A 922,746-nucleotide genomic window follows, 5' to 3' on the forward strand; every position below is an offset into this window, starting at 1 on the left:
ATTGGCACACATCAGGTCAACGCTGCCCCACTCCCTGGTGGCCTTGTCCACCATCGCACTGACCTGCTCGAAGTTGGAGACATCAGCGCCATCGGCCATCGCGGTACCGCCGGCCGCGCGGATTTCCTCGACGACGGATTCAGCCGCCGTCATCGATCCGCCAGTGCCGTCGCGCGCGCCGCCGAAATCATTGACCACGACCTTGGCGCCGAGTTTCGCAAGGCCCAGCGCATGGGCGCGGCCCAGTCCATTGCCGGCGCCGGTGACGATAGCGACGCGGCCGTCAAATCGAATGGTCATTGGAACTCTCCTCAATTGAAATAGACAAGGCCGAGCCAGTCGGCGACCAGCGCCGGCTTGCTCTCGCCTTCGATCTCGACGGTCACGGCGGTGCGTGTGAACAATTCCTTCGGCTTGCGCAACGTCGCCTCGGTGAGCGTGAAGCGGCCGCGCACGCGAACGCCCGCTTTCACTGGCGACACGAACCGCATCTTGTCGGTGCCGTAGTTCACGCCCATGGCGACATCGGCCAGCTTGGGCAGCGCCTCATAGGAGAAGACCGACAACAGCGACATGGTCAGAAAGCCATGAGCGATCGTCGTGCCGAACGGCGTTTCGCGCGCACGCGCGGGATCAACATGGATGAACTGGTGATCTTCGGTGGCAGTCGCGAAGGCATCGATGCGCGCCTGATCCACAAGGTGCCATTCGGACACGCCGACTTCCTTGCCCACCATGGCGATATAGGCATCACGTTCAATCATCGCGCTCATTCAATCCTCATTGTTTGCGCGCGCACATTCCACAACAGGCCTGCGAGAGCCAAGCGAAATTGTGCGTTGCAGCCATGCAAAGCGCGATAAATTACCGCTCCCCCTCTTGCGATCCTGCGGCGCGGAGTGCCTGCAATTCGGGGAAATCCTCTTCACGAAACTCGACGCCGCGAAGCGGATCGCTGCGATCGTCGGCGTGTTCGAGCCGACGCAGGTGGACCCTGCGAATCTTGCCCGAAATTGTCTTCGGCAGCTCAGTCACGAACTCGATCCGACGTATACGTTTGAACGGCGCCAGACGCACATGCAGATGCTGATAGATCGACAGCGCCGTTGCCTTGGACGGCGCGGCATCGCCAATCAGCAACACATAGGCCTTGGGGATGGCGAGCCGGATCGGATCGGGGCTCGGCACGATGGCGGCCTCAGCCACAGCATCGTGTTCGAGCAGGATACTCTCCAGCTCGAACGGGCTGATGCGATAGTCCGAGGATTTGAACACGTCGTCGGAGCGACCGACGAAAGTGAGATAACCATCGTCATCGACGAACACCACATCGCCGCTGCGATAGATCTCACCGTTTGCACCGCTGACGCTACCGTCTTCGGCCTGATAGCCCTGCATCAATCCTGCCGGGCGATCGACGCCAAGCACGAGACTGACCTCGCCCTCCTTCGCCGGATTGCCATCGGCATCGACAACGCGAACCTTCCAGCCCGGCAGCGGACGGCCCATCGAGCCGACCTTGACGATCTGGCCCGGCGAATTGCCGGCCAGCGCTGTTGTCTCGGTCTGGCCATAACCATCACGAATGGTGAGACCCCAGGCCGCCTTGACCTGATCGATCACTTCCGGATTGAGCGGTTCGCCGGCGCCGCACACTTCGCGCAGCGCGACGTTGAAGGTCGCCAGCTTCTCCTGAATGAACAGCCGCCACACCGTCGGCGGCGCGCACAGCGTTGTCACACCACAGCGACCGATGGTGGCGAGCAGGCCCTTGGCATCGAAGCGCGGCTGGTTGACCACGAACACGGTCGCGCCGGCATTCCATGGCGCGAAGAAGCAGCTCCAGGCATGCTTGGCCCAGCCCGGCGAGGAAATGTTCAAATGCACATCGCCGGGCTGTAGCCCGATCCAGAACATGGTGGACAGCCCACCGACCGGATAGCTGCGCTGGCTGTGCCGCACGAGCTTCGGCTTCGCCGTAGTGCCCGAGGTGAAATAGAGCAGCATCGGATCGTCAGCCCTGGTCGGCCCATCCGGCGCAAATGTGTCGGGAAATTCGGCAGAGGTCTCGAAAGCCAGCCAGCCATCGTGAGACGATCCAGCGTTGACCACGATCTGCCCGATGCCTTCGGTCTTCAGGCTGCCGAACTTGGCGACCTGATCCTCGGCGGCCACGACGAGCTTGGCGCGACCGCGATCGAGCCGGTCCTGCAATTCATCCGAGGTCAGCAACGTAGTGGCAGGAATGATAACCACACCCAGCTTGATCGCGGCCAGCATGGTCTCCCACAGCGGCACGACATTGCCGAGCAGCAGCAACAGATGATCGCCGCGGCGAAGCCCTTGGGCACGCAGGAAATTGGCGACCTGATTGGAGCGGCGTGACAGCACCTCGAACGACAGCTTGGTCTCACGACTGGCAGCCGCATCCACGATCCACAGCGCCGTGCGTGACTTGCTGGCGGGGTCGCTGGCCAGTTCGGCATCGAACCAGTCAAGCGCCCAGTTGAAGTCGACCGGATCGGGCCAGTGAAAGCCGGCAACGGCGCTATCGTAGTCGGTGCGGTGTTCGAGGAGGAAGGCTCGGGCTTGCTTGAACGTCGTCATGCCGACGCGCTCCGCTATTTCGGCATCAAATGCCTAAGGTGATGAATGATCCCGGAAAAGTCATCACCGCCGTGACCTTCCTTCTCATAGGTCTCATAGATGCTCTCGGCATGGGCGCCGAGCGGCGTCCTGGCGCCAGCGGCTTTCGCCGCCTCCTGCGACAACCTGAGATCCTTGAGCATCAACGCCGCGGCGAAGCCGGGCTTGTATTCGTTATTGGCTGGTGATGTCGGCACAGGTCCGGGCACCGGGCAATAGGTCGTCAGCGACCAGCACTGGCCCGACGAGGTCGACGCCACATCGAACAGTGCCTGATGCGACAGCCCCAGCTTCTCGGCGAGCACGAAAGCTTCGCTGACGCCGATCATCGAAATGCCGAGGATCATGTTGTTGCAGATCTTCGCCGCCTGCCCCGCGCCGGCATCGCCGCAATGGACGATCTTCTTGCCCATGGCTTCGAGGACCGGCTTGGCTGACGCGAACGCCTTGGCATCGCCGCCAGCCATGAAGGTCAGCGTCGCGCCCTTGGCGCCGCCGGTGCCACCCGAGACCGGTGCATCGACCGACGGCAGCTTCTGCGCAGCCGCCAGTTCATGCGCCTTGCGTGCATTTTCCACGTCGATGGTCGAGCAATCGATCATCAGCGCGCCCTTGGCGGCAACCGGAATGACCTCGCTCCAGACCGACACCACGTGCTTGCCGGCCGGCAGCATGGTGATGATGACTTCGGCCCCCTTGACTGCATCGACTGCCTTGTCAGCGATGGTCACACCATCCGCCCTCGCCTGCGCACGGGAAGCCTCGACGAGGTCAAAGCCCGTGACCTTGTGGCCCGCCTTGACCAGGTTGGCGGCCATCGGGCCACCCATATTGCCGAGACCGATGAATGCAATGCTGGTCATGTCCTGCCCTCGTGATCGTTTGTTTGTTTTTAAAGCCTGATGAAAACGGCGAAATCCAACTTTCGTTCAGAACGCTCGACCTTCAGAAGGTCAGCTCTACATCCCGTTTGGCCAGATAGCGCGCGACAATTTCCGGCGTCACGCCCTTGAGATCCGGTGGCTGCCATTTCGGATTACGATCCTTGTCGATGATGGCAGCACGCACACCCTCGACGAAGTCGTGGCTGTCGAATACTTCGAGCGCCGCGAGATATTCACGCGACAGACATTCCTCGAGTGACTTCGACGCGCGCGCGAGCCGCAGCAGCTTCAGGGTAACCTTGAGCCCCCGCGGTGATTTGTCGGACATGGCCTTGAACGTCGCCAGCGCAAACTCCGAGCCGTCCTGTTCCAGCGCAGCCACGATCTCCTCGACGCTGTCATGAGCGAAAGCGCGATCGATCAGCGCACGCTGCGCCGTGACTGGACCGGTGTGTTCCGGAGCTGCAAACTTCTTGAGTGTCGTCATCACCGACGCTGCATCGGCGCCTGCCGGCAGCTTTGTCAGCGCCTCGCGCAATGCCGACCAATTGACGGTGTCGATCAGGACGTCCGCCATATGTGCAGCAAGCGCATCGGCACCATTTGCCGTCAGTCCGGTCAGACCGAAATACGTCCCGAGTTCGCCCGGCGCGCGCGACAACAGCCATGTGCCACCGACGTCAGGAAAGAAGCCGAGGCCCACTTCCGGCATCGCCATCCTGGTCTTCTCGGTGACGACGCGGTGGCTGGCATGGCCGGCCAGACCGACGCCGCCACCCATCACGAAGCCGTCCATATAGGCCACATAGGGCTTCGGGAATTTCGCGATCCGCGCGTTGACGATGTATTCCTCGCGCCAGAAGATCTTGCCGAGATCGCCTTTGACCTTGGCGCTCTCATAGAGACCACGGATATCGCCGCCGGCACAAAGCCCGCGTTCGCCTGCACCTTCCAGAATGATCAGCGCGACTTTCGAATCTTTCTCGAACGCGTCGAGCGCCGTGGCAATCTCTCGGGTCATCTCCAGCGTCAGCGCATTCAACGCCTTCGGCCGGTTCAGACGGATCACACCGGCCGCGCCTTCCCGCGCGACAATCAGATCGCCGGCCTCAGTCGCTACGTCCGAACTCATCGCGCGCCCTCGATCAACTTGCGCGACACGATCAGCCGCATGATTTCATTGGTACCTTCTAAGATCTGATGCACACGCAAATCTCTAACGATCTTCTCGACGCCGCATTCAGCGAGATAGCCATAGCCGCCATGCAGCTGCAGCGCCTCGTTGGCGACTTCGAAACCGATATCGGTGCCGAACCGCTTGGCCATCGCGCAGAGCATGCTGGCATCCGCATCCTTGCGATCCAGCGCCGCGGCCGCCCGCCACAGGAAGGTGCGTGCGGCTTCCAGTTCGGTCGCCATGTCGGCAACGCGGAACTGCAGCGCCTGGAATTCATCGAGCCGTTTGCCGAACGCCTTGCGCTCCTTCATGTAGCTCAGCGACTTGTCGAGCGCAGACTGCGCGCCACCGAGCGAACACGCCGCGATGTTGAGACGGCCCCCATCAAGACCGGACATGGCAATCTTGAAGCCAATGCCTTCGTCACCAAGCCGGTTGGCGATCGGCACGCGGCAATTCTCAAAAATCACCGCGCGTGTCGATTGCGCGTTCCAGCCCATCTTGCGTTCGTTGTTACCGAAAGAGAGACCTGGCGTGCCGGCCTCCACCACGATGGTGGAGACGCCGCCCGCTCCCTCGCCCCCGGTGCGAACCATCACGACATAGATGTCGGTATCGCCGGCCCCGGAGATGAATTGCTTCTGACCATTGAGGACGTAGTGATCACCATCGACGACAGCGCGGGTGCGTAGTGCCGCCGCATCCGATCCCGAGCCGGGTTCAGTCAGGCAATAGCTCGCCAGCAGCTCCATGGTGCAGAGACGCGGTAGCCACTTCCGGCGCTGTGCCTCACTCCCATAGGAGTCGATCATCCACGACGCCATGTTATGGATCGAAATGAAGGCCGAGGTGGTCGGGCAACCGGTCGCGAGCGCTTCGAAGATCAGCGCGGCGTCGAAGCGCGTCAGCGCGGAGCCGCCGACATCGTCACGGATGTAGATGCCGCCCATGCCGAGCAGCGCCGCCTCGCGCATCACCTCTTTGGGGAAATGCTTGTCCTCGTCCCATTTGAGCGCAAAGGGAGCGATCTTTTCCGCAGCAAATTCGCGCGCCATGTCGCGAACGGCGGTCTGTTCCTCATCGAGAGCGAATTGCATCACGCCCTTCTTGTTGATTGTTGATCAGCCGGGAAAATGAAACGGCCCGGTGCACCACCTTTGGGAGCGCCGGGCCGCTTGTGTGTTCTTACTTCATCAACGGGATCGAGAACTCGGCGCCTTCCTTGACGCCCGATGGCCAGCGCGCGGTGACCGTCTTGGTCTTGGTGTAGAAGCGGATCGAATCCGGACCATGCTGGTTGAGATCGCCGAAGCCGGACTTCTTCCAGCCACCGAAGGTGTAATAGGCGATCGGCACCGGGATCGGCACGTTGATGCCGACCATGCCGACATTGACCTTGGCGGCAAAGTCGCGGGCTGCATCGCCATCGCGGGTGAAGATCGCAACGCCGTTGCCGTAATCATGATCCGACGGCAGCGCGAGAGCTTCTTCGTAATCGTGGGCACGCACCACCGACAGCACGGGCCCGAAGATCTCCTCCTTGTAGATGCGCATGTCCTTGGTGACGTTGTCGAACAGACAGCCGCCCATATAGAAGCCGTTCTCGTAGCCCTGCATTTTGAAGCCGCGGCCATCGACGGCGAGCGTGGCGCCTTCCTTGATACCGATATCGACGTAGTTCTTGACGCGATCGACGGCTTCCTTGGTCACCAGCGGACCGAAATCGGCCGACGGATCGACGGAAGTGCCGATCTTCAAGCTCTCGACGCGCGGGATCAACTTTTCCATCAGACGGTCGGCGGTGGTCTTACCGACGGGCACAGCCACGGAGATCGCCATGCAGCGCTCGCCAGCCGAGCCGTAGCCGGCGCCGATCAGCGCGTCGACGGTCTGGTCCATATCCGCATCGGGCATAATGATCGCGTGGTTCTTGGCGCCGCCGAAGCATTGGGCGCGCTTGCCGGTCGCCGCAGCGCGCTCATAGATATACTGGGCGATCGGCGACGAGCCGACGAAGCCGACAGCCTTGATGTCTTCGTCGTCGAGGATGGCGTCGACGGCTTCCTTGTCGCCGTTGACGACATTGAGGATGCCCGGCGGCAGGCCGGCTTCGATCATCAGCGCGGCGAGCATCATCGGCACGCCGGGATCGCGCTCCGAGGGCTTCAGGATAAACGCATTGCCGCAGGCGATTGCCGGGCCGAATTTCCACATCGGGATCATCGCCGGAAAGTTGAACGGCGTGATGCCCGCGACGACGCCGAGCGCCTGGCGCATCGAATAGATGTCGATGCCAGGACCTGCGCCTTCGGTGTATTCGCCCTTCATAAGATGCGGAATGCCGCAGGCGAATTCGATCACTTCGAGGCCGCGCTGAATGTCGCCCTTGGCGTCCGGCACAGTCTTGCCATGCTCGCGCGCAAGGCAGTCTGCCAGCTTGTCGTAGTCGCGATTGGCGAGTTCGAGGAACTTCATCAGCACGCGGGCGCGGCGCTGCGGATTGGTGTTGCCCCAGGCAACCTGCGCCTCGGCGGCGTTGAGTACCGCGGCGCGCATCTCGGCCTTGCTGGCCAGCGCAACCTTGGCCTGAACCTCGCCGGTCATCGGCTCGAAGACGTCAGCAAAACGTCCGGATTTGCCCTCGACCTCACGGCCGCCGATGAAATGTCCGATCGTGCGCATGCGTTTCCTCCTGGGAGCCAAATTTGGCCCGATGTTGATCAGGCTTTTTGGCGTTTGGAAAGGCCCTGCGCGCGCGGCGGATTTGCGAAATTGCAGGCTCGCTGCCGTTTCACCCTGTCAGAATGTCACCGCCGCGACAATGTCGCAGGCCGTGCGCCAATTATCAGTTCTTGGCGGCAGATACGGCCTTGGTTGCCGCCTTCTTTGCAGTCGGCTTTCTAGCCGTGCTCTTGGGAGCCACAGCCTTGGACACCGCTGGGTTGGACGCAGCGGGCTTCGGCGCTGCAGCACGCCCCAGCACAGCCTCGCGGCCAGCGCTCAAAAGCTCCTCGGACAACTCGCCATTACCGGAGGCACGGGCGAGCACGATGGTGCCCATCATGGTGGCAAGCGCCGCCATCGCCTGTTTGCGCGCCGATTTGCTTGGTCCGCCATGAAACTGCTCGGACATCATCTCGATCATCTGATCGAGCTTGGTGGCAAACACCTTACGCGTCTTGGGGCTCTCGCGCGCGATCTCGGCGCCCAGCGCCGGGACGGCGCAGCCGTGTCCGGGATTGTCGCGGTGCTGCGACGACAGGTAGAAGTCCACGAACGTGGCCAGACGCTGGTCCGGTGCTGCCTGCCCGGCGAGTTGGCGCCAGCGGTCGGTCGAGCGGTCCATCGCATAGGCAAAAGCTTCGATCACCAGCGCCTCGCGCGAATCGAAATGCGCGTAGAAGCCGCCATGGGTGAGACCCGCGTCCTTCATGAGGTCAGCCACGCCGATGCCGTGCGCGCCCTTTTCGCGCAGACGCACGGAAGCCTTCTTCACGATCCGCGCATGCGTCTCGAGCTTGTGTTCCTTCGAATAGCGCATCAGCGGTCCATTCAAGACAAATAGATGATGTCAATCATATTACCCGCACCGCCTCGCGCGCGCAACGCGCACCTGGCCGCAGGCCTTGACAACAACGCAGTTTGACGGGGAATTGATAGGACAAGACCGGCGATCCGCGCCGGCCCAAAGGAAATGCAAGGGACGAGACGATTTCATGCATATGCTCAATCCCCATTGCGGTGTCGAACGTGACCCGCGAGGTATAGTTCGGCTGACAATCTGCAACGCCGGCTCACTCAATATTCTCAATTCAGCCGCAATCAAGGGCATTCGCGAAGGCATCGAGGTATTGGCCACGGAACGCGCCATTCGCGCGCTTGTCATCGCCGGCCAGAGCGAAAAGAGCATGATTGGCGGCGCCGACATCAAGGAAATGGCGACATTGGATCAGGCCTCCGCCGAGAAGTTCATTTCCGGCCTGCGCGATCTCTGCGATGCCGCCCGCGCTTTTCCCGCGCCTGTGATCGCCCGCATCCCCGGCTGGTGCCTTGGCGGCGGCCTCGAATTTGCTGCCGCCTGCGATTTCCGGATCGCTTCGCACGATTCCAAATATGCCATGCCCGAGGTCAGGGTCGGTATTCCCTCGGTGATTCACGCTGCTCTCTTGCCGCGCCTGATCGGTTGGGGCCGTGCGCGCTGGCTGATCATGACTGCCGCCACCATCGATGCGCCGACCGCACTCAATTGGGGTCTGGTCGACGTGGTTGCGGCCGAAGGTGCGCTCGATGCCGAAGTCGAAAAGACGATCGAGGCCATACTAGAGTGTGGACCCGAGGCCATGCGGTCGCAAAAAGCCCTGCTGAAACAGTGGGAAGAGCTGCCGTTGAAAGAATCCATCAATCTCAGCGTCGGCGTGTTCGGCGAGGCCTATCTGACCGGCGAGCCACAGCGACTGATGCAGGGTTTCATCAACCGCAAACGCTAGCAGCTCGACCTCACGAGAATTTTGCACAGGCCGGCATTGCGTATCTTGCAGCGCATCATATGATGAGTGTCATCCAAATGACCCGCGCTTGCGCGAAGGAGCCTCCATCATGTCCGCAGCTTCAGATCCGGTCGTCATCGTCTCGGCCACCCGCACCCCGCTCGGCCGCTTCCAGGGCGAACTGTCGCCCTTCTCCGGCCACAAGCTCGGCAGCCACGTCATCGGTGCTGCCGTGGCACGCGCGAAACTGACACCCGAGCGCATCGATGAAGTCTTCATGGGCTGCGTGCTTCCCGCAGGCCAGGGGCAGGCGCCCGCCCGCCAGGCCGCCCGAGGTGCCAAGCTGCCGGATGCCACCGGGGCCACGACGATCAACAAGGTCTGCGGCTCCGGCATGAAGGCGACCATGCTTGCCCACGACATCATTCATGCCGGCTCGGCGGAGATCGTCGTCTCCGGCGGCATGGAGAGCATGACAAATGCGCCCTATTTGCTGCAGAAGGCACGCGGCGGTTACCGCGTCGGCCATGATCGCATCATCGATCACATGCTGATGGATGGACTCGAGGATGCCTATGAGGTCGGTCGCTCGATGGGTGACTTCGGCGAAGCCACCGCTGAGGCCTATCAGTTCACGCGTGGAGATCAGGACGCCTATGCGATCGAAACGCTGACCCGCGCGCGAAAGGCCGTGGAGAGCGGCGCCTTCAAGGCAGAGATCACGCCACTGACCGTCGTCGAGAAGTCCGGAGCGCGCGAGATCGCCAATGACGAACATCCGCTGAAGGTCGATCCCGCCAAGATCCCGAACCTCAAACCAGCCTTCCGCAGCAACGGCACCATCACACCCGCCGCTTCATCCGCCAATGCCGATGGCGCTGCTGCCTTGGTGCTGGCCAAGCGTTCCCTCGTGGATCGTGAGGGCCTGCCCGCGCTGGCCGTGATCCATGGCCACGCCACGCACAGCCAGGAACCGCAATGGTTCACAACTGCGCCCATTCCGGCAATCCGCAAACTGCTCGACAAGGTCGGCTGGAGCGTCGGCGATGTCGATCTGTTCGAAATCAACGAGGCCTTCGCCGTGGTGCCAATGGCGGCGCAACGCGACCTTGGCATCCCTCGTGAGAAGCTCAACGTCAATGGCGGCGCTTGCGCACTGGGCCATCCGATCGGCGCGACCGGTGCGCGGCTGATCGTGACGCTGCTGCATGCGTTGGAAGCCAGAGGGCTGAAACGCGGCGTCGCGGCGCTGTGCATCGGCGGCGGTGAAGCGACCGCGATCGCCATCGAACGCATCGTTCGCTGACACGCTTTTCCCAGATATGATCGTCGCGGCGGTGGTCGTCGCGACGCCTATTCTCATTGATTGCAGGATTACCGATGATTTCCGGATGGCTCTCCACTGCCCTCGCCCGCCGCAACATCCACTACGGATGGGCGATGATCGCCGTGACCTTCGTGACGGCGCTGGTCAGCGCCGCTGCGGTTGGCGCGCCTGGTGTATTCATTGTGCCGCTGCAGAAGGAGTTTGGCTGGAGCACCGCAGAGATTTCCTCCGCCATGTCGATCCGCTTCGTGTTGTTCGGCCTGATGGCGCCGTTCGCCGCGGCGCTGATGAATCGCTATGGGTTGCGCAACGTCACGCTGATTGCCCTGCTCGTCGTTGCTGCAAGCCTCATCTTGTCGCTCGGGATGACGCAGGTCTGGCAGCTCATGGCGCTCTGGGGCGTCGCCGTTGGTATTGGCACCGGCATGACCGCGCTGGTGCTCGGCGCCACCGTCGCAGCGCGCTGGTTCAGCGCACGCCGTGGCCTCGTCGTGGGTATCCTCACTGCGAGCGCGGCCACCGGCCAGCTGATCTTTCTGCCGATCCTCGCCAGCATTACCGAGCATTCGAGTTGGCGCTGGGCACTGGCGCTGATGTGCGTGATGCTGGCTGTTGCCGCCCTCGGCGTGCTGCTCGTGATGCGGGACCGTCCCAGCGACATCGGCATTCGCCCCTATGGCGACACCAGCACCGAACCGCTGGCCGTCCCGCCACCGAACACCTCGCCGATCATGGCGGCCGCGCTCGGTGCCCTGCGCGATGCTGCTCAGACCAAGGTATTCTGGATCCTGTTTGCAACCTTCTTCATCTGCGGCGCCAGCACCAACGGGTTGGTCCAGGTTCACCTGATCCCGATGTGCCTCGACTTCGGCATCCCGCAGATTCAGGCGGCCGGACTGCTTGCGGCCATGGGCGTGTTCGATTTCGTCGGTACCATCGCGTCAGGCTGGCTGTCAGACCGGTATGACAATCGCTACCTGCTGTTCTGGTATTACGGCCTGCGCGGCCTGTCGCTGCTGGCATTGCCGTTTACCGACTTCTCGTTCTATGGCCTGTCGCTGTTCGCGTTGTTCTATGGTCTGGACTGGATTGCCACCGTGCCGCCGACGGTGCGCCTCACCGCATCCAAGTTCGGCCCCGAACGCGCGGGTCTGGTGTTCGGCTGGATCTTCGCCGGCCATCAGTTAGGCGCAGCAACGGCGGCATTCGGCGCTGGCCTGTCGCGCACGGTACTGCTCAGCTATCTGCCTGCCTTTTTCGCGGCAGGTGCGCTATGTATTATTGCAGCGCTGATCGTGCTGGCTATTTCAAAGGACAAGAAGGTCGCGACCGCCTGATCCCAGCGGGATTCAGGCCGCTCGCCACTTAATATCAGAACGGGAATACATCATGCGCCGCGTTGTAATTACGGGGATGGGAGCGGTGTCGCCGCTCGGTTGCGGCGTCGAGATCAACTGGTCCCGGTTGCTCGCGGGTCAATCCGGTATCCGCCTGTTACCGGAGGCCATGACTGCCGACCTTGCTGCCAAGGTCGGCGGCCAGGTACCCGACGTCGCCAATGATCCGGAAGGCGGTTTCGATCCTGACAAGGCGGCGCCGCGCAAGGATCAGAAGAAGATGGATCGCTTCATCCTGTTTGCGCTGATAGCTGCCGATGAAGCCATCGTGCAGGCCGGCTGGCAGCCCAGGGATGCCCGGGACCGCCAGCGCACGGCCACGATCATCGCGTCCGGCATCGGCGGCTTTCCGGCGATTGCCGATGCGGTCCGCACCACCGACACCAAGGGCATTCGCCGGCTGTCGCCGTTCACTGTGCCCTCGTTCCTGGTCAATCTCGCCGCCGGCCACATCTCGATCCGCTACGGCTTCGAGGGCGCGCTCGGCGCACCTGTAACAGCCTGCGCAGCCGGCGTGCAGGCGATCGGCGACGCTGCACGTCTCATTCGCTCCGGCGAGGCGGATGTCGCCATCGCCGGGGGGGCCGAGGCCTGTATCGACCGCGTCAGCCTCGGCGGCTTCGCCGCCGCTCGCGCGCTCTCCACCGACTTCGTCGCCAATCCGGAGCGCGCCTCGCGTCCGTTCGATCGCGACCGCGATGGCTTTGTCATGGGTGAAGGCGCAGGTGTGGTGGTGCTCGAAGAACGCGACCACGCCTTGGCGCGCGGCGCCAAACCGATTGCCGAACTGATCGGCTATGGCACGACATCCGATGCGTTCCACATGACAGCCGGTCGCGAGGACGGCGATGGCGCCAAGCGCGCGATGGATATCGCTCTGGCACAGGCCAACATCACCCCTGCCGATGTCCAGCATCTGAACGCCCACGCAACATCGACGCCGGTCGGCGATCACGGCGAGCTCGAAGCGATCAAGTCGATCTTCGGCACGACTGGCGGGGTCGCCGTGAGTTCGACAAAGTCAGCAACGGGCCATCTGCTCGGTGCAGCCGGCGGGCTGGAAGCCGTCTACGCGATCCTCGCGCTGCGTGACCAGATCGCTCCGGCCACGCTCAATCTCGAAAACCCCGATCCGTCTGCCGACGGCATCGATCTGATCCGCGGCAAGGCGCGGCCGATGGCCATTGAGCACGTGCTCTCGAATGGCTTCGGCTTCGGCGGCGTCAATGCCAGCGTGGTGCTGCGGCGAATATAGCTTACGGCCGCATCGCCAGCCGTGACGGGCCTGCAGTGCGGAGCGGTTCGGCAAGGCGTGCAAACTCACACAGCAGCGAACGCGTCTTCGTGGGATTGATGACTTCCTCGACCCAGAATTTCTCGGCCGAACGGAATGGCGAGCGCAGCTTGTTGAGGCGATCCTCGATCTCCTGCTGCTTGAGCTTTGGATCGTCCGCCGCGTCGATCTCGGCGCGATAGGCCGCCTCGATGCCACCTTCCAGCGGCAGCGAGCCCCAATAGGCTGAAGGCCATGCGTAACGCATCGAGAACCGGTTGGCCGGCTGATGCACCACGCCAGCAACGCCGAACGCATTGCGGATGATGATCGTGCACCACGGCACCGTGGTCTGATTGACCGCTGCCATGGCGCGAACACCGTGTCTGATGGTCGCCGCCTTCTCCGCATCGAGCCCGATCATGAAACCCGGGCAATCCATGAGATAGACGACAGGCAGATGGAAGGTCTCGGCCAGATCGACGAAGCGCACGACCTTCTGGCAGGCTTCCGCGGTCCACGAGCCGCCATAATGAAACGGATCGCTCGCGAGCAGCAGCACCGCACGACCTTCAAGGCGCGCAAAACCGGTGATGATCGGCCGGCCGAAATTCGCTGCCATCTCGAAGAACGAGCCCTTGTCGACCACCGCATCGATGATCGGGCGCATCTTGTAGACCTGCCGGCGATTGCGCGGCACGGCGTTCAGCAGAGATTCTTCCGCACGTTCCGGATCGTCGTTGCAGGCGATCGTGGGCGGCAGGTCATAGACGGACGATGGCAGATAGGACAGGAAGCGACGCGCGCAGGCGAAGGCCTCCTCTTCTGTCTCCACGGCATGATCGACGCCGCCAGCGCGCGTCTGGATATCGGCGCCGCCGAGCTCCTTCTTCTCAAGCGACTGGCCGAGGCGCGCGACCACGGGAGGCCCGGCGACGAACATCGCGGAATTCTTCGTCATCACCGAATAATGGCTGGCTGCGAGCCGCGCAGCGCCGAGGCCGGCCACTGAACCAAGGCCAAGGCCAACGACCGGCACCTGCGCCAGATTGGACGTCGTGTACCAGTACCAGCGCGTGCCGCCGATACCACCCGGCAGATTGGCTGCGCCTTTGGTCTCGATGGTCTTGACCGAGCCGCCGCCGCCGGAGCCTTCGATCACGCGAATGATCGGCAGCCGGAAGTCATGCGCCATTTCCTCAGCCATCAGCGGCTTGGCCGAGATCGAGGCGTCGGCCGAACCGCCGCGCACGGTGAAGTCATCGCCAACAATGACGACGGGACGGCCGTCGATCTTGCCGCGACCGAACACGCAATTCGCCGGCGTCAGATGCTTCAGCTCGCCGGACGCGTCATATTCTCCGACGCCGGAGACAGCGCCGACTTCGTGAAAACTCTTTGCATCTATCAGTCTGTCGATACGTTCACGAACTGTGAGCCGGCCCTGGTCATGCTGTCGCTTGACCTTGTCAGCGCCCCCCATCTCCCGCGCGAAGGCTTCGCGCCGGGCGAGGTCGTCGAGTTCCGGCTTCCAGTTCATTCATTCCCTCCGGGAGCATTTTTTTCTGAGCTGTTGGCGCGGGAGGCGCATCTGGAACGGGCGCACTGGTCAGGCCGCTATCTGCATTCTGAACCATCATGCTGATCGTGCCGCTGAGCTGACGCAGGATCGGAGCGATCTCATCCTGCAGGCGCTGCTCGTCATACATGGCGGCAAGCAGACCGATGGTGACGACCACATAGGTCTGATACTGCGGCGACCAGATCGGCGTCGCGATGCCGGTGATATGCGGCGTCCAAAGTCCACCTGCGAGAACGTAGCCGTTGTCACGCAGACATTCGCGATTCCCTGCGATCTTGCCGCGCAGGATCTTGGCGTCCTCGGGCATTTCGCGGGCGATATCGTTGATCAGGGCATTGCCGACGTCTTCGTCGAGCGCTGCGGTGTAGGCATGACCGGCTGCAGTCCGACCCATGGCAATGCGGCTGCCGGTGGTCGAATGCAATCCGAGCGCGTGATCGGCGCGGGCATATTCGAGATAGACCATGTGGAAACGATCGGGGATCGTGAAGCCGATCGTGCCAGGTACCTGTTCTGCAACTTCCTGCAGACGCAAGCGGATCAGGTTGCGCACCTGAAGTCCCCGCATCATCGACGCGCTCATCGCGACCGCACTCGATCCGATGCGGTACTTCTGATCTGCAGGCAGATAGGCGAGCTGGCCCATGCGCGTCAGCGTATGCGTCAGGCGCGATACGGTGGAGCGCGGCAGGCCACAGCGATTGGAAATTTCGAGATTACCCAGCCGGGCATCATGGCCCTCGAAGCAGCGAAGAATATCAAAGGCGCGCGAGACCACCTGGATCACATCGCCGTCGCCTGCCAGATCGCTGGCGAGCATGCCTTGTTTGCTGAGCCGTTCCGAACGTCGTCCCATGATGCGTTTCCCTTAAGACGACGCATCTCACGGGGAGCCAATCCGTTGGATTGCCCCGATGTGCGCCGCCGTCCCGTTCCACTCTGCGGAATTATATTCCACTTGCGGGCTACGCTACCTCAGGCAATCTGCGGCGACAACACCAAGCTGCTCGTTTCTTCTCATTTAGGGATTGTCCGGTCGCGTCGGCGCTACACCTATAGCGAGCAGCCGCCCGCGTGATCGCGGAGAACACCATGCCAGAGATCAAGATCCTCAGCGAAGTCGCCGGCCGCATCTGCTCACTGCCGCTCGCAACCGGCGATTCCGTGAATGAGGGAGACGAAGTGGCATTTGTCGAAGCCATGAAGATGGAAATTCCGGTCGCCTCTCCTGCCGCAGGTAAAATCAAATCGATGGTCGTCGCGGTCGATGACGTGGTCGCGGAAGGACAGTTGCTCGGCACAGTCGAGACGTGAGCAGAATGCACTGGCGGCCTCGACTGCCTTACCAATGTGCTGCGGCATTCTGTCTGAGATGGTGATCGCTTCCATCATCCAGCGAACTGCCTCAGGACATTGCCAGCGCCTGACGGCGATGACATGATCGCCGAACAATAAAAAGCAATTCGCAAAGCGAATGCATCTGGAGGGGAAAATGCTTCACCGGCTCATCGCGCTGGCGTCCGTTGCCGTGCTCACTACGACTGGCGCTGTATGCGCACAGGATATCAAGCTTCCACCGACCATGGCGGTCACCGCCTATGACACCGGCACTGCCGGCTTCAACATCGCCGTCGCCGTCGGCAAGATGATGAAGGACAAATATTCCACTGACGTGCGTGTGCTGCCTGCAGGCAATGATGTCGCGCGGCTGGCGCCATTGCGCGCCGGTCGCGCCACGATTGCCTGGATGGGCTCGGGCATCTACTTCGCGCAGGAAGGCGTGTTCGAATTCGGCGTCAAGGAATGGGGCCCACAGCCAGCGCAGGTCACGCTGTCGACCATCGACTGTAATGGTGCCTCGCTCGGCGTCGCTCGCGATATCGGCGTGAAGGACATCAAGGATCTGCGCGGCAAACGCGTCGGCTTCGTCGTCGGCTCACCTGCCCTGAACCAGAACTCGCTTGCGATCATGGCGTTCGGCGGCCTCACAAAGGCAGACATCAAGCCGATCGAGTTCGCAAGCTACGGCGCAATGTGGAAAGGCATGGTGAACAACGACGTCGATGCAGCCTTTGCTACCACCATCACCGGCCCGGCCAAGGAAGTCGAGACATCGCCACGCGGCATCATCTGGCCGCCCCTCCCCGCGGAAGACAAGGCCGGCTGGGAACGCGTCAAGCGTGTGGCACCGTTCTTCAATCCGCATGTCGCGACCTGCGGCGCGGGCATCACGGCATCAGCGCCCGTCAACATGAGCACCTACCCCTACCCCGTCGCGACCGTCTACGGCTCGCAGGCGGAAGATCAGATCTACGCGATCACCAAGGCGATGATCGTCAACTTTGACACCTACAAGGACAACGCACCAGGCGCGTTAGGCCTCGCTGTAAAAGCGCAATCCATGAAATGGGTCGTTCCGTTTCATCCCGGTGCCGTGAAAGCCCTCAAGGAAGCCGGCAACTGGACGCCAGAAGACCAGACCCATAACGACGGACTGCTGAAGCGGCAGGACGTCTTAAAGGCGGCATGGAGCGAATACGCCAAGGCCAGTGCATCGGCCGGTGAAAAGGAGTTTCTCGACGGCTGGATGACGGCCCGTGCGGCTGCGCTCAAGAAGGCCGGCATGCCGAACGGCTTCGAATAACGTCGTTATTTTTAGCTGCAACCGCGAACAATAATCGGGGCCACTATGTCAATTTCGTCACCCGATCATGCGCGGCCCGCATCCGACATTCCTGTAAAAATGGAGCTCGACGATCCGCATGGGGTCGCCGACCTCCAGGAATCCGAGGTCTCGCGCGTCCGCGCCTTGCACGGCGTATGGCGCTGGGCGCTCATACTGGCCACCCTCGCGACCATCCTGCTCTGCATCAACCAGCAATTTTCGTTGCGCTTCTTTGTCGATGTCACGCAACTCAACACCGAATATTTCTATCTACTGATCGCACTGATGCTGCCGTTCACGTTCCTGATCTTTCCGGGAACGTCAAAGGCCGATCTCGACCGAGTGCCGTGGTATGACGTCGTGCTGTTCATCGCCACTTTCGCGGCGGCGATCTTTCTGATGATGAACATTCGCAAGGCCGCCCAATTCGGCTGGGAATTCGACGGCGCACCTAAACCCGTGATCGCCGCAGGCCTCGTGATGTGGTTCGTGCTGATGGAGGCGCTGCGCCGTACTGGCGGCTGGAGCCTGTTGCTCAGCGTCTTCCCCTTCACGCTGTATCCGCTGTTTGCCGACGCCAAATGGCTCGGACCGTTCCGCGGCACTCAGTCGACGCTGGAGCAGACCACGGCCTATCACGTGCTGTCAGGCGAGAGCCTGCTCGGCATTCCGATCCAGGCATTTGCCGACACCGTGATCGGCTTCCTGGTGTTCGGCACCGCGCTGATGATGACCGGCGCCGGCAAGTTCTTCATCAACATTGCCTTCGCGATGTGCGGCACCTTCCGCGGCGGCGCCGCCAAAGTGTGCATCTTTGCATCCGGCCTGCTTGGCACCGTCGGCGGAAGCATCGTCTCCAACGTGCTGACCGCCGGAACAATGACGATCCCCGCAATGAAGAAAACCGGCTTCACGCCGTCCTATTCAGGAGCGATCGAAGCCTGCGCGTCCACCGGCGCCGTGCTGGCGCCGCCGGTGCTGGGCGCGACAGCCTTCGTCATGGCGCAGTTCATGAACACGAGCTATGCCGACGTCGCCCTCGCCGCCACGATTCCGTCGATCTTGTATTACTTCGGCCTATTCGCGCAGGTCGACAGCTATGCCGCGCGCCACAAGCTCGAAGGCATCCCGCGCGAGGAACTGCCCCGCTTCATGGATGCGCTCAAGGAGGGCTGGTACTATCTCTTTGTCATCGCGATCCTTGTCGTGATGCTGTTGTACTTCAAACGCGAGAGCCACGCGCCGTTCTACGCCACCGCTTTGTTGGTTATCCTGCATCAATGGTCAGGTCCGGCACCGTGGAAGAAGGGCAACACCGCCGTCCTGGCGCTCTCGATTGTGCTGACCGGGCTGATGGTCTGGCTCGATCTGCAGAACGCTTATCTATGGGGAATGTGCATCCTCGCTGCGCTCAATGAATTCTTCCCTGGCAAGAATTGGGGCGGCGCGCGCTGGATCCACTTCCTCGAACTGAACGGCAAGACCTTCGTTGAGCTGATCGCCATTCTCGCCGGTTGTGGGTTGCTGATCGGCGCGTTCTCGCTCACCGGCGTAATCTCGAGCCTGGCCAACGACCTTCTGGCGATCGCCGGCGGCAACGTCTTCCTGCTGCTGATCATGTGCGCCTTCACCAGCCTGATCCTCGGCCTCGGCCTGACGACAACGTCCTGCTACATTTTTCTCGCCATTCTCGTCGCGCCGGCGCTGGAAAAACTCGGCCTCAACAAGATGGCCGTGCACATGTTCATCTTCTATTGGGGCATGCTGTCGTCGATCACGCCACCGGTCGCCATCGCATCCTTTGCCGCCGCCGGCATTGCCGGCGCGCCGGCGATGAAGACCGGCTGGGAGTCGATGTGGGTCGGCAGCATCATCTATTTCATCCCGTTCTTCTTCGTGCTGAATCCGGCGCTGCTATTGCAGGGCGATAGCCCTTACCTCGAAGCGTTCGGCCTCACCGGCCTTGCCTGTCTCGGCATCGTCTTCATCTGCGGCGGCATTCAGGGCTATCAGGCCTATGTCGGCGATCTGCGCCGTGCGGGCGCGATGGAATGGCCGCTACGTGTGCTGCTGGTGATCGGCGGCTTCGTGATGGCGACACCGGGCGGCGGCATCAATCCACTGTCGCAGTGGCAGATCATTGCCCTCGCCACCTGCATTCTGGCGCCGACGGTGCTCGTCGCGCTGGCGCTGATCAGGCGCGACGATGCGCGGCTCGCGGTGTCATGACCGCGAAGGCATTCAGGTCGATTGAAGATTGAAAGCTAGAAAAACTCTTCCGGGCAGGGATCGACGATCTTCCAGAGATCCATACCGTTCTTGATCTTCTTCATTTCCGGCGTGAGACCGCCGTTACGCGCAAGCCAGTCTTTCACTGGCGGCGGATAATAGGCCATCAGGTCCGAGGTGCCCTCATAGCTGATCACTTTCATGCCGAAGGTGAAAGCCTTGTCGTAATAAGCCTGATGGAAGCCGAGACTGGCGCGCGGCGTCACGCAAACCTTGTTCATCGGCACGATGCCGAACACCAGCGTGCAGGCTGAATTGCAAATGCCGTCGATAATCACCCGCTCCTTACGGTCGCGGATGCGCTCATACTTGGCCTTGTATTCCTCGACATAGCCACCGTGGTCGCGGGTGATGCGCAAATCGGCCTTGGCCGGGGCCACGGACAGCACCAGCAGGGACATCAGGGCAGGCAGCAGCGAAAGACGCATCGCGTGATGAAACCGGTAAGGGACCCCAAGCCAACGCCCATTTCCGGCATCAGCACACTGCCCGACTCTGGCCGGACAGTGCTAGTATTCGGTTAAGCATCGCCTTTGAGCGAAAAAAAGGCAGAAATCGACCCTGCCTCACCCTCGCCTAGCCGTTCAGGAACATCCGGTAAACCGGGTTTTGCGTTTCGTCCTCATAGGGATAGCCGAGGGAGGTCAGCCGCTGCGTTAGGGTCGGCCGGTCGGCCTGCGGGACTTCAATCCCAACCAGCACCCGGCCATAATCCGCACCGTGATTGCGGTAATGGAACAGCGTGATGTTCCAGTCCGCGCCCATCTGGTCGAGGAATTTGAGCAAGGCGCCAGGGCGCTCCGGAAACTCGAAGCGCAGGATGACCTCGTCCCGCAAAGCCGGCGGTGCTCGCCCGCCAACCATATAGCGGATGTGCAGTTTGGCGGTCTCGTCCGCGCTGATGTCCAGCACCTTATAACCGAGCGCCTGCAACTGCCCGATCAGCTCGCCCTTGTCGTTCTTCGCGCCGCTCAGCTTCAGGCCGACGAAGACATTGGCTTCCTTGGCGTCGGCGTAGCGATAGTTGAACTCGGTGATGTTGTGATTGCCGATGGTCTGGATGAAGCGGCGATAGCTGCCGGGCTGCTCGGGAATAGTGACGCCCAGCAGGATCTCGCGTGCCTCACCGACCTCGGCACGCTCTGCGACGTGCCGCAGGCGATCGAAATTCATGTTGGCGCCGCTGTTGATTGCAACCAGCGCGCCGGTGCGCGTGGGATTGTTCGCGGCATAGCTCTTCAATCCCGCCAGCGCCAAGGCGCCGGCCGGCTCCGCGATCACGCGCATATCCTCGAAAATATCCTTGATGGCAGCGCACATCTCATCTGTGTCGGCCGTGATCACATCATCGAGCAATTCGCGGCAGAGACGGAATGTTTCGACGCCGGCCTGGCGCACGGCCACACCGTCGGCAAACAAACCGACGCGATTGAGGACGACGCGCTCGCCAGCATCTATCGCGGCTTTCATCGATGCGGCATCGACTGGCTCGACACCGATGACCTTGGTCTCCGGGCGCAGAAATTTGATGAAGGACGCAACGCCCGCCGCAAGCCCGCCGCCGCCGATTGGCACGAACACCGCTTCGATTGGATCGGGATGCTGCTGCAGGATTTCCATGCCGATGGTGCCCTGCCCCGCGATCACGTCGGGATCGTCATAGGGATGCACGAAGGTCAACTTCTGCTCGGCCTCGAGCTTGCGCGCATGCGCCGCTGCTTCGTCGAACGTGTCGCCGAACAGCACGGCATTGCCGCCATAATATCTAACAGCATCGATCTTGATCGGCGGCGTGGTCACCGGCATCACGATGGTCGCCTTGATCCCGAGCCGCTGCGCCGACAGCGCCACGCCCTGCGCATGATTGCCAGCCGACGCACAAATCACACCGGCAGCGCGCTGCTCCGCGGACAGCCCTGCAATGCGGTTGTAAGCACCGCGAATCTTGAACGAGAACACCGGCTGCAAATCCTCGCGCTTGAGCAGCACGGGGCTCCCCATGCGCGCGGTCAGCCGAACCATCGGATCCAGCGGTGTCTGGATCGCGACGTCATAGACGCGGCTGTCCAGGATTTTGCGAACGTAGTCAGTCACAGGTAGTCCTCGAACATGTGGCAGAGACCGAACTGGCCACAGAACGGCTTGCCGACAGCTTGTCGGCGCAGATGGGCACCGAAATGGCCGATAAATCAAGCCTGTTTTCCAGAAAAGCACCTATGAACGCCCGGCCGCCATTTCATGGATCGGCGTTAACGATGGTGTACGGCTCTCGGCGTATGTTGTCTTGCTGATCCAAACATTCAGAACCAGTGATGCCCTACGATGCAACTATCGCCAGCCGAAGATGCAGAAGCACCAAGATCGCAGACCGATCACACGCGTCAGGTCTGGATCGATTTTGCACGCGGTATAGGCGTCATTCTCGTGGTTTATGGCCACGTGCTCGGCGGTTTGATACCGCCGCATCTGTTTCCTGACGGACCACTCGCGCAGTGGATGAGCTATACGCTCTATACTTTCCACATGCCGCTGTTCTTCTTTCTCGCGGGCCTGAACGTACAGCACAGCCTCACACGCGGCGCTCGGCCGTTCCTCGCCAGCAAGGCATGGACGATCGCCTATCCCTATGTGCTGTGGTCGCTGATCCAGGGCAGCGTGATCATGCTGATATCGCAAAACGCGAATATTCCGATCACCACCAGCGATCTCGCGGCGATCTGGTATCGGCCGATGGCGCAATTCTGGTTTCTATATGCCTTGATGATCTGCCACATACTGGCAGTGCTCATTCCCAATCGCACCATCATGATGGTCGTCGCGCTCGCTGGCCTGATCGTATTCATGCTGTTGCCGATCCGCCCCGATCTTGCGCTCACGATGCATCACCTGCCGTTCTATGTCGCAGGTCTCTATGCAACCCGCATCGTGATGGCGTGGCAGCCTTATGGGCGAACGGGCTGGACCATGTTGACCGCGATCGCCGCCGCTTTCGCTGCTGCGGTTGCCATTGGAGGACAGCTCTCCAACTTCGATGCAAATGGCATAGCATCGCTTCCGGCATGTATTCTCGGTATCACCAGCGTGGTGCTGCTTTGCAAGTTGCTGAACGAGGCGCGACATCGCTGGCTGGCGCTCGTCGGCGTGATGTCCATGACGATCTATGTGCTGCACATCATGGCGGGGTCGGGAACGCGGATCATCATGCAGATGCTGCACGTGCCGCCAATGCCGTGGGTCTATCTCCTCGCAGGCACCGCGGCCGGCGTGATCTTGCCCATGGTCGCCCATGTCGTGTTACAGCGGCTGAATCTGCTCGCGCCACTCGGGCTTGCGCCCCTGCCGAAGCGCAAATCTGTACCCGCTCCGCTTGTCAGCCAGGCGGCCCGATCAGACTAAACTCTGCCGGTTCGGATTCCGGCCTGCGCCTGCTTCAGGGGCATCGCGGCATCCTCGGCAGGTCTGACAGTCTGGTCGTGCGGACAGGCCATCGCGAAGATCATCCAGAACAGAGCGGATATCTCACCTGACGAGATACTGGTCAGGGGCAAGTGAATCAGGATACCGCCGAGCGACAGAGCGCCGAGCACCACGCCTTCTTTGGTCGGCATCCGCCATGCCGCAGACGTGCTCCAGACCCCGACCCAGATATAGGCTGCCAAACAGAGCAGTCCGACGGGAATGCCGAGCGTGAGCCAGCTCGCAATGATCTGGCCATCGACCGGCATGGTTCCCGCGACACCGATATCGGTGAAGCTGAAGCCAGATCCCATCACCATGCTGTCAGGCGTATTCCACAGCGTCACGAATTCTTCGAGACGTTCGTTGCCGCTGCCATCCTCGGAACCGCTGCCAAGCGACTGCAGCCGCTCGGTGATCACTTCGCCAAACGGTGTGAACAGGACTGCGGCCATGGCTGCGCCGACGATGCCAAGCCCGGTCGCAAGCGCCCGCCGCCGCGTGGATTGAAACACCATGCAGAACACCACGGCCACCGCGAGCGCGATCCAGCCGGTCCGATACAGCGACAGCAACAAGCCCAGTGCCGCGGGCGCCAGGGCAATCAGAGACTGCCATCCCGGTCTCAGGAAGCCCAACAACAGCACCCCCGTCGCGGTGAAGGTCGCGTAAGTGGCGGGCCCGTTCATCGTGCTGAAGACGCGCACCATATAGGGCAGCGGATACCCTGCCGACAGGATCGAGGCGTAGTTCATCCAGAACCGATCCCAACTCGGCGGATCGACATATTGCCAAATGCCGTAGAGACCCGTCAGCGGCAGCACCACCAGAAAGATACGCCCCATGGCATTGACGAGTTCGCCATCGGACCTTGCGCGCTGCTGCAAAGCAATGCCGTAAAGAACGGGTGCCGCCCACTTCAACGCACCTGTCGCCGCGCTCATCCAGTCATTCTGAAAAACCGACAGCATGGCGCCGTATGCGATGCAGGCCAGCACGATAGCCGGCGCGATCAGCCAGGGATCGCGCAACTGCTCGCGGGACGACAGCAACGCCCACAGGCTCGGTAACGGCATCAGGATAAACAGCAGCGGCCCGATCAGCATGATGCTGGCCGCGTCGTAGCCCACCGACACATCGACCACGCGCCGCACGAATGGCGCGAAGGCAAACAGCAGAATGGCCGACTGGATATGGGCCGCGGTGCTGCGTTGCCAGGCCAGCCAGCCAGCGGCCGCACAGCCGACCACGAAGAGCGGACGCGACAGGCCGCCCAGCGCGGGACCGACCACCAAGGTCACGATCAGGAGCAGCGCAGTCGGTAGCCACCCGGACAGGACGAAATCCGCCGGACCGGATTTGAGTCGGCCTTGATTCATAAAGGCAGACTATCGCGAGCAGCCTCCCGACGTTAGGCAAAACCGCTGCGCTCCCCCATCGCGGGGCTAGCTTTTGCGACTTTCGCCGCTATGGTGCCGCCGTCGCACTCGTAGCTCAGCTGGATAGAGCATCGGATTTCGATTCCGAGGGTCGGGCGTTCGAATCGCTCCGAGTGCACCAATGATTTCAACGGGTTATCAAAAGCCAGCCTACCCAAGTTCTGGTCCCGGGAAATGCCGGGGAAATTATTGAGCCCCTGGGGCGTCGTTAGAAGACCGAATCTTATCCCCAGCTTTCCAGCCCGTCAGCCACCTGCATTCCGGTTCCCCATCTATTCAACTTCCGGCCTACGTTCCCTGATTGGGCTGGCGACATGACGAACTTCCCGCGCGATGTTTGCGAGCAGGCGTTGGCGCATGCGTTGGTGGATGAGACCGAAGCAGCTTATCGCCGCTCTGACACTCACTCGAAGCGGCGGCTACTAATGGATGAGTGGGCGCTGTACTGCGCATCGTCACAGCTTAGCGGGGATCAGCAATGACTGCCAAGACTCTGACTATGACACTGCCGGGAGGGATGCTCAAGCGAGGCTTTTGGCTCTACGTTTGGCGCGTCACTACCCCGAAGGGTGTCATGCTGTACGTTGGGAGGACTGGCGACAATTCGAGTCCACACGCCACAGCGCCCTATACACGGATGGGGCAGCATCTCGGCTTCATAAAGACATCGAATGCTCTTCGGTCTCGATTATTGGACAAAGGCGTTACCGCTGAAGACTGCGAGCGCTTTGATCTGATTGCACACGGTCCAATCTATCCAGAAGTCCTACGTGACCGAAATGCCAATCGGGCGACGCTGATGAATGATCACATTCCTCGTCGCAATCTTGTAGGAGCAATGGAGAAGGCCCTCGCGGATGAACTTGCTGCCGGAGGCTACACTGTATTGAACACAGTAAAATGGAAACACGACCACGATCCGAAAGTCTGGGCGGCCGTGAAAGATGCTTTCCGTTCGCATTTTTCCGAAGATCGCCAAGGGGTAGCACTGTGCAACCTTAAGCGGATTTAGCCGACAAAATCAGACCACGCACCGTTGACAAACTGATCTGGACGCCACCCTTTCAACATCTTATCGAGCACGGTTGCGTCCGCCAGACTCACTCCTTGTGCAGCAGCAATAGCAAGGCCAGTCGGGTAGAGCGTTTCGACTGCGGCTCCTAAGCCAGTAGTTATTATCCATCTTACGCTTTTCGTCGGTAATTTATCTACCCAAGTCTCACGGGTGACCGCGTCAAAATACTCCTTCACCAAGCTCCGATCTGGATTCTTATCGCGTAACCACGACTTGAATTTCTTCGCCTCATCAAGAAGTAGATACAAGTCGTCTAATGACTTCTCTCGCTTGTTGATCACCTCGCGTATGGCTCGCCCATGCAGATGCAGGTCTTGAAACAGATCAATTTCACTAACTGCACTGTCTCGCTTTTGCATTAGATTCAGATACTTCAACTTCATGATCGAAGCGCAAAGCGGATCATGCACCAGTTCGGACATATAGCGCCCAGCAAGAAATACACCCGCATGCGCATCAAACATAAAATTTAGCAGATACTCTGGAGTGATCGAGCTATGCTCCACGGGCACCGCCTTGTGATACTCTAAGTTGACCGCAGCGAAGTCCAGATTTGTGCTCAAAGCGAACGAACCGTCGCTCAGCCTTAAAACATCAAAATGCAAATCTCGCGGGCGGACGAATTGCGGAACGAGATTAACAAGCGTCTCGTTTAGTGCAGATTGAACGAAGCGTGGATCATTCAAATCCATACGAGCCCCTTCCGTGAAGTCCGCCGGGCTCATAGTGTCTTCGATGCGCGCAAACGAAAGATGGGACATAATACTTTTAACACGCTTTTTCGTCGCGGCCGCCTTCCCCAAAGCCCGTTCAATTATCTCTTCGACGGTCTCAGCCCGCTTATTTTTCCCACCTTTGCCGACCTCGAACACGCCAAAATTGTGCGCCCTGAGCCCGTTGTTAGAGCTGGAAATCACGCCGAAATTCTCATTCCAGAAAGAAACCCTCACTTCCGGACGCGCAAGTAATCGATCAAACCCTTCTGCACCTAAGTCTACGAGCAACGAATGCATAGTTCCTCGCGAAAGAAGGAGATGCACCTTGTCGTAGAAGAGCAACGACTCAGCCAACAAGCCTAAATCTATGAAAGACCCTCTATTCCCCGTCCTCAGTATCGATACATTGTCAAACATATCAAAAATCTCGCTCAGCTTAGTCGATGTGCGGCAGAAATATCCGCTAGGCTTTGTGAACAGCGTCCCAGAGTTTGCTTTGAACTTCGGTTTCTAATTTTTTCACCAATTGCTCGCCATCCGATGCAAGCTTATCGATTGCTTTAAACTCGCGCGTTTGATGCTGAAAATTCATACGATGCTCCGATAACGCGCTCAGGATCATTTGATCCAACTCTTCAAACTGCTTTTTGAGCGGATCGCGGAGAAAGATGCCATTCTTACGGAAGTACAAATAAAATCTTCGGCTTGCCTTGTTAGCGCGCGCTACTTTAAAAGGCTCAATCTGCTCCTTGTAAGCATCCGTCTTGTTGTTTGCCTCTAGCACCAGCTGACGCTGCCAATCGGCGAGCTTGCTGTTCTGGATAAATTCTTTGAGCTCATCGGCCCGCATTCGGTTCAAATCGGGGGTCGATTGATATCGAGATACCAAGCTCGCAACATAGCCGTGAGCATCCATTAGACGAGCCCACGCTTCTGGCAACGCCTCAAACTCTCTCTGGTGCAGCTTTGTAGCGCGATCCATCTGCGTGTTGATCGCGAATTTCAGATGTTCAAGCTCCTTCTGCTGCTCGTGCTTGTACGCGGCGAGCCTTTCCTCAAATTTTGAATTTAGCCACTTCTCACTGAACGTACGAAATAGCCACCATACGAACGTTCCAAGAGCCCCTGCTCCCACAACAATGTATCCAATAGCAGTGAAAAAATCTGAGAGGGGGTTCATCGCGCCATAGACCTGCGGGTTCGATTCAAGACCGTTACTTCAGCTCTCGCGAACAACCTTCGGCCAATTGCTGAGAGGCTTCAGGCTCGGCAACCCTTCCGGTCGATCAGGATAATGAAACTCACTACCCCGCAGCCATCTTCCCTGAAAGCGATCCCAAAACAAGATGGCATCCATCTGCCAAGCGAACTCATGCACACACCAGACGCCCTCACGCTCGATGACTTCTCCGGTCGCATCGAAAGGCAGACTGTTGAGCTTGCAGACGGCGTCTATCTCGACCCAATGCTCCCTAATGTACGTGTCCTGTAGGGCAACGTGATACGGCCGATCAGCACGCCAGCGCTTGCCGCTGCCTCGCTCGTGAAAGCCGACGCGCTGCATCATGAACTCGGGTATTCGGGAGAACGCCTTTCCAAGACGACGGGCCTCATCAGCCGTGAGCTTGCTAGCTCCGAAGCTGTAGCGCGCCGACTCGTCTCGGCAATAGAGCCAGGCGAGCGTTACGCCGTTGGCATCATTGACGACATAGCACCCGGAATTCTTCGGACGAGCGTCCAAGGAGGTGGAAAACGGCGCTTGACTGCATGAGAACATAATGCGAACACCAGGTCTTTCAGTCAAGGCTCAAAGATCGCAGAGGAACGGTGTGGGAAACGATTGTCCAAATTTCGCAAATGAGCCGATGATGGAAAAGCAGATTGTTCTCTTCTTGGATTTTTTAGGCTTTGCAGAAGCAAGCAAGCGCATGGGCGACAACATTCAAAACGACTTGCTGAGCCTGTTGAAGACAATTGCTGACCTAAGATCAGAATTCTCGATCACGACCGAAGACATCGACAATGGTTCAAAGAGGCATTCACTAAAGCCGACGGTGAGTACATTTTCCGACCACATTGTTCTCAGCTACCCTCTCGGTCGATTTAGCGCCGAACTTGGCAGCTCGACCTTTATGATCCTTTCTCAAATTCACGAGTATGCAGCGAGAATTGCGCTAATGGCGTTGCGACTGGGTTTCTTGATAAGGGGCGGCGTTGCGGTTGGCAGTCTATATCATTCGGGCGGCGTTGTGTTTGGCGAAGCTATGGTCGATGCGTACAATTTGGAATCAAAAATAGCAGTTTATCCGCGTATTGTAGTAGCTGACGCCTTGTTGTCCGAAATGAAGGGGGCGAGCGAGCTCTGGATTCGTCGCGACTTTGACGGATTGCTGATCGTGAATTATTTGAGCAATTTCATCTTGAAATGCGCCCAGCCAGGCGTCGGATATTGGGACAACGTTAAGAACGCGAAGAATGAGTTAATCGACATTTTGCGCAATAACGTCGAGCAACTGACTTCTAAGAATAGCGTTGCCGCACTATCAAAATGGATCTGGTTCTCGAAGAATCTGCGCCGGTCATTTGATGAAATGCATCCTCACCTCATTACGGAGCTTGGCTACACGGATGGTGACTTTTCGTGGCTCAAGTAGCTTCTAGGCTGTTTTATTCCTCCCGAGTTGCCTCTCGTTTCAGCTTACGCGGTTGGCCATTCGGCTTTTCCAGAGACTAGGCGCTCGCTTCGCGCTCGATCGTCCGCAACCGCACGAATGCCGCCCAGGCCTGAGGAAACTCCGCACTCTTGGCATCGATGGCCATTAGAGCCCGAAGGGCCTCTCGAATTTCGTCCGGCGAAGGCCGCTGAGATGAGGTTCCTGCTTTGGACTTCGCCCAGAGATCCTCGACCGATTTTGCCAGCACCAACGCCTCGGCATTCGTTCGTTTCTGCACAGGCTTTGCCAACACATGGTCTGGCGGAAAGACTGGCCAGACGGTCGGCGGCTTGTCGGCACGCCAGTCGGCTTCGGGGCCGGGCGTGGTTCTTAATGTCTGGCTTTCCGATTGCTGCCCGCCCGAGCCAGGTTGGCCTGCAAGACGGCCAAGTTGTTGCTCGGTCGTCCCGGCCGGTCCACTGCCGGCAGATGATGGTTGCGACGCCATGTCCGTGAGCACTGACGGATCGGCTGTCGGCAATGTCTTTTGAACCAGCTTGATCGCCTGAAGCGCACCGGGTGATATTCCGATCTTCTGTTGAGCCAGCTTCTCTTCTTCTTCAGAGACCGGACAGGCCTTGTACGCATCGTGCCGTTGCGCAATCTCTCCGTCGTCGTCGATACGCGCAAAATCGATTGCAACCGCGTAGACGAAGGCGCGATGCCCGCGATAAGCCCCTGATCTGTCCTTGGCGTTCACGGTGCCGCAAACATACTTCCCGGCAGCGACCTGAACCGACCGCAAGACATCGAATTGCGCAGATGCCGGATTAAGCAAGAGGCGCGTAACCGCAGCACGCGCCTTCGAATGATTGGTCGTCAGGATAGAATCCAGCGCGTAGTCAGGCCGAATGAAGGACGGCTGATAATAGAACACGGATGCGGCTGCAAAAAACGCTGCGCCCACGCCGGCGGATATCAGGGCAGCTGGCGCGTTCATGCAATACGGTGCTCCGCCCACCAAATCCTTCGACAGCCAAGGATACCATTTTACATTGCACTAGCTTGTGACCATTCCGTTAACGCGCATCTCCACAACCGCTGCTTCTGGAACCCGTCGTTGCGGTCGCAATGGCTTGCTGAACGGCGAAGGGCTGCCGTCAGTGCTATTTACCAGCCGTTACCACCATCCAATTTAAAATCCCCGGCGCCAAGGAAGCGTCGATGACCCCTGAAAAACCAAATGCTGGCCGCGTCGCGTTCGAGCGCGGTTTCCCTGTCTGGCTCATGGCCATTGATGGCACATGGCGCCGCAGCTGCCGCATCATGGACGTGTCCGAGACGGGCGCGCGCCTTATCGTCGAGAGTTCGATCGAGGGTATCAATCTCAAGGAATTCTTCCTGCTGCTGTCGTCCACAGGACTGGCGTTCCGTCGCTGCGAGCTGGCCTGGGTCAATGGCGAGGAGATCGGCGCGACATTCCTGCGACAGGGCGCCAAGAAGAAAGCCTCCCGGCCGGCTGACACCGAATCCTGACCTCCCTGCGATTATTTCCGGAACCTCGCCCGACACGCGGCAGCTGACGCCGCCGCCCGGATCTGCCCAACTTTGCGGCAGGAACATTCGCGCCCCCGAACTCTTGTTTTCTCGTGAACAGTTGGGTGCGTTTATCCGCTTGAACCCGGGAGCCACCGTGAAGAATTTTTCCCATGCCGCGTTTCCTCCCGACACGATTTCAGTGATGAAACAGGCGCTGGACGGGGCTGTTTCAACGCTGCCGCACCCCGTCAACTCGTCCCATGTTCAATGCATCGCCGAGAGTATTCTGCGGACGACGAGCGAGGGCGAACGCGATCCCACCATGCTCCAGACCATGGCGCTGCTGGAATTGCAGATTACCCAGCGGGACTAACAGCTGGCCTGTCATCACGACCTCGTGGGCAACGAAAGTCGGGCTTGTTGCAGTGCAACCAGATGCCATATTCCGTGTTATCGCCTCAACATGGAGGTTGCCGCATGCCCTACGCGCTGTTTTCAAATTCGGTCAAAGTCAGCAAGGCCTTCCCCAGTAAATCGGACGTCTGGCGGCATGCCGTCGAGAGTGGCTTGGTTACGGAGGTCGGGCTGGGCGAGGAAGATCCGCCGCGTCGTCTTCTCGATATCGGCTATGCGATCCACGCATGTGCCGCCGATACAGTCGAAAAATCGGACGCTACAGGCATGAGCGAGCACGACATCAGCCAGATGATTGCCGCCTGTCAGCTCAATCAGCAGTCCGCAGCCGCCGCATCGTAAATTCGATGTCGCCGTCTGGCAGCTCGCGCCAGCGCTCGACTTCGCTCATGTAGGCTTGCTTCGGGAAACGATCCAGAAACGCCCGTGCCGTCTTGCGGGCGTTTTCACGTGGTTGCGTGAAGCTCTCGCGCACATAGCCATCATCGCTGGCACGCCGCTGCTGGCGCGCTGCCATTCTCTCCGCCAGATCGCGCGGTGTTCCCCGCATTGCTACTCCGGACACAAGCAACGACTAATAGATTGTCACGGATAGCCAACCGATCAAGTGCCATATTCTTGGCCTGACGAGTTTCGAGGTCAGAAGAAAGGGCGCACCGATCGCTCGGCACGCCCTTTCCCTGTTCTCGCTGAACCAGGCGCCGAGGGCGCCCTTGCGAAGCTCAAAGAGTGAGCCTAGCGGGCGGCCTCAGCGAGGTGACAGCGCTTGGAATTAGACACTGGACCACCTCCTTTCATTGTTCGTGACACTCTGAGTATAGGAAAGATTCGCGCCGTGTTAAGGGCCGCGATCCAGACGAGCCATGCAATCTCGCACAGGCCGCGCGAGCCAGCCGCTGTTGTGAAGGCTTGGCCGTGCATGCATCATCTTTCTCTGCTGTTGCTGCGCGCATCACCTGAGCGAGCATTGGACAGCGGTAAAATCAATCAAGGACGGAAGCGACCATTGGGCTTGCCCCACCTTGTCCACTAGGTCCCTTCCCCCGATGTCCAGCAATCTCGACGCCCGGCCGAAAGGCGTGATGACGCGTCGCGCTGCCATTATTTTTCAGATCGCAACGCTCGGCACTGTCGCCATGTTCGCCAGCGCGCCGACACCGCTCTACCGGATCTATCAAGACCACTGGCACCTCTCGCCCGTCATGGTCACGACGGTGTTCTCCGCCTATGCGCTCAGTCTGCTGGTGGCACTGCTGACGGTCGGCGGACTGTCGGATTATATCGGTCGCCGGCCCGTGATGTTCTCGGCGCTGATCCTGAATGTCGTGGCACTCGTGGTTTTCATCACTGCGGATTCCGTCGTTGCACTAATCACTGCCCGTACCATTCAGGGATTTGCAACCGGCATTGCCTTCAGCACCATCGGTGCTGCCATGCTCGATCTGAATCGTGCGCACGGATCGCTGATGAACAGCCTGACGCCCGTAACGGGCACAGGGCTCGGCGCGTTGCTATCCGGTGTGCTCGTCAGCTACGCGCCAATGCCGACCCAACTGGTCTATCTGCTGCTCCTCGCAGTAACGCTCATCCAAGCCGTTCTGCTGTGGTGGATGCCGGAAACGGTTGCGCGTCGTCCCGGCGCACGGGCGTCGCTCCGGCCGATCGTGACTGTACCGCCTCACGTGCGACAACCCTTGACCCTGGTCTCGCCTGGCAACATTGCCGTCTGGGCGTTGGGCGGGTTCTATCTGTCGCTGATGCCCTCGCTGCTCCGGCTCATCACCCGATCGAATTCGCCTCTGCTTGGCGGACTCGCGGTGACAGCGCTGACCTTGAGCGGCGCCGCCTCGATGCTGGTAGCGCGCAAATGGCCTGGCACCATCATTCTGATCCGCAGCATGGCGTGTCTTATTCTCGGCGTGCTGATCACGCTGGGCGGGGTCTACACGCAAAGCATCCCGCAACTATTGGTCGGCACTGTCATCGCCGGCTTTGGCTTCGGCGCCGGGTTCTTCGGCAGCATTAGGACCGTTGTGCCGCTTGTCCCCGCGCATGAACGCGCTGGATTGCTCTCCGTGATTTTCATCATCTGCTATCTCGCCTTCAGCCTGCCGACTATCGTCGCAGGCTTGGCAATCCCGACGCTCGGCCTGCCGCTGACGCTCGATATCTATGGCGCAGTGGTGATCATCCTCGCGGCGATCTCGCTGATCGCCGCACTCGCATCGAACCGCGGGGCGTCATGACCGGCTACGTCATGCTACCTGGCATGAAACAACGGATCACTGTGCCGGACGAGCCTTGTATCGGCCACACCATAGTGCGACCGACGCGGTTCGGCACAGTGATGACAGCTTCGTCAGGTACGTCGAGCCACATCCCGTCGATCCGCACCTTGTAGTGCCCGCTGTTGGATTCCCAATCCACATCGCTGACGGCGCTGCCGTCTGCATCGGAACAACACGGACCCTTGCCGCTGCGCAGACTATCAAACCAGGCTTTCAGATCGGGATTGGTGTTGGCAAATTGTCCGCGATCGCGCGCAGCGACGCTTTGCAGCAAGGGGATCGACAGGAGCACCGCAACGCCAACGGTTAGCGCTCCCAACTTCAGCCAGCCATAACGACGCTTGCGACGTCGACCGTGAGAGATACCATCTTGCAAACACGGCGCTTCTGCGCCGGAAGTCATCCAGTCGCTCATTTGCTTGCTCCAGCCCCCGGCCGGCACAATGATGTTCAGGTTTGTCGCGGGCAACGTGCCCACCTCTTCCGTAGTCACTCACGCAAAGCGCATCATACGACTATCGAAGAACGGCTGCGCTTCAACTTCGCGGTAGACGCCCGATCAAACGATAGGCGATTCTCCGTTAGCACCGGCTAGGCTCTCTTCGCACTGCAGCGAATTTGTGGTGATAACTTCAATGGCGGAGGTATTTAAGAACGCCCTCGTCGCGAAGTGCCAGGGCGGCAAGCGAGCGCGCCTGCGTCACTCGGTCTTTCGCTCCTGAACCAACAGCGCCCGCGAATGCGTTGACGTTGGTATACGGTCTTTGCAATACTTCTGATTGCGCAACCAAGGGACGGGTTCGCGCCATCGGGCTATTATGAAGAACGGACTCTACTCGATCCATGTCGAGCTTCTCGACGGGCGTTCAGGCAAGGGCAGCGGTGTTGTAACCTTTCGCGAAGGCGAGCTGCTCGGCGGCGACGCGTACCTGTTCTACGTCGGTACCTATGTTCTCAACAAGGAAGCCGGCACCTTCAAGGGCGAGGTTTCCGTCATGCAGCATACGCCCAGCCCTGACATGAGCCCACTGTTCGGCGGCCAGAGCCAACCGGTCGGCATCGGTCTGTCGGGTACTTTCACGGATACGTCGGCGACGATGAACGGCACAGCGCTCGTCGGCAAGCACAGCCAGATATTTCGCGCGACACTGCGCAAGCTTGCGGAATTTCAGCAGTAGCAGCGTCCGCTATTCCGCAGCCATCTCCAGCGGCGCGACGCGCGGCAGGATGATCTGGATACGCGTTCCGTGCCCCGGATCGGACTGCAGATGCAGACGACCACCGAGGCGGCTGGTGACGATGCTGTAGACGATGTGCAGACCCAGGCCCGTGCCACCTTGATCCCGGCGCGTCGTAAAGAACGGGTCGAACGCACGCCGCCGGACCTCCGGGCTCATGCCGACGCCATTATCCGCGAAAAGAATTTCCACATGATCGTTGCCGGCTTCCTGCACCGTGATCTCGACCGAACCACCATTGCCGTCGGGAAAAGCATGAGCGACGGAATTGAGGAACAGATTGGTCAGCACCTGACCATACGGACCCGGATAGCTGTTCATCGTCAGTCCCGGCTTGCAGTCGACCGAAAGCGCCAGCTTCTGTTTGCGTAATCCCGGCTTCAAACTCATCACCACCTGCTCGGTAAGATCGGCGAGATCAAAGACGCGCTGGTCAGAGTAATTACGGTCAGCGGAAACTTGTTTGAACGACTGGATCAACTCAGCCGCGCGATTGAGATTGGCGACCAATTGTGCCGCGGCGTCGCGGTTGGACTCGATGAATTCGGTCAGGGTCGAGCGGCGCAGCTCGCCCCGCGCAACCTCCTCGCCGAACAGCGCGATCTTGCGTTCCAACGATGACGCCACCGTCAGGCTGATGCCCACGGGATTGTTGACCTCGTGGGCCACACCGGCAACCAGCCGCCCAAGCGCCGCGAGCTTCTCCGCCTCTATCAGGGAATTCTGCGTCTCACGCAGATTGCGTAGCGCCGTCTCGGCGGCATCCTTGGCCTTGAGCATCTCCTGCTCGCTGCGCTTGCGCTGGCCGATATCGAGCGCCACGGTCACGATGTTCTGGATATCACCATCGGCCGTCAGCAAAGGCAGCTTGTTGACCAGCCACTGCCGCATCACGCCGACAGCATCCTTGTATTCTTCCTCGTAGAAACCGAGGCCCTTCCTGGTCGCCAGCACCATCTTGTCAGGCGAGTCGGTCTTTGACGCGCCAAAGCGCATCATCAATTCGCCGGTGGTTTTCCCGATTGCGTCACCGGGCTCGATGCCGAAAATCCCCGCCATATAGCGGTTCATCAGGACGTATCGCAGATCGGTGTCCTTTACATTGATGACGGCAGGAACGGTGTCGATGACCTGCTGCAGCAACCTGCGGCCTTCCCTGATCGCCGCTTCGGCATGTTTCTGATCGGTAATGTCGCGGACCGTTCCCTCATAGCGCACAACCCCGCCATTCTCGTCGCGGACCGCCGTGGCGCTGTCGGACAGCCAGAGGATCGTGTCGTGCCGTTGACGGACCTGATACTCGAATTCGCGCACCATGCCGTCGCTTTCCATGCGCTGCTGATACTCGGCGCGCGCCGCGGGATCGACATAGATGTTGCGTGAGATATCCAGCGTGGCGCGGATCAGGTCCTCCGGTGAATCATACCCCATCATCCGCGCCAGTGCCGGATTGGCATTGAGCAGCGCGCCTGCCGGCGTCGTCACATAGATGCCGTCGACGGATCCTTCAAACAGCTTGCGATAACTTTCTTCCGCCAGTCTCTGCTCGGCCAACGCATGCAAGGCCGCCTCGCGCGCGGCATCGGCATCGACCAGCGTCTTGCGGAACACCTCCGCGGCGCGCGCGATATCACCGATTTCATTCTCCAGATCCATGGCCGGGATCGGCGTGTGCTTGGCGCCACCGGCTAGCGCACGGATCGACTTGGCAATCGCCTTCAGCGGCTTCACGATCCGCCGCACCACGAACAGTGCCGCCAGCAAGCCAACGAGAACGCCGGCAGTGCCAAGAATGATACTTTGCCATCTCGCCTCGGTCAGCGTGCGCGCGAATTCACGCGACAGGACCCGGCCGCGACGGGCGCTAAGCTCCCGCAACAATTCGGTCACCCGGCCGATCAGGCGGCCCTCCGCCCCGAGCACGTCCCTGTCGAGATCGGCGATCTCGCTTTCGGTTTCCGAAATCGCAATGATCGCATCGGTATAGGCATCGGCGGCCGCACGAAGCGCGGGTGTACTGACCGGCAGCGCACGCATGCGCTGCGCGGCCTGCTCGGCCCCGACAGGATCGCGCGCCAGCAACGCGGCAGCGATCTCGTTCTGTGCCCGGAACATCGCCTTGGCACCGTTCGAATTCGTCACATCCGGAATCGCATTCTCGAACTGCTCGCGCAGCGGCGGCAGCGTCGCCAGCAAGGCAGAGCGGCGCGCAATCAACGACGAGACGTGTTCGATCCCTTCTCGATATTTGGTCAGCCGCGCGTCGACGCCATCGATCATGTCGCGTTGCTCGGGCGCAAGCTCGATCCGGGTCTTCTTCAGGAGATCGCCGAGCGCCGTGGCAGCCTGCGAGACCCTCTCGGGTTGCGTATCGGGATCGGTGACGAAGTCGCGTGCTGCCAGCCGCAGCCTGGTCAGGCGGCGGTCGATATCCTCGGCCAGATCGCCAACGGTCTGCAGCCGCTCAAGCTCGGCGAAGGTATTGTCGATATGACGGATCGCGACCACGCTGGCGATGCTGGTGATGAGGATCACCGTCAACACCAGCAGGAACCCGCTGAAGGTCAACTGGCCGATCGAGAGCGAGGACGATCGGACCCGCTGAAAGAATGCCGCAATGGCAGAGGACATGGTTGTGGGACCGGACTTCAGAGCGTCCCAATATATCCTGACTTCAGGCGCGGGGGGAACATGCTGGACGGCCCGATCGGGCCGAACCGTCCAGCATGGTGTCTATTTTGGCCGTATCGCGTCGGCGGTGCCCTGGATGAAGGCCTGGATCTTGACCACATCCGCTTCCGTGAGCTTGCCGGTAAAATCAGGCATGCCCTTATCCTTGAACGGCCCGTTGAAGACGATGTCCTTCAGGTTGGTGATGGTCTCGGTCGACACGTAACCGAGATTGGGAACATTGCCGCCCTTGTCCACGCCGGGCACGCCGTGGCAGGTCGCACAGGCATTAACGTAGATCGAAGTCCCCTCCGGGACGTGGGTGGGATCGTATTTCACGCCGGTCAGCAGATTACCGATCTGGTATTTGGTGAAGGCAGGCAACGGCGCCTTGCCGCCAATGGCAAAGGTGTAGACCGTGCCGGGCGCCTCACGATCCGTCGCGCGCTGGGTAATGCCGAACACGCCGCCCCAGCCGACCGCCACCGAGACGTATTGCACACCATCGACCATATAGGTCGCAGGTGCGGCCACCACGCCGGTGCCGACCGGCGTTTCCCAGAGCTTCTCACCTGTCTTGGCGTTATAGGCGATGAACCGGCCGTCCGCGGTCCCTTGGAACACGAGATTGCCGGCCGTCGTGAGCGTACCGCCATTCCAGGGCGCGATGTATTCAGCGCGCCATGCTTCCTTCTGCTTCACCGGATCCCACGCGATCAGGCGACCGAATGGCGGGTTCTTCGGCGGCTCGGCATTGAGCGAGAAGCCGACATTCCAGCCCGTAGTGCCGCCGAATTTGTTCGAGCCCGGCGCATTCTGCACCAGTGTCTTCTCACCCGTGAGGTTCAAAGGCACGCCCTGTGCCGGCAGATAGACCAGCCCGGTTTGCGGATTGAACGACATCGGATGCCAGTTATGAGCACCGAACGGTCCGGGAATGCTGTCGAAGGATTTGTCCGGCGATCGGGCTTCCGGCACCTCGATGGGTCTTCCGCTGGCATCATAGCCGGTGGCCCAGTTCACATCGACGAAGTTCTTGGCAGAGATGAACTTGCCGTTAGTGCGATCAATGACGAAGAAGAAGCCGTTCTTCGGCGCATGCAGCACCACCTTGCGCGGCGCGCCGTCGATGGTGAGATCGGCGAGGATCATCGGCTGCGTCGAGGTGTAGTCCCAGTTGTCGCCGGGCGTTTCCTGATAATGCCAGAGATATTTCCCGGTATCGGCGTTCAGCGCGACAATCGAGCCGAGATAGAGATTATCGCCGCCTCCCGGACTGCGCAGATTGCGATTCCACGGCGAGCCGTTGCCAGTGCCGATATAGACCATGTTCAGGTCAGGATCGAAAGTGATCGTGTCCCAGGCCGAGCCGCCGCCGCCATTGATCCAGTATTTGCCGGCCGGATCCCAGGTCTTCGCCGCGGCAGCCATCGAGTCGTCCTCGAAAGGCTTGGCCGGATCGCCGGGCACCGTGAACCAGCGCCATGCCTGATTGCCGGTCTCCGCGTCATAGGCCGTGACATAGCCGCGCACGCCATATTCGGCGCCGCCGTTGCCGATAACCACCTTGCCGTTGAACACGCGCGGCGCGCCCGTGATCGTATAGGACATCTTGCGGTCGATGACCGTGTCCTTCTCCCAGACCTTGTTGCCCGTCGCGGCATCCAGTGCGACCAGCCGGCCGTCATAGGAGCCTACGAACACCTTGCCCTTGTAGAGCGCGACGCCGCGATTCACGACATCGCAGCAGCCGCGATAGCCCTTTTCGCGATCCACCCCGGGATCGAAGGTCCATAGCCGCTTGCCGGTGCGGGTATCGACTGCATGCACAACGCTCCATGGTGCCGACACATACATGATGCCGTCGACGACCAGCGGCGTCGCCTCGACGCCGCGGATGGATTCCAGATTGTAAGTCCACATCAGGCCGATATCTTTGACATTCTCGGCCGTAATCTGATTGAGTTTGCTGAAGCGCGTCTCGGCGTAATCGAGGCCGTAAGTCGGCCAGTCCTTTGACGTCGCCGTATTGGCCGTAATCGCAGCACTATCGATTGCCGATGTAACCGCCTTGATATGATCGGGAGAGCCTTTGGTCTGCGCCTGGGCGACACCGCCCAGCACTGTCGCGCCAAGCGCTGCTACGATGGATGTTCGGAGCCAACGGTGCAGTATTGTATGTGAGTTGAGTGTCCCGTTGAAAAATGGACGCAAGGGCGCGCCCCGACGAGCAAGCTGTCTCATGCATTTCACTCCCAATGGCCTCTGGCGGGCCTGTCGCGATGTTACGCGCGGGAGTTGAATCGTCAACAGATGAGAACAGTTCCAGATTTTTCTCTGACGCGTTTTGCATCGCAAAGCTCGCGCAAATCCTTTGAACCATCTGGTGAGATATAAGCGATCGGCTACGCTTGCCCGCCCCTCACCCATCGCTATGATTGCGCCACAGAGATGCACACAGCATCCGTAATACCGAGGGGAACGCCATGAACATCACGCAGGGCTTGCGCCGTGCGCTGCAAACCAGCCCGCAGACAATAGCCACTATCGACGGCGACCGCCGCCGGACATGGCGCGAGGTTGGAGACCGCGTCGCGCGTCTTGCAGGTGCGCTGCAAAAGCTTGGCGTCAAGCACGGCGACCGCGTGGCGGTGCTGATGCTGAACTCCGACCGCTATCTCGAACTCTATCTGGGCATCGCCTGGGCCGGCGCCGTAATCGTGCCGACCAATGTGCGCTGGAGCCAGGCCGAAATTCTCGACTCCCTGCTCGACTGCCGCGCCAGCGCGCTGGTCGTCGACAACTCATTCGCTGCCATGGGCGTCGAACTGACGAAAGCCATGCCACTCACACTGGTCTATGCCGATGACGATACAGGCCCGGCCGAAGCGCACGACTATGATGAGCTCATCGAGACGACTGCGCCGATTCCGGATGTCATGCGCGGCCGGGAAGAACTGGCTGGCATTTTCTACACTGGCGGCACCACAGGACGTTCCAAGGGCGTGATGCTGAGCCACGGCAATATCATGAGCAACTCGCTGCATATGATGAGCGAAGGGCTCCTGCCCCATGGTTCGATCTATCTCAATGCCGCGCCAATGTTTCACGTCGCCAATGGCGGCGTGATGTTCACCTCGCTGGCCTCTGGCGGCACCAATGTCATCGTCCGGATGTTCAACCCGGAACTGGTGATGCAGACCATCGCCCGCGAGAAAGTATCGGCGACATTGATCGTCCCGACCATGATCCAGATGCTGGTCGATCACCCCGCATTCAAGACCGCCGATCTTTCATCGCTGAAAATCATGATGTATGGCGCCTCGCCGATCAACGATGCACTGCTGAAACGCGCGATGGCCGGCATGCCAGGCACCGAATTCCATCAGCTATACGGCATGACCGAACTGTCACCGTTGGCGACGCATCTGCCGTGGGATCAGCATATCGGCGAGCAAGCTGCGGCGAAGAACCGCCAGCGCGCCTGCGGCCGCGCGGCGATCGGCTGCGAGGCGCGTATCGTCGACGCCAATCGCAAGCCTGTGCCAAACGGTGAAGTTGGCGAAGTCGCCGTGCGCGGCCAGAACGTGATGATGGGCTATTGGGAACGGCCGGAAGAGACCGCGAAAGCCGTGATCGACGGCTGGATGCACACAGGCGACGGCGGCTACATGGACGACGAAGGCTATATCTATCTCGTCGACCGGATGAAGGACATGATCATCTCAGGCGGTGAAAACGTTTACTCCACCGAAGTGGAGAATGTGGTCGCTCAACATCCGGCCGTGGCGCAATGCGCCGTGATCGGCATTCCCGACCCGCAATGGGGCGAGACCGTGCATGCCTTCGTCATTCCGAAGCCCGGTGCGAGTGTCAATGCCGCCGAGATCATCGCCTTCTGCAAGGAGAAGATCGCCGGCTACAAGTGCCCGCGCAGCGTGGACGTGCGCAGCGAACCGTTTCCGTTGTCGGGCGCCGGCAAGGTGCTGAAGCGTGAGCTGCGGCGGCCGTTCTGGGAGAATGCAGCGGCGGCGCCGCAAGCCAGGGCCGGATAGATCCGAACTCTACGGCGCGCCGGTGAGCTCGAACACCTCGCCGTCATAGCCAGCCTCGATTGGAATCCGCAACTGGCGCTTGTCGCCATCGCGCGTGACGATGGGCGTGACGCTGATGATTGTGCTGCGGCTGGCGTCGTCGAGTGCCCCCGCGACGCTGGGCTGCTTGCCGAGCTTGATGAGATTGCGCGTGGTCGGGAACGGCAGCGTGAAACGGCCCGATGCGCCGCCTTCCAGCGCTTCGCGCGGCGACAGCCAGATCGAGTCCGTGGACTCCTTGCCGTCATGCATGCCGACCTGTTCGGGCGGCGCCTCCGCAAGAAAAAACCATGTGTCGAAGCGCTTCTTCATGCCTTCCGGCGTGATCCAGTGGGCATAGGGCACCAGCAGATCGAGCGCGAGCTCCAGATCATTCTCGGCGATGATATCGGCGAATTTGACCTTGCCCTCGTTCAGCGCGTCGCGATGCTGATCGGCGATAACGCTCGCCTTCGTCGCAGCGATCAGGTCGTTAGAGCCGCGCGGCCGCGCGAGCAGGATACGGCTTTCCTCGAAAGTCTCGCGGATCGCCGCGATCTTGAATGCAAGCATATCAGGATCGAGACCATCGCCGCCACTATAGAGGTTCGGCTGTGTGCCGATCTCGCGATCACCGGCATCGACGCTGCCGCCTGGAAACACCAGCGCGCCTGATGCGAATTCGATCTGATAGTGCCGCACCATCATGAAGACGTCGATGGAGTCGGTTTCACCCTTGCGCAACAGCAGGATGGTGGAAGCAGGACGCACAACGCCGGGCTCGCTTGGCATTCAGTTTCTCCCTGATCGGCATTCTTGGATGATGCCGCTTATCATTCAAAACACTATGCCCGGAGTTCCCTCCGGGCATAGTGACGCTTGAAACTAACCCGCTGCGCTCGACTGCGGCGCGATGTTCGCGCGTTTGTCGTAGCGCGCGACGCGCGAGAGGAGATAATCCACCTCCGCCTTCGCCTGCGCCGTGATCGCCACACCCGGCTTGCGCTGCGCACTCGATGCAATGACGCCGCGCTTCTGCAGCACATATTTGCGGACCGCGAGGCCGATGCCGAGCTGCTGCTCGTAGCGGATCAGCGGAAGATGCGCGTCGAACAGGTCATGCGCCTTGTCGCGCTCGCCCTTCTTCTGGAGATTGACGACGTCGATCAGCAGTTCAGGGAAGGCATACCCCGTCATCGCGCCATCAGCGCCGCGTTCCATTTCGAAATCCAGGAACACGCCGCCATTGCCGGTGAGAATCGACGTTTCGCGCAAGCTGCCGTCCTTCTGGAAGTTGCGCAGCGCGGTGATCTTCTCCAGACCCGGCCAGTCCTCGTGCTTGAGCATCACGCAGGACTTGGAGTCCATGATGATCTTGCGGATCACGGCGGGGGTCATCACGACGGTGAGGGTCAGCGGATAATCCTGCAGCACCCACGGCACGTCGTCGCCGATGGCTTCGACCGCGCCCTTGAAATAGTTGGTGATCTGGTCGTCGGTGCGCAGATGAGGCGGCGGGGCGATCATGACGCCGGCAGCGCCGGCATCCATCGACTTCAGCGCCAGCGAACGCATGGCGGCGAAACCGGGGGCGGAAACGCCGACGATGATCTGCATCTTGTCGCCGGCGCGCTTGATGAAGCGGGTGGCCACAGCCTCGGACTCGGCGCCCTCCAGCTTCGGCGCCTCGCCCATGATGCCGAGCACGGTCACGCCGTTGCAGCCGACCTCCGCATAGAAGTCCGTCAGGCCGTCGATCGATTTGTCGTCGATGCGGCCGTCGTCGAGGAACGGGGTCGGTGCGATGGCAAAGGTGCCGGCGGCTTTGGCGGTCAGTTTCATCATGAGCCTCTGTGAATGGATGCCGGCATTCTACCGGGAAATATCGGGTCTGTCCGCCCGAACCGGGCCCAACTGCCCCTCAAAAACGCCGTGCCCCGTGCTGGCTTGCCTCGTCCGAGAAGAAGATCTCGCCGGCATGGGTCACCACGTCCTGCGCACTCCAGCCGTCATGGGGCGGCTTCCAGCCTTCCATTTCCATCATCTTCATCTCGCGGACGCCGCGCGGGCCGGACACGCCGAGAACCTTGCCGGTCTGGCTGCCGGAGAGATCGCTGACCATGTAGAGCACCGCCGGCGCGATACCGTCCGGTCCCAGCGCCGCGCCAGGATTTTCGATATAGCGCGGCAGGTCCGCGGTCATGCGGGTCAGCGCGCCCGGCGCCAGCGTCCAGACGCGGATATTGTATTTGCGGCCCTCGATGGCCAGCACATTGGACAGGCCCCAGATGCCGCCTTTGGCCGCGCCGTAGTTGCTCTGGCCGAAATTGCCGATCAGGCCGGAGGTCGAGGACGTGTTGACGATGACGCCGCCGCCGTTTTCCTTCATCCATTTGAAGACCGGTTGCGTGACGCAGAACGTGCCTTTGAGATGCACCTTCATCACCTTGTCCCACGCCGCTTCGGACGCCTTGGCGAAGGTCTGGTCCAGAAGAATGCCCGCATTGTTGACGAGGATGTCGACCTTGCCGAACGCCTTGATGGCATCGTCGAACACCGACTGGCCGCCTGATATGGTCGAGATGTCGGAACCGTTGGCGACGGCCTTGCCGCCCTCTTTCTTGATGGCGTCGACGACCTGCTGCGCCATGGAGAGATCGGAACCGGAGCCATCGCGTGGGCCGCCGAGATCGTTGACCACGACGGATGCGCCCTCGCGCGCGAACAGCTTTGCGTAGGCTTCACCGAGGCCGCCACCGGCGCCGGTGATGATGGCAACCTTGCCGTCGAGAAGACCCATGGCACGCTCCCTGCATTTTTATGATTTTGTTTTTTGTTTTGCTCCGTCATGGCCGGGCTTGACCCGGCCATCCACGTCTTACGTTTCGACCAAGACGTGGATGCCCGGCACAAGGCCGGGCATGACGTCGAGAGGATTGAGTTTACGCCAGCACCGTCTTGCCGCTCTTGATCACGGTGACGCCACGCTCTTTCACTTTCGCCTCGAACGACACTACGTTGCCGTCCTTCCACATCTCCATGGTGACAGTCTCGCCCGGATAAACCGGCGACGAGAAGCGCACCGCATGCTGCTTGAACGCGGAGGGATCGTAGTCGGCATAGGTCTGCAGCACGCCCCGGCAGGTAATGCCATAGGTGCACATGCCGTGCAGGATCGGACGCGGGAAGCCGGCGCGTTTGGCGAATTCGGGATCCGAATGCAGCGGGTTGCGATCGCCGCACAGGCGATAGATCAGCGCCTGATCGGGCCGCGTGGTGATGTCGACGGTGCGGTCCGGCGCGCGCTTCGGCATAGCATGCGGCTCGGGCTGGCCTTCGGACTTGCCGCCGAAGCCGCCATCGCCGCGCGCGAAACGCGACGCCACCAGGGTCGCGAGCGCCTCGCCGGCTTCATCGCGCAGGATCGTCTGATGCAGGATCACCGCGCCCTTGTCGGCGCCCTTGTCGAACACACCAAGCACGCTGCTATCGGCGGTGATCTTGGCCGCAACCGGCAGCGGCTTGTGGAATGTGATGTCGCGCTCGCCATCGACCACGAGCAGCTTGTTGAGACCCATCTCGCCCGGGCCGGAGCCCCATGCGGCAACCGATGCATAGGTCGGCACGACTTTCAGCGGACGCGGCGTATAGGTGCCTTCGTTGACGAAAGCGAGTTCACGCTCGTCCATCGGATCGGCGCCCATGCCGATGCCATAGGCGTAGAGCATCACTTCGCGATCGGTCCAGGCATATTTCTGGCCGATGTTCTTCATCGCCATCAGGGCTTCGTAGTTGATGGGCATTCGGTCGCTCCCGATTTTCTTGTTTGTTGCTGTTTCTCTCTCACTGTCATCGCCCGGCAGCGCGAAGCGAGCTTCGCTAGATGACCGGGCGATCCAGTATACACAGGCCTTTCGGCGTTTACTGGATCACCCGCTTTCGCGGGTGATGACAGCCTGTGTGCGTTGCTTATGCCGGCGTGAAGAACGGCAGCGGTGCGCCGTCGGTCGGCTTCCACACCAGCTTCACCTTCTGGCCGATCTTCAGACTGCCCGGATCGCAGTCGACGATGTTGGTCTGTACCGAGGGGCCTTCCTTCAACGTCACATAGGCGATCACGTAAGGGCCGGTCGCCGATTTGCGCATGTGGCTGTAGGTGTAGATCTCGCCCTCGCCCGAGCTCTGTTCCCACTCGGTCTTGTCGGAGAAACAGAACGGGCAGATCGCGCGCGGGAAGAAGTGCGCTTCGCCGCAGGTCGTGCAGCGCTTGATCATGAACTTGCCGTCCTTGGCCGCATCCCAGAACGGCTGCGATTCAGGATTGCCGGCCGGCGTCGGATACTTCTTGGCTTCAGTCATTACACGCGCTCCAGAATAGCGGTCGATGCGGCGTGACGTACGCCGAGCAGGCCTCCGGTGCCGTGCGCGATCGCCAGATCGCAATTCGGCACCTGCACCTTGGGATGGGCTTCGCCGCGCAGCTGGCGCACGGCTTCGAGAATCTTGGTCATGCCGCCGCGATTGACGGGATGATTGCTGCAGAGGCCGCCGCCATCGGTGTTGAACGGCAGCTTGCCGACGCCCGAGATCAGGTTGCCGTCGGACACGAACTTGCCGCCGTCGCCCTTCTTGCAGAAGCCGAGGTCTTCGAGCTGCATCAGAACCGTGATGGTGAAGCTGTCATAGATGGACGCATACTTCATGTCCTGCGGCGTCACGCCCGCTTCCTCGAAAGCGCGCGGACCGGACCACACGCCGGCCGAGTAAGTGAGGTCGAGATCTTTGCCGCCGCGCGGACCCTTCATCGCTTCGCCGTGACCGATCAGGCGCACCAGCGGCTTCTTCAGGCTCTTGGCGATTTCCGGCGTGGTGACGATCATCGCGCCGCCGCCGTCACTGACGACGCAGCAATCCATGCGGTGGAGCGGATCGGAGATCATCGGCGAGTTCAGCACGTCCTCGACGGTGACGACGTCCTTAAGCATCGCATGCGGGTTGTATTGCGCGTGGTGCGAGGCCGCGACCTTGATCCAGGCGAGTTGTTCGCTGGTCGTCCCGTAGTCGTGCATGTGACGCATGGCACACATGCCATAGGCATTGTGCGTGGTGGCGCCGTAAGCGGTTTCGAAATCGGCTTCGGCGCCCTGCAGACGCGGCGGCATCACGCCGGTGCGCGGCTTGCCGGCCAGTGTGACGAGTGCGATCGAGCACTTGCCTGCGGCGATCGCCTGCGCGGCATGGCCGAGATGGATGATGTAGGAGCAGCCGCCGGTCTCGGTGGAGTCGACGTGACGCGGTTTGAGGCCGAGATAATCGACCATCGGCCACAGGCCTCCTTGCGCATCGCCGGCGCAGAAATAGCCGTCGACATCCTTGTGCGTGAGGCCTGCATCCTCGAGCGCGCCCTTGGCGACTTCGGCATGCAACTGCGCGATGGATTTATCCGGCGCATGCCGGGTCGGGTGTTCGTAGATGCCGGCGATATATGCCTTGCCCTTGATGCTCAAACGTCTCTCCGATTGGTGTTTCGTCCCAGTTCAGTTTTTTGTGACCTTTCACGGCAGCCTTGGCAAGCGACAACATTTCACGCTGCGGACGTGAATTTCACAGAGCGGAATGGTCGCAACGCAGCCCAGGAGTTTTTCGCTGGTGATTTAGCTGTTTACCAATCTGGTCAGCGAGCTCTCACAAAAGCGGAGGTCTGGATTTCCGGAAGCGGTGGGCTGGTCGTACCGGTGATTGCGCGCGCTACCCGCAAACCGCGACGTCCGCTGCAGATTCAACTGTCAAACAGCCACTGCTCTTCAGACATGCGTCATCACCCCTATTGTTTGCGGCGCGGGGGCGCCGTCGTGTTTCGCATTCCCGCCCTCCTGTGAGAGGGCGTGCGGAACGCCGGGTGCCCGTTGCACCCTTGGGCCTGATGCGAATGCGGTCTTCCGCAATTGTGAGTGCATCAGGACTTTCGGAGGCGCCGAGCGATTGCCCAGCGTTCCGCCTGCGGTGTTTTTTCGGTTGCTTGCACTTTGCCTCAGCGAACGATCCGATCACCGAATTAAAGTCCCAAGGCGATGGGAAGGGAGCCTCAAGCGAATAGGCCGGACACGTTTTGACTTTGGTCGTCCGTCACACTGTCCAGAGAGTCTTTCCATCCCAAGGTCGGCCGTCTCCTTGCCAGTGGCAGTGCTGGCGCAGATCCGTCCTGCCCGAAGACAGACGTCCCCCCTAAACCGCGTAACGCCGCATCTCCGGCGTCCACCGCATCCCACCCCGCGAACGTGACGATCGCGATCGCCCCTCTCGGTGGGGCAGGACGAAGGGGAATATAAACCTTATAGGTGTATTGTCAACAAGAGATAGGAAAAAATGTTTGAGGCATTCTCAACTGTCGTCCCCGCGCAGGCGGGGACCCATACACGCCGGAGATATGATGAGAGCGCAGACGCGGTGCCTCTGCCACTCTAATTTCTTCATCGGAGGTTATGGGTCCCCGCCTGCGCGGGGACGACATGTGAGTGCGTGGCAAGCCACCCGCCTCATTCTCCCGCCCTACAGCAGCCCCAGTTCCCGCAGCTCGCGCCGCATCGGCTCCGGCATCGCTTCGATACTCGCGGCGGCCTTGCCGAGATCCGGCGGGGCGTCCTTGTCGGTGAGGTAGCGCCAGCCCTGGAACGGACGCAGCGGACGCGGCGCGACGGTGACGGGTTTCGGCTGCATCACCAGACGGCAGCGGTTGATACCGTCGCTGTCGCGGAACGGTTCGATGGCCAAAATCTTTTCGCGCAATGCGATCTCGCCCTTGATCACCCAGTAGAGCGAACCGCCGTCGAGCAGTTCGACATCGCGCTTCGGCAGCATGCGGGTGATGTGGATGTGATGCTGGGGTGCACCGCGCGCTTTTGCTGCGCGCATCCGTTCAGAGAGATAGCTCTTGAAATCCGCGATGGATTCGCAGCCGACGGCGAGCTTGATGAGATGCAGGGGCATGGGTCAGAAATCGGCAGTGCGACACGGTTTTACAAGGCGTTATCCACCGCTCAGTTATCGGCCGGCGGGGCCTCCGGTGCAAGCTGCACGGGCGCTACGGTGGCAGGCGCCTGTGGACGAGCGGCGGTCTTCGGTACGGGTTGCTTCTTCGCGGCAGCAGATGGCGGCGTTGCCGTCGCGGCGCGCGGCGCAGGTGCCTGCGCATTGGCGGCGGCCGGCGGCGTCTTCGGCGCGGGCGCAGGTGTTTCGGTCATGATCGAGATGGGCGGGATCGAGGACGAGGACGGGAAATCCGCCGTGGTCGGCTTGCCGGTCGGAACCGACGCCGGCAATCCGGCCAACGCACCCGTCGCAGCGGCTGCAGCCGCAGGCGGCGCGTTCCAGCCGGGCGCATAGCGCGTCACGAGACCCGCATAGGTCCGCTCTTCCATATTCGCGGCAATCCGCTTGTGATCGGTCAGCGCGGCATAGGCAGCGCAGCTCTCCGGCATGCAGCGATCGCGCGACTGCAACACATAGGCAATCAGGCCGTAGCGATCACGCTCGATCGCGCGGCGCAGTCCCGCCAGGTCAGGCGTCATGGATTTATTCGCTGCGGCGACATCGCCATGGGCGATCAAGCGGTTGATCTGCGCAGCCGAGGCGGACACGGCAGCCGCCACCGAATCCGCGGAGCCGAACAGCACCTTCTCGCAACCCGCGAGCACCATGTCGCCGGCGAGATCGTCGAGGCAGGACAGTGCCGGCAGCGAGGTATTCACCTGAGGCATTGAGGCGACGTGCGATGCCTCCTGCCCCGCGGTTTCGGATTTGCGCAGCGTCGCTGCAGCAGCGACGCCGATCGCCAGCAGCGTGATCACGGTCAGCGCGCCATTGGCGACGGACTTCTCGGCGCGCAGCAACGTCGCCAGTACGATCAGGGCGAAGAAGACGGAGGCAGCCAGCGCGAGCCACATCGGAAGCGTCGGCGCGCGCCAGATTTGATCGAGCGAATTCGCCCATACCCCGTTCATCGAGTCGTCCCCGCAGATGTGGAAGCCATACTTCCGAAGAAAGTGCTTCCAAAGAAAGTCGGGCTGCCATGAACCCGCAATATGCGGTTGTTATGGCACGGCCCCGGTCATGACGAAATCGTGGCGGCGCGAACCGGGACCCGTTCCGACCGAAAACGCTTCAGTCGTCCTCGAAGCGCGGGATGACGATGGTTTCGGCGAGGCCCTCGTCGGTCCATTGCCGGAACGCCGGCAGCGCCTGCATCGTATCCATATACGCGCGCGCCTCCGGCGTGGCATCGATGTCGTAGGTCAGGAACCGGTGCACCACCGGCGCATACATGGCATCCGCACCGCTGAAGGCACCGAACAGATACGGTCCATACTTGCCGTAACGCGCGCGGCAATCGGCCCAGATCTGCTGAATGCGCCGGATATTGGCCTTGGCATCGTCGGACAGCGCCTTCGCCCGGACCGGCCGGTGCAGATTCATACCGCATTCGTTGCGCAGCGGCATGAAGCCGGAATGCATCTCGGCGGACACCGAACGCGCATGGGCGCGCGCGGCCCGGTCTTCCGGCCACAGCTTTGCATCCGGAAAGCGCTCGGCAGCATATTCGATGATCGCCAGCGAATCCCACACCGTGATCTCGCCATCAACCAGCGCCGGCACCTTGCCGGACGGGGTCACATCGAGAATGCGCTGCTTGTCGGCGGCATCCGTGTACAGCGGTACAAACACCTCCGCGAAGGGGATGCCGGCAGCCTTCAGCGCAACCCATGGCCGCATCGACCACGACGAATAATTCTTGTTACCGATCACCAGCGTCAGCGACATCAACCACTCCTTGCGAGACCGGTAAATTGCCACGCATGCGCCTCTGCAAGCAAGCCGCGTGCACAGGCTTGTTGCTGCATCACGGCATGCGTGGCAGAAGTGCCAATCGATATGATGGGTGCTGCATGGTCAACTATTCCTGGGTCGACGTCTTCGCGCTGGGCTTCTTCATCCTGGAGTGGACGACCTATGCGATCACGCTGGAGCACACCAAATACGGCCGCGACAGCCTCTCCGCGCGCATGCATGTCTATCGTGAGGTCTGGATGCGCCGCCTGATGGAGCGCGAGGCGCGCATCGTCGACACCCACATCATGACGTCGCTTCAGAACGGCACCGCGTGGTTCGCCTCGACTACGCTGATCGCCATCGGCGGCTCGCTGGCACTGCTGCGCGCCACCAACGAAGTGATGCCGATGATGCAGAACCTGCCGTTCGGCTTCAACACCACGCCCGGCCTGTGGGAGATCAAGTGCTTCGGGCTGATTTTGATTTTCGTCTATGCGTTCTTCAAATTCGCTTGGTCGTACCGGCTGTTCAACTATGTCGCGATCCTGATCGGCGCGATGCCGCTGGCCTCGAAGCGCGACACGCCGGAGGCCGAAGCCCATGTGGTGCGCACAACGAGGATGTTCGGCGCGGCGGCCCGCCACTTCAACCGCGGGCAGCGCGCCTTCTTCTTCGCGCTCGGTTATCTCGGCTGGTTCGTCAGCCCCTGGGTGTTTCTGGTCTCGACGGCAGCCGTGGTGATCGTGACCTGGCGCCGGCAGTTCGCCTCCAATGCCTGGCAGGCCATGGCGCCGGATATGGATGTCGGGGCTACCCCGCGAAATCCTGCGGCGTAAAATCGAGATCGAGCACCTTCCACTCGTCGTATTTGTCGGCCGGCAGCATCGCATAAGGCTGGCAGGCTTCCAGCGCCTGTTTGGCTGCCTGCATCAGCAGCGCGGCCTTGGCCGGCCGCCGGACCTCGATCACCGTGGGCTCGGCGACCAGCCGGCCATCCGGCGAGAACACGGCGCGCAGCTTGACCTTGGCGTCATCGCCGCGCGCAACGGTGGCAGGCAATTTCGAACAGCTCCGCAGATGACGCCGGAACGCGGCGATATCCAGCTTCGACAGATCCGCCTGCTCCGACGCGGCGCCGCCGCCGAAGCCTTCAGGCAAGCCCAGCATGACGCCGTATTTCACGGTGATATCGGCCTCGGGCTGCGGTGGCACCTGTTGTGGGCCCGGCTGCGGCGCCGGCGGCTGAGCCTGCAAGGCGGCCTGCTGCTGCAACGGCGGTTGCGCGGCGGGTGGCTGTGACGGAGGCGGCGTTGCGGGAGTGGCCTGCGGCTGTTGCTGAGCCTGCTGCGCAGGCGGCGGCGGTTGCTGGGCGGCCTGTTGCTGCGGTGACGGTGCGGGTTGCTGCGGCGATGTCTTCTGCGGCTGCGGCGGGGTGTTATGCGCCGACGACTGCGGTTTGGCGGCGACGGCCTGCGTCTTCTGCTCTTCGAGGGTCGGCTTGTTGGTCAGGTCGGGCAGCCGAAATTCCGGCTCGGGCGTCTTTTCCGGCTTTTTTTCGGGCTCCGGCGGTGTCTCCTCGGCCTTCTTCTCCGCCTCGGCGAGCTGCTGCGGCGTGACTAGATCGACGGCAACGCTCTCCTCGTGCTGCTCCATCGGCCGCGCATCGGCGAAATAGACCCCGGCCGCCAAAGCGAGGTGGCCGACCACCGAGACGGCAATCGCTGCGCGGATGAGGTGCCTTGGTTCCATGGGGCTAATGAGACTTCTGTACGCCGACTGGCTCGATCATAGCGTCGTGCCCCTCCCCGCGCCATGTCCGCCAAGCCACAGCTTGCGTCGCGCGGTGCGATCGGTCATGGCAGTGCATGGCCAAATCCCCTCCGAAGACCCCGAAGCCGTCAGCCGCCAAGCTGGCCCCGAAACCGAAGCCCTTGCCGCTCGACGAGGCGATCCTCGACGCGCTCACCCGCAACGGCACGGGCACGCTGAGCCCTCCCGAGATCGCGCATGTGATCGAGCCCGAGGGCGACTGGCACGCGCTGCTGATGCCGATCCGCCGCGCCGCCGTGGCACTCGCCCTTGACGGCCGTCTCGTGATCTATCGCAAGGGCAAGCCGGTCGAGGATCCCAACGACTTCCGCGGCGTGTACCGGCTGGGGCTGCCAAAGGCGGAGTAACGTATCAGCGCTCCTTCGGCCCCGGCAGCAATTCGCTGCTGCGGCCGGCGATCCAATAGGTGATCAGCCCCACCCATTCGTGAACCGCGATGTCGCTCCGGCTGAGGCCGACGCTGGCGGAATCGAAGGTCTCGCTGGCGTCGATCCAGCCGCGCGTGCGCCAGTCCACCGGATAGGCTTCGACATCGAAGCCGGCCCTGCGGAACGCGCCGATCGCGCGCGGCATATGCCAGGCGGACGTCACCAGCAGCCAGCGCTCGCCGGGCTTCGGCGTCACAAGGCGTGCGGTGAAGGCGGCATTTTCGTCGGTGGTCCGGGACTCGGTTTCGAGCGTGACGCGTTCGGACGCCACGCCGAACCGCCGCAGCAGCTCGCCGGCCACCGGTGCTTCGGACAGCGACTTTTCAATCAGGCTGCCGGCACCGCCGGTGAAGACGATACGCGCCTGCGGATAGCGGCGCGCCAGCTCCAGCATCGCCGTTATCCGCTCGCCGGCCGAATTGATCTCCAGCGAGCCGCGCGCCGCGGATGAATCCGAATCGATGGCGCCGCCGAGCACGATGATGCCGTCGGGTGCACGGCCATCGTCCTGCCATTTCGGAAAACGCTCGGTCAGCGACAGCATCAGCACATTGCCGACGGGCGAATAGCCGAACAGCAGCAGCAACAGAATGCCAAAGGTGACCAGCAATGTCCCGACACGCTGGCGCTGCAGCAACACCAGCACAATGCCGATCACGCAGATCGTGACGATCGCATTGGTCGGCTCCGTGAAGAAGCCGAGCATCTTGGAGAATGTGAAAAACATGAGGCCCTTGGCTTGCCGGACGGTGTCACTGCATGAGCCATCCCGTTTGCAAGATCAAGGCGGCAAGATCAACGCCGCAAATCCCGGCTGACCTGATGGATCAATCCCATTTCGGCGCGAAGCCGTAGTCGGTCAGCCGCCCCTTCGGATGCGCCAGATGCGAAATCCGGGACATCTCGTTTTCGGACAGCATGAAATCGAACACGTCGATATTCTCCGACAGACGCTCGACCTTGGAGGTGCGCGGGATCGCCACCGCACCCTGCTGGACCAGCCAGCGCAGGCACACCTGTGCTGCGCTCTTTCCATGTGCCTTGCCGATGTCGGAAAGCGTTTCATCGCCGCGGACACCGCCCTGGGCGATGGGGCTGTAGGCGACCATGGCCAGACCATTCTGCTGGCAGGCGCCCTGCACCTTCGCCTGGTCGAGATAGGGATGGTATTCGACCTGATCGCAGACCAGCGGCGCGGGACATGCGGCGACAGCCTGCTCGATCAGCGCCACGGTGAAATTCGACAGGCCGATATGCCGGGTCAGGCCCATCTGCCTGGCGTGCGCCAGTGCGCCGAGCGTTTCCTCCAGCGGCACCTGCGGGTTCGGCCAGTGCAGCAACAGCAGATCGACCTCGGTCATCCGCAGCTTGGTCAGGCTCTCCTTCACGGAGCGTTCGAGATTGTGAGGCGCGAAATGCGTGGTCCAGACCTTGGTGGTCACGAACATCTCGTCACGGCGAATGTGCGACGCGTGGATGCCCTCGCCAACATCGCGCTCGTTTTCATAGACCTGTGCGGTGTCGATATGGCGATAGCCGAGCCGGATTGCCTGCTCGACGGTGCGTGCACAAGCGCGGCCACGCAGTTCCCATGTCCCTAGGCCGATGGCCGGGATGCGGGCGCCGTTTGCTTCCACGAACTGCATCATCTTCTCCTCTGACGGAGCAACGATACGAACGCCGACAAGCTTTTCCTGGACAGGGCCGGCGCGTCAGCGCAGGCGATGATCCACAGTGATCGTTCAGGCGTCCGCAGCAACCGGTGCAAGCGCCGCGAACACCGTCTCCGGTGCATGTGCGATCACCGCCAGCAACGCTCGGGCCGGACCGCGCGGCATGCGCTTGCCCTGCTCCCAATTGCGGATCGTCTCGACGGGAACGCCAAGGCGCGCGGCAAATTCCATCTGGGTCAGTTGCGCGCGGCGGCGCAGATCGCGCACTTCGGCTTCGCCGGGTCGCACCGCGACCGGCTCCGGCACGACAGGCATATCGGGAACCAACGGCACTTCGTGCCCGTCCCGCAATTCGACGATCCGTCCGTCAGCCTTCAACCGCAAGCGCATGTTCGACCTCATTGCGCGTGATGGTCGTTGATTACCGTTAAGGAGCGGTGAATTCAGCGACGAGTCATCAGGAATTGCGCGACACCTTGATCATTTGGTCTTAGCGATCTTGTCAGTCAGATACTCATTCAGATCGCGAAAGTCCTTAACCGTCCATGCGAACGGAGGCAATTCCACGCCGTTTTCGCGCAAGGTCCTTGGAATAAGATCGCCGTTGGGACGGAGTATGACGGATGATACAATCACGCCGGGATAATCAAGCAGGCGCTTCTTGAACTCGGGTGTCGTGAGATCGGGTGCGGGCGGATTGCTTTTATCAGCCAAAGGCCCTGTGCCCTTAACGTCATTTCCGTGGCACATCGCGCAGCGGTTCAAGAAAATCCGCTCCCCATTCCTGCTGTCTGCAAGAGACATCGACGGCATACAAAGCACTATCGCTAATGCAGTAGCAATGCCCCCCTTCCTAACTATCATAGTGCCCTGCCTCCGAACCTGCCGAGGCCTATCACATGGAATAATGACCAAGCGGTTAGAGTGAATATGAGTCCGGCCGCCGCTCGGCGCGACGGCATTCTGCCGATTAGGTCGTAGCGCTGGCGCGATCTTAAGCATCGAGCAACCCACGCTAGCCGGCTAAGAGGTCTCAGTGCTCGTTGACCGCAGCGCCGAGCTTGATCAGGCTCAGCGAGCGGTTCGCGGTCTCGCGCAGGCGGCAGTAGCTCGCGCCGCCCCGGTACATGCCAGGCTCGACTTTGTCGAAGACCGCGCAGAAGCGATCACGCGACGCGACGAAAGTTTTCTGCGAGTCCGTGGCCGCCTTGGTCACGTCGGCCCCGCCGGCCTGAGCCATCTTTAGCGCCTCATTGGTTTTCTGCGTCCAAATGGCGAGTTCGCGCGACGCGCAGGCTTTCCATTTGGCGACGTCGTCATTCGCGCCCTCTGCCGCTTTGATGCAGGGGTCGGCGACGAGCCCGACGCACGCGCCGCCAAAGCCGCCGTTTTCCTCCGCGGTCTTCAGGCATGCATCGATCACTGCAACGTCGGTGGGCTTGGCGCCTTGGGCGAAAGCTGCCGATGCGAACGGGAGGCTTGCAGCGAGCACGACAACGGTAAGTTTGAGCCTCATTGGAGATCTCCGTTCGACGCATCGAGGTGTTTGGTTTTTCATAGATGTTGGTCATAGAACCACGCATGAGGTTCAACCGTAGGGTAGCCACGCAGGTCGCGAGACACCCGCTCCTGTCCAAAACCGCGCCTTAGACTCCAACGGTCCTGGAATAAAAACAAAACAACCGTGTGAGTGCGGGTTGTTGCAGATTTGAGGTGCCCGGAAACAATGACTCGGCACCTGATTGAACCGAATGGGCGTGCGCAGCGGCTATGACACATTGTGCCTTTCTTCATCGCAGGAGATAGACTGACGTGTCCAACACCCGGAAACTGACGCCCGCACTCTCGACGTCTGGGTGCGACCTGCTGAGGCAATTCGGATTTGATGGTCGAAAGACGCTCTTCTTGCTGCTTCTTCTTGTTGCGATACCCGCGAACGACTGCTCCGCGCAGACACCGCCGCCGCCAGTCGACGAACATGTGTTCGAGAGCGTGCCACCGACGGTCGCGAAGAGATTGGCGACCCGCTTTTCGCTAGGCGCATTCCCCGGCCGCTTCGAGAAGACGACGCTCGGCGCGATCCGCGAAGCCGTGGGCGTTGGGACCATCCAACACCAGGGCGACGCTGGAGGTAGCATCTATTGGCTGTGTTATGGGCGCGCGCAGCATCGACTATGGGTCGTATCGAGCGGAGAGATAGGTGGCCCGGACCATCTCGTCACAGAGGTCGTTGAAGAGCTCACCGAGAAGGGCGCCGAGACCTCGACCGATTGCGCCAACATCCCGAAAAGGTTCGCGCCCCTCGTCTTCGACGGCAAGCTGCATTTAGGTATGTCGCGTTTGGAGGTCGTCACGGAGCTGGGACCGCCGTCGAAGTCGGAAACTGCTCAGATGGTGTATTCTCACCACGGAAAGCTCGCAGACGGTTTCGACGAGACCGCATGGCTCATTCTCCGATTTCGTGACGAAAAGCTCGTGTCCATGCGCGGCGGCAAGACCACGACGAATTGAAGTGGCTGCTAGCAGCGTCATGCTTCCCTGCGTGAGGTGCGATGCGCCGACAGGACGTGCGATCGCCGGGTGACACGTGCTGCAGGTCACCTCCTCTTCATCGTTGGACCATGGGTTTCGCTCCGGCGCGATGCGCCCCCGCTCACCTCATCCTGCGCACCACTCATTTCCGGCCAAGACGGCAACCGGATTATTTCAGCCCGAACCACAGCGTCGCAATACCGAGAAACGAGAAAAAGCCGACCACGTCGGTCACCGTGGTCACGAATGTACCGGAGGCCACCGCCGGATCGGCCTTGACGCGTTCGAGCACCATCGGGATCAGGATGCCGCCGAGTGCGCCGGCGATCAGATTGCAGATCATTGCAAGGCCGATGACGATGCCGAGACCGGGCGTCCTGAACCAGGCATAGGCTGCGAAGCCGGTGATCACGGCAAAGGCCAGTCCGTTGATCAGGCCGACAAGGCCTTCGCGGATCACGATGCGCATCGCGTTGTTGGGATTGAGCTGCCGCGTCGCCAATGCCCGCACCGCGACCGTCATGGTCTGGGTCGCCGCATTGCCGCCCTGGCTGGCGACGATGGGCGCCAGCACCGCCAGCGCCACCATCTGCTGCAACTGGTCCTCGAACAGGCCCAGCACGGACGACGCGATGAAAGCGGTCGCGAGATTGACGATCAGCCAGGTGAAGCGGCCCTTCGCGATGGTCCAGAAATTGTCCGACAGTTCTTCGTCCGACGTGACGCCGCCGAGCGCCTTGAGGTCTTCGTCGGCTTCCTCCTCGATGACGTCGACGACGTCGTCGATGGTGATGACGCCGACCAGCCGGTCGTCAGTATCGACCACGGGTGCCGCGACAAGATTGTACTTGCCGAACATCCGCGCCACTTCCTCCTGATCGTCCAGCACCGAGACGCGGCGGCGGTCCTCGTCGATCAGATCAGCCAGCAGCACCGGACGGCGGGCGCGTAGCAGCGCGTCGAGCGATACAGCGCCCTGCCAGCGCTGATCGGCATCGACGGAATAGATCTCGTAGAACCGGTCCGGCAGGTCCGGGGTTTCGCGCATATAGTCGATGGCCTGGCCGACATTCCAGTCCGGCGGCATCGCGATGAACTCGGTCTGCATACGCCGGCCGGCGGAGTTTTCCGGGTAAGTGAGGCTGTGCTCGAGCGCCACACGCTCTGAGAGCGGCAGCTTCTCAAGGATCTCGTCCTGGACCTCCTCGTCGACGCCTTCCAGCAATTCGACGGCATCGTCGGAATCGAGCTCGCGAACGCCCTCGGCCACCGTTTCCGGCTGCAGATCTTCGAGCAGTTCCTCACGGACGGTGTCATCGACCTCGTTCAACGCCGAGAAGTCGAAATCTGCGCCGGTCAGCTCGATGAGGCTGACGCGTTCGTCGGCGTCGAGGGCTTCGATCAGGTCGCCAAGATCGGCCTCATGCAGCTCGCCGACGATCTCCTTGAGAAATGCGGTATCGGCAACCTGAACCGCGTGCGAGATCGCCTCGACAAATTCGGGGCGAATGTCGCCTTCATCGTTGCGCATCGGCATCTTGTCGAGCGCCGACAATTCCTCGGGAACGACCGATTGGGCGAGATCGACATCATCGGCCATGCCGCACCTCGCCTGCTTGTTTGGGGGGTGACGGAGCTAGCGCTATCCTGTCGGAAATGCGCTAATCCATCTGTGAACGGAAGCTCGCATCAGGCATTACCCAATGCGCAATGCCTGATGCAATCGGAAAAATGCGGTTCGCGAAATGAGCGGCCGGGAAAGTGTCGTGATCGTGTTAAAGGCCGCCATCTTTGCCTTGATTGCATCGACCGTTGTCGCACATGCCGAAGACTGTCCGCGCAAGGATACGCTCGGCACCGCACGCATTCTCACCGTGGATCCCAGGACCACTCCGCGAGTCGGAACGCAGAGTTTTCCGGACACACTGCCGCTGGAAGACCGCGAGGTCGTGCTGACCTTCGACGATGGCCCGAACGCACCGACCACGACGAAGATTCTCACAGCGCTGTCGCGCGAATGTGTTCGCGCGACCTTCTTCCTGATCGGCAACAGCGCGACAGCCAATGCGTCGCTGGTGAAGCGCATGGCAGCCGAGGGCCATACCATCGGCCATCACACCCTCGCTCATGCCGATCTCAAGAAAATCAGCAATGCGGCCGCCGTCGAACAGATCGACCGCGGCATCAGCGCCGACGAGATGGCGCTGAACGGCAAGGCCACCACCGTGCCGACCACGCCGTTCTTTCGGTTTCCCTATTTCGAGTCGACCCCGGCCCTGCTGGACATGCTGCAATCCCGCCGGATCGCAGTGTTTGGCGCGGATTTCTGGGCCAGCGACTGGAATCCCATGACCCCGCAGCAGCAACTGGAGCTGATTACCGGCCGGCTGAAGGCGGCTGGGCGGGGAATCATCCTGTTTCACGACACCAAGGCGCAGACTGCCGCGATGCTGCCCGATTTCCTGCGCTATCTCCGAGAGAACCGCTACCGCGTCGTGCACATCGTGCCCCCGGCCGCAGGGGCCTCCGCCCGCTCCAGTTCCCAGTAGAACGCGCGACCATCAGGATGCGGAAAATACCGTCGGCGGGCCGACATGATTAACATTGCGTTCACAGCCGCCCCGGTAACTTCACGGCCGACATCAAAGCGAGTGACGGATCGACCAATGAACAAGGCGACGACTGACCGGGCACAACGCCTTCTGTGCCTGAGCCTGCTCACCGGCCTGACCCTGTTCACCGCCGCCGCAGCCTCCACCACCAGCGCTTTGTCGGCCGAGGCGTGCCCGGGCAATCCCGGCGCGCTCGGCACCTCGCGCACCATCGTGGTCGATCCCCGCGAACATCCCAAGATCGGCACCATGCAATATGCCGAGACGCTGCCGCTGCAGGACAAGGAGGTCGTGCTGACCTTCGATGACGGCCCGATCCCGAAACACTCGAATGCGATCCTCGATATCCTGGCCTCCGAATGCGTGAAGGCGACCTTCTTCATCATCGGCCGGATGGCGAAGGAGCACCCCGAAGGCGTGCGCAAGCTGATCGCGCTCGGCCACACCGTCGGCACCCACAGCCAGAACCATCCGCTCAGCATGAACCGCATGCCGATCGAGAAGGCACAGCAGGAAATCGAGGACGGCATCGCCAACACCACGGCGGCGCTCGGTGATCCCAAGTTGCTGTCGCCGTTCTTCCGGATTCCCGGCCTGCTGCGCGCCAGCGTCGTCGAGGACTATCTCGCCTCGCGCGGCATCCAGACCTGGAGCGCCGATTTCCCGGCCGACGACTGGCGCCATGTGTCGTCGCAGAAGGTCCATGACCTCGCGATCTCGCGCATCGCCGCCAAGGGCAAGGGCATCCTGTTGCTGCACGATATCCAGCCGCGCACCGTCGCCGCCCTGCCCGGCATCCTGCGCGACCTCAAGGCCGGCGGCTATCGTATCGTCCATGTCGAGGCGGCAACGCCCGATAAACCGAAGACGCCCACGGAGCCGCAGCAGTGGCAGTTGCATCCGGTGTCGGAGACCGTGGCCGTCACGCGCTGGCACAAGGTGCCGACATTCGCCTTCGCCCATGATGACATGCTGCCCGCGCCGGCGATCTCGGCCTCCGACCAGATGCTGTCGCTGAGCAGGAATTTCGATCGGCGGCGGGGCGCCGTGCCATTGCCTGAACAGGCGCCATGGCCACGCGACGCGAGACTGCATGCGATGACGAACACTGCATCGTTGCCGGTACCGGCACAGGACCTGTTCGAGATCACCGAGCGCCATAGCAAGCCCGTCAATGCGCTGGTCCGGCTGCCGCATCACGCGCAGCAGACGGTGCCCTCCCGCGGCTCTGCTTCAGATGCGATCGGGCAATTGATCTCGATCGATGCCAGTGCGGCCAGACGCACCATCCCCGGCGCCATTCCGCCGGGCCTGCATCCGACGACAGTTGCCGTCCCGCGCTGAGCGCGACGGGATCAGCTGACGATCTTGGCGATGCACAGCACCACGATGATGCCAAGGAACAGCAGGTCGATATAGGACTTCATCTCGCCGGCCTGGCGCTGCTCGACCACATCCTTCACGACCGTCCTGCGTGTTGCCACGGCAGCCGGCCCCTCACCGGACAGGCCGCCGAGCCGGCGTGCTTCGAGTTCGAGCTTCTCGATCGCCTTGAAGAAGATGAAGGTGCGTAGCGCCGAGATCGCCCGCATGCCCGCATAGGCCAGCACCAGAATCGCCACGATGGCGCGCTGCTGGTAGGTGCCGACGAAATTCAGGCTGAAATAGACCAGCGCCAGGAAGGCAAAGTTGGAGATGAAACGATAGGCATAGCTCAGATATTTCATGTCCGCTCCGGAAGATCGACGCTACCGGCCATGTCTAGCTGCCGGACGGCGGCGTTGCTACTGGCAAGTCGTTACCTGAGCGCTAAAGGTTGATGACAACTACAATGCATCTGGAGATTTACCCGCAACGCGCCAACGGACTTTTGTCAAACGACGGCGCGTGGCACCGACCGACCGGCCGAACGAAGAGCGACCAGCATGTTCGGCGCCGTGCGATAAGCGCGATCATGCGGCAGCGCTTCCCGCACTATACAACCTTGACAGCGGAACCGGCTTCGACGTAACCAACCGTCATTGCAGGGTGTCTCCCCGCCGTAAGCGTTAACGTCACTCAACGTGCTCAGCTCCGGACAGCCCCCATGTGGCTGGCCGCCTCGAAAGCACGTCGACATGAACCAGAACGCTCCCCCAAAATTCAAAGCTGCGTCCAAGCCTGCACCGCTCAGCCGCGACGAGCGCAAGAGCCTGATCAAGCAGGTGCTGATCGTCTTTTTCGGCTTCCTCTCGGTCGGCCTGCCGCTGCCGCCGATCTCGCTCTACATGCATGACCAGCTCGGCTTCTCGGCCGGCGTGATCGGCTTTGCCATCGGCATCCAGTCGGTGGTGACGGTGCTCACCCGGCACCGCGCCGGCACGCTGAGCGACCATCACGGCGCGCGCTATGTGATCCGGCTCGGCCTGCCGCTGTCGGCGCTGGCCGGCCTGTTCTATCTGCTGGCTGCCATTGCGCCGCTGCCGGCCGAAGGCAAGCTCACGCTGCTGCTGATCGGACGCGTCGCGCTCGGCTTCGGCGAGAGCCTGTTCATCACCGGCGCCATGAGCTGGTGCATCGGACGGCTCGGCCCGCACCGTACCGGTCTCGTGATGTCCTGGCAGGGCATCGCGATGTATTCGGCGATTGGATTGGGGGCACCGATCGGGCTTGCCGTCTACGCCTCCATCGGCTTCGCCGGCGTCGGGGTACTCGCAGCGCTGTCGCCTTTGATCGCGCTAGCCATCGCCTTTGCGATCCCGGACGTTCCGGTGTCGGGCAGCACCGAACGCACGCCGTTCTACAAGGTGATCGGTCTGATCTGGCGCTCCGGCACGGTCTTGTTTCTGGCCACCATTCCCTTCGCGGGGATCACCGGGTTTCTGGCGCTGACCTTTGTGGAGCGCGGCTGGTCCGGCGCAGGCATCGCACTCGCCGCCTTCTCGACCGGCTTCATCGTCGTGCGCCTCGTCGGCAGTCATTTGCCCGACCAGTTCGGCGGCGCGCGCGTGGCCATGGTGTCGCTGGCGATAGAGGCACTCGGTCAGGCACTGATCTGGCTGTCTACGAGCCCGATGCTCGCACTGCTCGGCGCACTCGTCACCGGCATCGGCTTCTCGCTGATCTTTCCCTCGATGGGCGTCGAGGCCACGCGCCGCGTGCCCATCGAACAACGCGGCCGCGCGGTGGCGAATTTCATCGCCTTCTTCGACCTCGCGATCGGGCTGACAGCACCGGCAGTTGGATATGCGGCGGGCGTGTTCGGCTATGGCGCGACATTCGTGATCGGCGCAGTCGCGGCGATCTGCGCGCTGGTGCTGGCGGCGAGCGGGTGAGCCCGCGCAGCCGCAACTTGCGAGATGCGCGACGACGATGCGGCGCGATCAGGACGGTCCGAAAATGACCCACAAGACAAGCGTAACGAATCCCGCGAGCGCCACCGCGACAATGGCCGCCAGCATCTCATTGTCGAACGCTTTCTGATTCCACTTTGGCATGCGCATGCGCGCGGCGTTTTCTGTTTATGCGGATCAAGCGCGATGTAGTCCGGTGCCGATGCGGGCCGTCGGAAAGTTTTGCTCACGATCCGCTGGACAGCATCCACGCACGACACCGTTGAGACAAGCGGGATGTTCCCGGGTCAGGCCAATAAACGGGCCAACCGAGTCGAACCGGCACGACGAATGCCGGCGTCATGCCAGCAATCATCGTCTGTTCCCTCACACCGCACCTGCGTGAGGAAAACCGCGAATAATTCAACAATTTCAAGGATGAGGTGTGGTGCGCTCGGAGGGACTCGAACCCCCACCCTGTTACGGACTGCCACCTCAAGGCAGCGCGTCTACCAATTCCGCCACGAGCGCTAAAGAAATCCGGCGAGGGGCAAATCGCCCGGCCGGATCAACCGGCGCCGATGTAACAAACCAATGATGGGGAGACAAGGCCTCTTGGCCTCTCCGGGTCACCTATCTGTGGTCAGGCGACCGGGGCAGCATCTGCTTGACCTCGACCGCAATCCGGTTGCGATCGACCATCACCACGCCTGACGCGACAGGCAGGTTGTTGGCGAGGATTTTGACCTCGTCCTGCTCTGTGGCATCCAGTTCGATGATGGCGCCGCGGCTCAGCCGCATCACCTGATGGACGGGCATGGACGTGGTGCCGAGGACCACCATGATATCGACGGTAATGTTATCGAGGGTTGGCACGTCGGCCTCAAATTCCCAGATGCAGGATCGCACAGATGCAAGATTGCGGTGCCTGCGAGATCAACATGTTATGGTTAGCCAATGGTTAATGACCGCCAAACCCTCGATTTAACAGTGTTTTCTCGGGGCCTCGCCGGCCGGCCGGTGGAATGGCGGGTGTCCGATACCCCGATTCCCTATCCGGAGGCCGTGGCCGAGATGGAAGCCCGGGCCGCGGCGATTGCCGATGGCACGGCGCCGGAACTGGTCTGGCTGCTGGAACATCCCCCGCTCTACACGTCCGGCACGTCAGGCAAGGCGGACGACCTGCTGGATGCCCGGTATCCGGTGTTCGAGACCGGCCGTGGCGGCCAGGTGACCTATCACGGCCCCGGCCAGCGGGTGGCCTATGTGATGCTCGACCTCAAGGCGCGCCGGCCCGACGTTCGGGCCTATGTGGCGGCGCTGGAAGACCTGATCGTCCGGACGCTGGCCGCCTTCAATGTGAAGGGCGAGCGGCGCGAGGACCGGGTCGGCGTCTGGGTCGCCCGGTCCGACAAGGGCGCTGGATTTGAAGACAAGATCGCCGCCATCGGCGTGCGGCTGAAGCGCTGGGTCTCTTTCCACGGCATTGCCATCAATGTGGAACCGGATCTGGCGCATTTCGACGCCATCGTGCCCTGCGGCGTGGTCGATCCGCGCTACGGCGTCACCAGCCTGGTCGATCTCGGCCTGCCCGTCAGCATGACCGACGTAGACGTGGCATTGCGGCAGGCCTTCGGCGAGGTGTTCGGCGAGGCCGAGCAGTTCGCGGCGGAAACAACGGTCTGAGCGGCGCGATCGAAATTACAGCGTCGGCAATTGCGAGAAAACCTCGCCGTTAACGCGTAGGGCAAGCAAGTCGGGCGTGGCATCGCTTGTCACGACGCTATCGACGCGCGCGGCCGTTGGACCACGGCGGCACGCCTCGATCATGTCAGTGACAATATCGGCCGGCCCCGCAAACACAGCTTCCACGCTGTCATCGCGGCGGTTGCGCACCCAGCCTTCGAGGCCGCGCAACGAGGCTTGTTGGCCGGTCCAGTAGCGATAGCCAACGCCCTGCACGCGGCCGAGGATCATCACGTGACGGATCACGCCGCTCATCTATTTCTTGAGCCCGAGGAAATCGATGCCGCGCTGTTTCACCACGGCGCCGCGGGTGACGCTTTCCATCAACTCGCTTGAGGCAAGATTCTTCAGCTCCTTCGGCCCCGCACCTTCGCGTACTGCTTTAAGAGTCGCGTGAATGGCGGCTGTCGCTGCGGAGATCGGCGCATGGCCCTGAATGGCAATGCGGACGCGCTGGGCGCTGAGGAAATCCCAATCCATGTCATCGGTGGGACTGCCCAGCACGATCGGCAGCGTTGTCGCAGCGGATGCGGCCTGCAGCTCGGCGCGGCTCTTGAGGCCGGTGAACATCAGCGCGTCGACGCCCGCACCTTCATAGGATTTTGCACGTGCAATCGCATCGTCGACGGAGGTGATCGATGCCGCACCGGTGCGCCCGACGATGACGAGCGCCGGATCCTGCCGGGCGCCAAGCGCCGCCTTGATCTTGCCGAGGCCCTCGTCTGCCGAGATCAGTTGCGCCTTCGCCTCACCGAAGGCGGCAGGCAGCAATGTGTCCTCGATGGTCAGGCCGGCAGCGCCGGCGGCTTCGAGTTCTTCCACCGTGCGGCGAACATTCAGCGCATTGCCATAGCCGTGATCGGCATCGACCAGCACCGGCAGCGAGCCGGCGCGCGACATGCGCCGCATCTGTTCGGTGAGTTCGGTAAGCGTGATCAGCGCGATGTCGGGATCACCGAGAATGGCGAGCGATGCCGCGGAGCCGCCGAACATGCCGACCTCGAAGCCGAGGTCTTCGGCAATACGCACCGAGATCGCATCATAGACCGATCCCGGACGCATGCAGCGATCGCCGGACAGGATCGCCCGGAGCCCGTAACGGCGTTGCCGGAACGTCGTCACGCGAATTCAAGAATGAGCGCATCCACCGCCAGCGTTGCGCCGGCAGCGGCATGGATTTTCTTGACGGTGCCGTCGCGTTCGGCACGCAGCACGTTCTGCATCTTCATGGCCTCCACAACCGCGAGGGTCTCGCCGGCCTTGACGTCCTGACCTTCGGTCACAGCAATCGAGACGACGAGGCCCGGCATCGGGCACAGCAGCTTCTTGCCGGTATCGGCCTTGACGCCCACCGGCATCAGGCGCGCAGCAGCCGCCTCGGCCTCGGTGAAAACGTTCACCGCGACCTCGTAGCCCTGATGGGCGATGCGGATGCCGGACGCCTGAGGGCGCACCTGCATGGCAACGTTGTGGCCGTCGATGGTGCCTTCCCAGACCGGCACACCGGGTTTCCAGGACGACGAGAGCTTATGCGGCGTACCGGTCTTGCCGTCGGCGCCGACGAAAGCCACGGTCACGACATCGCCATCGCGGGCCACATCGAGTGCGATCTCCTCGCGCTCCAGCCACACCGCGCGGCGGCCGGCACGCGTCACCGCACGACCGATCAACTGACCCGAAATCTGCCGCTTGCGATCGCCGTAGATGGAGTCGACGGCAGCGGCCACTGCGGCGATACGGCGGGCGACTTCGCCCTCCGGCGCCCTGGCGGCGAAGCCCTTCGGAAATTCCTCGGCGATGAAGCCGGTGGAGAGATTGCCCTCGCGCCAGCGCGGATGGCTCATCAGCGCCGACAGGAACGGAATGTTGTGTCTGATACCGTCGATATAGAAGGCGTCGAGTGCATGAGACTGCGCCTCGATCGCGGCGGCGCGCGACGGGGCGTGGGTGACAAGCTTGGCGATCATCGGATCGTAATAGATCGAGATCTCGCCGCCCTCCTGCACGCCGGTGTCGTTGCGCACGGTGATGTTGTCGGACTTGCTCTCGGCCGGCGGACGATACTTCACGAGACGACCGATGGAGGGCAGGGAGTTGCGGAACGGGTCTTCCGCATAGACGCGGGACTCCACGGCCCAGCCGGTCAGCGTGACGTCCTTCTGCGCAAGCTGCAGCTTCTCGCCGGCAGCGACGCGGATCATCTGCTCGACGAGGTCGACGCCGGTGACCAGTTCGGTCACCGGATGCTCGACCTGCAGACGGGTGTTCATTTCGAGGAAGTAGAAGCTCTTGTCCTGGCCGGCGACGAATTCCACCGTGCCGGCGCTGTCGTAATTCACGGCCTTGGCCAGCGCCACGGCCTGCTCGCCCATCTTGCGGCGGGTGGTCTCGTCGAGCAGCGGCGACGGCGCTTCCTCGATGACCTTCTGGTTGCGACGCTGGATCGAGCATTCGCGCTCGCCGAGATAGATCACGTTGCCATGCTTGTCGCCGAGCACCTGGATTTCGATGTGGCGGGGATCGACGATGAACTTCTCGATGAAGACACGGTCGTCGCCGAACGACGACTTCGCCTCGGCCTTGGCGAGGTTGAAACCCTCAACCACTTCCGAAGTCGAATGCGCGATGCGCATGCCCTTGCCGCCGCCACCAGCGGACGCCTTGATCATCACGGGATAGCCGATCTCGTCGGCGATCTTCACGGCGTGCTTGTCGTCGGTGATGACACCGAGATAGCCCGGCACGGTGGAAACGTTGGCCTTGGCCGCCGCCTTCTTGGATTCGATCTTGTCGCCCATGGCGGCGATGGCGCCGGGGTTCGGGCCGATGAAGACAATGCCGGCCGCTTCCAGCGCGCGCGGGAAAGCCTCGCGCTCGGACAGGAAACCGTAGCCGGGATGCACTGCCTCGGCGCCGGTCTTCTTGCAGGCCTCGACGATCTTCTCGATCAGCAGATAGCTCTCGGCAGCGGCAGGCGGCCCGATGAACACAGCCTCATCGGCCATCTCGACATGGAGCGCGTCACGGTCCGCTTCGGAATAAACGGCGACGGTCTTGATACCCATCTTGCGGGCGGACTTGATGACCCGGCAGGCGATCTCGCCGCGATTGGCGATCAGAATTTTTTTGAACATGAGCTGTCTTACTTGCAACCTTGAGGCGGGATCGGAAAGATGGGGTCGACGGTACAATGTGGCATGGAGCCGCAGTCGTAACAATTCTGTCGCGGACAAAAACTAGAGAAGACGTCTGGACCGGATCGGCCGAGTTCTTTCGAAGCGAGGTTTTTCATGCGCTGCGCCACCATCCTCTCCCTCAGTCTTACTCTTATATCCGCAACAACGGCTTTCGCCCAAAACAGCCCTCCCCGCAACCTCATTTTGTTCGTACCTGATGGGCTCCGGGCGCTGAAAGTGACGCCGGAAACGGCGCCTGCGATGTCCGCAGTGCGGGATAAAGGCGTCAATTTCCGGAACTCGCATTCGCTGTTTCCGACCTTCACCATGGCCAATGCATCGGGCATGGCGTCCGGCCATTATCTTGGCGATACCGGCGTGTTTTCGAACTCGATCTATACCGGCCACCCCACCCCGGTGCAGAACAACAGCCCGATCCCCTTCATCGAACACGACCAGGTGCTGGGCGACCTCGACGAGCAATTCAACGGCGACTACCTCAATGAGGAAACGCTGCTGAAAGCCGCGCGCAAGGCCGGCTATTCCACCGCCGCGATCGGCAAGGTCGGCCCGACGCTGATGTTCGATCACACCGAACGCACCGGCAAGGAGACGATCACCATCGACGACCAGACCGGCGGCATCGACAAAGCTGGAAAGTTGCTCGGCATCCCTCTGTCGGACGAGATGAAGGACGCTCTTGCGAAGGCTGGCCTCGCGGTGGAAACACCGGGTCGCGGTGACAATGGCAAGGCGGGCGACGCCAAGACGCCGGGCACCACGGAAGCCAACATCAAGCAGCAGGCCTATATGGCCGATGTCGCGAGCAAAGTGGTGCTGCCAATGTTCAAGGCACGCAACAAGCCATTCGTGCTCATCTTCTGGTCGCGCGATCCCGACGGCACCCAGCACAATCAGGGCGACAGCCTCAACAAGGTGACGCCCGGCATCAACGGCCCTTCCTCACTCGCCTCGATCAAGAATGCCGACGACAATCTCGCGCAACTGCGCAAGACGCTCGACGAGCTCGGCCTCGCCGCCAATACCAACATCATGATCTCGGCGGATCACGGCTTCTCGACGATCTCCAAGGAGAGCAAGACCTCGGCGACCATCAAGGGCACCTATGCGGATACGCCGGAAGGCTTCCTGCCGCTGGGCTTCCTGGCCATCGATCTCGCCAAGTCGCTCGACCTGCCGCTGTTCGATCCGAACGACAAGTTCGCGGCGGTTGCCGACAATGCGTATCCGAAGGCCGGCAACGCCTATATCGGCAAGGACAAGGACAAGCCCGAGCTGATCATCGCCACCAATGGTGGCTCCGACCTGATCTATCTGCCGACCGGCGACAAGGACCTCGCCGACCGCACCGTAAAGGCGCTGCTGAAACAGGATTACATCAGCGGCATCTTCGTTGAGGACTCGCTGGGCTCCTTCCCCGGCTCGCTGCCACTGTCGTCGATCAACCTGTCGGGCAAAGCCGTCACGCCGCATCCCGCGATCGTCGTCTCATTCCGCTCCTATTCGGAAGGCTGCGAAGAGCCGGCGGCGTGCCAGGTCGAGGTCGCCGACACCGTGCTGCGCCAGGGTCAGGGCATGCATGGCTCGTTCGGGCGCGGCGATACCCACAACTTCATGGCGGCGATCGGACCGGACTTCAAAGCCGGCTTCGTCGATCCCCTGCCTGTCAGCAATGCCGATACCGGCATCACCGCCGCCCACCTGCTTGGCCTGAAGCGCGATGCCAAGGGCAGCTTGATCGGCCGCGTGATGAGTGAAGCGACGGTGACTGGCGAGACGCCGACGGCAACGACCGACGTGATGCGTTCGGCGCCCGACGATCAGGGTCTGGTCACGGTGCTGCAACTGCAGAAGGTCGGCGAACACCGCTATTTCGATGTCGCCGGTTTCCCGGGCCGAACTGTCGGCCTCGACGCGAAGTAAGCGACAGCCCAACAAAAAACGGCGGAGCCACGCTCCGCCGTTTTCGCATTTTAACGATCTGCGACCGGCTTACATGCCGATGTCGAACACGTTCGGTAGTTGCAGCGTCGCGGCGCCGACCACGGTCGTGACCAGCGTCATGATCGTGGCATTGCTGACGCGCTTGGCGCGCATCTGCGTGGCGATCCATTCCAGCACTTCGATATTCACACCGACGGCCTTGGTCGGCGCCCAGGTCTCGATGGCCACATCGGGCGACAGCGCCACCGTACGCGACGGTACCGGCAGGCCCGATGCGGACGCCGCGTGATGCACGACAGCCTTGGCGAACAGATCATCGAAACGACCATCATCGCTGCGCTCGGCTGCAGCTTCGTTGATCGCGAACAGTGCCTCGGCCTCGTCGCGGCTGACCGGCTGGCTGGCCAGGGCCGACGCACCCAGGATGCGCTCGCACCAGGTGGCGTCATCGGCATCGAGTGCACGGGAGAAATGGATACGGCCACGGGTGGTCGGGCCTTCGCCGGTGATGACGCCGTCGCGCACGATAGCGAGCGCCTGCGCCGCGGCGCGATGGTTGTTGATGGTGGAGGTTTCGATGGCGCCGAACAGGTCGGCAGCGGCAGCGGATGACATTTCAAGCTCTTCTGTTTGCAGCATATTTCTCAACATAGCCCAGCAATTCCATGGGCGACTTAACGCTCGGTTAAGAGATGGACAGGAGTTCTTCTTATCCCTAACCGTTGCATTTCAGTCGCGCCGAGACGCTGCTGGGTTCGATCTGATGTGGCGATGCGGTCAGGCGGGATTGCGCCGGACGGGCGGCAACATCGCGGCATCCGATAACATCATGTTGCGTGGGTATTTTGCCGCAGCCGCCTTGCGTGAAACTGAATGCCAGTGCGCGCCGAATTTGAAGAAAGTTCTTGTCCTTTTTGCCGGACAGTTCCATTTAGCAGCGTGCGCCTTTATAATCGGCCCACAAAATTCATCTGTAATCAGAATGACATGAGGTCCATCATGACGCTCCAGATCAACGCCGTCGCCCCCGATTTCGAGGCCGAAACCACGGCTGGCCGCATCAAGCTCCACGACTGGATCGGCGATAGCTGGGCTCTTTTGTTCTCGCATCCGAAGGACTTCACCCCGGTCTGCACCACCGAGCTCGGCGCGCTCGCCAAGCTGCAGCCGGAGTTCGACAAGCGCGGCGTCAAGCTGATCGGCCTCAGCGTCGACCCCGTGCACAAGCACGCGCTGTGGGTCGACGACATTAACGAAACCCAGGGCGCCCGCCCGACCTTCCCGATGATCGGCGACACCGACCTCAAGGTCTCGAAGCTCTACAACATGCTTCCGGCCGACGTGGCGGGCGATGCCGACAGCCGTACCGCCGCGGACAACGCCACCGTGCGCAACGTCTTCATCATCGGGCCGGACAAGAAGATCAAACTGGTGCTGGTCTATCCGATGACCACCGGCCGCAACTTCCAGGAAATCCTGCGCGTGATCGATTCACTGCAGATGACCGCCAAGCATCGCGTCGCCACGCCAGCCGACTGGAAGCATGGCGAGGACGTCATCATCGCCGGCTCGGTCACCAACGAGGAAGCCAAGACGATCTATCCGAATGGCTGGAAAGAACCGAAGCCCTATATCCGCATCGTCCCGCAGCCCAAGTAACGCTGCAGCCGACTGAAATACAAAAGAGGCGCCGCGATGATGTCGTGGCGCCTCTTTCTTTTTGAGACCTGTTCGCAACGAGCGCTCAGACTTTCGGCGCCAGCCAGTTGGCAATCAGCAGACCCAATGTCGATGCCGTCGCCGTGACGAAGGTGCCCCAGGCGATGTCGACGACGACCACCGGCCAAGTCCAGTGCCTGAGCAGCGACAGCGAGGTCAGCTCAAAGGTCGCGTAGCAAAAGCAGCCGAACAGCGCGCCATAGAGCAAGGTCGAGCGCCAGGTCGCGTCGGGTGAGCCACTGACGAAGATCAGCATCCCCGCGATGTACAGACAGTAGAACAGGATCGCCGGCGCGACACGCACCTCGCCGAGCATGTCGCCCACTTGCGAGGTGAAGAAGCCTTTCGCGACGATGCCGAGGAAGAGCAGATCCAGCGGCAGCATGACGACGAACGTCGTCACATAGAGAATCGCGTATCGCTTCAAAACCGCCTCCGGTACCAATTCGGTAATAAATATCCTGATACTACGCGCCAACGAGCGCAAGGTTGCAAAGCCTCGCGGTATTCGAGGCCGGATCGATCACTCGACATCCGTGTTAGATGAAGTGATGACCGATCAATTTTCGACACCGACGCAGGCACCTATCGTCGTCTGGTTTCGCGACGACCTTCGTCTTTCCGATCACCCTGCCCTTCATGCCGCAGCCAGGCGCAATACGCCGGTGATCTGTCTCTACGTCCTCGATGAACAGAGCACGCCACTGAAGCCACCGCAGGCGCGGCCGATGGGCGGCGCGACACGTTGGTGGCTGGCGCAGTCGCTGCGCGCACTCAGCACAAGCCTCGACGCCATCGGCGGCACGCTGGTGCTGCGCAAGGGCGCTGCGGCCGACGTCATTGTCGATGTGGCGCGCGCAGTCGATGCCAGCCACGTCTTCTGGAACGAGATCGCGCAAGCGCCGCATCTCGCGGTCGCCGACGGCGTCACCGAAGCGCTCGCCGATCTCGATGTCGGCACGCAGAGCTTTCCGGGTGACCTGCTGGCGCATCCTGCGACAATCCGCGCCAAGGAGACCGGCACCAAAGAGAGCCGCGGCCTGCGCGTGTTCACACCTTTCTGGCGGCGCGTTCAGGCGATGGGCGAACCGGCGAAGCCGCTTCCGGCGCCGAAGAAACTCATACCCGCACCGAAAGTGAAGAGCGACAAGCTCTCCGACTGGGCGCTAGAGCCATCGAAGCCCGACTGGGCCGGCGGTCTGCGCGAGACGTGGACGTCAGGCGAAGCCGCCGCGCAGAAGCACTTGAAGCGCTTCCTCAGGGAGATCGCGGGCTATAGCAGCGACCGCGATCGGCCTGACCGCGAGATCACGTCGCGTCTGTCGCCGCATCTTCGCTTTGGCGAGATCAGTCCGCGACAGATCTGGACTGCCGCGCATTTCGCAGCTGCAGAACATCCGAAGCACAGCAGCGACATCGCAAAGTTCATGAGCGAAGTCGGCTGGCGCGAGTTCTGTCGCCATCTGCTGTTCGATGTTCCCGATTTGGCCACGCGCAATCTGCAATCATCCTTCGATGAGTTCCCATGGAAGACCGATCGGACGGCGTTGCACGCGTGGCAACGCGGTCTCACCGGCTATCCAATCGTCGATGCGGGCATGCGCGAGCTCTGGCACACCGGTGTGATGCACAATCGCGTACGCATGGTGGTCGCATCCTTCCTCGTCAAACATCTGCTCATCGACTGGCGCGAGGGCGAGAAGTGGTTCTGGGATACGCTTGTCGACGCCGATGCGGGCAGCAATCCCGCCAACTGGCAGTGGGTCGCAGGCTCCGGCGCGGATGCAGCACCCTACTTCCGCGTCTTCAATCCGATCCTGCAGGGTGAGAAGTTCGATCCCGGTGGTGTCTATGTCAGGCGCTGGATACCCGAACTGACAGAACTATCCACAAAACAGATTCACCAGCCTTGGACAGCGTCACTGCTCGAACTCAAAAACGCGGGAATCACTTTAGGCAAAGACTATCCGTCGCCGATCGTCGATCACAAAGTCGGTCGCGAGCGCGCATTAAAGGCGTACACAACGATACGAAATAGTTGACTGTCGATGACACACTCTTCAACACGCGCCCGAATCGGACTAACGTGAAAAAGTCGACAATGTTGGGGGATGCTATGAACGACGACACTCCAGTCCTGGAGCAAGTGACGGACGCGCTTAGCAGCGCAGCCGACGCGACTAAGGAAGTCGCCACCTCGGTGGCGAAGAAGGTCAAGAAGGCCGCAAAGAAAGTCGCAAAGAAAGTGACCCCGGCTAAGAAGACGAAGAAGTCCACCAAGAAAACTTCTGCGAAGAAATCTTCAAAGAAGAAAACCCAGAAAGCGAGACCAATGGCTAAGAAAGCAGTGAAGAAGACCGTCAAGAAGGCCGCCAAGAAGACCGTGAAGAAGGCTGCCAAGAAGACCGTGAAGAAGGCCGCCAAGAAGGCCGCTCCGAAGAAGGCCAAGAAGGCCAAGAAGGCTGCCAAGAAGAAGTAAGCTTCTTCGCAGATGTGAAAGCCTCCGGGTCCAAGCCCGGAGGCTTTTTCATGTCCGGGGTCTGGATTGACGCAGGATGGCGTCAGGCCCTGGCGCGGTTGACCAGTAACACCGCGGCGCCGCAGGCAATCATGCCGATGATGGCGACGGCATCCAGCTTTTCGCCGAACAGGACGAAGGCCATCAGCGCCGTCACGGCCGGCACCAGATAGAACAGGCTCGCCACCTGGCTCGAGGGCTGACGCCGCAGCAGCCAGTAGAGCAGCCCGACAGTGCCGATCGACAGCACCACCGCGAGCCAGATCACCGACAGCACGAACTCTGCCGACCAGTGGATCACATTGGTCTCAAAGGCCAGCGCGCCGATGCCGAACAACACCAAAGCTGCGAGTTGCTGGATGAAGCTGCCGGTGCGCCAGTCGATGCCACCGCAATAGCGCTTCTGATAGAGCGTGCCGACGGTGATCGTGATCAGCGAAACGCCGGACGCAAACCAGCCCCAGCCCGCCTCGCCCGTCATCGGCCGACCCTGCAGGATCAGCAACACGCCGGCGAGACCGAGCGCCAGCCCGCCCCATTGCAGCGGCGTGACGCGCTCGCCGAGAAAGCGGCTCGCCAGAACGGAGGTGAGGATCGGCTGCAGGCCCGGGATCAGTGCCGACAGACCGACCGGGACCTTGTGCGCCACCGCAAACACCGTGCCGGCAAGATAGAGCCCCTGCACCAGCAGCCCGGCGACGATGCTGTGGCCGATGCCCGCGCGATCCGGCCACACCGGCCGCACCCATGCGACGATCACCGCCATGATCGCGACCACCAGCATCATGCGCACGGTGAGATAGGTCAGAGGCTCAGCGCCGTTCAGCACATATCTCGTACCGATAAAGCCGGTGCACCACAGCAGCACGAAGACGACGGGCGCGGCGCGGCCGATCAGGGTTTCAAGATCGCTTTTCTGAACCTGTTTCATGGGCTGCTCAGTGCCCCATCATGTGGTAAGCGGCAATGGCTGTTTGCGCGGGCCTGCCCGCCTGACTTCACACCACCGAGACCATTATCGAAGGAATTTGCCATGGACGTTCGCGCCGCCGTTGCCATCAGTGCCGGCAAGCCGCTGGAAATCACCACCGTTCAACTCGAAGGTCCGCGCGACGGCGAAGTGCTGATCGAGATCAAGGCCACCGGCATTTGCCACACCGACGAGTTCACGCTGTCCGGCGCCGATCCCGAAGGTTTGTTTCCGGCGATCTTGGGCCATGAAGGCGCCGGCGTCGTCGTCGATGTCGGCCGCGGCGTTACATCCGTGAAGAAGGGCGACCATGTCATCCCGCTCTACACGCCGGAATGCCGCCAGTGCCCGTCGTGCCTGTCGCGCAAGACCAATCTCTGCACGTCCATTCGCGCGACGCAGGGCCAGGGCCTGATGCCGGACGGAACCTCGCGCTTCTCGCTCGAGGGCAAGCCTGTTCACCACTATATGGGGACCTCGACCTTCGCCAATTACACCGTGCTGCCCGAGATCGCGGTGGCGAAAATCCGCGAGGACGCGCCGTTCGACAAGGTCTGCTATATCGGCTGCGGCGTCACCACCGGCATCGGCGCGGTGTTCAACACCGCCAAGGTCGAGCAAGGCGCCAAGGCGATCGTGTTCGGTCTCGGCGGCATCGGCCTCAACGTGCTGCAGGGTCTTCGTCTCGCCGGCGCTGACATGATCATCGGCGTCGACATCAATAATGACCGCAAGGCGTGGGGCGAGCGCTTCGGCATGACGCATTTCGTCAACCCGAAAGAGCTGGGCAAGGATCTGGTCCCGCATCTCATCGACATGACCAAACGCGGTGCCGACCAGATCGGCGGCGCCGATTACACTTTCGACTGCACCGGCAATGTCACTGTCATGCGGCAAGCGCTGGAAGCCTGCCATCGCGGCTGGGGCGAATCCATCGTCATCGGCGTGGCGCCTGCTGGCGCGGAGATTTCGACGCGTCCGTTCCAGCTCGTGACCGGCCGCGTCTGGCGCGGCTCGGCCTTCGGCGGCGCGCGTGGCCGCACCGATGTGCCGAAGATTGTCGACTGGTACATGCAGGGCAAGATCCAGATCGACCCGATGATCACCCACGTGATGCCGCTGGCGGACATCAACAAAGGGTTCGATCTGATGAAATCAGGGGAGTCGATCCGCGGTGTGGTGACGTTCTAGGCTACAAGCGCCTAGACCGTAGGATGGATTTCGCGAAGACGCTCAGCCCATCCTACGGCACGGCGTTTTGGGTCACTCCCCCTTGAACACCACGCTCAGGTCGAAGTCCTTTCGAAGAAAGGAACGAGGCGGCCGGTGAATTGCCGGTAGCCGGCTTTTACCTTGTCGCCGATGACGAGATCGTTGGCGCCGTGGGCCATCATGCGAAAGCCTTCGGCGGTGTCGATGAGCAAAATATTATAGGGCACATGCTCGCGCGCTTCCGGCGTACCGGCGCGCAGCACAAGGGACGTCGCATAGACGGTGCCCTCGCCGCTCGCTTGCTTGTCGTCGAGATCGGGCGACCCGCAGGCCGCGCAAAAACTGCGGCGGAAATACTGGATAGATTTGCAGGCACGGCAGGACTGATAGCCGATAGCTTCAGTCCCGGTGGTCCAGTCGGCGGCTGGCTTGAGCTCGCTCATTTGACGCGCTCCAGGAACATGCTGACGTGAGAGGATAATACGCCGCCATCGCCATGCAGCAGCGCGACGGAAGCATCCCTGACCTGACGGTTCTCGGCCCTGCCTGTCATCTGCAGATGTGTTTCGACGAGATGCGCCATGGCGCCGCCGACGCCGCAGTGGCCGTAGCTCAGAAGACCGCCATGGGTGTTGAGTGGCATCGCGCCGTGCTGGCTGAAATGGCCTGATCTCACGCGCGCAGCGGCCTCGCCGCGGCCGGCAAGGCCGAGATCTTCCAGCAGCATCGCCAGTGTAATGGTGAAGCTGTCATAGACCGCGGCGTAGCGGACGTCGGAAATCTCGATGCCCGTCGCCTTCTTCGCACGAGCAATGGCGATCTCGGCGCCGAGTTCGGACAATGCGGGTGCCGCAGTGATGTGCTGGTGCGTATGCGCCTGCGCCGCGCCGCGCACGCGGATTTTGGTGTCACTGGTGGGCTCATAGCTGACGACGAAAGCCGCACCACCATCGGATACCGGGCAGCAGTCGAGCAGCTTCAGCGGTGTCGCGATGGTTTTCGAGGCCATGACGTCCGCGACGGTGATCGGCTCGTGAAACTGCGCGCCAGGATGGGTCAGCGCATGCTGGCGCATCAGCACGGCGAATTCGGCAAGGTCTTCCTGCGTCACGCCGTATTCGTGCATGTATCTGTTAGCAACGAGTCCGTAATAGGCCGGGATGGTCGGCCCGAGCGGCACTTCATAGGTGGGATGGCCGACCTGGGCCAGCGCCTGGATCGAGGCGTCGCGGCTCTGGCCGGTGAGCCGGTTCTCGCCGCCGACCACCAGCACATGTCTGGCGACGCCGCCCTCGACGAGCTGATGAGCCAGCATCGCCATCGCCATGCCGGTGGCGCCGCCGACCTGGATCGCGTGGGCGTAAGACGGCGTGATACCGAAATGCTCGGCGAATACGGTGGCCAGCATGATGTGAGGCATCGTCGTCGAATAGCCGCACAGGAAGCCATCGATATCGCCGCGCTTAAGGCCGGCGTCAGTGAGCGCCAGCTCAGCGGCGCGGCTCATCAGGTCGATGGTCGATGAGCCCTCATGCTTGCCATATGGGAGAAGACCGACGCCGGTGATGTAGCTCATGAGGCAAACTCCGGCAGCAGTGCTCCCCTCCCCCCAAGCGAAGCGAAGCTTCGCCGGGCGGGGAGGGGTCGGGGGCGGGGGTAGCCGCGGATGACGTCGCCTGTAGTTACCCCCCTCCCTGACCCTCCCCCGCAAGGGGGGAGGGAATCGAGAGGCCGGTGTTGCGACGCGACCACTATCGTCATCATCAATACGACTTCGGCAAACCGAGCGCCTTCTCGGCGATGAAGCTCAGGATCAGCTCGCGGCTGATTGGGGCGATGCGCGGGATCAGCGACTCCCTGAGGTAACGCTCGACGTGATATTCCTTGGCATAACCGAAGCCGCCATGAGTCATCACCGCCTGCTCGCAGGCGTGATAGCCGGCTTCGGCTGCGAGATACTTCGCCGAATTCGCCGCAGGACCACAGGGCAGTCCCTGGTCATATTGCCAGCCGGCCGACAGCACCATCAGCCAGGCAGCCTCGAGCTCCATCCAATTCTTGGCGAGCGGATGCTGGATCGCCTGGTTCTGGCCGATCGGGCGGTTGAACACATTGCGCACCTTGGCGTAGTCGGCCGCGCGCTTCAGCGCGACCTTGCCGAGCCCAACCGCTTCCGCCGCAATCAAGATGCGTTCGGGATTCATGCCGTGCAGGATATATTCGAAGCCGTGTCCCTCCTCGCCGATCCGGTCTTCGACCGGGATTTCGAAATCGGCAAAGAACAGCTCGTTGGAGTCCACGCATTTCCGACCGAGCTTCTCGATCTCGTGCACGGCGATCTTGGAGCGATCGAAGTCCGTGTAGAACAGGCTGAGCCCATGGGTCGGGCTCTTCACGTCCTCGAGCGCCGTGGTGCGCGCCAGCAGCAGGATCTTCTCGGCGACCTGCGCGGTGGAGATCCAGACCTTCTGGCCGTTGACGATGTAGCGATCACCCTTGCGGACGGCGCGGGTCTTGAGCTGCGTGGTGTTGAGGCCGGTATTCGGCTCGGTCACCGCGAAGCAGGATTTCTCGGTGCCGTCCACGATCGGCGGCAGCATGCGCGCGCATTGTTCGGGCGTGCCGAACACGACGACCGGATTGAGGCCGAACACATTCATATGTACGGCCGAGGCGCCAGACATGCCGGCGCCGGATTCCGAAATCGCCCGCATCATGATCGCGGCATCGGTGATGCCCAAACCCGAGCCGCCATATTCCTCGGGAATGCAGATGCCGAGATAGCCGGCATCGGCAATCGCTTTGTGGAATTCGATGGGGAAGCCGCCCTCCTTGTCCTTCTTCAGCCAATAGGCATCGTCGAAGCGCGAACAGATCTTCTCGATCGTGTCGCGGATGGATTCCTGGTTGGCATCGAGGGCGAAATCCATGCGTTACAGCTCCGACGTATCCGGGATAGCGGCCTGTCTGAGCACGCCGTCCTTGTGCATTTTCTCGATCTGCTCGGGCGTATAGCCGACCTCAGCCAGCACCTCGGCATTCTGCTCGCCGAGATGCGAGGCAAGACGCGACAGATCGACCGGCGTCTTCGACCATGTGGCAGCGACCTTCATGTTGCGCACCGCGCCTTCGGTCGGATGCTCGACCTGCTGGAAGAAGTCGGTCGCCAGCATATGCGGATCCTGCATCATGCTTTCGAGTGTATGCATTGGCGTCGAAGGCACGTCGGCCTCGTCGAGCAGCTTCGCCCACTCCGCCGTCGTCCTGGTCTTGAAGATGCGCGACAGTTCGGCGTTCACCGTGTCGATATGCTGGATGCGCTGCGGGAAGGTCGCAAAGCGCGGATCGTCGAACAGTTCCTCACGGCCGACATGCCTGAGGAAGCTCTTCCACTGCTTGTCGTTATACACCATGGCGCAGATATAGCCGTCCGAGGTCTGATACGGCCGGCGGTCCGGCGACAGGTGGCGACCATAGCCGCCTCTGTCGAGCGGCGGATCGAAGGTGAGACCGCCCATGTGGTCGCCCATCATGAAGCCTGCCATGGTCTCGAACATCGGAATATCGACGCGCTGGCCCTCGCCGGTGCGGTCGCGATGCACCACGCTGGCGAGAATTGCGCCGAGCGCATTCAGGCCGACGATGCGATCGACCAGCGCATTCGGCACATAGCGCGGCACGCCATCGGGGCTGATCCGCGCATTCAGGGCGGCCAGCGCGGTGGCCCCCTGGATCAGATCGTCATAAGCGGGCTTTGCGGCATAGGGGCCGGCCTGGCTGAAGCCGAACACGCCGGCATAGATCAGGCGCGGATTGATCTTCGACACCACGTCATAGCCGAGATTGAGCCGCACCATCGCCGCCGGGCGGACATTGTAGACCAGCACATCGGCCGTCGCGACCAGCTTCAGCAGCGCCTCGCGGCCCTCTTCCTTCTTGAGGTCGATGCAGACGCAGCGCTTGTTGCGGTTGGTGTTGAGGAAGATCGGCCCCATGCCGGGATTGCGCATCGGCCCGATTGCGCGGACCACATCACCGTCGGGAGACTCCACCTTGATCACATCGGCGCCGTAGTCACCCAGCGTCTGGGTGCAATAAGGCCCCATCATCACCGAAGTCATATCGATGATCCTGATCCCGTGAAGTGGTCCCGTCAAAGTCGTTTGCTCCCGAAAAACGTGTGGTCAGGCGCTGATCCGCGCCGCTATTGCCTTCGTCTTAGCGGGATGGGTTCGGCAGGCGCAAGGGCGCCAGACGCGGAGCCGTATGCGCGGGAAGCCGGTACGCGTCAAAGTGGTAATAGCTAGCCGGCCCCCGCCGGCGCCGAAGCGCGCATCATCTCCCGCAGCTCGGTCTTCAGCACCTTGCCGTAATTGTTCTTCGGCAGCGCATCCAGATAGACGTAGCGCTTGGGGCGCTTGAAACGGGCGATATTGGCGAGGCAATGCGCGTCAAGTGCTGCATCGTCGGCCGACGCGCCGGGCTCCAGCACCACACAGGCCACCACGACCTCGCCCCAGTCGGGCTCGGGCACGCCGATGGCCGAGACTTCCCGCACGGCGGGATGTGTCAGCAGCACCTCCTCGACTTCGCGCGGATAGATATTGGTACCGCCGGAAATGATGACGTCCTTGGAACGGTCGGACAGCGTGAGGAAGCCGTCCTCGTCGAGCCGCCCGACGTCACCGGTGCGGAGCCAGCCGTGTTTCAGCGTCTCGGCATTGGCCTTGTCATTGTTCCAGTAGCCGAGCATCACGGCCGGTCCCTTGGCCTCGACCTCGCCGGTTTCGCCACCCGGCAAAGGCTTTCCGTCGGCATCGGTGATGCGCACTTCCATCACGCTCTGTGCTGGGCCGACCGACGCCAGCCGTTCGAGATAGCGCGGATGTTCGGTATCGGCGTGGAAGGCGCGCGGCAGCGAGGTGATCGTCATCGGCGATTCACCCTGGCCGTAGATCTGCACGAAGCGCTGCCCCATGGTGGCGATGGCATCGCGGATGTCGGCGAGATACATCGGCCCGCCGCCATAGACGATGGTGCGGATGCCCTCGCCGCTCTCGCCGCGCTTCTTCGCCGCATCAACCAGACGGCGCACCATGGTGGGTGCCGCAAACATCGCGACATCGCCGAGTTGCTTGCCGAGATCGAGCACTTCGTCAGGCTCAAAACCCTGGCTCTCGGGCACGACGTGCCGCGCACCCATGCGGATATGGATGAAATTGTAGAGACCGGCGCCATGCGAGATCGGCGCAGCATAGAGGATGGCATCCCGCTGATGGACCTGATCGACGTCGGCAAGATAGCACATGGACATGGCCATCAGATTGCCGTGGCTGAGCATCACGCCTTTAGGCCGGCCGGTGGTGCCCGAGGTGTAGAACAGCCAGGCGAGGTCGTTGTCTTCGCGCGGCAACGGCACCTGTGACGTCGGCTCGCCATGCTGTAATTCGCGATAGGTCTCGCTGTCGATCGACAGCATCTGCATGCCGGTCGGCAGGTCTTCCTCGACCTGAACAAGCGCGCCACGGCTGTCGTCGTCGACAAAGGCCAACCTCGCGCCAGCATTGTCGCAAATCCATGCGGCCTCACGACCATGCAGCTTGGCATTGATGGGGATCGCCACAGCGCCGATCCACCACACCGCATACATGCATTCAAGATATTCGGTGCAGTTTGACGCGAACAGTGCGACGCGGTCGCCAGGCTGAATACCGTAATCGCGCATCAATCCCGCACCAATCGCTGCGGCACGGCGCGCGAATGTGGCGTAGTCAGCCTGGACCGTGGTGCCGGTCAGCAGCGCCGGCGCCTGCGGATGCAGACGCGCCGACGATGCCAGCCATTGTGCGACATTCATGACGTCGCCCGCGCGTTACTTCGCCGGCTCGAGGATCGAGACGTAGTTCGCCACTGCGGCGCCGCCCATATTGAAGATGCCGGCGAGTTTTGCATTTTTGATCTGCATGCCCTCGGGCGTCTGACCCAGCAATTGCATCGCGCTGAGCACATGCATCGACACACCGGTGGCGCCGATCGGATGGCCCTTGGCCTTGAGACCACCGGATGGATTGACCGGCAGCTTGCCGTCCTTCTGGGTCCAGCCTTCCTTGATGGCGCGTGCGCCCTGCCCGCGCGGCGTCAGGCCCATGGCTTCGTATTCGATCAGTTCGGCGACGGTGAAACAGTCATGGGTCTCGACGAAAGAGAGATCGCCGAGCTCGACGCCCGCCGACTTCAGCGCCTTCTGCCAGGCGACCGTGCAGCCCTCGAATTGAAGGATGTCGCGCTTGGACATCGGCAAGAAATCCTGCGCATGGCCGGTGGCCTTGATGTTGACCGCTTTGCCCATGGTCTTGGCGGTCTCGGAATCCGTCAGCACCAATGCCGCGGCGCCGTCGGACACCAGCGAGCAGTCCGTGCGCTTCAGGGGGCCCGCGACGAACGGGTTCTTGTCGCTTTCGGAACGACAGAATTCGAAGCCGACATCCTTGCGCATCTGCGCATAGGGATTGTGCACGCCGTTGGCGTGGTTCTTGGCGGCGATCATCGCCAGCGCGTCGGACTGGTCGCCATATTTCTGGAAGTATTTTTGCGCGATGCCGCCGAACACACCGGCGAAGCCCGCAGGCGTCTCGCCGTCCTCAGGCAGATAGGAAGCGCGAAGCAGGTTCTTGCCGATCTCGGGACCCGGCGTGCGGGTCATCTGCTCGACGCCGACCACGAGCACAATCTTGGCAGCGCCGGCGGCAATCGACTTGATGCCCTGATGCACGGCGGCGGAACCGGTGGCGCAGGCATTCTCGACGCGGGTGGCGGGCTTGAAGCGCAGCGCGGGATCGGCCTGCAGCACCAGCGACGCGGTAAAGTCCTGCGGCGAGAAGCCGGCATTGAAATGGCCGAGCACGATTTCATCGACATCAGCGGCGCTGATGCCGGCATCGGCCATCGCCTCGGTCGCGACGCGAACCACCATGCTCTCGACGGTCTCGGCGTCGAATTTTCCGAAGGGCATATGCGCCCAACCAACGATGCTGGCAGTCATGGTCGTCTCCCTGATCGATTTCAAATATTGAGCCCGTTATAGCCCGGCTTCACTGCGCTTGCAGCGTTTTCATGGTTCGCGCGCACATGGCCGTTATGCCTGCCCAGTCGCCGGAACGTACCATCGACGACGGACAGATCCAGGACCCGCCGACCGCCAGAACCATCGGCTCGCTGAGCCAGTTCGCCGCATTGGCCTCGCCGACGCCGCCCGTAGGACAAAACCTGACATCCGGAAACGGTCCCGCCGATGCTGGCGATCCGCATCGAAACCTCTGACCGGTCTAGACGATACCCTTTTTCCTGAGCGCGTCGATCCGTTCGCCGTCGTAGCCGATGGTGGCCAGAATTTCGTCCGTATTCGAACCAAGAAGCGGCGGCGCGCGATATTCGGTGACCGGCGTGCCCGAGAACATCAGCGGATTTCGGACGAGCGACAGCGCCGGCTCGAAAGGATGGTTCGTGTGCACACGCATGCCGCGGGCCTGGACATGAGGGTCCGCAAAAACCTGATCGAAGTCGTTGATCGGGCCGGACGGTACGCCGACGGCCTCCAGGCGTTCGAGCCAGTAGGCAACGGGCTGCTTCAGGAAGAGACCGGCGAAGATGGCCATGATCTCCTTGCCGTGTTGGACGCGATCGTTGTTCTTCAGGAAGCGTGGATCCTTGGCCAGGTCAGGCTCTCCGAGCACTTCGCAGGTCCGCTGAAACTGGCCGTCATTGCCATTGACGATCATCACCTCGCCGTCGGTGCAACGGAATACGCCGGCAGGCATGCCGCCGTTGCCCCAGGTGCCGCGGCGCGGCGGGACTTTGCCGTTGATGAGATAGGGTTGGAGCCAATGCGACAAAGAGGCGATCACCGTATCGAAGAGACAAGCATCGACATGCTGTCCCTCGCCGCCGCCAGCGTCGCGGTGATAGAGCGCCGACATCACGCCGATGGAGGCGTTCAGGCCGGTCATATAGTCCACGATCGAGGGACCGACCTTCATGGGGCCTTCGCCAGGCTCGCCGTCGAGATGGCCGGTGACGCTCATGAGACCGCCCATCGCCTGCAGGATCGCATCGTAGCCGGCACGCGTGGCATAGGGACCTGTTTGTCCGAAGCCCGTCACGGAGCAGTAGATGATGCGCGGGTTGATGGCTTTGATCGCATCGTAGTCGAGGCCATACCGCTTGAGATCGCCGACCTTGTAGTTTTCCAACAACACGTCGGCCGTCTTGACGAGTTCGCGAATGATCTCCTGGCCTTCAGGCTTGGCCACATTGACCGTGACCGACTTCTTGTTCCGATTGGCGCAGAGATAGAACGAATTGTCGTGCCTGCCACCGTCCGGGTCGTTCAGATAAGGAGGGCCGAACGCGCGGGAATCGTCGCCGGTTCCAGGGCGTTCGATCTTGATGACCTCAGCGCCGAAATCGCCGAGCATCTGACCGGCGATCGGGCCGGCAAGCACCCGCGTCATATCGATAACCTTGATGCCCGAAAGCGGCAGAGCCGGCATGCATTCCTCCTGCTATATTGTTCGTCGCGTCGGCCACGGTGAACGTGTGAGGCGAGCGCTTACAGGAAAATCAGCCCGCGTGCACTGCTTTGTGAGCATGAGGGCTATCCCGTTCCAGCGGGCGGAACGGTGGGCTTCGCAGCGGGCTTGGCGTGCGTGGCGAGCGCTCCCCGCCCGTCGAAGCGAAGCGTCGCGAGGCGGGAGAGCGTTCAAGACTTCAATCGACGAACTTGCCGCCGAGTTCATCCTCGATATGAATCCGGATGATGTCGTCGAAGGTTTTCTCGGCTGTGGTGAAGCCGAGCTTCAGCGCGCGTGCGGTGTCGAAATCGCGCGGCCAGCCCGACACGATACCAGTGATGACCGGATCGGTCTCACGCTTGATGCGGGCGACGACGTTCTTGCCGGCGACGCGATCCAGTGCGGCGATCTGTTCGCCGACGGTGACCGACATGCCGGGCATCGAGAGGTTGCGCCGCGGGCCCATGGCTTCGAGGTCCATGGTGCCGGCGTGGACGAGGAAGCCCACCGCCGAGCGCGGCGACGCGTGCCAGTGGCGGACATCCTCGGACACCGGCAGGATGGCTTCCTTGCCGGCCAGCGGCTCACGGATGATGTTGGAGAAGAAGCCGGAGGCGGCCTTGTTAGGTGCGCCCGGACGGACGCAGATGGTCGGCAGGCGGATGCCAATGCCGTCCAGGAGACCCTTGCGGGTATAGTCGGCGATCAGCATTTCGCAGATCGACTTTTGCGTACCGTAGGACGTCAGCGGTGTGTGAATGAATTCGTCGCCGATCTTGTCGGGGAACGGCGCGCCGAACACCGCGATAGATGAAGTGAAGACCAGCCGCGGCTTGTAGCCGCCGCCGATGGCCCGGATAGCGTCGATCAGGTAGCGGGTGCCGTCGAGATTGATACGATACCCCTTGTCGAAATCGGCTTCAGCCTCGCCAGAGACGATGGCGGCGAGATGGAAGATCACGTCAGGCTTGTGGGCAACCAGCGGCGGCGCGGTTTTAGGATCGGCGAAGTCCGACGTCACCAGTTCGATCGGGATCGACGCGCCCGCAGGCTTCGCCGGCGCCACCACATCCTGCAGGGTCATGCGGGTGATGTCGCGATTGCCGAGACGGCCGTCGCGAACCAGTTTGTCGGTGAGCTTGCGGCCAACCATGCCGGCGGCGCCGAGAATGAGGATGTGCAAGGGAGGTTTCCTTTTCTTGATCTTGGCTGTCATTCCGGGGCGTGCGTCGCTCTTGCGACGTGCGACCCCGGAATCTCGATGTGTTCAACACTACTGGATTCCGGGTTCGCCCGCGGCTGGCGCCGCGTTCGCCCCGGAATGACAGCGTGAGGATGCTACTCCTTCACCGCCCCCGTCATCGCCGACACATAGTGCTCGACGAAGAAAGCATACAGGATCACCAGCGGCAGCGAGCCAACCAGCGCGCCGGCCATCAGCGAGCCCCATTTATAGATGTCGCCGTCAACGAATTCGTTGACGATGGCCACCGGCACCGTCTTGTTCTGCGTCGATTGCAAGAATGTGAGCGCATAGATGAACTCGTTCCAGCACAGCGTGAACGAGAAGATGAAGGCCGAGATCAGCCCGGGCACCGCCAGCGGAAGGATGATCTTGACCAGGATCTGCCAACGCGAGGCACCGTCGATCAGGGCGCACTCTTCCAGCTCGAACGGGATGGTCTTGAAGTAACCCATCAGCAGCCAGGTCGAGAACGGAATCAGCAGCGTCGGATAGATCAGGATCAACGCCAGCGGCGAGTCGAACAGGCCATAGGCCTGGATGACAGAGGCCAGCGGGATGAACAGGATCGAGGGCGGCACCAGATAAGCCATGAAGATCGTGGCACCCACCACCTCAGCGCCACGGAAGCGCAGACGCACGATGGCATAGGCAGCGAGCACAGATGCGAAAATCGACAGAGTCGTGGCAGCCGCCGCCACATACATCGTGTTCCAGAGCCAGCGGGGATAGTTGGTCTCGAACAGAAGCTTGTTGATGTGCTTCAGCGTCGGCTTGATGACCCAAAACGGATTGAACCGCTCCATGTCGATCAGTTGCTCGTCCGGCTTAATGGAGGTCAGCGCCATCCAGTAGAACGGAAACAGCAGGATCACGACGATGATGAACAGCGGGAGATAGAGCGTGACGATGCGACTGGGCAGCGACTCCAGATAAGTCATGCCCTCGTTGTGGTCGTCTTTTTCGACGGTCGGCGCGGCAGCGACGCGCGCGTTGTCTACGGTGTGATCAGTCATTGGTGGCCTCAATCATTATCGGTGCCTTGCTGCCACTTGCGGCGTTGCATGCCGAACCAGGAAATGGCGATGGCTGCCAGAAGGAATGGGATCATGGCGGTGGCGATGGCGGCGCCCTCGCCCAGCCGGCCAGAGAGAATGCCGCGCTGATAGCTCAGCGTCGCCATCAGATGCGTCGCGTTCACCGGGCCGCCGCGGGTCAGCGCCCAGATCAGCTGGAAGTCGGTAAACGTAAACAGCACCGAGAAGGTCATCACGACCGCGATGATCGGTGTCAGCAGCGGATAGGTGATGAAGCGGAATCGCTGCCATGAGGTCGCGCCGTCCAGCGTCGCGGCTTCATAGAGCGACGGCGACACCGTCTGCAGGCCGGCGAGCAGCGTGATCGCCACGAACGGCACGCCGCGCCAGATATTGGCAAAGATCACGCTACCGCGCGCCCAGTTGCTGTCGCCGAGGAAGTTGATGTTGTGACTGATGAGGCCCATTTTGATCAGCGACCACGAGATGATCGAGAACTGCGAGTCGTAGATCCACCAGAACGCGATAGCCGACAGTACCGTGGGCACGATGAAGGGGATCAGCACAGCGGCGCGGATCAGTGCCTTGAACGGCATGTGCCGGTTCAGCAGCAGCGCGAGATAGAGACCGACGGCGAATTTGATGGCCGAGGCGACGATCGTATAGAGCAGCGTGTTGAACACCGAGAGCCAGAAGATGGAATCGTCGCGCAGCCACTCATAGTTCTCGAGACCGACGAAGACGCCGCCGCGACCGATGCGGTCGTCGGTGAAGCTCATCCAGACGCCGAGAAACAGCGGATAAGCGAGAAACAAAATCAGGAAAGCCGCTGCCGGCAACATGAACCATATGGCGAGCCAGTTGCGGTTAATCCGCAGTCGGTCCCAGGCCGAGGATTTGGGGATCACTTTCCCTGCCCCCGGCATCGATGTCTGGATCGTGGTCATCGCAAGATAGCTCCGGTCGGATGTCGGCTTCGGTCTGATGTCGTGCGGTCAGTCATGCGTCACTATCCGGTTACGGCAGGATCGCTTCGCCCTCGATCTCAACACGTGCGTGCGGATCGATGAGGGCGGAGACCTGAACCAGCGTCATCGCTGGAAAATGCTTGCCGAGCGTCGCGCCCCAAGCCTCGCCGATGGCGGCACCGGACGTCTTGAATGCGTCGATGTCGGTGACATAGGCGCGCAGCATCACGATCTGTTCGGGGTCGCCGCCAGCTGCCTTCAGCACGGTGACGAGATTCTCCATCGCATAGCGCCACTGCGTCCCGAAATCGGAAGCCGCAGCGACCTCGCCCTGCCCGTTCTGCTTGCCGAGTTGGCCGGAGATACGGACGCTCCGCGTGCCGCCCGCCACCACCGCATGCGCGAAACCGCGCGGCCGTACCCAGCCTTCAGGAAGAACTGTCTTGTAGTCGATCTCTGGCATTCCCATTCCCATCGTTCAGGCAGCCATTTGTGATACGAAAGTCACGGCTGCTCCGGAGAGTTGCCGGCGCGGGTCGCTCCGCGCCGGCAAGGTCGTCCTCAGCCGCGGAAGATGCGCTTCGCCGCGCGCTCGGCAGACGACATCGCGGTCTTCACGTCCTCGCGGCCCGTGCAGTAATTGGCGTACATATCGACGACCACGAAGTCGGCAATCGCCGCCGATGCGTTTTCGCTCATCTCGGCGTCGCCTGCCGGTGTGGTAGCGGTAGTGGCCACGTCGCGGTACGGCGTATTCTTCGGATCCACCGTCCAGATTGGATTCTTCTGGTAGTCGTTGAGGAACGGCGACAGATAGCCCTGCGCCGCCTCGACCCAAGGGTTGAACTGCTCAGGCTCCATCAGGAACGCGGTGAACGCCTTGCAGGCCTGCGGGAACTTGGTGAAAGAGAAGATCAGGATCGGGAAACCGAGATGCAGCTCGCGGGTCTTGCCGTCGAGTCCGGCGGGAAGATGGGCGTGGTTCATGTCCTCGGCAATCGCCGGGGCCTCCTTCTTCGCAGTCACGTAGATCGAGATGCCGTTGGTGGTCAGATGCAGCTGACCGGCGACAAACGCCTTGTTGTTGGACGAGTCATTCCAGGACGCAGTGCCGGGAATGAAGTTGTCATAGAGCGACTTGACGTATTCCAGCGACTTGGCGGTTTCCGGCGAGTTGATGGTGACCTTGCTGTTCTTGTCGATCAGCTTGCCGCCATGGGCCCAGAGCGCCCAGTGCACCCAGCCGTTGGCATCGCCCGAAGCGTGGCCAAGCGCCATGCCGCCCGGCGTGCCGTTCTTGTTCATGCCCTTGAACAGATCCAGCATGCCGCCGAGATCCTTGGGGAAGGTCTTGTGGCCGGCCTTTTCTGCAGCGGCGACACGGTAGTTGACCAGGCCGCCGGTCGCGGCGACGGGAACGCCGATCCACTTGTTGCCGAGCATGCCGTACTTCTTGCCGGACTCCGCCCAGCCGCCATTCTTCTTGCCGAGATAGTCGGCAACGTCGGTGACGTCGAGGCACTTACTGGGAAACAGGAACGGCAGTGAGTACAGACCCCAGACCATATCGAGGCCCTGCCCTGTATTGGCCGCGACCGAGGCCTTGGGCTGCAGGTCGTCATAAGATTCGTTGGAGATGGTGATGGTGACGCCGGTGGCCTTCTGGAAGGCATCGACGATCTTCATGAAGGCGACGTCTTCGGCTTCGACAAAGCGCTTCCAGCGCATCATGTTGATCTTGGCGCCGGGCTCCGGCTTCCACTGCGAAGCCTGCGCCCAGGCCTTGGCGTAGCCGAGCAGTTGATCCGCGGACATAGTCGCTGCGGCAGCCAGCGTAATCGCGCCGCCCTTGAGCAGAGATCGGCGATCCGGTGTAAATCCAGTCATCTTTCGTCTTCTCCCTGTAATATTGGTTCGTTGATCGACCAATGTTTTAAAATTGATGTGGCGCAAAAGCGCGTCAGTTGACGCGCTTGCCGGTCTCCTTGTCGAACAGATGTGCCGAATTTGCGCGCGGCCTCAGATGAATCTTGTCGCCCGGTGCGACCGGACGCCGATCACGGAAGATCGCGATGATGTCCTGGGTGCCGATACGTGCGACGACTTGAGTTTCCGACCCCATCGGCTCGACCACCACGACCTCGGCCTCGATACCGTCATCGGCGAATTCGAGATGCTCGGGGCGAATGCCGTAAGTCACCGACTTGTCGTTGGCTGCGGCCGGCGCCGCCGTGATCGGCAGCTTCGCGCCGTTGGCGGTCTCGACCCAAGGCTGGCCACCATTCACCTTCAGCGTGCCTTCGAGAAAATTCATCGCTGGCGAACCGATAAAGCCGGCAACGAACTTGTTCTCGGGACGATCGTAGAGTTCCAATGGTGCGCCCATCTGCTCCACAATGCCGTCCTGCATCACCACAATCTTGTCGGCCATGGTCATGGCTTCGATCTGGTCATGGGTCACATAGACCGTCGTTGTCTTCAGGCGCTGATGCAGCTCCTTGATCTCCGCGCGCATGGCGACGCGCAGCTTGGCATCGAGATTCGACAGCGGCTCATCGAACAGGAAGACCTGCGGATCGCGAACGATGGCGCGGCCCATGGCGACGCGCTGGCGCTGACCACCCGACAACTGCCGGGGAAAGCGCTCGAGCAACCGCCTCAAATCGAGAATATCTGCGGCGCGATTGACCTTCTGATCGATCTCGCTTTTGTCGGCCCCGCGCAGCTTGAGCGAAAAGCCCATATTCTGGGCAACCGTCATATGCGGATAAAGCGCATAGTTCTGGAACACCATGGCGATGTCGCGCTCTTTCGGCTGGACATCATTGACCACGCGGTCGCCGATCGAAATCGTGCCGGAAGTGATCTTCTCCAAGCCTGCCAACATGCGCAGCAATGTGGATTTTCCGCAGCCGGATGGCCCAACCAGAACCACGAATTGGCCATCCTCGATGGGGACCGATACGCCGTGGAGAACCTCAAAACCGCCAAAAGACTTACGCACGTCGTGAATCTGCACGGACGCCATACATTTCCCTCCCAAATGTCCCATTTTCGAGACAGCGCCCTCCGATTGCCGGGGCCGCCTGTTCTTACTTGTCTGACATCCTACCAGCTTTTCCGGCGGTGTGTCGTTGGATCATAGTCGTAGAAAAACTTCGCAGATGCAAACATTGCGAAGCGACCAATGGCGTGCAAACATTCGTGACCAACCAAAAGAGACGACGCACCAAGATATAAAGTGTGCGCTGCGGGAGAAATGATGACCAAGCCGACTTCGTCCACGCCGACTGCGGGGACCTCGCCTGCAAAGGCAACCAAGCGCAAACTTCGTTCGAGCGAATGGTTCAACGATCCCCACAATCCCGGAATGACTGCACTCTATCTTGAGCGCTATCTGAACTATGGCCTGACGCGTCACGAATTGCAGTCCGGCAAACCGATCATCGGCATTGCGCAGACCGGCAACGACCTGTCGCCCTGTAATCGCCATCATCTCGAACTCGCCAAGCGCGTGCGCGAAGGCATTACCGCCGCTGGCGGTCTGGTGATGGAATTCCCGGTACATCCGATTCAGGAGACCGGGAAGCGGCCGACTGCGGCGCTTGATCGCAATCTCGCTTATCTCGGCCTTGTGGAAATCCTGTTCGGCTACCCGCTCGATGGCGTCGTCCTCACGACCGGCTGCGACAAGACGACTCCCGCCTGCCTGATGGCTGCGGCTACCGTGAACTTGCCCGCTATCGTCTTGTCGGGTGGACCTATGCTGAATGGTTGGCACGAAGGCCAGCGTACAGGCTCCGGCACCGTGGTGTGGAAATCGCGCGAGCGACTTGCCGCTGGCGAGATCGACTACGAAGAATTCATGACGCTGGTGGCATCGTCCGCACCGTCGGTCGGCCATTGCAACACAATGGGCACGGCCTCGACGATGAATTCGCTGGCCGAAGCGCTCGGCATGTCCCTGCCCGGCTGTGCGGCCATCCCCGCGCCCTATCGCGAGCGCGGCCAGATTGCCTACGAGACCGGCAGCCGCATCGTCGACATGGTGTGGGAGGACCTCAAGCCGTCGGACATTCTGACCCGCAAGGCGTTCGAGAACTGCATCGTGGTCAATTCTGCCATTGGCGGCTCGACCAACGCGCCGATCCATATCAACGCGCTGGCGCGCCATATCGGCGTCGAGCTTGATATCGACGACTGGCAGAAATTCGGCCACGACGTACCGCTGCTGGTCAACATGCAACCGGCCGGCTTCTATCTCGGCGAGGAATATCACCGCGCCGGTGGTGTGCCCTCGGTGGTGCGCGAGCTGATGAAGCACAAGCGCATCCACGAGGATGCGATCACGGTGAACGGCCGCCCAATGGGCGAGAATTGCGCCAAATCGCCACTGCCAGACAACGATGTGATCTGGTCCTACGACAAGCCGCTGGTGAAGGATGCCGGCTTCCTGGTGCTACGCGGCAACCTGTTCGACAGCGCGATCATGAAGACCTCGGTGATTTCCAAGGAATTCCGCGATCGCTATCTGATCAATCCGAAGGATCCGAATGCGTTCGAAGGCCGCGCCATCGTGTTCGAGGGGCCGGAGGATTACCACGACCGCATCGACGACGCCTCGCTCAATATCGATGAGCACTGCATCCTGTTCGTCCGCGGCACCGGACCGATCGGCTATCCGGGCGGCGCGGAAGTCGTGAACATGCAGCCACCGGCAGCACTCATCAAGCGCGGCATCCACTCACTTCCATGCATCGGCGATGGCCGGCAATCCGGCACGTCGGGCTCGCCGTCGATCCTCAACGCGACGCCTGAAGCTGCGGCCAATGGCGGCCTCGCAATCCTGAAAACGGGCGACAAGGTGCGCATCGATCTCAACAAGGGCAGCGCGAATATCCTGATCTCCGACGAAGAGCTGAAGCGACGTCGCGCCGAACTGATGGCCAATGGCGGATTCAAATATCCCGTCAACCAGACGCCGTGGCAGGAGCTCTATCGCAACACCGTCGGCCAGCAAGCCACTGGTGCCTGTCTCGAACTTGCCACGCGCTATCAAGATATCGCCGGCAAGGTCGGAACGGCGCGGCATAATCACTAGCAGCCAACGGCGTCATTGCCGGGCTTGACCCGGCAGTCCAACTTCCTTCGCAGCAAGATGGATACGCGGGTCAAGCCCGCGTATGACGTCCAGAACAAAAACGTCTCAGGGAGTTTTCACATGTCTGACCGATTGAAAGGCAAACGCGCCTTCGTCACCGCCGGCGCCGTCGGGATCGGCCGCGCCTGTGCACTGGCCTTTGCGCGCGAAGGGGCGACGGTGTTCGCCACCGATATCGACGACAAGGGCGTGGCGCTGCTGACTAAAGATGGTATCGCCGAGACCGCGCGGCTCGACGTGCGCGACACGGCTGCCGTCGAAGCGATGGCTAAGAAAGTCGGCGATATCGACATCCTGCTCAACGCTGCCGGCTTCGTGCATCACGGCGCAGCACTGGAATGCTCCGATTCCGACTGGGAATTCTCGTTCGACCTGAACGTCAAATCGATGCACCGGACCATCCGTGCGTTCCTGCCCGGCATGCTCGCGCGCGGCAATGGTGCGATCATCAATATCTCCTCGGCCGCTGGTGTCTTCAAGGCAGCGCCGAACCGCTACGTCTACGGCGCAACCAAAGCCGCCGTCGCCGCCCTCACCCGTGCTGTGGCTGTCGACTACATCACCAAAGGCATTCGCTGCAATGCGATCTGCCCCGGCACGATCGAAACGCCGTCGATGCTCGACCGTGCCGCGGCCGCAGGCCCGCAGGGCCGCGAGCTGTTCGTCAGCCGGCAGCCGATGGGCCGCCTCGGGACTGCCGAGGAGATCGCATCCCTCGCCGTCTATCTCGCCAGCGACGAGAGCGCCTTCACCACCGGCGTCGCGCACATCATCGACGGCGGCTGGACGCTGTAACCGAGGACATCGCATCATGAACAAGATCGATCTGAACGGCCGCTGCGCCGTTGTCACGGGCGGCGCCCAGGGCTTTGGCCGCGCGATCACCGAACGTTTCGTCGCTTCCGGCGCCAAGGTGGCGATCTGGGATCAGGACATTGACCTGGCCGTAAGAACGGCGAGCGAAATCGGCGACGAAGTGATCGCCCTCAAAGTCGACGTCACCGACGTGGCTTCAATTGATGAAGCTCGCGATGCGACGCTTCAAGAGTTCGGCAAGATCGATATCCTGGTCAACAATGCCGGCATCACCGGATTCAACAAGCCGGTATGGGAGATCGATTACGACGATTGGCGCAAGGTGATGCGCATCAATCTCGACGGCCCGTTCCTGTGCTGCAAGGCTGTCGTCCCCGTGATGCTGAAGCAAAATTACGGCCGCATCGTCAACATCGCCTCGATCGCCGGCAAGGAAGGCAATCCGAACGCCTCGCACTATTCGGCATCGAAGGCCGGCCTGATCGCGCTGACCAAGTCGCTCGGCAAGGAACTGGCCGGCCACGAGATCAACGTCAATGCCATCACGCCTGCTGCCGCGAAGACTGCGATTTTCGACCAGATGACGGAACAGCACATCAACTTCATGCTGTCGAAGATTCCAAAAGGACGTTTCGTACTGGTGCAGGAACTGGCCGCGATGGCTGCCTGGCTGGCCTCGGAAGACTGCGCCTTCTCGACCGGCGCGGTGTTCGATATTTCAGGCGGGCGAGCGACTTACTAGTCGCCCTTCTCGTCAGCCCTTGCCCTTGACGCGGAAGATCACGGGCACGGTGAAGCTGAGGCCGTCGTCGGCAATCAACGGCGGCGGCGCCGGCAGCGGGTCTGAGCGGCGGACCATGGCAACCGCGGCTTCGTCGAATGCGGCGTCGCCGGAGCCCTTCACCACGCGCACAGCCAGGACCTTGCCGACGCGGTCGATCTCGAAATTCACCGTCACTTCGGCCGTCTTCTGCTGGCGCTCCTGCGGATAGCGCTTGTTCTTTTCGAGATAGGCGCTGAGCTGCTTGGACCAGATTGTCGATAGGCGCTTCTTGTCGGTGCCGATGCCGCCCTGCTGCGCCTGCGCTTTCTCGCCGGTCTTGGAATCATCGAGCTTCTGCTGTGCGGCGGCTTCCGACGCGACGGATTCCTGCGACGCCTGCTGCTGCTTTTGCGCCTTTTCGGGTGTCTCTTCTTCCCGCTTGGTCGCCTTGCTCTCGGTCACGACCTGATCGGGTTCTTCGCTCTCGTGCGGCGTCTCCTTGAGGAGATCGCTCTGCTTCTCGACAGCCTTCTGCTCCTGAACCGCCGGAGATGCGGTCGAAGCCTCCGAATCCGGGCCCTGCGGAAGATCGGTCGGCTCGACGTCGGGTGACACCATTTCCATCCCGACTTCGATGGCATTGGCGCCAAGGCCGTCGTCGTCCTCTTCCTGCTGCATCTCGAACACGGCCGCAGCGATGCCGCCGACATGCAGCAGCACGGCGACAAGCGCCGCGATCAGCCACAGTCGCCAGGACGACTTTCTATCGAGCTCGGACATAGCGCTTCCGTAACGTCAGGGCTTCGGCGCGTCAGGTGCAGCGGTCGGTGCCGGCGATGCCGCAGCGGCATCCGGAACACCTTCCAGTGCAACAAGCTTGGTCTTCTGATAGCCACCGGCACGCAGCCGTTCCATCACATCGAAGAATTCACCATAGGGAACCGCGCGATCGACGCGCAGGAAGATCGGCCGATCCTTGTTGCCATCGCCCATCGCATCGAGCTGACGCACCAGATCGACGCGCTTGACCATGTTCTCGCCGATCGCGACCGCGAGATCCGGCTTGATGCTTACATAGGTCGGCTTGTCCGGCTTCTTCTGCGGCGTGACCGTCGAGCTCGGCAGATTGATCGGCAGATCCACCGTCGAGAGCGGCGCGGCCACCATGAAAATGATCAGCAGAACCAGAATGACGTCGATGAAGGGCGTGACGTTGATTTCGTGATTTTCACCGAAATCATCATCGTCGTCTGCACCTTCGGAAAGCGACATACCCATGATTATTCAGCCGCTGCGCGTGCGTGTGAACTCGAATGCGTGCGATCAAGATCGCGTGACAGCAGACGACCGGCGGCGCCCTGCGCACGGCCGACGATTTCCATGTAGGCCTTCGTCACGCGCGAGAAGTGATTGTAGATGATAACCGCAGGAATCGCCGCGACGAGGCCGATAGCGGTCGCCAGCAGTGCTTCGGCGATGCCGGGCGCGACGACGGCGAGATTCGTGGTCTGCGACTTCGAGATGCCGATGAAGCTGTTCATGATGCCCCAGACGGTGCCGAATAGTCCGACGAACGGCGACGTTGCGCCAATAGTCGCGAGGATGCCCATGCCGGTGCGTACCTTGCGACCTTCAGCACGAACGATTTCGCCGAAGCTCGACGCGGCGCGCTCCTTGATGCCTTCATCGCTCGAAATCCCGGCAGACATCCGCCCTTCCCGCATCGCCGCCGCCAACAGGCGCGACAGGATCGTCCCGCGATCGCCGAGCGCCATCTGCGCTTCGGACAGCGAACGCGATTCACCGATCTTGCGGAGCGCGCCCTTCAGGCGACGCATGGCCCAGCTCAGTTCCATCATCTTGAAGATGCCGACCGTCCAGGTGACGACCGACGCGAAAGCCAGACCCACCATCACCGCCTTGACGATGATGTCGGCGCCCATGAACATTTTCCAGGGCGACAGATCGTGCTCACCAGTCGCGGCCATCGGCCGGGGCGCGGCCTCTGTCACCGGACTAGCAAGAGCTGCCGAAGCGGCCGGGTTCGCCACTGGGCTGCTCGGCTGAGCAGCTACCGGGGCCGGCGCCGCAACGGGAGCTGCCTGAGTAACTGCTGGCGCCACGGGCTTTGCAGCCTGCTGCGCAATGATTGGCGAAGCAAACGCGACCACTGCCAGCACAGCCAGCGACTTAAGAACAGTTCTAAACAAGCTTATACCTCGGCCCAGTAGCGGATGAGATTATGATAGATGCCCGTCAATTTGACCGTTTCTGGGTCGTCTCTTCCGAGACGTTCAACTAGGCTCTGAATCGCGCTGTCGAGATCGAAGATCATGCTGCGCGCATGAGCATCACGTATCATGCTCTGTAGCCAGAAAAAAGACGCTACGCGCATACCTGCCCTTAGAGGCGTTACAAGGTGCAAGCTGGAAGCAGGATAAAGTACGAGGTGGCCGGCCGGCAGCTTCACCTCGTGCGAGCCGTAATTGTCTTCAATAACAAGCTCACCGCCCTCATATTCCTCGGGCTCGGAGAGGAACAGTGTCACCGACATATCAGTGCGGATACGCATGCCGGTGAGATGATCGCCGCGTACCGCATTGTCGACGTGCACGCCGAAGTGATGCCCGTCTGATGCGACGTAACGATTGAACAGCGGCGGGAATATCTGCAGCGGGATTGCCGCAGACAGAAACCGCGGGTTCGACGTCAGTGCCGAGATGATCCGGTTGCCGAGCGCGCGGGCCACGTCGCTGTCCGGCGGCAGTTGCTCATTTCGTTTGACCAGAGCCGATTGCGCACCAGCCGTCGAGCGACCGTCCTCCCAACCGGCCGCATCCATGATGCGGCGGAACTCCGCCACATCGCTTTTGCTCAAGACATCAGGGATGCAGATCAGCATCCCCTAGAACTTCCCGCTGAGAACAAGTGTTCCCGACCGGCCCGGCGCCACCAGCACGAACGGTGCAGCACTGTTGTAGAAACCGTCATAGTAGAGCTTGTTGGTCAGGTTGTTGACGAACAGCTTGAGCGTGATGTTCTGGTCGATCTTCTTCTCGACGAACATGTCGAAGCGCCAGAATTCCGGCAGGACCGTCGTGGTGGTCGTGTACAGAATGCCGCCGGTGCGCTGCGACTGATAGGTCGCCTGCCCGCCCAGCTCCCAGCCGTAGTCGAACTTGTACTTGGTCATAAGGTTGAACGACTGATGGGCGATGTTGGCGAGATCGCGCCCGATAAAGGCCGGAGTTGCCGAGTTCAGCACCTTGGATTCCATCAGAACCAGACCGCCGAATACGCTCCAGCGATCGGTGATCTTGCCGGCGACGCCGAGATCGATGCCGCGGATCCTGTATGACGCGCCAGCTACCACCTGCGTGGCGCCAGCGACGGTCAGTTGCTCCCGCGCATTGCTCTTGGTGGTCTCGAACAGGGCGCCTGTCAGCAACAAATGGCGATCGAACAGCTCCCACTTGGTGCCGACTTCCGCCGACTTGTTTTTCTCTGGCGCGAACACCTGATTATAGGCGCCCGTAAGATTGAAGCCGCCATAGCGTGCGTCGGTGCCATCCAGTTCGGCGCCGACCGGATTGGTCGACGTGGCATAGGCTGCATAGACACTGCCATAGGGCAGCGGCTTCAACGTCAGGCCGACATTCCAGTTTACATTGCCGCTATCGGCCTTCTGCGGGAACGTGGTGGTGGTCGCAAACGGCTTGCCCGCGCTGACGCTGTAATCGTCGTAGCGGATGCCGGTGTTCAGATAGACGATGTCGTTGTAGTTCGCCGTGTTGATGGCGTAGCCCGCATTGGTGTCGACCTTGATCACCGTTGGATTGTTGGCGCGCGTGGGCTGCGCAAAAGCCGAATAGGTCAGATTGGGATTATTGATCGGAACGATCACCGAGCCGATGCTCGTGCTGCCGCCCGGCAGCGACTCCGTCGTCAGGCCCGTGAAGGTGTCGATGTCGACCTTCTCACGCGAGATTTCGGCGCCGACGATTGTCGTGTGCCTGATCGGGCCGGTGTCGAACTTGAACTTGAAGTCCGACTGGTTGGCGATCGTGTCCGTGGTCTGATAGCGGCTGACGGCGTTGAGCTGCACCAGGCCGAAGCCGCCGGCAGCGTCGGAGACGTAGCCGGGAATGCCGACGCGGGGCGCCTCCGGCAGAGTGCCGACATAGGCCAGAGTCGAACGCTCGAGCCGCATCTTGTTGCTGAAGGTGACGTCCGGCGTCAGCGCCACTTCCGTGTTCAGCGAGCCGATATCCTGACGTGCATGCTGGAAGTCGCGATTGGCGAAGCCATAGTAGTTGTTGCGGTTCGCGATGCCGGTTTCCGTTGATGGCTGGTTGGCCGCGCGGTCCCACGGAATGCCGAAATCCGGGATCGAATTGAGGTCGGTGTGAATGTAGTTGGCCGTCACCTTCACGGCGTCGACTGGCGTCCACTTGATGGCTGCGAAGCCGCCCCAGCGATCATCAGTGGTGACGTCGCGGCCTGCGACCTTGGCATCCTGGAACAAGCCGCCAGCGCGCACCGAGACCGTCGGGCTCAGCACCTGATTGGCGTCGATGGTCACACGCTTGGTGGCATCGGTGCCGAAGGCGGTATCGATATTGGTGAAATTCTTGTCGCCTGCCTGTTTGGTAACGATGTTGATCGCACCGCCAGCAGTGCCACGTCCGGCGAAGGACGATGCCGGGCCGCGCAGAATCTCGACCTGTTCGGTGAAGAAGTTTTCGCGGATGCTGACGGCGGGATCGCGGATACCATCGACGAACACGTCGTTGCGGGCATCAAAGCCGCGAATGAAGAAGCGGTCACCGAAAGCGTTGCCGCCCTCACCGGTGCCGAGCGTCACGCCGGCTGTCGAACGGACGGCATCGCGCAGCGATGTCGCGTTCTTGTCCTCGAGAACTTCCCTGGTGAGCACCGTGACGGTGCGCGGCGTATCCAACAGCTTCTCGGTGAATTTGCCGCCCGCAAGCCGGTCCCCTTTATAAGGCGCGGAGGGATCAGCATAAGGATCGGCGGCTAGTCCACCGGCATTCGGAAACGGCACGGGCGCGACTGGCACCGGTTGAGCCCGGCGGGCGGCGCGGCGGAGCGCGGTGCGCGCGCGAATCTGGTCCGGAGTTGGCTTCGATGCCGCCGGCCGGGGCCGAGCAACCGGGGCATCCACTGTAACCGGCGGAAGGGTGGAGGATTGCTGCGCTTCGGCACCACTGAATGACGCGACCGCGATAAGACCTGCAACCGCCGTCGCTTTGCGGCCAGAATACGGATCGGCGCCCTCGCCGGCCCGAACCTCAGAAACAGCACGCAAAGATCGCGGCATTTTCGCCGTACCCATCGAATTCCCCCAAAACTGCGACGCCAGGACGCATCAAGTGCGATAATTTGTCCCATGGACGTAGTCGGCAGGAGAACGGGTGGTCAACGCAATTGGGCCAGATTTCAGGGGGCTTATGTTTGAATATGTCTAGATTGGTCGCGGCAGCTACCTGGAGGTAATATGAAACGGCCACCCTATTCGCTGCTAGGCGGCTTCATCAGCGAGAACATCTCATCGACGGTCTGAAGCGCTGACTGCCTGACCCGATCCGTATTCTCCATGCCGGCAATGTTGATGCCACGCACGACGGCTTTGATCTCGTCCCGATAGTCGGTCAGGAAGCGCAGCGGATCTGGCGAGTCATTGGCGACCCGCGCGATCAATCCGGTAATCAAAATCTGACACGCGATCATCCGCCCATTCAACTCGTCCATGTCCCGCTCCGGATCGATTACATTTGCAAGCCGCGATGTCGGCTTCGACGAGCCTATGGCGGATACGACGCGCAGTTACAACACCAGGCGCTTCGCACTGCGCAGATGGATTGTCCAAGACACCGCACAAAATGGAGCGCAGTGTCCCCTCGGAACGATGCGAGAGATCAGGCGTCACTAATTGCGAACATGAAGATTTGGCAATGAAGCACGCGTTCAAGCGGTCGTGTGTTTACAGCATTTGAGTCGAGACCTAGCTGATCAGTAGCCGCCCAAGCGGGCGTGCATTGGATGCGCATGTCCGCGTCAGTGGCTGCCAAGAGATTGATGAGATCACCATGACAACGCTTACCCGTTTTCGATGGACTGGGCTGATCGTTCTGGCGCTGCTTGCGGCCGGCGGAATTACCGCATGGCGCCATTACGAGACTACCGGAGCCCAGCAGACGAATGCCGACAAACCGCGCGGCCCTGCCCCCATCCCGGTGAAAATTGCATCTGTCGAAAAAGCTGATTTCCCCGTTTATCTCGGCGGTTTGGGCACCGTGCAGGGTTTCAATACCGTCGTTGTGCGGACCCGTGTCGATGGTCAGATCGACACTATCGCTTTCACCGAAGGACAGATCGTCAAGGAGGGTGACCTGCTCGCGCAGATCGATCCGCGCCCGTTCCAGGCGGCGTTCGATCAGGCCAAGGCCAAGAAGGCGCAGGACGAAGCCAATCTCGCCAACGCCAATCTGGATCTGCAGCGCTTCACCAAACTCGGCGAATTTGCGACGCGGCAACAGACAGACACACAACGCTCCACCGTGCTGCAACTGAATGCGCAGATCGCTGCCGATGATGCCGCGATCTCGAATGCGCAGACCCAGCTCGCTTACACCACGATCAAGGCGCCGATCTCCGGCCGCGTCGGCTTTCGTCAGGTCGACCAGGGCAACATCGTTAATGCCGCGACCCAGACCGGTATCGTCACCATCGCACAGATCGAACCGATTGCGGTGATCTTCACTGCGCCTGAACAGAATCTCGTCGACATCAACCAGTCACTCGCTGCGCGTCCGCTCAAGGTGATCGCACTGACGACTGACGGAAAGCGAGTGCTGTCGGAAGGCACGCTCTCGGTCGTCAATAATCAGGTGGACACGACCAGCGGCACCATCCGGCTGAAGGCTGTATTCGACAACAAGGACCACGTGCTGTGGCCCGGCCTGTCAGTCTCGACGCGGCTGCTGGTGACCACGCTGAAGGATTCGACCGTCATTCCCGACGATGCCGTTCAGCATGGCGCCGACGGGCTCTACGCCTTTGCGGTTGGCGCCGACAACAAGGCCGAGCTGAAGAAAATCAAGGTCGGCCCTTCCATGGACGGCCGCACGGTGGTCGAGGACGGGCTGAGCGCTGGCGAGCGTGTGATCGTCGCCGGGCAATATAAAGTGCAGCCGGGCGTGCTGGTGGCGACATCGGTCGCAACATCCGCAGCCAACCCGGCGAAAGGCGAATAGCCATGAACGGAGGAATTTCAGCACCGTTCATTCGCTACCCCATCGCGACATCGTTGCTGATGGCGGGCATTCTGTTCGTCGGCCTGGTCTCCTATCCCCAACTTCCCGTCGCGCCGCTGCCGCAAGTCGACTTCCCGACTATACAGGTAGCGGCCAGCCTGCCCGGCGCCAGTCCCGAGACCATGGCGTCCTCGGTGGCGCAGCCGCTGGAACGACAGCTGGCGCAGATCCCTGGCGTCGCGCAGATGACGTCGACGAGTTCGCTCGGCACATCCGCAGTCACAATCCAGTTCGATCTCAACCGCTCGATCGACGGCGCCGCCAATGACGTGCAAGCCGCGATTAATGCCGCCGGCGGACAACTGCCGAAGACACTTCCGAGCCCGCCGACCTATCGCAAGGTCAACCCGGCGGACTCGCCGATCATGCTACTGTCGGCGACATCGGACACGCTGCCCATTACGACGGTCAGTGACAGTGTCGATGCGCAACTGGCGCAGCAGATCAGCCAGATCTCCGGTGTCGCCCAGGTTACGATCGGCGGCCAGCAAAAGCCGGCGATCCGCATCCAGATCGATCCCGCCAAGCTGGTGGCCAAGGGGCTGCAACTCGAAGACATCCGCAGCCAGATCGCGATCACCACCGTCGACAGCCCGAAAGGCAATATCGACGGCGCGACCCGCAGCTACACGATCTACGCCAACGACCAGTTGCCGGAATCGAAAGACTGGAACGACGTCATCATCGCCTTTCGCAATGGCGGCCCGTTGCGGGTCAGGGATATCGGACAGGCGGTGACCGGCCCTGAAGACGCCAAGCAGGCGGCCTGGGCCAATGGCAAGCGCGGCGTGTTTCTGGTGATTTTCAAGCAACCCGGCGCCAACGTCATCGACACAGTCGACAAGATCAAGGCGGAGCTGCCGCGTCTGGTGGCCGCGATCCCGCCGACCGTGAAGATCGAGGTCCTCAGCGATCGCACGCAGACCATCCGCGCCGCCGTGCAGGATGTGCAGTTCACGCTGCTGCTGACCATCGGGCTTGTCGTGATGGTGATCTTCATCTTCCTGCGCAGCGTCTGGGCGACGGTCATTCCCAGCGTCACCGTGCCGCTGGCGCTGCTTGGCGCCTGCGCGCTGATGTGGGTGTTCGGCTATACACTCGACAACCTGTCGCTGATGGCGCTGACCATCTCGGTCGGCTTCGTGGTCGACGACGCCATCGTGATGCTGGAAAACATCACTAGGTATATCGAGGAAGGCGAAACACCGATGGCTGCCGCGCTGAAAGGTGCCGGTGAAATCGGCTTCACCATCGTCTCGATATCAGTCTCGCTGGTCGCCGTGCTGATCCCGCTGCTGCTGATGGGTGGCATTATCGGCCGCCTGTTCCGCGAATTCGCCGTGACGCTGACCATGACGATTTTCGTCTCGCTGGTGGTGTCGCTGACGCTGACCCCGATGATGGCCTCGCGCTTCCTGCGCGAGGAGAAACACGCCAAGCATGGCCGGCTCTATCAGCTTAGCGAGAACGCCTTCGACGCTCTGCTGCGCGCCTATGAGCGCGGCCTCGACCTCGTGCTGCGCTGGCGCCTGACGACGCTGATGGTGTTCTTCGCCACGCTCGTCCTGTCGGTCTATCTGTTCATGATTATCCCGAAGGGCTTCTTCCCGCAGCAGGACACCGGCCTGATCACGGCCTCCTCCGAGGCATCGCAGGATATTTCCTTCGCCGACATGAAGATCCATCAGGAAGAACTCGGCAAGATCGTGCAGGCCGATCCCGACGTCGCCAGCGTGGCCATGTCCATCGGCGGCAGCGGCGGAGCGCTCAATACCGGGCGCATGTTCATCACGTTGAAGCCGCGCGACGAACGCTCGGCCAGCGCGCAGCAGATCATCACGCGCTTGCGCCCGAAACTGGAAAAGGTCCAGGGCGCACGGCTCTTCATGCAGGCCGCGCAGGATATCCGTCTCGGCGGCCGCGCCACCCGCACCCAGTTCGAATACACGCTGCAGGACGCCAATCTGACGGAACTGAACGAATGGGCACCGAAGATTCTGGCCAAGATGCAGACGCTGCCGGGACTGCGCGACGTCGCCACCGATCAACAGACCAAGGGCACGACGCTGACGCTAACCATCGATCGCGACAACGCCTCGCGCTTCGGTATCCAGCCGCAACTGATCGACGACACGCTGTATGATGCGTTCGGCCAGCGTCAGGTCGCTCAGTACTTCACACAGTTGAACAGCTACCACGTCATTCTTGAAATCCTGCCGGAGATGCAAGGCAAACTGGATTCGCTCGACAAGATCTACATCAAGTCGCCGACGACCGGTGACATGGTGCCGTTGTCGGCCTTTGCGAAATGGACCACCGTGCCGGTGCGGCCGCTATCGATCAGCCATCAGGGACAATTTCCGGCGATCACGATCAGCTTCAATCTGGCGCAGGGCGTTGCGCTCGGACAGGCGACCGATGCGGTGCAAAATGCCATGCAGGATATCGGCGCGCCATCGACTCTGCGCGGCACCTTCCAGGGCACGGCTCAGGCGTTCCAGCAATCGCTTTCGACGGTGCCGCTGCTGATCCTCGCCGCACTGGTGGTGGTCTATCTGATCCTCGGCATTCTCTATGAGAGCTACATCCACCCGCTGACGATCCTGTCCACCCTGCCCTCGGCGGGCGTCGGTGCGCTGGCGATCCTGATGGCGTTCGGTTTCGATTTCAGTCTGATCGCGCTGATCGGCATCGTGCTGCTGATCGGCATCGTCAAGAAGAACGGCATCATGCTGGTGGACTTCGCAATTGCTGCCGAGCGCGACGAACATCTTGAACCGGAGGAAGCCATCCGTAAGGCAGCTCTCCTACGTTTTCGCCCGATCATGATGACGACCATGGCGGCGCTGCTCGGCGGCGTGCCGTTGATGCTCGGCACTGGCACCGGCTCGGAAATCCGCCAGCCGCTCGGCTATGCGATGGTCGGCGGCCTCATCGTCAGCCAGGCACTGACGCTGTTCACCACGCCGGTGGTCTATGTCTATCTCGACAAGCTTTCGAACATCATGTCGGGCTGGGGACGATCGAAGCGCGACGAGGGTAACCGGTCGGACAAGCAGGTGCTGGCGAAACAGGCCGCCGAATAGCGCAACGGCGCGCTATGCGGCCTCTTCGATCCTGGTGCCGACATAGACCGTGTTGGAGACTTCCTCGTCTGCATTCAGATTGTCGAAGGCCACGACATGCGCGGTGACGGCGCCGAAGACACTCTCCATCACGGCTGTAAATGCAGCTTCCGGTGGGTCGTTCGACCACAGCGCAAACACGCCGCCCGGCTTGAGATGCTCAGACAGACGCCGCAGCCCGGCCGCCGTATAGAGCACGGCATGGCTCGGATGCAGCAGGTTGTCCGGCGCATGGTCGATATCGACCAGTATCGCATCGAAGCGACGACCGGGGGCATCGGGATCGAGATGACCATCCGTCGAGGTCGCCATCTTGAAGAAATCGCCATGGACCAGACGGCAGCGCCCGTCCGCCGACAATTCGCGGCCGATCGGGATCAGGCCGGCTTGGTGCCATTCGATCACTTCGGGCAGTGCATCAATGACGACCAGCGAACCGACCTTCTCGTGCGCGAGAACCGCCTGCGCCGTGTAGCCCAGACCGAGACCGCCAACGACAACATCCAGCCCGCTGCCGGTTAGCGACGCCAGGCCGATATCCGCCAGCGCGATCTCGGCAGCCGTGAACGCGCTCGACATCAGAAATTCATCGCCGAGCTTGATCTCAAAGATATCGACGTCCGCCCCCGGCTTCCGCCGACGTCGCAGGGTCAGAACGCCCATCGGCGTCGGGCGATAATCCAGTTCTTCGAACATCATGCTCATATCCAACCATGTACATGGTGCGTGCAATGCGGCAACAACGAAATGCCCCAAGTGTGCAAATCTGGACAGACACCTCCGGCCAAACGGCTAAACACCTAACGTCGTCGATGATTCGTTGCGTCACGGTTGCGTGTTGCGTGGAGAGTGACTGCAGGCTCACTCCAGCGCGCGGGGGCGCCGCCATGAAACGCATTCTGGTCGTCGACGACGACCCGCTCGTGTCCATTAGGCTGATACTGGAACGCGAGGGCATCGAAACCGTCTCGGCGATGGTGGCGAGATCGGTCTATTCGTGGCGGAAGATACCCACTTCGATGTGATGATCGTCGATAGCTTCATGCCGCATGATCAGGCGTCAGCCATATCGCCCTGATCGCTCTTCGCCGGCGATTTCTTCTTGCTACCTTTGGTGTTCAGGAAGCGAATGTCGATCTGCGCACCGTTCACCTTGACCAGTTCGCAGCGGCGATAGGCAAGTCCGGTCGATGACAGCAGCAGGAAGAACTCCTTCAGATTGAGGCCCTCGATGGACGTCTCGAGGATCAACTCGGCGTCGTGACTCGACACAGCCTTCAGCACGCAACTGCGTCGCCATGTGCCGTCGATAGCCATGATCCAGACATTGTAGCCGCGCCCGAAAGTGACGCGCCCGTTCGTTACAGCTTCTTCTGCCATGACCGCTCCTACGCCCGCATACTGGCGGGAGACGTCTTCAGTCCGGCACCCATGTTGGGCACGATCGATGGCGACGCCTGCACACCCACCGGCAAATACACACCGCGGCGATTGGGACAAACCTGATAGCGGTCGGTGAGACCGATCACGGTCTCAGCTGCTCCCAGAAACAGATAGCCGTCAGCCTCGCTGGCCTTTGCAAGCCTGCCGAAGATGTCGCTCTTGGTGGCCTGATCGAAATAGATCAGTACGTTGCGGCAGAAGATGACGTCGAACTTGCCGAGATGCGCGTAGTCCTGCAGCAGATTGAACTGCTTGAACTGAACCATCGCGCGGATGTCGGCGTTGAGCTGCCACGTCGTGCCCGTCTGCTTGAAGTATTTCACCAGCAGCTGGATCGGCAAACCGCGCTGCACCTCAAACTGGGTGTAGACGCCAGTGCGCGATTTTTCGAGCACTTCGGGCGACAGATCCGTGGCCACGATCTCGACGCGCCACCCGGTCAGCGCGGCACCGAGTTCCTTCATGATCATGGCGAGCGAATACGGCTCCTGCCCGGTCGAGCCGGCGGCGCACCAGATCCGCAGACTGCGCTTGCTAGCGCGCGCCTTGATCAGGTCGGGAATGACCGTGTTCTGAAAATGCTCGAACGGGGTCTTGTCGCGAAAGAAGAAGGTCTCGTTGGTGGTCATCGCTTCGACCACATCCGAGATCATCGGCTCGGAGCCAGCTTTCATCTTCTGAACAAGTTCGCTGATCCCGGCGACACCAGCCTTACGCGCCAGCGGCATCAGTCTGCTTTCGAGCAGGTACTTCTTGTCGGCCGACAGCACCAGTCCGGAACGATCTTTCAGGATCTTCTGCAAATACTCATAATCGATAGGGGTCATGGTCTCTTTCTAAGACGCAGCGCCGGTCCAAATAACTTGCAGCGACGACTGTATGCCGCTCCGTGCAAAAAATGCGTACTACACGATTGCAGCAAATGACTAAGAGATCGCCAAGACGCCGAAGGACGTTGCGCGAGATTTCCTGCGCCGGGCACAAAGTTGAGAAGCGCGGCAACATAACCGCCGCCCCGCGGTAACCTGCAACCTGCGCAACAGTTCAACAAGCGAATGGCGGGAGGCGGCGCAACTAACAATGAAAAAGCCGGCGCTTACGCGCCGGCTTCAATGTCTTGCTATCTCGTAGCGTCAGGCTGCGCGTACGGCGTTCAGGAATTTGCTGACCTCGACCTTCAGACGCGTGCTGTCCGAGGACAGCGACTGCGCTGCGGAGAGCACCTGCGAGGATGCCGAGCCGGTCTCGCTGGCGCCACGCTGCACGTCGGTGATGTTCGACGAGACTTGCATTGTGCCCTGCGCTGCCTGCTGGACGTTGCGGGAGATTTCCTGGGTCGCAGCGCCCTGCTCTTCCACCGCCGACGCAATCGTCGAAGCGATCTCGGACATCCGGCCGATGGTGTCTCCGATCTCCTTGATCGCACCAACCGATTCCTGCGTCGCCGCCTGGATGCCGGAGATCTGCGTCGAGATCTCACCGGTGGCTTTCGCCGTCTGCTCGGCCAGCGCCTTCACTTCCGATGCCACCACCGCGAAGCCGCGACCGGCCTCACCGGCGCGCGCTGCTTCGATGGTTGCGTTGAGCGCCAGAAGATTGGTCTGGCCGGCAATGTTGTTGATCAGTTCGACGACGTCACCGATGCGAGCGGCCGCGCTGGCGAGCGCACTGACGCGATCATTGGTCAGGCGCGCCTGATCGACGGCCTGGTTGGCGATGCTGGCCGATTCCTGCACCTGACGGCTGATTTCGTTCACCGACGAGGCCATCTCCTCAGTCGCCGAAGCAACCGACTGCACATTGGTCGAGGCCTCCTCCGAAGCGGCTGCCACGGTCGTTGTCAGCTCCTGCGAACGTTCGGCGGTCGCGGTCAGCGTGCTGGCAGAGGCTTCCAGTTCGGTCGAAGCCGACGACACCGTCTCGACGATCTCGCCGATCATCGTTTCGAATTCGCGCGTGATGCTATCGACGCGGCGACCGCGCTCGATCTTGGCTTCTGCATCGGCGGCTGCCGCTTCGTCGGCCGTACGCTTGTCGATCAGCGCCTGCTTGAAGATCTGCAGCGCGTCTCCCATCGTGCCGATCTCTGTCTTCATGCCCTGATGCGGCACGATGGCGGTCAGATCGCCCTGGCCCAACGCCTGCATCGGCTTGACGATCGATGCGATGCCGCTGGAGACGTCCCGCACGAGATAGATACCAATGCCGATACCAAGCACGGCGGAGACCACGAGGATTGCGACAACCATCATGAAGGCAGCATTGTAATTGGCGAGAGCCTCTGCACCGGCAGTGTCGGAGCCCCTGAGATTGAGCTCGATGTCCTTGTTCAGAAGTTCGTCAGCTTTCAAGCCGATCGGATTCACAGTCTTGGTGTTGAGCAAATTTGCTTCCTGCGGCATCTTGCCGGCGCTCTTGCGCGACAGATCCATCACATCGAGCGTGCCCTTCTTATAGCTGTCCCAGAGCTTGCTCCATTCCTCGTAGAGCGCGCGTTCTTCCGGCGAGGTGATCAGCTTCTCATACTTCGCGCGGATGCCGTTGTTGCTCGTGACCACCGTCTCCAGGGTCTTCTCATTGGCCAGCTTTTCTTCGAGCGTCTCGGACAGCATGTGCTGACGGATCACGTTGCGATAGGTGATCGTACCCGAGCGCAGATCGCCGAGGAAACGCACGCTTGGCAGCCAGCTGGTCTGGATATCCACCGCATTGGCGTTGATCGCCTGCATCTTCCGAACCGCGATCAGGCCGAGACCCGTCATCGCAAGCAGCAAAAATGAAAGAACAATGGTGATCTTGGCGCGAATAGACAGGCTGGCGAGCATGACGAAGGGTCCCTCGGTTTTCGACCGTTGGTCCGCAATGTGCGGGGTGTCGTGGAAATGAAGCAGTCAGCAGAAGTGCAATGGCAGAGCGACGAACACGGGGATCGATGACTTTCTTGTTATCAAGTCCCGCCGCTTCAATTTGTAGGTATTATGTAAACCATTGGTAAAGGTGCGACATTCTGGCTGAGCAAAAATGAACCGAAGCTCTCTTTTTCGATGACCTGCAATATCAGCCAGTTAGTAACAAGCATCTGAGGTTGACCGCCGCAATTTCACTACTTGTGGGAGTGTGCTGGCGTAGGGCAGCGACGACATCGTGCCTCTGGGCAAAGTGGCGAATCAAAAATACAATTTTTGGTTCCAATCACCAACATTGCTGACCTAAAGTTTATCCATCGCTCAGCGCGAGTAACGATGCGGCGTGCGAGCACGACTGAACGTGCTGGCTGGGGAACCAGAAGCAATCTGGTCCGGGTATTTATCTCGCAGTGAGATTATAACCGCCCAACTGCATCTCAATCTGAAGATAGCAGCTGCGCCCCGTGCCGGTTGATTTGGTAGGTCTGGGACGACATGCAGCTGGGACACCGGAACGTCCTACGGTCGCCAGGCAGACTGGCTCTAGGCTGCTCCACAATCTTGATAAGAGTGCGTGCCGCCCCGCAACGGCGGCACAGCAATAGATTGACTGCTGGTAGTTTCGTTGCTCTCACATCGATACCTCCGCGGAGTGAAGTCATCGACTCAAGTCCGGTTGTCCTGCTCCGTTCCACAACTTTTACTACGCGGTACTACGCTGCAGCGCTCCTGATGATCGCCCGACAGCTTTCAGAGAGTTCCTTCGCCTCAGCCTGGAGCGGGCCGGTAATGGTGAAGGTGCGGCCCTCAAGCACCTTTCTGAACATGTTCCGGACGACATACTGCACCCAGTCGTCATCACAGCGCTGGGCATTCATATCGAGCTGATGTTCAGCGCAGCGCCTGGCTTGCCACTTTCCAGCAATACGGAGCCAGGCCGTGCTCATCGCGTGCTCGTGAGAATGAGCAGCAATCCCACCGCGACATAATGGCACACCTTTGTCCCATCTGTCGGCAACGTCCTTCAAACGCAGGATGTCGAAATTTCCATGGCCAGCGATAACAAGTCTTGGGCTCGGCAGGTGACCTATGGCTCGGACTTATCTCCAACCAGAAGTGGTGGAACGACCGGCCGATCCGTTCGTCAACCAGAGGCTGCGGCCCTCAAGGGCGCAGGGACGCGAGCCGACGATCTATCAAATCGTGCAGGATGCCTGGGCCAAGAGTTTCAACACCCGCGACATGCCCGGAACCTCGGAGGAAGCCGACAATTTATCAAGGCTGCAGCGGTGCATTCAGGAAATAGAGAGCGCCACCGGGCTTGAGTTATCGGTCGGACACATCGCACTCGATATGACAGCCGCGGATATGGTCAAGGCGATTGTGTCCGGGAAGGCAACTGCCAAAGCCGTGGGCGAGCAAGCTGATCTGCGTCCAATCCTGTTCTTGTTGCCGGGGTCCCTCGGTTACGGTCCGAGCATGGCAGCTTTTGCAGCGGGGCTGGGCAAGATCGCCCGGGTCGTCCCGATCAAATACCCCGACCTGACGAGCATCCTCGACGGAAACAACACGGTCGCCTCCATGGCAGATGCCGCGATGGAGCAAATCGGCCGGAGCCAACCTCTCGGACATGTTCGCCTTCTCGGCCACTCCCTTGGTGGTGTAGTCGCGTTCGAAGTTGCGGCGCGGCTGCTGGAAGCACGGCGGTCCATCAAGTTCCTGGGAATTCTCGATACAACCATCGTCAATGAGGGCCGCGATTACCGGGAGACGCTCGCCCGAACGTTGCGGCGGCTCCGCGCCAATCATGTGAACATGTCGCGGATAGCCTGCCGAGCACTCGCAAAGGTTACGGCTGCAATCGGTGGCGAGGCATCCCTTACCTGGATGCTTGGTCGCTATACGCGAGGGAAGTTCAACGCCACCAGCTTCCGAATTAGGCTTGAACTGCAAGAGGTGTTGCGGTCGCGAGCTTTCTACCAATGGCTGGCGTCGCCCAAGCCGGCTTTGCCGATCGGGGCTACACTGTTTCGCTGCAACCGGGACGGAGCGCCGCACGCGCTCGGCTGGGATTGCGCCCTCGCAAGCCTCGACGTGATCCCCATTGCAGGCACGCATATCGAGCTCGTCGTCGAGCCCTACCTCGCCACCAACCTCCCCTTGGTCGAGAGTGCGGTCGCGCAAACCTACACACCGGCCGAATTTTGCAAGCGGGAAGCGCTGTCATGACCCTTGCTGCGCACATTCCAGCTGTGCGGGAGTTCGGCAACAACGTATTGGCGCTCGATCCCGTTGCCGAAGTCGAGAGGATTGTCCAGACGCTACGCCAACAGGTCCTGGATGTGTTGGGGCGCCGCGGCGCCGTCGTTGGTCTTTCCGGCGGCATCGACAGCTCCGTCGTCGCGGCGTTGTGCGTGCGTGCATTCGGCAACGACAAGGTCTTGGGTATCTTCATGCCCGAGCACCATTCTTCGGACGATTCACTGAGGCTCGGCCGCAGTTGGGCGGCGCAGCTTGGCATCGACACCGTGTTGGAAGACATATCGCCCGCCCTCGAGGGGCTCGGCGCCTATCGCCGGCAGATCGAGGCAATCCGGACCGTCGTTCCCGAATATGACGACGACTGGAAATGCAAGCTGGTGCTGCCATCGGTTCTCGCGAGCAACGGATTGAATATCACCCGTCTCACGGTTCAGAGCCGCGACGGCAGCACCCGCACCGTTCGTCTTTCGTCAAACGCCTATCTCCAGATCGTCGCCGCGACCAATTTCAAGCAGCGCGTCCGCAAGATGACGGAGTACTACCACGCCGACCGCCTCCGATACGCGGTCGCGGGCACACCGAACCGCCTCGAGCACGACCAGGGCTTTTTCGTCAAGCAGGGCGACGGAATCGCGGACGTGATGCCGATCGCCCATCTCTACAAGACGCAAGTCTATCAGCTCGCGGAATATCTCGAGGTCGAGGAGGAGATCCAGCGCAGGCCACCGACCACGGATACGTTCTCGATGCCGCAGAGCCAGGAGGAGTTCTATTTTGCGCTGCCTTATCACCAGATGGATCTGTGCCTTTACGCGGTGAATCACGGGATTCCGTCAGACGAAGTCGCAGAGGCTATCGGACTGACAGCAGCCCAAGTCGATTTGGTATTCAGGGATATTGACGCCAAGCGTCGTGTCACGCGCTACCTCCACGCACGACCCCTGCTCGTCACTCAAGTATTCGAGGACTGACCTGCATGTGCGGTGTCGCGGGCATAGTGTCAGTAAGCGCCGCCGCAGGGGCCCCCTCGCGCGAGGCCTTGATGCGCATGCTCGGCGCGCTGGCCCATCGGGGCCCGGACGAGCGCGGCCTATACCGGGACGCACGCGCGGGATTGGCACATGCCCGCTTGTCCATCATCGACATTTCGAGCGGTCAGCAACCTCTCGCGGATGCGAGCGGCACGACGTGGATTGTGTTCAACGGCGAAATCTTCAACTACGTTGAGTTGCGTGAGAAGCTGATCAGGCTTGGTTACAGGTTCCGGACCCGCAGCGACACGGAGGTCATCGTCAACGCCTATCGGGCCTGGGGCGAGGACGCCTTTGAGCGGATGACGGGACAGTGGGCGCTCGCGATCTGGGACTCGGCAGCCCGTCGTCTGGTGCTGGCACGCGATCGCACCGGCATTTGCCCTTTGCATTTCTGCGAGCGCGAAGGTCGACTGTATTTCGCCAGCGAAGTGAAGGCCATCTTCGCGGCGGATGCAGCGATTCCCCGCACCTTCGATCCAGTGGGCATCGATCAGACATTCACTCTCTGGACCGTTGTGGCGCCGCAGAGCGTGTTTCAAGGGATCAAGGAGCTCGTCCCGGGACATTTCCGCATTTATGAAAACGGCGATATTCGCGAGAAAGCGTTCTGGAAGCCGCGATATCCCGAACTATCCCATCCGCGCGACGGCCAGTTTTCCGGTTCACTCGACGATGCCGTGAAGCAGGTGCGCAGCGCGCTCGAATCCGCGACGTCGCTTCGAATGGTACGCTCCGACGTAAACGTCGGCAGCTATTTGTCCGGCGGGCTCGACAGTTCGCTTATTGCGGCGATGGGCTGTCACTTTGCCGGCGAACGCTTCCAGACTTTCTCGCTGCGTTTTGCCGACGCTGAATATGATGAGACCGAGTTCCAGCGATTGGCCGCTCGGGTCGCCGGTAGTGAGCACCATGAAGTGGTGGTTTCACGCAGTGACATCGCCGAGATTTTTCCGCAGGTCATCTACCACACCGAGCGTCCGATCTTGAGAACGGCGCCGGCGCCGTTGTTCCTGCTGTCGCGCCTGGTGCGCGCCTGCGGCGTCAAGGTTGTGCTGTCCGGCGAAGGCGCCGACGAAATGTTTGCCGGCTACGATCTGTTCCGCGAAGGAAAGGTCCGCCGTTTCTGGGGGCGGCACCCCGCTTCGACACGCCGCGCGCGGCTGCTTGAGCGTCTCTACCCTTATCTCACACGCTCGCCGGTCACGCAGCGAGCAATGGCCCGGCAGTTTTTCGGGCGCAATCTGTCGGAACACGCCACGCCGGGCTTCGCGCATGACACCCGCTGGCGAACGACCAGCGGCATCAAACGACTGTTCTCCAGCGACATGTGTGCGGAATCGGCGAAGCACAATGCGGTTTCCGACTTGATCGCCAATCTGCCTCCTGAGTTCACGCAATGGAGCTCCCTTGCGCAGGATCAATATCTCGAAATCCAGACACTGTTGTCGGGATATCTCCTGTCCTCTCAGGGCGACCGAATGCTCATGGCTCATTCAGTCGAAGGACGCTTTCCTTTCCTTGACGAGGACGTGGTCGCGCTGGCGAATTCGCTGCCGCCCGCCTACAAGCTCCGCGTCCTTGACGAGAAGCACGTTCTGAAGCGCGTCGCACAGCCGATCGTGCCGTCGGACATCATCGCCCGCAAGAAGCAGCCGTTCCGTGCGCCCGACGCTCTGTGTTTCGTTGGCCGCGATACGCCCGCCTACATCGACGACGCGCTTTCAGAAACGGCCATTCGCGAAGCAAACGTCTTCGATCCCGACGCGGTCGCGCGCCTGCGCAGCAAGTGCCGGACACAGGCCGCAACCGGCAACGGCAATCTCTCGAACTCCGACAACATGGCGATGGTCGGCGTGTTATCGACCCAGCTCCTGCACCAACAATTCGTCGCGAGCCGTCCTGGTGGACGCCACGCGCTGGAGCTGACCGTTGATATCGATCGCGAGCACCGGGTTGAGGGGGCCCTATCCTGATGCATGGTCCTGTACCGCTCCTGCATGATTACCTCATCCACTCCGCCCGCCATCTCGGTGGAAAGGTGGCGCTGGTATGCGGCAAGCATCGCATCAGCTATGGTGAGCTCGAGGCGCGCTCCAACGCTATCGCGAATTATCTGGTCGCGAGCGGAGTCGAACGTGGCGACCGGGTGATTATCTTCGCCGACAACACTGTCGAGACCGTCGTCAGTTTCTGGGCCGTGCTGAAGGCGAATGCCGTGGTGTGCATCGTCAATCCGCTCACCAAGCGCGACAAGCTTGGCTACCTGCTTCATGATTGCCAGCCGACGGCGCTCATCACCGACAAACATCTCTTGCCGATATTCAAGGAGCCCGCGCAGGCATGCCCGTCGTTGCGCCGGGTGATCGTTTCCGGGCCTATCGACGATGCTGAGCTGACGGAGCTGCCCCATGCGATACGCTGGAGCGAGGCAGGCGCCGCCGGCCACGACGTAGCTCCCGCGCGCAGCTGCATCGATATCGATCTCGCAGCCATCGTTTACACCTCCGGATCGTCCGGCGATCCCAAAGGCGTGATGCTGACGCACCGGAACATGCTGACCGCGTGCACGTCGATCGCCTCATACCTCGCGCTACACGAAGACGAGGTCATTTTGAACGTCCTGCCGCTCGCCTTCGATTACGGCCTGTATCAGATGATCATGGCGTTTCGCACGGGGGCACGACTGGTCCTCGAACGGTCGTTCGCTTTTCCGGCACAGATTCTCGGGCTTATCGCCGAGGAGCGGGTGACCGGCCTGCCCGGCGTGCCGACGATCTTCTCGACGCTGTCAGGGCTCAAGTCGATAAAGGAGCACGATCTCTCGAGTATCCGCTATGTCACGAACACCGGAGCTGCGCTGCCGATGAAGCACATTCGTCTGCTGCAGGATCTGTTTCCGGAAGCGCGCATTTATTCCATGTACGGCCTCACTGAATGCAAGCGCTGCACCTTTCTGCCCCCGGAGGATATCGATCGAAAGCCGCTGAGCGTTGGGATCGCCATCCCGAATACCGAGATGTGGATTGTCGACGAGCGCGACAGACGCGTGGGCCCCGACGTGGTTGGCCAGCTTGTCATTCGCGGCGCAACGGTGATGCGAGGCTATTGGGGCAAGCCAGAGGCCACGGCCAGGAAACTCAGGCCCGGTCCGCTGCCGGGCGAGCAGGTTCTGTACACCGGCGACTACTGCCGGATGGACGCGGAAGGCTACCTCTACTTCGTTGGCCGCAGCGACGAGATCATAAAATCCCGAGGAGAGAAGATCGCCCCCAAGGAGGTGGAGAACGTGCTGATGGATATTCCGGGCGTAAGGGAAGCCGCAGTCATTGGCGTTCCCGATGAGCTCCTCGGGCAGGCTGTTAAAGCGTTTGTCGTTATCGAGCAGGAAATAACACTGAGCGAGAAGCAGCTTCAGAAAGAATGCCAGCGACGCCTCGAAAGCTTCATGGTGCCGAAGTGTATTGTGATCGTGCCTAGCCTGCCGCGAACGAATACAGAAAAACTCAACAAGAGAGCACTGCACGAGTCGATTTCCGAATGATCTGATCGTGACTTTTCTTGATAAATTGGAGTTGAAACATGCTGCTAGTCAGGGAACCACTCGAGACCTATCGAAGGCAAGTTCGCGATTTTCTGCTGTCGAACTTCTACATCTCTGAAGCAAACTCGCTTGAGGTCGACACATCGCTGCTCGACCAGGGCATCATCGACTCGACGGGAGTGCTCGAGGTCATCGGATTCATCGAGGAAACCTTCGGCATCACGGTCGAAGACAGCGAGCTCCTGCCTGAGAACCTCGATTCCATCGAAGGAATCGCACGCTTCGTCATGAGCAAGAAGAGCTGATGTTTGTCTGCAGCGTCCAGACCGCGTCGCGAACACCACCGCAGCGGTTCAGGTTATTGTGTCCCTGCGACACCCCATAACGACGCGGCCTTCGCCGGTCTCGTTCGTCACCACCCTGATGTTCTCATAGCTTTTGCTGCGCTCAAGAAGGGTTGTCACCTGTCGCTCTTGACCGGCGCCGACCTCGAACAGCAGGATGCCACCCGGCCGCAAATATCGGACTGCGTCCTTCGTCACCCGCATATGGATGCTGAGTCCGTAAGGACCGGCGGCGAATGCCTCACGTGGTTCGAGTTCGAGCAAGGGGGCTCGGTCGCCCCTGAGCCGCGCTTCCGAAATATAGGGTGGGTTGCAGACGATCAGGTCGATGGTCCCTTCCAGCGGCAGATCTGAAAAAGCGTGGAACAGATCACCCTGAAGCACCGACGTGCGTTGCGTGAGTCCGTGATAGGCGACATTGCGACGTGCGACCGTGACACATCCATCGGTTAGATCGCTCGCCCAGACGCGCGCGTCGGGGATCTTGAGAGCGATGGCGCATGCCAGATTGCCCGCGCCGCAGCACATGTCGATCACCCGCGGCTCCGGCACGTTTAACTGACGCAGAGCATCGACAGCGCTAGTGCAGAGCAATTCGGTTTCCGGCCGGGGGACGAGCGCACCGGGTGCGACCAGCAACTCTATTCCCATAAATTGAGTGCGCCCCTCATCGTAAGCCTTGGCGACGTTGATCACTTCGCTCATTACGGTCACCATGCCTGAACGTTGCGCGACGACTGTTGCATGCGGCGCGATCCTGCGTCGGACAGAATCATGCCTTGCCCATGTGGCAATGGCGGTAGTCACAACGAGGTAGGTGAGCCGATAGCGGGAATGCAGTTGTTTTCAGCAGCGATCCTTACGCATTTGTCGATGCCGAAGCTCACCGGCTGCATCGTTATCCGACGATGCAGACCTCGCTCTGACTTCGGCCACTTCGAGGCTGCGTAGTATTTGCCTGTCCCGCTTTTTCGAGTTCTTATGAACGGGGGCCGCGGCGATCCGGCCCCCTATCCAGCGAGCTAACGATTCGTGGCAGTGGCTTCGTTGGCCGTTTGCTGCTATGGCGCTCTTGGTATCAACTGGGCTGAGGCCTCAAGTTGTTTTTTGTATTGTCCAAGACTCTTGGCAACGCGCTCGCGCCGGTCAATTTCCTGATCGGCCTCGGTGTGCTCGGTGCGATCCTTTCGGCAACACGACTTTCTTCGCTTGGCCGCGGGCTTATGATCACAGCCGCCGTGCTGCTTGTGGTGGCCGCGTTTTCCCCGGCTGGAAGATTACTGCTCTATCCGCTTGAATCGCGCTTCCCGCCCTGGGATCCGGGACAGCGTGCGCCTGACGGCATCATCGTGCTCGGCGGCTCGATCGATGCCGATGTTTCACTTGCACGCGACACGCCGGTCGTCCGTCGCTCGCCCGGCCGCATCATCGCAGCCGCAGCGCTGGCGCGACAATATCCGAATGCACGGCTGGTGTTCACCGGCGGCAGTCCGAGACTGGTGTCGGATGCCAGGGAGGCCGATTACGCCGCCGCGCTCTTCGAAAGCCTTGGGGTCGACAGATCGCGGTTGATCATGGAGCGGCAATCGCGCAACACGCATGAGAACGCCGAATTCACCAAAGCGCTGGTGGCGCCGAAGCCGGGCGAGCGCTGGGTTCTGGTGACATCAGCGTTCCATATGCCGCGATCGATTGGGTTGTTTCGCAAAGCCGGATTTCCGGTCGAGGCTTATCCAGTCGACTGGTTGGTCGGCGGTCGGCGCGACGCACTTTCCTTCAGCACCCTCGCCCTTGATGGGCTGTCGCGGACCGACATTGCGATGCGCGAATGGTTTGGGCTCATTGCCTATCGAGCCGCGGGGTGGATCGACGACTTGCTGCCAGGCGCCGATGAACATTGATTCTGTTGGGCCCGAGATATGGCAAGCGGCAAATGCCGCAGCCATCGGAAGCGAAAAACCAGTATGACCACGCCGCCGCAGGCAGCGACCGGACGCCATTCGAGCCTCGTGTGGACCATTATCGGGGACCACCGGGTTTTTCGAAAAGGCTACGGGTTAGAAGTCTTTGATCTACGAAGGGAAATTCGCATGTGGCTGGGGAACTAGGATTCGAACCTAGACAAACAGAGTCAGAGTCTGTTGTGCTACCGTTACACCATTCCCCAAACGATTCAGAGACTTACAGGAAAATCCAGTCTGGAATCGATCGGAACAGAGATGCCATCTCGTTCGGGCGCGTTCTAGCCCGTCCGCCGGACAAAGCGCAAGGGCTCTGGACGGAAATGACGGCTCATTGACACCACTGGCAATGGACAGGCCACGCAGAGCGCGGCCTGCCCGGTCGCCTCGCCCTATTCGCCCGGCCCACCGGCCGGGATGGCTATCGGCTCCGGCACCACACGCCTGCTGAGCGCCAGATAGACACCGCCGCCCACAACGATGCCCGCCAGCCAGCTCAGATCCGCGCCGCCGAGAAGGTTGATCGAGATCGGCCCCTGCAGCGCGGGCACCAGCCCATCCTGGAACAGCCAGGTGGCGATCAGGCCGGCGAAGAACGCGATCATGCCGCTCCAGTTGATATCGCCATAGATGCTGGTCTCCGGCGACTTGTAGAGTTCGGCGATGTCGATCTGGCTTTTCCGCCTGACGAAGAAGTCGGCCAACACCACGCCAGCATAGGGGCTCATCCACATCAGCAGGCTGATCAGCCAGTTGTCGAACGCCTTGGCGAAGGACGGCGCGAAGATGAAATACACCGTCACCGCATAGCCAGCGACGCCGACGATGAGCGCCAGCATCGTCCGTGAAAAACGGACACCCATGCTGAGCGCCGCCAGCGCCGACGAATAGACGTTGAGGATGTTGGTGGCGATCGGCCCGTGCAGCACCAGCAGCAGCACGAGGATGCTGGCAACGCCGCCGAACACCGCCGAGACCATCTTGGCCGGATCGGTATCGAGTGTCACCGACGCGATGGTGGCGCCGAGAATGGCCAGCCACACCGACGGCACGAACATGCCGACATAGCTGTACCAGAACACGGCCTTCGACGAGGTCGAGCGCGGCACGAAGCGTGAATAGTCCGACGCCCAGGTCACCCACGAAATGCCCCAGCCGACACCGACGGCGGTCATCAGCAGCGACAGCATCGCCAGATGCGGCCCCGGCGGCAGTGACGTGGTGTGATTCCAGTTGACGACGCCGGGCTGGCTCCAGGCCAGCACACTCATCAGCACCATGATCACCACCGTGACCGGCACGGTGTATTTCTCGAAGGTGCGGATCGCATAGAAACCATAGGTGCCGATCACCACTTGCGTCACCATCACGATGGTGATGACCACGAGATTGGCAAACCAGCTATCGGCGATGCCGAACTGGCCGAGGATGGCCATCGAGATCTTGACCGGGAAATAGGTGTTCACTCCGATCCAGCCGAGCGTCATCAGGAACATCAGAAGGCTTGGCAGATAGGCACCGCGGCGCCCGAAGGCCGAGCGCGCGAGGACCATCTGGTTGACGCCGGTCTTGTGGCCCATGACCGTGAAGGCGGCGAAGATCGCGGAGCCCGCCGCATTGCCGATCACGATAACGGCGATCGTCTCCCACAGACCGAGCTTGAGAATGATACCAAGCGCGCCGAGCGCCCAGTTTACCGGTGCAATATTGGCACCTGCCCAGATCCACATCTGCTGCGGCCCGGTGGAATCCCGGTCGGCATCGGGGATCGGTTCGATACTGTGGATGTCTGCCCGCAACTCAGAGTTAGTCATGCTCGCCCCCACGTCAGAAACAACCTGAGGTCAACAAAGCAAGACGCGTACCAATCCCGGCAGAGCGGCTTGCTACTTGTGGGGCACCGGCGGCGTGCCGTGGGTGTGGAATGACTCGATGGTCTTCAGACCCCAGGCCTGTCCCTTCTTGCGCTCCTCTTCGGTCCAGACGATCGGCTTCCAGTCCGGCGCCAGGATCAGCCGTGCGCCGGCATTGGCGACTTCGACGCGGTTGCCGCCGGGCTCATAGACATAGAGGAAGAAGGTCTGCTGGATCGCATGTTTGTGCGGGCCGGTCTCGATGAAGACGCCGTTTTCCAGAAAGATATCAGCCGCGCGCAGAATGTCTTCCCGGCTGTCCAGCGCGTAGGTGACGTGGTGAAAGCGCCCTTTGGTGCCGGAGTGATCGCGCGAATAGGCGAAGTCGTAGCTCTTGTTCGACATGGTCATCCACATCGCGGCTTCCGTGCCATCGTTGAGCACGATCTGCTCGGTCAGCCGGAGTCCCATATAGTGCTCGAAAAACTCGCGGTTGGCCTTGATATCCACCGCCAGGCAGTTGAGGTGATCGAGGCGTCGCACATTGATGCCCCGCGCCGGATAGCGCTGCGCCTGATTTTTAAGCGCCGGCTTGAGCTCTGGTGGCGCCTCGTACCATTCCGTCTCGTAATAGAGTTCAACGATGTGACCGTCGGGGTCGCGGCAGCGAAATGCCGGCCCATGGCCGAGGTCACCGTCGGTCCAGCCGATATCGTAACCAGAGCCCTTCAGTGCCGCCACGCGGCGCTCCAGCGCCTGCGGGCTGCGGGCACGCAGCGCCATATGCTCCATGCCCGAGGTGTTCGACGCCGTCAGCTTCAGCGAGTAGCGCTCATAGTCGTCCCAGCCGCGCAGATAAACGGAGTCCCCCTGCCGGCCGGACACCGTCATGCCCATGACGTCGACGAAGAACTTCTCACTTTCGGCAGGCTTCGGCGTCAGCAATTCGAGATGACCGAGATGCGCGAGATCGAAAATGGGTTCGGGAAGCATGGGTGTCGTCCTTGGGCGAAGCGTCTTGATCAGGTTAGCGCAGAGCGCGCGTCACATCATCGAACAGTTCATCGACGCTGAACTTGCGCGGGATCAGTCCCTGCTGTGCGGAGTAGTCCGTGATCAGCTCTAGCGATCGCGTCATGTCATCCTTGCTGAACGCCGGCACCTTGCCCGTTGCAGCCGCCCTGCTCGCCTCCAGCATACGCTGCACCTCGCGCACGACGTCGGACCGCGTATCGGACAATTGCTTGCTGACGACCACCATGTGATTGATCGGCACCACGCCATGCCTGGCCAGCCAGGCTTTCTCTGCAGCGGCCACGTCCGGGAACAACTGCGCCACCCGTGGATCGTCGCTCTTCTCGCCGAGCACGGCATGCAGTTCGCCATCACACAGCATCTGCATGATCGCCTTTCCGGCGGGCGCCTTGGTGGTGTTGTCGACATATTCGGCGACGTGGGGTTCCTCGAACGTGACCCATTCGATGGCATCGAGATTGACGCCATAGTCGTTGGCGAGCATGCCGCGCAGCCACGCGCCCGTCGTCGTCGTAAACGATCGAATGCCGACGCGTTTGCCCTCGAGGCCTTTCGGCCCGATGATCCCAGCTGCGGGGTTGGTGACCGCGAAGCCAAACTGATGCCGTGCCATCATCACGCTTGGCAGCAGCACCATCGGCTTGTCATAGCTCCTGGCCATCAGATAGGTGACGATAGCCATTTCGGCGACGTCGAAAGCGCCGTCGCGCACCATCGGCTTGAAGCCCTTGTTGGTGGGCGTGTAGTCCGCGAAGTCCAGCTCGACGAGATCAGACGTTATCGCACCGGATTTCAGCGCGGCCGTATGCGGGTGATCGCCGAGCAGAGTACGGAGCCGCATCACAGCCTCCTTCCCACTCAGGCCTGATCGGGATCGTCGACGTAAACCAGACCCGCTTTCGCCAGCGGCTCCCGCATATTGTACATGTCGAGACCGAGAATGCCGGAAGCCAGCTTCTGGCGCTTGGCGTCTTCTTCCGCGAAGCGCTTCTCGCCCTTCACGGCAACCTCCGCAGCATGTTTGCGCGGAATCACCACGACGCCGTCTTCGTCGGCGACGATGACATCACCCGGCATCACCTGCGCGCCGGCGCAGACCACCGGCACGTTCACCGCACCGAGCGTCGCCTTGACCGTGCCCTTGGCGGAGATCGCGCGTGACCAAACCGGAAAGCCCATCTCGCGCAGCGTCTTGATATCGCGGCAGCCGGCATCGATGATCAGGCCAACACCGCCGCGCGCTTTCAGCGACGTCGCCAGGAGGTCGCCGAACATGCCGTCGGTGTTGTCCGTCGTGCAGGCCACCACCAGCATGTCGCCGGGTCTGCACTGCTCGATAGCCACATGCAGCATCCAGTTGTCGCCGGGCTGCGCCAGCACCGTCACCGCGGTGCCTGCAGCCTCGGCGCCAGACCACACCGGGCGCATATAGGTCTTCATCAGACCGAAGCGGCCATAGGCCTCGTGCACAGTTGAGACGCCAAGCGCACCGAGGCGCTGCACCAGATCGGCATCGGCACGCTGAATGTTTCTGACGACGACGGGTTTCATGCCAGTGTCTCCACGGTCATCGGGAACAGGCGCTGATAGGCTTCCCCATAGGTCATGGCCGCGCCGGTGTTACGGCCGCCCTGCATGCCGCGCTGCAAGGCCACGCGCTCGTAATAGGCCCAAAGGTGCTTTTGCGCAGCGAGAATTTCGAACGTCTTGCGCTTGATGTCCCAGACCTCATCGATGTTGAGGATCACCTGCGGCTTGAAATTGCACATCTCCGGCTGATGGGGCTCGAACAGAAACACCGGTGGCGCCGAGTAGCTGTATTCCGTCTCAGGCTTGTGCCCCATCGCCTGCGCGATGATGCGGGCCTCCTGTGCGGCGGCGGTCGCCGCGGGATGATCGACATTGTACGGATCTTCGAGCGAATGCGTCAGCACGAAGCTCGGATTGAGCTCCCGATAGATATCGATCAGCCGCTCCTTGTGTGCTTCGGTCAGATGCAACGGATAATCGCCGGCATCGAAAAATTCGATCTCGGCGCCCAATGACGCCGCCGCACGCTCGGCTTCGTCCTTGCGGCCAGCCTTGACCTTGTCGAGCGTAATGCCCGCCTGCTTCCAGGCGAATTGCGATTCGCCGCGCTCGCCGTAAGCAAGGCAGACGATCTTGACGCGGTAGCCCTTCTTCGCATGCAGCGCGATGGCGCCGCCGGCCCGCCAGACGAAATCGCCGGGGTGGGCGGAGACCACGAGGCCTGTCTTGGCTTTGGACATCGGATGTTCCTGTCGCTTAGAGCATGATCCCGAAAAGTGGATGCCGGTTTTCGGATAAGATCATGCTCGAAAAAAGAAAACCTAGAGTCTGATTCATCGAAGATGAGTCAGACTTTAGGTGTCGAATTCAAATAATCGCGCGGGATTGTCGACGAGGATCTTCTGCTGGATCACCGGATCCGGAGCAAATAGCGGGATCAGATCGACGAGATCGCCGTCGTTCGGCATCGCCTTGACGTTGGGATGCGGCCAGTCGGTGCCCCAGATCACGCGATCAGGCGCCGTCTCGCAGATTGTCTTCGCGAACGGCACGGCATCGGTGAAGGGTGGCCCTATGGAGGTCACGCGTTCGCAGCCGGAGACCTTCACCCAGCATTTCTCGTCGCGCTTCATCAGGTCGATCAGGGTGCGGAACGGCTGCTGCTCCAGGCCATCGGCGGCCTTGACGCGCCCCATATGATCGATGGTGTAACGCACCGGCAGTTTTGCCAGCAGGTCAGCATAATCGGGCAGATCGACCGCATCGAAATGCAGGTCGACATGCCAGTTCATGGGCGCGATCATATCGATAATGCGGTGAAACACCTTCATGTCCGGCGTGCCGCCGAGATGCCGCACGAAATTGAAGCGGCAACCGCGGAAGCCGCCTTCATGCAGTTCGCGCAGGCCTTTCTCGGTAATCGTGCCATCGATATTGGCCACTGCGCGGTAACGCCCGCCGCTCACCGCGATGGCATCGAGCGCCACCCGGTTGTCGGTCCCATGCACGCTGGCATTGACGATCACGGCGCGGCCGATGCCCAGCTTCTTGTGCAGCGCCTGGAAATCCTCCAGCGGCGCGTCGGGCGGAATGTAGGAACCGACATAGGGATATTTGGCGCCGGGCCCGAAAATATGCGTATGCGCGTCACAGGCCAGCGGCGGCAGCTTGAACTTCGGCACCTTGGTATGCGGATCGGGACCGGGGACAGTTGGTTTCGTCATTGTTTCGGAATTCCTGCCTTCTCGATCACGGCGGTCCACTTGGCGATATCGTCGACCAGCCGGGCCTTCAGTTCGTCGGGCGAACTCGCTTTCGCCTCGATGCCAAGATCGAGCAGCTTCTGCTTCACATCGGACATCGCCAATACTTCGCGGAGGCCCGTATTCAACCGCGCAATCGCTTCGGGCGGCGTACCGGACGGTGCGAACAGCGCATTCCATGACACGACGTCATAGCCCTTCACGCCGCCCTCGATCATCGTCGGCACGTCTTTCAGGATCACCGAACGGGATTCGCCCGTGGTCCCGACTGGACGCATCTTGCCATCCTGCAGCGCCGATTTCATCCCGACATAGTTGTCGATCATCACATCGATGTCTTCGCGCAGCAGCCCGACAATGACCTCCGGCGTTCCGCGATAGGGCACGATCTGAAAGTTGATCCCGGCCGTTGATTTGAGCAGTTCGGCCGACAGGTTCTGGGTGCTGCCGACACTGATGGTGCCGACATTCAATTTGCCCGGATTGTCGCGCGCGAACTTGATGACGTCGGCTAGCGTCTTGTGTTGCGAATTCGCATTGGTGCCCACGATGAAATCGAAGAAGCCGATGCTGGAGATCGGCGCAAAGTTCTTCACGGGATCGAACGGCAGGCTCTTGAACAGCGGCACGCTGACGGCAGTGCCGTTGCTGAGCAGGGCCAGCGTATAGCCGTCCGGCTGCGACGACAGCACTGCGCGCGCCGCAACGACGCCGCCCGCGCCCGGCATGTTCTCGATCACCAGACGCTGCCCGAGATTATCGCCGAGTTTTTCGGCCACGATGCGGATCGTGATGTCGGCAACACCGCCGGCCGCAAACGGCACGATCACGCGAATGGGCTTGGTCGGATAGCCGGACTGGGCCTGCGCCACAGGTACCGCGTTCGTGAGGAATATCGCACCGAGCGCCAAATGCGCGGCGCTCAGCAGATGCTTGAGCCTGATCGGGAAGCGGAGCGTCATGATGGATTGAAGACGCCTGATGCGTCCACCCTTGCCGTTTTTATGTCGGTACCCGTGGCCGTCACGTCATCGCGACAGGCTATGGACCGTTCTGCTCCCGCAGTAACCAATTCCGATATATGAAACAAATGAGAAATCTGGGATAATCGTGCAGTTTCCTGCATATATCCTGCCGAGTGGATTATCCCGCAGCTTGGAAGTATTTGCGGGTCAGGTCGATCAGCGCCTGCGCCGGCTTGCTCACCGGCTGTCCGCGCTTGACGATGATGCCCACCGTGCGGCTGACGCTGGGATTACGCAGTGGCACAGCGACCAGTCCGGCAGTTCCCTGCGTCGCCACTGCGATGCTGGGGACCACGGCGATGCCGAGCTTCTCGAACACCATGCCCACCGCCGTCTGCAGATGCTGCACCTCGTAGCGCCAGTTCAGCTTATCGCGGCGATGGCCGAGCGCGTCGTCAATCAGGGCCCGGTTGCCGGCCTGCGGACTGATACGGATCAGCGGCATATCCTCGAGATGCGACCAGGCCACGAACTTGCGCTGCGCAAAGGCATGATCCTTCGTGCACAACAGGACGAAGCGCTCCTTGATCAGCGGGGTCACAGCCAGATCCCATATATTGGTCGCCGTGATCGTGATGCCGAACTCTGCCTGCCCGGACTGCACCAAAGTGGCAATCTCGCTGGCTGAATTGTCGTGGATCTTGATCGAAATCCCCGGATGCACCGCATTGAACTGCTTCAGCACCCGCGGCAGGTGATAGGCGGCGATGGTCGGCAGGCAGCCGAGCGCGATGTGCTCCTGCCGCTTGCGGCCCCGTGCCCGCAGCAGATCGATGGAATCGGACAACTCCCCGATCATCCGCCGCGCGGTCGGCAGCAGCTCCAGCCCGGCCGGGGTCAGTGCCACCTGCCGCGTGGTCCGGGCGAGCAGCTGAAAGCCGAGATCCTCTTCCAGTTTCTTGATCCGGTGGCTCAGCGCCGTCTGCGACAGATTGAGGTGCGCGGCCGCGCGCGAAAAGCTGCCCCGCTCCGCGATGCTCAGAAACGCCTGCAGGCCGGGAAAATCGATGCGCATGAGAGGTCCGTACACGGGCCGAAGGCGACCGCGCTGAGATAACGCGGCGACGACGACCCATGCAAGGTCAGGACGCCAGCCTATGCCGACCTCGCGGGCTGGTTAAAACCGCGTAAAGCCAGATCGCCAGCCGCGAGCGACAAGGTATCCAGTGCCGGAGTTTCCGCGTTCCAGTGCGGAGCTAATTCCGCAATGCAAGTTTGACGAGCAGAGCCCGCCGATAGCCCGCGGACGCGCCTTAACAATTTGTCCAGTCCCTGACCCGCATAGTCGGCCCAACCGGGGCGTGAGACGCGAATTCATCAATGACCAGTTTAAACGCAGCGGCGTCGTTCGGGCGCATTATCTCAGTTCGCGGCTCGCTGGCCCGGGTCGGCCTGCTCGCCGTGAACCCGATGACGCCTTCGGAGATGCGCGGCACGGTCGGCCGCTTCGTCAGCATCCGTTGCGCCTCCTCGACCATCATCGCCATGATCACGGAAGTGTCCGCCGAGAACATGCATGCATCGGACATGTATATCGCGAGCGCCTCGGTCGATCTGCTCGGCGAGATCATGGGGCATGGAGACAAGGCCAAATTCCAGCGCGGCGTCACCAACTATCCCACGATCGACGACATCGTCGATCTGATCAGCAATCACGATCTGCGCACGGTCTATGCGCCGTCCGGCTCCGAGCAGATCAACGTGGGCACGCTGCAGCAGGACAAGTCGGTCGCCGCTTATGTCGACGTCGAGGAAATGCTGAGCAAGCACTTCGCGGTGCTCGGCTCCACCGGTGTCGGTAAATCCACCGGCGTGTCGCTGCTGCTCAATGAAATCCTGAAGTCGCGCCCGCATCTGCGCATCTTCCTGCTCGACGTGCATAACGAATATGGCCGCTGCTTCGGCGATAAGTCGCTGGTGCTGAACCCGCGTAATCTGAAACTGCCGTTCTGGCTGTTCAATTTCGAGGAAATCGTCGACGTTCTGTTCGCCGGCCGCCCCGGCGTGCCCGAAGAGCTCGAAATCCTCTCGGAAGTCATCCCGATCGCCAAGGGCGTCTACACGCAATACCAGAACGCCGACCGCATTGGCCTCAAGCGCATCGATCCCAAGACCATCGGCTACACCGTCGATACGCCGGTGCCTTATCGCCTGGTCGATTTGATCTCGCTGATTGACGAGCGCATGGGCAAGCTCGAGAATCGCTCGTCGCGCATCCAGTATCACAAGCTGATCTCGCGCATCGAAGCGGTGAAGAACGATCCGCGCTACGCCTTCATGTTCGACAACGCCAATGTCGGCGGCGACACCATGGCGGAAGTGATCAGCCATCTTTTCCGCCTGCCCGCCAACGGCAAGCCGATGACCATCATGCAGCTCGCCGGCTTCCCCGCGGAAGTCGTCGATAGCGTGGTGTCGGTGCTCTGTCGTATGGCATTCGATTTCGGCCTGTGGAGCGACGGCGCCTCGCCACTGCTGTTCGTCTGCGAGGAAGCGCATCGCTACGCCTCCGCAGACCGCAATATCGGCTTTGGCCCGACCCGCAAGGCAGTGTCGCGCATCGCCAAGGAAGGCCGCAAATACGGCGTCTATCTCGGCCTCGTGACGCAGCGTCCTGCAGAACTCGACGCCACCATCATTTCCCAGTGCAACACACTGTTCGCCATGCGCCTTGCCAACGAGCGCGACCAGGCGCTGCTGCGCTCCGCGGTGTCGGATGCCGCTGCCAACCTGCTATCCTTTGTGCCTTCACTCGGCACGCGCGAAGTGCTCGCCTTCGGTGAAGGCGTCGCATTGCCGACCCGCCTTCGCTTCAAGGAAGTGCCACCGCATCAGCTGCCGCGCTCCGAAGCCACCATCGCGACAGTGCCCTCGGTCGCCGCCGGTCACGACATGCAGTTCGTCAGCGCGGTGCTGGAACGCTGGCGCGGCGCCACATCGCATCGCGAGGTGCCGAACGATCCCGGCTTCATCGAGCGGCCGCTGGCGACGCCGAGCCGCAGCGTCGAAGCCCCGATGCTGCAACCCTCGCTCGGCCTCGATCCGGATCGCTTCTCGCTGCTCAAGAAACCGCTGCGCTAATCGCATCGGCTTGCATTGCCGCAAGCGCTTTGCGGTGACGGCGTGATCGCCTATGGTCTCGTGAAACAGAAACGTTCACGGGAACGCCAGATGACCCAGCCGATTGCGAAACGCTTTCCGACACCCGCCCTCGACAAGCTGCCCGAGGACATCCGTACGCGCATTATGGGCGTGCAGGAAAAGTCCGGCTTCGTGCCGAACGTGTTCCTGTCGCTGGCCTATCGCCCCGACGAATTCCGCGCGTTCTTCGCCTATCACGATGCCTTGATGGAAAAGGACAGCGGGCTGACCAAGGCCGAGCGTGAGATGATCGTGGTCGCGACGTCAGCCGCCAACCAGTGCCATTATTGCGTCATCGCGCATGGTGCGATCCTGCGCATTCGCGCCAAGAGCCCGACCATCGCCGACCAGATCGCCGTCAACTACCGCAAGGCCGACATCACGCCGAAGCAGCGTGCGATGCTGGATTTCGCCATGAAAGTGAGCCGGTCCGCCGAGACGATCGGCGAGCAGGATTTTGCCGAGGTCTCCGGCCACGGCTTCAGCGACGACGATATCTGGGACATCACCGCGATCTCGGCCTTCTTCGCGCTGTCGAACCGGATGGCCAATGTCACCAACATGAAGCCGAATGACGAATTCTATATGATGGGCCGGCTGCCGAAATAATGGCGCGGGTTTAGAAGGATCTCGTAGTGCTCGACTGGTCGGACATCATCTTGCGTCTGGGCGTCGCCGCCCTGGTTGGCGGCGCCATCGGCCTCAATCGCGATCTGCACGGCAAGCCCGTCGGCGTACGTACGCTGGGGCTCGTCAGCCTGGCCACAGCCATGATCGTGGTACTGGCAGATCCGCTCGGCAAAGGCGGCTTCACGGATGCCGGGAGCCGGGTCGTCCAGGGCATACTCACAGGCGTCGGCTTTCTCGGTGCCGGCGTGATCTTCCATGCCGAACGCCATTTCCGAGTCCGCGGCCTGACCAGCGCTGCCTGTGTCTGGCTGACAGCCTGTGTCGGCATCATGTGCGGCGCCGGTCACTGGCGCATTGTCACCGTCTCGGTCGTGATCGCCTTCATTGTGCTACTGCTTGGCGGCAAGGTCGAACGCGCGCTGCACCGCGTCTTCGGCGGCAAAGGCGATCCGGCCTCGATTCCGATGGACGCGCCTCAGTCGTCCGACGCCGGTCCGCACCAGCCGGGCAAATAGATCGCATCCTTGCTTTTGGCGATCGCCAGCGCCTTCTCCAATGCCTTGGCGAAATCGGCCACGACCTCCTTGGTGGAGAGCCGGCTGCGAAACAGGTCCGCCCACAGGAATTCGCTGAACGGCGTGGTGTCCTTGGCATAGCCACCGGCGCGGCGAATCTCGCCGGCCAGGCTGCGGAACGGATCGTCCTTCAGGCCCGTCACCGATTTCGGAATATCCTTGAAGTGTCGTCGCTCGCCCTTGGCGTCATAGGGGTAGGCCCAGCGGCGGTGATCGAGCACACCCCAGAATGCTTTCATATCGACCATCGTGAGATCCGCGATCACGGTGACGAGCACATCCTTCACGCCTTCGTCATGCAGCGCACGTGCGAGATGATGGTGATCGACCACGTAGTGGCGCTGATCCGGCCCGAGCACCACGGGGATCATGTGCTGGCCGAGCAGCTCGGCCTGTTTGCGCTTGGACTTATGCGCGCGCCAGCGTTTGCGCTTCTCCTTCACCTCGCGCATGCCCACCGTCATCTGCGTTGGCCGCAGCGACAGGATCGGGACCGGATGCAACAACGGTTCGCGTGTGTTCGGCATGTGGCCTCCCATCTATCCGACGTTTCATCAGAGCGAAGTATGGCATGGGCGCTGCGCCGAGGCGGATCAGTTCCACGTCATTTCTGACGATTGCCGCATCCGTGCCATGCGGACTTTAGCTGCGCGAAGCAGCCGCATCGTGTTAGAGTCTGGCATTGGATGCGCAGACCCCGACCATGAAGACCCAACAGCCGATTATCAGAGAGGATGACGAGCACCGCGTGCTTCGTTTTGTGCCGCGCACCTCGGCCACGCTGCCACACCATCCCACCGCTCCCGCCGACCAACCCCGCCGCCGCCAGACCACCGGCGCCAGCGACCTGTCCCGTTATGAACAAACGCCGGACGACCCCGACGACTTCCGTCACCGGATGCTGGCCAATAGCGCAGCCTTTGGCTTCACGGTGATCCTCGTGGGTGTCGGGATCTGGCTCGCGGTCAGCATCGCGGATCTCCGCAAAACCCAGGATTGCGTGTTGATGGGCCGCCGCGACTGCGCCCATATTGTTGCGCCGCACGGCTGAGGCGCGCCAAACCCTCTTTCCACAGCCCACAGGGGCTGGTGAGCGGGCGCTCAACTGCATTGAACTGCCGCCCCCGCTCCGATATACGGGCAATCGACTCTATACGGCGGACCGGGACTGCCCCGGGGCGAAGCCCTGTCTTTGCGCGCGCCGATCGAACATTATCTTCAATATATCAAAGGCTTAGTAATGTCCTCCACATTCGATCAGGTCGCTACAATCATCGCCGAGACTTGCGACATTCCCCGCGACACGATCACGCCGGAAAGCCACGCCATCGACGATCTGGGGATCGACAGCCTCGACTTCCTGGATATCGCTTTCGCGATCGACAAGGCGTTCGGGATCAAGCTGCCGCTCGAAAAATGGACCCAGGAGGTCAATGACGGCAAGGCGACCACTGAGCAGTATTTCGTCCTGAAGAACCTCAGCGCGCGCATCGACGAATTGGTCGCGGCCAAGGGCGCGTAACGCCCCGCCATGAACCTCGAATATTTTCACCTGATCGACCGCATCACCGACCTCAATGTCGGCGAACGGACGATCACGGTCGAAGCCAACGTTCCCGAGACCAGCACCATCTTCGAGGGTCACTTCCCGGGCTACCCGCTGATGCCCGGCGTGCTGCTGATCGAGTCGATGGCGCAGACGTCGGGCTGGCTGCTGATCGCGCTGATGAAGTTCGAGCGCATGCCCTTCCTCGCTGCGGTGAAGGAAGCCAAGATGCGCACCTTCATCACGCCCGGCACGAAGCTGGACATCACCGCCAGCGTGCTGCACGAAGGCGACGGCTTCTACATGACCACTGTCAAGATCAAGGTCGACGGCAAGCTGACCTGCAACGCGCAGCTCACTTTCAAGACCGTCCCGTTCCCCCATCCGGATTTGCGCGGGCACATGGACATCGTGGCCGAACGCATCGGATTTCCCCTACAGGCGATCACCAATGGCTGAAACCCGACCGATGACATCCGAGCCGGTGGAAGCGTGGATCACCGGCATCGGCCTCGCCACGTCATTGGGCGAAGGCCCTGACGCGCATTGGGATGCGTTGAACAACAAGCGCATCAATATCGATGAGACAGGCTTTGCGCCCTACATCGTACATCCGCTGGCGCCGGTGTCCTACGACACGCAGATCCCCAAGAAGGGCGATCAGCGGCAGATGGAAGCCTGGCAGCGCATCGGCACATATGCGGCGGGCCTCGCGCTGGAATCTGCTGGCGTCAAAGGCAACAAGGACATCCTGTCGAAGATGGACATGATCGTAGCTGCCGGTGGCGGTGAACGCGATCTGGCCGTCGATTCCGGCATCCTGAATGCGGAAGCCCATGGCGCAGGCGGGGCCGGCCTACTCAACGAGAAACTGCTGAACGATTTGCGGCCGACGCTTTTCCTGGCTCAGCTCTCCAACCTCATGGCCGGCAATATTGCCATCGTTCACGGTGTCACTGGTTCATCCCGCACCTTTATGGGTGAGGAAGCCGCCGGCGTCGATGCCGCACGTATCGCGCTGGCACGCATCGCCTCCGGACAGAGCGACATCGCGCTGATCGGTGCCGCGCACAATGGCGAGCGCAAGGATTTGCTGCTGCTGTACGAATTCGACGACTTCAATCTGAAGAACAAGTTCGAGACCGTGTGGGCACGCGAGAACAATTCGGGCTTCGCGCTCGGCTCGGCCGGCGCATTCCTCGTGGTCGAGTCGCGGGCACATGCGGAAGCGCGTGGCGCCAAGCCGCTCGCCCGTCTCAAGAGCGTGGTCGCCGATCACGCCCGCCGCAAGACCCCCGGCGAAGTCACCACGTCGCTGCAGCAACTGTGGTCGAAGCTCGGCGCCAGTAAGGATGCCGCGATCATCACCGGCGCGACTGGCGCAGAGCCCGTGACATCCGAAGAGCGGACTTTCCTCAAGCAGCATGCCGACGTTGCCATTCGCAGCACCGGCACGTTGTTCGGCCACACACTCGAAACGCAATTCCCGCTCGGCCTTGGCCTCGCTGCGCTGGCGATCTCGCGCGGCGCGATGTTTCCGCCGAACGATTCAACCGGGCTCGAGATTGAAAAGTCCGGTGCCCCCACCCAGATTGTCGTGATCGGCGCCGGCCATTGGCGCGGCGAGGGCATGGCGCTGGTTGAAGCCATCAGCTAAGCGGCCCGCACGGGCGACGGAGAGAACATGACTGCAACGCGCGATAAATTCGGCCGACCGATCGTTGTCGTGACCGGCATGGGCGTTGTGACGTCGCTCGGCGCCGGCAAGACAGACAACTGGGCCAAGCTCACTGCCGGCGAATCCGGCATCCGCACCATCACGCGCTTTCCCGTCGATGGCATGAAGACCACCATGGCCGGCACCGTCGATTTCGTCGATGTCGAGCCGTTCTCCTCCACCGACCTGTCCGAGAAGCTCGGTGACCTCGCCACCGAGGAAGCCATCGCGCAGGCCAATATCGGCAGCAAGGGCGACTTCCCCGGCCCGCTATTCCTCGCGGTTGCTCCTGTCGAAGTCGAGTGGCCGCAGCGTCAGGCGATCGCGCAGGCCGCGGGCGCCAATGCTGAGATCAATTATGACACGTTGCTGCGCGTCGCCGGTGGCGGCCAGTTCGTGCAGTATCATCGCCGCTTCCTGTTCGGCTCGGTCGCCGACTATCTGGTCGAAAAATTCGGCACCAAGGGCTCGCCGATCTCACTGTCGACCGCCTGTGCGTCGGGCGCCACCGCGATCCAGCTTGGCGTCGAAGCGATCCGCCGCGGCGAAGCCGATGCGGCGCTCTGCGTCGGCACCGATGGTTCGGTCAATCCGGAAGCGCTCATTCGTTTCTCGCTGCTGTCGGCGCTGTCGACCAACAACGATGTACCGGCAAAAGCTTCGCGTCCCTTCGCCAAGAACCGTGAAGGATTCGTGATGGCGGAAGGCGCCGGTGCACTGGTGCTGGAAAGCCTGGAAGCCGCCACCGCGCGCGGCGCCAAGATCCTGGGCGTCGTCGCTGGCTGCGGCGAACTCGCCGACTCGTTCCACCGCACCCGCTCCAGCCCAGACGGCAAGCCGATCATCGGCTGCGTCAACAACGCGCTGACCGATGCCGGCCTGGTGTCGGACCAGATCGACTACATCAATGCTCATGGCACCGGCACGCCGGAAAACGACAAGATGGAGTATCTCGGCATTTCCAGCGTGTTCGGTGAGCGTGCCAAGGAAATTCCGGTTTCGTCGAACAAGTCCATGGTCGGCCACACCCTCTCCGCCGCCGGCGCAGTCGAGGCGGTGTTCTCGCTGCTCACCCTGGAACACCAGCGGATCCCGCCGACGATCAATTACGAGGTTCCCGATCCGGCCATTCCGTTCGACGTAGTTCCCAATACCGCCCGCGACGCAAAGGTCACCGCCGTGATGTCGAATTCCTTCGGCTTTGGCGGCCAGAATGCCTCGCTGATCCTGACCGGCGAGCCCGTTTAAGGCTCCCCGGCCCCGTTGGCCGCCCCTCGCCGGTTGACGTCATGACGTGAACCGGCGATACGCAGGCCATCCGAAATCAACCTTTCTTGCCGGAGACGCGGTTCATGCGTGCGCTCAATCTTGTTGCCGATCGTGAGCTCGTCGTCGTCGACGTGCCGCCGCCCCCGCCGCCTGCTGCCGGCGAAGTGCAGATCAGCGTGAAGGCTGTCGGCCTGAACCATATCGACGTCTGGGGCTTCCGCGGCATGGCCTTCGCCAAGCGCAAGCTGCCGCTGTCGATCGGCGCCGAAGCCTCGGGCGAAGTCGCTGCGGTCGGCGAAGGCGTAACCCATGTGAAGCCCGGCCAGAAGGTCGTGATGTATGGCGCGCTGACCTGTGGCCATTGCAAGGCCTGTCAGGAAGGCCGCGACAATTTCTGCGAGAATGTCGGCGGTCTCTATGGCTTCCATATCGATGGCTTCTCGCGCGAACTGATGAACATGCCGGCACGTCTGGTGATCCCTGTCCCTGACGGCATCAGCTTCCGCGACGCCGCCTGCGCCCCGATCGCTTTCTCGACCGTGCAGCACATGCTGTTCGACAATGCCAAGCTGCAGCCCGGCGAAACCATTCTCGTCCATGCCGGCGGCTCGGGCATTGGCACCGTGGCCATCATGATGGCCAAGAAGATCGGTTGCACCGTGATCACCACCGTGGGCGACGATTCCAAGATCGAAGGCGTAAAGGCACTCGGTGCGGATCACGTCATCAACTATCGCAAGGATCGCTTCGAGGGCGAGACGCGCAAGATCACCAAGAAGAAGGGCGTCGATGTCGTGTTCGAACACGTCGGCGCTGATACCTTCAACGGCTCGCTGCTGGTGATGAAGCGCGGCGGACGTCTGGTGACTTGCGGCTCGACCTCAGGGCCGACGACGACGATCAACCTGATGCAGTTGTTCCAGCAGCAATACCGCATCTTCGGATCGTTCGGCGCCACCATGAAGAACATCAGTGAGAGCCTCGACAAGATGGCTGACGGCATGCTGCCGGTGATCGATACCGAAGTGCCTATCAGCGATGTCGAGACCGCGCTGAAGCGGATGGAAACCCGCCAGGTGTTCGGCAAGATCATCGTTCACTTCTGATGCTCCGCCTGCTGCTTCGCACCAAGGCCCGCATTCGCGATGCCCTGAAGCCTGCAGGCGACGCCGCTGTCGGTGCGCTGACGATCGGCATCCTGCGCACCACGCGCTATTTCGATCCGGTCAAGACCGCCAATCTGTTCGGCAAGATTACGCAGCGTATCGGGCCGCTGTTTCGCGAAGACAAGATCGGCCGCGCCAACCTCACCGCCGCCTTCCCCGAAAAATCACCGGAAGAGATCGACAGAATCCTGGCTGGTGTCTGGGACAATATGGGGCGCGTCGGTGCGGAATTCGCGCATCTCGACCAGATCTGGGACTACGACCCCGCAAATCCGACCAAGCCCAGCAATGTCGAATTCTCGACGCGCACGGCGGAAATTTTCGATCAGCTGCGCGACGACGGCAAGCCGGCACTGATTTTCGCCAGCCATCTCGGCAATTGGGAGATTCCTGCACTCGCTGCTGTGGCCCACGGCCTCGACGCGGCCGTGCTCTATCGTCGACCGAACAGCGCCGCCGCTGACCGCGCCATTCACCAGACGCGCGCGATCAACATGGGCAACCTCATTCCGGCCAGCCACGACGCGCCGCTCAAGCTCGCGCACGCGCTGAACGAGGGCAAGCACGTCGCCATGCTGGTGGATCAATGGTTCACCAATGGCGTCCCGGTGGATTTTTTCGGCCGCAAGACCAACGCCAATCCGATGCTGGCGCGGCTGTTGCGCCAGGTCGATTGCCCGATCCACGGCGTTCGTATCATCCGCCTCCCCGATCATCGCTTCCGCATCGAAGTCTCCGAAGAGGTGAAACCGGTGCGCGATGCCAATGGCAAGGTCGACGTTCAGGGCACCATGCAGGCGGTGACATCAGTGCTGGAAGGCTGGATCCGGGAATATCCGGAGCAGTGGCTGTGGCTGCATCGGCGCTGGCGATAGCGCTCAGCGACCAGTCTTCACTTTCGTCCACAACCGGTTGATCACGCGCTGCGTTGCCGGATCGCGCGCGGTGATGACGAACAGCTTCTGCAGCATCGCCTCATCCGGATAGATCGTCTTGTCGCTGAGGATTTTCGGATCGATCAGCTTCTGGCTGGCGAGATTACCATTGGCATAGCCGAGAAAATCCGAATTCTTCGCAGCGACATCCGGCCGGTAGAGATAGTTGATCAGCTCATAGGCTTCGTTGACGTTCTTCGCATCGGCCGGGATCGCCAGATTATCGAAGAACATCTGCGCGCCCTCCTTCGGCACCGCATAGCCGATCTCGACGCCGTTCTTCACCTCATCCGCCCGCGCACGCGCCTGAATGATGTCCCCGGACCAGCCGACCACCAGACAGATCTCGCCGGTCGCTAGCGCACTCAGATATTCCGATGAGTGAAACTTGCGGACATTGCCCCTGATCTTGCCGACAAGATCGGCAGCCTTTTCGAGATCCGGCTGCTTGGTGGAATTGGGATCGAGACCCAGCGCATTCAGCGCAGCCGGCAGAATGTCGTCCGCGGAGTCCAGCATGTGGATGCCGCAATCCTTGAACTTCGCAAGATTCTCCGGCTTGAAGACAATGTCCCAGCTATCGATCTTCGCATCAGGTCCGAGGATCTTCGCGACCTGCTTGACGTTGTAGCCGATGCCGGTGGTGCCCCACATGTAGTTTGCGGCAAACTGATTGCCGGGATCGTAGATCGCGAGGCGTTTCGTCACTTCCGACCAGGCATTGGCGAGGTTCGGCAGCTTCGCCTTGTCGAGCTTCTGGAACACTTTCGCGGTGATCTGGCGCTGCAGGAAATAGGCCGTCGGCACCACGACGTCGTAACCGGATTTTCCGGCCAAGAGCCGCGTCTCCAGCGTCTCGTTGGCGTCGAAGGTGTCGTAGACGACCTTGATCCCGGTCTCCCTAGTGAACGCCTCCAGCACGCCGGGCGCCATGTAGTTCGACCAGTTGTAGAAGTTGACGACGCGCTCCTGCTTTTGTTCTTGCGCCTGCACCGGCAAGGACCACAGCAGCGCCGCTCCGACGACCCACGCGATCCCGTACTTGCCCATGCGCATCAACTTCCCCTAGCGGCGATGAACGGCGTTGTGCAGACGCTCCAGCGCGGTATCGAGCGTCGCGTCGTTCTTGGCGAAACAGAACCGCACCACGGAGGTCACCTTGTCCTGCTCATAGAAGGCCGACACCGGAATCGCCGCGACCTTGTAGTCGTAGACGAGACGCCGGCAGAATTCCTCGTCGGTCTCGTTCAGCCCCAGCGGCGACAGATCGACCGTGAGGAAGTACGTACCCTGCGACTTGATGACGGGAAAGCCGATGCTCTCCAGACCGGCAGCCAAACGATCACGGCTACGCGCAAGATCGGCGCGCATCGTCTTGAAGTACTCGTCCGACTTGCCGAGACCGTAGGCGACAGCGACCTGCAGGTTCGGCGCGGTCGTGAAGGTCAGGAACTGATGCACCTTGGCGCAGACGCGCAAGAGATGCGGCGGCGCACAGACGAAGCCGATCTTCCAGCCCGTGAGCGAGAAGATCTTGCCGGCCGAGCCAACCTTGATGGTGCGATCGCGCATGCCGGGAATGGTGATCAGCGGGATATGGTCGTGGCCGTCGAAGGTCACGTGTTCCCAGACTTCGTCGCAGATCGCGATCGTATCGAATTCCTGACAGAACTTCGCCAGCAGTTCGAGGTCCTCGCGCGGCGACACCACCGCAGCTGGATTCAGCGGGCTGTTGAACAGCACGGCCTTGGTCTTGTGATTGAAGACCGCGCGCAGGTCTTCTTCCGTCAGACGCCAATGCGGCGGCTTCAGACTGACCAGACGCGGAATGCCGCCGGCCTGACGAATGATCGGCAGATAGGAATCATAGACCGGCTGGAAGCAGACGACTTCATCGCCGGGCTCGACCACCGCGAGGATCGACGATGTCAGTGCCTCGGTGCCACCGGAGGTCACCATCACCTCGGACATCGGATCCAGGTCGAGCTTGTGCCAATGCTTGTAATGCGTGGCGATCGCCTGGCGCAGCTCCGGGATACCCATCATCGACGGATACTGGTTGTAGCCGTTCAGCACCGCATCGGCGGCCGCCTGACGGATATCGTCGGGACCGGGATGATCGGGAAAGCCCTGCCCCAGATTGATGGCGTTGTGGTCGCGCGCAAGCTGCGACATCGCCTCGAACACCGTGACGGGCAGCTCAGAGAAGATCTTGTTCATCGAGGGGTCAGCCAGCCTTGGTCGGCAGGCCCGCAGCCTTCCATCCGATAATGCCGCCGGCGAGATGCTTGTCATAGGCAAAGCCATCGGCCTGGGCGGCCAGCGAGGCGGTCACCGAACGCTTGCCCGACCGGCATGCAAAGACGATCTGCTTGCCCGCGGGATCAGGCAGATCGGCACTGTCGAAGGTCGACAGCGGGACCACCACCGCATCCGGATAGGCCTCCACAGCCACTTCGTTGGGCTCGCGCACATCAACCAGCAGATACTTGCCCTCAGTGATCCCCTTGGAGACTTCCTCGGGCGTCAAATCGTGAACGGTATGAGCTTCGCCTGCCACCACAAACCTCCTGGCGCCCCGGTGTCCGGAGCGAATGCGAAGAGGCGGAAACGCCCCTGTTTTCGGGCGCCAACGTCGCCTCTCGCGCGGCGAAAATCAAGCGCCGGAAGAGCTTATTGTCGGGCCTGATCTTGCCCGAAAACCGCAGGTCCACTTTTCGGGATCAGGCCTTAAATGGTCACCTGCGTCCCGACCTCGACGACCCGCCCCGTGGGGATCTGGAAATAGTCGGTCGCGTCATTGGCGGTGCGGCTGAGCCCGATGAACAGATGATCCTGCCAGCGCGGCATGCCGGAATGGGCGGCCGGCTTCAGCGCCCTGCGCGACAGGAAGAACGACGTCGACATGATGTCGAACTGCCAGCCGGTCTTGCGCGCAATCGCCAGGGATTTCGGCACATTCGGCGATTCCATGAAGCCGAAACGCAGCGTGATCTTCGAGAAGGTTGCGCTGATCTCTTCCATGCGTACGCGTTCGCTCGGATCGATGCGCGGCGTCGGTGCCGTCTCGATAGTGAGAATAACATTCTTCTCGTGAAGCACTTTGTAGTGTTTCAGACTATGCATCAGCGCCGTCGGCGCACTCTGCGGATCGCTGGTGAGAAACACCGCCGTGCCGGCCACGCGTTGCGGCGGCCGCTTTTCCAGCATCGCAACGAGATCGGCCAGCGGAAACTCCAGCTTGCGCGACTTTTCGAACAGCAGGCGGCTGCCGCGCCGCCACGTATACATCAAGAGAATGATCGCGCCGCCCATCACCAACGGCACCCAGCCGCCGTCGAATACCTTCAGAAGGTTCGCGGTCAAAAACGTGACGTCGATCACGAGAAACGGTGCAATTAATGCCGCGGCTGCGATCGGCGACCACTTCCAGCCCCGCCAGATGACCACGAAGCCCATCATCGCGGTGACGACCATGGTGCCGGTGACCGAAATGCCATAGGCCGAGGCCAGCGAGCTCGACGACTTGAACAGCACGACCAGCACGATCACAGCGATGAGCAGCAGCATGTTGACGCGCGGAATGTAGATCTGGCCGGAATGGCTCTCGGACGTATGGCGGATCTCGAAGCGCGGCAGCAGGCCGAGCTGGATCGCCTGCTGCGTCAGCGAATAGGCGCCAGTTATCACGGCCTGGCTGGCGATCACGGTCGCAGTTGCTGCGAGCACGACCATGGGGATCAGCGCCCAGTCGGGAAACATCAGATAGAAAGGATTTTCCAGCGCGGTCGGATCATGCATCACCAGCGCAGCCTGACCGAAATAATTGATGGCCAGCGATGGCAATACCAGGAACAGCCAGGCCAGCTGGATCGGCTTTTTGCCGAAATGGCCCAGGTCAGCATAGAGCGCTTCGGCACCCGTCACCGCAAGGAACACAGCGCCCAGCGTGACAAAAGCGATGATGCCGTGGTGGAACATGAAATAGATCGCATGCACCGGATTGAGGGCCGCGAGCACTTCGGGATGTTTCACGATCTGCGGAATCGCCGCCACCGCGATCACGACGAACCACAGACACATGATTGGTCCGAAAAACGTCGCGACCTTCGCGGTGCCGCGTGATTGCACGGCGAACAGCGCCACCAAAATCACAATGGTGATCGGCACGACGTAGGGATCGAACGCCGTGGTGACGAGCTTGACGCCCTCGATGGCTGACAGGACCGACAATGCCGGCGTAATCACGGCGTCGCCATAGAACAGCGCCGCCGCGATAATGCCGAGCATCACGACCACTGTCCCGCTCGATCCTATCGCACGCTGCGCCAGCGCCATCAGGGCCAGCGGGCCGCCCTCGCCGTTGTTGTCGGCACGCAGCAGCAGCACGACGTATTTGAGCGTCACCACGATGATCAGGGCCCACAGGATCAGCGACAGGACGCCCAGGATCGCTTCATTGTCCACGCCCGGTGCCTTGTGGCCCCCGGCCGCGACCAGCGCCTCACGGAGCGCGTAAAGCGGGCTGGTGCCAATGTCGCCATAGACGACCCCGATACTGCCCATGACGAGCGAGCCAAAGCTGGCCGTGGAGTGCCCATGGGAAGGGTCCGCCGGGGATGCCACGGCGGGAGAAGCGCTATCAGTGGTCATGGAAACGGCCTCGAAAACTTCTGGATGGCAAGTCTTTGAACGGCAAATCTCTGAACAGCGGGGCAGCGAGGCCGTTCCCGGCCCCGATGATCGCACCCGTTGTAGCGCAAATCCGGGAACCGGACATGACAAAAGGTGAGGTTTAGATCGTCACCTGAGTACCGACCTCCACCACGCGTCCGGTGGGAATCTGGAAATAGTCGGTGGCGTCGTTCGCCGAACGGCTGAGCGCAATGAAAAGATGATCCTGCCACAGCGGCATGCCGGATTGCGCCGACGGCTTCAGCGAGCGCCGCGACACGAAGAACGACGTCGCCATGATGTCGAATTGCCAGCCGAGCTTGCGCGCGACGACCAGCGCCTTGGGGACGTTTGGCGATTCCATGAAGCCGAAGCGCAGCTTCACCATCGAGAACTTGTCGCTGATATTCTCCATGCGAACGCGTTCGGTCACATCGACCTTCGGCGTCTGCGCGGTCTCGATGGTCAGGATCACATTGTGTTCGTGCAGAACCTTGTTGTGCTTCAGGTTATGCAGCAGCGCCGTCGGCACGAATTCGGGATCGCTGGTGAGAAACACCGCGGTGCCCTTCACGATATGGGGGGGCCGCTTTTCCAGGCTCTTGATGAGATCGCGCAGTGGCACTTCGATACGACGCGTCTTGTTGATGAGGATCGCCGCGCCGCGGCGCCAAGTCCAGATCATGCCGGCCATCAGCACGCCGAACAGCAGCGGCACCCAGGCGCCTTCCAGCAGCTTCAGGAGATTGGCGCTGAAGAAGGCCAGATCGACGAACACCAGCGGCGCGATGATCGCAGCGGCGGTCGCGGCCTTCCAGTTCCACAGCTTCCAGATCACCACGAAGCCCATGATGCCATCGACCACCATGGTGGTGGAGACGGCGATGCCATAAGCAGATGCAAGACCACTCGACGACTTGAACAGCAGCACCAGCAGCAGCACGCCGATCAGCAACAGACGATTGACGCGGGGCAGATAGATCTGGCCGGCATGGGTCTCGGATGTGAAGCGCACTTCGAAGCGCGGCAGCAGGCCAAGCTGCACCGCCTGACGCACCAATGAATAGGCGCCGGTGATCACCGCCTGGCTCGCGATCACGGTGGCAGCCGTCGCCAGCGCGATCAGTGGCAACAGCATCGATTCCGGTGCCATCCGATAGAACGGATTTTCGATCGCGGCCGGGTTCGACAGCACCAGCGCACCCTGCCCGAAATAATTAATCATCAGCGCCGGCAGCACGAAGAAGAACCAGCCGTATTGAATTGGCCTGCGGCCGAAATGGCCGAGATCCGCGTAGAGCGCCTCGCCGCCGGTGACGGCCAGGAAGACTGCGCCCAGGGTCACCAGACCGATGGTCCCGTGGGTCAGCATGAACTGCACGGCATAATACGGATTGATCGCCTTCAGCACCGTCGGATCATCGAAGATATGCGAGGCGCCCATCAGCGCGAGCGCCGTGAACCAGATGATCATCACCGGACCGAAGGCGGAGGCCACCTTGGCGGTGCCAATCCGCTGAACGGAAAACAGCACCACGAGAATCGCGACCGTAACCGGCACGACATAGGGCTCGAGCGCAGGCGCCTTGAGTTTCAGACCTTCCACCGCCGACAGTACCGAGATCGCGGGGGTGATCATGGAATCGCCGATGAACATCGAGGCGCCGATTACGCCCAGTACCATCAGCGGCAAGCTCCGCCGCCCCAAGGCGCGCTGGCCCAGCGCCATCAGCGAGAGTGTCCCGCCCTCGCCATTGTTGTCGGCGCGCAGCAGGAACAGCACATATTTGGCGGTCACGACGATGAACAGCGCCCACAGGATCAGCGAGAGCACACCGAGCACGATGACGGGCGTCACCGGCGCGCCATGCGTCGCGCCGTGTACCGCCTCGCGGAACGCGTAAAGTGGCGACGTTCCGATGTCGCCGAACACCACGCCGATGCTGCCGACCGTGAGCGACCAGAACCCGGTATGAACCGGAACTTCGATCGGTCCCTCGCCTGTTGTTTCCGTAACGGCCATTCTGCTCGTAACGCCTCTGGACAATCCGGACCCGGCTATGGCGCGCCGGACAATGCCAGTCAACCGGAACACTAGCCTATCCTGCCGCAGATCGCTTATCGGGAGCGCGGCAAAAATCGGCATTGCCCAGCAAAAAAAGAGGCTGGAGCAGTAAAAAAGGAATTGACTGTTTTACGGCTTGAGGTTTGGCGGCAGCGGCGGGTCTTCCCGCATCAGCGTAATGGTCACCCGCCGGTTGGCGGCCATGGTCGGATCATCGGGGAATAACGGCTGGCTGTCTGCCTTGCCCGACACCGAGAAGATATGGGACGACGGCAGGCCTTCCCGTTCGAGAATCTGTCGAACGACATTGGCGCGATCGGCCGACAGATCGAATGCGTCGTATTCGCTCCGCGCCGGCACGAAGCCCGCAGCAGTGTGGCCGACGATGGCCACACGCAGCGGCGTTGCCTTCAGCGGTCCGGCGAGTTTCTGCAGCAACAGGCGGGTGCGCTCATAGGGAACCTTGGATCCGTCAGCAAACATCGAGCGGCCGTTCTGATCGATGATCTCCAGATTCAGACCCTGCTTGGTCTCCTCGAACATGATGTTCTTGGAGATCTCGTTGATCTCCGGCATGTCCTGTAGCGCCTGCCGCAGTGACGCCGAGGCGAGCGCGAACTCGCGATCCATCTTCAGCTTGGCGCCCGCGGGACGGCCGCCCTTCTCGCTCGGACTGGTAATGTTCGACGCATCGTCCGGCGACACATGGTCCTTGTTCTTCGTCTGGCCGCGCGTCGGCAGACCGTCGGACTCGATCACGCCGGAATAGCGCGCATCGGACTGCACGCCAAAGGCTTCGCGGACCGAGCCGGCAACGATCTTGAGCTTGGCGCCATCAGGGCTGGAGAATGCGACGAGCATGACGAAGTAGCTGAGCAGCAGCGCCATCAGGTCGGCGAAGGTCACGAACCAGCCATGGCCGCCGTGTGCTTCTCCGCGTTTTTTCTTCGCCATCGGACGTGCTCCGAGCCTGCCTCCAGTGTGTTACGCTGGGACCGGCTCACTTTCGTCATGGCGGTGCTTCTCGGGCAGATAGGCCAGCAGCATTTCACGGACCAGCGCCGGGCTCTTCGAGTCGCGGATCATCAGGATGCCGTCGATGATGAGCGTGCGGTTGGTCTCCTCATCGAGCACCTTGACGTGCAGTTTGTCGGCGATCGGCAAACAGATCAGGTTGCCGACGATAGCGCCGTACAATGTAGCGAGTAGCGCGACAGCCATGAACGGTCCGAGCTTGGACGGATCGGACATGTTCGAGAACATCTGCACCATGCCCAGCAGCGTACCGATCATGCCGAAGGCCGGGGCGCAATCGCCGATGGCGCGGTAGATCTTCGAGCCTTCATCGAGATGCATGAGGAAATTATCGCGGTCGCGCTCGAGATTGTCGCGGATGAATTCGAGATCGTAGCCGTCAGCAACGAAGCGGATTCCCTTGGCGAGGAATGCGTCATCAGTTTCGACTTTTTCCAGTCCGACCGGTCCCTGCTTCCTCGCGATTTCCGCGATGCGGGCGAGTTCGTCAACGAGATCACGAGCGTTCAGACGGCTCAGCGTGAACGCAAATTTGGCGCCAAGAGGAATGCCATGAAGGATGGACGAGAGCGGAAAGCGGATCAGCGTCGCGGCGAACGAACCGCCGAAAATGATGATGACGGCGTGGATGTCATAGAACATCCCGAAGCTGCCGCCCATGAGGACCAGGGTACACAGCACAATGATGCCAGCGACAAAACCGACGAGTGTTGTGATATCCATGTCAACTCCGACGCTATACACGTATCGAACGACGCCCGTCCTGGACGGCGGCACGCCTCGAGATCAGGCCGCGCGAAGGTACCTTAGCGATATTGCGATTAAGGACGCGTTACCGCTTCACGGTCCATTAATGATAGATTAATGACGCGCGAGCGTGCGTGGAGCGATACTGAAAGTTCGTTCAGCAGACAGATTGAGGACGATTGTGCGGCGTCAGGCAGCGCGCTGAACGACCACGAAGGTACGTGATCCCGGCGCGTGGGTCGGGTCATCGAGAAACTCGATCGGCTTGAGGCCGGCGGCCACGCAAAAGTCGGCGATCGTGTTCTTCGGCAGCGGCTTTGCACCACGCCACGACGTATCCGCCGTCAGCGGATCCTTGCCGAGCATCATTTTCAAACGCTGGATGACAGGCGTCGGGACGAACTTGGCGATATGCCAGAGGATGGTTGGATACTCATGCGCCGTTCGGAAGTGAATGAGTCCAAGCGCGGATGGACGCAGGATGCGGGCCACCTCGACCAGATTGGCCTTCACGACATCATGCGACGGCATGTGCTGAAAGACTTCATATGACCATACGAAGTCCGCGGTCTCGGACGCACACGGAAACACAACACCATTGCCGGCGACGAAGTCGAGATTGCTGAACGCCGCTGCCGCCGCCTTCGCCTTCTCCACCATGACGTCGGACACATCGATGCCGACAGCCCTGGTGAAACGCCGGCCAAGTGCCTGCGTGAAACGTCCGACACCGCAGCCGATATCGACCGCCGTCTTGCCGACGGGATCAACTGCATATTTTGCGAGAACGGGATCGATCAGCAGTGCCGCGCGTTCCCGACCGAGTGCGAAGAATTTTTCGGGATCGTGATCCCACAACTCGGTCTCGACGTAAAAGAACGGGTCACGATTTGCGCGCTCATTCCAGGCCTTCTTCATATCCTTGGTCTGAGGCAATACCGTCTCCAATGCCGGTCTTAACGGCGGAACGGGCAGTTAGCCCGAAGCCCTCCGGCCGCGCAAGCAACCGGAGGAGGTTCGGTATGATCGGCATCTAACCTTTATCGTTAGTCTTAATAGCCCCGGATTTCAGTGTATTTCCGACGAGCGCGCCATCGCCTCTTTCAGCTTCTCGAGCGTGAATGAAGGACTGCGCGCGATATCGAGAATGGGTGTCTCGCGCCGCCCGCACAGCTCCGCCGCTTCCGGCAGTTTCGCGGCGACGTCGAGCGGGATCACAACCGCACCGTGCTGATCGGCATGGATCAGATCGTCCGAACGAACACTCATGCCGGCCACGCGTATTTCATTGCCGAACTCGCTCACATGCACATGCGCATGCGACGGACCGATCGTGCCGGCGAGCGCCTGGAAGTCAGGCGCCCATTGCGGGATATCGCGGATCGAGCCATCGGTGACCACACCGAGGCAACCGAGCGCCTTGTGCACGGCGCTGTTCACCTCGCCCCAGAACGCGCCATAGCCCGCGTCGGGCCCGTCGATATCCTGGATCACGCTGATACGCGGACCGACGCCCGTACCGACATACTCGTAGTAAGCGAGCCGCCGCGCCTTCTGCTCCGCGGCAGGCAGGCCGGAGGCCATGGTCGCGCGAATGGTCGCGGTGCGTGCATAGCCGACGATGGGCGGCAGATTGGGAAACGGACAAACCAGCGGACGTGTGGTGTAACCGATCAGCCGGCGCTCGGGTGCCACGATCTCCATCGCGTTGCAGATAGTTGGCGTGTCGTAGCGGCCCAGTGCTTCCAGAACGGATGCGGGCAGCGGACCGATCGCGGTATTCGTCACGGCGTTCTCCTGTGGGTGATTATTGCATCCCGTCTTCGCGGGACGTCGTCGTCGCTGAGTGACCTCCGATATAGCCGACTTCACCGCATGCCCAAAACGAAATGCAGCCGCTTTCGTCGTGGAAAGCGGCTGCATGAATTGTTCGCGAGATGGACAATCAGTTCAGGCGTGCGGGCCGATCATCCGGTGCGATCTCAGGCGCACCCGCCGTATAGGGCGTCGATGCATGGGGCGCGGCCGGATCGACAGGGACCACCGACTGCGCGGCGAGCGCACGTTCCTGATCGCGATACGATTTCCAGCCCAGCGGCAGGCTCAGCAGATACATGATCGAGAGCGCCGACAGGATGTGCCAAGGGTAGCCGATCAGCAGCGCGATGAAGAGCACGACGCCGACGAACACCGGCAGCACCAGCTCGCGCGGCACCCGCATGTTCACGGCCTTGCCGGAGAACACCGGCAGCCGCGACACCATCAGGAAGCCCACCAGCAGCGTATAGAGGGTCGTCAGGATCGCCGGCGGCATCGGCATGCCCAGGAAGCCCAGATAGATCGGCAGCATCACGGTGAGTGCGCCCAGCGGCGCCGGCATGCCCGTGAAAAAGTTCGCGGCAAAAGCCGGCTTATCCGGATCGTCCATGGTGGCATTGAAACGCGCCAGCCGCAGGCTGCCGGCGATGGCGAACACCATCGCGGCGATCCAGCCGGCATTGCTGAGATCGTGGAGCTGCCAGAAATACAGGATCAGGCCGGGCGCCACGCCGAAATTGACGAAGTCAGCCAGGCTGTCGAGTTCGGCGCCGAATTTGGACTGGCCCTTTATCATGCGGGCGACACGGCCGTCGACGCCATCGAGCACGGCGGCGAACACGATGGCCGCAACCGCGAGTTCCATCCGGCCCTCGGTGGACAGGCGGATCGCCGTCAGGCCGGCGCAGATCGCCAGCAGCGTGATCATGTTCGGCACCAGCATCCGGATCGGAATGGTCCGGAACCGGCGGCGGCGCGTCTCGGGAGACTGGTCAGAAGGCATTTGCATGGCGTGATCCTAGCAAATCCCACCCTGCTCCGCCATTGTGGCGTCCTGCCGCCCAAAGCGGCAGGAAATCGGGGTTAATCACCCTCGCAGGCAATCCCCCGGGGTTGTCACCCGGGTTAATCGACGCGGTAGGTGCGGCCGCCGTCACCGATCCTGAAATCGGCCAGCACGGTCTCGCCGGCAATCGCGGTCTGCCCCACGGCCACCAGCGCCTTGCTGCCTTCCGGCAGGTAGATATCCAGCCGGGAGCCGAAGCGGATCAGGCCAAAGCGCTCGCCGGCGCTCAGGGTCTGGCCCTCGCGCACGAAGGACACGATCCGGCGCGCCACAAGCCCTGCGATCTGCACGACGCCGATCCGGCCGCCGGGGGTCGAAATCACCAACGAATTGCGCTCATTGTCCTCGCTGGCCTTGTCCAGTTCGGCATTGATGAACTTGCCCGGCCGATAGGCGATGCGCTCGATCCGGCCAGCCACCGGGCTGCGGTTCACATGGACGTTGAAGACGCTCATGAACACCGAGATGCGCAGCAGCGGCTGGTCGCCGAGGCCGAGTTCGGCCGGCGGCAGCACCGGCTGCACCATCGACACTTTCCCGTCGGCAGGCGACACCACGACACCCTCGCGGGTCGGGGTCACGCGGACCGGATCGCGGAAGAACAGCGTGCACCAGACCGTCAGGACCGTTCCGATCCAGCCCAGCGGCGTCCAGATCCAGAACAGCACCAGGCTCGCCAGCGCAAAGGCGCCGATGAAAGGATAGCCTTCCTTGTGGATCGGCGGGATCTGGCCACGGATGGAATTTGCAATGGACATGGGTGCTTAAAACCTGGGTTCGGGCAGAATCTGGCCCTGCTTTAGCAGAGATTATTCCGCCGCGTCAGGCGTCATCAGCCGGTCGTCGTCGACAACAGGCGGGGTGCGATTGGGGGCGACGGCATCGTCATCGATCTGGGCCAGCCGCTCGCGGGCCTCCTGGGCCTCGCGCTGCCGGTTCCACATGCTGGCATAGAGACCGCCGGCGGCCAGTAACTGGCCATGGGTGCCCCGCTCGGCGATCCGGCCCTGATCGAGCACAATGATCTCGTCGGCGCCGACGATGGTGGACAGCCGATGCGCGATCACCAGCGAGGTGCGGCCCTGCGAGACCTTCTCCAGCGCGTCCTGGATCTCCTGCTCGGTATGGCTATCGAGCGCCGACGTTGCTTCGTCGAGCAGCAGGATCGGCGGCGCCTTCAGCACGGTCCGCGCAATGGCCACGCGCTGCTTTTCGCCGCCGGAGAGTTTCAGGCCGCGCTCGCCCACTTCAGTCTCGTAGCCCTTCGGCGACATCCGGATGAAGGGGTCGATCTGCGCCATGCGAGCGGCTTCCTCGACCTCTTCGTCCGTCGCGTCCCAGCGGCCATAGCGGATGTTGTAGCGGATGGTGTCGTTGAACAGCACGGTGTCCTGCGGGACCATACCGATCGACTGGCGTAGCGAGGCCTGCGTGACATTGCGGATGTTCTGGCCATCGATAGAGATCGTTCCGCCCGACACATCATACAGTCGGAACAGCAGTCGCGAGATCGTCGACTTGCCGGCGCCCGACGGGCCGACGATGGCGACGGTCTTGCCGGCCGGCACCTCGAAGGAGAGCCCCTTCAGGATCGGCCGCTCCGGGTCATAGGCGAAACGTACATCGTCGAAGCGCACGGCACCTGACGTCACCAGCAGCGGCTTTGCTCCTGGAATATCCTTCACTTCCGGATTGCGGTTCAGGACACCGAACATCTTCTCGATGTCGATGATCGCCTGCTTGATCTCGCGATAGACCATGCCCATGAAATTCAGCGGCTGGTAGAGCTGGATCATCATGGCGTTGATCATGACGAAATCACCCACCGTGTGGGTGCCGTTGCGCACGCCGACCGCGCACATCAGCATCGTCGATGTCAGACCGAGCGTGAAGATGATCGCCTGCCCGGTATTGAGCACGGCCAGCGAGGTATAGGTCTTGACGCTGGCGCGCTCGAAGCGTTCGACCGTCTTGTCGTAACGTTCAGCCTCACGCGTTTCGGCGCTGAAATATTTGACCGTCTCGTAGTTCAGCAGCGAGTCGATCGCCTTAGTATTCGCCTCGGTATCGGACTCGTTCATGTTGCGGCGGATGGCGATGCGCCACTCGGTCGCGAGATACGTGTAGTACATGTAGACGACCACGGTGATCGCCACGACCAGCACATAGCGCCAGTCGAACTGCCAGAGCAGCACACCCATCACCAGCAACAGCTCGACAATGGTCGGCACCAGTTGCAGGATGACCATCCGCACGATGACTTCGATGCCTGCGCGGCCGCGTTCGAGCACCCGCGTCAGACCACCGGTCTTGCGCTCCAGATGAAAGCGCAGCGACAGTTCGTGCATATGGACGAAAGTGAGATAGGCGAGCTTGCGCACCGCATGCATCGCCACTTTGGCAAAGATGCCATCGCGCCATTGCGTGAAGATCGCCATCAGCACGCGGATCGCGCCGTAGCTGACGGTCATGGCGACCGGCGATGCGATCAGCCACAGCGTCCAGTTCGAGGACTGGACCGGAGCCGTATCAGCGCCGGTCAGCGCATCGATCGCCCATTTGAAGGTGAACGGCACCGTCAGTGTGGCCGCCTTGGCGACCAGCAGCAGCAGCATCGACCAGACGACGCGCATCTTCAGGTCGTCGCGGTCGCCCGGCCAGATATAGGGCCACAAATGGGCGAGCGTTCCGAACAGCGTGCCGCGTTCGATATGGGCCGGGTTAGGAACTGTCTCGTCGTTCAGCGCGGGATCGGAATCAGACATGCACGGCGCCTGGAACGAACGGAGTTGCGGCCCGGGGCCGGCTCAAAATGGAGGTCAATTTCATTAGAATGCATATAGGCGCTTTGCCGGAACGTCGCACCCTCGCGGAGCATTCTTTTCCCTGCGGAGAGGTGTCCCGGGCAGGAATTTCCCGTATCGCGTTCATTCCGTGTCTTGACGCTGTTATCCCGCAGTGCCACATGGATTCCATGAGCACAATTAAAACGATCTGCGTCTATTGCGGCTCCGGCCCCGGTACCAATCCTAGTTTCGTCGAATCAGCCGTCACGCTCGGCAAGATCATGGCCGAGCAAGGCATCGGTCTGGTCTATGGCGGCGGCTCCATCGGCCTGATGGGTGCGGTAGCCAAGTCCGTACTGGACAATGGCGGACGGGTCACTGGCATCATCCCGGAATTCCTGACCAAGCGCGAAAACGCGCTGACCGCCGCCCAGGAACTGATCGTCACCCACGACATGCATGAGCGTAAACGGCTGATGTTCGAGCGGTCAGACGCCTTCGTCGCCCTGCCCGGCGGCATCGGCACGTTGGAAGAGCTGGTCGAACAGCTCACCTGGCAACAGCTCGGCCGCCACAGCAAGCCGATCCTGATGGCCAATATCGATAACTTCTGGGAGCCGCTGCTCGAGCTGCTCAAACACATGCGCTCGACCGCCTTCATCCGGCCGACACTGCCGCTGGACGTGCTGACGGCCGACCGTGCCGAAGACATCCTGCCCCGGCTCCGCACCGCTGCGGCGCTGGCCTCCGACGAAGCCAAGAAGCTGGCTCCAGACGTCGCGACGCGGCTCTGAGGCCTTCTACGACGTGGTGGCGTCGTCCCTCGGGAACGTCACCACCTCGATGCGATTGCCATCGGCATCGGCGATGAAAGTCGCGTAGTAACGCACGCGATCATGCGGCCGCAGCGAGGGTGCGCTTTCCGAGACGCCGCCAGCGGCCATAGCTGCCACATAGAACGCATCAACCTCATCCATCGTCCTCGCGCGCAGGCAAAGATGCACACCGCTATCAGGTGATAGCGGTGTCATGCCTGCACGCAGATTAATCCAGACTTCCGGATAGGTCTTGCCGAACCCAACCATTGCCGGCCGTGTTACCAGCCGGGTCATGCCAAGCGGCGCGAAGCTGCGTTCGTAGAATGGCACGGCACGTTCGAGATTGCTGACCGCGATGGAGATGTGATCGATCATCGGTCTTCCTCCCCCGCCGTCTTCGCTCGATTTAGGACGCCCCAGCTTCGCCCAGCGTCTTCTGCATCGTGGTGTTGGCAAGCCACTCATCATTGACAGGCACGCTATTGCGCTGTGTCGGGATGTAGCCGCGCTTTTTGAAGAACGGCTCAGCGGTGTCGCTGGCATCCACGGACAGCAGCTTGGCGCCGCGCGCGCCAGCGAGCTTCTCGATCGCGTCGATCAGCAAGGATGCCACACCCCGCAGGGCGGCATTCGGATGCACGTAAAGCAGGTCGATATGATTGGCGCTCTTCAGCGATGCAAAGCCGACCGGCACGCCGTCCAGCGTCGCGATCAGCGTCAGTTGCGACGCCAGCCGCTTGCCGAAGGCCACCTCGTCGTCGACCGTGGCAGCCCAGGCTTCCTGCTGCGCTTCGCTGTAGTCGTCGCCCGTCAATTCCTCGATGCTGGCCACATAGATCGCAGCCGCAATCGCGGTGTCATCCGGCAGGAACGGCCGCAATGCCGGTTTTGCTTCGCCCATCGCACTCACCAGAAATCCACCAGCTTCAGCGCCAGCGCGATCGCGCCGATGATCAGCGCCCATTTCAGCGCGATGTAATATTTCCAGTGCTTTGGAAACGGTGTGTCGGGTCGGCTCATCGCGCGATCTCCCAAGTGGTGCCTTCCTTCGAGTCCTTGATGACGACGCCCATGGCGGCAAGTTCGTCGCGGATACGATCGGACTCCTTGAAGTCCTTGCGAGCTCGCGCGGCTGTGCGATCCGCAATCAAACCATCGACCTTGGCTGCGTCGATCCCGCTGGCCTGTTGTTTGCGTCCATTCCATGCAGCAGCCGTCTCCGACAGGAAACCGAGCGCACGTAACGACGCTGCAAATTGGCTGCGATCGCCATCATTGCCTGCTGCCGCACTGTTGCGAAGACCGTGCAACGCCGCAACAGCCAGCGACGTATTCAGATCGTCGAACATCGGCTCCATCACCTTGTCGGAGACGTCGCCACCTGTTGCATCCGCTGCGACCCAATACCAGTCATCGAGCGTCTTGGCGCTTTCTTCCAAACCTTTCACGGTCCAGTCGATCGGCGAGCGATAGTGTGTCTTCAGCATGTTCAGGCGCAGTACTTCGCCCGGCCAATCGTTCAGCAGTTCACGGATGGTGAAGAAGTTGCCGAGGCTCTTCGACATCTTCTCCCCTTCGACCTGCAGGAAGCCGTTGTGCATCCAGTAATTCGCCATCGCATGGGTGCCATGGGCGCAGCGCGACTGGGCGATTTCGTTTTCATGATGCGGGAAGATCAGATCGAGACCGCCGCCATGAATGTCGAAGATCGTGCCGAGATAGGCCTCCGCCATCGCCGAGCATTCGATGTGCCAGCCCGGACGGCCCCTGCCCCACGGACTTTCCCAGCCGGGTTCTTCCGCAGATGACTGCTTCCACAACACGAAGTCGGTCGGATGCTTCTTGTGCGCATCGACGGCGACACGCGCACCGGCCTGCTGGTCTTCCAGTTTGCGGCCGGAGAGTGCGCCATAGTCGGCCATCGACTGGGTGTCGAACAACACTTCGCCCGCAGCCTCATAGGCGTGGCCGCGCGCGATCAATTCCTTGATCAGCGTCACCATGTCGGTTTTGCCGTCGGGCCGCGGCAACACGAAGTCCGTCGCCCGTGGCTGATGGGTCGGCGGCAGGCAGCCCAGCGCATGAACGTCAGTCTCGAACTGATTGAACGTGGTCTCGGTGACGCGGCGGATGGCCTCGTTCAGCGGCAGCCCGGGAAAATCGCGCAACGCGCGGTCGTTGATCTTGTCATCGACGTCCGTGATGTTGCGGACATAGGTGACCTTGTCGGTGCCGTAGATGTGCCGCAGCAGCCGGAACAGCACGTCGAACACGATGACCGGACGCGCATTGCCGATATGGGCGAAGTCGTAGACCGTCGGCCCGCAGACATACATCCGGACGTTGTCGGCATCGATCGGCGTGAAGACGCGCTTCTCGCGGGTCAGAGTGTCGTAAAGGCGCAGTTCCATGGATGTCCGTCCCTTGCGGCCGGGCGTCCGATTATCTCGTGTGAGAAAAGACGGCCTCAGCCAGCGAATCGCTAGCTCGTAATCTCGCGGCAAATGCCACAAATGGCGAGAGAACCGTTCACCGGGGCACCATGGGGCAACCCCAGGTGGCCCGTCAAGGGTGTGGAACCTTGCCGTAAAGGGGCTGATTTCGGCCTCAATCCATCGCTACGCCGTCCATGGTTAATGATTGTTAATCTTTGGGGCGTATCGAATGAGGCGAATTTCCTCATTCATTCGGTGAGTTATGAAATCCATTTCAGTCGTTCTGACGGCGGCATTTGTTCTGGCCGCTTCCTCGGCCTTTGCCGATTCCCGCGTCTTCATCATCGCCAACCAGTCTGACGGTTACGGCATCGATCAGTGCCTCGCCCGTGGCGAGAAGTGCGGCGCGCATGCCGCCCTGTCCTATTGCAAATCGCGCGCCTTCGACCAGGCCGTCGCCTATCGCCGCGTCGATCCCGATGAAGTGACCGGCTCGGTCCCGACGTCGGGCAGCGCCTGCCATCACGGCAAATGCGACGAATTCGTTGCGATTACCTGCCAGCGCTGACATCTGCCAGCTTGCGACTTTCTTGCGTCACGCTTGCGGCCACAGTGAGGCCCCGGAAACGACGTGACCCTGCCGCGAGAAGCAGCTATGGAAAGCCGCGTTCGCCGCCGCATTTTCATCGCGCGCGTCTGGCAACGTCGGCGAGAGGTTGGCGGCGGTATCGACGCGTGACGCCGCACCACCCCGCTTGTTTCTGTCTCGCTCGCTTCTGACTCGCGCATTGGCCGGATATGTCTGACACTGTGACTGCTTCCCTTTCTCGCTGGGCTTTCGTTGGTGCCGCACTGGTTGGTGCGCTGTCGCTGGGCACTCCTGCATTGGCGCAGAACGGACCGCCACCGGGCTATCCCGCGCAGCAGGTCTATCCGCCGAGCCAGGCGCAGCAGCAGGGCTCTGCCAATCCGATGTGCGGACGCCTCGAAGCGCAGCTTGCGACGGTCGATCGCGGCAACGGCCTAGATCCCGCGCGCGCCGAACAGCTTCGCCGCTATGAGGACGCCGCGGCCAAACAGCAAAGCGAACTCGATCGCGTCTCGGCGCAGGCCAAGCGGATGGGCTGCGACAGCTCCGGCTTCTTCTCGCTGTTCAACGGCCAGTCGCAGCAGTGCGGCCCGGTCAACAACCAGATCCAGCAGATGCGCGGCAATCTGGATCAGATCACCAGCAATCTCGAACGTCTGCGTGTCGGCACGCCCGGCAGTTCGGACCGTGATACCCAGCGCCGCTCGGTGCTGCTGGCGCTGGCGCAAAACAATTGTGGCCCGCAATACGCCGCCGCTGCGCGTCAGGCAGCACCGCAGAACTCAGGCCCCGGCGGCTTCCTCAACAATCTGTTCGGCAACAACGAGCCAAGCCCCGGCGCGCCGCCGATGGACGGCAATATGTCGCCCGTTCCGTCCGGCACCTATCGCACCGTCTGCGTGCGCACCTGCGATGGCTTCTATTTCCCCATCTCGTTCGCGACGATCCCGGCGCGTTTCGGCGATGACGAGCGGACCTGCAAGAATCTCTGCCCGGCCTCCGACGCCAACCTGTTCACCTATCGCAATCCCGGCGAGGACATGAACGCGGCCGTCTCGGTTTCGGGACAGCCCTATTCGTCGTCGCCGAACGCTTTCAAGTATCGCACCGAATTCAACCCGTCGTGCTCCTGCAAGGCGCAAGGTCAGACCTGGTCCGAGGCGTTGAAGAATGTCGACGACAAATCGGCAGCGGAGAATGGCGACATCATCGTCACCGAGGAACGTGCCAAGCGGATGTCGCAGCCGCAGGGCAAGGGCACACCCGCCGCATTGAAGAAGGGCGCGGCGACCGATGCGCCTGCTGCTGCAGTTCCCGCGCAACCGGTGACACCGTCCACTCCTGGCCAGATCCGGACCGTCGGCCCGCAATTCCTGCCGAACAACGTGCCACGCTAAGCCTCGCCTCCTCGCCCGGCCAGGCAACGACGGCACACAGCCATTGCGTCCAGCTTCGGACAACCTCCGAACGGTAGGCTCACGCCAAACCGCAAGGGTGTTCGGATGGTCTCGACTTATCTCAACTATAATATCGTCTCCCGCAATCTCACCCAATCGCTGACGCGGATATCGCAACAGGCCGCCGTCTCGCGGGATACGGCCTATTACAAGGAAAATATCGACAAGGTGAAAACCGTCGATGATCTCCTGAACGACTATCGGCTCTATACCTATGCAACGACGGCCTATGGTCTGGAGGACATGGCCTATGCCAAGGCCTTCCTGCGCAAGGTGCTGGAAAGCGATCTCTCCGATGCCAACAGTTTCGCCAACAAGCTGAGCGACAAGCGTTACCGGGATTTCGCAGCAGCCTTCCCCTTCGGAACCAGCAGCAGCGGCACCAACACCGCCCAGTCTGCGAACCAGGCCGATGACATGATCGGTCTGTACACGGCCGTAGCGCAGCGCGGGGTCGATGCCATCGACGTGAACAAGAACTACTACAATCTCACGATCGGAAAGATCACGAACGTCAATGGCCTGCTCGCCGACGACGAACTGCGCGATTATGTTTTCTCGGCCTTCGGCATCGACAAGAATCACTGGTCCCACGACACGATGAGCCAGGTGCTGAGCAGCGATCCGTCCGATCCAAACAGCTATGTCAATTCCGTTTGGGTGTCGCAGAAGGACGACATCAATGCGAATATCACCAAGGCCCAAGCAGCGATGCTCGATGCGGCCGGCAAGATCGACACATACATGGCGGCATTGAAACAGCCGGGCGCCGACATGGCCGATCTGCGCCAGAAGATCGATCTGGAGCGCGCGCGCGGATCGATGAATGAGGTCAGCATCCTCAGCTATAAGGATGCACTGAAGACGATCGACAGCTATGTGGCGCTTGCCGGCGCTTTCGAGTTCTCGCCCGACGGCACATTGCCCACCGGAACGTCTGCGCAGACAGCCGCGCAGCTGACCGACACCCATGCCAAATATGTCAACAGCCAGGGCGCGACCTATCTCGCAGCGGACGAAAAGTACGCGGCATCGCTGATCAAGCAGTATCGCGCCGGTCTCGCCAGGGTGACCACGGTCGATGCCTTTCTCAAGACGCCAAACGTCTATAATTTTGCTCTGAAATCATTTGGCCTCGATCCCGAAGAGGTTTCGCCGACAATCATCAAGAACGTCCTCAAAAGCGATCCGGACGATCCGAAGAGCTACGTGAACAAGCTGCACGACGACCGATACGTTCAGCTTGCTCGGGCATTCAATTTCGACAGTAGCGGAAATATCACGACGCCTGTGGTGGCGCAGGACGCGACCGAAGTCACCCAGGTGATGAAGGACTACATTATCGCCAAGACCCGCTTCACGAGCGACAAGGAACAGACCGAGCTGCGCAAGGCGGCCGACAAGGACGCGGTCTATTATCAAAACAACATCGCCAATGTCGAAAGCATCAAGGACCTGCTCGCCGACCGCAAGCTGATCGATATCGCGCTCGTCGCTAAGGGTCTCGAGCCCGACAAGGTGAGCACCGCCGACCTGCGCAAGATGTTCGACTCTGACCTCAACAACCCCAAGAGCTTCGTCAATACGCAAACCGATCCGCGTTTCGCGGAACTGGTGGCCTCGTTCAATTTCGACGACGACGGTGAGATCGCGCGGCTACCGAAATTTGGGCCGCAGACCCGGGACCAGTTTATGGAAACCCAGCACAAATATTTGCAGCAGACGCTGGAGACGCAGCAGGGCGAAAGCAATCCCGGCGTGCGGCTCGCGCTCTACTTCGAGCGCAAGGCGCCGAGCATCACTTCGGCCTATGACCTGCTTGCGGACAAGGCGCTGGCGGAAGTGTTCCGCACCATCTTCAGCCTGCCGGACGAGGTCGGCGCCATGGACATCGATCGGCAGGCCAAGGTGGTGGAGAAACACCTCAATCTGAAGGACCTCGCCGATCCCGCAAAGCTGGCCAAACTGCTGAACCGTTTCTCGGCGCTGTATGACATCAAGAACAGCACCAGCGCCGCATCCTCACCCGTCGTCACCCTGTTTCAGGGCGGTGGCGTCCTGAGCGATTCAACCTTTGCGGCGGTGGCCAAAACGGCGCGGTGACGGGATCACGCGCTGATACACGACGGGTTTGTAGGGCGTCATTTGCCCTACAGCTTCATTCAAACGCTTCGCTGGTGCCCTTGCCGGGTCGCGTCACCACCCTTCATCGGGCTTCGGCAATGGATTGGCCAGATCGCGAAACTTGTTGGTGATAGGATAGCGGCGATCCCTGCCAAAGTTCTTCCGCGTCACTTTCACGCCCGGTGCCGCCTGCCGGCGCTTGTATTCGGCGATGTTGAGCAGCCGATCGATCCGCGTCACCACGTCCTTCTCGAAGCCGGCCGCGACGATCTCCGACAGCGGCTCCTCGCGCTCGACCAGACGCTCAAGAATGCCATCGAGGATATCGTAGGGCGGCAGCGAGTCCTGATCAGTCTGGTTCTCGCGCAATTCCGCGGTCGGCGGTCGCACGATGATATTGACCGGGATCACCTCGCCATCGGGGCCAAGCGCGCCTTCGGGCTTCCATGAATTGCGCAGCGTCGAGAGCCGGAACACCTCGGTCTTGTAGATGTCCTTGATCGGATTGAAGCCGCCGTTCATGTCGCCATAGAGCGTGGCATAGCCGACCGACATTTCCGACTTGTTGCCGGTGGTGACGACCATCGCGCCGGTCTTGTTGGAGACGGCCATTAACAGCGTGCCACGGGTGCGGGCCTGCAGGTTCTCTTCGGTGATGTCGCGCGCGAGACCCTTGAAGGTATCGGCGAGAATTTTCTCGAAGCCGTTGACCGCATCGGCGATGGGCAGGATCTCGTAGCGGAAGCCGAGTGCCTTCGCGAGCTTGTCGGCATCGTCGAGCGACACCTGCGCGGTGTAGCGGAATGGCAGCATGATACCGCGCACGCGGTCGGCTCCGAGCGCATCCACGGCGATGGCGGCGCAAAGTGCGGAGTCGATACCGCCGGAGATGCCCATCAGCACGCCGGGGAAACCGTTTTTGTTCACGTAGTCGCGCAGGCCGAGCACGCAGGCGGCATAGTCGCCCTCGTCGCCTTCCGGCACTTTGGCGATCGGACCGCTGCAGCGCCAGTGGCCGTCGGCCTTCTCGAAGCTCAGCGTGGTGATGCTCTCGGCAAAGGACGGCAATTGCGCACCGAGCGAGCGGTCGGCGTTGAGCACGAAGCTCGCGCCGTCGAATACGAGTTCGTCCTGGCCGCCGACCTGGTTGAGATAGATCAGCGGCAGATGGCTCTCGGTGACGCGGGCGACCTGCACCGACAAGCGCAGATCCGTCTTGCCGCGGGCATATGGCGAACCGTTCGGCACGATCAGGATTTCCGCGCCGGTCTCGGTCAGCGTCTCGACCACGTCTTCGTAGTCGGCGGACTCTTCCATCCAGGTGTCTTCGCAGATCGGCACGCCGACGCGCAGGCCGCGGATGGTGACGGGTCCCGAGACCGAGCCGCGCGCGAAGACGCGCTTCTCGTCGAACACACCGTAATTCGGCAGATTGACCTTGAAGCGGATCGCGGCGATGCGGCCTTCGTCAAGCAACGCGCAGGCATTGTAGAGCTTGCCGCCATCGACCCAGGGCGAGCCGATCAGCACAGCCGGACCTCCGTCCGCGGTCTCGCGCGCCAGCTCCTCGATGGCCGCGCGGCAGGCCGCCTGAAATGCCGGTTTCAGCACCAGATCTTCCGGTGGGTAGCCGGCGATGAACAATTCAGGAAACACGATCAGCGTCGCGCCGTCGGCTTTGGCCTGCGCCCGCGCGGCGCGCGCCTTGGCGGCATTGCCGGTGATGTCACCGACGATGGGATTGAGCTGGGCGAGCGTGACGGTGAAGCGCGTCAATTCTGTCATGGAAACATCCAAGCCTACCGGCTCCCCCTTCGCAACTGCGGGATTAGAAGATGCCTATGCGCTCACCGAGCGCATACAGCCAGGTCATGCCGGCAATCACCAGTGCGACGCCGACGGCCGCCGATCCCATGTCCTTCACACGCCCGATCTGCGGATCGTGTTCGGTGGTGAGCCGGTCGGCCAGTTTCTCGATGGCGGTGTTGAGGAGTTCGACGGTGAGCAGTAGTAAAACCACCGCCACCAGCTCGAGCCGGCGCGCCGCGGTGGTGCCGATGAAGAATGACAGCGGCACCGCGAGGAGCAGCGCAAACAGCTCCTCGCGAATGGCCTGCTCCGATCGCGTCGCGAAGGTCAGGCCATTCCAGGTATTGATGGTGGAGCGCCAGAGGCGCGACAAGTCAGAGACCCGATGCCACCGGCAGCGGCTCCGCCCTATCGACGCGGGACGTCTTCAGCAGTTCGGCGATCAGGAACGCCATGTCGATGGACTGCTCGGCATTCAGACGGGGATCGCAGACCGTGTGGTAGCGGTCGTTGAGGTCCTCGTCCGAAATGGCGCGCGCGCCACCGGTACATTCCGTCACGTTCTGGCCGGTCATCTCCAGATGCACGCCGCCGGCATGGGTGCCTTCGGCCGCATGGATCTGGAAGAACGACTTCACCTCCGACAGGATGCGGTCGAACGGCCGGGTCTTATAGCCGGAATTCGACGTGATGGTGTTGCCGTGCATCGGATCGCACGACCATACCACCGAGCGCCCTTCCTTCTGCACCGCGCGGATGAAGCCCGGCAGATGCTCCCCAACCTTCTCATGGCCGAAGCGGTTGATCAGCGTCAGGCGGCCGGGCTCATTGTCCGGATTGAGGACGTCGATCAGCTTCAGCAGTTCATCCGGCTTCAGCGACGGGCCGCACTTCAGGCCGATCGGATTCTTGATGCCGCGGAAGTATTCGACATGGGCATGATCGAGCTGCCGCGTACGGTCGCCGATCCAGATCATGTGGCCGGAGGTCGCATACCAGTCACCCGTCGTGGAATCGACGCGCGTGAAGGCCTGCTCGTAACCGAGCAGCAGCGCTTCGTGGCTGGTGTAGAAATCCGTCGAGCGCAGTTCCGGATGGCTTTCCAGATTGAGGCCGCAGGCGCGCATGAAGTTCAGCGCGTCCGAGATGCGATCAGCAAGTTCCTTGTAACGGCGCGACTGCTGCGAATCCTTGAGGAAGCCGAGCATCCACTGGTGCACGCTGCCGAGATTGGCGAAGCCGCCAGTCGCGAAAGCGCGCAGCAGATTCAGCGTCGCCGCCGACTGGCGATAGGCCATCAGCTGGCGCTGTGGATCGGGCACGCGCGATTCTGGCGTGAAGGCGATGTCATTGATGATATCGCCGCGATAGCTCGGCAGTTCGACGCCGTTGAGCTTCTCCATCGGCGACGACCGCGGCTTGGCAAACTGGCCGGCGATACGGCCGATCTTCACCACGGGCAGCGCGCCAGCATAGGTCAGCACCACCGACATCTGCAGGAAGGCGCGGAAGAAATCGCGGATATTGTTGGCGCCGTGTTCGGCAAAGCTTTCGGCGCAATCGCCGCCCTGCAACAGGAAGGCTTCGCCAGCGGCCACGCGGGCGAGCGACTTCTTCAGATTGCGGGCTTCACCTGCAAAAACCAGCGGCGGAAACGTGGCAAGCTGCGCCTCGACATCGCCAAGGGCCTTGAGATCCGGGTATTCCGGCATTTGCAGCACGGGCTTGCCGCGCCAGCTATCGGGTGTCCACCGCTCGGACATGAAAATCACTCCTGAAAACCGCGCTTTATGGCTGCGGAGGCCGCGTTATACACAGCACAGATGGGGATCGCCAGTTCGAAATCCACATTGCGCCCCAAGCCCTTGCAGCCAAAGCCGAATTCGCATTTGCTAGCCTGAGGTAAGGGTCTTGTGGGACACCATGGGAGAAACTGCGGTGTCGGAGGCTGCACTGGACGACGCTTTTGCCGATGACATCACCTTCCAGGCGACCGACGGCTATTCGTTGGGCGCGACGCTGTACCTGCCCCGCGGCGCCCGCACCCATGCGGTTCTGATCAATTCGGCCACCGCCGTTCCCCGCAAGATCTACAGAGGTTTCGCCAGCTACCTCGCCAGCCGCGGCTGCGCCGTGCTGACCTATGACTATCGCGGCACCGGGGATTCGCGGCCCAAGGCCGATCCCCTGTCCGGCCGGTCGAACGCGCTGGTCGGCTTCAAGGCCTCCATGACCGACTGGGCGGCGCTCGACGTTACCGCCGCGGTGAACTGGATGCGCGAGCGCTACAAGGCAATGCCGCTCGCCTTTGTCGGCCATTCCTTCGGCGGTCAGGCGCTCGGCCTGATCCCCAACAATTCCGAGGTGTCACGCGCCCTGCTCATCGCGGCACAGGCCGGCACCTGGCGGCTGATGACACCGCCGGAGGGCTATCGCATTTATGCGCTGATGAAATTCGTCGGCGCGCCGCTGGCGCGCGTCATCGGCTATGCACCCGGCAGGATCGGCCTCGGCTACGATCTGCCACGCGACGTATTTCTGGAATGGGCCAATTGGGTCACCAACGATCGCTACTTCTTCGACGACAGCAAATTGCGGGCGCTGGTGAACTTTCCGCGCTACCGCGGCGAGCTGCGGGCCCTCAGCTTTTCGGACGATCCATGGGCCACACGCGCCGCCGTTGAAATGCTCTGCGCAGGCTTCACGTCAATCAAGGCCGAGATCGACAGTATCAGGCCGATCGAGGCCGGCAGCAAGAAAGTCGGCCATTTCGGATTCTTCCGGCCGGAGCACCGCGACACCCTGTGGCGCGGCGCCGCCGAATGGATCCAGATGCAAGACTAACTATCCCGCGGCTACGCCGCGCTGATTATTCCGCGGCTTCGCGCACGTAGCGCGCGGTTGGCGTGCGCATCGTCACCAGTTCCTCGGCCGCACTCGGATGCACGGCCACCGTGGCATCGAAATCAGCCTTTGTAGCCTTCAGCTTCACACAGATGCCCAGCACCTGGATGAGTTCGGCCGCCTCCGGTCCGACAATGTGGCAGCCGACCACGATATCGGTGGCGCCATCGACCACCAGCTTCATGAGCACACGGCTTTCGCTGCCGGAAATCGTCGATTTGATCGACCGGAAATTGGTCTTGTAGATATCGACGTGGCTGAAGGTGGCGCGCGCCTCTTCTTCACTCATGCCGACGGTGCCGACTTCCGGCTGGGTGAACACCGCCGTCGGGATATTGCTGTGATCGACCTTCACGGTCTTCTTGCCGAACACCGTGTCGGCAAAAGCGTGGCCTTCGCGGATCGCCACCGGCGTGAGGTTGACGCGATTGGTGACGTCACCGACCGCGTAGATATGCGGCACATTGGTCTGCGAGAATTCGTTGACGATGATGCCGCCATGGGCGGGCTTGAGCGCAACGCCAGCCTTCTCGAGGCCGAGATTGGCGGTATTCGGATTGCGCCCGATCGCGAACAACACCTGATCGGACGCGATGCTTGCGCCGCTGGACAGATGCGTCGTGAATTCGTGCCGGTGCTTCTCGACCTTGGCCACCGTGCAGCCGGTCAGGATGGTGATGCCATCCTTCTCCATCTCGCTGCGAACATGGGCCCGCACATCTTCGTCGAAGCCGCGCAGGATGTTGTCGCCGCGATAGACCACCGTCACGTCGGAGCCCAATCCAGCAAAGATGCAGGCGAATTCAAGCGCGATGTAACCACCGCCCTGGATCACGATGCGCCTCGGCAGTTCGGGCAGATGAAACACCTCGTTGGAGGAGATCACATGCTCAATACCGGGGATGACAGGCCCATGATTGGGCGCGCCGCCGGTGGCGATCAGGATGTGTTTGGCGCGAACCGTCTCGCCGGTGCCGAGCCGGAGCGTGTGCGGATCCTCGAAGACTGCGCGGGTCTTGACGGTCGTCGCGCCGGACTTCTCCACGTTGGACTGATAGATGCCCTCGAGCCGGGCGATCTCCTTGTCCTTGTTGGCGATGAAGATCGACCAGTTGAATGTTGCCGTCGGAATGGTCCATCCGAAGCCGGCGGCATCGTCGATCTCGCGCTGGACGTGCGAGGCATAGACCATCAGCTTCTTCGGCACGCAGCCGCGGATCACGCAGGTGCCGCCGAAGCGATATTCCTCGGCCACCATGACCTTCGCGCCGTAGCCGGCAGCGATACGGGCGGCGCGCACGCCGCCTGAACCGCCACCAATGACAAACAGATCGACGTCGATATCAGCCATGATCGCTCCGAACTGCGGACTGAGGCCCGGGATGACGGGCCTCAGCTTGCGCCCTTAGATTTCCTTGCCGCGCTTGCGCATTTCAGCGCGGAACAGGCCGTTGACCTGCTCCGAAAACTGCTGCGCCCACTGCTGCATATAGGTCATGCTGGCGGAAATCGACTGGGGCTCCTGCACCAGAAGTTTCTGGCCGAGCGGCGACTTGTAGAAGGTCGCAAGATCCTTCAACTCCGCCTCGGTGAAGTCGCTGGCATAGATCTTCGCCATCTGCTCGGTGATCTCCTTGTCGCGCCCAGCCATCGTCTGCGCGATGGTGATGGCGACCTCGTTGAGATCCTTCTGATAGTTCAGATTGCTCTGCAGCAGCGAATCCTTGACGCGCTGAACCATGTTCGGCACGGCATTGGCATACATCGCGCTGGCGTTCTTCATCGCCAGAATTTCCTTGGCGTAACCGATCGCAGCTGGCGATGCCGGCTTGATCGGACGAGCCTGTCCTTCCGGAGATGCCTGCTGCGCGGAGACCGGCAGCGCAGTGACTGCAACGCCGAGCGCGAGGCCGGCGGACAGCAGCATGTGCGAAAGCTTCTTCATTCCAATTCTCCTTGATTGCGCCATTACGGGCGCTCGAAAACGCGAATTCCCTGCGATCCTGCCAGCATGGCGGTGCTCGCCAGACCGATAAACAAACCGTGCTCGACCACGCCCGGAATGGCGCCGAGCAGCCCGGCCAGTCGGGGCGCATCGGTGATGGTCCCGAGCCGGGCGTCGATGATCCAGTGGCCGCCATCGGTGACGAAAGCATGGCCGTCCTTGCCGCTGCGAATGGCCATTTCGCCGTGCAACCCGCACTTGGCGAACACATCGGCAATAGCGCGGCGCGTGGCCGACAGGCCGAACGGGATCACTTCCACAGGCAGCGGGAAGCGGCCGAGGGTCGACACCCATTTGGAATCGTCGGCGATGACAATCATGCGGTCGGAGGCCGCCGCCACGATCTTCTCGCGCAGCAATGCGCCGCCGCCGCCCTTAATGAGATTCAGCGCCGGATCGACTTCGTCGGCACCGTCCACCGTGAGATCAAGCCGATCGACCTCGTCGAGTGTGGTCAGCGGCACGCCGCAACGTTCGGCATCGGCGCGTGTGGCTTCGGATGTCGGCACGCCAATGACCTTGAGACCGCCCGCCACGCGCTCACCGAGCAGTTCGACGAAATGCTTCGCCGTCGATCCCGTGCCGAGTCCGAGCTTCATGCCATCACGCACATGTTCGAGCGCCTTTGCGGCAGCCTGTCGTTTCAGCTCGTCCATATTCATCGGCGCAGCGGTCCTTGCGGTTCACAATCGGTCCCGCGGACGGGATGCGCCGCATATCTAGCGACGTTTGAGGGCAAGGAACAGGGCGAAGGACGTGCTTTCCCGGGGAATGCGGGCCTGCATTCCCCGAGGGGATGCTGGGCTACGTCCGGCCCCCTTGCGGGATCGGCCGCGGACCGGTAGCGATCCGCTCATGACCCAAGCTCCTCTCGTCGTTTTCGACCTCGATGGCACCCTCGTCGATACCGCCCCCGATCTCATCAGCGCTCTGAATCATGTGCTCCATCAGGAGGGGTTGGCCCCCGTCCCGCTGGAATCCGCGCGGAAAATGATCGGTCAGGGCGCCCGGCGCCTGATCGAGCGTGGACTCGAGCTGGAAGGGCGCGAAATGAGCCCGCATGAGGTCACACGCCTGACCCACGACTTCATCGATTATTACGCAGAGCATATCGCTGACGCGTCCCGCCCTTTCGAGGGCCTGATCGCGGCGCTCGATGATATGGCCAAGCGTGGCTACCGCTTCGCGGTTTGTACCAACAAGCTGGAATGGCTGTCGAAGCTGCTGCTCGAAAAGCTGGAACTGACCAACCGATTCGCGGCGATCTGCGGCGCTGATACGTTCGGCGTCGCGAAGCCCGATCCGGTCATCTTGCAGCAAACGGTAGCGCGTGCCGGTGGCGTGATGTCGTCCGTGGTCATGGTCGGCGATGCCGGCCCCGATGTCGGTGTGGCGCGGCGGGCCAATGTCCCGGTGATCGGCGTTACATTCGGCTATACCGACGTCCCGATTGTCGAGCTCAAGCCCGACATCGTGATCGACCATTTCCGCGATCTACCGGCAACTGTCGACCGCCTGTTGCCCCGACGCCCCGCCTAGCCTGTTCACATAATTGAGTTTCTCAGGTTGTTCGGCGACTTCGTTAACCATCAATTAACTATAAGCGGCCTGCGTGTTGCGTCATATGTACGACGCTCCTATGGTTGCCCGGGGATGGCGGCTAGCCGCAAAACGTGACGGATATACCCATGCGTAGAGTAATAGTTTTGGCAGCGGCAGGCTTGAGCCTGGCCGGTTGCACCTCGTTCTCCATGGACGCATTCAAGTCGGCGCCGGAACCAGTTACCGTGCAGTTCGACTCGATTCCTCCCGGCGCAGAGGTGGTCACGTCGATTGGCCCGAGCTGCAAGACCCCGTGCTCGCTGCCTCTGGCAACGGAAACCGGGTTCAGCGCGACCTTTACCCTCGCCAAATTCCAGCCGATGACAGTTCCGGTGACCGTCACCCGCGTTCCCGGGGATTTCACCTCGCCGGCACGAACCACGGTCGATCCGAGCCCGGTCGTCGCCGAACTGCAGCCCGCGACGCCGCCACGCCGCGCCCGCAAGGCTGCCAAGCGTGCAGCAGCACCTGCCGCGGCCCCGGCCGCCGCAGCTGCGGCGGGCTCGCCGTTCCCCGCCCCTCGCTGATCCGCCAAACATATACGTTGGCGTGATTGTGCCAGCTGCAACCCATGACTAGATTGAACGTGCGGCGTTTTTCGCCGCGCGAGCAATTCATGTTTTGCAGTCAGGCATCTGAATGACCGTCTCCGAGTTGAGCCCCGCCCTGGCCTCCTCTGCTATGACCGACCCGTTCGGTCGGCGGATCAGCTATTTGCGTGTCTCGGTGACCGATCGCTGCGATCTGCGCTGCTTCTATTGCATGTCGGAAGACATGACGTTCCTGCCCAAGGCCGACCTGCTGACGCTGGAAGAGCTCGATCGGCTCTGCTCCGCGTTCATCGCCAAGGGCGTTACCAAGCTGCGGCTGACTGGCGGCGAACCGCTTGTCCGGCGCAACGTCATGGGCCTCGTGCGTTCGCTATCGCGCCACCTCAAGACTGGCGCCCTGAAAGAGTTGACGCTGACCACCAACGGCTCGCTGCTCGCCAAATATGCCAATGAACTGGCCGATTGCGGCGTGAAACGCATCAACGTCTCCCTGGACACGCTCGATGCCGCGAAATTCCGTACCATCACGCGCTGGGGTGATATCGGCAAGGTATTGGCCGGGATCGACGCTGCGCAGGCAGCGGGCCTCGCCGTAAAGATCAATGCCGTCGCCTTGAAGAACATGAATGAGGAAGAAATCCCCTCATTGATCGAATGGGCCCACGGCCGCGACATGGCACTGACCCTGATCGAAGTGATGCCGATGGGCGATATCGGCGAAGGCCGCATCGACCAGTATGTGCCGTTGTCGCTGCTGCGCACGCGCCTTGCCGGTCAGTTCACGATGACGGATCTCCCGGACGACACCGGCGGTCCCGCCCGCTATGTCCGCGTTGCCGAAACTGGCGGCAAGATCGGCTTCATCACGCCGATGACCCATAATTTCTGCGAGTCGTGTAATCGCGTGCGCATCACCTGCACCGGAACGATCCATACCTGCCTGGGCCATGAGGATGCATCCGACCTGCGCAAGCCGCTGCGGGCTTCCGCCGACAACGACCTCCTGAACGCCACGATCGACCGCGCCATCGGCCTGAAGCCGAAGGGGCACGATTTCATCATCGATCGCCGCCACAACCGGCCGAGCGTCAGCCGGCATATGAGCGTGACCGGGGGGTAACCCACCGGCGGTGCTCCGTCCTCCCCCTCGACCAATGGCCTGCGACAAACCGTCAATTTCCGATTGACGATTGCATGACGCGCTGAAATGGTGCCGCCGAATTCTTTCGCCCAGCGGAAAAAGCTACGCTTTCTCAGTGAGAAAGACGTGATGAGCGGACAGCGGGGCGACTTTCGGGGGAAACTGTGGACGTACTCAAATTCACACGTGCGATCGATGCGCTGAGCGATGTGTTCGGCTTCATCGCCAAGTGGCTCGTGCTGCTCGCCTGCCTCGTCAGCGCCGGCAACGCCACGATCCGTTATCTCTTCAACTATTCGTCGAACGGCTGGCTCGAAATCCAGTGGTACATGTTCGCGGGCATCGTGTTTTTCGGCGCGGCGCAGACACTGCGCCTCAATGAGCATGTGCGCGTCGATCTGCTCTATTCGGCGGTCTCCGATCGCGCGCGGCTGTGGATCGACATCATCGGCCTCTGCATCTTCCTGCTGCCGGCGATGACATACCTCACTTACATGACATTCCCGTTTTTCCTGAATTCCTGGAATTCGCAGGAGGTCTCCAGTAATGCGGGCGGCCTGATCCTGTGGCCGGTGAAGCTGGTGCTGCCGCTCGGCTTCGGTCTGCTGCTGCTGCAGGGTCTGGCCGAACTCGCCAAGCGCATCGCCGCGCTCGCCGGCGTCGTCCAGATCGACACCCATTACGAAGCGCCGCTGCAATAGCGGCGTTTGCTTTTTCAGCCTCTCGCATTTCGACCAATCCGTTCGATAGAACCAGTTCGATAGTCAGGACCACCGATGTTTTCCTACGGCGTGTTCCCCCCGCTGATGTTCGGCACCATGATCTGCTTCATGGTGTTCGGCTTCCCGGTCGCCTTCTCGCTGGCCGCGGTCGGCCTGTTCTTCGGCATTCTCGGTATCTTCACCGGTCACTTCGATCCGTCCTTCCTGCAGGCGCTGCCGTTCCGCTTCTACGGCACGATCTCGAACGACCTGCTGCTGTCGATCCCGTTCTTCACTTTCATGGGTGCGATCCTCGAACGCTGCGGCCTTGCTGAAGACCTGCTCGAAGGCACCGGCCAGCTGTTCGGCAAGATCCCCGGCGGTCTCGCTTATGCGGTGATCCTCGTCGGCGCCGTGCTCGGCGCCATCACCGGCACCGTTGCGGCTTCGGTCATCGCCATGGGCGTGATCTCGCTGCCGATCATGATGCGCTACGGCTACGACATGAAGCTCGCCACCGGCGTCATCGCCGCATCGGGCACCATCACGCAGCTCATCCCCCCGTCGCTGGTGCTGATCGTGCTCGCCGACCAGCTCGGCCGTTCGGTCGGCGACATGTATCTCGGCGCCATTGGCCCCTCGATCATCCAGGTCGTGATCTTCATTCTCTACATCGTCGTATTGTCGATCCTAAAGCCGAGCGCGATGCCGCCGATCCCAGAACATGCGCGCGAGCCCATGAACTGGAAGCTCATCAGCCGTGTGCTGTGGGGCATGATCCCCTCGATCGTGCTGATCTTCCTGGTGCTCGGCACCATCGGCCTCGGCCTCGCGACGCCGACCGAAGCCGGCGCCATGGGTGCGGTTGGCGCGATGGTGCTCGCCGCGCTGCATCGCCGCCTGACCTGGCCGCTGATCGACCAGGCGATGACATCGACCATGCGCCTGACCTCGATGGTGGTGTTCATCCTGATCGGCTCGACCTGCTTCAGCCTCGTCTTCCAGGGCATGGATGGTGCGCGCTGGATCGAGCATCTGCTCACCGGCCTGCCCGGCGGTGCGATCGGCTTCCTGATCTTCGTGAACATCTTCGTGTTCTTCCTGGCGTTCTTCCTCGACTTCTTCGAGATCGCCTTCATCATCATCCCGTTGCTGGCGCCGGTCGCGGCCAAGCTCGGCATCGATCTCGTCTGGTTCGGCGTGCTGCTCTGCGTGAACATGCAGACGTCATTCATGCATCCACCGTTCGGCTTCGCGCTGTTCTATCTGCGCGGCATCGCGCCGCCCGAAGTGAAGAGCCGCGATATCTATCTTGGCGCCCTGCCATGGGTCGGAATGCAGATCATCCTGGTGATCATCGTGATCTACTGGCCCGGTCTCGTGACCTACTGGATCGACAACACGGCTGTGGATACGTCCAACGTGAAGATCGAGATTCCGCAGATCGAGATGCCGGCAATGCCGGATTTCGGACCAACAAAATAGCGGATAACGTTACTATTGCGCTTTACGATCAGGGGATAACCGATGCTGCATGAAGGAAGTTGCCATTGCGGCAACATCGCCTTTGAAGTCGAGGGCGACTTCAATTCGGCCATCGACTGCAACTGTTCGATGTGTCGGCGACGCGGCGGCCTGCTCGCTTTCGTTCCACGCGACAAACTGGTGCTGAAGACCGCGAAAGAAAGCCTGTCGACCTATACGTTCAATCACCACGCCATTCAGCACCACTTCTGCAGCACCTGCGGCATTGCCCCGTTCGGCGAAGGAAAAGCACCCAACGGAATGATGATGGCATCGGTCAATGTGCGCTGCCTGCCTGCGGTCGATCTGAGCGCTCTGGAAATCCAGCAGTTCGACGGCAAAGATCGCTAACGCGATCAGCCGACAAACATTATCTCGGCCTCGCCGAGCTTTTCAAATCGCACCACACAGCGATCGCCGGGCTTCAGGAACGGCAGCCCGGTCCAGCTGCCTGTGGTCACGATCTGACCGACCTTCACGCCGCCACCTGCGCGCATCATGTTCGCCAGCGCGACAGCGCCTGCGATGGGATCGTCGGTGGGATGGCCACCCTTGCGTTCGATCCGGATTTCACCATTCACGATGAACGTCATCTGCAGGTTCGGCAAATCGAGATGTGACCAGTCGGCCATCTCAGGCCCGAGCACCAGCCCGCCATTGATGCCGCAATCGGCAAGCTGCTCGAGCTTTGGCCGGCTCAGCGGCTCGCGAAAACGACTGGAGACCACCTCGATCACCGGAAGCACCGCGACGGCCCCTGCGATCTCGTCGCGGGTGTAAGCCTCGCTGCGCGCCGGCAGATCGCGGGTAAAGCGGAAGGCGACCTCGCCCTCGACGCCGAGATGCGGGACTTCAGCCACCGACATACGCGCCGGGCTCGAACGGATCATTCGGGCTTCGATCAGACCGCGCGTCTGTTCACCATCGGGCGGCGCACCGGCCTTGAAGGCACCGATGGGCTGTCCGACGAAAGTGGCCACGCGATCCTGAATTTCGTGCGCCTCTCCGACCGAAGATGGCGTGACCGGGAGTCCCTCGATCTGCGTCCCACTGCGGCGCGCCCTGGCAAGGATTTCTGCAGCGGCGGCGATCTCTGATTCGGTCATGGCGGCATCTCTCAAGGACACGGGCTTCGCGGTGTGTGCGAGACTTAGCCGATTTCCGCCCGGGGCAATACCGCGCGGCACGCGCGCGTGCTCCAACAAAAAGCCCGACCTTCTCGCGAAGGCCGGGCTTCATGTTTGATCGAGGCTTAAGATCAGCCGCGGGTGCGCGAACGGATCATGAAGCTGTCGAAGGTGTATTCGGCGACCTGCCACCACAGATATTCGTCCGAACGATAGGCCTGCATCGCGTCGATCGACTTCTTGAAGTCGGCGTTCTTCGCGGAGATTTCAGCCCAGAGTTCGTTGGTCGCCTTGAGGCAGGCGTCCAGAACTTCATTGGTGAACGGACGCAGCTGCGTGCCGCCCGCGACGAGCTGCTTCAACGCCGACGGGTTCTGCATGTCGTAACGAGCGGCCATCCAGCTGTTGGCATTGGCGCAGGCATTGGTGAGGATCGCCTGATAGCTCTTCGGCAGCGCGTTGTACTTGTCGAGGTTGGTGAAGGCGTGAACCGTCGGGCCACCTTCCCAGAAACCTGGATAGTAGTAGTACTTCGCGACCTTCTGGAAGCCGAGCTTCTGGTCGTCATAGGGACCGACCCACTCGGCAGCGTCGATGGTGCCTTTTTCGAGCGATGGGTAGATGTCGCCGCCGGCGAGCTGCTGCGGCACGACGCCGACCTTCTGCAGAACCTGACCGGCGATGCCACCGATACGCATCTTGAGGCCGGAGAGATCGGCAACGGTCTTGATCTCCTTGCGGAACCAGCCGCCCATCTGGGTGCCAGTGTTGCCGCAGGGATGACCGATGACGCCGAACTTCTTGTAGAACTCGTTGCCGAGCTGCTCGCCGCCGCCCTGATACCACCACGAATTCTGCTGGCGCGCGTTCAGGCCGAACGGAACCGAGGAGAAGATCGCGAAGGTCGGGTCCTTGCCGACATAGTAGTAGGAAACCGTGTGGCACATTTCGACGGTGCCGTTCGAGGTCGCGTCGAGCGCCTGCAGACCGGGGACCAGTTCACCAGCCGCGAAGACCTGGATCTGGAATTTGTTGTCGGTCATTTCGGCGACCTGCTTCGCCATCATCTCGGCGCCGCCATAGATGGTATCGAGCGACTTCGGGAAGCTGGATGCGAGGCGCCACTTGATCTCGGGCGCGGACTGCGCGATCGCCGGCGAGGCAACGGCAGCCACCGCGGCGCCGGCCGTAGAAACCTTCAAAAACTCACGACGCTTCATTCAAGCTCTCCTTTTTGCGGGCGTTTTCCCTAGAATTCCTTGAGCGTTTCAACGGCAAATCGTTGCGCGATTCAGCCGAAGCCACTCTGGTGCAGAGGCTGTCTAACACGGTTATTGAGCCGCGGAAAACACGACGAACGTCGTTGCCAGCCCAATTGAACGAAAGTTCTATGCGACATCTCGGTCTTGATCTTGGCCCCAGTCACCGGCCGGCTTACGCAGCCGCGATAGCGCCCTGCAACCGGTCGCGGATCTGCGCGCCGATGGCCCGGTAGATCGCGGCATGCGGCCCGTTGGGTTCGCTGACGACCACCGGCGTGCCCGCATCCGACATCGCGCGGATGGACATATGCAACGGCACTTCACCGAGGAACGGCACCTTGAGCCGCTCGGCCTCGTGGCGGGCGCCGCCATGGCCGAAAATGTCCGATCGCGTTCCGCATTCCGGGCACTGGAAATAGCTCATATTCTCGATAATCCCGAGCACGGGCACATTGACCTTGGTGAACATCGCGAGGCCGCGCCGCGCATCAATCAGCGCCAGATCCTGCGGCGTCGAGACGATCACGGCACCCTTCAGGGGCACGTTCTGCGCCAGCGTGAGCTGCGCATCTCCGGTGCCCGGCGGCATGTCGACGATAAGGACGTCGAGCGTACCCCAGGCGACGTCGCGCAGCATCTGGGTGATCGCCGACATCACCATCGGCCCGCGCCAGATCATCGCGGTTTCTTCCTCGACCAGGAAGCCGATCGACATGATCGACAGACCGAAACGCTCGATCGGAATCATCTTCCTGTTGTCATCGAGAACTGGCTTTTCATTGATACCGGTCAGCCGAGGTACCGAGGGGCCGTAGATATCGGCGTCCAGCAGACCGACCTTCAGACCGAGGTCGCGCAGGCCCAGCGCCAGATTGAGCGCGGTGGTCGATTTGCCGACGCCGCCCTTCCCTGAGGCCACCGCGATGATCGCCTTTACGCCGGGAATTTCGGCCTGCTTCCCCATTGGCGAGTTGGCCGGATTCGCGTGCGGACGATGCGCCGAGACCGGCTGAACACCGCCCGTTTGCGGACCATGCGCATGGCCGCCGGGGCCATGGGAATGGCCTGCGTGGTCGTGGCGCTGCGGCGCTGCCGGCGCGCTGCCGGGCTTGCGCTCGGCGGTCAGCGCGACCATTGCGCCGGTAACACCAGGGACGGCCCGCACCGCGGCTTCCGCCTGTGCGCGCACGCTTTCCCAGGCCCGCGCTTCAGCGGCGTCCACATTGATCGAAAACAATACTTTGCCGTCGGTCACTGCGATCTCGGACAACACATCGGCATGGATCAGCGGCACGCCGCGCGGCGATGTCACCTTGGCCAGACCATCCAGAACCTGCTGCTTCGAAACGCTCAATGCGTGTCTCCCGATCGACGGATAATGCGAACCGCACAGATAGAGAACTTCCGCCCTAAGTCCATGCCGTTTCTAGGATATGTTGAGAATTCCGGGATTGCTCTGGCACAAGACCGGCATCAGATTTTCTTTTGCAATGCACCATAAGCGGCCGCAGCCATGAGTGGTAACGGGGGCTTTGCCGCGTCCTGCGCAGCGACTATGCTGGCGCTCCTCACCACCAACGATCTCGTCGCCCCAAAACGTCAGGCGGCGCCCTCACTTCCCAATAGTCGACGTTCGGCAGCAAAGCCGACAGCATCCAAAGGGTACGGACATGGCCAAAGTTGCATTCATCGGTCTCGGCGTCATGGGTTTCCCCATGGCCGGTCACCTTGCCACCAAGGGCGGCCACGAGGTCACCGTCTACAACCGCAACGCAGCCAAGGCCAAAGCATGGGTCGAGAAGTTCGGCGGCAAGTCCGCACCGACCCCGAAAGCGGCTGCTGAAGGCCAGGATTTCGTGATGTGCTGCGTCGGCAATGACGACGACCTGCGCTCGGTCACCACAGGCGCTGATGGCGCATTCAGCGGCATGACCAAGGGCGCGATCTTCGTCGATCACACCACTGCCTCAGCCGAAGTTGCCCGAGAGCTCGATGCCGCCGCCACCAAGGCCGGCTTCCACTTCATCGACGCGCCGGTGTCCGGCGGACAGGCTGGTGCCGAAAATGGCGCCCTCACCGTAATGTGCGGCGGCGACACCAAGGTCTACGCCAAGGTCGAGCCGATCATTACGGCCTACGCCAAGATGCAGAAGCTGCTCGGTCCCGCGGGCTCCGGCCAGCTCACCAAGATGGTCAACCAGATCTGCATCGCCGGCCTCGTCGAGGCGCTGTCCGAAGGCATTCACTTCGCCAAGAAGGCCGGTCTCGATGTGAATGCCGTGGTCGAGGTGATCTCCAAGGGCGCCGCGCAGTCGTGGCAGATGGAGAACCGCCACAAGACCATGAATGACGGAAAATTCGATTTCGGCTTCGCTGTCGAATGGATGCGCAAGGACCTCTCGATCTGTCTCGCCGAAGCCCGCCGCAACGGCGCCAGCCTGCCGGTCACGGCCACTGTCGATCAGTTCTACGGCGAGGTCGAAGCGCTCGGCGGCAAGCGGTGGGACACTTCAAGTCTCTTGGCAAGATTGCCCCGGTAACCATCTAGGTTTCCTGAACAAATTACGGCGGAGCGGTGCCCGACAGGCGCCCTCCGTCGATACCATTTTTATTGAATATTAACCGGATTACTTCGTTCTTTAAGGCACCTCTTAATGATTGTGCGGCACAGATAGGTTCTGTGAAAAACCGCCCGCGTTTGCGTGCAGGATTTGTGTACGAGTCATGAGTGAGCCCGCCGCCAGGCCCGAGGTCGTCCAGCTTCCGGCTGAAACGCCCGTCGCTGTTCCGCCGCGCAATCGCCGGGCGGCACAGCAGCGGGTGCGTGAAGCGCGCGACCGTCTGACCTCGACATCGGGAACACGCCCCGCCTTCGATCGTGAACTGCTCCGCCAATACGCCCAGACCCGCCTCTCCGCCTCGCTCGTCATCACGTTGCTGGTGGTCGGCACAGGCATCCTGTTCGGGTTCTGGATGCAGCCGCTGCCGGCGGCTGCATGGTCATGCGGAATGCTGTGCATTCACGCGGTGATCCTGCGCGCCTGCAATCGCTATCTGGCGGAAACACCGACACCCAACAGCACGCATAAATGGCGGCTGCGCTTTATCTTTCTGGACCTGCTCTACGGCCTGTCGTGGACGGTGATCCTGGTGCATCCGACCGGCGTCGACGTCGTCTCCAACTCGCTGATGATGTTCCTGATGCTGCTGGTGGTCGCGGTCTCCAGCATGCTCGCCGCGAGCCTGCCGATTGCCGCCTTTGCCGCCACCGCGCCGGTGACGCTCGGCGTGGCGCTGAGCTTCATCCTGCGCGGCACCTTCGACAACTACGTACTGGCCGTTCTGGCTGTCGCAGCCGAAGGTTATTTCGCCCTGCTCGCTCAGCGTCTGCATTCGACGACACTGGCGACGCTGGAAGCCCGCGCCGAGAAGGACGCGTTGATCGGCGAACTCGAACAAGCCAAGGCAATCTCCGACGAAGCGCGTCACCGCGCCGAAGCCGCCAATGTCGCCAAGTCGCGCTTCCTCGCGCAGATGAGCCATGAATTGCGCACGCCGTTGAACGCCATTCTCGGCTTCTCGGAAGTGATGAAGAGCGAGATCTTCGGCGGCCATGCCGTACCGGTCTACAAGGACTATTCCGCGGACATCCATAATTCCGGCGTGCATCTGTTGAATCTGATCAACGAGATCCTCGACCTGTCGCGTATCGAGGCCGGCCGTTACGAGCTCAACGAAGAAGCCGTCTCGCTGGTGCATGTCGTCGCGGACTGCCATCACCTGTTGAAGCTGCGCGCATCGAGCCGCGGCATCACCATCCACGAAGTATTCGAACACGGCATGCCGCGTGTCTGGGGCGACGAGCGCGCCTGCCGCCAGATCGTGCTCAACCTGCTCTCCAATTCCATCAAGTTCACTCCGCAGGGTGGCGAAATCTGGCTCAAGGTCGGCTGGACGGCCTCGGGCGGCCAGTATCTGAGCTGCAGGGACACCGGCTCGGGCATCGCCGAAGAAGAGATTCCAATCGTGCTGGCGTCGTTCGGTCAGGGATCGAACTCGATCAAATCTGCCGAACAGGGCGCAGGTCTCGGTCTGCCGATCGCCAAGAGCTTGGTCGACATGCATGGCGGCACCTTCACGCTGAAATCGAAGCTGCGGGTCGGCACCGAAGTGATCATCACCTTCCCGCCGGAACGCGTGATGTCGGCGCTTGCGCCGATGACGCCCGATGCACCGCCGTTGCAGCCCGAATACGAGATGAACGTCGCCGATGAAAAACGCCGGCCCCGCAACAAGCCGATCATGAATGCAGGAACCGGGCTATAGAGCATGATCCCGAAAAGTGGATGCCGGTTTTCGAACCAGATCATGCTCACAACGAAAATTTCGACGCTTGCGCAAGCAAGCGGATCCGCTTCAATATTACGGGATGAGCAAAGAGACACCGTGCATCGCAGTCTGCTTCATCGACCCCAAGACCAAGCTCTGCCTCGGCTGCGGACGTACGCTGCCCGAGATCGCGCGTTGGGGAAAGATGGACAGCGCGGAGCGTCTGGACACGATGACACTCCTCCCAGCTCGCATGGCCGAGGCGGGGCTGGAGCCTTCATCGACCTACGCCGCAAAGAAGACATCCGCGACCACCTGAGAGGCTCTCCATGAGCCGGGTCTTTCTTCTCGTCGTCGTCATTGTCGCGACTGCGGGCGCCGCCCTCGCCTATGGCGACCCCAAGCAGATCTCCAAAGCCGGCAATCTCGTAACCGAAATCCTGCGCAAGCAGAGCCCGCCGCCATTGCGGCTGGTCGATGTCCCACGCGGCAATACAGGCGAGTTCGGACTTCAGGTCAAGATCAACGGCGTCAAGACGGCCATGGTGATCGATACCGGCGCAACCTCGGTAGTGCTGACTTATGAGACCGCCAAAGCCGCGGGTCTGCCGCTCGAATTGCTCGACTACAATGTCGACGTCGAAACTGCGGGCGGCCGCACCAAGGCGGCACGATTGACACTGGATCGTTTGGCCGTCGGCAAACTGGTGGAGCGTTCGGTGCCGGCACTTGTGGTGCCGCGCGGCCAGATGAAGACCAACCTGCTCGGCATGAGCTTTCTCGATCGACTGGAAAGCTGGGAAGTCCGCGCCGACAGATTGATGTTGCGCGGCTATCCGTAATCAGGCCGCTTCCGACACCGCCGGTTCATCCTCGACCAGCGCGATCGCATCGCGCAGCACATTGATGCCTGCGCCGTGCCCAACGCCGTTCTCAGCAAGATGGCGCCGGAACGCGCGTGCGCCGCGCACGCCGTGGAATGCGCCGACAAAATGCCGGGTGATCGAATGCAGCCGCGTGCCCTGCGCGAGTTGATCCTCGATATAGGGCATCATCGCTTCGAACGCGTCTTTCATCGACGCATGCGGCGCCGGCTCGCCGAACAATTCGGGATCGACCGCCAGCAAGCGCCAAGGCTCCTGATAGGCCGCGCGGCCGAGCATCGCGCCGTCCACATGCGCAAGATGAGCAGCAGCTTCAGTAATGCCGATGATGCCGCCATTGATGACGATCGGCACATCGGGCATCGCCGCCTTCAGCCGGTAGACGCGGTCGTAATTCAGCGGCGGAATGTTGCGGTTCTCCTTCGGCGACAGGCCGTTGAGCCAGGCCTTGCGCGCATGCACGATCAGGCCATCGGCGCCGGCGGCGACCACGGCGCGCGCCAACGTATCGAGTGCGACTTCAGGATCCTGATCGTCGATGCCGATACGGCATTTCACGGTAACGGGCACATTCACGGCCTGCTTCATCGCGGCCACACCGCGCGCCACCAGATCGGGCTCCGCCATCAGGCAAGCACCGAAGCGCCCGTCCTTCACGCGATCCGAGGGACAGCCGACATTGATGTTGATTTCGTCATAGCCGAAATCCGCACCGATCTTCGCGGCCTCTGCGAGGTGCGCCGGCTCCGAGCCACCGAGCTGCAGCGCCACCGGATGTTCACTGGCGTCGAAGCCAAGCAGCCGCGCGCGGTCGCCATGGATCACGGCGCCCGTCGTCAGCATCTCCGTATAGAGCCGCGCCCGCCGCGACAGCAGACGATGGAAGACGCGGCAATGCCGGTCAGTCCAATCCATCATGGGGGCGACAGAAAGGCGATAGTCTTGCGATTCCAATGAATTAACCTATGTCCTCAATGGGATGGAACACGAATGCGTACACTCTAAACTAGCCGATTTTGCACACCTTTGTACCTGTTTTGACCTCTCGGTGCACATAGCGCGCGCGCTAATCGGAATGCACTCGGATGGGCAGACGCGGCGCTGCATTCGGAAGACCGAGTTACCGGCGACAGTTTCTCATTCGGACGATTAGCGCGGTGCGCTTGTTACATCACAGCGCCGATTTGCCACGGCACGAATTCGAGATCGCCATAACCCAAATCCTCCGATTTGGTGTGGGCGCCTGAAGCAACCTGCAGAATCTGATCGAGGATCTCCTGCCCTTTAGCCTCGATCGACGTTCCATCAAGCACGTCGCCGCAATTGATATCCATATCGTCGACCATGTTCCGATACATTTCGCTGTTCGTGGCGAGCTTGATGGAAGGTGTCGGCTTGCAGCCAAAGGCCGAACCGCGGCCGGTGGTGAAGCACATCACGTTGCACCCTCCAGCAACCTGCCCCGTCGCGCCGACTGGATCATAGCCGGGGGTGTCCATGAAAACGAACCCCTTCTCCTTGATCGGTTCGGCATATCCGTAGATTGCACGCAACGCGGTCGTGCCGCCTTTGGCAGCAGCGCCCAGCGATTTCTCCAGAATTGTCGTGAGCCCACCGGCCTTGTTGCCTGGCGAGGGATTGTTATTCAACTGGCCGCCATTACGGCTAGCATATTCTTCCCACCACCGAATCCGCTCAATGAGTTTCTCTCCGACGGAGCGGCTGACCGCACGCCGCGTCAACAGATGCTCCGCACCATAAATTTCCGGAGTTTCAGCAAGCACTGCTGTCCCTCCATGCTTGACCAACTGGTCGACCGCAGCTCCCAGCGCAGGATTAGCAGTAATGCCCGAATATCCGTCCGAACCGCCGCATTGGAGGGCCAGGACGATTTCAGACGCAGGCCGCGTCTCGCGCTTGGCGCGCGCGGCAACCGGCAGCATTGTCCGGATGCGTTCGACGCCCTGATCGATGGCTTTCCTGGTTCCGCCAGACGCCTGAATTGTCATGGTCTGGAAGTGATCACCTTCCACCAGGCCATACTCGTCTTTCATACGATCGATCTGAAAGACTTCGCAACCAAGGCCGACCATCAGCGCGGCGCCGAGATTGGGGTGGGTTGCGTAGCCCCATTGGGTACGGCGAAGCAAATCCCAGCCCTCGCCATAGGAGGCCATCCCGCACCCGGTGCCATGCACAAACGCCACCGCGCCATCGATCTCCGGATAGTCATCAAGCAGTCCGGACCGATTGACCTCTTCGGCAATGAATTTCGCCGTCGTTGCCGAACAATTCACGGAGGTCAGGATGCCAATATAGTTTCGCGTTCCGGTTCTTCCGCTCGGTCGCACATAACCTTCAAAGGTTGCACGCAGCTCGGGCGGCAATACTTCCGAGATTCTCGCTCCCTCGGCAAACTGATAGTCGCGCGCGAAGTCATGCATGACGACGTTATGCTCGTGCACCCAGTCGCCGGGCACGATGTCCTTCGATGCGAAACCAATGATCTGGCCGCACTTCCGCACCGGCTCGCCCTTATGGATGGCGGCGGTGGCCATCTTGTGCCCCCGTGGTATTCGCTGCTGTGCGACCAGATTGGCAAGACCGGTACCGAGAAGAATTTGATCGACGGCGACAATCACGTTGTCGTCGGACGATAAACGGATCGTTCGTGGCGTGCTCATTGGTGAGTTCTCATTTCAGGTCAGATCAAGTCAAATAGTAGCCTGGCGTAAATGATCCACCGACTTTAACAGCGTCTTGCGTGCCGTCCGAAGATGGGTCCGGCATTTAGCGTCGATGGCGTCCAGATCCCGGCTGCGCAATGCTGCGATATATGCGAGGTGCTCGTGCAGGGCGACATAGTTACGTTCTTTTTCGTCAGCCTTGTTCCACTGGTAGTGGTAGTGGAAGATCATCGATATCACGTCGTAGAAGTTCAAGACGAAGCGGTTCTGCGAGGCGTCATGAACCAGGCGATGAAGCCGTTCGTCGAGTCGCGAGAACTCCCGGTATCGTTCATCGATGTTTTCCAGCAGGTGATGATGTTCTCGCTCGATCGCGTCGAGCTCGGACCAGGCCGCAGCGTCCGGCGGGAGTTCGGCAAAACGATGCGCCGAGCGGAGTTCGAACATCTCGCGGATCTCGTAGATCTCCATCGCAAAATCGGTCGTGATCCCCTTGAAGACCCACGCGCTGTTAGGACGGCGCTCCAACAGGCCAAAGTGATTGAAGTGCGTGAGATGTTCGCGGATGGCGGAGGTTGATGTCGAGAACTGACGGGCCAGTTCGGCGCAGTTGATGAGCTCTCCCGGGCGAAAATCGCCCTGCAGAATCCACTCCATGAACCGGCGCCCGACGATATCGCCGACGGATTCGGTTTGCGCTTCGGGAAAGTAATCGTCTGCCACTGGTGAGCGCACGAGATGCCGGCGGCTGCCGTCGCGGTGGATGATATCGGCATTGGCGAGCGAGGACAGCACGGCGCGCACCGTCGTGCGACTGACATCGAGGGCCTGCGCCAGTTCGAGTTCTGAACGGAGATGCGTACCAAGTTCGTGCTTCGCGAGCATATTCAAGCAGCGGTTGTGGGCGCGTTTGAAGACAGCGTTGCTCTTCATTCTTGCGATCGATCCTCAGTAGCAAAAAAGCTATTCGGCGCTTTCAGTTTTTTACAGATAAAAAACAATTTGACGAAGTGCCAGCCCTTAAAGATTTATGACGTCACAAAAAAGGTCGAGGAAACACATGACGACGGTTCCCATCCTATTGATACCCATGACTGCAAAACCCGGCGCCAGCTGCTCGGCGGCAGCGGTCGCGTGACCGGCCGGATCATCCAGTTCGGGACCAGTCGCTTCCTTCAGGCCCATGTCGGTGTTTTCGTCCATGAGGCACGTGTTTCCGGCCAGGACGTCGGGCCGATTGCCGTGGTTCAAGCATCAAATTCTACCGGTCGCGCCGGACGCGTTCAGGCGTTTGGCCGGTCCGAAGGCTATCCCGTGCTGATCCGCGGTATCGAAAATGGCGTCAAGATCGACCGGCGCATCGACGTTCTGAGCGTGGACCGCGGATTCTCCGCGGCGCGCGATTGGGGGGAATTGTCCGACTGCTTCGCCGCGGAAGCGGACTTCGTCGTCTCGAATATGGGCGATACCGGTTACGAGGTCGCAGACAGTGACCGCGGATCGGCATTGCTATCCGGCGACGTGCCACAATCCTTTCCCGGCAAGCTGATGGCTTTGCTCCACCGGCGCTGGCGGGACGGCGCCCGCCCGTTGACCGTGCTGCCTTGCGAACTGGTTCATCGCAACGGCCTCATCCTTGAAGACAGGGTGCTGGCGTTGGCAAGCGAGGCCGGCGCACCATCGGCTTTCGCCGAATGGATTGCGAAAGAGATCATCTTCGCCGAAACGCTGGTCGATCGCATCGTGTCGGAGCCGATCGAACCCATCGGCGCAGTCGCTGAGCCCTATGCGCTGTGGGCGATCAAGCGCGCGCCTGGCCTTTCAGCGCCGTGCATCCATCCAGCCATCGTCCTGGCTGACGAACTCGAACCGTTCGAGCGACTCAAGCTGCACATTCTCAATCTCGGCCATACCGTGCTTGCCGACATCTGGCTGTCCGAGAGCCGCGCTCCGAACGAGACCGTGCGAGAAATTCTTGCGGACACCTCCATCGCCGAACGGCTTGATCATATCCTGCAGCGCGAAGTGCTGCCAGGCTTCGCCGTACATGGCATGGAAGCGGAAGCGCGCGCGTACATTGTGACGACGCTCGACCGTTTTCGAAATCCGTTCCTTGATCACCGGATTTCCGATATCGCACAGAACCACGTCATGAAGATCGACCGGCGTATTCTTGCATTCCTCAAATGGATCGCCAAGCGCGGGCACGCGCCTGCAACCCCCAAGCTCGATGCGTTCAAAGCGCGGCAATCGGCGCTTCAAGCCTGAGATGAAATAGAACCGGCATGACCTATCATTTCGATTTTTCGGCGTTGCTGCCGTATTGGCCAGAATTTGCCCGTGGCATCTGGCTGACCTTGCAGTTGTCCGCCATCTCGACGGTGTTGGGTTTCGTTCTCGGCACGCTCTGCGCCATCGGTCGCGCCGACGGTTCGCGCTTGGTCAAGTGGCTTGTCGCCATCTATGTCGAGGCGATCCGCAACACCCCGCTGCTGGTGCAGGTCTTCATCATCTATTTCGGTATCGCGACCCTCGGCTTGCATGTCTCCGCCAACTTGGCCGCAGTCATCGCCCTGGTCATCAATGTCGGGGCCTATACCTGCGAGATCGTGCGCGCAGGTATCGAGTCCGTCCATAAATCGCAGATCGAAGCCGCCGAATGCCTGGGGCTGTCCCGCGTCCAGACATACTGGCATGTGGTGCTGCGTCCGGCGATCGAGCGTGTCTATCCGGCGATCACCAGCCAATATGTCCTCTTGATGCTGGCATCCTCCATCACGTCGCAGATCTCGGCCGAGGAACTGACGGCCGTCGCCAACCGGATCCAATCCGATACGTTCCGTGCCTTCGAGACCTATATCGTAACCGGCGTTCTCTACCTGCTGCTGTCGCTCGTCGTCCGGATCTGTCTGTGGCTGTTCGGGCTGGCTGTCTTCGTTCGTCGGCGCAAGCTCGGCACGGCGATCTAGGGAAAGTCCATGCCGACATTCAGCCTCGTTCATCTCGAGTTCCTTCTCACGGCCGCGCAGTGGACGATCGGCCTGTCGATCGCCGCCTTTGTCGGCGGCGGCCTGGTCGGTTTCGTGGTCGCGCTTGCGCGCATCTCCGACCTGCGTGCGCTGCGCATCGCCGCGACGGTCTACATTCAGCTCGTTCAGGGAACGCCGCTCCTCATTCTGCTGTTCGTCATCTATTTCGGGATCGCGCTGCTCGGCTTCACCAACCTGCCGCCGCTCGTTGCGGCCAGCGCGGGCCTCATTATTTACTCGTCAGGATTTCTTGCCGAAATCTGGCGCGGCTGCATCGAGTCCGTTCCGAAGACGCAATGGCAGGCGGCGGAGTGCCTTGCGCTCACGCGATGGCAGCGCATGGCGAAAGTCATCCTGCCCCAGGCAGCGCGCATCGCCACCGCACCCACCGTCGGCTTCCTGGTACAGATCGTCAAAAATACGTCGCTGGCGTCTGTGGTCGGCTTCGTCGAATTGGCCCAGGCCGGAAAGCTCATCAATAATTCGATCTATGAGCCGTTCACGGTCTTCATGATCGTCGCGCTCATCTATTTCGCGATCTGTTTCCCGCTCTCGACCTGGAGCCGGAGCCTGGAAAGGAAGCTCAATGTCGGCCGTCGTTAGTCTTTCAAACGTCCATAAACAGTTCGGTTCGCTCAAGGTCCTCGACGGCGTATCGTTCGATGTCGGACGTGGCGAAGTCGCTGCCATCATCGGTCAATCCGGCTCCGGCAAGTCGACCGTCCTGCGATGCATCAATGCGCTTGAAACGATCCAGCAAGGGACAATCGATGTGTGCGGCCACGCATTGCATGATGCGAGCCTCAATCGCCGCGCCTTGCATCTCGACGTCGGCATCGTTTTCCAGAGCTACAACCTGTTTCCGCACCTGACCGTCGAACAGAACATCATGCTGGCGCCCGTCAGCGTGAAGTCGGTCCCCAAGAAGCAGGCCCGTGAACTCGCCCGCGAGGTACTGACCCGCGTCGGGATGGAGGCAAAGGCGGAGAATTATCCCGAGCAGCTGTCGGGCGGTCAGCAGCAGCGGGTGGCGATCGCCCGCTCGCTCGCCATGAGTCCGAAGCTGATGCTGTTCGACGAAGTGACGTCGGCGCTCGACCCGCAGCTGACCGGCGAAGTGCTGAGAGTCATGGAAGATCTCGCGCGCGGCGGCATGACCATGATCCTCGTCACGCATGAGATGGCGTTTGCGCGAAAGGTCGCATCCAAGGTCATCTACATGCATCAGGGCAAGGTCTGGGAAACCGGATCGGGCGACATGCTCGATCAGCCAAAGACAGCCGAACTCCGCAACTTCGTGGGAGGCGTCTCCCACGATCGCGCCGCGGCATCCGCCTAGGCTGACGTCAAACCAAGTTTCAAATCAAAAAAGGGACGAAACACATGATCAGAAGACATTTTCTCGCAGGTGCAGCCGGGCTCGTCGTTGCTATGGGCCTGCTCACCCACTCCTCCGTTTCAGCTCGTGCCGACACGCTCGACGATATCAAGAAGCGTGGCAAAATTATCGTCGCGCTTGATCTCGGTTCGCCGCCTTTCGGCATGTTCGACGCCAAGATGCAGCCGACCGGCTCGGACGTCGAAAGCGCCAAGCTGCTGGCCGCCGACCTCGGGCTACCGCTTGAGATCGTTCAGGTGACCAGCCCCAACCGCGTGCCGTTCTTGCTGACCGGCAAGGCCGACCTCGTGATGGCGTCGTTCAGCATCAACGAAGAGCGCAAGAAAGTCATCGACTTCTCCATCCCCTACGGCGTGATCCAGGTCGTGGTCGCTGCACCCAAGAAGATCGAGATCAAGGACATCGCCAGTCTGTCAGGCATGCGGCTCGGCACCACGCGCGGCTCCACCAACGACAAGGAAGCGACGGATCAGGCCAAGGGCGCAGACATCGTACGCTACGAGGATGATGCTACGCTGAACACGGCGCTGATTTCCGGACAGGTGAAGGTCATGGCATCGTCCGCACAGGTTATGGCGACGGCGAATGAGCGACTGAAAAACGACCCGCTCGAAGTCAAACTTGTGCTCAAGACAAATCCTTATGCGATCGGCATCCGCAAGGGCGATGACGCCCTGCGCCAGGTTCTGAACGATTGGGTCGAGAAGAACCTCGCCAACGGCAAACTCCGTGCGATCTACGCCAAGTACAACGGCGTCGAACTGCCCACAGAGATGCCGAAGTAACTTTCCCTTGCGGCCTGGGCTTGCACCGGGCCGCGCTTTATCTCGATGAGAAAGACCGAGCGAATGAAAGCCTTGATCTGCGACGAGCCGGGCCGGTTGTCCCTCGTGGAGCGCCCAATTCCTGTTCCGGGCGACGGCGAGGTTCTCGTGCGAATCCGCCGCGTCGGCATTTGCGGCACCGATTTTCATATCTTCCAGGGCAAGCATCCCTTCCTGCAATACCCCCGCGTCATGGGCCATGAGCTGTCGGGTACGGTCGAGAGTGCGCCCACCGGAGGCAACCTGACACACGGGCAGAATGTCTACATCGTGCCCTACCTGTCCTGCGGCAAATGCATTGGATGTCGCCGCGGCTTTACAAATGCGTGCCAGTACATCGCGGTCCTCGGCGTGCATCGCGATGGTGGAATGGCGGAATTCTTGTCCGTTCCGGCCGGCAATGTGATCCCCGCCGGCAATGCATCGCTCGACGACGCAGCGATGATCGAGTTCCTGGCCATCGGCGCACACGGCGTGAAGCGCGGCGGCATCTCGGCACAAGACCGCGTTCTGGTCGTCGGATCAGGTCCCATCGGCATGTCTGCGATCATCTTTGCCAAAGCCCGCGGCGCGGACGTTACCGTCATGGATACGCGCGAAAATCGCCTGGCTTTTGCACGCGACTCGCTTGGCGCCGACCACTTGTTGACCGCCAATGCCGACGCGGAGGCCGAGGCAAAGAAGCTGACGGGCGGCGACTTCTTTGACGTCGTCATCGACGCCACCGGAAATGCTGCCGCCATGCAGCGCGGCTTTGGCTTTATCGCCCATGGCGGGCGTTACGTTCTGGTCAGCGTCGTCCCCACTGAGATCACGTTTTCGGATCCCGAGTTTCACAAGCGGGAAACCACGCTGTTCGCCAGCCGCAATGCTCAGCCGGACGATTTCGCCGAAGTGGTTCGCCAGATGGATGCCGGAAAAGTCCCGACGCGGGCGCTCAACACCCATCGCGGCCCCCTGTCCGACGGTGCCACGCTGTTCAAGGATTGGCTGCGTCCGGAAGCGGGAGTCATCAAGGCCATCCTTGAAGTGTGATCTGTCGGTGTTTGCTGTAGTGTAGCGGACCTGTTTGCACCGGGCGGTCGGTCAACAACCATGAAAGCCCGGTCGCTCTCCTTCATATCGCCGCTGCTTATCGCGCAGCGATATGGAGACACATAAAGTCCGTCGCTTGAAATCGGGATTTGCTCTGTGCCGGATATGTCGAAAGTTGCCTGTATCGGCGAGTGCATGATGGAGCTGACACAGCCGCTCCCCAACCAGCACGCGCTCGGCTACGGCGGGGATACGCTCAACACGGCGATCTATTGCGCACGGCTTGGGCTGGCTGTCGATTACGTGTCGGCACTCGGCGACGATCCATGGAGCGATCAGATGATCGCCGGATGGCAGGCCGAGGGGATCGGCACCCATCAGGTCGTCCGTGTGCCCGGCAAATTGCCAGGCCTGTACATCATCAAGACCGTCGCCAACGGCGAGCGTCGCTTCTACTACTGGCGGGAGAATTCGGCAGCGCGTCTCCTGTTGTCGCTGCCCGAAACGCCCGCCATTCTCGACGCGCTGTTGACCTATGACCTCGTCTATCTCTCGGGTATCACGCTGTCGCTTTATGACGCGGCCGGGCGCAAGCTGCTGATGCAGACACTCGATCGTGTTCGCAAAGCGGGCGGCCGGATCGCATTCGATGCCAATTTCAGGCCCCGGGGGTGGCCCGATCGCGCGGCTGCGCAGCACGCCTATCATGATGTCTTCGAAGTCGCCGACATTATCCTGGCATCTGTCGAAGACCTCGACATGTTGTTCGGCGTGTCGGAGGCCAAGGAAGTCGTGACGCGCCTTCGCGTTCCCGAGCTCGTTCTCAAGCTGGTCGAACCATCATGTCGCGTGCGCGCACCGGGCATTGACCAGATCATCCCGGCGACGCCGGTCGACCGCGTGGTCGATACCACAGCCGCAGGCGACAGCTTCTCGGCGGCATATCTTGCAGCGCGCCTTGGCGGTGCCGGCCCCGTCGAGGCCGCGAAAGCGGGCCATCGTCTTGCCGGCACCGTCGTGCGCTATCCCGGCGCTATCATTCCCCGATCGGCCATGCCGGACGGCGTGGCCCGTAACTGAACCAACTGGCGAGAAAGCTCATGACCGATCATTCGACGCCTGCCTCCCGGCAGGAAGCGCTTGCCCGAATTCTCAGCGCGGCGAGAGTAGTCCCTGTGATCACCATCGATCGCGTCGAGGATGCCGTGCCACTGGCGCGCTCGCTCGTCTCCGGCGGAATCCGCGTGCTCGAAATCACGCTGCGGACACCTGCCGCGCTCGAGGCGGCGAAGGCGATCATCGCGGAAGTGCCCGACGCGATCGTCGGATTGGGTACCGTGCTCAATGGCGCCGACCTTGAGCGAGCCGCGTCTATCGACGCGAAGTTTGCCCTCAGCCCCGGGGCGACACCTGAATTGCTTCAGGCGGCTTCGAGAAGCCATATTCCTTTCGTCCCAGGAATCGCGACGGCGTCCGAATTGATGGCGGCATTGGCACATGGTTTTGAGATCGTAAAATTCTTCCCGGCGCAACAGGCGGGCGGGATACCGACGTTGCGCGCGCTTGCTGGACCATTCCCGCATGCCCGCTTCTGTCCGACCGGCGGCATCGGTGCCGCCAATGCCGGCGAGTGGCTGTCCGAACGCAACGTTGTCGCGGTCGGTGGGTCGTGGCTCTGCCCTGTGCCGGATATCAGGGCGGGCAATTGGGACAGCATTACCGCGCATGCTCGCCAGGCGATGAACATCCTGGCTCCTTGAAGGATGCGATCATCGTCTCTGAGGACAAAATCCAGCGATTACATGTCCACGATCATCGACAGGAGATATGTGCGCGGAGCTCCCAGGAAGAACGTTCCGAATGAGGCCACGCTGGACCAGTAATTCGCACCGGTCACATTCTGAACGTTCGCGCGGAAAACCGTCTTCCTGCCGTTGATCGCCGTCGTGTAACGGGTACCGAGATCGAGCCGCGTCCAGTCCGGGATCGGTTGCTTGTTCGCCGTATCGACGAACTGCTTGCCCGTGTAGATGACTGCCCCATTCAACGTGAGCCCCCTCACCCATGGGAGATCCCACTCGGCTCCAATATTGGCCTGTACGTTCGGAATGCCGATTGGCGTGTTGCCCACGTTAGCTGCGACGGCGGTCTTCGTCAGGGTGCCATCCAGCAGCGACAAGCCTCCGAGGACACGAATATCGGACATGAGTTCGCCATAGACATTGAACTCGAGCCCGCGGACTTGCTGTTCGGCGGTCGCCGCGAAGCGCCCGGCGGACAGCTCGCCGCTCGCCTTCGATATCTCGAAGGCGCTGAAGGTAGTGGTGAACCGGCCGAAGTCCACCTTGATGCCGGCCTCGTACTGCTTGGCGATGTAGGGCGGGAGTACTTCGCCGACATTGGAAGCGGTCTGGGGCGCGACGTCGCCTCGGCTGAGACCTTCGATATAGTTCGCGTACAGAGAGACGTTGTCCCGGGGCCGGATGACGAGACCGACCACTGGGGTAGTCGCGCTCCTGTCGTAGGACGACGTGAGCGTTCCGACATTGGAGAGATAGTTGTTCGCCTCGATGCCCTGGCGCCGGATACCCAAAGTCAACAGGACGCGCTCATCGAGTACGGACAAGGTGTCAGCAATCGAGAGCCCCGTGAGCTCGCTGTCCGAGAGCCGAGGGCGCTCGCTGATCTCGTTCGCGAACTGGCTCGGCGCCATGGTCGGATTATAGATGTTCGACGTGACCGGACTGCCATTGGTGAGCCGCCGGTACAGCGCGTCATGATAGACCGAGGCCTGGAAGGCGACGGCATGGTGGACAACGCCGGTATCGAAGCGGGCGCGGACGCCGCCATCATATGTGGTTCGATCGATGCTAAGCTCGAAGAATTGGGGCGTTGCGGTCGTGTCGCCGCTCGTGTTGACGATCGTCGGAAGACCGAAGAATCGCTCGACGTTGGTCCGAGATCCGCCGATATCGGCGAACAACATAACCTGATCGCTTAGATCGTATTCGGTTCGCAGCAAGGCAGATTGATCATTGATGTGCGACCATTCCCAGGATTGCGTCACGTTCAGCCGACCGTCCGGCGCGCTCGACACTGGCAGGCCCGGAGCCATGAGAAAGGGACGTGACGGAGCGTCGAACCGATCGGTCTGGGCGATGAGATAGAGCCAGGACCTGAAGCGTTCGCCCTGATAGTCGAGAGCCAGCGATCCGACACCTGTCGTTTCGGACTGACGGTCAATGGGCGTATCGCCGTCGCGCAGACTGCCGTTGACGCGCACGCCCCATTCCTTGCTGTCACCGTAACGCCTCGCAATATCCCAGTGGCCGCCGAACTGTGCGGCAGAACCGTAACTTGCGGTGAAGCGGGTCAAGTCCTCTCCCGCGCGCTTGGGCACGACATTGATGACGCCGCCGACGCCGCCATTGGGCGCGATGCCCGAGAGCGCGGCTGAAGGCCCCTTAAGCACCTCGATACGCTCGACGTAATCCGTGAAAATGCGGTATGTCGGCGCGATCCCGTAAAGGCCCTCGAAGGCGAACTCACCGCTGTTGCCTTCGTTGATCGGGAAGCCGCGAATGTTGAAGGAATCGAGCACACCGCCCGTTGGGTGGGAACTACGCACGGAAGGATCCAGGATCAAGGCATCCGCAGCCGTCGCCGCCTGCTGATCCCGGATGAACTTGTCCGTGTAGCTCGTCACATTGAACGGCGACTTCATCGCATCGGTGTTTCCGAGCAGTCCCAACCGTCCGCCTTGAGCGACCTGCCCGCCGGCAAAAGCGGGCACGACACCCGACTGCGATGGCCGCGATTGCGCCGCGACGGTTTGGGGTTGCGGGGCGTCAGGCACTGTGGCGCGCCTTGAAGGCGATCGGACCCCGGCGACATTTCGTTTGGTCGGTGCGCGGCGGACCAACCGCTGCGTCGGAGCATCGACGGTCACGGGAGGAAGGGCGGTGGCGCCTTGCGGTGTTTGAGATTGAGCAGGCGATTCAAACCAAGCCACTAACGCCACACCACCTAGTAGTGTCACGCCAAAGCGAGCCACCGTCCGAACCCCACCTGCAAGTCGCATTCCCAGAAAGTCCCTATCAACAGCACGTCGGCCGATGCGAAATGGCTCTGCATGCGGCGTGCAACGACCATGGATCCAAGATCCGCTCTCCGCGTCCGAGCTCGGTTGTCACTCAACGTGAATCATTTTCTCCGCAGACTCGCATTCCGGATTAGCTGCCTGTGCCTCATCGGCAACGTCCGATTGCTCGTGATCTGCAGCGCTTCACTAGAGAGACGCCCTCGTCACCGCAACGCTAATGCATGCGCTGCGGTTTAGAATGTCTCGATCATCGACGACTCGAGTCGGTTGAGATCGTGTCTGGAAAGATTCCAAAGGCGCTTTGAAGGATTCAAAAATCAGTGCTGTTGAAATCTGGCAGGAAAGATAGGCGGAGCGCTCTCGTCAGCGAGCCAGGCTTTTCCTGAACGCGGCAACGTAAAAGGCCGTGCTTTTTCGAGAGCGCTCCAGACCTCGTCACGGCTGACTGTTGTGCGTAACCATTTGCTGTCGCTCTTATTGCGACGACAATCTGCAGCAGCTCAAGATGCGCAAATCAAAGGGAACGTGGTGAGCTCTGGCGGTGATTCGATGAGCCGACGTCATCTACTAATGTGGTCGCGCTGTTTCATAGCGGCGAGCAGCCTGACTAGCACGACGGCTCGTGCAGAGAAATCGACCTTTCGAGTCGTTCGTGCAGCAGACCGTCGCTCAATCCTTGTATTCGTAGAGCAAGCGCGCGCGGATCGTACCTTCCAGCGCCCGAATATCCGCCAGCACCCGCTCACTGTCCGCTGCGGACGCATCGGCGTCGAGGACGACATAGCCGATGTCGTTGTTGGTCTCGTAATATTGCGCGGCGATGTTGACCGCATGGCGCGCCAGCACCTCGTTCAGCCGTCCCAGCATGCCCGGAACGTTGCGCTGGACCTGGATGAATCGGGTACCTGACGGGCGCGCCGGCAGTTGTACCTGCGGGAAGTTCACCGTACCCATAGTCGACCCGCTGTCGCTGTAGTCGATCAGTTTGCGTGCGACTTCCGCGCCGATGCGCTCCTGAGCCTCTTCGGTGGAGCCGCCGACATGCGGCGTCAAGATGACGTTCTCCAGACCCTGCAGCGGGGTAACAAAGCGCTCCTGATTGGAGCTTGGCTCGACGGGGAATACGTCGACGGCCGCACCACGCAATTTGCCCTGGCGCAGTGCATCGGCCAGCGCATCGAGATCGACCACGGTGCCGCGGCTGTTGTTGATGAAATAGGCGCCGTCCTTCATGGCGGCGAACTCGTCGCGACCGATCATCCCCTGCGTGGCCGGTGTCTCCGGCACATGCATGCTGACCACATCGCTCTGCGCCAGCAGTTCCTGCAGGCTTCCGACAGGTTCGGTGTTGCCGTGACGCAATCGATCGGTGTGATCGTAGAAGATCACGCGCATGCCCAGCGCTTCCGCCAGGTTCGAGAGCTGCGAGCCGATGCTGCCGTAACCGACGATGCCAAGCGTCTTGCCGCGCACCTCATAGCTGTTATTGGCCGATTTCTCCCAGCCGCCTTCATGCGCCAGATTGGAGCGCGAAATGATCCGACGGAACAGCATGACGATCTCGCCGATCACCAGTTCGGCAACCGAGCGCGTATTCGAGAACGGCGCATTGAACACCGGAATGCCTGATCGCCGCGCTGCGTCGATGTCCACCTGATTGGTGCCGACGCTGAAGCAGCCGATCGCGATCAGCCGGTCCGCGGCATCGAGCACGTCCTGGGTGATCTGCGTGCGCGACCGGATACCGAGAATGTGTACGCCCTTGAGCGCTTCCTTCAGTTCATTGCCACCGAGCGCCTTGGAGAGCCGCGTCACGCTCGAATAACCCGCCGCCTCGATCAGCTCGACCGCGCTGTCGTTCACGCCTTCGAGCAGAAGGATTTTGATCTTGTCTTTCGGGAGGGAAAGCTGCGGCAAAGGCAGGCTGTTCTTGGTCACGGTCGCGGCGTCCTTTGAGCAGTGAATGAGACAGAAACCACGCTGGAGCGGCAAAGCCCCGGCTGGTCCGGCTCACATCGTCTGGTTTGGTTTGGCGCCTGTTTAACGTCACCGCAGCAATCTTGCTACGGGTATCTAACCCTTTGAAATCACTTATCTCTGATCCAGGATCATGAGAGCCCGGCTCACGGCCCCACCTGAGCCCGCGAGAATCTGGAGCAGCCTGCGCGCCCGCGCGCTCCCCCAGGGAACGGAACAGGACCCGGGAAATTGTCACGTGACTTCGATACGAGGCGCGGACAGCGCCTTCCTTCCCCAGCCTCATGGTGCCCCATTTCCGATCTCGATCCCGATACCACCGAGCATGCTGATTTGCGCGGCGGACATTCGCCGTGGTTTGCAGGCCTGCAGCATGCCCCCCGTCAGCCCCTTACCGAAGACATCACATGCGATGCCCTGATCGTAGGCGGCGGCATCACCGGCGCCCTGATGGCCGAGCAACTGACGCGGCAAGGACTGGATGTGGTCATCGTCGACCGCGAATTGCCGGGGCGCGGCAGTACAGTAGCGAGCACGTCGATGCTGCTGTGGGAGATCGATCGTTCGCTGCAGGAGCTGACACATCTCTATGGCTATGAGCGCGCCGCGCGTGCCTATCGCGCCAGCTATGACGCCGTCCACGGATTGAAGGCACTGGTCCGGACGCTCGACCTGCGATGCGATATGCGCGCGAAGAACTCGCTCTATCTTGCCGCAGGCGAGAGTGCCAAAGGGCTGATCGAGGAACACGCGCTTCGCGAGCGCGCCGGCCTGCCCGGCACACTCCTTGATCACAAGGCCCTCCTGTCCGAATACGACATTGCCCGGGCGGGTGCCATCGTCTCGCCGGACTCGGCAGATTCCGATCCGTTGCAACTGGCACTGGGACTGCTGAATGTCGCGACGGCGCGCGGCGCGCGATTGTTCGAGGCGGAGACGGCCACGTTCGACTCCGCAGGCCACGCCGTCGGCGCTCAATTGACGGACGGCCGTACCGTCGAGGCGCGCCACGTCGTGCTGGCGACGGGCTATGTGATGCCCGATATCGTAAAAACGACCGTGCAAAAGCCGTCATCGAGCTGGGCGATCGCGACAAAGCCGCAGCCGGACAGACTCTGGCGTGACGGCGTGCTGATCTGGGAAGACAGCAAGGATTATCTCTACGCCCGAACCACCGCATCCGGCCGCATAATCATCGGCGGCGAAGACAGCGACGAGATCATCGATCCCGATGCACGCGACGCCCTCATCCCGGCCAAGGCGCGCGCGCTGACGGACAAGCTTGCTGCCCTTTGGCCACGTGCCGAGCTTGCCATCGACTATCGCTGGGCCGGCACCTTCGACACCACGCGCGACGGCCTACCGCTGATCGGCCCGGTGCCGGGTCATCCGCATCTCTATGCCGCCTATGGCTATGGCGGGAACGGCATCACCTTCAGCTATCTCGCAGCGCAACTGATCGGCGGGATGATCGCGGGCAAACGCTCGCCATTGCTGGATGACTTCGCGCTGCAGCGCGATATCGCCTGAAACTTAGCGCGCTCGACTCGGCAAATTCAGCTATCCCCGTGTGATCAAAACGCAGGCGGCGAACGCCCCGTTTTGCGTCAGCGACCCTGATTGACTTCCAAAAGGCGATTGTTAGCATACAAGTGAATTTTGGCCCTCCTGCCCGGGGTTTTCCGCATGAAGCCGGCGCCGTTCACCAGGCACGTTCCACGCACCGTGGATGAGGTTGTGAGTGCATTGGCCGAGTTTGCGCCGCTCGACGGCCGCATTCTGGCGGGCGGCCAGAGCCTGGTGCCGATCATGGCGTTCCGCATGGCGCGGCCAGCACACTTGATCGATATCAACGAGGTCGAAGGGCTCGACCGCCTCGCTGTTGACGGCGACTATCTCTCGATTGGCGCGCGGGTGCGCCACGGCGCATTCCACAAGCCTGTCATCGACGGTCCGCTTGGTAAGCTCCTCGCTTTCGTCGTCAGCCACATCGCGCATTATCCGATCCGCATGCGCGGGACTTTTTGCGGCAGCCTCGCCCATGCCGACCCTGCATCGGAATGGTGCCTCGTCGCCGCGACGCTCAATGCGCAACTCGTCGTAAAGAGCGTGCGCGGCGAACGTATCGTTGATGTCACGGATTTCCTCGAAGGCATCATGTCGACATCGCTCGCCGAGGACGAATTTCTCGCCGAAGCCCGTCTGCCGCTGCTGCCCGACGACACCAAATTCGGCTTCTACGAATTCAGCCGCCGAGCGGGCGATTTTGCGATGTCTGCCGCGCTCATTACCTATCGTCTCGTCAATGGCGTGATCGCCGATGCACATGTCGGCATCGGCGGTGCCGAGGATCGTGCGCGACGCATTCTCGAAGCCGAAGATGTGTTGAACGGTCAGATTCCCTCGCCGGACCTGTTCGTCGCCGCCGGTGAAGCCGCGGCCAATGCGATCGAGCCGCTGGAGGATATCCAGACCACTGCGGAATATCGCTGCGATCTGGTTCGCGCCGTAACGCGGCGCGCACTGGAGCGGTCGGCACAATGACGATCCATACCAAGGGCACCGGCACAACCTGGGTCGGGCGTTCGATCCGCAGGCTCGAGGATCCCGCCCTCGTCACCGGCCGCGGCCGTTTCACCGCGGACATGCCCGCCACGCACTGGGTGCGCTTCGTTCGCAGCAGCGTGGCTGCCGGAACGATCGAGAGCATCACGGCGCCGGAGGGCGCAGGCATCGTCACGGCCAAGGACCTCGCAAAGCTGAAGCCGATCCGGCCGATGCTGAGCAAGTTCAACTATGTCGCCGTGGGTCAGCCGATCCTTGCCGATGGCGTGGTGCGGTTCACAGGCGAGTCCATCGCGGCCGTCTACGCGCCGAGCAAGGATCAGGCGGAGGACATTGCCGATCAGGTCGAGGTCGAGATATCCGAAGGCGCGCCGCTGATCGATGCGATGGATGCGCTTGCCGAAGACGCTCCGCTGGTTCACGCCGACACCAAGCACAACGTGATCGTCGAGGGTCACATCGCGACACCCGGCTTCGAGGATGTTTGGAAGAGCGCACACAAGGTGTTGCGCGTCGATGCCCGCTCGCGCCGTCAGAATGCGACGCCGATGGAAGCCCGCGCTGGCCATGCCGCCTATGATGGTTCGACCGGCCGCGTGACGCTGACCTGCACCACGCAGATGCCGCATCTGACGCGCACGGCGGTTTGCGACATCCTCGGCATTCCGGAATCCGATCTGCGCGTCGTCGCGCCCGACGTCGGCGGCGGCTTCGGCCAGAAGATGTCGCTGGCGCCGGAATATGTGCTGCTGGTCTGGCTGGCGCGCAAATTGCGCAGCTCCGTAGCCTGGACCGAAGATCGCCGCGAGAACCTGATCGCAAGCTTCCACAGCCGCGACCAGCACGTCCAGCTCGAAGGCGCATTCGACAAAAATGGGAACCTGCTCGCGCTGCGCGGCGATATCGTTGCCAATATCGGCGCCTATTCATGCTTTCCGACGACCTGCGGCGTCGAACCCTTGATGGCGCTGGCCGAACTCCCCGGCCCCTATGACGTCCGCGCCTATGACTGTCGCTCGCGCGGCGTGATGACTAATACCTGTCCGATGGCGCCCTATCGCGGCGTCTCGCGGCCGGTCATCACCTTTGTGCTCGAACGGCTCATGGACAAGGCGGCCGCCGCTTTCGGCATAGAGCCGACCGAACTGCGCAGCCGCAACCTGATCGACAAGTTCCCTTACACGTCAGCGACAGGTCTCGTCTTCGATGACGGCAGCTACAAGGAAACCATGGAGATGGCCATCAAGGCCATCGACCTCGACGCGTTCCGCAAGCGCCAGAAGACCGCACGCGATGCCGGCCGCTATCTCGGTATCGGCTTTGCCACCTTCTCCGAGCGTACTGGCTATGGCAGTCCGGCTTTCGCGGCGCGCGGCATGGAGATCACGCCGGGCTTCGAGACAGTGTATCTGACCATCGATCCCTCGGGCTTCGTCGAAGCGCGGATCGGCTCATCGCCGCATGGTCAGGGCCTGCGCACATCGCTGGCGCAGATCATTGCTGACGAGATCGGCATCGATCCGGAATTCATCAAGGTCGTTCACGGCGACACAGACCGCTCGCCCTATGGCTGGGGAACTTTCGCCAGCCGCTCGCTGGTGCTGTCGGGCGGCGCCAGCCTGCTCGCCGCGCAAAAGATCCGTGCCAAACTGCTGAAGATGGCGAGCCATCTGCTGGAAGCCGCGCCCGAAGACATCACGCTGCAATCCGGATCGGCGCATGTCATCGGGACCGATCGCTCCGTCACCATCGCATCGATGGCGCGTGCGGCCTATCACCAGACTCACATCTTCAAGGGCGAGATCGAACCGGGCCTCACCGAGACCGGTACCTATGATCCGTCGGGCACCTTCTCCAACGCCTGCCATGTCGCGATTGTCGAGGTCGATATCGAGACCGGCCGCGTCGAGATGGAGAAGTTTCTGGTCGCGGAGGACGCCGGGCTGATCATCAATCCGATGATCGCCGACGGCCAGGTGCATGGCGGCGTGGCGCAGGGCATCGGCAACGCGCTGCTGGAAGAGATCATCTATGACGAGACCGGAAACATCTTGACCAGCACATTGGCGGATTTCCTGCCGCCGACGACGCACGAAATTCCCGAGATCGAGCTGCATCACATCGAGACACTGACCGGCAATTCCATCACCAAGGCCAAGGGCCTCGGCGAAGGCGGTGCCATCGGCGCGCCGGCAGCGGTGATCTCCGCGATCAACGACGCATTGTCGCCCTTCGGAATTTCCATCGACGAAATGCCAGCAACGCCGCAGCGCATTCGCGCCGCGCTGCGCGCCAGCGGAAAACTACAGAGCATGGGAAGGCTTCCATGAGCGACAAGACCGACATCACCCTCACCATCAACGGCGAGGCGCACGCCATTCGCGTGGAGTCGCGCCGGACCCTCGCCGACGCGATCCGCGAGGATTGCGGCCAGACCGGCACGCATATCGGCTGCGAGCACGGCGTGTGTGGCGCCTGTACCGTGCTGGTGAATGGCGAACCAGTGCGCTCATGTCTGATGTTCGCACAGCAGGCGGACGGCAAGCAGATCCGCACCGTCGAAGGCCTCGCCGATGGCGACGAGATGCACCCGATGCAGCGCGCCTTCATGGAGAACCACGGCCTGCAATGCGGTTTCTGCACACCGGGCTTCCTGATGCTCGCCGTCGGCGTGCTGGAGCGCGAACCGGATATTTCCGATCACGATCTGGTCGACGTGCTGTCGTCGAACCTGTGTCGCTGCACCGGGTATCAGAACATCATCAAGGCGGTCCGCGCCGCCGCGGTGGAGATGCGTCAGTCGTGACTGCTGCCGCGAAAGCGACCTTGGTCGGCAAGTCCGTCCTCCGCAAGGAAGACGGCCCGCTGCTGCGCGGCCAAGGCAAGTTTGCAGCCGACATCAACTTTCCGAACCAGCTCTATATGCGCGTGGTGCGTTCGACCTACGCCCACGGCAATATCGTCTCGGTCGATCTCGCGCCGGCCCTGGCCATTCCGGGCGTCGTCGCCGCCTGGAGCTTTACCGACGTTGCCGATATTCCGCCGATCGACTTTCGCCTGACGCGGCTTGAACAGCTTGCCGCCTATCGGCAGACCATTCTGGCCAGGGACAAGGTGCGCTATGTCGGCGACCCCGTCGCCGTGGTCTTCGCCGAAGATCCGTATCTCGCCGAGGATGCCGCCGAGCATGTTGAAGTCGAGATCGAGGAACTCCCGGTTATCTTGCATGCCGACGGCAAGATCGGTGAATTCCGCGACGGACTACCGACCGAGACGGCTCTCATCGAGAAGGGTTATGGCGACGTCGATGGCGCTTTTGCTAATGCGCATGCCGTGGTTAGTCTCTCGCTCTCCATCGGCCGCCATTCCGGCGTGCCGATGGAGACACGCGGGGCCATCGGCCGTTACATCGCCGAGACCGACATGCTGGAAATGTATGGCGCGGCAAAGGTCCCGCACTGGAATCGTGATCAGCTTGCCAAGATGTTTGGCCGCACCGCCGCCAATACCAACCTGTTCGAAGGCCACGTCGGCGGCGGCTTCGGCATTCGCGGCGAGATGTATCCCGAAGACGTCCTCGTCTGTTTGGCCGCCTTGCGCCTCGGCCGCCCGGTAAAATGGATCGAGGATCGTCGCGAACACCTCATCGCCGCCAATCATTCGCGACAGCAAACCCATCACATTCGCGCCGCCATCGATCGCAATGGCAACATCCTGGCCATCGACAACGAGTTCTTCCACGATCAGGGTGGCTATATGCGCACGCATGCCGCCACCGTGCCCGACCTCGCCGCTGCGATGCTGCCCGGCCCCTATCGCATTCCCGCCTATCGCGTGCTTGGCCATATCCGCCTGACCAACAAGACGCCTGGCGGCACCTATCGCGCGCCCGGCCGCTATGAGAGCACTTTCGTGCGCGAACGCTTGCTGGATGCGGTCGCGGCCAGAGTGGGGATCAGCGGCGTCGAGGTCCGTCGCCGCAACCTCATCGCGACCAGCGAGATGCCGGTCACGCGTGCATTGGAAACGCTCGGCACCGACATCGTGCTGGATTCAGGCGACTACCCGAAGCTGCTGGACAAGGCGCTGAATGGCATCGGCTGGGACGACCTGCAGACGCAGATTACGTCACGTCGCAAGGCGGGCGAACTGGTCGGCTCCGGTGTCGCCATGTTCGTCGAGAAAAGCGGTCTTGGCCCGTTCGACGATGTGCGGATCAATGTCGGGACCGACGGGCTCGTGGAAGTCGTCACCGGCGCCGCTTCGGTCGGCCAGGGCGTCGAAACGGTCATCGCTCAGATTTGCGCAGAGAAACTCGGCGCCAGCTATGACAATGTCAGCGTGATCCACGGCCAGACCAACCGTATCGCCAGAGGCCTCGGCGCCTTCGCCTCACGCGTCTCCGTGATGACGGGCGAAGCGACGCGGCAAGCCGCGCTGAAGCTGCGCGACAAGGCTCTCGCGGCCGCAGCTGAATTGATGCAGTTGACGGCCGATCAACTCGATATCGTCGATGGCGAGATTGTCCGCCTCGATGGCGGTACCGGCCCATCGATGACGCTCGGCGAGATCGCAGAGGCGCTCGAACCGGGAGGCAATCTGGTCGGTGATAGCGAACCTGGCCTGTTCGCCGAAGCGTCGTTCGAATCCAAGCATATGACCTACCCATACGGCGTCCATGTCGCGGTCGTGTCGCTCGCCCGCGACACTGGCGGCATCAGCGTCGAGCGGTATCTTGTCGCCTATGACATCGGCAAAGCGATCAACCCGATGCTGGTCGATGGCCAAATCGTTGGCGGCGTGGCCCAAGGCATCGGTGGTGCGCTTTATGAAGAGTTCACCTATGACGACCGCGGCGAACCGCTGGCGGTAACCTTCGCCGACTATTTGATGCCGACGGCCCGCGAAGTACCTGATGTCGAAGTGATCATTTCCGAGGATGCGCCGAGCCCGCTCAACCCGATGGGGCTCAAGGGCGCCGGCGAAGGCGGCACCAATGCCGTCGGCGCGGCGATTGCAGCGGCCATCGACGACGCGCTCGGCCAGCCCGGCGCCATCACGCAGCTGCCAGTCTCGCCTCAACGGATCAAGGCGCTGCTCAATAGCAAAATGTGATCAGGTAATCTTCTTCAGCAACCGCGTCAGTGTGCGTTGCTCTTCGGCCGTCAACGGTCGCAGCGTCTTGGCGCTGACATCCGCTGCAACGCGGATTGCCGCATCGACCACACGGGCGCCCTTCTCGGTCAGCGACACTGCACGGCGACGGCGATCCGTAGGGTCGCTACCGGTGGTGATGAATCCGCGCAGGCCCAGCCGATCCACAACCCCCTTGATGGTCGCGGCATCGAGATAGACCAGCCGCCCGAGATGGTTCTGTGAACTCGGGCCGACCTCATGCAGCTTCGCCAGCACCGCGAATTGCGTCTGGGTCAGATCCTCAATCATGTTGGACATGAAGATGGAGGTGTGGCGCTGCATCGCCACGCGCATCAGGAAGCCGACCTGGGAGTCGAGGACATAGTCCGGCGGCGTCTCCGCGGTCGGAAGGGCCTTCAGCTTGGTCGGTTTCTGCGCCATGTCGTCCCCGATGATCTCTTGCTAGTTATGAACGATCTTCGGTTGCCGCGACAGTTGAAGTTTTGGTCGTTACACCGTCAAATAAGCGCGTTGAATGTCAATATTCTCCGCCAGCTCGGCCATCGTGCCATTCCATTGGATCTGGCCCTTTTCGAGGACATAGGCCCTGTCCGAGACCAGTTCGGCAAAATGCACATTCTGCTCCGACAGCAGGATCGACACCCCGGCCTTCTTGAGCTCAAGAATGGTGTTGGCCATCAGCTCGACGATAAGGGGGGCGACGCCTTCGGACGGTTCATCAAGCAGGATCAGCAGCGGATTGCCCATCAGCGTCCGCGCCACGGTGAGCATCTGCTGTTCGCCGCCGCTCATCCGGCCGCCCGGACGGTTCGGCATTTCACCGAGATTGGGAAACAGCGCCAGCAACTTCTCCTCGGTCCAGACCGGCGCCGGCACGCCGTCGCTGAACTTGCGTGGCGGCTGACGGCCGATATCGAGATTTTCCAGCACCGTCAGGTCGGAGAAAATACGACGGTCTTCCGGCGTGAAGCCGAGGCCGAGCCGCGCGATCTCGTAAGGCTGCCGACCGGAGATATCGTGGCCATCAAACCGGATCTTGCCGGTAGACTGCGCCATCAGGCCCATGATGGCCTTCATGGTCGTGGTCTTGCCGGCGCCGTTGCGGCCCATCAGTGCCACGACCTCGCCGCGCCCAACATTGAGGCTGAGGTCGTAAAGGATCTGCGCGGCTCCGTAGGACGCACCGAGATTTTCGACCGAGAGCATCGGGGCACTCATCAGTGAGCCTCCGATTTCTGGAAGGTCTTGCCGGTGCCGAAATACACTTCCCTCACCTGCGGATTGTCGCGGATCGATTTCGCATCGCCATCGGCGATCAGCCGTCCGCGCGCCAACACGATGATGCGATCGGCGAAGGCAAAGACAACATCCATCGAATGTTCGGTGAACAGCACGGAGATGCCCTTCTCGATCACCAGACGCTTCACCAGCGCAATCAGGTCGTTGCGCTCCTTGGGCGCCATGCCGGCAGTCGGCTCGTCCATGAGCAGCAGCCGTGGATCGTTGGCGAGCGCAATCGCCAGTTCGACGCGCTTGACGTCGCCATAAGCCAGCTCGCGGCTCGGCCGATCGGCGGCGTCCTGCATGCCGACCTGGGTCAGCAGCTCCAGCGCGCGTTCACGATGCAGCGAGGATGCCGGCTTCCACAGCCGATAGACCTGATTGGCGTGGGAGATCAGCGCCATCTGCACATTCTCGATGACCGTCATCGAATTGAAGGTGGCGGCTACCTGAAAGGTACGACCGATACCAAGGCGCCAGATATCGCGTGGCTTCTTGCCGTTGAGCTTCGCCCCTTCGAACCAGATCTCGCCGGAATCCGGCGGCAACTGGCCGTTGATCATGTTGAAGCAGGTCGACTTGCCGGCGCCATTCGGGCCGATCAGCGCAAGAAACTCGCCGCGCTTGATGTCGAACGACACTTCGTTGACGGCACGCACACCACCGAAGGATTTCGAGAGCGAACGAATGGCGAGGTCGCTCATGATGCGGCCTTCGATGTTGTCTTTCGTCGCGAGATCAGCTTGACGAGGCCGCCGACGATGCCACTCGGGAACGCAAGCACCAGCAGCAGAATGATGCCGCCGAGCAAGGCCCGCCAGTATTCTGTGGAACGCATCATGAAATCCTGCAGCACCGCATAGACCGACGCACCGACAATCGGGCCGGTCAGCGTCTGGATGCCGCCGAGAAGCACCATGACGAGACCATCAATGGAGCGGCTGACGCCGATGGTCTCCGGCGAGATCGAGCCCTTGGCGAAGGCGAACAATCCACCGGCGATGCCGCAGATGCCGCCAGCAATGGCGAAGGCCAGCCAGTGCACACGCTTGACATCAAGACCGATCGCTTCGGCGCGCAAGGGAGAGTCACGCCCTGCCCGCATCGCGTAACCGAATGGCGCGAACAGGAATTTGCGGAGCAGCAACACGCCGAGCGCGGCCAGTGCGAGTGTCAGGAAATAGAATGCCCCACGGCTGTCGAATGGCGCAGTGGGCCACACCCCGAGCACGCCGTTGGAGCCGCCTGTGAGTGTTTCCCATTGGAACACGGCCGCCCATACGATCTGGGCGAAGGCGAGTGTGAGCATCGCCAGATAGACACCGGACAGTCGCACGGCGAACCAGCCGAACAGCAGCGCGCCGACCAGCGCCAGCACTGGCGCGGCTGCCAGTGCGAGCCCCATCGGCGCAGCAAACCATTTCACCAGCAGCGCTGCGCCGTAAGCACCGAGGCCGAAATAGGCCGCATGGCCGAAGGAATGCATGCCACCCGGCCCCATGATGAAATGCAGGCTGGTTGCAAACAGCACGGCAATCAACACGTCGATGCCGAGCACGAGCGTATAGGGCGAGTTCTTGGCGATCAGTGGCAGGCACACGAGAACGACAAGAAGGATGAGGCCCGCGATCTTCGTGGCCGGTGTCGCAGGACGCAGCGGCTCTTCGGGCTCAGCCACGCTGCGCACAGCCACCTGCTCCCGACCGAGCAAGCCGTAGGGCCGTGCGATCAGCACCGCGGCCATCACGAGAAATTCGGCCACCAGCGTCAGTTTGGAGAAATTCACCGTGAAGCCGCCAAAATTCACGACGCCAAGGCCGATGCACAACGCCTTCACCTCGGCGATGATGACCGCCGCAAGATAGGCGCCGGAGATCGAGCCCATGCCGCCGACCACAACGACGACGAAGGCGTCGCCGATCACGATCAGGTCGGTCGCCAGCGTCGCCGGCTCGCGCGCAATCTGCAGCGCGCCGCCAAGGCCAGCGAGCAAAGCGCCGAGCGCGAACACGCCCGTGAACAGCATGGCCTGGTTGACGCCGAGCGCGCCCACCATCTCACGGTCCTGCGTGGCTGCGCGCATCAACCGGCCGAAGCGGGTCTTGGCCAGCGCCAGATGCAGCATCCACAGTACGAAGGGGCCGACGAAAATCAGGAAGATATCGTAAGTGGGCAGCCGGCGGCCGAGCACCTCGATGGAGCCGGTCAGGCCTGGCGCGCGCGGGCCAAGCAAATCCTCAGGGCCCCAGATCCACAGCGTCGCGTCGTTGATAACGAGCACCAGCGCGAAAGTGGCGAGCAATTGAAACAACTCAGGCGCGCGATAGATCCGCCGCAGCAGAAGGATCTCGATCGCAGCGCCGATCAGGGCCACCAGCAATGCGGTCAGAACAATGCCGCCCCAGAAGCCGACGGCACCGCCGACCTTGGTGGCGATGCTGTAGGCGATATAGGTCCCGATCATATAGAGGGACCCGTGAGCGATATTGACGATCCGGGTGACGCCGAAAATCAGCGACAACCCGGCCGCCACGAAGAACAGGCCGGAGGCGGCCGACAGGCCGTTTAGTGCCTGAAACAGAAACGCGTTGAAACTCATCGGAGGAATCCCCCTCCCCGCGTTGAACGTGCGAGGAGAGTATCAACGGCGATCATCGTCGTACTTCCTGTTACTCGGTCGCGGGACGGAGCTTCTTAACTTCGGCGTCGCTGGGCAGCACCGATGCACCATCGACATATTTGAAGTCGGCCATGGTGCCCTTGCCGCCTTCAAGCGCGATCTTGCCCACGTAAGCGCCCATGGTCGCCTGGTGATCGCTGGCGCGATACATGAACGGACCGAACGGGCTGTCGAGCTTCAGACCTTCAAAGGCTGTAATCAGCTTGTCGGTGTCCGTCGAACCTGCCTTGGCGATACCGGCAGCCAGAGAAGTCATCGTGACATAGCCGACGATCGAACCAAGACGCGGATAGTCGTTGTACTTCTTCTGATAGGCCGTCAGGAAAGCCAGGTATTCCGGGGTCTTGATCTTGTCCCAGGGATAGCCGGTGACGATCCAGCCGACCGGCGCTTCCTCCTTCACCGGATCAAGATATTCCGGCTCGCCCGACAGCAGGCTCACGACGGTGCGATCCTTGAACACGCCGCGCGTGGTGCCTTCACGGACCAGCTTGGAGAAGTCCGCGCCGAACAGCACGTTGAAGATCGCGTCCGGCTTGGCATCGTCGATGGCCTGCACCACGGCGCCAGCATCAACCTTGCCGAGCGGCGGTGCCTGCTCGGTGACGAATTCGATGTCAGGCTGCTTGGCCTTCATCATTTCCTTGAAGGTCGCGACCGCCGCCTGGCCATATTCGAAGTTCGGATAGACCAGTGCCCAACGCTTCTTCTTGGCAGCAAGCGCATCCGGCAGCAGCATTGCGACCTGCATATAGGTCGTGGCACGCAGGCGGAACGTATACTTGTTGCCGTTCTGCCAGGTGATCTTGTCGGTCAGGGGCTCTGCGGCGAGAAAGAACACTTTCTTCTTGCCGGCGAATTCGGTCACCGCGAGACCGATATGCGAGAGGAACGTGCCGGCGATAATGTTGACGCCTTCGCGCGTCACCAGCTCATCAGCCACACGCACTGCATCGCCCGGCGTGGAACCATCATCGCGCGAAATCACTTCAAGCTTCTTGCCGAGCACGCCGCCCTTGGCATTGATCTGTTCGATCGCCAGCTCCCAGCCCTTCTTGTAGGGATCGAGGAACGCGGTCTGTGTCTTGTAGCTGTTGAGCTCACCGATCTTGATCGTGTCCTGCGCGAGAACCGCGTGGCCGAACGACAATGTCAGTGCGCCGGCCATTGTGCCGGCAATCGCGAGTGAGTGAAGGGAACGAGCCGTCATCATGATCGAACTCCGTTGTGATCGACGTTTGCGATAGAAGTGATTCTCGCCGAAGCCTTCGCAAGAAACGGATCAACCGTTCACCCTTGCGTCGCTTGCAGCCCCATGTTTGCAACGCGAATTAGTTTGTACGCAAATAGTCCGGCGCACTCTCTTTGTTGTCAAGACTGGTCTTGGTGCAACATGCCTAGCACACCGCTGAAGTTTTGATCATCCAATGTCAGCAGATTGCGTGCGCAACTGCGGCGTAATTTCGCAGAGACGCGCGGCGGGTATTCCGCCGCCGCGCGTCCTGTTTTGACGACTACCGATCGCGGAAACGGTCCATCAGCGCCTTGTCCTGACCGCCATCGATTTCGATCATGGTGCCGTTCGCCATCTGCACGAGTGGCGATGCGAGCATGACAACGAGGTTTGCAACTTCCTCGACTTCGGCGATACGGCCGAGCGGGATCGAAGCGGGCGCCAGCTTGTCGGCTTCCTCGTAGGAAATCTTCATGTCGCGCGACATCGCGTTGACGAGGCCGGCCCAGCGCTCGGTACGAACCGGGCCCGGATTGACAGCGCAGAACGAGATGTTGTGACGGCCGTACTGACCTGCGAGCGACAGGGTCATGTTCTGGCCGGCAGCGTTCGCCGCACCCGGTGCGATTTCCCAATAGGATGGCTTGACGCCGTCATTGCCGATCAGATTGACCACGCGGCCACCACCCTGCTTGACCATGATGGGCAGCGCGTAGCGCAGGCAGCGCACATAGCCCATGAATTTGAGCTGCAGCGCCTGTTCCCAGTCGGCTTCGGTGAGCGTCTCGATCACACCGCCCGGCGCCGAACCGGCATTGTTGATCATCAGATCGATGCTGCCGAGTTCCTTGGCGGCCTTCTCGACGAACGCCTTGGCATCCGCATCCTTGGTGAGGTCGGCGGTAATCGCGACCACCGTCACCCCGTAGGCGTTGCGGATTTCTTCAGCAGTCTTTTCCAGTGGCTCCATGCGGCGGGCGCAGATGGCGACATTAACGCCCTCCTTTGCCAGCGTCATGGCGATCGCCTTGCCGATACCTTCGCTGCCGCCGGTGACGAGAGCGCATTTGCCTTTGAGTTGGAGATCCATGTGCGTGTCCTTCTGAGGTTGGCGGAAATGAAAACGAAAATTCGTCGGTAGATCAGCTTCCTGTAAAGCGCGGGGGTCGTTTCTCGGCAAAGGCCTTGCGGCCTTCGGCGTAGTCGGCGCTGGCGTCGGCCGCGGCATAGAACTGCTCGGCTTCAGCCAGGAGTTCGGCGTTGTTGGTGCTGAGTGCACGGATCGCAGCCTTGGCCGCCTTGATCGTCAGCGGCGCATTGCCCGCGATCTTCCTTGCAAGCTCGCCGGCCAGCGATTCAATGTCAGCCTTCGGTGCGATGATATGCACCGCGCCCAGCGCATGAGCGCGTATGGCAGGCAGACGATCCGCCGTGAACAAGACTTGCCGCGTCGCACCGGCGCCGAACACGCGGATAAAGCGCGCGATACCGCGCGGATCGTAGCCCAGACCAAGCTTGGCGGCGGGTACTGCGAAGAAGGCATCATCCGCAGCAACGCGCATGTCGCAACTCGCAGCAACGGATGACCCGGCACCCATGCAGCCGCCATAGATCAGGCCGATGGTCGGCTGCGGGATCGCCTCGATCGCCAGACAGGTATTCTCGACCAGATCGTCATAGGCCCGGGCATTGCCCTCGCCACTTCGCGCCGTCGCGAAATCCGAGATATCCGCACCGGCGGAGAACATCAGGTCGCCTTCGCCGCGGATCACCACGACACGGATGTCCTTGCGGGTGGCGACGTCGCCGGCAAAGGCGGCGATCTTGTTCCACATCACCGTGGAGATCGCGTTACGTCGTGCCGGATTGGCCAGACGCAGCATCGCGATGCCGTCCGCAATATCAATGACGATATCGCCGGGCGTGCTCATCGCTCAGGCCGCCGGCTTGTGCGACATCCAGCGACCGGACTCGGCCGCCGGGAAAAGCTCAGCCAGCGCTGCATTGAATGCCGCCGGCTCTTCGCTGGTGATGGTATGGCCGGCACGCGGCAATACCAGAAGACCTGCCGTCGGTACCGTGCGCTTGAGGAAGATGCTGGGATCGAGGCACCAATCGTCTTCGTCGCCAACGATGATCAGCAGCGGCGGCGTGAATGTCTCGAGTTGCGGCTTCATCTCCCACAACATCGGACGCTTGGCCTGCAACTCGCGCATGGTCAGCGCATGCCCGACAGGGGAATGATCGGCCAGCATCCGCGCAAACTCGGCAAAGCCGCGAGGATCCTTGTTCTTGTGTGTCTGACGCGTTGCACCATCGGCATAGCGCGCTGCAGCGGTCGGAAAATCGACCGTCTCGAACATCTTGGCAGTCTCGCGCGAGGCTGCGCGGCCCTGTTCGACGAAAGCAGGATCTGGGCTTGAGCCATAGCCGCAACTGGCTGCAGTCACCGACAAACAGCGATCCGGATAGTGAATGCCGACATGCAGCGCCGTCGATGCGCCCATGGAATGACCGACGATATGCGCCTTGTCGATCTTCAGTGCATCCATCAGTGCAATGACGTCGTCGCGCGCGATGTCCTGGCCATAGCGCGCAGGATCGGTCGGCACGTCCGACGGCGGATAACCGCGCTGGCTGTAGGTGACGCAACGATAGGAGCGCGAGAAGTAGCGAAGCTGCGGCTCCCAGGTGCGGTAATCTCCCGCATACTCATGGACGAAAACCACAGGACTCCCGGTGCCGACTTCCTCATAATAGAGTTGCGTCCCGTCGGGCGTCGTCACGTGCGGCATCGTCGCCTCCTGCAGCCAGAGCAGATTTCATTTGCACACAAACGAAATGCTAGTAGCGTTATTTCACGACTGCAAGAGGATTTAGTGGATTCAATTTTGGCATATCATTTGCTTACAAACAAATATCGCAACGCCGCATAAACTGATCGAAAAGCCACGCGACACAACGTTTCTTGAGGAGATGTCATGACCGGACTTTCGCGACGCGCCTTCACAATGGGCACGGCTGCTACGCTGATGAGCAGCGCGCTCGCAACAAATTCGCAGGCGCAGGCGTCGACAAAAATCCGCGTGGGTAGCCTGACACTTCCCGTCTTCGCGCCGATCATCGTCAACATTATGAAGGCGCAGAAGTTCGATACCAAGAACGGTTTCGAGGCCGAAGTTCAGGTCTACCCTTCTTTCTCTTCTTATTATGCGGGCCTCGCCACCGGCGAAATCGACACGCTGATCGGCGGGCCCACCTACTTCCAGAAGCTGCGCCTCGAAGGCGTGCCGCTGCAAATCGTCGCAACAGGTGCCACGCTCGCCGATCTCGTCATCATCACCAAGGACCCGGCCATCAAGTCGCTGGCCGACCTGAAAGGCAAGCAACTCGCCGCCGACATGGGCAGCGGGCAATTCCAGATCCTGTCGATCTACGCGAAGTCCAAAAAGATGGACCTCGCCAAGGACATGACATTGGTCAACGCGAATTTCGCTGTTGCGCGTGCGCAGCTTGCCGCCGGCCGCGTGGATGCCGCGATGATCATCGAGCCGATCGCCACCATGATGATGAAGGACGATCCGTCGCTGAAGATCATCTTCAACGCCAATGACGGATGGAAAGAGATCGCGGGCACCACCGGCTGGGAGCTGGTCTATGCCATGCGCGAGGATACCATCAAGAAAGCCCCGGATGCGCCGAAGAAGTTCGTCGCGGCGCTGGCGGACGTCACCAAATATCTGCGCAGCGATCCGGATGGTGCCGACAAGATCGCGGTCGAGACCGTGAAGCTGCCGCCAGGCATCTTGAAGGAAGCCGTGCTCGCCAAACGCTGGGACTTCGACGCCAAACCAGCCTGGGACGCCACCGAACGCAAGAGCATCTGGGATACGTTCGAGCGCGCCGTCGCCGCCGGCTTCCATCCAAAGCTGCCTGACGAAGCGATCATCTATGCCCCCTGACGAGCCGAGACCTGCCACGCCATTCGAGGAACCAACCTTCGAAAGGTCACCGCGAAGCCTGATGATCTCCAGCCTGCCGCGCGAGACGATCATATCGATCGTGCTCTTCGCAGCGGTCTGGCAGGTCATGTCCTATCTGGCACCGTCGCTGGGCATTCCCGCTTTCGCGATTCCGGGCCTCGGCCGTATTGCACAGAGCCTTGCCAAGATCACCCCGCTCGACGTCGCGGTGACGCTGGGCCGCGTGCTGCTGTCGCTGGTCGTCTCCTTCGTCATCGGACTGCTGGTGGCGGTGCTGATGTATCTGTCCGGAAGTGTCGAGAAATATCTGCGCCCGATGGTGCGTATCCTGATGGCCGTACCTGTCGTCTCATGGATCCTGTTCGCGGTATTGTGGTTCAAGGGCGTCGAATTCCGCATCGTCTTCGTGCTGGTCGTGGTCTGCGCACCGGTCTTCACCGTCGATGCCCTCGACAACATGCGCGAGGTGTCGCGCGATCTGAAGCAGATGATCCGCTCATTCAGGCCGACGCCATTGCAGTTCTTTCACAAGCTGATGCTGCCGGCGATCACGCCGGGGATCATCACGAGCTGGAAGATCACCCTCAGCCTCGCCATTCGTGTCGTCACCATCGCCGAACTGGTGGGTGCCGTAACGGGTATCGGACACCAACTCTCGGTGGCCCAGGAATTGTTCTCGGTGGCCGACGTGTTTGCCTGGACGCTGGTGCTGGTCGTGCTGCTGTTTTTTCTCGAGGCTCTGCTGGTGCAGCTCGAAACACGTGTCCTGCGGTGGCGAGCATGAGCGGACTGTCAGCCCCTATCGAGATCGCGCAACTGCGTAAGGTGTTTCGCCAGACGACCTCGGGCCAATCAATCGTCGCTATCGATCAGCTCACGCTGCGCATCGACCCCGGCGAACTCGTCGCCATTGTCGGACAGACGGGGTGCGGAAAATCGACCCTGTTCGATCTCTTGATCGGGCTCGAACATCCCACCGCCGGCAGCATCACCATCGGCACCAAGACGCCCTATGACGACTTCAACGCCTTCCGCGGCAAGATCGCGACGATCTTCCAGCAGGACCGTCTGTTCCCGTGGCGTTCCGCGCTCGACAACGTCAAGCTGCCGCTCGAACTGATCGGCATCGCCGAAGACGTTCAGCAGGAGCGCGCGATGACCTGGCTGAACCGGCTGGGATTGGAAAAATTCGCGAATGCCTATCCGCGCGAACTCTCCGGCGGCATGCGCCAGCGCGTGGCCATCGCTCGAGCCTTCGCCGTCCAGCCTGAAATTCTACTGGCGGATGAGTCCTTCAGTGCGCTCGATGAAGTCACGGCCAATGAGCTGCGAAAGACCTTCGTCGAACTGGCACGAGAGTTTAAATCGACCGCGATCCTGATCACGCATCAGCTCGAAGAAGCCATGGCAGTGGGCGACCGCATCGTGGTGTTCGGCAAGTCGGCAGCGCTTTTGGCGGACGTGCGAACGTCAGACTGGGATCGTGCGGACTATCCCCTGCTCCGCGAGGCGATTCAGAATACGCTGCAGGCAAACGCGCCAGATGCGCGACTGAGGCGCTAGACAACGATTCACCGACCTCTCCACATCGTGCCCGGGCTTGTCCCGGGCATCCACGACTTGGCCGCTAATCCAGACGGACGTGGATGGCCGGGACAAGCCCGGCCATGGCCGTGTGGACCTAAACCACATCATCCCATGATCGCCTTGGCGGCGTTGCCCATGGCTTCCACCGACGCATCGCCCGTATCTGCGAAGCACAGAATGCGGCACGGGCAAGACTCCAACCCGTCATAGCGCCAGGGGAATGCGCCGATCAGGCAGCGCTGGTTCAGCATCAGCTCGATGTCGCCGCCGATATTCTCGGCATGCAACAGGCCTTCCTGGAACGCATAGTTGTGGAACGGAAACATGTCGGCAGAGACATGCCGGCCCGAGAGCTTGTGGGTATATTCGAAAGTGCCGAAGAATTCGGCCGGCGTCTTGCCGTGCTTCTTGGTGAACTGCGCAGCGATGTCCGGACGCATATTGCGGATCGAGGTGTTCATCGAGTGATCGCAGGATCCGGTGTCCATGCCGAACCACTTGATCTTCTTCTCCAGCATCCAGTGCAGCGTGTCGAGGTTCGGGCCCGGATGATAGCAGAAGTATTTTACCAGATCCTGCTGCGCCTGCCCTTCGTAATATTTGTGCCAGCCGGTGTGCAGGATCAGAATGTCGCCTTCGCGAATATCCGCCCCTGACTTTTCGAGCATCTCAGGCGTGATCACCGCCCAGTCGTGCATCTGGCTGGAGATATCGACGACAACGCCGCGATTGAACAGGTAGTCCAGCGGCAGCGAGGCCATGTCGCCCTTGCGCCCGTCGGTGGCATGCATCGCGCCGTCGAAATGGGTGCCGGCATGCAGCGCCGTCTCGATCCGCTGCGCCACGATCATCTGCGTCTGCAGGTTCTGCGCATAATACATCTTGTTGCCGGCATAGCCGACCCAGCCGGGCGTGTGGATGTTCATGACGTGGGAGAGATCGACGACTTTCATGGTGCTGTCCTTCATCGTTTCGGGGCGCCCACCGGCAGGTGGAAATCGTAAGCATGCAAACAATTCTGCGCAATGCCCGCAGATGCAGGATCAGGGCCAGAAACAGACCGACAAACGCTGGCTGCCACGACAATCCTCGATTGTGAAAGCGCCGTTCAGCGCTTGCGTTGACATCGATAAACCCGGCGGATACGCCAATTTAATGAACTGCTGCAAAGACAGCGTCAGCGATGCGGCCACAGCCGTTTCGGTGCAGGTGCCACGATCAGGCACGTTACCAGGAGTGGCGTTGCCATGATGGATTTCGCCACCCGGGTCCACAATCACAACTACCGGCTTGATCCGATCATCCGGTCATTGCTGGACACGGACTTCTACAAATTCCTGATGCATCAGTTCATCTGGATGCTCTATCCGAAGGTGCCCGTGACCTTCGGCCTGATCAACCGGACCAAGACTGTCCGCCTTGCCGAGATCATTCCGGAAGCGGTGCTGCGCGCGCAGCTCGATCATGCCCGCACGCTCTCATTCCGCGAGAACGAACTGATCTGGCTGGCGGGTAACCGCTTCTACGGACGCCGCGACATTTTCCGTCCGGAATATATCGAATATCTGCGCAGCTTCAGGTTGCCTGACTACAAGCTTGAGACCATCGATGGTCAGTACGTCCTCACCTTCGAAGGCGACTGGGCCGAAGTCACGATGTGGGAGATCTACGCCCTCGCCATCGTCAGCGAATTGCGGTCGCGGATCGCCATGGCCACGCTGGACAAGTTCGAGCTGGATATTCTCTACGCCCAGACCAAGACCAAGATCTGGAACAAGATCAAGAAGCTGAAATCCTATCCGGACATGCGACTCGCGGAATTCGGCACCCGTCGCCGCCATGGCTTCCTGTGGCAGGAATGGGTGACGGACGCGATGGCCAACGAGCTTGGCCGCAGCTTCGTCGGAACGTCGAACGCCCTGCTCGCCTTCAAGCATTCATTCGAAGCGATCGGCACCAATTCGCACGAATTGCCGATGGTGTTCGCCTGCCTCGCCGAGAACGACGAACAGTTGAAGGCCGCGCAATATGACGTATTGGCGAAATGGCAGGAGGTCTATGACGGCGAGCTGTTGATCATCCTGCCCGACACATTCGGCATGACGCAATTCCTGCGCGATGCGCCGGCCTGGACCTCGAAATGGACCGGCATGCGCATGGACAGCAAAGAGCCGGTTGCGGCGGGCGAAGAGATGATCGCCTGGTACGCTATGCGTGGCGAAGATCCGCGCAAGAAGCGTGCGATGTTCAGCGACGGTCTCGAGGTCGACCTGATGATCGACCTGCATCAGCGCTTCCGCGGCCGTATCCGCGAGAGCTTCGGCTGGGGTACCATGGCCACCAACGACTTCCGAGGCGCCCATCCGCGCGGGCTCGACTCGCTCGACCCGATCAGTCTGGTTTGCAAGGTCACCTATGCCAACGGCCGCTCGGCCGTGAAACTGTCGGACAATCCGGCCAAGACGACCGGCAGCAGCCCTGCGGAGATCGAGCGCTATCTGCGCATCTTCGGCCGCGAGGGCGTCGCCGAGCAGCCAGTGATTGTTTAGTTCGACGGCAGCCACAAACTCAACTGTCGTCACCCGACTTGATCGGGCGATCCAGTAAACTCATGAGCAGCGGTGTATACTGGGTCACCCGGTCAAGCCGGGTGGCGACAAGTGAGGATTGAAAGCAAAGAAAAAGCGCCGCCCGGTTTCCCGGACGGCGCTTTGTTTTTGCGTATCGGAAGGCCGCTTACAGAAGCCCCGCTCCGCGTGCCCACTTGTACTTGGCGCCGAGCACCTCGACCGGCAATTCGGTCGAATAGGCGTAAGCCGGAATGCCGTTCTGGTAGAGATATTCGGCGGCTTCCTCGACTTCCACGTCGCCCGCGAGCGAAGCCACCATCGGCTTCTCGATGCCCTTGGCCTTCATCTCGTTCTTGATCTCGACCATGTTGCGCGCGAACACCATCGGCGGCGTCACGATCGTGTGCCAGTAGCCGAGGATCAGCGAGTGGATGCGATCATCGGTGAGGCCCAGCTTCACGGTGTTGACGTAGGTGATCGGCGGTTCGCCACCGGTGATGTCGACCGGATTGCCGGCGGCGCCGAACGGCGGGATGAACTTGCGGAACGCCGCATCCAGATCCGGCGGCATCGCCATCAGCGACATGCCGTTATCGACCACCGCATCCGACAGCAGCACACCCGAACCACCGGCACCGGTGATGATCAGAACGTTCTCGCCCTTCGGCGTCGGCAGCACGGGGATGCCACGCGCAAATTCGAGGAGCTGGCGCAGCGAGCGGGCGCGAATGACGCCCGACTGCTTCAGCACGTCCTCATAGATCTTGTCGTTGCCGGCGAGCGCGCCGGTATGCGACGACGCCGCCTTGGCGCCGGCCGAGGTGCGGCCGGCCTTGAGGACGACGACCGGCTTGATCTTGGAGACGCGCTTGGCGGCTTCGGCGAAGGCACGGCCATCCTTCAGATCCTCGCAGTGCTGCGCGATGATCGTGGTGTTCGGATCCTGCTCGAAGAAAGCGAGCAGATCGTCCTCGTCGATATCCGACTTATTGCCGAGACCGACGATGGCCGACACGCCCATCTTGGCGGAGCGCGAGAAGCCGATGATCGCCATGCCGATGCCGCCGGACTGCGACGACAATGCCGCCGAGCCTTTCACGTCATAGGCTGTACAGAAGGTCGCGCAGAGATTGGCCGGCGTGTAATAGAAGCCATAGATGTTCGGCCCCATCAGGCGGACATCGTATTTCTTGCCGATGGCGACGATTTCTTCCTGCAGTTCAGGCTCGTTGGCTTCGGCGAAGCCCGACGGAATCAGCACCGCGCCCGGAATTTTCTTCTCGCCGCATTCGATCAGCGCGCCTGCGACGAACTTGGCGGGAATAGCGAATACCGCGGTGTCGATCACGCCCGGAACATCCTTGACGCTCTTATAGGCCTTGCGGCCCATGATCTCTTCGGCCTTCGGATGGATCGGGTAGATGTCGCCCTTGTAGCCGCCGTTGATGAGGTTCTTCATCACGGAGTTGCCGATCTTGCCGTCTTCGGCAGAGGCGCCGATCACAGCGACGGCCTTCGGCATCATGATGCGGTTCATCGCCGTGACAATTTCGGCGTTGGAGCGCGGCGCAGGGCGCGGCTTGTAGTCGAAATCGACGACGATGCGCACGTCGGCTGCGATCGCATCCTTCTTGGTCGCGAAAACCGGGTTGAGGTCGAGTTCGACCATTTCAGGGAAATCGCTGACGAGCTGCGACACCTTGACGATGATGTCGGCCAGCGCTTCGCGGTTGGCAGGATCGCCGCCACGTACGCCGTGCAGCATCTCAGCGGCCTGGATGCCATCGAGCATCGACAGCGCGTCTTCATTGGTCGCGGGCGCGAGGCGGAAAGTGACGTCCTTCAGCACTTCGACGAGGACGCCGCCGAGGCCGAAGGCCACCAGCTTGCCGAACGAACCATCGGTGATCGAACCGATGATCACTTCGGTGCCGCCCATCAGCATCTGCTGAACCTGGATACCTTCTATCTTGGCATCGGCCTTGTACTTCTTGGCATTGGCCAGAATGGTGTCGTAAGCTTTCTGCGCGTCTTCGGCGGTCTTGACGCCGACGATGACGCCGCCCGCTTCAGTCTTGTGGAGAATGTCCGGCGAGACGATCTTCATCACGACCGGGAAGCCCATGCCGCTTGCCATCTTGGCAGCGTCAGCGGCTGAGGTGGCCACGCCTTCTTTCGGCACGGGAATGCCGTATGCGTCACACACAAGCTTGCCCTCAGGGGCGGTCAGGCTGGTGCGCTTGTCGGCTTTGACCGCATCGAGAACTTTGCGGACGGCCTGTTTCGCCGATGGTGTTGCTTCTTTGACGGCAAGATTCGATTGGGACATGGCTTCCTCCTTCACGTCTTTTCCAATAGACGGATTGATGGCATTTGGTATGCCAGAAACTTGATTGTCAAGGCGCGTTGCAGCGCAAAATTGCTGAAATAGCTGTCATCTTGACATGCTGGCATCTGGTATGCCAAAAATTCTTGACGTTATTTCTGTGGTAGGACATCTCGACTGGAGATGATTCATGCCCACGCGAAAACAAACCAAGGCGCCGTCCGTCATGTCTGAAGCCGATATCGCGATCGTTCGGATTGCACCGGAGACCAGCTTCAAGACCAAGGCCTATGAAGCCTTGAAAGAAGCCATTCTTAAGATGGACATCTACACCTCGCCCGATCCGGTGATGCTCGATGAGCGCGCTCTCTCGGAACGCCTTGGTGTCAGCCGCACACCTATCCGCGAAGCCATTGCGATGCTGGAGCAGGATGGCTTCGTAAAGACCGTGCCACGCCGCGGCATCGTCGTTGTCAGAAAGACCAAGGTCGAGATCGTCGACATGATCCGTGCCTGGGCGGCGCTGGAAAGCATGGCCGCGCGTCTGATCACGACCACCGCACGCAAGAAAGATATTTCGGCGCTGCGCGACTTCTTCAAGGACTTCAACAAGGACCGCCTGCCACAGGACCACGTTGAGGAATATTCGAAAGCGAATATCGCTTTCCACCAGTCACTGATCTCGCTCAGCGAGTCGCCAGTGCTGGTCGATATGACCAACGATATTCTGTTGCATGTGCGTGGCTATCGTCAGCTGACGATCGGACGCACGGACCGTACCGCGACGTCCCTGCCCGAGCATCTGGCCATCATCGAAGCGCTTGAGGAGCGCAACACCGAGCTCGCGGAAAAGCGCGCACGCGATCACACGCTGGGTCTGGCTTCTTATGTCGAAGCCCATGGCCAGGAATTGTTTACGTAAGCACCGTCTCGCGACGGTTCACCACTCCGCACCACGTCCAATTGAGCAACGACCAACAGTCACAAAAAAAGTCAGGGAGAGCGGGATGTCCGCAGTAGTCCAGAGCATCGATACCAACGCAGCCGCCGAGCAGGAATTGACCGATGGCTTCCATCTGATCATCGATGCTCTCAAGCTCAATGGCCTCAACACGATCTATGGCGTGCCGGGCATTCCAATTACCGACTTCGGCCGCATGGCGCAGGCCGAGGGCATCCGGGTGCTGTCGTTCCGTCACGAACAGGCCGCCGGCTATGCCGCATCAATCGCTGGCTATCTCACCAAGAAGCCCGGCGTCTGCTTGACCGTGTCAGCCCCCGGCTTCCTCAACGGCCTCACGGCGCTTGCTCACGCCACCACCAACTGCTTCCCGATGATCCTGATCTCCGGCTCTTCCGAGCGCGAGATCGTCGACCTGCAGCAGGGCGACTACGAAGAAATGGATCAGCTCGCGATCGCCAAGCCGCTGTGCAAGGCCGCGTTCCGCGTGCTGCATGCCGCCGATATCGGTATCGGTCTCGCTCGCGCGATCCGCGCCGCAGTGTCCGGCCGTCCCGGCGGCGTCTATCTCGATCTGCCCGCCAAGCTGTTCGGTCAGGTGATGAATGCCGATGCGGGCAAGAAGTCGCTCGTAAAGGTAATCGACGCCGCGCCGGCGCAGATCCCTGCCCCGGATTCGATCAAGCGCGCGCTCGATGTGCTGAAGTCGGCGAAGAAGCCGCTGATCATCCTCGGCAAGGGCGCCGCCTATGCGCAGGCCGACGACGCAGTGAAGGCACTGGTCGAAACCTCGGGCATTCCGTTCCTGCCCATGAGCATGGCCAAGGGCCTCCTCCCCGACACCCATCCGCAATGCGCGGGTGCTGCACGCTCCACCGTGTTGAAAGACTCGGACGTTGTCATGCTGATCGGCGCACGCCTCAACTGGCTGCTGTCGCACGGCAAGGGCAAGGCTTGGGGCAACGCGCCCAAAAAGTTCATCCAGATCGACATCGAGCCGAAGGAAATGGATTCCAACGTCGAGATCGTCGCGCCCGTCGTCGGCGATATCGGCTCCTGCGTCGCTGCTTTGCTCGATGGCATGGGCAAGAACTGGCAGAAGGCATCGTCCGACTGGACATCGGCAGTCACCACGAAGCGCGACGAGAACGTCGCGAAGATGGCGCCAAAGCTGATGAACAACAATTCGCCGATGGACTATCACGGTGCGCTCGGCGTTCTCCGCACCATCATTGCCGAGCGGCCCGACGCGATGCTCGTCAATGAAGGCGCCAACACGCTCGACCTCGCCCGCGGCATCGTCGACATGTATCAGCCGCGCAAACGCATCGATGTCGGCACCTGGGGCATCATGGGCATCGGCATGGGTTATTGCATCGCCGCGGCCGTCGAGACCGGCAAACCGGTGCTCGCGATTGAAGGCGACAGCGCCTTTGGCTTCTCCGGCATGGAGGTGGAAACGATCTGCCGCTACAATCTGCCGGTCTGCATCGTCGTCTTCAACAATGACGGCATCTATCGCGGCACCGACGTCAATCCGTCCGGCGGCACCGACGTGGCGCCGACCGTCTTCGTCAAGGGCTCACGCTACGACAAGATGATGGAAGCCTTCGGCGGCGTTGGCGTGAACGCGACCTCGCCCGACGAGCTCAAGCGCGCCGTGAATGCGGCGATGGATTCCGGCAAGCCGACGCTCATCAATGCGGTGATCGATCCGGCAGCCGGCAGCGAGAGCGGCCGCATCGGCAACCTCAATCCGCAGAGCGTGCTGAGCAAGAAGAAATAACACCGCATCAGGCGGGGTCGCGAGACCCCGTCTCCTTTTCTCATATGCCGAGGCGGCAAAACTAGTTTACGGGAGCAAAACAATGACACAGGCGCTCAAAGGCGTTCGCATTCTGGACTTCACCCACGTTCAATCCGGCCCGACCTGCACGCAGTTGCTGGCATGGTTTGGCGCCGATGTGATCAAGGTCGAACGGCCCGGCGTTGGCGACATCACCCGCGGCCAGCTGCAGGACGTGCCGAATGTGGACAGCCTGTATTTCACCATGCTGAACCACAACAAGCGTTCGATCACCCTCGACACCAAGAACCCGAAGGGCAAGGAAGTCCTCACCGCGCTGATGAAAGAGTGCGATGTTCTCGTCGAGAACTTCGGACCAGGCGTGCTTGATCGCATGGGCTTCCCGTTCGAAAAGATTCAGCAGATCAACCCGAAGATGATCGTCGCCTCGATCAAGGGGTTTGGTCCTGGTCCCTATGAGGACTGCAAGGTCTATGAGAACGTCGCGCAGTGCACCGGCGGCGCAGCGTCCACCACCGGCTTCCGCGACGGCCTGCCACTCGTCACCGGCGCGCAGATCGGCGATAGCGGCACTGGCCTGCATCTCGCACTCGGCATCGTCACCGCACTGTATCAGCGCACGCAAACCGGCAAGGGCCAGAAGGTCACCGCCGCGATGCAGGACGGCGTGCTGAACCTGTCGCGCGTCAAGCTGCGCGACCAGCAGCGCCTCGCTCACGGTCCGCTCAAGGAATACAGCCAGTTCGGCGAAGGCATTCCGTTCGGCGATGCCGTGCCCCGCGCCGGCAACGACTCTGGCGGTGGTCAGCCGGGCCGCATCCTGAAGTGCAAGGGCTGGGAGACTGATCCGAACGCTTACATCTACTTCATCACCCAGGCGCCGGTGTGGGAGAAGATCTGCGACGTGATCGGCGAACCGACCTGGAAGACCGACCCGGCCTATGCCAAGCCGGCGGTGCGCCTGCCCAAGCTCAACGCGATCTTCGCGCGCATCGAACAGTGGACGATGACCAAGACCAAGTTTGAGGCGATGGAAATCCTCAACCAGGATGACATTCCCTGCGGCCCGATCCTGTCCATGAAGGAGCTCGCCGAAGACCAGTCGCTACGTGCGACGGGCACCGTCGTCGAAGTCGATCACCCCGAGCGCGGCAAGTATCTGTCGGTCGGCAATCCGATTAAGCTATCGGAAAGCCCCACCGAGGTGACCCGCTCTCCACTACTGGGTGAGCATACCGACGAAATCCTCAAGCAGGTGCTCGGATTCAGCGATCATCAGGTGGCCGAAATCCACGATTCCGGCGCGCTCGATCCGCCGCGCAAGGTTGCTGCTGAGTAATTTCATCAGGAATTACAAACAATTACATGCGAAAGGCCGCCCGTTGGCGGCCTTTTTCATGTGTGGGACCAAGGCGGAACTTTAATAAGAAAATCAAATCGACCAATATCGCACTGCAAAATCCTCATGCTGCCATGCAAACAAGACAATTGTCCTTGGCATCTGGTATACGTAAATTGATCCCAGATGATGAGGCGCCAAGACGCGGCGGCCTCCAGTAAAGGATCCAATCATGTCGAAGACTGCTTCCCTCGGCCTCGTGACCTCCACCAGCTTCTTCGCTCGTTTCATGGCCTCGCTCGATCGCGCGCTGATGGCCAGCGCCCGCATCTCGGCCCGCAACGGCGACCTGCCCCGCTTCGGCCTGTAAGGCTGCGACTTTACTACTTTTGCGCGGCCAGCCCGCGCAAAATTCTCTGCGTTCCTCCCGACGACTGGCCCCGGATTTCCGGGGCCTTTTTTTGTTTGTGTAGTTGCATCGCAGCGACGTCTCGCCCTCCCTGCGACATTTCAGCCTGCTCGGCCTTTAATGGCTCTAATCGCTTGCTGCTTGGCATATCGCATACCAAAATGCGTGAACGGTAATGCTTCGCGTTTAGATAGAAAGCATACCTGGGGAGGACAAAGGCGAAGCCGCCCTCGTGGGCGTGCAACGCCGTACGCGCCATGACAAAGCGATCCAAACCCACTCATCCTTTTTGCAGGCGAGCGACTTTGTCGCTCGACAATCTGACGTGCGCATTTGGCGCATGCAAGGGCGTGTTTGCACACTTGCAGCCAAGACTTTCGAAGGAAGACCGGACCACGCACTAACGATCTGAAAGTCGACGAACGATCGACGCCATCAAAATGAATGGGAGAGAAACAATGAAACGCCTAGGTTCTTGTCTCGCGCTGGCCGCCGCTGCATCCATTCTCGGTTTGGGAGGCACTCTCCCAGCTTCCGCCGCATGGGAGCCGACGCGCCCGGTCGAACTGATCGTTCCCGCCGGCACGGGCGGCGGCGCCGATCAGATGGCGCGCACCATTCAGGGCATCATCACAAAGCACAGCCTGATGAAGCAGCCGCTTGTCGTCATCAACAAGTCGGGTGGTGCCGGCGGTGAAGGTTTCCTCGACGTGAAGTCGGCGAACAACAATCCGCACAAGATCATCATCACGCTCTCTAACCTGTTCACGACACCGCTCGCCACCGGCATCCCCTTCAACTGGAAGGATCTCACGCCGGTCGCGATGCTGGCGCTCGACGAGTTCGTACTGTGGGTAAATGCCGACAAACCATACAAGACGGTGAAGGACTATATCGACGCCGTGAAGGCTGCGCCGGCCGGCACGATCAAGATGGGCGGCACCGGCTCGAAGCAGGAAGACCAGATCATCACGGTCGCCGTCGAGAAGGCGATCGGCAGCAAGTTCACCTACATTCCCTACAAGGGTGGCGGTGAAGTCGCGGTGCAGCTCGTTGGCCAGCATGTCGATTCAACCGTGAACAATCCGATCGAGGCTGTTGCGCAGTGGCGCGGCGGCAAGGTGCGTCCGCTCTGCGTCTTCGACAGCAAGCCGATGGCCTATGACGAGCAGGTCGCCGACGGCAAGGGCTGGAAAGATATTCCAACCTGCAAATCACAGGGGCTCGACATCGAATATGTGATGCTGCGCGGCATCTTCATGGGGCCGAAAGCGACCAAGGATCAGATCGATTATTATGTCGAACTGTTCAAGAAGGTCCGCGCGACGCCCGAGTGGCAGGACCTGATGAAGAGCGGTGCCTTCAACACCACCTTCATGACCGGTGGTGACTACGCCAGCTGGGTTGGCACCGAAGAGAAGCGCCACGAGACGCTGATGAAGGAAGCCGGCTTCCTCGCGCAAGGCAACTGACGCAGGCGCAATGACGCCGGACCTGATCGCACATCAGGTCCGGCGCATGCAACACGCTGATCTCTCACACAGAGTTTTCCATGACCACGCAGCACACGCGCAACGCAGGCCCGTCCCACAAATCCGTCGAAGCCGGCGTCACCACCGTCATCGGTCTGTTCGGCGCCATCGTCGTCTATGGCAGCATCAAGGCCGGCATCAACTGGGGCGCAGAGGGACCGAAAGCCGGATTCTTCCCGTTCTATATCGGGCTGTTCATTATCATCTCCAGCCTCGTCAACATTTGGAACACGCTGCGCGAGGACGACGGCAACCTGTTCGCCGAATGGGGACAGCTGCGCCAGGTCTTCAGTGTTGTCATTCCCACCGGCATCTATGTCGGCGTCCTGCCGTTCATCGGCCTCTACGTGTCGTCGATGATCTTCATCGCATGGTTCATGCGCTGGCTCGGCAAATATGAGTGGCCGATCATCGCCGCGATCTCTCTTGGCATGCCTGTCGTCACCTACCTGATCTTCGAACGCTGGTTTCTCGTGCCGCTCCCCAAGGGGCCCCTCGAGGATCTGCTCGGTCTCTGATTTCCGCGATCTTTAATTCCGTTGCGTCTGCCGGTCTCTTTCTGAGGACTACTCGAAATGGAAGAAATTGCTAATCTGTTCCAGGGCTTCGCCGTTGCGCTGCAGCCATTCAACATCGCTGTGATGGTGCTCGGCATCGTGCTTGGCGTCATCATTGGCGTGCTGCCCGGCCTTGGCGGCGCCAACGGCGTTGCGATCCTGCTGCCCCTCACCTTCAGCATGCCGCCGACATCGGCGATCATCATGCTGTCCTGCATCTATTGGGGCGCATTGTTCGGAGGTGCGATCACATCGATCCTGTTTAACATCCCCGGAGAACCGTGGTCGGTGGCCACGACATTCGACGGCTATCCGATGGCGCAGCAGGGCAAGGCTGCCGAAGCACTGACAGCCGCCTTCACCTCCTCTTTCGTCGGTGCACTGTTCGCCGTCGTTATGATCACACTGGTCGCGCCGTTGGTCGCAGGCTTCGCCTTGCGGTTCGGGCCCGCGGAGAAATTCGCGGTCTATTTCCTGGCGTTCTGCAGTTTCGTCGGGCTGAGTAAGGAGCCGCCCTTCAAGACCATTGCGGCGATGATGATCGGTTTTGCCCTCGCCGCGGTCGGCCTCGATTCCATTACCGGACAACTGCGACTCACGTTCGGCTCGACCGAACTTCTCAATGGCTTCGACTTCCTGATCGCCGTCATCGGCCTGTTCGGCCTCGGCGAAATCTTCCTCACCATGGAAGAAGGACTGCGCTTCCAGGGCGGCAAGGCGAAGATCGATCTTCGCGTCGTGCTCCGTACCTGGATGAGCTTGCCGCAATACTGGATGACGTCGCTGCGCTCCTGCGTCATCGGCTGCTGGATGGGTGTTACGCCCGCAGGCGCGACACCCGCGTCCTTTATGAGTTACGGCATCGCCAAGCGCGTTTCCAAGAACGGCAACAATTTCGGCAAGGGCGAGATCGAAGGCGTCATCGCGCCGGAAACGGCGGCACATGCCGCCGGCACCGCAGCCCTGCTGCCGATGCTGTCGCTCGGCGTCCCCGGCTCGCCGACCGCGGCAGTGCTGCTCGGCGGCCTTCTGATCTGGGGCCTGCAGCCTGGCCCGATGCTATTCGTCGAACAGAAGGAGTTCGTCTGGGGCCTGATCGCCTCGATGTATCTCGGCAACCTCGTCGGCCTGATCATCGTGCTGACCTGCGTACCGATCTTCGCAGCGATCCTGCGGGTTCCATTCAGCATCATCGCACCTCTTATCCTGGTGCTCTGTGCGATCGGAGCCTACTCCGTCCACAATTCGACCTTCGACGTGGTGATGATGCTGGTATTCGGAATCATCGGTTACGCACTGAAGAAATGTAACTATCCCCTCGCCCCGCTGGTGCTCGCCATTGTACTTGGCGACAAGGCCGAGGAAGCCTTCCGTCAGTCGCTGCTGGGGTCGCAGGGATCGCTCGGGATCTTCTTCTCAAACACGCTGGTGAGCAGCATCATGATTCTCGGCCTGATCGCCCTGTTCTGGTCGGTAATCCAGAACGGCTTCACCCGGCTGCGTACTCGCGCTGCAACAGCGTAAGTAACGATACAAACAACTATTTAAACCCAAGAGCCGGCGGTCTGGACCGCCGGCTCTGTGCTGTCTTGTAGTATCGCAGTACAGCATTCAGTCATGCGAAACTTGCAGCGGCAAATTGGCAAGATTTCGCTTGTTAGTTGGCATATCATATACCAAACTATCCTTCGCAGCTGTCGAGCTCTCAATAGAACAGCGCTTTAGGAGGAACTATGACTGATGCAGTTCACGGGGCGGCGCCAGCTGCCGCACGTGTCAGCGACGCGTATCGCTGGACACAACTCGCCATCGGCGTTGGCGCGATGGTGATGATCGCCAACTATCAATACGGCTGGACATTCTTCGTCCCCGACATCCAGAAGAAGTTCGGCTGGGATCGTGCGTCGATCCAGTGGGCCTTCACCCTCTTCGTTCTGTTCGAGACCTGGCTGGTGCCGGTCGAAGGATGGTTCGTCGATAAATACGGTCCGAAGCTCGTCGTCCTTATCGGCGGCATCCTCTGCGGCATCGGCTGGGCGATCAATGCACAGGCGGAAACGCTCAACGGTTTCTATCTCGGCATGATCATCGCTGGCATCGGCGCTGGCGGCGTCTACGGCACCTGCGTCGGCAACGCGCTGAAGTGGTTTCCCGACAAGCGCGGCCTCGCCGCCGGCATCACCGCTGCAGGCTTCGGTGCCGGTTCTGCGCTCACCGTCGCGCCTATCCAGGCGATGATCCATGATTCCGGTTTCCAGACTGCATTTCTGTATTTCGGTCTCGGGCAAGGCATCATCATCGTGATCCTGTCCTTTTTCCTGTTCGCGCCGAAAGCAGGACAGGTCCCGCCGGTTGTCCAGAACGCCAACGTGATCCAGACCCGCCGCAACTACACCCCGACCGAAGTCATTCGTCACCCGATCTTCTGGCTGATGTACTTCATGTTCGTGATCGTCGGTGCCGGTGGCCTGATGGTGACGGCAAACCTGAAGCCCATCGCGGCCGACTGGAAGATCGACAACGTACCCGTCACGCTGATGGCCGTGACGATGACGGCGGTCACTTTCGCAGCGACTATCGACCGCGTGCTCAACGGCCTGACCCGTCCATTCTTCGGCTGGATCTCCGACATGATCGGCCGCGAGAACACGATGTTCATCGCCTTCGGCATGGAAGGTCTCGGCATCTGGGCACTGTATATGTGGGGCCAGGATCCGCTGTGGTTCGTGCTGCTGTCGGGCTTCGTGTTCTTCGCCTGGGGTGAGATCTATTCGCTCTTCCCGTCGACCTGCACCGACACCTTCGGCTCCAAGTTCGCAACGACCAATGCCGGCCTGCTCTATACGGCAAAGGGAACGGCAGCACTTCTGGTGCCGGTCGCGAATTACATGCAGCAGTCGTCGGGCACGTGGGACAGCGTGTTCCTCATTGCAGCCGGCGCCAACGTCCTGGCTTCACTGCTCGCCATTGCGGTGCTGAAGCCTTGGCGTAGGGTCGTCGTCAGCAGGGCTCAGGCCACCTAAAACGCAGAATCCCTCACGAAAACAACGCGCCCAGTTCCGACTGGGCGCGTTTTGCGTTCTGGGCACTCGTGGGGATGATCGACCGGCTTGGCGGCACGTCCCGTTGCGCTGCGGTGCACCAACGAAACCCGCGCTCCAGCTCCATCAGCCGGTTGCAAGTTGGAATATAATATACCAGTCTCCGCCAAAGCGACGCTTGCGACAATAAGCCACAGCATTCGTGACATAGGTCGCGATCAAGAGGCGCGCTCGGAGGACCCCAATGTCTCACACCGACTCGACCACCGCCCCCACCTCCAGCTTCCGCTGGATCCAACTCGTGATGGGCATCTTCTGCATGGCGATGATCGCCAACCTGCAATATGGATGGACGCTGTTCGTCGATCCGATCGACGCCAAGTATCACTGGGGTCGCGCCGCGATCCAGCTTGCCTTCACCCTGTTCGTCGTCGTCGAGACCTGGCTGGTGCCGGTCGAAGCGTGGTTCGTCGACAAATACGGTCCCCGCGTCGTGATCATGTTCGGCGGAATCATGATCAGCCTCGCCTGGGTCCTGAACTCCTATGCGGACTCGCTGGTCATGCTTTACGCCGGGGCCGTCGTCGGTGGCATCGGCGCCGGTTCGGTCTACGGCACCTGCGTCGGCAATGCGCTGAAGTGGTTTCCTGATCGCCGCGGCCTCGCTGCGGGCGCCACGGCGGCAGGCTTCGGCGCTGGCGCTGCGATCACCGTCGTGCCGATCGCGCATATGATTGCCGAGAGCGGCTATCAACACGCCTTCTTCACCTTTGGCATCGGCCAGGGCCTGATCGTGTTCGTGCTCGCTTTCTTCATGCGCCCACCTTTGCAGGCGGTACCGGTGAAGAAAAAACAACTCAATCTGCCGCAGACCAAGACGGATTTCACCCCGCCGCAAGTACTGCGCAGCCCGATCTTCTGGGTCATGTATCTGGTCTTCGTGATGGTCGCCGCCGGTGGCTTGATGACTGCTGCGCAGATCGCGCCGATCGCCCACGATTACAACATCGCGAATTCGCCGGTGACATTGGCGGGCTTCCAGATGGCAGCACTGACCTTCGCCATCTCGCTCGATCGCATCTTTGACGGGTTCGGCCGCCCGCTCTTCGGCTGGTTGTCCGATCAGATCGGTCGTGAACACACCATGTTCATTGCCTTCGGCACAGCCGCGCTGATGCTGCTGACGCTGTCGGCCTATGGCCACAATCCGCTCGTCTTCGTACTGGCGACAGCCGTTTACTTCGGCGTGTTCGGTGAGATCTACAGTCTGTTCCCGGCGACCTCAGGCGATACGTTCGGCGCCAAATATGCCGCGACGAACAACGGCATGCTTTACACGGCGAAGGGCACGGCAGCGTTGTTGGTACCACTCGCGAGCCTGATCGCAGCGAGTTATGGATGGCAGGCCGTATTCGTGATCGCTGTTGCACTCAACGCCACGGCTGCGTTGCTCGCTCTGTTCGTCATCAAGCCGATGCGACGTGCGTTCATTCTGGGAAGTGAGCCTGCGGTGCCGGAGGCTGCACCGCAGAGCGCCAAGACCGCCTGATCAGTCGAAGCTCGCTCAAGATTTCAGGGGCGCACGCGAGTGCGCCCCTTTTTCATACCCAGCTGGCATACCAGAACTCCGACTGGATATCGCCGGTGCGATAAAAGCACATCGGAAATACACGCCATGCCGCAAATAAACGTCAGAAATACTGACTTTCTTTCTTATTCCACCGCCCCGCGATATCCTCGTTTCTGCGTTGACAACTGGCATACCGTATACCAATCTCGCACTTGTAAGATCGATCCTCAGCCGATCAGCCAAGGGAGGTTGCCATGCAAGTCGGAGATATCCTGCGTAGGAAGAGCACCCGTATCGCTACTGTCCGCATGAACGAGACTGTCGCCATCGCGGCGCAATTGCTCCGGACAGGCAATATCAGCGCATTGGTCGTGAAGGACGTGTGCCGCACCGAAGGCAACACCGCGGTCGGCATGTTTTCGGAACGCGATGTGGTTCGCGCGATTGCCGAACACGGTGCTGCCGGCGTCAATCGTAAGGTGTCGGATATGATCTCGGTGCAGGAGCTGATTTCCTGCCGCTCGACCGACACACTTGAACATGTGCGCCACCTGATGAACAGGCATCATATTCGCCATGTCCCCGTCATCGACGATCACACACTGATTGGCGTGATCAGCATCCGCGACATCAGCAGGGCTCTCGACCATGAGGATGAACCGCAAGCACATGCTGCGGTCGCCTAAGGCCTAGTCTCAAGCTCACTTCGCGTTTCCATACCGATAACGACACGGACCGCCAGCGGCCCGTGATGCTAGTTCTTTTGCCTTGTCCGCGCTCATTGCCTTGGTGACATCTCATGAAGATCTGCATCTACGGCGCTGGCGCCATCGGCGGCTATCTCGGCGTTCAGCTCGCGCAGGCTGGCGCCGACGTTAGTCTCGTCGCGCGCGGCGCACATCTTGCGGCGATGCGCGCTCATGGACTGAAGCTGCTGATATCAGGCGAGGAACGCGTCGTGCACATTCCCTGCACCGACGATCCCGCCGAGCTCGGCGAGCAGGACTACGTCATTATCTGCCTGAAAGCCCATTCCATCACCGGCGTCATCGAACAGATGCGGCCGCTGCTCGGCCCAAGGACGCGCATCGTCACTGCCGTGAACGGCATTCCCTATTGGTACTTCCACAGACACGGCAACCAGTTCGAAGGTACTGCGCTGGAAAGCGTCGATCCAGGCGGACGGCAGTGGGAAGAAATCGGCGCCGCCCGCGCCATCGGCTGTATCGTTTATCCCGCCACCGAGATCGAAGCGCCCGGCGTGATCCGGCATGTCTATGGTGACAAGTTTCCGCTCGGAGAACCATCGGGCGAACGCACGGCAGATGTCGAGCGGCTGGCCGCGATGTTCGAAAAGGCAGGATTGAAGGCGCCCGTGCTGGATCGCATTCGCGACGAGATCTGGCTGAAACTGTGGGGCAATGTCTGCTTCAATCCGATCAGCGCCCTCACCCATGCGACGCTGGACGTGATCTGCACTGATCCCGGAACACGCGCGCTCTCGAAAGCGATGATGCTCGAAGCCCAATCGATCGCCGAGAGCTTTGGCATCGGCTTTCGCGTCGATGTCGAGCGCCGCATCGAAGGCGCGCGCAAGGTCGGCGCGCACAAGACATCGATGCTGCAGGACCTTGAGCGCAGCCGGCCGATGGAGATCGATCCGCTGGTCACCGTGGTGCAGGAAATGGGGCGCCTCACCGGCATCCCGACGCCGGCCATCGATTCCGTTCTGGCACTGGTTGCCCAACGCGCCAAGGTTGCCGGGCTCTACTAGTGCAGGATGCAATAAGATGACGAACTGGGTTCGCTTCCGCCATCATGACCACATGTGTTTTGGCACGCTCGCGGATGGGGAGATCGCCGTGCATAACGGCGACATGTTCGGCGCGGCCAAGCCAACGGGCCAGTATCTGAAGCTCGCCGATGTGGAGTTGCTCGCACCCTGTGCACCTTCGAAGATCATCGCGCTCTGGAACAACTTCCATGCCCTTGCCGCCAAGCTGAACGTCCCCGAACCGAAGGAGCCGCTCTATCTCCTGAAAGCGCCATCCAGCATCACGGCGCCCAGCGCAATTGTGCGCAAGCCCGTCAGTTACGACGGCAAGACCACCTATGAAGGCGAACTTGGCATCGTCATCGGCGAGACCTGCAGCAATATTCCGCCGGAGAAGGCCGATGCTGTCATCTTTGGCTATACCTGCGTCAACGATATCACCGCGTCCGATGTCCTCAATCGCGATGCGACCTTCCCGCAATGGGCACGCGCCAAGGGCTTCGACGGTTACGGCCCGTTCGGTCCCGTCATCACGACGGGCATCGATCCGGCGACGCTCCATATCCGCACCATCCTCAATGGTGAAGAGCGGCAGAACTATCCGATATCGGACATGATCTTCAGCGCGCAACGCCTGGTGTCGCTTATCTCCCACGACATGACCCTGCTCCCCGGCGATCTGATCTGCTGCGGCACCTCCGTCGGCGTCGGCGTGATGAAGGAACCGGTCAACACCGTGACCATCGCCATCGATGGGATCGGCGCGCTGCATAACGAATTCCACCAATAGGAATTAGAGCGTTTTCGAGCGAAGTGGAGACCGGTTTACGTCAAGAAAACGCGTAAAGACAAAAATCTAGAGCTCCGTTCCGATTTAATCGGAACGGAAACGGCTCTAGGCGCCCGCCCCGCCAAATCCGCATGGCGCACTGCCGGCTGTCCGATGGACATTCCGCCGGTGCAACGGCATCCTCCGCCCCCGAAAGATCAACAAGCCACATCGGGCACACCCGATGCGCCTGCGAGGGAACAGAGGACCAATCATGATCAAGACGCGCTTCACCGAGCTCGTGGGTGTCGAACACCCGATCGTCCAGGGCGGCATGCAGTGGGTCGGCCGCGCCGAGCTCGTCGCCGCAGTGGCCAATGCCGGCGCACTCGGCCTGATCACCGCACTGACCCAGCCGACGCCGGAAGACCTCACTAAGGAAATCGCGCGCTGCCGTGACATGACCGACAAGCCGTTCGGCGTGAACCTGACCATTCTGCCGACCATCAAGCCGCCGCCTTATGCGGAATATCGCCAGGCCATCATCGAGGCCGGCATCAAGGTGGTAGAGACCGCCGGCAACAAGCCGCAGGAACACGTCACCGAATTCAAGAAGCACGGCATCAAGGTCATCCATAAATGCACCAGCGTGCGCCACGGCCTCTCCGCCGAGCGTATGGGCGTCGATGCGATCTCGATCGATGGCTTTGAATGCGCCGGACATCCCGGCGAGGATGACACGCCGGGCCTGATCCTGATTCCAGCCGCAGCCGACAAGATCAGGATCCCGATGATCGCCTCGGGCGGCTTCGGCGACGGCCGCGGCCTTGTCGCCGCGCTGGCGCTCGGCGCCGAAGGCATCAACATGGGCACGCGCTTCATGTGCACCAAGGAAAGCCCGATCCATCAGCTGGTGAAGGAGCGCATCGTCGCCAATGACGAGCGCGAGACCGACCTGATCTTCCGCACCATGCGCAACACCTCGCGCGTCGCCAGGAATGCGGTGAGCAAGCAGGTCGTCGCCATGGAGAAGGAAGGCGCCACTTTCGAGCAGATCAAGGAACTTGTCGCCGGCGCCCGCGGCAAGCTGGTCTATGCGCACGGCGATGCCGAAGATGGCATCTGGTCGGCCGGCCAGGTCCAGGGCCTGATCCATGACATCCCGAGCTGCCAGGAACTGGTGTCGCGCATCATGCATGATGCTGAGACGATTATCCGCGCACGCTTCGAAGCCATGCTTGGTGGCGGCCAGCGCCAAGCCGCTGAATAGACGGAACGGAAAGCAGAGCCATGAAAGCTTATGTCTACGGCGCCAATGGCGCTGCGATCGGTGATGTTCCGAAGCCCTCGCCCGCCGACACGCAGGTGCTGGTCAAGGTGAAAGCCTGCGGCCTCAACCGCGCCGACCTCGGCATGACCAAAGGCCACGTGCACGGCGCTGCCGGCGGCGTCGGTACGGTGCTGGGAATGGAATGGGCCGGTGAGATCGCCGAACTCGGCCCGGAGGCCAAGGGCGTCAAAGTCGGGGATCGCGTGACGGGGTCCGGCGGTGCGGCCTTTGCCGAATTCGCCGTCACCGATCACGGCCGGCTGTTCCACATACCAGCCAGCATGAGTTTCGAGGATGCCTGCACCCTGCCCGTCGCCATCACCACGATGCACAATGCGCTAGTGACGAATGGCGGACTACAGCCCGGCCAATCGGTGCTGATCCAGGGCGCCAGCTCCGGCGTCGGCCTGATGGCGCTGCAGATCGCCAGGCTCAAGGGCGCAAAGACGGTGATCGGTTCATCCACCGACGCCGCACGTCGCGCCCGGCTGAAGGACTTCGGCGCTGACCTCGCCATCGATTCGAAGGATGCCGGCTGGGTCGATCAGGTGCTCAAGGCCACGGATGGCGACGGCGTCGATCTGATCATCGACCAGATCTCGGGGCCCATCGCCAACCAGAACCTGAAAGCCACGAAGGTGATGGGACGCATCGTCAATGTCGGCCGCCTCGGCGGCACGCATGGCGATTTCAATTTCGATCTCCATGCCGCACGCCGCATCAACTATATCGGCGTGACCTTCCGCACGAGGTCACTGCAGGAGATTCGCGACATCTTCAGTGCGGTGCGTGCGGACATCTGGCCCGCCATCGAAGCCGGCCAACTGAAACTGCCGATCGACAAGGTCTACGCATTCGACGACATCGGAACTGCGTTCGACCACATGGAAGCGAACAAGCATCTCGGCAAGATAGTGGTGACTCTGTAGCGCCCGTTCTACGAGTCCTCGATTTCAACACTGCGATTCAACGCTGCGCATGATTCTCATGCGCGGCGTTCCTGTTTCGGACTCATGCAAGTGCCAAACAGTGATGAAATTCTCCGGTGGATACGATTTATTTCACGTTAACGTTTCGTTGACTCTCGACACCCCAGGCAAAGTGGATTCTTATTGGTCTTGCGATTCGAAGTGGCGGGGCAGTTGTTTCGAGCGATGCGGGGCGAGATTCTTCGAGGGGGCTAAGTATGTCGCGTGCGCATGCGGACAACGCATGCGTCCAATCCGATTCGATCAAAGGATTGGCGCAGTCTATCGCGAAGCCGGCCTATCACAGGCTGCTGGTCGCAGAGCCGGCACTTCGCCGAGCCGTCCCTACACTCATCATCGCTTTTCTTATCACGATCTTCTTCGGCGCTTTCGTGCAGGTGGTCGATCAGAGCCGGCAGAAGCAGGCATCGATGAAGCGCGATCTCGCGGCGCTCGCCGACCTGCTCGCCGAGCGCCTCGAACGCAATGGCACCATCCGTCAGGATCGTTCTGCTGCCGTCGAGCGCCTGCAGAGCTTGCTGCCCAGTCTGATTCCATCCTGGGGGATCGCTGGGGGACGCCACGTCATCGTGCTCGGCGCCGACCAGAGCATTCTCGCGCGCGTGCCGATCGACCTGCCGCCGGGCGACGCCAATCGCATACTCGATGTCCTCAGCGCGACGCAGGCCATGGCTGCACAGGGGCCACGTACTGACGTTGTCGATGTGAAGCTGCCCGACAACAGCCACGCATTGGCCACCCGTCGCATCGTTAAGGCGCTGCCGGGTCAGGTGGTCGTCATTCAGGAAAACAACGAGCCGATCTGGCGCTCGGACTCCGCGTTGTCGATCACGCTCTCGGCCACCACCGGCTTCGTAGTGCTGATCCTCGGCTTTGCGTTCCACTGGCAATCGACCCGCGCCCGCGAGGGCGACGCCATCAACGACGCCGTACGTGGCCGCATCGATACTGCCCTCAATCGCGGTCGCTGCGGATTGTGGGACTGGGATCTGTCGCGCGGCCGCATCTTCTGGTCGCAGTCGATGTTCACCATGCTGGGCCTCGACAGCCGCAGCGACCTCCTGACATTCGGCGAAGTCAACGCGCTGGTACAGTCCGACGATATCAACCTGTTCGAGATCGCCGATCAGTTAATTTCGTTCAAGATCGATCACATCGACCAGACCTTCCGGATGCAACACAGCAACGGCCACTGGATCTGGTTGCAGCTGCGCTGCGAACTGGCCCAGGGTCAGGGTGACGGCAGCCAGCACCTGATCGGCATTGCCATCGACGTCACCGAACAGAAGAGTCTTGCCGAAAAGACCGTCGAGGCCGACGTCCGTCTGCGCGACGCGATCGAGACCATTCCCGAAGCCTTCGTGCTGTGGGACGCGGAAGATCGCCTGGTCCTGTGCAATTCACATTTCCAGCGCCTGCATAAACTACCGGACTCGGCCGTATCGCCCGGCACATCCTACGAGACGGTGCTCGAAGTCGGCAGCATGCCCGAGGTTCGCTCGCGTCTCGCGGAATCCGGCGCTGCGGCCCCTGGCGCCCGTACCTTCGAAGCGCAGATCGAGGACGGCAGCTGGCTGCATATCAGCGAGCGCCGTACCAAGGACGGCGGCTACGTCTCCGTCGGCACCGACATCACCCGCATCAAGGAGCACGAGCACAAGCTGGTCGACAACGATCTGCGCCTACGCGCCAGCGTCATCGATCTCAAGCACTCCCAGGCTGCGCTGGAGAAACAGGCGCTCGAACTTGCGGACCTCGCCCAGAAATATTCCGACGAGAAGAACCGCGCCGAGGAAGCTAACCAGACCAAGTCGAAATTCCTGGCCAATATGAGCCACGAACTGCGCACGCCGCTGAATGCCATTATCGGCTTCTCCGAGATCATGGGCAGTGGCATGTTCGGCAATCTCGGCTCCGACAAATATGCCGAATACTGCCACGACATTCTCACCAGCGGTCACTATCTGCTCGAAGTCATCAATGACATTCTCGATATGTCGAAGATCGAGGCAGGTCGCATGAAGCTGGACCTCGAGCCGCTCGATCTCGGACAGACGCTGTCCGAAGCGCTGCGTGTCGTCTCCGGCCGAGCCGACGACAAGAATCTGATACTCAGCGCCGACATCGCGGCTGATGCACCGGTGGTGGCTGACCGCCGCGCCATCAAGCAGATCCTGGTCAATCTGCTCTCGAACGCAGTGAAGTTCACGCCCGATGGCGGCCGTGTCACCGTGCGCAGCCGCGTGCTGCGCGACTCCGTGGCCCTGATGATCGCCGATAGCGGCATCGGCATCGCCCCGCATTCGCTGAAGCGTCTGGGACGCCCGTTCGAACAGGTCGAGAGCCAGCTCGCCAAGACCTATCACGGCTCGGGCCTCGGCCTCGCTATCGCCAAGTCGCTCACCAACCTGCATGGCGGATCGATGAAGCTGCGTTCCAAGCTCGGCACCGGCACCGTGGTCTGCGTCACCATCCCGCTCCGCGGCAGACACAGGCCAGCGGAAATCTCCGAGGCCGCCTAGGCGTCGATCGCTTCCCGCCTGACCGGGCCGAGCCAACGCCCATGGCATGATGCCCAAGCGTCAAATGGCCGCTTGGGAGGTTCCCGCCCATACCTATACTAAAGGTTGCAGGTCGCTATATTGGCGCGTCGACACCGCCGGTCTGGACTAGGACTGCGATTCTTTCTTGTGTGACCTGTCAATTTTCAAAGCCGCCATCTGCGAAGTCTCTGCCAACGAGACTGCAGCGGTTGCCGATTGAAGGGGGTTCCCGAACTCACGAACCACACTGCTCGTCAGCTCATGGATGAGCCGTCCAGACAAGAGCGACACGGAGATTGTCGCCTGTTCAATCAACAAAAGCATTCCAGTGGAGGAAACGACGATGAAATTCAGCCATCTCGCCGCGGCGGCATTCTGTCTGACAGTGCCGGGCATGGCCAGCGCACAAGACTATCCATCGAAATCCGTCACGGTGATCGTGCCTTTTACTGCCGGCGGAGCAAGCGATACGACAGCGCGCATGACCACCCAGAAGATGCAGGAAAGCTTCGGGCAGTCCTTCATCATCGAGAACAAACCCGGCGCCAACGGCTCCATCGGCGCAACGCAACTCGCTCGCTCAAAGCCGGATGGCTATACGCTGATGGTGGGCTCGATTGGGGTCATCGCGATCAATCCGGTGCTCTACAAGGACCCAGGCTATCACCCGCTCCAGAATTTCGATCTGCTCAGTGTCGCTGTGCGCAATCCCAACGTGCTGATCACGCGCCCCGATTTCCCGGCCAATACCGTCCAGGAACTCATCGACTATCTCAAGAAGAATCCCGACAAGGTCACGTTCGCCTCATCGGGCGTAGGCTCGTCCGACCATCTCACAGCCGTGTTGTTTTGGCAGAAGACGGGGACCACCGGTATCCATACGCCCTACAAGGGCGGCTCGCAGGCCCATACGGACCTGATGGGCGGACATGTCGACGTCTCCTTCCAGAATCTCGGCGCAGTCGCCAATTACATCCGAGGCGGCAAGATGAAAATTCTGGCCGTTACCAGTGACACACGCTCCGATTCATTCCCGCAGACGCCAACGATGAAGGAAGTCGGCGTCGACGATCTCAATATCTATTCCTGGCAGGCCTTCGTCGCGCCCAAGGGCCTTCCCGCCGATGTGAAGACCAAACTCGAGACATCGATCACCACCGCCCTCACCTCGCCCGATCTCAAGAAGCGGCTGACCGACAGCGGCTTCGAGGTCGTCGCCAATACAAGTGCGGAATTTCAGAGCTTCCTGGAGAAAGAACTCGCCCGCTGGAAGACGGTTGTCGAGATCGGCAAGGTCAAGCCGGAGCAGTGATAACCGCATGGCGAAACGCCACCCACACCTGAGCAGGTGAATGCGGGCTCACAAAAAGCAAACGCTGCGGCCGCCATGATGACATCACGGCGGCCGCTCGTCAGACCGATCTGATACGCAGACGATCGGCGATATCAGAAATTAAACGTCGTCGAGACCATGTAAGTCCGAGGCGCACCGAGGATGATGTAACCCTCGTTGGTCGAGGCCTGCCAATAGTTGGTATCGAGCAGGTTCTCGACCGAGAAGCGCACGACCACCGGCTTCGCATTCCACGGCGACGCGAAGGTGTAGCGCGCACCGGCGTCGTAGCGGGTCCAGCTCGGGCCGTAGACCGTGTTGGCCTGGTCCGACCAGTATGACCCCGTATAAATCGCCCGGCCTGTCAGGGTCAGCCCAGGAATGAAGGGCACATCCCATTCGCCGCCCAGATTGAACTGCGTATCAGGAACGTTGAAGGCGTAGCGGCCATCATAGGCGCCCCTCTCGGTCCTTTGCTGGCGCGCATCAAGGAACATGACGCCGCCGAGCAAACGAACACCGTCGGTGACCTCACCGAAGGTATTGATCTCGACGCCGCGATTACGGACCTCGCCGGACTGCGTAAGGATGGACGGCGAAACCGAACGATCGACCAACTGCATCGGCTTCAAAATGTCGAATGCACTAACCGTTGTCGTGATGCGTCCCCAATCCACCTTCACACCCATCTCATGCTGCTTGGTGCGATAGGGCGGCAATACCGAACCCTCGTTCTCATACCCACTCCCGACGATGATCCCCGCCTCCAGTGCCTCAATGTAATTGGCGTAGACCGAGACATTCTCCAGCGGCTTGATGACCAGCGCATAGGCCGGTGTGGTGGCTGACGAATCGTAGCCACCCGTCCTGATCCCGGTTCCCTGGGCGAAGGATTCAGACTCCACATACTGATGCCGTACACCGACGGTCAGCTGGATACGCCCGTTCCAGACCGACATCGTATCAGCGATGCCGACGCTCGTCAGATCGAATGTACCGATTGTCTTCGGAGCACCGACGTCACGAATTGAAACCGGGCCCGAACGCGGATTGTACAAGTTCGAAAAGAAATTCGTTGCACCGGAGACATTGATGATCCCGGTATCGGCCGACGATGTCCCCGCATTGACATTGATCGCATGGTTGACCGGTCCCGTATCGACATTGGCACGCAATCCGACCTGCGCCGCAGTCCTCTCATGCTTCTGGTTGTTGCGCCGCGACAATCCGTTGAACTCTCCATCCAGATTCGTCACGCGAATGTCGGAATAGAGATAACGCGTGTTGCTGGTCCCGATACCCGCCTGTGCATAGGCCGTCAGGTCATCGGTGATATCCACCTCGCCTTGCACGATCGCATAGCGCGATTCCGAATCCCAGAAGCCCCAGCTCGGCATGTAGTTCGCGCGTGCGTCCGGCGGCGTCGGAACCGCGGGAAGTCCGCTGATATCGACGAAGCGGGTCATCGCGGTGACCCTGTTGTGCTCGTAGCCGATGTCGGCGGACAGGCGCACGCGCTCGCCGCGATAGTCGAGCCCAAGAAAGGCGTTCCCGACTTCCTGACTCTGATTGGCCAGCTCGGTGCTGCCGCCGTTGTAGCTGCCGTTGAAGCGGACACCGAACTCCTTGAACTCGCCAAACCGCTGGCCGACATCCAGATGCGTGCCGAACTGCGAAATCGACGAATAGGTGTTGGTGAGCTGCGCGAACGGCACTTCGCCGGCACGCTTGGTCACGAGGTTGACGCTGCCGCCAACACCGCCGCCGCTTGGCGGCATGCCGTTCAGCAACGCGGACGGTCCCTTCAACACCTCCACCCGCTCGATCGCCGCGAGCGACGACAGCGAGAACGCCGAGGCGATGCCGTACAGACCATTGATGCCGTATCCCTCGCTGCCGACGCTGAAGCCGCGGATATTGACGCGATCGAAACCGCTGAGACGCGGCACGGTGACACGCACGGACGGATCGTTCGCGAACACGTCGTCGAGCTTACGCGCCTGCTGATCCTGGATCGTCTTCGCCGTGTAGCTCGTCTGGTTAAACGGCGTATCCATCACGCCACGATTGCCGAGCAAACCAACCTGGCTGCCGGATGCGACCTGGCCACCGGCGTAGACCGCCGGCAGAGATCCAATCATCCCGGTAGGCGGTGTCGTCGGCGTGCGGCGTTCCACAGGCCGAGGCGCCGCCTGCGGTGTAACTGCGGCATTTCGGCGCGGTGCGACACGACGGACCGCACGCGGCGTCGGTGCATGCACTTCAACGGCAGGCAGCGCTTGCGAGGTCTGCGCGACGACCGTTTCGCCGGCATCAAGCAACAACGCAAATGCGCTCGCTGCAGCCAGAAGAGTCTTTTTGTGAAGTGTAGTTCTGCGCGTCATTTAATCAGCCGCCCCAAAAAACATCGCCGACTTCTGTCGACTAACTCAATGGGGCCTACAGGATGACATGGTGCGGTCACAATGCGGCGCGTCTAGATTCTATCTAATGCTTCACGCCGCTTCATACGCGGAACGCCGCATGCAACTCGCTACCGTGCGCATGCGATTTGACACAGACAATGAATTCTGCAGGACTTTATTTTACTCTGGAGCCCTGCAGATTATTAGATTGGATAGCAACGCGCTCGCGCGCCCTGTCGGCGCGCAATCACGATCATCACTGGCGCTTTGACGTGACGTGAACGTGCCCAACCTGATTGGCCTGAGACGTAAACCAGACCACGCCATTCGGCCCTGTCGTCATGCCGAAAGGCTGCGCGTTCTCCGTCTTTAGATCGAAGAACGTAACTTCACCCGCTGGCGTAATGCGCCCGATCTTGTGAGATTTGAAAGCGGTGAACCAGACATTGCCATCAGCTCCCGCGGCGATACCAATGGGGCGCGTCTCTGCTGGCAATGGAAACTCCTTGATTTCGCCAGCCGTAGAAATTCTGCCGATGTGATCGGAGCCATTCATCGAAAACCAGAGATGACCATCCGGCCCGACCGTGATGTCGCGCGGGCGTGACTTCGGATTACCAAGCGGAAATTCGGTGATCTTTCCTGTCTTGACGTCGATTCGTCCGATCTTTCCGGCGCCGCTTTCCGTGAACCACAAATTCTGATCGGGGCCTGTCACCACACCATAGGCTTCGGCATTTTCCGTCGGGATTGCGAACTCCGAAAACTCACCGGTCAGCGTCACACGGCCGATTTTGTTCGCCGCCATTTCTGCAAACCAGATCTGGCCATCGGGACCGACCGTAATGCCGCGCGGCCATGATCCCGTGTTGAATTTCGTGGGAGTCGTCGCCTGTGACGGGATCGCGAATGTCCCGTTGAATTCCCCTTTGGTTGAAATCCGGCGAATGGCGTTCTCTTCGCGTGAAGTGAACCAAAGATTGCCGTCAGGGCCAGACGTAATACCCTGAATGACTCCAACCTGATCGCCCGGAACGCGAAAGGAACTCATCTCACCGTTCGGCGTAACCCGAAAAATCTGGTGCTTGATAACTTCCGTCACCCACAAGTTCCCATCCGCGCCGACGACGATTGCTTGCGGGCGCTGCCCCTCCCCGGGAAGTGACTTCTCGATCAGGGAGATTTCATCCGCCTTCGCCCCGGTCGGAGCAAATGCAGCGATCAAGGCAAAAGCAACAGTAGCGGCGCGGACGCCTAGAACCTGCATGTCGACTCCATATCGGCGGTTTCATTTCAGTGCTGGTGCATGACGGCATCGCTGACACTGCGACATTCGGGCGCAGGCAGCTGCGACATCTCGAGCCGTATTTCATCGGCAAGCGAGATGCGGACCTACAGGACGTCGGGGTGCGGCCACAATGCGGCGGGTTTAGAATCTATCCAGCCGTTCACGCGAGATCATACGCAGCCGGTCACACGCGACCCGCGTCAACGCAGAGCGCGCGCCGCGCCTCTACTTCTGGCCTGCCACGACCGAGAGGAACACCTGGCGGACGTCAGCCTGCGTCTCACGGACGCGTGCCTGCAGCGAAGAGAAGTCCGGCTCGTTGCTCACGCGCGCAAGCATCCGTAGCAGATCCGTGCCTGCCGTCTCCGGCTTGAACTTGTCGCTCACGCATAGCCGCAGCACCTGCGTGAGGTCGTGATAGAGCCGCACCGCCGGACGCAGCACATCGGCGGCGGCTGGCGGCAGAATACCCAGCCGCGCCGCGTTCTCCAGCACCTGTTGCGTGCTGATGCTGAGGATCTCGGGCTTCTCTGCGGCATGTACCAACTGCAGATATTGCGCGATGAATTCGATATCGACCATGCCACCCGCCGCATGTTTCAGGTCCCAGATATCGTCTTCGCCCTTCTCCTCGGCGATGGCCTGACGCATCTCGGCAACGTCGTTTGCAATGATCGTGGTTTCACGCGAACGCGTCAGCACGTCGCGGATGACCCGTTCGATCTTCTCGCGGAACGCGGGCGTCGCTGAAATCACCCGCGCGCGCGTCAGCGCCATGTGCTCCCAGGTCCAGGCCTCGGTCTCCTGATATTCAGCGAAGGAGTCGATGCGCGACGCCAGCGGGCCTGCGCGGCCTGACGGGCGAAGCCGCATATCGACCTCGTAGAGCACGCCATAGTTGGTGCGCGTGGTGAAGGCGCTGATCAGGCGCTGCGTCAGCCGCGCGAAATATTGCGCACCATGCAGCGAACGCGGCCCGTCGGAATCCGGCGCATCATGATCGAAGTCGTAGATCAGGATCAGATCGAGATCGGACGCCGCCGTCATCTCGCGGCTGCCGAGCTTGCCCATGGCCACGATTGCCGTCTGCTGATCCTTGATGCGGCCGTGCTGGGCAACGAACTGATCGAGCACGAGCCCATGCAGCGTATGCGCGATGCCTTCGGCGACATCGGCGAATGCAATCCCGGCCTGCTGCGCCGACACCGTGCCCGACAGAATACGCGTGCCAATCAAGAACAGGCTTTCCTGCCCGAACAGTCTCAGACGATCGAGAAACTCTTCATAGGAATTGGCGTCTTCGAGGGTCGCCGCAAGACGCGCCGACAATTCACGCTGGTCCGGCATGGCGCCGAAGAAACGCGGATCGATGAGGCCGTCCATGATCTGCGGCTGCCGTGCCAGCATGTCACCCAGACGCGGTGCCGCGCCGAGCACGAGCGCCACCAGCGCGACAAGATCGCGGTTCTGGCTGAGCAGCGAGATCAGCCTGCCGCCGCGCTGTAATGCCTGCAGAAAGCGGTCGAACGCGACGACCGCAAGATCTGGCTCTTCGGCATCGGCCAGCCCGACGATCAGCGAAGGCACGAATTCCATGAACGCCTGCCGCGTGCCCTCATATTTGAGCGCGCGATAGTCATCCGTCATCCAGTGCTGCACCGTCTCCGCCACCATGGCGGGCTTACGGAAACCGAGCTTGGTAAAATGTTCGAGCAGCCGCTGATCCGTTGCACCCGCCTTGTAATCAACAACGGGGAGATGGGTGTCGTCGGTCGGATCACCCTCGAACAGCCGGCCATAATGCCCCTGCACACAGTTGAGATGCACCAGCAAATCGCGGGCGAAGGCTTCGCGGCTATCATAGCCGAAGAAGCGCGCAAAACGCTCCATGGCGCCAACGTCATCGGGCAGCGCATGGGTCTGCTCGTCGGCAATCATCTGCAGCCGATGCTCGACACGTCGCAGGAAATCATAGGCGAGCGTCAGTTCGTCGCGCGCCTCAAAGGTGATCCAGTTGCTGGCGGCGAGAATGTTCAGCGCCTCCAGCGTCGGCCGCACGCGCAATTCGGGATGACGCCCGCCAGCAATCAGCTGCTGGGTCTGCGCGAAGAACTCGATCTCACGGATGCCACCACGTCCGACCTTGACATTGTGGCCCTCGACGGAGATTTCGTTCTGCCCGCGAAACGTCTGCATCTGCCGTTTCATGTCATGGACATCGGCCAGCGCGGCGAAATCCAGGTGCTTGCGCCAGACGAACGGCGCGATCTCGGCGAGCAGCGCCTCTCCGGCCTTGATGTCACCGGCGCAAGGCAGCGCCTTGATCATGGCCGCGCGCTCCCAGGTGCGGCCTTCGCGCTCATAGTAATGCAGCGCCGACGCGGTCGAGACCGCCACCGGCGTCGAAGCGGGATCGGGCCTCAGCCGCAGATCGACGCGGAACACATAGCCGTCGCCGGTGCGTTGCTGCAGCAGCCGCGACACGCCCTGCGCGATGCGCACGAAGAATGAATTCGGCTCAATATCCTCGGCCAGCGTATGCGCTTCGAGATCGAAGAAAACGATCAGGTCGATGTCGCTCGAATAGTTCAGTTCGCCGGCGCCCATCTTGCCCATTGCCAGTACGATCAGGCCGCTGCCCTGCTCCGGATTCTCGGGATCCGGCGGCACGATACGCTTGCGTGCCATGTCCTGGCGCAGGAGATAGCGCAGCGTCGTCTGGACGGAGGATACAGCGAGATCGGTCAGCGCCCGCGTGACGCGCATCACCGGCCAGACGCCGCCGATATCGCACAGCGCAATCAACAAGGCCGCTTCGGATTTCATGCGTCGCAGCAGATGCATGACATCGGGATCGCCGCCAGCGGCAGCGACATTCGCCGAGGTCTCGGCGATCAGAGTGGTGAGATGGCGATCGGGATCGCAATGCAGCAGCCGCAATGCACGTGCGGCATCGGCACGGATCAGATCGAACAGATAGGGCGACGCCTCGACGATGCCGAGCAGGATCGCCCTGGCATGCGGAAATTGGTCGGTGATCGCGCGAAATGCGGCGGCATCGTCCGGCGCGATATCGGCGAGCCATTCGCCGAAGCGCTGCTCGGCATCGGCGGGGGCGAACAGCTGCGGTCCGCTGACGAATTGCGCGGCCAGCGGGAGCTGGCCCTCGCCTGTTGCGGCTGAGGTCATGCCGACTTCTGTGGCACATTCCCCGTTTGACCCGCAAGGCCTTCGGCGGCCACTGCCGGCAGCGCCAGCGTGACCCGCAACCCTGGATGATTGTCGCCTAGCTGCAATTCGCCGCCATGCAGCGTGGCCACGGCAGATGCAAGGCTGAGGCCGAGACCGGAACCTGGCAATGTGCGGCTCGCTTCAAGCCGCACGAAGCGCTCCACCGCATGCTTCCGGTCGGCTTCCGGGATGCCTGGACCATGATCGGACACGCTGAGCAGCACCTGATCGCCCTCGCGCCGCGCCTCGATGACGATGTCCCTGGCGGCCGCAGCTTCAACGCCATCGGTGTTCCCGTCCACGCCCTCGGGCTTGCCATATTTGATGGCGTTTTCGACGAGATTGGCGAGCGCCTGGCTGATCAGTTCGCGATTGCCGCGCAGCGGTGCAGCCGCGGTCTTGACGGTCAGCGTGAGATCACTGTCTTCGGCCAACGGCTCATAGAGCTCGTGGATACCCTCGGCGACCTCGGCGGCATCGAAATTGTCCATATTGCCGCGCGCCTGCCCTGATTCAGCACGTGCGATCATCAGCAGCGCATTGAAGGTCCGGATCAGACCATCGGATTCCTCGATGGTGCGCTCCAGCGCCGCGCGATATTCGGCCTCGTTGCTGGATCGCGCCAGCGCCTCCTCGGCCCGATTGCGGAGCCGCGTGAGCGGCGTCTTGAGATCATGGGCGATATTGTCCGAGACTTCCTTCAGCCCTGTCATCAGCGCTTCAATGCGCTCCAGCATGGCATTGAGATTTTCCGCGAGACGGTCGAGCTCGTCGCCACTGCGTCCGACCGGCAGACGGCCGGAGAGATCACCCGCCATGATGCGCTGGGTGGTGCCGGTCATGGCGTCGATCCGCCGCAGCACGCGGCTGGCGACGAAGATGCCGCCGCCGAGTCCAAGGACAACGACGATCAACACCGACCACTTCGCCGCATCGCCGACGATGTCGAACAGGCGCCGGCGTTCTTCGAGATCATGGCCGATCAGCAGCCGGAAGCCGCTGCTCAATTGCGTCACCTTCACCAACGCGCGATGGTTGGACGAGTCGGGATCGTCGAGCCGGCGATAGGCGGTCTCGGACCAGCCCGTGGTCGCCATCACGCCGGGCGCCAGTGAGGACACGTTGCCGGCGATGGATTGACCCGCCGGTGTCGTGATCAGATAGAGGTTGGCGCCAGGACGCAGCGCCCGGTTCTCGATGGCGCCCACGATGCCCCGCAAGCCGCGCCGCCCGAACAGATCGCTCAGCTCGGTCATTTCGTCATTGACCGTGGTCGTGATCTGATCGTTGATCAGCCGGTGCGTATTCCAGGCGAAATAGCCGAGCAACGATGCTGCAAACAGCGCGAACAGCAGCAGATAGGCCAGCGTCAGCCGGAAGGCCGTCGTGCGAAACAGTTTACCGATAGCCGTCACGGATCACGCTCCGGACGTGCGGAAATGGAAGGTTCTGGACTTCATCCCCTGTTCTAGCAGGCGCAAGCCGCAGCAAACAGGGCAGGAATATGAGATGTTGGTAATGTCGCCGCACTACAGGAATTTTATCTTTCAGCCACGTTCACTCCGGAAGACCGGCTTTTCGCAGGCCCTCCGATGCAAGTGCGAAGTCCTGCGGTCGCCGCACCAACAGCCAGTCGTCAATATTGCTGAGCCGTAATGTGGGATCGAGTCGGCGCACATGGCCCATCGCCTCACGCGCCTCTTCCATTCGCCCACCCAGAGCATGCGCCGCGGCCTGGAATGCAGCGACACGGAGAATGTTCGGCACCTCGCGCGACGCCTCCCGCAGGCAATCCAGCGCGACATCGAAGCGTCGCGAATAGAGATGCGACATCGCGATTCCCGTATGCATCTGGAATGTCTCGGGATCGAGCGGACTGAGCCGCATGGCGCGTGAAAAATAGGCGATGGCCTCGTCGTGCTCGCCGAGCGAAACGCGTTGATAGCCCCCGAGGTACCAGATCGTCGAGAGATTGGGATTGAGCACCAGCGCACGATCGACATAGGCAACGCAGGCATGCAGGTCGCCGCCGAAATGCGGCCAGGCATGGCCGCCGCGTGTCAGCGCGACCGCGTCGTTCTTTCCGAGGGTGACGGCGCGCTCGGCAAGCCGCGCCGCTTCACGCCCGTCAGCCACACGATCGGAAAGCCAGCGGTTCATCTTGCGCCAGTAGAAGCATCCCGCGGCCATCCCATAGGCCGCAGCGAAGTCTGGATCGAGCTCGATGGCTTTGTAGAAATTCGCCAATGCCGTATCGATCCCATCGCGCGTCGACGCATGAAAACTTGCCAGTCCGCGCAGGTAGTAATCATAGGCGTCGAGGCTTTCGGTCGGCTTCCGCTTGGCGCGTTCGATCTCCGCGGATTCAAGCTGTGGCGCGATGGCGCCCACGACGCTTTCCGTGACCTGGTCCTGCAGATCGAAGATGTCATCAACAACGCTCTCGAAGCGCTCGCCCCACAGATGCATGCCTGTGGTGGTATCGACGAGCTGTCCGGTGATGCGCACGCGGTTCGCCACACGGCGCACACTGCCTTCCAGCACATAGCGCACGCCAAGTTCGCGCCCGACCTCGCGGACGTCCACGGCACGGCCTTTATACGTGAAACTGGAGTTGCGGGCGATGACGAACAGCCAGCGAAGCCGCGACAGTGCGAGGGTGATGTCCTCGACCATGCCATCGACGAAATAGTCCTGCTGCGGATCGCCGCTCAGATTGAGGAACGGCAATACGGCGATCGACGGTCGATCGGGCAGCGTCAGCGCAGCGTCCAGGCTCACCGTCGATGTGGCGTGATCGGCAGCCGCCGCGTCAGACTGCGCCGGCATTGCCGTCTCGGTCACATCGCCGACGAAACGAAAGCCCTTGCGCGCCACGGTCTTCAGCAGCCGCTGCTCATCGCCGCTATCGCCCAGCGCCTTGCGTACCGCATTGATGTGACTGGCCAGCGTCGACTCCGACACGATCCGTCCCGCCCACACGGCATCAAAAAGGGCATCCTTGCTGACGACGTGGTCGCGGTTCTGCACCAGATGCAGCAGCAGGTCGAAAGCCTGCGGTGTGATCGCCATCTTGTCGCTGCCACGCGACAGCTCTCTGCGATCGGGATCGAGGACATAGCCTGCGAACAGATACGGCACTCGGCGCTCCATGACTGCCTGCGTTTTTGGCCGGCGGCAATGAACCGTCAAGGCCTTCAGGAGGCAACAGAACCGACCCCACAGACTGGCCTGCCGCGCGCCATCGGCGGCGACATACCAGCTGCGCCCCTTTCTGAACGAACATCCAAGCGAAACTCAAGAGAAAACGAAGGTTGCGGCAAAGTCTTCCTGGGTGCCGCGGCGCATGGTCCGCCCACACGGTCATCACCGTGTGCAAGGGAGGAAATATCATGAAAATCGTCGTCATCGGAGGCAGCGGCCTCATCGGTACCCAGGTCGTGAGCGGCTTGAATAAACTGGGCCACAACGTCTTCGCCGCCTCGCCGTCGACAGGCGTCAACACCCTGACGCGGGAAGGACTGGCCGAGGCCATGTCCGGGACAAATGTCGTCATCGACGTGGCAAATTCGCCATCATTCGAAGACGGGCCGGTGATGGAATTCTTCCAGACGTCCAGCCGTAACCTGCTCGCGGCGGAAAAAGCCGCAGGCGTCCAGCATCATCTGGCCCTGTCCGTGGTCGGGACCGAGCGCCTTCAGGCCAGCGGCTACTTCCGTGCCAAACTGGCCCAGGAGGATCTCATCAAGGCGTCCGGAATGCCTTACACGATCCTGCGGGCGACGCAGTTCTTCGAATTCATCCCCGCCATCGTGCAAGGCGGTGTGGACGGCGACGTGGTCCGCCTGGCGCCGGCCCTGATCCAGCCCATTGCATCTGCGGACGTGGCAGCCGCCATGGTGGACCTGGCTCTGAGCACGCCAGTGAACGGCATCGTCGAGGTGGCAGGGTCCGATCCGCTCCCGCTCGACGCACTCGGGCGCAAATATCTGGCGGCAAAGCAGGACCCACGTCAGGTGGTCGCCGACATTCACGTCGGTTACTTCGGCACGCCGATCAATGATCGCTCCCTGACGCCCGATGCCGGCGCACGCATCGGAGCGATCCGTCTCGACGACTGGCTCAAGGGTTGATCCCGCGGTAGCGGCAGGGACGAAACGCCTCGCCGCTTACTTCATGCCGTCGCGGACCATATAGCCGGCACCGCGAATGGTGTGCAGCAGCGGACGGTCAAAACCCTTGTCGATCTTCGAGCGCAGGCGCGAGATATGGACATCGATCACGTTGGTTTGCGGATCGAAGTGATAGTCCCAGACATTTTCCAGGAGCATCGTGCGGGTGACCACCTGCCCGGCATGTTTCATGAGATATTCGAGCAGCCGGAATTCGCGGGGCTGCAGGATCAATTCCTGGCCACCGCGCGTCACGCCATGGGACAGCCGGTCGAGTTCGAGATCACCGACGCGATAGGTGGTTTCTTCGGCAGGACCGCCCTGGCGGCGCGACAGCACTTCGACGCGCGCGAGCAACTCAGCGAATGAATATGGTTTTGGCAGATAATCGTCACCACCGGCGCGCAGGCCCTTGATGCGGTCGTCGACTTGGCCCAGCGCCGAGAGGATCAGTGCCGGCGTCCGGTTACCCTTGTCGCGCAGGCCACCGATAACAGAGAGTCCATCGCGCTTCGGCAACATGCGATCGACCACCAGCACGTCGTAATCGCCGGAATCGGCGAGCGCGAAACCCTCCTCGCCATCGCTGGCATGATCGGCGACATGGCCCACCTCACGGAAAGCCTTGACCAAATAATCCGCGGATTCGCGGTCGTCTTCGATGATGAGCAGACGCATCTGTGGATCGGATTCGCTATGAATATTGTGTGTCTCGGTCACCATGGCGCGCACCGGGCTTTCATGCAAGGCGGCGGGATGCCCGCCGGTTATCCTTTGGGGCAGAAAGAAGAATAGGCGGTGAAGCTGGGGGAAACTTCACCGCCCATTGGCCTTTCGATGGAAGGGGGCTGTTTTCCATCGAAAGGAAGCAGTGGGAGCGAGTTTGTGGCTCGCCCCCTGGAAAGAGCCGTCAGCGGGGGCGACTATGCCGGCGACCCTCTCCGTTCGTGTGCGGTGATCAGCTCTTCGCGAGGGGAACGGCGACGAATTTTGAAGAGCCGTTCGAACGAACCCTGATCAGCACGCTGTTCTTGTTGTCGTTGTGCGCGGCGACAATCGCCTCGCGCACATCGCCGGGATTGGTCACGCTCTTGCCGGCGACTTCGAGAATGACGTCGCCTTCCTTGAAGCCACGCTCAGCAGCGGCGCTCTTCGGGTCGACGCCGGTCACGACGACACCGTCCTTGCCGGCACCGGCGACACTGCTCGCTGGCGAGACCGTGAGGCCAAGCCGAGGCACGTCGCTGCCGCGCGCAGACGATCCCTTGTCACCGCTATCGACATCGGCCTTCGCCTCTAACGTGTTCGGCAACTGGCCGAGGGTCATGGACAGAACCTTGTCCTCACCCTTGTGCAGCACGTTGATCTTCACCGTGTTGCCCGGCGCGAAGCCGCCAATGGTGCGGGCGAGCTCGCGTGCATCCTTGACCGGCGTGCCATTCACCGCGGTGATGACGTCACCCGACTTGATGCCGGCCTTGGCTGCCGGACCATCCGACTGCGGCTCGGCGACAAGCGCGCCTTCCGCCTTCTTCAGGCCGAGACTGTCGGCGATATCCTGGGTCACCGGCTGAATCTGAACACCGATCCAGCCACGCGAGACCGAACCCTTGTCCTTGAGCTGCGCCACCACCGTCTTTACGGTCGAGGCCGGGATCGAGAACGCGATACCGACGCTGCCGCCGGACGGCGAATAGATCGCGGTGTTGACGCCCATCACTTCGCCCGACGTATCGAAAGCCGGACCACCCGAATTGCCCTTGTTCACGGGCGCATCGATCTGGATGAAATCGTCATAGGGACCGCTGCCGATGTCGCGGCCGGAGGCCGAAACGATGCCGGCGGTCACGGTGCCGCCAAGGCCGAACGGATTGCCGACTGCCAGCACCCAGTCGCCGATCCTCGGCTTGCCTTCAGCAAGCTTGGCGAACGGAAAATCGGTGCGGCCCTCGACCTTGATCAGCGCCAGATCGGTACGCGGATCGGTGCCGATCACCTTCGCCGAATAAGTCTTGCCGTCATCGGTCGAGACCTCGACCTTGTCCGCGCCATCGACCACGTGATTGTTGGTTACGGCGAAACCGTCAGCCGAGATGAAGAAGCCCGAACCCTGACCGCTCACGACGCCACGGCCGCCGCCGCGCGGACCACCGCGCATGCCCGGAGGCACACCATCCTGGCCGAAGCGCTTGAAGAAGCGCTCCATCGGGGAACCCGGCTGGAACGGCGAGTCGCCGTTGTTGTCGTCATCCTTCGATGCGACCTTCTCCTTCATGTTGACCTTGACCGAGATCACCGACGGCTTCACGCGCTCGACGATATCGGCGAAGCCGACCGGCTGCGCGGCCTGCGACTTGACCTGCTTGTCGACCTGCGCGTGCGCAGTGGTGGTGAAGATGTCGACCGGACCGTTGGAGGGCGACAGGCCATAAGCGGCAACACCAAGGCCCGCAACGACCGACGCCATCAGCGCGAATTTACGCGCAGAGAACAGCGAGCGGCGGGGTGCCTTGTAGGACGGCAGTTCGGAAAAATCGGTGGGGCGGTCGGACATCGAGAAAATCTCCAGAGCAACGGCGCGGGGGGCAAGGCGCCTTGTGTGATCTGAAGATGGAGGTTTCCACCTTACCGCGGGCTGGCAGGGGAATTAAGGTTTGGTAATCTGGGGGATGCTGGTGTGGCGGGATGACGCGGGGAAACGCGCCTGAATCATCCCGATATCGGCAAATACAGCGGCGGTATCAGCCGCCGGCCTTTTGACCCGTCTCCGGGAACAGATTGGCCAGGATTTCGCCGGCCATGTTGAAGGCGGCGACGCCGCGGAACAGTGCGGCGATTCCGGCGCTTGCGTGCAGTTCCTCGAGCGTGGCGCCGGCCTTGATCGCAGCCTTCGCGTGATTGGCAGCAGCTTCGGACGTCTGAACCAGCAGGATCGCGAACGACATCAATTGCACGGTCTTCTGGTCCAGTGCCGTCGGCGTCAGCGCCGCAATCCGCCAGTCTTCCAGCGCCGTGACCAGAGCGGGGTCGACGCGCATGCCCAGTTCCAGTCGCTTGGCGATCTTCGGCGGCGTGAAGCCAATCATGGTCTCGTAGCGGGACTTCAGCTCGTCGAGTTCAGCAATTTTCTTCGTCATATGATTCCCGTTTTCAAATCGATGGTGGCAGGAGGTCCCTACTCGACCTTGGCACCCGCTGTCTTGACCACCTGGCCCCATTTTTCGGACTCGGCGCGCAGAAACGCTGCGAAAGCGTCGCCGGACAGTGTGCCGGGCTCCGCGCCGACATCGGCTAACCGCTTCACCACTTCGGGGTCTTTCAGCACCTTGGTCACCCCGTCGATCAGCACCTTCGCCACATCCGGCGGCATCTTGGCCGGCGCGACGAGGCCAAACCATGACGATGCTTCGAAATTCGCGACGCCCGCCTCTGCCATGGTCGGCAACTCCGGGAACAGAGGCGAACGCGCAGCGCCTGCGACAGCGATCGCGCGGATCGTGCCGCCCTGAACCTGCGGACGAACCGCCGGCATGTTGTCGAACATCATCGGGATCTGACCGGCGATCAGGTCATTCATTGCTGGTGCCGCGCCGCGATAGGGCACGTGGACGATATCGATGCCGGCGCGGGCTTTCAGCAGCTCGCCCGCCAGATGATTGGTCGACCCAAGACCGGACGATCCGAAATTGAGTTTGCCCGGCGACGCCTTGGCGAGCGCGATCAGCTCAGCCACCGTCGTCGCCTTCACGCCGGGATTGACTGCGAGCACGATCGGAACCGATGCAATCAACGCCACCGGCGTAAAATCCTGCGCAGGATTGAAGGAGAGTTGCGCGTAGAGCGACTGATTAACCGCGAGCGGACCGGGCGCTGTCAGCAGTAACGTATAGCCATCAGCGGGCGAGCGCACGACAGCATCCGCGCCAATGTTTCCGCCGCCGCCGGCACGGTTGTCGATCACTACCGGCTGTCCCCAGAGCTCCTGCAGCTTGGTGCCGAGCAAGCGGGCAACGACATCGTTCGATCCGCCGGCCGGAAACGGCACAACGATCTTGATGCCGCGTTCGGGAAACCCTGCATGGGCTGCCTGGCCGACCAGCGAAACCATGACCAGAGCCACCAGTGCAGAAACCACGTGCCGCATGCCAACCTCCAAATAATCGATTTTTCTTGCTTCGTCGATTTTATGTTGGCACTACTTAAGGCTGTCGTCAAATCGACTGATTGCCACCGTTTATTTTCAGCGAACGAAGATCGCTTATTTGAAGGGAGTTGCCACGATGAGTGCGCATACGCCTGGTGCCCCACCGAAGCCCTGCCCCGGCCCCGATCGCCATCCGAAGCGTCCGGCATTCGTGATGCCGCATGGTGCCTGCGATACCCATGTCCACGTCTTCGGCCCGCAGGCCGAATTTCCGTTCAGCGAGCAGCGCAGCTACACGCCCGAAGACTGCACCTATTGCGACCTGATGCAGCTCCACGAAACGCTCGGGATCGATCGCGCCGTCATCGTGCATGGCGGCGCTCACGGCACCGACAATAGCGCGACCCTAGCGGCCCTCGACCTCAATCCGCGACGGCTCCGCGGGGTTGCCGTGATTCCGTCCGGCCTGCCGCAGCAGGAGCTGGAAGACATGCACCTTCGCGGCATGCGCGGCTGCCGGATGTCCACCGTCGTCAGCGGCGGCGCATCCTTCGCACATCTGCAAGGCCTCGCGGACGAGACCTTCGATCTCGGCTGGCATCTCGTGTTGCATTTCAACAGAGCGAGCGAACTGGTCGATGTCGCGCCGCAACTGATGCAGGTCCGCAGTCCGTTCGTGCTGGATCACCTCGCCCGGATCAGCGCCGCGGAAGGCGTCGACTCCGAACCGTTCCAAACCTTGCTGCGATTGCTCGACACCGACCGCTGCTGGATCAAGCTCGCCAGCCTGTATCGCCTCTCTGCAGAGCCCTATCCGCATCGCGACATGCTGCCGATGATCGCGCGCGTGGTCGAAGCGCGTCCCGACCGTATCCTCTGGGGCAGCAACTGGCCGCATCCGATCTGTCCGGTCGCGATGCCGAACGATGGCGACCTCGTCGATCTCATCCCGCTCTGGCTGCCGGATTCCAAAGCGCAGCGCCTGGCATTGGTGGATAATCCGGCTTCGCTCTACGGTTTCGAGAACATCGGACAGGCATCATGAGCACAGCACGCACCATCACGGCCGGCGCGATCCCGACCACATTGTCCACCACGCTGGTCGCCCGCTTGCGGGATTCGATCATGCGCGGCGACCTCCTGCCGGGCAGCAAGCTCAATCTTGATCGCCTGCGCACCGCCTTCGGCGTCAGCCTCAGCCCGCTGCGCGAAGCACTGTGTCGTCTGGAGAATGACGGCCTCGTCGCGCTGATCGACCAGCGCGGCTATCGCGTCACACCGGTCTCTGCGAGCAATCTCGCCGAGATCATCCGGCTGCGCGTCGAACTCGAAGGCCTCGCCGTCAAGGAAGCCATCGAACACGGCGATATAGCCTGGGAAGGACGCGTGCTCGGCTCGCTGCATCAGCTCAGCCGCTGCAAGCGCGGTTCACGCTCGGCCGCTGAACAGGAAGCCTGGGAGATCGCACATCGCGCCTTCCATGCCGAACTGATCTCGGCATGCCAGATGCCGTTGCTGCGGCAGTTCTGTGCCACGCTGCACGACCAGAGCGATCGCTATCGCCGGATTTTTCTGAAGAAGCATAAGCCCGACCGCGACGTGCCTGCAGAACACACCGCGATGGCCCATGCGATGATCGAGCGGCGCACGCGCGATGCAACGCGGATCCTGCGGGAGCATATCGAACGCACCGGTCGGAATATCCAGACGGTATTGCCGGCCGAATAGAAGCCAACCACGGCAACGGCCGGCCTAGGTCGACTTCGTCTCGCTCTGCGCCGCAATCAGCTTTTCGATCCGCGCTTCTTCCTCGGCGGTGAGTTTCATGACGGCCTCATCGCTGCCGCCTGCACTCCCGCGCCGCCGGTTGTGCCACCATAGCGCAACGCCGCCACCGATCAGCACCAGCGGCGTCAGCAGCCACAGCAGCAGCGTGTGCAGGTTGAGCCGCGGTTTCAGCAGCACGAATTCGCCATAACGCGCCACCAGGAAATCCAGCACCTGTGTGTCGCTTTCGCCAGTGGCGATGCGCTCGCGCACCAACAGACGCAGATCGCGCGCCAACGGTGCATCGGAATCGTCGATGGACTGGTTCTGACAGACCATGCAGCGCAGCTCCTTCGACAGGTTGCGCGCGCGGCCCTCCTGGGCCGGGTCCTTCATGATCTCGTCGGGCTGCACCGCATGCGCGAGCGGCGCAGCGAGCAGGAACATGACGGCGATGAGGCTTGCGACAATGCGTGTCACGCCGTCACTCCGCCGGCTGCAGTGCGCGCGATGCCTTGGCCGGCTTCGGCGCGCCGACGCGCAGCCGCCGGTCGGATAGTGACAGCAGCCCGCCAAAGGCCATCAGCACCGGTCCCCACCAGATCATCAGCACCAGCGGCTTGTGATACATTCGCACGGCAACCCCACCGCCGGCGGTCTCCTCGCCGAGCGAGATATAAAGCTGGCTGGCGCCGCGCGAGAGCAGCGCGGCTTCCGTGGTGGAAGACTGCCGCGCCGCGAAGTTGCGCTTCGACGGCGTCATCTCGCCGATCTCGTCACCACCGCGCGTCACCTTGAAACGCGCGAGGCTCTCGCGGAAATTCGGCCCCTGCCGCTGCGTCACATCCTTGAGCGTGAGCTCATAGCCGGCAAGCTTCGCTACATCGTTCGGCTGCATGGTGCCGATATATTCGGTATTCCAGGTGCTCTCGCAGACGATGCCGATCAAGGCCACGCCGATGCCGGCATGGGCAAAGGCCGTGCCCCAGGCAGCACGCGGCAATCCGCGCGCGCGCCGGAACGCGACGCCGAACGGCAAGCGGAACAGCATGGTGCGCTCAGCGATATCGACGATCGATCCGGCAATCACGAATACGCCGAGTCCGATCGCCAGCGGCGCTAGCGCTGCACCGCCTGTGGTCCATGCCCAGACCAGCGCCACCGCCAGCAGCGCGGCAATGCCGGCAGTCATCAGCCGCTGCGTGACGCCTCTGAGATCGCCGCGCTTCCACGCCAGCAAAGGTCCGAACGGCATGGCGAGTAGCAGCGGCACGAATAGCGGGCCGAAAGTGAGGTTGAAGAACGGCGCACCGACAGAGATTTTCTCGCCGGTCAGCATTTCCAGCGCCAGCGGATACAGCGTGCCAATGAACACCGTGGCGCAGGCCGTGGTGAGAAACAGATTGTTCAGCACCAGCGCACCCTCGCGCGAGATCGGCGCGAACAATCCACCCTGCTTCAGCGACGACGCGCGCCACAGATACAGCGTCAGGCTGCCGCCGATGAACACGCACAGGATCATCAGAATGAACACGCCGCGCGTCGGGTCAGTCGCGAAGGCATGAACCGAGGTGAGCACGCCGGAGCGCACCAGGAACGTGCCGAGCAGCGACAGCGAGAAGGTCAGGATCGCCAGCAGGATGGTCCAGACCTTCAACGCGTTGCGTTTCTCCATCACGACAGCGGAATGCAGCAGCGCCGTGCCGGACAGCCACGGCATCAGCGAGGCGTTCTCGACGGGATCCCAGAACCACCAGCCACCCCAGCCGAGTTCGTAATAGGCCCAATACGAGCCCATCGCGATTCCGAGCGTGAGGAATATCCACGCCACCAGCGTCCACGGCCGCACCCAGCGCGCCCAGGCGGCATCGATGCGGCCTTCGATCAGCGCCGCAACGGCGAAGGAGAATGCGATGGAGAAGCCGACATAGCCGAGATAGAGCATCGGCGGATGCACCGCGAGGCCGATATCCTGCAGCACCGGATTGAGATCGCGGCCCTCGAGCGGCGGCCGTGCGAGGCGCAGGAACGGATTCGAGGTCATCAGGATGAACAAATAGAACGCCGCAGCGATCCAGCCCTGCACCGCCAGCACATGCGCGCGCAGCGACAGCGGCAGATTATTGCCGAAGGCGGCGACAAGACCGCCGAACAGCGCGAGGATCGACACCCACAGCAGCATCGAGCCTTCGTGGTTTCCCCACACGCCAGTGATCTTGTAGAGCAGCGGCTTTGCGGAATGCGAGTTCTCGAACACGTTGGCGACCGAGAAATCCGACGTAACGTAGAGCGTCGTCAGCGCGAGAAACGACAGCCCCGCGAACAGCAGCTGCGCCAGTGCCGTAGAGCGCGCGACATTCATCAGCGCGGGATCACGCAGGCGCGCGCCGATGATCGGCACCGTCGACTGGATCAGCGCCAGCGCCAGTGCCAGCACCAATGCATAGTGTCCGGCTTCGGCAATCACTGCGTCACCACAGGCTTTGCAGCGCCCTGCGACATTACCGGCTTGCCATCAGAGCCTTCCTGCCATCGCCCCTGCTTCTTCAGCGCGTCGGCGACTTCTTTCGGCATGTAGTTCTCGTCATGCTTCGCCAGCACCGTATCGGCCTTGAATACGCCCGCCGCATCCATCGCACCTTCGGCAACGACGCCCTGGCCCTCACGGAACAGATCCGGCAGGATACCTTTATAGTTCACCGGCAGTGTCGCACCGCCATCGGACACCTTGAAGCTCACGGCGAGATTATCGCCGCGCACCAGCGAACCCTGCTCGACCATGCCGCCGAGGCGAAAGCGCTTGCCGACCGGGATCTGCTTTTCGGCGACCATCTGCGGTGTCGAGAAGAACACGATGGAGTCGCGCATCGCGTTGAGCACGAGTCCGGCCGCGATGGCGAGCACCACCAGCGCTCCACCTATCATCGTCAATCGTCGCTGCTTGCGCGTCATGCTTCACCTTCAAGACGCATGATGTTGTCCGAAAACTGCTTCACACTTTTCGGCATCATACGTTTACCCATCCAGCCCGGAGTCTTTCAGGCCATCGTTCAGCTTGCGCAGCCGCTCGGCATCCGTGCCGACCGCCTCCCGTGCATCTGCCAGCGCGCTCTTTGCCTTGTCGCGCTCACCGAGCACCATATAGGCACGCACCAGCCGCAACCATCCCTCGACGTCGCTGCCGTCCTGCTTCAGCCGCGTAGCAAGCCGGTCGACCATGCCTTGAATCATCGCATTGCGGTCGCCGGCATTCATGCCTTGTACCGACGCGATCGTGTCTTCCGACAGCGCCGGCAGGTTCGGCCCTGATCTCGGAACGCTACCGCCGACGCGCACCAGGGCCGCTATGACCACCGGACGCCACGGCGCATCCGCAGGTCCCTTTGCCAGCATGTCGCGCCAGATCACGGCCGCATCGCTGCCACGCCCGTCCTGCTCGGCCACGAGGCCCAGGAAGTAGCGTGCCTTGACCTCACCGGCATCGAGCGCGACAGCGCGTTCGAATTCGGTCTTGGCATCCGCGGTGATCACGCCATTGGCGGCCATCGCCATGGCCTCGCCGAGATCGGCGCGGCGCGCGGCCGTGTCGCCGGCATAGGTGATCGCATTGCGGAACGCGCGCACCGCATCGTCGGTTCGGCCAATCTTCGCCAGCACCGGCGCCAGCACGGTCCATCCGCGGCCGTCGGTCGGGTTTTTCTCGAGATGCTGCTCGACCTGCGCGACGAGATTGTCCAGCGGCTGGGTGGGACTGGGCGACTGGTTGCGCTCGGCAAGCGGAAAGTCCGGCATCTGGGGCGAACCGAGTGGCAGATAGAAGCCGACGGCCAGCAGCGGCAGGCCGATCAACGCCACCAGCGCCACCGCGCGGCGAAAACCAGGACTGCTGCCGACGGAGGCCGCGCCCTCGGCATCGACGGCTGCCAGCAAACGACGGCTGATCTCGACACGCGCCGCCTCGGCCTCGGTTGGTCCGATCAGGCCGGCGGCGGTGTCGCGAGAGATTTCGGCGAGCTGATCCCGATAGACGCTGGCCTCGGTGCCACCCGCATCAGAGCGGGTCCGGCCAAGCGGCCACAGCACGGCGAAAGTCGCCGCGGCGGTCATCAAGGCGAACACAAACCATAAGGCCATCAATGGGTTCCGGCGTAATCTTGAGTCGATCTAAACGACGTCTTGCCGGGTTACACCATGGCCACCGACGACGTGCAATTGACTTTTATGCCATCGCGACGTCCGGCCGCTTGTTCTGGATCAAGAATTGTGGCGGCGGCGATCTGAGCTCGCTTTTCGAGTAACGCCCCCTCCGCCACGTGGATGCCCTCCGGGAAGACCCGTCGACGCGATTGACGAAGCCGCTATCGGGCCTGTCGCGCGCCAACAAAAGCCGCGGTTATTTCATCTGGCGCAATGATGAAGTGCGCAGAGCGTGCATTCTCGCGCGCCGGATCATGAAGCAACTTGCATTCGCTGAACGGGAATGAACCCGACCACGAATTCAGGATCAAGATCATGAAGCTCTATCACCATCCACTGTCCGGCCACTCTCATCGCGCGCATCTGTTCGCTTCGCTCCTTGGCCTGCCCCACGAACTCATCGAAGTTGACCTGAAGTCGGGCGCACACAAGACCCCGGATTTCCTTACGCTCAATCCGTTCGGTCAGGTGCCGGTCCTCGATGACAGTGGCACCATTGTCTCCGACTCGAACGCCATACTCGTTTATCTCGCCAAGACATCCGGCCGAACCGAGTGGCTGCCCGACGACGCAAAGGGGACCGCGGCCGTCCAGCGCTGGCTGTCCGTCGCTGCAGGCCAACTGGCCTATGGTCCTGCCGCTGCACGGCTGATCACCGTTTTCGGCAGGAACTTCAATCCAGAGGAAGTCATCGAGCGCGCGCACGCCTTGTTGGCACTCGTCGAAGCGCATCTCGCCGATCGCGACTGGCTCGTCGGCAATGGTCCGACCATCGCCGATGTGGCGCTCTACAGCTACATCGCGAGCGCGCCGGAAGGAAATGTCGATCTGTCCGGCTATCCCACGGTGAACGCCTTCTTACGCCGCATCGAAGCGCTGCCCGGCTTTGTGCCTTTCGCCAAGACACCCGTCGGCCTCGCCGCTGCGGCTTAACTGCGTGTGTCGGGCGCATCCAGACATACGCCCGACACCGCCAACGAGAGCGGACCGATGACCGTCATTATGTCGCTATCAAAACTGGACATCTGGCACGCCGGCGAGAAGGCGATCCAGGAAAAGGTCGGCGTTTCGGCCCACATGGATGAGCTCGGCAGGCGTATCGTGCGCGACTACATGCCGACGCAACACCGGGATTTCTACGCCCAGATCCCCTTCATCGCGCTCGGCAGCGTCGACGGCGCAGGCGACGCATGGGCCACATCTGTCACCGGCAAACCCGGCTTTATCTCATCGCCAACAGCGCAATCGCTCGATATCGATGTCGTCAGGGAGCCAAGCGATCCCGCCAGCGAAGGTATGCACGAGGGCGATGCAATCGGCCTGCTCGGCATCGAACTTCATACGCGCAGACGCAATCGCGTCAACGGCATCATCGGGCCGTCGGACAATTACGCCATTCATTTTGATGTCGACCAAAGTTTCGGCAATTGCCCGCGCTACATCCAGCTCCGCGATTATGAGTTCGTCCACGATCCACGCGAACTGTTTACGGGAAATATCGAAGAGAAAGCCGAAATCGACGCAACGGCACGCCGCATGATCGAAGCCGCCGACATGTTCTTTGTCGCGTCCTATGTCGAGCGAGAATCCCGTCGACAGGTCGACGTCTCGAGCCGCGGCGGCAATCCCGGTTTCGTGCGCGTTGCCGACGACGGCACGCTCACAATCCCGGATTTCGCCGGCAATCTCTTCTTCGCCACGCTGGGCAACATCCTCGTCAACGGCAAAGCCGGGCTCTTGTTTGTCGATTTCGCGACCGGCGACGTTCTTCAGATGACCGGTGACGCCCGGGTCATCCTGGACTCGCCGGAGATCGCCGCCTTCCAGGGCGCCGAGCGCCTCTGGCAATTCAAGGCGCGGCGTGTCGTTCTTCGGCGCGGTGCCCTGCCCCTGCGCTGGGCGTTCCGGCCGGACGGATGGGCGCCGAGCACACTTATGACAGGCAGTTGGGAGCAGGCGGCCGGTCGTCTGCGGGCTGCAGAACTTGCGACCAAATGGCGGCCGTTCAAGGTCATCAACATCGTCGATGAGAGCGCAACGGTCAGGTCGTTCCATCTGGAGCCGACTGACGGCGCCGGCCTCCTCCCTCATCGCGCCGGACAGTATCTCCCGATCAGACTACCCATTGACGGAGCGGAGAAGACCGCCATCCGAACCTATACGCTGTCGGTCGCGCCTTCGGATCACGTCTATCGCATCAGCGTCAAACGCGACGGACTGGTGTCGCAGCGGCTACACGACGGCATCAGTATTGGCGACGTGATCGAAGCAAGGGCACCCGCCGGTGAATTCACGATCGATGCCGCTGAGGCGCGACCAGCGGTGCTGCTGGCGGGCGGCATCGGCATCACGCCGATGCTCGCGATGCTGCGGCATGTGATTTACGAAGGGCTGCGGACGCTCAAAGTTCGACCGACCGTGCTTTTTCAGGCAGCCCGTTCGAAGAACGAGCGCCCCTTCGGCAACGAATTGGACGAACTTGCGGCCTCCGCTGGAGACGCAGTCCGGGTCGTCCGAGTTCTCGGCGACATCACGGATGCCGAAGAAGGCCCCGACTACGACGCTGCGGGGCGCATCGACATGACCCTGCTGTCACGGTTCATGCCGGTTGGCGACTACGATTACTATCTCTGCGGACCTTCCGGATTCATGCAGTCGATCTATGACGGTCTTCGCGCACTGAACATCGCTGACAACCGTATCCACGCCGAAGCATTCGGCCCCGCATCACTGGTGCGAACCGTCGACAGCCCGGCGACAGCACCGGCGCGCCAGCCATCGTCGTCGACATCGGTGCACGTCGTGTTCACAGAGTCATTGAAGGAAGCGCGCTGGACGCCTGAGTCCGGCACGCTGCTCGACCTCGCCGAATCCCGAGGCCTGAGCCCCGATTTCGGTTGTCGGGAAGGACATTGCGGCACCTGCCGAACGAAACTTCTGGCGGGAGCGGTGACCTACGTCAAGGAACCAGCCGCTGCGGTGGCCGACAATGAAGTGCTGATCTGCTGCGCCGTTCCGGCCGCACATGACGGCAGCGAAACCAATCGCATTCAATTGGCGCTCTGATATCGGGATGGAGGCGATGCGGATGTCACATCGCCGACGAGCCATTTCGCATTGCCTGGCCTAGCCCGCCCGCTTCGGCTTGCGCTCGACCACGACCATGGCCTGTTCGGCGGCGCGGCTCATCAGCGAGGCATATTCCTGACCGAACAACACCTGGCAGAAGCGGATCGCAGCCTTGGCCTGCATCTGCCGGTAGCTACGGACGCGGGCATCGCCGGCGCGCAGCGACTGCACCAGCGACTCCGTGGACTTCTCGACATATTGCTGCAGGTCGGAATAGGTCCGCAGCGTCACCTCGTTGATGGCGAGTTCGCTGGCATAGGTCCGGCACACCGCGACGAAATTGATCAGCGCCACGGTCTCCTCGACCTCGGCGAAATCGATAGTCGCCGTCGCGGCAATATCCTTGTCAGGGCGCTGGCGCAGCAGACGCCGCACCCTACCCGGCACGCTCTCGATCTCCGACTGCAGCGTCGAGGAAATCTCCACCCGGATCGCCGCCATCTGGCGTCCCCAGGTGGAGTCATTGCGCATGTCGAGTTCGGTGCGCAGGCCGCGCACGCCGTCATGAGTGATCTTGAGATGTTCGGGCGCGCTGTCGAGCTTGCCACGCCTGATATCGGAGCGCAGTTCGGCCGCGACGCGATTGAGATCGGACAGCGCCATGGTCACGGCAATGCCATAGGGCGTGGCGGCCACGCGGATTTCATCGTCCGAGGCCGCGATCTTCACCGCCAGCCGGATGATCTGCCACGGCGCCGCCAGCCGCTGCATCACCAGCGAGAGTGCGAAAGGCAGCACCTGCGGCGTGGTCAGCGTCGGCACGTTCAGCGCGCTGTTCACCGAGGCGATCTGGCTATCGCCAAAGCTGCGCAGCACGCTCGGCAGCTTGCCGGCAAAGCCGTCTAGTTGCTCGCGCGCCTTCAGCACCGCGCCGATGGATGGCAGGTCCTCAACCGCATGGGTCGGCCCGATGCGGGCCGCGCCGCGATTGCCCGACGTGGCAGCGGCAATGGCGGCTGCTGCCGCCTGCTGGAATTTCTTGACGGCACGTTCGATGTCCGATGCGCCCGGCTCGGGCGATGCAGAGACGGCCGCCTCGAACTCGCGCACGGCGTCTGCGGCGTCGCGCTCCAGCCACTGCCAGATCGGCAGCAGCGAGGCGCGCCGAATCTGGCCGGGCCGGACATTGCCGACGCCTTCCACCAGGAACGGCTCGAGCGATTTGAAGACGAGACGGGTGGGATCCTCGACGCGCGGGCGCACTGCATTCTCGTGGCCACGGACGACGCCGCGCAGCAGGTCGAGCACGAAATTGGCGACCACGACGTCTTCGCCGCGCTCGATCGCGCGCTCATATTCGCGCATCAGCAGCATCTGCGACTGCTCGGGCAGTTGCGCCAAATACTCCCGCAAGCGATCGATCGAGGTTTTGTTCATGCAGCCTAGGAATCCGTGCTTTCCGGTCGATCTACAACCGAAAATCGCCACCGATTTTTGTAGCAGGCGCCCCGTTAAGAAGGCGTTGAGGAACCGGGATCAGACAGCCGCCCAGGTACCTTCAGGGCTGCGACAGGCGGTGCCGCGGGCGGTCTTGAGGTCACCATTGACGGTGACGGTGTGGGAAAAGCCGCGGCATTCCCGGCCCTTCTGGTTATAGGCCGGTCCGGCAACGATGTTGCCATAGCGTCCCGACGTGGCGTTGCGCCAGGGCACCGGAGCGCCGGGTGCACCGCGGTCGAGGGCCGCGATCTGGGCCTCATAGGCCAGCCGACGGTCCTCGTCGTTCAGCTGCGCGCCGAGTTTGGCGCCGATGAGCCCGCCAAAGGCGGCATTGGTCACCGCCGCGGCTGCGTTCTCCTCGGACAGGCCAACGGCCGACTTGGTGCTGCTATAGGCCCGGGCGATCGTATCGGTGCCAAGGCTCAGCCCGCCGTCCGACGTCGTCATATCGCAACCACCCAGCGCCAGCGCGACGGCGGCAACACAGAAGGCGTTGAACTTGACCATGGACCGCAGACCCCGAACGCAAACCGGAACACAGGAAACGTCAAAGACGTTACGAACGGGATAATTCGGGCGACAACGGGGCGCAAGAAGGCCGGAACTCAGACACCCGGCAGTACCAGTTCGGCCCGCAATCCGCCGATCGGCGCCTTGCCGAGCGTCAGACTACCGCCATAGAGCGCAGCCAGATCGACCACGATGGACAGACCCAGACCCGACCCCGGCTTGGTCTCGTCGAGCCGCTGGCCACGGCGCGCGACCTGGGCGCGCTCGATATCGGACAGCCCGCGTCCGTCGTCATCGACGATGATCCGCAGCTTCGACACCGAATCGGCACTGCCGGTGCGCTCGACCTGCACGCCGATGGTGACGTGGGAGTCCGCCCATTTGCAGGCATTGTCGACGAGATTGCCGGCCATCTCCTCGAGGTCCTGTTTTTCGCCACGGAATTTCGCGGCGGCATCGGCCTCAAGGTCGATGGTGATGCCGCGATCCCGGTGAATCTTCTGCATCGTCCGGCATAGCGCCTCCAGCGCCGGCGCAACATCGGTGACGGTGCCGACGATGGTGACACGGGCCGCGATCCGTGCGCGCTCCAGATGATGCGTCACCTGATCGCGCATCACATCGGCCTGCTCCAGCACCTTGCTCGCAAAGGGGTCGATACCACGGCTGTTCGCCTCGTTGACGATGACCGACAGCGGCGTCTTGATGGCATGGGCGAGATTGCCGACATGGGTGCGCGCGCGCTCGACGATGGCGCGGTTGGCATCGAGCAGCGCGTTCATCTCGCCCGCCAGAGGTGAGATCTCGACAGGGAATGTGCCCTCCAGCCGCTCGGCGCGGCCGGAGCGGATATCGGCGATGGCATCCGACATGCGCTTCAGCGGCGCAAGGCCGAAACGGACCTGGAAGATCGTGGTGAGCACGAGCACGATCGAGAGGGCAGCGAAGGTGCCGCCGAGATAATAGTCGAAGGTGCGGGTTTCCTCGAAAATCTCGGTGGCGTCGCCGGCAACGCTGATGCGGAATTTGCCGTCGGCGCCGAGATCGACGGGACGCTCCACCATGCGCAGGCGCTGATCTTCCGGCCCGTCCACATAGCCCTGGCGGATCCCCGACGCCGTGAGCTCGACGCCCTGGTCTTCGAGCTTGGGCAGCTTCTTGTCCCACAGCGAGCGCGAGGCCCGCATCTCGGTCTTCGTGCCTTCGGTTGGCGCGATTTCCCAGTACCAGCCCGACAGCGGCAGTTCGAACAGCGGCTCGCCGAGCGATGGCGTGTCATGATCGGGCGCGTCCGGCGGATTGGCGACTTCGGCCACCAGGGTACGGAGATAGAGATTGAGGCGGCGATCGAAGGCGCGCTCGGTGGCGCTGCGATAGACCGAGGACAGGACGATGCCGGTGATCACAAGGATCACCACCACCCAGGCCGTCGCCGACAGGAACAGCCGCGTTGCGAGCGAGCTGTTGCGCATCAGCGCATGATCCCGGAGATGATCACGGCTGCGGCGGCGTGAGCAGATAGCCGAGGCCGCGCACGGTCTGGATGATATCGACGTCGAGCTTCTTGCGGATACGGCCGACGAACACCTCGATAGTGTTGCTGTCGCGATCGAAATCCTGATCGTAGAGATGCTCGACCAGTTCGGTGCGCGAGATCACGCGGCCGGTATGGTGCATCAGATAGGACAGCAGCCGGTATTCGTGTGATGTCATCTTGATCGGATTGCCGGAAACGCTGACGCGCCCCGTGCGGGTATCCAGCGACACCGGTCCGCAAGTGAGTTCGGACTGGGCATGGCCGGTGGAGCGGCGCAGCAACGCGCGTATGCGGGCCAGCACCTCTTCGAGGTGGAAAGGTTTGGCGACGTAATCGTCGGCGCCGGCATCGAAGCCCTGCACCTTGTCACTCCAGCGGTCGCGCGCGGTGAGGATCAGCACCGGCATGATGCGGTTGTTGCGGCGCCAGGCTTCCAGCACCGAAATGCCGTCCATCTTCGGCAGGCCGATATCGAGCACAACGGCGTCATAGGGCTCGCTGTCGCCGAGGAAATGCCCCTCCTCGCCATCGAAGGCGCGATCGACGACATAGCCGGCATCGGTCAGCGCCGTGGTGAGCTGACGGTTGAGATCGGGATCATCTTCGACGACGAGCAGGCGCAAATGACTTCTCCGTGTTCACAATCCGAATTGATGCCCGGACGCGTGAACACTCCATGAATGGCGGCAGCCGCCAACCTTACTTTTTCTTCACGACCGCTTTCACCAGTTTCTCGACCATGCCGGGCGCGTCCTGTCCGGTGAGCGCGCTGACCTTTTCGCGGGTGCGGCCGCTGATATAGACGCCTAGCACGCCGAAACGGAACCCCCAATAGGTCACCAGCAGCGCCGTGGCATTGACCAACGCATTGATGGTCTGGATATCCCCGGTCCAGAATTCGTGCATCAGAACACACCACAGCGCGGCGCATTCTACCGTCAATTCCAGTGCGTAGGCCGGACGCCACCAGCGCTGCAGCGGATCGTCGCTGGCGATCTCGGCGCGGATCGTCGTCTGGGTCTCGCTGATCGCCGCGCGCTGGGTCTCCGCCTCCGCACGGATCATCTGCGCCCACTGCGCCTCGGCCTCCGCCAGCTTGCTGGGATCGGCCGCCGGCAGCGCTGCCTGCACCGCAGCCGGCGTCAGTGTCACCGAGCCCACCGCCTTGGCGAGGATCTCGCCGGCCACACCGCCGAGCGGACCGCCCAGGGCCGTCCCCAGCATCGGCGCCCCCAGCGCAATCACCTGTTTGGCAAGGTCACCCCAGTCCATGGTCACGTCCTCCGGAAAGCCGCGACAACCGCGGCAATGAAAGCGGAAAGATTGGTGGGCCTGGCTGTCGGCAGTTCGGGCGCCAGCGGCGGCGAAGCGATCACGGGCACAGTCACCGCCGACACATCGCGCAGCGCAGCCTTCCATTTCGCCAGCCAGGCCTTGCGCTCGGCGAGGCCGATGGTGCCGCCATTGAGCCGGCGGGTGACGCCGACGATGTCATCAGCTTTCGCGAACGGCAGGCAGCCGCAATTGATGAAATCCGACACGGCGCAAGTGAGGAAGTAACGCGGATCGATGAGGTATTCGGGGTGGCTGACCACATCGATCCCCGTGGCCTTCTTCACCCGCTCATAGCCTTCGCGGCCTGTGGTCTGCGATCCGCCGCGGCCGCGAAAATTCCAGCCGTCGTCCGAACCGACGCGGTTGCCCATGCGGCCGTTATAGACCTTGTTGGCCAGCGCCCGCGGATTGCCGGCGTAAACCTGCGCACTCGCCATGGTCGGAAACCGCGACGGCCAGACCCGCATCATGCGCCCGGCGCAGTAGTTCATGTTCTCGACGACGTCGCGCCCTGCTCCGCATTCGTGTGATATCTGCGCCATCACATGCGCGGCGAGCAGCGGCGTGGTGATGCCGTATGTGGCGAACACCGCTTCGGACGATTGCGTCACGCCTGACAGTAATCCGGGCACGCGGCTGTCGCCCTGCGGCCAGAGGCGCCGCAAGGTGCTTTCATCGAGCTTCATGATGCTGATCCTGAGGAAGCGAAATCGTTGTCCGTTACGCGACGCGGTGGCCGTAGAAGCTGTTCTGCGCGGCTGCGACATAACCGTCATTTGTCTCCATCGCGGCCCATACCGAAATGGCATCGCCAGCAGCGAGCTTGAGCAGCGTTTGGCCGCTCAGCATCGTCCTGTTGCTGATGAGCGCCGACGACGTTTGCACGCGCGTATCGTCGAGCAGCTCGATGCCGTTCTTGTACATGGCTGCCGTCAACATGGTCGGCATCGCCGCATTGGCCTTGAACATCACGCGGAAACCGAGCGCATAGATGCCAGCGACCGGCGCGACGAACTGATTGGTCGCGGCATCGAAGACGCTCTGGTCGTTATGCCCCGTATTGTTGAACTGTACCTTGGTGAAGGTGTTCGCCGCGCAATATTTGTCGAAGTTCAGATAGGCTAGAAACTTCGGCGACTGCTCGAAACTGGCCTGCCCGCTCGTCTTGTCGATGACCAGGGCAGTGCGATAGGTCACGCCATCGGCGGAGACCTTGATCGAGAGGTCGTCATTGCCGAGCAGGCCGATCAGTGCGCGCGGCGAATAATTCGACTGCAATGTAAATCCGACATCCTTCGTCGCATTCAGCTTGTTGAACGTCACCCGAAGGTCGCCGCTGCCGGGTGTTACGTCGTCATGCGACAACAAAACGGCATCGGACTTGACGCTGAAGCGGTTGCTGCTGTCGGCCGCTGTGTTGACGCCGAGATGCTCGATATTGTCGAGCGCAAGGTTGCGCAGATCGCGCCACAGCGCGCCGTCGAACACCATCATCACATCATCGGCAATCGACCAGACGCACCAGCCGGCTTTCGGCACGAGGAAAGCCCAGGTACCGTCCTGCCATGTGGCAATGGCCAGCCCATGGCCGCTCCAGGCCCCTGACGCCCCGGCCGCCACGATATGCCGCGCGCCCTCGGCCGGCGATGTCGGCGGAACGGTCCGCGTCACATCGAGTACCGAGATCTGGATCGCCGCGTCGAGAATGCGCAGCGCCTCGTTATGGGTGACGTGTTTCTGCGCCTGCCCGCTCTCGATGAAGGGCAGTTTGAGATTTGGCGTGTCGGTCATATCGGCCTCAGAGTGTCAGTGTCAGTTCCGTGGGATGTCCGGCCCCGACGGTGCCGGACAGCTGTGCGACGCGCAGATGCAGGCTCGGCTGCGGCGCACCGAAATCGGCGACTTCGTCAGCCACTGCATAGAGCGCCTGCGCTGTGGTGCAGGCGATGCTGCGGACGACGGAACTGCCTGAGAGAATCTCCAGCCGGTACGCCTCGCCGTCTTCGCCAAGCGGCACTTCCGCATTCCAGCCATCGCCATCGAGACGCGTGCGCCTGATCCATGAGATCTGGATGCCATCGAGCTTACGAACAGCTTTCACATGCATGGGCGCCAGCGGCAGCAGCGCGCTGCGATCGGGCGTCAGCACCAGCGCGACGGCCGAGGCATCGTCATGGCTGCGGCCGTTGCCGACGACGCGCAGCGACAATGGGCGTTCGAGTGCGTCCAGCCCCCGTGCGATCGGCACCAAGCTTCTGTCGAGCATCACGAATGGCGCGCCAACCGGTAATAGCGCTGCCATCGCGGATTCCGAACCCGCCTGCCCGCGCAGCAGCCGCGACAGCTTGTAGGTGTTGGCCTCGACCAGTTCGGCATTGGCGAACTGGATGATCTCCCAATCGCCATCCGCATTCCGCACCGCTGCGGAATTGCTGCCGCCGAGCACCCGCGCGTCCGACAGCGAAGCCAGCGCGCCGCCATAAAGCCGCACGCGGCATGTACTGGCATTATCCCATCGTGCCGTCGGCCCGGCCGGCAGCGCATCCAGTGTCTCGCCGATCACCGCAGGCGTCGCCGCGACCGCGGCCACCTGGAAACTTGCACCATCCTTCGATTGCCAGATCACCACCGAGCCCGGCCACGGATTGGCGAAGACAGCGAGCCGCGTCAGCACATCGGCATTGGCGCCGTCGATCACCGGCAGATTCAGCGTGATCGCCTGCACCGGCCCGAGCGCCGCCGGCACCGGCGGCAGCTTGATCTCCGGCGCCAGCAGCGGCACGGCAAACACGTCGGGATCGATGCTGTGCGCTGTCACCTGCCGCGCCTGCGTATCGACCAGCCCGCTGATCTCGAACAGCCGCCGCCGGTCATTCAGCGTCAGCGCGATCACATCGCCCGGCGCCAGCGCCAGCGCATTCATCCCGACCGCGAACTCCGCACGCTCGCGCCCGGCCCAGAGGTCCTGCAGCCAGACCTCGGCGCGCTGCGTCGCCGCCGTATCGCTGGTGATGACGGCGAGATCGGCATGCAACATCCGGCTGGCGCCGCCGGTGAGTTTGCGCGATGACACCGCCGAGCGCCGATAATCCGTCAGCGCATCGCTGAAGCCGATGCTGACCTGAACAGGCAATTCGGTCTCCTGCGCGCGCACCAGCCGCGCCAGCGCGCCGTCATCCGGCGCCACCAGATCGTCTTCAGTGAATTCCGCCACAAGCGGCCCGCCGCGCGGGATGAAGCGCAACGTACCATCCCCCGCCGTCGCATCGAAAGCGTAGGCCACCGACAGCGGCTCGATCATCGCCCGCGGCGCCATCGGCCGGTCCACGACATAACCATCGCAGCCGCCTGACAGCGCCGATGCATCGACCTCCGTCACGCCGGCATCAACAGCAAGCCTGTCGATCAGCGCATCCAGCGGCGCGCCGCCGAGCCGGCCGTTCAGCCAGTGGCCGGTATGCCAGTTGGCGCCATCGCCCCAGATGTCATCGGCCGCGGGAAAGATCGGATAAGGCCGCGAATCCCAGGTCCAGACATGAATGGCCGATACATCGATCATCCGCCCGCCATAGAGTGGCGAAACCGGATTCTCGGCATCACTTGCGCCGAAAACCGGATCGAACACAGAGAGCAGTGCTTCCAGATGACGCCGCTGCATCAGGTCGTCGCGGGCGCCGCTGGAGAAATACGGCGCAAAATTCTCCGACGATTTCGGATCGGGAAACACGCTCGGCTGGTTGGCGCCTTTGTCAACGGCGGGACAGCCGACTTCCGTCAGCCAGATCGGTTTGCTGCGCGGGACCCATGCCGTCGAACTGCCGAGCTCCGCATGGCCGACGCGCTCGTGATGCGCATTGCCCCACCAATTCCAGAGATCCTTGACGCGATGGATCCACGGCTTGCCGAGCCCGTCCGTGATCGCAACACGTTCCTGCGCATCGCGGGCGCCATCATCCGGATAGTACCAGTCATAGGCCTCGCCGGCCGCCACATTGCCGCGCAAGTAAGCGCGATCATAGATCGTGGTAGCGAGATCGCGGTCGAGATGATCGGCTTCGTCGCGCCAGTCGGATAGTGGCGCGTAATAGTCGATACCGACCGCATCGATCGCGGTCGATGCCCAGAGCGGATCGAGCGGAAAACGGATCTCTGACGCGTCACTGGTTGCGACATGCGCGCCGTATTCGGTCCAGTCCGCGCCATAGGTCACCACCGTACCGCCCCCGACGATCGTCTTCACGTCGGTTGCGAGCGCGATCAGTTGAGCGACAGCGGGATAGTTGCCCGACGCCGAGCGCACGCGCGTCAGCCCGGGCAATTCCGAGCCGATCAGGAAGCCATCGACGCCGCCGGCAAGCGATACGAGCTGCGCATAATGCAGCACCATCCGGCGATAATTCCAGACACCGCCGGCAAAGAAATGATCGACCTGCGCGCCGGCCGTTGCGGTGCCGTCAGGCGAGCCCGGCTGGCCCGGTGCGGGATCGCAGGTGATGCGGCCGCGCCAGGGATAGGCCGGTTGCGCGCCCGCCCCGCTCCACGGATCGGGCAAGCTGTTGCCATCAGGCACATCCATCATCACGAACGGATAGAACGTGATCTTCAGCCCGCGCGCTTTCAGCTCGCCGATCAGATGCACGACGCTCTCATCGGACGGCGTCCCGCCAAATGCCGCACGTCCGTCGATTTGCGACACCATATAGGCGGAGGGTCGCGTGACGCCAGCCACCGACCACGACAGCGGGCTGGTGGTCTTGGCGGGGTTGTCGATGCCCGGCCGCACCACGCAGTAGTCGGCGCGCAGATCAGAACCGAACCACGCCACGACAATGGCGACACGTTGCAGGTTCGGGCACAGGCCCTGCAGATCATCCAGCGCCGCCACCACATCGGACCGCGCCGAACCGTGATGGCGGTTCTCCGGTGCGGATTGTCCGGGACCGAGCAGTTGCACCACCGTGGACGGTTCATAGCCGAATTCGGTGGTGCCGGGGATCAGCGTCACCGCGCGTACCATCGCTTCGAGCAGACCGATCGGCCGGATGATCTCGAAGGACAGCTGCGGAATCCGGTTGCCGAAATTCGCCAGCGGCAGGTGCTCGAACACGACATAAGCCAGCCCGCGATAGGCCGGCGCGTTGCCCGCGCCCTCTTTGGCAACGATCAGCCCGTCCGGCATCTGGTCTTCGGTGCCGCGATAGACGCGAAAATTGATACCGTCGAGATCGAGCGGCTTGCCATCGGCCCAGATCCGCCCGACGCGGCCGATCACGCAGTCGCAAAGACCCACCGCAAAATTTGCGAAGTAACGATAGGTCGTCGTCGTTGTCGTCGGGCCGCCGCCCAGACCCTTGCCGCCGTCGGTCGGCACCGTCTCCGACGTCCCGACTTCCTCCAGTGGTGTTGCCCAGATCACCTGCCCGCTCAGCCGCGCACGGCCATAGACGCGCGGGACTGGCGCCCCTTCGGTCGACGCCATCACATCGAGATCGGCCAGTTGCGGACCGCTTGTGGTCTGATCGCCGGAACCGAATAGCGCGCTATCGATCGCACCGCCGAGCGCCGCGCCGGCGAGCTGGCCCGCGATCGCGCCGATCGGCCCGAACATCCCGCCGATGGCGCCGCCGGCCGTGGAGAGCACCAGTTGCGACATCAGCTCACTCCGGGAAAGCGAAACGCATAGGCCAGACGACGACGCCACCACGGTGTCAGCGCGACCTCGCACACGGCGGCGCCGTCATGGGCGTGAATCATCGTGCCCTCGCCGCTCGCAATCGCCGCATGTTTGGCAACGAAGCCGTCGCGCCAGCGAAACAGCAGGACATCGCCACATCCGAACGCATCGATTCCGATGGGCACGAGATGACGCAACGCCGCCTGTGCCAGTGCCTCCTCGCCCCGCGCCTCGGCCCAGTCCGGCGCATAAGGCGGCGGTGTTTCCGGCTCATCGCCAATGCAATGACGCCAGACGCCGCGCACGAGGCCGAGGCAGTCGCATCCTACATGCTTCACCGAAGCCTGATGCTGATAGCGCGTACCGATCCAGTCGCGCGCCTCGCTGACAATGGCGGCGCGCGTGAGCGTTTCGATCATATTGTCTGTCCCGCAATCCATGACTGCACTGCGCGCCACGTCACCGTCTGACCGCATTTTGCGACGACACATCTTGTGATCGGCTCTCATTCGATCGAATGACGCTTCGCCGCGCGCGCCGCTGCTAGCAGCATGCCCGGCGCGCCCGCTTCGCAGCGAGGCACGATGCACAAGCAAGAGGAAACGAGAGCAATGACACATGTTGGAAAGTGCTTCTGCGGCGCGGTCGAACTGGAAGTGGACGGCGCACCGGAGGCGATGGGTTACTGCCACTGCAGTTCGTGCCGTTCGTGGTCCGGAGGTCCGGTCAATGCCTTCAGCCTGTGGAAGCCGAGTGCCGTGCGGATCACTGCAGGCGCCAAGCATATTGCAAGCTTCCAGAAGACGCCGCTCAGCCAGCGCCAGTATTGCAGCAAATGCGGCGGGCACCTGCTGACCAATCATCCGACGTTCGGCCTGGTCGATGTCTTTGCGGCGACCATCCCGACACTTCGTTTCGAACCCGGTGTCCACGTCAATTATGCGGAGGCCGTGCTGCCGATGAAGGACGGCCTGCCGAAGCTGAAGGATTTTCCGGCGGAGCTCGGCGGCTCCGGCGAGGTCGTCGCTGAATAGACATCACGCGCGAGGTCCCATGAACGATCACATGAATTGCAAAGTGAAATGCAGACTGTTCGGGGCGGCGCTCATCGCCGCCCTCGCCGCGCTGACGCATGCGGTCGCGGCTCAGGTGCCATCCGAGATTGCCGAGCCGGATGCCACGATCGTCGCGATCTATCACGCGGAGGGCGCGCAGGTGTATGAGTGCATGGCCGCCTCCGACGGCAAGCTCACCTGGACCTTCCGCGAGCCGACCGCCACGCTGTTGTCCAATGGACTGACCGTAGGCCGCCACTATGCGGGCCCGCATTGGCAACTCACCGATGGCAGCACGCTGGGCGGCAAAGCGGTTGGCCGCGCACCAGGTAAAACCGCGAGCGATATCCCGTGGCTCAAATTGACGGTGACTGACCGGCATGGCGACGGCAAGCTCGCAATGGTCGACGTGATCCAGCGCATCAACACCAAAGGCGGCGTTGCCGCCGGTTCATGCGATGATGCCGGCCAATTTCTCAGCGTGCCCTATTCGGCAGACTACGCGTTCCTGCACAAGGATTGAGTGTTCCGCATCAGTTGAATTTGGTTCAAATGACGGCGCCGCAAGCGCCGTCATTTTGCTATCAAAGACCGATCGGCGCACGTCCGTGATTTTCGATTTATTCCGCGCATCATTCGGAAAATATTTCGCATGCTGAAACACAGCTTCTGCGCGTTCGGCAACGACATCGCCGCCGGAACCACATAGCTTTCCAATCACGCATCGTCGGTGTGCCGGCATAGGCACGCATGCAAAGGTGCATGCTCACCTTCCCGAGAGATAGTTGCAAATGACGTCAGTGACTCCGCTCTGGCCGATGGCCGCCCGGCTCGCATCGCCTGATCTCGCAGAAGGCGCAGAACAGCTCAGCGACCTGATCGGCTGCATCTACGACACTGTCCTCGACTCGTCGTCCTGGACGAATGCGATCGAGCGCGCGATGCAATTCGTCGGCGGCGTCGGCGCCAGCCTCTATACCAAGAATGCAGCCATGCCGTCGGGGCATATTCTCCATGTGGTCGGCATTTCCGCGGACTATCAAAGCTCCTATTTCGACAAGTATGTTGCGCTCGATCCCACCACGACCGTGCAGTTCTTCGCAGAGATCGATGAACCGATTGGGATCGAGGACATCCTGCCTTACGCGGAGTTCAAGCAGACCCGCTTCTACAAGGAATGGGTGCAGCCGCAGGGACTGGCGGATTGCATCAATTCGGTGCTCGACAAGTCCATCACCAATGTCGCCATGTTCGGCGTGTTCCGGCACGAGCGTGACGGCGTCGCCGATGAGCGCGCACGTCACCGGATGCGGCTGATCGCGCCGCATATCCGCCGCGCCGTGATGATCGGACGCATGTTCGATCTGAAAGCCGCCGAGGCCGCGACGCTAGCGGATACGCTCGACGGGCTGAGCGTCGGCCTGTTCCTCGTCGATTCCGCTGCGCGCATCGTCCATGCCAACTTTGCCGGCCATGCCATGCTCGACATAGCGGATGTGCTGCGCGCCTCCTCCGGCCGCCTCAATGCTCGCGACAGCCAGGCCGATCGCGCCTTGCGGGAGGCCCTCGCCGTCGCCAGTGAAGGCGACAGCGCGCTCGGCACGCGCGGAATCGCCATGCCGCTCGTCGGCAGCACTGGCGAACGATACGTCGCGCATCTCCTGCCGCTGACATCGGGAGCACGGCGACAGGCCGGACTGGTCTATTCAGCCACGGCGGCTTTGTTCGTGCGCAAGGCGGATATCGACGCCACCTCGCCGCCCGAACTCATCGGCAAGACATTCCAGCTCACACCGTCAGAGCTTCGCGTCCTGCTGGCGATCGTCCAGGTCGGCGGCGTGCCGGAGGTCGCCGCAGCGCTCGGCGTCGCCGAAACGACGATCAAGACGCATCTCAGCCGCCTGTTCTACAAAACCGGCACCCGGCGGCAGGCGGATCTGGTCAAGCTGTTCGCCGGCTATGCGACGCGCGTGATCGGATGAGCGCCAGATAATTTGCCGCGAGTATGTCGTAGCGCGTTCGCTCACCAGACGATGCGGAAGCCGCCAGTGCCCTTGTAGCTGTGGTTCGCCGCCGCGTCCTCGAGGCTCGCGCTATACGAGACCTCGCCGAACACCGCGTAGCGGCCGTTGGCCCAGCTATAGGTGCCGCCGCCGCCGATGCTGCCCCATAGCCGGTCTTGCGCGCTGGCGAAGCCGGTGCCGGCGACATCGACACGGGTGCCGTTGAGAAATTCGTAGCGCAGATTGCCGATGCCGTAGATATCCGAGCGCACGATGCCCGCGCCGTCGTTCCAGGTCTTCTGGTGATTGAGCGCAAGGCCGGCGCGGCCGAGCAGGCTGTCGCCATCGCGCAACGATACCGGCGCGCCGAACCGATCGAAGAAGCGATCGAACTCGGCCTTCGAATAGGACAACTGCGCCTGCGGCGTCAGCGACCAGCCGTTGCCGACCGCGAACCGCTTGCCGGCTTCGGCGCTGAAAGCATAGCCCACCCCTTCGTTGCCGTGGGTCAGGCTGCCGGCCAGCACCGAAGACAGATCGCTGCGATAGAACATCGATTGCGCCTGGCCGTCGACATAGAAGCCGTTGTCGCCGAACCAGGTCAGCGTGCCACCGACACCCGAACCTTCGACGCGGATGCGGCCATTACCGAAGACCGATGCGACATTCGCTGTGGTCAGGCCATATTGCCCGGTGAGACCGACGATCAGCCTTCCGCGCTCGTTCTCCATCAGGAGACCGTCGAGGCCCGCCTGCACCTTCAACTGGTCGGCTTTATAGGTCGAGCCCGTGGTGGTGGAGGGCTGCAAATCGGATTGGCCGCCCTCGATGCGGCCCCAGAACGCCGTGGGCGCCGAAGAGCCATCGCCTGGTGCCGGTGCGACACCGGCGCGCGCCATGGCATCGCTGCCGCCCCAATAGCGATTGCCGACGCGCTGCTGCATGGTCGGCAATTCGTTCATGCCGAGCAGCACCTGCGCATAGTTTTCGTATAGCGGGACGCCCGGCTGATACAGCGGCATAGCCGACATCGGCGGCGGCGGATTGACCAGGCTGGAGCGCAGATACCAGTCGCCATCGGTCGGCGTGCTCACGCCGTTCTTCTGCAGCGTATAGGCATAGGCGCCGCCGACCACGGCCTGCTGGCCCTGGATCACATAATCGCCGAGCAGCGAGAACGCGCCGTTCGATGCGCCGGCGACATCGACGATCTTGATGCCTTCGACGGTCTGCGCGCCGCCGCCGCCGAGATTGATCACCCGCACATTGGTGCTGCCTGCGGTGTTGCCCGTGACGACAAGCCGGTCGGTCGGCGAGGCATCGCCGCCCAGCACGGATTCGATCTGCAGCGTTCCGCCGTTGCCGGTGTAGCTGCCGGCGACAGTGAGCGTGCCGATGGAATTGCCGGGCGCCACGATCCCCGCATTCGATGTATCGCAGACCGTACCGATGCCTTGCAGCGTGCCGCCGGCCAACACGGTCATGGCGCCGCAGACGCTGCCGTTGACCGCCAGCGTGCCGCCGTTCACCGTGGTCCCGCCGGTATAGGTGTTGACGCCTGAAAGAATCTGCTTGCCGCCGCTGACCGTCAGAGCGCCGGTGCCGGAGATGACACCGGAGAACAGATCGTTCTTCGCATTGGTGATCGTCAAATCCTTCGTGCCCAGCGTGACGGCGCCGCTTCCCGCGAGGCTCTGGATGCTTGTGCCGGCCGCCGTGATACCCGAGACATTGAAGGCGCCGTCCGCGATGACCCTGCTGGAATTGGCGATGGCGCCGGCGCCCGACAGCGCGAGGCCGCTGCCGGCCACGATCCGCGTTTCGCCGGAATAGGTGCTGTTCGCCAGAAGGCTGAAAACCGTGCCGCCGGTGATGGTCAACCCGCCGATGCCGCTGAAGCCGGATGTCGCGTCCGTGCCCACGGTGAAGCCGTTGGTATCGATGGTCAGCCCGCCCGCGAGAAGGTTGAGCTCTCCGGGATTGAAGCCGTTGATGAAGGTCGCATTGTTGGCCCTGGCACGCAGAATGCCATTGTCGAAGTTAGCCTGGCTCGCGCCGGCGCCGCCCCGCAGGAATTGGGTCTCCAGCGTGCCGCCCCCGCTGACGTTGAGCGTGCCGGAAGACGAGGCGCCGTTGCCCAGGGTCATGCCGGCCGCCGCGACGACTTGGCCGCCGTTCTGAATGTTCACCGTGCCGGTACCCAGAAAGCCGACAGACACAAGTCCGCCGGCCAACCATTGCGACCCGGGTCCGGTGACAGTGAGGATGCCACCGCTTGTGGCGTTAAGTCCGAACCGCGCGATGCCGGTTGTCAGGGAGCTGCCGTTCTGGATCGTCAGGTTGCCGAACGTTCCAGCGTTGTTGCCGAGAATCAAACTCCCTGTCGCCCCGATCGCCGGACCGCCGACGCCGAGGATAGTCGCATTTGGTGACGTCGTATTCACGTTCGTGGTGCCAGCTCCGGCGGGAACGGTTCCGGCTGCCCAGTTGGTCGCGAGCGTCCAGTCATTGCTGACGGCGCCGCTCCAGTCTGAAACTTGTGCTGCTGCTGGTGCGGCAAACAAGGCCGTGAGCGCCGTTGCCGAGGCGCTCGCGAGCAGCAAGTGGAACCAGCGCGCTCCGTGGCTGGCAGATGGGGATCGCCGCGCGCGATCCAGAGTCTTCTGGCGCATGTCATCTGGTTGTCGTCGGATTGCTACTTCAACCACGCATTCGCGCATGATGCTCGTTCCAGTTTCGATGTGGTCCACATCGTTCGAGGATGCGGATGTTTGTTGTCGTTCGGTCGACGAGAGATATCCGTGAAACTAGGCGAGCAGAAACAGTCCGACAACAATCGAATCGTGTTCACCCAAAGGTACATGCGGTGTGTGTCGCAAGCGCAACGAAAGACGCTTAACGAAGTCTTTCGCGATCGGATGCGGTTGGCACATCGCAAGCTCAATCTATCAGTGCGTGCGCTGGTTCGATGTCTCCCGCGTCGGAACGTGGCAACGCACGCAACAGACGAATGTGAAGTCGCATCAGCCGTTCGTAGGACGCTTGATATCACTGCTCCATCGATGATGAGCCACGACAAGCGCATCTCTCATCCGGATGGACCACCGATGGTATTACTCGAACGTCTGCTCTACGCTGCCGCGATCACCTGTTTCGTGATCGTCCACTACATCGCCCTGCAGCGAATCGATGCCGTCGCATCACATGCGACCCACCCGCCATCCGTCACCCTGCAGGGGACGGATTGATCGTGCTCATCCCCACCCGTCCCTGGCGTCGGGTAACTCATGACGAAATCGTTGCCGGGAATATCGGGGAAGCCGCGGAAATGATCGACATTGCCGATACACCAAGAAGCTGTTCGGGGCCGGAGAGCGACCGACGAGTAACCCTGATCTTCATCGCGTAGCGATGCTGCTCCTCAGCGAGTGGCTACAACACGCCACCCATATTCTCGTGGTGTTCGTCATCAGATAAGTTGCGACGGATCGAGCTCTTTCGAAACGACGCCAAGTGTCAGAAGCAGACTTGTCCTTCGATGGGTCAGCTTTTCTGTCGTTTCAATTTGTCGCGCCAATTCTAGTACCGGTTGATTCTCTCTTCTCGGTGTCGCAAGCTGTGGGCCACGAGTTAAGGAGGCACCCGATGAAAATCGACGACTCCAACACAACGAAAATGCGAGATAATTTTTCGAACGATCGCACAACCGTTGGCCGCCGCGATCTATTGCTGGGCGGTAGCTGTGCGCTCGCGGCGTCAACCCTCATTGGCGAAGCATTAGTCCATGCAACGCCAGCCCAAGCGCAAACGCTTGCGGCTCTTCCCTCCGACGAGATCAGCGAGGTAGCAATCAGCGCCTACATCTACGCCTATCCCCTAATCCTCATGGAAATAACGCGCCGGGTCAGCACCAATGTCGCCGATGCCAGCCATTTCGGTAAGGCACCGATGAATCAGTTCGGTCATCTACCAGCATTTCCTGACGCCACCTTTACCGACGTGGTGCGTCCGAATGCTGACACGCTCTACTCGCTGATGTGGTTTGACGTGTCGGAAGCTCCGCTGCTGATAGGCGTGCCCGACTCGGGCGGGCGTTACTATCTACTGCCAATGCTGGACATGTGGACCGACGTGTTTGAGTCCACTGGCAGCCGAACGACCGGCACAAGCGCACAATACCTTCGCATAACGGGGCCGGACTGGCGAGGCGACGTTCATCCCGAGGCCATCTCCATTCGAAGCCCGACCGCAATTGGCTGGATCATCGGGCGCACACAGACCAATGGCAAAGCCGATTACGACGCCGTGCATAAGTTTCAAGCCGGACTAGTCGCTACGCAGCCGGGGCGCTTCGCTACTCAGCCGCCCAGCAAGATCAACCCCGATTGGGATATGAAGACGCCGCCCACGGAGCAAGTGGAGAAGATGACTCCAGCGGCCTACTTTTCGTTGTTTGCGGAGCTGGCGAGGACCAACCCGCCTCACGCGAACGACTATCCGATCCTTGACCAGATGCGGCGCATTGGAATCGAGCCGGGCAAACCATTCGACTTCAAAAGCGCATCACCCGAAGTGCAGCGCGCGTTAAGCGATGCTGGCCCGGCAGCAACGAAAAAGATCAAAGCACAGTTTTTGCGCGCCGGCATGGCGCATGCTGGATGGCGCACAAACCTCTCGGCGGTCGGGACTTATGGCGCGGATTATCTCAGCCGGGCCGGAGTCGCTTTTGCCGGTCTCGGTGCCAACACCATCGAGGATGCCGTTTATCCAACGGCGCTCACCGATGCCGATGGTAAGCCGTTCAGCAGCGACAATCGGTATGTCCTGCATTTTGAGAAGAACCTGCTTCCCGCGGTGCGTGGCTTCTGGTCCCTTACAATGTACAACGAAAAGCAGGCCTTCGCGGCCAATCCGATTGATCGCTACGCCATCGGAGATCGCGATAAACTTTCGTTCAACCCCGACGGCTCGCTCGACCTTTACATCCAGCGTGAGACGCCCGGCAAAGAGAAGGAAGCAAACTGGCTACCGGCACCTGCAAGTGGCCCATTCACAATGAACATGCGTCTCTATTGGCCGAAACCCGAGGTTCTCGACGGAAGCTGGCAACCGCCGGGCGTAAAGCGCGTGTAAGTCTGCTCTGAGTCCACCTCGGGTCATTTGCTACAGGGGCAAACGCTTCGTCCGCCATCGCCCAGCATGCAGGCGACAGACTGATCAGGATCATCCCCCGCCCGTCCCCGGCGTCGGGTAACTCATGACGAAATCGTTGCCGGGAATCTGCGGGAAGCCGCGGAAATTTTCGACATTGCCGAAGCGATTACGGCAGGTCGCCAGCGTCTTGTCGCAGCCGGCCGTGACTGTGAAAGCATCGCCGGCCGCGATCGGCTCCGCCATGGCCTGCCATAGCGACAGCCGCACATGGCCCGGCGTGACGCGGTGCTGCTTCACTTCCATGGCCAGCCCGGCATTGCCGCCGCTTGTCCATGTCAGGCGCCCTGCGGTGAACAGCTCATCGGCAAACGCATCGAGTCCGCTGGCCGAGAACATCGAGGCACCCTCGAGCGCCGCCACCGCGCCAGCGCCTCGCCAGCCTGCGAGATTGATGCGACATTTGCCGTCGCCGAGGTCGGCACCGCAGCGCGCCGTATAAAGCCGCCCGCTCTCCTGCGACAGCAACGCCGCAAGCCCGCGCAATTCCGCGATGAATGCGGTGCCTTCGCGCTTCACTTCGCCTAGCGTACCGCGTGCCGTGAGCACGCGCAGCGAAGTGTCGCTCCAGTCCACCAGCCAGGTCTCCACCTGCGCGGCATCGTAGCGCCCCGCCGCGAGATCGGCGTCGGTGAGGATATCGTCGTCCAGCGCGCCGGCGATATCGCCGCCGTCCACCGACAGATCGAAGCGGCTTGTGGCTTCCGACGCCGCGAGCCCGGTGCCGGCGCGATAGGTGACGCCATTGATGACGAGATCGCAGTCGTGATCGGTGAAGCCCGCAACGACGCCATCGCGCCGCGTCAGTTTCCACACCTGCGCCAGTGTGGTGACGCCGGAATCCAGTTTGGCCTGAAGTGCGGGCGGGATGCTGCGCATGATTGGATCCTGAAACGTTGTCGTTGCGCGCGACCATCCTTCGCGCTCTAATTGCTCTCACAATAGCGGCCCGATAAGCCGGGCACAGGGAGCGGACGGATGCTGCGACAACGCCTTGCCGGGATCGCCGTGCTCGCGGCAATCGTCACATCGATCGTTAGTCCTGCGACGGTCACTCCCGCAGCCAGCGCGCCAGACGCAGAGCGGGCGGCGAATACGCCATGGCCAACCAAGGGCTGGCAGGTCGCAACACCGGAATCGCAAGGGATGGATTCCGGCAAGCTGGCCCAACTGATCGATACCGTCGGCGCACGCCAGCAGGACAGCCTGTTGATCGTCCGGCACGGCAGGCTGGTCGCCGATGCCTATTACGCGCCCTATGTGGCCGGCCTGCGCCACGATCTACGCTCGGTGACCAAGAGCGTCACCGGGACGCTGATCGCCATCGCATTGAAAAACGGGATACTCGACAGTGTCGATCACCCGGTCGTCGATCTGTTCGCCGACAACCAGATCGACAAACTGAATGATCGCAAGAAGGCCATCACGATCCAGCATCTGCTCGACATGACTTCCGGCATCGCCTGGAAGGAGGAAGCCTATACATCCGACGAAACGCTTGACCGGATGTATCGCAGCAAAAATCCGACCGAGTTCGTGCTCGGTCAGGAGATGAGCCGGGCGCCAGGCGAGCGGTTCTATTACAACAGCGGCAATCCCTATCTGCTCTCCGCGCTGATCAACAAGAAGACCGGACAGAACGCGCTCGAATTCGCCAAGCGCGAATTGTTCGGACCGCTGGGCATTACCGACATCGACTGGGGCCGCCCCGACGCACAGGGCGTGACCGATGGCGAAGCCGGGCTCTATATCCCGCCGCATGACATGGCAAAGATCGGTTATCTCTATCTGCAGAATGGTGTCTGGGAAGGCCGCGAGTTCATTCCGCCGTCATGGGTCGATCGCGCGGCCGAGGGCAAGATCGTCGCAACTGCCGACAATCATTACGCCAATCTGTGGTGGTCGATCCCTGAGAAAGGCGCCTATATGGCGCGTGGTCTGCACTCGCAGCTGATCATGGTTTTGCCGAAACTCGATATTGTCGCCGTGTTGACCGGCAGCATGCGCAAGGATGAATTCTATCCGACCCGCCGTCTGATCGACGACATCGCCGGCGCAGTGAAATCCGAGAGCGCCCTGCCCGACGATCCCGTTGCGCAGGCGCTGCTGGCCGCATCGATCCGCAACGCGGCAACGCCGCGGCCGTCGCCGCTCGGCCTTACGCCGGAGCTGGCCAAAGACATCTCCGGCAAGACCTACCGCTTCACCGAAAATGCAATCCGGGTCGGGACCTTTAGCCTGAACCTGGTCGGCGACAGCCCGTCATGGGAGATCACCACGGTCACAGGCAAGCCCGAGCAGACACGCCGCTTCACGGGCCCGCTCGGACTTGACGGCAATTTCCGGACCGGTTCTCCCGTCAGCTATGGCGTCGATGCGGTCCGCGGGCGATGGACGAACGCCAATACCTTTGTCGTCGAGCGCCGCATTCTCGGCCACAGCGAAACGCAGTCCTGGACGCTGACTTTCGAGGGCAAGAAGGTCACGGTCAATTTCGAGAATACCGACAGCTACAAGCTCGAACTGCACGGAGAGACTACCGACTGAGTGTCCGCCGCACCTCGCGACCGATGCGCCTGCTAAATTCTGATCTCCACCAGCGGAATTTTCGGGATTGCACCGGCGGCAAAGGCCGACAGATCGACTTCGAGATAGTCGGTATCGAAACGCACGGGCACATCGAACTGGAAGCCGGCTGTGATCGCGGCGCCCGCCGCCGGAATGTGCCCGCTGGCGAATGTCACCAGCCCCGTCGTCGCGTCGCAACTGAAGGCACTACTCACCACCTCATTGCCGCCAACGGCGATCCGCACACTTCCATCGACGGGCTTGGTGATCGGCCGCTGATATGGCGCAAAACTGCTGCCATAGGTCTTCATCAGTTGAAACGAGGCGGTCGCGCCGTCACCGATCCCGATGCCCTGATCGCGGGGCGAAATCGTTTCGCCTGAACTATTCGACGTCTGATCGAGCCGGTCGCGCCAGCGAAAGCCGTGCAGTCGTCCCCGCCGTTCCTCGAAGAACGCCACCACGCTCTGCAGCGCCGCCAGCGTCCTGGTGCCGTAGCCCGCATCATAGCGGCGGCGCGAATGCGCCCAGCGTGCGTTGCGCTCCTCGCGCCCGGAGCCGAACGACACGATCTCCGTGCGCCGCTCTGGCCCGCCTGCGCTTTTCAGCGCGATATCGAGCGGAAACAGAATGTCGTGAAAAGGGATCATGCCGGATATCCATCACAAACTGCGCTGCCCGCGCGCGACGGCACGGACGATCTGGCCGGTCACGTAGTTCTCCGAACGGCGGAAGCCGTCGAGATCCGGCGTCGCGATCTGCACATTGATGGTGTTGCCACCGCCCTGCGTGGCGACGCCGAGGCTTCCGTCGGCGGCGCGTCGCAGCGGCATGATCGCTTCCGGTCCGGATTCGCCGGCGAGACCCGTGCCGCCGCCGGGCATCGGAAAATAACTGGGCGTGCCGATCACGCCGCCGGACGCGAACGCCTTCACGCTGTTGCTCGCGCTGGACTTGCTTCCGCCGAGCAGGCCGGACACCAGTGCCGAGATGCCCGATGTCGTGGCACCTGCGCCGGCCTGCAGCGCGGATTTCGTCGCCAGGTCCGACATCTTCAGCGCCAGCGACTTCAACACGTCGTCGAACTTCTGGCCCGATGCGACCGAACTCGAAAAGGCCTGGGCCATGACTTTCGAGAAAGTCGTCGCGGCGGATGTCAGGCCGGTGGTCTTCGCCGTCATGCTGTCGAGCGTGCCGGACGCCGCACTGAGGTCACTGGTATCACTCATGCAGGGGCTCCCCGGAATCCGGAAACTGTGTCATCAGTGCGTCGAGCGCGGCGCGATCCATCGGCATCGATACAGGCCCACACACCGCTGCGATGGCATGCGCCAGTTCGCGCGGCGTCATCCGCCAGAACGCGTCGGGTGACAGCCGGAGCACGCCAAAGCCGAACTGCATCGCCTCGGCCCATGGAAACGGAGCAGGCTGAGTCATCGCGCGGCCTGCGGCGTGTCGGTGAAGGTGGCTGATATCAGTTCAACGGCGATGCCGACAAATCCCGCCGCGCCGCCCGGCACTGTCAGGGCCGCGACCTCGTCGTCGCTGGTCGCTTCGCCCGCCCCGCGCAATCCGGCGCCGATGATGCGAATGAGATCGCGCGCCGACATCCGCCCGGAGCCGAAGCGTTCGGCGAGTGCCGCGAGGTCATCGGCGCCGAACGCGCTTTCGAGCTCAGCCAGCGCGCCGAGCGTCAGCACCAGGTTGCGGCTGCGGCCGCCGAGTTCGGCGGCAATTTCGCCGCGCAATCTGTTGGGCATGATGATCTCCTCACACCACCGCGAAGGTCAACGCGCCCGCCGATTCCAGCGCGAGATCGAAACTCACTTCGCCATTGTGTTCGCCGGCGAATTCGAGACTGGCGATCTGGAACAGGCCGGTGATATCGCCGAAATCCGGCACCAGGACCTGGCAATTGCTGATGGTGCCGTCGAAGAATGCCTGCCGCACCAGCGCATCGGAGGCGCCGTCCTTGAACAGGCCGCGGCCGGAGATCGACGCGCGGCGCATGCCGGCACCGGCCAACAGCTCGCGCCAGCGATCGACGGACTCCGCATGGGTGATATCGACGATCTCCGCATTGAAGGCGATGCGCCGGCTACGCAGTCCCGCCACCGTGACGAATGTCGTGCCGTTATGGATCTTGATCAGCAGATCCTTGCCCTTCTGTGCACCCATCGCTCAGCTCCCATTAATCCTCTGGTTCCGTGATCGCGCGAAACCGCACCACGGCGTGATAGGTCCGGCCATCGGCCTCGCGCCGGATGTCGGCGATGGCGAAACGCAGGTTGACCAGCCGATGACCATCAGGCGTCAGCGGCGCGTCATCCAGCGCCTGCAGCAGCGCGCCGGTGATGACATGCGCCTCCTTGTGGCCGCCCTGCCGCGACCAGGCATGCAGGGTGAGCTGATGCTCCTGCACTTGGCCGTCATCGGCGGAGACATCGACGATGCGCGCATCGCCGAGCGTGACATAGGGAAACGCCACATTCGCCGGCGGCTCGTCATAGACGCGATGACCGCCAAGCGCGAAACCCAGCGCCGTATCGGCCTTGAGCGCATCAAAAATCGCCGCGCGCAAGGCGACGTGAGCTGCGGGCATGGGAGGCTCCGTGAGAGCAAGGCGTTTTCGAGCGAAGTGGATGCCGGTTCGCGTGAAGAAAACGCGTCAAGAAAAACGTCAGTCGATGCGCCACTCGGCGTCGATCTCGACGAAGCGGCGATCATCGATCTCGCGCAACGCGGTGATGCGATAGATTTTCGTGCCGTCGATGAAGCGATGCCGCAGGGTCAGCGCGAAGCCGCCGCGCAGGATGATGCGCAGATGCACCAGCGCGCCATCGGCATCGGCCTCGACTTCGCGTGACATGCGCGCCGGCAGCACGGCGGCCCAGACGGTGGCGACGGCGCTGTAGCTGCGCGTAACGCCGCCCTGCCCGTCATCGGCCTCATCGGGCGCCTCGATCACCAGGCGCGTCTTCAACCGTCCGGGATCGATCATAGCGATAGCCCCCAATACGGCGCGATCAGCGCGTGCAGACCAGCGGGCTGCATCACGGCGGCGGTGCCGATCGCCGCGAGGCCACGATTGTCATACCAGTGCGCCAGCAGGATCTTCAGCGCATGAATGAGATCCGCCGGCACATCGCTCGCAAGCGCGCCGAAGCCGCAGATCGCGTCGAGCTCGATGCCGGCAACATTGCGCCCCGGTGCGGGCAGCGCCCAGCACGGCGCGGCGATGACATTCGCTGCCGCATCGACAACGAAGCTCTCGACCTCCAGCGCATGCGCCGCGCCGGCCGCATCGAACACCCGCGCCGCGAGCAGCATCTTGAGCGGCCCGATGCGCGGGCTGATGCGTCCATGCGCCGGCCACGCATCCAGCACGATGCGCCAGGTCTGCGTCAGCAGCGCCCGGCGTGTCAGCGCTTCCACATGCGCACGCGCCGCGGCGATCAGCGCGGTGATGACGGTGTCATCGTCGGCGTGCTCGACGCGCAGAAATTGTCTGGCCTCGGCAAGCGACAGCGGCTCGCCGGCCGGCGGCACCAGCAGAATGGCGGACATGGGGATCTCCGGGAGGCTCGTGTGACCAATCAGGGAATTGACATCGTGGGTCCGCGGGGCTGACATCCCCGCCATGATTCAGACAGGTTCCCGCACGCCGCCGCGCGCTCGCGCTATCAGGCACTCTCTCGCCATTGCCCGCATTGCCATTGCCAGCAGTCTCATCGCGTCAATGACCGTCCCCGCCTCTGCCCTCGTCGGCGGCGCCAGCGTGCGCGATGACGAGATCGGCCGCGCGGTGATCACCATTGTCGGCTCGCGCGGCAATTTCTGTTCCGGCGCGCTGATCGCGCCGACTTTGGTGCTGTCGGCGGCGCATTGCGTGACGCCCGGCGCCAGTTACAAGATCGTGCTCTATGACGCCCAGCGGCAGCCGCAATTGCTGGCGGTGAAGCGCGTCGCCGATCACCCGCAATTCAATGCGGAAGGCATCAAGGCGCATCGCGCCAGCGCCGATGTGGCGCTGCTGCAGCTCGCAGATCCCTTGCCCGGCAAGACCGCGCTGCCGCTCGGCGTGCCCACCGAGCCCTTCGCCGCCGGGCAGAATTATCTCGTCGCCGGCATCGGCGTCGCCGCGCGCGGCGACGGCAAGAGCGGCGGCACCGTGCGCGCGGCGCAGCTCACCTCCACCAGCCATCCCGGCAAATTGCAGATAAGACTGGTCGATCCCGCGACCGACAATACACGCGACGGCCTCGGCGCCTGCACCGGCGATTCAGGCGGGCCCGTGCTGCAGCAGCAGAATGGCCGCAACATCGTGATCGGCGTGGTGTCGTGGTCCACCGGCGCGAAGAGCAGTGCCGGCTGCGGCGGCCTCACCGGCGTGACGCCGCTGACGCTGTATCGCGACTGGATCCTGCAGACGGCGCGCGCCTGGGGCACGCCGCTCTGAGCCGCGTCCGACGCACCAGCGCCGCGCAAGCGAACCGTCGTTAAGATCCGTGAAAGGTTCTCCGCTATGATCCGCGAATCATGGAGACATCCCGCATGCTGCGCCCGTTCGTTCTTGCCGTTGCCGCGCTCGCGCTGATGTCCGGCGCGCAGGCCGCCGACATGGCCGGCCAGGGCCGCATCGGCCGCCTGTTCGACGAGCCGGTGGTGAAGAGCCGCCGCGCCGTCGTGATCAAGGACGAGCGGCCGATCGAAGAGCCGATCGTGCAATATGCGCCGGAGGTGGATATCTCCTCCATCGTGCATGGCTATTACGGCAAGCCGAATTCCTATTATTACCGCAACTATTACGGCACCCCGTCCGAGACGATCTTCAGCCGCGCGCCCTATGGCTGCGGCTATTACGGCTATTGCTGAGCGCGCGCGGAACGGGCGCGCCGGCCGCGGAGGCTTCAGACTGCGACAGCATTGCCTGCGACATTGTGATATTGGCGTCTCTCATTCTTGTGAACTGCATTTCCGAAACGCCTCCCTAGCTAGAGGGGTGCTTCAGAGCATCACGGGAAGCCGGTTATGGGAAAAGAAGAAAAGACCGAAGCCGAACTTGAGGAAATGATCGCCCAGCGCATCGTTGTCGGCGGCGTCTATGTATCGGTACGCAGGGATGCCCTGCTCGGCTGGCGGCCGATGGTGATCACCGCGCCGAAACACGCCACCTATGCGCAGCAGCTCGCCGACGAAGTGGCCGTGGAACTCCGCAAGAAGTTCGTGCTGAAGGATTGAACCTGTCCGCACCAGGAATTCCGGGCGCATGTCACCCCATGCAGCGCAGCAGTACCCATGCGCCCGTATCGCCTAGTCTTTCTTCTCGGTCACATTGCTGATCGTCTTGACGCCGTTGCTCTCGGTATAGGTCACCGTGACGCGCTCGCCGGCATGCAGCGACTCTGGAACCGTGCGCAGCCTGAATTTCTCCACCGCGCCCGGCGTATTCGCGCCGACAGTCTCGCCAGCCGGCGCCTGCTTGATCACCACTTCGCTGGTGGTGCGATCGAGGATGGTGACGACCCCCGTGAAGGTCTGGTCAGCAGCTTGAGCTGCCGATCCCGCAAAGAATCCCATCACGGCAATCACGGCCGCACACGCGACGCGTTCGGTCAGTCTCATTGTCGTTCTCCCAAAGCTTGCGTGAATGGAGGTAACGACGGCAGCGGGGGAATGGTTCCGTTTGGAACCAATTTCAAACGCCCGCGCAAAATCAGCAGATCCGTCGGCTGATTTCCTGCGGCCCCGTATAGATCGAACAGCAGAGCGTTTATTCCTCTGAACCGAAGGACCACCTCAGAGATCCCCGGCTTCATAATGTAGCGCCTGCTCGATGCTTTCATCGAAATGCTCGAGCGTGTAACTTGCATCAGCAGATTGGGGCAATCGGCCGGATTCCCGAATGATCTCTAGGGCCTTCCGCACCCGCTCCGGCGCCACCGTCAGCAGCGCGTAGGCAGTCATGAAGCGGACCTGAATATTGGGCGCCTCAAGCAGCGGTATCAATGCACGACGCTGATCGCCTTCACGGGTCCGAAGCTGCGCTTGGACCAACTTGATACGGTCATAAAGTCGATTGTAGCGAGCCGTCTGGAATGTCTCCACGGCTTCATGCTGTGCCAGCGCCAGCTCCGAAAATTTCTCGACCAGTTCGGCCGTAGTCATCTCTCGTCCTTTGTCTGTTTCATTCGAGCACCTTGAAGTGTCTTAGTTGCTCCAAGCCGATCCGAGTTTGCTCTTCCCAACTCATCTCGCGCAAGACCTCTTGGGGTGAGCGTCCTCCGAAGCGGGAATTTTTTGTCGCGTACCACCGACTTAACTCGATGTGCTTTAATTGCGGAATCCGCACGACATTTTCCGGCGCCTCGATCCGACTATCGCCGAATTTGGCACGATTGCCGCTGTGTTGATTGACGATGTGGTGATTTTCATAGCCGGGTTCGCTAGGTCCCTGTGCCCGCCGCTGAAGATCATCGAGCGACGACGGCGGATCATTGGCCGTCCGGATCATGTGCGAGAGCCGTCCGATCTCCTCGACTTGATCCAATAAGCCAAAGAACGCCCCTATCGCGATTGCCGATCGGCCGAATAGCCAACTGGCTGCAGAGCGGACGAACGACATGCGTTCCTCACGTGTCTCCGGCATACTTTGTGGAATCTCGGGTGCTCCTTCGAGTTCACCTTCGCTGTTGTGGCCGATGCCTGGCGGCACGAGCGAGCCAAGCCAACCCCCATCAAACCTATAGTCCTGCTCGCTTCGCTCTCCATCAGGCTTTGAGATAAGCGTCACGCGCGGCCGGTCTCCGTCGTACGAGGTCCCTCCGTACTGCAATCCGTAAGTGAACTGCCCGCCTCCGTCCTCCCCCGCCTCGATGCGTGGCTGCCCCTCCCATTTGCGCTCTGGCGCGAGATAGCGCCCAACATCCGACCGCAAATATCGCCCTGCATCCGGGCGCATGAACCGGCGTTGCTGGTGCTTCAGCCAAGCGGTCATGCGGCACCTGTGCAAGTGATAATGGGGAGGATTAAATCAAACGCCGTCATGGCCGGGCTTGACCCGGCCATTCATTCTCGTGCGGCGGAGCAAGAGGGATACGCAAGTCGAGCCCGCGATGAGGTCAGAGCTCCAACTGCAAACAGCGCGGATCGCGATCTTGGCTCCCTCAGCTCGCCGCTATTTTCAGCAGTTTGATCGCGTCAAAGTCCTGCACGCCGCCGCCGACGCGCTTGGTCGTGTAGAACAGCACATAGGGCTTGGCGCTGTAGGGATCGCGCAATACGCGAACGTCGACGCGGTCGACGATCAGATAGCCGCGCTTGAAATCGCCGAAGGCGATCGACAGCGACCCCGCCGCGACATCCGGCATGTCTGTGATACACGCCGCACACGTCAGATCAGCCTCACACAAGCTCTTTCTGGCAAACATCCATCGCACAACCGTCGCCATCGCTCTCGCGCAGTGACGCGCCGATCAGAAGGAATGCCCGTCGTGCTGCGCCAGTTCGCCTTCGCCTGCATCGCTGCTGCTGTGACGCTGCCGGCGGCAGCCGCCGATCTCTCGGGCACTCCGCGCTATGGCCAAGGTCAGGTGGTGGAGCCGGCACCGCTCGCTGGCCGCGGGCGTTACCTTGCCGTTGAATCTCCGCCATTCGACAAGATCATCACCTATGCGCCCCAGGGCGCCGGTCCGCTTCAGGTTCACCGTTATTTCGGCCCGCCGCAGGTTTCCTATTACTACAGCCACTATGGTGTGCCGCCGGAGCTGCTTGTTGGCCGCCAGCAATTTGGCTGCAACTACCGCTATTGCTGAACCAGGCAATGGCGGACGACGTTACGTCGCCCGCGCCAATCGCCGATCTCTCAGCTCACCGCAAACTTCAGCACCTTGATCGCATCAAAGTCCTGCACCCCGCCGCCCACCCGCTTGGTGGTGTAGAACAGCACATAGGGCTTGGCGCTGTAGGGGTCGCGCAGCACCCGTACGCCCTGGCGGTCCACGATCAGGTAGCCCCTGCGGAAATCGCCGAAGGCGATGGACAGCGAGCCAGCGGCAACATCCGGCATGTCCTCGGCCTCCAGCAGCGGAAAACCGATCAGGCTTGATTTTCCTCCGGCTACAGCAGGCGGCTGCCACAGATACACACCAGTGGTATCCTTGAATTTGCGTACCGAACTTTGCGTCTTCCGGTTCATCACGAAGGTTGCATTCTGGCGATAGCCCGAGCGAAGCGCGTAGATGAGATCCACCAATACATCCGAAGGATTTTCATTGGGGAACGCGCCAGCCGCCCCGCTTGGCACATAGCCCACATTGCCCCACGTCCATGAGCTGTTGGCAACCGTGGTGTAGGCCAGGAAACCCTTCGGCTTGTTATTGCCATCGCCGTTCACGAACGCAGCGCCCTCCTGCATCGCAAATACGAGTTCGACCTCGCCGGCCAACCATTCGTCGATATTGACCGCGGAATCGTCGAGTAACGTCGCAGTAGCTGCTGGCATCGCGTAAAGCTCCATCGCCGGAAATGCCAGTTCGTCGAGCACGGGCGACGTCGTCTGTGGCCGTGCCGTCGTCTCGCCGACCCACCCGGTGGCAGGTCCTGCCGTCATGAAAGGCTTGCGGTAGATGCCGCCGGAAATCGAGCGCAAGGACGATATGGAGCGCATGGGCGAGAGATCTTTCAATCGCGCTCCGATCTCCGTTTCGGTTTCCTCTGGCACCAGATAGCCACCATCGGCATTGGAGCCGACCGACATCGCCTTGGTCTCGATGGCGCGCAGGCCCTCGCTCTCGCCGGATCGCACATAGGCATTGAAGGCCGATTTGTGTTCGGATGGTTGGGGGCGCGCGGCGCTGTCCGCAGCAAGTGCGGGCCGCGCGCCCTTCAGGGAAAGCTGGTCGAGCCGGCGCTGATGCGCGTCAAGCGCGGCATCGATGCGTGCCACCTTCTCCTCGACGAGAACATCGCCGGATCGTTTCTCGATACTGGCGAGACGCGCGTCGTTCTCGGACTTGAAGTCCTCGAAGGTGCGCATCATCGCGTCATAGACGTCCTGCGCATCGCCGGAGGGAATGCCGGCCTTGATTTCGGGCGCGCTCTGGTTGTGGTCGAAGGTCATTTGCTTCTCCTGGCAAGACATGGGTGAAGGAGCGGTACGGCGATGCCGTAACGCGTTGGAAAATCTGAGTTTCTGGTGGTGATTGCCGCTGCGCCGGGTTGACCGCTCGGCCACAATGTTCTTATTTTGTTCTTATGCCGTCAGAAGGCCAGAACAGACGTTTCCCGCCGCCTTGGCGGGTCGAGAGCGACAACGCCGATAGCTTTCGCGTGGTCGATGCCAATGGCATCACGGTTGCCTGGGTCTACAGTCGCGACGATCTGCAAAAGTACAGTTTCGGCCACGACAAGCTGACATCCGACGAGGCCCGGCGCATCGCCAAAGGCATCGCGCGGCTGCCGGAATTTCTGATGAAGCGGCATGGCTTCTATCCGCGCGGCGCGGGCCAGCATCGATGGAAGCCGCACCGGCCTTACCACGTCGCACTCGAAGACATTTATGTGCGCGAGAACTGGTTCGACATCGACGAGATCTGCAAGCTGAATGGCATTCCCTTCAATCCAACCGGAGAAAGGATCGGCGGCAACGGCCGCTGGTGTGTCTTCGAATTCACCTGGCAGATGGACGCCATTTTATTCTGGATTCACTTTCAGGGACGTTGGCTGCGCGGCAGGGAATTTCACTATCCAGACAAACCGGCAGACCTGCCGCAACTGAAACTGCCGACGATGTATCGGTTCAACAAGCCGAGGCCGGAGCGATAGAATTACGCTCGATCTCGATCTTCAGCCTTCCTGAGGCTAGCGCAGTAGTTGCCGTAAAGGTCCGCCAGCTCGTAGACGCCAATTGTAGTCACCATGAACTGCAAACATGCATAGAACTGGACCCATAGCGCGAAGAACAGGAAAATCCTCAAACCAACTGGTTCAAGACCAGCTTTCAATACTGTCTCGTCGCCTAGAAAGATAAAGGGGATAAGCATGAAGAAAGCAGCGATGTGTGCAATTCCATTCCACGCTAGTATGAAAAGAAAATTTCGAAATGGTGTAGTGCCATCCCTTATTTGACTTAGAAATTTTATGAACCGATCATTTGGAATCGCTATTGATAGCGCGACCGCAGTAGCGGTGAACCCGAACACAACCGTGTCATACGGGACAAAAAAATTCGCCAAAACAAAGGGTTTCAGCTTGAGATCTGACCAACCGACAACCCATCCTGCCAATAAGCCACTAAGGTACGGGTGGGTCGTCGCAAGGATTCTTCCGGACTGCGGCCAAGCGTTTCTTTTGAGAAATATCCATGTAGTTTCTATCATCAGAGCCCTACGACGCTGGACAAATATCTACGAAGTTTTGACCGGATATCGGTTACAACGGCTACGCCTGCATCATCGGCATTAACAGCGACTTTCGTATGCTGCACGTGTTTCTTGGAATGTACTGTTGTCTCGTTGGTTTCACCTTCCCGCACGCCGGTCACTTTTGCATCATCTAAATACGGCTGAGAATCCGCCACAACGTCCTTGATCACTTTGACGATTCCAGCTCTCTTCGAGAGCGTGCCTCCGCGCGGAGCCTTAATCTCAACAGCGACTTTGTCACCGCCAGATTCTTCGGCGAGATCCGACAGATCGGTGTAGTGATCTGTCCAGCTTGCATTCGGCCGGATCATCCTGATCGCAGCCTCTCTGATCCGCCCAAACTGATTGATCTCTCGGGTGAAATTCTCGCGAATTACCGGGGCAAAAGTGAACCCAATTTCTTTCATATCAGGATAATTCTCGCGCAAGATCGCCTCAATCGCGGTCGCGATCATATCCGCCTTCGCACCTCGTTGCGAAAACTCAATTGCTGCTCGTCGCCTCCTGGGCACTGCAAAAAAATGCGTGGCATGACTTAATAGCTCCGCTCGGGACAGAATATTTTCACGCGTTTCCCCTGTCTCAACGTTCAACACAAGCGCTGAGTCATCGCCCCCCTCGACTACCTGAATGAAATAGCCGTCCGCCTCGCGAGATACGATGGGCAACCCAATAACAACTTCGGGTGAGTAATGGTATATCCGCTCTTCTATGCTAAGCCGCTCCAATCTTAGGAAAATATCTGCGTAGTTAGCAGGTGAGTCGTAGTGCGCATGCATTGCAAACACTTCGAACTTACGGATCGATCTCTTCATTATCTTTGCTCCCCAGACAATGAAGCAACTATAGATTGTGCTATCGCGCCGTTGTCAAACCTTCTTTCGAATCCTCACTACGGATGGACAAAGTGACGCCATTCCAGTGGTTCGGACGCTCGTGAACTGCTGCCAGTCACGCTCGGCCTGCGCGCATCAGCATCTGAAAAGTGACGATGGACGCTCCCCTGAGATCGACATGACAGAGTCGGCGAGTGTGGGGTCGCGAGGTTGAATTTGATCTGGAGCAGTGAACCCACGGGCGGGGTGTGGTGTTATCGCCCGGTGCGGCGACCAACACGGAGCTAACGCGATGAGACATGCTCAACCACCGATGACGAAATACGAGCAGTTCCTGCAGCAGGCGCAGGAACAGATGCTCGCCTTCGAGCGGCGCGAAAGTGAATTCCGCAAGAAAGAGCGTGCGGAGCGCGCGGCGCAATTGCACCTGCCGATCCCGCGCGACGAGCTGCACTAGGTCCTCTCGCGGTTTTCAGGTTTCCGGCGAAATGCGACACCGGCGCTCACCGCGCCGAGGGCCTGCTTGCGATCGGCGCGAGAGCGCAGCGAACAGGTCTGAATAAGCCCGCCTGCTTTGCTCCCGCGCCGCGCCACCGGCGCCGGTGCATCCGCGGCGCCGGCAAGACTTGTCAGATTTGGGTTTGCGACATTGGTCCAGTCATGCTCGGCCTGATCCCGCAGGCGCGTGCGCGGCGCGTCCTTCACGGCGCTCACCCGCGCGCCGTTCAGCAGCGGGAATGTGACGATGGACACTTCCCAGAGATCGACCTGATAGAGTTTGCGCACCCGCGTCTTCGGCTCGATCTGGCCGCGCTGGGTGCGATAGCCGATCGACAATCCGTCCACCGCACCGGCCTGCAGCAGCGCCAGCAATTCGCGCGCGCGTGTGACATCCGGGATCAGCCGGCCCCGCGCCCATAATCCGCGCAGGTCTTCCTTCATCTCGAGCCAGACGCCGACGGGCTCGGAGGGATCGTGCTGGAACAGCATCGGGATCTTTCTAAGACCGCGCAGCTTCAGCGTCTGCGTGAAAGCGCCGGGCATCACCATGTCGCGCGCCTGGTCGATCTCGCCGAACAGCGAGGCATAGCCCTCGATCACGCCGTCGGGCGTGAGTGCGAGGCGCGCGGGGGATGGCCATGGTGATGGCAACGGGGCATGCATCGGCGGCCTCGCAGGATGCGGGGGAACTGGAAGCTTTGAGATCGTGATGTCGTGGCTTTGCGCGAACAGAGGTGTCCCCTCCCTCCAGCGGAGCAAAGCTGCGCGCAGTGGGTCTGGCGGACGATTCGTCCGCCATGGGTCAGGGTGGGGTGTCGACACGGGGAACAGCCCTTGTGGCACCCCCACCCGACTGGCCTTCGGCCAGCCACCCTCCCCACAAGGGGGAGGGAAAAGAAAGAGCGCGAACTACACTTTCGCGCGCCGCGGCGGCTTCCGTCGCGCCGCCGGCTTCACCCGCGGCCTCGAAGCCTGGGCCTTGCGCTGCAACTGATCGAGATGCGCCAGAAATTCACGGAAGACACTGAGATGATCCTTGCCCGCTTTGGTCTCCGGGCGGATCGAACGCATCACGTCGTGCAGACTGTCCATGGATGATCCCTTTCAGATGTCATCGCTCTCGTCGCGCATGCGGTGGCGGCGATGCGCACGGCGGTTGAAGCGCGCGAGCTGCCGCACGAATTCGTCGAAGCGGCGCGAGGCGCCGGCGAGTTCGCGCAATGCGAACAAGGCCGCGGCGCTGGCCACGCTCGCCCACAGAAACAGAGCGAGATGCGCGAGGTCGCCGCGCTCGGTGAAAATGCGGATCAGGTCATCCATGGCGATTGTACTTCCATCTTGCGCGCACCCGCTGCCGCGTTCACGCGCGCGGTCGAACCTTTCGGCTGACGCCGCCGACCAAGCAGCAACGCCGTCCCGCCCCTTTACCCGAGCGCCCACCATGCCTGCGACCCCGCCGCTGCGCCTACCCCGCTTCCGCGTGCTGGCTGTGGCCGCGCTGATCGCCGGCCTCGGCGCGACGCAGGTCATGGCCGCCACGCCGACACCGCTCGACCCGACAGGCGATTATGACATCTGCATCGGCGACACCGACGACCGCGCCATTGCCGCCTGCAATCGCGCCATCGCGCGCGATCACTATCGCGGCGCCAAACTGGCCATGTTGTATGTCAGCCGATCGGTCGGCTATCTGCTGGCGGGCGATGCCGATGCCGCCATTGCCGATGCCGATGCCGCGCTCCGGCACGATCCCGCGGAGGCCGTCGCGTTCTGGAGCCGCGGCAGCGCCTGGCAGAACAAGAATGAGCCTGCGCGCGCCATTGCCGATTTCAGCGAAGCCCTTCGCCTCGATCCCGTGGATGCGTCGTCGCTGATCCAGCGCGGCATCGCCCGGGAAGCGATCGGCGACACCGCCGGCTGCGCCCGCGACATCGCCGAAGCCACCCGCATCGATCCGGTGCTGACGGCACGCAAATATGTCAGGAAGTGACGGCGCTCACGCGCTCCGACTGCGCTGTTCTTCCATTCGCGATGTCAGATCCTGCGGCGGCGCGCATCGACATCCCTAGCGATCGCGGTGGACGTCCCAGTAATTGGTCACGCCTTCTTCGTGGTTCCTGCCGCTGGGCGGCGCGCGCGGCGTGTGCAGGAAGGCGCGATACAGAACGGCGAGAATTCCGATCAGTAGCAGCAGCGGCAAGATCCAGTCCGGTATCGACATCGCCGGTGTTACGGTCATGGCGATCACTCCGTCGCTGGTGCCGCAGCGCGGCGCTTGCGACGGGCGCGGCAGAACAACAGAGAGCCCAACGCGATGCCGGCAAAGACACATATGCCCAGCGCCTGCACGCGGTCACCGCCGGATGACGACAGTCCCACGACCACGCCGATCACAAGACAGACCAGCCCCACGGCTTCCCCGAGGAGCGGCCATTTCGCTGTCATCCAACCGGAAACGAGTTCGACAGCGATATCGATGACGAGCTCGATGAGTGCAGACATCAGAAGGGTGCCGGTTCAGTTGCGTTACCCGGTTAGGCGTCGCGGCGCGGTCTTTGGTTCAAGAGGTTATATCCACATCAAGGCGCCGGCGGCCCGGTGATCTCGATCAGCTCCACCGGCCCGCCCGGCAGCGCGTCATCGAACACGCCGATCACCAGCCGACCCGTTTTCCAGGCATAGGTGTCGAAATTGCTGCGGCCCTGTTTCAGCAGCGGCCCATCGGCGTGGCGGTCATGGCCATGCACCACATGGCGCGCGCCCTCGCCGGCATCATGGCCGGAAGCGTCATCATCCGCATAGCGCTTGGTCATCATCAATACAGGGTCCTGCCGCGCCAGCGGCAGCGCGGGATCGACGCCGGCATGCACATAAATGCGATGCGCATCCATGTGCCACAGCGGCCGGCCATCGAGCCAGTCGATGTCATGCACCGGCACATCGGCGACGTCGCCGCCATAGGAGGCGAGCGCGGTATCGCCGCCTTTCGTCATCCAGTTTGCTATCGCCACATCGCCGCGCAGCGCCGCCACCATCAGCGCATCGTGATTGCCCTTGAGCATCGCCAGCCGCAGGCCAGGTGCCACCCCTGCCCGCAGCCGCGCAATGACGCGGCGCGAATCCGGTCCCTTGTCGACATAGTCGCCGAGCACAACGAGCGTGGCTTCCCTGCCGCCGGCATGGGCCTCGATTCGCAGCAGTGCCGCATCGAGCAAATCGCGCCGGCCATGAAGATCGGGGATGACATAAGTGAGGGGCATGCGTGTACTCAGCCAAATCCCAGCTTGACTAGTGACGGCGCAAACAACTACCTTTAGTTGCATTCACACCAAATTTGCTTTGAGCCATGCTATATCCCTTTTTTGGATTTGAGTTGAGTGGCACGGCCGTATTTGGTGCCATTGCAGCCTATGTTTTGCTGAGCCTGTTCGCTATCGTCTTCATTCCGAGACGTGCCGTCCGAGCACCGATTACTAAGCGGGCTCCCTCACTAGATGCGCAAGCAAAACTGATCGAACTCAGATCCAAGGTACGACAGAGTGTCCTCCAGGTCGTAGGCGGCGTCACCGCCGTTTTTGCGTTTATTGTCACGCTACAGCAGATCAGACAGAATGAGGATACGTTCAAGGGAAAGAAGGCCGATCTGTTTTCCAAGTCGATCACCTCACTGTTCGACGAAAAATCGCACCTCAACAGCCGCGCGGGCGCGATGTATTTGTTGTCTTATGTCGCGCGAAGCGACCCCAGCTATCATCGAACAGTATTTGATACTTTGGCCGGGCACATTATTCTGATGTCCTCCAAGGCCTGTCGGAGCCAGATGGTTACCGACTCCAAAACGTATCAAAGAGAGCCTCAGATCCAACTCGCTCTACGCATCATCGGCGAACGCAATCCGGACCACGATCCAACGGGAAAACGGTTCAACCTTGAAAATTCCTGTCTGGTCGATGTTGACCTCCGCGACGAGGTCAACGTCGTCAAGGGACTTCGAAAGGCCCGCCTCTCAGATTCCCAGCTGCTCAGAAGCGACTTCACCAACGCGGACCTTAGCGGGGCTGAACTGAGACGTATCAAAGCAAGCGATTATATGAACAAGGAACAATGGACTGTGGCTATCGGCTTTGAACTCAATCGCGGTGTCGACGGTGATCAGCGCGGTGCTATCGACTATGCAACAGATCAGCAGCGACGTCAGTTCATCACCATGTTCACCGGCGCCAATTTGGCCGAAGCGGATTTTCAAGATGCCGAGCTTGCTGGCGCCGACTTCAGGGAGTCTGAGCTGCGAGGCGCAATATTTCTCCATGCCAATATTGCCCGCGCCAGTTTCGTGAGAGCGAAGAATATAGAGCCTGACCAGATGATGAAGGCTTGTGTCGGGCAACCCGGAATGGACGAACAGGAATTCGAGGCGCAGCAGCCTTATTTTTCAGCCGCATTTCTCAAGAAGCTTGGAGGTAAGCGTATTCCGAGATGCAAAGCAGAGGATGACCACTCTCCAGACTAGTCCCGCAATATCAAGAAGGTCATTCAGAAATTGTGATCACGGGCACAGCGTCATTGGCAAACCGCGTCGCTCTTCTCCGTAAGCGAGCACTTTTCTTATCGAGCCAGCAAATTATCATGCCTACGGATTCATAAGCCATGAATGTTAGCCCGCAGCGTCATCCCAGCCGGTCCCCGCCCTCCACCGGCGCATAGCCTACCGCTTCGCGTTTCTCGTTCAGCGTCAGGAAGTCCGCGCTGCTGACGCGCTCCCACAGCGCGGTGCGATCGGCGGCGAGCGCATCCACGCGGTCGGTGTCGATATCGATGCGGATGGCGTCGCCGAATTGCGGCGCCAGCCATTGCGCCAGTGCGTTGCCGGTGCGCGCCGCCAGCGGCAACACGGTCTGGCGGAAGAACACGCGGTTGGCTTCCTGGAAATTCGCGAATGTATTGTCGCCGGGAATCCCGAGCAGCATCGGCGGCACGCCGAAGGCGAGCGCGATCTCGCGCGCGGCAGTGTGCTTGGCGTCGAGGAAATCCATGTCCTTCGGCGTCAGCGACATCGCCTTCCAGTCGAGCCCGCCTTCCAGCAGCAGCGGCCGCCCGGCATTGGCGGCGCCCTGATAATTGCCTTCGAGTTCGCGCTTGAGGCGGTCGAATTGCGGCTCGGACAGCACCGATCCCTCCGGCCCGGCATAGACCAGCGCCCCCGACGGCCGCGCCGCATTGTCGAGCAGCGCCTTGTTCCATTTCGACGAGGCGTTGTGGGTATCGAGCGCGGTCGCGGCGGCGTCGATCGGCGCCAGGCCATAGTGATCGTCGAGCGGATGAAAGAAGGTCAGATGCAGGATCGGCGGCAGGCTGGACGCCTGCTGATCGAAGCGGACACTGCGGCCGCCGACGCTGTAGTCATAGGCCTCGGCCCAGCCATCGCTGCCGGGCACGACTTTCATGCGATCAGGCCGCAGCGCGTAGAGTTCACGGACCTCGTGCTGCCGCACCTGCTCATCGAGCGTCACGGCTTCGATATAGGCGTTGCCGGCGAGCAGCAGATGCGCATAGAGCGTCTCGAAGAACACGCCGCCATCCTGGCGCGGGTTCGGCCGCGTCAACAGCTGCGCCAGCGGATGCGCCTCGCGTTCCTGCGCCCCATCGAAGACGAGAAAGCTGCACGCCGCCGCATTCTCTGCGATCAGCCTGACGGCGCGGTGTACGATGGCATTGGAGAGATAGCCCTCGCGGGCGAGCGCCGCAAAATCCTTCGGCGTCCATCGCGCACGCCCGCCGCTCTCGAATGCGAGCACGCGCGCGGTGCGCGACGCCTTCGTCTCCGGCGCCGCGAGATAGGCTTTCAGTCGATCGAACATGATATGATCCTACTCGGTTGTGCCCTGACACGATGCTCACAACACCCTGATCCTCGGCCCACCGCCGCGCGGCACCAGCGCCAGCGACGCGACGGCCCAGACCATCGCATCCAGCCGATCCGGCGAATGGCCCGACGACAGCCCCGAACTCGCGAAGTCGCACATCTCGTCTTCCAGCGCGGCAAAACTGCCGGCATGCTTCACACGGCCCTGCTCGTACAAGGTCGCCACCGGCTCGGCGCGCAGCCACTTGCCGCGCAAGGCGCGCACCGGCGTCACAGGCACAGTATGGTCCACCTCGTTGATCACGCTGCGCACCATCTCGCCGCCCTGGTTGACTTCCACCACCAGCGCGTCGGCCTCCAGCCTGCGCCACAGCGCAATCGCCTTGTTGGCCCAGGCCGTCGGCGTCACTGACGAGACGGTGTCATCGGCCATCACATAGACAATGCCGTCCTCGGCGATCCCCGCCGCGACGATGCCGCAGGCATCCGCACGTTTGCCAGACGACACTGGCGGATCGACAGCCACAACGATGCGCTGCATTGGCGGCGCGTCGTGCACGCGGCATTGCTCGAGCAGTGCACGCGACCACAATGCATCGGGCCGATCCTCGATGATCTCGCCGTCCAGTTCCTGCCGTCCCAGCCGCGTGCCAGCATAGCGGCCCATCACGCTTTGCAGAAACGTCGGCGCAAGGTTGAACGCATTCACCACCGTCGCGGCGCGCGTCGTCGCCGTCGTCGGATCACCCATCAGGCGCTTCAACAGCGCGGTTGGTCGCGGCGTCGTGGTGATCATCTGCCGCGGCTGGCTGCCCAGCCGCAGGCCGAATTGCAGCATGTCGAAAGCAGCTTCGGCATAGCGCCACTTCGCCATCTCGTCGGACCACGCGCATGAAAATTGCGGGCCGCGCAGGCTCTCGGGATCCTCCGCAGAGAATACCTGTGCGACGGCGCCGTTGCTCCATTCCAGCCGTTTGCGTGACGGAATCCAGACCGGACGCTCGTGCCTTTCGTGAATCTCCATCAGGCCAGACACGCCTTCGATCATCACTTCGCGCACGTCGTGTTCGGTTTCTCCGACCAGTGCAATGCGTCCGGCCTTCTCAGATGCAAGTGGGGCACGACCCATTGCCTGCGCGCGCACCCACTCGGCGCCAGCACGGGTCTTGCCCGCACCGCGACCGCCGATCATCAGCCAGGTCAGCCACGGCTCACCATTCGCCGCCAGCACGGGCGGGAGTTGGTGCCGATGCGCGAAGACGTCCCAGCGCTCATTCAGGAACGTCATCTCGCCTGGTGTCAGCCCCGCCAGCAGAAAGTTGCGCTCCTCCTCGGAGGCGTTTTGCAAGACGTTCAGAAAGTCTTTGACGGAGTTCGTCGAGGTCTCGCGGGCGGTCGTCATCTTCTGCAGACCCTTGCTCGTCGTCGACACGCCCCTTCTTCAATTCGATCAGCGTACGCGCCAGCACCGCCAGCGTGCGGGCGCGACGTTCGGCTTCGGTGCGCAGGGCTTCATCCCCACCTATGCGCCCGACGATGTTCTCGATCAGATCCAGTTCGCGTTCGATGACTTTGGTGACACGCTTAACCAATGGACCGCGCGATCCGGGCTTCGCCCTATCATCGGACGTATTGTCTGCAGGTGCGTCATCAATTGCATCGGGCAATACGAACGCGAGGGTTTCCTCAATACTCACGACAGCAGCCCGCACCGGCTTTCTCGCCGGGCGGGCTATTGGCTTTCTGACCATATTGGGAACTCGTTGCTGTTGTCGGTCGATCATGCCGGACTGACGGAAATTGAACGGCCGATCGCCGAAACCGATCACGTCCTGAAGAACACAAACCAGACCACGCCGAGGATCAGCACAGCGAGGCCGAGGCTGATTGTCAAAAGCGCGAGAATAGACGGGCCCGGTTCGGCCTGGCGTGCCTCTGTCGCGGATTCGACGATCTGCCCTTTTTGCTTGGTTGCCGAATTCCTGATTGTCATGGCACCCTCGTTTCGCTTGCTGTTGGATGCCGATGAGATTCCTTGCGGCATCGTATCGAAAGCAACGCGGGATTTGGATCGATGTTCCGGGTATTCACCGCCACATCGGGCTGAACAGCGCGGCGCAGATTCGCCGCCAATCAACAGCGGCGTTTCCTGCGAACCCAATTGTGGAGCATGCCGTAAAGCTACTTCGACAGCGCAACGCTGTCAAGGCTAAAAATCCTAGATTTTGAATTTAGTCCTTAAATCGGAATTTTGTCCGCGTGATCAATGCATTGGCTATCGCGGCGGCTGCGACCACGCCGCTCCCGGCGCGCCGGTGATGTTGCCGGGATAGTCGATATTGACCACGCAATTGCCGTGCAGGTCGGCCGCGGCCTGCAGGCATTGCTGATAATCGAAGAACCGGCAGATCTGCGGCACACTCCCCGGCCCGCGGGGCCCGCCGGTCAACACGCAGAACGGCGGAATACTGGAACGGGCCACGACCGATGGCCGCGCCTGCGCAGGATCCAGAGCCGGCAACGACGCCGACGCGATGGCGATCGCAGCCACAGCCCATACGGGCCCGAGAATCCTTGTTGTCATCGATGCGTCCTTCACGAACGGGCGATCACTTACCGCGCGCGCCGGCGACGTTGTGGCGCCGTATCTGTGGCAGCTCCGGCACGATAGTCGATATTGCCCACACAGTTGCCTCGCGTACCCACAGCAGCATTGATGCATTGCTGGTAGTCAGAAAAGATGCAGTTGCTGACATAGGAGGATTCGCCGTTGGCGCCGCTCTGGGCGATGCAGAATTGCGCACCAGCCGCCGAGGCCGGTGTCGCTCCCGCGAGGACGAATACCGCAAATCCCAAACCGGCAAACGCCGAAAGCTTCAAACGCGAATTCAAAGTCATGATGATCATCCACATGAAAATGCGCAGGCTCGAGGCCCGCGCATGATCATATAGGGTGCTGCACCACAATCGATAGGACATTCACAACATTGCGTTCCGACAAGACAGCCATGTCTTTTGCCGGTTGCAATGGCGGCGCGCCCGGCATCGGCCGGTCTTCACTGCCCTATTTCAGCGACGTATTCACGGCGGCGTAGCGCCCGTTCAGCGTGGTACCAAGGCCCTGCACGGCGACGATGATCGCTAGGCTGATACCGGCAGCGATCAGCGCATATTCGATGGCCGTTGCACCAGACTCATCGTCGATAAATTTCGAAATCAAACGCAACACGGAAATCTCCTCATACGGCCGCGGATTTCTTCCACGCCGTCCCCTGAAAACTGCACTCAACCTAAGCGGCAGAGGTTGCAGGAAGGTTCACCAACAGGCTCAATTATGAATTAATCATGCGGTAACTACGTGTGAGCTCGGTTCGTCACCGTAGGGCGGATTAGCGCAGCACCCGTAGCCCGGATGAGCGCAGCGACATCCGGGGATGACTGCTGCTTAAACCGTGGAAAAATGACCCGAAGCGGACTCTCGCATCACCCACTAGTCAGCTTCAACGTAGCGAATGATGCTCTGATTTTGAACGTTCGCAACCAATTCATCCGCGCGGGACAAAAGCCGGTAGAGCAAAGGAGAGGAATTTGCCTGGTTGTAGCCGAGAGCGAGATCGACGGTTGGTGGGACGCCCTCGAGCGCTCTAGCAACAACGTTTGGCGCCAGCATATTTTGCGCATAGAGCGGAACGAGAGTCACTCCGCCTGTGGATGCGACCAGCGACATGGCCGACGATATGTTCTCGCCTTCATACTTTGCCTTGAGCACGATCCCAACCTTCGACGCATAATCCTGAATTACAGCGTGCAATACCGGAGACGTTCTCGCCGAGCTGACATAGATCTCGCGGACAAGATCCTGTGGGCGAATCCTTTTGCGCGAGGCCAAGCGATGGTCTGCCGGCAGCACTGCGATCAAGGGCTCCTTCGCCAACAGCTTGAAGGTCAGGCCTGCGTTCTGTTTCTCAGGGCGGAGAAAGGCTATGTCCAGCTTCCCGCGCGTTAATGCGAGGGCGAGTTCTGGCGAGGACTGACTACACAGGGTGACTTCGATCTCCGGCTCTTCCTCGCGGAGGATACGCAATAAGTGGGGGAGCCACATCACCTCCAACCCGACCATGAACCCCATGGAAAGTGCGGGCTTTTGCGGCTGTGCGGTCCGCCGCGCACCATCTGTCGCCGCTTCGACTTGCGACAGCGCCAGCCGCGCGTGATCGAGAAAAACTCTTCCGGCATCGGTAAGCGCCACGCCACGCGCCTGGCGCTCCAGCAACTGCACGCCAACTTCAGATTCCAAATCACGAATCTGCCGGCTCAGCGACGGCTGCGAAGTGTTCAGGCGCCGTTGGGCAGCGGTCAAAAAGCTACCTTCCTCTGCGACTGCAATGAAATAGCGCAAATGCCGAAGTTCCATCCGCCCCTCGATATGCTTCCAAGGCATACATCGCAGCCTACTAGGTCTTTGTCTTTAGCTGAACCAAGACTTACCTTCGCAGCGGCTCAACCAAAAGGGGTAACAACCATGTCTTCAACTTCCAAGCCGGCAATCGTCTTTTGCCACGGCCTTTGGGCCGACGGTTCGTGCTTCAGCAAAGTCATTCCGGCCTTGCAGGCGGATGGGCACGAAGTGATCGCTGTCCAGTACGGGCTCAACAACTACGCGGATGACGTGGGCCTTTAATTCTCAAACTCCGCCCGCAAAATTGAGTAACGCGTGGCTCAATGGATCAATCTAACAGCGCAGATGGAGCGACTCGATGTCCACGATCACTACTACAGACGGCGTAAACATCTTCTACAAGGACTGGGGCTCAGGTCAGCCGATCGTTTTCAGCCACGGCTGGCCGCTGTCGGCGGACGACTGGGACGCCCAGATGACCTTCTTCCTTCGCCACGGCTACCGAGTGATCGCCCACGACCGGCGCGGCCACGGCCGGTCCGACCAGCCCGGCATCGGCAACGACATGGACCACTGGGCTGCCGACCTCGCGGCCCTGACCGAGCACCTTAACCTGCGCGACGCGATCCACGTAGGCCACTCCACAGGTTGCGGTGAGGTGACTCGCTACGTCGCCCGCCACCCGGAGCGCGTCGCGAAGGCGGTACTGGTCGCTTCCCTGACGCCGAACATGTACCGGAGCGAGGACAATCCGTCCGGTCAACCGCCGGAGTGGTTCGAAGCGATCCGCGCGGGGGTGCTGGGCAACCGGTCGCAGTTCTTCCGGTTCGTCCCTGAGAACCCGTTCTACGGTTACAACCTCGACGGGGCCGAGCCTTCGGAGGCGATCATTGCGAACTGGTGGCGCCAGGGCATGACCGGCGGTGCCCTCGCTCACTACGCGACTGTCGACTCTTGGCTGGAAGATTATACCGAAGACCTCAAGAAGATCACCGTGCCGGTGCTGGTGATGCATGGCGAGGCCGATCAAGTCGTTCCCTTCGCAAGTACCGTGCCGCGTGCGGTCGACCTGCTCAAGAACGGGTCGCTGAAGACCTATCCCGGCTACCCCCATGGCATGCTCACCACTCATGCGGATGTCCTCAACCGCGACCTGCTCTCGTTCATCAGGTCTTGACGACATCTCTCCTCCGTCATCGCCTATCCCGCGCGAAGGAGATGCCGTTTGCAAGGCGGTCTCTCCTTCCAGTTCAAGAGACGGTGCGCGACGGCCGCTTTTGGCCCGTCGCGTCATTTTCTGCTGTTGCACAAAGGCGGTCGGTCTCGGAGCAAAGCGGACGTAGTCACCAGTCACATGGCGCCGCCGGATTTATACAGCACCCGTCGCCCGGATGAGCGCAGCGACATCCGGGGATGACTGCTGCTTCCCGCATATCGCTCTGCTCATGCGGGCTACTGTCGATTACTCCGAAACCAATGACGGCTTCGCCTTTGCCGGCCCTGCCAACGGGCGTTCTTCCATCAGCAGCAGGAACAGTGTCGAGAGCGCCAGCAGAGCTGCCGCGGCTTCGAACACGTAACGGAAGGCGCTGACCATATCGCTGGCCGCGATCGGATGCGTGCTGGCGGCATGTTCGCCTGTGATCGAGATGTCCGTGCCCAGCGCCATCAACAAAATGGTGGTGAAAGCGGCAACGGTGAACGACGCCATCAGCGCGCGGAAGAAGTTCATCGCGCCGGTGGCGGTGCCGATCTGTGGTCGCGGCACGGCGTTCTGAATCGAGACGAGGCTGACGGGAAACACGGTGCCGAGGCCGATGGAGAACAGTCCAAGCATCGTCAGCAGCGCCCACAGTGGCAGCGGCGTCATCAGCGCCAGCAGCAGGCCCATCAATGCCGACATGCCCGTGCCCGCAATGGCCACGCGCTTGTAATGTTTCGCCTTGGTCATCATGTGGCCGGCAAAGGCGGCGCCGCCGACCGACACCGCTGCGATCGGGATCAGTGCGACGCCGGCTTCGCCTGCCGTCAGACCATAGACCACTTCGTAATAGAGCGGCATGTGCACGGTCAGCCCGAGCATCGCGCCCATGGCGCAGCCGCCGGCGGCCATCGCGAAAGGCACCACCGAGCCCGACATCAGCGGCAACGGCAGGAACGGCTCGTCGTGATGGATCGCATGCCAGATGAAGGCGAAAGCCATTACCGCTGCTGCGCCGATCATCGCGACGATCGTCGGCGACGCCCACGAGAATTTGGTGCCGCCCCATGTCAGCACCAGCATGAAGACAACGGCCGAGGCCATCAGCAGCACGCCGCCGAGCCAGTCGACCTTGCGGCGGCGATGAAACACTGGAAGCTTCTTCATCTTCGGCAGCAGCAGCGCCAGCGATCCCACCCCGAGCGGGATGTTGATCCAGAAGATCATCGACCAGTGCAGATGTTCGGCGAACAACCCGCCGATGATCGGGCCGCCGATGCCGGCCGCTACCCACACGCCGCTGAAATAAGCCTGATACTGGCCGCGCTCACGCGGCGACACCACGTCGGAAATCACCACCTGCACGATGGGCAGGATGCCGCCGCCGCCGAGGCCCTGCAAAGCGCGCGCGATAATGAGCACGATCATGTTCGGCGCCAATGCGCACATGATCGAGCCGACCATGAACAGCGCCATCGCGGTGATGATCATGGCGCGGCGGCCATAGATATCGCTGAGCGTGCCGAACACCGGCGCCACCGCGGTCGATGCCAAGAGATAGGCGGTGATGACCCAGGAGAGATTGTTCACGTCGGCGAATTGCCGGCCGATGGTCGGCAGCGCGGTGGCGACGATGGTCTGGTCGAGCGCCGCCAAAAACATGGTCAGCAGTAGGCTCATCAGGATGGTGCGGACTTCGGCGGGGGTCAGCGGCGCCTTCACGACAGCAGGCGCATCGCCGGGTTCGATGACTTCTGTGGGGATCCGCGACAGTTCCTGCGCGAACTCGTCCGACAGGAGCTCATCCGACGGGATTTCCTCGGGCAATACCTGATCATCGGCCGCTGACCGGCTCTGTCGCTCGATCTTGTTCATGAAACTTTGGATTCAAGGGACCTGGGAGGTAACCGGAGAGCCAGATCGGCGCGAATTCCCGCGCACAGACTCTCTTTGGAAGAAATCTATTCCCCTACCCCGTGCAGCAACAGTTGTTTCCTTGCATGGGAGCGTCCCGCGGCGATCATCAGGCCATTTGCGCGCGTGATCGAACACCGCGCGCCGCGGATTCTACGCCGGCCGCTTCTTCAGCTTCGCCTTGCGCGGCAGCAGCGCCGGCCAGGTCACGATGTGATCCTGCAACTCGTCGTCGGAGATCGTGTCCTCGCTGCCCTCGACCCGCCCCCGCACCGAAACACCGGCCTCATGGACCGTGTCGGGGCTGCCGGAAATCAGCGGATGCCACCAGTAGAGATCGCGCCCCTCGGCCGCGAGCTTGTAGCCGCAGCTTGGCGGCAGCCAGCTCAGGGTGCGGACATTGTCCGGGGTCAGCCGCACGCAATCGGGAACATGGTCGGAGCGGTTCGGATAATCCTTGCAGGCGCAGAGGCCGGCATCGAGCAATCGGCAGGACACATGGGTGTAATAGATCTTGCCGGTATCCTCGTCTTCCAGCTTTTCCAGGCAGCAGCGTCCGCAGCCGTCGCACAGGCTTTCCCACTCGACGCCGGACATCTCTTCCAACGTCTTGGTTTTCCAGAACATTCCCTCCTGTGCGGAAGGACGCGGGGGACGCGCGGTCATGCGATTTGAATCGATCCAGGTTGCGGCGAAACGCCCTTCTAGGAGTTGCGGTGCCGGCTCTGCAAGCAACATCGTGTCGGCCGGCTCGCAAACAAGGGCAAAACCCGGAATCCCGTTAGTCCTGTCGCGCAAATTCCGAGCGATGCCATTGGTTTATCGGCCCCGCTCGGCTAGAACTTGGCGAGTCTTCCGGTACCTCGCCGTGCCGCTGGATCGCCGTAATATGTCCGCAAGACATCCACACGCGTCGCAAGCGTGACGCAAGAATATCGCAACAAACCAAGGGCCCCTGTGCCTCAGATCGTGCCATCCCGTTGGAAGACCAAGTTCCGGCATTTCCTGCTGGATCTGGATGCGCGCATAGATTCCGGCCTATTCTCATCCGGCCGCGGCACCCGCGAGCTTTGGGAGCGCTACTCCACCTTCATGGACCGCTTCTATGTCGGTCGCTGGAAGCGCTGGGTGTTCATCGAGCCGCTGTCGGAAATGGCCACCATCGGCCTCGGCGGTCTGATCCTGATGCTCGCTTTGGCGCAGCCGGCGTTTCGCGAAACCGCCGATGAAGACTGGCTGAAGAAATCCGACCTCGCGGTCACGTTCCTCGATCGCTACGGCAATCCGATCGGCAGCCGCGGCATCAAGCACAACGACTCGATCCCGCTGGAAGACTTCCCGGACAATCTGATCAAGGCCACCCTCGCCACCGAGGATCGCCGCTTCTACGATCACTTCGGCATCGACATCGCCGGCACCGCGCGCGCGCTGGTGACCAATGCGCAGGCCGGCGGCGTACGCCAGGGCGGCTCGTCTCTGACGCAGCAGCTCGCCAAGAACCTGTTCCTGTCCAACGAGCGCACCATCGAGCGCAAGGTCAACGAAGCGTTCCTGGCGATCTGGCTGGAAACCCGCCTGACCAAGAACGAGATCCTCAAGCTCTATCTCGACCGCGCTTACATGGGCGGCGGTACGTTCGGCGTCGACGGCGCTGCGCATTTCTATTTCAACAAATCCGCGCGCGACGTGAATCTTGCAGAAGCTGCGATGCTCGCGGGCCTGTTCAAGGCCCCGACCAAATACGCGCCGCATATCAACCTGCCGGCCGCGCGCGCCCGCGCCAACGTGGTGCTCGACAACCTCGTCGATGCCGGCTTCATGACCGAAGGTCAGGTGTTCGGTGCGCGGCGCAATCCCGCGGTCGCCGTCGATCGCCGTCAGGAAATCTCGCCGAACTACTATCTCGACTGGGCCTTCGACGAGATGCGCAAGCTCGTCGATACATTCCCGAAATCCTATATCGAACGCGTCTTCGTGGTTCGCACCGCCATCGACATGAATGTGCAGCGCGCCGCTGAAGCTGCCGTCGAAAATCAATTGCGTCAGTTCGGCCGCGACTATCATGCGACACAGGCAGCCACCGTGGTGTCGGACCTCGAAGGCGGCGTCCGCGCCATGGTGGGTGGCCGCGACTATGGCGCAAGCCAGTTCAACCGCGCGGTGGACGCGATGCGCCAGCCAGGTTCGTCGTTCAAGCCCTATGTCTACACAACGGCGCTGCTCAACGGTTACAAGCCGACCTCGATCATCCTCGACGGCCCGGTCTGTATCGGCAACTGGTGCCCGCAGAACTACGGCCACTCCTATTCCGGCAATGTGACGCTGACGCAGGCGATCACCCGTTCGATCAACGTCGTGCCGGTGAAGATTTCGATTGCGCTCGGCAAGGGCGCGCAGAACCCGGCCAAGGCCGGCCGCGTCAAGATCGTGGAGACCGCGCGCCGCTTCGGCATCACGGCGCCGTTGCTTGATACGCCGTCGCTGCCGATCGGCTCCACCGAAGTCACCGTGCTCGAACACGCCGTCGCCTATGCGACTTTCCCGAACAAGGGGCGCTCGTCGAAGCCACATGCCGTGCTGGAGGTGCGCACCGGCGCCGGCGATCTGGTCTGGCGGTTCGACCGCGATGGCCCGAAACAGTTGCAGGCGATCCCGGCCTCCGTCGCCGCAGATATGGCCGGCATGATGAGCCACGTGGTCAGCGAAGGCACCGCACGCCGCGCGGCGCTGGACGGCATTCCGACCGCAGGCAAGACCGGCACCACCAATGCGTATCGCGACGCCTGGTTCGTCGGCTACACCGGCAACTTCAGCTGCGCAGTCTGGTACGGCAATGACGACTACTCGCCGACCAATCGCATGACCGGCGGCTCGCTGCCGGCGCAGACATGGCACGACATCATGGTCGCAGCCCATCAGGGCATCGAGATCAAGGAAATCCCGGGTGTCGGCGCGGGTACCAAGAATCCTGCCGCAGCCGCCTCATCCGTCATGGCGGCCAACGCGCAGGACGCCAAGCCCGGCCCGCCGCCGGTGCTGACGCGCCGCGGCGCCGACGTCCTGCTGCGTGTCGAGAAGCTTCTCGACGATGCCGGCAAGACAGCCGGTCGCACATCATCCAACGAACCGTTGAAGCCTCGCGCCTCCTCCGCGCTGGCCTTCCCCGAGAGCTACGCGTCGGCGAATGATGCACCGGATGCCAAAACGACCACATCCGCAACCGCCCCCGCGTCGCGCAAGAACTGAAGCTGCTATCATGACGGTGCGCACGTGCGGCTGATCTTCCTCACGCTCCTGGCGCTCGCGATCGCCACTGCTGTCGGTCTCGGTCTGACCTGGACCACCGCAACCCGCGGCACAGACCTTGGCACACTCACCATCGGTGCATGGACTGCGCGCCCGCGCACTGGCACCAGCGAGATCGATCCCTATGCGCGTGCGTCCATTGCACGGTCGGGCGAATTGCCGATCGGCACGGGCGACGGCGTCACCTTCACCGCCACCACCGACGACAAGAAAAAGCCGCTGGACGGTCGTTGCGATATCGTCGTGTCAGGCGTGACACCGGCTGCGCGTTTCTGGACGCTTTCGCTCTATGACACCAAGGGCCGGCTCGTGCCCAACACATTGCAGCGCTACGGCTTCACCAGCCAGGAAGTGGTGCGCAATGCCGACGGCGCGTTCGAGATCCGCATCGCTGCGCGCTCGCGCGCGGGCAACTGGCTGCCGACATCAGCGCTGGAACGCTATGTGTTGATGCTGCGGCTCTACGATACGCCGGTTGGCGTTGCCACCCGGACGCAGAAAGACGCACCGATGCCCACCATTGCCACGGTGAGCTGCCCATGATCCGGCTGCTGTTCGCAATCATCGGTGGTGTCGTGCTCGGCGGCATCGTGCATCTTGTCAGCGTGCTGGCACTGCCGCGCATCGCCACGCAAGACGCCTATTCGCGCCTCGCCTCGGTGACGAAAGAGAACGCAGTGACAGCATTGCCGCAGACCGAGCCGGCCAATGCGCTGTTGCCATTCATGGACCCGGCCTTCGCCATGGCCGTCTGCCGCTACGACCTGGCCAAAGGACCGATCAAGCTCACCGTGCCGGTCAGCCAGTCCTACACATCGGTGTCGTTCTACACCCGCAGCGATGTGGCCTATTATGCGATCAACGACCGCTCCGCCGGCCGCCGCGTCATCGAGCTCGATCTCATGACCGAAGCGCAGCACGAGGCGCTGCCCGAGGAAGAGGACGTCACGTCCGCCGACCGCCTCATCATCGACTCGCCGACCGCGACCGGCCTGATCGTGCTGAAGGCGCTCGCCGCCGAGCCCGGCCTGATGATCCAGGCCCAGGCATCCCTCGCCGCATCGAATTGTCGGGTGCAGACCGATCCACCTGCTGCGCCGGTGAAGGGCAAGCGCTGAGCGCTCGCTATCGCGCCATCAGCTATACCGAGCTATCCCGTTGCCAGCGGCGTGCCGATATCCGCCACGAGCTTCACGAGATCAGCCTGCCGCGACCTGCCGGTCTTGGCGTAGATCCGGTTGAGGTGTGTCTTCAGCGTATTCTCTGAGATCCCAAGCAAAGTAGCAGTCTGGGACGGGTTGAGCCCCTTTCCGGCGCTCACGAGCACGCGCGCTTCGGCGGGCGTGAGTTCAAACAGCGTTGTCAGGACGGCCTCCGGCATTGGAGAGGCCGAGGTCGTTGTCGAGACGAAGACGGCCGCACATGCCGGACGGAAGGCGGCGCGCGCCGTACCATCAATCAAGGGCAAGACATAGGCGACAGCGGGAGGTTGTCCTGCCGCCGATACCGGCAGGCCAATTCCTTTGGCGCCGAGCGAGAGGTCCGACGCAGCGCTTGCGATTGCCTGCAACAAGGCATCACCCATCAATGCGTTCTGTGCCTGAATGGTTCGCCCCTGACGCAGGATCGGACCATCCGTTGCAAACATACGTTCGGCACTTGCATTGGCATGGAGCACCGATCCGGCCGCGTCGGTCAGCACGACGGGCACTGCGAGGTTCTCGAGGGATTCGCGAAACAGATGCGCCGTCACGCGCACGTCATCGAGCAGGTCGCTGATCATCGCAGCTCTGCGTAAATGCGGAGACAGCAAGGTCAGAAATCGTTGATCCTCGGCAGACACGGCCGCCCTGTCCGCCCAGGTGGTGCAGCCGAGCAGACCGATGCGATCCGGCGTGTGAACGAATTTGACGATACTTCCTTCCCGCAATCCCTGCGGTCCGGCCCAATTGCGAAAGAACGCGGTCTGCTGCAATTCACTTTCGGGCATCAGCGAGAGCGTCGATACGGGCGTATCGATATCGCCGACCACAGCAGCTTTCAGGCCCGGAATATCATCGAAACTGTAGTCCTGCAGCGCGCGCATGCGCTCGGCATCCCAGGGCGATTGGGCAGCAAACCGGCCGTGATTGTCTGACGTACCAGCCAGCGCAATCGTGGTGTAGGCCGCATCCATCGTCTGCGTGATGCGGGTGAGAACACTCGACCATCCCTCACGGTTCAGAACGCAGTCGTAGATATCTCCGATGATTGAAGAGAGTACGTCATTGTCGACAACGTCCATGAACATTCCAAATCCGTGATTGCGCGCGCTCTGGTGTGGCAGGGCGAGATCGAAGTCAATTTCCGGATGCGCACACGTTGCATATTTTACCACATCATACTTCGGGGTGACGACACGAAATCCCGCCACGCTTAGCACTGGCGAAGGCGAATCTGGGCGATCCGGACCCGCCAGCCGAAAGACCTGCTGCGTGAGGGCTTTCGTATCTGGAATTCACGCCCCGACGTATCTGGAGAGCTTGATGTCGACATCTGCGAAATTCGCGTGCGTGATTGGTTGCGTTCTGTTGGCATCAACTCCGGCGCTATCCGCAGACAATCTCGCTCAACCGCATTACAAGGCGGCACCCGCTCCCCTGCCAGGCTGGACCGGCGCCTATATCGGCGGCACGGTCGGCTATCGCTGGGCCGAAAGCGCTTCGAGCATTTCGGCGATCGATACGGTCTTCATTCCCTTTTTCCAGTCACAAGGCTCGATGCCGCGCTCGCTCGATTCACGCCTCAGCGGCGCGATCGGTGGCGGCGAAATTGGCTACAACTGGCAATTCGGCCAATGGGTCACCGGCCTCGAAGCCGACTTCTCCTATGCCAGGTCGGCCAGCACCGCTGCCTATGACGCGCCAGAAATCGGTGCCAATCCCACAACCCTGACCAGCCACACGACCGAGCTGTCATGGTTCGGCACGGCACGCGCGCGACTGGGTTATCTGGCGACACCGGATACATTGCTATTTGCTACCGGTGGTCTCGCTTACGGACAGGCCAAGGTCACGACCGGTATTGTGCCGGAACCGACACAACCCTGTGCCAGAAATGTTCTCTGCTCCACTGGCACCGCGTCAGAGACGTTGGTCGGCTGGACGATCGGCGGCGGCCTGGAAACGAAGATTGCATCGAACTGGACGGCGAAGATCGAGTATCTGCATTTCAATCTCGGATCCATCGGCAATACGGCCACCACGCTGACCAGCAATACCTTTTGGCGAGGGACAAAAATGATCGGTGTCGACTCGGACATCACAGGCAATATCGTCCGCATCGGCGTCAATTATCAGCTGTAAGACGACCTCGACCGTGACGTTTTTCCGCATGGAAAACGTCTAGGGAGCCCTCTGGCGTAATCTGCCTGCAATCTGCCGCGGCGAAGCTCCGTGTCCATCGTCGGTCTGCGAATCGGCGGGACAACGGGGCTTGCCATGCAGAACCACCGAAATACGTCCGACACGTCGGGCACCGCCGTCGGCCATTTCCTGTCCGCCGTCTGGTGGCCGCTGCTGTATTTCGGCGCGTTGACGGGCGCGTGGGTTGCCTTCGCGAGCAACGCACCGATCCTCTGGTTCAATGTCGTCTATGCCGCGCTTCTGCTGACGATGGTGCTGCTCGAGCGCATGACGCCGCATCGCGCCGAATGGCTGGAGCATGATGGCGAAACACTGAATGACATCGGGCATACGCTGCTGACCAAGGGCACGGCGCAACTGGCTGTCGCGGCCACCGCGATCGCTCCGATGGCGATGGCGACCCTGACGCGCGCGGGCGATCACGCCTCGCATCTGTGGCCGACACAGTGGCCGCTGATCGCGCAGGTCGTACTCGCGCTGGTGATTGCCGAATTCGGCCTCTACTGGTCACACCGGATCGCGCATGAAAACCTGTTCTTCTGGCGCTTCCATGCGCTTCATCACAGCGTGGTCCGGCTCTGGGTGGTGAATACCGGACGCTTCCACGTCATCGACTCGCTGATCAAGATGGCACTTAGCCAGGCGCCGCTCTACCTGCTCGATGCACCGTTGCCGGTCTTCCTCTGGGTCGGCGCGGTGACGGCTATCACCGGCCTCCTGACCCATTGCAATGTGGAGACGCGCACGGCGCTGTTCGATCCGATCTTTGCGACGCCAAAACTGCATCGCTGGCATCATTCGAAGACGCTGAAGGAAGGCAACAGCAACTATTGCGAGAACATCATGGTGTGGGACCATGTGTTCGGCACCTATCTCAATCCCGCCAAGGCGTCGCCGGACCGGCTCGGCATCAGCGGCAAGGTCGCGCCGGATTTTCTGGGACAGATCGTGCAGCCGTTTTCGCGCAAGGGCGCACGGCAGATTCTGGGCCGCCAGACCGTGCCTGACGATCAGATAAAGCCAGCGGAAAAATCCGACGCCGTAGGACGGATTAGCGAGGCGTAATCCGCCCGAAGCTTCCAGCTATCCGCCGACCTGGAGCACCTTGCCGGGGCGCACTGGCGTGAGGCTGCCGGCCATGGCCGTGGTCTGCGCCGCCAACTCGCCGATCAGCATATCGGCGCTCGACGCCATGCCATCGGGGGCGTGGATCACCATCCGTTCCAGCGCCCACTTGTAGGACGACACCCGGCGCTGCAGGCATTGCTCGACCCACTGCACGATCAGCGCGTTCTCATCCATGCGCGCGATGGCGTCGGCGCGCTCCTTCGGCTCCAGCGCCGAGACCAGCTTCAGGCTGGCATTGCGCTTGCGATCGAGCTCGACGACTTTCGCAGCCGTCGCATAGAAGCCTTCGAAGCGCAGGATGTCGTCGCGCGCGTCGTCCATCAGCACGCTGTAGCGCGACGTATGCGAGCGGTGTGGCTCGTCGATCAGCAGCCGGCCATAGGCCGTGCGATCGTAGGTGACGTTCTGCCGCCATGGCGATGCGATCGGCTTGTAGTCGCCGAACACACTCTTCCACAGGGGGCGCGAATGCGGCGGCTCGATCAGCGGATAAGCGAGATCGCGCATCTGGCGTTCGAGATCGGTGAGCTGGAATTCCGACGACTTCAGGCCGACGCTGCCGGTCGCCTCGACGCCGATCCAGCGATGCATGTCGTCGGTCACCGCATTGTTGCGGGTACGGCCGAAATCGCCGCCGGCGCAGCCGCCGAGCGTGCTGCCGATCAAACTCACAAGCATGAAACACGGCACAAGAAACGACGTCTTGCGCCGAAGCCGTATCCGGTTCGGATGGGATATCGCCGACATCAGGACAGGTCCGGGGTCAGGAACGGGCGCGGCGCTTGCGGCGGCGTCCCGGCGCGGTGCCCTCTTCCGGGCCGCTGCCGCCATTGCTGTCGTCGATCTGACGTTCGATTCGGATCACCGGCAGGATCAGGATTTCCGCGGAGGTCTCGCGGGGAGATGGCGCCACATTCACACCCAGCCGTCGCGCTGCCGCATCCGCCGGAAACTTGATGATGGTGCTCATTATCCAGTCTCTCCGCGCCGCTTCGCCCGTTTTGCCGACGCACCGTCATTAAGGACAGTCATGGTTAATGGCGTGTTAACGCCGCACGCATCGTCGGGACAACGGCTCGGAGACACCGCGCGACATCAACAGACGCATATGCAGCTCGCGCCGCATGGCTGAACCGACTCGTCGGAATCAGATCTGCCTCGGCCAGCGGCCCATGGTTAAACACATATTAATGCGTCTGCGATAATTTGAGGCAAGGTTCCCCTAGTAAGCGTATGCCATGCCTGCCTCACCTCCGATGTTTCCGGGCTTTGACGGATTGCTGACGCTCTCGCGTCGCGAAGGTGTGGACGTGCGACCGACCTTGCTGCGCGTGCTGACGGATCTTTATGTCCAGGCGCCGAACCATACGATCGACGAAGAGAAGCAGTTCGTCGAACTCACCGCACGCCTGATCGATCAGGTCGATGACGCCACCCGCGCCGCGGTGCGCGCGCGTCTGTCGATCTATCCGAACACACCCCGCGCAATCCTCCACCGGCTCAATCTGCGCCCGACCGAACCCGGCCAATCGATGCCGCTCGCGCAGCCCATTTCCACCACCGAGTCTCCCGTGCCGACCGTGAAGCAGCCGAGCGAAGCGCAGATGCGCGTCGCCGCCAATATGGCCATGGCCCCGAGGGATGCGTCCGAGATCAGCACGCTGTTCTTTGCCGCGTCGAGCGGCGAGCGTGCGCAGATCCTGCATAATCTCGCCGAAACGCCGCTGCGGTCGTCAGCCCGTATTCCCCAGGCGCGCGCCGCCCGCGCCATGCATATCCTCGAAATGGCCGCCTTCGCCGAAGACCGCGACAACTTTGCGCGCGAGCTGAGCGAAGCGCTGATGCTGCCAGCCAGCATTGCCGAACAGGTCGTGAGCGATCCCGGTGGCGAGCCGCTTGCCTGCTGCGCCAAGGCGCTCGGCATGAAGAGCGACATCTTCCAGCGCGTGTTGCTGTTCCTCAATCCGGAATTCGGCACATCGGTGACCAATGTCTACCGGATCGCGCGCATGTATGACGTGCTCAGCGAGCGCTCGGCACTGATCATGGTGGCCGCCTGGCGCGGCGCCCATATGGCAGCGACGCGCGCCAAGTTCCGCCCCGCGCTCTATGACGATGAGCGCCATCGCGCACGGCCAAACGCGCCGCAGGCACGGCCGAGCGTTCAGCCCGGCGAGGATATCACGCGCGTGACGCGGAATTCGTCGGGGCGCTAACCCTTCGCCAATTCGAGAAAATGCCGCCCGGCCTTGTCCTCGGTCTCGACGATCCAGACGTCGGGATCGAACGAGATTTCCTTCTGCAAACGCTCTTCGATCTTGCGTTCCTCAACAGGCTGCGGCGGCGACGGCGCGAACACGCGATCAACAGGGCGGCTCTCGTCATAGGCGCTTTGCGGTGCCGGCGTGTAGAGCATCGCGGTGCCATCCAGCAGCGCGACCTTCACGAACACGGCGCCCGCCTCCTCCGCACCGCGGCGACGCACGGCGCCGAACACACCTTCGGTCTGGCAGCGGCGCAGATATGCGGCCACCCATATTGCTGACTTCAATCTCATGGGAACCACGATAGGGCAGCCGCGGGACTGACGCTAGTCGATCGCGCGTCCGGTGACGGTGGCGAGTTCGCGCACCATGCGATCGGACACCTGGCCGGTGACCGGCAGCTTGCGTTCACGCTCGAAGCGCTGGATCGCGGCTGCGGTGTCCGAGCCGACATTGCCGGTTGGCTTCAGCTGGCCGTAACCGTATTCCGTCAGCGCACGCTGTACGGCGGCGACGCGGCGCGTATTGGTGATGAGATCGCCGAGCGGATCGGTCTTTGTCGAATTCGGGATCGCTGCCGGCGGGCGCGCCACGGCGCCCGTGGTCGCCGGTGGTGCCGGCACCTTCAGGAGATTGCCGACCGGATCAGCCGCGCGCTGCTCGACGGGCTTAGCCGCGAGGGATGGCTTGGGCTCGTTGGCGCTGTTGACCGGCTTGGAATCCAGCATGCGGGAATCGAGCTTCGTGTCCGACGACGCAGCATCCAGCGGACGCGGCTTGGGCAGCGGATTGGCGACCTGTGCCGGTGCGGGAAATGCAACGACGGTGCTGGAACCGAACATCGGCGACGGATGATGGCCCTTCTGCAGGAAGATCGCATTGGCGATGATGGCGCTGACCGCTGAGAACGCGATCAGGCCGGCGACCAGATCCTTCGGACTGTGCAGCAGGATGCGCAGGACGATGCCGCGCTCCGCGGGCTCGTCGACGATGGCGACGGCACGGCCACGTTTGGACTTGGTCGCTTTGGAACTGGCTTTAGGCACTCTTCTTCACCTGATGGGCTTGGTCGGATGGCGCGGTGCGCGCCACAGGATTCAAGATCGCGATATTGCTGACGTGTTCAGCCTGCGGCGTAAACTCCAGCGGCAGCGCAATTGTGACGGTAGTGCCTTCGTCGATCCGGCTTTGCACCTGCATCTCGCCACCATGCATGCCGACAAGGCTCTTCACAATGGACAGACCGAGGCCGGTGCCCTCATGGCGCCGCTGATAGGTCTTGCCGGCCTGGAAGAACGGATCGCCGATGCGTGCGAGATCGTCCGATGCAATGCCGACGCCAGTGTCGCTGACGCGCAGCATCAAGCGTGATCCTTCGACGCCCGCTGCCACTGTGACGCTGCCGCCGCGCTCGGTGAACTTGATGGCGTTGGACACGAGATTCAGCAGTATCTGCCGGAACGCGCGCGGATCGCCGTTGATCTCGGGCAGATCCTTCGGCGCATCGGTGATAAGATCGATACCGTTCTCGCGCGCCTTCAACGCCAAGAGATTGCAGCAATTGATCAGCGCCGGACGTGGCGCGAAGGGTTCGGGCGAAATCTCGAAATTGCCGGACTCCAGCTTCGACATATCGAGGATGCCGTTCACGACCGACAGCAGGTGCTGGCCGGAATCGTTGATGAGCTGGGCATATTCCTTGCGCTTGGTCGCATCGAGCATCATCAGCTCTTCCTGCACCAGCATATCCGAGAAGCCGATAATGGCATTCAACGGCGTGCGCAGTTCGTGGCTCATGGTGGCGAGGAAGCGCGTCTTGGACGCATCAGCGCGCTCGGCCTCGATGCGGGCCTGCGCCAATGCCTCTTCCTGTAGCTTGCGGTCGGTGACGTCGCGCAGCACCGCGACGACTTCCGCATCGGCATTGGGCGACAAGATATCAGCGCCCTGCTCCATCGGTCGGCAGCGCATTTCGACCCAAATGAATTCGGACCCGGATGGGCGCAGGCGCTCATTGTTGCGCGCGGCATCGCGACGCAGACGAAATTCGACGCTGCGGGCTTCGCCGCCACGCGCGGCATCCGACAAAGCGGTGAGATAGGCCGGGCGATCGGCCACATGAACGCGGTCGAACAACCCATGGCCGAGCAGCCGCTGCACGGGCGCGCCGACCAGTGCTTCAGCCGCCGGCGAAATGAACTGCACGGCGCCATTGTGACGATGACGCGAGATCACGTCGCTCATATTGCGCGCCAGCAGGCGATAGCGGTCTTCCTCAACATAAAGCAGCGAGACGCTGGTGCGTGCCAGTGACTCCGCGCCGAAGGCCAAACCTGCCGCGTAGATGGTGGCGGAGGCAATACCAAAGGCCGTGAAGACGCCATGGCCGGCGACACCGGCTTCGGATGCGGGCAACCAATCAAGGCTGGTCAGCACGATGAGAATACCGACGCAGGACAGCGCCAGCGCCGATGCAAACGCAACGATACGGCGCGAAGCCGAGAGCGCCGCCTCGATCGGCACCACGACAAGCCAGATCGCCGCGAACGAATTGATGCCACCGGTGGAGATCGCCATCATCATCACGAGGCCGGCGAGTGCGATGGACGACAGCACCTGCGCGCTTTCATAGCGACCAGTGCGCGACAGAAAATATGAAACGAGGATCGGCGCCATCAACCAGGCAAAGGCCGCAACCTCGATCGCGTTCGGCGCGCCGCGCAGCGCGAGATAGACAGGAAAAGCCGCAAAGGCCGCAAGGCTGCCGAGCAGACGCGGGGCCATGAATGCGCGATGACGCGCGCTCGTCAGCGCATCGTAGCGCGCTGAAGGGTGCAGCATGGCATCAAGGCAGTCGCGAATGATGGTCGATACTGTCACTGCTCTCGCTTCGGCTTGATCGTCAAACTCAGACGCGCCGAAACGCCTCCTTTTATCGTTGCGCCAACGTGTCAGAGCGACATTAAGCGAACGCTAAAGCGCATCCCGTGTTCGCCATGCCTAACGCGCAAGTGCTGATTTAAGAGGAGTTTTCGCCTTTCCATTCGGCAACGATGGTGAACGAGTAGTTTCCATCGCCGCGCCCATATGGTTTCGAAAGTGTGCATCCCCAACATCGTGTCGGAAAACGCACGAACAGCTCATCAATGGAAAATTTACGCCAAACCGAATGAAGCGAATTTTCGTCGATTTAACCGCATCGCAAATACTTGCAATTTATCGACGGCTGCTAACTTCGATCCCAATTGCGACAAATCGCAACGGTTCGCAGAGACTAACGGGGTTCGCGATGTTCTTCCTGCTTCGCATGGCATTCTGGCTCGGGCTCGTGCTCGTGCTGCTGCCAAGGGACAAGACGCCAGAGTCGGACAAGCTGCCTCAGATCGGCGCGTCCGATGCGGTATCGGCTGCGAGCGCGGCGATGTCCGACATGGCGCAATTCTGCAAGCGCCAGCCGGCAACCTGCGAAGTCGGCGGCCATGCCGCCACCGTGATCGGCGAACGCGCCAAGGACGGCGCGAAGAAAATCTACCAGATCATCACCGAGAAGAAGCCGGATACCACCGGCTCGATCGGTGGCGAAGGCGAAGATCAGGGCGCGGTTGCCATGGTGAAGCCCGACACGCTCACCCAGGACGATCTCGCCGCCGAATGGCAGCCGCCCACCGTCGCCCCCTAAACGGCTGATTGCGGCGGATAATTACCGCAAACGGCGGTCGCTTTCGGCGCTGTTCGTCCCTATATAGGGCCTGACATTGCTTGCAGGCTCCGATGACCACGATTGACGATATCCGCGATAATTTCGAGCTACTCGAGGACTGGGACGACCGCTACCGGTACGTCATCGAACTCGGCCGCAGCCTCACGCCGATGCCGGATGAGGAACATTCCTCCGCCAACAAGGTCAACGGCTGCGCGAGCCAGGTCTGGCTGTCGCGCCAGGTCGCCCGCGACCACGGTACGCCGGTGCTCAGCTATCTCGGCGACAGCGACGCGCACATCGTTCGCGGGCTGATCGCGATCCTGCTGACGCTGTATTCGGGCCGCAAGGCCGAGGACATTCTGGCCACCGACGCCATCAAGGTGTTCGACGAACTCGGCTTCAAGGAACACCTCACCCCACAGCGCTCCAACGGCCTGCGCGCCATGGTCGAGCGTATCCGCCGGGACGCCACCGAGACGCTGGCGACGGCGAGCTAGGTCTCGAACGCCGCATCATCCGCGAGCCAGGTTCGCACTTTCGATGGCTGTCCCCTGACCTCACTGGCGAGGCCGTAATGCCGCGCGAGGCGATCCAGCGCGAGTTGCAGCACAACCTTGGCCGAACGCGCCGGCCAGTTGCGTTCACGCTCGACGTCTTCGAGGCCACGTAGAAAACAGCACACATCCATCAGAATCCCTGAAAACTCGGGCCCGCAGGCATTCAGCGCCTGACTGACGCGCTGGCGCGACGTCACCATGACGTCCGTCATCTCGCCGGGACTGCTGCCGGCCCCGCGTGGTCGGCCGCCGGTCGGCGCGGCCCAGTTCGCCGTCATGCGCGGCGCCATGTTGCCGCGCGTGAAATCGGCACGCAGTTTCTCGCCGGCGATGAACTGATGCGGACTGATCATGCTGCGACCATCGCGGCCCTTGCGCCGGGCCAGCCAGCCGAGCGGGCTTTCGCTGTCATTGACGAGGACGCTGGCGACGCCGTCCTCGGTGAGGATCTGTCGCGTCTCCAGCGACAGATGCTGCGCGCGATGGCGGTCGACGCGGTCGGAATGCTTGGCGGTGCTGCGGGATGTCTTCATCGGGGCGACTCCATTTAGGATAATAAGCTCACATCCCAAACGACCCGGCAAGCAGAATTTTAGACTTTATTCCTTTATGGGCTTTTATTCAAAAGAACCAATGCCTTCGCACGATCGCTCAAAGCCGCGGCGTTGAGAAAGCGGGTTTCCGGCGGCGACGGCGATTGATCCGCGGCCGGCGCGCGCGAAGAGTTCATCGCAGTCCTAGGCCACGACCTGCGGGCAAAGCCCGACCGCGCGCGACAGATCACTTCCAGAATTCGCGGCACGGCCACGATGCGCTGGATAGCATCGACGTCCGCTGAAAGTCCCCCGTCATACCCGCCAAGTTCACGTATCGCCTGCCTGTGTTGTCACACACCAATAGCGCGTGGCCGGAGATGTATCCCGCATCCAGACGCAGAGCTTTCTTCGTCTCCGATTTGTTCTATATTGGTTCCTGCGGATGGAACCTGACTTTATTGCTTAGCTTTACTTGTGCGGATTACTTGCCCAGATCGCTTGCCCAGGTCACCTGTTCAGGTCACTTGCGCCGGCGGCGCTGCTGGCCCAGCCCCATTTTCTTGGCGAGCTGCGAACGCGCCACCGCATAGTTCGGCGCGACCATCGGATAGTCGGCCGGCAGGCCCCACTTCTCGCGATATTGTTCCGGCGTCATCGAGTACTGCGTGCGCAGATGGCGCTTCAACGACTTGAAGCGTTTGCCGTCCTCCAGACAGATCAGATATTCGGCAGTCATCGATTTCTTGACAGACACCGCCGGTTTGGCCGGCTCCGCCGCGACCTCCGGCCGGCCGTTCGACACCCGCACCAGGGCGGCATGAACCTGACCGATCAGCGCCGGCAGTTCGGACGCCGGTGTTGGATTGTGACCGACATAGGCCGACACGATCGTCGCCGTGAGATCGATGAAGCTCTTGCCGGCGATGTCGTTCATGGTCCGTCGTCTTTCAAGGATTCGAGCCGCACTTTACTTGACAATCATGCGGGGATTACAGCCACAAGGGCAATAACAACGTATAGCGCGCCGGTTTCATTCTGCGTGCAAGATTAGTCGAGATCAGCTGAAAGTGACCGCCCACGGCAAGGGGCTGAGCGGCGTCAGCCCCTGTTGTCGAGATGCTCGCGCAACTCGTCGATCGAGGCGAAGCGCATCATGCCTTCGGGCATCTGCGCCTCGATGGAGCCGTCGGAATACAGCGAATAGGCCATGCCATCGACGACTCCCGATTTCAGCACGGTGACGTCCGATGCTTGCGGCGGCTCTTCGGCCGGCGTCGGCGGAACGTAGCGATCCGGGATCAGTGCGGCATCCGGCAGCTTATCGCTTGGCGGGGGCGACGTACGGGCGGCGCGGCGGATCGCGTCGGAGCGCGAGCGCTCCGGCTGCGGCCAGGCATCCTCGAAATTCTTCGGCGGCTCGGCGGGCGCCTCCGGCGTCGGCATGGCCGCCTCGAATGCGGCAGCGGCTTCGGCCCTCTCCCGCTCCCGGCGCGATGACTGGAACAGCAGATTGCGACGCTTCGGCTCCTCAGGCACCGGTGCCTCGGCGGCAGCGGACGCAAGCCGCTCGCGGTCGCGCAGCACTTCGTCCTGCCACGGGGGAACACCTGGCTCCGGAACGGCAGGTCGCGCGGCCGGCTGGTCACGGCTGAACAGCGGGGCCGGCGCGGGCGCGTCATCCGCCTCCTCTGCGTCCTCCCCCGGAACCGGCGGCAGTTTCAGTTCCCGGCGCGGCAGCCGGGGCGACGGAACCGGTTCATCGATCTCGCCCTGTGGCCCAAACTTCTTCAGCTCGCCGACGGCGAGCGCCATGCTCACCATGATCAAGCCGGTGCAGGCCCCGACCGTTCCGGTCAGGATCAGGGTATTGCCGAAGCCGAATTCCTTGACCGGAATGCCGAAGCCGATCGCGGCAAGGCCCGCCAGAATGACCCCGATCCCGGCAATCAGCAGCAATTTCATAGTCTTCGAACTCCTCGACGGACCACTCGCGAGTCTCGCCATGGGTGCCACGATAGCGTCATATTGCGTGCACCGCCAAACGGCATTTTGCGTTCATCCCTTGTACATCGGCCTGGTGGTAAGTTTTGGGAGAGTTTTCTTCCACCGGAGACAACAGGTTTGGGACAGCCCGCGCCGATCTATCCCTAAACGGTAAAGCTTTTACCTTGTCCTGTTTGTTGCAACGCATTAAGAAACTTCAGCCACAATTCTCAATTACTTCAAAAGAGAAGTGCGCTATATCGATGCCGGGGAAACGAGGCTCAAAGAGCGCTAAAGCCGAGCCATTGGGGACACCGGGTTATCCATCGCCATGTCATCGATTACGACTGCGGCCATCGACACGCCAATAAGGCGCTCGGTGGAACGGACGTGTGACGACCTCGCCATCCTGGCGCTTGTCGTTGTCAGTATCGTCGCAAGCTTCACCTTCCGGGACTATGGTCTCGGATGGGACGACTATACCCACGCTGAATATGCCGATCTTCTATTGAAGATGTACGGGTCGGGCTTCACCGACACCGGCGCTTTGTCGTTTGCAAATCTCTACATGTATGGCGGCGGCTTCGATATGGCGGCCGCGCTGCTGCACAAGATCATCCCGCTGGAGCTGTTCGAGACGCGACGCCTGCTCGGCGCGATCGTCGGCGTCATCGGCCTCGGCGTCACCTGGCGTCTCGGCCGTCGGGTCGCCGGCCCCGTAGGCGGCCTCGCCACGCTGTTGCTGCTGGCGCTGTGCCCGACCTTCTACGGCCATATGTTCATGAACCCGAAGGATGCGCCTTTCGCCGTGGCGATGGTCATCCTGATGCTCGGGCTGGTGCGCCTTGCGCAGGAATATCCGAACCCGTCACCGCGCACGGTCTTGATCTTGGGCCTCGGTGCCGGCTGCGCGATCGGCTGCCGCATTCTCGCCGGTCTGACGCTGATCTACGCCGTGATCGGCTTCATGCCTCTGTGGATCGAGGATGTGCGCACCAACGGCGTCCGCGAGAGTGCGCATCGCTTGCTGCATGTGCTCTATGTGCTGCTGCCGGGTATCGCTTTCGGCTATCTGATCATGGGCCTGATTTGGCCGTGGTCGATTCTCGAGCCCGCCAATCCGCTGCGCGCACTGGGCTACTTCTCGCACTTTTTCGAGAAGCCGTGGAAGGAGATGTTCGACGGCGCGATGATCTCCGTGCCGGACATGCCGTGGTCCTATCTGCCGACGCTGTTCGCGCTGCAGCTTCCGGAAGTGCTGCTCAGCCTCACCTTCGGCGGCATTGCGCTGACCATCATGTCGCTGTCGCGCGACACCGTACCGGCGCGTCGCAAGACCATCCTGTTGATGCTGACCTTTGCCGCCACACTGCCGCTGGTGATCGCCATGGTGAAGCGCCCGGCGCTGTATAACGGCATCCGGCATTTCATCTTCGTGCTCCCGCCAATGGCCGTGCTCGGCGGCGCGGCCTTCGCGGCGCTGATGGACTGGCTGCGCGTCAATCATCGCGGCGCGCAAGCGGCTGCCGTCGCCGTATTCTCCTTCGGTCTGATGCTGCCAACGGCCGAGATGATCCGGCTGCATCCGTATCAGTACACCCACTTCAACTACATCGCCGGTACCGTTCGCCAGGCCGATGCGCTGTACATGCTGGACTATTGGGGCCTTGCGCTGAAGCAGGCCTCCGACGCGCTGCGCGAGCAGATCGTCGAGCGCCAGGAAAGCCCGCCGGCCGGCCGCAAATGGAAGGTCGCCGTGTGCGGCCCGCAACGTCCGGCACAGGTCGCCCTCGGTCCCGACTTCACCATCGGCTGGGATAGCCAGTCGGCCGACTTTGCGATGACGCTCGGCGAGTTCTACTGCAAGGGCCTCACTGCTCCCGTGATCGCCGAGATCAAGCGCGACGACGTCGTCTTCGCCAAGGTCTACGACATCCGCGGCAGCAGCATTTCGAGCCTGCTCGCGATCCCCGCCCCTTAGGCGCCGGGATCGCCACAGGAGACACAGGCAGGATGTCGGGCGACACAAAGGTTCGGGCTGGCCAGTGCCACTGCGGCGCGGTGCGTTTCGAGGCGACGCTCAGCGATGGCTTCAATTCGATCCGCCGCTGCACCTGTTCTTACTGCCGGATGCGGGGTGCGGTCGTCGTCATGGCGGAAATGGGCGGGATCAAGATCCTGCAGGGCGAGGATGCGCTGACAACCTACCGCTTCCATACCGGATCGGCGCAGCACTTCTTCTGTTCCCGCTGCGGAATCTACACGCATCATCAGCGGCGATCTGACCAGAACCTGTATGCCGTGAACGTGGCTTGCCTGGACGGGGTAAGCCCGTTCGATTTCCCTGAGGTGCCTGTCATGGACGGCATCAATCATACGAACGACACCGGCAAGCCAACACGTCAAGCAGGCACCCTCCGCTTCATCCCGGCTGGCTGACTATCGCGGTCCGGCGACGACCGCCTAGCGATGATCTCGCTAAGCGGTTCGGCTCACATCCTACCGCGCCGCCTGGAACCTGATGTCGCCGTTGTTCAGAAAGCACGTCTTGCTGAACAGGCCGAGATCGACAGGATTCGGCAACCGCACATCCTCCAGATCGGGATATGGCTTCACCGCCGGATCGTAGGACCGGTGGATCTGCGAGATGAAGACGAAGATCAGCCCGCGCTCCCTGGCGAATGACTGCAGCGCGCGCACCTGCACCATCAATGCCGGGTTCTCGCGTTTCTGATCGAGCAGTTGCAGATAGTCGATCACCACAAGCGTGCCGCGCGGCGCGTCCGCCAGTTTCCGGACGACATAATCGGCGCTGATGTCGTCGGAATTGTCGAATTCAAACAGGCCGTCGAAACGCGCCCGGTCCGCGCCGATGGCACTGAAACGGTCCAGTACGTCCTTTTCAGCGTATTCCAGCGAGAAGAACACGCTGCGATGGCCGGATCGCATCGCCTCCACGGCGAGCTTCAGGCTCATCAGCGTCTTGCCATGGCCCGGGCGCGCGCCGACCAGCACGAGATCGCCCGGAGACAGTTGTTCGAACAGCTTCGCCGCCGGCGTGGCCGAAGACATCCGGGCGACGAGCAGGCTCCATGCCGCAAAGCCTTCCTGCACCGCGATCCGGTCGAGTGCCTCGTGCAGCGGAATGTTATCGGTGCGGGAAAGAAGCCTGGCCTTGCGCTTCAATTGGTAGACAGGCGCAGAAAGACGCATCGTGAGAACCTCCTGGTGCGAGCGTTGTCACAACCCCTCCTTATGCTTGATGCTCGAACAGTTGGTTCGGTGATCAGAGAGCCCGGTATGATCGATACTTTCCCGCTGGAGGGGGGAGGCGTGGGCTGCGCCAGAATCAGAGTGTAGCGCAATCCCCTTCCCCGCGAAATTGCCGATACCCAATCGCCCGCCATCAATTCTCCCTCTTCGCCCGCGAATGACACGCCATGATGATCAATCGACGAACATTGCTGGCGGCTGCGCCGGCGCTCATGGCCTGGCCGGCCTTTGCCAAGGAAACGGCAAAGGACGCGCCGGCAGCGTTGCAGGCTTATGAACGCGACACCGGCGGGCGGATCGGCGTCTATGCCGAGAACCTGAAGACGGGCGCAAAGATCGCGTGGCGCGCTAATGAGCGCTTCGTGATGTGCAGCACGTTCAAGGCCTCGCTCGCCGCCTGCGTGCTCGCCCGCATCGACCGCGGCGAAGACAAGCCCGATCAGATGATCGCCTATGCCGCCGCCGACCTTCTGCAATATGCGCCGGTCGCGCGCGACAATCTTGCCAAGGGCGCGCTCTCGGTTGCCGACATGTGCAAGGCCATCGTCGAGCTCAGCGACAACACCTGCGCCAATATGCTGCTGGCGCGCGTCGGCGGTCCGGCCACCCTCACGGCCTTCTGGAACAGGACCGGCGACAGCGTCTCGCGCCTCGATCACAACGAACCGCTATTGAACCGTTCGCGTCCCGGCAATCCGCAGGACACAACCACGCCCGCCGCGATGGCGGGCAACGTCAAACGCTTCGTGACCGGCGACGTGCTGACATCCGCCTCGCGTAACCAGCTCACCGACTGGATGGTGAACTGCAAGACCGGCGACAAGCGCCTGCGCGCCGGGCTGCCGAAGGCATGGAAGATCGGCGACAAGACCGGCAATAACGGCAAGGACGCCGCCGGCGACATCGCCGTGACTTGGCCGAAGCCGGACCAGCCCGTTGTCATCGCCGCCTATACGCAGGGCGGCACGCCGACGGCCCCGCAATTGGAGACGGTGTTCAAGGCGATTGGCGAGATGGTCGGGCGGCAGCTGGGATAGGCTGCGCAGCCACTGCTGCATCGGGCCTCTTGAGCGACATCGTTCCGATGACAATCCCGCCCAGGATCATGGCCATGGCGGCGATCAGCGACAGCTCGATCGCTTCGCCCAGCACCAGCGCGGAAATCGCAACGCCCATCACCGGCGTCGCCAGCAGACCAAGCGAGGTGATGGTCGCCGGCAGGCTGCGGTTGATGATCACCATCGCCCAGTGCGCCAGCGCCGTGCCAAAGATCCCGCCAAACAGCAGTGCTCCGACAAGTTCGCGCGTCCATGCGATGTCAGGAACACCTTCGCGCATCAGCGCCAGCGTGGTCAGCAGCACGCTCGCGAGCAGCGCCTGCCAGAACACGAGTTGAAACGGCTCGGAGATCCAGCGGTGGCCGCGGACATAGACGATGTTCGCCGCCCAGCACAAAGCCGCGAGCAACAGCAGCCCACTGCCGATCAATGCATTGCCGTTGCTCCAGTCGAATGCCGACGGGTTGAACATGACAGCGATGCCGGCAAGTCCGAGGACAATGCCCAACAGACGTTCCCTCGGAACGGGTTCGCGCAGCAGCAGCCAAGCGGCCGGCGCGACCCAGAGCGGCGTGGTGTAGCCGAGCACGATGGAGCGCCCGACCGGCACGAATTGCAGGCCGAAGGCAACGAGCACCGAGAATAGGCCCATATGCAGCACCGCGACACTGACGATCACAGGCATGTCGCCGCGCCGCGGCACGATGAATTGCCGGCGCGCGAGCGTAATGGCTGCCAGAGCGAGCGTGGCAATCACGGCGCGGATTGCCACCGACCACAGCGGCGAAATGTGCTGTACCAGAAATTTCGTCAGCGTCCAGTTCAGCCCCCACATGGTCACGACGACGGCAAACAGCAGCAGCGCCGTGCGGCGCGACAGGGGATGTTCGGACATGGCTTCATCTCACGTCTTCGGTGCATGGCGCACTCGACAGACCGAGGACACTAGGTTTTACTGGCCCCAATCAAAGATCCATTCCAGTAAAAATGACTGAGCCAGTTTGATGGGCGACATTCTCGCGGGGCTGATCGATATCGAGCGCGGGTCCGCAAGCGGCGAAACGTTGACGCGGCAGCTCTACGATCAGCTCCGTGCGTCGATCCTGAGCGGCGCGCTGCCGCCGGGCCATCGCCTGCCGTCGAGCCGCGACTGCGCGCTGCAGCTCGGCCTCGCGCGCAACACCGTCTCCACCGTCATCGATCAGTTGGCGATGGAGGGCTATCTCGACGTCGCACAGGGGCGACGCCCCACGGTCGCCGCCGCCGAGCGCAAGGCGCTGCTCACCGGACGCAATATCCCGCACAGGAGGCCCAAACCGCTCGCGGTGTCGCGCTGGGCCGAGCGTGTGCGGACGTCGGACTGGCCGTTTGTCAACAATGGGCGGCCGTTGCCGCTGGCGCCGGCGCTGGCCGACGCCAGGCTGTTTCCCCATGACATCTGGGCGCGCTGCCTGCGCCGCGCTGCGCGACGCGGATCAACGGGCGATCCCGCCATCAACCGCGCTTCGCTGCGCAACGCACTGCTCCGCCATCTCGTCGCGTATCGCGGTGTGCGCGCTGAGGCGCGCCAGATCATTCTCATGCCGTCGGCGCAGGCCGCGCTCGAACTGATTACCCGTGTGCTGCTCGATGCCGGCGATCTCGCTTGGGTCGAAAGCCCCGGCTATGGCGGCGCGCGCGCAGCGCTGGACTCCGCCGGCGCGAACATGCGCGGCATTTCGCTGGATCGCAGCGGCCTCTCCATCAAGGGCCGCCGCGATCGCCCACAGCTGATCTTCGTGACGCCGTCGCATCAGCATCCCACCGGACGGCTGATGCCTGTCAGCCGGCGGCAGCAATTGCTCGCATTTGCCAATGACATCGGCGCGGCGATCGTCGAAGACGACTACGATAGCGAATTCCACTATGACGGCCGCCCGGTCGCCGCCCTGCAGGGCCTCGATGACAATGGCCGCGTGTTCTATGTCGGCACCTTCTCGAAATCGATGTTTTCAGACGTGCGCAGCGGCTACGCCATCGTACCGCCGGATCTCGCTGATCTCTTTGAAAAGGCGCAGCGCCACGGCAGCCATATCGTGCCAGCACCAGTGCAGGATGCGCTGGCCGAATTCATCGACGATGGCTACTTCGCGGCACATATCCGCAAGATGACACGCGTCTATCGGAGCCGGCGCGATCATCTGCTGCAGGCGCTGCACGCTCATGCCGGTGATCACCTGACGATAGAACCACCGGCAGGCGGCATGCAGCTCCTCGCCTATCTGGAGCCACATCGCGACGATCGCGCAATTTCGGCGCGGCTGGCCAAACTCGGCGTGACGGCCCGTCCGCTCTCCATGTATTTCGCCGGACCTGTCGCCGGCCAGGGATTGTTCATGGGCTTTTCCGCCTGGAACGAACAGGAGATCGACAAGGCCGCCGCCATCGTCGGACAGGTGCTGCGCGACAGCGCGACGGCGCGCGGCCGCTCCGGCAAAGTGTCGAAGCGGCCCAAGAACTAACACCGCCTTACGCGGCTGCCGCCAGCTTCTTCTCCACCACAAGCGCGGCCGGCAGCGGCCGCCACAACACCGTCATTTCCTGGATCAGACCGACGTCGTTCAGACGCCAGTAGTCGACGCCATCGAGTTGTTCGCTGCCGACCGTGATGCCGAAGAATGCCGAGACATGCTCGGGTCCCTGCAGCACTTCGCGAAAGTCGAACCTATCGACGACGCCGAGCAGCGCCGTGACCACCGGGCGGATCGCCGCCTTGCCCTTGAACGGCTCTGCGGCGAGCGGCGTCTTCAGCACGATGTCGTCGGCCATGTGGCTGAGCATCGCGTCGAGGTCCTTGCGCTGCATCGCCGCGGTGAAAGCGTGGATATGGGTAAGGTTCATGATCGTACTTCCTTCTGATTGTCGTGCAGGCGCGCGCGTGCCGTTCACTCCGCCGCTGTCGGCACGATGATGCCGAGCTTCGTTGCTATCCGTTGCGCCGTGGCTTCGCGCTGTGCAGTGATCTTCGCCACCGACTGACGGGTCTGCGCCAGTACCGCGGCCGGTGCTGTTTCAGGCGTGCCGCTGTTGAACGGCGGCTGTGGCGCATATTCCATGAAGAGCTGTATGCCCTGCGCCACCTCGGCGCCGCGCAGTTCGGCAGCGAGACGCAGCGCGCCGTCGATGCCCGAGGTCACGCCGGCAGCAAATATCCAGTCGCCGTCAATCACCACGCGCTCGTTGACCGGCGTCGCGCCGAAATAGCGCAGCAGATGAAACGATGCCCAATGCGTGGTGGCGCGTCGGCTCATCAGCAATCCCGCGGCGCCGCAGATCAGCGCGCCGGTGCAGACCGAGAAGATGCGCGCATGTCCCGACTGCTGGCGGATCCAGTCGAGCACGATCGTATCGTCCATCAGCGCTTCCTGGCCGAAACCGCCGGGGATATGCAGCACGTCGAGCTGGGGCGCCTCGGCGATAGCGGCATCCGGCGTGATGCGGAGCCCCCTGTAGTCGCGCACGGTCTCGGCGGTCTTGCCGTAGACGCGATAGGTCGAATTGGGAATGCGCGACAGCACTTCGAACGGGCCGGTGAGATCGATCTGATCGAGCCCCTCGAACAGCAGCGAGCCGATCTGGAGATGTTGGTCTGGCGGGATCATCGGTTCCTCCGAATATTTGTGAATGGACAAGCCGACCCTAGCCCGGCACACTCTGGCGGAAATGCCAAAGACCCCTCGTTCTCCGCCAAACACCGTTTCGACGATCCCGCGCGCCATCGACGTGCTGGCTTTTCCAATGGTGCAATTGCTCGACGTCTCCGGCCCGCTTCAGGTGTTCGCCTCGGTCAACGAGATCATGCAGCGTCAGGGCAAGCCCGCGCCCTACAAGCTGCGCGTGATCGCGCGCGGCGGCCATGGCGTCACCGCCTCTGCCGGCCTCGGACTGGCTGCAAGCGATCTGCCGCGCCACGCCGAGCCGATCGACACGCTCCTGATTGCCGGCGGTCCCGGTGTCCATGCCGCCGCGTCCGATCCCGCGATGGTTGCCTGGGTGCGCAAGCGCGCGGCCAAGGCGCGACGCACCGCCTCGGTCTGCACCGGCGCCTTCCTGCTCGCCGCGACCGGCCTACTGGACGGCCGTCGTGCCGCAACCCACTGGTCCTGGTGTTCCGAACTCGCGCAGCGCTTTCCCAACGTGCATGTGGAGTCCGATCCGATCTTCGTCCGCGACGGCGTGTTCTGGACGTCAGCCGGCGTGACCGCCGGGATCGATCTCGCGCTGGCGCTGGTGGAGGAAGACCTCGGCCGCAACGTCGCGCTGATGGTGGCGCGTCATCTCGTGGTGTTTCTCAAGCGCCCCGGCGGCCAGTCGCAATTCAGCGCGGCATTGTCGCTGCAGACGGCGGACGACAAATTCGACGCGCTGCATGACTGGATCGGCAAGCATCTCGCCGACGATATTTCGCTGCCCATGCTGGCCGAACAGGCCGGCATGAGCGAGCGCAGCTTCAGCCGGCACTATGCGGACGCCACCGGCGTCACGCCCGCCCGCGCGGTCGAGCAGTTGCGCGTCGAGGCCGCGCGACGGCTGCTCTCGGAAACCAAACTGCCGGTGAAACGCATTTCGCAACGCTGCGGCTTCGGTTCCGAAGAAACCATGCGGCGCAGCTTCCTGCGATTACTTTCTGCCACGCCGCAGGACTATCGCGCGCGTTTTAGTTCCTGAATGTCGCGATCGGGCCTTCTGCCGCCCGGAAAGCATGTCTGCCGCGCAAACCGTCCGGCTTGCTGCCCCGCCGGAGCGGGACTAGGCTCGCATCAGTCAAATGCCAAAACACTGCCAGTCAATCCGGGAGCACTCAACATGTCACCAGCCGAAGCCCGCCTCAAGGAAGTGCCGTCGCATATGAGCGAGGGCGAATGGGCCCAGCGCGTCAATCTCGCCGCGGCCTATCGCCTCGTTGCGCTCTACGGCTGGGACGATCTCATCGACACTCACATCTCCGCCCGCGTGCCCGGCCCCGACCATCACTTCCTGATCAATCCCTATGGCCTGATCTTCGAAGAGATCACGGCATCGTCGCTGGTCAAGGTCGATCTCGACGGCAACCAGCTCTCCGAAAGCGAATACAGCATCAACCCGGCCGGCTTCACCATCCATTCGGCGATCCATGAAGTCCGCGAAGACGCCGGCTGCGTGATGCATCTGCACACGCCGGACGGCACGGCAGTGGCCTCCTGCATGGAGGGCCTGCAGCCCCTGAACCAGACTGCTCAGCTCGTGATTCCGGAACTCGCCTATCACGACTATGAAGGCGTCGCGCTCGATCACGACGAGCGCCCGCGCCTGCAGAAGGATCTCGGCACCAAGAACGCCATGTTGCTGCGCAATCACGGCACGCTGACCGTCGGCCGCTCGGTCGCTTCGGCCTTCGAGCGCATGTACTATCTGGAACGCGCCTGCACCATGCAGGTCCGCACCCGTATGCTCGGCCCGACCGCCTATCCGGTCGACCAGATCGTGATCGACAAGAACGCCGAACTGGTCTCAAACCCCGAGAGGTCGGAGCTGCGCTCCACCAAGCTGGTCTGGCCGCCGATGCTGCGCAAGCTCGACCGCCGCGATCCGTCTTACAAGACCTGAGATTTGGTGCTATAGAGGGGTTACATACCTCTACACAGTGATTCAAAACGCCGTCCAATTCCGGGCGGCGTTTTTCTTTGTTCTGGTTTTCTCGTCATTCCGGGGCGCCCGCACCTGCGAGCGAACCCGGAATGACGAGTGCGCATCACGGCCGCATGAACGCAAAGTCCGTGTCGGGATCGCAATTGTCGGCGACGAAACGCAGCTCCGACTGGACGTCAGCCGCGGTCCTTGTCTCCAGATATTTCGAGACCACGAGATTCACAAGGGAGCGACAGACGCTGTCCTGATCGACCCCGGCGGCCTGCGCTGCCGCCATCGCGGCAGAGAAATGAGTATTGGCGATTTCGGATGCAGACACGGCGTTCTCCCTTTTTTATCGTTCGACCACGCGAGCCCAGCGCTGCCCTTGATCTGGGTCAACATGGCAGACTCTCTCATCGTCACCGTCATTCCCCGGCACACCAATTGGTGTGCCTGAGGGCAGAACCGGCGCCGCAGGCGACGGAACTGAACCCGGAATCCCATAGTGAGTCACATAACCAGATTCCGGGTTCGCGATCGCCAAGTGGCGCTCGCGCCCCGGAATGATGGCTATTGCGAGCTTACTTCTTCACATCCGCCAGCGCGGCAATGATCCGCGCCCACGACCGGATGCCCTTGTGGAAGCTCTTCAGATCGTACTTCTCGTTCGGCGAATGGATATTGTCGTCATCGAGGCCGAAGCCGATCAGGAGCGAGTCCAGACCCAGCGTGCGCTTGAAATCCGCGACGATGGGAATCGACGCACCGGACCCGATCAGCAGCGCCTGCTTGCCCCACTCGTCGGTCAGCGCATCGCGCGCAGCGGCGAGCGGCTTCATGTTCCAGTCGAGCGCGATGGCCGGCGCATTGGAGTGATCAAGAAACTCCGCGGTGCAATCGCCCGGCAGTTGCGACGTGACGAAAGCCCGGAACGCATCGCGGATCTTGCCGGGGTCCTGGCCTTCGACGATGCGGAACGAAACCTTGGCCGACGCATGCGAGGCGATCACGGTCTTGGAGCCCTCACCCGTATAACCGCCGACAATGCCGTTGATGTCACAGGTCGGACGCGACGTGATCTGCTCGATCAGTTCGCGGCCCTTCTCGCCGGCCGGAATCGAGAGACCGATCGGCTTGAGGAAGCTCTCCGCGGTGAGACCGAGGCTCTTCCACTGCGCCAGAATGTCGGCTGGCAGATCCTTCACGCCATCGTAGAAGCCGGGAATGGTGATGCGGCCGTTGTCGTCATGCAACTTGCCGAGAATATTGGTCAGCACGCGGATCGGATTGCGCGCACCGCCGCCATAGATGCCGGAATGCAGGTCGCGATTGGCCGCGGTGATCTTCACCTCTTCATAGACGAGGCCGCGCAGCGACGTGGTGATCGCGGGGGTCGACGAGTCCCACATGCCGGTGTCGCAAACCACCGCGAAATCGGCGGCGAGATCCTTCTTGTTGGCTTCGAGGAACGGCACGAAATTCTTCGAGCCGACCTCCTCCTCGCCTTCGATGCAGATGGTGAGATCGATCGGCAGCGAGCCCGTGACATTCACCCAGGCCCGGCAGGCTTCCACGAAAGTGGAGAGCTGGCCCTTGTCGTCCTGCGCACCGCGCGCAACGATGATGTCGCGGCCATCGGCATGTTTGGTGACGACCGGCTCAAACGGCGGACGATGCCACAGGTTTAGCGGATCGACCGGCTGAACGTCATAATGACCATAGAACAGAACATGCGGCCGCTTGCCGGTGTTGCCCTTGGCGGTGGCGACGATGGCCGGGTGCCCTGCGGTCGGCCGTACTTCGGCGTTGAAGCCGAGGCCCTCGATCTCGCCGGCCAGATGCTTTGCGGCCGCCTTGCAGTCCTCGGCGAAAGCCGGATCGGCGGAAATCGACTTGATCCGCAACAGTGCGAACAACCGCTCCAGAGCCTTGTCGAAATCGGCATCGACGCGATCGAGAACGGATGCAAGCTGCGTATTGGACATGAGCGAATTTCCTTAAGCGTGATGGTCCGGAACTTCGGTGGAATCTAGCAGCACCGGCGGGTGGTGCATATGCCAGATCAGGCCGCCTGCCAGCAGCGCGGTCGCCAGCAGATTGTTGCCCCAGGCCTGCAGCATGGCCGGGAAGACCGGGATCGACAGCGCCATCAGCACACCAATGATGCCAAGCAGCGACCAGGTTCCGGTCCGCACATTCGGGCGGGGATCATCGGCGGCGCGATGCATCAGCACCGTGAGCGGCAGGAACAGCCACATGAAGTAATATTGCCGCGCCAGCGGCGATGCCACCGTCATCAGGCAGAACAGGACGCCGAGTTCTTCGGCACGTGAGCGCGGCGTGAGTTTCGATCGCGGCAAAAGCGACCAGATGAAGCCGAGGCCGATCAGACCGGAGACGGCGAGCACGATCAGGTTCGCGGTTTTGTAGCTGACATCGATCACGTTCATCGTGGCCGATCCACGCTTGCGATCGTCCTGGAAATAGTCGATCGGCCGTACCAGGCGATGCGTCATCGCGATGATCGACTGATTGACCCAGGACCAGTTCTGCTCGTCGCGCTGGCCGAAGCCCTTCTCGGAGCTGGAGCCGACCATTTCCGTGTACCAGGTCTTCACCTCGGCAGCATTGCGTTCGAAGCCGCGAAACGGCGCCGGCACGACATAGAGCAACAGCAGCGTGCAGATGATCATGCTGGCCGAGGCCGCCCAGTGCCGCCGCCACAACAGATAGGGCAGCACCGCCACCGGGAACACCTTGATGGCCGTCGCCAGCGCGAACATGCTGCCGCCGAGCCACGGCCGATCCTTCTGCATCCACCAGAAGCCGAGCAGCATCATCGCCAGCAACACCAGATTGGGCTGGCCGAGATCGTACATGTCGAACACGAAGGTGATGGTCGCAAAGCCCGGCAGCGCCGCAAGCCACGCCGCCGGAATCTTCTTCGAACCGGTCATGGCATTGGAGAGCTGGCTGGTGATCGCCCAGGCCGCCGAATTCAGGATCGAGAGCAGGAGATAAAGCGGGACCTTGCCGAACCAGCTCGGGAGCGCCAGCAAAACCGCCGACAGCGGCGGATAGATGAAGTCCAGCGCCCCATTGGTCTTCGCTTCATAGAGCGGCGCACCATGCAACACCTGCTGCCCGGCCCAGAACCACAACGCGTAGTCCTTGGTCTTGCCGTGACCGAAGATTTCCGGGACGAGCACATCCGCGGTCAGCAGGACGCAGGTCAGAAGAAACAGTACGTCCAGCGGCTGCCGCAAGGACGGCCACCGCAAAACCGGCATTTCACCGTCACTTTTCGTCACTTCGCAGTCCCGCTTCAAAGACCCGCCGGCACGGCGCGGTTCAGACCGCGGTGGGTAGCAGATGGCGCCGGGACCTGCAAAGCCGCGGGCGGGTGCATAACGGGCAGTCCGGACGAAGCTTACCGCTTCAAAATCCCGCCAAGCGTGCCGCGCACGATCTCGCGACCGATCGAGCTTCCCAGCGAGCCGCCGATCTGCTTGCCGACATTGGCGACGATGCCGCCGACGACCTTGTTGGTCACGCTGCGGGTGACGCTCCGCGCAATCACCTGGCCGGTGGAGAGCCTGTTGCGGCCGGTATTGGTGCCGAAGATGGTACCGACGATCGCACCGAGCTGGCCCAGGAATCCGCCGCCGCCCGCCGCGTCGCCAGCCTCAGCGGGCGTCGCCGCCGTGCCGGCAATGCGCTTCTGCAGCATCTCATAGGCGGATTCGGAATCGATCGCGGTGTCGTATTTGCCCTTCACCGGGCTCGCCGCGAGGATCGCCTTGCGCTCCTCAGGCGTGATCGGCCCGATACGTGCGGTCGGCGGACGCACCATGATGCGTTCGACCATGGCTGGCGTGCCGTTGCCTTCGAGGAACGAGACCAGCGCCTCGCCCTTGCCGAGTTCGGTGATGACCGTGGCCGTATCGAGTTTCGGATTGGCACGGAAGGTCTGTGCTGCCGCCTGCACCGCCTTCTGGTCCCGCGGCGTGAAAGCGCGCAAGGCGTGCTGAACGCGGTTGCCGAGCTGGGCGAGTACGCGATCGGGCACATCGATCGGGTTCTGGGTGACGAAATAGACGCCGACGCCCTTGGAGCGGATCAGGCGCACCACCTGTTCGATCTTGTCGAGCAGCGCCTTCGGGGCATCGTTGAACAAGAGATGCGCTTCATCGAAGAAGAACACCAGTTTGGGCTTCGGTAGATCGCCGACTTCGGGCAATTCCTCAAACAGTTCCGAGAGCAGCCACAGCAGGAAGGTTGCGTAGAGCCGCGGGCTCGACATCAGCTTGTCGGCGACGAGGATATTGACCATGCCGCGGCCGTCGCGGTCGGTCTTTAGAAAATCTTTCAGCTCCAGCGCCGGCTCGCCGAAGAATTTATCGGCGCCCTGGTTCTCCAGCACAAGCAATTGGCGCTGGATGGTACCGATTGTCGCCTTGGTGACGTTTCCGAAGCTCAAGGCCGACTTGCGGACATCGGCAAGCGGATCGACCTCGTCCTTCTTGGCGGTCATCGGCACGATGGCATCGAGCAGCGCGCGCAGATCCTTCATGTCGAGCAGCGTCAAGCCGTTCTCGTCGGCGACACGGAAGGCGACGTTGAGCACGCCTTCCTGCACATCGTTGAGATCGAGCAGCCGCGCCAGCAATAGTGGCCCCATCTCCGAGATGGTCGCGCGCACGGGGTGTCCCTGCTCGCCGAACACGTCCCAGAACACGGTCGAAAACTGATCGGGCTGGAACGTCAGCGCCATCTCCTTGGCGCGCTGCAAAATGAAGTCCTTGCCCTCGCCGACTTCGGCTATCCCTGAGAGGTCGCCCTTGATATCCGCAGCGAAGACCGGCACGCCGGCACGGGCAAAGCCCTCCGCCATGACCTGCAGCGATACGGTTTTACCTGTTCCCGTCGCGCCCGTGACGAGACCGTGGCGATTGCCGAGGGCCAGCGTCAGCCATGCCGGTTGGTCGCCCTTGCCGATGAAGATCTTGCCGTCGGTATCGCCTGACTTCAGTTCGGTGGTCGCCATCGGATCGCCTCTGTCGCACGCATCAAGAAAAAGATTTCAAAAAATTTGCGGCTCACCATGATCTTACCGCATCTTGGCGAGCGATTGAAACGCAAAGCGTTCCCGCCACACCTGAAACCCGTCCGTTGTTTCTACTGACGAAACGCAAGCCATATTTTTTTGCTGTTTCCAAAGTCCGGCATTGTCGCATCTGCGAACAATTGACCAAAATTTCACGTTTGCTCTTGCATTGGTGCAACACTCGATACGCGATCACACTGAATCGCACGTCGGACGAGTTGGCGCGCTTGTAATTCGAATCGCAGCGGCTCAAGATCACTTTTCAACATAAGGGCATCGGCACTCAACCGGTGTGAGGCGGGGCATCATGGACGAATTAATCAAAGCGCTGACCGCAAAGGTCGGCATCGATGAAGCTGTGGCTGAAACGGCTATCGGCATTATCTTGGGGTTCCTGCGCAAGGAAGCACCGGCCGCGCCGGTCACCGCACTGATCGAACAGATTCCGGGTGCGGACGCAGCCATCGCATCGTCGGAAGGCGGTGGCGGATTGAGCAGCCTGATGGGCGGCGGCATCATGGCCCTGGGCAGCAAGCTGATGGGTCTCGGCCTCGGCATGGGCGAGATCCAGAGCGTCGCGCGCGAACTGTTCAAGTTCGGCCGCGAGAAGATCGGCGCCGATGCCATGGACGAGATCGTTGCCGGCACACCTGGCCTGAGCCAGTTCTCCTGACCGTCTGTTACGTCAGCAGCCGCGCGTAAGCGTCACGCATCTTCATACGTCCGAGTACCATGACATATCCCATCTCCAAGATTGACGGTTTGACGGCCTTCGCCGCGACCAAACTGAAAAAAGCAGGCATCCGCACCATGGAAGGGCTGCTGGACGCCGCTCACTCTGCCAAATGCCGCAAGGAACTCGCCGCCAAGACCGGGTTCAACGAACAGCAACTGCTCGAATGGGCAAACCTCGCGGACTACCTGCGCATCCCCGGCATGGGCAAGGCCAAGGCCGAACTGCTCCGCGCCTCCGGCGTTAACACGGTACGCGAATTGACCCACCGCAATCCCGCCCGCCTCGCTGTGGCGATGCGCGAGGCCAATGACAAGCGCAAGCTGGTCCGGGTGATGCCCTCGGAGAAATCCGTCGGCGATCTGATCGAAAAGGCCCGCCAGCTGCCGCTGAAGATTTCGTATTGAGTTGCTGACAATGACGCTCCTCTTCTCCCTCCCCCGCACTTGCGTGGGGAGGGTGGCCGGCCAACAGGCCGGTCGGGTGGGGGTGGTGCCGCATAGATAGCTGCATGTGTGGCGCCCCACCCGTCGCGTTTGTTCGCTTCGCTCTCAAACGCACCACCCTCCCCACTGCGCGCCGCTTCGCAGCGCTTGGGGGAGGGATAAGAAAGCGTCGGCGCCCCTGATCTTGACTCCCTCCCCCCGACCGCGCAAAGCGACCTCATGATCGCGCGTCCGACCACGTCTGCTCCGACGGTCCACCCGGTGCTGGCCGCGCTGCTGGCATCGCCGGTGCCTGCCGTGATGGGCATCCTGAACGTCACCCCGGACTCCTTCTCCGATGGCGGCCAGTTCGATGCCCCGGAGCGCGCGCTGGCGCAGGCACGGCGGATGATTGCCGAGGGCGCCGGGATCATCGACATCGGCGCCGAGTCCACGCGCCCCTATGGGTCCCGGCCGGTCACTGCCGATGAAGAATGGGCGCGGCTCGTGCCGGTGCTGGCCGACGTAGTCGCGCTCGGCACGCCGGTGTCGATCGACAGCATGAAGGCGTCCGTCGTCGCGAAAGCGCTCGCCGCCGGCGTCGCCATCGCCAACGACATCTGGGGCCTGCAGCGCGATCCCGACATGGCCCGCGTCATCGCCGAGCACAGCGCGCCGGTCGTCGTCATGCACAACCGCGACGACGTCGATGCCAGCATCGATATCATCGACGACATCAAGAGCTTCTTCGCGCGCTCGCTGGAGATCGCCTCGAGGGCCGGTATCCCCGCGGGCCACATCGTGCTCGACCCCGGCATCGGTTTCGGCAAGACACCTGAGCAGAGCATGATTGCGCTGGCGCGGTTCGACGAGCTGACCAGTTTCGGCCTGCCGGTGCTGATCGCCGCCTCGCGCAAGAAATTCATATCGACCGTCGTGCCGTCGGAGCCGCAGCAGCGCATCGGCGGATCGCTCGCCGCGCATCTGCTCGCGGTGCGGCACGGCGCCAAAATCGTCCGCGCCCATGACGTCGCGGAAACCGTTCAGGCCCTGCGCGTCACCGCAGCCATCGAGGAATTAAGATGACCGACATGATCTTCATCAAGGGCGTATCTGTGCATGCCCATCACGGCGTGCTCGATTACGAAGGCGTCGTCGGGCAGCGTTTCGTCATCGATCTCGAACTCGATGCCGATATCGACCTTGCCTCGCGCAGCGACCGCCTTGCCGATACCGTGTCCTATGCCAATGTCGTCGCTACCGCGATCGCCGCCTTCAAGGACACCAATTACAAGCTGCTGGAGCGCGCCGCCGGTGCCGTAGCCGATGCGGTGCTCGCGGATTTTCCGCGCATCAGTTCCGTCAAGGTCACCGTACACAAGCCGCACGCGCCGATCGCCGCGATCTTCGACGATGTCGGCGTGGTGCTGCGCAGATCGCGGGCGTAGCTGATGGCCAGCGTCCTCATCGCGCTCGGCGGCAATGTCGGCGATGTCCGCATGACCTTCCGCAAGGCGATCGGCAATATCTGCGGCATGACCCAGGCCGCGCTGATCGAACGCTCGGCAGACTACAGCACGCCGCCGGTGGGCGATGTGCCGCAGGACCACTTCGTCAATGCGGCAATCGAGATCGAGACCGAACTCGATCCGCACGCGCTGTTGTTCACGCTGCACAAGATCGAACACAAGTTCGGCCGCAACCGCGTTGCCGAGGGACACTGGGGTCCGCGGCCGCTCGATCTCGACATGATCGCCTATGACGACGTCGTCATGGCCAAGCCGGAACTGCACCTGCCGCATCCACGCGCGACCGAACGCGCCTTCGTCCTCGTGCCGCTGGCCGAAATCGCCCCGGACCGGGTGATATCAGGCAAGACCGTTGCCGAGCATCTCAAGGCCCTCTCAACCGACGGCATCGAGCGGCTGCCGGATCTGGATTGAGCGCCGGCCTCCCGCGTCGCCCCCGTCTGGCATGCCGAAGGCGTGCGCGGGACGGTGACGACGGACCGGCTTGTAGGCACTTCCAACCAATCTGGTCCTGTTCCCAGGCGCCGATTCCGCGCAGGCCTATGTCGTAACGGGCATTGGCAACCCCTTCTCGGCATGGCATTTTCCGGCCCAACCACGAAGCAATGCCGGGAGTGAAGTTCCTAAATGTCGACTGCGACTGACGACCTGCGGCTGGCCGCCGATTTTGCGCCTGCGAGTTACGATGACTGGCGCAAGCTCGTCGATGGCGTGCTGAAAGGCGCGCCGTTCGAGAAGCTGATCAGCAAGACCTATGACGGCGTCAAGATCCAGCCGATCTATCCGCGCGCGGAAGATGCCGCCCCGATCGCCGGCCGTCCGGCTGCCGCGCCCTGGCAGATCATGCAGCGGATCGACCATCCGGATGCCGGCAAGTCGAACAAGCAGGCCCTGCACGATCTCGAAAACGGCGCCACCGGGCTAACGCTGGTGTTCGAAGGCGCCAATGGCGCGCGCGGTTTCGGCCTCGTCGCCTCGCCCGAAACCATCGAAACACTGTTCGACGGCATCTACCTCGACGCCGGGATCGGCATCGAACTCCATGCCGGCCCGCAGTCGCGCATGGCCGTGACGCATCTGGCCGACTACATCAAGACGAAGGGCATCGATCCCGCCAAGTGCGACATCCGCTTTGGTCTCGATCCCATCGGCGCCACCGCGGTGTGGGGCACCAGTGCCTATAACTGGTGGGAAATGGCGCCCGCCGTCACCGACACCATCAAGAAGCTAGCCGCGCAAGGCTTCAAGGGCCCGTTCGCCGTTGCCGACGGCCGCATCATCCACGATGCCGGCGGCTCCGAAGTGCAGGAACTGTCTTACGTCCTCGCGGTGATGGTGTCCTATCTGCGCGCGATGGAAGACCATAACGTTCCGCTCGAGACGGCCCGCAGCATGGTCTATGCGCGTCTCGCGGCTGATGCCGACCAGTTTCTCACCATGGCGAAATTCCGCGCGCTGCGCCTGCTCTGGGCGCGCGTCGAGGAAAGCTGCGGCCTCGCGCCGAAGCCACTGTTCATCGCCGCCGACACCGCATGGCGCATGCTCACGCAGCGCGACCCCTATGTGAACATGCTGCGCGCCACCATGGCGACCTTTGCCGCCGGTCTCGGCGGTGCCAACTCCATCTGCGTGCTGCCGCATACGTTGGCACTCGGCCTACCCGATGGTTTTGCACGCCGTGCGGCACGCAACACCCAACTGGTGCTGCTGGAAGAGTCCAATCTGGCCAAGGTCACCGATCCCGCCGCAGGCGCCGGTGGCATCGAGGCGCTGACGCGCGAACTGTGCGACGCCGCATGGGCGCAGTTCCAGGACATCGAAAAAGCCGGCGGCGCCTTCCCGGCGCTTGGCAACAATGTGATCCAGCCGAAGGTCGCCGCCACCCGCGCGGCACGTCAGGCCAGCGTCGCTAAGCGCCGCGAAGTGCTCACCGGCGCCAGCGAATTCCCGAACCTGCATGAGGCCCGCGCCACCGTGCTGAAGGTCAAGCCGATCCCCGGCAAGCCCTATGGCAAGGACAAGATCAAGTTCAACCCGCTCGAACCGGTCCGGCTGGCCTCCCCCTTCGAGGCGCTGCGCGACAAATCGGATCATCTGCTGGCGCGCAAGGGTGCCCGTCCGAAAGTGTTTCTGGCCAATCTCGGCACGCCCGCCGATTTCACGGCGCGCGCGACCTTCGCCAAGAGCTTCTTCGAGACCGGCGGCATCGAAGCCCTCGACAGCGACGGTTTCTCCGATCCGGCCGTACTCGCCAAGGCCTGGAAGGCCTCCGGCGCCGCGCTGGTATGTATCTGCTCGTCGGACAAGCTCTATGCCGGCCAGGCCGCCCCCGCAGCAAAGGCGCTTCAGGCCGCCGGCGCGAAGCATATCTATCTGGCAGGCCGCCCCGGCGACCTCGAGGCGCCCTTGCGCGACGCAGGCGTTAGGGATTTTATCATTGCCGGCGGCGATGCGCTGGCGATGCTGGTGCAGGCCCATGATTTACTAAATTCGGCCTGATGGAGTAAGCCATGACGGCAACGGCAAGCAAACCCGCGCTGACCGGCGGCTGCCAATGCGGCGCGATCCGCTTTGCGCTGTCGGCTGCGCCGACCCGGGTCAGCATCTGCCATTGCCGCATGTGCCAGAAGGCCACCGGCGCGCCATTCGCCTCGCTTGCCGATATCCCGAACGAGAACTTTGCGTGGACCCGCGGCAAGCCAGCGGCATTCAAGTCGTCGTCGATTGCGGAACGTGACTTCTGCGCCAAATGCGGCACGCCGCTGAGCTACCGCGCCATCGGCGGCACCAAGATCGAGATCATGACCGGCGCCTTCGACCGGCCGGACCGCGTGGTGCCGACGCTGCAATACGGCACGGAGTCACGTCTGGGCTGGGTTGGCAATGTGTCGAACCTGCCGAGCAAGACGACGATGCAGAATTTCGGTCCGGAGAAATGCGCAGAAGTGTTCAGCTATCAGCATCCGGATCATGATTGAGATGGCGTGTTTCAACAAGGATCGCGCGCATGGGCAGTTTGCTGTTCGACTTGCTGATGTGGCCGATCGCCAAGGTGCTTGAAAAAGTGTTTGACGTGGTACTCTGGCGGAGAACTGAAACGCCCCCGTCAGACGACCCGACCTACAAGAAGAACGTTCAGAGACTCATCGAACGCAATCGAGAATTCGAGAAACGACCATGACCAAGATTCCTGACTTCACCAACATCGCTTTCTCGCCCGTCGCCGCCGGCGCGCCGTCGCAGGGCGAGCCGTGGCTGACGCCCGAAGGCATCCTGGTGAAGCCGGGTTACGGCGAGGATGACGTCAAGGGCATCGACTTCCTCGACACCTATCCGGGCATCGCGCCGTTCCTGCGCGGCCCCTACCCGACCATGTATGTCAACCAGCCCTGGACGATCCGGCAATATGCCGGGTTCTCCACCGCAGAGGATTCCAACGCGTTCTATCGGCGCAATCTCGCCGCCGGCCAGAAGGGCCTGTCGGTTGCGTTCGATCTCGCCACCCATCGCGGCTACGACTCGGACCATCCGCGCGTGTCGGGCGATGTCGGCATGGCCGGCGTGGCGATCGACTCGATCTATGACATGCGCACGCTGTTTGCCGGCATTCCGCTCGACCAGATGAGCGTGTCGATGACCATGAACGGCGCGGTGCTGCCAATCCTTGCGCTTTACGTAGCCGCCGCCGAGGAACAGGGCGTGCCGCCGGAAAAACTGACAGGCACCATTCAGAACGACATTCTGAAAGAGTTCATGGTGCGCAACACCTATATCTATCCGCCGACGCCCTCGATGCGGATCATCTCCGACATCTTCGCCTACACCTCGCAAAAGATGCCGAAGTACAATTCGATTTCGATCTCCGGCTATCACATGCAGGAAGCCGGCGCGACGCAGGATCTTGAGCTGGCCTATACACTCGCTGACGGCGTCGAATATCTGCGCGCAGGTCTCGCAGCAGGCATCGATGTCGACCGCTTCGCCCCGCGTCTGTCGTTCTTCTGGGCGATCGGCATGAATTTCTTCATGGAAGTCGCCAAGATGCGCGCCGCGCGACTGCTCTGGGCCAAGCTCCTGACCCAGTTCAATCCGAAGGATCCGAAGTCGCTGTCGCTGCGCACCCATTGCCAGACCTCCGGCTGGTCGCTGACCGCGCAGGACGTCTACAACAACGTGATGCGCACCACCATCGAGGCCATGGCGGCGACGCAGGGCCACACCCAGTCACTGCACACCAACGCGCTCGACGAAGCGCTGGCGCTGCCGACCGACTTCTCGGCGCGCATCGCGCGCAACACGCAGCTCTTTTTGCAGCAGGAAACCGGCACCAACCGCATCATCGATCCATGGGGCGGCTCGTATTATGTCGAGCGGCTCACCCACGATCTCGCGACCAAGGCCTGGGCGCATATCCAGGAAGTGGAAGAGCTCGGCGGCATGGCCAAGGCCATCGAGGCCGGCGTCCCCAAGCTGCGCATTGAGGAAGCCTCGGCCAAGACCCAGGCGCGCATCGATGCCGGCCGTCAGGCCGTGATCGGCGTCAACAAATACAAGCCGGAGAATGAAGAAGCGCTCGACGTGCTCAAGGTGGAAAACTCCACCGTGCGCCGGCTGCAGATCGACAAATTGAAGAGGCTTCGTGGCGAGCGCAGCCAGGCCGACGTCGATGCCGCGCTGGCGGCGCTGACGCGCTCGGCAAAGGACGGTAACGGCAACCTGCTGGCGCTGGCCATCGATGCCGCGCGCGCCAAGGCCACCGTCGGCGAGATCTCGGACGCGATGGAGAAGGTGTTCGGCCGTCACCGCGCCGAGATCAAATCCATCACCGGTGTCTACAAGCGCGAGGCGTCCACCATGAACGACAAGGTCCAGAAGGTTCAGGCGCTGATCGATGCCTTCGAGGACGCCGAGGGTCGCCGCCCGCGCATCCTCGTCGCGAAAATCGGCCAGGACGGCCATGACCGCGGCCAGAAGGTGATCGCCTCTGCCTTCGCCGATGTCGGCTTCGACGTCGATATCGGGCCGCTGTTCGCGACCGCCGATGAAGCCGCGCGACAGGCCGTCGAGAACGACGTGCACATCCTCGGCCTCTCCTCGCTGGCCGCTGCCCATCTCACCGCCGTGCCCGAACTCAAGGCCGCGCTTAAGAAACAGGGCCGCGAGGACATCATGATCATCATCGGCGGCGTCGTCCCCCCGCAGGATTACGACGAACTCTACAAGGCCGGCGCCGAGGCGATCTTCCCGCCCGGCACGGTGATCTCCGAGGCGGCCGAAGAGTTGATCCACAAGCTCAATGCGCGGCTGGGACACAGCGAGGCGGCGGAGTAAGGGTGTTGAAGACGTTTGCGCTGGTCGCCCTCACCTGTCTCCTGTTCGGTGAGGCGTCCCTCGCCGCCGAGCCCACACCCGACATCCAGCTCAAGGCCAAATACACCGAGGTCGCCATCTTCTTCGATGCCGCGATCAAGTCCGATGCTCCGCTGCTGAAATATCTCACATCCGCCAGCAATGGCTGGGCTGCGAAGACGCTCAAGGAGCTGGCCGAGCAGCGCAAGGATATGCGCGATCTGCCTGCCGACATCCGCAACCGGCCATGGGAATCGGAGCGCAGCTATACGCAGAGCTCGCTCGTCTCCGGCCGCTATGTCAGCATCATCCGCGCGGACTACAACTACACCGGCGGTGCACATCCCAATCGTGCCAATGACACGCTGCTGTGGGACAGGCAGGCCGGCAAGATGATCAGCATCCGCCCTTTCTTCACCGAGCTCGCCGATGGTGGCCCGGCGATGACGGCGATCCGCGATGCGGTCGTCGCCGATCTGAAAATCGAGAAGAAACAGCGCGACAACGACAATCCCGACATGAGCCTCGTCGATGCGCTGGAGCCGAAGCTGCTCAAGATCGGGCCGCTGTCGCTGACGCCGTCGACATCAGCCGGCAAGAGTTCCGGCCTCACCTTCCATTACGGCCCCTATGCGGTCGGCTCTTATGCCGAAGGCGATTACGACGCCTTCGTGCCATGGGAGAAATTCAAGCCATATCTGTCGGCCGAGGGCAGCGCGATCTTCGGCGGCGAGCGGCCGAAGGACGACGACAAGGGGCCGCAGTGACGAAAGCCCCCATCGACATCGGCGCGCTCGCCAAAGACGTCCGCGCCGGCTCCCGCGCCGCGCTGGCGCGGGCGATCACGCTGGTGGAAAGCCGCCGTGCCGATCATCAGGCCGCCGCGCGCGAACTCGTGCAGGCGCTGCTGCCTGACACCGGCCGTGCGTTTCGCGTCGGCATCACCGGCTCGCCCGGCGTCGGCAAGTCCACCACCATCGATGTGCTCGGCATGTATCTGATCGAGCGCGGCCACAAGGTCGCGGTGCTGGCGGTCGATCCCTCTTCGGCGCGCACCGGCGGCTCTATTCTCGGCGACAAGACGCGGATGAACGATCTGTCCGCCCATCCGAACGCCTTCATCCGTCCCTCGCCCTCCTCCGGCACGCTCGGCGGCGTCGCGGCGAAAACGCGCGAGGCCATGTTACTGTGTGAAGCCGCCGGCTTCGACGTGGTGCTGGTGGAAACCGTCGGCATCGGCCAGTCGGAAACCGCGGTCTGCGACATGACCGACTTCTTTCTCGCCTTGATGCTGCCCGGCGGCGGCGATGAACTGCAGGGCATCAAGAAAGGCCTGATCGAACTCGCCGACATGATCGCCATCAACAAGGCCGATGGCGACAACCTGAAGCGCGCCAATATCACCGCTGGGGACTATCGCGGCGCGCTGCATATCCTCGCGCCGCGCTCGGAGCACTGGCATCCGCCGGTCGTGACCTATTCGGCATTGACCAAGACGGGTATCGCCGAGCTCTGGGACAAAGTCGTCGCGCATCGCACCGCCATGAATGCCTCCGGCGATTTCGCCGGCCGCCGCCGCGAGCAGCAGGTGAAATGGATGTGGACCATGCTGGAAGATCGCTTGAAAGCGCGGCTGCGCAGCGATCCCGCGATCCGCAGCAAGGTCAAACAGGTCGAACGCGACGTCGCCGACGGCACGATGACGCCTGCCGTCGCGGCGGAGGCGATCGTCACGCTGTTGAAGGATTGAGATGAGCAGCGCCCCGCGCATCCTCATCACCGGCTTCGGCCCCTTCCCCGGCGCGCCGGTGAACCCGACACAGGCGCTGGTGTGGAAGCTTGCGACACTGCGCCGTCCCGCTTTCGCCGACGTCACCCGCATCCCGCATATTTTCGACGTCACCTACGCCACCGTCGATCGCGAATTGCCCGAGCTGATCGCGCGCCATCGCCCGGATGCCCTGCTGATGTTCGGCCTCGCCGCGCGCACGCCCTATATCCGGATCGAGACGCGCGCCCGCAACGCGGTGTCGATGCTGTGGCCCGATGCCGGCCACACGACGGTGCGCCGCGCCAGCATCGTACCTGGCGCCGGCGCGCAGATGTTCGGCCCGCACACGGCGCGCCTGTTCCGGGTCGCCCTCGCCAGCGGCGCCGACGTGCGCCCCTCACGCGATGCCGGCCGCTATCTCTGCAATTACCTGTCCTGGCGCGGCATCGAGGCCACCCGCGCGCCGAACGGGCCACGCCTCGCCGCCTTCGTCCATGTGCCGCTGCTGGCGCAAGACACTGCGTCGCGTCGCATGACCTCCGACGAGCTTACCGATACCGGTGAAGCGATCCTGCTGGAGATGATCCGCATGACCCGGGTCAAACTGCGTGATGCAGCCGGGAATTCCCGGGTTTGAGACCGTCGAAACGACGCTCCCGGCTATTTTCTGAACATTAATTCATAAATTGGGGAAATTCCGCCGGTTTCCGCGACGCAGCCATGCCGAAAGTCAACTTGTGCGTCGCAGCATGAAGACCCTAATGGCGGGAATACTTCCAAGGACAGCTTTGTGACCGACATCAACGCCGACGCCCCCCTGGCGGTGTCATCGACCCATAGCCCAATGAAATTTGGCGAATTCGTCGTCGTGATCGCTTCGATCATGGCGCTGAATCCGCTCGCCATGGACATCATGCTGCCGGCGCTGCCGCATATCGGTGCGGCCTTCAAAGTCCCTGATGCCAACCACCTTCAGAGCGTCCTCTCGGTCTTCCTGCTCGGCTTCGGCGTGGCTCAATTCGCCATCGGACCGCTGTCGGACCGCTACGGCCGTCGCCCGATCCTGCTTGGCGGCATGGCCGTCTATTGCGCCGCGAGCGTGCTCGCGCTGTTTGCGCCGTCGTTCGAAATCCTGCTGCTTGCCCGCCTGCTGCAGGGCGTCGGCACCGCGGCGACGCGTGTGATCGCGGTGTCGATCGTCCGGGACTGCTATGCCGGCCGCCGCATGGCCAGCGTCATGTCACTGGCCATCATGGTTTTCATTTCCGTGCCGGTCATCGCCCCGTCTTTGGGCCAGGCCCTGATGGTCCTCACGGAATGGCGCGGCATCTTTGTCGTGCTGATGCTGTACGGCCTGCTGACGCTGGCCTGGAGTGCCTGGCGAATGCCGGAGACGCTGCCGGTCGCCAAGCGCCGCTCGCTCGCCATTCGTGATGTGCTGTATGCCTATCGGCAAACCGTCAGCCATCGGCAGACGATGGGTTACGGCCTCGCTGCCGGCATCCTGCAGGGCGCACTGTTCGCTTTCGTGTTCACCTCGCAGCAGGTGTTCACCGAGATTTTCCATCTCGGCCCATATTTCCCGCTGGCCTTTGCTTCCATCGCTTTCGGCGTCGCTGCGGCCAGTTTCTTCAACTCGCGCGTCGTCCATCGCTTCGGCATGCGCGCACTCTCCCACGGCGCCCTGCTCGGGTTTGTTACTGCTGGCGCGGCGATGCTGCTGGCGGTCGTGACGGGCTTCGTGCCGCTATGGCTGTTCATCGCGCTGTCGATGCTGATGATGTTTGCCTTCGGCCTGATGTTCTCGAATTTCACCGCACTGGCGATGGAGCCGCAGGGCCACATCGCCGGCACGGCCTCCTCGCTCTACGGGACGCTGACCACGCTGCTGGGTATCGCCATCGGCACGGTTATCGGCCAGCACTATGACGGCACTCTGCTGCCGTTCGCGACCGGCCTTTTTCTTTGCACCCTCACTGCATTCGCGGTGATCCTCGTGGTGGAAAAGGGCCGCCTGTTCAAGCCTCACAAGATGGTGAGCTGAACGCTCTCGCGACGCAGCCGAATGGCCGTCGCGCAATTTTGAAATGTCTGGGAATACGTCGGGGCGAACCCGGCGCCGCCATGAACGTTATCAATTTTTACCGGAGCAATCCGATGCCCTACGCACTGTTCTGTGACGACGCGAAACTGAGCAAAGCCTATCCGACCGAAGCCGACGTCTGGAAACTTGCCGCCGAGAGCGGCCTTGTCACCGATGTCGAAGCCAAGAATTCGAAGCCGACACCGCGCCGCGTACTCGACAATGATTACGAGATCCGCCCGTGTCAGGCCGAGCCCGGCGAATGCCCGGAAAAGAACGAACGCGACGCCCAGGCCGAGAAGGACTTCCAGCTCGCGCTGACGAGACGATAGCGCGGGGCGCCCTAAGGCGGACCAGCGAAGCGACGTCCGAAATAAATTATGCGTCTGCACTCACCACCGTTGGCCTTTCTCCCGAGCACACATCGTCATTCCGGGGCGCACGAAAGCGGCAAAGCCGCTGAAGTGCGAACCCGGAATCTCATGATGTTTGGCACTGCCGGAAACTCCCATGTCGAGATTCCGGGTTCACGTGCGCGAAAGCGCGCCCGCGCCCCGGAATGACAGTTTGGGGCGGCAAGACAGTAGTCGAACATTTTTTCCTATCTCCTGTTGACAGCACCTCCATCAGGTTTATATTCCCCCTCGTCCTGCCCCACCGAGAGGGGCGATCGCGATCGTCACGTTCGCGGGGTGGGATGCGGTGGACGCCGGAGATGCGGCGTCACGCGGTTCATGGGTGACGTCTGTCTTCGGGCAGGACGGATCTGCGCCAGCACTGCCACTGGCAAGGGGACGGCCGGCCTTCGGATGGAAAGACTCCCTGGACAGTGTGACGGACGACCAAGTCAAAATGTGTCCGGCTTACTCGCTTGAGGCACCCTGTCCCATTCGCCTTGGGACTGTAATTTTGGTGATCGGATCGTTCGCCATGGCAACGCGCAAGCAACCGAAAAAACACCGTATGCGGAACGCCGGGCACTTCGCCCAGCGCGTCCGAAAGTCCTGATGCATTCACACTTGCGGAGTACCGCATCGCATCAGGCCCAAGGGTGCAACGGGCACCTGGCGTTCCGCACGCCCTCTTTCAGGAGGGTGGGAATGCGAAACACGACGGCGCCCCCGCGCCGCAAACAATGGGGGTGATGACGCATGTCTGAAGCACAGTGGCTGTTTGACATTTGAATCCGACGAAGCCGACGGGTAGAGCGCGGGCGCGAAACCCACCTGCATTCCAGTGGCACACGCGCTGCTGTACCGCCGTCTAGCGCGCAGGTGAGCGCCTCATTAACCCTACCCTGCACATTCATCGCAGTCGCTCTCGCCTGGCAACGTCACACGCATCATCTTGCGTTACCTCATCAGCGGACATCCACCGGGACCTTGAACCATGGACCTGCATCGCCGCCATCTGCTGACTGCGTCCGGCGCGGGTCTTGCCGCCGGTGCATTCGCCGCATCGAGCGATGCGGCACGCGCCGCCCCGCTCACCTCGACGCTCGGGCGCGACGCCACGCAATATGGCGTGCGCGCCAACAGCCAGGACGACCAGACCCGCGCATTGCAACGCGCCATCGACGAGGCGGCACGTGCGCAGGCACCGCTCGCATTGCCGCCCGGCAACTATCGCACCGGCATGCTCAGGCTCGCGCGCGGCTCGCAGATCATCGGCATGCGCGGTGCAACGACCCTCACCTTCAGCGGCGGCGCGTCACTGCTGTCAGGCGAAGGCGCGGACTATGTCAGCCTCAGCGGCCTCGCGCTGGACGGCAATTTCGCCAAACTGCCGCCGCGGCGCGGGCTGCTGCACATGGTGCAGGCGCGCGAACTCCGCATCAGCGATTGCACCGTGACCAATAGCGGCGGCGCGGGCATCTGGCTGGACAACACGGCGGGCGCGATCACCAGTAATACACTCACCAACATCGCCACCACGGCCATCGTCTCGTTCGATGCGCAGGGATTGATCGTCGCGCAAAACACCATTTCCGGCACCAGCAGCAACGGCATCGAGATCCTGCGCACCGCCATCGGCGATGACGGCACGCAAGTGATCGACAATCGTATCGAGGATATCAAGGCCGGCCCTGGCGGCTCCGGTCAATATGGCAACGCCATCAACGCCTATCGTGCGGGCAATGTCATCGTCTCCGGCAATCGCATCCGCAATTGCGATTACTCCGCGGTGCGCGGCAACTCCGCATCGAACATCCACATCACCGGCAACAGCGTGTCGCGCGTGCGTGAAGTCGCGCTGTATTCGGAATTCGCTTTCGAGGCCGCGGTGATCGCCAACAACACGGTCGATGGTGCGGCGCTCGGTGTCTCTGTCTGCAATTTCAATGAAGGCGGACGCATCGCCGTCGTGCAAGGCAATATCATCCGCAACCTGCTGCCGAAGCGGCCGATCGGCACAGCTCCCGACGACGATGCCGGCATCGGCATCTATATCGAGGCGGACGCCAGCGTCAGCGGCAATGTCGTCGAGAACGCGCCGTCCTTCGGCATGATCGCGGGCTGGGGCAAGTATCTGCGCGATGTCGCCATCACCGGCAACGTCGTGCGCAACAGCTTCATTGGCATCGGTGTATCGGTCGCACCGGGCGCCGGTACTGCGCTGGTCAGCAACAACATGATTTCAGGCGCGCCGCGCGGCGCTGTGGTCGGCCTGGATCATGCAAAGCCGGTGACACCGGACCTCACCGCCGATGGCGCACAGCGCTATCAGCAGGTTGCGGTGTCCGGCAATACGGTGCGCTAAAGCGCTGTCCGCAGCATCGGATAGCGCGCGCTGATCACCAGAGGATCGAGCGCCTTCTGCCAATCCAGATCTGCCGGCGTCACGGTCGCCTGCCGAGGCGGCGCCTGCCGCAACAGGGTTTCGATCGGGATCAGGACGGGCGAAGCCGCTTCAGCCACCGGCTCGATGTCAGGCTGCAAGGGCGCAACCGCAGGCGCTGCAATAACAGGAGCCACAACGGCAGGCGTTACGACGGCAGCAGGTCGTGGTTCAGGCGCGCGCGGCGCCCGGTAGATCACCCCTTCCGAAGACAGCACGCGCCTCACGGCGGCGGTCTCGCCCTCAACCATCAGCCGCCAGCGTTCAACCGCTTCCTTGGCTTCCTGAATATTGTCGAGAAACTCGGCTTCACTGTGAAAACGGCGCCACCGCCCGCTCTCGAACAGTTCTGTCAGGTATTCGAGCCGGCTCTCGGCAAGAGCGCACCAGCGCTGGGCCAGTGGCCGACCAATGCCAGCATGCGGGTAAGGAAAATTCAGGTGAGATGACATGGAAATGTCCGCAAGAGAAAAAACGGACGCAATGCAACAAACGAATCACTCACCAATACTTGGAGAGTTTCTGTGGAAAAGTTTTCGGGGTCCAGCGCGATGTGGTCAAATCTGAATAATTGCGTTGGAAACACGTGAGAAAGCCCCGTCAAACCTGAGGTATTGCAGTCAAGACTTGCTTGAGCCTTGCTCGATGCCGGGCCATGCACCGGCAATCTATGACCTGAAGGTTAAAATTTTTGGTTAACAAAAACGAAAGACCCGCCCGGGGGGACAACCGGACGGGTCAAGCTATACCGGGCGCAGATGTTTGGGCGCACGCGCCGGATATGGCCTCGTTGGGGAGGGAATGCCGCTCCCACATCCATATGTCCGGCACACCCGGCCAAACGTTCAACGATCAGCGGATTATTTTTGGACGTCTGACGCCATCGACGGCGATGACGCCTCGACCGCACGCGTCGCCGGCGCCGGCGCGGTGACGACAACAGGCGTCACAGGCGCAGGCGCTGTGGCCATGGGTTGCTGAGCGCCCTGCACTGCCGATACCGCACTATAGGCATCCGCCGCTCCGGCACCGAACAGGTCGTCACGGCCAGGCGCACCAAGATCACGCGCGGTTGTCATCAGGATGCTGCGGATCTCGTTCGGCCGTAGTTGCGAATTGCGCTCGATCATCAATGCGGCAAGCCCGCTGATATAGGCCGCCGAGAACGAGGTGCCCGACGTCATCTGGTACTTGTTGTCCGGCGCTGGCAGGAAAATATCGACGCCCGGCGCAGCCACCGCGATATGACTGCCGCGGTTCGACGCGGTGAACAGCCTGTCATATGCATCGGTGGCGCTGACAGCGATCACGTTGGGGTTTGCAGCGGGATAAAGCGGCGGCGATTTCGGCCCGGCATTGCCTGATGCTGCAACCATCACGATGCCCTTGCTGGCTGACGCCGCAATACCGCGCTCGATCAACGGATCCTGTGGGCCAGCGAAGCTCATATTGATGACTTGGGCACCATTCAATGCCGCGTGGTTGATGCCCTTGAGGATGATGAAAGACGAACTCTCGGCACCGCCCTGCGAAACGCCAAAGGCACGAATGGCAAGAATGCGCGCACGCGGCGCACTGCCCATCAGCCGCGCATGCGATACGATCGCCCCAGCAATGCCAGTGCCGTGCACATGCGCGCCTTCCTTGCTGCCAAGCGCATCGAACGAACCCACGATGGCATCAGCGAGTTCGGGATGCGCGACGTCGATACCGGAGTCGATCACAGCAACTGTGACATTGGCACCGGCGGACAGTTTGTGCGCCTCGGGCAGACGCAGCTTCGCCACCGCATATTGCGCAGGATCGCCCTCAGCCGGTGCCGGCGTTGTCACCTGATCCTGCAGCACATAGCGGAAATTGGGTTGCACCGCGCGCACGTCGATCTCGGCGCGCATCTGGGACTCAACAGTTTCGACCGAACGATTATCGGTGATCCGGAAAAGGTTGATCGTCGTGCCGATCAGCGGAAAATCCTGCGACGACAGTCGCTCCAGGCGCAGACGGCGCGCCAGCGCATCTGTCTGGTCGGGCGTCAGCGTGCCGTCGAGTTCGGCGACGATCTGTCGGGGGACGTAGCGCGTGTTCAGGGCCGCCTGCGGGCCGTTGCTGCGCGGTCCACCACCGGCATTCTGACTGCGCGGCGTCGGGCCGCCGCCGAGATCTGCAACGAATGGCTTCTCGTTGCACTCGCCGGATGCCGCGCGATTGGCATAGGCACAGCTCGGATAGGTGTTCGGCGAATAACGCACATAGGGAATGGTTGGCAGCACGCCCACGATCTTCGGCGGCGGCGTACGCCCTGGCCGCGAGGATATGGGCGGTGTCCGGCTGGCTGTCGTCCCGACCGCCGCCCCGCGCGGGCCAACGCCGGTGATACCGACGCGACCAGCAATCGGTCCGCGGCTCGCGATACTTGGACCACGGCCGGCGATGCGGCCCGCACCGGCAGCGATATTCGGATTGATACGCGGCGTTGTACTGGGAGAGATCGTGGGAACACGCGATCCGATATTGAGACTCGGCGAACGCATCATGCTTTGCGCGCCGGCAACCGAAAGGCCGAACGGCCATGCGACAGCGAGCGAAAGCACAGCGGCCGTGCATTTCATTATCGGTCCGGAGGCACCACGATCATGTCTCATGGAACAGGCCTCGCACGCACAATGCGGATCGGATCAACCGACGGCGCCTATTGCGCCTGAACCGCCATGCTGACGATCTTCTCGTTCTCCAGCCGGCGGATCAGCCCGGCGATCTGGTCCTTGGTCATGGCGCGATTGCCGAACTGCAGCCGGAACAGCCCGTCCTTGCCGCTGTCGACAATCGTGCCCTGATAGCCGTCGAGCAGCGTTGTAATGTCAGACACCCGCGCAGTCGGCGCAAAACGGACGAACAGGCGCGTCGGGGCTTCTACCGAGGCCGGTGCCGGCGCGAGCGACCGGGTGACAGTGGTCGGTGCACTCGCTGGCGACGGCGCGGCTTCATAGGACGCGGTCTGGAATGTGCGTGTATCGCGCTGCATCAGCACGGTACCAATCACACCGGCCTGCAGCATGATGGCGAGCGCGCCAACAGCGGCCGAAGCCGCCAGCGTCCGCGGCGAAAGCGATGCAAAAAATCCGGAAATTCGCGCCGACAAACCGACCGATGTCGATCCGCTGCGCACCGGCTCGGCGTCAATCGCAGCAAACAGCTTCTGCATCGCCCGTGAGGACGGCGCGCCGAGGCTCTCATTGAGGCCAATGGTCTCCGCATATTCCTCCTGGATCACGGCATATTGCTTCGCCAGTTCCGGATCCTTGGCCAGCGCATCATCGACGCGGCGAGCATCACGCGCGTTGAGCGTGCCCGCGGCGTGCCAAGGCAGCAATGCCTCGATCTCGCCTGGCTCCTGGGTCGGCACTTTGTTGCTCATCGCCATCATGGCCAGCCTCGTTCAATGCCGGCTGCCTTGAGCAGATCGGCTAATTTCTTGCGCGCATAAAACAGGCGCGTCTTGACGGTGTTCTCGGGAATTCCAACGATCTCGGCCACCTCTTCCACGGACTTTTCGTGGTAGTAGACGAGATCAACGATTTCCCGATGCTCGGGCGAAAGAGATGTCAGGCACTTCCGCAACGCGTCACTGGTATCCTTTTTCTGAACCGACACTTCGGGATTATCGGACGTATCCTCGATCGCGTTGGCCGTCTCGTCGTCCAGTTCGGCGTCCTTGCGCTTGCGCAGCGCGGACAGCGCCTTGAACCTCGTAATCGCCAGGAGCCAGGTCGAGACCGCGGAACGGCCTTCGAATTTGCCTGCCTGCCGCCACACATCCAGGAACACCTCGCTGATAAGATCCTCAGCAATCTGTTCGTTCCGCACCAGCCGAAGGCCGAAGCGAAACACCCGGACATGGTGCCTGCCATAAAGCACCTGCATGGCAAGACGGTCGCCTTGCGCAATCCGGGCGATCAGAATCTCATCCGATGCCGCCTGTGTTGCACTCACTGCCCGTCTCGCAAGGTTGGTCTGAATGAGGATGTAAGAGGTTCGATTGACAAGATAAAATCTTCTCGAATGGGCAGGAATATACCGGTCGCGGCTGTTTTAACCGCGCCGAACGGGCTTTTACCGCCCTTTTCTTGGGCGGAACGGGTAACAGGTAGCATAATGCTGGGGCATTTCCGACCCGAACGCCAGCGATTCACACGGCAACCTTACCAAGTCGTGGCTTCCGGAACAGCCTTGAGACGGCGGAACCTGCATTTTGCAGCCATATCCCGAAACCCTCGTCAATGAATACCGTAACTTGTCATGGCGGCTTGTCCGCCACATCAAGTCAACTCGCCCGGGCCCGTCATCGGCCCGGGCATTTTTACTTAAATAACAAAGCTATTCTTGAAACCTTCTGGCATTTCCGCTGCACGCGATCTGTCGACATTTGTCGCCGAGAGCAGCGAATGAGTAGCCGGTTACCAGATTTGACTCACGGCAATAGATACCAAACCTAAAGGCTTTGAGCACTAGAGTTTCGTCAGCGAAACCCATCGACGGGCTCAATGACCGCAGCCGCTTCATCAGTCTTCAATCCGCTCAACGGCGACTTCGAAGCCGTCGATGGAGAGTTGCGGTCAGACATGCTGGCGCGCCGCCTGAAGCGGCGACGGCAAATGCTCGCATTGGCGACTGCCAGTCATGCCGTCAACGTCGTGCTGCTTTTCGTCTTCCTTGCAGCGGGCACTATCGATGGCACCATCATCGCAGCCTATGCAGGCTCCGCCTCCGCCTCGGTCCTGATCTTCCTTGCGATCTCCGAAAGCGGCTTGACGGATGACTGGCGCGATCATTTCTTCGCAGCGCCATACACCGCCGTCACCTTCGCACTGCTGCTCACCTTCATCTACATTGCCCCCGATGTAGCCGTCGTGTTTCTCTGCGCGTTGTTTCTCGTCGCCAACGTCGTGGCTCTGCGCACCACGCCCCGTGAAGGCATCGGCGCCTGGACCATCATGACCGGCGGCCTCGCGCTGCTGTATTTCTTCGTCGATCTACCCCTGACGCTGCCCTCCGGCAACTCGATCGAGCGCTTCGGCACCCTGCTGACATTCTCGATGACCATTGCCCGCAGTATGTTCATTGGCATTTTCGCCAGTTCGCTACGCGACGCGCTGTTTCGGCGCCGCGTCGAGCTCGAAGCCGCCTACAAGCGCATCGAAGAGCTCGCAGAACTCGATGAACTGACGGGGTCGTTCAATCGCCGCTGCATCATGCGGCTGCTTGACGATGAAATCATTCGGGCACAGCGCAGCAATACGCCCTGCACCGCGGCGCTGATCGACCTCGACTGGTTCAAGCGGATTAACGACAATTTCGGGCATCCGACTGGCGATGAAGTGCTGCGGACCTTCGCCATCACCATTTTCGCCAATATCCGCAGCATCGACAAATTCGGCCGCTATGGCGGCGAGGAATTCCTGCTGGTGCTGCCGGACACGCCGCATGACAAGGCCGTGCAAATGCTTGACCGTCTGCGCGCAATCGTCGAAGCACTGGATTGGAGCGCATTTTCCGACGGCTTGACCGTGACGATTTCAGGCGGCGTTGCGACATTGGGTCCGAACGACACGCCAGACACCTTACTCGCACGCGCCGACAGCGCACTCTATGCCGCCAAGGAGCGCGGACGAAATCGAATTGCAAGCGCCTGAACGAATTTCACGAACCCTGGCTGCAACATATTGGCGGCAGGACACGATTAGAATTACGGGATTTGATTTATGTCTTCGAAGTCACCGTTATCGGCAAATTTACTCGACGAACTTGACGCCGCACTGGCCCACGGAACGGTCGCACGGCGCGTGGAAACGCTGCGCCGTGTCACGGATCTATTCGTCAACAATGCCGTGGATTACTCCGACGCGCAGATCGCAGTGTTCGACGACATTTTCGATTGCCTGCTGACGCATATGGAAGCGTCTGCAAGGGCCCTTCTGGCCGAGCGGCTGGCACCCGTCTCTGTCGCACCGCCCCGGGTCGTCCGAACCCTTGCATTCGACGATTTGATCGAGGTCGCCGCGCCCGTGCTCTCCCAGTCGGAGCAGCTCGACGACCATACCCTGATCGAGAATGCACGCACCAAGAGCCAGGACCACCTGCTGGCGATTTCGACGCGCAAGGTCCTGAGCAGCGCCCTGACGGATGTTCTCGTCGAGCGCGGCAACGACGCCGTCGTCACCAGCACCGTCAACAATCGTGGCGCCGAGATTTCAGAACGCGGTTACAATACGCTGCTCTCCCGGGCCGAGGGCAACGACACGATCGCGACGTGTGTTGGCTTGCGTCCGTCCATTCCGCGCCACCACTATCTGAAGCTCGTCGCCAAGGCGTCGGCCTCGGTCCGGGCGAAGCTGGAAGCCGCCCACGTCCACCACACCGCCGACATATCTCTGGTGGTTCAGCAGGTCGCCCGGCGGGCTCGCTCCGCACCAGGCAGCATCAGTCAGCAGACCGTCATCGCCCATGGTCTCGTGCGCTCGCTGTTCGAAGACGGTCGGCTGGATGAAAACGAAGTGGCGAAATTCGCCGAAACCGGCAAGTTCGACGAGGCCAACGCCGCGCTCGCGTGCCTGGCCAATGTGCCGGTCTCGGTCGCGGAAACCATGATGGTCGAAGCCCGCAGCGAGGGTATTTTCATTCTGTGCAAGGTCGCGAATTTTTCATGGAAGACGGTCAAGACCATCATCAACATGCGCGAGCAACTCGCTGGAGCGCAAATGTCTGACAGCGCGACCGACCGCGAGACCTATGAGCGCCTCCGCATCTCCGCGGCGCAACAAGTCCTGCGCTTCCACCGTATGCAGCAGGCGACGTCCGACCTACCTGCCGCCTGACGTTTGTCAGTCAACATGTTTCCACGCGAATGACCGCAGTCTGGCCATTGCGATCGAGCGCTGCAACGCCAATTGCGCTGAGCAGCCATTCCGTCAGCAGGCATCGACTTGCCGGTGAAGGCACTGATAGTGATGCCTCGATTACGGCGGGCAACGCCGGAACGGGTTGGCATCAAGCAGGGCGGGATTCATGCGCGTCTTGATTACAGGCGCCGGTGGCTTCATCGGCAGAACGCTCACTTCTGCGCTGCTTCAAGCAGGCGCGCTCACCAATGCTGCAGGCACAAGCGAAATAATCGAGGAGCTCCTCCTTCTCGACACACATTTGCCGCCAGCATCCGACCGACGTGTGAGAAATCTGCCAGCCAGCATCGCGTCGCCCGATGCGCTGAGGCGGATCGCTGCCTGGAAACCCCATAGCGTGTTTCATCTCGCCGCTGTGCTGACCAGCGCCGCAGAACAGGACCCGGTGCGCGCGCTGGCGGTGAATGTTTCGGCACTGGCGGAATTGATCGACGCCATCGGCGCGAAAGATGATCCGCCGCGCCTGATCTTTCCAAGTTCGATCGCGGTCTTCGGCGGACTATTGCCTGATCATGTCGATGACGATCACCTGCAGCGTCCGCAAACGTCCTATGGCACGCACAAGGCCATCGCCGAATTGATGCTGGCAGATGCCACGCGTCACGGAATGGTCGATGCACGTGCCCTGCGCCTGCCTATTGTGTTGGTGCACCCCGGCCCGCCAACACAGTCGGTATCTGACCGGATCGCAGGCATCGTTCGTGATGGCGTTGCCGGAAAGCCGTCGATTTGCCCATTGCGCGCAGATACGAAAGTGCCGGTTGTCTCGGTCGAGACCGTTGCGCAGAATTTGATCACGCTTCACAATGCAGACCCGGTCAAGATGCGCGGGAAACGCGTGCTCAACCAGCCTGCCCTGACGATCAGCATGGACGACATCATTGAATCCATTGCACGTGTCACCAACACCACGCCGAACGTGACATATGCCCTCGATCCCGATCTCAAGAAGATCGTCGATAGCTGGCCGAAAGGTTTTATCTCCACCCGCGCGCCATCCCTCGGCGTCGTCGCTGACAAGAGTTTCGAGGATATCGTGAGCCAGTATCGCCAGCGTCTTGCCGAAAAATCTGCTGCATGACCGAACCTGCAGTCGACATCTGCATCATTGGTGCCGGCTCATCCGGCATTGCCGTTGCCAAGGCCCTGCACGACAAGGGGCTCAGTTTCGATATCTACGAGAAGGGCTCAAACATCGGCGGGATGTGGCGCTACGGCAATGACAATGGCCTGTCCTGCGCCTATCGCAGTCTGCATATCGACACCAGCCGCAACAATCTCGGCTATTCCGATTTTCCGATTCCAGCCGATAAGCCTGACTTCCTGTCACACCAGCAATTGCTGGACTATCTGGAATCCTATGCTGATCGATTTGGCGCACGATCTCGCATCCGCTTCAACTGCGAAGTGACTTCGGTCGAAAAGACCGACGACGGCTGGCGCGTGACGACGAAGGAAGGTACCCGCGAATACAAGACGGTGATTGTTGCCAACGGCCATCTCTGGGATCCGCGTTGGCCGACCTTCTCTGGCACATTCAACGGCGCGGCGATTCATTCGAGCCAGTATCGCACCGCGCAGCCTTTCGAGGACAAGAAGGTGCTGGTCGTCGGCATCGGAAATTCGGCCGTCGATATTGCCGTCGATCTCTGCAAGCGCGCCAGCAGCGTCGTACTGTCCACGCGAACCGGCGCCTATATCATGCCGAAATACATGATGGGGATCCCGATCGATCGCTGGTCGGCCTTCTTCGCGCGCAAGCTGAAATTCCCGACACTGCTGACGCGCATGATCATGGCCCGCCTGATCTATCTCGCTGTCGGCGACCAGACCCGCTTCGGCGTGCCGAAGCCGAAACATCCCATGTGGCGCGAACATGCGACATTGAGCCAGGAGTTGATGCCTTATATCGGCCATGGCTGGATCAGCATCAAGCCGAACGTCACCTCACTGGAGGAGGACGCCATCGCCTTCGCCGATGGCACGCAGGAGAGCTTCGACGCGGTGATCTATGCCACCGGTTACAAGACCAGCTTCCCGTTCCTCGCGCCCGAGATATTCTCGGTGCCGGAAGATGGCGGCATGGTCGATCTCTATCGGCGCATCACGCCGCCGAACCGACCCGGCCTGTTCTTTGCCGGATTGGTCCAGCCGATCGGGCCGACCATCCCGCTGGTCGAAATCCAGGCCCGATGGATCGCATCTGTGCTGACCGGGAAGGTCGCCCTACCCAGCCCTGGCGATATGGCGCTGGAGGTCCGCGACTTTCACCAGAAGAAGATCAGCACCTGGCTGAATTCCGCGCGCTATACGTTGGAAGTCGACTTCAAGGACTATGCCGGCGAATTGAACGGCGACATCGCGACGGCGGCGAGCGGCCGTCCTGCGGCCGTGGCGTCGGCCTGACCGGATTCATTTTCCGCGGAACGCGTGGCTCACGCGCCGCTCAATAGCGCAGTACTTTCGAACCGATGGCTGCCCCCAGCGCCGCCACGACGAGGGCTGCGAGCGTGTACCAGGTTGCGACAAACAGCGGCGAGTCGTCCGCGCAATGCGCGGCGTAAAACGTCGCCCCTAGCCCGGCTGACATCAATCCCGCGAGCGCACCAGCAACGGCGGGGCGTGACGGCGCGCCGTGGCGCAGCGCGATCATCGCGCCACCGAGGATCGGCAGCGACAGCAAGGTGATCGCCGCCGAACACAGCGACGAGTTTCTGCCGATAATGCGCACCATCATCGGCGCGCGCTGCGGCATCGTCATTTCGACGATCAACGCGACAATGAGAATAAAGGGCGACAACAATAACAGCCAGATCCAGCGTCCCAACGACGCCTCGGGCCGGGACAGATGGACACTGATCACGATGGCTGGAATAGCAAGCGCCAGGGTCACCAGAAACTTCGTATCGAAGAACGGATTGCGCATCGCCGACATAAAGTCCGGGCGAATGCCAAGCGTCACCAGCAACATCGCCGCCACCACCGGCAGCGTGACCAACAAGGCCATTGCGAGCTGGGTACTCACGGAGCGCGGTCTCTGATCATTGTCCGCGGCCAGCGTCTGAATCAGGCGATCGGTATCCATGGTCAATCCTTTCGCAGCTTGGCTGCGAGGCTCGCGAGCCCACGATGCAACGCCACGCGCACGGCGCCTTCGCTCATCGACAATTTCGACGCCGTGGTCTTGATGGATGCGCTCTCCACCGCGATCGATTTCAACACGTCGCGCTGGCGCGGCGGAAGATCGGCGAGATGATTGGATATCTCGACGGTGGGCAATGTTTCAGCTGGCGGCTCGCTCGGAATCGTCTCGGCAAAATCGTCGATATTGACGAAGATCCGACGCCCGCGCCGGCGCAGCGCATCGATCAGCTTGTTGCGGGCGATCGCGAAGAGCCACGGCGCGAACGGCGCGTTCGCGTCCCAGGTCTGCCGCTTCAAATGCACCGCCAGCAAAATATCCTGCACAATGTCCTCGGCCTGATCGGGCGGCTGGCCAGCCCGTGACAAGCCCCGCCGCGCTCCGGCACGCAGCACGGGCGTAACCGACTTCAGCAGGCGATGATAAGCAACGCTATCCCCTGCATTGGCCGACCGCATCAGATCGGTCCATTCGTCGTCACGTCCGCGCACGCGCGCTCCTAAAGCCAATTCGGCGGATAATTCAGTTTGTTACGCCAGCGGAGAGAAAAATCACGGAACCGTGAAACCCTTGCCTACGCCCCAATCCCGAGCCGAATATTTCAAAGACATCCGGCTCATAGCATCGAACCGTCAGAGTGACATCCGTCGCCTTGATTTCAAAGGCAGATTTTTGCTGACGCCTGTGGAGACGATGACTGCAGAAGTGTTCATGCCCCGTTTTTGCCGGACTCGTCCGAAGATTCCCTTTTTTTGCCCCGGTGTGAACACCTGCGCAGTTTCCCTTGCGGCCATTGGGGGCCGGTATTTTGGGGAGATTTCCATGAACATCAGAGCCAGCGGGCGTGCGGCATTGGTCATCGCAGCCGGATTGTGGATCTGCACATCGGCACCGCTTCACGCGACCGAAAACGACACCGCGGCATCCGAGCCGGCCGCAGCGGTCGGCAGCGCCGCAGACACATCCGCCGAACCAGCAGCGAAGGCCACCAAGCACCGCAGTGCCAGGAAGAGCGAAACGAAATCGCGCAAGTCCGACCGACAGGCAACCAAGGCGTCGAAAAAGCCCGCTGAGGAGGACACCGCCAAGACGGAAGACGCGAAGCCGGGAAGCAGCAATACCGCCATCCCATCATTGGTCGCCAATGCCAATGCACAATGGCCCTCTGAGACCGCAGCGACCAACACCTACAACATGTCATCGCAAGCCGGCAGCGCGCTTGGCCAAATCGGCGGCCAGCAGGAACAGCCCGCTACGACCACGCCGGATTCCAGCGCCAGCAATGCGCAGCTCGTGGCCGCTGACCAGCTCAACGACCTCGATCGTGCCATCAGCGACGACAAGCCGCCGCTGACGCTCGCAAAGGCCACCATCGATACGCCGGCACCGGAAGTCGTCAGCGAGAACGGCACGACCTGGGACAAGACCTCCCTCGTTGGCAAGATCTTCATCGCCTTCGGCGGCTTGCTGACCATGGCCTCTGCGGCCCGTATGTTTATGGCTTGAACCCCATCCCCCGAGCGGGCAAATTGCACGGAGCCGCCGATCCTGGCGGCGTCGGCAAAAAATCCGCGGGATGGAACATGAGCAGCTACGAACACCTCATCGTTGAGCGCAAAGGCGCGGTCGGCATCATCACGCTGAATCGCCCGAAGATGCTGAATGCGCTTTCTTTCGGTGTGTTCAGCGAAATCAAGATCGCCATCGACGAGCTGGAAGCCGACACCGCCGTGGGCTGCATTATCGTGACCGGCAGCGAGAAGGCATTTGCCGCCGGCGCGGATATCAAGGAGATGCAGCCAAAGAGCTTCATCGACATGTTCTCCAGCGACTTCACGTCAATCGGCGGCGACCGTGTCGCTACCTGTACCAAACCGACCATTGCTGCAGTCAGCGGCTATGCGCTCGGTGGCGGCTGCGAACTCGCCATGATGTGCGACATCATGATCGCCGCAGACACCGCGAAGTTCGGCCAGCCGGAAATCACCCTCGGCACCATTCCCGGCATCGGTGGCACGCAGCGTCTCACTCGCGCCATTGGTAAATCAAAGGCGATGGACCTCTGCCTGACGGGCCGCATGATGGATGCAGCCGAAGCCGAGCGCTCCGGTCTCGTCAGCCGCGTTGTCCCGGCCGACAAGCTGATGGAAGAAGCCATCGCCATGGCGGAAAAGATCGCCGCCATGTCACGGCCGGTGGCGACGATGGCAAAGAACGCCGTCAATCGCGCCTTCGAGACGCCGCTCACCGAAGGCCTCAAGGTCGAGCGCGATCTGTTTCACGCGACGTTCGCGCTGGAAGACCGTTCAGAAGGCATGGCCGCCTTCATCGAGAAGCGGAAGCCGGTCAACAAGAACCGCTAGGCTGAGCCGCTGCGCGCGAGCGCGGCGGACACCAGCACACGATAGGCACGTTCGGCCCATGTGGCCGGACGATCGAGTCCGAGCCGCGCCAGCGCCGCTTCGTCAGATGCGCTGGCTGTATGCGTCATGCCCTCCCAGAATAATCCAGCGAGCTTCTGCGGCGACGCCGATGCAGTGCTCAGGATCTGTAGTGCGGGGATCAGGCGCTGCTCCACGTCAGTGAAATCGCTGCCAAACGGGAACATGGGCAGCAGACCAGCGTCCCGCGCCGGCCTGAGCGCAGCGGAAATCCGCTCAGGTACATTGTCGCGATACGCCACAGGAATGTCATACCCTTTCGGAAGCTTTCCAGCTTCCTTGGCTTGTCGCATCAGTTCCGGCTGAAAGCGCGAGTCCGACACCTGCAGCATGGCCGCGATCACGTCGGCGTCCGATTTTCCGCGCAGATCGGCGACACCATACTCTGTCACGATGATATCGCGCAGATGTCGCGGGATCGTGGTGTGACCATAACTCCAACGAATATTGGAGGCTGGCTTCTTCCCGGCACGCGTCGCTTCGAGAGTCAGGATCGAGCGTGCACCCTCCAGAGCAAAAGCCTGTGAGACGAAATTGTACTGTCCGCCGACGCCGCTCACGACCTGGCCGTTCTCGAGACCGTCCGAGATCGCAGCGCCCATCAGCGTCGCCATCATCGTATTGTTGACGAAGCGCGCATCGACGCGCGCACGGCGCTTGGCATCTTCGTCACCGTAGAGTTCGTTGGTGAACGACACCGGCATCATCTGGATTTTCGCCAGACGCTCCCGCGTCATGTCGCGCAGCGCCTGATAGAATGCCTTCGGCCCAAGAAAGAACGCGCCGTGCACGATGGTGCCACCCACCTCGCGCTTGAGAATGCCCGCATCAATCAAGCCGAGAAACGCCTCGAACAGCATTTCGCTGACGCCATAGAGACCACGTTCGAACGTCGCGACTTCTTTCGGAGGCGCGTCGGGGACAAGGCGCTGCATCAGACTGCGGAACGCCGCATTGTCGCGATGGCGAACGATCAGGCCCTGCGCCAGCGCATCGCCCACTTGTCCGATGCCGATCTGCAGCGTGCCGCCATCGCGCACCAGGCCTGCAGCGTGTAATCCAATCGCATATTTGGTGTCGTTGACCGGTTCGGACGGTGGCGCAAACAGCGGAAATTCGGTCTCCGGACTTTCGAGCACCGTGTGAAACTCATCGCCGGCGAGATCACCCTGCCCTGGCATGAAGGGCAATTCCGAATTGACCTGACCGATCAACTTGAACGAGACGCGCCCTTCGTTGCGCGCCCGCATCAGATCAAGCGTGGTGTCGGTATTGCAGCTCAGACTGTAGCGCGCCGCGCCATCGACCACACGCTTCGACACCAGTTGCGTGATCACGTTAAGCCCACGCGTCAACAGATAAGACGCCGCATGGGTGTAGTTCGCTGAAATATAGTGTTGCTGTGCGTCGGCGACCCGCAGCCATTTTCCCGCAAGGAAGAAGAATTCGTTGACCTGAATGTTTGGCGGGAGCTCGCCTTTATGCAGCGCGTTTGCATAAGCGAGATCGGGATAGCCCCCGAATAGCCGCTCGATCACCGGATTGATGAAGCGCTTCTCCAGCTCGCTGGATGGTTTCGGCCTCTCCAGTGTCAGGGCAGAGAAGAATGTCAGCCTGATGCTGCGATCGGCCAGCGCGCGCTGATAGAGCGCATTGATGATGTGGTTGGCCTTGCCAAGCCCGAGCGGCAATCCGACCACGAGCGTCGTCCCCACGTCGCGAATGATGTCTTCGGCGATGGCGTCGGGATCAGTGAATATCTTGGGCATAGGCATTCCGGCTGGGCAGGATCGGCAGCTCCTCAGCGCCATCGCGCAGCAAAGCCGGACAGAGTTACCACTGCGTGCGGTTATTCAGAAATGTGCCCGACATGCAACACACGCGGCCATGTGAAGCGGGTTTATTCGTCGCATTCACGGAGCGCCTCACCCACCCTAGGGTCCTGATCAATCAAGCAAATCGGGGCAGCCAAATGCCCTGTGGGGAAAGCGCAAAAGCCCGGAGGTTCTTCGCCGGATGGTTTGCCTGCAAAGGCAACGCCCTCTAAACATACCTAGACGTCAGCGGGGGCGGACGTCCGAAGATTGCTTTGGGATAATATGGTTCGTCACGGCATATTTGGCCTCGCCGCAAGGCGCGCGCTTCGGACAGGCATGGCCCTGAGCCTGATTGGCTATGGCGTTTTTGCTGCGGTCGATGCCCGTGCCGAAACGGTGTCGGAGGCCCTTGCCAAAGCCTATCAGTCCAATCCGCAGCTGAACGGCGAACGGGCCCGCCAGCGTGCCACCGATGAGAACGTTCCGCAGGCGATGGCCGGCTACCGGCCCCAGGTGGCAGCCACACTGAGTTATGGCCTTCAGGCCGTACGCGACCTGCTCGTGAACAACACCATCCAGGGCGCCACGCTGAAGCCATGGACCATCGGCGTCACGGTCACCCAGACGCTTTATAACGGAAACAAGACAGCCAACAGTGTCCGCGTCGCGGAATTGCAGGTCCAGTCCGGCCGGGAAGCGCTACGCAACGTCGGCCAGGGCGTGCTGCTCGACGCTGTCGTTGCCTATACCAATGTTCTCGCCAACCAGTCGCTGGTTGAAGCCCAGCGCGCCAACGTCACCTCCCTGCGCGAAACCCTCGGCATCGCCCAGAAGCGGCTCAACGCCGGCGACGTCACGCCCACCGACACGTCGCAGGCCGAAGCGCGACTGGCGCGTGGCCAGGCCGATCTCAACGCTGCCGAGGTCAATCTCGCCATCAGCCAGGCGACTTATACGCAGGTGATTGGTGCTGCACCCTCGCGGCTAAGTCCGGCAGAACCGATGGATCGGCTGCTGCCGCGCAACCGTGACGATGCCGTCAATCAGGCCTTCAAGGCACACCCCGCCGTGCTGGCAGCCGGCTACGATGTCGACGTGGCGACCACGACGATCAAGGTGGCCGAGAGCAGCCTGTTGCCTACGCTTACGCTGCAGGGAAGCGCCAGCAAATCCAGCCAGTCGGATCCGACGCTTGGCACCTTTGGCACCGACCAGGCTTCAATCGTCGGCCAGTTGAGTGCGCCGATCTATGACGGCGGCCTCGGTGCTGCACAGACGCGCCAGGCCAAGGAACTGTCATCGGTGAGCCGCCTGGTGCTCGAGCAGGTCCGCAATCAGGCCCGCACCGCAGTAGTCGGTGCATGGGTGTCAAATGAAGGCGCCAAGACCGCGGTGAGTGCCGCGGAAGCCGAAGTACGCGCTGCTGGCGTTGCATTGCAGGGCGTACAGCGCGAGGCCCAGGGCGGTCAGCGCACCACTGTCGACGTCCTGAACTCACAGCAGGATCTTGTACAGGCAAAGGCACGCCTGATTGGCGCGCAGCGTGACCGGGTCATCGCGTCCTATTCGCTGCTCAGCGCAATCGGCAGGCTGGATGTGAAGACGCTTGGGCTGAACACGCCAGACTATCTGCCAGAAGTTCGCTATCATCAGGTGCGTGACGCCTGGCACGGGCTGCGCACGCCCTCGGGGCAGTAAACTATCCGGCCGAACTCTTCTTCGCCATCGCCGTGGTCATCGCGGCGACAAGCGATGCGAGGTCGTAGGGCTTGCGTACGATCGGCACGTCATCCATCGACGCCGGGATCAGGCTGGTTTCGCCATAGCCTGTGGCGAAGACGAAGGGGATGCCCCGCTCGCGCAATGCCTGGGCCACCGGCACCGAACTGCCATTGCCGAGATTGACGTCGAGGATGGCCACATCAGGTCTCATCATCGTCAGCGCGATCAACGCCTCCTTGACCGAAGATGCCGTCTCGACCGATGCCGCGCCCTCCTGGGTCAACATGGTCTCGACGTCCATGGCAATCAGAAGCTGGTCCTCGACCATCAACACTTTCAAGCCGCGCATCGACGCCATCGGCTTGTCGTCCCCGCGTCGGGCGCGCACGTTGCGCGCCGCCACCGGCGCGGGCCAGACAACGAAGCGCGCCGGGATGAGCAACCGCACGCGTGTGCCGGCCGGCTCATAGTCGACATCGCTTTCACCCCCGAGGTCATAAGGAATGCTGCGACTGATCAGCATCGATCCGAAGCCCGGCCGCAATGGCGGCGCGACAAGGGGGCCGTCGCGCTCAAGCCAGTGGATTTCGCAATCGCCGATATCGGTGCGTTTCCACTGGAGCGACAAGCGCCCCGTGCTTACGGAAAGCGCACCATATTTGGCGGCATTGGTGGCCAGTTCATGCAGCACGAGCGCGAGTACCGAATAGGCTCGGGCGTCGAGCAGAACATCGGGCCCGGTCACCTCGATCGCTTTCACGGTTTCGCGATACGGCGAAAATTCCGCATCGAGCAAGCCCTTCAACGCACCGCCGCCGGCGCCCCGGATGACCTGATCATGCGCAAGCGACAAGGCCTGAATACGTCCCTTCAGGGAAGCGACATAATCCTCGATGCTGCGGCCATCCTCGACCGGGTGGGAGACCAGAGATTTGATCAGTGCCAGGATATTCTTGACGCGATGGTTGAGCTCTTCATTCAGCATTTTCTGGCGCAGGTCGGCCTTGTGCCGCTCATCCGCCAGTAATTCGTTGTGGCGAAGCACCACTTCCACCAAAGCCGAGCGCACAGCCTCGGCGGTGTCGCGCTCGTTTTGCAGCCATGGCTGGGACTGGCGCTGCACGGTCTCCTTCCAGATCGCGAAGCTTTTGCGCGGCGTCAGTCGATCGCCCAATGGACCGATTTCGTATGTCTTGTTGGGATCACCCGCCCAGTTCAGGGTTTGCGTAACTTCGCTGCGAAAAAACAGGAGATAGTCGCGCGGTAACTGCGACAAGGGCACGGCCAACACTCCGGAAACGGCAACGGCATAGTCTTCAGCTGCCGGTAATCGATCTGACAATGCGCTCGTCGCCCACACCCTGCCCTCGGCCACCGAATTGATGAAGCCCATCAGCGCCGGCACTGCCGCAGCCGGCGGCGCATTGCCATAAGACGTCCAGGTCTTGTTGAGGTATAGACCAATACCGTCACACGGCATCAGTACGCTAAAATCGCGAATGCTTTCCTTGAGCAGGTCTTCTACATCGCCGTGATGCGAAACATTGTGCAATAGCTGGTCGAGATAGCGCCGCGCGCTTTCGCTAGCGGCCAGTTTGCGTTTTTGAAGAAGCCCGGCCAGTTGCATGGAAAAGAACTCACCGAACATCTCTGCAGCAACGCGTTTCTCCATGGAGAGCGCGCGTGTTGCATAATGATGACAGGCGATCAGCCCCCACAGCACGCCGTCGTGGATGATGGAAATCGACATCGACGCACCGACGCCCATATTGCGCAGATACTCGCAGTGGATCGGCGAAACGCTGCGCAAATGTGCAAAGGACAGGTCGAGCGGTTCACCGGATGTGTCGAACTCCGGCTCAATGGCCACGCGCTCACCGCTCGCATCAGAGACAATACGCACCGTGTTCTGGACGTAAAGCACCCTCGCCTGCTGCGGGATGTCGCCGGCCGGGAAGTGCTGCCCCAGAAAGCTCTCGAGATCGCCGCGGCGCGCCTCGCTGATCACGCGGCCGGAGCCATCGTGAGCGAATTGATAGACCATCACCCGGTCGTAGCCGAGTGCGCCACGCAGCAGCCGCGCCGCATTGTCGAACAGCACGTCGAGATCGTTGCATTGGCCGATACGACCGATCAGCAAGCGTGACAGCTCCAGAGGTGGTGTCGCATCGCTGGCATCAGCTGGCTCGAATTCGATGATATTGACGCCCTTGTGCCGATGCACAGCGACGTTGAACGTAGTCTGCGAATGCGCGACATTGAAATCGATCAGCAATCCCGGGCGCTGCTGGTTGCCCCATTTGGCGATGGCATTGCGAATGTCGTGGGCCGGCCCCTCACCAATCAGAGCGTCCAGCTTGCGGCCGTTGATGTCTCCGGCACCGATCCCAAGCATCGGGCCGGCATTGACCGAATGGCGCCGGACCATCCCGACGGAGCCGTCGCAGGCGAGTAGACAGCCATAGGGCTGGATGCTGCCGGGAATGTGGATCGGCTCGCGGTCGCAATTGGTCAGGTCGACAGGGTCGGTCTTGGTGAGCATCAAAAAGTCTCTGAAAAGATACGGCGCTCGAAACGATGGCCACCAGCTTGGCACGGCTGCACGTTTTGAAAAAGATCAGCAAATACAGCGTCCAAAAGCACCAACCGAAACGCGCACGGAGCTGGAATAGCCCAGTGGGGAACCGGTCAACGGGCAAGCGCCGGTTTCGATCCATGTCGAAGCCGTCTTTTTGGGTATGCACCATCGGGCTGCCTCACCGGGCAGCCCGAGCCGCGTCGCAGGCTGGTTTAACGCGCCCGGCGGGAGAAGAAGGAGATCAGCACCGGCAGGGTGATCAAGATCACCAGCGGCGCCAGCATCATGCCAGTGACGACCACGACCGCGAGCGGCTTCTGGACCTGAGACCCGATTCCCTCCGACAGCGCCGCCGGCAGCAGGCCGACGCCGGCTACGATACAGGTCATGAGAACTGGCCGCAGTTGCAGTTCGCCGGTCCGGATCACAGCCTTGATGCGCTCGTAGCCCTCGTCGATCAGCTGATTGTATTGCGACAGGATCAGGATGCCGTCCATGACCGCAATGCCGAACAGCGCGATGAAGCCAATCGCCGCCGATACGCTGAAAGGAATACCCGTGATCAGCAGACCGAGCACGCCGCCAAAGATCGCCATCGGGATCACGCTCATGGCCAGCAGTGTGTCGGCCATCGAGCCAAAGTTGAACCAGAGCAGCACACCTATCAGAGCGAGACTGATCGGCACCACGATGGAAAGGCGCGCGATAGCGTCCTGAAGATTGCCGAACTCGCCGACCCATTCAGTCCGCGAGCCCGGCGGCAGCTGAACGAGCGCGGCGACCTTATCCTGCGCTTCCTGAATGGCGCTGCCGAGATCGCGTTCGCGTACCGAGAACTTGATCGGCAGATAACGCTCCTGGTTCTCGCGATAGATATAGGCCGCACCCGAGACGAGATTGATCGATGCTACTTCACTTAGCGGGATCTGCGCGATCGTGCCGTTTGGACCGGGTGCGCCGATGCGTAAATTCTGGATCGCCTCAGCGCTACGGCGATATTCCGGCGCCAGCCGCACCATGATCGGGAAATGCCGATCGCTACCAGGCTCATAGAGATCGCCTGCAGAGTCGCCGCCAATGGCTACCTTGATGGTGGCGTTGATATCGCCCGGCGACAATCCGTAGCGCGCGGCCTTGGCGCGGTCGACGTCGATCTGGATTGTTGGCTGCCCCAGTGATGTGAACACGGCGAGGTCGGTCACCCCCTGCACCGTCGACAGCACAGCCTTGATCTCATTAGCCGTCTTGGTGAGCGCTTCCAGATCATTGCCATAGAGCTTGATCGAGTTTTCACCCTTCACGCCGGAAACCGCTTCGGACACGTTGTCCTGCAGATATTGCGAGAAATTGAATTCAACGCCGGGGAATTTCGTCTGCAATTCCTTGAGCAAACGCGCCGTCAGCGCATCCTTATCCTGCGGCGCCGGCCATTCAGAGGCGGGCTTCAGCGGTGCAAAGAATTCCGCGTTGAACAGGCCAGCCGCATCGGTGCCGTCATCGGGACGGCCGTGCTGCGAGACGACGGATTCCACCTCGGGCTGCTGGCGGATCAGCCTGCGCATCTCGTTGACGTAAGTGTTGCCTTCCTGCAGTGAGATCGTCGGCGGCAGCGTGGCGCGGATCCAGAGATTGCCCTCTTCCAGCTTCGGCAGAAATTCCAGGCCGAGGAAACGCGCCATGAAGAAAGTCACGACGACGAGACCGATCGCAATGCCCAACACCAGTTTACGGCTAACGACCGCCCAATTCAGCACCGGCATATAGAGGCGGTGAAGCTGGCGCATGATCCAGGTTTCGGTCTCCTGGACATGCGCTGGCAGAATGATCGCGCTCAGCGCAGGCGTGACGGTGAATGTCGCGATCAGGCCACCGGCGAGCGCATAAGCATAAGTCCGCGCCATCGGCCCAAAGATATTACCTTCAACACCGGACAGTGTGAACAGCGGCAGGAACGCAGCGATAATGATCGCGGCGGCAAAGAAAATCGAGCGCGACACGTCAGCGGATGCGCTGAGGATGCCATGCTTCTTCATGCCCATGATGGTCTCGGGCGAGATGTGGCTACGCTCCGCTTCGGAAAGCTCCGTTGTCTGGGTCAACCGTCTGAAGATGGCCTCTACCATGATGACCGTCCCATCGACGATCAGGCCGAAATCGATAGCGCCTACCGATAGCAGGTTGGCGGATTCGCCGCGTAGCACCAGTATGATGACAGCGAAAAACAAGGCGAACGGAATAGTGGCGCCCACGATCAGCGCGCTGCGCAGGTTGCCGAGGAACAACCACTGCAGCAGCACGATCAGCAGGATGCCGACGACCATGTTGTGCAGTACCGTATGCGTGGTGGTGTCGATCAGATCCTTGCGGTCATAGATGCGTTCGATCCGCACGCCGGGCGGCAGGATGCCTCCGCGATTGATCTGTTGCACCAATTGTTCGACACGCGCGATGGTCGGCGAACTCTTCTCACCGCGGCGCATCAGAACGATGCCCTGGACGATATCGTCCTCCTGATTGAGACCGGCAATGCCGAGGCGCGGCTTCTCGCCGACTGACACCGTGGCGACGTCCTTGACCAGAACCGGATTGCCGTTGGTCTGGGAGATCATCGTATTGGAAAGATCGTCGATCGACCGAATGAGGCCGACGCCACGCACCACGGCCGATTGCGCGCCGATATTCACGGTATTGCCGCCGACATTGATATTGGCATTGCCGACGGCGGTCAGCAGTTGTGGCAGCGTCAAGCCATAGGCGACGAGCTTGTTGAAGTCGACCTGGATCTCATAGGTTTTGGTCTTGCCACCCCAACCAATGACGTCGATGACGCCCGGCACCGCACGGAAGCGGCGCTGCATGATCCAATCTTGCAGGGTCTTGAGATCGAGTACGCTGTAGTTCGGCGGTCCCACCAGACGATAGCGGAAGATTTCACCGACCGCAGAGATCGGCGAGATCGTCGGCTGCGCATTGCCCGGCAAAGTCCCGAGTTGCGATAGCCGGTTCAGCACCTGCTGCAATGCTTCGTCGTAGGTATAGTCGAACGAAAACTGCAGTTTGACGTCCGAGAGGCCGTAGAGCGAGATGGTGCGGATCGTTTTGAGGTTCTTGATGCCGGCGACCTGCGCTTCGATCGGAATCGTGATGTAGCGTTCGATCTCCTCGGCAGAGAGACCGTTGCTCTGAGTCACGATATCGACCATCGGCGGGGTCGGATCTGGATAGGCCTCGATATTCAGCTGATTGAAAGCGAACAGACCGCCGACGAATACGGCGACGAACATCGCCACCATCAGGAAGCGACGGTCGACGGCCAAGGCAACAAGACGATCCATCCAGATCGGACCTTTCAGAAGAGCCGAAGCTGGGGGTTAGCTGGCGGAGGCCGCGCGATCGATAAACAGGCTGCCTTTGGTGACGATGCGTTCGCCGGCTTTCAGGTTGCCATGGACCTCGACGAGATTGCCATTGGTCATACCTGTCTTGATCGTGCGCAGCTCGATGGTCTTGTCGTCATGCGCGACCCAGACGCGGACCTGATCGCCTTCATAGATCAGCGCCGTTTTCGGCACGCCGATCGTCGGCTGGTCGCCAGGCGCGAAGATCGTCACGGTGGTGAACATTTCGGGCTTCAGCAAACCGTTGCTGTTGTCCAACGTGGCGCGGACCAGCAGACGGCGTGTCGCGGGATCGAGCGCAGTCGCGACATAGCTGATGCGGCCAGTGAGCACGCGGCCCGGCAGCGCGAGTGCGGTGAAGCTCATTTCCTGACCGATCTGCACGGCAGCAGCTTCGGTCTCGCGCACGAAGGCCGTGAGCCACACCGACGAGAGATCGCCGATCACGAAGACCGGATCGGCAGCGCCGGCGCTGATATACTGGCCGGGGCCGATCTTGCGCTGAACCACCGTGCCTGCAAGCGGCGCATAGATCGTCGTTTCCGGATTGATGCGGCCCTTCTCCTGAAACGCCGTGATGGCGTCTTCCGAGAGGCCAAGAATACGCAGGCGATTGCGCGCAGCTTCGAGTGCCGTGTCGGCAGTCCGCAGATCGTTCTGTGCCTGCAGCAGCGTGGCCTGGCTCTGCTGATAGTCTTTCAGCGGCACAGCCTTGCCTTCGAACAGGTCGCGGGCGCGCTTGTCCTGGATCTGCGCAAGGTCGAATTGCGACTTCGCTTTGTTGAGCGCTGTGGTCGCGGCAACGAAATCGTTCTGCGCGCCGACGGTGTCGGCCGCTTCGATCACAAAGAGCGGCTGGCCCTTCTCGACGTGGTCGCCTGGTTTGGCGAGTAGCTTGGTGACGCGACCAGCATAAGGAGAGAAGATTGGCGTCGAGCGATCTTCATCGACGGCGATCTTGCCCTCGGTGACATGCTCGGCGCGGAAGGCACGCACTGTGACCGGCTCAATGGTCAGACTGGCCCATTCCGACGGTGAGGTCGTGTAGCGTTGTGGGTTCTTCCGGGACTGGCTCGATACGTCGGAATGGCCCTTCGACGGGGTCGACAGCCGCGTGTAGCCGATGCCTGCGGCGACCAGCATAGCAGCAATGCAGCCGCCCGCGATCAGGCGCTTTCCGCTAAACAATTGAGATCGTTGATCTAAATTCGTCACTGCCAGGTCCTTGGTAGGAAACGCACTTATTCCGCGGCGATTTGTCCCATTCACGCGCTAATAGTGCGCATCTGAGCGTTCAGACAATCTAAAAACGCATGTGCGCTTACGAATCTTCGTTAAAACTTTGAAATCCTGCGAATGGGTTTCAATTGCCGGACGGCCATACCGTCGGATGGCTGCCGAGAGGCATGGCCGGACGCGTCCACCCTGCCGGGGTTCGCGATAACACGGCTGCATGACGGACCGCCGACAACTGGCCAAATCCCGACGGCATATCCTCAGTAAAGGTTTTGACCATCTCACCCTTCAGGTCTGCGACCGCGAGACCTTCCGCGATTCTTCCCATATCCCACAGCCATTGACCGGTGCGGGCAAGAGAGACCTGCACGTGCCAGCTACCGCCTTCACGCGCCTGACGTGCACGTGCGATCATGGCGCCGAACGCCATTAAGTAGCCGGTGGCGTGATCGAGCATCTGGGCCGGTAATTCCCTGGGCCCGTCGACGCCCGCCGCCTGCCCTTCGGCATGGTTGAAGCCGGTCGCGCATTGGACAAGGGAGTCGAAGCCGCGGCGCTCGGCCCACGGCCCGGAACGGCCATAGGCGGAGAGCGAGACATAGACGATACCGGGACTGATACGGGCCACCTCCTCCGGCGAGAAGCCGAGCGCCGCGAGCGACTGGGGACGATAGCCCTGCGAGAAGATATCAGCTTGCGCCAGCAATCCCCGCAATGCGTCACGCCCCCGCTCGCTCTGGAGATCCACAAAGCTCGAGAGCTTGCCGCGGCCGGTATCGATGGTGAGCCACGGGATCGCCGGCAGATCGGGACTGGAGACCAGCATCACGTCCGCGCCATGGGCCGCAAGTGTACGGCCAGCGACGGGACCGGCGATGACGCGTGAGAGATCGAGCACGCGCAGACCAGCAAGCGGCCGAGCGCCGATCGGCCACAGCTTCGGTTCGGCATCACCGATCCGGGTGATCTCGACCAGCGGCAGTTCAGCAACGGCTGTGGCCTGCGGCAGCGCCATCCATTCGTCACGCGATCGCATCAGCGCGACCACGCCGCCGGCCGCATAGGCTGCGGTCTCAAAAGCTTCGCCGTTCCATTGCATCAGAGCCGCCTGTACTGCTTCACGCTCCGGCGCGCATGACAGCACCTGGCAGACAGCGTCGCGATGATGCGGAAAATTAGTATGCAGCCGCACGAATGTGTCATCGCCGGTCTTGTAGACACCAGCGATCGCATCCCAGGCGGGCGGCGGCGGATTGCCGTCGCAGCGCAGATAGCGCTCGCTGCGGCATTCGACGATGGCGTGGCGCATGTCGACGGAGACAGTCTGCGTCTGTCCGCTGCGTAGCCGCCAGATCTCGGCAGCCGCCATTCCGGCCGCAGCGATGCTGACCTGAGCGGCTGCGCCGACATGGAACGACGACGGCAATTGCGGCTCATTACCGGTCAGCGCGACACGCTGGAGCGCCGCAATATCACCGCCAACCTGCCTCCAGAGGTCGGCGAGCAGTTCACGAATGCCTTGCATCAACGCCCTCCCCCTTTCCCACGCCACCGATTCAGCTCACGCTTCCGGGCGACCACATCCGTCATCGCATCATCTTGTACAAGCATGGAGGAGAAACCATGGCCACCATCGATCCATTGACAGCCGGCGCCGTGGTGCTGGCCACGGCTGCCACCGACGCGGTCTATGTGATGTTCACCTCTGCGGTGGTGGCCCGTCGGCGCGTACCTGCGGCCACCTGGAGCAGCGTCTGGTATGTACTCTCGTCCTATGCCGTCATCAGCTATACCGAAAACTGGATGTATGTGGGTTTCGCCGCCGTCGGTTCATGGATCGGCGCCTATGCCACTATTACTTTCCTGCACCGGCCACCCGGCGGACCGCCAGTCGGTGCATCACCCGAATAGGTAAGAACGGCTGAATGGTTTCTGAACGGCGCTTAATGGAAATCCCGCGAGCGCGGCAGGATCCGGACATTGCGCGGATGGCGAATGCGCTGCGCCGGATTGTCGGGATGCTCGCGGCGATCGTCATTGATCGGTTCGGGGCCCGACAGCATTTGCCGCGGCCCACCAAGCGCATCATTGGCAAGATGTTTCAGATCGTCCGAACGATCAACTAGCCGTTCGGCAACCAGATGCACGACCTTGTCCGGGCTGCTCTGGATCGTCCCCTCGACCAGAATGAGCCTGGAACCCATGACCTCCCTGCGAAACTGCTCCATCACCTTCGGCCAGACGACGATATTGGCGATACCGGTCTCGTCCTCCAGCGTCATGAAGACAACTCCCTTGGAGCTACCCGGCCTCTGCCGCACCAGCACGACGCCGGCACAGCGCACCCGCCGTTTATCATTGGCATCTGAGACGCTTGCGCAGGTCACCACTTTCTCGCGAGTGAAGTTCGCCCGCAAAAACTCCATCGGATGGCCCTTTAGCGACAGCCTGATGGTTTGATAATCAGCAACCACCTGTTCGGGCAACGGCATCTCAGGCAGAGGCTTCGCATTCTCGTCCGGCTGCTCGCGCGCGGTCGCAACTTCGAACAACGGCAACGGCACGTCATCCGGCAAGCGCCTTACCGCCCATAGTGCGGCACGGCGATCGAGCCCGATCGAGCGAAATGCATCGGCATCGGCTAGCATGATCAGCGCGCGCTTCGGCAAAGCCGTATCGCGGGCGAAATCTTCCAGTGAAGTGAAAGGCTGTAGCTCTCGTGCGGCAACGATGCGTTTGCCCCAATCTTCTCCCGGCGGCTTGCCAGCTTTTTCACGTTCGCGCTCCTCATCCGGATCCGCCCATTTGAATCCGTCGATCTGGCGAAAGCCGAGGCGAACGGCGCAATAATCTCCGCTTGGTTCTTCTAGCGTATTCTGCGAATGACTGAAGGACACATCGATCTCCCGCACATCGACGTCGTTGTCACGCGCATCGCGCACGATCTGCGACGGCGCATAAAACCCCATCGGCTGTGAGTTCAACAGCCCGCAACAGAACGCATCGGGGTGGTAGTGCTTCAACCATGACGAGACATAGACAAGCTGCGCAAAGCTGGCCGCATGGCTTTCGGGGAAACCGTAGCTGCCAAACCCTTTGATTTGATCGAAACAGCTTACCGAAAACTCCTTCGGATACCCCCGCGCGATCATGCTGTTCACCATTTTCTCTTCAAAGGTGTGCATGGTGCCGACATTGCGAAACGTTGCCATCGCCCGGCGCAATCCGTTGGCCTCTTCAGGCGTAAACTTCGCGGCCTCAATAGCGATGCGCATTGCCTGCTCCTGAAACAACGGGACGCCAAGCGTCTTGTGCAGTACATTTCGCAACTCATCCTCCTTGCCATACGCAGGTGATGGAGATGGGTAATTAACCTTCTCGATTCCGTTTCTCCGCTTCAGATACGGATGCACCATATTGCCCTGGATGGGTCCCGGTCGGACGATCGCAACCTCGATGACAAGATCGTAGAAATTCTCCGGCTTCAGACGCGGCAGCATGTTCATCTGGGCGCGGCTCTCGACCTGGAAGACGCCAAGGGATTCGCCGCGCTGAAGCATTCTGAAAACAGGCGGAGCGTCGTCGGCCTCAGCCTTAATGTCCTTGAGTTCGTAGCGCCTGCTCTTGTGACGAAAGATCAGGTCGAAACATTTCCGGATGCAGGTCAGCATACCCAGCGCGAGCACATCGACCTTCATCATCTTCATCGTGTCGACATCGTCCTTGTCCCATTCGATGAAGGTGCGGTCGTTCATCGCTGCATTGCCGATCGGCACATAGATATCGAGCCGGTCCTGCGTCAGCACATAGCCGCCGACATGCTGTGACAGATGGCGCGGAAATTCGATCAGCTCGGTGGCAAGCTCGACTGCGCGCATGATCATCGGATTGGATGGATCAAGCCCCGCCTGCCGCACCTGCATCTCGTTGAGGCCCTTGCCCCAACTGCCCCAGACGGTGTCGGCCAATGCCGAGGTGACGTCCTCGGTCAGCCCCAGCGCCTTGCCGACATCGCGGATCGCCGAGCGCGGCCGGTAGTGGATGACGGTGGCGATGATTGCCGCGCGATGACGGCCGTATCTTTTGTAGACATACTGCATTACCTCCTCGCGCCGGACGTGTTCGAAATCGACGTCGATGTCCGGTGGCTCAAGCCGCTCCTTGGAGATGAAGCGCTCGAACAAAAGGTCGACCTCGGCGGGATTCACCGAGGTGATGTCCAGCATGTAGCAGACCGCGGAATTGGCTGCCGAGCCCCGCCCCTGACACAGGATGTTCTGGCTGCGCGCATAGCGCACAATGTCGTGGACGGTCAGGAAGTAATGCGCGTAACCGAGCTCGGCAATGAGCGCGAGCTCCTTGCGTAAGGTGGCTTCGAGTGTCTCATCAACACTGTTCGGAAAATGCCGGGCATATCCCTCCCAGGTCAGATCCGCGAGATGCTGCTGCGCAGTTTTTCCCGGCGGGACCGGTTCGTCGGGATATTGGTATTGGAGTTGGTTCAGTGAAAACGTGATGCGATCGGCAAAACGGATGGTCTCGCGGATCGCATCCGGATAATCGCGAAACAGCCGAGCCATTTCAGCAGCCGGCTTGAGATGCCGCTCGGCATTCATTTCCAGCACGCGGCCGGCCTGCTCGATGGTGGTCTTTTCACGGATGCAACTGACCACGTCCTGCAGGATGCGGCGATTTGGCGTGTGATAGAGCACGTCGTTAGTGGCGATCAGAGGCACGCGCACAGTGGATGCGACGCGCTGCAGCTTTGCCAGGCGACGCTTGTCATCCCCGCGATGGAACGGACTGGCACCCAGCCAGACGCCTTCCGCCGGCAGGCCCGATAGTGCATCGAGCGTACGTAGGACAAGATCACGGTCGATCCGATAGGTCGGCATTAGAACAAGCAACACCCCTTCGCTAAACTCCGCGAGATCGCCGAGCTGCAGCAGGCATTCACCCTTGTTGCCGCGCAGCTTGCCCATGCTGAGCAACCGGCACAGTCGGCCATAGGCCGCGCGGTCGCACGGATAGGCAAGGATGTTAGGCGTACCGTCATTGAAGACCAGCCGTGTGCCGATCAGAAGCTTCGGTTTGTAGACAAGCTCCTTGTGGTCCAGCTCGGCAAAGGCACGCACCACGCCGGCCATGGTGTTGTGATCGGCAATGCCGATGGCATAAAGCCGCTCGATACTGGCCTGATGCACATAGTTCTGCGGATGCGACGCGCCGCGCAGGAACGAAAAATTACTGGTGACACCAATCTCGGCATAGTCAGGCGCGCTGGCGCCGCCCGTGCTCATGCGAACAGCCCGTGCACGAACCATTGCGGCGAAACCGCTTGATCGTCCGCGTCTCTGATCTCGCCATACAGCCCGTCGCGAAAGAGCCAGAAACGTTGACCTGCCTCATCTTCGACGCGAAAGTAATCACGCGTGGGCTTCGCCTCCTGCGAACGCCACCACTCCATCGACACACGCTCCGGGCCTTCCACATGGACGACGTTGTGAGACACGCGTCGCCAGGTGAACTTCTTCGGCGGCTTGTCGGGAAATTCTGCGAGCGGGACGTCGATCAATTCGGGCTGCTCGAACAACCGTAACGGCCGCAATGGCGGTTCGTCTTCACGCGCCGGCCATGCTGCCTGCATGGCGGCTGCGAGGTGATGCTGTGCCGGCACCGCCAGCATCGCGCGTTCTGGAATGTGGCTCTCGACGGGCAGATAGACCAGCACACGCCGCGGTCCGATCCGCGCTGCAATACGGTCGATCAGATCGGCCACTTCATCATTGGCGTGAATATTGGCATCGAGGTCGCGCTGCTGCTGCACGACGATTTCCGTGCGGCTGGCCGACAGGCGGATCATATCGAAACCGAAGCCGGGATCGAGTGGATCTGCAATCGCGTCCAGTCGTTCGCGAAACAACCGGTCGATCACCTCGCCTTTGGTCACCGGCAGGCCGGTTTCCGCGGTGATCACGCGCACTGCACCATCAGTGCGGAAGAACGCCGCTTCCAGCCGCCGCGCGCCCTTGCCCTGCCTGTCCATCGCATCGATCAGCGTGCGTGCCAGCTTGGCCAGCGTCAGCGTAATCACGCCATCGGTGGCAATCGGTTCGGCGAAACGTTGCTCGACGATATAATCCGGCAGCGCTTTGCGCGGGCTAATCGGTGCATCGCTTTGCCCCAGCGCCTGTTCCAGCAACGTCGTGAATTCCGCACCGAAACGTGCGGTGATTTCGGGGCGCGAGCGCGAGGCGACATCGCCGATGGTCTTCAAGCCGGCGCGGCGCAATCCGCGGATGATCGCCTCATCGGTGCCGAGCGTGAACAGCGGCAGCGGCGTCACTGCCTTGGCCTCCTCGCCCGCGGCGATGATCCGGCCATGTGCATATCGACTGAGCGTGCGCGCGCATGTCGATGTCCCCGCAATCGCTGCACTGACAATAAAACCCTGCCGCGACAGCGCCGCGCAGAGCTGCTCCATCAGTGCTGCCTCGCCACCGAACAGATGGGCACAGCCGGTGATGTCGAGAAACAGACCATGCGGCAGATCCAGCGCCACCAACGGTGTGAAGCGGTCGCACCAATCGGCGATGTCGGTCAGTACCTGCGTATCGGCGACAGGATCAGCATCGAATACCTGAATGTCCGGACAGACCGCACGGGCATTGGCGAGCGGCAGACCTGGTTCAAGGCCGAGCTTCGCCGCCGCATCGTCCAACGCGGAAATCTGCAGCGCATTGCTTTGCTTGGCGACGACAATACTTGCTTGCAGATTAGCTGGCGCGCCGTTGCGCGCGAGCTGACGTTTGATGCGGTCGGTTGGCAGGCGTGGCAGCCACAGGCTGAGGATGCGCCGATGTGTCACGGAAAACGCACTCATCACACTTCCATTCCATGATCCATTGCCCGTTCGGGCCGTGACGATTTCGAACCAGTTGCACGTCGAGTATGGGCGCGCCCCATGATTGCCAGGGCTTGAATGGCGGCGAATGCGCGGAGCGGATGATCCAGCGCGTCTCTGCCGTACTCGAGGCCGGAACGCCTGCAGTCCGCAGCAACAGGCACGTGACGCCCGACCCCCGCGCTGCCAGCGTGAGCTTGCGGCTGGCGACCAGGTCGAACTGTTTGCTGTCGCCCCAGGTCTCCAGCACGACGCTGCCCAGCGCATCGCAGGCCAGCGCATCTGCTGTGGTCCGCAATGCCGTCTCGACATCGGGCGCGCGCACGGCGACCAGCAAGCGCGGATCGAGACCGAGTTCGCGCCAGCCGCTCATGGCCAGCGCGCCGCATTCGCGTTCGGAGAAATCCTGCCGGATCCACAGCAGCGGCCGCTTTGCCGAGACACGATGCGCGAGGCCGGCGACAAAGCCTGTGGCCGCCGCGCTGTGACGGCCTTCGGCGAACACCTCATGCATGGTGCCACGCGCGAGCCCGCCTTGCAGCGCCGCGTCCGCCTCGGCATGACCGAGCGACACGCGATCCGGCGCATAGGTATCGCTGTGGGTCTCGATCCGTTCGATGCTGCCACGCAATTGCGCGAGCGTGGTCATGCGTGCGCCGGTCATGCGCCGCTCCTCGAAATTGTTTTGCCGTGGCGGGTTTTTAGTGAACCCATGCCGGCCCATTTGTTCATGATATGTTCTAATATAAAGCTAAGATGGCAAGCCGAGTCAATCGGGATCACGCAGCAATTTTTTCGCGAGTGAAATCAAGGAGATCCGATGAAGGGCCACGCTGTAACGGTCGCCTGGCCTTCGCCGTCAGATTACGAATTCACGCATCACGCGCCGCGTATCCATCTCGAATTCGAGATCGACCACCGGCGGCCGCGCAAAATGCCAGGTCATGCCCTGCCGCGAGGCACCGCGCTTGACCAGTTCATCGGCCACCACGGGATGGAAATCCTGCACCGTGTAGATCTGCGTCGCGGTGGTGTCCTTCCACGAGAAGCCGAAGGCGCCGAGGCGTTCTTCCATATTGCTCATGGTCATCCACGTTTTCTCCCGGAATGCGTCCGGCGAGGTCTCGCGATATCGCGTGATGCGCTCGGGATATGTTCCAGGTCCACCGCGCGCTTCAGCGCCACCCGCAATCACGAAAGTCGGCTTGGCACCGAGCGACGGCCGCGTAAACGAGAACGCGTAAAACGACGGCTCGCTCGGCGGATCGATTTCGAGACACACATTGCTGCGCGCGACGGGATTGTTGGTGCCGTCGAAGATGCCCCATTCAGCAAGCGTCTTGACATAGTGCTCGTTGAATTTTCGAAAACCAGCTTCGTCGACCACTGCAGGCGAGCGCAGTTCGCAGGCGCAGAACGATGTCAGCGGGCGATCGGCCGCGAGAATGTAATCGGCAATACGCGCAAATCCATCGGCCAATGGCAGCCATGTGTCGAAACGAACGCGCTCGATCTCGAAATCCGCATTGGCGGCAACGCCGCTGGAATACTGAAACACTGCGGGAATATAGCGATAATTGCCGGCTGGAAAATCGCGCGTCATGGGGTGGGTCCTGTGGGGGCCATGCGGGCCGCCAAAAGATAATGGCGGATCGCATGAAGCGATCCGCCATCCAACCTCAAACCATGTGCCCCCGCAAGCTCAGCTTCGCAAGGCCGCGTCCGTGCGATTAGGCCGTCCGCGTATGCTCCAAATCGAATTCCTCGATCTGCTTGGCGCGTTCCGTTTCCTTGCTGGCGCGGTGATCGGTGGCGACGGCGACATACACCGCGGGCAGCACGAACAGCGTGAACAGCGTGCCGATCATCATGCCGGAGACGACCACGAGGCCGATCGAGAAGCGGCTCGCAGCGCCTGCGCCCGCTGCAGTCAGCAGCGGCAGCAGGCCGGTGACCATCGCGGCCGTGGTCATCAAGATCGGACGCAGACGCACGCGGGCGGCCATCTCGATGGCCGAGCGACGATCGAGGCCTTCCTTGAGCTGCAACTCGTTGGCGAACTCCACCATCAGGATGCCGTGCTTCGAGATCAGGCCCACCAGCGTCAGCAGACCGACCTGGGTATAGATGTTGATCGTCGCCAGACCGAAGAACAGCGGGATCAACGCGCCCAGGATCGCCATCGGCACCGTGATCATGATGACCAGCGGATCGCGCAGACTTTCGAACTGCGCCGCCAGCACCAGGAAGATGATGATCAGCGCGAAGCCGAACGCCACCGCGAGCTGGTTGCCTTCCTGCACATATTGCCGGCTATCGGCGAGATAGTCGTGGTTGAATCCCGAGGGCAGTTGCTTGGCCGCCCCTTCGAGGAAGTCCACCGCCTGACCGACCGTGACGCCAGGCATCGGCACCGCCTGGAAGGTCGCCGAGTTCAGCTGGTTGTAGTGCGACAGCGCGTTCGGGTTGGTACCGGTCTCCACCTTCACCAGCGTCGACAGCGGCACCTGCTGCCCCGTCGTCGTCGGCACATAGTAGTTCGCCAGCGAATCCTGCGAAATGCGCATGCCACGCGGCACCTGCGGGATCACCTGATAGGAGCGCCCCTCGAGATTGAAGCGGTTGGTGTAGTTGCCGCCGAGCAGCGTTGCCAGCGTATTGCCGATGCTCGACATCGTAATGCCGAGATCGTTGGCCTTGGAGCGATCGATGGAGACGCGCACCACCGGCTGATTGAAATCGAGATCGCTGTCGCTGACGATGAACAGACCGCTCTTGCGCGCGGTGTCCTTCAACTTGACCATCTCCTCATAGACCGACTGGAAACCGTTGGTCGAGCTGATCACCATCTGGATCGGCAGACCGCCGGGACCGCCCGGCAGCGCCGGAAGGTTGAATGCGAAGGCGTTGACACCCTCGATCTTGCTGAGCTCGGCCTGCACCAGCGGCTTCAGCTGCGTAGACGAGCGCTTGCGTTCGTCCCACGGCTTCAACAGCATGCCGGCGATACCGTTGCTCGGACCGTTGGTGCCGTTGATGATGAAGCGCAGATCGGTTTCCGGGAACTTCTTGAACACCTCGTCCATGCGATCGCCGTAGAAATCCGCGTAGTCGATATTGGCGTATTTCGGTGCCTTGGTCACCGCAAACAGAATGCCCTGATCTTCCTCGGGCGCCAGCTCCTTCGACGTGTTCATGTACATGAAGCCGACGAGACCGAGGATCACAACGGCGAACATGGCCGTGATGGGGCGATAGTCCAGCGAACGATCGAGCTGCCGGCCATACCAGCGCGTGGTGGCGCCGAACACCTTGTCCACCTTCTTGGCGAACCAGCCCGGCTCTTCCTGCTTCAACAGCACCGAGCACATCATCGGCGACAGCGTCAACGCGATCACGCCGGACACGATCACCGAGCCCGCCAGCGTGAAGGCGAATTCGCGGAACAGCGCACCGGTCAGACCACCGATAAAGCCGATCGGCGCATACACCGCCGCCAGCGTGATGGTCATGGAGATGACCGGGCCAACGATCTCGCGCGCGCCTTCCAGCGACGCCTGCACCGGCGATTTGCCCTCTTCCAGATGGCGGTGGATGTTCTCCACCACCACGATGGCGTCGTCGACCACGAGGCCGATGGCGAGCACCATCGCCAGCAGGGTCAGCAGATTGATACTGAAGCCCATGACGAGCATGAGGCTGCAGACGCCAACCAGCGACAGCGGGATCGTTACCACCGGAATGATGACCGAGCGGAACGAAGCCAGGAACAGGAAGATCACCACGATCACGATGCCAACGGCTTCGATCAGCGTGTGCTCGACTTCCTCGATCGACGACGTGATGAACTTGGTGGAGTCGTAGGCGACCTTCATCTTCAGCGATGGCGGCAGGTTACGCTCGAGTTCGGGGAACAGCGCGCGCACGCCCTTGACGATGTTGAGCGGATTGCCGAGCGGCGTCGACTGCACGCCGATAAAGATCGCGCGCTCACCACTAAACGCCACACTCGCGTCCGTACTCTGCGCGGCAAGCTCGACGGTGGCGATATCCTCCATACGGACAAAGCCGCCGTCCTTGGCTTTCACCGTCATGCGCTTGAATTGCTCGACGTTCTGCAGGTCGGTATTCGCCGTCACATTGGAGACGATGTAATAGCCTTTGGTCTGACCCGCTGCCGCCTGGAAGTTGTTGGCGCGGATCGCCGCAGCGACATCGTCCGGAGATACACCGCGGCCCTGCATGCGTAGCGGATCGAGCCACAGGCGCATCGCGAAGGTCTGACCGCCGAGGATTTCGGCCGATGCCACGCCGTCCACCGTCGACAGGATCGGCTGCACCGCGCGCGTCAGGTAGTCTGAGATCGCCGAACCGGACAGTTCCTCGCTGGAGAAGCCGAGATACATGACGGCCGTGGTCGAACCGGTCGATTTCAGAATGACGGGGTCGTTGGCTTCCTTCGGAATCAGGTATTTTACCGAATTGACCTTCGACAGAACTTCGGTGAGCGCGGCATTGGGATCGACGTTGAGCTTGATATAGACCGAGATCAGGCTCTGGCCCTGCGTCGATGCCGACGTCATGTAGTCGATGCCTTCAGCAGCCGCGACGGCCTGCTCGATGGGCGTCGTGATAAAGCCCTGCATCAGGTCCGGCGACGCGCCGGGATATACCGTGGTGACGGTGATCACGGTGTTCGACAGTTTCGGATACTGACGGATCGGCAGGCTGGTTGCAGCCTTGAAACCGATCAGCAGGATCAGCAGGCTGACGACCAGCGCCAGCACCGGGCGCTTGATGAAGATATCCGTGAAGACCATTGCGGTCGCTCCGTCATCGGCACCATCTGCCGGCCATCACAGGCCGCGCGACGATGCGAGAAAATTCATTCAGATGAACCGGGACGGACCGCATGTCGCGGCCCGTCCATCGGGTTTCAGTTCAGCGGCGGCTTCGCCGGAATCTGCGGCAATGGATCGGTCGAGATCGACACCAGAGCGCCCGACTGCAACTTGAGCTGTCCGACCGCCACGACGCGATCGCCGGCTTTCAGGCCCTGCGTGACCACCGCACGGCCATCAATGCGGTCGCCAGTGCGCACGAAGGTCCGCACCGCCGAGAGCTCGGTCTTGCCATCGTCGGTCTTCTTCTCGGTGATCAGGTAAACCGAGTCGCCATAGAGCGTGTAATCGACTGCAGTCTCCGGCACGGTGATGACAGCCGGTTTGTTCGGCAGCACGACGGTCGTGGTCGCGAACATGCCCGGCTTCAGGATGCCTTCCGGATTCTGCAGCGTCGCCTGAATACGAATGTTGCGCGTATCCGCTGATATCTGCGGCTCGATCGTGGTGATCTTGCCCTCGAATTTGCGGCCCGGATAAGCGTCCACCGAAATGCGCACAGTCTGACCGACCTGCAGCTTGCCGGAGTCTTTTTCCGTGACCGTGAAGTTGTTGTAGACGGCGGACAGATCAGTGAGCGACACGATCTGCGTGCCGGCCGTCAGGTACTGGCCGACTTCGACCCGACGCGTGCCGAGCACGCCGTCGAACGGCGCGCGCACCTGCTTCTGCGAAATCACCGCTTCGGTCTTGGCGATGCTGGCCTGTGCCTGATCATACACCGCCTGCGTGGTGTCGACGGTGGCCTGCGGACCAACCTGACGCTCGGCGAGCTGTTTGGCGCGGTCGAGATTGATGCGCGCCACGGTGGCAGCCGCCTTGAAGTTGGCGAGGTCGCCCTGGTCCGGTCCGTCGAACAGTTGCACCAGCGGCTGGCCAGCCTTGACGGTCGCGCCCGCGGTGAACTGGATGTCGGTAATACGGCCGTTGACGTCGGAGGTGACGTTGACCTGATGCACGGCGGCGAGATCGCCGACGGCGCTGATCAGGTTGGGCACGACTTCGGACTTTGCATCCGCAACACTCACCACACTCGGCGGCGGCTTCATGGTGGCGAAGAACTGCTTGATCATGTGGGCGCGGAACGCGTTGAAGCCCACCAGGCCGCCCACCAGGATCGCCAGCAGGATGCCGACGATGATGAACCAACGCACCATCCGCGGACGCGGACGGGGCTTCTCGACTGTCGCGCGCGGCGCCGTGCTGCTGCTGGGTTCGGTCGTGAGTGTCATGTCATGCGCTTTCTGTCGTAGTCGCTGGCATCAGGTACGCCGGAAGCTCGCGATCGATATACGTCGCGATCGCCGTGTCTTTCAGTCCGATACCGCGGAGAATAAACTCGCAAAGTTGCCGCTCGTTGTCGGCGGTGCTGGCATAAGGCAAACAGGGAACCGAGGGAAGGCGCGATAATGCCGCCATCATCGCGGTATGGTGCGCAAACCAGAAAAGACCCATCGGCTCTTTTCCGATCCGGACCGCGTCGCCCGTCCGGACAGCGTCTTCAAGTGACGCCGTAAAGGTCGGGCCGATCAGTTCGCCGATCTTGTCGAACAGCAGCCGGGCGAATTCGCCGTCCTGCAACTGGCTGATGACCATTAGCCGCAGGCGCTGCGCCTCTTCATGATCGGGATCGGGATCGCGCGGAATGTCGAGGAAGTGCCCGACCATGCCGCGAATCAGAATCACCAGCGTCTCGGTTGACGGCGGCAGACCGAGCAGCTTGTTCAGTGCGGGATCGGCTTCGCATTCCTCCGCCAGGATCTCGGCATAGAGCGCCGACTTGGTCGGGAAGTGCTTGAACAGCAAGCCTTCCGAAATCGACGCCGCAGCCGCCACGCTCTTGGTCGTGGTGCCGGCAAATCCATTGCGCGCAAAGCATCGCTTCGCCGCGCTGAGGATCAGCTCGCGCCTGAGGTCGTGGGTCATTCGAAGTGTGCTCATATCGTCGTGAGTAAGCACTCACCTCTATTCGTGTCAAGAAAATGGTGCGTTGCATCCGGAGAATGACTGCAGGTGGTATCTGGCCGCCACAGTGTTGCATTCTCGCGACGCCAATGCGCCCGAGCTATGCGGTCCCCTCAAGATGAGGGGTGGCAGCGCGCCGTGAAGCGCAAAGGGTGGTTTTCATCGCGATCCGCTCCACCGGAACGCCGGTAAGCTGCAACCGCGCAACGCCTCACGGCGCGCCACACCGCAGACAAGTTTACGCAGTCTGCGACTGCTATGGGCGATTTCTGTCCCTGGGGCCGTGCTTCCTGGGACGTGGCCTCTGCAGGTTTCCCCGCTTTGGCCTGTCCCAGTCCAGCCGTTTCCGGCAGAGCCCCGTAGTGGGCCCGGACGGCTACCCAAAGCCTCCCGAGTGCGCGAGGGAACGTCTCCCTCATGCCCGCAGGCGCCGCAATCCCATCTCCACCTCAAGACGCCTCTAGAAGCGCCCCTCGCGAACCGGATGAGGGGAGGATGATCCTTGTAGGTATATTGTCAATGTATGTAGGAAAAAATGTTTGGGATGCTTTGGTCCCAAACTGTCATTCCGGGCGGGACCGGCGCCGAAGGCGACGGGGCCGAGCCCGGAATCCCGACATGGGAGTCTCTGAGCCTGAAGCCATCGCGGAATTCCAGGTTCACGTCCGGCAAAAGCCGGCCATGCCCCGGAATGACGCGTGTGGGTGACCGCGTGAGTTACACCACCGTCTTATGCCGCTCGATACAGGTGGTCAGTACCTCGTCCATCGACTTGCTCCACCAGTTCTCCGAGAAGATCTCGATCTCGGAGTAACCGGCGAAACCTTGCGCCTCGACAGCAGCGCGAGCGGATTTGATATCAATGACGCCGTCGCCCATCATGCCGCGGTCGTTGAGGATGTCCTTCGTCGGCACCAGCCAGTCGCAGACGTGAAACGCGAGCAGTCGGTCCTGCCCTGCCCGCGCGATCTGCGCGTGCAGCTCCGGATCCCACCAGATGTGATAGACGTCGAGGGCGACGCCGAGCATGCCGGTGCGGTTGGGATCGAGCCGATCGCAGATATCGAGCGCCTGCTCGGTGGTGTTCACGCAGGCGCGATCGGCCGCGTAAGCCGGATGCAGCGGCTCGATGGCCAGCGGCATCTTCGCCTGCCTCGCATATTCCATCATCTCGGCGATACCATCATCGACCTGCGCGCGCGCATTGATGATGTTCTTCGAGGGCGCAGAGCCCGGCCGCGAATATTGTGGCAAACCGCCGACGACCAGCACGATGCACGGTGAGCCCAATGCCACCGCTTCATCGACGCAGCGCTTGTTGTCGTCGCGCTGCTGCTGGCGATGGGCTTCGTCCGAGACGAACATGCCGCCGCGGCAATAGCCGGACAGTTCGAGGTCGTGATCCCGCACGGCCTTCACGGCCTTGTCGAGACCGACGGCCGCCACCTGATCGCGCCACGGCGAGACGCCGCGGATCTTGTGACGTGCACAGGCCTCGGCGATGGCGACGAAGTCGCCCTGCTTGCGGACTGTCGCCGTGTTCAGCGACAGCCAGCGATGGTCATTCGAGAAGTCACGCATCTCAGGCTTCGATCCCGCGCGTTGCCATGATCGCCTTCATGCGCTGCGTCGCCAGTTCGGGATTCGCGAGCAGACCCGCCTTGTCGGCGAGGCGGAACAGTTCGGCGAGATGCTGGGTCGAGCGCGTGCTCTCCTGCCCGCCGATCATGGTGAAGTGATCCTGATGGCCGTTGAGATAGGCCATGAACACGATGCCGGTTTTGTAGAACCGCGTCGGCGCCTTGAAGATATGACGCGACAGCGGAACCGTGGGGCCGAGCACATCGTGGAAGCCGGCCTCGTCGCCAGCGGCGAGACGCGACAGCGCATAGGACGCGGCCGGCGCGATGGCGTCGAAAATGCCGAGCAGAGCGTGCGAGAAGCCCTTGTCGTCGCCGGCAATCAGTTCGGCATAGTTGAAATCGTCGCCGGTATACATCTTCACTTCGGGCTTGAGGCGACGGCGCATGTCGATCTCGCGCTGTGCATCGAGCAGCGACACCTTGACGCCGTCGACCTTGGCAGCGTTACGGTTGATGACATCGACGGCGATATCCATCGCGGTGTCGAGGCTCAGCGTACCCCAGTAATTCGCCAGCGCCGGATCGAACATGTCGCCGAGCCAGTGGATGATCACCGGCTGCGCCGACTGCGACAGGATACGGTCATAGACGCGGCCGTAATCTTCGGCGCTCTTGCCGAGCTTGGCCAGCGCGCGCGAGGCCATCATGATGATGCGACCGCCGACCTTCTCGATGGCTTCGAACTGCTGTTCGTAGGCCTTGATCACATCATCGATCGACCTGGCATCTTCCACTGCAAGGTGATCAGTGCCGGCACCCGAGAACACCAGCGCGCCGCGCGGCTTCGCCGCCGCGACAGAGCGCGTGATGAGTTCGAGCGAGGTTGGCCAGTCCATGCCCATACCGCGCTGCGCGGTGTCCATCGCTTCCGCGACGCCGAGGCCGAGATCCCAGACGTGCTCACGAAACGCGATGGTGCGGTCCCAATCGATGGTCTGATTGAGCCACGGGTCGCATTCCGCCAGCGGATCGGCAACGATATGCGCCGCCGAGAACGCGATGCGGTTCAGCGTGCCGTCCAGCTTGGCCGGAAACGTCCGCGACGCTGCGAGACGATAGGTCTCGATCGAACGATCGGCCTTCGGCAGCTTCAGCGACAGCGTCGAGCCGGTAGACGTGGGCATGACTGGCTTGTTCATGGCGAACCTCAGACCTTGAGTGCGGGAACGTCGATCCAGCGGCGCTCCTTCCAGCTTTCCAGCGCGCATTCGACGAGCTGCACGCCCTTGGCGCCTTCGAGCAGCGTGTACTTGTAGGGCGCATCCTCGCAGACGTGACGGATGAACATTTCCCACTGCTCCTTGAAGCCGTTGTCGTAGACGGCGTTGTCCGGAACCTTCTGCCAGTCGGCATAGAAGTCGTGCGTGCGCTTCTCGTCGGGATTCCAGATCGGGCGCGGCGTCGCCTGGCGGGCCTGGATCATGCACTCGGTGAGACCGGCAACGGCCGAACCGTGGGTGCCGTCGACCTGGAAGGTGACGAGGTCATCGCGATAGACGCGCGTGGCCCAGGACATGTTCATGTGGGCAATGACGCCGCCCTTCAGCTTGAAGGTCGCATAGGCCGAGTCGTCGGCGGTGGCCGTGTACTTCTTGCCCTGCTCGTCCCAGCGCGCCGGGATGTCGGTGGTGCCGAGGCAAGTGAGGCTCTCGACTTCGCCGAACAGATTGTCGAGCACGTAACGCCAGTGGCAGACCATGTCGAGGATCATGCCGCCACCGTCTTCGGCGCGGTAGTTCCAGGACGGGCGCTGGGCTTCCTGCCAGTCGCCTTCGAATACCCAGTAGCCAAACTCGCCGCGCACCGAGAGCATCTTGCCGAAGAAACCGCTGTCGCGCAGCATCGCCAGCTTCTTCAGACCGGGCAGGAATAGCTTGTCCTGCACCGTGCCGTGCTTGAGGCCCTTGGCGTTGGCCTTCTTGATGACATCGAGGGCGGCTTCGAGATTGGTCGCGATCGGCTTCTCGCAATAGATATGCTTGCCGGCCTCGATCGCGCGGTTGAGCAGACCCGGACGCGCCTGCGTGGTGGCAGCGTCAAAGAAGATGGTGTCGTTCTTGTCGGCGAAGGCCTTGTCGAGATCGGTGGTCCAGCGCTCGATGCCGTACTTCTTGGCGAGGCCTTCGATCTTCTCGGCATTGCGGCCGACCAGGATCGGATCCGGCATCATGCGATCGCCGTTCTTCAGGGTCACGCCGCCCTGCGCACGGATCGCAACGATCGAGCGCACGAGATGCTGATTGAGACCCATACGGCCGGTGATGCCATTCATGATGATGCCGAGGCGGTGGACAGCCATAGTCAGGACTCCTGGAGAACTTTAGTTTGAGAATGATCGGATGAAGCGAGCTGGAGCGGCGCCAGCGCCGACCAGTCCGGATGTGCGCCGGATGCAAATCCGGCAGAGATCAGCGATCCCGTGAGGAGATCGCCGTCGTGAATCGACAGACGGATGATGTCGCCGTCGCGGCGGTAGAGATCGGGATGCGCCGTCAGGAAGGCCTCGGCCTCACCATCCGGCGCGGTACCGAAACCATCGACGTAGTGATGGCCGTTGCGCTCGGCATGGGTGACGCCGATCAGCGCACCGAGCGCCAGATCCTGCTGCACGCCGAGGCCGGCCTGGCAGGTGAGATCCTCGCCGGTGATGAAATGGTCGACACCCTGCGCGCTCCACGCGGCAGCACGGGTCGCATTCGCAATCGACTTGTAGAAGCCCTTGCAGGATTTCGAGGAAATGCCCCGATAGCCCAGCAACTTGGCGGCGGGGAATGCGTCCCAGCTGTCGTCGGCTTCGTCGATGATGAAATTGCGCGACGACAAATTGCCGAGCGGTGACTGGCGCGTGATGTCGCGCGGCATCGGCTGTTCGATGTAAAGTAACTTGGATGCAATCGGCGCCAGTGCGCTGTCATTGTCGAGGCGATCGACCAGCACGCCGAGCGCGTTGAGATCGGCATATTGCTCATTGGCGTCGAGCGAGACCTGATAGTCGTAAGGCAGTGTCGTCAGCGCCTGACCGATGCGCGTCAGCCGTGCTGCATCCGCTTCCGGATTGCCGTTCATCTTGAGCTTGAAGTAACGCGCGCCGCTATTCTGACGGGGGTCGGCGACACCGCCCTCGCCTTCGATCACATCATCGAGGCCGACGGTGTGGCGCAGCGCGACGCGCTCAAGTCGGTGACGGCTGGCCAGGAACGTCGCGATGTCGTCGGCGCCGAGATCGGGAGCAAGACGCGCGGTAAGACCGGTGACGTTGGCCTTCATGCCCGTGAAGAAATCCGTGCCCAAGCCACGCAGCAGTGCGTCGAGCACAGCCTTGTCGATTTCCGCCGGACCGAAGCTTGCAGCCAGCGGTGGAATGTCCAGTTCGGCGCAGGCCTTCATCTGCTCGCCGATACAGGCCGCATGCAGGCCAAAGGCCGAGATGAAACCCGACTGCGCGCGATAGAGCTCTTTTGCAATTGCCAGCGACTGCCGGAGCTCATTCACGGTGTCATCGATAGCGAGATGCGGCCGCTTGTCGAACCACTTCGGCACCATCAGCTCGGCGGAGGCGCCGACGAACACGCCCTTGCCTTCGACCTCAAGCTCGGCCCGCACAAAAGCCTGCGGCGCGGCATTGACCGTCACAGCGCCAAAGCGAAACGGCCGCACGAACGCCACGTGGCGCTCGAACAGCGTAATGTCTCGCAAGGCGATCCGTGCCGACATGGACATGGGCCTTAGTCCAGTGTGCTGTTGGTCATGAAGTGCTTGCGGATGCGCGCGACCAGATCGGTGAAGATCGGGTTCGACATCGCATCGAGCGTGCGCTCGCGGCCGAGCGGCACGTCGTAGATCGCAGCGATGCCGCCAGGGCGCTCGGTCATGACCAGCACCTTGTCGGCAAGGAACACCGCTTCCGGAATCGAATGCGTGATCAGCAGAATCGTCTTGCCGGTGGTGCGCTGAATACGCGACAGCTCGACATTCATCTTCTCGCGCGTCATGGCGTCGAGCGCGCCGAACGGCTCGTCCATCATCATGATCTTGGGATCGTGCACCAGCGCGCGGCAGATCGAGGCGCGCTGCTGCATACCGCCGGACAGCTGCCATGGCAGCTTCTTCTCGAAGCCTTCGAGGCCAACCATTTTCAGAAGCTGCTTGGCGCGGTCCATGTACTGGGCGCGCGGCAGGTTCTTCATGTCGATCGGCATGAGGACGTTGTTGATGATGTTCCGCCACGGCAGCAGCAGCGCGTTCTGGAACACGATGCCGACATCGCCATGGGGCTCGGTGACTTTCTTGCCGTCGACGTGGATTTCGCCTGATGTCGGCGCAAGAAGGCCCGAGATCAGTTTGAGCAGCGTGGACTTGCCGCAGCCGCTTGGTCCGACCACGACGAAGAACTCGCCGTCATTGATATGGAAGTCCAGGGGACGCAGCGACTGCACCTGGCCGTCGCCGGTCCCATAGGTCTTGGAGACGCCGGAGAGATTGATCCCCGACGCCTTCGATTGTGCGGACTGCTCGGATACGACGCGAAGATGCGCACTCGGTTGATCGACGCTCATGGTCCTCATCGCTGCAGTCATTACGGCTAGTCCTGTTGGTTTCGTCAGTTCGGTCGAGATAGCCGGGCCGGTTACTTCGGCAGATACTCGTTGGTGTAGAAGGCCTTCGGATTGTCCTTGGCCTTGGCTTCCAGACCGCCGTATTCGACCATCAGCTCTACCGATTCCTTCATGTTCTGATCGGTGACCTGGAACGGACGCTTACCCTTGGTTTCCGGCGTGGTGTAGAGCGGGATGGTGAGCTCGAAGCCCTGGGTCAGGGTCTCGATCTTGCCGCCCTTCGGGTTGGCATCGAGGATCGACTGCGCGGCAGCCTTCGGCTCCTTCGACGCAGCTTCGACGGCCTTGGTGGTGGCCGACATGAAGCGCTTCACGAGATCCGGATTGGCCTTGGCATAGTCGGTATTGGTGACGATGCCCGACGACACGAGATGAATGCCGTAATCGGCGAACTTGATCGGATACACATCCTTGCCGGTGGCATCCTTGATCTTCATGGACTGGTCCATGACGTAGCCGAGCAGCAGGTCAGCCTGGCCGTTGATGACGGCGTTGAGCTTGGTCTGTCCGTCGCCGGCGACGGTCTTGAAATCGGATTCCTTCAGGCCGGCCTTCTTGAGGAACAGCGGCCAGATCTGGGTCATCGAATCCGCCGGCGTGATCGCCACGGTCTTGCCCTTGATGTCGTCCGGCTTCTTGATGTTCTTGTCGACGAAGCCCATCACCGACATGGCCGAGGTCTGCAGCAGCACGCCGGTGGCGATCACCGGGGCGCCCTTCACGGCTGCGCGCATCATGGTGGGAACGTCGACATAGCCGAAATTCACGCTCTTGGCGGCGACGGCCTGCACGGTCGCAGCCGAACCGCGGCCTTCCTGAATGTCGAGATCGATGCCTTCGGCTTCATAGATGCCCTTGGCCTTGCCGTAGTAAAACGGCGAATGCTCACCATAGACATACCAGTTGAGCATCAGCGTCACCTTGTCGGCGGCAGCCGCCGGCGTGGCGAGTGCAAGCGTGACGGTGATCGCGGCAGTCGAAACAGCAGTAACCCATTTCAGCATTTTAGCCTCCCATTGAAGCAGGTGATCGCGGCCCGTTTCGCCGGACCGCTTGTTTGGAATTGCAGGTCCCGATCAGGACCCGATGAAGACATCCGCGCGCTGGCTGACGTGCCAGGGAATCGCAAAGCGTTCGATACGATCGACAAGCCAGAACAGAATGACGCCGAGCAGCGCGAGGATCACGAGAGCTGCAAACATCGTCGGCAGATCGAAGGTGCCGATCGAGCGCTGCAGCACATAACCGATGCCGGAATTGGAGCCGACGAATTCACCGACCACAGCACCGACGACAGCGAGCGTGACGGAGACCTTGAGGCCGGAGAAGATCGCCGGCAGCGCGTGCGGCAGGTTCACGGCGCAGAACACGCGCAAGCGGCTGCCCTTCATGGCGCGGGCGAGATCGACCATGTCGGGATCGACCGACTTGAAGCCCTGCACCGCCGATACGACGACCGGAAAGAAACCGAGCAGGAAGGCAGCAATGATCTTCGGCACGATGCCGAAGCCGAACCACACCACGAACAAGGGTGCGATGGCGACTTTGGGAATCGACTGCGAGAACACCAGCAGTGGATAGACATAGCTTTCGACGGTCCTGGAGCCGGCGATCAGCATGGCGATGGGAATGCCGAACACGGCCGAGGCGAGAAAGCCGAGCAGCGTCGCGTAAGTCGTCGGCCACGACTGCGAAAGCAGCTCGGGCCAATCGGTATAGAGCACCTTCACGACGTCGCCCGGCGCAGGGATCTGATAGGCGGGAATGTTGAAGATGCGGATCGCCAGATCCCAGCCGACAACGATCATCACCAGCAACAGGAATGGGCGCAGCCATGAGGCGTTCAGCAGCTTCGATACACTGCCGGGTGCTTTCTTCTCACTCACGCGTCTCGTCTCCCAGATGCCGGCTTCGCGGTCGCATTTAACTCGTTGGATAAATACAGCGCATGGCTTCACCGTTGTCAATTGGCCGCTTAACTAGCGAAAATTACACAATGATTTCAGGCGCTTTGGCGGGCCGAGGTGTGGACAACCGTCGCCGGCGGGAGCTGGAATTCGGCCACGGATCGGCCGGTGAGCGCCGCCAGGACGAGCGCCACCATATGCGCCAGCCGCTCGTCCCTCGCCTCCTTCGCCAGGAGATCCCTGCCGAAAATCACGCTGAGCGTGGCATTGTTGCCGATATAGAAAAAGCTCAGCGCGGCGATGGAAATGTAGAGCTGCACCGGATCCATCGCGACCTTGAAATCGCCTGACGCGACGCCGCGCAAAACCACCGTGCGGATCATCTCCACGAAGGGCGAATGCATCGACTTCACCTTCGTGGAGCGCTTGATGTGCTTCGCGCGCTCCAGATTCTCGGTGTTGAGCAGCGCGAGGAATTCCGGGTTGCGGATAAAATAGTTCCAGGTGAAGGCGATCAGGCTCTCGATGGCCTCAGGCGGATCGAGATGTTCGAGATCGAGCGTGCGTTCTTCGGCGCGGATCTGCTCATAGGCACCTTCGAGTACCGCAAGATAGAGCGCATCCTTGTTGCCGACGTGATAGTAGAGCATGCGTTTGTTGGCGCCGGCCTGTGCGGCGATGCGATCAACGCGCGCACCGGCGAGACCCTTGCTCGCGAATTCCTTCTTGGCAGCCTCGAGAATGCGCAGACGCATCCCTTCCGGGTCACGCTGCCACTTCAATGCTTTCTTCGGCGCTTTTTTAGTTGTTTTTGCCAAACCCGAATCCCGTCGCTCAGCGGAATGACGCAACAGCCGCACGTCTATCGCGTGTAGCATGCGTTTGCCCGCTTGAGAACAAAGCATGTTCCGGGCCATATGCGCAAACGGGCATCGCCTTTTGCGGGTGCCGTCGCTATCACTGCCCTGCCCCAACCGGACCTGCTTGTGCCTGCCATCATCACAGACCCGTTCTTCTATGCCGTCGCCATTCCGGCGGTGATTTTCCTTGGCCTCTCCAAAGGCGGCTTCTCGGGCGTCGGCATTGCCGCCACGCCGCTACTGGCGCTGTATCTGCCGCCGCTCGAGGCCGCCGCCTTGCTGCTGCCGGTGCTGATCACGCAGGACCTGATCTCGATCTATGTCTATCGCCGCGAATGGGACGCCTCGAATCTGAAGATCATGTTGCCGGGCGCCGTCGCCGGCATGACGCTGGCGTGGCTACTCGCCTCCTATATTTCCGACAATGCCGTGCGCATCACCGTTGGTTTGATCGGCCTCATCTTCGTGATCGATGTCTGGCGCAAGCGCGCCAGGATCGAACCAACGCGCATGGGCCCGGCCGGCGGCGTGTTCTGGGGCGCGGTATCTGGCTTCACATCCTTCATGACCCAGGCGGGCGGTCCACCGTTCCAGGTCTATGTGCTGCCGCAGCGGCTGCCGAAGCTGGTGCTGGTCGGGACCACCACGATCTTCTTCGCCGTCGTCAATGCGCTGAAGATCGTGCCCTATTTCGCGCTCGGCCAATTCCACGCCGGCAATTTCGCGACATCGCTGGCACTGCTGCCGATGGCCATCATCGCGAATTTCATGGGCATCTGGCTGGTGAAACACACGCCCACCAACCTGTTCTACAACATCGCCTATGCGCTGTTGCTGGTGATCTCGCTGGTGCTGCTGTGGCAGGGTTGTTCGATGTTGTGGCGGTAGGTAGCAATACGTAGGATGGGTAGAGCGCAGCGAAACCCATCGCTTTCATGCGTTTAAATGATGGGTTTCGCGAAGACGCTCTACCCATCCTACACCTCTACACATCCTTCCCCGTCCGCTCGATCAGCAGCGTCGGAATTCCGCAGGTGCCATCGCGGAGGCTGACAACACGGGTGCCCGGCTTGCGGCCACTACGCACCTCCGACACGTTGACATGCGCGGCGAGCAAGCGCTCGCGGACGGCATCCGCGTCAGCGACGCGCCAGGTCATGCCCCAGAGCTTGTCGCGATTCTTGTCGGCCTTGTCGTCGGGGCGATGCACGACCTCGACGATCAGATCGCCGCAGCGGAAGAACATCAGATGGCCCCAATCCGGATTGGAGCGATCGAGCGCCATATCGAGGCCCAGTCGCGCGCCATAGAGCGCAGCGGCGCGCTCCGGATCCTGCGTGGCGACAACGATATGGTCGAGGCCAAGGAACGGCGCATCGCCCACCGGGGGCGACACCGGACGCTCGTCGGACAGTTCGAGAAAGAATTGCCGGACGCCGCGCGTCGCGTCCGTCGCCGCACGGGTACGCTTCCAGGAGAGTGTGGCGCCGGTCTCGGTATCCCTGCTCTCGACCTCGGCGATGGGATCAGGCTTCAGCGCCAGGCGATCGAGCCGGCGATGCATCCCAGCGATATCGCCAGTCCGGAAACAGATGCTGGCCAGCGTCGCGCCCTGCTCCGGCAGCACGGCCCTGATGCGATCGGCGGCCGGGCCGTGACCGACAGGCGCCATCAGCTCGACCGACATATTGGCCACCGTGAAGATCGCCATGGCCGCACCGTCGCTGGTGCTGCGCCAGGCGGGCGCACGGGCGAACAGGGTCTGATAGGTGGCGATCCCCACCTCCAGGTCCTCCAGCAAAATGACGACGTGATCCAGCCCGGTGATCATCGCATCCCTCCCGTCTTCGTGGCGTTGTTGTGATCGAACTATGCCAGTTTTCGAGCCGCAATGCTGAAAACCGACTCCGCCCGGCTGCGGCATCCTGCGGCATCGCACAATTTCGGTGGTGACCTCGTCGCAACCGCTGTTAAGCTGACTGATGCGCCGTCTCCGGACGGGTGCAGCCATCCCTCAGGCGAGACGGACGGATTCATGAAGGCACTCTTTATCGGACAGACCTATATCGACGTCACGTTCATCACCGACCATATGCCGACCGGCGACGAGAAGCATGTCGCCTCCGACTATGCCGTGTCGTTCGGCGGCAATGCGGTCACCGCCGCCTTCTGCTGCGCCAAGCTGGGCATCGTGCCCGATCTGATCGCCACCGTCGCCAATGACTGGCTCGGCCGCATGTTCATGGACATGTCGGCGAAATACGCCATCGAGGTCCATCCGCGCAAAGTGGCGAGTTCGTCGCTGTCCTTCATCATGCCGAAAGACGGCAAGCGTGCCATCGTCCGCTGCCGTGACGACGAACACATCCATCCGTTCCCGCTGCTCAATCTCGGTGCCTGCCGCGCGCTCCATATCGACGGCCATCAGCCCGATGCCGCGATCCACTACGCGAAGCTCTGCCGCGAGGCCGGCATCCTCACCTCACTCGACGGCGGCGGCTTGCGCACCAATACCCATGAGCTGCTTGAATTCATCGACGTCGCCATCGTCGCCGAGCGTCTCTGCGAACAGATGGACCTGACGCCAGAGAAGATGCTCGACTATCTCAAGAGCCGCGGCTGCCGCGTCGGCGGCGTCACGCTCGGCGAGAAGGGCCTGCTCTGGTATGACGAGGCCGGCACAGTGCACACGCTGCCCGCGCTGCCGATCCCGCGCGAGAAGGTGATCGATACCAATGGCGCCGGCGATGTCTTCCACGGCGCTTACGTCTATTCGTATCTGGCCAATCCCGGCCATAGCTGGGCCGAACATTTCAAATTCGCGCGGGCCGCATCGACCTTCAAGATCCAGCGGCTGGGCAATGAAGCGGGACTGCCGACATTGGCTGACATCGCGGCGGTGCGTGAGGAATATCGGGCACAGGTGTGACAACCATGGGCCAGGTTGTCGTCGCCGGCAGCATCAATATGGACGTGGTCGCGACAGTCGACCGCCATCCGGCAATCGGTGAGACTGTAGCAGGCCGCGAAGTGTTGTATTTTCCCGGTGGCAAGGGCGCCAATCAGGCCGTTGCTGCGGCGAAACTTGGTGCAGCGACCATGCTGATCGGCTGTACCGGCGCGGATGCCTTTGGCCGCGACACCAGGGCATTTCTGGCCATGCAGGGCGTCGATCTCGCTTACGTGCGTGAGGTCGCTGGCGCCGGCACGGGAACAGCGATCATCACCGTTGCGAAAGCTGAGAACACCATCGTTGTCATTCCCGGCGCCAATGCGTTGGTCAATGCGGCCGATGTCGCTGCGTCCGCATTCCGAAAAGGCGATATCGCCGTCAGCCAATTCGAGATTCCGCTGCCGGCCATCACGGCTTTCTTCACGCGGGCGCGCGAATCCGGTGCAACGACGATTCTCAATCCGGCACCGGCGATGCCGATTGACCGTGAGCTGATGGCTCTGGTGGATATTCTGATCCTCAATGAAAGCGAACTCGGCCTGCTCGCAAGTCTCGAACTGCACGACACCGATCCCGATGCGCGATTCATCGCCGCCGCATCGACATTGCAAACCGATCATCGGCCGAACATCTGCATCACGCTGGGCAAGCGCGGCGCGATCGCGCTGATCGATGGCCGGGTCCACCTCGAAGCCGCCCGCATCGTGAAGGCCGTTGACACCACCGGTGCCGGCGACTGTTTCGTGGGGGCTGTTGCCGCAAAGCTTGCGGATGGACATTCACTACAGAGCGCCATTGGCTATGCTAATGTCGCCGCATCGCTTTGCGTACAGCGGATGGGCGCCGGGCCGTCGATGCCGACAGCGAAAGAGGTGTCGGCGGCTGCCGGCTAGCGTCAGCCCTTCCCCTTCGCCGTCATGAAGTCGAAATCGCAGCCGTCATCGGCCTGCAGGATCGTGGTGTGAAACAGATGCGCATAGCCGCGCTTCGCCCAGTCCGGCGTCTTCGCTGGCGGGAGCGCAGCCTGGCGCTTCGCAAGCTCGGCATCGTCGACCAACAGATCGATCGACCGTTTCGCCACATCCAGACGGATCATGTCGCCGTTCTTCACAAGCGCCAGCGGGCCACCCACGGCGCTCTCCGGCGTGATGTGCAGCACAATGGTGCCGAAGGCCGTGCCGCTCATGCGCGCATCGGAAATGCGGACCATGTCCTTCACGCCGGCGCGGGCGAGCTTCATGGGGATCGGCAGATAGCCGGCCTCCGGCATGCCCGGTGCGCCCTTGGGACCGGCATTGCGCAGCACCAGCACGTCATCCGCAGTCACATCGAGATCGGGATCGTCGACGCGGTTGGTCATGTCCTCGACGGATTCGAACACCACGGCACGGCCGGTGTGCTGCATCAGCTTGGGCGACGCAGCGGAATGCTTGATGACCGCGCTACGCGGCGCCAGATTACCGTGCAGGATTGCCAGCCCGCCTTCGCGCTTGATCGGATTGTCCTTCGAGCGGATCACGTCCTGGCCCGGCACTTCTTCGGCATTCGCCACGATCTCGCGCAATGTCTCGCCGGTGACGGATTTCGCGTCGAGATCGATGAGATCGCCGAGCTGCGCCATCAGCTTCGGCACGCCGCCGGCATGATGGAAGTGCTCCATATAGTGATCGCCTGACGGCTTCAGATCGACCAGCACCGGCACATCGCGGCCGAGTTCGTCGAAAGCGGCGAGATCGATCCGGTTCGGCGTACGGTTTGCCATCGCGGTGAGATGAATGAGGCCGTTGGTCGAGCCGCCGATCGCCTGCAGCACCACCTGCGCATTGCGGAAAGAACCCGGTGTCAGGAATTCGCTCGGCTTCGGCCCCTTGTTCTTGGCGAGCGTCGCGGCAACCTTGCCGCTGGCTTCGGCGGACCGGAAGCGCTCGGCATGCGGCGCGGGAATGGTCGCACTCATCGGCAGCGACAGGCCCATCGCCTCGGTGATGCAGGCCATGGTCGACGCCGTGCCCATCACCATGCATGTGCCAACCGACGGCGCGAGGCGCGCATTGACGTCGTCGATTTCCTGCTGGTCGATCTCGCCGGCGCGGAACTTGCCCCACATGCGCCGGCAGTCGGTGCAAGCGCCGAGCACTTCTCCCTTGTGATGGCCGACCACCATTGGGCCGACCGGGATCACCACCGTCGGCAGATCGACCGACAGCGCCGCCATGATCTGCGCCGGCAGCGTCTTGTCGCAGCCGCCGATCACCACCACTGCATCCATCGGCTGCGCCTTGATCATCTCCTCGGTATCCATCGCCATCAGATTGCGCAGATACATCGAGGTCGGATGGGCGAAGCTTTCGCCGATCGAGATGGTCGGAAACACCATCGGCAGCGCGCCGGCCAGCATCACGCCGCGCTTCACCGCCTCGATGATCTGGGGCGAATTGCCGTGGCACGGATTGTAGTCGCTATGGGTGTTGGTAATCCCCACGATGGGCCGATCCAGCGCATCGTCGGAATAACCCATGGCCTTGATGAAGGCCTTGCGCAGGAACAGTGAAAACCCGGCATCGCCGTAACTGGTCAGCCCCTTGCGCAATCCGTCGGCCATGTCGCGTTCCCATTCCAAGCTTGTTTTGAATGCTTCTTATGAAGCCGCTGGAAAGGATGTCAACGGGCGCCGGACGGTGCAGCCTAACCTCTCCCCGCTCTGCGCGGGGAGAGGTCGAGCGGCGCAGCCGGTCGGGTGAGGGGCATGGAGGCGCTCTCCACATCGAAGTAATCTCGGATCGCGCCGCGCCCATATTCACAGCGAGCTTCTCGTTCTCGAATTGGCGAGAGCGCCTGCCCCGCCCCTCATCCCACCTTCTCCCCGCGCAGAGCGGGGAGAAGGAGCGCACGGCCGGCACACAATCTCAAGGAAGGGCCGTCTTACTTCGGCTCCCAGACCTTGCTGAAGTCGCCGGCGAATTCGGCGCTGCAAAACGCCCCGCCTTGATAGAAATCGCCGACCGGATCGGGCTTCATTTTTGCCTGTTCCGCCATCGCGTGCTCGCGGTGATCCTCGCCCTTCCCCGTCGGACGATAGCCAAGCTCATAAGCGCGTGAATTGTCCCACCAGGCGCGCTCGTTATAGGACGCGCCATACAACACCTCAAAATGGATGGCGGGATGTTCGAGGCCGATCCGGCAGAGCTGCACCAGATCCTCGGGCTTGAGCCAAATCGACAGCCGACGTTGATCAAGCGGCCTGTCGCCGAAATTGCCGATCCGCAGGCATGTCACCGACAGCCCGTATTTGTCGGCATAGAGCGAGCCCACCGCCTCGCCGAACACCTTGCTGACGCCGTAGCGGCTGTCCGGCCGTGCCGTAACGTCCGGCGGGATTTTGCTGTGGCGTGGATAGAAGCCGACCGCGTGATTGGACGACGCGAAGATAATGCGCTTGACGCCCTTCTTGCGCGCTGCCTCGAACAGATTGTAACCGCCGATGATATTGGCCTGCAGAATGGTGTCCCATGGCCCCTCCACCGAGAAACCGCCGAAATGCAGGATGCCATCGACGCCTTCGCAGATCGCCTCGACGGCGGCGAGATCGGCCAGATCAGCCTGCTTGAAGTTTTCATTTGGCTTGAGATTCGGTGGCGTGGTGAGATCGCTCAGCACGAGGTCCGGATAGATCGGCGGCAGCAATTCGCGCAAGCGCGTGCCAATTCCGCCAGATGCGCCCGTCATCAAGATCTTCATTCCGTCCCTCGTAATGTTGTCAGTTGTCAGACAAGTATGGCGCGGCGCGGGCGCGACGGCAAGGCAGTGGAACCGGCATTGCTTGCCGCCTACCCTCGCCAATGTTAGCAAACGCATCCGAGGAAACGACAGAGAACGAGACGCCAATGTCCGACACATCATCGCGCGGCTGGCAGCCGGCGACCTATTATCCCGACCCCGCCATTCACGCCCTCGATCCCCGCTTCGAAAAATACTGGATCAAGCTCGGCGCCATTGAACGCATCGCGACCGGCATGCGCTGGGCCGAAGGTCCGATATGGTTCGGTGACGGCCGCTATCTATTGTGTTCAGATATTCCCAACAACCGCATTATCAAATGGGAAGAGGAAACCGGCGCGGTCAGCGATTTCCGCAAGCCGTCGAATTACGGCAATGGCAACACGCGGGATCGCCAGGGACGCCTGATCACCTGCGAACACGGCCGCCGCATCACCCGCACCGAATATGACGGCTCCATCACGGTGCTGATGGACAATTTCGAAGGCAAGAAGCTGAACTCGCCGAATGACGTCGTAGTGAAGTCCGACGGCTCGATCTGGTTCACGGATCCCCCCTTCGGATTGATGAGTGACTATGAGGGCAACAAAGCGCCATCCGAGATCGGACAGAATATCTATCGCATCGACGGCGATACGTTGACGTCCACCATCGTCGCCGATGATGTTCTCGGCCCGAACGGACTGTGTTTTTCGCCTGACGAGAAGCTGCTCTATGTCGTGGAATCCCGCGGCGTGCCGAACCGCAAGATTCTCGCTTACGACGTCGCCGCCGACAGCAAGACGTTGAAGAACAAGCGCGTACTGATCGATGCGGGCCCGGGCACGCCCGACGGCATGCGCTGCGATATCGATGGCAATCTGTGGTGCGGCTGGGGCATGGGCAAGCCGGAGCTAGACGGTGTCTTCATCTTCGCGCCCGACGGCGAACAGATCGGCCGCATCGCGCTGCCCGAGCGCTGTGCCAATGTCTGTTTCGGCGGCGTGAAACGCAACCGGCTGTTCATGGCATCGAGCCAGTCGATCTATGCGGTGTATGTAAACACGCAGGGGGCGTTTGGGGGCTGACGGGTACACCGCCCTCTCAACGTCATTGCGAGCGTAGCGAAGCAATCCAGTCTTTCCACGCTTGTGGCCTTCTGGATTGCCGCGTCGCTTCGCTCCTCGCAATGACGGCGGAGAGACCATCGTAGAAACAAAAACGCCGGCATGGATAGCTCCATGCCGGCGTTTTCAGTCACGAAGCTTGCGCTTCAACGACGCGGTCTTACGCCGCGGTGTAGCCGGCGATTGCCTTGACCTCGAGGAAGTCCTCGAGACCATGCTTGCCCCATTCGCGGCCGTTGCCGGACTGCTTGTAGCCGCCGAACGGCGCAGTGCGGTCGTTTGGCGCGCCCTGCAGGTTGACGTTGCCAGCGCGGATGCGACGGCCGAACTTGCGGGCGTTCTCGACCGTGTCAGCCGAGACGTAGCCAGCGAGGCCGTACGGGGTGTCATTGGCGATGCGGAGCGCATCGGCTTCGTCCTTGGACCCCATGATCACAAGCACCGGCCCGAAGATTTCCTCGCGCGCGATGGTCATGTTCTCGGTGACGTCGGCGAAGATCGTCGGACGCACATAGAAGCCCTTGTTGACGCCTTCCGGCAGGCCGGGGCCGCCGGCGACCAGCGTGGCGCCTTCCTCGATGCCCTTCTGGATCAGGCCCTGGATCTTGTCCCACTGGCCGCGATTGACCACCGGACCGATCACGGTGCCATCAGCGCGCGGATCGCCGGCCTTGGTCTTGTCGGCCTGCGCCTTCGCGATGGCAGCGATTTCCTTCATCTTCGCCTGCGGCACGATCATGCGGCTCGGCGCGTTGCACGACTGTCCGGAGTTGTTGAACATGTGCGCGACGCCACCGGTGACGGCCTTCACGAAGTCGGCGCCATCGAGGATCACGTTCGGCGACTTGCCGCCGAGTTCCTGGCTGACGCGTTTCACGGTGTTCGCGGCGCGCTTGGCAACGTCGATGCCGGCGCGAGTCGAACCGGTGAAGGAGATCATGTCGATGTCGGGATGCTCGCTCATGGCGACGCCGACGTCGGGGCCCAAACCATTCACGAGGTTGAACACGCCTTTCGGCACCCCGGCTTCATGGAGGATTTCCGCGAAGATCAAGGCCGAGGTCGGGGTGTATTCCGACGGCTTCAGCAGCATAGTGCAGCCGGCGGCGAGCGCGGGTGCGACCTTGCAGGCGATCTGGTTCAGCGGCCAATTCCACGGGGTGATCATGCCGACGACGCCAATCGGCTCCTTCGTGATCATGGCGGCGTTGTGCGCCTCGTCGAACTTGTAGGTCTTCAGCACGTCGAGCGTGGCGACGAGATGACCGAGCCCGGCACCGGCCTGCAGCTTCTCGGCCATCGGCAGCGGAGCGCCCATCTCGTCGGAGACCGACGCACCGATATCCGACATACGGGTCTTGTAGACCGCGATGATCTTTTCGAGCAGCGCGATGCGCTCTTCACGGGTGGTCTGGGAGAACGTCTCGAAAGCGCGCTTGGCAGCGGCGACAGCCTTGTCGACGTCGGCCTTGGAGCCCAGCGCAATGTCGTACATCGCATCTTCAGTCGCCGGATTGACGACAGGGGTGGTCTTTTTGACGACGGGATCGACCCAGGCGCCATCGATGTAGAATTGCAGGCGGTTGACCATTGGTAACCTCTTTGATTGCGGGAACGTCTGTCGTCAGAAAATTCTGTGCAGCCGGGTCTATCTGGGAAAGAACGACACGTCCGGCAAGCACCCTTGCGCGGTCATTTCGCCTCATGAGCCCGTCATGCACGGGGTGCCGCGTGAAAGCAGCAAATGCATATAAATCCAGCCGCGTGGCAGGAGCAAGGCCCCGTGTTTTGCGCGCGTTCTAAAATCGAAATGGCACAGCTTGCCAGCAAAGCGCAGTGTGCATTGCAACAAAATTGAGCGAAAAATCAGCGTGACTTTGCGCGGACAGCGATGGGCGCATCCGGGTCGGCTTCATCGTCGGCCATGGTGGAAATCGGCGACATTGGCGTGTCGCGCAGCCGCTTCAGGCCGAGATGGCGCTCGCGCAGGATGACGAAGATGCCTGCGCCCGCGACGATTACCGCGCCGCCGACCACGTAAGGCGTCGGCACTTCGCCGAACATCCAGAAGCCGAGCAAGAAGGCCCACAACATCGCCGTGTAGTCGAACGGTGCAAGGAAGGACGCCGGCGCATAGCGATAGCTCTCGGTGAACAGCATCTGCCCGAGCCCACCGGAAATGCCGATGCCGATCAGCAGCGCCAATTCGAAACTCGTCGGCCAGCGCCAGCCGAATGGCGCCGTGAGCAGCGACGCCGCCATCACGATCAGCGTCATGAAGATGACAATCGCGGATGAGGACTCCGTTGCGGTCAGCCGGCGGATCTGGATGGTCGCACCGCCCGACGAGAAGGCATTGAGCAGCGCCAGCGACAGACCGATGATCATCGACGTGGTCAGCACTGCGTGATCGTGGAAATACGGCGACAGCATCAGGATCACGCCGGAAAAACCGATTGCCACCGCTGACCAGCGATAGGCATGGACCTGCTCTTTCAGGAAGATCGCGGCGAACACCACGGTGATCAGCGGCGCGATGAAGGCAATGGCGGTCACGTCCGCGATCGGCAATCGCGCCAGCGCGCCGAAGGTGCAGAACGTCCCGATCACGCTGAACGAACCGCGCACCAGATGTGCGGAGACGCGGTTGGTGCGCAGCGCGCCGCGCAATTGGCCGCGCCAGCCGAAAAACAGCACGATCGGGATCAGCGCAAACAACCCGCGGGCGAACACGATCTCGCCGAGCGGCACTTCGCTGCCGAGATAGCGACCCTGCGCGCCCATGATGGCAAACGCCATGGTGCTCGCAATCTTCAGCGACACGGCTTTGAAGATGTTCATGAGTTCGGGGAAATGGAGATCAGGGGAATCGCGGGGGCGTTCATGTTGCAGCACACAATCACGTGAGCCTCCTCACGAAAACCGCCGATGCGACATGGCTTGGCGGGTTTCCATGCAGGGCTGCACCTCGCCACAACCCAACCTTGCGCGGGCGGTTTTAGCCCTTTTTGGCGGGTCTGATGGGCCCCTCCACCGCAGGGAGCGACTTCAGATAGAGCGCCATCGCCGAGCGGTCGTCTGCGCTCAACTGGGAGGTATTGCGGATCACGCGGGCCATGGAGCCACCGGCGGTGTCGCCGTCCGGCGTCTGCCCGGTCTCCAGGAAATACGCGATGTCCTTTTCGCTCCAGTCACCGAGACGCTTCTGGGTGATGTTGGGCACCCAACCCTCGCCGTCGGGGTTCGGACCGCCGGCAAAGCGCTGTGCCGTCACGATGCCGCCCAATGCATTGCGCGGGCTGTGGCACTCGGCGCAGTGGCCCAGCGCATTCACCAGATAGCTGCCGCGATTCCACTGCGGCGACTTCGAAGCATCCGCCTCGAAGGGTTTGCCATCGAGGAACAGCAGCTTCCAGACGCCGAGGTTGCGGCGGATGTTAAATGGAAATGGCACCGCATGATCCGGCGCCTTGCTGGCCACCGGTGGCAGCGTCTTCAGAAAAGCGAACAGGTCCCTGATATCCTCCACCTTCATCTGCTGGTAGGACGTGTAGGGAAAAGCCGGAAAGTAATGCGAGCCGTTCGGCGACGTGCCCTTCAGCAGCGCCGTCACAAAATCAGCCTCGCTCCAGCGGCCGATACCGGCCGTGGGATCGGGCGAGATGTTGGGCACATAGAACGTACCGAACGGCGATGTCAGCGGGAGCCCGCCCCCGAGCTTGAGCCGATCCTGCTGCGCCGGCGTCGCATGGCATGACGAGCAGCCACCGGCATTGAAGACCACTGCGCCATTGCCGGGATTGGGCGTGTGCGGCGGGAGCGTGCTCGCAGCCACCATTACGGGAATCGTCAGCCACCAGAACACGCCGAGGCCGATGACAGCCGCGACAAATGCGAGAATGAAAAGCCGTTTCAGCACGTGCATGTCCAATTGGTATCCGGGTCAAACTTCAGCACATAAAGCGCGTCGAACAGCCGCTGCCGGAACGAAACCGTGATCCATCCCTTAGGCTCCCGGGGGAATGAATTGGCGTCTCGGATGTTTCCAGCCATGACGACCGCACCATCATCAGGGAGAAACCCATGTTACCTCGTTCGATCATGCTCGCGTCCCTCGCGCTCGGCACCAGCATCGCCCTCGCCGGCCCCGCTTGCGCCGACAAGATGAAGGCGACCCTCAACAGCGCTTCCGAAGTGCCCGCCAATACCAGCGCCGGCAAGGGCACCGCCGATATCGACTTCGATCCCGCTACCAAGAAGCTGACCTGGAAGCTGACCTATTCCGGCCTCACGGGTCCTGCGACCATGGCGCATTTCCACGGCCCCGCCGAAGCCGGCAAGAATGCCGGAGTGGCCGTACCGATCACACCAGCCACATCCGGCTCCGAAGGCAGCGCCACGCTGACCAACGCACAGGCCGCCGACCTGTTGGCCGGCAAGTACTATGTCAACATCCACACTGAGGCCAACAAAGGCGGCGAGATCCGCGGACAGGTGACGAAGTAACATTCGTGCCGAACATGGCTTGGACACGAGGGCGAGTGCTACAGCACTCGCCCTCGTGCTGTCGGGAAACATCTCATTTCCGGAGCAAGACATCCACTTGAACAATGTAAGGACTTTCCTTACATTGTAATCTGAGGATGCTCGATGATCACCAGCAAGATGACCAGCAAGGCTCAGACGACGATCCCCCAACCCGTGCGCGCGGCGCTTGGGCTGAAGGAAGGCGACGAGATCGCCTATGCCATCGAAGAAGGCCGCGTCGTCCTTACGCGTGCCGAGCAGAGCAACCCCGAAGACCCCTTCGCGACATTCGACGAATGGGATAGCGCCGCTGACCGGAAGGCCTATGGCCGACTTTGAGCAAGGCGATATCATCCGCGTCCCATTTCCTTATACAGATAAGGACACGAGGCAACGTCGCCCCGCTTTGGTCGTGTCTTCCGGCCCGATAGGAGAAGCCAGCGCGTTGCTCTGGGTCGTCATGATTACATCCGCAGAGAACAGGCCATGGCTCGGCGATGTACCCATCCCGAACCACGAGCGTAGCGGCCTCCCCGTCGCATCAGTCGTTCGCCCGTTCAAGATCGCGACCATTGAAGTTCGGCACGCTGACCGCATCGGCAAGATCGCCAAGCCTGCGCTTCGAAATGTCATGCACCAACTTCAGACAATCTTGTCCGTAAATAGCTCTGCCGACTGAGGTCTGACTCAGATCTTGAGCCTGAACGTCTCGTGACAGCCACCGCATGCCTTGCCGATGCCGCCGACATTCGCCTTGAGGCTGTCGAGATCCTTGATCTTGGCCTTGGCGTCGGTGACGGCCTTGGCGAAGGTGACGATGTGGGCATCGAAACCGGCCTTGTCTTCCCAGACCTTCGGCGACGTCGAATAGTCACCCTCGGCCTTCAGACCCTTGGTGCTGTCCGGAAACAGTGTCGGCAGCTTCTTGGCGGTTTCGTCCAGCACGGTCAGCGCGGCCTCGACCGCGGCCTGATCATAGGGCTTGTCGCCCTTGGCCATCGCGCTGAGCGTGCCGCCAAGAGCGCGACCATTGGACTTCATCAGCGTCTGGCGTTCCTTGACGATCTCTTGCTGGGCCGAGACCGCCCCCACACCCAACAGCAAAGCTCCGACAACGAGAAGCGCACGTTTCATCAACCAATACCCCTGTTTGGAATTCAATTAGGACTAGTTCGCAACATGTAGATGAACCCCGCCGCCATCCGGCTATTCCCGGCGGCGGCGCTTTACAGCGTGTGGAGCCGTTCGTGCTCGCGGATCGCCATCCACACCCGCTCAGGAGTTGCGGGCATGTCGATGTGCTCGATTTTGTATTCGCGATAGAGACCATCGATGATGGCGTTCATCACAGCCGGACAGGAGCCGATGGCGCCAGCTTCGCCCGCCCCCTTCACCCCCAGCGGATTGGTCACGCAGGGGATGTTGTGGGTCTCGAACGAGATCGGCGCGCCGTCGGCCGCGCGCGGCAGCGCATAGTCCATGAAAGTGCCGGTGACGAGCTGGCCGTCCTCGGGATCATAGATCGCCTGCTCCATGAGCGCCTGGCCGATGCCCTGCATGGTGCCGCCATGAACCTGGCCGGCCAGCAGCAACGGATTCAGCGTGACGCCGAAATCGTCGACGATGACGTAATTGACAATGGCGATCTTGCCGGTCGCAGGATCAATCTCGACTTCGACCAGATGGGTGCCGTTGGGGAAAGTGCCGTCGGCGCTGCTGAAGGTTTCCGACGCATTGAGCTTCGACGGATCAGCCTTCTTAGCGAGATCGGCGAATGATACCGAGCGGTCAGTGCCGGCGATCTTCACCACGCCGCCATCGATCTCGAGGTCGGCGGCGCTGGTTTCCAGCATATCCGCCGCGAGCTCCTTGAGGTTGATACCAAGCTGCCTGGTGGCGCGCTGCACGCTGACGCCACCGGTCGGGATCGATGCGGAGCCACCGGTACCGAGACCGGTCGCCACCTTCGCCGTGTCGCCCTGGACGATGTGGACGCGGTCCGGTGTCACACCGAACTGTTCGGCGACGATCTGGGCATAGGCGGTGTGGTGACCCTGCCCGGTCGATTGCGTGCCGATCAAAATGATGATGTCGCCATCGGCGCCAAGGGCCACATTGGCGGTCTCGTCGCCCATGGTGCCACAGACTTCCACATAGGTGGCCATGCCGATGCCGCGAACCAGGCCCTCCTTCTTCGCGGCCTTGGCCCGCTTTGGAAATTCCTTCCAGCCCGCGACATCCATCGCGCGTTTCATATGCGCCGTGAAATCGCCGGAGTCGTACACCTTGCCGGTCGCGGTCTTGTACGGCATCGCCTTCGGCGGGATGAAGTTCTTGCGGCGGATCGCATCCGGCGACATGCCGAGCTTGCGCGCGCATTGATCGACGAGACGCTCGACGACATAGGCCGCCTCCGGACGGCCGGCGCCGCGATAGGCATCCACCGGCACAGAATTGGTGAACACCGTGCGCACGCGGCAATGGAATGTCTGGATGTCGTAGAGACCCGGCAACATGCCGGCGCCGCCATGCGGGATGTAAGGTCCAAAGGTCGACAGATACGCGCCCATGTCGGCCATCAGGTCGACATCCATGGCGAGAAACTTGCCGTCCTCGCTAAGCGCCATGCGTGCATGGGTGACATTGTCGCGGCCCTGCGCGTCGCCGAGGAAGTGATCGGTGCGATCCGCCGCCCATTTCACATTCTTGCCGAGCTTCTTGGCGGCAAAGGCCACCAGCGCATATTCGCGATAGGGAAACAGCCGCGTGCCGAAACCACCGCCGACATCGGGACAGATCACGCGCATCTTATCCTTGGGCATCTTCAGCACGTTATCGCAGAGGATGTCGCGCAGACGATGGCTGCCCTGGCTGCCGATGGTCAGCGTCATGTAATCGCGCTTGGCGTCGTATTCACAGATCGCCGCGCGGGTCTCCATATAGTTGATGATGACGCGCGGATTGACGATCTTCACCTCGGCGACAACTGGCGCCTTGGCGAACACCGCATCGACCGCCTTCTTGTCGCCGATCGGCACATCGAACAGGATGTTGCCGGGATGCTTGGCCCATACCTGCGGCGCGCCCTTGACGACGGCATTGACCAGACCGTTCACGGACGGCAGCGGCTTCCAGTCGACCTCGATCGCCTCAATCGCATCACGCGCCTGCGCTACAGTCTCCGCAACGACGAAGGCCACGGCGTCGCCGACATGACGGACTTCCCCGGCGGCGAGGATCGGATAATCCGGTCCGGTGAAAGGATGATCCTCGAGATTGAACAGGCAGGGCAGACCGCCGAGGCCCTTGGTGTCCTCCGCCGTCAGGATCGCGGCGACACCTGGAAGCGTGCGCGCCTTGCTGACATCGATGGTGAAACTGGCGTGGGCGTGCGGCGAGCGCAGCACCAGGGCATGCAGCGTAGTGGGCGCGTGATCGTCGGTATAGCGGCCACGGCCACGAATGAGGGCGTCGTCTTCTTTGCGCAGGACACTCTGTCCGACGCCGAATTTGATGGGAGCCATCGTTCCTCCGCTTGCAGTTTAGACTCAATCTACACTGCGGGAGGATGGCGGCAAGTGGCACGGGGCGTTGCCCTGCCCGACTTTGGGACACGATGAAGCGAGCTATCTGGCGCGGACCAGGCTGCGCAACCAGCTTTTGCCGAAAAGCATCAGGACCAATGCCGAATAGACCAGGACGGTCACGATGATGAGAACTCCCAGCGTCGCTTCGTCGCGGAGGCTGGTGAGGCCCGCAAACTGCTCCGCCGCAAGACGCGCCGTCCCCCACAGCACCGCGGCGAGGACCACACCAGTGAGCACGAACTTGCCGAGTGCCAGCAGGAATGCGCGGTCGAATTCGAGATAACCGGCCCGCATGGCGAAGAAGATGACCAGCAGCAGATTGATCCAGGCTCCCGCCGCGGTGCCAAGCGCGAGGCCGATCTGCGCCAGAGGTCCCATCAGCACGATCTTCAAGACGACGTTGACGGCGATGCCGGTGAGCGCGGCGATCATCGGCGTCGTGGTGTCCTTGCGGGCATTGAAAGTTGCGACCGCGCTGCGGATCATCACGAAGGGGATGAGCGCGATGGCATAGGCGGCGAGCGTCGCCGCAGCGACGGCAGCATCGGCCTTGGTGAAGGCACCACGGGCAAACATCGCCCGCATGATGACATCGGGCACCACGAGAAATGCGGCGACGAAGGGCAGCGAGAACAACAGCGTGAACAGGAAGGCGCGGCGCTGCGCGCCCATGGCGCCGACGTGATCGTCTGCCGCCATCCGCCGCGACATTTCCGGCAAGAGCACCGTACCGATGGCGATGCCGATCACCCCGATCGGCAACTGGTTGAGACGGTCGGCATAATACAGCGCCGACAGCGCGCCGACCGGCAGGAAGGTCGCAATGATGGTGTCGGCAAATAATGCGACTTGCGTGCCCATGGAGCCCAGCGTCGCCGGGCCGAGCGCGCGGAAGAAGCCCCGCACATCCTCGTCGAGGCGCAGCGGCGCAAAACGAGGAAGTCCGCCATGGCGCTGCAAGTCGCCGGCGAGCAGGAAATATTGCAGAAAGCCCGAGATCAACACGCCCCAAGCCGCCGCGTGACCTGCACTCGGAAAGAACGCAGCCAGCGCCAGTGTCGCCATCATTGAGATATTGAGGAAGATCGAGGCCGCAGCAGCACTGGCGAAACGCTGCATCACGTTGAGCATGCCGCCATAGAGCGTCACCAGCGTGATCAGCAGCAGATAGGGAAAGGTGATGCGTGTCAGCTCGATGGCGAGATGACGCTGCGCGGGATCATCGGTGAAGCCCGGCGCCAGGACGCTCATGGCCTGCGGCATGAACAGAATGGCCAAAATGAGCAGGACGACCTGTGATGCGAACAGCAGCGTGAAGATGCGATCGGCAAACAAATGCGCCGATGCCGGGCCGCCCTTTCCCGTCACATGGGCATAGGCCGGGACGAAGGCGGCATTGAATGCACCTTCGGCGAAAATGGCGCGGAAGTGATTGGGCAGCCGCAGCGCCACGAAGAAGGCGTCGGCCACCGGCCCGGCGCCAAGGATCGCCGCGAGCATGATGTCGCGCGCGAAGCCGGTGATCCGCGAGAGCAGCGTATATCCGCCGACGGTGAAAATGCGTCCCAGCATCAGCCGCTTCTACAGCATGAAGCGGCGGTGCAAAATGCTCAACTTAGGTCGCCAGCGCGTCGCGCACAGCCTGGATGACGCGGTCCTGGGTGGCCTCGTCGAGATAGGCATGCACCGGCAAGCTGATGACGTCGGCCGACAGCGCCTCGCAGACCGGCAGGCCGCCATCGACAACCGGATAGTCCCTATAGGCGGTCTGCATATGCATCGACTTAGCGTAATAGATCGCGGTCGGCACGCCCTCCGCCTTCAGCGCATTGGCAAAGGCGTCGCGGTCCGTGCCCTTGGGCAGGCGGATCACGTAGCAGGCCCAGATCGACGTATTGCCTTCGGCGACACGCGGCACCGTGACGAGGTTGCCGAGGCTGCGGGCGTAGCGGTCCGCTACTTTGTTGCGGGCGGCGATTTCGTCGTCGAAGATCTTCAGCTTTTCCAGCAGCACCGCGGCCTGGATGGTGTCGAGGCGGCCGGTGATCCCCAACCGGACATTGTCGTATTTGTCGGAGCCCTGGCCGTGGATGCGGATGCTGCGCAGGTCCTCGGCGAGCTGGTCGTCATCGGTGAAGATCGCGCCGCCGTCGCCGAAACAGCCGAGCGGCTTGGCCGGAAAGAAGCTGGTGGTGGTGGCCAGCGCCGAGGTACCGATGCGCTTGCCTTTATAGGTCGCGCCGAAGGCCTGCGCGGCATCCTCGAGCACGAACATGCCCTCGGCCTCGGCGATGGCGTTGATCGCATCGAGATCGGCGGGCTGGCCGAACAGATCGACCGGGATGATCGCCCGGGGCTTCAGACCGGCCTTTTTGGCCGCGGCGATGCCACGCTTCACGGACTCGGGACTGATGTTGAAAGTGACTTCATCGACTTCGACGAACACAGGCGACGCGCCGACCAGTGCCACGGCCTCGCCGGTGGCGCAGAAGGTGAAGGACGGGCACAGCACGGCGTCGCCCGGGCCGACCTTCTTGGCCATCAGCACCATCATCAACGCGTCGGTGCCGCTGGCGCAGCTGATCACATGCTTGGCGCCGCAATATTTGGCGAGCTCGGCCTCCAACTTGGTGACTTCCGGGCCGTTGATGAACTGGCAGTGATTGAGCACGCGGGTGACCGCCTCGTCGATCGACGCACCCAGCCGCTGACGCTGCGCATTGAGGTCGATGAAGGGAACGGGGTCGATGCGGGTGTGCTGGTTCATGATGCCTGGCCTGCAGAGTGTCGTGTTGAAGTCTGGATATTGGACGCCGGCGCATGCATGCGCCGGGTCGCGCTTGCGTCAGCCAACCACCTTGCGGGGCGCCGGGCGTGATGCCGTGGCCGCGCGCTTCTTTGGCGCTTCCAGGCACTGGATCGCGATTTCGAGGGAGGCGACACCCTCCTCTCCGGTCACCGCCGGCACGCCGCCGGTGCGCACCGCATCGAGAAACGCCATCAATTCGGCGCGCAACGGCTCGTCCTGCCCGACCGGCAGATGCCGCATCGAATAGCTGCCGTCGGTCTTGAAGCCGAAACATTCGGTGACCTGCCGGGTCAGCAGATCGCCCATCACATATTTGCCGCGCGTCGCGACCGTGACGGTGCGCGCCTTGAACGGCGTCAGCCAGTTGGTGTTGATATGGGCGAGCACGCCGGATGCAGTGCGGAACTGCAACAGCGCGATATCTTCGCGCTCGGCGACGGCGGAAGCCAGCTGCGGCTGCACCTCGACGATGTCGCTCTCGGTGAACCAGCGGATCAGGTCGATGTCATGCACGGCGAGATCGATGACAACGCCGACATTGGACATGCGCGGCGGGAACGGGCCGACGCGCGTGATGCCGATCGACAGAATGTCCTCGCCCTCGATCGCCTTCTTGATGGTGGCGACGGCAGGGTTGAAACGCTCGACATGGCCGATCATCAGAGTCACGCCAGCCTTTTGCGCGGCATCGACGATCTCGCGTCCCTCTTCCACGGTGGACGCAATCGGCTTCTCGACCAGGACATGGATGCCCTTGGCGATGCAGGCCAGCGCGACTTCGTGATGCAAGTGAGTGGGCGCCGCAATGGTCACGGCATCGACGCCAGCGGCCAGCAGTGCGTCCAGATCGGCAAAGGTCTTGCAGCCGATCAGTTTCTCGGCGCGGGTGCGATGTTCGAGCATGGGATCGACGATGCCGACCATTTCGATGCCCGGCAGCCCGGCCAGCACGCGGCCATGATTGGTGCCCATGACACCTGCGCCCACGACGCCGACCCGCAGCGTGCGCACCGCATCCTTCGCTGCGGAAGTTTCTTTCGACACCATTCAACAAACCTCAGAATTCTTAAGAGCCGGCGCGGCCGATTCACCATACTGGCGCCGTGGGTTCTCCTAGCATGCCCGCCACAGATGTGGCGATTGCCCCGCGGAGCTACCCAAACACGTTTTGATTCAAAGAATTACACCAAACCGTGAGACCGGCCAACCGCCCCTCGTCGACCCGGCCCACGGGCGTCCGATCCATTGATATGACAGCACTTTTGCTGCATCCTTGGGATGTCGCGACGCGCCGTTATCACCTGCCAATCGAGAGAAATTCCATGTTTCGCAAGCCGGTCGCCGCGCTGAGTCTCGTCATAAGCACTCTGGCGGGAACCGGTGCCGGAACCGCCCTTTGGGCGCAGACGCCCTCGCCCCTGCCGCCTGCAGCGACACCATCTGTCGTCGAACGGACCGCCAAGGGGCCGACCGCGCGCAACTTCCAGGTCGGCGTTTATCTCAACGTCCAGCCCGACTGCACCTCGGGCACCCTGCCCGCCTTGCGCATGGTGACCCCACCCGCGAACGGCACCGTCAGCATCAAGCGCGGCAAGGTGAGCGCCACCAACTACAAGCAGTGCCTCGCGCTCGAAGTGCCGGGGTTCATCGCCTTCTATCAATCGAAGGCCGACTTCGTCGGCAGTGACGAAGTGACCATCGAGGTGAAGTATCCAGCCGGGCGCACGGAGGTTCAGCGGATCAGAATTGATGTGGGTGGGAGCGGTGGTGGCGTGGTGCCCGCTGCACCGAAGGCGCCGGCGGGGCAGAAGATTTAGGTGCACCAACGAGTTCAACCGTACGTAACCAAATGAAAAGCCCCCGATCATCGGGGGCTTTTGCAATTCGTTGAAGCGACACGGCCGGGATCGCCAGCCGCGTCGGTCATCAGACAGTCATCGAGTGATCTGTGTTCTTGAACACCATGTTCACGATATCAGCATTGCTGGTGCCATAGCCGACCAGCGTTGCGACATCATGCGTGTTGCCGGAGAAATTGCCAGCACCGGTCGTGTCGACCTGCACGAGGACATTGCCTCCGTTCTGCGTCAGATGAACGTAATTATTGATGTTCGATCCATCCGCCTGCACGCCAGCAATGCTATCGAGCAAGCCCGATATATCGATCTTGTCGCCTTCAGCGTTGCTGAAATCGAGGATCGAATCGAGATTCGCCGCGCCAATGTGACCCGCGCCGAACTTGAAGGTGTCGGCGCCGAGTCCGCCGCGCAGAACGTCGTTGCCGGTACCGCCGGACAAGATGTCGTCGTTCGCACCACCTGACAGGTAGTCGTTGCCGCCGCCACCGGACAGCACATCGACCTGGCTGGCGCCGAACAGCAGATCCTTGCCGGTGCCGCCAGTAATGGTGTTCGCAGTCCCGTCCTCACCGGCGACAAAGTTATCGGCGCCGAGCGCCGACAGATCGACGTTGCGGGAGCCACCGCTATTGCTCGGATCGTTCGTCCTGACAGTGTAAACTGTCGAGCCGAGATCATAGCCATCGACTGACCCGCCGTCGAACGAGATGCGTTCGATAGCGCTGTTGCTCGACGTGAAGTGGTTGTTCACGGTGATCTGCTGGCCATTGTACTGGATGACCAGGTTGCCCGCAGTTGTGCCGTTGTTGTCATCGTAGGCCACCAAGTTCGACATCGCTGCACCGTTGGTGTCGATGAAGATCGCATCGGCCGCGCCGCCGGTATCGGTGATGGTGTCGGTGCCGTCGGTCATACCGAAAGCATAGACATCATTGCCGCCGCCCGCGCTGAGCGTGTCGTTACCGTGTCCGCCAACAATCAGGTTATTGCCGCCGCCGCCGCTGAGGATATCAGCCTGGTCGCCACCGAAGATCAGGTCGGCGCCGCTGCCGCCGGTGATCTTGTTTGCGGTACCCAGTTCGCCTGCAACGAAGTTGCTTCCGGACGATAAGGTAATCGTGCGGTAGCCGCTGACGTCAGGCGCATCCGCAGTGAGGCCGCTCAGGATCGAATAATCGCCGGCGCCCAGCGTGTAACCGTACACCGAGCCATTATCGAAGTTGATCAACTCGACCTGGTACCCCTGCCCATAGAAATGGCCCTGAACCGTGACCTGCTGTCCGTTATACTGGATCACCAGGTCGCCGTAGAACTCAATGGGATTGTTATCGAAGGCATAGAGACCGGACATGGCCGCGCCGCCGGTCAAGATGGCGATACGGTCGAAGTCGCTGCTGCTGGCCCCAATCCCTTCGTTAATCGTGTCGTTGCCGTCAGCGAGGCCGAAGACAAAGGTGTCGTTACCATTGCCACCGCTCAACGTGTCGTTGCCGAGTCCGCCGATGATCAGATCGTCGCCGGAATTACCCGAGATATTGTCGTGGCCACCATTGCCGAACATGATGTCGGAAGAGCTTCCTCCGGTCATCGTGTCGCTGCCCTCAGTGCCAGCAACGATCCGGTTGCCGCTGCCGGAATTGCTGAGGCTCTGGGCGAGCGCGTACGATCCGCTGAACGCGAACCCGCCGTAGCTCGCGGCGTTCTGGAACTGGAAGGTCTCGTACTTGTTACCATTCACATACTGGTCGAGAACCGTGCCATAGCCGTTGCCTCCGCTGCTCGCCCAGCCGAATTCCAGATTGTCGGAACTCTTCAGGAAATTGAGCGAGGTCAGAGCAGAAGACGATGCATTGTTGTTGATCTGGAGAACGTCGGAACTGCCGCCGCTATCCTTGAACGAGTATGGGGCTCCGAGGTTTTCGGCCGCAGTCGCCGTACCACTGCTGTTGCCGTTGGAGGTGTTATCCGTCTTGTTCGAATTGTCGAACCCGATGGTGATCGTGTTCGCCGTTGGATCGCTGGCGCCGGTGCTGTCCACGACCTTGAAGCCGAAGCTGACGCTGCCAACGTTGGTGAAGATATCGTCCTTCGGCGCGAAGTTGAGCATGCCGGCGGCGATATCGGCGGCCGAGATGAACTGGTTCGAGGTCACCGCGGAAGTGCCGTACAGCAACTGACCCAGGCTGCTGTTCGTCGACACCGACGTGATTGTCACGCCCGACATGGGATTGCCATCGGCGTCGCTGTAGCCGAAGTCGGCCAAAGTGAGCACCCGGGTGACGTCCTCGGTAGCGGCGAGCGTGGCATTCGTGCCCGTCGGCGCGGCCGGCTCGTTGGTCCCGTTGATCGTGATCGTCACGTTCTGCGACGTCGTTCCGCCCTGCCCGTCATCGATCGTGACCGTATAGGTCTCGGTCAAGGTCTGGCCGGCATTCAGGAACTGGATCGCGCTGTCGGCGACACTATGCTTCCACGCGACCGATCCGGTCCCGCCACTTTCGGTCGCGTTCAGTGTGAACGTGCTGGCGCTTGTCAGTGCGTTGATCTGGGCCTGCGTCAGCGACCCGCCCGACCATGCGAACGTCGGTCCGCTTGCCGCGACAGTGTGGGTATCCGTCACGTCGGCATCGGTATAGGTGATCGTTCCCGCGTTGGTTTCGATGCCCTCGACGATGTGCTTGGTTCCTGCCTGGACCGAAACTTCGTCAATGTCGGCGCCGTTCACGCCCGTGGTGGCGAAGGACAACACGGTCGATGTCGACGTCGCAGTAAACGTCACCGAATATTCCGTCCAACTCTGGATGACGTTGCTTGTTGTCCAGACCGGTGTTCCGTTGACGCTGACGCTAAACGGCGTGCCGTAATTGTGCATGAAGAAGTCGATCGTGTAGGTCGTTCCGATCTGCGTCGTCATGGTCTGGCTGAGCGTCGTGTTTTGATCGAGGTAGGCTGCATCGATGCTGCCGTTGGCGCCGCTGCCATAGATGTGCACCACGCCGGCACCGCTGACGGTCCACGGCGTCAGCACAGGATTGTAGATGTTCGGCAATTCGAAGGTCGGGTTCTGGACCAGATTGACGATGCCGACCGACGCATCCTCGGTTGCAAAGCCGGTCTGGGCCGACGAGGTGATGACCGGCGCCGCATCGATATGCTTGGCAAGCGTCACCGTCACGTTCTGCGTATCGAACCCGCCATGGCCGTCGTCGATCTTCAACGTGTAGGTCTGATCGACAGAATTGGAGGACAACGCCTGCAGGGCACTGTCGCTGGCGTAGAAAGTCCACTTGACCTGATGGGTGGCCTCATCGACCGTCGACACGAAGTTGCCGATATAGTTGCTTCCCACCGGCGTTGTGACCGTTACTGAGTGAACGTCCGACACATCGGCGTCGCTGAACGCGATCGTTCCGCTGGTCGCTTCGTAATGCGTAGCCGGCGTCAGCGAAACCGCATCAAACCGCCAGGAATCGAAGGTTGCAGGATTGTTGTTCGCATCATCGACTGCGAACTGAAGGGTGTCGTGTCCTGTTCCCGTGACCGTGGCGGTGAAGGTGTGATAGCCGCCTGACGCTTGCGCCGTCGCAACGGCCAGGACCTGCGTACCGTTCCAGTTCACGAAGAGATGGTCGCCGGGGGTCGTCGACACCGTATAGACTTGGAACGACAAGGTGTACTGAACACCCGGGAGCGTATCGACGACCTGCGCCAATTGCGTCTTGATGCCTGTGACCTGGCCGAACGAATTGACCGTGAAATTCCCCGAACCATCAGCCGGGAAGTTCGACGAGAAGGCCGCGCCACCTGCCTGGCTTGCAACGGTCCATCCCGTGCCCCCCGACTCGAAGCTGCCGTTGACCAGCGCGCTGGCCGGCAAAGCATGCACCTGCCCCGTCACCGTGCCACCGTAAGTGCCGTTGACGAGATCTGGCGCATGGTTGTTGTCGGTACCGAGAATGTTCACCGTCAGATCATGCGCAGTACCGTCGGCTGAGTGGACCGTCAGCTTGTCGGTATAGGTCTGACCCGCGACGAACTCGCCATGCGCCGAGTTCATCGTGTAGGTCCAGGTGCCGTCGGCGTTGACGTTGAAGACGCCGTAGTTGTTGCTGCCTGCCGCGTTGGCCTGCGGCACGAGCGTGTCGGCGCCGTCGACGTCATTGACAACAAGCGTTCCGCCGGTCGACTGGGCCACGTTTGACTCTGTCAGACTCGTCGTATCGGTGCCGGTGAACACCGCCGGATCGTTGCCGCCGGTGATGTGGAACGTCAGGAAACCGCCATGGGCACTGTTGCCGTCCGACGCGCCGTACTTGAACACGTCAGTGGCTGACACGCCCGCTCCGAGCGCATCGTAGTTCGCATTGGGCGTATAGGTGTAGGTGCCGTCCGTATTGATTGTGAGATCACCATAGACGCCGTGCGCGACCGTCGTGGCGCCGTTGAGATAGGTCGGACCTGACTGCGCATCTGGCCGGATCGTGATCACCGTGAGCGGGTCGTTCTCCGCGTCGTGATCGTTGGCCAGTACACTGCCGGCGAATGTTTTCACCACGCCCGCGTCGATAACCGCGGTATCGGTCAGGTTCTGATCGTCGGCGACCGGGACCGGAGTATCATTAACACCGGTGAGGTGAACCGTCAGGTACTGCGCGACATCGCCGCCGTTCCCGTCGGTCGCGACATACTTGAAGACGTCGGTCTTCTGGACGCCGTCCGCCAGCGCATCGAAGGCGGCATTCGCCGTATAGGTATAGCTGCCGTCCGAATGCATCACGAGATCGCCGTAGATGCCGTGCGACGTCACATTGCCGCCCGGCGCGATGGCGATGGGATTTTCATCGGTCGGGACGCCGTTCGCTGCCCGGATGGTCTTGACGCTGAGCGTGTCGCCATCGACGTCGTGATCGTTGCTCAGGATATTTCCGGTCTTGCTCAGCAATCCGGCATCCGCGCTCGCTGTTTCGGTGAGCGTCGCATCGTCCGCCGTCAGCACCGGCAGATCGTTCACCGCATTGACCGTCACAGCGATCGTGCCCGTCGAAGTCGCGGTATCGGTTACGAGACCGGTGGTGAGCGTGGCGTGATCGACAACCGTCACACTGACGCCGAGGTTGAACCCGCCATTGTAGTTGTTTGGCGGGGTCATGGTGAGATGTGCGAGGTCGATCCCGGCGAGGTTGTCTATCACCCAGACACCGCCCTGCAGCGAGCCCTGGTTGAAGGTCGTTCCGGCGGGATAGCCGCTGAGTTCGATATGCGTCGCCTTCTCCGAACCGTCGGTGTCGCCAAGGGCGATGTGGACAGCGAAGGTGCTGTCTTCGTTGCCGCCTGAGGCCGTCAGCACCGCCGCGTCGGCGATCGGACGAACATTGACAGTGACGGTCGCCGGCGTCGTCCTGGACCCGTCAGAGACCTGATAGGTCAGAACTGAGTAGCCGCTCTCGTTCGCGACGGGCGTGTATGTCAGGTCGCCAGCGGGCGTGACCGACGTGGAACCGGCAGGGCCTGACGGATTACCGGTCACGAGGCCGACGCGCGTCAGGGCGTCGCCGTCCGGATCGCTGTCGTTGGCCAGCAGATGGGCGTTCGTCAGGACCTGGTCTTCGTCGATGAAGTAGATCTCGTTCTGCGTCACCGGCGCATCATTGCCGCCGTGGATGGTGATCGTCACCGTCTGGCTGGCGCTGCCGCCGTGAGCATCAGCCACCGTCGCAACGAAGTTCAACGTCACGACATCGCCGACATGCAGGGCCTTTGTCGCAGCAAGGCCATTGTCCAGATCATAGGACCAGACACCGGTCGCCGGATCGATCGACATCGTGCCATAGGGCGTCGCCGTCGTATTCAGCGACCAGGACAACTGACCCGCGTCGTTGGTGTCGACATCCGTGGCCGTCAGCTGGCCACTGATGATCTGATGCGTGCCGCCCGGCAGCAGGCCATGGGCCGCGTCCCATTGCTGCGACGGCGACGCAAATGAATCCTCGTATCCAGCATAATACGGCCGACCGCTCAGACCCGCCGCCGCGATCTCCGCGAGCAGCTCGTCATGCAGCGCCACATCGGCAATACCATTCGGCGGTCCGTTCGAGCCGCCGGCGCCGCCGGGTAGGAACTTGTCGTCGATCGAGGCCTTATCGAGATTACCGAGCAGATTGTCGTGCATCGACTGCGCACGGTCCGGCAGGTTTCCATAGTCTGGGCCATCAGCTTCGTATTTCACGACCACGCCACTCAGCGGTGCGCCACCGTCCTGGACGTATTTGGCATATTCGATCGCAAGGCGAACACCGGCCGCATTAATGGTCGTATCGTAATAGCTGTAGTGATCGTCGACATAATCCCACACCGCAGCGATCGCATCGGCGAAGCCGGCGGCATGGCCGAGCGCAGCCTGCACGCCCACCAGCACCGCATGCATGTTGGCCGGCGTTGCCGCCAGCAGCGCTCCGATCTGAGTGTCGATATCCTGATCGATCTCGAACTTGTGGTCCGCGGCGGTGGTCGCCGTCACCGCGTGGTCGAGGAAACCAGCGGCATAGATGTCGGCATGCGTCTGCAGCGGTGCCGAAGTGATGACCGGCGCGTCGTTCACGCCCTCCATCGTGAAGGTGAAGGTGCCCGGGACCGGCGTCGAGCCGTCCTGGTTGCCATCCTCAACAGTGACCTGGAAGGTCGTCGTCAAATCTTCCGAGCCGTCATGGGTGAACTTGATCAGGCCGGCGGCAAGCTCGGCGGCCGTGAATGACGTCGCCGGAGCGCCGCCATTCGTGATGGTGCCGTGCTGGACGTTCGATACGTGGAAGACGACCTCGGAGGCGGTGTTGTCCGGATCGGTGTAGCCGAGTTCTGCGGCCGTGAGGGTATGGATGCCGCCTTCGGTGACGGTTGCCGCAAGCGGACCCGCCAGCGACGGCGCATTGTTCATGGGCAGCACATGCACCGTTGCCGTGTGCGTGATGCTGTTATCCAGACCGTCATTGACAACCACGGTCACAGTGCGGTCGCCCGTGCTCGGGGCATCGCCGGTGTACTGATAGACAACACCGCGCATGATGGTCTGGTAGACGGCGTTGGATGCATCGCCGGTCACTGTGAGAACGCCGGTGGTCGCATCATAGCCATAGGTCAGGCCGGCCGTCGTCAAAGCGTTCGTCGCGCTCGTATTGAACGACAGACCCTCGACACCGAGCCCATCCGGCTGCGTTGTCAACGTGACCTTCATCGAATGCATCGTCGTGGAATCAACGTCGGTGAGGGTCGCATCGCTCAGGATCCATTGCGGCATCTGCTCAACCGCAGTGACGACAACGTCGTTACCCGCTGTCGCAGCACCGTTCAGATCGATCACAGGCGCGTCATTGGTGCCATGGACCTTGATCTCGACCACATGGGTGTCCATGCCGCCGTGACCATCCGAGACCTGGATCGTGTAGCTGAGGACAGATTCCCAGCCATTGGGCAGGAAATCGAAGGCCTGGCCCTGCGAATTGAAGGTCCATGCAAGATCGCCGGCGGCGCTGCCAGCCGGGGTCACGTCACCGGTTGCAACCGTCATGAAGGCCAGCAATTGCGCATTGGTGAAGTGTGAGCCAATTCCGGAGCCCGATGCTGTCACCGACAACACGTTCGCGGTGACCGTGTCGGAGAGATCGACATCCGTCACGCTCAGCGTGCCAGTGGCGCTCAGGCCGGCATTGGTTTCGGTCAGGAACACATGATCGCTGTCGCCGCCGTCAATCGAGATCACCGGCTTGTCGTTGCTGCCGACCAACGTGACCGTGATGTCGCGATAGGCCGACGAACCGTGCCCGTCGCTGACGAGGATGCGGAAGACCTCTTGCTTGGTCTCTCCAGCGCCAAGGAAATTCAGCTGTGCATCGGTGACGTGATACTGCCAATCGACGAAGCCATTGCCGTCATTCAACGTCTCTTCCGCGACTACTGCAGTCACGTATCCGATATAGCCCGCACCCTGAGGCGTCACGGTCAGCGTATGGGTGTCGCCCTGATCGTCATAGATCCAGAAGCCGCCGCCGTTGTAGCCGCCGCCCGAGGAGCTGTCGTTAAAGCGCGTGCGATCTGCCGTCGATCCTGCTTGCGGATCGGTTTCCGCATATTCGGTCATCGTTCCGGTGTCGGGAAAACCTATCGAGGTCCCAACAGCGTCATTGGTGCCGTGAATCGTGAACTGATAGACCCCGGACTTGCTGTCGCCATCCGCGTCCGTGACGGTGAATGGCACCGACAGGGTTGCGATCTCACCTTCGCTCAGGCCGTTGAAGCCCCAGCCCGGATTGACCGTCACCTTGCCCGTGACCGGATCGTAGGAGATCGACGGCACGCCGAGCGTGGTACCGGTCGGGGTGGAAATGGTGGCGTGTGCAGTGTCGAATGCCACAGAGCCCGGGCCATCGGCACCGAAGCGGTAGTTGGTCCCGCTGACCAGCGACACGACGGACGAGCCATCCTCGCCGATATCCGCGTGGAAGAGCGGCAGTGACGTCGACGACGCCTGAACCAGGCTGACATTCGCGAGATAGGTGCCGGTGTTGTCGCCCGCGTAACCAACCTCCTTGAAGGTGACGGTGTTCGCACCACCGGCCGCAATGAGGTCGAGCGTCTGGATGGCCATGGTCGAGCCCGGCGCATAGGTGCCAACGAGCTGCCCGTTCCAATAGACCTGGAGTCCCGAGGACGACGGATCGTACGTGCCGATCTCGAAGCTCAGCGTATAGTGCTGGCCGGTCGTCAGACCGTTGAGGGTCTGGGAGACTGCGATGTTGCCCGGCGATGCACCGAGGTCAACCATCGGTTCACCATTCGACGTCACAACCCCGAAATAGCCGCTTGGGACGCGCTCGAGCTGAACACCGGTCTGGCCGGCTTCCGTACCGGTGATCTCCCAGCCGGTAGCGCCCGTCGCCCAATCACCGTACGAGGCGTCATGCCAGGAGCTGCCGCCCGAGAAATCGCCGTTGGTGAGCAGGTTGGCCTGCGTCGCGTTGCCGATGATCACCGGCACGTCATCGCCGACAACGACGCGCAGATAGCTCTCCACATAGTCGCCGTCACCATCGGTGACGCGATAGCTAAGATTGAATCCTTCACCGAGTTCGCCGGCGCCATTCGGATGATGGATGGCCGCGAACTGCTCCACCTGATATTCGCCGGTGGTCGGATTGAGAGTGACCGTGAAGACCTTCACGTTCACGTTATTCTGCAGTTGATAGACCTCAAAAACGTTGCCGTTTATAACGCTGGTATATCCACCGGTCGGCAGCGTCGCGCTGACCCACGACAGATGACCGTTGCTGTCCACACCGAAGTTGTGGCTCAACGTACCCGACGCCGTTGCCGTATCGCCGGGCTCAGGATTGCCGTTGATCAGCGCATCGTCCTGTACGCCTGCGCGCTGAACTGTCGTCGCCGGAATGGTCGGGACCGAATCCGTCACGTTGATGTGGATCGCCTGATCCACATAGTCGCCGTCCCCGTCGGTCGCGCGCACCGTGAAGCCGAGATCGAGCGTGTTCGAATTCGCCGCGTGATCGAGGTTCTGGAACAGCGTGAAGATATAGGTCGGGTTCGAGGGCGAGCTGAGCGCCACGATGAAGACCGGATTGTCGACCGTGTCGCCATGCTTGAAGGCGACGAGCTGCTTCTCGCCATACTGGGTGGTCCGCAGCACGTAGTCGAGCGCCACGCCGTCCGATGTCAGACCGGCCGGATGCACAGGCTGGCCATTGCTGTCGGTCGCAAAGTCGAGATGCGCGCCGACCTTGTCACCGCCGATCGTGATCTTCAGGCTGCCATAGGCCACCTGCGCCAGGGGCGTGCTGGTCTCGTCGACTGTCACAGCCGCCGCAGCACCAGCCAGGACGGGAGCATCGTCGGTCACGGTCACGATGAGTTGATCGTGCAATGCAACGGTATCGCCGTCGCCATCGCGAACGGTAACCGCCGAAGAAAGATCGAGCGCAAGCGTATCTGTTCCGCCGGTAACGGCGATGTCCTGATGACCCGAATTTACCGTCGTCTGCCCGTTCGGGGCACCCGGTCCGGTCAACTCGAAGTGCACGTTGGGCGGCGTCGAGATTTGTCCAACGTTGATAAAGATCGTCGTGTTCGCAGCGATCGACAGCGGATAATCGGTGCCGCCGGACGTGTTATCCAGGACCCAGTTAACCGCCGTGTTTCCGCTGTTCGTGATGCTGATGATGACATCGCCGTCTGGCAGGCGGCCTTCAAAAGCACGAGGATTGCCGTTGATCGCCGCAACCGCATAGATTTCACCCGGCTGGTCGATCGCTGCGACCGGAATCGAGGCATTGTCGATCACGTAATTCGCAACGTGATCAATTTGCCCCTTGAGCGTGAACGTATAAGCGCCGGTCGAGGCATTGACCGCGAAGGTGAAGATCTGGTTCGAACCAGCCCAAGCGATGAGCGTGTTTCCGACGACCGTATAGGTCAGCGCAACACCGCTCGAAGTCAGTGAAGTCAGTGACGCCGACAGGCCCGTGGTCTCCACCACAAAGGTACCGGGCGAATCCGCTCCCATTGAAACCAGTGACGACAGATTCCCGACGAGGATCGAATCGTCGGTACCTGCATCACCATTCTTGTTATCGGCGTTTCCGGCCTGCGTGCCGGTCGACAGATCGCCGGTAGCGGTGCTCAGTTCGCTTTCATAGACCGCTCCCGTAAGCACGGCAGCAGTCGCGGTCGGAGCGTCGTCATCGACGGTGACCGTGAAGTGTCCGTTCGCCTTGTCACCGTCGCCGTCCTTGGCAGTGAAGTTAAAGGTGAAGGTGAGATCGTCCTCCTGGCCCGCGATCGGATGATCGAGGTTTGCGTTCTGCGTGAAGGTGTAGGCACCGTTCGCCGAGGCGCTCGACAGAACGGCCGAGAACACCACACGGGCATCGCTGAGCGACGTCGGCGCGGTGGCGCCGGTGTAGCCGATCAGGGTCACGGCATCGATCATCGCATAATGAACGGCCTGCCCGTTCGACGTCAGCGACGCAGTCACGTCGTTGCCATTGGCATCCTTGACGACGATGTTGGCCAGTCCGTTCGAATGATCGGTGAAGGTGACGGCGGCATCGACCACGACCGGGCCGCTGGCGGTGTTCTGCGTGACGACCAGGTTGTCGGCCATCACGTAACCGTTGAAGCCGTTACCAGTATAGATCTCGAGCCTGTCGATCAGGACATTCGCGAACGGTGTACCCGCGGCATTGAAATGCGTGGGCGTGCCCGACGTGAGCGCTGCAACATTGGCCACGCTCAACGTGTAGGTTGCGACGAGATTGTTGTTGGAATCGTAGCCCTTCAGAATGACGGTCGGTGTCGTTGCGGCACCCGACAGTCCGAGATCGATCGCATCCAGCTTGAACGGCAGGCTGTCATTGGCATTGATGATGATCGGATTGTTGATGCCGCCGTAGACGATCCCCGAGGCGGACGGATGATTGACCGTGCCCTGGGTGACGATCAGATCGGCAGTCAGGTTGTTGTTGCCGCTGAACGTAAATGTCTGCGTCGACGTGCCGCCCGTAACGGTGGCCGCCTTGCCGTCTGCACCGAACGCAATCGCCAGCGAGCCGGACGTGCTGCGCGTGCCATTGTCACCCTGAGCAATCGTCAGATCGCCCGGATAACCGTCGTCCTTGTTGCCGCCGGCCAGATTGCCTTCATCGACGAAGCCCGCCACTGCGGTCCCGAGGACGACGGTGTCATCGTTGATATTGACGGTCAACGAGCCGGTCGCCGTATCACCATCGCCGTCGGTGACGGTGATGTTGAAGGTCAGCGCCTTGTTCTCTTCCGTCGTGCCGCTGATCGCATGAATGATCGGTGCGTTGACGGTGAAGCTATAGGATCCGTCGGCATTGATGACCAGAACGGCGGCGGAGCCGTAATGCGCGCTGATTGCCGTCCAGGTCGTGGCGCCATTGGCACCCACCACCGGCGAGCCCCAGGTCGCGGTCTCGGTCAGCGCGAAGCCGTTGGCATCCTTGTAGATGACGCCGAAGGTTGCCGACGTCATCGCAACCGATTTCACGCCGTCCGCGCCTGCAGTAAACAGGCTACCGGCTGTGCCGGAGACCGTATTGGTATCCGGGCTCACGTCGCCAGACACACCTCCGGCGTTGGCCGGAAACACCGTCTGCGCTTCGTCGTCAAGCGTCGTAGCGGCCGTCACGATGCCCTTCGACACCGGTGTGTCGTCATTGACGTTGACCGTCAGCGAACCGGTGGCGGTGTCGCCATCGCCGTCGGTGACCATGAAGTTGAAGGTCAGCGCCTTGTTCTCTTCCGCCGTTCCGGGCGTTGCATGCGCGATCGGCGCGTTCACGGTTAGCGTGTACGAACCGTTCACACCAATGACCAGAACCGCGGCTGAGCCGTAATGCGAGCTGGTCGCTGTCCAGGTGGTGGCGCCATTGGCGCCCACCACGGGCGAGCCCCAGGTCGCGGTCTCGGTCAGCGCGAAGCCGTTGGCATCCTTGTAGACAACGCTGAAGGTCGCGGATGTCATTGCGACCGATTTGAAGCCATCAGCGCCGGCGGTGAACAGGCTGCTGGCGACACCCGACGTGGTGTTGGTGTCCGGGCTCACATCGCCAGACGCACCTCCGGCATTGGTCGGCGTAAAGACCGTCAGCGCTTCGTCATCGAGCGTCGTCGCGGCCGTCACGGTACCCTGGGATACCGGGGTATCGTCATTGACGTTAACCGTCAGCGATCCCGTGGCTGGATCGTTATCGCCGTCGGTCACGGTGTAGTTGAAGGTCAGCGACAGGTTTTCTTCACTGGCTCCAGCCGTCGAATGCACCAATGGCCTGGAGGTTGTGAAGGTGTAAGAGCCGTTTGCGTCAATCGCCAGCGTTGCCACGGTGGCGCCACTGACGGCACCGATCGCGGTCCAGGTGGTCACGCCACCCGATACACTTGCCGATCCCCACGTGACGGATTCCTGGTGAGCAACGCCGTTGGCATCCTTGTAAATCGCACTGAATGCCGTCGTCGTCCCAAGCGTCACGCTCTTGAACCCGTCTGCGCCGACCGAGAACAACGCACCGACTGCGCCCGTTGCCGAGGTGGCATTGGTGACATCGCCGGCGCCTCCGGCATTGCCGCCAGCAAACGCATCGTCGTCCAGCACCGTCGCCGCGGTTACCGCTCCCGTCGTAACCGGCGAATCGTCATTGACCGTGACGGTGAATGTCGATGCCGCTGTGACATCGCCATCGGCGTCCGTGGCCTGATAGCCGAAGCTGAGGGTGATATCGTTCTCGTTGTTACCTGCCGGGTGATCGAGATGCTTCAGCAGGTTGAAGGTATAGTTGCCCGAGGATAGATCGCTGAGCGAGACCGTGAACACCTGGCTGCCAGCCGATGGCGGCGTCGAGCCATTCACCGGGTTGCTGCCGGTGTAGCCATAAACCGTATTACCGACGACCCACAATTTGACCTGCGCCCCATCGACGGTCAGAGGGCCGACATTGGACATCGCATTCTGGCCATCGCTAATGCCAGAGAACGCAACCGAGCGATCGGCCGTCCCGGAATTGTTGTTGTCAGCGCCCCAAGAGATAGCAAGCGATCCCATCGCTGACGTTGCGGCACCGGCGAGATCTCCGGTGGCAGGCTGCGTGTTGCCACCCGTCAGACCGTCCTCATCGACCGAAACCGCCTGCGCCGTTCCGATAGACGGCCGGCCGTTATCATCGCTGATCGTAACCGTGAAGCTGCTGCTGTCGGTGTCACCGTCCGCATCCGTGGCGACGAAGCCAAGCTGCAGCGACAGTGCACTGCCCTGGCCAGATCCCACGTGATCCAGATTATCCAGCAGCTCGAAGGTGTAGGTACCGTTGCCCGTATCGGACAGCGTGATGTGGAACACCTTGCGATCGTTGATCGTCAGCGAGCCGCCGTTGTCGTTGGCCATGCCCCAGATCTCCGTATCGGAGATCCGCAGGAACTGCACGGTCACACCGTCTGACTTGAGCACGGGACTTCCGGAGCCCGTGGTGTGCACGCTGTCGCCGGAGTCGATGGATGACGAGAACGCGACCGAACGGTTTGCAGTGCCGCTGTTGTTATCGTCCGCGCCCCAATTGATGTTCAGCGACTTGTTCAACGCAGCCTGGGGCACGAATTCCTCGCCCCCGCCCACAATGGTCGTATCTTCGGTCAACGTCGAAGCAACCGGCGCGCCGATTTCCGGCACGTCGTCGCGGATCGTCACGGTAAAGTTGCTGCTGCTGGTATCGCCGTCACCGTCAGTCGCGGTGTAGCTGAAGGTCAGGTTAACCAGATTGGTGCCGCTGCCGGTAGGATGATCGAGGTTACCGAGCAGCTTGAAGGTGTAGGAGCCATCATTGGCATCGCTGAGCGTCACTTCGAAAATGCGCGTGCCGCTTGCCAGGTTGGCGCCGATATAGCCGACCAGCTTCTGACCGTCGAATGCGTATTGAACCGTCTGGCCATCCGAGCGGAGTGTCAGGTTCTGGCCATTGCTGTTCTCTGCATCGACGTTGTCCGCCGCCGAGTTGAAGCGGAAGCCCACAGCGCGATCGCCGAGCCCGCCTCCGGCGGACGGATTCGCGTCATCCGCGCCCCAGGAGATGTTGAGATCACCGGTAGCGGTCAGACCGGGCGCATTCGGCGATGTGCCATTCGAGAGATCATTTTCATTGATGGTCCGGCCATCGCCGGTATGTGCCTCAGGCGCGTCATCCACGATGGAGACCGCGAAATCGGCCGTCGCGGAGTCGCCGTCGGAATCGGTGGCCTTGATGCCAAAAGACAGAGTCCGGCTGTCATCATTCTGCCCCGACGCAGCGTGATCGATATTGTCAAACAGCGTGAACTTGTAGCTGCCATCACCACTATCGGACAGTTCGACGGTGAACACCGTGCGAACGCCAGCCTTGGCAGTCAGCACCGTTCCGTCCGCCGAGATCGAATAGACGATCGCGGTGCCGTCCGACGTCAGACCCGTGGCCCCGGCTGCGGTCGTGAAGACGACCGAACGGTTGTTTGTTGCGCCCGAATTATTGTTATCTGCGCCCCAGTTGATGTTGAGATCACCGAGCTGAACGGTCGAGTTCGGCGCATCCGGGAATGTCGTGTCATAGAACGTGGTCGGCAGACTGTCTTCTCGAACGGATTCGGACTCCGTGTTACCGATCGTCGGCACATCATCCTTGACCGTAACGCTGAACACGCTGCTGCTCTTGTCGCCGTCCGAGTCGGTGGCCGTATAGTCGAACGTGAATGTCAGCGTGTTCTGGCCATCGGCGGTCGGATGATCGACATGTCCGAGCAGCGTGAACGTATACGAACCGGTGTTGTCATCGTCGAGAGAGACGACGAACACACGGTTGAAGAACGGGTTGTTGCCGGTATAGGCGACGAGATCCTCGCCAATAATAGCATAGTGGACGGTTGCTCCGTCGGATGTCAGGTTCACCAGATTATTATTGACATCGCGCACCGCGACATTGTCCGCAGCCGTCGTGTGCTCGAACGACACCGAACGGTTGGCAACATTCCCGCCATCGTGATCGTCGGAGTTCCAGTCGATGTTCAGCCGGGCGCCGACCTGCAGGTCGAAGATGTTCGGTGACGTCCCGCTCAAGAGATCGTCCTCGTCCACGCCGCGCGTGTCGCCCACGCCTGCCACCGGCACGTCGTCGGTCACATGCACAGTGAAGCTGGCGGGCACTGTCGTGTCGCCATCACTGTCAGTCGCCGTGAAGCCGAAGGTGAGCGCCAGGTCGTTCTTGGCGTTGCCTGAGGCATGATCGAGATTGTCGAGAAGCTTGAACGTATAGGTACCATTGGCCGTATCGGACAGCTGAACGGTGAAGACCGTCGTTCCACCTGCCTTGGCTGTCAGCAACTGCCCATTGTCCGAGAAGCTATAGGTCAGCGCCGTCCCGTTCGATGTCAGATGCAACGCGTTCAGGCTCGTCAGCGTCGCGGCAGTGAAGGCCACCGAACGATCGCTCGCCCCTGGTCCTGACACCTGGTTGTTGTCGTCCGAATTCCAGTCCACGGCGAGTGAGGCGGTTGCGGTCGCGGAGATAAATGCGTTCGACGACGACGGACTGGTGCTCTCGACGAGAGTCAGGACATCCGGGGTACCGATGCTCGGCGCGTCGTCGGTGACGTTGACCGTAAAGGATGCAGGCGACGTGGTATCGCCGTCGCTATCAGTCGCCGTGAACGAGAACGTCAGCGGCAGGCTGGCGCCATTCGCGCCGGCGTGGTCCAGGTTGTCGAGCAGATTGAACGTGTAGGTACCGTTGCCGGTATCCGAGAGCTGCACAGTGAACACCGTGCGTGCGCCCGCTGTCGCTGTCAGCAACATGCCGTTGTCGGACAGCGTGTAGATGATCGTCTGGCCGTTGGAGGTCAGACCCGACGGCGCCGCGCTGGTGGTGAAGGCGACGCTGCGATCATTCGTGCCGCCGGCGTTGGCATCATCGGAATTCCAGTCAACATTCAGCGAGATGCCGTTCAAGGCCTTCGCGATAAATGCGTTGGAGCTCTCGGCTGATGTACTCTCGACCAGGGTTTCGCCAGCAATGGCGCCGGTCGTCGGCACGTCGTCGTTGATGTTGACACTAAATGACGAACCAACCGGGTCGCCATCGGCATCCGTCGCCGTGAAGTTGAAGCCGAGCGCGATCGACGCACCGTTGGCTCCGACGTGGTCCAGGTTATCCAGCAGGGCGAAGGTGTACGTGCCGCTATCGACGTCAGACAGCTTCACGGTGAAAACGACGCGTTCACCCGCCGAGGCGGTCAACAGCGTTCCGTTTTCCGACAGCACATAGGTGATGGCCTCACCATTCGAGGTGAGCCCGGAAGGCGCTGCGGCGGTCGTGAAAGCGACCTTGCGGTCGATCGACGCGCCGTTGTTGTTCACATCGTCGGCGCCCCAATTGATAATGAGCGAAACATTATCGAGCGAAGTCGACACAAAGCCGTTCGTCGCACCGCTCTGCGTCTGCTCGGACAGCGTCTGGCTCTCGATTCCACCTGCCGTCGGCACATCGTCAGTGATGTTGACCGTGAAATTCGCTGGAACCGTCGAGTCGCCATCGCTGTCGGTCGCAATGAAGCCAAATGTCAGCGCCTGGCTGCCTTCGGAGCTGCCCCGATGGTCCAGATTGTCCAGCAAGGTGAAGTCGTAGCTGCCATTTCCGCTGTCGGACAACTGCACGGTAAAGATGGTGCGCGCGCTATTGCCTTCGCTGGCCGCAGTCGTCGCCGTCAACAACGTGCCATCCGCGGAGATCGTGTAGATGATCGTCGCACCGTCGGAGGTCAGGCCTAGGTTCTCGAGAGCGGTTTGCGTCGCAGCGGTGAATGTGACCGAGCGATCATGCGCGCCGCCCACGGCCGTCGGATTCTGATTGTCCGAACGCCAATCGATGTGCAGCGATACGGCGCCCGTGTCCTTCGGCGTAAATGAACCGCCGACAACCAGCAAGGAGGGCATGTCCCCGCCGCCTTCGCTCGGCAGCGTTTTGCCTTCGCTCAGGGTGCTTGTGTCGGCCGGACCGGTCACAACCGGCACCGTATCCGCAATCACCGCATGCAGCGTGCCGTTGACCGTATCGCCATCGCTGTCCGTCGCAGTGAAGTTGAAGGCCAGATCGATGTTCTGGAACGTGGCTGAACCATTATCGTGATCCAGCGAACGATACTGGGTGACGACATAGCTGCCGCTATTGCTGGCGTCGGACAGGGTCACGACGAAGACGACGTTGTTGGCAATTCCACCTTCGCCACCCTCGCCTTCACCGCTCGGCGTGCCGCTCTGCTGCAGATCGGCGAGGCTGGTCGGCGCGGTCGCGCCTGTATAGGCAACCAGCACAGTGCCGTTTTCGAGCAGCACGTAGCGGACGGTCTCGCCATGCGACGTCAGCGTACCTATGGCCGTTGCGCCGTCGCCGGTGGCCGTCACCTGCGTGTTGGCAAACACGACCGAGCGGTCGCCCGTTGCGCCGGTGGTCGCGGATACGCCGCCATCGACATGATCGTTGTAGCGATCGGCACCCCAGGAGATTCCCAGCGAGCCCGTCTGCGTCGCCGGATTGCCGGACAGCGGATCCGTCAGCGCGGCATCGGCAGGCGTGCCGATCACTGGCGTATCGTCGTTGATGCCGATCGGAATCGTGACGGCCACAGTGTCGCCACTACCATCCGTCGCGATCACGTTGATCGAGAGATTGATCGTATCTTCGGTACCGCCGATCGGATGATCGAGCGGACGCAACAGCGTGAAGGTATAGTTGCCCTGCAGCGATGAAGCATCCAGGGACACCGTGAAGACCTGATTGGCGGCAACATTGAAATCGCCACCGACATAGCCGATCAGCACGGGCTGGCCGTTCACGGTGGTGAAAGCGAGCTGAACGGTCTGACCATCCGAGGTCAGGCCGGCGAGCGTCGGCTGATTGAGCGAGAACGCGAAGCTGCGATTCGAACCATCGGTACCGAAATCGACATTGAGCGAACCGGTCACGGACGTCGCGGTGCCGCCCGTGTCACCGGTGCCGCCGAGATTGCCTTCCGCAAAACCGTCTTCGTTCAGCGTCACCGCCGTCACGCCGCCGGGAATCGGCGACGGGTTAGGCGTTCCATCGTCCAGATTGTCGAAGCCGCCGCCAGTGTCTTCGCCCGTCAGCAGCGCGAGACGCGCGCCCGAAGCACCGAGCGCGCCAACGGTCGCATCACCGAAATTCGCGCCGCCCGTCGGGCCCGTTGCACCGCCCGCTGCGGGCAGAACGGACTGATCGGTGGTGATCGGAAATGTTTGCGCGAACTGCTCGCCTGTCAGCGTGCGATCGGAGCCCATGTCGAATGCGAGATCGGTGAGCGGCTTGCCCATCGAGTCGAACACCGGATCGACAGTCACCGTCGACTGATTGTCGAACAGGATGATCAGCTTTTCACCGACCTTGACGAAGGTCAGCTTCTCGCTCGCGATATCAGCAAAATCGAGCTTGGTGTTGCCGTCGAGATGGACCGAAATCGCCTGCCCATTTTGCGGCTTCTCGAGCTTCAGGTTCTTCGGAGACGGCGGGGTCTGCGTGGTGGAACCGGCGAGCTGCGCGAGCAATACGGGAGCGTTCATGACTACAACCTCAAGCTGATCGGACCGAAAAACGTCCAATTCCTGCGAGGGTTAAAATATTCTTAAGAACGCAGAGACGTCAATGAATACCTGTAAAATTTGAAGCGTTTTCGTTGCATTGGTTAAGTTCAAAAATGAAACAGCGTATTAATAAAGATGAACCATTCCACAGTAATACTTCGTTTAGACAGTCTATTTTTGGGAATGCCCGGAAAAATCCACAAATCGCGACGTATCTATTGTAAAAATAAGAAAGTATTCGAAAAAACGACTTATTTTATACTTTGTAAGATGACTTCTCATATCGCACTGAACAACGAAATCAGCTCACAACCACAGGCACGTCCGCCAATATTGGACGGGCGCCTGAATTTGCTTTCGCGAGCCGATATCGACAGCCGCGCGAACCGTCGCGCAGTGATCGCCCTTCGCGAGTAAATTTCGAAATGGGACAGTTGCTTAAAGCGCATTCGTGTCACGGCCAGATGGCAAGGTCGCCATTTGCAGTGCGCATTCCGCGAATCTCTGGGATCGCGGACTTGTTCTCCGGACACAGACGTGAATCAGCAAGCTGCGCAGATGCGCAACTCGCTATCGCAGGACTGCTATCGCAGGAGATAATCGATAGGATAAAAGTCTAGATGCGGGTAACGACGCACGCGACCGGGCTATACTTGGCCCGATACAGAAGCGCGTGCTCGCGAATGCCATCCAGCCATACGCCACGGCCTGCATAGCGATATCCCTCACCCATCGGGATCAGGCGAACAGGCATCGCACGGTGCGGGGTCAGGTACAGATGGCCGGTGACGATATCACCGGGAAAGGTCACACGGCCGGAGGTCAGCTTGTAGACCGCCCCATTCTGACAATCGACGGAGAAGGCAGCGCCTGGAAGCAGGCCTTCGGCATGCGAGACAGTTGCGCCGGAAGCCGTTCCGGCAGCCACCAACAAACCCAACAGCGTGTGCTTGAAGCGCATCTCAATCCCCTCGTCGACCTCACCCTGACGCATTAAGAGCCCAAGATGCATGGAAGTACAAGATCGCGAAGCGCATAAAACGCCGATATCAGGCCGATTGTCGACGTTGTGTTGTCGAACTATCTCAGAGCGCCAGCGGCAAGGAAGAGCCGCCCCCGAAGCCGTCCACCTCGGCCGCGGGCAACATGTCGGTCTCACTCTCATGATGCGGACGCGCGGCATAGGGCGCGGCGAACAGGCTGACGCCTTTGTGGTCGATGGCGAAAAGCGGCATGAAATGCGGCAGATCGCGCGTTTCCGACAGTCGGGAGTAGCGATTGTCGAGCACCAGCCAGCGGCCATCGACACGGACGGTCAGCACCGCATGGTCCTGGCGCACCGCCATGTCACGCACCAGCATCATCTTGATATCGGCCTCCGGCACGCCCGTTGCGACGAGCATGGCGAATTTGGCGATCGCATAATCTTCGCAATCGCCGATGCCCGCAGATAGCGTCTCGAGCGGCGAACTCCACAGATCGGCGACGCCGTGTTGCTGATAGTCTCCGACATAGCGGATCGCATAGTTGACGTCGCGATTGATCGCCTCGACGCGTGTGCGCAGACCCAACTCGGCGGCGGAACGCGTGACGGCGACAAACTTGCGCGCACCGGCGGCGCAGTTCTCGCTATCAGCCTTGCAGTCCTCGATCGATTTCAAGTCGGCGCGCATACGCGCTTCCACGCCCCGCCATTTCGTCCATAGCAGCCCTTCAGGCGCGCGGAACGTGAACAGGCCGAACGGCTCCTCGCTGGTGGCAGGCAGGATCGCGGCCGGAGACGGCGCATCGCTGATCACCTTGGCATCTGATCCCTGCGACGCGTCCAAGGATGCGAGTTCGATATTGCCGGGCTTTGCACGGTTCTCGCTGTCACGCTTGGCCAGCACCTGGTTGATCGTGAAGAACCGAACCGGCGGCGCGGTCATGCCCGCGTTCGGCGTATCCATGACAGGGCGTTCAAGCACCGTCTTCTTCGCGCGTGACTTTGCAAATGCTCCATCGCAAGCGCTGACGCTTACTACACCGGCGAGCACGAACCCCAGCGCACGCGGGAATGCCCGCGCCTGATCGATACGCAACATGACTGACGCCCCGTTGTCCGGAGCATCGGCCGACGTCATTGCGTCGATCCCCGTCCGGATCTTGTGGCATCAGGGATAAATCGGGGGCTGCTTCAGGCCGGTTAAAACGCGTCAACCTGGGCTTGTATGTCGTTGAACGCGCTCAATCGCCTACCAACGCATTCGCTCGAATTTTAGCGAAGCCTGCGTTTTAAGAGTTCGTTGACTCTGATGGACCGGGAGCCAGGTAACATACGGACCACCGGATGCTCCGTCGCGCTATCAGCGTTCGCGAAACGCCTCGTCGCGCAGCATGCGCGCAGGCTTTACGAGATAATCCAGCACCGACTTCTTGCCGGTCAGGACTTCCACTGTCGCCACCATGCCGGGAATGATCGGCAGCGGCTGCTCGGCAGTGCCGAGATGGTTTTTTTCGGTACGCACCATGACGCGATAGAACGTCTCGCCGCGCTCATTCTTGTCGCCCTTCTCGTCGGTGATCGTATCGGCGCTGATACGTTCGACCCGGCCGTGAAGCGATCCATAGACGGAGGAGTCATAGGCGCTGAGCTTTACAACCGCCTCATGGTCCGGACGGATGAAGGCGATGTCCTGCGGACGAATGCGGCCTTCGACCAGGAGGGTATCCTCAAGTGGCACGATCTCCATCACGCTGGCGCCAGGCGCCACGACCGCGCCAATCGTTGTGACGTTGAGTCTGTTAACGATGCCGTAGACCGGCGACCGCAGTTCAGTACGCCGAACGCGATCCTGCGCGGACTTGATGTTCTCGTCGAGCACCGCGAGATCGCCGCGCGATTTCGCAAGATCATCCTCCGCCGTGGAACGAAATGCCGTGGTGATATTCAAAAGCCGCGACTGCGCTTCCTTCACGGCGGCCTCGGTCTTGACCATGGTCGCCTGTACCACCGCGAGCTGACCGCGCATGTCGGTGGCCTGCCGGTCGGACCGCAGCATCTCGATCTCGGGAACGACCTTCTGCTCATAGAGCCGGCGCGTCAGCAAGGTTTCGCGGGTCAGCAGCGTCAGCGTCTCGGAGAAGCGGGTTTCCGACGCACGGAGCTCGTCGATTTCCTTTTTCTTCTGCCATTCCTGCTGGGCGATCACGTCGATGTCCTGCGCAAGCTTGCGCATATGGGCGTCGAACACGCTGCGCTCGGTCTGAACCGCACGCGGTGCAAGCTTTGTGAGATCTTCCGGAAACTCGACGCTGGTCTTGCCGAAAGTCTCTGCTTCCAATCGGATCACGCGGGCAGCCATGGCACCACGCCGCTCGCGGATTTCGCCAAACTGCGCTGCGAAGTTGGTATCTTCGATGCGGGCCAGCGGCTGATCTTTCCTGACGATCGCGCCTTCCTGGATCAGCAATTCGCTGATGATGCCGCCTTCGAGCGATTGCACCACCTGGGTCTGGCGCGACGGCACCACCTTGCCATTGCCGCGCTTCACTTCATCCAGCACCGCGAAATGCGCCCAGAGCAGGAACACGATGAGGAGACCGGCGACGGTCATCAACAACATCCGCGCCGTGCGCGGCGTACGCATTTCCATGGCCGCACGAACGTCGTTCGAAAATGCGAAATCAGACTGCGACATTGACCGGCCTCCCCGCGGCTTGAGGAGCCTGCGGCTGCGGACGCAAGCGCGTCAGGATCTGATCGGCGGGACCGTCGGCGACGATCTTGCCGTTGTCGAACACGAGAATGCGGTCGACCAGCGACAGTAGCGACGGGCGATGGGTCGAGACGATAATGGACATCTCACCCTTGGCGAGTGTCTTGAGGCGATCGAGGAATTCACCTTCACTGCGCACATCGAAATGCGCAGTGGGTTCGTCGAGGAACAACACGCGCGGCTTGCGGATCAGCACACGGGCGAGGCCAATCGCCTGTTTCTGGCCGCCCGACAGGCTACGGCCGCCTTCGGCAACCATCATATCGTAGCCCTGCGGATGACCGGCGATGAAGGTCTCGACGCCAGACAGCCGTGCAGCCGCGAGCACTTCCTCATCGGTCGCATCGGGACGGCCAAGCGTGATGTTGTCGCGCAGCTTGCCATAGAACAGATCGGTGTCCTGCAGCACGAAACCGATGCCGGCGCGCAGGTCCGCCGGGTCGTATTGCCGGATATCGATGCCGTCGATCAGGATGCTGCCTTCGCTCGGCGGATAGAAAGCCGTCGCCAGACGGCCAACCGTGGTCTTGCCTGAGCCAACCCGGCCGATGATGCCGATCTTCTCGCCAGGCTTCACGTGGAAAGAGATGCCGTCGAGCGCTTTGGCCGGGCTGTTCGGATAGGAGAAGCTGACATTGCGGAATTCGATGCTGCCCTTGGTGATCTCGCGGGCCACGAAGATCTTTTCCGGCGGCCGCTCGCGCTCCGTCGCCATCAGGCGATCGATCGACCGCAGGGCCGACATGGTCTGTGTCGCGCGCGTCATCACAGCCGCGATGCCCGCGATGGGGCCGAGAATGCGGCCCGACAACATATTGGCCGCAACCAGCGCACCAACCGACAGTTTGCCGTCAAGAATGAGGAACACGCCGACCACGACCAGCAACAGGCTGCACAGCTGCGTCGCCACGCTCGCACTTGTCATCGCCAGCGACGACCAGAACTGCACGCCTTCGCTTGAACGCGCCGTCGCGGCGACGGAACGTTCCCACACTGTCTGCACGCGGCTTTCGCCGGCGACAGCGCGAACGGTCTCGATGCCGTTCAGCGACTCGATGAGGATGCCGTGGCGTGCAGCCGATTCCGCCTGCAGGCGCTTCATCGCACGATCGAGCGGCCGCTGGATCAAGAGACCGACGAGGATCATGACGGGCAGCATCGCCAGCGGGATCCAGGCCAGCGGCCCGGCAATCACGAACAGCACTGCAATGAAGATGATCGCGAATATCATATCGGTCGCCGACACGACCGTGCCCGACGTGAAGAATTCGCGCACCGAGTCGAAGTCGCGCATCTGATTGGCGAGAATGCCGACCGAGGGCGGACGCTTGTCCATCTTCAGCGCCATCACATGTTCGAAGATGTTCGACGCCAGCACCACGTCGATCTTCTTGCCGGTCATGTCGATGATGCGGCTGCGGACCACCTTGAGCAGGAAGTCGAATGCGATCGCCAGCGACAGGCCGATACCAAGTGCAACCAGCGACGGGATCGCGCCATTCGGAATGACGCGGTCATACACGCTCATAGTGAACAGCGGCGCGGCGAGCGCCAGCATGTTGACGATGAAAGCTGCAATGGCGACATGGCTGTAGTTGGAGCCGAACCGGCTGACGACGGACCAGAACCAGTGCGCCTTCGGCAAATCGCCGGCGGCGATCGCGCGCGGATCGCTGACGGACGCCGGACGAACGAAATAGACGAAGCCGGCATATTTCTCTTCGACGGCTTCGATGCGCTCCATGGCGATCGCACCGTCACCGACGGGGGTTGCCAGTGTCAGACGGCCACTCGCCAGATCGATGCCGCGCAGAATCCGCGTCGAACCATCGTGAAACAGAAGCACAGCAGGCAGGACCAGCGCAGGGATATCCTTGAGCGGTCGCTCGTTCAGTTCGGCCTCGAGGCCCGCCCGCTGCGCGGCACGCTCATACAGTGCCGTTGTCAGCACGCCGCGCTCAACCGGGAGACCGGCAAGGAGTGCACTGCGGCTGACAGCTCTGCCGTGGTGAGCGGCGAGATAAAGCAGGCTGTCCGTTAACGGATCAGCATGCTGATGCTCGATCTCCGCTACGGGCGCAGCCGGCAGGTCCATTGCAATATCGAACTGGGGTGAGCGAATGTTCAATGCAGCCTCGGAAATTCCAGGCGCCTTGTATGACCCGTGCGCGGATCTACTGGCCTTACAAAATATGACTTGCCAGCTTTACAGGCGATCCTTGCGGAGCGCCTGTACTATTTCGCGGTTCAGACGAATTGCTGAACTTACGGTAAATCCGACCGCGGATTATAAATCCGCGTGCTTAATTGGTTAACGGCGCCCCGCAGAAGCATCGGCCGACACGCTGCCCTGCCCGACCTGGCCCGATGTCACGAACAATGCGTTGGCGTTCGACAGATCTTGCGAGGCCCAGCGATCACCGAACAGCACGGCTTTCGGTTCCAGCGCCGGTGCGAAAGGCGAATTCCAGGTCTGGAACGGCAGAACCGTATTGAGCGGTTCGGATCCCGGCTCCGGCGCCGTCAGCAAGATCGGCGGCAGGCGATACGGGATCAGGCCGGATGCACGGCTCTCGATCGGCTCAGACTCCGGCGGCTTGCCGGTCTTCAGATAGGACAGCAGCTGTCCCATGGCCGCCAGCAACTGATAGTCGGCGAACACGGTGACGCCGCGTGCAGACACCAGCGAGACGTTGGCGTTGAAGTACTGGTTCTGCGAGTTGAGCAGATCGATCAGCGTGCGCTGACCGAGCTCATATTCCTTGTTGTAGGCCACGAAGGTGCGACGGGCGGCTTCAACTTCACGCACCAGCGCTGCTGCACGCTCCGTCGTGATCGTCCGCGCAGCCCACGCCTTGTCGAGCGACTCCAGCGCATCACGCTGCAGGCGTGCATGGCGCTGCTGCTGCTCGATCATGCGTTCGCCAGCTTCGGCGCGCTTCCACGCATCCTGACCGCCGCGGAAGATATCCCAGCTGACGACAACCTTGCCGCTGACTTCATCGCGATTGCCCGGATAGGTGATCGAGTCCTTGCCGCGCAGCGCGCGGCCTTCCAGGGCGACGTTCGGAACGAATGCGCCGGCGGTCGAGTCGAAAGCACGCTTGGCCGCATCGACATCTGCACCAGCGGCGCGGATCGTCGGATTGTACTTGAAGGCGACGTCGAGCGACTCGTTCTTGGTTGCTGGCATATCCGGCAAGCGACCGGGGAAACGCACATTGAACGGCTCAAGACCAACGGTCTTGCGATACTTGGCGCGTGCAAAATCGAGGCTGAGGCGGAAATCCGACAGCACGGCTTCTGCCGCGGCTACACGCTCTTCCGCCTGCTGGGTATCGCCCTCACCGGCACGACCGCCAGCGAAACGCGCGCGGACATTGGCGCGCAGTTCGAGATGAACCTTGAGATTTTGTTCGGCAAGCGCGACCAGACGCAAATAACGCGTCACATCGACATAGGCTTCGGCCGCATCGAGCGCAATCAGTTCGGTCCGTTCAAGCACCCGGAACGCAGCAGCATCGACGCGCGCAGCCTGACGCCAGATGTCGTTGATGGACGCAAAGCCGTCGAACACCAGCTGGCGCACCGTTACCGACGCCTCGCTGCCGTTCACATAAGAGCCATTGCCGGCCGGCGCAGGAACGATTGCCCGGTTCAACATCTCAGGGCCGGTATTCGCCTGCAGCCTGATCTGAGGCAGCAAAGTACCTTGGCTCTGGCGAAGTTCGGCTTCGGTGGCGCGGCGATTGGCAGAAGCCTCGCCGACACCTGGGTTCGTCTTTACCGCCTGATTGATGGCGTCAAGAATGAAAAATGGCTCGGCTGCATAAGCGAACTTGCCGCTCGATCCCAGCAATACAACTACAAGGAAAATCTTTGCGATCTGCTTCATGGATTGAGCGCTAACAAGAAACGGAACTTGCCGCAATCTGAAAGCCACATTTTAGATCGAAAACTGACTCATTGTTGCAAGAATGCATTACCTTGTGCGGAGGCGGCACGGTCCGCTTATCCGTCATGGCATTGTCATTTTCGTCCCTGATTTCAGGCATTTATCAATGCCTAACAACAGGTTAACACGATTTCGTGAGTGGCAGAACCACCTCCAGGACGATGAATGCGCGCTGGGCGGGTCAGAGCGCGCCCAATTGTGGCAACCATCGCTATTTCGTAAAATGGAAAAAGATACGGCATGAAGGGACCGTGGTAGCCCCTCGCCGCCACCAATTCAGGCGAATGCACGCTGTGGGTGCATCGATTCGGGCGAGTATCGCCCGGCCGCCGCTAGCTCCGCTTGTAGTCATCCTCGATGCGAACGATGTCGTCCTCACCAAGGTAGCTGCCCGTCTGCACCTCGATCAGCTCAAGCGGAATCTTGCCGGGGTTTTCCAGACGGTGCGTGGCACCGAGCGGGATGTAGATCGACTCGTTCTCGTGGACGGTCTTGATCTGATCGTTGATCGTCACCTTCGCGGTACCACGCACAACGATCCAGTGCTCGGAGCGATGGTGGTGCATCTGGAGTGACAGCCGCTCGCCGGCTTTGACCACGAGACGTTTCACCTGATAGCGCTCGCCATCCTCAAGAGCCTGCACAGATCCCCATGGGCGATGCACCTTGAGATGATCCTCGGTGACCTGCGGCGCCGTGACCTTCAGCTTCGCCACAAGCCGTTTCAAGCCGTTGGCATCCTTCTGGCGGGAGACCAGCACGGCGTCGTGCGTCGCGACCACCACGAGATCGTCGACGCCCTCCAGCGCCACCACCGGACCATCGCTGGCCACGTTGCAGTTGCGCGAGTCCTCGAACACTGCCACGCCCTGCGCGGCATTGCCCTGTGCATCCTTGTCGGACAGCTCCCACACTGCGAGCCACGAGCCGACATCCGACCAGCCGCAGGACACCGGCACCACGGCCGCCTTCGTCGTCTTCTCCATCACGGCATAGTCGACAGAGATCGATTTTGCCTTCCCGAAAGCGTCCGCATCGAGCGTAAAGAAGCCGAGATCGCGGCCGGCCTTCGCCACAGCGCTGGTGATGGTCTCGACACTGTCGCTGTCGACGCGGCGATATTCATCGAGCAGCATCCCCGCCCGAAACATGAAGTTGCCGCTGTTCCAGAGATACCCGGCCTCAATATAACCGGTTGCCGTCTGCAGATCCGGCTTCTCGACGAATTTGGCGACACTCTTCACCTCGCCGGAAAGCACCTGACCGGGTGAAATATAGCCGTACTCGGTGGCCGGACGCTCCGGCTGAACGCCGAACGTCACAATGTGGCCGGCATCGGCAACCACCAGCCCAGCCCGACACGCCGCCACGAAAGCCGGCACGTCGCGCACCACGTGATCGGCGGCAAGCGCAAGCACGACGGCTTCCTCGTCCCGAGCCTGTGCAAAAGCAGCACCGGCGGCAATGGCCGGGCCTGAATCGCGCCGCGCCGGCTCGAGCAGGATGTCTGCATCGAGCCCGATCTCGGCGAGTTGTTCGCGCACCATGAACCGATAGGCGGCGCTGGTGATGACAATGGGACGATCGAACAAGCCAGCATCGGACACGCGAATCACGGTGTCCTGAAAGGTCGAGCGCGGCCCGAATAATGGCAGAAATTGCTTCGGGCGCCCCTCACGCGATGACGGCCACAGGCGCGTACCAGCACCGCCACACATGATCAGGGGAATAATGCGCTTGCTCATCAGTCGCTCTCAACCCTTCGCGTTCAGATTACCGTAGTGGCTGCGATACCACGTCACGAATTGTCGAATCCCCTCCTCGATCGAGGTATCCGGCTTGAAGCCGACGTCACGCATCAGATCGTCCACATCGGCAAAAGTCTCATGCACATCGCCCGGCTGCATCGGCAGCATCGTCTTGATCGCCTCAAGCCCCAGTTCCTTCTCAAGAACCGAGACCACATGCAAAAGGTCCTCTGGCTTGTGGTTACCGACGTTGTAGATTCGCGCTGGCGCCTCGTCCTCGCTACCGGTCGGCACATGATCAATCAGCCGCCCGATAGCACCGACAACGTCGTCGACATAGGTGAAGTCGCGTCGCATGTTGCCGTGATTGAAGAGCTTGATCGGCTGCTTGTCGAGGATCGCCTTGGTAAACAGGAAGATCGCCATATCCGGCCGGCCCCAAGGACCATAGACGGTGAAGAAACGCAGCCCGGTGGTCGGCAGGCGATAGAGATGGCTGTAGGAATGCGCCATCAACTCGTTGGCCTTCTTCGTCGCAGCATAGAGACTGACCGGGTTGTCGACTCTGTCGCTGACGGAGAACGGTTTCTTCTTGTTGGCGCCATAGACCGAGGATGACGACGCATAGAGCAGATGCGCGCAGCCATTGTGCCGGCATCCTTCGAGGATATTGAGAAAGCCCTCGAGGTTGGCATCGGCATAGGCGTGCGGCTGCTCGATGGAATAGCGCACACCCGCCTGCGCAGCGAGATGAATGACAACAGGGAATTTGTATTCGCCATACAACGCCGCGATCGCGGGACGATCTGCCAGATTCGCCCTCACAAAGGTAAAGCGAGGCTGGCCCTCCAGCAGCTTCAGCCGCGCCTCCTTCAGCGCCGGATCGTAATAGCTGTTGACGCTATCGAGACCAACGACCGTTCGGCCTTCGGCCAGCAGCTGCCGCGTCACGTGGAAACCGATGAAGCCGGCAGCACCGGTGACAAGGATGGGTTGTTCAGACATCGTGTCCCCAGACATTCGCCAGAAATCGCCATGTTGCATGACGATCCGTGTCGCATTCCATTAGCCATCCAGGCGATGATGTTGCAACACTTCGGCATCGCAGCATCCGATTGCGTCAGAAGCGCGGCCTTCGCCGCTAGCTATGCCATGAAAACAGGGTAAGAAGAGCCGCCGTGCATAACTCCGAACTATTTGTCTCATTGCGACCCAAATCTTCCCCGCAACGCATGTCTTTCCTGCGATCAATGTCATCCCGATGTCGTCATTCGAATTGATTACAACCTTCGTCGCTCTGGTTGTAGCCGCTGTTCTGTCCGCGGCTTGCATCAAGGCCATTCATCCGCTGCTTATCCGTTATGCAATGGCGCGACCGAATGCCCGATCGTCCCACAAGGTGCCGACACCGCAAGGCGCCGGCATCGCGGTGATATCAGTCACACTGCTGGTTGCCGGGTGCTCGATTGCAAGTCTTTCCGTTTCAGCGACACCGGCGCTGTGGGTGCTGTTCGCTGCAACGATCCTGATCGCGACCATCGGCGCAATTGATGATCTGCGTCCGATTTCCGTGACGCCGCGACTGCTCCTGCAAGCCGTCAGTATTGCCGCGATCCTGTTTGCCCTGCCCCCGACACTGCAGATCATACCGGGCCTGCCTCTCTGGATCGAACGCGGCTTGCTGCTGCTGGCCGCACTCTGGTTCGTCAATCTCGTGAATTTCATGGATGGGCTCGACTGGATCACAGTGGCCGAGGTGATACCGATTACCGCAGCGCTGGTGCTGATCGGCTTCTCCGGGCAACTGCCGTTATCGACGGCGCTCATTGCCGCTGCGCTTTGCGGCGCCACACTCGGCTTCGCGCCGTTCAATCGGCCCGTTGCGAAGATGTTTCTGGGCGACGTCGGCAGCCTCCCCATCGGGCTGTTGCTGGCCTGGTGCTTCCTGCAACTGGCCTATGCGCACCATCTGGCTGCCGCCATCCTGCTGCCGCTGTACTACCTTGCCGACGCGACCATCACCCTGCTCCGGCGGCTGGCAAAACGCGAGCCGGTGTGGCTGGCGCATCGCTCGCACTTCTATCAGCGCGCGACGGACAATGGCTTCGCCGTGATCGAGGTTGTGCGAACGGCGTTCGTGCTCAATATCGGCCTGGCGGCACTGGCCGGCCTGTCGATCTATCTCCGCTCAGGCGTCGCCGACGCAGCTTTGCTTGTACTTGGCAGCATCGCCGTCGCCGCGGTATTGCGGGCATTCTCGACGCCGCGCCGCTAATGCAGACTCACTGTGCCGCCGCCCGATATTCCGGCACCGCATCCTTCAGCGTCGCCACAGCGACCTCGTGTTGATCCGCCTCAATGGCTTTCCGCAAGATCGCAAGCCAGCTGTTCAGCGTCTCCAACGGCAGTTCGTTCGGGCGGGCGGCGACGATGCCGGCGATACCGATCTCGCTGGTTGGCTCCTGCTCGGCGAACAATATCTCGTTGAGCCGCTCGCCCGGTCGAACACCGGTGAACACGATATCGATATCGTAGCCGGGCTGAAGACCGGACAGCCGGATCATGCGGTCGGCGAGATCGACGATCTTCACCGGCTGCCCCATGCTGAGCACATAGACCGATGCATCCGCATGCTGCGCATTCATCGCATGGGTTGCAGCAGTAACGACCAGATCGCAGGCCTCGCGGATGGTCATGAAGTAGCGCACCATATCAGGGTGCGTCACCGTCACCGGCCCACCGGCTTCGATCTGCGCCTTGAACTTCGGCACGACGGACCCATTCGATGCCAGAACATTACCGAACCGCACCGAGATCAGCCGCATGGGCGATTTGGCGGCACTGCCGCTGATGGCATCGCCATCGAGCGCCTGGCAATACATCTCGGCAAAACGCTTGGTGAGGCCAAGCATCGACACCGGCTCAATCGCCTTGTCGGTCGAGATCATCACCATCGCATCAGCGCCCGATGCGAGCGCCGCATCGGCGACATTCACGGAGCCAAAGATGTTGGTCTTGACACCCTCACCCCAGTCACGTTCCAGGATCGGCACATGTTTCAGCGCGGCAGCATGAAATACCGCATCCGGCTTGAAAGCGATCATCAGTTGATGAATGCGCTCGCGGTCTCTGACATCGGCGATGCGGCCCTCGATCGCCGCGCTGGTAACCTTGGCCGCCAGCTTTTCCATAGCCGCATGAAGCGCCGGCTCCGAATTCTCGATAATGAGCAGCCGTGCCGCGCCGAACGTGATGACGCGGTCGCAGATCTCGTAGCCGATCGAGCCGCCACCGCCGGTCACCACGATCGCCTTGCCGCGCACGAAATTCTCCAGCCGGGCATAGTCGATCTTGACGCTCGGCCGCAGCAACAGATCCTCGACTGCGACCGGCGCCAATTGCGGCGTATCGCGGCTTTCCTCGAGCGACGGAATCCGGCTAACCGTCAGCCCGAGCTTGCGCGCACGCATCAATACCGACTCAGGCAACGCCTCTGCTTCAAACGCCGACGGCGTCATCACGATCCGTTCGATTGGGCGTTGCCGCGTGCTGAAGTCATCAACGACATGACCGAGATCATCGATGCCGCCCAGGACCGGCACACCTCGGATCGCCTGTCCGCGATCGGACATCGCCGGCGACAAGATACCAACCGGCCACATGCGCTTGACGGCACCACTCTCAATGCCGCGCAAGAACACCTCGGCATCGGCCGCACGACCAATCAACAGTGCGGGTGACGCATCCATCGCGCGCGCCTGATTGCGCGTACGCGTATAACGAAAATAGCGATAGGCCAGTCGCGATCCGCTCAGAAAGAATATCTGGATGAACCAGTAGATGATGATCGTTGTCTTGCCGAGGAAGAACGTGCCGTACACGTTCGGCGCCAGGAAGATGTAGTCGAGCACCAGAAGCGCGCCCGTCAGCACCGTGGATGCCTTGATGATATTCAGCAAATCGGGCAGCGAGATGAAGCGCCACTTCGTCGTCGTCAGATTGAACAGGTAACAGACGAAAAAGCTGAAGACGACGAAGTACGGCAGGATCTTCAGGAGCAGCGGCAGCCGATCCCACAGATTTTCGCCATCGAAACGCAGCACGAAGCTGAGAACGACCGCGGCCGCCGTGACGATGGCGTCATGCGTCGCAATCAGCCAGTTGCGGGCAGAAAACTGTGTGATGCGTGTCATGACTGTCCGCTGCGCGCGCGCTCGACCAGCGACGTCGTGCTGTGGCCTTGCAAGATATCGATCAGGATCACCTCTCCGCCGTTCGCGGCGACAACCTCATGGCCGACCACCTGCTCTCGCGTGTAATCGCCGCCTTTGACCAGCGTCGCCGGCGCGATCTGCGTAATCAGGTTCAGTGGGGTATCCTCTTCGAAAATCACGACCAGATCGACCGCTTCCAGCGCCGCAAGCACTTCTGCGCGGGCGCGTTCGTTCTGCACCGGGCGCCCCTCGCCCTTCAACCGCTTCACCGACGCGTCGCTGTTAAGGCCGACGATCAGGCGATCGCAAGTCGCGCGCGCTGCCGTCAGAACCTTCACATGGCCGGGATGCAGGATGTCAAAACAGCCATTGGTGAAACCGATCCGCAACTGCTGCTTGCGCCAGTCGGCCAGTTGCGCATTGAGCTCAGTCGATGCCACGATTTTTTCTTCGGCGGCCAGAAATGCATGCGGCAAAATCCGGCGACGCAGTTCGGACGGTGTAACCACCGCCGTCCCCTTCTTGCTGACAGCAACCGCTGCCGCGGCAGTTGCCGCGCGCAATGCCGCTTCCCAGTCAGCTCCGGCTGCGAGCGCTACAGCCAGCATCGCCGCCACCGTGTCGCCGGCACCCGAGACGTCGCGCACCTTGACCGGCAGCGCCGGCACATGGATGGGCTCGCCATCGCGCGGCACCAGCGTCATGCCATGCTCGCTCTGGGTCACCAGCATCGCGGCGCAGTCCGCCAGAATCATCGCTTCCTGCGCGGCGGTCGCGATGTTGATGTCGCTGTCTGCACGGCTCCGCGTTGCCTCGGCGAATTCCTTGCGGTTCGGCGTCAGCAAGGTCGCGCCGCGATAAATCGCAAAATTTGCGCTCTTGGGATCGACGATGACGCGCTTGCCGAGCTTCTTCGCCGCGTCGATGACGTTGCGGATCACCCGCGCGGTCAGCGCGCCCTTGGCGTAGTCGGACAGCAGTACGATGTCGACACGCGCGAGTTGCGGCAAAATCGTATCGATCAATTGCTTCTCGATGGCGGCGGACGCGGGCGCAGCCAGTTCCCAGTCGGCGCGCAGCATATGCGTCGCGAAATGCTCGGACACGAAGCGCACCTTGCGTGTCGTCGGGCGCGATGAATCCGCGACCAGCAATGCTTCGATCAGAGGCTCCTGCGCGAGCGCATTCTTGAGCGTTGCACCGGCGTCGTCCTCACCGACCAGACCGACAAAGATGCATTTCGCGCCGAGGGCCGCAATATTGCGTGCGACATTGCCGGCGCCACCGATATTGATCTCGCTGCGCTGGACCGCGATGACCGGCGCAGGCGCTTCCGGTGAAATCCGCGACACCTCGCCATAGACGAATTCGTCGAGCATCAGATCGCCGACGCAGAGCACCGTCTGATCGGCAATCGCATGCGACAGGGCATCGAAATCAAACATCACACCGGTACCTGTTGCGCGTTCAGCGGAAGCGATCGGGCTGGTCGAGAAAGCCCTTCACATAATGCGAGACGGCATCTTCCAATGTTGTAGAACCGCCGTTGTAGCCGGCGCCGCGCAACCGATCGACTTCACTCTGCGTGAAATACTGATAGCTGCCGCGAATCTGCACGGGCATATCGATATAGTCGATGTTCGGCCTAGTGCCGAGTGCAGCATAGGCGGCCAGCATCAGATCCTTGAAGCTGCGTGCGGTTCCGGTGCCGACATTGAAGATGCCGCTGACACTGGGCGACGCCAGCAGCCACATCATCACGCGGACGACGTCCTCGACATAGATGAAGTCGCGGCGCTGATCGCCGTCGGCAATACCTTCGCGATGCGACTTGAACAGCTGGATGCCGCGGCCGGCCTTGATGTCGTCGAAGCGCCGCGCCAGCACGCTCATCATCGAGCCCTTGTGGTACTCGTTCGGCCCGAACACGTTGAAGAACTTCAGGCCGGCCCATTGCGGCGGCATCTTTTCGCCCTTGGCGACGCGCTCGGCCACCGCGAGGTCGAACAGGTGCTTGCTCCAGCCGTAGAGGTTCATCGGCCGTAGTTTTTTGAGTTCGGGAACGGTCTGCTCGTCGCGAAAGCCCTGCGCACCATCGCCATAGGTCGAAGCGGACGATGCATAAATCAGCGGCGTCGCATTGGCCGTGCACCAGTCCAGCAGGCGCATCGAGAGGCGGAAATTCGTCTCGATGACCAGATCACCGTCGGTCGCGGTGGTTTCCGAAATCGCGCCGAGATGAATGACCGCATCGAGCTTGCGGCCCTTCAGCCAGTCCATCAGCTCGGCTGGCGGCACTACATCTGCAAGTTGCCGCTTGGCAAGATTACGCCATTTTCCATCATGGCCGAGCACATCGCAGACGGCCACGTCCGCGCGGCCGGCGTCATTCAACGCGGCCACCACATTCGATCCGATAAAACCGGCTCCCCCGGTCACAAGCAGCATGAAGTCCCCGATCTCATGATTGACCCACCTTTGCCTCAACCCTGCCCCACAGGCAACTTGGGCAATGGGATGTTCGTCGCCGCCACGGGGACATGGTTGGAAACATCCCAAATGGCTTTACCTGTCCGAATGGAACGGGTACCGACGTGAGCCGGATATAGCCCGCGGCAGAACAGCGAAGTCCTTGAAAGAATGAACGTAAATTCCCCATACCAGGGCGTGATGGTCGATCCGGACGATACCCGGCCGATCCTGATTGTGCCCTATATGTGGATCGGTGATTTCGTCCGGGGTCATACGCTCGTCCGGGTCTTGAAAGAGCGCTGGCCGAACCGGCCGGTCGATTTACTGGTGACCAGACTGGTCGCCCCGCTGGTCGACTACATGCCGGGCGTGCGCGCAGGCATCGTCTGGGACCTGCCTCGCAGCCAGCTCGCGCTCGCCAAGCAATGGGAACTGGCGGCCACCCTGCGCGCACGGAACTATGGCACCGCGCTGGTGATGCCGCGGACCTGGAAATCGGCTGTGGCACCCGCTCTGGCGGGCATCCCGGAGCGCATCGGCTTTGTCGGCGAGGCGCGCTTCGGCCTGATCAACCAGTGGCGCTGGGGCGAAAAGAAACTGCCGCGCATGATTGACAAGAAATGCGCGCTAGCGCTGCCGGACGGCACGCCACTGCCGCCGGAATGGCCGGTGCCCCAGTTCCGCGTGCCCGCCGACGAGATCGCGCGCTGGCGGCAGACCAATGGGCTGGGAACCGGTCCGGCGGTCGCGCTCGGTCCCGGCTCGGTCGGTTCCTCCAAGCGCTGGACCTATTATGCCGAGGCCGCAAAACTGCTGGTCGCGCGCGGGCTGGACGTCTGGGTCATCGGCGGCCCGGGCGAGAAGGACCTCGCCAACGAAATCATTGCCGCCGCCGGTCCCCGCGCTCGCGACCTCACCACGGGCGACCTGCGCAATGGCGTGATCGGCATGGCCGCCGCCAATGTCGCCGTGGCCAATGATTCCGGCCTGATGCATATTGCTGCGGCTGTCGGCACGCCGACCATCGGCATTTTCGGACCGACCAGCCCGCAGCTATGGGGTCCCCTCAATCCGCTGGCGGCCACCGTGCAGACCAAGACCATTGTCCCGTGCCAACCCTGCCACAGGCCGGTCTGCACCATGAACAACCACGCCTGCATGCGCGACATTCCGGCCGAAGACGTTGCCGGGATCATTCAAGGCGTGATGGCCGAGGCATCCAACAGAAGCCCGCAGATATGACGACCACGCAAACAAAGCCCGCAGCGTTTCTGGATCGCGACGGCGTTATCAATTACGACGACGGCTATATGGGCACACCCGATCGCATCCGCTGGATGCCGAACGCGGCCAAGGCCGTTCGCCGGCTCAATGATGCCGGTTATTTCGTCTTCCTGTTTTCGAACCAGTCCGGCGTCGCACGAGGCTATTTCACCGAAGACGAACTCAATACGCTGTTTAAGTGGATGCGTTCCGAACTCGCCGCACAAGGCGCCCGCATTGATGACGTCCGCTATTGCCCGCACCATCCGGCCGGATCAGTTGCGGGCTATCTGGAAGATCATCACTGGCGCAAGCCGAGCCCGGGCATGATCCTCGATCTGATGCAGCACTGGCCTGTGCAACGCAAAGGTAGTTTTGCCATCGGCGACCGCGATTCGGATATCGAAGCGGCCAAGGCTGCGCACCTGCCCGGCTTCCTGTTTGCAGGTGGAGACTTAGATGCGTTCGTCGCGGATATCCTGCAGGGTCAGAGCAGCCTGCGATAAACCTCAGCGATTCCCCGCGCTTCCGCATCAAGGCTGAATTTGTCGAGCACACGCTGGCGCGCATGTGTGCCCATGGCTGCAGCGGCATCGGGATCGCGCATCAGCGGCTCCAATGCCAGCGTGAGTGCCGCCGCATCGCCGGTCGGCACGAGTTTGCCGGTCACGCCCTCCTCGACCACGATTTCCGCGGCGCCCGCACGCGTTGCGACCAGCGCGGCCCCCGCCGACATCGCCTCGATTAGCGTCAGACCGAAGCCTTCATTGCGCGAAGTGAAAGCGTAGATCGTCAGGCGCTGATACCATCGCTCGACGTCTTCGATCGGCAACTCGCCGGTGATGACGATGCGCGACTGCAGACCGACATCGGCGATCTTCTTCTTGAGCTCATTGGCAAAGCCGATCTGATCCGGCGTGATCGCGCCAACGATAACCGCCGTGAAATCCGGATAACGCGGCAACAACTCGCACATCGCATCGACGAAAAGATCAGTTCCCTTCTGCGCACGCACCCGGCCGAAGCAACCAATCGCATAGCGCCCCGGTAAACTCGCTTCCGCAAACGCCGCCGCACGATCGACGGGCGGCGCGTAGCGATCGGTATCGACGCCATGCGTCACCACAGTCGCCGATCGCTTCAGATACGACGCGGAGATCTCGCTGGTCGCGATGATGGCATCCATCCGACTGATCAGCCAGCGTGTGATCCAGGTATGATGGCGCTGCGCTGCCGAGGTGAAGAGCAGTTTCATCGGCCACCCGAGCGCCTTGAGCAGAACGCCGGCAATCATCTCGTTGTTGCGCCGCGCGTGCCAGATCACCGGCTTGCGGCGCAGCCACAATTTCACGAGATCGCCGATATCCATGCGCGCAATGCCGGCGGGCGCGTCGGATCCAAGCCAAGCCGCGTCGAACATGTCTGCGAGTTTCGGCGCCACCATGCGATTGGTCGCCGTCACACCGGAGTAGCGCCAGTGCAGATTCGTGACGATCAGCTGCAGTTTATCGGCCGTTTTGCCCGCAATCGGCACAGGTGACTCCATTTCGCCCGATTTCCTATACGCAACATTAAGCATAGTGGCCAGTTGCCGGCCGTCGAAACCCACTCTTCATCCCGGGCGCGATAGCGTTCCCAAAACGGGAGAGTGAGTAAATCCAATGACCGTCCTTGTCACCGGCGGCGCCGGTTATATCGGAAGTCACATGGTCCATGCGCTGGTGGAAGCCGGCGAGAGCGTGGTCGTGATCGATAACCTGTCGACGGGCTTTTCCACCTATCTCCCCGAAGGCGTTCCGCTGTTCATCGGCGATGTCGCTGACGAAAATCTTGTCGAGGGCGTGATCGCCGCACATGGCATCGACGCCATCATCCATTTCGCAGGCTCTGTCGTCGTCCCGGAATCGATGCGCGACCCGCTCAGCTATTACCGCAATAACACGATGACGACACGCAACCTGCTCAGCGCAGCGGTGAAATGCGGCGTCAAGCGCTTCATCTTCTCATCGACCGCTGCCGTCTACGGCAATCCCGATTTCACGCCGGTGGCAGAAGATGCCCCAACGCGTCCGCTGTCGCCTTACGGATCATCGAAGCTGATGACCGAGATTATGCTGCACGACATCGCACCGGCCTATGGCATGGAGTTTGTCGCGCTGCGTTACTTCAACGTCGCCGGCGCCGATCCGCAGGGTCGCACAGGCCTCGCCACCATGGGCGCGACGCATCTGCTCAAGATCGCCGTCGAGGCCGCAACCGGTCAGCGCAGCAAGATCGACGTGTTCGGCACCGATTATCCGACGCCCGACGGAAGCTGCATCCGCGACTTCATCCATGTGAGCGATCTTGTGCAGGCCCACCGCGCCGCGCTGAGCTACCTGCGCGAAGGCGGAGCATCGACCACCCTGAATTGCGGCTATGGCCGCGGCTATTCGGTGCTGGAGACCATCGAAGCCGTACGACGTGCATCGGGCCGCAACTTCGCCGTTCAATACGCTCCGCGCCGCGACGGCGACATCATGACCATGATCGCCGATACGTCCCGAATCCGCGCCACGCTGAACTGGACGCCGCAATACGACGATCTAGAAACCATCGCACGTCACGCGCTGGCCTGGGAAGAAAAGCTAGCCCGAGAGCGCTATGGGATCGAATTAATAGCGAAGTCGGCCTAAGCATCCGATCAGCGCCGGCACTGCGTCGGCGTCTCTCCGAAACGCCGTCGAAACCGCTGATTGAAGTATGAGATCTCGTTGAAGCCACTGGCCAGCGCGATCTCACTGATCTTCAGCCGATCGCCCTGCTCGCTCGTCAGCAAACGCATTGCATGTTGCAGACGGCACTCCAGAAGGCGTTCGGTGAAACTCGATCCGGTATCTTGCAGAAGGTCCTGGAGATAGCGCGGCGACAAATCCAACCGACGCGCGACCTGCCCCACTGAAAAATCCGGATCGGCGAAATGGCGGTCGATCTCAGCAATAATCTCCTGCGTCCGTGACGCGCGCAGACCGCGCATCGAAGCGAGTTGCGCGGCGTCACCGCGCGCGCCAAGCGCCAGCGCAGTCAGATCCAGGAGGGTCGTGCTGATATGGCTGTCGAGCTCCGAATCATGCGGATCGCGCAGGAGATCGACAGAGATTTCGATGTAGCGCCGCAAATGGGCCACGACTGCGCGCCGTTCGTCGAGCGGCTGGATCAGGAGATCGTCGACATTGCCAATGAGGGGCAACAGGCGCTCCCTACTGACAGTCAGCGTCGTCGACGAGAAATTCGCATCCGACCGCAAATCGGCCGGACGTCCGTTTGTACCAATAAATGCGCGGTCAGACGACAAGGCCGTCTCGCGCCCCACCTGATCGACAACCAGCGTCCCCTCGCCTCGATGAAACATCAAACAGAAATCATCGTCCGGTCCGCGCGAGATTGCCGTTCTGGATCGTCGGATTCGACTGAACGTGCCGCCGAAGCGGGTGACCCGCACATTCGAATAATCTGCCCAGTGCACAAACGCCGAGAACGGCCGATCTTCAGCACGTGTGATGTCCACGCAGCAGGTGAGCGCTTCCATGTTTTCGCACCACAGCGCGAATTTCTGGTGATCCGGTAATTCCGGACCAAACCCATCTGAGACGAAACTGGCTTGATGCATACGTCCAACTCGCTTCCGACCATTAGTGTAGCAGCACCAGACGATCTCATCACGCACGAATGCTCGTCAATGCAAAACGGAATCCTGCGACCGTATTGGTGTAGTGCGCATATGTGCTGTTGCGACAACGCCACATCGACGCGAAGTTTAGTGGCAGTGCGCGAGAACTAAAATCTGCTACGCGCATGAACAAGACCTCTCCGCCAGCCCTGTCATTGTGCACGTGGAAGCCGCGAGTCCCGGCATCATTCGCAGATGCCTTGGCTCGACGACACTTCACATGCGATCGCCGATGACGGCGATGCATCGGAAATCACTTGCCGCGCGCAAGAAACTGAGGGGCCTGATCATGAAGAGAGTATTCGCTGGCGCAGCACTGCTTATCGGTGCAGCCGTTCCTGCCGTTGCGGCCGACATGCCCTATCCGGTGAAGGCGCCAGTCGCGCCCGTCCAGGTGTTCTCCTGGACAGGCTTCTACGTCGGCGCCAATGTCGGTTTCGGCGGCGACAAGTTCGACTATCCATTTCAGGCTACACAGCGGCAGTTGCAGGCCGAAACTGATCCTCTGGTTGCCAGCACCGCGGGTAAATTCAGCCTAACCTCAAGCGGTTTCTTCGGCGGCGGACAGGCTGGTTACAACTATCAATACAACGGCGGCTTCGTCGTCGGCATCGAGACCGACTTCCAGTGGTCCGGTATCAAGGGCCGCTTCGAGGGTAATCAGACGCTGAACAATAACGGCGTGACCACGTCCGCGGCATTCGGCACCGGCTCCGAAGTCGAATGGTTCGGCACGATTCGCGGACGGCTCGGCTATGCATGGGACCGCGTGTTCCTGTACGGCACCGGCGGCGGCGCCTATGGCCGGGTCAACACCAACGGGAACTTTACTCTGACCGGCCCGAATGGTGTGCTCGGCCAGGTTGCGGCGGTGTCAGCCGGCCAGACACAGTGGGGCTGGACCGCGGGTGCCGGCCTTGAATATGCCTTCGCGCCCCAATGGTCATTCAAGACCGAATATCTCTATGTGGATCTCGGCCGGAGCACGCTGTTCTCCACCGCCGTCAACGACGTCGCCAATGGCTTCTCCTCCAACTCCAGCATCTCGGTCGATACCAGGTTCCACACCATGAAAGCGGGCGTGAATTACCGGTTCTGATCGGGTTACATCCTGCCAACCGGAAGCATGGCGCGTACCTGTCGCGTGCCGTGCTTTCGAGAGATTCTAGGGCAAAATCGGCCCGAATCCGGCGACGGACACCGCCGGGCCAATGGGTTAACAAAGTCTTGGCAAGCCCGATTTTGGCTTGAAAAACCGCGATTTAACGGGCAATCAGGCGGCTGTTTCGCAAGCTGACCCTGACGCCTCGGCAAATCCCTGCCCGGCGCCGTCGCTGGACCGCGGATGGCCAAGATTACTCGCAAAGTCACTGACGATCCTTACGGCGCCTGGGCGCTGATCCGCCGCTTGGTCGCCGAACAGGCGGTCACCTATTGGCGGCGCTATCTCCTGGCCTTCCTGCTGATGGCCGTCTCTGCCGCGACCACCGCGGGCGCCGCCTACATGCTCGGCGAGGTCATCAATCAGGCCTATGTGGACAAGAGCATCGAGCGGATCGCGCTGTTCTCGGGTTTCGTTGTGGTGATCTTCCTGATCAAGGGCGCCTCAACCTACGGCCACACCGTCATTCTCTCGAAGATCTCCAACGCCATCGTTGCCAACAATCAGCGCCGGCTGTTTGCCAAGCTGATGAACGAGAGCATCGGCTTCTTCTCGGAGCGGCATTCATCGGAATTCCTGCAGCGGCTCACCGCAGGCGCCAATTCGGTGACACAGGTGCTCAGCCTGCTGATCAACGCCGTCGGCCGTGACCTGCTGTCGCTGATCGCGCTGGTCGGCGTGATGGTGATGCAGGATCCATATATGGCGCTGTTCGGCTTCCTCGTCGCGCCGCCCGCCATGCTGGTGCTGCGCAAGCTGGTCCGCCGCATCAAGGGCCTCGCCCGCAACCAGTTCACCGGTACCACCGAAATTCTGGAAGTGATGCAGGAATCGCTGCAGGGCATCCGCACGGTGAAGGCCTTCACGCTCGAAAAGACCATGCAGCAACGCATGGAAGCGAGCATCACGGCCGTCGAGCAGAACGCCAACAAGATGGCGCGCGTCTCCAGCCGCTCTAGCCCGCTGATGGAAACGCTGGGCGGCTTCGCCATCGCGGCGTCGCTGATGTATGGCGGCTATCGCGTGGTGGCGATGGGCGCGACACCCGGGCAATTCTTTTCCTTCGTCACCGCCTTCCTGCTGGCCTATGAGCCGGCGAAGCGGCTGGCGCGGCTGAACATCGATCTCAACAGTCAGATCATCGGCGCGCATACACTGCTGGAGATCGTGGACAGTCCGGCTTCCGAGCCAAATGACGACCACAAACCGGCGCTCAAACTGACCGATGCGCGCGTCGAGCTGCATGACGTGACGTTCCGCTATCGCCCCAACGAGGTCGTGCTCAACCGCATGAGCTTCGTCGCCGAGCCCGGCAAGGTTACCGCGCTGGTCGGTCCGTCCGGCGGCGGCAAGTCCACGGTGCTGGCACTGCTGCTGCGACTCTATGAGGTCAGCGAAGGCGACATCACCATCGATGGCCAGTCGATCGGCCAAGTCTCGCGGCGCTCACTGCGCGGCCAGACCGCCTATGTCGGACAGGATGTCTATCTGTTCCGCGGCACGATCCGCGAGAACATCGCCTTCGGCAAACCGGGCGCCACGGAAGACGAGATCGTCGCGGCAGCCAAGGCCGCCTGCGCCCATGATTTCATCATGGGCTTCCCGCTCGGATATGAGACGCCGGTCGGCGAGCACGGCGCACAACTCTCCGGCGGCCAGCGCCAGCGCATCGCCATTGCGCGCGCGCTGGTGAAGAACGCGCCGGTCATCCTGCTGGACGAAGCTACCGCAGCGCTAGATTCCGAATCCGAAAAATCGGTGCAGGAAGCCATCGAGCATCTCTGCCAGAATCGCACCACGATCGTGATCGCCCACCGCCTGCACACCATCATGCATGCCGACGCCATTCTGGTGGTCGAAGGCGGCGAGATCGTCGAGCGCGGCCGCCACGACGATCTGCTGCGCCGTGGCGGGCGCTACGCCTCGTTCTTCCGCTTGCAACATCGTGATGCTTCGCCGCTGGCCCCGCTCGAGGCGTCGGCGTAAGACTTGCTTCTGTTTTCTGCCGCGCAAGCGCGGCATTCGTTTTGATCCCAGCCTTCACAACCAGCCCGAGAGCCGTCCATGACCGCATCGTTCGTTATCGCACCTCCGCCGCAGGCCGCCATCGCCGTTCAGGGCGAGACTTCGAAATTCCCGGTGCGCCGTGTCTGGTGCGTAGGCCGCAACTATCTCGAGCACATCCGCGAACTCGGCAATGACGAGCGTAACCCTCCCTTCTTCTTCGCCAAGCACGCCGACATGATCGTGCCGGATGGCAGCGAGATCCCCTACCCGACCCTGACCAAGGACATGCAGCACGAGGTCGAACTCGTTGTCGCGCTGAAGAGCGGCGGCCTCAACATCTCGCCGGAAAAGGCACTCGATCACGTCTGGGGCTACGGCGTCAGCGTCGATCTCACCCGCCGCGACCTCCAGACCGTCTCGCGCAAGAAGGAGCAGCCCTGGGAAATCGGAAAGTCGTTCGACATGTCAGCGCCCACCGGCGCGCTGGTGCCCGCTTCGAAGGTCGGCCATCCCTCCAAGGGTAAGATCTGGCTCTCGGTGAACGGTACCGAACGCCAGAAGGGTGACCTGTCCGAGATGATCTGGAATATCGCCGAGATCATCGCGAAGCTCTCGCTGCAGGTCGAACTCGGCGCCGGCGACGTCATCCTGACCGGTACCCCGGCCGGCGTTGCGGCGCTGCAGCCTGGCGACAAGGTCGAATGCGGCGTCGATGGCATCGGCACCTTGAAGTTCGAAATCACCGCGCCCAAGTAAGGGCCGCACGCCTTTACTGCGAAAGGCCGCGCATGATGCGCGGCCTTTTTCGTTTCGGCTCCATCAGGGAAGCGATCCATGCCGCTCGAACTAGGTCTCGACACGTTCGGTGACGTCACACGTGGCACAGACGGCGAAATGCTGTCACATGCACTAGTCATCCGGAATGTCATCGACGAGGCCGTCCTCGCCGATCAGCTCGACGTCGACTTCTTTGGCGTCGGTGAGCATCACCGCGCAGACTTTGCCGTATCGGCGCCCGAAGTCGTGCTCGCGGCCATCGCGACGCGCACCAAGCGCATTCGCCTCGGTTCCGCTGTGACCGTGCTGAGCTCCGACGATCCGATCCGCGTCTTCCAGCGCTTTGCCACAGTAGACGCGGTCTCCAATGGCCGCGCCGAGGTCATTCTCGGCCGCGGCTCGTTCACCGAATCCTTCCCGCTGTTCGGCTTCAAGCTCGACCAGTATGAGACGCTGTTCGAGGACAAGCTCGATCTGTTCGCCGCGCTCGCGTCCGAGCCGGAAGTAACCTGGAGCGGCACGACCCGCCCGCCACTCACCAATCAGCGCGTCTATCCACCGATCGATGCCGGCAGGCTGATGACCTGGATTGGCGTCGGTGGCAGTCCCGAGTCGGTTGTTCGCGCGGTGCGCTATGACATGCCCTTGATGCTGGCGATCATCGGCGGCGAGCCCGAGCGATTCAAACCCTATGTCGATCTCTATCATCGCGCCTATGCGCAGATTGATCGGCCGGTGAAGCCGATAGGCGTGCATTCACCTGGCTATGTCGCTGCCAGCGACGAGCAGGCCCGCGAGGAACTGTGGTCCGACTACAAGCAGATGCGCGATCGCATCGGCAAGGAGCGCGGCTGGCCGCCGATGCAGCGCCGCGAATTTGATCAGGAAGCCGAACACGGCTCGCTCTATGTGGGATCGCCCGAAACAGTCGCAAAGAAGATTGCGAAGACAGCAGAGACGCTCGGAATTTCGCGCTTCGATCTGAAATACAGCGCGGGACCATTGCCACACGAGAAGCTAATGACGTGTATCGAGCTATACGGAACAAAGGTCATTCCGATGGTCCGAGAGATGCTCAAATAACAAAAAGCCCCGGATCACTCCGGGGCTTTTCTTCTTCAATTCGTCAAAACAAACTCAGTAGCGGTAGTGGTCCGCCTTGAACGGGCCTTCGGTCTTCACACCGATATAAGCAGCCTGTTCCTTGCTGAGCGTGCTCAGCTTGACGCCGATCTTGGCGAGATGCAGACGGGCTACCTTCTCGTCGAGCGACTTCGGAAGGACGTAGACTTCCTTCTTGTATTTGCCGTCCTTGTTGTTGGCATAGAGTTCGATCTGCGCCAGCGTCTGGTTGGTGAACGAGGCCGACATTACGAAGGACGGATGTCCGGTCGCGTTGCCGAGGTTCACCAGGCGGCCTTCGGACAGCAAGATCATGCGCTTGCCGTCCGGGAAGGTGATTTCGTCGACCTGCGGCTTGATGTTGTCCCACTTCAGGTTCTTCAACGTGGCGATCTGGATCTCGTTGTCGAAGTGACCGATGTTGCAGACAATGGCACGATCCTTCATCGCGCGCATGTGCTCGATGGTGATGATGTCCTTGTTGCCGGTCGCGGTGACGAAGATGTCGGCGCGCGGTGCGGCGTCTTCCATGGTCACGACTTCATAGCCTTCCATCGCCGCCTGCAATGCGCAGATCGGATCGATTTCGGACACCAGCACGCGGCAACCGGCTTGGCGCAGCGAAGCGGCCGAGCCCTTGCCGACGTCGCCGAAGCCGGCAACCATGGCGACCTTGCCGGACATCATGACGTCGGTGCCGCGGCGGATGCCGTCAACCAGCGATTCACGGCAGCCATAGAGGTTGTCGAACTTCGACTTGGTCACGGAGTCATTGACGTTGATCGCGGGCCACAACAGCGTGCCAGCCTTCTGCATGTCGTACAGACGATGCACACCCGTGGTGGTCTCTTCCGAGACGCCCTTGATGCTGTCGGCGATCGCCTTGAAGTAGCCCTTCGGCTTCTCCTTGAGCTGCTTCTTAAGCAGCGCGAAGAACACTTCCTCTTCTTCCGAACCCGGCTTGTCCAGGAACGCCGTGTCGCCGTTCTCGGCCTTGAGGCCGAGATGGACATACATGGTGGCGTCGCCGCCGTCGTCGAGGATCATGTTGGGATGACCGCCGCCATGCCAGTCGAACAGCTTGGCGGTGTAGTCCCAATATTCAGTGAGGCTTTCGCCCTTGATGGCGAACACCGGAATGCCGGCGGCTGCGATCGCGGCAGCGGCGTGATCCTGGGTCGAATAGATGTTGCAGGAGACCCAGCGGATGTCAGCGCCGAGCGCCTTCAGCGTCTCGATCAGCACCCCGGTCTGAATGGTCATGTGCAGTGAGCCGGCAATACGCGCGCCCTTCAGAACCTGCTTCGGGCCGAATTCCTCGCGGGTGGCCATCAGGCCGGGCATCTCGGTCTCTGCGATCGAGAGCTCCTTGCGGCCGAATGGCGCGAGATTGATATCCTTGACGATGTAGTCCGTGAAACCGTTGGGGGCGGTCATGTTTTAATCCTTGATGAGAGAGCGATTCCGCAGCGCTCGCGCCTTCGCGAGCGAACACGGAATCTCGATGTGATAGTCACTTCTGGGTTCCGGGTTCGTGTGCGCGAAGATGCGCACACGCCCCGGAACGACGAATTTGTGGTTAGACGTTGCGCTTCAGCGCATCGACGAGGTCGGTCTTCTCCCAGGAGAAGCCGCCGTCGGCGTCCGGCGTGCGACCGAAATGACCGTAGGCGGACGTACGGGCGTAGATCGGCTTGTTAAGATCGAGATGCTTGCGGATGCCGCGCGGCGTCAGATCCATCGCGGCAGCGACGGCCTTCTCGATGGCATCGTCAGCGACCTTGCCGGTGCCGTGGGTGTCGACATAGATCGACAGCGGGCGCGCTACGCCAATGGCATAAGCGAGCTGCAGCGTCGCCTTGTCGGCCAAACCAGCAGCAACGATGTTCTTGGCGACGTAGCGCGCAGCGTAAGCGGCCGAACGGTCCACCTTGGTGGAGTCCTTGCCCGAGAACGCACCGCCACCATGCGGGGCCGCGCCGCCGTAGGTGTCGACGATGATCTTGCGGCCGGTCAGGCCTGCGTCGCCGTCGGGTCCGCCGATGAAGAACTTGCCGGTTGGGTTGATGTGCCAGATCGTCTTGTCGCTGATCCAGCCATCCGGCAGCGCCTTGCGGACGTAGGGCTCGACGCGTTCGCGCACCTGGTTCGAGGTCATGTCCTCAACGAGATGCTGATGCGAGACGACGATTTCGCGCACGCCGACCGGCTTGCCGTTTTCGTATTGCACGGTGACCTGGCTCTTGGAGTCGGGGCCGAGCACCTTTTCGGTACCGGCATGACGGGCTTCCGAGATCAGGCGCAGGATCTTGTGCGCGTAGAAGATCGGCGCCGGCATCAGCTCGGGCGTTTCGTTGGTGGCATAACCGAACATGATGCCCTGGTCGCCAGCGCCTTCTTCGGCATTGGTCGGCTGCTTGGCATCGACGCCCTGTGCGATATCTGCCGACTGCGGATGCAGCAGAATCTCGACGTCGGCAGTCTTCCAGTGGAAACCGTCCTGCTCGTAGCCGATGTCCTTGATGGCGGCGCGAACGACGGCTTCGATGTGGTCGTTAGTGACGGTGGATGGACCGCGGGTCTCGCCGGCGATCACAACCTTGTTGGTGGTGGCAAGGGTTTCGCAGGCAGCGCGAATATCCCAAGGATCAATGCCCGCCTTCGGGCCTTCGCGGAAGAACAGATCAACGATCTCGTCGGAGATACGGTCGCAGACCTTGTCGGGATGGCCTTCGGAAACCGATTCACTGGTGAAGAGATAAGACGCGCGCATCAACTGGTCCTCTAGGTTGCGCCGGAGCCCGGCAGCCTTCGTCAGATTGTTCCGGAAATGTCAGTCGCGACGCCGCGAGATGACGTAGGATTCGTCGTAGAACCAGAGACCGTTGTGCTTGCGCAGAACCTCTCGGGTGGCATCCAGGTAACGGCCGCTCTCCGTCACTTCCGTCAAACGGTCATCCTCGATTTGGGCCACGTAAACCGCCGCGTTCCACGCTGCAAAAGCCGTCGAAGTTCCGATCGATCCGGTCACCTCGTTCGGCAACGCCTCCATGGCGTAGCGAAAGATCGACCGCTGGTCGGAATAGGCATTGAAGTTCAGATCGCGGCCGGCTGAGCCCAGCTCATATTTCACCGCCCGCAATAGCTCATGCCGGCTCACGGCGAAAGGATTTTCTTTGGGCCAGACGGCTTGAACGATCTCCATACCGGGGTCCTGCCCATGCGAGTGGATACCGATCAGTCGCCCACCTGCCCGCAGCGCCCGGGCCAGCGGCGCCATGATCCGTTTGGCCCGAAATTGCACCGAAGACTTCGCCCGATAGGGCTGGGAGGCGATAATCAGGTCAAAATTGGCCTCCGTGCGCCCTGCGCGGGGGATAATAGAATCCAGCAGGAACCGGTGATCCTCGCGATAAACCACCAGCGCCACGGGCCGTTCATAGGTCGGCATGCCTGATCGGGGGTTGATGCTGGCCCGCCAGTTGTCCTCAAGAAAAGCTCCAAGTCCGGCGATCTGGTCGGCGAATTCGCCGGACGAAGCCCCCCGCAGCGGAACTTCGTGCCAGATCATGGCGGCTGCGGCGGCGGGCGATGCCGGGGTCAGTGTGGGCGCCTCGGCATAGTGCATGTTGGTCAGCACGAAGACCGTGGCTGGATGTTCGAACAGCCGATCCGGCACCTTATCCAGGGTCAGCCGGACGTCCTCGAGACTGAGCTCCTTGCCGGCGATATAGAATGGCATATGCGGGAACCGGCCGTGCATCGAGCGCATCACCCGCGCCAGCACCGTACCGTCACCGACGCCCGCATCGAACACCCGCAGCGCTGGCGGGCGCGGATGGATGCTGGCCAATTCGAGCCCGACGCGATCGGCAATCACCCGCTTTTCCGAGCAGGTATGGACGAACAGCAGGTATTTCTGCCGGTTCTCGAAGAAGCGGAAATTGCTGCGCGGATCGCGCCGTTCGATTGGCGGCTCCAGCCCGCGTGGCGGCGGCACGCCCTCCGGCATCGATTGGGCAATGAAGGCCTGAATTCGCTCCAGCGTGTCGATGGTGATGCGCTTTCCCTCACGCAGGCGATTCACCAGCTTGCCGTCGTTGACGGCCCGGCGACCGAAGGTCGACTCCGCCATCTCCGCCTGTCGGCAGAAATCCGAGATGATTCCGAGGATCTGATCGTTCTTCATGTGCGGGGATGTGACCGGAAGTGGGCAGAATTATGCTTGGCCCACTCTTTAGCACGATCTGCCCACAGATGATATACGTGATCCGGCATCGCCGCCGCGGTGTGCAAGTCACGGTGTTCTGCTAAAACACAGCCGCGAAGCGCTCTTCAGAATGATCTTCAAGACAAAGGCAATCTCCCATGCATATCGCCATGATTGGCACTGGTTATGTCGGCCTCGTATCCGGCGCTTGCTTCGCCGATTTCGGGCACCACGTGATCTGCGTGGACAAGGACAGCAGCAAGATCGACGCCCTGCTCCGTGGCGAGATCCCGATCTTCGAGCCCGGCCTGGACGCGCTGGTGGCCAGCAATGTGAAAAGCGGCCGGCTCGGCTTCAGTCTCGACCTCAGTGAAGCTGTGAAGACGGCGGATGCCGTGTTCATCGCGGTCGGCACCCCGTCCCGCCGCGGCGATGGCCACGCTGATCTCAGCTACGTGCATGCCGCCGCGCGCGAGATCGCCGCCAACCTGTGCGATTTTACCGTGGTCATCACCAAGTCGACCGTGCCTGTCGGCACCGGCGACGATGTGGAACGCATCATCAAGGAAGCCAATCCCGACGCCGACGTCGCCGTGGCGTCAAACCCGGAATTCCTGCGCGAGGGCGCCGCGATCCGCGACTTCAAGCATCCGGACCGGATCGTTGTCGGCACCGACGACGAGCGCGCACGCACGGTGATCTCGGAGATCTATCGCCCGCTTTATCTCAATCAGGCGCCCATCATGTATACGGGTCGGCGCACCGCCGAGCTGATCAAATACGCCGCCAACGCATTTCTCGCGACCAAGATCACGTTCATCAATGAAATCGCTGATCTGGCCGAGCGGACCGGCGCAGATGTCCAGGACGTCGCGCGTGGCATCGGCCTCGACAACCGCATCGGCGCGAAGTTCCTGCATGCTGGTCCCGGCTTCGGTGGCTCGTGTTTTCCGAAGGATACCCGCGCACTGGTCAAGACCGGTCAGGACTATGACGCACCACTGCGGATCGTCGAAGCCGTCCTCACCGTCAACGATAACCGCAAGCGCGCCATGGCCCGCAAGGTGTCTGCCGCGCTTGGCGGCAATCTGCGCGGCAAGACCGTCGGCGTGCTCGGACTGACGTTCAAGCCCAACACCGACGACATGCGCGAGGCGCCGTCGATCCCCTTGATCACCGCGCTTCAGGATCTCGGCGCGACCGTGCAGGCCTACGATCCCGTCGGCATGGAACAGGCCAAGCACGAACTGCCGGATATCACCTATTGCGACGATGCCTATGCATGCGCGACTGGCGCCGACGCGCTGGTGATTGTGACCGAATGGGAACAGTTCCGCGCACTCGACCTCGCGCAAGTGAAGAAGAAGATGAAGCAGCCGGTCATCGTGGATCTGCGCAACATCTACCGCCCCGAGGAGATGGAGAAGGCCGGCTTCACCTATGAAAGCGTGGGCCGCGGCAAGTCCTGAAAGCTCATCGTCAGGAGACTAAATGCAAATGCCCGGCAAAAGCCGGGCATTTTTGTTGGCGAGCCGCCGGTCAGGCGACAACGGGCTTACTTGCCCCAAAGCTCGTTCGCGACATCGACCGCGAGCTTGAGCTTGGCCCACTGCTCTTCTTCGCTGAGGATGTTGCCTTCCTCGGTGGAGGCGAAGCCACATTGCGGCGACACGGCCAGCTGCTCGAGCGGCGCGAACTTCGAAGCCTCTTGCAGGCGCGCCTTGATGTCTTCCTTCTTCTCGAGCTCACCGAACTTCGAGGTGATGACACCGACCACGACGACCTTGTTGCCCTTGGGCAGGAAGCGCAGCGGTTCGAAGCCGCCGGCACGGTCCGAATCGTATTCGAGGAAGTAGCCGTCGTAATTGGTACCAGCGAGCAGCGTTTCAGCCACTGGCTCGTAGCCGCCCGACGAAATCCAGGTGGAGCGGAAGTTGCCGCGGCAGACATGCGTGGTGATCACCATATCCGCAGGACGCTCGGCGATCGCGTAATTGATGATGCGCGAATAGATCTGCTGCAGATTGTCGGCATCTTCGCCGCGCGCACGGACCTTGTTCAGCTCATCTTCCGAGCAGAGATAGGCCCAGACTGTATCGTCGAACTGCAGATAACGGCAGCCGGCGTCATAGAACGCCTTCACCGCCTTGCGATAGGTCTTGGCGAGATCCTCGAAGAACACTTCGATATCCGGATAGACTTCCTTCGAGATCGCCTTGCGACCGCCGCGGAAATGCAGAACCGCCGGCGACGGGATGGTCATCTTCGCGGTGACGCCGGCGGTGTCGCAATGCTTCTTCAGAAACTCGAAGTGCGCCAGCATCGGATGATCGTCGGGGAAATCGACCTTGCCGATCACGCGCACCGAGTCATGACGGGTCTCGACGCCGGTGAACTGGATGCCGGTGTCGGGGTGATAGAGCTCGCAGCCGGTCAGTTTGGCGAGGAAGTCGAAGTGCCACCACGAACGACGGAACTCGCCGTCGGTGGCGAGCTTGAGGCCGGTCGAGGCCTGGCGATGCACAACCTTCTCGATTTCGATGTCTTCGACCTTGCGCAGGTCGTCGGCCGAAATCTCGCCCTTTTCCAGCTTGGCGCGCGCTTCCTTGATCGATGCGGGCCGCAACAGGCTGCCGACTTCGTCGGCACGGAACGGGGCTTTGGTTCTCTGCATAGTCGTTACTCCAGAATGCTCGGTTTGCAGATCAGCCGGGTGTGCCGGCCGTGTGTTTATTCTTGCTGCCGGCCGCGCCGGCGACGCCGAGGAAATGCTCTAGCACGGCAGGATCGGATCTCAACGCTGCACTCGTTGCATCATGCACGATGGTACCGCGTTCCAATATCACGACACGATCGGCGAGCCCGAGTATTTTTTGTGCATTCTGTTCCACGATGATGGAGCAGATGCCGCCGGCACGTGTGATCTTGCCCAGCGCCGCCAGCAATTCATCGACGATGATCGGCGCAAGGCCTTCGGTCGGTTCATCCAGCAGCAGCACTTGCGGATTGAGCGTCAGCGCCCGACCGATCGCCAGCATCTGCTGTTCGCCGCCGGAGAGCTGGTTGCCGAAATTGTTCTTGCGCTCTTCGAGCCGCGGAAACATCTCGTAGATCTTCTTGACGTCCCATGGCCCAGGCTGCGCCACGGCGGTCATGTTTTCTTCCACGGTGAGCGAGCGGAAGATGTTGCGCTCCTGCGGCACCCAGCCGATGCCGGCGCGGGCGCGCTGGTCCGGCCGCAGCGATGTGATGTCTTTTCCGCCAAGCTTCAGCGTGCCGCTGAAGCGGCGAGTGACGCCGACGATGGAATTGATCAGCGTGGTCTTGCCGGTGCCATTGCGTCCGAGCAGTGCCAGCACCTGGCTTTCGCCGAGTTGCAGCGTCATCTTCGGGATGACCACGGCTTCGCCGTAGCCCGCGCGTAGGTCATTGATGTCGAGAAGATCAGACATCAGCGCCCTCGCCCAGATACACGGCCTTGACGCGCGGATCGCGCGCGACTTCAACCGGCGGGCCTTCCACGAGCATGGCGCCCGCGACCAGCACTGAGATGCGATCGGCAAAGGAGAATACCAGATCCATGTCGTGCTCGATCAGCAGCACCGTGACGTCGCGCGGCAGGCTGGCGACGGCCGAGAGAATATCGTGGCGCTCGCTTTCCGGCACACCTGCAGCCGGCTCGTCGAGCAGCAGCACATGCGGCTTGGTGGCGATGGCGACGGCAATCTCAAGAAGGCGCTGCTTGCCATAGGGCAATGTCGCGGTCGGCTCGTTCATCACGTCGAGCAGATGAAAGCGCGCGAGGTTTTCGGCGATCGCATCATTGACGTCACTGCGGGTGCCCATGCGACGCCACCAGTCGCTGCCATGGCCGAGATGTTCGGACGCAGCGAGACCGACCGTCTCCAGCGGCGTCATGTCGGGATAGAGCTGATTGATCTGGAAGGTCCGCGACAGCCCGCGCAACACGCGCTTGTGCACCGGCAGGCCGGTGATGTCGTTGCCTTCGAGCAGGATGCGGCCGGAGTTCGGCTTAAGCACACCGGTCAGAAGATTGATCACGGTGGTCTTGCCGGCGCCGTTCGGACCGATCAGCGCATGGCGCGCGCCGGCCTCGATCTTCAGCGACAAGTCACGCGTGACCCGGAGTCCACCGAAGGACTTTTCGAGATTGACGGTCTCAAGCGCGATCGTCATGGCGCCTTACCTTCCGGCGCAGCGATCGGAGTCTTGGCACGACCGAACTTGCTTGCAATCAGGCGCGGCAGAAACAGCGCCCAGCGATGCATCCGGTCGCGGCCGATCAACACGATGACCACCAGCACGGCACCGATCCAGAACTGCCAATATTGCGGCGTGATTGTCGAGAACAGTTCCAGCAGCAATTTGAAGATCACTGCACCGATCAACCCGCCATAGAGATAGCCGGTGCCGCCTATGATCAGGACCAGCATCAGGTCCGCCGAGCGATCGAAGGCAAAACCGTCGAGCGAGGCGAGTGCCGTCGTCTGCGTCGAGAGTGCACCGGCAACGCCCGCATAGAAGGCGGCGATAGTGTAGATCGCGATCAGCCGGCGATTGACGGGAATGCCGATGGCCGAGGCGCGCAGCGGATTGTTGCGGATCGCTCGCAGCGAGAGGCCGAATGGCGAATGCACGATGCGTCGCGCCAGCAGGAACAGGACGAACAACACGCAGAGACAATAGATGAAGCCGACCTTGCCGAAGATGTCGAAGGAGAACTGGCCGAGTATCGGCGCCATCTCGATGCCCTGAAGGCCATCGGAACCACCGGTGATATTGGAAAAGCGGTTGGCGAGTTCGCGCAGCAACAGCGCGATACCGAGCGTCACCATCAGCCGCGTCAGATCCGAACCGCGCATGACGAGGAAGCTCGTCACGAAGCCGAGCGCCATCGCGGCAAGACCGGCAACTACCAATGCGATCACAGGTTCGGTGACGATGCCGTGCAATGCGAGCAGTCCCGCCGCATAGCCGCCGAAGCCGAAGAATGCGGCATGGCCGAGCGAAACGATGCCGGCATAGCCGAGGATGAGATCGAGCGAGAGCGCGAACAGCGCGAGCCAGGCGATCTCGGTCAGGATCAGGTAACGGTTCGGGAACAGCAGGATGCAGCCCGCGGCGGTGAGCCAGAACACGACTTCAGGCCAGCGCCATCGCGCGCGCGCCATGGCGAAGGTGCCGACTTCCGGATGGGTGGTGCTGTTGGCTGTCATGACGCCCTCACCGCGCCGCGGTGCGGCCAAACAGGCCGTTCGGGCGCCAGATCAGGATCACGATCATCATGGTGTAGATCACGAAGGCGCCGAGCTTCGGCACGTAATATTTGCCGGCGACATCACCGATGCCCAGCAGCAGCGAAGCCAGGAATGGCCCAGTGATGCTGGACGAACCGCCGACGGTCACAACGATCAGGAAGTAGATCATGAACTTCAGCGGGAAGTACGGATCGAGGCCGAGGATTTCTGCGCCAAGTGCGCCGCCCATGCCAGCCAATCCGCAGCCGAACGCAAAGGTCAGCGCGAACACCTGCGGCACGTTGATGCCCAGACCCGACGCGGCGCGCGGATCATCGACCGCGGCGCGCAACCGGCTACCGAAGCGGGTCTTGGACAGGATCATCTGAAGCGCCACCGTGAGCAGTCCGCAGATGACGATGATCATCAAACGATAGCGTCCGACGCCGAGGCCGAAGAGATTGATCTGGCCCTGCAGGTAATCCGGCAGATGGATGAAGGTCTGCGACGACCCCATAAAGTAGTCTACCGCGGTCACCGACATGAAGACGAGGCCGATGGTGAACAGCACCTGATCAAGATGACTGCGCGTATAGAGGTGCCGATAGAGTGAACGCTCCAGCACGGCGCCGATCGCAGCGCTCACCACGAAAGCAATCGGCAAAGCCGCAAAGAATGGCAGGCCCGCGCGATTGACCAGGATCGCGCAGGCATAACCGCCCGCCATGGCGAAGGCGCCGTGCGCGAGGTTGACGAAGTTCATCAGCCCAAGCGTCACCGCCAGCCCGCACGCCAGCACGAACAGCAACATGCCGTAGGCGATGCCGTCGAACAGAATGGTGAGAAGGATCATGAAACGACAGGTGCTTTCTTTCTTGGCCCTCCCCCGCGCTTGCGTGGGGTCTAGCGGGCGACCTCGCCCGCTATGGGTGGCCGGCCGCAAGGCCGGTCGGGTGGGGGTGGTGCCGCATAAAGAGCGGCGCGTGTTGCACCCCCACCCTACCCCTCCACACGCAAGCGCGGGGGGGGGGAATTGCCGATGGCGGAGCTTACTACACTTCGGAAAAAGTGTCGCTTACTTCTTCGCCTTGCCGGGATCCTTCACCGCCTCGAACGTCGCGAATTCGATGTTGTAGAGTTCGCCGTCCACCTTCTCGACCTTGCGGATATAGATGTTCTGCACGATATCACGGGTCTCCGGATCGATGGAGATCGGGCCGCGCGGGCTCTCCCACTTCATGCCCTTCATCGCAGCGATCAGGCTGTCGCCATCGGCCTTGCCACCGGTCTTCTTCAGTGCCTCGTAGACGAGATGAATGCCATCCCAGCCGCCAACGGCCATGAAGCCCGGGCGCGTATTGTACGCCTTCTTGTAGGCCGCAACGAACTCCTTGTTCATCGCCGAGGGATGCGCTGCCGAATACAGATGCGCGGTCACGGCGCCAAGCGCTGCATCGCCCATATTGTTCAGCAGGTCGTCGTCCATCACGTCGCCGGGTCCGATCACCTTGATGCCGGACTTGTCGAGGCCACGCTCGGCATACTGCTTCATGAAGTTGCCGCCCTGCCCGGCGGGCACGAACACGAACACCGCGTCGGGCTTGCTGTCCTTCATGCGCTGCAGGAACGGCGCAAAATCGGGATTGGCGAGCGGCACCTTGACCTCTTCGACGATCTCGCCGCCGCCGGCGGTGAAGTGCTCCTTGAAGAATTGCAGCGCGTCGTTACCCGGTGCGTAGTCGGAGGTCAGCGTAGCGACCTTCTTGATGCCGTTCTTGGCGGCCCAGTCACCGATGATGGTGGAGGACTGTGCCAGCGTGAACGAGGTGCGCACGATATAGGGCGAACGCTCGGTGATGATCGAGGTGCCGGCAGCCATCACGATTTCCGGCACCTTCGCCTGGGTCGCGAGCGGCGCAGCGGCCAACGCAGCCGGCGTCACGCCGAAGCCGGCGATGATGTTGACCTTCTCGTTGACGATCAGTTCCTGCGCGAGGCGCTTGGTGTTGTCAGGCAGCGCCGCGTCGTCCTTGAGGATGATTTCGACCTTCTTGCCGGCAACGGTGTCGCCGTTCTTCTGCTGATAGAGCTTGATGGCGTTATTGATCTGCTGGCCGGTCGAAGCCTGGCCCCCGGTCATCGGCACGATCAGGCCGATCTTGACGCTCTCCTGCGCCTGCGCGATTGCGCCGACAGACAACACGCTGACAGCGGTTACCGTCGCGGAAATGAAATTCCTCAGCATTAATTCCTCCTCTGTAGGTGATGCCGGCTCTTCAAGGCCGTGAAGTCATAGTCCCCATACGCTGTCGCCCGCGATGATGATCGCCCGCGATAACGGAGCCATGTTGACCTGTCAACGGCTGGGTTGACAACACAACGCGGTCTGTTGAACTGCGTAATTCCGACGCATCGTGGCATGCTGCTAAAGTCTAGCCAAGCATTCACGGGCCGCTCGATTCCGTTCATTTCAGATTGCAGATCGTATCCAGATGACAAAGCCGGTGATCAACCATGGACGATATGTACCGGCGCTCATCAATTTCCTGGGCAACAAGCTCGCCGCGGGTGCTTCGAGTGCCTATCGGCGCGAATTCGGCGTCGGCGTCACCGAATGGCGAATCCTCTCGAAGCTCGCCAGCGAGGACGCGTGCACCGCACAACAGATTTGCCAGTATTTCGACCTCGACAAGGGTCTAGTCAGTCGCACCCTTAAATCTCTGGTCGATAACGGCAGCGTGACAGTGACCGATCTGGCCGGCGACAACAGGCGTGTCGTCATCCTGACCAAATCCGGGCGCGCGCTGCATGACCGGATCATCGAACTGGCGCTGGACCGCGAACGGATCCTGCTGGAGTGCCTCGATGAGAAGGAAGTCGAGAAGCTGATTGACATGCTGGGCCGCCTGTTGGCACAGGCACCAGCGGTCAACGCGGTAAAGGTTCGCAAACCATCGACACCGCGGCGGAAGACTACCGTCTGAGGCACATTTTGGTAATGGAGGGGTCGACAGTTCAATCCTGTCTGGCAGCACCGGTCTTTTCAATGACTTAGGGCGTAAACCCGCCTTCTCTGTTTTGTCGCCGGAAGCCCCCCGGAAGCACACCCGCTAGGATCCTGCCTTTTAGGCCGTTCGAGAAGCCCGTTTAGATTCGCCCAGCGCCTCGGATCTAGCGGCCAAAACTTGTGCAGCCATCGTGTGGATCATAACGGCGTCGATCCCCACCATATTGTCTGGTATGCAACGGACTGGCCAATGGCCTAGCCTCCGAGCGGAGCCAGCATCCGTGCGGCCATACCCGACTTTACGTGAGCCCGAAGCAGGACGCCGCAGTCTTCGCCTCCAGATGAGCATTTCGACGCCCTTACAGTTCAGTTGATCCGCGATGGCGCTGTGGCTGACGATTGGAACGCCGGCGAGGATTGCTGTTGGTAATTTGCGCATAGTGATTTTCCTTTCGAGCAGTTGTGAAAGTCCAGAGGCGAAATGACCGACACTAGACGGCCTCGCACGCCTTTAGGCTCGCGCCTTGGACATGCGCGTGCGCCCCCTGGACAGATATTTTATGATCGCCGACTTACTGCATGGCTCTTCGGCTAGTGTAGTTTGGCTTTCGACCCGTGATCAGAATGCGCCGAATTCCTCTGTTAGCAACGATTATTCTGTCTGAAAAATACGCATCTTAGAATACGACAAGCAGATGGTTGCTATCACTTCGATTCTTGTATTTTGTTTTGTTAGTTGTTTGGCGGAAGACTCGCTAGCTCAGACAGAAAACGACGTTTCAAGCTCTTCAAGACACTCTGCGACATCGAAAATGAGTCGCGACAGGCGTATCGTGATCGCTGGCAAAGGGGCTCAACACCGAGTTGAGCGATGGCAAAGCCAGAAAAGATTCCAAAGAGTTTGAGAGAAAAGCCGGCTGCGAAAGGGTGGCGGCTCATCCAAGAAGCAGGCGAAGCCGACAGCGCTTATGACGAAGCGATTGAGATTTTGGAACGTGCCCGCATTACACGCCGACAGGACTGAAGCTGAAACAAACTTGCTTCAAACGCGCCGGGCAGACTGTCCAATGGCGACGAGCAGACCTTGTCAGGCAAGATGCGATCGGAGCGCCTATCCCCTCCCCTTCAGCGCCAGTTGCATGGTCTTCACGGCCGGCCCCGCTGCGCCCATGCGAAAGGGTCCCGGCGCAACGAGTGCGGCAATTGACGTCATTGGATCGTCCTGATGTTGTGCTACGAGAAGGTTTTGAAAGTTTGCTCATATGACCGCGAGTGGTCAATCGGCCCTAGATTGCGTGGGCTGCGCTTTTGTCATCCGTCTTGACGTGCCCGATCCGCTGCCAGCGATGTTCAGCCTTAAGTGCCCGAGATGCACCAAACTCTGGCTCTACTCTCCGCGAGATATTCGAACTGTGGCAGCACCGCCTAGTCCGCCACCGGACGAGTGAGACCGCCCGCCGCAAGGGCAGCGACGCTCATCATGAATCTCCATGTTTCAAGTCTGGTGCTTAGCTGTTAAGCGCAAGCACTCCGCAGATTTATCCAGCTGGGGCTTTCGGAGACTATGGTCGTCAGAAATATCCAGTTAGATGGGCTTCGCGGCGTCGCCGCACTCAATGTTGCGGTATTCCACACGATCTTGGGTATCGACGGCGATCTCATGGATCGTTACGGGAAACTGTCTGATTTATCGGGCCCGCATGACTGGTTCGCTAAGGCAGTTCTCAAGCTCTTCAACGGCGAGACCGCAGTCTTCGTTTTCTTCGTGCTGAGCGGGGTCGTCCTCTTCAATAGCTTGATGCGTGAGCGCGCACCACTTCTTGCGAAGAGTTTCACATTCTCAATTCGGCGCATTTTCAGAATTTATCCAGCAATGATCGCCAGCTTGCTGTTCAACATGGCAGTTTTTGTGTGGTTCGAAAATCCATTTACTATCTCCGATTTTCTGATCAACTCAACGCTCTACGACTTCCGCATTAATGGCGTCACTTGGACGCTTAACGTCGAGATGGTGGGTGTGGCGTTCGTGCTTCTCGTATATCTCGCTTGGCGTATTGGCGGCGTCGCTGGCATGCTCGTTACGTTCATAGGCTCCTGGGTATTTTTTCGGATGCCCGATCTTCCATTTCCCGGTACGTTCCGAGGCTTTTGGATCTACTTCGCTCTCGGAATGATCGTCCCCACGAAAGTCGGCAAAAATATCGCCAGCCGCCTCCCGAGTTGGTCGATCGCGCCAGTCTTACTAATAGCGATCATATTTAAGGGCACCCTGCAGCAAATCTCGATCGGGTTGCTCGTCACCATGATTTATTACAGTCGCGCCGGTTTTTTCGGACGTTGGCTGGAAGCACCAGTCTGCCAGTTCCTAGGGCGGATCAGCTACAGCTTTTACCTCTTTAACTTTGCGATCTTCGTCTACGTTTGCGGGTACGCAAAAAGGTTAGACTGGATCAACCTTCATCCGATCGAGGGTGGTCTTTTGACCTCCCTTTTCACAGTCGGCCTGACGATTCCGATCGCGTATCTCTCGATGCGCTACGTCGAGATCCCTGGAATTGCGCTTGGGCGACTAGTCACGTTCAAGTCGCGGATGCCGCGCCCACGCGAAATAGACGGTTTTCAAAATGCGTCATAGTTAGGCGGCAACCGCACAACGGCCGGCCTCGTTGCGCCCATGCGCAGGGGTCCCGACGCAACGAGTGCGGCGATTGTCATAGGTTGTTCTCCAGTTATGTAAGTGTTCTCAAGCCAAGACCGAAGCCGCCTAGCCGTCTTAGGCCGGTGCTTTGGGAACCATGGGTGCCTGTGCTATCCTGGCCCGATGATCGAAGTTTTCCAAATCATTTTGATATTGAGCATCGCTGGAATGCTCATCGCGGCCCTTGTGAGATGGATTAGCGGGATACGGCACCGCCGCTACCTTTCACGGCTAAATCACACAGCTAAGCCCGACGAAGATTGACCAGCCCGCCACGAGACAGCGACGGTCATCGCGTTACCCTGGGTTGTTTCACCAGCTAAATACGCGGATACTGCCGGCTCTCAGAAAGCGAGGTTTTTCCGTGTCGAATACACCGTTTGATACTCGTCTGATTGATGGATTTCTCCAATGTCCACACTGTACGTCACCGGACCTCAACGACAACAGGAAGAGGCCAGATGCTTCCGGTATTTCCCATGAGCGGTACGTGTGTCAAAGCTGTCATGCGGCATTCGACACCGTATTCGGTGTTCCATTCTTCGGAGCCTACGAAGAGGCCGACCTACTCGGGCTCATTGAGATAGCTGCAAACATCGACAATCGCGGAAAATTTGGTGTTACGCCGGCAACGGTTGAGCACTGGGATGGTATGCTTGAAGCTTATCATTCCGCTGACGACAAAGCTCAATTTGTGGCCAGTCGACGTGACGCGCAATCCCCATTCCTTCTCAATCGCTACTATGAATGGCTGGAAGTAAAAACGCTTTCCGCTGGTCTGGATCTGAAAGGGAAGCTCGTCTTAGACCTCGGTGCAGGCCTAGGTTTCGACAGTCATCGCCTAACCATGCGTGGCGCTCAAGTCGTAGCTCTTGAGTGTAGTCCCATCTTGGCGGAGAGCGGCGCGAAAGAATTCCCCCAGATCAATTGGTATGGAGGATTTTCCCACGCTCTACCTTTCCGCTCGAAGACGTTTGATGCTGTGTTTTGCAATGCAGCGCTTCATCACATGCGGAACATAAGTGCTGCGATGTCTGAGGCGATCCGAGTTTTAAAGGTTGGAGGCACTCTAATCACAACCTGCGACTCATACAGGCCGTCCTCTCATGGGGAGGAAAGGGAACTGAAGACATTCGACGCGTCAGTTCCGGTCTTGATGGGGGTCAACGAACGAACTCCCCCATTCTCTGAATTTGTTGACACCCTGAAGCGATTATCCCCGAGTCTGTCGGTAGATCTTTACACACACAATCTTTCTGGCGAGTTTGCTAGTTCTCAAGGAAAATCAGGGACCTCTTTAAACAGATGGGACTTCGCAACCGACCAAGATGCCCTCTCAGAATGCGGCGGCTCTCTTGCATTCAAAGTAACTGTGACCCGCGACACAGACATTCCTGCGCTCAATCAGAAAGCCAGCCTACTATCAGCCGGAACTTTCGGGGGATGGCTTCATGACTCAAAATTGGCGTTATCTGAACTCGCCACGTTTGTTCCTGTTCAGTATGTGAACTCGCCTTTTCCGGGAAGGCATCAAACAAAGTTCGAATTATTAAACGGATGGCGTGCCCCGACGATGCGCTCCCATCGCACCGCATACAGGCGAGCGCGCTGGTTTCTATCCCGAGATAGCAAGACGAATACGCTGTCGTTTCAAATTAAAACACGCAGGCAACCGACTGGTAAATCCCCAACAATAGAGATCTTGGTCAACGGCATCCAAACGGCACACTTTCAAGCGATCCCGGATCGGTTTGAGAAGATCACGGTCAACTTAACAGGCACTACGCCAGATAAACCGTTTGCACTGGAAATTCGCATTTTTGCCGACGACGAAAGCCTGGAATTGTCGTCTTTTGACGTTAAGCGCCGGACACCTATTCGATGTAACACGCTACGAAATCGTATGGTGAAACGCTGCGAGCGCTGGTTCGGTCTTAAGGCAGAACAAACACGACACATTCCGCGATGACGGGGGCTGAATGTTCCAGGGTCCGGTCCGTCACGGTTGTGCGCGACCGCGCTTTGGGGTGGCGAGCCGTGGTCTCCGCGCCATCGGCCAGCAGGCTCAGGCCGTAGCCGATCACATCGTTCAAAATCTGCGGCACTATTCGCTCGATCTGGAAAGCTAGGGCGAGTCAGCAACGGCATCATCGAGATGCACGAGTGCGGCAGCATGTTCATGGGGAAGGGCCAGACGCCGGAAGTCGACCGACCGCTCGACAATTAACCTTTTGCCTCATTAGGACGGTTTCTTAATGTCGTCCGGTACGCGATGAAACGGAACGTATATATCGTCGCTACAGCCATCCGGATTGAGAGCAAGCCTCTGAACCACCGGATCTTTTCTCTTGAAGAAAAGGGCGTACTCTTTTCGGCCACTGCCCGGCTGAACACCCCGTAAGCACGCCACAAAGGCGCCCGGTGCACCAGGCGCCAAGGGGCCGGCCGGACGCGCTGCGGAAACTTCCAGTGGATCAGAAAGTTTTGCGTCCTTCGCTGCTACCGTGAATGCCTTCGTCATAGCAACGGTCTCAGGTGGCGCGATTGGGTCCAAGTCTGCGACCGGCGTTTGGATTTGGCCTGAGCAAGCGCACAGTGCGAGGCAGAAAATCAACGCGAATTGCCGAGTGAGATTCATACCGCTCCCTATACGCCCGCCCGAAAGACCGGGCAAGCAAGCCAGAAGGCCCGATGCCGGAACTAATCAGCCGTAACCCCTTTGCAGGACGCCGGCGAGTATATCACCCGCCTACCAAAGCAGACGCACGACGCCCCGCCGTGGCAGAACGCGATGCACGTCTTGATCCAAGCCGCCGAGTACGACGGGCCGATCGAGTTCGCACGGCTCGGTATGATGCAGGCTCTCTTTCCGAAAGGCCCTCCGGTCCACCACTCCGTCGACAAAGACCCGAAGTGGCACAACCGCTACAAGCTCGTGAGGGATCAATAATGCGCGACATCGACATCATCAACGACGCCGTCGAGGACGCTCAGGCTGTCGTGGGCAGCTACGTACAGTTCAAATCGCCTGACCCGCAGTTTGTTTTAGAACGGATGTTTGAAACACTCGAAGCGCGCACGCAAGACATCAGGCTAGCTCACCTTCATCATCTGCCCGTAGATGCCGAAATACTGGTCGCGCATATTTGCGATATCGAATTCGGTGACGAAATCCTTCGCCGTCCTTGCGATCTTCGCGGCGAGCTCGGGCTGCGCCGCAAGCGCCGCGATCTTGTCGGCGAGATCCTCGGCGGATCCGACCTTGAATTTGATACCATTCGAGCCGTCCACCAGCAATTCGGCCGGGCCATCGACATCCGCGGCGATGACAGGCAGGCCGACTGCCATGGCTTCGAGCAGCACCAGCCCGAAACCTTCGAAACGCGATGGCAGGACGAAGATATCGGCCTCGTCCAGCGGACGGCGCACATCAGTACGCCCGCACAGAAAGCGAACGCGATCAGCGACGTTCTCGGCGATCGCCTGCGCCTTCAAACTTAGGAGGGTCGACTCGTCGCCCTCTGGTGGGCTGCCGACGAAATCGCAACGAATGTCGAGCCTGCGCGCCGCGCAGAGACTGATCGCCTTGATCAGGATGTCCTGGCCCTTCTGTTTCGGATAGATGCGGGCCACGTTGATCAGCCGCAGCGGCGAGCCAAAGCGACGTTCGCGGGCCACGGCGCGGAAGGCGCCCAGCGGAATGCCGTTATGCACCTTAAACAACCGCTGCAGATGCACGGCCTGACATTCGCGTTCGACGGCGGCGGAGATGGCGATGTTCCAGTCGACGAAGCGGCGGTGCAGGCGCAGCTTCACGCGATCCCAGGTACCTGCGATGCCGGTATTGTGGATCGTGTAGCCGACGCTCATGGGCCGATACAGTTTGCTCAGCATCGCGAAATGTTTCGCCCCGCTGTCATGAGCGTGAATGACGCGAATGTCATGGCGGCGAATGATATTGAGCAGCGTCAGAATAATGCGCGGATTGCGATTGCCCGGCTCGCGTTTCAGAAAATAGATCGGGTGACGGGTGGCGGAGAGTTCGGCGGCGAGATCGGGATTGAGTCGGTCATTGATGACGACAAACACCTGCGGCACGCCCGCACCCGGTTCGCAACTGGCCGCAAAGTTGATCAGCAGCCGTTCGGCCCCACCCACGGTCAGGGATGAAATCAACTGAAGTACAGACGCCACGTTTAAAATGCCCCCGGCCCGGATGCCGCGCAAATTCCCAGCTAGACCTTCATCCGGATTATTCCGCCGCAGCAATTGCGTGGAATTTCACAGGCGTCCGGACCGTGTTTCGTAGCCTATTTCGGCTGACGCTCGTGGCTATTCTGCGGCGCACCAAATGCGCTGCGGAGGCGAATTGTGGCGAAAAGACGGCTGCGCTGCATCTGATCAAAAAATGGCGCTATATGAATATCAAACGGGCACGCTTCCGTACAACTCCGCGCTTCTTCGCCACAAAATCTGTGGCGGCGGCTCGGTTGCCCGCGATCCAAATAGGGGGTTTCCGCGGGTGCAGTTTGCTGCGCTTTGCTGGCGGGTCGATTTGAGGAGATTGGCTACTGAGGGACAGCTTGTCTTTCCCTCACAGAGGGCCATAAAGAGAGCGGAAAGCAGAAAAGGCCATTAATTTCAGTTATCCTGCAAAAATCCCCTGCATCCGAAACCTTGTGAAAGACGTTCCCTCATGCTTGGTAATATTTGACCATTGATTTGCCGTGAATTTTCGGCAAAGCACGTTGCAGAACTGCTATCATCCGCAGACCGCCTCAAACGATGTTATCGCCATGCCAGTAGCCCACCGCGTTCCCGCCCTCGTCTGTGTTGTGCTGCTGTCCTGCAGCCTTGGCGGTTGTGGCTCGATCAGTTCGTTCATGGCCGGCGGCATGGCTGACCTGATCCCGGCATGGGCTGGCGGCCTGCCAGCAGACGCGCCGCCGCGTCCGGGCTCTCCTGAATACGAAGCCTATGCGAAGCGGCACGAGCATCAGCAATCCGGCGCCATGACGGGGCCGGACCCCGCTACATCGCCGTCCGCAGAGGCCGTTCGCTGATCGCGCCATCGTCCGGCGCCGCGACGGCGTTGTTCAGTTCATGAAAACAACGGTCTTCATGCCGTTGAGGATCACGCGATCCTCGAGGTGATAGCGCATGGCGCGCGCCAGCACGCGGCGCTCGATGTCGCGGCCCTTGGCCACCAGTTCTTCCGGCGTGTCGCGATGGCTGATGCGCTCGACGTCCTGATCGATGATCGGACCTTCGTCGAGATCGCTGGTCACGTAATGCGCGGTGGCGCCGATCAGCTTGACGCCGCGCGCGTGCGCCTGGTGATAGGGCCGTGCGCCCTTGAAGCCGGGCAGGAACGAGTGGTGGATGTTGATGCACTTGCCGGACAGTTTCGCCGACATCTCGTCGGACAGGATCTGCATGTAACGCGCCAGCACCACGAGCTCGGTCTCGGTCGTGCCGACCAGATCCCAGATCGCCTGCTCCTGCTCGCGCTTGGTCTCCTTGGTGATCGGCATGTGGTGGAACGGGATGTCGCCGAAATCGAGATCCTTGAAGGCTTCGCGCGGATGGTTCGAGACGATCGCGGTCGGGATCATGTCGAGATCGCCGGTGCGCCAGCGATACAGGATATCGACGAGGCAGTGATCGGACTTCGACACCAGCAGCATGACGCGGCGACGGGTCGCCCGGTCGCGCATCTGCCAGTCCATCTTGAAGCGCTCGGCGATGGCCCCGAAGCCGGTCTTCAGCGCCGCCAGCTCGACATTCACGTCGGCGGCGTTGAATACGACGCGCATGAAGAAGTGGCCGGTCTCGACATCGTTGAACTGCTGGGCATCGAGGATGTTCTGGCCATTTTGGGCCAGGAAGGTCGATACCGCGGACACGATGCCGGGGCGATCTGGACAGGACAGGGTCAGAACGTATTGGTGAGACATGGCTTGAACGGACATGGGCGGACTGATCTGCTTCAGGTGAACCGGAAATCGAGGCCCTGCTCTATCATCCGAAGCGAGCTTGCGCCAATCCAATTGCGCGCTGCAATATGGACGTCATTGCCAGCGAATTAACGTGCGAAACAGGCAGAAAACAGAGATGGCTGACAAGCTCAACGGTTACCGCATCCTGATCCTGGAGACCCGCGAGGAAGCGCAATTCTCCCGTCTGCTGACCGAACAGGGCGCCAATGTGCTGCAATGTCCGATGTTCACCATCGAGGACGCACCGGATCCCGCCCCGGTCGAGGCCTGGATTCGCCGATTCATTGCTAACCCGTTCGACGACCTCGTTTTAATGACCGGCGAAGGTCTCCGCCGGATGATGAAAATCGTGCGTCAACGCGGCATCGAAAAAGAGTTCGTGGCGGCCGTCGGCCAATCCCGCAAATTCGCACGCGGCCCGAAGCCCGGTCGCGCCTTGCGCGAGATCGGACTCGAGGCTGACATCACCACCGAGAAGCCGACCTCCGAAGGCGTTGCCGAAATGCTGTCGCGGCTCGATCTCAAAGGCCATCGCCTCGGCCTGCAGCTCTATCCCGAGAAGGACCACAGCGTTCTGATATCAGCGATCGCCTCCTGCGGCGCCGAGGTCGATACGGTGCTGCCTTACGTCTACGACTCCAAGGCTGCTGAAACGAACATCCTCTCGGCCATCGACGAAATGGAAGCCGGCCGCGTCGATGCCATCGCGCTGACGAGTTCGGGTCAGGTGCGTCGTCTCGTCGATGCTGCGAAGGCGCATGACCGCGAGGATCAATTGCGCAGTGCACTTGCGAAAACACCGATCGCATCGGTTGGTCCCGTCGTGTCTGATGAATTGAAATCGTACGGCCTCGAAGCCGATATCTATCCGGCCAATGATGCGTTCTTCATGAAGCCGCTCATCTCGGCGATGTCGATTGCGCTCGACAAGTCTGCAGCGCGGGCCGAATGACTTGACGCCCGCACGCATCTCGACATGATGCCCCGACACATAAAAAAATGATCGGGCGGAAATGCCAAACTTGCCACTATCGGATTTGCGTGTCGCGGAAATCGGATCCGGCGACACGCTGGATTACTGCGGCAAACTGTTTTCGGATTTCGGCGCCGAGGTCATCAAGATCGAACCGCCGGGCGGCGATCCTGCGCGGCACTATCCGCCGCTCGTCGATGCCGGCGATGGCCGCCGCGAGAGCGGATATTTCGCCTGGCTGAATACCAACAAACGCAGCGTCATTGCCGATCTCGACAAGTCTGACGATGTCGCGCGTGTCCGCGCATTGCTTGCGACATGCGACCTGCTGCTCGACGCGCGCACGCCTTTGGAGATTCCGAACTCTCTCCTGACGCATGATGACTTGCGCAAGGAGCAGCCCGGCCTCGCGATCACCGCGATCTCGTGGTTCGGCGAACACGGCCTCTACAGCAATTATCAGACGACGGACTCCGTTTGTCGCAGCCTGTCCGGCAGCGTGAAACTGGTCGGTGCGCAGGAAGGTCCGCCGGTGCTGCCGCGCGACGGGCAGATCGCCGTCATGGCCGGGCTCACCGCGTTCATTCCGACGCTGGCCGGCATGTATGGTCGCAACACCGGCGCACGACGTTTCGCGATCAGCGCGCATGAAGCGATGCTGCAGATCAGCGAGTTCGACACAGGACTCGCGCTGGAAGTCGGCTTCACACGGCCACGCATGGCCATCAACCGGTTCGGTCGCGGCTATCCTGTCGGCAATTTTCCAACCAAGGACGGCTGGCTAGGCATCACTGTCGTGACACCGGCGCAATGGGCTGCATTTTGCGTGATGCTCGGCCTTCCCGAACTGGAGACAGAGCCGCAGTTCAACGACGGTCTCGCGCGCACCAATAATTCGAAGGCGCTGTTCGATATCTTCCAGCCCATCCTGATGCACAAGAGCGCGAACGAATGGTTCGAGATGGGCATGGAGCTGCGTCTTCCGCTCGCGGTCGTGCCCGACATGGAGACGCTGCTGAAGCAGCAGTATTACCGCGATCGCGGCGCCTTCGCGAAAGTCGAGATTGGAACGGCATCATTCGATGCGCCGGTGCTGCCGCAGACTCTTACCGGCTCACGACCGAAGCCGAATGGCCGAGCGCCATTTGCGGGCGATGACACAATCAGCGCCCTGCCCGCGCATCAACGCATGGCGACACAGCAGGCAACGCCGGATGATCCGCAGCCGTTGAAAGGCCTGCGCATTATCGATCTCACCATGGGCTGGGCCGGTCCATCGGCGACGCGGCAGATGGGCGATCTCGGCGCCGACGTCATCAAGGTCGAGTCCTGCCAGTATCCCGACTGGTTTCGCGGCACCGATCCACGCGGCCCGTATTTTCCGGAACGCACCTACGAGAAGATCTACTGGTTTCAGCAGATGAACCGCAACAAGCGCGGCATCACGCTGGATCTCACCAATCCGCGCGGCAAAGAGCTGCTGAAACAACTGATCGCCGGCGCGGATGCTGTAATCGACAACTATGCCGCCGACGTGCTGCCGCGCATGGGGCTCGACGCCGCAGCGATGCACAAGATCAATCCGCGTCTCGTCGTCGTGACCATGCCCGCCTTCGGCATGACCGGTCCATGGAGCGGCGTGCGCGCCTATGGCTCGACGCTGGAACAGGCGTCCGGCCTTCCGTCCGTCACCGGCCGCGAAGGCGATCCGCCGACCATGCTGCATGCCGCGCTCGGCGATCCCTTCGGCGGCGTCAGTGCCGCGGCAGCCCTGATGCTCGGCTTCATGCATCAGAAGAATACCGGCCTCGGCCAGCACATCGATCTCAGTGCGACGGAAGCCCTGCTGCCTCTTGTCGCGCCCTCTGTCATCGAGCAATCCGCCACCGGCAAATCCGGCCCGCGCATTGGCAACCGGCATCCGCGCTTCGTGCCGAACGGTTGCTTTCCCTGTCTCGGCGAAGACCAGTGGATCACCATTGCCGTGCGCAGCGACGACGAATGGCGGGCGCTGTGCAAGGTCATGCATCGGGCGGACCTGGCCGACGACGCCGCACTTGCCACAGCCGAAGGCCGCCGCGCCGAGGAAGACCGCATCGAGGTCGCGATCCGGCACTGGACGACGACCGTGCGGCCGGATCTTGCAATGGTGACGTTGCAGGACGCCGGCGTGCCCGCGGGTACCGCGCGACTGCCATTGGATCTGGCCGGCGATCCGCATCTGCTCGCGGTCGGCCACTGGCAGCCCGTGACGAAGGTCTTAATGGGGCCGCACCTGCTGCCGTCAGTTGCCTATCGCGAAGGCAGTGCCAAGCTGCCCTACCCGATCACCCGTCTGGCGCCGACGCTCGGCCAGCACAATGAGGAAGTCCTCCGCGATATCCTGGGTTTGAGCGCAGCGGACATCGACGAATTGCGCGCCGCGGAAATCATTGGCGACACTGCGATATCCAAGAAAGCGAAGGCCGCGCCTACGACCAAGTGAGACTGCAAGTGAGGCTTGCAGCTTCGGCGGCCATGGCTCACACTCCCGGCATAAGGCCAGCGACGGATGGATCAAAAGATTCGGCGTCGCGACAATGGCCAGCACAAATGCTTCCAGGGAGAAACACCATGCGCAAACTAGCCCTCATTGCGTCCATTGCGCTGCCGATGCTCGGCGGCACGGCGATGGCGCAGGAGACCGTCAAGATCGGTTATATCGATCCACTGTCCGGCGGCGGCGCCAGCGTCGGCGAAGTCGGCCTCAAGACCTTCCAGTTTCTCGCCGATGAGCTGAACGCCAAGGGCGGCATTCTCGGCAAGAAGGTCGAGATCGTCCCCCTCGACAACAAGACCAATCCGCAAGAGAGCCTGATCCAGGCGCAGAAGGCGATCGATGGCGGCATTCGCTACATCACCCAGGGCAACGGCTCGTCGGTCGCCGGTGCGCTGTCGGATTTCGTCACCAAGTTCAACGACCGCAACCCCGGCAAGGAAGTCCTGTACTTCAACTATGCCGCCGTCGATCCGGTTCTGACCAACGAGAAATGCAGCTTCTGGCATTTCCGCTGGGATGCCAATTCAGACATCAAGATGGAAGCGCTCACCAATTACATCAAGACTGTGCCTGCGGTGAAGAACGTCTACCTGATCAATCAGGATTACTCGTTCGGACAGTCGGTACGCACCCAGGCGCGCGCCATGCTCGGCGCCAAGCGACCGGACGTCAAAATCGTCGGCGACGAACTGCATCCGCTGCTGAAGATCACCGACTTCGCGCCCTACATTGCGAAGATCAAGGCCTCCGGCGCTGACAGCGTCATCACCGGCAACTGGGGTCAGGACTTCGCGCTGCTGCTGAAGGCTGCAGCTGACGCTGGCTTGAAGGTGAGCTGGTTCACTTACTATGCCGGCGGTACCGGTGGCCCGACCGCGATCAAGCAGGCCGGCCTGAACCACCAAGTGTTCCAGATCGCCGAAGGCATCCCGAATCTCGGCCATGCCTCGGCCGACGTGTTCGAAAAGGCACTGCGCGCGAAGCATGACTTCAGCCTGTTCTATCCGCGCGCCGTGAACGAGATGCGCATGTTCGCCGCGGCCGCCGAGAAAGCGAAGTCGCTCGATCCGGTGAAGGTGGCCGCAGCCCTCGAAGGCATGGAGTTCGAGGTGTTCGACGGTGGCAAGGGCAATATGCGCAAGGACGACCATCAGTTCTTCCAGCCGATGTATATCGCCTCGTTCGGCGAGCGCACCGACAAGGAGCCGTTCGACGAGGAAAAGACCGGCTGGGGCTGGAAGCTGGCCGCCAAGATCGACACGCCGCAGACGGTGCTGCCGACGACCTGCAAGATGGAACGGCCGTAAAGCGGCCGCGCCGATGGGCGTGATGACGGATTGGCAATTAGCACTCCGTCGTGCCCGGGCTTGTCCCGGGCATCCACGCCTTCCTTCGCTCGTTTGCAAGACGTGGATGGCCGGGACAGGCCCGGCCATGACGGCGTTTTTGTTATTCGCCGACGATTAAGACCTGAGGTCCTTCGTGCTTGAACTGATCGTCATTTCCACGCTCAACGGCGTCCTCTACGGTATGCTGCTATTCCTGATGGCCTCTGGCCTGACGGTGATCTTCAGCATGCTTGGCGTGCTGAACTTTGCTCATGCCAGCTTCTACATGCTCGGCGCTTTCTTCGGCTTCCAGATCAGCCGCTGGTTCGGCTTCTGGCCGGCGCTGATCCTTGCGCCGCTGCTGGCTGGCGCGCTCGGCGCCGCCGTCGAACGCTATGGCCTGCGTCACGTGCACAAGAACGGCCACGTCGCCGAGCTGCTGTTCACCTTCGGACTTGCTTTCGCCATCGAGGAGATCGTGCAGATCATCTGGGGCAAGAGCCCGGTGGATTTCCGCGTACCGCCGCTGCTCGACTTCCCGGCCTTCACGCTGTTTTCCACCAACTATCCGGCCTTCAAGATCTTCATGCTGGTCGTCTCCACCGTGATCTTCATCGGATTGCTGGTAGTGCTGAAGCGCACGCGCATCGGCCTGATCGTGCAAGCGGCGTTGACCCATCCGCATATGGTCGGCCATCTCGGGCACAATGTCGGGCGTATCTTCATGCTGGTGTTCGGCGTCGGCACTGCGCTCGCCGCCGTCGCCGGCGTGATCGCAGGCCCGGCGCTGGTGACGCAATCCAACATGGCCGGTTTGTTGGGCCCGATCCTGTTCGTCGTCGTGGTGGTCGGCGGCCTCGGCTCGCTGCCTGGTGCCTTCATCGCCTCATTGCTGATCGGCCTCGTGCAGACCTTCGCCGTATCGATGAACGGCTCGCTGGCCGGCGCCTTCGGCCCGCTCAGCCCCGACTATGCCGCCACCTGGCTGTCCGACATCTGGAACGTCACCGTCGCCCAGATCGCGCCGATCATGCCCTATCTACTGCTGGTGCTGATCCTGATCTTCCGCCCGATGGGCCTGCTGGGAACACGCGACACATGAGCGACGCCACCGCCAAAATTCCGGCAACCATCGCGCCGCCCCGTCCCGCCGCCTCCGACCGGCTGAAATTCTACGGCATCTGGATCGGCGCCGCGCTGGCGCTGCTGGTGCTGCCGAAACTGTTTTCGTCGGGCGGATCGCTGACCACCTTCAGCCTGATCGGCATTTCGATCATCTTCTCGCTGTCCTACAATATCCTGCTCGGTCAGACCGGCATGCTGTCCTTCGGCCACGCGGTCTACTACGGCCTCGGCGGCTTTTTGGCGATCCACGCCATCAACATCATCGCCAGGAACAAGTTCGCGATCCCCCTGCCGCTGGTGCCGCTGGTCGGCGGCGCAGCCGGCCTCGTCTTCGCCATGCTGCTCGGCTGGGTGTCGACGCGGCGCTCCGGTACGGCCTTTGCGATGATCTCGCTTGGCGTCGCAGAACTCGTCGCATCCTCGGCGCTGATCCTGCGCACCTTCTTCGGCGGCGAAGCCGGCGTCTCCGCCAACCGTACCAAAGTGCTTCGTCTGTTCGACTGGAGCTTCGGCCCGCAGATCCAGATCTATTATCTGGTCGCGGCCTGGACGTTGATCGCCGTCATCGCGATGTATGCCCTCACCCGCACGCCGCTGGGGCGCATGTGCAACGCCGTGCGCGACAATCCCGAACGCGTGCAATTCGTCGGCTACGATCCGCATATCATCCGCTATATCGCCTTCTGCTTCTCCGGCCTGTTCGCCGGCATAGCGGGCGCGCTAGCCGCGATCAATTTCGAGATCGCCAATTCGGCCTATCTCGGCGCCGTGCAATCGGGCACCGTGTTGTTCGCCACTTATATCGGCGGCGTCGGCTTCTTTATCGGTCCGATCGTCGGCGCGATCTTCGTCACGCTGCTGTCGCTCGGCCTCTCCGATCTCACGCAAGTCTGGCAGCTCTATTTCGGTCTGATTTTCATCGCCGTGGTGATGTTCGCGCCCGGCGGCATCACCGGACTACTGATGATGCACCGTCCGCTGCTGAAAGGCGGCACGCTCAGCCGCGTGCTTCCGAGCTATCTCGTCGCCTTCGTACCGACGCTGGCGATGATCACCGGCCTGATGCTGGCGATCGAGACCACCGTCCACTTCACCGTCAATCCCGGCGAGGATTCACACATCAAAGCCTTCGGGATTCCATTCGATGCAGCGAACCCTGCGATCTGGGCCGTTGCCGCCGTGCTGCTGATCGGCGGCTTCATCATCGCGCGCAAGACCTGGGCGCGCGTCGCCGGCAGTTGGGACGATGCCCTGACCGCCGCGCGCGAGAAGGGAGTGGCCGCATGAGCCGGAATGATCTGAGCAATGCCATTGAATTGCGCGGCGTCGAGAAGACCTTCGGCATCACCTCCGTGATCCGCAACGTCAACCTGACGGTCGCCCAACGCGAACGCCACGCGCTGATCGGCCCCAACGGCGCCGGCAAGTCGACGCTGTTCAATCTGATCTCAGGCTATATGAAGCCATCAGTCGGCAGCATTCTGCTGCGCGATCAGGTGATCTCGGGCCTGCCGCCGTTCCAGATCAACCGCCGCGGACTGTCGCGCAGCTTCCAGGTTACCAACGTCTTCGCCAAGATGAGCGTGTGGGAGAATCTGCGCTGCGCTGTGCTGTGGGCGACCGGCCATCGTTACGCGTTCTGGAAGAATGTCGACAACCTGCCGGAGGTGCGCGACCGCACCGCGCAGATCCTGCAGGATATCAACCTCGTATCGCGCCGCGACGTGCCCGCAGGTCTTTTGACCTATGCCGAACAGCGCGCGCTCGAAATAGGCATCACGATAGCAGGCGGCGCCGATGTCATCCTGCTGGACGAGCCCACGGCCGGCATGAGTCACGCCGAAACCGAGCGTGCCGTGGCACTGATCCGGCGGCTTACTGAGGGGCGAACGCTGCTGATCGTCGAGCACGACATGAGCGTGGTGTTCGGCCTCGCCGACCGCATCTCGGTTCTGGTCTACGGCCAGATCATCGCCTCGGGCACGCCGGAGGAAATCCGCGGCAATCCCAAGGTCAAGGAAGCCTATCTCGGCGAGGAAGTGGCGTGATGCTCCAAGTTCAGGACCTGCACGCCTATTACGGCAAGAGCCACATTCTGCAGGGCGTCGATCTGCATATCGATGCCGGCGAAGTGGTCTCGCTGCTCGGCCGCAACGGCGTCGGGCGTTCGACCACCGTGAAGGCCATCATGGGCGAAGTGCCGCCACACGGCACAATCACCTTCAAGGGCACCAATATCGCCGGCCTGCCGAGCTTCAGGATCGCGCATCTCGGCCTCGGCTACGTGCCGGAGCATCGCGACATCTTTCCGGGCCTCACGGTGCGACAGAACCTGATGCTGGGCGTCAAGGACCCGCGCCATCCCGGCAAGTGGAAGCTCGACGACATGCTCGGCATGTTTCCGAACCTCGCCGCGCGCGCCGATACCGCAGCGGGCGTGCTGTCCGGCGGCGAGAAGCAGATGCTGACGATCTGCCGGACGCTGATGGGCGATCCTGAACTCGTGATGATCGACGAGCCCACCGAAGGCCTCGCACCGATCATCGTCCAGCAGGTCGGCGATCTCATCGCCGAGATCGCGCGCCGCGGCGTCGCGATCCTGCTGGTCGAGCAGAAGCTCTCGATCGCGCTGCGCATCTCGCACCGGGTCTATGTGATGGGCCACGGCCGTATCGTATTCGAAGGCACGCCCGCCGAACTCAAGGCCAATGACGCCGTGCGCAGGGAATGGCTGGAAGTGTAAGCGCCGACTTCCTTACCTCGCCCCGCTTGCGGGGAGAGGTCGGAGCCGAGCGTCAGCGAGGCTTCGGGTGAGGGGGAGCCAGTGTTTCACTCGCTGGCTCCCCCTCACCCGTCGCGGACTTCGTCCACGCCACCCTCTCCCCGCAAGCGGGGCGAGGGAATCCCTAATCGCCGTAGCTGCCCAGCTTCTCTAGATCGACCACTGTCACGCCGCCATATTCGAGCCGCAGCAGACCCTCCTTTTCCAGCGTCTGCAGGCACTGGTTGGCCTTCTGCCGTGATATGCCGGTGATGGCACCGAGCTCTTCCTGGGTGATGTCCAGATGCCTGGTCGCGTCGCGATAGAGGATCGGGTTGAACAGCGAGGCAATGCAGCGCGCGAGACGCCCGGTGGCATCGAGCCTGCGGCCATATTCAGTCAGTGCGATGAACTGACCGAGCCGTTCGTTCAATAGCGAGACCAGGAAGCGGTTGAAGCCGACACTGTTCTCGAACAGCCACATGAATGCCGGGCGCTCCATGAATGCGAGCTTGGAGTCGCGTAGCGGGACAATGTCGTAACGTCGCGGTTCGTTCTTCAGCACACTGCCCTCGCCGAACCACGCGCCCGCCGTCAGGCCGGTGATGCTGACTTCCTTGCCGCTGCGCGAGATGGTGCCGATCTTCGCCAGGCCGCTTACAATGCCGGTCCAGTATTCGAACTGGTCGCCACGCATACAGACGAATTCATTCGCCTTGAACGACTTCTCGACGATGCCCGCGCGCGCGACCTCTATCTCCTTCTCGTTCAGGTCCCGCGCCCAGGCCGCGATGCGCTTGAGATGATCTGCAGCAATCATAGGTCCGCTTCACTTCGAATGTTGCAACGCAAAAGAACGTTCGCGCGACAAATTGGCAGGCAGATTGTCCGCCGCGAGACATTTCAGGATACCGATTTGACGTAGGGAAGACCACCGCGAAAGGTCATTAGTAGAATGGCTTAGCGTGACCGGGCGATATAGGCTCGGGACCATCCGAGGAACGTGGATAAAGAGCGCGACAAGCGCCGTATCTGGGAGGATTTGAGTGGCGGTTGCTCTGGACGTGCGCGGGGTGTCACTGCGCTTTGGTGGCGTTCGCGCGCTCACCGATGTGAGCTTCGCTGTCAATGACGGCGAGCTGTTCTCGATCATCGGGCCGAACGGCGCCGGCAAGACCTCCATCGTCAACTGCATCTCCGGCCGCTACCGTCCCACCGAAGGCGAGTTGTTCTACCACGGCAAGGATATCACCGGGCTCAATCCAAACGCCCGCCCCGGCCTCGGCATCGGCCGCACCTTCCAGAACCTCGCGCTGTTTCATCATATGAGCGTGCTCGACAACATCATGGTCGGCCGCCATCACCTCCTGAAGAACAACTTCCTCACCGGCTCGCTGTACTGGCTCACCGGCGCCCGCAAGGAAGAGCTCGAGCATCGCCGCAAGGTGGAGGAGATCATCGACTTCCTCGATCTGCAGAGCGTGCGCAAGGCGACCGCAGGCACCCTTCCCTATGGTCTGCGCAAACGGGTCGAACTCGCCCGCGCGATGGCGCTGGAGCCCAACCTCATCCTCCTCGACGAGCCGATGGCCGGCATGAACTTCGAGGAGAAGGAGGACATGGCGCGTTATATCGTCGATCTCAATGAAGAATACGGGATGACGGTGATGATGATCGAACACGACATGGGCGTCGTGATGGATATCTCCCATCGCGTGATGGTGCTGGATTTCGGCCGCAAGATCGCCGAGGGCGATCCGGCTGCCGTGCTGGCCGATCCACACGTCAAGCGCGCCTATCTCGGTGAAGAAGACGAAGCCCTCGTCGATCCCGACCATGCGCCTATCGCTGCGGAGAGTGCCGCATGATGGACTATGCCGGACGCGTCAAACAGGCAGATACCTATCCGAAGCTGCTGCGCCTCAACGCCAAAGAACATGGCAGCGAAATCGCGCTGCGCGAAAAGGACTTCGGCCTGTGGCGGGAGTTCACCTGGAACGATTACCATGCGCGGGTGAAGGATTTCACGCTCGGCATGGTCGAGCTCGGCATCGCCCGTGGCGACGTCATCGGTATTATCGGCGATAACCGGCCGGACTGGGTCGCTGCCGAGATCGCCGCGCATGCCATCGGTGGGATGAGCCTCGGTCTCTATCGCGACGTGCTGGATGAGGAAGCCGCTTATCTCCTCAACTACGGCGAAGCCAAGATCGTGTTCGCCGAGGATGAAGAACAAGTCGACAAGCTGCTCACCCTCGCCGAGCGTGTCCCGGCGCTCAAGCACATCGTCTATAGCGACCCGCGCGGGATGCGGAAATATGACGACCCGCGGCTGTTAGAGGCCGACAGGCTCGCCCAGATGGGCCGCGACCGCGCGGCGCGCGAGCCGGGGCTCTACGATCAACTGGTCGATGCGACGCAGGGCGAGGATGTCGCTATCCTCTGCACCACGTCAGGCACCACGTCGAATCCCAAGCTGGCGATGCTCGCGGCGGGCCGCGTGCTCGGCCATTGCGCGGTGTATCTGTCGTTCGATCCGAAGGGACCGGACGACGAATATGTCTCGGTGCTGCCGCTGCCCTGGATCATGGAGCAGGTCTATGCGCTCGGCAAAGGTCTGCTGAGCCGGATGAAGGTCAACTTCGTCGAGCAGGCCGACACCATGATGAACGATTTCCGCGAGATCGCGCCGACCTTCGTGCTGTTCGCGCCGCGGGTCTGGGAAGGCATCGCAGCGGATGTGCGCGCACGGGTGATGGATTCATCGCCGTTGAAGCAGAGCCTGTATGAACTCGGCATGAAGTCGGGCCTGTCCGCACTCGCGCAAGGCAAGCGCTCGGCCGTCGCCGATACGCTGCTGTTCCGCGCGCTGCGCGATCGTCTCGGCTTCACACGCTTGCGCTCGGCCGCCACCGGCGGCGCGGCGCTCGGCCCGGATACATTCAAATTATTCCGCGCCATGGGCGTGCCGCTACGCACGCTCTATGGCCAGACCGAAACGCTGGGCGCCTTCACACTGCATCCGCCAGACGCCGTCGATCCCGACACCACCGGCATTGCCATGGGCAGTGGCATCGAGATCGAAGTCCGCGATCCCGATGTGCAGGGCGTTGGCGAGATCGTGGTCAGGCACCCCAACATGTTCCTCGGCTATTACAAATCGCCGGAGGCCTCTGCGGCCGACCTGCGCGACGGCTGGATGCATTCCGGCGACGCCGGCTACTTCAACGGCAACAAGCAACTCGTCGTCATCGACCGCATCAAGGATCTCGCGCAGACCGCGCGCGGTGAACGCTTCTCCCCGCAATATATAGAGAACAAGCTGAAGTTCTCGCCCTATATCGCCGAGACGGTGGTGCTCGGCGATAACCGCGACGCGCTCGCGGCGATGATCTGCATCCGCTTCTCGATCATCTCGAAATGGGCCGAGAAGAACCGCATCTCGTTCACGACCTATACGGACCTGTCGTCACGCCCCGAGGTCTATGAGATGATCCGCAAGGAAGTCGAGACGGTCAATGCCACGCTGCCGCCCGCGCAGCGGATCGCAAAATTCCTGCTGCTGTACAAGGAGCTCGACGCCGACGACGGCGAGCTGACCCGCACCCGAAAAGTCCGCCGCAGCGTCATCAACGAGAAATACGCCGATATCATCGACGGCATCTATGGTGGCGCGCGGGATATCCCCGTCGACACAACGATCCGTTTCCAGGACGGCACCTCCCAGCGCATCCGCACGCGATTGGTCGTGGTGGACATGGCGCGGGATGCAGCTCACGCACAGGCCGCCGAATGAGACCGACAGCATGAACACGCAGTTCCTCCTCCAGCTTCTGGTGAACGGCCTCGTGGTCGGCACGCTGTATGGCGTGGTCGCAATGTCATTCGTGCTGATCTACAAAGCCACCCAGGTCGTAAACTTCGCGCAGGGCGAGTTGCTACTGATCGGCGCGTGGGTGTGCTGGACGCTGCTGACCAAATACCAGGTGCCGTTCTGGCTGGGCATGCCGATGACCCTGGTGTTCATGTTCGCTTTCGGCATCCTGATCCAGATCGTGATCCTGCGGCCGCTGGTCGGCGAGCCGGTCATCTCGGTGATCATGGTGACCATCGCGCTGTCCGCCGTGTTTCAGGCGGCACTGAAATGGATCTATGGCGTCAACCCGCAGCCATTCCCGCGTGTCTTCACCAGCCAGTCGGTGACTATCGGTAGCCTACAGATCCAGACCGTCTACGTGATGAGCCTGGTTGTCTCCGTCGCGATGATGATCGGCATGGCGTGGTTCTTCAAAGTGTCCAAGTGGGGTCTGGCGATGCGCGCCACCGCGTTCAACCAGCAGGTGGCGCAATCGCTGGGCATTTCCGTCAAAACCGTATTCGCGATGGCCTGGGCGATCTCGGCCATGGTCTCCGCGGTCGCCGGCGTCGTCGTCGCCGTCGTCAACGGCGTGTCATCCGGCTTGTCGATCTACGGCATCAAGGTGTTTCCGGCGGTCATCCTCGGCGGTCTCGACAGTATCGGCGGCGCGGTGGTCGGCGGCATCATCATCGGGCTGCTAGAGAACTTCGCGCAATTCATCGACAGCGAATATCTGCACTGGGGCAATCTCTATGAGGTCGCGCCGTTCTACGTGCTCATCATCATCCTGATGATCAAGCCTTACGGCCTGTTCGGCACCAAAGACATCGAGCGGGTGTAACACATGGCCAGCCCCTCCCTCATCCCGGCCGGCGACTTCCGCACCAGCTATGCGGTCGACACCACAATCTTTCCGACCACCACCAGCCGCAACGCGGCGATCCTCGGCGTGGTGCTGATCTGCTTCGCGCCGCAACTGCTCAGCGAGTACTGGCTCAGCCAGCTGATCATGATCGGCATCTACGGCATCGCGGCGCTGGGGCTCAACATCCTGGTCGGCTTTACCGGCCAGATTTCCATCGGCCACGCCGCGTTTTTCCTGTTCGGCGCTTTCACCTCGGCCTATATCTCCAACAACTATCCGATCCCGGTGTTTTTCTCGATTCCCATCGCCGGCGTGGTAACGGCCATCGTGGGACTCATTTTCGGCCTGCCGGCGGCGCGGTTGAAGGGGCTGTACCTCGTTATCGCCACGCTGGCCGCGCAATACATTCTGCTCGACTTCTTCTCCCGCGCCGACTGGTTCAGCGGCGGCTCGGTGCCGGCGACGGCCAAAGCGTTCTCGATCTTCGACCATACGCTGCGCGGCGACCGGCAGTATTTCTATGTGGTGCTGGCCTATGTGGTGGCGAGCTATCTGCTGGTTACCAACCTGATGCGCTCGCGCGACGGCCGCGCGCTGGTGGCTGTGCGTGATCACTATCTCTCGGCCGAGATCATGGGCATCAATCTCACCAAATATCGCACGCTGTCCTTCGGCCTCGCGGCGTTCTTCGCCGGCATCGCCGGCGCGCTGTACGCGCATAACCAGCTCGTGGTCTCCAACGAGGGTTTCGGCATCGAGCGCTCGATCCTGTTCCTGGCAATGGTCATCATCGGCGGTACCGGCTCGATCATGGGCACGCTGATGGGCACGGCCTTCGTGGTGCTGGTGCCGGAAGCGATGGAATGGATCAGCATGGAGCTGAAGGGCGGCGTCATCGACAAGGCGCTGGCGCTCAACAACAATCTCACCTTCCTGCGCGAGATTGCCATCGGCCTCATCATCATCGCGTTTCTGGTGTTCGAACCCGACGGACTCGCGCATCGCTGGCGGCAGATCAAGACCTACTGGAAACTCTACCCGTTCTCGCATTGAGAACGGGACGGACTAGACGAAACGACAAAATATAAAATCCAACGGGAGAATGCTCATGACGATGAAATCATTTCTAACGTCCGCGTCCATTGCCCTTCTGATCGCGGGTGCGTCCGCCAGTGCGCAGGCGCAGATCGCCGTCGGCCACCTCGCCGATTATTCCGGCGGCACCTCCGACGTCGGTACGCCCTACGGCCAGGGCGTGGTCGATACCTATGCCTGGATCAACAAGAATGGCGGCGTCGGCGGCAAGCAGGTCAATCTCGATAGCAACGACTATGGCTATCAGGTGCCGCGCGCCATAGCCCTGTACAAGAAGTGGTCGGGCGCCGACAAGGTCGCGGCGATCATGGGCTGGGGCACGGCAGATACCGAGGCGCTCACCGGCTTCCTCGCACAGGACAAGATCCCGGATATCTCGGGCTCCTACTCGGCCGCGCTGACCGACCCGACCGGTGCCGGCGGCAAGGCGAAGCCCGCGCCGTATAATTTCTTCTACGGCCCGTCCTATTCGGACGCACTACGCGCCGAACTGACCTGGGCAGCGGAGGACTGGAAGTCCAAGGGCAAGTCGGGCAAGCCGAAATATGTCCATATGGGCGCCAATCATCCCTACCCCAACGCGCCTAAAGCGGCTGGTGAAGCGCTCGCCGCCGAACTCGGCTTTGACGTGTTGCCGCCACTGGTCTTCGCACTCGCGCCCGGTGACTACAGCGCACAGTGCCTGAGCCTGAAGAGCGCCGGCGCGAACTATGCTTATCTCGGCAACACCGCAGCTTCCAACATCTCGGTGATGAAGGCCTGCAAGGCTGCCGGCGTCGACGTGCAGTTCATGAGCAATGTATGGGGCATGGATGAAAACGCCGCAAAGGCCGCAGGCGATGCTGCTGACGGCGTGATCTTCCCGCTGCGCACGGCGGTGAGCTGGGGCGGCAACGCGCCCGGCATGAAGACGGTGCAGGAGATTTCCAAGATCTCCGATCCGTCTGGCAAGATCTATCGCCCGGTGCACTACATCGCGGCGGTCTGCACCTCGCTCTACATGAAGGAAGCGCTGGACTGGGCCGCGAAGAACGGCGGCGCCACCGGCGAGAACGTCGCCAAGGGCTTCTATCAGAAGAAGGACTGGGTACCGGCCGGCATGGAGGGCGTCTGCAATCCCTCGACCTGGACCGACAAGGATCACCGCCCGACCACCAAGGTCGATCTGTATCGCTCGAAGGTCTCCGGCGCGACCGATGGCGATCTGAACGATCTGATGGCCAAGGGCACGATCAAGCTCGAGAAGGTGAAGACAGTCGAGCTGCCGCGCAAGCCGGAATGGCATGGGTGGTAGTTCTCGCTTCTCCCCGCCCGGCGAAGCGGAGCTTCGCTAGGCGGGGAGAAGGTGGCGCGGACGTAGTCCGCGTCGGATGAGGGGGAGCCTCAGCAGGCTCTGAGCTAATGTCGAATCCCCCTCACCCGCCCCGGCTTCGCAGCGCTACGCCGGGTCGACCTCTCCACGCAGGCGGGGAGAGGTTAGCACCAGCCGATCTCAGGAGCGTCATTGATGCAGACAGCTATCGACACCAGCGCGCAAGTTTCAACAGCGCCCGCCACCGCCCCCCTGCTCGACATCCGTAATATCGAGGTCGTCTATGACGACGTGATCCTCGTGCTGCGCGGGTTGAGCATGGAGGTGCCGAAGGGCGCGATTGTCGCGCTGCTCGGCGCCAATGGTGCGGGCAAGTCCACGACGTTGAAGGCGATCTCCGGCCTTCTGAAAACCGAAGACGGCGAAGTCACGCGCGGCGAGATCCTGTTCGATGGCGCGCGCATCGACGGCATCGATCCCGACAAGATCGTCCGCCGCGGCATCTTCCAGGTGATGGAAGGCCGCCGCATCGTCTCCGATATGACGTCGCTGGAGAACCTGCGGCTCGGCGCCTTCACGCGCAGGGACAACGAGGTCTCCACCGACATCGAGATGGTCTACGACTACTTCCCGCGCCTGAAGGAGCGCACCGGCCTCGCCGGCTATCTCTCCGGCGGCGAGCAGCAGATGCTGGCGATCGGGCGAGCGCTGATGGCGCGGCCGAAGATGATCCTGATGGACGAACCCTCCATGGGCCTGTCGCCACTGCTGGTGAAGGAGGTGTTCGCCATCATCAAGAAGATCAACCGCGATCTCGGCGTCACCATTCTGCTGGTCGAGCAGAACGCGCGTGCCGCGCTGTCGGTGGCAAGTCACGGCTACATCATGGAACAGGGTAAGGTGGTGCTCGACGGTAGTGCCGACGAATTACGCGACAACGAGGACGTGAAGGAGTTTTATCTCGGCGGCGCCGGCGACCAGCGCAAGAGCTTCAAGAATCTGAAGAGCTTCAAGCGACGCAAGCGATGGCTTTAGCTGCTGGCAGCCTCTGCCGTCATGACGCCGGTCTTGCACGCAAGGATCGCGCGAATGCGGCGCGACACCAGCAACAGGATGACGAGCACAATGACCAGGGCCATGGCAATCAGCACACGGTTGAGCGGCACTGGTCCATCATCGAGCAACAACGCCCGTCCGGACGCACCGAGATACACGTAAAGCACGATCTGCGGCAGCGTGAACACGAAAGTGACGAGGGCGAACGGGAGCAGTCCGATATTTGTCAAACCGAACAGATAATTTTGCACCGAATTGGGCAATGGTCCGCCGAACCGCATCAGTGCGACGATGCGCCAGCCTTCGTCATCGACGGCCTGGGCAATGAGGCGCCAGGCCGCGCGTTTTTCGGTCTGCCGTTCCACCCAGCCGCGCAGAACGGAGCGCGCCAGCATGAAGGCCAGAACGGATGCAGCCGCGGCGACTGGAACAATGACAACGAGAGAGCGCAAGCCGAAGGCAGCACCAGCGCCGAGCACGATGAAGGTTCGCGGGACCGGCAAAAACGAAGAGGCAACCACCAATGCGGCCAGCACAACGGCAGCAGGAAGATCGAGTTGGCCGAAGCTTTCGAGCCATTGGACGATACGTTCTGACGACATGATTTCCCACTAGCACGGCGCGACAGGCTACCGGAATAATCGCGACGACGCCAAACCACCAGGATTCATCCAGATGCGCCACTTCGACACACTCGAGAATTGCGATCCGTCGCAGCGCCAGGCCAATCTGTTTTCGCGCCTGCCGGATGTGCTGCGCCACGCGATGCAGGCGCCCGCTTATGCGGAGCATCTCAAGGGCATCGATCCCGCTGCGATCGTCAGCCGCGCGGCACTGGCGCACCTGCCGGTGCTGCGCAAATCCGACCTGCCGGCCCTGCACAAGGCCAGCCCACCATTCGGCGGCTTCGTGTCAGGCGCGACCGGCTCGTTCGGCCGGTTGTTCACCTCGCCGGGGCCCATTTTCGAGCCGGAGTCAAAACAGGCTGATCCCTGGCGCGGCGCGCGGGCGCTCTATGCCGCAGGTTTCCGCGCGGGCGACGTGGTGCTGAATACTTTCAGCTATCACCTGACCCCCGGCGGCTTCATCTTCGACGGCGCTGCGCGGGCGCTCGGCTGCGCCGTGATCCCTGCGGGCCCGGGGAACACTGAACAACAACTCGAACTGATCGAGACCTATCGTCCATCCGCCTATAGCGGCACGCCGGATTTCCTGAAGATCCTGCTGGATGCCGGCAAGGCCGCCCAGCGCGACATGTCATCCATCAAGCGCGCCATGGTGTCCGGCGCGGCCTTCCCGCCATCGCTGCAGGCCGAGATCGCATCGCGCGGTGTCGAGGCCTATCAGGCCTTCGCCACCGCCGATCTGGGCTTCATCGCCTATGAGAGCCCGGCCCGGGACGGCCTGATCGTCAATGAGGACCTCATCCTGGAAATCGTGACCCCTGGGACCGGCGCGCCTGTGACCGAGGGCGATGTCGGCGAGATCGTGGTGACGTCGCTGGATCCGCACCACCCGTGGATCCGGCTGGCACTGGGCGACCTGACCGCCGCCCTGCCCGGCGCCAGCGCCTGCGGCCGGAGCAATATGCGCATCCGGGGCTGGATGGGCCGTGCCGATCAGGCCACCAAGGTCAAGGGCATGTTCGTGCGACCCGAACAGGTCGCCGAAATCGGCAAGCGGCACCCGGAACTCGGACGGCTACGGCTGGTGGTGTCCCGAGACGGTGAGAATGACGCCATGGTGCTGAAGGCCGAAGTGGGAGCCCAGGACAAGCCCGGCCTGCAGGAGGCCGTCACAGCCACCCTCAGGGCCGTCAGCAAGCTCGGTGGGGCCGTGGAGCTGATGGCGCCGGCCTCGCTGCCCAATGACGGCAAGATCATCGCGGACGAGCGCGGGAACTGACCGCGCAGGACTGCCGCGGCGCATCATAAAAAGCCGGACTTCCCCGGGCGATCCTGCTATGCAGCCGCCCAGATCGAGGATGCCTGCTGCCGTGAGACTGATTTTACCACAAATTGTCGAGACCTGGCTGTCGCGCCCCACGGTGTCGAAGATCATCAGCTTCGGCGTGATTGGCCTCGGCAACACCCTCATCGATCTCGCCATCTTTACCCTCGCCTATCAGGTGCTGAAGCTGCCGCTGGTGCCCGCCAATGTCATAGCCTGGCTGGTGGCCGTATCGTGTTCCTACGTGATGAACACCATGATCACGTTCCGCGCCGAATCCGGCCGCGTGCTGCGGCGGAAGGATTATCTCAGCTTTGTCGCCTCGGGTGTATTAGGCGTGATCGCGACCACCACCACGCTCGTGGTGCTGTCGCACTTCATGCCGGTCTACGCCGCCAAGCTTCTGGCCATTTTGGTCAGCTTCATCGTGAATTTCACGATGTCGCATTTCGTGGTGTTCCGGACCAAGCCGACGGATCCGAACGAAGCCATCCGCTAGATCGCACAGGCGGTCAGGCGCCGAGCACCCGTTCGGCTTCGGCGACCGCGCATAGAATATGATAGAAGGATGACGCCGGGATCGCATCGACCAGCGAGCATCCCTCACCGTCGAACTGATCGTACCAGCCGCCTTTGACGGGATGCTGCAGATAATACTTGTCCAGCCGCATCAGCGCCGCCCGTGCCTCGTCGGCCGCACCTTCGACGCCTGACTCCGCCTGCGCCACCCAGGCCTTGACGATCTCGGTCTGCGGCCAGCAGCGCCGTGTTGCCTTGACGATATTGCCCAGGGCGTCGCCTTCGTCCACCAGACAGCCGGTGGCGTCGCGATAGCGCAGCGCGGATTCGAGCAACGCTGCACGCTGCTTGCCGGTCGGGCAGCCGGTGATGCGTTCGAAGCCCTTGAGCAGCCAGACCCATTCGGCCTGATGGCCGGGCTCGACGCTGACCGGTTCGATCCGCGACCAGTCCTGTTCGAAATACTCGCCGAGCACGCCCCTCTTCGCATCGAACAGATTCGACGAGAACAGACCGAACAGATCGCCGGCCCGCGCCTGAAATGCCTGATCATGAGTCGCGTCAAAGGCGGCGATGAAGGCCTCCAGCAGATGCATCTGCGGATTCTGCCGACGCGGCATCGAAGCCGGCACGCCTTCCACATAGCCTCCGTCGGGCGAGCGCAATTGCGTATCGATGAACTGCATCAATTCGTCGATTTCGGCGCGCACCTTTGCATCGCGATCCAGTTGATAGACCGTCGCCAGTGCCAGCAGGACGAAAGCGTGGTCATAGGTGTCACGCAGCGGGTTCAGCACCGAACCATCGGGCGCGAGAATATGCACGAAGCCCGGCTTGCCATCCGGCGACTTAGCTTTGGCAAGCATGTAATCGAGACCCTTGCGCGCAATCTCGGCGCCCTGCGGATACCAGCCAAGCTGCGCAGCCTTGGCGAAACAGTAGATCTGGCGGGCCTGCACGCGGACACGGCGAGGGGCCGCAAGATCCGGGGCGCCTGCCGAACTCAATCTCTCGACGAACCCACCCGATCGCGGGTCGCAGCCTTCTGCTGCCCAAAGAGAAAGCGCGTCCTCGATCATATGTAATTTTAGCGCCCGGACTATGTCGGTGAGGCCGGTTACCGGATTTGCTGCGTTGCCAGACTCGGCCATTTCAGTCCTTGAGAATGATGCGGTGCCTGCAAGGCTCGGGGATCGTTCGCATGACCTCGCGGTCAAGCATTGACTAGCTGATTTATGGTTTAAGCATAGACCGTCCGCCAGCAGAGGCGAAGGCGGACCTTCAACGGGACGCCTACTCCCCTGATCGAGCAAGACGGAACCATCTATCTCAAAGTCCGCCTTTGAATCTATCTGCGTGAAATGCTTTTATGTTGTAGGCAACGGTCGCGCCCGGCTTGCACCGCCTTTAGATGCAAATACAACAAATAACAACTCCAGGTTGGATAATAACTCTACCGCAGATGGCTCAAAATGCGGTTTAGGTGTTTCCAGATAGTATCGTGTTTCAAAAAAGACTAATTGGAGGCAGCTAACCCGATTGCCAACTTTGGATACCAGTTTTTCATGAACGAGCGTGCACCTGAGTCCTCTCTTTCCCCCATGGAGGTTTATACTGCGGAGAGAAAAAGGCATTGGGGTTCAAGAACCACCATTGAATGTGGAAATAACGCCGCGCCTCGCGCCTATCGACGGACACTCGCCCATCTGTACCGCTTTCTGGTTCCTCAGGGAGCCCGTGTTCTGGAAGTCGGATGCGGCTCAGGAGATTTGCTTGCGGCCGTACAACCGTCACGCGGTTATGGAATCGATTTTTCGGAAGAGAGACTTGAGCGTGTCAATGCGACCGCCCTTCCGAGGGTGACCTTTCATAACCAGGACGCCCATTCCTTCAGAGTCGACGAGGCTATCGACTACGTCATCCTGTCCGATCTGGTTGACGATCTCTGGGATGTCGAAGCCGCCCTTCGTAACCTTGCCGGACAGATCTCGCCGGATACCCGAGTCATCATCAATTCCTACAGCAAGATCTGGGAATGGCCGCTTTGGCTTGCCCGCAAGTTTCGGCTGGCGACACCCCTGTTGCGACAGAACTGGCTCTCGCCGCACGACATTCAAAACATCGCAAGACTTGCGGGTTTTGAATGCGTCAGCACGTCGCCGGAAATTCTGTTGCCACTGGACATCCCGATCCTGTCGACGCTGTTCAACAGATATTTGGTTCGTCTGTGGCCGTTTCGGCTGTTTGCATTGACCAATTTTTACGTGCTGCGCAAACGAACGCTCCGCCCCGAGGCGGAACTCACGGTCAGCGTGATCGTGCCAGCCAGAAACGAGGCCGGACATATCGCCGATCTGCTTCGGCGAATCCCAAAAATGGGCCGCGAGACGGAAGTCATTTTTGTCGAAGGTAATTCGACGGACGATACGTTCGAGGTCATTCAGCGCGAACTCTCCTCGCGCACCGACATCACCTCTGCACTTTACAAGCAGGACAAGAAGGGCAAGCGCAACGCTGTCGAACTCGGCTTCGCCAAAGCCAGCGGCGACATCCTGATGATCTTGGACGCGGACATTTCTGTCCTGCCAGAAGATCTCCCCAAATTTCTGCGAGCATGGTCCAGCGGCGCCGGCGAATTCATAAACGGTGTGCGTCTTGTGTATCCGATGGAAGGCAATGCCATGCGCCCGCTCAATTTGCTGGGCAATCGCGCGTTCAGCCTCGCGATCTCCTGGGTGCTGGGGCAGAAATTGCAGGACACTCTTTGCGGCACGAAAGTTCTGCATCGGGATCAGTATGCGAAGATTGTTGCCAGCAGATCGTATTTCGGCGACTTCGACCCGTTCGGCGACTTCGACCTGATTTTCGGTGCAGCCAAGCAGAATTTGCAAATCATTGATTTGCCGATTCGCTATCACGAGCGCGTTTACGGCGAGACCAATATTGCGAGATGGCGGCACGGCGTGATCCTTCTGAAGATGGTTCTGCTCGCGGCGCGCAAATTCAAATTCCGATAGAGGGTGAAAATGTGAAGACCGCCGATCTCGACGATCCCGCAGTCACCAATCAACGCATCGAAACCCTGCAGAAAAAGAAATTTCTGAATAGGATATATCGGGAATGGTACGCGACGATTGAAGCCGAACTTCCCGCGATCTCGGGGCCGGTGCTCGAGATTGGTTCGGGCGCCGGATTTCTCAACGAGTATATTCCGGACCTGATCACGTCGGATGTCATGCCCGTGCACGGCGTGCAGCGCGTGTTCGATGCGTGCGAGAGTTTACCGGAGGATTGCAAGGCGTTGCGCGCGGTCGTCATGGTGAACGCATTTCACCACCTGCCGCGCTCGCAACGTTTCCTTGCAAACGTTTCCACGTCACTAAAATCGGGCGGCCGCTTGATCATGATCGAGCCATGGAAAACGCCGTGGTCAACCCTCATCTACCGCAAACTCCATCACGAACCTTTTGAGGATACGAGGACCGACTGGGATTTCGAATCGTCCGGTCCGCTTTCGGACGCCAACGGAGCGCTGCCCTGGATTGTGTTCGAGCGCGACAGGCAACGCTTTGACCGCCTGTTTCCAGATCTTGTTTTGAGAAAGACCTCGCCCCTGATGCCGGCCAGCTATCTCATTTCGGGCGGGTATACCGGACCATCTTTGTTGCCAGCACCGCTTTACCCGGCGTGCCGGACGATCGAGAAATGGACTGGCCTCGACAGGCTGCTCGGCCTGTTTGCTCTGATCTCGATCGAGAAACGATGATCTGCAAATGGACGATGTGAAGACATTTGAGATGAACCGTTCTATCTCCACCGGTCTGCTCCTGACCGTTCCCGTATTCTGCTTCGTGGTCGGCCACATCCTGCTCCGATCGTATGAGCCAATCTATTTCGGTTTTACGAACCTCGCCTTTGGCTATGACTACGACCCAAGCTACGCGTACCTGTTCAATGGGGCCGCCGTCGCCGAACTGCATTCGCCAGGCATCGTCGTTCATCCCGGCACGACGTCATTTATCCTGATCGCCTGCTATCTTCGCCTGTATCAGGCGTGGAATTGGATATCGACGGCAGGCCAGCAAAACCTTCTTACCATCATCCTGAGCGATCCTGAAGCGGCTCTCAGGTTCGTATCTCGCGCGAATATGGTACTTTTCGCTTTTTGCGTGTTGTGGCTCGGGTTTGTGGCAAAGCAAGCGCTCCGGAACACGGAGGCAGCGCTCCTCATCCAAACACTCCCTATTCTATATGCCGAGTTCGTTCGCCCAGGCATGATTGGAGCCGAAGCAACGCTCATGGTTTTTGGCGTCCTGCTGCTGTCGCTATTCTTGCTCGAGTGGACGGTCTATCGAGACGACACGCTTGACAAAAAACGCTGGCTCCCATTCGCAATCGGCTTGTGTATCGCCGCCATGCTGGTCGCAAAGATAACGAGCGCTCCGCTTCTTTTGCTGCTTGGAGCGATAGAAAGTCGACGAAGGCTATTGCTCGGCGTCGCCGGGGCCGTCGCGGGAATCGTGCTGCTGCTGCTTCCGATATTGCCCGGCCTCCTCGCAATGGCCAACTGGTATGTGGAACTCGCGACCCACACGGGGCAATATGGCAGTGGCTCGACGGGTGTCCTGGAGTGGGGGACGGTCAAAGGCAATGCATCGCGCTTGCTGAAGAATTATTGGCTCACTGGGCTGCTGCTCGTCGCTGCATCCGTCATCGTCGCTTCATCTGTCAGAGCCAGCCACAACTCCTTCAAAGAAAGGATGTCCGACTGGCGCAGCCGCTTTGTCATCGCAGCGCTAGGCGCATCGCTGCTGCTGACCGCCCTGGTTCTGAAGCATTTCGGTTTCCGCTACTTCGTGCCGTGTGTCATCGTATCATCCCTGCTTCTCGGCCTCTGCATCTTCCTGCATTTCAGCGAGTTGCTGCCACGGTCGTCGCGCCGCGCGATCCTGGCTGGCTCCCTGGCGTGCTATGCCGTATGGTTTGCCGCCTTTCGGGCGCCGGAACTGCCGACGAGCCTGTCACAGCGGGATGAAATTCAGCGTCGATCCAAATTCATGCAATCGATGGCCAGCCTAAAGGCGGAACTTCCGAATTCGATCTGGATCGGAGCCTACGATGTTCACGATGTCAATTATGCCGTGGCGTTCGGAATCGGGTACGCGGGCGAACGAATTGCGCGCCAGATGGCTGGGCGCAGCCCGCTCGTCGCCTCATACAATCGCTGGAATAACAAATTCTGGCTGAACGGCGAATGGGTGCCCGGACAGGTCATCACGGAGCTTGTACGTCGGGGGAAATCCGTTTTTATGCTGTTGCCGAACGACTTGAGCCCGCAGAGTCTCGACGTGCAGGTGCAGTTGGAACGCGAGCTGTTTGATGGGACACATGTGTATCGTGTTATGGATCATCTAGATGGCAAGGGCAGCAATTAGAGGCGCAGGTTCAGGCATGCATCAGTTGTGGCGAACAATGCGGTTCAGTCAGCGTGGTAGCTTCCTGCTGCTTCGCTACATTTTTATCGGATTAGCTTCCAATCTGATTTTTTTGGTGATTTCCAACCTCGTCTACAATCAGACTGGAAACGGATGGCAGAGTTCTCTGGTCGGCGGCATCGGATCAATTTTCGTGTCGTTTATGGGCCACGGCTTCGTGACCTACAGATCCGTCATTCGACCCATTACGGTCGTCAAGTTCTTCTGCCTAGTCGGCTGGAATCTGATGATGATCCAGCTCATCACCTACAGCACCCATTCGATTCTTCGCCTCCCCTATCTCGTCACCACGTTCATCGTCATCACCATCATTCCATTTACGTCGTTTCTCTTCAGCCGATATTACGTGTTTAGCCCGGGATCGCGAGATCGCTACGATGTATCCGAACCTGCGCGTCCCGAGCGGTAAGAGACTTTCAGCGAAGCATTGACGACGGACGTCTCGGAGTAGCCAGAACTGAAATGAAGACGCGAACCAAAATAGCCATCGCCGGCTTCATGGCGAAGCCGCTGATCGCACTGCGCGGAGGCCTTGGAGTCGGCCCTATCGTCCGAACGCGGCGGAGCGACTTCAATTGGGAGCTTGATCTGCGCGAGGGAATCGATTTTTCGCTGTACGTCGCGCAATACGAGCGTCGGACCACGCGCTTTCTCACCACGCATTTGAAGCGCGGCGACATCGCGCTGGACCTGGGGGCAAATATCGGAGCACAGACGCTCCCGATGGCCCAGGCGGTTGGCGACACCGGGCGTGTTATCGCCGTTGAAGCGACCGACTACGCCATGAGCAAGCTTCAGCGAAACCTGTCGCTCAATCCGGGCCTGACGAGCCGCGTGACCTGCGTTCAGGCAATCCTCAGCGATTCCGACGGCAGCGAAAACAACAGCATCTATTCGAGCTGGCCGATTACCAGCACGGCGGAGGATCTTGACCGGCATGGCGTGCACGGCGGCGTCCTGAAATCGACCAACGGAGCGTTTCGCTCCCTGGACGCACTTGTAGCCGAACTCGGATTGCCCAATGTCCATTTCATCAAGTTGGATGTCGATGGCAATGAATTGAGCGTTCTCAGATCTGGCGCTGAGACAATTCGCCGTTACCGACCCAAGATGGTGGTCGAATTTGCGCCGTATCTGCATCGCAGTGTCCCGGGAGGCTTCGAAGCTCTACTGCAATTCATCGGGGATGCAAGATATGCGCTCTACAAGACAGATGGCGAGACGCCAGTAATGGCCACGACCGATGCCTTCGATCAGATCGTGGATGACGGGGCCAGCATTGATCTCGAATTGCGTCCGCTACCGCTCTAAAAACAAGGTATGCGGCGTACCGATGACACGACGGGTTCTCTTCGCTACAGGTCATAAGATCATCGAGCATCGAGTGATCTGCGCTAAAACGGGTTAATTCCATGAAGACGATCTGGTCCGCGGCGCTGGTTGCCGCTCTTGGCGCACTCTCCGGGTCGGTCTATGTCGGCGGCCGGGCCATCTCCGACAAGATCAGCGCTCAGACAGCGCAAATTTCTGCGCTCTCAAGCAAGACCGAGCTCCTGCTGGAAGACCTTCGCGGAAACGCCAGGCCGGAGGCAGGACACCTGCACACCGATGTTCGCGTGAGTGCGATTCACAGTCAGATGGACCAGGTGACGGATCCCGTCGTCGTGGTCGGCGACAGCATCACTGAACTTGCGCTATTACCGGCCGCGATCTGCGGCAGGCCCGTGATTAATGCAGGCATCGGCGGGCTGGCGATCTCCAATTACTTGCCACTCGTCGACGCGATCTTCGGAAACAAACGGGTGCCGCTGATCGTCGTCGCACTGGGCACGAATGATTCCCAGAAGGCATATCGCGACGCTGCGCCAATTGCCAAACGATACACTGCGTTGACAGCGGCGCTGACGGCCAAAACCGATTCATTCGTTTATGCCGGCATCCCCCCGATCGAAAAAGCACCGCTTTCCGACATGTACTTTTCCACAGCGTTGGCGGATCAAAACGATAGCGACATACGAAAGCTGGCCGATGCGCGCTCTATCGCCTTCATTGACTTCAGAGCAAAGATGTCGGGCGAAAAGCTGACGACCGATGGCATCCACCTGACTGCGGATTCATACAAGCCATGGCTGACGGCCATGGTCGGCACGATCCAACAAAAGCTCGGATGCAACGTCGGAAGCAAATAGACGCGGCGCTAAACGGCATCTACCGTTTTCAAGGCAAGCACTCTCAACGCCGCAGCGACACGTCTGCCGCCCGAACGACAATTTGCGCGGTGCGTCTCGTCTGCCGTCACTGTCCTGAAGAACAGCCTGCACGTCGGCGCGTTCTGTAAAAGGCGCCAACCGCCCTCAGGCCCTCCTCGGTCGAAACCAAGGGCCGAAAACCGGCGCTCTGGAGCTTTGTGGAATCAACGACGAATTCCTGTCCAATACGCCCCCAAATATCCGGGCGCCCGACGATACGGAGCACATGCTCGAAAAACGCCGGCGGTACCGGAACGAGGCAGGGTTGCCTGCCGAGGCCGCGACGAAGCTGCAAGAACATTGCGGAGACCGTGATCGCTTCGGGATCGGCCACGAGAAACGTCTGATTGAGAGTCGCCTCGCCGTCGAGACAGAAGATGACGGCCGCGATCAGGTTGTCGATCGCGAGAAGCGACCGACGAATCTCAAGCGCGCCAAAGGGAAGCGGCAGTGACAAACGGGCAAGTCGGACAGCGAGCGCGAAATTCGCCTTGGCAGCTGCGCCATAGACGACGACTGGACGGAGAATAGTGTAAGGCGCGCCGCTGTCTTCCACAGCACGTTCCGCTGCGATTTTGGCACGGTCATATGCGGTCGCCGGATCCGGCGCGTGACCTTCTATTACAGCACCTTTCGAGGTGGACCCGGCATGCACACCGGCCGACGACATGAAGATCAGCCGCCTGACGTCGTGCCGCTGACAAGCCGCCGCAAGAGCCGCAACGGCACCTCGATTGACCCTATCGATCGCGTCGCCGTGTACGCCATTGCGATGGGCAATTCCGGCCAGATGTACGACAACGTCCACATTGGCCAGCAGCGAAGACCATTCAACCGCGCCCCGCAGATCCGGCAATTGAACCCATTCGACCCGTCCTGATGGAAAGTTCGCGCGCTGCCGCGAAGCGGCGCGCACCCGATGGCCGGACGCGACCAGAGCCGTAACAAGAGCCTCTCCGATGAAGCCGGAAGCGCCGGTCACTAACACGCGCAACGCCATTAAATCCCCTATTGAAAGCGCAGCCGACCATGGCGGACCGTGCAGCGGAGCAACGTCAGTTCAAAGAATCTGGGGAACATGAGAACCGCAACGACGTCAATCACGCCTGCACATGGCTGACATCCATTGCGTGCGTGCATCGATCTGCTATGCGATATATGTCTGTCACAGCCAATACAACCCATCCGAGCATACGCCGCTCGTCCCAATATCCATTGGCTGGTGACTATTATCTCCATACGCATTCGCTATCACAACGCCCATGCCCTGGTTGAGATCTTGATGTGCACAGACCAACGGGCTGCTAAAGCGGCCAAGATCAGCACCACACTCGTTTATACCGACGATCAGGGGCGGCTCGCCAATCAACTCTTCAGCCATGCTCATCTCCTGGCATTCTGCCTGGAGCACTCACCTCGCTTCTCGCTGTTCAATCAATCACTCGCGCCTTTTCGCCAGCACCTTGGTCGTGGCACCGAAGTGTTCGGAGGCCCCGCTCGACCGTTCACGCTGGTAGCACGCCTGCTATTTGCCAGATGGAGCATCAGGCGATTCATGAAATTGATTCCCCCAAGCACAAACAGTCTTGCCCGCCCGGATTGGCTCGCGCGACATCGGCATGTTGTTCTTCACGGCCTGCGAGACTGCGATGCCTCTCTCCTTCACCGGCATCGGGAAGGGGTTCTCGAACGTATTGCGCTGCGATACCATCAAGAGCTCGTCGATGAGATCGCCGCAAGGGCCCGGTCTGACTGCGACTATTTGATCGGAGTGCACATCCGGCACGGCGATTTCCGAACATTCGCGGGCGGCGCTCTATTCGTGCCGACGTCGGATTATGCTCGCGCAATGCTGGAGGTCAAGAAGTCGACGCCGCACAGGATTTCGTTCTTGGTCTGCTCCGATGAACGGCGTAATGAAGCCGAGTTTCCCGGTCTCGATGTGACGATTGCAACCGGCACATCACCGGCCGACGACCTTACGCTGCTGTCGAGATGCAACGGCGTCATAGGCTGCCACTCCACCTTCGCCGCGTGGGCATGTTTCGCAGGAAATATCCCGCTGCTTCCGATCGAAAGCGGAATGCCAGCGGCGACCATTCGCGAGGCTGCCAAAGAATTTTGGACCAGGTAGTCGTCGCCTAGAACGCCTTTTTATCCGGGGGCCTTTGCAACCCGCCTGTAGATCGACGCATAGGCCCCTGCCATCCTCTCTGCCCGGAACAGCGCCTCGAAGCGCTCGCGCGCAGCACGTCCCATTGCTGCAGCCAGCTCCGCGTTATCCCATATCCGCGTCATCGCAGACGCCAGCGCAAGCGGATCTGCAGGAGGCACGGTGATCCCTGTCTCGCCGTCGATATTGACGTAGTCCGTTCCCGTGCCCATGGCGCAAGAGATCATCGGGCGGCCGGCACGTGCCGCCTCCAAAAGAGCAACACCGAATGCTTCGGAGCGAAGATGCGAGGGAAAAATGAACCCGCAACACAAGTCGAGCAGAACCGCTTTTTCGGCGTCGCCGACTGCGCCAACCATATGCAAATTTGGCAAACCTGCACGCTCGATCGCAGCGCGCTCTTCACCATCGCCAACGAGCACGATTGGCAGGCCACTTTGCCGCGCGGCTTCGATGAGGAAGCTTACGCCCTTGTAGTAACGCAACACACCGACGAAAAGGAAGAAGCGCGGCGGCAGACGCACGGCAAATGATGTCCGCAGCGCGGCATCGATGCTGCCCGGATCTGCGTCAATGCCGATAGGCACAACCTCAGTCACCAGCGGAAATTGCCGCAACACCGGACTGGTCTCGATGTAGTTCGGCGAGGTCGCGACAATTGCGCTCTGCAAAGCGAGGAAACGCATCATCAACGGCCGATACAGCGCGAGCAGCCCCGACTGACGCACGATGTCAGAATGATAGGTGACGATTGCAGGCCGCCCGCGCCCGTGAGCCAGATGCAACAGATCCATGAATGGCCACGGGAAGTGGTAGTGAATGACGTCGGCCTGGCTTACGCGGTCGCGAAACCGGCGAAAGGCGGACAGCGACAGGCCCGTGGATGCGACGAACGCATCCTGGCGCGCGCGAAACACACGCACGCTATCAAAATCGATTTCGGCAGGTTCGGGCGACGGACTGACAGTAAAGACCTCGCCGTCGATGCCAAACGCTCGGCCGAAGCGTATGATGCCATGTATTACGCGTTCAATGCCGCCGAACGTATCTGGCGGATAAGTCTTGAAGACGTGCAGTACCTTCAACCGGCGACCGGCGTGATCGTCCCGTACAATTTCTGCTTGTGTTGTCATGACCTGCACTGTGCGCTCAACGCATCCCACGCAGTGCTTTGTACCAGACCGCATAGGGTTGCAGCAGCCACCACTTGAGCGGAACGCGGCCCGCATGCCGGCGCACCACGGCAATCGCCTCGCGATAATGCTGGCTGCGATACGTGTTGGTCTTGGTACCGGGATGATCGCGATTCACGGCGACGTAATCGGGAACAAAGGCAAGGGGGCCGCTTGCGTGATAAAGCCGCCACCACAAGTCATAGTCCATCGCCATTCGCAGTGAGATATCGAGTCCACCGACCCGCTGCCATGCCGATCGGCGGATTAAGGTCGCAGGCTGGGAGACGATGCAGCGTTGAGCCAGACGTCGCAGTTCGAACGGCTCGACCCACACCGGCGTGCGCCGGCCATTGGCCTCGTTATGGTTCCAGGCGCGACCATACGCAGCCGGGGCGGATGGGGCAGCCTCAAGCGCATCGATCAGCCTGTGCAGCCCCCCGGGGAGCAACAAATCATCGCTGTTGAGCCAGGCTACGAAGGGGGCACTTCCAAGCGCAATGCCTTCGTTGATAGCCGCTGATTGTCCGTCGTCTTTGTGGCTGCGCCAGCTCGCCAGATGCGGAGCGTAGCGCTGCAGAATTCCCACCGATCCGTCAGTCGATCCACCATCCATGACGAAGATCTCAAGCGGCACGTCCTGATCCGTCAAGGACTTCAAGGCCTGTTCAAGATACTGCGCCTGGTTGAAGGACGGCACCACCACAGTGACGAGCGGATTGGTCATGCCTGATCGTTTACATCGCAACCTGATGTCGAGCAAGGAAGTCGGCATAAGCCTCGCGAATACCGTCTTCCAGCGATATGCGCGGCGACCAGCCGAGTTCGCGCAGACGGTCAATATTGAGCAGTTTGCGGGGCGTGCCGTCCGGCTTGGAAACATCGAATACGATCCGGCCGCTGAAGCCAACGATCTCCATGATCGTCCTGGCGAGCTCGCTGATGGTCACATCGGTGCCGCGGCCCATATTGTAGAGCCCTCCCTCGATGCCTCTTTCCATCATGAACACGCAGGCGTCCGCAAGATCGTCCACATCGAGAAACTCGCGGCGTGGCGTGCCGGATCCCCACACGACGAGTTCGCTCGCGCCCGCGACCTTGGCTTCATGGGTCTTGCGGATCAGCGCCGGAAGCACGTGGCTGTTCTGCAGATCATAATTGTCGTTGCGCCCGAACAGATTGGTCGGCATCGCAGAGACGTAATGCGTGCCGTACTGGCGATTATAGCTCTCACACAGCTTGACGCCGGCGATCTTGGCAATCGCATAAGCCTCGTTGGTCTGCTCGAGCGGACCAGTCAGCAGGTAGTCTTCACGGATAGGCTGCGGACAATCGCGCGGATAGATACAGCTCGACCCCAAGAATAGCATCCGGTTGATGCCAGCTTGCCAGGCGCCGTGGACCATATTCGCCTCGATCATCAGGTTTTGATGGAGGAACTCGGCGCGATAAGTATCATTCGCATGAATGCCACCGACTTTGGCGGCAGCCATGAAGATGTAGTCAGGTCGGGTGTCTGCCAGGAACTTTGAGACGGCGACGGAATCGGTCAGATCGAGTTCAGCCCTCGCCTGGGTCACGATATCCGTATAGCCGGCAGCAAGCAGCCGGCGGACGATCGCGGAGCCGACCATGCCGCGATGACCGGCGACAAAGATCCGAGCATTCTTGTCCATCTGCAGTTTCCAACTCTCACCGACCAACACCGGCACGGACAGTCATTAGAAGCGAGCACATTACGTGCGTGCAACGTCGCAAGATCAGAGAAGTCTGCCGATACGGCATCTACTGAAGCACCCACTATCCGGCCGGAAGGCCTGATCGGATCATGGAATGCCGAAGTGCGCTGTGAGCTCACTCTCCAGATATCAGTCCTCATGCTCCGATCGTGATCAGACGCATGCCCCTTCACACGTCCAAGCCCAACACGTTTACCTTCGCGGGCCAGCCGGACGCTCATTCATGATAGTTCATCGACTTGAAGCCGTGGCGCTTGACCAGTTCATCACGCTCGGCCGACCGAAGATCTTCGCGAACCATTTCCGAGACTAGCTCTGCAAACGTCGTCTTCGGCACCCAGCCAAGCTGCTTGCGCGCCTTGCTGGCATCGCCCAACAGTGTTTCCACCTCGGCAGGTCGGAAATAGCGTGGATCAACGCGGACGATCGGTTGAGAGGGATCGGCGCCCACACGATTTTCCCAATAACCGCGTTCCTGGACGCCTTTGCCTTCCCAGCGAATTGAGATGCCCAATTCCTTCGCCGCGGCATCGACGAACTGGCGTACCGAATATTGAACGCCGGTCGCGATCACGTAATCTTCTGGGTGTTCCTGCTGAAGCATCAGCCACTGCATCTCGACATAGTCACGCGCATGCCCCCAATCGCGGAGCGCATCGAGATTGCCGAGATACAAACATTCCTGCAGACTCAGCTTGATGCGCGCGAGCGCACGCGTGATCTTGCGCGTTACGAAGGTCTCGCCGCGAACAGGGCTTTCGTGATTGAACAAGATGCCGTTGCAAGCAAAAATCCCGTAGGCGTCGCGGTAGTTGACTGTAATCCAGTAAGCATACAGCTTGGCCACCGCGTAGGGCGAGCGCGGATAAAACGGCGTGGTTTCGGTCTGCGGCGTTTCCTGAACCAGCCCGTAAAGTTCCGACGTCGACGCTTGATAAAATCGAGTCTTCTTTTCGAGGCCAAGAATACGAATGGCCTCTAGGATACGCAGCGCACCCAGCGCGTCGGAGTTGGCCGTGTATTCCGGCTCCTCAAACGACACGGCAACGTGGGACTGAGCTGCCAAATTGTAGATTTCCTCCGGCTGCACCTGTTGAATGATGCGCACAAGACTTGATGAGTCGGTGAGATCACCATAGTGCAGGATCAGTCGACGATCTTCTTCATGGGGGTCCTGATAAAGATGATCGATACGATCCGTATTGAAAAGCGAAGCGCGGCGCTTCACGCCATGCACCTCGTAGCCCTTCTGGAGGAGCAACTCGGCCAGATAGGATCCGTCCTGTCCGGTGACGCCAGTGATCAGAGCTTTCTTCATCGTCATCTTGTCAACTTATCTCGCAATTCACGAGCGAACCGCTTGTCCGCTTGCTGGTGGGCCAGGAGAAAAAAGCCATGCGACGCCAAACGCTGGAAGTAGTTCCCACTTTGTGCACGGTTTTGCAATCGTAAAAGTCGCATCTCGCCAGCCCCGTCAGCGACGAAACTTGCCTGGGTTTTTTGTGCGGCATGGGCGCGGAACAACGCAAACAGCCATGGCAAATGACGAAAGACAGCCTGGTGCTGGAGAAATCGCAGCAATAAGTCCCAGTCTAGCGCAAAGGTTGCGTTCTCGTCGAAACGGGCGCCGCAACGCTCCCAGATCCTACGACGCCAGAACATCGTTTCCTGTGGAACATAGTCGATTTGTGGCAGTACCTGCGCATCATGCCGCGGCAGGATCCAGCGGCCGATCTCGCGCGAATGGTCGTCGATCACCAATCGATTGCCGTAGACCACATCCACAGAAGGATGGTCCCGGAAGAAGCGACCGATCCGATGCAGTGTTCCCGGTACATACATGTCGTCGGAGTTCAAATAGGCCAGAATCTCGGCGGAAGTGCGGGCGAAACCGCGATTGAGCGCATCCGACTGTCCGCGGTCGGGCTCGACCACGACGGTTACGCCACGGTCGGCAAAATCCGCGAGCACATCCAGCGAGCCGTCCGTCGAGCCTGCGTCCTGGACGATGTATTCCAGGTGCGGGTAGCCCTGCGACAGCACGCTTTCCATTGTCGCTCCGACATACGCGGCCTGGTTGAAGGAGGGCGTCACGATTGCAATGGAGGGCAGATTTTGGTCCAACCCGGGGGCTGCAATCGAGGGCACCGATAGGGCTCTCGGCGGGTACTGAAACAACCGGCCCAGCCGAATGCCGAATGCCCGGCGCAAGGCCGTCCCGAGGCCAAGGGCGGAGAGCCATGCGCGGATCACCGCGCGCGCTCCTCAAGATACCAGGCAACGTAGCGGCGCAAGCCCTCACGCCAACTGGTGGACGGCGCCCATCCCGATTGCAACGCACGCGTCATGTCGGCTTGATAATCCCGAGGATCGCCGGCGCGCGTGGCACCTACAAAACGCGGCTTTTCATCGACGCCGAGCAAAATCGCGAGCTCGTTAAGGATCGCTGCGACCGTAACGGCCTCACCTGTACCACCATTCATGGTCGGGCATTCGGGCGATGCCACCTCGCCTGCGCGGATCAGCAGAGCAGCAGCATCGTCGACATGCAGCCAGTCGCGTGTCTCGTCACCGGTGCCAAAGAACTCCCGCTCGCCGGCGAGAATCTTGCCGCAGGCGTCCCATAGGAGCTGCTTGCGAAAGCCCTCTCCATAAATCGAGAACAAGCGCACGATGGAGACCCGAAGGCCGAACATCACGCCATGGGCGCGGATCAATTCCTCGGCTATCTTCTTGTGGAAGCCGTAGGGCGAGACCGGGCATAGCGGCCCGTCTTCCTTCGTCGGCAGCCGCTCGGCATGACCATAAACCGCCGCACTCGACGGGTAGACCAGCGCCGCTGCCGGGCAATCGGCACGCATATATTCGAGCAGCACGGCCGTCGACCCGACCGTACGCTGAAAATCGGCTAACGGGTCGACGAGTGACGCGCCAACGGATCCGCTGCCGGCACAGTGCACAATCAGGTCTGGCTTTAGCGCAAGCGCGCGCAACGCTGGCAGATCCACAGTGCCGGCGTGCCAGCGGCGCAGGCCGGCGGTGGCGGCGCCTTCGGCCCACTCGCCATGGCCAAGGCCGTGCACCTGCCAGCCGAAGGACGACAGCGCCTGCGCCACATGCCGACCTATAGAGCCCCGCGCTCCGGTCACGAGCGCCACCTGGTTGCTGTTGGTCACGATTGCCTTTCACAATGAGGAGTTGGTGGGCCGAGGCTGCCCTGAATTACACGCGTGCGTGTTCACGCTTCGACGGCGCACCGACGGTCAGCTCTTCACCTTCGATGTGCCGGCGGGACCAGCACTCGAGCAGTACCAGCTTATAGAGGAAGAACTGGTCATAGCCGCCCAGCCCGCCGTCTGCCACCTCTGGCCGGATCAGCCCCTGACGAACCAGCGCCCCGTCGGCTAGAAGCGGCAGATAGCGCTGCACAATCCCACTCATCCATTTGCCGATCGGCGGCGTAAATCCTTGCTTCTTGCGCGACAGAACATCCGCAGGCAGCGCGTCCCGCAGTGCCTCGACGAGCAGATGCTTGTGCGGCTGGTGCCAGTCGGCAAGGCCGGAATTGCGCATGCCGGTCACCCGTTCCACGAGCTGGACGTCGAGCAATGGCAGTCGCCCCTCGACGGAATGCGCCATCGTCATGCGATCGATGAGAGTCAGGCAGTTCGAGCGCAACCACGTCCGGTTCAGCAATTCCGTCGTGGCGAGATGCAGCGGCAACGACTTGTCGAGACGCGTTTCGCTGAGCCACAAGTCATGCGGCAGGGCCCGGCGCGCAGCCTCGGGCATAATGCGACGCGAATTCGCGTCGCCATTGCGGAGATCGGGATGCACCCCGAAGAACTCCATCGTGGTCGACGCCTCATGGCCAAGCAGGCGATGCCACCAGGACTGGCGCACAGGCTTACCCGCCTGCAGCGCCTCATTGCGCGTCATGGCTTCGCGTACCCACTGATAGCCCCAGAAGAATTCGTCCCCGCCGAGGCCGGACAGAAGCACCGGATAGCCGGCGGCGCGCGCGGCTTCCGCCACCGAGTAATAACCGAAGGCCGCGATATCGCCGATGGGCGTGTCCATGGCGCTGATCAGTTGCGGGAAGCGGTCGACGACGTCGGCCGTGCGCAGTTCCACCTCGGTGAAGCCAATGCCCAACTCATGGGCCAGCGTCTGGGCAAAGTTGCGCTCGTCGCTCTCGGGCCTGCCTTCATAGCCAATCGTGAATGCATGGATCTGGCCGGGAAAATGCTTCGCAGTCAGCGCAGCCACCAGACTAGAATCGATACCGCCCGACAATGCAACGGCCACTGGCACGTCCGCCGTGCCCATGAGCCGGCAAGCGTCGTCGAGAATTTCCTCGGTGGTGCGCACCGGCTCTGCTGGATCCTCACGGATGTCCAAAAGATTCCAGTAGGGAACCGGGCGGGCGTCGAGTGCGGCAGGCGCCAATTCGAGATAATGACCAGCCGGAAGCTGTTCCAAACCGATCAGCGGTGTGACCGGCTCGGGCACATATTGGAATGTCAGGAAAAGATTGAAGGCCTCGGGCGACAAGCGCAGCGGCCGCGGCATGACCTGAGAGACGGCAGCGAGTTCACTGGCAAACCAGAGCCGGCTGCCATCGGGCGAGCGATGCAGGAACAGCGGCTTTTCGCCGAGACGATCGCGGGCGAGAAGCAACTTGTTGGAGCGGCCATCCCAAAGTGCGAAGGCGAACATACCGCGCAGGCGTGCAAGGCAGTCGTTGCCCCACTCCTCATACGCATGCACGATGGTTTCGACGTCGCTCATCGACGAAAATCGATGGCCAAGCGACTTCAGTTCGTCGCGCAGTGCCGCATGGTTGTAAATTTCACCATTGCAAACGATCGCGATACTGCCGTCCTCGTTGAATAGCGGCTGTCGGCCGCCAGCCAGATCGATGATCGACAGGCGCCGCATTGCCAGCATGGCATGATCGGTCTGGAAGTCACCGTCGGAATCGGGTCCGCGGTGCAACAGGCGCGCATTGATTGCACGCACCGCAGCGATATCGTTCGCCGACAATATATCCGACGAAATGAGGCCGCTAATGCCGCACATGGTTGCGCTCTCCGTTGCCTGCAACTAGCCGATCAGGCCACCGACTGCACCAGCGCAACGAAGGCGCGTGCCCGTTCCAGCCGCCGGTCAACAAGGCGCGCGGCGGCTTGCTCTTCCTGCACGAGGTCAGGTCCCGATGCAAGCTTCGGCCATACATCCGCGAGGGCCGAGGCCAGTCCAGCGGGATCGGAAACCGGGAAGATGCAGCTGCTCGGATAATCCGCAAGCTGCTCAACATGCACGGGAATATCAGACGCGATTACCGGTCTCCCAAGTGCCCTCGCATCCTCGATCACCGTGCTCCAGCCCTCGAAACGAGACGGCTGTACAACCGCTGCCGCCATCCGAAACAGTTCGACCTGCTCGGCGCGTGACACCAGCCCTAGGAAACAGATTTGCTCGTCCAGTTCCCACTGTTCGACCAGCCGCCGCAGCGCCGGCACGTGGTCGGGCGCGCGCCGGTCCTCCATCAATCCCGTGCAGACCACGGGAATCACGAGACCTCGCTGACGAAGCAGGTGGAGCGCCTCAAACAACGTCGCATGGTCCTTGTGCCGCCAGAAATGGTTCGCGACATAAAGGAATTTTTCCGAAAGCTGGTGCCGCGCGCGCGCCAGTTGGCCCTGTTCTGCCGAGCCTGCCACCAGGGTACTGCAGAAGGTCCAGACAACGGGCCGGACGGTGGCGTCCGGAAAATATGTCCGGAAGTCGTCCAAAGCAGCGTGGCTGGACAGCAGCAGAGTTCCGCGCGTGCGGGCGATGGCAGCCATAGCTTCCTTGCGCACCCGGCGCTCATCTGCGTCGAACAGATCCGGCAGCCGCAACGGCTGGAAATCCGGAATCCAATATAGGTTGCGGCGGCTCGGCAGAGACGCATCGAATACGGGAAAAAATACCTCGTCGCGATCGCCCGGGCACAGCCTGGTCAGCGCCGGCGCACGGCGCAAAACCGCGCGCTGGAGCCTCCGCGCACGAGCCAAAAGACGCGAGGAGCCTTTGATTGTCTGCGCGACGGGAAAGGCCCGCAGGCGCTGCGCCAGTGGTGTCGTCGGGTCGGACAAGAAGCGCATTGCAACTTCGGGCCTCTCGTCTTGGGGCAAGGCCGAAAGCGCGGAGAGTAGGTTCTCGATATAAATCGAGCCACCCAGCCAGCGGGCGTCCTCGAACATTTCGATCGCGATACGAATGGACACTGGAAAGACCGCGCGGAAGATTGAACGATGCTGCACAGGAGCCGGGCCCTGCAGGCCATCAGCTACGCGCGTGGAGCCGTAGCATAGCTCCTAGAGATCTTTTATTCCACCAGCACGCGGCAGCGCTGTGGCACGTCACGGGCTATCGCGGCTGTCCTTCATGTCGATCGTCTCCCTTGCGATCGACATGAAAGTGCGAGCGGCCTCCAAAACCAGTTCGTCGAGTTCTTCGGCGGCTCGGCGCTCGGCGGCATGATCAGGGCCTGGGGTAAGACCATCCCACGCATCACCGAGCAGGCGTGCGAGTGCGGCATCATCGGCGGGGTCGAAATAGGTACAGCGGGGCGGAGCCTGTTCGCGGTGCACCGGGATACCTGAGAGAAAGATTGGGCGCCCGATTCCGCGTACATCCTCGACGACAGTGCTCCAGCCCTCGAACAGCGACGGCTGAATGACAGCCGCGGCATGGCGGAGCACGTCCAGCTGCTCGCTACGGTCGATGAGACCTAGCAAATGGAGCTGCGGCACAATCCCGCTCTCCCGGGCGAGCGTCTCAAGCAGGCCGAAATGCGCCTCATTGCGCCGATCCGCGATCGCACCGGTACATACCAACGGGATCTCCGGGCCGCCCTCGGCGCGCAGCCTCGCAAGCGCGCGGAATACCATCACGTGATTCTTGTGCACCCAGAACTGATTGGGCAGGTACAGAAATTTTTCCGGCACCCGATATTTGCGCAACGTCGCAGGATTGGCCGGCGCCGTCGTGTCAACTAGCGACCGGAACCGCCAGACACGCGGACGCGCATGGTGGCCCGGGAAAAATCGCGCAAAGTCCTGCGCTGCGGTCTCGCTGCTCAGCACGAACGGACCGGGCCGCGCCGCGATGGCACCGATGGCCTGGTCGCGGGCGGCAATCTCCGCCTCTCCGAACAGATGCGGGAGATGGCGGTGCTGAAAGTCCGGAACCCAGCGCAGCGTGACGGCTCCAGGAACGGTCGCGCCGAAACCGGGATAGACGAGATCAACAGGCTGTTCACCGCGCGCCTGCGGCATCAAGCGTGACAGGATACGGCCCAGCATCCCGCCCGCGGCGGGGACGCTGGCGCCGATCTCAGCGGCGACGCGATCAACGGCGCTGGAAGGCCCAAGCAGGCGCAATTCGGGCCGCTCACCGGCGGGAAGCCGCGACAGACAGATTGCGAGATTGCGCAGATAAAGGACACCGCCCATCCAGGCAGGATCGTCGATCAGTTCGAGCGCGATGACGGGGGAACCAATCACGATGGCCCTCCAATCGACGCGCGCGCACGTCGCCATGCAAGCGTGTTGGAGATCTTGCGGAAAGGATTCCAGGCCATCCGCCGAAGGCGCGCAAGCTTCCTCGCCTGTGGGTGATTGCCGAACATCACCTTCTGGAACGCGAACCAGTCACCGCACTGGAGCCGGCGGAGCGTTCCATCCGACACCAGTTTTCCGGAATCGAGCCCGGCAAGCAGCACCATCTCCTCGCTGATCGGTCCAGGGGCAAGGAGCAGGTAGGAGGGCCCCCGGAGGAATGCCGGGAACTCGCCGGGAAAGCACAGCACGTCCCAACCATGGCGATCGATTGCACTCTGCAGACCGCGAAGTTTGTACCATTGGCCTCGAGCTATCATCATGATCCGGCCAGGCAACCGTACGATCCAGAGCAAGGGTAGAAATATCGGCCGCAACTGGCTCCGCAACGCGAAATCGAAAAACACACGACGTGCCAGCCTTCGCTTAATCCAACCACGCAACTTATCGGGCGCGTGACGGTTCACGAAGCGCCAGTGGTCGCGGACGTTGTTCATCGATCGGCGCGAGAAAGCCTCCCGCCACAACTGCCGAAGGCTGGAACGGCCGCCCGAGGGCATGATGCCGGTCTCTTCGACATGCGCAAGAATCTTCGTCTCACAACACACCCCGAGCCTGAAGCCCGCGCGTTTCAGGCGGGTAAAGAATTCGTAGTCCGCGAGATAATGCGGCAGCAGCTCCGCGTCCACGTTGCCGGCGGCACGGATCATATGCAGCGGCACTAGGCTGCCGCGGCCCGGCAACACGTCGACGTCGCCGACGAAACGGTCGCCGGCATCGATGGAATTTTTTACGGGAAACGCATAGTTCTGCCAGTCGACATATTCGCCCGCGTCCAGAATTCGATCGGGGTCGCGGCTATCGACGATCAATCCACAGACGGCCGCATCGAACTCGCGCGAGGCCATCACAAGTTGTTCGACATAGTCGCCAACAAGCTCGGTGTCGTTGTTGAGCATCAGCACATAGCCATCAGTGCCGGTGTTGCTTTCGAGGACATACGCGATCCCCATCTGCATGGAGCCGGTCCACCAGAGCTCGGTGTCGGTCGTCAGGACCGTGACGTCCGGAAAATCCGTGCGGATCGCCGCCACAGTCCCGTCAGTCGAGCCGCCGTCGGCGACAATGATGTGGAGCGGCGCGTAGGTCTGCGACTTGAGATCGGTGATACAGGAGCGTGTGAAGTGCAGTCGGTTAAAAACCGGAATGACCACGTGGACGGGCGCATGCGGGGCCTTGGATGGTCCCTCCCCGAGATTCCAGACGCGGCGTCGACGGACCTCGAAGGATGCACCGAGCAGGCTCCGATCGTCGCCGGTCTGCTCGATCTCGACGCAGAACGTATGGCCAGGCGCGATCGAGTACAGATCGACCGACACCTCCGCCCAGCCAACCGGAGGGACAGCCTCGCTCTGCACCGGCACGCCGTTGAGCAAGATACGGATGGTTTCGACGGCGGAGCCTTGAGGCCGCGCGACTTCGAAGGTGAGCTTGCCCGGAATGGTCGGGGCTGTGAGAAACCATCGCCCGCGATGATAGGCCGATCGTGCGTGACGGTGCGCCTGCGGTCGACGCCAGCCGTTCAGGAGCTCGAACTTGCTTGCCCGCTTGCCCGGAAACGGAAGATCGACGAGGTCGGGCGACAACAATGGCGTAAGCCGGCTAAGCGCGGTAGCTGCCGAGTCCATCCAGGATATGTAATCCCGGGCCGAGACGATGCCCGCCGTCTGCAGGCGCGGAGCTCCGGACCACTCCTTCTTCAGGAAAGCTTTTATCGCGATGGAGCCACCCCTGGCACCGAGGCGAGCCACATCGCGGGGGTAGTCCCATCGCGTTAATTCAGTCGACGTGCCACCATCGAGACCGCCGTAGAGCACATGCGTGTGAAGCTCGACATCGACCTCATCGAGATGCGCAGCAAACGACGAAACAAAATCCGAAAAACGCGGCACGCATTCGTTCACGCCAAGCAGGACCGCGGTGTCAGCGTCGAAAATGTCGAGCTCTGCCTCAGGTGGCGAGTTCGAGGGGCGAAACGAGTCGCAGGTGGTGATGAGGACACCGCCCCGCCGCAACACCCGCAAGGCCTCGGAGATCGCAGCGGGAATATCCCGCATGTGATGCAGCGCCGCGTTGCAAAAGACGAAGTCAAAGCTGCGCTCTTTGAAGGGCAAACAATGCGAGAACCCGCCGATCCACCTGATGTGGGGAAAATTCTTCCGGCCGGATTCCGCAAGCAGCGGCGAGAATTCGAGCGCGGTGACATGCGCCCCACGAAGCGCGAGCCGATGACTGTCAAAGCCAAGACCCGCGCCAAGGTCGAGAACAGCCTTGCCTGCAAGATCGAGTTTCTCCGCCAGCATTTCTATCTCCAGCCACTCGCCGTAACGATTCTGGAAATATGGCGCGTGGCCTTCCGGCACTTCGTCGAGAAAACGCTCTTTGTCGACGGCCGCATGATAGCGTGAAAGACGGTCGTTCCATTCTTCGACCACGCTAGGCGTGACCCCGAAGTTGCCGCGATTCACTGCATTCGCAGCAATCTCGATTAGGCCCAGGACATCGTCCGCTTCAAAGTCGCCGAAGAACGGAACACCCAAGGCATCATGATACTGCGCGTGGCACATGCCGCATGCATATGCGTCCGCTGTAGACGGCGATATCGGACCGCCTGAACACTTAACGCATCTTAGATCGCTGGTGCGCAAGCCGTCCATGTTACCGCTCTGAACTGTCGTAGATGCCGCCATCCTTATCGATGACCATGAACTCTATGCGATCGGTCCAATGATAAGACGTGAAAAAGAGGTCGCGGTTGCGCTCGAAGAAACTCTGAAACTGGTTCGAATACTCGCTGTGAAGCGCGTTGAAGAACTCGTTGCCGAGTTCGCGGCGCTCCCGCTCGTTCCATTCGGTCAACAGCAGCGTCGGCCCCTGCCTGACGCTATGCCAGCGATGGTGGTCCTTGATACGGGTGAAATTGAACATGACGTCAGAGAGGCGTGTCGGTACTTCGAGGTAACCTCGTTTGGATATGCGCATCAGTTCGCGCATCGCCTTTCCGGGATTGTCGAGGTGCTCGATGACGTGCGAGCAAAATACGAAATCGTATTCCTTGTCCTTGAATGGCAGGTTCTCAATATCGACTTCGAAGAAGGTCCGGCCGTCGCGCACCATCGTCTCCACACGATGCGTGGTGTGATCGGGAAATTTGTCGGCAAGGTGGTTGGCGCGGCGAAACGGCCAGCCGCCCGAGCCGACATCCAGTACGAGGTCACCTTCACGGATGTCGAACTCCATCACCTCGTTCTGATAGGTCCAGGTGCTCATGACTGGCGCCGTGCGACGCTCCAGCACCGGTACAAGCTCCCAGCTATCGCGAGGCAACTGGTCGATCAGCAACTGCCGGGCAGCAAGCCGTAGCGCGTCGTTGCTCTCCGGAGATTGATCCGGGGTGGCAAGGCGCTGCCATGACGGCAGTAGTTGCTGCACGCGTGCAGCGCCATTGCCTTCAGTAGCGATCCGTTCGATCAGCGCGCTTGCCAGCCTGACCTCGACGTCGCCGCTTTCGGCGCCGCCAAGCAGGATGCGCGTAAAATCTGCGACCATTGCACGGCGACCGCGGATTTCTCCACTGTCCGCAACAGCACCATCCTGCAGCCAAGCCGCCGCTCTGATGCGAATCCGCCCTAGTTTCTCTGCGAGCCGTCCCATAACTAGACGCCCTCCCCTGGAACCTCGATTGTCGCCATCAATTCTCCGGTGACCGGCAGCGGTGCGACCTGCGGCGCCCATTCGGCGAGAAGGGCGGCAAATGTCTCAACGTTCCAAAACCAGTTATGTCCCAGGAACTGGTCGAGCGTTCCGTCCGGCACCACAATCGCGACAAGCCCTCCAGGCTTGCAGATGCGCACCAGTTCCGCCACCACGCTTTGCGGATACTCCAGGTGCTCCAGCACATCCGTGCACGAGACGACGTCAAACGAGGCCGTCTGATAAGGCAGCGTGCGGTCAATAACGAACTGCTGGAACGCCCCGTCCGGATAAGTGCGCTGTGCGTTCTCGACAGCCTTGCCGGAAAAGTCTAGACCGGACACACGGACGCCCGGTCGACGCCGTCGAATCTCTCCCAGCAGATCCCCGACCCCGCAACCGATATCGACGATATTGGCGTCAGCAGCGATGCGATGTTCGATACGGTCAACGATTTCGACCTTCAGCTTCTCCCGCACACTGTCGGCTTCGATCCGATATTCATGCAGGTTGTCGGCCTCTCCCCACAGCAGATCATAACCTTCCGAACTGTTATCTTCGGTGATCCATCCAACGCCAAGCTCCGTCCGCCGTTCCTGGCCCGGTAGCAGCACTGCACGATATCGATTTTTGGGCACCAGCAAGAATCGGTCAGCAGGACCGAACACGTGAGTTCCTTTCGGCACGTAGTCGTATTCCCCTTTCGGGATGTGATCCCAGCCGTTTTCCGAATAGGGAATGCGACGACGCTCCGGCTCCGGCTGCGGTCCGCTTATCAATCCCGACAATCTCTTTGCTAATCGACGGATCAATGCCACCGAAGCTGCTCCTTGTCACACATAGAGGCAAAGGCCACGGTCACCCTTGGCGCTTGCTGCTGCGCATCGCCGCGCTGATTGGCTTGCAGCGAACATTGTCAGGCAACCGGTGCCCCAACGATACTCCCGGACGCCACGGCCTCCAGCGCAAAATCGCTGTTGATGAACATGATCGCATTGTTGTCCGAATACAGGAATTTATCGGACGGATGCAGCACCACCATACGGGCTGCACCGAACCAATAGAAGAGATGAACGCCCACCGTCTTGCGGGATATTCCCATATTGAACGTGTAGGCCCCAGGCCGAAAGTTGGGATCCTTCATGACGACCCTGAGCGAATATCGTCCGGCCTCGACACGCTTCCATTCCAGCCCCTGCTCATAATTGTCGACTGTCACGATGAAACGGTAATGAACCGCATCGACCGTGAATCTGATCAGCAGGTCTTCTTGCGCCTCCTTCAGTTCCACGTCCGCGGTAATGAGGATCGGTTCGCCGAAACCGAATTCCTCCTTCGGCTGTTCTGTGCCAACATCGCGCAACACCACATCGGTGCATATGGCGTCGCCGGTGCCGCCCTTGTTGTGGCCATAGGAATTTGGAATGACTTCCTCGGCGCTCGTGCCGGCCTCATTGTCCGACTCGATTTTCCCGGCGTGCGTACCGGCCGCGATTTCGAACTGCGCGGCCGACGTTTTGGCATTTCGCGAATTCTGATCGTCATAGGCGCGGATGACGTCCTCGACAGGCCCCTCGACGAGCACCTTGCCCTTGTCCATGAAGAGGCCGCGGTCGCAAACGGACCAGATCGCGCCCGGGGAATGCGAGACCAGAATGATCGCTGCACCGTCGCGTTTCAGACGCAGAATATGGTCGTAGCACTTCTTCTGGAAATTCATGTCGCCGACGGCGAGCACCTCGTCCATCAGCAGCACATCGGGACGGCTGAGCGCAGCAATCGCGAAGCCAAGGCGTACATACATGCCACTCGAATAGTTCTTCACCGGCAAATCGATGAATTGGCCGAGCTCCGCAAAAGCAACGATCTCGTCCATCAAGCCATCGATTTCGCGGGTCGACAGGCCGAGCAACGCACCATTAACGTAAACGTTCTCCCGGCCGGTCAGCATCGGGGCAAAACCTGCCCCGGCGGCGATCAGCGCGCCGACCCGCCCCTTCATCTGGACCATGCCACGATCAGGCGCATATACACCGTTGAGAATTCTCAGCAGAGTCGTCTTGCCGCTGCCGTTCACACCCATGATCCCGAGCGCCTGCCCGCCGCGCACCTCGAAGCTGGCGTCGTTCACGGCCCAGAATTCGCCTTCGCGCAGCGTTTCGCTATTGGAGCGGCCGAGCAGCCGCGCGCCGATGTCGCGCAGGCCATAATTCATCGACTGACGAAGTGTCAGGCCAAACTTTTTCGACACCCCTTCGGCGCGGATAGCCCAATCTTTGCTTGTCACAGGCGCTCCGAAACCTTGTCCTTGATGATATAGAAGGCGTGTATGCCCACCCAGAACACCACCAGCGCAAATATCGTCGAGAGCGTGAAGCCAAGTGGATTTGGCACCCGACCGAGCACAAATAGCGAGCGCGGCGTGTCTACTAAATAGGTCAGCGGATTCCAGAGAACGATGAATTGCAGCACCGGGTGCTCGAACTTGGTCTCGTAGATGACCGGGGTGACATACATCACGAGGTTAATCAGGGTCGTGGCCATCCCGGTGACGTCGCGCGCGACGGCGCCGACGACGGATAAAATCAAACCCATACCAACGCCCAACAAGATAATCGGGAGTATCGCGAACGGATAAAGAACTGCCCAAGCCGATGGCAGCATACGAACCGTCATCATGACGATCGCCAGCACGACGAAGCCCACGAGTACTGAGTACGACAGCGGCGCCAGTCCGGTGACGGCCAGGCCGATTTTTGGGATGTTAGTACGCATGATAAGATCGGTGTTGCCGATCAGGCCATTTGCCACATTGCCCATTGCAGTCATGAAAATCGCCCACAACGTCGTGCCAATGAAAACAAAAACCGGATACGGGTAGCCGATGTCCCCCGGATTCAGAATGCCGGTCGACTGCATGAAGACAAAACTGGCAATGCCAATCAGGGGGACAATCACGATCCAGAGATAGCCAAGCAGCTTCTGCCGGAACCCCACAACGAAATCGCGTCTAAACAGATGCCATACGACATGACGTGACCAGTACAGCTCGCCGAAAGCCATGCGCAAAGACGTTAGTGGACTGAGTGACGGCCCCATCGCGGTATAAGTGCGCACTACTGTCCGCGACCGAAGGTCGCCTTGGAAATCGGTCGCCATCATATGTTCCCGTCTGTCGGCCGCACCGCCAGGAAGGAATAAAGACGCCCAGGCGTATTGTCGCGTGCATTGATTGCCGCAACGAGACGGCTGAACAAAAATCTGCCGAGCGGGTGGCGACGATCGAACAGCGCATTCGTCACGGGCCGGCCGATCTTGTCTGCGACGGGACGCGTGCAATAGAGGAAGTGTTGATCGGTCGTCATCGGGAAATAGTTGATCGGGGAATCAAGCGGCGCCATCACGTTGTCGACCCGCAGCCCGGCGCTTCGCATGGCATCGAGATATTCAGAGAGAAGAAACGCGTTCTCGCCGCCATAGAATTTATGAAGCGCATGCTGTTGTAGAAACGTGTTCAAATCGGCGCGACGTGTCAGCACATGCTCGCGCGTGGCGACCACCACGCCGCCGGGTTTGAGCACGCGGAATATCTCGCGACATGTCTGCTGCAGATCGCGGGCGTGGTGCAGAACCTGCCGGCAGTTGACCACGTCAAACGTCGCGTCGGCGAATGGCAGTCTCTCCGAATACTCCGCAGCGATTTCGATCGGGTAGCCGGTCGCCTGCGAGAGCATCCGAATTGCGCCTGCGCCGACCAGGTTGCTTGGATCCGGCTCGAGCGCGGTGACCTGCCAGCCATCCCGGGCCAGGGCATAGCTGCTGATGCCACGCCCCGCGCCCATATCAAGCGCGCGCCCTGACGCCGGCGGCAGCAGCGCAGCAATGGCCTTCCACTCTTCACTGTTCCAGAAGCGCTCGGCGGCTTCGCCGAGCGGATCGTCGAAATAACAGGCGCGGACCAAAACCTGCTGTTCAGGCTGACCGCGCAGCCACTCGACAGCTTCTTCCCAGGTCATCTGACTCACCATTACCGAAGTGTCCCATGTCGACATCGCCGACGATTGTCGTCACACCGTCAGCGCGACGGAGCATCCAAGCTTTGCCGCAGGCGACTTCTACCGAGCGCGCCAATTAACTCAAAGTCGCACAGGCCACAATCGCGATGCGGCCCCGAAACATATCAAGAACCCGCGTGATGAGAACGATGTCCCGAGGGGGCGCCGACTGCCTATCGGAGTTCCTTGATCGGACGGGCTGGATTTCCTGCGACGAGGGTCCAGGGCGCTACATCTTTCGTGACAACGGATCCCGCAGCGACCACGACCCCCTCACCGATGGTGACGCCCTTTAACACAGTTGCGTTCATGCCGATCCAGGACTTTGACCCGATCGAGATCGGAGCCATCTCGACGACGCTCCAATCCTTTGAGCGGCTAGCATCGGCCAGTCCACCCGACAAGAGGCCGGCACGCCAATCCGCCACATCCTGGCTGCGGCGACGCCAATCCAGCGAATGGGAATCATGATCCACGATCGTGCACCCCCAGGACACCAGGACATCGTCGCCGATGCTGACGCCTGTCGCACAGATGATCGTCGAGGAACCGAGATAGCTGCGCTCGCCAATGGACACGTTGCCGACGTCCCTCTCGAGCACAATCCGGCAACCGATCACCGATTGCTTGCCAAAAGAAACCCGCTCCTTGGCACTGCCAGAGCGGCAATCGATGACCGCACCTTCCAGCAGCGGAGCATCCGAGTCGGCCGAGATCATTGAAGCGGTCGCCACGCGAGCAATCGCATCGCGCCGGCGTAGAACGGCATCCCTGCCGCGAATGAGAAAGCGCCTGATCATTTCAATGGGACAATCTGAGGTGTGATGTTACAGCGATAAACGACACCCGGCGGCACATCGTCAACCACCGTCGCGCCCGCAGCGATGATGCTGCCAGCGCCAATTCTCACGCCGCGTAGGATTGTCACGCCGAAGCTGATCCAGACGTCATCCTCGATAATCACCGGCGCCGAGTGGATACCAGGCAACTCATCCGCAGATGTCGGATGACCACGGGTGATCATGGTATGGAAGTGCTCATGCCGCTCAACCGCATTGGCGGAATGCGCCGTCCCGTCATGGATATTCACATTGTGCGAAATCAAAACACGATTGCCGATCTCGATGGAATCCATCGACCAGATCTCCGACCTGACACCTATGTAGCACCACTCTCCGATGCGGATTTTACCGCCATGTGCATAGGTCAACAGACGCCCGCGTATATAGCTGCTGCGTCCAATTTCGATATTGGCCCGATCTTCCGTCAGGTTTTCAACACTGCCCTCGGGCAGCACTGTCGCCCCCGGATGAAGGATGAAATTCGTGACGGGCGACGAGGAAACGCGCTCGCGCTCGAAAGCGCGCGCGAGTCGAGAAACGACGCCACGCTTCACGCGATCAACGAAACGCATACGCGAGCCTTGCTTTGAATCGTCCCAGCTGGGAACGCCACCCCGATCTTGTCTGCGGGTTTGCCGGTGCAACCGCAGCCGTACCGGCGACGAAGGCTTCGAGCTGCTCCAGATGCTCTTGCTCAAACGAAACCTTTTCCGGAAACCGCGGCGGCTGCTGCATGCGCCAGGCATCCGGATCGATACCTGCCTGCCCCGTGAAATCTGCATCGCCACAATGGACACCGGATCCATCGAAACCGCCGTTCCATACCAATGTCTGCGCGGGATAAACCACCAGTCCGCGGCGGCGAGAAACTGCATACCACCACAAAATACCCCAGGAATCGTTGCGGCCGGCAAGACGATCGTCCAGCATGCCGTTATAGAAGCCTGGACCGGCAAGATCGAACAACTGCTTCCATTCAGCGTCGCGCCGAGCCTCATCCAGCGCATGCGGCTGCCAGGCGAAAGCCTCCCAGGCGCGTTTCCAGGTCGCCCAGCCCCAAGTCGTCGTCACCGGCAGTAGAAATGCATCCGTCGACAGATTCTTGGGCGGGCTCAGCGTATAACCGCCAACCTGCATGACTGCCGCATCGTCCGCGTATCGATCGAGCGCGGAAATCATGAAGTCGAGAAAGTCCGAACCGAGAACGAGATCGTCCTCGATGACAATGACGTGCCCATAGCGCTCGCAAAGCGCCGTTGCGCCGGCGTGTATCGAGCGGGCAAGACCCAGATTCACGTCGCGCTCAACCAGTTCGGCGTCGAGACGCGAAGCCCAGTCACGCAGCACAGCACGCGTGGCCTCAATCTGCGCTCGTGACGCCTCACTTGCCTCAGTCTTGGGCCCATCGGCGAATAGGAACAGATCGCATTCGTCGAAGCGTCGGCATGCCGCGAGTGACCGCAACGCACGATCTGCATGCTCCGGTCGGTTGTAGGCAAAAAATGCGATGGGAGTACGATTCATTGCTCGTTCGGTATGATTTATGAGCATGCTGCAGCGGTTCTAGCGTGCTCCCACAACACACGCGAGGAAAAACAGCCGCTGATACAGAAGTCTAGGGCACGCAACGTGCGATCGCTGCACCGCCTCCGATTTCATATCAACGCCACCAACCGCATCCTCGAAACAAACGCCCCCATCGAGACACCTTGCATTCTAAGTATTCTCATCGCCAATAATGCGAAAAGTCGCTCCGATGCGCGACGCGGTGATAAACGGTCTGGTTTGGGCGCCATCAACTCGTTTCCGGCCTTTTACAGGGTCGTTACCATACTCGCAAGCTTCGCAAGGGCGACCGACCGTAATCATAACCGGTTAGACTCATTGTTGAATTTCGCTCCGACCGATTCCGCCGCAATCCCAGAACCTGCGCGTGAGTGGTGCAACGCAATCATGGAACTATTGGCGAGATCCCAGATTTGCAGGATCGCACGAGTACAGACATTATCACCACAATGGTTCTCGTGCGCCCATGCCGTGCGAGTCGGAGCCCTCTGAATGCCCTTCCCGCGCGCCTCGCAGGCCCTCTCACGGTTTACCGTTCTCGACCTCACCCGGATCCGTTCGGGCCCGACAGCGGTGCGGCAGTTCGCGGACTGGGGCGCCAATGTCATCAAGATCGACGCGCTGAGCGATGACGCGGGTTCCGAGCAGCCCGGCGGCCCCCGGCAGGGCTCGGACTTCCAGAACCTGCACCGCAACAAGCGGGCCATGACCTTGAACCTGAAGGACCCGCGCGGTCTCGCCGTGTTCAAGCGTCTGGTCGAGAAAGCCGATGTGGTGGTCGAGAATTTCCGCCCGGATGTTAAGGCCCGGCTTGGCATCGATTATGAGAGCCTGAAGGCGATCAATCCGGGCATCGTCTACGGCAGCATTTCCGGCTTCGGCCAGGATGGCCCCTACCACAAGCGGCCGGGCTTCGATCAGATCGCCCAGGGCATGGGCGGCCTGATGTCCATTACAGGCGCCCCCGGCGAGGGCCCGATGCGGGTCGGGATTCCCGTGGCCGATCTCACCGCCGGGCTGTTCTGCGCGCTGGGCGTGCTTACAGCCCTACTGGAACGCGATGTGTCCGGTCAGGGCCAGTGGGTTCAGACCTCGCTGCTGCAAGCGCAGATCTTCATGCTGGATTTCCAGGCCGCGCGCTGGCTGATGGAACAGGACGTGCCCAAGCAGGCCGGCAACAACCACCCGACCAGCATTCCCACCGGCGTGTTCAAGACCTCCGACGGCTACATCAACATCGCCACCACCGGCGGCAAGATCTGGGAGCGCTGCGCGCAGGCGATCGGCGCCCCTGATTTGATCACCCATCCCGATTACGCCACCGGCCCTGCCCGCTCGAAGAACCGCGACGCGCTCAACGCCGCAATCAGCGCCTGCACCGCAAAGCGCACCACCGAGGAATGGGTCAACGACCTCAATGCCGCCGGCGTGCCCTGCGGTCCGATCTACTCCGTCGACCAGATGTTCGAGGACGCGCAGGTCAAGCACCTTGGCCTCGCGCAGGACGTCCCCAACGACCAGAACCGCAAGATCACGCTGGTCGGTCAGCCCTTCACGCTGTCGCGCACGCCGAGCCACATGGCCGCTCGGCCACCAGAAGTCGGCGAGCAGACGGAGGAGCTACTCGCCGAGTTTGGCTTCGGCGCCGAAGAGATCGCCGAATTGCGACGAGGCAAGGTGGTCTGAGGCCGCGAGCTGTCAAATACTGTGAAAATTAACGCCATAGGCTGCATTAATCGGGAGCACATATTCGTCCGGTGCAGTCGATCGGAGATCGTGCTGCGCCTCGAACCCGCCGGAAAGCTCCATGACCGCACCGCACCGCGTGGCTATCCTGATCCCCTGCTTCAATGAAGAGGTCGCAGTCGCGACGGTCGTGAACGATTTCCGCAGGGCGCTGCCCGCCGCCACGATTTATGTCTACGACAACAACTCGACAGATCGCACGGGTGAAGTAGCCTCGCAGGCGGGTGCGATTGTTCGCAGCGAGTCCCGTCAAGGCAAAGGTCATGTCGTTCGCCGCATGTTCGGTGACGTCGATGCCGATATCTACGTTCTCGTCGATGGCGATGCGACCTACGACGCGACATCCGCACCAGCTATGATCGAAGCGCTGTTAAACGATCGCCTCGACATGGTGGTGGGCCGCCGCATTGAGCAGCAGGTTGCTGCCTATCGCCTTGGCCACCGTACCGGTAACTCACTGCTTACCGGCTTTCTGTCAATGACGTTCGGTCAGAACTTCAAGGATGTGCTGTCAGGCTATCGCGTATTCTCGAGACGCTTTGTCAAATCCTTCCCGGTGCTGTCCGATGGTTTCGAGATCGAGACCGAACTGAGCGTTCATGCGCTGCAGCTCGCACTACCGGTCGCTGAAATCGAGACGCCGTATTACGCGCGACCGCAGGGCTCCACCAGCAAGCTCAACACGTGGAAGGACGGCTTCCGGATCCTCGGCACCATCATGAAGCTCTATCGTTCGGAAAAGCCGCTGCGCTTCTTCGGCACAATTGGCCTGTTTTTCGGCATCGTCTCCATCGGCCTCGCGATTCCCATCACCGTCACCTATCTGGAAACGGGGTTGGTGCCTCGGCTACCCACCGCCGTGCTCTCGACTGGCCTGATGATCGTCGGCGTGCTCTCATTTTCGTCGGGCCTCGTGCTCGACACTGTCACCCGCGGACGCCGCGAGATAAAGCTGCTCGCATATCTGGCGCAGCCGTCACTGCCGGATTAGGCCTCCATCCAGCCAAGCACGAGCACGATTTACGTCGTTACCGGCGTCGGCCGCCAGATGCGTGCAACGGCCGTAAAGGCACGATCGATCACCGGCCAGAACAGCAGCGTAATCGCCAGCGTGGTGATGGTGCCGACGAGGCCATTGGACCAGAACACACCGACGCTGCCGCCGGAGCCGATCATGGCGAGGCGGAACGCATCCTCGGCACGGCTGCCGAGCACCAGCGCCAGCGTGAATGGCGCGAGCGGAATACCGATCTTCTTGAACACATAGCCGACGACGCCGAAGCCCAGCATCAGCCAGATGTCGAACATGGCATTCTGGATCGCATAGGCCCCGATGGCACAGGACACTACGATCATCGGGGCCACTGCCGCAAACGGCACGCGCAGGATCGAGGCGAAGACCGGCACGGTCGTCAGCACGATGACGAGACCGACCACATTGCCGAGATACATCGAGGCGATCAGGCCCCAGACGAAATCCTTGTGCTCGACGAACAGCAGAGGGCCTGGATTGAGGCCCCACACCATCAGGCCGCCGAGCAGGATCGCCGCGGTGCCCGAGCCCGGGATGCCGAGCGCCAGCATCGGCAGCAGCGCTGCGGTGCCGGAGGCGTGGGCGGCCGTTTCCGGCGCGAATACGCCTTCGATACGGCCCTTGCCGAAACTCTCGGGATCCTTGGAGAAGCGCTTGGCGAGGTTGTAGCCCATGAAGGACGCTGCAATGGCGCCGCCCGGCGTGATGCCGAGCCAGCAGCCGATCACCGACGAGCGCAGCAGCGTTACCCAGTATTTCGGCAGATCCATCCAGACCTTGAGCACCGTACGCAGGCTGATCTTGGCGGCGTGGCCACGCAGCGCGAGGCGTTCTTCCATGGTGAGCAGGATTTCGCTGATGCCGAACAGGCCGATCACCGCGACGAGGAAGTTGATGCCGCGCAGGAGATTGTCCGAGCCGAAGGTCATGCGCAGATTGCCCGACACCGTGTCCATGCCGATGCCGGCGATCAGCAGCCCCAGCGCCATCGAGATGACGGTCTTGTGCTTGGCCTCGCGGCCGAGACCGACGAAGGAGCAGAAGGTCAGCAGATAGACCGCAAAGAATTCCGGCGGCCCGAATTTCAGCGCGAAGGATGAAATCATCGGCGCCAGAAATGTGATCAGCATCACCGCCACCAGCGACCCGATGAAGGATGAGGTAAACGCTGCCGTCAGCGCCTCCGCGGCCTTGCCTTGCTGCGCCATCGGATAGCCGTCGAAGGTGGTGGCCACCGACCACGCCTCGCCGGGGATGTTGAACAGGATCGAGGTGATGGCGCCGCCGAACAGCGCGCCCCAATAGATACAGGACAGCATCACGATGGCCGAGGTCGGATCCATGGTGAAGGTCAGCGGCAGCAGGATGGCGACGCCATTGGGGCCGCCGAGGCCCGGCAGCACGCCGACAAAGATGCCGAGCACGAGACCGACGACCATCAGCGAGATGATCTTCCAGGTCATCAGCACGGCAAAGCCGTGCATCAACAATCCAAAGGCTTCCATAGTTAAAGTCCTAGCGACCGAGAGCCGATTCGATCGGCCCCTTCGGCATGATGACGTCGAACGCGACATCGAAGGTGACGAACATGATCGCGGTGAACACGAAGGCGGTGAGCAGCGACTTCCACAGCGCGATCTTGCCGACCATGCGCATAAAGCCGGCGATCAGCACGAAACTCGCGACATAAATGCCGAGAAACTGCGTGGCGAGACAAAACAGTGCGGTGGGAATGAACACCAGCGCCACGCGCCACAATTGTGCGCGGGTGACGAAAGTGTCGGCTCCGCCGCTGCGGGCGAAGAATGTCGTGATCAGCCCGTAAAGGCTGGCGCCGCCGAGAATGACCGAGAGATAGAACGGGAAATAGCCGGGCTGAGGCCCGGTGGAATCCCAGGCGATGCCGGTGCGCCAGTTGTCAAAGCCAAGCACGATGGCCAGTGCCAGCAGGACCAGCGAGACGATGATCTCGATGGTGCGCGTGCTGACTACGGAGGGCGAGTCGTCCTCCGGTGCGGTGGGATCTTCGACGATGATTTCGAGGTCGGTGTTGGACATTGGGGTCTCGCAAAGAATATTTGCTAACCTCTCCCCGCTCTTTTGCGGAGAGAGGTCGAAGCCAGAGCGAAGCGATGGCTTCGGGTGAGGGGCAAGGCACGAGAATAGAGCTAATGCAGAGTTCTCGGATCGAAGAACCCCTCACCCTACCCCTCTCCCCGCAAGAGCGGGGCGAGGGAGAAGAAGCGGCGGCGCAGCCAATATTACTTCGCGACAAACCCCGCTTCGGTCATCAGCGACTTGTTGAGCGCATCGTCCTCTTCGAGGAACTTGAGCATCTCCGGCCCCTTCAGGAAGATCGGCTTCAGCGCCTGCTTCTCCATGTAGTCCTTGTACTCGGCCGTCTTGGTCACCTTCTCGAACAGGTCGACATAGAAAGCCTGCTGCTCGGGCGTCACCTTGCCGGGCAGGAACATGGCGCGCAGCATCAGATACTGCACGTCGAGGCCCTCTTCCTTGCAGGTCGGGATGTCGTTCCACGACTGCGTCTCGGTGACCTTGGTCTTGTAGGAGATGCGTTCCTTGTCGAACACGCAGAGCGCACGCACCTGACCGGCGCGCCAGACTTCAAGATTCTCTGAAGGGTTGTTGACGTTGGCTTCGGTGTGATTGCCGACCAGCTGCGTCGCCGCCTCGCCGCCCGACTTGTAAGGCAGATAAGAAAACTTGGCGCCGGTCTGCTTTTCCATGAACACAGTCAGCACATGGTCTTCACGCTTGGATCCGGTGCCGCCCATCTTGAACGGTGACGATGCAGCCTTGGCCGCCGCGATGAATTCCTTCACGGTCTTGGCGCCACCCGCATTATCCCACAGCACGAACTGGTCCATCGCCACGACGGAGACCGGCGTGAGGTCGCGCCAGTTAAACGGGATCTTGGCGGAGAGCGGCAGCATGTAGATCAGCGAATAGGCGATCAGCACCTTGTTGGCGTCGCCGTCGCTGGATTTCATGTAGATCAGCGCTTCCGCACCGGATGCGCCACCCTTGAGCGACACCACCACCGGCGCCTTCATCAGATTATTCTTCTGGATGGCAGCCTGCATCATGCGCGCCATCTGGTCGGAGGCGCCGCCGGCGCCCGCTGCAACGACGATTTCGACGGGCTTCGTGGGCTCCCAGGCCATGGCCGGCGACGTGGCCGATGAGAGGATGGGCGCGCTGGCGAGCACGGCTGCAAGCGCAGCTGTGGCCCTGATCGACTTGGACATTGGTTTCTTCCCTGTAGAGATCGGCGGACATTGGATGCCCGCCATTTTTCATTGGTTCTATTGTGCGGGGTATTGACCGTGACTTCAAGCATGTCCCGCGCATGCGAAGGCCGACTTTGGTCAGGGGCCGGCACCCTGTTTAGCTGCCGGCGGCGGAATGAGGCGATCGCCCGAGACCGCCGCCTGCCCGTTATTTGCCCTGCCAGTTCGGCTTGCGTTTGTTCAGAAAGGCATCCATGCCCTCGCGGAAATCCTCGCTCATATAGGCCTTGAGCACGAGATCCTTGCCCTCCTCGCGGGTCAGAGTCGGGCGCAGGCGGCGCACGGCTTCCTTGGTCACTTCGAGGGTGATCGGCGCATGGCTGGCGACCAGCTGCGCGAGTTCCAGCGCGCGGCGCTGCAGCGTCTCGACATCGGGCACGATCTCGTTGATCAGACCCAGCGCCAGCGCCTCATCAGCCTCGATGAGGCGGGCGGTGAAGATCATGTCCTTGGTGCGGGCCGGTCCGACCAGCGCCATCACGCGGCTGATATTGGACATCGACAGGCAGTTGCCGAGGGTGCGGGCAATCGGGAAGCCCATGCGCGTGGCGGCCGTGCCGATGCGCAGGTCGCAGCAGGCAGCGATGCCGGCACCGCCGCCGGTACAGGCGCCGGCGATGGCGGCGATGGTCGGCACTCGGCAGGTCTCCAGCGCGGTGAGTACACGGTCGATCCGCGCTTCGTAATCGAGCGCATCCTGCGCCGTCTTGAATTCGCGGAATTGCGAGATGTCGGTGCCCGAGGCAAAGGCCTTGTCGCCGGCGCCGGTCAGGATGATCGCCTTGATCGAGCGGTCCTCATTGGCGGCCTGGCAGATCTCCGCCATCCGCTCATACATCGAGAACAGCATCGCATTGCGCGCCTGCGGACGGTTGAACGTGATCTTCGCGATCCCGTTCTCGACGGAATAGAGCAGGTCTTCAGAAGCAGGCGTTGACGCGTTCATAGTGATTCTTCCTCTGGTGCAGAATTCTGCTGCAACATATTGAAAAGGCTGGAGCGATTATGCTCCAGCCTCCAGTAGATTGTTAGGCCTTAAAGACGGGAATTCGTGGGCTTTAAGCCACCGCCGCCTTGGTCATCGGCACCACGCTTTTGCCGGTCAGCACATCCATCGCTGCCATCACGCCGCCAGCGCGGTGCGGCACCTTGGCGAGTTCAAGACCCATCTCGACGCCGGCCAGTGTGCCCATCAACATCAGGTCGTTGAAGTGGCCGATATGGCCGATGCGGAAGATCTTGCCCTTCCACTTGTTGAGGCCGGTGCCGAGCGACATGTCGAAGTTTTCGAGCACCACCTTGCGGAATTTGTCGGCGTCATGCCCTTCCGGCATCAGCACGGCGGTCAGCGCCGGCGAGTGGTCGTGCTGTTCGATAGAGACCGTCTCGAGGCCCCAGGCCTTGACGGCGGCGCGAGCCGCAGCGCCGTGGCGCTTGTGACGCGCGAACACGTTGTCGAGACCTTCCTCCTCCAGCATCGCCACGCCTTCCTTGAGTGCGTAGAGCAGATTGGTGGCAGGCGTGTAGGGCCAGGAGCCGAGCTTGTTGGCGGCAATGATCTCTTCCCAGTCCCAGTAGGAGCGGAAGGAGTTGTTGGTCTTGGAGGCTGCGAGCGCCTTCTCGGAGACGGCGTTGAAGCCAAGACCCGGCGGCAGCATCAGGCCCTTCTGCGAGCCAGCCACCGAGACGTCGATGCCCCAGGCGTCGTGTTCATATTCCAGCGAGCCGAGGCCGGAGACCGTATCGACCATCAGCAGTGCCGGATGCTTCACGCGGTCGAGGAGCTTGCGGACATCTTGCGGATGGGTGACGCAACCGGTTGAGGTCTCGTTATGGACGATCATCACGGCCTTGATGGCGTGCGACTTGTCGGCAGCGAGACGCTTCTCGATCTCGGCGAGATCGGCGCCGTGGCGCCAGTCGCCCGGCACGAAATCAATATCGAGCTTGAACTTTTCGGCGAGGCCGCGCCACAGCGTGGCGAACTGGCCGGTCTCGGCCATCAGTACCTTGTCGCCCGGCGACAGCGTATTGACGATGGCGGCTTCCCAGGCGCCGGTGCCCGAGGACGGATAGATCATGACCGGCTGCTTGGTCCGGAATACACGCTGCATCGCAGCAATGACGTGGAGGCCGAGCTCGGCGAATTCGGGACCGCGATGGTCCAACGTGGGCATATCCATCGCCCGCAGCACCCGGTCGGGTACGTTGGTCGGGCCAGGAATCTGCAGGAAATGCCTTCCGGTGTGCACGGTCATGTCTCGTCCTTCCCAGATCGATTTTTTGAAGCCGATTTGATTGAAACGCCCGGATAGCACCTTTCAAACGGCTTGTCCCGCCTCTGGTATACCAGAGCGCCGAAGAAAAACGTGGGGCAGCCATGAGGATTTCTTATCCCTGCCGTATCCCCTCCCGGCGGCTGCCGGAGCCCGGCACCTCCGGGTTGCCAAGCCGGAATCCGGATGCAAGACAGGATGATAGAGGGACGAGGCGGAAATCCATGGCGAAGGCGGCAATCATTCGAAGCACGGCTGCAGACAGCGCGCTGGCGGCGAAGCTGTCGCGGGAAGTCTCCGGCCACGTCTTCTTCGACCCGTTCAATCGCGGCCGTTATGCCACTGATGCCTCGTTCTACCAGATCGTACCGTTCGGTGTGGTCGTCCCCCGTACCATCGACGAGGCGCTGCGCGCGCTGGCGATCTGTCGCGACGATGGCCGCATCGTTACGCCGCGCGGCGGCGGCACCTCGCAATGCGGACAGACTGTCAATGACGGCATCGTCATCGACCTCTCCAAACATCTCAACAAGCTCATCTCGCTCGACGTCGAGAACCGCACCTGCATCGTCGAGCCCGGGATCGTGCTGGACGATCTCAACCGGCAGCTCAAGAAACACGGGCTGTGGTTTCCGGTCGATGTCTCCACCGCGTCGCGCGCCACCATCGGCGGCATGGCCGGCAACAATTCCTGCGGTGGCCGTTCGCTGCGCTACGGCACCATGCGCGACAACACGATTGCGATGGATGCCGCACTGGCTGACGGCAATCTGCTGCATTTCGGCGAAGTAAGTTCCGGAGACGATGCGCCTGCCCTGTTTCGCGACATGCTAGCGCTCGGCGAGCGTGAAGCCACCGAAATCGCGGAACGCTTTCCCCAGGTGCAGCGCCGTGTCGGCGGCTACAATCTCGATGCGCTCACGCCGCGCAACACCGCCAACAACCTGGCGCATCTCCTCGTGGGCTCCGAAGGCACCCTCGCCTTCACCACACAGGTCGAACTCAAGCTGTGGCCGCTCATCGGCAGCAAGGCACTCGGTGTCTGTCACTTTGGCAGCTTTTATGAAGCCATGGATGCGACCCAGCACCTGGTCAAGCTCAAGCCCATCGCCGTCGAACTGGTCGACCGCACCATGATCGCACTCGGCCGCGACATCGCGATGTTCCAGCCGATCATCAAGAGTGCCGTGCGCGGCGATCCGGATGCACTCCTGATCGTCGAATTCGCGGAAGAGGATCAGGCCGCCAATGCCGCGAAGCTGAAAGAGCTCGGCGAGTTGATGGGTGATCTCGGCTTTGGCTGGAACAATCCGCCGCGCAAATGGGGCGGCGTCGTCGATGTCACCGAGCCCGCGCTTCAGGCTGGCATCGCCGAGTTTCGCGCGGCCGGCCTCAATGTCATGATGTCGATGAAGCAGGACGGCAAGCCGGTCTCCTTCATCGAGGACTGCGCGGTGCCGCTGCCGCATCTCGCTGATTACACCGACCGCCTGTCCGCGATCTTCAGGAAGCATGATACGACCGGCACCATGTATGCACACGCCTCGGAAGGCTGCCTGCATGTCCGCCCGGTGCTAAACCTGAAGCTCGACAAGGACGTTAAGGCGATGCGCGCCATCGCCGAAGAAGCCTTCGCGATGGTCAGGGAATACAAGGGGTCGCACTCCGGCGAGCACGGCGACGGACTTGTGCGCTCGGAATTCCACGCCGAAATGTTCGGCGAGCGGATCATCAGCGACTTTGCCGAAGTGAAGCATCGCTTCGATCCGCAAAACGTCCTTAATCCCGGCAAGATTGTCGATCCGCCCAAGATGGATGATCGATCGCTGTTTCGTTACACGCCGGACTATCGCGTCGGCGAACTCAAGACTGCGCTCGATTGGTCGGCCTGGCCCGGCGCCGGTGGCGGTTTCCAGGGCGCTATCGAGATGTGCAACAACAATGGCACATGCCGGAAGTTAGAGGGCGGCGTGATGTGCCCGTCCTATCGTGCAACCCGCAACGAAAGGGATGTCACCCGCGGCCGTGCCAACACGCTGCGGCTGGCGATCTCCGGCCAGCTTGGCCCGGATGCACTGACGTCGGATGCCATGGCCGACACGATGAAACTCTGCGTGTCCTGCAAGGCCTGCCGCCACGAATGCCCGACCGGCGTCGATATGGCCAAGATGAAGATCGAGGTTCTGTCCGCACGCGTCGCGAAACATGGCCTCACGCTGCGCGATCGCCTCGTCGGCTATCTGCCGCGCTATGCCGCATTGGCCGCCCGCGCCGCGCCGCTGGCAAATTTGCGCAACAAGAGCCCGCTGCTGCGCAACCTGCTTGAACGCTATGCAGGGATCAGCGCCAAGCGCAGCCTGCCGGAATGGCGCAGCGACGTATTTCACATGGATGCCGAAGCAGTCGGCCCGGCAGATGGCCGCGAGGTCGTGCTGTTCGCCGACACGTTCAACCGTGCCTATGAGCGCGAGAATCTCGATGATGCGCTGCGCGTACTCACCGCCGGTGGCTATCGCGTGCATCTGCCGAAGCCGATTGATCGCAGCACTCGCGCCTTGTGCTGCGGCCGCACGTTCCTCTCGGCCGGCCTTGTCGATCAGGCCCGCACCGAGCTTGATCGTCTCGTCGCTACCTATGCGCCCTTTGCGGCACGCGGCGTGCCGATTGTCGGCCTTGAGCCGAGCTGCCTGCTAACGCTACGCGATGAATTGCTGTCGCTACGTTCGGACGATACGGCAAAGACGGTCAGCGCCCATGCCATGTTGTTCGAGGAATTCCTGGTGCGCGAGGCCGAGGCCGGCCGCCTGCAATTGCCGCTCAAGCCTATCGCGCCGAAGGCCATGGTCCACGGCCACTGCCACCAGAAATCCTTTGGTGCGTTCAAGCCGGTCGAACAAGCTTTGCGGCTGATCCCGGATCTGAAGGTCGAGACCATCGAGTCCAGTTGCTGCGGCATGGCGGGCGCGTTCGGCTATGGCGCCGACACCTATGACGTCTCGATCCAGATGGCAGAGGCGTCCTTGCTACCCGCCGTGCGCAAAGCTGACGCCGATACGCTAATCGTCGCCGATGGCACATCCTGCCGGCACCAGATCGCCGACGGCGCCGCGCGCCATGCGCTGCACGTCGCGCGCGTACTGGCCATGAGCCTCGACGGCGCGACAACAAACGTCCATTCTTCCACGCTCAACTAGGAAACAACCGATATGGCCGACCTCACCCTCGATACAGCCCGCAAAATCATCGATGGCGCTCTCGCCAAGGTGATCGAGATGAAGCTCAAGCCCATGGTCATCACGGTGCTCGACGCTCGCGGCTGCGTGAAGGCCACCATCGCGCAAGACGGCACCAGCCTGATGCGCGGCGAAGTCGCACACGGCAAAGCCTATGGCGCATTGGCTATGGGGCTCGGCTCGCGGGCGTTGTTCAAGCGTGCCGAGGAACAGCCGTTCTTCATCGATGCTGTGAATACCATGGCGCGCGGCGCGCTGATCCCGGTGCCGGGCGGTGTTCTCATTCATGACGCATCGGGCAGCCTGCTCGGAGCGATCGGCATCTCCGGCGACACCTCAGACAACGACGAGATCGCAGCCGTCGCGGGCATCGAGACGGCCGGCCTCAAGGCCTCGACTGGCTAGAACGGCATTGTCCCGACCACCGCATCTTCCGATCGACGACAGCGCGCTCCGCCCGCTGATCGACCGCATCGGAGATGCGCATGTCAAGGCACGGCTGGAGATCGAGACCCATCGCGATCACCAGCTGTTCGGCCAGGGCCGCCTGTTCTTCAATCTGGAGAACTGGCTCACCGCGCCGCCGATCGTCCGCACCGCGCTGCAACTCACCGGCCTCTATGGCCGCGCCCGCCGCGAGGCCAACCGCGTGTTGGTCCGCGAGAATATCGTCGCCTCACCGCGCCTGCCCGCCGCGTTCGACGGCTTCACGATCCTGCATATCAGCGATCTCCACGTCGATCTCAGCGAGGATGCGCTGCGCCACCTGATCTCCTTCGTCGGCGATCTCGCTTACGACATCTGCGTGCTGACCGGCGACTATCGCGGCAAGACCTATGGGCCGTATCAGCGCGCCACCGAAGGTGTCAGCGAACTCCGCGCGAGGCTGCGCGATCCCGTCTATGGCGTTCTCGGCAATCACGACAGCATCCGCATGACGCCAGCGCTGGAAGCGATAGGCATCCGCATGATGTTCAACGAATGCGAGACGATAGCTCGCGGCGACGAGAGAATCTATCTCGCCGGCGTCGACGATCCGCACTTCTACCTTGCTGACGATATCCCCAAAGTCGCATCGCAGATTCCGAAGGACGCCTTCTCGATCCTGCTGTCGCACACGCCGGAGACCTATGCCGAGGCCGCCGAGCACAATTTCGACCTCATGCTGAGCGGCCACACCCATGGCGGCCAGCTCTGCCTGCCCGGCGGCTACGCCATCAAGCTGGAGGCCGTATTGCCGCGCCATATGGGCAACGGCGCGTGGCGCCACGAAAGTATGGCCGGCTATACATCCGTCGGCGTCGGCACCAGCCTGCTCCCGGTGCGGCTGAACTGCCCGCCGGAGGTGACGCTGCACCGGCTGAAACGCGCGGGCTAGATCATACATACGATTTACTAACCAAGGCGGCTATCGTCACGAACTGCCGTTTATTAAGCTGACAGAGCTAGTCTCAGTGCTCGCCCGACGGCTTCCAGGCAGGACAATTCTAATATGACGGTGATGATTACAGGCGGCGCCGGTTTTATAGGTTCGCATATCTGCGTGGAGCTGATCCAGGCCGGTCGCAAGGTCGTGGTCTATGACAATTTCTGCAACAGCCATCCCGAAGTCATCAATCGGATTCTACGAATTACTGGCACGGCTCCCGACGTCGTTAGAGGCGACGTGCGCGACGTACAGGCGCTGATGTCCGCACTATCGGCGCATGGCTGCAGCGCCGTCATTCACCTCGCCGGGCTGAAGTCGGTTGCGGATTCCGTCAGCAAGTCGGCTGAGTATTACGATTGCAACGTGGTTGGGACCCTCAGGCTGGCGCAGGCTATGCAGCAGACCGGCGTGCGCAATATCGTGTTCTCGTCGTCGGCGACCGTCTACGGCGAGCCGGACGTGCTGCCTTTGCGCGAGGACCACAAGCTCGCACCGTTCAGCCCCTATGGCCGCACTAAAATGCAGGCCGAGGAATTACTGAGCGACATTGCGCATTCCCAAAACCCGTTGAATGTCGCGATTCTGCGCTATTTCAATCCGGTCGGCAGCCACGAAAGCGGACTGATCGGAGAAGACCCCCATGGCATTCCAAATAATTTGATGCCCTACATCTCGCGCGTCGCTATTGGACGACTGCCCGTGCTGAATGTCTATGGCAACGATTACCCGACATTGGACGGCACCGGCATACGCGACTATATCCATGTGGTCGATCTGGCCGCCGGCCATATCGCTGCCCTTGACTGTGTCGACAACCAGAGGGTCCTTAAGGTCAATCTGGGAACCGGACGAGGCACCAGCGTGCTGGAGCTGGTTGACGCCTATGCGCGTGCGAGCGGCAAGGTGATTCCTGTCACTTTTGCGCCGAGACGCCCCGGCGATATCGCCAGCTACTATGCGAGCGGCGACTTTGCCGAAGAAACGCTGGGATGGCGTGCCCGGCGCGATATTTCGGACATGTGCCGCGATGCCTGGAACTGGCAGCAGAAAAATCCCAATGGCTATCTCGACCAGTAATCCCGCCTCGGCCAACATGCGGTCTGCGGGAATATTCGTTTTTGTATTGCTTGCAGGCGCATCGCTTCTCCCGACTGTGTTAACGCCGATTCCGGCGATGGTCGATTATGTCAACCACCTCGCCCGCATGCATCTGCTGGCCCAGAATGGGCAGCCCGGCGCCAATCCGTATTACGAGGTGCACTGGGCGCTGTACCCGAATCTCGGCATGGATCTGCTTGTCCCGCAGATCGCACGATGGGTCGGCGTCGAAACCGCAACACAGCTGTTTCTGCTCTGCAGCCAGTTACTGATCATTGGCGGCGCGCTCGCGCTGGAGCGGGTTGCAAAGGGCCGTGTTCAGATCGGCGGCTTTGCTGCGCTTCTGTTCGTCTACTGCCTACCCTTCAGCTGGGGGTTTCTGAATTTCGAATTCGGCCTGGGCATCTCGCTCTGGGGCATCGCCGCCTATCTGGCAGTGATCGAGCGCGCTCCCCTGCTACGGCTCGTCGTCAATGCCTGTTTCGTCCCGGCACTTTTCGCGGTCCATTTCTTTTCGCTCGGCATCTATGGCGCAGCCATTGGCCTGTATGAACTCTGGCGCGCGCATCAGCGGAAGGCGCCCTATCGCGCGACGTTGTTGCGCCTCGCCCTTCTCGCACTGCCTGTCGTGCTCTTGCTGGTCGTGATGCGCGCGACCTCCGGATCGGTCGGCAGTGACGGCACGGAGTGGCTGTTTCAGTACAAGCCGCTATGGCTGTTTCGCATCATGAACGGCTATAATATGACGGTCTCCGCCATCAGCGTCCTGGTCCTGCTGGTGTCGCTGTATCTGGCATTCAAACGCAACGTCTTGACGATCGAACCGGTCGGCATTTGGCTCGCCGCCGGTTTTGCGCTGCTCTATCTCGTCATCCCTTCGAAGCTTCTTGGCACGTCATTCGCCGATCTCCGGATCATCCCCGCCGCGGCGATCATCGTTGCGGCGTTTTGCTCGCTATCGCTACCGAACCGGAAATGGCTCGCTGCCGCATTACTTGTCATCAGCGGCGTTATCATCGCCAATCTTGCAACCGTGTTTGCCGTCTGGCTTTCCTATCGCGCCGACTATGCAGCGCTGATCGCTTCGTTCCAGAAGCTTCATCGCGGTGCGCTGGTTCTCGTCGGGACGAGCGGCAATGGCGATGACCCGCCGTTCAACGACCTGACACAGTATCCGATGGCCTATGCCCCGACCCTGGCCGTGCATTACGCCAATGCGTTCGTCCCCAACGTGTTCACCGAGAGCGGCAAGCAGCCCCTTCGCCCCAGTGCCACGGTGCAGCGCCTTGCCATTCCCTATGGCGGACCCGTGCCGATGCGGTTGCTCAGTGCCATTGCGACTGGCAGCGCGCCAGCCGGCACACCGTCTTTCGTCCAGACCTGGCACAGGGACTTCGACTATATCTATGTGCTCGGTCCCGCTGCGCCGAACCCGCTACCGGACAGACTGCAGGAAGTGGACCGATCGGCACGATTTGTCCTGTACAGGATCAGCCGGCAACCCTAACCGAACAGGTCGGGCCACCGCCCTCGCCTAAGCCCCAGGTTTCCAGGCTCCCCGCAAGGCCGCCTTAACCATCGGGGCTTAGGATCCCGCCATTCAGCAGGGCGGAACTCCAGAATGACGATTGATGGCGGCCAGATCATCTACAGTATCGTCGTGCCGGTCTATAACGAGGAGGCCGTGCTGCCTGTGCTGGTCCGCCGGCTGGGACTTCTGCTCGACCGTCTCGACGCGCCCGCGGAAGCCATCTTCGTGGACGACGGCAGCAGCGACACCAGCCCTATCGTGCTGCAGGCACTCGCCAAGAGCGATCCGCGGTTCCGTTACATCGGCCTGTCGCGCAATTTCGGCCACCAGGTGGCCATCACCGCGGGTATGGACGCCGCGCAAGGTGACGCGATCGTCGTCATGGACGCGGATTTGCAGGACCCGCCTGAAGTCGTCGAGCAACTGATCGCCAAGTGGCGCGAAGGCAATGACGTGGTCTATGCGCGCCGTCTGTCCCGCGCCGGCGAAAGCGCGTTCAAGCGCGCCACCGCCCATGTGTTCTATCGGGTGCTTGGCCGCATGACCTCGGTTCGCATTCCGGCAGACGTTGGCGACTTCCGGCTGATCGACCGCAAGGTGCTCGATGCGCTGCGCCAGATGCCGGAGCGCGATCGCTTCGTGCGCGGCATGATCGCCTGGCTCGGATTCCGCCAGGCCGAAGTGAGCTTCCATCGTCTCGAACGCGCCGCCGGCGAAACAAAATATCCGCTGTTCAAAATGGCGCGGCTCGCCATGTCGGCCGCGCTGGGCTTTTCCGATGCGCCGCTGCGGCTGGCGATCTGGTGCGGTCTCGTGGTGTCGAGCCTGGCTCTGCTGTATGGCGGCTGGGTGCTGCTGCTGTGGATGACGAACGACCCGCATCTGGTCGCGGGCTGGTCGTCGATCATCGTCATCGTGTCCCTGCTCTGCGGGTTGAACATGCTGATGACCGGCATCGTCGGCCTCTATGTCGGCCGCATCCATGCAGAAGCGAAGCATCGTCCGCTCTATGTCGTGCAGAACCGAGTCGGCTTCGAGCGCGATCAGAGCGAAGCATCTTACCGCACCTCGCGCAGTGCCTGACGGAGCTGATCATCATGACCCAGCTTTTTGACAGCTACCGCAGCAACTACCGCGACGTCGTTCAATCCTCGATCGACTTTTCCGGCCTGCCGCACAGCTTCTTCATGCGCGCAAAGGCCGACCTGCTGCGCGACCTGATTGAACAACGCCTCAAATCGAAACAGCCGGATATGCTCGATGCCGGCTGCGGCGTCGGCAGCTTCCATCCACTGCTGCGCGGCATGGTCGACCGCCTCAGCGGCATCGACGTCTCCTCCGCCAGCATCGCGCAGGCGCAGGCCGACAATCCCGACGTTGCCTACCAAGCGTTCGATGGCCGTATTTTTCCGTTCGCGGATGCCAGCTTCGATCTGGTCACCACGATCTGCGTCATGCATCACGTCCTGCCTGTGGAATGGGCGGGTTTCATGCGTGAAATGCGGCGCGTCGTGCGACCAGGAGGGCTGGTCTGCGTCATCGAACACAACCCGTTCAATCCGTTGACCCGTCTTGCTGTCGCGCGCTGTGAGTTCGATCGCGACGCGGTATTGCTCGGCGCAGGCAAGACGCAAAAGATCATGGCAGGCGCCGGCCTCCGCGACATCGCTTCGCGTCATTTCCTGCTACTGCCCTGGGAAGCGAAAGCCGCGCGGCGTGTCGAAAACGCCCTCAGCGGCCTGCCGCTTGGCGCACAATACGCCACTTTCGCCACTGCCTAGTTACTTCGCCGTTGCATTCTGCCGCTTGTGGACCACCGCGACGTCATCGCCATAGACGCGCTTCCAGTCTGGCAGACGATCGAGCAACGCCACCGCCGGGGTTTCCGGCTCCAACAGCGTGGTATCGATTTTATAGTCGTCGAGCAGCTTCAGAAAATCATTCAGATCCGCCAGCGACAGACCACTGTTGTAGCGATGCAGAAAGCGGCCGCCATAGAGCTCGCCGCGACCGTCGATGAAGGTCGGAATTCCCGCGAAGATGAGGTAGCCGCCAAACGAATAGTCGTTCAGCACGCGGTTCGCCGCGGTCAGGCCGGCGTCGGCCAGCGCGGCCTGCGGCGTGTTGCGTGCGGCGGGACTGATATCGCGCACCGAAGCGATTGCGGTCAGAAGGATCATGACCCCGACGGCCACGACCTGCAGGCTCCGGGCTGAGCCGATCTCACCGGATGCAGCCCATGTGCGAAACTGCTGTGCAATCGGCGCGGCCAGATAGAGCGGCGCCAGCATGGCGAGCAGATCGACGTTGCGCACCTGCGCCAGGGCAAAATGCAACAGGCCGATGACGACCAGAGCCCGCACCACCGGGAGCGTCACTCCGCGCGACAGCGCAAAGATTCCTGCCAGCAGCAGAATTTCAAAGGAACCAACGCGGCTGAAATTCTGTGGCCGCCATTCGCCGATCCAGTTGAGCGCCTCACCAAGACCGAGCGTCGTCAGCGGCATCAACAGCGTGCCCGGCCCGTAAGGGGTCAGGCAGGATGCGGCAACAGCAAGAGCCGCGAAAGCGAGCCAGTGAAGCAGTTCACGCCGCGGCTCACGAAGCTTGTTACGGACGAGGACTTCGAGGACTGCGGGTCCGATCAACCCCAGTGCCAGGATGACGCTGCCATGGAGATTGGCCCACAGAACCAGTAGGGGTAACGCCCAGTAAGGCGGCCGGGCACGCATATCCATGGCACGAACGAGCGCGGTCGCCCAGGTCATCATGACTGGCAGTGCCAGTACATGCGGCCGCGCCAGCAGATGCGGCGCGAGAAGAACGACCACGGCTGTAACGATGATCAATACCGGCTTCGGCGCAAGTTCGCGCAGCAGGAACCGGGTCAGAATCCCGACGGAAAGCGCGATGGCCGCGGCAGCGAGCGCCACGACGCCATGCCAGCCGGCAAACCTATAGACCGCCCCGTAAATGACCTCGGAGAGCCATTCGAAGGCAAGCCAATGACCGCCATGCATGGAGAAGGAGAACGAGTCGGTCGACGGAATGACGCCACTCGCCAGGATCCAGCGGCCGATTGCGATATGAGAATAGCTGTCCGGATCGTTCAGGAGCCGCGGACCGAGTGCCAGCAACAGGCCATAGACGCACGCGCCCACCAGCAAGGGCATCATTGCCCGCACCGGGAACTGTTTGGCTGGGCTGCTGATGGCCTGGTCGCTCACGGGCTACGAGGGTACGGCGACACTGTTAATTCCGCTTTAAGCCTCGCGATGTGCCCGCGCGCCGGCTCGATGGTCTGCCATAGCGCGCCACCGAGAGCCGCCTATTTGCCTGGCCACTCCGGCTTGCGCTTCTCGCCAAAAGCCTTGAGGCCTTCTTTGGCGTCTTCGGTCATCGACAGGATTGCGATCTGGCTTTCGGTATAGGCAATGCTTTCGTCGAACGACATCGCGGCGATGGCGCGCATGGCATATTTGCCGCGGTGGATTGCCGTCGGCGACTTGTCGGTGATGCGCGAGATCAGCCAGTCGACCTTGCTGTCGAGCTCGGCCGCCGGCACCATATGATTCAGCAGGCCAGCGCCAAGCGCGGTCTGCGCGTCGAACGGCTCACCCGTGATGCACCATTCGTTGACCAGGCGACGTGGCGCGATGGACTGCAACAGCGCCAACACCTGCATCGGAAACACGCCGACCTTTACCTCGGGCAGACCGAAGATCACGTTGTCCGCGGCCACCGCCATGTCGGTCATGCACAGCAGCCCCATGCCACCGGCCATGCAGACGCCGTTAACGCGGGCGATCGCGGGCTTGGTGGCGTTTTGCGACAGCCGCATGAGATCGGCGAGATCACCATTGGGCTTGGAGAAATCCATCGAGAAAGCCGCCCCCGCATTCGCCAGATCAGCGCCAGCGCAGAACGCCTTCTCGCCCGCACCGGTCAGCACGATGACACGGATATCTGCGTCGGCATGAGCGTTGCGATAGCCGCTGGTAATGCCGGCGATGACATCGGCATTCATGGCATTGCGCTTCTCCGGCCGGTTGATGGTGATCCAGAGTGCGGCGCCCTTCTTCTCCAAGATTACACTGTCATTCGCCATCGGTCTGTTCGCTCTGTTAGATCGGATGCTGCAGGTATAGCGGCTCAGTCGCGGCGCGCCAAACCCTGCTCGTCCCCAGCGCGATTTTCGGAGTCCACCGCACGCTTGTATCCATCGCGCTGCTGCAATCGGGCCCAATAGGCTGTCACTGCTGGACCAAATTGCGATGCCAGCCCGAGGCGCTCCGCGAGCAGAAGCGCATAGCCAACCGAAATGTCAGCGGCCGTAAAGCGGCCGGCGCAGATGTGTTCATTGGCGGCTGTGATGGTCTCGATGATGCGCAGCCGGCCGAGAAACCACTTCGAGTAATCCGCTACCACCTGCGGATTGCGGCGTTCCTCCGGCTCCAGCTCCGAATAGCGCAGCACCAGAGTCTGCGGAAAAGTGAGCGTGGCCTCGCCGAAATGCAGCCAGTTCAGGAAAGCGCCGAAATCCGGCTCGTCGACGCCGACGGCCAGCGGCGTCGGCCCATATTTGGTGACGAGATACTGTGCGATCGCCGCCGATTCGGTCATCCGCGTCTCGCCATCGAGCATCAGCGGGATGGTGCCAAGCGGATTGATGCCGAGATATTCCTTGGCAAAGACGCGCGGCGGGAACGGCAGCATTTTCAGTTCATAGGGTAGCCCGAGCTCTTCGAGCGCCCAGAGCGGGCGGAACGAGCGCGCGCGGGCGCAATGGTAGAGCGTGATCATCGGGCGAGACCTCCAGGCAGGCACGGACTATCGCCGTGCTGCTAGCCAATGAGAAGCAGCCGCGAGGCTTCGTCAAGACTTACCCTTGTTCGTCAAGACCTGTCCTTCGCTACATGGTCCCGACAGACCGGCTTCACCCTTCCCGATCGACCACACCCATCACCACCCGCACGTTACCAAGGTCGATCACGACGGCTTCGCGCCTCAGTTGCAACTGATGCGGCCGGCGGCGCAGCCGACATTAGTTCGTCTGACTGCGACGAACTCCTGGCCAGATCGTCATCTGCTGCGCAGACTCAACCGGCCTCGCAAGATCCTCCTGGGAGAAAGACGCTGCGCGCGCAAACCCACCGAGCAAGCCGCTCCGCGTGGCGTTTGCTCCCTTGGTGCTGATCGGCTCCACCGGCTTGGTGCCGTTGAAATTCTGTTTCAGCTTCGCCATCGGATTTTCCAGCAGATAGTAAGACAGGATCGACAGACCAAGCGTCATGCCGAAAGCGAGCGCGACCTGGAGGATCGGCACCTTGGTGCCATGGGTCGCAGCATCGTTGAGGCCGAGATAGAACAAGACCGGCAGGTGAAACACATACATCGCGTAAGACAGATGGCCGAGCCCGCGGAACAGGGACAGTGACAGGATCGCCGTCATCACGCGCTTAACAATGCCACGATCGAACACCAGCGTCGCGACGAAGGACACACTCACCATCGAATAGGCGATCAGCGCAAGGGTCCAGTAGACTGGTTGCGAGGTGATGATGCCGAGGTCCCGGCCCTTGCGATCAATCACGAGGATCATCAACGCTGCGACCACGAGCGCCGCGCAGCGCCAGCCGCGCAGCGGCCGGTTCTCGAATTCGCGCAGCGCCAGCCAGCCGCCGAGTGATAGCGACAGCATGCGCGTAAACAGTGACATATAGACGACGTCGCCCGCCTCTTGCGGCTCGTGATTGATGAGCAGCAGCGCCATCAACAAACCGCTCGCCACCGCCAGCAGCGGGATCACCCGTCCGGTCACGACATTGAGCCAACCCGGCGCCACGATGAGGATCAGGAGCGGCCAAAAGAAATAGAACTGCTCCTCCACCGACAATGACCAGGTGTGTTCCATCGGGTTCGGCGCCGCATGCAACGGATGATAGAAATTAAACGTGTAGGTCAGAAGGCTCAGCGTATCCGCCGGACCTAGTCTGAAGATGAAGTAGCAGGCCAGCACCGTGAGGTAATAGACCGGGAAGATGCGCAGTGCCCGGCGCATATAGAAGTCCTTGAAGGAGATGCGGCCGGTCTTGGCGCGCTCGCGCAGCAGCAAACGCGTGATGAAGAAGCCGGAGATCACGAAGAAGATATCGAGCGCGATATAGCCGACACGCGACAGCTGATTGGCGTACCAGATCGCGTTGTAGGCGCTACTTTCCAGCACCTGCGGACAATGGGTGAAGACCACCACCACCACGCCGATCCCCCGAAAGCCATCGAAAGCCGGAAATTTCTCCAGCCGCCTGGCGACGTCTGCATTCTCCGACATTGCGATCTCCCCGTTTGAACCGGGGTTAGCAACGGCGCGAATAACGAGGGTGAAGGCGATTTACATGTCTACCACCTCAGGCGAAATGTTCGGGCTTAACCTGAATGTCCGTTTGCGCGGGAGTGTTAGGGTTGACGCTGCCGTGTTTACCATAACCCAGGACAATCTTTCGCTGTGACTCAAGCGCCGCTTACCATCCGTTAAGGATCTGGGGACAGGCTGGGAACGATCGAAATTGACTCAACTTGTATCGTCAAGTGTGAGGGCAGCAGATGACCAGGGCTCAGCATCTCAGAGAACAAGCGATCCGCGCCGAACGGCTGGCAAGAACTATTATGGATGCCGTCACTGTCACGCGACTAGTCGAAGCATCGCACGCATACCGCCAGGAAGCTGATCGCCTTGAGCAACACGAGGCGAGCGATCAGGCGACAACGATGTCGATGTCTCACTAGGGCGTGAACACATAAACTTGGAGCGGACGGCGGACGTCCGCTTAGGTGCCGATAACGGACTGAGGTCGGACATCGCCTCAGGTCCGAAAGTGCCACAAGCGGAATTCAACTCATCGAGATGTGCTCGGAAAGGTATCGATGCCGGCCGGCTCTCTCCGGTCGTCCTAGTCAGGCAACCCGAGCTTTCGGAGGTTTTCTGCCATACGGTTCAGAACAGCAGGCGAAAACACCATTGCCTGTTTGAATTTTGAAATCGTCAGATCGGGGTAAGTAAGCATCAACTCCTCGAATGCTTGTTTAGCTTCGCCGACCCGGCCGGCTCCCGACAGGACCGATGCCAAATTGCGATAAATCCAACTAGCGTTTGGCCGTTCTTCGAGGGCGCGCCGATAGAACGCGGCAGCCTTGTCGTATTCTTGCGCTACTTCATGCGCAGAGGCTATTCCCACATAGTTGTTGAAATTCATTGGATCAATCGGGCTCAGGCGCAGAGCGCGCTCGAAATTGTCAATTGCCTTCTGAGGCTGATCGGCATAGTTCTCTAGCCATCCGAGCCTAGTCCAGGCCCATGCAGCGTTGGGGTCGAGACTGACGGCTCGCTCAAGCAGTATACGCGCGGTTCCATGGTTGCGTACAAATGTGTGCACTGCGCCGAGTACCGCCAGAATGATAGGGTCATCGCCACTCATCTCTGCTGCCCGCTCGGCGAGCGATCGCGCCATTGCCTGGCTTCCAACGATGTCGTCCGCCCAGTTATAGACCGAGCGCTGGGCGTGACACCAACCAGCAAGCGACAAAGCTAGGGGATATTCGGGATCAATCGCGAGCGCCTTTTCGAGGAGTTCAATCGCTTTAGCGCTTTCTTCCTTCTCCAACGCCCAGACATGAGGCATCGCTCTCATAGTATAGTCATAGCTGCTCAGGTCTTGCGGCCGTTTGCGTCGCGACCTCTCAATCTCGGCAATGCGAATGGAAGGCTGTAGAGCGCCTGCCACCTGCTCCGTTATTCGGTCTTCGAGGTCAAAGAACTCGTCGACTGCGCCGTCAAAGCGTGAGCTCCAAACGTGTGCCCCTCCCTCGGTTTCGATTAGCTGAACGATAATGCGGAGGCGATTGCCGACTTTCTGCACGCTACCCTCAAGCAAATAAGCAACGCCCAACTCCTTACCAACGTTGCGCGCATTTATCGCGCGGCCCTTATAGGTGAACGCTGAGCTACGGGCGATGACGAAAAAAGAGCGAATGCACGAAAGAGCCGCGGTAATTGCCTCGACGATACCATCAGCAAGGTAATCCTGACCCGCCTCAGCGGACATGTTGTCGAACGGCAGGACGACGATGGACGGTTTGTCAGGTAGCGCTAGATCTCGAACTTGTTTCGCAGACGAATTTGACGGGATCGCAGGAGCGCTCTCGCGGGCAAGCCGTATGAGCCATACGCGCATTGGCTCGGCAATATTCTTTAAAGTCTGCTCGCCGATGTCGTCGAAGGCGACGTCGAGCTTGCCACGAATTTGCCTGTGTGCATCATCGGAGATGCAGATACCGCCTGGCTCGGCAATTCCCTCAAGACGGGCTGCGATGTTGACACCATCGCCGAAAATATCGTTGTCGTCGATGATGATGTCCCCAACGTGTATGCCGATGCGAAATTCAATCCTGAGTTCCGGCGGAACGGCGGCGTTTTGTTGAGCCATCTCTCGCTGGATTTCCACCGAACAGCGCGCTGCATCGACAGCACTGGCGAATTCGACCAGCATGCCATCGCCAGTGGTCTTGACGATGCGACCGCGGTGCGTGGCGATCCTGGGATCGACAAGCGTCTTTCGAAACGTCTTTAGCTCCGCAAGCGTGCGCTCCTCGGCATGACCCATCAACCGGCTATAGCCGGCGACATCCGCCGCCAGCACAGCCGCCAGTCGCCGTTCCACGCGCTCGCCGGGCAAAAAACGCTCCCTGGCTCGGTGAAAAACTATCTGCCTCTACCAAAGCATAGGCGGTGGCTGTTCCGCTAGGTACAATGTCCAAAACAGGTCCATTTGCCGCCCTACGATCGATCAGGACGGGCGGTGAAGTCGGGTACGCCCTGAAAGCTAACTCTTGCGCGCCCAATGATTGTCCCCAATAACCGAGGGCAGCTTCGACGCAATGCATGGCAATTGGAGCCGTCGCAAACAACGCAATGTCGGGAAATGCATCATGGGACGGAAATATCAAAGTATCGTCGAAACGATCGGTAATACGCCGGTAGTGCGGATCAATCGTCTGGCGCCGGAAGGCGTGAATCTTTTCGTAAAGATAGAAGCCTTCAACCCGCTTGGTTCAGTGAAGGACCGATTGGCTCTCGGAGTAATCGAGGCGGCCGAAAAAGCCGGAGAGCTCAAGCCTGGTCAGACGGTCATAGAGGCGACAAGTGGAAATACGGGCATTGGTCTTGCCATGGTCTGCGCCGCCAAGGGATACCCGCTTGTGATCACCATGGCAGAGCCATTTAGCGTCGAGCGGCGTAAGCTCATGCGGTTCCTTGGAGCGAAGGTCATCGTAACTCCCGCGGCTGAGCGCGCCGTAGGCATGATCAACAAGACCATCGAGCTCGCCAGGGCGCATGGCTGGTACATGACTAGGCAGTTTGAGAATGAAGCCAATCCCGATATTCATTCGCGTACGACAGCGCGTGAGATACTCGACGATTTCTCCGGAGAACGGTTGGATTATTGGGTCACGGGCTATGGAACGGGCGGAACGTTAAAGGGCGTCGCGCGGGTGCTCGCAGAGGAGCGTCCCGAGACGAAGATAGTGGTTTGCGAGCCAGAGGATGCGCAGTTGTTGGCCAGTGGCACCCCGCAGTCGCGAAACTCAGATGGAACTCCGGCCGCCCCGCATCCGACATTCAAGCCCCATCCGATGCAAGGCTGGACGCCGGATTTCATCCCAAAACTCACCGACGATGCCGTCGCAATGAAGGTCATCGATCGCATCTTAGCCATCTCCGGTCCGGATGCCATTCGCTGCAGCAAGGACCTTGCTACCAAAGAGGGCATCTTTGTGGGCATTACCTCAGGCGCAACCTTTGCGGGCGCGCTCAAGGTTGCAGCCGAGGCAGAGAAAGGGGCAAATATTCTCTGCATGCTTCCCGATACCGGCGAGCGCTATTTGAGCACACCCCTTTTCGCTGATGTGTCGGCAGACATGAACGAGGAAGAGCTTGAGATCTCACGCTCTACACCGAACGGACAGCTCAAGCCTGGCTCTTGATTTGCAAAGATCGAATAAAAAAAATCCGACGTTATGAGGCCCGGACCGGAACGCGATGCTCTACGCGCCATCAGTTCGCCCGACAGACGTCTCGTTGCGCTTTGAAAGCAGCAATGAATAACTCGAGGCCGGCCGAGGTTAATCCGCTTTCGGTGATCAGACCGAGCCGCATGAGGTTGACTGTTTCTATCGGACCATCACCATAGGCTGATCCGCCGCCGAACAGCTTGTTCATAATTCGCTGTTCGCGGCGCGTTAGCTCGTTCCAGAGGATCAAATCATTCATCCCAAATGCCTCGCGAGAATCATTGCGTGACGTTGCGAGATTAGCCGATCGCTCGGAGGCGAAATCGTGGCGATTCAGTTGTCGCCATTGAAAGTAGATTCGCCGGCAGCGACTTCGAAGCAGGACATGCAAAACGCGTGCAGCGGACACCTTGTTGATCACTGGCGATGGCCGTATGGCCGACGATGCTCAGCCAAGGCCACCACGCAATAGCGGCAGTCGATCAACTTTCGCTTTCACAGCGAACGCGACGGTTTGCGAGAGTACTACCAGTTATTTCGCGGCGTCGCGGGTGACGTCCCTGTGCTCGCCGCGCTCCTGCGACCGCGCGCGCCGGTGCCCAGGAGATCGAAACAGCCCATGTCTGGTGTGGGTCATTCGGGTCGATTTTGGCATGTCCGGATATGTCCGCTTACGGGGTAATCTCGCAAGTACGGTCTTCCGTTTTTTGCCGGTTGAAGGCATCGGCTTAGACGTGATTCAAGCGTCCAAACCGAAGCATCGAATCATGCGGTATGAACTCACGGACTTCGAATGGGCAGCCATTGTTCACATCACACGAACATGGCCGAGTGCCAGGCCGATGGCACGCGCCGCTTCCATCACGTGAACGGCGTATTCCTTGATCTGCTTTCGCTTGACCCGGATGTCCGGGCCGGACATGCCGATGGCTCCGACGAGTTCACCGGAGCGTCCAACGATGGCGCAAGCGCAGGCGGCGATACCTTCCCGCCATTCCCCATGCAGCACCGACGAATAGCCTTGTGCCCGTGCGGCATGAATGTCTTCGCGCAACTCCTCGATGGTCGTTCGCGTCGTATCCGTATAACGCTTAAGATGCGGGCGAAAGTTCTCCAGATATTCGTCTGGCATTTGCGCGAGCATCGCCTTCCCGGTTGCCATGGTAAATGCGGGCGCACGCATGCCGACACTGGTATGCGCGCGGATATGATGCGCGCTTTCAATCTTGTCCACATAGACAACGTCGGTGCCCTCGAGCACCGACAGATGAACGGTCTCTCCGGTGACTTCGGCCAGCGCCGTCATCGCCGGGCGTGCGATACGGATGAGATCCATGCGCTGAATGACATGGTTGCCGAGCACCCATAGCTTGGTCGTGAGCTCGTAGGTGCTGTGCGGCGGAATCTGGCGAACGAAGCCCTGCGATTGCAGCGTCGCCAGCAGTCGATGCACGTTGCTCTTGGTGAACTTCAGCTCATTGGCGAGATCGGTGACCCCGCGCGGCTGCTCGCTCATCGCGAGCACCTCGAGGAGCCTCAGTCCCTTGATAAATGCCTTATCCATCCAAGCAGCCGATGTGAGGTAGTTCTCTGTTGTGAACGGACCGGCGGCCCTGGGCCGCCGCCGGTCTCATTGTTGTATGGCTCGATTTACTGGGCAAGCAGTGCGTTCAGCTTTTCCTGCGCATATTCTTCATTGGTCGAATTGCCCGCGGGCGATGGCGCCCCCCAGAAGTCCGGGCTCCATTCGATCGCCTTGGAGACGTTCTCAGGATTGTTCGCCCAATAGCGCGCGACGTTCTTGTCCGTCGCCGCATCGAACACGACCTTCGAAGGCAGCGCGACCGGGAAGGTGGAGGTCAGCTGGGCGGCGCGCTTGGGGTCGAGACGCCAGGACAGCAGCTTGAGCGCGTTATCATAGTTCGGCGCGCCCTTCGGGATCGAGAAGAAGTCGTAATAGATGAAGCCCTGATTGAAGGTGAGATCAATCGGAGCGCCTTCCAGCGCCAGTTTGCTCATCGAGCCCGTATAGGCCTGGCACATATCGGCTTCGCCATCGAGGATCAGCTGCGGCGGCTGCGCAGCAGTGGTCCACCATTTGACGATGTGCGGCTTGATCTCCTTGATCTTCTTGAGCGCACGCTCCATGTCGATCGGATACAGCTTGCTCTTGTCGACACCGTCGGCCATCAGCGCCGCCTCGAAGGTGAAGCGCGGCCAGGCTGGCATGCAGCGGCGCCCCGGAAACTTCTTCACGTCCCAGAAGTCGGCCCAATTCTGCGGTGCCTTATCGCCCTTGAACTTGTCCTTGTTGTAGACGAGGCCGACGCCGATCACCTGCAGCGCGACGCCCTTCTTGCGCTTCAGATTGTCCGGCATCGCCGCCAGGGTCTTCTGCGCGGATTCCGACAGCTTGGAATAGTCGATGTCAGCCAGACAGCAGTCGCCGAGCAGCTTGGTTTCCTGATCGAAGATGAAGGTCAGATCCCACTGCGCCTTGCCGGCTTCGGCCTGCGCCTTGATGCGCGGACCGCTGCGCGCTTCCTGCACGGTGACGACCTTGATGCCGGTTTCCTTCTCGAACGGATCGTACATCACCTTGCGCAGCGCATCGCCATAGCCGCCGCCCGGATCCTGCATGATGACGACGTTGCTCTGGGCAACGGCCAGACCCGTCCCCATGACGATGAACGCCGCCGAAGCCAAGGCGGGCAGCCTGAAGCGTTTCATTCCCAACATAGTGTGTTTCCTCCTGTTTGATCGTTTGTCATCAGGTCGCTTTTTGCGACGTTGCGAGCACTGGCCGGGCGAGGAACAGTCCCCCCACGACCAGCAGCACTTCGAGCGTGGACACGACAGCCAGTACCGGGTTGAGCCGGTAATTGATGTCGCCCCACAGCATCAACGGAAGCGTCTTCAACTGCGCGCTCGACAGGAACAGGGTCAGCACCAATTCGTCGAACGAATGCAGGAACGCAAAGAAGGTCGCGGCGGCAAGGCCCGGCGCAATGGCCGGCAGCGTCACCAGCCGCAGCACCGTGAGCGACGACGCTCCATGGACCGAGGCGGCCTGTTCGAGCCGTGAGTCCACGCCCTGCAGCGCAGCGGACAGGATCACCACCACGATCGGCAAACCGCCGATGGCGTGCGCCGCCGCAAGACCGAACACCGATCCGACCAGATCGAACTTCAGGAACAGCGTGTAGAGCGACAGGCCGAGCACCACCGGCGGCACGATGATCGGGCTGACCAGCAGCAGCATGATCGCGGATTTGCCGCGCACATTGCCCCTGACGATGCCGAGCGCCGCGCATGTGCCGAGACCAACCGCAATGAAGGCCGAGACTGCCGCGATCAACGCGGATGTCCAGAACGCGCGCGTCCAGTTGCTGTCGGAGAAGAACTGCTCGTACCAGCGCAGCGAGAAGCCCGGCGGCGGAAAGGTCAGATAGCTGGCGCTGCTGAACGAGATGACCATGACCACGATGATGGGCAGGATCAGAACCGCGACCACCAGGCCACCCATCAGGCGGACCGTCCATGTGCCGCAACTGGCCGGCAGCATGCCGAACAGCCGGAGCAGCGGCCAGCCGATGGTGTCAGCGAATGCGCTGCCGAAGCTACGACGGGCGGTGCCGGACGTTGCCGCTGGCGCGGCCTTCCCTGCTGTCGTCTCGGTGAGCTTGCGCCCGCCCCAAATGAATTCCAGGCCCAAGAAACGTCCGGCGATGGCGACTACCAGCAGCGTGATCAACAACAGCACGACGCCCAGCGCCTGCAGGAAGCCCTCCGACGTCACCGAGTCCGCCTGTTGCGTGATATGCATGGCGAACATCTGGTCGCCCGGGCCACCGAGCAGCGTCGGCGTGATGAAGAAGCCGATCGCGGCCACGAAAACCAGCAGGACGCCGGCGCCGATGCCGGGCAGCGTCAGCGGCAGCAAAACCCGCCAGAACACGGCAATAGGCCCTGCACCGCTGGCCAGCGCCGCACGCGTCAGGCCGGGATCGAGCCGCGATACGCTCGAATAGATGGTCAGCACCATCAGCGGCAGCAGCACCGCCGTCATGCCGAGCAGCACGGTGCCGCGGTGAAACAGTAGCTGGACCGGCTCGCTCAGGATACCGATCGACACCAGCAGCTTGTTGACCGGGCCGTTGCGGCCGAGCAGCACCATCCAGGCATAGGTGCGGATCAGGATCGCGATGAAGTATGGCAGCACGATCGCGGTGGCGATCAGCGCGCGGGTGATGCCACGGGTGCGATGGATCAGCAGCGCTGTGGGATAGCCGAACAACAGGCACAGGAATGCGACCGTGACCGAGATCTGCATGGTCCGGACCAGCGATTCCCAATAGAGCGGCACCGCAAAGACGCGTTGGAAATAGGTCAGCCAGCTTGGTCCGCTGATGCTAATGCGAATGAGATCGACCAGCGGCAGCAGATAGATGAACGACAGGAAAGCGACCGCGGGCAGCAGCAGCAGCGCGGGGTTCTTGAGCTTCATGGCCAGGCTGGAACTCGCCTGATGCCGCGGGTCCTCGGACAGCGAGATCGTCGTCATGTCAGCACCCAGCAGTCTTCCGGACCCCAGCTCACATGCAGGCGATCGCCAATATCGGGCAGCGGCCGCCTGGCGGTGTCGGTGCAGCGGATCAGCAGCGTGTCGCCGCCGTCCATCTGCGCCTCGATGCGCAGGATCTCGCCGAGGAAGATCGCCGACGTCACGATCACCGGCGTCGAGCTTGCGGTCGGCTCGTTGGCAATCGCGATGCGCTCGGGCCGCACCAGCACGGTGACGCGGCCGACATCGATGGCATCGCGGCTCTCGGCATCGAACACATAGCCGGCGCGATTCTTCAGCGTCACGGTGGTGCCGCGCTTCTGCATGATCTCGGCTTCGATCAGATTGCTCTCGCCGACAAACGACGCCACGAAACGATTGGACGGATGGCGATAGATGTCGAGCGGGCGGCCGATCTGCACGATCTTGCCGGCATCCAGCACAGCGATGCGATCGCTCATGGTGAGCGCTTCGCCCTGATCATGCGTCACGAACAGGATCGTGCTGCCGATCGTCTGATGCAGATCGCGAATCTCGATCTGAATCGATTCGCGCAGCCGGCGGTCGAGCGCGCTGAGCGGTTCGTCCATCAGCACGACCTTCGGCCGCATCACGATGGCGCGCGCAATGGCGACGCGCTGCTGCTGTCCGCCGGACATTTCCGACGGCGATTTGTTCGCATGATCCGACAGGCGCATAATTTCCAGCGTCTCGGCCACGCGCCGCTCGGTGGTGGCGCGATCGACGCCGGCCATACGCAACGGGAACGCGACATTCTGCGTCACCGTCATGTTGGGGAACAGCGCATAGCTCTGGAACACCATGCCGAATCCGCGCTTATGCGTGGGCACGTTGTGCACCGGCCTGCCGTCCACGAGAATCTCGCCGCCGTCGAGGTTCTGGAAGCCGGCCAGCAGGTTCAGCAATGTGGTCTTGCCGCTGCCGGACGGGCCGAGCAGCGTGATGAATTCGCCGGGTTCGATATCGAGATTGATGCGATTGACGGCATGAAACTGGCCGTATCGTTTCTCGGCATCGCGAACTGCAATGCGCGAACCGATGACCTGACGCTCGCTTGCGCCGCCCGACTGCGATGCCGGAGCACCCGCGCCGGAATCTCCCACGCGCAGCGCCAATGGCTCAGCCATCATCAACCTCCCTGGTCGTTCTATATTATGAGACGTTATTCCAATTATTGTTGGCGGGACGCATCGTCTTGTCAAGTGAATGCGCGATGCGGTGACACGCCGATCATCATCGACTTACCGACGGATTTGCATTTCCCCTATGAGCAAAGCGCTGCGCGACACAAACGGATTGACAGCCGCGGCGCGGCGCGACTAACTTTATTTAGAACTACGTTCTACAATATAGAACAATAAAATCGGGAGGCGAATTGTGGTAAGCGATCTTCGCGCGTTGGCGAAGTATGTGGAGCCGGGAATCCGGCTGGCGCTGCCGGTGGATTATGCCGGCGTCTCGATGGCGATGACGCGCCCGATCATAGAGCGCAACACGCGCGATCTCGATCTCGTCTGCGTGCCGACCGGTGGCCTTCAGGTGGACCAACTCGTCGGTGCCGGTCTGGTTCGCTCGGTCGAAACCAGCGCCGTATCGCTCGGCGAAGCCGGCGGCGCGCCGCGCTTCAACGCAGCCGTCAAGGACGGCGCGATCGCACTGAAGGACGCCACCTGCCCGGCCATCCACGCCGGCCTGATGGCCGCGCAGAAAGGCAGCCCATTCATGCCAATGCGCGGATTGATCGGCAGCGACCTGCTCCGTCACCGCAGCGACTGGCGCGTCATCGACAATCCGCTGGCGGATAGCGGCGATCCCATCGTGCTTATCCCCGCGATCAAACCCGATATCACGATCTTCCACGCACCGATGGCCGATCGATTCGGCAATGTGTGGATCGGGCGACGCCGCGAACTCGCCGCGATGGCCTATGCATCGACCACTACGCTTGTCACTGTCGAGCGCATCGTGGACGAAAGCCTGCTCGCCAGCGAGATGAGCGCCGCGGGTGTGCTGCCGGCGCTCTATGTCACCGAGGTCGCGGTCGCGCCGAAGGGCGCGTGGCCCTACGGCCTGTGGGGCGAATATCCGACCGACACCGCCGAGATCCTGCGCTATGCGCGCGCCGCGCGCAGCGCCGAGGGTTTTGCCGACTACATGACGAATGCGCAGATGGAGCCCGCATGATGAGCGAGATTCACCCGCGCGAGATCCTGATCTGCACCATCGCCAAACTGCTCGACGGCGTCCGGCATGTCGCTGTCGGTGCGTCCTCACCGATCCCCGCGGCCGGCGCCATGCTGCTGCGGGCGCTGAAGCAGCAGGCTGGTGAGAAAGGCCCGCGTATCTCGATCCTCGGATCGGTGGAGCACAATTTCTTCACCAACGGCTCGGCCGAACTGTTCGATTGCGCCGGCCAGGGCCGCATCGACGCGTTCTTCCTCGGCGGCGGCCAAATCGACGGCCGGGGTAACATCAATCTGGTGGGCACCGGCGATTATCCGCAGACGCCGGTGCGATGGCCCGGCTCGTTCGGCTCGGCCTATCTCTACTACGTCGTGCCGCGCGTGATCTTGTTTCGCGAGGAGCACACGCCGCGCGCTCTGGTCGAGAAGGTGGATTTCATCAGCACACCCGGCGTCAGCGACGATGGCGTTTACCGCAGTGGCGGTCCGATCGCGCTGTTGACCGGCAAGGCGCTGTTTCGCTTCGACAAGACGCGTCCGGGCTTCGACCTACAGAGCATCCATCCCGGACACGACCTCGCAGGTATCAAGGACGCCACCGGCTTCCAGTTCGCCCATGAAAGCCAGCCGGAACAGACCGCGCTGCCGGATTCGCAGACGCTGGCTTTGCTGCGCGGGCGTGTTTACGACGAGGTCGCCGAAACCTATCCGGACTTCGCCGCCCAAATGCGACGCGAGATCGAACGGCCGCTGTGCCATGCATCCTGACAGGACGGCGAACAACGACATGGGAGATGGCGCGTGAGTGAGATCAAGCGGATCCCGCACTGCAGCCACTGGGGCGCCTATACGATCCTCGTGCAGGACGAACAGATCGTGGGCATCGAGCCGTTCGCCCATGATCCCGCCCCCTCGCCGATCATTCATTCGGTACCCGAATGGGCCAATCCCGAACGCCGCATTCTGCGTCCGATGGTGCGCAAAGGCTGGCTCGACAAGCGCGAGCGCAGCGATCGGCGCAAGCGCGGCGTGGAGAAGTTCGTGCCCGTCAGCTGGGATGAGGCGACCACGCTGGTGGCCGACGAAATCCGCCGCGTCTCCGGCACCCATGGCAATGCGTCTATCTTCGCGGGCTCCTATGGCTGGACCAATTCGGGCCGCCTGCATCACGCATCGTCTTTGCTCAAGCGCATGCTGAATCTGGTCGGCGGCTTCACCCGGCATGTGGATACGTATTCCATTGCTGCCGGCCCGGTGATCCTGCGCCATACGCTGGGAAGCTCGGATGCCTGCGACGGCCAGGCCAATACGCTCGACACCATAGCCGCACACACCGAGACGCTGGTGGTGTTCGGCGCGCTGTCGCCGCGCACCGCGCAGACCGAAGCCGGTGGCATCGGCGCCCACCGGCTCGAATCCTATCTCAGGAAAATCGCCGAGCGCGGCATCCGCATCGTTCACGTCTCGCCGCTGAAGGACGATATGCCGGATTGGGTCGATGCCGAATGGTGGCCGATCCGCCCGAACACTGACACCGCGCTGATGCTGGGCCTCGCCGGCGAGATCGTGAAGGCAGGCCGGCACGCCCGGGATTTCCTTGATCGCTGCACCAGCGGCGCCGAGCAACTGCTCGGCTATCTCGATGGTTCGTCCGATGGTGTCCGCAAGGATGCAGCCTGGGCCGCGGAGATCTGCGGGCTCGATGCCGAGGGCATCCGCCAGCTGGCGCGGCGCCTCGTCGATACCCGTAGCATGCTCACCGTGAGCTGGAGCCTGCAGCGCGCGCATCATGGCGAGCAGCCGTTCTGGGCCGCGCTCGGCCTCGCCTCCATCGTCGGCCAGATCGGGCTGCCGGGCGGCGGTGTCGGCTACGGCTATGCCTCGCTCGGCGGCGTCGGCTCGCCCTTCAATCTCGGCAAGTCACCGGCCATCTCGCATCTCACGCGCCCGATCGACAGCTTCATCCCGGTGGCGCGCATCAGCGACATGCTGCTCAATCCCGGCGCGACCTTCACCTATGAGGGCGAGACGCGAACCTATCCGGACACAAGGCTGGTCTACTGGGCCGGCGGCAATCCCTATCATCACCATCAGGATCTCAACCGGCTGTCCGAAGCCTGGACGCGGCCCGAGACCATCATCGTCCAGGATCCGATGTTCACCGCGACGGCACAGCGCGCCGATATCGTGCTGCCGGCGACCACATCGATCGAACGCAACGACCTTGCCGGCAACAGGCGCTCCGACTTCATCATCGCGATGAAGCAGGCCATCAAGCCGGTCGGAGACTCGCTGCCCGACTTCGAGATTTTCGACCGCATCGCCGGCAAGCTCGGCGTTGCCGACCGCTTCAACGAAGGCCGCAACGAAATGGGCTGGGTCCGTCATCTCTATGAGGAGAGCCGCAAGGACGCGTCCGAGCGACTCGGCTTCGAGATGCCCGACTTCGAAACATTCTGGCACGACGGTTACGCGCGCTGTCCGGTGCGCGCCAACCACACCTTCCTCGCCGATTTCCGCATCGATCCCGAGGCGCACGCGCTCAAGACCGAAAGCGGCAAGATCGTGCTCGGCAGCGAGACCCTCGCCCGGCTCGGTTATGCCGATTGTCCGTCGCATCCGGCCTGGGTTGAGCCGGCGGAATGGCTCGGCAACGGCAGCGATGCATCCGACTTGCACATGATCTCGCATCAGCCGGCCGGCCGGCTGCACAGCCAGATCGAAACCGGCGTGGCCAGCGTGGCCAACAAGCGCAACGGCCGCGAACAGGCACGGCTGCATCCCGACGACGCCGCGGCGCGCGGCATCAGCGACGGACAGACCATCCGCATCTGGAATGCACGTGGCGCCTGTCTCGCCACCGCTAATGTCACCGACAGCGTGCGCTCCGGCGTGCTGGTGCTACCGACCGGCGCCTGGTTCACCCCGCGCGCTGAAACTGGTCTCGAAGTCGCCGGCAATCCGAACGTGCTGACGCTCGACATCGGCACCTCGCAATTCGGCCAGGGCTGCTCGGCGCATACATGCCTGGTCCGCGCCGAACCCCATATTGCAGATCAACGCGACGCTTTTGAAGAATACCAGGACAGATTGGTTGCACTCGCGACCGCCTGAGAGGAAACAGAAACCATGACCACCCCAGCCATCAGCCGCTTCCCCGTCCCCGAAATCTCCAGCCTGCCGGAGGACATCCGCACCCGCATCCTCGCGGTGCAGGAAAAGTCCGGCTTCGTGCCCAACGTGTTCCTGACGCTGGCGCATCGGCCCGACGAATTCCGCGCCTTCTTCGCCTATCATGATGCGCTGATGGACAAGCCCGGCCCGATCACCAAGGCCGAGCGCGAGATGATCGTGGTGGCCACCAGCAATGCCAACCAGTGCCAGTACTGCGTGGTGGCGCATGGCGCGATCCTGCGCATCCGCGCCAAGAACCCGCTGATTGCCGACCAGATCGCGGTGAACTATCGCAAGGCCGACATTACGCCGCGACAGCGCGCGATGCTCGATTTCGCCATGAAGGTCTCGATGCAGGCTTACGAGGTCGGCGATGCCGATATCGAGGCGCTGAAGCGCCACGACTTCACGGAGGACGACGTTTGGGATATCGCTGCCATCGCCGCCTTCTTCGGCATGTCGAACCGGTTGGCGAATGTTACCAGCATGCGGCCGAACGACGAGTTCTTCGCCATGGGGCGCTGACGCGCCGCGCACCGGACATAACGATCACCCGTAGCGGCCGGTAAGAGCCGCAGCGACGACTTCGAGGAAACAAGCCATGACGCATCCAAGCGCCGCAGACGTCGCAACCCGGCAGGCCATCATCGATGCCTGCCGCGAAATGTCGGCTGCCGGTATCAATCAGGGCACGTCCGGCAATATCAGCGTCCGCACCGATGACGGCATCCTGCTGACGCCGTCCGGTGTTCCCTATGACAGCATGCGGCCGGAAGACATCGTCGCGATGAAGTGGGACGGCTCGTGGACGGCACCGCAGGGCCGCGTGCCCTCGACGGAGTGGCGTTTCCATCTCGACATACTCAAGGCCAAGCCAGAAACGAATGCCGTCGTGCACGCGCATCCTATCTTCTGCACCATCATCGCGATCATGAACCGCACCATTCCCGCGATCCACTACATGATCGCGGCGGCCGGCGGCAACGACATCCCCTGCGCGCCCTATGCGCAGTATGGCACCGCGGAATTGTCGCAAGCGGCACTGGAGGCGCTGCGCTATCGCCGTGCCTGCCTGCTCGCCCATCACGGGCTGATCGCTATCGGCCCCAATCTGCGCAAGGCGATGTGGCTTGCGGTGGAGGTCGAGGTGCTCGCCAAACAGTATCACGGCTGTCTGCAACTCGGCACGCCGCCGCTGCTGCCGGATGCCGAGATCGACAGCATCCTGAAGCGGTGGGGACAATACGGCCTGCGCGACAGCGACGGCACGTCGAAAACCTCGACCTAACAAACCAGCACCAACAATTGCGAGACTTGCCACATGGCCCATCCCCACGACGTCAGCGTCTGCGGCACCTACATCCTGGACATCCTCGGCGTCCCCGTCACTGAAATCCCGGCCGGCGGCGGCCGCGCGCTGATCGATGAGATCAAGCTCACGGTCGCCGGCACAGCGGGTGGCACCGTGGTGCCCTGCGCGCGCCTCGGACTGAAGGCGCTCGCCGTCGGCGCGGTCGGCGCCGACGAGAAGGCCGACTGGGTGCTGAATGCGATGGAGCGCGAGGGCATCGATATTTCGGTGATGGAGCGGATGGCCGGCGTACCGACCTCCGCCACCATCCTGCCGATCCGTCCGGATGGCTCGCGGCCGGTGCTGCATGCGCGCGGCGCCTCCGCGCGCTGGAAGATTTCGCCCGAAGCGCAGAAAGCCGCCTGCCGCAGCAAGGTGCTGCATCTTGGCGGCGTCGGGTCGCTGCTGGCGATGGACGGCGAGCCGACGGTGGCGCTGCTGCGCGATGCCAAGGCGGCCGGCTGCATCACCACCGTCGATCTCATCCAGGCACGCGGCGAGACGCTGGCACTGGTCGAACCGCTGATGCCCTATACGGACTTCTTCATGCCAAGCATCGACGAGACCCATGCGCTGGTCGGCACGGATGATCCCGCAGCCTGTGCGCAGTACTTCATCGGCAAGGGCGCCGGTGCCTGCGCGATCTCGCTCGGCGAGCACGGCTCTTTCGTCATGACGCGCGACGGGCGGCAGTTCACGGTGCCGGCCTTCGAGGTGACGGTGCGCGACACCTCCGGCTGCGGCGATTCCTATACCGGCGGCTTCATCGCCGGCCTCGTCCGCGACTGGGACCTGCTGGACTGCGCAAAACTGGCAACAGCCACAGCCGCCATCGTCGCGACGGGGCTCGGCTCCGGCGCCAATCTCGTGTCCTTCGATGAGACGGTCAGGGCGATGAACACGCTGCCCGTCCGCGGCGCGCGCGCCTAGCCCTCTCAACAACGGCCTTCACTGAATCAAAAACGTCTCGAGGAACATCCCATGACCAGACATGCCATCGTGACCGGCGCGAGCCGCGGCATCGGACGCGCCATCGCCCTTGGCCTCGCCAAGCGCGGCTACAATCTCGCTCTGACCGACATCGCAGCGCAGGAGAGCACGCTGCTGGAGACTGTCGCGGATGTGAAGAAGCTCGGGACCAAATGCATTCCGGTGCTGGCCGATGTCAGCAAGCTCGAGGATTGCCAGCGCTCGGTTGCGGAAGCGGTCGCGGGTCTCGGCCATGTCGATGTTCTCGTCAACAATGCCGGCATCCTGCGTCTCGCGACCATCGAAGAGACCACGCCCGAACACTGGGACCAGACCTTCGCCGTGAACGTCCGCGGCGTGTTCCAGATGACCCAGGTGATGGTTGTCCATATGAAGGAACGCCGCTATGGGCGCATCGTCAACATCGCCTCGCTGGCCGCGCGCACCGGCGGCCCTGGCCAGTCGCATTATGCCGCATCGAAATCCGCCGTGGTTGGCTTCACGCGGGTGTCGTCGATGGAATTCGGTGGCCACGGCATCACGGTGAATGCCGTATGTCCCGGCATCATCCTCACTGAGATGGGCCGCAACAACCTGCGCGATCCCGAGCGCGTCACCTATTTCGAGAAGATCACCGACCTGCATCGGCTCGGCGAGCCGGAAGACGTCGTCGGCCCCGTCGCATTCTTCGCCTCGGATGATTCCGCCTTCGTGACGGGCCAGGCACTCAACGTGGATGGCGGTATCTTCTACAGCTGAGCGACCTCCATCCGAGATCGGCGTCCGGCAACGAATGCACGACCTGCCGGACTTCGACCTCGACTATCTTATTATTCTTCGAATTCTCGACGATGTCCCGAAGCGTGCGCTGAAATCTACACCTTCTCTCAACCTGACGATGCCGAAGAACTGCAGGAAGAGAAGCGCCCGCCCCCGTATCCGCATCGCCGCAGCGGAGCAGGCATTCGTCAGTCCGGCCTATGCTAGGATCGGGCTGAACAGCGACTACGGCATCTCCTGGCTGCTCACATGGAGCATTTCCATAACGCTGGCGGCGTGCCCAAGTTGCTTGCAGAACTTGGTGACCTTATCGATGGCAGTGCGCAGACATTGCAGACAAGACGCTGGGTGAGATTGCGGTGCGCGAAGAGCGGAAATTATTCACTCTAAAGCAAAGGCTGCAAAGGCGTGCGCCAACGATCTCACTCAGTTCTAGGGCGCTAGATATTGCAACAATCGTGGATCCTCGCGGATCTCCTGCGCCGCCCCTGTCAGCGCAACCCGGCCTCGATCTAGCACGTAAGCGCTGCTCGCGACGCGAAGCGCGAGATCGAGATGCTGCTCGACGATGACGACGGCAATGTCCTTCGCCAACAGGATCAGGCGCTCGGTAATTTCCTCGATGACACCGATCCAGACGCCTTCGGTCGGCTCGTCCAGCAGCAGAATTTTGGGATCTGACAACATGGCGCGCCCGATCGCCAGCATCTTGCGCTCGCCGCCGGACAACGTGCCGGCAAACTGATCGAGCCGCTGGCCGAGCTTCGGAAAGATCTCCAGCACACGGTTGACTGCCCCGCTGTCACGATTGGTCAGCGCGCCGACGGCGAGATTGTCCCGCACCGACAGTTTCGCGAACACCGAATGCTCCTGCGGGACATAGCCGACGCCGCGGCGGATGCGCTGCTCGGTCGGCAGCTTGCCGACATCGCGGCCATCGAGGCTCACCGCACCGCCGAGCACCGGCAACTCACCGACAATAGCTTTCATCAGCGTGGTCTTGCCGGCGCCGTTGCGGCCGAGAATGGCGACGCCGCCGCGCCACGGCACGCTGAGCGTGACGCCGAACAGCACCTGGCTGCGGCCGTAACCGGCATCGAGCGACTGGATATCGAGGAATTTATCGTCAGGCACGGCGGAGATAGACCTCCTGAACTTTGGGGCACGACTGCACATGCTGCACCGAACCGGTCTGCAGGATCTGACCCTGATCCAGCACCGTGAGGCGGTCGCAGATGTCGCGGATGAAATCGAGATCGTGCTCGACGATGACGAGCGAACAGCGCGCCTTGATCGGCTGCAACAATTCGCCCGTGACGCGCCGCTCTTCCAGACTCATGCCGCCGGTCGGCTCGTCGAGCAGCAGCAGCCTGGGCTCGGGCGCCAGCGCCATGGCGATTTCAAGCCATTGCTGCTGCCCGTGCGACAGTGCAGAGGCCGGCTCGTGGGCACGATCGACGAGACGAAACTGTTCGAGCATCGCCATGACTTTGTCATGCAGCACGCCGCGGGTGCGCGACAGCGCGAGATTGAGCAGCGATGTCTGCGCCTGCAACGCCAACAGGATGTTGTCATACAGCGTCAGCGCCGGCAGCACGCTGGTGATCTGGAATTTCAGGCTCATGCCGGCGCGCGCGCGCTCGGCTGGCGAAGCCTGCGTGATATCGCGACCAGCAAATATGACCGTGCCTTGCGTCGGCGTCTCTGCACCGGCGATACATTTCATCAGCGTGCTCTTGCCGGAGCCATTGGGTCCGATCAGGCCGTGGAATTCATTGGCAGCGATGGTGAGATCGGCGCCGTTCAGCGCCGTGAGCTTGCCGAATATCTTGATGAGGCCTTTTGCTTCCAGAAGCGCCATGACTATCGCTTCCCCGGACGGCCGAAGCTGCCGACGCGCTCGCGCTCCGACAATAACAGACTGACTAGTCCTGCGGGCCGGAACAAGATGACCAGTAGCAGCAATACGCCAAGAATGATCGGCCAGATGTCCTGATAGCTGTTCGACAGCCAGAAGCTGACGGCCTCAATGACGACCGTGCCGATCACGGCGCCGATCAGCGTGCCGGAACCGCCGAACAACACATAGAGCACCACCTGGGTAGAAATCACGACGCCCAGCATGTTGGGCCAGACGAAGCCTTCGTGAAACGCATAGAGACTGCCGGCGAGCCCGGCGATGGCGCCGCTCAGGGAGAAGATGATCGCCTTGAGGTGCTGCACCTTGTAGCCGAAGAAGGCGATGCGCTGTTCGTTCTCGCGCAGGCCGGCCAGCGCGAGGCCGAATTGCGAGCGCATCAGGAAACGGCACAGCAGATAGACGAGGATAAGAAATCCCGCGGCCACATAGTAATAGACCGGCCCTTCGGTCAACTCGTAGCTGCCGAGCGTCATCGGCGGGATCGACGGAATCCCGTTCTGGCCACCGAGATAGTACCAGCCGCGTGCCAGGCGATCACAGGCATAGGAACCCGTCAGCGTTCCCAATGCGACGAAAATCACACTGGCGGGATGGCGGCCGAGCAGCAGGAAGCCGCCGAGCATGAGCGCGAAAGCAAATCCGATCAACAGACCGGCCGGCAGCACCAGCAGGATCGAAGTGATGCCGAGATCGCGCGCCAGCAGCGCCACGCCATAACCGGCAGAGCCAAAGAACACCGCTTGGCCGAAACTCATGATGCCGGCATAACCCCAGACCAGATCGAATGACAGCGCGAACAGACAAAGGATCAGCACGCGTGTGGCATAGACGGTGAGATAATCTTGCAGCACCAGGGGCAGCAGCAGGCCGATGACCAGCACCGCGATTTCGATCATCGGCAGCACGCGCCATTGGCGCGATGCGCTGATGCCTCGCGTCAGAGATACGGCAGAGAGTGGCGTCGTCTCGGTCATCAGGTCGCCGGAATGAGAGAAGAGAAAGCGGGAGTGATATCGGCCACTCCCGCGAGGTTCGGATTATCGGCTCAGCATTCCTTGGGATCGACGAGACCGGCGCTGCGCGCGACGACCTCATATTTGCCGCCCTTGGCCACCGCCGTATACATCTTCATCTTGCAATGCCGCTGACCGGGGACCATCTCGGCCGGACCGCCCGGACCTTCGGCGATCTTTGCGTGATCGAGCGCCTTGGCGACGGCATCGCGATCGACACTGCCGGCTTCCTTGACGGCCGCCTCCCAGAGCTTCAAGCCACGATAGGTGCCGGTCGCGGCACTGCCTGCAGCGAACAGGAAGTTGCCCGGAAACTGTTTTTCGTAGGCCGCCTGGAGCTTGGCACTGAACGGATCTTCCGGCGTCAGCGCCTTGAAGTAATCGAGGCAGCTTGCGAGGCCTTCGATTTCGGCAGGCTGATTGATGCTGAGCGTGTTCTCGTCATAGTAGACGCAGGCCAGCCGTCCACCGTTCTTGAGGAAGCCTGCTTCCGACAATTGCTTGAAGAACGGCCCGACGCCGGGCGGGATGATGGTATTGAACACCACATCGACCTTATTGGAGATAACGCGGTTCACTGTCGACGAAAAATCGATCTGGTCGAGCGGGTAATACTCCTCAAACACGACCTCGCCGCCATTGGCCTCGATCACCTTGCGTGCATAGACGTTCAACGTATGCGGCCAGACGTAATTGGCACTGGGCAACGCAAACTTCTTGCCGCCATTCTTGATCAGCCAGGGGATGAATTCATCGCATTGCTGCGCCGGGGTCGGCCCGGTGCAGAACAGATAGGGCGTGCACTCCTTGCCCTCATAGAGCTGCGGGTAGATGTAGAGCGTCTTGCCGCGTGAGACGATGACGTCCTTGATGGCGTTGCGCATCGACGAGGTGATGCCGCCGATGACCAGATCGACCTTCTCGCGCTGGATCAGCTTACGCACATTGCCGACCGCGACGGATTCATTGGACGCAGTGTCCTCGATATACAGCTCCAGCGGCCGGCCAAGCAGACCGCCAGCATCGTTGATGTCCTTGATCACCATCCTGGCCACATTGGCATCGGCATTGCCGGCATAGCCCATCGGACCGGTCAGATCGGTGCCGACACCGACCTTGATCGGTCCGGCAGCCGCGTTGGCCCAGCCTGCGGGGATGACCCAGCTGCCGACACCGGTGGCGATGGCCGTACCAAACAGCGCCGCATTGCCAAGAAAGCGGCGACGGCTGAGAGTGTTGGCGTCATGAGACATTGGACTAAACCCCTTTTCCTGCAACGAGGCCCTGCGGCCGGAATTTGATGAAGATGATGGCGAGCACGAATACCGCGACATCGGCGATAACGGGCGAAATCACCCACGGCAGCGCCGCACTCAGCGTGCCAATCAGGCCTGCGCCAGCCACCGGTCCGGCAAAGGAGCCGATGCCACCGACCATGACGGCGACGAAGCCCTGAATCAGAAAGCGAATGCCGAGATCGGCGAACAGCGTGAACACCGGCACGATCAGCGCGCCGGCCAGACCTGCGAGCGCGGCGCCGAAGGCGAAGGTTGCGCCATAGATTGCGTTGGTCGAAATGCCGGAGGCCCGCGCCAGCGCCGGGTTCTCCAGCGAAGCGCGGATGCGCAGGCCAAACGCGGTGCGCGCCAGAAGCAGATAGCTCCCTGCCATCACCAGTACGGTGATCACGATGATCACCAAACGCCAGGTTGAGAAATGCATGCCGCCGATGGTCACCGAACCGCCGACCGGCTCCGGTACCGAGAGATACAGCCCACCGATCAGGCCGCGCACGATCTCGCGGATGATCAGCCCAAGCGCATAGGTACCGAGCATGGCGACGATCGGCGCGGCATAGAAGCGCCGGACAATCAACCGCTCCAGCACGAAGCCCAGTGCGCCGACGACAAATGGCGCCGCGACCATACCGAGCCACACCGGCAAACCCGCGGTGTGAACAATGTAGGTGACATAGGCGCCGAGCAGAACGAACTCGCCCTGCGCGAAATTGAAGATGCCCATCATGCTGGCGATGATCCCCAGCCCCAGCACAACCAGCACGACGATCGCCCCGAAACTAGCGATCTCGAAGATCGCCATGATCAGATTATCCATGCGCGATCACCGATCCCCGCTTCTGCATGGATTCCTCACATCGTCTTCCAATCGGCGGACTGCTCGAAAGCGTGCGCGGCGCGATAGATGGTCATCTCGTCGAAATGCTTGCCGACCAGCATCAGCCCGACGGGCAGGCCATCGACCATGCCGCAGGGGATCGACATCGCCGGATGATGCGAGATGTCGAAAGGCGAGGTGTTGGAGATCATCTCGAAGGCGCGGCCGACGACTTCTTCACGCGGCGCGCCGGGCGCCGGCAGCGGTGTCGCCTTCATCGGTGTGGTCGGCATCAGCAATAGATCATAGCTCGCCAGCGCCTTGTCATAGGCAGCCGTGACGCGACGCGAGATGTTCAGTGCTTTGCCGTAAAAACGAGGGCCGAAATTGTTATTGATATAGGTGCCGAACAGCAGCAGCAGTTTGGTGGTTTCGGACAGCGAGTCCGCCTGCCCGCGCCAACCGCGATGGGCGTCCATCAGCGACGTCGAATAGAGATCCGACCGGCTGAGGCCATAGCCGTCGCCCACCATCATGGTCTGGGTCATGCCTTCGGTGCCGATCGGGGTCCACACCGCCGCCGCGGTGAGATGCATCGGGATCGAGATCGTCTCCACTGTCGCGCCCAGATCGGCGAAGCGCTTGGCGGCTTCGCGAACGCTGCGGTTGACTGCATCCTCGGCGCCGAGCTGCTCGAAACCTTCCTTGACGATGGCGATCTTCATGCCCTTGACACCGGCACCGAGCGCCTTGGTGTATTCCGGCACTTCCGGCGACTTGATCCGTGGGTCGTAACCGTCATCGCCAGCAAGCACTTCCAGCAACAGCGCATTGTCGGCGACATTGGATGTCATCGGGCCGGTGTGATCGACGAAAATCTCGATCGGCATGATGCCTGTATAAGGCACCAGACCCCAGGTCGGCTTCATGCCATAGGTGCCCGAGAAGGACGACGGCATGCGGATGGAGCCGCCCTGATCGCCACCGATTGCCATGTCGACTTCGCCAAGCGCCACGACAACGGCACTGCCGGACGACGACCCGCCGGCGGAATAGCCCATCTTGTGCGGGTTATGCACGTTGCCCGTCGAATTGGTGTGGCTGCCGCCGGACATGCAGAAGGATTCGCAATGCACCTTGCCCATGATGTCGGCACCGGCATCGAGCATGCGTGTGACGATGGTGGCGTCGAAATCCGGCACATAGCCTTCCAGCGTGGACGAGCCGTTCATCATCGGCACGCCGGCCAGCATGATGTTGTCCTTCAGCGCGACGGTCTTGCCCTTGAGCTTGCCGCTGGGCGCCCCCTTCACCACCGACTTGCGATACCAGGCGTTGCGCGTGTTCTCTTCCGGCGCGGGCCGATAGCCAGGCGTACGCGGATATTTCACTTCGGGTACCTCGTCGGGCATCGCCGCCACGACGTTGTAGGCATCGACGGATCCCTGCATCAGCGCGCGGAACGAGGTGACGTCCTCCGCGGATAGTGCGAGGCCGCACTGATCGGCGACGGCGAGGAGTTGATCGGGAGTGGGAAGTGAAACGGCCACGATGATTTCTCCTGATATCCACGATGCAATCGGCGCGGCATTTCTTCGAAATGCCCACGCCGTCAAGGCGACAACGGTGTTGCCTTTCGCGCATCATTAGAAAGAGAAATATTTTCCTTTTCAAGTATTATTTTTCAAGGTCGTCCTAGTCGGGTCTGCGACTGACCTAGAATGTCCGGATGAGCCTGAAATCCAGACCGTCTGCTTCGGCAAGATAGATCGGCATTTTCGCCCGCCCGCCGCGCATGCTGACCTCACCGCGGGCGCCGTGATAGGCCACGCTGGACGCCGCGTTCAGCATCGACCGGACGTCGAATGAGCCCGCCTTGGTTGCCACGGACTCGAGAAACCGAAGCCCCTCGTAGTTCGACTGCGCGACCGATCCCGGCACAGGCGCACAGCGTCCGAACGATGCTTCATATTGAGCACGGAATGCATCATTCGCCGCCGACGCACGGTCGACGAAATAGCCCGATGCACAATAGAGCCCCTCGGAGCTATCCGCGCCCATGCCGAGCAGCAGCGTTTCATCCATGGCCCCCGCCAGTCGGAGAACTTTTGACGAGAGACCATGTTCGGCGAAAGCGCGGTTAAACACGATGCTGTCGGTGCCGATCAGCGAGATGACCACGACATCCGGCTTGGCGGCCCGGATACGGGCGATCTGGGCATCGTGATTCTGCTCGCCAAGCGCAACAAACTCCTCACCGACCACGCGCCCTCCGGCGCCGGCGATATATGTCTTGGTAGCCTTGTGGGCCAGCCACGGCCAGACGTAATCGCTGCCGATCAGATACCAGCGCGCCGCTTTCTTTTCACTCGCCAGCCATTCGATGGCCGGGCGCGACTGATCGCGCGGCGTCTCGCCGATCGCCATCACACCGGGCGTTCGTTCGCCGCCCTCATAGACCGGCGTGTAGATATAGGGCACGCGCCCGGCGATCACCTTGCGCAGCGCGACGCGGACCGCGCTGATATGCGAGCCCATGACAACATCGACATCGCCAGCCGCGATCATGTCGGCTGCCGTGCGGACAACGCCATCGATATCGCCGCCGGCGTCATGAAACACCGGCTCGATCTCGCGCCCGAGAATGCCGCCGCGCCGATTGATCTCCGAAGCCGCGAGCATCATGCTATTGGTGCCCGCTAGGCCCCAGATCCCGGCTGGGCCAGACAGGCCGATAAAATTGACGACGCGCAACTTTTCGCGATTGCGGCGCCGCGGAAACAGATCGGGACGTGCAATCGCGTCACGACCTCCCCCACTGTCCTGAAAGCCCTTCAGCAACCATGGCGCCGGCATCGGCAGCGCGCCGGTCGTTGCAGTCTGCAGTGACGAGAGCATGTCGCTCTCCTTTCGACGTTGTCAGCGGCGGTGCGGCATCAATTTATCGGCAGTAAAATCGTGCGAAAGAAAATATCGTAGAGGAAAATATTGAATATTCAACGATTCCCGTGCATATGGATCAGGCAAAGTCGCCTAATATTCATCACCTCTTCCAGCAAAGTTTCCCAACCGTGGCCAGAACGCCGAGCACGCCCATCACCGAACACCTCGCTTATCTGCTGGCGCAGGCGAACCGGGAGATTAATCGCCAACTCGATGCGCGCTTCAAGAAGGAAGGCGTGCCGGTCGAACAGTGGCGCATTCTGAAAGTGCTGTCCGACGGCAAGGGCCACTCCATGGGCGACCTCGCCGATGCGGTTCTGCTGAATCATCCGACCCTGACCAAGATGGTCGATCGCATGGTGTCCGATGCGCTGGTTTACCGGGTGCAGGACCCCGACGACCGCCGCAAGGTGGTGATGTTCATTTCCGACCGCGGCAAGACGCTGACCCAGCGGCTGAACTCGCTGGCGCTGAGCCAGGAAGCCCATATCGCCGAGAACTACGGCAACAAGGCCACGGCCGACCTGAAGCGCCTGCTGGAAAGCCTGATCGAAAAGGCGAACTAGGTTTTCCATTTCTTCGCACCGACTATTATGCGGGCCGTCGACAAACCAGGTCGATTTCGATCAGGGCGTCATAAGCGAGGCCCGTGACGCCAACACAGGTCCGCGCCGGCAGGCGATCCGGCGGAAAATAGCTGCGATAGGTCTCGTTCATCGCCACGTAGTCGCGCTTGAACTCGGTGAGATAGATCCGCGTCATGGTGATGTGCTCGAAGCCGAGATCGAGCCCCTTGAGCACCACGCGCAGATTTTCCATCACCGCTTCGGTCTGCGCCACGATGCCATCGGGCAGCACGTCCGGCATTGCCGGTGTATCCGGCATCTGCCCGGTGACGAACACGAAGCCGTCGGTCTCCACAGCATGGCTAAACGGCGCGACCGGCTTCGGGCCACCGGAGATCATGTGAAATTGCAACAGCGCGTCTCCTGAACCTTATGATTTTGACGTGTGATCGAACACCCGCTTGCTCAGAATGGCATGGACGCCCCAATTGCCATCGACGACCTGCGTCACGCCAAAGTCGACCGCGACCGACATCAACGCGATCGCCTCATCCTCGGTGAGACCTTTGATGTTCATCAGGAAGCGCCGCATCTTGCGAAAGGCGTCCTTCATCGCGAGATCGAGCGACGAGGTGGCGTAGACCTCGCTCTGCCCCTTGGCGCCGAATTCAGCGAGATAGTTCGGATGGCTGAAGCCCATCAGCACCCAGTCACTCTCGGTCTCGATCAGCGGATAGGTGAGATCGGCAAACGCCTGGCCGGCGAGATTACCCTTCTTGTGCAGGATCACCTGAAACGTGCCCGTCATCGAACATTCGATGGCGGTGCCGCCCAACTCACCATCGCCTTGCGCCGCATGGGGATCACCGACCGACAGCAATGCGCCGGGCACCGAGACTGGCAGATACACCGTCGATCCCTTGCCGAGCCGCCAGTTGTCGAGATTACCGCCAAAATAGGCTGGCGGCACTGAATCGACGAGATCGGCCTCGCGCGGCGCCACGGCAATGACACCGAAATGCGGGCGCAGAGGAATGCGAATGCCGTCGAGCACGTCATGCCGACGCCGCACAGAGGCCGGCATAATGGGAATGCCCGGATAGTCGTAGGTGTTGTGCACGGTGCCGAACGGATCGGTCTGCGGCTCCCAGCGATACGAATAGAGCGCGCGCGCATATGGCACGTCGTCATGATCGAGAATTTCGTAGATCGTCACCGCCTCGCGCGCATTCTGCTCGGCGAGAAATTCCTTGTAGTGATAGCCCCACCACGCCGCGACGCTACTGCCGAAAACCTGACCGTCGAAATCCGGATTTCGACTGGCGCGCGGCACGATGTCGAGGATGCGGATTTCCAGCACGTCGCCGGGCTGCGCGTCCCTGATCGCCACCGGCCCGGTGCAAATGTGGACGCCAAAGCCCTCGCCGGCACCGCGGCCATAGATCGAGGCGTCCATCGGACCGGCCCCGCGGCGATCGACATTCTTCTGATCGCGCGTCCAGCAGAACACGCTCTCAGCGCCGATATCACCCTTGATCATCCGCTCGGGATCGTCGGATGCGTGCTGCGTCAGTGTTTCGATGGTGATCGTGTCGCCGGAATTGATCTCGATCTGCGGCGGCAACGAGCGGCTGAAATAGCCCCAGTGCACGCGAGATGCATCGGCGGCGAGATGATGGTGCCGCTGATTCTTCGAAGCATCGGCGATGCCGTGCGTGATCGTCGCGGCCGGCTCCGGCTGCGCAATCTTCCCCGCGGTCGACGGCGCGTGCTGGCTGCGCAACTGCGCCAGCGCTTCCTGCGGCCAGCCGCGTTGTCCCGCCGCCGTCGCCGACGCCGTCAAGCGCTCGGCTTCATTCTGGCGGAATTCGCGCGGCGATAGGCCGAAGCGGTGACGGAACGTGCGGCTGAAATGCGCGGAGTCATTGAAGCCAGCACGAAAGGCAATCTCGGAAATCGAGTGATGCGCCTCGGACGGATTCGAGAGATCGGCCCAGGTGCGCTGCAGTCGGCGCTCGCGTAGGTAATGCGTAAAGCTACTGCCGGTGCCTTCGAACAGTTTCTGCAGATAACGTTCGGAGATGCCCTCGGCCAGCGCCACCTTGGCCGGCGTCAGATCCGCATCGTCGAGGCGTCGCTCGATGGTCTGGCACAGCCGATGCAAGGTCGCGGCCTTGGTCGCCGTGCCGCAGTTGAGATCGGCCGTCGGCTCGGCCAGTTGACGTGTAAAGGTCGGCAACAGATCGGCAAGACTTTGTGCGATCGCCGACCATTCGGCATCTGACAATATTTCGAGGTTGCGGGCCGCCTGTTCCATCATACGCGCGAACACATCGCCGAAGCCGCCGGGGCCTACGATCTGGACATCGGCCATGGCGGCTGCACTGGCGCGGCGACTGTGTAGCGGATCGGACGTGACCGAGAGCACCACCGCGCGCATGTCGCGCTGGAATGCGACGCTCCAGTCCCCTTTGCGAGGCAGCAACAGCAGATGCCCGACGGCGACGATCTGATGCCCCGCGGCGGTCTTCAGCGCGACGCCATCCTCAAGCGGCAGCAGCACCAGCGGATGGTCGCTGGCCAGATCCGACAATGGCGAGATCGCCTGTGCGCCGGCAGACAATTTGGCCAGTGCAATACCTTCGAAGGTGCGACGAACTGCGGTGGCGTGCCCGTGATGCGTGGTCGTTGCAGCCGTCGGCTGCAGGCCAATCGAACTCAGGACGTCGCGCCATGCTTCGGGGCGGTCGTCTTCAGAGTAGGATTCACTGGTGAACGGACGGAGGCTCATGCATCGACCTTCATAGCCGAAGCGAAGCAACCTCCGTGCCATCCCGAAGGACGCAGCGCCCTGCCCTGCAACTTCCCCGATCACCGCGCCATCATCCCCATAGCCGAATTCAGTGCAATTTCATCCGCTTAGTCGCAGCGGAAGACGTTCTTGCGGATTGTGCCATGGACGCCCCAATTGGCATCGACCACTTGCGTCACCCCGAAATCCGCACCCACCGACATCAACGAGATCGCCTCGTCTTCACTCATCTTGTGCACCGTCATCAGGAAACGCCTGAGCTTGCGGAACGCATCGCGCATGGCCCGATCTAGGCTGGAATGATTAGCGACGTCGAGCTGCGCATTAGCGCCGAGTTCGGCGAGATAGTTCGGGAAGGTGAAGCCGTAGACCGACCAGGCGTCGGGCGTTTCCAGCATCGGATGCGTCAGGCCTTCGAGGGGCGTACCGCCGAGGTCGCGATGCTTGTGCAGGATGAACTCGAAATCACCGGTCAGCGAGGTCTCGATGGCCGTACCGCCGAGCTCGCTGTCGCCCTGCGCGGCATGGGGATCGCCGACCGAGAAGAACGCGCCGGGCACCGCCACGGGATAGAACATCTTGGCGCCCTTGCCGACGCGCCAGTCATCGATATTGCCGCCTGTGTAGCTCGGCGGGATCGACGACACGAAATCCTCCTCGGATGGCGCGAGGCCCATGGTGCCGAAATGCAGCCGTGCCGGCACCCTGACATTGGGCAGGATGTTTTCGCGTTTCCTGATGGTCGCGTGATCGACGCGTACGCCGGGATAATCGATGGTTGGATGCAGGATGCCATCAGGATCAGTCTGCGGCATCCAGACATAATTATAGACCGCCTTGGCAAACGGCTCGCCCGACGTATCGAGCTCGAAGATCGTCACGACCTCGCGCGGCTTCGGTTCCTCGATCAGGTCGTGATAGTGGAAGCCCCAATTCGCTGCGACGTTGGAACCGAAGCACTTGCCGGCATAACAGGCCTTGCAGGCGGGCCGCGGGCGCACGTCGAGAATACGCACTTCCAGCACATCGCCCGGCTCTGCGCCTTCAATCGCCACCGGCCCGGTGAGCAGATGCACGCCAACGCCTTCGCCTGAGCCGCGGATGAATGGACCTTCCGTCGGGCCGGAGCCGCGGCGGACGACGGCCTTGTGCTCGCGGGTCCATTTGAACACGCTTTCGGCGCCGGGATCGCCTTCGATCATGCGCTCGTAATCGTCATTGGCATGATGCGTCAGCGTTTCGATGGTAGCGCGGTCGCCCGACTTCAGCGTCAGCGGGGGCGTGACCACCTTGCTGAAATAGCCCCAGTGAACGGTCTTCGGCGACACCGGAAGAAGATGATGCTTCATGCTGAGGCCCTCGGTAGCAAATGGACGAACTTCACAGGCGCAACGATCACGAGACTTCCGCCTCCATCGCATTGAGAAAACGCTGCGCGACGGGATTGCGCGGATTGGTCAGGACTTCACTGGCTGGGCCTTCCTCGATGATCGCGCCTCCGGCGAGCAGCACCACACGGTCGGCCACTTCGCTGGCAAAGCGGAGCTGATGCGTCGAGATGATCATGGTCAGGCCGTCCTCGACGGCGAGCCTGCGGATCACTTCGAGCACTTCATTGACCAGTTCGGGATCGAGCGCTGAGGTCGGCTCGTCCAGCAAAAGCACGCTTGGGTTGGGCGCGATCGCGCGGGCGATAGCGACGCGCTGCTGCTGACCGCCGGACAGATGCCGCGGCAGCGCATCGGCGCGGTGGCTCAGGCCGACGCGCGCCAGAAGTTCGTCGGCACGGCGCTCGGCATCAGCGCGCGCCACGCCGTGCACCCAGCGCAGCGGACCGGCGATGTTTTCCTTGGCTGTGAGATGCCCGAACAGATTGAACTGCTGGAACACCATGCCGACGCCGACCTCGGCGCGGGCATTGGCGAGCAAACGCGGCGACAGCGCTTTACCGTGCTCGTTGAAGCCGAGCTGGCGGCCGGCGACCTTGATGGCGCCGCCGTTCCACAGTTCGAGATTGTTGATACAGCGGAGGAGCGTGCTTTTGCCGGAGCCACTTGGTCCGAGCAGCGCGATCACTTCACCGATCCGCACCGTGATGTCGACGCCGTCGAGCACCACGTTCTTGTCGTAGCTCTTGCGGAGATCGGAGACCTCGACGGCGACATTGTTGCGCGCCAGCATCTCCGCGCGTTTGGCGCGATCGGCGCGTTCCGGCCGCATCCGCGGCGGCGGTAATTCCGCAATGCCGCCGTCGGGCAGGATTTCCGGCGACATGTCGGCCTGCGGTGCCAGCGGATCGTCGCTGCCAGGCGCGCGATACCACGGCATGAAGCGCATGAACTGGTTCTGCCTAGTCGTGCGATCGAGGTCGAACTTCCATTCCAGAAGCAGTTGGATGCCGGCGATCGCCGCTGTGAGCAGCAGATAGATCAAACCCGACGCAAAGAAGATCGAAAAGAAATCGAAGGTCGAGGACGCCAGTTGCGTCGAACGCAGCGTCAGTTCCTGCACGGCGATGACGGAAGCCAGCGACGAGTTCTTCAGCGCGCTAACCGCTTCGTTGCCGAAAGCGGGGATCATCGAGCGGATCGCCTGCGGCGCGATGATCCGGCGCATCAGGACGCCCGGGGTCATGCCGAGCGCCTGGCCGGCCACCACCTGACCGCGGTCGACACCCAGTACGCCGGAGCGCAGCATTTCGGCGATGAATGGCGCCTCGTTACAAGCCAGTGCCAGGCCGGCGGCGAGAATGGCGGGAAGCTTGATGCCGATCTGCGGCAGGGCGTTATAGGCAAACACCATCTGCAGGATCAGCGGGGTGCCGCGAAAGATCACGGCATAGACCCGGGCGAAGGATGCCAGCGGCTTGAACCTGCTGAGCTGCATCCATGCCAGGATCAGGCCGAGGATCAGCCCGCCGCACAGACCGAGGGCGGTGACCTGCAAGGTCGCCTGGATGCCCTCGATCATATACGGCATGCTGAGATAGTGGAGGAACAGCTCCATGGAGGCAGAAAGCCCTTACGTGAGAGTGATCCTTGCTTGCGGGCCGGCGTTACTTCACCGTCAGCAGGCCGGGCTCCATCAGGTTTTCCGGATCAAGCTTCCACTTCTTCAGCAGTGCGAGCTGATCACCGGACTTGTAGATCTCGGTGAGTGCGGCCTTCACTGCATCGCGGAACTTGGGCTTGTCCTTCGGCACGGCAATGCCGACCTGATAAGGGATGGTCACCGCGACCGCCTTCTCGAGCTTGTCCGGATAGGCCTTCACCGCGTTGTCGACGGTGTTGACGTCGTTGATATAGGTATCGGCGCGGCCGGCAAGGATCGCTTGGATGCAGTTGGCGTTGTTGTCATAGAGCTGGATGGTCGGCTCCGCCTTGCCTTCCTTCTTGCATTCCGGCCCCAGCGCCTGGATCAGCGGCACTTCGACATAGCCGGTGTTTTCCGCCGCAGCCGTGCCGCACAGCGACGTATTGATGCCGGTGATCTTCTTCGGATTGCCCTTGGCGACGAGAACGCCGTCGAACACCTTGGAATAGGTGATGAAGTCGGCCGCCTTCGCGCGCTCCTCGGTGGCATAGATGTCGGATATCACGATGTCGGCCTGGCCCGATGCCAGCGTGGTCAGCAAGGCAGCGAAGGTCACAGCCTTGTAGGTCAGCTTGAAGCCAAGGCATTCGCCGATCTGCTCACCGAGATCGATATCGAAACCGATATATTTGTTGGGATCCTTGGGATCGATCGATTCATAGCCCGGTGTATGCGGATTAATGGCGTTGACGAGTGTCTTGCCTTTCCAGTCCGGATATTTCGCCTGCAATTCGGCGCAAGCCGCCGGCACGGCCGCCTGCGCCGACATCGGAACAAAGGTACCAACCGCCAATAGCGCGCCCACTGCCGCCGCACGCCATCCGATCATCGCGCCCGTTTCAGGCCAAAGCCTACGGATGTCAGCAAAATGCAACTTGACCATTCGATCGCTCCTTCGACGTTGTCATGGCCTGAACCATGTTCCTAACCTCGAAGAAGCCTATGACCCCCTGCGCGCAGAAAGCTTGTCCCGGGACGTACAATAATTTGGATCGTCCGCTCCCATGATTTGGGCAGAGCTGCCACATTAATGGGCGACGGCAGGGCTCTTACCAAGCAGATCTTATTTGCCGAATGTCGGCTGCGCGCCCGTAGCGGACATCATATCCAAATGCGGGTGTTACTCTCACGAGGCCGACTGCCCCTTTCAGCTCGTTCCGAGGTCGATATTCTTGAGCGGCAAATTCCGAACCCGCTTGCCGGTGGCTGCGAAGACGGCATTCAGCACTGCGGGTGCGGCGACTGCGATCGTCGGCTCGCCGACGCCACCCCAGAAGCCACCGGACGGCACCGTGATCACTTTCACTTCCGGCATCTCGTCGAGCCGCATCACGTTGTAGCTGTCGAAATTCTCCTGCTCGATCCGGCCGCCCTTCACGGTGCACTCGCCATAGAGCATCGCGGAGAGACCATAGACAAAAGAGCCTGCGATCTGCGCCTCGATCTGCTGCGGATTGACGACGTGGCCGGGATCCGTGGCGGCGACGATACGGTGGATCCTGAGGCGCCCCTTGGTCACCGAGACCTCCGCCGCGGCGGCGACATAACTGCCAAAGCCCATCACCTGGGAGAGGCCGCGATAAACGCCCGCCGGCGGCTTGCTATCCCAGCCGATGCCCTTCGCAGCCGCTTCCAGTACGGCGAGATGCTTCGGGTGATTGGCCATCAGCTTGCGCCGGAAGGCCAGCGGATCCTGGCCGGTGGCATGCGCCAGTTCATCGACGAAGCATTCGAGGTAGACCGCGTTCTGGTTCAGGTTCACCCCGCGCCAGGCGCCGGGCCGTACATGCGGATTGTACATCGCATGATCAATCAGAAGATTCGGGAATGTGTAGCCGATCGCCATTTCGGCACCGCCCGGCATGAGGCCCTGGAAGGCGATGGGATCGCCATTCGCCGTCATGACCGACGGGCGCATATAGGCCATGATCGACTGGCCGGAGATGCGCATATGAAGCGCTTCGATATTCCCCGCTTGATCGAGCGCCGCGCGCATGCGGCACTGGGTGACCGGGTGGAAGCGGCCCTGCACCATGTCTTCCTCGCGCGTCCACATCATCTTCACGGGCACATCGGGGATCTGCTTGGCGATCAGCACAGCCATCCGCACATAGTCGGTGACGAGGCGTCGGCCGAAGCTGCCGCCGATCCGCATCGGATGAACCACGCAGGACTCGATCGGCAAGCCGGACGCGGCGGCCACGGCTTCGAGCGCCGCTTCGGCGACCTGGGTGGGGGCCCACGTCTCGCAACGTTCGGGCGTCCAGCGGACGGTAGCCGACATCACCTCCATCGGGGCATGGTTCTGATACGGGAAGCTATAATCCGCCTCGATGATGCGGCCTGCCTTGGCAAGCACGACTTTCGCATCACCCGTCTTGTTGCCAACGAAATTCGTCTCGGCGGAAAGCCCTTCGCGCAACTTCGCGGCGATAGTCTCGCTCGAAACCTTCGCACTATCCCCTTCGTCCCAAACCACCGGCAATGCGTCGAGTGCCGTTTTCGCACGCCAGAATGTATCGGCGACCACGGCGACGGTTTCATCGTCGACGCGCAACACATGCTTCACGCCGCGCATGTTAGAAATCGCGGCTGCGTCGAAGCTTTTCAGCTTACCACCATGTACGGGACACGCCTTCGGGATAGCGACGAGCATGCCGGGCATCCGGATGTCCATGCCGTAGACCAGCGAACCGTTCAGCTTGTCGCGCGTGTCCAGCCGCTTCAGCGGCTGTCCGGCGATGGTCCATGTCTTGGGATCCTTGAGCTGGACCTGCGCGGGCGGCACGATCTTGTTCGCCGCGGCGGCGACAGCCCCGTAGGTCGTGCTGCGCTTGCTTGGCGCGTGGGTGATGATGCCCATGGCAACAGTGCATTCCTCAGGCTTGACGCCCCAGCCCTGCGCTGCGGCCTGGACCAGCATCGAACGGGCCGCGGCGCCGGCCGTGCGCACATATTCCTGCGAGCCACGGATCGCGCGCGAGCCGCCGGTGGACATGTCGCGCCAGACCTTGCCGCGCTTCAGGTTCTCATGCGGCGACACCAGGTCGAAGCCGACCTTGCTCCAGTCGCATTCGAGTTCTTCCGCAACGAGTTGCGCGAGGCCTGTCAGCGACCCCTGCCCCATTTCGGCGCGCGCGATGCGGATCTGGATGCTGTCGTCAGGATGGATCACCACCCAGGCATTGACCTCGGCAGTCGTCCCTTGCGCCGCGGCGCTCATGCGCGGCGGGATCGTGAAGCCGAGCACGAAGGAGGCAGCGGCGGCACCGGCGAGGAAACCACGGCGCGAGACGCTGGCGGGCGCAACATCGCCGCGGGAAAGAGTTTTCATATTCATTGTCACGATCCCCTCAGCCCTTGCTCGCAGCCATGCGCTGCGCTGCGAGTTGCACGCCGGCCAGCACCCGCGGATAGGTGCCGCAGCGGCAGATATTCGAAATCTCGGAGCGGATATCGTCCTCGCTGGGCTTCGCATTCTGTGCGAGCAGCGATGACACTGCCATGATCATGCCGACCTGGCAGTAGCCGCATTGGGCGACATCGAGTTCGGCCCACACCTCCTGCACCGGATGCGGTTTGTCGGCACCGAGTCCTTCGATGGTGACGATCTTCTGATCCACAGTCACCGCGCTCACGGGCAGCGCGCAGGAGCGCGTCGCGACGCCATCGACATGCAGCGTGCACGCGCCGCACTGACCAACCCCGCATCCATATTTCGTTCCAGTGAGACCAACATGGTCGCGGATCACCCACAAAAGGGGCGTATCCTCTTCGACATCCACGTCGAGGAACTTGCCATTGATGTTGAGTCTGGCCATTCGGGTCTCCCGATCGGGTTCAATATTGCGATTGCTAGTTGGGCAGGGTCAGGGTCTGGAGATAGCTCACGATACTGGCGCGGTTCTGCTGGCTTGACACCGCGGAAGTCACGATCGCTACGCCAATCGAAAGGAAACTGCACTTCACCATTGCGTATTACGGTTTCATTTTCGGTTGACTGGCGCCTTGGTGCATCCGGTACTGCTCGTCGGTGACTTTCTCGAGCCAGTCGACCGACTTTCCGTCCTGAGCCTCGGCAATTGCGATATGGCTTCTCCGATCATCGTCGAAAGCGCCATTGCCAATATCGCGGTCATCTTCATCCGTGGTGCTCGTCAGGTGGGCCGAAGCAAGACCCGGTCCTGCGCCGGTCAGTTTAACGAGGCCCGCCGAGAACGATTAGGTCGCGCCCACGGCATGGACTTATGTCTCCAGCTCATGAATTCCGCGCCGAATTGTCACAGCATTCGGCGTCGATCTGCGGACGGGCGTATCTGGGACCGCGCCACGGCATGAGCAGCAACAGGCCGAACCATGCGGTGGCGCCATACTCACGAAAGATAGCCCAGCGCTTCGACCAAACGCGTGAAGGCGGCGGTCGGAGGTCGAAGCGATCCGGGACGCGTCCTATCTGGACGTTAGGCTTGGGATTTTGGCGCGGTCAGAACGAGGTTACGCCTAGGCCGGCTGCTTTTTTTGCCCCGCGCTGCAACCAACGAGGTTCACGGATGTTGCAACATTTGCTGGGTGGCCGTCCATAGGAGCGCATCCATGTGTGATTACAGCCTGCACGCGGTCGCTAACCGTCCCGCAGAGGTGGCGGATAGGTTGGTATCGGCAAGATTTCCTTCGACGACAACTAAAGGGTTCGCAAGCTTCGACGATCCTCACGTTGCGGTGTGCCTTCGCCCTGGCACCGAAATCGCGTTTGAAGAAAACGTCCGGGTCGATGGATGGGTGTTTCGCCGTAATGTGAACGACCGACTAGCCCGTTTCCGTCAAATTGACATGGGCCAGTATCACAATCACCACGACGCTCTGGAATTCTCAAATGGCAGGATTGTTCTCGTCACAGACCTGAGGCCCGGGCAGAAGGCAATCGTGCTGCAATTACCGGTCAGTCCGGCAATTCAAAAAACCAAGACCACTGCACCTGCAGCAACGCCGCGGGTCGCCCGGACCGCTCCCTGACGAGCCATGTCGCCAGTAGGTAGAAGAGACCCGCCGGCGCAGCTCGGCGGGTTTCATTTCATTGGTAGGGTCCGGGCTATTGCTCGAAGTCTCGCCGCATATCGCCGAGCCGAAGACCGCCATAACCCGCTCGATACCCTCGGGCGTTTTTTCTTTGGTTCCCTTGAACCTTTTAGCCAAATCGATCGTACCAATTTGTACTGGGGATTTGAGGGCCCAGTGTTGAGCCAACGTCGCCGGGGCGATCATACTCCGCCCAGGGCGGCGTTGCGCGTGCGATCCCCACCGCCCTCACCCGCGGGCTTTTGCAGGACAGCACACCATCGGCTAGAATGGCGAGATGACGAAAACAAAAGCATGGCAGTCCAAGCTGCTCGACGAACCCAGGATCGGCTTTGTTGAAGAGCACGGTTCGCGCGCGGGCAATGCAGCGCGCGCCATGGTCGTCGAGCGCCGGCACAAACCGACGGAATCCCCTCGGACGACTCCGAAACACGATCCTCTGGCGAAGATCCTGAACGAACCGCGCGTGGGCTTTGAGACTATCCATCGATCCGCCTCAAGGTCGCCAAAATGAAAGAGCCGCCCACTGGGGCGGCTCACGACGAATAGTCTAGAGCTTCGCTTGGACCGTCCAGAATGACGCCTCCTTATCGGACAGGTCATTGTGGATGGTGCTGTCGCTCGGAGCGTGTGGACGCAGCCGCCAGGCCTCCGAATTAATCTCCACTTCGAGCTCGTTGTGCGAAGCTGAGATCACCTTACCTGACACCCGACCTTTGTTTGGGTATTCGAGCGCAAGAATTTCTCCCGGCGCCACCGATTTGGCGGCGACAGAAATCACAGTGCCGGTTCTGATATCTTTCTCGTTGATGTAGGCGCTCAGCATCGACGAACTCCCATTGCTTCTTTCGTGACTGGACTTGAATGCAAAGCGCGCCGCACGACGGCACCAGAATGCTGTTTCTCCAGATGTAGAAACGTGCATGCATCCAGGCGGTTCCACTTGGCGACCTCCCGCAGAGGGCTCGGGACCAATAGAAAAATTCGGGCCGCGTTTGCGCTCGGGTTTGCAAAGACAGGCGCCTTAAACCGAGACCTCGCGACCGTCCGGATGGCCCGCAACCTCCGAAAGAACAAACGCAGGTGACGAGTCAGAATGACGGACGTTGTCCAGTCGAAATGACTGGCCACCGAAATTCTAACAGATTGATTTGTTGAGATTTATGGTGGGCGCACTAGGGCTCGAACCTAGGACCCGGTGATTAAGAGTCACCTGCTCTACCAACTGAGCTATGCGCCCGGATCCAGATCCGGATATCCCCGTGGGGACGGCGTCGTTTAGCAAAGCGATCCGGGGATGTCCAGCGACGCTGTCACAAAAATTGCACCGTTTTTCGCAATCGCGAAAATGCGAAAAAGCCGCTGGATTTCAGCGGCTTCTTCGTCATTGCAACCGTGGAAAACTGCTCCGGATCAGAGCCGTTCGGCGCCCGGCGCGGGGTTGTGCTCGAATCTGTCGCCGCGGCCGCCGGGACCGCGATCGTCGTCATCGCCGAAATGCGGGCGATCGAAGCCGGGAGGGCCAAATCCCTCGCCTTCGAAGCTGCCGCGCTCGAAGCCTGGGCGAGGTCCGCGGTGACGCCAGCCGCCCTCCCCGCCACCGAAGCCGCGGTCCATATGGGTCAGCACTGCCAGTCGGCGCTTCTGGCCGTCATCGAGGGTCTTGTAGAGCGGGTCGGCGGCATCGGCGATCTTCTTCAGCGCGGCGGCCGTGGTGGCCATGTCGCCGGCGCGCTGCTGCAGGCGGGCGACCGGATTGTCCGGCGTGTCGGTCCGCTTCGCGTCGTCGTCGCGGTTCTTGCGCTCTTCCATGCGCGCATTGGCGCGGTCGATGCGCAGCTTGGCGAAATCGCGCACCGCGCTCTCTACCGCCGGCCACATCTTCTCCTGGTCCGGCGTCAGCTTGAGCCCGGCTTTCACCGCGGCGATGCGCGCATCGGCGAAGGCAGCGCGGTCTTCGGGATTCATTCTGATGTGATGATGCATCCATGGCCGATGCTGGGCATAGACCGCGGTAGAACCGGCGATCACGGCGACAGCGGCACCAGCGAGCAAGATCTTCTTCATGGCAACCTCCTTTGGAAAGTCACCTGAAGATGATCCCGCGCCGCCGGACCTTCAACTTACGCTTTGGCCATGTGGTGTCGCGATGTGTTGTCGCAATATTTACAGCCGCAATTTCGTCACAGCATCCCGAGAACGCGCGGCAGCCACAGCGAGATCTCCGGGATGAAGGTCACCGCAACGAGGAACATCAGCATGGTCAGCAGCCACGGCCACACCGCGATGGTGAGTTCCGTGATGCCCATCTTGGCGATGCCCGACGCGACATAGAGATTGAGGCCCACTGGAGGATGGCACATGCCGACCTCCATATTGACCACCATCAGGATGCCCAAATGCACCGGATGCACGCCGAGCTTGACCGCGATCGGGAACAGGATCGGCGCGGTGATCAGCACGATCGATGACGCCTCCATCACATTGCCGGCGACCAGCAGCAGGATGTTGACGAAGATCAGGAACGTCCACCAGTTGACGCCCATGTCGACGATCCAGGCGGTGAGCTGCTGCGGAATCTGTTCCGACGTCATCAGGAACGAGAACAGCACCGCATTGGTAATGATGTAGAGGATCATCGCGCTCATGCTGGCTGAGCCGAGCAGCACCCGCGGCACGTCCTTCAGGCCCATGTCCTTGTAGACGAACACCGCGATGATGAAGGCATAGACGGCGCTGACCGCCGCGGCTTCCGTCGGCGTGAACCAGCCGCGATAGATGCCCCCGAGCACGAGGAAGATCAGCAGCAGGCCCCAGATACATTCGCGGAACGCCTTGAAGCGCTCGCCCCATGATGCCCGCGGCAGCCGCGGATAGTCGAACTTCCAGGCGCGATACACCGTGGTGGCGCCGAGCAGCGTCGCCAGCATCAGGCCGGGAATGACGCCGGCGATGAACAGCTGGCCGACGGAGGCCGAGGTGACGCGCGCGCCATCGGGGCCGAGCGCGACGCTGCCACCGGTCGCCACCGCATAGATCACCATCACGATCGATGGCGGGATCAGGATGCCCAATGCGCCCGACGTCGTGATCACGCCGGCGCCGAAGCGCTTCGGAAAGCCCTGCGCGACCATGGCGGGCAGCAGGATCGAGCCGATCGCAATCACGGTCGCTGGTGACGAGCCGGAGATCGCCGCGAACAGCGCGCAGGCCATCACGCCGGCGAGGCCGAGACCGCCATACCAGTGCCCGACCATCGAGGTCGCGAAATTGATCATGCGTCGGGCGACGCCGCCATGGGTCAGGAAATTGCCGGCGAGAATGAAGAACGGGATCGCCATGATCTCGAAATTCTCGATGCCGGTGAACAGTTTCAGCGCCACCGCCTCGATCGGCACCTGGGTCAGGAAGAACAGGAAGGTGAGCACCGTCAGGCCGAGTGCGATCGAGATCGGCATGCCGGTGAGCATTAGCGCAATGAGCAGCGCGAAAATAAACAGCGTGGTCATCGGGCGCCCTCCGGCGTCGGACCAACCGCCGTGTCGACGTCGATGCCCTCCACATGGGTGTGATCGTGATGCGGCAGATCGTCGAAGCGGAAATAGCTGTAGGCGACCTGCAGAAAGCGGAAACACATCAGATAGGAGCCAAGCGGAATGCAGAGATAGACGATCCAGCTCGGCAGCTCGAGATCGGGCGATGTCTGGTCGGTTTGCGACAGACCCATCACGAAGCTCGCGCCCATGGTGCCGATGATGCCGGTGAACAGCGCGCCGCACAGAAGGCCGAACAGGATGGTGCCCTTGCGCCATTTCGGCGGCAGTTGCAGCACCAGCACATCGACGCCGACATGGATGCCGGTGCGCACGCCGTAAGCCGCGCCGAACTTCGCCATCCACACGAACATGTAGATGCAAAGTTCCTGCGCCCAGGACAAATGGATGCCGGCGAGAAACTTATAGGCCGCCATCGCGCCGGGCAGATTGCGATACGACACCACGAAATCGGTGGTGTAGCGATGCGCCACGGCGACAAAGATCACCACCGTCGCCGCGCCGATCAGCGTCGCGATCAGGGTTTCCTCGAGACGATCGAGGATGCGTAACAAGAACCGCACGAAATATGTCCCCTTCCCCTTGGCCGCCTGGCGGCGGCCTCATGGTGAGGAGCGCGCCTCCTGGCGCGCGTCCCCAACCATGAATATCGTTCACTCACCCTTCGAGACGCGGCCCAATCAGGCCGTTCCTTAGGGTGAGGTCTCAGCTACGCTGCGCCTCAATTGGTCTTCGCGTTGGCTTCCTTCTGGAACGCCGCGATCAGATCCTTGCCGACGCGCGACGCCATGTCCGCGGTCACCGGCTCCAGCGCCTTCATCCATTCGGCGCGCTCTTCCGGCTTCAGCTCGTAGAAAGTGGTGGTACCGGCCTTCTTCATCGCGACGATGGCGTCGTCGTTTTCCGTCTGCGACAGGCCGTTGGCATAGGCTGTGGCATCATCCATCGCCTTCTCGACTTGCGGCTTCACGTCGGCCGGCAGACCGTCCCAGAACTTCTTGTTCACGATCACGGCGTAGCCGATATAGCCGTGGTTCGAGAGTGTTATGTGCTTCTGCACTTCGTGCATCTTCTGCGTATAGACGTTGGACGGCGTGTTCTCGTTGCCGTCGACGACGCCGGTCTGCATCGCCTGATAGACTTCCGAGAAGGCCAGCACCTGCGGGATGGCGCCGAGCGCGCGCATCTGGGCTTCCAGCACCTTCGACGACTGGATGCGCAGCTTCATGCCCTGGAAGTCGGCGACCTTATGCATCGGCTTGTTCGAGGTCATGATCTTGAAGCCGTTGTCCCAGTAAGCGAGACCCTTGATGCCCTTGGGCTCGAGCTTCGCCAGCAGGCCCTTGCCGATCGGCCCGGTGGTGATGCGGGTCAGCGCCGCCTTGTCCGGCAGGATGTAAGGCAGGTCGAACACCTCGAATTCCTTGACGCCGAGCGGGCCGAACTTGGCGAGCGAAGGCGCCAGCATCTGCACGGCACCGAGCTGCAGCGCCTCGACCTCTTCCTTGTCCTTGTAGAGCTGCGAGTTCGGATAGACCTCAACCTTCACCTTGCCATTGGTGTATTTCTCGGCAAGTTCCTTGAACTTCTCCGCGCCCTGCCCCTTCGGCGTATTCGGCGCAACGACGTGGCTGAACTTGATGACGATGGGCGATTGAGCGGAGGCCGGACCGGCCAGCGCGAGCGCTGCGATCGACGCTGCGGCCAAAATAAACTTGCGCATGATGTTCTCCCTGTTGGCCGCGCGGAGCTGTTTTAAGAAGTCGCTGCGCTTGGATGCCACAGGGAGCTTTATCGTCATCGGCAATCAAACGCCATCGCTCCCTTCGCAGGGGTTGCAGCAAAAGCTTTACTGCAATGCAAAAACGCGGCGTCTTGCGACGCCGCGTTTCATTGCGCGTATAGGTTTTGGGAAACGATCAGCTCGCGGCAGCGACCGGCGCCGGCATGTCACGCGCACGCTTCATGACGATCTTGTTGAGCGCACCGAGATAGGCCTTGGCCGAGGCGACCAGCGTGTCCGGATCGGCCGCACGCGAGGTCATCGAGCGGCCTTCATGAGCCAGACGCACTGACACTTCCGCCTGCGCGTCGGTGCCTTCGGTGACGGCGTGGACCTGATACAGCTCCAGCTTGGCCTCATGCGGCACCAGTGCCTTGATGCAGTTGAACACCGCGTCGACCGGGCCGTTGCCCTCGGCTTCCTCGATCTTGGTCACACCATCGACATTCAGCTTCATTGTGGCACGCTGCGGACCGTGGGTGCCGGCGATCACCGTCAGCGAGGTCAGCTTGATGCGGTCATGGGCCTGCACGATCTCCTGATCGACCAGCGCCTCGATGTCCTCGTCATAGATATCCTTCTTGCGGTCGGCCAAGGCCTTCATGCGGATGAAAGCGTCCTCGATCTGGTTCTTGCCCAGCTTGTAGCCGAGCTCTTCCAGACGGTGGATGAAGGCATGGCGGCCGGAATGCTTGCCGAGCACGATCGACGACTGCTTCAGGCCGACCGAAGCCGGCGTCATGATCTCATAGGTCGAGGCGTCCTTCAGCACGCCATCCTGATGGATGCCGCTCTCATGGGCGAAAGCGTTCCGGCCGACGATCGCCTTGTTGTACTGCACCGGGAATGAGGTCGCTGCCGAGACCACCTTCGACGCCCGCGTCAGCATGGTCGGGTCGATGTTGTTCCAGTACGGGAATTTGTCGTTGCGCACATTGATGGCCATCACGACTTCTTCCAGCGCGGCATTGCCGGCGCGCTCGCCGATGCCGTTGATGGTGCACTCGATCTGACGCGCGCCGCCGTCGATACCGGCCAGCGTATTCGCCACCGCCATGCCGAGATCGTTATGGCAATGCACCGAGAAGATCGCCTGATCGGAATTCGGCACGCGCTCACGGATGGCGCGGAACATGCGAGTGTATTCCTCCGGCGTGGTGTAGCCGACGGTGTCCGGCAGATTCACCGTGGTGGCGCCGGCCTTGATGACGGCTTCGGTGATGCGGCAGAGGAAATCGATGTCGCTGCGGGTGGCGTCTTCCGCCGACCATTCGACATTGCTGACCATGTTGCGCGCACGGGTGACGCCGGCCACCGAGGCGTCGATCACCTGCTCCGGGGTCATGTTCAGCTTGACGCGCATATGCAGCGGCGAGGTCGCGATCACCATATGCACGCGGGCGCGGTCGCCGGCAGGCTTCACCGCTTCGGCGCAGCGATCGATGTCCTTCGGATTGACGCGGCCGAGGCCGGCGATCACCGACTTCTTCGAGCGCTTGGCGATCTCGTGCACGGCTTCGAAATCGCCTTCCGACGAGATCGGGAAACCGGCTTCGATGATATCGACGCCCATATCGTCGAGCATCTCGGCGATTTCCAGCTTCTCCTCGAAGGTCATGGTGGCGCCGGGGCACTGCTCGCCGTCGCGCAAGGTGGTGTCGAAAATGAAGACGCGGTCCTTGTCGGACTTCGTGGTCGCGGTCATAGGATATTCCTTAAGTCAGGGCGCTACTGTCTGGGCGCCAGGGGAAGCTGATGGTCTGCGTGTCATGATCCCCTGAGTACCCAGGCCAAATGGCCCAGACGGCGCTCAGGGGCAGATAAGCAGAAGCAGCCCGCCAAGAAGCAGGTTCGAACGCAGCGCAGCCGGAATCGCGTCAGGAGCAGCGGCAACAGCCACTCCCCCGGAAACTCCAACCATGTCGCTGCGAATCAGCATTGCCACACCTTTAGGCCCGCATCCTCGGCCAAAACCAGTCTCAAGGAAAACCCTTGATGGTTCGTTGCCAACCGGAGCCTCCGGTCGTTCTAGACGACAAGTGCTGGGGCCTGCAACGGCTAAGAGGGTCAGGAAGACTGACCTAAATCCGTGTGAGAGGCGCTCGGGCGCGTGACCGACTGGCCCAGCCAGAAACCGCGGAACTGGACGTTTTCCCAACCACCCTTTTGCCCTAAGACCGAACGGCAATTGCGAGGACAGGACAATGACTTTCGCTAGGGGATTATCCGCCTTCCCGATCACACCCATGAACACGAATGGAAGGGTCGATACGCCCGCGCTGCGGCGGCTGGTGGCGCCCTTGGCCGCCGCCAAAGTGGATTCCATCGGGCTGCTGGGCAGCACCGGGTCGTATCCGTTCCTCAGCCGTGACGAGCGCCGGCGCGCCACTGAAGCCGCCATGGCGGAGGTGAATGGCCGCGTCCCCGTGCTGGTCGGCATCGGCGCGCTGCGCACCGACGAAACAATCAACCTCGCCCGCGACGCCAAGGCGGCCGGCGCCGCTGCCGGCCTGCTCGCGCCGGTGTCCTATACGCCGCTCACCGAGGATGAAGTCTTCGAGCACTTCAAGGTGGTGGCCGGCGAGAGCAAATTGCCGATCGTCATCTACGACAATTTCGCCACTACGCACTTCAAGTTCACGCCCGACCTTGTCGGCCGCATCGCACGTATTCCCGGCGTCGTCGCGGTGAAAGGCACCTCCCCCGAAGCGAGCCTCGCCGCAGATCACCTGAAGCAGATGCGCGCTGCCGTGCCATCAGGCTTCTCCGTCGGCTATGCCGGCGACTGGAATTCAATGGAGACGCTGCTGGCCGGCGGTGACGCCTGGTATTGCGTGGCGGCGGGCCTGTTTCCCAACAGCTGCCTTGCCATCACCCGCGCGGCGCAGGCCGGCAATGCCGACGAAGCGCGCCGCCTCAACAACGCGATGCAGCCACTGTGGGATCTGTTCAAGCAGTTCTCCAGCCTGCGCGTGATGTATGCGGCTGCGGAGCAGATGGGGCTGACGGATGCGAAGCCACCGCGCCCGGTGCTGCCATTGAACGACGCGGCACAGGACAAGGTTGCAGAGGTGCTGAAGGAATTGAAGCTGAGTTAGCGGTAAAATACGTCATTCCGGGCGAGGCCGGCGCCAGCCGAACGCGACCCGGAATCTCGACGTGTTCATCGCTGCGTTTTATTACTGCGGGATTCCAGGTTCGCGCGCGCAAAGATGCGCACGCGCCTTCAGGCACACCAATTGGTATGCCGGGGAATGACGAGCTAAGCCTACTTCTTCGCCACTTTCTTCTTGGCCTTCTTGGCCACCTTCTTCTTCGCGAGTTTCTTCACCACAGACTCGCTTTCCCGTGGCGGCCCTTCCTTCTCCAGCGCCTCGCGGATCAGCGTAAAGTCCTTCTTCGCCTCGCCGTCGACGGTAGGGAAGTGCAGGTCCAGCTTCTCCAGCGCGTTGACGATCGCCGAGCCGATCACCACCCGCGAAAACCATTTGCGATCCGCCGGCACCACATGCCACGGCGCCTCCTCGCAGGACGTATGCTTGATCAGGTCCTCATAGGCGTCCTGATACTTATCCCACAACGCGCGCTCGGCGATATCGGCCGATGAGAACTTCCAGTTCTTCGCCGGCTGCTCGAGACGATCGAGGAAGCGCTCGCGCTGCTCTTCCTTGGAGACGTTGAGAAAGAATTTCAGCACCACGGTGCCGTTGCGCGCAAGATACTTCTCGAAGGCGGTGATATCATCGAAGCGCTCGCGCCAAATATCCTTCGTCATCAGCTCCGCCGGGATCTTCTGCTTGGCGAGGATTTCCGGATGCACTCGCACCACCAGACATTCCTCGTAATAGGAGCGGTTGAAGATGCCGATACGTCCGCGCTGTGGCAGCGCGATGGTATGGCGCCACATGAAATCGTGATCGAGTTCGTTCGACGACGGCGTCTTGAACGCATGCACCTCGCACCCCTGCGGATTGATGCCGTCGAACACGCTTTCGATGGCGCTGTCCTTGCCGGCCGCATCCATGCCCTGGAAGATCAGCAGCAGCGACCAGCGGTCCTGCGCATAGAGCTTTTCCTGCAGTTCCTGCAGCCGGCGCCGGTTGGCCTCGATGATCTTCTTGCCAGTCTCCTTGTGCAGCCCGCCGCTGGCATTGGTGTCATGCGCCTTGAGATGGAAAGCCTTCGACCCGTCAATCCGATACGGCTCGATATAGGACTTCAACGCAGACACAACTGGCTTGGCAGACATGAGATCGGCAACTCCGGGACGCGGGAGCTGCAAGCGTAGCGTGCCGACGGCACCGACGCCAGACGTCAGAGCTTGGCCGCCAGGAAGGCCCGGATATAGGCCGGCATCGTCTCGGTAAAATCGCTGACGCTCCGCACCAGATGAATGGCGCTCAGCTCCTGATCGTCCTGCGTAGCCAGGCTGGCCTCGATCCGCGCCCGCACAGCGTCGCCCGGCACAGCCAGATCGAGAATACGAATCATCGCCATCAGCGATCCGGCCTGCACGACATCCCACTGATCGGCTGCGCGGTAATCGTCCGGCGTCAGGCCGACCTCCTCCGCCGTCTCACGTGTCACGCTGCCCGGGATGTCGACCGCGTCGCCGCGCAGGTCGTTGAGATCCGGTGTGCCGGCCGGAAAGTAGATCTTGCCGGCATTGGCTGTGTGCTGGCCCATCTCGCCAAGCACGAAGGCCCCGTCGCTCGTCCTCAATGCACCCATACCGAACCCGTTGAACACCGACGCGTCCGGGAAGCCCCAGTCGCGCCAGGCGAGAAAACTAGCGAAGTCGGTCTGGAAATAACGTGCGCTGAACGTATCGCCTGCAAAGACCGGGTCGCGGGCCATCAGAATCTGACCATTGAACATTTCCGGCTTCGCGCGACGCGCCTCGGTAAAATGCGCGTCGATCTTGTTGCGATGCTCATGTGCAAACGGCCACCGCCATTCACGATAGACGAGATCAAGCTCTTTGACGGGAAGAAGAACGAGTTCTGCCGTCATTGCGTATCTCTACTTCGCATTCGTCCCCATGGTTTTTGCAAACTGCTCGACATACTTGTTCGTATAGGTCTTGCTGACATCGATATTCGCCTTGGCCACCTCAGGCGAGCTCTCGCTGAACACGGCGAGCACGGCAGCCGCGCCCTTCGGATCCATCAGCCCCGTCTCCGAATACATCGGGAGCGTGTTCTTCAGCGCTGCGAGATAGAGCTCCTTGTCCTTGCCGACGATGCCTTCCGGCATCTTCGCCATGATCTCTTCCGGCGTATGGCTGTGGATCCATTTCAGCGTGTTCATGATCGCGTTGGTCAGCCCCTGCACTTCCTTCTCGTGGCCCTTAACCCAGGCCGTCGTCGAATACAGCGCGCCGCCGGGATATTCGCCGGAGAACACCGCCAGCGTGTCCTTCTGCGTGCGGGTATCGCTGAGAATCGTGAGGTCTTTGTGACTGCCCTGCAGCACGGTGACGGCAGGATCGAGCATTACAGCGGCTTCGATCTGGCCCTGCTCCATCGCCGCCACCGCTGTCGCACCGAGGCCGACGCCGATCACCGCCGTGCCGGCCGGGTCCAGACCGTTCTTCTTGAGTTGATATTTCAGGAAGAAGTCCGTTGACGAGCCCGGCGCGCTGACGCCGACTTTCTTGCCGGCGAGATCCTTGATCGACGTGATCTTGCCGGTGTGCTTCGGCGACACCACGAGCACGAGACCGGGATAGCGGTCATAGACCACGAAGCTCTGCAGCTCCTGCTTCTTGGCGGCGAGGTTCACGCAATGATCGAAATAGCCGGACACCACATCGGCGCTGCCGCCGAGCACGGCCTTCAGCGCATCGGAGCCACCCTTGAGATCGACCAGTTCGACCGCGAGACCCGCCTTCTCATATTCGCCAAGCTGCTTGGCCAGCACCGTCGGCAGATAGCACAGGCACGCCCCGCCACCGATGGCGATGGTCACCTTGCTTTGCGCTGCAGCGGGATGAACGAGAAATAGCGACAAAAGGCCCGCAAGGAAAAGACGGCCACGGAATAAACGGCTCACGCTGGTTTTTATGCTTGTTGTCATTATTTCCTCCGCTGTTCGCGCGCGGAGGATAGATGAGCCTCTGCCGGATGAAAAGCCGGCACTGGTCAACGCACATTCAGCGACATAGCATCCGCGCGGCAAATCATTGTCATTCAGGGGAACGTTCATGAAGCGCATCACCGCAACACTCTCCATCACCGCCGCTTTCGCTGCCGGTTGTCTCATCACGCATCTCGTGCCCGAGGGCATCACGCCGGCACAGGCTGCGGAAAACATCACCGCCCAGGTCATCCACGTCCCCGAACTCGTCGGCGACGCATTGGGCCCGGCCTCCCCGACCGGCTTCCGCTCCAAGATGTTCATGCAGGCCGACGGCGCGACCATCTCGGTGCAGGACGGCAATGTGGTGAAGCACATGCATCCCAACACCAACGAGATCCAGTACATCCTGGAAGGCACCGGCACTGTGTGGCTGGGCGACAAGGAAGTTCAGGTCAAGGCCGGCGATCTCATCATTATCCCGAAGGGCACGCCCCATGGCGGCACCAAGCCGGACGGCAAGCCGTTCCGCGCCATCGCCATCAAGACCCCGCCGCAGGCACCGGACGATACGAAGCCCCTGCCGTAAGACAGCGCGACGTCAGTGGCGGCCGTCGGCCGCCGCTGGCTTCCACACCAACAACCGCTTCTCGACCATCGACACCAGCACATCGATGATGATCACAAAGGCCGACAGCACGAACATCCCCGCGAACACACCGGCGACATCGAACGTGCCTTCCGCCTGCTGGATGACATAGCCCAGCCCCGCCGCCGAGCCGAGATATTCGCCGACCACGGCGCCGACGACGGCAAAGCCCACCGCGGTGTGCAGCGATGAGAACATCCATGACAGCGCCGACGGCCAGAACACATGGCGCATCAATTGCCGCTCGCTCATGCCCAGCATGCGGCCATTGGCGAGCACCGTGGGCGAGACTTCCTTGACGCCCTGATAGACGTTGAAGAACACGATAAAGAACACCAGCGTGACGCCGAGCGCCACTTTCGACCAGATGCCGAGGCCGAGCCACAGCGCAAAGATCGGCGCCAGCACCACGCGGGGCAGCGCATTGGCCATCTTCACATAGGGATCGAAGATCGCGGCGAGCCGCGGCTGGCGCGCGAACCAGAAGCCGATCAGGACGCCCAGTGTGGAGCCGATGACGAAGGCCAGCACGGATTCCAGCAGCGTGATGCCGAGATGCTTCCAGATAATGCCTGACGCGAACCAGCTATAGATCTGGCTGCCGACATCCCAGGGATTGGAGAAGAAGAACGGCGGCAGCAGGATGCGGCCCAACACCGGCACGGTGGTGAGCAGGTGCCACAGCCCGATGACGACCACGGCGACGAGTACCTGACACAGCAGCAATACAGGACGCGTCATGACGCGGCTCCCATACCAGCCGACTGCGCATAGCCCTTCATCACTTCGTCCTTCAGCACGCTCCAGATCTCGCGATGAAGCGCGTGAAAATCCTTGTCGAGCCGCACCTCGAAAATATCGCGCGGCCGCGGCAACGGCACCTTCCAGTCGCCGATGATGCGCGAGCCTGGCCCCGCGGACATGATGACGACGCGATCGGCCAGCGCGATCGCCTCTTCGAGATCGTGGGTGACGAACAGCACCGCCTTGCGATCCCTGCTCCATAGATCCAGCAACAGGTTGCCCATCACCTGCCGGGTCTGCGCATCGAGCGGCCCGAACGGCTCGTCCATCAGAAGGATTTTCGGATTGCGGATCAGTACCTGCGCAAGACCGACGCGCTTGCGCTGGCCGCCCGACAGCATATGCGGATAGCGCCCGGCAAACGCACCGAGCCCCACCGAGGTCAACCAGTCCTGAGCCCGCGCCAGCGCTGCGTCGCGTGCTATGCCGGCGATCTCCAGCCCGATGGCGACATTGTCCAACGCAGTCTTCCAGGGAAACAGCGCGTCGGCCTGAAACAGGTAGCCCGCCTGTGCGTTCAGTCCGCCCAGCGGCTGACCGAAGATCCGGACGGCACCGGAGGCTGGCGCCAGCAGCCCGGCGGCGACATTCAGCAATGTGGATTTCCCGCAGCCGGTCGGCCCGACAATGGCAACGAACTCGCCATCCGCCACCCGAAGCGTCGCCTTCTCCACCGCCGTATAGATGCGATTGTCGGCAATACCGAACGCCACCGTCGCGTCATCAAGCGCCACCGCCATCGATGCCGCGGCCCCACCTGCCTGCACGCGCGTTCCCCAAAGTGTTTTTGTTCCGGGACTGGCTTAGCGCTGCGGGGCAGACAATTCAACGGCCCGGCCAAACTTGGTCGGTTGTCGCGCCTGTGATAGTCCGGGATATGACATCCGCCCCGCCCCTGATCGCCTTCAAGCATGTCAGCAAGAGCTTCGACGGCGGCCACATTCACGCCGTCGACGGTGTCTCGCTCAACGTGGCCGAAGGCGAGTTCCTCGCGGTGGTCGGTGGCTCGGGCTCCGGCAAGACCACGCTGATGCGGCTGGCCAACCGGCTGATCGCACCGGACAGCGGCAATATTACCATTGCTGGCGAGGACGTCGCGCAGGTCGATCCCATCGAACTGCGCCGGCGCATCGGCTACGTGTTTCAGAGCGGCGGGTTGTTTCCGCATATGAGCATCAAAGACAATATCGGCATCACGCCCAGACTGCTCGGCACCCCCCCTAAGGAGATCGCCGCGCGTGTCGATGAATTGCTCGATCTCGTGCGCCTTGACCGCAAGCAGCATCGCGACCGCTTCCCGCATGAACTCTCCGGCGGTCAGCGCCAGCGCGTCGGCGTTGCACGCGCCCTCGCCGCGAAGCCGCGCATCGTGCTGATGGACGAGCCGTTCGGCGCGCTCGATCCCCTGACCCGCGATGCGCTTGGCGACGACTACCGCGCACTGCATCACAAGCTCGGCCTCACCACCATCATGATCACCCATGACATGACGGAAGCGATCCTGCTCGCGGACCGGATCGCGGTGATGCGCTCAGGTAAACTGGTCGCGGAAGGCACGCCCACTGAGTTGTCCGAAAGCACCGATCCCTATGTCGGCGAGTTGCTGGGCACACCGCGCCGGCAGGCGAAACGACTTCAGATGCTGCTGCCGAAGGATGGTGCGGCACCCCAGGGCGGCGCGACATGAGCCTGTTCACCGATCCGCGCTGGAGCGACGCGCTTGGGAATCTGCCGGATTATCTCGGCAGCCACGTGCGCGTCAGCCTTGCCGCACTGGCGCTCGGCCTCATCATCAGCCTGCCGCTAGCTATCATTGCGCGGCACCGTCCGGTGACGCGCGGCGCCCTGCTCGGCATCGCCAGCATCGTGCAGACTGTGCCGGGGCTTGCATTGCTGGCCCTGTTCTATCCGCTGCTGCTGGCGCTCGCAGCGCTGTCACTGCAATATTTCGGTGTCGGCTTCTCGGCCTTCGGCTTCCTGCCGGCGGTGCTGGCGCTGGCGCTGTATTCGATGCTGCCGGTGCTGCGCAACACCATCACCGGTTTGAACGGCGTCGATCCCGCATTGACCGAGGCCGCTCAAGGTGTCGGCATGACGCCGCGGCAATCGCTGACCATGGTCGAACTGCCGCTCGCTCTGCCCGTCATGATGGCCGGCATCCGGACCTCAGCAGTGTGGGTGATTGGCACCGCGACGCTGTCGACGCCGATCGGCCAGACCAGTCTCGGCAACTACATCTTCGCAGGTTTGCAGACGCAGAACTGGGTGCTGGTGATCTTCGGCTGCGTCGCCGCTGCAATTCTTGCGCTGGCCGTCGATCAATTGCTGGCGCTGATCGAAACGGGCATCCGCCTGCGCAGCCGCATCCGCACGACCATCGGTGTGCTTGGTATCGCGGCGCTGGTGATCGTCACACTCGCGCCGTCCTTCGCCCGCTCCGGCACGCGTATCGTGGTCGGCGCCAAGACCTTTACCGAACAGTATGTGCTGGCCGCGCTGATGTCGCAGCGGCTGCAGGCGGCCGGCCTGCCCGCCACGACGCGGCAGGGTCTCGGCTCCAGCGTGATCTATGATGCGCTGGCCTCCGGCGATATCGACGTCTACATCGACTATTCCGGCACGCTATGGGCCAACCAGTTTCACCGCAGCGAGATCCTGCCGCGTGAACAACTGCTCACCGAGCTGAAGTTAACACTCGCGAAAGCGAACATCACGCTGTTCGGCGAACTCGGTTTCGCCAATGCCTATGCGCTGGTGATGCCGCGCGCAAAGGCACAGGCGCTAGGGATCAGAACCGCCGCCGATCTTGCGGCGCTGAGCGGCACCATGACCATTGCCGGCGATTACGAATTCTTCTCGCGGCCGGAATGGGCGGGGCTGAAGGCAGCCTACGGCCTGTCGTTCAAGACCCAGCGCACCATGCAACCGGACTTCATGTATGCCGCCGTCGCCTCCGGCGAGGTCGACGTCATCGCCGGCTACACCAGCGACGGCCTGATCGCGAAATACGATCTGGTGGTGCTGGACGATCCCAAACATGCCATCCCGCCCTATGACGCCATCATGCTACTGGCGCCGAAGCGCGCAGGTAATGAGAAGCTGCGCAGCGCGTTGCAGCCGTTGCTTGGCAGGATCGACCTGACCTTGATGCGCGAAGCCAATCTCCGCGCCGCCGGCAATGATGCGACGAGTTCGCCGGAGAGCGTTGCGAAGTGGATGTGGGAGAAGATCGGGAAGAAGTGACACTTCTCCCCGTGCGAAGCGAAGCTTCGCTAGGCGGGAGAGGGGAAGAGAAGGAAGCGCGTTACAAATTCTTGATCATCCCCGCATCGATCAACAGGCGATTGAATCTTCGCGCTTCCGCCCCGTCCTTGCAGGCGTAAAATAGTCCCTTGCAGCGAAGCATGATCTTCTTTTGCTCCTCGAAGGACGGGTCCAGCGGAATGCCCGCGGCCTCCTGAATGACCAGCGGCAGATACGGCCCGTCGATCGTGTCCATCACCGTCGCGCTCTTCACCGGTTCGAAATTGATCGCGTCGATGGCGTAATAGGTCGCGTAGTAGCGCGGGTCGTAACTCTGCAGCTTCTTGCCGAGGCCTGCTTCATCCATGTTGGGATCGAGAATGCCCGGCGCGAATTCCGGCTGATGGTCACCGTAGCGCACGATCAAAAACGGTTGCGCCGGAAACTGCTTCTTCAGCTTCGCGACGAAGGCGCCATAATGATCGACGCTCATGGCCTGCCGACGCAGATATTCGTCGACCACCGGCACATTGCCGGGCGCGCGCCAGCCCGGCGTCATGTCCGGTCGAAATTTGGTTTCCCACGGGAAATGGTTGGCAGCGAGATAGACGAACATGAACAGCGGATTGGCCGGCGGTTGCTCGGCCATCAGGCGCGCCGCGGAATCGTAGAAGAAGCTGTCGGGCTCGACGCCCTTGGCGCCGAGATCCTTGGCATCATAAAAACGCTCGACGCCGATGGTGGTCTGAAAGCTGCGCGCGCTCATGAAGGCACCGAAGGCCGGATAAAGCGAGATGGTGCTATAGCCGCAGCGGCGCAGCGCCAGTGGCAATCCGCGCTCGACGCGGCCCGAAGCGATCCGCGTGACGAAATAGGAGAACGGCCCGAATGAGCGCGACGAGAGTCCGGCCAGTACGTTGTATTCGGTGAACCAGCTCGGCCCGCCATTGCTCTCGGCGAGAAATTTGCGCGCCTTGCCGTCCCACGAATTAAAGTGGCTGCCATAGCCTTTCGGCGTCTTCACGCCGGCGGCCTGACGGATGTCGAAGGACGACTCGTCATGCACCATGATGATGTGCGGACGACGTCCCGCCGGATGGCAGGAATCCTCCAGCGGCAGTTTCAGCCGCTCGGTGATCACCGCGTCGGACTCCATGAAACCGTAGCTGCTGAAGTCCGACACGGCGGTGACGCCGGAGCGCGCGAATTTCGACAGATAGCCGTCATCGTAATAGCCGCGCCAGGCTTCATCGGGCCAGGCCAACGCGTATCCCGTCAATGCGGCGAGGCAAGCCGTCAGCGCGGCCAGCGCCGGCAGCCGTCGGATGCGGAACGGATCGAGCCACCACAGCGCATACATCAGCGGCACCACCACGACGGCGGCGCCAATGGCGGACCAGCGCAGGTTCGGAAAGATCGTGAACAGGAAGGCCGCGGTATCGCGATCGATCACCATCAGGTCGACGAAGTTCGCGGTCATCTGCACCACGTCGTGCTTCAGCCGCGACAGCAGCACCAAGATGACGACCAGGGTCAGCGACAGCGCCCCCGACAGCGCGGGACGGCGCAGCAGCGCAATCCAGAAAAAGTTGAGAATGGCCCAGGCCAGCACAAAGCCGATCCGGCCCACCAGATCGGTCTCTGTCTGGAACATCACCAGCAGCGCGCCGAAATGCGGCGCAGCCACGGCCAACAGCCGCCACACGCTGGTCGGCGCGGCGACAGCAGTTGTCGAGACGCTGGGTACTGGATTGAGCGGAGGCGCCATGGCGGCACGCAACACCACCGGCAATGCCTCGGGCCTGGGCTGGCGACGGCCAGAGGGCGCATGTCGCAGCCGGAAACTGCGACATGTCACAAAACTGTAATGGACTGGTCATGAATGGGCAATGAACTTGGCCCGAACGGGATCGACGGAATCGGCAGGCGCCCCGTACCCGCCCGTTGCGGTTCGGCTGGGTCAGAGATCCTTGATCAGCCCCGCATCGATCAGCCAGCGGTTGAACCGGCTGGCTTCGTCGCCGTCCTTGCAGCCGTAGAACACGCCCTTGCAGCGGAGCATGATCTTCTTCTGCTCGACGAAGGACGGATCGAGCGGCACGCGCGCGGCCTCCTGCACCATGAGTGGCAGATAGGCGGCGTCCAGCGTGGGCAGCGCCGATGACAGTTCGGGCCGGTAGTTCAGCGCGTCGATGGCGTAATAGGTCGTGTAGTAACGGATATCATGCGTCATGATCCGGTTGGCGCGCTTCGGCTGCGCCAGATCGGGCTCCAGCAGTTTCTGCGCGATCGCCGGCTGGTGATCGCCGAACCGCACCAGCAGGAACGGCTCGGCCGGATGATCCTTCTGGAGTTGCGCGACGAAGGCCTTGTAGTCCGTAGCCGTCATCGCCTGGCGGCGGATATATTCGTCGACCTCGGTCGTATTGCCCGGCGCCTGCCAGGAGGCCGGCGTCAGGTCGTCGCGATAGGTCGTGGTCCACGGAAAATGATTGGCGGTGAGATAGACCAGCACGAAGATCGGTTGATCGGTCTTGCTCTCGCGCGCAATGAGATCCTTCGCCTGATCGAAATAGAACCTGTCGGGCTGCATGTCCTCGCTGACGCCCATCGCCGCCATGTCGATGAAGCCGTCAATGCCCGCGCCCTGCTGGAAGCTGCGGGCGCTGAGGAAATTGCCGTAGGTCGGATAGAGCGAGAAGGTCTTGTAGCCGCAGCGCTGCAACGCCTGCGGCAGGCCGCGCGAGATCTTTCCGGCGGCAATGCGGGTCACATAGAACTTCAACGCGCCGAAGGAGCGCGCAGAGAGCCCGGTGAAGATGTTGAACTCAGTGTACCAGGTCGGCCCGCCGCTGGACTCGGTGATCAGCGCGCGCTGCTGACCGTCCGCCGACTTGAAGTTATCATGATAGCCGGCCGGCACCTTGATGCCGGGGGCTGCGGAAATGTCGAAAGACGACTCGTCGAGCACCATCACGATGTTCGGCCGCTTCACACCGGGCTCGCAGGTGGTCATCGGCGATGCCAGCGCCGAACTGACGAGGCTCTTGGAATCCGCCTCGATCCAGCCTGTCGCGGTCAGATGCGACACCGAGACGACGCCGGAGCGCGCCAGATTGGAAATGTGATTGACGCCCTGGAACGGCTCCCATGGCTTTTCGGGATTGGCTGCCGATAGACCAACGATTCCGATCAGGCAGACGCCCGCACAGGCCAGCGCACTGCGGCGGCGCAAGCGGAACGGATCGGCGCGCCAGATCAGCCAGAGGATCGGCAGCGCCACCGCGGCCGCGATCAGGAGCCAGGTGCGCAGTTGCGGGAAGATCGAATGCAGGAAGGAGATCGTGTCACGATCGATGATCAGGAAATCCAGGAAGGTCAGCGTCAGCTGCGTGATGCCGAATTTGAACTGCGACAGCACGATCAGCGACGTCACCAGCAGCAGCGACAGCACCGCGCTGACCCCCGGTCGCTTGAACAGCGCGAGGAACAGGAAATTGAGCAAGGCCCAGGTGAGCAGCGCCAGCGTCATGGCGAACGGGCCATATTCCACCGAGGCCAGCACATAGATCGCAAGCACATGGATCGCAGCGATCAGCGCCGTGCGCAGCGGCCACTGCCGAATATACTGCCAAGCGGCCGCCAACCGCTCCTTGAAGCGGCGGCCGGCTTGCGCCGGGGAGACTGAGATCGAGGGCGGCAGCATGGCTTGCCTGCGAACACCCGGCAAGAAGACTGCCCTGTCTGGCAACGGCCAGCCGGCTCACGCCGCGCCCGGACCCTGCGGAATGTCACAAAATCGTAATACAGGCGTCATGAACGGACAATGAACCTTTCGACGCAGGCGGTGCCGGTCCGGGCGCCGCCTGCCGTCGTCATCCCTCGCCTACCGCACTGCGGTCGGCGTCTCACCCTTGATGATCTCGCCGAAGCGCTGCCAGCGCTCGCCCTTGAAGCTCATCATCTGGAACTGGTCGATGGGCGAGAAGTCAGTCGGGCTGGTGTTGACGGTCACGCCCGGCAGCAGCCCGTCGAGCTGCACGTTCTTGAGGTTGGCGGCCTGTTTCATCAGGTTCTCATGGGTGAGATCGTCGCCGCACTGCCGGAGCGCCTCGACCATGGTCTGGGCGATGCTGTAGCCGGACAGCACGGTGCTCTCCATCGCCTTGCCTTCCGGAATGTATTTCTCGACATAGGCGTAGAAGTTCTTCATGCCCGGATCGTCCTTCCACTGCGGATCGGTGGGATCCTTGGCGAAGGTCGCGGACACCACGTCCTGCGCATTGTCGAGGCCGGCCGGACGCAGCACGCTGCCGAGCGACGAACTCGCATTCGGCACGATGTGCAGCGGCTTCCAGCCGAGCTCGGCAACCTTCTTGATCGACTGCGCGGCAAACTTGCCGGTGGCAAAGGAGAAGATCGTGTCGACGCCCGCGGCCTTCAGCTTGACGATGTGTGAGTCGACGGTCGGCTCGGAGACTTCGTAGCTCGTCTCCATCACGATCATCGTTGAAGCCTTGTCGCCGAGGCCTTCCTTCAATCCCTTCACATAGTCCTTGCCGAAATCGTCGTTCTGATAGAACACGCCGATCTTGGCATCGGGCTTTTCCTTCAGGAGATACTTCGCATAGGCTGCAGCTTCGGCGTGGTAGCTCGGCAGCCAGCCCATGGTCCACGGAAACTGCTTCGGATCGTTCCAGCGCGTGGCGCCGGTCGCGAGAAACAGTTGCGGCGTCTTCTTGGCATTGACGTATTTCTGGATCGCGGCATTCGCGGCGGTCCCGACATTGCCGACGATCGCCATCACCTCGTCGCTCTCGACCAGCTTGCGCGTCTGCTCCACGGTCTTCGGCGGCGAATAGGCGTCGTCATAGGAGATGAAGACGATCTTGCGGCCGTTGATGCCGCCTTCGTCATTGATCTTCTTGAAATAGGCGCCGTAGGCCTTGCCGAGAATGCCATAGGCCGAGGCCGGGCCACTATAGGGCACCGTGTTGCCGATCTTGATTTCGGTGTCAGAGGCGCCGGGGCCATATTTCTTCTGCGCCAGCGCCGGGCTCGCGGCCAGTGCGACCGCACAAGCAGCTATCGCAGTTGCAGTAATGGCAGTCCTATTCATACGCATCATACGTCCTTGTTTGCGTTTCCAGAGTTTGCGGTCTTTGCCGCTACGGCCGTTGCCGTATTCGAGTGGGCCTCCCGTTGATCGGGATTGTTGAACGGCCCGTCAGGCGCTTGTGTCTTTCGTGATCAGTCCTTGCCCTGCTCGGCCAGCGCCCGCACGTCTTCGGCGGCGGTCTGCACGTGGCGATGCACCAGCATCGTGGCTGTCGCTTCGTCGCGCGCTTCAATCGCCGCGACGAAAGCGCGGTGATCAATGAGCGAGCGCTGACGGATCTCGGCAGAGGCGAAATAGCGGCGCCGCCAGCCCGTGCTCATCAGCATCAACGGCGTCAGCGTGCGCACCAGCACGCGGTTCTGGCTCGCTGCGACAACCGCGAGATGGAACGCAACATCTTCGTCGGCGAGGTTGCTGCCATTGGCGACGAGCGCCGCATAGGTGTCGAGCAGCTGATACAACTTCGCGAGATCGGCGTCGGTGCGGCGCTGGCAGGCCAGCCGGAACGCCTGCTCCTCGCAGAGGATCCTGGCCTCGGTAACATCGCGCGTTACCTGCGCATCGAATGGCAGGCCAAGGTCGGCCTGCAGCACCAGCGCATCGAGCCCGCTGTCTTCCAGCGCGTTGCGCAGATAGATGCCCGATTTGGGCTTCCGCTCGGTGATGCGCATGGCATCGAGCACCGCCAGCGCCTCGCGGACCGCTCCGCGCGTCACCCCGAACCGTTCCGACAGGTCCCGCTCCGACGGCAGCCGGTCGCCTTTCGCGAGCCGGTGGTGCCGGACGAATTCGAGCGTTTTCCGAACGGCGTCGGAGGTTTCGGTGCTGACCGCGGCGAGCATGGACTGACCCTACCAATCTGGTAGGACCAGTTAGGCCATTTTGGTCCCCCTGTCGAGGCGACAAATGGCCCCTTATTTGGGCCGCAGCCCGAGTTGCCGGGCCATGATCGCGTCCAGCCAACGCCTTGGCAGCCAACCGGCGACGAAGGTCTGAACCGGCTGCGGCGATGCCACCACGCGCAGCTTCGGGCGGGATGCGGTCAGTGCCCGGTAGACCAGTTCGGCGATCCGCTCCGGCGGCAGCCCGTTCTTCGCCAGCTTCATCAGCATCTCGCGAAGCTTCGCCAGCGCTGGCAGGAATGGCGAATTCGCGAAGCGCGCCATATCGATGGCCTCGGCCTTGTCCCAGATCGGCGTGCGCACGGCGCCCGGCGCGATCACCAGCACATCGATGCCGAACAGCATGAATTCGCGGCGCAAGCTTTCGGCCAGTCCTTCCAGTGCGAATTTCGAGGCGCTGTAGGGCGACAGTAGCGGATTGCCGAATTGTCCCGACACCGAACTCATCATCACGATGCGTCCGGGCGCACCAGTCATCGCGGGATCGGCGCCGAGCAGCGGCGCGAAGGCCTTGGTGACGATCACCGGCCCCGTCACATTGACCTCGATCTGCCGGCGGAACTCATCGACCGACAGATCGAGCAGCGCGCCGGGCACCGCAACGCCGGCATTGTTGACGAGCCCCGCGAGCGTCTCGCCGTTCAGCGCGCTGCGTACGTAGTCAGCGGCGGCCAGCACGGCAGCTTCCTCAGTCACATCGAACAGCAACGGCTTGAAGTTCGCGCCGAACTCAACCTGCAGCCTGTCCGCATCCGCCTGTTTGCGCACGCTGCCGAACACGCGGAAGCCACGGGCGAGCAAAACTTTCACCGTCGCGTGACCGATGCCGGTCGAGACGCCGGTGACAACAATGGCATTCATGCGGTGACCTGCTCGACATCGTGCGAAGGTTGTCTCGGTGCCCAGAAAATGGAAGAAAGCGGGCGCAATATGATATCACCTATCTATTGGCTGCGGCCATCCAATCTCACGGGCTCGACATGCTTCCTGTTTTTGCCTCAACCTCAACCGACCACACGAAGCAGAGCACGGGACTCAATACGACCATCCGGCGAGCAATCGGCGCCGCCGTGTTGCTCGCCGCAATGGCAACTAGTGCGGAAGCGCAGATTGTACCGACGACCGGCCCCGAAGCCATGTCCGCGAGTCCGGCCATGCGCGCATGGCGGCAGCACACAACCGCGCGGATCATGCGAACAGCAAAGCGGCTTGCCGAGGCGGGACTTCGCGGACGTGTGGTCATCTGTCTTGCGGTGAACCGCAGTGGTCGGGTGGTCGAGGCTACCGTCTTAAGGAGTTCTGGAAACACCGAACTTGACGGCGCTGCTCTCGCCGTTGTGCGGATGGCCGGCCCATTCGCGCCACTGCCATCGATATATCCGAAAGCGGTTCTGGCAGTCGGCGTGCCGATAGCCTATTCGGGCCCGTCCTTCCATGGCGGCAGAGCTGCGCGCCTGCATGGCATGTGAAACTCCCGGATAGCATGCGGCAGATACCTGGCGCAGACTTTGCGGGCGGGCCGCTTCGGTAAGCTCATCGCGCATTGCACATTTCAAAAGAAACGGGACCGCGTTGCCGCGGTCCCGTTGGTAGCTGCGTCTGAAGAGGCGCTTAGTTCTTGGTCTTGTCGACCAGCGCCTTTTCCTTGATCCACGGCATCATGTCGCGGAGCTTGGCGCCCACTTCCTCGATCGGATGTGCGTTGTTGCGCTGGCGGGTTGCCTTGAACGAGGCCTGGTTGACCTTGTTTTCCAGCATCCAGTCGCGAGCGAACTTGCCGGACTGAATGTCGGTGAGCACGCGCTTCATCTCGGCCTTGGTTTCCGAGGTGACGATGCGCGGACCGGTGACGTATTCGCCATACTCGGCCGTGTTGGAGATCGAGTAGTTCATGTTGGCGATACCGCCTTCATAGATCAGGTCGACGATCAGCTTCAATTCGTGCAGGCACTCGAAGTAAGCCATTTCCGGCGCGTAGCCGGCTTCCACCAGCGTCTCGAAGCCGGCGCGGATCAGTTCGACGGTGCCGCCGCACAGAACGGCCTGCTCGCCGAACAGATCGGTCTCGCACTCTTCCTTGAACGAGGTCTCGATGATGCCGGCGCGGCCGCCGCCCACTGCCGAAGCGTAGCTCAGGCCGAGGTCATGGGCGTTGCCCGAAACGTCCTTGTGAACCGCGATCAGGCAAGGCACGCCGCCGCCGCGCTGATATTCCGAACGCACGGTGTGGCCGGGGCCCTTCGGCGCGATCATCAGCACGTCGAGATCCTCGCGCGGATCGAGCAGGTTGAAGTGCACGTTGAGGCCGTGTGCGAAGACGAGCGCTGCGCCCTTCTTCATGTTGTCATGCATGTGGTCGCGATAGATGTCGCCCTGCAATTCGTCGGGGGTGAGCATCATCATCAGGTCGGCCCACTTGGCAGCCTCGGCGACTTCCATCACCTTGAAGCCGGCGGCTTCCGCCTTCTTCGCGGTGGCCGAGCCCTTGCGGAGCGCGATCACGACGTCCTTGACGCCGCTATCCTTGAGGTTCAGCGCGTGGGCATGGCCCTGGCTGCCATAGCCGACGATACAGACCTTCTTGCCCTTGATCAGGTTCAGGTCGGCGTCGCGATCGTAATAAACTCGCATGGGTATTTCCTCTCTTCAGCAACTATATTTCAAAGCTGCCCGTTCGAACCGGTCTCAAGCCGAATGGCCGAAGACCATGAATTGCCGCCGGTTTCTAGGGCGACGGGTGCCGCGAGACAAGCCCGCGACGGTGATTTTACGCTGCGCGTCGGGCTCATAGCTCGACCAGCACCGGATACAGGGAGGCCAGCAGCAGCAGCCCCATGACGATATTGAACGCCCTGACCGCGCCAGGCGATTTTACCAGCGATTGCAGCGAGGTGCCGCACAGCACCCAGGTGACGCAGGACACGAACCCGAGCAGCAGCGACAGGGTGACCTGCAGCAGGATGTTCCAGGGATAGTTCGCAATTGCCGCATAGGCGGTGATGGTGCCGATCACCATCACCCAGCCCTTGACGTTGACCCATTGAAACAGCGCGGCGCCGAAAAACGTCATCGGCCGGCGCCGTTCAGCGTCACCCGGGTTGGGCGGACCGGACATCCCGATCGCAAAGGCGAGATAGACGAGATACGCCGCGCCGGCATATTTCAGGATGGTGTGCAGCACCGGATAGGAGGTGAAGACCGCCCCCAATCCGAGGCCCGTGACGGCGACCATGAAGGCGAAACCGACGGTGACGCCGAAGACATGCGGCAGCGTACGGCGAAAGCCGAAATTGAGCCCCGACGCGAGCAGCATGATGTTGTTCGGGCCAGGCGTGAAGAACATCACGATGGCGAACACGATAAAGGCGAACAAGAGTTGTTGCGACATGATCTCAGACCACCTCGACAAGCGTGGGTGGGCGCTTCGACAGCAGCATCACGGCAATGCCGCAGACAACGACGATCATGCCCGCGAGTCGCAGCGATCCAAACTGTTCACCGAACGTGACGCTCGACGCGGCCGCACCGATAAACGGCACCAGCAATGCGAACGGCACGACCTGCGCCGCGGAATAGTCGCGCAGCAACCGGCCCCATATCCAGTAACCCAGCGTGGTGCCAACCACCGCAAGAAACAGCACACAGGCGAGCGCCTTCAGCGATGCATGCGTGAGCGACTGCCACGTCATGCTCGCGCCATCGACACTGAACAGCACCACCAGCAACGGCAGCAGCGCAACGAGACTGATCCAGGCGAACAGGTCGAGCATCGGCACGCCCTGCGCACGCCGCAGCAGCAGATTCGAGAACGCAAAGCTCACCGGCGCGGTCATCAGCACCATGAAAGGAAACACGCTGAAGTCATAGCCGACCGTGAAGCAGATCATCAACAGCCCGCCCATCGCAATGACAATACCGATCACCTGCAGCCGCGTCGGCAATTCCCGCAGGAACAGCGCGGCAGCCCCTACCGTGAACAGCGCCTGGCTCTGCACGATCACCGAGGTCAGTCCCGCCGGCACACCATGTGCCATGCCGTAGGTCTGCGCCAGGAATTGTGCCACCAGGAGCCAGCTTGTGGCGACGATCAGCAGCCATGACAGCTTCGGCTTCGGCAGGAACAGGCACGGGAGTGCCGTGATGCCGAAGCGGATTGTGGTGAGCAGCGTCGACGACATCTCGTCGACCGCCATCCGGGTCAGCACGAAGCCGACGCCCCAGATCACGGCCACGGCTATGGCCAACGCGATGTCGAGAGGTTTCATGACTGCGATGCGCGGAGGCTACATCCCCTCCGGTCCGCGGCTGATCGCAGCGACGCCGGTGCGCGAGATCTCGACGAGGCCAAGCGGCCGCATCAGGTCGATGAACTGGTTGATCTTGCCGGTGTTGCCGGTGATCTCGAACACGAAGCTCTCGATGGTCGCATCGATCACACGGGCGCGGAACGCTTCGGCGAGGCGCAGCGCCTCGACGCGATGCTCGCCGGTGCCGCGCAGCTTGACCATGGCAAGCTCACGCTCGATGGAGCGGCCGGTCAGCGTCATGTCAACGACGCGGTGCACCGGGATCATGCGATCGAGCTGATGCTTGATCTGCGTGATCACCATCGGCGTGCCTGTGGTGACGATGGTGATGCGCGAGACGTGCTTGTGGCTCTCGGTCTCCGACACCGTGAGACTTTCGATGTTGTAACCGCGGCCCGAAAAAAGCCCGATGACGCGCGCGAGCACGCCCGGCTCGTTGGCGACGAGCACCGTCAGCGTATGCGTCTCGTTGGGATCGTGACGCTCTTCCATGAAATAGGCGGAGGCAGGCTGTTCCATTGTCATTGTCTTTCCAGAGCTTGTCAGACCAGCGCCTTACCGCCGGCGAACGCCGCAGCCGTAGCTTCGTCATTCGCTTCCAGCGGCAGCAGCATTTCGTTATGGGCCTTGCCCGACGGGATCATCGGGAAGCAGTTCTCCAGCGCCGCGACGCGGCAGTCGAACAGCACCGGCTTCTTCACCTTGATCATCTCCTGCAACGCGCCGTCGAGATCGCCGGGCTTGCTACACTGGAAGCCGACGCCGCCATAGGCTTCCGCCAGCTTGACGAAATCAGGCAGAGCTTCCGAGTAGGAATGCGACAACCGGTTGCCATGCAGCAACTGCTGCCACTGGCGCACCATGCCCATATATTGATTGTTCAGGATGAAGATCTTGATCGGCAATTCATGCTGAACCGCCGCCGACATTTCCTGCATCGTCATCTGCACCGATGCGTCGCCGCCGATATCGATGACCAGCGAGTCGGGATGCGCGACCTGCACACCCAGCGCCGCCGGCAGGCCATAGCCCATGGTGCCCAGACCACCCGACGTCATCCAGCGATGCGGCTCCTCGAAACCGAAGAACTGCGCCGCCCACATCTGATGCTGGCCGACTTCGGTGGTGATGTAGGTGTCGTGGCCGCGCGTCGCCTCGAACAATCGCTGGATTGCGAATTGCGGCAGGATGACATCGTTGTTCGTCTTGTAGGCCAGCGAATTGCGCGCGCGCCAGGTATTGACCTGCTTCCACCACTCCTTGGTGTCAGGCTTCTTCGCTTCGGACTTGAACACCTGCAGGATGTCGCCGAGCACATTGCCGCAATCGCCGATGATCGGGATATCGACACGTATGTTCTTGTTGATCGACGACGGATCGATGTCGATATGGATCTTCTTCGAGTTCGGCGAGAACGCATCGGTGCGGCCGGTGATACGATCGTCGAAGCGCGCGCCGACGCACAGCATGACGTCGCAGTCATGCATCGCCATGTTGGCTTCGTAAGTGCCGTGCATGCCCAGCATGCCCAGCCAGTTCGGGCCGGATGCCGGATAGGCGCCGAGGCCCATCAGCGTCGAGGTGATCGGGAAGCCGGTGACCTCGACCAGTTCGCGCAGCAGCTTCGACGCCGCGAGGCCCGAATTGATGACGCCGCCGCCGGAATAGATGATCGGCTTCTTGGCACCCGCCAGCAACGACACCGCCTTGCGGATCGCGTTCGCATCGCCCTTCACGCGCGGCGCGTAGGAGATATGGACGTCGGACTTGCGCGGCGGATGATAGGTGCCGGTGGCGAACTGCACGTCCTTCGGCACGTCGACGACGACCGGACCCGGTCGGCCCGTTGTCGCAACGTAGAATGCTTCGTGCAGCACCTTGGCGAGATCGTTGACGTCGCGGACCAGCCAGTTGTGCTTGGTGCAGGGCCGCGTGATGCCGACGGTGTCGCATTCCTGGAACGCATCGTTACCAATGAGATGCGTCGGGACCTGTCCGGTGATGCAGACCAGCGGGATCGAATCCATCAGCGCGTCGGCCAGCGGCGTCACCATGTTGGTGGCGCCCGGACCCGAGGTCACCAGCACGACGCCCGGCAGGCCGGTGGAGCGCGCATAGCCTTCGGCGGCATGGCCGGCGCCCTGCTCGTGGCGGACCAGAATGTGCTCCACTTCAGACTGCTGGTAGATCTCGTCATAGATCGGAAGCACCGCGCCGCCGGGATAGCCGAACAGGTGCTTGACGCCGTGATCCGCAAGCGCGCGGACGATCATCGCCGCGCCGGTCATCTGGTTGGGATCGTGGGGCTTGCTGTCGCTCATGGTTCGCTCCGGATGCGCCCTGCGGCGCGGCTTGGTCTGGATGGTCGCTAGGTTCGGAAAGCTTGAAGTTCAGACAATAAAAAAGGGCCCGTTCAGGACCCTGTGCACACCGCTCGGTTCGTGGGTAGCAATCAGCTACCCCCGGCGGTGCGCCAGGGTACCACGATAATAAGAAGATTTGTAACTTTATTGCGCACAGGATCGGTCCGACTTTTCATAACTTGCGCGGAACATAGCCAGCAAACCGGGGATGTCAAGGGAAGTTGCTGTGATCGCGCTGATTTTAGAGCCTAGCCGGGTCTTTCGCATTCGGCGAGCGGAAAAATCGGGCGGGCAGATATGCGCCCGTCACCTGATCCCAGCCAGGCTGCTGCCCGCCTGCCCGCTCGTGCCCCACACCACGCCTATGCAAAACCGGCCGGGGCGCTCTGGAATTCCTATGACCGGTCGCGCATCTCCCCGGATAAGGGCGACGTCTTCAAAGGAATAGAGCCATGACAACGAAACGTCTTCTGCTATCCGCATCGCTGGCATTTGCAGTCATCTCCAGCCCGGCTTTTGCCGGTACGACGATTTCGGACCAGCGCTACTGGCCCGACGAGGCCCATGCGGCCGCGATGAGCGCCGCCGCGCTGCCTCAGAACGCGTTCGACTCCGTCGCGGCACCGCAACGGACCGAACAGTCCCATCGTTATGAAGGCGGACCGCGATCCATCTTCTGACGTCATCCGGGGCACAGGAGCCGCGAGACGGGCGGCTCCCCCGGATGTCACTCTGCTCATCCGGGCCGGGCTCCCGCAGCCTCCGGCGTCATCCATTCAAACTCGGGCAGTTGATGCCGAAACCAGGTGAACTGCCGCTTGGAGTAGTGCCTGGTATCGGCGCGGCCAATCTCGGCCGCCTCCTCACGCGAGAGCTCGCCGCGGATATGCCGGATCAGCGCCGGCACGCCATGCGCCTTCATCGCCGGCAGTAATGGATCGAGACTGCGTTCTGCCAATGCAGCGACCTCGTCCAGCGCGCCCTCATCCAGCATGCGCTCGAAGCGCGCATCGATCCGTGCATAGAGCTCGTCGCGCTCCGGCGCGAGAAACAGCGCGGTCACGCCCTCCGGCGGCAACAGCGGCGGCAGGCCCTCACCGTGCCAGTCGGTGAGCGATCGCCCGGTCGCCTCCACGACTTCCAGCGCGCGGGCAATGCGCGTGCGGTCGCGCAGGTTCAGCCGTGCGGCAGAGACCGGATCGACCAAAGCGAGCTGCGCATGCAGCGCTTCCGGCCCGTCACGCTCCAGCCGCGCGCGGACATCGTCGCGCACCTCGGCTGCGACCGGCGGCACGGCCGAGAGCCCGCGCGTCAGCGCCTTGAAGTACAGTCCAGAACCGCCGATGAAGATCGGCAACTTGCCTTGCGCCCGCACCTCGGCAAGTACGCGCGCGGCTTCATCCACCCACGCGCCGGCGGAGAAGTTCACGGCAGCATCCACAGTCCCGTAGAGCCGATGCGGCGCCAGCGCTTCCTCGTCGATGGTCGGCCGCGCCGTGAGCACGCGCAGGTCGCGATATACCTGCATGCTGTCGGTATTGATGACCACGCCGTCCCGCGCCCGCGCCACGGCTAGCGCCAGCGCCGACTTGCCGCTGGCGGTCGGCCCTGCGATAAGCAGCGCTCTGTTGTCCGGACTGGAACTCACGTCATGTCTCTCGTCGCGACCCTGATCTGCAACCCCGCCAATCCCGCTCTCGATAGCACGGTGGTCGACGGTCTGCGCGCACTTCTGCCGGGCAACACCGAGGCGCACTGGCTGAGCGACGGCGTCGCCGCCGACATCCTGTTCACCAGCGACCACAACATGCTCGCGCTCGGCGATCGCCTGCGCGCAGCCCGCGGCGACATGCCGATCGATGTTGTCGTGCAGCCTGTCAGCGATCGGCGCAAGAAGCTTTTTCTCGCCGACATGGATTCCACCATGATCGGCCAGGAATGTATCGACGAGCTCGCCGACTTCGCCGGCCTCAAGGCTCATGTCGCCGCCATCACCGAACGCGCCATGCGCGGCGAGATCGAATTCGAGCCAGCACTGCGCGAACGCGTGGCGCTCCTCAAGGATCTCAACGTCAGCGTCGTCGATGAAGTTTTGGCCTCGCGCATCACGCTCACACCGGGTGGTCGCGAACTGGTGCAGACCATGCGTACCAACGGCGCCTATACCTGTCTGGTCTCCGGCGGCTTCACGCTGTTCACCAGCAAGGTCGCCGAGCTCGTCGGCTTCCAGGAAAACCGCGCCAACGTGTTGCATGTCGCTGATGGCAAGCTGACGGGCACCGTCGCCGAGCCGATCCTCGGCAAGGCCGCAAAACTCGCGACGCTGGTCGAGCTGCGCGAGTCCTTCGATCTGGACAATCTCGACACCATCGCCGTCGGCGATGGCGCCAACGATCTCGCCATGATCCAGGACGCAGGCCTCGGCGTCGCCTATCACGCCAAGCCTGCGGTGGCTGCTGCCGCAGCAGCCCGGATCGATCACGGCGATCTCACGGCGCTGCTTTATGCGCAGGGCTACAAGCGCGCTGAATTTGTAAGCTAGAGCCTCACTCCGAAAGCCCCGGTTTTCGCGCTCCTGCGAGAAAGCCGGCTGTTTCCGTCGTCCCGGCGCATGCCAGGAGCCACGACCACCGTTAGCATGGCGAAGCGGTAGTCACGGCAGCGCTCTCATCCAAGAGCTCAATTGTCGAGCTGAAATCCCGATTGTTTGACGACCGGAGCCCAGCGCGCTGTCTCCTCCTGAATGCAGCTCGCAAGCTGCTTGGAATCGAGCGTGTAGCTGTCAAATCCCATTTGCTCGAGAAATTCTGCGACCGGCTTCGCCTTCATCGCGGCGTGAACCATTTGCTGCAATTGTTCGACGATCGGCTGCGGCGTCTTGGCGGGCGCGAAGAGCCCGTACCAATCAACTCCGGTGACCTGGTCAAAGCCGAGTTCGGCGAATGTGGGCACATTCGGCAAGAAGCGTGATCGCTGCGCGCTCGTGACCGCGAGCGCGCGCAGCGCTCCTGATTCTACATGTTGGCGAATGTCGCCGGTCACCGCCATCGATGTCGCCATCGTGCCCGACAGCAGGTCCGGCACAATCGCCGCCATTCCGCGATAGGGCGCATGAGTCATCTCAATGCCGGCCTGCTGGGCAAACGCCCAGCCCTGGAAATGCATGATCGAGCCGGCAGCCGGCGTGGCATAGAACGTCTTGTTGACTTTGGCCCAGCCAATAAAATCCCGTAGTGTTTTGACCGATTCAGGAACGGCCTTCCCGACGACGAAGGTTTGCGCATTCGAGCAGACTGGCGTGATCGGAATAAGATCCGCGACCGGATCATAGCTCAGCTTCGTATAGACATGCGGAAAGATGACGATCGGCGAGGATGGCGAGAGCACGATGGTCGTGCCGTCAGGCGTGGCAGTTTTGGTGGCGTCGATCGCGATGCGACCACCAGCGCCGGTACGACCTTCGACGATGACCGAGTCGGCAAAATTCCCGCCGAGCTGATCGGCGAGCCGGCGGCCGATCACGTCGAGCGTCCCACCAGCCGCGAAACCAACCATGATCCGGGCCAGCGATGGTCGCGCCAACGCGCGACCACTCCAGAGTGCGGCTGAAGCGGCGACGCCCTGCAAGAGATGGCGACGTGTCATGGGCATGGGTAATCCTCCGGACAAGGTCAGGTGCGGGATTGGGGCAGGTAGGCGATAGCCTTGATCTCGATCAGCAGATGCGGATGCGGAAGCTGGTGAACGGCGACCGTTGTCCGCGCGGGACCGTCGGAGCCGAAAAATTCGGCGTACACGTCGTTGTACCCGCCAAAGTCGTTCATATTGACGAGGAACGTGCTGACTTCGACGATATCGGACAGTCCGCCGCCGGCCTCGCTTATTATTCTCGCAATATTCTCGATCACCGCGCGGGTCTGTAACCGGATATCGACCGTCACCGTTCCCATGGCATCGGCGCTCGCGCCGGCTATCGTGTTATCCGCGCGTCGCGAGCTTGTTCCGGAAACGAAGACCAGGTCACCGGCACGCTTGAAGTGCGGATAGCGGCCGCGCGGCGTTGCCATGCCCTCCACGACAACTGCTCGAGGATCGGTCGTCATGTTGCTCTCGCCTCGTCGCACGTCATGCAGCATCTCGCAAATTTGTACGTATACGTCTCTTATTAAAAGCTAGCGATTGCCCCGACTACTGTCAAGAAAACGGAACTCGCACCGACTACACTGAAGTCAGCAGAAGTCACGGCTCGTATCGAAGAATCCGAAGTATGCTGCTATCTTGTTGGGCTTTCTACGCAGTGCTAGAGCGTGAACTGCCTATTCGCGCATCGCGATGTGATCGCTCGTACGGCAATATCTGCAGATCGTGTCGGACCACCATGACCAGAACAACGACCAAACGCCGAACCGGGATGTCGGGCTCATCGCGCAGAACGGCGACCGGCAAGGCTTCCGCATCGTCCCTGCCTTCCCGTGGCGCCGAGGCCGCGCTGACAGCGCCGGTGCGGTCCATCCTCGACCGCTTTCGACTCGAAGACGTCGTGTCGCATTTATTGCGCAGGGCACATTTCGCCGCTGAGGAACGGTTCTCGCGTGAGTTTGCCGATGAGCAGATTACCCCGCGGCAGAAGGCGACACTGGTTGCGATCTACCAACGGCCCGGCCTCAGCCAGAACATGCTTGCCGAGCATCTTTTCTTGGATCGCAATACCGTCGCCGAAATGGTGAAGCGACTGGTGGAGCGACACCTGCTTGAGCGGCGACCGGCGCCCGGAGATCGACGTGCCTATGAGCTGTTTCTGGCACCTGACGGTGCAGCCATGCTGAATCGCGTCATGACACGGGACGCGTCAGTCGAGCGAGCTATCCTGCAAAGACTCCCCAAGGGAGCCGAAAAGCAATTCATGAAGTGTCTTCGGCTGATCGTTCAGACGCCACACTAGCAAACGCCGCTGCGCGGGCGTCATGGCGCATGGCACAGGTCGTCCGGGGCAGAGAGGCCATCGATACCACGCCCAGCAGGGTCCGCATTCGTCCGCGTATCGTCCCGCCGTGCCCTGGAATGACAGTTTGGGGGCAGGACGCGGAGTCGCATAAACATTTTTTCCTATCTCTTCTTGACAACCTCCCTATCTGGATTATTTTCTCCTCTGTCCTGCCCCACCGAGAGGGGCGATCGCGATCGTCACGTTCGCGGAGTGGGATGCTGTGGACGCCGGAGATGCGGCGTTACGCGGTTTGGGGGTGACGTCTGTCTTCGGGCAGGACGGATCTGCGCCAGCACTGCCACTGGCAAGGAAACGGCCGACCTTGGGATGGAAAGACTCCCTGGACAGTGTGACGGACGACCAAATCAAGATGCGTCCGGCTTACTCGCTTGAGGCTCCCTGTCCCTCCGCCGTGGGACCATAGTTTTGGTGATCGGATCGTTCGCCAAGGCAAAGCGCAAGCAGGCTGAAAAAACACCGCAGGCGGAACGCCGGGCACTTCGCCCAGCGCGTCCGAAAGTCCTGATGCACTCTTACTTGCGGAAGACCGCATTCGCATCAGGCCCAAGGGTGCAACGGGCACCCGGCGTTCCGCACGCCCTCTCGCAAGGGGGCGGGGAATGCAACAGATGACGGCGCCCCCGCGCCGCAAACAATGGGGGCGATGACGCATGTCTGAAGAGCAGTGGCTGTTTGAAATTCACATCTGCGATGGCGCGCAGGCGCTGGAAGAATCCCTGCCCCAAGCGAAGCGCAGTGGGGTCCGGCGGACGAATTCGTCCGCCATAGTCGGCCGAGCGAAGCGAAGGCCGGGGTGGGGTCCACGATCTCCGAGCTTGGGGAAACACCCCCACCCGACCGGCCAAGAGGCCGGCCACCCTCCCCACGCAAGCGCGGGGGAAGAAGGGCTTCCTACTGTACGCTCAGCGCCACGAAGCGCAGTTCCCCTTCGGCATTGGACACCAGCAGCAGCACCGACTTCTTGCCGTCCTTCTTCAAGGCATCGACGCGCTTCTTGACGTCGGCGGCATTGGTGACCGCTTCCTGCGCGACCTCGACGATGACGTCGCCAGCAGCCAGGCGCTTCTCGGCGGCGTCAGAGCCAGCATCGACGCCGGTCACGATGACGCCCTTCACGCTGTCCTTGATCTTGTACTTGGTGCGCAGATCCTTGCTGAGACCGGTGAGGTCGAGGCCCAGCGCCTTCTGCGTCGCCGGCTTCTCGGCTTCCGGCGTGGCCTTGATCGAGGCCTGCACCGGCTTGTCATCCTCGAGACGTCCGAGGGTGACCTGCTTGGTCTCTTCCTTGCCCTTGCGAATGATCAGCACATTGACGGCCTTGCCGACGGCGGTGCCGGCAACGATGCGCGACAGGTCCTTCGGCTCCTTGACGTCACGACCGTCGAACTTGATCACCACGTCGCCGGGCTCGAGGCCGGCAGGCTTGGCCGGGCCCTTGTCGTCGACGCCGGCGATCAGCGCGCCGCGCGCCGGCTTGATATTCAGGCTTTCTGCGATCTCGTCGGTGACCGGCTGGATGCGCACACCGAGCCAGCCGCGGCGGACTTCCTTGTATTCGCGCAGCTGCTCGATGACACCGACCACAGTCTTCGACGGCACGGCGAAGCCGAGGCCGATGGAGCCGCCGGTGGGCGAGATGATCAGCGTGTTGACGCCGACCACTTCGCCATCGAGGTTGAACAGCGGACCGCCCGAATTGCCGCGATTGATCGAGGCGTCGGTCTGGATGTAGCTGTCATAGGGGCTGTTGTTGCTGATCTCGCGGTTACGCGCCGAGACGATGCCCGCAGTGACGCTGCCGCCGAGCGAGAATGGATTGCCGATCGCAATCACCCATTCGCCAAGCCGCAGCTTTTCACTGTCGCCGAACTTGACGGCAACCACCGGCTTTACCGGGGTGAATTTCAGCACGGCCAGATCGGTCTTCTTGTCGACGCCGACCAGCTCGGCCTTGATCTTGGTGCCGTCATTCATGATGACGGTGATCTCGTCGGCGCCATCGATGACATGGTTGTTCGTGACTACGACACCTGAGGTGTCGATGATGAAACCGGAGCCCAGCGAATTGGTCTTGCGCGGCTGCAGGCCGCCATTCTTGTCGCCGCCGGGGCGGCCGCCGCGGTTCTTGAAGAAGTCGTCGAAGAACTCCTCGAACGGCGAGCCTGGCGGCAGTTGCGGCATCGCCCCGCGGCCACCGCCCTCCCCCTTGTCGCTGTTCTTCGCCTCGACGGTGGAGGTGGTCGAGATATTGACCACGGAATCGATCACCTTCTCGGCAACGTCGGCGATGCCATCCGGGCCCCGGGCCGAGGCCGGCGCGGAAAACGTGGCGACCACGGCGCCGAAACAAAGCGCCGTCAGCAGCGGACGCAGGCCGCTATACGGTGCACGGCGCGAAACGGGGCTCAGAGAGGGATGAGCGATGGACATGTCGGAAACGTCTCCAAAAGAGAGTCGGCAAATTTGACTGAGAGTGCGCCCGAAGGGCGACATCGCGCAAGCCTTCGCGCGGGCCCTCCGGCAGGCCCATCTGGGACGTGGATTGCGGCAGAATGCGGACGTAAGCGTGCACGATCGCGTTGATCGGGAAGAGCTTTTTCGGACGCCCCAGGGAGACCACGAGCGGCCGCTAGCGCCGGATCGCCCAGATCAGGATCAGGCCGCCGACGGCCGAGACCAGACCGGCGATGCGCAGGATATTGTCAGGGCTTTGCAGCGCGCTCTTCATCGCGCGGCGCATCCATCCGGGAAATGCCAGGAACAGGATGCCTTCGAATACGAACAGGATTCCGATGCCGATGAGGAAGTCGGCAAACGCTATGGACCTCATCCGACTTCAACTCCCGAACGTTCGCACCCTGGCCGCAGTTTCTTGGCAGTTTTCTTGGCGCTTTTCTGAAAACAAATGAGGCGCACCACAATGGCGCGCCTCATCCATAGATCAGAGTGGCAGCGAACGCAAAACAGGTATCCGCGTAAGCTTAATAGACGACGCCGTTACTGCGGCTTTGCCGCGGGGGGCTTTCCCGACGGATTGGCGAAGAAGCGGAAGAACTCCGAATCCGGCCGCAGCAGGAAGCGGGTGTCGTTGCTCTTCAATCCGTTCTCGTAAGCCGTCATCGAGCGATAGAACGCGAAGAACTCCGGATCCTGGCCGTAGGATTCAGCGAACAAACGGTTGCGCTCGCCGTCACCGGCACCACGGGTTTGTTCAGCCGTCGAATTCGCATCGGCGATGATGACCGTTGCTTCACGATCGGCCTTGGAGCGAATCTCCTGCGCCTTCTGGCCACCGCCCGCGCGGAATTCAGCAGCTTCCCGCTGACGCTCGGTCTGCATCCGCTGATACACCGCCTGGCTGTTCGCCTCCGGCAGATCGGCGCGGCGAATCCGGACGTCGACGACCGAGATGCCGTAACCATCGGCTTCCTTGTCGAGCTGATCGCGGATCTTGTTCATCAGGCCTTCGCGGTCGTCGCGAACGATCTGGATGAAGGTGACCTCGCCGAGCACACGGCGCATGGCCGCGTTGAGCAGCGTGGTCAACTGGATGTTCGCCGCCTGGATCGACCCGATGCTCTGGTAGAAGCGCAACGCGTTCTTGATCCTGTAGCGGGCGAAGGCATCGACCACCAGACGACGCTGGTCGTTGGCGATGATTTCCTGAGCCGGGTTTTCCAGATCGAGGATACGCTTGTCGATCGAGATCACGCTGTCGATGAACGGAATCTTGAAGTTCAGACCGGGCTCGGTGACTACGCGAACCGGCTCACCGAGTCGCACCACGAGGGCCTGTTCAGTCTGGCGCACCGTATAGATCGAGCCGAAGCCCACGATGACCAGCACCAGCACTACAATCAGTGCAACGATACCTGAGATGCCGGTTTTCATCGGGTGCTCCCGCTCTGCTGAGGCTGACCAGATGGAGCCTGTGGCTGACGTCGCGGCGTCAGTTCATTCAAGGGAAGATAAGGCACGACGCCTTGCGACGCGCCGGCACCCTGGCCGCCGTCATAGACCAGCTTCTCGGCGCCGCCGAAGATCCGCTCCATGGTTTCGAGATAGATACGCTGACGGGTTACATCAGGCGCCTTCTTGTACTCGTCATACACTTTCAGGAAGCGCGCGCTCTGGCCCTTGGCTTCGGCAATCGCCTGTTCGCGATAGCCTTCGGCGACCTGCAGGATCTGCGCAGCGCGACCGCGCGCGTCGGGAACAACGCGGTTGGTGTAGGTCTGGGCTTCGTTCTGCAGACGCTGGGCGTCGGCCTGTGCCGCCTGCACGTCACGGAACGCATCGATCACCTGTGCCGGCGGATCGACCTTCTGCAGCTGGACCTGCTGGATCAGGACGCCGGCGCTATAGCCGTCGAGCGTCTTCTGCATCAGTTCCTGCACCTGGGTTTCGGTGGTGGTGCGTGCGCCGGTGAGAATTGGCTGAATGTTGGCGCGGCCAACGACTTCACGCATCACGCTTTCGGCCACCGCTTTCACGGTGCCTTCGGGGTTCTGGATGTTGAACAGGAAGTTGCCGACACCGTCGGGCTTGATACGCCACAGCACGGTGAAGTCGACATCGACGATGTTCTCGTCGCCGGTCAGCATCAGGCTCTCTTCCGGCACATCGCGGATGGTGCGGCCACGGCGACCGGTGTCTTCCAGGATCGACATGCCGACCGACAGCGTCGATACGCGCAGCGCCTTCGGCAACAGCACGGTTTCGATCGGATAAGGCAGATGATAGTTTAGGCCGGGCTGCACGGTGCGGACATGCTTGCCGAAGCGCAGCACGACACCGAGCTCTTCAGACTGCACGCGGAAGAAACCGGACAGGCCCCAGATCACCAGCGCCACGGCGAGCACGAGCGCGATGCCCATGCCGCTGACGAAGCCCCCGGGCAGCATCGACTGCAGACGGTCCTGCCCCTTGCGCAGCAGATCCTCAAGATCAGGCGGCCTCGGCCCGGACGATTGCGGACCAGAACCCCAAGGCCCCTTCGGACCAGAGCCCCATGGGCCTCCGCCTTGATTCTTCCACGGCATTCAACACTCTCCTCTGCGCGGCCGGACATACCGGTCTCGCCACGTCTGCATGGCTTTATAGGGGACGACCCCAGCTCTTACAACGCGGGGTTCTTGATCGCTGGAGCTATGCCGGAGGTCGCAAATGTCAATGTTAACGGGCGGAAAACGCGGTTAACGGGGCGCTCTCCGGCAATATGTCACATAGGAGAAATCGACGCTGTCCTCACCGGCCGCGGCGTTCCTGACGCGTGCAACTTCTTCCCACACAGTGAGATCGACTGGCGGCATGAAGGTATCACCCGTCGGCTTTGCGTGAACTTCGGTGACTTCGAGACGGTCGGCGATCCCCATCCATTGGGCATAGATCTCGGCGCCGCCAATTACGGCAATCTCAGTGACCAAACGCCGCAGCGCATCGCCAGTCGCCACCGCGCGTGCATCGGCAAGCGATGTGGTGACCGCGGCTCCTGCGGCCTGATAACCGGCATCGCGGGTGATGACGATATTGGTTCGTCCCGGCAGCGGCTTAGGAAGCGACTCGAAGGTCTTGCGCCCCATGACGATCGGCTTGCCAATTGTCAGCGCCTTGAGGCGCTGCATGTCCGACTTGAGCCGCCATGGAATGGCATTGCCCTGCCCGATCACGCCGTTCTCGGCGACGGCATAGACGAGGACGATGTTCATGACGTGGTGCCGCGCGACGCCAGTTCACGAAGCGCGTCGCCGCTCACTTTGCAGGCCGTCCACTCATCCATCATCTTCGCGCCCATCGATTTGTAGAACGCGATCGATGCCGCATTCCAGTTCAACACCGACCACTCGAACTGCGTCCAGCCCTTGTCGACACAGCGCTGCGCCAGCTTGACCATCAGGGCTTTGCCAATGCCATGGCCGCGGTGCCCGGGGCGCACGAACAGATCTTCAAGGTAGATGCCGTGACGTCCCCGGAACGACGAAAAATTGAGGAACCAGAGTGTAAATCCGACTGGCTCGCCATCCCATTCCGCGATGTCGCAATAGACTTGCGGCTGCGGACCGAACAGCGCCGCGGCGATTACAGCCTCTGTGGCATCGACCTGGTGCGAGAGCTTCTGATACTCTGCCAATTCACGCACGAAACTGAAAACAAGCGCGGATTCATCGTCCCTTGCCGCGCGAATGAGAAGGTTCACACCGCAACCTCGGCCTTGATGTGCGGATGCGGATCGTAGCCTTCGAGGGTGAAGTCCTCATAGCGGAACGCGAAGATGTCCTTCACGTCGGGATTGATCTTCATCACCGGCAGCGTACGCGTCGGCCGCGTCAATTGCAGCCGTGCCTGCTCCAAATGGTTGGAATAGAGATGCGCATCGCCGAGCGTATGAATGAAATCGCCTGCCTTCAGGCCCGTGACCTGCGCAATCATCATCGTCAGCAGCGCGTAGGATGCGATGTTGAAGGGCACACCAAGGAAGACATCTGCCGAGCGCTGATAGAGCTGGCAGGAGAGCTTGCCGTTGGCGACATAGAACTGGAACAGGCAGTGACACGGCGGCAGCGCCATCTTGTCGATCTCGGCGGGATTCCACGCCGAGACGATCAGGCGGCGCGAGTCCGGATTGCGCTTGATCATGTCGACCACATTGGCGATCTGGTCGATGCTGCGTCCGTCAGGCGCCGGCCATGAGCGCCACTGCGATCCATAGACCGGACCGAGATCGCCATTGGCGTCCGCCCATTCATCCCAGATCGAGACGCCGTGGTCCTTGAGATATTTGATATTGGTATCGCCTGCCAGAAACCACAGCAGCTCGTGGATGATCGCCTTCAGCGACAGCTTCTTGGTGGTCAGCACGGGGAAGCCATCGCTGAGCTTGAAGCGCATCTGATGGCCGAACACCGACAGCGTGCCGGTACCGGTGCGGTCGTGCTTCTCGGCACCGTCGCTCAGGATTCGCTCTAGCAGGTCGTGATACTGGTTCATGGTCGATCTTGCGGGCTTGTGAGCGGGCGAACTTATCGCCTCGGCCGGTGGTCGGACACGCCGATTCCCGGATTATACCCGAAAAAGTGTGTCCCTGCCCCGCAAACGGCAAGGGCTGGATCCGTGAGGACCTAGCCCTTGAAATCAATTGGTTAGCCGGTTCCCGATCACATTGCGGGCTTGAGCACCGCCGACCACTTCTCGACTTCGCTCTTCACCAGCGAACCGAGCGCAGCCTGAGTGCGGGCTTCCGGCTTCGGAATGTCCGACCCGAGATCGAGCAGACGCTTCTTGACGTTCTCGTCGTCCAGCGCCTTGGCCGCCGCGGCGTTCAGCTTGGCGGTGATCGCGGCAGGCGTGCCCTTGGGCGCGAAGATCGCGTTCCAGGCCGAGGCCTGATACTTCGGCAGACCGCCTTCGATAGTGGTCGGGACGTCCGGCAGCGACGGGTTACGATCGGGCGTCGCGATGGCATAGGCCTTGATGGTGCCGCCCTTGATCTGCGGAACCGCGTTGACGATCTGGTCGCACATATAATCGACCTGACCACCGACCAGTGCATTCATCGCCGGACCGGTGCCATTGAACGGCACGCCGGTCGGCTTGATATCCAGAACCGAGCTCAGCAACTCGCAGGACGAGTACGACACCGACCCGATGCCGGCATGGGCCATGTTCAACTTGTCGCTGTTGGCCTTCACATAGGTGACGAATTCCTTGAGATCCTTCGGTGCGAAATCCTTCTTCGCCAGGATCAGGATCGGCGTGCCGGCGAGAAGAGCAACGGGCTCGAAATCCTTCTCGGGGTGATAAGCGAGCTTCGGATACAGCGGCACGGCCGCAGCATGAGTGCCCATGTGGCCAGTGATGATCGTGTAACCATCATTGGCCGCGCGCGCCGCGCGTGTCGCGCCGGTCGTGCCGCCAGCGCCGACGACGTTCTCGATGATGATCTGCTGGCCGAGCGTCTTCGACATGTCCGCGGCGACGATGCGCGCGATCACGTCGGTTGGGCCACCGGCCGCGAACGGCACGATCATGGTGATGTTGCGGGTCGGGTATTCCTGCGCCTGAACAGCGGTTGCCAGTGCACCAAAGCCGGCGACCGCCGCCAGGCCACTGATCGCAACTCTGCGATTGAACAGCTTCATTTGATTTTCCTCCGAGAATATTTTTGCCGCGAAATGCCGACAGTTGCGGGACTGAATACAAGCAAAAGCCCGAAGTCTATTCGACTTCGGGCCGTGGCGTAACGACGCAGATGCGTGGAGAGATTCGTCAGCTCTCGGATTCGACGAAGACTTCGTCGCGTTTCTTTCGCAGTGCGGGAAGCACAGCGAGGATCAGCAGGAACGCCGAGATTGCCATCAGGGTAGCCGACAATGGACGGGTGAAAAATACCGTCGCGTCGCCACGCGAGATCAGCAGCGCACGACGCAGGTTCTCTTCCATCAGCGGACCGAGCACCATGCCGAGCAGCAACGGCGCAGGCTCGAAGTCATGCTTGATCAGCCAGTAGCCGAGCAGACCGAATATGCCCGCGAGTACCACATCCATCGGTGCGTTGTTCACCGAATAGATGCCGATGCTGCAGAACACCACGATCGACGGGAACATCAGGCGATACGGCACGCGAAGCAGCCGAACCCAGATGCCGACCATCGGCAGGTTAATGACGAGCAGCATCAGGTTGCCGATCCACATCGAGGCGATCATGCCCCAGACGAGCTCCGGCTGCTTCTGCATCACCTGCGGACCCGGCACGATGCCATGAATGGTCATCGCGCCGACCATCAGCGCCATTACCGCGTTCGGCGGAATGCCGAGGGTGAGCAGCGGGATGAACGAGGTTTGCGCTGCAGCGTTGTTGGCGCTTTCCGGCGCCGCAACGCCTTCAATCGCTCCACGACCGAAACGCTTCGGATCCTTCGACAGCTTCTTCTCAAGCGTATAGGCCGCGAAGGATGCGATGACCGCGCCACCACCCGGCAGAATGCCGAGAATGGAGCCGAGCACGGTGCCGCGCAGAATTGCCGGCGCTGAATCCTTCAAATCCTTCTTGGTTGGCATCAGGCCCGTGACCTTTTGCTGCACCAGCTGGCGATCTTCCTCGCCGCCTGCATCCAGATTGCGGATGATTTCAGCGAAGCCGAACAGACCCATGGCGACCGTCGCGAAGCCGAGACCGTCAGCAAGTTCCGGAATGTTGAACGACATGCGCGACGCACCGGTCTCGATGTCGGAGCCAACCATGGAGAGCAGCAATCCGAACACGATCATCGCGATCGCCTTCAGCACCGAGCCCTTGGCGAGCACAACTGCGAAGATCAGGCCGAGCACCATCAGGGAGAAGTATTCTGCAGGACCGAACGCAAGCGCGAGCTTGGTGAGTGGCGCGCCGAGCACGGCGATAAGGACCGTCGCAACGCAACCCGCGAAGAACGAGCCGATTGCTGCAATCGCGAGCGCCGGACCAGCACGGCCCTGCTTCGCCATCTGGAAGCCGTCGAGCGCAGTCACGACCGAACCTGCTTCACCCGGAATGTTGACCAGGATCGACGTGGTCGAACCGCCATATTGCGCGCCGTAATAGATGCCGGCGAGCATGATCAGCGCGCCGACCGGCGGCAGACCGAACGTGATCGGCAGCAACATCGCCACGGTGGCAATGGTACCGATGCCCGGCAGCACACCGACCAGCGTACCGACTAGCGCACCGACCAGACAGAGCAGAATATTGATCGGAAGCGGGATCGACATTCCGCCGAGGAACGCCGGCGTCCACTGCACGAACTGGAAGACGGTGCTGAAGCCAAGACCGAGATTCGAAAAAAGATCACCCATGACGCCCTCGTTCTTAGCGGATCAGAAATGTCGGCCACATCTGCAACGGCAGACCAAGCGCGTACGGGAAAAGCAGGGCGCAGAAGCCCGTGAGGCAGGCGCCAACGATGATCGTTTCTTTCCAGCGCGTCTCGGGCGTGCCGAGCGCAGCAATCAGAAAACTCGACATCGCCGCGAAGATCATGCCCATCGGACGAATGCCGACCGCGAAAACCAGAATGGCCAGCGCCACAAAAAACGGACCGCGCCAGTGGAACTTGGAGAGCGCGGGGCCTTCTGTGAAAATGCCGACGACGGTCACGGCTGCGCCGAGACCCAGCAGCAGAATGCCGAACATCCGCGGCGCGGTACCTGCGCCAAACGAGAAGCCACGCATGCCCTGCAAATCGCTGGATGCCCACAGAGCAAATGCAGCAATCGCCACCAAAGCAAGGCCGCCGATAAAGTCTTGAGGGCCCTTGACCCAGCTCGGTAAGATGGATTTTTCCGGCGCATGGCTCGGCGCATCACTCATTGGTACGTTCCCCTGTCACGAGCTTTTAGCCCAAACAACATCGTTCGGAGACCGCCCAACGGCTCCGTGGTCAAGCTTGCTAGCGATTTTCGTCAGAGAACGCCAGCGAAACCAAGAAGGCCCCCGGCAACTAGCAACCATAGCGGGTTAAGCCGCGTGGCAAACGCCAAAACGGCGGCACTCCCCGTTACCAGAAACGCCGTCCAGGTGGCGTCGGAAGCGAACAGCAGAACCAGCCCACTCGCGCTCATGAGACCTATTGATAGGGGCACCAGCGCTGCTTGTACGATTCCCGGCCATTGCGCGTGGCCCGATCGCGCCAGCAATTGGCTGACATAATAAGCAAACACGGCTGTCGGTCCGCACATGGCCAGCGTTGCGACCACTGCGCCCATGATGCCAGCGACCTGATAGCCGATCAGCGTCACAATGAGAACGTTCGGCCCCGGCGACAGCTGCGAGATCGCAAACACATCCGCGAACTGCTTGTCGGACATCCAGTGATTGACATCCACCGCCAGCCGATGAATTTCGGGAATGGCCGAATTGGCGCCGCCCACGGCAAAAAGCGACATCAGCCCGAACGACCAGGCCAGCGTGACAAGCGATCCAGGGGTGGCGTCGTTCATCCTGCTGCCCGCCGTCGCATCAACATGGTCAGGCCGATGCTGACGGGAATCGATACCAGAAGAACGGTCGGCAATGGCCATCGCATGACGCCAACCGCGACGAAAACGGCGGTCAGGAGCGCCAGGCTGACCGGCTCACGCTTCTTCAGAAGAGGCAGCATCATTCGGAAAATCACAGCGAACAGCAGCCCGACGGCAGCGCATGAGACGCCGGCAAGTGTGCGCCGCAGCGCCTCAATATCTCCAAAGCGTGCATACAGAATCGCCAGAATGGTCACGATGATCACAGGCGGTCCGAGCAATCCCGCAAAGGCTGCAATAGCGCCAGGCACACCGCGAAACCGCGATCCGAATACAACCGACAGATTGACGATATTCGGCCCAGGCAAGAAGTGGCAAAGCGCAAAAGTCTCGTTGAATTCCTCGGGCGTCATCCAGCCATGCCGCTCGACGATCGCCCGGCGCGCCCAGACCAGAACGCCACCGAAACCGGCCAGGGACATCTTTGCAAAGGCGACAAATAGCGTCAGCAGTCCCGGCGGCGATGCCGACGCGAGTTCCGCAACGGGGGCGTCAGCCTGTGGTGAACTTGGACGCATGGTCCAGAACTAGGGCCATCCGCCCATCGGGCCAATCGATTTTTACCTGTTTCCACGCCAATCGGCGGTTGAAATGACCGCCCGGCTGTATCGCGTCCAATTTGCGTCATATATAGAGGGCGCCAGCTTTTCCGGCTGCTGACCTTCGGTCAAGACCGGGATAGAATAGACAGAACAGTATGTGACGCGAGTCGGCCTCCGGCCTCGCCTTCACTCCATATATGGCCATGACCAAGACAAGCGACGGGACCGACCGATGGCAACCGATCATATTCGATACGATGTGCTGGCGCGCGACGCCCTCCGTGGCGTTCTGCGCCGTGTGCTGATCGACGCTGCCGAGCATGGCCTGCCGGGCGAGCACCACTTCTTTATCACCTTCGTTTCAACGGCTGACGGCGTCAAACTGTCACCGCGCCTGCTGGCCCAGTATCCAGAGGAAATGACGGTGATCCTGCAGCATCAATTCTGGGATCTCGTGGTTACCGAAGATCGCTTCGAGGTTGGCCTGTCCTTTAACGGCATCCCCGAGCGTCTCGTCGTGCCGTTCAACGCCATCAAGAGCTTCTACGACCCCTCGGTGCAGTTCGGCCTGCAGTTCGAAACCGAAACCGCTGTAGAGACCCCGGCTGCCGGTGCGACATCCGCAGCCACTGCGGCATCTGCTCTCGCCGCCCCTCCAGCTCCGCCCGCGCCTGCTTCCGAGGAAGAACCGCCAAAATCGGGCGAAGGTGCTGAAGTCGTCCGTTTAGACCGCTTCCGGAAAAAATAATCGCAAGACGTTGTAAGGTGCCGGGGCCGCGTTCGCGCGGCCCCATTCTTATGCGCCGCACCCGCCAGAAGTCTCTGCGGGGAGCGCGGCATCGCAAGGACCGTACCCATGGCCAAATCCTCGAAGACCTCCGCCTTCTCCGCCACCCGCACCGAAACCGACAGCTTCGGTCCGATCGAGGTCGCAGCGGATCGTTATTGGGGAGCGCAGACGGAACGATCGCGACAGAATTTCAAGATCGGTCACGATCGCATGCCGATGCCGATCATTCGCGCGCTCGGCATCGTCAAACTGGCAGCAGCCGAAACCAATCGCGAACTCAAACTTCTCGAGCCCAAGCTTGCAAAGGCCATTGTGAGCGCAGCACGCGAAGTCATCGACGGGAAGCTGGATGATCACTTCCCATTGGTCGTCTGGCAAACGGGCTCCGGCACGCAGACCAACATGAATCTCAACGAGGTCATTGCCAATCGTGCGAATGAGCTTCTTGGCGGTGAACGCGGCACCAAGAAGCCAGTGCATCCCAATGACCATGTCAACATGAGTCAATCGTCCAACGATTCGTTTCCGACTGCGATGCACATTGCGGCAACGCAGGGTATTGTTGAGTACCTCATCCCCGCACTAAGCGAACTACATGCTGCGCTGCGCAAGAAGGAAAAAGCCTTCGCAAAGATCGTGAAGATCGGACGCACACATACACAAGACGCGACGCCGCTCACGCTCGGGCAGGAGTTTTCAGGCTATGCCGCACAGATCGAAAGCGGCATTAAACGTTTGCGAAGCGTCGTGAAGGATCTCTACCCGCTCGCCCAAGGCGGAACTGCAGTCGGGACGGGCCTCAACTCCAAGCCTCGTTTTGCGAAGTTGTTCGCGAAGCACGCAGCAACAATCACCAAGCTGCCTTTCATTACTGCGCCGAACAAATTCGAAGCACTCGCATCGAACGACGCCTATGTGTTTGCACACGGAGCGATAAACTCCGTCGCAACAAGTCTATTTAAGATTGCAAACGATGTCCGACTGCTCGGATCCGGCCCGCGTTCCGGACTTGGCGAATTGATACTTCCGGAAAACGAGCCAGGCTCATCGATCATGCCTGGAAAGGTAAATCCGACACAATGTGAAGCAATGACAATGGTATGCTGCCAGGTATTCGGCAACCACACGGCAATTACGGTGGCCGGCAGTCAGGGGCACTTCGAACTCAACGTCTACAAGCCGGTGATGGCCCATTGCATGATGCAGTCCATCCAATTGATTGCAGACGTTGCGCGATCCTTCACAGAGCACTGCGTCAACGGAATTCGCGCCGATGAAAAACGAATTCATGAGTTGATGGAACGATCACTGATGCTCGTGACTGCACTCGCACCGAAAATCGGTTACGATAACGCGGCGAAGGTTGCTAAGGTTGCTCATGCGAACGGAACGACATTGAAGGAGGAAGCGCTGCGGCTCGGTTTTGTTAGTGCAGCAGAGTTCGATCTCCTTGTTCAGCCGGTCAAAATGATACATCCTGGGTAAGCAAGAATATTTGCTCACAGCTTGTTGAGAATAACTCCAGAAGGAAATAGTTATAATTCATATCTGCTAAATGGTTAGAATGGTCGCATATCAGACGCATTTTTCCTTGTGATACAGCAGAAGGTGATCTGGTTACGCTTCGTAGATGACTTCATTTTTCTGCGGAGCTTGTTTGGAACTACGGAGAATATTTTAGGATGGATACCGAAACCGCATTCACCCTCGTCTCGTACAACTACTGGATGGTGAAGACGACGTTTCCCACCCCATCATTTTTTTAAAGACAGGAGCGATCATGGGTGACCTGATCAATCTCAATCGCTTCAAGAAGCGCACTGCACGAGAGGAATCGGCAAACCAGGCCGACATAAACCGTGCGCGCTTCGGACGAACTAAATCAGAACGAACATTGCAGGAGCAGCGCACAGTCCGTGCGAACCATATGCTGGATCAGCATCACATCGATGGCGAGGACGCATCATGAAATCGCCCGTAGTTAAGAGATCGATCGTTGTTGCGGGTCACAAGACCAGCGTGAGTCTCGAAGAGGCTTTCTGGAACGGCATGAAGGAGATTTCGAATCTTCGCGACATGACGCTTTCAGAGCTGGTTGGTGAGATCGACACAAATCGTCAGCAGGGCAATTTGTCATCCGCGATTCGGCTATTCGTGCTCGACTACTTCCGTACACGTGCCGTTCCGCAACAGCGTATGCCGGAGCACAATCTCTCGGCGTAAACACCGCCGACCTTCAGAAAATCGCTTCGCTGTCGGTCGTATTTGTTTGCTGAGTCATCATCAGAACGTCGGCCGTGCTGAATTCGCGACCGGCGGCGTAAGCACGAGTGGAGGCGCTGGCCTCGGTTTCGGCGTGCGCACAGCACCGGGTGCCGGACGAATTTCTATGGGTGCAGGCAGCGGCGCAACCTGCTGACTTGCAACAGGCGGTGTCGCAGGACGAGGCGTAGCAGCCTTCGGTGCAGGACGGCGCGGATCGCGACCGGGAAGAAGTACATCGGAGGGCGCAGAGGCCGTCGGTGGATCGCTCGTGGGCGCCTGCGTGTCGACGGGCAGCGAGGCGGACGGCGGAGGAACGGCAACGGGCACGGCCGTCGGTGGCAACTCACCGCGTTCAAGCGAATCAAGCCGGCGCGTCTCGCGATCGATTGCGCGCACTGCGAGCCAGGATGATAACGCTGCCACGTCAAGCGTGCGATCGAGCTTGTCCGGCGTTCCCACCGCGAAGATCTGAACTTCCGGTCGAACGCTCGACGTCCCCGCGTTCGTGCCGGTCAATGTCGCGCGCGTATCCACCTGGTCGGCAACGATATCGTAACCTCCGGACACGATCGCACGCCCTCCTTCGCCATCGAGCGTCGTCGCACCAACGCGCAGGCGGCTATCCTTGATACTGAACGGGACCTGCACCGAAGTTACGGACAACGCACCGCCGGTGATCGCGGTATCGACGATCTGACGCAACTTGGCGTCATTCGTGGCCTGCCCAGAATCGCTGGCGCGAATGGCAATGTCGAACGCACGTGGGTCGAGGCCATTGATACGCGCCCCGTCGATCGTCAGCAATCCACTGCCGGACAATGCGCCTTCCAGAGCCGAGACACTGCGCCCCTGACTAGCCAGCGTCATCCGCAGCGATGTTTTGCCTGCGGGCATTGTCAGGGAACGATAGCGCAAATCAACGCCGTCGATCCCGGAGAATTGCACGCGGGCGCCAAGCGCATATCCGCTGATCGATGGCTTGAGATCGACATCAGCCGTGATTTCGCCGCCGCCGACGGCACCCTTGATCGTATCGATCGTCAGGGCCTGGCCATCACTCTTCACAGTGCCGCTGACGGGACGCAATTCAATGCCGCCGGGCAATGTCCCGCGCAGCGCCTGAAAGGCCAACTGCCCGCGCCATCCCTGCAGCACGCCACGTCCGAGCGGATCCGTAACATCGCGTCCTCTCGTGCCTATAGCAAGACCGAAGGCCGGCCCGAGTTCAATCGCATCCATGCCGATCTGACCATCGACGGCTTTCTCGGCCCCAAGCGTCAGCGCAATACGGCCCCGCACGCGTGAACCGGCCAGCGTGCTGTCGATATCTTCCAACGTAACTTTATCGCCGTTCAATGTGAGCCGCGATGACAGGCTGACATTCTGCGCGGCCGTATCCGACGGCTTGAGAGCGACCAGCGGCGCCAGATTGGCGCGGCGTATCGCAAGCGCAAGCGATGCTTTCGGTGATCCCGCCCAAGGTTCGGCACTGCCCTGAACATCGGCATCGACATCCGAGCCGGACAGTTTTGCCGTGACGCGCAGCGGCGCGCGCCATTGCCCTTTTGCCGATCCTTCGAAATTCACAATGGCGTCGCTTGCGGCGATCACGTTACTCAGACCCAGCAATGCGAGAAGTGGTCCACCCTGCCCGGCCAATTTGGACTCGAGTGCCACATCGCTGCGCGACAGTTCATTCAGGTCGACGCCGCGCATCGCCGCTATGGGAGGGGATGCGGTCAGAGTCGTCGTCCCCTTCACCTGCGGCGCATCGATATCGAACACGGCGCGCGCAGTCGTGCGATCGGCGCGTTGTTGATCCTTTGCCAGATCGAGCGACAGTTTGACGCGAACCGCGCCCGGCGCTGCAGCCATGGAGCTGAGTCTCGACGCAACAGACGGCGCCAGCGGCATAAGCATGTTGCTGATCTGACTCATCGATGCGGACGTGGCGTTGAGTGTCAGTCCGCCCGTGGCCTCCATGCGATCGAACGAAGCGCGGCCGTCGAGCATCAGGCCGGTGGTTTCACCGACTTTGAAGCGATCGACCGAGATCATCTTTGGGGTGTAGGCCAGTTGCGCCACGAAGGGGCGCATCTCCTGCCCGGCTGACACAGCACGGCCGATATCGAGTGACACCTGCCCTGCATCTGGCCACTCGGCTTGCGGCTCGCCAAGCGATCGGATCAAAGCCACCGCCGCGTCGAGATCGAGCCGGTCGGCCTTCAGGTCGGCATCGAAGCGGGAGCCGCCAGCGGCTGACGGATACGAATATGCAGCACGACCTTCGACCGTACCGCCGTCGATCTCCGCCTTGAATGCCTCGATAGCCAAGCGATTGGGCACCGAAGTGATATTGCCGCGAATACGTAGCGGCTTCTGATTGCGCAAGCCAATGTCTGTTCGGCCCTTGAGCCACGCAGCGAGCGTATCCGGATCGGACGACTCGACCGCGATAGCCCCCTTGAAGCCATCCGATGCACCTGGCTGTGCTGCGCCGCCACTCAACGTGACGCGGGTCGCGCCTGGCGCACGAAATTCGAGACGATCGACCGTCCATGTCGTTGCATCGCTGCGCAGGTCAGCGCCGATATTCTGCACGGGCTTTCCGCCCAGCATGATCTGCTCCACGCCAATCTCGATCTGTGTCGCCAAGGGCGCCATCGGCATGCTCGACAACAGTCTGCGCAGCGCCGGCAATGGCGTCACCGCATCGTTGGTCGCATTATCTCTGGAAAGCAGGCGATCGGCATCGAGCTGCTTTGCCGATAGCACCGCATGAAGCAGCGGCGATGTGCCAAAGCGCATGTCGGCGAGACCAGCAAACCTGAACGCAGTGTCCTCCGCACCATAGCTGGCTTCGAGCGCTTCCATGTGCGCAGCCGCCGGATCTGCCTTGACCTTGGCGAAGACGCGCCACGGCGTCGGCAGTTGATCGCCCGCGCCATTCGCCTTCAGGCCGGCCGGGTTTGCGAGAGTCAGTGCGCCATCGAAGCGTGGCGTCCGATTGTCGAAGTTGAGCACGCCATCGAGATCGACGGACAAGGGCCTCTCGCCGGGGTCGACAGTAAAACGAACGCGCGTGCCATTGCCGTCGCCGGTCGGCCCGGAGGACAAACGGAACGGATAGCGCGCGCCCAACAACAGGAAATTGCCGTCGCCGCGCATGGCGCCGGCCGCCAATGAGCGGACATCGCCGCTGAAGGCGATATCGTAGAGTTCGAGCGTGCTCTTGCTGGCAGCATCATGGAGTGCGGCGCGACCGGTGATGTTCAACCGGTCTATCGCCAGCGCGCCAAGATTGAACGGCCCGGTGGAAGCTGGAAGTTCGATACGCCCCTGCGCATTGAGGCCGAGATCGACCGCAGCGCCGCCGATGGTGAGTTCTGTCGCACGCCATTCGCCGCGCATCAACGCACTCAGGCTGAATTCCACATTGAGACTGTCTGCACGGATCCTGCCGAGATCATTGGGGCTTCCCACCGTGATCGATTGCAGCCGCAGCGAGGGCGCCGGCAGCAACCGCGCCTCCAGCCCGCCACTCACGCGAACAGGCACGCCAACCACGCGCGAGGCTTCAGCCTCGAATTGCGGGCGGAACTGATTCCAGTCGATGAAATAGGGCCCGACCAGAGCAGCGACCAGCGCCAGGATGAATGCAATCGCCAGGCCGAGCAGTGTCGTCTGCACCGAATCTCCCCTCGAACGTTCCAGCGGAATGTCCACTGCCTGCCAGGCAAAGCGCATTGCAGCACACTACCGGGCAATACGCCTGACAGACGTTGCACGGCCACGCTGAGATACGCGGGAACGCATCTACTTATAGAACCAACTGTGGCGAAGTCACAGCACGCAATGCGTGGCCGGATCAGCCATCCCATGCCGTCCGCTTGCGGCAAATCACCCGCTTCGATCAGATCGAAGCACCCTGCTCCAGCGGTTTTACGGCGCCATGGGCGCGGTGCAAACGTCCGGCCACCGCCCTCACCTTGCCCGGCGAAGCCATCCAGACCGCAAAGGTCGCAAGGAAGCTGACTGCGATTCCAAGGGCAAATGCGGGCGTATAGGTACCAAAGTGGTCGTGCAGGACACCCGTCACCAAGGGACCGGCGGCGCCGCCGGCCAGCGCGGCCAGCATGAGCGTGCCGAAAATGCTGCCGAAATGCTCGCCCTGAAAAATCTCGGACACCACGGCGCCCATGATGGACGTCACGCCATAGCCCAGCAGGCCCTGCGAGATCACCATGACATAGACGAGCGCCAAACTCGGCACGGATTCCAGCGCAATCAGGGACGCAAAGCAGATTGCGAAACCGACACCGCTGACGGTCCAAATCCATTCGCGGCCGATGCGATCGGACAGGTGGCCGAGAAATATCTGACCAGGCACACCGAACAGACTAACCATGCCCAGCGCCCATGCCGCAACGCCCGGCGTGAAACCGATATCGAGCAGATACTTGGTTTGATGGACCTGAACCGCGTACCAAGCATACAGCCCGCCGAACAGGCCAAGCGCCAGCCACCAGAACCGCGTCGTGCGCACGGCGCGCGCCAGCGTCCAGTCGATACTGGCCCAGACCGGATCAACCACGTTGGATATATGCTTCGCCGACGACGTCGGCGCCGGATCGCCATCCGGCAAGAGCCCCATGTCCTGCGGGCGTTTGCGCAGCAGCAAATTGATCGGCACCAGCACGACCAGCACCACGAGCCCCACCGCCGTGCAGGCCGTGCGCCAACCGGTCTGCTCGATCATCAGCTGCACCCAAGGGAGCACCGTCACCGACCCGATGCCGACGCCGGCGAATGCAAGACCGACCGCGAGGCCGCGCTTGCGGCTGAACCAGTTCGGCAGAAACAGCGATTGTCCGGAATAGCCGAGACAAACGCTGCCTGCGCCGACCAGAACGCCGATGGTCATGTAGAGATGCCATGGCTGCGTCGTCAGCGGCGCCAGCAACAGGCCGGCAGCCATCAGCACGGTACCAAGCTCCATGACGGCTCGCGGGCCGCCGCGATCCATCAACTTGCCCATCAACGGGCTCATGATCGCGGAAATCAGGAAGCCGAATGAAAAGGCGCCGGCGGTGACGCCACGATCCCAGCCGAACTCCTGGAGAATTGGCGGGAAGAACAGTGAGAACGATGTCCGCGCATTGACCCCGATGGCCATGGAAACGAACGTGACGGCAACGATGACCCAACCATAGAAAAACGGTAGCCGCATCGGATGATGCCTTTTTTATTGGACGCGTTCTGCGTCAAAGCTTTTCGATCGCATCTTCCGTAACCGAAAAACGCAATCCATGCTGGTATATAATTATATATACAACTTTAAACTTTTTAAGAATAGTTAAGCATTATCGCTGCTGCCGAGTTTTCCCGTCCGCATTCGACCTGACCGGATGCGGCAAGCTGGTGTCACGCCTGCGGCAGGATTTTCCCCGGATTGAAGATATTGTCGGGATCGAGTGCCTTCTTGAGCGCCCGCATCGCGTCGAGCGCCTCATTGCCCAGTTCGGCCTGCATGTATTTTTGCTTGCCCTGCCCGATGCCGTGCTCACCCGTGCAGGTGCCTCCCATCGCCTGCGCCCGTTGAGCGAGGCGATGCATGAAGTCCTCCGCCCGGGCAACCTCGTTGGCATCGTTACGATCGCAGAGCATCGAGCAATGAAAGTTGCCGTCGCCGACATGACCGACGATCGGTGCCAACAGGCCGAGCCGCGCGAGATCCTCTTCCGTCTCTGTGACGCACTCGGCAAGTTTGGAAATCGGCACGCAGACATCGGTGGCCGCGACGTCCGAGCCCGGCCGCAGGCTCTTCACTGACCAATAGGCATCGTGACGAGCCTGCCAGAGCTTGGTGCGATCTTCCGGCTTCGTGGTCCACGAGAAATCGCCACCGCCGCATTCCAGTGCGATCTCGTGGAAATTTCGCGACTGCTCGGCGACTTCGGCCTCGCTGCCATGGAATTCCAGCAGCAGGAGCGGCGTTTCCGGCAGGGTCAGCTTGGAATAGGCATTACAGGCCCGCACCTGCGCCTCATTCAGCAGCTCGATCCGAGCAACGGGAATGCCGGTCTGAATCGCAAGAATCGTCGCCTGACAGGCGCCTGCTACCGTGGCGAACGAACAAGATGCGGCAGCCATGGTTTCAGGAATGCCACGCAGCTTGATGGTCAGTTCGCTGATGATACCCAGCGTGCCCTCGGCGCCGACAAATAGATGCGTCAGGTCGTAGCCAGCCGAAGACTTCTTCGCGCGCGTGCCGGTCTTGATGATCTCACCATCGGCGCGGACGACCTTGAGCGCGAGCACATTGTCGCGCATCGTCCCATAACGCACCGCGTTGGTGCCCGAGGCGCGCGTCGACGCCATGCCGCCAAGCGACGCATCGGCGCCGGGATCGATCGGGAAGAACAGGCCCTGATCGCGCAGATTTTCGTTAAGCGCCTTGCGCGTGACACCAGGCTGGATCACGCAGTCGAGGTCTTCGCTGTGCACTTCGAGGATATTGTTCATGTCGCGCATGTCGATGCAGATGCCACCGGCTGGCGCATTGACCTGACCTTCAAGCGACGTGCCAGTGCCGAATGCGATCACCGGAACTTTGTTCGCTGCACAAATCCGGACCACGTCCTGGATATCCGCTGTTTCCTGCGCGAACACGACGCCATCCGGCGGCTGGTTGGCAAGCCAGGTCGTGGTATGGCCATGCTGCTCGCGAACCGCCTGCGACGTCACCAGTCGATTGCCAAAACGCGCCGTCAGCGCTTCAAGCGCCGTGGCCAAGGCCTTCGGCTCCGGTCGTTTCAAATTGTTCGCAATGGTAGCCACAGCAGTCCCTCCGACGCGGCGGGACCGTGGCAAAGGTTGTATAACGGGTCAAGAGACGTGAGAGCGGGACAGGAATTACCGATGACTGAGCCAACCGACGATCTGCTGCAGCACCCCGTCCCTTTCCGGGCGCATGTCATGCAGATCGAACCGCAATGGATCGACTATAATGGCCATCTCAACATGGCCTATTACAACGTGCTGTTCGACCGGGCGATCGACGATCTGTGGCTCAAGATCGGGATCGGTCCCGAATATATGAAGGCGCGCAACAACTCGACCTTCACCGCCGAATGCCATGTTCGCTATGTCAGGGAAATCCATCTCGGTGACCCCGCACAGGTGTCGATCCTGGTTGTCGCCGCGGACGACAAGCGCATTCACACATTCAAGGAATTGCGCCACGCCACCGAGGGATGGCTGTCGGCGACCTCAGAGAACATGACGCTCCATATGGACATGACGGCCCGCAAGGTTGCGCCGTTTCCGCCTGACATCAACGCCCGCGTGCAGGCGCTGGCCAATGCGCACCGATCCGTCGATCGCCCTGAGGGCATCGGCCGATCGATCGGGATGCCCTCGAAGAAGTAATCGCTAGACGCGCGTGCGGCCACGGACGAGGCCCACAACGGCCGAGATAAGGAACAGGATGATGGCGATGAAGAAGATCGCCTTGGCAATTTCGATGGAAGCACCGGCGACACCGCCGAAGCCAAGAACGCCGGCAATGAGAGCGATAACGAGGAAGGTAACGACCCAGCTGAACATGACACAAACCTCAGTTTTTTGGCTTTTGACGCGGCATTCGCCGTCGCGCTTGATGCTGAAACAAGCCGGGGCAAGAACGAAAGTTCCCGACCCACGTACCAGCCAACATCACTGAAACGAGAGCGCTCCTGCGTGCCAACGGGCGTCAGATGAGCCCCATGCGGGGATAAGTCTGTCGCCAGAAGCCTCTCGCTCCTATATGCCGTCCTATCCTGCTAAGAAGGCTCCCCTTTAAAGCCCCACGGTGCCAACGTGGGCGGAATACGATTCGCATGAGTGACGCACGCAAAATGCCCGCCAACGATCTCCCTGCCTACCAACCGGCGGCGGGCGGCATCGGCGCGCGTGCGCGCGCTGCTGCGGCGCCAGCGGCACAGTATCTGAGCGGGCTCAATCCGGAGCAGCGCGACGCCGTCGAGACGCTCGACGGCCCCGTTCTCGTGCTCGCGGGTGCCGGCACCGGCAAGACCAAGGTTTTGACCTCGCGGATTGCCCATATCCTGAGTATGGGCCGTGCGCGGCCCGGTGAAATCCTGTCGGTGACCTTCACCAACAAGGCCGCGCGGGAGATGAAGCTCCGGCTCGGCATCATGCTCGGCCAGGCGGTCGAGGGCATGCCGTGGCTCGGCACCTTCCACTCGATCGGCGGCCGCATCCTGCGCACCCATGCCGAACTGGTGCAGTTGAAATCCAATTTCACGGTGCTCGACACCGACGACCAGATCCGACTGCTCAAGCAACTCCTGCAGGCTGACAATATCGACGACAAGCGCTGGCCGGCGCGAATGCTGGCCAACCTGATCGACGGTTGGAAGAACCGCGGACTGACGCCATCGCAGGTGCCGTCAGGCGAAGCCGCCGTGTTCGGCAATGGCAAAGGCGGCAAGCTCTATGCCGCCTATCAGGATCGGTTGAAGACCCTCAACGCCGCCGACTTCGGCGATCTCCTGCTCGAATGTATCCGGCTGTTCCGTGAGCATCCGGATGTGCTGAAGCAGTATCAGCAGCGCTTCAAATACATCCTCGTCGACGAATATCAGGACACCAACGTCGCGCAGTATCTCTGGCTGCGGCTGCTGTCGCAGGCGCCGGGGCAGCGTATGCTGCCGGAAGCGGACGCACCATCGGCAGATAATAAACCGGCAGTGCCGCTCAAGAACATCTGTTGCGTCGGCGATGACGATCAGTCGATCTATGGCTGGCGCGGCGCCGAGGTCGACAACATCCTGCGCTTCGAACATGATTTTCCCGGCGCCAAGGTCGTCCGGCTGGAGCGCAACTACCGCTCGACCGGGCACATCCTCGCCGCTGCCTCGCATCTGATCGCACACAACGAGGGCCGTCTCGGCAAGACGCTGCGCACGGAGGACGTCGATGGCGAGAAGGTCACCGTCACTGGCTCATGGGATTCTGAAGAAGAAGCACGCGCTATCGGCGTAGAGATCGAACAGCTGCAGCGCGAGGGCAACAAGCTCAACGACATCGCCATTTTGGTGCGCGCCTCGTTCCAGATGCGCGAGTTTGAAGACCGCTTCGTCACGCTCGGCCTGCCCTATCGCGTCATCGGCGGCCCGCGCTTCTATGAGCGCGCCGAAATCCGCGACGCACTAGCATATCTGCGCGTGATCAATTCGCCGGCCGACGATCTCGCTTTCGAGCGCATCGTCAATGTTCCCAAGCGCGGCCTCGGCGATGCCACCGTGCAGATGCTGCACGACCACGCCCGCCGGCGCCGCATTCCGTTGTCCGAGGCTGCGCGTCAGGTCGTCGAGACCGACGAGATGAAGCCGAAGGCGCGCGGCAGCCTGCGTGACCTGATGATGAGCTTCGAACGCTGGCGCACGCAAAGCGAAGTAATGCCGCATACCGAGCTCGCCGAAGTCGTGCTCGACGAGAGCGGCTACACCGACATGTGGCAAAAGGACCGCTCCGCCGACGCTGCCGGCCGTCTTGAAAACCTCAAGGAACTCGTGCGCTCGATGGAAGAGTTTGAGAACCTGCAGGGATTCCTCGAACACATCTCGCTGGTGATGGATCGCGAAGGTGGTGCCGACGAGGATGCCGTCTCGGTGATGACGCTGCACTCGGCCAAGGGGCTCGAATTCGACAATGTGTTCCTGCCCGGCTGGGAAGAAGGCCTGTTTCCGCATCAGCGGGCGCTCGACGATCAGGGCCGCGCCGGGCTGGAAGAAGAACGTCGCCTCGCCCATGTCGGCATCACCCGCGCGCGCCGCCGCGCCAAACTCTATTTCGCCACCAACCGGCGCATTCACGGCACCTGGAACACGACGATGCCGTCGCGCTTCCTCGATGAATTGCCGGCGGCCAATGTCGAGATCACGGAATCAAAGGGCGGTTCGGGCTGGGGCGGCGCAAGCGGCTACGGCGCATCGCGCTTCGACAATGTGGAATCCTTCGGTTCAAGCTATTCGACGCCGGGCTGGCAACGCGCGCAGGCCAATCGCTCGCGCGGCGGGGGACAAGGTGGCAGCGGCTTCAGCGAAGGCCAGTCGCCATTCGGCGGCTCCTCTTCATCGCGGAATAAGCGGCCGATGACTATCGAGGGCGAGTTGATCGCGAAGTCTACCGGTACGGAGTCCGACTTCACGCTGCAGGATCGCGTCTTCCACCAGAAGTTCGGCTACGGCAATGTGACCAAGATCGACGGCAACAAGCTCACCATCGTCTTCGAGAAGGCGGGTGAGAAGAAGGTCGTCGACAGTTTCGTGGAACGTGTCTGACAATGCCGGTCTATATTGCGCTCATTCTGAAGGACGCCAGCGGCACCTTCAACGTTTCCTTTCCCGATCTGCCCGGCGTTGTCACCGCCGGTGACACCCTTGATGAAGCCATCGAGGAAGCCGAGGAAACGCTCGAATACGCGGCCGGAGACTGGCGCAATTCGGACGGCTCGCCAGGCCTTCCGTCGCCACGCACCATCGAGCAATTGACCAGCGACCCCACATTTGCCGATGCAGCCGACGGTGGCACCATTGTCGAGATCGACTACGAAGCCGCAGAATAGCCCTAAAATCGCCTGTTCCGCGATTGCGCCGGCGCATCTTCATTCCTATGTACGCACCCCGCGCCCGACAAAGCCGTTTCGGCTGCGCCGTTCGTGCGTCCCGGTATGACCGCCCGGTCCTCTGCCTTCCCCTTTTCGAACGATCATATCGCCGATGTCCCCCATCATTTCCGTTTCCAATCTGACCAAGAGCTATGCCTCGGGCTTTACGGCCCTGAAGGGTATCGACCTCGACATCAACCGCGGCGAGATCTTCGCGCTGCTGGGGCCGAACGGCGCCGGCAAGACGACGATGATCAGCATCATCTGCGGCATCGCCAATGCCACCTCCGGCAAGGTCATGGTCGATGGTCACGACATCGCCCGGGACTATCGCGCCGCGCGATCGCTGATCGGGCTGGTGCCGCAGGAACTGCACACCGACGCCTTCGAATCGGTTTGGGCCACGGTCAGTTTCAGCCGCGGTCTGTTCGGCAAGCCGAAGAACCCGGCGCTGATCGAGAAAATCCTGAAAGACCTCTCGCTGTGGGACAAGAAAGATAACAAGATCATCACGCTGTCCGGCGGCATGAAGCGCCGCGTGATGATCGCCAAGGCGCTGTCGCACGAACCACAGATCCTGTTTCTCGATGAGCCCACTGCCGGCGTCGACGTCGAATTGCGCAAGGGCATGTGGGAAGTCGTGCGCACGCTGCGCGCTGCCGGCGTCACCGTCATTCTCACCACACATTACATCGAAGAAGCCGAGGAGATGGCCGACCGCATCGGCGTCATCAACAAGGGCGAGATCATCTTGATCGAGGAAAAGACCAAGCTGATGGAGCAGCTCGGCAAGAAGCAGCTCAAGCTGTATCTGCAAGGCAAGGTCACGGAGATTCCAGCCAGCCTGGCTCACTACAACCTCGAACTGGCAGCGGACGGCCATCAGTTGATCTACAGCTATGACACCAAGAGCGAACGCACCGGGATCACCAGCCTGCTCGGCGATCTCCGCGAATCCGGCATCCGCTTCTCCGATCTCGACACCACGCAGAGCTCGCTCGAAGACATCTTCGTCAGCCTGGTGAGGAAGTAAAATGAACTTCAGAGCTGTCCGCGCCATCTATCTGTTCGAAATGGCGCGCACCTGGCGCACCGTGCTGCAGAGCATCGTTTCGCCGGTGATTTCCACCTCGCTGTATTTCGTGGTGTTTGGCGCCGCGATCGGCTCGCGCATCACCTCCATCGAGGGCGTCAGCTACGGCACCTTCATCGTGCCAGGTCTCGTGATGCTGTCGGTACTCACGCAGAGCATTTCCAACGCCTCGTTCGGCATCTACTTCCCCAAATTCACCGGTACGATCTATGAATTGCTGTCGGCGCCGGTGTCTTACGTCGAAGTCGTGCTCGGCTATGTCGGTGCTGCTGCGACCAAGTCGATCCTGCTGGGCCTGATCATTCTGGCCACCGCTGGACTGTTCGTGCCGCTGCACATCCTGCATCCGTGGTGGATGCTGACCTTCCTGGTGCTGACGGCGGTGACGTTCAGCCTGTTCGGCTTCATCATCGGCATCTGGGCTGACGGTTTCGAGAAACTGCAGGCGATCCCGCTGCTGGTGGTGACGCCGCTGACCTTCCTGGGTGGTAGCTTCTACTCCGTCAGCATGCTGCCGTCGGGTTGGCGCACCGTCACGCTGCTCAATCCGGTCGTGTATCTGATCAGCGGCTTCCGCTGGAGCTTCTACGAGATCTCCGACGTCAGCGTCGGCTGGAGCATCGGCGTCACCTGCATGTTCCTGGTGATCTGCATGTTGGTCGTCTGGTGGATTTTCAAGACCGGCTACAAACTGAAAAACTGAAATCGCTGATAACAAAAATGGCCCGGTTTGAACCGGGCCATTTTCATTTCAAATCAATATCCGCTTAGCGATAGCAGCGGAATTTGCCATGGCGGTTGTAATAGCCGTGGCACTGTGTCCGTCGACCCTCGGGAATACCGAGCACGCCCTTGACGCCGCCCACGGCCGCGCCGACGCCAAGGCCAACTGCGCCACCGACCACACCGCCGACAGGTCCGGCGGCGCGATTGCCGTCACGGTACCCTTGGTTGGCACCCTGCTCACCACCCCGGAAAACGCCCTGCGCCTGCGCAAAATGCGGCATGGCGACCAGAGCCAGCACGCCCGCGGCGAATGCCAGGCGGGTCTTCATCGACGAACTGATCGGCAACACAGCGGTCTTAACGGTCATCTGGAGCTTCCCTCTGAGCGGCGAGAATTCGCCGCTTGCGATTGTGGGAGGGCAACGCGCGACCTAGGAACCGGTTCCATCTGCCTCACTTAGAAGCTTCCTATCGCGCATTGTCGGGGTCGGCTTGAGCCGTCTTTCGGCCCGGTCGCCGCCTTGGTGCCGCCTAGCCCAACATTAAGGATGCACGAAACTGTCACTGGAAACCCGAACGCCCGGTATGCATATTGGGTCAGGGACGGCAGGCGGTACAACAGGTTACGGCCCGGAGGCCAAGGTAAGATGCGTTCGTTTTATATGACCCTTGCGGGTCTCGCCGTTTTCGCCGCCACCAGCACTGCGCAGGCCAAGATTGCCATTACCGTCGACAAGGACGCCCAGCAGCTGACCGTTGTTCAGGACGGCGTCGAGAAATATCGCTGGCCGGTGTCGTCAGGCATTCCCTCCTACGAGACTCCGAATGGCAGCTTCCAGACATTCCGCATGGAGGAGGATCACTTCTCCAAGGAATTCGACGACGCACCGATGCCCCATGCCATCTTCTTCACCAAGAAGGGCCACGCCATTCACGGGACCGATTCTGTGAACCGCCTGGGCTCGCCGGCGTCCCATGGCTGCGTGCGACTGTCGCGCGAGAATGCCGCGACCTTGTTCGCCATGGTCAAGGCCGACGGGGTGCTCAACACCACCGTCACGCTGACCGGCTCCTCGCAGGTCGCCCTTGCCCGCAACCCGCGCCCGGCGAAGCCGTCTGCCGTCGCCCGCCGCGATATCGCTCCTGCCTCACCGTCCTATGACGCCGCCGGCAATCCCATGGATCTCACGCCACAGGCCGTGGCACCGGGCCGCCGCGTCGCGCGTCAGGTACAGCCGGCGGATGACGATCGTTACATCTATCCGGCCGATGGCAATGACGGTCAGCGTTATCCGGCCCCTCCCGGCTATCGCCGCATGACCGAAGCCGAGACCCAGCAGTATTACGCCAATCGTGGCTATTACAGCCGGCAGTACCCACCGCAGGCCTACGCGCCGCGGCCGTATCAGCCGCGCGGCTTCTTCGGCGATTACTGAGCGAACATGTGTGACGCGTTTCTTGACGCGAACCAGCGTTCACTTCGCTTGAAAACGCTTTAGTTGTCCCCGTCCCGCAGCCGGCGCCACACGGCGCCGAGCACGTTGGAATAGTCGTCAGTCCAGACCCGCTGATCGTCGCTCGCCTCAGTCAAGGCCCATTGCGATGACGTCGCGATGGAGCCTACGTCGGCGGCGTCATGGGCCGAGATGACCACATTGGTCGAGAAGATATATTCGTTATCGCGACCGGAATCCTCCGAATACACCCAGCTCTTCATGTCATTGGCGTCAGCGATGCCGACGACGACGCTGGCTAGTTCGAGATGCCGGTTCGAAACGTGCATGACGACCGCGCCCTGCGGGGCGAGCTTTTCCTTGTAGATCTCCATCGCCTCCTCGGTCGCCAGATGGATCGGGATCGCATCCGACGAATAGGCATCCACGATGATGAGGTCGTAGACGCCGTCAGGCTCTTTCGCAAAGGTCAGCCGCGCATCGCCAATCACCGGCTTGACGTCCGGCTCGCACTTCTGGATGTAGCTGAAATATTTCGGATCCTTGGCGGTATCGACCATCGACTGGTCGATCTCGAAAAACTTCCAGTCCTCGCCCGGCGCTGACGCGCAGGTCAGCGACCCCGAACCGAGGCCGATCACCGCTACACGAAGCGGCGCCCTCTTGCGGGCGCGCACCGCCGTGATCGCCTGCCCGATGCCGCCGTCCTTGTAATAATAGGAGATCGGCTCCGGCCGTCCGGTCACCGGCGTGCCGTCATCGTTCAGGTACTTCTCGGCGCCGTGAATGGTCGTGCCATGCATCAGCACGTGATACTGGCCGTTCGGCGTCACCACGATCTTGTGCACGCCAAAGAAACTGCGCACGGTTTCGACTCGGCCATCATCGGCCGGATAAAAACGGATCAGCGCCAGAGCGAGGACAGTGATCGCCAGGAGCTTCAGCCGATCAGCGCGCAGCAGGATCGCCGCGATTATGCCGACAACGGCAACGGTGCTGACCACATAGACGCGCTGGGTGTCGATCCAGGTAAACAACTTGCCGGTCGTATAGCTCGGCACGATCAGTGCAACCGCGGCAACCACGAGCGCGATCCAGTACCAGCGCGCCCAGCCGGAGTAGCGTTCCGGCAATGCAGGCCGGCACAGCACGGCCAGTGCAACGAGGATCGGATATTCGGCGATCCATGAGAATGTGAACGGCGCGATCAGTCCGGCGAACAAGCCACCAACCATGCCGCCGAACGACAGTGCGACATAGTAGCCCGTGAGATAGCGGGCTGCAGGACGCTGCCGAGCCAGTTCACCATGACACGCCATGGCAATAATGAAGAAGGCCAGCAGATGGCCGCCGAGGGTCAGCAGCAGATTCTGTTCGCCGCCAACCGCGAGCAGCACGACCACGCCGGCAATCGCCAGCGGTTGTAGCATCAGAATCCAGGCATGCGGCAGCAGCGGCCGCGACTGGAACACCAGTACCCAGGTGAGCAGATAGAGCGACAGCGGCAACACCCAGAGCAGCGGTGCGGCAGCGACGTCTGTCGAGATATGCGCGGTGACCGCGATCAGCAAGCCGGATGGGACAGCCGCGAGGAAGATCCAGCGGGCACGCAGGGCCCAGCTCGGCGCCGGCGCGTCGATCGCATCAGCACCCGGTGCAGCGACGGCCACCGACGGCGACTTCAGCAGCAAGACGCCGCAGCCGCCGATCAGCAAGATCAGCAGGCCATAACCCGATGTCCAGATCAGGTTCTGCGTCCGCAGCGAAAACATCGGCTCCAGCAGCACGGGATAGGACAGCAGCGCGAGGAAGCTTCCGATATTCGAGGAGGCATAGAGAAAATACGGATCGTGGCCATTGGGATGGCCCGTGCGCACGAACCAGGCCTGCAGCAGCGGATTATTCGCAGCGAGCGCAAAGAACGGCAGGCCGATCGACACAGCGAACAGGCCGAGCAGCCAGAACGCATAGCCACTGTCCGGCGGCGTGCCCCAGCCCGATGCGATGGACAGCGGCAGCGTCAGCAGCGCAACGACCAGCAGCAGGAGATGAACGACCACAGGGATGATGCGACTGCGCAATTGCATCAGGTAATGGGCATAGGCATAGCCACCGAGCAGCAGCGACTGGAAGAACACCATCGCCACCGACCACACCGCCGGCGAACCGCCGAGCCGCGGCAGCACCATCTTGGTGAACAGGGGCTGCACCGAGAATAACAGCAGCGCGCTGGTGAAAATCGCCGCGGTATAAACCACCAGAAGAAGCCGATTGCGGGAGGCCGAGTTTGGGGCGGCGACGGGCTGCGACGAACTCATGAAGGCTCCAGCATATGGCACGGCAGAAAAGCGAGAATCCGGCCGGTAACCGGCGGGCGGAATGGAGCATATGGCACCGTTTCGGGCAATGCGCGCTAACTATGGAACCACAATCGTGATGGGTGGCCTTGTGCCGCGCGGGCACCTCTTCGATAAAGAGGGCCCTATTTTCGTGTGACGCGTTTTCCCAATGCGAACCGGTCGCCGTTTTGCGCGAAAACGCTCTAGCAGGCTTTGTTGAAGCGGACATGTCAGACACCGACGTTTTGATCATCGGCGCCGGCCATAACGGCCTCACTTGCGCGGCCTATCTCGCCATGAGCGGGTTGCGCGTGAAGGTGGTCGAAAGACGTTCCGTGGTTGGCGGCGCCGCGGTGACGCAGGAGTTTCACCCCGGCTTCCGCAATTCGGTCGCGGCCTACACCGTCAGCCTGCTCAACCCGCAGATCGCCTCCGATCTGAAGCTCGCCGAACACGGCCTGCGCATCGTCGAGCGCAAGGCGCAGAATTTCATCCCGGCGCCGGACGGCAGCTATCTCCTCACCGGCGAAGGCCGCACCCAACAGTCGGTTGCCAAGCTCAGCGCGCGCGATGCCGAGCGGATCGGCGCGTTCTCGCATGAGCTCGAAGTCATTGCTGACGTGCTCAGGGATTTCGTACTGCGTTCACCTCCGAACGTCGTGCAAGGTTTCGGTCTCGGCGCGATCAGTGAGGCCATCAATGCGCTCGGCACCGCGAAGATTCTCAACGCACTGACCATCGAACAGCAGCGTGTATTGCTCGATCTGTTCACCTGCTCCGCCGGCGAGATGCTTGACGACGTTTTCGAGCATGATCTGGTGAAGGCATTGTTCGGCTTCGACGCCGTGGTCGGCAACTATGCGAGCCCCTATGCCGCCGGCTCGGCTTACGTGATGCTGCACCACGCCTTTGGCGAAGTGAACGGCAAGAAAGGTGTCTGGGGCCACGCCATCGGCGGCATGGGCGCGATCACGCAGGCGATGGCCGCCGCGGCGCGCTCGCACGGCGTGCAGATCGAACTCGACAACGGCGTACGCGAAGTTCTCGTGGAGAACGACAAGGTCGTCGGCGTCATCCTCGACAATGGGGAGAGTATCCGCGCGAAATATGTCGCCTCCAACGTCAATCCGAAGCTGCTGTATACGCGGCTGATGCCAGCGGATGCGCTGCCCAAGCCATTCCTCGATCGCATCCGCAACTGGCGCAATGGCTCCGGCACATTCCGGATGAATGTCGCGCTGAACGCCCTTCCCTCGTTCACCGCGCTGCCCGGTAACGGCGATCATCTCTCTGCCGGCATCATCATCGCGCCGAGTCTCGACTATATGGATCGCGCCTGGCTCGATGCGAAGCAGCACGGCTGGAGCCGCCAGCCTATTGTCGAAGTACTGATCCCCTCGACGCTCGACGACAGCCTCAGCCCACCGGACCAGCACGTCGCCAGTCTCTTTTGCCAGCATGTTGCGCCGACACTCCCGAACGGCGCATCGTGGGATGACCATCGTAACGAGGTCGCGGACCTGATGATCAAGACGGTGGACGACTACGCGCCCGGCTTTGCCGCCAGTGTGATCGGCCGGCAGGCGCTATCGCCACTCGATCTCGAACGCGACTTCGGCCTGCTCGGCGGCGACATCTTTCATGGCGCGCTCAGCCTGAACCAGTTGTTTTCGGCCCGGCCGATGCTCGGCCATGCGGACTACCGCGGTCCGCTGAAGGGTCTCTATCACTGCGGCTCGGGTGCACATCCCGGCGGCGGCGTCACAGGCGCGCCTGGCCACAATGCGGCCAAGGCGATCCTCAGGGACCACCGGGCGCTGTTCGGCTGAGGACATCCTGTGGATAAGCCTGTGAACAGGCGGTGGATGGGTCCTGAACAAGTCTGTGCGGAAGCTCGGGAGGACGGCGGTATAATCGGCTTATAACCTTGTGCACGGCCGCTGTATCGCCCCTGTATCCCCGCCGGTATAAACCCTGTACCAAGCCCGCCTAAGCTGTGCAGACCCTGTTCACGACGCCACCCGGACCCGCGATGACCACGCCCCAAGGAACCAGCCGCGCCACCTTCGCTGTCGGCGACGAATTCAGCGCCAAGCGCATTGTCGATCTCCTCACCGAGAGTTTCGAGGAAGGCCAGGCCGCGATCGCTGCATTCGAGAGCCCCGAGGGCCGCTGGGACGTCACCGTGCATTTCGCCGACCCGCCGGACGAGGCGTCGATCCGCGACCTCGTGAGCCTCGCCTCGGACGATACCGTCGCGGCGAGCATCGTGTTCGACAGCATCGAAGCGAAGGACTGGGTCAAGGAAAGTCTTAAGGGTCTGGTGCCAGTGCGCGCCGGCCGCTTCATCGTCCACGGCCAGCATGACCGGGACCAAGTACGCCCCAATCAACTGGGCATCGAGATCGAGGCCGCGCTGGCTTTTGGCACCGGCCATCACGGCACCACGCGCGGCTGCCTCATCTATCTGGATTATGTGCTGCGTGCGAAGGCGCCGAAACGGATGCTCGATCTGGGTACCGGCACAGGCGTGCTGGCCATCGCTGCTGCGAAGGCGACGAAACGCCGCGTGCTGGCGACCGATATCGACCCGATGTCTGTGAAGGTGGCGCGCGAGAACATGCGGCTCAACGGCGTTGGTAATCTCGTCGATACCGTTTGCGCCACCGGCTTTTCCTCGCCGGCCTTCGGCGATCGCGCGCCGTTCGATCTGATCCTCGCAAACATCCTGGCCAACCCGCTGCGGGCGATGTCCACCGATATGAGCCGGCACCTCACGCGCAACGGCATGGTGATCCTGTCCGGGCTTTTACCGCATCAGGCGATGAGCGTGATCGCCGCGTATCGCGCCCGCGGGCTGGTGCTACGCAAGCATCAGATCGTTGAGGGCTGGAGCAGCCTGTTGATGCAGCGCGAAGGCTGATACGCCATTCGTCATTTTCCGAACTCCGGAATAATGACGGGCGATCTGGCGAAAGCTGCTGGCGGGGTTTGCTACTTCGGGGGCGGTACGTCGCGGCGACGAAGCGTTGCATTTTCCAGCCGCTCGACGCGCGTCACGCGGGCTTCGACGAAACGGCCCAGAATCTGGATGATGCCGCTGCGTTGATTTGGCTGATTGGGCAGGACTTGAGTGGACTGAATCTGGGTCGGCTGGGAATGGCCATGCGTGGCCGGTGGCGAAATTTTCTCGAACGTAAAAGCAGGCATTGTGTATCCCCTCTTCGTTGAGTTGAGACACTCTGGATGGCCAAGCATCGCGCCGACAACACAAGCCGGGTGAAATTGTTCCATCCGGTTGAACACAACCATCAGATTTCAAGCATAACTTGTGCCAAATCCGCGCAACCCTGCCCCTCGATTGCGGGCCTGACAGCGCACCCATAGGATAATCCCGCGATGTTCGAAGCCCATTTCCAGACGTTCGAAGAGCCCGAAAGCGGCGTGGCGCTGACTGCGCGGCTGGCCGCATTTCGCGAGGAATTGCTGCGCCGGAAACTGGCAGGCTTCGTGATTCCCCGCGCCGATCAGCAGCAAAACGAATATGTGCCGCCCTCCGACGAGCGGCTGGCCTGGCTCACCGGCTTCACCGGATCGGCCGGCATGGCCGTGGTGCTGCTCCAGCAAGCCGCCGTGTTCGTGGACGGCCGCTATACGCTGCAGGCGGCGAAACAAGTTGATGTGAATGCGTGGAGCATCCAGTCGCTGGTCGAGCCGCCGCCGGAAAGCTGGCTCGCCGATCACCTCAAGCCCGAAGATCGCCTCGGATTTGATCCGTGGCTGCACACTTCTGCGGCAGCCGAACGGCTGGCAGCCGCCTGCGCCAAGGCCGGCGCCGAACTCGTCGCGGTCGACAGCAATCCGCTCGATTCGGTCTGGACCGAGCGCCCGGCGCCGCCGCTCGGCGCAGTATCGATCCATGGCCTCGAATTCGCCGGCGTCTCCGAAGCCGACAAGCTTGCCCAGATCCGCGCCGAGATGGAACGGCTTCGTGTCGATGCGCTGGTGCTGTCAGATTCCCATGCGGTCGCCTGGACCTTCAATATCCGCGGCGCCGATGTCTCGCATACGCCGTTGCCGCTGTCCTATGCGCTGGTGCCGAAACACGGCCGGCCGCAGGTGTTCGTCGACCACCGCAAACTCTCCAACAGCGCACGCAACCATCTGGAGGTCTCGGCCGATGTGCAGGAGCCGGATGCGCTGATATCGGCGCTGAGCAACCTCGCCGCCTCCGGTGCATCAATTGCGCTCGACAATGCCACCGCCGCCGATGCACTGAGCCGGCTGATCACAGCCGCAGGCGGCAAGCCCCTTCGCGGTGCCGATCCCGTCGCACTGCTCAAGGCGGTGAAGAATCCCGTCGAGATCAAGGGCACGCAGACCGCGCATCGCCGCGATGCCGTGGCACTGGCGCGCTTTCTCGCCTGGATCGACCGCGAGGCACCAAAGGGCAAGCTCACCGAAATCGATACCGTCGAGGCGCTGGAGACATTCCGCCGCCAGACCGGCGCGCTGAAGGATGTGTCGTTTCCGACCATCGCCGGCACCGGGCCGAATGGCGCCATCGTTCATTACCGCGTCACCCGCAAGACCAATCGCCGTATCGCGCTGGGCGATCTGCTGCTGATCGATTCCGGCGCGCAATATGAAGATGGCACCACCGACGTCACCCGCACCATCGCCATCGGCGAGCCGACCGACGAAATGCGCGACCGCTTCACCCGCGTGCTGCGCGGCCATATCGCAATTGCGCGCGCGGCGTTTCCCGACGGCACCACCGGCGCGCAGCTCGATACGCTGGCACGGCAGTTTCTCTGGCACGCCGGTCTCGATTTCGCCCATGGCACCGGCCACGGCGTCGGCAGCTATCTGTCGGTCCATGAAGGTCCGGCGCGGATCTCCAAGCTCGGCACTACGCCGCTCAAGCGCGGCATGATCCTCTCCAACGAGCCCGGCTACTACAAGACCGACGCCTTCGGCATTCGCATCGAGAACCTCGAACTGGTGGTCGAGGCCCATATCGAGGGCGCCGAGCAGCCGATGAATGCATTCGAGACGCTGACACTGGCGCCGATCGACCGCCGGCTGATCAATGCGCATCGCATCAGCAAGCGCGAGCTGAAGTGGATCAACGACTACCATGCCCGCGTTCGCCGCGAGGTGATGCCGCTGCTCGACGATGAAGCGACGCGGGTCTGGCTCGAAGCGGCGACAGAACCGCTGATGCAGCCGCAATAGCGAGAGAACAGCCACCACGTGAATTACAGCCCGCCTTTTCCAAAAGTCGACGCCGTCGACCTCTCCAAATCGCGGGTGATGCTGCTGTTGCTGGTGGTGATGACCGGCATCGCGCCGATCTCGCTCTATATGCTGGTGCCGGCGCTGCCCGAACTCGCCCGCACCTTCGGCGCCGATATCTCCATCGCGCAGATGACCGTGTCGCTCTACATGGTCGGGCTCGCCTTCTCGCAGCTCATCATGGGGCCATTGTCCGATAAATTCGGCCGGCGTCCGGTGCTGCTTGCCGGTCTCGGCCTGATGGTGATCGCCGGCATCGGCTCGAGCTTTGCACTCACATTGCCGCAGCTGATCGCCGCACGGTTCTTTCAGGCGCTCGGCGGCGCGACGGGCATGGTGATGAGCCGCGCCATCATCAGGGACCTCTATCCGCGCGAACGCGTCGGCGCGATGATCAGCCTCGTCATCGCGGTCATGATGATCGCGCAGATGCTGAGCCCGCTGGCCGGCGGTCTCCTGGAAACCGGTTTCGGCTGGCGCGCGATCTTCTATGTGGTCACGGCGTCTTCGCTGGTCGTGACGCTGGCCATCGCTTTTTTTCTGCCGGAGACAAGACGGCGCGCAGCCAGTGACGTGAGCGGCGGCGGATTTATCGCCGACTCCCGCGTCCTGCTGCGCAGCCGGACCTTCATCGGCTATCTCCTGTGTTATGTCGTGGCATCCTGGATCATCTTCACCTTTGCCGGCGCCGGTCCTTATGTCGTCGTCACGCAGATGGGCCGCAGCTCCGCCGAATATGGCGCGTGGTTCGCGACGTCGGGTCTTGCTTATCTCGTCGGCAATCTCTGCTGCGTGCGCTTTGCGCCGCGCCGGACCATCGAGCAACTGATCTGGTTCGGCCTCGCGCTGCAATTCGGCGGAGCGCTGCTCAATGTGGTCTGGGGCCTCACCGGGCTGAACCAGAATCCGGCCTGGCTGTTCCTCACCCATATGATCGTGATGTTCGGCAATGCCTTCGTGATGTCGAACGGCGCCGCGGGTGCGCTCAGCATTCGTCCGCATGCCGCGGGCACGGCATCCGGCATGATGGGCTTCCTGCAGATGGGCCTGGGTTCGCTGTGCTCGCAATTCGGCGCCTGGCTCGGCGGCCATTTCGCGACACCGGTACCGCTCAACATCGCGCTCGTCGTGCTGTCCTGCGGCTGCGCAGCCGCGATGATCTTCCTGGTCCCCCGCCGCAAGACGGTGGTGACGGAAGAACTGATCGAGTAGGCCGAAGGCGAAGAGAGCGGGTTGTTGTAGGAGCTTTCTTCTCCCTCCCCCTAGCGCGGCGCAGCCGCGCGCGGTGGGGAGGGTGGATCGACCGCTCTAGCGAAGCTTCGCTTCGCACGGGCGGTCGAGACGGGTGGGGTCGTGCCACGAACGCTGTCCTCGCATGGGAGAGACCCCACCCCGGCCTATCGGCCGCCCCTCCCCACTGCGCTTCGCTTGGGGGAGGGATTCCTTTGGCGCCTGTGCGTCGTTGCTGATGTGAATGTCAAACAGCCACTGTTCCGCAGACATGCGTCATCGCCCCCATTGTTTGCGGCGCGGGGGCGCCGTCGTGTTTCGCATTCCCGCCCCCTTGCGAGAGGGCGTGCGGAACGCCGGGTGCCCGTTGCACCCTTGGGCCTGATGCCGATGCGGTCTTCCGCAGGGGTAATGCATCAGGACTTTCGGAGGCGCCGAGCGAGTGCCCGACGTTCCGCCTGCGGTGTTTTTTCAGCCTGCTTGCGCTTTGCCTTGGCGAACGATCCGATCACCAAAACTATGGTCCCACGGCGGAGGGACAGGGAGCCTCAAGCGAGAAAGCCGGACGCGTTTTGACTTGGTCGTCCGTCACACTGTCCAGGGGTCTTTCCATCCCAAGGTCGGCCGTCTCCTTGCCAGTGGCAGTGCTGGCGCAGATCCGTCCTGCCCGAAGACAGACGTCACCCATGAACCGCGTAACGCCGCATCTCCGGCGTCCACCGCACCCAGCCCCGCGAACGTGACGATCGCGCTCGCCCCTCTCATCGGGGCTGGACGGAGGGGAATATAAACCTGACAGGGATGCTGTCAACGGGATATAGGAAAATATGTTTATGGATGTTAGGGCCCACACTCGTCATTCCGGGGCGGGACCGGCGCCGAAGGCGACGGGACTGAACCCGGAATCTCAACGTTGGAGTCTCCGTAGAGCCAAACACTCCGGGATTCCGGGTTCGCACTGCAGCGGCTTCGCCGCTTTCATGCGTCCCGGAATGACGAGCCAAGACGGCACCCCGCATGACGAGTGTGGAGCGAGCGCGCGGGAAAATGCCGGGTACGATCGCCCCTACCCCCCGATCAGCGCCAGCCACTCGTCTTCCGTCAATACGGCGACGCCGAGATCGCGCGCCTTGGTGAGCTTCGAGCCGGCATCCTCGCCGGCCACCACATAGTCCGTCTTCTTCGACACCGAGCCTGCGACCTTGGCGCCGAGGCGCTCGGCACCGGCTTTGGCTTCATCACGCGTGAACTTGGTCAGCGAGCCCGTGAACACCACGGTCTTGCCGGCCACCGGCGTGTCGGTCTTGGCCTGCGCGACATCGAGCACCTCGATCTCGCCAAGCAATTCGTCGAGCGCCTTGACGTTACGCTTTTCGGCGAAGAACTCGACCACCGCGTCTGCGACGATTTCACCGACGCCGTCGATGGCGTTGAGATCGGAATAGGCTTCAGACGTATTCTCCTCGCCGCCCTGCCCCGCAGCGGCCGCCAGCATCGCATCGCGGAACGCGGTGAATGATCCATAGTGCCGGGCCAGCAGCTTGGCATTGCCTTCGCCGATGTGACGGATGCCGAGCGCGAAGATCAGGCGATTGAGCTCGATCTTGCGGCGGTCATCGATGGCGGCGAACAGGTTGCGCACCGAGGTCTCGCCGTAACCTTCACGGTCTCGCAGCTTCTTGGTGTTGCGCTCGTCGCGCTTCTGCAGCGTAAAGATATCGACGGGATGCATGATGATGCCCTCGTCGTAGAATTCCTGGATCTGCTTGTCGCCGAGCCCGTCGATGTCGAAGGCCAGCCGCGAGACGAAATGCTTGAGCTTCTCGACCGCCTGCGCCGGACACACCAGCGCGCCGGTGCAGCGCGTGACGACTTCGTCATTCTCGCGGATGGCGTGGCTGCCGCAGACCGGACACTTGGTGGGAAATTCATACGGCTTTGCGCTCTTCGGGCGCTTGTCGAGGACAACATTGACGACCTGCGGGATCACATCGCCGGCGCGCTGCACGATCACCGTGTCGCCTTCGCGGATATCGACGCCGTCGCGCAGCGGCTGGCCGTCATTGCCGATGCCTTTGATGTAATCGGCATTGTGCAGCGTCGCATTTGACACCACGACACCGCCCACCGTGATCGGCGTCAGCCGCGCCACCGGCGTCAGCGCGCCGGTGCGGCCGACCTGGATATCGATTTTCTCCAGCACCGTGGTCGCCTGCTCGGCCGCGAATTTATGCGCGATGGCCCAGCGCGGCGCGCGGCCGGCAAAACCGAGCCTATCTTGCAGATCAAGCCTGTTAATCTTGTAAACGACTCCGTCAATATCGTAGCCAAGCGACGAGCGCTTGGATTCGATATCCCTGTAGAAACCAATTACCTCGTCGACGGTTTTACATACTTGAACAAGGGGATTCACAACGAATCCCAGCTTCTTCATCCACTTCAGCATGCCGATCTGAGTATCGGCGGGACGTTCGCTTAGCTCACCCCATGTATAGGCAAAAAACTTCAATGGGCGAGACTTCGTCACCACAGGATCTTTTTGGCGCAGTGAACCAGCAGCGAAATTCCTTGGATTTGCTGCAACCTGCTTTCCAGAATTCTTTTGCCGCTCGTTGAACGACACAAAGTCCTCGGTACGGATATATACTTCACCACGCACCTCGCAGACTTCAGGGATCCTTTTTCCTTTTAGCTCCATTGGTATTTCGGGAATATTTTTCACGTTTGCAGTGACGTCTTCGCCTTCCGCACCATCGCCCCTCGTAGCGCCGGTCACGAGCTTTCCATACTCGTACCGCAATGACATAGAGAGACCGTCGATCTTCGGCTCAGCAACCACTTCAGGGATATTCTCTGAATTCAACCGGAGGAATCTGCTGGCCCGCGCCAAGAATTCTGAGACATCATCGTCGTCAAATGCGTTATTTAGCGAAAGCATCGGCACCGAGTGCCGCACCTTTGCAAATGATCCGGACGGCCTTGCTCCAACGTCCAAATACCTTCTAAGGATGCGATCTCCGCCAAACTCCTCGGCCAACAACAACAAATCTTTTAAACAATCATACTCGGCATCTTTGACATCCGACTTGGACTGATTGTTGTACAAATTGTCTTGAATCCGAACAAAGTCGAATAGCTTGCTGTAGGTCGTTGAGAGATTCTGAAATTTTTCGATGTTGCTTCTAGCGAAGGACAAAAAATCCTTCTTATCCGCAACCTTCGAGTACTGATCGAAAATCGGATAGTGAAAAGTAACATATAAATCGCGCAACAAATTATCTGGCAGGTACTTGAAGGTTTTTTCGACAGTGCTGGAGTTATAGCGGGACAAGACTTGAGGAATATCTCGAGCGAGCCGCGAGATTGCCTTCTCGCGATCCTCGCTTCTTCCGAAATTTAGATCTTCGCGCTTACCCGGCTCGCCAAAAAAATCAGTCATGTTTAACGTTCTCCGACCGACCGCCTATTAAACGGCCGAACGCAGCAATCGATCCGCCGCCGCCCTCGCCTCAGCGGTAATCTCTGCGCCGGCCAGCATGCGTGCGATTTCCTCGCGGCGGTGGTCCTTGGCCAGCGTGTTGACGCGGGTCGCCATGCGCTTGCCCTTGTCGAGGGCGTCCTTGGAGATCAGTAGGTGCTGGTCGGCCCGTGCCGCAACCTGCGGAGCGTGGGTGACGGCCATCACCTGGACCTTGCCGGCGAGCCGCGCCAGGCGCGCGCCGATGGCGTCGGCCACCGCGCCGCCGACACCCGTATCGATTTCGTCGAACACCAAGGTCGGCGCGGAGCCCTTGTCGGAGAGCACGACTTTCAGCGCGAGCAGGAAGCGCGACAGTTCGCCACCGGAGGCGACCTTCATCATCGGGCCCGGACGGGTGCCGGGATTGGTCTGAACCCAGAACTCGACGCGATCGATGCCGTGCGGACCCGGCGTCCCTGCATCGCTGTCGACCTGGGTGATGAATTTCGCACGTTCGAGCTTGAGCGGCCCGAGTTCGGCGATGACGGCCTTGTTGAGCTTCTCGGCGGACTTGATGCGCGCGGCCGAAAGCTTGCTCGCCGCAGCGCTATACTTCTTGTCGGCCTCCGACGCCGCGCTCTCCAGTCCCTTGAGCTGGCCGGCGCCGGCATCGATGGTGGCAACATCGGCAAAGTATTTCGCGGCCAGCGCGGCGAGCCCGTCGACCGGTGTCGAATATTTGCGCGCGGCGCCGCGCAGCGCGAACAGACGTTCCTCGATGCGCTCCAGTTCGGCGGGATCGAAATCGGCGGCAATCAGCGCGGCGGTGAGATGCTGGTCGGCCTCTTCCAGCGCGTTGATGGCGGTGTCGATCGCCTTCACCGCGGGCTCGACCAGCGTCGGCATTGATCCGGCGCGGCGCTCCAGCCGGCGCACGGCGGCGGCCAACGACGAGATCGGCGAATGATGGCCAGACACAGCCTCCTGCGCCTCGCGCAGATCGGCCGCGATCTTCTCGCCCTGCATCATGCCGGTGCGGCGCTCGGCGAGCTTGGCCTCCTCGCCCTCCTTCGGATTGAGCTTCTTCAGCTCATCCGCGGCATGGCGCAGATAATCGGCGTCGCGGGCGGCGCGCTCCATATTGGCGCGATGGGTCTCCAGCGCCGCATAGGCGGTCTTGCGGGCGTCCCAGAGCGCTTCCAGCGCCGTGACGTCCTTCTCCAGCCCGGCAAAGGCATCGAGGAGGCGGCGATGCGTGGCGGCATCCACGAGGGCGCGCTCATCGTGCTGGCCGTGGATCTCGACCAAAGCGGCGCCGACCGCTTTCATGGTCTGCACGGAAATCGCCTGATCGTTGATGAAGGCGCGGGTACGGCCGTCGGCGAGCTGCACGCGGCGCAGAATCATCTCGCCGGACTCGTCGTCGAAACCGTTATCCCGAAGAATCACCAGTGCCGGATGGCCCCTGGCCAGATCGAACACGGCCGTCACCTGGCCCTGTTCGACGCCGTGGCGCACCAGCCCGGCATCGCCGCGGCCGCCGAGGGCCAGCGCAAACGCATCGAGAAGAATGGATTTTCCGGCGCCGGTTTCACCGGTCAGCACTGCAAGACCGCGGGAAAACTCGATATCGAGCCGTTCGATCAGGACGATGTCACGGATCGACAGACGGGCCAGCATGGGAGGTCAGTTCCTAACCGAGGCCAAATCGCTTGAAGGCCTTGCTCAGGTAAGACCCCTTGTTCTCGCTCGGTTCGAGACCGCCGGACTTTACAAGATTGTAGGCGTCTTTGTACCACTTGCTGTCAGGAAAGTTGTGGCCAAGCACGGCGGCAGCGGTCTGCGCCTCGCCGACCACGCCGATCGCCATATAGGCCTCGGTCAGGCGCATCAGCGCCTCCTCGACGTGACGCGTGGTCTGATACTGCGTCACCACCGTCTTGAAGCGGTTGATGGCGCCGGTGTAGTTGCGCTTTTCGAGATTGTAGCGGCCGATTTCCATTTCCTTGCCGGCGATCTGGTCGCGCGCGCCTTCCAGCTTCTTCTTGGCCGAGGTGGCATATTCCGAGGTCGGATATTTACGCACCACTTCCTCGAGCGCGGCCATCGCCTTTTCGGTGCGGCCCTGGTCGCGCGAGATGTCCGGGATCTGGTCGTAATGCGAGGCGGCGATCAGATATTGCGCATAGGCCGCATCCGGGCTGCCGGGATGCAGCGTGACGTAGCGCGTGGCCGAGCCGATGCAAGTGTCGTAGTCGGCGGATTCGTAAGCCGCATAGGCCGACATCAGCAGCGACTTGCGCGCCCATTCCGAATACGGATGCTGACGATCGACTTCCTCGAATTTCTTCGCGGCAGCCTTGGGATCCTTGTTCTGGTTCATGAGGTACAAGCCCTCATTGTAGAGCTTGTCAGCGGGCTCCTCGACGAAGGTGTCGTCCTTGATGCCGAACTTGTCCCACAGCGCGCCCGTGCCACAGCCGCTCAGCGGCACGGCCAGCACGATAAGGCTCGACGCCAACCGCACGTGGCGGCCGAAACGGGTGAGCAGGGAATCGCGGGATTCGAGCGTAATGCGCTGTGCCGACATATATCTGAGACCTGACGCCTTCATGCGGTGTCTGCGCGTGCGATCGCGCACAATCACGGACCAACCGGATACGCGCCCGCAGCTTCGCTTGGCGACCGCGTGCTCTATCTACCCGAATGACGTCCGTTAACCAACCGGATACGGAGCCATTTCGCCGGGATTAAGGCGAAGGATGTGGAGATACAGGGAGTTATGGTTACCGGGGATGTCCCGATACACGCAAAGGTCCGCGCTCGCGCAAAAGCGCAACGCAAAATACCGGCAGCGGGTAGAAGGAGGCCAGAAAGCCCGATCTCAGGAAACGTCCGGGCCGAAAGCCGGCGCGATCATACCGCCAAGCATGCCCGAGGTAACATCGGCGCTGGCGCGCCCGCGGCGGGCCGGAACGGCGTCGGCTTCGACGATCTTCCAGGCGGACCGATCGGCCATCAGGGCGCAGAGCACGGCATTGTTGAGCTTGTGGCCGCCGCGCACCGAACGATAGGCGCCGAGGATCGGCAGACCGGCCAGCGCGAGATCGCCGACGGCGTCCAGCACCTTGTGGCGGGCGCATTCGTCGGAATAGCGCAAGCCTTCGGTGTTGAGCAGCTTGTCGTCATCGAACACAACGGAATTCTCGAAGGACGCGCCGAGCGCGAAACCGGCGCTCCAAAGGCGGGCCACGTCGTTCATGCAACCGAAGGTGCGGGCACGGGCGATATCGCGGCGGAAGGATTGAGGATTGAGGTCGAGCACGTAGCTCTGGCGGCCAATCACCGGATTGGCGAAGTTGATTTCGACTTCTGCGCGGAAGCCCGCGGCATAGGGGCGGATTTCGCCGAACGAGTCACCGATGGCAACCTGCACCGGTTTGAGAACCTGAATGAAGCGGCGGCGGGCGCCCTGCTCCACGATGCCGGCCTGATCGATGGCGGCGACGAAGGCGGCTGCCGAACCGTCCATGATCGGAACTTCCGGGCCATCGATTTCGATGGTGGCGTTATCGACACCCATGCCGCGCAGCGCAGCGAGAACATGTTCGGCGGTGGAAACGATTGGGCCTTCACGATCGCCGAGCACGGTGGCAAACTCGGTGGCGATAACAGATTTGGCGTCGGCCTGGATTTCGCGATCGGCACCTTCAAGACCGGTGCGAACAAAAATATAACCTGCATCGACGGGCGCAGGTCCAAGCGTGAGACTGACAGGCTTTCCGGAATGGACGCCGACACCGGTAACGGTGGCTTGCGATCCAAGCGTGGTCTGTCGGCTGAAAGTCATAAGGTACCCACCCAAGTAGCCTCTCGTCATGAGAGGGACTCTCTCAGTCGAACCTTGCGGCCTCCTGAGTCCCCGAGTCGCAGTGACATTAACCCCTGCCACAAAGTGCGCCAACTCACGCTTTTTTACCGATTGTTACCCCACCTTTGCCGCAATCAAGCCAGGGGTTTACCAAAATTTCTGCCGGTTCCACGGCTCTTTCGAGCCTTGGCAGAGCGCATCGGTAAAGATTAATGACTTACTATCAATAGGTTAAGGAACTCCACCGCTTTTGGCGGCCGTCACAAACGAAAGCCCCGGCTGATCCAGCCGGGGCTTCGGTCGTCGACACGATTGTAACAAAGGTCAGCTGGTCTGGCGGCGCAGGAAGGCCGGGATATCCAGATGGTCGTCGCCCTGTGGCGCTGGCGCAACAGGTGCCGGACGGCCATGAGAATCAAGACCCTGCGGTGCCGGACGGCGGGCGTATTCGGACACCGGGGGCTCGTTGCCCATCTGCTGGGCGACGCTGCGCTGTGGCTTACGTTCGGGCAGCGGCGGCATCGGAGCCATCGGCGGGGCCGACGGACGACCGGAGACCGGCGCTTCCGTTTCCTCGTCGCGACGGCCGAGACCGACATTGGCCAGACGCTGCAGCAGCGACAGGCGAGCCTTCTGCGGTTCCTCTTCCGATTCGCCGCGTGCCTGACGGATCTCATTCTGGGCCGGCATCGGCAGTTCTTCGAATTTCGGCATCCGCGGAGCGCGCAGCGGAGCACGTTCGGCCGATGGCGGAATGAACTGCTCGGGGATCGGCGCTTCGACAGGGGCTTCCTGACGCGGCGCTTCCGGGAACAGCGAGGGCTTCTGCGCGATCGGGCGCACCATCACGTCGCCATACTGCTGCGGCGCAGCGGCTTCAGGAGCCACGGCAGCGGCGATGGCGGCGAGCGCGGCACGCTCATGGCTGGTCGCCGGCGCGCGGGGCGCAGCGGCCGGAGCCGGAGCGCCTGCAGACTTGGCGGCGGCCGCAGCGGCGATGCGCTGGTTGTCCGCACGGAGACGCGCGGTCAGATCGGCCAAGCGGGCATCCGGAGCGCCGTTGCCAGCAGGAGCAGCAATGGCCGAGGTCACGGTAGTGACCGGAGCCGAGGAATTGCGGGCCAGCATGGCCTGCTCGATGCCGGTGGCGACGACCGACACACGGATCACGCCGTCTAGGCTCTCGTCGAAGGTGGCGCCGACAATGATGTTGGCGTCGGCATCGACTTCCTCGCGGATACGGGTCGCGGCTTCGTCGACTTCGAACAGGGTCAGATCCTTGCCGCCGGTGATCGAGATCAGCAGGCCGCGGGCACCCTTCATCGAGCTATCGTCGATCAGCGGGTTGGCGATCGCAGCTTCCGCTGCGGTCAGCGCGCGCTTCTCACCGGTGGCTTCGCCGGTGCCCATCATCGCCTTGCCCATCTCCTTCATGACTGCGCGCACGTCGGCGAAGTCGAGGTTGATGAGGCCTTCCTTGACCATCAGGTCGGTGATGCAGGCAACGCCAGAGTAGAGAACCTGGTCGGCCATCGCGAAGGCGTCGGCGAAGGTGGTCTTCTCGTTGGCGACCCGGAACAGGTTCTGGTTCGGGATGATCAACAGCGTGTCGACCACCTTGTGCAGCTCGGCAATGCCGGCTTCGGCCGTGCGCATGCGGCGCTGGCCTTCGAAGTGGAACGGCTTGGTGATCACGCCGACGGTGAGGATGCCCATGTCGCGCGCGGTCTTGGCGATGACAGGAGCTGCACCAGTGCCGGTGCCGCCGCCCATACCGGCGGTCACGAACACCATGTTGGCACCGGTCAGGTGATCACGGATTTCGTCGATGACTTCCTGCGCGGCGGCAGCGCCAACGTCGGGCTGAGAACCGGCGCCGAGACCCTGGGTCACCTGCGTGCCCATCTGCACGATGCGCTGGGCCTTCGACATGGTCAGCGCCTGTGCATCGGTGTTGGCGACGACGAAATCGACGCCCTGCAGACCGGCTGTGATCATGTTGTTGACGGCGTTGCCGCCAGCGCCACCGACACCGAACACGGTAATGCGGGGCTTCAGCTCGCTGATATCAGGTACGTTGAGATTGATGGTCATGAGGTTGCCTCTCGATTACGCGCGCGTTGTGTGGTCATGCCATGGGCCGGTGGCCGATGGCGTCGGAGATGGAAAAAACACTGGCCGGAAAAATTTCATCAGAAGCCCTCTCGAAGCCATCGTCCGACCTTTCCGAAATAACCGTCACTGGTCCCTGTCTTGAGCTGCCGCGTATGCCGCGGTTCGACATGTTCAAGGTGAGCGAATTGCGGATAGACCAAGAGGCCCGACGGCACCGCGAACGAAGCGCTCTTGGCTTCATTGGGCAGCCGGCCGAAGCCGAGTGGTCGCGCAATGCGAACGGACCGTCCGAGAATCTGGCTGCCGAGTTCGGCAAGGCCCGTGAGCTGCGACGCGCCGCCTGACAGCACCACGCGTGCGCGCGGTTCTGCAGCGAAGGGCGAATCCGCCAACCGGTCCCTGACCATCTCAAAAATCTCCTCGGCACGCTGACGCACGATGTTCGCGATCGTGGCGCGGGACACGACCTGCGGAAAATCGCGATCGTTATCACCAGCCGTCGGCACGTTCATCAGTTCGCGCGCATCGGAGCCACCCGTCAGCACCGTGCCATATAACGTCTTGATTCGCTCGGCATCCGCGATGCAAGCACCGAGTCCGCGCGCAAGATCCATGGTGATGTGTTGCCCGCCGACCGCAAATCCCGACGCATGCACGAAGCGTCCGCCGGAATAGGTCGCGATCGTTGTCGTACCTGCGCCCATCTCGACGACGGCAGCACCGAGATCGGTCTCGTCATCGGTGAGAACAGAGAGACCCGCGACATAAGGCGCCGCAGCCATGGCTTCGACATTGAGATGGCAGCGCTCGACGACCAGCATCAGGTTACGTGCGACCGTCGCGTCCGCAGTGACGACGTTCATATCGACGCCGAACTGCGAGGCGACCATGCCCTTGGGATCGCGAATGCCCTTCACGCCATCGAGCGAATAGCCGACCGGCAATGCATGGAGCACCGTGCGGCCCGGCGGCGTCGCGTGGCGCATGCCGGTCGAGGTGACACGTGCGATATCGGAAGCCGTGACGGCGCCGCCCTTGATATCGGCTGACGCTTCAATCAGTTGGCCCTGCAGGCGACCGGCCGACACTGACAGCAGCACGGATTCGACGCGAACCTTGGCCATACGTTCGGCCAGCGCCACCGCCTGACGGACGGCCTGCTCGGCCTCGCCCATATCGACGATCGCGCCGGACTTGACGCCGCGCGACTGGATCTGGCTGTAGCCGATCAGTTCAACCGCATGGCTGCGGCCGCGCAGGGCTTCGTTCGGCGCGGATGGCCGCAGACGCGCGATCATGCACGCGATCTTGCTGGTGCCGACGTCCAGCGACGCCACCAGCGCGGTGCGGTTGGCCGCCATCTGACGCGTTTTCGGCGCCTGGTTGCGATCGAGACCGGTCATGCCGCGCCAGCCTTCTTCTTGGACTTGTCTTGTGCCTTGAACAGATCTTCGCGTGCCTTCGCGGCGTCTTCCGACAGCCGCACGGTCAGGCGATCCGACAGCCGCATGTCGATGGCGACGATGTCGCGCGAGAACAGGCGGTCTTCCTTGTCGAGCTTGCTGAGCATGGCCAGCGCGTTGCCGACGTCGTTTTCCGGGAGGCGAATGTCGAGGCCGTCCTTCAGGCGGAGATTCCAGCGGCGTTCGCCGACGAAGATCGCGGCCTTGGTGACTGAGCGGACCTGCGGATAGCGATCGAGTAGTGCCAGGAAATCCCTGGCGCCACTGTCGGCGCCCTTGCCCACCACCAGCGGCAGCGACATGAAGCGGCGCGACACGTAGTTTTCGAGAACGGCACCGTCATCGGCGATCACCGAGAGACGACCGTCCTCCTGCCACAGCGCAAAGGCCGTGCGCTCGGTGACATCGATCTGCAGACGGTTCGGATACAGCTTCAGCACATTGGCGTCGGCAATCCACGGATTGGCCTTGAGCTTGTCGCGGACAGCCGCGGCATCGAGGAAGAACAGCGAGGAGCGACCATTGACGCCGCCGATCGCCAGGATCTCGTCCTGGGTCAGCTGCTTGCGGCCGTTGAGAATGACAGAGGCGATGCGGAAGCCCGCGGCATTGGCCGCAACATTGCGCGCATCGCTGAAGGCTTCGACCATTTCGTCGACGTGATTGCCCTTGACCATGCCGAACGCAACGCTGCCGGTCAGCATCAGCACGGTGGCGGCAATGCCGACGCGGCGCGGCGCGTAACGCTCGAGCATCGCGATGAAGCGATTGGTGCTCTGTTCGCGGACGACAGGCTTGGCGGCACGAAAACGGGCCCAGAAGCGGGCGAGCGGGCTCAGCTGCTCACGCAGCAGAATACCTGCCCCAAGGGCAGCCATTTTAAGATCAGCTTGGGGCCTCAAGGGTCGCGCCGACCGAGAGAGGCGTCCTCCACCATCCATACCACGAGCTCGTCACAGGTTACGCCCGCATTGGCGCGGGACTTAAGGCGCGAGTGACGTCTCGGTCCTGCCGGAATGGATTCAAGCCTTTGAAAAAGGCCGGTTTTCCATCGATACGCGACGATACGGAACGCCCGCACAGCTCACGCCTCGGCAGCCAAGCGCAACACGCGCCGCCAGCGTTAACCTTCGGCCTTCCTGGTAAACAAAGTGTAAAGGGGATGCGTGCAGAGCGCGATTTGATGCGGCTGTGGAAGACTTTAGCCGAGGTGTGGCCGACGTGCCCGAGGGAACTGCGGCGGCATCGTGGCCGGCGCAAGGTGGGGCCGGGAGATCGTTGAAGTTGTCATCCCCGCGAAGGCGAGGATCCATACACGCCAGAGTACGGGCGAGAGCGCTGTAGATGTGGCGCGGCTACTGCTTCAATTACATTGACCGTGGTTATGGGTCCCCGCCCCGCGCATGCCTTCGGCATGCTAGGCGGGGACGACACCCGAGAGGACGCAGTCTCACCCGCCTGCGCGCTTCACCGCCAGATCAATCTGCCCATTCAGGAAATCGACGAAAGTAATCCCCTGCGCGTTCAACGCCTTGGGATAGAGTGACGCCTTGGTCAGACCCGGGAGCGTGTTGGTCTCCAGATAGACTGGGCCTTTGGCCGACACGATGAAGTCCGACCGCGAATAGCCGCGACAGGACATCGCGCGGTGCGCCTTGACCGCGAAATCCATGATCGCCGCTGAAACCTCCGGCGTGAAACGCCCGGGGCAGATCTCCTGCGTCGACTTGGCGAGATATTTCGCCTCGTAGTCGAAACCGCCATCGGCCGGGATGATCTCGATCGGCGGCAATGCGATCAGCGAGCCATCTGCCTGCTCGAGCACGGCGCAGGTCGCCTCAACGCCGGCGACGAACGGCTCGATGACATAGTCCTCGGTCTTGGCCGCATTGCGCACCGCGACGAGATCCTGCTTCGCATTGACGAACATAAGGCCGTAGCTCGATCCATCACGCGCGGGCTTCGCGATCAGCTTGCCGTATTCGGCGAGCGCCGCTTCCATGTCGTTCAATGCGACACCCGCCGCGATGGGCACGCCAGCGATGGCTGCGAAGCGCTTTGCGCCGACCTTGTCGAAAGACAGATTGGATGATGCCGAACCGGACCCGGTGAACGGGATGCCGCGCATTTCGCACATCACCTGCAGCTCACCATTCTCCGCAGCGCCGCCATGCATGCCGAGCACCAGCAGGCGGTTCTCGGCCTTGGCCTTGTCGAGCGCCTGCGTCAGCACGCCGATGCTGCTGCCACCGGGCTTGAACGGGTCCTCGAACGGCCGCGCATGCGCGAGCAGCGCCGTGCCCGACGTCTCGTAGACGCGGTCATCGGCATCCCAGAACCACAAATCGGCGTGAGGCAGCGCGCTGTGCAGCGCCTGTGCGGAGGCCACCGACACCAGACGCTCCTTGTTCAGGCCACCAAACATGATGGTGATCCGCTGAGGTCTCGCCTGCTCCGTCATCGTGTCGTCTCCGAACCCATCCGCGAATCGCGCCTTTGCCGACAAGGCAATAGCATCAGGTCATACGAGTCATATAATGCCTTGTCGGGGACGGTTTTGCGAGCCCGCCTCACGGTGACATGGAAGCGACCTGATGATCAGAGCCTGGCTCGAACTCTCTACCTTCGGCATCTTCGCGACACTGGGCACCATCTATTACGGAGTCGCACTGATCCTCGTGGGGCTGACATCCAGCCGGCTGCTGTCGATGCGGCTGCGGTCCATCCACGGCATCGTCGCGCCTTTCTTTTCCTCGGTGGCCATCCTGTTCGGCCTGCTCACGGGCTTCCTTGCCAGCGACGTCGGCGACCGCAACCGCCAGGCCGTCCGCGCCGTTCAGATCGAGGCCGGCGAGTTGCGCAACATCCATACGCTGAGCGTGGCATCGGTCACCGACATGTCCAACATACGCGCCGCGCTGAAGGCTTATGTGACATCGGAAGTGACGGAGGAATGGCCGGCAATGCTCCTTGGCCTGAAGTCGCCGCGCACCGATGTGGCCTATGACAGCCTGCTGCGCGAAATCAGCGATCCCGCCATCACGCGCGACGCCAGCAACACAGTGCATGGGGCGCTGATGGGCGCCTCGATCCGCGCCGGGACCGCGCGCAATGACCGGCTCAGCCTGTCGACCGACCACACCAACGATCTGAAATGGACGTCGGTCCTGCTGCTCGGGCTGATCACGCAACTGGCGCTGGCGCTGGTGCATCTGGAACGTCCGCGGGCCATGCTCGCGGCGCTCACGGTGTTCGCCAGCGGCGCCATCGTCGCTCTCGGCATTATCGCGCTCCAGGAGCATCCGTTCGACGGCGCCTTCCGCGTCGCCCCTGCGCCGCTGGAAGATCTCCTGAGCATCAGCGAGGCCGGACCGGCGTCGGCACTACCGCCACCGCCGAAATAGCAGCCAAAGCGTTTCCGAGCGAAGTGGTCCCGGTTCGCGTTAAGGAAACGCGTCAGACATATAGCGTTACGGCGCGACGCCGATCCGCTTGATTTCCCAATGCAGGTCGATGCCCGACTGTGCCAGTACACGTGCACGCACGGTCTCGCCGAGAGTTTCGATATCGCTCGCCGTGGCATCGCCGGTGTTGATCAGGAAATTGCAGTGCATCTCCGACACCTGCGCGCCGCCTACGCGCAGTCCGCGGCAGCCGGCGGCATCGACCAGTTTCCAGGCGGAGTGTCCCGGCGGATTCTTGAAGGTGGAGCCGCCGGTCTTCTCGCGGATCGGCTGCGCGGTCTCGCGATGCGCCTGCACGTCCTCCATCCGCGCGCGAATGGCTGCGGGCTCTGCAATCGTTCCGCGGAATCTCGCCGACGTGAAAATGATCGACGGTGAGACGCCGGAATTGCGATAGACGAATTGCATGCCGGCATTGTCGAAGACGTGCTTCGTGCCATCGCGGCCGATGCCGGTCGCCTCGATCAGTACATCCTTGGTCTCGTCGCCATTGGCGCCGGCATTCATCCGCAGCGCGCCGCCGATCGATCCGGGAATGCCGAAGTAGAATTCCAGCCCGCCGACATTCGCCGCTGCTGCCGTCTCCGCCACGCGCTTGTCGAGCGCGGCGGTGCCGGCGCTCACGATATCGCCATCGGCTGATGTCGCACCGAAGCCGCGCGGGCTCAGGCGAATGACAACGCCTTTGAGCCCGCCATCGCGCACGATGAGATTGGAGCCGACGCCGACAACGGTGACGGGAATGTCGCTGGGCAGCTTCGAGAGGAAGTAAGCGAGGTCGTCCTCGTCCGCCGGCGTGAACAGCACCTGCGCGGGACCACCGACGCGAAACCATGTCAGCGGCGCAAGGGACTCGTTCGCGAGCAGACGCCCGCGCAGATCGGGCATCGTAGCTTTGAGATCGGGTGTGATGTCGGGAAAGCTAGCCACGCTTAGCCCAGCGCCTTCAACTCGCCCGGCAATGCATAGGCCCATTGCGTGATGTTGCCGGCGCCGAGGCAGACGACCGTGTCGCCGCTCTTGGCTACGCCCGCGATCAGGCCAGCAAGCGCCGCCGACTCCGGCAGCGGGATCACCTCGCGATGGCCGTGGGCGCGCAGGCCGAGCACGAAATTGTCGCGGTCGATGCCCTCGATCGGCGCTTCGCCGGCGGCATAGACATCCGCAACGATCACGGTGTCGGCATCGTTGAAGCAGGTGCAAAATTCCTCGAACAGCGATTGCAGGCGGGTGAAGCGATGCGGCTGCACCACGGCGATCACCTTGCCTGCGGTGCTTTCACGCGCGGCACGCAGCACGGCGGAAATCTCCACGGGGTGATGGCCGTAATCGTCGATGATGGTGACGCCGTTCCACTCGCCAGTCTTGGTGAAGCGGCGCTTGACGCCGCCGAAGCCGGCGATGGCCTTGCGGATCGCCTCATCGGACATCCCGAGTTCATGCGCGACGGCAATCGCAGCCGTGGCATTGAGTGCGTTGTGACGACCGGGCATCGGCAGCAACAGATTGTCGATCTCGTGCGAGGTGCCGGCCTTGCGATCGCGGAACGCGACCTTGAAGCTTGAGCCGCCATTAGCGGGTTTCAGATCGACCAGCCGTGCATCGGCCTGCGGGTTCTGTCCGTAAGTGATGATGCGGCGATCCTCGATCTTGCCGACGATGCTCTGCACCACGGGGTGATCGATGCACATCACAGCGAAACCGTAGAACGGCACGTTCTCGACGAAGTGGCGGAACGCGTCCTGCACGGCGTCGAAGGTCTTGAAGTGATCGAGATGTTCGGGATCCACATTGGTGACGATCGCGACATCCGCTGGCAGTTTCAGGAAGGTGCCATCGCTCTCGTCGGCTTCGACGACCATCCACTCGCCGGCGCCGAGCCGCGCATTGGTGCCATAGGCATTGATGATGCCGCCATTGATGACGGTGGGATCGAGTTCACCGGCATCGAGCAGCGCCGCGACCATCGACGTCGTCGTGGTCTTGCCATGGGTGCCGGCGATAGCGACGCAGCTCTTGAGGCGCATCAGTTCGGCGAGCATCTCGGCGCGGCGGACGACCGGAATGCGTTGCGCGCGCGCGGCCATCAGTTCCGGATTGTCGCGCTTGATCGCGGTGGAGACAACGAGCACATCCGCGCCGGAGACGTTATCGGCCTTGTGACCGACATGGATGGCGATGCCCTTTTCTCTGAGACGATTGACGTTCGCGCTCTCGGAAGCGTCCGAGCCCTGCACTGTGTAGCCGAGATTGCACAGCACCTCGGCGATGCCGCTCATGCCGATGCCGCCGATACCGACAAAGTGAATGGGTCCGATTTCGCGCGGCAGTCTCATGGGGCGTCTCTATGTTCCATCATGCCCGGGCAGCGCGAAGCGAGCTTCGCTGGACGTCCGGGCAACCAAGGCTTGTTCTAACAGATGACTCCTTCAAACAGACGTGGATGGCCGGGACAAGCCCGGCCATGACGAAAAAGATGGAAATTTGGCTTGCGGATCAGGCGAATCCGCCTCGCATGCCCTACTCCGCCGGTGCGGGAACCGGTGCCGGTGCGCGATCCGCACGATTGGCGATGAGCGCCACGGCGACCCCGGCCAGCGGAGCGAGCGCCGCGACCCATGGCACCGCGTTCAGGCCGCCATGCGCAATCACCGCGCCGCCCAGCCACGCGCCGATGGCATTGCCGAGATTGAACGCGGCAATGTTGAAGCTCGACGCCAAACTCTGGCCAGCGCCTTGAGCCTGACGCAGCACGGCCATCTGCAGGGGCGATGCGGTGGCGAAAGCCGTGGCACCGAGCAATGCGATCGCGATGATGACGGCGACCTGATTGTGTGCGGCGAAGGTGATCAGCGCGAGCGTGACCGCCAGGGCCAGCAGGCTGCCGAACACGCTGCCCGCGGGCCAGCGATCGGCCAGACGTCCGCCGGCGAGATTTCCGACGATGGCGCCGGCGCCGAACACCAGCAGGATCGGCGACACCGCGGCATCGGAGAAGCCCGAGATCTTGGTGAGGATCGGCGCGACATAGGTGAACAGCGCGAAGATGCCGATCCAGCCCAGAATCGTGGTGAGCAGGCCGAGCAGCACCTGGGGCCGCGCCAGCACGGCGAGATCGTCGGACAGCTTGCTGTGCTCTTCCGGCGCCTTCACCGAAGGCACCAGCAGCGCGACCGCGACCATCGCGACGAGTCCGACCACCGTCACAGCGTAGAACGTTGACCGCCAGCCATAGCCCTGCCCCAGCCATGTGCCGAACGGCACGCCGAGAATGGTCGCGACCGTGAGACCAGCGAACATGATCGAGATCGCCGACGCCTTCTTGTTCTCCGGCACGAGGCTGGTTGCCACCACGGAGCCGACGCCGAAGAAAGTGCCGTGCGCAAAAGCGGTCAGCACGCGCGCCGCCATCAGGCTCCAGTAATCCGGGGCCAGCGCACAGGCGAGATTGCCCAGCGTGAAGATGCCCATCAGCACCAGCAGCACGGTTTTGCGCGGCCAGCGACTGGTGGCGATGGTCATGATCGGGGCGCCGAGCACGACGCCCAGCGCGTAGCCCGAGATCAGCAGACCCGCTGCCGGGATCGACACGCCGAGGTCGCCGCCGACCTCGATCAGGAGACCCATGATGACGAATTCGGTGACGCCAATTCCGAAGGCGCCGGCGGTAAGCGCGTAAAGTGCGAGAGGCATGATCCTATCCCGTGCGTGAAACGGGCCAGATGCCCGACAACGGGAAATGTGGACCTCCTGACATTGATGAGATAGACATGCCTAAGGCACAATATTTGTGAATTGAATTCACTCAATAGATTGAAGCCAGATGTCACGACTGGACGTCAACCGCTCCGGCGAGATGGAAGTGTTCACCCGCGTGGTCGAGCTCGGCGGTTTTTCGACCGCGGCGCGGGCCTTCCGAATGACCCCCTCTGCCGTCAGCAAACTGGTGGCGCGGCTGGAAGCACGGCTCGGCGTGCGGCTCATCAATCGCTCGACGCGCAAGCTGCAACTCACGCCGGAAGGCAGCGCTTTCTATGAGCGCGCGCTGCGCATTCTCGACGAGATGGGCGCAGCCGAACGCGAAGCCGCCATCGGCGCAACACCGAGCGGTCTGCTGCGCGTCAACACCAGCGTGCCCTTCGGCCTGCGTCTCCTGCTGCCGCTGCTGCCGGAATTCGCGAAGCGCTACCCCGAGATCAAGGTGGAGGTCGTTCTGACGGATCTCGTGGTGGATCTCCTGGAAGAGCGCGCCGATGTCGCCATTCGCGTCGGCTTGATGCGCGAATCACGACTGCTGGCGCGCAAACTCGGCGAGAGCCGGATGGTCGTGGTCGCCTCGCCCGGCTATCTCGCTGAGCGCGGCACACCAAAGACGCCGGACGATCTCGCGCATCACAATCTGCTGCGCTTCGGCTTCGCCAAGTGGGAGAACGGCTGGCCGTTCAAGATCGGCGGCGAGACAATCGCCGTGATGCCGTCAGGCAATGCCCTCGTCAGCGACGGCGAAGCGATGCAGCACCTCGCCGTGGCTGGCATGGGCATCGCGCGGCTCGCGCGTTTTCATGTCGAGGCCGATATCGCAGCCGGTCGACTGGTGCCGGTGCTTGAGGCGTTCAACCCGGGCGACATCGAACCGATCCACGCGGTGTTCGTCGGCCACGGCGGACAGTTGCCAGCGCGCGTGCGGGCGTTCTTGGATTATCTGGTGGAGAGCGTGAAGCTGTAGCGTTTCAGCATCTCGTCATCATGCCTCCGCTGTGCCCATCACTTGAAAGGCACTGATCGGCGGAGGCAGCCCCGGCGGTTTCTCGCCGGTGAAAAATGCAGCGAGATACATCTTTCCAAGCAGATGCCTGGTCTCCAACGCATCGGGCGCCAGCCGCCCGTCGCGCAAGGCTTGCCGGAATTCCGCAAGTGTAGGTGCCGAGAGGTCCGTGTCCGGCACCAAGCGCGACGCGGTTGCTACGGCGCTGAACTGGACGCCCGCATAGAACAGACGGGTAAGCGCGCGCATCAGTTCGAGTCGATCGCGCAGGCTGCGATCAGGCGGGTGACCAAGCCATGCCTGCAAAAGCACCTCTTCGAGTTCAGGTGACGGCGCAAAGTTATCAAGCATGGTCGCCATGTCGACGGCCGGGTCGTTGCAATAGGCCGACTCCCAATCGACCAGCCACAGACGCTCGCCATCGAACAGAAGGTTGCGCGGCAGGATATCGTTGTGGCTGGAAACCGCCTCATCGCTATTCCACGTATAGGCGCCACGGAGGTCTGCCAGACGCTGCGTGTGGGCATCGAGCGCACCAGGCGCAAACAGATTTGTGCGGCAGACATGGGCCCACAGCCGGGCGGTGATATCTGGATAATCGACGAAGCGCCCGAACCTCGGCGTCGCCTGCAGGCGACGCAGCATTCCTCCCAGCGCCTGCGCCAAGGCGTGGGGACCGCCGGGATAGGACTGCAAGGGCTGTTCGACGATGAAATCCATCACCGCCACGCGGGCGACCTCGTCCACATGATAGAGCCGCGGCGCGATCCCTGCCTCTGCAGCGATGCGCATCGACGTATATTGGTGCGGATTACGCAGCGGACTGGCAAGGCCCTCCATCCGCAACACGTAGCGGCGGCCGCCCGCATCAATGCGATAGACGAGCGCCCCCGAGACGCCACCCGGAACGGGTTTGATGGCATCGATTGTCACGCGACCTAACGCGGCAGCGATTGCCGAACGCGCCGTGTCGCGTTGTGCGGTCGGAATACTAACGAATGGATCGCTGCACATTATCCCACCTGGCCGATGCTACCGACGGATAGTGTAGCAGGATATGCAACCGCAATTCACCTCGTCATTCCGGGGCGCTCGCTCTTGCAAGCGAACCCGGAATCCCGAAGTGATCAGCACCTCTCCGCCGCTTGGGATTGAGAGGTGATGAACATCTCGGGATTCCGGGTTCGCGTGCGCAAAGGTGCGCCCGCGCCCCCGAATGACGAGTCCGTGGAGAGTGACGAGTGTATCGCTCGCGTTAGATCTTCGCGACTTTCGCGACGAGGTCCGCCAGCCGTTCCGCTGCATCGAGCCGGCCGACCTTGCGCGCGCCAGACGCCATTGCAGTCAGCCGCGCCGGCTCGCCGGCCAGTGCCGAGATTTCCGCAGCCAGACGATCCGGCGTGAAATCGGCCTGCGCAATGCGGAGTGCACCGCCCGCGTCGGCGAGCACGCCGGCATTGGCGAACTGATCCTGATCCAGCGCACCGGGCAGCGGCACCAGAATGGAAGGCCGCCCGATGGCGCCGAGTTCGGCGACGGTGCCGGCACCGGAGCGCGAGATCACCAGTTGGGCTGACGCGAGACGCGCAGGGAGATCGCTGAAGAACGGCGCGAGTTCGGCCTTGATCTTCAGCTTGTCATAGACGGCGCGTACGCGGGCCATGTCTTCGTCGCGCACCTGTTGTGTGAGGATGAGACGATTCCACAGCGCCGGTTCGAGACGCTCGATCGCGGGTGGCACGATATCAGCCATGATGCGCGCGCCCTGGCTGCCGCCGACCACGAGCAAGCGGAATGGCCCGGTGAGATCCGGCGCCGCATAAGGGACAGCCGCAGCGGCGAGGATCGCCGGGCGCATCGGCGTGCCCGTGGTGGTGGTCTTCTTCGACAATTCGGGATCGCGGTCGAGCACACCGGGCAGCGATGTGGCGATGGCGCTGACCTTGCCGGACAGCATGCGATTGGCGCGGCCCATCACCGCATTGGAATCGTGGATCAGGCTGGGGATGCCGAACAGGCGCGCGGCGAACAGCGGCGGCACTGTCGGATAGCCGCCGAAACCGATCACCGCCGCGGGCTTCAATGTGCGCATCAGATTCAGTGCCATCACGGTGCCGGCGGCGAGCATGATGCCAGTGCGCGCCAGCGAGATGGGATTGCGGGAGCGCACCGTCTCGCTCGGCACCACATCGATCATCTCGCGCGAAAACAGCCCGCTATATTTCAGCGCCCGCGCATCGGTGACGAGGCGCACGCGCAGTCCGCGCTTCATCAGCGCAACGCCGAGGGCTTCCGCCGGAAACAGATGTCCCCCGGTGCCGCCCGCCGCGAGAAGTATGAGGGGCGCGGTACCCATCACGCGTAAGTGCGCGCGACGTGGGCGTCGATCGCCTCCACTTCGGTGCGCGGACGCATGCGCGTCAAAGCGAGCAGCATGCCGACGCTGTAGGCCAGCGAGATCATCGACGAACCACCATAGGAGATGAAGGGCAGCGTCATGCCCTTGGCGGGGATCAGATGCAGATTCACCGCCATGTTGATCGCCGCCTGCACGCCGAACAGGATGGCGAGGCCCGAGGCAGCGAAGCGCGAGAACAGATCTTCGGTGGCGTAAGCGCGCGACATCGCGCGGATCACGATGAAGGCGAACAGGCTGAGCACCGCGAGACACAACAGGATGCCGAACTCCTCGGCGCCGACGGCGAAGACGAAGTCGGTGTGGCTGTCCGGCAGGCTGCGCTTGGCGATGCCCTCACCCGGCCCGAGGCCGAACCAGCCGCCATTCGAGAAGGCCTCCATGGCGGTATCGACCTGGAACGTGTCGCCGGATGCGGGATCCATGAAGCGTTTGATACGGCCGGCGACGTGCGGCACCAGGAAGTAAGCCATCAATAGCCCGCCCGCCGCAGTGGCGCCGAGGCCGAATACCCAGACCATGCGCATACCGGCGATAAAGAACAGCGAGCCCCAGGCCATCAGGATCAGCATGGTCTGGCCGAAGTCAGGCTGCATCACCAGCAGCGACACCAGCATCATCAGCAGCACGATCGCCATCGAGGTCGCCGGCATCTCCGGCTTGCGCGCGGATTCCGAGAACAGCCAGGCGGCGATGACGACGAAAGCCGGTTTGGCGGATTCCGAGGCCTGGATGTTGATGCCAAGGATGGTGATCCAGCGCTTGGCACCCTTCACCTCCGGCCCGATCAGCAAGGTCGCCAGGATCAGCGCGATGGAGATCGCGAACACCACAAGCGCCGAGCGGCGGATTTGCCGCGGCGTCATGAAGGACACGCCGATCAGTACGATAATCGACGGCACCAGAAACAGGATATGCCGGTTGAAGAAGTGAAACGGATCGAGCCCGATGCGCGTCGCCACCGGCGGCGAGGCCGCCAGCGACAGGATCACCCCCGCCAGCATCAGCGCGATGATCGCCGCCAGCAGCAGGCGGTCCACGGTCCACCACCATTCGCTGAGCGGTGTGCGTTGTTCGCGAGAGATCATGGGCGCGTCCTGCGGGTCGATGAACCCCTATCGATGGGCCATCGTGGTTGCCAGACAGTTAATGGATTGTGAAAATTTGGCCTCATTCAGGGCGGGCAGCGGCGGGCTGTGACGACAGGGTGCGTGAAATCGGAATAGTCGATGACGAGATTCGCGCGGTTTTGCGGGTCGTTCTCTTGCAGATACAGGCGCTGGCCTTCGATATAGCGCCGGTTGGACGCGGCATCCACATCAGCCGATCCGTATCCGGGGCCGCGACCGGCGCCGCGCGGGATGGTGATGGCGAATGGCGCATCCAGAAAAATCGACAGGTCCCAGACGTCCCTGAGTTCCGGGCGGTGCAGAAAAATGCCATCGAAGACGAGGACATCATCGGGATCGGCAATCGACCAGCAAGCGGCGACCGGGGCGTTCACGGTGTGATCGAAGATGGCAGGGCAATAGACGCGCGAGCCGCCGGGTCCGAGAGGATCGAGCAGCACTTTCCGCAACTCAACATAATTGTAGGAGTCCGCGTAAAAGCCAGGTGGAGAGGTTTTCCCCTGCCGGTATCGGATCTCGCGCGTGTTGTGAAAGCTGTCCACGGAGGCGCGGATAACGGGCCGTCCGAGCGTGCCGATTACACGCGCGAGCGTGTCCGCGAACACCGTCTTTCCGACACCGTCCACGCCATCGATGCCGACGCGGAGGATCGAACCCGTCGCATGATGCCGAACGAACTCGGCGATCTCCTCGATCAGCGGCGACGTGTCCTTGCGATCATCCGACGGCCCAATCATCAACGCCCCCTGCACGGTGTGATCAAATGACCTCGACGGTTGGCTCCTAACAGCCGCGTGATATTCCCTCGACTGAGCCAGAACAGGTCGGCTGATACTGGATCGTGAAGATCGCGCCTTAAACCGCCCTCACCCCATCCAGCGCCAGCACCAATTCCCTGAACCGGTCGCCGCGGATCTCGAAATTGCGGAACTGGTCGAACGAGGCGCAGGCGGGTGACAGCAGCACGATCGGCTCGGCGAGCCCGGCTTCGGCGGCGTCACGCGCGGCATTGGCCACGGCGACGTCGAGACTGACGCTGATCTCGTAAGGCACCTTGCCGTCCAGCGTCTGCGCAAAATCATTGGCCGCTTCGCCGATCAGATAGGCGCCACGGATCCGCGGGAAGAATTCGGCGAGCGAGGTGATGCCGCCCTCCTTCTGTTTGCCGCCGGCGATCCAGAAGATGTCGTTGAAGGACGACAGCGCTTTCGCCGCAGCGTCGGCATTGGTGCCCTTGGAGTCATTGACGAACAGCGTGCCGCCTTGGCGACCTACCTGCTCCATACGATGCGCGAGGCCGGGGAACGAGCGCAGGCCCTTTTGCAGCACGGCCGGGCTGACGCCCAGCGCCAGTGCCGCAGCCGAAGCACAGGCTGCGTTCTGCGCATTGTGCAGGCCGCGCAACGAGCCGATACCAGCGATATCGACGACATCGCTCTGCGCGCCGCCGGCATTGCGCACGATGGTGCTGCCGCGGATCGTGAGGCCATCGGCCAGCGGATGCTCGACGGAAACGCGCACCACGCGCTTGCCGGATTGTTCGACGCGGTCGGCGGCCTTGCTGCACCAGTCGTCACCAACGCCAATGATCGCCGTGCCACCAGCCTGCACACCGGTAACGAGACGTTCCTTCACCGCGGCGTAATGCGCCAGCGTGCCGTGACGATCGATATGATCGGGCGTGACGTTCAGCAGGATGCCGACCGAGGGATCGAGCGAGGGCGTGAGATCGATCTGGTAGGACGACATCTCGATCACATGGACGCGGCCAGCCGTAGGCGGCTCCAGCGACAGGATCGCGGTGCCGATATTGCCGCCCATATGCGTATCGAAGCCGGCTTCGCGCATCAGATGCGCGACGAGCGCCGTCGTCGTCGACTTGCCGTTGGTGCCGGTGATGGCAATGAAGGGCGCGTCGGGGGCGTGCAGCTTACGTTCGCGGCAGAACAGTTCGATGTCGCCGATCACCTCGACGCCGGCGGCCTGTGCGGCAACCACCGTCCAGTGCGGCGCCGGATGCGTCAGCGGCACGCCGGGCGTCAGGATCAATGCGGCGAAGGCACCCCATGCCACCGTGCGCAGATCGGCGGTAATGAAACCGGCCTGCGTCGCCTGGACCATCCTGTCGATGCTGTCGTCGCAGGCGATGACCTCGGCGCCGCCCGCCTGCAGCGCGTGGCAGGATGCGAGGCCGGAGCCGCCGAGACCGAAGACGGCGACAGTCTTGCCGGCGAATGAGGTGACGGGGATCACGATCTCACCGCAGCTTCAGCGTGGAGAGGCCGACCAGTGCCAACATCACCGAGATGATCCAGAAGCGGATCACGATTTGCGGCTCGGTCCAGCCCTTCTGCTCGAAGTGGTGATGGATCGGCGCCATGCGAAATACGCGCTTGCCGGTCAATTTGAACGAGGTGACCTGCACGATGACCGAGACCGCCTCGAGCACGAACAACCCGCCGATCACCGCGAGCACGATCTCGTGCTTCACGGCGACCGCGATCGAGCCGAGCATGCCGCCCAATGCCAGCGATCCGGTATCGCCCATGAAGATCGAGGCCGGGGGCGCGTTGAACCAGAGGAAGCCGAGGCCTGCGCCCAGCACAGCGCCGCAGAGTACCGCGAGTTCGCCGGTGCCGGCGACATAGTTGATTTGCAGGTAATCAGAGAACACCGCGTTGCCGGCGAGATAGGCGATCATGCCGAAGCTCGCAGACGCGATCATGACCGGCACGATGGCGAGGCCATCGAGACCGTCGGTGAGATTCACGGCATTGCCGGCGCCCACGACGATGAAGGCGCCGAACAGCACGAAGAACCAGCCGAAATTCACGATCACGTCCTTGAGGAACGGGATCACCAGCGAGGAGGACAGCGGATCGCGGCCGAGCTTGACGAAGGCGAAGCAGGCCGCGCCGGCGATGATGAATTCGATCAGCAGACGCGTGCGGCCGGCAAAGCCCTTGTGGCTCTGCTTGGTCACTTTCAGATAGTCGTCATAGAAGCCGACGAAGCCGAAGCCGAGGGTGACCGCCAGCACGATCCAGACATAGGGATTGCGCGGGTTGGCCCAGAGCAGCGTGGAGACCACGAGGCCGGACAGGATCATCAACCCGCCCATGGTCGGCGTGCCCACCTTGACCAGATGCGACTGGGGCCCGTCGGTGCGGATCGGCTGGCCCTTGCCCTGGCGCAGGCGCAGATTGTCGATGATCCAGGGTCCGAACAGGAACACGAACAGTGCGCCGGTGACCACCGCGCCGCCGGTGCGGAAGGTGATGTAGCGGAACACATTGAACACCGGCACGGTGCCCGCGAAGTCGATCAGCCAGTAGAACATTCAGTCCGCCCTATACCGCGGCGTCGTCGAGCGCGGCGTTGCCGGGAAAGCGCTTTTCGAGCGCGGAGACAATCGGTTTCATCTTCGAGCCGAGCGAGCCCTTGACCATGATGGCATCACCGGCGCGGATCGCGGCCAGCACCTGCGATTCGAGCGCCGCCGCATCCCCGGCATAGCCGCCCCGCTTGCCCGTGGAAAGGGCGTCCCAAAGATTGCGCATCAGAGGACCACAGCAAAATACCAGATCGATGCCGTTGGACTGCACCGCATCCAACAGCCCGGCATGAAGTTTCGCGCCATCGGGGCCGAGTTCGAGCATGTCGCCGAGCACCGCGATGCGGCGGCCCTTTGGCCCGACTGCTGCTGCGCCGAGCACATTGATCGCCGCTGCCATCGAGGCCGGATTGGCATTGTAGCTTTCGTCGATCAGCGTCGCCTCGCCCCCTGACACTTCGAGCACATGGCGAATACCGCGGCCCGCCGCCGGCACGACCTGCGACAGCGTCAGCGCGGCATGGGCAAGATCGGCGCCCATCAGCGACGCTGCTGCCAGCACCGCCAGCGAATTCATCGCCATGTGGCGGCCGGGCATACCGAGCTTGTAGGTGACGTCATGGCCGAGAATATTCGCATGCACGGCCGAACAGGTCGGATGCAACGCCACGTCGATCAGACGCGCGTCGGCCTTCTTGTCGGCTCCGAACGAGACAATGCGCGAGACACCGGCTTTCTTTGCGCTCTTTTGCAAACGCGCGAATTGCGAATTGTCGCGATTAAGGATCGCGACGCCATCGGGCTCAAGCCCGGAGAAGATTTCGGCTTTCGCGTCGGCGATCGCTTCGACACCGGCGAAGAATTCCAGATGCACCGGCTCGACAGTGGTGATGACGGCAAAATGCGGCCGCACCATCTTCACCAGCGTCTCGATTTCACCTGCGTGATTCATGCCGATTTCGAAGATCGCAAAACGCACATCGGCCGGGCAGCGAGCCAGCGTCAGCGGCACGCCCCAGTGATTGTTGAACGACGCCACCGAAGCATGCGTCTTGCCTTGCGCTTCCAGTACATGGCGCAGCGCTTCCTTAGTCGAGGTCTTCCCGACCGAACCGGTGATTGCGATGATCGGCGCCGTCAGACGTGCACGCGAGGCGATGCCGAGTTCGACGAGCGCCGCGAGCACGTCGTCGACCACCAGCAGGCGCGCATCGGCGGGAAACTTGTCGCGCTGCGCGGCTTCGACGACGGCAAGACCGGCACCGGCTTTCAGCGCGGCTTCGACGAAGGCGTGGCCGTCATGCACGTCGCCCTTGATCGCGAAATAGGCCTCGCCCGGCTTGATGGTGCGGGTATCGATGGAGATGCCGGTGATACCTTCCGGCAGCGTGCCTTGTGTCGTGGCGTGCATCGCGTCGACCATCGCGGCCGATGTCCAAAGAAACTCGCTCATGCAGTCCTCTTGGCAAGCGCCGCTGCGGCGGCGGCGTGATCGCTGAACGGTAGCGTGCGATCGCCGACGATCTGTCCGGTTTCATGGCCCTTGCCAGCGATCAACAGCGCATCGCCGGGCTGCAGACCTTCGACGGCCACGCGGATGGCTTCGGCGCGGTCGCCGATTTCGATAGCGCCTTTCGCAGCGGCCAGAATGGCAGCGCGGATGGCCGCTGGATTCTCGCTGCGCGGATTGTCGTCAGTGACGATCACGCTGTCGGCATTTTCGCTGGCGATCTCGCCCATCAACGGCCGCTTGCCGGCATCGCGATCACCACCGGCGCCGAATACCACGACGAGCTTGCGCTTCGCATAGGGACGCAGCGCCTGCAGTGCCTTCGCCAGCGCATCCGGCTTGTGGGCATAGTCGACGAAGACCGGCGCGCCGTTGTGCGCACCGACCTGCTCGAGACGGCCTTTGGCGCCTTGGAGATGTTCGAGCGCAGCGAATGTCGTATAGACATCGCCGCCGGTGCCGATGACAAGGCCGGCTGCAACCAACGCGTTCTCGATCTGGAATTCGCCGACCAGTGGCAGCTTGATCTGATGGCTCTTGCCGCGATGCTCAAGTGTGAGTTTCTGCGCGAAGCCTTCGACCGTGGCAACGACAAGGCGAATGCCCTCGCCTACACCGTCGCCCTTGCGACCGACTTTCATCAGACGCAAGTGACGCGACTGTGCGGCATGGATCACCTGCGGCGAGTGCTCATGATCGGCCGCGATCACGGCGACGCCACCGTCCACGACCAGGTTGAGGAACAGCCGCAGCTTGGCACTGAGATAATGCGCGACGTCCGGATGGTAATCCATGTGGTCGCGCGACAGATTGGTAAAGCCGGCGGCAGAGACCCGCACGCCGTCCAGCCTGAACTGATCGAGGCCGTGCGACGATGCTTCGAGCGCGAGATGCGTCACGCCCTCGCCGGTGATCTCGTCGATCTGCTTGTGCAGCGAGATCGGATCCGGCGTGGTCAGCGAGCCATAGACGGTACGCTTCGGCGAGACGAGACCGATGGTACCTATGCTTGCGGAGGCATATCCGAGACGGCCCCAGATTTCGCGCGCAAAGGATGCGACCGACGTCTTGCCTGATGTCCCCGTGACGGCGGCAATGACCGCTGGCTGGCGCGGATAGAATTTCGACGCCGCCAGAGCCAGCGCAAGGCGCGGATTAAGCGTGCGCACGAAGGGCACGGACAGATCGTCGGGCTTGTGGGCACCGGCGACGGCGACGGCACCTGACGCCAGTGCCTGCGCGATGAAACGCGAACCGTCGGTTTTCGCGCCTGCAAGTGCAAAGAACAGATCGCCCGGTTTCACTGCGCGACTGTCCACAGCAAGTCCGGTGACGATGACGTCCCCTACGGACGGCTCCATCACGGCATCAGGGTTGAACAAATCGCGTAGTTTCATGCTGCTCCGGGCAGGCCAGATCGAGTGACAAATCGGGTTCCGCAACGCCACGCAAACCGCATTTTGCACCGGCTGTAAAGCGCAGATGCGGCGTTACTGAGTCACCTTGGATGTCGCAAGAATAAGGCGGTCGGACGGCGCCAGATCGAAGCGCGGCTCGAGCCCTAAAAGCGGCGCGATACGGGCGATCACGTTGCCGCCCGTCGGCACCGCATTCCAGCCCGAGGTGATGAAACCATGGGTTTCGGGCAGCGCCTTCGGCTCGTCCAGCATCACCAGAACCTGGAATTGCGGATTGTCCATCGGCAGCACGGCGGTAAAGGAATTCAGCACCTGCTTCTTGGAATAGCGGCCGTTGACGACCTTCTCGGCCGTGCCGGTTTTGCCGCCGAGATAGTAGCCCTTGGCCCTCGCTTCGGCCTGTCGTGCCGAACCGGTCTCGGCATTCAGGCGCATCATGTAACGCACCTTGTCGCTGGTCTCTTTCTTGATGACGCGTTTGCCAATCTCCCGCGCTTCCTCTTCGGTGCGCTTCAGAAAGGTCGGCGGGATCAGCAACCCGCCATTGATCATCGCATTGACGCCCATCACCGCCTGCAGCGGCGCCACAGCCATGCCGTGACCAAATGCGATGGTGATGGTGTTCAGTTCACCCCAGCGTTTCGGCACGATCGGCATCGCGCTTTCCGGCAGTTCGGTGCGCAGCCGATCGAGTTGGCCGACTTTCTTCAGGAACGCCTTGTGCGCTTCGACGCCCTGCCCAAGCGCGATCTTCGCAGCACCAACGTTCGACGAGAAAGTGAACACTTCGGCGAGCGAGATCGGACGCGGCACCGGATGGGTGTCATGGATCTTGAACTTGCCGTAGCTCAGCGGATAGCGCGCGTCATACATCGTATTGAGATTGGCCTTGCCGCTGTCGAGCGCCATCGCAAGCGTCAGCGTCTTGAAGGTCGAGCCCATTTCATAAACGCCCGTGGTCAGGCGGTTGATACGGTCAGGGTCGTGCGCTTCCTTCGGATTGTTCGGATCGAAGTCGGGCAGCGAGACCATGGCGACGATCTCGCCGGTCTTCACGTTTGACACCAGACCCGATGCTGCCTTGGCGCTGTATTTCGCCTTGGCCTTGAGCAGTTCATCGCGCAGCGCATGTTCGACGCGCAGGTCGACGGCGAGTTCGACCGGCTTCTGCAGGCGATCGGACGCAAAGCCCGCGCGATGCAGATCGGCAAGGCCGTTGCTGTCGAGCCACTTCTCGATGCCGGCGATGCCCTGGTTGTCGATATTGGTCAGGCCGATCAGATGCGACACCGCCGCGCCGCTCGGGTAGACGCGCTTGTTCTCGCGCAGGAAGCCGATGCCGGGAATGCCGAGACGATGGATGTCGCGCTGCTGCTGCGGCGTGATCTCGCGCTTCAGCCACGCAAAGCCCTTCTTGCTCATAATCCGCTCGCGCACTTCGGCGCTATCGAGATCAGGCAGCGCGCCGGTGAGCAATTCGACCGCTTCGTCCTTGTCGATGATGCGGCGCGGCTCCGAGAACAGCGACGGCGATTTCACATCGGTCGCCAGGATCGCGCCGTTGCGGTCGACGATATCGGGACGTGCGGTGGCGATGGCGTCACGCGTGGCGCGGCGTTCCGCATGGGTGTCGCCGTTGACCGCAAACATGATCAGGCGCACGGCAATGATGCCGTACACGCCGCCGAACGCGATCATCGCAAGACCGACGCGCGCGCGTGCCTTCGCTGCACGATCGACGTTGCGTCCGTAGAGCAGACTGCGGATCAGACGCTGGCGCCAGGGCTCCGGCGGCCGTTCAATCGGTTTGTTCGGGTCGAGCGGCTGACCTGTCACTGCGGATCCTCCGGCGCCGGCAGCGAGCCGGTCACGATATCCGGATCGATGGTGTGGATCATCGCGCCGATCGGATCGGGCTCACCGGGCTTGGCAAAGTTCGGCGGCCGATCCGGCAGGTTCTTCATCGTGTCGAATTGCTGCGCCGTCATCGGCTGCAGCTTGAGATGGCGTTCGGCCAGACCCTGCAGCCGCATCGGCGCATCCAGCTTGGCCCATTCGGCACGCAGCGACGCAATGGCATCGCGCTGCTCGCGAATATCGGCGTGCAGACGCAGCACCTTCTCGGTGCGCACCGTGGATTCCATCTTGATGCGATAGACATAGGCGGCGGCGAAGACGAGCACGGCGATCACGAGAAGGTGGATGATCCGCATGGTCAGCCTCCCCTCAACACGGAAGCGAGTGTCGGCCAGCCCGGCAACGGGCCGGCATCCTGTGCCGGCGCATCGGTGCGCTCGGCGCCGCGCAGCTTCGCAGAGCGCGCGCGCGGATTAGCCTTGAGTTCTTCATCGCCCGCAATGATCGGGCGCTTGTTGACGAGCGAGAAACGCGGACGGGATTGCGCGACCTCGGGCAGATGCCGCGATCCACCGCCGGTCTTGCTGCGCTCGGTCATGAAATTCTTGACGATGCGATCTTCCAGCGAATGGAACGAGACCACCGACAGCCGGCCGCCTGGCTTCAGCACGCGCTCGGCAGCGGCAAGTGCGATATGGAGTTCGTCGAGCTCCGCATTGACGAAGATGCGCAGCGCCTGGAACGTGCGCGTCGCCGGATGAATTTCGCCGGGCTTGGCCCAGACGACCTTCTGCACGATATCGACGAGCTGCTTCGTCGTCTCGATCGGCGCTTCCTTGCGCGCCGCAATGATCGCGCGCGCGACGGAACGGGAATGCCGCTCCTCGCCAAAGATATAAATGATATTGGCGAGATCGGCTTCGGAGGCCTTCGCCACCACGTCGGCCGCGGTTGGCCCGTGCTGGCTCATGCGCATGTCGAGCGGGCCGTCGAAGCGAAAAGAGAAGCCGCGTTCGGCCTGATCGATCTGCATCGACGAAACGCCGACATCCATCACGACGCCATCGACGAGCAGCTCGCCCTGCGCAGCACACACATCGGCGAGATTAGAGAAGCGATCCTCGACCAGCGTGAGACGGCCGTCAGACGCGTCGACGAGATCGAAACCACCGGCGATGGCGGTCCGGTCGCGATCAATGGCGATGACGCGGGTTCCCTCGGTCGCAAGGATCGCGCGGGAATAGCCGCCGGCGCCGAATGTGGCATCGACATAAATACCACCGGCGCGCGGGCTCAGCATGTCGACAGCTTCAACGCCGAGAACGGAGATATGCCTTGTATCGGGCGTGCTCATGCGCACGCCTGCCGGAAGCACGCGGACAGCGCGTTCCGTTCCTTCGCATCGAGGCGCAAAATCAAACTGGACACGAACAGGCCCATGTCGCCTCAATTGTCTGCGCGGCGCCCGGCTTTTCCGACCGAAAAGCCCGATCGCCGCACGATTACGGGTTCCATTCGACGCGCCGCCCGCGTTTTGCGCGAGGCAGGCCTGATGTCCGCATGGATTTTTAGGGATTGCCATGGGGATCTGAGCGTCAAAATGGAACTTTGGCCGCCCTTTTCAGGTTGGCTCTTCACCACTCAGTAACGGCACTTAGCGTTAAGAAAGCGTTGATGGGTTGGAGAGCAGTCGATCAATTACAAGTGCCGGTTTTATCGTAGTGCTGATGCTTTAAGCCCACAGTGGATAAAAATGGGGCAAAACTGTCATGCGGTCGTTGCATAGCAAGGTGCCGGTCGAGGATAGTACGCGCCTGCGGCGCAACCAATATGTGCCGCTGTTCTCGTGACTGATCTGAGTTTTCTGATGGCTTCACCTTCGTCCGCACCCGCTGGATCCGACTCCAAGCGTCAACGCGCCCTCCCGATTCCCAAGGGTGCCGCGGACATGCCGACCTTTACCCCGGATTCATCCGTCGTTTCCGACGTGATCCCGTCGCCGAATTTCGGTGAGCGTAACAAGGGCCTCGTGCCCGACATGATCGTGCTGCACTATACCGGCATGCCCGATCCGGAAGGCGCTATCACGCGCCTGTGCACCGCGGGCACCGATGTCTCGGCGCATTACATCGTGCTCGAGGATGGCCGCATCGTGCAGACGGTGCCCGAAGCCAAGCGGGCCTGGCACGCCGGCGTCGGTTTCTGGGCCGGCGAAGAGGATATCAATTCCTGCTCGATCGGCATCGAGATCATCAATCGCGGTCATGACTGGGGCTATCCGGATTTTCCAAGCCGGCAGATCGCTGCCGTCACCGCGCTGTGCCGCGGCATCATGCTGCGTCATGACCTGCAGCCGCATCGCGTGCTCGGTCATTCCGACGTCTCGCCCTCGCGCAAGAAGGATCCCGGCGAAAAATTCCCGTGGCACTCGCTGGCCAATTCCGGCGTCGGCCACTGGGTGATGCCGGCGCCGATCGTGCGCGGCGAAACCATGAAACTCGGCACCGCGGGCGACGACGTACTGGCGCTGCAGCATGCATTGGCGCGCTATGGCTACGGCATCGAGACCGATGGCCAGTACAATGCCCCGACCATGGAAGTGGTCACCGCCTTCCAGCGCCATTTCCGTCCCGAGCGCGTCGATGGCCTCGTGGATCACTCGACGCTGACCACGCTGCAGGCCCTGCTCGCCAGCCTGCCGGCGGAGACGACGACCGCCGCGCGCTAGTCCTTCGGCGGCTCCTGCCGATCCAGTTCAGCCAGCCGGCGCGCGTAGAGCCGGCGCAGCGGCGCGAGCTGCGTGGCCGCGCTGGCCCGATGATACGCATCGCGGGCGGCATCGTGCCGGCCGAGACGGCGCAACAGGTCGGCGCGCACCGCCGGCAGCAGATCGTAGCCGTCGAGTCCACCCCACGCCTGCAATGCGTCGATCAGATTCAAGGCACGCTGCGGACCATCGACCATCGCCACTGCCGCGGCATGGTTGAGCTCGATCACAGGCGATGGCCTGATCCGCAGCAGGACTTCGTATAGCCCGGCGATCTGCGGCCAGTCGGTGGCTTGAAAACTTGGCGCCCGCGCATGCAGCGCCGCGATCGCGGCCTGCACTACATAATCATCGGGTCGGCCCGGAGCGTGCAACGCGTCCTCGACCAGCCGCAATCCCTCGGCAATCTGTTGATGATCCCACAGCAACCGATCCTGGGCTTCCAGCAGCACGATGTCGCCATCCGCCGTCGCACGACCGGAGCGGCGCGCGTCGTGCAGCAGCATCAGCGCCAGCAGGCCTTTGATCTCGCGTCGCTGCGGCAGCAGCGCATCAAGCAAACGAGCCAGCCGGATTGCTTCCCGCGCTAGGTCCGGCCGCATCAGATCGTCACCTGACGTGGCAACGTAGCCTTCGGTGAAAACCAGATAGATCACCGCCAACACGCCGCGCAGTCGCTGCTCGAGCGCATCCAGCACAGGCACTTCATAGGGAATTCCAGCGATGCGGATCTTCTGTTTGGCTCGGACCAGACGCTGCGCCATGGCGTCTTCGCCGATCAGAAACGCCCGTGCCACCTGAGCGGTGCTCAATCCACAGACGGTCCGCAGTGTCAGCATCACCTGCACCTCCACGGCGAAAGCCGGATGGCAGCACGTGAAAATCAGCCGCAGCATGTCGTCGTCGAGAACGGCGTCATCACAGCGATCGTCATTTGCGCACGCGTTCAGCAACAGCTCGTGCGTCACCTGTTCTTGCTTGTCGCGAAACGATACCAGACGCCTGACACGATCGATCGCCTTGTTGCGGCCGACATTGACAAGCCACGCACGCGGATTTGCCGGCGGCTTGGCGGTTGGCCATTTTTCAAGCGCAACCGCGAAGGCATCCTGCAACGCATCTTCAGCCAAATCGAAATCGCCGACGAGGCGGATCAGCGTCGCCAGCGCGCGACCCGCCTCGTTGCGAAAGATCCTGTCGATTTCGGCCAGCGTCATGGTGTCAGTTATAGACCCAGATCGGCCGCACCTCGATTGAACCGATCCGCGCGCTGGGAATCCGCGCTGCAATCGCCAGTGCGGCATCGAGATCCTTCGCGTCGACCAGATAGTAACCAGCGAGCTGTTCGCGCGTCTCGGCGAACGGACCATCGGTGGTGAGCATCTTGCCGTCGCGCACCTGCACCGTCGTCGCTGTGGTCGTCGGTTGCAGCCGGTCGCCAGCCTTGAAATTGCCGCTCTGGACGATGGATTGGGTGAACGCGCCATATTCCTCGAGCATCTTCTTGCCTGTGGCGGCGTCCATTTTCGCGTACTCGGCTTCGTTTTGGTAGATCATCAACAGATACTGCATTGTGTTGTCTCCTCTTGAGCGGCGCCATTCGCCGTGACGTGGGCATGATCAGAGCCGAAAACTGGTTTCCACTTTCCGGGATCATGCCGTCAGTCGAACGAACCGGCAGCAGAACGACATCTTCAGGATAATTTATTTTGACGGCTTGCGTAGCCGGTCAGTGCTTGACGCCGGCACCGGCAACCCCCATGGCTTTCTGGTCAGTCGGCTGGACGGCCGCTCCTGCTATGGTCGAAAGGCTGCGGGAGAGGAAAGTCCGGGCTCCATCGACATACGGTGCCGGATAACGTCCGGCGGGGGTGACCCCAGGGAAAGTGCCACAGAGAACGAACCGCCTCGCCTCCCTCCGCAAGGAGTTGGCGCGGTAAGGGTGAAAAGGTGCGGTAAGAGCGCACCGCGTATCCGGCAACGGAAACGGCATGGCAAACCACACCGGGAGCAAAACCGAATAGGGACGGCAAAGCAGTCAGTTCGCTCACCTTGAGCGATAACACTGCGGGGCAATGTCTTGCTCGCTGTCCGGGTAGGTTGCTTGAGGCCATAGGCAACTATGGTCCCAGAGGAATGGCCGTCACGTATCGCCGGTGCAAATCGGCGATGCCCTACAGAACCCGGCTTACAGGCCGGCTGATAACTTTCTGAACAACGAAGGGCCCGGCGCAAAACGCCGGGCCCTTCGCCAGTTTTGGCGTAGTCGGAATTGCTCGATCAACCGGCCGCACTGGTGCGATCGAGATCGAGCACCTGACGCTCGAACAGACCGCGATAGATGCCACCCGGTCGCACTGTGAGCGTGGCATGGGTGCCCTCTTCCGCGATATGCCCGTGATCGAACACCAGAATGCGATCGAGGCTGCGCACCGTCGACAAGCGATGCGCGATCACGATCGAGGTGCGGCCTTTCATCAGCCGTTCCATCGCCTCCTGGATCAACGCCTCCGACTCTGAATCGAGGCTCGATGTCGCCTCGTCCAGAATCAGCACCGGTGCATCCGCCAGGAATGCACGCGCCAACGCGACACGCTGCCGCTCGCCGCCCGACAGTTTCACACCACGCTCACCGACCAGCGTGCCGTAACCTTTCGGCAGCCGGGTGATGAAGTCATGCGCATTCGCCAGCCGCGCCGCCTGTTCAATCGCTGCCATGCTGGCGCCGGGCCGGCCATAGGCGATGTTGTCGGCCAGCGAACGGTGAAACAGGATCGGATCCTGCTGCACGATCGCAATCCGGCTGCGCAGCGACTCCTGCGTGACCTCGGCGATATTTTGACCGTCGATCATGATCTGACCGCCCGACACATCGTATAGCCGCTGGATCAGCTTCACGAAGGTCGTCTTGCCGGAGCCCGAACGCCCGACCAGACCGACGCGCTCGCCAGCACGGATGTCCACCGACAGTCCGTCATAGAGCGGCGTCGCGTGACCGCCATAGTGGAACGTCACGTCGTCGAACAGGATACGCCCACCGGTGATCGCAATCAGCTGCGCATCCGGTGCATCGGCGATGCCGAGCGCAACATCGTGAATCGCGACAAGCTCCTCCATGTCGTTCACCGAACGCTGCAGGTTGTTGATGTGCATGCCGACATCGCGCAGATAGCCGTGAATGACGACATAGCTCGTCAGCACATAGGTGACATCGCCCGCCGTCGCCTGACCTTGCAGCCACAGCCACAAGGCGCCGCCGATCACCGCTGTGCGCACGCAGAGCAGCACTGCGAGCTGCACCGTGCTCGTGGTGTTGTAGCGATACCATGTGCGCGCCACGCGCACGCGCCAGCGGCCGACGACCTGCCCCAGCCGCTCGTCTTCGCGACTTTCCGCACCGAAGGATTTCACCACGGCGTTGCATGTCAGCGCATCGGCCAGCGTGCCGCCAACCTTGGTGTCCCATGCATTCGACACGCGTGCGGCCGGCGCGATGTAGCGCGTGGAGAACCACACGGTCATCGCGATATAGGCGACCGCGCCGACGGCGATGACGCCGCCCAGCGCGGGCCAGTGCCAGCCAAGCAACAACATCGAGCCGAGCAACACCACCAGCGACGGCAGCAGCGCCATCAGCAGCGTGTCATTCAGCAGATCGACCGCCCACATGCCACGCGTGACCTTGCGCACCGTGGAGCCCGCAAAACTGTTGGCGTGCCAGTCGGTCGAGAAGCGCTGCACGCGCGCGAAAGCCTCGCGCGACAGATCGGACATCATGCGCAGCGTGAACGGAACGATGGCGTGGATGCCGAGCAGCCGCAGCAGCATCGACGACGCGCCGAGCGCCACGATGGCGCCGAAGGCCACATAGGCCGCATGCCGCGCCGCCGGATCGGCGCCGCCTTTGGTGACGGCATCGACCAACTGGCCGGAGAATAGCGGCATGAACAGGTCAGCCACCGTCGCGCCGAGCAAACCGGCAGCAGTCACCGCGACACGGCCGGGCTGCCGGAACCAATGCCGGATCACGAAAGGGATCACCACGCGGATGGCTGCGGCGCGGTCCTTCGATTTCAGAGTCATGACTTCATCCGGCAGCGCCCCTGCGCAGACCGGCTCCATGGTTTGACGCGCAACGGGCAGACCGAGCGCGAGCGTCCTAAAAGTACAGAAACGGGAAAGATCAGGATGATCGGGACATCAGGCCCGACCGGCAGAGGCGGAACCGGGGCTCAACGAGCCCGCATAAATCCGCATGCGTGCACCGAACCGAGAATTCCGGAGAGCAGATCAATCGACTTCATGCAGACTCTCCCTCGGGTTCGAGCAATGGAAGGTAGTTTTATAGATGTGCCGCCGACTTTTGGCAACATGATGACCGGCTTCAATCGCTGATTGGCGATAGAACCGCTCCAGCCGCGCTTAGTGTCCGCCGCCGGCATTGGCGGGATTGCTGGGCTTGTTCAGCAGCATCACCATGAGGCTGAGACCGACATAGAACACCGACAGCGCGAAGAACGCGTCGCCAAAGCTCATCACCACGGCCTGACGATGCACGATCTGCGACAGCTGCTTCATGGCCATCCGCGACGCGTCGCCCATGCCCTGGAACTTCTGGGTGAACATATTGAGCATCTCGACCGCCTGCGCATTGCCCCAGGTCACCTTGTCGTGCAGCCGCGTGATGTGGAAATCAGTGCGGTGATCGAGCACGGTATTGATCAGCGCGAGGCCGAGCGCGCCGCCGAGATTGCGCGTCAGATTGAACAAGCCGGAGGCGTTCTTCAGCATCTGCGGCGCCAGCGTGCCGAGCGCGATATTATTGATCGGCACCATGGCCATCATCATGCCGATACCGCGCAGGATTTGCGGCAGCAGCAATTCGTAGAAATCGAAATCGCGCGTCACCCATGTCATTTGCCAGGTGCCGGCAGCAAACAGCACCAATCCCGTCATGATGAGATAGCGCATGTCGATCTTCTGCATCAGACGCGCCACCAGCGGCGCCGTCAGGAACATCGCAACGCCCGAGACGAACATGGTCTCGCCGATCATCAGCGCGCTGTAGCCGCGGATCTCCGCGAGATAACGCGGATAGAGATAGGTCAGGCCGTAGAGCCCGATGCCGACGCAGAACGAGAACAGACAGCCCAGCGCGAAATTGCGATCTGTGAAGGCACGGATGTCAACGATGGGCTCCCGCGCCGTCAGCACGCGCCAGAAAAATGCGATGGCCGACAGCAGGCAGATTACCGCGAAGATCGCAATCGACGTGTCCTGAAACCAGTCGTTACGCGGCCCCTCTTCCAGCACATATTCCAGCGAACCGAGGAAACCCGCCATGAAGCCGAGGCCCCACCAGTCGAAATGATCGAGCAGTTCGAAATGCGGCTCGTCGAAATCCACCAGCGCGAGCACGCCGATGGTGATGCCGATACCGGGGACCACGTTGATGAAGAACAGCCAGTGCCATGACAGCGCATCGGTGATGTAGCCGCCCACCGTGGGTCCGATGGTCGGCGCCAGCGTTGCGACGAGACCGATGATCGGGCCGACGATATGGAATTTGGAGCGCGGAAACACCGTATAAGCCGAGGCGAACACCGTCGGGATCATGCCGGCGCCAAGGAAGCCCTGGATCGCGCGCCACAGGATCATCTGCTCGATCGACGAGGTGAAGCCGCACATCAGGCTGGCGAAGGTAAAGCCGGCTGCGGAGATCGCGAACAGCAGCCGCGTGCCGAGTGCACGCGACAGGAAGCCCGACAGCGGAATCGCGATCACTTCCGCGATCAGATAGGCCGTCTGCACCCACGAGACTTCGCTGGACGACGCGGACAATCCGGCCTGGATTTCAGACAGCGAGGCCGAGACGATCTGAATGTCCAGGATCGACATGAACATGCCGAACACCATGATCAGAAACGCGATCAGGCGTTTCGGCGCGACATAGTCCGCAGCCGGAGCGGCCGGCGGTGCGCCTGACACAGTGGTTGTCGTGGACATCTGCTTGTCCTGACTTAGCGCGCGGGTTCTGCACCCGGCTTGGTGTTGACGCGGACATAGACCGACATGCCGGCGCGCAGCAGGTTTTCCTTGGCGACGTCAGCTGGCACCCTGAGACGCACAGGCACGCGCTGCACAATCTTGGTGAAGTTGCCGGTGGCGTTATCGGGCGGCAGCAGCGTGAACACCGAGCCGGCCGCCGGCGCGAGGCTTTCCACCGTGCCTTCGATGGCGCGGCTGCTATCGGCGTCGAGCTCGATCGAGACCGGCTGGCCCGGCTTCAAGCGGCGCAGCTGCGTCTCCTTGAAATTGGCATCGATATAGACGTCGTTCAGCGGCACGACATTGCCGAGACGCTGGCCCATCGAAACGAAATCACCGGTCGAGATGAGACGGTTGGAGAAGATGCCATCCACCGGCGACTTCACGGTCGTGAAGTCGAGATCACGCACGGCCTTGTCCAGCGCGCTCTGCAATTCGGCGAGCTGCGCACGCGCTTCGTTCTGCTGCGCCTTCGTCACTTCGACGCTGCTCTTGGCTGCATCAACGGATGCCTTCGCGGCCTTGACGGCAGCCGAGGTCTGGTCACGGTTCGACTGCGAGGTCTCATAGACCGAACGCGAAGCAAAACCCTGCTTGCTCAGCGTTTCCTGGCGGTCGAATTCAAGCACGGCGCGATTAGCGGCGGCATCAGCCGATGCGAGCTGCGCCTGGACCTGCTCGACGGCGCTTTCCTGTGCACCGACCTGACGGCCGATCCGTTCGATGGTGGCCTTCTGGGTGTCGATCTTGCGCTTGGCGGCATCGACGGCGATGCGATAGTCGCCGTCGTCGATCCTGAAGATCACCTCGCCGGCCTTCACCGCGACGTTGTCGCCCGGCAGGATCTGCGCGATGTGGCCCGAGACGCGCGCACCCAGCGTGGTGTTGCTGGCGCGGACATAGGCGTCGTCGGTCGAGACGATGAAGCGGCCGACCAGATAGTAATTGATGCCGTAATAGACGCCTGCGACGGCGAGCAGCGCGCCGACACCAAGCAGCACTTTTTTCTTTTTGGCAGACTTCGGAGCGGCGGCCTGTGCAACAGCAGGCTGCGCTGCGGCCGCCGGCTGTTCGGGCGCAGGGGCATCCGCGGGACCGCGGGCAGCAGGCTCGTCGGCGGCAGGCGGCACGACGCGCACCGGCGCACTGTCAGCCTCGCCTTCCGGGCGAATGATACGAGCAGCCTGGTCGCGTGGTCCGGCCATTCCGGCCTCCTCAAACCTGAGAATGCGGACACCATCGGACAGGCCGGGTTCCGCTTGCTGTGACATCATGTAAATTGACCGAACGGTTCGGTCAAGATACAGTTTGACCAGTTCATCACGATTTCGCGTTATTCCAGTTTCATCGCGGGGCGATACCCTGCTGATTCATCGAACAGGCTGAATGAATGGTTGCCTCCCACCCCGCCCCCCTCTCGCCTGTCGGCGAGGAAGACAGCGCCAAGCGCCGCCAAATTCTCGACGGCGCGCGAAAAGTCTTCCTGGATCTGGGCTTCGACGGCGCCAGCATGGGCGAGATCGCGCGTGCCGCCGGCGTCTCCAAGGGCACGCTTTATGTCTATTTCACCGACAAGAGCGCGCTGTTCGAGTCGATCGTCGAGCAGGAGAAGCTCGAACAGGGCAAGGCGGTCTTCAATCTCGATCCGGAACGCGATGCGGTGACCACGCTCGGCGAGTTCGGCCGCGCCTATATTCAGTTGCTGTGTCGGCCTGGCGGCGGCTCGGCGATCCGTACCGTGATGGCGATCGCGGAGCGCATGCCCGATGTCGGCAAACGCTTTTACGAAGCGGTGCTGGCACACGCGATCCGGCAGGTCGCGGCCTATCTCGATGCCCGCGTCGCTGCGAAGGAATTGGCGATCACTGATACGGAGCTATCCGCCGCGCAATTCATGATGTCCTGCCAGGCGACGCTGTTTCAGCCCTTCATCTTCCAGGCCAAGCCGACACCCACGCGCGCGGAGATCGACAAGGTCGTCGACAGCGCCGTGCGGATGTTCCTCGCGGCCTACCGCATCTGACAAGCCGGCCTATTCGTTCTCGTAGAAGTCCTCATCATCGGGCGATTTGCGCGTTGACTTCTTGACCGTGCGGCCGATCGAGCCGGTGACGCCGCCGTAATCACTGTTGCGGCTGGCATAGGGATTGCGGCTTTGCGCGCGTGCGGCAATCTCCTCGCCCGACACCGCAGCGGGCTGGCAGATCACCGGGCGCTTGGGCCGGCGCATCAGATCCACGTGAATGTGATCGTAGTGATAGACGTTGGAACCCGGCGCCAGCACGGTGTTGAAGACCTGGCACGCGCCGCCCTGAATATCGCGCAGGAAGCCCTGCTCTTCCGGCATACCCTTCCAGCCTGCCTTCACCGAGACGCTGCGACCATCGGCGAGGACGAAGGCGGAGATATCGAGCGCGTTGCCGAATGCATGTTCGGAGATATGCGCGCGCGAATTGCCGTTCATGCCGCGGCACGAATAAGCGGAGATCTGCTTGATCTCGGCGACGCGGACGCCGAACCAGCGCATCGCTGACGGCTGCACGGACTCCGCAAGCCACTTGTCGAGCGCCGAGACGATCGGACAGGCCAGCGTCGCCGTCGGTTTCACAACGACGGGGCCAACCGAGCCCGTGACATTTCCCTGTCCCGGTCCAAGACGCTGCGGAGCATAGTCCTGCGGCGGCTGGCTCTGCTGCACACCTGAACTATAGCGGCCGTAAGGCGCGCGCGGCTGCGGTTGCGGTGCCGGCATCGCTTGCGGCGAACCTTCCGGCGGCAATTCGATCTCGTCTTCATTGTCCGGCGGCACGCCCGGCGCGTTCAGCGAGATCGGTCCGTTATTGGCAACGCCGCCATAGGATGGCTGCTGCGGCGCGGTTTGCGGGTAGGAATTCGGATAGCTGCTCGCGGGACGCGCCATGGTCTGTGGCTGCGTTTGTGGCTGCTGCTGCACCGGCCAGCGCGGCTGGCCTGCACCGCTGATGCCACCAGGCGGCCGCAAGGTTTCATCGGCAAAACCATAGCTGCTGCTGGCCTCGCCAAGGGCCGCGACCTTCAAGGGAAATTCAGCGCCGCAGACACCGGGCCCGGAAATCGGGTTGATCCGAACGAGATCAGCGCCCTCTTTCACCGTGCCGGATTTGAGACATGCGACTTCTGCCTCGGCACGCCATGGTTCACGTTCCTGGGTCTGAAACAGACCGCGTCCGCAACCCGCAAGCGAAACAAGGACGACGGAGCCGACGAGATACAAACGAACTCTGCGCGTCATTCGCGCAAGGTGGTCGAAATGTTTTAAAGACTCTTCAACGCATTGAATTCACGTTTGATTTACCATGTTGCCGACACTCATACCGCTATGGCGGCGATTGGTCGGCTTCATTCTCTTTTCTGCGGGAACGGACCGCCAGCTTTCGCGTTACTCCGCGCGACAACGTCAAAGGGAGGGTTCCCATGACTATGTTCGGTCAACTGAGCGTTGTGGCCGCCTATGCGGCAATCGCCTTCGTCGGCGCTATCGTATTGGGCGTGCTGTAGAGCCCTACTCCCATAAAGCTTTCTCATCTATGGCGTCCGCTCTCGCGAGCGGACGCTTTTTGCTGTCGTAACCTGCCAATAGCCGATTGACAGTTTGACGCAGGCCGGGGCCTGATGCCCCCGTTGCGAGCGCTTGCGCATCGGCCGGGACCACCGCCCGCGCAATAGACCAGCGCCGAATTCAGAAGTCAGGAAACGCCTATGCGCAAATTCTTTGCCGCAACCATTGCGGCTGTATCCCTCGCCGCTGCACTTGCAGCCCCTGCTGCGGCGCAAACCCCGATCAAGATCATGGTTGGCGGTATCGACAAGCAGATCTATCTGCCGGCGAAACTCGCGGCGCAGCTCGGCTTCTTCAAGGAACAGGGGCTCGACGTCGAGCTCTTCAACTCGACCTCCGGCTCGCAGGCGGCGACCGCCCTGCTCGCGCGCGAAGTGCAAGGCGTGGTCGGCTTCTACGATCACACCATCGACCTGCAGTCCAAGGGCAAGTTCATCACCTCGGTGGTGCAATTCGCCGTCGCGCCTGGCGAAGTCGTGCTGGTGAAGGCCGCCGATGCCGACAAGCTGAAGGATCCCGCCAACTGGAAGGGTCAGGCGCTTGGCGTCACCGGCCTCGGCTCTGCCACCGACTTCCTGACCCGCGCGCTCGCCGCCAAGGCGGGGCTGAAGATGCAGGACTACACGCTGGTGCCGGTCGGCGCCGGCGATACGTTCCTGGCTTCCATGCAGCAGGGCAAGATCGTCTCCGGCATGACCACGGAGCCGACGGTGGCGCGCGCGGTGAAGAACGGTACAGCGAAAGTCGGCATCGACCTGCGGACCCCGGAAAGCACCCGCGCTGCACTTGGCGGCGATTATCCGGCTGCGTGTCTCTATATGGACCGCGCCTGGATGGAAGCGAACAAGGAGACCGCGCAGAAGGTCGTCAATGCCTTCGTGAAGACGTTGAAGTGGATGAACAGCCACTCGCCGGAGGAAATCGCGGCCCAGATGCCAAAGGACTATTATGCCGGCGAGCTCGATCTCTATGTGCAGGGTCTGCGCGAAGGCAAGCCGCAATACTCCGTGGACGGCATGATGCCGGCGGGCGCACCGGAATCGGTGCTGAGTGTGCTGAACAGCTTCTCGCCCAACCTCAAGGGCAAGACCATCGATCTCGCCAAGACCTACACCACGGATTTCGTGGTCAAAGCCAACGCGACGAACTGAGCATGTCAGCAATTGCATCGCCCTCCGCCGTCGCACTGAAGAACGTCGCGCGCCGCTTCGTCACGCCTTCGGGTGACGTTCTCTCCGCGCTGGAGGATTTCGACCTCAGCATTGCGCCCGGTGAATTCATGGCCGTGGTGGGCCCGACCGGCTGCGGCAAGTCGACGACCCTCGGGCTGATCGCCGGGCTCGCCCGCCCGCAAGGCGGCGAAGTCACATTGTTCGATGCGCCGGTGACCGGTGTCGATCGCCGCGTCGGCTTCGTGTTCCAGCAGGACGCCGTGTTTCCATGGCGCGACGTGCTCGGCAATGTCATGGCCGGGCCGCTATTTCGCGGCGTCCCGAAAGACAAGGCGGAAGCCACCGCGCGTGACTGGATCATTCGTGTCGGCCTGAAGGGCTTCGAACATCATCATCCGCATCAGCTCTCCGGTGGCATGCGCAAGCGCGTGGCGCTGGCGCAGACCTTCATCAACAATCCGCAGGTCCTTTTGATGGACGAGCCTTTCTCCGCGCTCGACGTGCAGACCCGCGAATTGATGCAGGAGGAATTGCTGCAGCTCTGGGCCCAGGCGAAATCCGCGGTGCTGTTCGTAACGCATGATCTCGACGAGGCGATCCTGCTCGCCGATCGCGTCGCCGTGCTGACCACGCGACCGGCGCGGGTCAAATCCGTTCACACGATCGACCTGCCGCGTCCGCGCGATGTGGCGACGCTGCGCTACGACGAACGTTTCATCGCGATTGCGCGCAAGATATCCGACGACCTGCGCGAGGAAGTATTGCGCGCGCGGGCAGGACACTGACATGACCGAGACAACAGTGACCGCCCCCCTCGCCACCGACGGCCGTATCGAAACCGCCGTCCAGCGCATGCGCCGCCATCAACGCCTGGTGCTGGCGCTGCGGTTGGCCGTTCTCGTATTCCTGATCGGCGGCTGGGAATTCGGCGTCCGCCTCGGCGTAATCGACCCGTTCTTCTTCGGCCAACCTTCGGGCATCGTCACCAAGCTGATCGACTGGACCGAGAACGGCACCTCGATCGGGCCGCTGTGGAAGCAGATCTGGGTGACAATCTATGAGGCCGGCGCCGGCTTCCTGATCGGCTCCGCCATGGGCATCCTGTGCGGCATCGCACTGGGACGCAATCAGCTCCTGTCAGACGTGTTCTCGATCTACATCAAGGTCGCGAACTCGATCCCCCGCGTCGTGCTCGGCTCGATCTTCATCGTGGCCCTCGGCCTTGGCGCCGCCTCGAAGATCGCACTCGCCGTTGTCATGGTGTTTTTCGTGGTGTTTGCCAACGCCTTCCAGGGCGTGCGCGAGGCCGACAAGAACCTGATCGCCAATGCGCGCATCCTCGGCGCCAGCAACTGGCAGATGACCCGCGCGGTGGTGCTGCCCTCGGCACTGTCCTGGATTCTCGCCAGCCTCCATGTGTCGTTCGGCTTCGCGCTGGTCGGCGCCATCGTCGGTGAATTCCTCGGCGCCCGCGAAGGCATGGGACTGCTGATCGCAACTGCACAGGGCTCGTTCGATTCCAACGGCGTGTTCGCCGCGATGATCGTCATCGCGATCGTGGCGCTGCTGGCCGAATGGATTTTGACCATGATCGAGAACCGGCTGCTGACCTGGCGCCCGGATACCACCGTTAACGAGTGACCACTGAAGCCCGGCGCGCTTGATTCAAATCAGCGCGCCGGCGGTCATTCCCGATGCAACAATGTTGCCCCTATCCCCCGCGACGACACATTTCCCCGCCGCGACGAAACCGTTTTGCAGAATTGACGCAAATCTCCTGAAACCGCCGCTGGGTACATCTCCTGCCAACGAAGCGCCGAACGGGCGCTCACCCACAGGCGCTCAACCGGAGATTCCCATGATCACCCTCGCTTCTTTCGAACGAAAAATTCGCCGTGCCGCCGTCGCCATCGGTGCGCTCATCGCCGGCGCATTCTCCTTCTCGCATTCGGCCGTTGCAGCGCCGCTGCCACTGTTTCCATTTTTCATGACACCGCCGGCGCAGGTCGAACCCTCGCCCTATATGCAGTCTCCGCAGGTGGATGACGAACGCCAGGCCATCGAACAGCCTGCGCGCTTCAGGCGTCAGATCGTCAACTATCCGACCCGCGAGGCCCCCGGCACGATCATCGTCGATACGCCGAACACCTATCTCTATTATGTGCTCGGCAACGGTCAGGCGATCCGTTATGGCATCGGCGTCGGCCGCGATGGTTTCACATGGTCCGGCGTGCAAACCGTGACCCGCAAAGCCGAATGGCCGGCATGGACCCCGCCCGCTGAAATGATCGCACGCCAACCCTATCTGCCGCGCCACATGGCCGGCGGCCCCGGTAACCCGCTTGGTGCCCGCGCCATGTATCTCGGCGGCACCATCTATCGCATCCACGGCACCAATATGCCGGAGACCATCGGCACGCAGGTCTCGTCGGGCTGCATCCGCCTCACCAATCAGGACGTGTCGGATCTGTATTCCCGCGTCACTGTCGGCACCAAGGTGGTCGTATTGCCGATGGACCGCCGTGCAGACAGCGCAAGTGGCAAACGCGGCTAATCTGAGGCGCGGCTCCTAACTGGCGCGCGTCACCCTAGCATTGTAATGTCCCCGCGTTTTCGAGCGGGGACATCATGCGTCTGAAACCAATTCTGATCGGCGCTGTGCTGGTCGCCGTCTTTTTCGTGGTCGCACTCAAGGTGATGGACTATGTGGCTCCGCGCGGCGCTGGCCCGGCGCCGGTGCTGGTCGCATTGCCGCCACTGCCGCCCTCACCCGCACGCAGCTCCAGCATCATCGCGCCGGTCGCCATTGCGCTCACCGCGATCCGCGATGCCGCCGACCGCGGCGCGCCGCGCAGCTTCAACGGCACAGCTGACAATCCTGTACAGCAATTGCTGCAGGATGCCGATATCAAGTGGACGGCTGCACGCGGTCCGATCGCGGCGACCGGCGCGCAGGACACGCTGACCATGTCCGCCCCCCTGACCGGCGCGCTCAATGTCACCGGCGCGATCTCGACGAATGTGCGCGATGCGCTGGGCGGCGCGCTCGGCAACCTGCTCGGCGGCAATGTTGCCAAGCAGCTTGGCAACATCAACATCAAGAACGTCAATGCCAATGCGGAAATCCGCGGCAATGTGGTGGTCTCGGCGCAGCCGCGGCTGACCCCGAACTGGCGGATCGACCCGAACCTGACCGCTCAGGTGACACTCGGCGATACCAATGTCGCGGTCGCTGGTGCCCGCATCAATGTGCCCGCGCAGGTCAAGCCGATGATCGACAATGCGGTCAACGAGCAGATCATCGCCTTGCAGCAGCGCCTGCGCAACGATCCTACCTTCGAGCAGAATGCCCGGCGTGAATGGGCCAAACTCTGCCGGTCGATCCCGCTGCAAGGCGCGAGCGCATTGCAGAACCTGTTCATCGAACTGAAGCCGACGCGTGCCGTCGCCGCCCAGCCGCGCATCGATGCCAGCAATGTGACGCTGACACTCGGCGTCGAGGCCGAAACACGCGTGACCTCAACACAGACGCAGCCGAATTGTCCCTTTCCTGCCACACTCGCCATCGTGCCGCCCGGCCCCGGCAAACTCAGCATCGGTGTGCCCGTAGACATGCCTTTCACTGAACTGAACAAGATCATCGAGGCGCAGCTCGTCGGTAAGACATTCCCGGAAGACAATTCCGGCGCGGTCGCAGTGACGGTGAAGAAGGCAACTGTCTCGGCATCCGGCGACCGCCTGCTCATCTCGTTGCTGGTGAACGCCAAGGAGAAGCAGAGCTGGTTCGGTCTTGGCGGCGAAGCAACCGTCCATGTCTGGGGCAAGCCTGCGCTCGATCAGGCGGCACAGACGCTGCGCTTCACCGATCTGGAACTCGCCGTTGAATCTGAAGCGGCCTTCGGCCTGCTCGGCGCGGCGGCTCGTGCAGCCATGCCATTGCTACAGAAGACACTGGCCGAACGTGCGACCATCGATCTGAAGCCCTTTGCCTCGAATGCGCAAAAGAAGATCGCCGCCGTCATCGCGGATTTCCAGAAGAACGAGAACGGCATCCGCGTTGGCGCCGAGATCAGCAGCCTCCGCCTTGGCGGGATCGCGTTCGATTCCAAAACGCTCCGGGTGATCGCGGAGGCCGACGGCGCCATTAATGTAAATGTGACGGCGTTGCCGGGGCTGTAGATTTAACGCGATGACGCGGTGAAGAGCGCACCCGCAAAACGGGCGCGCTCTTATCGTCAGCCTACTGGTTCTTGGCTCACGTTGTCACAACGCGACGCAAAAAGGCCTTACATCGCATACTTGAACTCAGGCATCGCCTTCAGTTGATCCTTGCTGGCGCCGCTGAGCACGGCATGGTCGGGGTACCAGGGATTCGCCTTGGCCGGCGCGGTGGCTGCCGGAGCTGCACCCGTGGTCATGCCGCTTGGGGGCGAGGTCGACTTCATGCCCGACGAACCGCCAGTTGAAGACGCCATTGTTGCGACCGGCTCGTTCACGAATTTGATCTTGTCAAAAGGCACGGCGATCAGGCGTTCGCCGACACCGAGGAAGCCACCGACGCCGATCACCACCGCCTTGATGTTTCCCTGCTTGTCGGTCAGGAGATCGTTGATCGAACCGAGGCTCTCATTGGCTTCGTTATACACGCTCAGACCGACCACCTTCGATGTACGCCAGTTGCCATTGAACGTCGTATCAGATGCGGTGACCGGCGCAGCGGCGGGGGCTGTCGTCGTTGTCGCAGTGCTCGGGCTCTGCGCGAAAGCTGCGGTCGCCAACAGCGCCGAACCAACGATACCAGCCGTCATGTATTTCTTGAACATATGTTCCTCCTGTCGTTGTGGGTCGTTCAAAACCAACGCGGAGGTACAATGACTGTTCCGGTTCCAGCCAAAATTGGGCGTTAGAATTCGCCCCAATAGGGTGCGACGCCATAGTGGCGATGCAGCGCTTCTTCCTGCGACCTGTCGCCCCAGTCAAACTCGCGTTTCTCGGTGAATGACGGCGCGCTGCGCAGTTCTTCTTCGCTGATATCAAGTTGATAAGCGTCAAGCGTGCGATTGAAGGTCAGCCGCGCCCACGGCAGCGGCAGCAGGTTCGAACCAAGACCGAGAAAGCCGCCGAAGCTGAGGATGGCGTAGGATACTTTGCCGCTGATCTTGTCGATCATCAGCCGTTCGATATGACCGATGCGTTCGCCGTTCGGACGCCGCACCGCCGTTCCCTCGATCCGGTCGCTCGCAATCAGACTATGCGGCTTCGTCATGACGTCGGGAGTCATTGTCGCCTCCATAAATCAATTGAAGGGATAAGAATGCCCGGACATGTTCCTTGTTCCGGCAATAGCGCGAAAGTGACGTGCACAAAAGAAACCACCACCCTTCCCTTGCGGAAAAGATGGTGGCATCTGCCTGGTCGTACGCGTCGCGGTCGTAATATCAGGTCTGGTAGTCGATCAGCAGGGCCGTGAAGGACGCCTTGCTGCTGGATGCCGTCGTGCTGGTCCCGCTTGCGCTATAGGCACTCGAGGACGAGGCCTCCAGCGATTGCTTCAGCGAGTCCAGGAACTGCTTCATGATATCGGAGATACTGGTCGCACTGTCCGTATCATCGGTGCTGTCGGTACTATCGGCGCTATCCGACGGCGGAGGGCCGCCGGGACCACCGCCGGGAGGTGGACCGCCGGCACCGCGGGCGCCGCCTGCTCCCCCCGGGCCATCGGCAAAGGCTGACTGGAACACGCCCTGCAATTCGGTGGCCTGGTCGGAGGTCAGCTTGCCGCTGGACACCTGGGCACTAATCAGGTCGTCGATCTTCGATTTCATATCGTCCGGCGACGGCCGGCTGCCGCTGCTCTGGCCCGAACGGTCGGCCTGCAGCGACGAGTCGATATCGGTTAAAGCAGAGGACAGCGCATCCTGATCGCCGCTGCTGATCTTTCCGGAGGAAAGCTCGGCCTGCAGCTCCTGCTGCAGTTTTTGAAGGGGGGATTGGTAGGAACTGCTGGACGCAGCCGAGATAGAGGTCATGATCTGCTCCAAGGTGCTTGCTTAGTGCTCGCAACTTGCGGTTAACCTTCTTAACGAGGTCTTGTTATCGCCTTGCTGACATGTTGCGGGTTGTTGCGCCCCGGACACCAGCAATAGTCCGAAACAAAAAACTTCTGCAGCCCGCGCCGATCCCGGCCAAAAGAGTTCGCATGGCAAACGTACCGAACATCCTGGTCGTAGAAGACGACCGCGAAACCCGTACGCTGATCGCGAAGTATCTGCGTACCAATTCCTGCAACGTCACCACCGCTGCCGACGGACGCGAGATGGAAAAGGTGATGGCCGACACCCGCGTCGACCTGCTGATCCTCGACGTGATGTTGCCCGGCGAAGACGGCCTCAGCCTGTGCCGCAAGGTCCGTGCCGAGTCGCAACTGCCGATCATCATGCTGACGGCGCGTGGCGAAGACGTGGACCGCATCCTCGGCCTCGAAATGGGCGCCGACGACTACCTGCCAAAGCCCTTCAATCCGCGCGAACTGCTCGCACGCATCAATGCAGTGCTCCGCCGACAGGCCACGGCGCTCAATGCGAGCGCCACGCCGAATGCGACGGCGCTGTCATTCGCTGGCTGGCAGATCGACCTGCGCCTTCGCGAATTGCGTAATCCCGAAGGCGCGCGCGTCGCCATGACCTCGGCCGAATTCGATCTGCTGCGCGCCTTTGTCGAGCGCGCCGGCCGCGTACTGTCCCGCGACAGCCTGCTCGATCTCACGCAAGGCCGCAGCGCCGGCTCGTTCGAACGCAGCATCGACGTGCTGGTCAGCCGGATCCGTCGCAAAATCGAGGTCGATCCGCAGGACGCGCAATTGATCAAGACGGTGCGTTCAGGCGGCTACATGTTCACGCCAACGGTCGAAGCGGTCGCAACGGCAACTCCGAACTAGTCGACAGGGATGTTCAGCGTATTCAATCTGCGTCGGATCAGTGGCCAGATCACCGCGCTGGTGGTGATGTCGATTGTCGCTATTCACATCGTTCTCTCGATCATCTTCACGCTACTGCGGCCGGACCCGAACGACCCGCAGCGAGATCGTGGCCACGGCGAATTGACCGCGATCGTTCGCTTGCTGAAGACGACACCGATCGCCGATCGCCCGGAACTTCTGGTCAATCTGAAAAACGCCTTTCCCAAATTTGACATCCGGCCGGTCCCTCGGGATGCAACGATCACCACCGACAATGGCCCCGACTATCCGCGTCACAGCTTACGCCGACTGCTTGGCTCCGACGCGCGACTGCTGACGATCGATGGCGCGCCGGACCGGATCGGGATCACCCTCCCGGACGGCGAGATGTTCTCCTTCAGTAGCCTACCGGAGCGACGACCAGGCTTCTTTCTGGGCGGTCCCTGGGTTCTGACGTTTCTGTTCGTGGTAATCAGCCTGACGCTGCTGGGCCTGTGGGCGGCCCGCATGCTGTCCGCGCCGCTTTCGGCTTTTGCCAAGGCAGCGGAAGAGTTCAGCCTGAACGGCTCGGCTGAGCCCCTGCCCGAGCGCGGTCCCGAAGAAATTCGCTCGGTGGCACGCGCGCTGAACCGGATGCGCGAGCGCATCGGCACATTGATCGACGACCGTACCAAAATGCTCGCCGCCATCAGCCACGACCTGCGCACGCCGATCACCCGGCTGCGGCTGCGCTCGGAATTCATCGAGGACGACGGCCATCGCCGTCACATGCTGCGTGACCTAGATCAGATGCGCTCGATGCTCGAAGCCGTTCTGTCGTTCCTGCGCAACGACCGCCGGCTGGAAGAGATGACGCTGACGGATATCGCCACAACCCTGCAGCTGATCGCCGATCAGTTTGCCGATATCGGGCATATGGTGACGTATCAGGGCCCGTCCCATGCCATGGCGATGGCAAGACCCGACGATCTGCATCGCGCAGTGACCAACCTGGTCGAGAATGCCGTGAAGTTCGGCTCGGAAGCGAATATCTCTCTGACGATGTCCGAAGGCGGCGCCATCATCGACGTCGCCGATGACGGTCCTGGCATTTCGGACGCACAAAAGAGCGCGATGCTGCAGCCCTTCGTACGCGGCGACGACGCCCGCAACATGGATCACGAAGCTGCCGGCTTCGGCCTCGGCCTGTCGATTGCCCGCGCCGTAACGCTGGCCCATGGCGGCGAATTGACACTGCTGGATCGCCAGCCGCGTGGCCTGATCGTCCGTATCACGCTGCCGGCACGCGATACGGATAGAGCTGCAGCGTAGCGCTCAGTTCGCCTTCACCGCAGGCGCAACGCTGTGGACCGCACCCGGTTTGCGCAGATGGATCGTAGCGATGTCATCGCTATAGACCTTTTCCCAACCATCGACGCGATCGAGCAGCTTGGTCGCCGCGCTCTGGGTTCGCAGCAAGGTCGCCTCGATGTCGTAGTCCTTCAGCAGCCGGAACAGATTGTCGGGCTCCATCAGACCGCTGGCATTGTTGTGGTCGACCATCAGCTTTGTCCCGAACAATTCGGTACGGCCATCGATGAAGGTTGGCACGCCACGCGCGATCAGATAACCGCCGAAATCGTAGTCGTTGAACACGCGGCTGAGCTTAAGCTTCTGGAGTTCAGTCACCGCCTTTGCGGGCGCAGCCGCCTTGAGCGGCATGTAGCGCTGCACGGACGCCAATACGAACGTTCCGGCGATCAGACAGATCGTAATCCCCGCGAACAACAAGCCGCGCTGCGGCGACAGATGATTGGCCTCTGGCCGCTGCGGTCCGCCGATCTGCAAGCCAAGCGGCGTCGCCAAGACCAGCGGCGCCAGCAACGCCAGCACTTCGGCGTTGCGCACATGACTGAGCGCCATGAACACGAAGCCAATCACGAGCACGATGCGCATCGGCGGCAGCGTGATGCCGCGCCAAAGCGCCAGCGCGAACGCCACCAGCACGGTCAGCTCCAGAGGCCCGGCATGATTGAAATTCGCAGGCCGCCACTCGCCGATCAGCGCCAGCGCTTCACCGAGATTGAGAATGCGACGCGACGCCAGCAGCGAGTCCCAGCCATAAGGGGTCACGCAACTTGCTGCCAGCGCGGCAATGCCGAACAGCGCCCAGCGCAGCAGCAACGCGCGCTGCATCGGTTTCGGCGCATGCCAGATCGCATCAATGCCGATCGGACCGATCAGCGCCAGCCCGAGAATGAAGCCGCCATGCAGATTGGCCCAAAGCGCCATCAGCGGCAGCAGCCAGAACGATGGCACGCTTTTGCGATCCATCGCATTCACAAGGCCGGCGACCCATGCCACCATCACCGGCATCGCCAGCAGATGCGGCCGCGCGACAACGTGCCCAGCCATCAGCGCGAGAGCCGTCGCGACGAAAATGATCGTCACCGTGGCCGGCAGGCGCTTATCGAGAAAGCGCGCCAACAGCGCCATTGTCACAGCCAGTGCAGCGGCGGCAAGCACCACCACGCCGGTCCAGCCAGCGCCGGCATAGGCGACCGCGTAGAGGACCTGAGACAACCACTGGGTCGAGATCCACGGCTGGCCGTACATCGTGAACGAGTAGATGTCGGTTGTCGGCACCGCATGGTGATCGAGAATCCACTGCCCGACTGCGATCTGCCAATACGCATCCGGATCTCTCAGGAGGGCGTTGCCCGCCGCGAGCCACAGCGTATAAACCGCGATCCCCGCCCAGAGCGGGAGCAGCCCGTGCATCGTCTTGCGCGTTACGACGGGATGGGTGGCGGACATCGTCATGCTCGGCATGCCCCTGAAAAGTCGCAAGAAAAGCGCTGGAATACCGCAAGAAAGCACGACAGGGCATAATTTGGGGTAAATACCGGGCGGAACTCGCGAATCTGGCCTACAGAAAGACTCAATTCGAGCCCTCATCTCGGACAATTGAATCGGATGGTTTAGGCCGTCTGAAAGACTGCCTCCGCTACTGGCGGAGAGCGAAGTTTTCGAGACCATTCATGAAACGTATTTCTCTGTCCCTGGCGACGATTCTGGCTGTTGCCGCTGTTCCGCAACTGGCATCCGCGCAACAGCGTGCCGACTACGACGCTTTGGTTGCCACCCATGCCCAGGCCAATGGCGTGCCCGAGGCGCTGGTGCATCGTGTGATCGTGCGGGAAAGCAAGTATCACCCCAATCTTATCGGCCGCGGCGGCACCATCGGCCTGATGCAGATCAAGCTCGCGACCGCGCGCGGCGTTGGCTACACCGGCACTGCCGAAGGCCTCCGCGATCCCAACACCAATCTCACTTACGCGGTGAAGTATCTCGCCGGCGCCTACCGTGCCGCCAACGGCAATCACAACCGCGCGGTGTCCTACTATGCCGGCGGCTACTACTATGCCGCCAAGCGCCAGCGCCGTGACGTTTCCGCGCCGCCGCATCAGCCGATCTTCGCCAAGGATGCCGAGCGCCTGCACTTGCAGAACACGGCCAATGCCAACGCGCAGGCTCTGAAGCCGTAATTGTGCGTGATCGGGTGGAATCCCAAGGGATTACACGTCAAGGGATTCCCGGGGCGCGTTGACACGCCCATCCATAGGTTTACATTAGAGTCGTTCCGAGGGGGGCTCCGACGAGGAGCTGAGATACCGCAAGCTTGCACTTTTCCTGTTCCGGAAGAGACGCGCGAGACCGCGGTGACCCTTTGAACCTGATCCGGGTCATGCCGGCGAAGGGACAGGGATGTTTCAGACTACGCAATCTCCGCGCGGGGACTCTCCCGTGGCGGGTCAATCGATATCAGTCATTGGCGCTGGCATTGCCGGCGCTTGGCAGGCGTTGATGCTGGCCAAAGCCGGTCACGCCGTCACGCTCTATGAGCGCGACAATGCCGAGATGCGCGAATCCACCACACATTGGGGCGGCGGCATGCTGGCGCCGTGGTGCGAGGCTGAAGTCTCCGAGCCCGTGGTGTCGCGACTCGGCTTGCGCGCGCTCGATCTGTGGCGCGAGGAATTACCCGATACGCCGTTCAACGGCTCGCTGGTGATCGCTCATGCGCGCGACCGCGCCGATTTCGAGCGTTTCGCAAAAATGACCTCCGGCTATACGCGGCTCGATGCGGCTGGTATCGCCGAGATCGAGCCCTCGCTCGAAGGGCGGTTTCGCGACGGGCTGTTCTATCCCGGCGAAGGCCATGTGGAGCCCCGCCGCGTGCTGCCGGAATTGCATCGGCGCATCACCGAAGCCGGCGGCGTCATCAAATACAATTGCGAGCAGAAGGCCGAAGACCTCGACGGTCTGGTGATCGACTGCCGCGGCCTTTATGCGCGCGAGCAAGACGAGACCTCGAAGCTGCGCGGCGTCAAGGGCGAGATCATCATCGTCGAGACCGACGAGGTGCAGCTATCGCGCCCGATCCGCCTGATGCATCCGCGATGGCCGCTTTACGTAATTCCACGTGCGGAGAACCGCTTCATGCTCGGCGCGACGTCCATCGAAGGCGAGGACACCGGCGTCAGCGTGCGCTCCGCACTCGAACTGCTCGGCGCAGCCTATGCCGTGCATCCGGCCTTTGCCGAAGCGCGCATCCTTGAATTCGGTTCGGGACTTCGTCCGGCCTTTCCCGACAACCTGCCGCGCATTGCGATCGACAAGAACACGATTGCAGTGAACGGCCTCTATCGCCACGGCTTCCTGCTGGCGCCTGCGCTGGCGGAGCTGACGCTCAACTATATCAAGCGTGGCGAGATCGACAATGAGGTGATGCAATGCAAGTGACCGTCAATGGCGAGCACCGCGAGATCGAGGCGTCGCATGTCGGTGCGCTGCTGCAGGAACTGGACTATGAAGGCACGCATTGCGCCATTGCGCTGAATTTCGACGTGGTGCCGCGCAGCGCCTGGGCGCAAACACCGCTGAAGGCTGGCGACGAGATCGAGATCATCACGCCACGGCAGGGAGGCTAATTCCTGATGGTGAGTTTCTACGGCAAGGAATTCAAATCGCGCCTGCTGATTGGCTCAGCGCTCTACCCGTCGCCCGCGATCATGCAGGACGCGATCCGCGCCTCTGGCGCCGGCATCGTCACCGTGTCGCTGCGGCGTGAATCCGCCGGCGGCAAGACTGGCGATGCGTTCTGGTCGCTGATCCGCGAACTCGACGTCACCGTGCTGCCGAACACCGCGGGCTGCCGCAGCGTGCGCGAGGCAGTCACCACTGCGAAGCTGGCGCGCGAATTGTTCGGCACCTCCTGGATCAAGCTCGAAGTGATCGCCGACAACGACACGCTGCAGCCCGATGTGGTCGGCCTCGTCGAAGCCGCCGATATCCTGATCAAGGACGGCTTCGAGGTGTTCCCCTATTGCACCGAGGACTTGAGCGTCGCGATGCGTCTGGTGGATGCCGGCTGCAAAGTGGTGATGCCATGGGCGGCACCGATCGGCAGCGCACGCGGCATCATCAATGCCGACGCACTGAAGCTGATGCGCGACCGCCTGCCCGATATCACGCTGGTGGTTGATGCCGGCCTCGGTGCGCCATCGCATGCCGCCGAAGCGCTCGAACTCGGCTATGACGCCGTGCTGCTCAATACCGCTATCGCCAAAGCGGCCGATCCCGTCGCCATGGCCAATGCCTTCCGCCTCGCCGTCGAGGCCGGCCGCACCGGCTTCGAGGCGGGCCTGATGGGCGCGCGCGATTTCGCTTCTCCTTCCACTCCAGTCATCGGGACACCGTTCTGGCATGCCGTATCCTGACCGCTTTTATCCCGTCGTCGACACCGTAGCCTGGGTGAAGCGCCTGACTTCGCTCGGCGTCGGTACCGTGCAGCTTCGCGCCAAGGATCTCGATGACGCGGCTGCGACGACGCTGTTTCGCGAGGCCCTCGCCGTAACGAATGGCACGAAAACGAAGCTTGTGGTCAACGACTACTGGCGCGTCGCCATCGACCTCAAGGCGCAGCACCTGCATCTCGGCCAGGAAGATCTGGCCGACACCGACGTTGCCGCGATCCGCAAGGCCGGCATCACACTGGGCCTCTCGACCCATGACGAGGAAGAACTTGAAACCGCACTCCGCGCCAATCCTGATTACGTTGCGCTCGGGCCGATCTTCTTCACGACGTTGAAGTCCATGCGCTTCGCGCCGCAGGGTATTCCTAAGATTCCCATCTGGAAGAAGCGCATCGGCGCGCTGCCGCTGGTGGCGATCGGCGGTATCAAGTTCGAACAGGCCGCAGAGATCTTTGCCGCCGGCGCGGATTCCATCGCCGTCGTCAGCGACGTTACCCAACACGCAGACCCGGACGCACGCGTCCATCAATGGCTTGGCGCGTCCGCCAAAGCCGCCTGACATTTCAAGAACGACAACGGAGGATTAGTCCATGAACATCCGCTCCAATCCCGACACCACCCTGCCCGCCGTCACCACCGGCAACCTGCCCTCGTCCCGAAAGATCTACGCGATCCCGGAGAGCGCGCCCGACCTGCGCGTGCCGCTGCGCGAGATCATCCTGAGCGAAGGCGCCGGCGAGCCGAACCTCCCCGTGTACGACACGTCGGGTCCCTATACCGATCCGGACGTGCTGATCGACGTCAATAACGGCCTATCCCGCGCGCGTCTCGATTGGGTGAAGGAGCGCGGCGGCGTCGAGGAATATCAGGGCCGCGAGATCAAGCCGGAAGACAACGGCAATGTCGGCGCAGCCCATGCCGCGAAGTCGTTCAAGGCCTATCACAAGCCGCTGCGCGGCGTCGGCGATCACATGATCACGCAGTATGAATTCGCCCGCGCAGGGATCATTACCAAGGAAATGATCTACGTTGCCGAGCGCGAGAACCTCGGCCGCAAGGTCCAGCTCGAGCGCGCCGAGGCCGCGCGCGCCGACGGCGAGAGCTTCGGCGCCGAAGTGCCACTGTTCGTCACGCCGGAATTCGTGCGCTCGGAAATCGCGCGCGGCCGCGCCATCATCCCCTGCAACATCAACCATGCCGAACTCGAGCCGATGATCATCGGCCGCAACTTCCTCACCAAGATCAATGCCAATATCGGCAACTCCGCCGTGACGTCGTCAGTGGAAGAAGAAGTCGACAAGATGGTGTGGGCGATCCGCTGGGGTGCCGACACCGTGATGGACCTCTCGACGGGCCGCAACATCCACACCACCCGCGAATGGATCCTGCGCAATGCGCCGATCCCGATCGGCACCGTGCCGATCTATCAGGCGCTGGAGAAGTGCGACGGCGATCCGGTCAAGCTGACCTGGGAGCTCTACAAGGACACGCTGATCGAGCAGTGCGAACAGGGCGTCGACTATTTCACCATCCATGCCGGCGTCCGGCTGGCCTATATCCATCTCACCGCCAACCGCGTCACCGGCATCGTCTCGCGCGGCGGCTCGATCATGGCGAAGTGGTGCCTCGCGCATCACCAGGAGAGCTTCCTCTACACGCATTTCGAAGAGATCTGCGACATCATGCGCAAGTATGACGTGTCGTTCTCGCTCGGCGACGGGTTGCGCCCCGGCTCGATCGCGGATGCCAACGACCGCGCGCAGTTTGCCGAACTGGAGACGCTCGGCGAACTCACCAAGGTGGCATGGGCGAAGGGCTGCCAGGTGATGATCGAAGGCCCCGGCCACGTACCGCTGCACAAGATCAAGATCAACATGGACAAGCAGCTCAAGGAATGCGGCGAAGCCCCGTTCTACACCCTGGGGCCACTGACCACCGACATCGCGCCGGGCTACGACCACATCACTTCGGGCATCGGCGCCGCCATGATCGGCTGGTTCGGCTGTTCGATGCTGTGCTACGTGACGCCGAAGGAGCATCTCGGCCTGCCCAACCGCGACGACGTCAAGGTCGGCGTGATCACCTACAAGATCTCCGCGCATGCCTCGGATCTCGCCAAGGGCCACCCCGCCGCGCAGCTGCGCGACGACGCGCTCTCGCGCGCGCGCTTCGACTTCCGTTGGCAGGACCAGTTCAATCTCGGCCTCGATCCGGAAACCGCCGTCGCCTATCACGACGAGACACTGCCAAAGGACGCCCACAAGGTCGCGCATTTCTGCTCGATGTGCGGACCGAAGTTCTGCTCGATGAAGATCACGCAGGACGTGCGCGACTACGCGGCAACCCTCGGCGACAACGAGAAGGCCGCGCTGAACCTCGGCGGCACAGCGACGATGGGCATGTCGATGTCAGGCGTGATCGAGGACGGCATGGCCAGCATGAGCCAGAAGTTCAAGGACATGGGCGAGCAGGTCTACGTGCAGGCGCAGGCGGTGAAGGACAGCAACAAGGCGCTGTAACGTATCTTGCCGCTTACACCGTCATGTCCGAGTTTGACCCGGGCATCCACTACTTCAAAGAAGGCCGGGCATTTGCCCGGCCTTTTCTCGTATCCGACAGCGAGAAATCAAGCCCGGTCCAAGCGTTGCGCAATCCGAGATGCTCACAATTGGCACCAGCATTATCCGCGCTCCGCTCATCATTATATGGGTGGCACGCCACCGGCAAAGCTTTGTCCGAAATGCTAATCTATCTTGCAGAGTTATTCGATCAAGACCCTCTTTGAATTTTCTCTTGCTCTTCTTCTAAAACTCTCAACTCATCCAAATCCCTCTGATGGTAAGCAGCCAAAGCTCCATCAAACCATTGGTGAAACGTTTCCACGATCGAAGCGTGGCTATTCACAATATGCACGGGATCAATCTCAACGTCCTGACGCGCCAGAAACGCGTTGCTGGCAGAAGTCCATCCATCCCACTTTCTCAATTGTTCCGTCTCGATAAAAACTCCCGTTCTAATTCCTTCAGCCCGGGTGAATTTGAGAGTCATATTTGAGATCGGCAGCTCTCGATGCAAAGCGTAATTTCTAATATCCTGCATAAATCTGCAAAGCTCATTGTTGACGAATGTCCTGGCTACTTCTGCTTGGTAATCCTCGTCAATTTTCGTTCCCTTATAGTGCTCAGCAACAAACGCCCGAGTGTGATCAACGAGAGTTTTTGCGGCAGCCAAATAATTGTGAAATCTCCGATTAAGCTCGCGATGAACTTGATGACCAGCACTTCGATACTCCTCACTCATAAGCTTGACGCCAATTTCTGGGCTTTGGAGAATCGAAAGATCGTTTTGGAGTTCGATCTTATTCATACTAAAAACGTTCAACGTAAAACTTCGCAGCTTTTTCCGCCCAAGATACGCCATTCCAGGGGATGCATGAATCAATTTAAAGATCGAGTATCCGTTATCTGAAGTATCCATCACCGATTTGCTCCAGTTGGTAGGGTGGACAGAGCCTCTGAATTTTTGCGCCCCACCTTACGATGACCGCTGCTTATCTAAGCGAGCCTAGCCCGGATGAAGCATTACGCAACCCGAACTACTCCCAGTCGACATCGTCTCGCCCATATTTCGCTTCGCTTCATACGAACTACGTGCTCCACGCAGATGGAGAGATATCGCGAATTGTAATAGAGTGCCCACTCTACGCTGCAGACGTGAACCGAGCTCGCCCACCGTTGGACCAAACAACGCTCGTTGAAAGGGCTGCTACCCATGCACAATCTCACACCTCTCTCCGGACTCCTAGGCGGCGCGCTGATCGGGCTCGCTGCCTCCATGCTGATGCTGCTGACCGGACGCATCGCCGGGATCAGCGGCATTTTCGGAGGGCTACTCCAGCCCGGTGCCGGCGATCGCGGCTGGCGCATCGCCTTCGTCGCCGGACTTCTGGCAGCGCCCCTGCTCGCTTCGCTTTCGGGCACACCATTGCCAGCACCAGCGATGCCGGCGAGCCTGATCGTCATCATTATCGCCGGGCTTCTGGTCGGTTTCGGCAGCCGCATGGGTGGCGGCTGCACATCCGGCCATGGCGTATGCGGTATCGCACGCCTGTCAGCACGTTCAATCGTCGCCACAGCGATCTTCATGGCCGCAGCGATCGCCACGGTCGCCGTCGTGCGTCACGGTATCGGAGGCTGATGCAATGCTACTTGTTTTCGTCAGCTTTGCTTGCGGCCTCGTGTTCGGCATCGGTCTCCTGATCTCGGGCATGACGGACACCGGGAAAGTACTCGGCTTCCTCGATATCTTCGGGGCTTGGGACGCGACGCTGGCTTTCGTGATGGCCGGCGCAGTCGCGGTCACCGGTCTTGGCTTCGCACTGGCGCGGCGGCGCGGCACACCTGTCCTTGCCGCAAAGAACCTGTGGCCGACACGCAGGGACGTCGACACGCCGCTCGTTATCGGGGCCACGCTGTTCGGGATCGGCTGGGGCCTCGTGGGGCTCTGTCCTGGCCCCGCGCTGGTCAACCTCGCGGGGCTAGGCCTTCCGGTGATTGTGTTCGTCGTCGCAATGGCGGTGGGCATGCTCGGTCACGATGCATTGAGCACACGTCGCACGCTCATGCGACAGATCGAGAAAGCGTAGATCGGGTAACGGCCTGAACCAATCGTAACCTTGAAAGCGACCAATGCAGTACCCGCGGCATGGCGTCATAAGCGGCGATCACTGGCTGTGCTCGCACCACTCCCCTATCCTCACTGACATCACAAGGCATGCGCGCCCTGTGCGCTTATCGACATGCCGGGTTCCAAGGCGCCAAGGGCATACAAGACGACTTTCTTTGTTGCAAAACCCCGGCGGCACACCCAATGGTACCCATGCATTAACCTTTCATTAACCAATCGCGCCCACCTTGCCGCAACGCAACGGCTGGGGGCTGTTCGTTCTCGATGTTGTTGCTTCGCGCGACGAAGCAGGCGTTGATCGGGAGATACCCATGATCCAGGAATCCCTTTTCGAGTCCCTTGACCGCCCGCGTGACGATTCGCCGGCTGAAACGGACACGTTTGCACCCTCGTCAGATCCCAGCGAGGTCGTGACGATGCTGATCGGCGCGACTGTTCATGAGGTGGAGCGCGAACTGATGCTGCAGACCCTCGCGCGTTGCGACGGCAATCGCACTCACGCCGCCCGCGTGCTCGGCGTGTCGGTTCGCACCATGCGCAACAAGATCAGGCAGTATTCGGCAGACGGCGTCGATGTGCCGGCGCATGGATAGCGCGCATAGCGCTAATGCATGAGCGCGCCGGTATCCAGCACCATGTGGAGCCCTGCAGCCGGCCTTCGGTCTGCATCTCGACATCGACCAGATGCGCCTTCGGCTCAAAGCCGCGAATTCTGACAGTGAGCGGCTTGCTGAATTGCCATGCCTCGCGCGCCTGCAGCAGGCTATCCTGATACGACGCCAGAGCCTTTGAATCGCCGGCTTTCTTTAGTACCTGCCATCGTGCCAGATTCGAGCGATCCTCGAACCAGATCGAATCCGGTTTCACCTGCATGGATGCGCCACGGCGAATCTCGCCGGCGTCGGCAGTCCCCACAAGAATCAGCCAGACAGAAAGAACCAGGTATGACTTCATGTATCTTCATTTCGTGCGGATGACTTTCGGCATCGTTCCTACGAGACCGGAGCCGGTCAGTATCGGTCGGCCTTCACCGTTCCCGGGTTCAAACAACGGCCCTGTATGAAATGCCAATACATGCTAGCCTGCGCTTTTCCCGCACGGACACGACCTCATGCTCACGCTGTATTCTTGGCCTGATCTGTTTGGCGTCGCTGACAACAATGGCTATGGGCTGAAGGTCTACGCCTTTCTCAGGCTGGCGGGCGTGCCCTTCGCGCATGAACATGTGCTCGATGCCTCTGCCGCGCCGCGCGGGCAGTTGCCCTATATCGTCGACGATGGTCGCACCATCGGCGACAGCGGGACGATCATCGCCTATGTGATCGACAAGCACGGCCTGACCATCGATGCGGATGTGACACCGACACAACGTGACACCAATCTGCTGATCACGCGCATGCTCGACGATCTCTATTGGGTGATGTCATATTCGCGATGGAAGGATGAGCGTATCTTTCCGCTGTTCCGGGATGCTTTCATGGCGCAACATCCCGGCACCGACGCCGCCACGCTCGACAAGGCCCGCGCCTACAACGCACAGCGCTATCATTTCCAGGGGATCGGCCGCTACGCACCAAGCGACGCCTATGCCCGCGGCATCGCCGATCTCGACGTGCTGGCGCGTCTGGTCCCTGCGGAGGGCTTCCTACATGGCCCCAAGCCGACCAGCATCGATGCAGGCATCTATGGCTTTATCGCCAACATCCATTTTTACGACATCGATACGCCGCTGAAGCGGTGTGTCGCCTCGCATGCGAGCCTCATCAGGCACTGCGAAGCCATCCACACCCTCGTCAACGCATCTTATAGTCCCTTGGCCTGACACAGAGAATCCGACCATGCCCATCCAGCACTTCCCGCCCCCTCCCGGAATCAAAGCGCCGCCGCTGTCCTATGCCGCGCGGGTCGGCGATCTCCTGTTCGTCTCCGGCATTCCCGGCTTCGACGCCAATGGCCAGTTGCCGGAACAATTCGAGGCGCAGTTCGGATTTGTGGTGCGCACGATCAAACGGGTGCTGAAGGATGCAGGCACCGACATCTCGCACCTCGTCAAGGTCAACGTTCTGCTGACGCGCGCGTCCGACGTGGCTCCGATGAATGCTCTGTACGCCGAAGGCTTCGGGCCGCCGCCCTATCCGGCCCGCACCACCTGCGTGGTTCAGGCGCTGCCCAATCCGGCGATGCTGATCGAGATCGAGTGTGTGGCTTCGCTATCGTGACGGCGCTCATCGACCCGCCATTGCATCCTTCACCGTCTCGCTGACGAAATCGGCGGCGCGGCGGAACGCGGTGTCGGTATCGCCGCGGAAGGTGACGGCGCGGCGCATCACCAGCTGCTCGCGCTCGACATCGAACAACTGCACCTCGCCCCATTGCACCAGCGTACTCATCTTGCGGATGCCGCCATAGACCAAGTAACGCGCGCCGTCGCGACGTGCTGCGGCGACGAGATCCTCGGGCGCCATGCTGACGGCAGTGCAGACGGGCTGCGGACAGGCCGGGCGCACCACACGGTAGTCGCGCTGCGCCAGCCCGTCGCGCAGCAGCGCAGCGAAGATGGTCATGCGATCGTGATGCTGCGCGGATTGATCGGCCTCCTCGCCGGAGGTGTCGCTATAGTCGAAATCGGCCACCGCGACGGCGAGCTGTCCGGCAGCCGCGGCCGGCGCAGGTGCCCCCAGCAGCGCCACAGCGCCGCACAGCAACCACAGGACCTGCGCTCTCCGCATGTTCTCCTCCCTGATCTTCTGTTCGCCGCCACGCCAAACTGCCGCGGGGCCGGTAGGTCAAGCGACGCCGATGCTAGTCCGCATGTGATGAAGCGCAACCGGCAATGTCTGTGGTGGCATGGCAGCAGCGGCGAATTGAAGCCGTCATCCATCCCCTGTTAAAAGCGGCCGGACAGAATCAATACGGAGTGTGAGGCGTGGCAAAAGATACGATCAGCCAGACCGGATTACGCGGCCCCCGCGGCGAACCGGGGCTTCCCGGACCGCAGGGCCATCCCGGACGACCGGGGCCGGAAGGCGCGCAGGGCAAGCCGGGCGTGGCCGGCAAGGCCGGCGCCAATGGCAAGCCGGGACCGCAGGGCAAGCGCGGCGAAGCCGGGCCGCAGGGCAAGGCTGGCGTTAACGGAAAGGCTGGCGCCGACGGCAAGCCGGGTCCGATCGGACCGCAGGGCAAGGCCGGGCCGCAGGGACCACGGGGTGAACAGGGCCTTCAGGGCAAACCCGGCGTGCAGGGTGAAGCCGGGCCGCGCGGCGAACAGGGTCCTCCCGGCACGCTGCCGACCCTCGAGCAGATCATGCCGTGGCTGCACATGGTGTTCGATGCCTGGGAAGACCATCGCCAGATGCGCGCACGCGAAGCACAGGAGCGCGAGGAAGCCCTGCGGCTTGAACAGCAGCAGGAAGTCGTCGAGCGCGTCGCTGCACTGATCGAAGCCGACACCGTTGCAACCGACGAGCCGGACGACGACAGTGACGGCGAGAAGAAAAAGAAGAAGCGCAAACACAAGAACAAGGACGACTGACACGTCATCCCCCAAGCGGCACGGACATTGTCCGTGCCGTCCTGCCCTCGCCTACATGGTCCGCTGCGGCGCGGTCTGCAGCAACTCTTGCAGCTGCTGTTTGTAGAATTTCGCACCACCCGTGGTGAGATGACCACGGGTCTCGGTGCTCGCCGGAATCAGCAGCAGTTTCGCATGTTTGATCCGCTTCAGCGCGGCATCCATCAACCCGGTCTCCGGCGGATTGCGCTCGTCATCGGCAGCGTTGATCGCAAGCACGACGGATGCGACCTTCTCCAGGCCTGCTGACGGATTGTAGTCGCGCGACGATTCCCACTGATAGATGAAATCATTTGCATCGGCGACAAACGGCGCCTTGAGCCGGTCATCGACATTCTTGTCGGCGGCCTCGCCGGTCGGCGCCAGCATTTGATAGGCCAGCGTGCCGCCGGCTGTTGCGATGCCATACATCACGCTCGCAAATTTGATCATACCGGGCTGCGATGTGTAGTTGCCGGCCTTGTAATCCGGATCGGCGCGCACGGTCTCGATCATCATGCGCCGCATCATCCAGTTTCGCGCGCTCATCTCGGTCGGTTGCGACGCCATCGGCACCAGGATGTCCATTACATCAGGATATTTCGTGCCCCAGATCCACGCATGCATGCCGCCCATGGAATTGCCGATCACCATCCGCACATGCTTGATGCCAAGACCCTCGACCAGCAGCCGGTGCTGGGCGTCGACCATATCGTCGTAATTGTACTTCGGAAATGCGGCTTTCATCCCGTCAGAGGGTTTCGACGATTTGCCGTGGCCGAGCGCATCAGGAATGATGATGTAGTATTTTGTGGCATCGAGCGGCTGACCCGCTCCGAATAATTCGCCCGCAAAAGCGGGCGTCAACATGTTGAGCGCCGAACCACCGGTGCCATGCAGCACCAGCACCGGCTGGCCGCTCGGCTCACCCACCGTCGTGTAGTGCAGATTCAACTCCGGCATCACATGGCCGGTATGAAACTTGAAATCCTTCGCGATCCAGTCGCCCTGTTTCGGCGCCGGGTAATCGGCGGCGAACGCGGTCATGGCAGCAAGCGAAGCACATGTCACGACAGCAGCAGCGCACAACGCGCGCATAGAACGGCTGGGCATAGTCATCCTCCCCGGCGCAGCCATTTGATCAGGCCGCTTGACACAGATGCTAGCATGGCAAAGCTGGGCATGAGACCAACAGATCGATACTGCAGCGCAGCGATCCCCAGCTCGTCGCTCCGGGTATAATTTTTGGGCAGGCGTCGCCGCCATAGCTCGGGCTTAATCATCGCAAGAATCCGAGTCGTCTCGTGCGGCACCCGGCGTCCGCGCGTGATGCTACACCGATGTGAGGTTCGCATGCGGGGATTGATGCAGATTGCGCTGCTGGCAGCGCTCACCGTGATGGCAACGACCGCTCACGCCATCGATCGCGGACAGTTCAACGATGTGCCCGACGATATCCGGAGCTGGTTCAAAAGCGTCATCGCCCCCAATGGCGTGCCGTGTTGCGATATCTCCGACGGCCATCGCACCGAATATGATGTCCGCAACGGCGCCTATTGGGTGCCGATCGAAGGCATATGGATGGAGGTGCCGACGCGCGCCGTGATCCGCGATCGCGGCAACCCCGTCGGCGAAGCCGTCGTCTGGTATGTGCGCCATCGCGGCGAGATCATCATCAGCTGTTTCGTTCCCGCTGACGCCGTGTGATGACGATCACGAAACGGTGCCAGGGTGCGGCCTTGCAATCCACAGGCAATCGGGCCCAATTTGAGGCTAATTCTGCGCGCGGCGCGTTAGGTCACTCTGGCCTCGCCGTCACCTCGCCGCGGGCGCTACAGGATAAAGAGAGACTGATATGACGGAAGTAACCTATGTGATCGTCGAGCATGATGGCGGTTGGGCCTATAAGGTTGGCGCCGTTTTCTCCGAGCCGTATGCGACGCACGCTCTCGCCACCGCAGCCGCCAAACGCGCCGCTGCCGAGCAGAGGGTGCCGGGACGCACCGAGGTGATTGCCTATGAGGACGAAAAAGGGCAGTGGCACGAGGAAACGGCCTCGGGCAGTGATCGTCCCAACACCCACATCATCGACAAGGCCTGATCGCGAAGACAGGTGAATGATCCAACTGACGTCAACGCGTCCAATGGCGCCGGCATTGCGTATCTCGCCATGCCGGAGAAGTTGTTGCTCATCACGCCCGCTTGGGTGCCCTTCGCGCGCGAACTCATCATCGCCAGCGGCGTCATTGAAATCGCCGCATCGCTTGCACTCGTGATGCCCACACGATTGCGTTGGTGGGCCGGCGTTATCAATTGGCTCGAGCCACACAAAGACGCCACAGGCCCATAGCGAACGGGCCAAATCAGCAAGCAGCATACGTTAGGGATTCACATGGTGACTCCGGCGTCGGTTGCGGTGCTGTCCGCGCGACTTTTCCGCAAGGCGCCAGCATGCTAGTTTTGCACCATCAAATTGCATCGGGAGAGCAGACGTGACCGACGTCGCAGCAGACGAACTCCGCACCATTTATCCAACGCCGCATCCGCGCGTGATCGCCAAGGCGCGACCGACGCTCGATATGCACTCCAGCAAGTTCATCTCGCTGTCACCGTTCTGCGTGCTGGCCTCGTCGGGCCCCGACGGCACCGTCGACGCCTCACCGCGCGGTGGCGGCGTCGGCTTCGTTCGGATCGCCTCGCTGACCGAGCTGCAGATGCCCGATCGTCCCGGCAACAACCGCATCGATACGTTCCAGAATCTGATGGCGGGCAGCGGCCATGTGCAGCTGATCTTCTTCGTTCCGGGCATCGACGACACCTTGCGTGTCAGTGGCGTCGCCAGGCTGATTAAAGATCCGGAACTGATGGTGTCGATGGAAGAGTTCGGCAAGCTCCCGCGCGCGGTGTTGAGCATCACAGTGACCGAAGCCTATTTTCATTGCGGCAAGGCGCTGATGCGTTCGAAGCTGTGGTCGCCTGAGGTGCAGGTGAAGCGCTCGGTGATGCCGAGTATCTCCGAAATGGTTCATGACCAGACGAAACTCGGTGAACCGATGACGCAAGAACAGATCGACGTCGCCTATCGCCAGCAACTGTAATTGTAGGATCCGCTATCCGATCAAGGATGCAGACCGCAAGGCCGCCAGCGGCCACTAACAACCGCCGTTGAAATATTCACCTTAAGGTTGTATATTTACAACACTTGGGGAGAGCGTTGTGCGTGGCGTTGCGTTGATCCAGTTGATGACGGTCGCGAGCCTCATCCTTGGCGGCTGCGTGCGTGATCCGTTCGTGACAGAACGGGACGAAACCTATGCAGGCGAATGGCTGATCCCGCACCAGATCGACCGCATTACCGGGGCCGAACTACCGAGCGCCTATGTCTTTGCCGAAGCGTCAAACAGCAATGTGGATTTTCCACGCGTCTCATCATTGCTGCTGACATGTATCGATGGCGCGCCGCTGATCCGCTTTGCCTTTGATTTCAAGATCGGCAGCAACCGCAACACGGTGCTGGGCTATCGGTTCGATGGCAAACCCGGTCACGACGACGTCGGCTCGCGGGTCGTGCGGGGAAACCAGATCATCGTCATTGAAGACAGGGCAGAGATCGCGACTTTCGTGGGCGAGCTTGCCGGTTCAAAGACACTGTACGTCCGGATCAGGTCGATCAATGGGGGCCGAACGGCCGTCGAATATCCGCTGGAGGGATCGACTGCGGCGATCCGCGCGGCATTCTCCAAATGCGATATGCCTAAACCGCCCCTGCCGGAACAGGGGCGGACAACATTGTCCGGCGTCTATTGAGACGCCGCAAAGATCCAGGCTTAGAACTCGCTCTCAAGGCCACCCATGTGCTTCTGGGTGTAGAGATCGATACCGATCCGCTCGATCAGATCGAGCTGGGTTTCGAGGAAGTCGATGTGACCTTCCTCGTCCTTCATCAGCTGCTCGAACAGGTCGCGCGAGACATAATCCTTGACGCCGTGGCAATAGGTGGCGGCTTCTTCATAAAGCGTGCGGGCGCCGATTTCGGCGGCCAGATCGCATTCAATGATTTCCTTGACCGTCTGGCCGATGCGCAACGGATCGAGAACCTGCATGTTCGGGAAGCCATCCAGGAAGAGAATGCGGTCGGTAAAACGATCCGCATGATTCATCTCTTCAATGGATTCCTTGCGCCACATCTTGGCCATGTCGACCAAGCCCCAGTGATTCAGGAGCCGGAAGTGCAGCCAATACTGGCTGATCGCTGTGAGCTCACTGCGCAGGCCCTTGTTGAGGAATTCGATGACCTTCGGGTCGCCCTTCATGATGTTCTCCTGTCTGCCGAACCCGTCCGAAACAGGCTCCATCTAAACTTAGAATCCTTCTAAATCAGATTCAGCAACAGGACAACCCCTTTTGCCCAATTCGGCAAGGGCGTGAAAAATATGGAAAGCTGTTGAATTTATAAGAGCTTAGGCTGCCGCTTCGATCGAGGCAATATCTGCCAGTTCGATATGCGCATGAGTCTCGGTATGAGACTGCCCATGGGCCGCCGTATGCGGGCAGCCGGCACAGCAGGACTTGGCACAAGTGCCCAGCGCTTCGTCCATGATCTTCTTGATCGTCCGTACGCACCGTCCGCACTGGGCGCTGCAACCGAGGCATCCATAGACCTGCCCCGGCGTACGCGGCGGACGCGCTCCGGCAACGGCACTACGGACATCATGGTCGGAAAAGACGTTGCAGGAACAAACAATCATGAGATGAAGGCGAACTCGCAGGTCAGGACCCCTCTTGGATATGTAAGAGGAGGACCCGATGCAAAAGGAAAACGCCGACTTTGAAGCTATTCCAAACTACTGATCGCATGGGAGAAATTGGAACGAATCTAAAACTCGTCCGGGACCCGCAAGCGCCGTGATCGGGCCAACAGATGCCCCTATCCAGCAACCGCCTGCAACGCGGCATGCCCTTGTAGAGGGTCACGGACCTCCGTCCGGAATGGCTTTAAGATCAAGATGTAACCTGGATCGCGCGGTCCCGTTCATTGATCATTCAAGTGAAGTATGAAACTTTTCGCGTCAGGCAGCGCTATTTGTGAGCGAAGCCGACCGAGAAAGGGAATGCCATGAAGAAAACTCTGATGGCCATTGCCGCCGTTGCCACCCTGGCCGTTTCCGCCATGGCTCCTACATCGGCAAGCGCGCAGCACTGGCGTGGGCATGGCGGCGGTGGCGCGGTGGCTGCAGGTCTGATTGGCGGCGCCCTGCTTGGCGGCGCGATCGCTGCCGGTTCGGGATATGGTCCCGGCTATTACGGTCCCGGCTACGGCTATTACGGCCGTCCTGCCTATGTGGCCGGCCCCGGCTATTACGGCGACTGCTTCTGGCAACGTCAGCGTTTCTGGGATGGTTACGGCTGGCGCATTCGCCGCGTTCGCGTTTGCGGCTGAGATCACTCTGATCTCCTGTCACGCATCGGAAACCTACGACATTTCCAGTGCGTGATGCTTGCAATGGCCCGAAAAAACCGCTTTTTCGGATCACTGACTGGCTAACGTTTACATCGAATTGACGGTTGGGCGCTTTTCTAAGTGAGACCGCCGATTCGAATCGCAGCGTGAGTAGACCTTAAACCGTGCGTCGCTTGCGGCGCCCTTCTGGAGAGACTTGAGATGAAGAAGACGATTTCCGCCTTGCTCGCCGCCGCGACGGTTGCCGGTTCGCTGGTTGCTGTTGCGCCTGCCGCAAAGGCCGATGGTGGCCGCATCGCCGCTGGCGTTGCCGGTGGCCTGATCGGTGGCGCTCTCCTCGGTGGCGCCATTGCAGCCAGCCGTCCGGCTCCGGCCTATGGCTACGGCTACGCCCCCGCTCCGGTTTATGTCGAACCGGAATGCCGTGTCGTCCGCCAGCGCGTCTGGGACGAATATCGCGGCGTCTGGCGTTCGCGCCCGGTCGAAGTTTGCGATTGATCTGACCTGACGACCGCGCATTCGTGCGGCCTCTCAAATTCAAAACCCGGCCGTTTACGCGGCCGGGTTTTTCATTAGCCATTCGAAAGGCTGATTATCGCGCGTTCATCGCCCGCAACACCGTCTCACTGGGCCAGCAATCGACCTTGAGACCCGCGGACTTCTGATAGGCTCCGAGCGCAGCACGCGTCTTCATGCCGGCCTTGCCGTCCATCTTGTCGGCATAGAGACCAAGCTTCGTCAGGTGCCGCTGCATGGCCTCGACATCGGTGCTGCGCAATTGGTTCGAAGCCGACCACGGCGTCGCAAAGGGCTGCCCATTGGCCATCCGGTCGCTGAGATGGCCGACGAACAGCACATAGAGATCGGAGAAATTGTATTCCTTGATGACGAAATAGTTCTTCGTCGTCAGGAAGGCCGGGCCATAGATGCCCTCCGGCTGCAGCAGCGATGCCGGCTGCGCCTGCTCCGCCGCGCTGAGCTTCTCACCACGAACCGGAACGAAGCCAGCGCGAATCCACTCGCCGATCGGCTTTGTCACCTCCGGAACACCCATGGTGCAGTCGGCATTGGCCGGCGCGCGCACCTCATAGGCCCAGCGCAGACCGCGCTGCCAACCCTTGTTCGTGAGTTGCTGCGCCGCTGATGCCAGCGCATCCGGCACCGACTTCCAGATATCGACACGGCCGTCGCCGTCGAAATCGACGCCGTGCTTATCCAGTTCCGACGGCAGGAATTGCGTGAGCCCCGTCGCGCCGCCCCAGGACACGCGCAGATCCTTGCGCGATACGTCGCCGCGCTCGATCAGCTTCAGTGCCGCGATGAACTCGCCGCGATACTGGTCCTTGCGGCGACCGACATAGGCTTGCGTCGCCAGCACGCGAATGCCGTCATAGGGCAACGCATACCGACCGTAATCGGTCTCGCGCCCCCAGATCGCCAGAATGATTGTCGCCGGCACGCCGAAGCGCTGCTCGATGGCAGCCAGTGTCGCGCGGTGCTTCTGCAACAGCCGCAGCCCCTCACCCGCCAGCCGGATGACGCTGGCCTCCTTCACATAATCCGCCGGCACCTGCACGAATTCCGCCTGCGACGGCGCGCCAGTCGCAGGACGGCCGGGCAGAATGAGATCCGGAAGCTTGTAGTCCGGCTCCAGCCCGCGCGTGACCTCATCGAAGGTCTTGCGCGAGACGCCGGCCTGTTGGGCTTCAGGCCAGAGCGAAGCAATAAAATTGGTAAAGCCGGCGTCCGGTGCAGCAAACGAATGAACGGGAATGATCACCAAGCACAGGATAACGACGACTGAGAGCGGTCGCAGTGTCGTCCACATGCCCGGCTTCATCTTCAATGCGCGTGGCCTCCATGGCCCTGCTTGCCGTGACCGTTTTCTGGCGGATGCGGAACAACTCCGTTCGAGAGCTTGTCCACATAGGCGATGCCAACGGCCGAGAGAATGAACACGATGTGGATGATAGTCTGCCACATCACGCCTACCTCGGTGTAGTTCGTCGTGCGCGCGCTAGTGCTTCCGAGATTGCCGGCCTCGATGAAGGTACGCAGCAGATGGATCGACGAGATGCCGATGATCGCCATCGCAAGCTTGATCTTCAGCACGCTGGCATTGACGTGGCTGAGCCATTCCGGCTCGTCCGGGTGACCGTTCAGATTGAGCCGCGATACGAAGGTCTCGTAGCCGCCGACGATCACCATCACCAGCAGGTTGGAGATCATCACAACGTCGATCAGGCCCAGCACGACCAACATGATCTGCTGCTCACTGAAGTCGAACGAGTGCGCGATCAGATGCCAGAGCTCTTTCAGGAACAGCACGACATAGACGCACTGCGCCACGATCAGGCCGATATAGAGGGGCAGCTGCAGCCAGCGCGAGCCAAAAATCAGCGCAGGAATCGGTCGCATCGCCCCGCCTTTTCCTCTGGGCGGCAATGGCGTTTCAGGCGTCATGGACATGGGGGGCTCGCTATGGGTCGAATCGGAGTGCGGTGAAAGCGCCGATCTTATAGCGGCGCGTACTGGACACGATGATGTCGTGTATGCGCGGCAACTGGCCGCATCAGCTATTTGACGGCGACGATGAATATCCGCGGAAATTTCAGCAGAACCTTCCCATCCGCCTGAGGCAAATAGCTCGCGGCGATGCGCGCGGTATACTCAGCGATGTAAGCCTTGCGCTCCGGCGGCTCCAGCGGATCGACGAACGGGCGCAACCCGGTGCCCTTCACCCATTCCACGATCGCAGCGGCATCGGCCAACGCATGATTGTAGACGGTGTGCCAGATCTCGACGCGGGAACACAGCGGCTGCAGCGCATCGTAATAGGCCCCGGGTTTCGGCAATGAGTCACGCAGCTCCGCAGCCTTCGAGAGCTGCGCGCGCCACGGCTCGAGATAAGCGACCTCGCGCATCAGGATGTGCGAGGGCTCGTCGAGATTGTCCGGCATTTGCACAGCCAGCACCCCTCCATCAGGCAAGGCGCCGACGAGACGCTTCAGCTGCTTGACGTGATCCGGCACCCACTGAAACACGGCATTGGCAAACAAGACATCGGAGCCAGTCGGCGCCACCCAATGGGCGATATTGGCCTCGATGAACGTCTGCGCGGGCAGACGTTCCCGCGCCTGTCGCAGCATATCGGCCGACGTATCAACACCGATAACCGACGCTTGCGGCCAGCGATTGACCAGAAGCTCCGTCGAGTTGCCAGGCCCGCAGCCGATGTCGACGACCTTGCGGGCATCGAGAAGCGGAATCTGCGCGAGCAGATCCCGTGCCGGCCTGGTTCGCTCGTCCTCGAACTTCAGATACTGCTGCGCGCTCCAGTCGGCCATTTGAGAGTTCTCCTCAGCGCGTCAGTTTCTTGTATTTCACGCGATGCGGGATGATCGAATCCTGCCCGAGACGACGCATCTTGTCCTTCTCGTAGTCCTGGAAGTTACCCTCAAACCATTCCACGTGGCTGTCGCCTTCGAAAGCGAGCATATGGGTCGCGATACGGTCGAGGAACCAGCGGTCATGGCTGATGATCACGGCGCAACCGGCGAAGTCTTCCAGCGCCTCTTCCAGCGCACGTAGCGTGTCGACGTCGAGGTCGTTGGTCGGTTCGTCGAGCAGCAGGACGTTGGCGCCGGACTTCAGCATCTTGGCGAGATGCACGCGGTTGCGTTCACCGCCGGACAATGCGCCGACCTTCTTCTGCTGATCGCCGCCCTTGAAGTTGAACGACGAGCAGTAGCCGCGCGAATTGACTTCCTTCTTGCCGAGCAGGATCAGTTCGTTGTTGCCCGAGATTTCCTCCCACACGGTCTTCTTGCCATCGAGCGCATCGCGCGACTGATCGACATAACCGAGATGAACGGTCTCGCCGACGGTGATCGTGCCGCTATCAGGCTTCTCCTGGCCGGTGATCATCTTGAAGAGCGTCGTCTTGCCGGCGCCATTGGCGCCGATGACGCCGACGATACCACCGGGCGGCAGCTTGAAGGTCAGATCGTCGATCAGCACGCGATCACCATAGGCCTTGGTGAGACCTTCGAAGTCGACGACGTTGTCGCCGAGGCGCTCGGCCACCGGAATGGTGATCTGCGCACCCTGGGTCTGCTTCTCGCTGGCCTTCTTGAGCAGCTCGTCATAACGCTGGTAGCGCGCCTTCGACTTGGCCTGACGTGCCTTGGGCGACGAGGCGATCCACTCCTGCTCGCGTTCCAGAGTCTTCTGATGGGCTGCGTCCTCGCGGCCTTCCTGTGCCAGACGCTTTTGCTTCTGCACCAGCCAGGACGAGTAGTTGCCCTCGTAGGGAATGCCGCGGCCGCGATCGAGTTCGAGAATCCAGGACGTCACATTGTCGAGGAAGTAGCGGTCATGGGTCACGATCAGGATCGCACCCGGATAGTTGCGCAGATGGCCTTCGAGCCACGACACGGATTCGGCGTCGAGATGGTTGGTCGGTTCGTCGAGCAGCAGCAGTTCGGGTGCATCGAGCAGTAGCTTGCAGAGCGCGACGCGACGGCGTTCACCACCGGAGAGCTTGGTGACGTCGGCATCGTCAGGCGGACAACGCAACGCGTCCATCGCCTGGTCGACCTTGCTGTCGAGATCCCAAAGGCCCTGGGCCTCGATCTCATCCTGCAGCTTGGTCATCTCGTCAGCGGTTTCTTCCGAGTAGTTCATCGCCAGCTCGTTGTAGCGATCGAGAATCGCCTTCTGCTTGGCGACGCCAAGCATGACGTTCTCGCGGACGTTCAAAGACGCATCGAGCTGCGGCTCCTGTTCGAGATAACCGACGCGGGCGCCCTGCGCGACCCAGGCCTCGCCGGTGTATTCCTTGTCGAGGCCCGCCATGATTTTGAGCAGCGTCGACTTACCGGCGCCGTTGACGCCGAGCACGCCGATCTTGGCGTCCGGGTAAAATGACAAATGGACGTTATCCAGCACCTTGCGGGTCGGATAGGCCTTGGTCAGACCCTGCATGAAGTAGACGAATTGGCGAGCCATCGTGATCCTTGAAAACCGTCGCGGGCGTGAAAAATGGGTTGTGGCTGATGTAGCGGCGTGGCCCCGAAAGGGCAACCGGGGGTCTTAAGGATTTGGTAACTCTGCACTTCTTCGAGGCAGCCATTGTGACAATTAAAACCGCTTTTTAACGACTTCCGCCAAGAGTGCTGGCAGGGCGATCAATCATGCCCCTCGCGACTGAAGTCGCGGGCAGACAGGCGGAGCCTCGTCATGGCAACCATTACATCAGTCCCCTCTCCAGCCGCCGCCAAAACCCGCGCGGCACGCCCAGGCCTCCTCCACGAAATCCGGACGTTCTGGCAGCTGTTCTTCGTCGCCGCATTCGACCCCTACCGACCCGAGCAGCATTACATGCGCGGTCCCGGCCCTGCCTGTCGCGCCAAAGACTCGTCCAAACCGGCCTCACCGTCACATTAAGCTGATCGAACTGCTGCCGACGACGCAGGCGCTTGCGCACGCCCGCGAGGCGCGCAATGTGTCCATTCCCTGACGGCCTCAACAGCCGTCATCATCACACCGGATGGACGATCCCATGACGCGGCTGCGCTGTGCAATTCTCGACGACTACCAGAACGTGGCGCTGAAACTCGGCGACTGGCGTGCGCTTGACGATCGCATCGAAGTGACGGTGTTCGACAAGCCGTTCGCCTCCGCAGACGAGGCAGCCACGGCGCTGAAGGATTTCGAGATCATCTGCGCCATGCGCGAGCGGACGCCGTTTCCACGCGCGATGTTCGAGGCGCTGCCGAAACTCAAGCTGCTAATCACCTCGGGCATGCGCAATGCCGCGATCGATTTCGAGGCCGCGAAGGCTCGTGGCATAACCGTTTGCGGTACCGCGATGGTGGGTAATCCGACGGCTGGCCTGACCATCGGCCTGATGCTGGAACTGACCCGCAAGATCGGCTTTGAAAACGCGCGCATGAAGGCCGGCAAACCCTGGCAGGTTACGGTCGGCGAGGACATCGAAGGCAAGACACTGGGGATCATCGGCCTCGGCAAGCTCGGCAGTCAGGTCGCCGGCATCGCCCGCGCGCTTGGCATGAAGACCATTGCCTGGAGCACCAATCTGACGCCCGAGGCCTGCGAAAAAGCCGGCGTCACTTACGCCACCAAGGAAGAACTGTTCGCTCAGGCCGACATCATCACGATCCACCTCGTGCTGAGTGATCGCTCACGCGGATTGGTGTCACGTGCGGATCTCGCGCGCATGAAACCGACCGCCTATCTCATCAACACAGCCCGCGGTCCGATCGTGGATGAAGCCGCACTGCTTGAAACATTGCAGGCCGGGAAAATTGCCGGTGCCGGCATCGACACCTATTCCCATGAACCGCTGCCGCTCGACAGCCCGCTGCGCAAGCTCGACAACGTCGTGATCACGCCGCATCTCGGCTATGTCACCGCTGAGAATTACAAACGCATCTATGCGGAGATGATCGAGGGTATCGGCGGCTGGTTGAACAGCGCCCCTGTCCGCAAGCTCAACTGACGCAAGCTTTCACAACGCAAAAGAAAACGGGCGCCGCGTTGTTACGCGGCGCCCGTTTTCTTGAAAGCAGTTGACCTTAATCAGCGAATGCTGACCGGAGCAGGAAGCGGCTGAACCGATGTCGGCTGTGTGCCAGGCAACGGCGCAGGAGCGGCATTCGCACTCGGACCGGGGACCGGCTGAGCCGAAGCCGTGGTCGACGGAGCCTTGGCGGGCATCACCACCACGCGCGTGCCAACCTTGGTACGCTCAAACAAATCCGAGATGTCGTCGTTGAGCATGCCGAAACAACCAGAGGACACCGATTTGCCAATGGTCGACGGCTGGTTGGTGCCGTGGATACGATACACGGTAGAGCCGAGATACATCGCGCGGGCGCCGAGCGGATTGCCTTCGCCGCCGGCCATAAAGCGCGGCAGATAGGGCTGACGCTCGATCATTTCGGTCGGCGGATGCCAGTCCGGCCACTCCGCCTTGCGGGTGATCTTCTGGACACCGTTCCAGGTGAAGCCATCGCGACCTACGCGGACGCCATAGCGCATCGCGCGGTTGTTGCCGAGCACATAGTACAAATAGTAGTTCGGCGTATCGACGACGATGGTGCCTGCGGGCTCCTTGGTGACGAAATTGACTTCCTGCCGGCGGAACTGCGGCGGCAGCTGCGCCGGACCGGTTTCCGGCTGATCTTCCGGAGGCAGCGAAGCAACCATCACCGAGCTGCCATTGGCACCACGGCCCGGATCCTGCCCCTGAACGGAGCCTGTCACGGGAGCGCCTTGCCCGCCCATCCCTTCCGGGGGACGCATTGCGCCATCGCCATTGCCGCGGTTCGAATAGACCACCGCCGGCGGCGCCATCGGGCGACCATAACGCGGATCATCGGGCGACATCACCGGCCCCTGCGGCATGGCGCGATCGGAATAAACCGGGGCAGCACCAGCAGGGCGACCGTAGCGTGGATCATCCGGAGACATCACCGGGCTCTGGGGCGCAACACCGGGCGCAGACAGACCCGTCATCGGCCGGCCGCCGCGGGACGGTGGCGCGTCATCTTCATCGAGCGCATCGAAATCCGGCATGGCGTCCAGCGCGCGATCCGCGCGCGAATTGGCCGGATAGCCGCCCGGGGGGTAGTTTGGGTCGGCCGGGATCGAATAGCCGCTTGGCGTGCCCACAGGATAGCCCTGCGCCACCGCAAGTGAATGACCCGCGACGCTACCGAGAGCCACGGTCGCCAATGTCGTCAAAACACGCTTGATCATCATTGCCCTTGTATAAGCTCAAGCAAAAACCGGAACATGCCGTCAGATCGCGCAGGATAGCGGCGCATTCAAGACAATTCCGGAAAAAAGCTTCCCATTTCGGTCATATTCGCGAGATCGCACGCCGGCGTGGCTATCTTGCCTCACCCCCGTTGAAATCACGGCCCGAGAACGCGCCATTTGTTGTGCATCTCACTTTTTAACAAACGGTTCCTGAGGCCGTGCGTTATCCTCAAATGGACGTGATTCGCGCCCCTTTGGCGGCAGCCAATGTTGCAGACGAGTCACTTCCAGCGTTGTCACCGCGTTCCCATCGTTCGAAAGCCTTCCGCGGTCTGTCCGAAGGCGGAACTGCCATTCATGCTTCCGGGTTTCCGATTTCTGTTCGCAGCCATCCTGCTCACAGTGTCGTTGGTGGTCTTCGGCCTCGGCGCCGCAGCGCTGCTGCGCTCTGCCCATCAGGAATTCGCGACTATTCCGACCAGATACGCGCCGCCGCAGACGGTGTTTGCCCAGCAGCCCATCGAAGCTCCGCCGACATTGGCCATGCTGCGCGTCGAGGCGCCAGCTCCCGCCCCTGAGACTGTCGCGCCGCCAGCGATCTCCGTGACATCGGCGGTAGAACAAGTGCCCCCCATCGCAGCTCCCACTGAGCCGGAAAAGGTCGCCTTACCCGAGACCGCTGCGCCCCTGTCGACGCAGGCCGCACTGGCCGTCGAGATGACTGCCCCGGTGGTGGTGGCGCCGAAGCCTGAAGTTGCGAAGTTGGAAGCGACGAAGGTCGAAGAGCGGGAGCCTTTAACGACGGTTGCCGTCGCACCAGCGACCTCCGTCGAACCAGCAGTTGCTGCCCCTCCTCCCGAACCTGCCGCCGTTCCAGCACCTGTCGCAGCAGCAGAGGTCGTAGCGGGGCAACAGCCGACGGCGACGCTTACCGATGACGACGCAAAATTGTCTTCGACGAAAATTGCGATGCTGGGTGGACCGCCCATCAATACCGAGTCGGTGCCATTGCCGAAAGCGAAGCCTGCTGCAGAGCCCGCCAAGAAGATCGTGAAGAAGCGCATCGTTGTCAAAAAGCGGCGCGTAGCCGCCAGGCCTATGGCCGCCGCTGCGCCACAGCCGACCGACCCGTTCGGATTGCCGATCGCGCGCTGACCTCGACCCCGGTTACGCCGGCCCGGTCGCAACGGGCGGGCCGTCGGGCTGCCCCCATTCCGACCACGAGCCGTCATAGAGCGCTGAACTGCGCACGCCGAGACGATAGAGCGCCAGCGTCAACACCGCCGCAGATACGCCCGAGCCACATGTGGTGACGATGGGCTTGTCGAGATCGAGCCCCGTGCCGGTGAAGGCTGCGCGCAACTCTTCAAGCGGCTTCATCGTGCCGGTCGCAGCATCGAACAGCAGGTTGTAAGGTAGGTTGCGGCTGGCGGGGATGTGGCCGGAGCGAATACCCGCGCGCGGTTCAGGGACACTTCCCTCGAAGCGGTTGGCGGCACGCGCATCGATCAATTGCTCTTTGCGCGAATCCAGATTGGCAACGACCTGCGCCTTGCTACGGACATACGACTTGTCGAGCGTGGCGCTGAAAGTGCCAGGCTTCGGTAACGACTTTCCGGTTTCCGTCGCCCGGCCTTCGGCCTTCCACTTCTTCAGCCCGCCATCGAGCACCTTCACGTTGGCGTGGCCGTAAGAGAGGAACATCCACCACGCCCGCGGCGCTGCGACCCAGCCACCGGCATCATAGGCGACAACCGTATCGCCAGAGGAAATGCCGAGCGCGCCGACATCTCGCGCGAACTGATCGGCGTTCGGATACATATGCGGCAGATCGACGGAATGATCGGACACTGCATCAACATCGAAGAACACCGCGCCGGGAATGTGTGCCGCCAGATAATCATCGACCGGCAACGGCAGCACGCCGGGCATCTTGAACGACGCATCGATGACCTTCACCTTGGGATCGCCAAGATGCCCGGCGAGCCATTCGGTCGAGACGAGAGGATCGGTGCTGGATGTCATGCTGCTTCTTTCTTCTGTCATTCCGGGACGCGCTCTTGCGCGGACCCGGAATCTCGCGGTGCTAAGCTATCTCCACATTCCTGGTTCGCCCGTAGCTATCGCTACGTGCGACCCGGAATGACGACAAACATCGACTACTTCGACGCCTTCGGCTCGACCTTCTCGATCGCGCCGCCGGCATTGCGCCAGGCGGTGAAGCCACCGCCCAGATGCGCCACCGGCTTCAGGCCCATATCGGCAGCGGTCTTGGCCGCCAGCGCTGAGCGCCAGCCGCTGGCGCAATGGAAAATGAATTTCTTGTCTTCCTGGAAGATCGGCTTGCCGTAGGGACTTTCCGGATCGATCCAGAATTCCAGCATACCGCGGGTGCAGGAGAACGAGCCAGGGATCTTGCCTTCGCGTTCGATCTCTCGGGGATCGCGGATATCGACGATGACGACGTCAGAGCTCTGCGCAGCCTTCATCACGTCTTCGACACTCATGGTCTCGATCTGCGCGTTGGCTTCATCGAGCAGTGCCTTATAGCCGCGGGTAATCGTTTGGGTCATGCTTTTCGCACCAGTTCCTTCATTGCACCTTCGAGGCCTTCAATCGTCAGCGGATACATCCGCTCGGAGAACAGCCGCCGAATGATGGTCGTGGACTCCGAGTAATCCCAGTGCCGCTTGGCGACAGGATTGAGCCACACCGCGTTCGGATAGGTCTGCGTGATGCGCTCCAGCCAGACCGAGCCGGACTCTTCGTTCACATGCTCGACCGAACCGCCGGGCACCATGATCTCGTAAGGCGACATCGAGGCGTCGCCGACGAACACGATCTTGTAGTCATGGGCATATTTGTGCAGCACGTCCCAGGTCGGCGTGCGGTCCGTGAAGCGGCGCTTGTTCTGCTTCCACACGCCCTCATAGAGGCAGTTGTGGAAGTAGAAATACTCCATGTGCTTGAATTCGCTCTTCGCCGCCGAAAACAATTCCTCGACCTGCTCGATATGCGAATCCATGGATCCGCCGATATCGAAGAACACCAGCACCTTGACCGCATTGCGCCGTTCCGGCCGCATATGGACGTCGAGATAACCGTGATTGGCGGTCTCGCGAATGGTGGTGTCGAGATCGAGCTCATCCGGCGCACCAGTACGGGCAAACTTGCGCAGACGGCGCAGCGCTACTTTGATATTGCGGATTCCAAGTTCGACATTGCCGTCGAGATCCTTGAACTCGCGCTTATCCCAGACCTTCACCGCGCGCCGGTGACGGCTTTTCTCCTGCCCGATACGGATGCCTTCGGGATTGTAGCCTTCGGCGCCAAACGGTGAGGTCCCGGCGGTGCCGATCCATTTGTTGCCGCCCTGATGACGTTCCTTCTGCTCTTCAAGGCGCTTCCGCAGGGTTTCCATGAGCTTGTCCCAGCCCATGGCCTCGATCTGCTTCTTCTCTTCCTCGGTAAGATATTTCTCGGCGAGCTTCTTCAGCCACTCGGCGGGAATCTCCGCCTTTTCCATAGCGTCGAGCAGGCTCTCAAGCCCCTTGAAGACCGTGCCGAATACCCGATCGAATTTGTCGAGATTGCGCTCGTCTTTCACCAGCGCCGCGCGGGACAAATAATAGAAATTCTCCACCGACTGATCAGCGAGGTCGGCGTCGAGCGCCTCCATCAATGTGAGATATTCGCGCAGGGTCACCGGGACCTGCGCATCGCGCAGCGATGTGAAGAATTGCAAGAACATGATTGACAGATTGCCCGACCACCCGCGCCCGTCAAGGGCCGGATGTGGTAGAAGCCTACACAGCCCCGTGGCGCGCCACCGCGGCGCACATCCGAAATAAGCGAGATTTGTCAGTCAAACCGGGGCGAATTCCGCTCCGCGGCATGGTGAAGCAATCGTTTGTCAGATTGCAGGTATTTGTTTCAACAATTCCGGCGTCAGTAACCACGCAGCGCGGTGTCCCGCCATCGGCGGGCATTCTTAGCTATCGTGAAAGCAACGACGGCCATGGTGATGGCCTGTTTTGCAGTCAACGTAGAATCGAATGACCGTGCCCACGACACCGACCAGCAGTTCGCCGAGCCGGCTCTCCGCGCCGGGCGTGATCGTCACGCTGTTCGTGCTGGCGATGAGCGCGTGCGTACTCGGTCTTGTCGTCTGGAAGGCGCTCGATGCCCGCCAAACCGTGCTGGCACAAAGCGAGACCGACAGTCGAAACCTCGCACATTCGCTGGTCGAACATGCTTCGCGCTCGATACAAGCCATCGATATCGCCATGAGCGGGATGGCGGATCTGCTGAAGTACCAAAACCCGCAGCCGGATCGCTTCAACACGTTTCTGGCCAATACGGCGAATGCGCTGCCACAGCTGCGCGAAATCGGCGTATTCGATACGCGCGGGAACTGGCGTTATTCCTCGTTGCCGGAAACGCCAACGCACAATAATTCGGACCGCGACTATTTCACCTATCATCGCGATCACACCGACTCCAATATCAGGATCAATGCCCCCATCACGTCGCGGCTAACCGGCCGCCCGTCAATCATCCTGTCGAAGCGGATCGACAGCCCCGATGGCACCTTCAAAGGTGTGCTGACAGGCGCGATCGACAACCAGTACTTCAGCGATTTCTACAAGACATTCCGGATCGGCGAGAGCGGCGGCATCAGCCTGATCCGAAGCGACGGCATACTGCTGATTCACTGGCCATCGATGGAGGTTGGGAAGGACCTCTCCGGAACTCAGCTCATTCAGACCCGCCTGAAACAGAGTCTGGCGGGCTTCTACAAGATCGATTCGCCGTTTGACGGTATCGCCAAATATTTCAGCTACGAGCAAACCACGCAGTATCCGCTGATCGTCACAGTCGCCATTCCCGAGGATCAGGTGCTGGCGACATGGAAGAGCAATCTGCTATCCGACGTTATCGTTGCTTCGGTCCTGCTCTGCACGGTGATCCTGCTCGCCGCACTGCTATCGACCCAGTTTCGCTTCCGCCTCAACATGGAAAACGCGCTTCGCGAGCGCGAGTCCCGCTATCGCCTGCTCGCCGACAATATCGCCGATGTTATTATTCTGCTCGATCGCTTCGGAAATATCGTCTTCGTCTCGCATTCGGTCGAATTCGTTTTGGGGCATAGTCCGAAAGATCTGCTCGGGCGCTCCTGCTTCGAACTGGTGCATCCGGAAGATGTCGAAGCCGTGAAGGCGGCCAGCGCGCAATTGAAAGATCTCACGGCGAACCGCACCGTGATTTTTCGGACTTATCGTGACGACCAATCGCTCGCTTGGGTGGAGGTTAACTTCAAACTGGCCACCCGCGAGATCGATCGCGACAAGGTCGAAATCGTAGGCGTGCTACGCGACGTCACCCTTCGGAAAAGCATGCAGGACGAGTTGACGTCGTTGAATACAAAGCTCGCCGAACTCGCGACCACTGACGGGCTGACGGGGCTCGCTAACCGCCGCACGCTCGACGGCTTTCTGCGCCGCGCCTTTGAACAGCACGACGAGATGTCGGTGCTTTTGATCGACGTCGACAACTTCAAAGGCTACAATGACAGCAACGGCCACCAAGCCGGCGACGACTGTCTGAAACGCGTTGCCGCCGTCATTGCCGATGCCACGATCAATACGCCGGCATTGTCTGCACGCTATGGGGGCGAGGAATTCGCCATCGTCCTGCCAGACGTATCCGAGGCCGACGCGATCACAATCGCGGAAGCCCTGCGTCTCCGGGTCAGGGCATTGGAGATTCCAAATATGGCATCAACCCGTGGCCACCTGTCGATCAGTGTCGGCGTCGCGAGCCGGAACAGCCTCACCTCGAACGAGGCCGTCCTGGTCGGCGAGGCCGATCTGGCGCTTTACGAGGCCAAACGACGTGGCCGCGATTGCGTGGTCGCCAATTCGGCGCTGCAACGCGAATATTTCAGCGCGGGCTTTTCGCACAACGGCTGATCCGCCAATTTCCGCCGGGCCGCCCGGCCCTTCCCCGCCATGATATGTTCTTCGTCATCGCAAAAGGTCCCGCAAAGTGCCCGGAATGGTGGCTGGACCTGACCAATAATTCAATTAAACTTCGCCCGGAAACGTGCCGGCAGGTCAAATCGGCCAGCGGCTTAACATCACAACGGGGATGGCGCGGCACCCAGTGTCGCCCGCGAAGGATTGATCCATGGGAATTCTCGCAGCATTGCTGATCGGTGCCATTGCCGGCTGGTTGGCCGGGTTGATCGTTCGTGGCGCCGGCTTCGGTCTGCTCGGCAATATCGTGATCGGCATCATCGGCGCACTGGTCGCCGGCTGGCTGCTGCCACGATTGGGCGTGAGCCTTGGCGTCGGGGCGATCCGCGACATCATCAACGCCACCATCGGCGCGGTGATCGTGCTCGTCATCCTGTCGCTGATCCGGCGCTAACGTCGCATCCCCTCACTCTGCGATCGCCTACCGCGATTCCCATCATTTCGGCGGCGCGCGTCCGCGCGACAAGAAGAACAAGGCAAAGTCTCCATGAAATTTACCGGCACTGAAAACTATGTCGCGACCGATGATCTCAAGGTCGCGGTCAATGCCGCCATCGTGCTCGAACGCCCGCTGCTGGTGAAGGGCGAGCCTGGCACCGGAAAGACCGTACTGGCCGAAGAAGTCGCCAAAGCGCTGGGCGCACCGCTGCTGACCTGGCACATCAAGTCGACTACAAAGGCGCAGCAGGGCCTGTACGAATACGATGCCGTCTCGCGCCTGCGCGACAGCCAGCTCGGCGATCCCCGCGTCTCAGACATCGGCAACTACATCAAGCGCGGCAAGCTGTGGGAAGCTTTCACCCACGCAGAGCGACCGGTGCTGCTGATCGATGAAATCGACAAGGCTGACATCGAATTCCCGAACGACCTTCTGCTCGAGCTCGACCGCATGGAATTCCATGTTTACGAGACCGGCGAGACCATCAAGGCGGCAAAGCGCCCGATCGTGATGATCACATCGAACAATGAGAAGGAATTGCCAGACGCGTTTCTGCGCCGTTGCTTCTTCCACTACATCAAGTTCCCCGACATCGACACCATGAACCAGATCGTCGAGGTCCACTTCCCCGGCATCAAGCATCGCCTCGTTGCCGAAGCGATGCGCATTTTCTTCGAGGTGCGCGATGTGCCCGGCCTCAAGAAGAAGCCATCGACATCGGAACTGCTCGACTGGCTGAAGCTGCTGGTCAATGAGGACATGTCGCCGGAGATGCTGCGGGAACGCGACCCGCGCAAGCTGATCCCGCCGCTGCATGGCGCGCTGTTAAAGAACGAGCAGGACGTACACCTGTTCGAGCGGCTGGCGTTTTTGAACAGACGGGAAGTCTGATCCCACCATCGAGGTATGCAGCCTTCACGGAAAACCGCCCTTACGGGCGGTTTTTTAATACCTATTCGCAGATATTATCCAATTTCAGTATACATAAATTGGTTCTCATCCTTATTTTATTGGAGTATCGTCCCTTCAAATGCCACTCCTGTATACAGACAGGACTCAAGAATTGCGCCATGGAGGAACACGATGCCCGCTTCATTCCCGCTGAACGCCTGGTACGCCGCCGCCTGGGATGCCGACATCAAGCACCAGCTTTTCCCGCGCACGATCTGCGGCAAGCATGTGGTGATCTACCGACGTTCCGATGGCGGCGTCAGCGCGCTGGAGGATGCCTGCTGGCACCGACTGGTGCCGCTCTCCAAGGGGCGCCTCGAGGGCGACACGGTCGTCTGCGGCTATCACGGCCTGAAATACAACGCGCAGGGCCGCTGCACTTTCATGCCTTCGCAGGAGACCATCAATCCCTCCGCTTGCGTGCGCTCCTATCCCGTAGTCGAGCGGCATCGCTTCATCTGGCTGTGGATGGGCGACCCGGCGCTGGCCGATCCCGCTTTGGTGCCGGACATGCACTGGAATGACGATCCGGAATGGGCCGGCGACGGCAAGACGATTCACGCGAAGTGCGACTACCGCCTCGTGGTCGACAATCTGATGGACCTTACCCACGAGACCTTCGTGCACGGCTCGAGCATCGGTCAGGACGACGTCGCTGAATCTCCTTTCGATGTCACCCATGGCGACAAGACCGTCACCGTGACGCGCTGGATGAAGGGCATCGAAGCGCCGCCATTCTGGGCTGCGCAGCTGCAGAAACCCGGCCCAGTCGATCGCTGGCAGATCATCCACTTCCAGGCGCCCAGCACGGTGAATATCGACGTCGGCGTCGCACCGGCCGGAACCGGCGCGCCGGAAGGCGATCGCTCGCAGGGCGTCAACGGCTTCGTGCTCAACACCATGACGCCGGAAACCGAGACCACCTGCCACTATTTCTGGGCCTTTGTGCGCAACCACCGCATCACCGAGCAGAAGATCACCACGGAAATCCGCGAAGGCGTTTCCGGCATCTTCCGCGAGGACGAGATCATTCTCGAAGCGCAGCAGAAGGCGATGAACGAGAACCCCGATCGCGTATTTTACAACCTCAATATCGATGCCGGCGCCATGTGGTGCCGACGGGTGATCGACCGCATGGTGGCGAAGGAAACTACGCCGCCCAAAATGCAGGCCGCGGAGTGAGACCATGAGCGAACGCGATACCGAACGCTCCGTCTCGCAGACCGTCCGTGCGCAGCTGGCACTGCGCGACATGATCCTGTCCGGGACACTGCGTCCGGGCGAGCGCATCAGCGAATTGCAGGCTGTCGATATCACCGGCGTCTCGCGCACGCCGGTACGGCTCGCGCTGGTGCGGCTGGAGGATGAAGGCCTGCTACAGGCAATCCCATCCGGCGGCTTCATGGTGAAGGCATTTTCCGAGCGCGACATTCTCGACTCGATCGAACTGCGCGGCACGCTGGAAGGCCTCGCAGCCCGCTTCGCCGCGGAGCGCGGCGCCAGCGCCCGCAATCTCGAACCGTTGAAGGAGTGTCTGGCCGATCTGGATCAATTGGTGCGGCAGGATCCGATCTCGGTCGAGGCCTTTTCAGCCTATGTGACAATGAATGCCCGCTTCCATGCGCTGCTGACCGACCTCTCCGGCAGTGCACCGGTGATCCGGCAGATCGACCGGGTGTCGGCGATGCCGTTTGCCTCGCCCAGCGCCTTCGTGATGGCGCAGTCGGCCCTGCCGGAAGCGCACAACATCCTGCTGATCGGCCAAGAACATCACCGCATCGTCGTCGACGCCATCGAAAATCGCGAAGGTGCGCGCGCCGAGGCGATCATGCGCGAACATGCGCGGCTCGCCGTGCGCAATCTGCGGCTGGCACTGCGCAATCGCAGCCATCTCGATCTGCTGCCTGCACTGGCATTGCTGACCTCGACACCGGCGGATTGACGGAGACCTTTCATGCGTTTTGCAGAACACTGGATGGGATGCCGCGTCGAGGCCACGCGCAATGTGGCGCCGAACATTCGCGAGATCACGCTGAAGCCGGACACACCGCTGCCGTCCTACCCTCTCGGCAGCCACATCAATGTCAGCCTCCTGATCGACGGCCAGCCACAGACGCGATCCTATTCGCTGGTGGGAGAACGCAGCAACGAGTCGCTGCGGATCGCTGTGCGGCTGGCACCGGATAGCCGCGGCGGCTCCAAAGCCATGTGGGCACTGCAGGTCGGCGCACGGCTGGAGATCTCCAGCCCGTCATCGCTCTACGACATCGACTGGAATCGGGGGACATATTGCCTGATCGCCGGCGGCATCGGCATTACGCCGATCACCGGCATTGCCGCAGCGCTCCACAGCAAAGCCATCGATCTGCAGCTGCATTATGCGGTGAAGGCTCGCAACGAAGCCGCCTACCTCGAAGAACTATCGACGCTGCTCGGCGACCGCCTGACGGTGCACGCCAGCCATGAAGGCGCACGATTGGATTTCGCCGCGACCTTTGCTGCCTTGCCTCACGATGCCATCGTCATCCTTTGCGGCCCGATGCGGATGCTGGAAGCAGCCCGGCGCGAATGGAACGCTGCCGGGCGCGCGCCCGCTGATCTGCGCTATGAAACATTCGGCTCCAGCGGTCTCCTGCCAACTACGGAATTTCGCGTTCGGTTGAAGGGCAGCGGCGCGGAGATCGTGGTGCCGCAGAGCCGCTCGATGCTGGCAGCGCTCAACGAGGCCGGCTTCGAGGTGATGTCGGACTGCGAACGCGGCGAATGCGGGGTCTGCGCCATCGACGTTCTCGCCGTCGATGGCGAAATCGATCATCGCGACGTGTTCTTCAGCGATCACCAGAAGAGCGGCAATACGAAGATCTGTCCCTGCGTCTCGCGCGTCATCGGCACGGTGACGGTGGATACGTTGTATCAGCCGGACGCTGTCTGACCGTCAGCGTTCACCGCGCAGCGACGCAATCATCGACATGATCGCGAGCAGGATGACCACGGCGCCATAGACATAGGCCACGACGGCCAGTCCGGCATATGGCACAGCCACGCCTGCAGCGAGTGCCGGCAGGCTGAAGGCCAGATAGGACAACACATAGAACGCCGCCAGCAAACCGGCGCGCTGATGCGCCTCGGCGGTCGGCAGCAGCGTGCTCAGCGAGCCGGCGAAGGACGCACCAAAGCCGAAACCTGCGATCACGGAACCCGCGAACAGGATCACGACGCTGTGCTGCCAGATGCCAAGCAGCGAGATGAGGACGCCCAGCGACAACACCGCAGTGCCGAGCACGAGCAGCCGCCGAGCCGGCAGTTGCCGGAGCGCGCCCACAGTGAGCGCAGCCGATAACATCAACGTGGCAACAACAACACCACCGACCCATGGTGCGGAGACGCCCATCGTCGTTGCCACCACCGTGGGCATCAAGGACAGGGAAAAGCCGCCCAACGCCCATGTGGCGACAGTGGCCGGCGCAACGCGCAGCAGCGCGGCGCGCGATTGCGCGGGCACGCGCACATGCGGTCGCAACGAGGCCAGCGCACCCGATTTGCGCGACACGGTCTCCGGCATCACGAACAGCAGCACGATCATCACGGCCGTCAGCGCGAATAGAACCTCATAGACCAGATGCAGCGGATCGGGCGCGAAGGTGACGAGCGCCGCCGCGCCGAGCGCCCCGACCATCAGGCCGAGAAACGCCGTGACGCTGTTGAGCAAGGGTCCGCGCTTGCGGTCGGTATCGAGGATCGCAGCGCCCAATGCCGTTGTCGCCGTGCCGACGCAAAGGCCCTGCACGGCACGCGCCAGGATCAATTGCCCGACATCGCTGGCATAGGAGAACAGCACCATCGCGATGGCATTGAGCAGCAGACCGCCGAGAATGACCGGACGGCGTCCGACATAATCGGACAGGCCGCCGACCGTCAGCAGCGCGGTCAGCAGGCTGATTGCATAGACCGCGAACACCAGCGTGATCATCAGCGGCGAGAGCTGCATCGACTGTTGGTAGAGCCGGTACAGCGGCGTCACCGCGCTACTGCTGGCCGCAACCAGCGCGGCCCCGGCAAAACTGAATGCCGTCATGGCCGATGGCTTCAACACCCAACCGGCTCTGGCTGGTGATGCTTGAGCATTGGAAACACGCGTTTTTTCGGCGCTGCCTTGCATAGCTCATTCCTAAAAGCTAAATAGTTGCATTAGGCATCTAGGTTGCCCGAGACCTTAATGCAAATATTTTGCGTTAAGAATCTCATTTTTTGTACATGCCAAGGCTGCCGGAGAACGAAGTGACGGTGAAAGAACGGGTCCGGATCGGTGGACGCAGCGCGCGTATTCAGAACGCCGTGCATGATGCTGTCCGCAAATTGGGCGCTCTTTCCACCCGAAACCAGATCACTGTGCCGCAGATCGCCGCCGAGGCCGGCGTGACGCCGTCGACCATCTATCGGCGCTGGGGCGATCTGTCCGCGCTGCTTGCCGACGTCGCCGTGGCGCGGCTGCGGCCGATCGCGGATCCCGACGACACCGGCGCGGTCGAAAGCGATCTGCGCGCCTTCATCGAGCAATATGCCGAAGAGATGTCGTCTCCGGTCGGCCAGGCGCTTATGCGGGACGTGCTGTCGGCCCTCAAGGAAGGACTGCCCAGCGCCTGCGCAGGCTTCACCTGCGATCACCTCGCCACCCTTAATGCACGCGCCAAAGCGCGCGGCGAGACGCCATTCGATATCGACGAGGTGATCGACCATGTGGTGGCGCCGATCATCTATCGCGCGCTGTTCAGCGAACAAATACCGACATCCGATTATTGCAATCGCCTGATTGACCGGATTTATCCGCCTGCCCGCAAGCGACGCGCTGCCAGCTGATCGTCAGCGCGGCTTCTCGTCCAGCTGATAGGTCAGATGCGCCTTCACCGTCGGCCATTCGCCTGGCAAGATACTATAGACAACTGTGTCGCGCAGCGTACCGTTCGGCGCGATCTGGTGATTGCGCAGGATGCCGTCCTGCTTGGCGCCGAGCCGCTCGATGGCACGGCGGGACTGGTGGTTGAAGAAATGCGTGCGGAATTCCACCGCGATGCAATCCAGCTTCTCGAACGCATGCCCGAGCAACAGCAGCTTGCACTGTGTGTTCAGCGCGGTGCGCTGGACCCATTTGCCATACCAAGTCGAGCCGATCTCGACCCGGCGGTTGGCGGCATCGACATTCATATAGGTCGTCATGCCGGCGATCTTGCCGTCGGCATCCTTCACCGTGAATGGCAGCATCGCGCCTGATGCCTGCAACGCGAGCCGACGGTCGATCTCGGTGCTCATCTTTTCGGGCGTCGGGATCGCCGTGTACCAGATCTTCGAGAGGTCGCCTGATTTGGCGGCCTCGATCAGGCCATCGCAGTGATCTTTGGCGAGAGGTTCGAGCCGGGCGTGAGGGCCACTGAGCGTAACGGATTCAAGCCACGGCATCGATCATTCCTTCAGGCTACTTGTTCAAGAAATTCAACGGCAAGCCACTGCGCGGCCAATCCATTGCGATCAGCTCGCCCTTGCCTGACAGCGTGATATAGGCCGTCTTCAGCTCGGGGCCGCCGAATGCGATATTCGTGGTGACGCGGTCGCCAGTTTGTATCTGTTCCACCAATTTTCCATCCGGCGCAATCACCGAGATGCAGCCGCTGACCAGCGTTGCGACGCAGACATTGCCCGAAGCTTCGACCGCGAGAGAATCGAACATCTGGTACCCGCCAAGGCCCGCAATGGGACGGCCGCGCTCGCCGCGATAGATGACGTCGCTGGGCTTTACCTCGCCAGGTGCGCCAACATCAAAGGCCCACAACCGCGCCGTCGGCGTCTCGGCCACATAGACGGTCTTCTCATCGGGCGACAGGCCGATGCCATTCGCGGGCAACATGCCGAAATGACCTTCGACGACCTCGGTCGCACCCGGCTTCATGTAATAGAACGCGCCGACATCCATATCGCGGTGCCGGCGTTTGCCGAGATCGGTGAACCAGAGCCCACCCTGCTTGTCGAACACCAGGTCGTTCGGCCCCTTCAGCGGATGCGCGCCGCATTTGTCGAACAAGGTTTCGATCTTGCCGGTGGCGAGATCGACGCGCTGGATCGAGCCACCGATATACTCATGCGGCTCCGGCGCACCGGGCATGATGGCGCCGCGCGATGCCGCCCAGCTGAAACCTCCATTGTTGCAGAGATACATTTTGCCGTCAGGGCCGAGCGCAGCGCCATTCGGGCCACCGGGAATTTTCGCGACCACTTCCTTGCGGCCATCGGGCCAGACCCGCGTCAGCTGCTGCGCACGGATTTCAACGAGAATGACGGAGCCGTCCGGCATCACCACCGGGCCTTCGGGGAATGCGAGATCGGTGGCAAGGACGCGGATGTTGGGGCTGGACATGGAAACTCCCTGACATTTTCTTGGTTTGTTATGACGTCTTTGGCGGGTGACGCAGCGTGGCCCAAGTAGAGCAAACATGTCCCGCGCTGCCAAGCCGCGCAAATGCATGGCCACTTGCGTGGAATTTCCATTCGGCTTTAGCTGCGACCAACGAAAAATCAAAAGCCCAGTGAAGCCCGATGCCGACCGACACAACAGTTGCGCCTGAAACCGATGACGAAGTGCTCTACTCCGTCGCCGACGGCATCGCGACCGTCACGCTCAATCGTCCGCAACGGTTGAACACAATCTCACGTGAGATGCTGTCGCAGCTCAGCAATCTGTTTCTGAGAGCCGATGCCGATCCTGACGTGCGCGTCATCATCCTGACCGCCACCGGCCGCGCCTTCTGTGCCGGACTCGACATGGCCAGCGCCACCAAGGGCACCGGCATCGGCTCCGCCAACGATGCCAACAACAGCCGCACCACGCTCGATCTCAAGACTGCGCCTCCGATCGTGATGTTCAACATGGAGAAGCCGACCATCTGCGCCATGAATGGCGCCGCCGCCGGCTATGGCATGGACGTCGCGCTGGGCTGCGACATGCGCATCATGGCGGAGAGTGCCAAATTCGCCGCGGCCTTCGTAAAACGTGGCGTGGCGCCTGAATCCGGCGGCACCTGGTTTCTGCCGAGGATGATTGGCTGGGCCAAGGCGGCCGAGCTGATCTTCACCGGCCGCACACTGTCGGCGCGCGAAAGCCTCGAAATGGGACTCACCAACGAAGTGGTTGATGATGCCGAGTTGATGACGCGCGCCAATGCCGTGGCTGCCGAGATCGCCGCCAATGCGCCGCTCGCGGTGCAGGCTGCCAAACGCATGATGCGTTCAGGTCTGTCGGAGAGTTTTGGCGACCACGTCCATCACGTCTTCCTGCAGTTGCTGCCACTATTTCGCACAGCGGATTTTCGCGAAGGCATGGCGTCGTTTCTCGAGAAGCGCCCGGCCAAATTCACCGGCAACTGAGCGCAACGCACAAACATATCGACGCGGTGTTGTGCGCCGCGTCACGCTTTACTGATTAAGTCAGCTTTCCAACTTCAGGGCTTGGTGCATACTCCCGCATTCGAGCCGCATCACAAAAACCTGCGTAGACGGGCCGATGCGGTTGATCGAACCACAGGGAGGACACTTGACCATGCAGCATGACTGGAAAGTTCTGCGAGTGACTTTGCTCGCCGGCGTTGTCGTAGCGCTTACGTCCACCGCAAGCCACGCGCAGAAGAAATACGATACTGGCGCCACCGATACCGAGATCAAGATCGGCAACATCATGCCGTATAGCGGCCCGGCTTCCTCCTACGCGACGATCGGCAAGACTGAGGCCGCCTATTTCAAGATGATCAACGAGAAGGGCGGCATCAATGGCCGCAAGATCACCTTCATCAGCTATGACGACGGTTACAGCCCACCGAAGACGGTGGAGCAGGCACGCAAGCTGGTCGAGAATGACGAAGTGCTGTTCATCATGAACCCTCTGGGAACGCCGGGAAACACGGCGATCCAGAAATACATGAACACCAAGAAGGTGCCGCAGCTGTTCGTCTCGACGGGCGCCGCTAAATGGGCCGATCCGAAGAACTTCCCATGGACCATGGGCTGGCAGCCGAGCTACCAGGCCGAGGCACGCATCTACGCGCAATACGTCATGACGAATCATCCCGGCAAGAAAGTCGGCGTGCTCTATGCCAATGACGACTTCGGCAAGGATTACATCATCGGACTGCGTGAGGGCTTCGGCGACAAGGCCAAGGACTACATCGTCTCTGAGGTGCCCTACGAGACGGCGTCACCGACGGTGGATTCACAGATCGTGCAGATCAAGGCAGCAAATCCCGACGTCTTCATCAACATCGCCACGCCGAAATTCGCTGCGCAGGCGATCAAGAAGGTCGGCGAAATGGGCTGGAAGCCGGTCCATATCGTCACCAACGTCTCGGCATCGGTGGGCAGCGTGATGAAGCCCGCGGGCTATGCCAACTCGCAGGACGTGCTTAGCGCGGCCTATATGAAGGATCCCAAGGATCCGACATGGAAGAACGATCCCGGCATGCTGGAATGGTCGGCCTTTATGGACAAGTACTATCCCGAAGGCGACAAGGAAGACGGCGCCACCGTGTTCGGCTACGGCGTGTCGCAGGGCATCGTCCAGGTGCTCAAGCAATGCGGCGATGACCTCACCCGCGAAAACATCATGAAGCAGGCGGCGAGCCTGAACATGGAGATCGGCATCTATCTGCCGGGTACCAAGATCAAGACCAGCCCGACCGACTTCAGCCCGCTGGAGCAGCTTCAGATGCAGCGGTTCAAGGGCGAAAGCTGGGAGCTGTTCGGACCGCTGATGTCCGGTGAGAAGAACTCGTAAGCGATACGCGCCGGCGTCCCCTCCCCTGAGCCGGAGGGGACGCACGCGTGCTGAGCCACGCGCTCTCGTTGCTGGCCCCCTCTCCTCAATCGTGCATACTCGACGCAAGGCGCGGCGATCGACGGTCCATTCAGATGGAGCGCATCGCGGAAATACAGAACGTCAGAGGAAACGATGCACAGGACACTGGCTCGCGGGATGTCTCTCGCGCTTTCCGCGCTCATGTTCGGCGCGCTGGCCACGCCATCTCACGCGCAGAAGAAATACGATCCCGGCGCCAGCGATACCGAGATCAAGGTCGGCAATATCATGCCCTATAGCGGGCCGGCGTCATCCTATGCCTCGATCGGAAAATCCGAGGCGGCGTATTTCAGGATGCTGAACGATCAGGGCGGCATCAACGGCCGAAGATCAATTTCATCAGCTATGACGATGCCTACTCGCCGCCGAAGACCGTCGAGCAGGCGCGCAAGCTGGTCGAGAGCGATGAAGTGTTGCTGTTGTTCAATCCGCTGGGCACGGCGACCAATTCCGCGATCCAGAAATACATGAATCTCAAGAAAGTGCCGCATCTCTTCGTATCGTCCGGCGCCTCGAAATGGGCCGATCCAAAGCACTTTCCGTGGACCATGGGCTGGTCGCCCAGCTACCACAATGAGGGGCGCATCTGGGCTGCATGGATCCTGAAGAACCATCCCGATGCGAGGATCGGCGTGCTGTTCCAGAACGACGACATGGGGAAGGACTATTTCAGCGGCGTGCGCGAAGGGCTCGGCGACAAGGCGGACAAGATGATCACGGTGCAGGCGAGCTTCGAGACCAGCTCACCGACAGTGGATTCGCAGATCGTCCAGATCAGGACCGCCAACCCCGACGTGTTCCTGAACATCGCCTCGCCCAAGTTTGCCGCGCAGGCGATCAAGAAGGTGGCCGAGCTGAACTGGAAGCCGGTGCAGATGCTGGTCAACGTATCGCAATCGGTCGGCTCGGTGATCAAGCCCGCAGGCTTCGACAATGCGCAGGGCGTGATCAGCGCGGCCTATATGAAGGATCCCACCGATCCGCAGTGGAAGGACGATCCGACCATCAAGGAATGGCTTGCCTTCATGGACAAGTATTATCCCGACGGCGACAAGAACGACATCTACACGCTGTACGGCTTCGGCATTGCGCGCACGCTGGCGCATATCTTGGAGCGATGCGGCGACACGCTCACCCGGGAGAATGTGATGAAGCAGGCCACCAGCCTCGATTACGAGGTCGGCATCTTCCTGCCCGGCACCCGCGTCAAGACCAGCCCAACCGACTACAGCCCACTGCAGCAGTTGCAGATGATGCGTTTCAAGGGCGAACGCTGGGAACTGTTTGGACCCGTGCTGAGCAGCGAGTAGGACGAGCGCCCTACTTCGCCGCATCCTTGGCAGACGCTGGCGCATCCTTGGCCGCCGGCGCGTCTTTCGCGGCAGCTGGAGCTTCCTTCGCAGCTGGCGCCGGCTTCTTCTGCGCCGCCTGCAGCTCCTCCACCGTTTTCTGCAGGGCAACGACGGTAGCCTTTAGCGCCTCGACCTGCCGATTGGCCGCATCCAGCCGTTGTTGCTGATCAAGCCGCAGCTTTCCCAGCGTCTGCTGCAGGAAATTGACGTTGCTTTGCAGGCAGCTGGTGCGGCGCTCCATGGTCTTTTCGACCGTGCAGATCTCGATTCCCGGCACATCCTGCGCCTGCGCCTTGGCGGCGCCCAAAATGGTCAGCAATGTCGTCGCAAGGACTGTTCGGCCGCGCATCGTTTTCCCCATCATGTCCGTCATGCCGCCAAGACCAAGCGGTGCTGGCGCCCGGCTGTCAACCAGGTGTGATGGGAACGAAGAAGATGTCCGCCCGTTCCTTGGACCGGAGCACCTCATGGCGACGCGTGAACGACGGCTGGCCGAATTCGATGGCCAGGGTGATCCTGAGCCTGATCAGGTGGTGCAAGTGTTGTGCGAGGACCACAGCGGCACCTATCAGCTGCCCTTTCCTTGCGTCTTCACAGATGGCGAATGGCGCAATGCCGAGACGGGCAGCATGGTCGAGGCACGCGTAGTCGGATGGCGGCTGCCACGTACAGCGTGAGCGCCGTGTGCCTGCTTTAGGGGGTGGCGGTGTGCTGCGCCGACCGGCGCTTACGCGTACAGATACCCGACCGGCTTGCCTTCGGTCCGCAGCGGACGAATATCCTTCTGTGTAATGATCTTGGCCGCCAGGCCATCGATTTCGTCACGTTGTGTCGGCGTCCAGCTTCGAAGCTGCTCCATGCCCTTCAGGAGGCCGAGTCGGAGGACTTGCGTATTCTCGCCCATCCCGATGAGGCTGGTCGAATTCTTGCCCGCCGTCACCACGTCACCGGCCCCAAGTTCGAACGTTTTTCCGGCACTATCCACGAATTCGGCCGTGCCGCGAATGACGCGATAGATCACGACCTCGCCTTTCGCGAAGGAAGCGGCGTCCACCGCCGAGCTGCCGCTCTTCGGCAGGAGTGACTTGCCATGCGGATCGGTTGCGATGATGTGACCCGTAACAAGATGACCGCTCGGAGCCTCGATGCCAATATCGCGCACATAGACGGGCGCCGCCGACTTGATGGTGTCATCAGCCAGCAGCTTGAAGAGCGCGTCCAGCGCCAGCGGATCCTGAAGCCAGAAGCCTGCATCGTCCGGACGATCATGCAGCGCATGGGTCCAGGCCACACGTGGCGTCTCGGCTTCGTTGATCTGATCGGGGCCCACGATCGTCGGGTTCGGGAAGGTCGTCGGATCGGTCACAAAGGCTTCAAGAAACTTGCCGGAGTAGCCCATGGAGAGGGGATCGGGCACCACCGTCTGCGGCGTCTTCAGGTTCTCCTCGGTAGACAATCCCGACCAGGTGTAGAACAGCTGACGATGCACGATCGCGCTCTGCAGCATCACCGCCCCGGGGCCTACATTGTAGAAGCGGCCGTCGTAATCGAAGGTGAACATCCCCGACGTGACCAGCACGAGTTGGAAGCCGCCTGGTGGAAGATGCAGATGGAAATCGGTGGGGCCGGTGTCTTCGCGATAGATCGGCAGATTGGTCGCGACTTCATGGAGCAGGAAAGTTTCGTTATTGGCATGAAAGCCTTCATTCGCGCGGCTATAGAGCGCCTGCGGGCGATAGGTCGCCTCGTATGTCGTGTCCTTGTGCCGATCGATCGCTACAAAATCCCCATGATTCAGGCGGAGAGGGTCGCCGTTCGGGTGCTTAAGCCCGGGCCATTTGAGGTCGATCGCAGCATGTACATTCATGAAGATCCTCCATGTGTCTAAAAAACACCCGGGGACCGAACTGTAATTGGCGTGCAGTCGATCGGCAGCCAACGCAATGCGGCTCGCGAGAAATTACTGCTATGCGAAAATCGCGCCAGCTGGCGTCAAAGGCGTTTTGATACCAATCGCGCTCGTTAGCAGGTGATCTGGCGGCCAAACCGCGCAAATCCCCGGGCGAGCGCTACAAATTCTGGATACAAGTTGAGCACGCCCTGCCCGATCCGTAAGCCGGCGTGGCGTTGCCGAACTATCAATCAGTACTCAACCTCGAGCTCTTCGATATCGGTAGGCTCCTGCCTGGCCGCAGCAATCCATTCCTGCATTTCGGGCAGGTTCATCACCATGCTGGCATAGGCTGATAGCTGCGGATCGAGCTTGACGTCATAGGTCGCGAAGCGCGTCACCACCGGCGCATACATGGCGTCCGCCATGCTGCGGGTGCCGAACAGGAAAGGGCCGCCTGACTTCGATAGACACTCACGCCAGATCGTGCAGATCCGATCGATGTCGGCTTGCGCGCGCGACCAGACCTTGAAGTTCGGAAAATGCCCCTTGATGTTGACCGGCAGCGACGCCCGCAATGTCGTGAAGCCGGAATGGATTTCGCCCGAAATCGAGCGGCAATGCGCCCGCAGAATACGGTCCGCCGGCAATAAACTTGCTTCCGGCATGATCTCGTTGAGATATTCGGCGATTGCAAGCGTATCCCAGACCACCGCCCCTTCATGGCGCAGGCAGGGCACGAGGATCGATGAGGAGAGCAACAGGATCTCGGCCCTGGCGGAGGCATCGTCCGGCGCCGTAACGACTTCGTCGAACTCAAGGCCTGAGAATTTTGTCAGCAGCCACCCTCGCAATGACCACGACGAGTAGTTCTTGCTGCTAATGGTGAGTGTCGCGTTGGCCATGACTTAATCCCCTTACGCCCAAACCCAGGCAGCCCATCAGCCCTCGGGGTAACCGGTTCCCGGCTGCCCATTGCTTGTGCTGCTTTAATTTTATTCAGCAAACCACGTGCCAGTTTTCCAGACGAATTGACTCTTCTCTGGCTTCAATATTGCATAGCAACGAAGCAGGGATAGCTCCGGATGATGTCAATGATGTATCAGGCCTACCAGAATCACATGGATCTGACAGCACCTTGGCGCACCGGTGCGTCTGCCGCATTGAAATACCTCAATCTCGTCCCGGCCGGCACGTCCGAGAAACTGTTCGGGCGCCTCGCGGCAGCACTTGAGCTGATCTCACGCTCCGCCCTCACCTATCATCGACCCGAATTCGATATCGGCAAGGTGATGGTCGGTAACGACGAGCATCAGGTGACGGAAGAAGTCACTTTCAAGACGCCGTTCGGATCGCTGCTACACTTCAAGAAAGAGAATGCGCCGGAGCAACCGCGCATGCTGCTGGTGGCGCCGATGTCCGGCCACTTCGCGACGCTGCTGCGCGGCACCGTAAAGACCCTGCTGCAGGATCATGACGTCTATATCACAGACTGGCACAACCCGCGCGACATACCGCTCAATCAGGGCAAGTTCGGCCTCGACGAATATACCGAGCACCTGATCACATTCATGAATGAGCTCGGCCCGCGTTCGCACATGGTCGCGATCTGCCAGCCTTCCGTGTCAGCGCTGGCTGCGGCTGCCATCATGTCGGAAGACAATCATCCCGCGCGCCCGGCAAGCCTGACGCTGATGGCCGGCCCTATCGATACACGCATTCAGCCGACCAAGGTCAACGAGTTCGCCAAGAGCAAGCCGTTGAAGTGGTTCGAAGAGAACATGATCAACTACGTGCCGCTCCAGTGCAAAGGCGCGTTCCGGCAAGTCTATCCCGGCTTCATTCAGTTGACCGCATTCGTCTCGATGAATCTCGAGCGGCACATCAAGTCCCATGTCGATCTCGCCGATCATCTCGCCAAGGGCGAGATCGAGAAGGCGGAAGTCATCAAGACGTTCTACGACGAATATTTCGCCGTGATGGATCTGCCTGGAGAGTTCTATATCGACACCATCCGCGACGTGTTCCAGGAGCATCTGTTGCCGCAGGGCAAGCTGACCTACAAGGGCCGGACCGTGAACTGCGCATCGATCAAGCGCATGGGGCTGATGACGGTCGAGGGCGAGAAGGATGATATCTGCTCGATCGGCCAGACTTTGGCAGCCCAGGATCTCTGCACCGGCGTGCGAGCCTATCGCAAAGTCCATCACATGCAGGCGGGTGTTGGTCATTACGGTGTATTCAGCGGACGCCGCTGGAACAACGAGATTTATCCGCTGTTACGAGATTTTGTTCACGTCAATTCCTGAAACCCTGCGTTGTATACAAATAGTCGGGCGCTTCACCCAAATTGGTGACGCGGATGTCGCAGGAATAACCTACGTCGATACCGGGAATCGTTTAGCGGCCGCGTCAGCAGCATGACAGCGGTTTCTTATTACCGCTTCGGCGGACCGTGTATTGACGACTGCACGATTTTTCACCGGACATACTGCGCATCAAGGCCGGCCATCGTGCCGGCCTTTTTCCTGGATTTTTCAGGCGTCACGGTCCCGGATCAATTGAACTCGCGGCTGGCCCAGAAGCCGAACCAGATCCACCTGCCTATCGACACCAGTTTTCATGAAGACGGATTTCAGCTGGGTCCGCACGGTATTCAGGCTGACGCTCTGCATTTTCGAAATGGAGTCGACTGAGTTGCCATCGATCAGAAGGCTGGTGATCCGCGCTTCGGCCGGCGTCAAATCGAACAGAGCCTGCAGAAGCTCCGGACCCGGGCTGCGCTGCTGGGTGATCGGCGTCAGGAACAGGATCGAGACAGCGCCCGCAAAAACATCGAGGCCAGCCAGACGGAGCGGCAACACATGCGCAATCAAAGGCGGGCTCTTGTCGGCACCTGCAATGGGAATGGATCGGCCCGTCTTGGCCAGAGATACGGGCTTGGCGAGCGCCTCCAGGAAAAGCGCGTTGGCGGTCGGAGAGTTGAATTGCACTTGATCCTGCGCGCCCACGCTGACCGTAGCCGTGCTGGCAAGGAAACCGGGATTGGTTGCGACCACCCGTCCCGTCTGCGTTAGCGCCGCAGCGGGCAGCCCGATCATCTCCAGCGTCGCAACAGCGGTGCGCGCGCGTTCGAAACCGAGGCGCCCGGCCAACACGGCAGCCCGCGCCAGATGCGGGCGAAGCTGGTCGAATTGCTCCGCAATCGCCCGAGGAACCGGCCCCTTCGCAAATGCCTTCTCAACCGACAAGACGAGCATGTCTCCTGACGGCGATCTGATCGAGGTGCCAACGCACCATCCGAGCCCCCCGGGTCGCAGCAAATCCCGATAGAAGCTCTCATTATCGAGCTCTTCCAGCGTGAAACGATCGAGATCGGTCAAGAATCGCGGCTCGGTGTTCGGTATCAATCGCTGAGCACGCGGATTGTTGTGAGCAAAGGGCCCCTTCGTCCAGCGATCAATTCGTTCGCGAATCTTTTCCGATGACATCCAGCGTGGCGTGCCCGGCGCCACCGCAAAGATCAGCGAACCTTCCGCGTCGGCAATCTCCGCAAGCCGGTCGAACACTTGTGGCCAACGCTCCGGCACAATCCCGGCTTCATAAATTTCATCGACGAGCGCTTCAAAGTTCACGGACGTATCCAGCAAAACGGTTCCCGGCGGCTCGCGTCTCGGTCATCACGGTCAGAAAGCAGCGCCCCATCACGCAACACCGCAGACAGCAGACTATTCCCGATGCCAATCGGAAATCTGCGATCGCGATACTGATGTGCGCGAAATGCCACTTTCGCCAGCCGCCGTTCGAGAAGCGAATGGCATTGTCTCCGCCTAACTAGACCGGTCCCGTGCTACTCGCCAGTGTGAAGCGAGAAGTTTTACGCCACAGGCGCTTTTGCTGGCGGCAACTCCCGCGGCAAAATCAATGCGGCGACGATCACCAGCGCCGACAAGGCGGCAAAGGCGTGCAACATCATGATGAAGCCACCCTGCTCGTACAACCATGCGACGAGGCCGACTGAAGCACCTGCTGCGGTGAAGCCGACGAAGTAACGCACGGCATAGGCGCGTGACCGCCACTCCTCGCTTGTATACTTGCCGACGATCGCCTCATTAACGGTGATCTGCCCGAACAGACCAATGATGATCCCGATCGCGACGACAATCAGTGAGATGTTCGACTGCGACGCTGCGAAATACAGGAACGGCGCGAGCACCAGCGACAACGGCACGCTCACTGCCTTCAGCGAGTGCTTATCTATCAGCTTGCCGATGTTGTACTGGGTCGCCGCGCCGAAGACGTAAACGCAGGCGGCAATGATGCCGAGCAATGCGGGGCTGTCCGTCATATCGGACAGACGCTCGGCAAACAGTTTTGGCAGCGCGACAGTGATAGCGTTGAAGACGGTGGAGATCGCGACCACCGTGACCAACAGTGCAAGGATCACACGCCACATGTCGGACTTCGCGACGCGCGCTTGCGCCGCGGCCTGTTTGAATCCCGAGCGATCTTCATGCGCGACCTCGCGCATGAAGACAACACCAGCTGCAACAGTGACGAGGCCGGGAATGATGAAGGCCCAGCGCCAGCCGAGGAACTGACCGAGTACGCCGGTGATCAGTGCGGAGGATGCCACGCCGAAATTGCCGAACACGCCATTAATGCCCATCGCACTGCCGAGCTTGTCGGCATAGGAGACGATCATCGCCGTGCCGACCGGATGATAGATCGACGCGAACAGACCAACCGAGAACAGCGCCGCACCAAGCTGCAAAGGCGTCTGCACCAGGCCGACAGCCATCATCGACAGACCGATGCCGTAGAAGAAGATCACCATCATGTGGCGGCGGCTCCAGCGATCACCGAGCCAGCCGGTCACCAGCGATCCCGCTCCAAAGGCCATGAAACCGGGCGTCGCATAGGGTAGCAGCTCGGTATAGGTCATATTCATGGCCGGGCCCATCACGAGCACCGCCGCCGCAAAGATCAGCATCGCGTAGTGGTCGATGAAATGGGCGACATTAACGAGGGTGATGACCCGGCTGGGGACGTTCATGAATCGATTCCTTGGCAACCTTGGAATGCCGTTATATGAGCTTGCTCTAACGGGATGTCGCCAATGAATGTCGCTGAACCGCCAATCCTGGACTTATCCGAGCGCCGGCGCTCGGCGACCGACGGCGTCCACATCCTGGCGACGCGCTACCACAAGGGCATCCGGCTGGACACCCATGCCCATCGTGAGGCGCAACTCGTGTTCGCCGCTGCGGGCACTATGCAGGTCACGACTCCGAAGGGCCGTTGGCTGGTGCCACCGGATCGCGCGGTCTGGGTGCCGGCCCACCTGCCCCACGCCATCGACGTGCTAGCCGACATCGAGATGCGCTCGCTGTATTTCAACGTCGACTGGCTGGCGCGGGATCGACGCAATGGCGATCTCGCAGCGGAGTTCGTGGTTCGCGTGTCGCGCCTGTTGCACGAGGCGATCCTGGCCCTATTCGATGGGCGCGATGACGTCGCGCGCAATCAGCTATTGATCGAGATTGCCATGCTCGAACTGCATCAGGCAGGCGATCCCGCAACGTTCATGCCGCTGCCGCAAGAGCCGCGCTGCCGACGCGCGGCGGAGATGGTGCTGGCCGATCCGACGCAGACTTACGAGATCGAAACATTGGCGCGCGCCGTTGGCACGTCTGCACGTACATTATCGCGGCTTTTTTCAGCAGAGACGCAATTGAGCTTCAAGAGCTGGTGTCAACGCGCCCGGATCGCCGAGGCGATCGAACGCCTGTCGATGAACCGCAACGCGTCGGTAAAGCAGCTCGCTGCCGACCTCGGCTATGCTAGCTTCTCGGCGTTTTCGCACGCGTTCCGGCAAGTGACGGGCAAGAGTCCGACGGAGTTTATCGAGGCGAAGTAGTGCCGCTTAACGCGGCACCACCGCAGTCGCTTCGATCTCGACGCGCGCAGCGAGTTCAACCAGACGCACGACCTGCACCAGCGCCATGGCCGGATAGTGTGTACCGAATATCTCGCGATAGGCCTGACCGAGCGCTTTCAGATTGCCCAGATATTCTTCCATATCGACGACATACCAGGTCAGCCGCACGAGATGCTCGGGCTTCGCGCCACCTTCCGCAAGGATGTCGGAAATGTTCTGCAGTGCCTGACGCACCTGCGACACGAAATCCGGCCTCAGCTTCTCCTCGGCGTCCCAACCGATTACACCGCCGGTGACGACGATACGGCCATCGGCTGTCATGCCGTTGGCATAGCCTTTGGGCTTCGGCCAGCCACTTGGCTGCAATGCGCGCGAAACGGATGCTGCAACATCGCCCTTTGCGTTTGGCACCACGGTCAATGTCGGGCCCTTAGGTGCATTCACCGGGCAATCCTCCCTGAAAGAAACGTTTTCAAACTTATGCAGCAACGGTCGGTGACGCGCCCGCCGCGGCCTGCTGGCGAAGCGCAAAGCGCTTCAGCTTGCCGGTTTCGGTCTTGGGTAGTTGCGTCACGAATTCGATGGCGCGTGGATATTTGTAAGGCGCGATCTCGCGCTTCACGTGGTTCTGCAGCTCAGTCGCCAGCGCGTCGCTCCCTGCCTGACCGGGAGCCAGAACGACATAGGCCTTTACGATCATGCCGCGGTCGGCATCGGGGCAACCAACAACGCCACAATCGACCACGGCTTCATGAGTGAGCAACGCCGCTTCAACGTCGGGGCCGGCAATATTGTAACCCGCTGACACGATCATGTCGTCGGAGCGCGACTGGTACCAGAAGTAGCCGTCCTCATCCATCAGGAACGTATCGCCGGTGATATTCCAGCCGTTCTGCACGAATTTGAGCTGACGCGGATCAGCGAGGTATTTGCACCCCGTCGGGCCTTTGACTGCGAGGCGGCCGAGCGTGCCGGGTGCCACTTCGTTGCCTTCGTCGTCAACGATCCTGGCGACATAGCCGGGCACCGGCTTGCCGGTCGAGCCCGGGCGAATTTCCTCTTCGATGGCGCAGATGAAGATATGCAGCATTTCGGTACCGCCGATACCGTCCATCAACTTGATGCCGGTCGCCTTCAGCCATGCATCATAGGTACCCTTCGGCAACGTTTCGCCGGCCGACACGCATTTGCGGAGCGTCGAAAGATCGTACTGATCAATCTTGCCGAGGATCGCGCGATAGGCGGTCGGCGCAGTGAAGCAGACCGTGACCTTGTGCTTGGCAACAGCCAGAGGCAGCTCTTCCGGGCCGGCCTTCTCGAGCACCACGAAGGACGCACCGATATGCAGCGGAAACAGCACGCCGCCAAAGCCGAACGTGAAGGCCAGCGGCGCCGAACCAATGAAGCGGTCTTCCGGGCTGGCACGCAGCACGTTGCGTGCAAAGCCGTCGCACACCGCAAGCATGTCGCGGTGGAAATGCATGGTGCCCTTCGGGTCGCCCGTCGTGCCCGACGTGAAGGCGATCAGGCAGATATCATCCGAGGCCGTATCGACGGCGGTGAATTCCGGGCTGGCCTCGGCGATCATCTTGTCGAGTTCGGCTTCGCCGGTGCCCCAATAGACCACGCGCTTGAGTTCAGGCGAAACCGCCTTGGCCTTCTCCATTTCGTCGGACAGCTTGCTGTCACAAAGTGCCAGCGAGATCTTCGCCTTCTGCAGCGGATAGGACAGTTCCTTGGCGCGCAGCAGCGGCATGGTCGATACGCAAACGCCGCCAGCCTTGATGATAGCAAGATAGGTCGCAACCATCATCGGATTGTTGGCCGAGCGCAGCAACACGCGACCACCGGTGACAAGACCGAGCTTGTTGACCAGCACGTTGCAGATCTTGTTCACGAGCTCGTAGAGCTCGCGATAGGTATAGCTCTCGTTCAGCCCGATCATGCACGGCGCGTCGCCGCGCCCTTCGGCAACCCAGCGATCGAGAAACGGCACCACGCAATTGATGCGCGGCGGATAGTGAAATTCTGGCCGGGTGAACAGAAACTCCGGTAGCTGTTCCGGCGGGGGCATATTGTCCCGCGCAAACGTATCAACATGCGCCGTATAAGGCTTTGTCAGCTGAGTATCAGCGGCCATTGCAATGCTCCCGTCACGTCAGATGCCCGGCAACGTCATCCAAATATCATTTTAGACTTAAAACAGTTTTCCGCAACTGCGGAGTCTTGCGGCACGCCGAAATTTTCGGCTGAGGATGCGAATTTGCGCAGTTTGTTTAGGCAACCGCGCCTAAAGCGTGGCCAGCGCCTTTAGCCGCAGCACCATGGCGGACTGCGGATCGGCCAGCGGTGCGACGGCGGTAAAATGATTTGCGCCGGGAAGCGCCTCGAAGCGCGCGGGAATATGGACACCCCAGGCGTCGACGATGCTTTGGCTCTGCCGCAAATATTCGACACCCTCGTCGCCACCAACCACCGCATCGAGAGACCCACGCGAAGGCACCCGCCAGAACAACGGACTGACCTCACGGGCGCCGGCATCGTTCAAATGCAATGCATTGTTGATGGACGTCGGCACCAGCGGCGCCAGATCGAACAGCCCAGAGATCGCATAGGCGCCGACAATCAGGTCCTGCGGCAGCGCGGAATCCAGCGCGCGCCAGTCCGTCGCCAGCATGCAGGCGGCGAGATGACCGCCCGCGGAATGGCCCGACACGACAAGTCGCCGGCCGAGCTTCGCCAGTTCGCGGGTCGCCGCACGCATCTGCCCGATAATATCACCGACCGAGACGTTCGGACACAAATCGTAGCTGGGGATTGCCACGCTGATGCCATGGCCATTCAGCCCCCTCGCCAAATGACTGAAGTAAGAGCGGTCCAGCGCCTGCCAATAGCCGCCATGGATGAAAACGACGATCGGACCTTTGTCTTCGCCGGGAAAGTAATCGACCGCGTGCCGCGCGCCTGAACCGTACGGAATGACGCGCATCGGCGCGCCGCTGTCGCGATAGGCTTGGGCACCTTGTGCCCAGCCGGCGATCAGCGCGGAGCTTTCCGGGACTTTTGCACGATTGTTGTATTCGGCTTCGAGATCGATCACTGCACTCACCGCGTCGCGTTTACGGCGCCTTGCCGTTCGCTGCCTTTTGCGCCGCTTTCTGCGCGGAAGCCTTGGTCTTGGCCAGCAAACGCATCAGCTCACGGACATCCTTCGGCGCCAAATCGCTGAAGATTTCGGCGATCCAGGTCTCGTGTTCTTCGGCCATCTTGCGAAACTCGGCGCGACCGAGTTTGGTGAGCCGGATCACCTGCACCCGGCGATCGGTGTCCGAGGTACGGCGATCGACATGGCCGGATTCCACGAGACGTTCGACCAGACCGGTGACATTGCCGTTCGACACCATCATCCGCTTCGAGACATCCGACAGAGTCATACCGTCGGGCACCTTGTCGAGTTGGGCCATCAGATCGAACCGTGGGAGCGTCACGTCAAAGCGCTCGCGCAAACGGCTGCGGACTTCGCCCTCGATCAACGTCGTACAGGTCAGGAGCCGGAGCCACAGGCGCAGCTCATCGCCGTGATCATCGGGAAGTTCGACGGCCTTGGTCTCGGAATCGAGAATCATGATGCAATCTTACCTGCTTGGAGCTCCCGCGGCGGCCACGAGACCGGCAATCCACAATCTCGTACCGCCCCGGCACCGATCCTTTGACCTTCAAGGAATTCCCGCCCGACCGCAAGCCAAAACGCCGCAGCCTTGACCACCGTCGATTTTGAATATTTCTTTAAGGTTCAAATAAATTGGCCTGCGGTTTGCATAGCCAAATCGACTGATTTCTTGAGCCTGGAGATCACTTACGCTGCTTGCGGCTGCCGCCGTGGTGAGCATAAGCTAGGCAAAAGAACAAATTTTGGGTTGGCGCATTTTTCGGCTGCCTGTCGCGGCCGAGTGGAGGAGAAGTTGATGAAGCAGTCTTTCAAACTGGCCGGTTTGGCCGCCCTGATGAGCGTCTCGGCTCTGCCGGCTATGGCGCAGGAGAAGATCAAGGTCGGCGTGATCGTGTCGCTGTCGGGCGCCGGTGCCGTGCTCGGCCAGCAGGCCCGCGACGGCTTCAATCTCGCGGTCAAGGATCTTGGTGGCAAGATGGGCGGCAAGGATGTCGAGGTCATCGTCGTCGATGACGAACTCAAGCCCGACGTCGCCGTGACCAAGGTCAAAGGCCTTCTGGAGCGCGACAAGGTCGACTTCGTGGTCGGTCCGATCTTCTCCAACATCCTAGGCGCGATCCATAAACCGGTGACCGAGAACAAGACCTTCCTGATCTCGCCGAATGCCGGCCCGTCGAGCTACGCGGGCAAGGAGTGCAATCCGTACTTCTATGTGACGTCGTATCAGAACGACCAGATCCACCAGATCCTCGGTAACGTCGCCCAGAAGCGCGGCTACAAGAAGATCTATCTGATGACCCCGAACTATCAGGCCGGCAAGGACTTCGTCGCCGGCGTGAAGATGGACTTCAAGGGCGAGATTCTCGAAGAGTCTTTCATCCCGCTCGGTACGCTGGATTTCCAGGCCGAACTCTCGAAGATCGCATCGATGAAGCCTGATGCCGTACTCACCTTCATGCCGGGCGGCATGGGCGTGAACCTCGTCAAGCAGTACAAGCAGGCCGGCCTGCTCGACCGCATTCCGTTCTTGTCGACCTTCACCGTCGATGAATCGACGCTGCCGGCTCAGCAGGACGCGGCAATCGGCATGTTCGGTGGCTCGAACTGGGCACCGACCCTCGACACACCGCAGAACAAGAAGTTCGTGGCAGAATACGAGAAAGCCTATAATAGCGTGCCGGCGACCTACGCCTTCCAGTCCTATGACGCGGCCATGCTGATCAACAGCGCCGTCGTTGCCGTGAAGGGCGACCTCTCGGACAAGGCCAAGGTGGCTGCAGCCATGAAGAAGGCCGACTTCCCGTCGATCCGTGGCGGCTTCAAATTCAGCAACAACGGCTATCCCGTTCAGGACTTCTTCCTGACCAAGGTGGCCAAGCGCGCTGACGGCAAGTTCCAGACCGAGATCGTCGAGAAGGTGTTCTCGAACTACGGCGATCGCTACGCCAAGGACTGCGCTGCGCAGTAATCGCCCTGGCGATCACTCATCACCGGGCCGTTGCCGCGAAGGCGGGACGGCCCGGTGTTTTATCGGCCCGTGTTTATCTCAGTATAGAAACCAAGTTATCTGATGACCCTCACGCTTGCCCTCGTCCAGATCCTGAACGGCCTGCAGTTCGGATTGATCCTGTTCCTGATCGCCGCCGGCCTCACGCTGGTGTTCGGCGTCATGGACTTCATCAATCTTGCGCATGGTGTGCAATACATGGTCGGCGCCTACCTCGTTGCCGCCTTCACCACCATGACCGGCAGTTTCGTCGCCGGCCTCGCACTGGCGCTACCTGCTGCACTGATTTTCGGACTCCTGCTGGAGGTCCTGATCTTTCGACATTTGTATGATCGCGACCATCTCGATCAGGTGCTCGCGACCTTTGGCGTCATCATCTTCCTCAATCAGGCCGTCAAATACATCTGGGGCGCAGCGCCGCTAAATGTTGCAATTCCTGACGCGCTGTCGGGCGCGGTCGAGATCACCGACGGCATGCTCTATCCGGTGTGGCGTCTCGTCATCATAGCCGTCGGTCTTGCTGTCGGCCTCGCGCTCTATCTCGTCGTCAACAAGACCAAGCTTGGCATGCTCGTGCGTGCCGGCGCCAGCAACGCTGCCATGGTGTCAGCGCTCGGCGTCAACATCCGCCTGCTGTTCACCATCGTGTTCGGCGTCGGCGCCATGCTCGCAGGCTTCGCCGGGGCCATGGTTGCACCGATCCTCTCGGTAGAGCCCGGCATGGGCGACAATGTGCTCATTCTGGCTTTCGTGGTGATCGTCATCGGCGGCATCGGCTCGATCCGCGGTGCCTTCATCGCGGCGCTGCTGATCGGTCTCGTCGATACGCTCGGACGTTTCTTCGCGCCCACGCTGCTCAAGCTGCTGCTCGATCCCTCGGCGGCCAGCCAGACCGGCCGCGCCATTGCGCCGATGCTGATCTATATCCTGATGGCTGCGGTATTGTTTTTCCGGCCATCCGGCCTGTTCCCGTCCAAGCAGTAACGGGAGCAGATCATGAACAATCTCGTCGACCTCGACGCTACCCCTGCTCTCGTGACGCCGCCGCGAGCCAGCCGCGCTTATGTTTTGCCTCTGATCGTGTTCGCGATCTTCGCCCTTGTGCCACTCTCGGTGCTGTGGGGATCGCAAAGCTTCATCCTCGCGCTGGTCACACGCATCATGATCCTGGCGCTCGCCGCCATGTCACTCGATCTGCTGATCGGCTACGGCGCCATGATCTCGTTCGGCCATGCCGCCTATGTTGGCCTTGGCGCCTACAGCGTCGCGATCCTTGCCAGCCACGGAATCACCGACGGCTTCATCCAGCTTGCGGTGGCGCTCGGTGTCTCGCTCATCTTCGCTCTCTTCACAGGCGCGATCTCGCTGCGGACCAAGGGCGTGTATTTCATCATGATCACGCTGGCTTTCGGCCAGATGCTGTTCTTCCTCGGCACTTCGCTGGCTGCCTATGGCGGTGACGACGGGCTGACGCTGGCCTCGCGCAGCATGTTCTTCGGCTCGAAGTTCCTGAAGAACGACGTGACGATGTATTATGTCGCCTTCGGCATGCTGCTCGGCGCTTATCTGCTGCTCCGCGCTATCGTCGCATCCCGCTTCGGTCGGGTGCTACGCGGCATTCGCGAGAATCCCGTGCGCATGGAAGCGATCGGCTTTGCGCCGTATCGCTATCAGCTGACGGCCTATGTCATTGCCGGCATGATTGCCGGTGTGTCGGGCTTTCTGCTCGCCAACCAGACCGAATTCGTCAGCCCGGCCTATACGGCCTGGCAACGCTCCGGTGACCTGATCTTCGTACTCGTGCTCGGTGGTCTCGGCTCGCTGCATGGCGCGATCATTGGCGCCGCGGTGTTCAGCCTGCTCGCAGATATCCTGTCGCATTACACCGAGAACTGGGCGCTGATCTTCGGGCCTATCCTCATTCTCGTCGTGCTCTATGCACGCGGCGGCATCACTGGACTGTTCGGGAGCAAGTCATGAGCAGCGCTCCGCTTCAGCTGCAAAACATCTGCAAGAACTACGGCGCATTGCGCGTCACCGATGATGTGTCGCTGAATATCGAGGCCGGCGAATTGCACGCCATCATCGGCCCCAACGGCGCCGGCAAGACCACGCTGATCCACCAGATCTCCGGTCATGCGCAATCGGACTCCGGCCGCATTATCTTTGACGGCCAGGACGTCTCGCGGCTGCCCATGGCAGAGCGTGCGCGGATGGGTCTGGTGCGCTCGTTCCAGATCACCTCGATCCTGCCGCGCTTTTCCGCGCTGGAGAATGTCGCCATCGCTGTGCAAGCACGCAGCGGCTCAAGCTTCAGCTTCTTCGGCAATGCGTCGAAGGAGCCGGCGCTGAATGACACTGCCATGACACTGTTGTCGCGCTTCGGCCTCGCTGCTCGCGCAAGCGTGCCGGCCGGGCAGATGTCGCATGGCGAGAAACGCCAGCTCGAAATCGCCATTGCGCTGGCTGCAAAGCCCAAGCTGCTGCTGCTGGACGAGCCGCTCGCCGGTACCAGCCACGATGAATCACAACGACTGATCAACACGTTGCAAGAGCTGCGCAAGGAGCTTCCCATCGTGCTGATCGAGCACGATATGGACGCCGTCTTCGCACTGGCTGACCGCGTCTCGGTCCTGGTTTATGGCCGCATCACCGCGTCCGGCTCGCCGCAGAGCATTCGCGACAATGCAGAGGTGCGCGCCGCCTATCTCGGCGAGGAGGCCGCCTGATGCTCTCAGTCTCAAATCTCCAGGCTGCTTACGGCGCCGCCAAGGTTCTGTTCGATATCTCGCTCACCATCAATGCCGGTGAGGTCGTGACCCTGCTCGGCCGCAACGGCATGGGCAAAACGACCACCATCAACGCCATCATGGGCCTGATCCATCCCACCGGTGGCACCGTCACATTCGACGACAAGCCGATGGCCGGGTTGCCGTCCTATCGTATCGCCCAAGCGGGCATCGGTCTGGTGCCCGAAGGCCGCCAGATCTTCCCGACACTGACAGTGGAAGAAAACCTGGTCGCTACCGCCGCCGTGCGGCATCCACCGGCGCGCTGGACGCTGGACAAGATCTACGAGCTGTTTCCGCGTCTCAAGGAGCGTCGCAGCAATCTCGGCACGCAGTTGTCGGGCGGCGAGCAGCAGATGCTGGCCGTCGGCCGCGCGCTGATGACCAATCCGAAACTGCTCATTCTCGATGAAGCCACCGAAGGCCTTGCGCCGCTCATTCGCGTTGAGATCTGGAATTGCCTGAAGAAGCTCAAGGCCGAGCATCAGTCCATTCTGGTGATCGACAAGAATGTCGATGCACTCGCCGGCTTCGCCGACCGCCATGTCGTGATCGAAAAAGGCCGCGTGGTGTGGACCGGCACATCCGAGCAACTGAAGAGCGACTCCACCGTGAAGGACCGTTTCCTCCACGTTTGATCAACTGTTTTCGAGTACCACCCGACGCGTCGTAATGCGTGACCCAAGGAAGGACCATCCGATGAAAACCGAGATCGCCGGCATCACCCGCGCCAATGAAGGCATGCAGGGCATCACCTGGAATATCCTCGGCCAGACCTACGTGCCGAAGAACTGCAGCGAGGATTCGTTCTCGTGGCACGCCACGTTCCCGCCCGGCACTTTCGTGCCGCCGCACATTCATCCTGACCAGGATGAGTATCTCTACATCCTCGAAGGCAAGCTCGACTTCTTCCTCGGCGGCTCCGAAACTTCGGCCACGCCGGGCGATCTGGTGCGCCTGCAGCGCGGAATTCCGCACGGCATCTTCAACAAGTCCGATCAGAACGCCAAGGTGCTGTTCTGGGTCTCGCCAAGCCGCCGGCTCTATGACCTGTTCTGGGCGATCCACAACATGAAAGAGCAGAAGCCCGAGGACGTTGTGGCGCTTGCTGCCGAATACAACATCCACTTCCTGCCGCCGCCTCCCGGCGCGTAAGGCGCGGCGCTAATAGCTACAGACATCGACGCAAAATGGCCGGGCTCTGCCCGGCCATTTTCGTATTAGCTTGTTCACACGTGCAGCAGTTGGATCAACCGTTCACCACGGCCAGCCCGGGCTGCGCCGCAAAGCCAGCCTTGTGCGCATAGCCCTTCACGATGGCTTCGCGCTGCGCGTAGCTCAGCACGTTCTCGACATTATCGAAGCCGTCCGGCGCGATCTGCTCCACGGCGTCAATGACCCCTTCCGGACCACCGCGGCGGTTGGAGCGCACGATCTCGGCCGTCATCGGCAGGCGCTTGCGCTCATAGGCCATCAACGCCTGGCGCGGATGCTCGGCATGAGCCAGTGAGTCGGCCAGCGCGCGCGCATCGAGGATCGCCTGTGAGGCGCCGTTGGAGCCGACCGGATACATCGGATGCGCTGCATCGCCGAGCAGCGTGACGCGGCCGCCCGACCAGTACGGTAGCGGATCGCGGTCGCAGCAAGGATATTCCCAGAACTCCGGCGTCGCCGTGATCAGCGCCGGCACGTCGATATGCGGCACATTGAAACGCGCCACATGCGGCATCAGCTCGTCGCGTTTGCCGGGACGTGACCAGTCCTCGCGGCGCGGCGGTAGTGTGCCACCCTCGCCGGTCTTCACCAGCACGGCCCAGTTGGTGAGCCGATTGCCCGCAGCCTCACCTTCGGCAATTGGATAGACCACGACTTTGGCGTGGAGACCGCCAGCGACAATCATCGAATTGCCGGTGAGGAAAGCCGGCCAGTCGCGCGCACCACGCCACAGCATCAGGCCGTTCCAGACTGGATGTCCTTCGTTCGGGAACAGCGTGCTCCGAACCTTGGAGTGGATGCCGTCGGCGCCGATCAGAATATCGCCGCGCGCGGTCTCGACATGATTGTTGTTGCGATCGAAGAAATAAGCGGTGACGCCGCCTTCGTCCTGCGTGAAGTGACCGAGTCGGCGACCCGTGTGGATCGCCTCGGCACCGAGGCGCTCTTCCACCGCGCGATGGATCGCGGTCTGCAGACGGCCGCGATGAATCGAGAATTGCGGCACGTCGTGACCGGCGCCGAAACCGCGCTTCTCGCGCCAGACTTCCTGACCGTGGCGGTTGAGATAATGCAATTCATCGGTGCGGATCGCGACGGCATCGAGCCTGTCGAGCAGACCGAGGCCGGCGAGTTCGCGGATCGCATGTGGCAGCGTATTGATGCCAACGCCAAGCTCGCGGATGCTGTCAGCCTGTTCGTAGAGTTCGCAATTGATACCCCGCGTCCGCAGCATCAAGGCGGTGGTCAAACCGCCAACGCCACCGCCCACGATGATTGCTTTCATCAGCCCAACTCCACTTTACGCAACGCCGAGAATTTAGCCGCTAAACTCGCATGCCCAGTCATTCAGCTGCAAGTGGCTTTGCCGCCTCCGCACGCATCTCGGCGCGGGTCTTCGGCTTAGCCTTAATTTTCAGGTCTTCGAAATCCTGCTTGTCTCTGACGCTGTTGCGGAAAATCTGCTCCTTGCCGGGCATATATTGGGGCGGGCAATAGGCGTCCTTTGCACCATACCAGGCAGCCGCCTTGATGGTGAAGGACGGGTCGGTCAGGTGCGGACGGCCAAGTGCGACGAGATCGGCGCGGCCGGCGGCCAGGATCGTATTGATTTGATCCGCAGATGTGATGTTGCCGACGCACATGGTAGCAACGCGGGCCTCGTTACGGACCTGATCGGAGAACGGCGTCTGGAACATGCGGCCGTAGATCGGCCGCGATTCCTTCACCGTCTGCCCCGTCGAGATGTCGGCGAGATCGACACCGGCTTCGGCGAAGGCGCGGGCGATTTCCACGGCATCGTCGCCAGTGTTGCCGCCCTCGGCCCAGTCGGTCGCCGAGAAACGCACCGACATCGGCTTGTGCGCCGGCCACGCTTCACGCATTGCCGTGAATACTTCGAGCGGGAAGCGCAGACGGTTCTCAAGGGAGCCAGCATATTCATCGGTGCGCTTGTTGGTCAGCGGCGACAGGAAGCTCGCCAGCAGATAGCCGTGCGCCGTGTGCATCTCGAGCATGTCGAAGCCACAGCGCTCGCCGCGGATCGTGGCGGCCACGAACTCTGCCTTGACGCGGTCCATACCAGCGCGGTCGATCTCCGCCGGCACCTGACTGTCCGGATAATAGGCCAGCGGAGACGCCGAGACGATGTCCCACGCGCCGTCGGCGAGCGGGCGGTCCATGCCGTCCCACATCAGCTTGGTCGCCCCCTTGCGGCCGGCATGGCCGAGCTGCAGGCAGATCTTGGCGGCGGACGTGTTGTGCACGAAATCGACAATGCGCTTCCATTGCGCTTCCTGCTCGTCGGTCCAGAGACCTGCGCAGCCGGGCGTGATGCGTGCGTCGCGGCCGACGCAGACCATTTCGGTGAAGACGAGACCGGCGCCGCCAATGGCACGCGAGCCGTAATGCACCAGATGGAAATCGTTCGGCACGCCCTCTTCCGCCGAATACATGCACATCGGCGACACTACGGCGCGATTGGCAAGCACCATATCCCGCATCTTGAACGGTTGGAACATCGGCACTTCCGGCTTATCGACATCGACGTCGAAGCCCTGCGCCAGCACCTTCTGCGCAAACGACTTGTCGACTTCCTTGACGAAGTCCGGCGCGCGCAGCGTCAGGTTATCGTAGGTGATCGCCTTGGCGCGGGTCATGACGCCGAAGGCGAACTGCACGGGGTCGAAGTCCCAAAAGCGATCCACGTGCTCGAACCAGACCAGCGACACGTCCGCCGAATGCTGGATCTTCTCGACCTCCTCGCGGCGACCGTGTTCGTAGTCGTGCAACCCGGCCTCAACAGTGGGCGCCTTCGCCATCGCATCATGCAATGCGATGGCATCTTCCATAGCGAGCTTGGTGCCCGAACCGATGGAAAAATGTGCCGTCGCCTTGGCGTCGCCGAGCAGCACCATGTTGTCCTTGACCCAGCGCTTGTTGCGGATCATCGGGAAGTTGCGCCACATCGAACGGTTGATCAGCAGCTTGTGGTCGCCGAGGAAGCCCTTGAAAATATCGTGCATCCGATCGGCGGATTCCTGCTCGCCGAGGCCTTCCAGCCCGGCACGCTTGAAGGTCTCCGGATCGGTCTCGAAGATCCAGGTCGAACGGCCAGCCTCATACTGGTATGCATGGGCGATGAATGGTCCCCACTCGGTCTCCTGAAACAGGAAGGTGAAAGCATCGAGCGGCTTGGTTGAACCCATCCAGGTGAACTTGTTCGAGCGCAAATCTACTTCGGGCGCGAAGTGCTCGATATACTTGTTACGGAAGTGGCTATTGATACCATCGGCCAGCACGATGAGATCGGCATCGGCGAAACGTGCTTCGTCGGTGATATCGACTTCGAACAGCAGATGGACACCGAGTTCGCGGGCCCGGTCCTGCAGGATCATCAGCAGCGTACGGCGCGAACAGCCGCAGAAGCCGTTGCCGCCGACCCGGTGCACGGTGCCGCGGAAGTGCACCGCGATATCATCCCAGTAGGCGAATTCCTGGGTGATGCGCTGATAGCTCGGAAGATCGTATTTCTCGAAGTTGTCGAGGGTGGCATCGGAGAACACCACGCCGAAGCCGAAAGTGTCATCGGGACGGTTGCGCTCATAGACCGTGATCTCCGCCTGCGGCCGCTGCTTCTTCAGCAGGATCGCAGAATAGAGGCCCGCCGGCCCGCCACCGATAATCGCGATCTTCATGACAGCCTCCGCAGTCGTGCCTGGATGGAGATATTTTAAACCTAAAACAATTCCTGGCAAGCCTGACAAACCGGCAATTCGCCAGCTTTGATGCACATCAAACTATCACCGTGACCGGCGCACTCAGTCCCGGCCTCGATATTAAGGGCCTCAATTGCCCTCGAACTTCGGCTTCTGCTTGTTCGCGAAGGCATGAAACGCCCGGGCGAAATCTTCGGTGGTCATGCACAGCGCCTGCGCCACCGCCTCAGCCTCGATCGCCTCTTCCACCGACATCGCCCACTCCATCGACAGCATGCGCTTCGTCATGGTGTTGGCATAAGTCGGCCCCTCGGAAATCTGCTTGGCCAGTGTTTGTGCCTGGCCCAGCACTTCCGCCGGCGCAACGATACGGCTGAAGAAGCCCCAGCGCTCGCCCTCCTCAGCCGTCATGAAGCGGCCGGTGTAAAGCAGTTCCGAGGCACGGGACTGACCGATGATACGGGGCAGGATCGCGCAGGCGCCCATGTCGCAGCCGGCCAGACCCACCTTGTTGAACAGGAAACCGACTTTGGCGCCGGTCGCCGCCAGTCGCATGTCGGAGGCCATCGCCATGATCGCGCCAGCGCCAGCGCAGATGCCCTCCACCGCGGCGACGATAGGCTGCGGGCAGGCGCGCATCGCCTTGACCAGATCGCCGGTCATCCGCGTGAAAGCGGTGAGATCTTTGGTGTTCATCTCGATCAACGGACCGATGATCTCGAACACATCACCGCCCGACGAGAAGTTGCCGCCGGCGCCGGTGACGACCACAACCTTGACGTCGTCATCCATCGTGCAGGCACGGAAGAAATCCGTCAGCTCACGGTAGCTCTGAAAGGTCAGCGGATTCTTGCGCTCCGGCCGGTTCAGCGTCACCGTCGCGATACCATCGGTTACCGCCAGCAGGAAATGCTCAGGCTTGAACTCGGCCAGCGGCAGCGTGACGGGATTGGCGACCTTGTTCTTGACCATGACTGACATATTGGCTCCCAGAAATTTGTTCGGTTCTTGTTGTTGCGTATCAATCAGACTTCGCCGCCGGCGACGGCAATGCTCTGGCCGGTGATGGAACTGGCGCCGGTGCCGCACAGCCACAGCACCGCGTCGGCGACTTCGCCGGGCGTCACCAGACGGCCCTGCGGATTGTGCTTCGCCAATTCGGCCACAGCTTGTTCGCGCGTACGGCCGGTCTTGCTCATGATGTTGTCGATGCTGCCTTCGAGCAGATCGGTCTCGGTGAAACCCGGGCACACCGCATTCACGGTGACGCCGCTCTTGGCGACTTCCAGCGCCACCGAGCGCACGAGACCAACAACGGCGTGCTTCGCAGCGCTGTAGGCGCTCACATAACCATAGCCCTTGAGGCCAGCCGTCGAAGCAACAGCAATGATGCGGCCACTCTTGCGCTTGACCATCTCGGGCAGCACAGCCTGCGCCGCATAGACGACGCCCATGAAATTGACGTCCATCATGCGCTGAAACAACGCTGCGTCGGATTTCACGAAGGGCGCGGATTCCGCGGCGCCTGCATTGGCCACCAGGATATCGATCGGCTGGCGTTTCCCAGCATCGGCGATCGCGACATTCAGCGCGGTCTGATCGGACACATCGGCGGCAACAGCATAATGCGCGTCGCCGGCCGCGACGACCTCGTTCAGCACTGCAAGATTGCGCCCCATGATGGTCACGGTCGCACCGGCCTGCACGAGTGAGGCTGCGATGGCACGGCCGATGCCGCGGCCGCCGCCGGTCACCAGAGCGTGGGAGGAGCGAGACAATCCGGACATGCGTCACCTTCCGCAGGCTCTCCATGAGCCTGCCTGGATATTATTTTAGACTTCAAGCTTTTGCAAGAAAGCGGCAGGTCATGCTGCTAGCGGCTGCGGCGGAGCGTATCCGACGGGCTCTCGCCGTAACGGGCACGGTAGAAGCTGGCCATCCGGCTCGGATGGGTAAAGCCAAGATCGAAGGCCATATCAATAACGCGCTCGCCCGGCGCGGCCCGCAGCAGTCGTGCATTCAAATGCGTTAGCCGGATATCGAGCAACGCATCGGAAATCGACATGCCGAAATGCTTCTGGAAGCCGAGCTGCAGCGAACGTATCCCGATGCCAGCTGCGCGCGAGAGCCGATCGAGATCGAGCGGCTCAGTGGCATGAGCCTCAAGATAGTCCCGTGCCTTTCTCAGCACTGACGGTAGCGGACCAAGGCGCGCGAGGGTGCGATCGATGGTGTCGGTGAGCGTATGTCGCTGACCGGTCAGCAACAGTCCAATCACGGAGTCACGCAGGGTCGCCGCCATCATCGGCGAGATCTGCTGCCCCGGCCCACGATGCTCCGCGAGATCGACGAGATATTCGATCTGGGACCCGATCGCGAGACCGAACGGCGTATTGAGATCGACCTCCGGATCAAACTCGATGATCGCTCCGGATCTCTCCGCCAGCGCCGCCGCGCGCTCCTCGACGAGCCGTCGTTCAACCAGCAGGATCAGCTTGGCGCAATCGTCCTGCCAGATCATCTTTGTAGGCATGGTCGGCGACAGCAAGGACGCGGAACGCCCTGCCGACACCTCGATCGTCCGGCCGCCGGTACTGATCCGGGCGCCGCCATGCATTGGTATCTGCAGCAGAAAAAAGCGATCGAGACAGCCGGGGTCGATCGATACCGAACCGCCATAGGAGACGTAGTTCACGGAGAAGCCATCGAACGCCGCACAATTATGGAGCGCGTGAAAATCCGGCCAGGAGCGCTGCAAGGGATCCAGCGCATGCGGGCAGAAGATACGCCCGATCGAATCGGCAGCCTCGTCGATATCCCTGGTGAAAACGCGAGAGAACGCCGCAAGCCTTGCGGCGCGGGCCGGCTGGGCATTCCTCGATACGGCTGCGTCCAACACCATGGTCCGATCGCCTGCGTTATTTGAAGCCTAGACTATCCATGTCCCGTCACGCCGCATAGTCGGCGCCCCGCCGCAAATATTGCCGTGCTGCACAACGAATGCGCAGGCCAGCGCGTGCGAGAGAGGCGTGTGCAGCGCAGCGTGGCCGCCCCTTCTCTGCACCGGTAATTATTTCGTCGTTTGGACAGCGGATTCGTTCAGCGGCTAGAGACAGACCGGCAGGTCACGCAGCATCCTTGCAGACGTGAAACCCAAGGGAGCGGTACTATGGCGGCACTTGAAAAAGGCATCACCCAGAACGGCGCCGGATATGGCGGAACCACGTGGAATATTCTCGGACAGGTCTATTTCCCGAAGGCCGTGACCGACTCCACCTTTGCTTTCGAGACCAACAGCGATCCCGGCCAGTTCGTGCCGGTGCATATCCATCCGACCCAGGAAGAGTTCATCCTGGTTCAGGAGGGTATTCTCGACCTCAAGCTCGACGGCCAGTGGGTCCGCGCCCATGCCGGCGACCTGGTCCGCCTGCCCCGCGGCATTCCGCATGGCTATTTCAACAAGTCCGACAAGCCTGCCCGCGCCCTGTTCTGGGTTTCGCCGACGCAGAAGCTCGAAGCCCTATTCAAGCAATTGCACAATATGAGCGACATCGAAGCCATCGTGCGGGTCTCCGCCGAGCATGAGGTGAACTTCCTGCCACCGGAGGCCAACGACTAGGCTTCAACAGCCGACCCCAGTTTTCACGCATCGCGGACGCTCCGCGCAGACACCCGTCTGCGCGCGTGAGCCCGCACGCACGCCATACAGCACTGCATTCAGACAGGAGACGAGCCATGGTCAAACAGAAGAACGTTTGCGTCATCGGCGCCGGCATCGCCGGCCTTGCCGCCGCCAAGTCCTTCACGGCACGCGGGCACATGGTCACGGTGCTGGAACGCAGCGGCGATCTCGGCGGCGTCTGGGAGCCCGCGCGATCCTATCCGGAGGTCCAGACCCAGAGCCCCAAGGAGCTCTATCGCTTCACCGACAAGCTGATGCCGGCCAGCTATCCGGAATGGCCGAAGGGACCGCAGGTCCATGCCTATCTCACCGACTATGCACGCGACTATAATCTGATCCCGCTGATGCGCTTCAACACGACCGTCGTGAGCATGAAACGCCGCGACGATAACCTGCCCGGCTGGACACTTGAGACACGCGATGCGGCTGGCAACACCGCGCAGGAAACATTCGATTTCGTCGCGGTCTGTACCGGACAATTCAACGAGCGCAAGGAACTGCATCATCCCGGCGAAGACAAGTTCAAGGCCGCCGGTGGCGTCATCTTGCATTCGGCGGAGCACACAGATTCATCCATCGTCAAAGGCAAGAAGGTCGTCGTGCTCGGCGGCTCCAAATCGGCCACTGATATCGCCGTGCATTCGATCAATGCCGGCGCCAGCGCCGTCACCTTCGTCTATCGCGAGCCGGTCTGGCGCATTCCCTATTTCATCGGCGGCCTCATCAACTTCAAGCGCATCCTCTATATCCGCGCGCAGGAGGAGATGTTTCGGGGCTGGGGCCTGACTGCGCTCTCGCGGCTCAATCACGCCATTGCCAAGCCCTTCATCTGGGCCAACTGGCGCGGGCTCGAGGCCATGCTGAAGACCCAGCTCAAGCTGAAGAAATGCGACATGGTGCCAGAAGGACGTATCGAGGACGGCATCAACTGCTCGGTGCCGATCGCCACGCCGAACTTCTTCCCTATGGTTGCCGACGGACGCATCAAGGCGATCCGCGGCACCTTCGATCACTATGACGGCAAGACCATCGTAATGTCAGGCGGCCAGCGCGTCGAAGCTGACGTTGCTGTGCTGGCTATCGGCTTCACACTCGGCGTGCCGTTCCTGCCGCAGCAATATCGCGACAAGCTCATCCAGGCTGACGGGCAGTATCGGCTGTATCGCGTGATCGCGAATCCGGATCTACCGGACATGGGATTCGTCGGCTTCAATTCCAGCTTCTGCTCGGTCCTGACAGCGGAAATGGCCGCCAACTGGCTGGTGCGCTATGCCGACAGCAAGCTGGCGAAGCAGCCGACCGCCGCTCAGATGCATGCGGATATGGACAAGATGCTGCATTTCAAGCGCGTCGAACGGCCCGCAGCCGGCGTTTATGGCGGGTTGTGCGTCGCGCCCTATCACTTCAAGCATTTTGACGAATTGCTCGACGATATGGGCGCCACCAGCAAACGGCGCAGCGCGCTGGTGGAGAAGTTCACGCCGCCGGACGCCGATGCCTATGCGCGTTTTCTCACATCGGCGCCGAACTACAAGGCGGAAGCGACAGCCGCGTGAAGTGTCAGGCGAGCCGTGATCGGCTCGCCTTTCCGCTCAATTGGTCTGCGCCGCCTTGATGAGCTCACGACCGATGATGACCTTCTGGACTTCGGTTGCGCCTTCATAGATGCGCAGCGCACGGATCTCGCGATAGAGCTCCTCGACCTTGACGCCCGACTGCACGCCGAGACCGCCGAAAATCTGCACAGCACGGTCGATCACTGTCTGTGCCGCTTCGGTCGCGAACATCTTGGCCATGGCGGCTTCACGCGTGATGCGCGCCGCGCCCTGATCCTTGGTCCAGGCCGAGCGATAGACCAGCAGGGCCGATGCATCGATAGACGTGGCCATCTCCGCGAGTCCCGCTTGCGTCAGCTGAAGATCGCCCAGCGTATGGCCGAACATTTTCCGAGTTACCGACCGATGCAGCGCCTCGTCGAGCGCGCGTCGTGCGAGGCCGAGCGCGGCTGCGCCGACCGTCGAGCGGAACACATCGAGCGTCGCCATCGCCACCTTGAAGCCCTCGCCGTCCTTGCCGATACGGTTCGCCACCGGCACGCGGCAATCCTCGAATTTCAGCGTCGCCAGCGGATGTGGCGCGATCACATCGATCCGCTCCGCGATCGTAAAGCCCGGCGTGTCCGCATCGACCACAAAGGCGCTGATGCCGCGCGCGCCGGATTCGCCGGTGCGCAGGAACACGACATACTGGTCGGCAATGCCGCCATTGGAGATCCAGGTCTTGAGGCCATTGATGCGGACATGATCCGGACCATCAGGTACCGCCGTCGTCGTCATCGCAGCGACATCCGACCCTGCATCGGGCTCTGACAATGCGAAAGCTGCAATGGCCTCACCGCTACCCACGCGCGGCAGATAGCGTGATTTCAAGGCCTCCGAACCGAACAGGCTGATCGGGCCGGTGCCCAGTCCCTGCATCGCAAACGCGAAGTCGGCGAGACCAGTCTCATAGGCCAGCGTTTCGCGGATCAGACATAGCGAGCGCACGTCGAAGGTCGGAAACATTCCGCCATGACTCGCCGGCACTGCTGCGCGCAACCATCCGCCATCGCCGAGCGCCTTCACCAGACGCTTGCAGGAGCCATCGACGTCATGATGATCGACCAGACCGGGCAATGTCGCCTTGGCCCAGCGCGACAGGCCCGTGGCCAATTCGCGATGATGGTCTTCGAAAAACGGCCAGGACAAAAATGACTGATCGGACATGGCTTCCTCCCTCGATGCATCGGCAATCGACATTGTTTTAAACCTAAAGAAATTTCGGACAAGGGCGATGGCCGAACTTCACAACATCGCCAAGCGGTAAGGCGCATGATCCATCACCCGGAGACCCGACATCCAACAACGACGTGCCTCCGGATAAGGCAATCCACAACCCTTTAAGTCTAAAACTATCGCTTTTCATATATCTCGGACATGCTAGGATCACCCTTGTCCGACAGCACAGGAGGCCTATGCGTGCCAAATTCTGCAGCCCTGACGACGAAGGACGGCCGCTTCGGCTTTGAAGCCAAAGGCTCCCCCGCGGCGACGCCGCTGGTGTTTTTGCACGGGATCGGTGGCGCCGGCCGCGGCTGGCGTAACCAGCTCGAGGCGTTCGGCGACCGTTATTATGCCATCGGCTGGGACATGCCGGGCTATGGCGGTTCGAAGCAACTTGAGACGCCCAGCATCCCAGCCTTCGCCGAAGCCCTGAAGGATTTTCTCGCGCAGATTGGCGCCGTGAAGCCCGTGCTGATCGGTCACTCCATCGGCGGCATGATCGTGCAGCGACTGATGGTGGACTATCCGCACATCCCCGGCGCTATCGTGCTTGCGCAGACCACTTCCGCCTTCGGCAGCTCCGACGGCGAATGGCAGAAGAATTTCATCGACGCGCGGCTTGGCCCGCTCGACCGCGGCGAGACCATGGTGTCGATGGCGCCGAAGCTCGTGCAGGGTCTGATCGGCGACGATCCCGATCCCGCCGGCCTTGAGCTCGCGCGCGACTGCATGGCCTCGGTCAAGCCCGACACCTATCGTGCCTCGATGAAGGCGATGATCGGCTTCGATCTGCGCAAGAACATCGCGGACATCAAAATACCGACTTTAGTCCTATCCGGTTCAAAAGACAACAACGCTCCCGCGAAGACAATGGCCAAGATGGCCACACTCGTGCCGGGCGCAACCTATGTCGAACTTGAAGGCGTCGGGCATCTCGCCAGCTTCGAACGCCCGCGCGAATTCAACGAAGTGCTCGCCGACTTTCTCAAAACCAGCCACAACCTTTCGGGGTCATCCTCATGAACAAGCCTGCCAGCAAGCCCGATCTCGACAGCATCGTTCTCGACAAGCCGATGTTCGATCCGAAGGCCTATCGTCTCGACGACGAACAGGCCGGGTTGATCGCCAAGGCGCGCGAGCTGGCGCAGGCTAATTTCGCCGGTCGCGCGGCGAAGTGGGATACCGAGGCCACCTTCCCGCTGGAGAACTACAAGGACCTGCACAAGGCCGGTCTGCTGGGCATCTCGATCCCGAAAGCCAATGGCGGTTCGGGCGCCGGCTATCAGACCTATTCGCTCGCTGCCGCCGAAATCGGCCGCTATTGCGGCGCCACCGCGCTGACCTGGAATATGCATGTCTGCTCGACGCTGTGGTCCGGTCCACTCGCCGATGACCTCGACATGGATGACCAGATGCGCGCCGAACAGCACCGCCGCCGCGCCATCCACTACAAGCGCATCGTCGAAGACGGCGCGATCTATTCGCAGCCGTTCTCCGAAGGTGGCGCAGCGGCCGCAGGCGGCGTTGCATTCGGTACAGAAGCGAAGCCCGTCAAAGGTGGCTGGATCGTCAATGGCAAGAAGATCTTTGCGTCGCTGTCGGGCTTCGCCGATTATTACGGCGTACTCTGCACCGAGGTCGCTGAGGGCGAAAAGGCTTCGCGTCGCAACACGCTGTATCTGGCGATCTCCGCCAAGTCCGAAGGCGTCTCCGTCGTCGGCGACTGGGATCCGCTGGGCATGCGCGGCACCGTTTCGCGCACGCTGATCTTCAAGGATGTGTTCGTTCCGGAAGATGCAGCGCTAATGCCGCGCGGCGTCTACTTCCAGGCCGCGATGCGCTGGCCCCACATGTTCCTGACGCTGTCGCCGACTTATGTTGGTCTCGCGCAGGCATCGTACGATTTCACCGTGAAGTACCTCCGCGGCGAAATCCCGGGCATGCCCCCAGTGAAGCGCCGGATGTATCCGACCAAGCAGATCGCCGTGGCGCAGATGCAGATCAAGCTCGAACAGCTCAAGTCGACCTGGTTCCAGGCTGTAACCGAAGCCTGCGCCAATCCGTCAAAGGAGCAGGTGCTGCGCGCCTATGCCGCCCAGTACACCGTGATGGAAGGCGCCAACGAACTCGCCGCGCTGGCGATCCGCACCTGCGGCGGTCAGGCCATGCTGAAGACGCTGCCGCTGGAGCGCATCTATCGCGACAGCCGCTGCGGTGCGCTGATGCTGCCCTGGACCGCCGAACTCTGCCTCGACCGTATTGGCCGAGAAGCACTATACGAGGCCGGTGAGAAAGACGAGTAATCGTGGATCTCTCCAGCCTCATCGCACGCAATACCGCATTCACACCGGACAAGCCCGCGATTCATTTCGAGGGCAGGACACTCAGCTATGCCGCGTTCAACGCGCGGATCGAGGCAACGGCGAAGGCACTGAAGGCGGAATGCGGGGTCGGTCGCGGCGATCGCGTCGCAATCCTGAGTATGAACCGGCCCGATTATCTGGTTCTGCTCTATGCCTGCGCCCGCCTCGGCGCGATCATGGTGCCGCTGAACTGGCGACTCGCGGTCGCCGAGCAGCTCTTCATCCTGTCAGACGCCTCGGTGAAGGTGCTGGTGCTTGAGCAGAGCTTTGCGGCGATCCTCCAGTCGCTTGCGAAGGACTTGCCGGATACGCGCGTGATCGCGCTCGATTTCGCGCCACCCGCCCCCGGCCAGACTTTCGACGATCTGCTGTCGTGCGCATCCGGCGATGGCCGCAATCCGCATACCGACCTCTCCTGCCCGCTGCTGATCGTCTACACGTCGGGCACCACAGGCCGTCCGAAAGGCGCCGTGCTGCGTCAGGAAGCACTGTTGTGGAACGGCGTGATGAGCCAGCACATGCACGGCATCACGTCAGACGATCACGTGCTGACCGTGCTGCCATTCTTCCATGTCGGCGGCCTCAACATCCAGACAACGCCGGCGCTGCATCACGGCGCGACCGTGACAATCCACGCGCGCTTCACATCCGACTCCACGCTGGAAGCGATCACGCGGGAGCGACCCACCCTGACCGTCTGGGTGCCCGCTATCATCCAAGCGATGAGCGAGCATCCCGGCTGGACCACGACCGACGTGTCTTGCCTCAAGGCCGTCTCCACCGGCTCCAGCATCGTGCCACCGCATCTGATCGAACGCCTGAGAGTGCGTGGCATTCCGGTGCTGCAGGTCTATGGCTCCACCGAAACCTGCCCGATCGCGGTCTATACGCGGCTCGGCGGCGACCTGTCGCGGACGGGATCGACGGGTTTGCCCGGTCTGTGCTGCGAGGCCATGATCATCGACGACAATGGCATTGAACTCCCTGCCAAGGCGACCGGTGAGATCGCGGTGCGCGGTCCCAACGTGTTCTATGAATATTGGGGCAATGAGGCCGCAACGCGCGAGGCACTGCATGACGGCTGGTATCGCACCGGCGATATCGGCACGCGCGACGATGACGGTTACTTCTGGGTCCATGACCGCAAGAAGAATATGATCATTTCCGGCGGCGAGAACGTCTATCCCGCCGAGGTCGAGCGCGTACTGCTCGAACATCCCGATGTCGCCGATTGCGGCGTTGTCGGCGTGCCTGATCCCAAATGGCAGGAAGTGCCTGTTGCCTATGTCCTGCTGCGGCCGAATTGCAGCGTGACCGCCGAGGCGCTGAAGGCCCATGTTTTGACGCAGCTCGCGCGCTACAAGCAGCCGCGCGACATCGTATTCGTCACAGACCTGCCGCGCACCGCGCTCGGCAAGGTGCAGCATTTCAAATTGAAGCAGGTTCAGGCGGCAACGCCGAGCGACGGAGAGACCAATTGAAGATCGCAGTATTGGGTGGCGGTAACGGTTCGTTCGCAGCCGCGGGTGATTTCGCACTGCAGGGCCATGACGTCCGTCTGTGGCGTCGCGATGCCGAGGCTGTCGCCGAACACAAAAAGGCCGGCTCGCGCATCAAGGTCAAGAACGCCCAAGGCACGCACGACACGCAGCTGACACTGGTCACGACCGATATTGCTGAGGCCATCAAGGACGTCGAACTGATCCTGTGCCCCGCACCCGCCTTTGCGCAGCCCGATATCGCCAAGCGGATCGCGCCACATCTGCGAAACGGTCAGGTCGTCTATCTGCCGCCCGCGACCTTCGGCTCGATGATTTTCGCCAAGGCTGCGCATGACATCGGCAACAAGGCCAAGGTCGCCTTCGCCGAAACCGGAACGCTGCCCTGGCTCGCGCGCAAGCATGGTCCGTTCGAGGTCGCCATCACCATCCGCGCCAAGCGGCTGCCGACCGGCGTATTCCCGCTGTCGATGTCCGACTATGCCTGCAAGGTCATCGACAGGGCCTTCCCCGGCGTCATCGAGCCATGCGGCGATGCGTTGTCGGGCGCACTGATGAATGCCGGGCCGATCATCCATCCGCCGCTGATCGTGATGAATGCCGGCCCCCTCGAGCATTTCCCGACCTGGGACATCCACAAGGAAGGCACCCAGCCGGCGATCCGCCGCGTCACCGATCAGCTCGACGGCGAACGAATCGCGATCCGCGAGGCCTTTGGTTACGGCCCGTCGCATTTCCCGCTGGTGCAGCACTACGCCAAGGAAGGCGAAGAGTGGATGTATGGCCGCGGTTCGCATGATCGCCTGACGGATAGCGGCGACTGGCGCGAGCACATCGTGCTCACCGAGCATCGCTACATGCGCGAGGACCTGCGCACCGGCCTGTCGTTCTTCCTGTCCTGCGCCCAACTCGCCGGCGTCGAGACGCCGTTGGTCAAGGCGTTCCTCGCCATTGGCGGCGCGATCTGCGGCGAGAATTTCCTGCAAGGTGGCCGCACGCTCGCAAGCCTCGGCTTCGGCGATCTCGATCGGGTCGGGCTGCAGAAGCTGCTGCGCGAAGGCTTTGCCGCATGAGCGCCCGTCCCACCATCGCCTGTCTCGGCGCAGGCCGCATGGGCCGCGGCATTGCCGTCGCCTTTGCCTATGCCGGCCACTATGTCGCGATTGTCGACTTCAAGGCGCGCGACGCCGACAAATTCAGGGCGCTTGAAGCCGAAGCGATCGGCGAGATCCGCAAGACTTTTACCAGCATGGCGCGCTTTGGTCTGCTCACTGAGGCCGATATCGAGACGCTGGTGTCGCGCGTCAGCGTCGTGCGGGAAGCTGATGCCGGCGCCGCGCTGAGGAGTTCGGCGATCATTTTCGAAGGCGTGCCCGAAGTGCTCGACCAGAAGCGCGAGGCGCTGGCGCGCGCTTCGCAGCTCGCGGGTCCAACGCCGATCATCGCCTCGACCACATCGACCATCCTCGTCGACGACATCTCCAGCGCCGTCGAACATACCGAGCGCTTCCTCAATGCACATTGGCTGAACCCAGCCTATCTCGTGCCGCTGGTCGAGGTCTCGCCGGGCGCGAAGACCGATCCGGCGATTACCGCGCGCGTCAAGGAACTGCTCGAAGGCATCGGCAAGGTGCCTGTCGTGTGCTCGGCCTCGCCCGGCTATATCGTGCCGCGCATCCAGGCACTGGCGATGAACGAAGCCGCGCGCATGGTCGAGGAAGGCGTCGCCTCGCCGGAAGATCTCGACAAGGCAATCAAATACGGGTTCGGCTTTCGCTTCGCGGTGCTGGGCCTGCTCGAATTCGTCGACTGGGGCGGCGGCGACATTCTGTATTACGCCAGCAAGTATCTGACCGGTGCGCTGAACAACGACCGCTATGCGTCACCGGAAATCGTCGGCCGCAACATGGCCGAAGGCCGCATTGGCCTGAAGACCGGGGAAGGCTTCCTCAATTACGAGGGGCTCGATGTCGATGCCTATCGCGAGGGACGGCTGTCGGCTTTCGTGGATTTGCTGAAGCACTTCCAGTTGCAGAAGCCGCCGGTGCTCTAAGCGCCGGCCAGCACCCTTACACTTCCGGGAAGCCCCTCAGCAGGTAGCTGCGCAGCCAGTGCAGCAGGCTGTTCAGGATCAGACCGAGCATCGAGATCATGATCAGCGGCACGAACATGTCCACGGTCTGGAATGTGCGCGCAGCCTGCACCAGCATGTGACCGAGGCCGTCGGTCGAGGTGATCATCTCGGCGAGGAACACCACGATGCAGGAGATCACGAGGCCGATGCGGCAGCCGGTCAGGATCGACGGCATCGCGGCGGGCAGCACGACTTTGAACAGGATCTGCCAGCGCGGCGTGCCGGCGGCCATCGCCGACCAGATCAGCTTCTGCTCGACCATCGACGCGCCGTAATAGGTCGACAGCAGGATCGGGAATAGCGCGTCGGCGGTGACCAGCGTGATCTTGGAGGCATGGTCGAAGCCGAGGATCAACAGCAGCGCGGGATAGAGTGCGATCTTCGGGATCGGCGCCAGCACGCGCACCAGCGGCTTGACCACGGCATTGACCGCCGGGCTCACCGCCGCAGCAAGACCGATGAACACGCCGACGACCACGGCAATGCCAAAGCCGGCGAACAGCCGGATCAATGTCGCGGCGATATCGTGCAGGAAGTCGCCGTTGAAGAAGTCCTTCGCCAGCTTGCCGAACACGGCGCCAGGTGGCGGCAGCAAGGTCGTCGGCGCGAAGCCGAAAGAAATCAGCGACTGCCAGAGCGCAATGAACAGCACGATCGGCGTGATGCCCAGCAGAACCGAATTGATGCGTTCCTGGTTCATGTTGCGCTCACGTAAAGCTGAGAGGCATGTCGTCGCGCGGCTGCGACCAGCGCACCAGCGACAGGCGAAGCTTCTCGAAGGCCGCATCGAAGATGATGCCCATGGCGCCGATGATCAGGATCATCGCAAACACCGTGTCGTATTGCGCCATGTCGAGCGAATTGAACAGGATGTTGCCGGCGCCGGACTGGCGCGCGATCATCTCGGAGGTGATCATGGTGATCAGCGCCAGCACGAGACCTGTGCGGCAGCCCGTGAGAATTTCAGGCAGCGCTGCGGGCAACACGATGCGGAGCATGCGCATTGGCGCTGACATGCCCATCGCCGCACCGGACCACAGCATCTTTTCTTCGACGGCCTTGGAGCCTTGGAAGGCGTGATAGATGATCGGCAGGCTGACGCCGAGGAAGATGACGAGAATCTTGGAGACGTCGCCAACGCCCATCCACAGCATGATGATGGGCATCAGCGCCGCTTTCGGCACCGGGTAGATGATCATCATCAGCGGATTGAAGAACGACGCCACGGCCTTGATGCGCCCCATCAGCAAACCGAGCGGGATCGCAAACATCACTGCGAGCACGAGGCCGATCGCCATACGACGGATGGAATCGAGAATGTTCAGCAGCGATCCCTTGTCCCCGAGGATCGACGGAATCGCCTTGATCGACTCCAGTGCCGTCGGAAAGCTCTCGGTATCCAGCCGCAGCGAGGCAATCTGCCAGACACACAGCAACCCGATGCAGGCGAACAATGGCGAAAGTGTCTTGAGCACCCCGCGCACGGTCATCACAGATGGTCCTTGCCGTCGTCGATCATCTTCTCGATATCGACGATGTATTTCTGGAAACGTGCGTCGAGCAGCAGATCGGCGCGCTTGCGCGGCCGCGGCAGATCGATATCGACGATTTCCTTAATGCTGCCCGGCGAGCGCGACATCACGATCACCTTGTCGGACAGATAGACGGCTTCCTCGACCGAATGGGTGACGAACAGCACCGTCTTGCGCTGCGTATCCCAGATGTCGAGCAGATCATTCTGCAGCCGCGTGCGCGTATGCGCATCGAGCGCGCCGAACGGCTCGTCCATCAGCAGCACGGCGGGATCGTAGGCCAGCGTGCGCGCGATCGCGACGCGCTGCTTCATGCCGCCGGAGAGCTCCTTCGGATAGAAATTCTCGTAGCCCTTGAGGCCGACCATTTCCAGGAGCTTGCGGCCGCGCGCTTCCGCTTCGGCCTTCTTCACGCCCTGCTGGCGCAGGCCGTACATGACGTTGCCGAGCACGTTCTTCCACGGAAACAGTGCGAATTCCTGAAACACCGGACCGCGATCCGGACCCGGTCCCGTGATCGCCTTGCCCTTCACCTTGGCGACACCATCGGTCGGCTGCACGAAGCCACCGACGATATAGAGCAAGGTCGACTTGCCGCAGCCTGAAGGTCCGAGGATCGAAACGAAGGCGCCGTCTTCGATGGTGAGGTTGATATCCGACAGCGCCAGATGGCTTTGCTTACCGGAGGTCTGGAAGCGCTGCGAGACGTGATCGATTTCGATCATGGCTGAAGCGGGTTTGCGACCGGAAACCGGTTCCGACTCGGCGTGAGCGTCCGAACGTAGCGACACCACCTGCATTCCCGGTCCTTCATTTGCCATGCACGCATTGCAATCACGACGGCCCGACTGTGTCCATCATGCTGACGGACGCAGCGTAGCCGGAAACTGCAATTACTTTAAGCTTCAAATTTATGCGGGCAACGCCTTTTTGCTAGTCAGCCCCTGCTGCGAACAGGTCACTTTCCCGCAGCAGGGCTTTCGGCGCTTTTGGTGCGTCTAGTCGCGGAAATACGGCTCCACCGGGCCCGACAGCTTGATCAGCAGCGGATTGCCGTACCGGTCCTTTGCCGCACCGGCGGGCACCTTCACCCAGCCTTCGCTGACGCAGTATTCTTCAACATTGGTCTTCTCGGCACCCTTGAAGCGAATGCCGACATCGCGCTGCAGCACTTCGGCATTGTAGAACGGGCTTCGCGGATCGGTGGACAGGCGATCAGGCAACTGATCGGCTGATGCGTTGGTGTTGTCGGTCATAGCAGCGCCTCGATTTTCTCTCGCAGTGATTCAGGTTTGGCGGTCGGCGCAAAACGCTCGACGACCCGTCCGGAACGGTCGACCAGGAATTTGGTAAAATTCCATTTGATCCCCGCACCCAGCAATCCGGACTTTTCAGATTTCAGGTGATTATACAATGGATGCGCCCTGGGACCATTCACATCAATCTTCTCAAACAATGGGAAGGTGACGTGGTAATTGGTCTCGCAGAAGCTCTCAATCTGCCGGGCGTCGCCGGGCTCCTGCGCGCCGAACTGATTGCAGGGAAAGCCCAGCACGGAAAATCCGCGCGGCGCAAAATCCTGCTGCAGTTTCTCCAGCCCGGCATATTGCGGGGTGAATCCGCAGGCGCTGGCGGTATTGACGATCAGCAGCACCTTTCCTTCGAACTGCTTCAGCGCGACCGGCTCACCGGACAGTGCATTCGCAGAGAAATCGGAGATGCCGGTCATCGCACTGATCCCTTCTCAGGCCAAAACAGGATCGCAAGGCATCGGCGGCGTGCCGCCGGCCTCGATGGCTTCGCCGGCGAGCAGACACAGATCCTCGCGGTAACGGCCGGCAACGACCTGCACGCCGGTCGGCGCGCGGCCGACAAGGCCGGTGGCAACACTGAGCGCCGGCAGGCCCATGAAGGGAATCCCGATCTGCGGCATCTGCGCGGCCCAGACGCGATCAAACGATTCCTGACCCTGCATGTCCAGATGATCCGGGAACGGCAGTTCGCCGGACATCGGCATCAGCACCACGCTGTAGGTCTGCAGGAACAGCTCCCAGTCGCGCACGAAGGTGGAGCGGCGTACCAGCGCCCGTGACAGGCCGCCATTCTCGAAGTCCTTGAGCTTGTCCTTCTGTCCGCGCAGACAGACGAGTGCTGCGGGATCGCCCTCGCGTTCGGCCGCGTCCAGCATGCCCTGATAGCCGTCGCCGAACCAGAGTTGCGTCTGCAAGGCGGCGGCCTCGCGGAGGGCCGGCGTGTTCTCGACTTCCTCGACGACCCACCCTGCCCGCTCCAGCCGCTTGCCGGCATCGCGCACGGCGGCTTCGACGTCGGCGGTGATGGCGAGACCATCAGGCCGCAAGCACATGGCGGCGCGCTTCTCGCGCTTCGGTCCTTCAAGCGGCGCCGGCACCCACCAGGGATCGCGCGCATCCGGCTGTGACATCGCGGCGAGGCCAAGCCTGATATCGTTGATGGTGCGTGCCAAGGGACCGGACACCGCGGTGATCTGGCCGGAAATGATGCGCTCGGGCAGCGCCTGATTGTAAGCGGCAATGCGGCCGAGTGTCGGGCGCAGGCCATGCACACCACAGGCATAGGCGGGATAGCGGATCGAGCCTGCGATATCCGTGCCATGCGCAATGTGTCCGATACCGGCCGCGACCGCGCTGCCTGCGCCGCCTGACGAGCCGCCCGGCGTCAGCGACGGATCGCGCGGATTCTTGGTGTCGCCGTAGAGCTGATTGGTGGTGAACCAGCGATAGGAAAATGCCGGGCAATTGGTGCGGCCGATGATGACGGCGCCGGCCTTCAGCAGATTGTCGATCACCGGGCTGTTGGTCGTCGCGATGATCTCGTTCTGGATCTTCACGCCGTTCGAGGTCGGATAGGTCGCGTAGTCGATATTCACTTTGACGGTGATCGGCACGCCGCCGAGCGGACCGACATCCTCTCCATCAGCGATGGCCGCATCGACCGCATCCGCCCGTGCCAGCGCTTCATTGGGCCGATGGTCGACCACCGCATTGATGGCGGGGTTCACCGCATCGAGCCGCGCGAGCCCTGCAACAGTGGCCTCACGGGCGGACACTTTGCGGGTGCGAATGAGTGCGGAGAGGTCGGTGGCCGACAAACGCCAGAGATCGTTCATAGAATGCTCCATTGCTTGTCGCTTGTTAACGCAGGCGGGCGGAGATTGCCAATCAGACAAACGCTCGCATTCTCGCGGCGCCGAAGCGTCCGAGTTGTGCGCATTCCTTCCCGCCCCCTTGTGAGAGGGCGTGCGGAACGCCGGGTGCCCGTTGCACCCTTGGGCCTGATGCGAATGCGGTCTTCCGCATGGATAATGCATCAGGACTTTCGGACGCGCCGAGCGAGTGCCCAGCGTTCCGCCTGCGGTGTTTTTCGGCTTGCTTGCACTTTGCCTCGGCGAACGATCCGATCACCGAATTAAAGTCCCAAGGCGATGGGAAGGGAGCCTCAAGCGCTTGGACCGGCCGCGTTTCGTCTTGGTCGTCCGTCACACTGTCCAGGGGTCTTTCCATCCCAAGGTCGGCCGTCTCCTTGCCAGTGGCAGTGCTGGCGCAGATCCGTCCTGCCCGAAGACAGACGTCCCCCATGAACCGCGTAACGCCGCATCTCCGGCGTCCACCGCATCCCACCCCGCGAACGTGACGATCGCGATCGCCCCTCTCGGTGGGGCAGGACGGAGGAGAATATAAACCTGACAGGTGTTTTGTCAACGGTGGATAGGAAAAAATGTTTAATGCCACTGTCCGCCCCAACACTCGTCATTCCGGGGCGCGTGCGCACCTTCGCGCACGCGAACCCGGAATCCCGACCTGTTCAGCGCAAAACACTTCGGGATTCCGGGTTCGCGCCCGGCAAGTGCCGGCCGCGCCCCGGAATGACCTGGAGCGGCGTATCCGCCGCTCCAGGTCACTTCACCCTTGCGAGAAAATACGCCAGCTCCACGATCTGCGCTTCGGAGATCGACTGCATCACGTCAGCCATGGTCGCGTCATAACCGTGGCGGGAGTTGTCCTTGTACTCGCGCATGGTCTTGGCGAGATAATCTTCGCGCTGATTGGCGATGCGCGGAATGTTGTCGCGGCCGGAGAAATCTGCGTTGTGGCAGCTATCGCAGCGGAATTGCGAGGTCAGCGCCTTGGCGGCCTGCATCCGCGCGGGATCCCCGGCTTCGAGCGCGACAGGCTTCGGCAGCGTGGCCAGATAATCCGAGAACAGGCGCAGGTCGTCGTCGGTGAAATCCTTCACCATGTCGTTCATCGGCTCCGCGACGCGGAGCTTCTCCCGAAACATGTAGATCTGGATCAGGGAATAGGCCGGCTGCTGCGCACCGAGCGACGGCGTGTTGTCGGTTTCGGAAACGCCCTTCTCGCCGTGACAGGCAAGGCACGGCGCGGCGCGCTCGGTGATGGATTCGGCTGAGAGTGGAGAGATGAGGGCAAGCGATAACACGATGATGGCAAGGGGGCGCATCGGGTTGCTTCTTTCGACTTGATTTCAAACTCGTCATTCCGGGGCGGGACCGGCGCCAGAGGCGACGGGACCGAGCCCGGAATCTCGATGTGTTTAACTACTTCTGGATTCCGGGTTCAGGCCGAACCGCTTCGCGGCTCGACCTGCCCCGGAATGACGGCAAGGGTCGTTACTTCGCCCCCGCCACCTTCTGCTTGCCATAGGTGATGCGATAGATCGCGCCGTTCCAGTCGTCGGACACCAGCAGCGATCCGTCCTTCATCTGCAGCACATCCACCGGGCGGCCGACATATTTGTTGTCTTCGATGAAGCCGGTGAGGAACGGCTCGACGGATTTCACCGTGCCGTCCTTGTTGAGCTTCGCGACAACGACGTCGCCGCCGAGCTTCTGCGTCTTGTTCCAGGAGCCGTGACGCGCGATGAAGATCGCGTCCTTGTAGGCGGCCGGGAACATCTTGCCGGTGTAGAACCGCATGCCCAATGCCGCCGTATGCGAACCGAGCAGGCCGACCGGCGCGGTATAGTCGGCGCAGGACTTGCCCCAGCCGAATTCCGGATCGAGAATATTGCCCTGCAGGCAGTATGGCGCGCCAAAGTCCTCACCCGCCTTGGTGACGCGGTTGAGTTCGTCCTCCGGCACCGCCTCCGACATCCAGTCGCGGCCGTTATCGGTGAAGTACATCTGCTTAGTGGTCGGATTCCAGTCGAAGCCGACCGTGTTGCGGACGCCCTTCACATAGATTTCGGCGCCGGTGCCATCGAGATTCATGCGGCGGATCTGGCCATGGGCCTCGTCATGCAGCACGTTATTGCCCGGCTGGCCGACCGGCACATAGAGCTTGTTGTCAGGGCCGATGCCAATGAACTTCCAGCCATGGGCTTCGTCCTTCGGCAGGTTGTCGTAGATCATCACCGGCTTCGGCGGATTTTCGAGATTGTCTTCCACCTTCTCGATCTTCGAGATCTTCGACAGTTCGGCGATGTAGAGCGTGCCGTCCTTGAAGGCGAGACCGTTCGGGCGATAGAGGCCGGAGGCCAGCACCTTCACCTGGCGCTTGCCGTCATTGTTGATGACCGCATAGACCTTGTCGACTAGGCGCGAGCCGACAAACACGGTGCCCTTGTCGCCTTCGCGCAACGAGCGCGCATTGGCCATGCCGGCCGCATAAACTTCGATGTTGAATCCCGCGGGCACCTTCAGCTTCGCGGTCGGCAGCTTGTCGGCGGCGGACGGAATCGGCGGCGGCGCGACGGGCGCGAGCTTGGCTGCGGCAGCGCCATCGGGACGGCCGATCAGCGGCGAGCCGGGCGGTAGCGCAGGCGCGGCGGCGGCAACGGCTGGCGCTGCAGGTGCCGGTGCGGCAGCCTGCGGGGCGGCTGGTGCCGGTGCAGGAGCCGCTGCAGGAGCAGCAGGCGCTGCATTTGGAGCCGTACTTGGAGCTGCTGCAGGAGCCGGTGTTGCAGGTGATGTATCGGATTGCTGGGCAAAAGCACCGCTTGTAAAGACACCGATGAACGCACCGGCAAGCAATGCCCGGCGTGCGGACGTGTAGACACTCATGAATCTCTCCCCTTTTTACGGAAGCCTTCTCTGCTCGCAGCACATGAGATGCGCCGCCCCCGAGGCTTTCCGGATCGCACTGTTGGATATTTTTATGTCGCTGCGCAATCAAAACATGGCGCGCGAGCAAGCCTGTGCGGATTCCCGTAATCGGCTAGAGCCTTTTCGGTTCTGATCAAATCAGAACCGAGGCTCGCTTTTGTAACGCTCTAGTGCCGCGTCGCGGACTCGTCGGTGGCATCGAGCAGCGCTTCGGTAAACGGAAATTCGAGCACGATCTCGCCGTCCTTGTCCGTCACTTCCAGCACTGCATTGAGCAGATCGCTCGGCGTGCCCTCGGAGCGCAACAGTTGCAGGATCATCGACCGCGCCACTTCCCAGGCGTGATCGGGATCGCGCAGCTGCTCGCCTTCTGGATCGACCACCAGTTCGTCGTTGATGCGGGTGTTGAAGTAATAGAGCGGCATGGCAATTCTCTTGGCAGTGGATTTTGGCGCTGGCGTGGAAGACCTCGAACGACGCGAATACCCCCGAAGATGCGGCGGGCTGAATACGAATCGATGCCTCTCAATCGGAGGCCTTCGCTATCTATGGAACGTTCTCGCCTTTGCAATGTTGCACCGCAATCAATTGTGCAATGCACGCTGACCTTACCCTTGCCACCTCACATTGTGATGACGAAGTTCTTGGCGAACCTTTGAGCAGGGAATAGAGTTGTGGTTATGCAGTACCTGACTGCAGTGAAGCGGGAGAGAAATATGGCCTGGAAAGCACCTAAGATCGTCGAAGTTGCAGTCGGCATGGAAATCAACATGTACGCCTGCGCAGCGCGCAAGTAAGACTTGAGCTCAAGCTAAGTTTTGGGGGCGCCTTCGTCGACGACGGGCGCCCCGCGTCTTTTGACGAGACGCGAATTGGCATAAATTACAAATAGCCGGATTCAGGGCGATCTCATGTTGCGTGTTGTCGTTCTTGGAGCCGCGGCCGGCGGCGGTGTGCCGCAATGGAATTGCGGATGCCGGATTTGTCGCGCGGCCCGCAATGAGCGACCTGATCTGCGCAGCGGCCAGGCCTCCATCGCGGTGTCTGCCGACAACGCCAACTGGTTTCTGGTCAATGCCTCGCCCGACCTGCGGCAGCAGGTGACCGATACGTCCCAGCTTCATCCGCATCCCGATCATGTCAGACATTCGCCTATTGCGGGCGTGATCCTCACCAATGGTGAAGTCGATGCGGTGGCCGGGCTCTTGTCGATGCGTGAGGGTTCGCCATTTACAATCTATGCGCACCAGCGTGTGCTGGCGATCCTGAAAGCCAACAGCATCTTCAACGTGCTCTCGGACAAGAACGTGCGGCGCGAAGCCATCGACATCGATACGTCTTTCGAACCGAAACTGCAGGATGGCGCGCCGTCCGGCCTGGAGGTGCTGCCCTTCACGGTGCCCGGCAAGAGCGCGTGGTATCTCGAAGGCCAGGCGCATCCGGCTGGCGAAGATGGCGACGGCGATACGCTGGGATTGCGGATTGCCGAGAAGGCCACCGGCAAGCATTTTTATTTCATCGCAGCCTGCGCGCGGGTGACACCCGAACTGAAAGCGCGCATCTCGGGCGCGCCGCTGGTGTTCTTCGACGGCACCGTATGGCGCGACGATGAGCTGATCGCTGCGGGATTGGGCCAGAAGACCGGGCAGAGCATGGGGCATCTGTCGATGTCCGGCGCGGATGGCGCGATTAGCGAACTGGCCGATGCCGGCATCGCCAGAAAGTTCTTTCTGCACATCAACAATTCAAACCCGGCGCTGCTGCATGATTCCACTGAGCGCGCCGCATTGACCACCGCCGGCTGGCAAATCCCCGGCAATGGCATGGAGATCACGCTGTGAATGCCCCAAGTGCAAACACAATCGCTGCAAACACGATCGGCGACAACGCCATTTCCGCCTATTCGATTTCGCCAGGGGTGCCGCTGGACAATGCCGCGCAACTCGAAGAGACGCTGCGTCATATCGGCGCGACGCGCTATCACAGCCTGCATCCGTTCCATAAGTTGCTGCATGGCGGCAAACTCAACAAGGGCCAGGTGCAGGCCTGGGCGCTGAACCGCTACTATTATCAGAGCACGATCCCCATCAAGGACGCCGTGGTGATCTCTCGTTTCCGCGACCGCGCGACGCGGCTGGAATGGCGACACCGCATCGAGGATCACGACGGTGATACCGGCGCAGAAGGCGGTATCGAGCGCTGGCTGAAGCTGACCGAAGGGCTTGGCCTCGATTCAGCCTATGTGGAATCCACCGAAGGCATCCTGCCGGCGACGCGTTTCGCCGTGGAGGCCTATGTGCATTTCGTGCGCGACAGAACGCCGCTCGAAGCCATCGCCTCGTCGCTGACGGAACTGTTCGCGCCCAACCTGCATGAAGAACGCATTTCCGGCATGCTAAAGCACTATGACTTCGTCAATCCGGACATCATGAGCTATTTCAGCCGCCGCCTGACCCAGGCGCCGCGCGATGCCGGCTTTGCGCTGGATTACGTCAAGCAGCACGCCACCACGCCGGCCGAGCGCCGCGCGGTTTGCAATGCACTGATCTTCAAGACCAATGTGTTGTGGGTGCAGCTCGATGCGCTGTATCATGCCTATGTCGATGGCCATGTGCCGCCGGGCGCGTTCGTCCCGGCAAAGTAAGAAGGCAACGATGACGGAGTTGCGCAGCAATCGTCGGATCAGCGTCAGCGAGGCCAGCAAGCCGATCTTGCCGCGCCACGCCAGGCTGAAGTTCGACGAGACGCGCCAGCGCTGGGTGATCCTGGCGCCGGAGCGCGTGCTGGCGCCGGACGATATTGCCGTTGAAATCCTGCAGCTTTGCGATGGCGAACGCAGCGTCGCCGATATCATCGATCTCCTGGTGGCCAAATATGCCGCGCCGCGCGACGCCATTGGCACCGATGTCATCGCCATGCTGCAGGACCTCGCCGACAAGGGCTTTCTCACGCAGGCGCGGGAGAAGACAGCATGAGCCCCACCCTCACCGACGCCAGCCCCGTCTTCACCGATCCCGCCGACAGTCTCGCGATCATGGAGCGCACGCGCTCGACCGCTGAGACCTTCGGCATTCCCCTCGCCGTGCTGGCCGAACTCACCCATCGCTGCCCGCTGCAATGTCCATATTGCTCCAATCCCGTGGAGCTCGATCGCGGCAGCACCGAGCTGACCACCGACGAATGGAAGAAGGTGCTGTCCGAGCTTGCCGAAATCGGCGTGCTGCAGATCCACTTCTCCGGCGGCGAGCCGACCGCGCGCAAGGACATCGTCGAGCTGGTGCAGCACGCGACGGATGTGGGCCTGTATTCCAATCTCATCACCTCGGCGGTGCTGCTGACGCGCGACAAGCTCTCCGCGCTCGCCGATGCCGGGCTATGCCATGTGCAGATCAGCTTCCAGGGCAATGAGCCCGTGGTGGCCGACCGCGTCGGCGGCTATCGCAATGGCCACGCGAAGAAGCTCGAAGTCGCCAAATGGACGCGCGAGCTCGATCTACCGCTGACCGTGAACGCGGTGATGCACCGGCAGAACCTGCATCAACTCGCCGACATCATCCAGATGGCCGTCGATCTCGATGCCGATCGGTTGGAAGTCGCCAATGTGCAGTATTACGGCTGGGCGCTGAAGAACCGCGCCGCGTTGATGCCGACGATCGACCAGATCGACGAGACCAGCCGCATCGTCGAGGATGCGCAGGTGCGCCTGAAGGGCATTCTCGATATCGACTATGTCGTCCCGGACTATTACGCGCTACGGCCGAAGAAGTGCATGGGCGGCTGGGGCCGTCAGTTCTTCAACATCTCTCCATCAGGCAAGATCCTGCCCTGCCATGCCGCGGAGACCATCACCGGGATGGAATTCGAATCCGTGCGCTCCAATCATTCGATCGCCTGGATCTGGCAGAACTCCGAAGCCTTCAACCGCTATCGCGGCACCGGCTGGATGCCCGAGCCGTGCCGGAGCTGCGAGTTCAAGGAAGTGGATTTCGGCGGCTGCCGCTGCCAGGCCTTCGCGCTGACCGGCGATGCCGGGAATACCGACCCCGCCTGCACGCTGTCGCCCCGGCACGAGGAGATCTTCAAACTGGCCGAGACGGAATCCACTGAGGGCCGCGACCGCTTCATCTATCGCAACTTCAACGGCGGCACGCTGGAGCCGGATGCGGACCACGTTCATGGCCGCTGATGTCCCCGCCCCGGTGAATGCGGACCTGTTTGCGCCGCTGACCTCGGAACATCTCGATGTCGGCGACGGCCACGCAATCCATGTGGAGAGCGTCGGCCGCAGGGATGGCATTGCCGCGGTCTATCTGCATGGCGGCCCCGGCTCCGGCTGCCAGCCCGATCACCGCCGGCTATTCGATCCGCAGCGCTTTCACACTGTTCTGTTCGACCAACGCGGCGCCGGCCGCAGCAAGCCCAGAGGCCTGCGCGAGGCGAATACGCTGCCGCATCTGATCGCGGACATGGAAACGATCCGACAGACATTCGGCTTCGACAAATGGCTCGTGGTCGGCGGCTCCTGGGGGGCGACGCTGGCGCTCGCCTATGCGCAGGCCCATCCGAACCGCGTAACCGGCATCGTGCTGCGCGCAACGTTTCTCGGGACGCGGGAAGAATTGCACGATGTCTTCAACACCATGCTGCCGCGGCATTATCCCGGCCTGCATGGAGATTTCCTGAGCGCGCTTCCCGAAACCGAGCGCGCCGATCCGCTGCCGAACTTCTATCGCCGCATTCTCGATGCCGATCCGGCCGTGCATGTCCCGGCAATCCGCGCCTGGGGCAGCACCGAAGCCATCCTGTCGGAAATCGCGCCGAAGCGCACGCGGCTCGACCGCGCTGAACTCGGCAACACGACAAGGCCGATGCCGGCGACACCGGCGATGGAAGCGCATTACTTCAAGCACGACTGCTTCATGCGGCCGCAGCAGCTCATGGAAGACGCCGGCAAACTTGCCGGCATTCCCGGCGTCATCATTCAGGGCCGTTACGACTTCCTCTGCCCGCCCGCGACATCGCACGCCCTGGCCACGCGCTGGCAGGATGCGGAGGTGCGCATTGTTGAAGGCGCCGGTCACAGCCTGTATGACCCCGGCATGCGCGATGCGGTGATGAAGGCCATCGCCGATGTCGCGTCGAAATTGAAATAGGACTTCTGGAATGCCGATCGCCGGAACTGGAATGCTGATGACGTCGATGGATATCGACGCCAGCCATGAGCAGGAATTCAACGCGTGGTACGACCGCGAGCATCTTGCCGAGCGCGTCGCCATCGAGGGCTTCAATGAGGCAAGGCGCTATGTGGCCGTGAACGCCAGGCCGAAATATCTCGGCCTGTATTCAACCGCGACATTCGACGTGCTGGACAGCGACGCCTATCGCACGGCGCTGGCGAACCAGACCAAGTGGTCGCTGACCAATATCGGCCGCTTCCAGAACATGCTGCGTTCGGTGGCGCGGATCACCATCAGTCGCGGTCAGGGCCGCGGCGCGGCGCTGGGACTGGTGCGCATCCGGCCGCCCGCCGAAGGCGCTGACAAACTGCGCAGCGCCATCGAAGCGCAGCTCGATCCTGGCGATATCAACGGCATCATCTCGATGCATCTGATGGAGAGCGATCCCCGGCTGTCGAAGCCGCTGACCGACGATCCTGCCGCGCCCAATCCTGCGGCGCGCGACTGGTATGTCATGATCGACGGCACCGATGTGGATGCGGTGGCTGCGACCATGAAGGGACGCTTCGATGCGGCCATCACAGCGGCGTTGGCGGAGCTGATCTCCGAGGGGACCTACCGGCTGATGTGGGATCTGGCGAAGAGCGATCTTTGAGCGCCGATCTCCGATTGAACGCATGGTACCGCTGCCGCGACCAAGGTGAACTGGCCCGCAACGGGTCGCCTCACCTTGCGAGACGTCGATGACCAACCGTGTGCTGTCCCTTTTTGCTCTCACCGCCGCTCTGATCGTCGGCAGCCCGCTGGCTCACGCCGAGGACGAGCCGGCCAAGGTCGATGCGGTGAAGGCAGCCGAATTCAACAAGCGCATGTTTGCCGGCCCACTGGGTCCGAAGCTGACCTATGCCTGCTTCGTCCGGCGCTATGACGCCGAGCATCTGGCACGGCATCCCAAACAGAAGGTCAGCACCATGAAGCTGCTGGTCGTCGCCGGACATCCGCCCGAGGAAAGCTACACGCCCTACTCGTTCCGGCTCGGATTCAAATATCGCCATCGAAAAGGCGACTGGGATTCCAGCGGCTCTTGCGGCCAGATCCAGGATGCCGACAAGGGCCAGGAAGTGAAATTCGAATGTAGCGTCGATTGCGATGGCGGCGGCATTGCGATCGGCCTGGCCAAAGGAAACGACGCGACGCTGGTCCGGGTCGAGCGGGTCCGCATCTGGCAGAACAGCAAACCCGACGAAGAACCCGGCACCGACGCGCTCACCGGCGGCGAGGACGACAAGATTTTCCGGCTCGATCGCACGGACCTGAAGGAATGTGAATCGTTGATCACGGACCGCAAGGAACTCGCAGCGATGCGCAGCAAGTGAGCGCGATTGACGCCAAATCGGAGCGAACCATGAATCGACGCAGCCTATTGTGGACCGCCCTGTCGTCAATCGGCGCGGGACTGGTATCCTCGCAGGCCAGCGCGGCAGCGACTGACGCGAATCCGCCCGCCAAGCTCAAGGTCGTCTATCATCTCGCCGATGCCGACAGGGTGAATTTCGCCCTCGGCAATATCCAGAACCACTTCGATGGCGTCGGCGGCCCCGACAAAGTTACCATCGCGCTGATCGTGCTTGGCCCGGCGCTGAAATCATTCGCGCTGGCCTCGACCAATCCTGACATTACCGCGCGGATCGGTAAATTCGCCAAGGCCGGCCTGCAACTGGCCGCCTGCAGCAACACCATGAAGGCGCAGGATGTGACGCTGGACGGCCTGCTGCCGGGCTTCACCATCGCCGACCGCGGCGGCGTGGTCCGGATCGCGGAGCTGCAGTCGCAGGGGTATCTCTACATTCGTCCGTGAGCCCCTCCCAGCGCATCAAACCGACGCACAAAATTTACACAATCGTCATTTCACGCACCGTTCCGGCCAAACACGGAATTGCGATCCGGCTCCCGCGGCCAGAATGGAACCGTTCGGCTTGCCATGCGTAGGGGTTTGGGGCGATCATTGGAACCGGGCCGCGGAACGTTTCGCGCGGCGATCGGCCTTTTGATAATTGTAAGCAGAACAAGGCATCATGAATCCCGTCAAAGCACTCGAATCCCATGGTCAGGCCGTCTGGCTGGACTTCCTCGCCCGCGGCTTCGTCGCCAAAGGCGACCTCAAGAAGCTGATCGACACCGACGCCGTGAAAGGCGTGACGTCGAACCCGGCGATCTTCGAGAAGGCGATTGGAAGTTCGGACGAATATGACGCCCCGATTGCCGAGGCGCTGAAGTCCGGCGACAAGTCGCCGGCCGACCTGTTCGAGCACATCGCCGTCGAGGACATCCAGCACGCCGCCGATGTGCTGAAGCCGGTTTACGACAAGATGAAGGGCGACGATGGCTTCGTCAGCCTGGAAGTGTCGCCCTATCTCGCAAATGACACCAAGGGCACGATCATTGAGGCGGAGCGCCTGTGGGCGAGCGTCAAGCGCCCGAACCTGATGGTGAAGGTGCCGGCGACGCCGGAGGGTCTGCCCGCGATCCAGCAACTGATCGGCGAAGGCATCAGCATCAATGTGACACTGCTGTTCGCGCAGAAGACTTATATCGAGGTCGCCGAGGCCTATCTCAACGGTCTGGAAAAATACGTCGCCGGGGGCGGTGATCCCTCCCATGTGGCCAGCGTCGCCTCGTTCTTCGTCAGCCGCATCGATGCGCAGGTCGACAAGCAGCTCGACGACAAAATCGCTAGGGCGAATGATCCCTCGGAGAAGGCGCGGCTCAAGGACCTCAAGGGCAAGGTCGCCATCGCTAATGCGAAACTCGCCTATCAGGAATATCTGAAACTGTTCGCCGGCCCGCGCTGGGAGAAGCTGAAGGCCAAAGGCGCCAAACCGCAGCGCCTGCTCTGGGCGTCCACCGGCGTGAAGAGCAAGGATTATCGCGACACGCTCTATGTGGAAGAACTGATCGGCAAGAACACGGTCAACACCGTGCCACCCGCCACGCTGGACGCCTTCCGCGACCACGGCGAAGTGCGTGACAGCCTCGAAGAGAATGTCGAGGATGCGAAGAAGGTGCTGGCCGATCTCGCCAAGACCGGCATCTCGCTCGACGCGATCACGACGCATCTTGTTGAGGACGGCGTCAAGCTGTTCGCCGACGCCGCCGACAAGCTGTACGGCGCGGTGGCGCACAAGCGCGCGACGTCGCTGGGTAACGGGATCGGATCGCAGAAGCTCGCGCTCGGCGACGGCATCACGAAGAAGGTCGCAACCTCAACCGAAGAGTGGCGCGGTTCGGCAAAAATCCGCCGGCTCTGGCACAAGGACAAATCGGTCTGGACCGGCGCCGACGAAGACAAGTGGCTGGGCTGGCTGAACAGCGCTTTTGCCGAAAAGGCCAAGCTTGCTGATTATGCCGACTTCGCCAAGTGGGTGAAAGCACAAGGGTTCACTGACGCCGTGGTGCTCGGCATGGGCGGCTCGAGCCTTGGGCCGGAAGTGCTTGCGCAGACCTTTGCGGAGGTCTCGGGCTTCCCGAAACTGCATGTGCTGGATTCCACCGATCCGGCGCAGGTGGCGGCCATGGGCAAAGCCGTGAAGATCGCCTCGACGCTCTTCATCGTCTCCAGCAAATCCGGCGGCACCACCGAGCCGAATGTGATGAAGAACTATTTCTTCGACGAAGTGACCAAGGCGGTGGGCGCCGACAAGGCTGGCTCGCATTTCGTCGCCGTGACCGATCCCGGCTCATCGCTGGAGAAGGTCGCCAAGACGCAAAAGTTTGCGCGCATCTTCCATGGCGATCCGACCATCGGCGGCCGCTACTCGGTGCTGTCGCCGTTCGGGCTCGTGCCGGCCGCTGCCGCAGGCGTCGATCTCGCCAAACTGCTGGATCTCACGCTGTCGATGGTCCGCTCCTGCGGACCCGACGTGCCGCCCGCTGAAAATCCCGGCGTGCAGCTCGGCCTCGCGATGGGCAATGCAGGTCTGGACGGCCGCGACAAGGTCACCATCCTCTCATCGAAGAAGATCGCCGATTTCGGCGCATGGGCCGAACAGCTCATCGCAGAATCTACCGGCAAGGACGGCAAAGGCCTGATCCCCATTGACGGCGAGACGCTGGGCGAGCCCTCCGTCTATGGCACCGATCGCTTCTTCATCGACCTGCGTACATCGGGCGAAGACGACAAGGCCCATGACGACAAGCTCGCGGCACTAGAGAAAGCCGGTCATCCCGTCGCGCGCATCGTGATGCCGTCCATCGACCATCTCGGCCAGGAATTCTTCCGGTTCGAGATCGCGACAGCCGTTGCCGGCTCCATACTCGGCATCAATCCGTTCAACCAGCCGGATGTGGAAGCCGCCAAGATCAAGACACGCGAGCTGACGGAAGCCTTCGAGAAGACTGGTTCGCTGCCGCCGGAGACGCCGGTGGTGTCGTCGAAAGACGCCGATCTCTATACGGACGACAGCAATGCCGAACTGCTGAAGAAGGCCGGCGCCGATGGCGATCTGACGTCGTGGCTGAAGGCGCATTTCCGCCGTGTCACGCCGGGCGATTACGTCGCCCTGCTCGCTTATGTCGAACGCGACGGCGCCCATATCGACACGCTGCAGCAGATGCGGATGGCGGTGCGCGACAAGAAGAAGGTCGCGACCTGCGCCGAATTTGGCCCCCGCTTCCTGCATTCCACCGGTCAGGCCTACAAAGGCGGCCCGGATACCGGCGTGTTCCTGCAGATCACCGCGGATGACGCCAAGGATCTCGCAATCCCGGATTACCGTGCCTCGTTCGGTGTCATCAAGGCGGCACAGGCACGTGGTGATTTCGGCGTGCTGACCGATCGCAACCGCCGCGCGTTGCGCGTCCATCTCAAGGGTGATCTCAAGACCGGACTTGCTGTTCTCGACAAGGCGATTACTGCCGCATTGAACTAAACGACGATCCGCATGGCCCGGACATTGCTTCGGGTCATGCGCAATCAATAAAGGACATCACACAATGCAGCTCGGCATGATCGGTCTCGGCCGAATGGGCGGAAATATTGTCCGCCGCCTGATGAAGAACGGCCACACTGCGGTGGTCTATGACAAGGACGCGAAAGCCGTCAGCGGCCTCGCCTCCGAAGGCGCCACCGGCGGATCGTCGCTGGAAGACTTCGTCAAGAAGCTCGACAAGCCCCGCGCGGTCTGGGTGATGCTCCCTGCTGGCAAGATCACCGAAACCACCATCGATGCGCTGACCAGGCTGCTGGAGCCCGGCGACACCATCATCGATGGCGGCAACACCTTCTGGCAGGACGATGTCCGCCGCGGCCAGGCACTGAAGGAGAAGGGGCTGTATTACATCGACGTCGGCACTTCCGGCGGCGTCTGGGGCATCGATCGTGGCTACTGCATGATGATCGGCGGCGACAAGACCGTGGTCGATCGCCTCGATCCGATCTTCAAGACATTGGCGCCGGGCATCGGCGACATCCCGCGCACGCCGGGCCGCGACAACAGCGATCCGCGCATCGAGAACGGCTATATCCATGCCGGCCCGGTCGGCGCTGGACACTTCGTCAAGATGGTTCATAACGGCATCGAATACGGATTGATGCAGGCCTATGCCGAAGGCTTCGACATCATGAAGAATGCCAATATCGAGGCACTGCCGGAAGCGCATCGCTTCGATTTGAATTTGCCTGACATCGCCGAAGTGTGGCGCCGCGGCAGCGTAATCCCGTCATGGCTGCTTGATCTCACCTCCATGGCGCTCGCCAAGAACGAGACGCTCGATACTTACTCAGGCTTCGTCGAGGATTCCGGCGAAGGCCGCTGGACGGTGAATGCCGCCATCGACGAGGCTGTACCCGCCGAGGTTCTGACGGCGGCGCTGTTTGCGCGGTTTCGGTCGCGCAAGGAGCACACATTTGCAGAGAAGATTCTATCCGCGATGCGCGCCGGTTTCGGCGGCCACAAAGAGCCCGATCAGCATCCGGATCCAAAACGGCAGGACGCGCCTGATATCATCAAACCAAAGGCGTAGCCCGCATGACCGAGATACAAGCTCCAGGCCTTGCCAAATCCAAGAAGCCAGACCCTTGCGCATTCGTGATCTTCGGCGTCACCGGCGATCTCGCCCACCGTCTGGTCATCGCGGCGCTGTATAACCTGCAGGCGGCCGATCTTCTGCCCGAGAAATTCTGCGTCGTCGGCATCGCCCGCAAGGACATGACCAGTGCCGAACTCCGCGACGACCTGATGAAGGGCCTGAAGCAATATGCGACGCGTCCGGTCGACGACGCCATCGCGCAGAAACTGCTCAATTGCGTCACCTGCATCGAGGCCGATCCGGGCGAGCCGGAATCCTTCGATCGCATGCGCGAACAGCTCGACAAACTCGAGGAAGCGCGCGGCACCGGCGGCAATCGCCTGTTCTATCTGGCAACGCCGCCTTCGGCCTTCGCGCCGATCGCGCGCCAGCTCGGCCGCACCGGCATGCTGAAGGAAAACGACTGTTGGCGTCGCCTCGTGGTCGAGAAGCCGTTCGGCACCGACCTCGCCTCCGCCAAGGCGCTGAACAATGAACTGCTCGGCCTGATGAACGAGCAGCAGATCTACCGGATCGATCACTATCTCGGCAAGGAGACGGTGCAGAACATCCTGGTGCTGCGCTTTGCCAATGGCATGTTCGAGCCGATCTGGAATCGCAACCATATCGATCACGTGCAGATCACCGTGGATGAGAAAATCGGCGTCGGCCATCGCGGCTCGTTCTACGACGCCACCGGCGCGCTGCGCGACATGGTGCCAAACCATCTGTTCCAGCTGCTGTCGCTGGTGGCCATGGAGCCGCCCGCGCGTTTCGAGGCAAACGCGGTCCGCTCCGAGAAGGCTGACGTTCTCGCTGCCATCACCACGCAGACCGAAGAGGAAGCGCTGAAGAATTCGGTACGCGCGCAATATGTCACCGGCCATGTGGGCGACGACGATATCGGCGACTATCTCAAGACGAAAGACGTCAAGGAAGGCAGTACCACCGAAACCTATGCAGCGATGAAGCTGTCGATCGACAACTGGCGCTGGGCCGGCGTGCCGTTTTATCTGCGCACCGGCAAGGCACTCGGCATCAAGCGCACCGAAGTAGCGATCAAGTTCAAGCAGGCGCCATTTGCCATGTTCCGCGACATGTCGGTGGAAAGTCTCGCGGAGAATTTCCTTGTTATCGCGGTGGAGCCGAACGAAGGCATCTCGCTGAAGTTCAACACCAAGGTACCCGGCCCTGCCGTAGAGATCGACGGCGTCGAGATGAAGTTCCGCTACAAGGACTACTTCCAGGCCGCGCCGGCGACGGGCTACGAGACGCTGATCTACGACTGCATGATCGGCGACAACATCCTGTTCCAGCGCGCCGACAGCGTGGAAGCCGGCTGGCGCGCCGTGCAGCCGTTCCTCGATGCCTGGAAGAAGGCCGGCAAGGATGGGCTGAAGACCTACAACGCCGGCAGCGAAGGTCCCGAAGAAGCCAACGACCTGCTCAAGCGCGACGGTCGTAGCTGGCGCGTGCTGAGCTGACGCGATGACAGCGCCCAATCGCCATATCGTCGTGGTCGAGGATGCCGTGGCCCTCGCCGAAGCCGCGGCCGAACGTCTCGTCGAGCGCATCGAGGCCAATCCCGGCCGCATCGCCATCTGCATGACCGGCGGATCGAGCCCGAAGCGTCTCTATGAGCTGCTCGCTACCGAGCCCTATCGGAGCGAAATCCCGTGGGATCGCGTGCACTGGTTCATCGGCGACGACCGCTTCGTGCCGTCCGGCGATCCCAACAACAATATGACAATGGCGCGGACGGCATTTCTCGACGCCTGCGCGCCACTCGACAACGTGCACCCGATCAAGACCGATGCAGCAAGCCCGGATGACGCGGCGGCGCTCTATGCACGCGAGCTGCAGTCTTTCTACGGCAGCGACAAGCTCGATAAAGCCAAACCGCTGTTCGATCTGGTGTTGCTCGGCGTCGGCCCTGACGGCCACGTGGCATCGTTGTTTCCCGGCTATCCCGCCATCGAGATCAAGGACCGTTGGGTGGTCGGCGTGCCCGAAGCCCATGTAAAGCCGTTCGTGCCGCGCGTCAGCCTGACGCTGCCGGCGCTGGCCTCATGCCGCGAGATGCTGTTCCTGATGAGCGGCGAGGACAAGCGCGGAATCCTGACGCGCGTGCTGAAGGGCGAGGATCTGCCCGCCAATCGCGCGCGGTCGGACGGCGAAACCGTGTGGCTGTGCGACAAGGCCGCCCTGCCGGACGACGCGCGTGGCTGACACCGTGCCCAAGATTCTGGCACCCAAGACTCTGCCACCCAAGGCTCTGGTGGTGATGGGCGTGTCGAGCTCGGGTAAGAGTTCGATCGGAAAGGCCCTGGCGGATCGTCTCGGCTGGCGCTTCGCTGATGGCGATGATTTTCATCCGCCGGCGAATGTCGAAAAGCAGCGCGCGGGCCAGCCACTCACCGACGAGGATCGCTGGCCCTGGCTGCAGAGCATTGCCGACGAAATCGACCGTGTCACCGCCGATGGCGGCAAGCTCGTCGTCGCCTGTTCTGCGCTCAGGCGCGTCTATCGCGATCTGCTGCTGCATGGCCGCGACGACATTCGCATCGTCTATCTCGACGGCTCCCAGGAGTTGATCGCCAAACGCATGGCGGCGCGAAAGAATCATTTCATGCCGCCGACGCTGCTCGACAGCCAGTTCAGGACGCTGGAAGTCCCCGGCCCCGATGAGCGCCCGATCGCGGTGTCCATCGACCACGATATCGATGGCATCGTGGATGCCATCATCAAGCAACTGCCGACCTGAAGGATCAGACCATGACCAAGATCGCTCTCGTGGTGTCCGACGTCGACGGTACGCTCGTCACCCACGACAAACGCCTCACCGACACCGCCAAGGCGGCCGTGAAGAAACTGGAAGACGCCGGCATCGGCTTCACCATCACGTCGAGCCGCCCGCCCGTCGGCATGCGCTTCCTGGTGAAGCCGCTGGGGATCACGCTGCCGATTGGCCCGTTCAACGGCAGCTCCATGGTGGACGGCGACCTCAATCCCATCGTGCAGCACCTGATCCCGGAAGCCGCCACCAAGCGCGCCATTGAAGTGCTGGAAGACCATGGCGTCGATATCTGGATTTTCACCAATGATGAATGGGTGATCAAGCGCGGCGACGGCAAATATGTGCCGCATGAGCGGGACACCATCCAGCATGAGGCCGTGATGGTCGACGACTTCTCGCCCTATCTCGCCAAGGCATGCAAGATCGTCGGTGCCAGCTCCGACTTTCCGCTGCTGGAACGCTGCGAGGGCGTCATGCAGAAGGCGCTGGGCGATACGGCTGTCGCGGTACGCTCGCAGAACTATTATCTCGACATCACGCCGCCCAATCAGAACAAGGGCACCTTCGTGCAAGCGATGGCGCAGCGGCTGGGCATTCCGTTGTCGGCGATCGCGACGGTCGGCGATATGCGCAACGATCTGCCGATGTTCAAGGTGTCGGGCATGTCGATTGCCATGGGCAATGCGAGCGACGACGTGAAATCGCAGGCGACGGATGTGACGACGTCGAATGAGGAGGAAGGCTTTGCGGGCGCGGTGGAGATGATTTTGAAAAGGAATGCGGCTGGTTAGAACGCCGGCGCTGATGGCCTCCCTCCCCCTTGCGGGGAGGGTCGGCCGAGCGAAGCGGAGGCCGGGGTGGGGGTGCCACAAGCGACGCTCTCGCGTGGGCACCCCCACCCGACCGGCCTTACGGCCGGCCACCCTCCCCGCAAGGGGGAGGGATAAGAACACCGCTTCGCCTCCGAGAGCTACTTCGCCCGCTCCACCTTCTTCTCCTGCGAACGCTTAGCGCTCGCCAGATTATGCGCCACGGCGATCAGCGCGATATGGGTCAGCGCCTGCGGGAAGTTGCCGGTCTGGCGTTTGACGCCGCTGTCATATTCTTCCGCCAGCAGGCCGACATCATTGGCGATCGCAACGACGCGATTGAACAGTTCTTCCGCCTTGGCGATCTCGCCCATCTTGATATAGGCCTCGGCCAACCACAGGCTGCAGGCGAGAAACGCGCCCTCGGCGGGCTGCACCTCGCCGGTGACCGCGCGCGGATCGTGGCGCAGCACGAAGCCGTCACGTATCAGATATTTCTCGACCGCCGCGATCGTGCCCTTCACGCGAGGATCGTCGGCCGGAAGAAAACCCAGAGCCGGCAGCAACAGGATGGCGCCGTCGAGCACGTCCGAGCCATAGGATTCCACGAAGGTGTTTTCGCGGGGATCGAACCCCTTCTCGCAGACGTCGCGATGAATCTCCTTGCGCAGCTCCTTCCATTTGTCGACGGGGCCTTTGAGATTAAAGGTCTCGGCGCTCTTGATGGCGCGGTCGAACGCAACCCAGCAGCCGACTTTCGAGAGCACATAGTGCTTGCCGGGGCCGCGGAGCTCCCAGATGCCGTGATCGGGCTTGTTCCAGACCGAGGCGAGATGTTCGAGAATCGCGCATTCGACCGCCCAGGTGTCGCCATCGAGTTCTAGTTTGGCGACGCGGGTCTGATGGAAGGCATCGATCAGTTCGCCATAGACATCGAGCTGCAATTGCGCATGCGCGGCATTGCCGACGCGCACCGGCAGCGCGCCGCCATAGCCGGGCAACCAGTCGGCCTCCCATTCGAGCAGGCGGCGCTGGCCCATGATGCCGTACATGATCTGCATCTCGGCCGGTGCGCCGGCGACGGCGCGCAGCAGCCAGCGATGCCAGGCGCGCGCCTCATCCGTGTAGCCGCTGTTCATCAGCACCAGCAGCGTGAGGGTCGCATCGCGCAGCCAGCAGAAGCGATAGTCCCAGTTTCTGGAGCCACCGAGCTTTTCGGGCAACGACGTGGTCGGCGCCGCGACAATGCCGCCGGACGGCGCATAGATCAGCGCCTTCAGCGTAATCAGAGAGCGCATCACGAGATCGCGGTGTTCGCCCTTGTAGGTGCAGCGGCTGCTCCATTCCTTCCAGAACTCCTCGGTGTCCTTCAGCGCCTCGTCGACATTGATCGACGCAGGCACTTTCAGATGCGACGGTCCATAGGTCAGCACGAAGGGGATGCTGTCGCCCTGTTTGACTTCGAATTTCGCGACGGTCGTGAGGTTCTCGCCATGGGTCTCGACGGGCGTGTGCAGCACGGTCATGTCGGGCCCGCAAATCGCCAGCACCGCGCCATCCTTGTCGCGCTTCACCCACGGGATGGCCGCGCCGAATCCGAAGCGGATGATCAGCTCCATGCGGACCGTCACCGTGCCGCGATCGCCGCGGACCATGCGCACCACATCGGAGGCGGCGCCGCGCGGCGGCATGAAGTCGATCAGCGTGATGGCGCCGTCGTCGGTCTCCAGCGTGGTTTCCAGAATGAGGGAGTCGCCGCGATAGCGCCGTTTGCATGTCTTGATCGGAGCGTCGGGCGTGATTTGCCAGCGGCCGTGATCCTTGGTGCCGAGCAGTGCGGTAAAGCAGGCGTCGGAATCGAAAGCCGGCCAGCACAGCCAGTCGATCGATCCGTTGCGGTTGACGAGAGCGGCGGTCTCACAATCGCCGATCAGCGCGTAATCTTCGATATTGCTGTACAATGTCTTTCCGCCACCTGACAAAATTTACGTCAATGCGGACAAACTCCTGTCCGCGGTTGCAATGTGCAGCGCGTCACGATCGATCGACGTGGCCATCGTCTCCACCGTGGCCGGCAGCCGCTGCCGCCAGTTCGGATGTTCATTGATGGTGCCGGGAATATTCGGCTGATCGATCACACCCAACAGGTCTTCCAACGCGACGGCCAGCAAACGGGTCCGCGTGCACGCGAGAAAGTGAGCGACGGCGTAGAAGTCTTCGGTATTGATGCCCTGCGCTCGCAGCGCCTCGCCGAGCATCTGCAGCGCGTAACGGCGGGCATCGTCGCTTTCGCCGGGATCAATGCCCAGCGAGCGCTTCAGCTGCAGATCGTGCAGGCTACGCCAGCCGGCATAGGTCGGCAGATCGTGGGTGTTGAAGGTCACCAGCGCATTCGGTGCGTAATAATCCACACCCCTGAACGCATAGCGCTCGTCGCGCTCGAACATCATCACCAGATACGACCAGATGCCCCAGGATGCGAGATGATCGCGGAAGCCGTCCGGCACGGTACCTAGGTCCTCACCGATCACCACGCAGCGATTGGCGACGCTCTCCTGCGCCGTCACGGCCAGCAGTGCTTCCAGCGGCATCTTCACATAGGCGCCGTTGTCGGCGTCATAGCCATGCGGCACGACGTAGAGACGGTTGAGACCAAGCACGTGATCGAGCCTGATAGCACCGGCATAGCGCATCGAGGCACGCAGCATGTCCTTGAACGGCGCGAAGCCCTGCACTTCCAGCCCCGCGGCATTGAAGCCCGCGAGACCCCAGTTCTGCCCGGCGGGCTGCAGCGCATCGGGCGGCGCACCGACGGAGAGATGACGCGAGATCGCGATCTGCTCGTTCCAGGCATCGAAGCCGCCGGACTGCACGCCGACCGCGACATCGAGATAGAGGCCGACGGGCATGCCGAGCTTCGTGGTCAGATCGAAACACGCCTTGAGCTGCAGGTCGGCATTCCACTGCACATATTCGATATAAGCGACTTCCTTGCCGTCCGGCCCGGCGCGGAAAGCTTCGCAGGTCGCGTCATCAGGCAACAGCCATTCCGACGGCCAGTCCCACCACGCGGTCTGATGCTGATGGCGCAGCACTTCGAAACAGGCAAAGCGCGTCAGCAGCGGCGCGCGTTCGGCGCGGAAGGCGGCAAAGGCCTTCTGACGCTCGGAGGTCGGATCGGCATAAAATGTCTCAAAGCCGGCACGCATCGCTGTCGACTTGACCGCGGCGATATCGACATAGTCGACGAACTTGCTGGCGCGCATCTCAGCCAGCGTGTCGCCACTATCGTTCGCCGCATATTCGGGCAGCGCCTCAACGTCGATATAAAGCGGATTGAGAAACAGCCGGCTGTTCGGCGAATAAGGACTGCATTCGGCCGGCCGGTCATCGAACAGCGCATGCAGCGGATTGAGGCCGACACCGCCAGCGCCGAAACTCGCGGCCAGTCTGATCAGGCCCTGCAGATCGGTGAAGTCGCCAATCCCCCAATTGCGCTCCGAGCGCACACCATAGAGCTGCACGGCGACGATCCACGAGCGATCGAAGGTGCCGGGAAATGCCTTGGATGGCGCCACGATGAAGGGCGCTTCGTCCGGGAAGTTTCTGGCGTCGACCAGTCTGAGCTTGTGCACGCCGACCGGCAGATCGCGCGGCCAGGTGATCTCGCGCGCCTCCGTCGTTCCCTCGGCGATAACCTTAACCCCGTCGAGAATTTTCCAGCTCAGGGGAAACGTGGCAGCCTCATTGAGGATCGTGCGGGCGCCCTCGCCGGCCCGGACCACGACCGGGCTCTCTACGAAACGATGCGGCGTGCGCACCGGCATGGCGTCCAGAATGATCTTCAGGGCGGCTTCGCTGGTGGTGTGCCACTGACCCTGACCGTCATGAAAACCGGTCTGGATTCCGAGTTCGGCAGCTTTGGTGAAAAGGTCCATTCGGCACGCTGTTTGCAGAGCAACAATCGAAAGTTGCTGGGAAATTTCTGAATTTGCGGAAGAGGATAGCCGATTTCAACGCGTCGATCTAAGCTGGGTTCCATCGGGAACCAAACCCCTGTCACGGGGCTTTGTATATGATCGCACCGTCTCTTTTTGAAAAATCGAACAGGGACGACACCTCATGATGGCATCACCGTGAACAGAACATCCCAAATCGTGGACACCGCCGGTATCGGCGGGGCTTTCCATATCGAAAACATCTATCCGATCATCGACGCTGGCCGCTTCCCGGTCAAACGCATCGTGGGCGAACCTGTGGCTGTCTATGCCGACCTGTACCGCGATGGTCACGAGATCATCGCCGCGGCCATTGTCTGGCGCCGCGAACAGGACCGCGAGTGGAATCGGGTCCCGATGACGCTGGAAGTGAACGACCGCTGGGGCGGTTCATTCATCCCCGATGGCATCGGACGCTATGTGTATGCGATCGAGGCCTGGACCGATGAATTCGCGACCTGGCGCCACGGCTTCGAGCTGAAGTTGAAGGCCGGACAGGATGTCACGCTGGATGCGCTGGAAGGCGCCGGCCTGATGACCAAGGCGCAGAATGGCGGGCCCGAGGCTTCGGCGCTCATCGTCAAGCAATGCGAGAATTTTCTGCAGACCGGCGACAATGAGCCGCTGCTGTCACCTGAACTGCGCACCGCCATGGCCGAAGCGCAATTGCGCCCGGACCTGACGCGCTCGCCGCTGCTGCCGCTGATGATCGACCGTAAGCGCGCCCGCAACGGCGCGTGGTACGAAATGGTGCCGCGCAGCCAGAGCACGGTGCCGGGCCAGCACGGCACGTTCCGCGATTGTATCGCGCGCCTGCCCGACGTGCAGGCCATGGGCTTCGACGTGCTGTATTTCACGCCGATCCATCCCATCGGCAAGACCAACCGCAAGGGCAAGAACAATTCGCTGACCTCCGAGCCCGGCGATGTCGGCAGCCCCTATGCCATTGGCGGCGCCGAGGGCGGCCACGACGCGATCCATCCTGAACTTGGTACCATGGACGATTTCCATGCGCTGATCGCTGCGTGCAAGGAACACGGCCTGGAAGTGGCGATCGACGTCGCCGTGCAGTGCTCGCCGGATCACCCGTGGGTCAAGGAGCATCCGGACTGGTTCAAGCGCCGGCCGGACGGTTCGATGAAATATGCCGAGAACCCTCCGAAGAAATACGAAGACATCCACAATCCCGACTTCGACTGTGAAGATGCAGGATCCCTGTGGAACGCGCTCCGCGACATGCTGCTGTTCTGGTGCGATCAGGGAGTCAAGATTTTCCGCATAGACAATCCGCACACCAAGCCGCTGCGGTTCTGGGAATGGGTGATCCATGAGGTGCAGATCAGGCATCCGGACGCACTGTTTCTGGCGGAGGCCTTCACGCGTCCGAAGCTGATGAAGGGCCTCGCCAAGCTCGGCTTCTCGCAGAGCTACACTTATTTTACCTGGCGCACCGCGAAGTGGGAGATCGAGCAGTATCTCAACGAGCTATGCGGCTATCCCGAGCGCGAATTCTATCGCCCGAACTTCTTCGTCAACACGCCCGACATCCTGCCCTATCACCTGCAGTCCGGCGAAGCCTGGATGTTCAAGGCGCGGGTGGCACTGGCCGCCGCGCTGTCGTCGACCTATGGCATCTATAACGGTTTCGAATTGCTCGAACACGAGCCGATCCCGGGCAAGGAAGAATATCTGAACTCGGAGAAATACGAGATCAGGACCCGCGACTGGAACGCGCCGGGCAATATCAAGCCCTATATCACCGCACTGAACCATGCGCGCCGCGCCAATCCGGCGCTGCAGCAGACATCGAACCTGCGCTTCATGCCGGTCGAAAACGACAACATCATCGGCTTCGTCAAGGAGTCGGTGGATGGTACCAACACCGTTGCCGGCGCCATCGCGCTGTCGCGCGATCCTTATGAATTCTGGCTGCCGATCGACACGCAAGTCACGGTCGATGGCGAGAAGCGCAACGTTGCCGCCGTCGAAAACATCATCACCGGCGAGCGTCATGGCGTCGAATGGGGCGGCATCCGCTTGCACCTCGCCCCCCAGCGCGACCCCGCCGTCTTCTTCCGCTGCCTCGCCTGATCCTTGCCTGAAAGCGTCACCAATGAACGTCATGACCGAAATCGACGCCAAAGCGAAACAGCGTGCCGAGGAGATCGACAAGCTCTGGTACAAGGACGCCATCATCTATCAGCTGCATGTGAAGACCTTCGCTGACAGCAACAATGACGGCATCGGCGATTTCATCGGCCTGACCGAGAAGCTGGATTACCTGCAGGATCTCGGCGTCACCACCATATGGCTGATGCCGTTCTATCCGTCCCCGGGCCGCGACGACGGCTACGACATCGCCGATTATGGTTCGATCCATCCCGACTTCGGCACGATGAAGGACTTCAAGCGCTTCATCCACGAGGCCAAGCGCCGCGGCTTGCGCGTGATTACCGAACTCGTCATCAATCACACGTCGGACCAGCATGACTGGTTCAAACGCGCCCGCCGCAGCCCGCCTGGCTCATCCGCCCGCAACTGGTATGTCTGGAGCGATACCGACCAGAAATATCAGAGCACCCGGATCATCTTCACCGACACCGAGAAATCGAACTGGACCTGGGACCCGGAGGCCAAGGCCTATTACTGGCATCGCTTCTTCTCGCATCAGCCGGATTTGAATTTCGACAATCCCCGCGTCGTCTCCGCCGTGGTGCAGGTGATGAAACGCTGGCTCGATGCCGGTGTCGATGGATTCCGTCTGGACGCGATCCCCTATCTCGTCGAGCGCGACGGCACCAATAACGAGAACCTGCCGGAGACGCACAAGGTCATCAAACATCTGCGCGCCGAGCTCGATGCCTATGCGCCGGGCAAGCTACTGCTCGCCGAGGCCAATCAATGGCCGGAGGACGTGCAGGAATATTTCGGCAACAGCGACGAATGCCACATGGCATATCACTTCCCGCTGATGCCGCGCATCTATATGGCGCTGGCCCAGGAAGACCGCTTCCCGATCACCGATATCATGCGGCAGACGCCGGACATTCCCGGCGACTGCCAGTGGGCAATGTTCCTGCGCAATCACGACGAGCTGACGCTGGAAATGGTCACCGACGTCGAGCGCGACTATCTGTGGTCGACCTATGCGAACGATCCACGCGCCCGCATCAATGTCGGCATTCGCCGTCGCTTGGCGCCGTTGATGGACAACGATCGCCGCAAGATCGAGCTGTTGGATTCACTGCTGCTGTCGTTCCCCGGCACGCCGATCATCTATTACGGCGACGAGATCGGCATGGGCGACAATATCTATCTCGGCGACCGCAACGGCGTGCGCACACCGATGCAGTGGGCACCGGACCGCAATGGCGGCTTCTCGCGCGCCGATCCCGCGCGGCTCTATGCACCGCCGATCATGGATCCGATCTATGGCTACGAGTCCGTGAACGTCGAGGCGCAGTCGCGCAGCCTGTCGTCGCTGCTGTCGGCGACCAAACGCCTCATTGCTGTCAGGAAATCAACACTCGCTTTCGGTCGCGGCACCATGACCTTTATCCGCCCCGACAACCGCTCCGTTCTCGCTTATGTGCGCCAGCTTGGCGACGAAGCGATCCTCTGCGTCGCCAACCTGTCGCGCGCCGCGCAGGCCACCGAACTCGATCTGTCGCCGTGGAAGGAACGCGTGCCGCTGGAAATGCTCGGCCGCACCAAATTTCCGCCGATCGGCGAACTGCCTTACATGATCACGCTGGCGCCTTACGGTTTCTACTGGTTCCGGCTGCAGTTACGCGATGTCTCCGAACATTCGCAGCCGCCGGTGGTGCCGGAATTCGAAACGCTGGTGGTGCCGCTTGGCTCGACCTGGATGACTCTCGCCCGTACGCGCGGTGTGTTCGAGCGCGACGTGCTGCCCTCTTTCCTCGCGCGCAGCCGCTGGTATCCGGAGCGCCAGCAAAAGGCGATCCAGCCCGCGCTCACCGGCGCGATCCCGTTCTGCGAGATCGGCGACAACCGCCCGTGGCTGGTGTTCTTCGAAACCACGCAGCGCAATGTGGCAACGCGCTATCTGCTGCCCATGCAGATCGAGTGGACCCGCTTCGACCGCGAACGCTACAATCCGAAAGCCTTTGCCGCCGTTCGTCAGGGCGCGCGAGAAGGTACCCTGCTCGACGTCGCCACCGACCACATCTTCATCTCGCTGCTGCTGCATAATCTGCGGACCTCACTGACGGTCGAGGAAGAAGGCAATCGCCTGGAGTTCCGGCCGACCACGAAGCTTGCCGAAAAACCTGCTGCCTCGCTCGAGAATATCCGTGCGGTGGAGACCGAGCAGTCCAATAGCACCGCTCTGGTCGATAACGACTATGTCGTGAAGATCTATCGCAAGCTGCAGGCCGGCATCAATCCGGAGATCGAGGTCAGCCGTTTCCTGACCGATATCGCCGGATTCACCAACACGCCGGCTTTGCTTGGCAGCGTCGAACTGGTCGAGGGCGATCAGCGCACCGCCGTCGCGATCATGCATGCTTTCGTGCAGAATCAGGGCGATGCCTGGACGGTGACATCGGCCTATCTCGACCGTTTCGCCGACGAGCAGCGTCTGCTGGCGGTGGATGACCACGCGCCACACAGTGAAGAGCAGGTGCCGTATCTGCTCTATATGTCGCAGACCGGCCGCCGCGTCGCCGAGATGCAGATGGCGCTGGCCAGCCGCGACGACATCCCGGATTTCAAGCCGGAGCCGACGTCGTCTGACGACGTCAAATTGTGGATCAGCGAAATCATCTCACGCGCCGAGCCGGTATTCAGTGCGCTCGCCCAACGTCGCAATGCTGCAAAGGATTCGGATCGCGCGCTGATTGATCAGGTGCTGGAACTGCGCCACGGCTTGCGGGGGTGGCTGACTGAGCTACTGCCAGAGAATATCGACGGACTGAAGATCCGCCATCACGGAGATTTCCATCTCGGCCAGATGCTGATCGTCAAGGATGATATCTTCATCATCGACTTCGAGGGTGAACCGCGCAGGTCGATCGATGAGCGCCGCCGCAAGGCGCCCGCTGCACGTGATATCGCCGGGCTCATTCGCTCGATCGATTATTCGGCAACGGCGGCGCTGGAACGCGCGCTCAAGGTAACCTCGGACGACACCGGCAAGCTCGCTGCCGCACTGGATGCCTGGCGGGAACGCGCCACCACGGCATTCGTTGATGCCTATCGCGAGACCATGACCGATGCGCGGTTGTGGCCGGCAGACGCGGGAGCCAGCAAAGAAATGCTGAACTTCTTCCTGCTGGAAAAGGCGCTGTACGAAATCGAATACGAACTCGCGCATCGGCCAGATTGGCTGCGGGTGCCACTGACTGGCATTCTGCGCATTCTGAACCAGTATTCTGAGGAAGCTGTATGACCAATTTGCCCGCCGAGGCTTACGCAATCGTCGAAGGCCGCCACTCCGATCCATTTCACTATCTCGGCCCTCACAAGGAAGCCGACAAGACGGTCGTGCGCGCTTTCCTGCCGGAAGCTGTGAAGGTCGATGCCATCGATGATCACGGTGCGACGACCGCGTTGGAGCGTGTGCATGACGCGGGGCTGTTCGTCGGGGCTTTGGCCAATGGCTCGACCAAATATCAATTGCGTGCGCGCTATGGCGACAAGTCCGTCGATCTTGAGGACCCCTATCGCTTTCCGCCTATCCTGACTGAATTCGACCTCTATCTGCTCGGCGAAGGTACCCATCAGCGGCTCTATGACAAGCTCGGCGCCCATCCGATGGTGCTTGAAGGCGTCAGCGGCGTCGGATTTGTGGTGCTCGCGCCAAATGCGAAGCGTGTCAGCGTGGTCGGCGATTTCAATTTCTGGGACGCGCGGCGTCATCCCATGCGCGTGCGCGGCCCCGGCTACTGGGAGTTGTTCATCCCGGGCGCGATGCCCGGCGATCACTACAAGTTCGATATCATCGGCCCGCATGGACAGTTGACGCAGAAATCCGACCCGATGGCCTTCGCCGCCGAACTGCGGCCCTCCACGGCGTCCATCGTGCTCGACGAAACCAGGATCCCGCATCCACGCCCCGCCCCGGATCACATCAATGCGCTGAACAAGCCGATGTCGATCTATGAGGTGCATCTGGGCTCGTGGCGCCGCAAGGGTGACAATGAATGGCTAACCTACCGCGACCTCGCAGAGACACTGCCGCGCTATGCTCGCGATCTCGGATTCACCCATGTAGAATTCCTGCCCGTCAACGAGCATCCGTTTGACGGCTCGTGGGGCTATCAGCCGACCGGCATGTATGCGCCGACCAGCCGCTTCGGTACGCCGGCAGAATTCGCATTGCTGATCGATGCCTGTCATGCCGAGGGGCTCGGCGTGCTGCTCGACTGGGTGCCCGGGCACTTCCCGGACGATCCGCACGGCCTCGGCAATTTCGACGGCACGGCCCTTTATGAACATGCCAACCCATTGCAGGGCCGGCACATGGACTGGGGCACGCTGATTTACAATTACGGACGCACGGAAGTGGTGAACTTCCTGGTGTCCAACGCGCTGTTCTGGCTCGAGCGCTACAATGTGGATGGCCTCCGCGTCGATGCCGTGGCCTCGATGCTATATCTCGATTACAGCCGCGAAGCCGGCGCCTGGATTCCGAACAAATATGGTGGCCGCGAGAATATCGAGGCCGTCAGCTTCCTGCGCCGCTTCAACACCGAAGTGTTCGCCAAATTTCCGAATGCGACCACTGCAGCGGAGGAATCCACTGCATGGCCGCAAGTATCGCGTCCCGTCGAATTCGGCGGGCTGGGCTTCGGCTACAAGTGGAACATGGGCTGGATGCACGACACGCTGAATTACATCAGCAAGGATCCGATCTATCGCCGCTTCCAGCACGGCGACATTCTATTCGGCCTGCAATACGCCTTCTCGGAAAACTTCGTGCTGCCACTGTCCCATGACGAAGTGGTGCACGGCAAGCGCTCGATCCTTGGCCGAATGCCCGGCGACGACTGGCAGCGGTTCGCCAATCTGCGCGCGTATTATTCCTTCATGTTCGGCCATCCCGGCAAGAAACTGATGTTCATGGGCTGCGAATTCGCCCAGGAGCGCGAGTGGAATCACGACACGTCGCTGGACTGGCACCTGCTGGAGCAGGACAAACATGCCGGCATCCATTCGCTGATCCGCGATCTCAATGAGCTGTATCGTAACCAGCCGGCACTGCATGAACTCGATTGCGATCCCGCAGGCTTCGAATGGATGATCACCGACGATGCCGGCAACAACGTGTTTGCGTGGCTGCGCAAGGGCGCCAACCCGCGCACGCAGTGCCTCGTGGTCGTGAACTTCTCGCCGAATGTCTATCATGATTACCGTGTTCGCGTGCCGTTCACCGGCACCTGGCGCGAGGTGCTGAATTCCGACGCCGCGCATTACGGCGGCAGCAATGTCGGCAATTCGGGCGAAGTCATTGCCAAGGGGCTTGTCCCCGAACTCAGTCTGACCCTTCCACCGCTGGCCGCACTCTTTCTCGTACCGGAATTCTAGAGCATGAGATTATCCGCCGGCACGCCCTCCCGCCTCGGCGCAAGCTGGGACGGACGGGGGACCAACTTTGCCTTGTTCTCCGCCAACGCCACCAAGGTCGAACTGTGTCTGTTCGACAGCCAGGGGCGGCGCGAGCTCGAGCGCGTCGAACTGCCGGAATATAACGAGCACGTCTTTCACGGCTATCTCAACGATGTCTCGCCGGGCCAGCTCTATGGTTATCGCGTGCACGGCCCCTATGAGCCGGAGCACGGACACCGCTTCAATGCGCACAAGCTGCTGCTCGACCCCTATGCCAAGAAACTGGCCGGGCGTCTCGTCTGGAGCGATGCACATTTCGGCTATCGCACCGGCTCGTCGCGCGAGGACCTGTCCTTCGACCGCCGCGACAATGCGCGCGGCATGCCGAAGGCCGTGGTGGTCGACGAGACCTTCAACTGGGGTCGCAAGGAAGCACGCCCGAGCGTACCGTGGGAAGATACGATCATCTATGAGGCCCATGTGAAGGGCCTGACGCAGACCCGCAAGGATATGCCGCCAGGGCTGCGCGGCACCTATCGCGGCCTGTCGTCGCCGTCGATGATCGAGCATCTCAAACGGCTCGGCGTCACCACCATCGAGCTGCTGCCGGTGCACAGCTTTGTCGACGACCGCCGGCTGGTGGAAATGAAGCTGGTGAATTACTGGGGTTACAACACCCTCTCCTTCTTCGCACCGGAAGCGCGCTACGGCGCCGACAATCCGCTCGATGCGTTCCGCACGACGGTGGCGCGGCTGCATGATGCTGGCATCGAAGTGATGCTCGACGTGGTCTATAACCACACCGCCGAAGGCAATCATCTCGGCCCGACGCTGAGCTATCGCGGCATCGACAACGCCTCCTATTACTGGCTGATGCCGGACAATCCACGATTCTATGACGACTTCACGGGCTGTGGCAGCTCGATGAACCTTACGCATCCGCGCGTGTTGCAGATGGTGATGGATTCATTGCGCTACTGGGTCGAGGTGTGCCACGTGGATGGCTTTCGTTTCGACCTTGCAACCACGCTGGCCCGCGGGCCGAATGGCTTCGATCGTAATAGCGGTTTCCTCACCGCCATCCGGCAGGACCCTGTGCTCGCGAACGTCAAAATGGTCGCCGAGCCCTGGGATCTTGGCATGGGCGGCTACCAGGTCGGCGCGTTTCCGTCGCAATGGTCGGAATGGAATGACAAATATCGCAGCGCCATGCGCCGCTACTGGAGCGGCGAAGGCTCGCTGATCGGCGAAGTCTCCAGCCGCATGACAGGCTCCTCCGACGTGTTCAACCATGACGGCCGCAAGCAGCGCGCCGGCATCAACCATGTCACCGTACATGACGGTTTTCCGTTGGCCGATCTCTTTGCCTATAACGAGAAGCACAACGAGGCCAATGGCGAGGACAATCGCGATGGCTCCAGCGACAATCTGAGCAACAATTTCGGCGTCGAGGGCCCAACCGACGATCTCGAGCTGCTGGCACTGCGCCGACAGCTGCGCAAGAACCAGCTCGCCAGTCTGTTCCTCGCGCAGGGCGTGCCGCTGCTGCTGGCCGGCGACGAGATCGGCAATACCCAGGGCGGTAACAACAATGCCTATTGCCAGGACAACGAGATCGGCTGGGTGACCTGGGACAATCTCGGCGACAAGGACGAGGACCTGACCGACTTCATCGGTCATATGACCCAGCTCCGCAGCCGTTTTCCGCAAATCACAGCCCAGCGCTGGCTCGACGGCCGCCGCGCCGATGGCAGCTATGGCGTGCTATGGCTGACCCCATCGGCCGACGAGATGACCGAGACGGACTGGGCGTTTCCCGACGGGCGCTTTCTCTCTTATGTACTTAGCGCTTCCGGCGACAACACCAATCCGATCTTCATCGTGCTGAACGCGGCGCCCGAGGGTATTCCTTTCAAGCTGCCGAAGATGCTGGAATACAAGAACTGGCGGCAGGTGCTGAACACCGCCGACGACAACCTCTCGATCGCCATTCTGCCTCCAGGGAGCGATATCGACGCACCGCCGCGTTCGGTGCTTGCCTTTGCGGGGACGCCAGCATGAGCGCTCATTCGTTCGGACCACGGCTGACCGAGAAAGGCGCGATCTTCCGCCTCTGGGCACCGGCTGCGCAATGCGTCGACGTGCTGCTTGGCGATCAAGCCCATCCCTTGAAGCCCGGCGATGACGGCTGGTTTACCGCGGAGATCGCCAGCGTGAAAGCCGGCGCGACCTATCGCTTCAGGATCGACGGCAAGACAGACGTTCCAGATCCGGGCTCAGGCTTTCAGCCAAACGATATCGCTGGCCCCTCGGAGATCATCGATCACAAGTCCTATCCATGGCGCGCGACGGACTGGCGCGGGCGTCCGTGGGAAGAGACTGTGCTGCTCGAGACACATGTCGGCACCTTCACGCCGGAGGGCACCTATCGCGCCATGATCGACAAGCTCGATCATCTCGTCGCCACCGGGATCACAGCAGTCGAACTGATGCCGCTCGCCGATTTTTCCGGCAAGCGCAACTGGGGCTATGACGGCGTGCTGTGGTATGCGCCGGACGCGATGTTCGGCCGCCCCGAGGACCTGAAGGCCTTGATCGACGAAGCGCACCTGCGCGGGTTAATGGTGTTTCTCGACGTCGTCTACAATCACTTCGGGCCGGAAGGGAATTATCTCGGCCTCTATGCGCCGAACTTCTTCGGCGGTGCCGATACGCCATGGGGTTCGGCGATCGACTATCGTCTGCCGCAGGTCCGCGCTTATGCCATCGAGAACGCCGTGGCATGGCTGCGCGATTATCGTTTCGACGGGCTGCGGCTCGACGCCGTCCATGCCATCGTCGAACAGGGCGAGATCCCGATGCTACATGAGCTGAGCCGCGAAGTCGGTAAGCTCGCCGCCGATACCGGCCGACACATCCATCTCGTTCTGGAAAACGACGACAACCGCGCCACTCTGCTCGATCCCGCCACCAATCCGCCGCGCGGCAAATATCGCGCGCAGTGGAACGACGACTATCATCACGCCTGGCACGTGCTTCTGACCGGCGAAGATAAAGGCTATTACAGCGACTACGCGCAAAAGCCGCTCGATCATATCGTGCATGCGCTCGGCTCCGGATTCGCCTATCAGGGACAACCCTCAGCGCATCGCGCGGGCGCTGAACGCGGCGAACCATCAGGCGAACTCGCACCGGCGGGTTTCGTGAATTTCCTGCAGAACCACGACCAGATTGGCAATCGTGCGCTTGGCGATCGGCTGGAGACCTTGGCCAAGCCCGAGGCCATCGAAGCTGCGCTGGCCATTACATTGCTGGCGCCGATGGTGCCGATGCTGTTTCAGGGCGAGGAATGGGGCTCGAGAGCGCCGTTCCCGTTTTTCTGCGATTTCGAAGGCGATCTCGCCAATGCCGTGCGTAGCGGTCGCAAGAAGGAATTCGCCAGCGCCTACGAAAAGTATGGCGACGAGATTCCTGACCCGCTGGACGAGAGCTCCTTCCGCTCGGCCTTCGTCGATTGGGACAATCGCAAAACGACCGCGGGTAAGAAGCGGCTGACGCTGGTTCGCGAACTGCTCGCACTGCGCAAGCAGCATATCGTACGGCGCCTCGCTGGCGCGCGGTTCGGCAAGGCTGAGGCAAGTGACGGCGGCCGGCTCACGGCATTCTGGACAATGGGTGACGGCAGCAAGCTGCATCTCACGGCAAATCTGTCCGACAAGGCCGTTAACGCAGCACCGCCGAGCACAGGCACGACAATTTGGGGCAACACTACCACCGGCGTGGGGACGCCGTGGTCCGTCGCATGGCGGATCGGAGACAAATAATGGCCCCTGCGATTCCCGTCGCGACCTACCGTATTCAACTCACCAAGGATTTCGATTTCGATGCCACCGCGGGCATCGTGCCCTATCTGAAGGCGCTCGGCATCACGCATCTCTATGCGTCGCCGTTCATGAAATCGCGCGCGGGTTCGACCCATGGCTATGACATTGTCGATCACACCAAGCTCAATCCGGAGCTGGGCGGCGAAGAAGGTTTCGAGCGCCTGAGTGCCACGTTGAAGGCCAACGATATCGGCCTGATCCTCGACTTCGTGCCCAATCATGTGGGCGTGCATTTCGCTGACAATCCGTGGTGGCTCGACGTGCTGGAATGGGGACAGACCTCGCCGCACGCCGTCTCCTTCGACATCGACTGGGATACTTTGCCCTATCGCGCACGCGGGGGCGTGCTGCTGCCGATCATCGGCAGCTCATATGGCCAGGCGCTGGACAACGGCGAGATCGAGCTGAAATACGACGCCGAGGAAGGCAGCTTCTCGGCCTGGTATTTCGAACATCGGCTGCCGATCGCACCGGAGCGCTATAGCGAGATGCTGCGCACCATCGTCAAGGAAGCCGATGCCGGTAAAACGCCAGCCGGCCGCGCAATTCTGATGCTGGCTGCCAGGCACAAGGGCCTCCGCCATCCCAACCGGCGGGAAGCGCCGGCTTTCAAGCAGCAGCTGGCGTCGATTGAAGGCGTCGCGGACGTGATCGCCAAAGGGATCGAGGCCTATCGCGCCGGACCAGATCGTCCTGCGCAGACCCAGGCGCTACATATGCTGCTGGAGCGCCAGCACTACAAGCTTGGCCAATGGCGTCTTGCATCGAGCGAGATCAACTATCGCCGCTTCTTCGACGTCAATACGCTGGCTGGTCTGCGTATCGAGGACGCCGATACGTTCGAGGCGATTCATTCGCTGGTCAAACGGCTGATTACCGAAGACAAGCTGCAGGGGTTGCGGCTGGACCACATCGACGGCCTTCACGATCCCTCGCAATATTTCCAACGGCTGCGCCGGCTGATCCGCGAGGCGCATGGCAACAGCACCAAACCGTTTTATGTCGTGGTCGAGAAGATTCTTGGCGAGCACGAGAAGCTAGTGCCTTTCGCCGGCGTGCATGGCACCACCGGCTATGAATGGCTCAATGTGATCACGCAGGTGCTGGTCGAAGAAAAAGGCCTGGAACCACTGGGCGAAACCTGGCGACAGGTGAGCAACGTCTCGCCGAAATTCGAACCTCAACTGGTGGAAGCCAAGCGCCGCGTGCTCGATACGCTGCTGCTCAGCGAATTCACCGTGTTGACGCGCCTACTGGCACGGATCGCCAACGGACATTATTCGACACGCGACTTCTCCGCCGACACGCTGCGTCAGGCCTTCGAACTCTATGTACTGCATTTCCCGGTCTATCGCACCTATCTCTCCACTGCCGGCCCATCGGCCCTCGACCGGCAACTGATCGCCACGACCATCGAGAAGGCTCGCGCCGAGTGGTTCGGCGCCGATGAAGGCTTGTTTGACTTCCTGCGCGACGCTCTGACGCTGGACCTGCTGAAACCCGGCCGCCCCGCGCATAGCAAGCCGCGGGTGCGACGCTTTGCATTGAAGGTGCAGCAGTTCACCGGGCCGACAATGGCGAAGTCGCTCGAAGACACCGCCTTCTATCGCTATCACCGCCTGCTGGCGTTCAACGAAGTCGGCGGCGAGCCGGCAGCGGAAGCGATACCTGTCGCGGCGTTTCACGAGATAATGGTCACACGCGCGCGCGAACGGCCGTATGGCATGACCTCGACCGCCACCCACGACACCAAGCGCGGCGAGGATGCCCGCGCGCGTTTGCTGGCGCTGGCCGAAATGCCCGGTGAATGGGCCAGTGCGGTCGGTCGCTGGAAGGTGCTGAACGCGCCGCATCTGGTTATTGACGGCGAGATGCGCGCGCCCTCCGCAGCGTTCGAGTATATGTTGTACCAGGCGCTTATCGGCGCCTGGTCGCTCGGCGGGCAGGACAATTCCTTCCTCGAACGCATGCAGGCCTATGCGCTGAAGGCCGCGCGCGAGGGCAAGCAGGAAACGAGCTGGCTCAACCCGAACGACGCCTATGAAAAGGGCCTGCACGCATTTCTGGAGCGTATTCTCGATCCCGCCCAGTCGCCGGAATTTCTTGCAGCGCTTGAGACCTTTGCCAAGCGCACGTCGCTGATCGGCGCATTGAATTCACTCAGCCAGATCACGCTGAAAGCGACCATTCCCGGCATGCCGGACTTCTATCAGGGCACCGAATTCTGGGATTTTTCGCTGGTCGATCCCGATAACCGCCGCCCGGTGGATTTCGCCGAACGCGCGAAAGTGCTGAAGGCACTGCAGCAACCAGACTGGGCGGCGCTGGCGCAACACTGGGATGATGGCCACATCAAGCTCGCCTGGACACGCGAGCTGTTGAAACACCGCACCGAGATGGCAGCCGTCTTCACCGATGGCGATTACGAACCACTTGAAGTGACCGGACCTCATGCCGCGCACATCATCGCCTTTGCGCGACGGCATCAGCGCGATGCGGCGATCGTCGTGATCCCGCGCGCCTTTTTCGAAGCGACGCAAGGCGGGCGGCATTGGCCGGAGACGACGGCGTTCGACGCGACCGTCATCGCGCCCGGCTACCTCGTTGAAGGTTCTCCGCCGAAGAACGGCGCGAGCAAGCTCTCCGTTGCCAAACTCTTCAGGCAGCTTCCGATGGCGATCGTGAAGGCACACGCCGCACCGAAACGCATTCGTTCAACGCGTTTGCGATAGCACATACGACAAGGCCGCCCGGGATCAACGGCCGGACGGCCTGGCGGATGTCGTGCCGACTCGAAGAAGGTCGGTTCCCTTCCTCCGCGTGTTCAAAGCTTTTCATCAAATTATTTGCGAGTGGTTTACGATCAAACTCGCGTGCGCCGCACTATCGCAGGATATTTTTTTTGCTGCACAGCAGCAGGCACGGTAGATGCGTGAGATTTCTGCACGCCGCAATCGCCGCTTCAACTCTTTTTCGTGAGCAGCAGATTTCCGCGCGATTTGATCGCTGCCTGCGCCACTTCGGCGAAGCGCTTCAGCAGCCAGGGCAGCACCACTTCGACGGTGACGTGATCCTCGGCCACATCGACATGACCGGACGCCACCTGCCCCATGGCATGGACGCGGAAGATCATCCGGTCGCCGTCCCAGCGCTCCTCGTCAACTTTCAACATTGGTACATTGGTTGCTGCGCGTGTCAGTCCTGTCTTGAGCCGCCGGGCAGCTTCCTCGCGGCCGAGGCTGTGCGGAATGGAAACGACGAGCGGTGCAGACATCTCATGATCCTTTGTTAGTTAAGGTGGATGTAAGCGCGAAATCGTCCAACGGTAGTCATAATGGAGGTTTCAACCTTGGAACCTTGCGGGCGCCTGCGCGTTTTTACCGCATGAAGGCAGCCGGCTCGTCCGTCTGCCAGGCTGAGGAGACATTCATGTCCATTGGTACGATTATTCTGATCATTCTGATTATCGCCTTGCTTGGTGGTTTCAGCGGTATCGGCGGCGGTCCGTTCTACGGCACCGGCTACTACGGCGGCGGCGGCCTCGGCCTCATCGTGGTGATCCTGCTGATCCTCCTGCTGCTTGGTAAGCTGTAAGAGCGGATATTGATTTCAAGGCGCGCAATCCGGAAGGGTCGCGCGCCTTTTCATGCGCGTACGCTCTCACCGTCATCATCCGCAAAAGCGGGTAACGACGGCGAGAGTCATTTAAGTTTCCCTATCGCCGCCTTGATCGACGACGCAGCATCCTCGTAACCTGCCCACGCCTTGCTCTTCGCCAGTAGCGCCGGGACGCTGCGTACGGTGAAATTCTTCGGATCCAGATCCTTGCGCAGCTGCGGCCATGTCAGCGGCATCGACACCGTGGCCCCCTTTCGCGCCCGCGGCGACAGCACCGAGACCGCGGTCGACATCCGGTCATTGCGGAGATAATCGAGGAAAATCTTTCCACCACGCAGCTTCTTCGACATGTTGAGCAGATAGCGCTCAGGGTCGTCACTGGCCATCTGCTGGCACACGGCCTGCGCAAACGTCTTCGCCGTCTTCCAGTCGACCTTGTCCTTCGCGCCGTGCAGCAGCGGCGCCACCACATGCAGGCCCTTGCCGCCGGTGGTCTTGCAGAAACTCTCCAGGCCGAGGCCCGAGAGCCGTTCGCGCATCTCGCGTGCCGCATCCATGACGGCAATGAACTCCACATCAGGCGCCGGATCGAGATCGAACACCAGACGCCCCGGTGTATCCGGCGCGTCCGGCGCGCAATTCCAGGGATGCAGTTCGAGCCCGCCGATCTGCGCGACAGCCGCGAGACCCTCGACGCGATCAATCTGCAGGTAAGGCTTGCGGTCGCCGGAGACTTTCACGAGTTCGAGCAGGTTCGATGTCCCCGGCATTGCGTGTCGCTGGAAAAACTGCTGCCCGTCGATGCCGTCGGGCGCGCGCACGATCGAGCACGGACGGCCCTTGAGATAGTCCATCATCCAGTCGCCGACGGCTTCGAAATACGCAGCAAGATCGCGTTTGGTAACCGGCTCGCCATCGCCTGCATCGGGCCACAGCTCCTTGTCGGGTTTGGAAATCGACACGCCCATCACGACCGCTGTGCCTGCCGCAGCCTTTGCCGGCGCGGCTTTGTTCGAGGTTTTCGCTGCCTTCTTCGCGCCGCGTCTCGGCTTCGGTTCGGCAAGCTCGATCTTCCTCGGCGTTTCCGCTTCGACCTCATCCGCGGGCTTGTCCTGCCGCAGCCCCTTGAACGCGGCCTGACGGACCATGCCGGCGCCGGTGAATCCGGCGAATTCTATTTCGGCGACAAGCTCGGGCTTCAGCCAATGCACGTCGCGTCCACCCGGCGGCGTCTCCTTGCCGCCGAACGGGCTGGTCTTTGCCGCCGCTTTCTTCAATGTCGGCATGATGCGCGTGACCTTGTCCTGGCCGAAGCCGGTACCAACGATCCCGACATAAGCGAGATGATCGCCCCTGTTGATGCCAACCATCAGCGAACGGAATTTTCCCGCGTTGCTCTTCCATCCGCCAACCACAACCTCGTGGCCCGTGCGGCATTTCGCCTTGGTCCAGTTTTGCGAGCGGCCCGACACATAGGGCTCCGACAGCTTCTTGGAGATGATGCCTTCCAGTGACAGTTTGCAGGCCGACTCCAGGATAGCGTCACCACCGGTCTCGAAATGATCGACATAGCGAATCAGGCTTTCCTTGCGACGGCCGCGGGCTTTGTCGAGTAGCGCCTTCAATCGCTCCTTGCGCTCGCCGAGCGGCAACTTGCGCAGGTCCTCGCCTTCAGCGAACAGAAGGTCGAACACGAAAAAAATTAGCGTATCGGTCTCGCCATCCGACAGCGCCGCCTGCAGCGCCGCGAAGTCCGGCGCGCCGTGGGCATCGAGCCCGACAATCTCGCCGTCGATGATTGCGTCCGGCAGGCCTATGGCTTCCCTGGCGATGGCCTGAAACTTCTCCGTCCAGTCGAGCCCCTTGCGTGTCTTCAGCGTGACCTCCCCGTCCTCGACGCGGAGCTGCACGCGGTAACCGTCGAACTTGATCTCATGCGCCCAGCCATTCTCGGAGGGCGGTCGATCCACGATGGTGCAAAGTTGAGGTGCAACGAAGCCGGGCATCTTTGCGACCTTGAGCGGCTTCGCCGATGGTTTGGCCGCCTTCCTTGTCACGGCTTTCTTGCCCGCAGCTTTCTTGGTCCCCGCCTTGCCGACATCAGCCTTGGTCTTGCCGCCCTTATTAGCGCGCGCATCGGCAGCACTGCCCTCGCTGGAATCCCAGATAGCATCGGGTTTGATCTTCGCCGTCCTGGCGATCATGAACGGTTTCGGCGCCTTCCCTTTTCCTGACGCGATGGCGCTCATGGTCCGGCCGGACGCCACTGACTTGTCGTCGTCGAGGATGGTGTTGGCCTTGCCCTCCTTCGCAAACTCATCGCGATGCTTGATCAGCAACCAGTTGGTCCGCTTGCCGCCATTGCGGTCATGCTTCATGCGCACCAGCACGAAACCGCCATGCAGTTTCTCGCCGTCCAGCGTGAATTTAAGATCACCCTTCTTGAAGCCCTTGTCCGGATCGTCACTCTCCCAATAGCCGCGGTCCCACAGCTGCACGGTGCCGCCGCCATATTGTCCTTTGGGAATCGTGCCTTCGAAATCGCCATAGTCGAGCGGATGGTCCTCAACCTCGACAGCGAGGCGCTTGTCGGCGGGGTCCATGGACGGCCCGCGGGTGACGGCCCAGGACTTGAACACGCCGTCCATCTCCAGCCGCAGATCGTAATGCAGCCGTGTCGCATCGTGTTTCTGGACTACGAAACGGCGGCGCTTTGCCGGCGTGACCACGATCTGGCCGGAGGGCTCCTTCGTGAGCGCAAAGTCCCGTTTCCGGCGGAAGATCTGAAGCTGCTTGTCGGCCACACCGTCCCCCCACTCAACGCATTGGGCGCATGATCCGGCCCGGAACCAAAACCGGCAACTGCCGTTGAAGTTCCTGGAAATCCACGCCAGCGCAATACTTTGCGGCCTGCGCGCTTCATTTGTAGATCGAGTTGGAGGACGAGTATGGCCCCGCCCCGCGCCTATTGGAAAGGCTCTCTCAAGCTGTCGCTCGTCACCTGCCCGGTGGTGCTGTATCCGGCCGCGACCACGGTCGAGAAAACCAAATTCCACATGATCAATCGTGAGACCGGCAATCGGCTGAAACAGCAGATGGTGGATGCCGAGACCGGCGATGTCGTGGAGAAGGAGCAGAAGGGCCGCGGCTACGAAATCAGCAAAGGCGAATATGTCGAGATCGAGAAGGAAGAGCTCGAAGCCGTGCAGATCGAGAGCAATCACACCATCGATATCGACAATTTCGTGCCGCGCGACGAGATCGACCGACGCTACCTGAACAATCCCTACTATATCGCGCCCGACGGCAAGGCCGGCGCCGATGCGTTTGCCGTGATCCGCGACGCCATGAGGGATAAGGACAGCGTGGCGCTGGCGCGGATCGTGCTGACCAACCGTGAGCACATCATCGCCATCGAGCCGCTCGGCAAGGGCCTGCTCGGCACCACGCTGCGTTTTCCTTATGAGATCCGTGATGAGGAAGACTATTTCGACGACATCAAGTCGCCCAAGATATCGAAGGACATGATCGACCTTGCGGTGCATATCCTCGACAGCAAAGCATCGCATTTCGATCCCAGCAAGTTCAAGGACGAATATGAGACCGCCCTGAAGACGCTGGTGAAACGCAAGGCTGCCGGCAAGCCGGTGAAGGTCGTCGAGAAGGAGGAGAAGCCGGACAACGTCATCAACCTGATGGATGCGCTGAAGGCGAGCCTCAAGGGTGGTAAGGGCAAGCCGACCAAACGCGCTTCGGCGTCACGCCCCCATGTGGCACGCAAGCGCCCGGCCAAGAAGGCCGCGCGGTCATCGGCCCGACATCGCAAGGCCAGCTGAGCGCATGAAGATTTCGAGAATGATCATAGGCATCGCGTTGATGTCCACCGTGGCTGCGCAGGCGCAGCAACTGCAGACACGGGAATGCAACGCCTCCAATATCGCCTTCGTCGCCGAATCCATCGCAAAAATGGCCGATGGCAAGCAAAAGAAGATCGCCTCCGACGAGATCGGCCTGGCCAGCGAGGCAATGGCGGAGGGCAAGGACGATGAGTGCAGGGACCACCTGATGAAGGCGACACTGCAGACCAAGTGATCTGCAGGTCACCTCAAGCCTGAAACCAAATCAGGCTTTCCTCTTTCTGGACGTCTTTGCTGTTTTCTTTGCGGTCTTTTTCGCGGCCTTCTTCACGGTCTTCCTAGCTACCTTCTTCGTTGTCTTTTTCTTCGGCGCTTTTGGCACCTTCTTGCCCTCTGCACGGGCCTCCGACAGGCCGATGGCGATCGCCTGTTTCCGGCTGGTCACCTTCTTGCCGGAACGGCCACTCTTGAGCGTACCTGCCTTGGCATTCTTAACGGCGCGCGCGACCTTTTTCGCTGCCGCCTTGGAATATTTTGCCATTCCACGCTCCCTCAGTGAACGAAACGATCAATCGCTTCCTTGGGCGATGGTTCCGCGTGAATGATCTGCGGACAGACCCACTTATGAAATCCCTATAACGCGGCACCTCCGCTCATCTCGTTTTCAAACGGGCGGCCGATCATCTTGCAGCCATTCGCTCAAGCGAATGAACTGGAGACTGCAAGTGATCACCATCGAACCTCCCTCGTGTAGCTCATCCCTCGTTTTCATCGGCAAGAACGGCCGCGGCCAGTGGGTCGCGCAGGAGAAAAACGGCCTATTCGGCGGGCTGTTCGTCAGCCGCGCGAATGCCGTGCGTTATGCTCTGTTTGAGAACGGCCATCGGCCCGAAGCGATTATCGAGGCGGCTGGCCTCATCGAACTCGATATGAACGCCCTGCCTTTCACGGCAGCAACCTCCGTCGAACGGTTACAACAACGGCGCGTCGCCTGAGCTTCCCGCCATGTCCACAGTCGCTCTTCGGGCTCATGCCCTCCCGCAAGCTCATGCCTCCCATCACGCCAACGACTGGCTGCACGGCATCATCGCCGATCTGCCGACACCGTTCGACGGGCATGGCGCGCTTGATCTCCTCACTTTCGCACGGCTGTGCGAGCGTCAGGTCTGTGCAGGCGCCAGCGCCATTGTCGTTGGCGAGAGCGCCGGCGAAGCCGACACGCTGACGCCGAAGGAACGTGCCGTGCTGATTCGGACCGCCGTCAGCATTGCGCGTGGCCGCATCCGCATCATTGCGGGCGCGGGCTCGAATTGCACCAGTCGCGCCATTGCGGCAAACCGGCTGGCGCAAGCGGCGGGCGCCGATGCCGTCATGTCGGTCGTGCCATACTACAACCGTCCCACCGCCGATGGCATCGCCGCGCATTTCCGCACGATCCTGGAGACGACATCGCTGCCGGTTATTGTGCACGACGCCCCGTCGCGTTGTGCTCGTGCACTGACCGATGATACGCTCATCGGTCTCGCCGCCTCGCCACGATTGATAGGCCTGCGCGACGACACCGGCGACGCCGGGCGACTGGCGCTATTGCGGCCGCTGCTGCCAGCGGGTTTCCGGATGCTGACGGGACAGGACACCGCAGCCCTGCCTTATCTGCTGCTCGGCGGCGACGGCGTTGTCTCCGCGATGGCCAATGTGGCGCCGCAGCTCTGCCGCGGCATGTATTACGCGGCTCGCCAGGGATGCCCGCGCTATGCGACGACTATTTCCGACATGCTGGCGCCGCTCGCCGCGGTATTGCCGCCGGATCAGGCGTCAGCAGCGGTGAAATTTGCATTGAGCTTGCGGGGATTGGGGAATGCCGCCGTGCGCCTGCCGCTGACAGAGATCACAGAGACCGAGCAGCAGCAGGTCTACACCGCGATGGCAGCGATCTGGGCGCAGCCTGACGATGCCCTGCCTCTGCGCCGCGCCCGCTAGGATTGCGGGCGCGTCCGCTCGTTCTTCTCGCGACATTTCGGGCCGGGTCCGCGCATGTAATGCGCGGCCGGCCGATAGACGGCAGGTCCAATGACAAAGCGCCATAGCCGGGCGAGGATGCCCGGCATGATCGCCACATAGGAGCCGATACGCGCAAACAGCGCTGCAGAGTGGTCCCCGCTCATGGCACACTCCGGTGATCCGGAATCGTCGGCGTATCGGCGACTTGCACGCGAACTCGCGCAAGTTCACGGCGCGCGCGGCGCATCTTGTCGGCCACCAAAGCCATATGGATGGCCGCGAAGAAACCCTTGATGTGATTGCGTGTCAGTCGCGCGGCGACGCAGAGCCGCTTCCACTGGATATCACTGGAATGATAGACGATCGGGGACTGATTGCGGCTAATGAGGTAGCTGCGATAAGCGCTGTCAGCCGAGAGATCGTGCAGCTGTGTATCGCGATTGTAGAACATCGTCATGGTCGTTGTCCGTCTTCTCAACACCCTGGCGCAGGAGCGCGTCGGGATGCCGGGAAGATGCGGACAACGACATATGAAATCGAGACGAGCAGGCGCGCTCGTTCATAAGCGCGGCATAAAGATCAGGAGGCTGGGAAGTGCCGGAAAGGCCAGCGCTCGCTCAGCTCTTGGCCATGCAGTCTTGGATGTAGAACCAGCGGTCGTCGCCGGCGAGACCCTTGACCTTGACGTCCTTGCGGCAGGCCTTGAGCTTGCCCTTGTTGGCGCTCCACTTCGCCTTCATGTCCTTCAGACTCTGCTTGTTCAGCTTCATCTTGGCGGGCGCAGCAGGAGTTGCCGGCGTCGCCGGCGCCTGTGCCGAGGCAACGCCCATTGAAGTTACAACGAACAGTGCGGCCACGAGGCCCGTAGTGATGCGTGTCATCGTTATCCCCGAATGTGCTTGTTTTTAAGATTGTTCGTCAGATGTGGAACGGGACCGGAAGCTTTCGCGGCCGGTCCCGTAAACGTCTTACTGGAAGATGCGGACTGCGCTCTGCAGCGTCAGCCAGACGCCCCAGCACAGCGGGATGCCGACAAAGGCCCAGAAGGCGATGGCGCTGCCATCGAAACCGCCCTTGCCGATGCCATAGGAGCCACCGCCGGTCGATGCGGCTGCGGCACCCTTGGCCTGCAGCGCAGCGACTTCTTCCGGCTTCATGAACCAGTGCGGCGCCAGCGGCTTCACCAGCAGATTGCAGATCAGGCCCAGGACCAGCATGCCGGCGAGGATATACATCGTGAAGTCATAGACCTGCGCCCGCGGCACGCCGGCGGCGATCTGGAATTCACGAATGTAGTTCACCACCACCGGACCGACGATACCCGCGGTCGCCCAGGCCGTCAGCAGACGGCCATGGATCGCGCCCACGAACTGGGTGCCGAAGATATCGGCGAGATAGGCCGGGATCGTGGCGAAACCTCCGCCATACATCGAGAGGATGACGGCGAAGGCCGCGACGAACAGAACCTTGCTGCCCATCGCCGCGAAGGTCGGCACCAGCGCATACATGATGATGCCGAGGATGAAGAACGTATAGTAGGTGTTCTTGCGACCGATCTTGTCCGACAAAGACGCCCAGAAGAACCGGCCGGCGATGTTGAACAGCGAGATCAGGCCGGCGAAACCGGCGGCAATGCCGGCGATCGTGGTCTTCTGTGCAGCCGAGAGCTGGCTAAAGGAGAGGTCAGGCGCACCGATCAGCTTGCCGGCGAAGATCTCTTGCAGCATGGGCGATGCCATGCCGATGACGCCGATGCCTGCCGACACGTTCAGGCAGAGCACGCCCCAGATCAGCCAGAACTGCTTGGTCTTGTGCGCATTGTCGAGATGCACATGACCCGTGGTGATCATCGCATTTGCTGTTGCCGGCGGGGTCCAGCCTTCCGGCTTCCAGTTTGGTGGCGTGATACGATAGGAGAACGCGCCAATGGTCATGAACACGAAGTAGATGACGCCCATAGCCAGGAAGGTCTGCCAGACGCCGACATCGGTCGGGGTCTTGAAATAGTTCATCAGCAGGTTGGCGAGCGGCGAGCCGATCATCGCACCGCCGCCGAATCCCATGATCGCCATGCCCGTCGCCATGCCGCGACGATCCGGGAACCACTTCACCAGCGTCGACACCGGCGAGATGTAGCCGAGGCCGAGACCGACGCCACCGATCACGCCGGAGCCGACCCACAGCAGCCAGAGCTGATGCGTGTAGACGCCGATCGAACCGAGCACGAGACCGCCACACCAGCACATCGCCGAAACGAAGCCCGCCTTGCGCGGACCGACCCGCTCGAGCCAGCCGCCCCAGATGGCAGCGGAGACGCCGAGCAGCACGAAGAACAGCGTATACATCCAGCCGAGGCTGGCGACCTTCCAGTTACAGGTGGTGGTGAAAAGCTCGGTGGCGAGGCTCATGCCATCGCACACTTCCTTCGACGCCGGTGTCGTGATCGCTTGCGACAGCGGTAGCCAGAACACGCTGAAGCCGTAGGCCATGCCGATACAGAGATGAATACAGAGTGCAGCAGGTGGAACCAGCCACCGGTTGAAGCCGGCGGTCGCAATGATGCGTTCGCGTTCCAGCAATCCTGGCTTGGTGCCAGACAGTGTTCCGGCGTTGCCCACACTTGTCATGAAAGTTCTCCCCTGCAGCCGACCCTTCTGAGCCGGTCTGCGATTTGAAAAAGTCGCTTCGTCAATTCCCCTGCGGCGCGCGGACAAAGATTCACGCACGCTCGCACGTTAGAACAGGGCCAGAAGCAACTGCGGGAGTCGATAGTCCAAAGGTATCAGGAGCGAAAATTTCTCAATGATTTCCACTGCATCGCAGCAATTCAATCGCGATTTGCAATCGCAGCATTTCGTTTTTCGATGAAGAAGATCATCACATCGCCGCTGCGTTCAGAGGTCTCGATCTGATCACCGCTCTGCTGGATCAACGCCGGGATGTCGATCACTGCGAGGGGGTCCGTGCAGTGGACTTCGAGCCGATCGCCGACCGACAGTGCCTTCATCGCCTTGCGCGTCATCAGCGCAGGCAACGGGCATTTCAATCCGGTCAGGTCGAGCTTGGTCACGGGCATCGCGCGGTTCCACTTGGTGTAACAGCGTTATATCGGGCTGGCGCGAAATGTCATATGCAGCGGTATGGCGATGACGAATACATATCCGGCCACTCCAGGCCTGCTCCTCGCGGGCGGTCTCGCGCGCCGGATGGGCGGTGGCGACAAGCCGATGCGCGAGATCGGCGGCACGACGATCCTGGCCCGTGTGATCGCCCGCATCGCACCGCAATGCGATGGGCTGGTGCTGAATGCCAATGGCGACCCCGCGCGATTTGCGGCCCTCGGTCTGCCGGTGATTGCCGACGACGTCGCGGATTATCCCGGCCCCCTCGCCGGCATCCTTGCGGGTCTGGAATGGACGGCTGCCAACCGACCGGACGTCTCCTGGATGCTGAGCGTCGCCGGCGACTGCCCGTTCCTGCCGCGCGATCTCGTCTCGCGTTTGCATCAGGCCCGCATCGCGGAGAATGCGCAGCTTGCTGTCGCGTCATCGGCCGGACAGTCGCACCCCGTCGTCGGCTTGTGGGATGTCTCCCTGCGCCATGAGTTACGGCACGCGCTCGTCAACGAGGACATCCGCAAGGTCGGCCGCTGGACATCCCGCTACAGACTCGCAACCGTGGAATGGCCGACGGATCCCGTCGATCCGTTCTTCAATGCCAATACGATGGATGACATCGCAGAAGCCGAACGGTTGGCGAAGCTGGATGGCGGTTAACGGCACATCGCCGTTGGGAATGACATCGGCCCGAGAAGCGGCCGTCAGGCGACCTCTCGAGTGATGCGATCGCATCAGAACCTGACAGCGAAATTGCCCCGCAAGGTCTGGTCGGTGACACCGGAGCCGAACTGACCACCATAGGTGAGACCGAGCACGGCGTTTGGCGTGACGTTGACGTCAAAGCCAAGGTCAGCGACGGCGCCATTCCTCGCAATAGGCACGCCAGCAACGGTGAACGGCGATCCACCGGCGAAGGCCATGGTCGAGGTCGGCGTGACGTCGCCGAAGGCGTGGCGCCAGCCGAGCATGCCACGCGTTGCCGCGGTCATTCCGTTGCCGAGATCAAAGCCGGTCGACGCCCGGAGCCCCAGCGTGGTGAAGGTGACGCCGGTGGTGTCGCTCCGGCTGGTGAGCGCGGCGACGCCGCCCTTTTCTATGAAACCATCGGTCGACAGATTCACATAAGCGAGATTGGCGAAAGGCTCGAAAGCGAGATGGCCGAGCGGCGTCCGCCCTGCCCTGACGCGATAGCCGAACTCGCCGAAGGTTTGCGTGGTGCCGGCGCTGTAGTCGCTCCTGAGCAGCTCGGCGACGCCCGGAAACCCCACCGAGCGATTGATCGAGAGATCGTGCCGCGTATAGGCAAGGCCGGAGCGGAAAGCGAGATCGCCCCACTGCGTGCCGCCATAGAGGCCGCCATGGTAGTTGTCGCTGGCGCCGGAGGAATTGCGATCGGCGACGCGGAAGCTCGATCGGCTGTAGCCGCCAATCGCGCCGACGCGCCATCCGTCGACGAACGGCGCATCTGCGCCGACCATGAAACCACCGATATCACGCTTGACGGTTGCAGCATTCCCGTCGCCGTTCCACTGCCCCCATGAGCCGAAGCCGCGGCCCCAGACCGCGATGCCGTCTGTCGTGGCTGGCGCAAGCACCGGCCGGCCGTCGACATAGGTCGTGACCGGCGCGGCAGCTGCGCCGACGCCGTCGAACGCTGCGCGCAACCGGTCGATGGCAGCTTCGCGCAGAAAACGGCTGTCCTCGATCATCACGCTTTTGGCCGACGCATGAATCTCACCGGAGATCTGGTCGAACGCTCGCCGTGCCTGCGGCAGATCGAGCTGCACGAGCGAGCCCACCAGCGAATGTCCAAGCGGCAAACTGTCTGCGCCGCTGCCGGCGGCGATCTGATTGCGGGTGAGGCCAGCCGAGGCGAACGCGACGTTGCTGCGGGTGATACCAAGATAGACGTTAGTGGAATCGTAGGTCAGGCCATAGGCCAGAAATGGCGACGTTGTTGCTCCACCGGCACCGGCGAAGGTGCCATTGATGCCGCCGGCTGCCGTGAGAACCGTGAGCTGGCTGCCGATGGGCGCAGCGCCGGTGACGAGCAGCGTGCCGCCATTCAGCGTCGCAATCCCGGTTGCCGCAATCTTGTCCGACTGCCCGGCTGCGTTGGTCTCCACCTGATAGGTCGATCCGGCCGCAAAGGTGACATTGCCGTTGACGTTCAGCGTGCCGATCGAGTTGCCGGGGCCGACGATACCACCGCTATTGGCGACGATGCCGCCGACGGTGCCGATGCCGCCCAGAATGCCGCCGCCCGAAACCGTTACTATCGAATTGGCGAGCGATCCGTTCACGGCCAGCCGGCCGCCAGTGATGTTCGTAGCGCCGGAGAAGTTAACCGAATCGCCCGTGAAAATTGTCGTGCCAGCGATCTGGTTGATCGTCCCGGCCCCGTCCAGGACCGGCGCAAAAGTATAGCCCGTGCTAGTATGATTGAAATTGATCGCGCCGGCACCATTGCCGAACACGATCTTTGAAGCGTCGAGCGTGCCAGGCATCACCGCTGCCGCTCCGGTGCCGCCGCCAATATTGATAGTACCAACCGAGCCTGCTTGAAAGCCAACAATCACATTGCCGCTGACCGATACGACACCGCTATTTGCAATCGTGAGCGTGCCGTTTCCCATTTGACCGACAGCGAGGCCATTGTTAGCGACGATCAAATGCGAGCCCGGACCTGTGACCGTTGCTGTGCCAACCGAACCTGCGGCCTGCCCTATATAGCTCGTCCATGTTGTACCAACGACCGTGCCGCCGTTCGAAACCACCAGCGTGCCTGTTCCACCGTTGCCGACAACAAAATCGCTGGCGGTCAAAATCGAACCTGCGCCATCGACCGTCGCCGCTCCGGAACCACCAAAATGATCTCCGAGAGAGAACTCCCACACTGAGGTGCCGACGGCCGCACCGTTCAAGATGTTCAACGTGCCCGCGCCATGATAGCCGATCACCATGCCCTCGGCGTTCCAGACCGAGCCAGCGCCGGTGACTGTGGCTGTGCCGGTCGAACCAAACAAATTGCCGACGAAGGCCTGGTTGCTCGCCAGCGTGCCGCCGTTCGAGATCGTCAGCATGCCATTATTGTTGAGGCCGACCGATATACCATTGGCGAACGCAGTCCCGCCGCTGATCAGCGTCGGATTGGCTCCCGTTGTGTTGATAACGGCTGGATCGGCCGACGTCGGGATAACATTGAGATCCCAGTTTCCGGGTGTGTACCAGTCCGTCGATGTCGTCCCCGTCCAGTCGACCGCCATAGCCGGGGCAATGCCCACAAGCGCCACACAGCCAATCGCGAGCGCCAGATGGCTGGCATTCGTCAGATATCGCCGGGGTCTTCCGATGGCGCTGATGGTCGAACGTGCAAACATAGATTCCCCTTGCGATACGGTAGCCATGCACCAGATGTCGCATCTGCAGCGCAGCGGCGTCTTTGGCTGCAACGCAATGAAATTGTCCTGCAGTGAAATGGATTGCTTTCCGCAGCGGTGTGTCTGCCGCGCAACGCGCCTAACGCGCACTGCTCGGCGTGCCGCCAAAGCGGCGACGGAAACAGCGATTGAAATAGGCGATATCGTTGAAGCCGCAAATCATGGCGATCTCGCTGATGCGCATGCCGTCGCTCCGTCGATCCTGCAGCATCCGATAGCTCTTCTGCAGGCGCAGCTCGAGCACGCGTTCGGAAAAGCTGACTCCGGTTTCCTGCAGGAGATCATGAACATAGCGCGGCGACAGTTTCAGCTCGCGCGCCACGCCTTGTGCTGAAATGCCGGGATTCGCGTAATTGTCGGCGATGCTCGCCAGAACCGCCTGCAACCTCGCCGCGCGCAGGCCGCGAAGGCCTGCAAGTTCGGCGGTCTCGCCCTTCGCACCAGTCGCAAGGCCGATCAGATCGATCAGCGTCGTCTCCGCATGCGTGAGGAGAGCCGGATTCGTGAGGACCGGTCCGGACTCGAGAAGCTGGCAGTAGCGCTTGAGAAGACCGAGCGCTTCATTGTCGACGCCGATGTTCAGAGCCAACCTATTGTCGATATGCGGAAATGCCTGGGTCAGAACTGCGCGTGGGACGACCACGTTCATCCAGACATTCTCGTCGGCGCCGAACATTGTCAGCGGCTCGGATGCCGTGACCAGGGCTGCCTCCCCCCGGCCGACGGAATAGTCGCGACCGACCTGCCCACCAGCCAGCTCAGTGCCGGCCTTGTTGATCAGCAGGAGATAACTATCATTGCCATCATCGGCGATATTACGCGCCTTTCTCGTCGCCTGCTTAATCGTTCCGGCCATCTGACCGAGAACCAACGGTCCGATACTCGTGGCCTCGATTACAGCTTCGAAAGACAGTTTATCGGACACCGCGTATTCGACCGACCAGATTTCCGCAACGTGAATATCCTGCCAGAGGTCGAACTTGGCCTTCTCGCCGAGATGAAGCGGCAAGTCTCTGGACGAAAACGCAGTCTTTTGCACCGGTGACCTCTCGGTATTCAGAACTTTGGGATGATCGCGTCGGCACCCTTGCCGGGCACCTTCCATTTCCGGGGCAGCAGTTGATGGAGGCCCGGATTTGCGGGGCGAATTGTCAATCAGGCACCTCTGGCAAGGCGCTTGCTTGTGTCGTGTTGAGATCGCATCTCGTTCGATCCGGGCGCAGAAAACTTGCATTCCGAACGAGTCGAAAGGCAAGCGCGTGATGTGGCATGACCGGTGGGCGCGCGGGGAACTAGCATACAACTACAATATGTCAAAGCATTGCGATGAGCTCTGCTCGCCTGCTATTTCAAGCATTGAATTTCATGCGCTATCGTACTTGTTGCGCCCTCACACCTGCTGCATGATCGGCCCAAAGTTGGGACGTGCATGTCACGCGTCGCACAGCTAAAGCATCGGGGAGGCAATATTCATGCGTTTGAAAAGACTGACCGTCACACAACTTTCACTCACCGGCGCATTTGCGCTTGCGCTGTTCGCCACATCCGCACACGCCCAGATCTCCGACGACGTCGTCAAGATCGGCGTGCTCACCGATATGAACGGCCCGGCCTCGACGCCATCGGGCCAGGGCTCGGTGACCGCCGCGCAAATGGCCGTGGATGATTTCGGCGGCAGCGTGCTGGGCAAGCCGATCAGCATCATCATCGGCGATCACCAGCTCAAGCCCGATGTCGGCGCCAGTCTCGCGCGGCGCTGGTATGACGTCGATCAGGTCGACATCATCGTCGATGTGCCGGTCTCCGCCGTCGGCCTCGCGGTGCAGAACGTCGCCAACGATCGCAAGCGGCTGTTCATCACCCACTCCACCGGCGCCGCCGATTTCCACGGCAAGTTCTGTTCGCCCTACACGATGCAATGGGTGTTCGACACCCGCGCACTTGCCGTGGGTACCGCGCAGGAAGTGGTGAAGCGCGGCGGCGACAGCTGGTTCTTCATCACCGACGATTTCGCCTTCGGCCATGCGTTGGAGCGCGATGCGGCGGCAGTCGTCACCAAGACCGGCGGCAAGGTGATCGGCTCAGTGCGCCCGCCGTTCGGCGCGTCGGACCTCTCGTCCTTCGTGCTGCAGGCGCAGGCCTCGAAGGCCAAGATCATCGGCATTGCCGGCGGCCCGCCGAACAACATCAACGAGATCAAGACCGCCGGCGAGTTCGGCGTGTTCAAGGGCGGCCAGCAGATGGCCGCGCTTCTGGCGCTGATCACCGACATCGACTCGCTGGGGCTGCAGACAGCACAGGGCCTGCTGCTGACCACCGCCTTTTACTGGGACATGGACGACAAGACCCGCGCCTGGTCGAAGCGCTTCTTCGAGAAGACCAAGCGGATGCCCACCATGTGGCAGGCCGGCGTCTATTCCTCCACCATGGTCTATCTCAACGCCATCAAAGAGGCCGGCACCGACGAACCGCTGAAGGTCGCCGCCAAGATGCGCGAGAAGCCGATTGAGGATTTCTTCGCACGCAACGGCAGACTGCGCGAGGACGGGTTAATGGTGCACGACCTGATGCTGGTGCAGGTCAAGTCGCCTGAGGAATCGAAATATCCGTGGGACTACTACAAGATCCTCGCGAAGATTTCCGGCGAGGAAGCATTTGGACCGCCGGACCCGGCTTGTGTGTTGGGGAAGAAGTAGGACAGCGACGAACGCAGCCAAGGCGCTCCGCTTTCCCTCTCCCTTCGCGGGAGAGGGTGGCCGCGCGTAGCGCGGACGGGAGAGGGGTGCACAGAACTCGGAGTTCGTGGTCGCCCTCTCCCGTCTGCGCGCCTTTCGGCGCGCGTCCACCCTCTCCCACCTGGCGCAGCTACGCTGCGCGGAGCTTTGCTCCGCTGGGGGAGAGGAGAAGAAAGAACGGCTACTTCACCAACCCAATTTCTCGATAATACTTCAGCACACCCGGATGGATCAGCGCCACATCAGGCGCTGACGCCACCGTATTCCCAGCCGTCGTCTCCTTCGCCTGGGCGAGCCGCGCGCCGAGCGTGGCTTCGGCGCCATGCAGCGTCTTCGCAAGGCGATAGGCGACATCATCCGGCAGCGTTTCACGCGCGAGGATGTAGCTCCATGAGCCCACCGACGCGATCGGCGCCGGCTGGTTCGGATAGCTGTTCGCTTCGACCAGCATCGGCTTGAGGAAGGCGTGCTTGGCACGGATCTGCGCGATCTCCGCCGCATCGGGCGCAATGAAGCGCGCGCCGCCGGGGCTTTCACCCATGGCCTTGAAGCCGGGCCAGCCCAGGCCTGCACCCCACAATGCGGCCACGCGACCGTCCTGCACCATCGCCGGACCGTCGCCGGCGCGGTCGAGATAGACCGCCTGAAAATCCTTGTCCTGATCGAGGCCAATCCCGTCCAGCACATAGCGCGACAGGAACACGAGGCCGGAGCCTTTCGCACCGAAGGCGATCGGCTTGCCGACGAGATCGCGGATCGTTTTGTAGGGACTGTCGGCGCGCACCACGAACATGCCGGGATTGGAATAGAGCGCGGTGATGATCTTCAGCTTCGTCGGCGCCCGGCCGATGCCCTTGAACGCTTCATAGGCGGGCTCGCCGGCCACCAAAGCGAGATCGAGCTGGCCGGCTTCGAGCAACGGGATGTTCTCGGTCGACCCCTTGGTGTTGCGCGTGGCCAGCGTCAGCGATGGGTCGGCCTTGTTCATCACCTCGGCAAAGGCGTCGCCATAGAGCGGGAAACCGCCGCCGGGCGTCGCCGTGCCGAGACTCAAGCTGAGAGGCGTGGTGGTCGACATCGGTCTGGCTCCCTCCTGCGCAACGGCCGTTGTGACTGTCAGAAGCGCTGCGCAAAGAAGCGGCATCATTTTCATGGGGCACCTGACGTCGTTCGGCCTGCATCGTTCGACCAAGCTTGTAGGCAAAATCCGAATTCTATGAAAGCATGGAGGTAACGGGTGGCAAGCCCGATCTAACAACGTCGCGCATCAGTGCTGCGATTTTCATGTCTGGGAGGAACTATGATCGCTTTTCTGCGTGCTGCTGTGCTGTGTCTCGTCGGCTTCGCGAGTCTTACCACGACGACCCTCCCCGCCTCTGCCGCCGGCTATCCCGATCGCCCCGTGCGCTGGCTGATCGGCTTCGCTGCCGGCGGCCCCGTCGATATCGTGGCGCGGATCATGGCGCAGTGGCTGTCGGATCATTTCGGCCAGCAATTCGTCGTGGAAAACCGCGCAGGATCGGGCGGCAATCTGGCTGCCGCCGCGGCCGTGACCTCGGCGCCGGATGGCTACACGTTGCTGTTCGTCGCGCCGAACAATGCAATCTCGGCCTCGCTCTACAAGAAGCTGCCTTACGATTTCATCCGCGATACCGTGCCGGTCGCCAGCATCATGCAGCTCACCAATATGCTGGTGGTGTCGAATGGCATGCCCGTGAAAACGGTCCAGGAGTTCATCGACTACTGCAAGGCCAATCCGGGCAAGATCTCCTATGCGTCGTCGGGCAATGGCACCTCGGTGCATATGTCAGCCGAATTGTTCAAGGCGATGACCAAATGCGACATGATCCACGTGCCCTATCGCGGCTCGGCGATCGCCTTTCCCGACATCATCTCCAACAAGGTGCAGTTGATCTTCGACAATCTGCCCACAGCGCTCGAACAATCGCGCGGCGGGACGGTGCGCGCGCTCGGCGTCACCTCGCCGCAACGCTGGCCCATCGTGCCGGATGTCCCGGCCATTGCCGAGACGGTACCGGGCTTCGAGTCCATCGGCTTCTACGGCATCTCCGCGCCCAAGGGCACGCCGCCGGAGGTGATTGCCACGCTCAACAAGGCCGTGGGCGAAGCGCTGAAGGATCCGAAGCTGATCGCACGGCTCGCCGAGACCGGCGGCGTGCCGAAGCCCATGACGCCCGAGGAATTTGGCAAACTGGTTGCCGCCGAAACCGAGAAATGGCGCAAGGTGGTGGAATTCGCCGGCGTGTCGGTCGACTGAGCCGGGGCCGATTGATCCAGGGCGACTGACCTAGACGCTTACCGCGACCATGGCGGGCAGCAGCTCAGAACTACTGACCGCCCCGGCGACGAGATAGGCAAAGCCCAGCAAGGCCAGGAAGCCGAGGAAGAACAGCGCAAAGAGGATGATCGAGAGCTTCTTGGCGAAAGCCGAGATGTTGGCGAGGCCGAGGCCGCCGGCAATCAGGGAAATAATCAGACAGATGACAGCCCAGCGAAACACCCGCGCCTCCCTACGTTGAAATTGCGCAGACAAACGCCACCGCCCAGCCAAAGTTCCGGCCCCGGGAACGCGGCATTGCCCACAGGCGATGGCCGATATAAGGAATGCCTGCACCGCCGTCCCCGGTCCTCACACCCGCTGGACGCCGGCGGGGCCTGTAGCTCAATGGTTAGAGCCGACCGCTCATAACGGTCTGGTTGCAGGTTCGAGTCCTGCCGGGCCCACCAATGATTTCAGATATATGCGGACACTTTGAAAACGACTCGATTTCCGCTTTAAGAACGACTCGATTTCGTTTTGGAAACGACACGATCTTACATCTCCCTGATACACCTATCGAATTTCTCCTCGATTTTTTCGCCGATTTTCGGGCTCAAGAAAAGTGAGGGGGATCTATTTTGTTGACGAGGCCGCTCTCACCATTGAAACAACACGCGCCGGGAGCGCTTAGCGGGTGCCAGCGGCGGGACTTGGAAGTCGTCGGGAGTGATCACCCGGGCGGCCTCTTTGCCGTCGAATTCCAGGCGACCGAGGACCACCATCAAGCCGAGGCGTACTTCTGCCTTCGCCGGTCCCGCAATCTCTCCAGAAGCGATGGTGGATTTCTGATGGCCTGGAAGCGTTAGTAGCGCGATCTGTAGTTCCACTCATTCCTCGGAATGAGCATGACAATACTGTCATTAGCGCGTCGGTTTCTGTACCTAGCTTTTAAACTTGGCGGAAATCCGAACCTGAGACCCCTGCGTTTAGAGCGCTGTTCTCTGGCTACCATCTAGTTTGAAATCAATGACTTCTGAGCCTGTTCGAGACCTATTGACGCTGTTTGTTCGCAGGGGTTCTGTGGTTGGCACATTGAAGCTGAACGACGACAACCCGAGACCGGTTTAGCCAGCCCCTGCTCTCCGCAAAAAAGACCGTAGTTTCGCGAAGCGCTTCAATACGACTCCGACTTTGAGCTCGCTTTGGCTCCGAACTTGCGGGGCACGCCACTGGTACACGCGACCTTTGACGGGCGGCGTCGTGACGTCTGCACCATCCCACTGGCTCATCAGAAATCCCCGACCAGAGTCCGCTTTCGCGGCCTTGGCCTCAACTTCGGCGCCGGCGTATCCTGCGCTCTTGCCGGCAGTTCGTAAGCATCAGGGAAGCGTCGCCGGCGGCAGATCATCCCACCCAGAGTTCTCCAAAGCCTCCGAGAGCTCCCAGAGCAGCTCGTTCAAGCGCTGCTGGTCCGCCGTCTTGAAATTCCTGAACAAATGCGCCTGTCGTTGCCGCGAAACTCGCAGCAGCCGCGCAGAGAGCTTTTTCCCCTCGGCCGTCAATTTTGCAATGGCGGCCCGACCGCGGCTTCTTGTCTGCTCAACCGTGACTAACTTGCGTTGTTCGAGCAGGACAAGACTGCGGCTGACCGCTGCCTTGTCCAAATCAGCGGCTTCCGACAACGCTCCGACGTTGAGGAACTGGGTGCTGTTGAGCGCCAGCAGGAGCCGCCACTCGGCCATGCTGAGATTCCATTCCGCGCGATAGAACGCCGAAGCCCCCCGATTGAGGCGCATGCCGATACTGACCATAAGTACGGTGATGTGCTGCTGCGCGAGCAGCCCTCCAGAGCGCGGCCGAGCCGGCAAGACGCTATTTGCAGCTGGCTTGTTCAAACCCATGTCAGACCCCGAACCGTGGCGGAAAACAATGTTTACAAGTTCCTTTCTTAACGGATTTGATCTGGATCAAAATCGTTGACAGTACATTTATTGATGCATCAATATAAGCAGGCTTCTCCTTTCAAAACAACAAACACCAACAGGCGAGGGAGCAAATGGCCACAGCCAGTCAAACAACCTCATCGGGTTCTCCTACCCGGTATGCGGGCGCAATCGATTGCGATCTGCATCCAGCGCTCCCTGGAATGCACGTTCTGCTGCCCTATCTCGATGATTATTGGCGAGAAATGGTATCAGTTCGGGCGCTCGACCGTCTGAATCTGAGCCTGACCAGCTATCCCCAGAATGCCCCACTGTCCTGCCGCCCGGATTGGAAGCTGGACGACGGCACCAAGCCAGGATCGTCGCTGCGGGCGATGCAGGTCCACGTGCTTGATCGCTATGCGCCGCAGTTCGGGATCCTGAACTGCCTCTATGGCGCCCAGGTCATGCACAGCGAAGATATGGCCGCCGCATTCTGCCGCGCCACCAATGATTGGCTTCGCGACCAATGGCTGAACCGCGATCCGCGACTACGCGCTTCGATCGTAATCCCGACCCACAATACCGAGTTGGCGGTGGCGGAGATCGAGCGCAGGGCCGACGATCCGCGCTTCGTACAAGTACTCATGCTGGTGTCGGGCGAGGTAACGCTGGGCCGGCGTCAGCTCTGGCCGATCTACCGACTGGCGGAACGATTGGGACTGCCGATCGGCGTGCACGCCGGTAGCGCATATCGCTATGCGCCGACCGCGGTCGGCTGGCCGTCCTATTATGTCGAGGACTATATCGCGCAGTCCGCGGCGTTCGAAAATCAACTGCAGAGCCTGATTTCGGAAGGTGTTTTCTCCAAATTTCCTGAGTTGAAAGTGGTCGCAATCGAGTCCGGCCTAACTTGGTTGAGCGGATTTATTTGGCGGGCCGACAAGACCTGGAAGGGCGTCCGGGCCGAAGTCCCCTGGGTCACGCGTGCACCATCCGAGATTATCCGCGATCACGTCCGCTTCACGGTGCAACCGATCGATGCCCCCAATGAGGCCGAAGGCATCTTGCGATTGATCGATCATCTCAAGTCGGACGAGTTGTTCATGTTCTCGACCGACTACCCGCATTGGCAGTTCGACGGCGAGAACGCCCTGCCGGACCAACTGCCGGATTCGTTGCTGCGCAAGATTATCTGCGACAATGCGCTTGCGACTTATCCGCGATTGGCCAAGGCCAAAACGGCAGTGGAGGCGAGCCTATGAGCATCCTTGAAGCTGATACGGATCGCCCGACCAAAGCGAAACTGCGGGTCATCGATTGCGACATTCATCCGGCAATGACGGCATGGACCGAGATCCATCCCTATCTCGCCCGACGCTGGATTGATCACCTCTCGGTCTATGGCAGTCATCTGCGCCACGCGTTTTCGGAAGCATTGACGCATCCGCGGATGTCGCCGGACGCTGCGCGGGTCGACGCTTACCCTGAAGAAGGTGGTCCGCCCGGCTCGAGCCTCGCGATGATGCAGCAGCAGCATCTCGATCCCAACGGGATCAACCACGGCATGCTGATCCCGCTGCGCTGGAATCCCTCCAGCCAGCGGAACCTCGACTTCGGCGTGGCGCTCACGCAGGCCATGAACAAATGGCAGGTCGAGCGATGGGTTAAGAACGAACCTCGCCTGAAGGCGTCCATCCTGATCGCCCAGGAAGATGCGGTCGGATCGGTCGCCGAAATTGAAGCCTGCGCAGGTGATCCCAATTTCGCACAGATATTGATCTTGCCGCGCACCGACGAACCTTTTGGCCGCCGCCGCTACTGGCCGATCTTCGAAGCCGCCGAGCGCAACAACCTGCCGATCGCCGTCCATGTCGGCGGCACCAACGGCCATGCTTCTACCGCCGGAGGCTGGCCGTCCTACTACATGGAGGAGCACCACGCGGTCGCTGAAACAATGCAGGCGGTTGTCACAAGCCTCGTTTTCGAAGGCGTATTCGAGCGGTTTCCGGGGTTGCGTATCGTGATCATGGAGGGCGGGCTCGGCTGGATTCCATCGCTGAGCGCGCGGATGGACAAGCACTGGCAACGTCTTCGCAGCGAGGTACCGCATCTCAAGCGCCCCCCTTCGGAGTACGTACGCGAGCATATCTGGTTCACCACCCAGCCGATGGAAGAACCAGAGCGCGCAACACATCTGCTCGATCTGTTCACCAGGGTCGGCTGGGACCGAATCCTGTTCTCAACTGACTATCCACACTGGGATTTCGATGATCCGCGTTACGCTTTTAAAGCGCCGCTGACGGATATGCAGCGCGATCAGCTCCTGTTTGGCAACGCACAAAAATTCTACGGAATAACCTGATGGCACGCCACGTCGTCGCCACCGTGAACGAGATCGCACCAGGACAGCGCAAGGTCGTTAAGGTGGCCGGTCGCGAGATCGGTATCTTCAATCTGGATGGCGAATTCTTCGGAATCGGAAATCGCTGCCCCCATGAGGGGGCATCGCTTTGCGCGGGGCGAGTCGTCGGACTGGCTGAATCCAGCGAGCCTGGCAGTTATCAGCTCAGCCGCAAGGGTGAGATGCTGCGATGCCCATGGCACGGTTGGGAGTTCGATATTCGAACCGGCCAGTCATGGTGCGATCCGCGCCGTACCAAGGTTCGTCGCTTCAAGATCAAAGTCGAGGATGGCGGAGATTTAACGGAGGATTTGCTGCAGGCCGAGACCTTCGCCGTCTCGGTTGAAGCGCAATACATCGTCGTCGAAGTATAAAAATACAAAAATATAAAATCTGGAGGAACACATGGGATTTCTGAAGCGAGGTTTTCTTGCATGCTTGACCGCTGCAGCATTGATACCGCTGAATGCCCAGGCCGAGGACTGGAATGCCGTCATTGATGCGGCGAAGAAGGAAGGCAAAGTCGTCATATACAGTATGGCACTGGGCGCTCCGTATTATGGCGCGGTTCTGAAGTCCTTTGAGGCCAAATACGGTATCCGGGTTGAGAGTCTCGACCTGCGCGCAAGCGAACTGGCCGAACGCGTTCGTACCGAACAATCCGCAGGCCGATACACGGGCGATATCGAACTCATCACAAATACCATGATCGAGGCGCAGCAGAACAGCGGCGACTATATCCAGAAGATCGGTGAAATTCCGAACGCAAGTAAACTCCGTGCACCGTTCAAACGAACCGAGTTCACGATTCCCGGTTATGTCCAGCCGATGGGTATTCTGATCAATACCAGGTTGGTCCCACCGGGCGACGAGCCCAAGAGCTGGTCTGACCTGAACAATCCCAAATGGGCCGGCAAGATCCTCTCGGACGACATGCGCCCGCTGGGCAGCGGAAATGCAATGTTCGCCGTGTTGCAAAACAAGATGGGCGCAGCGTTTAACGAAAAGCTGGCAGCGCAAAAACCGGTTTTCAGCCGCGACATGCGCAACGACGCCCGCCGCGTCGCGCGAGGCGAGTATCCCATCTATATTCCACAGGTCTTCGCATTCGCCTCCGATCTCAAGGGACTTCCGATCAAGGTCGTAATCCCGAAAGAAGGCGCGCCATATGCGTCGATGGAATTCGCCATGTTGAAAAACGCACCGCATCCCAATGCGGCGCGCTTGCTCGTAAATCATTTTCTTGAGCAGGATTCGCAGTTACTCTACGCCAATGGATGGATGCTGCCGGTCGTGAGCGGCGTCGCCGAGAAGGCAAATGACGATGCCAAGCCATTTGCCGACGCTAAATTGATGGGCCAAGCGAGCCTCGAAGAGCGGCCGGCGATGATGGAACTCGCCAAGAAACTCTATCAGTAGGATGACGGCACTTCCCGCCTACGAAAAAATCCCGCGCGCGGCAGCTCCGCCTCGCACACGGCTATCGGGATTGCTGGAAGGCAAGCTGCCGCGGCGGATCGCGCTGACCCTGCTGACGTTGCTGCTCGCCTTTCTCTCGCTTTATCCAATCTCGATGCTGCTTTACGGCAGCTTTCACACCACGCCCCCGGGCGTGGCCGGCACCTTCGATCTGTCCGGATACGCTCAGGTCTTCACCTGGCGCACGGCCTACATATTCCTGAATACGGTGGGAATATCGCTCATCAAAACGGTCATCGCGCTTGCATTGGCAGTGCTGTTCGGTTGGATCATCGCGCGCACCAATACGCCCGCTCGGGCGACTCTCGAAATTCTGATCACATTGCCATTTTTTGTGCCGCCAATCCTGACGGCCATGGCCTGGGGCATGCTTGGCAATCCTCAGGTCGGCGTCATCAACCTGGTCTGGCAGTGGATCACTGGCTCCGCCGATCCTCTGGTCAATGTCTATTCCTATGGTGGCGTGGTGTGGCACATGCTGCAATATTCCACCCCCTTTCTCTTTCTTTTCATCGTCGAAGCGTTTCGGTCGATGGACCCGGCGCTTGAAGAAGCGAGTCGGATGTGCGGCGCATCACAATGGCGAACGTTCAGCAAAGTGACGTTTGCACTGATGCTGCCGGCAATCGTGACGGCGTTCCTTCTCAGCTTCATTCGAGGGCTTGAGAACTTCGAGTCACCGCTGTTCTTCGGCACACCCGCGAAGATCGATGTGGTCACAACCGAGATTTACAACTCAATCAATCACCAGCAGATACCGAATTATCAGTTCGCCAGCGCCTTGAGCTTCGTCATCATGGGCATCATGTTTTTACTGGTGATCTGGCAATGGCGATTGCTGCGCGGCAGGAGTTTTCAAACCATTACCGGAAAAGGCTACTCCCCCCGCGTCGTCGATCTCGGCGGTTGGCGATGGGTGACGTTCGCCATCTGCGTGGCGTTCTTCCTGGTCAGCGTTGCGCTGCCGATCGGTCAACTTCTGTTGGGATCGTTCTTTCAGTTCTTCGGGTTTTATCAGTGGGATATGCTGACGCTCGATCATTACCGATCGGTATTTTCGAACGGTGAGATCTGGCGCGCATTTCGCAACACTCTATTACTCGGATTGGGCGGCGCGTCGGCAACCATGGTTCTGGGCGCTATCGTGGCCTACATATCGACGCGCACGCGATGGCAAGGGCGACAGGTCATTGATGTGCTCGCCTGGCTACCATGGATGATGCCCGGCATGGTGCTGGCCGTCGGCTTCCTGTGGGGATTTGCCCTTCTTCCTTCCTTCATCTCGATCTACGGCACGATGTGGGCGCTGTTGATTGCATATGTCGCACTGGGCACGCCTGTGGCGGTACGTGTCATGTCGTCCGCCTATCGCCAGCTTTCGTTTGACCTTGAGGAATGCTCGCGCGTCCATGGCGCCACATGGTGGCAGACTCTCTGGCGAATCCTGATTGCGCTGGCGTGGCCATCCTTTGCCGTCGGATGGGTACTGACGTTCTTCGGGATCATGCGGGAATTGAGCGCATCTGTTTTTCTCTATTCGGTGGGCTCCGAGGTTCTCTCGGTGGTGATCCTTCGGATGTGGGAGAATGGACAGGCCGAGGCGGTCAGTGTCGTCGGATTGATGATGATGATGCTCGTGTTTCTGTTCCGATGGGTGCAGCAACATCTCATCAAACGCTACATCAATACGCTGTAACCTGGGGTCCAACGTGTCCGAAGTCGTTCTTGAAAATGTCTCACGTATGTTTGGTGGCCTCGCGGCGGTTAACGGCGTTAATCTCAAAATCGCTACTGGCGAATTTGTAACGCTGTTAGGTCCCTCCGGTTGCGGTAAGACCACCACATTGCGGATGGTCGCCGGTCTTGAAGAAACCAGCGCCGGACGAATTTCGATTGGGAATCGGATCGTCAATGATCCCGCCAAGGGCGTTCATGTAACACCGGATCGTCGACGTTTGGGGATGGTATTCCAGTCCTATGCGATTTGGCCGCATATGCGGGTGTTCGATAACGTAGCCTATCCGCTTCGCGTCCGTAGAAGACCCGAGAGCGAGATTAAGCAGCGCGTCGAGACGGCGCTCAGACTTGTCGAGATGGAACGCTTTGCCGAACGGGCGGCCACTGCGCTTTCAGGTGGTCAGCAACAGCGAGTCGCGATCGCGCGAGCACTCGTGTTTGAACCTGAGGTCCTTCTGCTCGATGAGCCGCTCAGCAATCTCGATGCCCGGCTGCGAACCCAGATGGGAGACGAATTCAGGTCGCTGCAAAAGCGCCTTGGCATCACTGCACTCTACGTCACCCATGATCAGGACGAAGCAATGGCGCTCTCCGATCGCGTGGTGGTCATGCAGCGCGGAGCTATCTTGCAGACGGGTTCGCCGGAACAGATCTACCAACAGCCCGCCTCCGAAGCCGTTGCCAGCTTCTTTGGCTCCCCCAACATGCTGGATGCAACCGTAACTGACATCGATCATGCGCATGACGGCATCGTCAGATTGTCGTTGTCGGGACAAGAATGGCAGGGATACGGATTTGCCAATAGCGCGTTCAGCAAAGGAGATCGAGTTCGGGTACTGATCCGCCCGGAAAATTTCCACATCAACCTCGAAGGGGCCGATGCCGTCTGGGGAGGCGAGGTCTCAGCCTCCACCTATCGGGGGGCACGGCGATTGCTGCGGGTCAAAACGGCGGCCGGTGAATTCAACGTCGAGGCATCGGCTCTGACAAGCCCGCGAATCGGCGAAAGGATTCAGTTAGGCTCTATGCGCTCGGGAATATGGGCTTTCCCGGTTGATTGAGAACGTGGGTGCCTCGCGCGCCAAATGGCGATTGCCAAGCAAGGCGCGAGTCCGAACTCTGCGGCCTGAAAGGAATTCAGGGCTATACCGGGAGTGGCCATGGGATTTAGGGAATGTCCGCAAAGGATCATCCTCGATGGTCGGATGAGCAGCCGCTCGCTTATGCCCGCCTGCCTTCAGAGCGGGCAGCTCCGAGAAGCAATTCCCGTGGAAATGGGACAACCATCCCCTGAAATCCACGCCAGAGATCAGCGCGAAGCCACTTGATCCAGCGTGAGAAGATCGCTCGAAAAGCCATTTTCATTTTGCTTCCAAGTGAGACGACAAACATCGATGTCGAGTTATCTTCTATCTTCCGATCATCCGACTTACCGCCGTCAACCATACTGTAACAGCTGCTGCACCGGGATCGACATGTCCGACTGCTCGGCTCCCAAGATAACTTGAGCACCCTCGCCGCGGCATCATCTCGGAAGTCTTGTTGCGACCGCGCTCGGCGGCATGAACCATCGCCTGTAGTGCAGCGTCAGGATCCAAACCGGCGGTCGCAGCGCTCGCAAGCGCCTGTGCCGCCGGGATCATGGCGTCCAGCATCGTGCGGTCGCCTTCGCTCGCGCCGCCGATCTCCGAAATACCGCGACATCCTTCGGCAAAAGCATGCGCCCAGGCTGCGATATCGATCGTCGCTCGGCCGTCAAGGGCCTCAGCGGCGCGCAACAGGAACAGCGCATAGAGTGGACCCGAAGTGCCGCCGACAGAGCGGCGCACGGTTGCTGAGATCGCACGCAGGATGGTGTGCCGCGCTTCTGCTATCGTAGCCATCTAATTCGATTTCGATCGCTGCGGCACCGCGCGCAAGGCTGATGCCAATGTCGCCATCACCGACGACTTGTTCGAGATCTGTTAGATGATCCCGTGCTTCTTTCAATCCCGCACAGATCGCGAGCACAGCCCGGTGAAGCTCTCCAGTCTGGCCTGTCAACTTTTCGGCCGCAGGCATGACTGCTGCAGGCGGAGCCAGACCGGCGCTCAACACCAGGCGACGAACCTCAAGGACGTCGTCGTGCCGACGCTGCTTCCCGGCATCCTGGTCAACACCAGCCCAACTAAATATCGCCCACTGACGCAAGTCCAGTTGCAGAAGTGGGACGGCAAGGCGTGGATTCGGTTCGGAGAGATCTTGGGAGCGTGACCCGCGACGAAACGAATTGCGTCCGCCGACATCGCGCTCCTCTTCAGAGCGAGCCGGTCCGGCGGACCACACTGGATCGAGAAATGTCCGCTTTGCGCCAATAGCGGGCGCCGCGGTCGGCTCTACCATCCACTGGCGCGGCGTTCGGCTGACAAATAGTGAAGCCGCCTCAGGACGACGTTATAATGAGCGATCAGAGAAATTTTTCAGCGCACTGCCCATCCTATAGGCTTGCCGGGGTGAGCGCTTCTTGGTGAATTACTCTCAGAGTAGAAGCGGTCAGAACCAGGGCGGTTCGGGACATTGCTCGGCAAAGATCGTTGTTTCGTTCTGGCGCCGGCAAGATGCAATTCTATCGTTCATTTTCCAGTCCGTCAGATCTGCAGCGATCCTGTTCAACGGGAGGAGTAGCGATAATCACACGGCATCATCATGCCGTTTAGGTTATTACGCCTCGCTCCTGCAGTTTCGCACCTTGGCCGATGATGGAGTGTGACATGACAACAAAAAGCAACGCCGGGTACGCCCTCGACGAATTGAACCAGGAAACTAATTTTGGCGGTGTTGGTGGTCTCAAGCACCGGGACATCCCGCGTATTGACCTTGCCAGTTTCGAAGTCCGAAAGCAGGAGATTGCCGACCAGCTCTGGACTGCGTCGACTGAGATCGGCTTTTTCCAGCTGATCAATCACGGCATTCCGCAAGAGCAGGTCGACGAGGCCTTCGATATGACCGCGAAGTTTTTTGCGCTCGCCTCGGACGTAAAGGCAAAGTACCCACTCGGCAAAGGCACCAATGCCGGCTGGGAGTACAAAAGCCAATTTCGCCCATCCACGGGAACGGCGGACAATAAAGAATCCTATCAAATCACTTTGCCTCGGATGACTCACCTGTGGCCGACGGGTGACGAAATCCCTGGATTCAAGGCCGCGATGCTGGCGTTTGAACGCGCCAATTGGGCGGTCGGCATGAAGGTGTTGTCGTGCTTCGCACTCAAACTCGGCTTTAAGCCAGATTTCTTCGCCGAAGCGCACGATCCGCAATCCGCGGAATATCAGAGCACTCTGCGACTGCTGCATTACTTGCCGATGACGAACGCCAAGCCTGAGGACTATACCGGCTGGCGAGCCGGAGCCCATACAGATTTTGATTGCCTGACGCTCCTGCACCAACGCCCTGGCCAGGGCGGCCTACAGCTGTGCCCGGGTAAGGAATCTGCCGAATTGGAATGGACCGATGTTGAACCGGCTTCGGGCGTCATCACTTGCAACATTGGCGATATGTTACGCCGCTGGAGCGACGATCGGCTCCTCTCGACTCTACACCGCGTGCGGATGCCCAAGGCCGACGAATATCTAGGCCCGCGCTATTCTCTTCCATTCTTTTGCCAGGCGAACAAGGATGCGATGATTCAGGGCCCAGGCAAGATCTACGACCCGATCTCCGCGCACGATTACCTGCAGCAGCGGATCGCAGCGAACTTCGCACAGTAGACAAAGACACAGATCGAAATGGATCGATGCAACGCGCACTTCCCCGCATCGATCCTCTCCTGCCTGCGGATAACATAGGCATTCGTATCATCGCATTACGATAAAGCGGGCGGCACAACTATCGGTGCGGTGGCCAGCCGATCGGATGGGCAAGCTGCAGGAACTTCATCGCCGACAGAATGAGTGGTTCTTCGAAACGTGGTCCAACGACCTGAATGCCGGTCGGCAGGCCTTCGCTCGTGAGTCCTGCAGGCGCCGAGCCAGCCGGCAGGCTCATGAGGGTGACGAGGAATGATCCTGCAATCCAGTCGGTATAGTTGTCGAGCGTTCTGCCGTTGACCACGGTCGGATAGTTCATGTTCACCGGGAACTGCTTGACCGGCGATTGAGGCGTCATCAGGAGATCAAAACCCTCGAACAACTTGGCAAATTCGAGGAACAATTCCATGCGTTTCTGCTCGGACGCGGCAAAATCCAGCGCCGTAATCTTCAGACCGGCCTCTACATTGTGCTTCAGGTTCATGCCGAACTCCTCGAGTTGATCGAGATTTTCATATTGCTGACCAACCATCCAAAGCCCTCGCCACGCCTGATACGGAGCCTTGCCATCCGACATATCAAAATGGATTTCCTCGACCGTTGCACCGGCATCCCGCAGCGACATTGTGGCGGCGCGGCAGATCACATCGATCTCATTATCCACGCCTATCCCGGAAATATCCGAGACATAAGCGATGCGGAGCCCTTTCAAGTCCTGAACGGTGTCGACGATCGTGAACGCACTCGACCATGGCGGCGCCACTGAAATTGGCGAGCGTCGGCTGAAGCCAATCATTGCATCCAGCATCAGCGCAGCGTCTTCCGCCGTGCGTGCCAAAGGGCCATGTACCTGGCCGGGATCCCAAGCCAATGGCATCGGGTAGTTCGGGGTGAGCCCCGGTGTCGGACGAATACCCACGATACCATTAAACGACGCCGGCATCCGGATCGAGCATCCAAAGTCAGTGCCCTGCGCCAGCGATGCCATCCCTGTGGCAACAGCGACTGCCGAACCACCGGATGAGCCGGATGGGCTTAGCGCCGAATTCCATGGATTGCGCGTGACGCCGAATACGTCATTGAAGGTGTTGGCTCCGGCAGCGAACTCAGGAGTGTTGGTCTTGCCTAGAATGATGGCCCCGGCGGCTTTCAGCCGCCGCACGACTTCAGCATCCTCCGCAGGGACGTGATCTTTAAACCGCGGCGAGCCATATGTGGTGCGAATGCCGGCCGTTGGCGTGATGTCCTTGATCACCACGGGCAGCCCGTGCAGCGCGCCAAGGCGATCGCCGCGCATCACTGCTGCTTCGGCATTTTCCGCCGCGGCCCGTGCGCTGGCATCGGCCAAAGTGACGATGGCATTGAGCTTCGGGTTGACGCGCGCGATAACATCCAGATGCGCATCCAGCACCTCGACGGGACTGACCGACCTGCTCGCAATCAGCGAAGCGAGTTCGACGGCGGATTTACGCGTCAAGTCGTTAGTCATAGGGTTTCTCATTCGTCATCGCGGGTCAGCGACCAAGGGCGATGACAACGGTTGGTTATTTTCCCGACCAGTGCACAAAGCGGCGTTCGATGGTTAGGAACAGCAGATTGAGCCCGTAACCCAGAGCGCCAGCGGCGAAGATGGCGGCGTACATGTCCGGCATTTCGAACATCTGCTGCGCCTCAAACACACGCTGGCCAAGGCCATCGACCGAGCCGATGAACATCTCGGCAACGACGACGATGACCAGCGCCAGCGACACGCCGTTGCGCAAGCCCACGAATGTGGCCGGCATCGATTCCAGCAACATAACGTCCCACAACACCCGCAAGCGTGAGGCACCCATCACCTTCGCGGCGAGAATGCGGGTTTTGCGCGCATTCATAACGCCATAGGCGACGTTAAACAGGATGACCAAGGCTGCGCCGAATGCGGCGACGAAGATTTTCGTGCGATCGCCCACGCCGAATAGGACCAGGAACAGCGGAAACATGGCCGATGCCGGCGTGGAGCGAAAGAAGTCGATCAGAAATTCAACCGAACGATAAAGCCGCTCGGAAGACCCGAGCAGAATGCCGAATGGGATGGCGACGATCGCTGCAATGATCGTCGAGTAGATCGTCCGCTCGACCGTTTTGACAAAATCGACACCCAGCTTGCCGTGAAACATGCCGGTCCACAGCGCCTTGAATGTCGCAACCGGCGACGGCAGCAGGACGGGATCGACGATCCGCAGCCACGTCACGACCGACCAGATGGTCAGCAGCACAACGACGCCCACGAGTGGCAACAGGACTTCCAGGCGCTTCATCGGTTCGTCAGCCCTTCCGCACTTCGCGCTGGAAGATCTCGAGGCAATGCGCCTTGGTGCTGATGAACTCCCCCTCGGTCATGGTCTTGTCGGTGCGCGGGCGCGGCGCATCGTAATGCACGAATTCGACCGGCCGTGCCGGATGCCGCGACAGCAACAGGATGCGGTCGGACAAATAGACTGCCTCCTCCAGGTCGTGGGAGACCAGGACCGTCGTGGTATGGGTCTCGACGAACACACGCTGCAACTGCTCACGCATGAACAACGTCATCTCGTAATCCAGCGCCGAGAACGGCTCGTCGAGGAACAGGATCTCAGGGTCGACCACCAGAGCGCGCATGATCGAGACCAACTGCTGCTGGCCGCCGGACATCTGATAGGGATACAGGTTGAGGTCGATCTTAACGTTCAGACTGGCAACGATCTTCTCTACCTTGCGATTGCGCTCCTTCTTCGGCACGCCCATCACCTTCAAGGGATAGGCGATATTATCGAAGGCGCTCAGCCAGGGAAACACCGCCTCGCGGTAGTTCTGGAATACATAACCGAACTTGATCTTGTTGAGCGGTTGGCCATCGAACAAAATCTCACCTTTATCGGCAGGAAAAAGCCCGGCGATCATGTTGATCAACGTGCTCTTGCCGCAACCGTTCGGGCCGAACACCGACATCAGTTTTCCGCGCGGAATGTCGAAATCGAAATTGTCGTAGATCGTGGCGTCTGCGAACCGCTTGCTGAGGCCGCGGATCGTCACATGCGGCGCGGTCCGCGTCGCCGCGGCCCGCGCATTGGCAGACAGCTCCATGCTTGCAGAGGGGTGCATCACGATCACGCCAGCTTCAATATTTGTAGATATATTTGGTGACGTCGAGCTTCTCCGGCACGACACTGATCGAGGTGCCGAAGTCCGATAGTTTCTGCAGATCGGCGATCTGCGTCGGCGTCATGTCCTTGGCCATCGTGTAACCGAGCATCGAGACCATATCGACGACATTATCCGGCGTGAACGTGTTCTTGGCGAGATACTTACGCGCGTCATCCGGGTTCTTGTTGATGTAGTCTACGGCCTTGCTCCAGGCCATAGCGAAGCGCTTCGCCACGTCCGGCCGCTTCTGGATGAAGTCGCTGGTGATGGCACAGCCGGCTGCATAGGCGTCGGCTTTTGGATTCCCGAGAATGTATTTCGAGATCACACCGGCTTCCAGCGTCCGCGCGACGCCAGCCTTGATCATCATCGACGCATTCGGTTCCAGCGTGTAGCCGCCATCGAACGTGCCCGCGGTCATTGCATTGACATGCTGGCTCATGTCGAGCTGATCGATGGTATAGTCGCCGTCCTTCAGCCCGTTCTTGGCAAGAATGCCCTTGGCGGTGTTGAGATTGGCTGGTCCCGGTGCCGACATCAACTTCATGCCCTTAAGGTCGGCAATCTTGTCTGCCTTCACGCCGTTGCGAACGACGAATTGCTCCATCTTGAATTCAGGGGTCTGGCTGTTCAAGGCGATATACATCGCAACGCCGGGCTTCTTGATATTGGCGTTGAGACCCTCGAGCGTGACGAGCACTGCGGAGACCTCGATCTGGCCGGTAATCATCGCCGCGACATTGGCCGGACCGCCCATCAACTTGGTCATTTCCGGTTCGATATTCTGCTCCTTGAAGAACCCCTTCTCCAGCGCCACAAAATACGGCAGGGACGAACTCAGCGGGAACACGCCTACCGCAACCTTGTCCTGCGCCGACGCGCGTCCAGTGCAAAAACCGGTCAAGGTTGCGGCGACGGCCAAGGCAAATGTCAAACGAACCAGCGACTTCATACGTGCAACTCCTGTTACCAGCATGGCGAGCCCTCTCGCCTTGAACGTTCACGCCCGATGCGGCGGCTGCCTCATTTCAGAGCAAGACTCGTGCCGCATGAACGGATTTAGCGGCTGCTTCTGTCGCCGCTACATCCGAGACCGAAATTCTCCGCGCAGCATCTTTTCGTAACCTTCGCCGCGATCGATCATAGGCAGATCGCCTGGCCGCGCCTTGGCCAGCGCCGCACGCTTTGCCGCAGTCGCGGCTTCGTCGATCACCGGTTCGTCCGCCGTGCTGGCCGCTGTGAAAATCACACCATAGTCCCGCCCCGCCGCGACGATCGAGACCCGCCCTTCGATAACGTCGCGCAGCACCAGCGACAGCTCCCGCGTTAACGGGTCGCCCCAGCCGCCGCCACCTGTGGTGACCACCTGCACGACCTGGCCCTTCTTCACCTCGGCGCCATCGACCAGGCCCCCGAGCTTGCGGGCTTCGCCTTCGGCGTCCACCGTGACGCAGAACGGCTCGCCCGCCTTGCCCCCCTTCAGCCCGTAACAGCCCAGGCGGACGCGATCTGCGGTGACGATGGTGCGGCAATCCACCAGCGCACGATAGTGTTTCTCATAACCCTGCCCGCCGCGCCGCAAGCCAGCGCCACCGGAATCGGTCGACAGCGCCAGTTTCTCCACCATCACCGGAAACCGGGTCTCGGTGAATTCGGCTGGTTGGTTACGGGAGTCCGGCACAATATGGATCGCGTCGTTGCCATCGGCATAATAACGGCCCCCGGACCCGCCACCGAGCACCTCGCGCGACAGGAATGGCTTGCCGTCTGCGTCGTTGCCGTAGAAGCCGGTATAGCGGATGGTCTCCTGATCCGCCGGCATCCGTCCGTCGACCGCCTTTGCCACCACGCCGGCCAGCAGCCCGAGACTACGTAGCAGCACGAATGAGCGCGCATTGGTCGCCGCCGGCCATTCCGGCGTGATCAGCGTGCCCTTCGGCGGAAAGACGATCTCGAATACGTCGCACACACCTTCATTGACGTGAATTTCGGCGGCGCGCTCCGGCGTGTCGGCGAGATTGCGGAGGATAGGCGCGATCCATTTGATCAGGAAGGCACCGTCTGCGTAGTCGGTCGGCCAGTTGATCGGGCCGGTGGATTGCGGATCGGTGCCATTGAAGTCCAGCACAATCTTGCCGGCCTTCTTGGTCATCTTGATCGCGATCTTGTGGAGCTTGGGATCGGTCAGACCATCGTGTTCGACATAGTCCTCCCACGCGTATTCGCCATTCGCGATCTTGCTCAGCAACTCGTTGCGGTAGATATCGCGGCACTTGTCCAGGATTGCCTGAAAACAGGCCTCGACCTGGTCCTTGCCAAAACGCTCGAATAATCCCTGCATACGGCGCGCACCCATCAGGCAGGCCTGCACCTCGCTGTCGAGATCCGCGGAGAGCATTTCCGGCACGCGGGTGTTGCGTTTGATGATAGTGAAGACGGCATCGTTCTTGACGCCCTCGCTGTAGATCTTCACCGGCGGAATCGCCATGCCTTCCTCGAACACCGTGGCAGCCGTGCCGGGCATCGAGCCAGGCACTTTGCCGCCGACGTCGTCGTGGTGGCCGAATGCCTGGATATAGGCGACCACGATGCCGTCGTGGAACACGGGCACCGTACTGCAGAGATCTGGCAGATGGCCGATCGAGCCCTCGGTCAAATAGGTGTCGTTCATCAGGAACACGTCGCCGGGCTTCATGGTTTCCGGCGGGAAGTCACGAACGACTGCATTCGGCATCGCCGAATAGGAACGCCCGGTCAGCTTGCGGCAATAGCGGTCGAACAGGCCGACGCGATAGTCGTGCGCCTCGCGGATCATCGGCGAGCGCGCGGTGCGCTCGATGGCGTATTCGATTTCCGCCTCGATGGAATTCAGCGTGCCTTCGACGATCTGCAACACGATCGGGTCGACATGGACAACGTCACGCGCGGGCGCAGTAGGCCAGGGATGCCTGCTATGCTGGTTCATTACATCGCCTCCTTCGACGACACCGGACGGATCACGAGAATGCCGTGCGGATCGACCTCGACGTATTGTTTGGGAAAGACCATCGTTGTGGAGCCAAACTCCTCGACGACGGCTGGACCGACAATCTTCGCGCCGGGCCGCAGTGTCACACGATCATAGAGCGGCGTATCGACGAAACCGGTGTCGAAATAGACGGGACGCATGCCCTTCGGGGTAAACTTGCCGTCGCCTGCGGCGAGCTTCGGCATTTGCGGCCGATCGATTACACCGAAACCGGAGACGCAGAGATTGACCAGTTCGATCTTCTGCTGGCCGGCATAATCGTAGCCGAAGGTCTTCCTATGCGCGGCGTGGAATGCGCCGGTGAGACCCGCAAGGAACGCCGCGTCCGTGACTCCTGCAGGCGCGGTGACTCGCACCTCCATCGACTGCCCGGCGTAGCGAAGGTCTGCCTCGCGCACCAGACGGATCTGCGACGCAGCAATGCCATCGCGCTCGAGATTGGCAACGGCTTCTTTCTCCAGTGCCGCATAGCGCTGTGCGATGTCCGCGAGATCGATGGCGTCCTCATGCATCACCTTGGTGACCATATGATCCGTGCGCCAGTCCACTGCGAGCAGGCCGAAGGCGGAGAGGTTGCCGGGATTGGGCGGCACGATGCAGGCCTTCATGCCCAGAAGGTCCATCACCGCCGGCGACTGCACCGGGCCTGCACCGCCGAACGACAGCAGCGCGAAGGTGCGCGGATCGATGCCGCGCTGGATAGTCATCTGGCGGATCGCATTGGCCTGCGCCCAGTTAGCGATCTCGATGATACCCAAAGCGAGCTGTTCCGCGGTCATGTTACCCGGTAGCCTCGAAGCCAGCGCGGCGATGCCGGCGCGGGCGCGAGCGACATCAAGCGCGATGCCGCCGCCGATCAGCGCCGGGGGCAGCCGCCCCAGTACCAGATTGGCATCAGTGATCGCGGGCTCATTGCCGCCGTTCGGATAACACATCGGCCCCGGCACTGCGCCAGCACTGCGCGGACCGACCTTGAGATGCCCCTCGCGACTGATCCAAGCAATCGAGCCACCACCGATGCCGATGGTGGAGATGTCGATCATCGGTATACGAACCGGAAACTGCCCAACCGAGCCGCCGTTGGTGAGTTGCGGCTTGGCGTTTTCGATCAGGCAAAAGTCGGTCGAAGTCCCGCCCGCATCCAACGTCACCAGATCGGGGAAGCCGGCGATGTCGGCAATGACCGCGCTACCGAGAGCGCCTGCCGCGGGGCCGGAAAGCGCTGTCGTGATCGGCTTACGCAGGATCTGTTCAGAACTGGCGACGCCGCCGCTCGACTGCATAACCAGGAACGGCACGCTCTGCAGCGGACCCAACTCGTCATGCACGCGCTTCAGATAACGATCGAGATAGGGCTTTACGAACGCGTCGACGAGGGTCGTGACCGCACGCTCGTATTCGCGATATTCCGGCAGCACGACGCAGGACAGCGACAACGTCGCTTCGGGATATTCCTCGGCGACGATTTCGGCGACGCGACGCTCGTGACTGTCGTTAGCGTAGGAGTGCATCAGGCAAATGGCGATCGCCTGGACCTTGTGCTTGCGATAAAAGCGTGCGGCCTCCCGCACCATGGTTTCGTCGAGGGGACGCAACTCATTGCCTTTGAAGTCAAAGCGACCGCCGACCTCGCGAACGAATTGCAGCGGCACCAGCCGCTCCGGCTTCACCCAGAAATAGGAATTGCCGTAACCATCAGGCACAGACTGTCGCGCAATTTCGAGCAAATGGCGGAAGCCCGAGGTGACGATCAGCCCCAGCGATTCGATGCTGCCCTGCAGCAGCGCGTTGGTGGCAACAGTCGTCCCGTGAGCCAGCCCGGCAACGTCAGCTGCCCCGGCACCCGCCCGCGCGAGAATGTCGTTGACGCCGCGCACCAGACCGATCGCCGGATTGGATGGCGTGCTCGAGACCTTGGTGACCACCATCGCGCCGGTGGCAGCGTCCACCGACACGATGTCGGTAAAGGTCCCTCCGGTATCGATTCCGATGCGAAAACGAGGAGCGGCGGTTTGAGACATGCTGACAACTTCCGATGTGAAGATGTGCCAGCATGGGTCCGCGGCCGCTACGGAGTCAAAATCCGATTATCGATGGAGCCATCGGAAAAACAGATGGCTCCCTTTTTCAGCCTTTCAGCATCTCGAGCACCTTCTGAAGTGCGGCTTCCTTGCGCCGGGACATCGGCTGACGCCTACGAAACAGGCTGAATGCAACATTTCGCGCCGGCGCGATCGGCATCGCCTTCAACAGACCGAGTGCGACTTCATTGGCGACGCAAGCGCGCGGCACGATGGCGATACCCCCTCCGGACTGCACGATGATCTTGATGGTCTCGATGTTATCGACGACGGCGATCACGTTCGGACGCATGCCGAGGTCCGTGAACAGCGACATCACCACCTGACCATAGCCGACGGTGAGTTCGCTCATGATCAACGGCTCGGCCAGAAGGCGACCGATATCGACCGGCTGCTTGCCACGCCCGAGCGGATGCTTGGCCGGAACGATCAGCGCCATTTCGGCATCAACCAGCCGGTCGACGACCAGCCCGGACGGCAACCGGTCCGGATCCGACTCAATGGCCAGGCCAGCGTCGATCCGCTCCTCATGTAGCTCTGTGAAAATATTGCGGGTCGGTGCGGTGATAATCTCCAGCCGCACGCCCGGAAGTTCGCCTTTGAGGTCGGCGAAAAGACGCGGCATGAAGATCTGCGCCATGCCCGAGCCCATCGCGATCGTCAGCGTGTCCAGCACCGCTCCGCGCAATCGCCGCGCGGTATCGGACAGGCTTAGGAGATCGCCAACCACGCGTTCGGATTCATAAAGAAAGGTGCGCCCGCGATCAGTTGCCTCGATGCCCCGCGAGGTCCGCGTGAACAGATCGAAACCCACTTCCTCCTCGAGCAGCCTGACTTGCTCGCTGACGGCGGACTGCGAGATATTCAGCCGCTTCGCAGCTCGGGTAAAGCTGCGCTCCTTCGAGACCGAAAGGGCATAGCGTAATTGCCGGAAATCCAACGATGTGCCCCTTGCCTATGCCGCGATGCGTGCGGAATTACGCATCGTATCCGCCGCAACGATATAGCACACCTCGCCGGCGGGATCGTCACTCCCACAGCGCGCTGGGGTGGCCGGGTAAGCTTTCTTGCTGTAGACCATCTTCAGATCGGCGAACATCTCGGCCGTGCGCAGGCCGACCGCAACACCGTTGATGACAGGTATCCCGATCTCGTCCTCGATCTCATGGGGATCGACCATGAAACGTACGAACACAGCGCAGAATGGCAGGACGACGTTGACATCGACCCTTGTCATCGCTTCACGGCACAGACGCAGCGTCAGCTCGCGGCTGGGGTGGCCGAACAGGTTTCCGCGATGATGCCGTGGGACATGCCGCTGGCGTTGCCGCCTATGAATGATGGATTGAGGTGTCAGCCGACCCGGCTGCGATGGCCATCGCTGTTCGCAGTTTCTGTGCGTATCGGCCATGGCCCAGTTTTGCTAGAACGCCGCCATAAACGTTGTTTTCGTAGCTGAGCTACTGTCGGCTTTGCGCCATTAGGGGGCAGTAATAAAGTTTTCCGGCACGATGCCTAGAAACGAAAGTCATCGATTGCGTATTGTCCTGCTCACCGCAATAACCGCAAACGCCCTTTCAACTCTGACACGCTTCGAGGTCGTTCGGGTGCAACTGCGCTACAGAGTTGGGACGTGCCAGCTCAATTGGCCTGCACGCCGGAATTCTTCACGATCGGCGTCCATTTGTTCACCTCGCTTGCGACAAAGGCCTTGAATGCCGCTGGCGTCGATCCTTGAACGACGAAACCCTGCGCCGCGAAAAAATCCTTGATGTCGGGAGATTGCATAGCCTTGATCACCTCCGCGCCCAGCTTTTCGACGATGTCGGGCGGCGTGCCGGCCGGAGCAAACAAGCCCTGCCATGACGACGCCTCGAAACCCGGAAGTCCCGCTTCATCCAGGGTCGGCACGTCTGGCAGCAAGGGAAGCCTCGTCTTCGAGGTAACGGCGAGTGCGCGCACCTTTCCGGCCTGGATCTGCGGCATCAGCACCAATACGTCACCGAATGCGGACTGGATCTGACCGCTCATGAGGTCGGTGAGCATGCCCGCGCTGCCGCGGTAAGGAATGTGCACCATCGAGACGCCGGCAACCTGCTTGTACATCTCGCCGGTGAGATGCATCGAGGTGCCGTTGCCGGGCGAGCCGAAACTCAGCGCGTCCGGTTTCGACTTGGCCAGAGCGAGAAACTCGGCCGCCGTAGTCGCCTTGACGTCGGGGTTGACGGCGAGCACGAGCGGCGCGCTCACCATGATCGACAATGGCGCGAAATCCTTGACCACGTCGTAGGGCAGTTTGGGGTACAGGGGCTGTGCGATGGCGTTGCTGCCAGTCACACCCGCCAGCAGGGTGTAGCCGTCGGGTGCAGATTTGGCCACGAAGTCGGCCCCGATGGTGCCGCCGGCACCGGGGCGATTATCGACCACGACCGGCTGGCCCCAGCCGGCGGCGAGTTTTTCTCCGAGACGCCGCGCAAGCACGTCGGTGCTGCCGCCGGACGCGAAGGGCACAACGATATGGATCGGCTTGTTCGGGTAAGTTGCTTGCGCATAACCCGATACAGGCAGGAACATCGCGAGACTGGCCAACGCCAGCGTCGTGCGGAGTGACATCGGGAAGCGGATCATAGGCAACTCCTTGCAAGTGGGTCGGTGGATCCAACTGGAGCCAGAGATCCCCAGCCACCACCGCCAGCGGTTTCGATGATCAGCACATCGCCTGCGGACCACGCGATGCGGGCGCGCGCTGGCAAGAACTCCACCGCTCCGCCCACACGCAAAACCCGGGCCACCGAATTTGCGCCGGCGTCGCCGCCTTGCGCACCGCGGGCGCGGCCGACATGGCGCTCTCCGCGATAGGCGATCCAGCCCTCACCTTCGAGCAGACGATAGGCGCGTCTGACGCCGTCACCGCCGCATTGCATGCCGGCGCCCCCGCTACCGCGGCGGATCTCGTAGCATTCCACGCGCAGCGGCGCTTCGGTCTCGATCACCTCCAGCGGAGTATTACGGGCATTGCCGACGTCGGTGGAAACGCCGGCGCGGCCAGACGCGTTGACGCTGGCGCCGGCGCCGCTCGCGATGATCTCGGTGAACATCCAGCGTTGCCCGTCCATCCGCGTACCGCTGAGCGCGAGGACAGTGGCCACACCGGCGTGTGGCGCCACGCCCGTCCCGCTTGCCGACTGCGACCAGGCACCGAGGATCGCGTTGCAGGCCAGCTTTACGGTTGCCGTGCGCGCATTGACTGCCGCCGGCAACATCGGATTGACCAGGCTGCCGGGCGGAAGCTTCAGCGTCAGCGGCGCCAGGCAGCCCGCATTGTTGGGAGCATCAGGTGCCAGCGTGCGCATGAAGAACAAGGCCGCAGACAGCATGGCCGCCGGCGACGCGTTCAGCGGTCCACGGACCTGCGGCGCGCTTCCTTCGAAGTCGATAACCAGCGCATCGCCCTGCTTGCACAACGTCACGGCAATCGTCACCGGTGCGGTGTCGATGTCGCTGCCGTCGAGCTGGTCGCGCCAGCTCCACGCGCCATCGGGCGCTGCTGCGAGAGCTGCACGGGTCATGCGTTCGGTCTGCGCGAGCAAGGCATCGCAGACCTCCATGAAACGAGGTCCGGTGTGTCGCACGATCTGCCGCAGCTCACGCGCGCCCTGTGTCAGCGCAACCCATTGCGCCTCGAGGTCACCGCGCAAATTATCCGGCGTGCGAGAATTGGCCACCAGGATGGCGTCAATGTCGGACTGCACACCATCGGCGCTGCGCCAGCGCACCGGAGGAATGCGCAAGCCTTCCTGGTACACTTCGTTGGCGTCAGGCGGGATGGAGCCGGCGGCCATGCCGCCCACATCCTGATGGTGCAGATTGGCTGCAGCCAGGGCAATCACCTCGCCATCGAGGAAGATCGGGTGCACCAGCGCGAGATCGGGCAAATGCGTGCCGCCGGACCAGGGATCGTTGAGCAGATAGGCGTCTCCCTCGGACATCGCTGCCAGCGGGAAGCGCGCGAGCACACCGGCCACGGCCGGAATCAGCGATCCCAGTAACAGCGGTAGCGAGCGGGCCTGGGCCAGCAGGCGTCCGTCCGGCAGGAATAGCGCTGCGGCGCAGTCGCCGCCCTCGCGAGCGATGGACGATACGGCAGCGCGCATCATGCCGGCCTGCATGCGATCGGCCGTGCCTTGCAGCGCCAGTCGCAGCGGCTCCATGCGCAGGGCGATCTCTGGATCGGGTGCGTGCTCGTGCGCGGGCGGCATCAGGCCTTCGCCTCCAGCGCCAGCGTCTGGTCCGGCATCAGCCGCCAGGACCAGCCTGGGGGCACCCATACGGTGGTCATCGACGCGAACAGGGCATGCGGCCCTTCGCCTTGCGGCGGCAGCGAATCCCAGAGGCGATCGCTCGCCGCCAAATGGACTGGACCCTCGTCCGGATCAGACAGCATGCCCAGCGCCGCGATCACACTGGCGTGCGGCATCACCAGCACACGGCGGATGCCGGCTATTTCGGCCACTTCGGCCGCGTGTTGTGCGCCGCCGCCGCCGATGGCGACGAGCACCGCGTTGGCAGGATCGAGGTTGCGCTGGAAGACGTGGGTCTTGAGCGCCTCTGCCATTTCCGCAGCGGCCGCGCTCACGATGGCCTCGGCTGTTCGACGTATCGACAGAACGAGCGCACTGGCGACGTAGCCGAGCGCGGTCTCGGCCGCCGCACGGTCAAGCACGATCCCGCCTGCCAATCGCGGCGGCAGACGATCCAGCACGTATAACGCATCGCTGAGTGTCGGCAAATCACCACCCAGACCGAAGGCGGCTGGCCCTGGCCAGGCGCCTTGCGAGCGCGGCCCCAGGCGCAGTGCGCCGCCCGGTAGCACCGACACCACGCTGCCGCCGCCGATGCCGATGGAGGTGATGTCCACGCAGCGCTGGCGGATCGGCAAGCCGCCACATTCCAGCGCATCGGTGAATGTCGGCCTGCCCTCCAGGAGCAGACTGATGTCGGCGCTGGTGCCTCCGACATCCATAACGATCGCGGGACCGGACGCGCATGTGCTGATGCTGGCGGCCACGCCTTGCAGCGCCGCGCAGGGACCGGACATCGCGAGGCCGATCGGCCGTTCCGCGAGGTCGCGCCAGGGCGCGGTGCCACCGGACGATCGCATCACGCGCGGTGCCGGCAGGCCGCGCGCCGTCAACGCGTCGGCCAATGCATGCAGGTAATCTCCCGCCAGCGGCTTGGCATAGGCGTCCAGCGCTGTCGTCAGCCATCGCTCGAACTCCCGCGGTTGCGGATCGACCTCACTCGACAGTGAGACGTACAGGTTCGGAAGACGCGCATGCAGCGCGGTGCGCACGGCACGCTCGTGGTTCGGATTGAGGTGCGAGAACAACAGGCCGACCGCCACGGCGCGCACGCCGGCTCCGCTCACCGCATCCGCGATCGCGTCCAGCGCCGACAGGTCAAGCGATTCGACCTCGCGCCCGGTGGCATCGATCCGTCCGCAGATTTCGAAACGCAGCGGCCCCGGAAATAGTTTTGCGTCGGGCAAGGCGGGCGCGATGACGGGCTCGTATAGCTCCTTGCGGTCCTGCCGCGCCAATACGGGCACATCGCGCATGCCGCGCGTGAGCACAAGGGCTACCGGCGGCTCGTTCAACTCCAGCAGCAAGTTGGTGATGACGGTCGAGCCGTGCACGACCCGTCCGACATCGCCTGCCCCGATGCCCGCCTGCGCGCGCAACCGATCGAGCGCCTCGACAACCGTCTCCGCCAGCGGGCCTCCGGCGCGCGGATGTTTGAGTGAGGCGATCTGTCCGTCGTTTCGCAAGGCCACTACATCGATGAACGTGCCACCCATGTCCGCCGCAAGCGACCAGGACAGGCTCAACGGAATCGCTCCGGCGAAAACGGCGTGAGATCCACCTGTGTCGGGCGTCCCGCCACCAGATGCGCAATCTCGCGGCCGGTTGCCGCGCCCATGCACATGCCCATATGGCCGTGGCCGAAGGCGAGCCAGGCGTTGTCGACCGCGCGGACCGGACCAACCACGGGCAGACTATCGGGATGACAGGGACGATGACCCATCCAGCGCGTGTAGGACGACGTGTCGAGGTGCGGGAACAGCTGCTGCCCCTGACGCAAAAGCGCATCGGCGCGCGCCATGTTGGGCGCGGCTTTCAGGCCGGCGAATTCCACCGTGCCGGCCAGCCGAAGGCCCATGGCCATCGGGTTGACCATCAGATTGTGCTCCACCGCCATCACGGTGTGGCTCAGTGTCAGGTTCGAGCTCTGCACGGTGACGTGGTAACCGCGCTGTGTCTCCAGCATCACCGGGCTGTCGAGCGACGCGGCCAACGCGCCCGACCATGCACCGGCCGCCACCACCACGCCATCCGTCGCCAGCGGCTCGCCACGCTCCAGCAGCACGGCCGTGACACGCTTGCCCTGACGCTCGAAGCCGCGGACGCGGTCGCGGACGTGGCGCGCGCCGTCCGTGATGCAGCGATTGTAAAGTACCTTGACGAGGGCAGACGGGTCGGACGTAGAGCCGTTCTCGGGCGCCAGGATACCGAAGCGGAAACGTCCCTTGAGGTCTGGCTCGAGAGTCTCAAGCTCATCCTGATCGACGTCCTGCATCTTGACGCCCAGCGATCGCCGCAGGTTCATGCCCCATGACCACTGCGTTGCGGTCTCGCGCGACGAAAAGACGTAGAGGCAACCGCTGCGCCGCACGAGTTCCCCCGCATCGGCATGGGCGAGCAGCGGATCGTAGCAATCGAAGATCGGCTCCAGCAGTGTACGCAACGCGGTGGCGATACGCGTCACCTCTTCGCGCGACGAATGATGCAGCAGGCGCAGGAGCCACGGTGCCACCTGCGGCGCATAGGCCCAGCGCACCGTCAGCGGCCCCAATGGATCCAGCAGCCAGCGCGGGACCTTCTTCCACATCCCCGGCATCCCCACCGGCAGGCAAGCGCTGGGCGATAGCGAGCCCGCATTGCCGAACGAGCAGGCTTCGCCTGCCTCCAGCGGATCGACGAACGTCACCGTGTGTCCGTCGCGCTGCAGCCATGCGGCCGTGCAGGCGCCGACGATTCCAGTCCCTATGACGACAATGTGCATGGGGACGAATTCTGGAAAATAATTCCCTCATCACACAAGCGAATTTTTCTAATACTCTCATCAGGCTTTCTGATACCCGAACCACGCCAGCGGGAGACTTCTATGCGGCCCGACGTTCTCTCCAATCTCAGCCTGCGCCAGATGCGGGCCTTCGCCGCGGTCGCGCGGGCCGGCAGCTTCACGACGGCCGCGCGGCAGATCAACCTGACGCAATCGGCCGTCAGCATGCTGGTCCAACAGCTCGAGGAGACCCTCCACCTGAAGCTCTTTGACCGTGGCGCGGTCGTGCTGCTAACCGCCGCCGGCCAGCAATTGCTGCCTTTTGCGCGCCGCATCCTAGATGACGTTCAGCAGATCGCCGAGGGCGCTTCGGACCTTCGCCTGCTTCGTACCGGTCTGCTACGCGTGGCCGCCCCGCAGATGCTGGCATGTACATGGGTGGCGGCGGCGCTGGGCGAATTCGAACAGGCTCATCCCGATGTCGGCCTGCGCGTGACCGACGCGATGGCGGATGAGGTGGTGAGCATCGTGCGCCGGGGCGAGGCGGAACTGGGTGTCGGCCCCGAGCGCGCCACCGGCGATGATGTCACCAGTTCGTTCCTGATGGATGTGCCGATCCGTCTGGTCTGCGCGGCGCGCAATCCGCTGGCGCGCCAACAGGCAGTCTCCTGGAAAAAACTGCGCGACGCGCGCTGGGTGATTTACTCCAGCGAGTTCAATCGGCATCTGGAACGCCTGCTGCACGAGCACGATCGCTCACTGTCGATGCAGACCGCCGTCGAGGTCCAATATCTCACCACCGCACTGGCGCTGGTGGGTGTTGGCACCGGCCTTGCCGCCGTTCCGGACTACGGGCAAATCTTCGCTGCGAATTTCGACGTGCGCTTCATCAAGCTCCGCGCCCCGGAAATCCACCGCCGCTACTACATCTACCAGCGACGCGGTCTCGTGCTCTCACCGCCTGCGGAAGCCTTCGTCAAGCTTCTGCGTCAGCGCGCGGCATGCAACGGCGGATGAGGCTGGGCGAACGGATTTACCGGGTGTCCGAGACAACAGCTACTCGCAATGACGGAGTATGAGGCATCGGTCAAATACACTGTCACTCCTCATGTAGGCGGGAATCCAATACGTCGCAGCTTCTTGAGTAAACCATAGCTATTTCGGATTACTAGATCGCTCTGTCAGCTCAACGCCCAAAGGCGCATCACGTGGTGATGCGCCTCAGTGAGAACTTAGAGATCCACGTGCTCCGACATGGCCAATGCGTCACCTATCTCAATTCCGAGGTAACGTACGGTGCTCTCAAGCTTGGTGTGACCTAGGAGCAGTTGAACCGCGCGAAGATTTCCGGTTTTCTTGTAGATCTGAGACACCTTCGTTCGGCGTAGCGAATGGGTTCCATAGCGTCTTCGATCCAGTCCAAGGCTGACTACCCATCGATCAACGATCCGCCCATATTGTCGGGTAGACAGATGAGGTTTAGCCAACTTACGGCTGGGGAACAGGAAGTCTGACGAAAGCAACTTCCGTGAAGCAATCCACTTCTCAAGACTGCTCTTTGTCTGCTCCGATACCTCAAAATGGACCGGGCGCCCCGTTTTCTTTTGAATAACCGTTGCCCGACTCCGCAATAAGCCGGAGATCATCAGGTCTCGAACTCTTATGCATGTCAGATCGCACGCGCGGAGCTTACTGTCGATTGCGAGATTAAAGAGGGTAAGCTCTCGGAGGTTGGAGGCAACTTCCAATCTCGTTCTTATCCCCCAAACCTCGCTCGGTTTGAGCGGCAGTTTCTGGCCAACAATTTGACCTTTGTCCAGACAGGCATGGAGTCGGCTCCGATGCCACCCCGTCCCTCCACGTCGCTCCCTACGAGCGACGAACGAATAGAAACTTACCCTAAATGACGGCTTAGCGTCCAGAAGCGGTCATGTGGAGAGCCAAAGACAGCTGAATTTCGCGAAGTCTTGCATAAAAGATGACACCAATTGAGAATGGGTGGCTCATCCAGAGCTTCGGCTTGGCCAGCGGCGAGAACGTACCGTACGCCTACCGATATGGCGGCATTTCTATCCAATCGTCGAAAGCAACGTCCGTGCCTTCTGTCAACAAAGCAAAGAAATCAACTAGCAAACGCCCGGCACGGACCAATGGCAGCATAACAGACGCAACTTATTTGAAGCTGCACAACCTGATCGAGTCGCGACAGCTGCAGCCCGGCGAGGTGATTGAAGAGCGCCGGCTTGCAATCCAGCTGAAAGTCTCGCGGACACCGCTGCGGGCTGGCATCAGCCGGTTGCTAGGCGAAGGCAGGCTTGAGCAATTGTCCAACGGCACCGTGGTGGTCCGCACAATCGAAATGGCGGAATTGCTCGAATTGGTCCATCTCCGCATGGTTCTGGAGAGCGAAGCGACGTTCATTGCGGCGACCCGCATCGCGCTGGATATCCTTGAACCGATCAGGGCGACGCTAGAGAAGATCATTGCTGCGTCGACAGTGTCCAGGACGGTTCACTGGACCCTCGACGATGAAATTCATGACCAGATCGCGCGGCATTGCGGCAATCGATCGCTCGAGAAACTGATTGGAGAAATCCGGCAGAAGATCCGGATGTGCAATGTGGAGCGCCACCCTGGCAGGCTGCTGCCCGCCACCCGCGAGCATCTTGCGATTATCGATGCCATCATCGATCGTGATGCCACCGCAGCCCGTCAGGCGATGATCCTGCATCTCACTAATGTGCGGCAGGGATTGCTCGAGCGCTTCGGGATCTTCCTGCCCGAGCCTCACGGCTAGGTCGAGATCAGGCAGCATCCCCGCGGGCGGCATGTCCGAAAATTCTGCAGCTGCCCGCAATTTTGTCGGACTCCGTCCAAATTTAACGCAGGTTCCCGGGCTTAGCAGCTTGACTGAAATCAGCATGGGCAGTTCACTGGTATACCAGTGGAATATCGGGCCGCTTCGCAGCAGACCGACCAACCAGATGTCCCGCCTGAATGACGCCGAACCACACTGCTTCCCATACCGTCGCGGCCGAACCGCTGACCCCAGCCGCCTTTGCCGCCTTTGGCGATGTAGCCGAGCGACCGATCGACGTGCGCCGGCGCTATCTTCCGACATCGGACGATCGCACCGAGGACGCCGCCACCTTTTCCTTCTGGATTAGCAGCGCCGCCAGGCTCGGCAGTCTGCCCCTGGCAATTACGACGCTGGAGCGTCATCCGTTCTCCGCCCAGACCTTCATCCCGCTCGGCAGCAGCCAATACTTGGCGATCGTGTGCGATGCCGGCCCGGATGGCCTGCCTGACGTGGCCACCCTGCGGTGCTTCATCGCCGGAGCGCGTCAAAGCATCACCTTCGCCCGCAATGTCTGGCATCATCCCATGACCGTTCTCGGCGCGGCCATGGAATTCGCCGTCGCCATGGGCATGACCGGTCGGCAGGACGACGACGTATTCGTCGATATCGCTGGCGACGTTCGCGCCGTGATGCCGCAGAGCGCATAGGGATCGCAACGATGCCGCATGATGATCACCTCACCCGCGACTTCGTCGGCTACGGCCGCACCCCGCCGCATCCACAATGGCCGGGCGCAGCAAGAATCGCACTCAACTTCTGCATCAACTACGAAGAAGGCTCCGAGCCGTCGTTCGCCGATGGCGACGGCGTCACCGAAGCAGCCCTGACCGAAGGTGGTGGCGGCGGCTTCGAGGGCCGCGACCTCGCCGCCGAGTCGATGTTCGAATATGGCAGCCGCATAGGCTTCTGGCGCGTGCTGCACCTTCTGTCTGAGCGCGGCATGATCGCCACCGTCATGGGCTGCGCGCTGGCGCTGGAACGCAACAACGAGGCCTGCGCCGCCATTCAGGAATATGGCTACGACGTCTGCGCCCATGGCTGGCGCTGGGAGCGACATCCGTTGTTGTCCGAGGCCGACGAACGCGAGCGCATTCGCAAGACCGTCGAGAGCCTCACGCGCACCACCGGCGAGCGTCCGCTCGGCTGGTATTGCCGCTATGGGCCGAGCGTGAACACGCGGCGCCTCGTGGTCGAGGAAGGCGGCTTCCTCTACGACTCCGACGCCTATAACGACGAATTGCCGTACTGGACACGTGTGCTCGGCAAGCCGCATCTCGTGGTGCCTTACGGTCTTGCCAACAACGACGCAAAGTTCAGCCGCGGCGCGATGGCAACGGCAGATGATTTCTTCGTCTATCTGCGCGACGCCTTCGACATGCTCTACGCGGAAGGCGCCACCGCGCCGAAGATGATGTCGGTCGGACTGCACACCCGCTTGATCGGCCATCCCGGCCGGGCCGCTGGCCTGCAGCGCTTCCTCGATCACGTCGCTAAGCACGACAACACCTGGGTCTGCCGGCGCGGCGACATCGCCCGTCATTGGCAAGCCACACATCCACCAACGCCCTGATCTCCACCGCATCTGCACCCGAAAGGACGTCCCCATGAAACTGAAACCCACGCATTGGCTGTTCACGCTGGTGCTGTCGACTGCGGCATTCGCCGGCGCCGCCACCGCGCAGGAAGCCGATCATCCGTCCGACAAGCCGATGGTGGTCGCGTCCGACTTCGGCGTCGCGCCGTGGATGGTGCGCGGCCCCAACGGCCCCGAGGGTTTCGGTGCGGATCTGATCAACGAGATCGGCAAAGATCTCGGCCGCCCGAAGGTCGAGATCGTTGACATCAATTTCTCCGGTCTGTTTGCGGCGCTGTTCGCCAAGCGAGCGGAATTCCTGGTCAACCCGCTCAATCTTACCGCTGAGCGTTCCGAGCGCATGCTTTACACAGAGCCGCTGTTTTCCACCGGCAACGGCTTCATCATCCGCGCGGCCGATGAGATGAAGGGCTTCGAGGATCTCAAGGGCAAGGCCGTCGCCGTCAACCGCGGCACCATCTCGGATACCTGGGCCACCGCCAATGCCGAGAAATACGGCTTCGAAGTGCAGCGTTACGATGTATTCCCCGACACGGTGCAGGCCGTGCTGACGCGCCGCGCCTTCACAGCGCTAAATGAGATCCCGACGACTGTCTATGCCGCCAGCCAGAACAAGGCGATCAAGGTCGGCTTCAAGGACTTTAACGGCCGCAACTTCGCCTATGCGTTCCGGCTGGAAGACACCGAATATCGCAACAAGGTCGAAACCGTCATCGAATGCATGAAGCTGGATGGCCGTCTGCGCAAGCTTCACGAGAAGTGGTATGGCGCGGCGCCCGATGCCGGCTCAGCCATCGACACCGTGTATTTCGGCTACGGCCCTCCCGGCTTCAAGGGTTTCGAGCCGACCTCGCACGTTCCGAAGTGCAAGTAAGGCACTTGCTGTGACAAGATAGCTGCCAGAACTGGATCGGCACCGCTCCGATCCAGTTGCTTGGAGCGGAGACCCGATGGATCGGATCGTCGAATATTACTTCAACGCCCAGGTCATCGCGACTGCCTTCCCGCAGGTGCTCGCGGGCTTCCGCACGACTGTCATCGTCTCGCTGCTCGTCATTGTCTGCGGCACGCTGTTCGGCCTGCTGCTCGCGCTGGTGCGGTGTGCGAACCTGCGCCCGGTCAATTTTGCCATCACGGCCTATGTGGATGTGCTGCGCACGCTGCCGCAACTGGTCGTGATCGTTTTCATCTATTTCGGCTTGCCTTATCTGGGCCCTGCTTTGTCGCCCTTCATGACCACGGTGGTCGCACTCGGCATGGTGCTGTCGGCCTTCGCCACCGAGATCTTCTGGTCCGCGATCATGGCGCTGCCGCGCGGGCAATGGGATGCCGCGAGCGCACTCGGCTTCAGCCGGCTACGGACGCTGATCACGATCATCCTGCCGCAGGCCATTCGCCTCGCGATCCCGCTTCTGACCAACCGCGCCATCTCCATCAGCAAGGGTACCGCGCTCGGCACCGCCGTGTCGCTCCCGGAAACACTCGGACAAGCGCAGAGCGTGATGGCGCTGGTCGCCAATCCCTCGCCGCTGACCCTGGCCGCGGCGTTCTACCTCACCTTCTTCCTGCCGCTGGTGATCGCCAGCCGGTGGATCGAATATCGCTACAGCACGGGGCGTTGAGCGGATCGCATGCAGGATTTCCTGGACAATTTCGCCAACTGGGATTCGCTGTTGCGGGTCTATCCGCTGCTCCTGCAGGGGCTGATCTATACAGTCTGGCTCGCGGTGGTGGCGCTGCCGCTCGGCATTCTCGCCGGCCTCGCCATCGCCGTGCTGTACAGCTTCAAGAACCGCTGGGTGAATATCGGTCTCCTGATCTATATCGATCTGTTCAGGTCGTTCCCCGTTGTCGTGCTGCTGATCCTGATCTTCTACGGGATGCCGTTTCTCGGCCTGACGCTCGGCGGCTTCACGGCGGCCGTGCTGGCCATCGTGCTCAACAATTCCGGCTACTTCGGCGAGATTTTTCGCGCCGGCATCCTGTCCGTGCCCCACGGCCAGACCGAGGCTGCCCGGGCGCTGGGTTTCAAGCCGCTGCATGTGGTGTTCTCCATCGTGCTGCCGCAGGCGGTCCGCAACGTGCTGGCGCCGCTCGCCAGCAATTCGCTGGAACTCGTCAAGGCGACACCAATTGCCGCCTTGGTCGCGCTGCCTGAACTGCTGCGCTCAGCCCGCGTCGCCCAGGAGCAGACCTACAACCCGACGCCGTTGATGGCTGCTGCCGTGATCTTCTTCGTCATCCTGTATCCGTTCGCGCGCTGGGTGGCGCGGCTGGAGCGGCAAGCACTGAAAGCCCGCTGATATGGCCACACTGATCACTGGCGGCAGCGGTTTCATCGGGCTTGCGCTCGCCGAACGCCTGATCGCCGACCGCGAGACCGTTATCCTTTTCGACCTCTCAGCCCCCGGCCACGACATGCTGGTGCGCCCCGAGCTCGCCGGCGCTACGCTGGTCACCGGCGATGTCACAAACGCCGACGACGTCGACCGCGCGTTGAACACAGCCGGCATCGACCGCGTGATCCACACCGCCGCGATGACGCCGAATGCGCAGCGGGAGCATGACGCTGCGCGCCAGATCGTCGACGTCAATATCGGCGGCACCGTCAATCTGCTCGAACGCGTAGCATTGTGCCCCGCCATCAAGCGCGTCACCGTGCTCAGTTCGGTCGCAGTGTACGGCTTCTCGCAACCGGCCGCATCGGGCCTGTTCGAGGAGGATTTGTCGCCACCGGCGCCAGCCGCGCTCTATGGCATCACAAAGCTCGCATCGGAACAGGCGGCGCTGCGGATCGCCGACCTTCACAAAGTCGATGTGCGCGTGATTAGGCTCGGGCCGGTCTTTGGCCCATGGGAATTGCAGACCAGTGTCCGCGATGCGCTCAGCCCGCATTATCAGGTGCTCCGCATGGCCTTCGACCGCCGTGAAGCGATTCTCCCGCGCAACATGGCCGGCGATTGGATCTATTCCCGTGACGCCGCCTTCGGCGTCGCGAGGGTGAGCGCCTCCGACACGCTGAAACACCGCACCTATCACGTCAGCGGCGGTGTGTTGTCTGATCTGCCACGATGGTGCGAGATCATCGCGACACACATGCCCGGCTTCCGCTGGCGGATGGCGGAGATCGAAGCGGAAGGCAACGTAATCTACGGCCTGCCGAAGGACCGTGCGCCGCTGAGCATTGCGCGACTGGCCGCGGATGCCGGCTTCAAGCCTCAATTTCATCTGGAAGACGCGGCGCGCGACTATCTCGGCTGGTTGTCGCAGGCAGGAGAACCCGCATGAGCAAGCGTCTGGCTGGAAAGTCCGTTTTGATCACCGGCGCCTCCTCGGGCATCGGCCGCGCCATCGCCCGTCGATTTGCTGCCGAGGACGCGAAGCTCATGCTCGCGGATCTCACCATGGACGTGCGCGAGGGCGGCACTCCGACATTGGAGCTGCTGCGTGCGGACGGTTATGAGGTCGATTTCATCCAGATCGACGTCGCCTCGGAGGACGACACCGTCCGCGCCGTCCAACAGACCGTTGCGCGCTACGGCCGCCTCGACGTGCTCGTCAATGACGCCGCCATCGGCACCGGCAAGCGTCTGACCGACACCAGCCTTGCCGAATGGGACAGGACGCTGGCGGTCAACCTCACCGGCGTATTCCTGATGTCCCGCGCCGCCGTCAACCAGATGCTGACGCAGGATATCCGCAACGAGGCCCGCGGCCGCCTCGTCAACATTTCCTCGCAACACGGCATGATCGCCTGCCCGGAAGACATCGCCTATGGCACCTCCAAATCCGGAGTCGTCTACATGACGCGGCAGATCGCGGCGGACTACGCGAGGGATCACATCATCTGCAACGCAGTCGCACCCGGCAAGATCGTCACCGGTAAACCGGGCCGCGCCGTGGAGCCGCGCTGGATGGACTACTCCACCAGTCGCACGCCGATGCCGCGGCTGGGCCGTCCCGACGACGTCGCCAATGCAGCGCTGTTTCTGGCCTCCGACGAGGCAACTTTCATGACGGGCGAAAACATCCTCGTCGATGGCGGCTGGATGGCGTCATGAGCAACGTTTCGGAGAGCACCATGCTGCAAGCGCCTGCAGAGACGTCCGCGCCGATTATTCAGATGTCCGGCGTCACCAAATGGTATGGCGACGTTCAAGTGCTCAAGGGCATCGACTTCACGGTGGCGCGTGGCGAGCGCGTCGTGATCTGCGGGCCTTCGGGGTCCGGCAAGTCGACCATGATCCGGTGCATTAACCGGCTGGAAGAACATCGCGACGGCCGCATCATGGTGAATGGCGTCGAGCTCGATCACTCGACGCGCAATGTCGACGTGGTCCGCCGCGATGTCGGCATGGTATTCCAGCAGTTCAACCTGTTTCCGCATCTGACCGTGCTGCAGAACCTCACTATCGCGCCACGCAAGATCCGCGGCGCAACGAGGCAGGAGGCCGACGAGATCGCGCGTTATTTTCTTGAGCGCGTACGGATCTCCGAACAGGCCGATAAATATCCGAGCCAACTCTCCGGCGGCCAGCAGCAGCGCGTCGCCATCGCGCGTGCGCTGTGCATGAAGCCGCAGATCATGCTATTCGACGAGCCTACCTCGGCGCTTGATCCGGAAATGATCCAGGAGGTGCTCGACGTCATGGTCGGCCTCGCCCGCGAAGGGATGACCATGGTCTGCGTCACCCACGAGATGGGCTTCGCCCGCACGGTCGCCGACCGCGTGGTGTTCATGGACGCTGGCCGGATCATCGAGGAAGGCGCGCCGACCGGCTTTTTTTCAGATCCGAAACAAGATCGAACCCGTGCATTCCTCAAGCAAATTATGCATCGATGACCGAAGCGGCCGCTTTGCGCCAACAGCAGACCTAGCGTCTCAGTCTTGCGCCGACAAAATCCGACAAACTGGCTCACATACTTAATGGTCTGGAATTCCTGCAGCCCATCAATGCCGCCTTCCGATCCGATACCACTATCCTTGTAACCACCGAATGGCGTCTCCGGTAGCGATGCCTGCCAGTGATTGACGACGACATTGCCGCTCTGGATCTCCTCGGCGATCGCTGACGCATTGCGCATGTCGTGGGTCATCACATAAGAGGTGAGACCGAACGGCAAACGGTTAGCGAGGCGGATGGCTTCGTCCGCGGTCCGGAACGGCGCGGTTGCCGCGAGCGGGCCGAACGGCTCGACATTCGAGACCATGCAGTCGTCGTCCGCATGCAACAGCACGGTCGTGCGATAGAAGAAGCCCTGAGTGCCACAGCGTTCACCGCCGGCCGACACAGCGATGTTGCGCGAGTGTGCGTCATCGACGAAGCGCTCCATGCTCTCGATGCGGCGCGCGTGCGCGAGCGGACCCATCTTCGTCATTGAGGCAAAGCCGTCGCGGACGGTTATCGCATCGGCGAGTTCGGAGAGTTTCGCGGCGAAACGATCGTGGATCGATGAATGCACGAAAAGCGCGTCGGCGACGTGCACAGCTGCCCGGAATTGCGGAACTTGGCCGTCACCGCGGATATCGCGGCAGCTTCCAGATCGACATCACCGAAGATCACGACCGGCGCATGGCCGCCGAGCTCCAACGTCATCTTCTTCATGGTCTGCACGGCCAGCGCACCGAGTTGCTTGCCTTCAACAATGCCGATGCACACGACGCCTTCTAACCATGTAAAAATCGAACTCTCGTTCCAATCCTTCACCCGAGATTTCACCCGTTCGGCATCCGTAGCTCATCCGTGGAATCACCCGCGGCAGGAATACTGCACAGGATGATCGATCTAAGTCGGAAGTTTCGTGTAGGCGGCCAGTAATCCGACCGCGGGTGCAACGACGACTACAACCAGCAGGATGATGCCCAGCCCAGGTTCCAGATCGAAATCTTTCCACGCAGAAGCGAACCGATTGTTTGTATATGCACGATGCCAAGCGGGCTTGAGAGTGAGTTACGCGTCACCATCTACGGAAATCGGGGCCTCGTTTTGAAATGAGGGATGGGTTCTGCGGATAGTGACCAAGGCGTCCGGAAGTGGCTGAGCGCCTTCATCGGCTGCAAGAGTAATACGGTCGACCTTGCTGAGGAACACAAACGATATTTCGGCCGTGGGCCCCAAATCTTTCAAAGCGGCATAAAACGTTGCAGCCTCGCACGCGCTTGCGCCTCGCACACTGAGAACCGATGTCTGCCTGAAAATTCGCTGACCGTCGCACGTCATCCTACCGAGATCCTCTCGAAACTCAGCAAGAAGACATATGCCTTTCGCAACCTCAGCAGAACTCGCATCGAACGCTAATGTCGGATGTCCGTCGATCTCTACGGCGAACAACAGTCGATCACTGAAAGGATCGGTCACGAGAATACTCCTTCCCGATAATAATTAGTGACAGTTTCCATAAATTGTATTCTGATACTGTTCGCAAAACCTACTCTTAAAGGGGAATTTCTTCAAAAACCGAGCGCACATATCCGTCGTGACGCTTAATCCAAGCGACTATTTACGCCGCGAGGCACCGCGATGAAAGCCGTGAACAGCGCAAGTCGATCGTGCATCTCGCTTCCATCGGCCTTCGTGAATCGAATCCAGCTTATCTTGTCAATCCCATCTCCTTAACAAGAACATGCAATCAATTTGCTACAATCTAAACCGAGACCCGATCCAGACGCATGGGTAAGACAGAGACGACACCAACTGAAATTATCCGCATGATCTCTGCTGAAGCGACCCGACTCATCGGTCCGTGGCCCAGCAACCTGGATATATTTGTGTTTCGCGTGGATGACAGCTGGGAATGCCTGATAACACCGACCAATAATCCAACCGAAGCTAAATTCCGAGATGTGGCGTTGCAGATCGGCCTTTCACTCGAACGCATTTTTAAGCTCAGGGTATGAAACCTATTTTGGCAGCCTCGTAATCTCGTTACCAATTCAAAATCCTCTTGCGAAATTGAGACGACGTTGAGGCAACCAAGCCTTAGCACATCGATTTCGACCTGCTGCCTTTCCATACTTTGGCAAGCGGGCTGTTATCCCGAGAGCTATCAGTTCGGTGTCTAGATTACCGGGAATTATCGCGGGCCCCAGCTGCCCGGGTCTCGGGAAAAAGTAGATCTCCTTTCCTCGTTGAGTTTGTAGTCGACGCATGCTCTTCGATAACTCTCCGAGAAGCGAATGCCGTTCCTGTCTCGGTCGCTATCGTTCTCACAGCTTTCGCGACCAACACCTTGACCGATGAAGTGTGTATTTCGAACAGGCGATAGAACGCAGCAGATAGCGCACCACAGAGCAGCATAAAGGACACGAAGCGAACGAGAGAGAGCAACGTAAACTCGCTCGGGCCACTGCTGAAGATTACGTTCAGAACCACCAAAATTGGATAGTGTGTTGCATAGAGCGAAAAACTGTACTTCGCACCGTTTGCGAGTGGACGCAGCTGCCTTGGCATAGATGCACCTGATAGGGTCAACCCCATGATGCTTCCGGCGACAATCAAGCCGGTCGCCAGCTGGCTTGCTGCCCATTTCGGCGCCCAGCCTTCCAGGTAGAGCAGCCAGGCTCCAACGAGACCTACGCAGAATAAGAACAGCCAACTCACGGCAGGCGCCCTAATGGCGTAAACGGCGGCACCCAGGCACCATATCAAGAAGTAAAAGATGAATTTGGTTCCGATATGCGTCCCCGCCGGGTCATGTCTTTCTGCATACCAAAACAAGGCAAGGATGCCGATGATCAAGAGTGCAAAACTGGGACGAGACCAAACGACGACAAGAGCAAAGATCAGGACATAGTACCAAAATTCGTTGGAGAGGCTCCACAATGCAAGATTTCCAGCGTATTCCGAGCATGCGATCGTCTGAAGAAATGCAACATTGCACACAGCCGTCGTCACCCCAGCGCTTGCAGAGAACAGCCTTCCTGCATCGTATAGATCATGGCGCGTCGCAACGAATTCCTGCCAGTTCGGCAAATGTCTCGCCAAACCATATGCGCAGATGGACGTCACAAGTGCGGGCATCAACACCACATAGAGGCGAGCACCTCTGGCGGCGAAGTACTCAATCGCATTCAGCTGCCCCGATCTTGCTCTGACGATCGCTGGTCCGCCCACGAGATAGCCACTCAAAACGAAGAAGACGATGACAGCGGCCATGCCATGCGCGCTGAGGATCTGTACAAGAGAGTAGAGATAGCTCACGGGAGAGCTATCTCCCGGATCCGGAGACCTTTCCAGAAACATCAATTGGTAGGAGTGGAACGCAACCACCTCGATTGCAGCCATCGTACGGGCGAGATCTAGCCATGTGGGCAGATTCGCCGGTGTCACGGCGTTGGCACGAAACCCAATCCAACCCTCATCCATGAGCTCGAGATCCTGCAAAGCGTCCGTCTGCAATTGGCACGTCATCGACCTGTGTGAACCAGCTAAGCTAATCGCAGGCAGCGCTCTTAGACTTGACAACTCTCAATACGCTGGCGTTCAAAGGAGGTGGCGCTCCTAACCCGCCCCTCCCAATTCGATGTTAAAGCTCGGCCCAGCGCCCCTCTTGACGGTATTTGGAGGTGGCGAGCATTCATGGGGAAATCGGCCTTCGAATTTGACACCCATCAACTTTGACCCATGCGCGTCTCGCATGATCACGGCGACAGAACCCGCGTCTTCTCCAATCAGGAGAGGCCGTCGCGTCGTCCTGAATTCGGAGAATGCACATGACACGATACGGTCAGCTCCTCGGAGTCCTCTTGCCAAGCATTTGGCGCCAAAAGGGCATTGTCGTCGGCTCTATCGTTGTCGTCTCACTCCTGACCCTCATGGCCTACGCAACGATCGGTGAAAGATATGAGTCCTACACTCTGCTGCGTGTCGGGCAGGGCATCAAAGACCGGTCGTCAGGCGCAAGCGTGAATCCGTTCGCCGAGGGCGCCGACCTGTCTATCCGAATCGATTCGCTCGCTCGACTTGTCACGACTGACCACGTTGTCCGGGAAGCAGCGTCCAGCACCGGCTTTGATCGCTTCAACAAAGGCCGAGACAACAGTCTAATGGCGTCCATGAGCAAGACGATCGGGTCTATCGATCTTTCGCAGCTGCTGCCGAAGAGCGTAGCCGATGCATTAGCCAGTTGGTCAAAGCCAGCTGACACGAACGAGGCCAGCGATCAGGCGCCAAGTAAAGAGGCCACACTGGTCGCTTCGCTCCGTGATTTGATTACCGCCAAGCAGGAGGGGCGGTCGGACCTGCTGCGCATTTCCTTTCGCTATCCCGATGCTGCTGTTGCCACCCGCTTTTTAACCGAACTGGCAAATGCCCTCGTCGCGGTTCAGGCCGATCTCGTCCAGACACCTGGCGCCGATATCTTCTTTGAAGATCAGACGAGACGGCTGCAGTTGGAAGCTGAAAAGTCGGCGACCGAACTCCAGAATTTTTCGGTCGGAGCAGCGATATACTCTGTCGCGGAGCAACGCGCACTGCTCCTCAAGCGGGCAAACGAGCTGAGTACGTTAATCTCAACGACCCGTGCGCAGATCCAAGATCGAAAGGGCCAAAAGCAGTCCATCGTTGATCAACTCCTGATACTGAAGCCGGTTCAACAATCGAAAACGGTCACTGGTATCGTCAATAGCCTAGGTGCGCGTGATTATCCAGTTACGCCAAATGCCGCCGGGACACCTCAGAACTTTGAGGAAACCCCTCCATTGTTGCTGATCAAAGTGTATCAGGACGCCGTCGCCACTCTCTTCAAGGTCAACACCGATCTGAACGGATCCATGAAGCTCGAGAGCCTGCTTGCTGACGAACTCGAACATGTGAATGCCGAGCTCGCGTCATTGTCGTCCAAGGAATCCCAGTATGACCAGCTCAAGCGCGCGTTGGTCCGTGCCTCCACGGCCGCCGATCACTACGGCGCACGAGTTATCGAGGAAAAGATCAATCTCGACATCGCCAAGAAGACCCAGTTGTCGAGCGTGCGTGTAATCCAAGCCGCCGACCGCCCTCTCCGGCCGATCTTTCCGCAGAGATTTCACTTTGTCCTGCTGGCGTTATTTGGAGGCGTGATTGCGGGATCCGCTATTATCATCATGAAGGAATTGAACCGCCTGCGCCAAGAGCAGTACGAGCTTGAAGAGCGCGAGCTCGCAATGAACGAAATCGGCATCCGATCGGTTCGCGAGTACAAGGCTGCATTGAAGGCAGCACAAGCGGCCGAATGAGCTGCGCCGCTTGATGACAAATTTGTCATTGTGCTTTGAAACTGAGCATACATGGACGGATTATGGATCAACTCTGTTTTGATAATGATGATAACGTTCATTCGGACCCGTCTCGTTTGGACGCAGGATCACTGCGCCGTCAGTCGCCGATGGTCACAATCGCCATTCCGACATTTAATCGCGCAAGGCATCTGCGCCATTGCATCAAATCGGCGCTCGCTCAGACTTACGATAATTTCGAAGTTCTGGTCTCTAACAATGCATCAACGGACGCGACGCGCGAGGTACTGAACGAGTTTTCAGACGAGAGGCTTCGTATTGTCCAGCAGCAGAGCAATATTGGACTACTACCGAATTGGAATGCTTGTCTCGCCAATGCAAAGGGTGATTACGTCGTTTTTCTCTCCGACGATGACCGTGTGTCGCCATTTATGCTTCAGAAAGCTATCGACGTTGTCCGTAAACGACCCGGCCTGCCGATAGTCGTTACGCTGAGCAATTTGCATTCTGAAGCTGTTGGCAAGACGTTCGCGGCTCGCGGGAGCCGGAAGTTGTCGACGGGAATCTGGCCAGGAACGGCCGTATTGGATGAGTTCCTGCACAATAACATTACCGTCACCATGTGCAGCGTTCTGCTGCGTACCGATTACGTTCGGGCAAATGGAGGATTTCCTCTGGAGTGTCCTCATATGGCTGATATCGCAGCCTGGGCCCCACTTCTATTTTTAGGCGAAGCTGGGCTGGTGAACGAGCCGTGCGCGACCTTCTCCTATCACGGCAACTCCGAGACGTCCCGATTGAGTCCGGAGGAGCTGCTATTGGACGGACAGCATATGGAGGAAATGATTTCTGACCTTGCCGTGAAGCATGTCGGAGACCCCGAGCAACAGCATCTTTTGCAGCTCAATGCCCGTCGGTGTTTTGCACAACGAGGCTTGACCGTTCTCTCCGATTATCGATCAAGCGGCGGGAAGATGGACCGATTTATCACCTTACTTTGGAAATTCCGCAGTTATCTGACATCCGCCGGACCAAAAGTCGGCCTACGTTTCTTCGCACTCGTCCTCTGCCCTCCTTTCATTGCAGACTATCTGCGCCGGCGGCGTCGGGGCGCGTCAGAGCAGCTGGTGTGACAATGCCTGCTTGTCGCCAGCCGTTTCACCCATGGACGGCATTTTTTCGAGGCCAGAATAGCGCTCAACATTCTTCTGGATATCAGCGAGAATCGATGACTGCGGCTGCTGGAGTGCTTCTGCTTGCATTCAATATTAGCGCCAACGCTTTTGACGGTTCCGCCCCTCCAGCATCTGATCCAACGCAACTCCTCACGATCGCGACACCGCACTCCGCTCTGGCGCAGCCTTATCGGCTGGCAGCCTATTCAGCGGAGCTGGCTCCACGGCGAATTGGAATACCGCGATTCAGACTGGAGCGAGAGGTCACAATTGATACACCACTAATAGACGCAACGGTTCAAAACACTCCGGGTTACAGCGATCAGTATCCTGCAGGCGTCCCGAAGACGTTTGCCTGGTGCGGTGGATCTTACAAGCCGCCTAACAACCGTACGCCTCCACCGGACTTCACCGCTGTGACCGGCTGGGGGCAAATCTATCCCGCGATAGGCGCAGCCGAATATTCCACACTCGATCCGGTCATTGAGGTCGCCAATTCACGCACCTATGTCCACCTCAAAGGGCGGAATGGTTGGGTATTGGTCCAAAGTCAGGCGCGCATACAGCTCGCCGGTGCGCATTTCGTCTCAGACTTTTCCAAGAATGCGGCGATCCGGATGGAGATTCGTCAAAGCCCAGGCGGCGCCGCGATGATTGGCGCGCCACCGCCCGGCTACAACAACCATTTCTGGCTCGTCACGCGCGGCACCTATCCGGCCTCTAGCGTTGACGGGGTCTACGTACAAATGGATATGCGATCGGCTGATCCCGCACTGAACGTCGTCGCTAACGTGGGGGCTGATTGGTGGCGTAACGCAACAGCCGCATTCGAAGACGGCTTCGGAAACAATCCCGGAGCCGGAATGAGCAACTGGCTCACTCTTTCGACGCAGTGGTCGACGCTGCGCTTCTACTCGACCAGCAACGACGACCTGTGGACCGACCCACCGCCTCCCTTACTATCCACGCGGCCGCCTTACATGCCTGCGAAAACGAAGCGGCGCGACATCGCGAGGATACCTTGTTCCCTCAGTCGCGAAACCCAACCGCAATAGCTATCTCGAAAAGCGTCTTGGAAACTGCGCGCCGCGACACAGTGCCGCGATTACACTGACGTTCGCGTTCAATAGCAGATGCTTCTCTAGATGTATTATGTAGTTAGCTACTACTCGATCAGTGTATCGCTGCTGCAGCCCTTTACGCGGTGCAACACGAACACATTGAAAACAAAATGTGTTGCCACGGTTCGCTACACTACTATTGATTCGTCAATGCACGATTTATTGGCGACTGCACAACTACTACGCATAAGCTACGAATCATTTCAAACGACAAGAGCCTTCGTCACATCAATCCTCATCGGCCGGCATCCGGGGCAGATGCAAGTTCGGTGGACACTCGGCAAAACTCCAGTTTCGCGTCGCCCGCATGTTTCGTACGGGCGCAATCTCGAAACAGTCAAAATCCCATCTTCTTTGCCGGGATGGATGCTCTTCACAGGTATTTCTTTTGAAGTCGGGCGCACCACCAAGCAGCGACAACCGGGGACATAGGATGGCAATTTCTGTTTCGGATATCTTAGCTCAGAACACGATCGGTTATAGTGAGGGTAAACCAGTTGGTGTACCGACGAGCTACGCATGGTACAACGGTTTGTATAGGCCAGTTGGCTATAGCGGTCCGCCGTCCGACTTCACGTCGGTAACTGGATGGGGGCAAGTCTATCAGAAGGCTGGTGCCCCGGCGTATTCGAATCCAAATGCGACCATCGATGTCGCCAACGCTAAGACTTATGTGCACCTGAAGGCCACAGGTGAGTGGGTTCTGGTTCAAAATCAGGCCAATAACCAGATTGCGGGCGCGCATTTCGTCGCCGATTTCAGCGGTAATTCGGCGATCGCCATGAAGATCGGATCCCAGGCAGCGGGGAGCGCGACAATGGCGACGCCGCCAGCCGGATATAACGACCATTTCTGGCCTAGCGCGCGCGGTATCTATGCAGCAGGGGCGGTTGATGCCGTCTATGTGCAGATGGATATGAAGGTCAGCGATCCCAATCTGCAACTGATCGCCAATGTTGGCGCCGATTGGTGGCGCACCCCTTCGGTCGGCTACGCCAACGGAATGACCAATAATCCCGGGGCAGGTATGAGCAACTGGGTCGAGCTGTCGACTCAGTGGACCACGCTCGGGTTCTATTCCTCAACGACAGCTCAATTTCAGGCAGACTTGCCACCACCGCTTGAAGGAGCGGTTACGGAAGTGCCAAAGCCTACCATCACGCTCTTCAGCGCCGACAGCGGCATCGTCGGCGACGGCATTACGAACGCATCTGTCTTGAAGTTGACGGGGACCGCCCAGGCGGGTCTCGCTGTCAACGTCTTTGACGGATCCAAGCTTCTCGGGACGACCAAGGCTGATGCGTCCGGTGCATGGACGTTTACGACGGCGCAGCTTACGAACGCGTCGCACAGCTTCGCTGCAAAGGCCATCAGTGCTTCAGGAAGTACGAGCACCTCATCGACAACCCTGACTGTTCAGGTCGATACGATTGCCCCCACCGCACCGAAGCTTCTCTCGTTCTCTCCCGATACCGGCGTCGTTGGAGACGGCAAGACCGACGCGACTGTCATTAAGCTGACCGGCACAGCGGAGGCAGGCAGCGCCGTCAAGGTGTTCGATGGGGCGGCCCAGATCGGCACCGTGAGGACCGATTCGCAGGGATCATGGAGTTTGGTAACGGGGCCACTATCGACGGCCACTCACACTTTTTCCGCTACGGCCACCGATGTCGCCGGCAACTCAAGTACAGCCTCATCGCCGCTCAACGTCAGAGTTGATGGAGGCGGGACTTCTCCACCCCCGGTCACGGGTGAGAATCTTTTGATCAACGGATCGTTCGAGGCATCAGCCGTGAAATCCAGTTGGTTTGCCGGATTCAGTACGATTCCGGGATGGTCGGCCGTTAGCGGTGGCACGATCGAACTTTGGAACAATTTGAACGGCGTAAAAGCGACCAATGGCGTGAACTTTGGAGAGCTGGACTATCTCGGCGCCGATGACGGGCTCCACCAGAACGTGTTGACTATCCAAGGCCAGAGTTACGACCTCTCACTCGACGCGCGCAGTCGGCCTGGCTTTACGGGGGCAACCTGCTCCATGGAAATTCTCTGGAACGACACCGTAGTCGCGCGCGTACCACCCGGAAATAGCTGGCAGACCTATAATTTTACGGTGACCGGGACAGGTGGGTCCGACCGTCTGACCATTCGTGAGGTTGCAGGCCAAGGCGGCGACGGCTTGGGCGCACTTTATGACAATGTGAGCTTGGTGGCCAAGCAGCCGATAACATCCGCGTCGCAGGCAAGTCTGGCTCAGGCATCACGTGCCGTCGACCTTATCAATCAATATTCCGCAACAAGTGCTGTCAATTCCGACTATGGGACCAGCCCCCTGGCGAACGCGGCCGACTCCCTCACCACTCTCTCACAGACGTTAGCGCAGTCGCAGCAGCACACCTGACAGCATCAATCTTAGGGGGGCGCCGCTCCAGACGCGAGCCCCCGAGGAGCCTTTTCTCACTCCTCACGAAGCGTCATTTTGCGACTGGAAATTTTTTACGGTCGTGTTGTGTCGACCAACTAATTCAAGAACAGCCGGTCCATGGGCAAGAACAATGCTCGTGGATCTCGCTCGCATCTCCTCGCAGCAGCGCTTGATTTCACGAGTCAGCGCCTTATCGGCTTCAGCATAGAATTCCGCGAAAGACGGCCACTCATCTGGCCACCGACTTGCGATCCGTAGCGTATTGAGAAACGGAAACTCGGCTGATTTCGGTGAAGCCGTGTACCACGGCCCCACATTTAGCAACGTCTCACCATGCGCCGCCTGCAAATTGGAGCGGATACCCGCCGCCCACGACCCAACATCGATCGGCTCTTCATCAGCAGATAGCAATTCGAGCCCAGCGTTATAACAGACCCCAAAATGCATAACCGCCTCGTCGAACGAGGTGCACAGATACTCCAAATGGAAATGCACGAATCTCAGATGCTGATACGGACGGCTGGCCTCCTCTACCTGCGTCAGTCCGCTCGCGATTCTCTGAAACTCCCATGCATCTTCGCAGACCGTCTCAAATTGCAATAACGCTTCTACAATTTCCCTGAGCCTATCATGTGCCGCAGCGATCGGATTTCTCGCGAATTCCGGCAACAAGCAGAGATAGGGCGCATCGGCAATGCTCAGGTTAACCTTGGCATCATCTATGATCCGATCGAGCAGGCCTGCTGCGATCTGCGAGGCGGCAGCTTCTGCTTCAACAATGGTCATTGGCGCCGGCTATCTCAGGCTAAACAGACTGCCAGTCAGCGTGCGCACGAACCGGCATCCAGGGTCTACGTACCACCTCCCTCTAGCATGTTCGCACGCCAGCGCCACCAGTTTTCAATCCGGTGCAATTTCGATGGCTGAGTAATAGCGGAAAATCGACAGCCTATGACTGCGTGAGAGCGCATCGCATACCGCGTCTCTCTCAGGTCGCTCGCTGATGCCACTTCCATGCAGAACCGACGATGGTCGAAAGGTCCGAATACCTGGGCTGGAAGCCCAGCACTTCCTTGGCGCGCCCCGGATTTGCAACCAGTACCGGCGGATCACCACTCCGCCGAGGCTTGATGACAAATGGCGTCTCCCTATTCGTCTCACGCCGAATTTGGCCGATGATTTCCTTGACGGAGTATCCCCTTCCCGTTCCCAGATTGAAGCATCCGCCGGCCCCACCCGCGCGAAGATGCTTCAAGGCAAGGACATGGGCCTGCGCCAGATCCGTCACGTGAATATAGTCACGTATGGCCGTGCCATCGGGAGTCGCGTAGTCATCTCCGAAAATCGCAAAATCCTCCAGCTTGCCCTGCGTCGCCAGAATGGCGCGTGGGATTAGATGTGTCTCGGGGGAATGGTTTTCGCCAATCTCCCCGCCAATATCCGCGCCACTCGCGTTAAAGTATCGCAGGCAGATTGTCGCCAGGCCATAAGCCTCACCGAAGTCCGCCAACATATCCTCGACGATCCGCTTGGTTCTCCCATATGGATTGATCGGCTGCAGGACTTCACTCTCTTCAATCAAATCCTTATCAACGCATCCATAGACAGCGCCGCTGCTCGAGAACACCAATGTCTTGCACGACGCATCGCGCATGGCACGCAACAGACTCACCGTGCCTTCAACATTATTTCTGTAGTATTTTTCCGGATCACTGACGGATTCGCCGACGAGGCTCGAGGCGGCGAAGTGAAACACCGCCACGGCGCGATATTTCTCAATCGTCTCCGCCAGGTATCGCTGATCGTGAATATCGCCTTCGATCAACGGGCCCCACTTGACCGATGATCGATGTCCCGTCGACAGATTGTCATAGCAAATTGGACGATAACCGGCTTCTGCAAGACCCTTGCAGCAATGCGACCCTATGTACCCAGCACCGCCCACAACCACGACATTCGGCGTCTCACTCATCATCCACCCCACACGCAGCGCTCAGCCTCACATACGGACCGCCAGACTCGGCCGTTACAATCTTCACGGTCGACATCTCCGGCCAACTAGACAAATTCTTTCTCGTCGGTCTCCCGACTGACGTATCGCGCCCTTTTCCTTGCGTTCGCCTGCGCGTCGGAACGGCTTCCATGCATCACCGACGCCCGGCCGGCATAGGCAAAGTACAGCGCCATCGAAGTAAAATTATCGAGGAGGTTCTCCGAGAAAAAGTAGATACAGAGGACTACCAAAAGAACTCGCGTCGCTCCAACCGGAAGTGATCGGTAAACGTGGATCAGAAATGGAACGAAGACGGCGAGATTGATCAAACCGTACTCTGCCAGAATGCGCAGATAGTCGTTATGGGCAACGAGCGCAGCATAGGTAACGAGCGCCGTTTGCCCCGATCCGTAACCAAGAAGAAAAACGCTGGTCCCCTGGCTCGAATACACATTCCAGATATCCGTCCAGTGTATCAGACGAAAGAATGCTGAAAGATCTGTCGACCCCGTCATGGTGACAAGCTGCTTGTAGGACATTGACGCAATCGCGCTCGGATCCATGCTGAATACCAGCATCAAGTTGTCGTACGTCGCAATTCCGCGGTCGAGGGCGCCAACCGACAGCGCGATAGCGCCGCCTATGCCAACGGCAATAAGAGAAACGATAGAACTTCTCCGAATCGGCATTACAATCCACAAGCAGGACGCCACTGCTGTCGCGACGGCTGCCCCCAGCTTGTTCATGATGATAGCATTGATGAACTGAAACAGAATGACCCGGTTGCCGTAGAGCTGCGTTACCGCAAACAGAAGCGCCGAAAAATACAGAACACCGGTATTCGCGTTCGGAAAATACGAGAAGACTTCACTCGCAAAGCTCTCATTCTCGTAAACCTTGCTGCTCCCTTTGGTCAGCAAGAAAAGTATCGGCACAATGCCGAGCGCAACAACGCAGCGCAACTCGATTGGTTTCATTTTGCCGCCGGTCGCGCGTCCCGCGGCATAGAACACATAGATTGAGAGATACTTGAGAGCATCCGTCATCGACGCAACCTGCAGATTGTAGATGACACTTAACGTCGTCGTCACCAGTGCGACGAGCAGATATCCCTTCGCCGCGCTGTCCTCCCGCTGCGACTGCATAATGATCTGAATTGAATATCCGATGATCGCGAGGCTGACGGCGTTTCCCACGGCATTGAAGACTTGTGCTCCCAGAAAGTGATAGAGAAATGCGCAGATATTGATGATCAACAAGCCGATGCAGAACGTCGGGAAGTAGGACGATTTCGGTACCGCAACAGTGGAACGGCTTTCGATCGCAAATTCGCTCATCGACGGCCACTCATATCGTTGATCGCTTCCTCACCCTTTGCCCTCATCACCGCAACCTCCGGCACCACCATCGATGGTCGTCGCTTCTGCCGGCGTCCAATTGGAGGTCTGACGATGAGGTCATCCTTGTCCTTCTGCGGACGCGTTGACGACCTGTCCGGGTGGGACGCCCCCATCACGGCATCATAAATTTCGAGCGTCTTCGAGGCGATATCATTCCAGTCATAACGGCGCGTACTCTCATGTCGAATCGTCTCGCGCTCGACCGCTCCCATCCGGACCGCAGTGAGAGCAGCCATCTTCGATCTAAGTTCTTCGCAATCTCCGACCGGAAAGATATTGGCTGGGTCCGTCACAACTTCGCAGTTTGACGGAATGTCACTAACCAACACCGGAAGCCCATAACTCAAGGCTTCGAGTAGGACGATTGGTAATCCTTCATGCGACGACGGCAATACGAAAAGTCCAGCATGCGCATAGAGCTGACGCAACGTCTCGCCGCTTTGGTATCCGGCCATGACAACGTTGTCCCGGCCTTGCGCCTCGATCACAAGCCGATCTGCGTATTCGTTCTTGTGATCGATCCGCCCAACGATGACGAGCTTCCATCCATCCGATTTCAATCCTTCGAATGCTCGCAAGAGATCGATCTGCCGTTTCTCGGGGACCAGCCGCCCAACCGTCAATACATACCGTCCCGCTTCGAGACCCAACGCGTTGATCTTGTCTGTGTTCAGCGGAAGCTCGGAGAATACGACCCCGTTTGGTATGACGTCGCACGTCTTTTCATACTTTTCCTCGATAAGCTGACCGATGCTGCGACTGACGGCTATCCGCTTATGCGCGTATCGCATTCCGAATGCCTCGCCGGTCCGCAGAATCGTCCGCGCAGCCCACCCCCATTTCTCTCGATTGTAGTCCTCGCCATGATGCGTCACGACGACGCGCAAGCCGAATAATCTCAGCAACGGCGTCACGATCGCCGGACCGATCCCGTGAATATGCACGACGCTCGGTCGCTTAATCCCGGCGACGAGCGCACAGATCAGCGAATGCAGCAGCGTTTCGAGATACACACTGCGCACAGTCCAGAGGCGAAGGATCGTCACTCCGCGCCACGCATCGCCTTCCTGCGCGTCCACATATGGCGATCGCACGCAGGCAGTTACCCTCTGCCCTAACTTTGCAAGCCTCGGCGTAAGGTTCTCGACATGGTTCTCAATCCCGCCCTGAACCTCCGGGAAGCCACGAAACCCGAACGTGTAGACCTCTCCCTTACTCATGGCGCCACTCCCCCGCTCTTAGTTGTTGATGAATGACTTCAGTGGGTAATGTTGGTCGGTCGTTACGCGCCCTTTGACCAGCTTGGCCTTGACGGTCTTGTCCAGAAATGACGGTCGCTCGACATGCGGCGACGGCCGGGCATCCGAATAGTCGATATAGCTGTCGAAGCAGATTTTCTTGCCCATCGACACCTTGGCTTTGTTTTTGAGGACCCACATCAATGGCTCCTGCTTTGGCAGTTGCGGTACGATCCGGGACCGCATCGCGGTCCGTGCGGTGGTCACCATCCAGCAATTCTGTGCGCATCCGGCGACCTTGCCGAGCGTCTTCCGGGCGGTATCGCTGTTGGCAATCTCATCCCATGACTGCTTTGCAAGATTTCCCATCGGAAGATCGGACCGGACGTTGCATGCCCAAACATCCGACCACGGGTCAATAAACGCGAAGTCCTTACCGGCGCTGCAGGGAATGAGCCTGTCGTGACCGAGAATCTTCTCGATCAAACCGAGATTCAGATAGGCGCGGAACCAGTTCTTCGGCTTGTTGCTTTTCAACAGCGCCTCGACGAGCCCCTCGACCTTGCGCGCGACACTGCGCCGATCATAAAAATAGTTGTCGTTCTTGTAGAACTGCCAGGCGTTATGCAGCGTCGAGGTTGCGAGTTCGTAGCCTTCCTTGCGGGCGAATTCGTAGACATCGACCAGCTGGTCTACATTCTCGTCCTGGATCACCATCGCAAAGCCAAGATCCGTGCCGCCCGCCTCCTTCAGCATCCGGAGCCCGGCGACCTTCGTGGCATAGCCGCCCTTCTCGCCCCGGATCGTATCGCTCGTTACTTGGTCACCTTCGATCGAGAACCGAACCTTGATGTTCGGATACTTCTTGATGATCGGAACCAGGCGTTCGGGATGCAGGCCATTCGACGAAATCTCGAGGACACGCGCTTTCGGATAAAGCAGATCCGCGATCTCGGCGAGATCTTTGCGAAGTGTTGGCTCACCACCCGACACATTGAGGTTGTCGAAGCCAGGTGGCAGTTTCGACAGTGTCTCGAGTGATATCTCTTCCCGCGGATCTGTTGGGTTCTGCCAGATATAGCACATCTGGCACTTGGAATTGCAGCGGAACGTCGAAATGATAGTGAGATCCATTTTATACTCCGACTCTGTTCTGTTCCTTCGGGGGATTCACGACGCTTTGGTAGAGCGCGAGCAGCGCCGCCCCATGGGCTTGAAGCGAGTATTCGGCTTCGACGACCTTCCTGGCCTCAGCACCAAGCCGCCCGCGGAGGCCCCGGTCTGCGAGCAGCAGTCGAATTTTGCTCGATAGGTCGTGAACGTCCTTCGAGGCAAATAGCAGCCCGGTCGATCCGTCTCTGACCAACTCGGGAATTCCACCAATTCGCGATGCCAGAACCGTTTTTCCGTGCGCCATCGCCTCCAGGATCGAGAGCGGGCTGTTCTCGTGCCACTCCGAAGGCACCACGACGACGGCGGCCCCGCGAATGACATTCGTCAGATCTCCACCAGCCAGATGTCCCTTGAACTCGGCGTCTGGAAATTGCGTCCGGAGCTCAGATAACAGAGGCCCGGTCCCGGCCACGACAAGCCGCCAAGTGGCGCTGTCTGCGGCATGTGCTTTCAGCAGCGTGGCCACACCTTTTTCTGCCGAAAGTCGCCCGAGATAGAGGACATAGCCGCTATCTTCACGAGATACCTGGATCGCGGAGGCGTCGATACCATTGGGAATATGCGTGACTTTCGCGTCCCCGAACCGGCGTGCGACGGCGTCACGCATGAATCGACTGGGTGCGATGAATTGACTGACACGTTGATAACTTTGCGCCACCGCGTGATACCGCGCTTCGGCCCAAAGTAACGCGCTTCGCCCCAGCGACCCGTCCGCACATCGTTTATGCAAGATCGATTCGAAGCGTCCGCTGGTGCAGTCCGTGCAGACCGCACCATTCGACAGCTGCGTGTAGACCGGGCAAACCGGCTTGTAGTCGTGCAGCGTCAGAACGACCGGTGTATAAAGCCGCGCAGCGGCATTGATGATCGACGGCGTCAGCTGATGGTAAATGTTGTGGCAATGTAAAAGGCTGGGATTCTCGTCGCGTATGAGCTTGGAAATATTCTTTACCGCTTCCTGAGACCGAACGAAGGAAATCGCCGCCTTTATTTTGCTAATCCTTGACCCCGCCTTGTAGCTCTTCTCGGAAACGAAGTAAGATTCGTAATTCGACGGACGATTGCGACTGTCGCGCATGGAGAACTCCACGACGTCGATGCCGCGCTCCTTCATCCAGTCCATTTCGTCGAACATCACGGCCTCTGAGCCGCCATTCCGGAAGAAGAATTTATTCGCGACAAGGATCTTTTCCAACTGATCCGCAGCGCAACTCAGTGTCGGCCGTTGAATATCAGGGACCCCGTCCGCGCTACGTTCAGCCTGCGACGGCCTTAGCATCACGATGGTCTCGTTGCGGAACGCGCTACTGGCGGGCATGCGTAATGACCTCGTCTTTATGGGTTGAAGCCATCTCTCAGATGTCTCTCAAACGACCTATGAACGAAGCGTATGCGTAGGTACGACGGTGATATTGACGGGCGTCAACTCCGCTTAGCGCAGTGCAATAGAGTCTTCTCTCAACGACATCTGCCTGAACTTCTCCTCTATTTCGGCGCCAGAATTGGACCGGATCATTACTGCGGCTCGAGCTCGACATGGTAGCAGCACAGGTGCCGCGCGGCGCGAGGGGACCAATGGAAGAGCACCTCGAGCCAACGGCAGCAAAGTCCGACGGCGGTCTTATAGCTCTCGTCATGATGCTCAGATTTCAGGGGCTGAGCATTGACCCGGAGCGCATTCGGCATCAGTTCGGCCACAAGCTCATCGGCGTGGCTGAAATGCTCCGTTGCGCCAAGGATCTCGGCCTGAAGGCGCGCATTGTGCGCAGCAGTTGGGTGCGGCTGTCCAAGGTGCCAATGCCGGCCCTGGCGCTTCTCAAGGACGGTCAGTTCCTCCTGCTCGGCAAGGTCGAGCCCGAGAGGGTCATCGTCCTACAGCCGGGTCGATCGCAGCCGACAATGATGACGCCATCCGAGCTGACAACCCTATGGGACGGCCCGCTTCTCTTGATGGCGAAACGGGCGACCCTTTCGGATCTGGCTCGGCGGTTCGACCTCACCTGGTTCATCGCGGCAATCTACAAGTACCGCTGGCTATTGAGCGAAGTTCTGCTTGCTTCGTTCTTCCTCCAGCTATTTGCGCTGGTCTCTCCGCTCTTTTTCCAGGTTGTCGTCGATAAGGTTCTTGTTCATCGCAGTATGAGCACCCTCGACGTGCTCGCGATCGGCCTAATTGCCATCGCCTTGTTCGAGACCATCCTTTCGATTCTTCGGACCTATCTCCTGTCTCACACCACCAACCGCATCGACGTCGAGCTCGGCGCCCGGTTGTTTCGGCATCTATTGGCGCTTCCGATCGGTTATTTCCAGACCCGACGCGTCGGCGACTCCGTAGCGCGCGTCCGTGAGCTGGAGAACATCCGGAATTTTCTCACCAGTTCGTCTTTGACCGTCGCCATCGATCTGTTCTTCACGGTCATCTTCATCGGTGTTCTATTTGTTTACTCGCCACTCCTCACGTGGATCGTAGTCGCCGCGTTTCCCATTTATATCGTCATCTCTGCCGTTGCGACGCCGCTATTCCAGTACCGGCTCGATGAAAAATTCAGGCGCGGCGCCGAGAACCAGGCATTTCTGGTCGAAAGTATCACTGCCATCGAAACGTTGAAAGCAATGGCGGTCGAGCCCCAGATGCAGCGGCGCTGGGAGGAGCAGCTGGCAGCCTATGTGTCTGCCAGCTTTCGCGTCCTCAGTCTGGGCAATTTCACCAGCCAGTTCGTTCAGTTCATTAGCAAAATCGTGAGTGCGCTGATTCTATACTTTGGTGCCAAGCTGGTCATCAGTGGTGACCTAACCGTCGGCGAACTGGTGGCCTTCAATCTACTCGCGGGCCGTGTCAACGCACCAATTCTCAGACTGGCCCAACTCTGGCAGGACTTTCAGCAAACACGCCTCTCGGTTGCCCGGCTTGGTGACATCCTGAATACCGCTCCGGAGCCAGCCTATATGCCCAGTCGGATGTCGCTTGCGGCCATCAGAGGGGACGTCCGCTTTGAACATGTAACGTTCCGTTATCGCATCGATGGGCCGGAAATCCTCTACAACATCAACATCCATTGTCCTGCTGGACAAATTATTGGAGTGGTTGGCCCATCCGGGTCGGGCAAGAGCACGCTCGCGAAACTGGTTCAGCGCCTCTATGTCCCCGAAACGGGCCGGGTTTTGGTCGACGGCGTCGACATCGCACAGGTCGATCCAAGTTGGCTTCGTCGACAGATTGGCGTTGTCCTGCAAGATAGCGTTCTGCTTAATGCCTCCATTCGCGAAAACATCGCTTTGGTTGATCCAGCGACACCTGCCGGAAGAGTTGTCGAAGCTGCCGCTCTCGCGGGCGCCCATGAGTTTATCCTCGAGCTTCCGGAAGGCTACGATACTGTCGTCGGCGAGCGGGGCAACACATTGTCGGGCGGCCAGCGCCAACGCGTCGCCATCGCGCGCGCTCTCATAACTGATCCCCGTATTTTGATCTTCGATGAGGCTACAAGCGCGCTCGACTACGAAAGCGAACGGATCGTCCAAAAGAATATGGCGCAAATCGCCAAGGGGCGTACAGTATTCATTATTGCTCATCGCCTTTCCGCCCTCCGCATGGCCGATCGCATCATTACGATCGAGAATGGACGGCTGGTCGAGGACGGCACCCATCAGGACCTCATAAAAGCCGGCGGGCGCTATGCCAAGCTTTATCGTTTGCAGGCGGGATTTCATGACCCGGCTTGATCCCTGTCTCGACGCATTGCCAGATTATTCTGTATTCGGGATTCGAATTATCCCAAGAGCGAGAGACGCAGTTTGACCGTACTTAAGACCACATCCTTGCACGCTAGCGACGATCCCGGCTTCTTTGCCCTGGAGATGCTGTTACGCCTGGCCGGATTGGAGGTCGACGTTGCCCTGCTGCGCAGCATCAGCAACAACGGTCCCATCGATGTTGCAAGTATTCTAGCTTACGCACGGAAGGCCGAACTGTCCGCACGATGTATCGAAACAAGGTGGATTGACCTTCCCAAATATGCACTTCCGGGCATCATTCCTCTTCGCAATGGCAGTTTCTCGATTGTCGGCAGCGTCGCCGGCGAGAAGGTCGTCGTTCTCCATGCTGGTGCATCTCGTCCAAGCGTTCTGAATGAGGCACAATTCACCTCATTCTGGGATGGCCGCCTGCTTCTAATCCGAAAGCTATCTCCGGTATCCGCGTCGATCCTGAGGATTCGCAAGGTGTTGACACGCATCCTCCAGAAGCCACGTCGGCTCGACCAGGCTGCGTCGCATAGCCCCCAGGGCCAAGTCGCGGTTCTGGTCACTGCACGACGGGGTGCCGCCGCCATGTCCAGTCAGGCCCGAAGATTCGGTAATGCTGTGGCCAGCCTGAAGCCGCGGGATCAGACGTCTCATGTTCATGAATTGGCATTCCTGCCCGCTGCTCTAGAAATCGTGGAAACCCCTCCGTCTCCAATCGGGCGCGCAGTCGCGTATACTATTGCTTCCATCTTCACATTCACGCTCATCTGGGCGACATTCGGCACCGTCGATATTGTGGCCACCGCACCGGGGAAGTTCGTCCCGAGCGGACGCACGAAATCAATCCAGCCTCTCGAAGCCGGTGTCATTCGAGCGATCAGCGTTACGGACGGCCAGGCCGTGCGGAGCGGCGATCCTTTGATCGCGTTCGATGCCACGATGAGCACCGCAGAACTTGGCCACCTCAAAAGTGACCTCCTTGGGTCGGAGCTTGACGTGGCACGGCTGAAGGCGGCTTTGAGTAAAGCGCAGACTCCCCTGAATGCATTTGCCTCGCCGAGCAATGCGCCCTCGGCCCTCGTTGAGATGCACCGGCGCTTTCTTATCAGCCAGACCGCCGAGCAAGCTGCCAAACTCGCAACCATCAATGGCCAGATTGCACAAAAGGAGGCCGAGCGAGCGACTTCCAAGGCATTGAGCGAGAAATTGCGCGCCGTCTTGAATCCCTTGCAGCAAAGGGTCGAAATCCGGGAGCAGCTGTTTCAGAAGGGCCTGGGCTCGAAGATCAATTATCTCACCGAACTGCAGGACCTGGTTACCCAACGCCAGGAGCTGACCGTACAGGACAGCCGCCATAGCGAAGCGGAGGCTGCAATTGCGGTGTTAGTCGAAATGCGAACGAAGGCGGTCGCAGAATATGAAAGATCGCTGTTCGAGGAACTGGCCAAAGCGGAACAGAAGGTCGCGGGCCTCACGCAGGACGTCATCAAGGCGGAGCGCCGCACCGCGCTACAGACCTTGACGGCTCCTATCGACGGTACCGTCCAGCAATTGTCCGTTCACACTGTTGGCGGGGTCGCCACTCCGGCCCAGACTCTCATGCTGATTGTCCCGGAAGACAGCCGCCTGGAAATCGAAGCTAATATTTCCAACAGGGACATCGGATTTGTCGAACCGGGCCAAGACGTGGCTATCAAGGTCGATACGTTCAACTTCACGCGCTACGGCCTTCTGAGCGGCAAGATTCTGAGCATCTCGAAGGATGCCATCACCCGCAACAAGCCGCCTGCCCGGGGCGCCGATTCTTCACCTGCTACAGACACTGCCAGCAGCGAACCGGCCGGTCAGGAGCTCGTATATTCCGCACGCGTATCGGTGGATCGCAAACAGATGGATGTAGAAAATAGAACCGTTGATCTTTCGGCCGGCATGGCTGTCACCGTTGAGATCAACACCGGATCACGTCGGATTATCAGCTACATCATATCCCCGCTGCTGCGCTACAAACAAGAAAGTCTGCGCGAGCGATAGCACAAAGATCTAATTACGATCGCCGTACTCCCCACCGTTCGGAACCAGCATGTGCCGCGCTAGCTCACTCGCACGCGGCAGACGCTGGCCCGCTCAGCGCACCAGGCCGGCGGACTGTAATGCAGAAGCCGCCTCCTTAAGGGTCCCCCAGGGCAGACTTGAGCGTTCGGCGATATCGAGCAGAGAGGTTGCACCGTCCGACATATTCAGAATCCATAGCAACGCCAACTGGTACTCACCAGCAGAGCGCCCGCCAATGGTGCTGTAAAGACCATATTCACCGAGCTTCGGCTCGCACATTGGCTTTTGATTGGTATATTTTTGATTGTTCTCAATCACATCGATCGCCGCGATTGCCCTGTCCAATGAATCGCGTAAAGATGCTGGTTTCACGAATGACAGATTGTCAGCCGATGTATGGTACTCGGGGAATTTCCCGTGCGGCGTCCTCATGAATGAGCCGACCGGGAGATTGATGCCGGGTGAGCAATATTGCCGCTCGTCATAGCCAAATGGTGAGAACGGCTGAATTGTGTGGGGCTCGCCACCCTGCTTCAATACATAGGTCCACGCACGATCGATCTCGGCATTGCCTTGGCGGCTTAATTTGTATGTCGGGCTCCCAGCGTCGCCCACACACGTCAAAACGAAGCCATGCTTGATCCGGCTGAGATGCGCTTGATTCAACGCCAACCAGGTGATCGATCCGATTGTGCCTGGGATAAACACAAATCGATAAGAGTAGCGCAGATCCATGTTGCGCAAATACTGCGCGAGCGCTGTTGCAACAGCAATTCCGGATAGATTGTCATTGCAAAGAGATGGATGGCACACGTGGCAGGATATAAGGACTTCCTCCGGTGAGCTCCCTAGCAGCCGTAAGTCTCCATAGGTCAGATGCCCGAGTTCAAGCATCGAGTCGATGCAAACCTCGTACTCGTCTTCTTTGAGCGCCAGCAACTGCGTATGTGTGACGCAAAATCCCCAGGCGGCGTGATAATACGACGTGCGATACGGAATGACGTCCGGATGGTCTGGATCTGAAAAGAGGTGTTTCTTCAGTTCTTCAAGATTAAGGCGCACATGGACAGGCACGCTGTAACTAACCACATGAAGATTGCACGCGCGGAAATCTACTATGCGCTCTCCCGCGCTGTTTTTGATGTAAGCATCGCGGATATTCCACTCAGATGGCACCGTCCAGTCGAAAACTTTCAAACCGGACGGCACCTCACAGGTGGTAAGCGGCACATACTTCTGAATATGACGAAGGGTTTCGCGAACCCCCTCGCCGGTAATGCTCCTGCAAATCGGATAGAGATCTGCAATGAAGTCATGCATGGCTTGACCACTGCGATCGGCCGATAGCTCGGTCGTCGCGGTGCCCCCCTCAAGTCGACCCGACACCACCTTCCGAACAATATCATGCATCGCCAGGTCTCACTCCACTCTGTATTCTGACGTTCGGATCGTCACGCGATGACAACAGGCTCCGGAATAGGAACAATAAATTTTGCTCCCCAACCGCGGGCAAATGACAGCTGGCTGATGATCTCCTGTTGCAGATTCCACGGAAGGATCAGGATATAGTCCGGCTTTGTCACCCCTATCCTTTCCGGCTCATAGATTGGGATGTGCGTGCCGGGCAATAAATGCCCCTGCTTGTGTGGGTTCTTATCGACCGTATACTCGACGAGGTCGGCGCTGACACCGCAGTAATTCAGCAGAGTGTTTCCCTTGGCCGGCGCTCCATATCCGACGACCCGTTTGCCTTCACGTTTTGCTGTTTCCAGAAAGTCGATCAGCTTTCGCTTCGTCTCCAGGGCGCGTTCCTCGAAGGCCTGATAATGCTCCAGATTGGCGAATCCCGCCGCGATCTCCTTTTCGCGCAACGCTGACACCCGGCTCGACATTGCGTGACGTCCGCGACCAGTGTGCTGTGCATAGATCCGGAGCGAACCACCGTGGGTCGACAGCTCCTCAACATCGAACAACGTCATATCGTGGGACGCAAAAATCTTTTCAACAGTCAGAAACGAGAAGTAGGAAAAGTGCTCATGATAAATCGTGTCGATCTGGCATTCGTCAAACAGCCGCATGAGGTGCGGGAATTCCATTGTCGCCACGCCACGATCATCGAGGAGAATGCTGATCCCGCCGACAAAATCATTCAGGTTTGGCACATGCGCCAGCACGTTATTTCCAATCAGAAGATTGGCACGCAGCCCTTCGCGGCGAAGCGTTTTGGCTGACCGCTCACCGAAAAAATCGACGCGCGTGGGAATACCGCGCGCTCTGGCGACCGCTGCAACATTCTGCGCCGGCTCGATTCCGAGGACCGGGATCTCATGCTCGACAAAGTACTGCAGGAGATATCCATCATTGCTTGCGATCTCGACGACGCTCGTATCTGGACCGAGGCCAAAGCGAGTGATTACGTTGTCGACATACTTCTTGGCATGTTGAAGCCATGATTCGCTGTATGACGAGAAATACGCGTAATCGCCGAAGATGTTCTCCGGGCTTTCCCACTCTTCCAACTGAACAAGAAGGCACTCGCTACATACATAGGCCTTCAGCGGGAAGAATTTCTCCTTTTCTCCCTTGTCATCCTTCTTCAGATAGGAATTTGCGAGAGGAGACATCCCAAGGTCGAGAAACACATTCTCCAGAGGAGCACTACAGAATCTGCAGGTACATGTTTCATCCGAATGCGACGACGGTGTCGCCGCCGAATTGAAGGACTGCACAGCGACTTCTTGATTCAACATGGGTACGCTCCTGATGCGCGTTCGCGTTATCTCGCACCGGCACCGTATTTGTCTGCGCACCCGTTCACTTGACCTCTGTCAAGTTATCATAACTACTTTATTTGACGGATGGGATTGCGGATTGGCGCGGCGCCTTGCGGCAATCGTTTGTTCGATGTTAGTCGGCCATCGGAATGAGACTGTGCGCCGGTTCGCTGCTCGCGGGCGTGGACATGCGCGCCCGCATTTCCGCTTCGCGGCCTTTGAGAGGCGCCCAGGCCTCGTCCCGCTCGGAGATTACCGAAACAGCCGGCCAGCTGATGCCGAGGAGCGGATCCTGATATCCGATGCCTCCCTCGCCGCCGGCCATGTGAGACGTACTCATGAAGTAAAGAAGCTCGGTGTCATCAGCCAAGGTGATGAAACCATGCGCGAATCGCTTCGGAATATAAAGGCCGCGACCGTTTTCGGCGGAAAGCTTGACGGAAACATGCCTCAAGTAGGTATTGGATTCAGGACGAAGATCCACGATAACGTCCAAAACAGCGCCCCTGACGCAGCGAACATATTTCTCTTCTGCGTATGGCGGGTATTGGAAATGCAGTCCTCTTAGCGTTCCTGCCTTACAGTTGTAACTCAGGTTCGCTTGCCGGATCGAGGTTTCCAGCCCAGGAGCGGAGAGCTCTTCAACACAGAACACACGCGAGAAATATCCACGTCTGTCCTCGTGTCGCTCGACGTCAATGACGAAAGCGCCTGCCAGATCTGTCTCGGTAAGGATCATTTAGGCCTGCGAACAAAGTAGTTTCATACCCGCCTGGAGCGCCAAACGACAGCTACATGCGCGTCACAATCTCTGCGTAGTGGCGCAACGCACGGATGACCAACATTCTATAGAATGGCAAATTGGATAGCCGTAACGCATGCCCGGCCCAGCACATAGATCCAGGCGATGGTTGCCCCGGCTGCCAGCAGGACTACCGCCTTCGGCCAATCGAGCCTCCGGCGCTCGCCCTTCGAGATCACGGTATCAGCCAAGATATTTTGTGAGTTCAGCTTATCCATAGCGGCGTCATCCACATCTGATCGTCGTGAGCAGCATGGATGTTAACTCTCCCCACTCGCTTGAACATGACAATGCTCAATAGTCGAGGACCGTCGTGGCCGCGCGTCCAACGCCGCAGCGCGAGTATCGGTCCGCCTCCGCAGGGGAATCCCCTTCCGGCCCGGCTTAAGCGGGTCTCGTACCGTATTGCGCTCGTCCGGTCAGCGATCGCGCGTTAATTTCGTCAAAAACGTGTTCGGACTTGACGACGCGCAAGTTTCCTACCCGTTTCGGCTGCGACAAATTATCATTGCACACTTTTGTATTGTTGCGTCGATAGAGGTTACCTTCATGGCCGACAGCATTTTTGAGAATGGAGTTTCATCCACTGACGCGTCCGTTCGCGAGCAATTGCGGATCCGAGCGCATGCGGCAATCCCCGGCGGAGCCCACACTTATGCAAAGGGTGACGACCAGTTCCCAGTCTCAGCCCCAGCCTTCGTTGCTAAGGGACTGGGCTGCCATGTGTGGGATACTGAGGGTACGGAATTCATCGAATATGGCATGGGGCTTCGCTCCGTCGGATTGGGGCATGCCTTCCCCCCCGTTATTGAAGCTGCGGCGGCTGAGTTACGACATGGGTCGAATTTTACCCGGCCGTCGCCACTCGAAGTCGAATGTGCGGAAAGCCTTCTGGAGGTCATTCCAGGCGCCGAGATGGTAAAATTCACCAAGGACGGATCTACGGCGACCACGGCTGCAATCCGGCTCGCGCGGGCTTACACAGGGCGGGACATTGTTGCGCTCTGCTCCGACCATCCTTTCTACTCCTATGATGACTGGGCGATCGGCACGTCGCAGATGGCCGCCGGCATTCCCGAAGAGATCAAAGACCTCACATTGACGTTTCGCTACAATGATCTGGCATCGGTGGCAGTGCTGTTTGCGCTCTATCCGGGCAAGATCGCCGCCATCATTCTAGAGGCCGAAAGGGATGTTGCGCCTACCGAAGGCTTCTTGGAGGGAATTCGCCAGCTCTGCACGAGCAACGGAACGCTCCTCATCCTAGATGAGATGATCACGGGATTTCGATGGCCGACACGTACGGCGCAGAACTTCTACAAGGTAACGCCGGATTTGAGCACTTTCGGCAAAGCCCTTGGAAATGGCTTTGCCATTTCAGCGCTGGCGGGCAAGCGTGAGATTATGATGCAGGGCGGTCGCGATCACGACAAAGAACGCGTCTTTTTGCTGTCCACGACACATGGCGCTGAAACGCATGCACTTGCCGCCGCGCTCGCTGTGATGGAAGTCTATCGTGAAGAAGCCGTGATTGAGACATTGGAACGTCAAGGCGATCGATTGAAAGCCGGCGTGGATGCCGCGGCGGCACGCCATGGCTTGAGCCAGTTATTCAAGCTGGCCGGGCGCCCGTCCAATCTCGTGTACAGTTGCTGTGATGGAGACGGGATACCGTCGCAGCCATACCGCACCTTGTTCTTGCAAGAACTTTGCCGCCACGGAATTATCGCGCCTTCGCTGGTGACGAGCTATTCCCATTCCGACGACGATATCGATCAAACGATCGATGCAGTTGATCAAGCGCTCCACGTGTATCGCAAAGCGCTAGAAGACGGAATTGACACATATCTGATCGGTCGGCCCGTCCGCCCCGTGTTCAATCGATATGGCGATAGAACAAGCAGCGGGGCAACCGCGCCAGCCGGCGCTCAGATCACGAAGACGCTGCTTAGACCCCGACGCAAACCACGAGCCTCCAATACTGCAGCCGGAAATCGGCGCAACTCGCGCTATGCTGAATCCACGATAGGATAAAATCGAAACTTACAGATTGCCCCGTGAGGCGTTCGAGACATCGTCGCCCGACCGACTACCGATCCCACAGAAGGTCGTCCGCGACCTCTGCAACTCCCTTTGCAACACAAGTGCCGCCCACGCCAAATGCGCGATAAGCCAAACTGCGAAGATGTGCTGTATCAAAGACATAGTTTGCAGATCCGCTTAAGGGGAGCAAAGACATCGTGGATCGACCACCACGGCCGCGCTGGCGGCGTACCACATACGTCGACAGTCCACATCACGCAGATAGCATAAGACATGAAAATGGCAGATTTCTGCGTGATTCGACAGATTTAGATGGTAGTTGGTGGTAGGAGATCGACATTCTTTCCTTCGTCGCGGCTTTTCAGCAGCGCGATGTCTCCATTTGGATCATCCCCGCCACAGTATCCGTGATGACCTTGTGCACAGAAGCGCATTGACGCCCTATAGCTGAACGAGACTTTGCCCCGATAGCGCAATGACAATCGCGCTTACGCTCAATGCGGCTCGCACAGCAGCGCTCATCAAATGACGGGGGTGCCCGCAATCTCGCTTCGGTGCTAAGGTGCCCGACATCCCAGCGACGCGGTCGGCAAGTAAAACTTGCGGCTTCTCCGAACTGGCCGTCAGCAGGCGTCGCGTTCTGAGGTTTCACTGCCGCCCGTGCAACAAGCTTCACCAACACATCAATAAACGTTGTCAGTCTTCAACACCCGAAAGACCGTCAAAACCAGGATGCGAAGATCCAGCCAGATCGACCACGATTCGATATACCACAGGTCGCTTTCGACCCTCTTCTTCATCATGCCGATCTCTGGAGTTTCGCCTCTGAATCCATTGACCTGAGCCCAGCCTGTAATTCCTGGCTTGATCTTGTGCCGCATGGCATAGGTTGCAATGAGCTGATCGTATTCAGAATCGTGTGCCAATGCATGCGGCCGAGGCCCCACGAGCGACATCTCCCCGCGAAGTACGTTGAATAGCTGCGGTATCTCATCAATGCTGAGCTTTCGTAGCAGCGCTCCCAGCCGCGTAATGCGATGATCATTCCTCTTGGCCTGAACAATGACCGGCCCGTCGTCTCGCGTGTTCATCGTCCTGAACTTATAGATCTTGAACGGCTTTCCGTTGAAGCCCGCCCGCTGCTGCAGAAATAACGATCGGCCCGGCGACTCCAGGCGTATTGCGATGCTGATAATCGCAAACATTGGCAGCAGGACAATGAGCCCCAATGCGGCCAACAGCTGGTCCATGGATCGTTTCATTGTCCGCTGCATGGCACTCAGGGGCGCACGCTGCAGCTGCAGGGCCTTTGTCGGGCCAAAATCGAACAGCGGGCGATCCAGCAGGCGAGCTGTCCTTTGATCCGAAACGAGTTTGATTGGAATCGGGAGAACACGCAGCTCGTTTTCGACTTGCCCGACCGCATCGAGAAATGCCCAGGGCATTGCAATCACGACCTCGTCCACCCCGGTTTGGCGGACATAGCGAACGAGCTCGCGCATGCGTTCCTTGAGGATGGCGGGATCGAGCAATTGGCCGGGCCCCATTGGAAGCGATACGATTTTGCAGACCGAGTAGCCATATAACTCAAGCTTACTCAGCGTTGCGTTACCGACGAGCTCCTCCTCCAGACCGACCAAAACGATCCGGTTCGGCCGGATAAGCTTCGAGCGGATGACATAGGAACATAGTTCCGCGACGATGACTCTCAACACGGAAGAAACAACAAGGCCGCTTGCAAAGAAAAGTAAAACCCAGCCACGAGAGAAGGTCGAGCCGCTCTTGAGCAAGAAAACGAGAGCCGCGAGAGATGCAAATACGGCCAACCATGTCAGTGCGGATCTGCCAACCTGCCACCGACCTCGCAGCAGATTGGACGCTTGATACAGCTTCGAAACATGAGCAATAGCGGAATACAGAATGGCGACAGCCATTCCCGAGCCCAGATTGTTTTCTACGCTGCTATAGCCAGCGACGGCGGTAGCATCGTAAATGATGCCCGTCGCGACGGAAAGGATTGTAATCCATATCAGGTCAAGCGTCGCTACGAGCGGGGAAATCACTGACAAGGAGGACGGTACGCCGAACTCGTGCTGACCGTGCGGTCGCTCCAGTCTCGCCGCCGCCTTACGATCGCCCACCGGATCCATTGAATCTGCTCCTACCAAATCTTGAGAGCTTCACCACACTATCCGCTATCTCTGCGACCTTGCGCTGGCGACCTTCATCAACCCATTTTGATTGATGAAGCGAATGGTCTTTCGGCTGGGCAGATCAATTAGCTCTTTCGTCTTGAAATCAGCGAGTGCCCGACAGACAGTCTCAATTGATGTTCCGACATGATCGGCGATATCGGCCCGAGATAGTTGCAGCCGAAGCGCCTTTGGACGCTTCGGGTCCTCGCGCAAATGAGGTTGAATGCGAAGCAGAAGCCAGGCAATCCGGGCGACGCAGGTTCGCTGGCTCATCGTCAGTACAAGAGAGAGTGTTTCCGACAGAACTTGATGAGTCCCGCATGGCTCGCCCTGATGACAAACGCGAGCAACGGTGGTGCGAATGACTCGGCAGTCCGTGACTGCTTCAGCTGTGAATTCTTGGCACGCCTGCTGGGTGGGCATGACAACATCGCCTGGCCAATAAAAGGCAAGGATTTGCCGGTTGCCGTCGGGGAGCAGACGCACTGCCCGCACGACGCCTTCGATGATTTCGATCTTCTGGTTTTGTTGCTCTCCCTCCCAGAACAGGGCTCTGCCCCGCGGAACAATCGTCGGAGTGGGAGTACGATCCAGCATTATCTTGCTGGGCAGCACAGTAAGACCAATCGGCGTACGTGTGCAGGACGGCTTTAGGGAAACCATGTCTAGCGGCATTGGTCCAACCCTCAACGTTAAAGCGTGCGTTGAAGGTGGCATGCAGACAACTTTAAGAAAATTCAGGCTCGTGCGCTAAGTTTTCTATGGTTCCAACTTGGCCTGATGGTCTAGACCGAATGTCGGGAAAACTATACTGCGCTTAGCTGGCGCACATTTTTGGTTATGATAGCGCCTATAATATTGGCGTATTGCCGCCGAGCGCAGCATTCTACGTATTTACTATCACGCACGGAATATGCGCGATTCACGCATCGATGTCATCTTCGAATTCTGTGACGACCGTCAATTATGCACTGACCTTTTATGATTGAATGCGGACTTCACAGATGGCCCCATCGAGTGGTTCACGCTGCTTTTTGAGGTCATCCAGAAGCGTGACCGGGTGAAGCGGCATATCGCTTGAGAGTGAAGCCCTTTCACCAATCGAAAGAGCGCATGCCATTGGTCAGAACGGGGCTTCTTGCCACCTCAGTCGCTATCCTCGGGATGCGGGTAACCATCTTGGCATGCAAGTTTGGACTCGCCATCTTTGTCGGCCGCTATCTTGATCTTTCATCGCTAGGGGTCTTTGGACTCTGCGCCGGCGTTGTCGCCGTGGGACCGAGCCTAATCGGAATGGGCATGGTCCACCTCATCGTGCGAGATGCAGTTACGCTGCCGCTCGCTGAATTGACCGACCTGCTGCGGCACTACTGGTCCTTTGTCACCATCGTTTACGCCCTGGCGCTGGCGATTTCCTTTCCGGTCACGCACTTTCTGAACGGATCGAGCATATGGTCGCTGGTCATTGCGATTACGCTGCTAGAGCACTTCGGCAACGACGTTTTCCAGTTACTATCAAATTTGCAAAAGCCCCTTCTGGCCAACATAAGCGCCTTCATTCGCGGGGCCCTCTGGGTCTTGGTCTATACCCCACTGGCCATCTGGTATCCGGAACTCAGATCCATGACCGCGTTGCTGTGCTTCTGGCTCGCCGGCAGTATCGTGGCCTTGGCTCTGTTCTTCTGGACAACCAGACTGTGGCCGTGGACAGCAACCTCGCTGACGGCGATCGACCCACAACGAATTTTCTCCACGATCAGGAAAGGTTTCGTCATTTACCTGAGCGATCTCGGCTTTGTTGCAAGCCAGTATATCGATCGCTATCTGGTTTCGTTTTTCCTCGGGCTGGAGCTAACCGGCATTTACTTTCTCTATTGGTCGGCCGCAAACGCCGTGAGCACCTTCGTGAGCATTGCCGTCCTGCAGGTACAGCGCCCCATACTGATCAAGGCACACCATCATGGCGGCGATTCAGAACACC

General features: G+C 61.3%; 817 protein-coding genes, 5 tRNA genes, 1 other RNA gene, 7 pseudogenes and 1 riboswitch (2 of these 831 cut by a window edge). Of the genes and pseudogenes, 361 read left to right on the plus strand and 469 right to left on the minus strand.

Features of this window, described 5'->3' with window-relative positions; translation table 11 throughout:
* The 8 genes from AB8A33_RS14635 to AB8A33_RS14670 form a co-directional block, all read right to left on the minus strand.
* Positions 1–300, minus strand: the 5' portion of a protein-coding gene (locus tag AB8A33_RS14635) for an SDR family NAD(P)-dependent oxidoreductase (protein ID WP_439093404.1). The gene continues 618 nt to the left of window position 1, outside the view; 300 of the gene's 918 nt are visible here — the first part of the coding sequence; the start codon lies at positions 298–300; its stop codon lies off the left edge, out of view.
* Between the two features lie 11 nt (positions 301–311).
* A complete protein-coding gene (locus AB8A33_RS14640; protein ID WP_439093405.1) occupies positions 312–773 on the minus strand; it encodes a MaoC family dehydratase in 462 nt (153 codons plus the stop codon).
* A gap of 91 nt (positions 774–864) precedes the next feature.
* A complete protein-coding gene (locus AB8A33_RS14645) occupies positions 865–2,607 on the minus strand; it encodes an AMP-binding protein (RefSeq protein WP_439093406.1) in 1,743 nt (580 codons plus the stop codon).
* Positions 2,608–2,621: 14 nt separating this feature from the next.
* Positions 2,622–3,509 (minus strand): 3-hydroxyisobutyrate dehydrogenase, encoded by an 888-nt coding sequence (gene mmsB / locus AB8A33_RS14650; protein WP_439093407.1) that lies wholly within the window; start codon positions 3,507–3,509, stop codon positions 2,622–2,624.
* 82 nt (positions 3,510–3,591) lie between these two features.
* On the minus strand, positions 3,592–4,662 hold the full coding sequence (locus AB8A33_RS14655; protein WP_439093408.1) for an enoyl-CoA hydratase/isomerase family protein: 1,071 nt from the start codon (positions 4,660–4,662) through the stop codon (positions 3,592–3,594).
* A complete protein-coding gene (locus AB8A33_RS14660; RefSeq protein ID WP_439093409.1) occupies positions 4,659–5,804 on the minus strand; it encodes an isobutyryl-CoA dehydrogenase in 1,146 nt (381 codons plus the stop codon). The genes AB8A33_RS14655 and AB8A33_RS14660 overlap by 4 nt, the downstream gene beginning before the upstream one ends.
* A gap of 88 nt (positions 5,805–5,892) precedes the next feature.
* On the minus strand, positions 5,893–7,389 hold the full coding sequence (locus AB8A33_RS14665; RefSeq protein ID WP_068730703.1) for a CoA-acylating methylmalonate-semialdehyde dehydrogenase: 1,497 nt from the start codon (positions 7,387–7,389) through the stop codon (positions 5,893–5,895).
* 163 nt (positions 7,390–7,552) lie between these two features.
* Positions 7,553–8,248: a TetR family transcriptional regulator gene (locus AB8A33_RS14670; protein WP_439093410.1), complete on the minus strand. Its 696-nt coding sequence runs from the start codon at positions 8,246–8,248 to the stop codon at positions 7,553–7,555.
* 175 nt (positions 8,249–8,423) lie between these two features.
* On the opposite strand from AB8A33_RS14670, the gene AB8A33_RS14675 reads away from it, so the two are divergent.
* The 4 genes from AB8A33_RS14675 (at position 8,424) to fabF (ending at position 13,173) form a co-directional block, all read left to right on the plus strand.
* On the plus strand, positions 8,424–9,194 hold the full coding sequence (locus tag AB8A33_RS14675; RefSeq protein WP_439093411.1) for an enoyl-CoA hydratase: 771 nt from the start codon (positions 8,424–8,426) through the stop codon (positions 9,192–9,194).
* Positions 9,195–9,303: 109 nt separating this feature from the next.
* Positions 9,304–10,500: an acetyl-CoA C-acyltransferase gene (locus AB8A33_RS14680; protein ID WP_093759132.1), complete on the plus strand. Its 1,197-nt coding sequence runs from the start codon at positions 9,304–9,306 to the stop codon at positions 10,498–10,500.
* A 74-nt stretch (positions 10,501–10,574) separates the two neighbouring features.
* Entirely contained in the window at positions 10,575–11,858 is a 1,284-nt protein-coding gene (locus tag AB8A33_RS14685) for an MFS transporter (protein WP_439085489.1), read from the plus strand.
* A gap of 52 nt (positions 11,859–11,910) precedes the next feature.
* Positions 11,911–13,173 (plus strand): beta-ketoacyl-ACP synthase II, encoded by a 1,263-nt coding sequence (gene fabF / locus AB8A33_RS14690; RefSeq protein WP_439093412.1) that lies wholly within the window; start codon positions 11,911–11,913, stop codon positions 13,171–13,173.
* Between the two features lies 1 nt (position 13,174).
* Here fabF and AB8A33_RS14695 read toward each other — a convergent pair whose 3' ends face one another.
* On the minus strand, positions 13,175–14,731 hold the full coding sequence (locus tag AB8A33_RS14695; RefSeq protein WP_439093413.1) for an acyl-CoA carboxylase subunit beta: 1,557 nt from the start codon (positions 14,729–14,731) through the stop codon (positions 13,175–13,177).
* Positions 14,661–15,629, minus strand: coding sequence for an IclR family transcriptional regulator (locus AB8A33_RS14700; protein ID WP_068730697.1), 969 nt, complete (start codon positions 15,627–15,629; stop codon positions 14,661–14,663). The genes AB8A33_RS14695 and AB8A33_RS14700 overlap by 71 nt, the downstream gene beginning before the upstream one ends.
* Positions 15,630–15,865: 236 nt before the next feature.
* On the opposite strand from AB8A33_RS14700, the gene AB8A33_RS14705 reads away from it, so the two are divergent.
* From AB8A33_RS14705 to AB8A33_RS14715, 3 genes are all read left to right on the plus strand, one after another.
* Positions 15,866–16,087 (plus strand): acetyl-CoA carboxylase biotin carboxyl carrier protein subunit, encoded by a 222-nt coding sequence (locus AB8A33_RS14705; protein ID WP_439093414.1) that lies wholly within the window; start codon positions 15,866–15,868, stop codon positions 16,085–16,087.
* Between the two features lie 178 nt (positions 16,088–16,265).
* Positions 16,266–17,417, plus strand: a complete 1,152-nt coding sequence (locus AB8A33_RS14710; protein WP_439093415.1) for a TAXI family TRAP transporter solute-binding subunit — start codon at positions 16,266–16,268, stop codon at positions 17,415–17,417.
* A 45-nt stretch (positions 17,418–17,462) separates the two neighbouring features.
* Positions 17,463–19,667, plus strand: a complete 2,205-nt coding sequence (locus AB8A33_RS14715; protein WP_439093416.1) for a TRAP transporter permease — start codon at positions 17,463–17,465, stop codon at positions 19,665–19,667.
* 35 nt (positions 19,668–19,702) lie between these two features.
* Here AB8A33_RS14715 and AB8A33_RS14720 read toward each other — a convergent pair whose 3' ends face one another.
* Together AB8A33_RS14720 and ilvA are read right to left on the minus strand one after the other, a co-directional pair.
* Entirely contained in the window at positions 19,703–20,155 is a 453-nt protein-coding gene (locus AB8A33_RS14720; RefSeq protein ID WP_439093417.1) for a hypothetical protein, read from the minus strand.
* A 148-nt stretch (positions 20,156–20,303) separates the two neighbouring features.
* Positions 20,304–21,821: a threonine ammonia-lyase, biosynthetic gene (gene ilvA / locus AB8A33_RS14725; protein WP_439093418.1), complete on the minus strand. Its 1,518-nt coding sequence runs from the start codon at positions 21,819–21,821 to the stop codon at positions 20,304–20,306.
* Between the two features lie 228 nt (positions 21,822–22,049).
* On the opposite strand from ilvA, the gene AB8A33_RS14730 reads away from it, so the two are divergent.
* On the plus strand, positions 22,050–23,123 hold the full coding sequence (locus AB8A33_RS14730) for an acyltransferase family protein (RefSeq protein ID WP_439093419.1): 1,074 nt from the start codon (positions 22,050–22,052) through the stop codon (positions 23,121–23,123).
* Here AB8A33_RS14730 and AB8A33_RS14735 read toward each other — a convergent pair.
* Positions 23,120–24,562 (minus strand): O-antigen ligase family protein, encoded by a 1,443-nt coding sequence (locus AB8A33_RS14735; RefSeq protein WP_439093420.1) that lies wholly within the window; start codon positions 24,560–24,562, stop codon positions 23,120–23,122. The two genes, AB8A33_RS14730 and AB8A33_RS14735, sit on opposite strands and share 4 nt — an antisense overlap.
* A gap of 104 nt (positions 24,563–24,666) precedes the next feature.
* Here AB8A33_RS14735 and AB8A33_RS14740 point away from each other — a divergent pair.
* Both AB8A33_RS14740 and AB8A33_RS14745 read left to right on the plus strand, forming a co-directional pair.
* Positions 24,667–24,743 (plus strand) — tRNA-Arg (locus AB8A33_RS14740).
* A gap of 357 nt (positions 24,744–25,100) precedes the next feature.
* Positions 25,101–25,634: a hypothetical protein gene (locus tag AB8A33_RS14745; protein ID WP_439093421.1), complete on the plus strand. Its 534-nt coding sequence runs from the start codon at positions 25,101–25,103 to the stop codon at positions 25,632–25,634.
* Here AB8A33_RS14745 and AB8A33_RS14750 read toward each other — a convergent pair.
* The 3 genes from AB8A33_RS14750 to AB8A33_RS14760 form a co-directional block, all read right to left on the minus strand.
* Positions 25,631–26,710, minus strand: coding sequence for a hypothetical protein (locus AB8A33_RS14750; protein ID WP_439093422.1), 1,080 nt, complete (start codon positions 26,708–26,710; stop codon positions 25,631–25,633). The genes AB8A33_RS14745 and AB8A33_RS14750 overlap by 4 nt on opposite strands.
* A 166-nt stretch (positions 26,711–26,876) precedes the next feature.
* Positions 26,877–27,593, minus strand: coding sequence for a hypothetical protein (locus tag AB8A33_RS14755; protein WP_439093423.1), 717 nt, complete (start codon positions 27,591–27,593; stop codon positions 26,877–26,879).
* 39 nt (positions 27,594–27,632) lie between these two features.
* The gene (locus AB8A33_RS14760; RefSeq protein ID WP_439093424.1) at positions 27,633–28,190 is read right to left on the minus strand and encodes a hypothetical protein; all 558 of its coding nucleotides are present in this window, start codon (positions 28,188–28,190) and stop codon (positions 27,633–27,635) included.
* Between the two features lie 91 nt (positions 28,191–28,281).
* On the opposite strand from AB8A33_RS14760, the gene AB8A33_RS14765 reads away from it, so the two are divergent.
* On the plus strand, positions 28,282–29,067 hold the full coding sequence (locus AB8A33_RS14765; RefSeq protein ID WP_439093425.1) for a hypothetical protein: 786 nt from the start codon (positions 28,282–28,284) through the stop codon (positions 29,065–29,067).
* A 76-nt stretch (positions 29,068–29,143) separates the two neighbouring features.
* On the opposite strand, the gene AB8A33_RS14770 is transcribed toward AB8A33_RS14765, so the two are convergent.
* The gene (locus AB8A33_RS14770; protein WP_439093426.1) at positions 29,144–29,905 is read right to left on the minus strand and encodes a hypothetical protein; all 762 of its coding nucleotides are present in this window, start codon (positions 29,903–29,905) and stop codon (positions 29,144–29,146) included.
* A 386-nt stretch (positions 29,906–30,291) separates the two neighbouring features.
* Here AB8A33_RS14770 and AB8A33_RS14775 point away from each other — a divergent pair, with 386 nt between their 5' ends.
* The 3 genes from AB8A33_RS14775 (at position 30,292) to AB8A33_RS14785 (ending at position 31,362) form a co-directional block, all read left to right on the plus strand.
* A complete protein-coding gene (locus tag AB8A33_RS14775) occupies positions 30,292–30,603 on the plus strand; it encodes a PilZ domain-containing protein (protein ID WP_439093427.1) in 312 nt (103 codons plus the stop codon).
* Between the two features lie 157 nt (positions 30,604–30,760).
* Positions 30,761–30,979, plus strand: coding sequence for a hypothetical protein (locus AB8A33_RS14780; RefSeq protein ID WP_439093428.1), 219 nt, complete (start codon positions 30,761–30,763; stop codon positions 30,977–30,979).
* 104 nt (positions 30,980–31,083) lie between these two features.
* A complete protein-coding gene (locus AB8A33_RS14785; protein WP_439093429.1) occupies positions 31,084–31,362 on the plus strand; it encodes a hypothetical protein in 279 nt (92 codons plus the stop codon).
* On the opposite strand, the gene AB8A33_RS14790 is transcribed toward AB8A33_RS14785, so the two are convergent.
* Positions 31,331–31,570, minus strand: coding sequence for a hypothetical protein (locus AB8A33_RS14790; protein ID WP_439093430.1), 240 nt, complete (start codon positions 31,568–31,570; stop codon positions 31,331–31,333). The genes AB8A33_RS14785 and AB8A33_RS14790 overlap by 32 nt on opposite strands.
* Before the next feature lie 496 nt (positions 31,571–32,066).
* Between AB8A33_RS14790 and AB8A33_RS14795 the strand changes: the two genes are divergently transcribed.
* A complete protein-coding gene (locus tag AB8A33_RS14795; protein ID WP_439093431.1) occupies positions 32,067–33,266 on the plus strand; it encodes an MFS transporter in 1,200 nt (399 codons plus the stop codon).
* Between the two features lie 4 nt (positions 33,267–33,270).
* Here AB8A33_RS14795 and AB8A33_RS14800 read toward each other — a convergent pair whose 3' ends face one another.
* Complete coding sequence (locus tag AB8A33_RS14800; protein ID WP_439093432.1) at positions 33,271–33,723, minus strand: hypothetical protein; 453 nt, start codon at positions 33,721–33,723, stop codon at positions 33,271–33,273.
* A gap of 403 nt (positions 33,724–34,126) precedes the next feature.
* Between AB8A33_RS14800 and AB8A33_RS14805 the strand changes: the two genes are divergently transcribed.
* A complete protein-coding gene (locus tag AB8A33_RS14805) occupies positions 34,127–34,486 on the plus strand; it encodes a GrlR family regulatory protein (protein ID WP_089267259.1) in 360 nt (119 codons plus the stop codon).
* Positions 34,487–34,495: 9 nt separating this feature from the next.
* On the opposite strand, the gene AB8A33_RS14810 is transcribed toward AB8A33_RS14805, so the two are convergent.
* Both AB8A33_RS14810 and AB8A33_RS14815 read right to left on the minus strand, forming a co-directional pair.
* Entirely contained in the window at positions 34,496–37,177 is a 2,682-nt protein-coding gene (locus tag AB8A33_RS14810; protein ID WP_439093433.1) for a PAS domain S-box protein, read from the minus strand.
* 102 nt (positions 37,178–37,279) lie between these two features.
* A complete protein-coding gene (locus tag AB8A33_RS14815) occupies positions 37,280–39,460 on the minus strand; it encodes a PQQ-dependent dehydrogenase, methanol/ethanol family (RefSeq protein ID WP_439093434.1) in 2,181 nt (726 codons plus the stop codon).
* A gap of 242 nt (positions 39,461–39,702) precedes the next feature.
* On the opposite strand from AB8A33_RS14815, the gene AB8A33_RS14820 reads away from it, so the two are divergent.
* Positions 39,703–41,271, plus strand: a complete 1,569-nt coding sequence (locus AB8A33_RS14820; RefSeq protein ID WP_439093435.1) for a long-chain-fatty-acid--CoA ligase — start codon at positions 39,703–39,705, stop codon at positions 41,269–41,271.
* Between the two features lie 9 nt (positions 41,272–41,280).
* On the opposite strand, the gene AB8A33_RS14825 is transcribed toward AB8A33_RS14820, so the two are convergent.
* The 9 genes from AB8A33_RS14825 to AB8A33_RS14865 all read right to left on the minus strand — a co-directional run bounded on the left by AB8A33_RS14825 (position 41,281) and on the right by AB8A33_RS14865 (position 50,106).
* Positions 41,281–42,081 carry an NUDIX hydrolase gene (locus AB8A33_RS14825; RefSeq protein WP_439093436.1) on the minus strand — a complete coding sequence of 267 codons (801 nt, stop codon included), beginning with the start codon at positions 42,079–42,081 and terminating at the stop codon, positions 41,281–41,283.
* Positions 42,082–42,174: 93 nt separating this feature from the next.
* Positions 42,175–43,131, minus strand: coding sequence for a dihydrodipicolinate synthase family protein (locus AB8A33_RS14830; protein WP_439085508.1), 957 nt, complete (start codon positions 43,129–43,131; stop codon positions 42,175–42,177).
* A 79-nt stretch (positions 43,132–43,210) separates the two neighbouring features.
* The gene (locus tag AB8A33_RS14835) at positions 43,211–44,089 is read right to left on the minus strand and encodes an SDR family oxidoreductase (RefSeq protein WP_439093437.1); all 879 of its coding nucleotides are present in this window, start codon (positions 44,087–44,089) and stop codon (positions 43,211–43,213) included.
* A gap of 142 nt (positions 44,090–44,231) precedes the next feature.
* A complete protein-coding gene (locus AB8A33_RS14840) occupies positions 44,232–45,092 on the minus strand; it encodes a MaoC/PaaZ C-terminal domain-containing protein (protein ID WP_439093438.1) in 861 nt (286 codons plus the stop codon).
* Positions 45,093–45,258: 166 nt separating this feature from the next.
* Entirely contained in the window at positions 45,259–45,648 is a 390-nt protein-coding gene (locus tag AB8A33_RS14845) for a Zn-ribbon domain-containing OB-fold protein (RefSeq protein ID WP_089267252.1), read from the minus strand.
* The gene (locus AB8A33_RS14850; protein WP_068730675.1) at positions 45,648–46,796 is read right to left on the minus strand and encodes a thiolase domain-containing protein; all 1,149 of its coding nucleotides are present in this window, start codon (positions 46,794–46,796) and stop codon (positions 45,648–45,650) included. Before AB8A33_RS14850 ends, AB8A33_RS14845 begins: the two co-directional genes overlap by 1 nt.
* A 1,042-nt stretch (positions 46,797–47,838) precedes the next feature.
* Complete coding sequence (locus AB8A33_RS14855) at positions 47,839–48,276, minus strand: DUF1489 family protein (RefSeq protein WP_439093439.1); 438 nt, start codon at positions 48,274–48,276, stop codon at positions 47,839–47,841.
* 50 nt (positions 48,277–48,326) lie between these two features.
* A complete protein-coding gene (locus AB8A33_RS14860) occupies positions 48,327–49,289 on the minus strand; it encodes a hypothetical protein (RefSeq protein WP_439093440.1) in 963 nt (320 codons plus the stop codon).
* Between the two features lie 160 nt (positions 49,290–49,449).
* Positions 49,450–50,106: a glutathione S-transferase family protein gene (locus AB8A33_RS14865; RefSeq protein ID WP_439093441.1), complete on the minus strand. Its 657-nt coding sequence runs from the start codon at positions 50,104–50,106 to the stop codon at positions 49,450–49,452.
* Positions 50,107–50,231: 125 nt separating this feature from the next.
* Between AB8A33_RS14865 and AB8A33_RS14870 the strand changes: the two genes are divergently transcribed.
* The gene (locus tag AB8A33_RS14870; RefSeq protein WP_439093442.1) at positions 50,232–50,951 is read left to right on the plus strand and encodes a DUF599 domain-containing protein; all 720 of its coding nucleotides are present in this window, start codon (positions 50,232–50,234) and stop codon (positions 50,949–50,951) included.
* On the opposite strand, the gene AB8A33_RS14875 is transcribed toward AB8A33_RS14870, so the two are convergent.
* A complete protein-coding gene (locus AB8A33_RS14875; RefSeq protein ID WP_439093443.1) occupies positions 50,926–51,864 on the minus strand; it encodes a hypothetical protein in 939 nt (312 codons plus the stop codon). The two genes, AB8A33_RS14870 and AB8A33_RS14875, sit on opposite strands and share 26 nt — an antisense overlap.
* Before the next feature lie 116 nt (positions 51,865–51,980).
* Between AB8A33_RS14875 and AB8A33_RS14880 the strand changes: the two genes are divergently transcribed.
* On the plus strand, positions 51,981–52,292 hold the full coding sequence (locus AB8A33_RS14880; RefSeq protein ID WP_439093444.1) for a DUF3253 domain-containing protein: 312 nt from the start codon (positions 51,981–51,983) through the stop codon (positions 52,290–52,292).
* Positions 52,293–52,296: 4 nt separating this feature from the next.
* Here the strand turns inward: AB8A33_RS14880 and AB8A33_RS14885 are convergent, their stop codons facing one another.
* The 5 genes from AB8A33_RS14885 to AB8A33_RS14905 form a co-directional block, all read right to left on the minus strand.
* The gene (locus tag AB8A33_RS14885; protein WP_439093445.1) at positions 52,297–53,100 is read right to left on the minus strand and encodes a YdcF family protein; all 804 of its coding nucleotides are present in this window, start codon (positions 53,098–53,100) and stop codon (positions 52,297–52,299) included.
* Positions 53,101–53,200: 100 nt separating this feature from the next.
* Complete coding sequence (locus AB8A33_RS14890) at positions 53,201–54,019, minus strand: aldo/keto reductase (RefSeq protein WP_439093446.1); 819 nt, start codon at positions 54,017–54,019, stop codon at positions 53,201–53,203.
* A 96-nt stretch (positions 54,020–54,115) separates the two neighbouring features.
* Positions 54,116–54,436 (minus strand): helix-turn-helix domain-containing protein, encoded by a 321-nt coding sequence (locus AB8A33_RS14895; RefSeq protein WP_081421759.1) that lies wholly within the window; start codon positions 54,434–54,436, stop codon positions 54,116–54,118.
* Between the two features lie 90 nt (positions 54,437–54,526).
* Positions 54,527–54,859: a c-type cytochrome gene (locus AB8A33_RS14900; RefSeq protein WP_439093447.1), complete on the minus strand. Its 333-nt coding sequence runs from the start codon at positions 54,857–54,859 to the stop codon at positions 54,527–54,529.
* 220 nt (positions 54,860–55,079) lie between these two features.
* The gene (locus AB8A33_RS14905) at positions 55,080–55,604 is read right to left on the minus strand and encodes a lysozyme inhibitor LprI family protein (protein ID WP_439093448.1); all 525 of its coding nucleotides are present in this window, start codon (positions 55,602–55,604) and stop codon (positions 55,080–55,082) included.
* A gap of 422 nt (positions 55,605–56,026) precedes the next feature.
* On the opposite strand from AB8A33_RS14905, the gene AB8A33_RS14910 reads away from it, so the two are divergent.
* Complete coding sequence (locus AB8A33_RS14910; protein ID WP_439093449.1) at positions 56,027–56,557, plus strand: hypothetical protein; 531 nt, start codon at positions 56,027–56,029, stop codon at positions 56,555–56,557.
* Positions 56,558–56,747: 190 nt separating this feature from the next.
* Here AB8A33_RS14910 and mgtE read toward each other — a convergent pair whose 3' ends face one another.
* Positions 56,748–58,178: a magnesium transporter gene (gene mgtE, locus AB8A33_RS14915; protein WP_439093450.1), complete on the minus strand. Its 1,431-nt coding sequence runs from the start codon at positions 58,176–58,178 to the stop codon at positions 56,748–56,750.
* A gap of 145 nt (positions 58,179–58,323) precedes the next feature.
* Between mgtE and AB8A33_RS14920 the strand changes: the two genes are divergently transcribed.
* Entirely contained in the window at positions 58,324–59,127 is an 804-nt protein-coding gene (locus tag AB8A33_RS14920) for a polysaccharide deacetylase family protein (protein WP_439093451.1), read from the plus strand.
* Positions 59,128–59,244: 117 nt separating this feature from the next.
* The gene (locus AB8A33_RS14925) at positions 59,245–60,534 is read left to right on the plus strand and encodes a polysaccharide deacetylase family protein (RefSeq protein ID WP_439093452.1); all 1,290 of its coding nucleotides are present in this window, start codon (positions 59,245–59,247) and stop codon (positions 60,532–60,534) included.
* Between the two features lie 11 nt (positions 60,535–60,545).
* Here AB8A33_RS14925 and AB8A33_RS14930 read toward each other — a convergent pair whose 3' ends face one another.
* Positions 60,546–60,917, minus strand: a complete 372-nt coding sequence (locus AB8A33_RS14930) for a hypothetical protein (RefSeq protein WP_439093453.1) — start codon at positions 60,915–60,917, stop codon at positions 60,546–60,548.
* A 390-nt stretch (positions 60,918–61,307) separates the two neighbouring features.
* Between AB8A33_RS14930 and AB8A33_RS14935 the strand changes: the two genes are divergently transcribed.
* Positions 61,308–62,504: an MFS transporter gene (locus tag AB8A33_RS14935; protein WP_439093454.1), complete on the plus strand. Its 1,197-nt coding sequence runs from the start codon at positions 61,308–61,310 to the stop codon at positions 62,502–62,504.
* Positions 62,505–62,947: 443 nt separating this feature from the next.
* Here AB8A33_RS14935 and AB8A33_RS14940 read toward each other — a convergent pair.
* Both AB8A33_RS14940 and AB8A33_RS14945 read right to left on the minus strand, forming a co-directional pair.
* Positions 62,948–63,032: transfer RNA gene (locus AB8A33_RS14940), tRNA-Leu, on the minus strand.
* Positions 63,033–63,134: 102 nt separating this feature from the next.
* The gene (locus AB8A33_RS14945) at positions 63,135–63,377 is read right to left on the minus strand and encodes a FliM/FliN family flagellar motor switch protein (RefSeq protein WP_439093455.1); all 243 of its coding nucleotides are present in this window, start codon (positions 63,375–63,377) and stop codon (positions 63,135–63,137) included.
* Positions 63,378–63,458: 81 nt separating this feature from the next.
* Between AB8A33_RS14945 and lipB the strand changes: the two genes are divergently transcribed.
* On the plus strand, positions 63,459–64,187 hold the full coding sequence (lipB, locus tag AB8A33_RS14950; RefSeq protein ID WP_439093456.1) for a lipoyl(octanoyl) transferase LipB: 729 nt from the start codon (positions 63,459–63,461) through the stop codon (positions 64,185–64,187).
* 15 nt (positions 64,188–64,202) lie between these two features.
* Here lipB and AB8A33_RS14955 read toward each other — a convergent pair whose 3' ends face one another.
* Genes AB8A33_RS14955 through AB8A33_RS14965 form a run of 3 tightly spaced genes read right to left on the minus strand, consistent with a single transcriptional unit; the run spans position 64,203 to position 67,381 of the window.
* Positions 64,203–64,502 carry an acylphosphatase gene (locus AB8A33_RS14955; RefSeq protein ID WP_439093457.1) on the minus strand — a complete coding sequence of 100 codons (300 nt, stop codon included), beginning with the start codon at positions 64,500–64,502 and terminating at the stop codon, positions 64,203–64,205.
* Positions 64,503–65,309 (minus strand): isocitrate lyase/PEP mutase family protein, encoded by an 807-nt coding sequence (locus AB8A33_RS14960; protein ID WP_439095941.1) that lies wholly within the window; start codon positions 65,307–65,309, stop codon positions 64,503–64,505.
* A 56-nt stretch (positions 65,310–65,365) separates the two neighbouring features.
* Positions 65,366–67,381 carry an acetyl-CoA carboxylase biotin carboxylase subunit gene (locus AB8A33_RS14965; protein WP_439093458.1) on the minus strand — a complete coding sequence of 672 codons (2,016 nt, stop codon included), beginning with the start codon at positions 67,379–67,381 and terminating at the stop codon, positions 65,366–65,368.
* 156 nt (positions 67,382–67,537) lie between these two features.
* Between AB8A33_RS14965 and AB8A33_RS14970 the strand changes: the two genes are divergently transcribed.
* The gene (locus AB8A33_RS14970) at positions 67,538–69,367 is read left to right on the plus strand and encodes an alkaline phosphatase family protein (RefSeq protein ID WP_439093459.1); all 1,830 of its coding nucleotides are present in this window, start codon (positions 67,538–67,540) and stop codon (positions 69,365–69,367) included.
* Positions 69,368–69,436: 69 nt separating this feature from the next.
* Here AB8A33_RS14970 and AB8A33_RS14975 read toward each other — a convergent pair whose 3' ends face one another.
* On the minus strand, positions 69,437–70,003 hold the full coding sequence (locus AB8A33_RS14975) for a hypothetical protein (protein WP_439093460.1): 567 nt from the start codon (positions 70,001–70,003) through the stop codon (positions 69,437–69,439).
* A 100-nt stretch (positions 70,004–70,103) separates the two neighbouring features.
* Complete coding sequence (locus AB8A33_RS14980) at positions 70,104–70,319, minus strand: hypothetical protein (RefSeq protein ID WP_439093461.1); 216 nt, start codon at positions 70,317–70,319, stop codon at positions 70,104–70,106.
* 68 nt (positions 70,320–70,387) lie between these two features.
* Between AB8A33_RS14980 and AB8A33_RS14985 the strand changes: the two genes are divergently transcribed.
* The gene (locus AB8A33_RS14985; RefSeq protein ID WP_439093462.1) at positions 70,388–71,047 is read left to right on the plus strand and encodes a peroxiredoxin; all 660 of its coding nucleotides are present in this window, start codon (positions 70,388–70,390) and stop codon (positions 71,045–71,047) included.
* Between the two features lie 85 nt (positions 71,048–71,132).
* On the opposite strand, the gene AB8A33_RS14990 is transcribed toward AB8A33_RS14985, so the two are convergent.
* Complete coding sequence (locus AB8A33_RS14990; protein ID WP_439093463.1) at positions 71,133–71,534, minus strand: DUF2177 family protein; 402 nt, start codon at positions 71,532–71,534, stop codon at positions 71,133–71,135.
* A gap of 124 nt (positions 71,535–71,658) precedes the next feature.
* Here AB8A33_RS14990 and AB8A33_RS14995 point away from each other — a divergent pair, with 124 nt between their 5' ends.
* Both AB8A33_RS14995 and AB8A33_RS15000 read left to right on the plus strand, forming a co-directional pair.
* A complete protein-coding gene (locus AB8A33_RS14995) occupies positions 71,659–73,149 on the plus strand; it encodes a cryptochrome/photolyase family protein (RefSeq protein ID WP_439093464.1) in 1,491 nt (496 codons plus the stop codon).
* Positions 73,150–73,223: 74 nt separating this feature from the next.
* Positions 73,224–73,586: a hypothetical protein gene (locus AB8A33_RS15000; protein WP_068730647.1), complete on the plus strand. Its 363-nt coding sequence runs from the start codon at positions 73,224–73,226 to the stop codon at positions 73,584–73,586.
* Between the two features lie 82 nt (positions 73,587–73,668).
* On the opposite strand, the gene AB8A33_RS15005 is transcribed toward AB8A33_RS15000, so the two are convergent.
* The gene (locus tag AB8A33_RS15005; RefSeq protein WP_439093465.1) at positions 73,669–74,556 is read right to left on the minus strand and encodes a DMT family transporter; all 888 of its coding nucleotides are present in this window, start codon (positions 74,554–74,556) and stop codon (positions 73,669–73,671) included.
* 102 nt (positions 74,557–74,658) lie between these two features.
* Between AB8A33_RS15005 and AB8A33_RS15010 the strand changes: the two genes are divergently transcribed.
* The gene (locus tag AB8A33_RS15010; protein ID WP_439093466.1) at positions 74,659–75,786 is read left to right on the plus strand and encodes an S-(hydroxymethyl)glutathione dehydrogenase/class III alcohol dehydrogenase; all 1,128 of its coding nucleotides are present in this window, start codon (positions 74,659–74,661) and stop codon (positions 75,784–75,786) included.
* 95 nt (positions 75,787–75,881) lie between these two features.
* Here AB8A33_RS15010 and AB8A33_RS15015 read toward each other — a convergent pair whose 3' ends face one another.
* The 14 genes and pseudogenes from AB8A33_RS15015 to AB8A33_RS15080 all read right to left on the minus strand — a co-directional run bounded on the left by AB8A33_RS15015 (position 75,882) and on the right by AB8A33_RS15080 (position 90,653).
* The gene (locus tag AB8A33_RS15015; RefSeq protein ID WP_439093467.1) at positions 75,882–76,250 is read right to left on the minus strand and encodes a Zn-ribbon domain-containing OB-fold protein; all 369 of its coding nucleotides are present in this window, start codon (positions 76,248–76,250) and stop codon (positions 75,882–75,884) included.
* Positions 76,247–77,383, minus strand: a complete 1,137-nt coding sequence (locus AB8A33_RS15020; RefSeq protein ID WP_439093468.1) for a thiolase family protein — start codon at positions 77,381–77,383, stop codon at positions 76,247–76,249. The genes AB8A33_RS15015 and AB8A33_RS15020 overlap by 4 nt, the downstream gene beginning before the upstream one ends.
* Before the next feature lie 187 nt (positions 77,384–77,570).
* Positions 77,571–78,737, minus strand: coding sequence for an acyl-CoA dehydrogenase family protein (locus AB8A33_RS15025; protein WP_439093469.1), 1,167 nt, complete (start codon positions 78,735–78,737; stop codon positions 77,571–77,573).
* 3 nt (positions 78,738–78,740) lie between these two features.
* Complete coding sequence (locus AB8A33_RS15030; protein WP_439093470.1) at positions 78,741–79,964, minus strand: CaiB/BaiF CoA transferase family protein; 1,224 nt, start codon at positions 79,962–79,964, stop codon at positions 78,741–78,743.
* A gap of 146 nt (positions 79,965–80,110) precedes the next feature.
* Positions 80,111–81,664, minus strand: a complete 1,554-nt coding sequence (locus tag AB8A33_RS15035) for an AMP-binding protein (protein ID WP_439093471.1) — start codon at positions 81,662–81,664, stop codon at positions 80,111–80,113.
* A gap of 15 nt (positions 81,665–81,679) precedes the next feature.
* Positions 81,680–82,849 (minus strand): acetyl-CoA acetyltransferase, encoded by a 1,170-nt coding sequence (locus tag AB8A33_RS15040; RefSeq protein ID WP_439093472.1) that lies wholly within the window; start codon positions 82,847–82,849, stop codon positions 81,680–81,682.
* Positions 82,850–82,898: 49 nt separating this feature from the next.
* Positions 82,899–83,096 (minus strand): annotated as a pseudogene (locus AB8A33_RS15045) (bifunctional 4-hydroxy-2-oxoglutarate aldolase/2-dehydro-3-deoxy-phosphogluconate aldolase); the annotation flags it as partial.
* A 36-nt stretch (positions 83,097–83,132) separates the two neighbouring features.
* Positions 83,133–84,356 carry a CaiB/BaiF CoA transferase family protein gene (locus AB8A33_RS15050; RefSeq protein ID WP_439093473.1) on the minus strand — a complete coding sequence of 408 codons (1,224 nt, stop codon included), beginning with the start codon at positions 84,354–84,356 and terminating at the stop codon, positions 83,133–83,135.
* A 217-nt stretch (positions 84,357–84,573) separates the two neighbouring features.
* The gene (gene denD / locus AB8A33_RS15055) at positions 84,574–85,560 is read right to left on the minus strand and encodes a D-erythronate dehydrogenase (RefSeq protein WP_439093474.1); all 987 of its coding nucleotides are present in this window, start codon (positions 85,558–85,560) and stop codon (positions 84,574–84,576) included.
* Between the two features lie 155 nt (positions 85,561–85,715).
* A complete protein-coding gene (locus AB8A33_RS15060) occupies positions 85,716–86,636 on the minus strand; it encodes a carbohydrate ABC transporter permease (RefSeq protein WP_439093475.1) in 921 nt (306 codons plus the stop codon).
* Between the two features lie 8 nt (positions 86,637–86,644).
* Positions 86,645–87,604, minus strand: a complete 960-nt coding sequence (locus AB8A33_RS15065; RefSeq protein ID WP_439093476.1) for a carbohydrate ABC transporter permease — start codon at positions 87,602–87,604, stop codon at positions 86,645–86,647.
* A 70-nt stretch (positions 87,605–87,674) separates the two neighbouring features.
* The gene (locus tag AB8A33_RS15070; protein WP_439093477.1) at positions 87,675–88,088 is read right to left on the minus strand and encodes a RidA family protein; all 414 of its coding nucleotides are present in this window, start codon (positions 88,086–88,088) and stop codon (positions 87,675–87,677) included.
* Between the two features lie 98 nt (positions 88,089–88,186).
* A complete protein-coding gene (locus tag AB8A33_RS15075) occupies positions 88,187–89,512 on the minus strand; it encodes an ABC transporter substrate-binding protein (protein WP_439093478.1) in 1,326 nt (441 codons plus the stop codon).
* Between the two features lie 73 nt (positions 89,513–89,585).
* A complete protein-coding gene (locus AB8A33_RS15080; protein ID WP_068730629.1) occupies positions 89,586–90,653 on the minus strand; it encodes an ABC transporter ATP-binding protein in 1,068 nt (355 codons plus the stop codon).
* Between the two features lie 234 nt (positions 90,654–90,887).
* Between AB8A33_RS15080 and AB8A33_RS15085 the strand changes: the two genes are divergently transcribed.
* From AB8A33_RS15085 to AB8A33_RS15095, 3 genes are all read left to right on the plus strand, one after another.
* Positions 90,888–92,726 (plus strand): IlvD/Edd family dehydratase, encoded by a 1,839-nt coding sequence (locus AB8A33_RS15085; RefSeq protein WP_439093479.1) that lies wholly within the window; start codon positions 90,888–90,890, stop codon positions 92,724–92,726.
* Between the two features lie 120 nt (positions 92,727–92,846).
* Positions 92,847–93,581 carry an SDR family oxidoreductase gene (locus AB8A33_RS15090; protein WP_439093480.1) on the plus strand — a complete coding sequence of 245 codons (735 nt, stop codon included), beginning with the start codon at positions 92,847–92,849 and terminating at the stop codon, positions 93,579–93,581.
* A 16-nt stretch (positions 93,582–93,597) separates the two neighbouring features.
* Positions 93,598–94,344, plus strand: a complete 747-nt coding sequence (locus AB8A33_RS15095) for an SDR family oxidoreductase (RefSeq protein WP_120291084.1) — start codon at positions 93,598–93,600, stop codon at positions 94,342–94,344.
* A 12-nt stretch (positions 94,345–94,356) separates the two neighbouring features.
* On the opposite strand, the gene AB8A33_RS15100 is transcribed toward AB8A33_RS15095, so the two are convergent.
* The 6 genes from AB8A33_RS15100 to AB8A33_RS15125 all read right to left on the minus strand — a co-directional run bounded on the left by AB8A33_RS15100 (position 94,357) and on the right by AB8A33_RS15125 (position 100,137).
* Positions 94,357–95,145, minus strand: coding sequence for an energy transducer TonB family protein (locus AB8A33_RS15100; protein ID WP_439093481.1), 789 nt, complete (start codon positions 95,143–95,145; stop codon positions 94,357–94,359).
* 15 nt (positions 95,146–95,160) lie between these two features.
* Positions 95,161–95,643, minus strand: coding sequence for a TonB system transport protein ExbD (gene exbD, locus AB8A33_RS15105; protein WP_116660297.1), 483 nt, complete (start codon positions 95,641–95,643; stop codon positions 95,161–95,163).
* Positions 95,644–95,645: 2 nt separating this feature from the next.
* Positions 95,646–96,575, minus strand: a complete 930-nt coding sequence (gene exbB / locus AB8A33_RS15110; RefSeq protein ID WP_439093482.1) for a tonB-system energizer ExbB — start codon at positions 96,573–96,575, stop codon at positions 95,646–95,648.
* Positions 96,576–96,577: 2 nt separating this feature from the next.
* On the minus strand, positions 96,578–97,267 hold the full coding sequence (locus AB8A33_RS15115; protein WP_439093483.1) for a Fe2+-dependent dioxygenase: 690 nt from the start codon (positions 97,265–97,267) through the stop codon (positions 96,578–96,580).
* Positions 97,268–97,270: 3 nt separating this feature from the next.
* Positions 97,271–99,721 carry a TonB-dependent receptor gene (locus AB8A33_RS15120; RefSeq protein WP_439093484.1) on the minus strand — a complete coding sequence of 817 codons (2,451 nt, stop codon included), beginning with the start codon at positions 99,719–99,721 and terminating at the stop codon, positions 97,271–97,273.
* 176 nt (positions 99,722–99,897) lie between these two features.
* Entirely contained in the window at positions 99,898–100,137 is a 240-nt protein-coding gene (locus tag AB8A33_RS15125; RefSeq protein WP_089267192.1) for a hypothetical protein, read from the minus strand.
* A 338-nt stretch (positions 100,138–100,475) separates the two neighbouring features.
* On the opposite strand from AB8A33_RS15125, the gene AB8A33_RS15130 reads away from it, so the two are divergent.
* Both AB8A33_RS15130 and AB8A33_RS15135 read left to right on the plus strand, forming a co-directional pair.
* Positions 100,476–101,642 (plus strand): efflux RND transporter periplasmic adaptor subunit, encoded by a 1,167-nt coding sequence (locus AB8A33_RS15130; RefSeq protein ID WP_439093485.1) that lies wholly within the window; start codon positions 100,476–100,478, stop codon positions 101,640–101,642.
* A 2-nt stretch (positions 101,643–101,644) separates the two neighbouring features.
* A complete protein-coding gene (locus AB8A33_RS15135; protein ID WP_439093486.1) occupies positions 101,645–104,788 on the plus strand; it encodes a multidrug efflux RND transporter permease subunit in 3,144 nt (1,047 codons plus the stop codon).
* A 12-nt stretch (positions 104,789–104,800) separates the two neighbouring features.
* Here AB8A33_RS15135 and AB8A33_RS15140 read toward each other — a convergent pair whose 3' ends face one another.
* Positions 104,801–105,526, minus strand: a complete 726-nt coding sequence (locus AB8A33_RS15140; protein WP_439093487.1) for a spermidine synthase — start codon at positions 105,524–105,526, stop codon at positions 104,801–104,803.
* A gap of 188 nt (positions 105,527–105,714) precedes the next feature.
* Between AB8A33_RS15140 and AB8A33_RS15145 the strand changes: the two genes are divergently transcribed.
* The gene (locus tag AB8A33_RS15145) at positions 105,715–105,852 is read left to right on the plus strand and encodes a hypothetical protein (protein WP_439093488.1); all 138 of its coding nucleotides are present in this window, start codon (positions 105,715–105,717) and stop codon (positions 105,850–105,852) included.
* 28 nt (positions 105,853–105,880) lie between these two features.
* Here the strand turns inward: AB8A33_RS15145 and AB8A33_RS15150 are convergent, their stop codons facing one another.
* From AB8A33_RS15150 to AB8A33_RS15165, 4 genes are all read right to left on the minus strand, one after another.
* Positions 105,881–106,207 carry a PilZ domain-containing protein gene (locus AB8A33_RS15150; protein WP_439093489.1) on the minus strand — a complete coding sequence of 109 codons (327 nt, stop codon included), beginning with the start codon at positions 106,205–106,207 and terminating at the stop codon, positions 105,881–105,883.
* A gap of 8 nt (positions 106,208–106,215) precedes the next feature.
* Positions 106,216–107,097, minus strand: a complete 882-nt coding sequence (locus tag AB8A33_RS15155) for a CheR family methyltransferase (protein WP_439093490.1) — start codon at positions 107,095–107,097, stop codon at positions 106,216–106,218.
* Positions 107,098–107,403: 306 nt separating this feature from the next.
* Positions 107,404–109,095: a methyl-accepting chemotaxis protein gene (locus AB8A33_RS15160; RefSeq protein WP_439093491.1), complete on the minus strand. Its 1,692-nt coding sequence runs from the start codon at positions 109,093–109,095 to the stop codon at positions 107,404–107,406.
* A gap of 794 nt (positions 109,096–109,889) precedes the next feature.
* Positions 109,890–110,123: a hypothetical protein gene (locus tag AB8A33_RS15165; protein ID WP_439093492.1), complete on the minus strand. Its 234-nt coding sequence runs from the start codon at positions 110,121–110,123 to the stop codon at positions 109,890–109,892.
* 142 nt (positions 110,124–110,265) lie between these two features.
* Between AB8A33_RS15165 and AB8A33_RS15170 the strand changes: the two genes are divergently transcribed.
* Genes AB8A33_RS15170 through AB8A33_RS15190 form a run of 5 tightly spaced genes read left to right on the plus strand, consistent with a single transcriptional unit; the run spans position 110,266 to position 116,318 of the window.
* Positions 110,266–111,405, plus strand: a complete 1,140-nt coding sequence (locus AB8A33_RS15170) for a thioesterase domain-containing protein (RefSeq protein ID WP_439093493.1) — start codon at positions 110,266–110,268, stop codon at positions 111,403–111,405.
* Positions 111,402–112,409, plus strand: a complete 1,008-nt coding sequence (gene nadE, locus AB8A33_RS15175) for an NAD(+) synthase (RefSeq protein ID WP_439093494.1) — start codon at positions 111,402–111,404, stop codon at positions 112,407–112,409. The genes AB8A33_RS15170 and nadE overlap by 4 nt, the downstream gene beginning before the upstream one ends.
* A gap of 5 nt (positions 112,410–112,414) precedes the next feature.
* On the plus strand, positions 112,415–114,445 hold the full coding sequence (asnB, locus tag AB8A33_RS15180; protein WP_439093495.1) for an asparagine synthase (glutamine-hydrolyzing): 2,031 nt from the start codon (positions 112,415–112,417) through the stop codon (positions 114,443–114,445).
* Complete coding sequence (locus AB8A33_RS15185; protein WP_439093496.1) at positions 114,445–116,013, plus strand: class I adenylate-forming enzyme family protein; 1,569 nt, start codon at positions 114,445–114,447, stop codon at positions 116,011–116,013. The genes asnB (AB8A33_RS15180) and AB8A33_RS15185 overlap by 1 nt, the downstream gene beginning before the upstream one ends.
* A 38-nt stretch (positions 116,014–116,051) precedes the next feature.
* Positions 116,052–116,318, plus strand: coding sequence for an acyl carrier protein (locus AB8A33_RS15190; protein ID WP_068730608.1), 267 nt, complete (start codon positions 116,052–116,054; stop codon positions 116,316–116,318).
* 48 nt (positions 116,319–116,366) lie between these two features.
* On the opposite strand, the gene AB8A33_RS15195 is transcribed toward AB8A33_RS15190, so the two are convergent.
* Positions 116,367–117,062, minus strand: coding sequence for a N5-glutamine methyltransferase family protein (locus tag AB8A33_RS15195; protein ID WP_439093497.1), 696 nt, complete (start codon positions 117,060–117,062; stop codon positions 116,367–116,369).
* Between the two features lie 395 nt (positions 117,063–117,457).
* On the opposite strand from AB8A33_RS15195, the gene AB8A33_RS15200 reads away from it, so the two are divergent.
* Entirely contained in the window at positions 117,458–118,258 is an 801-nt protein-coding gene (locus AB8A33_RS15200; RefSeq protein WP_439093498.1) for a YdcF family protein, read from the plus strand.
* 192 nt (positions 118,259–118,450) lie between these two features.
* On the opposite strand, the gene AB8A33_RS15205 is transcribed toward AB8A33_RS15200, so the two are convergent.
* The 9 genes from AB8A33_RS15205 to AB8A33_RS15245 form a co-directional block, all read right to left on the minus strand.
* Positions 118,451–118,524 (minus strand) — tRNA-Gln (locus AB8A33_RS15205).
* Positions 118,525–118,710: 186 nt separating this feature from the next.
* Positions 118,711–120,132 carry a purine-cytosine permease family protein gene (locus AB8A33_RS15210; RefSeq protein WP_439093499.1) on the minus strand — a complete coding sequence of 474 codons (1,422 nt, stop codon included), beginning with the start codon at positions 120,130–120,132 and terminating at the stop codon, positions 118,711–118,713.
* A 72-nt stretch (positions 120,133–120,204) separates the two neighbouring features.
* On the minus strand, positions 120,205–121,164 hold the full coding sequence (locus AB8A33_RS15215; RefSeq protein WP_439093500.1) for a catechol 2,3-dioxygenase: 960 nt from the start codon (positions 121,162–121,164) through the stop codon (positions 120,205–120,207).
* 34 nt (positions 121,165–121,198) lie between these two features.
* Positions 121,199–122,047 (minus strand): hypothetical protein, encoded by an 849-nt coding sequence (locus AB8A33_RS15220; protein ID WP_439093501.1) that lies wholly within the window; start codon positions 122,045–122,047, stop codon positions 121,199–121,201.
* 17 nt (positions 122,048–122,064) lie between these two features.
* Positions 122,065–122,757 (minus strand): 4-carboxy-4-hydroxy-2-oxoadipate aldolase/oxaloacetate decarboxylase, encoded by a 693-nt coding sequence (locus tag AB8A33_RS15225; protein WP_439093502.1) that lies wholly within the window; start codon positions 122,755–122,757, stop codon positions 122,065–122,067.
* Positions 122,754–123,476, minus strand: coding sequence for a PIG-L deacetylase family protein (locus AB8A33_RS15230; RefSeq protein WP_439093503.1), 723 nt, complete (start codon positions 123,474–123,476; stop codon positions 122,754–122,756). The genes AB8A33_RS15225 and AB8A33_RS15230 overlap by 4 nt, the downstream gene beginning before the upstream one ends.
* A gap of 114 nt (positions 123,477–123,590) precedes the next feature.
* On the minus strand, positions 123,591–124,460 hold the full coding sequence (locus AB8A33_RS15235; RefSeq protein WP_439093504.1) for an amidohydrolase family protein: 870 nt from the start codon (positions 124,458–124,460) through the stop codon (positions 123,591–123,593).
* Positions 124,457–125,461 carry a Bug family tripartite tricarboxylate transporter substrate binding protein gene (locus AB8A33_RS15240; RefSeq protein WP_439093505.1) on the minus strand — a complete coding sequence of 335 codons (1,005 nt, stop codon included), beginning with the start codon at positions 125,459–125,461 and terminating at the stop codon, positions 124,457–124,459. Before AB8A33_RS15240 ends, AB8A33_RS15235 begins: the two co-directional genes overlap by 4 nt.
* Before the next feature lie 181 nt (positions 125,462–125,642).
* Positions 125,643–126,539 carry a LysR family transcriptional regulator gene (locus AB8A33_RS15245; protein WP_068730595.1) on the minus strand — a complete coding sequence of 299 codons (897 nt, stop codon included), beginning with the start codon at positions 126,537–126,539 and terminating at the stop codon, positions 125,643–125,645.
* A 305-nt stretch (positions 126,540–126,844) separates the two neighbouring features.
* Here AB8A33_RS15245 and AB8A33_RS15250 point away from each other — a divergent pair, with 305 nt between their 5' ends.
* The 3 genes from AB8A33_RS15250 (at position 126,845) to AB8A33_RS15260 (ending at position 129,810) form a co-directional block, all read left to right on the plus strand.
* On the plus strand, positions 126,845–128,605 hold the full coding sequence (locus AB8A33_RS15250; protein WP_089267173.1) for an ATP-binding protein: 1,761 nt from the start codon (positions 126,845–126,847) through the stop codon (positions 128,603–128,605).
* A gap of 90 nt (positions 128,606–128,695) precedes the next feature.
* Complete coding sequence (locus AB8A33_RS15255) at positions 128,696–129,274, plus strand: peroxidase-related enzyme (RefSeq protein ID WP_439093506.1); 579 nt, start codon at positions 128,696–128,698, stop codon at positions 129,272–129,274.
* A 26-nt stretch (positions 129,275–129,300) separates the two neighbouring features.
* On the plus strand, positions 129,301–129,810 hold the full coding sequence (locus AB8A33_RS15260; RefSeq protein WP_439093507.1) for an MgtC/SapB family protein: 510 nt from the start codon (positions 129,301–129,303) through the stop codon (positions 129,808–129,810).
* On the opposite strand, the gene AB8A33_RS15265 is transcribed toward AB8A33_RS15260, so the two are convergent.
* Positions 129,771–130,397 carry a ParB-like protein gene (locus AB8A33_RS15265; protein WP_439093508.1) on the minus strand — a complete coding sequence of 209 codons (627 nt, stop codon included), beginning with the start codon at positions 130,395–130,397 and terminating at the stop codon, positions 129,771–129,773. The two genes, AB8A33_RS15260 and AB8A33_RS15265, sit on opposite strands and share 40 nt — an antisense overlap.
* 176 nt (positions 130,398–130,573) lie before the next feature.
* On the opposite strand from AB8A33_RS15265, the gene AB8A33_RS15270 reads away from it, so the two are divergent.
* The 7 genes from AB8A33_RS15270 (at position 130,574) to AB8A33_RS15300 (ending at position 136,443) form a co-directional block, all read left to right on the plus strand.
* The gene (locus AB8A33_RS15270) at positions 130,574–130,921 is read left to right on the plus strand and encodes a hypothetical protein (RefSeq protein ID WP_439093509.1); all 348 of its coding nucleotides are present in this window, start codon (positions 130,574–130,576) and stop codon (positions 130,919–130,921) included.
* Positions 130,922–131,110: 189 nt separating this feature from the next.
* Positions 131,111–131,392, plus strand: coding sequence for an acyl carrier protein (locus AB8A33_RS15275; RefSeq protein ID WP_002711294.1), 282 nt, complete (start codon positions 131,111–131,113; stop codon positions 131,390–131,392).
* Between the two features lie 9 nt (positions 131,393–131,401).
* A complete protein-coding gene (locus AB8A33_RS15280) occupies positions 131,402–131,875 on the plus strand; it encodes a 3-hydroxyacyl-ACP dehydratase FabZ family protein (RefSeq protein WP_089267169.1) in 474 nt (157 codons plus the stop codon).
* Positions 131,868–133,073: a beta-ketoacyl-ACP synthase gene (locus tag AB8A33_RS15285; RefSeq protein WP_439093510.1), complete on the plus strand. Its 1,206-nt coding sequence runs from the start codon at positions 131,868–131,870 to the stop codon at positions 133,071–133,073. The genes AB8A33_RS15280 and AB8A33_RS15285 overlap by 8 nt, the downstream gene beginning before the upstream one ends.
* A 27-nt stretch (positions 133,074–133,100) precedes the next feature.
* Complete coding sequence (locus AB8A33_RS15290) at positions 133,101–134,381, plus strand: beta-ketoacyl-ACP synthase (RefSeq protein ID WP_439093511.1); 1,281 nt, start codon at positions 133,101–133,103, stop codon at positions 134,379–134,381.
* A 104-nt stretch (positions 134,382–134,485) separates the two neighbouring features.
* On the plus strand, positions 134,486–135,508 hold the full coding sequence (locus AB8A33_RS15295) for a zinc-binding dehydrogenase (RefSeq protein ID WP_175367368.1): 1,023 nt from the start codon (positions 134,486–134,488) through the stop codon (positions 135,506–135,508).
* Entirely contained in the window at positions 135,508–136,443 is a 936-nt protein-coding gene (locus AB8A33_RS15300) for a lipid A biosynthesis lauroyl acyltransferase (RefSeq protein WP_439093512.1), read from the plus strand. Before AB8A33_RS15295 ends, AB8A33_RS15300 begins: the two co-directional genes overlap by 1 nt.
* A gap of 3 nt (positions 136,444–136,446) precedes the next feature.
* Here the strand turns inward: AB8A33_RS15300 and AB8A33_RS15305 are convergent, their stop codons facing one another.
* The 12 genes from AB8A33_RS15305 to AB8A33_RS15360 all read right to left on the minus strand — a co-directional run bounded on the left by AB8A33_RS15305 (position 136,447) and on the right by AB8A33_RS15360 (position 150,673).
* Positions 136,447–137,559 (minus strand): polyamine ABC transporter substrate-binding protein, encoded by a 1,113-nt coding sequence (locus tag AB8A33_RS15305; protein ID WP_439093513.1) that lies wholly within the window; start codon positions 137,557–137,559, stop codon positions 136,447–136,449.
* 9 nt (positions 137,560–137,568) lie between these two features.
* On the minus strand, positions 137,569–138,723 hold the full coding sequence (locus AB8A33_RS15310; RefSeq protein ID WP_439093514.1) for an aminotransferase: 1,155 nt from the start codon (positions 138,721–138,723) through the stop codon (positions 137,569–137,571).
* A 7-nt stretch (positions 138,724–138,730) separates the two neighbouring features.
* Complete coding sequence (locus AB8A33_RS15315; protein WP_439093515.1) at positions 138,731–139,063, minus strand: rhodanese-like domain-containing protein; 333 nt, start codon at positions 139,061–139,063, stop codon at positions 138,731–138,733.
* Positions 139,064–139,233: 170 nt separating this feature from the next.
* Complete coding sequence (locus tag AB8A33_RS15320; RefSeq protein WP_439093516.1) at positions 139,234–141,156, minus strand: potassium transporter Kup; 1,923 nt, start codon at positions 141,154–141,156, stop codon at positions 139,234–139,236.
* A 142-nt stretch (positions 141,157–141,298) separates the two neighbouring features.
* Positions 141,299–143,200 carry a potassium transporter Kup gene (locus AB8A33_RS15325; protein WP_439093517.1) on the minus strand — a complete coding sequence of 634 codons (1,902 nt, stop codon included), beginning with the start codon at positions 143,198–143,200 and terminating at the stop codon, positions 141,299–141,301.
* Between the two features lie 171 nt (positions 143,201–143,371).
* Positions 143,372–144,196, minus strand: coding sequence for an OmpA/MotB family protein (locus AB8A33_RS15330; RefSeq protein ID WP_068730582.1), 825 nt, complete (start codon positions 144,194–144,196; stop codon positions 143,372–143,374).
* 30 nt (positions 144,197–144,226) lie between these two features.
* Positions 144,227–145,000, minus strand: coding sequence for a motility protein A (locus AB8A33_RS15335; protein ID WP_068730581.1), 774 nt, complete (start codon positions 144,998–145,000; stop codon positions 144,227–144,229).
* A 213-nt stretch (positions 145,001–145,213) separates the two neighbouring features.
* Complete coding sequence (locus AB8A33_RS15340) at positions 145,214–145,960, minus strand: class I SAM-dependent methyltransferase (protein ID WP_439093518.1); 747 nt, start codon at positions 145,958–145,960, stop codon at positions 145,214–145,216.
* Positions 145,961–146,092: 132 nt separating this feature from the next.
* Positions 146,093–146,812: an RraA family protein gene (locus AB8A33_RS15345; protein ID WP_439093519.1), complete on the minus strand. Its 720-nt coding sequence runs from the start codon at positions 146,810–146,812 to the stop codon at positions 146,093–146,095.
* A gap of 157 nt (positions 146,813–146,969) precedes the next feature.
* Complete coding sequence (pssA, locus tag AB8A33_RS15350; RefSeq protein WP_439095942.1) at positions 146,970–147,845, minus strand: CDP-diacylglycerol--serine O-phosphatidyltransferase; 876 nt, start codon at positions 147,843–147,845, stop codon at positions 146,970–146,972.
* 122 nt (positions 147,846–147,967) lie between these two features.
* The gene (locus AB8A33_RS15355) at positions 147,968–148,666 is read right to left on the minus strand and encodes a phosphatidylserine decarboxylase (protein ID WP_439093520.1); all 699 of its coding nucleotides are present in this window, start codon (positions 148,664–148,666) and stop codon (positions 147,968–147,970) included.
* Positions 148,667–148,717: 51 nt separating this feature from the next.
* Entirely contained in the window at positions 148,718–150,673 is a 1,956-nt protein-coding gene (locus AB8A33_RS15360; RefSeq protein ID WP_439093521.1) for an ABCB family ABC transporter ATP-binding protein/permease, read from the minus strand.
* 209 nt (positions 150,674–150,882) lie between these two features.
* On the opposite strand from AB8A33_RS15360, the gene AB8A33_RS15365 reads away from it, so the two are divergent.
* Entirely contained in the window at positions 150,883–151,488 is a 606-nt protein-coding gene (locus AB8A33_RS15365; protein WP_092151626.1) for a TIGR00730 family Rossman fold protein, read from the plus strand.
* A gap of 6 nt (positions 151,489–151,494) precedes the next feature.
* Here AB8A33_RS15365 and AB8A33_RS15370 read toward each other — a convergent pair whose 3' ends face one another.
* From AB8A33_RS15370 to cysS, 3 genes are all read right to left on the minus strand, one after another.
* Entirely contained in the window at positions 151,495–151,887 is a 393-nt protein-coding gene (locus AB8A33_RS15370) for a VOC family protein (protein WP_439093522.1), read from the minus strand.
* Between the two features lie 31 nt (positions 151,888–151,918).
* A complete protein-coding gene (locus AB8A33_RS15375) occupies positions 151,919–152,413 on the minus strand; it encodes a GNAT family N-acetyltransferase (RefSeq protein ID WP_439095943.1) in 495 nt (164 codons plus the stop codon).
* Between the two features lie 115 nt (positions 152,414–152,528).
* Positions 152,529–153,923, minus strand: coding sequence for a cysteine--tRNA ligase (cysS, locus tag AB8A33_RS15380; protein ID WP_439093523.1), 1,395 nt, complete (start codon positions 153,921–153,923; stop codon positions 152,529–152,531).
* A 286-nt stretch (positions 153,924–154,209) separates the two neighbouring features.
* Here cysS and AB8A33_RS15385 point away from each other — a divergent pair, with 286 nt between their 5' ends.
* The 3 genes from AB8A33_RS15385 (at position 154,210) to AB8A33_RS15395 (ending at position 158,096) form a co-directional block, all read left to right on the plus strand.
* On the plus strand, positions 154,210–154,515 hold the full coding sequence (locus tag AB8A33_RS15385) for a hypothetical protein (protein WP_089267154.1): 306 nt from the start codon (positions 154,210–154,212) through the stop codon (positions 154,513–154,515).
* 230 nt (positions 154,516–154,745) lie between these two features.
* Entirely contained in the window at positions 154,746–155,933 is a 1,188-nt protein-coding gene (locus AB8A33_RS15390; protein WP_439093524.1) for a DUF2865 domain-containing protein, read from the plus strand.
* 105 nt (positions 155,934–156,038) lie between these two features.
* A complete protein-coding gene (locus tag AB8A33_RS15395) occupies positions 156,039–158,096 on the plus strand; it encodes a DUF1217 domain-containing protein (RefSeq protein WP_439093525.1) in 2,058 nt (685 codons plus the stop codon).
* Between the two features lie 55 nt (positions 158,097–158,151).
* Here AB8A33_RS15395 and AB8A33_RS15400 read toward each other — a convergent pair.
* From AB8A33_RS15400 to AB8A33_RS15410, 3 genes and pseudogenes are all read right to left on the minus strand, one after another.
* Positions 158,152–159,902, minus strand: a pseudogene (locus AB8A33_RS15400) (NAD+ synthase).
* A gap of 43 nt (positions 159,903–159,945) precedes the next feature.
* A complete protein-coding gene (locus AB8A33_RS15405) occupies positions 159,946–160,299 on the minus strand; it encodes a diacylglycerol kinase (protein WP_439093526.1) in 354 nt (117 codons plus the stop codon).
* A gap of 1 nt (position 160,300) precedes the next feature.
* The gene (locus AB8A33_RS15410; RefSeq protein WP_315841650.1) at positions 160,301–161,689 is read right to left on the minus strand and encodes a class II 3-deoxy-7-phosphoheptulonate synthase; all 1,389 of its coding nucleotides are present in this window, start codon (positions 161,687–161,689) and stop codon (positions 160,301–160,303) included.
* Positions 161,690–161,849: 160 nt separating this feature from the next.
* On the opposite strand from AB8A33_RS15410, the gene AB8A33_RS15415 reads away from it, so the two are divergent.
* The gene (locus AB8A33_RS15415) at positions 161,850–162,770 is read left to right on the plus strand and encodes an alpha/beta hydrolase family protein (protein WP_439093527.1); all 921 of its coding nucleotides are present in this window, start codon (positions 161,850–161,852) and stop codon (positions 162,768–162,770) included.
* A 25-nt stretch (positions 162,771–162,795) separates the two neighbouring features.
* Here AB8A33_RS15415 and gor read toward each other — a convergent pair whose 3' ends face one another.
* The 3 genes from gor to rpiA are packed head-to-tail and all read right to left on the minus strand — an operon-like array spanning position 162,796 to position 165,497.
* Positions 162,796–164,181 carry a glutathione-disulfide reductase gene (gor, locus tag AB8A33_RS15420; RefSeq protein ID WP_439093528.1) on the minus strand — a complete coding sequence of 462 codons (1,386 nt, stop codon included), beginning with the start codon at positions 164,179–164,181 and terminating at the stop codon, positions 162,796–162,798.
* 54 nt (positions 164,182–164,235) lie between these two features.
* Positions 164,236–164,775 (minus strand): DUF2059 domain-containing protein, encoded by a 540-nt coding sequence (locus AB8A33_RS15425; protein ID WP_439093529.1) that lies wholly within the window; start codon positions 164,773–164,775, stop codon positions 164,236–164,238.
* 23 nt (positions 164,776–164,798) lie between these two features.
* Entirely contained in the window at positions 164,799–165,497 is a 699-nt protein-coding gene (rpiA, locus tag AB8A33_RS15430) for a ribose-5-phosphate isomerase RpiA (RefSeq protein ID WP_439093530.1), read from the minus strand.
* A 193-nt stretch (positions 165,498–165,690) separates the two neighbouring features.
* Here rpiA and AB8A33_RS15435 point away from each other — a divergent pair, with 193 nt between their 5' ends.
* From AB8A33_RS15435 to AB8A33_RS15460, 6 genes are all read left to right on the plus strand, one after another.
* Positions 165,691–166,374, plus strand: coding sequence for an HAD-IA family hydrolase (locus AB8A33_RS15435; RefSeq protein WP_439093531.1), 684 nt, complete (start codon positions 165,691–165,693; stop codon positions 166,372–166,374).
* Positions 166,375–166,523: 149 nt separating this feature from the next.
* A complete protein-coding gene (locus AB8A33_RS15440; RefSeq protein WP_439093532.1) occupies positions 166,524–166,964 on the plus strand; it encodes a hypothetical protein in 441 nt (146 codons plus the stop codon).
* A gap of 112 nt (positions 166,965–167,076) precedes the next feature.
* The gene (moaA, locus tag AB8A33_RS15445; RefSeq protein WP_439093533.1) at positions 167,077–168,108 is read left to right on the plus strand and encodes a GTP 3',8-cyclase MoaA; all 1,032 of its coding nucleotides are present in this window, start codon (positions 167,077–167,079) and stop codon (positions 168,106–168,108) included.
* 185 nt (positions 168,109–168,293) lie between these two features.
* Entirely contained in the window at positions 168,294–168,830 is a 537-nt protein-coding gene (locus AB8A33_RS15450; RefSeq protein ID WP_315841644.1) for a TRAP transporter small permease subunit, read from the plus strand.
* Between the two features lie 75 nt (positions 168,831–168,905).
* A complete protein-coding gene (locus AB8A33_RS15455) occupies positions 168,906–170,315 on the plus strand; it encodes a TRAP transporter large permease (RefSeq protein WP_439093534.1) in 1,410 nt (469 codons plus the stop codon).
* Positions 170,316–170,357: 42 nt separating this feature from the next.
* Positions 170,358–170,705: a GFA family protein gene (locus tag AB8A33_RS15460; protein ID WP_315841643.1), complete on the plus strand. Its 348-nt coding sequence runs from the start codon at positions 170,358–170,360 to the stop codon at positions 170,703–170,705.
* Positions 170,706–170,710: 5 nt separating this feature from the next.
* On the opposite strand, the gene AB8A33_RS15465 is transcribed toward AB8A33_RS15460, so the two are convergent.
* The 3 genes from AB8A33_RS15465 to apbC form a co-directional block, all read right to left on the minus strand.
* Positions 170,711–171,460 carry a 2-keto-4-pentenoate hydratase gene (locus AB8A33_RS15465; protein ID WP_439093535.1) on the minus strand — a complete coding sequence of 250 codons (750 nt, stop codon included), beginning with the start codon at positions 171,458–171,460 and terminating at the stop codon, positions 170,711–170,713.
* A 152-nt stretch (positions 171,461–171,612) separates the two neighbouring features.
* The gene (locus tag AB8A33_RS15470; protein ID WP_439093536.1) at positions 171,613–172,701 is read right to left on the minus strand and encodes a TRAP transporter substrate-binding protein; all 1,089 of its coding nucleotides are present in this window, start codon (positions 172,699–172,701) and stop codon (positions 171,613–171,615) included.
* A 214-nt stretch (positions 172,702–172,915) separates the two neighbouring features.
* Positions 172,916–174,097, minus strand: a complete 1,182-nt coding sequence (gene apbC, locus AB8A33_RS15475) for an iron-sulfur cluster carrier protein ApbC (RefSeq protein ID WP_439093537.1) — start codon at positions 174,095–174,097, stop codon at positions 172,916–172,918.
* 316 nt (positions 174,098–174,413) lie between these two features.
* Here apbC and AB8A33_RS15480 point away from each other — a divergent pair, with 316 nt between their 5' ends.
* The 4 genes from AB8A33_RS15480 to AB8A33_RS15495 all read left to right on the plus strand — a co-directional run bounded on the left by AB8A33_RS15480 (position 174,414) and on the right by AB8A33_RS15495 (position 177,914).
* Positions 174,414–175,283: an NAD(P)-dependent oxidoreductase gene (locus tag AB8A33_RS15480; protein ID WP_439093538.1), complete on the plus strand. Its 870-nt coding sequence runs from the start codon at positions 174,414–174,416 to the stop codon at positions 175,281–175,283.
* 184 nt (positions 175,284–175,467) lie between these two features.
* On the plus strand, positions 175,468–177,069 hold the full coding sequence (locus AB8A33_RS15485) for a sensor histidine kinase (RefSeq protein ID WP_439093539.1): 1,602 nt from the start codon (positions 175,468–175,470) through the stop codon (positions 177,067–177,069).
* 103 nt (positions 177,070–177,172) lie between these two features.
* On the plus strand, positions 177,173–177,391 hold the full coding sequence (locus AB8A33_RS15490; protein ID WP_439093540.1) for a DUF1289 domain-containing protein: 219 nt from the start codon (positions 177,173–177,175) through the stop codon (positions 177,389–177,391).
* Between the two features lie 10 nt (positions 177,392–177,401).
* Positions 177,402–177,914, plus strand: a complete 513-nt coding sequence (locus tag AB8A33_RS15495; RefSeq protein WP_116660380.1) for a TIGR02281 family clan AA aspartic protease — start codon at positions 177,402–177,404, stop codon at positions 177,912–177,914.
* Here AB8A33_RS15495 and dusA read toward each other — a convergent pair whose 3' ends face one another.
* The 3 genes from dusA to AB8A33_RS15510 all read right to left on the minus strand — a co-directional run bounded on the left by dusA (position 177,915) and on the right by AB8A33_RS15510 (position 181,576).
* Positions 177,915–178,910 carry a tRNA dihydrouridine(20/20a) synthase DusA gene (gene dusA, locus AB8A33_RS15500; RefSeq protein WP_439093541.1) on the minus strand — a complete coding sequence of 332 codons (996 nt, stop codon included), beginning with the start codon at positions 178,908–178,910 and terminating at the stop codon, positions 177,915–177,917.
* A 212-nt stretch (positions 178,911–179,122) separates the two neighbouring features.
* A complete protein-coding gene (locus AB8A33_RS15505; protein ID WP_439093542.1) occupies positions 179,123–180,640 on the minus strand; it encodes a UxaA family hydrolase in 1,518 nt (505 codons plus the stop codon).
* Positions 180,641–180,670: 30 nt separating this feature from the next.
* Positions 180,671–181,576: a GntR family transcriptional regulator gene (locus AB8A33_RS15510; RefSeq protein ID WP_439093543.1), complete on the minus strand. Its 906-nt coding sequence runs from the start codon at positions 181,574–181,576 to the stop codon at positions 180,671–180,673.
* 201 nt (positions 181,577–181,777) lie between these two features.
* On the opposite strand from AB8A33_RS15510, the gene AB8A33_RS15515 reads away from it, so the two are divergent.
* The 8 genes from AB8A33_RS15515 (at position 181,778) to eda (ending at position 188,690) form a co-directional block, all read left to right on the plus strand.
* Positions 181,778–182,911: a mannitol dehydrogenase family protein gene (locus AB8A33_RS15515; protein WP_439095944.1), complete on the plus strand. Its 1,134-nt coding sequence runs from the start codon at positions 181,778–181,780 to the stop codon at positions 182,909–182,911.
* A gap of 17 nt (positions 182,912–182,928) precedes the next feature.
* Positions 182,929–183,612 carry an amino acid ABC transporter permease gene (locus AB8A33_RS15520; protein WP_439093544.1) on the plus strand — a complete coding sequence of 228 codons (684 nt, stop codon included), beginning with the start codon at positions 182,929–182,931 and terminating at the stop codon, positions 183,610–183,612.
* Between the two features lie 9 nt (positions 183,613–183,621).
* Positions 183,622–184,275, plus strand: coding sequence for an amino acid ABC transporter permease (locus AB8A33_RS15525; protein WP_439093545.1), 654 nt, complete (start codon positions 183,622–183,624; stop codon positions 184,273–184,275).
* Entirely contained in the window at positions 184,259–185,011 is a 753-nt protein-coding gene (locus tag AB8A33_RS15530) for an amino acid ABC transporter ATP-binding protein (protein ID WP_439093546.1), read from the plus strand. The genes AB8A33_RS15525 and AB8A33_RS15530 overlap by 17 nt, the downstream gene beginning before the upstream one ends.
* A gap of 44 nt (positions 185,012–185,055) precedes the next feature.
* Positions 185,056–185,856: a transporter substrate-binding domain-containing protein gene (locus AB8A33_RS15535; RefSeq protein WP_439093547.1), complete on the plus strand. Its 801-nt coding sequence runs from the start codon at positions 185,056–185,058 to the stop codon at positions 185,854–185,856.
* Between the two features lie 63 nt (positions 185,857–185,919).
* Positions 185,920–186,930 (plus strand): zinc-binding alcohol dehydrogenase family protein, encoded by a 1,011-nt coding sequence (locus AB8A33_RS15540; RefSeq protein WP_439093548.1) that lies wholly within the window; start codon positions 185,920–185,922, stop codon positions 186,928–186,930.
* A 165-nt stretch (positions 186,931–187,095) separates the two neighbouring features.
* Positions 187,096–188,010 (plus strand): sugar kinase, encoded by a 915-nt coding sequence (locus AB8A33_RS15545; protein WP_439093549.1) that lies wholly within the window; start codon positions 187,096–187,098, stop codon positions 188,008–188,010.
* 20 nt (positions 188,011–188,030) lie between these two features.
* Positions 188,031–188,690, plus strand: a complete 660-nt coding sequence (gene eda, locus AB8A33_RS15550) for a bifunctional 4-hydroxy-2-oxoglutarate aldolase/2-dehydro-3-deoxy-phosphogluconate aldolase (RefSeq protein WP_439093550.1) — start codon at positions 188,031–188,033, stop codon at positions 188,688–188,690.
* Positions 188,691–188,728: 38 nt separating this feature from the next.
* Here the strand turns inward: eda and AB8A33_RS15555 are convergent, their stop codons facing one another.
* Together AB8A33_RS15555 and serA are read right to left on the minus strand one after the other, a co-directional pair.
* Positions 188,729–191,011 (minus strand): TonB-dependent receptor, encoded by a 2,283-nt coding sequence (locus tag AB8A33_RS15555; RefSeq protein ID WP_439093551.1) that lies wholly within the window; start codon positions 191,009–191,011, stop codon positions 188,729–188,731.
* Positions 191,012–191,701: 690 nt separating this feature from the next.
* On the minus strand, positions 191,702–192,970 hold the full coding sequence (serA, locus tag AB8A33_RS15560; RefSeq protein ID WP_439093552.1) for a phosphoglycerate dehydrogenase: 1,269 nt from the start codon (positions 192,968–192,970) through the stop codon (positions 191,702–191,704).
* 372 nt (positions 192,971–193,342) lie between these two features.
* Here serA and AB8A33_RS15565 point away from each other — a divergent pair, with 372 nt between their 5' ends.
* The 5 genes from AB8A33_RS15565 (at position 193,343) to AB8A33_RS15585 (ending at position 200,689) form a co-directional block, all read left to right on the plus strand.
* On the plus strand, positions 193,343–194,539 hold the full coding sequence (locus tag AB8A33_RS15565) for an NAD(P)/FAD-dependent oxidoreductase (RefSeq protein WP_439095945.1): 1,197 nt from the start codon (positions 193,343–193,345) through the stop codon (positions 194,537–194,539).
* Positions 194,540–194,695: 156 nt separating this feature from the next.
* Positions 194,696–195,553, plus strand: a complete 858-nt coding sequence (locus AB8A33_RS15570) for an FAD binding domain-containing protein (protein WP_439093553.1) — start codon at positions 194,696–194,698, stop codon at positions 195,551–195,553.
* Positions 195,550–197,904, plus strand: coding sequence for a xanthine dehydrogenase family protein molybdopterin-binding subunit (locus AB8A33_RS15575; RefSeq protein WP_439093554.1), 2,355 nt, complete (start codon positions 195,550–195,552; stop codon positions 197,902–197,904). Before AB8A33_RS15570 ends, AB8A33_RS15575 begins: the two co-directional genes overlap by 4 nt.
* Positions 197,901–198,380: a (2Fe-2S)-binding protein gene (locus tag AB8A33_RS15580; RefSeq protein ID WP_439093555.1), complete on the plus strand. Its 480-nt coding sequence runs from the start codon at positions 197,901–197,903 to the stop codon at positions 198,378–198,380. Before AB8A33_RS15575 ends, AB8A33_RS15580 begins: the two co-directional genes overlap by 4 nt.
* Positions 198,377–200,689, plus strand: a complete 2,313-nt coding sequence (locus tag AB8A33_RS15585) for a xanthine dehydrogenase family protein molybdopterin-binding subunit (RefSeq protein ID WP_439093556.1) — start codon at positions 198,377–198,379, stop codon at positions 200,687–200,689. The genes AB8A33_RS15580 and AB8A33_RS15585 overlap by 4 nt, the downstream gene beginning before the upstream one ends.
* Here the strand turns inward: AB8A33_RS15585 and AB8A33_RS15590 are convergent, their stop codons facing one another.
* From AB8A33_RS15590 to AB8A33_RS15625, 8 genes are all read right to left on the minus strand, one after another.
* On the minus strand, positions 200,690–201,151 hold the full coding sequence (locus AB8A33_RS15590) for a MarR family winged helix-turn-helix transcriptional regulator (RefSeq protein ID WP_439093557.1): 462 nt from the start codon (positions 201,149–201,151) through the stop codon (positions 200,690–200,692).
* A gap of 69 nt (positions 201,152–201,220) precedes the next feature.
* The gene (locus AB8A33_RS15595) at positions 201,221–201,949 is read right to left on the minus strand and encodes an ABC transporter ATP-binding protein (RefSeq protein ID WP_092151506.1); all 729 of its coding nucleotides are present in this window, start codon (positions 201,947–201,949) and stop codon (positions 201,221–201,223) included.
* Positions 201,949–202,716, minus strand: a complete 768-nt coding sequence (locus AB8A33_RS15600; RefSeq protein WP_439093558.1) for an ABC transporter ATP-binding protein — start codon at positions 202,714–202,716, stop codon at positions 201,949–201,951. The genes AB8A33_RS15595 and AB8A33_RS15600 overlap by 1 nt, the downstream gene beginning before the upstream one ends.
* On the minus strand, positions 202,713–204,611 hold the full coding sequence (locus AB8A33_RS15605; protein ID WP_120290966.1) for an ABC transporter permease: 1,899 nt from the start codon (positions 204,609–204,611) through the stop codon (positions 202,713–202,715). Before AB8A33_RS15605 ends, AB8A33_RS15600 begins: the two co-directional genes overlap by 4 nt.
* A gap of 70 nt (positions 204,612–204,681) precedes the next feature.
* Positions 204,682–205,902: an ABC transporter substrate-binding protein gene (locus AB8A33_RS15610; RefSeq protein WP_120291209.1), complete on the minus strand. Its 1,221-nt coding sequence runs from the start codon at positions 205,900–205,902 to the stop codon at positions 204,682–204,684.
* Positions 205,903–206,206: 304 nt separating this feature from the next.
* Complete coding sequence (locus AB8A33_RS15615) at positions 206,207–207,016, minus strand: SDR family NAD(P)-dependent oxidoreductase (protein WP_089267123.1); 810 nt, start codon at positions 207,014–207,016, stop codon at positions 206,207–206,209.
* Positions 207,017–207,068: 52 nt separating this feature from the next.
* Positions 207,069–207,857 (minus strand): enoyl-CoA hydratase-related protein, encoded by a 789-nt coding sequence (locus AB8A33_RS15620; RefSeq protein ID WP_439093559.1) that lies wholly within the window; start codon positions 207,855–207,857, stop codon positions 207,069–207,071.
* Positions 207,858–207,860: 3 nt separating this feature from the next.
* Positions 207,861–208,721, minus strand: coding sequence for an alpha/beta fold hydrolase (locus AB8A33_RS15625; protein ID WP_089267317.1), 861 nt, complete (start codon positions 208,719–208,721; stop codon positions 207,861–207,863).
* A 186-nt stretch (positions 208,722–208,907) separates the two neighbouring features.
* Between AB8A33_RS15625 and AB8A33_RS15630 the strand changes: the two genes are divergently transcribed.
* The 3 genes from AB8A33_RS15630 to AB8A33_RS15640 all read left to right on the plus strand — a co-directional run bounded on the left by AB8A33_RS15630 (position 208,908) and on the right by AB8A33_RS15640 (position 211,472).
* Positions 208,908–209,888 carry an ABC transporter substrate-binding protein gene (locus AB8A33_RS15630; RefSeq protein WP_439093560.1) on the plus strand — a complete coding sequence of 327 codons (981 nt, stop codon included), beginning with the start codon at positions 208,908–208,910 and terminating at the stop codon, positions 209,886–209,888.
* 61 nt (positions 209,889–209,949) lie between these two features.
* Entirely contained in the window at positions 209,950–210,693 is a 744-nt protein-coding gene (locus tag AB8A33_RS15635) for an ABC transporter permease (RefSeq protein ID WP_439093561.1), read from the plus strand.
* Entirely contained in the window at positions 210,690–211,472 is a 783-nt protein-coding gene (locus AB8A33_RS15640) for an ABC transporter ATP-binding protein (RefSeq protein ID WP_439093562.1), read from the plus strand. The genes AB8A33_RS15635 and AB8A33_RS15640 overlap by 4 nt, the downstream gene beginning before the upstream one ends.
* Before the next feature lie 128 nt (positions 211,473–211,600).
* Here the strand turns inward: AB8A33_RS15640 and AB8A33_RS15645 are convergent, their stop codons facing one another.
* Complete coding sequence (locus AB8A33_RS15645) at positions 211,601–212,449, minus strand: cyclase family protein (protein WP_439093563.1); 849 nt, start codon at positions 212,447–212,449, stop codon at positions 211,601–211,603.
* On the opposite strand from AB8A33_RS15645, the gene AB8A33_RS15650 reads away from it, so the two are divergent.
* Positions 212,448–212,747: a hypothetical protein gene (locus AB8A33_RS15650; protein WP_439093564.1), complete on the plus strand. Its 300-nt coding sequence runs from the start codon at positions 212,448–212,450 to the stop codon at positions 212,745–212,747. The two genes, AB8A33_RS15645 and AB8A33_RS15650, sit on opposite strands and share 2 nt — an antisense overlap.
* Positions 212,744–214,045: a nicotinate phosphoribosyltransferase gene (gene pncB / locus AB8A33_RS15655; protein WP_439093565.1), complete on the plus strand. Its 1,302-nt coding sequence runs from the start codon at positions 212,744–212,746 to the stop codon at positions 214,043–214,045. Before AB8A33_RS15650 ends, pncB begins: the two co-directional genes overlap by 4 nt.
* Before the next feature lie 187 nt (positions 214,046–214,232).
* On the opposite strand, the gene AB8A33_RS15660 is transcribed toward pncB, so the two are convergent.
* Positions 214,233–216,395 (minus strand): acetate--CoA ligase family protein, encoded by a 2,163-nt coding sequence (locus AB8A33_RS15660; RefSeq protein ID WP_439093566.1) that lies wholly within the window; start codon positions 216,393–216,395, stop codon positions 214,233–214,235.
* Positions 216,396–216,582: 187 nt separating this feature from the next.
* Here AB8A33_RS15660 and AB8A33_RS15665 point away from each other — a divergent pair, with 187 nt between their 5' ends.
* The 4 genes from AB8A33_RS15665 to AB8A33_RS15680 all read left to right on the plus strand — a co-directional run bounded on the left by AB8A33_RS15665 (position 216,583) and on the right by AB8A33_RS15680 (position 220,869).
* Positions 216,583–217,314, plus strand: a complete 732-nt coding sequence (locus AB8A33_RS15665) for a GntR family transcriptional regulator (RefSeq protein ID WP_439093567.1) — start codon at positions 216,583–216,585, stop codon at positions 217,312–217,314.
* Positions 217,315–217,399: 85 nt separating this feature from the next.
* Entirely contained in the window at positions 217,400–219,139 is a 1,740-nt protein-coding gene (gene oxc / locus AB8A33_RS15670) for an oxalyl-CoA decarboxylase (RefSeq protein ID WP_439093568.1), read from the plus strand.
* An 82-nt stretch (positions 219,140–219,221) separates the two neighbouring features.
* Complete coding sequence (frc, locus tag AB8A33_RS15675) at positions 219,222–220,499, plus strand: formyl-CoA transferase (protein WP_089267116.1); 1,278 nt, start codon at positions 219,222–219,224, stop codon at positions 220,497–220,499.
* Positions 220,500–220,731: 232 nt separating this feature from the next.
* Positions 220,732–220,869 carry a hypothetical protein gene (locus AB8A33_RS15680; protein ID WP_439093569.1) on the plus strand — a complete coding sequence of 46 codons (138 nt, stop codon included), beginning with the start codon at positions 220,732–220,734 and terminating at the stop codon, positions 220,867–220,869.
* Positions 220,870–220,882: 13 nt separating this feature from the next.
* Here the strand turns inward: AB8A33_RS15680 and AB8A33_RS15685 are convergent, their stop codons facing one another.
* The gene (locus AB8A33_RS15685) at positions 220,883–221,182 is read right to left on the minus strand and encodes a hypothetical protein (RefSeq protein WP_439093570.1); all 300 of its coding nucleotides are present in this window, start codon (positions 221,180–221,182) and stop codon (positions 220,883–220,885) included.
* Between the two features lie 184 nt (positions 221,183–221,366).
* Here AB8A33_RS15685 and AB8A33_RS15690 point away from each other — a divergent pair, with 184 nt between their 5' ends.
* The 12 genes from AB8A33_RS15690 to AB8A33_RS15745 all read left to right on the plus strand — a co-directional run bounded on the left by AB8A33_RS15690 (position 221,367) and on the right by AB8A33_RS15745 (position 236,325).
* Positions 221,367–222,380, plus strand: coding sequence for a Bug family tripartite tricarboxylate transporter substrate binding protein (locus AB8A33_RS15690; RefSeq protein ID WP_439093571.1), 1,014 nt, complete (start codon positions 221,367–221,369; stop codon positions 222,378–222,380).
* 80 nt (positions 222,381–222,460) lie between these two features.
* On the plus strand, positions 222,461–222,958 hold the full coding sequence (locus AB8A33_RS15695) for a tripartite tricarboxylate transporter TctB family protein (protein WP_439093572.1): 498 nt from the start codon (positions 222,461–222,463) through the stop codon (positions 222,956–222,958).
* Between the two features lie 57 nt (positions 222,959–223,015).
* Positions 223,016–224,521 carry a tripartite tricarboxylate transporter permease gene (locus AB8A33_RS15700; RefSeq protein WP_439093573.1) on the plus strand — a complete coding sequence of 502 codons (1,506 nt, stop codon included), beginning with the start codon at positions 223,016–223,018 and terminating at the stop codon, positions 224,519–224,521.
* Positions 224,522–224,730: 209 nt separating this feature from the next.
* Positions 224,731–226,020 carry an oxalate/formate MFS antiporter gene (gene oxlT / locus AB8A33_RS15705; RefSeq protein ID WP_439093574.1) on the plus strand — a complete coding sequence of 430 codons (1,290 nt, stop codon included), beginning with the start codon at positions 224,731–224,733 and terminating at the stop codon, positions 226,018–226,020.
* Positions 226,021–226,282: 262 nt separating this feature from the next.
* Positions 226,283–227,587, plus strand: a complete 1,305-nt coding sequence (oxlT, locus tag AB8A33_RS15710; protein WP_439093575.1) for an oxalate/formate MFS antiporter — start codon at positions 226,283–226,285, stop codon at positions 227,585–227,587.
* 275 nt (positions 227,588–227,862) lie between these two features.
* Positions 227,863–228,294 carry a CBS domain-containing protein gene (locus tag AB8A33_RS15715; RefSeq protein ID WP_439093576.1) on the plus strand — a complete coding sequence of 144 codons (432 nt, stop codon included), beginning with the start codon at positions 227,863–227,865 and terminating at the stop codon, positions 228,292–228,294.
* Positions 228,295–228,407: 113 nt separating this feature from the next.
* Positions 228,408–229,382 carry a 2-dehydropantoate 2-reductase gene (locus tag AB8A33_RS15720; protein WP_439093577.1) on the plus strand — a complete coding sequence of 325 codons (975 nt, stop codon included), beginning with the start codon at positions 228,408–228,410 and terminating at the stop codon, positions 229,380–229,382.
* 16 nt (positions 229,383–229,398) lie between these two features.
* On the plus strand, positions 229,399–230,172 hold the full coding sequence (locus tag AB8A33_RS15725) for a fumarylacetoacetate hydrolase family protein (protein WP_439093578.1): 774 nt from the start codon (positions 229,399–229,401) through the stop codon (positions 230,170–230,172).
* A 253-nt stretch (positions 230,173–230,425) separates the two neighbouring features.
* Entirely contained in the window at positions 230,426–231,421 is a 996-nt protein-coding gene (locus AB8A33_RS15730; protein WP_439093579.1) for an NAD(P)H-dependent flavin oxidoreductase, read from the plus strand.
* 20 nt (positions 231,422–231,441) lie between these two features.
* On the plus strand, positions 231,442–232,410 hold the full coding sequence (locus AB8A33_RS15735) for a zinc-binding dehydrogenase (RefSeq protein ID WP_439093580.1): 969 nt from the start codon (positions 231,442–231,444) through the stop codon (positions 232,408–232,410).
* A 257-nt stretch (positions 232,411–232,667) separates the two neighbouring features.
* Entirely contained in the window at positions 232,668–234,992 is a 2,325-nt protein-coding gene (locus tag AB8A33_RS15740) for an ATP-binding protein (RefSeq protein WP_439093581.1), read from the plus strand.
* 364 nt (positions 234,993–235,356) lie between these two features.
* Positions 235,357–236,325: a Bug family tripartite tricarboxylate transporter substrate binding protein gene (locus AB8A33_RS15745; protein WP_439093582.1), complete on the plus strand. Its 969-nt coding sequence runs from the start codon at positions 235,357–235,359 to the stop codon at positions 236,323–236,325.
* A 134-nt stretch (positions 236,326–236,459) separates the two neighbouring features.
* Here the strand turns inward: AB8A33_RS15745 and AB8A33_RS15750 are convergent, their stop codons facing one another.
* The 5 genes from AB8A33_RS15750 to AB8A33_RS15770 all read right to left on the minus strand — a co-directional run bounded on the left by AB8A33_RS15750 (position 236,460) and on the right by AB8A33_RS15770 (position 246,411).
* On the minus strand, positions 236,460–238,730 hold the full coding sequence (locus AB8A33_RS15750) for a TonB-dependent receptor (RefSeq protein WP_439093583.1): 2,271 nt from the start codon (positions 238,728–238,730) through the stop codon (positions 236,460–236,462).
* A gap of 277 nt (positions 238,731–239,007) precedes the next feature.
* On the minus strand, positions 239,008–240,018 hold the full coding sequence (locus tag AB8A33_RS15755) for a Vgb family protein (protein ID WP_439093584.1): 1,011 nt from the start codon (positions 240,016–240,018) through the stop codon (positions 239,008–239,010).
* A 246-nt stretch (positions 240,019–240,264) separates the two neighbouring features.
* On the minus strand, positions 240,265–243,228 hold the full coding sequence (locus AB8A33_RS15760; RefSeq protein ID WP_439093585.1) for a bifunctional [glutamine synthetase] adenylyltransferase/[glutamine synthetase]-adenylyl-L-tyrosine phosphorylase: 2,964 nt from the start codon (positions 243,226–243,228) through the stop codon (positions 240,265–240,267).
* The gene (locus AB8A33_RS15765; protein WP_439093586.1) at positions 243,225–244,685 is read right to left on the minus strand and encodes a sensor histidine kinase; all 1,461 of its coding nucleotides are present in this window, start codon (positions 244,683–244,685) and stop codon (positions 243,225–243,227) included. The genes AB8A33_RS15760 and AB8A33_RS15765 overlap by 4 nt, the downstream gene beginning before the upstream one ends.
* Before the next feature lie 142 nt (positions 244,686–244,827).
* A complete protein-coding gene (locus AB8A33_RS15770) occupies positions 244,828–246,411 on the minus strand; it encodes a winged helix-turn-helix domain-containing tetratricopeptide repeat protein (RefSeq protein ID WP_439093587.1) in 1,584 nt (527 codons plus the stop codon).
* 251 nt (positions 246,412–246,662) lie between these two features.
* On the opposite strand from AB8A33_RS15770, the gene AB8A33_RS15775 reads away from it, so the two are divergent.
* A complete protein-coding gene (locus AB8A33_RS15775) occupies positions 246,663–247,403 on the plus strand; it encodes an SDR family oxidoreductase (protein WP_439093588.1) in 741 nt (246 codons plus the stop codon).
* Between the two features lie 36 nt (positions 247,404–247,439).
* On the opposite strand, the gene AB8A33_RS15780 is transcribed toward AB8A33_RS15775, so the two are convergent.
* From AB8A33_RS15780 to AB8A33_RS15795, 4 genes are all read right to left on the minus strand, one after another.
* Positions 247,440–248,120: a response regulator transcription factor gene (locus AB8A33_RS15780; protein WP_199488779.1), complete on the minus strand. Its 681-nt coding sequence runs from the start codon at positions 248,118–248,120 to the stop codon at positions 247,440–247,442.
* 280 nt (positions 248,121–248,400) lie between these two features.
* The gene (locus AB8A33_RS15785) at positions 248,401–249,996 is read right to left on the minus strand and encodes a Do family serine endopeptidase (protein WP_439093589.1); all 1,596 of its coding nucleotides are present in this window, start codon (positions 249,994–249,996) and stop codon (positions 248,401–248,403) included.
* Positions 249,997–250,183: 187 nt separating this feature from the next.
* Positions 250,184–250,579 carry a carboxymuconolactone decarboxylase family protein gene (locus tag AB8A33_RS15790; protein ID WP_439093590.1) on the minus strand — a complete coding sequence of 132 codons (396 nt, stop codon included), beginning with the start codon at positions 250,577–250,579 and terminating at the stop codon, positions 250,184–250,186.
* A 38-nt stretch (positions 250,580–250,617) separates the two neighbouring features.
* A complete protein-coding gene (locus AB8A33_RS15795) occupies positions 250,618–251,586 on the minus strand; it encodes a Bug family tripartite tricarboxylate transporter substrate binding protein (protein ID WP_439093591.1) in 969 nt (322 codons plus the stop codon).
* Between the two features lie 136 nt (positions 251,587–251,722).
* Here AB8A33_RS15795 and AB8A33_RS15800 point away from each other — a divergent pair, with 136 nt between their 5' ends.
* Entirely contained in the window at positions 251,723–252,631 is a 909-nt protein-coding gene (locus AB8A33_RS15800) for an amidohydrolase family protein (RefSeq protein WP_439093592.1), read from the plus strand.
* Positions 252,628–253,314, plus strand: coding sequence for a GntR family transcriptional regulator (locus AB8A33_RS15805; protein WP_439093594.1), 687 nt, complete (start codon positions 252,628–252,630; stop codon positions 253,312–253,314). Before AB8A33_RS15800 ends, AB8A33_RS15805 begins: the two co-directional genes overlap by 4 nt.
* Positions 253,315–253,338: 24 nt before the next feature.
* Here AB8A33_RS15805 and AB8A33_RS15810 read toward each other — a convergent pair whose 3' ends face one another.
* The 4 genes from AB8A33_RS15810 to ccmI all read right to left on the minus strand — a co-directional run bounded on the left by AB8A33_RS15810 (position 253,339) and on the right by ccmI (position 257,487).
* Complete coding sequence (locus AB8A33_RS15810; protein ID WP_439093595.1) at positions 253,339–253,833, minus strand: cytochrome c-type biogenesis protein; 495 nt, start codon at positions 253,831–253,833, stop codon at positions 253,339–253,341.
* 4 nt (positions 253,834–253,837) lie between these two features.
* Positions 253,838–255,820, minus strand: coding sequence for a heme lyase CcmF/NrfE family subunit (locus AB8A33_RS15815; protein ID WP_439093596.1), 1,983 nt, complete (start codon positions 255,818–255,820; stop codon positions 253,838–253,840).
* A complete protein-coding gene (ccmE, locus tag AB8A33_RS15820; protein WP_439093597.1) occupies positions 255,817–256,305 on the minus strand; it encodes a cytochrome c maturation protein CcmE in 489 nt (162 codons plus the stop codon). The genes AB8A33_RS15815 and ccmE overlap by 4 nt, the downstream gene beginning before the upstream one ends.
* Positions 256,306–256,368: 63 nt before the next feature.
* Complete coding sequence (gene ccmI, locus AB8A33_RS15825; RefSeq protein WP_439093599.1) at positions 256,369–257,487, minus strand: c-type cytochrome biogenesis protein CcmI; 1,119 nt, start codon at positions 257,485–257,487, stop codon at positions 256,369–256,371.
* A 378-nt stretch (positions 257,488–257,865) separates the two neighbouring features.
* On the opposite strand from ccmI, the gene AB8A33_RS15830 reads away from it, so the two are divergent.
* On the plus strand, positions 257,866–258,483 hold the full coding sequence (locus AB8A33_RS15830) for a glutathione S-transferase family protein (RefSeq protein WP_439093600.1): 618 nt from the start codon (positions 257,866–257,868) through the stop codon (positions 258,481–258,483).
* Positions 258,484–258,540: 57 nt separating this feature from the next.
* Positions 258,541–260,616, plus strand: coding sequence for a 2Fe-2S iron-sulfur cluster-binding protein (locus tag AB8A33_RS15835; protein WP_439093602.1), 2,076 nt, complete (start codon positions 258,541–258,543; stop codon positions 260,614–260,616).
* A 60-nt stretch (positions 260,617–260,676) separates the two neighbouring features.
* Here AB8A33_RS15835 and AB8A33_RS15840 read toward each other — a convergent pair whose 3' ends face one another.
* The 9 genes from AB8A33_RS15840 to AB8A33_RS15880 all read right to left on the minus strand — a co-directional run bounded on the left by AB8A33_RS15840 (position 260,677) and on the right by AB8A33_RS15880 (position 271,594).
* Positions 260,677–262,056: a hypothetical protein gene (locus AB8A33_RS15840; RefSeq protein WP_439093603.1), complete on the minus strand. Its 1,380-nt coding sequence runs from the start codon at positions 262,054–262,056 to the stop codon at positions 260,677–260,679.
* A 99-nt stretch (positions 262,057–262,155) separates the two neighbouring features.
* Positions 262,156–262,626, minus strand: coding sequence for an RT0821/Lpp0805 family surface protein (locus tag AB8A33_RS15845; protein ID WP_439093604.1), 471 nt, complete (start codon positions 262,624–262,626; stop codon positions 262,156–262,158).
* Between the two features lie 98 nt (positions 262,627–262,724).
* A complete protein-coding gene (locus tag AB8A33_RS15850; protein WP_439093606.1) occupies positions 262,725–264,101 on the minus strand; it encodes a sensor histidine kinase in 1,377 nt (458 codons plus the stop codon).
* 22 nt (positions 264,102–264,123) lie between these two features.
* Positions 264,124–264,789: a response regulator transcription factor gene (locus AB8A33_RS15855; RefSeq protein WP_089267078.1), complete on the minus strand. Its 666-nt coding sequence runs from the start codon at positions 264,787–264,789 to the stop codon at positions 264,124–264,126.
* 76 nt (positions 264,790–264,865) lie between these two features.
* On the minus strand, positions 264,866–265,438 hold the full coding sequence (locus tag AB8A33_RS15860) for a 3TM-type holin (RefSeq protein ID WP_439093607.1): 573 nt from the start codon (positions 265,436–265,438) through the stop codon (positions 264,866–264,868).
* Between the two features lie 2 nt (positions 265,439–265,440).
* On the minus strand, positions 265,441–266,187 hold the full coding sequence (locus AB8A33_RS15865; RefSeq protein WP_439093608.1) for a glycoside hydrolase family 19 protein: 747 nt from the start codon (positions 266,185–266,187) through the stop codon (positions 265,441–265,443).
* Between the two features lie 34 nt (positions 266,188–266,221).
* Complete coding sequence (locus AB8A33_RS15870) at positions 266,222–267,292, minus strand: DUF2793 domain-containing protein (RefSeq protein ID WP_439093609.1); 1,071 nt, start codon at positions 267,290–267,292, stop codon at positions 266,222–266,224.
* Positions 267,293–267,299: 7 nt separating this feature from the next.
* Entirely contained in the window at positions 267,300–271,154 is a 3,855-nt protein-coding gene (locus AB8A33_RS15875; RefSeq protein ID WP_439093610.1) for a baseplate multidomain protein megatron, read from the minus strand.
* Positions 271,154–271,594, minus strand: coding sequence for an NlpC/P60 family protein (locus AB8A33_RS15880; RefSeq protein WP_439093611.1), 441 nt, complete (start codon positions 271,592–271,594; stop codon positions 271,154–271,156). The genes AB8A33_RS15875 and AB8A33_RS15880 overlap by 1 nt, the downstream gene beginning before the upstream one ends.
* A gap of 192 nt (positions 271,595–271,786) precedes the next feature.
* Here AB8A33_RS15880 and AB8A33_RS15885 point away from each other — a divergent pair, with 192 nt between their 5' ends.
* From AB8A33_RS15885 to AB8A33_RS15895, 3 genes are all read left to right on the plus strand, one after another.
* On the plus strand, positions 271,787–272,209 hold the full coding sequence (locus AB8A33_RS15885) for a GFA family protein (RefSeq protein WP_439093612.1): 423 nt from the start codon (positions 271,787–271,789) through the stop codon (positions 272,207–272,209).
* A gap of 19 nt (positions 272,210–272,228) precedes the next feature.
* Positions 272,229–272,753, plus strand: a complete 525-nt coding sequence (locus AB8A33_RS15890; protein WP_439093614.1) for a DUF3455 domain-containing protein — start codon at positions 272,229–272,231, stop codon at positions 272,751–272,753.
* 268 nt (positions 272,754–273,021) lie between these two features.
* Positions 273,022–274,212: a helix-turn-helix transcriptional regulator gene (locus tag AB8A33_RS15895; protein WP_439093615.1), complete on the plus strand. Its 1,191-nt coding sequence runs from the start codon at positions 273,022–273,024 to the stop codon at positions 274,210–274,212.
* Between the two features lie 41 nt (positions 274,213–274,253).
* Here AB8A33_RS15895 and AB8A33_RS15900 read toward each other — a convergent pair whose 3' ends face one another.
* Complete coding sequence (locus AB8A33_RS15900; protein ID WP_439093616.1) at positions 274,254–276,905, minus strand: autotransporter family protein; 2,652 nt, start codon at positions 276,903–276,905, stop codon at positions 274,254–274,256.
* Between the two features lie 435 nt (positions 276,906–277,340).
* Here AB8A33_RS15900 and AB8A33_RS15905 point away from each other — a divergent pair, with 435 nt between their 5' ends.
* On the plus strand, positions 277,341–277,481 hold the full coding sequence (locus AB8A33_RS15905; RefSeq protein WP_439093617.1) for a hypothetical protein: 141 nt from the start codon (positions 277,341–277,343) through the stop codon (positions 277,479–277,481).
* Positions 277,482–277,878: 397 nt separating this feature from the next.
* Positions 277,879–279,366: a DUF1254 domain-containing protein gene (locus tag AB8A33_RS15910; protein WP_439089636.1), complete on the plus strand. Its 1,488-nt coding sequence runs from the start codon at positions 277,879–277,881 to the stop codon at positions 279,364–279,366.
* Between the two features lie 90 nt (positions 279,367–279,456).
* Here the strand turns inward: AB8A33_RS15910 and AB8A33_RS15915 are convergent, their stop codons facing one another.
* Positions 279,457–280,323 carry a DUF2163 domain-containing protein gene (locus AB8A33_RS15915; RefSeq protein WP_439093618.1) on the minus strand — a complete coding sequence of 289 codons (867 nt, stop codon included), beginning with the start codon at positions 280,321–280,323 and terminating at the stop codon, positions 279,457–279,459.
* Between the two features lie 99 nt (positions 280,324–280,422).
* Between AB8A33_RS15915 and AB8A33_RS15920 the strand changes: the two genes are divergently transcribed.
* Positions 280,423–281,991, plus strand: a complete 1,569-nt coding sequence (locus AB8A33_RS15920; RefSeq protein WP_439093620.1) for a serine hydrolase domain-containing protein — start codon at positions 280,423–280,425, stop codon at positions 281,989–281,991.
* Between the two features lie 32 nt (positions 281,992–282,023).
* Here AB8A33_RS15920 and AB8A33_RS15925 read toward each other — a convergent pair whose 3' ends face one another.
* The 8 genes from AB8A33_RS15925 to AB8A33_RS15960 all read right to left on the minus strand — a co-directional run bounded on the left by AB8A33_RS15925 (position 282,024) and on the right by AB8A33_RS15960 (position 285,579).
* A complete protein-coding gene (locus AB8A33_RS15925; RefSeq protein ID WP_439093621.1) occupies positions 282,024–282,662 on the minus strand; it encodes a phage distal tail protein, Rcc01695 family in 639 nt (212 codons plus the stop codon).
* A gap of 12 nt (positions 282,663–282,674) precedes the next feature.
* Positions 282,675–283,241, minus strand: a complete 567-nt coding sequence (locus tag AB8A33_RS15930) for a phage tail tape measure protein (protein ID WP_439093623.1) — start codon at positions 283,239–283,241, stop codon at positions 282,675–282,677.
* Positions 283,234–283,449 (minus strand): rcc01693 family protein, encoded by a 216-nt coding sequence (locus AB8A33_RS15935; protein ID WP_439093625.1) that lies wholly within the window; start codon positions 283,447–283,449, stop codon positions 283,234–283,236. The genes AB8A33_RS15930 and AB8A33_RS15935 overlap by 8 nt, the downstream gene beginning before the upstream one ends.
* Positions 283,446–283,772, minus strand: a complete 327-nt coding sequence (locus AB8A33_RS15940; protein WP_439093627.1) for a gene transfer agent family protein — start codon at positions 283,770–283,772, stop codon at positions 283,446–283,448. Before AB8A33_RS15940 ends, AB8A33_RS15935 begins: the two co-directional genes overlap by 4 nt.
* A 10-nt stretch (positions 283,773–283,782) precedes the next feature.
* Positions 283,783–284,190: a phage major tail protein, TP901-1 family gene (locus AB8A33_RS15945; protein ID WP_439093628.1), complete on the minus strand. Its 408-nt coding sequence runs from the start codon at positions 284,188–284,190 to the stop codon at positions 283,783–283,785.
* 13 nt (positions 284,191–284,203) lie between these two features.
* Positions 284,204–284,614 (minus strand): DUF3168 domain-containing protein, encoded by a 411-nt coding sequence (locus AB8A33_RS15950; protein ID WP_439093629.1) that lies wholly within the window; start codon positions 284,612–284,614, stop codon positions 284,204–284,206.
* 78 nt (positions 284,615–284,692) lie between these two features.
* Positions 284,693–285,013, minus strand: coding sequence for a head-tail adaptor protein (locus AB8A33_RS15955; protein WP_439093631.1), 321 nt, complete (start codon positions 285,011–285,013; stop codon positions 284,693–284,695).
* Positions 285,010–285,579 carry a head-tail connector protein gene (locus tag AB8A33_RS15960; protein WP_439093633.1) on the minus strand — a complete coding sequence of 190 codons (570 nt, stop codon included), beginning with the start codon at positions 285,577–285,579 and terminating at the stop codon, positions 285,010–285,012. The genes AB8A33_RS15955 and AB8A33_RS15960 overlap by 4 nt, the downstream gene beginning before the upstream one ends.
* 172 nt (positions 285,580–285,751) lie before the next feature.
* On the opposite strand from AB8A33_RS15960, the gene AB8A33_RS15965 reads away from it, so the two are divergent.
* The 3 genes from AB8A33_RS15965 (at position 285,752) to AB8A33_RS15975 (ending at position 287,253) form a co-directional block, all read left to right on the plus strand.
* Entirely contained in the window at positions 285,752–286,471 is a 720-nt protein-coding gene (locus tag AB8A33_RS15965; protein WP_439095946.1) for a S1 family peptidase, read from the plus strand.
* 95 nt (positions 286,472–286,566) lie between these two features.
* Positions 286,567–286,887 carry a hypothetical protein gene (locus tag AB8A33_RS15970; RefSeq protein WP_439093635.1) on the plus strand — a complete coding sequence of 107 codons (321 nt, stop codon included), beginning with the start codon at positions 286,567–286,569 and terminating at the stop codon, positions 286,885–286,887.
* A gap of 156 nt (positions 286,888–287,043) precedes the next feature.
* Positions 287,044–287,253 (plus strand): hypothetical protein, encoded by a 210-nt coding sequence (locus AB8A33_RS15975; RefSeq protein WP_089267048.1) that lies wholly within the window; start codon positions 287,044–287,046, stop codon positions 287,251–287,253.
* Between the two features lie 72 nt (positions 287,254–287,325).
* On the opposite strand, the gene AB8A33_RS15980 is transcribed toward AB8A33_RS15975, so the two are convergent.
* The 4 genes and pseudogenes from AB8A33_RS15980 to AB8A33_RS15995 all read right to left on the minus strand — a co-directional run.
* Positions 287,326–287,637, minus strand: coding sequence for a hypothetical protein (locus AB8A33_RS15980; RefSeq protein WP_439093636.1), 312 nt, complete (start codon positions 287,635–287,637; stop codon positions 287,326–287,328).
* A gap of 174 nt (positions 287,638–287,811) precedes the next feature.
* Complete coding sequence (locus AB8A33_RS15985; RefSeq protein WP_439093637.1) at positions 287,812–288,180, minus strand: DUF2019 domain-containing protein; 369 nt, start codon at positions 288,178–288,180, stop codon at positions 287,812–287,814.
* A 19-nt stretch (positions 288,181–288,199) separates the two neighbouring features.
* On the minus strand, positions 288,200–289,009 hold the full coding sequence (locus AB8A33_RS15990) for a hypothetical protein (RefSeq protein WP_439093639.1): 810 nt from the start codon (positions 289,007–289,009) through the stop codon (positions 288,200–288,202).
* 169 nt (positions 289,010–289,178) lie between these two features.
* A pseudogene (locus AB8A33_RS15995) lies at positions 289,179–289,385 on the minus strand (phage major capsid protein); the annotation flags it as partial.
* Between the two features lie 111 nt (positions 289,386–289,496).
* Between AB8A33_RS15995 and AB8A33_RS16000 the strand changes: the two are divergent.
* Positions 289,497–289,826: a hypothetical protein gene (locus tag AB8A33_RS16000; protein WP_439093641.1), complete on the plus strand. Its 330-nt coding sequence runs from the start codon at positions 289,497–289,499 to the stop codon at positions 289,824–289,826.
* A gap of 50 nt (positions 289,827–289,876) precedes the next feature.
* Here AB8A33_RS16000 and AB8A33_RS16005 read toward each other — a convergent pair whose 3' ends face one another.
* Entirely contained in the window at positions 289,877–291,133 is a 1,257-nt protein-coding gene (locus AB8A33_RS16005) for a phage major capsid protein (RefSeq protein WP_439093642.1), read from the minus strand.
* A gap of 209 nt (positions 291,134–291,342) precedes the next feature.
* Between AB8A33_RS16005 and AB8A33_RS16010 the strand changes: the two genes are divergently transcribed.
* On the plus strand, positions 291,343–291,837 hold the full coding sequence (locus AB8A33_RS16010; protein WP_439093644.1) for a hypothetical protein: 495 nt from the start codon (positions 291,343–291,345) through the stop codon (positions 291,835–291,837).
* A 553-nt stretch (positions 291,838–292,390) separates the two neighbouring features.
* On the opposite strand, the gene AB8A33_RS16015 is transcribed toward AB8A33_RS16010, so the two are convergent.
* Positions 292,391–293,251 (minus strand): hypothetical protein, encoded by an 861-nt coding sequence (locus tag AB8A33_RS16015; protein ID WP_439093646.1) that lies wholly within the window; start codon positions 293,249–293,251, stop codon positions 292,391–292,393.
* A 313-nt stretch (positions 293,252–293,564) separates the two neighbouring features.
* Between AB8A33_RS16015 and AB8A33_RS16020 the strand changes: the two genes are divergently transcribed.
* Positions 293,565–293,729 carry a hypothetical protein gene (locus AB8A33_RS16020; protein WP_439093648.1) on the plus strand — a complete coding sequence of 55 codons (165 nt, stop codon included), beginning with the start codon at positions 293,565–293,567 and terminating at the stop codon, positions 293,727–293,729.
* On the opposite strand, the gene AB8A33_RS16025 is transcribed toward AB8A33_RS16020, so the two are convergent.
* From AB8A33_RS16025 to AB8A33_RS16035, 3 genes are all read right to left on the minus strand, one after another.
* Positions 293,726–294,436, minus strand: coding sequence for an HK97 family phage prohead protease (locus AB8A33_RS16025; RefSeq protein ID WP_439093649.1), 711 nt, complete (start codon positions 294,434–294,436; stop codon positions 293,726–293,728). The two genes, AB8A33_RS16020 and AB8A33_RS16025, sit on opposite strands and share 4 nt — an antisense overlap.
* 246 nt (positions 294,437–294,682) lie before the next feature.
* Positions 294,683–294,865: a hypothetical protein gene (locus tag AB8A33_RS16030; RefSeq protein WP_439093651.1), complete on the minus strand. Its 183-nt coding sequence runs from the start codon at positions 294,863–294,865 to the stop codon at positions 294,683–294,685.
* 12 nt (positions 294,866–294,877) lie between these two features.
* Entirely contained in the window at positions 294,878–295,093 is a 216-nt protein-coding gene (locus tag AB8A33_RS16035; protein ID WP_439093652.1) for a hypothetical protein, read from the minus strand.
* Between the two features lie 121 nt (positions 295,094–295,214).
* Here AB8A33_RS16035 and AB8A33_RS16040 point away from each other — a divergent pair, with 121 nt between their 5' ends.
* Positions 295,215–295,763: a hypothetical protein gene (locus AB8A33_RS16040; RefSeq protein ID WP_439093653.1), complete on the plus strand. Its 549-nt coding sequence runs from the start codon at positions 295,215–295,217 to the stop codon at positions 295,761–295,763.
* A 75-nt stretch (positions 295,764–295,838) separates the two neighbouring features.
* Here AB8A33_RS16040 and AB8A33_RS16045 read toward each other — a convergent pair whose 3' ends face one another.
* The 3 genes from AB8A33_RS16045 to AB8A33_RS16055 form a co-directional block, all read right to left on the minus strand.
* Positions 295,839–296,012 (minus strand): hypothetical protein, encoded by a 174-nt coding sequence (locus AB8A33_RS16045; protein ID WP_439093654.1) that lies wholly within the window; start codon positions 296,010–296,012, stop codon positions 295,839–295,841.
* 5 nt (positions 296,013–296,017) lie between these two features.
* Positions 296,018–296,275, minus strand: coding sequence for a hypothetical protein (locus tag AB8A33_RS16050; protein WP_439093655.1), 258 nt, complete (start codon positions 296,273–296,275; stop codon positions 296,018–296,020).
* Between the two features lie 77 nt (positions 296,276–296,352).
* Positions 296,353–297,033, minus strand: a complete 681-nt coding sequence (locus AB8A33_RS16055) for a metallophosphoesterase (RefSeq protein WP_439093657.1) — start codon at positions 297,031–297,033, stop codon at positions 296,353–296,355.
* Positions 297,034–297,146: 113 nt separating this feature from the next.
* Between AB8A33_RS16055 and AB8A33_RS16060 the strand changes: the two genes are divergently transcribed.
* Positions 297,147–298,283: a pentapeptide repeat-containing protein gene (locus AB8A33_RS16060; RefSeq protein ID WP_439093658.1), complete on the plus strand. Its 1,137-nt coding sequence runs from the start codon at positions 297,147–297,149 to the stop codon at positions 298,281–298,283.
* 157 nt (positions 298,284–298,440) lie between these two features.
* Here AB8A33_RS16060 and AB8A33_RS16065 read toward each other — a convergent pair whose 3' ends face one another.
* From AB8A33_RS16065 to AB8A33_RS16100, 8 genes are all read right to left on the minus strand, one after another.
* Positions 298,441–299,631, minus strand: coding sequence for a phage portal protein (locus AB8A33_RS16065; RefSeq protein WP_439093659.1), 1,191 nt, complete (start codon positions 299,629–299,631; stop codon positions 298,441–298,443).
* Between the two features lie 36 nt (positions 299,632–299,667).
* A complete protein-coding gene (locus tag AB8A33_RS16070) occupies positions 299,668–300,924 on the minus strand; it encodes a DNA-packaging protein (protein WP_439093660.1) in 1,257 nt (418 codons plus the stop codon).
* Positions 300,908–301,465, minus strand: a complete 558-nt coding sequence (locus tag AB8A33_RS16075; RefSeq protein WP_439093661.1) for a hypothetical protein — start codon at positions 301,463–301,465, stop codon at positions 300,908–300,910. The genes AB8A33_RS16070 and AB8A33_RS16075 overlap by 17 nt, the downstream gene beginning before the upstream one ends.
* The gene (locus tag AB8A33_RS16080) at positions 301,462–301,629 is read right to left on the minus strand and encodes a hypothetical protein (RefSeq protein WP_439093662.1); all 168 of its coding nucleotides are present in this window, start codon (positions 301,627–301,629) and stop codon (positions 301,462–301,464) included. Before AB8A33_RS16080 ends, AB8A33_RS16075 begins: the two co-directional genes overlap by 4 nt.
* A 282-nt stretch (positions 301,630–301,911) precedes the next feature.
* Complete coding sequence (locus AB8A33_RS16085) at positions 301,912–302,220, minus strand: DUF3551 domain-containing protein (RefSeq protein WP_439093663.1); 309 nt, start codon at positions 302,218–302,220, stop codon at positions 301,912–301,914.
* Positions 302,221–302,249: 29 nt separating this feature from the next.
* A complete protein-coding gene (locus tag AB8A33_RS16090; RefSeq protein ID WP_439093664.1) occupies positions 302,250–302,615 on the minus strand; it encodes a DUF3551 domain-containing protein in 366 nt (121 codons plus the stop codon).
* An 85-nt stretch (positions 302,616–302,700) separates the two neighbouring features.
* Positions 302,701–302,865, minus strand: a complete 165-nt coding sequence (locus AB8A33_RS16095) for a Flp family type IVb pilin (RefSeq protein ID WP_093759013.1) — start codon at positions 302,863–302,865, stop codon at positions 302,701–302,703.
* Positions 302,866–303,126: 261 nt separating this feature from the next.
* Complete coding sequence (locus tag AB8A33_RS16100) at positions 303,127–304,050, minus strand: LysR family transcriptional regulator (RefSeq protein ID WP_439093665.1); 924 nt, start codon at positions 304,048–304,050, stop codon at positions 303,127–303,129.
* A 108-nt stretch (positions 304,051–304,158) separates the two neighbouring features.
* On the opposite strand from AB8A33_RS16100, the pseudogene AB8A33_RS16105 reads away from it, so the two are divergent.
* Positions 304,159–304,308, plus strand: a pseudogene (locus AB8A33_RS16105) (alpha/beta fold hydrolase); the annotation flags it as partial.
* Positions 304,309–304,393: 85 nt separating this feature from the next.
* Positions 304,394–305,212: an alpha/beta fold hydrolase gene (locus AB8A33_RS16110; protein WP_439093666.1), complete on the plus strand. Its 819-nt coding sequence runs from the start codon at positions 304,394–304,396 to the stop codon at positions 305,210–305,212.
* A 285-nt stretch (positions 305,213–305,497) separates the two neighbouring features.
* On the opposite strand, the gene AB8A33_RS16115 is transcribed toward AB8A33_RS16110, so the two are convergent.
* Both AB8A33_RS16115 and AB8A33_RS16120 read right to left on the minus strand, forming a co-directional pair.
* The gene (locus AB8A33_RS16115; protein WP_439093667.1) at positions 305,498–307,111 is read right to left on the minus strand and encodes an MDR family MFS transporter; all 1,614 of its coding nucleotides are present in this window, start codon (positions 307,109–307,111) and stop codon (positions 305,498–305,500) included.
* 192 nt (positions 307,112–307,303) lie between these two features.
* Positions 307,304–307,816 (minus strand): YcgN family cysteine cluster protein, encoded by a 513-nt coding sequence (locus AB8A33_RS16120; protein ID WP_439093668.1) that lies wholly within the window; start codon positions 307,814–307,816, stop codon positions 307,304–307,306.
* Positions 307,817–308,107: 291 nt separating this feature from the next.
* Between AB8A33_RS16120 and AB8A33_RS16125 the strand changes: the two genes are divergently transcribed.
* From AB8A33_RS16125 to AB8A33_RS16135, 3 genes are read left to right on the plus strand one after another with little or no spacing between them, the layout of a single operon-like run.
* Complete coding sequence (locus tag AB8A33_RS16125; protein ID WP_439093669.1) at positions 308,108–310,396, plus strand: transglycosylase domain-containing protein; 2,289 nt, start codon at positions 308,108–308,110, stop codon at positions 310,394–310,396.
* A gap of 24 nt (positions 310,397–310,420) precedes the next feature.
* A complete protein-coding gene (locus AB8A33_RS16130) occupies positions 310,421–310,999 on the plus strand; it encodes a DUF1214 domain-containing protein (protein WP_315841580.1) in 579 nt (192 codons plus the stop codon).
* The gene (locus AB8A33_RS16135; RefSeq protein WP_315841579.1) at positions 310,996–311,574 is read left to right on the plus strand and encodes a DUF1254 domain-containing protein; all 579 of its coding nucleotides are present in this window, start codon (positions 310,996–310,998) and stop codon (positions 311,572–311,574) included. Before AB8A33_RS16130 ends, AB8A33_RS16135 begins: the two co-directional genes overlap by 4 nt.
* Positions 311,575–311,606: 32 nt before the next feature.
* Here AB8A33_RS16135 and AB8A33_RS16140 read toward each other — a convergent pair whose 3' ends face one another.
* Positions 311,607–312,740 (minus strand): helix-turn-helix transcriptional regulator, encoded by a 1,134-nt coding sequence (locus AB8A33_RS16140; RefSeq protein ID WP_439093670.1) that lies wholly within the window; start codon positions 312,738–312,740, stop codon positions 311,607–311,609.
* A gap of 241 nt (positions 312,741–312,981) precedes the next feature.
* Here AB8A33_RS16140 and AB8A33_RS16145 point away from each other — a divergent pair, with 241 nt between their 5' ends.
* Together AB8A33_RS16145 and AB8A33_RS16150 are read left to right on the plus strand one after the other, a co-directional pair.
* The gene (locus AB8A33_RS16145) at positions 312,982–313,800 is read left to right on the plus strand and encodes an outer membrane protein (RefSeq protein ID WP_439093672.1); all 819 of its coding nucleotides are present in this window, start codon (positions 312,982–312,984) and stop codon (positions 313,798–313,800) included.
* 135 nt (positions 313,801–313,935) lie between these two features.
* Positions 313,936–314,925 carry a sterol desaturase family protein gene (locus AB8A33_RS16150; RefSeq protein ID WP_439093673.1) on the plus strand — a complete coding sequence of 330 codons (990 nt, stop codon included), beginning with the start codon at positions 313,936–313,938 and terminating at the stop codon, positions 314,923–314,925.
* Positions 314,926–314,943: 18 nt separating this feature from the next.
* Here AB8A33_RS16150 and AB8A33_RS16155 read toward each other — a convergent pair whose 3' ends face one another.
* Complete coding sequence (locus AB8A33_RS16155) at positions 314,944–315,666, minus strand: hypothetical protein (RefSeq protein ID WP_439095947.1); 723 nt, start codon at positions 315,664–315,666, stop codon at positions 314,944–314,946.
* Between the two features lie 85 nt (positions 315,667–315,751).
* Positions 315,752–315,958: a hypothetical protein gene (locus AB8A33_RS16160; protein WP_068730489.1), complete on the minus strand. Its 207-nt coding sequence runs from the start codon at positions 315,956–315,958 to the stop codon at positions 315,752–315,754.
* A gap of 268 nt (positions 315,959–316,226) precedes the next feature.
* Here AB8A33_RS16160 and AB8A33_RS16165 point away from each other — a divergent pair, with 268 nt between their 5' ends.
* Positions 316,227–317,204 (plus strand): DUF2336 domain-containing protein, encoded by a 978-nt coding sequence (locus AB8A33_RS16165; RefSeq protein ID WP_439093675.1) that lies wholly within the window; start codon positions 316,227–316,229, stop codon positions 317,202–317,204.
* Here AB8A33_RS16165 and AB8A33_RS16170 read toward each other — a convergent pair.
* The 3 genes from AB8A33_RS16170 to AB8A33_RS16180 are packed head-to-tail and all read right to left on the minus strand — an operon-like array spanning position 317,201 to position 320,093.
* Positions 317,201–317,545 carry a DUF1491 family protein gene (locus AB8A33_RS16170; RefSeq protein ID WP_439085670.1) on the minus strand — a complete coding sequence of 115 codons (345 nt, stop codon included), beginning with the start codon at positions 317,543–317,545 and terminating at the stop codon, positions 317,201–317,203. The genes AB8A33_RS16165 and AB8A33_RS16170 overlap by 4 nt on opposite strands.
* 33 nt (positions 317,546–317,578) lie before the next feature.
* Positions 317,579–318,298 (minus strand): peptidoglycan-binding domain-containing protein, encoded by a 720-nt coding sequence (locus AB8A33_RS16175; protein ID WP_439093676.1) that lies wholly within the window; start codon positions 318,296–318,298, stop codon positions 317,579–317,581.
* Positions 318,291–320,093, minus strand: coding sequence for a PAS domain-containing sensor histidine kinase (locus AB8A33_RS16180; RefSeq protein ID WP_439095948.1), 1,803 nt, complete (start codon positions 320,091–320,093; stop codon positions 318,291–318,293). The genes AB8A33_RS16175 and AB8A33_RS16180 overlap by 8 nt, the downstream gene beginning before the upstream one ends.
* Positions 320,094–320,541: 448 nt before the next feature.
* Between AB8A33_RS16180 and AB8A33_RS16185 the strand changes: the two genes are divergently transcribed.
* Both AB8A33_RS16185 and AB8A33_RS16190 read left to right on the plus strand, forming a co-directional pair.
* A complete protein-coding gene (locus AB8A33_RS16185; protein WP_116660479.1) occupies positions 320,542–320,931 on the plus strand; it encodes a DUF5330 domain-containing protein in 390 nt (129 codons plus the stop codon).
* 92 nt (positions 320,932–321,023) lie between these two features.
* Positions 321,024–321,452: a SufE family protein gene (locus AB8A33_RS16190; RefSeq protein WP_439093677.1), complete on the plus strand. Its 429-nt coding sequence runs from the start codon at positions 321,024–321,026 to the stop codon at positions 321,450–321,452.
* Here the strand turns inward: AB8A33_RS16190 and AB8A33_RS16195 are convergent.
* From AB8A33_RS16195 to AB8A33_RS16205, 3 genes are all read right to left on the minus strand, one after another.
* A complete protein-coding gene (locus AB8A33_RS16195; protein ID WP_439093678.1) occupies positions 321,449–322,045 on the minus strand; it encodes a DUF6456 domain-containing protein in 597 nt (198 codons plus the stop codon). The genes AB8A33_RS16190 and AB8A33_RS16195 overlap by 4 nt on opposite strands.
* Before the next feature lie 523 nt (positions 322,046–322,568).
* A complete protein-coding gene (locus AB8A33_RS16200; protein WP_315841566.1) occupies positions 322,569–322,982 on the minus strand; it encodes a MucR family transcriptional regulator in 414 nt (137 codons plus the stop codon).
* A 164-nt stretch (positions 322,983–323,146) separates the two neighbouring features.
* Positions 323,147–324,010 (minus strand): hypothetical protein, encoded by an 864-nt coding sequence (locus AB8A33_RS16205; RefSeq protein WP_439093679.1) that lies wholly within the window; start codon positions 324,008–324,010, stop codon positions 323,147–323,149.
* A gap of 352 nt (positions 324,011–324,362) precedes the next feature.
* Here AB8A33_RS16205 and AB8A33_RS16210 point away from each other — a divergent pair, with 352 nt between their 5' ends.
* Together AB8A33_RS16210 and AB8A33_RS16215 are read left to right on the plus strand one after the other, a co-directional pair.
* A complete protein-coding gene (locus tag AB8A33_RS16210) occupies positions 324,363–326,012 on the plus strand; it encodes a glycosyltransferase family 39 protein (protein ID WP_439093681.1) in 1,650 nt (549 codons plus the stop codon).
* Positions 326,013–326,044: 32 nt separating this feature from the next.
* Positions 326,045–326,470 (plus strand): GFA family protein, encoded by a 426-nt coding sequence (locus tag AB8A33_RS16215; protein ID WP_439093682.1) that lies wholly within the window; start codon positions 326,045–326,047, stop codon positions 326,468–326,470.
* 60 nt (positions 326,471–326,530) lie between these two features.
* Here AB8A33_RS16215 and AB8A33_RS16220 read toward each other — a convergent pair whose 3' ends face one another.
* Positions 326,531–327,244, minus strand: coding sequence for a DNA helicase (locus AB8A33_RS16220; RefSeq protein WP_439093684.1), 714 nt, complete (start codon positions 327,242–327,244; stop codon positions 326,531–326,533).
* Between the two features lie 227 nt (positions 327,245–327,471).
* Between AB8A33_RS16220 and bla the strand changes: the two genes are divergently transcribed.
* On the plus strand, positions 327,472–328,341 hold the full coding sequence (gene bla / locus AB8A33_RS16225) for a class A beta-lactamase (protein WP_439093685.1): 870 nt from the start codon (positions 327,472–327,474) through the stop codon (positions 328,339–328,341).
* Here the strand turns inward: bla and AB8A33_RS16230 are convergent.
* Positions 328,301–329,257, minus strand: coding sequence for a DMT family transporter (locus AB8A33_RS16230; RefSeq protein WP_439093687.1), 957 nt, complete (start codon positions 329,255–329,257; stop codon positions 328,301–328,303). The two genes, bla and AB8A33_RS16230, sit on opposite strands and share 41 nt — an antisense overlap.
* Positions 329,258–329,366: 109 nt before the next feature.
* Between AB8A33_RS16230 and AB8A33_RS16235 the strand changes: the two genes are divergently transcribed.
* Positions 329,367–330,863, plus strand: a complete 1,497-nt coding sequence (locus tag AB8A33_RS16235) for a PLP-dependent aminotransferase family protein (protein WP_439093688.1) — start codon at positions 329,367–329,369, stop codon at positions 330,861–330,863.
* 7 nt (positions 330,864–330,870) lie between these two features.
* Here AB8A33_RS16235 and AB8A33_RS16240 read toward each other — a convergent pair whose 3' ends face one another.
* Together AB8A33_RS16240 and AB8A33_RS16245 are read right to left on the minus strand one after the other, a co-directional pair.
* Positions 330,871–331,242: a nuclear transport factor 2 family protein gene (locus tag AB8A33_RS16240; RefSeq protein ID WP_439093689.1), complete on the minus strand. Its 372-nt coding sequence runs from the start codon at positions 331,240–331,242 to the stop codon at positions 330,871–330,873.
* Between the two features lie 44 nt (positions 331,243–331,286).
* Positions 331,287–332,003 (minus strand): DJ-1/PfpI family protein, encoded by a 717-nt coding sequence (locus AB8A33_RS16245; protein ID WP_439093690.1) that lies wholly within the window; start codon positions 332,001–332,003, stop codon positions 331,287–331,289.
* A gap of 61 nt (positions 332,004–332,064) precedes the next feature.
* On the opposite strand from AB8A33_RS16245, the gene AB8A33_RS16250 reads away from it, so the two are divergent.
* The gene (locus AB8A33_RS16250) at positions 332,065–333,069 is read left to right on the plus strand and encodes a GlxA family transcriptional regulator (RefSeq protein WP_439095949.1); all 1,005 of its coding nucleotides are present in this window, start codon (positions 332,065–332,067) and stop codon (positions 333,067–333,069) included.
* A gap of 138 nt (positions 333,070–333,207) precedes the next feature.
* Positions 333,208–333,987: a class II aldolase/adducin family protein gene (locus AB8A33_RS16255; protein ID WP_068734284.1), complete on the plus strand. Its 780-nt coding sequence runs from the start codon at positions 333,208–333,210 to the stop codon at positions 333,985–333,987.
* A 145-nt stretch (positions 333,988–334,132) separates the two neighbouring features.
* Here AB8A33_RS16255 and AB8A33_RS16260 read toward each other — a convergent pair whose 3' ends face one another.
* The 4 genes from AB8A33_RS16260 to AB8A33_RS16275 form a co-directional block, all read right to left on the minus strand.
* Positions 334,133–334,348, minus strand: a complete 216-nt coding sequence (locus tag AB8A33_RS16260; RefSeq protein ID WP_439085685.1) for a hypothetical protein — start codon at positions 334,346–334,348, stop codon at positions 334,133–334,135.
* Positions 334,349–334,592: 244 nt separating this feature from the next.
* Positions 334,593–335,996 (minus strand): M20/M25/M40 family metallo-hydrolase, encoded by a 1,404-nt coding sequence (locus AB8A33_RS16265; protein WP_439093691.1) that lies wholly within the window; start codon positions 335,994–335,996, stop codon positions 334,593–334,595.
* A gap of 12 nt (positions 335,997–336,008) precedes the next feature.
* On the minus strand, positions 336,009–337,301 hold the full coding sequence (locus AB8A33_RS16270; RefSeq protein WP_439095950.1) for a glycosyltransferase family 87 protein: 1,293 nt from the start codon (positions 337,299–337,301) through the stop codon (positions 336,009–336,011).
* Between the two features lie 140 nt (positions 337,302–337,441).
* A complete protein-coding gene (locus AB8A33_RS16275) occupies positions 337,442–339,058 on the minus strand; it encodes a helicase HerA-like domain-containing protein (RefSeq protein WP_439093693.1) in 1,617 nt (538 codons plus the stop codon).
* 367 nt (positions 339,059–339,425) lie between these two features.
* Here AB8A33_RS16275 and AB8A33_RS16280 point away from each other — a divergent pair, with 367 nt between their 5' ends.
* The 15 genes from AB8A33_RS16280 to AB8A33_RS16350 all read left to right on the plus strand — a co-directional run bounded on the left by AB8A33_RS16280 (position 339,426) and on the right by AB8A33_RS16350 (position 353,768).
* Positions 339,426–339,791 carry a DUF2267 domain-containing protein gene (locus AB8A33_RS16280; RefSeq protein WP_439093695.1) on the plus strand — a complete coding sequence of 122 codons (366 nt, stop codon included), beginning with the start codon at positions 339,426–339,428 and terminating at the stop codon, positions 339,789–339,791.
* Positions 339,792–339,850: 59 nt separating this feature from the next.
* Positions 339,851–340,258, plus strand: coding sequence for a DUF4332 domain-containing protein (locus tag AB8A33_RS16285; protein WP_439093697.1), 408 nt, complete (start codon positions 339,851–339,853; stop codon positions 340,256–340,258).
* A gap of 258 nt (positions 340,259–340,516) precedes the next feature.
* Positions 340,517–341,362, plus strand: a complete 846-nt coding sequence (folP, locus tag AB8A33_RS16290) for a dihydropteroate synthase (RefSeq protein ID WP_439093699.1) — start codon at positions 340,517–340,519, stop codon at positions 341,360–341,362.
* The gene (folB, locus tag AB8A33_RS16295; protein WP_068734298.1) at positions 341,359–341,724 is read left to right on the plus strand and encodes a dihydroneopterin aldolase; all 366 of its coding nucleotides are present in this window, start codon (positions 341,359–341,361) and stop codon (positions 341,722–341,724) included. Before folP ends, folB begins: the two co-directional genes overlap by 4 nt.
* A 3-nt stretch (positions 341,725–341,727) precedes the next feature.
* Positions 341,728–342,219, plus strand: coding sequence for a 2-amino-4-hydroxy-6-hydroxymethyldihydropteridine diphosphokinase (gene folK, locus AB8A33_RS16300; protein ID WP_439093701.1), 492 nt, complete (start codon positions 341,728–341,730; stop codon positions 342,217–342,219).
* Positions 342,220–342,432: 213 nt separating this feature from the next.
* On the plus strand, positions 342,433–344,304 hold the full coding sequence (locus AB8A33_RS16305; protein ID WP_439093702.1) for a methylmalonyl-CoA mutase family protein: 1,872 nt from the start codon (positions 342,433–342,435) through the stop codon (positions 344,302–344,304).
* An 11-nt stretch (positions 344,305–344,315) separates the two neighbouring features.
* A complete protein-coding gene (locus tag AB8A33_RS16310; RefSeq protein ID WP_439093703.1) occupies positions 344,316–344,783 on the plus strand; it encodes a GFA family protein in 468 nt (155 codons plus the stop codon).
* 29 nt (positions 344,784–344,812) lie between these two features.
* Positions 344,813–344,986 carry a hypothetical protein gene (locus AB8A33_RS16315; protein WP_439093704.1) on the plus strand — a complete coding sequence of 58 codons (174 nt, stop codon included), beginning with the start codon at positions 344,813–344,815 and terminating at the stop codon, positions 344,984–344,986.
* Positions 344,983–347,136, plus strand: a complete 2,154-nt coding sequence (scpA, locus tag AB8A33_RS16320; RefSeq protein WP_439093705.1) for a methylmalonyl-CoA mutase — start codon at positions 344,983–344,985, stop codon at positions 347,134–347,136. The genes AB8A33_RS16315 and scpA overlap by 4 nt, the downstream gene beginning before the upstream one ends.
* 2 nt (positions 347,137–347,138) lie before the next feature.
* Positions 347,139–347,921, plus strand: a complete 783-nt coding sequence (locus tag AB8A33_RS16325) for a DUF3298 domain-containing protein (RefSeq protein WP_439093706.1) — start codon at positions 347,139–347,141, stop codon at positions 347,919–347,921.
* Entirely contained in the window at positions 347,918–348,904 is a 987-nt protein-coding gene (gene meaB / locus AB8A33_RS16330) for a methylmalonyl Co-A mutase-associated GTPase MeaB (RefSeq protein WP_439093707.1), read from the plus strand. The genes AB8A33_RS16325 and meaB overlap by 4 nt, the downstream gene beginning before the upstream one ends.
* Before the next feature lies 1 nt (position 348,905).
* Entirely contained in the window at positions 348,906–349,562 is a 657-nt protein-coding gene (locus AB8A33_RS16335; RefSeq protein WP_439093708.1) for a pyroglutamyl-peptidase I family protein, read from the plus strand.
* 153 nt (positions 349,563–349,715) lie between these two features.
* On the plus strand, positions 349,716–350,969 hold the full coding sequence (locus tag AB8A33_RS16340) for a multidrug effflux MFS transporter (protein ID WP_439093709.1): 1,254 nt from the start codon (positions 349,716–349,718) through the stop codon (positions 350,967–350,969).
* Between the two features lie 113 nt (positions 350,970–351,082).
* Positions 351,083–351,340 carry a hypothetical protein gene (locus AB8A33_RS16345; RefSeq protein WP_439095951.1) on the plus strand — a complete coding sequence of 86 codons (258 nt, stop codon included), beginning with the start codon at positions 351,083–351,085 and terminating at the stop codon, positions 351,338–351,340.
* Between the two features lie 1,057 nt (positions 351,341–352,397).
* Positions 352,398–353,768, plus strand: coding sequence for a TIGR03808 family TAT-translocated repetitive protein (locus tag AB8A33_RS16350; RefSeq protein ID WP_439093710.1), 1,371 nt, complete (start codon positions 352,398–352,400; stop codon positions 353,766–353,768).
* On the opposite strand, the gene AB8A33_RS16355 is transcribed toward AB8A33_RS16350, so the two are convergent.
* From AB8A33_RS16355 to AB8A33_RS16370, 4 genes are all read right to left on the minus strand, one after another.
* Positions 353,765–354,298 (minus strand): TIGR03809 family protein, encoded by a 534-nt coding sequence (locus tag AB8A33_RS16355; protein WP_439093711.1) that lies wholly within the window; start codon positions 354,296–354,298, stop codon positions 353,765–353,767. The genes AB8A33_RS16350 and AB8A33_RS16355 overlap by 4 nt on opposite strands.
* 408 nt (positions 354,299–354,706) lie before the next feature.
* Positions 354,707–356,455 (minus strand): S8 family serine peptidase, encoded by a 1,749-nt coding sequence (locus tag AB8A33_RS16360; RefSeq protein WP_439093712.1) that lies wholly within the window; start codon positions 356,453–356,455, stop codon positions 354,707–354,709.
* A gap of 80 nt (positions 356,456–356,535) precedes the next feature.
* Positions 356,536–357,270: a hypothetical protein gene (locus AB8A33_RS16365; protein ID WP_439093714.1), complete on the minus strand. Its 735-nt coding sequence runs from the start codon at positions 357,268–357,270 to the stop codon at positions 356,536–356,538.
* On the minus strand, positions 357,267–357,836 hold the full coding sequence (locus AB8A33_RS16370; RefSeq protein ID WP_089266985.1) for a sigma-70 family RNA polymerase sigma factor: 570 nt from the start codon (positions 357,834–357,836) through the stop codon (positions 357,267–357,269). Before AB8A33_RS16370 ends, AB8A33_RS16365 begins: the two co-directional genes overlap by 4 nt.
* Positions 357,837–358,387: 551 nt before the next feature.
* Here AB8A33_RS16370 and AB8A33_RS16375 point away from each other — a divergent pair.
* From AB8A33_RS16375 to AB8A33_RS16390, 4 genes are all read left to right on the plus strand, one after another.
* Positions 358,388–359,536 (plus strand): GGDEF domain-containing protein, encoded by a 1,149-nt coding sequence (locus tag AB8A33_RS16375; protein ID WP_439093715.1) that lies wholly within the window; start codon positions 358,388–358,390, stop codon positions 359,534–359,536.
* Positions 359,537–359,605: 69 nt separating this feature from the next.
* The gene (locus AB8A33_RS16380; RefSeq protein WP_439093716.1) at positions 359,606–360,718 is read left to right on the plus strand and encodes a DUF2336 domain-containing protein; all 1,113 of its coding nucleotides are present in this window, start codon (positions 359,606–359,608) and stop codon (positions 360,716–360,718) included.
* A 190-nt stretch (positions 360,719–360,908) separates the two neighbouring features.
* Complete coding sequence (locus tag AB8A33_RS16385) at positions 360,909–361,883, plus strand: NAD-dependent epimerase/dehydratase family protein (protein WP_439093717.1); 975 nt, start codon at positions 360,909–360,911, stop codon at positions 361,881–361,883.
* The gene (locus tag AB8A33_RS16390; RefSeq protein WP_439093718.1) at positions 361,880–363,208 is read left to right on the plus strand and encodes a flavin-containing monooxygenase; all 1,329 of its coding nucleotides are present in this window, start codon (positions 361,880–361,882) and stop codon (positions 363,206–363,208) included. The genes AB8A33_RS16385 and AB8A33_RS16390 overlap by 4 nt, the downstream gene beginning before the upstream one ends.
* Positions 363,209–363,248: 40 nt before the next feature.
* Here AB8A33_RS16390 and AB8A33_RS16395 read toward each other — a convergent pair whose 3' ends face one another.
* Positions 363,249–363,887 (minus strand): NrsF family protein, encoded by a 639-nt coding sequence (locus AB8A33_RS16395; protein WP_231077389.1) that lies wholly within the window; start codon positions 363,885–363,887, stop codon positions 363,249–363,251.
* 2 nt (positions 363,888–363,889) lie between these two features.
* Positions 363,890–364,435, minus strand: coding sequence for a sigma-70 family RNA polymerase sigma factor (locus AB8A33_RS16400; RefSeq protein ID WP_439093719.1), 546 nt, complete (start codon positions 364,433–364,435; stop codon positions 363,890–363,892).
* Between the two features lie 331 nt (positions 364,436–364,766).
* Between AB8A33_RS16400 and AB8A33_RS16405 the strand changes: the two genes are divergently transcribed.
* Both AB8A33_RS16405 and AB8A33_RS16410 read left to right on the plus strand, forming a co-directional pair.
* Complete coding sequence (locus AB8A33_RS16405) at positions 364,767–365,450, plus strand: hypothetical protein (protein WP_439093721.1); 684 nt, start codon at positions 364,767–364,769, stop codon at positions 365,448–365,450.
* Positions 365,451–365,527: 77 nt separating this feature from the next.
* A complete protein-coding gene (locus AB8A33_RS16410) occupies positions 365,528–366,307 on the plus strand; it encodes an enoyl-CoA hydratase (protein WP_092147734.1) in 780 nt (259 codons plus the stop codon).
* Here AB8A33_RS16410 and AB8A33_RS16415 read toward each other — a convergent pair.
* A complete protein-coding gene (locus AB8A33_RS16415) occupies positions 366,304–368,154 on the minus strand; it encodes an acetyl-CoA hydrolase/transferase C-terminal domain-containing protein (RefSeq protein ID WP_439093723.1) in 1,851 nt (616 codons plus the stop codon). The two genes, AB8A33_RS16410 and AB8A33_RS16415, sit on opposite strands and share 4 nt — an antisense overlap.
* A gap of 330 nt (positions 368,155–368,484) precedes the next feature.
* Here AB8A33_RS16415 and AB8A33_RS16420 point away from each other — a divergent pair, with 330 nt between their 5' ends.
* On the plus strand, positions 368,485–369,900 hold the full coding sequence (locus AB8A33_RS16420) for a TolC family outer membrane protein (RefSeq protein ID WP_439093724.1): 1,416 nt from the start codon (positions 368,485–368,487) through the stop codon (positions 369,898–369,900).
* Between the two features lies 1 nt (position 369,901).
* Here the strand turns inward: AB8A33_RS16420 and AB8A33_RS16425 are convergent, their stop codons facing one another.
* The 4 genes from AB8A33_RS16425 to AB8A33_RS16440 form a co-directional block, all read right to left on the minus strand.
* Entirely contained in the window at positions 369,902–372,466 is a 2,565-nt protein-coding gene (locus AB8A33_RS16425) for an HWE histidine kinase domain-containing protein (RefSeq protein ID WP_439093725.1), read from the minus strand.
* Positions 372,467–372,714: 248 nt separating this feature from the next.
* Entirely contained in the window at positions 372,715–375,837 is a 3,123-nt protein-coding gene (locus AB8A33_RS16430; RefSeq protein WP_439093726.1) for an efflux RND transporter permease subunit, read from the minus strand.
* 36 nt (positions 375,838–375,873) lie between these two features.
* Positions 375,874–377,043: an efflux RND transporter periplasmic adaptor subunit gene (locus AB8A33_RS16435; protein WP_439095952.1), complete on the minus strand. Its 1,170-nt coding sequence runs from the start codon at positions 377,041–377,043 to the stop codon at positions 375,874–375,876.
* Positions 377,044–377,263: 220 nt separating this feature from the next.
* Entirely contained in the window at positions 377,264–378,661 is a 1,398-nt protein-coding gene (locus AB8A33_RS16440) for a CoA transferase (RefSeq protein WP_439093728.1), read from the minus strand.
* Between the two features lie 98 nt (positions 378,662–378,759).
* Between AB8A33_RS16440 and AB8A33_RS16445 the strand changes: the two genes are divergently transcribed.
* Positions 378,760–379,047 carry a hypothetical protein gene (locus tag AB8A33_RS16445; protein ID WP_068738081.1) on the plus strand — a complete coding sequence of 96 codons (288 nt, stop codon included), beginning with the start codon at positions 378,760–378,762 and terminating at the stop codon, positions 379,045–379,047.
* 32 nt (positions 379,048–379,079) lie between these two features.
* Here the strand turns inward: AB8A33_RS16445 and AB8A33_RS16450 are convergent, their stop codons facing one another.
* The 15 genes from AB8A33_RS16450 to AB8A33_RS16520 form a co-directional block, all read right to left on the minus strand.
* On the minus strand, positions 379,080–382,436 hold the full coding sequence (locus AB8A33_RS16450) for an error-prone DNA polymerase (protein WP_439093729.1): 3,357 nt from the start codon (positions 382,434–382,436) through the stop codon (positions 379,080–379,082).
* Entirely contained in the window at positions 382,433–384,019 is a 1,587-nt protein-coding gene (locus tag AB8A33_RS16455; protein ID WP_439093730.1) for a Y-family DNA polymerase, read from the minus strand. The genes AB8A33_RS16450 and AB8A33_RS16455 overlap by 4 nt, the downstream gene beginning before the upstream one ends.
* Positions 383,913–384,704, minus strand: coding sequence for an ImuA family protein (locus tag AB8A33_RS16460; RefSeq protein WP_439093731.1), 792 nt, complete (start codon positions 384,702–384,704; stop codon positions 383,913–383,915). The genes AB8A33_RS16455 and AB8A33_RS16460 overlap by 107 nt, the downstream gene beginning before the upstream one ends.
* A gap of 195 nt (positions 384,705–384,899) precedes the next feature.
* Positions 384,900–385,643 (minus strand): 2-amino-5-chloromuconate deaminase CnbZ, encoded by a 744-nt coding sequence (gene cnbZ, locus AB8A33_RS16465; protein ID WP_439093733.1) that lies wholly within the window; start codon positions 385,641–385,643, stop codon positions 384,900–384,902.
* Between the two features lie 127 nt (positions 385,644–385,770).
* Entirely contained in the window at positions 385,771–388,860 is a 3,090-nt protein-coding gene (locus tag AB8A33_RS16470; protein ID WP_439093734.1) for a MexW/MexI family multidrug efflux RND transporter permease subunit, read from the minus strand.
* Between the two features lie 116 nt (positions 388,861–388,976).
* On the minus strand, positions 388,977–390,173 hold the full coding sequence (locus AB8A33_RS16475) for an efflux RND transporter periplasmic adaptor subunit (RefSeq protein WP_439093736.1): 1,197 nt from the start codon (positions 390,171–390,173) through the stop codon (positions 388,977–388,979).
* A gap of 1 nt (position 390,174) precedes the next feature.
* The gene (locus tag AB8A33_RS16480) at positions 390,175–390,882 is read right to left on the minus strand and encodes a TetR/AcrR family transcriptional regulator (protein ID WP_092147699.1); all 708 of its coding nucleotides are present in this window, start codon (positions 390,880–390,882) and stop codon (positions 390,175–390,177) included.
* A 741-nt stretch (positions 390,883–391,623) separates the two neighbouring features.
* On the minus strand, positions 391,624–392,487 hold the full coding sequence (locus AB8A33_RS16485) for a sugar phosphate isomerase/epimerase family protein (RefSeq protein ID WP_439093738.1): 864 nt from the start codon (positions 392,485–392,487) through the stop codon (positions 391,624–391,626).
* Position 392,488: 1 nt separating this feature from the next.
* Positions 392,489–393,688, minus strand: a complete 1,200-nt coding sequence (locus AB8A33_RS16490) for a dihydrodipicolinate synthase family protein (RefSeq protein WP_439093740.1) — start codon at positions 393,686–393,688, stop codon at positions 392,489–392,491.
* Between the two features lie 8 nt (positions 393,689–393,696).
* Positions 393,697–394,848, minus strand: coding sequence for a Gfo/Idh/MocA family protein (locus AB8A33_RS16495; protein WP_439093741.1), 1,152 nt, complete (start codon positions 394,846–394,848; stop codon positions 393,697–393,699).
* A 2-nt stretch (positions 394,849–394,850) separates the two neighbouring features.
* The gene (locus tag AB8A33_RS16500) at positions 394,851–396,263 is read right to left on the minus strand and encodes a hypothetical protein (RefSeq protein ID WP_439095953.1); all 1,413 of its coding nucleotides are present in this window, start codon (positions 396,261–396,263) and stop codon (positions 394,851–394,853) included.
* Between the two features lie 11 nt (positions 396,264–396,274).
* Entirely contained in the window at positions 396,275–397,126 is an 852-nt protein-coding gene (locus AB8A33_RS16505) for an ABC transporter ATP-binding protein (RefSeq protein WP_439093742.1), read from the minus strand.
* A 50-nt stretch (positions 397,127–397,176) separates the two neighbouring features.
* A complete protein-coding gene (locus tag AB8A33_RS16510) occupies positions 397,177–398,169 on the minus strand; it encodes an ABC transporter substrate-binding protein (protein WP_439093743.1) in 993 nt (330 codons plus the stop codon).
* 72 nt (positions 398,170–398,241) lie between these two features.
* Positions 398,242–398,973: an ABC transporter permease gene (locus AB8A33_RS16515; protein WP_433993659.1), complete on the minus strand. Its 732-nt coding sequence runs from the start codon at positions 398,971–398,973 to the stop codon at positions 398,242–398,244.
* A gap of 194 nt (positions 398,974–399,167) precedes the next feature.
* Positions 399,168–399,827, minus strand: a complete 660-nt coding sequence (locus tag AB8A33_RS16520; protein ID WP_309949136.1) for a TetR/AcrR family transcriptional regulator — start codon at positions 399,825–399,827, stop codon at positions 399,168–399,170.
* Between the two features lie 231 nt (positions 399,828–400,058).
* Between AB8A33_RS16520 and AB8A33_RS16525 the strand changes: the two genes are divergently transcribed.
* Positions 400,059–400,820, plus strand: coding sequence for a sulfite exporter TauE/SafE family protein (locus AB8A33_RS16525; RefSeq protein WP_120291166.1), 762 nt, complete (start codon positions 400,059–400,061; stop codon positions 400,818–400,820).
* 97 nt (positions 400,821–400,917) lie between these two features.
* Here the strand turns inward: AB8A33_RS16525 and AB8A33_RS16530 are convergent, their stop codons facing one another.
* The gene (locus tag AB8A33_RS16530; RefSeq protein ID WP_231077407.1) at positions 400,918–401,763 is read right to left on the minus strand and encodes a VOC family protein; all 846 of its coding nucleotides are present in this window, start codon (positions 401,761–401,763) and stop codon (positions 400,918–400,920) included.
* 204 nt (positions 401,764–401,967) lie between these two features.
* Between AB8A33_RS16530 and AB8A33_RS16535 the strand changes: the two genes are divergently transcribed.
* Together AB8A33_RS16535 and AB8A33_RS16540 are read left to right on the plus strand one after the other, a co-directional pair.
* A complete protein-coding gene (locus AB8A33_RS16535) occupies positions 401,968–402,861 on the plus strand; it encodes a sugar kinase (RefSeq protein WP_120291164.1) in 894 nt (297 codons plus the stop codon).
* A gap of 5 nt (positions 402,862–402,866) precedes the next feature.
* Positions 402,867–403,778 carry a ribokinase gene (locus AB8A33_RS16540; protein ID WP_439088989.1) on the plus strand — a complete coding sequence of 304 codons (912 nt, stop codon included), beginning with the start codon at positions 402,867–402,869 and terminating at the stop codon, positions 403,776–403,778.
* A gap of 2 nt (positions 403,779–403,780) precedes the next feature.
* Here AB8A33_RS16540 and AB8A33_RS16545 read toward each other — a convergent pair whose 3' ends face one another.
* Both AB8A33_RS16545 and AB8A33_RS16550 read right to left on the minus strand, forming a co-directional pair.
* Positions 403,781–405,487 (minus strand): IlvD/Edd family dehydratase, encoded by a 1,707-nt coding sequence (locus tag AB8A33_RS16545; protein ID WP_120290701.1) that lies wholly within the window; start codon positions 405,485–405,487, stop codon positions 403,781–403,783.
* Between the two features lie 320 nt (positions 405,488–405,807).
* Positions 405,808–406,623: an NAD-dependent epimerase/dehydratase family protein gene (locus AB8A33_RS16550; RefSeq protein ID WP_120290699.1), complete on the minus strand. Its 816-nt coding sequence runs from the start codon at positions 406,621–406,623 to the stop codon at positions 405,808–405,810.
* Between the two features lie 146 nt (positions 406,624–406,769).
* On the opposite strand from AB8A33_RS16550, the gene AB8A33_RS16555 reads away from it, so the two are divergent.
* On the plus strand, positions 406,770–407,729 hold the full coding sequence (locus AB8A33_RS16555; RefSeq protein WP_120290697.1) for an SMP-30/gluconolactonase/LRE family protein: 960 nt from the start codon (positions 406,770–406,772) through the stop codon (positions 407,727–407,729).
* 199 nt (positions 407,730–407,928) lie between these two features.
* Here AB8A33_RS16555 and AB8A33_RS16560 read toward each other — a convergent pair whose 3' ends face one another.
* The 3 genes from AB8A33_RS16560 to AB8A33_RS16570 all read right to left on the minus strand — a co-directional run bounded on the left by AB8A33_RS16560 (position 407,929) and on the right by AB8A33_RS16570 (position 411,687).
* Positions 407,929–409,359: an aldehyde dehydrogenase family protein gene (locus AB8A33_RS16560; protein ID WP_068738114.1), complete on the minus strand. Its 1,431-nt coding sequence runs from the start codon at positions 409,357–409,359 to the stop codon at positions 407,929–407,931.
* Between the two features lie 275 nt (positions 409,360–409,634).
* Positions 409,635–410,609 carry a DMT family transporter gene (locus AB8A33_RS16565; protein WP_120290695.1) on the minus strand — a complete coding sequence of 325 codons (975 nt, stop codon included), beginning with the start codon at positions 410,607–410,609 and terminating at the stop codon, positions 409,635–409,637.
* A 157-nt stretch (positions 410,610–410,766) separates the two neighbouring features.
* Positions 410,767–411,687 (minus strand): cytochrome c, encoded by a 921-nt coding sequence (locus tag AB8A33_RS16570; protein ID WP_120291162.1) that lies wholly within the window; start codon positions 411,685–411,687, stop codon positions 410,767–410,769.
* A 164-nt stretch (positions 411,688–411,851) separates the two neighbouring features.
* On the opposite strand from AB8A33_RS16570, the gene AB8A33_RS16575 reads away from it, so the two are divergent.
* The 3 genes from AB8A33_RS16575 to AB8A33_RS16585 all read left to right on the plus strand — a co-directional run bounded on the left by AB8A33_RS16575 (position 411,852) and on the right by AB8A33_RS16585 (position 412,974).
* Complete coding sequence (locus tag AB8A33_RS16575; protein ID WP_439093745.1) at positions 411,852–412,274, plus strand: CHRD domain-containing protein; 423 nt, start codon at positions 411,852–411,854, stop codon at positions 412,272–412,274.
* A gap of 144 nt (positions 412,275–412,418) precedes the next feature.
* Positions 412,419–412,634, plus strand: a complete 216-nt coding sequence (locus tag AB8A33_RS16580) for a type II toxin-antitoxin system PrlF family antitoxin (RefSeq protein ID WP_439093747.1) — start codon at positions 412,419–412,421, stop codon at positions 412,632–412,634.
* Positions 412,621–412,974 carry a type II toxin-antitoxin system PemK/MazF family toxin gene (locus tag AB8A33_RS16585; RefSeq protein ID WP_092147657.1) on the plus strand — a complete coding sequence of 118 codons (354 nt, stop codon included), beginning with the start codon at positions 412,621–412,623 and terminating at the stop codon, positions 412,972–412,974. Before AB8A33_RS16580 ends, AB8A33_RS16585 begins: the two co-directional genes overlap by 14 nt.
* 8 nt (positions 412,975–412,982) lie before the next feature.
* Here the strand turns inward: AB8A33_RS16585 and AB8A33_RS16590 are convergent, their stop codons facing one another.
* The 5 genes from AB8A33_RS16590 to AB8A33_RS16610 form a co-directional block, all read right to left on the minus strand.
* Complete coding sequence (locus AB8A33_RS16590) at positions 412,983–413,429, minus strand: c-type cytochrome (RefSeq protein ID WP_093761935.1); 447 nt, start codon at positions 413,427–413,429, stop codon at positions 412,983–412,985.
* A 92-nt stretch (positions 413,430–413,521) separates the two neighbouring features.
* Positions 413,522–415,819, minus strand: a complete 2,298-nt coding sequence (locus tag AB8A33_RS16595) for a xanthine dehydrogenase family protein molybdopterin-binding subunit (protein ID WP_439093748.1) — start codon at positions 415,817–415,819, stop codon at positions 413,522–413,524.
* 102 nt (positions 415,820–415,921) lie between these two features.
* A complete protein-coding gene (murJ, locus tag AB8A33_RS16600) occupies positions 415,922–417,454 on the minus strand; it encodes a murein biosynthesis integral membrane protein MurJ (RefSeq protein WP_120290689.1) in 1,533 nt (510 codons plus the stop codon).
* A 43-nt stretch (positions 417,455–417,497) separates the two neighbouring features.
* Positions 417,498–418,649 carry a DegT/DnrJ/EryC1/StrS aminotransferase family protein gene (locus AB8A33_RS16605; RefSeq protein ID WP_120290687.1) on the minus strand — a complete coding sequence of 384 codons (1,152 nt, stop codon included), beginning with the start codon at positions 418,647–418,649 and terminating at the stop codon, positions 417,498–417,500.
* Positions 418,650–418,727: 78 nt separating this feature from the next.
* Positions 418,728–419,738, minus strand: coding sequence for a Gfo/Idh/MocA family protein (locus AB8A33_RS16610; RefSeq protein WP_089266940.1), 1,011 nt, complete (start codon positions 419,736–419,738; stop codon positions 418,728–418,730).
* 275 nt (positions 419,739–420,013) lie between these two features.
* Between AB8A33_RS16610 and AB8A33_RS16615 the strand changes: the two genes are divergently transcribed.
* A complete protein-coding gene (locus AB8A33_RS16615; protein ID WP_199712089.1) occupies positions 420,014–420,508 on the plus strand; it encodes a hypothetical protein in 495 nt (164 codons plus the stop codon).
* Positions 420,509–420,617: 109 nt separating this feature from the next.
* Here AB8A33_RS16615 and AB8A33_RS16620 read toward each other — a convergent pair whose 3' ends face one another.
* The 8 genes from AB8A33_RS16620 to AB8A33_RS16655 form a co-directional block, all read right to left on the minus strand.
* Entirely contained in the window at positions 420,618–439,721 is a 19,104-nt protein-coding gene (locus AB8A33_RS16620; protein ID WP_439093749.1) for a T1SS-143 repeat domain-containing protein, read from the minus strand.
* A gap of 637 nt (positions 439,722–440,358) precedes the next feature.
* Positions 440,359–440,703, minus strand: a complete 345-nt coding sequence (locus tag AB8A33_RS16625) for a hypothetical protein (protein ID WP_120291157.1) — start codon at positions 440,701–440,703, stop codon at positions 440,359–440,361.
* A gap of 124 nt (positions 440,704–440,827) precedes the next feature.
* Entirely contained in the window at positions 440,828–441,865 is a 1,038-nt protein-coding gene (locus AB8A33_RS16630; RefSeq protein ID WP_439093750.1) for a transglutaminase-like cysteine peptidase, read from the minus strand.
* 222 nt (positions 441,866–442,087) lie between these two features.
* Positions 442,088–443,422: an HlyD family type I secretion periplasmic adaptor subunit gene (locus AB8A33_RS16635; RefSeq protein WP_120290683.1), complete on the minus strand. Its 1,335-nt coding sequence runs from the start codon at positions 443,420–443,422 to the stop codon at positions 442,088–442,090.
* Positions 443,409–445,595 carry a type I secretion system permease/ATPase gene (locus AB8A33_RS16640; RefSeq protein ID WP_120290681.1) on the minus strand — a complete coding sequence of 729 codons (2,187 nt, stop codon included), beginning with the start codon at positions 445,593–445,595 and terminating at the stop codon, positions 443,409–443,411. The genes AB8A33_RS16635 and AB8A33_RS16640 overlap by 14 nt, the downstream gene beginning before the upstream one ends.
* Positions 445,596–445,811: 216 nt before the next feature.
* Positions 445,812–447,395: a TolC family outer membrane protein gene (locus AB8A33_RS16645; protein WP_089268214.1), complete on the minus strand. Its 1,584-nt coding sequence runs from the start codon at positions 447,393–447,395 to the stop codon at positions 445,812–445,814.
* Positions 447,396–447,787: 392 nt separating this feature from the next.
* On the minus strand, positions 447,788–449,200 hold the full coding sequence (locus tag AB8A33_RS16650) for a mannose-1-phosphate guanylyltransferase/mannose-6-phosphate isomerase (RefSeq protein ID WP_120290679.1): 1,413 nt from the start codon (positions 449,198–449,200) through the stop codon (positions 447,788–447,790).
* A gap of 9 nt (positions 449,201–449,209) precedes the next feature.
* Positions 449,210–450,208 (minus strand): NAD-dependent epimerase, encoded by a 999-nt coding sequence (locus AB8A33_RS16655; RefSeq protein ID WP_439093751.1) that lies wholly within the window; start codon positions 450,206–450,208, stop codon positions 449,210–449,212.
* Positions 450,209–450,464: 256 nt separating this feature from the next.
* Between AB8A33_RS16655 and AB8A33_RS16660 the strand changes: the two genes are divergently transcribed.
* Entirely contained in the window at positions 450,465–451,478 is a 1,014-nt protein-coding gene (locus AB8A33_RS16660; protein WP_439093752.1) for an MraY family glycosyltransferase, read from the plus strand.
* A 7-nt stretch (positions 451,479–451,485) separates the two neighbouring features.
* Here AB8A33_RS16660 and AB8A33_RS16665 read toward each other — a convergent pair whose 3' ends face one another.
* From AB8A33_RS16665 to rfaD, 3 genes are read right to left on the minus strand one after another with little or no spacing between them, the layout of a single operon-like run.
* Positions 451,486–453,396: an SDR family NAD(P)-dependent oxidoreductase gene (locus AB8A33_RS16665; protein ID WP_439093753.1), complete on the minus strand. Its 1,911-nt coding sequence runs from the start codon at positions 453,394–453,396 to the stop codon at positions 451,486–451,488.
* Entirely contained in the window at positions 453,393–454,862 is a 1,470-nt protein-coding gene (gene rfaE1 / locus AB8A33_RS16670; RefSeq protein WP_439093754.1) for a D-glycero-beta-D-manno-heptose-7-phosphate kinase, read from the minus strand. Before rfaE1 ends, AB8A33_RS16665 begins: the two co-directional genes overlap by 4 nt.
* A gap of 22 nt (positions 454,863–454,884) precedes the next feature.
* Positions 454,885–455,865 carry an ADP-glyceromanno-heptose 6-epimerase gene (gene rfaD / locus AB8A33_RS16675; protein ID WP_439093756.1) on the minus strand — a complete coding sequence of 327 codons (981 nt, stop codon included), beginning with the start codon at positions 455,863–455,865 and terminating at the stop codon, positions 454,885–454,887.
* Positions 455,866–456,057: 192 nt separating this feature from the next.
* Here rfaD and waaF point away from each other — a divergent pair, with 192 nt between their 5' ends.
* Positions 456,058–457,131 (plus strand): lipopolysaccharide heptosyltransferase II, encoded by a 1,074-nt coding sequence (gene waaF / locus AB8A33_RS16680; protein ID WP_439093757.1) that lies wholly within the window; start codon positions 456,058–456,060, stop codon positions 457,129–457,131.
* Entirely contained in the window at positions 457,128–457,658 is a 531-nt protein-coding gene (locus tag AB8A33_RS16685) for an HAD family hydrolase (protein ID WP_439093758.1), read from the plus strand. The genes waaF and AB8A33_RS16685 overlap by 4 nt, the downstream gene beginning before the upstream one ends.
* Here AB8A33_RS16685 and AB8A33_RS16690 read toward each other — a convergent pair.
* A complete protein-coding gene (locus tag AB8A33_RS16690) occupies positions 457,640–458,698 on the minus strand; it encodes a glycosyltransferase family 4 protein (protein ID WP_439093759.1) in 1,059 nt (352 codons plus the stop codon). The genes AB8A33_RS16685 and AB8A33_RS16690 overlap by 19 nt on opposite strands.
* A gap of 115 nt (positions 458,699–458,813) precedes the next feature.
* Between AB8A33_RS16690 and galE (AB8A33_RS16695) the strand changes: the two genes are divergently transcribed.
* Positions 458,814–459,827 carry a UDP-glucose 4-epimerase GalE gene (galE, locus tag AB8A33_RS16695; protein WP_439093761.1) on the plus strand — a complete coding sequence of 338 codons (1,014 nt, stop codon included), beginning with the start codon at positions 458,814–458,816 and terminating at the stop codon, positions 459,825–459,827.
* Between the two features lie 8 nt (positions 459,828–459,835).
* Here the strand turns inward: galE (AB8A33_RS16695) and AB8A33_RS16700 are convergent, their stop codons facing one another.
* Positions 459,836–460,858 carry an AraC family transcriptional regulator gene (locus AB8A33_RS16700; RefSeq protein ID WP_439093763.1) on the minus strand — a complete coding sequence of 341 codons (1,023 nt, stop codon included), beginning with the start codon at positions 460,856–460,858 and terminating at the stop codon, positions 459,836–459,838.
* Positions 460,859–461,150: 292 nt separating this feature from the next.
* Between AB8A33_RS16700 and AB8A33_RS16705 the strand changes: the two genes are divergently transcribed.
* From AB8A33_RS16705 to AB8A33_RS16720, 4 genes are all read left to right on the plus strand, one after another.
* Positions 461,151–461,960, plus strand: coding sequence for an outer membrane protein (locus tag AB8A33_RS16705; protein WP_439063460.1), 810 nt, complete (start codon positions 461,151–461,153; stop codon positions 461,958–461,960).
* A 246-nt stretch (positions 461,961–462,206) separates the two neighbouring features.
* Positions 462,207–464,009 (plus strand): ABC transporter ATP-binding protein, encoded by a 1,803-nt coding sequence (locus AB8A33_RS16710; protein ID WP_120290659.1) that lies wholly within the window; start codon positions 462,207–462,209, stop codon positions 464,007–464,009.
* Positions 464,010–464,087: 78 nt separating this feature from the next.
* Positions 464,088–464,786, plus strand: coding sequence for a fumarylacetoacetate hydrolase family protein (locus tag AB8A33_RS16715; protein WP_439093765.1), 699 nt, complete (start codon positions 464,088–464,090; stop codon positions 464,784–464,786).
* A gap of 78 nt (positions 464,787–464,864) precedes the next feature.
* Complete coding sequence (locus AB8A33_RS16720; RefSeq protein ID WP_439093767.1) at positions 464,865–465,890, plus strand: LLM class flavin-dependent oxidoreductase; 1,026 nt, start codon at positions 464,865–464,867, stop codon at positions 465,888–465,890.
* 54 nt (positions 465,891–465,944) lie between these two features.
* Here the strand turns inward: AB8A33_RS16720 and ahcY are convergent, their stop codons facing one another.
* From ahcY to AB8A33_RS16735, 3 genes are all read right to left on the minus strand, one after another.
* On the minus strand, positions 465,945–467,366 hold the full coding sequence (gene ahcY / locus AB8A33_RS16725; RefSeq protein WP_089268227.1) for an adenosylhomocysteinase: 1,422 nt from the start codon (positions 467,364–467,366) through the stop codon (positions 465,945–465,947).
* A 142-nt stretch (positions 467,367–467,508) separates the two neighbouring features.
* Positions 467,509–468,702 carry a methionine adenosyltransferase gene (gene metK / locus AB8A33_RS16730; RefSeq protein WP_089268239.1) on the minus strand — a complete coding sequence of 398 codons (1,194 nt, stop codon included), beginning with the start codon at positions 468,700–468,702 and terminating at the stop codon, positions 467,509–467,511.
* A 60-nt stretch (positions 468,703–468,762) separates the two neighbouring features.
* The gene (locus AB8A33_RS16735) at positions 468,763–470,118 is read right to left on the minus strand and encodes a hypothetical protein (protein ID WP_089268228.1); all 1,356 of its coding nucleotides are present in this window, start codon (positions 470,116–470,118) and stop codon (positions 468,763–468,765) included.
* A 179-nt stretch (positions 470,119–470,297) separates the two neighbouring features.
* Here AB8A33_RS16735 and AB8A33_RS16740 point away from each other — a divergent pair, with 179 nt between their 5' ends.
* On the plus strand, positions 470,298–471,608 hold the full coding sequence (locus AB8A33_RS16740; protein WP_439093769.1) for a UDP-glucose dehydrogenase family protein: 1,311 nt from the start codon (positions 470,298–470,300) through the stop codon (positions 471,606–471,608).
* An 86-nt stretch (positions 471,609–471,694) separates the two neighbouring features.
* Here the strand turns inward: AB8A33_RS16740 and AB8A33_RS16745 are convergent, their stop codons facing one another.
* The 6 genes from AB8A33_RS16745 to AB8A33_RS16770 form a co-directional block, all read right to left on the minus strand.
* On the minus strand, positions 471,695–472,813 hold the full coding sequence (locus AB8A33_RS16745) for a cobalamin-independent methionine synthase II family protein (RefSeq protein ID WP_439093771.1): 1,119 nt from the start codon (positions 472,811–472,813) through the stop codon (positions 471,695–471,697).
* A gap of 31 nt (positions 472,814–472,844) precedes the next feature.
* Positions 472,845–473,591, minus strand: a complete 747-nt coding sequence (locus AB8A33_RS16750; RefSeq protein WP_439093772.1) for an ABC transporter ATP-binding protein — start codon at positions 473,589–473,591, stop codon at positions 472,845–472,847.
* Positions 473,584–474,336 (minus strand): ABC transporter ATP-binding protein, encoded by a 753-nt coding sequence (locus AB8A33_RS16755; RefSeq protein ID WP_439093773.1) that lies wholly within the window; start codon positions 474,334–474,336, stop codon positions 473,584–473,586. Before AB8A33_RS16755 ends, AB8A33_RS16750 begins: the two co-directional genes overlap by 8 nt.
* On the minus strand, positions 474,333–475,376 hold the full coding sequence (locus AB8A33_RS16760) for a branched-chain amino acid ABC transporter permease (protein WP_439093775.1): 1,044 nt from the start codon (positions 475,374–475,376) through the stop codon (positions 474,333–474,335). The genes AB8A33_RS16755 and AB8A33_RS16760 overlap by 4 nt, the downstream gene beginning before the upstream one ends.
* A 7-nt stretch (positions 475,377–475,383) precedes the next feature.
* The gene (locus AB8A33_RS16765) at positions 475,384–476,250 is read right to left on the minus strand and encodes a branched-chain amino acid ABC transporter permease (protein WP_439093777.1); all 867 of its coding nucleotides are present in this window, start codon (positions 476,248–476,250) and stop codon (positions 475,384–475,386) included.
* A gap of 222 nt (positions 476,251–476,472) precedes the next feature.
* On the minus strand, positions 476,473–477,642 hold the full coding sequence (locus AB8A33_RS16770; RefSeq protein ID WP_439093779.1) for an ABC transporter substrate-binding protein: 1,170 nt from the start codon (positions 477,640–477,642) through the stop codon (positions 476,473–476,475).
* Between the two features lie 247 nt (positions 477,643–477,889).
* Here AB8A33_RS16770 and AB8A33_RS16775 point away from each other — a divergent pair, with 247 nt between their 5' ends.
* The 4 genes from AB8A33_RS16775 to AB8A33_RS16790 all read left to right on the plus strand — a co-directional run bounded on the left by AB8A33_RS16775 (position 477,890) and on the right by AB8A33_RS16790 (position 483,071).
* Positions 477,890–478,381, plus strand: coding sequence for a MarR family winged helix-turn-helix transcriptional regulator (locus tag AB8A33_RS16775; RefSeq protein WP_439093780.1), 492 nt, complete (start codon positions 477,890–477,892; stop codon positions 478,379–478,381).
* 894 nt (positions 478,382–479,275) lie between these two features.
* Positions 479,276–479,428: a hypothetical protein gene (locus AB8A33_RS16780; RefSeq protein ID WP_439093782.1), complete on the plus strand. Its 153-nt coding sequence runs from the start codon at positions 479,276–479,278 to the stop codon at positions 479,426–479,428.
* 540 nt (positions 479,429–479,968) lie between these two features.
* Positions 479,969–481,039 carry an acyltransferase family protein gene (locus AB8A33_RS16785; RefSeq protein WP_439093784.1) on the plus strand — a complete coding sequence of 357 codons (1,071 nt, stop codon included), beginning with the start codon at positions 479,969–479,971 and terminating at the stop codon, positions 481,037–481,039.
* Positions 481,040–481,466: 427 nt separating this feature from the next.
* A complete protein-coding gene (locus tag AB8A33_RS16790) occupies positions 481,467–483,071 on the plus strand; it encodes a class I SAM-dependent methyltransferase (RefSeq protein WP_439093786.1) in 1,605 nt (534 codons plus the stop codon).
* Between the two features lie 1,124 nt (positions 483,072–484,195).
* Here the strand turns inward: AB8A33_RS16790 and AB8A33_RS16795 are convergent.
* Complete coding sequence (locus AB8A33_RS16795; protein ID WP_439093788.1) at positions 484,196–485,296, minus strand: glycosyltransferase; 1,101 nt, start codon at positions 485,294–485,296, stop codon at positions 484,196–484,198.
* A gap of 602 nt (positions 485,297–485,898) precedes the next feature.
* On the opposite strand from AB8A33_RS16795, the gene AB8A33_RS16800 reads away from it, so the two are divergent.
* The gene (locus AB8A33_RS16800; protein WP_439093790.1) at positions 485,899–486,165 is read left to right on the plus strand and encodes a hypothetical protein; all 267 of its coding nucleotides are present in this window, start codon (positions 485,899–485,901) and stop codon (positions 486,163–486,165) included.
* 33 nt (positions 486,166–486,198) lie between these two features.
* Here AB8A33_RS16800 and purU read toward each other — a convergent pair whose 3' ends face one another.
* The gene (purU, locus tag AB8A33_RS16805; protein WP_439093792.1) at positions 486,199–487,074 is read right to left on the minus strand and encodes a formyltetrahydrofolate deformylase; all 876 of its coding nucleotides are present in this window, start codon (positions 487,072–487,074) and stop codon (positions 486,199–486,201) included.
* 142 nt (positions 487,075–487,216) lie between these two features.
* On the opposite strand from purU, the gene AB8A33_RS16810 reads away from it, so the two are divergent.
* From AB8A33_RS16810 to AB8A33_RS16840, 7 genes are all read left to right on the plus strand, one after another.
* Positions 487,217–488,053 (plus strand): uroporphyrinogen-III synthase, encoded by an 837-nt coding sequence (locus AB8A33_RS16810; RefSeq protein WP_439093794.1) that lies wholly within the window; start codon positions 487,217–487,219, stop codon positions 488,051–488,053.
* Positions 488,054–488,114: 61 nt separating this feature from the next.
* Complete coding sequence (locus AB8A33_RS16815; RefSeq protein ID WP_439093796.1) at positions 488,115–490,559, plus strand: CoA transferase; 2,445 nt, start codon at positions 488,115–488,117, stop codon at positions 490,557–490,559.
* A gap of 128 nt (positions 490,560–490,687) precedes the next feature.
* The gene (locus AB8A33_RS16820) at positions 490,688–491,920 is read left to right on the plus strand and encodes a branched-chain amino acid ABC transporter substrate-binding protein (RefSeq protein WP_439093798.1); all 1,233 of its coding nucleotides are present in this window, start codon (positions 490,688–490,690) and stop codon (positions 491,918–491,920) included.
* A 175-nt stretch (positions 491,921–492,095) separates the two neighbouring features.
* A complete protein-coding gene (locus AB8A33_RS16825) occupies positions 492,096–493,043 on the plus strand; it encodes a branched-chain amino acid ABC transporter permease (RefSeq protein ID WP_439093800.1) in 948 nt (315 codons plus the stop codon).
* Positions 493,040–494,353, plus strand: coding sequence for a branched-chain amino acid ABC transporter permease (locus AB8A33_RS16830; RefSeq protein ID WP_320447648.1), 1,314 nt, complete (start codon positions 493,040–493,042; stop codon positions 494,351–494,353). Before AB8A33_RS16825 ends, AB8A33_RS16830 begins: the two co-directional genes overlap by 4 nt.
* Complete coding sequence (locus AB8A33_RS16835) at positions 494,350–495,114, plus strand: ABC transporter ATP-binding protein (RefSeq protein ID WP_439093801.1); 765 nt, start codon at positions 494,350–494,352, stop codon at positions 495,112–495,114. The genes AB8A33_RS16830 and AB8A33_RS16835 overlap by 4 nt, the downstream gene beginning before the upstream one ends.
* Entirely contained in the window at positions 495,114–495,809 is a 696-nt protein-coding gene (locus AB8A33_RS16840; RefSeq protein WP_439093802.1) for an ABC transporter ATP-binding protein, read from the plus strand. The genes AB8A33_RS16835 and AB8A33_RS16840 overlap by 1 nt, the downstream gene beginning before the upstream one ends.
* 163 nt (positions 495,810–495,972) lie before the next feature.
* On the opposite strand, the gene AB8A33_RS16845 is transcribed toward AB8A33_RS16840, so the two are convergent.
* Complete coding sequence (locus tag AB8A33_RS16845; RefSeq protein ID WP_439093803.1) at positions 495,973–496,647, minus strand: Crp/Fnr family transcriptional regulator; 675 nt, start codon at positions 496,645–496,647, stop codon at positions 495,973–495,975.
* A gap of 226 nt (positions 496,648–496,873) precedes the next feature.
* On the opposite strand from AB8A33_RS16845, the gene AB8A33_RS16850 reads away from it, so the two are divergent.
* The 6 genes from AB8A33_RS16850 to AB8A33_RS16875 all read left to right on the plus strand — a co-directional run bounded on the left by AB8A33_RS16850 (position 496,874) and on the right by AB8A33_RS16875 (position 503,993).
* Positions 496,874–497,695 carry an ABC transporter ATP-binding protein gene (locus tag AB8A33_RS16850; protein ID WP_439093804.1) on the plus strand — a complete coding sequence of 274 codons (822 nt, stop codon included), beginning with the start codon at positions 496,874–496,876 and terminating at the stop codon, positions 497,693–497,695.
* Positions 497,692–499,623 (plus strand): long-chain fatty acid--CoA ligase, encoded by a 1,932-nt coding sequence (locus AB8A33_RS16855; RefSeq protein WP_439093805.1) that lies wholly within the window; start codon positions 497,692–497,694, stop codon positions 499,621–499,623. Before AB8A33_RS16850 ends, AB8A33_RS16855 begins: the two co-directional genes overlap by 4 nt.
* A 10-nt stretch (positions 499,624–499,633) precedes the next feature.
* A complete protein-coding gene (locus AB8A33_RS16860) occupies positions 499,634–500,527 on the plus strand; it encodes a branched-chain amino acid ABC transporter permease (protein WP_439093806.1) in 894 nt (297 codons plus the stop codon).
* Positions 500,528–500,530: 3 nt separating this feature from the next.
* Complete coding sequence (locus AB8A33_RS16865) at positions 500,531–501,604, plus strand: branched-chain amino acid ABC transporter permease (protein WP_231077463.1); 1,074 nt, start codon at positions 500,531–500,533, stop codon at positions 501,602–501,604.
* A gap of 55 nt (positions 501,605–501,659) precedes the next feature.
* Entirely contained in the window at positions 501,660–502,940 is a 1,281-nt protein-coding gene (locus tag AB8A33_RS16870) for an ABC transporter substrate-binding protein (protein WP_439093807.1), read from the plus strand.
* A gap of 213 nt (positions 502,941–503,153) precedes the next feature.
* Positions 503,154–503,993: an ABC transporter ATP-binding protein gene (locus AB8A33_RS16875; protein ID WP_439093808.1), complete on the plus strand. Its 840-nt coding sequence runs from the start codon at positions 503,154–503,156 to the stop codon at positions 503,991–503,993.
* Here the strand turns inward: AB8A33_RS16875 and AB8A33_RS16880 are convergent.
* Positions 503,990–504,616, minus strand: a complete 627-nt coding sequence (locus AB8A33_RS16880; RefSeq protein WP_093760132.1) for a TVP38/TMEM64 family protein — start codon at positions 504,614–504,616, stop codon at positions 503,990–503,992. The genes AB8A33_RS16875 and AB8A33_RS16880 overlap by 4 nt on opposite strands.
* A 73-nt stretch (positions 504,617–504,689) precedes the next feature.
* On the opposite strand from AB8A33_RS16880, the gene AB8A33_RS16885 reads away from it, so the two are divergent.
* Together AB8A33_RS16885 and AB8A33_RS16890 are read left to right on the plus strand one after the other, a co-directional pair.
* Positions 504,690–505,919 carry a phenylacetate--CoA ligase family protein gene (locus AB8A33_RS16885; protein ID WP_439093809.1) on the plus strand — a complete coding sequence of 410 codons (1,230 nt, stop codon included), beginning with the start codon at positions 504,690–504,692 and terminating at the stop codon, positions 505,917–505,919.
* A 91-nt stretch (positions 505,920–506,010) separates the two neighbouring features.
* Positions 506,011–506,463: a GtrA family protein gene (locus AB8A33_RS16890; protein ID WP_089268162.1), complete on the plus strand. Its 453-nt coding sequence runs from the start codon at positions 506,011–506,013 to the stop codon at positions 506,461–506,463.
* A gap of 13 nt (positions 506,464–506,476) precedes the next feature.
* Here AB8A33_RS16890 and AB8A33_RS16895 read toward each other — a convergent pair whose 3' ends face one another.
* Entirely contained in the window at positions 506,477–507,634 is a 1,158-nt protein-coding gene (locus tag AB8A33_RS16895) for an AGE family epimerase/isomerase (protein ID WP_439093810.1), read from the minus strand.
* A gap of 414 nt (positions 507,635–508,048) precedes the next feature.
* Here AB8A33_RS16895 and AB8A33_RS16900 point away from each other — a divergent pair, with 414 nt between their 5' ends.
* The 6 genes from AB8A33_RS16900 (at position 508,049) to AB8A33_RS16925 (ending at position 514,167) form a co-directional block, all read left to right on the plus strand.
* Complete coding sequence (locus tag AB8A33_RS16900) at positions 508,049–509,500, plus strand: glycosyltransferase (protein WP_439093811.1); 1,452 nt, start codon at positions 508,049–508,051, stop codon at positions 509,498–509,500.
* Between the two features lie 11 nt (positions 509,501–509,511).
* Positions 509,512–510,249: a class I SAM-dependent methyltransferase gene (locus AB8A33_RS16905; RefSeq protein ID WP_439093812.1), complete on the plus strand. Its 738-nt coding sequence runs from the start codon at positions 509,512–509,514 to the stop codon at positions 510,247–510,249.
* 7 nt (positions 510,250–510,256) lie between these two features.
* Positions 510,257–511,918: a hypothetical protein gene (locus AB8A33_RS16910; protein WP_439093813.1), complete on the plus strand. Its 1,662-nt coding sequence runs from the start codon at positions 510,257–510,259 to the stop codon at positions 511,916–511,918.
* Positions 511,899–512,387: a GtrA family protein gene (locus AB8A33_RS16915; RefSeq protein ID WP_439093814.1), complete on the plus strand. Its 489-nt coding sequence runs from the start codon at positions 511,899–511,901 to the stop codon at positions 512,385–512,387. The genes AB8A33_RS16910 and AB8A33_RS16915 overlap by 20 nt, the downstream gene beginning before the upstream one ends.
* An 89-nt stretch (positions 512,388–512,476) precedes the next feature.
* Positions 512,477–513,289, plus strand: a complete 813-nt coding sequence (locus AB8A33_RS16920; protein WP_175366740.1) for an FkbM family methyltransferase — start codon at positions 512,477–512,479, stop codon at positions 513,287–513,289.
* Between the two features lie 101 nt (positions 513,290–513,390).
* Entirely contained in the window at positions 513,391–514,167 is a 777-nt protein-coding gene (locus AB8A33_RS16925; protein ID WP_439093815.1) for an SGNH/GDSL hydrolase family protein, read from the plus strand.
* Positions 514,168–514,273: 106 nt separating this feature from the next.
* On the opposite strand, the gene AB8A33_RS16930 is transcribed toward AB8A33_RS16925, so the two are convergent.
* On the minus strand, positions 514,274–515,227 hold the full coding sequence (locus AB8A33_RS16930; RefSeq protein WP_439093816.1) for an NAD-dependent epimerase/dehydratase family protein: 954 nt from the start codon (positions 515,225–515,227) through the stop codon (positions 514,274–514,276).
* Between the two features lie 222 nt (positions 515,228–515,449).
* Between AB8A33_RS16930 and AB8A33_RS16935 the strand changes: the two genes are divergently transcribed.
* Positions 515,450–516,361 (plus strand): alpha-1,2-fucosyltransferase, encoded by a 912-nt coding sequence (locus AB8A33_RS16935; protein ID WP_439093817.1) that lies wholly within the window; start codon positions 515,450–515,452, stop codon positions 516,359–516,361.
* A 20-nt stretch (positions 516,362–516,381) separates the two neighbouring features.
* Here AB8A33_RS16935 and AB8A33_RS16940 read toward each other — a convergent pair whose 3' ends face one another.
* From AB8A33_RS16940 to AB8A33_RS17030, 19 genes and pseudogenes are all read right to left on the minus strand, one after another.
* Positions 516,382–517,629, minus strand: coding sequence for a glycosyltransferase (locus tag AB8A33_RS16940; protein WP_439093818.1), 1,248 nt, complete (start codon positions 517,627–517,629; stop codon positions 516,382–516,384).
* Positions 517,550–518,299 carry a glycosyltransferase family 2 protein gene (locus AB8A33_RS16945; RefSeq protein ID WP_439093819.1) on the minus strand — a complete coding sequence of 250 codons (750 nt, stop codon included), beginning with the start codon at positions 518,297–518,299 and terminating at the stop codon, positions 517,550–517,552. Before AB8A33_RS16945 ends, AB8A33_RS16940 begins: the two co-directional genes overlap by 80 nt.
* 10 nt (positions 518,300–518,309) lie before the next feature.
* Entirely contained in the window at positions 518,310–519,248 is a 939-nt protein-coding gene (locus tag AB8A33_RS16950) for a GDP-L-fucose synthase family protein (RefSeq protein WP_439093820.1), read from the minus strand.
* A gap of 280 nt (positions 519,249–519,528) precedes the next feature.
* The gene (gene gmd / locus AB8A33_RS16955; RefSeq protein WP_439093821.1) at positions 519,529–520,629 is read right to left on the minus strand and encodes a GDP-mannose 4,6-dehydratase; all 1,101 of its coding nucleotides are present in this window, start codon (positions 520,627–520,629) and stop codon (positions 519,529–519,531) included.
* A gap of 2 nt (positions 520,630–520,631) precedes the next feature.
* Positions 520,632–521,564 carry a glycosyltransferase family 2 protein gene (locus AB8A33_RS16960; RefSeq protein ID WP_439093822.1) on the minus strand — a complete coding sequence of 311 codons (933 nt, stop codon included), beginning with the start codon at positions 521,562–521,564 and terminating at the stop codon, positions 520,632–520,634.
* On the minus strand, positions 521,561–522,487 hold the full coding sequence (locus AB8A33_RS16965) for an NAD-dependent epimerase/dehydratase family protein (protein WP_439089520.1): 927 nt from the start codon (positions 522,485–522,487) through the stop codon (positions 521,561–521,563). The genes AB8A33_RS16960 and AB8A33_RS16965 overlap by 4 nt, the downstream gene beginning before the upstream one ends.
* A 46-nt stretch (positions 522,488–522,533) precedes the next feature.
* Entirely contained in the window at positions 522,534–524,393 is a 1,860-nt protein-coding gene (asnB, locus tag AB8A33_RS16970) for an asparagine synthase (glutamine-hydrolyzing) (RefSeq protein ID WP_439093823.1), read from the minus strand.
* Positions 524,394–524,425: 32 nt separating this feature from the next.
* Positions 524,426–525,586 carry a glycosyltransferase family 4 protein gene (locus AB8A33_RS16975; protein WP_338117553.1) on the minus strand — a complete coding sequence of 387 codons (1,161 nt, stop codon included), beginning with the start codon at positions 525,584–525,586 and terminating at the stop codon, positions 524,426–524,428.
* Positions 525,587–525,721: 135 nt separating this feature from the next.
* Positions 525,722–526,867, minus strand: a complete 1,146-nt coding sequence (locus AB8A33_RS16980; protein ID WP_439093824.1) for a glycosyltransferase — start codon at positions 526,865–526,867, stop codon at positions 525,722–525,724.
* The gene (locus AB8A33_RS16985) at positions 526,864–528,357 is read right to left on the minus strand and encodes a glycosyltransferase family 2 protein (RefSeq protein ID WP_439095954.1); all 1,494 of its coding nucleotides are present in this window, start codon (positions 528,355–528,357) and stop codon (positions 526,864–526,866) included. The genes AB8A33_RS16980 and AB8A33_RS16985 overlap by 4 nt, the downstream gene beginning before the upstream one ends.
* Before the next feature lie 663 nt (positions 528,358–529,020).
* A pseudogene (locus AB8A33_RS16990) lies at positions 529,021–529,671 on the minus strand (class I SAM-dependent methyltransferase); the annotation flags it as partial.
* Positions 529,640–530,530 (minus strand): class I SAM-dependent methyltransferase, encoded by an 891-nt coding sequence (locus AB8A33_RS16995; protein WP_175366750.1) that lies wholly within the window; start codon positions 530,528–530,530, stop codon positions 529,640–529,642. The gene AB8A33_RS16995 and the pseudogene AB8A33_RS16990, both read right to left, overlap by 32 nt.
* A gap of 107 nt (positions 530,531–530,637) precedes the next feature.
* Positions 530,638–531,492 carry a class I SAM-dependent methyltransferase gene (locus AB8A33_RS17000; protein ID WP_439093825.1) on the minus strand — a complete coding sequence of 285 codons (855 nt, stop codon included), beginning with the start codon at positions 531,490–531,492 and terminating at the stop codon, positions 530,638–530,640.
* A 98-nt stretch (positions 531,493–531,590) separates the two neighbouring features.
* Positions 531,591–532,961, minus strand: coding sequence for an ABC transporter ATP-binding protein (locus AB8A33_RS17005; RefSeq protein ID WP_439093826.1), 1,371 nt, complete (start codon positions 532,959–532,961; stop codon positions 531,591–531,593).
* Positions 532,958–533,833, minus strand: a complete 876-nt coding sequence (locus AB8A33_RS17010; protein ID WP_439093827.1) for an ABC transporter permease — start codon at positions 533,831–533,833, stop codon at positions 532,958–532,960. The genes AB8A33_RS17005 and AB8A33_RS17010 overlap by 4 nt, the downstream gene beginning before the upstream one ends.
* Positions 533,833–534,690: a methyltransferase domain-containing protein gene (locus AB8A33_RS17015; protein WP_439093828.1), complete on the minus strand. Its 858-nt coding sequence runs from the start codon at positions 534,688–534,690 to the stop codon at positions 533,833–533,835. The genes AB8A33_RS17010 and AB8A33_RS17015 overlap by 1 nt, the downstream gene beginning before the upstream one ends.
* 212 nt (positions 534,691–534,902) lie before the next feature.
* A complete protein-coding gene (locus tag AB8A33_RS17020) occupies positions 534,903–535,463 on the minus strand; it encodes an acyltransferase (RefSeq protein ID WP_439093829.1) in 561 nt (186 codons plus the stop codon).
* A gap of 62 nt (positions 535,464–535,525) precedes the next feature.
* Complete coding sequence (locus AB8A33_RS17025) at positions 535,526–536,143, minus strand: acyltransferase (protein WP_439093830.1); 618 nt, start codon at positions 536,141–536,143, stop codon at positions 535,526–535,528.
* A complete protein-coding gene (locus AB8A33_RS17030) occupies positions 536,130–537,122 on the minus strand; it encodes a glycosyltransferase (RefSeq protein WP_439093831.1) in 993 nt (330 codons plus the stop codon). The genes AB8A33_RS17025 and AB8A33_RS17030 overlap by 14 nt, the downstream gene beginning before the upstream one ends.
* 507 nt (positions 537,123–537,629) lie before the next feature.
* Here AB8A33_RS17030 and AB8A33_RS17035 point away from each other — a divergent pair.
* Both AB8A33_RS17035 and AB8A33_RS17040 read left to right on the plus strand, forming a co-directional pair.
* The gene (locus AB8A33_RS17035) at positions 537,630–538,823 is read left to right on the plus strand and encodes a CaiB/BaiF CoA transferase family protein (RefSeq protein ID WP_439093832.1); all 1,194 of its coding nucleotides are present in this window, start codon (positions 537,630–537,632) and stop codon (positions 538,821–538,823) included.
* 121 nt (positions 538,824–538,944) lie between these two features.
* On the plus strand, positions 538,945–539,874 hold the full coding sequence (locus AB8A33_RS17040) for a glycosyltransferase family 2 protein (RefSeq protein ID WP_439093833.1): 930 nt from the start codon (positions 538,945–538,947) through the stop codon (positions 539,872–539,874).
* A gap of 29 nt (positions 539,875–539,903) precedes the next feature.
* Here the strand turns inward: AB8A33_RS17040 and AB8A33_RS17045 are convergent, their stop codons facing one another.
* The 5 genes from AB8A33_RS17045 to AB8A33_RS17065 all read right to left on the minus strand — a co-directional run bounded on the left by AB8A33_RS17045 (position 539,904) and on the right by AB8A33_RS17065 (position 545,485).
* The gene (locus tag AB8A33_RS17045; protein ID WP_231077509.1) at positions 539,904–541,421 is read right to left on the minus strand and encodes a tripartite tricarboxylate transporter permease; all 1,518 of its coding nucleotides are present in this window, start codon (positions 541,419–541,421) and stop codon (positions 539,904–539,906) included.
* 10 nt (positions 541,422–541,431) lie between these two features.
* On the minus strand, positions 541,432–541,974 hold the full coding sequence (locus tag AB8A33_RS17050; protein WP_439093834.1) for a tripartite tricarboxylate transporter TctB family protein: 543 nt from the start codon (positions 541,972–541,974) through the stop codon (positions 541,432–541,434).
* Positions 541,975–542,177: 203 nt separating this feature from the next.
* Positions 542,178–543,185: a Bug family tripartite tricarboxylate transporter substrate binding protein gene (locus tag AB8A33_RS17055; RefSeq protein WP_439093835.1), complete on the minus strand. Its 1,008-nt coding sequence runs from the start codon at positions 543,183–543,185 to the stop codon at positions 542,178–542,180.
* Positions 543,186–543,375: 190 nt separating this feature from the next.
* Positions 543,376–544,173, minus strand: a complete 798-nt coding sequence (locus tag AB8A33_RS17060) for an enoyl-CoA hydratase/isomerase family protein (protein WP_439093836.1) — start codon at positions 544,171–544,173, stop codon at positions 543,376–543,378.
* Between the two features lie 112 nt (positions 544,174–544,285).
* Positions 544,286–545,485, minus strand: a complete 1,200-nt coding sequence (locus AB8A33_RS17065; RefSeq protein ID WP_439093837.1) for a pyridoxal-phosphate-dependent aminotransferase family protein — start codon at positions 545,483–545,485, stop codon at positions 544,286–544,288.
* 242 nt (positions 545,486–545,727) lie between these two features.
* On the opposite strand from AB8A33_RS17065, the gene AB8A33_RS17070 reads away from it, so the two are divergent.
* The 7 genes from AB8A33_RS17070 to AB8A33_RS17100 all read left to right on the plus strand — a co-directional run bounded on the left by AB8A33_RS17070 (position 545,728) and on the right by AB8A33_RS17100 (position 554,575).
* Positions 545,728–548,697, plus strand: coding sequence for an FAD-binding and (Fe-S)-binding domain-containing protein (locus tag AB8A33_RS17070; RefSeq protein WP_439093838.1), 2,970 nt, complete (start codon positions 545,728–545,730; stop codon positions 548,695–548,697).
* A 12-nt stretch (positions 548,698–548,709) separates the two neighbouring features.
* The gene (locus tag AB8A33_RS17075; protein WP_068738337.1) at positions 548,710–549,141 is read left to right on the plus strand and encodes a GlcG/HbpS family heme-binding protein; all 432 of its coding nucleotides are present in this window, start codon (positions 548,710–548,712) and stop codon (positions 549,139–549,141) included.
* Positions 549,142–549,148: 7 nt separating this feature from the next.
* Positions 549,149–550,114 (plus strand): metallophosphoesterase, encoded by a 966-nt coding sequence (locus tag AB8A33_RS17080; protein WP_439093839.1) that lies wholly within the window; start codon positions 549,149–549,151, stop codon positions 550,112–550,114.
* A 114-nt stretch (positions 550,115–550,228) separates the two neighbouring features.
* On the plus strand, positions 550,229–551,242 hold the full coding sequence (gene galE / locus AB8A33_RS17085) for a UDP-glucose 4-epimerase GalE (protein WP_439093840.1): 1,014 nt from the start codon (positions 550,229–550,231) through the stop codon (positions 551,240–551,242).
* A gap of 97 nt (positions 551,243–551,339) precedes the next feature.
* Positions 551,340–552,770: a hypothetical protein gene (locus AB8A33_RS17090; RefSeq protein ID WP_439093841.1), complete on the plus strand. Its 1,431-nt coding sequence runs from the start codon at positions 551,340–551,342 to the stop codon at positions 552,768–552,770.
* A gap of 114 nt (positions 552,771–552,884) precedes the next feature.
* A complete protein-coding gene (locus tag AB8A33_RS17095; protein ID WP_439093842.1) occupies positions 552,885–553,877 on the plus strand; it encodes a glycosyltransferase family 2 protein in 993 nt (330 codons plus the stop codon).
* Between the two features lie 14 nt (positions 553,878–553,891).
* Positions 553,892–554,575, plus strand: coding sequence for a class I SAM-dependent methyltransferase (locus AB8A33_RS17100; RefSeq protein ID WP_439093843.1), 684 nt, complete (start codon positions 553,892–553,894; stop codon positions 554,573–554,575).
* Here the strand turns inward: AB8A33_RS17100 and AB8A33_RS17105 are convergent, their stop codons facing one another.
* The 5 genes from AB8A33_RS17105 to AB8A33_RS17125 form a co-directional block, all read right to left on the minus strand.
* Positions 554,576–555,970, minus strand: a complete 1,395-nt coding sequence (locus AB8A33_RS17105) for a hypothetical protein (RefSeq protein ID WP_439093844.1) — start codon at positions 555,968–555,970, stop codon at positions 554,576–554,578.
* A 152-nt stretch (positions 555,971–556,122) separates the two neighbouring features.
* Positions 556,123–556,902 (minus strand): enoyl-CoA hydratase/isomerase family protein, encoded by a 780-nt coding sequence (locus AB8A33_RS17110; protein WP_439093845.1) that lies wholly within the window; start codon positions 556,900–556,902, stop codon positions 556,123–556,125.
* A gap of 44 nt (positions 556,903–556,946) precedes the next feature.
* Entirely contained in the window at positions 556,947–557,597 is a 651-nt protein-coding gene (locus AB8A33_RS17115) for a glutathione S-transferase family protein (RefSeq protein WP_439093846.1), read from the minus strand.
* Positions 557,598–557,838: 241 nt separating this feature from the next.
* On the minus strand, positions 557,839–559,125 hold the full coding sequence (locus AB8A33_RS17120; RefSeq protein WP_439093847.1) for an acyltransferase family protein: 1,287 nt from the start codon (positions 559,123–559,125) through the stop codon (positions 557,839–557,841).
* Positions 559,126–559,744: 619 nt separating this feature from the next.
* Positions 559,745–561,526: an adenylate/guanylate cyclase domain-containing protein gene (locus AB8A33_RS17125; RefSeq protein WP_439093848.1), complete on the minus strand. Its 1,782-nt coding sequence runs from the start codon at positions 561,524–561,526 to the stop codon at positions 559,745–559,747.
* Positions 561,527–561,779: 253 nt separating this feature from the next.
* Here AB8A33_RS17125 and cysK point away from each other — a divergent pair, with 253 nt between their 5' ends.
* Entirely contained in the window at positions 561,780–562,835 is a 1,056-nt protein-coding gene (gene cysK, locus AB8A33_RS17130; protein ID WP_439093849.1) for a cysteine synthase A, read from the plus strand.
* Positions 562,836–562,905: 70 nt separating this feature from the next.
* Here the strand turns inward: cysK and AB8A33_RS17135 are convergent, their stop codons facing one another.
* From AB8A33_RS17135 to AB8A33_RS17155, 5 genes are all read right to left on the minus strand, one after another.
* Positions 562,906–563,121, minus strand: coding sequence for a hypothetical protein (locus tag AB8A33_RS17135; RefSeq protein ID WP_175366776.1), 216 nt, complete (start codon positions 563,119–563,121; stop codon positions 562,906–562,908).
* A 549-nt stretch (positions 563,122–563,670) separates the two neighbouring features.
* Positions 563,671–564,426: an IclR family transcriptional regulator gene (locus tag AB8A33_RS17140; protein WP_439093850.1), complete on the minus strand. Its 756-nt coding sequence runs from the start codon at positions 564,424–564,426 to the stop codon at positions 563,671–563,673.
* Positions 564,427–564,512: 86 nt separating this feature from the next.
* Positions 564,513–565,601 carry an extracellular solute-binding protein gene (locus AB8A33_RS17145; protein ID WP_439093851.1) on the minus strand — a complete coding sequence of 363 codons (1,089 nt, stop codon included), beginning with the start codon at positions 565,599–565,601 and terminating at the stop codon, positions 564,513–564,515.
* Between the two features lie 31 nt (positions 565,602–565,632).
* Positions 565,633–567,426: an ABC transporter permease subunit gene (locus tag AB8A33_RS17150; protein WP_439093852.1), complete on the minus strand. Its 1,794-nt coding sequence runs from the start codon at positions 567,424–567,426 to the stop codon at positions 565,633–565,635.
* On the minus strand, positions 567,423–568,574 hold the full coding sequence (locus AB8A33_RS17155) for an ABC transporter ATP-binding protein (protein ID WP_439093853.1): 1,152 nt from the start codon (positions 568,572–568,574) through the stop codon (positions 567,423–567,425). Before AB8A33_RS17155 ends, AB8A33_RS17150 begins: the two co-directional genes overlap by 4 nt.
* Before the next feature lie 250 nt (positions 568,575–568,824).
* Between AB8A33_RS17155 and AB8A33_RS17160 the strand changes: the two genes are divergently transcribed.
* From AB8A33_RS17160 to AB8A33_RS17195, 8 genes are all read left to right on the plus strand, one after another.
* Positions 568,825–569,631, plus strand: coding sequence for a CoA transferase subunit A (locus AB8A33_RS17160; protein ID WP_439093854.1), 807 nt, complete (start codon positions 568,825–568,827; stop codon positions 569,629–569,631).
* Positions 569,631–570,398, plus strand: a complete 768-nt coding sequence (locus AB8A33_RS17165; RefSeq protein ID WP_439093855.1) for a CoA-transferase — start codon at positions 569,631–569,633, stop codon at positions 570,396–570,398. Before AB8A33_RS17160 ends, AB8A33_RS17165 begins: the two co-directional genes overlap by 1 nt.
* Positions 570,399–570,431: 33 nt before the next feature.
* Positions 570,432–572,744 carry a molybdopterin-dependent oxidoreductase gene (locus AB8A33_RS17170; RefSeq protein WP_439093856.1) on the plus strand — a complete coding sequence of 771 codons (2,313 nt, stop codon included), beginning with the start codon at positions 570,432–570,434 and terminating at the stop codon, positions 572,742–572,744.
* Between the two features lie 15 nt (positions 572,745–572,759).
* Complete coding sequence (locus AB8A33_RS17175; protein ID WP_068738357.1) at positions 572,760–573,329, plus strand: peroxidase-related enzyme; 570 nt, start codon at positions 572,760–572,762, stop codon at positions 573,327–573,329.
* Positions 573,330–573,405: 76 nt separating this feature from the next.
* Positions 573,406–574,092: an L-fuculose-phosphate aldolase gene (locus tag AB8A33_RS17180; RefSeq protein ID WP_439093857.1), complete on the plus strand. Its 687-nt coding sequence runs from the start codon at positions 573,406–573,408 to the stop codon at positions 574,090–574,092.
* 33 nt (positions 574,093–574,125) lie between these two features.
* The gene (locus AB8A33_RS17185) at positions 574,126–575,085 is read left to right on the plus strand and encodes a sugar kinase (protein ID WP_439093858.1); all 960 of its coding nucleotides are present in this window, start codon (positions 574,126–574,128) and stop codon (positions 575,083–575,085) included.
* A gap of 51 nt (positions 575,086–575,136) precedes the next feature.
* Positions 575,137–575,883, plus strand: a complete 747-nt coding sequence (locus tag AB8A33_RS17190) for an SDR family NAD(P)-dependent oxidoreductase (RefSeq protein WP_439093859.1) — start codon at positions 575,137–575,139, stop codon at positions 575,881–575,883.
* A gap of 34 nt (positions 575,884–575,917) precedes the next feature.
* On the plus strand, positions 575,918–576,256 hold the full coding sequence (locus AB8A33_RS17195; RefSeq protein WP_439093860.1) for a hypothetical protein: 339 nt from the start codon (positions 575,918–575,920) through the stop codon (positions 576,254–576,256).
* An 80-nt stretch (positions 576,257–576,336) separates the two neighbouring features.
* On the opposite strand, the gene AB8A33_RS17200 is transcribed toward AB8A33_RS17195, so the two are convergent.
* The 7 genes from AB8A33_RS17200 to AB8A33_RS17230 form a co-directional block, all read right to left on the minus strand.
* Positions 576,337–577,038: an ABC transporter ATP-binding protein gene (locus AB8A33_RS17200; RefSeq protein WP_439093861.1), complete on the minus strand. Its 702-nt coding sequence runs from the start codon at positions 577,036–577,038 to the stop codon at positions 576,337–576,339.
* Positions 577,031–577,765 carry an ABC transporter ATP-binding protein gene (locus AB8A33_RS17205; RefSeq protein ID WP_439093862.1) on the minus strand — a complete coding sequence of 245 codons (735 nt, stop codon included), beginning with the start codon at positions 577,763–577,765 and terminating at the stop codon, positions 577,031–577,033. The genes AB8A33_RS17200 and AB8A33_RS17205 overlap by 8 nt, the downstream gene beginning before the upstream one ends.
* A 2-nt stretch (positions 577,766–577,767) precedes the next feature.
* The gene (locus AB8A33_RS17210; RefSeq protein WP_439093863.1) at positions 577,768–578,799 is read right to left on the minus strand and encodes a branched-chain amino acid ABC transporter permease; all 1,032 of its coding nucleotides are present in this window, start codon (positions 578,797–578,799) and stop codon (positions 577,768–577,770) included.
* 71 nt (positions 578,800–578,870) lie between these two features.
* The gene (locus AB8A33_RS17215) at positions 578,871–580,091 is read right to left on the minus strand and encodes a substrate-binding protein (RefSeq protein ID WP_439093864.1); all 1,221 of its coding nucleotides are present in this window, start codon (positions 580,089–580,091) and stop codon (positions 578,871–578,873) included.
* 4 nt (positions 580,092–580,095) lie between these two features.
* Positions 580,096–580,953 (minus strand): branched-chain amino acid ABC transporter permease, encoded by an 858-nt coding sequence (locus tag AB8A33_RS17220; protein WP_439093865.1) that lies wholly within the window; start codon positions 580,951–580,953, stop codon positions 580,096–580,098.
* Between the two features lie 35 nt (positions 580,954–580,988).
* Positions 580,989–582,503 carry an amidase gene (locus AB8A33_RS17225; protein ID WP_439093866.1) on the minus strand — a complete coding sequence of 505 codons (1,515 nt, stop codon included), beginning with the start codon at positions 582,501–582,503 and terminating at the stop codon, positions 580,989–580,991.
* 166 nt (positions 582,504–582,669) lie between these two features.
* Positions 582,670–583,851, minus strand: coding sequence for a substrate-binding domain-containing protein (locus tag AB8A33_RS17230; protein ID WP_439093867.1), 1,182 nt, complete (start codon positions 583,849–583,851; stop codon positions 582,670–582,672).
* A 116-nt stretch (positions 583,852–583,967) separates the two neighbouring features.
* Here AB8A33_RS17230 and AB8A33_RS17235 point away from each other — a divergent pair, with 116 nt between their 5' ends.
* A complete protein-coding gene (locus AB8A33_RS17235; protein ID WP_081421939.1) occupies positions 583,968–584,462 on the plus strand; it encodes a MarR family winged helix-turn-helix transcriptional regulator in 495 nt (164 codons plus the stop codon).
* 25 nt (positions 584,463–584,487) lie between these two features.
* Here the strand turns inward: AB8A33_RS17235 and AB8A33_RS17240 are convergent, their stop codons facing one another.
* The 7 genes from AB8A33_RS17240 to AB8A33_RS17270 all read right to left on the minus strand — a co-directional run bounded on the left by AB8A33_RS17240 (position 584,488) and on the right by AB8A33_RS17270 (position 594,188).
* The gene (locus AB8A33_RS17240; RefSeq protein WP_439093868.1) at positions 584,488–584,874 is read right to left on the minus strand and encodes a RidA family protein; all 387 of its coding nucleotides are present in this window, start codon (positions 584,872–584,874) and stop codon (positions 584,488–584,490) included.
* Positions 584,875–584,892: 18 nt separating this feature from the next.
* Entirely contained in the window at positions 584,893–587,253 is a 2,361-nt protein-coding gene (locus tag AB8A33_RS17245; RefSeq protein WP_439093869.1) for an acetamidase/formamidase family protein, read from the minus strand.
* Between the two features lie 128 nt (positions 587,254–587,381).
* Positions 587,382–588,623, minus strand: a complete 1,242-nt coding sequence (locus tag AB8A33_RS17250) for an acetamidase/formamidase family protein (protein WP_439093870.1) — start codon at positions 588,621–588,623, stop codon at positions 587,382–587,384.
* Positions 588,624–588,669: 46 nt separating this feature from the next.
* Positions 588,670–590,280 carry an amino acid ABC transporter permease/ATP-binding protein gene (locus AB8A33_RS17255; RefSeq protein ID WP_439093871.1) on the minus strand — a complete coding sequence of 537 codons (1,611 nt, stop codon included), beginning with the start codon at positions 590,278–590,280 and terminating at the stop codon, positions 588,670–588,672.
* A gap of 49 nt (positions 590,281–590,329) precedes the next feature.
* A complete protein-coding gene (locus AB8A33_RS17260) occupies positions 590,330–591,196 on the minus strand; it encodes an ABC transporter substrate-binding protein (RefSeq protein ID WP_244527955.1) in 867 nt (288 codons plus the stop codon).
* Between the two features lie 318 nt (positions 591,197–591,514).
* Positions 591,515–593,707, minus strand: a complete 2,193-nt coding sequence (locus AB8A33_RS17265; RefSeq protein WP_439093872.1) for a molybdopterin cofactor-binding domain-containing protein — start codon at positions 593,705–593,707, stop codon at positions 591,515–591,517.
* Between the two features lie 13 nt (positions 593,708–593,720).
* Positions 593,721–594,188, minus strand: a complete 468-nt coding sequence (locus AB8A33_RS17270; RefSeq protein ID WP_439093873.1) for a (2Fe-2S)-binding protein — start codon at positions 594,186–594,188, stop codon at positions 593,721–593,723.
* Between the two features lie 772 nt (positions 594,189–594,960).
* Here AB8A33_RS17270 and AB8A33_RS17275 point away from each other — a divergent pair.
* Complete coding sequence (locus AB8A33_RS17275) at positions 594,961–595,380, plus strand: hypothetical protein (protein WP_439093874.1); 420 nt, start codon at positions 594,961–594,963, stop codon at positions 595,378–595,380.
* Between the two features lie 613 nt (positions 595,381–595,993).
* Here AB8A33_RS17275 and AB8A33_RS17280 read toward each other — a convergent pair.
* The 7 genes from AB8A33_RS17280 to AB8A33_RS17310 all read right to left on the minus strand — a co-directional run bounded on the left by AB8A33_RS17280 (position 595,994) and on the right by AB8A33_RS17310 (position 602,485).
* Entirely contained in the window at positions 595,994–596,269 is a 276-nt protein-coding gene (locus AB8A33_RS17280) for a hypothetical protein (protein ID WP_439093875.1), read from the minus strand.
* 338 nt (positions 596,270–596,607) lie between these two features.
* A tRNA-Lys gene (locus AB8A33_RS17285) sits at positions 596,608–596,683 on the minus strand.
* Between the two features lie 173 nt (positions 596,684–596,856).
* A complete protein-coding gene (locus AB8A33_RS17290) occupies positions 596,857–597,510 on the minus strand; it encodes a Spy/CpxP family protein refolding chaperone (protein ID WP_439093876.1) in 654 nt (217 codons plus the stop codon).
* Between the two features lie 116 nt (positions 597,511–597,626).
* Positions 597,627–598,952 carry a TRAP transporter large permease gene (locus tag AB8A33_RS17295; RefSeq protein ID WP_089267895.1) on the minus strand — a complete coding sequence of 442 codons (1,326 nt, stop codon included), beginning with the start codon at positions 598,950–598,952 and terminating at the stop codon, positions 597,627–597,629.
* Positions 598,949–599,560 carry a TRAP transporter small permease gene (locus tag AB8A33_RS17300; protein ID WP_439093877.1) on the minus strand — a complete coding sequence of 204 codons (612 nt, stop codon included), beginning with the start codon at positions 599,558–599,560 and terminating at the stop codon, positions 598,949–598,951. The genes AB8A33_RS17295 and AB8A33_RS17300 overlap by 4 nt, the downstream gene beginning before the upstream one ends.
* 158 nt (positions 599,561–599,718) lie before the next feature.
* Positions 599,719–600,720, minus strand: coding sequence for a TRAP transporter substrate-binding protein (locus tag AB8A33_RS17305; RefSeq protein ID WP_309946505.1), 1,002 nt, complete (start codon positions 600,718–600,720; stop codon positions 599,719–599,721).
* Positions 600,721–600,916: 196 nt separating this feature from the next.
* Entirely contained in the window at positions 600,917–602,485 is a 1,569-nt protein-coding gene (locus AB8A33_RS17310; RefSeq protein WP_439093878.1) for a 2-isopropylmalate synthase, read from the minus strand.
* 499 nt (positions 602,486–602,984) lie between these two features.
* On the opposite strand from AB8A33_RS17310, the gene AB8A33_RS17315 reads away from it, so the two are divergent.
* Complete coding sequence (locus AB8A33_RS17315; protein WP_439093879.1) at positions 602,985–603,878, plus strand: dihydrodipicolinate synthase family protein; 894 nt, start codon at positions 602,985–602,987, stop codon at positions 603,876–603,878.
* 170 nt (positions 603,879–604,048) lie between these two features.
* Here AB8A33_RS17315 and AB8A33_RS17320 read toward each other — a convergent pair whose 3' ends face one another.
* From AB8A33_RS17320 to AB8A33_RS17330, 3 genes are all read right to left on the minus strand, one after another.
* The gene (locus tag AB8A33_RS17320) at positions 604,049–605,029 is read right to left on the minus strand and encodes a polyphosphate kinase 2 family protein (RefSeq protein ID WP_439093880.1); all 981 of its coding nucleotides are present in this window, start codon (positions 605,027–605,029) and stop codon (positions 604,049–604,051) included.
* A gap of 65 nt (positions 605,030–605,094) precedes the next feature.
* On the minus strand, positions 605,095–605,793 hold the full coding sequence (locus AB8A33_RS17325; protein WP_439093881.1) for an NUDIX hydrolase: 699 nt from the start codon (positions 605,791–605,793) through the stop codon (positions 605,095–605,097).
* Positions 605,794–605,802: 9 nt separating this feature from the next.
* Positions 605,803–606,858, minus strand: coding sequence for an ABC transporter substrate-binding protein (locus AB8A33_RS17330; protein WP_439093882.1), 1,056 nt, complete (start codon positions 606,856–606,858; stop codon positions 605,803–605,805).
* 127 nt (positions 606,859–606,985) lie between these two features.
* Here AB8A33_RS17330 and AB8A33_RS17335 point away from each other — a divergent pair, with 127 nt between their 5' ends.
* The gene (locus AB8A33_RS17335; protein WP_068738428.1) at positions 606,986–607,447 is read left to right on the plus strand and encodes a cupin domain-containing protein; all 462 of its coding nucleotides are present in this window, start codon (positions 606,986–606,988) and stop codon (positions 607,445–607,447) included.
* A 12-nt stretch (positions 607,448–607,459) separates the two neighbouring features.
* Here the strand turns inward: AB8A33_RS17335 and AB8A33_RS17340 are convergent, their stop codons facing one another.
* Together AB8A33_RS17340 and AB8A33_RS17345 are read right to left on the minus strand one after the other, a co-directional pair.
* The gene (locus AB8A33_RS17340) at positions 607,460–608,248 is read right to left on the minus strand and encodes an ABC transporter permease (RefSeq protein ID WP_439093883.1); all 789 of its coding nucleotides are present in this window, start codon (positions 608,246–608,248) and stop codon (positions 607,460–607,462) included.
* On the minus strand, positions 608,245–609,051 hold the full coding sequence (locus AB8A33_RS17345) for an ABC transporter ATP-binding protein (protein ID WP_439095955.1): 807 nt from the start codon (positions 609,049–609,051) through the stop codon (positions 608,245–608,247). The genes AB8A33_RS17340 and AB8A33_RS17345 overlap by 4 nt, the downstream gene beginning before the upstream one ends.
* Positions 609,052–609,188: 137 nt before the next feature.
* Between AB8A33_RS17345 and AB8A33_RS17350 the strand changes: the two genes are divergently transcribed.
* Together AB8A33_RS17350 and AB8A33_RS17355 are read left to right on the plus strand one after the other, a co-directional pair.
* On the plus strand, positions 609,189–609,998 hold the full coding sequence (locus AB8A33_RS17350) for an ATP-binding cassette domain-containing protein (RefSeq protein ID WP_439093884.1): 810 nt from the start codon (positions 609,189–609,191) through the stop codon (positions 609,996–609,998).
* Positions 609,995–611,554, plus strand: a complete 1,560-nt coding sequence (locus tag AB8A33_RS17355; RefSeq protein WP_439093885.1) for an ABC transporter permease/substrate-binding protein — start codon at positions 609,995–609,997, stop codon at positions 611,552–611,554. The genes AB8A33_RS17350 and AB8A33_RS17355 overlap by 4 nt, the downstream gene beginning before the upstream one ends.
* Positions 611,555–611,615: 61 nt before the next feature.
* Here AB8A33_RS17355 and AB8A33_RS17360 read toward each other — a convergent pair whose 3' ends face one another.
* The 5 genes from AB8A33_RS17360 to AB8A33_RS17380 all read right to left on the minus strand — a co-directional run bounded on the left by AB8A33_RS17360 (position 611,616) and on the right by AB8A33_RS17380 (position 618,436).
* On the minus strand, positions 611,616–613,322 hold the full coding sequence (locus AB8A33_RS17360) for a sulfatase-like hydrolase/transferase (protein ID WP_439095956.1): 1,707 nt from the start codon (positions 613,320–613,322) through the stop codon (positions 611,616–611,618).
* A gap of 192 nt (positions 613,323–613,514) precedes the next feature.
* Entirely contained in the window at positions 613,515–615,260 is a 1,746-nt protein-coding gene (locus tag AB8A33_RS17365) for a sulfatase-like hydrolase/transferase (RefSeq protein ID WP_439093886.1), read from the minus strand.
* Between the two features lie 180 nt (positions 615,261–615,440).
* The gene (locus AB8A33_RS17370; protein WP_439095957.1) at positions 615,441–616,673 is read right to left on the minus strand and encodes an ABC transporter substrate-binding protein; all 1,233 of its coding nucleotides are present in this window, start codon (positions 616,671–616,673) and stop codon (positions 615,441–615,443) included.
* 131 nt (positions 616,674–616,804) lie between these two features.
* Positions 616,805–617,515, minus strand: coding sequence for a FadR/GntR family transcriptional regulator (locus AB8A33_RS17375; RefSeq protein ID WP_439093887.1), 711 nt, complete (start codon positions 617,513–617,515; stop codon positions 616,805–616,807).
* 72 nt (positions 617,516–617,587) lie between these two features.
* Positions 617,588–618,436 carry an SDR family oxidoreductase gene (locus tag AB8A33_RS17380; protein WP_439093888.1) on the minus strand — a complete coding sequence of 283 codons (849 nt, stop codon included), beginning with the start codon at positions 618,434–618,436 and terminating at the stop codon, positions 617,588–617,590.
* Positions 618,437–618,555: 119 nt separating this feature from the next.
* On the opposite strand from AB8A33_RS17380, the gene AB8A33_RS17385 reads away from it, so the two are divergent.
* Positions 618,556–619,044 (plus strand): energy transducer TonB, encoded by a 489-nt coding sequence (locus AB8A33_RS17385; protein ID WP_439093889.1) that lies wholly within the window; start codon positions 618,556–618,558, stop codon positions 619,042–619,044.
* 142 nt (positions 619,045–619,186) lie between these two features.
* Here AB8A33_RS17385 and ilvC read toward each other — a convergent pair whose 3' ends face one another.
* The 5 genes from ilvC to AB8A33_RS17410 all read right to left on the minus strand — a co-directional run bounded on the left by ilvC (position 619,187) and on the right by AB8A33_RS17410 (position 624,203).
* Positions 619,187–620,206, minus strand: coding sequence for a ketol-acid reductoisomerase (gene ilvC / locus AB8A33_RS17390; protein WP_089267877.1), 1,020 nt, complete (start codon positions 620,204–620,206; stop codon positions 619,187–619,189).
* 154 nt (positions 620,207–620,360) lie between these two features.
* Entirely contained in the window at positions 620,361–620,963 is a 603-nt protein-coding gene (locus AB8A33_RS17395; RefSeq protein ID WP_439085817.1) for a LysE family translocator, read from the minus strand.
* Between the two features lie 4 nt (positions 620,964–620,967).
* Positions 620,968–621,840, minus strand: a complete 873-nt coding sequence (locus AB8A33_RS17400; protein ID WP_439093890.1) for an EamA family transporter — start codon at positions 621,838–621,840, stop codon at positions 620,968–620,970.
* 18 nt (positions 621,841–621,858) lie between these two features.
* Positions 621,859–622,401 (minus strand): acetolactate synthase small subunit, encoded by a 543-nt coding sequence (gene ilvN / locus AB8A33_RS17405; protein WP_068738461.1) that lies wholly within the window; start codon positions 622,399–622,401, stop codon positions 621,859–621,861.
* A 23-nt stretch (positions 622,402–622,424) separates the two neighbouring features.
* Entirely contained in the window at positions 622,425–624,203 is a 1,779-nt protein-coding gene (locus tag AB8A33_RS17410) for an acetolactate synthase 3 large subunit (RefSeq protein ID WP_439093891.1), read from the minus strand.
* Positions 624,204–624,697: 494 nt separating this feature from the next.
* On the opposite strand from AB8A33_RS17410, the gene AB8A33_RS17415 reads away from it, so the two are divergent.
* On the plus strand, positions 624,698–624,925 hold the full coding sequence (locus AB8A33_RS17415) for a hypothetical protein (protein ID WP_439093892.1): 228 nt from the start codon (positions 624,698–624,700) through the stop codon (positions 624,923–624,925).
* 56 nt (positions 624,926–624,981) lie between these two features.
* Here AB8A33_RS17415 and miaA read toward each other — a convergent pair whose 3' ends face one another.
* Entirely contained in the window at positions 624,982–625,893 is a 912-nt protein-coding gene (gene miaA, locus AB8A33_RS17420) for a tRNA (adenosine(37)-N6)-dimethylallyltransferase MiaA (RefSeq protein WP_439093893.1), read from the minus strand.
* 3 nt (positions 625,894–625,896) lie between these two features.
* On the opposite strand from miaA, the gene serB reads away from it, so the two are divergent.
* Positions 625,897–626,787 (plus strand): phosphoserine phosphatase SerB, encoded by an 891-nt coding sequence (serB, locus tag AB8A33_RS17425; RefSeq protein WP_439093894.1) that lies wholly within the window; start codon positions 625,897–625,899, stop codon positions 626,785–626,787.
* 137 nt (positions 626,788–626,924) lie between these two features.
* On the opposite strand, the gene AB8A33_RS17430 is transcribed toward serB, so the two are convergent.
* Both AB8A33_RS17430 and AB8A33_RS17435 read right to left on the minus strand, forming a co-directional pair.
* Complete coding sequence (locus tag AB8A33_RS17430; RefSeq protein ID WP_439093895.1) at positions 626,925–627,896, minus strand: Bug family tripartite tricarboxylate transporter substrate binding protein; 972 nt, start codon at positions 627,894–627,896, stop codon at positions 626,925–626,927.
* A gap of 20 nt (positions 627,897–627,916) precedes the next feature.
* On the minus strand, positions 627,917–628,348 hold the full coding sequence (locus tag AB8A33_RS17435; RefSeq protein ID WP_439093896.1) for a RidA family protein: 432 nt from the start codon (positions 628,346–628,348) through the stop codon (positions 627,917–627,919).
* 308 nt (positions 628,349–628,656) lie between these two features.
* On the opposite strand from AB8A33_RS17435, the gene AB8A33_RS17440 reads away from it, so the two are divergent.
* On the plus strand, positions 628,657–629,187 hold the full coding sequence (locus AB8A33_RS17440; protein ID WP_439085823.1) for a MarR family winged helix-turn-helix transcriptional regulator: 531 nt from the start codon (positions 628,657–628,659) through the stop codon (positions 629,185–629,187).
* 957 nt (positions 629,188–630,144) lie between these two features.
* On the opposite strand, the gene AB8A33_RS17445 is transcribed toward AB8A33_RS17440, so the two are convergent.
* The 12 genes from AB8A33_RS17445 to AB8A33_RS17500 form a co-directional block, all read right to left on the minus strand.
* Positions 630,145–631,683, minus strand: a complete 1,539-nt coding sequence (locus tag AB8A33_RS17445) for a Do family serine endopeptidase (RefSeq protein ID WP_439093897.1) — start codon at positions 631,681–631,683, stop codon at positions 630,145–630,147.
* Between the two features lie 199 nt (positions 631,684–631,882).
* Positions 631,883–632,083: a DUF2065 domain-containing protein gene (locus AB8A33_RS17450; protein ID WP_068734021.1), complete on the minus strand. Its 201-nt coding sequence runs from the start codon at positions 632,081–632,083 to the stop codon at positions 631,883–631,885.
* A 167-nt stretch (positions 632,084–632,250) separates the two neighbouring features.
* Positions 632,251–633,144: a protease modulator HflC gene (hflC, locus tag AB8A33_RS17455; protein WP_439093898.1), complete on the minus strand. Its 894-nt coding sequence runs from the start codon at positions 633,142–633,144 to the stop codon at positions 632,251–632,253.
* Positions 633,141–634,295, minus strand: a complete 1,155-nt coding sequence (gene hflK / locus AB8A33_RS17460; RefSeq protein ID WP_439093899.1) for an FtsH protease activity modulator HflK — start codon at positions 634,293–634,295, stop codon at positions 633,141–633,143. The genes hflC and hflK overlap by 4 nt, the downstream gene beginning before the upstream one ends.
* Positions 634,296–634,448: 153 nt before the next feature.
* Positions 634,449–634,961: a dihydrofolate reductase gene (locus AB8A33_RS17465; RefSeq protein ID WP_439093900.1), complete on the minus strand. Its 513-nt coding sequence runs from the start codon at positions 634,959–634,961 to the stop codon at positions 634,449–634,451.
* Positions 634,958–635,449, minus strand: coding sequence for a GNAT family N-acetyltransferase (locus AB8A33_RS17470; protein ID WP_439093901.1), 492 nt, complete (start codon positions 635,447–635,449; stop codon positions 634,958–634,960). The genes AB8A33_RS17465 and AB8A33_RS17470 overlap by 4 nt, the downstream gene beginning before the upstream one ends.
* On the minus strand, positions 635,446–636,240 hold the full coding sequence (locus tag AB8A33_RS17475; RefSeq protein ID WP_439093902.1) for a thymidylate synthase: 795 nt from the start codon (positions 636,238–636,240) through the stop codon (positions 635,446–635,448). Before AB8A33_RS17475 ends, AB8A33_RS17470 begins: the two co-directional genes overlap by 4 nt.
* A gap of 167 nt (positions 636,241–636,407) precedes the next feature.
* The gene (locus AB8A33_RS17480; RefSeq protein WP_439093903.1) at positions 636,408–637,391 is read right to left on the minus strand and encodes a tripartite tricarboxylate transporter substrate-binding protein; all 984 of its coding nucleotides are present in this window, start codon (positions 637,389–637,391) and stop codon (positions 636,408–636,410) included.
* 127 nt (positions 637,392–637,518) lie between these two features.
* The gene (locus tag AB8A33_RS17485) at positions 637,519–639,084 is read right to left on the minus strand and encodes a tripartite tricarboxylate transporter permease (RefSeq protein WP_439093904.1); all 1,566 of its coding nucleotides are present in this window, start codon (positions 639,082–639,084) and stop codon (positions 637,519–637,521) included.
* Positions 639,085–639,097: 13 nt separating this feature from the next.
* A complete protein-coding gene (locus tag AB8A33_RS17490; protein ID WP_439093905.1) occupies positions 639,098–639,598 on the minus strand; it encodes a tripartite tricarboxylate transporter TctB family protein in 501 nt (166 codons plus the stop codon).
* A gap of 92 nt (positions 639,599–639,690) precedes the next feature.
* The gene (locus tag AB8A33_RS17495) at positions 639,691–640,227 is read right to left on the minus strand and encodes a chromate transporter (RefSeq protein ID WP_439095958.1); all 537 of its coding nucleotides are present in this window, start codon (positions 640,225–640,227) and stop codon (positions 639,691–639,693) included.
* On the minus strand, positions 640,224–640,826 hold the full coding sequence (locus tag AB8A33_RS17500; RefSeq protein WP_439093906.1) for a chromate transporter: 603 nt from the start codon (positions 640,824–640,826) through the stop codon (positions 640,224–640,226). The genes AB8A33_RS17495 and AB8A33_RS17500 overlap by 4 nt, the downstream gene beginning before the upstream one ends.
* 256 nt (positions 640,827–641,082) lie before the next feature.
* On the opposite strand from AB8A33_RS17500, the gene AB8A33_RS17505 reads away from it, so the two are divergent.
* From AB8A33_RS17505 to AB8A33_RS17520, 4 genes are all read left to right on the plus strand, one after another.
* Positions 641,083–641,598: an SspB family protein gene (locus tag AB8A33_RS17505; protein WP_309946597.1), complete on the plus strand. Its 516-nt coding sequence runs from the start codon at positions 641,083–641,085 to the stop codon at positions 641,596–641,598.
* Between the two features lie 108 nt (positions 641,599–641,706).
* Complete coding sequence (gene fumC, locus AB8A33_RS17510) at positions 641,707–643,125, plus strand: class II fumarate hydratase (RefSeq protein WP_439093907.1); 1,419 nt, start codon at positions 641,707–641,709, stop codon at positions 643,123–643,125.
* 295 nt (positions 643,126–643,420) lie between these two features.
* Positions 643,421–643,609, plus strand: coding sequence for a DUF4169 family protein (locus AB8A33_RS17515; RefSeq protein WP_439093908.1), 189 nt, complete (start codon positions 643,421–643,423; stop codon positions 643,607–643,609).
* Positions 643,606–643,863, plus strand: coding sequence for a ribbon-helix-helix domain-containing protein (locus AB8A33_RS17520; RefSeq protein ID WP_068734045.1), 258 nt, complete (start codon positions 643,606–643,608; stop codon positions 643,861–643,863). Before AB8A33_RS17515 ends, AB8A33_RS17520 begins: the two co-directional genes overlap by 4 nt.
* A 60-nt stretch (positions 643,864–643,923) precedes the next feature.
* On the opposite strand, the gene AB8A33_RS17525 is transcribed toward AB8A33_RS17520, so the two are convergent.
* From AB8A33_RS17525 to AB8A33_RS17535, 3 genes are all read right to left on the minus strand, one after another.
* Complete coding sequence (locus AB8A33_RS17525; protein ID WP_439093909.1) at positions 643,924–647,595, minus strand: AsmA family protein; 3,672 nt, start codon at positions 647,593–647,595, stop codon at positions 643,924–643,926.
* A 223-nt stretch (positions 647,596–647,818) separates the two neighbouring features.
* Entirely contained in the window at positions 647,819–649,135 is a 1,317-nt protein-coding gene (locus AB8A33_RS17530; RefSeq protein ID WP_439093910.1) for an MFS transporter, read from the minus strand.
* A gap of 194 nt (positions 649,136–649,329) precedes the next feature.
* Complete coding sequence (locus tag AB8A33_RS17535; protein WP_439093911.1) at positions 649,330–650,745, minus strand: FAD-binding oxidoreductase; 1,416 nt, start codon at positions 650,743–650,745, stop codon at positions 649,330–649,332.
* An 81-nt stretch (positions 650,746–650,826) separates the two neighbouring features.
* Here AB8A33_RS17535 and AB8A33_RS17540 point away from each other — a divergent pair, with 81 nt between their 5' ends.
* Positions 650,827–651,336, plus strand: a complete 510-nt coding sequence (locus tag AB8A33_RS17540) for a thioesterase family protein (RefSeq protein WP_439093912.1) — start codon at positions 650,827–650,829, stop codon at positions 651,334–651,336.
* A 3-nt stretch (positions 651,337–651,339) separates the two neighbouring features.
* Here AB8A33_RS17540 and AB8A33_RS17545 read toward each other — a convergent pair whose 3' ends face one another.
* Entirely contained in the window at positions 651,340–651,513 is a 174-nt protein-coding gene (locus AB8A33_RS17545; RefSeq protein ID WP_439093913.1) for a DUF1328 domain-containing protein, read from the minus strand.
* Between the two features lie 272 nt (positions 651,514–651,785).
* On the opposite strand from AB8A33_RS17545, the gene AB8A33_RS17550 reads away from it, so the two are divergent.
* From AB8A33_RS17550 to AB8A33_RS17565, 4 genes are all read left to right on the plus strand, one after another.
* Positions 651,786–654,254, plus strand: coding sequence for an ATP-dependent helicase (locus AB8A33_RS17550; RefSeq protein WP_439093914.1), 2,469 nt, complete (start codon positions 651,786–651,788; stop codon positions 654,252–654,254).
* A 2-nt stretch (positions 654,255–654,256) separates the two neighbouring features.
* Entirely contained in the window at positions 654,257–654,538 is a 282-nt protein-coding gene (locus AB8A33_RS17555) for a type II toxin-antitoxin system HicB family antitoxin (protein WP_439093915.1), read from the plus strand.
* Positions 654,539–654,692: 154 nt separating this feature from the next.
* Positions 654,693–655,613, plus strand: a complete 921-nt coding sequence (locus tag AB8A33_RS17560) for an ABC transporter ATP-binding protein (RefSeq protein ID WP_089268247.1) — start codon at positions 654,693–654,695, stop codon at positions 655,611–655,613.
* 1 nt (position 655,614) lies between these two features.
* On the plus strand, positions 655,615–656,376 hold the full coding sequence (locus AB8A33_RS17565) for an ABC transporter permease (protein WP_093760486.1): 762 nt from the start codon (positions 655,615–655,617) through the stop codon (positions 656,374–656,376).
* 64 nt (positions 656,377–656,440) lie between these two features.
* Here the strand turns inward: AB8A33_RS17565 and AB8A33_RS17570 are convergent, their stop codons facing one another.
* Positions 656,441–656,767, minus strand: coding sequence for a hypothetical protein (locus tag AB8A33_RS17570; RefSeq protein WP_439093916.1), 327 nt, complete (start codon positions 656,765–656,767; stop codon positions 656,441–656,443).
* 279 nt (positions 656,768–657,046) lie between these two features.
* On the opposite strand from AB8A33_RS17570, the gene AB8A33_RS17575 reads away from it, so the two are divergent.
* Positions 657,047–657,835 carry a L,D-transpeptidase family protein gene (locus tag AB8A33_RS17575; protein WP_439093917.1) on the plus strand — a complete coding sequence of 263 codons (789 nt, stop codon included), beginning with the start codon at positions 657,047–657,049 and terminating at the stop codon, positions 657,833–657,835.
* A 59-nt stretch (positions 657,836–657,894) separates the two neighbouring features.
* Here the strand turns inward: AB8A33_RS17575 and AB8A33_RS17580 are convergent, their stop codons facing one another.
* The gene (locus AB8A33_RS17580) at positions 657,895–660,171 is read right to left on the minus strand and encodes a spermidine synthase (RefSeq protein WP_439093918.1); all 2,277 of its coding nucleotides are present in this window, start codon (positions 660,169–660,171) and stop codon (positions 657,895–657,897) included.
* Between the two features lie 248 nt (positions 660,172–660,419).
* Between AB8A33_RS17580 and AB8A33_RS17585 the strand changes: the two genes are divergently transcribed.
* The gene (locus AB8A33_RS17585) at positions 660,420–662,021 is read left to right on the plus strand and encodes a phytoene desaturase family protein (protein WP_439093919.1); all 1,602 of its coding nucleotides are present in this window, start codon (positions 660,420–660,422) and stop codon (positions 662,019–662,021) included.
* A 203-nt stretch (positions 662,022–662,224) separates the two neighbouring features.
* The gene (locus AB8A33_RS17590; protein WP_439093920.1) at positions 662,225–663,115 is read left to right on the plus strand and encodes a 50S ribosomal protein L11 methyltransferase; all 891 of its coding nucleotides are present in this window, start codon (positions 662,225–662,227) and stop codon (positions 663,113–663,115) included.
* 71 nt (positions 663,116–663,186) lie between these two features.
* Here AB8A33_RS17590 and AB8A33_RS17595 read toward each other — a convergent pair whose 3' ends face one another.
* Positions 663,187–663,504 carry a hypothetical protein gene (locus tag AB8A33_RS17595; RefSeq protein WP_439093921.1) on the minus strand — a complete coding sequence of 106 codons (318 nt, stop codon included), beginning with the start codon at positions 663,502–663,504 and terminating at the stop codon, positions 663,187–663,189.
* Positions 663,505–663,591: 87 nt separating this feature from the next.
* Between AB8A33_RS17595 and AB8A33_RS17600 the strand changes: the two genes are divergently transcribed.
* Together AB8A33_RS17600 and AB8A33_RS17605 are read left to right on the plus strand one after the other, a co-directional pair.
* The gene (locus tag AB8A33_RS17600) at positions 663,592–665,430 is read left to right on the plus strand and encodes an aminopeptidase P family protein (protein ID WP_439093922.1); all 1,839 of its coding nucleotides are present in this window, start codon (positions 663,592–663,594) and stop codon (positions 665,428–665,430) included.
* A gap of 78 nt (positions 665,431–665,508) precedes the next feature.
* Entirely contained in the window at positions 665,509–666,702 is a 1,194-nt protein-coding gene (locus AB8A33_RS17605; protein ID WP_439095959.1) for a multidrug effflux MFS transporter, read from the plus strand.
* A 1,084-nt stretch (positions 666,703–667,786) separates the two neighbouring features.
* Here the strand turns inward: AB8A33_RS17605 and ligA are convergent.
* The 8 genes from ligA to AB8A33_RS17645 all read right to left on the minus strand — a co-directional run bounded on the left by ligA (position 667,787) and on the right by AB8A33_RS17645 (position 680,090).
* The gene (gene ligA, locus AB8A33_RS17610; protein ID WP_439093923.1) at positions 667,787–670,159 is read right to left on the minus strand and encodes an NAD-dependent DNA ligase LigA; all 2,373 of its coding nucleotides are present in this window, start codon (positions 670,157–670,159) and stop codon (positions 667,787–667,789) included.
* 27 nt (positions 670,160–670,186) lie between these two features.
* A complete protein-coding gene (gene recN, locus AB8A33_RS17615) occupies positions 670,187–671,860 on the minus strand; it encodes a DNA repair protein RecN (protein WP_439093924.1) in 1,674 nt (557 codons plus the stop codon).
* Between the two features lie 13 nt (positions 671,861–671,873).
* Positions 671,874–672,770: an outer membrane protein assembly factor BamD gene (locus AB8A33_RS17620; RefSeq protein ID WP_439095960.1), complete on the minus strand. Its 897-nt coding sequence runs from the start codon at positions 672,768–672,770 to the stop codon at positions 671,874–671,876.
* A 294-nt stretch (positions 672,771–673,064) separates the two neighbouring features.
* A complete protein-coding gene (gene lpxC / locus AB8A33_RS17625; RefSeq protein WP_439093925.1) occupies positions 673,065–674,030 on the minus strand; it encodes a UDP-3-O-acyl-N-acetylglucosamine deacetylase in 966 nt (321 codons plus the stop codon).
* A gap of 345 nt (positions 674,031–674,375) precedes the next feature.
* Positions 674,376–676,145 (minus strand): cell division protein FtsZ, encoded by a 1,770-nt coding sequence (gene ftsZ / locus AB8A33_RS17630; protein ID WP_439093926.1) that lies wholly within the window; start codon positions 676,143–676,145, stop codon positions 674,376–674,378.
* A 98-nt stretch (positions 676,146–676,243) separates the two neighbouring features.
* Positions 676,244–677,569 carry a cell division protein FtsA gene (gene ftsA / locus AB8A33_RS17635; protein WP_068734085.1) on the minus strand — a complete coding sequence of 442 codons (1,326 nt, stop codon included), beginning with the start codon at positions 677,567–677,569 and terminating at the stop codon, positions 676,244–676,246.
* Complete coding sequence (locus AB8A33_RS17640; protein ID WP_439093927.1) at positions 677,566–678,570, minus strand: cell division protein FtsQ/DivIB; 1,005 nt, start codon at positions 678,568–678,570, stop codon at positions 677,566–677,568. Before AB8A33_RS17640 ends, ftsA begins: the two co-directional genes overlap by 4 nt.
* A gap of 509 nt (positions 678,571–679,079) precedes the next feature.
* Positions 679,080–680,090: a D-alanine--D-alanine ligase family protein gene (locus AB8A33_RS17645; protein WP_439093928.1), complete on the minus strand. Its 1,011-nt coding sequence runs from the start codon at positions 680,088–680,090 to the stop codon at positions 679,080–679,082.
* A 133-nt stretch (positions 680,091–680,223) separates the two neighbouring features.
* Here AB8A33_RS17645 and AB8A33_RS17650 point away from each other — a divergent pair, with 133 nt between their 5' ends.
* Positions 680,224–681,033, plus strand: a complete 810-nt coding sequence (locus AB8A33_RS17650) for a DUF4239 domain-containing protein (RefSeq protein WP_439093929.1) — start codon at positions 680,224–680,226, stop codon at positions 681,031–681,033.
* Between the two features lie 66 nt (positions 681,034–681,099).
* Here AB8A33_RS17650 and murB read toward each other — a convergent pair whose 3' ends face one another.
* From murB to AB8A33_RS17665, 3 genes are all read right to left on the minus strand, one after another.
* The gene (murB, locus tag AB8A33_RS17655) at positions 681,100–682,068 is read right to left on the minus strand and encodes a UDP-N-acetylmuramate dehydrogenase (protein ID WP_439093930.1); all 969 of its coding nucleotides are present in this window, start codon (positions 682,066–682,068) and stop codon (positions 681,100–681,102) included.
* On the minus strand, positions 682,026–683,429 hold the full coding sequence (murC, locus tag AB8A33_RS17660) for a UDP-N-acetylmuramate--L-alanine ligase (RefSeq protein ID WP_439093931.1): 1,404 nt from the start codon (positions 683,427–683,429) through the stop codon (positions 682,026–682,028). The genes murB and murC overlap by 43 nt, the downstream gene beginning before the upstream one ends.
* Positions 683,430–683,613: 184 nt before the next feature.
* A complete protein-coding gene (locus tag AB8A33_RS17665) occupies positions 683,614–684,786 on the minus strand; it encodes an MFS transporter (protein WP_439093932.1) in 1,173 nt (390 codons plus the stop codon).
* A 130-nt stretch (positions 684,787–684,916) separates the two neighbouring features.
* On the opposite strand from AB8A33_RS17665, the gene AB8A33_RS17670 reads away from it, so the two are divergent.
* On the plus strand, positions 684,917–685,819 hold the full coding sequence (locus AB8A33_RS17670; RefSeq protein WP_439093933.1) for a LysR family transcriptional regulator: 903 nt from the start codon (positions 684,917–684,919) through the stop codon (positions 685,817–685,819).
* An 18-nt stretch (positions 685,820–685,837) separates the two neighbouring features.
* Here AB8A33_RS17670 and AB8A33_RS17675 read toward each other — a convergent pair whose 3' ends face one another.
* The 11 genes from AB8A33_RS17675 to rsmH form a co-directional block, all read right to left on the minus strand.
* Positions 685,838–686,791, minus strand: a complete 954-nt coding sequence (locus AB8A33_RS17675; protein ID WP_439093934.1) for a phosphotransferase — start codon at positions 686,789–686,791, stop codon at positions 685,838–685,840.
* A gap of 322 nt (positions 686,792–687,113) precedes the next feature.
* On the minus strand, positions 687,114–688,217 hold the full coding sequence (gene murG / locus AB8A33_RS17680) for an undecaprenyldiphospho-muramoylpentapeptide beta-N-acetylglucosaminyltransferase (protein ID WP_439093935.1): 1,104 nt from the start codon (positions 688,215–688,217) through the stop codon (positions 687,114–687,116).
* Positions 688,214–689,362 carry a putative lipid II flippase FtsW gene (gene ftsW, locus AB8A33_RS17685; RefSeq protein WP_315841323.1) on the minus strand — a complete coding sequence of 383 codons (1,149 nt, stop codon included), beginning with the start codon at positions 689,360–689,362 and terminating at the stop codon, positions 688,214–688,216. Before ftsW ends, murG begins: the two co-directional genes overlap by 4 nt.
* A gap of 86 nt (positions 689,363–689,448) precedes the next feature.
* A complete protein-coding gene (locus AB8A33_RS17690; protein ID WP_439093936.1) occupies positions 689,449–690,156 on the minus strand; it encodes a uridine kinase in 708 nt (235 codons plus the stop codon).
* 103 nt (positions 690,157–690,259) lie between these two features.
* Positions 690,260–691,657 carry a UDP-N-acetylmuramoyl-L-alanine--D-glutamate ligase gene (gene murD / locus AB8A33_RS17695; RefSeq protein ID WP_439093937.1) on the minus strand — a complete coding sequence of 466 codons (1,398 nt, stop codon included), beginning with the start codon at positions 691,655–691,657 and terminating at the stop codon, positions 690,260–690,262.
* A 4-nt stretch (positions 691,658–691,661) separates the two neighbouring features.
* Positions 691,662–692,744 (minus strand): phospho-N-acetylmuramoyl-pentapeptide-transferase, encoded by a 1,083-nt coding sequence (gene mraY / locus AB8A33_RS17700; RefSeq protein ID WP_068732324.1) that lies wholly within the window; start codon positions 692,742–692,744, stop codon positions 691,662–691,664.
* 10 nt (positions 692,745–692,754) lie between these two features.
* The gene (locus AB8A33_RS17705) at positions 692,755–694,191 is read right to left on the minus strand and encodes a UDP-N-acetylmuramoylalanyl-D-glutamyl-2,6-diaminopimelate--D-alanyl-D-alanine ligase (protein ID WP_439093938.1); all 1,437 of its coding nucleotides are present in this window, start codon (positions 694,189–694,191) and stop codon (positions 692,755–692,757) included.
* Positions 694,188–695,645, minus strand: coding sequence for a UDP-N-acetylmuramoyl-L-alanyl-D-glutamate--2,6-diaminopimelate ligase (locus AB8A33_RS17710; RefSeq protein WP_439093939.1), 1,458 nt, complete (start codon positions 695,643–695,645; stop codon positions 694,188–694,190). Before AB8A33_RS17710 ends, AB8A33_RS17705 begins: the two co-directional genes overlap by 4 nt.
* Before the next feature lie 93 nt (positions 695,646–695,738).
* Complete coding sequence (locus tag AB8A33_RS17715; protein ID WP_439093940.1) at positions 695,739–697,502, minus strand: peptidoglycan D,D-transpeptidase FtsI family protein; 1,764 nt, start codon at positions 697,500–697,502, stop codon at positions 695,739–695,741.
* On the minus strand, positions 697,499–697,879 hold the full coding sequence (gene ftsL, locus AB8A33_RS17720) for a cell division protein FtsL (protein ID WP_068732318.1): 381 nt from the start codon (positions 697,877–697,879) through the stop codon (positions 697,499–697,501). The genes AB8A33_RS17715 and ftsL overlap by 4 nt, the downstream gene beginning before the upstream one ends.
* 2 nt (positions 697,880–697,881) lie before the next feature.
* Entirely contained in the window at positions 697,882–698,877 is a 996-nt protein-coding gene (gene rsmH / locus AB8A33_RS17725; protein ID WP_439093941.1) for a 16S rRNA (cytosine(1402)-N(4))-methyltransferase RsmH, read from the minus strand.
* Positions 698,878–699,390: 513 nt separating this feature from the next.
* On the opposite strand from rsmH, the gene AB8A33_RS17730 reads away from it, so the two are divergent.
* Complete coding sequence (locus tag AB8A33_RS17730; protein ID WP_439093942.1) at positions 699,391–700,251, plus strand: N-acetylmuramoyl-L-alanine amidase; 861 nt, start codon at positions 699,391–699,393, stop codon at positions 700,249–700,251.
* Here the strand turns inward: AB8A33_RS17730 and AB8A33_RS17735 are convergent.
* Positions 700,248–701,507 carry an RNA polymerase sigma factor gene (locus tag AB8A33_RS17735; RefSeq protein ID WP_439093943.1) on the minus strand — a complete coding sequence of 420 codons (1,260 nt, stop codon included), beginning with the start codon at positions 701,505–701,507 and terminating at the stop codon, positions 700,248–700,250. The two genes, AB8A33_RS17730 and AB8A33_RS17735, sit on opposite strands and share 4 nt — an antisense overlap.
* Before the next feature lie 4 nt (positions 701,508–701,511).
* Positions 701,512–701,862 (minus strand): YciI family protein, encoded by a 351-nt coding sequence (locus AB8A33_RS17740; protein ID WP_116660805.1) that lies wholly within the window; start codon positions 701,860–701,862, stop codon positions 701,512–701,514.
* Between the two features lie 200 nt (positions 701,863–702,062).
* On the opposite strand from AB8A33_RS17740, the gene rnpB reads away from it, so the two are divergent.
* An RNA gene (gene rnpB, locus AB8A33_RS17745) (RNase P RNA component class A) lies at positions 702,063–702,497 on the plus strand.
* A 73-nt stretch (positions 702,498–702,570) separates the two neighbouring features.
* On the opposite strand, the gene AB8A33_RS17750 is transcribed toward rnpB, so the two are convergent.
* The 3 genes from AB8A33_RS17750 to AB8A33_RS17760 form a co-directional block, all read right to left on the minus strand.
* On the minus strand, positions 702,571–704,373 hold the full coding sequence (locus AB8A33_RS17750) for an ABC transporter ATP-binding protein (RefSeq protein ID WP_439093944.1): 1,803 nt from the start codon (positions 704,371–704,373) through the stop codon (positions 702,571–702,573).
* Between the two features lie 339 nt (positions 704,374–704,712).
* A complete protein-coding gene (locus AB8A33_RS17755; protein WP_093760544.1) occupies positions 704,713–706,296 on the minus strand; it encodes a DHA2 family efflux MFS transporter permease subunit in 1,584 nt (527 codons plus the stop codon).
* A 14-nt stretch (positions 706,297–706,310) separates the two neighbouring features.
* Positions 706,311–707,543 carry an HlyD family secretion protein gene (locus AB8A33_RS17760; protein WP_439093945.1) on the minus strand — a complete coding sequence of 411 codons (1,233 nt, stop codon included), beginning with the start codon at positions 707,541–707,543 and terminating at the stop codon, positions 706,311–706,313.
* Between the two features lie 185 nt (positions 707,544–707,728).
* Between AB8A33_RS17760 and AB8A33_RS17765 the strand changes: the two genes are divergently transcribed.
* A complete protein-coding gene (locus AB8A33_RS17765) occupies positions 707,729–708,361 on the plus strand; it encodes a TetR/AcrR family transcriptional regulator (RefSeq protein WP_439070803.1) in 633 nt (210 codons plus the stop codon).
* A gap of 9 nt (positions 708,362–708,370) precedes the next feature.
* Here AB8A33_RS17765 and AB8A33_RS17770 read toward each other — a convergent pair whose 3' ends face one another.
* The gene (locus AB8A33_RS17770; RefSeq protein WP_439093946.1) at positions 708,371–709,609 is read right to left on the minus strand and encodes an extensin-like domain-containing protein; all 1,239 of its coding nucleotides are present in this window, start codon (positions 709,607–709,609) and stop codon (positions 708,371–708,373) included.
* A 467-nt stretch (positions 709,610–710,076) separates the two neighbouring features.
* On the opposite strand from AB8A33_RS17770, the gene AB8A33_RS17775 reads away from it, so the two are divergent.
* The 5 genes from AB8A33_RS17775 to AB8A33_RS17795 all read left to right on the plus strand — a co-directional run bounded on the left by AB8A33_RS17775 (position 710,077) and on the right by AB8A33_RS17795 (position 715,287).
* Positions 710,077–711,087, plus strand: a complete 1,011-nt coding sequence (locus AB8A33_RS17775; protein WP_439093947.1) for an ABC transporter substrate-binding protein — start codon at positions 710,077–710,079, stop codon at positions 711,085–711,087.
* Between the two features lie 2 nt (positions 711,088–711,089).
* The gene (locus AB8A33_RS17780) at positions 711,090–711,893 is read left to right on the plus strand and encodes an ABC transporter ATP-binding protein (RefSeq protein WP_184514658.1); all 804 of its coding nucleotides are present in this window, start codon (positions 711,090–711,092) and stop codon (positions 711,891–711,893) included.
* Positions 711,894–711,960: 67 nt separating this feature from the next.
* Positions 711,961–712,749, plus strand: a complete 789-nt coding sequence (locus tag AB8A33_RS17785) for an ABC transporter permease (RefSeq protein WP_439095961.1) — start codon at positions 711,961–711,963, stop codon at positions 712,747–712,749.
* 217 nt (positions 712,750–712,966) lie between these two features.
* Positions 712,967–713,662, plus strand: a complete 696-nt coding sequence (locus AB8A33_RS17790) for a L,D-transpeptidase (protein WP_439093948.1) — start codon at positions 712,967–712,969, stop codon at positions 713,660–713,662.
* 74 nt (positions 713,663–713,736) lie between these two features.
* Positions 713,737–715,287 (plus strand): DUF4403 family protein, encoded by a 1,551-nt coding sequence (locus AB8A33_RS17795; protein ID WP_439093949.1) that lies wholly within the window; start codon positions 713,737–713,739, stop codon positions 715,285–715,287.
* A gap of 107 nt (positions 715,288–715,394) precedes the next feature.
* On the opposite strand, the gene AB8A33_RS17800 is transcribed toward AB8A33_RS17795, so the two are convergent.
* The 3 genes from AB8A33_RS17800 to AB8A33_RS17810 form a co-directional block, all read right to left on the minus strand.
* The gene (locus tag AB8A33_RS17800; RefSeq protein WP_439093950.1) at positions 715,395–715,931 is read right to left on the minus strand and encodes a PRC-barrel domain-containing protein; all 537 of its coding nucleotides are present in this window, start codon (positions 715,929–715,931) and stop codon (positions 715,395–715,397) included.
* A gap of 80 nt (positions 715,932–716,011) precedes the next feature.
* On the minus strand, positions 716,012–716,389 hold the full coding sequence (locus tag AB8A33_RS17805; protein WP_120289287.1) for a PRC-barrel domain-containing protein: 378 nt from the start codon (positions 716,387–716,389) through the stop codon (positions 716,012–716,014).
* Positions 716,390–716,546: 157 nt separating this feature from the next.
* Entirely contained in the window at positions 716,547–717,137 is a 591-nt protein-coding gene (locus AB8A33_RS17810) for a hypothetical protein (protein WP_439093951.1), read from the minus strand.
* Positions 717,138–717,307: 170 nt separating this feature from the next.
* Here AB8A33_RS17810 and AB8A33_RS17815 point away from each other — a divergent pair, with 170 nt between their 5' ends.
* Positions 717,308–718,045 carry a response regulator gene (locus AB8A33_RS17815; protein ID WP_439093952.1) on the plus strand — a complete coding sequence of 246 codons (738 nt, stop codon included), beginning with the start codon at positions 717,308–717,310 and terminating at the stop codon, positions 718,043–718,045.
* 9 nt (positions 718,046–718,054) lie between these two features.
* Positions 718,055–719,377: an ATP-binding protein gene (locus AB8A33_RS17820; RefSeq protein ID WP_439093953.1), complete on the plus strand. Its 1,323-nt coding sequence runs from the start codon at positions 718,055–718,057 to the stop codon at positions 719,375–719,377.
* 3 nt (positions 719,378–719,380) lie between these two features.
* On the opposite strand, the gene AB8A33_RS17825 is transcribed toward AB8A33_RS17820, so the two are convergent.
* Complete coding sequence (locus tag AB8A33_RS17825; RefSeq protein WP_439093954.1) at positions 719,381–720,868, minus strand: hypothetical protein; 1,488 nt, start codon at positions 720,866–720,868, stop codon at positions 719,381–719,383.
* 218 nt (positions 720,869–721,086) lie between these two features.
* Between AB8A33_RS17825 and AB8A33_RS17830 the strand changes: the two genes are divergently transcribed.
* The 6 genes from AB8A33_RS17830 (at position 721,087) to thiC (ending at position 726,383) form a co-directional block, all read left to right on the plus strand.
* Positions 721,087–721,593: a transglycosylase SLT domain-containing protein gene (locus AB8A33_RS17830; protein ID WP_439093955.1), complete on the plus strand. Its 507-nt coding sequence runs from the start codon at positions 721,087–721,089 to the stop codon at positions 721,591–721,593.
* Positions 721,594–721,681: 88 nt separating this feature from the next.
* Positions 721,682–721,826, plus strand: a riboswitch (TPP riboswitch).
* Positions 721,814–722,851, plus strand: a complete 1,038-nt coding sequence (locus tag AB8A33_RS17835) for an FAD-dependent oxidoreductase (protein WP_439093956.1) — start codon at positions 721,814–721,816, stop codon at positions 722,849–722,851. (Overlaps the previous riboswitch by 13 nt.)
* Complete coding sequence (thiS, locus tag AB8A33_RS17840) at positions 722,842–723,039, plus strand: sulfur carrier protein ThiS (RefSeq protein WP_439093957.1); 198 nt, start codon at positions 722,842–722,844, stop codon at positions 723,037–723,039. Before AB8A33_RS17835 ends, thiS begins: the two co-directional genes overlap by 10 nt.
* A 6-nt stretch (positions 723,040–723,045) precedes the next feature.
* Complete coding sequence (locus AB8A33_RS17845; RefSeq protein ID WP_175367204.1) at positions 723,046–723,828, plus strand: thiazole synthase; 783 nt, start codon at positions 723,046–723,048, stop codon at positions 723,826–723,828.
* Positions 723,815–724,423 (plus strand): thiamine phosphate synthase, encoded by a 609-nt coding sequence (locus AB8A33_RS17850; protein ID WP_439093958.1) that lies wholly within the window; start codon positions 723,815–723,817, stop codon positions 724,421–724,423. The genes AB8A33_RS17845 and AB8A33_RS17850 overlap by 14 nt, the downstream gene beginning before the upstream one ends.
* Positions 724,424–724,454: 31 nt before the next feature.
* Positions 724,455–726,383, plus strand: coding sequence for a phosphomethylpyrimidine synthase ThiC (gene thiC / locus AB8A33_RS17855; protein WP_439093959.1), 1,929 nt, complete (start codon positions 724,455–724,457; stop codon positions 726,381–726,383).
* A gap of 250 nt (positions 726,384–726,633) precedes the next feature.
* Here thiC and AB8A33_RS17860 read toward each other — a convergent pair whose 3' ends face one another.
* Positions 726,634–727,341, minus strand: a complete 708-nt coding sequence (locus tag AB8A33_RS17860; RefSeq protein ID WP_439093960.1) for a hypothetical protein — start codon at positions 727,339–727,341, stop codon at positions 726,634–726,636.
* 294 nt (positions 727,342–727,635) lie between these two features.
* On the opposite strand from AB8A33_RS17860, the gene AB8A33_RS17865 reads away from it, so the two are divergent.
* From AB8A33_RS17865 to AB8A33_RS17875, 3 genes are all read left to right on the plus strand, one after another.
* Entirely contained in the window at positions 727,636–728,061 is a 426-nt protein-coding gene (locus AB8A33_RS17865; protein WP_439093961.1) for a YeeE/YedE family protein, read from the plus strand.
* Between the two features lie 4 nt (positions 728,062–728,065).
* The gene (locus tag AB8A33_RS17870; RefSeq protein ID WP_439093962.1) at positions 728,066–728,509 is read left to right on the plus strand and encodes a DUF6691 family protein; all 444 of its coding nucleotides are present in this window, start codon (positions 728,066–728,068) and stop codon (positions 728,507–728,509) included.
* A 352-nt stretch (positions 728,510–728,861) separates the two neighbouring features.
* The gene (locus AB8A33_RS17875) at positions 728,862–729,143 is read left to right on the plus strand and encodes a helix-turn-helix domain-containing protein (RefSeq protein ID WP_439093963.1); all 282 of its coding nucleotides are present in this window, start codon (positions 728,862–728,864) and stop codon (positions 729,141–729,143) included.
* Here AB8A33_RS17875 and AB8A33_RS17880 read toward each other — a convergent pair.
* Positions 729,097–729,504 carry a hypothetical protein gene (locus AB8A33_RS17880; RefSeq protein ID WP_439093964.1) on the minus strand — a complete coding sequence of 136 codons (408 nt, stop codon included), beginning with the start codon at positions 729,502–729,504 and terminating at the stop codon, positions 729,097–729,099. The two genes, AB8A33_RS17875 and AB8A33_RS17880, sit on opposite strands and share 47 nt — an antisense overlap.
* Positions 729,505–729,661: 157 nt before the next feature.
* On the opposite strand from AB8A33_RS17880, the gene AB8A33_RS17885 reads away from it, so the two are divergent.
* Positions 729,662–730,372, plus strand: a complete 711-nt coding sequence (locus AB8A33_RS17885; RefSeq protein WP_439093965.1) for a glutathione S-transferase family protein — start codon at positions 729,662–729,664, stop codon at positions 730,370–730,372.
* Positions 730,373–730,388: 16 nt separating this feature from the next.
* A complete protein-coding gene (locus tag AB8A33_RS17890; protein WP_439093966.1) occupies positions 730,389–730,769 on the plus strand; it encodes a RidA family protein in 381 nt (126 codons plus the stop codon).
* A 6-nt stretch (positions 730,770–730,775) separates the two neighbouring features.
* On the opposite strand, the gene AB8A33_RS17895 is transcribed toward AB8A33_RS17890, so the two are convergent.
* Complete coding sequence (locus tag AB8A33_RS17895; protein ID WP_439093967.1) at positions 730,776–731,279, minus strand: DUF2380 domain-containing protein; 504 nt, start codon at positions 731,277–731,279, stop codon at positions 730,776–730,778.
* A 197-nt stretch (positions 731,280–731,476) separates the two neighbouring features.
* On the opposite strand from AB8A33_RS17895, the gene AB8A33_RS17900 reads away from it, so the two are divergent.
* Positions 731,477–732,082, plus strand: coding sequence for a collagen-like protein (locus AB8A33_RS17900; protein WP_439093968.1), 606 nt, complete (start codon positions 731,477–731,479; stop codon positions 732,080–732,082).
* Between the two features lie 51 nt (positions 732,083–732,133).
* Here the strand turns inward: AB8A33_RS17900 and AB8A33_RS17905 are convergent, their stop codons facing one another.
* The gene (locus AB8A33_RS17905; protein ID WP_439095962.1) at positions 732,134–733,198 is read right to left on the minus strand and encodes an alpha/beta fold hydrolase; all 1,065 of its coding nucleotides are present in this window, start codon (positions 733,196–733,198) and stop codon (positions 732,134–732,136) included.
* Between the two features lie 255 nt (positions 733,199–733,453).
* Here AB8A33_RS17905 and AB8A33_RS17910 point away from each other — a divergent pair, with 255 nt between their 5' ends.
* The 5 genes from AB8A33_RS17910 to AB8A33_RS17930 all read left to right on the plus strand — a co-directional run bounded on the left by AB8A33_RS17910 (position 733,454) and on the right by AB8A33_RS17930 (position 735,907).
* Positions 733,454–733,807 (plus strand): hypothetical protein, encoded by a 354-nt coding sequence (locus AB8A33_RS17910; RefSeq protein ID WP_439093969.1) that lies wholly within the window; start codon positions 733,454–733,456, stop codon positions 733,805–733,807.
* Between the two features lie 148 nt (positions 733,808–733,955).
* Positions 733,956–734,201, plus strand: a complete 246-nt coding sequence (locus AB8A33_RS17915) for a DUF2188 domain-containing protein (RefSeq protein WP_068732250.1) — start codon at positions 733,956–733,958, stop codon at positions 734,199–734,201.
* Between the two features lie 12 nt (positions 734,202–734,213).
* A complete protein-coding gene (locus AB8A33_RS17920) occupies positions 734,214–734,450 on the plus strand; it encodes a hypothetical protein (protein WP_439093970.1) in 237 nt (78 codons plus the stop codon).
* Positions 734,451–734,592: 142 nt separating this feature from the next.
* Entirely contained in the window at positions 734,593–735,198 is a 606-nt protein-coding gene (locus AB8A33_RS17925) for an MSMEG_1061 family FMN-dependent PPOX-type flavoprotein (protein WP_439093971.1), read from the plus strand.
* A gap of 118 nt (positions 735,199–735,316) precedes the next feature.
* Positions 735,317–735,907 (plus strand): hypothetical protein, encoded by a 591-nt coding sequence (locus AB8A33_RS17930; protein ID WP_439093972.1) that lies wholly within the window; start codon positions 735,317–735,319, stop codon positions 735,905–735,907.
* A 20-nt stretch (positions 735,908–735,927) separates the two neighbouring features.
* On the opposite strand, the gene bfr is transcribed toward AB8A33_RS17930, so the two are convergent.
* Both bfr and AB8A33_RS17940 read right to left on the minus strand, forming a co-directional pair.
* Positions 735,928–736,413: a bacterioferritin gene (bfr, locus tag AB8A33_RS17935; RefSeq protein WP_092150935.1), complete on the minus strand. Its 486-nt coding sequence runs from the start codon at positions 736,411–736,413 to the stop codon at positions 735,928–735,930.
* Positions 736,414–736,560: 147 nt separating this feature from the next.
* Positions 736,561–736,848 carry a (2Fe-2S)-binding protein gene (locus AB8A33_RS17940; protein WP_439093973.1) on the minus strand — a complete coding sequence of 96 codons (288 nt, stop codon included), beginning with the start codon at positions 736,846–736,848 and terminating at the stop codon, positions 736,561–736,563.
* Between the two features lie 368 nt (positions 736,849–737,216).
* Here AB8A33_RS17940 and AB8A33_RS17945 point away from each other — a divergent pair, with 368 nt between their 5' ends.
* Entirely contained in the window at positions 737,217–737,540 is a 324-nt protein-coding gene (locus AB8A33_RS17945; protein ID WP_439093974.1) for a hypothetical protein, read from the plus strand.
* 222 nt (positions 737,541–737,762) lie between these two features.
* Complete coding sequence (locus tag AB8A33_RS17950; RefSeq protein WP_068732235.1) at positions 737,763–738,059, plus strand: hypothetical protein; 297 nt, start codon at positions 737,763–737,765, stop codon at positions 738,057–738,059.
* 94 nt (positions 738,060–738,153) lie between these two features.
* Here AB8A33_RS17950 and AB8A33_RS17955 read toward each other — a convergent pair whose 3' ends face one another.
* From AB8A33_RS17955 to ettA, 4 genes are all read right to left on the minus strand, one after another.
* Positions 738,154–739,389, minus strand: coding sequence for a lytic murein transglycosylase (locus AB8A33_RS17955; protein WP_439095963.1), 1,236 nt, complete (start codon positions 739,387–739,389; stop codon positions 738,154–738,156).
* A 14-nt stretch (positions 739,390–739,403) separates the two neighbouring features.
* Positions 739,404–740,030, minus strand: coding sequence for a TIGR00645 family protein (locus AB8A33_RS17960; RefSeq protein ID WP_439093975.1), 627 nt, complete (start codon positions 740,028–740,030; stop codon positions 739,404–739,406).
* Between the two features lie 107 nt (positions 740,031–740,137).
* A complete protein-coding gene (gene tam / locus AB8A33_RS17965) occupies positions 740,138–740,908 on the minus strand; it encodes a trans-aconitate 2-methyltransferase (RefSeq protein ID WP_439093976.1) in 771 nt (256 codons plus the stop codon).
* Positions 740,909–740,921: 13 nt separating this feature from the next.
* Entirely contained in the window at positions 740,922–742,571 is a 1,650-nt protein-coding gene (gene ettA, locus AB8A33_RS17970) for an energy-dependent translational throttle protein EttA (RefSeq protein ID WP_149531426.1), read from the minus strand.
* Between the two features lie 231 nt (positions 742,572–742,802).
* On the opposite strand from ettA, the gene AB8A33_RS17975 reads away from it, so the two are divergent.
* The gene (locus AB8A33_RS17975) at positions 742,803–743,009 is read left to right on the plus strand and encodes a hypothetical protein (RefSeq protein WP_439093977.1); all 207 of its coding nucleotides are present in this window, start codon (positions 742,803–742,805) and stop codon (positions 743,007–743,009) included.
* Between the two features lie 115 nt (positions 743,010–743,124).
* A complete protein-coding gene (locus AB8A33_RS17980; protein WP_439093978.1) occupies positions 743,125–744,084 on the plus strand; it encodes a D-2-hydroxyacid dehydrogenase family protein in 960 nt (319 codons plus the stop codon).
* 80 nt (positions 744,085–744,164) lie between these two features.
* Here the strand turns inward: AB8A33_RS17980 and AB8A33_RS17985 are convergent, their stop codons facing one another.
* Positions 744,165–745,349, minus strand: coding sequence for a L,D-transpeptidase family protein (locus tag AB8A33_RS17985; protein WP_439093979.1), 1,185 nt, complete (start codon positions 745,347–745,349; stop codon positions 744,165–744,167).
* A 357-nt stretch (positions 745,350–745,706) separates the two neighbouring features.
* Here AB8A33_RS17985 and AB8A33_RS17990 point away from each other — a divergent pair, with 357 nt between their 5' ends.
* Positions 745,707–746,504: a hypothetical protein gene (locus AB8A33_RS17990; RefSeq protein ID WP_439093980.1), complete on the plus strand. Its 798-nt coding sequence runs from the start codon at positions 745,707–745,709 to the stop codon at positions 746,502–746,504.
* 12 nt (positions 746,505–746,516) lie between these two features.
* Here AB8A33_RS17990 and sseA read toward each other — a convergent pair whose 3' ends face one another.
* From sseA to AB8A33_RS18005, 3 genes are all read right to left on the minus strand, one after another.
* Positions 746,517–747,374 (minus strand): 3-mercaptopyruvate sulfurtransferase, encoded by an 858-nt coding sequence (gene sseA / locus AB8A33_RS17995; protein WP_439093981.1) that lies wholly within the window; start codon positions 747,372–747,374, stop codon positions 746,517–746,519.
* 134 nt (positions 747,375–747,508) lie between these two features.
* Complete coding sequence (locus AB8A33_RS18000; RefSeq protein WP_439093982.1) at positions 747,509–747,922, minus strand: rhodanese-like domain-containing protein; 414 nt, start codon at positions 747,920–747,922, stop codon at positions 747,509–747,511.
* Positions 747,919–749,100 carry a vWA domain-containing protein gene (locus tag AB8A33_RS18005; RefSeq protein WP_068732219.1) on the minus strand — a complete coding sequence of 394 codons (1,182 nt, stop codon included), beginning with the start codon at positions 749,098–749,100 and terminating at the stop codon, positions 747,919–747,921. The genes AB8A33_RS18000 and AB8A33_RS18005 overlap by 4 nt, the downstream gene beginning before the upstream one ends.
* Before the next feature lie 304 nt (positions 749,101–749,404).
* Between AB8A33_RS18005 and AB8A33_RS18010 the strand changes: the two genes are divergently transcribed.
* The 6 genes from AB8A33_RS18010 to AB8A33_RS18035 all read left to right on the plus strand — a co-directional run bounded on the left by AB8A33_RS18010 (position 749,405) and on the right by AB8A33_RS18035 (position 755,709).
* Positions 749,405–751,321 (plus strand): diguanylate cyclase, encoded by a 1,917-nt coding sequence (locus AB8A33_RS18010; protein WP_439093983.1) that lies wholly within the window; start codon positions 749,405–749,407, stop codon positions 751,319–751,321.
* Between the two features lie 217 nt (positions 751,322–751,538).
* A complete protein-coding gene (locus tag AB8A33_RS18015) occupies positions 751,539–751,781 on the plus strand; it encodes a GlsB/YeaQ/YmgE family stress response membrane protein (protein WP_068732215.1) in 243 nt (80 codons plus the stop codon).
* Positions 751,782–751,874: 93 nt separating this feature from the next.
* A complete protein-coding gene (locus AB8A33_RS18020; protein ID WP_068732213.1) occupies positions 751,875–752,717 on the plus strand; it encodes an AAA family ATPase in 843 nt (280 codons plus the stop codon).
* 192 nt (positions 752,718–752,909) lie between these two features.
* On the plus strand, positions 752,910–753,959 hold the full coding sequence (locus AB8A33_RS18025) for an aromatic ring-hydroxylating dioxygenase subunit alpha (RefSeq protein WP_439093984.1): 1,050 nt from the start codon (positions 752,910–752,912) through the stop codon (positions 753,957–753,959).
* Between the two features lie 4 nt (positions 753,960–753,963).
* Positions 753,964–754,719 carry a GntR family transcriptional regulator gene (locus AB8A33_RS18030; protein WP_439093985.1) on the plus strand — a complete coding sequence of 252 codons (756 nt, stop codon included), beginning with the start codon at positions 753,964–753,966 and terminating at the stop codon, positions 754,717–754,719.
* A 12-nt stretch (positions 754,720–754,731) separates the two neighbouring features.
* A complete protein-coding gene (locus AB8A33_RS18035; protein ID WP_439093986.1) occupies positions 754,732–755,709 on the plus strand; it encodes a PDR/VanB family oxidoreductase in 978 nt (325 codons plus the stop codon).
* Between the two features lie 3 nt (positions 755,710–755,712).
* Here AB8A33_RS18035 and AB8A33_RS18040 read toward each other — a convergent pair whose 3' ends face one another.
* Positions 755,713–756,852 (minus strand): MFS transporter, encoded by a 1,140-nt coding sequence (locus AB8A33_RS18040; RefSeq protein WP_439093987.1) that lies wholly within the window; start codon positions 756,850–756,852, stop codon positions 755,713–755,715.
* A 203-nt stretch (positions 756,853–757,055) separates the two neighbouring features.
* Here AB8A33_RS18040 and AB8A33_RS18045 point away from each other — a divergent pair, with 203 nt between their 5' ends.
* Positions 757,056–757,634, plus strand: coding sequence for a TetR/AcrR family transcriptional regulator (locus tag AB8A33_RS18045; protein WP_439093988.1), 579 nt, complete (start codon positions 757,056–757,058; stop codon positions 757,632–757,634).
* Positions 757,635–757,637: 3 nt separating this feature from the next.
* Here the strand turns inward: AB8A33_RS18045 and AB8A33_RS18050 are convergent, their stop codons facing one another.
* Positions 757,638–758,231: a GNAT family N-acetyltransferase gene (locus AB8A33_RS18050; RefSeq protein ID WP_439093989.1), complete on the minus strand. Its 594-nt coding sequence runs from the start codon at positions 758,229–758,231 to the stop codon at positions 757,638–757,640.
* Between the two features lie 16 nt (positions 758,232–758,247).
* Positions 758,248–759,183, minus strand: a complete 936-nt coding sequence (locus AB8A33_RS18055) for an SMP-30/gluconolactonase/LRE family protein (protein WP_439093990.1) — start codon at positions 759,181–759,183, stop codon at positions 758,248–758,250.
* A gap of 179 nt (positions 759,184–759,362) precedes the next feature.
* On the opposite strand from AB8A33_RS18055, the gene AB8A33_RS18060 reads away from it, so the two are divergent.
* The 3 genes and pseudogenes from AB8A33_RS18060 to AB8A33_RS18070 all read left to right on the plus strand — a co-directional run bounded on the left by AB8A33_RS18060 (position 759,363) and on the right by AB8A33_RS18070 (position 762,980).
* Positions 759,363–760,190, plus strand: a complete 828-nt coding sequence (locus AB8A33_RS18060; RefSeq protein WP_439093991.1) for an enoyl-CoA hydratase/isomerase family protein — start codon at positions 759,363–759,365, stop codon at positions 760,188–760,190.
* 172 nt (positions 760,191–760,362) lie between these two features.
* Positions 760,363–761,589, plus strand: a complete 1,227-nt coding sequence (locus AB8A33_RS18065) for an ABC transporter substrate-binding protein (RefSeq protein WP_439095964.1) — start codon at positions 760,363–760,365, stop codon at positions 761,587–761,589.
* Positions 761,590–761,763: 174 nt separating this feature from the next.
* A pseudogene (locus AB8A33_RS18070) lies at positions 761,764–762,980 on the plus strand (ABC transporter substrate-binding protein).
* 10 nt (positions 762,981–762,990) lie between these two features.
* On the opposite strand, the gene AB8A33_RS18075 reads toward AB8A33_RS18070, so the two are convergent.
* A complete protein-coding gene (locus AB8A33_RS18075) occupies positions 762,991–763,371 on the minus strand; it encodes a hypothetical protein (RefSeq protein ID WP_439093992.1) in 381 nt (126 codons plus the stop codon).
* Between the two features lie 118 nt (positions 763,372–763,489).
* On the opposite strand from AB8A33_RS18075, the gene AB8A33_RS18080 reads away from it, so the two are divergent.
* A complete protein-coding gene (locus AB8A33_RS18080; protein ID WP_439093993.1) occupies positions 763,490–763,699 on the plus strand; it encodes a hypothetical protein in 210 nt (69 codons plus the stop codon).
* 50 nt (positions 763,700–763,749) lie between these two features.
* Here the strand turns inward: AB8A33_RS18080 and AB8A33_RS18085 are convergent, their stop codons facing one another.
* Both AB8A33_RS18085 and AB8A33_RS18090 read right to left on the minus strand, forming a co-directional pair.
* Positions 763,750–764,889: a hypothetical protein gene (locus AB8A33_RS18085; protein WP_439095965.1), complete on the minus strand. Its 1,140-nt coding sequence runs from the start codon at positions 764,887–764,889 to the stop codon at positions 763,750–763,752.
* Positions 764,890–765,164: 275 nt separating this feature from the next.
* Positions 765,165–765,818, minus strand: coding sequence for a glutathione S-transferase family protein (locus AB8A33_RS18090; RefSeq protein ID WP_439093994.1), 654 nt, complete (start codon positions 765,816–765,818; stop codon positions 765,165–765,167).
* A 180-nt stretch (positions 765,819–765,998) separates the two neighbouring features.
* Here AB8A33_RS18090 and AB8A33_RS18095 point away from each other — a divergent pair, with 180 nt between their 5' ends.
* Entirely contained in the window at positions 765,999–767,222 is a 1,224-nt protein-coding gene (locus AB8A33_RS18095) for a polyhydroxyalkanoate depolymerase (protein ID WP_439093995.1), read from the plus strand.
* 228 nt (positions 767,223–767,450) lie between these two features.
* On the opposite strand, the gene AB8A33_RS18100 is transcribed toward AB8A33_RS18095, so the two are convergent.
* Together AB8A33_RS18100 and AB8A33_RS18105 are read right to left on the minus strand one after the other, a co-directional pair.
* Entirely contained in the window at positions 767,451–768,548 is a 1,098-nt protein-coding gene (locus tag AB8A33_RS18100) for a helix-turn-helix transcriptional regulator (RefSeq protein ID WP_439093996.1), read from the minus strand.
* A 242-nt stretch (positions 768,549–768,790) separates the two neighbouring features.
* Entirely contained in the window at positions 768,791–769,969 is a 1,179-nt protein-coding gene (locus tag AB8A33_RS18105) for an MFS transporter (protein WP_093760636.1), read from the minus strand.
* Positions 769,970–770,032: 63 nt separating this feature from the next.
* On the opposite strand from AB8A33_RS18105, the gene AB8A33_RS18110 reads away from it, so the two are divergent.
* Positions 770,033–770,833 (plus strand): AraC family transcriptional regulator, encoded by an 801-nt coding sequence (locus AB8A33_RS18110; protein WP_439093997.1) that lies wholly within the window; start codon positions 770,033–770,035, stop codon positions 770,831–770,833.
* A 6-nt stretch (positions 770,834–770,839) separates the two neighbouring features.
* Here the strand turns inward: AB8A33_RS18110 and AB8A33_RS18115 are convergent, their stop codons facing one another.
* The 4 genes from AB8A33_RS18115 to AB8A33_RS18130 form a co-directional block, all read right to left on the minus strand.
* Positions 770,840–771,298, minus strand: coding sequence for a RidA family protein (locus AB8A33_RS18115; RefSeq protein ID WP_439093998.1), 459 nt, complete (start codon positions 771,296–771,298; stop codon positions 770,840–770,842).
* Between the two features lie 34 nt (positions 771,299–771,332).
* Positions 771,333–773,000 carry an AMP-binding protein gene (locus AB8A33_RS18120; protein ID WP_439095966.1) on the minus strand — a complete coding sequence of 556 codons (1,668 nt, stop codon included), beginning with the start codon at positions 772,998–773,000 and terminating at the stop codon, positions 771,333–771,335.
* Between the two features lie 144 nt (positions 773,001–773,144).
* Entirely contained in the window at positions 773,145–773,963 is an 819-nt protein-coding gene (locus tag AB8A33_RS18125) for an alpha/beta hydrolase (RefSeq protein ID WP_439093999.1), read from the minus strand.
* 10 nt (positions 773,964–773,973) lie between these two features.
* Complete coding sequence (locus AB8A33_RS18130) at positions 773,974–774,480, minus strand: MarR family winged helix-turn-helix transcriptional regulator (protein WP_068732176.1); 507 nt, start codon at positions 774,478–774,480, stop codon at positions 773,974–773,976.
* Between the two features lie 339 nt (positions 774,481–774,819).
* On the opposite strand from AB8A33_RS18130, the gene AB8A33_RS18135 reads away from it, so the two are divergent.
* From AB8A33_RS18135 to AB8A33_RS18160, 6 genes are all read left to right on the plus strand, one after another.
* On the plus strand, positions 774,820–775,992 hold the full coding sequence (locus AB8A33_RS18135) for an ABC transporter substrate-binding protein (RefSeq protein ID WP_439070750.1): 1,173 nt from the start codon (positions 774,820–774,822) through the stop codon (positions 775,990–775,992).
* A 102-nt stretch (positions 775,993–776,094) separates the two neighbouring features.
* Positions 776,095–777,015: a branched-chain amino acid ABC transporter permease gene (locus AB8A33_RS18140; RefSeq protein WP_439094000.1), complete on the plus strand. Its 921-nt coding sequence runs from the start codon at positions 776,095–776,097 to the stop codon at positions 777,013–777,015.
* 12 nt (positions 777,016–777,027) lie between these two features.
* Positions 777,028–778,011 carry a branched-chain amino acid ABC transporter permease gene (locus AB8A33_RS18145; RefSeq protein ID WP_439094001.1) on the plus strand — a complete coding sequence of 328 codons (984 nt, stop codon included), beginning with the start codon at positions 777,028–777,030 and terminating at the stop codon, positions 778,009–778,011.
* Positions 778,008–778,760, plus strand: a complete 753-nt coding sequence (locus tag AB8A33_RS18150; protein WP_439094002.1) for an ABC transporter ATP-binding protein — start codon at positions 778,008–778,010, stop codon at positions 778,758–778,760. The genes AB8A33_RS18145 and AB8A33_RS18150 overlap by 4 nt, the downstream gene beginning before the upstream one ends.
* Positions 778,760–779,458 carry an ABC transporter ATP-binding protein gene (locus AB8A33_RS18155; RefSeq protein ID WP_439094003.1) on the plus strand — a complete coding sequence of 233 codons (699 nt, stop codon included), beginning with the start codon at positions 778,760–778,762 and terminating at the stop codon, positions 779,456–779,458. The genes AB8A33_RS18150 and AB8A33_RS18155 overlap by 1 nt, the downstream gene beginning before the upstream one ends.
* Positions 779,459–779,519: 61 nt before the next feature.
* Positions 779,520–779,975: a cupin domain-containing protein gene (locus AB8A33_RS18160; protein WP_068732164.1), complete on the plus strand. Its 456-nt coding sequence runs from the start codon at positions 779,520–779,522 to the stop codon at positions 779,973–779,975.
* A 94-nt stretch (positions 779,976–780,069) separates the two neighbouring features.
* Here AB8A33_RS18160 and AB8A33_RS18165 read toward each other — a convergent pair whose 3' ends face one another.
* The 5 genes from AB8A33_RS18165 to AB8A33_RS18185 all read right to left on the minus strand — a co-directional run bounded on the left by AB8A33_RS18165 (position 780,070) and on the right by AB8A33_RS18185 (position 786,653).
* Positions 780,070–781,320 carry a flavin-dependent oxidoreductase gene (locus tag AB8A33_RS18165; protein ID WP_439094004.1) on the minus strand — a complete coding sequence of 417 codons (1,251 nt, stop codon included), beginning with the start codon at positions 781,318–781,320 and terminating at the stop codon, positions 780,070–780,072.
* A 58-nt stretch (positions 781,321–781,378) separates the two neighbouring features.
* Positions 781,379–783,730: a bifunctional salicylyl-CoA 5-hydroxylase/oxidoreductase gene (locus AB8A33_RS18170; protein ID WP_439094005.1), complete on the minus strand. Its 2,352-nt coding sequence runs from the start codon at positions 783,728–783,730 to the stop codon at positions 781,379–781,381.
* 150 nt (positions 783,731–783,880) lie between these two features.
* The gene (locus AB8A33_RS18175; RefSeq protein WP_439095967.1) at positions 783,881–784,723 is read right to left on the minus strand and encodes an enoyl-CoA hydratase family protein; all 843 of its coding nucleotides are present in this window, start codon (positions 784,721–784,723) and stop codon (positions 783,881–783,883) included.
* 53 nt (positions 784,724–784,776) lie between these two features.
* Positions 784,777–785,538: an SDR family NAD(P)-dependent oxidoreductase gene (locus AB8A33_RS18180; RefSeq protein WP_439094006.1), complete on the minus strand. Its 762-nt coding sequence runs from the start codon at positions 785,536–785,538 to the stop codon at positions 784,777–784,779.
* An 86-nt stretch (positions 785,539–785,624) separates the two neighbouring features.
* Positions 785,625–786,653, minus strand: coding sequence for an AraC family transcriptional regulator (locus AB8A33_RS18185; RefSeq protein ID WP_439094007.1), 1,029 nt, complete (start codon positions 786,651–786,653; stop codon positions 785,625–785,627).
* A 267-nt stretch (positions 786,654–786,920) separates the two neighbouring features.
* Between AB8A33_RS18185 and AB8A33_RS18190 the strand changes: the two genes are divergently transcribed.
* Together AB8A33_RS18190 and AB8A33_RS18195 are read left to right on the plus strand one after the other, a co-directional pair.
* Positions 786,921–787,370 carry a cupin domain-containing protein gene (locus AB8A33_RS18190; protein WP_439094008.1) on the plus strand — a complete coding sequence of 150 codons (450 nt, stop codon included), beginning with the start codon at positions 786,921–786,923 and terminating at the stop codon, positions 787,368–787,370.
* Between the two features lie 116 nt (positions 787,371–787,486).
* Positions 787,487–788,989 carry a flavin-containing monooxygenase gene (locus tag AB8A33_RS18195; RefSeq protein ID WP_439094009.1) on the plus strand — a complete coding sequence of 501 codons (1,503 nt, stop codon included), beginning with the start codon at positions 787,487–787,489 and terminating at the stop codon, positions 788,987–788,989.
* Between the two features lie 36 nt (positions 788,990–789,025).
* Here AB8A33_RS18195 and AB8A33_RS18200 read toward each other — a convergent pair whose 3' ends face one another.
* On the minus strand, positions 789,026–790,198 hold the full coding sequence (locus tag AB8A33_RS18200; RefSeq protein ID WP_439094010.1) for an acyl-CoA dehydrogenase family protein: 1,173 nt from the start codon (positions 790,196–790,198) through the stop codon (positions 789,026–789,028).
* A 252-nt stretch (positions 790,199–790,450) separates the two neighbouring features.
* Here AB8A33_RS18200 and AB8A33_RS18205 point away from each other — a divergent pair, with 252 nt between their 5' ends.
* The 5 genes from AB8A33_RS18205 to AB8A33_RS18225 are packed head-to-tail and all read left to right on the plus strand — an operon-like array spanning position 790,451 to position 796,170.
* Complete coding sequence (locus AB8A33_RS18205; protein ID WP_439094011.1) at positions 790,451–791,278, plus strand: alpha/beta fold hydrolase; 828 nt, start codon at positions 790,451–790,453, stop codon at positions 791,276–791,278.
* Complete coding sequence (locus AB8A33_RS18210) at positions 791,275–792,558, plus strand: acyl-CoA dehydrogenase family protein (protein WP_231077637.1); 1,284 nt, start codon at positions 791,275–791,277, stop codon at positions 792,556–792,558. The genes AB8A33_RS18205 and AB8A33_RS18210 overlap by 4 nt, the downstream gene beginning before the upstream one ends.
* A gap of 2 nt (positions 792,559–792,560) precedes the next feature.
* The gene (locus tag AB8A33_RS18215) at positions 792,561–794,099 is read left to right on the plus strand and encodes a class I adenylate-forming enzyme family protein (RefSeq protein ID WP_439094012.1); all 1,539 of its coding nucleotides are present in this window, start codon (positions 792,561–792,563) and stop codon (positions 794,097–794,099) included.
* Positions 794,096–795,190 carry an NAD/NADP octopine/nopaline dehydrogenase family protein gene (locus AB8A33_RS18220; protein WP_439094013.1) on the plus strand — a complete coding sequence of 365 codons (1,095 nt, stop codon included), beginning with the start codon at positions 794,096–794,098 and terminating at the stop codon, positions 795,188–795,190. Before AB8A33_RS18215 ends, AB8A33_RS18220 begins: the two co-directional genes overlap by 4 nt.
* A complete protein-coding gene (locus AB8A33_RS18225; protein WP_439094014.1) occupies positions 795,187–796,170 on the plus strand; it encodes a 3-hydroxybutyryl-CoA dehydrogenase in 984 nt (327 codons plus the stop codon). Before AB8A33_RS18220 ends, AB8A33_RS18225 begins: the two co-directional genes overlap by 4 nt.
* A gap of 16 nt (positions 796,171–796,186) precedes the next feature.
* On the opposite strand, the gene AB8A33_RS18230 is transcribed toward AB8A33_RS18225, so the two are convergent.
* The 9 genes from AB8A33_RS18230 to AB8A33_RS18270 form a co-directional block, all read right to left on the minus strand.
* On the minus strand, positions 796,187–796,951 hold the full coding sequence (locus AB8A33_RS18230) for an ABC transporter permease (protein ID WP_439094015.1): 765 nt from the start codon (positions 796,949–796,951) through the stop codon (positions 796,187–796,189).
* 7 nt (positions 796,952–796,958) lie between these two features.
* On the minus strand, positions 796,959–797,741 hold the full coding sequence (locus AB8A33_RS18235) for an ABC transporter permease (RefSeq protein WP_439063285.1): 783 nt from the start codon (positions 797,739–797,741) through the stop codon (positions 796,959–796,961).
* Complete coding sequence (locus AB8A33_RS18240) at positions 797,741–798,583, minus strand: ABC transporter ATP-binding protein (protein WP_439095969.1); 843 nt, start codon at positions 798,581–798,583, stop codon at positions 797,741–797,743. Before AB8A33_RS18240 ends, AB8A33_RS18235 begins: the two co-directional genes overlap by 1 nt.
* A 198-nt stretch (positions 798,584–798,781) precedes the next feature.
* Positions 798,782–799,039, minus strand: coding sequence for a DUF3297 family protein (locus AB8A33_RS18245; RefSeq protein ID WP_439094016.1), 258 nt, complete (start codon positions 799,037–799,039; stop codon positions 798,782–798,784).
* Complete coding sequence (locus tag AB8A33_RS18250) at positions 799,036–799,512, minus strand: glutathione peroxidase (RefSeq protein WP_439094017.1); 477 nt, start codon at positions 799,510–799,512, stop codon at positions 799,036–799,038. Before AB8A33_RS18250 ends, AB8A33_RS18245 begins: the two co-directional genes overlap by 4 nt.
* Positions 799,513–799,527: 15 nt before the next feature.
* Positions 799,528–800,931, minus strand: a complete 1,404-nt coding sequence (locus AB8A33_RS18255) for an amidase family protein (protein ID WP_439094018.1) — start codon at positions 800,929–800,931, stop codon at positions 799,528–799,530.
* 788 nt (positions 800,932–801,719) lie between these two features.
* Positions 801,720–802,283 (minus strand): c-type cytochrome, encoded by a 564-nt coding sequence (locus AB8A33_RS18260; RefSeq protein ID WP_439094019.1) that lies wholly within the window; start codon positions 802,281–802,283, stop codon positions 801,720–801,722.
* A 169-nt stretch (positions 802,284–802,452) separates the two neighbouring features.
* Positions 802,453–803,844, minus strand: a complete 1,392-nt coding sequence (locus AB8A33_RS18265; protein WP_439094020.1) for a PQQ-dependent sugar dehydrogenase — start codon at positions 803,842–803,844, stop codon at positions 802,453–802,455.
* Between the two features lie 209 nt (positions 803,845–804,053).
* On the minus strand, positions 804,054–804,311 hold the full coding sequence (locus AB8A33_RS18270) for a DUF6894 family protein (RefSeq protein WP_439094021.1): 258 nt from the start codon (positions 804,309–804,311) through the stop codon (positions 804,054–804,056).
* A gap of 291 nt (positions 804,312–804,602) precedes the next feature.
* On the opposite strand from AB8A33_RS18270, the gene pqqA reads away from it, so the two are divergent.
* The 15 genes from pqqA to AB8A33_RS18345 all read left to right on the plus strand — a co-directional run bounded on the left by pqqA (position 804,603) and on the right by AB8A33_RS18345 (position 818,717).
* Positions 804,603–804,683, plus strand: coding sequence for a pyrroloquinoline quinone precursor peptide PqqA (gene pqqA / locus AB8A33_RS18275; RefSeq protein WP_089267584.1), 81 nt, complete (start codon positions 804,603–804,605; stop codon positions 804,681–804,683).
* Positions 804,684–804,797: 114 nt separating this feature from the next.
* Complete coding sequence (gene pqqB, locus AB8A33_RS18280; protein WP_439094022.1) at positions 804,798–805,727, plus strand: pyrroloquinoline quinone biosynthesis protein PqqB; 930 nt, start codon at positions 804,798–804,800, stop codon at positions 805,725–805,727.
* Positions 805,728–805,777: 50 nt separating this feature from the next.
* Positions 805,778–806,530 carry a pyrroloquinoline-quinone synthase PqqC gene (pqqC, locus tag AB8A33_RS18285; protein ID WP_439095971.1) on the plus strand — a complete coding sequence of 251 codons (753 nt, stop codon included), beginning with the start codon at positions 805,778–805,780 and terminating at the stop codon, positions 806,528–806,530.
* 10 nt (positions 806,531–806,540) lie between these two features.
* A complete protein-coding gene (gene pqqD, locus AB8A33_RS18290) occupies positions 806,541–806,861 on the plus strand; it encodes a pyrroloquinoline quinone biosynthesis peptide chaperone PqqD (RefSeq protein ID WP_439094023.1) in 321 nt (106 codons plus the stop codon).
* Positions 806,858–808,072 carry a pyrroloquinoline quinone biosynthesis protein PqqE gene (pqqE, locus tag AB8A33_RS18295; protein WP_439094024.1) on the plus strand — a complete coding sequence of 405 codons (1,215 nt, stop codon included), beginning with the start codon at positions 806,858–806,860 and terminating at the stop codon, positions 808,070–808,072. The genes pqqD and pqqE overlap by 4 nt, the downstream gene beginning before the upstream one ends.
* Positions 808,062–809,039 carry a prolyl aminopeptidase gene (pip, locus tag AB8A33_RS18300; protein WP_439094025.1) on the plus strand — a complete coding sequence of 326 codons (978 nt, stop codon included), beginning with the start codon at positions 808,062–808,064 and terminating at the stop codon, positions 809,037–809,039. Before pqqE ends, pip begins: the two co-directional genes overlap by 11 nt.
* A 10-nt stretch (positions 809,040–809,049) precedes the next feature.
* Positions 809,050–809,718 (plus strand): hypothetical protein, encoded by a 669-nt coding sequence (locus AB8A33_RS18305; protein ID WP_439094026.1) that lies wholly within the window; start codon positions 809,050–809,052, stop codon positions 809,716–809,718.
* A gap of 88 nt (positions 809,719–809,806) precedes the next feature.
* Positions 809,807–810,439 carry a hypothetical protein gene (locus AB8A33_RS18310; RefSeq protein WP_439094027.1) on the plus strand — a complete coding sequence of 211 codons (633 nt, stop codon included), beginning with the start codon at positions 809,807–809,809 and terminating at the stop codon, positions 810,437–810,439.
* 29 nt (positions 810,440–810,468) lie between these two features.
* Complete coding sequence (locus AB8A33_RS18315; RefSeq protein WP_439094028.1) at positions 810,469–810,921, plus strand: DsrE family protein; 453 nt, start codon at positions 810,469–810,471, stop codon at positions 810,919–810,921.
* A gap of 217 nt (positions 810,922–811,138) precedes the next feature.
* Entirely contained in the window at positions 811,139–813,991 is a 2,853-nt protein-coding gene (locus AB8A33_RS18320) for a bifunctional transaldolase/phosoglucose isomerase (protein ID WP_439094029.1), read from the plus strand.
* Positions 813,992–814,055: 64 nt separating this feature from the next.
* Positions 814,056–815,084, plus strand: coding sequence for a phosphogluconate dehydrogenase (NAD(+)-dependent, decarboxylating) (gnd, locus tag AB8A33_RS18325; protein WP_439094030.1), 1,029 nt, complete (start codon positions 814,056–814,058; stop codon positions 815,082–815,084).
* Positions 815,085–815,089: 5 nt separating this feature from the next.
* Positions 815,090–816,613, plus strand: coding sequence for a glucose-6-phosphate dehydrogenase (zwf, locus tag AB8A33_RS18330; protein WP_439094031.1), 1,524 nt, complete (start codon positions 815,090–815,092; stop codon positions 816,611–816,613).
* Positions 816,614–816,617: 4 nt separating this feature from the next.
* Positions 816,618–817,358, plus strand: a complete 741-nt coding sequence (pgl, locus tag AB8A33_RS18335) for a 6-phosphogluconolactonase (RefSeq protein ID WP_439094032.1) — start codon at positions 816,618–816,620, stop codon at positions 817,356–817,358.
* 55 nt (positions 817,359–817,413) lie between these two features.
* On the plus strand, positions 817,414–817,893 hold the full coding sequence (locus AB8A33_RS18340) for a gluconokinase (protein WP_439095972.1): 480 nt from the start codon (positions 817,414–817,416) through the stop codon (positions 817,891–817,893).
* Between the two features lie 11 nt (positions 817,894–817,904).
* Positions 817,905–818,717, plus strand: coding sequence for an HAD family hydrolase (locus AB8A33_RS18345; RefSeq protein ID WP_439094033.1), 813 nt, complete (start codon positions 817,905–817,907; stop codon positions 818,715–818,717).
* 179 nt (positions 818,718–818,896) lie between these two features.
* Here the strand turns inward: AB8A33_RS18345 and AB8A33_RS18350 are convergent, their stop codons facing one another.
* Positions 818,897–820,696 (minus strand): glycoside hydrolase family 15 protein, encoded by a 1,800-nt coding sequence (locus AB8A33_RS18350; RefSeq protein WP_439094034.1) that lies wholly within the window; start codon positions 820,694–820,696, stop codon positions 818,897–818,899.
* A gap of 24 nt (positions 820,697–820,720) precedes the next feature.
* Entirely contained in the window at positions 820,721–822,673 is a 1,953-nt protein-coding gene (gene malQ, locus AB8A33_RS18355; protein WP_439094035.1) for a 4-alpha-glucanotransferase, read from the minus strand.
* A gap of 198 nt (positions 822,674–822,871) precedes the next feature.
* Between malQ and AB8A33_RS18360 the strand changes: the two genes are divergently transcribed.
* Genes AB8A33_RS18360 through treY form a run of 6 tightly spaced genes read left to right on the plus strand, consistent with a single transcriptional unit; the run spans position 822,872 to position 836,921 of the window.
* Positions 822,872–824,824: an alpha-1,4-glucan--maltose-1-phosphate maltosyltransferase gene (locus AB8A33_RS18360; protein ID WP_439094036.1), complete on the plus strand. Its 1,953-nt coding sequence runs from the start codon at positions 822,872–822,874 to the stop codon at positions 824,822–824,824.
* Between the two features lie 22 nt (positions 824,825–824,846).
* The gene (gene treS, locus AB8A33_RS18365; protein WP_439094037.1) at positions 824,847–828,146 is read left to right on the plus strand and encodes a maltose alpha-D-glucosyltransferase; all 3,300 of its coding nucleotides are present in this window, start codon (positions 824,847–824,849) and stop codon (positions 828,144–828,146) included.
* Positions 828,143–830,284 (plus strand): 1,4-alpha-glucan branching protein GlgB, encoded by a 2,142-nt coding sequence (gene glgB / locus AB8A33_RS18370; RefSeq protein WP_439094038.1) that lies wholly within the window; start codon positions 828,143–828,145, stop codon positions 830,282–830,284. The genes treS and glgB overlap by 4 nt, the downstream gene beginning before the upstream one ends.
* A 3-nt stretch (positions 830,285–830,287) precedes the next feature.
* A complete protein-coding gene (gene glgX / locus AB8A33_RS18375) occupies positions 830,288–832,366 on the plus strand; it encodes a glycogen debranching protein GlgX (RefSeq protein WP_439094039.1) in 2,079 nt (692 codons plus the stop codon).
* Positions 832,363–834,129 carry a malto-oligosyltrehalose trehalohydrolase gene (gene treZ / locus AB8A33_RS18380; protein ID WP_439094040.1) on the plus strand — a complete coding sequence of 589 codons (1,767 nt, stop codon included), beginning with the start codon at positions 832,363–832,365 and terminating at the stop codon, positions 834,127–834,129. Before glgX ends, treZ begins: the two co-directional genes overlap by 4 nt.
* On the plus strand, positions 834,129–836,921 hold the full coding sequence (treY, locus tag AB8A33_RS18385) for a malto-oligosyltrehalose synthase (protein WP_439094041.1): 2,793 nt from the start codon (positions 834,129–834,131) through the stop codon (positions 836,919–836,921). The genes treZ and treY overlap by 1 nt, the downstream gene beginning before the upstream one ends.
* Before the next feature lie 230 nt (positions 836,922–837,151).
* Here the strand turns inward: treY and AB8A33_RS18390 are convergent, their stop codons facing one another.
* Entirely contained in the window at positions 837,152–837,463 is a 312-nt protein-coding gene (locus tag AB8A33_RS18390; protein ID WP_439094042.1) for a polyhydroxyalkanoic acid system family protein, read from the minus strand.
* Between the two features lie 155 nt (positions 837,464–837,618).
* Between AB8A33_RS18390 and AB8A33_RS18395 the strand changes: the two genes are divergently transcribed.
* Positions 837,619–837,783, plus strand: coding sequence for a DUF3309 family protein (locus tag AB8A33_RS18395; RefSeq protein WP_081422059.1), 165 nt, complete (start codon positions 837,619–837,621; stop codon positions 837,781–837,783).
* A 107-nt stretch (positions 837,784–837,890) separates the two neighbouring features.
* Here AB8A33_RS18395 and ligD read toward each other — a convergent pair whose 3' ends face one another.
* Positions 837,891–840,611 (minus strand): DNA ligase D, encoded by a 2,721-nt coding sequence (ligD, locus tag AB8A33_RS18400; protein WP_439094043.1) that lies wholly within the window; start codon positions 840,609–840,611, stop codon positions 837,891–837,893.
* A gap of 144 nt (positions 840,612–840,755) precedes the next feature.
* Here ligD and AB8A33_RS18405 point away from each other — a divergent pair, with 144 nt between their 5' ends.
* Entirely contained in the window at positions 840,756–841,643 is an 888-nt protein-coding gene (locus tag AB8A33_RS18405; RefSeq protein WP_439094044.1) for a Ku protein, read from the plus strand.
* A 19-nt stretch (positions 841,644–841,662) separates the two neighbouring features.
* Complete coding sequence (locus AB8A33_RS18410; RefSeq protein WP_439094045.1) at positions 841,663–841,899, plus strand: hypothetical protein; 237 nt, start codon at positions 841,663–841,665, stop codon at positions 841,897–841,899.
* Between the two features lie 30 nt (positions 841,900–841,929).
* Here AB8A33_RS18410 and AB8A33_RS18415 read toward each other — a convergent pair whose 3' ends face one another.
* Complete coding sequence (locus AB8A33_RS18415) at positions 841,930–842,205, minus strand: DUF6496 domain-containing protein (protein ID WP_439094046.1); 276 nt, start codon at positions 842,203–842,205, stop codon at positions 841,930–841,932.
* Between the two features lie 184 nt (positions 842,206–842,389).
* Between AB8A33_RS18415 and AB8A33_RS18420 the strand changes: the two genes are divergently transcribed.
* Positions 842,390–842,659 (plus strand): hypothetical protein, encoded by a 270-nt coding sequence (locus tag AB8A33_RS18420; RefSeq protein ID WP_439094047.1) that lies wholly within the window; start codon positions 842,390–842,392, stop codon positions 842,657–842,659.
* Positions 842,660–842,669: 10 nt separating this feature from the next.
* Positions 842,670–843,644: a 4-hydroxy-tetrahydrodipicolinate synthase gene (gene dapA / locus AB8A33_RS18425; protein WP_439094048.1), complete on the plus strand. Its 975-nt coding sequence runs from the start codon at positions 842,670–842,672 to the stop codon at positions 843,642–843,644.
* Here dapA and AB8A33_RS18430 read toward each other — a convergent pair.
* The 5 genes from AB8A33_RS18430 to AB8A33_RS18450 form a co-directional block, all read right to left on the minus strand.
* Positions 843,641–843,829: a hypothetical protein gene (locus AB8A33_RS18430; RefSeq protein ID WP_439094049.1), complete on the minus strand. Its 189-nt coding sequence runs from the start codon at positions 843,827–843,829 to the stop codon at positions 843,641–843,643. The two genes, dapA and AB8A33_RS18430, sit on opposite strands and share 4 nt — an antisense overlap.
* A complete protein-coding gene (locus tag AB8A33_RS18435; RefSeq protein ID WP_439094050.1) occupies positions 843,826–844,122 on the minus strand; it encodes a hypothetical protein in 297 nt (98 codons plus the stop codon). The genes AB8A33_RS18430 and AB8A33_RS18435 overlap by 4 nt, the downstream gene beginning before the upstream one ends.
* 160 nt (positions 844,123–844,282) lie before the next feature.
* Entirely contained in the window at positions 844,283–844,546 is a 264-nt protein-coding gene (locus AB8A33_RS18440; protein WP_439094051.1) for a hypothetical protein, read from the minus strand.
* An 87-nt stretch (positions 844,547–844,633) separates the two neighbouring features.
* Complete coding sequence (locus AB8A33_RS18445) at positions 844,634–846,292, minus strand: OFA family MFS transporter (protein WP_439094052.1); 1,659 nt, start codon at positions 846,290–846,292, stop codon at positions 844,634–844,636.
* Positions 846,293–846,492: 200 nt separating this feature from the next.
* Entirely contained in the window at positions 846,493–846,741 is a 249-nt protein-coding gene (locus AB8A33_RS18450) for a sulfurtransferase TusA family protein (RefSeq protein ID WP_089267468.1), read from the minus strand.
* A 70-nt stretch (positions 846,742–846,811) separates the two neighbouring features.
* On the opposite strand from AB8A33_RS18450, the gene mobA reads away from it, so the two are divergent.
* A complete protein-coding gene (gene mobA / locus AB8A33_RS18455; RefSeq protein ID WP_439094053.1) occupies positions 846,812–847,441 on the plus strand; it encodes a molybdenum cofactor guanylyltransferase MobA in 630 nt (209 codons plus the stop codon).
* A gap of 74 nt (positions 847,442–847,515) precedes the next feature.
* Here mobA and AB8A33_RS18460 read toward each other — a convergent pair whose 3' ends face one another.
* Together AB8A33_RS18460 and AB8A33_RS18465 are read right to left on the minus strand one after the other, a co-directional pair.
* Complete coding sequence (locus AB8A33_RS18460; protein ID WP_439094054.1) at positions 847,516–850,164, minus strand: autotransporter outer membrane beta-barrel domain-containing protein; 2,649 nt, start codon at positions 850,162–850,164, stop codon at positions 847,516–847,518.
* A gap of 139 nt (positions 850,165–850,303) precedes the next feature.
* Complete coding sequence (locus tag AB8A33_RS18465; protein ID WP_439094055.1) at positions 850,304–851,263, minus strand: helix-turn-helix transcriptional regulator; 960 nt, start codon at positions 851,261–851,263, stop codon at positions 850,304–850,306.
* 433 nt (positions 851,264–851,696) lie between these two features.
* Between AB8A33_RS18465 and AB8A33_RS18470 the strand changes: the two genes are divergently transcribed.
* Positions 851,697–852,920 (plus strand): ABC transporter substrate-binding protein, encoded by a 1,224-nt coding sequence (locus tag AB8A33_RS18470; RefSeq protein WP_439094056.1) that lies wholly within the window; start codon positions 851,697–851,699, stop codon positions 852,918–852,920.
* Positions 852,921–853,140: 220 nt separating this feature from the next.
* On the opposite strand, the gene AB8A33_RS18475 is transcribed toward AB8A33_RS18470, so the two are convergent.
* A complete protein-coding gene (locus tag AB8A33_RS18475) occupies positions 853,141–854,112 on the minus strand; it encodes a TAXI family TRAP transporter solute-binding subunit (RefSeq protein WP_439094057.1) in 972 nt (323 codons plus the stop codon).
* A gap of 147 nt (positions 854,113–854,259) precedes the next feature.
* Between AB8A33_RS18475 and AB8A33_RS18480 the strand changes: the two genes are divergently transcribed.
* Positions 854,260–855,237 carry a Bug family tripartite tricarboxylate transporter substrate binding protein gene (locus tag AB8A33_RS18480; RefSeq protein WP_089267473.1) on the plus strand — a complete coding sequence of 326 codons (978 nt, stop codon included), beginning with the start codon at positions 854,260–854,262 and terminating at the stop codon, positions 855,235–855,237.
* A gap of 30 nt (positions 855,238–855,267) precedes the next feature.
* Here the strand turns inward: AB8A33_RS18480 and AB8A33_RS18485 are convergent, their stop codons facing one another.
* Complete coding sequence (locus AB8A33_RS18485) at positions 855,268–855,480, minus strand: DUF1328 domain-containing protein (protein WP_439085951.1); 213 nt, start codon at positions 855,478–855,480, stop codon at positions 855,268–855,270.
* 151 nt (positions 855,481–855,631) lie between these two features.
* Here AB8A33_RS18485 and AB8A33_RS18490 point away from each other — a divergent pair.
* Positions 855,632–855,707, plus strand: a tRNA-Ile gene (locus AB8A33_RS18490).
* A gap of 189 nt (positions 855,708–855,896) precedes the next feature.
* Here AB8A33_RS18490 and AB8A33_RS18495 read toward each other — a convergent pair.
* Together AB8A33_RS18495 and AB8A33_RS18500 are read right to left on the minus strand one after the other, a co-directional pair.
* The gene (locus AB8A33_RS18495; protein WP_439094058.1) at positions 855,897–856,127 is read right to left on the minus strand and encodes a hypothetical protein; all 231 of its coding nucleotides are present in this window, start codon (positions 856,125–856,127) and stop codon (positions 855,897–855,899) included.
* Positions 856,128–856,619: 492 nt separating this feature from the next.
* Positions 856,620–857,141, minus strand: a complete 522-nt coding sequence (locus AB8A33_RS18500) for a MarR family winged helix-turn-helix transcriptional regulator (protein WP_439094059.1) — start codon at positions 857,139–857,141, stop codon at positions 856,620–856,622.
* A 155-nt stretch (positions 857,142–857,296) separates the two neighbouring features.
* Here AB8A33_RS18500 and AB8A33_RS18505 point away from each other — a divergent pair, with 155 nt between their 5' ends.
* The 6 genes from AB8A33_RS18505 to AB8A33_RS18530 are packed head-to-tail and all read left to right on the plus strand — an operon-like array spanning position 857,297 to position 863,843.
* On the plus strand, positions 857,297–858,427 hold the full coding sequence (locus tag AB8A33_RS18505) for an amidohydrolase family protein (RefSeq protein WP_439094060.1): 1,131 nt from the start codon (positions 857,297–857,299) through the stop codon (positions 858,425–858,427).
* Entirely contained in the window at positions 858,424–859,527 is a 1,104-nt protein-coding gene (locus tag AB8A33_RS18510; RefSeq protein ID WP_439094061.1) for an amidohydrolase family protein, read from the plus strand. The genes AB8A33_RS18505 and AB8A33_RS18510 overlap by 4 nt, the downstream gene beginning before the upstream one ends.
* Complete coding sequence (locus AB8A33_RS18515) at positions 859,527–859,940, plus strand: Rieske (2Fe-2S) protein (RefSeq protein WP_439094062.1); 414 nt, start codon at positions 859,527–859,529, stop codon at positions 859,938–859,940. The genes AB8A33_RS18510 and AB8A33_RS18515 overlap by 1 nt, the downstream gene beginning before the upstream one ends.
* 31 nt (positions 859,941–859,971) lie before the next feature.
* Positions 859,972–860,985: an ABC transporter substrate-binding protein gene (locus AB8A33_RS18520; RefSeq protein WP_439094063.1), complete on the plus strand. Its 1,014-nt coding sequence runs from the start codon at positions 859,972–859,974 to the stop codon at positions 860,983–860,985.
* 1 nt (position 860,986) lies between these two features.
* Entirely contained in the window at positions 860,987–862,741 is a 1,755-nt protein-coding gene (locus AB8A33_RS18525; protein WP_439094064.1) for an ABC transporter permease, read from the plus strand.
* Between the two features lie 13 nt (positions 862,742–862,754).
* On the plus strand, positions 862,755–863,843 hold the full coding sequence (locus AB8A33_RS18530; protein ID WP_439094065.1) for an ABC transporter ATP-binding protein: 1,089 nt from the start codon (positions 862,755–862,757) through the stop codon (positions 863,841–863,843).
* Positions 863,844–864,191: 348 nt separating this feature from the next.
* Here the strand turns inward: AB8A33_RS18530 and AB8A33_RS18535 are convergent, their stop codons facing one another.
* Positions 864,192–864,665, minus strand: coding sequence for a dihydroxyacetone kinase subunit L (locus AB8A33_RS18535; protein ID WP_439094066.1), 474 nt, complete (start codon positions 864,663–864,665; stop codon positions 864,192–864,194).
* A 133-nt stretch (positions 864,666–864,798) separates the two neighbouring features.
* On the opposite strand from AB8A33_RS18535, the gene AB8A33_RS18540 reads away from it, so the two are divergent.
* Together AB8A33_RS18540 and AB8A33_RS18545 are read left to right on the plus strand one after the other, a co-directional pair.
* Positions 864,799–865,035 (plus strand): hypothetical protein, encoded by a 237-nt coding sequence (locus tag AB8A33_RS18540; RefSeq protein ID WP_439094067.1) that lies wholly within the window; start codon positions 864,799–864,801, stop codon positions 865,033–865,035.
* 497 nt (positions 865,036–865,532) lie between these two features.
* Entirely contained in the window at positions 865,533–866,528 is a 996-nt protein-coding gene (locus tag AB8A33_RS18545; RefSeq protein ID WP_439094068.1) for an isopenicillin N synthase family dioxygenase, read from the plus strand.
* 118 nt (positions 866,529–866,646) lie between these two features.
* Here AB8A33_RS18545 and AB8A33_RS18550 read toward each other — a convergent pair whose 3' ends face one another.
* From AB8A33_RS18550 to AB8A33_RS18605, 12 genes are all read right to left on the minus strand, one after another.
* A complete protein-coding gene (locus AB8A33_RS18550; RefSeq protein WP_439094069.1) occupies positions 866,647–868,068 on the minus strand; it encodes an amidase in 1,422 nt (473 codons plus the stop codon).
* A gap of 43 nt (positions 868,069–868,111) precedes the next feature.
* The gene (locus AB8A33_RS18555; protein WP_439094070.1) at positions 868,112–868,867 is read right to left on the minus strand and encodes an ABC transporter permease; all 756 of its coding nucleotides are present in this window, start codon (positions 868,865–868,867) and stop codon (positions 868,112–868,114) included.
* Positions 868,868–868,874: 7 nt separating this feature from the next.
* A complete protein-coding gene (locus AB8A33_RS18560) occupies positions 868,875–869,690 on the minus strand; it encodes an ABC transporter ATP-binding protein (protein ID WP_439094071.1) in 816 nt (271 codons plus the stop codon).
* 16 nt (positions 869,691–869,706) lie between these two features.
* A complete protein-coding gene (locus AB8A33_RS18565; protein WP_439094072.1) occupies positions 869,707–870,684 on the minus strand; it encodes an ABC transporter substrate-binding protein in 978 nt (325 codons plus the stop codon).
* A 129-nt stretch (positions 870,685–870,813) separates the two neighbouring features.
* Positions 870,814–872,697 carry a hydantoinase B/oxoprolinase family protein gene (locus AB8A33_RS18570; RefSeq protein WP_439094073.1) on the minus strand — a complete coding sequence of 628 codons (1,884 nt, stop codon included), beginning with the start codon at positions 872,695–872,697 and terminating at the stop codon, positions 870,814–870,816.
* The gene (locus AB8A33_RS18575) at positions 872,697–874,781 is read right to left on the minus strand and encodes a hydantoinase/oxoprolinase family protein (protein ID WP_439094074.1); all 2,085 of its coding nucleotides are present in this window, start codon (positions 874,779–874,781) and stop codon (positions 872,697–872,699) included. Before AB8A33_RS18575 ends, AB8A33_RS18570 begins: the two co-directional genes overlap by 1 nt.
* A gap of 106 nt (positions 874,782–874,887) precedes the next feature.
* Entirely contained in the window at positions 874,888–875,781 is an 894-nt protein-coding gene (locus AB8A33_RS18580; protein ID WP_439094075.1) for a LysR family transcriptional regulator, read from the minus strand.
* Between the two features lie 15 nt (positions 875,782–875,796).
* Positions 875,797–876,252, minus strand: a complete 456-nt coding sequence (locus tag AB8A33_RS18585) for a hypothetical protein (protein WP_439094076.1) — start codon at positions 876,250–876,252, stop codon at positions 875,797–875,799.
* A gap of 230 nt (positions 876,253–876,482) precedes the next feature.
* A complete protein-coding gene (locus tag AB8A33_RS18590) occupies positions 876,483–877,469 on the minus strand; it encodes a Bug family tripartite tricarboxylate transporter substrate binding protein (protein WP_439094077.1) in 987 nt (328 codons plus the stop codon).
* Entirely contained in the window at positions 877,466–879,100 is a 1,635-nt protein-coding gene (locus tag AB8A33_RS18595; RefSeq protein WP_439094078.1) for a hydantoinase B/oxoprolinase family protein, read from the minus strand. The genes AB8A33_RS18590 and AB8A33_RS18595 overlap by 4 nt, the downstream gene beginning before the upstream one ends.
* Positions 879,100–880,728: a hydantoinase/oxoprolinase family protein gene (locus AB8A33_RS18600; RefSeq protein ID WP_439094079.1), complete on the minus strand. Its 1,629-nt coding sequence runs from the start codon at positions 880,726–880,728 to the stop codon at positions 879,100–879,102. Before AB8A33_RS18600 ends, AB8A33_RS18595 begins: the two co-directional genes overlap by 1 nt.
* Positions 880,725–881,963 carry an NAD(P)/FAD-dependent oxidoreductase gene (locus AB8A33_RS18605; RefSeq protein ID WP_439094080.1) on the minus strand — a complete coding sequence of 413 codons (1,239 nt, stop codon included), beginning with the start codon at positions 881,961–881,963 and terminating at the stop codon, positions 880,725–880,727. Before AB8A33_RS18605 ends, AB8A33_RS18600 begins: the two co-directional genes overlap by 4 nt.
* A 102-nt stretch (positions 881,964–882,065) precedes the next feature.
* Between AB8A33_RS18605 and AB8A33_RS18610 the strand changes: the two genes are divergently transcribed.
* A complete protein-coding gene (locus AB8A33_RS18610) occupies positions 882,066–882,980 on the plus strand; it encodes a LysR family transcriptional regulator (protein WP_439094081.1) in 915 nt (304 codons plus the stop codon).
* Positions 882,981–883,195: 215 nt separating this feature from the next.
* Here the strand turns inward: AB8A33_RS18610 and AB8A33_RS18615 are convergent, their stop codons facing one another.
* Complete coding sequence (locus AB8A33_RS18615) at positions 883,196–883,783, minus strand: tyrosine-type recombinase/integrase (protein ID WP_439095973.1); 588 nt, start codon at positions 883,781–883,783, stop codon at positions 883,196–883,198.
* A 158-nt stretch (positions 883,784–883,941) separates the two neighbouring features.
* Between AB8A33_RS18615 and AB8A33_RS18620 the strand changes: the two genes are divergently transcribed.
* The 9 genes from AB8A33_RS18620 to AB8A33_RS18660 all read left to right on the plus strand — a co-directional run bounded on the left by AB8A33_RS18620 (position 883,942) and on the right by AB8A33_RS18660 (position 891,260).
* A complete protein-coding gene (locus AB8A33_RS18620) occupies positions 883,942–884,760 on the plus strand; it encodes a GntR family transcriptional regulator (RefSeq protein ID WP_439094082.1) in 819 nt (272 codons plus the stop codon).
* A 200-nt stretch (positions 884,761–884,960) separates the two neighbouring features.
* Positions 884,961–885,470 (plus strand): ureidoglycolate lyase, encoded by a 510-nt coding sequence (locus AB8A33_RS18625; protein WP_439094083.1) that lies wholly within the window; start codon positions 884,961–884,963, stop codon positions 885,468–885,470.
* Positions 885,471–885,481: 11 nt separating this feature from the next.
* Positions 885,482–886,393, plus strand: coding sequence for an allantoinase PuuE (locus AB8A33_RS18630; RefSeq protein ID WP_439094084.1), 912 nt, complete (start codon positions 885,482–885,484; stop codon positions 886,391–886,393).
* Between the two features lie 34 nt (positions 886,394–886,427).
* Complete coding sequence (locus tag AB8A33_RS18635) at positions 886,428–887,291, plus strand: substrate-binding periplasmic protein (protein WP_439094085.1); 864 nt, start codon at positions 886,428–886,430, stop codon at positions 887,289–887,291.
* Positions 887,292–887,367: 76 nt separating this feature from the next.
* Positions 887,368–888,039, plus strand: a complete 672-nt coding sequence (locus AB8A33_RS18640; protein ID WP_439094086.1) for an amino acid ABC transporter permease — start codon at positions 887,368–887,370, stop codon at positions 888,037–888,039.
* 9 nt (positions 888,040–888,048) lie between these two features.
* The gene (locus AB8A33_RS18645) at positions 888,049–888,720 is read left to right on the plus strand and encodes an amino acid ABC transporter permease (protein ID WP_439094087.1); all 672 of its coding nucleotides are present in this window, start codon (positions 888,049–888,051) and stop codon (positions 888,718–888,720) included.
* A 1-nt stretch (position 888,721) separates the two neighbouring features.
* Positions 888,722–889,705 (plus strand): NAD-dependent epimerase/dehydratase family protein, encoded by a 984-nt coding sequence (locus AB8A33_RS18650; protein ID WP_439094088.1) that lies wholly within the window; start codon positions 888,722–888,724, stop codon positions 889,703–889,705.
* The gene (locus AB8A33_RS18655) at positions 889,702–890,478 is read left to right on the plus strand and encodes an SDR family NAD(P)-dependent oxidoreductase (RefSeq protein WP_439094089.1); all 777 of its coding nucleotides are present in this window, start codon (positions 889,702–889,704) and stop codon (positions 890,476–890,478) included. Before AB8A33_RS18650 ends, AB8A33_RS18655 begins: the two co-directional genes overlap by 4 nt.
* Positions 890,475–891,260 (plus strand): amino acid ABC transporter ATP-binding protein, encoded by a 786-nt coding sequence (locus tag AB8A33_RS18660; protein ID WP_439094090.1) that lies wholly within the window; start codon positions 890,475–890,477, stop codon positions 891,258–891,260. The genes AB8A33_RS18655 and AB8A33_RS18660 overlap by 4 nt, the downstream gene beginning before the upstream one ends.
* A 134-nt stretch (positions 891,261–891,394) precedes the next feature.
* Here the strand turns inward: AB8A33_RS18660 and AB8A33_RS18665 are convergent.
* Positions 891,395–892,023: pseudogene (locus AB8A33_RS18665) on the minus strand (aldehyde dehydrogenase family protein); the annotation flags it as partial.
* A gap of 345 nt (positions 892,024–892,368) precedes the next feature.
* A complete protein-coding gene (locus AB8A33_RS18670; protein WP_439094091.1) occupies positions 892,369–892,776 on the minus strand; it encodes a hypothetical protein in 408 nt (135 codons plus the stop codon).
* Positions 892,777–893,087: 311 nt separating this feature from the next.
* Here AB8A33_RS18670 and AB8A33_RS18675 point away from each other — a divergent pair, with 311 nt between their 5' ends.
* On the plus strand, positions 893,088–893,315 hold the full coding sequence (locus tag AB8A33_RS18675; RefSeq protein ID WP_439094092.1) for a hypothetical protein: 228 nt from the start codon (positions 893,088–893,090) through the stop codon (positions 893,313–893,315).
* A 166-nt stretch (positions 893,316–893,481) separates the two neighbouring features.
* On the opposite strand, the gene AB8A33_RS18680 is transcribed toward AB8A33_RS18675, so the two are convergent.
* On the minus strand, positions 893,482–894,783 hold the full coding sequence (locus AB8A33_RS18680; RefSeq protein ID WP_439094093.1) for an acyltransferase family protein: 1,302 nt from the start codon (positions 894,781–894,783) through the stop codon (positions 893,482–893,484).
* Between the two features lie 347 nt (positions 894,784–895,130).
* On the opposite strand from AB8A33_RS18680, the gene AB8A33_RS18685 reads away from it, so the two are divergent.
* The 4 genes from AB8A33_RS18685 (at position 895,131) to AB8A33_RS18700 (ending at position 901,330) form a co-directional block, all read left to right on the plus strand.
* A complete protein-coding gene (locus AB8A33_RS18685; protein ID WP_439094094.1) occupies positions 895,131–896,633 on the plus strand; it encodes a hypothetical protein in 1,503 nt (500 codons plus the stop codon).
* Positions 896,634–896,695: 62 nt separating this feature from the next.
* Positions 896,696–897,766: a glycosyltransferase family 2 protein gene (locus tag AB8A33_RS18690; protein WP_439094095.1), complete on the plus strand. Its 1,071-nt coding sequence runs from the start codon at positions 896,696–896,698 to the stop codon at positions 897,764–897,766.
* 95 nt (positions 897,767–897,861) lie between these two features.
* Positions 897,862–898,863: a hypothetical protein gene (locus AB8A33_RS18695; RefSeq protein ID WP_439094096.1), complete on the plus strand. Its 1,002-nt coding sequence runs from the start codon at positions 897,862–897,864 to the stop codon at positions 898,861–898,863.
* 499 nt (positions 898,864–899,362) lie between these two features.
* The gene (locus AB8A33_RS18700; protein ID WP_439094097.1) at positions 899,363–901,330 is read left to right on the plus strand and encodes an Ig-like domain-containing protein; all 1,968 of its coding nucleotides are present in this window, start codon (positions 899,363–899,365) and stop codon (positions 901,328–901,330) included.
* A 63-nt stretch (positions 901,331–901,393) separates the two neighbouring features.
* On the opposite strand, the gene AB8A33_RS18705 is transcribed toward AB8A33_RS18700, so the two are convergent.
* The 6 genes from AB8A33_RS18705 to AB8A33_RS18730 all read right to left on the minus strand — a co-directional run bounded on the left by AB8A33_RS18705 (position 901,394) and on the right by AB8A33_RS18730 (position 908,476).
* Positions 901,394–902,140 carry a hypothetical protein gene (locus tag AB8A33_RS18705; protein ID WP_439094098.1) on the minus strand — a complete coding sequence of 249 codons (747 nt, stop codon included), beginning with the start codon at positions 902,138–902,140 and terminating at the stop codon, positions 901,394–901,396.
* Between the two features lie 202 nt (positions 902,141–902,342).
* Positions 902,343–903,326 (minus strand): UDP-glucose 4-epimerase GalE, encoded by a 984-nt coding sequence (galE, locus tag AB8A33_RS18710; protein WP_439094099.1) that lies wholly within the window; start codon positions 903,324–903,326, stop codon positions 902,343–902,345.
* A gap of 86 nt (positions 903,327–903,412) precedes the next feature.
* On the minus strand, positions 903,413–904,684 hold the full coding sequence (locus tag AB8A33_RS18715; RefSeq protein WP_439094100.1) for an O-antigen ligase family protein: 1,272 nt from the start codon (positions 904,682–904,684) through the stop codon (positions 903,413–903,415).
* Entirely contained in the window at positions 904,681–905,967 is a 1,287-nt protein-coding gene (locus AB8A33_RS18720; protein ID WP_439094101.1) for a glycosyltransferase family 4 protein, read from the minus strand. The genes AB8A33_RS18715 and AB8A33_RS18720 overlap by 4 nt, the downstream gene beginning before the upstream one ends.
* An 18-nt stretch (positions 905,968–905,985) precedes the next feature.
* Complete coding sequence (locus tag AB8A33_RS18725; RefSeq protein WP_439094102.1) at positions 905,986–907,119, minus strand: radical SAM protein; 1,134 nt, start codon at positions 907,117–907,119, stop codon at positions 905,986–905,988.
* A gap of 1 nt (position 907,120) precedes the next feature.
* Entirely contained in the window at positions 907,121–908,476 is a 1,356-nt protein-coding gene (locus AB8A33_RS18730; RefSeq protein ID WP_439094103.1) for a glycosyltransferase family 4 protein, read from the minus strand.
* A gap of 257 nt (positions 908,477–908,733) precedes the next feature.
* Between AB8A33_RS18730 and AB8A33_RS18735 the strand changes: the two genes are divergently transcribed.
* Together AB8A33_RS18735 and AB8A33_RS18740 are read left to right on the plus strand one after the other, a co-directional pair.
* Positions 908,734–910,878: a type I secretion system permease/ATPase gene (locus tag AB8A33_RS18735; protein WP_439095974.1), complete on the plus strand. Its 2,145-nt coding sequence runs from the start codon at positions 908,734–908,736 to the stop codon at positions 910,876–910,878.
* Positions 910,879–910,950: 72 nt separating this feature from the next.
* Complete coding sequence (locus AB8A33_RS18740) at positions 910,951–912,930, plus strand: HlyD family type I secretion periplasmic adaptor subunit (protein WP_439094104.1); 1,980 nt, start codon at positions 910,951–910,953, stop codon at positions 912,928–912,930.
* Positions 912,931–913,023: 93 nt separating this feature from the next.
* Here the strand turns inward: AB8A33_RS18740 and AB8A33_RS18745 are convergent, their stop codons facing one another.
* The 4 genes from AB8A33_RS18745 to AB8A33_RS18760 all read right to left on the minus strand — a co-directional run bounded on the left by AB8A33_RS18745 (position 913,024) and on the right by AB8A33_RS18760 (position 916,745).
* Positions 913,024–914,361 carry a DUF4910 domain-containing protein gene (locus AB8A33_RS18745; RefSeq protein WP_439094105.1) on the minus strand — a complete coding sequence of 446 codons (1,338 nt, stop codon included), beginning with the start codon at positions 914,359–914,361 and terminating at the stop codon, positions 913,024–913,026.
* 41 nt (positions 914,362–914,402) lie between these two features.
* Positions 914,403–915,701 carry a methyltransferase domain-containing protein gene (locus tag AB8A33_RS18750; protein ID WP_439094106.1) on the minus strand — a complete coding sequence of 433 codons (1,299 nt, stop codon included), beginning with the start codon at positions 915,699–915,701 and terminating at the stop codon, positions 914,403–914,405.
* 157 nt (positions 915,702–915,858) lie between these two features.
* Positions 915,859–916,464: a dTDP-4-dehydrorhamnose 3,5-epimerase family protein gene (locus AB8A33_RS18755; protein WP_439094107.1), complete on the minus strand. Its 606-nt coding sequence runs from the start codon at positions 916,462–916,464 to the stop codon at positions 915,859–915,861.
* Between the two features lie 107 nt (positions 916,465–916,571).
* Positions 916,572–916,745 (minus strand): hypothetical protein, encoded by a 174-nt coding sequence (locus AB8A33_RS18760; RefSeq protein WP_439094108.1) that lies wholly within the window; start codon positions 916,743–916,745, stop codon positions 916,572–916,574.
* 331 nt (positions 916,746–917,076) lie between these two features.
* Here AB8A33_RS18760 and AB8A33_RS18765 point away from each other — a divergent pair, with 331 nt between their 5' ends.
* On the plus strand, positions 917,077–918,561 hold the full coding sequence (locus AB8A33_RS18765) for a glutamate-1-semialdehyde 2,1-aminomutase (protein ID WP_439094109.1): 1,485 nt from the start codon (positions 917,077–917,079) through the stop codon (positions 918,559–918,561).
* A gap of 692 nt (positions 918,562–919,253) precedes the next feature.
* On the opposite strand, the gene AB8A33_RS18770 is transcribed toward AB8A33_RS18765, so the two are convergent.
* Both AB8A33_RS18770 and AB8A33_RS18775 read right to left on the minus strand, forming a co-directional pair.
* Entirely contained in the window at positions 919,254–920,720 is a 1,467-nt protein-coding gene (locus AB8A33_RS18770; protein WP_439094110.1) for an undecaprenyl-phosphate glucose phosphotransferase, read from the minus strand.
* 45 nt (positions 920,721–920,765) lie between these two features.
* Positions 920,766–921,362, minus strand: a complete 597-nt coding sequence (locus AB8A33_RS18775) for a Crp/Fnr family transcriptional regulator (protein WP_439094111.1) — start codon at positions 921,360–921,362, stop codon at positions 920,766–920,768.
* Positions 921,363–921,878: 516 nt separating this feature from the next.
* Here AB8A33_RS18775 and AB8A33_RS18780 point away from each other — a divergent pair.
* Positions 921,879–922,746 carry the 5' portion of a lipopolysaccharide biosynthesis protein gene (locus AB8A33_RS18780; RefSeq protein ID WP_439094112.1) on the plus strand. Its footprint extends 398 nt past the window's final position, so only the first 868 of its 1,266 coding nucleotides appear in the window; it begins with the start codon at positions 921,879–921,881; the stop codon falls past the right edge of the window.

Source organism: Tardiphaga sp. 813_E8_N1_3, assembly GCF_051811025.1.
Lineage (GTDB): Bacteria > Pseudomonadota > Alphaproteobacteria > Rhizobiales > Xanthobacteraceae > Tardiphaga.

What these genes read in the sequence shown, in the direction of transcription:
- AB8A33_RS17060 (WP_439093836.1), bottom strand. Translation starts at nt 544,173, where the DNA reads ATGAACGCGTCAACGCCTGCTTCTGAAGACCTGCTCTATTCCGTCGAG.
- AB8A33_RS15860 (WP_439093607.1), bottom strand. Translation starts at nt 265,438, where the DNA reads ATGGACTGGGGTGACCTTGCCAAACAGGTGATTGCGCTGGGGGCGCCG.
- AB8A33_RS14665 (WP_068730703.1), bottom strand. Translation starts at nt 7,389, where the DNA reads ATGCGCACGATCGGACATTTCATCGGCGGCCGTGAGGTCGAGGGCAAA.
- AB8A33_RS17335 (WP_068738428.1), top strand. Translation starts at nt 606,986, where the DNA reads ATGAAGCGCATCACCGCAACACTCTCCATCACCGCCGCTTTCGCTGCC.
- AB8A33_RS16895 (WP_439093810.1), bottom strand. Translation starts at nt 507,634, where the DNA reads ATGGCCGAGTCTGGCAACGCAGCAAATCCGGTAACCGGCCTCACCGAC.
- AB8A33_RS18480 (WP_089267473.1), top strand. Translation starts at nt 854,260, where the DNA reads ATGATCGCTTTTCTGCGTGCTGCTGTGCTGTGTCTCGTCGGCTTCGCG.
- AB8A33_RS14815 (WP_439093434.1), bottom strand. Translation starts at nt 39,460, where the DNA reads ATGAGACAGCTTGCTCGTCGGGGCGCGCCCTTGCGTCCATTTTTCAAC.
- AB8A33_RS14870 (WP_439093442.1), top strand. Translation starts at nt 50,232, where the DNA reads ATGGTCAACTATTCCTGGGTCGACGTCTTCGCGCTGGGCTTCTTCATC.
- AB8A33_RS18265 (WP_439094020.1), bottom strand. Translation starts at nt 803,844, where the DNA reads ATGAGTGTCTACACGTCCGCACGCCGGGCATTGCTTGCCGGTGCGTTC.
- AB8A33_RS17895 (WP_439093967.1), bottom strand. Translation starts at nt 731,279, where the DNA reads ATGCGGAGAGCGCAGGTCCTGTGGTTGCTGTGCGGCGCTGTGGCGCTG.
- AB8A33_RS17550 (WP_439093914.1), top strand. Translation starts at nt 651,786, where the DNA reads ATGAGTGACGCACGCAAAATGCCCGCCAACGATCTCCCTGCCTACCAA.
- AB8A33_RS16665 (WP_439093753.1), bottom strand. Translation starts at nt 453,396, where the DNA reads ATGACACGCATCACACAGTTTTCTGCCCGCAACTGGCTGATTGCGACG.
- AB8A33_RS15535 (WP_439093547.1), top strand. Translation starts at nt 185,056, where the DNA reads ATGATCAGAAGACATTTTCTCGCAGGTGCAGCCGGGCTCGTCGTTGCT.
- AB8A33_RS15915 (WP_439093618.1), bottom strand. Translation starts at nt 280,323, where the DNA reads ATGCGCAGCATCCCGCCCGCACTTCAGGCCAAACTGGATTCCGGCGTC.
- AB8A33_RS18475 (WP_439094057.1), bottom strand. Translation starts at nt 854,112, where the DNA reads ATGAAAATGATGCCGCTTCTTTGCGCAGCGCTTCTGACAGTCACAACG.
- AB8A33_RS17465 (WP_439093900.1), bottom strand. Translation starts at nt 634,961, where the DNA reads ATGAACATCGTCCTCGTCTATGCCGTCGCCGAGAACGGCGTGATCGGG.
- AB8A33_RS15460 (WP_315841643.1), top strand. Translation starts at nt 170,358, where the DNA reads ATGCTGCATGAAGGAAGTTGCCATTGCGGCAACATCGCCTTTGAAGTC.
- AB8A33_RS14995 (WP_439093464.1), top strand. Translation starts at nt 71,659, where the DNA reads ATGACCGATCAATTTTCGACACCGACGCAGGCACCTATCGTCGTCTGG.
- AB8A33_RS15115 (WP_439093483.1), bottom strand. Translation starts at nt 97,267, where the DNA reads ATGCTGATCTGCATCCCTGATGTCTTGAGCAAAAGCGATGTGGCGGAG.
- AB8A33_RS17575 (WP_439093917.1), top strand. Translation starts at nt 657,047, where the DNA reads ATGCGTTCGTTTTATATGACCCTTGCGGGTCTCGCCGTTTTCGCCGCC.
- AB8A33_RS16815 (WP_439093796.1), top strand. Translation starts at nt 488,115, where the DNA reads ATGCCAAACTTGCCACTATCGGATTTGCGTGTCGCGGAAATCGGATCC.
- AB8A33_RS16845 (WP_439093803.1), bottom strand. Translation starts at nt 496,647, where the DNA reads ATGATTGCTGCAGATCATCTCAAGCGCATCGCGGCCTGGGCGCGGGAC.
- AB8A33_RS17195 (WP_439093860.1), top strand. Translation starts at nt 575,918, where the DNA reads ATGCACGACCTGCCGGACTTCGACCTCGACTATCTTATTATTCTTCGA.
- AB8A33_RS17755 (WP_093760544.1), bottom strand. Translation starts at nt 706,296, where the DNA reads ATGTCCACGACAACCACTGTGTCAGGCGCACCGCCGGCCGCTCCGGCT.
- thiS (WP_439093957.1), top strand. Translation starts at nt 722,842, where the DNA reads ATGCAAGTGACCGTCAATGGCGAGCACCGCGAGATCGAGGCGTCGCAT.
- AB8A33_RS16150 (WP_439093673.1), top strand. Translation starts at nt 313,936, where the DNA reads ATGCAGAACCACCGAAATACGTCCGACACGTCGGGCACCGCCGTCGGC.
- AB8A33_RS18065 (WP_439095964.1), top strand. Translation starts at nt 760,363, where the DNA reads ATGCAGCATGACTGGAAAGTTCTGCGAGTGACTTTGCTCGCCGGCGTT.
- AB8A33_RS15370 (WP_439093522.1), bottom strand. Translation starts at nt 151,887, where the DNA reads ATGATCGATCACATCTCCATCGCGGTCAGCAATCTCGAACGTGCCGTG.
- AB8A33_RS17010 (WP_439093827.1), bottom strand. Translation starts at nt 533,833, where the DNA reads ATGGCGACCGATTTCCAAGGCGACCTTCGGTCGCGGACAGTAGTGCGC.
- AB8A33_RS16415 (WP_439093723.1), bottom strand. Translation starts at nt 368,154, where the DNA reads ATGCCCAAGATATTCACTGATCCCGACGCCATCGCCGAAGACATCATT.
- AB8A33_RS18250 (WP_439094017.1), bottom strand. Translation starts at nt 799,512, where the DNA reads ATGACCGGCATCTCCGATTTCTCTGCGAATGCACTGTCCGGTGAGCCG.
- AB8A33_RS17410 (WP_439093891.1), bottom strand. Translation starts at nt 624,203, where the DNA reads ATGAGCGACAGCAAGCCCCACGATCCCAACCAGATGACCGGCGCGGCG.
- AB8A33_RS16390 (WP_439093718.1), top strand. Translation starts at nt 361,880, where the DNA reads ATGACCGAACCTGCAGTCGACATCTGCATCATTGGTGCCGGCTCATCC.
- AB8A33_RS15750 (WP_439093583.1), bottom strand. Translation starts at nt 238,730, where the DNA reads ATGACGCGCAGAACTACACTTCACAAAAAGACTCTTCTGGCTGCAGCG.
- asnB (WP_439093823.1), bottom strand. Translation starts at nt 524,393, where the DNA reads ATGTGCGGCATTAGCGGCCTCATTTCGTCGGATATATTGTCGGCGAAC.
- ftsA (WP_068734085.1), bottom strand. Translation starts at nt 677,569, where the DNA reads ATGACCGGTCTCGATCGCAACCAGGCGCCGAAAACGCGTCAGATGGCG.
- AB8A33_RS15195 (WP_439093497.1), bottom strand. Translation starts at nt 117,062, where the DNA reads ATGAGCGAAGTGATCAACGTCGCCAAGGCTTACGATGAGGGGCGCACT.
- AB8A33_RS14970 (WP_439093459.1), top strand. Translation starts at nt 67,538, where the DNA reads ATGCGCTGCGCCACCATCCTCTCCCTCAGTCTTACTCTTATATCCGCA.
- AB8A33_RS16345 (WP_439095951.1), top strand. Translation starts at nt 351,083, where the DNA reads ATGCCCTACGCACTGTTCTGTGACGACGCGAAACTGAGCAAAGCCTAT.
- gnd (WP_439094030.1), top strand. Translation starts at nt 814,056, where the DNA reads ATGCAGCTCGGCATGATCGGTCTCGGCCGAATGGGCGGAAATATTGTC.
- AB8A33_RS16230 (WP_439093687.1), bottom strand. Translation starts at nt 329,257, where the DNA reads ATGTCCGAACATCCCCTGTCGCGCCGCACGGCGCTGCTGCTGTTTGCC.
- AB8A33_RS17985 (WP_439093979.1), bottom strand. Translation starts at nt 745,349, where the DNA reads ATGATGATCAAGCGTGTTTTGACGACATTGGCGACCGTGGCTCTCGGT.
- AB8A33_RS17505 (WP_309946597.1), top strand. Translation starts at nt 641,083, where the DNA reads ATGGCAACCGATCATATTCGATACGATGTGCTGGCGCGCGACGCCCTC.
- AB8A33_RS14675 (WP_439093411.1), top strand. Translation starts at nt 8,424, where the DNA reads ATGCATATGCTCAATCCCCATTGCGGTGTCGAACGTGACCCGCGAGGT.
- AB8A33_RS18095 (WP_439093995.1), top strand. Translation starts at nt 765,999, where the DNA reads ATGATGTCAATGATGTATCAGGCCTACCAGAATCACATGGATCTGACA.
- AB8A33_RS16405 (WP_439093721.1), top strand. Translation starts at nt 364,767, where the DNA reads ATGAACATCAGAGCCAGCGGGCGTGCGGCATTGGTCATCGCAGCCGGA.
- AB8A33_RS16470 (WP_439093734.1), bottom strand. Translation starts at nt 388,860, where the DNA reads ATGGTCTTCACGGATATCTTCATCAAGCGCCCGGTGCTGGCGCTGGTC.
- AB8A33_RS14880 (WP_439093444.1), top strand. Translation starts at nt 51,981, where the DNA reads ATGGCCAAATCCCCTCCGAAGACCCCGAAGCCGTCAGCCGCCAAGCTG.
- AB8A33_RS17475 (WP_439093902.1), bottom strand. Translation starts at nt 636,240, where the DNA reads ATGAACCAGTATCACGACCTGCTAGAGCGAATCCTGAGCGACGGTGCC.
- AB8A33_RS16425 (WP_439093725.1), bottom strand. Translation starts at nt 372,466, where the DNA reads ATGCTCACCAAGACCGACCCTGTCGACCTGACCAATTGCGACCGCGAG.
- AB8A33_RS15130 (WP_439093485.1), top strand. Translation starts at nt 100,476, where the DNA reads ATGACAACGCTTACCCGTTTTCGATGGACTGGGCTGATCGTTCTGGCG.
- AB8A33_RS16645 (WP_089268214.1), bottom strand. Translation starts at nt 447,395, where the DNA reads ATGAAGCAGATCGCAAAGATTTTCCTTGTAGTTGTATTGCTGGGATCG.
- moaA (WP_439093533.1), top strand. Translation starts at nt 167,077, where the DNA reads ATGACCGTCTCCGAGTTGAGCCCCGCCCTGGCCTCCTCTGCTATGACC.
- ftsL (WP_068732318.1), bottom strand. Translation starts at nt 697,879, where the DNA reads ATGCGGATCATCCACCTTCTCGTGATCGCCGTGCTCGTCTTCGCCGCC.
- AB8A33_RS18155 (WP_439094003.1), top strand. Translation starts at nt 778,760, where the DNA reads ATGCTCTCAGTCTCAAATCTCCAGGCTGCTTACGGCGCCGCCAAGGTT.
- AB8A33_RS18435 (WP_439094050.1), bottom strand. Translation starts at nt 844,122, where the DNA reads ATGACGATGTTCTACAATCGCGATACACAGCTGCACGATCTCTCGGCT.
- AB8A33_RS15485 (WP_439093539.1), top strand. Translation starts at nt 175,468, where the DNA reads ATGAGTGAGCCCGCCGCCAGGCCCGAGGTCGTCCAGCTTCCGGCTGAA.
- AB8A33_RS15785 (WP_439093589.1), bottom strand. Translation starts at nt 249,996, where the DNA reads ATGTCCGACCGCCCCACCGATTTTTCCGAACTGCCGTCCTACAAGGCA.
- AB8A33_RS14845 (WP_089267252.1), bottom strand. Translation starts at nt 45,648, where the DNA reads ATGACTGAAGCCAAGAAGTATCCGACGCCGGCCGGCAATCCTGAATCG.
- murJ (WP_120290689.1), bottom strand. Translation starts at nt 417,454, where the DNA reads ATGCTGGGACGCATTTTCACCGTCGGCGGATATACGCTGCTCTCGCGG.
- pncB (WP_439093565.1), top strand. Translation starts at nt 212,744, where the DNA reads ATGATGGATTTCGCCACCCGGGTCCACAATCACAACTACCGGCTTGAT.
- AB8A33_RS18625 (WP_439094083.1), top strand. Translation starts at nt 884,961, where the DNA reads ATGACGCCGAACCACACTGCTTCCCATACCGTCGCGGCCGAACCGCTG.
- purU (WP_439093792.1), bottom strand. Translation starts at nt 487,074, where the DNA reads ATGTCCGTTCAAGCCATGTCTCACCAATACGTTCTGACCCTGTCCTGT.
- AB8A33_RS17155 (WP_439093853.1), bottom strand. Translation starts at nt 568,574, where the DNA reads ATGGCTGAGCCATTGGCGCTGCGCGTGGGAGATTCCGGCGCGGGTGCT.
- AB8A33_RS16070 (WP_439093660.1), bottom strand. Translation starts at nt 300,924, where the DNA reads ATGACGTTCCTGAATGAGCGCTGGGACGTCTTCGCGCATCGGCACCAA.
- AB8A33_RS14890 (WP_439093446.1), bottom strand. Translation starts at nt 54,019, where the DNA reads ATGCAGTTCGTGGAAGCAAACGGCGCCCGCATCCCGGCCATCGGCCTA.
- AB8A33_RS15775 (WP_439093588.1), top strand. Translation starts at nt 246,663, where the DNA reads ATGAAAATCGTCGTCATCGGAGGCAGCGGCCTCATCGGTACCCAGGTC.
- AB8A33_RS17950 (WP_068732235.1), top strand. Translation starts at nt 737,763, where the DNA reads ATGAAGAAGACGATTTCCGCCTTGCTCGCCGCCGCGACGGTTGCCGGT.
- murB (WP_439093930.1), bottom strand. Translation starts at nt 682,068, where the DNA reads ATGGGCCTATGCATTGCCGGGCGAGTTGAAGGCGCTGGGCTAAGCGTG.
- AB8A33_RS15510 (WP_439093543.1), bottom strand. Translation starts at nt 181,576, where the DNA reads ATGAAGAGCAACGCTGTCTTCAAACGCGCCCACAACCGCTGCTTGAAT.
- AB8A33_RS18735 (WP_439095974.1), top strand. Translation starts at nt 908,734, where the DNA reads ATGGAAGAGCACCTCGAGCCAACGGCAGCAAAGTCCGACGGCGGTCTT.
- AB8A33_RS16090 (WP_439093664.1), bottom strand. Translation starts at nt 302,615, where the DNA reads ATGTCCTATCGATTGTGGTGCAGCACCCTATATGATCATGCGCGGGCC.
- AB8A33_RS15955 (WP_439093631.1), bottom strand. Translation starts at nt 285,013, where the DNA reads ATGATCGATCCCGGACGGTTGAAGACGCGCCTGGTGATCGAGGCGCCC.
- AB8A33_RS16315 (WP_439093704.1), top strand. Translation starts at nt 344,813, where the DNA reads ATGGGCAGTTTGCTGTTCGACTTGCTGATGTGGCCGATCGCCAAGGTG.
- AB8A33_RS17040 (WP_439093833.1), top strand. Translation starts at nt 538,945, where the DNA reads ATGACCGCACCGCACCGCGTGGCTATCCTGATCCCCTGCTTCAATGAA.
- pqqE (WP_439094024.1), top strand. Translation starts at nt 806,858, where the DNA reads ATGAGCCCCACCCTCACCGACGCCAGCCCCGTCTTCACCGATCCCGCC.
- AB8A33_RS15000 (WP_068730647.1), top strand. Translation starts at nt 73,224, where the DNA reads ATGAACGACGACACTCCAGTCCTGGAGCAAGTGACGGACGCGCTTAGC.
- frc (WP_089267116.1), top strand. Translation starts at nt 219,222, where the DNA reads ATGACACAGGCGCTCAAAGGCGTTCGCATTCTGGACTTCACCCACGTT.
- AB8A33_RS17270 (WP_439093873.1), bottom strand. Translation starts at nt 594,188, where the DNA reads ATGGCCAGACTCAACATCAATGGCAAGTTCCTCGACGTGGATGTCGAA.
- AB8A33_RS18500 (WP_439094059.1), bottom strand. Translation starts at nt 857,141, where the DNA reads ATGGGTTTGAACAAGCCAGCTGCAAATAGCGTCTTGCCGGCTCGGCCG.
- AB8A33_RS18430 (WP_439094049.1), bottom strand. Translation starts at nt 843,829, where the DNA reads ATGAGCGGGGACCACTCTGCAGCGCTGTTTGCGCGTATCGGCTCCTAT.
- AB8A33_RS18675 (WP_439094092.1), top strand. Translation starts at nt 893,088, where the DNA reads ATGGGTAAGACAGAGACGACACCAACTGAAATTATCCGCATGATCTCT.
- AB8A33_RS16350 (WP_439093710.1), top strand. Translation starts at nt 352,398, where the DNA reads ATGGACCTGCATCGCCGCCATCTGCTGACTGCGTCCGGCGCGGGTCTT.
- pqqD (WP_439094023.1), top strand. Translation starts at nt 806,541, where the DNA reads ATGACGGAGTTGCGCAGCAATCGTCGGATCAGCGTCAGCGAGGCCAGC.
- waaF (WP_439093757.1), top strand. Translation starts at nt 456,058, where the DNA reads ATGAACGTAAATTCCCCATACCAGGGCGTGATGGTCGATCCGGACGAT.
- AB8A33_RS16505 (WP_439093742.1), bottom strand. Translation starts at nt 397,126, where the DNA reads ATGACTGCAGCGATGAGGACCATGAGCGTCGATCAACCGAGTGCGCAT.
- hflK (WP_439093899.1), bottom strand. Translation starts at nt 634,295, where the DNA reads ATGCCGTGGAAGAATCAAGGCGGAGGCCCATGGGGCTCTGGTCCGAAG.
- AB8A33_RS15355 (WP_439093520.1), bottom strand. Translation starts at nt 148,666, where the DNA reads ATGTCCATTGCAAATTCCATCCGTGGCCAGATCCCGCCGATCCACAAG.
- AB8A33_RS16305 (WP_439093702.1), top strand. Translation starts at nt 342,433, where the DNA reads ATGTCGACTGCGACTGACGACCTGCGGCTGGCCGCCGATTTTGCGCCT.
- AB8A33_RS15735 (WP_439093580.1), top strand. Translation starts at nt 231,442, where the DNA reads ATGAAAGCTTATGTCTACGGCGCCAATGGCGCTGCGATCGGTGATGTT.
- AB8A33_RS16255 (WP_068734284.1), top strand. Translation starts at nt 333,208, where the DNA reads ATGTCACCAGCCGAAGCCCGCCTCAAGGAAGTGCCGTCGCATATGAGC.
- AB8A33_RS17645 (WP_439093928.1), bottom strand. Translation starts at nt 680,090, where the DNA reads ATGACGGAGCAGGCGAGACCTCAGCGGATCACCATCATGTTTGGTGGC.
- ilvN (WP_068738461.1), bottom strand. Translation starts at nt 622,401, where the DNA reads ATGGAACAGCCTGCCTCCGCCTATTTCATGGAAGAGCGTCACGATCCC.
- AB8A33_RS15220 (WP_439093501.1), bottom strand. Translation starts at nt 122,047, where the DNA reads ATGCGGCTCCGTACTCTGCTCGGCGATCACCCGCATACGGCCGCGCTG.
- AB8A33_RS15715 (WP_439093576.1), top strand. Translation starts at nt 227,863, where the DNA reads ATGCAAGTCGGAGATATCCTGCGTAGGAAGAGCACCCGTATCGCTACT.
- AB8A33_RS15320 (WP_439093516.1), bottom strand. Translation starts at nt 141,156, where the DNA reads ATGACCACTGATAGCGCTTCTCCCGCCGTGGCATCCCCGGCGGACCCT.
- rpiA (WP_439093530.1), bottom strand. Translation starts at nt 165,497, where the DNA reads ATGAATATGGACGAGCTGAAACGACAGGCTGCCGCAAAGGCGCTCGAA.
- AB8A33_RS18055 (WP_439093990.1), bottom strand. Translation starts at nt 759,183, where the DNA reads ATGTCCAGCCCCAACATCCGCGTCCTTGCCACCGATCTCGCATTCCCC.
- gmd (WP_439093821.1), bottom strand. Translation starts at nt 520,629, where the DNA reads ATGAAGAAAGCTCTGATCACTGGCGTCACCGGACAGGACGGATCCTAT.
- AB8A33_RS14705 (WP_439093414.1), top strand. Translation starts at nt 15,866, where the DNA reads ATGCCAGAGATCAAGATCCTCAGCGAAGTCGCCGGCCGCATCTGCTCA.
- AB8A33_RS15135 (WP_439093486.1), top strand. Translation starts at nt 101,645, where the DNA reads ATGAACGGAGGAATTTCAGCACCGTTCATTCGCTACCCCATCGCGACA.
- AB8A33_RS18765 (WP_439094109.1), top strand. Translation starts at nt 917,077, where the DNA reads ATGGCCGACAGCATTTTTGAGAATGGAGTTTCATCCACTGACGCGTCC.
- AB8A33_RS16785 (WP_439093784.1), top strand. Translation starts at nt 479,969, where the DNA reads ATGGTCGTCAGAAATATCCAGTTAGATGGGCTTCGCGGCGTCGCCGCA.
- folK (WP_439093701.1), top strand. Translation starts at nt 341,728, where the DNA reads ATGGCCAGCGTCCTCATCGCGCTCGGCGGCAATGTCGGCGATGTCCGC.
- AB8A33_RS16100 (WP_439093665.1), bottom strand. Translation starts at nt 304,050, where the DNA reads ATGGAACTTCGGCATTTGCGCTATTTCATTGCAGTCGCAGAGGAAGGT.
- AB8A33_RS17260 (WP_244527955.1), bottom strand. Translation starts at nt 591,196, where the DNA reads ATGATCGGATGGCGTGCGGCGGCAGTGGGCGCGCTATTGGCGGTTGGT.
- AB8A33_RS15660 (WP_439093566.1), bottom strand. Translation starts at nt 216,395, where the DNA reads ATGTCCCAATCGAATCTTGCCGTCAAAGAAGCAACACCATCGGCGAAA.
- AB8A33_RS15650 (WP_439093564.1), top strand. Translation starts at nt 212,448, where the DNA reads ATGGTGCTGTCCTTCATCGTTTCGGGGCGCCCACCGGCAGGTGGAAAT.
- AB8A33_RS18035 (WP_439093986.1), top strand. Translation starts at nt 754,732, where the DNA reads ATGCGTTTTGCAGAACACTGGATGGGATGCCGCGTCGAGGCCACGCGC.
- cnbZ (WP_439093733.1), bottom strand. Translation starts at nt 385,643, where the DNA reads ATGACGCGCGATTTTCCAGCCGGCAATTATCGCTATATTCCCGCAGTG.
- bfr (WP_092150935.1), bottom strand. Translation starts at nt 736,413, where the DNA reads ATGAAGGGCGACCCGAAGGTCATCGAATTCCTCAACAAGGGCCTGCGC.
- AB8A33_RS16690 (WP_439093759.1), bottom strand. Translation starts at nt 458,698, where the DNA reads ATGGAGTCACCTGTGCCGATTGCGGGCAAAACGGCCGATAAACTGCAG.
- AB8A33_RS15950 (WP_439093629.1), bottom strand. Translation starts at nt 284,614, where the DNA reads ATGCCCGCAGCTCACGTCGCCTTGCGCGCGGCGATTTTTGATGCGCTC.
- AB8A33_RS14820 (WP_439093435.1), top strand. Translation starts at nt 39,703, where the DNA reads ATGAACATCACGCAGGGCTTGCGCCGTGCGCTGCAAACCAGCCCGCAG.
- AB8A33_RS17880 (WP_439093964.1), bottom strand. Translation starts at nt 729,504, where the DNA reads ATGAAGTCATACCTGGTTCTTTCTGTCTGGCTGATTCTTGTGGGGACT.
- AB8A33_RS15530 (WP_439093546.1), top strand. Translation starts at nt 184,259, where the DNA reads ATGTCGGCCGTCGTTAGTCTTTCAAACGTCCATAAACAGTTCGGTTCG.
- pssA (WP_439095942.1), bottom strand. Translation starts at nt 147,845, where the DNA reads ATGCCTTCTGACCAGTCTCCCGAGACGCGCCGCCGCCGGTTCCGGACC.
- tam (WP_439093976.1), bottom strand. Translation starts at nt 740,908, where the DNA reads ATGGCCGACTGGAGCGCGCAGCAGTATCTGAAGTTCGAGGACGAGCGA.
- AB8A33_RS16490 (WP_439093740.1), bottom strand. Translation starts at nt 393,688, where the DNA reads ATGAACAAGCCAGTCATGCCCACGTCTACCGGCTCGACGCTGTCGCTG.
- AB8A33_RS15155 (WP_439093490.1), bottom strand. Translation starts at nt 107,097, where the DNA reads ATGACCCCTATCGATTATGAGTATTTGCAGAAGATCCTGAAAGATCGT.
- AB8A33_RS17730 (WP_439093942.1), top strand. Translation starts at nt 699,391, where the DNA reads ATGGCTTCACCTTCGTCCGCACCCGCTGGATCCGACTCCAAGCGTCAA.
- AB8A33_RS16475 (WP_439093736.1), bottom strand. Translation starts at nt 390,173, where the DNA reads ATGACACTCACGACCGAACCCAGCAGCAGCACGGCGCCGCGCGCGACA.
- AB8A33_RS17910 (WP_439093969.1), top strand. Translation starts at nt 733,454, where the DNA reads ATGCGGGGATTGATGCAGATTGCGCTGCTGGCAGCGCTCACCGTGATG.
- AB8A33_RS18165 (WP_439094004.1), bottom strand. Translation starts at nt 781,320, where the DNA reads ATGAAAGCAATCATCGTGGGCGGTGGCGTTGGCGGTTTGACCACCGCC.
- AB8A33_RS16160 (WP_068730489.1), bottom strand. Translation starts at nt 315,958, where the DNA reads ATGAGCACCATCATCAAGTTTCCGGCGGATGCGGCAGCGCGACGGCTG.
- AB8A33_RS17815 (WP_439093952.1), top strand. Translation starts at nt 717,308, where the DNA reads ATGGCAAACGTACCGAACATCCTGGTCGTAGAAGACGACCGCGAAACC.
- AB8A33_RS18135 (WP_439070750.1), top strand. Translation starts at nt 774,820, where the DNA reads ATGAAGCAGTCTTTCAAACTGGCCGGTTTGGCCGCCCTGATGAGCGTC.
- AB8A33_RS17185 (WP_439093858.1), top strand. Translation starts at nt 574,126, where the DNA reads ATGGCCCATCCCCACGACGTCAGCGTCTGCGGCACCTACATCCTGGAC.
- AB8A33_RS15435 (WP_439093531.1), top strand. Translation starts at nt 165,691, where the DNA reads ATGACCCAAGCTCCTCTCGTCGTTTTCGACCTCGATGGCACCCTCGTC.
- AB8A33_RS16520 (WP_309949136.1), bottom strand. Translation starts at nt 399,827, where the DNA reads ATGCGTCTGCGCATTCTCGAGGCTGCCAAGAAGGAATTCGCGAGCAAG.
- AB8A33_RS15905 (WP_439093617.1), top strand. Translation starts at nt 277,341, where the DNA reads ATGGTATTACTCGAACGTCTGCTCTACGCTGCCGCGATCACCTGTTTC.
- galE (WP_439093761.1), top strand. Translation starts at nt 458,814, where the DNA reads ATGACCGTCCTTGTCACCGGCGGCGCCGGTTATATCGGAAGTCACATG.
- AB8A33_RS15170 (WP_439093493.1), top strand. Translation starts at nt 110,266, where the DNA reads ATGGCTCGGACTTATCTCCAACCAGAAGTGGTGGAACGACCGGCCGAT.
- AB8A33_RS17175 (WP_068738357.1), top strand. Translation starts at nt 572,760, where the DNA reads ATGACCACCCCAGCCATCAGCCGCTTCCCCGTCCCCGAAATCTCCAGC.
- AB8A33_RS17325 (WP_439093881.1), bottom strand. Translation starts at nt 605,793, where the DNA reads ATGACGGCAGAACTCGTTCTTCTTCCCGTCAAAGAGCTTGATCTCGTC.
- AB8A33_RS16575 (WP_439093745.1), top strand. Translation starts at nt 411,852, where the DNA reads ATGTTACCTCGTTCGATCATGCTCGCGTCCCTCGCGCTCGGCACCAGC.
- AB8A33_RS14905 (WP_439093448.1), bottom strand. Translation starts at nt 55,604, where the DNA reads ATGAAAAACCAAACACCTCGATGCGTCGAACGGAGATCTCCAATGAGG.
- AB8A33_RS15470 (WP_439093536.1), bottom strand. Translation starts at nt 172,701, where the DNA reads ATGAAGCGTCGTGAGTTTTTGAAGGTTTCTACGGCCGGCGCCGCGGTG.
- AB8A33_RS15305 (WP_439093513.1), bottom strand. Translation starts at nt 137,559, where the DNA reads ATGCGCATGGGCAAGTACGGGATCGCGTGGGTCGTCGGAGCGGCGCTG.
- oxlT (WP_439093574.1), top strand. Translation starts at nt 224,731, where the DNA reads ATGACTGATGCAGTTCACGGGGCGGCGCCAGCTGCCGCACGTGTCAGC.
- AB8A33_RS18195 (WP_439094009.1), top strand. Translation starts at nt 787,487, where the DNA reads ATGGTCAAACAGAAGAACGTTTGCGTCATCGGCGCCGGCATCGCCGGC.
- AB8A33_RS16855 (WP_439093805.1), top strand. Translation starts at nt 497,692, where the DNA reads ATGATGGACTATGCCGGACGCGTCAAACAGGCAGATACCTATCCGAAG.
- AB8A33_RS14805 (WP_089267259.1), top strand. Translation starts at nt 34,127, where the DNA reads ATGAAGAACGGACTCTACTCGATCCATGTCGAGCTTCTCGACGGGCGT.
- AB8A33_RS16495 (WP_439093741.1), bottom strand. Translation starts at nt 394,848, where the DNA reads ATGGCTGTCCACCGCCTCGGCATCATCATGAATGGCATCACCGGCCGT.
- AB8A33_RS16925 (WP_439093815.1), top strand. Translation starts at nt 513,391, where the DNA reads ATGAAGACGATCTGGTCCGCGGCGCTGGTTGCCGCTCTTGGCGCACTC.
- AB8A33_RS16590 (WP_093761935.1), bottom strand. Translation starts at nt 413,429, where the DNA reads ATGAAACGTGCGCTTCTCGTTGTCGGAGCTTTGCTGTTGGGTGTGGGG.
- AB8A33_RS15290 (WP_439093511.1), top strand. Translation starts at nt 133,101, where the DNA reads ATGACTGCAACGCGCGATAAATTCGGCCGACCGATCGTTGTCGTGACC.
- AB8A33_RS15255 (WP_439093506.1), top strand. Translation starts at nt 128,696, where the DNA reads ATGACCCAGCCGATTGCGAAACGCTTTCCGACACCCGCCCTCGACAAG.
- AB8A33_RS16310 (WP_439093703.1), top strand. Translation starts at nt 344,316, where the DNA reads ATGACGGCAACGGCAAGCAAACCCGCGCTGACCGGCGGCTGCCAATGC.
- AB8A33_RS15325 (WP_439093517.1), bottom strand. Translation starts at nt 143,200, where the DNA reads ATGGCCGTTACGGAAACAACAGGCGAGGGACCGATCGAAGTTCCGGTT.
- AB8A33_RS15360 (WP_439093521.1), bottom strand. Translation starts at nt 150,673, where the DNA reads ATGTCTGATTCCGATCCCGCGCTGAACGACGAGACAGTTCCTAACCCG.
- AB8A33_RS17975 (WP_439093977.1), top strand. Translation starts at nt 742,803, where the DNA reads ATGGCAACCATTACATCAGTCCCCTCTCCAGCCGCCGCCAAAACCCGC.
- AB8A33_RS16265 (WP_439093691.1), bottom strand. Translation starts at nt 335,996, where the DNA reads ATGTCCAATACGCAGCTTGCATCCGTTCTCGATCGCGTCGATGCCGAT.
- AB8A33_RS15070 (WP_439093477.1), bottom strand. Translation starts at nt 88,088, where the DNA reads ATGCCAGAGATCGACTACAAGACAGTTCTTCCTGAAGGCTGGGTACGG.
- galE (WP_439094099.1), bottom strand. Translation starts at nt 903,326, where the DNA reads ATGAGTGAGACGCCGAATGTCGTGGTTGTGGGCGGTGCTGGGTACATA.
- AB8A33_RS18080 (WP_439093993.1), top strand. Translation starts at nt 763,490, where the DNA reads ATGGCGACGCGTGAACGACGGCTGGCCGAATTCGATGGCCAGGGTGAT.
- AB8A33_RS15090 (WP_439093480.1), top strand. Translation starts at nt 92,847, where the DNA reads ATGTCTGACCGATTGAAAGGCAAACGCGCCTTCGTCACCGCCGGCGCC.
- AB8A33_RS18405 (WP_439094044.1), top strand. Translation starts at nt 840,756, where the DNA reads ATGGCCCCGCCCCGCGCCTATTGGAAAGGCTCTCTCAAGCTGTCGCTC.
- AB8A33_RS17605 (WP_439095959.1), top strand. Translation starts at nt 665,509, where the DNA reads ATGCTGCTGTTGCTGGTGGTGATGACCGGCATCGCGCCGATCTCGCTC.
- AB8A33_RS16185 (WP_116660479.1), top strand. Translation starts at nt 320,542, where the DNA reads ATGTTCTTCCTGCTTCGCATGGCATTCTGGCTCGGGCTCGTGCTCGTG.
- AB8A33_RS14800 (WP_439093432.1), bottom strand. Translation starts at nt 33,723, where the DNA reads ATGAGCGACTGGATGACTTCCGGCGCAGAAGCGCCGTGTTTGCAAGAT.
- AB8A33_RS18410 (WP_439094045.1), top strand. Translation starts at nt 841,663, where the DNA reads ATGATCATAGGCATCGCGTTGATGTCCACCGTGGCTGCGCAGGCGCAG.
- AB8A33_RS17885 (WP_439093965.1), top strand. Translation starts at nt 729,662, where the DNA reads ATGCTCACGCTGTATTCTTGGCCTGATCTGTTTGGCGTCGCTGACAAC.
- AB8A33_RS16910 (WP_439093813.1), top strand. Translation starts at nt 510,257, where the DNA reads ATGGACGATGTGAAGACATTTGAGATGAACCGTTCTATCTCCACCGGT.
- AB8A33_RS15580 (WP_439093555.1), top strand. Translation starts at nt 197,901, where the DNA reads ATGAGCGACAAGACCGACATCACCCTCACCATCAACGGCGAGGCGCAC.
- AB8A33_RS17015 (WP_439093828.1), bottom strand. Translation starts at nt 534,690, where the DNA reads ATGACCTGGGAAGAAGCTGTCGAGTGGCTGCGCGGTCAGCCTGAACAG.
- mmsB (WP_439093407.1), bottom strand. Translation starts at nt 3,509, where the DNA reads ATGACCAGCATTGCATTCATCGGTCTCGGCAATATGGGTGGCCCGATG.
- AB8A33_RS17375 (WP_439093887.1), bottom strand. Translation starts at nt 617,515, where the DNA reads ATGCTCGCCGCGGTCAGCACCGAAACCTCCGACGCCGTTCGGAAAACG.
- AB8A33_RS18555 (WP_439094070.1), bottom strand. Translation starts at nt 868,867, where the DNA reads ATGAAGCGCCTGGAAGTCCTGTTGCCACTCGTGGGCGTCGTTGTGCTG.
- AB8A33_RS14830 (WP_439085508.1), bottom strand. Translation starts at nt 43,131, where the DNA reads ATGAAACTGACCGCCAAAGCCGCCGGCACCTTTGCCATCGCACCGACC.
- AB8A33_RS15310 (WP_439093514.1), bottom strand. Translation starts at nt 138,723, where the DNA reads ATGAACAAGATCTTCTCTGAGCTGCCCGTCACGGTGTTCGAGGCGATG.
- AB8A33_RS17945 (WP_439093974.1), top strand. Translation starts at nt 737,217, where the DNA reads ATGAAGAAAACTCTGATGGCCATTGCCGCCGTTGCCACCCTGGCCGTT.
- AB8A33_RS18535 (WP_439094066.1), bottom strand. Translation starts at nt 864,665, where the DNA reads ATGGCTACGATAGCAGAAGCGCGGCACACCATCCTGCGTGCGATCTCA.
- scpA (WP_439093705.1), top strand. Translation starts at nt 344,983, where the DNA reads ATGACCAAGATTCCTGACTTCACCAACATCGCTTTCTCGCCCGTCGCC.
- AB8A33_RS18315 (WP_439094028.1), top strand. Translation starts at nt 810,469, where the DNA reads ATGAATCGACGCAGCCTATTGTGGACCGCCCTGTCGTCAATCGGCGCG.
- AB8A33_RS17150 (WP_439093852.1), bottom strand. Translation starts at nt 567,426, where the DNA reads ATGACGACGATCTCGCTGTCCGAGGACCCGCGGCATCAGGCGAGTTCC.
- AB8A33_RS17415 (WP_439093892.1), top strand. Translation starts at nt 624,698, where the DNA reads ATGACAACGAAACGTCTTCTGCTATCCGCATCGCTGGCATTTGCAGTC.
- pgl (WP_439094032.1), top strand. Translation starts at nt 816,618, where the DNA reads ATGACAGCGCCCAATCGCCATATCGTCGTGGTCGAGGATGCCGTGGCC.
- AB8A33_RS17865 (WP_439093961.1), top strand. Translation starts at nt 727,636, where the DNA reads ATGCACAATCTCACACCTCTCTCCGGACTCCTAGGCGGCGCGCTGATC.
- AB8A33_RS16485 (WP_439093738.1), bottom strand. Translation starts at nt 392,487, where the DNA reads ATGCGTGACTTCTCGAATGACCATCGCTGGCTGTCGCTGAACACGGCG.
- AB8A33_RS15635 (WP_439093561.1), top strand. Translation starts at nt 209,950, where the DNA reads ATGATCTCCAGCCTGCCGCGCGAGACGATCATATCGATCGTGCTCTTC.
- AB8A33_RS15840 (WP_439093603.1), bottom strand. Translation starts at nt 262,056, where the DNA reads ATGAACAAAACCTCGATCGATCGCTTGCGGGAGTATTTGGCGCAACTG.
- AB8A33_RS16000 (WP_439093641.1), top strand. Translation starts at nt 289,497, where the DNA reads ATGCCCGTCGTGCTGCGCCAGTTCGCCTTCGCCTGCATCGCTGCTGCT.
- AB8A33_RS18025 (WP_439093984.1), top strand. Translation starts at nt 752,910, where the DNA reads ATGCCCGCTTCATTCCCGCTGAACGCCTGGTACGCCGCCGCCTGGGAT.
- AB8A33_RS16760 (WP_439093775.1), bottom strand. Translation starts at nt 475,376, where the DNA reads ATGACAGCCAACAGCACCACCCATCCGGAAGTCGGCACCTTCGCCATG.
- AB8A33_RS15480 (WP_439093538.1), top strand. Translation starts at nt 174,414, where the DNA reads ATGGCCAAAGTTGCATTCATCGGTCTCGGCGTCATGGGTTTCCCCATG.
- AB8A33_RS16145 (WP_439093672.1), top strand. Translation starts at nt 312,982, where the DNA reads ATGTCGACATCTGCGAAATTCGCGTGCGTGATTGGTTGCGTTCTGTTG.
- AB8A33_RS14695 (WP_439093413.1), bottom strand. Translation starts at nt 14,731, where the DNA reads ATGAACTGGAAGCCGGAACTCGACGACCTCGCCCGGCGCGAAGCCTTC.
- AB8A33_RS18450 (WP_089267468.1), bottom strand. Translation starts at nt 846,741, where the DNA reads ATGCCCGTGACCAAGCTCGACCTGACCGGATTGAAATGCCCGTTGCCT.
- AB8A33_RS14875 (WP_439093443.1), bottom strand. Translation starts at nt 51,864, where the DNA reads ATGGAACCAAGGCACCTCATCCGCGCAGCGATTGCCGTCTCGGTGGTC.
- AB8A33_RS14985 (WP_439093462.1), top strand. Translation starts at nt 70,388, where the DNA reads ATGACGCTCCAGATCAACGCCGTCGCCCCCGATTTCGAGGCCGAAACC.
- AB8A33_RS17370 (WP_439095957.1), bottom strand. Translation starts at nt 616,673, where the DNA reads ATGAATAGGACTGCCATTACTGCAACTGCGATAGCTGCTTGTGCGGTC.
- AB8A33_RS15615 (WP_089267123.1), bottom strand. Translation starts at nt 207,016, where the DNA reads ATGGATCTCCAACTCAAAGGCAAATGCGCTCTCGTCACCGGCGGCAGC.
- AB8A33_RS14655 (WP_439093408.1), bottom strand. Translation starts at nt 4,662, where the DNA reads ATGAGTTCGGACGTAGCGACTGAGGCCGGCGATCTGATTGTCGCGCGG.
- AB8A33_RS16270 (WP_439095950.1), bottom strand. Translation starts at nt 337,301, where the DNA reads ATGCCGGTTTTGCGGTGGCCGTCCTTGCGGCAGCCGCTGGACGTACTG.
- AB8A33_RS18725 (WP_439094102.1), bottom strand. Translation starts at nt 907,119, where the DNA reads ATGGATCTCACTATCATTTCGACGTTCCGCTGCAATTCCAAGTGCCAG.
- AB8A33_RS18150 (WP_439094002.1), top strand. Translation starts at nt 778,008, where the DNA reads ATGAGCAGCGCTCCGCTTCAGCTGCAAAACATCTGCAAGAACTACGGC.
- AB8A33_RS18655 (WP_439094089.1), top strand. Translation starts at nt 889,702, where the DNA reads ATGAGCAAGCGTCTGGCTGGAAAGTCCGTTTTGATCACCGGCGCCTCC.
- cysS (WP_439093523.1), bottom strand. Translation starts at nt 153,923, where the DNA reads ATGGAACTGCGCCTTTACGACACTCTGACCCGCGAGAAGCGCGTCTTC.
- AB8A33_RS17735 (WP_439093943.1), bottom strand. Translation starts at nt 701,507, where the DNA reads ATGACGCTGGCCGAAATCGACAGGATCTTTCGCAACGAGGCGGGTCGC.
- AB8A33_RS18260 (WP_439094019.1), bottom strand. Translation starts at nt 802,283, where the DNA reads ATGCGCCCCCTTGCCATCATCGTGTTATCGCTTGCCCTCATCTCTCCA.
- AB8A33_RS15930 (WP_439093623.1), bottom strand. Translation starts at nt 283,241, where the DNA reads ATGAGTGATACCAGTGACCTCAGTGCGGCGTCCGGCACGCTCGACAGC.
- AB8A33_RS17495 (WP_439095958.1), bottom strand. Translation starts at nt 640,227, where the DNA reads ATGAACGACGCCACCCCTGGATCGCTTGTCACGCTGGCCTGGTCGTTC.
- AB8A33_RS15025 (WP_439093469.1), bottom strand. Translation starts at nt 78,737, where the DNA reads ATGGATTTCGCCCTCGATGCCAACCAGGAATCCATCCGCGACACGATC.
- AB8A33_RS14685 (WP_439085489.1), top strand. Translation starts at nt 10,575, where the DNA reads ATGATTTCCGGATGGCTCTCCACTGCCCTCGCCCGCCGCAACATCCAC.
- AB8A33_RS16685 (WP_439093758.1), top strand. Translation starts at nt 457,128, where the DNA reads ATGACGACCACGCAAACAAAGCCCGCAGCGTTTCTGGATCGCGACGGC.
- AB8A33_RS16565 (WP_120290695.1), bottom strand. Translation starts at nt 410,609, where the DNA reads ATGAACATCTTCAAAGCCGTGTCGCTGAAGATTGCGAGCACCATGGCG.
- AB8A33_RS17480 (WP_439093903.1), bottom strand. Translation starts at nt 637,391, where the DNA reads ATGAAGCTGTTCAATCGCAGAGTTGCGATCAGTGGCCTGGCGGCGGTC.
- AB8A33_RS15230 (WP_439093503.1), bottom strand. Translation starts at nt 123,476, where the DNA reads ATGTCCAAAGCCAAGACAGGCCTCGTGGTCTCCGCCCACCCCGGCGAT.
- ettA (WP_149531426.1), bottom strand. Translation starts at nt 742,571, where the DNA reads ATGGCTCGCCAATTCGTCTACTTCATGCAGGGTCTGACCAAGGCCTAT.
- AB8A33_RS16655 (WP_439093751.1), bottom strand. Translation starts at nt 450,208, where the DNA reads ATGTCTGAACAACCCATCCTTGTCACCGGTGCTGCCGGCTTCATCGGT.
- AB8A33_RS17740 (WP_116660805.1), bottom strand. Translation starts at nt 701,862, where the DNA reads ATGCAGTATCTGTTGATGATCTACCAAAACGAAGCCGAGTACGCGAAA.
- AB8A33_RS16580 (WP_439093747.1), top strand. Translation starts at nt 412,419, where the DNA reads ATGATCACCAGCAAGATGACCAGCAAGGCTCAGACGACGATCCCCCAA.
- AB8A33_RS16605 (WP_120290687.1), bottom strand. Translation starts at nt 418,649, where the DNA reads ATGAACCAGCACACCCGCATCGACCCCGTTCCCTTCATCGACCTCAAT.
- AB8A33_RS17960 (WP_439093975.1), bottom strand. Translation starts at nt 740,030, where the DNA reads ATGTCCATGACGCCTGAAACGCCATTGCCGCCCAGAGGAAAAGGCGGG.
- AB8A33_RS16355 (WP_439093711.1), bottom strand. Translation starts at nt 354,298, where the DNA reads ATGTCATCTCACCTGAATTTTCCTTACCCGCATGCTGGCATTGGTCGG.
- AB8A33_RS17135 (WP_175366776.1), bottom strand. Translation starts at nt 563,121, where the DNA reads ATGAATGATTTGATCCTCTGGAACGAGCTAACGCGCCGCGAACAGCGA.
- AB8A33_RS15600 (WP_439093558.1), bottom strand. Translation starts at nt 202,716, where the DNA reads ATGAGCGACCTCGCCATTCGTTCGCTCTCGAAATCCTTCGGTGGTGTG.
- AB8A33_RS16610 (WP_089266940.1), bottom strand. Translation starts at nt 419,738, where the DNA reads ATGGTGTCGAAAGAAACTTCCGCAGCGAAGGATGCGGTGCGCACGCTG.
- AB8A33_RS15415 (WP_439093527.1), top strand. Translation starts at nt 161,850, where the DNA reads ATGGGAGAAACTGCGGTGTCGGAGGCTGCACTGGACGACGCTTTTGCC.
- AB8A33_RS18395 (WP_081422059.1), top strand. Translation starts at nt 837,619, where the DNA reads ATGTCCATTGGTACGATTATTCTGATCATTCTGATTATCGCCTTGCTT.
- AB8A33_RS18015 (WP_068732215.1), top strand. Translation starts at nt 751,539, where the DNA reads ATGGGAATTCTCGCAGCATTGCTGATCGGTGCCATTGCCGGCTGGTTG.
- ccmI (WP_439093599.1), bottom strand. Translation starts at nt 257,487, where the DNA reads ATGGCCTTATGGTTTGTGTTCGCCTTGATGACCGCCGCGGCGACTTTC.
- AB8A33_RS15990 (WP_439093639.1), bottom strand. Translation starts at nt 289,009, where the DNA reads ATGACCGCTTGGCTGAAGCACCAGCAACGCCGGTTCATGCGCCCGGAT.
- AB8A33_RS17315 (WP_439093879.1), top strand. Translation starts at nt 602,985, where the DNA reads ATGACTTTCGCTAGGGGATTATCCGCCTTCCCGATCACACCCATGAAC.
- AB8A33_RS17670 (WP_439093933.1), top strand. Translation starts at nt 684,917, where the DNA reads ATGTCACGACTGGACGTCAACCGCTCCGGCGAGATGGAAGTGTTCACC.
- AB8A33_RS15385 (WP_089267154.1), top strand. Translation starts at nt 154,210, where the DNA reads ATGAAATCCATTTCAGTCGTTCTGACGGCGGCATTTGTTCTGGCCGCT.
- AB8A33_RS15040 (WP_439093472.1), bottom strand. Translation starts at nt 82,849, where the DNA reads ATGACTGCCAGCATCGTTGGTTGGGCGCATATGCCCTTCGGAAAATTC.
- AB8A33_RS15280 (WP_089267169.1), top strand. Translation starts at nt 131,402, where the DNA reads ATGAACCTCGAATATTTTCACCTGATCGACCGCATCACCGACCTCAAT.
- AB8A33_RS15020 (WP_439093468.1), bottom strand. Translation starts at nt 77,383, where the DNA reads ATGAGCTACATCACCGGCGTCGGTCTTCTCCCATATGGCAAGCATGAG.
- AB8A33_RS16720 (WP_439093767.1), top strand. Translation starts at nt 464,865, where the DNA reads ATGCCGCTCGAACTAGGTCTCGACACGTTCGGTGACGTCACACGTGGC.
- AB8A33_RS14730 (WP_439093419.1), top strand. Translation starts at nt 22,050, where the DNA reads ATGCAACTATCGCCAGCCGAAGATGCAGAAGCACCAAGATCGCAGACC.
- AB8A33_RS15880 (WP_439093611.1), bottom strand. Translation starts at nt 271,594, where the DNA reads ATGATCGAAACGCTCACGCGCGCCGCCATTGTCAGCGAGGCGCGCGAC.
- AB8A33_RS16365 (WP_439093714.1), bottom strand. Translation starts at nt 357,270, where the DNA reads ATGATGGCGATGAGCAACAAAGTGCCGACCCAGGAGCCAGGCGAGATC.
- AB8A33_RS18760 (WP_439094108.1), bottom strand. Translation starts at nt 916,745, where the DNA reads ATGGATAAGCTGAACTCACAAAATATCTTGGCTGATACCGTGATCTCG.
- AB8A33_RS17520 (WP_068734045.1), top strand. Translation starts at nt 643,606, where the DNA reads ATGAAATCGCCCGTAGTTAAGAGATCGATCGTTGTTGCGGGTCACAAG.
- AB8A33_RS15830 (WP_439093600.1), top strand. Translation starts at nt 257,866, where the DNA reads ATGAAGCTCTATCACCATCCACTGTCCGGCCACTCTCATCGCGCGCAT.
- AB8A33_RS14810 (WP_439093433.1), bottom strand. Translation starts at nt 37,177, where the DNA reads ATGTCCTCTGCCATTGCGGCATTCTTTCAGCGGGTCCGATCGTCCTCG.
- AB8A33_RS16755 (WP_439093773.1), bottom strand. Translation starts at nt 474,336, where the DNA reads ATGACGATCGCGCTTGAGACCGTCAATCTCGAAAAGTCCTTCGGTGGA.
- AB8A33_RS16110 (WP_439093666.1), top strand. Translation starts at nt 304,394, where the DNA reads ATGTCCACGATCACTACTACAGACGGCGTAAACATCTTCTACAAGGAC.
- AB8A33_RS16950 (WP_439093820.1), bottom strand. Translation starts at nt 519,248, where the DNA reads ATGGACAAGAATGCTCGGATCTTTGTCGCCGGTCATCGCGGCATGGTC.
- AB8A33_RS18060 (WP_439093991.1), top strand. Translation starts at nt 759,363, where the DNA reads ATGCCGACCGACACAACAGTTGCGCCTGAAACCGATGACGAAGTGCTC.
- AB8A33_RS16195 (WP_439093678.1), bottom strand. Translation starts at nt 322,045, where the DNA reads ATGAAGACATCCCGCAGCACCGCCAAGCATTCCGACCGCGTCGACCGC.
- pip (WP_439094025.1), top strand. Translation starts at nt 808,062, where the DNA reads ATGGCCGCTGATGTCCCCGCCCCGGTGAATGCGGACCTGTTTGCGCCG.
- AB8A33_RS15920 (WP_439093620.1), top strand. Translation starts at nt 280,423, where the DNA reads ATGCTGCGACAACGCCTTGCCGGGATCGCCGTGCTCGCGGCAATCGTC.
- glgX (WP_439094039.1), top strand. Translation starts at nt 830,288, where the DNA reads ATGAGATTATCCGCCGGCACGCCCTCCCGCCTCGGCGCAAGCTGGGAC.
- AB8A33_RS15870 (WP_439093609.1), bottom strand. Translation starts at nt 267,292, where the DNA reads ATGACCGACACGCCAAATCTCAAACTGCCCTTCATCGAGAGCGGGCAG.
- AB8A33_RS16995 (WP_175366750.1), bottom strand. Translation starts at nt 530,530, where the DNA reads ATGGTCGCAGATTTTACGCGCATCCTGCTTGGCGGCGCCGAAAGCGGC.
- AB8A33_RS15060 (WP_439093475.1), bottom strand. Translation starts at nt 86,636, where the DNA reads ATGACTGATCACACCGTAGACAACGCGCGCGTCGCTGCCGCGCCGACC.
- AB8A33_RS16275 (WP_439093693.1), bottom strand. Translation starts at nt 339,058, where the DNA reads ATGGCGACCACCGAACTGAAGTCAGGCGATACCGACGGCAAGATCTTC.
- glgB (WP_439094038.1), top strand. Translation starts at nt 828,143, where the DNA reads ATGACCAATTTGCCCGCCGAGGCTTACGCAATCGTCGAAGGCCGCCAC.
- AB8A33_RS15690 (WP_439093571.1), top strand. Translation starts at nt 221,367, where the DNA reads ATGAAACGCCTAGGTTCTTGTCTCGCGCTGGCCGCCGCTGCATCCATT.
- AB8A33_RS17190 (WP_439093859.1), top strand. Translation starts at nt 575,137, where the DNA reads ATGACCAGACATGCCATCGTGACCGGCGCGAGCCGCGGCATCGGACGC.
- AB8A33_RS16335 (WP_439093708.1), top strand. Translation starts at nt 348,906, where the DNA reads ATGAGCAGCGCCCCGCGCATCCTCATCACCGGCTTCGGCCCCTTCCCC.
- AB8A33_RS16510 (WP_439093743.1), bottom strand. Translation starts at nt 398,169, where the DNA reads ATGCTGAAATGGGTTACTGCTGTTTCGACTGCCGCGATCACCGTCACG.
- AB8A33_RS17215 (WP_439093864.1), bottom strand. Translation starts at nt 580,091, where the DNA reads ATGTCTCATGACGCCAACACTCTCAGCCGTCGCCGCTTTCTTGGCAAT.
- murC (WP_439093931.1), bottom strand. Translation starts at nt 683,429, where the DNA reads ATGAGACTGCCGCGCGAAATCGGACCCATTCACTTTGTCGGTATCGGC.
- AB8A33_RS18310 (WP_439094027.1), top strand. Translation starts at nt 809,807, where the DNA reads ATGACCAACCGTGTGCTGTCCCTTTTTGCTCTCACCGCCGCTCTGATC.
- AB8A33_RS16235 (WP_439093688.1), top strand. Translation starts at nt 329,367, where the DNA reads ATGGGCGACATTCTCGCGGGGCTGATCGATATCGAGCGCGGGTCCGCA.
- rsmH (WP_439093941.1), bottom strand. Translation starts at nt 698,877, where the DNA reads ATGAGCACGCCCGATACAAGGCATATCTCCGTTCTCGGCGTTGAAGCT.
- treY (WP_439094041.1), top strand. Translation starts at nt 834,129, where the DNA reads ATGGCCCCTGCGATTCCCGTCGCGACCTACCGTATTCAACTCACCAAG.
- AB8A33_RS14710 (WP_439093415.1), top strand. Translation starts at nt 16,266, where the DNA reads ATGCTTCACCGGCTCATCGCGCTGGCGTCCGTTGCCGTGCTCACTACG.
- AB8A33_RS17665 (WP_439093932.1), bottom strand. Translation starts at nt 684,786, where the DNA reads ATGCCTCTCGCACTTTACGCGCTTACCGCCGGCGCCTTCGGAATTGGC.
- AB8A33_RS15150 (WP_439093489.1), bottom strand. Translation starts at nt 106,207, where the DNA reads ATGGCAGAAGAAGCTGTAACGAACGGGCGCGTCACTTTCGGGCGCGGC.
- AB8A33_RS14930 (WP_439093453.1), bottom strand. Translation starts at nt 60,917, where the DNA reads ATGAAATATCTGAGCTATGCCTATCGTTTCATCTCCAACTTTGCCTTC.
- AB8A33_RS17180 (WP_439093857.1), top strand. Translation starts at nt 573,406, where the DNA reads ATGACGCATCCAAGCGCCGCAGACGTCGCAACCCGGCAGGCCATCATC.
- AB8A33_RS16165 (WP_439093675.1), top strand. Translation starts at nt 316,227, where the DNA reads ATGCCTGCCTCACCTCCGATGTTTCCGGGCTTTGACGGATTGCTGACG.
- AB8A33_RS17530 (WP_439093910.1), bottom strand. Translation starts at nt 649,135, where the DNA reads ATGCGGCTACCGTTTTTCTATGGTTGGGTCATCGTTGCCGTCACGTTC.
- AB8A33_RS14775 (WP_439093427.1), top strand. Translation starts at nt 30,292, where the DNA reads ATGACCCCTGAAAAACCAAATGCTGGCCGCGTCGCGTTCGAGCGCGGT.
- AB8A33_RS15645 (WP_439093563.1), bottom strand. Translation starts at nt 212,449, where the DNA reads ATGAAAGTCGTCGATCTCTCCCACGTCATGAACATCCACACGCCCGGC.
- AB8A33_RS16595 (WP_439093748.1), bottom strand. Translation starts at nt 415,819, where the DNA reads ATGGCTCCCATCAAATTCGGCGTCGGACAGAGTGTCCTGCGCAAAGAA.
- AB8A33_RS17320 (WP_439093880.1), bottom strand. Translation starts at nt 605,029, where the DNA reads ATGTCTGCCAAGCCAGTTGTGTCTGCGTTGAAGTCCTATATCGAGCCG.
- AB8A33_RS15730 (WP_439093579.1), top strand. Translation starts at nt 230,426, where the DNA reads ATGATCAAGACGCGCTTCACCGAGCTCGTGGGTGTCGAACACCCGATC.
- AB8A33_RS18640 (WP_439094086.1), top strand. Translation starts at nt 887,368, where the DNA reads ATGGATCGGATCGTCGAATATTACTTCAACGCCCAGGTCATCGCGACT.
- AB8A33_RS17100 (WP_439093843.1), top strand. Translation starts at nt 553,892, where the DNA reads ATGACCCAGCTTTTTGACAGCTACCGCAGCAACTACCGCGACGTCGTT.
- AB8A33_RS14750 (WP_439093422.1), bottom strand. Translation starts at nt 26,710, where the DNA reads ATGCATTCGTTGCTCGTAGACTTAGGTGCAGAAGGGTTTGATCGATTA.
- AB8A33_RS14960 (WP_439095941.1), bottom strand. Translation starts at nt 65,309, where the DNA reads ATGCGTCCGGGATCGGTCTATGATGCGATCTCGGTGCGTATTGCCGAA.
- AB8A33_RS16220 (WP_439093684.1), bottom strand. Translation starts at nt 327,244, where the DNA reads ATGCGTCTTTCTGCGCCTGTCTACCAATTGAAGCGCAAGGCCAGGCTT.
- AB8A33_RS16245 (WP_439093690.1), bottom strand. Translation starts at nt 332,003, where the DNA reads ATGATCCCGCCAGACCAACATCTCCAGATCGGCTCGCTGCTGTTCGAG.
- AB8A33_RS17290 (WP_439093876.1), bottom strand. Translation starts at nt 597,510, where the DNA reads ATGAAGAAGATCTTGCTCGCTGGTGCCGCTGTCGCCGTGATCGCCGGT.
- AB8A33_RS17435 (WP_439093896.1), bottom strand. Translation starts at nt 628,348, where the DNA reads ATGACGACCGATCCTCGAGCAGTTGTCGTGGAGGGCATGGCAACGCCG.
- AB8A33_RS17045 (WP_231077509.1), bottom strand. Translation starts at nt 541,421, where the DNA reads ATGGAAGCCTTTGGATTGTTGATGCACGGCTTTGCCGTGCTGATGACC.
- AB8A33_RS17275 (WP_439093874.1), top strand. Translation starts at nt 594,961, where the DNA reads ATGTGTGATTACAGCCTGCACGCGGTCGCTAACCGTCCCGCAGAGGTG.
- AB8A33_RS15910 (WP_439089636.1), top strand. Translation starts at nt 277,879, where the DNA reads ATGAAAATCGACGACTCCAACACAACGAAAATGCGAGATAATTTTTCG.
- AB8A33_RS15240 (WP_439093505.1), bottom strand. Translation starts at nt 125,461, where the DNA reads ATGACGCTCCGCTTCCCGATCAGGCTCAAGCATCTGCTGAGCGCCGCG.
- AB8A33_RS16835 (WP_439093801.1), top strand. Translation starts at nt 494,350, where the DNA reads ATGAGCCGGAATGATCTGAGCAATGCCATTGAATTGCGCGGCGTCGAG.
- AB8A33_RS17355 (WP_439093885.1), top strand. Translation starts at nt 609,995, where the DNA reads ATGAGCCTGTTCACCGATCCGCGCTGGAGCGACGCGCTTGGGAATCTG.
- AB8A33_RS17380 (WP_439093888.1), bottom strand. Translation starts at nt 618,436, where the DNA reads ATGAATGCCATTGTTGTCACCGGCGTCTCGACCGGCATCGGTCACGCG.
- lipB (WP_439093456.1), top strand. Translation starts at nt 63,459, where the DNA reads ATGGTTAATGACCGCCAAACCCTCGATTTAACAGTGTTTTCTCGGGGC.
- AB8A33_RS18610 (WP_439094081.1), top strand. Translation starts at nt 882,066, where the DNA reads ATGCGGCCCGACGTTCTCTCCAATCTCAGCCTGCGCCAGATGCGGGCC.
- AB8A33_RS15805 (WP_439093594.1), top strand. Translation starts at nt 252,628, where the DNA reads ATGAGCACAGCACGCACCATCACGGCCGGCGCGATCCCGACCACATTG.
- AB8A33_RS16460 (WP_439093731.1), bottom strand. Translation starts at nt 384,704, where the DNA reads ATGACCGGCGCACGCATGACCACGCTCGCGCAATTGCGTGGCAGCATC.
- AB8A33_RS16705 (WP_439063460.1), top strand. Translation starts at nt 461,151, where the DNA reads ATGAAGAGAGTATTCGCTGGCGCAGCACTGCTTATCGGTGCAGCCGTT.
- AB8A33_RS16005 (WP_439093642.1), bottom strand. Translation starts at nt 291,133, where the DNA reads ATGACCTTCGACCACAACCAGAGCGCGCCCGAAATCAAGGCCGGCATT.
- AB8A33_RS15980 (WP_439093636.1), bottom strand. Translation starts at nt 287,637, where the DNA reads ATGAGACTGACCGAACGCGTCGCGTGTGCGGCCGTGATTGCCGTGATG.
- AB8A33_RS17210 (WP_439093863.1), bottom strand. Translation starts at nt 578,799, where the DNA reads ATGACCGAGACGACGCCACTCTCTGCCGTATCTCTGACGCGAGGCATC.
- AB8A33_RS15595 (WP_092151506.1), bottom strand. Translation starts at nt 201,949, where the DNA reads ATGAGTGCCCCGATGCTCTCGGTCGAAAATCTCGGTGCGTCCTACGGA.
- AB8A33_RS16745 (WP_439093771.1), bottom strand. Translation starts at nt 472,813, where the DNA reads ATGCAGAGAACCAAAGCCCCGTTCCGTGCCGACGAAGTCGGCAGCCTG.
- AB8A33_RS18605 (WP_439094080.1), bottom strand. Translation starts at nt 881,963, where the DNA reads ATGCACATTGTCGTCATAGGGACTGGAATCGTCGGCGCCTGCACGGCC.
- AB8A33_RS14925 (WP_439093452.1), top strand. Translation starts at nt 59,245, where the DNA reads ATGAACAAGGCGACGACTGACCGGGCACAACGCCTTCTGTGCCTGAGC.
- AB8A33_RS17835 (WP_439093956.1), top strand. Translation starts at nt 721,814, where the DNA reads ATGTTTCAGACTACGCAATCTCCGCGCGGGGACTCTCCCGTGGCGGGT.
- AB8A33_RS18235 (WP_439063285.1), bottom strand. Translation starts at nt 797,741, where the DNA reads ATGACCGTGCGCGGGGTGCTCAAGACACTTTCGCCATTGTTCGCCTGC.
- AB8A33_RS15545 (WP_439093549.1), top strand. Translation starts at nt 187,096, where the DNA reads ATGTCGAAAGTTGCCTGTATCGGCGAGTGCATGATGGAGCTGACACAG.
- AB8A33_RS16800 (WP_439093790.1), top strand. Translation starts at nt 485,899, where the DNA reads ATGCCAGTAGCCCACCGCGTTCCCGCCCTCGTCTGTGTTGTGCTGCTG.
- AB8A33_RS16450 (WP_439093729.1), bottom strand. Translation starts at nt 382,436, where the DNA reads ATGAGCACGGGCGGCGCCAGCGCGCCTGACTATGCCGAGATTGGTGTC.
- AB8A33_RS16630 (WP_439093750.1), bottom strand. Translation starts at nt 441,865, where the DNA reads ATGACGTCGGCCGATGCTCCGGACAACGGGGCGTCAGTCATGTTGCGT.
- AB8A33_RS15375 (WP_439095943.1), bottom strand. Translation starts at nt 152,413, where the DNA reads ATGGGCGAAGCAAAACCGGCATTGCGGCCGTTCCTGCCGGATGACACC.
- AB8A33_RS18390 (WP_439094042.1), bottom strand. Translation starts at nt 837,463, where the DNA reads ATGTCTGCACCGCTCGTCGTTTCCATTCCGCACAGCCTCGGCCGCGAG.
- AB8A33_RS16445 (WP_068738081.1), top strand. Translation starts at nt 378,760, where the DNA reads ATGGCCACCATCGATCCATTGACAGCCGGCGCCGTGGTGCTGGCCACG.
- AB8A33_RS18585 (WP_439094076.1), bottom strand. Translation starts at nt 876,252, where the DNA reads ATGGCCGATACGCACAGAAACTGCGAACAGCGATGGCCATCGCAGCCG.
- AB8A33_RS16215 (WP_439093682.1), top strand. Translation starts at nt 326,045, where the DNA reads ATGTCGGGCGACACAAAGGTTCGGGCTGGCCAGTGCCACTGCGGCGCG.
- AB8A33_RS17395 (WP_439085817.1), bottom strand. Translation starts at nt 620,963, where the DNA reads ATGTCGCAACAACTCTTGTTCGCCTTTATCGTGTTCGCCATCGTGATG.
- hflC (WP_439093898.1), bottom strand. Translation starts at nt 633,144, where the DNA reads ATGAAAACCGGCATCTCAGGTATCGTTGCACTGATTGTAGTGCTGGTG.
- AB8A33_RS16055 (WP_439093657.1), bottom strand. Translation starts at nt 297,033, where the DNA reads ATGCCCCTCACTTATGTCATCCCCGATCTTCATGGCCGGCGCGATTTG.
- AB8A33_RS18085 (WP_439095965.1), bottom strand. Translation starts at nt 764,889, where the DNA reads ATGAATGTACATGCTGCGATCGACCTCAAATGGCCCGGGCTTAAGCAC.
- AB8A33_RS15570 (WP_439093553.1), top strand. Translation starts at nt 194,696, where the DNA reads ATGAAGCCGGCGCCGTTCACCAGGCACGTTCCACGCACCGTGGATGAG.
- AB8A33_RS17345 (WP_439095955.1), bottom strand. Translation starts at nt 609,051, where the DNA reads ATGGCGGTGGCGCTTGATGACGCGACGGTGGCGTTCGGTATTGCCGAC.
- AB8A33_RS16770 (WP_439093779.1), bottom strand. Translation starts at nt 477,642, where the DNA reads ATGCTGAGGAATTTCATTTCCGCGACGGTAACCGCTGTCAGCGTGTTG.
- metK (WP_089268239.1), bottom strand. Translation starts at nt 468,702, where the DNA reads ATGCGCGCGTCTTATCTCTTCACCAGTGAATCGGTTTCCGAAGGCCAT.
- AB8A33_RS18230 (WP_439094015.1), bottom strand. Translation starts at nt 796,951, where the DNA reads ATGAACCAGGAACGCATCAATTCGGTTCTGCTGGGCATCACGCCGATC.
- AB8A33_RS18680 (WP_439094093.1), bottom strand. Translation starts at nt 894,783, where the DNA reads ATGGATGAGGGTTGGATTGGGTTTCGTGCCAACGCCGTGACACCGGCG.
- ligA (WP_439093923.1), bottom strand. Translation starts at nt 670,159, where the DNA reads ATGACTGATTTTTTTGGCGAGCCGGGTAAGCGCGAAGATCTAAATTTC.
- AB8A33_RS15985 (WP_439093637.1), bottom strand. Translation starts at nt 288,180, where the DNA reads ATGACTACGGCCGAACTGGTCGAGAAATTTTCGGAGCTGGCGCTGGCA.
- AB8A33_RS14835 (WP_439093437.1), bottom strand. Translation starts at nt 44,089, where the DNA reads ATGGGTCTTCTCGACGGCAAGGTTGCCATCATCACCGGCGCCGGTGGC.
- AB8A33_RS17580 (WP_439093918.1), bottom strand. Translation starts at nt 660,171, where the DNA reads ATGAGTTCGTCGCAGCCCGTCGCCGCCCCAAACTCGGCCTCCCGCAAT.
- AB8A33_RS14640 (WP_439093405.1), bottom strand. Translation starts at nt 773, where the DNA reads ATGAGCGCGATGATTGAACGTGATGCCTATATCGCCATGGTGGGCAAG.
- AB8A33_RS18660 (WP_439094090.1), top strand. Translation starts at nt 890,475, where the DNA reads ATGAGCAACGTTTCGGAGAGCACCATGCTGCAAGCGCCTGCAGAGACG.
- AB8A33_RS18550 (WP_439094069.1), bottom strand. Translation starts at nt 868,068, where the DNA reads ATGAGAAACCCTATGACTAACGACTTGACGCGTAAATCCGCCGTCGAA.
- AB8A33_RS17570 (WP_439093916.1), bottom strand. Translation starts at nt 656,767, where the DNA reads ATGACCGTTAAGACCGCTGTGTTGCCGATCAGTTCGTCGATGAAGACC.
- AB8A33_RS15335 (WP_068730581.1), bottom strand. Translation starts at nt 145,000, where the DNA reads ATGGATATCACAACACTCGTCGGTTTTGTCGCTGGCATCATTGTGCTG.
- AB8A33_RS17430 (WP_439093895.1), bottom strand. Translation starts at nt 627,896, where the DNA reads ATGCCCATGACACGTCGCCATCTCTTGCAGGGCGTCGCCGCTTCAGCC.
- AB8A33_RS17830 (WP_439093955.1), top strand. Translation starts at nt 721,087, where the DNA reads ATGAAACGTATTTCTCTGTCCCTGGCGACGATTCTGGCTGTTGCCGCT.
- AB8A33_RS17070 (WP_439093838.1), top strand. Translation starts at nt 545,728, where the DNA reads ATGGCGAAGGCGGCAATCATTCGAAGCACGGCTGCAGACAGCGCGCTG.
- AB8A33_RS17205 (WP_439093862.1), bottom strand. Translation starts at nt 577,765, where the DNA reads ATGGCGCTTCTGGAAGCAAAAGGCCTCATCAAGATATTCGGCAAGCTC.
- AB8A33_RS17590 (WP_439093920.1), top strand. Translation starts at nt 662,225, where the DNA reads ATGACCACGCCCCAAGGAACCAGCCGCGCCACCTTCGCTGTCGGCGAC.
- lpxC (WP_439093925.1), bottom strand. Translation starts at nt 674,030, where the DNA reads ATGACTTTCAGCCGACAGACCACGCTTGGATCGCAAGCCACCGTTACC.
- AB8A33_RS16885 (WP_439093809.1), top strand. Translation starts at nt 504,690, where the DNA reads ATGCGCCACTTCGACACACTCGAGAATTGCGATCCGTCGCAGCGCCAG.
- AB8A33_RS15275 (WP_002711294.1), top strand. Translation starts at nt 131,111, where the DNA reads ATGTCCTCCACATTCGATCAGGTCGCTACAATCATCGCCGAGACTTGC.
- AB8A33_RS18185 (WP_439094007.1), bottom strand. Translation starts at nt 786,653, where the DNA reads ATGGTGTTGGACGCAGCCGTATCGAGGAATGCCCAGCCGGCCCGCGCC.
- AB8A33_RS18200 (WP_439094010.1), bottom strand. Translation starts at nt 790,198, where the DNA reads ATGTCCGATCAGTCATTTTTGTCCTGGCCGTTTTTCGAAGACCATCAT.
- pqqB (WP_439094022.1), top strand. Translation starts at nt 804,798, where the DNA reads ATGTTGCGTGTTGTCGTTCTTGGAGCCGCGGCCGGCGGCGGTGTGCCG.
- AB8A33_RS15755 (WP_439093584.1), bottom strand. Translation starts at nt 240,018, where the DNA reads ATGCAGGTTCTAGGCGTCCGCGCCGCTACTGTTGCTTTTGCCTTGATC.
- AB8A33_RS15610 (WP_120291209.1), bottom strand. Translation starts at nt 205,902, where the DNA reads ATGACGGCTCGTTCCCTTCACTCACTCGCGATTGCCGGCACAATGGCC.
- AB8A33_RS17230 (WP_439093867.1), bottom strand. Translation starts at nt 583,851, where the DNA reads ATGCTCTCGTCACTGCAGACTGCAACGACCGGCGCGCTGCCGATGCCG.
- AB8A33_RS16940 (WP_439093818.1), bottom strand. Translation starts at nt 517,629, where the DNA reads ATGCGGGCCGCGTTCCGCTCAAGTGGTGGCTGCTGCAACCCTATGCGG.
- AB8A33_RS17115 (WP_439093846.1), bottom strand. Translation starts at nt 557,597, where the DNA reads ATGATCACGCTCTACCATTGCGCCCGCGCGCGCTCGTTCCGCCCGCTC.
- AB8A33_RS15140 (WP_439093487.1), bottom strand. Translation starts at nt 105,526, where the DNA reads ATGATGTTCGAAGAACTGGATTATCGCCCGACGCCGATGGGCGTTCTG.
- AB8A33_RS18030 (WP_439093985.1), top strand. Translation starts at nt 753,964, where the DNA reads ATGAGCGAACGCGATACCGAACGCTCCGTCTCGCAGACCGTCCGTGCG.
- AB8A33_RS15865 (WP_439093608.1), bottom strand. Translation starts at nt 266,187, where the DNA reads ATGAAGCTCGATGAAAGCACCTTGCGGCGCCTCTGGCCGCAGGGCGAC.
- AB8A33_RS18010 (WP_439093983.1), top strand. Translation starts at nt 749,405, where the DNA reads ATGACCGTGCCCACGACACCGACCAGCAGTTCGCCGAGCCGGCTCTCC.
- AB8A33_RS14855 (WP_439093439.1), bottom strand. Translation starts at nt 48,276, where the DNA reads ATGCCCCTGCATCTCATCAAGCTCGCCGTCGGCTGCGAATCCATCGCG.
- AB8A33_RS14670 (WP_439093410.1), bottom strand. Translation starts at nt 8,248, where the DNA reads ATGCGCTATTCGAAGGAACACAAGCTCGAGACGCATGCGCGGATCGTG.
- AB8A33_RS17595 (WP_439093921.1), bottom strand. Translation starts at nt 663,504, where the DNA reads ATGGTTGTGTTCAACCGGATGGAACAATTTCACCCGGCTTGTGTTGTC.
- AB8A33_RS18075 (WP_439093992.1), bottom strand. Translation starts at nt 763,371, where the DNA reads ATGCGCGGCCGAACAGTCCTTGCGACGACATTGCTGACCATTTTGGGC.
- AB8A33_RS15895 (WP_439093615.1), top strand. Translation starts at nt 273,022, where the DNA reads ATGACGTCAGTGACTCCGCTCTGGCCGATGGCCGCCCGGCTCGCATCG.
- AB8A33_RS17870 (WP_439093962.1), top strand. Translation starts at nt 728,066, where the DNA reads ATGCTACTTGTTTTCGTCAGCTTTGCTTGCGGCCTCGTGTTCGGCATC.
- oxlT (WP_439093575.1), top strand. Translation starts at nt 226,283, where the DNA reads ATGTCTCACACCGACTCGACCACCGCCCCCACCTCCAGCTTCCGCTGG.
- AB8A33_RS18240 (WP_439095969.1), bottom strand. Translation starts at nt 798,583, where the DNA reads ATGCAGGTGGTGTCGCTACGTTCGGACGCTCACGCCGAGTCGGAACCG.
- AB8A33_RS15265 (WP_439093508.1), bottom strand. Translation starts at nt 130,397, where the DNA reads ATGCCGAACACACGCGAACCGTTGTTGCATCCGGTCCCGATCCTGTCG.
- AB8A33_RS17250 (WP_439093870.1), bottom strand. Translation starts at nt 588,623, where the DNA reads ATGAAGCATCATCTTCTTCCGGTGTCGCCGAAGACCGTTCACTGGGGC.
- AB8A33_RS17760 (WP_439093945.1), bottom strand. Translation starts at nt 707,543, where the DNA reads ATGGCCGGACCACGCGACCAGGCTGCTCGTATCATTCGCCCGGAAGGC.
- AB8A33_RS16080 (WP_439093662.1), bottom strand. Translation starts at nt 301,629, where the DNA reads ATGACAATCAGGAATTCGGCAACCAAGCAAAAAGGGCAGATCGTCGAA.
- AB8A33_RS18000 (WP_439093982.1), bottom strand. Translation starts at nt 747,922, where the DNA reads ATGACCCAAACGATTACCCGCGGCTATAAGGCACTGCTCGATGAAGCC.
- AB8A33_RS18105 (WP_093760636.1), bottom strand. Translation starts at nt 769,969, where the DNA reads ATGAACGTCCCCAGCCGGGTCATCACCCTCGTTAATGTCGCCCATTTC.
- AB8A33_RS15490 (WP_439093540.1), top strand. Translation starts at nt 177,173, where the DNA reads ATGAGCAAAGAGACACCGTGCATCGCAGTCTGCTTCATCGACCCCAAG.
- AB8A33_RS16200 (WP_315841566.1), bottom strand. Translation starts at nt 322,982, where the DNA reads ATGAACGACATCGCCGGCAAGAGCTTCATCGATCTCACGGCGACGATC.
- AB8A33_RS18110 (WP_439093997.1), top strand. Translation starts at nt 770,033, where the DNA reads ATGAATGTCGCTGAACCGCCAATCCTGGACTTATCCGAGCGCCGGCGC.
- AB8A33_RS15095 (WP_120291084.1), top strand. Translation starts at nt 93,598, where the DNA reads ATGAACAAGATCGATCTGAACGGCCGCTGCGCCGTTGTCACGGGCGGC.
- AB8A33_RS15080 (WP_068730629.1), bottom strand. Translation starts at nt 90,653, where the DNA reads ATGGCGTCCGTGCAGATTCACGACGTGCGTAAGTCTTTTGGCGGTTTT.
- fumC (WP_439093907.1), top strand. Translation starts at nt 641,707, where the DNA reads ATGGCCAAATCCTCGAAGACCTCCGCCTTCTCCGCCACCCGCACCGAA.
- AB8A33_RS18190 (WP_439094008.1), top strand. Translation starts at nt 786,921, where the DNA reads ATGGCGGCACTTGAAAAAGGCATCACCCAGAACGGCGCCGGATATGGC.
- AB8A33_RS17565 (WP_093760486.1), top strand. Translation starts at nt 655,615, where the DNA reads ATGAACTTCAGAGCTGTCCGCGCCATCTATCTGTTCGAAATGGCGCGC.
- pqqA (WP_089267584.1), top strand. Translation starts at nt 804,603, where the DNA reads ATGGCCTGGAAAGCACCTAAGATCGTCGAAGTTGCAGTCGGCATGGAA.
- AB8A33_RS14785 (WP_439093429.1), top strand. Translation starts at nt 31,084, where the DNA reads ATGCCCTACGCGCTGTTTTCAAATTCGGTCAAAGTCAGCAAGGCCTTC.
- AB8A33_RS15425 (WP_439093529.1), bottom strand. Translation starts at nt 164,775, where the DNA reads ATGAAGAAGCTTTCGCACATGCTGCTGTCCGCCGGCCTCGCGCTCGGC.
- AB8A33_RS14975 (WP_439093460.1), bottom strand. Translation starts at nt 70,003, where the DNA reads ATGTCATCCGCTGCCGCTGCCGACCTGTTCGGCGCCATCGAAACCTCC.
- AB8A33_RS15270 (WP_439093509.1), top strand. Translation starts at nt 130,574, where the DNA reads ATGAAGACCCAACAGCCGATTATCAGAGAGGATGACGAGCACCGCGTG.
- AB8A33_RS14645 (WP_439093406.1), bottom strand. Translation starts at nt 2,607, where the DNA reads ATGACGACGTTCAAGCAAGCCCGAGCCTTCCTCCTCGAACACCGCACC.
- asnB (WP_439093495.1), top strand. Translation starts at nt 112,415, where the DNA reads ATGTGCGGTGTCGCGGGCATAGTGTCAGTAAGCGCCGCCGCAGGGGCC.
- AB8A33_RS16360 (WP_439093712.1), bottom strand. Translation starts at nt 356,455, where the DNA reads ATGAAATGCACGGCCGCTGTGCTTTCGCTCGCTGTCGCATGGCCGTTC.
- AB8A33_RS18460 (WP_439094054.1), bottom strand. Translation starts at nt 850,164, where the DNA reads ATGTTTGCACGTTCGACCATCAGCGCCATCGGAAGACCCCGGCGATAT.
- AB8A33_RS16375 (WP_439093715.1), top strand. Translation starts at nt 358,388, where the DNA reads ATGACCGCAGCCGCTTCATCAGTCTTCAATCCGCTCAACGGCGACTTC.
- AB8A33_RS18590 (WP_439094077.1), bottom strand. Translation starts at nt 877,469, where the DNA reads ATGATCCGCTTCCCGATGTCACTCCGCACGACGCTGGCGTTGGCCAGT.
- AB8A33_RS17770 (WP_439093946.1), bottom strand. Translation starts at nt 709,609, where the DNA reads ATGACGCGCAGAGTTCGTTTGTATCTCGTCGGCTCCGTCGTCCTTGTT.
- AB8A33_RS15085 (WP_439093479.1), top strand. Translation starts at nt 90,888, where the DNA reads ATGACCAAGCCGACTTCGTCCACGCCGACTGCGGGGACCTCGCCTGCA.
- AB8A33_RS17330 (WP_439093882.1), bottom strand. Translation starts at nt 606,858, where the DNA reads ATGACAACAAGCATAAAAACCAGCGTGAGCCGTTTATTCCGTGGCCGT.
- AB8A33_RS17585 (WP_439093919.1), top strand. Translation starts at nt 660,420, where the DNA reads ATGTCAGACACCGACGTTTTGATCATCGGCGCCGGCCATAACGGCCTC.
- AB8A33_RS15625 (WP_089267317.1), bottom strand. Translation starts at nt 208,721, where the DNA reads ATGCCGCACGTGACGACGCCCGACGGGACGCAACTCTATTATGAGGAA.
- AB8A33_RS14895 (WP_081421759.1), bottom strand. Translation starts at nt 54,436, where the DNA reads ATGCGCTTGCGGTTGAAGGCTGACGGACGGATCGTCGAATTGCGGGAC.
- AB8A33_RS17955 (WP_439095963.1), bottom strand. Translation starts at nt 739,389, where the DNA reads ATGTGGACGACACTGCGACCGCTCTCAGTCGTCGTTATCCTGTGCTTG.
- AB8A33_RS17850 (WP_439093958.1), top strand. Translation starts at nt 723,815, where the DNA reads ATGCCGTATCCTGACCGCTTTTATCCCGTCGTCGACACCGTAGCCTGG.
- AB8A33_RS18620 (WP_439094082.1), top strand. Translation starts at nt 883,942, where the DNA reads ATGACACCAATTGAGAATGGGTGGCTCATCCAGAGCTTCGGCTTGGCC.
- AB8A33_RS17050 (WP_439093834.1), bottom strand. Translation starts at nt 541,974, where the DNA reads ATGTCCAACACCGACCTCGAAATCATCGTCGAAGATCCCACCGCACCG.
- AB8A33_RS16535 (WP_120291164.1), top strand. Translation starts at nt 401,968, where the DNA reads ATGAAGGCACTCTTTATCGGACAGACCTATATCGACGTCACGTTCATC.
- AB8A33_RS15395 (WP_439093525.1), top strand. Translation starts at nt 156,039, where the DNA reads ATGGTCTCGACTTATCTCAACTATAATATCGTCTCCCGCAATCTCACC.
- AB8A33_RS15605 (WP_120290966.1), bottom strand. Translation starts at nt 204,611, where the DNA reads ATGAGTTTCAACGCGTTTCTGTTTCAGGCACTAAACGGCCTGTCGGCC.
- AB8A33_RS15295 (WP_175367368.1), top strand. Translation starts at nt 134,486, where the DNA reads ATGCGTGCGCTCAATCTTGTTGCCGATCGTGAGCTCGTCGTCGTCGAC.
- eda (WP_439093550.1), top strand. Translation starts at nt 188,031, where the DNA reads ATGACCGATCATTCGACGCCTGCCTCCCGGCAGGAAGCGCTTGCCCGA.
- AB8A33_RS16625 (WP_120291157.1), bottom strand. Translation starts at nt 440,703, where the DNA reads ATGCGCTTCAAGCACACGCTGTTGGGTTTGTTGGTGGCTGCCGGAACG.
- AB8A33_RS15630 (WP_439093560.1), top strand. Translation starts at nt 208,908, where the DNA reads ATGACCGGACTTTCGCGACGCGCCTTCACAATGGGCACGGCTGCTACG.
- AB8A33_RS16920 (WP_175366740.1), top strand. Translation starts at nt 512,477, where the DNA reads ATGGCGAAGCCGCTGATCGCACTGCGCGGAGGCCTTGGAGTCGGCCCT.
- AB8A33_RS17035 (WP_439093832.1), top strand. Translation starts at nt 537,630, where the DNA reads ATGCCCTTCCCGCGCGCCTCGCAGGCCCTCTCACGGTTTACCGTTCTC.
- folP (WP_439093699.1), top strand. Translation starts at nt 340,517, where the DNA reads ATGATCGCGCGTCCGACCACGTCTGCTCCGACGGTCCACCCGGTGCTG.
- AB8A33_RS17450 (WP_068734021.1), bottom strand. Translation starts at nt 632,083, where the DNA reads ATGAGGTCCATAGCGTTTGCCGACTTCCTCATCGGCATCGGAATCCTG.
- AB8A33_RS17780 (WP_184514658.1), top strand. Translation starts at nt 711,090, where the DNA reads ATGTCAGCAATTGCATCGCCCTCCGCCGTCGCACTGAAGAACGTCGCG.
- AB8A33_RS14900 (WP_439093447.1), bottom strand. Translation starts at nt 54,859, where the DNA reads ATGCCGTCGATGTCTCTTGCAGACAGCAGGAATGGGGAGCGGATTTTC.
- AB8A33_RS18345 (WP_439094033.1), top strand. Translation starts at nt 817,905, where the DNA reads ATGACCAAGATCGCTCTCGTGGTGTCCGACGTCGACGGTACGCTCGTC.
- AB8A33_RS18775 (WP_439094111.1), bottom strand. Translation starts at nt 921,362, where the DNA reads ATGCTGGATCGTACTCCCACTCCGACGATTGTTCCGCGGGGCAGAGCC.
- recN (WP_439093924.1), bottom strand. Translation starts at nt 671,860, where the DNA reads ATGCTGGCCCGTCTGTCGATCCGTGACATCGTCCTGATCGAACGGCTC.
- AB8A33_RS17775 (WP_439093947.1), top strand. Translation starts at nt 710,077, where the DNA reads ATGCGCAAATTCTTTGCCGCAACCATTGCGGCTGTATCCCTCGCCGCT.
- ilvC (WP_089267877.1), bottom strand. Translation starts at nt 620,206, where the DNA reads ATGCGAGTTTATTACGATCGCGACGCCGACCTGAACCTGATCAAGGGC.
- AB8A33_RS16900 (WP_439093811.1), top strand. Translation starts at nt 508,049, where the DNA reads ATGAACGAGCGTGCACCTGAGTCCTCTCTTTCCCCCATGGAGGTTTAT.
- AB8A33_RS16585 (WP_092147657.1), top strand. Translation starts at nt 412,621, where the DNA reads ATGGCCGACTTTGAGCAAGGCGATATCATCCGCGTCCCATTTCCTTAT.
- AB8A33_RS18545 (WP_439094068.1), top strand. Translation starts at nt 865,533, where the DNA reads ATGACAACAAAAAGCAACGCCGGGTACGCCCTCGACGAATTGAACCAG.
- rfaE1 (WP_439093754.1), bottom strand. Translation starts at nt 454,862, where the DNA reads ATGTTTGATTTCGATGCCCTGTCGCATGCGATTGCCGATCAGACGGTG.
- AB8A33_RS16765 (WP_439093777.1), bottom strand. Translation starts at nt 476,250, where the DNA reads ATGATCCTTCTCACCATTCTGTTCGACGGCATCGCCTACGGCATGTTG.
- AB8A33_RS17545 (WP_439093913.1), bottom strand. Translation starts at nt 651,513, where the DNA reads ATGTTCAGCTGGGTCGTTACCTTCCTCGTTATCGCTCTCATTGCCGGC.
- AB8A33_RS16530 (WP_231077407.1), bottom strand. Translation starts at nt 401,763, where the DNA reads ATGATCACCGGGCTGGATCACGTCGTCATTTTGCTGGAGGACCTGGAG.
- AB8A33_RS16285 (WP_439093697.1), top strand. Translation starts at nt 339,851, where the DNA reads ATGACATATCCCATCTCCAAGATTGACGGTTTGACGGCCTTCGCCGCG.
- AB8A33_RS15850 (WP_439093606.1), bottom strand. Translation starts at nt 264,101, where the DNA reads ATGCGCAACAGCTCGCTCGCAACGCGGCTGTTCCTGTCGGCGACGGCC.
- AB8A33_RS16190 (WP_439093677.1), top strand. Translation starts at nt 321,024, where the DNA reads ATGACCACGATTGACGATATCCGCGATAATTTCGAGCTACTCGAGGAC.
- AB8A33_RS17640 (WP_439093927.1), bottom strand. Translation starts at nt 678,570, where the DNA reads ATGGATGGTGGAGGACGCCTCTCTCGGTCGGCGCGACCCTTGAGGCCC.
- AB8A33_RS15365 (WP_092151626.1), top strand. Translation starts at nt 150,883, where the DNA reads ATGAGCACAATTAAAACGATCTGCGTCTATTGCGGCTCCGGCCCCGGT.
- AB8A33_RS18770 (WP_439094110.1), bottom strand. Translation starts at nt 920,720, where the DNA reads ATGGATCCGGTGGGCGATCGTAAGGCGGCGGCGAGACTGGAGCGACCG.
- AB8A33_RS15330 (WP_068730582.1), bottom strand. Translation starts at nt 144,196, where the DNA reads ATGGCGAAGAAAAAACGCGGAGAAGCACACGGCGGCCATGGCTGGTTC.
- AB8A33_RS15760 (WP_439093585.1), bottom strand. Translation starts at nt 243,228, where the DNA reads ATGACCTCAGCCGCAACAGGCGAGGGCCAGCTCCCGCTGGCCGCGCAA.
- AB8A33_RS15640 (WP_439093562.1), top strand. Translation starts at nt 210,690, where the DNA reads ATGAGCGGACTGTCAGCCCCTATCGAGATCGCGCAACTGCGTAAGGTG.
- AB8A33_RS14865 (WP_439093441.1), bottom strand. Translation starts at nt 50,106, where the DNA reads ATGTCGCTGACGCTGGTGATCGGTAACAAGAATTATTCGTCGTGGTCG.
- AB8A33_RS16250 (WP_439095949.1), top strand. Translation starts at nt 332,065, where the DNA reads ATGCCAAAGACCCCTCGTTCTCCGCCAAACACCGTTTCGACGATCCCG.
- exbD (WP_116660297.1), bottom strand. Translation starts at nt 95,643, where the DNA reads ATGGGTATGTCGCTTTCCGAAGGTGCAGACGACGATGATGATTTCGGT.
- AB8A33_RS17350 (WP_439093884.1), top strand. Translation starts at nt 609,189, where the DNA reads ATGACATCCGCCCCGCCCCTGATCGCCTTCAAGCATGTCAGCAAGAGC.
- AB8A33_RS15210 (WP_439093499.1), bottom strand. Translation starts at nt 120,132, where the DNA reads ATGACTAACTCTGAGTTGCGGGCAGACATCCACAGTATCGAACCGATC.
- AB8A33_RS17095 (WP_439093842.1), top strand. Translation starts at nt 552,885, where the DNA reads ATGACGATTGATGGCGGCCAGATCATCTACAGTATCGTCGTGCCGGTC.
- AB8A33_RS18090 (WP_439093994.1), bottom strand. Translation starts at nt 765,818, where the DNA reads ATGGCCAACGCGACACTCACCATTAGCAGCAAGAACTACTCGTCGTGG.
- AB8A33_RS16120 (WP_439093668.1), bottom strand. Translation starts at nt 307,816, where the DNA reads ATGACCGCGCGTCCCCCGCGTCCTTCCGCACAGGAGGGAATGTTCTGG.
- AB8A33_RS18515 (WP_439094062.1), top strand. Translation starts at nt 859,527, where the DNA reads ATGGCACGCCACGTCGTCGCCACCGTGAACGAGATCGCACCAGGACAG.
- AB8A33_RS15720 (WP_439093577.1), top strand. Translation starts at nt 228,408, where the DNA reads ATGAAGATCTGCATCTACGGCGCTGGCGCCATCGGCGGCTATCTCGGC.
- AB8A33_RS16085 (WP_439093663.1), bottom strand. Translation starts at nt 302,220, where the DNA reads ATGACAACAAGGATTCTCGGGCCCGTATGGGCTGTGGCTGCGATCGCC.
- AB8A33_RS15495 (WP_116660380.1), top strand. Translation starts at nt 177,402, where the DNA reads ATGAGCCGGGTCTTTCTTCTCGTCGTCGTCATTGTCGCGACTGCGGGC.
- AB8A33_RS17310 (WP_439093878.1), bottom strand. Translation starts at nt 602,485, where the DNA reads ATGACCGCGACCACGAAGTCCGACAAGGACCGCGTCTTCATTTTCGAC.
- AB8A33_RS16710 (WP_120290659.1), top strand. Translation starts at nt 462,207, where the DNA reads ATGGCCAAGATTACTCGCAAAGTCACTGACGATCCTTACGGCGCCTGG.
- AB8A33_RS18630 (WP_439094084.1), top strand. Translation starts at nt 885,482, where the DNA reads ATGCCGCATGATGATCACCTCACCCGCGACTTCGTCGGCTACGGCCGC.
- AB8A33_RS17025 (WP_439093830.1), bottom strand. Translation starts at nt 536,143, where the DNA reads ATGCGTTTCGTTGATCGCGTGAAGCGTGGCGTCGTTTCTCGACTCGCG.
- AB8A33_RS18160 (WP_068732164.1), top strand. Translation starts at nt 779,520, where the DNA reads ATGAAAACCGAGATCGCCGGCATCACCCGCGCCAATGAAGGCATGCAG.
- AB8A33_RS15890 (WP_439093614.1), top strand. Translation starts at nt 272,229, where the DNA reads ATGAACGATCACATGAATTGCAAAGTGAAATGCAGACTGTTCGGGGCG.
- AB8A33_RS17800 (WP_439093950.1), bottom strand. Translation starts at nt 715,931, where the DNA reads ATGTTCAAGAAATACATGACGGCTGGTATCGTTGGTTCGGCGCTGTTG.
- AB8A33_RS18170 (WP_439094005.1), bottom strand. Translation starts at nt 783,730, where the DNA reads ATGAAGATCGCGATTATCGGTGGCGGGCCGGCGGGCCTCTATTCTGCG.
- AB8A33_RS17165 (WP_439093855.1), top strand. Translation starts at nt 569,631, where the DNA reads ATGAGCGAGATTCACCCGCGCGAGATCCTGATCTGCACCATCGCCAAA.
- AB8A33_RS17620 (WP_439095960.1), bottom strand. Translation starts at nt 672,770, where the DNA reads ATGTCGGCACAGCGCATTACGCTCGAATCCCGCGATTCCCTGCTCACC.
- AB8A33_RS16615 (WP_199712089.1), top strand. Translation starts at nt 420,014, where the DNA reads ATGTTTCGCAAGCCGGTCGCCGCGCTGAGTCTCGTCATAAGCACTCTG.
- AB8A33_RS17030 (WP_439093831.1), bottom strand. Translation starts at nt 537,122, where the DNA reads ATGCTCATAAATCATACCGAACGAGCAATGAATCGTACTCCCATCGCA.
- AB8A33_RS15520 (WP_439093544.1), top strand. Translation starts at nt 182,929, where the DNA reads ATGACCTATCATTTCGATTTTTCGGCGTTGCTGCCGTATTGGCCAGAA.
- AB8A33_RS18180 (WP_439094006.1), bottom strand. Translation starts at nt 785,538, where the DNA reads ATGTCCGGATTGTCTCGCTCCTCCCACGCTCTGGTGACCGGCGGCGGC.
- AB8A33_RS14660 (WP_439093409.1), bottom strand. Translation starts at nt 5,804, where the DNA reads ATGCAATTCGCTCTCGATGAGGAACAGACCGCCGTTCGCGACATGGCG.
- fabF (WP_439093412.1), top strand. Translation starts at nt 11,911, where the DNA reads ATGCGCCGCGTTGTAATTACGGGGATGGGAGCGGTGTCGCCGCTCGGT.
- AB8A33_RS18130 (WP_068732176.1), bottom strand. Translation starts at nt 774,480, where the DNA reads ATGATTCTCGATTCCGAGACCAAGGCCGTCGAACTTCCCGATGATCAC.
- AB8A33_RS17790 (WP_439093948.1), top strand. Translation starts at nt 712,967, where the DNA reads ATGATCACCCTCGCTTCTTTCGAACGAAAAATTCGCCGTGCCGCCGTC.
- AB8A33_RS16740 (WP_439093769.1), top strand. Translation starts at nt 470,298, where the DNA reads ATGCATATCGCCATGATTGGCACTGGTTATGTCGGCCTCGTATCCGGC.
- AB8A33_RS18570 (WP_439094073.1), bottom strand. Translation starts at nt 872,697, where the DNA reads ATGAACCAGCATAGCAGGCATCCCTGGCCTACTGCGCCCGCGCGTGAC.
- AB8A33_RS14955 (WP_439093457.1), bottom strand. Translation starts at nt 64,502, where the DNA reads ATGAGCGGCGTGATCCGTCACGTGATGATCCTCGGCCGCGTGCAGGGC.
- AB8A33_RS16455 (WP_439093730.1), bottom strand. Translation starts at nt 384,019, where the DNA reads ATGAGTGCGTTTTCCGTGACACATCGGCGCATCCTCAGCCTGTGGCTG.
- AB8A33_RS18005 (WP_068732219.1), bottom strand. Translation starts at nt 749,100, where the DNA reads ATGTTCTTGCAATTCTTCACATCGCTGCGCGATGCGCAGGTCCCGGTG.
- AB8A33_RS18040 (WP_439093987.1), bottom strand. Translation starts at nt 756,852, where the DNA reads ATGACGGCATTCAGTTTTGCCGGGGCCGCGCTGGTTGCGGCCAGCAGT.
- AB8A33_RS15160 (WP_439093491.1), bottom strand. Translation starts at nt 109,095, where the DNA reads ATGCTCGCCAGCCTGTCTATTCGCGCCAAGATCACCATTGTTCTTTCA.
- AB8A33_RS15790 (WP_439093590.1), bottom strand. Translation starts at nt 250,579, where the DNA reads ATGACGAAGAAAATTGCTGAACTCGACGAGCTGAAGTCCCGCTACGAG.
- AB8A33_RS18695 (WP_439094096.1), top strand. Translation starts at nt 897,862, where the DNA reads ATGACTGCGGCTGCTGGAGTGCTTCTGCTTGCATTCAATATTAGCGCC.
- AB8A33_RS14920 (WP_439093451.1), top strand. Translation starts at nt 58,324, where the DNA reads ATGAGCGGCCGGGAAAGTGTCGTGATCGTGTTAAAGGCCGCCATCTTT.
- AB8A33_RS18700 (WP_439094097.1), top strand. Translation starts at nt 899,363, where the DNA reads ATGGCAATTTCTGTTTCGGATATCTTAGCTCAGAACACGATCGGTTAT.
- AB8A33_RS15050 (WP_439093473.1), bottom strand. Translation starts at nt 84,356, where the DNA reads ATGCCGGCTCTGCCGCTTTCGGGCATCAAGGTTATCGATATGACGCGG.
- AB8A33_RS16640 (WP_120290681.1), bottom strand. Translation starts at nt 445,595, where the DNA reads ATGGACCTGCCGGCTGCGCCCGTAGCGGAGATCGAGCATCAGCATGCT.
- AB8A33_RS15525 (WP_439093545.1), top strand. Translation starts at nt 183,622, where the DNA reads ATGCCGACATTCAGCCTCGTTCATCTCGAGTTCCTTCTCACGGCCGCG.
- AB8A33_RS14840 (WP_439093438.1), bottom strand. Translation starts at nt 45,092, where the DNA reads ATGCCCATCAACTACGAAGCCCTGATGGCGATGAAGAACATCGGCCAG.
- AB8A33_RS17600 (WP_439093922.1), top strand. Translation starts at nt 663,592, where the DNA reads ATGTTCGAAGCCCATTTCCAGACGTTCGAAGAGCCCGAAAGCGGCGTG.
- AB8A33_RS15970 (WP_439093635.1), top strand. Translation starts at nt 286,567, where the DNA reads ATGCTGCGCCCGTTCGTTCTTGCCGTTGCCGCGCTCGCGCTGATGTCC.
- AB8A33_RS16180 (WP_439095948.1), bottom strand. Translation starts at nt 320,093, where the DNA reads ATGCTGCACCCTTCAGCGCGCTACGATGCGCTGACGAGCGCGCGTCAT.
- AB8A33_RS15935 (WP_439093625.1), bottom strand. Translation starts at nt 283,449, where the DNA reads ATGACTCAGCCTGCTCCGTTTCCATGGGCCGAGGCGATGCAGTTCGGC.
- ftsW (WP_315841323.1), bottom strand. Translation starts at nt 689,362, where the DNA reads ATGATCTCTCGCGAACAACGCACACCGCTCAGCGAATGGTGGTGGACC.
- AB8A33_RS18750 (WP_439094106.1), bottom strand. Translation starts at nt 915,701, where the DNA reads ATGTTGAATCAAGAAGTCGCTGTGCAGTCCTTCAATTCGGCGGCGACA.
- AB8A33_RS15190 (WP_068730608.1), top strand. Translation starts at nt 116,052, where the DNA reads ATGCTGCTAGTCAGGGAACCACTCGAGACCTATCGAAGGCAAGTTCGC.
- AB8A33_RS18245 (WP_439094016.1), bottom strand. Translation starts at nt 799,039, where the DNA reads ATGACCGACAACACCAACGCATCAGCCGATCAGTTGCCTGATCGCCTG.
- AB8A33_RS16480 (WP_092147699.1), bottom strand. Translation starts at nt 390,882, where the DNA reads ATGAGCACACTTCGAATGACCCACGACCTCAGGCGCGAGCTGATCCTC.
- AB8A33_RS16050 (WP_439093655.1), bottom strand. Translation starts at nt 296,275, where the DNA reads ATGTCTGCACTCATCGAGCTCGTCATCGATATCGCTGTCGAACTCGTT.
- AB8A33_RS17485 (WP_439093904.1), bottom strand. Translation starts at nt 639,084, where the DNA reads ATGGGTGATCTTTTTTCGAATCTCGGTCTTGGCTTCAGCACCGTCTTC.
- bla (WP_439093685.1), top strand. Translation starts at nt 327,472, where the DNA reads ATGATGATCAATCGACGAACATTGCTGGCGGCTGCGCCGGCGCTCATG.
- AB8A33_RS15725 (WP_439093578.1), top strand. Translation starts at nt 229,399, where the DNA reads ATGACGAACTGGGTTCGCTTCCGCCATCATGACCACATGTGTTTTGGC.
- AB8A33_RS16550 (WP_120290699.1), bottom strand. Translation starts at nt 406,623, where the DNA reads ATGAAGATCTTGATGACGGGCGCATCTGGCGGAATTGGCACGCGCTTG.
- AB8A33_RS14715 (WP_439093416.1), top strand. Translation starts at nt 17,463, where the DNA reads ATGTCAATTTCGTCACCCGATCATGCGCGGCCCGCATCCGACATTCCT.
- AB8A33_RS17990 (WP_439093980.1), top strand. Translation starts at nt 745,707, where the DNA reads ATGCTTCCGGGTTTCCGATTTCTGTTCGCAGCCATCCTGCTCACAGTG.
- AB8A33_RS16865 (WP_231077463.1), top strand. Translation starts at nt 500,531, where the DNA reads ATGGCCAGCCCCTCCCTCATCCCGGCCGGCGACTTCCGCACCAGCTAT.
- AB8A33_RS17075 (WP_068738337.1), top strand. Translation starts at nt 548,710, where the DNA reads ATGGCCGACCTCACCCTCGATACAGCCCGCAAAATCATCGATGGCGCT.
- AB8A33_RS17055 (WP_439093835.1), bottom strand. Translation starts at nt 543,185, where the DNA reads ATGTCCAAGTCGATCAGGGCCACAGCTGCGCTTGCAGCCGTGCTCGCC.
- AB8A33_RS15695 (WP_439093572.1), top strand. Translation starts at nt 222,461, where the DNA reads ATGACCACGCAGCACACGCGCAACGCAGGCCCGTCCCACAAATCCGTC.
- AB8A33_RS15005 (WP_439093465.1), bottom strand. Translation starts at nt 74,556, where the DNA reads ATGAAACAGGTTCAGAAAAGCGATCTTGAAACCCTGATCGGCCGCGCC.
- AB8A33_RS14700 (WP_068730697.1), bottom strand. Translation starts at nt 15,629, where the DNA reads ATGGGACGACGTTCGGAACGGCTCAGCAAACAAGGCATGCTCGCCAGC.
- ccmE (WP_439093597.1), bottom strand. Translation starts at nt 256,305, where the DNA reads ATGACGCGCAAGCAGCGACGATTGACGATGATAGGTGGAGCGCTGGTG.
- AB8A33_RS16410 (WP_092147734.1), top strand. Translation starts at nt 365,528, where the DNA reads ATGAGCAGCTACGAACACCTCATCGTTGAGCGCAAAGGCGCGGTCGGC.
- AB8A33_RS15465 (WP_439093535.1), bottom strand. Translation starts at nt 171,460, where the DNA reads ATGACCGAATCAGAGATCGCCGCCGCTGCAGAAATCCTTGCCAGGGCG.
- AB8A33_RS15975 (WP_089267048.1), top strand. Translation starts at nt 287,044, where the DNA reads ATGGGAAAAGAAGAAAAGACCGAAGCCGAACTTGAGGAAATGATCGCC.
- AB8A33_RS17255 (WP_439093871.1), bottom strand. Translation starts at nt 590,280, where the DNA reads ATGGAGCTGTTCCTCCACTATCTCAGCATGCCGTATATGATCGAGGGC.
- AB8A33_RS16635 (WP_120290683.1), bottom strand. Translation starts at nt 443,422, where the DNA reads ATGTCGCAGTCTGATTTCGCATTTTCGAACGACGTTCGTGCGGCCATG.
- AB8A33_RS18140 (WP_439094000.1), top strand. Translation starts at nt 776,095, where the DNA reads ATGACCCTCACGCTTGCCCTCGTCCAGATCCTGAACGGCCTGCAGTTC.
- AB8A33_RS18020 (WP_068732213.1), top strand. Translation starts at nt 751,875, where the DNA reads ATGAAATTTACCGGCACTGAAAACTATGTCGCGACCGATGATCTCAAG.
- AB8A33_RS16780 (WP_439093782.1), top strand. Translation starts at nt 479,276, where the DNA reads ATGGCAAAGCCAGAAAAGATTCCAAAGAGTTTGAGAGAAAAGCCGGCT.
- AB8A33_RS15885 (WP_439093612.1), top strand. Translation starts at nt 271,787, where the DNA reads ATGACACATGTTGGAAAGTGCTTCTGCGGCGCGGTCGAACTGGAAGTG.
- AB8A33_RS15285 (WP_439093510.1), top strand. Translation starts at nt 131,868, where the DNA reads ATGGCTGAAACCCGACCGATGACATCCGAGCCGGTGGAAGCGTGGATC.
- AB8A33_RS18720 (WP_439094101.1), bottom strand. Translation starts at nt 905,967, where the DNA reads ATGAGTAAGGGAGAGGTCTACACGTTCGGGTTTCGTGGCTTCCCGGAG.
- AB8A33_RS16065 (WP_439093659.1), bottom strand. Translation starts at nt 299,631, where the DNA reads ATGTTCGATCGACTGAAAGCCTATCTCGCGGCGCCGGAGACGAAGGCG.
- AB8A33_RS17280 (WP_439093875.1), bottom strand. Translation starts at nt 596,269, where the DNA reads ATGCTGAGCGCCTACATCAACGAGAAAGATATCAGAACCGGCACTGTG.
- AB8A33_RS18320 (WP_439094029.1), top strand. Translation starts at nt 811,139, where the DNA reads ATGAATCCCGTCAAAGCACTCGAATCCCATGGTCAGGCCGTCTGGCTG.
- AB8A33_RS16620 (WP_439093749.1), bottom strand. Translation starts at nt 439,721, where the DNA reads ATGAACGCTCCCGTATTGCTCGCGCAGCTCGCCGGTTCCACCACGCAG.
- AB8A33_RS16435 (WP_439095952.1), bottom strand. Translation starts at nt 377,043, where the DNA reads ATGCTGGTCGCCGCAGGCATCGGCTACACGCGGCTGTCGACCCCGTCG.
- mgtE (WP_439093450.1), bottom strand. Translation starts at nt 58,178, where the DNA reads ATGGCCGATGATGTCGATCTCGCCCAATCGGTCGTTCCCGAGGAATTG.
- AB8A33_RS18690 (WP_439094095.1), top strand. Translation starts at nt 896,696, where the DNA reads ATGGATCAACTCTGTTTTGATAATGATGATAACGTTCATTCGGACCCG.
- AB8A33_RS15120 (WP_439093484.1), bottom strand. Translation starts at nt 99,721, where the DNA reads ATGGGTACGGCGAAAATGCCGCGATCTTTGCGTGCTGTTTCTGAGGTT.
- AB8A33_RS18595 (WP_439094078.1), bottom strand. Translation starts at nt 879,100, where the DNA reads ATGCCGCCCGCGCACGAGCACGCACCCGATCCAGAGATCGCCCTGCGC.
- AB8A33_RS15245 (WP_068730595.1), bottom strand. Translation starts at nt 126,539, where the DNA reads ATGCGCATCGATTTTCCCGGCCTGCAGGCGTTTCTGAGCATCGCGGAG.
- AB8A33_RS14825 (WP_439093436.1), bottom strand. Translation starts at nt 42,081, where the DNA reads ATGCCAAGCGAGCCCGGCGTTGTGCGTCCTGCTTCCACCATCCTGCTG.
- AB8A33_RS17385 (WP_439093889.1), top strand. Translation starts at nt 618,556, where the DNA reads ATGCTTCCTGTTTTTGCCTCAACCTCAACCGACCACACGAAGCAGAGC.
- AB8A33_RS18305 (WP_439094026.1), top strand. Translation starts at nt 809,050, where the DNA reads ATGCCGATCGCCGGAACTGGAATGCTGATGACGTCGATGGATATCGAC.
- dapA (WP_439094048.1), top strand. Translation starts at nt 842,670, where the DNA reads ATGTCCACAGTCGCTCTTCGGGCTCATGCCCTCCCGCAAGCTCATGCC.
- AB8A33_RS17220 (WP_439093865.1), bottom strand. Translation starts at nt 580,953, where the DNA reads ATGGATAATCTGATCATGGCGATCTTCGAGATCGCTAGTTTCGGGGCG.
- AB8A33_RS15960 (WP_439093633.1), bottom strand. Translation starts at nt 285,579, where the DNA reads ATGTCCGCCATTCTGCTGGTGCCGCCGGCCGGCGAGCCGCTGTCGCTT.
- AB8A33_RS15010 (WP_439093466.1), top strand. Translation starts at nt 74,659, where the DNA reads ATGGACGTTCGCGCCGCCGTTGCCATCAGTGCCGGCAAGCCGCTGGAA.
- AB8A33_RS15900 (WP_439093616.1), bottom strand. Translation starts at nt 276,905, where the DNA reads ATGCGCCAGAAGACTCTGGATCGCGCGCGGCGATCCCCATCTGCCAGC.
- AB8A33_RS15390 (WP_439093524.1), top strand. Translation starts at nt 154,746, where the DNA reads ATGTCTGACACTGTGACTGCTTCCCTTTCTCGCTGGGCTTTCGTTGGT.
- AB8A33_RS16775 (WP_439093780.1), top strand. Translation starts at nt 477,890, where the DNA reads ATGACAAAGCCGGTGATCAACCATGGACGATATGTACCGGCGCTCATC.
- thiC (WP_439093959.1), top strand. Translation starts at nt 724,455, where the DNA reads ATGAACATCCGCTCCAATCCCGACACCACCCTGCCCGCCGTCACCACC.
- AB8A33_RS18175 (WP_439095967.1), bottom strand. Translation starts at nt 784,723, where the DNA reads ATGGTCAAGAACAAGGTCGCCAATCCCGTCACGCTGCCGCTGGCCGAG.
- AB8A33_RS16930 (WP_439093816.1), bottom strand. Translation starts at nt 515,227, where the DNA reads ATGGCGTTGCGCGTGTTAGTGACCGGCGCTTCCGGCTTCATCGGAGAG.
- AB8A33_RS16420 (WP_439093724.1), top strand. Translation starts at nt 368,485, where the DNA reads ATGGTTCGTCACGGCATATTTGGCCTCGCCGCAAGGCGCGCGCTTCGG.
- AB8A33_RS18270 (WP_439094021.1), bottom strand. Translation starts at nt 804,311, where the DNA reads ATGCCGCTCTATTACTTCAACACCCGCATCAACGACGAACTGGTGGTC.
- sseA (WP_439093981.1), bottom strand. Translation starts at nt 747,374, where the DNA reads ATGACATCCAGCACCGATCCTCTCGTCTCGACCGAATGGCTCGCCGGG.
- AB8A33_RS16915 (WP_439093814.1), top strand. Translation starts at nt 511,899, where the DNA reads ATGGCAAGGGCAGCAATTAGAGGCGCAGGTTCAGGCATGCATCAGTTG.
- AB8A33_RS18560 (WP_439094071.1), bottom strand. Translation starts at nt 869,690, where the DNA reads ATGCACCCCTCTGCAAGCATGGAGCTGTCTGCCAATGCGCGGGCCGCG.
- zwf (WP_439094031.1), top strand. Translation starts at nt 815,090, where the DNA reads ATGACCGAGATACAAGCTCCAGGCCTTGCCAAATCCAAGAAGCCAGAC.
- AB8A33_RS17805 (WP_120289287.1), bottom strand. Translation starts at nt 716,389, where the DNA reads ATGACTCCCGACGTCATGACGAAGCCGCATAGTCTGATTGCGAGCGAC.
- AB8A33_RS18340 (WP_439095972.1), top strand. Translation starts at nt 817,414, where the DNA reads ATGGGCGTGTCGAGCTCGGGTAAGAGTTCGATCGGAAAGGCCCTGGCG.
- AB8A33_RS15015 (WP_439093467.1), bottom strand. Translation starts at nt 76,250, where the DNA reads ATGAGCGAGCTCAAGCCAGCCGCCGACTGGACCACCGGGACTGAAGCT.
- AB8A33_RS18505 (WP_439094060.1), top strand. Translation starts at nt 857,297, where the DNA reads ATGGCCACAGCCAGTCAAACAACCTCATCGGGTTCTCCTACCCGGTAT.
- AB8A33_RS17265 (WP_439093872.1), bottom strand. Translation starts at nt 593,707, where the DNA reads ATGAATATGAAAACTCTTTCCCGCGGCGATGTTGCGCCCGCCAGCGTC.
- AB8A33_RS17445 (WP_439093897.1), bottom strand. Translation starts at nt 631,683, where the DNA reads ATGTCCATCGCTCATCCCTCTCTGAGCCCCGTTTCGCGCCGTGCACCG.
- AB8A33_RS16735 (WP_089268228.1), bottom strand. Translation starts at nt 470,118, where the DNA reads ATGAAGAACGATCAGATCCTCGGAATCATCTCGGATTTCTGCCGACAG.
- AB8A33_RS18705 (WP_439094098.1), bottom strand. Translation starts at nt 902,140, where the DNA reads ATGACCATTGTTGAAGCAGAAGCTGCCGCCTCGCAGATCGCAGCAGGC.
- gor (WP_439093528.1), bottom strand. Translation starts at nt 164,181, where the DNA reads ATGGCTGATATCGACGTCGATCTGTTTGTCATTGGTGGCGGTTCAGGC.
- AB8A33_RS17440 (WP_439085823.1), top strand. Translation starts at nt 628,657, where the DNA reads ATGTCGGGCTCATCGCGCAGAACGGCGACCGGCAAGGCTTCCGCATCG.
- AB8A33_RS16660 (WP_439093752.1), top strand. Translation starts at nt 450,465, where the DNA reads ATGTCGTCATTCGAATTGATTACAACCTTCGTCGCTCTGGTTGTAGCC.
- AB8A33_RS15875 (WP_439093610.1), bottom strand. Translation starts at nt 271,154, where the DNA reads ATGTCGCAACTGGTGCTCTCCACGGCCGGCGGCGCCATCGGCGGGATG.
- ahcY (WP_089268227.1), bottom strand. Translation starts at nt 467,366, where the DNA reads ATGACCGCCCCCAACGGTTTCACGGACTACATCGTCAAGGATATCAAT.
- oxc (WP_439093568.1), top strand. Translation starts at nt 217,400, where the DNA reads ATGTCCGCAGTAGTCCAGAGCATCGATACCAACGCAGCCGCCGAGCAG.
- AB8A33_RS16880 (WP_093760132.1), bottom strand. Translation starts at nt 504,616, where the DNA reads ATGTCGTCAGAACGTATCGTCCAATGGCTCGAAAGCTTCGGCCAACTC.
- AB8A33_RS14745 (WP_439093421.1), top strand. Translation starts at nt 25,101, where the DNA reads ATGACTGCCAAGACTCTGACTATGACACTGCCGGGAGGGATGCTCAAG.
- AB8A33_RS18520 (WP_439094063.1), top strand. Translation starts at nt 859,972, where the DNA reads ATGGGATTTCTGAAGCGAGGTTTTCTTGCATGCTTGACCGCTGCAGCA.
- AB8A33_RS16715 (WP_439093765.1), top strand. Translation starts at nt 464,088, where the DNA reads ATGACCGCATCGTTCGTTATCGCACCTCCGCCGCAGGCCGCCATCGCC.
- AB8A33_RS17915 (WP_068732250.1), top strand. Translation starts at nt 733,956, where the DNA reads ATGACGGAAGTAACCTATGTGATCGTCGAGCATGATGGCGGTTGGGCC.
- AB8A33_RS16155 (WP_439095947.1), bottom strand. Translation starts at nt 315,666, where the DNA reads ATGCTTGTGAGTTTGATCGGCAGCACGCTCGGCGGCTGCGCCGGCGGC.
- AB8A33_RS17305 (WP_309946505.1), bottom strand. Translation starts at nt 600,720, where the DNA reads ATGCGCAAGTTTATTTTGGCCGCAGCGTCGATCGCAGCGCTCGCGCTG.
- AB8A33_RS16545 (WP_120290701.1), bottom strand. Translation starts at nt 405,487, where the DNA reads ATGGCCGACGGATTGCGCAAGGGGCTGACCAGTTACGGCGATGCCGGG.
- AB8A33_RS16750 (WP_439093772.1), bottom strand. Translation starts at nt 473,591, where the DNA reads ATGTCTGATCTTCTCGACATCAATGACCTACGCGCGGGCTACGGCGAA.
- AB8A33_RS15505 (WP_439093542.1), bottom strand. Translation starts at nt 180,640, where the DNA reads ATGAGCACGCCACGAACGATCCGTTTATCGTCCGACGACAACGTGATT.
- AB8A33_RS17120 (WP_439093847.1), bottom strand. Translation starts at nt 559,125, where the DNA reads ATGTCGGAGAATGCAGACGTCGCCAGGCGGCTGGAGAAATTTCCGGCT.
- AB8A33_RS16395 (WP_231077389.1), bottom strand. Translation starts at nt 363,887, where the DNA reads ATGGATACCGATCGCCTGATTCAGACGCTGGCCGCGGACAATGATCAG.
- AB8A33_RS18730 (WP_439094103.1), bottom strand. Translation starts at nt 908,476, where the DNA reads ATGCCCGCCAGTAGCGCGTTCCGCAACGAGACCATCGTGATGCTAAGG.
- AB8A33_RS15455 (WP_439093534.1), top strand. Translation starts at nt 168,906, where the DNA reads ATGTTTTCCTACGGCGTGTTCCCCCCGCTGATGTTCGGCACCATGATC.
- AB8A33_RS14760 (WP_439093424.1), bottom strand. Translation starts at nt 28,190, where the DNA reads ATGTTCTCATGCAGTCAAGCGCCGTTTTCCACCTCCTTGGACGCTCGT.
- AB8A33_RS15250 (WP_089267173.1), top strand. Translation starts at nt 126,845, where the DNA reads ATGACCAGTTTAAACGCAGCGGCGTCGTTCGGGCGCATTATCTCAGTT.
- AB8A33_RS16555 (WP_120290697.1), top strand. Translation starts at nt 406,770, where the DNA reads ATGTCCGACACATCATCGCGCGGCTGGCAGCCGGCGACCTATTATCCC.
- malQ (WP_439094035.1), bottom strand. Translation starts at nt 822,673, where the DNA reads ATGGACCTTTTCACCAAAGCTGCCGAACTCGGAATCCAGACCGGTTTT.
- serB (WP_439093894.1), top strand. Translation starts at nt 625,897, where the DNA reads ATGTCTCTCGTCGCGACCCTGATCTGCAACCCCGCCAATCCCGCTCTC.
- AB8A33_RS17360 (WP_439095956.1), bottom strand. Translation starts at nt 613,322, where the DNA reads ATGGCGCCTCCGCTCAATCCAGTACCCAGCGTCTCGACAACTGCTGTC.
- AB8A33_RS18685 (WP_439094094.1), top strand. Translation starts at nt 895,131, where the DNA reads ATGACACGATACGGTCAGCTCCTCGGAGTCCTCTTGCCAAGCATTTGG.
- AB8A33_RS17810 (WP_439093951.1), bottom strand. Translation starts at nt 717,137, where the DNA reads ATGACCTCTATCTCGGCTGCGTCCAGCAGTTCCTACCAATCCCCCCTT.
- treZ (WP_439094040.1), top strand. Translation starts at nt 832,363, where the DNA reads ATGAGCGCTCATTCGTTCGGACCACGGCTGACCGAGAAAGGCGCGATC.
- AB8A33_RS16135 (WP_315841579.1), top strand. Translation starts at nt 310,996, where the DNA reads ATGATCCGGCTGCTGTTCGCAATCATCGGTGGTGTCGTGCTCGGCGGC.
- galE (WP_439093840.1), top strand. Translation starts at nt 550,229, where the DNA reads ATGACGGTGATGATTACAGGCGGCGCCGGTTTTATAGGTTCGCATATC.
- AB8A33_RS15540 (WP_439093548.1), top strand. Translation starts at nt 185,920, where the DNA reads ATGAAAGCCTTGATCTGCGACGAGCCGGGCCGGTTGTCCCTCGTGGAG.
- AB8A33_RS16560 (WP_068738114.1), bottom strand. Translation starts at nt 409,359, where the DNA reads ATGGTCAACCGCCTGCAATTCTACATCGATGGCGCCTGGGTCGATCCC.
- AB8A33_RS14755 (WP_439093423.1), bottom strand. Translation starts at nt 27,593, where the DNA reads ATGAACCCCCTCTCAGATTTTTTCACTGCTATTGGATACATTGTTGTG.
- AB8A33_RS15215 (WP_439093500.1), bottom strand. Translation starts at nt 121,164, where the DNA reads ATGCTTCCCGAACCCATTTTCGATCTCGCGCATCTCGGTCATCTCGAA.
- AB8A33_RS15065 (WP_439093476.1), bottom strand. Translation starts at nt 87,604, where the DNA reads ATGACCACGATCCAGACATCGATGCCGGGGGCAGGGAAAGTGATCCCC.
- AB8A33_RS15925 (WP_439093621.1), bottom strand. Translation starts at nt 282,662, where the DNA reads ATGATCCCTTTTCACGACATTCTGTTTCCGCTCGATATCGCGCTGAAA.
- AB8A33_RS17890 (WP_439093966.1), top strand. Translation starts at nt 730,389, where the DNA reads ATGCCCATCCAGCACTTCCCGCCCCCTCCCGGAATCAAAGCGCCGCCG.
- AB8A33_RS16820 (WP_439093798.1), top strand. Translation starts at nt 490,688, where the DNA reads ATGCGCAAACTAGCCCTCATTGCGTCCATTGCGCTGCCGATGCTCGGC.
- cysK (WP_439093849.1), top strand. Translation starts at nt 561,780, where the DNA reads ATGGGACGGAAATATCAAAGTATCGTCGAAACGATCGGTAATACGCCG.
- AB8A33_RS16115 (WP_439093667.1), bottom strand. Translation starts at nt 307,111, where the DNA reads ATGAACAAGATCGAGCGACAGAGCCGGTCAGCGGCCGATGATCAGGTA.
- AB8A33_RS18255 (WP_439094018.1), bottom strand. Translation starts at nt 800,931, where the DNA reads ATGAACGATCTCTGGCGTTTGTCGGCCACCGACCTCTCCGCACTCATT.
- AB8A33_RS17860 (WP_439093960.1), bottom strand. Translation starts at nt 727,341, where the DNA reads ATGGATACTTCAGATAACGGATACTCGATCTTTAAATTGATTCATGCA.
- AB8A33_RS18510 (WP_439094061.1), top strand. Translation starts at nt 858,424, where the DNA reads ATGAGCATCCTTGAAGCTGATACGGATCGCCCGACCAAAGCGAAACTG.
- AB8A33_RS15795 (WP_439093591.1), bottom strand. Translation starts at nt 251,586, where the DNA reads ATGCGGCACGTGGTTTCTGCACTGGTGGCTCTGGTCATGGTTTCGCTG.
- AB8A33_RS17825 (WP_439093954.1), bottom strand. Translation starts at nt 720,868, where the DNA reads ATGACGATGTCCGCCACCCATCCCGTCGTAACGCGCAAGACGATGCAC.
- AB8A33_RS17065 (WP_439093837.1), bottom strand. Translation starts at nt 545,485, where the DNA reads ATGACCGTGCACACCGGAAGGCATTTCCTGCAGATTCCTGGCCCGACC.
- AB8A33_RS16020 (WP_439093648.1), top strand. Translation starts at nt 293,565, where the DNA reads ATGAGACATGCTCAACCACCGATGACGAAATACGAGCAGTTCCTGCAG.
- AB8A33_RS14980 (WP_439093461.1), bottom strand. Translation starts at nt 70,319, where the DNA reads ATGGAACTGTCCGGCAAAAAGGACAAGAACTTTCTTCAAATTCGGCGC.
- AB8A33_RS17540 (WP_439093912.1), top strand. Translation starts at nt 650,827, where the DNA reads ATGACTGAGCCAACCGACGATCTGCTGCAGCACCCCGTCCCTTTCCGG.
- AB8A33_RS15740 (WP_439093581.1), top strand. Translation starts at nt 232,668, where the DNA reads ATGTCGCGTGCGCATGCGGACAACGCATGCGTCCAATCCGATTCGATC.
- AB8A33_RS15940 (WP_439093627.1), bottom strand. Translation starts at nt 283,772, where the DNA reads ATGCCCAACAGATTGCGCGGCGAAATTGCCGCCGAACTCGGCGGCCGC.
- AB8A33_RS16500 (WP_439095953.1), bottom strand. Translation starts at nt 396,263, where the DNA reads ATGTCGGCACGGATCGCCTTGCGAGACATTACGCTGTTCGAGCGCCAC.
- AB8A33_RS17710 (WP_439093939.1), bottom strand. Translation starts at nt 695,645, where the DNA reads ATGAAACTACGCGATTTGTTCAACCCTGATGCCGTGATGGAGCCGTCC.
- AB8A33_RS15125 (WP_089267192.1), bottom strand. Translation starts at nt 100,137, where the DNA reads ATGGACGAGTTGAATGGGCGGATGATCGCGTGTCAGATTTTGATTACC.
- AB8A33_RS18635 (WP_439094085.1), top strand. Translation starts at nt 886,428, where the DNA reads ATGAAACTGAAACCCACGCATTGGCTGTTCACGCTGGTGCTGTCGACT.
- AB8A33_RS18415 (WP_439094046.1), bottom strand. Translation starts at nt 842,205, where the DNA reads ATGGCAAAATATTCCAAGGCGGCAGCGAAAAAGGTCGCGCGCGCCGTT.
- AB8A33_RS18715 (WP_439094100.1), bottom strand. Translation starts at nt 904,684, where the DNA reads ATGAGCGAATTTGCGATCGAAAGCCGTTCCACTGTTGCGGTACCGAAA.
- AB8A33_RS16030 (WP_439093651.1), bottom strand. Translation starts at nt 294,865, where the DNA reads ATGGACAGTCTGCACGACGTGATGCGTTCGATCCGCCCGGAGACCAAA.
- AB8A33_RS18575 (WP_439094074.1), bottom strand. Translation starts at nt 874,781, where the DNA reads ATGTCTCAAACCGCCGCTCCTCGTTTTCGCATCGGAATCGATACCGGA.
- AB8A33_RS17555 (WP_439093915.1), top strand. Translation starts at nt 654,257, where the DNA reads ATGCCGGTCTATATTGCGCTCATTCTGAAGGACGCCAGCGGCACCTTC.
- AB8A33_RS18745 (WP_439094105.1), bottom strand. Translation starts at nt 914,361, where the DNA reads ATGCATGATATTGTTCGGAAGGTGGTGTCGGGTCGACTTGAGGGGGGC.
- AB8A33_RS15035 (WP_439093471.1), bottom strand. Translation starts at nt 81,664, where the DNA reads ATGAATGTCGCACAATGGCTGGCATCGTCGGCGCGTCTGCATCCGCAG.
- AB8A33_RS14795 (WP_439093431.1), top strand. Translation starts at nt 32,067, where the DNA reads ATGTCCAGCAATCTCGACGCCCGGCCGAAAGGCGTGATGACGCGTCGC.
- AB8A33_RS17650 (WP_439093929.1), top strand. Translation starts at nt 680,224, where the DNA reads ATGATCAGAGCCTGGCTCGAACTCTCTACCTTCGGCATCTTCGCGACA.
- AB8A33_RS17875 (WP_439093963.1), top strand. Translation starts at nt 728,862, where the DNA reads ATGATCCAGGAATCCCTTTTCGAGTCCCTTGACCGCCCGCGTGACGAT.
- AB8A33_RS17500 (WP_439093906.1), bottom strand. Translation starts at nt 640,826, where the DNA reads ATGCGTCCAAGTTCACCACAGGCTGACGCCCCCGTTGCGGAACTCGCG.
- mraY (WP_068732324.1), bottom strand. Translation starts at nt 692,744, where the DNA reads ATGTTCTACTGGCTGATCGACTTCGCGGGCACCGTGCCGGTGTTCAAT.
- AB8A33_RS15075 (WP_439093478.1), bottom strand. Translation starts at nt 89,512, where the DNA reads ATGACTGGATTTACACCGGATCGCCGATCTCTGCTCAAGGGCGGCGCG.
- AB8A33_RS17795 (WP_439093949.1), top strand. Translation starts at nt 713,737, where the DNA reads ATGCGTCTGAAACCAATTCTGATCGGCGCTGTGCTGGTCGCCGTCTTT.
- AB8A33_RS15700 (WP_439093573.1), top strand. Translation starts at nt 223,016, where the DNA reads ATGGAAGAAATTGCTAATCTGTTCCAGGGCTTCGCCGTTGCGCTGCAG.
- AB8A33_RS18050 (WP_439093989.1), bottom strand. Translation starts at nt 758,231, where the DNA reads ATGCCGTGGCTTGAATCCGTTACGCTCAGTGGCCCTCACGCCCGGCTC.
- AB8A33_RS17845 (WP_175367204.1), top strand. Translation starts at nt 723,046, where the DNA reads ATGGTGAGTTTCTACGGCAAGGAATTCAAATCGCGCCTGCTGATTGGC.
- AB8A33_RS17560 (WP_089268247.1), top strand. Translation starts at nt 654,693, where the DNA reads ATGTCCCCCATCATTTCCGTTTCCAATCTGACCAAGAGCTATGCCTCG.
- AB8A33_RS15780 (WP_199488779.1), bottom strand. Translation starts at nt 248,120, where the DNA reads ATGCGTCTGCTCATCATCGAAGACGACCGCGAATCCGCGGATTATTTG.
- AB8A33_RS15680 (WP_439093569.1), top strand. Translation starts at nt 220,732, where the DNA reads ATGTCGAAGACTGCTTCCCTCGGCCTCGTGACCTCCACCAGCTTCTTC.
- AB8A33_RS15575 (WP_439093554.1), top strand. Translation starts at nt 195,550, where the DNA reads ATGACGATCCATACCAAGGGCACCGGCACAACCTGGGTCGGGCGTTCG.
- AB8A33_RS17820 (WP_439093953.1), top strand. Translation starts at nt 718,055, where the DNA reads ATGTTCAGCGTATTCAATCTGCGTCGGATCAGTGGCCAGATCACCGCG.
- AB8A33_RS15225 (WP_439093502.1), bottom strand. Translation starts at nt 122,757, where the DNA reads ATGAAACCCGTCGTCGTCAGAAACATTCAGCGTGCCGATGCCGATCTG.
- AB8A33_RS16440 (WP_439093728.1), bottom strand. Translation starts at nt 378,661, where the DNA reads ATGCAAGGCATTCGTGAACTGCTCGCCGACCTCTGGAGGCAGGTTGGC.
- AB8A33_RS18525 (WP_439094064.1), top strand. Translation starts at nt 860,987, where the DNA reads ATGACGGCACTTCCCGCCTACGAAAAAATCCCGCGCGCGGCAGCTCCG.
- AB8A33_RS16860 (WP_439093806.1), top strand. Translation starts at nt 499,634, where the DNA reads ATGAACACGCAGTTCCTCCTCCAGCTTCTGGTGAACGGCCTCGTGGTC.
- AB8A33_RS16385 (WP_439093717.1), top strand. Translation starts at nt 360,909, where the DNA reads ATGCGCGTCTTGATTACAGGCGCCGGTGGCTTCATCGGCAGAACGCTC.
- AB8A33_RS16870 (WP_439093807.1), top strand. Translation starts at nt 501,660, where the DNA reads ATGACGATGAAATCATTTCTAACGTCCGCGTCCATTGCCCTTCTGATC.
- AB8A33_RS18650 (WP_439094088.1), top strand. Translation starts at nt 888,722, where the DNA reads ATGGCCACACTGATCACTGGCGGCAGCGGTTTCATCGGGCTTGCGCTC.
- AB8A33_RS16945 (WP_439093819.1), bottom strand. Translation starts at nt 518,299, where the DNA reads ATGACCAATCCGCTCGTCACTGTGGTGGTGCCGTCCTTCAACCAGGCG.
- AB8A33_RS16515 (WP_433993659.1), bottom strand. Translation starts at nt 398,973, where the DNA reads ATGATCGTTGTCGGCTGGGATCTGGCGATCCGCATCTTCAACATTCCC.
- AB8A33_RS16240 (WP_439093689.1), bottom strand. Translation starts at nt 331,242, where the DNA reads ATGAACCTTACCCATATCCACGCTTTCACCGCGGCGATGCAGCGCAAG.
- AB8A33_RS18145 (WP_439094001.1), top strand. Translation starts at nt 777,028, where the DNA reads ATGAACAATCTCGTCGACCTCGACGCTACCCCTGCTCTCGTGACGCCG.
- AB8A33_RS16875 (WP_439093808.1), top strand. Translation starts at nt 503,154, where the DNA reads ATGCAGACAGCTATCGACACCAGCGCGCAAGTTTCAACAGCGCCCGCC.
- AB8A33_RS15965 (WP_439095946.1), top strand. Translation starts at nt 285,752, where the DNA reads ATGACCGTCCCCGCCTCTGCCCTCGTCGGCGGCGCCAGCGTGCGCGAT.
- AB8A33_RS17785 (WP_439095961.1), top strand. Translation starts at nt 711,961, where the DNA reads ATGCGCCGCCATCAACGCCTGGTGCTGGCGCTGCGGTTGGCCGTTCTC.
- AB8A33_RS18440 (WP_439094051.1), bottom strand. Translation starts at nt 844,546, where the DNA reads ATGACACGCATCACTACGGGCCTCGTGGCCGCACTGTTCGTTGTAACT.
- AB8A33_RS14680 (WP_093759132.1), top strand. Translation starts at nt 9,304, where the DNA reads ATGTCCGCAGCTTCAGATCCGGTCGTCATCGTCTCGGCCACCCGCACC.
- AB8A33_RS17145 (WP_439093851.1), bottom strand. Translation starts at nt 565,601, where the DNA reads ATGTTGGGAATGAAACGCTTCAGGCTGCCCGCCTTGGCTTCGGCGGCG.
- AB8A33_RS16205 (WP_439093679.1), bottom strand. Translation starts at nt 324,010, where the DNA reads ATGAAATTGCTGCTGATTGCCGGGATCGGGGTCATTCTGGCGGGCCTT.
- AB8A33_RS17140 (WP_439093850.1), bottom strand. Translation starts at nt 564,426, where the DNA reads ATGGATAAGGCATTTATCAAGGGACTGAGGCTCCTCGAGGTGCTCGCG.
- nadE (WP_439093494.1), top strand. Translation starts at nt 111,402, where the DNA reads ATGACCCTTGCTGCGCACATTCCAGCTGTGCGGGAGTTCGGCAACAAC.
- AB8A33_RS14885 (WP_439093445.1), bottom strand. Translation starts at nt 53,100, where the DNA reads ATGTTTTTCACATTCTCCAAGATGCTCGGCTTCTTCACGGAGCCGACC.
- AB8A33_RS16170 (WP_439085670.1), bottom strand. Translation starts at nt 317,545, where the DNA reads ATGAGATTGAAGTCAGCAATATGGGTGGCCGCATATCTGCGCCGCTGC.
- AB8A33_RS18755 (WP_439094107.1), bottom strand. Translation starts at nt 916,464, where the DNA reads ATGATCCTTACCGAGACAGATCTGGCAGGCGCTTTCGTCATTGACGTC.
- AB8A33_RS15185 (WP_439093496.1), top strand. Translation starts at nt 114,445, where the DNA reads ATGCATGGTCCTGTACCGCTCCTGCATGATTACCTCATCCACTCCGCC.
- ftsZ (WP_439093926.1), bottom strand. Translation starts at nt 676,145, where the DNA reads ATGACCATCAATCTCAACGTACCTGATATCAGCGAGCTGAAGCCCCGC.
- AB8A33_RS16840 (WP_439093802.1), top strand. Translation starts at nt 495,114, where the DNA reads ATGCTCCAAGTTCAGGACCTGCACGCCTATTACGGCAAGAGCCACATT.
- AB8A33_RS15440 (WP_439093532.1), top strand. Translation starts at nt 166,524, where the DNA reads ATGCGTAGAGTAATAGTTTTGGCAGCGGCAGGCTTGAGCCTGGCCGGT.
- AB8A33_RS15590 (WP_439093557.1), bottom strand. Translation starts at nt 201,151, where the DNA reads ATGGCGCAGAAACCGACCAAGCTGAAGGCCCTTCCGACCGCGGAGACG.
- AB8A33_RS14935 (WP_439093454.1), top strand. Translation starts at nt 61,308, where the DNA reads ATGAACCAGAACGCTCCCCCAAAATTCAAAGCTGCGTCCAAGCCTGCA.
- AB8A33_RS16025 (WP_439093649.1), bottom strand. Translation starts at nt 294,436, where the DNA reads ATGCATGCCCCGTTGCCATCACCATGGCCATCCCCCGCGCGCCTCGCA.
- mobA (WP_439094053.1), top strand. Translation starts at nt 846,812, where the DNA reads ATGACGAATACATATCCGGCCACTCCAGGCCTGCTCCTCGCGGGCGGT.
- AB8A33_RS15835 (WP_439093602.1), top strand. Translation starts at nt 258,541, where the DNA reads ATGACCGTCATTATGTCGCTATCAAAACTGGACATCTGGCACGCCGGC.
- AB8A33_RS16540 (WP_439088989.1), top strand. Translation starts at nt 402,867, where the DNA reads ATGGGCCAGGTTGTCGTCGCCGGCAGCATCAATATGGACGTGGTCGCG.
- AB8A33_RS15845 (WP_439093604.1), bottom strand. Translation starts at nt 262,626, where the DNA reads ATGGTCAAGTTCAACGCCTTCTGTGTTGCCGCCGTCGCGCTGGCGCTG.
- AB8A33_RS15800 (WP_439093592.1), top strand. Translation starts at nt 251,723, where the DNA reads ATGAGTGCGCATACGCCTGGTGCCCCACCGAAGCCCTGCCCCGGCCCC.
- AB8A33_RS15235 (WP_439093504.1), bottom strand. Translation starts at nt 124,460, where the DNA reads ATGACGAAACCAACTGTCCCCGGTCCCGATCCGCATACCAAGGTGCCG.
- AB8A33_RS16830 (WP_320447648.1), top strand. Translation starts at nt 493,040, where the DNA reads ATGAGCGACGCCACCGCCAAAATTCCGGCAACCATCGCGCCGCCCCGT.
- AB8A33_RS16380 (WP_439093716.1), top strand. Translation starts at nt 359,606, where the DNA reads ATGTCTTCGAAGTCACCGTTATCGGCAAATTTACTCGACGAACTTGAC.
- treS (WP_439094037.1), top strand. Translation starts at nt 824,847, where the DNA reads ATGAACGTCATGACCGAAATCGACGCCAAAGCGAAACAGCGTGCCGAG.
- AB8A33_RS16045 (WP_439093654.1), bottom strand. Translation starts at nt 296,012, where the DNA reads ATGACCGTAACACCGGCGATGTCGATACCGGACTGGATCTTGCCGCTG.
- AB8A33_RS17980 (WP_439093978.1), top strand. Translation starts at nt 743,125, where the DNA reads ATGACGCGGCTGCGCTGTGCAATTCTCGACGACTACCAGAACGTGGCG.
- AB8A33_RS15165 (WP_439093492.1), bottom strand. Translation starts at nt 110,123, where the DNA reads ATGAGCACGGCCTGGCTCCGTATTGCTGGAAAGTGGCAAGCCAGGCGC.
- AB8A33_RS17940 (WP_439093973.1), bottom strand. Translation starts at nt 736,848, where the DNA reads ATGATTGTTTGTTCCTGCAACGTCTTTTCCGACCATGATGTCCGTAGT.
- AB8A33_RS18225 (WP_439094014.1), top strand. Translation starts at nt 795,187, where the DNA reads ATGAGCGCCCGTCCCACCATCGCCTGTCTCGGCGCAGGCCGCATGGGC.
- AB8A33_RS17905 (WP_439095962.1), bottom strand. Translation starts at nt 733,198, where the DNA reads ATGCGCGCGTTGTGCGCTGCTGCTGTCGTGACATGTGCTTCGCTTGCT.
- AB8A33_RS16140 (WP_439093670.1), bottom strand. Translation starts at nt 312,740, where the DNA reads ATGGACGTTGTCGACAATGACGTACTCTCTTCAATCATCGGAGATATC.
- AB8A33_RS17105 (WP_439093844.1), bottom strand. Translation starts at nt 555,970, where the DNA reads ATGATGCCCTTGCTGGTGGGCGCGTGCGTCTATGGCCTGTTGCTGGCA.
- AB8A33_RS15745 (WP_439093582.1), top strand. Translation starts at nt 235,357, where the DNA reads ATGAAATTCAGCCATCTCGCCGCGGCGGCATTCTGTCTGACAGTGCCG.
- AB8A33_RS16210 (WP_439093681.1), top strand. Translation starts at nt 324,363, where the DNA reads ATGTCATCGATTACGACTGCGGCCATCGACACGCCAATAAGGCGCTCG.
- AB8A33_RS17705 (WP_439093938.1), bottom strand. Translation starts at nt 694,191, where the DNA reads ATGAGCGAGTTTCTTTGGACATCGGCCGCGATGGTCGACGCGATGCAC.
- AB8A33_RS15620 (WP_439093559.1), bottom strand. Translation starts at nt 207,857, where the DNA reads ATGAGCACGCCCGGCGATATCGTCATTGATATTGCGGACGGCATCGCG.
- AB8A33_RS17245 (WP_439093869.1), bottom strand. Translation starts at nt 587,253, where the DNA reads ATGAGCCTCCGTCCGTTCACCAGTGAATCCTACTCTGAAGACGACCGC.
- AB8A33_RS15665 (WP_439093567.1), top strand. Translation starts at nt 216,583, where the DNA reads ATGCCCACGCGAAAACAAACCAAGGCGCCGTCCGTCATGTCTGAAGCC.
- AB8A33_RS14765 (WP_439093425.1), top strand. Translation starts at nt 28,282, where the DNA reads ATGGAAAAGCAGATTGTTCTCTTCTTGGATTTTTTAGGCTTTGCAGAA.
- AB8A33_RS17750 (WP_439093944.1), bottom strand. Translation starts at nt 704,373, where the DNA reads ATGACTCTGAAATCGAAGGACCGCGCCGCAGCCATCCGCGTGGTGATC.
- AB8A33_RS17110 (WP_439093845.1), bottom strand. Translation starts at nt 556,902, where the DNA reads ATGGCGAATGACAGTGTAATCTTGGAGAAGAAGGGCGCCGCACTCTGG.
- AB8A33_RS18565 (WP_439094072.1), bottom strand. Translation starts at nt 870,684, where the DNA reads ATGAAGTCGCTGGTTCGTTTGACATTTGCCTTGGCCGTCGCCGCAACC.
- AB8A33_RS16015 (WP_439093646.1), bottom strand. Translation starts at nt 293,251, where the DNA reads ATGAAGAGATCGATCCGTAAGTTCGAAGTGTTTGCAATGCATGCGCAC.
- AB8A33_RS18445 (WP_439094052.1), bottom strand. Translation starts at nt 846,292, where the DNA reads ATGACAAGTGTGGGCAACGCCGGAACACTGTCTGGCACCAAGCCAGGA.
- AB8A33_RS17515 (WP_439093908.1), top strand. Translation starts at nt 643,421, where the DNA reads ATGGGTGACCTGATCAATCTCAATCGCTTCAAGAAGCGCACTGCACGA.
- AB8A33_RS17400 (WP_439093890.1), bottom strand. Translation starts at nt 621,840, where the DNA reads ATGAAACCTCTCGACATCGCGTTGGCCATAGCCGTGGCCGTGATCTGG.
- folB (WP_068734298.1), top strand. Translation starts at nt 341,359, where the DNA reads ATGACCGACATGATCTTCATCAAGGGCGTATCTGTGCATGCCCATCAC.
- AB8A33_RS17235 (WP_081421939.1), top strand. Translation starts at nt 583,968, where the DNA reads ATGGATCAGGCAAAGTCGCCTAATATTCATCACCTCTTCCAGCAAAGT.
- AB8A33_RS16035 (WP_439093652.1), bottom strand. Translation starts at nt 295,093, where the DNA reads ATGGATGACCTGATCCGCATTTTCACCGAGCGCGGCGACCTCGCGCAT.
- rfaD (WP_439093756.1), bottom strand. Translation starts at nt 455,865, where the DNA reads ATGCTGCTTGTGACCGGGGGAGCCGGTTTTATCGGATCGAATGTGGTG.
- AB8A33_RS17340 (WP_439093883.1), bottom strand. Translation starts at nt 608,248, where the DNA reads ATGACGCGTCCTGTATTGCTGCTGTGTCAGGTACTCGTCGCCGTGGTC.
- AB8A33_RS15555 (WP_439093551.1), bottom strand. Translation starts at nt 191,011, where the DNA reads ATGCGACTTGCAGGTGGGGTTCGGACGGTGGCTCGCTTTGGCGTGACA.
- AB8A33_RS14965 (WP_439093458.1), bottom strand. Translation starts at nt 67,381, where the DNA reads ATGTTCAAAAAAATTCTGATCGCCAATCGCGGCGAGATCGCCTGCCGG.
- AB8A33_RS17090 (WP_439093841.1), top strand. Translation starts at nt 551,340, where the DNA reads ATGGTCGATTATGTCAACCACCTCGCCCGCATGCATCTGCTGGCCCAG.
- AB8A33_RS15100 (WP_439093481.1), bottom strand. Translation starts at nt 95,145, where the DNA reads ATGTCCGAGCTCGATAGAAAGTCGTCCTGGCGACTGTGGCTGATCGCG.
- AB8A33_RS15145 (WP_439093488.1), top strand. Translation starts at nt 105,715, where the DNA reads ATGAAACGCATTCTGGTCGTCGACGACGACCCGCTCGTGTCCATTAGG.
- AB8A33_RS16280 (WP_439093695.1), top strand. Translation starts at nt 339,426, where the DNA reads ATGGACGAATTAATCAAAGCGCTGACCGCAAAGGTCGGCATCGATGAA.
- AB8A33_RS16650 (WP_120290679.1), bottom strand. Translation starts at nt 449,200, where the DNA reads ATGAGCAAGCGCATTATTCCCCTGATCATGTGTGGCGGTGCTGGTACG.
- AB8A33_RS15410 (WP_315841650.1), bottom strand. Translation starts at nt 161,689, where the DNA reads ATGTCCGAGCGGTGGACACCCGATAGCTGGCGCGGCAAGCCCGTGCTG.
- AB8A33_RS14790 (WP_439093430.1), bottom strand. Translation starts at nt 31,570, where the DNA reads ATGCGGGGAACACCGCGCGATCTGGCGGAGAGAATGGCAGCGCGCCAG.
- AB8A33_RS18210 (WP_231077637.1), top strand. Translation starts at nt 791,275, where the DNA reads ATGAACAAGCCTGCCAGCAAGCCCGATCTCGACAGCATCGTTCTCGAC.
- AB8A33_RS16810 (WP_439093794.1), top strand. Translation starts at nt 487,217, where the DNA reads ATGGCTGACAAGCTCAACGGTTACCGCATCCTGATCCTGGAGACCCGC.
- AB8A33_RS16430 (WP_439093726.1), bottom strand. Translation starts at nt 375,837, where the DNA reads ATGGATCGTCTTGTTGCCTTGGCCGTCGACCGTCGCTTCCTGATGGTG.
- AB8A33_RS18470 (WP_439094056.1), top strand. Translation starts at nt 851,697, where the DNA reads ATGCGTTTGAAAAGACTGACCGTCACACAACTTTCACTCACCGGCGCA.
- AB8A33_RS14735 (WP_439093420.1), bottom strand. Translation starts at nt 24,562, where the DNA reads ATGAATCAAGGCCGACTCAAATCCGGTCCGGCGGATTTCGTCCTGTCC.
- AB8A33_RS17295 (WP_089267895.1), bottom strand. Translation starts at nt 598,952, where the DNA reads ATGACCACGCTGTTTATTTTCGCGCTGCTCATTGCGCTAATGCTCACC.
- AB8A33_RS18645 (WP_439094087.1), top strand. Translation starts at nt 888,049, where the DNA reads ATGCAGGATTTCCTGGACAATTTCGCCAACTGGGATTCGCTGTTGCGG.
- AB8A33_RS15300 (WP_439093512.1), top strand. Translation starts at nt 135,508, where the DNA reads ATGCTCCGCCTGCTGCTTCGCACCAAGGCCCGCATTCGCGATGCCCTG.
- AB8A33_RS15945 (WP_439093628.1), bottom strand. Translation starts at nt 284,190, where the DNA reads ATGGGTGCACAGAAGGGCAAGGATCTGCTGATCAAGATCCATAACGGC.
- AB8A33_RS14720 (WP_439093417.1), bottom strand. Translation starts at nt 20,155, where the DNA reads ATGCGTCTTTCGCTGCTGCCTGCCCTGATGTCCCTGCTGGTGCTGTCC.
- AB8A33_RS17765 (WP_439070803.1), top strand. Translation starts at nt 707,729, where the DNA reads ATGGTTGCCTCCCACCCCGCCCCCCTCTCGCCTGTCGGCGAGGAAGAC.
- AB8A33_RS14860 (WP_439093440.1), bottom strand. Translation starts at nt 49,289, where the DNA reads ATGAACGGGGTATGGGCGAATTCGCTCGATCAAATCTGGCGCGCGCCG.
- AB8A33_RS17490 (WP_439093905.1), bottom strand. Translation starts at nt 639,598, where the DNA reads ATGAGTGATGCGCCGAGCCATGCGCCGGAAAAATCCATCTTACCGAGC.
- AB8A33_RS17365 (WP_439093886.1), bottom strand. Translation starts at nt 615,260, where the DNA reads ATGCTGCCGCCCTCGATCTCAGTCTCCCCGGCGCAAGCCGGCCGCCGC.
- AB8A33_RS16040 (WP_439093653.1), top strand. Translation starts at nt 295,215, where the DNA reads ATGCCTGCGACCCCGCCGCTGCGCCTACCCCGCTTCCGCGTGCTGGCT.